Genomic DNA, 922,746 nt, shown 5'->3' on the forward strand with positions numbered 1-922,746 from the left:
GCGAGAAATAACAGCCTCGGCTGAAGTGGGCGGACGGCACATGCGCCCTGTCGAGACCTTCGGTCGCGGCCGCCAGCTTGGGCGCCCAGAGGCCGGCCGCGTTGACCACGTAGCGGGCGGCCAGCTCCATCGGCTCGTCGCCGCCCACGTGCAGCACGTGGTGGCCTTCGAGGCACCGGACGCGCTCGACCGGCGACGACAACGCCACGTCACCCCCTGCCGATTGCAGGTCGCCCTGCAGCGCGAGCATCAGGCCGTGGCTGTCGACGATGCCGGTCGACGGCGAGAGGATGGCGCCTTCGCACTGAAGCTGCGGCTCCATCGCCAAGGCCTCGGCGCGCGTGAGGCGCTTCAGGTCGTGCACGCCGTTGGCAGCCGCCTTCTTCATCAATCCGTCGAGCCCGGCGACCTGGCTGTCGTCGGTCGCCACCACCAGCTTGCCGCAGCGCTGGTGCGCCACACCATGCGACTCGCAATACGCATAGAGCATCTGCCGGCCCTGCACGCACAGCCGCGCCTTCAGCGAGCCGGCGGGGTAGTAGAGCCCGGCGTGGATGACCTCGCTGTTGCGCGAGCTGACGCCGGTGCCGATGGCGGTTTCGGCTTCCAGCACGATGGTGTCGAGGCCGCGTTGCGCGAGTGCCCGCCCGACGGCCAGGCCGATCACGCCTGCACCCACCACCACCGCATCGACCTGTTCCATTCACCCGGCCCATGTTGACCGGGCCATTCCCGGCCGGCCTATTCTGCGTGAGCGGTCGACGGCACCGGTGTCGCCGTGGGGATAGCGGTGGCCGCATGCCAAGCGGCGATGAACTCACGCGCGCGGCGCCCCAACTCGTGGAGCGCCATGCCCGGCTGGAACAGCTGGCCGCCGATGCCGAAGCCGGTGGCGCCGGCCTTGACCCAGCCGGCGAGGCTCTCGGGCGTCACACCGCCCACGGGCAACAGCGGCGTGCCCTCCGGCAGCACCGACTTGAAGGCCTTGAGCCCGGCCTGCCCCACCATCTCGGCCGGGAAGATCTTGAGCGCATGGGCACGCCAGCGCAGCGCGTTGAAGGCCTCGGTCGGCGTGGCCACGCCCGGCACCACCGCCATGCCGCGCTCGGCGGCGCGGCGCATCACGTCGGCATCGCAGTTGGGCGCGACCATCAGCCGGCCCCCGGCCGCGTGCACCTCGTCGACCTCGCGTGTCGACAGGACCGTGCCGCCGCCCACCAGCGCGTCGGCCGGTGCCGCGGCCGCGATGGCCTCGATGCAATACAGGGCGCCACGGCGGTTGAGCGGCACCTCGACGATGCGAAAGCCCGCCTCGAAGAGCACCAGCGCCGCGGCGCGCGCGTGCTCGGGCGCGAGCCCGCGCAGGATGGCCACCAGCGGCGGCCGGAAGGTTTGCAGCTCCGTCACTTGTCCATGCCCTCCTGCAGAGTCGCCAAGGCGGCGAGGTAGACCGCCCGCGGTTCGAGCACCACGGGCGTGCTGCCGTGGTGGCGCGCGGCTTCTCCGTAAGCCGACGCCAGTGCCCCGGCCGCCACCACGGTCACCGTGCGCGGGGACGGTCGGGTGTCGCCCCACTCGGCCCCGATCAAGAGGCCAGAGAGGTAGGAACGCGCATGCGCGGCCGGCATGCGGCCCGTCACCACCTTGGCGCGGCAGCCGAAGATCGCGTGCGACAGCGCACCGCGCCCGGCAGCGAGCAAGCCGGCCTCGAACGCCGCCGGCACATCGTCGGGGCCGATGAGGCCGGCCAGCGTGCCGTGCTGGCCCAGCAGCGCGAAGAGTTCACCCGTCATGTAGGTGCGCCAGCCCTGCATCGCGCCCTGCTCGAGACGGACCCACTTGCTGTGCGTGCCCGGGAGCACCACCCAGCCATCCGACTGGCCGAGCACCAGCGCGCCGAGCAGTTGGGTCTCCTCGCCGCGCATCACGTCGACCTCGCCGTTCGAGCTGATCCAGCGGTAGCCGGGCACGAGGGCGATGCGCCGGCCCTGCGGCGCGTCCTTCAGCGGCACGAGGTGGCGTGAGAGCGTGGTGAGCGGTGTCGAGGCTTCGAGGTACGGCGCCTCCTGCCAGCCCGAGGCCGCACCCACCATGCCCGACATCACCACCGGCAGCTCGCGCGGCCAGCCTTGCACGATCGCGTCGAACGCGTCGGCGAAACGTCCGCGCGCGGCGAGCAGGCCCTGGTCATCGCTGCGCTCATCGAGCAGCGCGCCACCCTCGCCCAGCAGATACGCCCTGCGGTGGGTGGTGCCCCAGTCGATGCCGATCACGCCGTGCTTCATCGCTGTCGCTTCGATTCGAAGACCCGCTGCAGCAGGCAGAAGACGAAGAGCAGCGCGCCGATCACGATGCGCGTCCACCACGAGCTGAGCGTGCCATCGAACATGATCAGCGTCTGGATGATGCCGAGGATCAGCACGCCGAAGAGCGTGCCCGCGACATAGCCCACACCGCCCGTGAGCAGCGTGCCGCCGATCACCACCGCGGCGATGGCATCGAGCTCCAGCCCCACCGCGTGCAGGCCGTAGCCCGAGAGCATGTAGAAGGTGAACACCACGCCGGCCAGTGCCGAGCAGAAGCCGCTGAGGGTGTAGACGCCCACGATGGTGGAACGCACCGGCAGGCCCATCAGCGTGGCCGAATACTCGCTGCCGCCGACGGCATACACCGTGCGGCCGAACTGCGTGTAGTGCGCGATGAAGATCGCCGCCAGCACCACCACGATGGCGATCAGCGCGCTCACGGTGATCGAGGCGTCGCCCCACACCGGCAGGCGCCACTGCGATAGCGCGGTGTAGGTGGTGTTGGTGATGCTGATGGAGTCGATGCTGATGAGGTAGCACAGACCTCGCGCGAGGAACATGCCGGCGAGCGTCACGATGAAGGGCTGCAGGCGGAAGCGCTCGATCAGGAAGCCCTGCAAGGCGCCGAAGGCCGTGCCCATCAGCAGCACCAGCGGCAGCACCACCGCGGGGCTCCACTGGTGCTTCTCGACCAGCGAGGCCGACACCATCGTCGTCAGCGCGATCACCGAGCCCACCGAGAGGTCGATGCCGCCCGAGAGGATCACGAAGGTCATGCCCACCGCCACGATGCAGAGGAAGGCGTTGTCGATCAGCAGGTTCAGGAACACCTGCGGCGAGAAGAAGCCGGTGTAGGTGACCGAACCCGCGGTCGCCATCGCGAAGAAGAGTGCGATGGTGACGGTGAGAGGCAGGTACTTCGGGTCGAATTTCGGGCGGCGCAGCATGGCGCCCTGCCCTGTCGCGCCCAGGCCCGCGGCCATCGGTGACGCGCTCATGAGCGGGCTCCCACCGGCGCGCGGAAGACGAGCCCGCGCACGGTCTGCCGGAACTCGGGCGACTGCAGCAGCATCACGATGAACACCACCACCGCCTTGACGACGAGATTGACTTCGGGCGGCACGCCCATCGAGTAGATCGCATAGGTGAGCGTCTGGATGATGAGCGCGCCCAGCACGCTGCCGGCTAGGCTGAAGCGCCCGCCGTTGAGGGAGGTGCCGCCGAGCGTGACTGCGAGGATGGCGTCGAGCTCCATCAGCTGGCCGGCGTTGTTGCCATCGGCGCTCTTGACGTTCGAGCTGATGAGCAGCCCCGCCACCCCGGCGCAGAGGCCGCAGAAGCCATACGTCGAGAGCGTGATGAGCCGCGAGCGCACGCCTGCCACACGGGCCGCCGCGGGGTTGATGCCCACCGCCTGGATGAAGAGGCCGAGCGCCGTGCGCGTGACCACCCACCACAGAAGGGCAAACACCGCCGCCACGATGAAGAGCGAGAACGGGATGCCCAGCAAGTAGCCGCTGCCGATGAAGAAATACGGCGCGTAGTAGATCGTGATGATCTGGCCGTCGGTGATGAGCTGCGCAATGCCGCGCCCCGCCACCATCAGGATCAGCGTGGCGACGATGGGCTGCATGCCCACGCGCGCCACCAGCACGCCGTTCCACAGGCCACAGACGAGCGCCACGCCGAGCGCCGCGGCAATCGCCACCGGCATCGGGAAGCGGCTCACGTGCGTGGCCACGCCGTTCTGCACGACGAGCGCACCGCCGATCATCCAGGCGGCGATGGCCGCGGTGATGGCGACGGTCGCACCCACCGAGATGTCGATGCCCCGCGTGGCGATCACGAGCGTCATGCCGAGCGCCACCAGCATCAGCGGCGCCGCGCGGTTGAGGATGTCGATCAGGCTGCCGTAGAGGTGGCCATCACGCCACTCCAGGTGCAGGAAGCTCGGGTTGAAGGCTGCGTTGAGGATCAGCAGCAGGACGAGCGTGACGATCGGCCACGCGAGGCGATGTTGAAAGAGTCGGCTCATCATGATTCGGCCGCGATCAGGTGGTAGACGGCTTGCTCGCTGCTGCCGGCTGGCAGCTCGCCGACCTTGCGGCGGTCGCGCAGCACCGCGATGCGGTTCGAGACACGCACCACCTCGCTCATCTCCGACGAGATGAAGACGATGGCCATGCCGTCGTCGGCCAACGCGAGGATCTTGTCCATGATCTCCTGCTTGGCCGCAACGTCGATGCCGCGCGTGGGCTCGTCGAGGATCAGGAGGCGCGGCTCGGTGGCCAGCCAGCGCGCGAGCATGGCCTTCTGCTGGTTGCCACCGGAGAGCAGGCCGATGGGGGTGTCGATGCTGGCCGTCTTGATGCCCAGGGCCTTGACGTAGCGCTCGGCCAGCTCGGCCTGCTGCTCGCGCGAGAGGAACTTGCCCATGCCATGCCGCGCCTGCAGCGCAAGCGCGATGTTCTCCCGCACCGACAGATCGGCCACGATGCCATCGGCCTTGCGCTCTTCGGGGCACAGGCCGATGCCGTGGCGCACGGCATCGGCCGGGGTCTTGAACGTCACCGCCTGGCCGTCCACGCGCAGCTCGCCGCTGTCGGCCGACGACAAGCCGAAGAGCAGGCGCGCGAGCTCGGTGCGGCCGGATCCCAGCAGGCCGCCGAGGCCCACGACCTCGCCGGCATGCACGTGCAGGTCCACCGGCTGCAGCTGACCGCGCTCGCCCAGGCCTTTCAACTCGAGCAGCGGGGTCGCATCGGCCGCCACGGTGCGCGCCTGCGCCTGGCCTTGGCTCGCCGCGAGCTCACGCCCCACCATCGCGGTGATCAGCGCCGTCGGCCCGAGCATCGCGGCCTGGTACTCGCCGACGAGTTCTCCATTGCGCAGCACGGTGATGCGGTCGGAGATGGCGTAGACCTGCTCCAGGAAATGCGTGACGAAGAGGATGGCCATGCCCTCGCCGCGCAGGCGGCGCAGCACGTCGAAGAGGCGCGCCACCTCGTCTTCGTCGAGGCTGGAGGTGGGCTCGTCGAGGATCAGCACCTTGGCCGACACGCTCAAGGCCCGCGCGATGGCGACCATCTGCTGCACGGCCACCGCATAGCTGTCGAGCCGGCGCGTCACGTCGATGCGGATGTTGAGCTTGGCGAGCCACTCCTCGGCCTCGCGGTTCATGCCCGCCCAGTCGATGCGCCAGGCGCCGAGCGCGCCACGGCGCGGGTAGCGGCCGGCGAAGATGTTTTCGGCCACCGAGAGGTTCGGGCAGAGGTTCACCTCCTGGTAGACCGTGCTGATGCCCAGGGCTTGCGCATCTTGCGGCGACGCAGGGGCGATGGCCTGTCCACCGAGCAGCATCTCGCCGCCATCGGCCGGGAACACGCCCGTCAGCACCTTGATGAGGGTGGACTTGCCGGCGCCGTTCTGCCCCATCAGCGCATGCACTTCGCCGGGGAAGAGGCGCAGGCCGACGTCGTGCAACGCCCGCACGCCGGAGAACTGCTTGGAAACGCCGCTCAAGCGCAGCAGCGGCTGCGGGCAATCGTCGTGGGGGTGCTCTCGGTAGACCATGTGACAGGCGCTTCAGGCTTTGTTCTTGTTGTACACGTCGATGAACACCGCCGCCAACAGCACCAACCCCTTGATGACCTGCTGGTAGTCGATGCCGATGCCCATGATGGACATGCCGTTGTTCATCACGCCCATGATGAAGGCGCCGATCACCGCCCCCATCACCTTGCCCACACCCCCCGAGGCCGAGGCGCCGCCGATGAAGCACGCCGCGATCACGTCGAGCTCGAAGCCGAGGCCGGCCTTGGGCGTGGCGGTGTTGAGGCGGGCGGCGAACACGAGCCCGGCGAGTGCGGCCAGCACGCCCATGTTGGCGAAGGCAAAGAGCGTGAGCCGCTCGGTCTTGATGCCTGACAGGCGCGTGGCCTTCTCGTTGCCGCCGAGCGCATAGATGCGCCGGCCGAGCGTGGTGCGGTGCGTGACGAAGTCGTAGGCCAGCATCAGCACGACCATCACGATCAGCACATTGGGCAGGCCCTTGTACGAAGCCATGAGCCAGCTGAAGGCCACGATGAGTGCTGCGAAGACGAGCGTCTTGCCGAGGAAGAAGGGATAAGGCTCTTCGTCCATGCCGTGCTTGGCCTGGTGCCGGCGCGCGCGCATCTGCACGGCAAACCAGATCGCCGCGGCGATCACGCCGATCACGAGCGAGGTGAGGCGCATGCCCTCATCGGTGAACACTTCCGGAATGAAGCCGGAACTCAGGCGCTGGAAGGCCACCGGGAACGGCCCGACCGACATGCCGCCGAGCAACGCGAGCGACAGCCCCTTGAAGACGAGCATGCCGGCCAGCGTGACGATGAACGACGGGATGCGGCGGTAGGCCACGCACCATCCCTGCGCCGCGCCGATCAGACCACCGGCGACCAGGCAGGCGATGGTGGTGGGCACCGGGTGCCAGCCCATCTGCACCATCAGCACCGCCGCGAGCGCGCCGATGAAGCCGCACACCGAGCCGACGGAAAGATCGATGTGCCCGGCCACGATCACGAGCAGCATGCCCAGCGCCATGATGACGATGTAGCTGTTCTGCAAGACGAGGTTGGTGAGGTTCAGGGGCCGCAGCAGCGTGCCGTCGGTCAGCACCTGGAACAGGCCCATGATGACCACGAGCGACAGCAACATGCCGTACTCGCGCATGTTGGCTTTGATGAATGACCGCCCCTCGGCCGACGGGTACGTCGGCCGATCCCCCGAGGGGATGCGGGCCGGCTCGGGAGCGGCCCAGCGCTCGGCCCGCTGCGACGACGTTGACGGGTTGCTCATGCAGCGATCTCTTCTGTCTGGTGAACTGCGCTGCCTGCCTTGACGATGGCGCGCATGATTTTTTCTTGAGACGCTTCGGCCGCGGTGAACTCGGCCACGAAGCGCCCTTCGTTCATCACGTAGATGCGGTCGCACATGCCGAGCAACTCGGGCATCTCCGACGAGATCATCAGGATGCACTTGCCTTCTTCGGCCAGGCGGGCCATCAGGCTGTAGATCTCGAACTTGGCGCCCACGTCGATGCCGCGGGTGGGCTCGTCGAGGATCAGGAGTTCAGGCTCGGCGAAGAGCCACTTGCTCAGCACCACCTTCTGCTGGTTGCCGCCCGAGAGGTCGACCACCGCCTGGTGCACCCCGGAGCTGCGGATGTTGAGCTTGCGACGGTAGTCGACGGCCACCGAATGCTCGCGGCCACCGTCGATCACGCCGCGCTTCGACACCGCGCGCAGGTTGGCGAGCGTGATGTTGCGGCGGATGTCGTCGTGCAGCACCAGGCCCAGGCCCTTGCGGTCTTCGGTGACGTAGGCGATGCCCTGGGCGATGGCGCGGTCGATGGTGCTGGTGTCGATGGGGCGGCCGTTCTTCAGCACCTCGCCGCTGATGCGCTGGCCGTAGGCGCGGCCGAAGAGGCTCATGGCCAGCTCGGTGCGGCCGGCGCCCATCAGGCCGGCAATGCCGACGATCTCGCCACGGCGCACCGTGAGGTTCACACCTTTCACCACCTCGCGGTTGGCGTGCAGCGGGTGGTGCACATGCCAGTCGCGCAGCTCGAACACCACCTCGCCCGGGTTGGGTGTGCGCTTGGGGTAGCGGTCGGCCATCTCACGGCCGACCATCAGTCGGATGATGTGGTCTTCGCTCGCCGGCTGCTCGCGGCAATCGAGCGTCTCGACGGTGCTGCCGTCGCGCAGCACGGTGATCGAGTCGGCCACCTTGGCGATCTCGTTGAGCTTGTGAGAGATGAGGATCGACGAGATGCCCTGTGCCTTCAGCTGCAACAGCAGCTCGAGCAGCGCTTCGCTGTCGCTCTCGTTGAGGCTTGCGGTGGGCTCGTCGAGAATCAGGAGCTTCACCTCCTTGGCGAGCGCCTTTGCGATCTCGATCAGCTGCTGCTTGCCCACGCCCAAATGCGTGACGAGTGTGGACGGCGATTCGTGGAGGCCGACCTTCGCCAGCAGCTCGCGCGTGCGGCGATGCGCCTCGCCCCAGTCGATCACGCCGTGGCGGGCAGGCTCGTTGCCGAGGAAGAGGTTCTCGGCAATGGACAGCAGCGGCACCAGCGCCAGCTCCTGGTGGATGATGATGATGCCGAGCTTCTCGCTGTCGGCAATGCTCTTGAAGCGGCGCAGCTCGCCCTGGAAGTGGATCTCGCCGCTGCAGGTGTCGCACGGGTACACCCCGCTCAGCACCTTCATCAGCGTCGACTTGCCGGCGCCGTTTTCACCGACGACGGCGTGGATCTCCCCCTGGCGCACCGCCAGGTTGACGTTGCTGAGCGCGTTGACGCCCGGGAACGTCTTGGTGATGCCGCGCATCTCGAGGATGTTCATGGCTTGGAGATCAAAAAAGAGCCTGCGCGACGAATCGGGGTCAGACGCAGGCTCAAGCCGCTTGAACGCTCTTACTTGACCTGGGACTCGGTGTAGTAGCCGCTGCCCACGAGCACCGGCTTCCAGTTGGACGCATCCACGCTCACCGGCTTCAGCAGGTACGAGGGCACGACCTTCACGCCGTTGTTGTAGGTCTTGGTGTCGTTGATCTGCGGCTGCTTGCCGGCGAGCACGGCATCGACCATGTCGACCGTCACCTTGGCGAGTTCACGCGTGTCCTTGAACACGGTGGAGTACTGCTCGCCCGCCAGCATCGACTTCACCGAAGGCAGCTCGGCATCCTGCCCGCTCACCACCGGGAAGGGCTGCTTCGGCGTGCCGTAGCCCACACCCTTCAGCGACGAGAGGATGCCGATGGAGAGACCGTCATACGGGCTCAGCACCGCATCGACCCGCGCGTTGGTGTAGTAGGCCGAGAGCAGGTTGTCCATGCGGGCCTGGGCCACGGCGCCATCCCAGCGCAGGGTGCCGACCTTGTCCATGCCCATCTGCTTGCTGCGCACCACGAGCTTGCCGCTCTTGATGTACGGGTCGAGCACCGACATCGCGCCGTTGTAGAAGAAGAAGGCGTTGTTGTCGTCGGGCGAGCCGCCGAAGAGCTCGATGTTGAACGGGCCCAAGCCCCTCTTCAGGCCGAGCTTGTCGACGATCGAGTTGGCCTGCAGCACGCCGACCTGGAAGTTGTCGAAGGTGGTGTAGTAGTCGACATTCTTCGAGCCGCGGATCAGGCGGTCGTAGGCGATGACCTTCACGCCCTTGTCGGCAGCCTTCTGCAGCGCATCCGACAGCGTGGTGCCGTCGATGGCCGCGATCACGAGGACCTTCGAGCCCTTGGTGATCATGTTCTCCACCTGGGCCAGCTGGTTGGGGATGTCGTCATCCGCGTACTGCAGGTCGGTCTTGTAGCCCTTGGCCTGGAAGTACTTGACCATGCTCTGGCCATCGCTGATCCAGCGCGACGACGACTTGGTGGGCATCGAGATGCCGATGAGGCCCTTCTCCTGGGCCTGGGCAATGGGCATCACCGCGACGAGGCCGGTGGCCAGCGCCGCGACGATCAGGCGTCGAATCTTCTGCATGCTGTCTGTCTCCTTCTTGTGGGGATGCAGCGGGCCACCCGGAGCGTTGCGTGTGGCAACCCCGGGGTGCAGCCCGCCAGCGGTTCAGCGCGTCAGTACTTGCGCTTCGGGAATTCCTTGGCGGCCACTTCCATCGGGAAGACGCCTTCCTCGGTGACGATGCGCTTGGGGATCGGCTTGCCGGCCACCAGGTCCTTCACCGCGGCCATCAGCTGCGGGCCGAGCAGCGGGCTGCACTCGACCGACACGTTCAGCTTGCCGGCGATCATGGCTTCGAAGGCACCCTTCACCGCGTCGATCGAGATGATGATGATGTCCTTCGCGGGCTTCAGGCCGGCCTCTTCGATGGCCTGGATGGCGCCGATGGCCATGTCGTCGTTGTGCGCGTAGAGCACGTTGATCTTCTTGCCCTCGGCCTTCAGGAAGGCTTCCATCACTTCCTTGCCCTTGGCACGGGTGAAGTCGCCGGTCTGCGAGCGGATGATCTTGAACTTCGGGTCGGCCTTGATGATTTCCTCGAAGCCCTTCTTGCGGTCGATCGCGGGCGCCGAGCCCACGGTGCCTTGCAGCTCGACGATGTTGACGGTGCCGGTCTGGCCCTTCATCTTCTCCACCAGCCAGCGGCCGGCCTTGCGGCCTTCTTCCACGAAGTCGGAGCCCATGAAGCTGACCCAGAGGCTGTCGTCCTTCTCGTCGACGGCGCGGTCGGAGAGGATCACCGGGATCTTCGCGGCCTTGGCCTCGCGCAGCACCGTGCCCCAGCCCGACTCGACCACCGGCGAGAAGGCGATCACGTCGACCTTCTGCGCGATGAAGCTGCGGATGGCCTTGATCTGGTTCTCCTGCTTCTGCTGCGCGTCGGAGAACTTGAGCTCGATGCCGGCCTCCTTGGCCGACGACTTGATCGACTCGGTGTTGGCGGTGCGCCATTCGCTTTCAGCCCCGATCTGGCTGAAGCCCAGCACGATCTTCTTCTGGGCGAAAGCGGTGGGCAGCAGGCCGGCCAACGGTGCGGCGGTGGCGGCTGCGATCAGGGTGCGTCGTTGCAGTTTCATGTTGTCTCCTCGTGGGGATGTCTTGGTGGAATGTTTGGCGGAACGAAGCGGCGTTTTGCGAAATGAATGTCTTTCGTTGAAGACCTTCTGTTGTGTGTTCTGTTGTGTGAAAGGCTGGGTGACCTTTCAGGCGAACGTGTAGGCCGTCTTCACGGTCGTGTAGAACTCGGCGGCGTATTTGCCCTGCTCGCGCGGGCCGTAGCTCGAACCTTTGCGCCCGCCGAAGGGCACGTGGTAGTCGACGCCCGCGGTGGGCAGGTTGACCATCACCATGCCGACCTGAGCGTGGCGCTTGAAATGCGTGGCGCGCTTGAGCGAGGTGGTGCAGATGCCGGCACACAGGCCGAAGGGTGTGTCGTTGGCGAGCGCGAGCGCGTGCTCGTAGTCGTCGGCGCGCAGCACGGCGGCCACCGGGCCGAAGATCTCTTCGCGGGCGATGCGGTGCTGCGGCTGCGCGAGGAAGAGCGCCGGGCTCATGTAATGGCCGCGAGTGTCGCGCTCGATCACGTCGCCGCCCCAGATGTGCTCGGCGCCTTCGGTGCGGCCAAGTTCGACGTAGGACAGGTTCTGCGCCAGCTGGTCGCTGCTGACCACGGGGCCGATCTCGGTCTCGCGCTTCAGGGCATGGCCCACACGCAACGCCTTCACACGATCGCGCAGGCGGCTGACGAAGGCATCGTGCACCCCGGCCTCGACGATGAGTCGGCTCGACGCGGTGCAGCGCTGGCCGGTGGAGAAGTACGAGCCTTGCACAGCCACTTCGACCGCCTGATCGAGGTCGGCATCGTTGAGCACGACGAGCGGGTTCTTGCCGCCCATCTCGAGCTGCACCTTCGCGCGGCGGGCGGTGGTGGCTTTCAGCACCTGCTCGCCGACGCCCACCGAGCCGGTGAAGCTCACCGCGTCGACCAGCGTGCTGTCGAGCAGCGCCTGGCCGACCTGGCGGCCACTTCCCATCACGAGGTTGAACACCCCCGCCGGCAGATTGGCGCGGCTGATGATCTCGGCCAGCGACCAGGCGCAGGCCGTCACGATCTCGGCGGGCTTGAAGACGACCGAGTTGCCGTAGGCGAGCGCGGGCGCGATCTTCCACGCGGGAATCGCGAGCGGGAAGTTCCACGGCGCGATGATGCCGACCACGCCGACCGGCTCGCGGCTCATTTCCACATCGACGCCGGGCCGCACCGAGGCCACTTTCTCGCCGCCGATGCGCAGCGCTTCGCCGGCGAAGAACTTGAAGATGTTGCCGGCTCGTACCGTCTCGCCGATCGCCTCGGGCAAGGTCTTGCCCTCTTCACGGGCCAGCAGTTCGCCGAGCTCGTCTTTCCTCGCAATGATTTCGCTGCCGATCTGGTCGAGCGCATCGGCGCGGCGCTGCGGCGTGCTCTGGCCCCACGCACTGCGCGCGTCAGCGGCGGCGCGGATGGCCGACTGCGTCTGGCTGGCGTCGGCGCGGCTGTATTCGCCCACCACGTCGGACAGGTCCGACGGGTTTTCGCTGATGCCAGTGGTGACGCCGTTTTCCCAGCGCCCGTTGATGTAGTTCTTGAAGGTGGGCTGAGCCATGACGTTCACAGGTCTTTCACGCCACCGAAGGCGAAGCCACGCTCGGCCAATGCGAGCGGGTTGACGAGCGGCGCGCCGAACTCGGGCAGCTCGATCTCGAAACGGTCGCCGGGCTGCACGCGGATGTTGTCGGCGAAGCTCAGCGTGGCGGTGCCGAAGAAGTGCAGGTGCAGGTCGCCAGGGCGGCGGTGCGCCTCGTACTTGAAGTGGTGGTACTCCAGGTTGGCGATGCTGTGGCTCATGTTGGCCTCGCCGGTCTGGAAGGGCTTCTCCCACACCACCTCGCCGCCGCGGCGGATGCGGCTGGTGCCCGCCAGGTGCGACGGCAAGGCGCCGGTGCGCAACTCGGGGCCAATGGCACAGGCGCGCAGCTTAGAGTGGGCGAGGTAGAGGTAGTTCTGGCGCTCGGTCACATGGTCGGAAAACTCGTTGCCGATCGCGAAACCCAGGCGACGCGGCTGGCCGCTGCTGTCGATCAAATAGAGGCCGACCAGCTCGGGCTCTTCGCCCCCGTCGAGCGCGAAGTCGGGCATGGTGAGCGGCGCACCGGGCGCGGCGACGATGTGGCCGTTGCCCTTGTAGAACCACTCGGGCTGCACGCCTGCGCCTTCGGCCGGCTTGCCGCCGTCGAGACCCCACTTGAACATGCGCATCGAGTCCGACAGCGTCTCTTCGCCACCGGCGAGCTTGTGGTGCATCGCATCACGCGCGGCGGCGCTGCCGAGGTGCGTGAGGCCGGTGCCGCTCACCAGGCAATGCGCGGGGTCGGGGTGGGTCACGGGCGGCAGCAGCCGGCGCTCTTGTTGCAGCAGCGTGTAGGGCAGTGTGGCGCCCGGGGCATCACGGGTCTCGGCGAACGCTTCGAGCCCCATGCCACGCGACAGCGCCGCATCGGCCAGCGCATAGGCGCTGCGGAATCCGCCGACGCGGCGCACGCCGTCGGCGGTGACACGGCCCACGCTGCAAGCGCCGTCGTCGTCGATGAACTGGATGAGTCTCATGGGGCTGGGGCTTCGAAAGGTGCCGCATGGTACGTAGCCGACAGATAACTTCCTAATAGATATTTGCCGGCAACCGATATACGATTTCTTATCAATGAAAACCCGAACCCTGCTTCATGACGACGAACTACACGCACTGGTTCATCCGCGCCCGGCTCAAGACGCGCCAGCTGCTCCTGCTGGTGGCCCTGGCCGAGGAAGGCAACATCCACCGCGCAGCCCAGGTCCTCAACATGACGCAGCCCGCCGCGTCGAAGTTGCTGAAGGATCTGGAAGACGTGCTGGAGGTGCCGCTCTTCGAACGCCTGCCCCGGGGCATGCGGCCGACGTGGTACGGGGAAACCATGATTCGCCATGCGCGCGTGGCGCTGGCCAGCCTGAACCAGGCGCATGACGAGCTGACGGCCCTGAAGGCCGGCCGCTTCGGCCAGGTGAGCGTGGGCGCGATCACGTCGCCTGGGCTCGTGCTGCTGCCCCCGGCGGTGGCGCTGGTGAAGCAGGAGCACCCAAGCCTCAACATCACGCTGCAGATCGAGACCAGCGACGTGCTCATGGAGCGGCTCTCGCACGGCAAGCTCGACATGATCGTGGCCCGGCTCTTCGCCCAGCACGACAAGACCGATCTGCGCTACGAGGTGCTCGCCGAGGAGCCCGTGTCAGCGATCACACGGCCCGGCCACCCGCTGCTCAACGTGTCGCAGCTCGGGCTGCGCGACGTGGTGAGCGCGGGCTGGATCCTGCCGCCCACCGGCAGCGTGCTGCGCCACCGCTTCGAGTTGATGTTCCAGGAAGAAAGCCTGGAGCCGCCGGTCAACATGGTCGAGACCAGCGCCCTGCTCTTCATCACCAAGATGCTGCAGCAGAGCGACATGATCGCGGTGGTGGCGAGCGATGTGGCGCGCTACTACGCCTCGCACGGCATCGTGTCGATCCTGCCGATCGACCTGCCCTGCCACATGGATTCGTTCGGGCTCATCACCCGCACCGACAAGCTCTTGTCGCCCGCGGCGAAGGTGATGTTGAAGGCGTTGAAGACGACGGCGGTGACCGTGTACGGCACGCGCTTCGAGCCCTCAGCCGAAGATTTGGATTAGGTCCATCCCGCGTCGACGGTGAACTCCTGGGCAGTACACATCGCCGCATCGTCCGACGCCAGGAACAGCACCATGCTCGCGATGTGCTCCGGCAGCAGCTTGTCGGGGAGGCACTGGTTGCGCGCGATCTCCTGCTCGCCCTCGGCGTCGAGCCACATCGTGACCTGCCGCTCGGTCATCACCCAGCCCGGCGTCACCGTGTTGACGCGGATGCGATCCTTGCCCAGCCCCGACGCGAAGCCGCGCGTGAGCCCGTCGACCGACGACTTCGACACCGCGTAGCACGGGTAGTCGCTGTTCTTCGTCTGCCAGCCGATGGAGCCGAGGTTGACGATGGAGCCGAAGCCCAGCCGCTTCATGCCAGGCACCACCGACTGGATGGCAAACATGGCAGGGCGCTGGTTGATGGCGATGCGGTTGTCGTAGTACTCGGGGGTGATCTCCTCCAGCGTGTGGCGGTCGTCGCTGGCCACGTTGTTCACGAGCACGGCAAAGTCGCCCAGCGCCTTCGCCGCATCGGCGATCGCCGCCTGCAGCGCCGGGATGTCGCGCACGTCGCAGCGGCGCCACCAGAGCGAATCGGTGCCGAGCTTCTGCGCGAGCGCACGACTCGACGCCTCGTCGATGTCGACGAACGCCACGCGCGCACCCTGCGCGACGAAGGCCTCGACCATCGCCGCGCCGATCCCGCTGCCGCCGCCGGTGATGAACACGCTGCGGCCCTGCAGGCTGGGGTAGGTGGCGAGTTGAGAGGGGGAAGGCATGCGATCTCCTGATGTATTGCAATCTATATATGTCATGAGTTCTTTTCTTTATTTTTCTATTATCAATGTGCCTTGTTAGCATCCGCCGCGTCAAGCGCCATCGCGCCCGAGCCCCATAAAAGCACCGAGGACGACAACGAATGGATTCGAAGAAGAAGCCCGACGACAAGCCGGGAGACACGCCCGTGCGTCGCAGCCAGGCCTGGTTCGGCAAGCAGGACCGCGATGGCTTCATGCACCGCAGCTGGCTCAAGAACCAGGGCTACCCGCATGACCTGCTCGATGGCCGCCCCGTCATCGGCATCTGCAACACCTGGAGCGAGCTGACCCCCTGCAACGGCCACTTCCGCGACCTGGCGGAATTCGTGAAGCGTGGCGTGTACGAGGCGGGCGGCTTCCCGCTGGAATTCCCGGTGATGTCGCTCGGCGAGACGCAGATGCGGCCGACGGCGATGCTCTTCCGCAACCTCGCGAGCATGGACGTCGAAGAGTCGATCCGCGGCAACCCGATCGACGGCGTGGTGCTGCTGATGGGCTGCGACAAGACCACCCCGTCGTTGATGATGGGCGCGGCCAGCTGCGACCTGCCGACCATCGGCCTCTCGGGCGGGCCGATGCTCAACGGCAAGTTCCGCGGGCGCGACGTGGGCTCCGGCACCGGCGTGTGGCAGATGAGCGAGATGGTGCGGGCCGGCGAGATGACGATGGAGGAGTTCACCGCCGCCGAGTCGTGCATGCACCGCTCCAGCGGCACCTGCATGACGATGGGCACGGCGTCGACGATGGCGAGCATGGTGGAAGCGCTCGGCATGTCGCTGCCCGAGAACGCGGCGATTCCCGCCGTCGACACGCGGCGCCACCGCCTCGCGCAGCTCACCGGCCGGCGCATCGTCGAGATGGTGAAAGAGGACTTGCGCATGTCGAAGATCCTCACGCGCCAGGCCTTCGAGAACGCGATCCGCACCAACGCGGCCATCGGTGGCTCCACCAACGCCGTGGTGCACCTGCTGGCCATCGCCGGGCGCATGGGCATCCCGCTCACGCTGGAAGACTTCGACAAGCTCGGTGCCGAGATGCCCTGCATCCTCAACCTGCAGCCCTCGGGCAAGTACCTGATGGAAGACTTCTTCTATGCAGGCGGCCTGCCGGCAGTACTGCGTGAGATCGCCTCGCGCCTGCACCTCGATGCCCCCACGGTCAACGGCAAGACGCTCGGCGAGAACATCGCCAACGCCGCCTGCTACGACCGCGAAGTCATCAAGACGCCCGAAGAGCCCTTCATGGCCGACGCCGGCATCGCGGTGCTGCGCGGCAACCTCGCGCCCAACGGCGCGGTCATCAAGCCTTCCGCGGCCTCGGCCCACCTGCTCAAGCACCGCGGCCGTGCGGTGGTGTTCGAGAACATCGAAGACTTCCACGCCCGCATCGACGACCCCGAGCTCGACGTCGACGAGCACTGCGTGATGGTGCTCAAGAACTGCGGCCCGCGCGGCTACCCCGGCATGGCCGAGGTGGGCAACATGCCGTTGCCGCCCAAGGTGCTGCAGAAAGGCATCACCGACATGGTCCGCATCAGCGACGGCCGCATGAGCGGCACCGCCTACGGCACCGTGGTGCTGCACACCTCGCCCGAAGCGGCTGCCGGCGGCACGCTCGCGCTCGTGAAGAACGGCGACGTGATCGAGCTCGACGTGGCGAATCGCCGCCTGCACCTGGAGGTGTCGGACGAAGAGCTGGCCAAGCGTCGCGCCGACTGGCAGGCACCCGAGGTGCCGAAACGCGGCTGGTACAAGCTCTACGTCGAGCATGTGCAGCAGGCACACCTGGGGGCCGACCTCGACTTCCTGGTGGGCAGCAGCGGTGCGGCGGTGCCGCGCGAATCGCACTGACGACTGCATTCAGGAACAAAGCGGTTACGGCCGAAGCCTCCACAATCCGCGCCGTTTCCACTTGCTGAGCCTGCCGCCATGACCGCCCCGCGCCCCGCCTCTAACCTGCGCTGCCTCTGGCCCGCCAACGCCACGCTCGGCGAAGGCACCCTCTGGTCGCCTCGGCGCCAGGCGCTCTATTGGGTCGACATCCTCGGCCGGCGGCTGCACCGCTATGAGCCGGCGAACGACACGCGCATCAGCTGGCATTTCGATGAAGAGATCTCGGCAGTGGCCGAGCGCGCCCACCACCCGGGCCTGCTCGTCACGCTGCGCAGCGGCTTCGCCTTCTTCGACCCCGACACCGGCACGCTCGAGCCGCTGCACGACCCCGAGCCGCACATCGAAGGCAACCGCTTCAACGACGGCAAGTGCGATGCGCACGGCAACTTCTGGGGCGGCACGATGGACTTCGCCTGCACCGCACCCACCGGCAAGCTCTACCGCTTCGACGCCGAGCGCCGCTGCACCCTCGCCTTCGACGCGAACTACGCCGTCACCAACGGCCCCACCTGGTCGCTCGACGGCCGCACGCTTTTCTTCAACGAGACGGCGAAGAAGAAGGTCCATGCCTTCGACCTCGACCCCGCCACCGGCACGCTGTCGAACCAGCGCCTCTTCCTCAAGTTCGCCGACGATGACGGCTACCCCGACGGCATGACCACCGATGCCGACGGCCGCCTGTGGATCGCCCACTGGGGCGGCGCCTGCGTCACCTGCCACGACCCGGTGACGGCCAAAGAACTCGCGCGCATCCCGCTGCCCACCAGCCACGTCAGCAACTGCTGCTTCGGCGGCCCCGAGCTGAAGACGCTCTTCATCACCACCGCCCGCTTCGAGTTGAGCGAGGCGCAACTCGCCGCGCAGCCGCTGGCCGGCGCGCTCTTCTCCATCAACCTCGACTGCGCGGGCCGCGCCCCGAACCTCTATGCAGGCTGACATCGTTTGGCTCGAACACGTCGGCCAGCGCCTCGGCCTGCTGCCCGCCCTGGGCGGCGGCGTCGCGGCCTGGCAGGTCTGGCACGGCGACGCCTGGCACGACCTCTGGCGCCCCTGGAGCGGCGAGAGCCCCGACCGCTACACCTTCGCCAATTTCGCCATGCTCCCGTGGACCAACCGCATCAGCCGCGGCGGCTTCGAGCAGGCCGGCCACTTTCACCCGGTGGCGCCCAACCGCGCCGGCGAGCCCTACCCCATCCACGGCGACGGCTGGCTGCAGGCCTGGCAGGCCGACCAACCCGCAGTCAACACGCTGCGCCTGCAACTCGAATCGACCCGGCACGACGGCAACCCCTACCACTACCGCGCCACGCAGACCTTCACGCTGGTCGATGGCGGGCTGGACCAGTCCATCCACATCACCCACCTCGGCGCCGAGCCGTTGCCCTACGGCCTGGGCCTGCACCCCTACTTCCCGCGCACGCCCGGCACGCGCATCACCACCTCGGTGAAGGGTGTGTGGCTGTGCGGCAGCGACCCGCTGCCCACCGCGCACACCGCGGAGATCCCGGCCGACTGGGACTTCAACCGCGGCGCCCCGGCGCACGGCAGCTTCGTCGACAACTGCTACACCGGCTGGTCGGGCGAGGCCCACATCGACTGGCCCGAGCACGGCCTGCGACTCACGATGCGCGACCCCGCCACGCTTCGGCGGGGTCGCGACGACGGTTTCTGCCTGATGTACCGGCCACCGCAAGGCAACGCCTTTTGCTTCGAGCCGGTCACCCACCCGATCGATGCCTTCCACCTGCCGGGACGGCCCGGGCTGCAGGTGCTGTCGGCCGGTGAAACGTTGAGCCTCGACGTGCAGTGGCGCGTGGAGAAATCGACGCGCTGAGCCTTCGCGTCGGCTGGCGCGAACCGATTCTGCGGCCAAGGTCTTGCTCCGCTCGCTACGATGGCGACGAGGGGCGGCACCTCCGCCTCGACCACCCTTCCTGACGATGATCGAGAAAGTCTCCGCCGGCATCGTGGCCACGCTCTGCGTGGTCTTCATGATCCGGCTGCTGGTCGGTGCGCAGCGGCGGGCCCGGCTCGATGCCTGGGCGCGCATCGCCTGGTTGCGCCTGAAGCACGGCGGGCTGCAGCTCTACCACTGGCGCAGCTCGCGCAAGAGCGCCGAGCGCCTGGCCGAAGAGGCCATCCGCCGCGCCCGCGACGACGGCCACTGGGAAGGCAACGTCTACAAGCCCAAGTCGTTCAGCAAGAAGCCGCCGCGCGACAAGATGCACTGACCCGCCAACACGGGGGCCGTCAGAACGCCCGGCCGAGCGTGAAGTAGCCGCGCGTGCCCTTGGGCGCATCGAGCCCCTGCGCCACGCCCATGCGCACCTGAAGGCCGAGCGCGTAGAGGAACTTGAGGTCGGCCAGCACCTCGACGCCCACACCGCGGCTGTAGTGCAGCGGGCGATGGCCGGTGTACCAGGCACCGCCGATGTCGAAGAAGACCGCCGCGGAGACGCGGTTGATGCCGACCGCGGGCGTCATGAAATGCTGGTCGACGTCGGCGATGGGCGTGCGGAACTCGAAGCTCGTGACCCGCGCCTTGCGGCCTTGCAGCACCCGCTCGTTGCCGCGGTAGCCGCGCAGCGTGATGTCGCGGTTGTTGAGCGCGAGGCCGAGCTGGAGCTGCGGGTCGGTGGCACCGCCGAGCTGGAAGGGCTCGGTGAAGCCGTCGGCCCAGGCCTCGGTGTGGCGCAGCGCGATCACGCTGCGGCCGACCGGCAGGAAGCCGCGCCAGTCGAGGCGCACCACGTCGCCGTCGTAGTCGTTCTTGCCCTCACGGGCAAACGGGCGGTAGCTCTCGTACAGCAGGGTGGCCTTCTGGCCGCGGTTGTCGCCTTCCGACCACCAGCTGCTGCCGGTGGTGTCGTACTCGAAGAGGCCGGCCAGCAGGCGCTCGGTGCGGTTGACGGCCGAGTTGTCGTACTCGGGGTGCACCCGCTCGACGTGGTCGAGCGCAGCGCCCACGCCGAAGAGCACACGCCGGTCGAGGCGCAGCCACGGCACCACGCTCAGCCACTGCGCGCTGGTATTGCGGTCGAAGGCACGCACGTCCTCGGTGTCGTCGCCGTTGACCCACGCACGCGGCGTGAGAGTGCGTTGCAGCGAGAAGAGGTGCTGGTCGCGGAAGAGGTATTGCAGCGAGCCCACCGGCTCGTTCTGCGTCACCTCGTAGGCGAAGGTCGCGGCGTACTGGTGCCAGCCGAGCGCATCGGCACCGAAGGCGGTGGCACCCACGCTCAGGAGGCCGCGGTCGCTGGAGGACACGGGGAACCAGGCGCGCGGGTAGATCGAGCGCAGCGCGCTGTACGACCGGCCCTCCCCGAGCGTCGAAGCGGCAGGCGGCATGGCCGGTGCGCTGGCGGCCGAGGCTGGTGACGATGCCGTGGCCGAGGCCGGCGCCGCCGCCTGGGCGGCCACCCGGTCGAGCGGCGTGGCCGCGCCGATGCGGCGCAGCTCGTAGCCGCCCGGGGCGATCACCGCCATTGCGAGCGAGCCGTCGTCCTGCGTGCCGCCTTGCGCGGTGACGCGGGTGTGCGTGTGGCTGAGCTTGACCCAGGCCTCGCCTTCCTGTCGGTACACGTTGAAGACACCATCGCGCACGGCGATGAACTCCAGGCCCTTCGGGCCATGCACCAAGCCGTGCAGCGGCGCGTCGTGCGTGAAGAGCAGGCGCGGCGTGGGCGCGGGCTGGCCCATGTCGAAGGCGTCCACGCGCCAGGCCCCGGCGCGCTTGCTGACAACCGTCACCTGCTGCCCATCGGGCGAGGCGGCCAGGTCGACCAGGTTGACCTCGGGCGCGGGCTCCCAGAGCACGCGCTGCTGCTGGCCCTTGGCATCGAGCTGCACGAGCCGGGTGAGGCCCTGCCCCTGCTGCAGCGCCACGATGCCGCCGCCGGCCTGCACCGCGCGGCGAAGGCGGGCGCAGTGGGTGAGCTGGCGCACGTCGCCATCGGCGTCGACGCGATAGACGTCGTAACCGAGGTAGCGCCAGTTGCACACGTCGGGCTGGCTCATCAGCACTTCGCCCTTGGCGTTCACGTGCAGCTCGGCGTTGCCGTTCACGTCGGCCAGCACGGTCTGCTGACCGTCCTTGGCGATCTTCACGAGCTTGGCGTGGTTGAGGCCGTCTTCCAGCACCGCGAGCGTGTCACCGCCCGGCAGCGCGGCGACCGCACCCACGCCGAACATCGGCCCGGCCAGGCGCTCGCCCACGGCCTCGGCCTTCTGCTGGATGGGCGCGGCACGCTCCTTCACCTGCTGCTGCAGGTCGGCGAGGAACTCGGCCCAGAGCACGTCCATCTGCTTGCCGGTCGCCTCGACCGGGCTGTTGTGCAGGCGTGGCCAGAACGGCGGGTTGCCGCTGTAGTGGTGCACGACCTTGTAGATCGAATCGGCACCGTAGCGGCGCGCGAGGAAGTCGAAGAAGTAGGCGCCGTAGAGGTACGACTTCGACAACGGCAGCGCCCGCCCGTTGGCGTTGATCTCGCGTAGCGAGAGGAAGCCGCGGCCCGCCTCGGCGCGCAGCCAGGCTTCGAACACCGGCCCGCGCAGGCGGCCACGGCCGGTGCCGGGCTCGCTCTCGGTGTAGACGGCCAGGCCTTCGACCATCCAGTTGGGCTGGAAGATGTTGGGAAAGAAGAACGGCTGGCGGCCGAAGATGGCCTGCATCACGCCGGGGAAGCCGCGCACCTTGTCGAGGTGCACGGTGTGGGTGAACTCGTGGGTGATGAGAAGCTCGAGCCAGTCGCTGTTGTCGAGCAGCTCGCCCGAATCGGGCGGCGCCATGTAGACGCCGATGATGTTGTAGGGCAGCGGCGTCGAGAAGCCGTTGGCCAGGTCGTACTGGTCGATCAGCAGGATCTCGGTGCGGCCACGCGGCTCCCAGGCCAGTGCCTTGGTGATGCGCGGGTACACCTGCTCGGCGATCTTCGCCACGCGCTCGGCCTGCGGGCGCCATGCGGCGCGGTAGTTGATGCGGAAGTGCGCCGTGTCTGCGCTCTGCCAGTCGGGCGCCGGTTCAATGCCTTGTGCGGCGGCGCTGAATGCCCACCCGCACGACAGCAGGAAAACGAGGGTCCGGATCCAGGACATAGGGTCTCCACCAAGGTGCTCTGCTTTTTAACGGGCGCAAGGGTACAGGACGGCAGGCGCCCGCCCGCTGCACACACCTGTGATAGGCACCTAGAGATGACGTGCCAGCGCGACGGCCAGCGCCTTGGCGTTGGCCCCGCTGATCATCTCGTCGTGGTCGCCGGGGGTGACGTCGATCTCCAGGCGCTGCGCGACCTTGCGCCACACCGGCAGCGGGTCGCCCGGGCCGGGCTGCGAGGCGCGCAGGAAGACGACGCGGCCTGCATACGGCTCGGGGCGGTATTCGCGCAACGCCACGAGCATCGCGCCGCGCGTGCGGCGCAAGGCCGGCGGCAGGTTGGCCTCCTTCAGCACGTCGCCCACGAGCTCAGGGTGCTTCGGGGTCAGGCCCAGGGCGACGCGCCACCGATCGCTCAGCACCCTCGCCTTCTTGTGCAGGTAGTCGACCTGCCCGCGCAGCGGCAACGAGCGCAGGCGGCGGAAGGTCACGCCAAGCCAGCCGGTGCAGTAGCGCGCCCACTCCACGAGCGGCAGGTAGCGGCCGTGCACGTGGGTGTCGATGAGCGTGACGAGCTCGACCTGTTCGCCGGCCCGGCTCAGCTGCTGCGCGATCTCGTAGGCCACCAGCCCGCCGAAGGAATAACCGCCCACCGCATACGGCCCCTCGGGTTGCACGCGACGCATGTGGCCGATGTAGTCGGCCGCCATCTCGCGCACGCTCACGTAGGGCGCGTTCTCGTCGCCCACGGCGCGGGCCTGCAGGCCGTAGACGGCACGCTGCGTGTCGAGTGCGCGCAGCACCGCCCACAGTTCGAGGAAGGTGCCGGCCAGGCTGTGCACCAGGAAGAAGGGCCGGCCGCTGCCCGGGCGCAGCTGCACCAGCGGCACGGGGAGGTCCCACGCGGCCTGGTCCATCACCGCGGCGAGCTGGCGGATGGTGGGCGCCTTGAGCAGCGTGCTGGGGGCCAGTCGCTGGTCGGTGGAGAGCTGGATGTCGGTGAAGATGCGCGCGGCCAGGAGCGAGTGGCCGCCGATCTCGAAGAAGTCGTCGTCGAGCCCGATGGGCGAGAAACCGAAGATCTTTTCCCACAGCGCCTGCAGGTAGGCCTCGTGGTCCTGCCGCGAGCGCCACCCGGGGGCCGGCGGCGGCGGCAAGGGGCCGGCGGGCATGGTGGGCAGGCGCAGCGCGGGGTCGCCACGCAAGGCGCGCAGCGAGCCGGGGTTGAGCAGGCGGCGCATGTCGGCCACCGGGCGGTCGTTGACCACGTCGCGCAGGGCGGCGATGCACACGCTGCCGTCGGCCAGGCGCGGCAGCTCGCGCACTTCGAGCACCAGGTCGGGCACGTGCGCGGGCGAGGCGGCTTCGGCGAAGCGGCGGCGCATGCGGGCGATCAAGGGGCCGTCGAGGCTCGCGCCTTCGCGCAGCGCGAGCAGCAGCACGGCGCGGCCTTCGCCGAGCTGGCCGGCCTGCTGCTGCTCGACCACGGCCGATTCGCGGATCTCGGCGAACTCGCGCAGCAGCGGCAGCAGCTCGGCTGGTGCCACCAGTGCGCCGCGCACATTCATCAGCCCATCGACACGGCCGCGTTGCAGCAGCGAGCCGTCGGCCGCCCATTCCACCCGCTCACCGCTCGACCAGCCCCCGGGCGTGCGCTGGAGGTAGGTGGCAGCGAAGCGCGTGCCCTGCGGGTCGTCGAGGAAGCCCAACGGCCGCGACGGGAAATGCGCCTGACACACCAGCTCGCCTTCCAGCCCGCTGCCCCGCTCGGCCACGCGCACGCCGAGGCCGAGGCTGTGGTTGTCGGGGTGGGCCAGCGATGGCGCGGCGCCTTGCAGCAGCAGGCAGCCGAGCAGGTCGGGGTTCATGCACAGCGCCTGCAAGGGCAGCCGCTTGACCTTCTCGTGCACCCAGCGGGCCGCCGCGTTATCGAGCGTCATGCCGGTGTAGAGCAGCGAGCGCAGCGCCGACAGGTCGAACTCGCGCCCCGGCGCGAGGCCGGCGTGCTCGCCCAGGCGCAGGTAGGAGGCGTGGGCCACGAACACGGTGGCGCGGCCGTCCTGGGCGATGCGCCACAGCGTGCGGGCATCGCGCACCGGGCCGTCGTAGAGCACGATGCCGGCGCCGCTCGCCAGGGTCGACAGCTGCCACAGCCAGAGGGCAGACGCCACCGACGCCGGGGCGAACACCTGGCTGCGACCGTCGATGCCGAGGTGCAGCCGGTGTTCCTTCACGTGCTCGAGCAGCACGCCGCCCGCGCCGTGCACCAGCGCCTCCAGCCGCCCGTCGGCGCCGGCCGTGCGGGTGATGAAGAGCGGCTGGTGGAACGGGAAACGCGGCCAGGCGTTGCCGCTCCGGTCGGCCGTGTCGAGCCCTTCGGCCAGGGCCTGCGACAGGTCGATCACCGGCAGGCCCAGCGGTGGCAGCAGCGACGACGCGTCGTCGAGCACGATGGCGGCCTCCAGCGACGGCAAGGCCTGCACCACCTGCGCCACACGGTCGGCCAGCGGCAGGCCGGTGTCGTGCGGCATGGCCCCGGCATGCGCGAGCAGCAGCCGTGGCGCCAGCGGCTTGAACCTGTCGACCATGAGGGCCGGGCCCATCTCGGGCGATGCGAGCGCGAGGCTCGCGCCGACGGCGGCCACGGCCAGCACGGCGACCACGGCGCGGGCATCGCTGCGCGGCACGAGCACCACGCGGTCGCCCTCGGCCACGCCGCCCTGGCGCAGCGCGTGGGCCAGGGCGATGACCTGGCTGCGCAGCTCGGCCCGGCTCAGGCGGTATAGGCTGCCATCGGCCAGGCAGGCGGTGATGGCGATGGCATCGGCTGGCTGGCCGTCGCCCGCCAGGAGGTTCTCGGTGTAGTTGAGCTTCAGCCCGGGAAAGTAGCGGCCCTGGTCGTCGTGCAGCCGCCGCTCGTCGCCGCTGGCGAGAAGCCCCGCATGGCGCCAGCACGCCTGCCACAACGCATCGGAATGGCCGACAGGCGCGGCCACGCCGCGCGGCCCCGCCAACGCGCCCAGCCCCGACTCGCCTGCCATGCCTGCTCCTTCGTAAATGCCGTGCGGAGCATCGTTTGCCGGCGCCGGGCCTGCCAGCAGCGGGGTCGCCAACTTTCTGTAGGCGATGGCCTACAGCGGCGTGGCGAGGGGGCCACGCCGAAGCGGCCCACAGCATGCTCAGTTCTTGCCATCGGGGCGTGTCGACCCCGTGCCTCAGGGGTGTTAGCCCCGCCACTCCTCGCTCTACATTGCGCGCACACATGGGAGAAAACGTGAAAAAAGTCGCTTCTGCAGCCCTCGCGCTGCTGGCCTGCACCGCCCAGGCCCAAACCCTCCAGGCGCGCGACCTGACCAATGACGGCATTGCCGATGCCTTCTACGACAGCGTCCACAACCTCACCTGGCTGGCCGATGCCAACCTCTACGCGACGCTTGGCGGGCCCGCCGATCGTGACCCGTGGGGCGTCGGCGGAGCGACTTTGCCCAGCGGGCAAGTGCGTCTGGGTACTGCGCTGAGCTGGGTCGACACGCTGGTAGTGGGATCGGTCAGCGACTGGCGCCTGCCAGAGCGCGTCATCCCGGCTGACTTCCAGCCCAGCCCCTGGTGCCCGATCGAGTGCGTCAGAGCGACGCCCCAGGCCAGCCAGCTGCCAAGCGAACTGTCGTTCCTGGCCGGAGCCACCGGCCAGTTCTCGAACGTCATGAACGGCTACTACCTCACCTGGACCTCGGACATGGTGTGGCAGGAAATGCGCAACATCGTGACCGGCGCGACGGTCAGCACAGACGAGACCGGGTGGATGACGGGCTACGTCCTGGCGGTGCGTGACGGAGACGCCGGAACTGCCATTGCGGCTGTCACGACTCCGGTCCCCGAGCCCGGCACCTACGCCTTGATGCTGTCCGCACTCGGCGCGCTGGCCATCGCCCGCAAGAGCCGCCAAGCCAAGCGCTGAACACCGCCTCGTCAAATGCGAGGCACCAAAGCAAAACGGCACCCCAGGGTGCCGTTTTCGTTTCATCCGATCGATTGGTGGGCGGTGCAGGGTTCGAACCTGCGACCCCTGCCGTGTGAAGGCAGTGCTCTACCGCTGAGCTAACCGCCCAATCCGACGGGAAGCCGCAGATTATGCCACAAGCGCGCGCCACACCGTCTTGCCGCCCGACGACTTGTCGAGCTCGGCAAGGATGGCGTCGTGCGCCGCGGCCTCTTCGTCGTTGGCCACCAGCACGGGCAGTGCGAACTGGCTGAAGTCGATGGCCGCCAGCACCAGGTCGCCCTGAGCGGCTTCGGTGGCATCGATCACCAGCGAGTCCTGCCCGCGGGTCATGTTGATGTAGACCTCGGCGAGCAGGCCTGCGTCGAGCAGCGCGCCGTGCAGCGTGCGGTTGGAGTTGTCGACTTCCAGGCGCTTGCAGAGCGCGTCGAGCGAGTTCGACTTGCCGGGGAACATCTCGCGGGCCATCACCAGCGTGTCGGTCACGCTGCCCACGTGCTCGGTGAACTTGCCCCGGCCGAGGCGCTTCAGCTCCTCGTTGAAGAAGCCGACGTCGAAGCTCGCGTTGTGCGCGATGACCTCGGCCCCGGCCAGGTACTCGAGCAGCTCGTCGGCGATCGATGCGAAGAGCGGCTTGTCAGCGAGGAACTCGTCGGTGAGGCCGTGGATCTTGACCGCGTCTTCGTGGTTGGGCCGCTCAGGGTTGAGATAGAAGTGCTTGTTGTTGCCGGTCAAGCGCCGGTTCACCATTTCCACGCAACCGATTTCGATGATGCGGTCGCCCGACTCGGGGCTGAGGCCGGTGGTTTCGGTGTCGAAGAAGATCTGTCTCATGCCGCGTTCACCTTCTGCGCGCGTTGGCCGGCCCACCACCACCAGAGCGCGCCGCCGAGGATCATCGGCACGCACAGCCACTGGCCCATGCTGAGGCCGAGCGGCAGGTTCTCCAGGCCCTTGTCGGGCTGGCGGAAGTACTCGACGACAAAGCGGCACACGCCGTAGCCGAACACGAAGGCCGCGGCCACCTGGCCCGGCGCACGCTGCTTGCGGCCATAGAACCAGAGGAAAGCAAAGAGCAACAGCCCTTCCAGCGCGAACTGGTAAAGCTGCGACGGGTGGCGCGGCTGCTCGCTGCCCGACTGCGGAAACACCATCGCCCAGGGCAGGCTCGGGTCGGCCACGCGGCCCCACAACTCGCCATTGATGAAGTTGCCGATGCGCCCCGAGGCGAGCCCGGTGGGCACGCAAGGCGCGATCACGTCGAAGGTCTGCAGCACGGGGCGCTTGCGCGTCATCGAGTACACGGCGAGCGCAACTGCGACGCCCAGCATGCCGCCGTGGAACGACATGCCGCCCTTCCACACCGCGAAGATCTCCAGCGGGTTCTGCAGGTAGTGGCCGAGGTTGTAGAAGAGCACGAAGCCCAGGCGCCCACCCAGCACCACGCCGAGCACGCCGTAGAAGAGCAGGTCTTCCACATCGCGCCGCGTCCAGCCGACCTCGGCGAACCACGGCTTCTTCACCCGCAGCGACGCGAGCCAGAGAAAGAGCCCGAAGGCGACCAGGTAGGTCAGCCCGTACCAATGGATGGCCACCGGGCCGATCTGGAGGGCGACGGGGTCGAACTGCGGATGAGTGAGCATGGCCTGTCGGGTCGGGAACGGAAAGCAGCGCGAACGATACCGCAGGCGCCGGAGCGCCTGCGTCAGGCTGGAACAGCCTCGTGCTCGTCGTCCTCGAGGGTGCGCTGCACGTATTCGACGAAGCGCGTCACCACCGGGCCGGCATCCGACGGCCACATGAGGCTCGTCTCGGCCCGCGGCGCCATCGCCCCCAGCGCCACTGGCAGCCGCCGGTAGACCACGCCGGGCCGCTGCAGGGTGGTCACCGCCTGAGGCACCCAGGCAAGGCCCAGGCCGGCGGACACGAGGTTGACGATGGTCTGCATCTGGATCGCTTCCTGCGCGATCACGAGCGAGGCGCTGTGGCGGTGATAGAAGGCCAGCACCGCGTCGTAGAGCGAGGGCGCGATCTCGCGCGGAAAGATGATGAGCGGCTGCGCCAGGATCTGCGGGAGCGTGAGCCGCCGCGCCGTGGTGAGCGGCGACGACTCGGGCACCGCGAGCACCATCGGCTCGATGCTCACCGACAGGCGCGAGAGGCTCTGCCCGGAGCCGCTTTCCGGCACGAAGCCCGGCGCATGCAGCACGAAGCCGGCATCGGCCTCGCCGAGCTCGAAGGCACGCAGCTGCACGTCGGTCGTGGCTTCGCGCAGCACCACCTCGATGCCGGGCTCGATGTCGCGAAAACCGCGCAGCCAGCCGGGGAGCGGGCCGAAGCCGACCGTCGAGACGAAGCCCAGCCGCAAGCGGCCGACCGCGCCCTGCCCCACCGTGCGTGCAATCGACGACAGGGCGGCGGCCTGTTGCAGCAGCTGCCGCACCGGCTCGACCAGCGCCTGCCCCGCCGGCGTGAGCGACACCTGCCGGCGCGTGCGCTCGAAGAGCGGCACGCCGAGGCGCGCTTCCAGCTGCTGGATGGCCAGCGTGAGCGGCGGCTGGGTGATGTTGAGCTGCTTGGCGGCCCGGCCGAAGTGCAGCACCTCGGCCAGCACCAGGAACTGGCGCCACACGCGCAACTCGATCTGGGTGCTGTTGTCGCTCATGACCTGGCTCAGCACACGGTCAACAACGCCGCGGCATACGAAAAGCGCGCGCTCTCGGGCACGAAGACCATGATGCGCTGGCCCGATTTCAGCTCGCGGGTGCGCACCAGCTCCTCGAGCATCAGGATGAACGAAGCCGTCGCCACGTTGCCCACCTGCGCCAGGTTGGTGAACCACTTCTCCTGCGGGATGTGCAGGCCCGCATCGCGCAGACCCTGGTACATCGGCTGGCGGAAAAGCTCTGACGACAAGTGCGGAAGGAAGTGGTCGATGGTCGCCACGTCGAAGTCGTGCTTGCGGGCCACGTCCAGCGCGAACTGGATGCCGTGCTTGATCATCCGCTCGCCGAGCAGCCGCGTGTCCTGCTTGACCGAGAAGATCGAGCGCGCGAGCCACTCCTCGGGCTCGAAGCGGCTCCAGCCGCGCAGCTCGCCGTCCTTCGCTTTCTCTGCGCCGACGTACATGCAGGTCTCGGCCTCGTTGGCGTAGGAGCGCACGTCGATCCATTCGAGCTTCAACGGCCGCTCGCCATGCGGCTGGTTTTCCAGGCGCAGTGCGCCCGCGCCGTCGGACAACATCCAGCGCAGGAACTCCTTGTCGAACGACAGCATCGGGTTGGCATTCAGCTGCCGCTCGCGGTCGATCTCGGGCTGGAAGAATTTCGCGAGCATCCAGTGCGACAGCATCTCGCTGCCCGTGCACACCGCGTTGGCGGTGTTGCCGGTGGCAATCGACATCTGGGCGAGCTTGAGCGCCTGCATGCTCGCTGCGCACGAGCCGGCAAACGACGCGATCTCTGCGGTGGGCACCGGCAGCAGGCCGTGCACCATCGCCGCGTGCGACGGCACGAGCTGGTCGGGCGAGGCAGTGCCGCAGGCGAGCAATTGCAGGTCCTTGGGCGAGAAACGGTCGTCGAACAGCGACTGCACCGCTGCGGCCGTCATCTGCGCATTGGTGTGCGTCGGGTGACCACCTTTTTCAAGCGCGTAGTAGCGCTGCGTGATGCCGTTGTTGCGCAAGACGATCGCCTTCGTGCGCGACGACTTGCCGCCGATGAGGCCGAGGTAGTCCTCCATCGCATCGTTTTCTACGGGGCCGTTCGGCAGGTAGCGGGAAATTCCTGTGACGTAGACGTGCTGCAGAGACATGAAAGAAAGCGAAGCGAGGACCGAACCCCTCTCGATATGAGAGGCATATCACCGACGCATTTTATATATATTGGACGCCAGCCAGCCCCGACGGGATACTGCGCGCCTCCCCGCACACCGCCAGGAAAGTCACATGAGCTCCAACCGTCGTTCCAAGAACATCACCGAAGGCGTGGCCCGCGCACCCAACCGTTCCATGTACTACGCCCTGGGCTACCAGGAGGGCGACTTCAAGAAGCCGATGATCGGCATCGCCAACGGCCACTCGACCATCACGCCGTGCAACTCGGGCCTGCAGCGCCTGGCCGACGCGGCCGTGATCGGCATCAAGCAGGCCGGCGCCAACCCGCAGATCTTCGGCACGCCGACCATCAGCGACGGCATGGCGATGGGCACCGAGGGCATGAAGTATTCGCTGGTCTCGCGCGAGGTCATCGCCGACTGCGTGGAGACCTGCGTGGGCGGCCAGTGGATGGACGGCGTGATGGTCATCGGCGGCTGCGACAAGAACATGCCCGGCGGCATGATGGGCATGCTGCGCGCCAACGTGCCCTCGCTCTACATCTACGGCGGCACCATCCTGCCCGGCAAGTACAAGGGCCAGGACCTGAACATCGTCAGCGTCTTCGAAGCGGTCGGCCAGTTCAGCGCCGGCAAGATGAGCGAGGAAGACTTCTGCCAGATCGAGCGCCGCGCCATCCCGGGCAGCGGCTCGTGCGGCGGCATGTACACCGCCAACACGATGAGCTCGTCGTTTGAGGCGCTGGGCCTTTCGCTGCCCTACGCGTCGACCATGGCCAACGTGGAAGAAGAGATCGTGGCGATGGTGAGCCGCGCCTCGCAGGTGCTGGTCGAGGCGGTGAAGGCCGACCTCAAGCCGCGCGACATCGTCACCAAGAAGGCGATCGAGAACGCCGTGGCCGTGATCATGGCCACCGGCGGCTCCACCAACGCGGTGCTGCACTTCCTCGCCATCGCCCATGCAGCCGGTGTCGACTGGACCATCGACGACTTCGAGCGCGTGCGCCGCCGCACGCCGGTGCTGTGCGACCTGAAGCCGAGCGGCCAGTACCTCGCGATCGACCTGCACCACGCGGGTGGCATCCCTGCCGTGATGAAGGAGCTGCTCAAGGCCGGCCTGCTGCACGGCGACTGCATGACGATCACCGGCAAGACCGTCGCCGAGAACCTGGCCGACGTGCCCGAGCTGTCGAAGGAGCAAAAAGTCATCCGCCCGGTGTCGGACCCGATCTACGCCGAAGGCCACCTCGCCATCCTCAAGGGCAACCTGAGCCCTGAGGGCGCCGTGGCCAAGATCACCGGCCTCAAGAACCCGGCCATCACCGGCCCGGCGCGCGTGTTCGACGACGAACAATCCGCGCTCGCCGCCATCATGGCCAATCAGATCAAGGCCGGCGACGTGATGGTGCTGCGCTACCTCGGCCCCAAGGGCGGCCCCGGCATGCCGGAGATGCTCGCCCCCACCGGCGCCCTCATCGGCCAGGGCCTGGGCGAATCGGTGGGTCTCATCACCGACGGCCGCTTCTCGGGCGGCACCTGGGGCATGGTGGTGGGCCACGTGGCCCCCGAGGCCTACGAGGGCGGCAACATCGCGCTGGTGCAGGAAGGCGACTCCATCACCATCGACGCGAAGACGCTGGTGCTGCAACTCAACGTGCCCGATGCCGAGCTGGCCAAGCGCCGCGCGGCATGGAAGCGCCCTGCCCCGCGCTACACCCGTGGCGTGCTGGCCAAGTTTGCGAAGAACGCGTCGAGCGCCAGCTCCGGTGCGGTGCTCGACAAGTTCGAGTGATGTCGCTCACGCGCGCATGAAAAAAGCGGCCCTGAGGGGCCGCTTTGCATTGGGGCGCCAAGACCTTATTTCTTGGCCTTGCCGCGACGACCACGGTGGTCCATGCCGAGCTTGGCCAGGTTTTCGACCCGGCGCTTGGCCACGCGTTCGTCCATCTTGTCCATCTCGCGGCGCTTGGTGTAGCCGGTGGCATCGGCCCAGGCCCACCAGGCCACCGCGGCGGCAAAAGGCCACAGCACCGCCCACCACGACCACAGGGCGACGGGGCCGAATTCGGCCACCTTCATCACCAGCAACAACACGCCGAGGACGACGAAATACATGCGAAAACCCCACGTCAGGCTCTGACCGTCACGCCCGGGCTGTCAACTGGTGGCCCGTAGAATGCGTTGATTCCGGCAGTGCTGGAAATGTAATTCACCCGTTTGTCTTCGGCACCCGAAAGGAACCCATGAAGTCACTGCTTTCCCTGATTTTTGCCGCTTCGGCACTCGTCGCTGGCCCGGCTTTTGCCAACGCCGATCTCGCGCAGAAGAAGAACTGCATGGCCTGCCATGCAGTCGACAAGAAAGTGGTCGGTCCCTCGTACCAGGACGTGGCCGCCAAGTACGCCGGCCAGAAGGACGCCGTCGACAAGCTGTCGCAAAAGGTCGTCAAGGGCGGCGCCGGTGTTTGGGGCCCCGTGCCCATGCCGGCCAACACCGCAGTGAGCGACGCGGAAGCCAAGCAATTGGTCACCTGGATCCTGTCCCTCAAGAAGTGACCTTCGCCGCTTCGGCGGTCGCTTCCAAGGCCCCACTCCGGGGCCTTTTTCATTTGGCGACACACTGCTGCCCATGCGCGTCTTTGCCATCTCCGATCTGCACGTCGACTACGAGCCCAACGCGCGTTGGGTGCAGGAGCTCTCGCTCGTCGACTACCAGAACGACGTGCTGATCGTCGCGGGCGACGTGTCCGACCACGTCGAGCGTCTGCAGCACTGCCTGGAGACGCTCGCCCGGCGATTCCGCCAAGTGCTCTTCGTGCCCGGCAACCACGACCTCTGGGTGCGCCGCGACGGCCCGGGCCTCGACTCCTTCGGCAAGTTCGAGCGCATCCGCGAGCTGGTGCGGGCCGCGGGCGGCAGCATGGAGGTGTTCCACAAGGGCCGCCTGAGCATCGTGCCGCTGCTCGGCTGGTACGACGGCTCCTTCGGCCAGCCCGGCGAGGAGCTGCGCATGGCCTGGGTCGACTTCCGCGCCTGCCGCTGGCCCGAGGGATTCGAGTCGCACCACACCGCACAGGCCTTCATGGCGATGAACCGCTACCGGCGGCAGTCGGCCGACGAGGTGATCGTGTCGTACTCGCACTTCCTGCCGCGCATCGACGTGATGCCCGCGCGCATCCCGCAAGACAAGCGCTTCATCTACCCGGTGCTCGGCAGCGCTGCGCTCGGCGAGCAAGTGAAGGCGCTCGGCTCGGCGGTGCACGTCTACGGGCACAGCCACGTGAACCGTCGGGTGGAACTCGATGGCACGCTCTTCGTCAACAACGCCTTCGCCTACCCGCACGAAACACACATCGCCCGCAAGGAGCTGGTGTGCGTCTACGAGACCTGACCGCACGATGACCCTCGCGCTCGATCGATCCGACGTGCACCTCTGGCTGGCCTTTTGCGCCGATGCGGGCCGCGAGCTGCTGCACGAGCGTTACCGCGCGCTGATGACGCCCGAGGAGCGCGCCCGCGGCGACCGCTTCTACTTCGAGCAAGACCGCGCCCGTTACCGCGTGACACGCGCGCTCGTGCGCAGCGTGCTCTCGCGCTATGCGCCGATCGCGCCGCAAGACTGGCGCTTCGATGCCACCTCCTACGGGCAGCCGGTGATCCTGAACCCGGAGCCCGAGGCGCAGAGCCTGTCGTTCAACCTCACGCACACCAGCGATCTCGTCGTGCTGGCGGTCACGCGCCAGCGCGCCGTGGGCGTCGACACCGAAAACATCACCCGTGGCGCGCTGCTCGACGTCGCCGACCGCTTCTTCGCGCCCAGCGAATGCGAGCACCTGTGGGCCCTGCCGGCCGAGCACCACACCACCCGCTTCTTCGAGCTGTGGACGCTGAAAGAGAGCTACATCAAGGCACGTGGCATGGGGCTGTCGATCCCGCTGCACAAGTTCGCGTTCGACTTGCGCGAGCCCGGCTCGGTGTCACTCGCGACGCTGCCCGAGCTGCAGGACCCGGCCGAGCGCTGGGCGCTGCGCCACCTCTGGGCCACGCCGGAGCATCCGGTGGCGCTGTGCGTGGAGCGCGGCGGGCAGCCCGACTTCGCCCTCACCGCCCGCCGCATCGTGCCACTGGAAGGCGAGCAGGCCATCGACCTGCTCGCCTCGCGGCGGAACTGATCGCTCAGTAGGCCTGGCCCAACTGCTCGAGGATCGCCGGGTTCTCGAGCGTCGACGTGTCCTGCGTCACCGCCTCGCCCTTGGCCACCGAGCGCAGCAGGCGCCGCATGATCTTGCCGCTGCGCGTCTTGGGCAGGTTGTCGCCGAAGCGGATGTCCTTCGGCTTGGCGATCGGGCCGATCTCCTTGCCCACCCAGTCGCGCAGCTGCTTGGCGATCGCCTTGGCTTCGTCGCCGGTCGGGCGCGGGCGCTTGAGCACCACGAAGGCGCAGATGGCCTCGCCCGTCGTGTCGTCGGGGCGGCCCACCACCGCGGCTTCGGCCACGAGCTCGGTGCAAGAGACGAGGGCAGACTCGATCTCCATCGTCCCCATGCGGTGGCCCGAGACGTTGAGCACGTCGTCGATGCGGCCGGTGATGGTGAAGTAGCCGGTCTTCTCGTCGCGGATCGCACCGTCGCCGGCCAAGTAGTACTGGCCCTTGAAGTCTTCGGGGTAGTAGCTCTTCTTGAATCGCGCGGCATCGCCCCAGATGGTGCGGATCATCGACGGCCACGGCTTCTTGATCACGAGGATGCCGCCCTGGCCGTTGGGCACGTCCTTGCCGGTTTCATCGACCACTGCGGCCTGGATGCCCGGGAAGGGCAGCGTGCAGGAGCCCGGCACCAGCGGCGTGGCGCCCGGCAGCGGCGTGATCACATGGCCGCCGGTCTCGGTCTGCCAGAAGGTGTCGACGATGGGGCAGTGGCCGCCGCCCACGTGCTGGTGGTACCACTCCCACGCCGCCGGGTTGATGGGCTCGCCCACCGAGCCGAGGATGCGCAGGCTCGACAGGTTGTACTTCTTCGGATGCACAGCCTCGTTCGACTCGGCTGCCTTGATGAGCGAGCGGATGGCGGTGGGCGCGGTGTAGAAGATCGAGACCTTGTGGTCCTGGATCATCTTCCAGAAGCGGCCGGCGTCGGGGAAGGTGGGCACACCCTCGAACACGATCTCGGTGCCGCCGAGCGCGAGCGGCCCATAGGCGATGTAGGTGTGGCCGGTGACCCAGCCGATGTCGGCGGTGCACCAGAAGACGTCGTCGGGCTTCAGGTCGAAGGTCCACTTGGTCGTGAGCGCCGCGTGCAGCAGGTAGCCGCCGGTGCTGTGCTGCACACCTTTGGGCTTGCCGGTCGAGCCCGAGGTGTAGAGCAGGAAGAGCGGGTGCTCGGCCCCCACCCACTCGGGCTCGCAGGTCTCGGCCTGCGTGGCGGTGAGCTCGTGCATCCACTTGTCGCGCGCCGTCCAGTTGATCTTGCCGGCGGTGCGCTGGTAGACGATCACGCTCTTGATGCTGTCGCAGCCGCCGAGGCCCAAGGCCTCATCGACGATGGCCTTGAGCGGCAGCGACTTGCCGCCTCGCTGCTGCTCGTCGGCGGTGATCACCATCACCGCGCCGGCGTCTTCGATGCGGTCGCGCAGGCTCTGCGCCGAGAAGCCGCCGAACACCACCGAGTGCGTGGCGCCGATGCGGGCGCAGGCCTGCATGGCCACCACGCCCTCCACCGACATCGGCATGTAGATGACGACCCGGTCGCCGCGCTGAACGCCCTCGGCCTTCAGCACGTTGGCCATGCGGCAGGTCTTGGCGAGCAGCTCGCGGTAGGTCACGCGCGTGACCTTGCCGTCGTCGGCCTCGAAGATGATCGCAACCTTGTCGCCAAGGCCCGCTTCGACCTGCTTGTCGAGGCAGTTGTACGAGACGTTCAGCGTGCCGTCTTCGAACCACTTGAAGAACGGCGCCTCGCTGCTGTTGAGCGCCTGCGTGAACGGCTTCTTCCAGCTCACGAACTCACGCGCCAGCCGCGACCAGTAGCCCTCGTAGTCGGATGCGGCCTCGGCGCACAGCTTGTCGTAGGCGGCCATGCCCGACACGTGTGCCTTCTCGGCGAGGGCGGCGGGTGGCGGATAAAGCTTGGTGGTGTCGGTCATGGCGGTCTCCTGGCCTGGAATGGTGTGCAGGCAGCACCATAGGGGGGCGCTCTTACGAAGGGCTTACTCGACAGGGCAAGGCCCGTGCCGCACGGGCGTCCTGTCATGGTGTGACAACTAGAATCGCCGGCAACCGGACAATCCCTGAATCGCTCCAGAACAAGCACCATGGCCGCCCAGAAGCCCGCCCAAGCTCAAGTCTCCCGCCGCCTGCGCACCCTGCCGCAGCTGATCTTCGCCAGCCGCTGGCTGCAGCTGCCGCTGTACCTAGGCCTCATCCTCGCGCAGGGCGTCTACGTCTTCCACTTCTGGGTCGAGCTCGTGCACCTGATCGAAGCCGCCATCGGCGACAAGACGGCGCTGCAGGCCATCTACACCTCGGTGGGCATCACCGGTGATGCCGCCGCGGGCGGCAAGCTCACCGAGACCACGATCATGCTGGTGGTGCTGGGCCTGATCGACGTGGTGATGATCTCCAACCTGCTGATCATGGTGATCGTGGGTGGCTACGAGACCTTCGTCTCGCGCATGGACCTCGAAGGCCACCCTGACCAGCCCGAGTGGCTGAGCCATGTGAACGCGTCGGTGCTGAAGGTGAAACTCGCCACGGCCATCATCGGCATCTCGTCGATCCACCTGCTCAAGACCTTCATCAACGCCGGGGCCTTGAGCGACCGGGTGCTGATCGCGCAGACGGTCATCCACGTGGCCTTCCTGTTCTCGGCGCTGGCGATCGCGTGGACCGACCGCATCCTCTCAGCGCCCGCGGGCCGCGATCACTGAAGCTTCGACGGGTGGAAGCTCGACTCGCGCAGGTGCTGCTGCCGGCGCCGTGCCGGGCCACGCCGCTCGGCGCGCATCAGGATGTAGGTGCCCAGCACGCCGGCGACCAGTGAGCCGCCGAGCACGCCCAGCTTGACCTGCGTCTCGTAGGCGGGGCCCTGCCCTTCGAAGGCGAGCCCGCCGATGAAGAGGCTCATGGTGAAGCCCACGCCGCAGAGCACGCACACGCCGAAGAACTGCCAGCGGTTGGCCCCATCGGGCAGCTCGGCCGCTCCGGTGACGGCGAGCAGCCACGACGCGCCGAACACGCCGATCGCCTTGCCCAGCACCAGGCCGGCGGCAATGCCGAGCGGCACGCTTTGCGTCAGCGTGTCGAGCGACAAGCCCTGCAGCACCACGCCGGCATTGGCAAACGCGAACATCGGGAGCACGGCGAACGCCACCCACGGGTGCAGCGCATGCTCCAGCGACTCGAGCGGGGAGTGGGTCTCGTCGTCCGTGCGCAAGGGGATCGCAAACGCCGTCACCACCCCGGCCAGCGTGGCATGCACGCCCGACTTGAGCACGCACAGCCAGATCAAGGCGCCGACCGCCAGGTACGGCAGCACGCTTTTCACACCCGAACGGTTGAGCGCGAACAGCACGGCGATACCCACACCGGCCGAGGCCAACATGACCCACGACAGGTTGGCGGTGTAGAAAAAGGCGATCACGATGATCGCGCCCAGGTCGTCGATGATGGCCACGGCCGTGAGGAAGACCTTCAGCGAGGCCGGCACACGCGAGCCCAGCAGCAGCAGGATGCCGAGCGCGAAGGCGATGTCGGTGGCCGCCGGGATGGCCCAGCCGCGTAGCGCCACCGGGTCATGCCAGTTGATCGCCGCGTAGATACCGGCCGGCAGAGCCATGCCGCCGAGCGCCGCCCCCAGCGGCAGCAGCGCCTGCCGGAAGGTCGAGAGCTCGCCCACCACCAGCTCGCGCTTGATCTCCAGGCCGACGAGCAGGAAGAACACCGCCATCCACAGGTCGTTGACCCACAGGATCAGCGGCTTGGAGAGCACCAGCGCGTCGTTGCCGATGCGCACCTCGCCGGGGAGCTGGCGGAAGGCTTCGTAGTCGATGCCCCAGGGCGAGTTGCTCAGCAGCAGTGCCGCTACGGTGGCCACGGCCAGCACGATGCCGCTTGCCGACTCAGCCGCGAAGAATCGCTTCAGCGCATCCGTGATCACCGCAGTTCCCCTTCGATAAAATCTGCGCCTCCCGCCACGCGAGCCTCCCCATGACCACCATCCGCCACGCAGACCTCGTCGAGAGCGTCGCTGCAGCCCTGCAGTACATCAGCTACTACCATCCGGCCGACTATATCCAGCACCTTGCACGCGCATACGAACGCGAGCAGAGCCCCGCGGCCAAGGATGCCATTGCGCAGATCCTCACCAACTCGAAGATGTGCGCCGAAGGCCGCCGCCCGATCTGCCAGGACACCGGCATCGTCAACGTGTTCCTGAAGATCGGCATGGACGTGCGCTGGGAAGGCTTCAAGGGCTCGATCGCCGACGCGGTGAACGACGGCGTGCGCAAGGGCTACCTGAACCCCGACAACGTGCTGCGCGCGTCGGTGCTCGACGATCCGCTCTTCGCCCGCAAGAACACGAAAGACAACACGCCCGCCGTGATCCACATGGAAGTGGTGCCCGGCAACACCGTCGACGTGATCGTGGCCGCCAAGGGTGGCGGCAGCGAAAACAAGTCGAAGATGGTGATGATGAACCCCAACGACAGCCTGGTCGACTGGGTGCTCAAGACGGTGCCGACCATGGGCGCCGGCTGGTGCCCGCCGGGCATGCTGGGCATCGGCGTCGGCGGCACCGCCGAGAAGGCCGTGATGCTCGCCAAGGAAGTGTTGATGGAAGACATCGACATGTACGAGCTGCTCGACCGCGGCCCGAGCAACAAGCTCGAAGAGCTGCGCATCGAGCTCTACGAGAAGGTCAACGCGCTCGGCATCGGCGCGCAGGGCCTGGGCGGCCTCACCACCGTGCTCGACGTGAAGATCAAGACCTACCCGACGCACGCCGCGAGCAAGCCCGTCGCGATGATCCCCAACTGCGCCGCCACGCGCCACGCGCACTTCGTGCTCGACGGCTCGGGCCCCGCCTACCTCGAAGCGCCGAGCCTCGACCTCTGGCCCGACGTGAACTGGGCGCCTGACTACAACAAGAGCAAGCGTGTCGACCTCAACACGCTCACGCCCGCCGAAGTGGCGAGCTGGAAGCCCGGCGACACGCTGCTGCTCAACGGCAAGATGCTCACCGGCCGCGATGCCGCGCACAAGCGCATCCAGGACATGCTGGCCAAGGGCGAGAAGCTGCCGGTGGACTTCACGAACCGCGTGATCTATTACGTGGGCCCGGTCGACCCGGTGCGTGACGAAGTGGTCGGCCCGGCCGGCCCGACGACGGCGACGCGGATGGACGGCTTCACCGAGATGATGCTGGCGAAGACCGGCCTGATCGCGATGGTCGGCAAGGCCGAGCGGGGCCCCGTGGCCATCGAGTCGATCAAGAACCACAAGAGCGCCTACCTGATGGCGGTGGGCGGCGCGGCCTACCTCGTGGCCAAGGCGATCAAGGCCGCCAAGGTGGTGGGTTTTGCCGACCTCGGCATGGAAGCCATCTACGAGTTCGACGTGAAGGACATGCCGGTCACCGTGGCGGTCGACGCCGGCGGCACCTCGGCCCACATCACCGGGCCGAAGGAGTGGCAGGCCAAGATCGGGAAGATCCCGGTCGCCGTGGCCTGATCAAAAAAACGCCGGCTACTCGCCGGCGTTTTTGTTGGTGGCTTCCGCTGGGATCGCGCGTGTGTGCACCACGCGCTGCGGGAACGGGATCTCCACCCCCTCCGCGTCCAGCACCGCCAGCACGGCGAAGTTGACCTCCGACTTCACCGCGCCCTGCCCGTTCTCGGGGTCGCGGATCCAGAACTGCAGCGTCAGGTCCATGCCATCGGCCGCAAACGCCGAGAGCTGCACCGAAGGCGCCGGGTCGGCCAGCACGCGCGGCACCGCCGCGATGGCGCTCGCGAGCTTGGGCTGCAAGGCGCGCACGTCGGTGCCGTAGGCCACCTGCACGGTGCTCGAAATCGACAGCCGCGGGTCGGCCAGCGACGAGTTCTCCACACGCTGCGTGATCAGCATCTCGTTCGGCACGATGGCCTCGCGGCCGTTGAGCGCGCGGATCACGGTGTAGCGGGTGCGGATATCGGTGATGCGGCCCTCGAAGTTGTCGACCTTCACCATGTCGCCGATGCGCAGCGAGCGTTCGGCCAGGATCACGAACCCGCTCACGTAGTTGGCCGCGATCTTCTGCAGGCCGAAGCCCAGGCCCACACCCACCGCACCGCCCAGCACACTCAGCGCGGTGAGATCGATGCCCACCGCCGACATCGCGAACAAGAGGCCGACGAAAAGGAGCACCGCGCGCACGATGTTGGCCGCCATCTTGCGCATGGACAGGTCGTCGCCCGTGCCGCGGATGATCTTGCGCTCGACCGCGGCCGAGATCCACAGCGCCAGCACCATCACCACGCCCGCGGTGAGCGTGCCTTCGATCAGGTTGCGCAGCGAGATCTGCGCGCCGCCGATCTTCCAGCGCACACCATCGAGCTGCTCCAGCACCGCCGGCATCACGCCAGTAACCCACAGCACGACAGCGATCCAGGCAATCCACGAGACCGTGCGCTCGATCACGCGCACCCAGTGGTTGTTGGGGAAGGCCGCCGACAACACGCGCACCGTGAGGCGGATGAGCACCAGCGAGATGAGGATCGGAATGGCCAGCTTGAACACCGCCACCTTCACCACACCCACCAGCAGTTGCTTGGCGATCAGCGCCAGCACCAGCGCGAAGACCGGGAACAGCACCCCATCGACCACGCTGCGCCCGAACAGCACCGCGCCCTGGATGTGCAGCACGCGCCGCAACGCCGCACACAGCAGCCACGACACCCCGAGGCAGCCGAGCAGCACCGCCGCCTCGGTGAGCGCGCTCTGGGTCGCGAGGTTGCGCAGCAGGTCCTGGAACTCGTGCAGATCGTAGGTGGCGTTCATCGTTCTTGTTGTGAGGGCACCGTTCGGGCTGAGCTTGTCGAAGCCCGATGGCAATGAGAAGGGCTTCGACAGGCTCAGCCCGAACGGTCGCCTTGCCTACAGGTCGGCCAGCACCCGCAGGTGCGTCGCCACGCTGCGTGACAGCGCACTCAGCGCATAACCGCCTTCGAGGCACGAGACGATGCGGCCCTGCGCATGGCGGTCGGCCACGTCTTTCACGCGGCGGGTGATCCACTCGTAGTCGGCCTCCACCAACCCGAGCTGGCCGAGATCGTCTTCGCGGTGCGCATCGAAGCCGGCCGAGATGAAGACCATCTGCGGCTTGAAGGCTTCGAGCCGGGGCATCCACATCGCCTCGATCATTTCGCGGATCTCCATGCCGCGCGTGTAGGGCGGGATGGGCAGGTTGATCATGTTCTCGCCCTTGGGCACGCCGCCGCTGTAGGGGTACAGCGGATGCTGGAAAAAGCTCACCATCAGGATGCGGTCGTCGCCGGCCACGATGTCTTCGGTGCCATTGCCGTGGTGCACGTCGAAGTCGACGATGGCCACGCGCTTCAGGCCGCGCACGTCGAGCGCATGGCGGGCAGCGATGGCCACGTTGTTGAAGAAGCAGAAACCCATGGTCTCGTCACGCGTGGCGTGGTGGCCGGGCGGGCGGATGGCGCAGAAGGCGTTGTCGATCTCGCCGTCGATCACCGCATCAGTGGCGGCCACGGCCGCACCGGCGGCGCGCTGGGTCGCGGCCCAGGTGCCGGCATTGGCGGCGGTGTCGGGGTCGAAGGCCCGCGACTCGCCGGTCAGGGCCAGCTGCTCCAGCCGGTCTTTCAGCTCCGACACATAGTGCGCGCTGTGCGCCAGCTCCACGTCGCGCAGGTCGACCAGGGGCGCATCGCGGTGCTCCAGTGCCACGTCGAGTCCACAGGCAATCAGGTGGTCATGGATCGCATCGAGCCGCTGCGGGCACTCGGGGTGGCCGTGGCCCATGTCGTGGGCGTGGCAATCGGCGTGGGTGTAGAGGGCGGTGGACATGTCTCGCAGCGTGATCGTTTCGGGTATCGTGCGCCGCATGAACACGAGCCTGGCGACACGACTCACCCAACTGACAGACCAGATTAGCACGATCATCGTCGGCAAGCGCCCCCAGGTGCGCGACTGCCTGGCCTGCCTGCTGGCGGGTGGCCACCTCCTGATCGAAGACGTGCCCGGCGTCGGCAAGACGACCCTGGCGCACGCCCTGGCCGTGTCGCTCGGCCTGCGCTTTTCGCGCACCCAGTTCACCGCCGACCTGATGCCGGCCGACCTCATCGGCGTGAGCGTCTACGAGCGCAGCAAGGAAGCCTTCGTCTTCCACCCGGGCCCGGTGTTCGCGCAGGTGCTGCTGGCCGACGAGATCAACCGCGCCGGCCCCAAGACGCAGAGCGCGCTGCTCGAAGCAATGGAAGAACACCAGGTGACGGTGGAAGGCGAAACGCGCGCCCTGCCCCGCCCCTTCTTCGTGATCGCCACGCAAAACCCGACCGACCAGCTCGGCACCTACCCGCTGCCCGAGTCGCAGCTCGACCGCTTCCTGATGTGCCTCACGCTCGGCTACCCCGACAAGGCGAGCGAACGCGCGCTGCTCGCCGGCGTCGACCGCCGCGAGGCGATCGCCGAGCTCAAGGCCGTGATGACGCCCGAGGAGCTGATGGCCGCGCAGCAAGAGGTGCTGAAAGTGCACGCGAGCGATGCGCTGCTCGACTACCTGCAGGCGCTGATCGCCGCCACCCGCAGCGGCGCCTGGTTCGTCGACGGGCTGAGCCCACGCGCCGGCATCGCCATCCTGCGCGCCGCGAAGGCGCACGCCCTGCTCGACCAGCGCGACTACGTCGCCCCTGATGACGTGCAAGCCATCCTCGTGCAGACCGTCGCGCACCGCCTGGTGCCGGTGGCCGGCGCCGGCCGCGGCGCGCGCGAGCAGGTGCGAGCGATGATCGAGGCGGTGCCGCTGGCCTGAGCGTTCCGCCATGTCTGCCGGGTCGTTGTCTCGACTGCCCCCCTGGCTCAACCCCGCCGCGGCGGTGCGCAAGCGCTTCCGCGCCTGGTGGCAGGCCCGCCTGCCGCGCACCGACACGCTGCTGCTGACCCAGCGCAACATCTACATCCTGCCCACGCGCGCCGGCCTGATGTTCGGCGTGACGCTCATCGTGCTGCTGCTGGCGTCGATCAACTACCAGCTGAGCCTGGGCTACGTGCTGACCTTCCTGCTGGCGGGCAGCGGTGCGGTGTCGATGCACATCACGCACAACACGCTGCGCGGCTTGACGCTGCACCTGCGCCCGCCGGCCGCCGTCTTCGCCGGCACCCCCGCGCTGCTGGACGTGACGCTCACCAGCGCCGGCCGCGCGCGCTTTGGCATCGGGCTCGGGTTGGAGTCTTCGCCTGGCAAGGCGGTGGCGTGGACCGACGTGCCCGAAGGCGGCCAGTCGAGCGCGCAGGTGAGTTTCGTGCCGCCGCAGCGCGGTCGCCATGCGGTGCCCACGATCCAGATCGAGACACGCTTCCCGCTGGGGCTCTTTCGCGCGTGGTCGGTCTGGCGGCCGGCGGCGCAGGTGCTGGTCTACCCGAAGCTCGAACAACCCGCCGCGCCGCTGCCCCCTGCGCACGCGGTGCCCGGTGGCCCGGCCGCACGGCGCAGCAGCGATGGCGGCGAGGTCGAAGGCGTGCGCAGCTACCGCCGCGGCGACCCGCTGAAGATGGTGATGTGGAAGAAAGCGGCACGCACGCTCGAAACCACCGGCGAGCTCGTGACCCGCGACACCAGCGCGTCGGTGCAGCAGCAGCTGTGGCTCGACTGGGCGCACTGCACCGGCCTCGCCCCCGAAGACCGCCTGTCGCGGCTCGCCACCTGGGTGCTCGCCGCCAACCGGGCCGGCGCCGACCACGGCCTGCGGCTGCCCGGCGTCGAGATCGCCCCTGCGCAAGGCGAAGCACAGCGCAAGCAATGCCTGGAAGCCCTCGCGCTGTGGACGTGACGACCTCTCCTCGCCTCGGCCTGGGTGCACGCTGGCGCCACCTGCCGCGCGAGGCGCGCGACACACTCTTCCTGCTGGGCGTGATCGCGTGGACGGTGCTACCGCACGTGAGCCACCTGCCGCTGTGGTGCTCCGTGCTGACGGCCGTGGTGCTGCTGTGGCGCACCCGCCTCGCCCTCACCAACGCCCCGCTGCCCAGCCGCTGGGTGCTGGTCGCCGTGCTCGCGCTGGCGGCCGGCCTCACGCTGTGGTCGTTCCGCTCGATCTTCGGCAAGGAGCCGGGCGTCACACTGGCCGTGGTGCTGATGGCGCTCAAGACGCTGGAGCTGCGGGCACGGCGAGACGCCTTCGTGGTGTTCTTCCTCGGCTTCTTCATCGTGCTCACGCACTTCCTCTTCTCGCAATCGCTGCTGGTGGCGGTGGCAATGCTCGCGTCGGTGTGGGGCCTGCTGACGGCACTGGTGCTGGCGCACATGCCGGTGGGGCAGCCGAGCCTGCGGCACGCCAGCCGCCTGGCGCTGCGCACCGCCGCGCTCGGCGCGCCGGTGATGGTGCTGCTCTTCCTGCTCTTCCCGCGCATGGGGCCGCTGTGGGGCGTGCCACAAGACGGGCTCGTGAAGACGGGCCTGTCGAACACGATGCGCATGGGCAGCGTGGCCGAGATCGCGCTCGACGACTCCATCGCGCTGCGCGTGCGCTTCGTCGGCACGGCCCCCGCCCCCGAGACCCTCTACTTCCGCGGGCCCGTGCTCAGCAATTTCGACGGCCGCACCTGGACGGCGGGCTTCGGCGCGAGCGGGCCGGCACGCGAGCCCCTGCGCCCGAAGGGCGCCCCCATCGAATACGAGCTGACGGCCGAACCCACACGCCTTTTCCTGCTGCCCACGCTCGAAGCCACCACCACGATGGAGCCCATCGACGGCCTGAACAGCAACCGCCGCGACAACCTGAGCTGGGGCACCGACCGCCTGGTGCAAAGCCGCGTGCGCTTCAAGGCGACGGCGCACACCCGCTTCGAACACGGCCCCACCCAGCGCAAACACAGCCTGCGCGAGAACGTGCAGCTCCCGCCCGGCTACAACCCGCGCACCCTCGCCTGGGCCCGCGAGCTCGGCGACCACCCACGCATGGCGAACGCCGATGCGCCTGCGCTCGCGCGTGCGGTGATGCAGCACATCGCAACCGCCGGCTTCACCTACACGCTGGCGCCGGGCGTCTACGGCGAGACCAACGAGCGGGCCGCGCTCGACGAGTTCTGGCTCGACCGCAAGGAGGGCTTCTGCGAACACTTCGCTGCCGCCTTCGTGGTGGTGATGCGCGCGCTCGACGTGCCGGCGCGTGTCGTCACCGGCTTCCAGGGCGCCGATGCGGCGCCGGTCGACGGCTTCTACATCGTGCGCCAGAGCCACGCCCACGCCTGGGCCGAGTACTGGGTCGAAGGCCAGGGCTGGGTGCGCGCCGACCCCACGGCTGCCGTCGCCCCCGACCGCATCGTGCGCAGCCGCAACCTCGTGCCGGCCCCCGGCCTCGTGGCCGGCGCCATCGGCAACGTGAGCCCCGAGCTGATGGCGCAGCTGCGCAAGAGCTGGGAGATGCTCAACAACCGCTGGAACCAGTGGGTGCTCAACTACTCGCGCGGCCAGCAGCTCGACCTGCTGAAGAACATCGGCTTCGACTCGCCGAGCTGGCAGGACGTGGCCCTGCTGCTCATCGGCATCCTGAGCGGCCTCGCGCTGCTCGGGGCGGGTTGGGCCTGGTGGGATCGCCACCGCCAGGACCCGTGGGCGCGCCAGGCCCAGCAGATGCGCCGCAGCCTGCAGGCGCTCGGCCTGCCAGCCCAGCCGCACGACCCACCGCGTGCCCTCGCAGCCCAGGTGAACGAGCGCTACGGCCCACTCGGGGCTGCGGTGGCCAGCCGCCTGCTGATGCTCGAACGGCAGCGCTACGGCCATACACCGCTCCCGCGTCCGTCGGCGCAATGGCTGCGTGCGCTGCGGGGAGAAGTGCGCGCGCTGCGACGGAGCGCACAACACGCACCGCGATAATCCGCGGCATGTTGCTCACGCCCGGCTCGACCTTCCTGCGCTGCACCTTTTCTGCCCTCGCCGCCCTCTTGATCGGCAGCACCTGGGCGCCCGATGCCGAGGCGAAGAAGCCCCGCATGCAGGTCAAGTCAGACGCCGAGGCCGACCTCGTCACCTACGGCCAGCGTGACGACGTGATGGGCTTCGCCGCAGCGCTCGCCGACAAGCGTGGCCTCGACGTGGCGTGGGTGAAGGCGATGCTGGCCGAGGCGCGCTATGTGCCCAACGTCGCCAAGTTCATCATGCCGCCGCCCACCGCCACGGCGAAGAACTGGGCGGCCTACCGGGCCCGCTTCGTCGAGCCGCTGCGCATCCGCGCCGGCCTCGCCTTCTGGCGCGAAAACGAAAAATGGTTGCAGCGTGCCGAAGAGATGTATGGCGTGCCGCCTGAGGTCATCGTGGGGGTGGTCGGGGTCGAGACGCTCTACGGCCGGCACATGGGCAACTTCCGCGTACTCGACGCGCTGGCCACGCTGTCGTTCGACTTCCCCACCGGCCGCAAGGACCGCAGCGCCTTCTTCCGCGACGAGCTGGAGCAGCTCTTCGTGCTGGCGCAGGCCGAGAAGGTCGACCCGCGCGACTTGAAAGGCAGCTATGCCGGCGCGATGGGCATGGGCCAGTTCATGCCCAGCAGCTGGAACAAGTACGCCATCGACTTCGACGGCAACGGGCATGTCGACCTGCACGGCAGCCCCGCCGACGTCATCGGCAGCATCGCGCACTACCTCGCCGAATTCGGCTGGCAGCGCGGCATGCCAACCCGCTTCGACGTGGCCCCGCCGGCCGACCCAGCCCAGCGCGCCACGCTGCTCGAACCCGACATCAAGCCCACGTTCACTGCCCAGCAGTTCGCCGAGAAAGGCGCCGGGCTGCCGGCCGCGGGCCGCGAGTTCACCGGCCTGCTCGCGCTGGTGGAGCTCTTCAACGGCGACGCGCCGCCGAGCTACGTGGCGGGCACGGCCAACTTCTACGCCGTCACGCGCTACAACTGGTCGAGCTACTACGCCATGGCCGTGATCGACTTGGGCGAAGCGATCGGGCTCATCAAGCACAAGATCGACCGCTGATCGCCGTCGCTGCCGCTGTCGCCGTCGCATTTCGCGCACCGGCGCGGGCAGTTCACGCCGCCAGCCGGCGGCTGGTCGCATGCCCATCGCACTGAGTCGCCGCAGTGCCGACAGTGAAGCCTCCTTGCATCAAGGAGCGCCGCATGAGCCACCCGCCCCGCCTCTTCTTCGCGCACGCCAACGGCTTCGCGCCGGGCGCCTATGAGCCGCTGCTCACGCCGCTGAGGCACCGATACAAGGTGGAAGCTCCGGCCCTGCTGCCCTTGCGTCACGGCCGGCCTCCATCAGGGCCCTGGGGCGAGATCGCCGAAGACCTCGCCCCGCTCGTCGACGCCGACGCCACGCCCACCGTGGGCGTGGGCCACTCGCTCGGCGCGGTGGCCCTCCTGATGCTCGCCGCCACCCGGCCCACCCGCTTCAGCCGGCTCGTGCTGATCGAGCCTCCCACCATTCCGGCGTGGCTCGCGGCGGTGCTGGGCCACGCGCCGGCCGCCGTTCGCCGCAAGAGCCCGATGGCCGAGGCCACGCGCCGCCGCGCCGACGCCTGGACGAGCTTCGAGCAGGCCTTCGCACAGGCCCGCGCACGCCCCTGGTATGCGCGGCTCGACGATGCGGCGCTTCGCCTGGTGCTGCAAAACGGCCTTCAACACGACGGCCAGCAATGGCGCCCGAGCTTCCGCACGGAATGGGAGGCCACGCTCTACGAGCGGCCGACGAGCGTCTGGCCACTGCTGGCTCGGCGCAACCTGCCGCCCATCACGGTGCTGCGCGGCGCGCAATCGGCCGTCTTCCCCGCGGCGGCCTTCGCCCGGTGGCGCCGCCTGCGCCCCGACGACGAGGCCATCGAAATTCCATCCACCGGCCATCTGCTCCCGCTGGAAGCGCCGGCGCGCATCGCATCGCTGCTTTGATCTGGGTCAACCGGCCCGCCGCTTACAAGAAGAAACACAGACGCCTAGCGAAAACCCGCATGATCCAAACGCCACCCCCTATTCAAGGGGGTCGCGCACCCCGTCGAAGCCAAGTCAGAAGTCGGGAGCTGACCTGGAAAGGCTGCACGAGAGTTGTCGAAACGATACAACCCAGCAATAGCCATCAATTTGTCGCGGCGCTCAGTTAAATTGCCGGTCCCGGAGAGAAGGAACCCATGACAACAGCGCGTATTGGCATCATCGGGATGGGGCCGCGTGGCCTGACGGTTCTTGAGCGCATAGTCGCCAACGAGCGGGTCAGAAAATCGGCCAATATTGAAATCTTCATCTTCGACCCGCACCCACCCGGCGTGGGTTGCCACGATCCCGAGCAGGAAGATTACCTGCTGGTGAATACCGTGGCCGGCCAGATCACCCAGTTTTCAGACCATTCGGTCGTGGGTGCCGGCCCGATCCTGGAAGGCCCGTCCTTCTACCAGTGGCTAGAGGAGCAGCGCAGCAGCAAGCTCGGCCGCTGGTCAGGCCAGCCGGTTTCACCCGACAAATACTATTCTCGTGCGCTCTTCGGCCGATACCTGTATTGGGTTTATCACTATCTGGCGGCCTTGGCGCCCTCGCATGTCCAGATAAACTTCGTGCAGGAATCCATCCTGAGCACCGACCGTTTGGCGGAAGATTCCTGGGTGCTTTCCACCAAGAGCGGCTCTTTCTGCGTCAACTACCTGTTTCTCACCACCGGGCATACCAAACCCGCTGGAAAACCGGCAACTGGCAACAAGCACCAACCCGGAACCACGCTGGTAATTGACGACCCATACCCGATCAAAACCACCACGGCGGCCATCACGGCCGACATGACGGTGGCCATCGAGGGCATGGGCCTGACCATGTTCGACGTGCTGGGCGCGCTCACCACCGGCCGCGGTGGCCGATTCGTCCAAGACGAAGACGGCCGCATGCGCTACCTGCCTTCGGGCCAGGAGCCCCGGCTGGTCACGTACTCGCGCTCCGGCCTGCCGCTCACTGCGCGCGCCATCAACCAGAAGGGTGTGTCGGTGCAATACAAGGCGCGCTTCCTGCAAGCCGACAAGGTGCGCGCGATGCGTGCCGGCCGCAAGCTCGACTTCGTCACCGACGTCTTCCCGCTGCTGCTGGCCGACATGCAGTTCGCCTATTACGAGGCCTACCTGCGCGAGCGCCGCGACCCGGTGACCTCGATGCTCTTCTGCAACCAGTTCCTGTGCGCAGACGTGGCCGGGCGCGAGGCGCTGATCTGCCAGTACGTCCCCGAAGCCGACCGTTTCTCCTGGGACAAGCTGGTGAACCCGATCACCGACGACGCGCTCGCCACCCCGGAAGACTTCCACGAGTGGCTGATGGACCACCTGCGGCAAGACCTGCGCGAGGCCTACAAGGGCAACGTGCAAGGCCCGCTCAAGGCCGCCTGCGACGTGGTGCGCGACCTGCGCGACAACCTGCGCGCCGCCATCGACCACGGCGGCCTCACCGAGGCCTCGCACCGCTGGCTGCTGTCGGAGTTCAACCCCATCATGAACCGCATCGCGGTGGGCCCGCCGTCGTCGCGCATCGCCGAGATGCTGGCGCTCGTCGAAGCCGGCGTGCTGGAGATGAGCTACGGCCCGGGTGCCGCCTGCAAGCCGTCGAAGCCGGGCGAGCGCATGCGTCTCGCCTCCAGCCTGTGGCCCGACAAGAGCGTGGCGGTCGACGTGCTGGTGAAGGCGCGCATCCCGATGCACAGCCCGGCCGACGACGCCTCTCCGCTGCTGCGCGGCCTGTTGAAGGCCGGCTACGTGCGCCTCTTCCACAACGGCGGCTTCCACCCCGGCGGCATCGAGGTCTCGCGCGACTTCAACTGGGTCACGGCCAGCGGCCAGACGCTCGAGAACGCCTGGGCGCTCGGCATTCCCACCGAGGGCGTCAAGTTCTACACCTTCGTGGTGCCGCGATCGGGCGTCAATTCCACCGCGATCGTCGATGCCGGCCGTGCGGTCAGCAAGATGATCTCGCTGATCACCGGCCACGCACCCGCGCCGCACGAAGAGCCCATCGAGGCCCCTGTCCCGACGACGGAGTACGCCTCCGCCTTTGCTTCCCTGTATGGCGCGTTGTCCTGACCCTGAGCCTGCTTTCCTGTTCCTGATCGGCTTGCCGCGATGCTGCAAGCCGCGTTGAACCGCCTGAGCCTGGCCGGCCTGTCCGCCACGCTGATCGGCAACGGCATCGGCCGGTTCGCGTTCATCGCCCTCATGCCCGCGCTGATCGACGCAGGCTGGTTCACCAAGGGTGAAGCCTCCCAGCTGAGCGTGGCCACGCTCGTGGGTTACGTGCTCGGCGCGTGGGTGTCTGACTGGCTCGGGCGCCGCTACGCGGTGGCGACCCTCCTCCGATGGTCGATGCTCGTCTGCACGCTCAGCTTCTTCGCCTGCGCCTTCCGCGACGCGCCGCTGGCCTGGTACTACCTGTGGCGCACGGCAGCGGGCTTCGGCGGCGCCATCCTGATGGTGCTGCCGGCGCCGGTGGTGCTGCCGCAGCACGACCCCGCCATCCGCGGCCGTGCGAGCGGCATCGTGTTCTCGGGCATCGGCCTCGGCGCGGTGCTGTCGGGCCTCTTGGTGCCGGTGCTGATCGCCGGTGTCGGCGTGGGCGTGATCTGGGGCGACACGGTCTGGCCCCTCGCCTTCCGTGGAGTCGAAGGGGCCTGGCTCGGCATGGGCGCGGTGTGTTTGCTGCTCACCGTCTCGGCATGGCGCCAGTGGCCGCCCGAGGCGAGCGTGCCGCCCACGGGCGGGGCCGACGGCACGCCGGTGGCGAAGGAAGAGATCCCGGCCGACGCGCGCGTGACGGTCTGGCTGATCCTCGCCGCCCACGGGCTCAACGCGATGGGCTACCTGGCCCACACCATGTTCTGGGTCGACTACATCGTGCGCGAGCAAGGCCGGTCGCTTGCGATGGGCGGCTTCATGTGGTCGATGTTCGGCGTGGGCGCGGCCATCGGCCCGCTGCTCACCGGCACCCTGGCCGACAAGTTCGGCCTCAAGCGCTGCCTGATCGCGGGCTTCGCCTTGAAGTCACTGGCCGCCGCCATGCCCTGGTGGAGCAGCAGCGTGCCGGCGCTCTTCGTCTCGTCGCTCCTGATGGGCATCTTCACGCCCGGCATCGTGGCGCTGATCTCGGCCTACGCACTCGAGACCGTGGGCCCGCAGCTGCACCGCCGCGCCTGGGGCCTGGCGACCTTCAGCTTCTCGATCGCCCAGGCCGGCGGTGGCTTCCTGATGGCCACCGCGGCGCCTCACCTCGACTCCTACCACCCGCTGTTCCTCGCGAGCGCCCTCGCCCTGCTCGGGTCGATCGGCTGCGTGCTGATGATCCGCAAGCCTGCAGCGGAAGAGGAGGTCGTGCCCGCCCAGCCCATCGCCCCCAGCGATGACACCCCCCCGGAAAGCACTCTCTATCCGAATGCCCCCGCGCTGGAAAAATAGCACTACCGGACACTTTCACGAACAACAACGCTGTAAACAAGCTATTTCGTGGAATGCGACGGATAAACTGAGTTGCAATATCAAAAATTTCGTTGGGTGGTCTCACGACCAAAACTTGAAAGATTAGGGGTCCTCAGTGATGGATTTCAAAGCAAGCGCATTGCGCGCAGCCGTGTTGGCCTTGGGTCTGCTTGCCAGCACCCTGGCCTCGGCACAGATCCGCATCGGCCAGACGACCGGGGTGACCGGGCCGGCGGCCGGGCCGGTCAAGGAGATCAACCAGGGCGCCATGCTCTACATCGATCATGTCAACGCCGAAGGCGGCATCGGCGGCCAGCAGATCGAAGTGGTGACGCTGGACGACAAGAACCAGGTCGCCAACACCGTTGAAAACGCCAAGCAGCTGATCGCCGACCCGAAGGTCGTGGCGCTCTTCCTCAACCGCGGCACGCCCCATGCGCAGGCCATGTTGCCGCTGCTCACCGAAGCCAAGATCGTGCTGCTCGCACCGTCCACCGGTGCCATCGCCCTGCACAAGCCGGTGCACCCGTATGTGTTCAACGTGCGCGCCACCTACCAGCGTGAAGCCGAGCACGTGACCCGCCATCTCGGCATGGGTGGCCTCGAGCGTGTGGGCATCTGCTATGTCGACGACCCCTTCGGGCAAGATGCCCTGCAGGGCGCGCTCAACGTCTTCAAGACCGCCGGCAAGCAAACCGCCTTCAACGAAGCGCTCGACAAGTTCAAGCCCGACTACTCCAAGTGCGTCGCCAAGGCGCTGGAGACCAAGCCGCTGGGCATCCTGATGATCAGCACCGCGGCGTCGGTCGCCACCGGGGTGAAGGCGCTGCGCCAGGCCGGCTCGAAGGTCACCGTGGCCACGCTGTCGAACAACGCCGCCAAGGGCTTCATCGATGCGCTGGGTGAGCACGCCTCGGGCGTGATCGTGAGCCAGGTCTTCCCGTCCGAGCGCCGTCTTGCCTCGCCGATGATTGCCGAGGCCGCCCGCCTCGCGCAGGCCAAGGGCATCAAGCAGCTCACGCCCGCGATGATCGAAGGCTATGCCGCGTCGAAGGTGCTGGTGACGGCACTGCGCCGCGCCGCGAAAGACAAGGACAACATCACCCGCGCGTCGTTCAAGAAGGCACTGGAGTCCTTCAACCGGGTCGACATCGGCGGCGGCGTGGGCGGCACCGAACTCTCGTACACCCCGACCGACCACTCGGGCCTGGACTACGTGGATCTCTCGTACATCGGCGACGACGGCAGCTTCCGCCGCTGAGCCGCTTCAGCGTTCGATGAATTGACCGGGCAGCGCCCGGTCAATTTTTTGGTGGCGGCGAAAGCGGCACCTGGCCGCTCGGGAATTCGGGGGGCCACACATCGGGCGGCAGGTCTTCCACCACTTCCAGGCCGTGCGCCAGTTCCCAGCTCGAATCGGTCCAGCTGACGCCGGTCCATTCGCCAGTCCCGGTGCGCCGCACCTCGTACCTCACGTCGCTCGTCTTCATCCAAGCACTCGCCGTCGTCATGTTCGCTCCCTCTGTTTTGCTTGGGCCGCAGTGTGCGCAAGCCGGGTTCGCGAATACATCCCACCTATGGCTGCAACGATAGTGAAGCGCGCCCCTCAGAAGAATCCCGTAGCTGGAGGGCCTGCTTTCAGGGGGAGATGACGGCCCCTCGGTCGCCGGGTACGTCGACCGATCCCCCAAGGGGATGCGGGCCGGCTTGGGAGCGGCCCGGCGCTCGGCCCGCTCGCGCCTGATCAAACCGGGATGACGCTCACCGAGACATCCATCTCCTGCGCGCCGCCACCGAGGATCACGCCGCGCAGCGGCACCACGTCGGCGAAGTCGGCGCCCCACGCGAGCGTGATGTAGCGCCGGTCGGCGAGCTGGTTGTTCGTGGGGTCGAACTCCACCCAGCCGGTCGCCGGCGAATAGGCGGCCACCCAGGCATGCGACGCGTCCACGCCCATCAGGCGCGGCTGCCCCTCGGGCGGGTTGGTCAGCAGGTAGCCCGACACGTAGCGCGCCGGCAAGCCGTGCCCGCGCAGGCAGGCGAGCATCAGGTGCGCGAAGTCCTGGCACACGCCGCGGCGCTGGTAGAGCACTTCATCGACAGAGGTGCTGACCGTGGTGGCACCGGGGTCGAACTCGAAGTGGGCGTGGATGCGCTGCATCAGGTCGGTCACCGCCTCGAGCCAGTCGCGACCGGGCGTGAGCGACTCCAGCGCGTACATGCGCGCGCCTTCGGACAGCGGCACGAGCGAGGTCGGTTCGGCCATGCGCGCCGGGATCAGCCCGTCGAGCTGCGGCTGCTCGCGCACCTGGTCACGCACGCTTTCCCACGCGGCGAACGGTGTGGCGTCGGCCACCGGCCGTTCGCCCACCTCCACGCTGCAGTGCATGCGCACACGCAGCATGCGGTGCGCGCCGTGCAGGCCGAAATGGGTGACGCTGTTGCCGAAGCTGTCGGGCGCTTCGTGGCGCTCGTCGGGCGGTGGGTCGATCTGAATGGCACAGGCGAGCAGCTTCTGCCAGGGCAGCGTGCGCGGTGTGAGGCGGGCGAGTTGCCAGGACTGCGAAACCGGCGCCGCATACACGTAGCGCGTCTCGTGTTCCACGGTATATCGCTCCGCGGTCGTCATGCCTCAGGCCACCAGTGACAGCACGCTGCGTGACGCCGCATGCGAGAAGAACTTCAGCGTGAGCTCGTCCGACACCGTGTGCGCCGCACGCTGGATCTGCTCGAGCGCCGACGCCAGCACCTCGCTCTCGGGGTGAAGATCAGCCGGCTGCAACGCCTGCAGCGCGGCCTGCACAGGCGCCAGCACGTCGCCCGCGAAGCGGCCGTGCGCACGCTCCAGCTTGTCGACGTATTCCACCAGCCCCTTCACCTGGAAGGCCACCGAGCGCGGGTTGGTGTCGTCGCGCACCAGCAGGTCGAGCACCGGCAGCCACTCGGGTGCCACGAGGTAGCGCGAGCGGTAGGTGACGGTGGAGTCGGCCAGCTCGAGCAGCCAGTCGAGCCCGTCGGCGCGGCCTTCGTGCGTGGCCACCTGCAGCGTTGTGCACAGGTTTGACAGGCGCTCGATGCGCCGCCCGATCGACAGGAAGCGCCAGCCGGTGCCGCGTGTCATGCCGTCGAGCACGTAGCCCGACAAGGTCATCATCGTCGTCACCGCCCGGTCGAGCCAGGCAAGCGCAAGCGGCAACGAGCTGCCGCGCTGGAACACCGGGTCGCCGATCAGCCGGTTCAGCGTGCGCCAGTTGTCGGCCGACATGCGGTCGCGCAGGTTGAAGGCCACGCGCGAGAGCTGCCTGAGGCGCTGGCTCAAACCCTCGTCGGGGTGCGTGGCCGCGCGCAGCAGCTCGGTGCCGGGGTTGTCGGTGGCGTCGATGAGGCCGGCGCGCTGCGCCAGTGCGAGCACCGGCACCAAACCGTCGGAGCGACCGTCGGCGTTGGCATCGGTCGCCCCGAGCACCGCCGTGATCGCCACGCGCAAGAGGCGCGCGGCGGTGTCGCAGCGCTCGCCGTAGCGGCCGAACCAGAACAGGTTTTCCGCGGTGCGCGAGGGCACGTTGCCGCGCGAGGTGACGAGGTCTTGCGGCGTGACCGTGCTGGAGAGCAGCGAGAACGCCGCATTCACCGGCCCGTCGGACAACACCCAGGTGTCTTTCGAGCCGCCGCCGCGCTGCATCGCGATCACGCGCGAGTTGCGGTCGCTCGCCACGCGCGTGAGCCCACCCGGCATCACGCGATAACCCTGCGGGGTGGCAACGGCAAACACGCGCAGGCCCACGGTGCGGGCACTCAGGTGGTCGCCCTGCTGCGCGGCCCCGCGCTCGAGCACCGGCGCCTGCGATACATGCACCCACTCCTGCGCCACGTAGCGCTGGGGCCGCGCGGCCACGCGCGCCTTGAGCACGGTGCGTTCGTCGGCCGAGAGGTCGGCGCCGAACACCGCCGGCTCTTTCGCCGAACGCTCCAGCGGCTTGATGAGGATGTGGTCGAGCCGCTTCCAGGCGTCTTCGAACGCGGCCGGCTCGCCCAGCCACCAGGTGGCGACCGACGGCAGCTTCAGCGCTTCGCCGAGCAGTTGCTCGCTGAGCTTGGGCAGGTAGCCGAGCAAGGCGCCGGACTCCAGCACGCCTGAGCCGAGCGCATTCGCCACGAGCACCGTGCCGCGGCGCGCGCAGTCGGTAAGACCTGCCACGCCGAGGGCGGAGTCGGAGCGCAGCTCCAGCGGGTCGCAGTAGTCGTCGTCCTGGCGGCGCAGGATGGCGTGCACGCGCTTGAGGCCTTCGACCGTCTTCATCCACACACGGCCGTCGCGCACGGTGAGGTCGGTGCCCTCCACCAGCGCAAAGCCGAGGTAGCGCGCGAGCAGCGCGTGCTCGAAGTAGGTCTCGTTGTACGGGCCCGGCGTGAGCAGCGCGATCAGCGGCGGGCCGTCGCCTTTCGGTGCCCAGCGCAGCAGCGACTCGCGCATGTGCGAGAAGAAGGAGGCCAGGTGCTGCACGTGCAGGTCGCGAAAGAGCTGCGGGAACACGCGCGACACCACCAGCCGGTTTTCGAGCGCATAGCCCACGCCCGAGGGCGCCTGCGTGCGGTCGCTCACCACCCACCAGCGCCCATCGGGCGAGCGCGCGAGGTCGGCGGCGTAGTGGAAGAGGTGCACGCCACCCGGCGGGCGGATGCCCTGCACCTGGTGCAGGTAACCGCCATGCCCAAACACCACCGAGGGCGGGATCGCACCGCTCCTGAGCAGCGACTGCTCGCCGTACACGTCGGCCAGCACGCGGTTGAGCAGCTCGGCGCGCTGCGCGATGCCGGCTTCGATCTCGTCCCACTCGCGTGGCGAGAGCAGCAGCGGCAGCGGGTCGACTTCCCACGGCCGATCGGCGCCCTTCGGGTCGGCGTAGACGTTGTAAGTGATGCCGTTCTCGCGCACCTGCCGCTCCATCAGCGCCAGCGTGTCGCTCACGCCCGCGCCTTCTCGCTCGGCCAGGGCGTGCAGGAAGGCGTCCCAGTGCGGACGCGGGTCACCCGAGGAGGCCAGCAGCTCGTCGTAGCGGCCTTCGAGGGCGGAGTAAGCGGAGAGCAGCCTCTTCAACATGGATGGGCGATTCTCTTAGATTGGTGCAGCGCGGCAGGGCCACCGTAACCCGGGGCTGTCGTGCAAAAACAATACCCGCGTGGTGAACCGCACAGCCCTGCCCGCGGCGCACGCGCGGGCGCTCAACTGCGGGCGGGCGCAGGTCGATATGCCGTCATGTCTGCACGCGTGCCTGGGCTTGGGGTTTGGCGTCGGGCCGTCGTGCACTTCGCCGTCGGCCTGGCGGGGCTCATGGCGCTCGCCTCGGCCCAGGCGGCCGAACCCGTGGCCTGGCAGCCCAACGCCCCGGCGCTCGGCATCGTGCCCCAGGCCGAGTGGCTGGAAGACAAGAGCGCCCGCCTCGACCTCGCCGGCGCCCGCGCCGCCAGCGGTTGGCAATACGGCCGCGGCAACGCGCTCGGCTTCGGCTACAGCCCCTCGGCCTTCTGGGTGCGCTGGAAGATCGCCAACACCGCCGACCAGCCCGCCGACGCCGTGATCGACCTCGGCCAGCCACGCCACGACCATGCGCAGTGGCATGTGCTGCGCCTCGGCGGCAGCCGGGTCGAGACGGTGCACGGCGGCGACCGCCTGCCCTTCGCGCAGCAGCCGCTGCCTCACCGCAACATCGCCCTGCCCCTGCACCTGGCACCGCGCGAGACGGTCGAGGTGTGGGTGCGCCTGTCCACCCACGACGGCCTCTTCGAGGCGCTGCCGGTCACACTGCACAGCCGCGCCGGCTTCGAAGCGGCGATGGACCGCGAAGACAAGATCCTCATGCTCTTCCACGGCGGGGTGCTGGCGCTCGGCCTCTACAACCTGCTGCTCTTCATCGCGACCAAGCAGCGTGCCTTCGGCCACTACGCGCACTACGTGGGCTGGTTCCTGCTGTGGAACCTCACCTCGCGCGGCTACGCCTGGCAGCACCTGTGGCCCGATGCGCCGGCGTTCAACAACGACTTCCTCACCGTCGCCACCGGGGCGGTGTTTGCCGCGGTGGGCCTCTTCGCCATCTCGTACCTGCGCCTGCGCGAACACCTGGGCCGGCCGTGGATCATCGCGGTGCAGGTGCTGGTGGCGCTCAACGTGGGCGATGCGCTGCTGGCCCTCACCGGCCACTACGCGCTCGGCGTGATGGTCGGCTGGGCGACGGGGCTGCCGCTGGGCATCCTCACGCTCGTGATCGCCGCACGGCTGGCGCTCAAGGGCCACCGCGCGGCGCGCTTCTTCGTGATCGCCTTCACCCTGCTGTGCCTGGGCGCCGCGGCCTACATCGCGCAGATCGCGACGCTGGCGCCCGTCAACTGGTTCACCACCTGGGGCATCCAGATCGGCTCGACCTTCGAGGTGCTGCTGCTCGCACTCGGTCTGGCCGACATGCTCAACACGCTGCGCATCGAGAAGGTGGCCGCCGAGCGCCGCGCCCGGCAGGCCCAGCAGGCGTTGGCCGGCAAGCTTGAGGCGCAGGTGAAGGAGCGCACCCAGGCGCTCGACGCGGCCAACCGCCGCCTGCAGGAACTCTCGATCACCGACGAGCTGACCGGCGCCTTCAACCGCCGCCACTTCAACGACTTCTGCGCGCAGCTGCTCGAGCACCAGCCGCGCCACGAGCCGCTCGCGTTCTGCATGTTCGACCTCGACCACTTCAAGAGCTTCAACGACCTGCTCGGCCACAGCGCGGGCGACCAGGTGCTGCGCGCCGTCTCGGGCGCCGTGCGCGCCGAGCTGCGCCGCTCGGGCGACCTGCTGTTCCGGCTGGGGGGCGAGGAATTCGGGCTGCTCTTCACCGCCAAGACGCCCGAGGCGGCGCAGCAGTTCGTCGAACGCCTGCGCCAGTCGATCCGCCAGCTGCACATCAAGCACCCGGGCAGCCCGACGGGCATCGTCACCGCGAGCTTCGGCGTGGCCTGGTGGGGGCAGCCGCTGGGCTCGCCGCTCTCGCGCGAAGAGCTGTACGCCCACGCCGACGAGCAGCTCTACGGCGCCAAGGCAGCGGGGCGCGACCAGGTGGCCCTGCTCGCCGTCTGACCTGCAAGCCGATCGGCGGCCTCCGGGTTTCGACGCTCGCCGCGCCCGCGCCGCGCTGCTACCCTGCGCCGCATGAACACCCGACACCCCACCCTCGCCCTGGCCCTTGGCTTCACGCTCCTGCTCGGCGCCTGCGCCCAGCTCGACACCAAGCCGGTGACCGACGCGGCCATCACGCCGCTCAACGACCTCAACCTCGTGCAAGCGCCCATCCCGCCACTGCTCGTGGCCGTGGCCGCGCGGCCCTACGCCCCGCCGCTCGACGCGAGCTGCACCGCGCTCGCGGCCGAGATCAAGGCGCTCGATGAGCTGCTAGGCGCCGACCTCGACACCCCGCCCACCGCCACCAACCCGAGCCTCATCGAGCGCGGCGTGACGCTCGCCACCAACGAGGCCGTCGGCACCGTGCGCAGCGCCGCAGAAGGTGTGGTGCCCTATCGCAAATGGGTGCGCAAGCTGAGCGGCGCCGAGCGCTACTCGAAGGACGTGGCCGCGGCCATCGCGGCCGGCACCGTGCGGCGCGCCTACCTCAAGGGCCAGCTGGTCGCACGCAGCTGCGTGTGAGCCCGGGGCCGTGAGGCCCTATTCCAGAAGGCCCTGGATCTCTTTCCGGTAGGTCAGGTTGGCCGCCGTGCACATGGCCGTGCCGGTGGTCAGCCCCGCCAGGAAGCCGGCCAGCCCGGCCGAGATGGTCCCGATGCCCGGCACGACGACGGTGCCGCCTTGCGCGCTGGCCGCGCCGATCGCGATGCCCAGCGGCAGGCCCGAGATCTTGGCGCAGCGCTTGGCGATGCTGAAGAGCGTGTCCTGCTCGTTGTAGGAAAGAAAACCCAGCTTCACCAGCTCGCGCCGGAATTCGTCGGTGGTCTCGGCCATGTCGGCACCCTCTGCGTTGTGATCGGCAGCGCCCATTAGAGACAGATTGCGCCGCGTCCGCGTACTCGATATTGAGGAATCGTGCGCGCCGGCTCAGAGCCGGTCGATGGAGCGGCGCAGGTTCGCACGGGCCGGTGCTTCGAGGCGGTCGGCGTAGGCCTCGGTGTTGTAGAGGCGCGGCCGCGCGAGAAAGCCCCGCAACACCGAGCGCCGCTTGGTGCGGAAGAGCAGCTCCGGCACGTGGCGGTATTCGTCGCGCACCTGGCGCTCGTATTCGTCGAAGCGGGCCGGCTCGGCGCCGAGGATGGACAGGTCCACGTCGACCATCACGCGAGCGTCGCAGGTGGCGGTCACCGCGTGGTGCTCGGTCGCCATCACGAGCGCATGCACCCGGTCGGCCGCCTCGCGGTTGCCCGCGGCGGCCACGGTGTCGCGCGCCCAGTCGGCGCTGGCGGCCTCGTTGCCGCGGGCGTGGGTGTCGTACACGGCATCGTGGAACCACAACGCGATGAGCACCTCGCCCGGGTGCTCGGCCAGGCGCTCGATCTCACCGGCCTGGGCGAGGCACTCGCGCAGGTGCTGCAGCGTGTGGTAGTGGCGCTGCGGCTCGGCATAGGCGCGGCACAGCGACTCGAAGGTGTTGCGCGGTGGCTCAGCCAGGCCGGCCAGCGACCAGGCGTGTTGCCAGCTCGACAGCATCGTCATGCGGCGGCTCCCATCGCCTGCTTCGAGGTGATGTGCGGCGAAAGGTCGGCGTAGAGATCGCTCATGTTCCTGCTGGTCCCGATGGTCACTTCTTCATCACCCAGCTTGACGACCAGGCAGATGGCGCCTTCTTCCAGGCCCCAGTCGCCGCCGTACCAGATGTCGGTGATCGCCTGCGCACGGTGGACCTTGTAGGGGATGAACAGCCACTTCTTCACGATGACGACTTCGGCCGGCTTCACCGTGATCGACGCCCTGAGCCCCGCCACGTGCACGACGCACAGCATCAGGCAGGCCACACCAACCCTCCAGCCGCTCAGGCCGAAGGCCGCCAGGATGCCGAAGAACGTCAGGTAGACGTGCCAAAGCCAGGCCGAGAACTGGGCCAATGAGTCGCTGCTTTCGAAAGAATAGGTCTTGTCCATGAGGCACCTCCCCTGGGTCTCAATAATTGGTTGTGCAACCAATTTATCCGGACTGTAGCCACCTCACCCATCGATTGCAACGATAATTTGGTCGATCAGCCAAAAATAGTTCACGCCATGCCTCGCACCCCCAGCACCACCAACACCGAGAGCCGCCGCGCCGCGATCGTGGCGGCCATGCTGCCGGTGATGGCGCGCCACGGCTACGAGAAGGCCACCATCCAGGCCATTGCGCGCGAAGCTGGGCTGACGCCGGGGCTCATCCACTACCACTTCAAGAGCAAGCAGGAGATCCTGGTCTCGCTGGTGGGGGCGATCGTCGAGTTCGCGCGCACGCGCTTCGAGGGCCAATCGGTGGACTCGGCCTCGCCGATGGAGCGGCTGCAGGCCTACGTGCACGCCCGGCTCGGCCTGGGCACTGGGGCGGCGCCCGACATGGTGGCGGCCTGGGTGATGATCGGCGCCGAGGCCGTGCGACAGCCGGAGGTGCGCGTGCTCTACGAACAGGCTGTTGCGCAGGAACTCGCGCTGCTCACGCAGCTGCTGACGGACTGCCTCGCCGACAAACGCCGCGCCACCGATTCGGCCCCTACCCTCGCCGCGGGCCTGCTAGCGCTGATGGAAGGCGCCTTCCAGCTGTCGAGCGCCGCCGCGAAGGTGATGCCGGCCGGCTACGCGGCCGAGGCCGCGATGGCCTTCGCCACCCACGGCATCGAGGCTGCGCCCAAACGCAAGGCTTAGGCCGTGGCCAGCGCCCGGGCGATGAAGTGCCGCGGCACCTTGGGCTTGGGCACGTGGAAGTCGAACCAGCGGCGCACGTCTTCGTCGAGCCCGATGCCGTGCATGAAGTTGTAGAGCGCTTTCTTGAGCCCCACGCCGAGCGCATCGTGGTCGGTGCCGGTGGGGTCGATGAAGCCGATGTCGTTCTTCGCGAAGCTCACGGGCGGCAGCGGCACCAGCGTCACGCCGTACTCCTCGGGGTGCTGGCCGACGGGTGAATGCACCGTGCACGCAAAGCGGTGGAAGAAGCCCGACTGGATGCAGCCCTGCTCGAACAGCTGGCGCACGTATTCGAGCGCGTCGACCGTGTCTTGCACCGTCTGCGTCGGGAAGCCATACATCAGGTAGGCATGCACGAGGATGCCGGCGTCGGTGAACGCCTTGGTGACGCGCGCCACCTGCTCGACCGACACGCCTTTCTTCATGAGCTTCAGCAGCCGGTCGGAGGCCACCTCCAGACCGCCCGAGATGGCGATGCAGCCGCTGTCGGCCATCTGCTGGCACAGCTCGGGGCTGAACGATTTTTCGAAGCGGATGTTGCCCCACCACGAGACGGACATCTGGCGTGCGATGAGCTCGGCCGACAGCGCCTTGAGCGCCTTGGGTGGCGCGGCCTCGTCGACGAAGTGGAAGCCGGTCTGGCCGGTCTCCTTCACGATGGCCTCGATGCGGTCGACGAGCGTGGCGGCCGACGCGCCCTCGTAGCGCGAGATGTAGTCGAGGCTCACGTCACAGAAGCTGCACTTCTTCCAGTAGCAGCCGTGGGCGACGGTGAGCTTGTTCCAGCGCCCGTCGCTCCACAGCCGGTTCATCGGGTTGAGCATGTCGAGCAGCGAGAGGTAGCTTTGCAGCGGCAACCCATCCCACGTGGGCGTGCCGACTTCGGCGAAGGCGATGTCGGGCTCCATCATGTTGACGTAGCGCACCGCGCCCTCTTCGCGCAGGAAGGTGCGCACCAGCCGCTGCTGCGAGCGTTTGCCCTGCAGGTGCTCCAGCAGCGCGAGCAGCGGCCGCTCGCCGGCGTCGAGCGTGAGGTAGTCGAAATGGTCGAACACGCGCGGCTCGCTCAGCTCGCGCAGCTCGGTGTTGACGAAGCCGCCGCCGAGCACGGTGACGATGCCCGGGTGCTGCGCCTTCACCGCCTGCGCGATGCGGAACGCCGCATACACCGAGCCGGGGAACGGCACCGACAGCAGCACCACATTCGGCTGGTGGCGGGCGACGGCGGCGAGCGTCAGCTCGACCAGCGTTCTGTCGACGAGGTTGAGCGGCTGGGCCAGCGCCTCGGCCAGCGGGTCGAAGCTCGGCTGGCTCTGCGCGAGCGACTCGGCGTAGCGCACGAACTCGAAACGCGGGTCGATCGCGTCGCGCAGCACGTCGGCCAGGTCGTTGAGGTAGAGCGTGGCGATGTGCCGCGCGCGGTCTTGCAGGCCGAGTGCGCCGAAGGCCCAGGCGAGCGGGTCGCCGCCCTCGTCATCGACGTAGACGTCGAGCGACTCGAAGCGGGTGCCTTCGGGCAGGTAGCCGCGGCTCGCGATGCGGTGGCCGAGCGTCGGGTCGCGGCCTTGCAGGAAGGCGATGGTCGGGCCGATGGTGCTGCGGTAGCGGTCGAACTGCTCGATGAAGCCGCGGACCTGCCGCGAGCGCTTCGAGGCCGGCAGGGCCTCGATCTCGGCGCGGACCTGCACCAGCCCGTCAGCCGAGAGAAGCCTGAGCACGAGCGCCAGGGCGAGGTCTTCCTGCACGGCCTCGACACCACGTGAACGAAGAAAGCCGGTGAGGTAGGCGGTGGAGGGATACGGCGTGTTGAGCTGCGTCATCGGCGGGATGACGGCCAGCACGCGAGGGACGGCAATGGACATGGGGCGAGTCTGCCACGCACCCCATGCCAGGAAGCGTCAACCCTTCTTCGCCGGGCGCAGCAGTTGCCAGGCCATCAGGCCCATCACCGACAGGGCCGCGAGCAGCACACCCCACAGCCACAGCTTGCGCGTCGGCGGGGGCGCCACCGAGGCGGCGCTGGCTGCGGGCGCCGGCGCGGGTGCAGGCGCTGCCGCCATCACCACCGTCGCCGTGTCGACCGGCAGCGGATCGTGGGCCTTGCGCGTGGGCATCAGCTGGGCGAGCGAGGTGGCCGGGGCCGCTTCGCCACCCCAGGCCAGGCGGTACGGCGCGGGCTCGCGGGCGAGGAACACCAGGCGCGCCGCTTGTGCGCCGATGCGAACGGTCGGCGGCTGCGCGCCGAGCTGCACCATGCCACCCACCGGCTGCACGCGCAGTTGCGTCACCGCGCCGGCATCGAGCCGCAGCACCGGCGAACGCAGCTCACCCTCCGGCAGGCGCAGCCAATACGCGGTGGTGCGCAGCAGTGGGCTCCAGGTCGGCGCTGAAGCGGCGGCCGGCGCATCCTTGTGGCGCATGCCGCGCAGCTGGTCGCGCAAGCGGTGGCGGCGCGGATGCGGCGGCGACGACTCTGCTTGCTCGTACTGCACCAGCAGGTCGACCGGCGCCAGCGTGTTGGCAGCCGGCAGTTGCCACTCCAGCCGCTCCAGCGGCAGGTGGCGCGGCACGGCGTAGTCGCAGTACTGCGCGGTGCATTGCGTCGGAGCGATCGGCTCGCTCCATTGCAGCGGCGGCACCGGCTGGTCGTAGGTGACGCTGCGCACCTGCGCCCCGCTCAGCGGTGGCACGGGGCTGCCCGCCTGCGGGCGAAGGCGCAGGTAGCGCGCGTGCACGCCGGCGAGATCGAAGCTCGTGTGCTCCAGGCGCTGGCCCTGGTGTTGCAGCGAGAGCAGCTGCGCGGCGCGTTCGAGCATGCGCCAGCGTTGCAGGTCGTCGCTCGCCTCGACGGCAAAGCCATAAACGCCATGCGTGCCGGGCGCCACGCTCAGCCGCAGCTCGAGCATCGCGCCCGTCACCTGGCGCAGGTCGACGATCCAGCCACCCTGCTGCGACGCGGTGGTGGCCGAGGCCGCCGCCGGCGCCTGGAAGAACGGCACCGCGTGCAGCTGCTCTTCGGCGGTGGGCGGCGTGCCGTCGACCCACGCATGCGGCACCGGCTCGCCACGCGCATTGAGCACGCGGATGTCGCCCAGGTCGGCCTGGCGCGTTTGCGCCAGCACCGACAGCGGCAGCGTCACGCCGTAGTAGGCGGCCTGGCCTTGCAGGGTGAGCGGCGCTTCACCGGCCGAGGCGGGCAGTGCGCAGGCCAGCAAGGCCACGATGAGTTCACGCCGCATGGGCGCCCTCCTTCCGGCTGGGCGGCACCGGGGCGAAGTAGCCCACGAGCAGCAGCAGCAACCCGACGACGATGAACGACACGATGCGGTACAGGCCGCCGCTGTCGGCCAGCTCCACGAAGAAGAGCTTGAGCACCACCACGCCCAGCAGCGCCGCACCCACGACCCACACCATGCGCTCGACGCGCTTGTGGCCCAGCATCATCAACGCCACGCCCACGATGGCCCAGGCCACCGACAGCGCCGCTTGCGTGAGCGTTGACGCCATCAGCGCCCCGCTCTCCCACGGCACGCCGGCCCAGTGGTGGCAGGTGCGCAGCACCATGCCGGTGTAGAGCGCGAAGGCGGTGGCACCCAGGCCGGCGAGCAGCGCCTTCCGGGGCACCTGCATTGCGGCCGGCAAGGCGCGGTGCCAGAGGAAGAGCGCCAGCAGCACCAGCCCGTGCCCGACCTCCAGCGGGTTGAGCAGCGGCACATACGGCAGCGGTGCCGCCTCGCCCGACTGCGTGTTGCTCGCCCACAGCCACAGCAGCAGGTAGACGGCCACTGGCACGCAGGCCACCAGGAGGTAGGGCACGCGGAAGCTCGCGAACGGCCATCGCTGCAGCACCGCCGGCCGTGTGATCGCCGACAGCACGATCGCCGGCACCAGCACCCAACCCAGCAGCGGCCAGGCGGAACCGGCGTCGCCCAGTCCCGCGGTGAGCCACTGCGCCTCGCGCGCCGCCAGCAACAGGAAGAGCCAGAAGCCGCCGACGTGCAGCGGCGCCAGTGCGTCGTTCGACCGCCAGCGTGCCAGCGCCCGCAGCAGCACGCCATGCCACAGCAGCGCCAGCGGCCACACCAGCCAACCCAGGTGCTCGTGCGGCGCAAAGCCGATCACGCCGACCCCCAGCGCCGCGGTGATCGCCCAGCCCGGCACCGTGGCCCAGGCCGCCTGGCCGAGCACACGCCAGTCGCGCCAGCGCGCCACGGCGGTCACCAGCACCGAGGTCACCAGCACCCAGCCGGCGAGCACCGCCGGCCACATGAGCACCCACGCCTTCTGTGTCTGCTGCAGGTGGCGATAGATGTCAGGCAGCAGTGCCTCCAGCCACCAGACGAGGCCCCACACCACCACGCCCCATTGCAGCGCCACGGCGCGCTGCCACGCCGCAGCACGCGGCTGCCGGGCCGAGCGCTGCAAGGCATCGCCCGAGATGAAACCCGCGAGCGAAAGGCCGAGCGGCGTCCACAGCGTGAGGGCCGCGCTCTGGCTCGCCCACAGCTCCGGCCCATAGACGCCGAACGCCACCGCCGCTGCCAGCTGCAGCGCCATCCACGCGATGGCCAGCGCCGGGTGGTGCAGGCGCGTGCCCAGCCACAGCGCCAGCACGCCGAGCCACGGCCACACCCGCGCCGCGATGTCGGCCGGCATCACGAAGAGCAGGCTGCCCGCGAGCACCGCAATGCCCGCCAGCAAGCCCAGGCTGCTGCCCACCGACCACTGCGGCGTGGTCTGCCGGGCCTCGGCCTCGCGCAAGGCGGCGCTCAGGGGCAGCCAGGTGCTGGCCAGCAGGCTCACGCCGATCACGCACGCGGCGACGAGGCCTTGCCAGCCGTTGCTGAGCATGGCCTCGCCGTGCACCGCATGCAGCGTGGTGGCAAAACCCGCCAGCGCCACCGAATGCAGCACGGCGCTGGCCCATTGCAGCGCCGGCAGCGGCTTGCGCGATTGCACCCAGGCGCAGGCGAAGGCCAGCACCGAAGTGGCGACACAGGCCCATTGCGGCACGAGCAGCAGCCAGGCCGACAGCGCCAGCGCGCCCAGGCCGATCCACAACTGGCCGATCACACCGGCTGCTTCCCAGTCGCCTTGTCGATCGACCCCGGCGCGGCGGCCCAAGACGAACATCACGCCGGCACTCGCCGCGAGCAGCAGCACGCCCAGCACCGAGCCGGTGAAGAGCGGCGTGCCGGGCGTGAAGTCGAAGCCGAGCGCGCTCACCAGCCGCACCGTGGCCGCCGCGAGCACCACGAGGGCGAAGGCCCGCGCATAGCGGCGCGCCTGGCGCACGCCGAGCCAGTACATGCCCGCCGCTTCCACGGCCCAGGTGGCCCCAGTCCACTCGCCTTCGAGTGCGAGCGGAACGGCCAGCGTGCCGAAGATGACGCTCACGATCACGTAGGCCTCGCCGAGCAACGCGTAGCGCACATTGCCTCCGCGCAGCAGCCCACCGCCCAGCAGCAGGTAGAAGAGCGAGAAGCCGAGCGCGGCCCACGCGGGGCCGAACTCCCACCCGCGCACCAGCAGGTACTGCAGGCCGAAGCTCGCGAGCGGCACGCCGAAGGCGAGCGTGCTGTCGACGCGGCCCACTTGCGCCAGCGTCTGCGCCGCACGTTGGCCGAGCGGGTCACGCGGGTCGGGCTCGCTGCCGAGGGCCAGCGCGCGGCGGGCGAAGAGCACGCCCACCAGCGTGAAGAGCACGAAGAAGAACAGCAGGAAGCCCTGCACGCTCGGGTAGAGCGCATCGGTGTAGTGCTTGTGCGCCCAGGCGCCGGCCAGCGTGAAGGTGCCCACCGCACCGATCAGGTTGAGCGGCCGCCACGCGCGAAACCACGCCATCAGGAAGATGCCGACGTCGAGGATGGCGAGGTAGCTGAAGAGCGCGATGTGATTGCCGCTGCCCGTCGACACCAGCACGGGCGCCGCGAAACCTTCGGCCGCCGCCACGTAGGCGAGCCAGGGCGCGTTCTGCGCCATCGCGAGCACGGCGCTCAGCAGCGTCACGGCGAAGAGGAAGCCGAATGCCAGCTCGGGCGGCAGCAGCTGGCTGATCTTCAAGGCCGCGAGCGTCGTGAGGTAGAAGACGCCGATGCCCGCGCCTTGCAGGATCAGACCGTAGCCATCCTTGCGCTCGCGCAGGCGCCAGCCCAGCACCAACAGCACGCCGCCCAGCAGCGCCACGCCGGCATAACGCAGCTCCACCGGCACGGTGACACGCTCGGCCGCGTAGCGCAGCAGGAACGCGAGGCCGAGGAAGAGGATGAGCACACCAACCTTGACGATGGTGTTGCCGCCGAAGACGAGCTTGCTCAGCCACGACGGCATGCGCTCTTGCAGCGTGGGCTGCGGCGCAGGGCGCGGGGCCGGAGCGGGCCGCGGTGCGGGCGCGGGTGCCGGCCCCGGCGTGGAAGCCGCCACAGGGACAGGCGCAGGCACGGGAACCGAAGCCTTCGCAGGTGCCGCCTCGGCAATGGGCGCGGCAGCCGCCACTGGGACCGGCGGCAGCACAAACGGCGCGGGGACCGGGGCCGGCGCAGGCGCCACGGGCTCCAGATCCGGCAGGTCGAATTCCATCGGCTCCGCCTCCGGCTCGACCACGGGTGCCGGCGCCACGGCCTGCGGCGCATTCGACAAGCGCTTCACCTCGGCCCGCAGCAACGCGACTTCCTGCTCCAGCCGCGCGACGCGCGCTTCCATCGGCACGGCGGCAGGCGTGGCCGCCTTGGGAGCAACTGGCTGCTTCACGTCGCCGCCCTTCGCCGACGGCGACGCATCGCTCTTCTTCAGCATCGCCGCGATCCCGATGCCGACGCCCAGCCCGATCAGCCCGCCGATCAGTTCGCCCATCAGCAAACCGAGCACCGCACCGATCACCCCGAAGATGAACTTCATCGCCTCTCCCCCTGCCTTGTTGGCGGCCGATTATGGAGGTGGGGCTTCGATGAAAAAGGCCCGCCTTTGGGGGGCGGGCCGGGGTATCGACAGGTGGCGCTGCCGGTGCAGCGCCGCAGTACCGCAGGCTAGTCGACCGTCGCGCGACGCAGGTCGAGCGTGAACGGGAAGTTCGGGTTGCGCTCGTCCTTCGGCAGCCTCATCTCGCCCGGCGTGTGGCCGATGCGGAAGAAGCGCGCGAGGCGCCGTGCTTCGGCTTCATACGCATTGACCGGCGCAGTCGCGTAGTTGCGCCCGCCCGGGTGGGCCACGTGGTACTGGCAGCCGCCGAGCGAGCGGCGCATCCAGCCGTCGACGAGGTCGAAGGTGAGCGGCGCGTGCACGCCGATGGTCGGGTGCAGGGCCGAGGGCGGCGCCCAGGCGCGGTAGCGCACCGCGGCCACGAACTCGCCCACCTTGCCCGTGGGCTGCAGCGGCACGGCGCGGCCGTTGCAGGTGAGCACATGGCGGTCGCTCACGAGGCCGGTCACCTTGAGCTGCACACGCTCCACGGATGAGTCGACGAAGCGCACCGTGCCGCCCGGTGCGCCCTCCTCGCCCATCACGTGCCAGGGTTCGAGCGCGAGGCGCAGCTCCACGTCGACGCCCATCGCGTTGAAGTCGCCCAGGCGCGGGAAGCGGAAGTTGAAATGCGGTGCGAACCACTCGGGCTTCATCGCGTAGCCGAAGGCGTTGAGCTCCTCGATCACGTCGCACAGGTCTTGCCACACGAAGTGCGGCAGCATGAAGCGGTCGTGCAGCTCGGTGCCCCAGCGCTTCAAGCGTGGCGGTTGATACGGCTGCTGCCAGAAGCGGCTCACCAGCGAGCGCATCAAGAGCTGCTGCGTGAGGCTCATGCGCGCATGCGGCGGCATCTCGAAGGCGCGCATCTCCAAGAGGCCCAGCCGGCCGGTGGGGCCGTCGGGCGAGTAGAGCTTGTCGATGCAGAACTCGGCGCGGTGGGTGTTGCCCGTCACGTCGATCAAGAGGTTGCGCATGAGCCGGTCGATCAGCCACGGCGGGCAGGCGCCCGGCCCCTCGGCCGTCTTGCGCTGCAGCTCGGCGAACGCGATCTCGATCTCGTAGACCGAGTCATTGCGCGCTTCGTCCACGCGCGGCGCCTGGCTGGTGGGGCCGATGAAGAGGCCCGAGAACAGGTACGACAGCGCCGGGTGGTTGTGCCAGTACGCGACCATGCTCGCGAGCAGGTCGGGCCGGCGCAGGAAGGGCGAGTCGGCCACCGTGGCGCCGCCGAGCACGAAATGGTTGCCGCCGCCGGTGCCGGTGTGGCGGCCGTCGACCATGAACTTCTCGGTCGACAGGCGCGTCTCGTGTGCGGCCTGGTAGAGGTGGGTGGTCTGGTCGACGAGTTCTTCCCAGCTGTGCGCGGGGTGGATGTTGACTTCGATGACACCGGGGTCGGGTGTGACGCGCAGCGTCGACAGGCGCGGATCCTTCGGCGGCTCGTAGCCTTCGAGGATCACCGGCAGCTTCATCTCGGCGGCGGTGTCTTCGATGGCGGCGACGAGCTCCAGATAGTCTTCCAGCGCCGAGGTGGGCGGCATGAAGACGTAGAGCCGCCCGTTGCGCGGCTCGGCGCACATGGCGGTGCGGGTGATCCAGCCGGCCGACTCGAAGCGTGAAGGCGCGCGGGGCGCCTCCTGGGCCGTGGTCGCGGTGGCACTGGCAGCCTTGCCATTCAGCGCAGCACGCGAACGTTCACCGAACGTCGAACCCGTGGTCAGCAGCTCCTGCGACGCAGCCGGTGCGCCCGGCTCCTGATCGGCCATTGCATAGCGCAAACGCCGGTACGGCGGCAATGGCGCAAAAGGCTGCGTCTGGTCGGGCTGGTGCGCCCACGGGTAGTCGGCTGACGACGCCCAGGGCTGCGAGTCGAGCGGCAGCCGATAGCCGAGCGGTGAATCGCCGGGCACGAGGTAGCAGCGCTCGCTGCGCAGGAACCAGGGGCCCGTCTGCCAGCGCGTTGCGCCGGTCGGATTGCGCAGCACCGGGAGCACGTGGCCCACCACCTTGTCGAGCCCTTGCGAGAACACCTTGCGGATGCGGTCGCGCTCCAGCTCGTCGGAGAGGCGCGCATCGAAGGGGTCGACGTTGGTGGGCAGCTTGCGCTCGCGCCACAGGTAGTACCAGACGTCTTCATACGCCGGGAAGACGTACTTCGGGTCCAGGGCCAGCCGCTTGGCCACACCGGACAGGAACTGCTGCGCCTTGACGTCGGTGATGCCGTAGTCGTGGTGCTCGCTCGCGAAAAGCTCGGGGTTGGCCCAGATGGGCTCGCGGTCCTTGCGCCAGAAAAGGTTGAGCGACCAGCGCGGCAGCTGCTCGCCCGGGTACCACTTGCCCTGGCCGTAGTGCAGCAGGCCGCCGTCGCCGTACTTGGCACGCAGCTTGTCCATGAGATCCGCGGCCAGCACGCGCTTGGTGGGGCCGAGGGCTTCGGTGTTCCACTCGGCGCCGTCGCGGTCGTCGACCGAGACGAAGGTGGGCTCGCCGCCCTGCGTGAGGCGCACGTCGTGGCGGCGCAGGTCGGCATCGACGGTGTGGCCGAGCGCTTCGATGTCGGCCCACTGCGCGTCGGTGTAGGGCAGCGTCACGCGCGGCGCTTCCCACACGCGGGTGACCTTCATGTGGTGCTCGAACTCGGTCTCGCATTCGTCGAGCGCGCCGGTCACGGGCGCGGCCGACGACGGGTCGGGCGAGCACGCGAGCGGGATGTGGCCTTCGCCCGCGAGCAGGCCCGAGGTGGGGTCGAGGCCGATCCAGCCGGCGCCCGGCAAGTAGACCTCGCACCAGGCGTGCAGGTCGGTGAAGTCGACCTCGGTGCCGCTCGGGCCGTCGAGCGACTTCACGTCGCTCTTGAGCTGGATCAGATAGCCCGAGACGAAGCGGGCGGCGAAGCCGAGGTGGCGAAGGATCTGCACCAAGAGCCAGCCCGAGTCGCGGCACGAACCGCTCTTCTTGGTGAGCGTTTCTTCCGGCGTCTGCACGCCGGGCTCCATGCGGATGAGGTAGCCGATGTCGCCTTGCAGGCGCTGGTTGAGCTCGACGAGGAAGTTGGTGGTCTGCTTCTTCTCGCGCGGGATGGTCGCGAGGTAGTGCGCGAGCATCGGCGTGAGTTCGCCCTTCAGCCGGTAAGGGGCCAGCTCGTGCGCGAGCGAGTCGTCATAGGTGAACGGGAAGTGCTCGGCCGAAGGCTCCAGGAAGAAGTCGAACGGGTTGAGCACCGACATCTCGGCCACGAGGTCGATCTCGATGCGAAAGCTCGTGGTCTTGTCGGGGAAGACGAGGCGCGCGAGGTAGTTGTTCTGCGGGTCCTGCTGCCAGTTGATGAAGTGCGTGGCCGGCTCGACGCGCATCGAGTAGCTGAGGATGCGTGTGCGCGAATGCGGCGCCGGGCGCAGGCGGATCACCTGCGGCCCCAGGTTGATCGGCCGGTCGTACCGGTAGTGGGTCACGTGGTTGAGCGCGACGTGGATGGACATTCAGGGCTCCGAAAACGGAAATGGAAGGCTCACCGTTCGCCCTGAGCCTGTCGAAGGGCCGCGCGACGCGGTGGGGCTTCGACAGGCTCAGCCTGAACGGAACTTTGCGAATCGGCCCGGCGGATGTCGATGCGCACGCGCATGGTCTCGTCGCCGCCGCCTTCGCGCACGCCGCGGATGGGCGAGCAGGCGGCGTAGTCGAGGCCGACGGCCAGGCGCACGTGGCGCTCGTCCATCAGGCAGCCGTGGGTGATGTCGACGCTCAGCCAGCGGCGCGCCTCAGCATCGACACACACATCGACCCAGGCGTGGCTGGCGAGATGCGGCGCGTCGGGTGCGTAGAAATAGCCGCTGACGTAGCGCGCCGGCACGCCGTTGGCGCGGCAGGCGGCGAGGTAGACGTGCGCGTGGTCCTGGCACACACCACCGCCCTGCTCCCAGGCCTGAAGCGCGGTGGTCTGCACGTCGGTCGACCCCGGCGTGTAGCGCACGCGCTTGAGCACCGCCTGTGCGAGCGCCATCGCCGAGCCTTCGGTCACGCCGTCGGCCAGGTGCACGCGGCCGAGCGCTTTCAGCGGCGCATCGGCCTGCGTGAGCGGCGTGTGGCGCAGGTAGAGCTGCGGCGGCGTGAACGCATCCTCCAGCCAGGGCGAGGCGTGGGTCTCGACCGTGCCCGACGCGCGCACCGCACTGCCGTAGCTGCGCCGTGCCAGGCTCCAGGTGTGGGCGAGGTTGCCGTAGCCGTCGCGCTGCGCGTGCAGCGGGGCGGGGGCGGTCACGGTCCACTCGTGCACGGTCTGGTGCGCACTCGCCTGCGGCGTGAGGCACAGCGACTGCAAGGCGTACTGCAGCGGCGCGCTGTAGTCGTAGTGGGTGACGTGTTGGATGGTCAGTTTCATCCAGCACGTCTCCCGTCAGGCCGCGACCGGAACGAGGAAGTCACGGCTGATGCCCACCCCCAGCGTGCCCACACGTTCGAGGAACTGGCTGAGGAAGGCATGCAGGCCGGTCGCGAGGATCTCGTCGATGCGGCCGAATCGCAGGTCGGACTGCAGGCGGCCCGCGCGGCGCAGCGTCTCGTGCGATTGCTCGTTGGCCACGCGCTTCAAGTTGGCGACGACCTCGTCCATGCAGCAGGCGAGCGAGCGCGGCATGTCGGCACGCAGGATCAGGAGCTCGGCCACCTTCTCGGGCCGGATCACGTTGCGATACGCCTTGCGGTAGACCTCGAAGCCGGAGACGGAGCGCAGGATCGCCGACCAGTGATAGAAGTCGTATTCCTGGTCGCGCGACGCACTGCCGTTGCCATTGCCCGCGCCGTAGAACTCGCTCTCGACCGCGTGGAACTTCACGTCGAGCATGCGGGCGGTGTTGTCGGCGCGCTCGAGGAAGCTGCCGATGCGCAGGAAGTGGAAGGCTTCGTCTTGCAGCATGGTGCCCACCGTCACCCCGCGCGAGAGGTGCGAGCGGAACTTCACCCACTCGAAGGCTTCGCCCGGGTCGCGCTCGAAGGCCGTGTTGCGCAGCATGCGCTGGAACTCGATCCAGGTCTGGTTCTGCGTCTCCCACACCTCGGTGGTGAGCGCGCCCCGCACGGCGCGCGCGTTTTCGCGGGCAGCGAGCAGGCAGTTGTAGATGCTCGACGGGTTTTTTTCGTCCCCCACCATGTAGGCCATGACCTTGCGCGCATCGACCTCGCCGTAGCGGGTGTTGTAGTCGTGGGTCAGCTCCGAGATGCTGAGCAGGCCACGCCAGCCGTTCTCGGCCGCGTCGGCCGACTGCGGCAGGAGCGACGTCTGGTAGTTGACGTCGAGCATGCGCGCGGTGTTTTCGGCGCGCTCCATGTAGCGGGCCATCCAGAAGAGGTGGTCAGCGGTTCTTGACAGCATTTCAGGCCTCCTTCTCTCAAGCTTCCAGAACCCAGGTGTCCTTGGTACCGCCACCCTGCGACGAGTTGACGACGAGGGAGCCCTCCTTCAGCGCCACCCGCGTGAGCCCGCCCGGCACCATCTGCACCTCCTTGCCCGAGAGCACGAAGGGGCGCAGATCGATGTGGCGCGGCGCGATGCCGCTTTCCACAAACGTGGGGCAGGTCGACAGGCTGAGCGTCGGCTGCGCGATGTAGCCGGCCGGGTTGGCTTCGAGGGCCTTGCGGAAGTCAGCGATCTCGGCCTTGGTGGCGGCCGGGCCGACCAGCATGCCGTAGCCACCGGCGCCGTGCACTTCCTTCACCACGAGTTCGGGCAGGTGGTCGAGCACATACTTGAGGTCTTCTTCCTCGCGGCACAGGTGCGTGGGCACGTTGTTGAGGATCGGCTTCTCGCCCAGGTAGAACTCGATCATCTTGGGCACGTAGGGGTAGATCGACTTGTCGTCGGCGACGCCCGTGCCGATGGCGTTCGACAGCGTCACGTTGCCGGCGCGGTACACGCTCAGGAGGCCCGCGCAGCCGAGCGTGGAGTCGGGGCGGAAGGCCAGCGGGTCGAGGAAGTCGTCGTCGACACGGCGATAGATCACGTCGACGCGCTTCGGGCCCTGCGTGGTGCGCATGTAGACGAAGTTGTCCTTGACGAAGAGATCCTGCCCCTCCACCAGCTCCACGCCCATCTGCTGCGCGAGGAAGGCGTGCTCGAAGTACGCGCTGTTGTACATGCCGGGGGTGAGGACGACGACCGTCGGGTCGTTGACGGCCGCGGGCGCCACGCCGCGCAGCGTTTCCAGCAGCAGGTCGGGGTAATGGGCGACCGGCGCCACCCGGTGCTGGCTGAAGAGCTCGGGGAAGAGCCGCATCATCATCTTGCGGTTCTCGAGCATGTAGCTCACGCCGCTGGGCACACGCAGGTTGTCTTCGAGCACGTAGTAGCTGCCGCTGCCGTCGGCGTTGGCGGCACGCACGATGTCGATGCCGCTGATGTGCGAATACACGCCGCCCGGCACGTCGACGCCCATCATCTCGGGGCGGAACTGCGCGTTCTTGAAGATCTGGTCGGCGGGCACGATGCCGGCGCGGATGATCTCCTGCTCGTGGTACACGTCGTGGATGAAGCGGTTGAGGGCCGTCACGCGCTGGGTGAGGCCCTTCTCCATTTCCGTCCACTCGGCCGCCGGGATCACGCGCGGGATCAGGTCGAACGGGATCAGGCGCTCGGTGCCCGAGCCGTCTTCGTCTTTCGCACCGTAGACCGCGAAGGTGATGCCCACGCGGCGGAAGATCATCTCGGCCTCTTCACGCCGCGAGCGCATCACGTCGCGGGGCTGCTGCGCCAGCCAGCGGTCGTAGACCCGGTAGTGGTCTCGCACGCTGGTGCTGGTGGCCTGCATCTCGTCGAAGCTGGGTCGCATGGGTCTTGTTCTCCTCGAAGGCAGGGTAGCAAAAAGCAGGCCAATCGCACCCATCCCAGCGCGCATGCGGCCCGATGTTCGCCCCGAGGTTACTCGCCTCGAGCGAGGTGGTGCCAGTAGCGGCGCACCCGATCGCGCTCGCAAACGCTCGCGGCGCCGCTCCACTGCCAGGCGCCGCAGGCGGCGCTCGTCTCGATGCGCACGCCGCGCGCCTTGAGCCGCCCGATCACCTCGTCGACCGGGTGGCCGAAGCGGTTGCGGTAGCCGGCCTGCACGATCGCCACCTTGGGCGCCACCGCGTCGAGGAAGGCCGCGGTCGACGAGGTGCGGCTGCCGTGGTGCGGCACCAGCAGCACGTCGCTGCGCAGCGCCTCGGTGCTGGTGGCGAGCAGCTCCGCTTCCTGCTGGCGCTCGATGTCACCCGTCAACAGCAGCGTGCCCTGCGGCCCGCTCACCTTGACGACGCACGACATGGCGTTGGACTTGAGCGGGCGCCCGTAGTCGTCGGCGCGCGGGTGCAGCACGTCGAACTGCACGCCGTCCCACACCCAACGCTGGCCGGCCACGCAACGCACCGGCCTCGGGGCCAGCGCGCGGATCGGGTGCGCCTCTTCGAGCGAGCTGAGCAACTCGTCAACGGGCAGGGTCTGGAGCACCGGCCTCGCGCCACCCACGTGGTCGAGGTCGCGGTGGCTCAGCACCAGGCGGTCGACGCGCGCCTCGCCGCGCGCATGCAGGAGCGGCAGCAGCACCCGCTGGCCGGCATCGCTCTCGCGCGAATACTGCGGGCCGGCGTCGTAGACGAGCAGGTGCTTCTCCGTCCGCACCAGCACGGCGGTGCCCTGCCCCACGTCAACCGCCAACACCTCGTAGCGGCCGGCCTCGGGCCGCTCGGGCACGGGCAACAGCAAGGGCATCACCAGCGGCACCGCGAAGAGCCGCATGCGCCAGGGCAACGGCAGCACGAGCAGCGCCGCGCCCGCCAGGCCCGCGGCCTGGGCCCACCAGGGCGCCGCCGGCACCAGCCACACGGCGCCGGGCACCGCGCCCAGCCAGGCCAGGCCGTGGTTCAGGGCCTCCTGCACGAGCGCCGCGAGCCGCCACAGCGGCGCCAGCACCACGCCCAGCAGTGCCAGCGGCGTGATGACGAGCGTGACGAGCGGGATGGCCACGAGGTTGGCCAGCAGGCCCACGAGCGACACCTGCTGGAAGAACACCAGGCTGAGCGGCGTAAGCCCGAGCGTGGCCACGAGCTGCGTGCGCACGCCGCCTCGCGCCGCCGCCCACAGCCGCTGCCACCCGCGCTGCGCCGGGGCCCGCTCGGCCGCACGCTGCACCGGCTCCGAGGCCATCAGCAGGCCCACGGCCACGAACGACAGCCAGAACCCCGGCTGCAGCAAGGCCCACGGGTCGAGCGCGCTCACCACCACCGCCGCCACCAGCAGCACCATCGCCCACGGCCAGCGCCGCCCGCTCAGGTGCAGCAAGGTCACGGTGGCGAGCATCCACACGGTGCGCTGCGCCGGCACGCCCCAGCCGGCAAACACCGCATAGGCCGTGGCCGCCAGCAGCCCACCGACGCGGCCGGCCCAGGGCGCGGGCCACAGGTGCACCGCGCGAGCGCTGCGCCGCCACACGGCCGCCACGAGCAGGCCCGCCAGCCACGCGAACATCGTGACGTGCAGGCCGCTGATCGACATCAGGTGGGCCACGCCGGTGTTGCGAAAGAGCTGCCAGTCGTCGCGTTCGATGGCCGACTGGTCGCCCACCGCCAGCGCCGCCAGCACCCCGGCCGAGCGCGGGTCGCTCACCTGGGCATCGATGGCGTCGCGCACGTGCTGGCGCAGGCGGTCGACCCAGCGGCCGGCGTGCGCGTCGAGCATCTGCGGCGCGGCGCGGTCGTTCGCCCGCACGTAGCCCGTGGCGCGCAGGCCTTGTTCGAAGAGGTACAGCTCGTAGTCGAAGCCGTGCGGGTTCAGGTTGCCGTGCGGTTGCCGCAAGCGCGCCACGAAGCGCCAGCGCTGGCCGGCACGCAGCGAGAGCTGCGGCTCGCTCAGGCCGCCGTCTTCGTGCCAGCCGACATACCAGCCGAGCGAGACCTTCGTCGGCACCTGCACCGCCTGGCCCTGCTGCGTGGCCGACTCCACGTCGAAGCGGAAGCGCAGGCCCGCCGCCGAACGCTGCGGCAGGCTCGCGACCACGCCGACCAGTTGCACGTCCTGCCCTTCGATCGCCGCCGGCAAGGCATCGGCCAGGCGCAGCGTGGCGCGCCAGCCGCTCGCCCCCCATCCAAGCGCGAGCGCCGCCACGACCCACACGAGACGCAAGCGCTGCCAGCGCCAGCCGATCACGCCGGCCAGCAGCGCCCCGAGCACCAGCGCCGGGTAGGCCTGGAGCGGCATCAGCGCGTGCTCTTGCAACTGCACGGCCACGCCGGCAAGCCATGCCAAGCCCATGCCTGCGGCATGCCGGGCCCTTTGTTTTCCTCCCATGGGTGCAGTGTAGGATTTGCGACCCCCACGAACGAGCGCACCGCGATGTCCGTCTACGACCGTCTGAAGTCCCTCGGGATCGAGCTGCCCGCCGTCGGCGTGCCCGTCGCCGCCTACGTGCCCTTCGTGCGCACCGGCTCGCTCGTCTTCCTCTCAGGCCACATCGCCAAACGCGACGGCAAGCCCTGGGTCGGCCAGCTCGGCCGCGACATGGACACCGCCACCGGCAAGCAAGCCGCACGCGCCGTGGCCATCGACCTGATGGGCACGCTGCACGCCGCGGTGGGCGATCTCAACAAGGTCAAGCGCATCGTCAAGGTGGTGAGCCTCGTCAACAGCGCGCCCGACTACACCGAGCACCACCTCGTCACCAACGGCTGCAGCGAGCTGCTGGGTGAGGTGTTCGGCGCGGCCGGCGTGCACGCGCGTGCTGCCTTCGGTGTGGCGCAGATCCCGCTCGGCGCCTGCGTCGAGATCGAGCTGATCGCCGAAGTCGAATGAAGGCGCCGACATGAAAGCGCTGCTGCAACGACCCGGCCTGCTGCTGCTCGTCATGGCCGTGCTGAGCGTGGCCGCCGTCGGCGCGGCGCTCGTGTCGCAGCACGTCTACGGCATGGAGCCTTGCCCCTGGTGCATCTTGCAGCGGGTGATCTTCCTGGCCATCGCGCTGGTGTGCATGGTGGGCTTCGTGTCGACGCGCATCGCCGGGGTGCTGGCGCTGGCGTTCTCGCTGTGCGGCATCGCGGCGGCGCTGTGGCAGCACTTCCAGGCCGCATCGTCGAGCTCGTGCGCACTGACGGTGGCCGACCGCATCGTCATCGCGATGAAGCTCGACAGCCTCTGGCCCGACGTCTTCCTCGCCCGCGCGAGCTGCGCCGATGCAGCGGTGTCGCTGATGGGCATCTCCTACGACTTCTGGAGCCTGGCGGTCTTCGTGGTGTTGGCCGTGGCGAGCGTGCTCGTCATCCGCAAGCGTTAGCGTCACGCAAGGTCATGCTGGCGCTTGTCACGAGCGCCCAGTAAGCTGTGCTCATCCCTTGTCTCGAGGAGCACGCACCATGATGTGGCACTGGAACTCGCTCTGGGCCCCAGCACCGGGAGACCCGCCCGCCATCGACGACCCGTCGCTCTGGCGTGCACCGTGGACGCCCGAGCAGGCCATCGCCTTGCAGGCCCGCAGCTGGGAAGCCATGCTCAGCGCCACGCACTCGTGGTGGACGATGATGCTGTCGGCCTTCCCGGTCGTCAGCAGCTGGCCCTTGCCGGGCTGGAGCGGCGGCGCGGCAGACACGAAGGCCGCGACGGCGGGCGCCGAGCCGCTGGCCCTGGCCAAACCCGTCGAGGCCGAACCCGCCAAGCCGGCGCCACGCAAGCGCGCCGCCGCACGCAAGCGCTGATTAGGGCCTGTTCACACTAAATGAGCACCCACGCCGAGGCCTGAAGGCGTGGGCGGCAAGGCGCCGCGGAGGCCGTGTGCCCGTGGCACACAACGACGCTGCAACGCCGCCGCACGCGCCTTCAGGCCCCGGCCCTTCGGGTGATCTCAGCAAAAGCCCGCCCACAGCGTTGCAAATGCTCGCTGTAGGAAGTGCTACAGCTGCGCTTTGCGCCTCGTTGGCGGGCTTTTGTTGAGTCACGTGGGTGCTCATTTAGTGTGAACAGGCCCTAGTCCATCGCCTCGGCGATGCTGCGCGTGAGGCGCGGCGGCTCCGCGCCGATGTGGAACGACAGACGGCGCTCGCGCAGCGCCACGTCGTAGGCGGTCACCCGGTCGAAGCGGCGCAGGTGCTCGATCCACGATTCATCGAGCATGTGCTCGACATAGCGGCCGGGCACGGTGGCGTCGCGGAACACCTCGCATGAGAGCGCCCCCTGGCGCAGGCGGCTGCTGCGCGTCTCGCGCATCACTGCCATGAAGTCGTCGGCCCGGGCCGGGTCGATCAGGTATTCGATGGTGGTCATCACCGGGCCATCGTGGCCTTGAACACCCGGTGGCATGTCGGGGGCCTTCCACGCGCTGGACGGCGTGAGGTCTTCCGAATCGGCCTGGCCACGCGGGCTGTAGCGGATGACCGCCAGCATCAGGATCACCCCACCGATCGCCGCGATGCCGATGCTCGCGCGCACGCTGCTGAAGGTGGCCACCTGGCCCCAGATCGCCGCACCGATGCCACCGCCGCCCATCAGCGCCATCTGGTAGACCGACATGCCACGCGCGCGCACCCAGTTGGGCAAGGTGAGCTGAGCCGAGACGGCCAGTGAGTTGGCCACCGAGATGACCGTCATCCCGTTGACCATCATCGCCGGGGCCGCCACATAGATATTGGGCGCGAAGGCCACCACGAGCATGGCCACGGCCTGGATCAGCGTGCCATTGCGCACCAGCAGGTCGCCATCCATCACCGAGCGGATGCGCGCCATGATCAGCGCCGCGATCACGGCACCCGCGCCCATGGCGGCCAGCAGCAGCGTGAAGGTCCCGGCATCGCCACCCGGCATCTGCCGGGCCACCAGCGGCAGCAGCGAGGTCACGGCGACCGCCTGCAGGAAGAACGCCGTCACCCGGAACAGCACCGCATGCATGGCCTGCGACTGCCGCACGTAGGTGAGCCCCACGCGGATGGCACCGAAGAATCGCTCGGCCGGCAACGCACTCGCCTTCGGCGCCGTCTTCCAACGCATGATGACGAAGCCGCACACCACCGACAGCACGGCATTCAAGGCAAACACCCACGCACTGCCGAGGCTCGCGATCAGCGCCCCGGCGAGGATGGGCCCGAAGATGCGCGAGGCGTTCATCGCCAGGCCGTTGAGCGCCAGCGCCGACGGCAGCTGATGCTTGGGGATCAACTCCGGGATCACCGCCGAGAACACCGGCCAGCGCATCGCGAAGCCGATGCCGTTGGCGAAGGTGAGCAGCAGGAGCAGCGGCGCGCCCATGTGGCCGCTCAGGGTGGCGAGGCACAGCAGCACCCCGACGGTCGCGACCCAGAACTGCGTGAAGATGAAGTACTTGCGCCGGTCGAGGATGTCGGCCAGCGCACCGCTCGGCACGCCGAGGAAGAACACCGGCAGCGTGGACGCCGACTGCACCAGCGCCACCATGATCGGCGAGGTGGTCAGCGAGGTCATCATCCACGCCGCCGCCACGTCGTTCATCCACATGCAGACGTTCGCCGTGAGCCACACGCTCCACAGCATGCGGAACACCGGCTGGCTCAGCGGGGCCCAGGGGGATTCGGGCGAAGGCTGGGCCGCGGTTTGCATCGCCTCGTTTTTACCCCAGGCTCAGTACCCGATACGGCTTCATCCCGGCGTCGAGCGTCTTGCCCTTGCGGGCGCGCTTGCCGGCGTAGACCGCGAGCGATGCGCCCTTGAGTTCTTCTTCCTTGGCCTTGCCGCCGCGGCCGGTGCCGAGCACCTTCACGCCGTTGGCGCAGCTCGCCACCGAGACCAGCGGGTCTTTCGCGTCCACATCCATCAGCGTGAGGCCACGGCCTCCCTTGGGTTGCAGCTTGAGCTCCTGCAAGGGGAAGGCGAGCAGCCGGCCGCTCATCGACAGGCACGCCACCTGCGAGTGGCCCACCACCAGCGGCACGGGCGGCAGCACCTTGTCGTCGGCCTCGAGCGTGAGGAAGCTCTTGCCGCCACGCTGGCGGCTCACCATGTCGCCCACTTGCGCGAGCAGGCCGAAGCCGCCGGTGTTCGACAGCAACAGCGTCGTGTCAGGCGCCGCGGCGAAGTAGTGCAGCGGCTGCGTGCCCGATTCGAGCTCGATGAGCGTCGTGATCGGCTGGCCATCGCCGCGGCCACCGGGCAGCTGCGCCACTGCGGTGGAGTACACACGGCCGTTGCTGCCGAAGACCAGCAGCGAATCGACCGTGCGGCAGGGGAACACGCCGTACAGGCCATCGCCCGCCTTGAAGGCCAGCGCCGAGGCGTCGACCTCGTGGCCCTTGAGTGCCCGCACCCAGCCCTTCAGGCTCACCACCACCGTGACTGGCTCGTCGACCACCTTGATCTCGGCCACGGCCTTCTTCTCGGCCTGGATCAGCGTGCGGCGGTCGTCGCCGTATTGCTTGGCGTCGCCCTCGATCTCCTTGATCAGCGTGCGCTTGAGCGTGGCCGGCGAGTTGAGGATGTCTTCCAGCTTGCCCTGCTCTTCGCGCAGCTCTTTCAACTGCTGCTCGATCTTGATGGCCTCCAGCCGCGCGAGCTGGCGCAGGCGGATTTCAAGAATGTCTTCGGCCTGGATCTCGCTCAGCTTGAAGCGCTCGATCAGCGCGGGCTTGGGCTCGTCGGAATGGCGAATGATGCGGATCACCTCGTCGATGTTGAGCAGCACCAGCTGCCGCCCTTCGAGGATGTGGATGCGCGCCAGCACCTTGTCGAGCCGGAACTGCGAGCGCCGCTGCACCGTCTCGGCCCGGAAGGCCACCCACTCGGCGAGCATCTGGCGCAGGCTCTTCTGCGTGGGCCGCCCATCGGCGCCGATCATCGTGAGGTTGATCGGGGCCGAGGTCTCCAGGCTCGTGTGCGCGAGCAGGGTCTGGATCAGGTCTTCCTGGCTGATGCGCGAGGTCTTCGGCTCGAAGACGAGGCGCACCGGGGCGTCTTTGCTGGCTTCGTCGCGCACCGCGTCGAGCACCGAGAGGATGGTCGTCTTGAGCTGCACCTGCTCCGCGGCCAGCGCCTTCTTGCCGGCCTTGACCTTGGGGTTGGTCAGCTCCTCGATCTCTTCCAGCACCTTCTGCGAGCTGGTGCCCGGTGGCAGCTCGGTGACGACCAGTTGCCACTGGCCACGCGCCAGGTCTTCGATCTTCCAGCGCGCGCGCACCTTGAGGCTGCCGCGGCCGGTGGCGTAGGCGGCACGGATGTCGGCCGCATCGCTGATGATCTGGCCGCCGGCGGCGTAGTCGGGGCCGGGGACGATGGCGAGCAACTCATCGTCGGTGAGCTTGTCGTTGCGGATCATCGCCACGGCTGCCGCCGCCACCTCGCGCAGGTTGTGCGAAGGCACTTCGGTCGCGAGTCCCACCGCGATGCCACTCGCGCCATTCAGCAGCACGAAGGGCAAACGCGCCGGCAGCTGCTTCGGCTCCTGTTCCGAGCCGTCGTAGTTGGGCGCAAAGTCGACCGTGCCTTCGTCCAGCTCATCGAGCAGCAGACGCGAGATCGGCGCGAGGCGCGCTTCGGTGTAGCGCATGGCCGCCGCGCCGTCGCCGTCGCGCGAGCCGAAGTTGCCTTGGCCGTCGACCAGCGGGTAGCGCTGCGAGAAGTCCTGTGCCATGCGCACCATCGCGTCATACGCTGCCTGGTCGCCGTGCGGGTGGTACTTGCCGAGCACGTCGCCCACCACACGGGCGCTCTTCACCGGGCGCGCGCCCGCGGTGCCGGTGAAGCCCAGGCCCATGCGCTCCATCGCGAAGAGGATGCGGCGCTGGACGGGCTTCTGGCCGTCGCACACGTCAGGCAGCGCGCGGCCCTTCACCACGCTCAGCGCGTATTCGAGGTACGCGCGCTCGGCGTAGTGGGCCAGCGTGATCGCGTCGGGGTTCTGCGTTGTTTCGTCCAGGCTCATGTCGTCTCAATTCGGGGCCGAGGCTGACGTCAGCGGCCCGTGCATCTGCAGTTCGCGGGCGCCGCGCGGCATCTTGTTCTGCAGCAGCGCCCAATAGAGTTCGAGCACCAGGTGCACATGCGCCTGGGTCTCGGGGATCGGCGGCATGCCGCCGCCGTGTTTCATCACCGTGCCGACGCCGGAGTTCCAGGCGGCGAGCGCCACGTCGATGCGGCCAAAGCGGTGCATCAGCTTCGACAGCAAGCGGGCGCCGGTCTGGATGTTGTGCTTCGGGTCGAGCAGGCGCTGCGCCTCTTCGGCACGCGCCGCGGGCGTGTTGCCCACCGGCATGATCTGCATCAGCCCCACCGCGCCGCGTGGCGAAACGGCGTTGGGCTTGAAGCCAGACTCGACGGCGATGATGGCCTTCAGCAACTCGATGTCGACACCGTGCGTCTTCGAGGCGTCACGCAAGAGGGCCTGCAGCGACTTCACCTCGGGCGCGAAGTCCAGCCAGGTGAGCAGGCCACCGGCCCCGTCGGTCTTGCCGGGTACACGCTCGCCGCTGGCGGTGTTGCCCAGCACGAGGTGGTAGCGCGAGTCGACCTGCACCGGCGACACATGAGCCACGCCGTTGCCATCGACAAAACCCCAGAGCTCCGCCTGGCAGGCCAGCGGCAGGCTGACCATCGCGGCGAAGCACCAGGCCCGGTTCATCGGATCAGGCCCGCGTGGCCCACCACCACAGCCCGACGGCGAAGACGAGCTGCGCGACGGCGACGATGGAAAAGAGCGTCCAGCCCGGCGCCACCTGCTCGCTCATGCGCTGCACGGCCCACGAGCGCAGCGCTTCTTCGCGCAGCTGGCCACCCACCACCGCATCGGTGGGGCCGCTCTCGGCGAGGCTGCGGTCGAGCTTGTCGACGTAGCGTGCGCCCAGCCGGCGCAGCGGGCGCGGGATCATCGAATCCTCATTGCCGAGGAACTGGCGAAACGCCTCGGCCAGCCGGCCCGGCGTGCCCAGCAGCCCGGCCACCGTGCCGGGGCGCTTGCTTTCGGTGACCTGGATGAAACGGCCCAGGGTCTGGTCGAACAGCAAGCCACCATGCGATTGGGTGAGCTTGCTCAGCACGCTCATCACGCCACGCTGGTGCCCGGCCACCACATAAAGCACGAGCGCAAGCAGGCAGCCCAGGGTCGCCAGCATCTTCAGGCCCGAGCCCGCGGGCAGCGCCATCACGAGCCCGAGCAACACCGCACCGCTCAAGAAGACACCTGCGGCGCCGCACTTCAGCACCTCGCCCACGTACTGCAGGCCCGTGCCCAGCAGTGGCTTGATCACATCCTTGTTCATGACATGCCCTCCCTTTGTTTTTTGGAATCTCGTCGGCCGGGCGTCAGACGTCGACTTCGACGTCATCGCCGTGCAGCTCCATCAGCTCGCGGCGCGCCGCGGCTTCGCCCTTGCCCATGAGCTTGGTCAGCGAATCGGTGGTGGCGCCGAAGTCGAGCGCGCCGTAGTTCACCTGCAGCAGGCGGCGGGTGTCAGGGTTGAGCGTGGTGTCCCACAGCTGCTCGGCGTTCATTTCGCCCAGGCCCTTGAAGCGGCCGATGGTCCAGCTGTTCTCGCGGGCGCCTTCCTTGCGCAGCTTGTCGAGGGTGGCGGTGAGCTCGCCTTCGTCGAGCGCGTAGATCTTGGCCGCCGGTTTCTTGCCGCGGGCCGGTGCGTCTACGCGAAAGAGCGGCGGCTTGGCCACGTACACATGGCCTTTCTCGATGAGCTTCGGGAAGTGGCGGAAGAAGAGCGTGAGCAGCAGCACCTGGATGTGCGAGCCGTCGACGTCGGCGTCCGACAAGATGCAGACCTTGCCGTAGCGCAGGCCCGAAAGGTCGACCTCGTCGTTCGGGCCGTGCGGGTCGACGCCGATGGCGACCGAGATGTCGTGGATCTCGTTGTTGGCGAAGAGGCGGTCACGCTCCACTTCCCACGCATTGAGCACCTTGCCGCGCAGCGGCAGCACGGCTTGCGTTTCCTTGTTGCGGCCCATCTTGGCGCTGCCACCGGCCGAGTCGCCCTCCACCAGGAAGAGCTCGTTCAGCGTGAGGTCGCGGTTCTCGCAATCGGTCAGCTTGCCCGGCAACACCGCCACGCCGGAGCCCTTGCGCTTCTCGACCTTCTGGCTCGCGCGCTGGCGCGTCTGCGCCTGCTTGATGACGAGTTCGGCGAGCTTCTTGCCGAGGTCGACGTGCTGGTTGAGCCAGAGTTCCATCGCCGGCTTCACATAGGTCGACACGAGGCGCAGCGCGTCACGGCTGTTGAGCCGCTCCTTGATCTGGCCCTGGAACTGCGGGTCGAGCACCTTGGCACTCAGCACGAAGCTGGCGCGCGAGAACACGTCTTCGGGCATCAGCTTCACGCCCTTGGGCAGCAGCGAGTGCAGCTCGATGAAGCCCTTCACCGCGCCGAAGAGGCCGTCCTTCAAGCCCGACTCGTGCGTGCCGCCGTTCACCGTGGGAATCAGGTTGACGTAGCTCTCGCGCATCGGCGCGCCGTCTTCGGTGAAGGCCACGCACCAGGCAGCGCCCTCGCCTTCGGCGAAGTTCTCGGTCTCGCCCTTGTCGGCGTAATGCTCGCCCTCGAAGAGCGGGATCACCGGGTCGGCCGGCAGCGTCTGCATGAGGTAGTCGCGCAGGCCGCCCTTGTACGTCCAGGTGAGCACCTCGCCGGTCTTCTCGATGGTGAGCGTGACCGTCACGCCGGGCATCAGCACGGCCTTGCTGCGCAAGAGGTGCACCAGCTCGGCCTTGGGGAAATCGGTGCTGTCGAAATACTTGGCATCGGGCCAGGTCCGCACCGTGGTGCCCGACTTGCGGTCGGCGTTGGTCGCCTTGCGCAGCTTGAGCGGCTCGATCACGTCGCCACCCGAGAACACGATGCTGGCCACCTGGCCTTCGCGACACACATGCACTTCGAGGCGCTTGGCCAGCGCGTTGGTCACGCTCACGCCCACGCCGTGCAGGCCGCCCGAGAAGCTGTAGGCGCCGCCCGAGCCCTTGTCGAACTTGCCGCCCGCGTGCAGCCGGGTGAACACGATCTCGACCACCGGCACCTTTTCTTCAGGGTGCTTGCCGAAGGGGATGCCGCGGCCGTCGTCCTGCACGCTGACCGAGGTGTCGATGTGCAGCGTGACGTCGATGCGCTTGCCGTAGCCGGCGAGGGCTTCGTCGGCCGCGTTGTCGATGACCTCTTGGATGATGTGCAGCGGGTTGTCGGTGCGGGTGTACATGCCCGGCCGCTGCTTCACGGGCTCGAGGCCCTTGAGCACGCGGATCGACGCTTCGCCGTAGTTGTCGCTGGGTTTGGTGGCCATAGGCGGCGGATTCTAGGAGTGTCGCCAGCGCAGACGGATCGAAATGGCTACAGTGCCCGGATGACCTCCGTAGCCGCCCCGCCGCCCGCTTCTCTCTCCATGAAACAGGTGCTGCTGTGCGGCGCCATGATCGTCACGCTGTCGATGGGCATCCGCCACGGCTTCGGGCTGTGGCTGCAGCCGATCACGATGGACCGAGGCTGGTCACGCGAGACGTTCGCGTTCGCGCTCGCCATCCAGAACCTCGCCTGGGGCCTAGCCGGGCCGTTCGCCGGCATGCTGGCCGACCGCTTCGGCGCGTTCCGCGTGCTGATCGTAGGGAGCTTGCTCTACTCGGCGGGCCTGGTGCTGATGGCGGTGTCGACCTCGGGCCTGGCCTTCACCGGGAGCGCCGGCCTGATCCTCGGCATGGCGCAATCGGGCACCACCTATGCCGTGGTCTACGGCGTGATCGGGCGCAACGTGGCGCCCGAGAAGCGCAGCTGGGCGATGGGCGTGGCGGCCGCGGCCGGCTCGTTCGGCCAGTTCCTGATGGTGCCGGTGGAGAACTGGCTCATCGGCAGCTTCGGCTGGCAAAACGCCCTCTTCCTGCTCGGCTGCCTGGCACTCGCGATCACGCCGCTCGCCTTCGGCCTGAAGGAGCCCAAGGCCACGCCGCAGGCCGGCGTGCACCAGCAGAGCATCGGCCATGCGCTGCGCGAGGCGTTTTCGTACCCGAGCTTCCAGCTGCTGATGGCGGGCTATTTCGTGTGCGGCTTCCAGGTGGTGTTCATCGGCGTGCACATGCCGAGCTATTTGAAAGACCACGGGCTGACGCCGAACGTCGCCACGACGGCGCTCGCGCTGATCGGCCTCTTCAACGTCTTCGGTACCTACGCCGCGGGCTCGCTCGGGCAGCGCATGCAGAAGAAGTACATCCTGTCGTCGATCTATGCGCTGCGCTCGGTGGCCATCGTGATCTTCCTGAGCGTGCCGCTCACGCCGTGGAGCGTGTACATCTTCGCCTCCGTCATGGGCTTCCTGTGGCTCTCGACCGTGCCGCCCACCAACGCGGTGATCGCGCAGATCTTCGGCGTGCAGTACATGTCGATGCTGGGCGGCTTCGTCTTCCTGAGCCACCAGGTCGGCTCCTTCCTCGGCGTGTGGCTGGGCGGCAAGCTCTACGACGCGACGGGCAGCTACGACGTGGTGTGGTGGATCGCGGTGGCGTTGGGCATCTTCGCGGCGATCGTCAACCTGCCGGTGCGCGAGGCGGCCATCGTGCGCCGGCCCGCCGCGGCCTGAGCCATGACGCGCGGCCGCCGCTTCCTGGCCTGGGCCGCCGCAACGGCCGTGCTGCTGTCGGTGTTTGCCGCCTACCTGCGGCCAGACTTGGCATTCACACTCGCCAACCAGCTCTGGAACTGCTTCTGAAACCCGTATGAACGTGATCGTGATCACCGGTGCCTCCGAGGGCATCGGCGCGGAGATGGCGCGACAGTGGGCACAGCGTGGCGGAGCGCAGCAGGCGCTCGTGCTCGCCGCCCGTAACGTCGACAAGCTGAACGAGGTCGCGGCGCAATGCCGACAGCACGGCGCTCAGGTGCTGGTGCAGCGGTGCGACGTGAGCGTGCAGGCCGACTGCGAAGCGCTCGTCACCGCCACGCTCAACACCTTCGGCCGGCTCGACACGCTCGTCAACAACGCCGGCATGTCGGCGCAGGCGCTCCTCAGTGAGGTGACCGACCTCGCGTGGTACGAGACGCTGATGCGCATCAACCACTGGGGCAGCGTGTGGTGCACGCACGCAGCGCTGCCGCACCTCGTGGCGGCGAAGGGGCGCATCGTAGCCGTCTCCAGCTTGGCCGGCTTGGTCGGCGTGCCGGGCCGCACGGCGTATTGCTCGACCAAGTTCGCGATGACCGGCTTCTTTGAGGCACTGCGCACCGAGCTCAGCACGGCCGGCGTGAGCGTCACCCTCGCCTACCCGGGCGTCGTGGCCACCGAGATCCGCTACCGCGGTTTCAACGCCGACGGCCAAGCCGCGGGCAAGAGCGGGCTCGACGAGCGCGGCGCGATGAGCGTCGAGACCTGCGCCAGGCTCATCGTCGACGGCACCGAATCGCGCCAGCGCGAGGTGGTGATGACGGCCAAGGGCAAGCTCGGCCGCTGGTTGAAGCTGTTGGTGCCGGGCCTCGTGGACTCGCTCGCGCTCAAGGCGCTGAACCAGCACGCCCGCCCGCAATGACGCTCGCGGCTTCACCCTGGGTGCAGCGCTGGTCGCACCTGGTGCCGGCCGGCGCCACGGTGCTCGACGTGGCCTGTGGCTCGGGGCGGCACGTGCACTGGTTCGCTCAGCGCGGCTGCCGCGTCACCGCGGTGGACCGCGATGCCGCCGCCGTCGAACCCCTGCGTTCCTTGGCCGACGTGGTCGTCGCCGACATCGAAGGTGGGCCGTGGCCGTTCGACGGCCGTCGCTTCGATGCCGTCGTCGTCACCAACTACCTCTGGCGCGCCTTGCTGCCCACCATCGTCGACTGCGTGGCCGAAGGCGGCGTGCTGCTCTACGAGACCTTCGCCGACGGCAACCAGACGGTCGGCAAGCCGTCGCGGCCCGATTTCCTGCTCGAGCCGGGGGAGTTGCTGCGGGCCGCAAACGGCCTGCGCGTCGTTGCCTATGAAGACGGCTTTCTCGATACCCCCGAGCGCTTCGTGCAGCGCATCACGGCCCTGCGGCCGGCGAGCGCAGGTGACCCTCATCCACGCCATCTGCTGACGCCTGGGCCGGTGACGTCGGGCAGCTAAAATCCCCGGATTCCGAGGAATCCCCATGAAACCCATCGTTGGCAGCATCGTGGCGCTCGTCACGCCCATGCAGGAAGACGGCAGCGTCGACTATGACGCGCTGCGCAGCCTGATCGACTGGCACATCGCCGAAGGCACCGATTGCATTGGCGTGGTCGGCACCACCGGCGAGTCGCCCACGGTGTCGGTCGAAGAGCACTGCGAAATCATTCGCGTCGCCGTCCAGCACGCCAAGGGCCGCGTGCCCATCATGGCCGGCACTGGCGGCAACTCCACGCGCGAGGCGATCGAGCTCTCGCGCTTTGCGAAAGAGGTGGGCGCCGATTGCACGCTGTCGGTCGTGCCCTACTACAACAAGCCCTCGCAAGACGGCATCTACGCGCACTTCAAGGCGATCGCCGAAGCGGTCGACGTGCCGATGGTGCTGTACAACGTGCCCGGCCGCACCGTGGCCGACATGCTGCCCGAGACCACGCTGCGCCTGGCGCAGGTGCCCGGCGTCATCGGCATCAAGGAAGCCACCGGCAACATCGAGCGCGCCTGCCAGCTGATCAAGCAGGCACCCAAGGGTTTCTCGATCTACTCGGGCGACGACCCGACCGCCATCGCGCTGATGCTGCTCGGCGGCCACGGCAACGTGAGCGTCACCGCGAACGTGGCGCCGCGTGCGATGCACGAGCTGTGCAAGGCGGCGCTGGCTGGCCAGGTGCGCGAGGCCACGGCCATCCACCTGAAGCTGCTGGGCCTGCACAAGAACCTGTTCGTCGAATCCAGCCCGACGCCTACCAAGTGGGCTCTGTCGCGCCTGGGCCGCTGCGGGGCCACCGTGCGCCTGCCCATCCTGCCTTTGAGCCCGGCCGGCCAGTCCGCCGTGGAACAAGCACTGCGCGAAGCGGGTCTGTTGTGAGCCGAGGCCGCCGCCTGTGACCCAGGCGCGGCATTCATTCCCCTGTCACCCACGGCTCCACGGCCCACACGGCCCGGCCCGCTCCCTACGGAGATGTTCAACGTGATTCGTGTTCCCATTCGTGTCCCCATCGGTTCGCTGGCCACCGCCACGGCCCTGCTGTGCACCCTGACCGCCTGCTCCTCGCTCGACAGCGCAGTCTCCGGTGACAAGGTCGACTACCGCACGGCCAAGACCAAGGCCACGCCACTCGAAGTGCCGCCCGACCTGACCCAGCTCGCCGTCGATCCGCGCTACGCCCCCACCGCCGGCGTCATCAGCGCCGCCCAGCTCCAGCAGCCCGGCGTGGCGGCTTCGGCGCCGGTCACCAACCAGGTGGCGCCCACCGCGCTGGGCGACGTGCGCCTGGAGCGCCAGGGCAACCTGCGCTTCCTCAGCACCAACATCCCGACCGACCAGCTCTGGCCGCTGCTGCAGGAATTCTGGAAGGAGCGTGGCCTCGCGCTCACCGTCGACCAGCCCGAGGTCGGCGTGATGGAAACCGTGTGGGCCGAGAACCGCGCGAAGCTGTCCGACGACATCATCCGCAAGACCATCGGCAAGGTGTTCGACTCGCTCTACGACACCGGCGAGCGCGACAAGTACCGCACCCGCGTCGAGCGCAGCGAGCGTGGCACCGACATCTACATCTCGCACCGCGGCATGGAAGAGGTCTACGCCAACCAGCTGAAAGACCAGACCACCTGGAAGCCCCGCCCCAGCGACCCGACGCTCGAGGGCGAGATGCTCTCGCGCCTGATGATCAAGCTCGGTGCCAAGGGTGAAGCGGCCAAGGCCGCGATGGCACAGGCCGCCGCGACCTCCGCGGCCAGCACCGCGGCCCGCGCCCGCACCCTCAGCGGCCGCCCCGCAGCGACCCTGCAGCTCGACGAAAGCTTCGACCGCGCATGGCGTCGTGTCGGCCTCGCACTCGACCGCAGCGGCTTCACGGTGGAAGACCGCGACCGCGCGCAAGGCCTCTACTTCGTGCGTTACGTCGACCCGGCCCAGGCCGGCAAGGAAGAGCCCGGCTTCTTCGCAAAGCTCTTCACCGATGCGAAGCTGACCGGCCCCATCCGCTACCGCGTCAACGTGAAGGCCGAAGGCGAGGTCAGCACCGTGTCGGTGTACGACGCCAAGGGCCAGCCGGAAAACGGCGACGCCGGCCAACGCATCGTCAAGCTGCTGGTCGACGACCTGAAGTAACCCGCTCCGGGGCAGTCGAGGGCGTGCCGGGATGATGCGCTTCTGCAGCCTCGGCAGCGGCAGCTCGGGCAACGCCACGCTGATCGAGGCCAGTGCCGGCATCACGACCACGCGGGTGCTGGTCGATTGCGGCTTTTCCTTGCGCGAACTCGAGCGCCGCCTGGCCGTGCGCGGCCTCACCGCCGACGACATCGATGCCGTCTTCGTGACCCACGAGCATGGCGACCACGTCGGTTGCGCGTTCCACCTCGCCCGCAAGCACCAGGTGCCGGTGTGGACAAGCCGCGGCACCTGGCGCGCCATCGGCCAGCCCGAGCTGCCGGACGGCTTGCTGCACTTCGCGCGCGACTTGAGCCCCATCCGGCTCGGCGATGTGGAGTTGACCCCCTACACGGTGCCGCACGATGCGCACGAGCCGTTGCAGCTGCGTGCGAGCGACGGTGCAGTGAGCCTGGGTGTGCTGACCGACGCCGGCTGTGCCACGCCCCACCTGCTGGCGCAGCTGCAGCGCTGCGAGGCCCTGCTGCTGGAGTGCAACCACGACCGCACCCTGCTCGCGAACTCGGCCTACCCTGCGTCACTGAAAGCCCGCATCGGCGGGCGACTCGGCCACCTGGCCAACGACACCTCGGCGGAGATCCTCGCCAGCTGCCTGCATGCCGGACTCAAGCACCTCGTGGCCGCACACCTCAGCGAGCGCAACAACCGGCCCGACCTGGCGCAGGCCGCCCTGGCGGCGGTGGTCGGTGGCGCACCTGCAGACATCGTCGTGGCCGACCCCGCCCGAGGAGTCGACTGGCTCGCGCTCTGACGGCGAGCGGCCATGAAAAAAGCCGCCCGAAGGCGGCTTTCTCAGAATCGGAGAACCGATTACTTGCTGGCAGCGGGGGCAGCAGCAGAGGCAGCGTCCGAAGCAGCAGCGGCCGGAGCGGCAGCAGGAGCCGAAGCAGCGTCAGAAGCGGCCGGGGCCGGAGCGGCCGGGGCAGCAGCCGGAGCGGCCGGAGCAGCAGCGGGCTCTTCCTTCTTGCCGCAAGCGGCCAGAGCAACAGCAGCAACCAGAGAAGCCATCAGAAGCGACTTTTTCATACTTGTCCTCAGTGAAAGGTTCAAACAATTACCGGTAATTGTGGGAACCCTCCGTCCTGGCAGATCCCCAACGTATCAGGCGAGAAACGCTCGAGCATTTCCGCGCCAGCCCATGAGTATATCCGCTGTTAGGGAACTCCCTAGAGCCCCAAAGTGGTGACAGGAAAGGCCTCTTCAGATCGTTGCAAAAGCGCATCAAGCGCGTCGCGGATGCGGGTGCCGTCGGTGGGGTCGAAGGAGAGGCTTGCACGGTAGTGCTCGGCGTCAAGCACGCGCAGCGTCATGAGGCCCGGCGCGAGGAAGAGGCCGCTCAACTGGCCGACATCGGCTTCGTCGACTGCGCGGCACTCGACCACGTGTGACCACTGCCGCCGCCACTCCACCCAGCGCGGGTGACGCCGCGGAAATTCATCGAAGCTCTCGGCCAGCACCGTGAGCTTGCGGTGCGTGAAGGCCCAGCGCGACAGGTTGTCGATCACCGCACGTTCGCTCAGAGGCCAATCGGCGAAGGTCGGATCGGCGATGAACACCTCGCGGCAGCCCTTGTCGGCCACGAAGGCAAAAGCCTCTTTCAAAGCATCGTGGAACTCCGAGCGCGAGGTGATGATGCGAGATGTCGGCAGGTCGTCCATGGCGGGCCTTTCAGTCGGGGAGCGGGTGCAGCCAGCCGGCCTGCGCCCACTGGTCGAGCAATTCTCGGGCGTCATCGCTGAGCGCTGCAATCCGGGCGGCCGGCAAGGTGCGCTCGTCGGCGAGGCGGCGCATGAGGGTGGCGTCACGCCCCGCGGCGCGAAACGCTTCGCCGTTGATGAAGACATGACGATCGTCATACATCATCCGGGTGCGGCGATCCAGCTGCACGCCCTGCCCTGCGGCCAGCGGCTCACCCGTGTCGAACCACACCGAAGGCTTGGGCTCGCTCAGCACTTCACCGAGCGCACAGGCCAGGGCTTGCGGTTCGGCCAGCCAACGTGCGATCTCGCGCGCGGCGAAATCGCGCAGCGCACCGGGGATGAGCGCCGGCTGCTGCGTCGCCGGCTGCTTCGGGTCGCGGTACAGGGGATCGGGGTCGGGGCGCTCGCTGGCATCCAGCATGCGTTGCAGCACTTCGTCGCGCAGCTCGGCGCGGCCCGCCGCCCGGAAGCCGATCGAGGCCGTCATGCACTCGCCGACGGCCACTCCATCGTGGCCCCAGCCGGGAGGCAGGTACAGCATGTCGCCGGGTTCGAGCACCCAGTCGTCCTGCGGGGCGAAGTGCTTGAGGATCTTGAGCGGCACACCCTCCACCAGCGTCGCATCGCCCGGCGGGGCGATGCGCCAGCGGCGCCGACCGTGGATCTGCAGCAGGAAGACGTCGTAGGAATCGACGTGCGGCCCGACACCGCCCCCATCACTCGCCCACGACACCATCAGGTCGTCGAGCCGCGCGTCGGGCACGAAACGAAAGCGCGAGAGAACCTCGTGCGCCGCATCGAGGTGGGTGTCGAGCCCCTGCACGAGCAGGGTCCAGGCCGGCCGGGAGACGGGCGGCAGCGAGCGGCGCGCAAACGGCCCGTGCCGGAGCGTCCAGGCCTTGCCCGTGTGGGCGATCACGCGCGACTCCACGCCCTCCTGTCCGGCCAGCTCGAACAGCTCGGCCCGGCTCACGAACGAGGTGAGGCCCGGCACCGCCTGGCGGATCAGCAAAGGCCGCTTTTGCCAATGGCGGCGCATGAATTGCGCGGGCGACAGACCGCCCAGCAGTGTCATCGGTTCGGTGATCGTCATGGGGTCATTGTGCGATCATTGCCCGATGCTCATTTCCGCCCCCTGCGTCGTCAGCCTCACGTGGCGACTCGAAGATGCCCAAGGCCAGTTGATCGACGAACTCACCGCGCCGGTCGAGTTCTTTTTCGGGGGCGATGACCTGCTGGCCAAGGTCGAGGAAGCGCTCGACGGGCAGGAAGCCGGCTTCCAGACCAAGCTGCACCTCGAGCCCGAGCATGCCTTCGGCGACTACAACCCCGAGCTGGTGTTCTTTGAGCCGATGTCGGTGTTCGACGACAAGGTCCAGCCGGGCATGCAGTTCGAAGGCCCGCCCGAAAACGCGACGACCGAAGGCCTGCAGGCCGATGCGATCTACACCGTCACCGAGGTCTACCCCGAGCACGTGGTGCTCGACGGCAACCACCCGCTGGCCGGCATTGCGCTGCGCCTCGACGTGACCGTGCGCGACGTGCGCGAAGCCACCGAAGACGAGATCGAAGCCGGCAGCGTGAGCGAGCCCGGCATCAGCATCCTGCACACCGCGCCGGGCGGATCAGACCTTCACTGAGCGTCAGTGCTTGCCGGTGGAGCCAAACCCACCGGCCCCGCGGTCCGACGCGCCGAACTCGTCGACCACGTTGAATTTCGCCTGCACCACCGGCACCACCACCAGCTGCGCGATGCGCTCCATCGGCTGGATGGTGAACGCGGCCTGCCCGCGGTTCCAGCAGCTCACCATCAGCTGGCCCTGGTAGTCGGAATCGATCAGGCCGACCAGGTTGCCGAGCACGATGCCGTGCTTGTGGCCGAGGCCCGAGCGCGGAAGGATGATGGCCGCGAGGCCCGGGTCGGCCACGTGGATGGCCAGGCCCGTGGGGATGAGCTGCGTCTGGCCCGGCTCGAGCACAAGCGGCGCATCGAGGCAGGCTCGCAGGTCGAGGCCGGCGCTTCCGGGCGTGGCGTAGGCGGGCAGTTGCTCGGCCATGCGGGCGTCGAGCACTTTCAAATCGATCGTGGTCATGCGGACTTGGAGGAAAGGCGCTGGGAGATTTCGTTGACCAGCGCACGGGCGAGAGAAAGCTTGTCGGCGCGCGGCAGCTCGCGGTGGCCTTGCGCGTCGACGAGGACGAGCTGGTTGTCGTCACGGCCGAAGGTGGCCGGGCCGAGGTTGCCGACGATGAGAGGCACGTTCTTGCGCGTGAGCTTCTCGCGGGCGTGCTTGAGCAGGTCGTGGCTCTCGGCCGCGAATCCCACGCAGTAGGGACGCTTCGGCAACTTGGCCACGGCGGCCAGGATGTCGGGGTTCTCGGTCAGCTCGAAGGTGGGCGTGGCCTTGTCGCCGGTCTTCTTGATCTTCTGGTCGGAGTGGCTGGCGGGCCGCCAGTCGGCCACGGCGGCGGTGGCGATGAACACCGAGTGCTGAGGCGCCTGCGGCAGCACGGCGTCGTGCATCTGCTGCGCGGTCTGCACGTCGATGCGCTGCACACCGCGCGGCGTGGGCAGGTGCACCGGGCCGGCGACCAGCGTGACCTCGGCGCCCGCTTCCTGCGCCGCGCGCGCGATCGCGAAGCCCATCTTGCCGCTCGACAGATTGGTGATGCCGCGCACCGGGTCGATGGGCTCGAAGGTCGGCCCCGCGGTGATCAGCACGCGCTGGCCGCGCAGCACCTTGGGCACGAAGAAGGCCGCCAACTCGGCCACCAGTTCATCGGGCTCGAGCATGCGGCCGTCACCGATCTCGCCACAGGCCTGGTCGCCGTTGCCGGGGCCGAGGATGGTGGCGCCATCGGCCTTGAGCTGCGCCGCGTTGCGCTGGGTCGCCGGGTGCGCCCACATCTCGCGGTTCATCGCCGGGGCCAGCAGCAAGGGGCAGCGCTCGATGGGGCGGGCCAGGCACAGGAGGCTCAGCAGCTCGTCAGCGCGGCCCTGCACGAGCTTGGCCATCAGGTCGGCACTGGCCGGCGCGATGAGCACCGCATCGGCGTTGCGCGTGAGGTTGATGTGCGCCATCGCATTGGGCTCGCGCGTGTCCCACTGGCTGGTGTACACGTGGCGATTCGTCAGCGCCTGCATCGTGACCGCGGTGATGAACTGCTCGGCGGCTTCGCTCATCACGACCTGCACGGTGGCGCCGGCCTTGATGAGCGCGCGGGCCAGCTCGGCGCTCTTGTAGCAGGCGATGCCGCCACTCAGGCCGAGAACGATGTGCCGGCCTTGCAAATCGAGGGGTGTGCTCATGTGGGCGAGATTATGGCGGGCGGCTACCGCACGGGCATTCCGTCGGGAGCGAACGCCGGCGTGGTCGGCAGCGGCGCCACGTTGAGCCCCTGCGTGCCGGGCGCATCGCCCAGGGTGGTGATGGCCCCGATGCCGAGATCGCCGGAGGCCCCGACCGCGCGATAACGCCACTGCAGCTGGTTGCGCCAGGCGCCGGCACGCTCGAAGTTGCGGTCGACACCGAGCTGCACCTTCGCGCCGCGGCTCGCCAGCACCCCGAGCGCCTCTTGCATCGCGGTGCGCACCGGCGGCCCGGGCATCTGTTCGGCCCACACGGTGCACTGGCGGCCCGTGGCCGCGGCCAGCAGCACCTGGCCTCGCGTGCCGGGTGCGGCAAGCACGCTGCCGGGTTGGCCGGCGAGCAGGCCGTCCATGCTGCCGCGCATCGGGTCGACCGGCTCGAAGCCCTGGCTCAGCGCCCAGTCGACGGCAGCGCCCTCTTCCGCATTCGTCTGCACGCAGGCCTGCACGAAGATGCGCGCCGCGCCCTGCGGCGTGGCCCAGGCCGACAAGGTCTCCGGGGCCTGCTGCGCCCACACCATGCCCGCCCAACCCCACCACACCATCACACCCAGGACACGCCTCATGCCAAGTCTCCTTTGGCCCCGATGATGAAACGAAAACGCCCGCTCATGGAGCGGGCGCTTTCATCAGCTTGCAAGCAGCAGTGTCAGACGCGTTCGGCCACCCAGCCCTGCACCGACGCCAACGCGGCCCCGAGATTCTTCGGGTCGGTGCCACCGGCCATCGCCATATCAGGCTTACCGCCGCCTTTGCCGCCCACCTGTTGAGCGACGAAGTTGACGAGTTCACCGGCCTTGACCTTGGCGATGCTGTCGGGCGTGACGCCGGCAGCGATCTGCACCTTGCCGCCTTCGACAGCCGCCAGCACGATGGCCGCGCTCTTCAGTTTGTCCTTGAGCTTGTCCATCGTCTCGCGCAGCGCCTTCGCGTCAGCGCCTTCGAGCGTGGCAGCCAACACCTTGAGGCCCTTCACGTCGACGGCCTTGGCGAGCAGTTCATCGCCTTGCGACGACGCGAGCTTGCCCTTCAGCGCCGCCACTTCCTTCTCGAGCGCGCGCACCTGATCGAGCACGCTGGCCACACGCGATGGCACGTCTTGCGGCGAGACCTTGAGCGAGCCGGCCAGGCCGTTCACCGTGTGTTCGAGGTTGCGCAGGTAAGCGAGCGCGTTGTCGCCCGTCACCGCCTCGACACGGCGGATTCCCGCGGCCACACCACCCTCGCCCACGATCTTGAAGAGGCCGATGTCGCCGGTGCGGCCCACGTGCGTGCCGCCGCACAGCTCCTTGCTGCTGCCGATGCTCAGCACGCGCACGGTGTCGCCGTACTTTTCGCCGAAGAGCATCATCGCGCCGCTCTTCTGCGCATCGTCGAGCGCCATCACCTCGGCCTTGGCCCCGGCGTTGGCCAGGATCTCGGCGTTGACGATGGCCTCCACCTTGGCGATCTGCTCTTCGGTGAGCGGGCCGGTGTGGGCGAAGTCGAAACGGGTGCGGTCGGCGTTGACCAGCGAGCCCTTCTGCTGCACGTGGCCACCCAGCACTTCACGCAGGGCCTTGTGCATCAGGTGGGTGGCGCTGTGGTTGCGCACGGTCTTGGCGCGGCGCTCGACATCCACCTTGACGGTGAAGGCGTCGCCCACCTTGACCTCGCCTTCGGCAATGCGGCCATGGTGGCCGAACACGTCGGCCTGGATCTTCAGCGTGTCGTCGATGACCACGCGCGTGGTGGCATTGCGGAACTCGCCGGCATCGCCGACCTGGCCGCCGCTCTCCGCATAGAAAGGCGTGTGGTCGAGCACGATCACCACATCGTCGCCCGCGCGGGCCACTTCGACAGCGCTGCCGTCCACGTAGACCGCCGTGACTTTCGCGCCTTCATGGGCCAGTTCTTCATAGCCGTGGAAGGTGGTCGGGGCACCCTTGTACTCCAGACCCTGCGCCATCTTGAACTTGCCGGCTTCGCGAGCACGCTGCTTCTGCTCTTCCAGCAGCACGTTGAAGCGGGCTTCGTCGACCTTCAGGCCACGTTCGCGGCAGACGTCGCCCGTCAGGTCGACCGGGAAACCGTAGGTGTCGTGCAGCTTGAACGCGATGTCGCCATCGAGAATCGCGCCAGGTGCAGCAAGCGGTTCGGTGGCAACTTCAAAGGAGATCCTTGTTGCCGAAAGCAAGTTTTCAACAAGATCGCGGATGTATTTGACGTGCTGCGGTTCTGGGGTGACGGGCAACGCAACCTTTACATCAATCTTCAAGGTCGACCGCTGCTGCCAGTCAGTCCGGAGCCTAGCGTCCAAATTACCAATCAAGGAGTAGACCTGAGCTACCCAATCGTCGCCCTTCGCAAATCGACGAACGACGAGCAACGTTTCGCCCGCGGCGCCCCTGAGAACCACATTCCCAGGATGCGCACCTTCCGCCGTAGGAAGCAACTCTTTCATCCCCTCCGGCCACACTTGGCCGCCATGTTCTCTCTTGCCTCGATCAAGTAGAGAGGTAACGGATATGGCGGATTCAAGCATTTCCATGCCGCGCTCGATGGTCTGGAAGAAGCGCTCCTCTTCCTGCTTCAGCACTTCGGTCGCACGAGCAGCACCCTGGCGCAGCTCGGGGTAGGCCTCACCCATCTGCTCGACCAGCGCCGGCACCAGCGAGTAGAAGAACGGCTTGCGCGCACCGAGCTTGTAGCCATGGCGGATGGCGCGGCGAGCGATGCGGCGCAGCACGTAGCCACGCCCGGCGTTGCCGGGGATCACGCCGTCGACCACGGTGAACGAGCAGGCGCGGATGTGGTCGGCGATGACCTTCAGGCTCGGCGAGTTCGGGTCGACGTCCTTGCCACCCGCGCCCTCCACTGCCTTGTGCGCGGCCGCCAGCAGCGCCACGAAGAGGTCGATCTCGTAGTTGCTGTGCACGTGCTGCAGCACCGCGGTGATGCGCTCCAGGCCCATGCCGGTGTCGACGCTCGGCTTGGGCAGCTTGTGCATCACGCCGTCTTCGGTGCGGTTGAACTGCATGAAGACGTTGTTCCAGATCTCGATGTAGCGGTCGCCGTCTTCATCGGGGCTGCCCGGGGGGCCGCCGGCCACGTCGGGGCCGTGGTCGTAGAAGATCTCGGTGCACGGGCCGCAGGGGCCGGTGTCGCCCATCATCCAGAAGTTGTCGGAGGCGTAGCGCGCGCCCTTGTTGTCGCCGATGCGCACGATGCGCTCGGCGGGCACGCCCACCACCTTGTTCCAGATGTCGTAGGCCTCGTCGTCTTCGGCGTAGACGGTGACCCACAGCTTCTCGGCGGGCAGCTTGTAGACCTTGGTCAGCAGTTCCCAAGCGTACTGGATGGCGTCGTGCTTGAAGTAGTCGCCGAAGCTGAAGTTGCCCAGCATCTCGAAGAACGTGTGGTGGCGCGCGGTGTAGCCCACGTTGTCGAGGTCGTTGTGCTTGCCGCCGGCGCGGATGCACTTCTGCGACGTGGTGGCGCGGGTGTAGGGGCGCTTGTCGAAGCCGAGGAAGACGTCCTTGAACTGGTTCATCCCGGCGTTGGTGAACAGCAGCGTCGGGTCGTCGCCCGGGACCACGGGGCTGGAACCCACGATCGTGTGGCCCTTGGACTCGAAGAACTTCAGGAACTGCGAACGGATTTCAGAGGCTTTCATGCCAATCGCTTTCTCGGGGGAGGAACCAGGCAAATGCAGGGGTCTGAAGGGGTTTGCCGGGGGTCGCGATTATAGGTGTCGCCCCTCTGTCGAAGCCCCGCACGGGGAGATGCCGGAACGTGCGACTTATCATGCCCAGGCCCCTCGCCGGAGACCGAACATGGACATGAAAGCATCCCCCCTCGCCCAGCTCGCCGACCAGAGCCTTCTCAAGAGCAATGCCCTCGTCAACGGCGAATGGGTCGGCGGCAGCGCGCGCTTCGAGGTGGTCGACCCGGCCACCGGCCAGAAGCTGGTGGACGTGGCCAACCTCGGGGCGGTCGAGACCCGCGAGGCCCTCGACGCGGCCAACGCGGCCTGGCCGCTCTGGCGCAGCAAGACCGCGAAGGAGCGGGCCGCGGTCATGATGAAGTGGTTCCACCTGCTGCACCAGCACGCCGACGACCTGGCCCGCATCATGACCGCCGAGCAGGGCAAGCCGCTCGCCGAGGCCAAGGGCGAAGTGGGCTACGGCGCGAGCTTCATCGAATGGTTCGCGGAAGAGGCCCGAAGGGTCTACGGCGAAACCGTGCCCACCACCGACAACAACAAGCGCTACCTCGTCATCAAGCAGAGCATGGGCGTGTGCGCGGCCATCACGCCGTGGAACTTTCCGATTGCGATGATCACCCGCAAGGTCGCCCCGGCGCTGGCGGCGGGCTGCCCGGTGGTGATCAAGCCGGCCGAGCAGACGCCGCTGTCGGCGCTCGCCGTGGCCGAACTCGCGCAACGCGCCGGCATGCCGGCCGGCGTGCTCAACGTCATCACCGCCGATGGCCGCAACTCCATCGAGGTCGGCAAGGAACTTTGCGCGAACGACATCGTGCGCCACCTGTCGTTCACCGGCTCCACCGAGGTGGGCCGCATCCTGGCGGCGCAATGCGCGCCGACGATCAAGAAGCTGTCGCTCGAACTCGGCGGCAACGCGCCCTTCATCGTGTTCGACGACGCCGACCTCGACAGCGCTGCCGAGGGTGCGCTCGCGAGCAAGTACCGCAACGCAGGCCAGACCTGCGTGTGCGCCAACCGCCTCTACGTGCAGGACGGCGTGTACGACGCCTTCATCGCCAAGCTCACCGAGAAGGCCAAGAGCATCAAGGTCGGCAACGGCTTCGAGCCCGGCGTGACCCAAGGCCCGCTGATCGATGACGCGGCCGTGGCGAAAGTGGAGAAGCACGTGGCCGACGCCACCGCCAAGGGCGGCAAGATCCTGACCGGCGGCAAGAAGGTCGGCGACCGCTTCTTCGAGCCCACCGTGATCGCCGATGCGACGAGCGACATGCTCTGCGCCCGCGAAGAAACCTTCGGCCCGGTGGCGCCCGTGTTCCGCTTCAAGACCGAGGCCGAGGCGATTGCGGCAGCCAACAACACCGAGTTCGGCCTGGCCAGCTACTTCTACAGCCGCGACGTGGGCCGCATCTTCCGGGTGGGCGAAGCGCTGGAGTACGGCATGGTGGGCATCAACACCGGCCTGATCTCGACCGCCGAAGTGCCGTTCGGTGGCGTGAAGCAGTCAGGTCTTGGGAGAGAAGGCTCTCACCACGGCATCGACGACTACGTCGAGATCAAGTACCTCTGCCTCGGCGACATCAATCGTTAGCAGAGTCCTGCATGCCGTAGGCGCCGAGCAGCGCGCCGGTGGACGCATGCCGCAGCAGCGGCTCGGGCTGCTTGCCGTCGTCGGGGTATTGCGCCACGCCCACGTGCGCGGTGATCGGCACTTCGGTCCCGGCGATCTTGAACGGGTCGCGCAGCGAGCGCAGCAGCTTCTGCACCACGTACTCGGCATCGGTGGCCGACTCGGTGGACGGCAACAGCACCGCGAACACGTCGCCGCCGAGAGACGCCACCACGTCGCTCGCGCGCACACCGGCACGCAGGCGCACCGCGATCTTGCGGCGCACGACGTTGGCCGACTCCACGCCATGCCCGCTCTCCACGCCCTGCAGGCCCTCGATGCGGAAGGCCAGCACGCTCACCGGCTTGGGCTCGCGCTCGCGCAAGGCCAGCAGCTGGCTCATGTGTTCGATCAGCTGCTGCCGGTTCGGCAGCCCGGTGCCGAGGTCGGTGGCGTAGGCCTTGCGGGCTTCCAGCTCGACCTGCTTGCGTTGCACGGCCAGGCGCACACGCTGCGCGAGCGACGCCGCGTCGGCCTGCAGCACCACGTCTTCCGCGCCGGTGTTGAGCAGCCGCTGCTGCGTGGCGCCGTCCATCGTGTCGGCCAGGACCAGCACCGCCGCATCGGCGCACACGGCCGACAGCGCCGCCCAGGGGATCGGCGCGGCCTTCGCCCCGGAGGGCAGGCACAGCAGTGCGGCCTCGGCATTGGCGATCGCGTCGCGTGACGATTGAGCGCCGAGGTCCTGCACGGCGGTCTCGGTGAACGGGCCCCAGACACTCGCCTCCGGCAGGTCAAACGCCGGCGCCTCCGGGCGGTCCACCCACACGATACGAAGCAGCTTCTCGGTCATGCCCGGCTCTCCAGCGACTGGGGGCCCCAACGACAAGGGCCGCAAACGCGGCCCTGCCAGACGGAAAGTGGAGCGGGTGAAGGGAATCGAACCCTCGTATGAAGCTTGGGAAGCTGCCGTTCTACCATTGAACTACACCCGCGATGTGGCGCGGATTCTAGCGTGGCAGGCGGGCGCCCACAGGCGCCGGATCGGTCAGCGCGCCGGGAGCGCCGCGTCGGAGCCGTAGAAGCTCGCCACGCGCTGGCGCAGCAGCTCAGGCTCGAGCCTCGGGTCGAAGTCGCCCACACGCTGCTCGATGAGCGGGTACCACGGGTAGCTGCGGGCCTTGCTGAGCTTGCGCTGCACCAGCTCTTCGGTGCTCATGAGCGTGCGCATGGGGCCCGCGCCCACCACGGTGTTGGGCGGCACGTCTTTCGTGACCACCGCGCCCGCCCCCACCACCGAGTTCGGCCCGATGGTCACGCCCGGCATGATGATCGCGCCGTAGCCGATGAACGAGTTGTCGCGCACGTCGATCTTGCCGACCGCATCGAGCCGCACGCCGTAGGCGTTGTTCAGCACCCGGATCGACCCGTCGTGCCCGATGAAGGTGGCCTCGGAGATGCCGCAGTTGTTGCCGATGCGCACGTAGGAAGGATCGGTGAACACCGCGCCCTTGGTGATGGTCGTGTTGCGGCCCACCGAATGCAGCCCGCCCCAGCGGCCGAGGTACAGCGCGTTGTCGTGGTTCGACGGCTTGCCGAAGCGCAGCCAGAGCTGGCCCAGCCGACCATGTTCAAGGGCAAGGTAACGAAGGAGGCGGCGCAGGATCTTCATCATGGCCACGATGCTAGAGAGGCACCGCGCCGGGCCCAACGAAGCAAATCGATCATCGATATGCGTCGCCGGGGCGTTCGAGCGTCACCAGAACAGCAACCAGACCAGCGCCACGATCAGTGCCCACTTGCCGACGTAGTAGAGCTGGCGGTTCGAGGCCTTCAGCGCCTTGGCCTTCAGGCGCAGCGCATAGAGATGGCGGAAGAAGCGGTTGATGACCCCCACCGACTCGGCTTCGGTCTCGACGTTCTGGCTCGACGCCGCGGCCATCACGTACTTCGCGAACACGCGGTTGAACCAGCGCATCGCCACCGAGCGCAGGGGCCGCTCCACGTCACAGAAGAGCACCACGCGCTGGTGCTCGGTGGTGTTCTCGGCATGGTGGATGTAGGTCTCGTCGAACATCACCGCCTCGCCGTCGCGCCAGTGATAACGCTGGCCATCGACCTCGATGTAGCACCCCGGGTCGTTGGGTGTCGCCAGGCCCAGGTGGTAGCGCAGCGAGCCCGCATACGGATCGCGGTGGCGCGTGAGGCGTGCGCCCGGCGGCAAGGACGCGAACATCGCCGCCTTGATACTGGGAATGCCCTTGAGCAGCGCCACCGTCTGCGGGCACTGCGCCTGGGCCGACGGCATGTCCTTGCCGTACCAGGTGAGGTAGAAGCGCTTCCACCCCGTGCGGAAGAACGAGTTGAAGCCGATGTCGTTGTAGCCGGTGGCCGCACGGATCTGCCCGCTGTCCTGCAGGCGCAGGGCCTCGTCGCGGATGGTCTGCCAGTGGGCGGCCAGCGGTGCGAGTTCGGGGAAGTCGCGGGTGTCGAGGTAGGCCGAGGCCCGCACGCGCGAGAAGAGGTACATCAGCGCGTTGATCGGTGCCAAGAGGATGGTGAAGTCGAGCGCGCGCTTGAGCTCGAAGCGCTCGCGCCCGCGCAAGTGCGCGTACAGCGCCGACGCCACGAAAGTCAGAAGCACCCAATGTCGAAGCAGCATGGGCGCGGATTCTAGGCAGCGGCGCCAAGAGTGAGCGGGCGCTCGGGCTTTACCCAACGCGCCTGCTCGATACAAGCCCGCACTTTCAACCGGGCTCGCAGGGCCGAGCGAGTGTTTTCCACCGGAGAACGCAGCCCCGGGAAATCGATATTCGTTCTTTTTGCACGGCAGTCCATATTCGCGCCTCAGCAAAAAGCTTCAAAAGGAGACCCCATGAACTTCCCCCTGAGCCGGACGACCCGGTTGCTCTGCGGCCTCGGCTTCAGCCTCTGCGCCGCCGCCGCCCAGGCCGACGTGCTGCTCGACCAGGCCTTCAGTGCCGGCCTCGGCGGCTTCACCTCGACCGGCAGCGTCAGCACCGGCAGCTACGGCGCACGCATGACGGCCTCGCTGCTGAGCGCCGATGGCGCCATTCGCTCGGCGCCCATCAGCACCGTCGGCTTCAGCAACCTCACGCTGCAGTTCAGCCGCAGCTCCACCGGGCTCGACACCGGCGAGGCCGGCATCGTCGAGTTCTCGACCAACGGCAGCACCTACACCGTGCTCGAGTCGAGCAACAGCGCCTCGGGCGCAGCGACCTTCGCGCTGCCCACCACCGCCGCAGGCCAGGCCACGCTCTACATCCGCTTCCGCGTGAACGCCAACAGCGCCACCGAGTCGTACACCGTCACCCACGCGCGCATCGAGGGCACGCGCACCGACACGCCGCCCCCGCCCACCGGCGGCCTGCGCGACCCCGGCACCGGCCCGTGGACGCTCGTCTCGGCCGCCAACGTCGCCGCCGAATGCAAGCTCGACCCGGCCGCCCTGCAATCGGCCAACCGCACGCTCGGCCTGTCGTATGCCATCGTGCGCTACGGCAAGCTGTGCCACGAGTACTACCCGAGCGGCCGCGATTCGGTGAGCCAGGTCTACTCGACCACCAAGACGATGGGCGCCCTCACCATCGGCGCGCTGATCCACCAGACGAAGAACATCCCCGTCACCACCACGCGCAAGCGCGGGCCGCTCGGCGAGTTCCAGCGCATCGACCACTGGCTCGACAGCTTCAGCTTCCAGCAGGCCTCGACCACCGCGCACGTGCTGGGCATGGTGAGCGACGCGTCGCCCAACCTCAACTACCCGAACCGCGAGTTCCAGTACGACACGGTCGGCAGCGATGCCATCAACCGCCTGAGCGACGTCATCAACACCGTCGTCGCCCAAGACAGCTCGCGCCTCGGCTCCAACATCGGGGCCTTCTGGACGCGCTACCTCGCGCAGCCGCTCGGCTTCGAGAACTCCACCTGGGGCACCTCGTCGAGCAGCAAGAACTTCGCGACCAGCTGGCAGACGACCATCCGCGACATGGCGCGCCTAGGCCTGCTCATGAACAACGGCGGCGTGTGGAACGGCCAGCGCCTGGTCGACGTGAACTACCTGCACAACCTCGCCCACACCTCGTTCGAGGACGCCAACACCCGCTACGGCTACCTCACCTGGCTGAACGAGGCCGACAGCTGCGCGCCCAAGCCGCAGTACCGCGCCTACCCGCACGGCCCGGTGTCGAACGCCCCGAGCTGCCTGCGCACCACCGGCTGCCCGGCGCAGCAGTACGACGTGGGCGTGTTCTTCGCCGCGGGCCTCGGTGGCCAGTACATCATCGTGCACCGTGGCCTCGACATGGTGATCGTGGTGAAGGACTCCGGCGGCCAGTCGGGCGAAGAGCCCGGCCGCTTCTGGCAGGCCATCCGCCCAGCGGTGGTGGCACTCGACCCGACCTACCGCGGCAACAACACCGCCTTCTGCTCGGCCTACGGCGCAGGCAACTACGCTCCCGACCTGAAGCTGTGGGAAGGCGGCCTCTGAGCCTTCACCCCGTCGTCGCTTGAGAGGGGGCCCGAGGCACAATGCGTGCCCCCATGAGCGACGACACCTCTTCTCCTTCATCTCCCCCGCGGCGCGGCATCAAGAGCTTCGTGGTCCGTGCCGGCCGCATGGGCACGGGCCAGATCCGCGCCCTCGAAACGCTCGGGCCTCGCTTCGTGCTGCCCTACGCGCCGCAGCTGCTCGACGCGGCGGCCACCTTCGGCCGGCAAGCGCCTCTCGTGGTGGAGATCGGCTTCGGCATGGGCCAGGCCACCGCGCAGATCGCGCAGGCGCTGCCCGGCACCGACTTCCTCGGCATCGAGGTGCACACGCCGGGCGTGGGCGCCCTGCTCAAGCTCATCGACGAACAGCAGCTCGGCAACGTCCGCATCGTCCAGCACGATGCGGTGGAAGTGCTCGAACACATGATCGCCCCGGGTTCGCTGGCCGGCGTGCACGTCTTCTTCCCCGACCCCTGGCACAAGAAGAAGCACAACAAGCGCCGGCTGATCCAGTCGCCGTTCGTCGCGAAGCTCGTGACGCGCCTCGCACCGGGCGGCTACCTGCACTGCGCGACCGACTGGCAGCCCTATGCCGAGCAGATGCTGGAAGTGCTGTCGGCCGAGCCGGGCCTGCGCAACACGGCCGAGGGCTATGCGCCCAAGCCTGAGTACCGACCGCTCACCAAGTTCGAGAACCGTGGCCTGAAGCTCGGCCACGGCGTATGGGACTTGGTCTTCCTGAAGCGCTGATCAGGCCGTCCAGCTGACCAGGCCCGTGTAGGCCGTCCCCAGAACGATCAGACCGAACACGATCCGGTACCACGCGAAGACCGTGAAGTCATGCGTCGACACGTAGCGGATCAGCCAGCGGATGCACAGCAGCGCGCTGATGAACGCGAACACCGTGCCCACGAGGAACATCGGCAGGTCGCCCCAGTGCAGCAGATCGCGCTGCTTCCACACCGAGTACGCGCCCGCCGCCATGAGGGTGGGAATGCCGAGGTAGAAGCTGAACTCGGTGGCCGCCTTGCGCGAGAAGCCGAGCACGATGGAGCCGATGATCGTCGCCCCCGAGCGGCTGGTGCCGGGGATGAGTGCCAGGCATTGCAGCAGGCCGACCTTGAGCGCATCCATCGCCGTCATCTCGTCGACGGTCTCCACCCGCGCCTGCCGCGTGCCTTCGGTGTCGCTCTCGCCGTAGAGCCGTTTGTGGCGCCGCTCCACCCAGAGGATGATGAGGCCGCCCACGATGAAGGCGATGGCCACCGGCACCGGCTTGAAGAGGTGCTGCTTGATCACGCTGCCCAGCAGCAGACCGAACACCGCGGCCGGGATGAAGGCCACGATCACGTTGCGCGCGAAACGCTGCGCCACCGGGTCATGCGTGATGCCGGCCACCGTGCGGCCGAGGCGCACGCGGTATTCCCAGATCACCGACAGCATGGCGCCGGTCTGGATTGCGATCTCGAACACCTTGACGGTGTCGCCGGTGAAGTCGAGCAGGGAGCCCGCAAGGATCAGGTGGCCGGTGCTGGAGATGGGCAGGAATTCCGTCAGGCCTTCGACGATGCCCATGATGGCTGCCTTGAGCAGCAGTACGACGTCCAAATGCGACCCCTCAAAAAAGACGCCGCATGATAGCGGCGCACTTTTGCCCTTGGATGGCGCGGGCCGGCCCCGCACCAGGCCTTGCGGCGCATCAAGTCTTTGCAAAGCTTCACAGCCGCTTCGGTTGACCCGCCGCGTCTAAGGCAGATACATTAATGACTGGTTGGTCAGTATCTCAACCCCCCTCATGCCAAAAACATCATCGGCCGCGCCCACGCGCCAGCGGCGCAAGGAAGCGCGCCCCCAGGAACTGCTCGACGCCGCGCTCGCGCTCTTCGTCGAGAAAGGCTTCGCCGCCACGCGCTCCGACGAGGTCGCGGTGCGCGCCGGGGTCTCCAAGGGCACGCTCTATCTCTACTACCCGAGCAAGGAAGAGCTGCTCAAGGCGGTGATCCAGCAGAACTACGGCAACCTGATCGCCGAAGGCGCCGGCATCGTCGACAACTTCGAAGGCCCGACCGCCGAGCTGCTGGCCATGCTGATGCGCATGTGGTGGACGCGCGTGGGCAGCTCGCCGGCCGGCGGCATCCACAAGATCATGATGGCGGAGGTGCGCAACTTCCCCGAGATCGCGCAGTTCTACCGCGACGAGGTGATCCAGCCCTCGTCCGACCTGCTGATCCGTACACTGCGCCGCGGCGTCGAGCGCGGCGAGTTCCGCGCCCTGCCCTATGAAGAAACGATGCACGCGTTGATCGCGCCGCTGATCTTCATGTCGCTGCACAAGAACTCCTTCGGCGCCTGCCCGATGGAAGGCATGGACTTCGACCCCGACCGGGTGATCGAGGTCCACATCGAGCTGATGCTCCACGGGCTGCTGGCCAAGCCCACCATCACAACGACGACAACAAAAGCATCCTGAGGGAAGACCTGTCATGACGAAGAGCAAGTTGAAGTGGGCGATCGGGGGGATCGTGCTGCTGCTGGTGCTGGGCCTGGTGGCCAGCCGGTTGAACGCAAAACGGCAGGCGCGCGTGGCCGCCACGCAGCCGGCCAAGGCGGTGCAGAGCTATGACCTCGCCCCGGCCGACCTGGTGGCCGCGGGCAACCAGGAACTCGTGCGCACGCTCGCCGTCTCGGGCGGTCTCAAGGCCGTCAACAGTGCCTTCATCAAGGCCAAGGTCGCCGCGGAGGTGAAGTCGCTTACCGTGCGTGAGGGCGATGCGGTCAAGGCCGGCCAGGTGCTGGGCCAGCTCGACACCTCCGAACTCGCCTTGCGCGTGAGCCAGGCCGAGCAGACGGCCGCCTCGTCGCGCGCCCAGCTCGACATCGCCAAGCGTGCGCTCGAGAACAACCGCGCGCTCGTCGCCCAGGGTTTCATCTCGCCCACGGGCCTGGAGACTTCGATCTCGAACGAAGCCTCCGCCCGCGCCAACTACGGCGCGGCGCAGGCGGCCGTCGACCTGGCCCGCAAGGCGCTCGCCGATGCGCAGCTCGTGGCGCCGATCTCGGGCAACGTGTCGCAGCGCCTGGTGCAGGTGGGCGAGCGGGTGTCGATCGACACCCGGCTGATCGAGGTCGTCGACCTGTCGCGCATCGAACTCGAAGCCGCGGTCACGCCGGAAGACGTGGTCGACGTGCGCGTGGGCCAGGTCGCCCGGCTCGAGATCGACGGCTACCGCGAGCCCGTCGAGGCCACCGTGGCGCGCATCAACCCCAGCACCCAGGCCGGCACCCGCGCGGTGATGGTCTACCTGAGCGTGAAGCCGCACCCGGGCCTGCGCCAGGGCCTCTTCGCACGCGGCACGGTCGAGCTGCAGCGGCGCAACGCGCTCGTGGTGCCGGCGGGCACGGTGCGCGTCGACCAGGCGCGCCCCTATGTGATGGCCGTCACCGACGGCCGCATCGCCTACAAGCCGGTGACGGTGGGTGCGCGCGGCGAGGCGGTGATCAACGGCGTGCGCGAGAGCGTGGTCGAGATCACCCAGGGCCTGGCCGCCGGCACGCAGGTGCTGCGCGGCACCGTGGGCCAGCTGCGCGACGGCTCGCCCGTCACCATCGCGTCGCCGGCGGCCGCAGCCGCCGCCCGCTGAGGGCCCGCCGCCATGTGGTTCACGCGCGTTTCCATCAGCAACCCGGTGATGGCCACGATGGTCATGCTGGCCTTCGTGGTGCTGGGCCTTTTCAGCGTGCAGCGGCTCGCGGTCGACCAGTTCCCCAACGTCGACTTCCCGACCGTGGTCGTCCAGATGGACTACCCCGGCGCCTCGCCCGAGATCGTCGAGGCCGAGATCAGCAAGAAGGTCGAAGAGGCGGTCAACACCATCGCCGGCATCAACGCCCTCTCGTCGCGCTCGTATGAAGGCTCGTCGGTCGTGATCGTCGAGTTCAACCTCGACGTCGATGGCCGCAAGGCGGCCGACGACGTGCGCGAGAAGATCGCGCTGATCCGCCCCAACCTGCGCGACGAGGTGAAGGAGCCTCGCATCTTCCGCTTCGACCCGCAGAGTGCGCCGATCTTCAACGTGGCGGTGCTGGCGCCCGACAACAAGAAGTCGCCGCAGGAGCTCACCACCTGGGCGACGCAGGTGCTGCAAAAGCGCCTGGAAAACGTGCGCGGCGTGGGCTCGGTCACGGTGGTGGGCGGCGTCAAGCGCCAAGTCAACCTCTACCTGCGCCCGGCCGCGCTCGAAGCGATGGGCGTGAGCGTCGACCAGGTGCTCGCCGCCGTGAAGAGCGAGAACCAGGAGCTGCCGATGGGCGCCCTGCAGTCGGCCGAGCAGGAGCGGGTGGTGCAGATCAATGCGCGCCTCAAGCGCCCGGAAGACTTCCGCGAGATCGTGGTGACCCGCCGCGGCGGCAACGCCATCAAGCTCTGGCAGGTGGCCGACGTGGTCGACGGCCCGCAGGAGATCGAGAGCCTCGCGCTCTACAACGGCCAGCGCACCGTGCTGCTGTCGGTGCAGAAGTCGCAGGGCGAGAACACCATCGCCGTGGTCGACGGGCTGCAGGCCGCCCTCAAGGACGTGGCCGCCCTCGTGCCACCGGGCGTGAAGGTCGAGGTCAACCGCGACAACTCGCGCTCGATCCGCGTCTCGGTGGCCAACGTCACACAGACCCTCATCGAGGGCGCAGCGCTCACCGTGCTCATCGTCTTCCTGTTCCTGAACTCGTGGCGCTCGACCGTCATCACCGGGCTCACGCTGCCGATCGCGCTCATCGGCACCTTCCTCTTCATGTATGCCTTCGGCTTCACGATCAACGGCATCACGATGATGGCGCTGAGCCTGTGCGTGGGCCTGTTGATCGACGATGCGATCGTGGTGCGCGAGAACATCGTGCGCCACGTGCAGCTCGGCAAGACACCGATGCAGGCCGCGCTCGACGGCACCAACGAGATCGGCCTCGCCGTGCTCGCCACCACGCTGTCGATCGTGGCGGTGTTCCTGCCCATCGGCTTCATGGGCGGCATCGTCGGCAAGTTCTTCCACCAGTTCGGCATCACCATCGTCGCGGCGGTGCTAATCTCGATGTTCGTGAGCTTCACGCTCGACCCCATGCTCTCGAGCGTGTGGCATGACCCGCAGGCGCATGAGCACGGCCGCCGCGGCCCGCCGGTCACGCTGTACGACAAGACCATCGGCCGCGTCACCGCCCTCTTCGACCGGCTCACCGAGTGGCTGTCCGACGCCTACCAGCACATCCTCGGCTGGTCGCTCAAGCACAAGCTCAAGACGCTGCTGCTGGCGCTGGCCACCTTCGTCGCGAGCTTCTTCGTGATCCCCATCCTCGGCGCCGAGTTCATCCCGAAGGCCGACTTCTCGGAGACGCAGCTCAACTTCTACACGCCGGTCGGCTCGTCGCTTGAGACCACCGAAGCCCGCGCCCGCCAGATCGATGCCGTGCTGCGCGAGATGCCCGAAGTGCGCCACACCGTGACCACCATCAACGGCGTGGGCGCGCCCGGCAAGATCTACGGCTCGGTGTACGTGCGCCTCGTGGACCGCAAGGACCGCACCCGCAGCGTCGACCAGCTCACCGCGCCGCTGCGCGAGCGCCTCGCGCGTATCCCCGGCGTCACCGTCACCAACATCGGCGTGACCGACCTGGGCGGCGGCAAGAGCCTGCAGTTCTCCATCCAGGGGCCCGACCTCGCGGAGCTGGAGCGGCTGTCGAACCTCATCATGCCCAAGCTGCGCGAGATCCCCGGCCTTGTCGACCTCGACAGCACGCTCAAGCCCAACAAGCCGACCGTGTCGATCGACGTGAAGCGCGATGCCGCGGCCGACCTCGGGCTCAACGTCAACGCGCTGGCCGGCACGCTGCGCACGCTCGTGGCCGGCACCACCGCCGGCAACTGGCGCGCACCCGACGGCGAGAACTACGACGTCAACGTGCGTGTCACGCCGGAAGCCCGTAGCGACGTGAACGACCTGCTGCGCGTGCCCATCAACGTGACGGCCGCGGCCGATGGCTCGCCGCGCATCGTGCGCCTGTCGCAGGTGGCCGACGTGAAGCCCTCGACCGGCCTCAACCAGATCAACCGCCGCGACCTTAACCGCGAGATCAACGTCGACGCCAACGCCTACGGCCGGAGCTCGGGCGAGGTGTCGGCCGACATCCGGCGCGTGCTCGACAGCGTGGCCTGGCCGCCCGGCTACCGCTACAGCTTCGGCGGCTCGACGAAGAACATGAACGAGTCCTTCCAGTACGCCATCGGTGCGCTGGCCTTGGCCATCGTGTTCATCTACATGATCCTCGCGAGCCAGTTCAAGAGCTTCCTGCAGCCGATCGCGCTGATGGCGTCGCTGCCGCTCACGCTGATCGGCGTGGTGCTCACGCTGCTCGTCTTCGGCTCCACGCTGAACATGTTCAGCATCATCGGCATCGTGATGTTGATGGGCCTGGTGACGAAGAACGCCATCCTGCTGGTCGACTTCGCGATCCGCGCTCGCCAGGGCGAGCACGGCGACGCGCCGATGGGCCGCGAAGCCGCACTGCTGCACGCGGCCGAGGTGCGGCTGCGGCCCATCCTCATGACCACGCTCGCCATGGTCTTCGGCATGGTGCCGCTGGCGTTTGCCCTGTCGGAAGGTTCCGAGCAGCGTGCGCCGATGGGCCAGGCCGTGATCGGCGGGGTGATCACCTCGTCGCTGCTGACGCTCGTCGTGGTGCCGGTCATCTACTGCTACCTCGACGACCTCTCCAACTGGCTCAAGCGCAAGTTCGCCGGCCAGCCCACCCCCGCTGCTGACATTGCGCCGCAGCCCGCGGGCGGGAAATAGAATTTTTGGCTCACCCCCTTTGCCTTACTTGCCTTACCGAGAACACGCCATGAACACCGAGCAAGCCCGCTTCAACATGATCGAACAGCAGATCCGCCCCTGGGATGTGCTGGACGCGAGCGTCCTGTCCCTGCTGGCCGTGGTCAAGCGCGAAGACTTCGTGCCTGCGGCCTACCGCAGCATGGCGTTCTTCGACACCGAGGTGCCGCTGCCGAACGGGCAGTGCATGTTGGCCCCCAAGATCGAAGCCCGCCTGCTGCAGGAGCTCGAGGTGCGCAAGCACGAGCGTGTGCTCGAGATCGGTGCCGGCTCCGGCCACATGGCCGCGCTGCTGGCGCACAAGGCGCGCCAGGTCGTCACGCTCGAGGTCGACCCGACGCTTGCCAAGCTCGCCTCCGAGAACCTCAAGCGCGCCTCGGTCACCAACGTGAGCGTGATGGAAGGCGACGGCAGCAAGCGCCTGCCCACCGCCGGCCCGTTCGACGTGATCCTGCTCTCGGGCTCGGTGGCGTCGATCCCGCAGGGCCTGTTGAACGAACTCAAGGTCGGCGGCCGTCTCGCCGCCATCGTCGGCCAGGAGCCGGTGATGAACGCGGTGCTCGTGACCCGCGTGGGCGAGAACGAGTTCAAGAGCGTGAACCTCTTCGACACCGTGGCCCAGCGCCTCAAGGGCTTCGACGAGCCGTCGCGCTTCCATTTCTGATTCTTCTTTCGAACGCAGTACAACCCAAGGACCTTTCCATGTCCCCTGCCTTCACGCCACGCCGGCTGGCCCTCGCGGCTGCTCTCGCCCTTGGCGCCCTGTCCACCGCCAATGCGCAATCGCTCCAGGAGCTGTATGACACCGCGCGCGGCTATGACGCGACATATCTCGCGGCCCGTGCACTGGCGGACTCGGCGCAGTACAAGGCGGACCAGGCGCACGCGCTGCGCCGGCCCAACGTCGGCGCAGCCGTGAGCTACGCGCGCACCACCAGCGAGACGCCAGTGAGCGACAGCAGCAACCGCGGCCCGAACGCCACGCTCAACGCGCGGCAGACGCTCTTCAACCGCGCCAACGACGCCACCATTTCCCAAGCCGACCTCGGCGTCGACAGTGCCAAAGCCGACCTCGCGCTGGCCGAGCAGGACCTGATCGTCCGCGTGGCCACCGCCTACTTCGACGTGCTGGCCGCGCAAGACGCGCTCACCACGGCACAGGCCAGCACCAAGGCCATCTCGGAGCAGCTGGCCTCGGCCAAGCGCAACTTCGAAGTCGGCACCGCCACCATCACCGACACGCGTGAAGCACAGGCCCGCTACGACCTCGCCACCGCGCAAGAGCTCGCGGCCGAGAACGACCTCCTGACCCGCCGCATCGCGCTCGACCAGCTCGTCGGCCGCAGCGGCGTGCAGCCCAAGCCGCTGGCCGTGCCGGTCGCGCTGCCCCCGGTGTCACCAGCCGACGTGAACGAGTGGGTCTCGAAAGCCGAGGCTTCGCCGCTCGTGCGCAAGTTCCAGATCGGCTATGAGTCGGCGCAACTCGAAACGAGCAAGGCCCGCGCCGGTCACCTGCCCACGCTCGACCTGAGCGGCAGCGCCGGGCGCGGCCGCACCAATGGCCAGTCGCAGCAGGGCATCGCGCCGACCGTCAACTACTCGGGCAGCACCAGCCAGTCGACCGTGGCGCTGACGCTCAACCTGCCTCTCTTCGCCGGCTTTGCGGTGCAGAACCGCGTGAAGGAAACGCTGCTGCTCGAAGAACAGGCACGCAACAACCTCGAAGCCAACCGCCGCGTGGCCACGCAGAACGCCCGCACCGCCTTCTTCGGCACGCAGTCGCTGCAAGCCCGTGTGAAGGCGCTCGAAGCGGCCGAAACCTCGAGCAAGGTCGCCCTCGACGCCACCCAGCTCGGCTACAAGGTCGGCGTGCGGGTGAACCTCGACGTGCTCAACGCGCAGACGCAGCTCTACAGCACCCAGCGCGACCTGGCGCGGGCCCGCTACGACGTGCTGCTGAACCAGTTGCGCCTGCGCCAGACGGCCGGCATCCTGGCCCCCGCCGACGTGTCGGCGGTCAACAGCCTGCTGGCGAAGTAGAGCCAACCCGTCATTCCCGCGAAAGCGGGAATGACTCAGGGGTGCACCAGCAGCGTCGAGATCAGTTCGGCCATGCGCCCGGCTGCACCCCGGTGCTGGCTCGCGAAGGCAACAGCGCGCTGCGCCACCTGCTCGCGCTCGGGGTGGCCGGCCAGGTCGACCGCACGCGCCACGCCCTCGCCCATGTCGGCCACCCGCAGCGACGCCCCCGCCGCCAGCGACAGCGTCGCCGCCTCGGCGAAATTGAAGGTGTGCGGGCCCATCACCACGGGGCAGCCACACGCGGCGGCCTCGATCAGGTTCTGCCCGCCGAGCGGGGCGAAGCTGCCGCCAAGCAGCGCCACGTCGCTCATGCCGTAGTACAGCGGCATCTCGCCCATGCTGTCGCCCAGCCACACGTCGGCCGACCATGCGGCGTCGGTGGGCTCCGCCGGCCAGGCGCTGCGCCGAGCCAGCGACAAGCCCTGCGCATTGACGAGCCCGGCCACTTCATCGAAACGCTGCGGGTGCCGCGGCACGATGAGCAGCAACGGGCGCTGCGCCGACGGCAGCGCCGCCCAGGCGGCCAGCAGCATCGCCTCTTCGCCTTCGCGCGTGGCCGCGGCCATGACGACCGGGCGCGCCAGCCGCGTGCGCCACGCGCGCCCGCGGGCGATGAGCGCCGGGTCGGGCGCCATGTCGAACTTGAGGTTGCCGCAGACGACCACCTCGCCCACGCCGGAATCGCGCAACCGCGCAGCATCGTCTTCCGTCTGCGCGAGTGCCATGCGCAGCGTGGCCGCGGCCGGGTACATCACCGACGACAGGCGCTGGCCCTGGCGGTGGCTCTTGGCGCTCAGGCGCGCGTTGGCCAGCACCATCGGCACGCCGGCCACGTGGGCCGCGTGCAGCAGGTTGGGCCAGATCTCGGTTTCCATCAGCACGCCGGCCACCGGCTTGAACTGCTCGAAGAAGCGCTGCACCACACCGGGCGTGTCATACGGCAGCCAGGCCTGCACGTCGCCCTCGCGCAGCAAGGCCTTGCCCGCCTCGCGGCCGGTCGCCGTGCTGTGGGTGAGCAGCAGGCGCAGCTGCGGGTGGCGCAGGCGCAGCGCCTCGACCAGCGCCGCCGCCGCGCGCGTCTCGCCGAGCGACACCGCATGCACCCACAGCGCCCCGGCCTGCGCGGCGCCTTGGTAGTCGCCCAGCCGCTCGCCGATCGCATGCCGGTACAGCGGCTCGGCCCGGCCGCGCCACCACAGGCGCAGCACGTAGGCCGGCTTCAGCAGGCGCAGCAGGTTGGAATAGAGATGCCGCGCGAACATGCTCAGCCGCGCTTGGCGCGACGCACCACTTGCCACGTTGCCCACACCAGGTCGACTTCGGGCGTGGGGTCGCGCTCCAGCGCCACCTGGTGATGGTGGCCGTGGGCCGCGAGCGGGCCGGTGCGCCACGCGGTCGGGAAGTTGTAGAGCTGCACATGCGGCAGGTTGAGCGCGACCGCGATGTGGCTCAGGCCGCTGTCGACGCCGATCACGCCCTGCGCCGCCCCGAGCCGGTCGACCAGCGCGTCGAGCGACATCTGCGGCCACACGCCGGCCTTGGGCCCGATCGCGTGGGCGATGCGCTCGGCACGCGCCAGCTCCACCGGCCCCGCGTGCGGCAGCGCCACGGCAAAGCCTGACGCGACCATGCGCTGCCCCAGCTCGACCCAGCACGCCTCGGGCCACAGCTTGTCGTCGCGCGAGGTGCCGTGCACGAACACCACCGTCGGCTGCGCCAGCGGCTCGGCGTGCGACAGCAGGCCGAAGTACGGCGAGCCGCTCACCTGGTAGTTGAGCGCCCGCGCGGCGAGTTCGCGCGAGCGGTCGAGCGCGTGGATGCGCGGTGTGATCTCAATCGTCTGGTCGATCAGCCAGCGCACCGGCCACTCGTAGCCCGACCCTTCTGTCTTGTTGGCGAGGCCGAAGCTCGGCCCCTGCGCCATGCGCGCGACCACGGCCGACTTGGTGAGGCCTTGCAGGTCGATCACTGCGTCGTAGCGCTCGGCGGTGAGCTTGCGCTTGAACTCGCGCCACTCGGCGCGCACGGCGCTCGTCCACCAGCGCTTGCGCCAGCGGCGCTGGGCGCATTCGATCACCTCGCCGATGCCCTGCACCCGGCGCACGAGCGGCGCGAAGGCGGGCTCGACCACCCAGTCGATGCGCGCCCCGCTGTAGACGCTGCGGATGTCGTGCACCACCGGCATGGCGTGCACCACGTCACCCAGCGAAGACAGCTTGACGATCAGGACACGCACAGGCTGGGCAAGAAGTCAGCCGCCGCCGGGCCGCCCCAAGGCGGCTGACCGCCCCCTCGGGGGGCGGGAGCGCAGCGACGTGGGGGCTCCATCAGTGCGCCGCCGCGGCGACCTGCGCGTCGGGCTTGGCCGCTTTGAGCGCCGCCATCATCTTGTCTTCGATGCGGTGCAGCGCCTCCTGCGTGTGGCCCTCGAAGCGCAACACCAGCACCGGCGTGGTGTTGGACGAGCGGATGAGGCCAAAGCCGTCGTCGTAGTCCACGCGCAGGCCGTCGATGGTCACGACCTCGGCGCCGGGGAAGTCGGCGTTCTTCAAGAGCTTCTCCACCACCTGCTTCGGCTCACCTTCGGCGCAGGGCACGTTGAGCTCGGGCGTGTTGAAGCTCGTGGGCAGCCCGTCGAGCACGGCGCTCGGGTCTTTGCTCTTGGACAGGATCTCCAGCAGGCGCGCCGCGGTGTAGGTGGCATCGTCGAAGCCGTACCAGCGCTCCGAGAAGAAGATGTGCCCGCTCATCTCGCCGGCGAGCGGCGCCTTCGTTTCCTTGAGCTTGGCCTTCACGAGCGAGTGGCCGGTCTTCCACATCAGCGGCTTGCCGCCGTGCTCGCGGATCACGGGCGCGAGGCGCTGCGTGCACTTCACGTCGTAGATGATGGTGGCGCCGGGGTTGCGCTCGAGCACGTCGATGGCGAAGAGCATCAGCTGCCGGTCGGGGTAGATGATGTTGCCGTCTTTCGTGACCACGCCCAGGCGGTCACCGTCGCCGTCGAAGGCGAGGCCGATCTCGGCATCGCTCGTCTTCACGGCGTGGATGAGGTCGGCCAGGTTCTCGGGCTTGCTCGGGTCGGGGTGGTGGTTGGGGAAGTCGCCATCGACTTCGGAATACAGCTCGGTCACCTCGCAGCCGAGCGCCCGCAGGATGCCGGGGGCCGACGCGCCGGGAATGCCGTTGCCGCTGTCGACCACGATCTTCATCTTGCGCTTGAGCTTGCAGTCGCTCGCGATGCGGTGGCTGTACTCGGCGAGGATGTCCATCTTCGCGGAGCGGCCCTGGCCCACCACATAGTCTTCGGTCTCGATGCGCGTGCGCAGGGCCTGGATCTCGTCGCCGTAGATCGCGCGGCCGGCCAGCACCATCTTGAAGCCGTTGTAGTCCTTCGGGTTGTGGCTGCCGGTCACCTGGATGCCCGAGTTGCAGCCATGCTGGCCGCGCGTGGCGGCCACGTAATAGAGCATGGGCGTGGTCACGGCGCCGAGGTCGACCACGTCGAGGCCGGTGGACGCGAGGCCGCGGATCAGGGCGGCCACGAGGCCCGGGCCCGAGAGGCGGCCATCGCGGCCCACGGCCACGGCCTTCTCGCCTGCTGCCACTGCCGCGCTCCCGAAAGCCTTGCCGAGGTGTTCCGCAAAGCGTTCGTCGATGGTCTTGCCGACGATGCCGCGGATGTCATAGGCCTTGAAGTTGGAGGCGGTGACTTGCATGCGAGAGTGCTCCTGGAAGAAGTTGGCGGATTCTATAGACGCCACATGACGCCCTCGGGGCGTGGAGCACGGGGCGTTCCACCTCCCGCATGGGCCTGTTTCGGCAGCGGAATGCATGTGTCCGGAAACGGCCAGTCGAGCCGATTCAGCCACCCATAATGAACTTCATGACGCTCGACCACGACGCCTCCTACCAGGTCTTCAAGGCCCGCGATGCCCGCTTCGACGGCCGCCTGTTCGTGGGCGTGACCTCGACCGGCATTTATTGCCGGCCGGTCTGCCGCGTGAGGACGCCGCGCAAGGAAAACTGTCGCTTCTTCTCGAGCCCCGCCCAGGCCGAAGCCGAGGCCTTCCGCCCCTGCATGAAATGCCGCCCCGAGATGGCCCCGGGCCCGGGCCTCGCGTGGACGGTGATGGACGCCTCGCGCACCCTCGCCCGCCAGGCCGCACAGTGGCTCGACAGCCGGCTCGGCGCCGACGACGACGCGCGCGATGCCCCCTCGATGGCCGCGCTGGCCGAGCACCTCGGCGTGAGCAACCGCCACCTGCGCCGCATCTTCGCCGCCGAGCACGGCGTGACGCCGCTGCAATACCTGCAGACACGCCGCCTGCTCCTCGCCAAGCAGCTGTTGACCGACACCCGACTGCCCGTCGCCCAGGTGGCGCTCGCGAGTGGCTTTCGCAGCCTGCGCCGCTTCAACGCGGCGTTTGCCGACAGCTACCGCATGAGCCCAAGCCGCCTGCGGCAAGACGCCGACGAAGCGGCCGACCTGCCCGCCGACCAGGCGCTCTGCGTGAGCCTCGGCCTGCGCCCGCCCTACGACACGGCGGCGATGCTGCGCTTCCTCTCGCTGCGGGCGATTCCCGGCGTCGAGCAGGTCGACGGCCTGTGCGTGCGGCGCAGCCTGCGCGCCGGGGCGATTGCACAGGGTGCCGGCTGGTTGCAGGCCGAGTTCGTGCCCGAGACCGAGACCCGCGCGGCCCACGTGCGACTGCAGTTCGCGCCCTCGCTCGCCCCGCACAGCGCCCGCGTGGTGGCCGGCGTGCGCCGCTGGCTCGACCTCGACGCCTCGCCCGACACCATCGACGACGCCCTCGCCGGCCTGCCCGGCGGCCCGGGCCTGCGCCTGCCGGGGTGCGTCGACAGCTTCGAGATGGTGGTGCGCGCCGTGCTCGGCCAGCAGGTCACGGTGGCCGCGGCGCGCACGCTCGCCCGCCGCTTCGCCGACCGTTTCGGCGAGCCCATCGCCACGCCGTGGCCCGAGGTCACGCACACCTTTCCGTCACCGGAGACCATCGCGGCAGCGCCGGTCGAGCGCATCGCCGAACTCGGCATCATCCGCGCCCGCGCCGGGGCCATCCTCGCGCTCGCGCAGGCCTGGCCCGAGGCTTCGCGCCACCTGCATGAGCGGCGTGAGCCCGCCGCGCTGATCGAGATGCTCAAGACGCTCCCCGGCATCGGCCCTTGGACGGCGCACTACATCGCAATGCGCGCCCTCAGCTGGCCCGATGCCTTCCCGCCGAACGACGTGGCCGTGCTCAACGCGATGAAGCCGCTCTTCGGCACCACCACCCAACGCGAGGCCGACGCCATCGCCGAGCGCTGGCGCCCCTGGCGCTCGTATGCCGTGCTGCGCCTGTGGAACTCGCTCGCCTGACTGGAGAACACCATGCCCACCCTCCGCCGCATCACCGCCCAGGCCACCTACACCACGCCGCTCGGCCAGGTGCTCATCGCCCGCACCGAAGGCGGCCTGGCCGGCCTCTGGTTCGAATCGCAGAAGTGGCACCCCGCGCCGATCGACGCCCCGGAGCGCCCCGACGACCCACTGCTGCGCGAAGCCGCCACGCAGGTCACCGACTACTTCGCCGGCCGCCGCACCCGCTTCGAGCTGCCGCTCGACCTGCAAGGCAGCCCCTTCCAGCAAAGCGTGTGGCAGGCCCTCCGCAACATCGAGTGCGGCGCCACCAAAAGCTACGCCGACATCGCCCGAAGCATCGGCTTGCCGCAGGCCGTGCGCGCCGTGGGCGCGGCGGTGGGCCGCAACCCGGTCAGCGTGATCGTGCCCTGCCACCGCGTGCTCGGCAGCGGCGGCCAACTCACCGGCTACGCGGGCGGCCTCGACCGCAAGCGCGCGCTGCTCGCCCACGAAAGCACCCGATGAAGAAAACAGACCTGCTCGAACTCGTCACCCTCGCCGCGCTCTGGGGCGCCTCGTTCCTCTTCATGCGCCTGGGTGCCGGCGAGTTCGGCCCGGTGGCTCTCGCCTTCGTGCGCGTGGCCGTGGCCTCGCTGCTCTTGCTGCCGCTGCTGGCCTACCGCGGCCAGCTGTCGGGCCTGCGCCAGCACTGGCGGCCGCTGCTGGTGGTGGGCCTCACCAACTCAGCCCTGCCTTTCATGTGCTTCAACTACGCAGCGCTCACCATCAACGCCGGGCTGTCGGCGGTGTTCAACGCGACCACGCCGCTCTTCGGCGCCGTGTTCGCCTGGCTGTGGCTGAAAGACCGGCTCGACAGCGCCCGCGTCGCCGGCCTCGCCATCGGCTTTGGCGGGGTGCTCTGGCTGGTGTGGGACCGCGCCGGCCTGAAGCCCGGCGCCGTCGAGGCCAGCGCCGTCGTCCCGGCCGTGCTGGCCTGCCTGGTGGCCACGGTGCTCTACGGCTTCTCGGCCAGCTTCACCAAGCGCTACCTGACGGGCGTGCCGCCCCTGGCCGTGGCCACCGGCAGCCAGCTCGGGGCATCGATCTTCCTGCTGGCGCCGGCCATCGTCTGGTGGCCCATGCAGATGCCCAGCACCAGCGCCTGGGGCTACGCGCTGGTGCTGGCCGTGGCGTGCACGGCACTCGCGTACCTGCTCTTCTTCCGCCTCATCGCCCACGTGGGGCCGGCGAATGCGATCTCGGTCACCTTCCTGATCCCGGTGTTCGCGGTCGTGTGGGGCGGCATCTTCCTCGGCGAGAAGGTCGACCTCACGATGACGCTCGGCTGCGCCGTCATCCTGCTCGGCACCAGCCTCGTGACCGGGGTGCTCAAGCTGCCGAAACGGGCCACCGGAACGGCCTGAACGCACCCTTCCGGTGCGCACTGAATTGAACAAAATGAAATAGCCGCCTTCTCCGTCCGATATCGCTCTTTAGCGGCCCCCACCCGGCCCCGATAGTGAGGGCTGGAGACATGCCTGCCACCGCACGCATGAACGGTTATCACCGACGGAGAGACCCATGAACAAACTCAGCATCAAGGCCCGGCTGATCGCACTCGTCAGCGTGTTGCTGGCGCTGCTGCTCATCTCGGCAGGCTCGTCCATCTACCGCCTGAGCGAAAGCAACCAGCAGCTGGGCAGTGTCTACAACGACCGCGTGGTGCCGCTCAAGCAGCTCAACGAGGTGGCCGACGGCTACTTCATCGGCATGGTCGACACCGCCCACAAGACGCGTGACGGCGCCATGAAGCCGGCCGACGGCCTGAAGGCCCTGGCCGGCGCCCGCGCGAGCATCGAGAAGAACTGGAAGGCCTACATCGCCACCGAGCTCGTCGACGAGGAGAAGAAGCTGATCGCCACCATCGAGCCGGCCATGAAGGTGGCCGATGCCGCGTCCAAACGGGTGGAAGAGTTGCTCACGAAGAACGACCTCGAAGGCCTGCGCAGCTTCACGGCCAAGGAGATGTACCCCGCGGTCGACCCGCTGTCCGACAGCCTGAACAAGCTCATCAACGTGCAGCTCACGGTGGCCGAGCAGGAATACAAACAGGCGCAGGCCGACTACGAAGGCGTGTTCTGGCGCAACATCATCGTGAGCGGCATCGCCGTGCTGCTGGCCGCGGGCTTCGCCTGGACGTTGATCCGCCGCATCTCGCAAGGCATCGGCGAAGCGGTGCGCGTGGCGCAGACGGTGGCCTCGGGCAACCTCGGCTCGCGCATCGAAGTGAAGACGCAAGACGAGACCGGGCAGCTGCTGGCCGCGCTCAAGCACATGAACGAGAGCCTGGTGACGGTCGTGGGCCAGATGCGCAACAGCGCCGACTCCATCGCCACCGGCTCGGCCCAGATCGCCACCGGCAACGCCGACCTGAGCCAGCGCACCGAAGAGCAGGCGAGCAACCTGCAGCAGACGGCCGCCTCGATGGAGGAGATCACCTCCACCGTGCAGCAAAGCGCCGACACCGCCCGCCAGGCCACGCAGCTCGCCAGCAGCTGCTCGGCCGTGGCCGCGCAGGGCGGCGTGGTGGTGGGCCAGGTCATCACCACGATGGACGCCATCACCGCCAGCTCGCGCAAGATCGCCGACATCATCAGCGTGATCGACGGCATCGCCTTCCAGACCAACATCCTCGCGCTCAACGCGGCCGTGGAAGCGGCGCGTGCCGGCGAGCAGGGCCGCGGCTTCGCGGTGGTGGCCGGCGAGGTGCGCACCCTGGCCCAGCGCAGCGCGCAGGCCGCGAAAGAGATCAAGAGCCTGATCGGCGAGAGCGTCCAGAAGGTGGAGAACGGCGCCCGCCTGGTCACCGAAGCGGGCCAGACGATGGACGACATCGTGAACCAGGTGAAGCGCGTGACCGACCTCATCGGCGAGATCAGCAGCGCGAGCACCGAGCAGAGCGCCGGCATCGGCCAGATCGGCGATGCCGTGGCCCAGCTCGACCAGGTCACGCAGCAGAACGCCGCGCTGGTGGAAGAAAGCGCCGCCGCCGCCGAAAGCCTGAAGCACCAGGCCGCGACGCTCGCTCAGACGGTGGCCGTCTTCAAGCTCAGCTGACCGCCAACTTCGCCAGCAGCCGCTTGAGGTCGGCCGTGAAACGGTCGAAGTCGAGCGGCTTGGTCCAGTAGTCGTGCGCGCCGCTGTCGCGCGCCAGGGCCACCTCTTCCGGCATGGCGCTCGCCGACAGTGCCACCACCCGCAGGTGGCGCGTGCGGTGATGCGCACCCAGCTCTTCCAGCACCTCGGGGCCGCTCATGTCGGGCAGGCGCATGTCGAGCAACACCAGGTCGGGCTGCAGCGCCTGCGCGAGCTCGATGCCCTTCTCGCCCGTCTCAGCCTGCAGCAGGCGCACGCCCGGCCAGCGCAGCAGCAGCTGCTCCACGAGCAGCAGGTTGATCGGGTTGTCTTCGATGTAGAGCACGGTGCCTTCGGGCTCGTCGTCGCCGGCCCCCGCCGCAGAAGCGCCGGGGGGAAGCTGCGGCATCGCGGGCGGCGCCGCGTCGGCCCGCATCAGCGCCACATGCACCGTGGTGCCGCAGCCTTCCTCGCTTTCGACTTCGAGCTCCCCGTCCATCAGCATGACCAGCTGGCGCGTGAGCACGAGGCCGATGCCGGTGCCTTCGATCTCGCTGTACTCGCGCCCGAGGCGGTTGAAGGGCTCGAAGAGGCCGTCGAGCTGCTCCTGCGTCATGCCGATGCCGGTGTCGGCGATGGACACGCCCACACGCGGGCCCGAGCGCTCCACCGCCACGCTCACCACGCCGCCGGGCCGGTTGTACTTGATGGCGTTGCTCATCAGGTTGACCAGCACCTGGCGCAGGCGCACCGGGTCGGCCATCGCGTAGGCCGGGCCGTCGCCGTCGTGGCGCTCGACCCGGATGCCGGTTCGGTCGGCCAGCGGGCGCACGAGCTCGCCCACCTCGTCGAGCAACTGCAGCAGGTCGACCGCGCGCAACTCCACCCGCAGGTGGCCCGATTCGATGCGCGAGACGTCGAGCACGTCGTTCACCAGCGCCAGCAGGTGCCAGCCGGCCTGGCGGATGGATTCGATCTGCTCGCGCTGGCGCGGCGTGAGGGGCTCCTGGGCATTCGACTGCAGCAGCTGCGAGAACCCGAGCACGGCGTTGAGTGGCGTGCGCAGCTCGTGGCTCATGCGCGAGAGGAACTCGGTCTTGGCTCGGTTGTGGGCTTCGGCATCTCGCTGCGCCTGCTCGGCGCGCTCGCGGCGGCGGCTCTCGGTGATGTCGAGGCTCACCGCCAGCGCGCAGGGCTCGCCCATGTAGTCGATGCGCGCGGCGTTGGTGAGCACGTCCAGCACCTCGCCGCGCACGTTGCGCACCTTGGTCTCGAAGTTGCGCACCGAGTGCTGCGCCTCGAGCAGGCGGAAGAAACGCTCGCGCTCGAGGCGGCCGAAGCCGACGTTCATCTCGGTCGTCGAGCGGCCGACCATCGCCTCGGGTGCCATGCCGTAGCGCTCGCCGGCCGCCGTGTTGGCCAGCACCAGCAGGCCGCTGCGCAGCGAGGTGAGCGTGATCGACACCGGGATCATGTCGAAGATCTGCCGCACCCGTGCGTAGCTTTCCTCCACCTCGCGCTCGGCCGCGGCGTGGGCAGCATCGCGGTCGATGTTGTCGAGCGCAAACGACAGGTCGCCCGTCATCTCTTCGAGCAGCGCGAGGCGGGCCTCGTCGAAGAAGCCGACCTCACCCACGTAGAGGCCGAGGCAGGCCACCACGGCGCCGGCGCGGCGCACCGGGAAGGCCCCCATCGCGCACACGCCCTGCTCCAGCGCGCGCGCACGGAAGCGCGCCACCCGCGGGTCGTGCTGGAAGTCGTTGGAGATGGCCACTTGCCCGTGGCGCAGCGCGAGCGCGACGGGCCCTTCCTGGCCGGGGGGGTCGAGCTTCAGGTCGAGGCCGGCCATCATCGTGTCGGCGGGGCCCGCCGAGGCGACGATGCGGAAGCGGTCGGGCCCCTCGGGCAGCATCAGCGTGGCCACACGCGCCAGCCGCGTCTCCACGCAGATGCGGCAGATCTCGCTGAACATCTGCGCTTCGTCGTGCACCCGCACGATCATCTGGTTGGTGCGCGAGAGCGCCGAGTAGCACAGCGACAGCCGCTCCGCCGCCAGCTCGCGCTCGCGCAGCTCGCGGGTGTAGCCGATGGCCACGAGCCACGCGAGGCCCATGCCTGCCGTGCCCGCCAGGCCCAGCAGCACGACGAAGGCCCAGCGCGCGGCGTTGTAGCTGCCGTGACTGGCCCGCGCGGCGGCCAGCGTCTCGTCGGCCTGCAGCTTGATCAGCTCGCCAAGCACGTTGGCCAGCGGCTGCACGGTCGCGTGCAGCTCGGTGTCGGCCGGCCGCGGGGTGCCGTCGGCCACCGCCACGGCGTAGCGCACGAGCAGCTGCTCGGACGCTTCGAAGAGCGGGTCGGCGCGCGCCACCAGCAGCTTCTCGCGCTCCACCAGGTAGGTGGCCTTGTAGCGCAACCACTCCTCGCGCGCATGGCGGCGCGCGGCGTCGAGCTGGCCCAGGGCCTGCTCAGTGCCGATGGCGCCGTCTCGCAGGTCGCGCGCAAGGCGGGGCAAGTCGACGGCGTAGGTGTCGGACACCTTGCGCAGCTGGAAGAGTGGCAGCACACGATCGTCGTACACGCTCTGCACCGACAGGGTCACCCCCCGCAGCTGGACCAGCGCATACCCCGCCGCCAGCGCCATCAGCGCGAGCAGCAATGCCAGCAGCAGCGCCAGCCGTGCGCGAATTCCAAGGCCTTTGTCCACAGGCATTCCCTTCCCTTGGGGCGGAGCGTGAACCTGCCCAGGCGCTGCGTCAACGGGGGCAACGGCACAATGCCTCACCCTCACCACACTGCGGCACATGATCGATCTCGAGGCCTATCTGCGGCGCGTGGGCCACACCGGCAGTCGCGAGCCGAGCATCGAGCTGCTCGCGGCGGTGTGCACTCGCCACCCGGCCCACATCCCCTACGAAAACATCGACCCGCTGCTGGGCACGCCACCCTCGCTCGACCCCGCGGCGGTGGCTGAGAAGCTCCTGCACCGGGGCCGCGGCGGCTACTGCTTCGAGCAGAACCTGCTGCTCAAGCTCGCGCTGGAAGCGCTGGGCTTCGAGGTCGAGGCGCTGGCCGCACGCGTGGTGTGGATGCGCCCGCCCGACGCACCGCTGCGCCCGCGCAGCCACATGCTGCTGAAGGTGACGGTGCCCGTCGACGGCGGCACCCGCACCTACATCGCCGATGCCGGCTTCGGCGGCAACCTGATGGACACGCCGCTGCCGCTCGTCATCGACGAGCCCCAGCGCACACCCCATGCGCTGCTGCGCTTCACGCTGGATGGTGAGGTCTACACCGCCGAAACCCGCCTGCCGGCCGGCTGGATGCCGATGTACCGCTTCACGCTCGAGCCGCACGCGGCCGCCGACTACGAGCCGCTGAACTGGTTCACCGCCACGCACCCCACGTCGATCTTCTGCCACAACCTGCTCGTGGAGCGGGTGGCGCCCGAGCTGCGCGTGGGCCTCTTCAACGACCGGCTGGTGCAGCGCCGCCCGGGCCTGCCGCCCACGACCACGCGCCTGGCGACGCGGGAGGCGTTCGACGCGGCGTTGCAGCAGCATTTCCAGCTCGAACTGGCGCCAGCCACGCGCGAGGCCCTCTGGGCGAAGCTGCCCAAGGGGCTCGACCAGTTCGTCACGCCTTCCGCGTAGCCTTCCGCGCGCGGCTGAAGAGCCACCAGGCGATGCTCAGGTTGAGCGCGTTCCACGCGATGCCGTTCAGGAAGGCGGCGTGGTACGAGCCGGTGAGGTCGTACACCTTGCCCGACATCCAGCCGCCGAGCGCCATGCCCAGCAGCGTGCACATCAGCACCGCGCCCACGCGCGAGCCGGCCTCGGCCGGCGGGAAATGCTCACGCACGATGATGGCGTAAGACGGCACGATGCCGCCCTGGAAGAGGCCGAAGAGCCCCGAGATGATGAAGAGCGGCACCAGCCCGTCGAAGGGCAGGAAGAGCAGCAGCGCCACGCCCTGCAGCGTGGAGCCCAGCAGCAGCGTGCGCAGCCCGCCGATGTGGTCGCAGATCCAGCCCGACACGAGCCGGCTCACGATGCCCAGCCCCAGCATCAGCGACAGCATCTGCGCCCCGCGCGCCGCGCCGTAGCCGAGGTCGCCGCAGTAGGCCACGATGTGCACCTGCGGCATCGACATCGCCACGCAGCACGACACGCCCGCCACGCACAGCAGCAGCTGCGCCTTGTTCATGGACAGGCCGAAGGGCCGGTCGCTGGCGACCACCGCACCGCCCGGCACGGCGGAGACCTGCGCCGTGGGCGGCCGCGGGCGCAGCATCAGGGCGATGAAGGGCATGGTGAGCACGCAGAAGGCGCCGATGCCGAAATAGGTGTGGCGCCAGCCCACCGCCTCGTTGAAGTGCTGCACCACCGGCGGCCAGATGGCCCCGGCCAGGTAGTTGCCGCTGGCGCAGATGGCCACCGCCGTGCCCCGCCGCTTCACGAACCAGAGCGAGGTGTCGGCCACCAGCGGGGAAAACGTGGCCGAGCTGCCCAGCAGCCCCAGCAACACGCCGTGCGCCAGCGCGAAGACCCACACGTTGGGCGCAAGCCCGGCGGCCAGGTACCCGAGCCCGAGGCCGGCACTGCCGATCAGCACCGGCACCATCACGCCGTAGCGGTCGGCGATCCGGCCCATCAGCATGCCGCCCACGCCGAAGCCGATCAGGAGCGCCGTGTAGGGCAGTGAGGCGTCGGCCCGCGCCACGCCAAACTCGGCCTGCACCGAGGGCAGCACCACCGCGACGAGGTACATGCCACCGCTGCCGATGGTCATGAGCGCCAGGGAAGCCATCAGGCGTATCCAGGCGTATCGGGAGTCAGGAACTGCTTGCGTCATGCCGATATCAGAATCGAAGGCGAGTATCGAAGGCGGCAACACTTGGCATCTACAAGGGCTGCCGCCTATGGGAGCCGCACTGGTTTGGTGATTTAATGACCCGCCACCGTCTTTGCGCGGATGGCACAGCCTACAGACACAGGTTTCAATGCCCGTCGTTGCAGTCGTCAATCGAAAAGGTGGAAGCGGCAAGAGCACGCTGGCCACCCATTTGGCCGCGCATCTGGCGCACGACGGCATTGCCGTGATGCTCGGCGACGTGGACAAGCAACAGTCCACCCAGGCCTGGCTGCGGCTGCGCAGCAAGCAGAACGTCACCAACAAGGCCCCCATCGTCGGCTGGACGGTCGACGCCCGCAGCGTGCTGCGCTCGCCTCCGGGCGTGAGCCACGTGATCCTCGACACCCCGGGCGGCCTGCGCGGCTTCGACCTCGCCCGCGTGGCGATGTTTGCCGACGCGATCGTGATGCCCGTGTGCAACTCGGTCTTCGACCGCGAATCCGCCGCCGACTGCTTCGCCGAGCTGATGACCCTGCCGCGCATCGCCAGCGGCAAGTGCAAGGTGGCCGCGGTGGGCATGCGGCTCGACGCCCGCACCAAGGCCGACGAGACCCTGCGCGACTGGGCCGCCAAGCACGAGATCCCGTTCATCGGCGTGCTGCGTGAAACGCAGGGCTATGTGCGCTGCGTCGAGCAGGGCCTGACCCTCTTCGACCTGCCCGCCTCCAAGGTGGAAGCCGACCTCGCCCAGTGGCAGCCCATCCTCCAGTGGCTGCGCCCGGTGCTGCACCCAAAGCCCACCGCCCCGCTCACCCGGCCGGTGGCCACCGGCCAGTCGCCCGCACCGCTCGGCCACCGGGCGGCCAGCCTCCAGCCGGCCCAGGGGCCGCTGCTGCCGGCCGCCGCGGTGCCCGCCGCTGGCACGGCGCCCGTGGCCCGCGCCGCAGCGCCCGCCCCGGCAGGCGCCCCGGCACGCAGCCCCTCGATGGCCGGCCGGCTCGGCGGCTGGCTCGAAAGCTTCAGCGTCTCGCGCCTGCTGCAGCGCTGACCGCGCCTGCGGTTTCTTGACGCCCATCAAGCGGGCACCCCGGGTCGGCCGCCACCATCGGCCTCGTGCTGAGCCCCCGTTCGTTCGACATCCCGCGCTTTCTTTCGATGCTGCCCTTGTTTTCGGACATCGGCCGGCCCGAGCTGGAGCGCCTGGCCGCTGGCTGCCACATCCGCCGCGTGGAGCGCGGCGAGATGGTGTTCCGCGTGGGCGACCCCTGCCTGTCGTTCCAGGTGGTGGTGAGCGGGCAGGTGAAGCTCTTCGTGATCTCGCCCGACGGGCATGAGAAGGTCATCGAGCTCATTGGCCCCGGCGGCAGCTTCGCCGAGGCGCTGATGTTCCTGGGCAAGCCCTGCATGGTCAACGCGCAGGCGCTGGCCGAGACGGTGCTGCTCGACGTGCAGCGCGACGTGGTGGTCGACGAGCTGCAAGGCGACCCGCGCTTCGCCATGCGCATGCTGGCCGGCCTGTCGCGCCGGCTGCACGGCCTGGTGCACGACGTGCAGGCCTATTCGCTGCAAAGCGGCCTGCAGCGCGTGATCGGCTACCTGCTGCGCGACCAGGCCGCAGAAGACTGCGTGACCGGCGAGGTGGTCACCGTCTCGCTGCCCGTGAGCAAGGCGACCGTGGCCTCGCGCCTGTCGCTCACGCCGGAATATTTCTCGCGCGTCCTGCGCGAGCTGGAAGAGGCCCGCCTCATCGAGGTGGACAAGCGCGACATCCGCATCCTCGATCCGCAGCGCCTGGCGGCGTATCCGGCCTGAGGGCCTCCCGCTCTTCGACCACGCGCCAGCGCACGGGGTCGACCACCAGCAACCGGTCGCCACACGGCAGCCACCAGCGCATCGCGCCACCTTCGCCGCGCAGTTCGGCGCGCTCCAGCCGCGGCTCGCGGCAGGGCAGCGGCGCGATCTGGCGCCGCACGTCGAGGTGCACGATCGCCACGCCCTCGGGCACCACGCCGGCCAGCCACGGCACGCGCGGGTCGGCGAAGCGCAGGTCGGGAAACGGTGGCCCGATGCGCGCACGGCTCGGGTAGAGGAAGCCACGGCGGGCAATCGCTTCGCCCATGCGGTAGTCGTGCACGAGGCCGTCGTACACCGGCGGGGCCTGCGGGTCGAGCGACAACTCCCACACTTCGCCGAGCGCCGGCCAGGCCGCCACAATGCTGCGCCGCTGGGGCATCGCGAAGAGCGCCGTCGCCGGGCCCTGCAGGCGCCCGTCCAGGCTACGGCCTTCGAGGCGCCGCACCAAGCCCACGCCGGTTTCGTAGATGCTGAGCGCCGCGTCGTGGGCCTCGACGACATAACGCCCACTGTCGGTGGACAGTCTCAGCGCGGCCTCGGGTGCTGCGCAGTCATCCTCCTGCGCAGCGTGCAAGGCGCCCGCGGCCAGCAGCAGCGCCAGCACACGGCGCCTGAAGATCTTCACGTCGTCACTGCTGGAGGATCCAGTCGACCGCCACCTTGAGGTCGGCGTCGGAGATCTTCTCAGGCGGATTGGGCGGCATCGGGATCGGCCCGAACACGCCCTTGCCGCCCTGCCGCACCTTGGGCGCGAGCGCGGCGGAGGCACCGGCCTGGCCCTTGTACTTGGCAGCGATCTCCTTGAACGATGGCCCGACGAGCTTCTTGTCTTTCGTGTGGCAGGCGTTGCAGCCGGCCTTGGTGATGACGTCCTCGGGCGAGGCCTGGGCGGGCAGCGCCGCTGCCCACAAGGCCAGACCCGCGACCGCGGCGGAACAGATCACGTTCTTCATCGCGGCCTCCGGCTCAGTACACGTCGTGCTGCGTGTTGTGGATGTTGAAGTGGCCCGTGGGGGTGATCAGGCGCGGGTCCTTGATCACGGCCTTGAGCTTGAGCGTCTTGTCGTCCACGACGACCAGCGCGCTCTGCTTGTTCTTGGCCGACCAGACCGAGAACCACACCTCGTCGCCCGCCTTGTTGAACTCGGGCTGCACCACGCGCTTGGCGCCGTCGTCCTTCAGGTCGGCCCATTGGGCGATGGGCAGCGTGACCGATCCCTTGGCCAGATTGTCGATGTCGAACACCACCACCGACTGCGACACCGCCGGGTCCGGGTTGAGCGGCGCATCGGAATACAGGTGCCGGCTCTTCGGGTGGCTCTTGATGAAGAGCGCCCCGCCGCCCGGGCCCTTGAGGGTGTCGACCTGCTTGAAGGCGTACTGCTTGTGCTTGACCGGGTCGGTGCCGATCAGCGAGATGGTCTCGTCGCCCAGGTGGCCGGTGGCCCAGACGGGGCCGAACTTCGGGTGCACGAAGTTGGCGCCGCGTCCCGGGTGCGGGATCTTGCCCACGTCGACGATGGCGGCCAGCTTGCCGTCCTTGGCGTCGATGACCGAGATCTTGTTGCTGTTGTTGGCGGCCACCATGAAGTAGCGCTTGGACGAGTCCCAGCCGCCGTCGTGCAGGAAGGGCGCCGAGCCGATCTCGGTGACCTTGAGCGCGTCGATGTTCGAGTAGTCGACCATCAGCGTCTTGCCGGTCTCCTTCACGTTGACCAGGAACTCGGGCTTGAAGTGCGAGGCCACGATCGAGGCCACGCGCGGCTCGGGGTGGTATTCCTGCGTGCCGACGACCATGCCGCGCGTGCTCACGATCTTCATCGGCTCCAGCGTGTCGCCGTTCATGATCACGTACTGCGGCGGCCAGTAGGCGCCAGCGATGGCGAGCTTGTCGCTGAAGTCGCCGAGCTTGCCCTTGTACTTGCTGGTGTCCACCGAGCGGGCCTCGAGGCCGATGCGCACTTCGGCCACGTTGTCGGGCACCGGCATCCACAGGTCGATCATGTTGATCTTGGCGTCGCGGCCGATCACGAACACGTAGCGGCCCGAGCCCGAGGTGCGCGAGATGTGCACCGCGTAGCCGGTCTTCACCACGTTGATGATCTTCTTGGTGTCGCCGTCGATGAGCGCCACCTCGCCGGTGTCGCGCAGCGTGGTCGAGAAGATGTTCTCGATGTTGAAGTTGTTCATCTTCTTCGTCGGGCGCTTCTCGGGCGGCACGATGACCTTCCAGGTCTGCTTCATCTGCGCCATGCCGAACTCGGGCGGCACGGGCGGCTCGTGCTGGATGTAGCGGGCCATCATGTCGACGGTCTTCTCATCCATCTCGCCGCTGGTCTGCCAGTTGGGCATGCCGGCCGGCGATCCGTAGGCGATGAAGACCTTCAGGTAGTCGGTGCCTTTGCCGATGGTGATGTCGGGCGTGAGCGGCTTGCCGGTGGCGCCCTTGCGCAGCACGCCGTGGCAGCCGGCGCAGCGCTCGAAGTAGATGTTGCGCGCCTGGTCGAACTCGGCCTGCGTCATCGGCGGCGCCTTCGGGTTGCGGCTTTCCACCATCGGCACGCCGGTGAGCGCGGAAGGTGCGGCGTGGTATTGCACGTCGCCAGGGGTGACGGCCTTCTTGTCCTGCGCCTGCGCGAGCGGCGAAGCGAGCAGTGCAAACGTCGCGGCCAGGGTGGTGAGCCGGAGCGCGGTCTTGATCGGGTTCATGGTCCCTCCTAGGGGGTAGTGGGTCTGCGGACGAATCCAGTGGCGAGCGCATCGTCTGCCCAAGCGGGGGTCGTTTCCTTGAAGCAAGTCAAGGCGGGCACGGGGGCGCATGCCGGAGCCCCACCGCTTGATCCCCGTCAAGCGAACGGTATGCACCCTCGCCTTTGCATTCAGAAAGCAAACCAGCTCAAGGAATTGCGGTGCCACCACGCCGATGCTGTGACCCATGTCCTTCCAACCAGCCTCTGGAGCCACCATGCGCCGCCGAGCCCACCCCGCTCGCCCTGCCCTCATCGCCACCACGCTCTTGACCACCGTCACGCTGAGCGCCTGGGCACAAACCGACAAACCCACCTACGAGCTGGAGCGCGTCGTCATCAGCGCCACGCGCCACGCCATGCCGCTGGCCGACGCGCCCGCCGCCGTCACCGTGGTCGACCGTGCCACCATCGAACAACGCGGTGCCGACAACGTGCTCGAAGCGCTGCGCGGCGAGACCGGCGTCACCGTCTTCACGCGCACGATCTCCGGCCGCAAGGCGCTCGCGCTGCGCGGCTTCGACCCCAAGCACACGCTCTTCCTCGTCGACGGCCGGCGCATCAGCGCGAGCGATGGCGTGATCGGCCACACCGACTTCCAGCTCGACTGGGTGCCCATGGACGAGATCGAGCGCATCGAGGTCGTGCGCGGGCCGCTGGCGGCGCTCTACGGCGCCGAAGCGCTCGGCGGCGTGGTGCAGATCTTCACCCGTGCCCCGGCCAACACCCTCGGCGGCAGCGTCTCGCTCGAAGGCTCGCGCGGCCAGGGCGGGCGCGGCAGCGACGGCCACCGCGCCACCGCCCGCATCACCGGGCCGCTGATGCAGGGCGTGAACGGCGCCCTCACGGTCGGCGAGAGCTGGCGCGACGACGTGCCCTCGGCACTCGACCCGCGCATCTCCGACCTCGAAGGCCGCCGCAAGCGTGAAGCCGCCTGGCGCCTGGCCTGGGCCGCCGCGCCGGGCCACACGATCGACGTGCAGCAGCGCTTCGGCAGCGAGCTGCGCTGGGCCAAGGCGGTGGAGCGCAGCGGCCTGCGCCGCGTGTACGGCTCCGACACCGAGGTCGACCGCCAGCACACCGCCTTCGGCTGGAACGCCGACTGGTCGGGCGATGCCCGCTGGCACAGCGACCTGCGCCTCTACGAGAGCCGGCTCGCGATGGCCAACACCCGCACCAACGGCGTGGCGGCGCTGCGCCCCAACACCTTGCGCGACCGCGCGGTCGACGCCCAGTTCGACGGCCAACCCTGGGCCGGCCACCAGCTCACCGGCGGCGTGGAGTGGCGCGACGAGGGCCTGGAGAACCAGGCCCTGCCCGGCGGCGAGGCGAGCGCGTGGCACCACTCGGTCTTCCTGCAGGACGAAGCCCGGCCGCTGGACGCGCTCACGCTCACCGGCGGCCTGCGCTACGACGCGCACCAGCGCTTCGGCAATGCCTGGAGCCCACGCCTCTACGCGGTGTGGCGCGCCGCGCCGCAGTGGGTCGTGAAGGGCGGCTACAGCCGCGGCTTCAAGCCGCCCACGCTCAAGCAGATCACCCCGGGCTACCAGGAAGACGAAGGCCCCTACACCTACGTGTCGAACCCCGACCTGCAGGCCGAAGCCAGCAACGGCTTCGAGGCTGGCGTGGCCTGGGACGGCCGCGATGCGGGCGTGATGCTGATGGCCTTCGACAACCGGGTGAAGAACCTCATCGTGCCGGTGCCCACCGGCGTCACGGTGCCGCGCACCGTCTACCGCTTCCAGAACGTCGACCGTGCCACGCTGCGCGGCGCCGAACTCTCGGGCTCGCTGCGCCCGGCCGCAGGCTGGAAGCTCGACGCCAACTACCAGTACCTCGACGCGACCGACGGCAACGGCATGCGCCTCGAGAAGCGCCCGCGCCACACGCTCGGCACCGGCATCGAATGGGCCACGGCGCAATGGCGCGCCAGCGCCCAGCTCGACGCCACGGCCGGCCAGGCCATCGCCTCGGCGACGGTGGGCCAGCCGCCGCTCGACGCACCGCCGCTGGTCTTCCTCGGGGCGAGCGTCACGCGCCAGCTGGAGCAGGGTTTCCGCCTCACCATCGGCGTGAGCAACCTCACCAACACCAACCCGCCGGAGCGTTCGGCGCTCTACGTCGCAGGCGAAGCGCCGCGCACGCTGCGGGTGGCCTTGCGCGGCACCTGGTAACGGTCAGGCCGACGGCTGCAGCGCGAAGGCAATGGCCTGCGCCAGGGCCTCCAGGTCGAAGGGCTTGGCCAGGCGCGGCACCCGCGGTGGCAGGGCCGTGGCCAGCTCCGCATAACCCGTGGCGAGGATGGCCGGCAGGCCCGGCCGCGCCCGGTGCGCCGCCTCGATCAACTGCACGCCCGTCATCTGCGGCATGGCCTGGTCGGTGATGAGCAACGCGATCGACGCATCGCGCGCGAGCATCGCCGCCGCCTCCTTGCCCGACAGCGCTTCGCGCACCGTGTGCCCCAGCTCCTGCAGCATGGCCACGGTGTTCATCAGCACCAGCGCGTCGTCGTCGACCGCCAGCACGGTGAGCGGCGCGACCTGCGCCACCTCCCTCGGCACGACGGGCGTGGGCACCGGCTCGGCGGGCGCCTTCGCCACCGGCAGCCACAGCTCCGCCGTGGTGCCCTCGCCCTTGGCGCTCTTGAGCGTGAGCCGCCCACCCGACTGCGCGGCCAGGCCTTCCACCATCGAGAGACCCAGGCCCGTGCCCTTGCCCACGCCCTTGGTCGTGTAGAAGGGCTCGGTGGCCCGCGCGAGCGTGGCCTCGTCCATGCCCTCGCCTTCGTCGTGCACGCAGATGCAGACGTAGCGCCCCGGGGCGAGCCGCGCCGGGTGCTCACCCACCACGTCTTCCTCACGCGCCGCGATGGTGATCACACCACCCTGCGGCATCGCGTCGCGCGCATTGACGGCAAGGTTGAGCAGGGCCAGCTCGAGCTGGTTGCCGTCGACGAGCACCGGCGGCAGCGGCTCCTCGTAGCGCGTGTCGAGGCTCACCGTGGGCCCGAGCGAAGACTTCAGCAGCCCCGACATGCCCTCCACCAGCTCGGGCACGTGCACCACCCCCGGCTTGAGCTCCTGCCGGCGCGCGAAGGCCAGCATGCGCTGCGTGAGCTCGGCGCCGCGCTTGGCGCCACGCACCGCGTTGTCGAGCAGGGCCTGCGTCTTCGGGTCTTCGGGAATGCGCTTGCGGATGAGGGCCAGGCTCGACAGCACCGCCATCAGCAGGTTGTTGAAGTCGTGCGCCACGCCGCCGGTGAGCTGGCCGATGGCGTCCATCTTCTGCGACTGGAAGAAGGCCTCGCGGGCGATCTCGAGCTGGTGCTGGGCCTCGCGCTTCTCGGTCACGTCTCGGGTGACCTTGGCGAAGCCGAGCAGCCGGCCGCTCGGGTCGAGGATGCGGTCGACCACCACATTGGCCCAGAAGCGCGTGCCATCCTTGCGCACACGCCAGCCCTCGCCCTCGAAGCGGCCTTCGCGCGCGGCCGTCTCGAGTGCGATGCTGGGCCGGTCGCGGGCGCGGTCTTCGGCGGTGTAGAAGCGCGAGAAGTGCACGCCGATGATCTCTTCGGGCGCATAGCCCTTGATGCGCTGCGCACCCTGGTTCCAGCTCGACACGCGGCCCTGCGAGTCGAGCATGTAGATCGCGTAGTCGGTGACGCTTTGCACCAGCAGGTTGAACTGGTCTTCGCTGCGCTTGAGCAACTCGGCCGCCGCCTTGCGCTCGCTCTGGTCGCGCGTGATCTTGGCGAAGCCCAGCAGCTCGCCCGAGCCCGGCGCGCGGATGGGGTCGATCACCACATGGGCCCAGAAGCGGGTGCCGTCCTTGCGCACGCGCCAGCCTTCGCCCTCGAAGCGCCCTTCGCGCAGGGCCGTGGCCAGGGCCTTCTGCGGCAGGCCGACCTCGCGGTCTTCGTCGACGTAGAAGCGCGAGAAATGCTGGCCGACGATCTCGGCCTCGGTGTAGCCCTTGAAGCGGTGGGCGCCGCTGTTCCAGCTCGACACGATGCCCTCGGCATCGAGCATGTAGATGGCGTAGTCGGCGACGGAGTCGACCAGCAGCCGGTAGCGGCTCTCGTCCATCGGTCAGGTCACCGGGGTGGAGGTGTTCATCCGGCCGATTATTCCCGCCGGCTCCGGCCCCGAAGCGCTCGCGGTTACCCCGGGGCGCTCAGGCGAGGCCGGCCCACTCGGGCAGGCCGGGGTGCACCTCGATGTCGGCCCAGGTGTCGCCGTTCGAGTCTTGCCCGAAGCCGGTGACAAAAACCTTCAAGGGAATGGTCGGTGGCGCCGTGCTGCCCGCCTGCCGAAGCCCCTGCCACATCGTGCGGATCTGGTCGGTGGCGGCGTAGGTGAGCTGCACCTCGCGCACCTCCTTCGGCGGCGTGTAGACGCCGAGCGCCTGCTCGGTGAGCTCGCAATGGGCCAGCGCCGCCAGCGCGATCTGCCGCTTGAGGGTCGCCACGTCGGGCAAGGCACCCGGGCGGCCGGGCACCACCGAAGTGAAAGGCAGGTCTTGAAGCGCGTGCATCGGCATCGTGGGCATCCCGTCGGAAGACGGTGGGCAGCATGCCAGATCGGCCGGCCCCGGCACGGGTGTCAGCGCGGCAGGGCGCCCGCCGTGCGCAGCTCGGGGTAGAGCACCAGCTTCTCGTAGAGCGTGGCGCGCGAGATGCGCAGCAGCTTCGCCGCGGCCACACGGTTGCCCGCCGTCGCGCGCAGCGCAGCGCCGATGGCGTGGCGCTCCAGGTCGGCCATCAGCTCCGGCAAGGGGCGGATCGCCTGGGAGCCCTGCGGCACCAGGGCGGCGGGGTCGAACCCATCGACCGCCGCACGCGGCGCGTTCGCGGCCGAGCTGCGGCCGGGCAGCACGCCGGCCAGGTGCGCGGGGGTGAGCTGCAGGTCGTCGGTCATCACGCTCGCCTGCTCCAGCACGTTGCGCAGCTCGCGCACGTTGCCGGGCCAGCGCTGGGCGGCCAAGAGTGCCAGGGCGTCGGCGGTCAGCGTGCGCTGGGGCATGCCGCTGCAACGGGCGATGTCGGCCAGCAGCGCCTCGGCCAGAGGCCCGAGGTCGGACAAGCGCTCGCGCAGCGCCGGCAGCCGGATCGGCAGCACATTGAGCCGGTAGAACAGGTCGGCGCGGAACTCGCCCGCGGCCACCATCGCCGGCAGGTCGCGGCTGGTGGCGGCGATCACGCGCACGTCGACCCGCACCACCTCGTTGGCGCCGAGCGGCTCGACCTCCTGCTCCTGCAGCACGCGCAGGAGCTTGGCCTGCAAGGGCAGCGGCATGTCGCCCACTTCGTCGAGAAAGAGCGTGCCGCCGCTGGCCAGCTTGAACTTGCCGTCGCGCGCCTTGGTGCCGGCGCCGGTGAAGGCGCCGGGCGCCACGCCGAAGAACTCGGCTTCGAGCAGGCTCTCGGGCACGGCCGCGATGTTGATGCCGATGAAGGGGCCGCCCGAGCGCGGCGACGCCGCGTGGATGCCCTGCGCCAGCACCTCCTTGCCGGTGCCCGTCTCGCCCAGCAGCAGCACGGTGCTCTCGGTGCCGGCCACGCGCAGCGCCATGCTCTTCAGGCCCACGGCCGCGGGGCTGGTGCCGATGAAGCTGGCGATGGTGTAGCGCGAGCGGCGCTGCACCGCGAGCTGCCGGCGTGCGTCGTCGAGCTCGCGTTGCAGCCGGGTGAACTTCGTCATCAGCGGCTGCATGTTGGTGCCGGGGTGGTCGAGCAGCACCATGCCGATGGCGCCGATCACCTGGCCGGCGTCGTCGTGCAACGGCAGGCGGCTCACGAGGAAGGTGCCGGCCTGGTTGGTGAGCAAATCAACCAGCACGGCGCGGCCGCTGTCGATCACGCTGCCCATCAGCGTGTTGGGCACCACCTCTTCGACGAAGCGGCCGACGAAGTCATCGGCGTCGCGGATGCCGAGCGCGGGCAGGAAGCGCTTGTAGCCTTCGCTGATCCACACGATGCGGTGGTCGCGGTCGACCACCAGCATGCCCATCGCCAGCTGCTCGAAGACCTCGAACATCGACTTCGCGGCCAGCTTCAGCACGCTGTGGGAGTCCAGCGGCAGCAGCCGCGACAGTTGTGTCATCTCAGGGGCAGGTGCCGATCACGTAGTAGTCGGTGCCGGTCTGCTTGAGCGTGGTCGTCACGAACACGTTCCACAGCCCCATGTTCTGGCCCGAGCCCTTCGCATAGGTGTAGCCGCCGCTTTGCGTGGCACGGCCCGCGGTGGTGTGCGCGTAGTTGCTCGCGGTGGTGCAGGTGGCGGTGGGTGGCGGCGTGCCGGTGGTGGTGCCGCTCGCGGGCGCGGAGGTCGCGCCTTCGGCGCCGTTGGCGTCGAGCGCGCGCACCGTCCAGCTGTAGGTGGTGCCGGCGGCGAGGCCGCTGTCGGTGTAGCTGGTGGTGGTGACGGCCGCGCCGTTGACCTTGGCGCCGTTGCGGTAGACGTTGTAGCCCACCGCGTTGCTCACGGTGCTCCAGGTGACGGTCATGCTGCTGGTAGTGGCGTTGGAGGTGCTCACGCTGGTGGGCGCGGGGAGCGTGCCCCCTCCGCCCGTGGAGCCGGAGGCCACGCGGTCGACCATCGCCTTGATGGCGGCGGCCTGCGTGCCCGCCTTCTGCGCGAAGTTGCTGCCGTACCAGCCGACCCAGTCCCAGCAGGCGTTGGGGTTGGGCAGCGAGCCGCTGGCCGAGGTGGGGCGGCTGGTGCTGTCGACCTTGGTCTGCGGGAAGAGCACGATGATGTTGTTGGTGTCGGCCCAGCGGGTGTAGCCGGTGTTCTTCACGAACTTGTCGGTGATGTTGGAAGTGCTCTGCTGGCAGCCGTGCAGCGCCACGTGCAGCCTGCATTGCGTGCCGCTCGCGCAGGCTGACGGCACATAGAGCCAGCCGCTCGCGGCCATGCCGGGGTTGTTGTTGCTGTAGGTCGACTGGTTGAACTCGATGTAGTTGGCCGCGGCGGGCGCGTTGTTGCGCGCGTTGAGCGTGCCGTAAAGCTTGGTGAAGAGCGCCTTGGCGCCGTCGTAGCCGCAGTTCGAGATGTAGGGCGAGGCGCTGGTGCCGCAGGCGTTGTTGCCGGTCGAGTCGAAGTCGGTCGGGAAGACGTGCGCGGTGCTCGCGCGCTTCACGTACTCGAGGTTGGCGGCGGGCACACCGTTGTTGGTGTACTGCGTCTTCAGCGCATCCATCGGGTTGGGGCCGACGGTCGAATCGCTGGTGCCGACGAAGAGGTAGACCTTCTGGTTGGCGACGTTGGCCTTGTTGTCGATGGCCGTGCCGCTCCAGTTGTTGAGGTCGGCCTGCATGGTGCTGAGCATGCTGGCGCTGATGGTCGCGTTGTACATGCAGGCGGTGTAGTTGCTGTGGCCGGCGCACATGTAGGGGCCGGCGGCGAACACGCCCACGCCCGAGAAGGTGGCCGAGTAGGCGTAGCCGAGCTGGTTGGCCATGAAGCCGCCCGACGACAGGCCCGACACGGTGATCTGGCTCTTGTCGACGTTGTAGGCCGGCAGTGCCACCACGGCGGCGCTGGCCGATGACGCGGCCACGCCGAGGGCGGCCGCCACGAAGAGGATGCGGGTGAATTTCAAGCTTGTCTCCTTTGCCTCTGATGGGCGTGTGGGTGTTGCGCCGCGTTGAGCGCCCTTGGCGCAGCGCAAGCTTGGTGCCAGCCTGGGCCGGCGCGCCGCTCACGCGGGCTCACCTCTGGAAACCGCCCTGCCCTCGGGCCTGGCCTTGGCGCGCCTGCCTGCTCGCCGGACGGCACCGCAGTGCAGCAACGTCCGGTTCGAAGACAGCGCGTCCGGCTTTCGAGCAGCGGCCAGCCCCCTTCCCTACTTCAGCCGGAAGGCCGACACCACGTTGGTGAGGCTCTGCGCCTGCTCGCGCAGGCTCTCGGCGGCGGCAGAGGCTTCTTCCACCAGCGCGGCGTTCTGCTGGGTGACCTGGTCGAGCTGCGTGACGGCGCTGCTCACCTGGCTGATGCCTGTGCTCTGCGCCGAGGCAGCGGTGGTGATCTCCCCGACGATCGCGGCCACCTCGTCGACGCTCGTCACGATCTCGACCATCGTCTCGCCCGCCGCCTTCACCAGGCGCGACCCGGCATCGACCTTGTCGACGCTGGTGTCGATCAAGGCCTTGATCTCCTTCGCGGCCACGGCGCTGCGCTGCGCGAGATTGCGCACCTCGCTCGCCACCACCGCGAAGCCGCGGCCCTGGTCACCGGCGCGCGCCGCCTCCACGCCCGCGTTGAGCGCGAGGATGTTGGTCTGGAAGGCGATGCCGTCGATCACGCCGATGATGTCGCTGATCTTGCGCGAGCTGTCGTCGATCTCGCGCATGGTCGACACCATCTGCGACACCACCTCGCCGCCGCGCGTGGCCACCGCCGAGGCGCGGTGCGCGAGCTGGTTGGCCTTCTCGGCGGCGCTGGCGCTGTGGCGCACGGTGCTCGTCAAGTCTTCCATCGACGAGGCCGTCTGCTGAAGGCTCGACGCGGCCCGCTCGGTGCGCTGGCTCAGGTCGAGGTTGCCGGTGCTGACCTCGGCACTCGCCACGTGGATGCTGTCGGACGACTCGCGGATCTGGCCGACCAGCGTGCGCAGCCGCTCCTGCATGGCGGCGATGGCCAGCAGCAGGCGGCCGATCTCGTCGTGCGAGCCCACATCCACCTGCGAGCTCAAGTCGCCCTCGGCGATGCGCTCGGCCACGCGGATGGCGCGGTCGATGGGCTGCTTCACGCTGCGCGTGATGCGCCAGCCCAGCAACGCACCCGCGAGCACGGCGATGGCCACCACCACCGCCGCGATCGACAAGGCGCGCTGCTGGCCCGACACGGCGCTCGCATACGAGGCCACGCTCGACTGCCGCTCCACCGCCATCAGCTGCTCGGCCTTGCCGCGCCACAGCACTTCTTGCGGCCGGGCCTGCGTCATGAGGGTGGTGGTGGCTTCGATGTTGGAGCCGTCCTGCCCCTGCCGGGCAGCGCGCAGCAGCAAGGGAATGGCCACCTTGGCGGTGGCGCCGATCTCGCCGACGAGCTGGCGCTCCTCGTCGGAGGCTGTGGACGCGTCGAGCGACGCGGCCAGCGTGCGCTCCGTCTCCTGGTAGCGGGCCACGGTGGCGTTGAGCGCCTTCATCTCGTTGTCGATCTCGCGCAGGTCGGTGAGCAAGGCGATCGAGCGGGCCTGCACCGACATCTGGCCGATGTGGGCGAGCAGCGCCTGCGCGAGGTCGCTGCGCGCGCTATCGACTTCGACGATGTGCTGCATGCGCGCGCCCATCGAGCGGATCTCCAGCCCGTTGAGCGTGGCCACGCCCACGAGCATCAGCACCAGGCTGGCAAAGCCCAGCGCGAGGCGCCGGGCGACGGAGAGCTGGAGCTTCATGCGTGCGCTTTCACCTGCGCGGGCGCCGCCGCCGCCGGCTCGGCCGCAGCCGGCTTCTTGCGGCGCGCGATGAACTCGCCCACGAAGCCACGGCGGAAGGCCAGCACGCAGACCACGAAGATGGCGCCGATGATCACCGTGACCCACGAGCCCACGCGGTCGGCGAGGCAGTTCTGCAGGCCGATGATGGTGAAGGCACCCACCACCGGGCCGGCGAAGGTGCCGAGGCCGCCGAGCAGCGTCATCAGGATCACCTCGCCCGAGAGCGACCAGTGCACGTCGGACAAGGTGGCGAACCCCAGCACCAGTGTCTTCAGCCCACCGGCCAGGCCGGCGATGGCGGTCGACAGCACAAAGGCGAGCAGCTTGTAGCGGTTGACGTTGTAGCCGAGCGAGATGGCACGCGGCTCGTTCTCGCGGATCGCCTTCAGCACCTGGCCGTAGGGCGAGTGCACCACGCGCACGATGAAGAGGTACACCGCCACGAAGATGGCCAGCACGAAGAAGTACATCGCAAGGTCGTTGTCGAGCGGCAAGAGGCCGAAGAGCTTGCCGCGCGGCACGCCCTGCAGCCCGTCTTCACCGCCGGTGAACGGCGCCTGCAGGCAGATGAAGAAGATCATCTGCGCCATCGCGAGCGTGATCATCGCGAAGTAGATGCCCTGGCGACGGATGGCAATCAGCCCGACCACCAGGCCGAGCGCAGCGGCCACCAGCACGCCGGCGATCAAGCCCAGCTCAGGTGTGAGCCCACCCGAGCGCACCAGCCAGCCCGTGCCGTAGGCCGCCGCACCCATGAAGGCGGCGTGGCCGAACGACAGGAGGCCGGTGTAGCCGAGCAGCAGGTTGAAGGCACACGCGAAGAGCGCGTAGCAGAGCGCCTTCATCGCAAACACCGGGTAGATGCCGATGAAGGGGGCGGCGATGAAGAGGGCGAGCGCCGCCCAGCCGGCGATGCGGGCCGGGGTCGAGAACAGTGAAGACAACTTACTTCTCCTTGCCGAAGAGGCCGGCGGGGCGAATCATCAGCACGATGGCCATGATCACGAAGACGACGATGTTGGACGCCTCGGGGTAGAACACTTTCGTCAGACCCTCGACCAGGCCGAGCGCGAGCCCGGTGAGGATGGAGCCGAGGATGGAGCCCATGCCGCCGATCACCACCACCGCGAAGACGACGATGATGAGGTTGGTGCCCATGAGCGGCGTGATCTGGATCACCGGCGCCGCCAGCACGCCGGCCAGCGCGGCGAGCGCCGCACCACCCGCGTAGGTGAACATCACCATCATCGGCACGTTGATGCCGAAGGCCTGCACCAGCGCCGGGTTCTCGGTGCCGGCGCGCAGCTTGGCGCCGAGGCTCGTCTTCTCGATCAAGGCCCAGGTGCCCAGGCAGACGATGAGCGAGGCCACGATCACCCAGGCGCGGTAGTTGGGCAGCACCATGAAGCCGAGGTTGGTGGCACCTTGCAGCGCGTCAGGCACCGAGTACGACTGGCCCGACACGCCGTACTGCTCGCGGAACACACCTTCGAAGATCAGCGAGATGCCGAAGGTGAGCAAGAGCCCGTAGATCGGGTCGAGCTTGTAGAGGTGCTTGAGCAGCGTGCGCTCGATCACGAGGCCGAGCGCACCCACCACCAGCGGCGCGAGCAGCAGCGCCATCCAGTAGTTGAGTCCGAAGGTCTCGAGCGAGAACCAGGCCACGTAGGCGCCGATCATGTACAGCGCGCCATGCGCGAAGTTCACGATGCCCAAGAGGCCGAAGATCACCGCCAGGCCGAGGCTCAGCATGGCGTAGAACGAGCCGTTCACCAGGCCGAGCATGAGTTGCCCCATGAAGGCCTGGATGGGGATACCAAAGATTTCAGTCATGACGGTGGGGGGCGTACTGCTCCGTTCGACCTGAGCTTGTCGAAGGGCCCTTCGACGCGCTCGGGGCGGGCTTCGACAGGCTCAGCCCGAACGGAGCTGTGCGCGTTATTTCCAGAGGGCGCAGCGCGACTCGGCCTTGGTCGTCCAGGCGGCTTCGCCCTTGATGGTCTCGACCACGTTGTAGTAATCCCACGGCTCCTTCGACTGCGCCGGCGTCTTCACCTGCATCAGGTACATGTCGTGCACCATGCGGCCGTCGTCGCGGATGTGGCCGCCCTTGGCGAACACGTCGTTGACCGGCGTCTTCTTCATGTGCGCGAGCACCTTGTCGGCGTCGTCGGTGCCGGTGGCCTTGACCGCATTCAGGTACTGCAGCGCGGCAGAGTAGTCGGCGGCCTGGATCGACGAGGGCATGCGCTTGAACTTGTCGAAGAACTTGCGGCTCCAGGCGCGGGTGTCGGCGTCCTGGTTCCAGTACCAGCTGTCGGTGAGGTACATGCCTTGCGCCGTCTTCAAGCCGAGCGAGTGCACGTCGTTGATGAACATGAGCAGGCCCGCAAGCTTCATCGTCTTGGTGATGCCGAACTCGTTGGCGGCCTTCACCGCGTTGATCATGTCGCCGCCCGCGTTGGCGAGGCCCAGGATCTGCGCCTTGCTGGTCTGCGCCTGCAGCAGGAACGACGAGAAGTCGCTGGCCGACAGCGGGTGGCGCACCGCGCCGATCACGTTGCCACCGGCCGCCTTGACGATGGCCGAGGTGTCGGTCTGCAGGGCCGAGCCGAAGGCGTAGTCGGCGGTCAGGAAATACCAGCTCTTGCCACCGGCCTTCACGACGGCGTTGCCGGTGCCCTTGGCGAGCGCCACGGTGTCGTAGGCCCAGTGCACGGTGTAGGGCGAGCAGCGCTCGTTGGTCAGCGCCGACGCGGCCGCGCCCACGGCGATGAAGGGCTTCTTCTTCTCGGCGGCCACGCCGGCCATCGCGAGGCTGGTGCCGGAGTTGGTGCCGCCAATCAGCAGGTCGAGGCCTTGCTGGTCGAACCACTCGCGTGCCTTGGCGCTGGCGATGTCGGCCTTGTTCTGGTGGTCGGCCACCAGCACTTCGATCTTCTTGCCGTTGATCGCACCGCCCATGTCGGCCACGGCCTGGCGGATCATCTCGGCGCCGGCCGGGCCGTCGATGTCGGAGTACAGCCCCGAGATGTCGGTGATGAAGCCGATGCGGATCACGTCACCCGAGATCTGGGCGTGTGCCAGCGGGGCGATGCAGGCGAGGCCGCAGGCGGCGGCGAGGGCTTTGAGTTTGTTGAGCTTCAAGAACGTGTCTCCTTGGGGTGAACGGTTTAGACGCCGAGGGTTTCGTGCAACTGATCCAGGTGCATGGGCAACTCGGCTTGGGTGAACTCTTGGATGACGCGGCCGTGCTCCATCACGAGGAAGCGGTCGGCCAGGGGGGCGGCGAAGCGGAAGTTCTGCTCCACCATCAGCACGGTGTAGCCACGCGAGCGCAGCATCTGCACCATCTCGGCGAGCTTCTGCACGATCACCGGCGCGAGGCCTTCGGAGATCTCGTCGAGCAGAAGCAGCTTGGCGCCGGTGCGCAGGATGCGGGCGACGGCGAGCATCTGCTGCTCGCCGCCCGAGAGGCGCGTGCCCTGGCTCTTGGCGCGCTCCTTGAGGTTGGGAAACATCGCGTAGATGTCGTCGAGGCTCATGCCGGCGGGCATCAGCGAAGGCGGCAGCAGCAGGTTCTCTTCCGCGCTCAGGCTTGACAAGATGCCGCGCTCTTCGGGGCAGTAGCCGAGGCCCAGGCGGGCAATGCGGTGCGTGGGGAGATGGATCGTCTCCTTGCCCTGCACCTTGATGCTGCCCTTGCGAGCACCGATCAAGCCCATGATGGCGCGCATGGTGCTCGTGCGGCCGGCGCCGTTGCGGCCCAAGAGCGTGACGACTTCGCCTTCGTTGACGTGGAAATTCACGCCATGCAGCACGTGGCTTTCGCCGTACCAGCCTTGGAGGTTTCTGATTTCTAGGAATGGGGTGGGCATGTTCAATGTGTCCTGTTTGTGGAGCGGAGCGGGCTCGCTGCGACAGGGCGCCGTGTTCCGCTCATGTCCCCCGAGTCGGGCTGCGCCCGCCTCTCCTCCTTTACTTCGCTCCACACGGCGCCCTGCCGCAGCGAGCAAGGCACGACCGAGGCACGCCAAGAACTCGGCATGCCACCGCCAGTGCGCGCCGAGGCTGTCGGGTGACCGGCGTAGCGAAGTAAAGGAGGAGGCCAGGCGCAGCCTGGCCGGGGGACATGAGCGGAGCCGGTCACCCGGCAGCCTCGGCTGGCACCGATCGACGCATGCAACATCAATGCGCCCCCGCCAATTCGACCTGAGCGCTACCCATGTAGGCCTCGATCACCGACGGGTTCTTCGACACCTCGGCATACGGCCCTTCGGCCAGCGTGGCCCCACGCGCCAGCACGGTGATGGTGTCGGCGATGCTCGACACCACGCTCATGTTGTGTTCGACCATCAGGATGGTGCGGCCCGCCGACACCCGCTTGATGAGCTTGCGGATGCGGTCGACGTCTTCGCTGCCCATGCCTTGCGTGGGCTCGTCGAGCAGCATCAGCTCGGGCTCCATCGCAAGCGTGGTGGCGATCTCGAGTGCGCGCTTGCGGCCGTAGCTCAGCTCGACGGTGGTGAGGTGGGCATAAGGTGCGAGGTCGACTTCACGCAGCAGCTCCAGCGCCCGCGCGTTCAAGCCGTCGAGCGAACGCTCGGGCTTCCAGAAGTGGAAAGACGTGGCGAGCTTCTTCTGCAGTGCGACGCGCACGTTCTCGAGCACCGTCATGTGCGGAAACACCGCCGAGATCTGGAACGAGCGGATCACGCCGCGCTCGGCGATGCGCGCCGGTGTGTCGTGCGTGATCTCTTCGCCGTTGAAGACGATGCGGCCCGAGGTCGGTGTCAGGAATTTGGTCAGCAGGTTGAAACACGTCGTCTTGCCTGCGCCGTTGGGGCCGATCAATGCGTGGATGTCTCCTCGGCGGACACGCAAGTCCACTTTGTCGACAGCCACGAAGCCCTTGAACTCTTTGGTCAAGCGCTCGGTGTGAAGAATGCAATCCACTGCTGCTCCTTTGCGAGAGGCGGCAGTGTCGTGACTGGCGTTGCGCGCCGCAATGGCGAGCGACTACGCTAGGGTTCACCCGGCCAGACTTGCGCTCGACCGTGCAGTTTTTGGGGAAGAAGCCGTTACTGCTTTTTGCTTAAGTACTCGTGGCATGTGATGTGCATCGGCGCCTCGCTATGCTCGCGCCGACATTCGCCATGAACCCCGCTCTCCACCACCCGCCCGACGTCAACCTCGTGCTGGCCTTCGACATGGCCCCGGTGGGACTGTGCGTGCTCAACAACCGCGTCATCCAGCGCTGCAACGAAGCCCTGGCATCGATGTTCGGCTACGAGACCGCCGATCTGACGGGCCAGTCGATGTGCATGCTCTACCCCTCGCAGAGCGAGTTCATGGGCATCGGCGCGCGTGGCTTCGAAGCGCTGCGCGACTGCGGCCGATATGCCGATGAGCGCATCATGAAACACCGCGATGGCCGGCTCTTCTGGTGCCACGCCTCGGGCCGCACGCTCGACCGCGACGACCCATACGGCTGCACGGTGTGGATGTTCGAAGACATCTCCGCTCGCCGCCCCATCACCACCGCCCTCACCTCCCGTGAGCGCGAGATCGCGCAGCTGCTGATCGAAGGCAAGACGAGCAAGCAGATCGCACGCGTGCTCGAGGTGAGCCCGCGCACGATCGATGCACATCGCGTGAGGCTCTTGAGAAAACTCAAGGTCAACACGGCCACCGAGATGGTGTCGCGCCTGGCCGGGTTGATGTAGCCCGGCCAGCGCCCGTCCATCAAACCGCCATCAGTTCGGAATGGCGATGCTGGTGCCGCTGAAGGTGATGGCGTCACCCGCAGCCGGCGTGGCCGCCATCGGCGGCACGTTCGCCGTGGTCAGGGCCGGTGCTGCGCCCGGCGTGCCGCCACGCACCGTGGTGCGCACCACCTGGCTCGCGGGCAACGCGGTATTGCTGCGCAGCTTGGCCCACATCGCGTTCATGCCCTGGTTGAAGTACACGTGCAGCGGCACGAAGCGCGTGTCGAAGCCCGAGAACGGGATGAACGCGTCGAAGTGCTGCGCATGCTCGACCTCCACGTAGCTCAGCTGGCTGGCACTGCCTTCGACCACGCGGTTGTAGGCCACGTAGGCGCGCACCGCGTGGTTGACGGGCAGCAGCGCATCGCTGCGGCCCGACATGATGAGCGTGGGCTTGCCGCGCAGGTTGCCGTTGAACAGCACCTCGCCGATGCCGGCGCGCACCGCCTGGCTTTGCGCGAGCGTGGGTGTCGACACGCCGCTCAGGGCCGCGCCGGTCACCGGGTCGGTGCCCGTCACGAGCGCACGCTGGCACAGCGCGGCATCGAGGGCGAAGTCGGCCATGTGGGTCGACGGCGAGACGGCGAACGCCCATGACTTGGCGCCACCTTCCGAATCGTTGTAGACCACGCTTGCGGGCGTGCCGTTGGCCGTGCCATTGGCAAGCGCGAAGCTGGCGGCCTTCACGTTGGCGTTGACCGCGACCACGTCGCCCGTGCCGTTGACGGGCGCGAAGCTCACGCCGCACAGGTTATCGACAAGACCGAAGCGGCCGTAGCCGGTCGGGTACATGGCCGAGATGATCGCGGCGTTGCCCAGGCCGTAGTGCGCGTTGTGCATGGTGTCGTTGTCGGCCGTCCAGCCGTAGGCGCGCAGGCGGGCGAGCGCATCGTTGGCCTGGTCCGTGGTGGTGGCCCCCGTCACCAGGCCCTTGGCCGCGAGCGCGGTGCAGCGGTTGGTGGCGCGCGCGTTCATGCCGGTGAGCGTCATGTAGTTGTAGACCGAGGCCTCGGCCATCTGCGCGGCCGGCGCGAGCGCGGCACAAGGCTGGTAGAGGTTGGCGAAGGTGAAGTAATCGGCCAGCGAGCGGCCGAAGCTCGGCACCGGCGCACCGGCGAAGCTCACGCCGTAGCCGGTGGTGGTGTCGGGCTGGGCGCTGGGCTCGCCGGCCACCACGCCGTCGATCAGCCCGCCCGTGTCTTGCTCGGCGGCGCGCAGCACCGCGGCACCGCCGTTCGACACCGAGCCGGCGATCACCAGCGTGTTGCCCGGCGTGTAGCGCACGAGCTTGCCGTTGCCGACCGGCGAGTTGTCGGCGTACTCCTGGTTGAGCGCATAGAGCGCGTAGCGGATGGCGGTGAGCGTGTCGGTGCCCCAGTCCTTCTCGGGGTTGAGCTGCGAGTGCACCTGCTTGATCGCCAGGCGGTTGGGGAAGGCCGCATTGAAGGCAGCACGGGCGGCGTCGGTGATCACCGCGGCGAAGTTCGAGAGCGCGCCGGCGGCGCTGCGCGTGGCGCGCGTGCCGTCGATGCGGTTCACCGTGTCGTCGCTCGGGTCGTAGAGGCCGACGCCCTTGCCGGCATCGGTGAGCACGACGGCGCAATTGCGCTTCAGGCCCCACTCGGCGGCCGAGGCCAGCGCACCATAGACGCCGCGCGAGCCCGAGGACGGGCCGGCCACGAGGCACGGTGCGTTGCGGTCGAAGCTCGTGGGGATCTGCACCGCCACCGTCACCTGCTTGCGGCCGGTGCCGTCGTCGAGCACGGCGAGGTATTCGCGGCCGGGGATGAGGCCTTCGCCCAGCGTGTCGTTGCCGGCGAGGTCGATGTTGGGCCCGTAGAGGCGGCCGTAGCCGCCGTTGGCGGTGTAGTCGACGAGGCCGCGGTAGTTGGCATAGAGCGCATTGCGGCGCAGCTCGGTGGCGGTGGGGTTGGCCGGGTCGGCATACGCGGGTGCGGCGGCAGCGCCCAGGCCAGTGCGGCCCAGGCCGCCGGTGAGCAGGTCCTGCGTGGCCGCGGTGCTGCCGCTGCCGACCGTGGTGGCGCTGTAGGTGGTGACGCTCACGGTGGTCATGCCGGTGGGCAGCGTGCTCACCTCGGGGTCGTTGTTGCCGCCGCAGGCGCTGAGGCCGGCAGCACTCAAGGTGAGCATTGCGACACGCAGGATGGGCTTGCGCTTTGATTTCATGGGGTCGTCTCCTCGGGGTTGTGGGTGAGCGGCCCAATGTAGAAGTCGCCCCCGGCGGCGAGCAGTCGTAGGACTACATCAGTACGACCCGTTAGGTAGTTCATCGCCAGCAGCAACCCCTAGGTAGCCGCACCGCCATCGAAGGCCCCGTGGTGGCGCGCGCAGGCGCCTCCTAGCATCGCCTCACATTTGGTAACGAGGGGCATTGCATGCACACAGGGCTCAAGACACGCACACGCCGCACCTGGATCGCGAGCGTCGTCCTGCTGATGGGGGCCACGCTCGCTTCGGCACAGGAGACCATCACCATCGGCCAGGTGGCGCCGCTGTCGGGCGTGCTGGCGAGCACCGGGCACCAGATGGTGCTCGGCGGCAAGGTGTACTTCGATGCCGTCAACGACGCCGGTGGCGTGCACGGCGCAAAGATCCGCACGCTCGTGATGGACGACGGCTACAAGGTCGACGAGACCCTGCGCCTCACCAAGGAGCTGGTGGCCAAGCCCGAGGTGCTCGCGCTCTTCGGCTTTGCCGGCACCGCCAACATCGGCAAGCTGCTCGAAGACAAGGTGCTGGCCGATGCCGGCATCGCGCTGGTGGCGCCCTACACCGGCGGCGAGCTGCTGCGCAAACCGTTCAACCCGTGGATCTTCCACGTGCGCGCCGGCTATGCCGACGAGACCGAGCACATGATCAAGCAGCTCAACACGCAGGGCCTCACGCGCGTGGCGGTGCTCTACCAGAACGATGCCTTCGGCACGGCGGGCCTCGCGGGCGTGGAGTCGGCGCTGCAGCGGCGCGGGCGCAAGCTCGTGGCCTCGGCCGGCTACGAGCGCAACACGACCGACGTGGACGCGGCCGTGAAGGTGATCCGCGGCGCGGCGCCGCAGGCGGTGATCATGGTGGCGGTCAACAAACCCGCCGCGGCCTTCGCGAAGCAATACCGCGCGGCGGGGGGCGGCGGGCAGCTCTTCAACATCTCGGTGGTCGACCCGGCCGAACTCGTGAAGCTCGGCGGCATCGAGAACGTGCGCGGCCTGGGCATCAGCCAGGTGGTGCCCTACCCCTACCAGCAGACGATGCCGGTGGTGCGTGAGTTCCACGAGGCGATGCGCAAGTACGCGCCGAAGGAGGAGGTGAACTACACCAACTTCGAGGAATACCTCGGCGCCAAGGTGCTGGTGGAAGCGCTGCGCCGCGCGGGGCCGAAGCCCACGCGCGCCAAGGTGATGAACGCGCTGGAGTCGATCAACAACCACAACCTCGGCGGCGTGCGCATCAGCTACGGGCCGAAGGAGCGCGTGGGCTCGCGCTTCGTCGAGGTGACGGTGATCGGCAGCCAGGGCAAGCTGCTGAAGTAGCGGGCGCTACTGCGCCGTCCAGCCGCCGTCGACCGGCAGCGTAATGCCGTTGATGTTGTGCGCCCAGGGCTGGCACAGCATCGCGGCCACCTCGCCGATCTCGGACGGGGCCGACATGCGGTGGCTCGGCTGCTTCTCCTGCAGCAGCTCCTTGATGCCAGCGGCGCGGTCTCCACCATGCGCCTGCGCGCGCGCCATGATCTGCGGCTGGATCAGCGCGGTCTCGGTCCAGCCCGGGGCGATGCAGTTGGCCGTCACGCCACCCGTCTCGCTCGAGCCGACGGCCGCGCATTCGAGCGCCGCCACCCGCGTGAGGCCCACGAGGCCGAACTTCGCGGCCACATACGGGCCCTTCTGCGCCGACGCCACCAGGCCATGCACCGAGGCGATGTTGACGATGCGGCCGTAGCCACGCGCCACCATGCCGGGCAAGGCGAGGCGCATGGTGTGGAAGGCCGACGACAGGTTGATCGCGAGGATCGCGTCCCAGCTCTGCGGCGGCATGTCGACGATGGGCGCGGTGTACTGGATGCCGGCGTTGTTGACCACGATGTCGAGCCGGCCCTGCCAGGCGATGGCGTCGGCCATCAGCGCGTCGATCTCGGCGGCGTGGCGCAGGTCGCGCTGCAGGTAGGTCGCCGCGGGCGCGCCAGCGTCGCGCACGGCATCGAGGGCCGCCTGGGCCTTGGCCGGCTCGGCCACGTCGTGCAGCACGATGCGAACGCCGTCTTTCGCGAGGCGGGTGGCGATGGCCAGGCCGATGCCTTGCATCGAGCCGGTGACGAGGGCGGTGCGCCCGTGCAGGGAAGGTGTGCTCATGGGGGTCTCGACGGGTGGGGGTGAAGCAGGTCAGCGTGCGGGCATCGCGGCCAGCCGCGCCCGCAGTTCGGTCTTGAGCACCTTGCCGTAGTGGTTCTTCGGCAAGGCGTCGAGCAGGTGGTATTCCTTGGGGCGCTTGAAACGCGCGATGTGCTCGCGGCACACCTCGTCGAGCGCCAGCGGTTCGAGCTCGGCGCCGGAGCGGGGCACGACGAAGGCGACGACGATCTCGCCCCAGTCGGCATCGGGCCGGCCCACCACCGAGACCTCGGCCACGCCGGGGTGGCGCAGCAGCGCTTCTTCCACCTCGCGCGGGTAGATGTTGGAGCCGCCGCTGATGATCACGTCCTTCGAGCGGTCGCGCAGCGTGAGGAAGCCGTGTTCGTCGAGGCTGCCCATGTCGCCGGTGAAGAGCCAGCCATCGCGCAGCGTGTGGGCAGTGGCCGCGTCGTCGCGCCAGTAGCCGGCCATCACCGAGTCGCCACGCACCACCACTTCGCCGGTCTCGCCGGTGGGCAGCGTGCGGCCTTGCGCATCGGTCACGCGCACTTCGACGGCGGCCATCGCCACGCCCACCGAGCCGAGGCGTGCGAGGTGGTCGGGGTGCTGGGTGTCGGTGATCTGCCGGCGCGAGAGCGCGGTGATCGTCATCGGGCTTTCGCCCTGCCCGTAGATCTGCACGAAGCGCGGACCCATCACGCGCAGCGCGCGCTGCAGGTCTTCCACGTACATCGGGCCGCCGCCGTAGACGATGGTCTTGAGGCCGGTGCCGTCTTCTCCCTGCGCCACGGCCTGGTCGACCAGGCGCTTCACCATCGTGGGCGCGGCAAACATCGAGACGCTGCCGAAGTGTCGGCCGAGCACGAGCACCTCGGCCGCGTCGAAGCCGCGCGAAGCGGGCACCACGTGCTTCGCCCCGGCCAGCACGTGCGGCAGGCTGTACAGGCCGGCGCCGTGCGACATCGGCGCGGCATAGAGCGCCGCGTCGTCGGGCTGCACCGTGTCGACGTCGCTGAAGTAGCACAGCGACATCGTCATCAGGTTGCGGTGCGTGATCGTCACGCCCTTGGGCCGGCCGGTGGTGCCCGAGGTGTAGAAGAGCCACGCAAGATCGTCGCCGCGGCGTTCGGCCGGCGCGTCGAGCGGCGGGGCCTGCAGCAGCTGCGCGTAGCCGGGCTCGTCGACGAAGAACAGCTCGCGCCACGCGGCCGTGCGGTCGTCGAGCGCGGCCAGTGCGGGGCCGATGTCGCCCGTGGTGAAGACGACCGACGCCTGGCTGTGCGCGAGGATGTAGTCGACCTCGCGCGGGTGCAGCTTGGGGTTGATCGGCACGACCGCGAGGCCCGCCCACCAGCAGCCGAAGAAGATCTCGAGCACCGCCGGGTGGTTGCTCATGAAGAGGCCGACACGGTCGCCCGGCTGCAGGCCGTGGTGCTCGGTGAGCGCGCGGCCGAGCGAGGCCGCACGCGTGGCGAGCGTGGCGTAGTCGAAGAGAAGCTCGGTGCCGAGGTAGACGGCGGGTCGGTGGCCGGCGCTGCGGGCACTGCGCAGCAGCAGATGGGCGAGGTTCATGTGGACTCCTGAACCGCGAGGGTAAGAGTCGCACCACGCGCCTCGCAAGGCGCACAAGTACATCAGGGTTGACCCTGCACCCTGTGCATTCAGCCCGGCAGCAGGCGCTCCAGCGCGGCGAGGAAGGTGGGCATGTGGATCGGCTTCGTCCAGTAGTCGGTGAAGCCGGCCGCGGCGGCGCGGGCGATGTCTTCGGGCATGGCGTTGGCCGACAGCGCGACGCAGCGGATGCCCGCGGTCGACGGCTGCGCGCGCAGGCGGCTCAGCACCTCGTAGCCATCGACGTCGGGCAGCTGCATGTCGACCAGGATCAGGTCGGGCTGCAGCTCCTGCGCGCGTGCCACGCCGAGCAGGCCGCTGGCCACCGTCTCGATCTGCAGGCCCGCGTGGCGGCGCACCATCTCCTCGACCAGCAGCGCGTTGACGGGGTTGTCTTCGATGTAGAGCAGGCGGCCCTGGCGCTGGCGCCGCGGCGCGGGCGGCACGCTGGGCGCGGGCACCGCGTCTGCAGGCGGCGGCAGAGCGTCGTCGGGTGCCACCGGGCCGGTGTGCCGCGGCAGCCGCACCTCGAAGCGGGAGCCCACGCCCGGCGTGCTCTCCACCTGCACCGAGCCGCCCATGCGCTCGACCAGCGCCTTCACCACCGACAGCCCCACGCCGGCACCCTCGATGCCCTCGCGCTCGACGCCGAGGCGGTTGAACGGCTCGAAGAGATGCGCCATCTGCTGGCGCGTCATGCCGCGCCCGCTGTCGGCCACGGTCAGCAGCACGGCCCCGCCGCTGTCGTTCCCGCTCTCGCGCACGCTCACCTGCACGCGCCCGCGCGAGACGTTGTACTTGACGGCGTTGCTCAGCAAGTTGATCACGACCTGGCGCACACGGGTGCGGTCGGCGAGCACGACGGCGGCGGTGTCGTCGACCGCCACGCTCACGCCGGCATCGCGCGCCGCGGGCTCCACGAGCGCCTTCGCCTCCTGCAGCACGTCGGTCAGTCGCACGGGGCGCAGGTCGAGCTTCACTTCGCCGCTCTCGAGGCTCGACAGGTCGAGCACGTCGTTGATGAGCGAGAGCAGGTGTTCGCCGGCCGACACGATGTGCTGCACCTTGGCCAAAGAGCCCGAGCGGGCCAGCGCGGGGTCGAGCCGCAGCAGCTGCGCGAAGCCGAGCACCGCATTGAGCGGCGTGCGCAGCTCGTGGCTCATGCGCGCGAGGAATTCCGATTTCGCCTGGCTCTCGCGCTGGGCCACGAGCTTCTCCTGCCGCTCGGTCACGTCGATCGCAATGCCGAACTGCACGCTGCCCGACTCGCGCTTCTCGTGCCGCGCCCGGCTCACCACCCAGCGCACCTCGCCGTCGGGCCGCACGATGCGGTATTCATGCTCGACGGTCACGTCTTCGGTGGCGCGCAGCTCGGCGTGCGCGGTGCGCATGCGCTCGCGGTCGTCGGGGTGCACGACTTCGTTCAGCCACTCGGTGCGCCGCGGCACGCCTTGCGAGACCGGCCGGCCGATGATGTGGAACATCTGCTCGTTCCACTCGCCGCGCTCGCGGCCCGGCTCGCGGCTCCAGATGCCCAGCCCGGCCGCCGAGGCCGCCACTTCGAGGCGGCGCGCCAGCTCCTGCGCACGCCGGGTCTTGGCCACCTGCTCGGTGACGTCAAGCGCCACGCCCATGAATTCGATGGGCTGCCCGTCGGCGTTGCGCCGCACCACGCGGCGCGTGAGCACGTAGCGGTAGGTGCCGTCGGAGCGGCGGTAGCGCGCCTCCATGTCGACCGGGCGGTCGGTGTCGAGCGATTCGGCAGCGGTCGCGACCACACGTGGGACGTCATCGGGGTGGATGAGCGAGCGCACCTCGTCGATGGGCACGCCCTCGGGGCGCGGCGCGATGCCGAGCACCTCGAAGCCCTTGTCGTTGTAGAAGATGCGGTTGAGCCGCAGGTCGTGCCGCCAGATGGCGATGTTGCCGAGGTCGACCGCCAGCTTGAGCTGCTCGCTCGTGGTGTTGAACGACTCGGCGAGCTCGTAGACCTCGGTGTCGTCGACCATCGCGCCGATGATGATGTTGGGCTCGCCATCGGGCCCGGCCTTCACCTCCCACTGCGCGTGCACGTGCCGCCACTGGCCGCTGGGCGAGCTGATGCGGTAGCGCTTGGCGTACTTGCCGGGGGTGCGGGCGGAGTCGCGGTAGTCCATGCCCGGCCGGTCGTCGGGGTGGATGCGCGAGACGAAGGTCTTGAAGTCGGGCGCGCCGTTGGCGGGGTCGAAGTTCCACAGGCGGAACATGTTGGCGTCCCAGTGGCCCTTGCCCATCGGCAGCTCGCGCTCGTAGAGGCCCAGGCGGCCGAACTCCTGCGCACGCACCAGGCGCTCGGTGACGCGCGCGGTCTCGGCCTGCGAGCGGGTGAGCTCCGTGGTGTCGCGCATGGCCCAGAGCCAGCTCGCCTCGGCGAGCGCTTCTTCTTCGCGCAAGGGTCTCAGAGTGGCGTCGGCGCTGCGCACCGCGCCATCGGCGTCGCACCAGGCGAGCGGGCTCAGCTGCGTGGGCTGGCCGGCGCGCAAGGCGTCGGCGAGCGTCTGCGCGGCCGACCGTTCATCGAGGCGGAGTGCCTGCGCGAGGGTCTGCCCTGCCGGCAAGCCCTCGGGGGCACCCACCGACCGCAGCAAGGCAGGGTTGGCCCACACCACGACGCCATGCCGGTCGAGCAAGGCCAGCAGTTCGGTGCTGGCCTCCAGCAAGGCCGTCCACGCGCTGATGGGCCGGGACAGCGACGAGGGGCGGCGGATCGCCATGCGCGGGAGTCGTTGTAAGTGGAAAGTTACAAGAGCAGTCTAGCCAAGTCGCCCCCGTTGCATCAGGTGGAATGCCCGCGCTACCCCGGGCTTCCCGGGCTTCGTTCACGAAGCGGCGCGACTCGTGCCGGCCGCACCACGCGCCCCGAGCAGCCGCCAGGTCGCCCAGGCCACCGGGGCGGCGAGCGCCAGCAGCACCGGCCCGGCGGGCAGCGCCGGCAGGCCGAAGGCTTCGGCCACCGGCGGCACCAGCCCGATGACGGCCCCCAGGGCGCACACCCCGAGCAGCAGCCACTGGAAGACCCGGTTGCCCGCGTGCGACACACCGCCGCCCGACCTGAACCACTGCAGCATGGCCAGGTTGCCGACGACCACCGACACCACCCCCGCCAGCCGCAGCTGCATGTCGCTCGCGCCGGCCCGCTGCGCCGCCCATTGCACCGCCGCCGCAAAGCCGAGGGCCAACCCGCCGACCGCCAGCGCCCGCGCGACCAGCGGCCAAGTCACGAGCGCGGCTGCGGCCGCACGCGGCGGCACCTGCATCGACTGCTTCGGCGCCGGCTCGGCTTCGAAGACGAGCGAGCAGGCCGGGTCGATGATCAGCTCGAACAGCACCACATGAAGCGGCAGCAGCAGCACGGGCCCGCCGAAGAGCGGTAGCAGCGAGAGCCCGACGATGGGCACGTGCACCGCCAGCAGGTAGGCGATCGCCTTCTGCAGGTTGCCGAAGATGCGCCGCCCGGCCCGCACCGCGTCGACGAGCGAGGTGAAACGGTCGTCGAGCAGCACCAGCGCCGCGGCTTCGCGGGCGACGTCGGTGCCACGGCCGCCCATCGCCACGCCCACGTCGGCGGCGCGCAGGGCCGGGCCGTCGTTCACGCCGTCGCCGGTCATCGCGACCACCTCGCCGCGCCGCTGCAAGGCCTGCACGATGCGCAGCTTCTGCACCGGCGTGACGCGGGCGTACACCGCCACGTGCGCCACCAGCCCTTCGAGCTTCGCTTCGCTGGTGTGGTCGAGCTCGCGGCCGGTCAGCACGAGGGGCGGGCCCGCCGGCCCCTCGTGTGGCGGCACGAGGCCCGCCTCACGCGCGATCGCGAGCGCCGTGGCCGCGGAATCGCCGGTGATCATCACCACCCGCACGCCGGCCTCGCGGCACACGCGCAGCGCGGCGGGCACCTCCTCGCGCAGCGGGTCGTGGAAGGCGAGCACACCTTGCACGGTGTAGCCCTTCTCGGGCAGCGAAGCGGCATCGCGGCAGGTGGCGCTGGCCACGGCGATCACGCGCATGCCGCGCTGCGACCATGCATGCACCTGGCGCAGCAGCGCCTCGGGCACCTCGGCACAGCGCTCGAACACCGCTTCGGGTGCGCCCTTGAGCGCCACCCGGAACGCGTCGGCGTCGCCGAGGTCCCAGCACTGCCGCACGTAGGGCCGGCCGGGTGCGACGCCTTCGCGGGCCTGCAGGACCTTGCGCGCGTCTTCGGCGCCGTGCGGCGCGAGGCGCAGGATGGCGCGGTCCATCGGCTCCAGCCCTTCGGCCACGCTCGCCAGCGCCGCGGCGCGCAGCAGCGGCGCCAGCGCCTCGGGCAGCACATCGCCCGGCCGGCGCTCGCAGGCCACGCCGGTCAACGACATCGCGCCCACGACTTCCATCTGGTTGCAGGTGAGCGTGCCGGTCTTGTCCACGCACAGCACGGTCGTCGAGCCGAGAGTCTCGATGGCCTGCGGCTGGCGCGTCAGCACCTGCTGCCGGGCGAGGCGCCAGGCGCCGAGCGCGAGCATCACCGTCCACACCACCGCGAACTCTTCCGGCACGATGGACATGGCGAGCGTGAGGCCCACCAGCAAGCCGGCCGACCAGGAGCCGTCGCGCCAGGCGAAGAGCATCGCGGCCACCACGCAGGTGATGAGCGCGACGATGGCCACCGCCTGCACCAGGCGCTTGAGTTCGGCATGCAGACGGCTCTGGCGCGGCGCCACCGCACCGATCGCCCCACCGATGCGCCCGAGCGCGGTGCGCGGCCCGGTGGCGGTGACGTCGGCCGCGCCGTCGCCCTGCACCACCAGCGTGCCGGCGTTCAGCCGGCTGGCGTCGGCGTCGCCGGGGTGCTTGTCGACCGGCACCGACTCGCCGGTGAGCATCGATTCGTCGACCCGCAGACCGTGCGACTGGCGCAGCACCGCATCGCAGGCGAGGCGGTCGCCCTCTTCCACCAGCAGCCGGTCGCCCACCACGATCTCCTGGCTGGAGATGCGGCGCACCACGCCGCCGCGCAACACGCTGCTGCGCGGGCTGGCCAGGTCGTGCAGCGCTTCCAGCACCCGCTGGGTGCGCAGATCCTGGAAGGCCGAGATGCCGATCACGGCACAGATCGACACACCGAGCGCCACCGCATCGAAGACTTCCCCGAGCAGCCCGTAGAGCAGCGTGCAGGCCAGCAACAGCAGCACCATCGGCTGCGCGGCCACCGAGGCCACCACGGCGAGCGCGCTGCGGTGCCGGGGCGGTGGCAGGCGGTTGGGCCCGTCGCGCAGCAGGCGCGCATGTGCTTCGTCGTCGCTCAGGCCGGCGGCGTGGGTGGCGTTTTCGGTGGCGTCGGGCGCTGCGGTATGGGTCATGGCGAGACTGTGTGAGCGCCCTCACGCCGCTCGGTTGACGTGCGTCAACGGCGCTGGGGCGCATCACTTTAGGCTCGCCGGGTCACATTCCTGCAGGAGCCCCTACATGCCCAACGCGATGCGCACGCCGCCCCCGGCCGGCTGCGTCTTCCGCACGCGCGGGCTCGGCAAGTCCTACGGCAGCGGCGAGACGCGGGTGGACGCGCTGCGCGAGGTCGACCTCGACATCGTTCGCGGAGAGTTCGTGGTGCTGCTCGGGCCTTCGGGCAGCGGCAAGTCGACCCTGCTCAACATCCTCGGCGGCCTCGACGTGCCGAGCACCGGCCAGGTGATGTTTGGCGACGAAGACCTGAGCCGCGCCGACGATGCCGCGCTCACCACCTACCGCCGCGAGCACGTGGGCTTCGTGTTCCAGTTCTACAACCTGATCCCGAGCCTCACGGTGCGCGAGAACGTTGCCCTCGTGACCGACATCGTGAAGAACCCGATGACGGTCGACGACGCCATCGACCGTGTCGGCCTCACGCCGCGGCGCGACCACTTCCCCGCGCAGCTTTCGGGCGGCGAGCAGCAGCGCGTGGCCATCGCCCGGGCCATCGTGAAGCGGCCCGAGGTGCTGCTGTGCGACGAGCCCACCGGCGCGCTCGACTACCAGACCGGCAAGCTGGTGCTGGAGGTCATCGCCCGCATCAACGCCGAACTGGGCACCACCACCATCGTGATCACCCACAACGCCGCCATCGCCGGCATGGCCGACCGCGTGGTCTACCTCGGCGACGGCCGCGTGCAGCGGGTGGAAGTCAACGAGAAGAAGCTCTCGCCCGCAGAGCTCTCGTGGTGACGTTGCGATGAAAGCCCTCGACCGCAAGCTGCTGCGCGACCTGCGCCTCATGTGGAGCCAGGCGCTCACCATCGCGCTGGTGGTGGCGAGCGGCATCGGCGGCTTTCTCACCAGCCTCTCGGCCGTGGACTCGCTGGCGCTGGCGCGCGACCGCTTCTACGCCGACGGTCGTTTTGCCGACGTGTTCGCGGGCATGAAGCGCGCCCCTTTGTCGCTGGCCGGCGTGATCCGGGAAGACGTGCCGGGCATCGCTGACGTGCAGACCACCATCGAGCAGGTGGTGCGGGTGGAGATCCCGGGCCTGGTCGACCCGATCATCGGCCAGCTCATCGGGCTGGAGGCGAGCCACGCGCAGCGCATGAACCGCGTGACGCTCAGCCGCGGGCGCTGGCCGCAAGGCGGCGGCCAACGCGAGGGCCAGGGCAGCATCGAGGTGCTGGTGTCGGAAGGCTTCGCGCAGGCCCGCCAGCTGCAACCCGGCTCCACCGTGTATGCGCAGATCAACGGGCGGCGCCGCGCGCTCGTGGTGGTGGGCACGGCACTCTCGCCCGAGTTCATCTTCGCCGGCCTCTGGGGCATGCCCGACATGCGCGGCTTCGGCATCTTCTGGCTCGACAAGGAGGTGCTCGCGTCGGCCTACGACATGCGCGGCGCCTTCAACCGTCTCTCGGTGAAGCTGGCCCCGGGCGCTTCGGAGCAGACGGTGATCGACGGGCTCTCGCGGCACATCGCCCCCTACGGCGGGCAGCTGGCCCACGGCCGGGTGCACCAGACCTCGCACGCCATGCTCGACAACGAGATCAAGGAGCAGCGCGTGCTCGGCACGGTGCTGCCCGTCATCTTCCTCGCGGTGGCGGCCTTCCTGCTCAACGTGGTGGTGTCGCGGCTGGTCTCCACACAGCGCGAGCAGATCGCCGCGCTCAAGGCGCTCGGCTACCCCGACCGCAGCATCGCCCTGCACTACCTGAAACTCGTGCTGGTGATCGTGACGATCGGGCTGCTGCTGGGCATTGCCGTGGGCGACCGCCTGGGCACGATGTTCACCGGCCTCTATGCCGAGTTCTTCCACTTCCCGAGCTTCGAGCACCACATCGCACCGTGGCTGCTGGTGGTGAGCGTGGGCATCACCGTGGCCACGGCGGTGACGGGCACGCTCAACGCCATCCTCGCCACCGTGCGGCTCGCGCCGGCCGAGGCCATGCGTCCACCTGCGCCCGGCCACTACCGCGCCACGCTGCTCGAACGGCTGGGCATCCACGCCCTGGGCCCGGGGCCGCGGATGATCCTGCGCAACATGGAGCGCCGGCCGCTGCGCACGGCGCTGTCGATCGGCGGCGTGGCGGCGGCCGTGGCCATCGTGGTGATGGGCAACTTCCTGCGCGATGCGATCGAGGTGGTGGTCGACACGCAGTTCACCCTCGGCCTGCGCGGCGACGTGAGCGTGTGGGTGCCCGAGCCGGTCGACGATGCGGTGCGCCTGGAGCTGGCGCGCCTGCCCGGCGTGAGGGCGGTGGAGAGCTCGCGCTTCGTGCAGGTGGAGTTCGTGAACGGCCACCGGCGCGAGCGCAGCATGATCCGCGGCTACGCCCCACGGCCTGACCTCTACCGCGTGATCGACGTGGATGGCCGGCAGGCCCTGCTCGACGGGCGCGGCCTGCTGCTCACCGACCGGCTGGCCGACAAGCTCGGCCTGCGCGTGGGCGACACGGTGCGCATGGAGGTGCTCGAAGGCCGCACCCGCACGCTCGACATCGTGGTGGCCGGCACGGTGCGCGAGATGATGGGACTGAACGCCTACATGGACCGGCCTTCGCTCAACCGCGTGCTCGGCGAGAGCGATCTGTCGACCGGCTTCGTGCTGGCGATCGACCGCGGGGCGGAGTCGGCCGTGCTCGAAGCCAGCAAGGGCCTGCCGCGCATCGCCGGGGCCTGGAGCAAGGCCACGATGCTGCGCAACATGCAGGAGATCAGCGCGCGCAACGTGCGCATCATGAGCACCATCCTCACTGTCTTCGCCAGCATCATCGCGGTGGGCGTGGTCTACAACAACGCGCGCATCGCGCTCGCCGAGCGCGCCTGGGAGATGGCGAGCCTGCGCGTGCTCGGCTTCACGCGCGCCGAAGTATCGGCGCTGCTGCTGGGCGAGCTCGCGCTCGTGATCGCGCTGGCGCTGCCGCTGGGCATGCTGCTCGGCTGGGGGCTCACGCATGCGGTCGGCGAGATGCTGAAGTCCGACCAGTTCTTCTTTCCGGTGGTGATCCGTGCGCGCACCTATGCGTGGGCGGCCTTGTGCGTGGTGGTGGCGGGCATTGCGAGTGCGTGGGTCGTGCGCCGGCGCATCGACCGGCTCGACATGGTGTCGGCCTTGAAGACGAGGGAATGACGATGAAACGTTCGACATGGGGCATGGCCATCGGCGGCACTGCGGTGGCGCTCGCGCTGGTGGTGTGGGCCTTTGCGCCGAGGCCGCTCGAAGTCGAGGTGGCGACGGTCACGCAGGCCGCCTTCAAGGCCACCATCGACGAAGACGGCAAGACGCGCGTGCGCGAGCGCTATGTGGTGGCGGCACCCCTCGCCGGGCAGTTGCTGCGCATGCGCCTGCGCGAAGGCGACCGCGTGGAAGCGGGTGAGGTGGTGGCGCAGATCGTGCCGGTGCTCTCGCCCATGCTCGACGACCGCACGCAGCGCGACCTGCAGGCGCGCCTGGGCATCGCGCTCGCGCAGGTGCAGCGGGCGCGGGCGCGGGCCGACGGCGCGCGCATCGGCTTGAAGCAGGCGCTCAGCGAAGCGGCGCGCACCGAGCAGCTGGCCACGCAGGGTTTCGTCTCGCTCACCAAGCTCGAAGTCACCCGCCTCGCGGCCGAAGCCGCCCAGAAGGAACTCGACGCCGCCACGCAGGAGCAGCTGGTGGCCAACCACGAGGTCGAGCAGGCCGGCAATGCGCTGCGCGTGGTGCGCGGCCCGCAGCAGAACGCGCGCGCCTTCGACCTGCGCGCGCCAGTGGCCGGCCGCGTGCTGCGCGTGGCGCAGGTGAGCGAGGGCGCGGTGGCGCTCGGTGCGCCGCTCCTCGAGCTGGGCGACACCTCGCAGCAGGAGATCGTGGCCGAGCTGCTGACGACCGACGCTTTGCGCATCCAGCCCGGTGCGGCGGTGTTGGTGGAGCGCTGGGGCGGCCCGGGCGCGCTCGACGGCACGGTGCGGCGCGTGGAGCCCGCGGGCTTCACCAAGGTCTCGGCGCTCGGCGTGGAAGAGCAGCGCGTGAAGGTGCTGATCGACATCACGAGCCCCGCGTCGCGCTGGGCCAGCCTCGGCGACGGTTATCGCGTGAGCGTGCGCGTGGTGACGCTTGCACTCGACAAGGCCGTGCAGCTGCCGGCCAGCGCCGTCTTCCCGCTGCCCGACGCCGGGCCGGGCGAGGCCGACTTCGGCGTCTTCCGCCTCGATGAGGGCCACGCACGCCTGGTCCGGGTGAAGGTCGGCGCGCGCAACGGCAGCATGGCCTGGGTGCCGCAAGGCGTGGACCCCGGCACCACGGTGATCGTCTATCCCCCCGCAGGCCTGAAGGATGGCGCCCGCGTGAAGGCGCGTTCGGTCTGACGTCTGCCGGTCCGCTTGTGCTGCATCAAACCGCGGCGCAAGGCCTGCGGGATCATCGATTCATCGTGATGTCTTCGAGGAGCCGACCATGACCGCCACACTCTCCACGCCCACACCCTCCCCGCTCTTGACCGGCAAGGTTGCCCTCGTGACCGGCGCCGCCTCGGGCATCGGCCGTGCCATCGCGCTTGCCTACGCGCGCGAAGGGGCCAAGGTGGTCGTCTCCGACATGGACGCGGCGGGTGGCGAAGAAACCGTGGCGCTGGTGCGGCGCCAGTCGGGCGAGGCCCTCTTCGTGAAGGCCGATGGGAGCCAGGCGGCCGACTGCGAGCAGTTGGTGTCGCGCTGCATCGCGGCCTACGGGCGGCTCGACGCCGCCTGCAACAACGCCGGCATCGGCGGCGACCTGGCCCCCACCGCCGACTACCCGCTCGATGCGTGGCAGCGCGTGATCGGCGTGAACCTCACCGGCGTCTTCCTGTGCATGAAGTACCAGATCCCCGAGCTGCTGAAGACGCGCGGCAGCATCGTGAACATGGCCTCCATCCTCGGCGCGGTGGGCTTCGCTTTCGCGCCGGCCTACACCGCGGCCAAGCACGGCGTGCTCGGCCTCACCAAGGCGGCAGCGCAGGAGTACGGCGCCCAGGGCGTGCGCATCAACGCAGTCGGCCCGGCGTTCATCCACACCCCGATGATCTCGGCGCTGGAAGCCGATGCAGGCTCGCTTGCGCAACTGGTGTCGCAACACCCCATCGGCCGGCTGGGCGAGCCACGCGAGGTGGCCGAGCTCGTGGTGTGGCTCAACTCCGAACGGGCGTCGTTCTGCACCGGGGCGTACTTCCCGGTGGACGGCGGCTACCTCGCGCGCTGAGCCTCAGGCTTCTGCGTCGAGGTCGACACAGTCGCGGTACTCGGGCACCGAACACGCCCAGCCCTGGCGCTCTTCGAGCGCCTGGCGCAGGGCGTCGGCGGCCACCGGCTCGCCGTGCGTCACGAACACATGCCGCGGCGCGCGCGGCAGGGCAGCGGCCCAGTCGAGCAGCTCGTTGCGGTCGGCATGGGCCGACATCGAGTCGATGCACGCCACCTCGGCGCGCACCGGCACGTGCTGGCCGTGGATCTTCACCGTCTCGACACCCGCCACCATCGCCGCGCCCCGCGTGCCTGCGGCCTGGTAGCCGGCAAAGACGATGCTGTTGCGGCGGTCGGGCGCGTAAGCCTTCAGGTGGTGCAGCACACGCCCGCCCGAGGCCATGCCGCTGGCCGAGATGATCACCGCCGGCATGTGCAGGGTGTTGAGGCGCTTCGACTCTTCGATGCTGGTGACGATGCGGGTCGTGCGGCGCAACGCTTCGCACTGCTCGGCAGTGAGCCGGTGTTCGGCATGGTGCGCCTCGTAGATGCGCGTGGCGTCGGTGGCCATCGGGCTGTTGAGGAACACCGGGATGTCGGGAATGCGGCGCTGCTCGCGCAGCAGGTGCAGCGCGTACATGATGGCCTGCGCGCGCCCCACCGCGAACGACGGCACCACGACCACGCCGCCGCGCGCTGCCGTGCGGTTGATCACGTCGGCCAACAGTTCGAGTGGGTCGGTCTCGACATGGCTGCGGTCGCCGTAGGTCGACTCCATCACCAGCCAGTCGCAGCGTATCGGCGCGTCGGGCGGGAACATCAGCATGTCCGATTGGCGCCCGAGGTCGCCCGAGAAGAGGATGGAGCGGCCGCCCCAGGCCACATGCACGCTCACCGCACCCAGCAGGTGGCCGGCCTTGCGCAGCGTCACCTGCACGCCGGGGATGGGCTCGAAGGGCTGGCCGAGCGCCACCGTGCGGAAGGCCTTCAGCGCCTGATGCGCCTGCTCTTCGGTGTAGAGCGGCAAGGCCGGGTGGTGCTTGGAGAAGCCGTGCCGGTTGGCGTATTCGGCTTCTTCTTCCAGCAGGCGGCCGGAATCGGGCAGCAAGAGCCCGCACAGCTCGCGCGTGGCCTGGCTGCTGTACACGGGGCCGGCGAAGCCACTCTGGCAAAAGCGCGGCAGGAAGCCACTGTGGTCGAGGTGGGCATGCGTGAGCACGACCGCGTCGACCTTCGACGCCTCCACCTGCGGCGCCTCCCAGTTGCGAAGCCGAAGCTGCTTCAAGCCCTGGAACAGGCCGCAATCGATCATCAGCTTGCGGCCTGCGTGTTCGAGCAGGTACTTCGAGCCGGTCACGGTGCCGGTGCCGCCAAGGAATGTGAGTCTCATGTGCGCAGTGTCAGTCGAGCGACGTGGTTGAGGCTGATTCAGATCAACGCTTGACCCTCAAGTGGCTTGAGGTCCTACCGTGCCGAGGTGGGCGTTGTGCCCCCGCTTCGGAAACACGATATGAAACCATGGAAAGCCGCGCTCGGGGTAGGCGCCGCCTGTGCCGCCTGCTGTGCGGTGCCGCTGCTCGGAGGTGGCGCCGCGCTCGCAGCCGGCTCTGCCTCCCTCACCGCGTTGGGGTCGGCCCTCCTGGCCTGCGCCGACGAGTTGCTGCCGCTGGCGATCGGCCTGCTCGGCCTGGCGGCGGTGGGCGCCGGCATCGTCGTCTGGCGGCGACGCCAGGCACGGTTCGACGCGCCGGCCTGTGCGCTGCCGGCTGACGAGCAGCCGGGCCGCAAAGCGTGCGCCTGCCCGCCCGGCCCATGCGGATGATTAGGATGGCGCGATGAACGCAAGACTCTCCATCGGCCTCGTCGCCCGCCAGACCGGCTGCACCGTGCCGACCATCCGCTACTACGAAGAGATCGGCCTGCTGCCCCCGGCGCACCGCACCGACGCGGGCCAGCGGCACTACGACGAGCGGACGATCCGTCGCCTCACGTTCATCCGCCGCTGCCGGGACTTCGGCTTTTCGATCGACCAGGTGCGTGAACTGGTGGGCCTCGTCGACCAGCCTGAGCGCCCCTGCAACGAGGTGCGCGACATCGCCGCGCTGCACCTCACGCAGCTTCGCAGCCGCCTCGCCGAGCTGAAGGCCCTGGAAGCGAGCCTCAGCGCCTTCGTCTGCAATTGCGAGTCGGCCTGCGCGGGCGGGCCGGCCATCGACTGCACGATCCTCGAAGACCTGTCGGTGGAGCGTGAAGGCGTTGCCGCAGCGATGGCAGGCAGTTGCTGCGCGCCCTTAGCGTGTGAATGACGGCACGACGCAACCATGAGGCGCAGGCCGACTGCGCAAAGAAAAACGGGTTAGCACTTTCGCGCTAACCCGTTGATTTCGTTGGCGGAGTGGACGGGGCTCGAACCCGCGACCCCCGGCGTGACAGGCCGGTATTCTAACCAACTGAACTACCACTCCAGATGGCTTCTGCTTTGATGTGGTTCACATCTCTGCACAAGCGCCATCAAACTTGGCGTCCCCTAGGGGATTCGAACCCCTGTAATCACCGTGAAAGGGTGGTGTCCTAGGCCTCTAGACGAAGGGGACTTAAACCTTCGCAATCTCTTTCGAGATTCTCTTGAACCGTGCGCCACCGTTTTGTTGGTGGAGGTAAGCGGGATCGAACCGCTGACCTCTTGCATGCCATGCAAGCGCTCTCCCAGCTGAGCTATACCCCCGTTGTTTTCGCTAACTTCAACGAGTCACACTGTTCAAGCGAGACCACGATTATAGACAGAAATTCAAGCGCCCTGCAAACGCGAAAGAACAGTGTCTTTCGGGAACAGTTCCAGCACAGCGTCGAGCGACGGCGTCTGCGCGCGCCCGCACACGATCACACGCACCGCGTGTGCGAGTTGCGGCATCTTGAGGCCGTGGGCGGTGAGCGTTTCCTTGATGGCAGCGGCGATGGCAGGCTTGGCCCACTCGGCCGCTTCGAGCTTGGCTCGCAGGGTGGGCAGCGCCGGCTTCACCACATCGGTGACATGGGCAGCGAGGTCTTCCGCGGTCGGCGACACATGGGCGAAGTACATCGCGACCCAGTCGGCGAGTTCGACAGTGGTGCTGCAGCGGTCCTTGAAGAGCGGGACGGTTCGAGCGACCGATGCGACCGACGATTCGATGCCGCGGCGCTTGAGCTGGTCGACCACGAGCGAAGACAGACGTTGCTCGTCGATGGTCTTGATGTAGTGCGCATTGACCCAGGCCAACTTGGCCGCATCCCATTGCGCGGGGCTCTTCGACAGGTGTGAGCCGTCGAACCATGAGATGAATTGCTCGCGCGTGAAGAGCTCCTCGTCGCCGTGGCTCCAACCGAGCCGCGCGAGGTAATTGAGCATGCCTTCGGGCAGGAAGCCGGCTTCTTCGTAGGCGGTCACGCTCACCGCGCCGCGGCGCTTCGACAGCTTCTGGCCGTCGTCGCCAAGGATCACCGGCACGTGGCCGAACCGAGGCAGCGGCGCGCCCAGCGCGTGGAAGATGTTGATCTGCCAGGGCGTGTTGTTGACGTGCTCGTCGCCGCGGAACACGTGGCTGATCTGCATGTCCCAGTCGTCGACCACCACCGCGAAGTTGTAGGTGGGCACGCCATCGGCGCGCATGATGATGAGGTCGTCGATCTCGTGGTTCGAGATGGTGATCGGGCCTTTGCAGAGGTCGTCCCAGGTGACGGCGCCATCCTTCGGGTTGGCGAAGCGGATCACGGGCTGCACACCGGCCGGTGGCGTGGGCAGCACCTTGCCGGGCTCGGGGCGCCAGCGGCCGTCGTAGTGGGTCTTCTCGCCACGCGCCTTCTGCGCTTCGCGCATCGCATCAAGCTCGGCGGGCGTGGTGTAGCAGCGATAGGCGCGGCCGTTCGCGATCAGCTGGTCGACGACCTCCCGATAGCGGCCGAGCCGCTGCATCTGGTAGATGGGGCCTTCGTCGTACTCGAGACCCAGCCACTTCATCGAGGCAAGGATCTGCTCGACCGAGTCTTGTGTCGAGCGGGCGACATCGGTGTCTTCGATGCGCAGGACGAACTCACCGCCGTGATGGCGGGCGTAGCCCCATGAGTAGAGCGCGGTGCGGGCCGTGCCGAGGTGCAGAAAGCCGGTGGGCGACGGGGCGATGCGGGTGCGGATCTTCTGGGTCATTCTTCAGGAGCGCTCATTGGCGCTTTGCAGGGCCAGCCGTGTGCGGTCGTTGCCCTCTTCTTCTTCCGGCTGCGAGGAGCGTTGCGAGGCCATCGCATCGAAGTCGGCGCTGGAAACGTCACCCGTCACGTAGTGGCCATCGAAGCAGGAAGCCTCGAAGCCGCTCAGCTTGCCGTTGAGCGCGCCCACGACCTTCTTCATCGCATCCACGTCCTGGTAGATCAGCGCATCGGCGCCGATGAACTCGCGAATCTCTTCGATGCTGCGGTTGTGGGCGATCAGCTCTTCCTTCGTCGGCATGTCGATGCCGTAGACGTTGGGGAAGCGCACCGGCGGTGCGGCTGAGGCCATGTAGACCTTGCGCGCACCCGCATCGCGCGCCATCTGCACGATCTCCTTCGAGGTGGTGCCGCGCACGATGGAGTCGTCGACCAGCAGCACGTTGCGGCCCTTGAATTCCATCGCGATGGTGTTGAGCTTCTGGCGCACCGACTTCTTGCGCATGCCCTGCCCCGGCATGATGAAGGTGCGACCCACGTAGCGGTTCTTCACGAAGCCTTCGCGGTAGGGCTTGCCGAGCTTCTGCGCGAGCTGCATGGCCGAGGGGCGACTCGATTCAGGAATTGGAATCACCACGTCGATCTCGTTCGGGCGGATGGTGGAGATCACCCGCTGCGCGAGCGTCTCGCCCATGTTGAGGCGAGCCTGGTAGACCGAGATGCCATCCATCACCGAATCGGGCCGCGCCAGGTAGACGAACTCGAACATGCACGGGTTGAGCGTGGGCGTGTCGGCACACTGCTTGGCGTGCACCTGGCCTTCGAGGTCGATGAAGATGGCTTCGCCCGGCGCGACATCGCGGGTCACGGTGTGGCCGGTGCCTTCGATGGCGACCGATTCGCTTGCGACCATCACCTCGCGGCCCTCGGGCGTCACGCTCTCGCCAAACACCAGGGGGCGAATGCCATACGGGTCACGGAAGGCCAGCAGGCCGTGCCCCGCGATCAAGGCCACCACCGCATAAGAACCCTTGATGCGCTTGTGAACCGCGCCCACCGCCTTGAAGATCTCCTCGGGGGTGAGCGGCAGATCGCGCGCGGCCTGCTCGAGCTCATGAGCCAGCACGTTGATCAGCACTTCGGTGTCGCTGGTGGTGTTGATGTGGCGGCGGTCGATGGCGAAGAGCTCTTCCTTCAGCGCCAGCGCGTTGGTGAGGTTGCCGTTGTGCACGAGCACGATGCCGAAGGGCGCGTTGACGTAGAAGGGCTGCGCTTCCTCTTCGCTGTAGGCGTTGCCGGCCGTCGGGTAGCGCACCTGGCCCAGGCCCACCGGGCCCGGCAGCGCCCGCATGTTGCGGGTGCGGAACACGTCGCGCACCATGCCGCGCGCCTTGTGCATGAAGCACTTGGTGCCCTGCATCGTGACGATGCCCGCGGCATCCTGCCCGCGGTGCTGCAGCAGCAGCAGCGCGTCATAGATCAACTGGTTGACCGGGCTCTTGGAGATGACACCGACGATGCCGCACATGATCAGAAATCCTTGGGAATCAACGTGACTTGCCCAGCGAGGCCGGCAAGTGGTTCGAAAGTTGGGACGGAAGCAGTGGACGCAAGCCGTCCAGTGCCGAATGCAGCCACTGTGCACCGCGCGAGGCTTGCCAGGCAGGTGTTTTCGCCAGCGGCGTGACCGTGATCACGGTTGCCGCTGCCATGAGCAGCACCAGGCCGCGCAAGAGGCCGAAGCCGGCGCCCAGCGCACGGTCGGGAATGCTCAGGGGCGAGGCGTGGATCAGGAAGCGCAGCAAGCGCGATGCGATGGCCCACAGCAGCAGCGCCGCAATGAACAGCAGCACGAAGCCCACCGCATGGTTGGTGGCCGAACCCGGGTTGCCGATGGGAATGTGCCCCGCCACGTCGACCGCGAACCAGCGCGCCACCAGATACGCCACCAACCAGCCGGCGAGCGACAGCACCTCGAACACGAAGCCCCGCACCAAGCCCACGATCACCGAGAGCAGCAGGACGCCCAGCATGGCGAGGTCCACCCATTGCATGGCCTGCGGGTTCAGAGGGTGTAGACCGCCGAGCCGAGCCCGGCCGACTTGATCTTGGTGGACGCCTTCTCCGCTTCGTCGCGTGTGGCGAACGGCCCGACACGCACACGAATGCGCTTGCCGCTGGAGGTCTCGACCACCTGGGTGTAGGTCTTGAGGCCGAGCTTCTCGACCTTCTGGCGCGCTTCGCGCGCGGCCGTGACCTCGGAGAAAGCGCCGACCTGCACGATGAAGCGTCCGTCTGCCGCAGCGGTGGGTTTGGGCGCGGCGGGTTTGCCTTCGAGCAGCGCCTGTGCGCGAGCGCCTTCCGCAGGCTTGGCCTCCGGCTTGGGGGCTGGCTTGGGCTCGGGAGCGGGCTTGGGCTCAGCAGGCTTCGGCTCGGGCTTCGGTTCGGGTTTGGGCGCAGGCTCCGCCGGCACGGCAGAGGCCGCAGCCACTTCGCGGCCTGCTTCGGCGGGCGTCTCGGTGATGACGACAGCAGGGGGCGGCATCGCCGCCGTCGAACGCGGAGCGGGCGTGGTGCGAGCAGGCGCCGTAACGGAGGAGCCGCTGCCGCTCCGGGCGATCTCGATCGGCGTGTCGCCCGGCAGAGGCCGTGGCTGCGTCTCGAACAGCAAGGGAAAACCGATCACGCCCGCGGCCACGAGGACCACTGCCCCGACGAGCCGCTGCCGCGCCCGCGTGCGCGCTTGTTGCACCGAATCGGTCGACTCGGGCAGCCCGACCGGCCTCGCGGCGGGCTCACCAGACTTGCGCTTCAGAAATGACAGCAGACCCATGCAGTGCTGGTTCGAAGTGGCTCGATGTCGGTCGAGCTTCGCAGGCTTTGAGGGCCTGACGGATGCAGATCAGCTGAGGTGCTTGGCAGACAACCGGGGCAGGCCATCTTTGAGCACGCCGCCCACGGTGTAGAACGAGCCGAAGGCGACGATTCTATCAGCGGGGTCTGCTGCGGCGACCGCTGCACGCAGGGCCTCCGACGGGTTGGAATGCATGGACGTCGTGACCGGCCCCGGCCCCTTCAGCGCCAGCGCGCGGTGCAGGTCGGCGAGCTGCTGCGCCGGTGCCGCGCGTGGAATGGGCAGGTCGCAGAAGTACCAGTGGTCGACGAGCGGTGCCATGCGGGTGAGGATGGCCGCCATGTCCTTGTCGGCCATCACGCCGAACACCGCATGGGTGCGCGGGAAGAAGCCCATCTGGTCGAGGTTTTCGAAGAGCGCTCCCACCGCATGCGGGTTGTGGGCGACGTCGAGCACCAGCGTGGGCTGACCCGGCACGATCTGGAAGCGACCCGGCAACTCGAGCGTGGCCAGCCCGCTGCGGATGGCCTGTGCGTTGATCGGCAAACGATCGCGCAAGGCCTCGAATGCGGCGATGGCGCCCGAGGCGTTGAGCAGCTGGTTGGCGCCACGCAGCGACGGATACGCCAGCCCCGCGTAACGCCGCCCGCGCCCGGCCCAGCCCCATTGCTGCTTGTCACCCGCGAAGTTGAAGTCGACACCGATCTGCCAAAGGTCGGCCCCGATGCTCTTGGCGTACTCGCCCACGCTGGCCGGCGGCACCGGGTCGCTGAAGATCGCCGGTTTGCCCGGCCGCATGATCGCGGCCTTCTCGCGGCCGATGGCCTCGCGGTCGGGGCCGAGGTATTCCATGTGGTCGAGCGCGATGCTCGTGATGACGGCGCAATCGGTGTCGATCACGTTCACCGTGTCGAGCCGGCCACCGAGGCCGACTTCCAGGATCACCATGTCGAGCTCGGCCATCGAGAGCAGCCGGAAGATCGCGAGGCTGGTGAACTCGAAATAGGTCAGCGGCATGTCGCCGCGTGCCTTCTCCACCGCTTCGAAGTGCGGCAGCAGATCGGCCGCCGACACCATCGCGCCGTTGACGCGGCAACGCTCCTCGAAATGCACGAAGTGCGGCTTGATGTAGAGACCGACCTTGTAGCCCGCGTGCAGGCCGATCGACTCGAGCATGGTGCAGGTCGAGCCCTTGCCGTTGGTGCCCGCCACGGTGATGACCGGTACCTTGAACTCGAGGTTCAGGCGGCGCTTCATCTCCTCGCTGCGTGCGAGGCCCATGTCGATGTTCTTCGGGTGCAGTCGCTCGCAGTGGTCGAGCCATTCGGCCAGCGTGGTGGGCAGGGTCATGGGATGGAAAAAGGTTTGGAATGCACAAGGGCGGCCGAGGCCGCCCTTGTCTTGGCACAACGCGACGGTCAGGCCACCGCGTCGGCACTCTGACGCTGCAGCATCGAGATCGACTTGGCGATCACGCTGCGCAGTTCGCGGCGGTCGACGATCGCGTCGATCGCGCCCGTCTGCATCAGGAACTCCGCGCGCTGGAAACCTTCCGGCAACTTCTCGCGCACGGTGTCGGCGATCACGCGCGGGCCGGCGAAGCCGATCAGCGCCTTCGGCTCGGCGATCACCATGTCGCCCATGAACGCGAAGCTGGCCGACACGCCACCCATCGTCGGATCGGTCAGGACGCTGATGTAGGGCAGCTTGCTCTTCGCGAGGTGCGTGAGGGCCGCGTTGGTCTTGGCCATCTGCATCAGGCTCAAGAGACCTTCCTGCATGCGCGCACCGCCGGTGGCGGTGAAGCTGATGAAGGGCACCTTCTGCTCGACGGCCATCTCGACGCCGCGCACGAAGCGCTCGCCGACCACCGAGCCCATCGAGCCGCCCATGAAGTCGAACTCGAAGCAGGCCGCCACCACCGGGATGGTGTGCAGCGCGCCGCCCATCACCACCAGCGCATCGGTCTCGCCGGTCGTTTCCATCGCCTGCTTGAGGCGCTCGGGGTAGCGCTTGCTGTCCTTGAACTTGAGCGCGTCGACAGGCACCACTTCCTGGCCGATCTCGTAGCGGCCTTCGCCGTCGAGGAAGGTATTCAAGCGTGCCCGCGCACCGATGCGGTGGTGGTGGGCGCACTTGGGGCAGACGTTGAGGTTCTGCTCGAGGTCGTTCTTGTAGAGCACCGTCTCGCACGAGGGGCACTTGATCCACAAGCCTTCGGGGACGGTGCGCCGCTCGGCCGGGTCGGTCTGCTGGATCTTGGGAGGCAGCAGTTTTTCAAGCCAACTCATGCGGGAACTCCTTTCAGGGAATCGAGGGCCGTGCGGATCTCGGCGATGAACGCCGCGCCGGCAGAAGCGACATTGTCGCGCGTTTGCGTTTCCAGCAGGCTCACGATGCGGGCACCGATCACGACCGCATCCGACACCGCGCCCACGGCCTTGGCCGTCTCGGCATCTCGTATGCCGAAACCGACGCCGACCGGCACCTTCACATGGGCGCGGATGCGGGGCAATGCTTCGGCGACCGATCGGGTATCGATCGCACCGGAACCCGTCACACCTTTGAGCGACACGTAGTAGACGAAGCCGGTGGCGATGCGGGCGACGTCCTTGATGCGCTCCTCGGTGGAGGTAGGGGCGAGCAGAAAGATCGGGTCCAGCTCGGCTGCACGCATCTGCGCGGCGAAGGCTTCGCATTCCTCGGGCGGGTAGTCCACCACCAGCACGCCATCGACACCCGCTGCCTTGACGTCGCGCACGAATGCGCCCTCGCCCAGGCGCTGGTTGTAGCGCTCGATCGGGTTCGCGTACCCCATCAGCACGATGGGCGTGGTGTCGTTGCTGCGGCGGAACTGGCGCACGAACTCCAGCACCTGCGGCAAGCCGATGCCCTTGGCCAGGGCGCGCTCGCCGGCGGCCTGGATCACCGGGCCGTCGGCCATGGGGTCCGAGAACGGCACGCCGAACTCGATGACATCAGCCCCGGCCTTCGCCATCGCAAGCAGCAACTCGACGGTGGCATCGGGGTACGGGTCACCGGCCATCACGTAGGGGATGAGCGCCTTGCGGCCTTGCGCCTTGAGCGCCTTGAACACGGTCTGGATGCGGCTCATGGCTGGGCCCCCTTCACCGTGCGGCCGGCCTGCGAGGGGCGGTCGAAGTATTCGGCGCCGGAGAGGTCGGCCACGGTGCCGATGTCCTTGTCGCCACGGCCGGAGAGGTTCACGAGCAGGTGCTGGTCGGGCCTCATCGTCGGCGCCATCTTGATGGCCTGTGCCACGGCGTGCGACGACTCGAGCGCCGGGATGATGCCTTCGGTGCGGCACAGGCGGTGGAAGGCCTTGAGCGCCTCTTCGTCGGTGATGCCGACGTATTCGGCGCGGCCGATGTCCTTCAGGTACGCATGCTCGGGGCCGACACCGGGGTAGTCGAGGCCGGCCGAGATGGAGTGCGTCTCGGTGATCTGGCCGTTGTCGTCTTGCAGCAGGTAGGTGCGGTTGCCGTGCAGCACGCCGGGCGAGCCCTTGGAAAGGCTGGCCGAGTGCTTGCCCGACTCGAGCCCCTGCCCTGCGGCTTCGACGCCGATCAGGCGGGTCTCCTCGTGCGGGATGTAGGGGTAGAAGATGCCCATCGCGTTGGAGCCACCACCCACGGCGGCGATCACCGCGTCGGGCTGTCGGCCGGCCATCTCGGGCATCTGCAGCAGGCACTCATCACCGATCACACGCTGGAAGTCGCGCACCATCGCCGGATACGGGTGCGGGCCGGCCACGGTGCCGATGATGTAGAAGGTGTTTTCGATGTTGGTGACCCAATCGCGCATCGCCTCGTTCAGCGCGTCTTTCAAGGTCTTGGAGCCGCTTTCCACCGGCACCACGCGGGCGCCGAGCAGGTGCATGCGGTACACGTTGGGCGACTGGCGCTTCACGTCTTCGCTGCCCATGTAGACGACGCACTCCATGCCGTAGCGTGCGCAGATGGTGGCCGTGGCCACGCCGTGCTGGCCGGCGCCGGTCTCGGCAATGACACGCGGTTTGCCCATGCGCCGGGCGAGCAGGGCCTGGCCGATGGTGTTGTTGACCTTGTGCGCGCCGGTGTGGTTCAGGTCTTCGCGCTTCAGGTAGATCTGCGCGCCGCCAAGTTCGCGGCTCAGGCGGGCAGCGTGGTAGATCGGGCTCGGGCGGCCGACGAAGTGCTTGAGCTCGTACTGGAACTCGGCGATGAACGCCGGGTCCTTGCGCGCCGCTTCATAGGCGGCGTTGAGTTCGTCGAGCGCGTGGATCAGGGTTTCGGCGACGAAGGTGCCGCCATAGGGCCCGAAATGCCCGCGGGCATCGGGCTGGTCGTACTTCAACATGGTGTCTCTCGCTTTCAGGTGGCTGAGTCTGCGATGCGCGCATCCGCGTCGCGGACGGCCTCGCAAAACCGGCGCATGGCTGCGGCATCCTTGATGCCTTTGGCAGCCTCGACGCCGGAACTGACGTCAACGGCCGAGGGCCGTACCTGAAGAATCCCTTGGGTCACATTTCCGGCATGCAACCCACCAGACAAAACGACTGGACGGGGCACGTCGGGTGGAATTTGAGACCAATCGAAAACCTTTCCGCTGCCGCCATAGCCTTCGACGTGAGCGTCGAGCAACAGGCCCTGGGCGTGGGGGTAAAGAGCTGCGAAGTCTAACAAATCGAAGCCTGGCGCCATGCGCGCAGCGCGCAGGAAGGGCCTGCCGGCTTCACGGCATTGGCCCGGCGTTTCGTCGCCGTGGAACTGCAGCATCAAGTTGGGAATGGCAGCCGCTGCTGCTTCGATCTCGGCCGGCGAGGCGTTGACGAGCAGCACGACCGGCGTCACGAAGGGCGGCAAGCGCGAGGCCAGCGTCGCCGCACGGTCGAGGGTCACGTGACGCGGGCTCTTGGCATACAGCACGAAGCCGACCGCGTCGGCACCCGCCTCGACAGCGGCGTCGAGGTCGGCTTCGCGGGTCAGGCCGCAGATCTTGATTCGGGTGCGAGTGCTCATGCGTGGCTCATCCATGCGGCAGCCAGTCGATCGCCGGCGTGTGGGCCGGGAGGTCCAAGTCTGAATCGTAGTACGGGCCGACGAAGTACAGACCTGCCGCGGCAAAGGTGGGCGCGGCAGCATCACGAGAGCGCGCGGCCAGCACCTCGCGCATCCAGCCGGCTGGGCGCTGGCTGGACCCGATGGCCACGAGGCAGCCCATGATGTTGCGCACCATGTGGTGCAGGAAGGCGGAGCCGTCGAAGTCGAAGCGCCAGTAGGCGCCGTGGCGCGTGATGCCGATCGCGCGCAACTCCTTCACCGGCGACGCGGCCTGGCATTCGGCGGAGCGGAAGCTGCTGAAGTCGTGTTCACCGACCAGCACCTGCGCGGCTTCACGCATGGGCTCGGCCTGCAGCGGCCGGAACACCCAGCCAGCGGCGCCCTGCTCGATGGCGGGTCTCACGGGCGATTCAAGCAGCACGTAGGCATAGCGCCGGCCGCGGGCACTGTTGCGGGCGTGAAAGTCATCGCGGACCTCGCGACACCACTGCACCGCAATGTCGGGCGGCAGGTAGCGGTTGGTGCCGCGGACCCACGAGAACTGCTCGCGCTCGACCGGCGCATCCAGGTGCACGACCTGGTTGAGGCCGTGGACGCCTGCGTCGGTGCGGCCCGCGCACAAAGTGCGAATCGGCGCCGCCGCGAACTGCGACAGCGCCGATTCCAGATGGTCCTGCACCGTGTTGCCACCGGGCTGGCTCTGCCAGCCGGCGTAGGCCTGGCCCCGATATGCAACCCCCAGGGCCAGTCTCATGTCACGTCGGCGCGCCGCCGATCGGCAGCGCGCACCCCCGATGCGGTCAACCCAGCTCGTTGAGCATGGCCTGCGCGCGGTTCTTCGTCGCGCCGCTGGACTTGGCCACCACTTCCTGCAGCAGGTCGCGTGCGCCTTCCATGTCGCCGATCTGGCGGAACTCCTCGGCCAGCTCGAGCTTGCGAGCGATCGGGTCGGCGCCATCGTCGGCGGGTTCGCCGAGGTCGATGGTGCCGAAATCGTCGCCCGCCGGCTGCGTGGCCTTGGGCTGGGCGACGGTGCTGTCGTCACCCAGGTCGAGCGAGATGTTGCCGAGATCGAAGTCCATCGATTGCGAAGCCGGAGCAGCCGGAGGTGGCGCCGGCACCGGCGGCAGGTTGAAGCTCATGGCGTCGAAGGCCGGCGCGGCCACTGGCGGTGGCGGGGGAGGCACCTGCACAGGCTGCGTGCGTTCATCGAGGCGCGCGGCCGGCGCGGGAGCTGCCTCGGCGGCGCCACCCAGGTCGAGGTCGAGATCGAGGTCGAGCCCGCCACCACCCGTGGTGTCGAACCCGCTGCCCGAATTGCCGCTGGCACCGAACTCCGACGGCGATGGCAGCACCGACTGCGGCATCGTGCTCGCACCCAGCAGCTCGGCCGACGGACGGCCTTCACCTTCCACCGCGGCGGGTTTGCCACCCGGCTGGTAGAGCGGATTCTCGGGGTCGATCTGCAGGCCGATTTCCTGGGCCTTTGCCCAGTCTTCACCTTGGCCGCCGGTCAAACCGTAGAGCTGCGTGGCCAGGAGCTCGAAGCCCTTGGTGTCGCGGCGCTTGGCATAGACCTCCAGCAGCTTGGTGCGGATGGCCAGACGCTCGGGGCTCGCGCGCATCGCCTCCTTCAGGATTTCCTCGGCTTGCAGGTCGCGGCCATAGGCGAGGTAGACGTCGGCTTCGGCGACCGGGTCCACGTCACCGATGGCGTCGAGCTGGCTCAGCGAGTAGCTCATCGACGACGATGCACCGCCCGCATCGCGGGTGTCGATGCGCTGGCCGCCGCTGGCACCGAAGAACGAATCAGGCTGCAGACGGCTCTCGAGGAACGAGGTCTCGCCGCTGTCCTTCTTCGCGCGCTTGGTGAAGCGGTAGATGCCAAAGCCTGCCAGCAGCGCGATCAGCGCCGCACCGGCGGCCAGCACCAGCGGGTTGTCTTCGAGCAGCGAGGCGAACAGCCCCTGAGGCTCGGCAGCCGGGGCCGCCACTGGGGGGCGCGGCGCGGGGCGAGACGCAGCCACCATCGGCGCGCTGGCTGCCGCCACGCTGGCGGCGGACGCCGCGGCCATCACAGCCGGTGCGGACGCCGCAACTTCCGGCGCAGAGGCTGGCGCAGCGACCACCGCGGGAGCAGGAGCCGGCGCGGGCGGCGGCGGTGCGACCGGAGGAGGAGGCGGCGGCGGCGGCGGCGGAGGAGGAGGCGGCGGCGGGGGAGGCGGTGGTGGTGGCGGGGGAGGAGGCGGCGGCGCAACCGGCTTGGCAGGCGCAACCGGAGGGGTTGGCAGGGCCACCGGCGGCTTCACCGCTGGTGCTTGCGCCGTGACAGCCGGCGCAGGGGCCTTGCCGCCCGCTGCAGCCGAAGCGCTCGACAGCTTCTTCAGTTCCTCGACGTTCTTCGACAGCTCGGCCACGCGGGCGTTGGCATCCTTCTTCTCGCGCTCCTTCGAGAGGCGATCTTCCGGGCCCGACGCCTTGCCCGCCGTGCCCTTGCTCAGCGTGAGCTTGTCCGGCGTGGGCGCGGCCGATGCCTTGCGGTCTTCAACCGACGACTGCACCTTGCCGCCCGCTTGACGCGACGGTGCGTCGGCCGGCGCGGCAGGCGCCGCCGAGGCCAGGCGCTGGCGGTAGGTGCCGAAATCGGCGCTCTGCGCCTGGATCATCTGGCGAGCTTCAGCCGGCGTGATGGCCTTGGCACTGTCGGCCGACGGCACGCTCAGCACCACGCCCGACTTCAGGCGGTTCATGTTGCTGTTGACGAACGCGTCGGGGTTGGCCTGGTACAGCGAAGCCAGCATCTGGTCGAGCGAGACGCCGGGCCGTTGGGTGCGCCCGGCAATGCGCGACAGTGTGTCGCCCGGCTTCACCTTGTATTCGTCCGCCCCCATGGCGTCACCCGCCGGAGCCACGGATGGGGCGCGCGTGACAGCGGGTTTGCGGGGCTCAGCGGGCTCGGACGACGGAGCCGGCGCCGTGGCACGCGGCGTCGGTGAGGTGCGGCGCACCGGCTCGGACGACGGCGCAGGCGCAGCAGCAGGCGCCGCCGGAGCCGGCGTGATGATGGGGGCCGTCGTCGGAGCGGCCGGGGGCACCGGCGCTGCGGCAACGCGGGTCGACGGCGGGTCCAGCAGCAGCGTGTATTCGCGCACCAGGCGGCCGGTGGACCAGGTGATCTCGAGGATCACGTCCACGAAGGGCTCTTGCACGGCCCGGTCGCTCGACAGCTTGAGCATCGAGCGCCCATCGGGACGCCGCTCGAGCACGACTTGCGTACCCGGCAACACCGAGTTGTAGTCGACGCCTGCAGCGCGGTACGACTCGGGCGGCGCCACACGAACGTTGAAGTTCGACGCTTCCTCGGGCGTGAGGCTCGTCACCTCGATCTCGGCCTTCAGGGTTTCGCCCAACGCCGACTGCACGTTCAGGCGCCCCAGGCCGAGCGCTTGCGCGTTCGAGGCAATGAGGCACATCGCGGCGAAGGCCGCTCCGGTCAGAGCGAATCGCCCTGTGTACAGCGAGTTTCTTTTCAAGGCGTCTCCCAGTAGGAAGGGGGTGGAACCGAGCGAGCCCCACTGCTTTCGGAGTTGTTGTTGACGCGAGCCACGGGCTTTGAGGGCGCTTTCAACCGATAAAGGTAGAAATCACAATAACATCAACGAGATACAAAGACAAGCTCATGCTTTGCCTGACATTCGTCGGCAAAGCCGATCAAAGGGTTCAGGAGCAGGCCCTTGTGGCGGTTCCGCAACGCGGGACGAGGGCCTGCATCCATCTGTCACGCGTCGAGCAGGATGCGCAGCATGCGGCGCAGCGGCTCGGCCGCGCCCCACAGGAGCTGGTCGCCGATGGTGAAGGCGCCGAGGTACTCCGGCCCCATCGCCAGCTTGCGCACCCGGCCGACCGGGATGGTCATCGTCCCGGTCACCGCCACCGGCGTGAGGTCACGCAGGGTGTCTTCCTTGGTGTTCGGCACGAACTTCACCCAGGCGTTGTCGTTGCGAATCATCGCTTCGACGTCAGCCAACGGCACGTCCTTCTTGAGCTTGAAGGTCAGCGCCTGGCTGTGGCAGCGCATCGCGCCCACGCGCACGCAGAAACCGTCGACCGGCACGGCGGGCGTGCCGAAGCCGTCGCCCATGCCCATGATCTTGTTGGTCTCGGCCATGCCCTTCCACTCTTCCTTGGACATGCCATTGCCCAGGTCCTTGTCGATCCAGGGGATCAGGCTACCGCCCAGCGGCACGCCGAAGTTGGCCGTCTCCGCCTCGGTGAGGCTGCGCTGCTTGGCGATGACCTTGCGGTCGATCTCGAGGATGGCGCTCTTCGGATCGTCGAGCAAGGCCTTCACTTCGGCGTTGAGCGTGCCGTATTGCGTGAGCAGCTCGCGCATGTGTTGCGCACCGCCACCCGACGCCGCTTGATAGGTCTGCGTGCTCATCCACTCGACGAGGCCGGCCTTGTACAGCGCGCCCACGCCCATCAGCATGCAGCTCACGGTGCAGTTGCCGCCGATCCAGTTCTTGCCGCCCTTGGCGAGCGCGTTCTTGATCACCGGCATGTTGACCGGGTCGAGGATGATGACCGCGTCATCCTTCATGCGCAGCGTCGACGCCGCATCGATCCAGTGGCCGTTCCAGCCGGCCGCACGCAGCTTCGGGTAGACCTCGGTGGTGTAGTCACCGCCCTGGGCGGTGATGATGATCTCGCAGCGCTTGAGCGCGTCGATGTTGAAGCCGTCTTGCAGCGTGGTCTCGTTCTTCGCTTGTGCGGGCGCCTTGCCGCCGACGTTGCTGGTGCTGAAGAACACCGGCTCGATCAGTGCAAAGTCGTTCTCTGCCTGCATGCGGTCCATCAGGACCGAACCCACCATGCCTCGCCAGCCCACCAGGCCGACCAATCTCGTAGCCATCTTGATTCCTATCGTCTGTGAAAGTGTTGATCTGAAAGTGAAGGGTCAGCCTTGCGCTTTCAGCTGGGCGACCACAGCGTCGCCCATCTCCTTTGTGCCGACCTTCGTGGTCCCGGCGCTGTAAATATCGGCGGTGCGCAGGCCTTTCGCCAGCACCGCCTTGACGGCAGCCTCGATGCGCTGGGCCGCCTTCTCCTGGTTCAGGCTGAAGCGCAGCATCATCGCGGCCGACAAGATCGTGGCGAGCGGGTTGGCGATGCCCTTCCCCGCAATGTCAGGCGCGGAGCCGTGGCTCGGCTCGTAGAGGCCCTGGTTCTTCGCGTTGAGCGAGGCCGACGGCAGCATGCCGATCGAACCCGTCAGCATCGCGGCCTCGTCACTCAGGATGTCGCCGAACATGTTGCCGGTGACGATCACGTCGAGCCGCTTCGGCTGCTTCACGAGCTGCATCGCCGCGTTGTCGACGTACATGTGCTCCAGCTCCACGTCGGGGTACTGGGCGTGCACCTCGGTCACCACGTCGCGCCAGAACTGGAAGGTCTCCAGCACGTTGGCCTTGTCGACGCTCAGCACCTTCTTGTTGCGCTTGCGTGCGGCCTGGAAAGCGACGTGCGCGATGCGCTCGATCTCCGGGCGCGAGTAGCGCATGGTGTCGAAGGCTTCGTCGGCACCCTTGAACGCGCCATCGGGCGATTGGCGACGGCCGCGCGGCTGTCCGAAATAGATGTCGCCGGTCAGTTCGCGGATGATGAGGATGTCGAGGCCCGCGACGATCTCGGGCTTGAGCGACGACGCGTGCGTCAGCTCTTCGTAGCAGATCGCCGGGCGGAAGTTGGCGAAGAGCTCGAGGTTCTTGCGCAGGCCCAGGATGGCCTGCTCGGGGCGCAGCGGGCGGTCGAGCTTGTCGTACTTCCAGTCGCCCACGGCACCGAACAACACCGCGTCGGCTTCCTTGGCGAGCTTCAGCGTGTGCTCGGGCAGCGGGTGGCCGTGCGCCTCGTAGGCGGCACCGCCGACCTTGGCCTCTTCCATCTCGAACTTCAGGTCGAGGCAGGCGAGCGCCTTCAGGGCCTCGGCCACGATTTCGGTACCGATGCCGTCGCCGGGCAGGATCGCGATCTTCATGGTGTCGTCGTGTTCAGATGGTCTTGGCGAGCCAAGGCTTGGTCAGCAGGCGCTCGGCCTCGTAGGCCTTGATCTTGTCGGCATGGCGCAGCGTGAGGCCGATGTCGTCGAAGCCGTTGATGAGGCAGTACTTGCGGAACGACGCGATCTCGAACGGGATTTCAGCCCCATCGGGCTTGGCCACGACCTGGCGCTCCAGGTCGATCGTCAGCTGGTAGCCGACGAAGGCGTTCACCTCGTCGAAGAGCTGGTTGATCGCCGACTCGGGCAAGACGATCGGCAGCAGGCCATTCTTGAAGCTGTTGTTGAAGAAGATGTCGGCGTAGCTCGGCGCGAGGATGGCGCGGAAGCCGTACTGGTCGAGCGCCCACGGCGCGTGCTCGCGCGACGAGCCACAACCGAAGTTCTGGCGCGTCAACAGGATCGAGGCGCCCTTGTAGCGCGGCTGGTTGAGCACGAAGTCGGGGTTGGGCTTGCGCGTGGACGGGTCTTGTCCCGGCTCGCCGTGGTCGAGGTAACGCCATTCGTCAAACAGGTTCGGGCCGAAGCCCGACTTCTTGATCGACTTCAGGAACTGCTTCGGAATGATCGCGTCGGTGTCGACGTTTTCGCGGTCGAGCGGCGCGACCAGACCCTTGTGGAGCTTGAAGGCTTGCATGTCTTCTTCCTCAGGCGATGCGACGCACGTCGACGAAGTGGCCTTCGATGGCGGCGGCTGCGGCCATCGCCGGGCTCACGAGGTGGGTGCGCCCCCCTGCCCCCTGGCGCCCTTCGAAGTTGCGGTTGGAGGTGGACGCACAACGCTCGCCCGGCTCCAGCCGGTCGGCGTTCATCGCCAGGCACATCGAGCATCCCGGCTCGCGCCATTCGAAACCAGCCGAGGTGAAGACCTTGTCCAAGCCTTCCTTCTCTGCCTGCTCCTTCACGAGCCCGGAGCCCGGCACCACCAGCGCCAGCTTCACGTTCGACGCAATGCGCTTGCCCAGGCGCTTCACCACGGCAGCCGCCTCGCGCATGTCTTCGATGCGCGAGTTGGTGCACGAGCCGATGAAGACCTTGTCGATGCGGATGTCACTGATGGGCTTGTTGGGCTCGAGCGCCATGTAGGTCAGCGCACGTTCCATCGCGCCGCGCTTGTTCGCATCCTTCTCGCGGTCCGGATCGGGCACGCGATCTTCGATGGACAGCACCATCTCGGGCGAGGTGCCCCAGGTGACCTGCGGGCGGATCTCGCTGGCGTCAAGCTCGACCACACGGTCGAACTGCGCATCGGCATCGGAATGCAGCGTGCGCCAGTAGGCGATGGCCTGCTCCAGCACCACGCCGGTCGGCGAGAACGGGCGGCCCTGCGCGTAGTTGATGGTCGTGTCGTCGACCGCGATCAGGCCGGCGCGTGCGCCCGCCTCGATCGCCATGTTGCACACCGTCATGCGGCCCTCCATGCTCAGCGCACGGATCGCCGAGCCGGCGAACTCGATGGTGTAGCCGGTGCCACCGGCTGTGCCGATCTTGCCGATGATGGCGAGCACGATGTCCTTCGCGCCACAGCCCTTGGGCAAGGAACCATCGACCTTGATCAGCAGGTTCTTGGCCTTGCGCGCCAGCAGCGTCTGCGTGGCCAGCACATGCTCGACCTCGCTGGTGCCGATGCCATGCGCCAGTGCGCCGAAAGCGCCATGGGTGGAGGTGTGCGAGTCGCCGCAGACGACCGTCATGCCGGGCAGCGTGGCGCCCTGCTCCGGGCCGATCACGTGCACGATGCCCTGGCGCTTGTCGTTCATCTTGAACTGCGTGATGCCGACGCGGTCGCAGTTCTTGTCGAGCGTGTCGACCTGCAGGCGAGAGATCGGGTCGGCGATGCCGTGCGAACGGTCGGTGGTCGGCACGTTGTGGTCGCTGACCGCCAGGTTGGCCGAGATGCGCCAGACCTTGCGGTTCGCCAGGTCCAGGCCCTCGAACGCCTGCGGGCTCGTCACTTCATGGACGAGGTGGCGGTCGATGTAGAGGACGGCGGTGCCGTCTTCCTCGGTGTGGACGACGTGTTCGTCCCAGATCTTGTCGTACAGCGTGCGTCCCATGGCTACCTTGGTTGGCGTTCGGGCCGTTGTCGGGCGGAAAAGAGTGAGATTTTAGGCGTCCAGAAGCAAAAACCCCGGCTCTGAGGCCGGGGTTCGCGTGCAAAGAAAGCGCTTTTCCGGCGTTAGGCGCGTTGTGCAATGGGTTTGACGTCGCGCGCGGTCGCACCGGCGAATAGCTGGCGCGGGCGACCGATCTTGTACTCGGGGTCCGAGATCATCTCGTTGAGCTGGGCGATCCAGCCGACCGTGCGGGCGAGCGCGAAGATCGCGGTGAAGAGGCTCACCGGGATGCCAATCGCGCGCTGCACGATGCCCGAGTAGAAATCGACGTTCGGGTAGAGCTTGCGGGCGACGAAGTATTCGTCTTCCAGCGCGATCTTTTCGAGCGCCATGGCCAGCTTGAACAGCGGGTCATTCTGCAGGCCCAGAGCGCCCAGCACTTCGTGGCAGGTCTCGCGCATCAGCTTGGCGCGCGGGTCGTAGTTCTTGTAGACGCGGTGGCCGAAGCCCATCAGCTTGACGTTGGAGTTCTTGTCCTTCACCTGCTTGATGAACTCGCCGATCTTCTCGACGCCGCCCATCTTCTGGACGTCTTCCAGCATGTTGAGCGCCGCTTCGTTGGCGCCACCGTGGGCCGGGCCCCAGAGGCAGGCCACGCCGGCAGCGATGGCGGCGAACGGGTTGGTGCCCGACGAGCCGCACAGGCGCACGGTCGAGGTGGAGGCGTTCTGCTCGTGGTCGGCGTGCAGGATGAAGATGCGGTCCATCGCGCGCACCAGCACGTCGTTCGGCTCGTACTCTTCGCACGGGGTGGCGAACATCATGCGCATGAAGTTGCCGGCGTAGGAGAGGTCGTTGCGCGGGTAGATGTAGGGCTGGCCGATGCCGTACTTGTAGGCCATGGCCACGAGCGTCGGCATCTTGGCGATCAGGCGGATCGCCGCGATCTCGCGGTGCTGCGGGTTATTGATGTCGGTGCTGTCGTGATAGAAGGCCGACAGCGCGCCCACCAGGCCCGTCATCACGGCCATCGGGTGCGCGTCGCGGCGGAAGCCGCGCAGGAAAAACTGCATCTGCTCGTTGACCATCGTGTGGCGGGTGACCGTCTTCACGAAGTCGTCTTTCTGGCCGGCGTTGGGCAGCTCGCCCTTCAGCAGCAGGTAGCAGGTTTCGAGGTAGTCGCAGTTGGTGGCCAGCTGCTCGATGGGGTAGCCGCGGTACAGCAGTTCGCCCTTGTCGCCGTCGATGTAGGTGATGTTCGACTGGCAGGAAGCCGTCGACAGGAAGCCCGGGTCGTAGGTGAACTTGCCGGTCTGGGCGTAAAGCTTGCGGATGTCGATCACATCCGGGCCCACGGTGCCCTTGTAGACGGGCAGGTCCATGGCGGGGCTGCCGTCCGAGAACGACAGGGTGGCTTTCACGTCGGAGGGGGTCATGGGCATTCCTTCTTGAGAGTCTTGGAAATCACACGGCTCAGTGGTGACCGGTGCGCATCAGCCTGAGCACTTCGAATACTTCATCTCGCTGCAACTCGCCTTCGGGCTCCTTGCGGGCCAGCAGCAGGTCCAGCAAGTCGTTGTCCGACAGGTCCATCAGCGCGAGCAAGCCTTGGGCCTGCCCTTCGGTGATGGCCGTTCCCTGGCGCTTGAAGAAGCGCTCGACGAAGAGGTCGTTCTCCAGCAAGCCGCGGCGGCAGCGCCAGCGCAGCTTGGAGAGGGCCCGTTCGTCGATCAGGGTCTGCATGTCGTGGCGACCTGCTTAGACAGTCCGGCGGACCATCAATTCCTTGATCTTGCCGATGGCCTTCGTCGGGTTCAGGCCCTTCGGGCAGACGTCGACGCAGTTCATGATGGTGTGGCAGCGGAACAGGCGGTAGGGGTCCTCGAGGTTGTCGAGGCGCTCGCCAGTGGCCTGGTCGCGGCTGTCGGCGATGAAACGGTAGGCCTGCAGGAGACCGGCCGGGCCGACGAACTTGTCAGGGTTCCACCAGAAGCTCGGGCAGCTCGTCGAGCAACTCGCGCACAGGATGCACTCATACAGGCCATTGAGCTCTTCGCGCTCTTCGGGCGACTGCAGGCGCTCCTTCTCGGGCGGCATGGTGTCGTTCACCAGGTACGGCTTGATCGAGTTGTACTGGGTGAAGAACTGCGTCATGTCCACGATCAGGTCGCGGATGACCGGCAGGCCGGGCAGCGGCTTCAGGACGACGACATCCGGCAGCGTGCGCATGTTCGTCAGGCAGGCCAGGCCGTTCTTGCCGTTGATGTTCATGGCGTCCGAGCCGCACACGCCTTCGCGGCACGAGCGGCGGAAGCTCAAGGACGGGTCGACCGCCTTCAGCTTCATCAGCGCGTCGAGCAGCATGCGCTCGGAGCCGTCGAGTTCGACCTCGATCGTCTGCATGCGCGGCTTCGCGTCGGTGTCGGGGTCGTAGCGGTAGATCTGGAAAGTTCTCTTCGTCATGTCTGTTCCTACGGCGGGCTCAGAACGAGCGGACCTTGGGCGGGATCGATTCGGCGGTGAGCGGCTTCAGGTTCACCGGCTTGTAGTCGAGGCGGTTGCCGTCCGAATACCAGAGGGTGTGCTTCATCCACACCTTGTCGTTGCGGCCGTTCGGGAATTCGATGGAGTCACCGTAGTCGTTCACCGTGTGGGCGCCGCGGCTTTCCTTGCGGGCCGCCGCCGAGATCATGGTGGCGAGCGCCGCCTCGATCAGGTTTTCGACTTCCAGCGCCTCGATGCGGGCGGTGTTGAACACCTTGGACTTGTCCGCCAGGTGGATGCCCTTCACGCGCTCGGCGATGGCCTTGATCTTCACCACGCCTTCGTCCATCGACGACTGCGTGCGGAACACCCCGGCGTGCTGCTGCATGGCCGAGCGGATGTCGTTGGCCACGTCTTGTGCGTATTCACCGCTGGTGCTCTTCTCGTACTTGGACAGTCTCGACAGCGTGTAGTCGGCCGCATCGGCCGGCAGCGGCTTGTGGGCCTTGGCCTTGAGGCCGCTCTCGACGATGTGGTTACCGGCGGCGCGGCCGAACACCAGCAGGTCGAGCAGCGAGTTGGTGCCCAGGCGGTTGGCGCCGTGCACGCTCACGCAGGAGCATTCGCCGACCGCATAGAGGCCGTTCACCACCGCATTCGGGTTGCCGTCCTTCGGCACGACCACCTGGCCGTGGATGTTGGTCGGGATGCCGCCCATCTGGTAATGGATGGTCGGCACCACCGGGATCGGCTCCTTGGTGATGTCGACGTTGGCGAAGTTGTGGCCAATCTCGAACACCGACGGCAGGCGCTTCATGATGGTCTCGGCGCCCAGGTGGGTCATGTCGAGCACCACGTAGTCCTTGTTGGGACCACAGCCACGGCCTTCCTTGATTTCCTGGTCCATGCAGCGCGAGACGAAGTCGCGAGGCGCCAGGTCCTTCAGCGTCGGGGCGTAACGCTCCATGAAGCGCTCGCCGTTGCTGTTGCGCAGGATCGCGCCTTCGCCGCGGCAGCCTTCGGTCAGCAGCACGCCCGCGCCGGCCACGCCGGTCGGGTGGAACTGCCAGAACTCCATGTCTTCCAGCGGGATGCCGGCACGTGCCGCCATGCCCAGGCCGTCACCGGTGTTGATGAAGGCGTTGGTGCTGGCCGCGAAGATGCGCCCTGCCCCGCCTGTGGCGAGCAGCACGGTCTTGGCTTCGAGGATGTGCAGGTCGCCGGTTTCCATTTCCAGCGCGGTCACGCCGACCACGTCGCCCTCGGCGTCGCGGATCAGGTCGAGCGCCATCCACTCGACGAAGAAGTGCGTGCGGGCCTTGACGTTCTGCTGGTACAGCGTGTGCAGCATCGCGTGGCCGGTGCGGTCGGCGGCGGCGCAGGCGCGCTGCACCGGCTTCTCGCCATAGTTGGCGGTATGGCCGCCGAACGGGCGCTGGTAGATCGTGCCGTCGGGGTTGCGGTCGAACGGCATGCCGAAGTGCTCGAGCTCGTACACGACCTTCGGCGCCTCACGGCACATGAACTCGATGGCGTCCTGGTCGCCGAGCCAGTCGGAGCCCTTCACCGTGTCGAAGAAGTGGTAGTGCCAGTTGTCTTCGCTCATGTTGCCGAGCGAGGCGCCGATGCCACCTTGGGCTGCGACGGTGTGCGAGCGGGTCGGGAAGACCTTGGACAGCACGGCCACGTTCAGGCCGGCCTGGGCCAGCTGCAGCGACGCCCGCATGCCGGAGCCGCCGGCTCCGACGATCACGACGTCGAACTTTCTCTTTGCAATCTTGGTTGCGCTCACGTTCACAGTCTCCACAGCACTTGGATGGCCCAGCCGGCACAGCCCACCAGCCACACGAGCGTGGCCACTTGCAGCACGAGCTTCACGCCCACGGGCTTCACGTAGTCCATCAGCACGTCACGGATGCCCACCCACACGTGGTAGGCCAGCGCGACGATGGTCACGAAGGTCAGGAATTTCATCCACTGGGTGGAGAAGATGCCCGCCCATTTGTCGTAGCCCATGCGGCCAGGCAGCAGCACCTGGACGATCAGCACCAGCGTGAAGAGCGCCATCAGCACCGCGGTGACACGCTGCGCGAGCCAGTCGCGCAGGCCATAGTGCGCACCGACCACCGTGCGCTTGGAACCGTAGTTCGGAGTCGTCATGTTGTTGATCAGAAAAAGAGCTTGAAACCGAGGGCCAGCGTGAGCAGGATGCTCAGGCCCAGCGTCACGAGCGCCGAGCTGCGGCCGAATTCCTTCGAGACCGAGTGGGTGGCGTCCATCCACAGGTGGCGCAGGCCGGCAATGAAGTGGTGCAGGTAGGCCCAGATCAGGGCCAGCACGACGAGCTTGACGAGGATGGCCGGGAAGATCCACAGGCCGCTCACGAAAGCGCTCGTGAACGCGCTGTAGCTCACCTCCGAGGTGAGGCTCTTGTCGAGCAGCCAGATGATGAACGGCAACAGCACGAACATCAGGATGCCGCTCAGGCGATGGAGGATCGACACGACGGCCGCCGGGGGAAGCCGGTACTGCGTGGCTTCGATGAGGCGCATGTTGGCACCGGGTCTTTGCTTCGCTGTGGTCTCTGCCATACCCAACCTGTAATCCTGTAGAAACTTTCGGAGTTTATTGCAACGCAGCAGGGTTTCACCCAAGCGGCACGATTTCTGCGTTGTGGATCGCCCTGCCGTCGGCCTCAGCTCAGTTCATTGCGGTAGTAATGCGCCTGGGTGTTGTACAGGCCACGGCGCAACTCCACCGGCTTGTCGCCATAGGTGCGCGACAGCCGCTCCACGCTGAGCAAGGGTGCGCCCAGCGGGACTTGCAACAGCTCCGCCGCGCCGGCATCGGCGGCCACGGCACGCAACTGCTCTTCGGCGCGGATCATGCGCACACCGAATTCCGTTTCGAAGAGGCCATACATCGGCCCCTGGTATTCGCTCAAACGCTCGGCCGTGAGGCCCTTGAAGAGGGTGCCATTGAGCCAGATGTCGTCCAGCACCACCGGCGCGCCGTGAAAGTGCAGCACCCGGCGCACCTGCACGGCCATGTCACCCGCCTTCAACTCCAGCGCGCGGGCCACGTCGGCCGGGGCACGCATGCGGCGGCAGTCGATGAAGCGTCGTTGCGCACCGCCGGGCTGCCCATCGTCAGGCATCAGGCGCAGGAACCGGTACTGGATCTTCTCTTCGGCGTGGGTCGCCACGAAGGTGCCCTTGCCCTGACGGCGCACCACCAGGTTTTCGTCGGCCAAGGCGTCGATGGCCTTGCGCACCGTGCCCTGGCTCACCTTGAAGCGGGCCGCCAGCTCCATCTCGCTCGGGATGGCCTCGCCCGGCTTCCACTCGCCGCTCTGCAGGCTGCGCGTGAGGAGCGACTTGATCTGCTGGTACAGCGGGCTGAACGCCGGGCCGTCGGCCTCGCCTTCCGCGGGGCGGACAGCAACAGGGACGGACGTCGACGTGGCCATGTCCGGAATTGCAACACAGCCGCCCGGTTTGCGTCCACGCCCATTTGAAAGATGTCTTATATAAGACATAAGAGCATTGACACACCCAGGGTTGCCACCTAGACTCGCCTACACTCCCCGGCTCACCAGAAAAGCGCCCGCCGCGGCCCGAATTCCACCATTCCCCTGAACCTTCCGGAGCCTTCCATGAGCAAGAAACCCGTTCGTGTTGCCGTCACCGGCGCTGCTGGCCAGATCGGCTACGCCCTGCTGTTCCGTATCGCCTCGGGCGAGATGCTGGGCAAGGACCAGCCGGTCATCCTTCAGCTGCTGGAGATCCCCGACGAGAAGGCCCAGAAGGCACTCAAGGGCGTGATGATGGAACTCGACGACTGCGCGTTCCCGCTGCTCGTGGGCATGGAAGCACACAGCTCGCCCGAGACCGCCTTCAAGGACACCGACTACGCCCTGCTGGTCGGCTCGCGCCCCCGCGGCCCCGGCATGGAACGCGCCGAGCTGCTGGCCATCAACGGCGCCATCTTCACGGCCCAGGGCAAGGCCCTGAACAAGGTCGCCAGCCGCAACGTGAAGGTGCTCGTGGTCGGCAACCCCGCCAATACCAACGCCTACATCGCGATGAAGAGCGCGCCCGACCTGCCGGCGAAGAACTTCACCGCCATGCTGCGCCTGGACCACAACCGCGCCGCCAGCCAGCTGGCCGCCAAGACCGGCAAGCCGGTGTCGTCGATCGAGAAGCTGGCCGTGTGGGGCAACCACTCGCCCACCATGTACGCCGACTACCGCTTCGCCACCATCGACGGCCAGTTGGTCAAGGACATGATCAACGACCAGGCCTGGAACAAGGACGTGTTCCTGCCCACCGTCGGCAAGCGCGGCGCCGCCATCATCGAAGCGCGCGGCCTGTCGTCGGCCGCTTCGGCTGCCAACGCCGCCATCGACCACATGCGCGACTGGGCCCTGGGCACCAACGGCAAGTGGGTCACGATGGGCGTCCCGTCGAACGGCGAATACGGCATTCCGAAGGACGTGATGTTCGGCTACCCCGTCACCTGCGCCAACGGCGAATACAAGATCGTCGAAGGCCTGAGCATCGACGCCTTCTCGCAAGAGTGCATCAACAAGACCCTGGCCGAGCTGCAGGGCGAGCAAGACGGCGTCAAGCACCTGCTCTGATCTCCCGAGGGGCAAGACAAAAAGGCCGGTGCATCAAGCTGCTGGCCTTTTTTTCGCCTCCACGCTGACCCGAACGCCATGCCGCTCCACCCCAGACAAGCCCTCTTCGATGCACGCGAAAGCGTGCCGAGCCTGCCTGTCTGCGACCACTACTGCGGGGTCGAGGTGCGCATGCGCAAGAGCCTGCAGCTGCAGGCCGAGCTGGGGCCCGTCTTCGACGTCACGCTCGACTGTGAAGATGGCGCGCCCGTCGGCGGTGAAGCCGAACACGCCCACCTGGTGGCCGAGATGGCCACCTCGTCGCTCAACCTGCACGGCCGCGTCGGCGCCCGTGTGCACCCGGTCGACCACCCGAGCTTCGATGCCGACGTGGCCACGCTCGTGAAGCGTGCCGGCGGCCGCCTCGCCTACCTGATGGTCCCGAAGGTGGCCGACTTCGATGAAGCCCAGGCCGCCGTGCGCGCCATCGACCAGGCGATGCTCGAACACGGCCACAAGCGCGTGCTGCCGGTGCACGTGCTGATCGAGACGCATGGCGCGCTGCGCGAGGTGCAGCGCATCGCCGCGCACCCGCGCATCGAGTCGTTGTCGTTCGGACTGATGGATTTCGTCTCGGCCCACCGGGGTGCCATTCCGCAGGCGGGCATGAGTGCCCAGGGCCAGTTCGAGCACCCGCTGGTGCTGCGCGCCAAGCTCGAGATCTCGGCCGCCTGCCACGCCGCGGGCAAGACACCCTCGCACTGCGTCGTGACCGAGTTCAGGAAGCTCGACCTGCTGCGCGCCGCCGCCCAGAAAGCTGCACGCCAGCTCGGCTACTTGCGCATGTGGAGCATCCACCCCGATCAGATCCGCCCCATCGTCGAGAGCTTCGCGCCTACCGTGGCCGAGACCGACCAGGCCATCGAGATCCTGATGGCCGCACAAGCCGCCGACTGGGCGCCGATCAGCCACCGCGACACACTGCACGACCGCGCGAGCTTCCGCTACTTCTGGCACGTGCTCGAGCGTGCCCGCCAGACCGGCCAGGCCCTGCCCGCGCAAGTGGAAGAGGCGTTTTTTGCTGACACCCCGGGAGCCGAGGCGTGAACTCCTCCACACCCGCGCCCGGCAGCTTGGCGAACAAATGTTTCAGCCTCCTGGCTCCCCTCGCACCACGCACTAGCACGCCGTGCCGCGCGCGGGTGAAGACGATCGGCGCGGCGTTCGTGACTTCACGCACGCCCGCCCGGCCGGCGTTTGGTGCCGTGGCCGCACCGCTGCAAAGCACCGCGCACCGGGCGCGAGCAGCGCACCCGACGTCAGCACTGCAAATTGTTTCAATCAGGGATTCCGCCCTGGAAAGCCGATGTGAGCGGCCCTTCACAATCCGTGCTTCCTCAACACCAGGAGTGAATCCATGACCTCTCGCGTCGCACTTGCCGTTGCCGTGTCTCTCGCCTTCGTTGGCAGCGCCGCCCTGGCGCAGGCCGCCAAGCCCGCAGCGAAGAAGCCTGCCGCGGCCGAGAAGCCGCTGCCCCAGGCCGACCAGGCCCAGCTCGACGCCGCCGAGCGCACCCACTTCGGCAACTATGACTGCGACCAGAAGCAGACCATCGACGTCTCGATGAACCCGAAGAATCCGGGTTACGTCGACGTCAAGTTCAAGAAGGACACCTGGACGATGAAGCCCAGCGTCTCGTCCACCGGCGCGCTGCGCCTGGAAGACGTCAAGGGCCGCACCCTGCTGCTGCAGATCGCCAACAAGTCCATGCTGATGGACACCAAGGCTGGCCGTCGACTCGTCGACAGCTGCGTGCACGAGAAGCAACGCGCCGCCGCCGAAGCGGCTGCGAAGTAAAGGCGTTCTCCGAGTGCAACGCGAGCCGGTCATCACCCTGCATGCCGTTCCTGCGGCGCGGCGCCTCGGCGCGCCTGCGCGCAGGAATCTTGCTTCCCTTTCCCCTCGCTTTGCACCACCCGGAGAACTCCATGCTTCAAGCCTATCGCCAACACGTTGCTGACCGAGCCGCGCTCGGAATCCCTCCGCTGCCCCTCACGGCCCAGCAGACGGCCGAGCTGATCGAGCTCTTGAAGGCACCGCCCGCTGGCGAAGGCGAGTTCCTGCTGGACCTGCTGACCCACCGCGTGCCCCCGGGCGTGGACGACGCGGCCAAGGTCAAGGCCTCCTTCCTCTCCGCCGTGGCCCACGGCGACGTGACGGTCGGCCTCATCTCCAAGGCCAAGGCCACCGAGCTGCTCGGCACCATGGTCGGCGGCTACAACGTGCAGCCGCTGGTCGACCTGCTCGACCACGCTGACGTCGCGTCCGTCGCCGCCGACGCACTGAAGAAGACGCTCCTGATGTTCGACTTCTTCAACGACGTCGCCACCAAGGCCAAGGCCGGCAACGCCAAGGCCAAGGAAGTCATCCAGTCGTGGGCCAACGCCGAGTGGTTCACCTCGCGCCCCGAAGTGGCCAAGAAGATCACCGTCACCGTCTTCAAGGTGCCGGGCGAGACCAACACCGACGACCTGTCGCCGGCCCCCGATGCCTGGAGCCGCCCGGACATCCCCCTGCACTACCTCGCGATGCTGAAGAACACGCGGCCTGATGCCGCCTTCAAGCCCGAGGAAGACGGCAAGCGCGGCCCGATGCAGTTCATCGAAGACCTGAAGAAGAAGGGCAACCTCGTGGCCTACGTGGGCGACGTGGTGGGCACCGGCTCTTCGCGCAAGTCGGCCACCAACTCGGTGATCTGGGCCACGGGTGAAGACATCCCGTTCGTGCCGAACAAGCGCTTCGGCGGCGTGACGCTCGGCGGCAAGATTGCCCCGATCTTCTTCAACACCCAGGAAGACTCCGGCGCGCTGCCGATCGAAGTCGACGTGTCCAAGCTCGAGATGGGCGACGTGATCGACGTCTACCCCTACGACGGCAAGCTCGAGAAGAACGGCCAGACCGTCGCCACGTTCTCGCTCAAGAGCGACGTGCTGCTCGACGAAGTGCGCGCCGGCGGCCGCATCAACCTCATCATCGGCCGCTCGCTCACCGCCAATGCGCGCGAGTTCCTGGGCCTGCCCGCCTCGACCGTCTTCCGCCTGCCCACCGCCCCCGCCGCCAGCACCAAGGGCTTCACGCTCGCGCAGAAGATGGTCGGCCGCGCCTGCGGCCTGCCGGAAGGTCAGGGCATCCGCCCGGGCACCTACTGCGAGCCCAAGATGACCACCGTCGGCTCCCAAGACACCACCGGCCCGATGACCCGCGACGAGCTGAAGGACCTCGCCTGCCTCGGCTTCAGCGCCGACATGGTCATGCAGTCGTTCTGCCACACCGCGGCCTACCCGAAGCCGGTCGACGTGAAGATGCACCGCGAGCTGCCCGCCTTCATCAGCAACCGCGGCGGCGTGGCCCTGCGCCCGGGTGACGGCGTGATCCACAGCTGGCTCAACCGCCTGCTGCTGCCCGACACCGTGGGCACCGGCGGCGACTCGCACACCCGCTTCCCGATCGGCATCTCGTTCCCCGCCGGCTCGGGCCTCGTGGCCTTCGCCGCCGCCACCGGCGTGATGCCGCTGGACATGCCCGAATCGGTGCTGGTGCGCTTCAAGGGCCAGCTCCAGCCGGGCGTCACCCTGCGTGACCTCGTGCATGCCATCCCGCTCTACGCCATCAAGCAAGGCCTGCTGACGGTCGCCAAGGCCGGCAAGAAGAACATCTTCTCCGGCCGCGTGCTCGAGATCGAAGGCCTGCCCGACCTGAAGGTCGAACAAGCGTTCGAACTCTCCGACGCCTCCGCCGAACGCTCGGCCGCCGGCTGCACGATCAAGCTCAACAAGGAGCCGGTCGCCGAGTACCTGCAGTCGAACATCGTTCTGATGAAGAACATGATCGCCAACGGTTATGCCGACGCCCGCACCCTGCAGCGCCGCATCGAGAAGGTCGAAGCCTGGCTGGCCAACCCGCAGCTGCTCGAAGCCGACAAGGACGCCGAGTACGCCGCCGTCATCGAGATCGACCTGGCCGACATCAAGGAGCCGATCGTCTGCTGCCCGAACGACCCGGACGACGCCAAGTTCCTCTCGGAAGTGCAAGGCACCAAGATCGACGAAGCCTTCATCGGCTCGTGCATGACCAACATCGGCCACTTCCGTGCCGCCGCCAAGCTGCTCGGCGGCCAGCGCGACATCCCGGTCAAGCTGTGGGTCGCCCCGCCGACCAAGATGGACCAGGACGAGCTGATCAAGGAAGGCCACTACGCCGCCTTCGGCACCGCCGGTGCGCGCACCGAGATGCCGGGCTGCTCGCTGTGCATGGGCAACCAGGCGCAAGTGCGTGAAGGTGCGACGGTCATCTCCACCTCGACCCGCAACTTCCCGAACCGCCTGGGCAAGAACACCAACGTGTTCCTCGGCTCGGCCGAGCTGGCCGCCATCGCCTCGCGCCTGGGCAAGCTGCCGACGCCGGCCGAGTACCTGAAGGAGATGGGCATCATCGACGCCGACAAGGCCAGCGTGTACCGCTACCTCAACTTCAACCAGATCGACGAGTACGTCGAGACGGCGAAGTCGGTGACGACGGCCTGATCGAAAGCGTTCGGCCAACAAAAAGCCCGCGGCTCACACCGCGGGCTTTTTTGTGGGCGTTTGCCCGGGAGGGCTGGCCTCAGTCGATCGCCAGCGAATACGTGCCGCCCGAGCCGGTGGTGCCGCTCACGTAGCGCACGCGCACGTAGTAGGTCGCCACGGTCGTGCCGTTGTTGCGCACCGAGGTGCTGTCGACCTGGCCGGTGCCGAGCGTGCTGCTCGCGAGCTGCGTGCCGGCGCTGCTGTAGATGTAGACGTCGTAGTTGGCGGTGCTCACCGGCGTGAGGCGTGCGCCGAGCGTGCTGCCCGGGTTGATGTTCACCCGGTAGTAGTCGGTGTCGCTGCTGCTGGAGATCGAGCCGGTGACGGTGTAGCCCTCGCGCACCAGCTGCGCCGTGCCAGTGGTGTTGTTCGACTCCACCTCGGCCACCGTGTTGGTCGGCGGCGGCGTGGTGCCGCCACCCGCCGCGAGCACGGCCGCGTAGGCGTCGACGATGCCGGTGCCGCACTGCGAGCAGGTGGCCGGGAACGCCCGCGCGGTGCTCTTGAGGATCGAAGCCACCTGGTCCGGCGTGAGCGAGGGGTTGCGCGACAGCACCAGCGCCGCCACGCCCGCCACGTGCGGCGAGGCCATCGAGGTGCCCTGGTAGTACGCGTAGTTGTCGCTGCCCGGGCCGCGCGTGCCGCTGTTGAGCGTCGAGAGGATGCCGTTGGCCGAGCCCGAGGCGGTGTCGCCGCCTGGCGCTGCCACCGACACGATCGAGCCGTAGTTGGAATACGAGGCCCGGCCGCCGTTGCGGTTGGTCGCGGCCACCGTGATCACACCGGCGCAGCTGGCGGGCGAGAAGCCCGAGGCGTTTGCATTGCTGTTGCCCGCTGCCACCACCACCACCGTGCCGCGGCTGCGGGCGGAGTTGATGGCGTTCTGCGAAGTGCTGTCGCACGAGCCGCTGCCGCCGAGCGACATGTTGATCACGCGCGCCGGGTTGGGGTTGCTCGGTGCGCCCGAGACGCTGCCGCCCGAAGCCCAGATGATGCCGTCGGCGATGTCGGAGGTGTAGCCGCCGCAGGCACCGAGCACGCGCACCGGCAGCACCTTCGCGCCGTAGGCCACGCCCGAGACGCCGCTGCCGTTGTTGGTGACGGCCGCGATGGTGCCGGCCACGTGCGTGCCGTGCCAGCTGCTGTTGTGCGAGGGCGAGAAAAGACCGCACTGGCCGTAGGTGGCGTAGTCGCCGGGGTCGCGCGCATCGGTGTCGCGCGCGTTGCCGTCGTTGCTGCCGCCGGTGTCCTTGATCATGTCGTAGCCGCCGACGATGTTGGCGGCCAGGTCGGCGTGCGGGCGGTAACCGGTGTCGATGACGGCGACGGTCACGCCGCTGCCGTTGGTGAGGTCCCACGCGGCGGGCAGGTTGATGCCACCGCGCGCTTCGTAGTAGTGCCACTGCTGGCCGTACTGCGTGTCGTTGGGCGTGGCCATCGCTTGCAGGATGCGGTCGGGCTCGGCGTATTCGACGTTGGCATCGGTGTCGGCGATCTCGCGGGCCAGCTGGCGCACGTCGGCCAGCGGCAGGCGGCGGTCGAGGCGCATCACGTGCGTGCCCAGGCCACCGCGGCGCAGCAGCTCCAGGCGGTGGCCACGGCGGGTGGCGGCGTCTTTTGCGCGGGCCAGCACGGTGCTGCTCGCCTCGCTGCGGTACTTGACGATCAGCCGGTCGGTCGGCAGCTCGGGCGGGGCAGACGCCGGGTCGGCGCTGCCGGCGAAGGTGGTGGACGACAGGGCTGCCAGCGCGAGCGCGCTCAGCAGCGGCCGCAGGGGTCGGGTCTTGTGCATGGTGTCTCCTCAACAAGCGTCCACGCCGTGGATTCAGCGGGATGGACGCGGATGTTGAGATTTATGCACGCACGTGCAGATATGGAATACCCGAGGTCGGGCTCAACTGAGCCGTTCGGTACAAAGCTGCGGCGAGGGCCCTTCGCTTAGAAGTCAAACTGCAGCGTGGCCATCGGCCCGCGGGCGCGCACGGTCACCTCCGACACCGCCCCCGACAACACCGGCTCGATCTCATGCCGCCGGTCGGAATACCCGAGCCGCAAAGCCACCTGCGGCGCCGGGCTGAAGACGACCGCCGCTTCATAGGTCGCCCCCGAAGCCCAGGCCGACGCATTGAGGTAGCTCAGCCGCCCTTCCACCGCCAGCCAGTCGTTGAAGCGCCAGCGTGGCGTCACGCCGCCGATGGCGCCGGTGCGCCGGTCGCTCAAGCTCGTGACCGTGTTGCCGCTGCCGGGCGTGGTGCGCAGCTTGAAATGCACCCGCGCCACACCAACAAAAGGCTCCAGTTCGAAATGCTCGCCAAAGCGCAGCCGGTGGTTGTAGGCCACGTAGCCGTATCGCATCTGCGCCTTGTGCTGCAAGGTCTGGGGGCCGACGAAGCTCGCGTTGTCGAGCACGACCGATTCGCCCACGGCGAGCGTCTGCGCGTCTTTCGCGGTGTAGTGCTCGTAGCCCACCTCGATGCCCGGCCCCGCAGGCCGCCCGTCCGTCTTGCCGTGGAAGGTGGCGCGCACGCTGCCGGCGGGCGACTCGCGGTCGCGGATGGGCACGTTTTGCACGCTGCCGCAGCCGGCGAGCGTGAGCGCCAGCGCGAGGCCAAGGGTCAGGGAGAGGTGTCGCCGCATGAGAAAACCTCCGTCAGGTCAACCGCGCTCGGGTGCGATCTCGGTCGCGTAGTCCACCAGCGCGCCCAGGATCTCCTGCCCGCGCTCGTCGGCCTCGGGCTCGAGCTGGTCGATGCGCTCGAAGAAGGCTTCGAGCGTGAGCGCTCCGCCTGCGCCGTCGTGCAGCTTGTGGGCGCAATGCTCCAGCCACTGCGCGTGCTCGGCCTCGTTCAGGGTGTGCGGGAAGTTGCGCGCGCGGTAGCGGAAGAGGAGCTCGTCGAGCCGCTTGTCGGCAAACGCCGGTCGCTTCTCGGCCAGCTGCTCGGGTGCGAGCCCACGCAGGCGCTGCAGCGTGCGGCGGTCGTCGTTGCCCACGAAGCCGCCGTAGAGGTCTTCGTCGACATCGGGCTTGCCTTCCGGTGCGGGCCGCTCAAACACCGCCGGCCACATGCCGGCGAGCAGCTGGCCCTTCTGCGCGCACAGCTCGGCGTGGCGCAGGCCGAGCGCGATGTCGACGCCCCACTTCGCTGCCACGGCATCGCTCAGCGTCTTGAGGTTGCCCACCACGATGGGCGACTTGTTGATGTGGAGGGTCTTGATCGGCAGGCGTGTCACGCCGTCGGGCAGGTCGTCATTGCGGCTGAACATGCGCTGGCGCATGGTCTCGACATCCAGCTCGAAGAGCTCGCTGGGGTCGGAGGCCAGGTCCCACACGATGACTTCGTTCTTGTTGGTCGGGTGCGGCGCGAGCGGCCACACCAGCGCCATGCAACCGCGCTCCACGCCGTACATGCCCGAGATGTGCAGGAAGGGTTTGCCCACGCCCATCTCGCGGATGACTTCATCCTTGCGGCGCAGGCGCAGGCAGAAGTCCCACAGCTTGGGCTGGCGGGTCTTGATGAGCTTGGCGACCGCAATCGTGGCGCGCACGTCGGACAGCGCATCGTGCGCCGCCTCGTGCAGCAAACCATTGGCCTTGGTGAGGTGCTCGAGCTTGAACGACGGCCGGCCATCCTCGTGCTTCGGCCACTCGATGCCTTCGGGCCGCAGCGCCCAGGTGATGCGCACCACGTCGAGCAGGTCCCAGCGCCCGCAGTCGTTCTGCCACTCGCGGGCATAGGGGTCGATGAGGTTGCGCCAGAAGAGGTGGCGCGTCACTTCGTCGTCGAAGCGGATCGAGTTGTAGCCCACGCCGATGGTGCCGGGCGCCGCCAGCTGCTTCTCGATCAGCTCGGCAAACGCATGCTCGGGCAGGCCTTCGGCCAGGCACACCTGCGGCAGGATGCCGGTGAGTAGGCACGACTCGGGGTCAGGCAGGTAGTCGGGCGTGGGCTTGCAATAGACCATCACCGGCTCGCCGATCTCGTTGAGGTCGGCGTCGGTGCGCACGCCCGCAAACTGTGAAGGCCGGTCGCGGCGCGGCACACGGCCGAAGGTTTCGTAGTCGTGCCAGAAGAAGCTCATGTCGCTCATGGGCTTGGAATCTAACAGGGGCTGGGTTCCGCGCGAGCGTGCTGGGGTGGGGTATCGCACTCCGCTCATGTCCCCCCGCCTGTGATCACTCCCGTGATCACAGGCTCCTCCTTTACTTCGCTCCGTGCGACACCCCACCCCATCACGCCAGCACCACCGAGCTTGGCCTGCACGACGGGGCACTGCGTCTAGCACATCGGGCCTGGGGTGAGGGGCGTAGTGAAGTGAAGGAAGGAATCGATGAACGCGGGAGCGTTCATCGAGGAGGGACATGAACGGAGCCCCTCACCCCAGGCCCGATGTGCCGCTCTGTCATGTCTGTCATCGATCAAAGCCCCCTCATCTGTATATAAGGCACCCCCACCCCATCGGCTAAGCTTCCCACCCCCGAAGGCAATCTCGACAAAGAAGACATGACTCGCGCCTACAACTTCAGCGCCGGCCCCGCCGTCCTCCCCGAACCCGTGCTGCGCCAGGCCGCCGAAGAGATGCTCGACTGGCACGGCAGCGGCATGTCGGTGATGGAGATGAGCCACCGCGGCAAGGAGTTCATGTCGATCCTCGCGCAGGCCAAGGCCGACCTCGCCGAGCTGCTCAATCTGCCGACCAACTACAAGATCCTCTTCATGCAAGGCGGTGGCGTCGGCATGAACGGCATCATCCCGATGAACCTCCTGGGCGACAAGAAAAGCATCGACGTCGTCAACACCGGCTCCTGGGCGAGCAAGTCGCTGAAGGAAGCGAAGAAGTACGCGAAGGCGAACGAGGTGGCCACCAGCGAGCCGCAGCACTACACCTGCATCCCGCCGCGCGAGACCTGGAAGCTCGACCCCGACGCCGCCTACGTGCACATCTGCAGCAACGAGACCATCGGTGGCGTGCAATACCACTGGGTGCCCGACACCGGCGCCGTGCCGCTCGTGGCCGACATGTCGTCCGACATCCTCTCGCGCCCCATCGACGTGAGCCGCTACGGCCTCATCTTCGCCGGCGCGCAGAAGAACATGGGCCCCTCGGGCATGACGCTCGTGCTCGTGCGCGACGACCTGCTCGGCCGGGCGCTGCCCATCACGCCCAATGCCTTTGACTTCAAGCAGCAGGCCGACAACGACTCCATGCTCAACACGCCGCCCACCTACGCGATCTACATCGCGGGGCTGGTGTACCAGTGGCTCAAGAAACAAGGCGGCCTCGCCGCGATGGAAGCGCACAACCGCAAGAAGGCCGCGCTGCTGTACGACCTGCTCGACGCCACACCCTTCTACACGAGCCCCGTGGCCCGCAGCGACCGTTCGCTGATGAACGTGCCCTTCACCCTGCCCACCGAAGAGCTGACCACGGCCTTCCTGCAAGGTGCCAAGGAGCGTGGCATGGTGCAGCTGAAGGGCCACAGCTCGGTGGGCGGCATCCGCGCCTCGATCTACAACGCGATGCCCCTTGAGGGCGTGCAGGCGCTGGCCGACTACATGAAGGAATTCGCGGCCCGCCACGGCTGACCGCCGTCTCTATATAGACAGAGCGCCACAAAACGAGGGCCTCGCCGGCAGCGGCGAGGCCCTTTTTTCATCGCCGCGCGAATTCGTGATGAATGTCGCAGCCAGCGATGAGAGCACGGCCGTGCATGGGGAACAACGCGGCCGAAGTGCCGCAAATCCACCTTAAGTCCAAGTCCCAGGCCACCGATATTCCGACGGAACGGGAAGGGAACGAGGTTCCGAGGGCATTGCATTCACCTGAATGCCCCGGTCTCTGATCTTCCAAGAGACGTGACCGCAATCCCGCCCTAACAGGACAACAGCAGGCCCAACCGCCCCGCTCCAAGTCGAAGACCGGACAACCGAACAAGGAATCCACATGGCCACCATCATTTCAGCCCTCAGCACCGCGCAGATCTCCGGCCTGTCCAGCAGGACCATCGCCGGGCTGACGACAGAAGACTGGGCGGCGTTCAACAGCGACCAGATTGCGGCGCTGACGACGGCGCAGGTTGCAGCGATCTCCACCGCGGGTGTGCCCGGCCTGAACAGCAGCCACATGATGGCGTTCCAGACGCAGGACCTGCGCGCGCTGACCACGCAGGTGATGCGTGCACTCGACAGCGACCAGCTCAACGCGCTCGGCAGCGACCAGGTGCAGGCCCTGACCACCACCCAGGTGGCCAACCTGACGAGCACCCAGGTCTCGACGATGACGACCGAAGACCTGAACGCCCTGGGCACGCAGCACTTTGCGACCCTGTCGACGCAGCAGGTCGCCTCGCTCAACAGCGATCAGCTCGGTGCACTCGAAACCAACGACCTGCGCGCCCTCACGACCGCCGGCATCCGCGCGCTCAACAGCGACCAGCTGGCCGCCCTGAATTCCGATCACATCGGCGCCCTCACCTCGGCGCAAGTGGTGTCGCTCACCACCGACCAGATCCGCAGCCTCAACAGCGATGACCTGAACGCGCTGACCAGCGACCAGATCCCGCGCCTGACGACCACGCAGATCGGCGCCCTGTCCACCGCCCAGATCTCCACGATGCAGACGGCCGACGTGGTGGCCCTGAGCACCGCGCAAGTCGCCAACCTGACGAGCGACCAGATCGGCGCCTTCAACAGCGACCACATCGGCGCCATCGAGACCAACGACCTGCGGGCCATCTCGACCGCGACCATCCGCGGCCTGAACAGCGACCAACTCGCCGCCCTCAACAGCGACCAGATCGGCGCGCTCACCACCGCCCAGACCGCCGCGCTCACCTCGGCCCAGATCGGCTCGATGACGACCGAGGACCTGAACGCCCTCGGCACCCATCACTTCGCCGGCCTGTCCAGCGCCCAGGTCGCCGGCCTGACCAGCGACCAGCTCGGCGGCCTGCAGACCAATGACCTGCGCGCCCTGAGCAGCGCCGCCCTGCGCGCGCTCAACAGCGACCAGCTCGCGGCCCTGACGTCCGACCACATCGGCGCCCTCACCTCGGCCCAGGTCGTCTCGCTCTCCACGCAGCAAGTCCAGAGCCTCAACAGCGACGACCTGAATGCGCTCACCAGCGACCAGATCCCGCGCCTGACGACCACGCAGATCGGTGCCCTGTCCACCGCCCAGATCTCCACGATGGAGACCGCCGACGTGGTGGCCCTGACCACCGCCCAGGTCGCCAACCTCACGAGCGCCCAGATCGGCGCCTTCAACAGCGACCACATCGGCGCCATCGAGACCAACGACCTGCGCGCGATCTCGACCAACACGATCCGTGGCCTCAACAGCGACCAGCTGGCCGCCCTCAACAGCGACCAGATCGGTGCCCTGACCACCGCACAGACGTCTGCCCTGACCTCGGCGCAACTCGGCACGATGACCACCGAGGACTTGAACGCCCTCGGCACCCAGCACTTCGCCACGCTCACGAGCGTGCAAGTCGCCGGCCTCAACAGCGACCAGCTCGGCGCCCTGCAGACCAACGACCTGCGTGCCCTGAGCAGCGGTGCGATTCGCGCCCTGAACAGTGACCAGCTCGCGGCCCTGACCTCCGACCACATCGGCGCCTTGACCTCGGCCCAGGTCGTCTCGCTCACCACGCAGCAGGTCCAGAGCCTCAACAGCGACGACCTGAATGCGCTGACCAGCGACCAGATCCCGCGCCTGACGACCACGCAGATCGGCGCCCTGTCGACCAGCCAGATCTCCACGATGGAGACGGCTGACGTTGTCGCCCTCACCACCGCCCAGGTCGCCCGCCTGAGCAGCGACCAGATCGGTGCTTTCAACAGCGACCACATCGGCGCCATCGAGACCAATGACCTGCGCGCGATCTCGACCGCGACCATCCGCGGCCTCAACAGCGACCAGCTCGGCGCCCTCAACAGCGACCAGATGGGCGCCCTCACCACGGCCCAGACGTCTGCCCTGACCTCGCAGCAGATCGCCGGCCTGGCCACCAACGACCTGAACGCGCTGGGCACCCAGCACTTCGCCACGCTGTCCAGCGTGCAAGTCGCCGGCCTCAACAGCGACCAGCTCGGCGCCCTGGAAACCAACGACCTGCGCGCATTGACCAGCAGTGCCGTGCGCGCGCTCAACAGCGACCAGCTCGCCGCACTCACCTCCGACCACATCGGCGCGCTCACCTCGGCGCAGGTGGTCTCTCTGACCACCGACCAGATCCGCGGCCTGAACAGCGATGACCTGAATGCGCTGACCAGCGACCAGATCCCGCGTCTGACCACCACGCAGATCGGCGCCCTGTCCACCGCCCAGATCTCCACCATGGAGACCGCCGACGTGGTGGCCCTGACCACCGCCCAGGTCGCCAACCTGACGAGCGCCCAGATCGGCGCCTTCAACAGCGACCACATCGGTGCCATCGAGACCAACGACCTGCGGGCGATCTCGACCAACACGATCCGTGGCCTCAACAGCGACCAGCTGGCCGCCCTCAACAGCGACCAGATCGGTGCCCTGACCACCGCCCAGACGTCTGCCCTGACCTCGGCGCAACTCGGCACGATGACCACCGAGGACCTGAACGCCCTTGGCACCCAGCACTTCGCCACGCTGTCCAGCGTGCAAGTCGCCGGCCTCAACAGCGACCAGCTCGGCGCCCTGCAGACCAATGACCTGCGCGCCCTGAGCAGCGGTGCGATCCGCGCCCTGAACAGCGACCAGCTCGCCGCCCTGACCTCCGACCACGTCGGTGCGCTCACCTCGGCGCAAGTCGTCTCGCTGACCACGCAGCAGATCCGCAGCTTGAACAGCGACGACCTGAACGCGCTCACGAGCGACCAGATCCCGCGCCTGACCACCACGCAGATCGGTGCGCTGTCGACGACGCAGATCTCCACGATGGAGACCGCTGACGTCGTGGCGCTCACCACCGCCCAAGTCGCCAACCTGACGAGCGACCAGATCGGCGCCTTCAACAGCGACCACATCGGTGCCATCGAGACCAACGACCTGCGGGCCATCTCGACCAACACGATCCGCGGCCTCAACAGCGACCAGCTTGGCGCCCTCAACAGCGACCAGATGGGTGCGCTGACGACGGCCCAAGCCGCCGCCCTGACCTCGCAGCAGATCGCCGGCCTGGCCACCAACGACCTGAACGCCCTGGGCACCCAGCACTTCGCGACGCTTTCGAGCGCCCAGGTGGCCGGTCTCAACAGCGATCAGCTCGGCGCCCTGGAGACGAACGACCTGCGCGCCCTCGGCAGCAACGCCGTGCGCGCCCTCAACAGCGACCAGCTCGCCGCGCTCACGTCCGACCACATCGGCGCGCTGACCTCGGCGCAGATCGTCTCGCTCACCACGCAGCAGGTCCAGAGCCTCAACAGCGATGACCTGAACGCGCTCACCAGCGACCAGATCCCGCGCCTGACCACGGCCCAGATCAGCGCCCTGACCACGGCCCAGATCTCCACCATGGAGACCGCCGACGTCGTGGCCCTGAGCACCGCCCAGGTCAACCGCCTGGCCAGCGCACAAGTCGGTGCGTTCAACACCGACCACATCGGCGCCATCGAGACCAACGACCTGCGTGCGATCGCCACCCTGTCGATGCAGGGCCTGACCAGCGACCAGCTGATCGCCCTCAACACCGACCAGATGGGTGCGCTGACCACCGCGCAGACCTCCGCCCTCAACTCGCAGCAGCTCGGCTGGCTCGCGACCGAAGACCTGAACGCCCTGGGCACCCAGCACTTCGCCACGCTCACGAGCGTGCAAGTCGCCGGCCTGACCAGCGACCAGCTCGGCGGCCTGCAGACCAATGACCTGCGCGCCCTGAGCAGCGCCGCGATCCGTGCGCTCGGCAGCGACCAGCTCGCCGCGCTCACCTCCGACCACATCGGCGCACTCACCAGCGCCCAGGTCGTGTCGCTCACCACGCAGCAGATCCGCAGCCTCAACAGCGACGACCTGAATGCGCTGACCAGCGACCAGATCCCGCGCCTGACGACCACGCAGATCGGCGCGCTGTCCACCACCCAGATCTCCACGATGGAGACCGCCGACGTGGTGGCCCTGAGCACCGCGCAAGTCGCCAACCTGACGAGCGCCCAGATCGGCGCCTTCAACAGCGACCACATCGGTGCCATCGAGACCAACGACCTGCGCGCCATCTCGACCAACACGATCCGCGGCCTGAACAGCGACCAGCTCGGCGCGCTGAACAGCGACCAGATCGGTGCCCTGACCACCGCCCAATCGGCTGCCCTGACCTCGCAGCAGATCGGCACGATGACCACCGAGGACCTGAACGCTCTGGGCACCCAGCACTTCGCCACGCTCTCCAGCGTGCAAGTCGCCGGCCTCAACAGCGACCAGCTCGGCGCCCTGCAGACCAACGACCTGCGCGCCCTGAGCAGCGGTGCAATCCGCGCCCTGAACAGTGACCAGCTCGCGGCCCTGACGTCCGACCACATCGGCGCCTTGACCTCGGCCCAGGTCGTCTCGCTCACCACGCAGCAAGTCCAGAGCCTCAACAGCGATGACCTGAATGCGCTCACCAGCGACCAGATCCCGCGCCTGACGACCACGCAGATCGGCGCCCTGTCCACCGCCCAGATCTCCACCATGGAGACGGCCGACGTGGTGGCCCTGACCACCGCCCAGGTCGCCAACCTGACGAGCGCCCAGATCGGCGCCTTCAACAGCGACCACATCGGTGCCATCGAGACCAACGACCTGCGCGCGATCTCGACCAACACCATCCGTGGCCTCAACAGCGACCAGCTGGCCGCCCTCAACAGCGACCAGATCGGTGCCCTGACCACCGCCCAGACGTCTGCCCTGACCTCGGCGCAACTCGGCACGATGACCACCGAGGACCTGAACGCTCTGGGTACCCAGCACTTCGCCACGCTCTCCAGCGTGCAAGTCGCCGGCCTCAACAGCGACCAGCTCGGCGCCCTGCAGACCAATGACCTGCGCGCCCTGAGCAGCGGTGCGATCCGCGCCCTGAACAGCGACCAGCTCGCGGCCCTGACGTCCGATCACATCGGCGCCTTGACCTCGGCGCAAGTCGTCTCGCTGACCACGCAGCAGATCCGCAGCTTGAACAGCGACGACCTGAACGCGCTCACGAGCGACCAGATCCCGCGCCTGACCACCACGCAGATCGGTGCGCTGTCGACGGCGCAGATCTCCACGATGGAGACCGCTGACGTCGTGGCGCTCACCACCGCCCAAGTGGCCAACCTGTCGAGCGCCCAGATCGGTGCCTTCAACAGCGACCACATCGGTGCGATCGAGACCAACGACCTGCGTGCTATCTCCACCAACACGATCCGTGGCCTCAACAGCGACCAGCTGGCTGCCCTGAACAGCGACCAGATCGGCGCCCTGACCACCGCGCAAAGCGCCGCGCTGACCTCGCAGCAGCTCGGCTCCATGACCACCGAAGACATGAACGCCCTGGGCACCCAGCACTTCGCCACGCTGTCCAGCGTGCAAGTCGCCGGCCTCAACAGCGACCAGCTCGGTGCCCTGGAGACGAACGACCTGCGTGCCCTGAGCAGCGCCGCCCTGCGTGCCCTCAACAGCGACCAGCTCGCCGCGCTCAACTCCGACCACATCGGTGCACTCACCAGCGCCCAGGTGGTGTCGCTCACGACGCAGCAGGTCCAGAGCCTCAACAGCGATGACCTGAATGCGCTGACCAGCGACCAGATCCCGCGCCTGACCACGGCTCAGATCGGTGCCCTGTCCACGGCCCAGATCTCCACGATGCAGACCGCTGACGTCGTGGCGCTGACCACGGCCCAAGTGGCCAACCTGTCGAGCGCCCAGATCGGCGCCTTCAACAGCGACCACATCGGTGCCCTCGAGACCAACGACCTGCGTGCGATCTCGAGCAACACGATCCGCGGCCTGAACAGCGACCAGCTGGCCGCCCTCAGCAGCGACCAGGTCGGCGCGCTCACGACGGCCCAGTCGGCCGCCCTGACCTCGCAGCAGCTCGGCACCATGACCACCGAGGACATGACCGCCCTGGGTACCCAGCACTTCGCGACGCTCTCCAGCGCGCAAGTCGCCGGCCTCAACAGCGATCAGCTCGGCGCCCTGGAGACGAACGACCTGCGCGCCCTGAGCAGTGCGGCGGTCCGTGCGCTCAACAGCGACCAGCTCGCCGCGCTCAACTCCGACCACATCGGCGCGCTCACCAGCACGCAGGTGATGTCGCTCACGACCGACCAGCTCCGCTCGCTCAACAGCGATGACCTGAACGCGTTCAACACCGACCAGATCTCGCGCCTGAGCACGGCCCAGGTCGCCGCGCTGACGACCGCCCAGGTTTCCACCCTGGAGACGGCCGACGTTGCCGCGCTGACGACCGCCCAGGTCGGCCGTCTGACGAGCGACCAGCTCGGGGCCTTCAACACCGACCACATGGTCGCGTTGGAGACCAACGACCTGCGCGCCATCGGCACCGCGTCGATCCAGTCGTTCAAGTCTGACCAGCTCAACGCCCTGACGAGCGACCAGCTGGGTGCGCTCACCACCGCCCAGGTCGGTGCGCTCACCACGCAGCAGCTCAACGCGCTGACCACGGACAAGCTCAACGCGCTCGGCTCCGGCCAGTTCGCGGCGATGAACTCCGACCAGGTGCATGCCCTCACGACCGAACAGGTCGCCGCGCTCGAAACCAACGACCTGCGTGCGATCTCCTCGGCCGGCCTGCGAGCCCTGGGCAGCGACCAGCTCGCGGCGCTCAACTCCGACCAGATCGGGGCCCTGACGACGCAGCAGGTGGCCACGCTCGCCACGCAGCAGATCGGCACGCTCAACAGCGACGACCTGAACGCCTTCACCAGCGACCAGTTCGCCGCGATGACGACGGCCCAGGTGCACGCCCTGAGCTCGGCGCAGATCGGCACGATGACGACCGAAGACCTGTCGGCCATGACCACGGCGCACTACGCCGCGCTCACCACCGACCAGGTCGCCGGCCTGACGTCCGACCAGATCCCGTCGCTCGACACGCAGGACATCCGCGCCCTGACGGTGGCCTCGCTGCGCTCGCTGACCGATGAGCAGCTCGGCTCGCTGACCTCCACGCAGATGCAGCAGCTCGGCGGCATGGTCAACCAGCTGACCACGCAGCAGATCGCCGGCCTCGACACCGACGACCTGAACGCACTGAGCACCTCGCAGTTCATGGTGCTCAGCACGGCCCAGATCCATGCGCTGACCACCGAGCAGATGAACGCCCTGGAGACGAACGACATCCGTTCGCTCACCACGGCAGGCATCCAGGCACTCGACAGCGACCAGATCGCCGCGATCAGCACCGACGCCTTCGCCGCGCTGACCAACGCCCAGATCTCCGCCTTCACCACGGCGCAGATCACGGCGCTCACGACCGACCAGATCGTGGCCCTGACCACCGACCAGGTCGCCGGCCTGCAGACGCAGGACATCGCAGCGATGGACATGACGCAAGTCGCGGCCTTCGCCACCGATGACATCGGCCAGATGTCGGCGGCGCAGCTCGACGCGTTCTTCGCAGCCTCGCCGATCGTGCTCGACCTCGACGGCAACGGCGTGAGCACCCTGGCCGCGGCCAACGGTGTCCACTTCGACCTGAACGGCACGGGCAACACGGCCAACCGCGTGGGCTGGGCTTCTGCCACCGACGGCCTGCTCGCGATGGACCGCAACGGCGACGGCCAGATCAACGACGGCACCGAGCTCTTCGGCGTGGCCACCAAGCGCGCCGACGGCACCCGCGCCGGCAACGGTTACGAGGCGATGAAGCTGGAAGACAGCAACGGAGACGGCGTGCTCAACGCGAGCGACGCCAACTTCGACAAGCTGCGTGTCTGGGTCGACGCCAACTCCGACGGCAAGACCGACGCCGGCGAGCTGCACGGCCTGGCCGACTTCGGCATCGTGTCGCTCGACCTGCACGGCGTGACGGGCACCGCTGTCGACAACGGCAACCTGCTGGGCATCACCTCCAGCTACAGCAAGGCCGACGGCAGCACGCACGACATGGCCGACGTGTGGTTCTCGAAGGACGCACCGAAGCTTGACGAGCTGCTCGCCAGCGCGCCGAGCGAGGTGCTGCCGGGCAGCACGGCTGCCGCACCGGCCGCCGCGGCACCTGCAGCTTCGACCGGCGCCGTCGACAACCGCCTGCTGCCGGACGCCGACCCGAGCGCCCCGCTGATCTGACGCAACGACCGTGGCGCAGCAACCTCCTCCCCCGGGGCGGTTGCTGCGGCCCATCGGTCGCCACGGCCACAGATGGGCCGTGGATGACGCCCGTTTCCCCCGATCAACCGAGGGGTCATGTCGTGAAAATGGCGCGAAGGCCCTGACATGAAGTTCTTCAAGTGGTTGACCGGGACGGCGCTGCTGAGCAAGCTGAAGATCCGTTTCGGCGGCTGGTTCTCGTCCGACAACTCCTTTGCCACCCCGAACAACGGTGGTGGCAACGGCAATGGCGACAACGGCGGGAACAACGGCAACAACGGCGGGTCGGCATACGCCCTGACCGATGAGCAGGTGCGTGCGCTCACGCCGTCGCAGATCGCGGCGATGAGCACCGACCAGCTCAACGCCCTCACCGCCTCCCAGTTCGCGCTCTTCACCGTCACGCAGTCGACCGCGATGACGCCGACGCAGATCGCGGCGCTCGAAACGCAGGACTTCCGCGCGCTGGAGTCGGCCGACCTGCGCGGCATGTCGAGCGCGCAGATCAACGCCTTCACCACCGACCAGATCGCGCTGCTCGCCACCTCGCGCCTGGTGGGCATCTCGACCGACGTGATCCCGGCGATGACCACCGCCGCCATCGGCATGCTGTCGACCGCGCAACTGGCCGCGCTCACCACGGGCCAGGTGTCGCAGCTCACCACGCAGCAGCTGCGCGTGCTCGAGACCGACGAGCTCAACGCCTTCACGACCGCGCAGTTCGCCGCCCTCACCCCGGCCCAGGTGGCCTCGCTCACGCTCGACAGGATTGCCGCCCTCGAAACGCAGGACCTGCGGGCGCTGGGGACCGCCCAGTTCGCAGCCCTCAACCTGGCCCAGGTCGCGGCGCTGCGCACCGACCAGCTCGCCACGCTCGAATCGGCCGACCTGCGCGCCATCTCGGTCGACGCGCTGGCGGGGCTCAACTCCGACCAGATGGCGGCCTTCAGCACCGCGCAGATCGCCCAGATCACCACGGGCCAGGTGCGCGCGCTCACCACCACGCAGATCGCCGAGCTCGCCACGCAAGACGTGGTGGCGCTCACCACCGCGCAGGTCGCCTCGCTCACCGTCGACCAGGTGGCCGCGCTCGGCTCGCACCAGATCGCCGTGCTGGAGACGCTCGACCTGCGGGCGCTGTCGAGCGACATGCTGCAAACGCTCAGCTCCGACCAGATGGCCGCGCTCACCACCGCGCACATCGCCTCGTTCACGAGCGACCAGCTCAACGCCCTCACCCCGCAGCAGCTCGCGGGGCTCGAGACGGCCGACGTGCGCTTCCTCACCACCGCGCAGTTCGCCGGCCTGTCGGCCACGCAGATCAATGGTTTCAACAGCGACCAGATCGCTGCCATCGAGACCATCGACCTGCGCGCCATCGGCACCGCCACGCTGCAGGGCATCGACTCGGCGCACCTCAACGCGCTCACGAGCGGCCAGATCGTCGCGCTCACCACCGACCAGGTGCGGGCGTTGACCACCAGCCAGCTCGCCCACCTCGACACGGCTGATCTGGACGCGCTGACCACCACGCAGTTCGCCGCGATCACGAGCACCCAGATCGTCGCGCTCACCACCGACCAGATCCCCACCATCTCGACCGAAGACCTCAACGCGCTGCCCACCGCCGTGCTGAGCGCGCTCACGGCCGAGCAGATGGCCGCACTCACCGCGCTGCAGCGGGTCTCGCTCTCGGCCGGGCTCGCGTTCACGCCCGAGCAGATCGCGGCGATGTCGACGCGCGACCTCAACTCCTTCCTGCCGCAGCACTTCGCGGCCTTCACCTCGGCGCAGATCGCCGCCCTCACCACCGAGCAGATCTCGATGCTGGAGACGGCCGACCTGCGCGCCATCGGCACCGCCGGCCTGCGCGCCTGGTCGTCCGACCAGCTGGGCGCGCTCGGCTCCGACCACTTCCCCGCGCTCACCAGCACGCAGATCGGAGCGCTCAGCACCGCTCAGATCGCGAGCCTCTCGACCGAAGACCTGGCCGCCTTCACCACCGCGCAGATGCCGCAGCTCAGCACCGCGCAGGTGGCCGCGCTCACGCCGGAGCAGATCGCCGCGCTGGAAACGCAAGACCTCAACGCCTTCGGCAGCGCGCAGTTCCAGGCGCTCGGCACGCACCAGATCGCCGCGCTCACCACCGACCAGGTGTCGCAGCTCGAAACCGCCGACCTGCGCGCCCTGAGCCCCGCCGCGCTGCAGTCGATGACACCCGAGCAGTTCGCAGCGCTCGGCAGCCAGCACTTCGCGGCGTTCTCCACCGCACAGGTGGCCTCGTTCAGCGGCGCGCAGATCGCCGCCATGAGCACCGACGTGCTCAACGCGCTGGGCACCGAGCAGTTCGCCGCCTTCAGCACTGCGCAGGCCTCGTCGTTCACGCTGGAGCAGGTGGCCGCGCTGGAGACGGCCGACCTGCGCGCCCTCAGCAGCGCCGCCCTGCGCGCCTTCTCGCCCGAGCAGCTCGACGCGCTCGGCTCGCAGCACTTCGCGAGCCTGTCCACCGCCCAGACGAATGCGCTGCGCACCGACCAGATCGCCGCGCTGTCGGGCGAAGACCTCAACGCGATGGGCACCGAGCACTTCGCCGCCTTCGGTACCGCCCAGGCCTCGGCGCTCACCTTCGAGCAGGTCGCCGGGCTCGAAACCGCCGACGTCGCCGCGCTCGGCAGCCTCGCCCTGCGCGCGCTCTCGACCGACCAGCTCTCGGTGCTCAACTCCGACCACCTCGCCGCGCTCGGCACCGCGCAGGTGGCCGCGCTCACCACCGCCCAGGTGGCCGGCCTCGCGCCCGAGCAGCTCAACTCCTTCGGCACGGCGCAGATTGCCGCACTCACCACCGCCCAGGCTGCCGGCCTCACGCCGCTGCAGCTGGCGCTGATGGAGACGCAAGACCTCAACGCCCTGGGCAGCGCGCAGTTCGCCGCGCTCAGCACCACCCAGATCAGCGCCCTCTCGCTCGACCAGATGGCCCAGCTGGAGACGGCCGACCTGCGGGCCCTCGGCAGCGCCGCGCTGCAGTCGCTCAGCGTGTGGCAGCTCGAGGCGCTGGGCTCGCAGCACTACGCCTCGCTCGGCACCGCCCAGGTGGTCGCGCTCACCACCGAGCAGGTCTCCTACCTCACCAACGACGACCTCAACGCGCTGCAGACGGCCCACTTCGCCGCCCTCACGAGCGCCCAGGCCGCCGCGCTGCGCGTGGAGCAGATCTCGTTGCTGGAAACGGCCGACCTGCGCGCCTTGAGCTCAGCCGCCCTGCGCGCGCTCTCGCCCGACCAGCTCGCCGCCTTCACGAGCGACCACCTCGCCGCGCTCGCCACCTCGCAGATCGCGCAGCTCACCACCGCGCAGATCGCCGGCCTGCCGCCCGAGACGCTGGGCGCACTCTCCACTCAGCAGATCGTCTCGCTCACCAGCACCCAGCTCGCCGCGCTCACGCCGGGGCAGGTGGCCGCGCTCGAAACCCAAGACCTGAACGCCCTGAGCACGCTGCAGTTCCGCGCGCTCGGCACGCAGCAGATCGCCGCCCTCACGCTCGACCAGGTGGCCAACCTGGAAACGGCCGACGTGGCCGCGCTCAGCACCACCGCGCTGCAGGCGCTCTCGCCCGAGCAGCTCGACGCGCTGGGCTCGCAGCACTTCGGCGCGCTCACCACCACGCAGATCGCCTCGTTCAGCGCCAGCCAGATCGGCGCCCTCTCGGTGAGCGACCTCAACGGCTTCGGCACGCAGCAGTTCGCCTCGCTCACGAGCGCCCAGGTCACCGGCCTCACCGGCGACCAGCTCCTGAACCTGGAGACGCAAGACCTGCGCGCGCTCACCACCACCGCGCTGCGCGCGCTGGCGCCCGAGCAGCTCGCCGCCCTCACGAGCGACCTGCTGCAGGCGCTCAGCACCGCCCAGATCGCCTCGCTCACCACCAGCCAGGTGGAAAACCTCGCGCCCGAGGCGCTGGCCGCGCTGTCGACCCTGCAGATCGGCTCGCTCACCACCACGCAGCTCAATGCGCTGACCGCCTGGCAGATCGCCACGCTGGAAACGCAGGACCTCAACGCGCTGAACACCGCGCAGTTCCGCGCGCTCGGCACCCAGCAGATCGCCTCGTTCACGCTCGACCAGGTGGCCAGCCTGGAGACGGCCGACGTGGCCGCGCTCACCACGAGCGCGCTGCGCGCCTTCTCGCCCGAACAGATCGACGCGCTCGGCTCGCAGCATTTCGCCGCGCTCACCACGCAGCAGATCGCCTCGTTCACCTCCGACCAGATCGGCGCGCTCTCCAGCCCCGACCTCAACGGCTTCGGCACCCAGCAGTTCGCCTCGCTCACCAGCGCGCAGGTCGCGGGCCTCACCGGCGACCAGCTCATGAACCTGGAGACGCAGGACCTGAGGGCGCTCACCACCACCGCGCTGCGCGCCATCTCGCCCGACCAGCTTGCCTGGCTGCAGAGCGACCACATCGCCGCGCTGAGCACCGGCCAGATCGTCTCGCTCACGACCAGTCAGGTGGCAAGCCTCGCACCGGAAAGCCTGGGGGCACTCTCCACGCAGCAGATCGTGTCGCTCACCTCGGCACAGGTCAACGCGCTCACGCCGTGGCAGATCGCCACCCTGGAGACACAAGACCTCAACGCCCTGAGCACCCTGCAGTTCAGCCGCCTGGGCACGCAGCAGATCGCCGCGCTCACGCTCGAGCAGGTGGCCAGCCTGGAGACGGCCGACGTGCGGGCGCTCTCCACCAGCGCGCTGCGCGCCTTCTCGCCGGCGCAGATCGACGCGCTGGAGTCGCAGCACTTCGCCGCGCTCACCACGCTGCAGATCGCCTCGTTCAACAGCGACCAGATCGGCGCGCTCTCCAACACCGACCTCAACGGCTTCGGCACCCAGCAGTTCGCCGCGCTCACGAGCACCCAGGTGCTCGGCCTCACGCAGACGCAGATCTACGGCCTGGAAACGCAAGACCTGCGCGCGCTCACCACCGCCGCCATCCACGCGCTGCTGCCCGACCAGGTGGTGGCCTTCGCGCCCGAGCACATGGCCACGCTCGGCAGCCAGCAGATCGCCGCCCTCAGCAGCCAGGCGGTGGCCGCCCTCACGCCGGCGCAGATCATCGCGATGACCACCACGCAGATCGTGGGCCTGGAGACGGCCGACATCGCCGCGATGACGAGCGACCAGATCGGCGCCTTCGAGGCCGAAGACATCAACGCGATGTCGAACGCGCAACTCGACGCCCTCTTCGCCGCCACCCCCATCGTGCTCGACCTCGACGGCAACGGCGTGCGCACCACGGCCGCTGCCGATGGCGTGCACTTCGACCTCAACGCCACCGGCACCGCGCACAAGGTGGGCTGGGCCTCGGCCACCGACGGCCTGCTGGTGATGGACCGCAACCACGACGGCCAGATCAACGACGGCAGCGAACTCTTCGGCACCGGCACCCGTGGCGCCGACGGCCGGCGCGCCGGTAACGGCTTCGACGCCATGCGCTTCGAAGACAGCAACCACGACGGCCGGCTCACCGCCGCCGATGCCCGCTTCGGCGAGCTGAAGGTCTGGGTCGATGCCAACCAGGACGGCCACGCCGACGCCGGCGAGCTGCACGGCCTGGCCGAGCTCGGCATCGTCTCGCTCAACCTCGACGCCGTGGCCGGCACCACCGTCGACAACGGCAACCTGCTCGGCCTGGTGTCGAGCTACACCACCGGCGACGGCACCCAGCACGCCATGGCCGACGTGTGGCTGGCCAAGGACAAGGGCGCCGACCTGCAACTCGGCGACCTGCTCTCCGCCCCGGCCGACAACCTGCTGCAAGGCGGCGAGCTGCGCACCGCCAGCACCGGCACGGTGTCGGCGGCGCCGCTGTCGTATCCGGGCCTGGTCGACGGCTCGTCGAACCCGCTGATCTGAGCCGCCCCGCTCCGCTGAACCGCCCCGCTCCGTTCAGGCTGAGCCTGTCGAAGCCCCGCCCCGCACGCCGCAGATCACCGCAACAAGCGCCACTTGCCCCACCTGTTCGGCCGATGGGCAAGGCCGCACCGCACCTAGCATCGAACCACGTCCACGCCCGTGCTTCGAGGCCCGCCGCTGCGCATGTCCACGCCCACCCCCGTCTTCACCGTCATCGTCACCACGCACCTGCGCGCCGCGCTGCTCGACCGCGCGCTGCGCTCGCTGCGCGAGCAGAGCTTCCAGGACTTCGAGACCGTGGTGGTCGCCGATGCGCTCGATGCCGAGACCGCCGCCGTGTGCGCCCGCCAGCTGCGCCCGCAGGATGTGTTCGTGAAACGCAGCGGTGCCCCCGGCCCCGCCCGCAGCCGCAACCTCGCGCTGCAGCTCGCCCGCGGCGAATGGGTCACCTTCCTCGACGACGACGACACCTACGGCCCCGGCCACCTGGCCACGGCGCTCGCCCAGATCCGGGAGCACGCCGCCCAGGGCGTGCGCGTGCTCTTCTCCGATTTCGACATCCTCACCGAAGACCGCAGCCAGGCCCCGGTGGTGCCGCAAGGCCGCGCCCGCATCGCGCTCGGCACGCAGGCGGTGACGTCGCTCTACGCCAAGAACTTCATCCCCAACAACGCGCTCGTCTTCCACCGCCTGGCGCTGGAAGGCTGCGAGGTCGACCCGCACCTCAAGTCGCAGGAAGACTGGGACTTCCTGCTCGCCGTGTGCGCCCGCCACCTGCCGGTGCACTACGCCGGCGGCGAGGCCGTCGTCCACAAGGACTACGTGAACCCCGGCACGCGCCGCGGCAACAGCGAAGCGGCCAACGACACGAGCGTGGTGCTCGACTTCCTGCACGTCTACAAACGCTGGCCCGCCCCCACGCCCGAGCTGAAGGCGCAGCGGCAGGAGCTGCTGAAATCGGCCGGCCTCGCGCTGCCGCTGGAATGGTTCTGACATGAACAGCCGCGACGAGTACCTGCGAGAGCTCGACGGCCTGCACGACCAGATCGTCTTCTGCAGCTGGGCCGGCACCAACGCCCTCTCGCCGCAGCGTGCGATGGCGCTGCTCTCGGTGACCATGCGCATCGGCGTGCCGGTGGTCTGCGTGACGCCCGGCAACCTGATGGACTGGCAGCACCCCGACCAGCCCTTCCACCCCGCGTATGAATTCCTGAGTGCCACGCACCGCGCCGACTACCTGCGCACGTATTTCATGCACCACTACGGCGGCGGCTATACCGACATCAAGCAGACGCTGCGCCCCTGGCGCGGCTTCTTCGAGCGGCTGCAGGCCCACCCCGGGCACGACGGCCTCGGCTACACCGAGATCAGCCCGCGCGGCGTGGCCCCCGTGCCCCCGCCGCTCGGCGACGAGCTGCGTGCCAACTACCAGAAGCTGATCGGCCTGTGCGCCTTCATCTTCCGCAAGCACTCGCCCTTCACCACCGCGTGGCTCGACGCCACGCACGCACTGCTCGACGCCAAGCTCGACACGCTGCGCCAGCACCCCGCGCGCCACCCGCAAGACCAGACCGGCGTGATGTTCGAAGGCGGCGAGCGCTCGCAGTACCCGATCGGCTGGACCGAGATGCTCGGCAACCTCTTCCACCCGCTGGTGCTGCAGATGCACGAGCGCATCCTGCACGACGAGATCGCGCCGAGCTTCCAGCAGTACCGCTAGCGCCGGGCAGCGGGAGCCACGCTTTTGTATCTATAGATATTTACAAAAGTGGCTTTATTGGCATAATCTATTTATATGCCAAAGACCACCCGGGCACTGCTGCAGTTGCCGCCCTCCACCGCCGCCGCCATCGAGAAGCTGGGCGCCGACCTGGCCGTGGCCCGCCTGCGCCGCAAGGAGTCGCTGCGCTCGTGGGCGCAACGGCTGGGCATCACGGTGCCCACGCTCCAGCGGCTCGAAGCCGGCGACCCCTCGGTGGGGATCGGCATCGTGGCGACCGCGCTGTGGCTCATCCAGCGCGATGGCGAACTCGCCCAGCTCGCCGCGCCCGAACACGACCGCGGCGCCATCGAGATGGACGTGCGCGAAGCCATCGAGCTGGGCCGGGCCCGCGCCCAGGCCTCGGCCGAAGCCCGCGCCGCACGCGTGAAGCGCTGACACCATGCGCTTCGACACACTCCACCTCTGGTACCTGGGCGAACCCGAGACGCCCCGCTACGTCGGCGAACTCAAGCTCGTCTCGGCGGGCAAAGGCGTGTCGCTGCGCTACGGGCCGCAGTGGCTGGCGCAAGGCTTTGCGCTCAGCGAAGACCTGCCGCTCGTCGACACCGAGTTCCTGCCGCCCGGCCGTCTGGCCGGCGATGCGCAGCGTGCGGTGGGCGCCGTCGACGACGCGCGGCCCGACCGATGGGGCGAAAAGGTGATCCGCTTCGTCGACAAGCCCAGGCGCCTGTCGCTCATGGAGTACCTCTACTACGCGGGGGACGACCGCTTCGGCGCGCTCGGCGTCTCGACCTCGCCCGACACCTACGCGCCGCGCACAGGCGGCCCGCTGCCGCGTCTCGAAGACGCCCAGGCGCTGAGCGAGGTGGTGGCCAAGATCGAAGCGTCCGAGCCGCTAAGCGCAACCGAGGCCCGCATCATCGCGGGCGGCGGCAGCCCGCTCGGTGGGGCCAAGCCCAAGGCACTGATCGAGATCGGCGGCGAGCAGTGGGTCGTCAAGTTCTTCAACCACGAGCCCCTCGATGCGCCGCTCGTCGAGCACGCCACGATGACGCTCGCCGCCCGCGCCGGCATCACCGTGGCCGAAACGCGGCCGATCGCGCTTGTCGGAGTGAACGCGATCGCGATACGCCGCTTCGACCGCGCGCAGGGTCGGCGCATCCACAGCCTCTCGGCCGGCACCGCCATCCGCGCGGCCACGGCGGCGGGCAGCGAGCCCGAGCTGGGCTACCCAGCGCTCGCACGCATCCTGCGCCGCGTGGGCGTGACGCAAGACAACGCCAACGCCCGTGATGCGCGCGAGCTGTTTCGGCGCATGGTGTTCAACATCCTCATCGACAACACCGACGACCACGAGAAGAACCATTCGCTGCTCGTCGTGAACCCCTTCGACAACGGCCGCCTGCGGCTCGCGCCGGCTTATGACGTGCTGCCCACGAACTCAGGCCAGGGGTACCAGGAGTTCATCTGCGGCGCACAGGGGCGCGATTCGACGCTGGCCAACGCGATGTCGCAGTGCGACGCTTTCGGGTTGCTGCCGGCGCAAGCCGCCGCGGAGGTGGCGGAGGTGATTGCCGTGGTCGACACCTGGCGCGAGCATTTCGCGACGGCCGGCGTGAGTGAGCGAGACATCGAGAGCCTGGCCGAGCGCATCGATGGCGAAGAGTTGCTGGCGCAGCGGCGCGGGTTCGACCCGGCAGGCTTTCGCAACACCGTCGCCCGGCGAAAGAAGCCGGGGCCGTTCGGGCAGCGCTGAGCGCATGCTTCCAGCAGAACCGCTAGGTGCCTTGCGCCTGGTGCAGCTCGACGAGGTTGCCATCCGGGTCCACGACCAGGATCTGCGAGCCGCCCGGCCCGACCTCGATCTCGTTTCGAAAGCGCACACCGGCCACCTTCAGCCGCTCGATGTCGGCCTTCAGGTCGTCGACCCACAGCACGATGCGGTTCCAGCCACCCGGGGCTTGCTTCGTGCCGTCGGGCATGTCGCGTGCGCCGGAGGTGCCCTCGCCACTCAGGATCAGCACCAGGCTGCCGCGTGAGAGCTGGGTGAAGGGGCCGTTGCGCTTGTCGAGCGTGAACCCGAGCGGCCCGGTGTAGAACGCGATGGCGGGCTCCATCGCCCGGGTCTGGTAGCGCACTGCCGCGCGATGGGGTGCAGAAGCGGTCATGTCGATCTCCTATCCGTCGAGACTGCGATGCAGCCAGTGTGGGATCGGCGTCACCCGGTGTCTTGGACGAATTTGACCTGGCTTGCCCTGCCTTACCCTGCCCTAGGCGAGCGCGATGTGATCGCTCTTCACGGCCGCGCCGCGGGCGCGCGCATAGTCGCCCGGCGTCATGCCGGCGAACGCCACGAAGTCGCGGATGAGGTGCGACTGGTCGGCATAGCCGCAGTCGAGCGAGAGCTGCGCCCAGCCCGGCGCCTGCGGCCCGGCGGCAAGAGCGAAGGCCCGTTGAAAGCGCTGGACGCGCTGGAACAGCTTGGGCGTCATGCCCACCTCGGCACTGAAGCTGTCGATGAAGCTGCGGTGGCTGCGGCCACAGGCCTGTGCGAGTGCTGCGATCGGCGCGCCCGGGTTCGACAGCAGCGCGATCGTGAACGGACGACGCGCCAGCGACGCGACGAGGTGCTGGCGCAGCGTGCGCTCCAGGATGGCGAAGCGCTTGGCGGCGCAAGGCGCGCTCGCGAGTGCGTCGTGCAGCCGGTCGGCGGCCACGGGCGACCAGATGGCCGCGAGGTCCATGTGTTGATCGGCAAGCTCGTCGGCCCGCGCGCCCAGGAAAGCGCGCGCACCGCCCGGCTTGAAATGCACGCCGACCATGCAGGCGTGCTCGCGGGTGTCGACCACAAAGCTCTGGCTGAACGCACCCGACACGAGCATCCCCGCATAGTGCCGAGCCTGGCCGTCGGCGCCGAAGACCCGGATCCGGTTCTCATGGAGGTTGACCACCAGCTCGAAGGTGCCAGCGGGCACGATGCGCTCCCGTGCGTGGGCCGGCGCGTCTTCCAGCGACCACAGGTGAGCGACCAGGCCGTCCAGTGGCGGTGCGGGCGTGTGGGTGTGGTACTTCAGCGGGGACTCCGGCCAGGGCGAGGGGGCCGGACCATCTTATGGAGATGCCCAACCGACCACACGCGATCCCCGGGTCCTCGGGAGTGGAATTCGAGCCGGAGCCGTCGCGCTAGGAGTTGCCCGTGAGTTCGCGCAGCGCGGCCACGCCCACCGGCGGCCGCGCCACCCAGGGCACGACATACGTGCGCTGGGCGAGGCCACCCGTCACGCGCGCCAGCTGCGCCGCTTCGCCCGCGAGCCGCGCGGCGAGCACGGGGTCGTGCGTGCCGGTGGCGGCGAGGCTGCGGTTCACCACCCACGCAAACGGCTCGATGGCGGCACGGCGAAGGTCGTCTTGCAGGCCCGCGGCTTCGGAGACGGGCGTCACCTCCGGCAGCGTGACGAGCACGATGCGCGTGTAGTCGGGGTCTTGCAGGCGCATCAGCGGCGTGACGATGCGCACCTCGGCCGTGGTCTCGAACTCGCGCGTCATCTGGCGGTGGTAGGCGCCGGTGGCGTCCATCAACAGCAACGTGTGGCCGGTGGGTGCCGTGTCGAGCACGACGAAGGCGCTGCGCGCCTCGCTCACGATGCGCGAGAACGCATGGAACACCGCCACCTCCTCGGTGCAAGGCGAGCGCAGGTCTTCCAGCAGCAGCGCGCGCTCGGCTTCGTCGAGGTCTCGCCCGCGGCTGGCCATGATCTTGTCGACGTAGCGCTGCGTCTCGGCCACCGGGTCGATGCGGTCGACCTGCAGGCCCGGCACGTGGCCTTCCAGCGTGCTGGCCAGGTGCGCGGCGGGGTCGGTGGTCGACAGGTGCACGGTCTTGCCGCGCGCGGCCAGCGCCACCGCCAGCGCTGCGGCGATGGTGGTCTTGCCGACGCCGCCCTTGCCCATCACCATCACCAGCCCGCGGCTCTGGCGCGCCAGCTCGTCGGCCAGCGCGCGCAGCGGCTGCGCTTCGGCCGGCAAGGCCGTGTCGCGGCGGGCCGGCTGCGGTGGCCGGGCGACCGGGTCGAGCAAGGCACGCAAGGCGGGCAGGCCCACCATGTCGAACGCGCGCAGCGGCACATGGTCTTGCGGCAGGGCCGCGAGGCTTGCCGGCATCGCCGCCAGCGCCTGCTCGCCGATCGCCTGCAGCGCGTTGGCCACCGCGTCATCGGCCCCCGAGGCGCGGAAGACCGCGTTGACCACCACCCGCTGGTTCACGAGCCCGAGCTCAAGCAGCTCGCCATGCGTGCGCGCGGCCTCGCGCAAGGCCGCGGCATCGGGCCGCGTGACGAGCACGATGGCGGTGTGCTGCGGGTCGGCCAGCGCGCGCAGGCCGGCCTGGAAGCGCTGCTCCTGCATCTTGAGCCCCGAGTGCGGGCCCAGGCACGAAGCGCCACGGTCGTTGCCTTCGAGGAAGCCCGTCCACGCCTTGGGCAGGCTCAGCAGGCGCAGCGTGTGGCCGGTGGGCGCGGTGTCGAAGATCACGTGGTCGTAGCCTTCGGCATCGCCGGCGAGCAGGCCGATGAACTCGTCGAAGGCGGCGATCTCGGTGGTGCAGGCCCCCGAGAGCTGCTCGCGCACGGTGTCGCGCTCGGCCTCGCTGCTGTCGCCCGGCATCTGGCCAATGACGCGCGCGCGGTAGGCCTGCGCGGCGGCCTCGGGGTCGATGTTGAGCGCATCGAGACGGGCCACACCGGGAATGGGCGTGGGCCGGTCGGAGAGTGATGCGCCCAGCATCTCGTCGAGGTTCGACGCCGGGTCGGTGCTGACCAGCAGCACGCGTCGGCCGGCATCGGCGAGCGCGAGTGCACAGGCGCAGGCCAGCGAGGTCTTGCCGACGCCGCCCTTGCCGGTGAAGAAGAGGAAGCGCGGTGGGTCGCGCAGCAGCGACAGCGGGGTGGAGAGCGAGCTCATGTCTGCGGAATGGGTTTGGCCTGATTCACTCAAGGGTTGCACGGCCGGGCCCCTCACCGGCTGACGTGGGTCAAACGCCCCATTGAGAGTGGGACGAGCCCCTTGGCCTCCGATCGAGCACGGGCGCAACTCGACCCTGAACGCGCGCTGATCCTGCCGCACGCGCTTGCACCCCGCACACCCGCCCGGTAGATTCGCCGCCACTCAAACCACGACAGATCGAGGAGGCAGCGCACATGGCCAGCCGGTGCATTCGGACCATCACATCGGGCACACGGTGCGTGCGTGACGCGCAGTTCCCCACCAACTACTGCTGGCAGCACCAGCCCGACAGCGAGCAGACCAAGCCGGCCGGCACGCGCGCGGGCGACCATCGCCAGCCCGCCACGAAAAAGAAGGCGGCCACCAAGCGAGGAGCGCGCCGATGAGCACCCCGGAAGAGAAGCGCCTAGACATCCTCATCACCGCCAGCGTGGCCGCCTGCGACAACGCGTCCAGGCAGTACGACGACTACGGCAAGACCTTTACCGCGCTCGACACCAAGGCACAGGCGGTGGTGACGATGGCCGGCGTGATCCTGGCCGCCATCGTGACCCTCACCAACTCGGGCCGCCTGGGCCAGCTGGTGGGCTCGTCGTCGGGGCCGGTGGTCGCGCTCGGGGTGCTCACCATCTGCATGACGCTCGTCTGCATGGCGCTCGGCTTCTACGCCTCACGCGTCACGCCGGTGAGCGTGCCCTTTGCGGCGCACGACCAGATCCAGGAGGTGGACGACCTGCTGCACCTGCCGGCCGACGAGGTGTCGAAGGAAAAACTGCTCGGCTACCACGCCGCGCGCATGAAGCACTGGAAGGCCTCGCTCGCCAACATCGCGCAGGCGGTGGAGCGCAAGGCGGTGCTGGTGCGCGCGGCGCAATGGGGCATCGTGGCGACCCTGGGCGTGGGAATGGGGGCGCTCTTGCTGGCGTTCGGGCGCTGAAGGGCGCAGAGGCTGCGGGGCCAAGCCTGCGATGGAATATTCGACGCCCCTTCGGTGTTTACTGCAGTGCCCCTCAACTTCGGAGACACGACCATGTTCCGCACCTTCTCATGGCCCACCCTCGTCCTGGCCGGCCTGCTGGCCACCGGCTGCGCCTCGATGCGCGGCGACGCCCCGGCCAAGGTGGCCGACGGTGTGTTCGTCGGCGCCAACGGCATGACGCTCTACACCTTCGACCGCGACACGACGCCCGGCAGGAGCGTGTGCAACGGCCCCTGCGCCACCAACTGGCCGCCGCTGATGGCCCCGGCCGGCGCCACCGCCAGCGGCGACTGGACCATCGTGACCCGCGACGACGGCGGCAAGCAGTGGGCCTACAAGGGCAAGCCCGTGTACTACTGGATCAAGGACCAGAAGCCGGGCGATCGCACGGGCGACGGTTTCAACAACGTGTGGCGACTCGCGCGCCCCTGAGCGCTGCGCACCGCGCGTGGGCGTCGAACAGCTCCTCGGCCACATCCCGGCGCTGCGCCGGTATGCCCGGCTGCTGACGGGCGACGCCACGCGGGCCGACGACCTCGTGCAGGACACGCTCGAACGCGCCTGCCTCAAGTGGGCGCTGTGGCAGCCCGGCTCGCTGCTGCGCAGCTGGCTGCTGTCGCTCATGCACAACCTGCACGTGAACCAGGTGCGCGACTGGCGTCACGACGACGGCCATGCGGCCCTCGAAGACGCGCCCGAACCCGCGCACGAGCCGATGACCCACGCGGCCGAGCGCATGGACCTGCAGCGCGCGCTGGCCGAGCTGCCGCCGGCGATGCGCGAGGTGCTGCTGCTCGTGACCGTCGAGGAGTACAGCTACGCCGAAGCGGCGGGCATCCTCGGCGTGCCGGTCGGGACCGTCATGTCGCGGCTGCACCGCGCGCGCGATCGCCTGCGCGAGCTCATGACGGAACGCACGCCCGCGGCGCGGCCCGTGCCCCTGCAACTGGTCAAGCGATGAACGACACCCCCGAACTCGTCGGCGACGCCGAACTGCACGCCTTCGTCGACGGCCAGCTCGACGCCGCACGCCTGCCGGCCGTGCTCGCGTGGCTGCAGGCCCACCCCGAAGACGCGGCGCGCGTGCTGCAGTGGCAGGCGCAGCGCCTGCAGCTGCGGCAGATGGCGCGCACGGTCGATCTCGACGAGACGCCCGCCGCTCTCACCCGCGTCGTGCTCGATGCCGGCGCGCGCGCGAGGCGGCGCATGGGTTGGCAACAGGTGGCCGCGGTGGTGCTGCTGCTCGCAGCCGGCGTGACGGGCGGCCGGTACTGGGGCCAGCGCGAGTCAGCCGAGCCGGCGCTGGCGGTGGCCCCGGCACCGCCTTTCGTGCGCGATGCAGCGCTCGCCCACACGGTCTTCGTCCCGGAGAAGCGGCACCCGGTCGAGGTGGCGGCCTCCGACGAGGCGCATCTCGTGCAGTGGCTCAGCCGCCGCCTCGGCGCGCCCTTGAAGGCGCCGTCCCTGGCCAGCCACGGCTACCACCTGCTCGGTGGCCGACTGTTGCCGGGTGAGGGTGCGCCCCGCGCGCAGTTCATGTACGAGAACGACCAGGGTGCCCGCGTGACCTTGTACGTCGCCGTCTTCGCCACGGGGCCGTCGCCCGGCCCGGCCTCCTTCCGCTCCGTGCGAGTTGGCGGCGAAGAGACGTTCTACTGGACCGAGGACCGGTTTGGCTACGCGCTCAGCGCCAATGTCGACCGGGCGAATCTGCAGGCGCTGGCGCGCGAGGTTTATGCGCAGTTGGAACGCTGAGGCGACGAGCGGACGGTGGCCGAGTTGTTCAAGACGGCGACCGATCTCCTTCGTAGGCTGCGTGCGTTTCCGGCGACGTCAACACGCAGACCATGGGTTCGCTTCAATTCCGTCGACCAGTTGCCATTTCGCGCGGGGCGCGCACCGGCGCCACCATCGACGTTCGCAATGCCCGGGGAGCTGTGATCTGCAGTACCACCGTGGCCCAGGACGGCACGGGCTACAACACCTCGGTGATGCGGCTCGCCGCGGGACATGAACGTTGATCGGCTTCGACTCAGTGGCGCCAGGTGGCCGGGGCATCCAGCGGGCGGGTGGGCAAGAAGCCGCCGAAGCGCTTGAAGTCACGCGTCATGTGAGCCTGGTCGGCGTAGCCTGCCTCATGAGCGATGGCGGCAAGCGACATGGGCACTGGGCCCTTGAGCAGGCGCAGCGCCCGCTGGAAGCGGCACAACGCCTGCACCGTTCTCAGCGGAAGCCCGACGTGCTTCAGCACGTGACGTCGCATCGTGCGTTCGGGAACCTGATGGTCGAGAGGCTCGGCCCCGGCCCTTGCCGCAGACAGTACGGCGTGCATCGCACCCCACTCCGGCATCGAGTGGACCCGCCGCCGCGCCAGGCGCGCAGCGGCCAACGCCACCTCGCCCCAGCGGGCCAACGCCTCTTCGAAGCTTGCCGAGGCCAGTACCCCACTCACGCCGGCATCGAGCTCAGGCGGCAATGTCGGGGCGGGGTCGATGCGATCCACGAGTTCTTTCGCCGACACGCCGAGCGCACATCCTCCCCACCCCAGCTGGAACCGGAGCCCCATCCACACGGTCTTCGCGCTGCCGTCGACGAAGTGAAGACGGGCGCTGGGGCCGCACATGCGGATGGCTGGAGAAGACAGGCGGCCTTGGTCGTCGACGTTCCAGGAAGCGAACAGGTCCATCCGGCCGTCCGGCACCACGGCCTGCCGCCCATCCAGGTAGACATGACAGCTCCACAGCGCTTCGACGGCTTCCATCGCCGAGGCCGGGATAAGGTGCTCGACATATTGGCTGGTCGGAAGCTGCTGGTCGTGCGCGACGCCGGCGCTTTCGGTCGCAATCTTCTGCATGGCGGCGGATTCTCGTGCCTTCACCAACCGTCCCTCGCCTCGGATTCACTCCGCTCGGATAAAGGTGCTCCATGAAATGGACTGCGGGACGAATGAAGTGGTGGCCGTGGATCGCCGCGGCCATCGTCACAGGGCTGGTGGTGGGCTCATGGCGCGTCTGGGAAGAATGCTGGCTCGGCCTGGTGTGCGAAGACGGGCTGGCAGCGTTCAACCGAGAGGTGACCGAGGGTGGGCTCAAGGCCGGTGAAGATGAACGGGCTCGGTTGGCCCAGCACCCGAGCAAAGAGTTCTTGGGCGGGCACACCATCGTCCCATACGCCTATCTGCCCACCGTGCGAGGCCTGTTCGGTCACTCGTTTCTGCTCGAGAACGGCCGGCTGTTGTCTTTCAAGGAAGCGCTTGGCCTGCACATGGGCCTCAACGCCGATCGGGAAGGGCCCGCGCTGCAGGCCACGGCCGTCGCGCTGGTGTCGTCACCCCGCGCGTTGAGCCAGCAAGACATCCTTTGGTCCGACGGGCGCTTGACCCGCAATCAGCATTTCGATGCGAGAACCGGCACGGCCCGCCCTGGGCGTTGGACCGAAGAACAACCCGACAGCGTCCAGATCGACGACGGCGTGGCCCTCGCCAGCGGCAGCAACTTCCGGCTGGTGCTGCGCCGCGATGGGTCGGTTTGGGGGTACGGTGGAAATGACTTCGGCCAGTTGGGCACCCCCGACGAAAACGTGAACAACCAGACCTTGCCGCTGACGCGGCCGGTGGCGGGCCTGACGGGCGTGACGGCAATTGCAGCCGGCATGCGTCATGCCGTGGCGTTGAAGCGTGACGGTACGGTGTGGCAATGGGGGGCAAACAACACCGCGCTTCATGATCTCAACCAGCGCCTGCACGGGGGCACCTGGGAGATGTCGAGCCAGTTGCCTCGTCAGCGCGACTTCTTCAATCCAGAGCCGTCACGTGTCCCTGGATTGCCGGACATCGTGAAAATCGCGGCGGGCAAAAACCACAGTGTGGCGCTCGACAAGAACGGTGCAGTGTGGGCGTGGGGTGAGTCATCGGGCGGGCTGCTTGGCATTCCTCTCCGGTTCTCGGCCGAGCCCTTGGGTCACCACCCGATCTACAAGGTCGGCACGTTTGTCGACCTGCCTGTACGAGTGCCCGGTGTGGAGCAGGTCGTCGATATCGCTGCAGCGGGTCGCCACACGATTGCCTTGAAGCGCGACGGCACCGTGTGGGGCTGGGGCATGAACAACGGCGAGCAGCTCGGGGCACGGGAGCACAGGCGTCCGCCCGCGCCCCGGGACCTCTCGGGACAGCCATCGCGGCAGGAGCACGATCCACCGTTTCCGATATCGGGCTTGCGGGACATCCAGCAGATCTTCACGTCCGAGACCTTCTCTGCGCTGGTAGACAAACGCGGCGACATGTTCCTCATGAGTGACCGGTTTGCGTATGACTTCGCTGCCCGGGTTCCCGGGCGAGCGGGGGCCAAGACTCGCATGCGGTTTTCGCTGGCCGCGCATGAACCTGATGGAACCATTCCGGCGACGCTGGACAGTGAGGTGGGCCTCTACGCCGTCGACGACGCGCTGGGCAGAGTCAACGGGCTTCTTCCCGGAGATGCGGGCTACGCCGCTGCAGCCCTGGCGCCCGCACGGGCGACCCCGGTCTTTGAGTCTGGCCAGAGCTTCGGCCGATCGCCCGGCGCAAGACAGTCCCCTGAACGATGGCTCAAGCTCGATGCAGACCGCTTGTTCGGGTTTTATGTCGTCTTCGGTTCCAACCGTTCGGCCTGGCAGCGGGTGAACCCACGAAACGGAAACGAAGAGGCCATCAAGGCGTACTTTTCGTTCCCGGCAGCGAATCCTGATCGTTTGCCATATGGGTTCATGCGAACCACGTTCGACTATCAATGGGAGCGTTCACCGAGTGCTCCGTTGGGTCCCGGCGTGAGCACCGCGTCTTACACATTGACGGGCCACGGGCTCAGGGGTGTTGACAGAGAAAGGTTCCAGCGCGATCTCACATCCACAGCCACGAAGTGAGGATCGAATCCCCGAAGAGCTTGAGAAAGAGTTCCTGCATCAGCAGCAAGCCGCGCTTTGTTCATGGCGCCCCTTCCCCCTCCGCCGCCAACCCCCGAATCACCTCCACAAACGCCTGCACCGCCGTACTCGGCGCCTCGCCCTGCAGCGTGATCAGCCCGAAGTCCGGCATCCGATCCGGCAACTCAGCCGCAATGCGCGTGAGCAGCCCGCGCCGCACATATTTGTCGACCAGCGCGGCGGGCTGCAGCGAGAGCATGTTGGTGCTCTGCAGAAGCTCCAGCGCGAAGAGGAACGACGGCGTCTCGACGATGCCCGAGGTGAGCGAGAGGCCGGTGCTCGCGAAGATGTCGTCGGACACCTTGCGCAGCGCGGTCGAGGTGGGATAAAGAATCCACGGCCAGTGTGAAAGCTCCAGCAGCCCGGGGGCACTGGCGCCGCGCAGCGGGTGGTGCATGCCGGCGGTGATCTGCAGGCCTTCGCCTGACAGCTTCTCGTAGTGGAACTGGCCGCGCTGCGCGTCGTCGGTGAAGCGGCCGATCATCACGTCGATCTTGCGTTCGGCCAGCCACACGATGAGCTGGTCGCTGCTCTGCTCGAGCACCTTCACCACCAGTAGCGGCCGCAGCCGCTGAAGCTCGGCCACCGCGGCAATGAGCAGGTGCGCCGCGGAGCCCGAGATGGCACCGATGGACAGGTGGCCGTGGCCGCCCTGCTTCAAGGTGCTGAACTCGTCGACGAACTTGCGGTGGCCGTCGAGCGCCGAGTGGGCGTAGCGCAGCGTGAAGAGCCCCAGCTCGTTGGGCCGCATGCCGCGCGGCAGGCGGTCGAAGAGGCGCGCTTCGAGCATCTCTTCGATGTCCATCAGCACCTTGGTGGCGGCCGGCTGCGTGATGTGCATCTGCTCGGCGGTGAGGCGCAGGTTGCGCGTCTTGCCCAGGATGTCGAGGAACTGCAGATGACGAAACCGCAGCCGCGCCACCTGCGCGAGCGCCAAGGGTTTGCCAGAAGGCGTGTCCGGACTCATCACCATTTGGAATGGATGCTAGCGAAAAAGTCAGTGGACCGGCCCCGGGGGCTCACCTAGCCTTCGGCTCGATCGACCCGCCCCTCAGAGGGCAGGCGCGTGGGGTGCGGTGGCCGCGCCCCGCACTTCACCAAGACGGAGACATCATGCAAATCAGATCACTCGCCCTGGCCGCGGCCCTGCTGGCCGCCCTGGCCGGCCCTGTGGCCGCGCAGGTCAAGGAGCACGCTTTCAAGATCGGCACCGGCCTCAGCGATGACCACCCGCAGGTGAAGTCGCTGAAGTTCTTTGCCGAGCAGCTGGCTGCCAAGAGCGGCGGCAAGCTCACGGCGCGCGTCTACCCCAGCGGCTCGCTGGGCAATGACATCAGCATGACCTCGGCGCTGCGCGGCGGCACGCTGGAGATGACCATCCCCGACAGCTCGACGCTCGTCTCGCTGGTCAAGCCCTTCGGCGTGATCAACCTGCCCATGACTTTCAACAACGAGAAGGAAGCCGACGCAGTGCTCGACGGCCCCTTCGGCCAGAAGCTCCTGGCCACGCTGCCCGAGAAAGGCTTGATCGGCCTGGGCTTCTGGGAGAACGGCTTTCGCCACGTGACCAACTCGCGCCGCCCGATCCAACGCGCCGACGACCTGAACGGCCTGAAGCTGCGTGTCATCCAGAGCCCGCTCTTCCTCGACACCTTCAACGCGCTGGGCACCAACGCCACGCCGATGCCCTTCACCGAGCTCTACACCGCGATGGAGCAGGCCGCGGTCGACGGGCAGGAGAACCCGGCCGCCACCATCCTCGCGAGCAAGTTCTACGAGGTGCAGAAGCACATGGTGCTGTCGCGCCACATGTACAGCGCCTGGGTGCTGCTGATGTCGAAGAAGACCTGGGACGGCCTCTCGGCCGAGGAACAGAAAATCGTGCAAGACGCCGCGCGCGAGGCCACGGCGTATGAGCGCAAGACCATCCGCGCCTTCTCTGACACGGCCCTCGCCGACCTCAAGAAAGCCGGCATGCAGATCACCGAGCTGCCTGCGGCCGAGCACGCCAGGATGCGCAGCAAGCTGCAGCCGGTGCTGGCCAAGTTCAGCAAGGAATTTGGCGACGACACGACGGCCGAGATGATGGGCGAGCTGGCCAAGGTGCGCGGTGGCGCCACGGCCAAGAAATAGTTCGCTTGACCCCCGAGGCGGCTTCACCGCCTCGACGATGGCGCGCCACCTTGATGGCGCTCGCCCGAGGACCCTTGAATGACCGAGACAACGAAGGCCGTGCTGCCGCAAGACGGCCTGGCCGGCACGCTGGTGGGCCGTGTGTGGCGCACCGGCACACCAGGCGGCCCGGCGGTGGTGGTGCTGCGCCCCGAAGGCGTGTTCGACCTCAGCCGGCACTTCGCCACCATGAGCACGCTGCTCGAAAACGACGACCCGGCACGGGCCGTGCGCGCGGCGGCCGGCGAGTCCCTCTGCACCGTGGACGCGCTGCTCGGCAACAGCCGGGCCGACGGCCGTGACACGAGCGTGCCCTGGCTGCTGGCGCCCTGCGACCTGCAGGTGGTGAAGGCCGCGGGCGTGACCTTCGCCGCCAGCATGATCGAGCGCGTGATCGAGGAGCAGGCCGCGGGCGACGCGAGCCGCGCGCAGGGGCTGCGCACGCAGGTCACGGCGCTGATCGGCACGAGCCTGTCGGAGGTCCGGCCCGGCTCGCCGCAGGCGCAGGCGCTGAAGGCGCTGCTGCAGCAACAGAAGCTGTGGTCGCAATACCTCGAGGTGGGCATCGGGCCCGATGCCGAGGTCTTCACCAAGGCGCCGGTGCTGGCGGCCGTGGGGCATGGGCAAGACATCGGCATCCGCGCCGATTCGGCCTGGAACAACCCTGAGCCCGAAGTCGTGCTGGCGGTGAACAGCCGCGGCACGATCGTGGGCGCCGCGCTCGGCAACGACGTGAACCTGCGAGACATCGAAGGCCGCAGCGCGCTCCTGCTCGGCAAGGCGAAAGACAACAACGCCTCGTGCGCCATCGGCCCCTTCATCCGCCTGTTCGACGAGCACCTCGGCGGCACTTTCGGCCTCGACGCGCTGCGCCGCGAGACGGTGCACCTGCAGGTCACGGGCAGCGACGGCTTCACGCTGCGCGGCATCAACACCATGGCGAGCATCAGCCGCGACCCGGCCGACCTGGTGGCGCAGACGCTCGCCTGCCACCAGTACCCCGACGGCTTCATGCTCTTCCTCGGCACGCTCTTCGCGCCCACCGAAGACCGCGACGAGCCCGGTGGCGGCTTCACCCACAAGCTGGGCGACGTGGTCACCATCCAAAGCCACTGGCTCGGCACGCTGCAAAACCGCGTGACGCACTGCGAGGCCGCGCCGCCCTGGCGCTTCGGCCTGCGCGCCCTGATCGGCAACCTGGCCGAGCGTGGCCTGCTGCACGGGGCGCGGCTGTGAACCTGCTCGACGCCACCATCGAGCGCTTCTGCCGCGCGATCGACCTGCTCATCGCCGCGGCGCTCGCGGTGATGGTGGTGCTGGTGTTCGGCAACGTGGTGCTGCGCTACGTCTTCAACTCGGGCATCGCGGTGAGCGAAGAGGTGGCGCGCTGGCTCTTCGTGTGGGTGTGCTTCATGGGTGCGGTGGTGGCGCTGAAGGAAGGCGGCCACCTGGGCACCGACATGCTGGTCTCGCGCCTGCCGGTGGCGGGCAAGAAGGCGTGCATGGTGATCGGCCACCTGCTCATGCTCTACGTGACCTGGCTTTTCCTCCAGGGCAGCTGGCAGCAGGCCCTGCTCAACCACGACGTGGCCGCGCCGGTGACGGGCACGCCGATGTCCATCTTCTACGCCTCGGGCGTGGTCTTCTCGGTGTGCGCGGGCATCCTGCTGCTCTTGCAGCTCGTGCGCCTGCTCACCGGCACGCTGCGCGAGAGCGAGCTCGTGATGGTCAAGGAATCGGAAGAGCAGGCCGAGCTGGAGGCGCTGAAAGCCGAGCTGGTGCGCCGCGAGGCACAGACAAGCGAGCCACGCCGATGACCGTCTTCATCTTCCTCGGCAGCCTCGTGGGCGCGATGGCGCTGGGCATTCCCATCGCCTACGCGCTGCTGGCCAGCGGGGTGGCGCTGATGTGGCACCTGGGCCTCTTCGATGCGCAGATCCTGGCGCAGAACTTCATCAACGGCGCCGACAGCTTCCCGCTGCTGGCGGTGCCCTTCTTCATGCTGGCCGGCGAGATCATGAACGTGGGCGGGCTGTCGCAGCGCATCGTGAACTTCGCGCTGGCGCTCGTCGGCCATGTGAAGGGCGGGCTCGGGTACGTGACGATCCTGGCGGCCTGCCTGCTGTCGGCCCTCTCGGGCTCGGCGGTGGCCGACGCGGCGGCGCTCACCGCGCTGCTGCTGCCGATGATGATCAAGGCCGGGCACAAGCGAGAAGTGTCAGGCGGGTTGATCGCCGCCTCGGGCGTCATCGGGCCGATCATTCCGCCGAGCATCGGCTTCGTGATCTTCGGCGTGGCGGCCAACGTGTCGATCACCAAGCTCTTCATCGCGGGCATCGTGCCGGGCCTGATGATCGGCGTGGGCCTGGCGCTCACCTGGTGGTGGGTCGGCCGCAAGGAGATGCTGGCCCTGCCCGCGCGCAAGTCGCGCGCAGAAGTGTGGGCTGCGGCACGCGATGCGGTGTGGGCGCTGCTGCTGCCGGTGTTCATCCTCGTGGGCTTGCGCATGGGCGTCTTCACGCCCACCGAAGCGGCGGTGGTGGCGGCCGTCTACGCCCTCTTCGTCTCGACCGTGGTGTACCGCGAGCTCAAGCTGCAGGCGCTCGTGCGCATCTTCGTCACGGCAGCGCGCACCACGGCGGTGGTGATGTTCCTCGTGGCTTCGGCGATGGTTTCGGCCTGGCTCATCACGGTGGCCAACCTGCCCGCGCAGATGGTCGACCTGTTGCGCCCGCTGCTCGACAACCAGACCCTGCTGCTGATCGCCATCATGCTGCTGGTGATGCTCGTGGGCACGGCGATGGACATGACGCCCACCATCCTCATCATGACGCCGGTGCTGATGCCGCTCATCAAGGCGGCCGGCATCGACCCAGTCTACTTCGGCGTGCTCTTCGTCATCAACAACTCCATCGGCCTCGTCACGCCGCCGGTGGGCACCATCCTCAACGTGGTGGCCGGCGTGGGGCGCATGAAGATGGACGAGGTGACCCGCGGCGTGCTGCCGTTCATGGCCGCGCAATTCGCGGTGATGTTCGTGATGGTGCTCTTCCCGCAAACGGTGCTGGCGCCGCTGCGGTGGTTTTACTGAGCGCCGCGCTCAGCGCACGGCTTCCTGGATCTCGGGCTGCATGTCGGGCGTCACCTCGGCCGTTCTCGGGGCGAGCGTGGTGTCGCCACGCGTACCGCTTTTCTCGATGTCGTCCACCAGCAGCTTCATCTCGGCGATTTCCTTGACCTGCGAGCTGATGATCCCGTCGGCGAGCTTGCGCACGCGAGGGTCGCGGATGTCGGCCCTGCGGGCGTTGTTGATGGCAATCGAGTGGTGCGGAATCATCGACCGCATGAAGTCGACGTCGCCGATCAGGCTCTGCTGGCGGTTGATCGCGAGAACGCCGACACCCACGACGATGGCCCCGCCCAGCACGGCGAGCTTCGCCACCGGGCCCGCGTACATCTTCCACATGAAGGCCAGCATGATGATGGCCATCACGCAGCCCATCACGAGTGACGACACCAGCCGCGTCAGGCTGAAGGTCGCGTGCTCCGCGCTGTAGACCAGCTGGTACATCAGCGGAAACATCACGATCGTCGACGTTGCGATCATCGCGAAGAACCGGCCCCAGCCCATCTTCATCGGCTGGTGCGTCATGTGCTGCTTGTCGTTCATCGCATCGACTCCATGCTGGTTGGCCATCATGGACATTCGAGCGGCAAGCAGCGTGCCTGAAACGTCTTGGAGTCAGGCCGGCGAGAACCTCACCACGTACTGCAGCGGCAGCGCATCGGCCACCGCCTGCTCCGGGTTCTGCCCGGCCACCTGCGCCATCGCGCGGATCACCGGCAGCACCTTCTCGCGGCCGGGCTCGTTGAAGATGCGCGGCACGCCGGCTTCCATCTTGTAGCCGGCGTTGATGAACATCTCGAGCAGCGTCTGGCGGGTGAACCAGCGCAGGTGGGTGCGGTCCATCAGGCCGCCGTCGGTGTAGCGGAAGTCGCCGATCGCGAGCTTGGCCTGCAGGCTCCAGTGCTGGGCGTTGGGCACGCTGGCCACCACGCAGCCGCCGGGCGGCAGCACCTTGCGGATGCGCGCGAGCAGGCGCCACGGGTCGCGCAGGTGCTCGAGCACGTCGCCGAAGACCCAGCAGTCGCGGCTGGCGAGTTCGCCGAGCTCCTTGTCGCTCATGCCCTCGACATCGAGCGCCATCACTTGCGTGCAATGGCGGCGCGCCACCTCCGCGGCCTTGGGGTCGAACTCGATGCCCCAGTAGTCGGTCTTGCCGTGTTGCGCCTGATACGCGGCCGCGAGCACGCCGGTGCTGCAGCCCACTTCCAGCACCTTGGCGCCGGCAGGCATGAGTTTCAGCAGGTCGGGGTTGTACGAGCCGGCGCGGGCAGCCATGTCGGCGGCTTCGCGCTTGCGCTTCTCAGCCATCTCGGCCATCCACTCGTCGAGGTTGTAGCTGCCGGTGGCGGTGCTGGTGCCCTTGCCGATGTGGTCGACGTAGACCTTCTTCGTGCCCATGAGCACGTCATTCGCGCACCAGGGCAGGTTCTTCAGGAGATGGGACTTGCCAGCGTCGTGCAGTGCGAGCATGGGCGCCACCATCGGCGCGCCGTGCTTGATGGGCATGGGCCATTCGCGCATGACCTCCACGTTGCACAGCATGCAGGGCGGGTGCAGGTAGGCCACCGCGCCGTAGGCGTAGTCGATGTCGAAGCCGTCGCGGTTGACGTAGGCCACACCGCCAGCGCCGTAGTCGCCGGGTTGTAGCTCGGCCATCAGCGCTTCGATGAAGCCTTCGCGGATCACGAGCACGTCGGTGTCCATGAAAAGCACCGGGCCCGACAGGTTCAGGTTCTGGATGGCCCAGGCCATGCCGGGGCCGTGGTGGATGTTGTATTCCATCGCGTGCAGCTGCACGCCTTCGAAGCCGGCCACCACCTCGCGGATCTTGGGCAGGTGCGCGGCCTCGGAGCCATCGACGATGTGGATGGGGTTGCGCGGGTAGAACTTGCGGAACGAGCTCAGCAAGCCCAGCAGCAGCTCGGGCGAGTTGTACGAGACGGCGACGACGGGAATGTCATGCGGGTTCATGCAGCCTGATCCTGAGTTGCTTGCTGGGTTGCGGGGGACGATGTTTCTTCAGGGGCACCCGGCACACGCCCGACGATGCGCGCCGGGTTGCCGGCGACCACGCTGTAGTCGGGCGCCACGAAATCGGAGGTGACCACCGCAGCGGCCGAGACGATGCAGCCCTTGCCGATGCGCACGCCTTTGAGGATGGTGACGCGCGAGCCGATGAAGACGTCGTCTCCGATCACCACCGGGCGCGGCCTGTCGTCGGGCTTGGCGCGATTGGGCACGTCGAGCTGGTGCGAGTTGCTGTCGGCCACGTGCAGCTCGGGGCCCACGAGCACCCGCTCGCCGAAGGTCACGCTCGCACCTTCGGAGAGGATGAACGCGCGGTTGTTGAACACGGTGCCGGCGCCGATCTGGATCAGCGAATTCGGCGTGCGCGACTCGATGTAGCTGCAGCCGTGGTGGCCCGGCGAACGCGGCACGCCGAAGACCGCCGTGTTCGACAGCACGATGCGGCCGTGGCCCTTGAACTGTGTGGGCGTGAGCAGGTTGATGCTCTTGCGGCCCTCGCCCACCACCTCGATGCGCTGGCGGTCGGAGATGTGGAAGAAATACTGGATGAGGAAGCCGCGCACCATGGCCTCGAGGTCGGGCGGGCTCAGCTTGTGCATCCGCGCCGAGAGGCGTTCGAAGAGCTTTTTCATGCGCGTCAGAAGTCGTGCGTGCGCAGGAAGGCCTTCCACAGCTCGCGGAAGCTGGCCTCGGCGAGTGCATCGCCCTGGGCCAGCGCGGGCATCAGCGCGATGAAGGGCTTCATGTCGTCCTGGCTGCCGTAGTACTGCGCGAGCACCGGGCCCAGGCGGCCATAGGCGCCGCGCGCCTGCTCGGGCGTGTAGCGGCCGATCTCGGCGCCGCCCATCACGAGCGCGACGTAGCCGAGGAAGGCACTCTTCATGTAGGGCCCGAAGAACTTCGACGAGTTGCCCGCAGGCCCGGTGCGGAAGAAGCCCAGGTGCTCGTGCACGTAGCCCACCGGGCCGACGAGGCTCGCGGCCATGAAGGCGCCCAGGTCCCACAGGCCCGCATACGACACGGTGCCGAAGCTCGGGTTGAGCAGCGCCGGCAGCGTGTCGGCATGGAAGACGGCGTTGGAGAACTCACCCAGCCAGTTCTTGCCGTCGATGGCGGTGGTGGCAAACAGCACACCGGCATCGAGCGTGAGCAGGCGGTTGGGGTGGCGTGCCACGGCGGGGGGCAGCGGCAGGTCGCTCTTGAGCGGGCGGCCCTGTTCGTCGGCCGACCAGCGGCGGCTCACCGAGCAGCTGAGCTTGAGCGACGCGTGCGCGATCAGGTGGCGCTCGTAGAACTCGGGGTAGATCACGTCGTCGTCGAGCAGCAGGTGCAAGAGTTCGGTCCGTGCGTTCCACACCTTCAAGAGGTGCAGCATGTTGGCGTAGCCGCCGCCCTTGCGTGGGCCTTCCACGCATTCGATGTCGAGCCCCGCGCGCAGTGGCGCCAGCTCGTCGCTGAAGAGCGTGGCGCGGTAGATGCCGCCCGGGCTGTCGTCGGAGAAGATGATCTTGCCGGGCTTGTGCGACTGCGAGCGCAGGCACTGCAGCAGCTCGGGCAGGTAGGCCTCTTTGTAGGCCGGGATGAGGGTGGTGATCTGCATGTCCCAGGCCTGGTTCAGGCAGCAAGCTTGTGCAGGCGGCCGACGACCTCTCGCACAGCGGCGATCACCTGCTCGGTCTGCGCATCGGTCTGCGTGGGGCCGATGGGCAGGCTCAGCACCTGCGCGTGCATGGCTTCCGAGATCGGCAGGCTGCCGGCCTTCAGGCCGAGGGAAGCGTAGGCGGGCTGCAGGTGCGGCGCCACCGGGTAATGGATCATGGTGTGCACGCCGAGTGCGGCCAGGCCCTGGGCCAGCGCGTCACGCTGCGGGTGGCGCACCACGAAGAGGTGCCACACCGGCTCGTGGCCGGGGGGCACGAAGGGCAGTGCGAGGCCGATGCCGGCGAGGCCTTGCAGGTAGCGTTGCGCGATCTCGGCGCGGCGCTCGTTCTGGGCTTGCAGCGCGGGAAGCTTGGCGCGCAGCAGCGCGGCCTGCAGCTCGTCGAGCCGCGAGTTGTAGCCGATGACTTCGTTGTGGTACTTCACGCGCGAGCCGTAGTTGCGCAGCACGCGCAGGCGCTCGGCAATCTGCGGGTCGCTCGTGGTCACGGCGCCGCCGTCGCCCAACGCACCCAGGTTCTTGCCGGGGTAGAAGCTCCAGGCCACTGCGTCGCCATGCGCGCCCACCCGCTGGCCTTGCACTTTCGCGCCGTGGGCCTGGGCGCCGTCTTCGAGCACACGCAGGCCGTGCTGGCGCGCGATGGCGACGATGGCGCCCATCTCGGCCGCCTGGCCGTACAGGTGCACGGGCAGGATGACCTTCGTCTTCGGGGTGATCGCCGCTTCGATGCGCGCGGGGTCGAGGTTGAAGGTGAGCGCATCGGGCTCCACCGGCACCGGCACGGCGCCGATGTGGCTCACCGCGAGCCAGGTGGCGATGTAGGTGTTCGACGGCACGATGACCTCGTCGCCGGCTTCCACGCCCATCGCGCGCAGGGCGAGCGTGAGCGCATCGAGGCCGTTGGCCACGCCGATGCAATGCGCCGCGCCGCACCAGCCGGCGTATTCGGCTTCGAACTGCGCGACCTCCTGGCCGAGGATGTACCAGCCGGAGTCGAGCACGCGGTCGAAGGCGGCGCGCAGCTCGTCGCGCTGCGTCATCTGCACCGCCTTGAGGTCGAGGAAGGGAACGCTCGGGTGGGTCATGGCGTGGCTCAGCTGTTCTTGGCAAGGTAGACGTTGCGGGCGTAGTCGCCGCGCACCACCGAATGGGGCGGCACGTCTTTCACGACCACGGCGCCCGCCCCCACCATCGCGCCTTCGCCGATGGTGATGCCGGGCAGGATCACCGCGCCCGCGCCGATGGAAGCGCCCTTCTTCACGACCGTGCGGTCGAAGGCTTCGGGGTACTGCTTGCTGCGCGGGTAGCGGTCGTTGGAGAAGGTGACGTTGGGGCCGACGAAGACCTTGTCTTCGAGGGTGATGCCGTCCCAGAGGTAGTTGCCGCACTTCACCGTCACGTCGTCGCCGACGACGACGTCGTTCTCGATGAAGCAGTGGCTGTTGATGTTGCAGTTGGCGCCGATCTTCGCGCCGGGCAGCACGACCGTGAACTGCCACACCTTGGAGCCCGGGCCGATGGCCGTGCTCTGGCAGTCGGCCAGCCGGTGGATGAAGGGCGCGTTGTCGTGGGACGAGGGGCTGCTCATGCCCCTCAGTACACCGCAGGTGAGTGGGCGCTGATGCCCGGAAAGCGAGGGGAAAGGGGGGTCAATTCCGCCTGCGCGGCCCGAGCGGGCCTTCGATACCTCAGGCTGAGCGGCCTGCGGTTTTCGACGAAGTCAACCAACCGCTCAGCCTGAGGTATCGAAGGCCCACGCCGATCACCTGCGTGCCAAGCGGATGAAGTCGGCGTAGTCGCGGATGTAGTCCGCGTTGTCGTAGTAGTCGGATGCAAACACCAGCAGCATCGCATCGGCCGAATACTTGTACTGCACGCCCCAGGTCATGGGCGGAAGGTAGATGCCGCGGTCGGGCGAATCGAGCAGCACTTCGACTTTGTGCTCGCCGTCGTCGGCCATCACGGCGCAGCTGCCGCGCACGCAGATCAGGAACTGGTGGCACTGGTGGTGCGCATGCTCGCCGCGGATCTCGCGGCTGGGCACGCCGAACACCATGAAATAGCGCTTAGGGGTGAACGGCACCTGGCGGTCGAACTCGCCGACCGTGAGGCTGCCGCGCAGGTCGGGGATCACCGGGAAGTGGTGCACCGTGACGCCCTTCACGGCCGTCTCTTCGAGGCGGGCGCCGCCGCGCGGGCCACCGTGCTGCGGCGCCGTGCCGGGGCCGGGGGCGGCATCGACGTAGCCGATGATGTTGGCCGGGTTGCCTTCGACGATCGCACCTGGCGGCACCGAGCGCGAGACGACAGCGCCGGGGCGCACGATGGCCTTGGCGCCGATGGTCACGCCAGCGAGGATGCTGGTGTTGGCGCCGATCCAGGCGCCGGCCTTCACGATGGCCGCAGGCTGCGCGTTGCCGGGGGCTCCGGGGGAACTTGCAAAGGCGGCATGGGCACCGATGTGCACCCCGTCTTCGACCACCGTGCCGCGGCACAGGTGGGCGCCGCTTTCGATGGTGCAGCCCTCGCCCACCACCGCTTGCGCATCGATGAACACATGCGGGCCGAGCGTGGTGCCGAGGCCCACGCGCGCGCTCTCGTCGACCACGCTGAAGCGGTCTTGGCGGGCGCGCAAGGCGGTGGCGGCGAGCGAGTCGCGCTCGGCATCGGTCATCAGGCCCATGAAGGTTCGTCCTCGTGTGTCGGGTTCGGAGAGCGGCTTACTTGAGCTGGGCGCGCACGCCCAGCCCCAGCGACCACAGCAGCGCGTTGGACTGCTGGCCGTCGTAGAGCGCGTTGACGTACTGCACGCGCAGGTTGTAGTGCTCGCCTTCCGACGACATCACGTCGAAGAGCGAGCGCCGGCCGAGCTGCTGCCACTGCTGCAGCGTGAAGTTGCGCACGCGGTCGCTGTCGCGCAGCACCTCGACCACCTGGCGGGCGCGGTCGAAGGCCGACAGCGCCTGGTCGTGCACCTCGGTCATGCGGAAGCGCCGGGCCTGCAAGGCGTCCTCGCGTTGGAAGCGGGCCGCCTCGGCGCGCTTCTGCGAAGAGTCGATCGCATAGCCCACGGGCGGGTTGATGAGCGGGATGTTGACGTTGACCCCGGCCGACCACTGCGTGCCGTAGCCGGTGCCGCGGATGGTGGTGCCGCTCACCACGGCGTTGACCTGCGGCCAGCGCTGGGCCTTCACCGATTCGGCGTAGTACTTGGCGGCTTCGGCCTGGGCGCCGAGCTGGGCGATGTCGGCTGAGGCTTCGGCCTGGGCCAGCACGTCGGGCAACGACGGCACGCTCAAGAGCAGCGACGACATGCCTTGGGTCGGCGGCAGCGTGTCGCCCACGAAGCGGCGCAGGCGTGTCTCGATCTGGCGCACGGTGGCCTGGGTCTGCGAGAACGACAGCTCGGCCTGCTTCTGGTTCTTCTGCGCCTGCACCAGCTCGCTGGTGCGGCCACGGTCGGCGCGCACGATGGTCTGCAGCGCTTCGACCAGGCAGCTCATCTTGCGGGCGTACTGCTGGTAGACCTGGGCCTGCAGGTTGTAGCGGCTGCGCTCGATGGCGAGCGAGACCGTCTGCAGCGCCACCTGCTCCTGCGTGTTGACTTCGCCCAGGCGGGCGGCTTCAGCGAGGCTCTTGCGCCAGTCGGTGAGGTCGGAGATGCGGCCGCCGTCGAAGAGGGGCACGCTCACGCTCAGCGTGGCACGGCCTTGCTTGCCGCTTTCTTCCTGCACGCCACCGACTTCGGTGCGCACGGTGCCCACGTTGCCGCCCAGGCTCACCTGCGGAAAGCGGGTGGCGCGGGTTTCGCTCACGTCGATGGCGGCGGCTTCGGCCAGCAGGCGGCTCGCGCCGATGGCCTGGCTGCGCTGCATGGCCTGCTCGACCATCGCGCGCAGGTTGTCGCGCGCGGTGTTGGGGTCGACACGCTCGTTGAGCGGGCTGGCATCGGTGCGGGCCTCGGCGGAGCCTTCGTCGATGCAGTTGGCATCGGCGGGCGTCACGGCCAGGAGCGCCAGCACGGCAGCAAAGGCCGGCAGCAGGTGTTGGGCGGTGGGTTTGATCAAGACGGGCTCCACGAGGGGCTGCGGACTACGGGGCAGCATTCCCCTCAGTACACCGCGGATGGGCGCGTCTCGATGGGTGGAAAGCAGGGGGATTTGGCCCCCAATTCACCCCGGATCAGCGTTCTCTGAAGGCCTCTTGCGACTTCATCATCGGCCGCAGGATGAAGCTCAGCACCGAGCGCTCGCCGGTGCGCACCTCCACCATCGCCGTCATGCCCGGCAGGATGGGCAGCGGCTTGCCGTTCTTCTCTTTCAGCGTGGAGCGGTCGGTGCGCATCGTCACGCGGTAGTAGGTGGAATCGGGCGTGCCCTTGTCGGCGTCGCCCAGCGCATCGGGGCTGATGTATTCGATCTTGCCGTGGAGGCCGCCGTAGGTGGTGTAGTCGTAGGCGGCGAGCTTGACCTCGGCCTTCTGGCCCACGCGCACAAAGCCCACGTCCTTCGGTTTAAGGCGGGCCTCCACCAGCACGCGCGAGCCGATGGGCACGATCTCCATGATGGGCGCGCCGGGCGACACCACGCCGCCGATCGTGTTCACGCGGATGTTCTTCACCAGGCCCCGCACCGGCGAGGTGAGCACGGTGCGGCGCAGCACGTCGGCGCGGCCGGCCATCTGCTCGTCGAGCAGCGAGAGTTCGGTCTGCACGCGCACAAGGTCGGTGCTGGCGTCTTGCCGGAATTTGTTGACGCGCTCGCGGGCGTTGAGCTGCAGGTCGTTGACCTGGCGGCGCAGGCGCATCACCTCCACCTCGCTCATGAGGCCCTTGGCGGCCATCGCTTCCGAGACGCCCAGCTCCTTCATCAGCAGCGCCACGTTGCGCGCGTTGGTGTTGAGGGCTTCGTCGAGCGCGAGCTTGCGGGCGTTGAAGGCGTCGGTCTCGCCGGCCACCACGCCATCGGCCTTGCGCACTTCGTCGGGAAACTTGAGCGGCCGGCCGCTCGCTTCGGCCGTGAGCCGTGCGATGGTGCCCAGGAGCGCCACGCGCTTGGCCTCACCTTCGTTCTGCTGCGACTCGAAGCGCGTGGGGTCGAGCTGCGCCAGCTCCTGCCCCTCGAAGACTTGCGTGCCTTCGCGAACGTGCAGCTCGCGCAGGATGCCGCCTTCGAGGCTGGCGATCACCTGCTCTCGGCCTTCAGGCACCACGCGGCCTTCGGCGCGCGTGACCTCGTCGACCTTGGCGAAGGTCGCCCACACGATGGCGGCGGTGACGACGGCGGCCATCAGGTAGAGCGCCCAGGTGGTGCCGGGCATGGCGTCGACCACCATCGCGGCGCGCACGTCGGCCACGTAGGCCATCTCGGCGCCTTGGGGCTCCTTGGGTTTGCGTTTCCAGAAGGCCATGTCTGCTGTGGTCGACTAGACCGAGGCCTGCCGCTGCACCGGCTGGGTGGACGGGTGCAGGTGCACGTTGGGCGAGGTGGTGGATTCCGGCGTGGCCGTGGCGGCCGGCTTGGCACCCGAGAGTGCCGCCAGCACCTGGGCCTTCGGCCCGTCGAGCACGACCTTGCCGCCGTCGACCACGATCACGCGCTGGGCGAGGTCGAGCACGGCGGGGCGGTGCGTGACCATCACCACGGTGCGCGTGCCCAGCGCTTCGTTGAGCTGGCGCAGGAAGAGGGTTTCGCTCTGCGCGTCCATCGAGCTGGTGGGCTCGTCCATCAGGAGGATCTGCGGCTGCGTGACGAGGCAGCGTGCGAGCGCAACGAGCTGCCGCTGGCCGCCCGAGAGCAGGCAGCCCATCTCGCCGACCTCCAGCTCCCAGCCTTGCGGATGTGAGGCGATGAGCCGGTCGAGGCCGGTGACGCGGGCCACTTCGGCGAGCCGCGTGGCGTCGACCGAGGCGCGACCCATCAGCACGTTTTCGCGCAGCGTGCCCTTGAAGAGGCGCGGCTCCTGCGACACGAAGCCGACCTTCGCTCGAAAGTCGGCCGGGTCGATCTGGCGCAAGTCGATGCCGTCGACTTCCACCAGGCCTTCGGTCGGCTGGTAGAGGCCCGCGAGCAGGCGCAGCACCGTCGACTTGCCACTGCCGATGCGTCCGAGGATGGCGACGCGCTCGCCCGGGTTGAACTTGAGCGTGACGCCCTTCAGCACCTTCGGTGCGGTGGCCCCTTCGGAGGTGGGCGGGTAGGCGAAGCTCAGGTCGCGCAGCGCGATGCGGCCGGTCACCTCATGGCGGGCCACGTAGTTGGCGCCGGGCACACGCTCGGTGGGCAGCTGCATCATGCGGTCGAGCGCCACCATCGCGGCGCGTGCGCCCTGGTAGCGGGTGGCGAGGCCCACCACGCTGCCGAGCGGGCCGACCGCCCGGCCGGCGAACATGATGGCGCCGATGAGCGCGCCGCTCGAGATCTGGCCATCGGCGATGAGGTACACGCCCACCACCAGCATCACGAGCGTGATGAGCTGCTGCGACATGGCCGAGATGTTGTTCGTGAGCCCGCCGAGCGCGCGTGCGCGCAGCGCGGTGTCGGCCGCGGCGGCGGTGGCTTCTTCATAGCGGCGCAGGAAGCGGCCCTGCGCGCCCACGACCTTCACGTCTTCCAGTCCTTCGACCGCCTCGACCAGCAGGCCCTGCAGGTCGGCCTGGTGCGTCATGTTGGCGCTCATCGAGCGGCGCAGCGACGACTGGATCATCCACGCGGTGCCGAGGATCAACGGAATCGCCGCCACCAGCACCCAGCCGAGCGGGCCGCCGATCACGAAGGTCATGGCGACGAAGATCACGATGAACGGCAAATCGCTCAAGGCCGACAGCGTGGCCCCGGCGAAGAAGTCGCGCACCGTCTCGATCTGCGCGAGGTGGTGGGCATAGGAGCCGGCCGATTCGGGGCGGTGCTCCATGCGCACGCCCAGCGTCTGCCGAAAGAGCAGCGAGCCGATGATGAGGTCGGCCTTCTTGCCGGCCCGGTCGATCAGGTGGCTGCGCAGCTGGCGCGCGATGAGGTCGAACGCGAGCGCGATGAAGCCGCCGATGGCCAGCGCCCAGAGGGTGATGAAGGCCTGGTGCGGCAGCACCTTGTCGAAGACGACCGAGGTGACGAGGCCGCTCGCGAGCATCAGCACGTTGCTCAGCGCGGCGGCCAGCAGCGCGGAGCGGTAGTAAGGAATGAAGCGGCGCAGCGTGCCCCACAGCCAGTGGCGGTTGGGGTCGAGCAGCAGCAGCTCCTGCGCGGCGCCCGAGGTGGCTTGCGGCTTGGGCGAGGCCACGAAGGCAAAGCCGGTGTATTCGCCCGACAGCTCGGCCTCGGTGGCCTTGCAGGCGTGGCTCTCGGGGCCGGGCATCACCACGTCGTAGGTGTCGGCGCCCTTCTCGGCGGGGTGGCGCGCGATGACGATCGCGCAATCGCCGTTCTTCAGCAGCAGCACCGCCGGCAGCAGCAGCGCGTGGATGTCGGAAATGCGCTTTTGCACCAGGCCGGCGTTGAAGCCCGCCTCGCGCATGATGCGCACCGCCTGGTCGGGGCCGAGCGCGCCTTCCACCGGCGTGTTGGCCAGCAGCGACTCGGCCGAACGCTCGCGCCCGTGGTGCTTGCAGAGCCAGACGATCGCCTGCGCCAGGGCATCGTCGGCATGCAACGAGCCTGCGGGTGCGGCGATGAACGGTTCCTGGCGTGCGCTCATGAAGGGGTGCCGGCGCAAGCCAATGCGCAGGCGATGACGGCAGAGTGAGTCCGTTTCATTGTGAGCGGCTGCCCTCTTGCCGGTGCCTTCAATAACGAGGCGATTCCTGCACTATTCCGCGCTTCCGGCTTCGCCGTGCTCAGCGCGTCATGCGCCCATTAATCTGGACAATATTGGCGCATGAGATGCAAAATGTCGTGAATGTCGTACACATCCACGCCCATCCGGACCTTGCCTGACCTGGCCGAGGCGGTTTCACGCGCGCGCGAATCGCAAGGGCTCACCGCCACCGCCGTGGCACGCCGCGCGGGCCGCAGCCGCGACATCCTCTACCGCCTGGAGCATGGCGAAGACGTGTCGGTGAGTTCGCTGCTCGACCTGTTGCGTGCCATGGGCCATCAGCTCGCGCTCGTCCCGGCGCGCCTGCCGACGCTCGACGAAGCCCGCGAGCGCTTCCGCGATGACAACGAGTGACACCATGCTGCCCGACAAGCTGAAGCAGCTCCACGTCACCGTGGGCCCCGCGCCCGCGGGCACGCTGACGCGCGAATCGCAATACACCTTCACCTACGCACGCGACGATGCCGGCCAGCCGCCCGTGAGCCTGCTCATGCTGCCCGACAGGTTGGTCCACCAGGATGGCGACCTGTTCCCGTCGATGGACATGAATCTGCCCGAAGGCTTTCTCTTCATGGCCATCCGCGACCGGCACCCCAAGCAGACGCTCACCAAGATGCATCTGCTCGCACTCACCGGCAGCAACGGCATCGGCCGCGTCGGCTTCTCGCTCGACGGCGAGATGCCCCTCGCGCGGGCGCCAGTCGATCGCCAGACGCTGCTGCAATCGACGGCCGGGCCACGGCTCTTCGGCCAGCTGGTCGACGCCTACCTGTCGGTGAGCGCGGGGGTGTCGGGCGTGCAGCCCAAGCTGATGCTGCCCACGCGCGCGATGGTGCCCGTCCCCGACGTCATCGTGAAACTGGCTGGCGCCGACTACCCCGGCCTCGCCGCCAACGAATACCTGTGCATGGAGGCCGCACGCCGCGCCGGCATCGAAGTCTCGAAGGTCGACCTGTCGGCCGACGGCAGCATCCTCGTGGTCGACCGCTTCGACATGGATGCGCAAGGCCACCGCCTGGGCTTCGAAGACATCGCCGCACTGATGGGGCGGCAGGTGTACGACCGGCTCTCGAACCGCAAGTACGAAGGCAGCTACGAGGCCCTGGCCGAGATCGTGCGCATCTTCAGCACGGAGCCTGCGCTCGACCTCGCACGCTTCTACGAGCAACTCGTGCTTTCGGTGATGGTGCGTAACGGCGACGCCCACCTCAAGAATTTCGGCCTGCTGTACACCCACGCAGGCGACGCACGGCTCGCGCCGCTCTTCGATGTGGTCACGACGACCATCTACACCTACCAGCGCCCTGGTGGTGACGAAGCGATCGACCGCACGCTCGCACTCAAGCTGCGCGCGGGCAAGCATGGCAGCCGGGCCTATCCCGACACCGAGACCTTGCTACGCTTCGGGCGTGAGGTGTGTGGCGTGCGCAAGCCGCAGCAGGTGATCGACCGCATGGCGCAGGCGATGCGTGAGACGCTCGACGCGGCGCGCGGCGATGCGCGCATCGAGGCGGCGCTCCTGGAGAAGATGGCGCCCGAGTGGGAAAGCGGCCTCGGGCACGCCACCCGCCGAGCCGGCGCCTAGGTCAGCGCCCCCGGTACTCCAGCGCCAACCGCTCGAACTCAGCCTCGATGTCACGCACCAGCTGCGGCACGTCGAAGAGTTTCGACTGGCGACCCTGCTCGTTCAGGTAGCGCTTGTAGGACGCCACGCGCAGCGGGTTGTTGCCCAGTTGCACGGCGAGCTTCTCGTAGTCGGCGAGGGTGAAGGTCACGAGGTCGGGCAGGCCCACCGCGGTGAGCAGGCTGCCGGCCATGCGCGAGATGTAGCTGCGGCCCGAGTAGGTGACGATGGGCAGGCCCATCCAGAGTGCATCGCTGGCGGTGGTGCCGGCGTTGTAGGGGAAGGTGTCGAGCATCAGGTCGGCCAGCTGGAAGCGGGCCAGGTACTCGGGCGGCTGCACGCGCGGCGCGAGGATGAGCCGGTCGCGCGCGATGCCGTGGGCATCGGCCTCGCGGCGCAGGTTCTCGAGCGCCCATTCGTTGTCGGCCAGCAGCCACAGCACGCTTTTCGGCACCTGCTGCAGCATGCGCATCCAGCTCTTGAAGAGCGCCGGCGTGAACTTGAAGGTGTTGTTGAACGAGCAGAAGACGAAGGCGTCTTCGGGCAGGCCGTAGTCGGCACGCTTCGGGGTCGGGCCGACCTCGCGCTTGCGGTCGCTCACCTGGTAGCAGCTGGGCACGTAGATCGGCTTTTCCGTCATGTACGGCAGCAGCTCGGGCGGCATCACGAAACGGTCGGCGAGGATCCAGTCGACCCCGGGCAGCGCGCAGGTGCCGGGCAGGCCCAGGTAGCTCACTTGGATGGGCGCGGGCCGCATGCCGACGATGGCGGGGCGGGCGCCGCTGGTGAGGCCCTGCAGGTCAACCAGCACGTCGATGCCGTGCTGCGCGATCACACGCGCGGCGGTGGCGTCGTCGAGCCCGCCGATGGGCACGTAGTGGTCGATCGCGGCGCGGATGCGGGCGCGCAGCGGCGAGCCGTCGTCGCGGCTCCATGAGAAGGCGTAGACCTCGAAGCGCTCGCGGTCGTGCAGCTCCAGCAGCTCGACCGACAGCAGCCCCACGGCGTGCATGTGCAGGTCGCCCGACAGGTAGCCGATGCGGATCTTGCCCTCGCGCTTGGGGCCACTCTTGTGGAAGGGCTCGGGCTGCTGGCGCGGCAGGCGTTCGTTCACGAAACGCTGCGCGGCCAACAGCTGCAGCGCGGGGTCGTCGCTCTCGCCGAGCATGGCGAGCGCCGAGGTGCCCATCAGTAGGCGGTTCAAGGTGACGTCACCCATCGGCTGGTAGACGGGCCAGGCGCACATCTTCTGGCGCAGGTGCACGTAGTGCTGGATCACGTCGTTCTGCGTGGGCTTGTGCTCGAGGCTCCTGACCATGCAGGCCAGCGCTTCGTCGTAGCGGCGCAGCGTCTCCAGCAGGCGCGCCATGTTGTTGAGGGCATGCAGCAGCAGCTCGTCTTCGATGCCGGGTTGGTCGGCCACCTTCTGCCATTCGGCCAGGGCTTCGGCGGGGCGACCCTGGCGTTCGAGCTGGTGGCCGAGGTTGAGCCGCGCCTGGTGGAAGCCGGGGCTCAGGGCCAGCGCGCGCTGGTAGGCGCGCTCGGCCTCGGGCATGCGGTTGAGGTTGCCGAGCAGCGTGCCCCAGTTGAAGCAGGCCACGTGCAGCAGCGGCGAGACGGTGTGCGCGATCCAGGCTTCGTAGAGCTCGGCGGCGGCATCGGCCTTGCCGTCTTGCGCCAGCAGCTGGCTGCGGTTCATCAGCTCGCCCAGCCCCATGCTGCCGGAGCGTGCCAGCGCCAGCTCGCGGTCGAATTCCGACGGCTCGGCGACGGCGACGTCTGCCGGGCTCGCCGCCACCATCGGGGGCTTCGCGGTCGACTTTTTCATGGGGAACGATGGGCAAAGTGGGGTCGCACCATTGTGGGCAGCGGCCCTCGCGGCGATCGAGGCGAATGCAGGTGAATCCGGCGCCAATTCCGGACGCATCGGCGAGAAACAGCGCGCAAACACGTGCCAAATTCCCGCAAGCGGCCAGCCGTGCGTGCCTAGACTCGTCGACGGCACCAACAACCCTCGCAGACCCCACCGTGGCCCACGCCGATCAACTGCTTCCCCACATGCGCCGCGTCCTGGTGGCCGAGCGCGACCTGTGCGACCTGAGCGTGCTCTGGCAGATGATCGAGACCAGCGCGGCCATCAGTTGCCCCGACGAGGTGTCTTCGCTGATGCCCACACTCGTGAACACGCGCGAGCGCTTCGACGAGATGCGCAGCCGGCTGGTGGAGCGCATGGTCGAGGAAAACAGCGCCGCGCTCGGCGACGACCTCGGCGCCCGCGCGCAATGCGCGATCGACATCCTCGTGCGCAACCTCTACGAGCGCACCGCCGATGTGGGCTTTCTCGCGACCGACGGCCCCGTGGTGGACTTCTGCGCCGCCGATGCCGACACCCGGGCCACGCAGCGCGAGCGCCTGCGTGAGCGCTTGCGCGAGTACCAGGCCAAGTACACCGTCTACGACGACATCGCCCTGCTCGCGCCCGACGGCACGCTGCTGCTGCGGCTCGACGACCGCCACCCACTCGCGAAGAGCCACGACCCCATCGCGGCGCAGGCGCTCGCCGCGGGCGCGTATGTCGAAGCCTTCGGCCTGAGCGACCTCGGCAGCGAGCCTACCCTGCCCTGCCTGCGCTACGCGCACCGCATCGTCAACGCCCGCGGCCATGCGGTGGGCGTGCTGGTGCTGCGCTTTCGCTTTGCCGACGAGATGGAGCGCATCTTTGCCGACGTGAGCGACGCACAGGGCCAGATCGCCATCGTGCTGCTCGACGACGCCAACCGCGTGATCGTCACCAACGACGAGGCGCACGTGCCGCTCGGCGCGCGCTTCGCCCGGCTGCCGATGGGCCAGGTCGCGCTCACCACCTTCGCTGGCCGCGAGTACCTTGCAGTGTGCTGCGCCGGCCACGGCTACCAGGGCTACGCCGGGCCGCGCTGGCGGGCGCTGGCGATGGTCTCGCTGCTGACCGCGTTCAACGGCGCGGGCGAGAGTGCCACCTCGATGGCCGGCACCCAGCTCGCCACCGGCGAACTCTCGGCCGTGGAGCACGATGCCGACGCGATCAACCGCGAGCTGCGCCGCGTGATCTGGAACGGCCGCCTCATGACGGGCCAGAGCGACGACGGCCGCAGCCGGCTCAAGGCCGTGCTGCGCCAGGTGAGCCAGGCCGGCCTGCGCACCCGCCGCCGGCTGGAAAACGCCATCGTCGACCTCTCGGCCACCTCGTTCGGCCGCACCTGCCGGCAGGCGCAGCAGCTGGCGCGGCTGGCGGCCGACCTGATGGACCGCAATCTCTACGAGCGCGCCAACGACTGCCGCTGGTGGGCACTTTCGCCGGTGCTGCGCCACGAGCTGGCCTCGCCCGACAGCGCCGAGAGCCGCGCCGCGGTGAACGGCGTGCTCGACACCATCAACGGGCTCTACACCGTGTACAGCCGGCTCGTCGCCTTCGACGCGCAAGGCGTGATCCGCGGCGCTTCGCGCGCGGAGAGCGGCGCCGGGGGCAGCATCGTCGGCAGCGGCGTGCCCGAGGCCTGGCTGCAGCGTGTGCGCGCACTGCAGGGCTCGCAGCACTACGCGGTGAGCGAGTTCGGCCCGACCACGCTGCACGACAACGGCGACACCTACGTCTACCTCGCCGCCGTGCGCGCCGAGCACGACGAGCGTGTGTTCGCCGGCGGCGTGGCGATCGTCTTCAACGCGGCGCGCGAACTCTCGGCGATGCTGGGCGACATCCTCGGCACCCGTGCCGGGCACGCCGCCTTCGTCGACGCGAGTGGTCGCGTGCTCGCCGCCACGCACCCCGAGCTGGCCGCCAAGGTGCGCCCGCAGGGCCGTGCCGACACCCATGAGAGCGGCGAGCTGCTCGACATCGACGGCGTGATGTGGGCCTGCGCCAGCTCATCGGCCGGCGGCTACCGCGAGTTCAAGAAGAGCGATGGCTACGACAACCAGGTGCGCGCCGTGGTGGGGCTGCAGATCGGCACCACCGAGCGGCGCGGCCTGCGCTTCAGCGACTACGAGCTGAGCACGCCGCATGCGCCGCTGCGCGACGCGAGGCGCGAGATGGCGGTGTTCCAGGTGGGCAACGCGCGTTATGCGCTCGACAGCGACGCGGTGCTCGAAGTCGTGTCGACCCAGCAGGTGGTGCGCTCGCCCGGCGTGGGCTCGCAGGTGATCGGCATGCTGCCGCTCGCCGGCGGCCCGGCCGGCGACGGCCGCGCGGTGCCGGTGATCTGCGCACGCCGCCTCACCGGCGTCACGCAGGCCGCGCGGGCCACCGATGGCGTGGTGCTGCTGCTGCGCCGCGGCCAGGGCACCGCGGCCTCGGTGTTCGGCCTGCGGGTGGACGACGTGCTGAGCGTGATCGAAGTGGCCGACCGCGACCTGCACGCCGTGCCCGCCGGCAGCGGCGGCTTTGCGGCCAGCCTCAAGGGCCTGATCGACTGCCGCGCCTCCAACGGCGACACCACCGAGAAGGTGCTGGTGCAGCTGCTCGATGCACAGCGCCTGGCCGACGCGCTCGGCCCGGCGCCAGCGGCCCTCGCCGCTTGACGGTCTCTCGCGCAGGTGGGCTCGGTCGGGCTGGTCAAGCGGCACCGGCAGGCCGCAAGGCCTTGATGCGCTGCCACAGCAGCGCGCGGGGCACCGTGACCTGCATCGCGGCCATGCAGCGCTCCAAGCGGCCTTCGCGGCCAAGCAGGTGGTCGACCGCCTTGGCGAGGTCACGCTCCACGCTCTCGCCATAGGCCGCTTGCGCTTTGGCGAGGGCCTGCTTTAGGAGCTTGCCCTTGGGCTGCATCATCGCGAGGTCGATCAGGTCGCGGCTGAACACCAGGTCATCGGCCCAGCGGTCGGAATTGGCCAGCAGCTTGGTCGTGGCCATGTCGAGGCGGGTCAACGCGGCCACGCCACTCACCAGATCGTCGGGGCCCGGCGGGTCGAGCTCGATGCGGCCTTCGAGCACGATCTCGAACTTGATCTCCGCACCGTCGACCCGCAGCATCGTTCGCAGCCCGTATTGATCGGCGCGTACCTCGCGCAGCGTCTGCAGCGACGCGCCGTCGCGCAGCAAGGCCTGCAAGCCCTTCGGGCCGGTGAGGCGCTGGCGCAGCTCACGGTAGCCCGCCACGTCGGACACCAGGAAGTCCACGTCCACAGACTCCCGGTATTCGCCAAATCGCAGCGCCACCGCCGTGCCGCCACCGAAGAGGCAACGGTGCGCCAGCAGCAAGGGCGCGTCGAGCGACTCCAGCACGGTCGCGATGCGGCGGTGGTGGGCGCGCTCAAACAAGCAGGCGCCCCTTCGCTTCCTGCTGCGTCAGCGCTTCCAGCAGCGCACGCTCTTTTGCGTCTAGCGCTTCGCGGTCGAGGTGGCGCCAATGCCGCTCGTAGAGGCTCAATGCCTCGGCCGGCGTCAGCTCGGTGAGCCCCGGTGCGTGCCAGGCCAGGCGCTTGAGCTGGGGGTAGTCGGCCAGGCGGATGCGCTGCGGCACGGGCGGTGCCTCGGGCTTGGCGGCGGGCACCGCCACCTCGCCGACCTGGATCTGCAGGCCCAGTGCACTCAAGGCATTGAGGTACGCGCCCATCGTCACCGACGGCTCACCGCCTTCGATGCGATGCCAGGTCACGCGCGACATGCCGGCCGCCGCGGCCGCGGCCTGGGCGCTCACACCGAGCGCTTTGCGGCGTGCGCGGATGTCCAGCCCGAGCGTGCCCAGACGGGCGACGGCCGCCAGATCAGGGGTAGGAGCGCGGGCTGGCATAGTGAATCTCATTCTATACACATCAACCCGGTACGTCCACAATGAGAAACATAACTTCCACCGTCGCCGATCAGTAGCCTTGCCCCCCCGAGGTCAAACAGCGGCGGCACAATCAGCGGCCTACCCCCTCCCTCACCCACAGGAGCATCGCCATGGCCACCGCCAAGAAGCCAGCAGATCACGCCTTTGCCAGCACGCTCAAGACCGTGAAGACCGCCTCCGGGCGCAGCGCGAGCTACTTCTCGCTGCCCGAGCTGGCGAAGACCTACCCCAACGTCGCCAAGCTGCCCGTCTCGATGCGCATCGTGCTGGAGTCGGTGCTGCGCAATTGCGACGGCAAGAAGGTCACCGCCGACCACGTGGCGCGGGTGGCGAACTGGGCGCCCAACGCCGAGCGCGTCGACGAGATCCCGTTCGTGGTCGCGCGCGTGGTGCTGCAAGACTTCACCGGCGTGCCGCTGCTGGCCGACCTGGCGGCCATGCGCAACGTGGCCGTGGAGAAGGGCAAGAACCCGCGCACCATCGAGCCGCTGTGCCCGGTCGATCTGGTCGTCGACCACTCGGTGATGGTCGATTACTACGGCACGAAGGATGCGATCGACCTCAACATGAAGCTCGAGTTCGACCGCAACAAGGAACGCTACGAGTTCATGAAGTGGGGCATGCAGGCCTTCGAGACCTTCGGCGTGGTGCCGCCCGGCTTCGGCATCGTGCACCAGGTGAACCTCGAATACCTGGCACGCGGCGTGTTCGAGAAGGGCGGCGTGGTGTACCCCGATTCGCTCGTGGGCACCGACAGCCACACGACCATGATCAACGGCATCGGCGTGGTGGGCTGGGGCGTGGGCGGCATCGAGGCCGAAGCGGCCATGCTCGACCAGCCGGTCTACTTCCTCACGCCCGACGTGGTGGGCTTCGAGCTCACCGGCCGCCTGCGCGAGGGCGTGACGGCCACCGACCTCGTGCTCACCGTCACCGAGATCCTGCGCAAGGAGAAAGTGGTGGGCAAGTTCGTCGAGTTCTATGGCGAAGGCACCGAGAGCCTGACGCTGCCCGACCGCGCGACGATTGCCAACATGGCGCCCGAATATGGCGCGACGATGGGCTTCTTCCCGGTCGACGCGCGCACGCTCGACTACATGCGCGGCACCGGCCGCACGAAGGACGAGATCGAGATGCTCGAGGCCTACTTCAAGGCCCAGAAGATGTTCGGCATCCCCAAGCGCGGCGAGATCCGCTACTCGAAGGAAGTCTCGCTCGACCTCGGCACCGTGGCGCCCTCGCTCGCCGGCCCGAAGCGCCCGCAAGACCGCATCGAGATCGGCAACCTGAAGAAGGAGTTCACCGAGCTCTTCTCCAAGCCGGTGTCGGCCAACGGCTTCAACCAGCCGCCCGAGAAGCTGCACCAGACCTACACCACCAAGAGCGGCATCCCCATCAAGAACGGCGACGTGCTCATCGCCGCCATCACCTCCTGCACCAACACGTCGAACCCCGCCGTGCTGCTGGCGGCCGGCCTGCTGGCGAAGAAGGCGGTGGAAGCCGGCCTCACCGTGAAGCCGCACGTGAAGACCTCGCTCGCCCCAGGCTCGCGCGTCGTCACCACCTACCTCGACAAGGCCGGTCTCACGCCGTATCTGGACAAGCTCGGCTTCACGCTCGCCGGCTACGGCTGCACCACCTGCATCGGCAACGCGGGCGACCTCACGGCAGAACTCAACGAGCTGATCCAGAAGAACGACCTGGTGTGCGCCGCGGTGCTCTCGGGCAACCGCAACTTCGAAGCGCGCATCCACCCCAACCTCAAGGCCAACTTCCTCGCCTCGCCGCCGCTGGTGGTGGCCTACGCCATCGCCGGCAACGTGACGCGCGACCTGATGACCGAGCCGGTGGGCCAAGGCACCAACGGCCGCGACATCTACCTCGGTGACATCTGGCCGACGAGCGACGAGATCGGCGCGCTGATGAAGCTCGCGATGGACGGCAAGGCCTTCCGCGAGAACTACGCGCAAGTGAAGAGCAACCCCGGCAAGCTCTGGGAGCGCATCGAAGGCGTGCGCGGCGAGACCTATACCTGGCCGCGCAGCACCTACATCGCCCGGCCGCCCTTCTTCGACGAGTTCCACCTCACCCCGGGCATGGCCAACATGGGCATCAAGGGCGCGCGGGCGATGGCGCTCTTCGGCGACTCGATCACCACCGACCACATCTCGCCGGCCGGCTCGATCAAGGAACAATCGCCCGCGGGCCACTGGCTGAAGGCGCACGGCGTCTCCAAGGCCGACTTCAACTCCTACGGCTCGCGCCGCGGCCACCACGACGTGATGGTGCGCGGCACCTTCGCCAACGTGCGCATCAAGAACCTGATGATCCCGCCGCTGCCCGACGGCAGCCGCGAGGAAGGCGGCCTCACGATCTACATGGACGGCAGCAAGAAGTTCATCTACGACGCCGCCATGAAGTACATGGAGGCGGGCGTGCCCACCATCGTCTTCGCGGGCGAGGAATACGGCACCGGCTCCTCGCGCGACTGGGCGGCCAAGGGCACGGCGCTGCTGGGCATCAAGGCCGTGGTGGCGCGCAGCTACGAGCGCATCCACCGCGCCAACCTCGTGGGCATGGGTGTGCTGCCGCTGCAGTTCAAGGGCGACGACTCCTGGCAGACCCTCGGCATCAAGGGCGACGAGACCTTCGACGTGCTGCTCGGCACCGAAATCAAGCCGCAGCAAGACGCCACGCTCGTGATCTGCAGCAAGGACGGTGGAAAGCGCGACGTGCGCGTCACCCTGCGCATCGACACGCCGATCGAGGTCGACTACTACAAGCACGGCGGCATCCTGCCCTTCGTGCTGCGGCAGTTGCTCGCGGCGGCATGACAGTGCGCTGATGGCCGAGCCGTTCAAGAACCTGCTCGGCCCGCAGGTGGTCGCCAGCATGGCGAGCCACCTGCAGCGTGCCGGTGGCGAGGCCTTCAACGCCAAGCGCTTCCGCACGCTCGCCTTGGGCGGGCTCGAAGCGCTGGAGATGAAAGCCCGCGCGCAGCACCTCTGCGCCGCACTCGAGAAGACGCTCCCCCGCGACTTCGACAGCGCCGCCACGGTGATGGAAGGCGCGCTCGCGTCGATGGACGAGATCGACGACGCCACGCTCGACAGCCCCACCGGCACCCGCGATGACGGCCTCGCCGGCTGGGCCGTGTGGCCGCTCACCGAATACGTGGCGCGGCACGGGAAAGACGACGCCCCACGCGCCCTGCAGGCCCTGCATGCGATGACGCAGCGCTTCACCGCCGAGTGGGCCATCCGCCCGTTCATCCTGGCGGAGCCTGCGCTCTCGTTCGACACGCTGCAGCGCTGGAGCACCGACACCAGCCCCCACGTGCGCCGCCTGGTCAGCGAAGGCAGCCGCCCGCGCCTGCCCTGGGGCATGGTGCTCAAGCCGCTGGTCAACGACCCCTCGCCCACCCTGCCCCTCTTGCGCCGGCTGATGGACGACGCCAGCCCCTACGTGCGCCGCAGCGTCGCCAACCACCTGAACGACATCGCGAAAGACCACCCCTACCTCATCGAGGCCTGGCTGCAGGAGCACCTGCCCTCGGCCACGCCCGCGCGCCTGGCCCTGCTCAAGCACGCGAGCCGCACGCTGGTGAAGAAGGGTCACGCCGGGGTGCTGAAGGCCTTCGGCGTGGGCGACCGGTTCAAGGGCGAGGCGAGCTTGGCGCTGTCGTCACGCCGCGCCCGGGTGGGCGAGAGCCTGCAGCTCGCGTTGACGCTGCGCTCCACCGCACGAAAGCCGCAACGCCTGGCCATCGACTACGCCGTGCACCATGTGAAGGCCAACGGCGACACCACGCCCAAGGTGTTCAAGGGCTGGGTGGTGGAGCTGGCCGCCGGCGAGCTGCGGGAGTTTCGCAAGCAGCATTCGCTCAAGCCCATCACCACGCGCGTCTACTACGCGGGCACGCACCGCATCGAGGTGCTGGTGAACGGGGCAGCCGTGGCGGAAGCGAGCTTCGAGCTGCGCGCCTAACGCCATGCGCGTCGGATCACTCCGACGGCGACTCGCTACCGCTTCCCGTGTGGTTCGAAGGCGCCGTCCGGTACGCGGCGCATGCACACCGGCCTAACCTGCAGCCATCTCAACGGCAAACAGGAGACCCCCATGAAATCGATCCTGCTCTGGGCCCTCGGCGTGCCCATTCCCGTGATCCTGCTGCTCTGGCTGATCTTCTGATCAACCGAGCCGCTCGGAAAAGAGCGCGTCGGAGAACCCGACCGTCACCTGGCCGTCGGCCCATTCGACCACCGGCCGCTTGATGACGCTCGGCTCGCGCAGCATCAAGGCGCGGGCCGAGGCGGCATCGGTCACCGCCGCCTGCTGCTCGGGCGGCAACTTCCGCCAGGTCTTGCCTTGCCGGTTCACGAGCTTCTCCCAGCCCACCGCCGGGAGCCACTGCGCAAGGCGTGCTTCGGGCACGCCTTGCTTCTTGAAGTCGTGGAAGGTCACCGCCACCTCGCGCGCCGCGAGCCAGGCGCGGGCTTTCTTGACGGTGTCGCAGTTGGGGATGCCGTAGAGGGTGATCGCATTCATCGTCGGACTCGATGCTCAGGTTGGGGCTGATTGTGGTCGTTCCGCCGGAGACGCATGTGCCACGCCAACAGAGCCACATTGCAGACCACCAGCCCCGCCACGGCGGGCGCCAGATGTTCGAGGAAGCCTTCCGCTTCGAAGACCACACCCGTCCATGACACCTTCGCAATGGCGATGGCATTGACGACCACAGCGCCCCAAACGAGCGACCTGCGCCAGAAGGCCAGTGCCAGCGCAGCGAGCATGCCAGGCACCAGCAGTGCGACGGCGACCTTGGGAATGCTCCACGGGCTCAGCAGATACGCCCGCTCCGCGGCAAGTGCCGCCAGCACGCCAGGCGGAACGTGCTCAGGCACAGGAAACCAGAACATGCTCGTCAGCAAGGCGACGAGCGTGGCGATGACCGCAACGAGGTTTCGGCGGTAAGCGAAGTAGCAAAACGGGATGAGAAACAGCGGGCGGATGTACCAGCTGAGAACGTTGTGATGTCGGGCCCACGCCCACTCCGCAAAGCCGAGCAACGGTTCCATGCCGTCGACGTCGCAGAGGATGTGTTGGATGGTCGGGCCCATCGGCCGTTTATAGCCCGTCGCTCGTCTCCCGCGTCTCGCACAGCGGATCGGGGCCATACGAGGTGTCCATCACCTTGCCCTGCGAATCGATGCCCACCTGGAAGTACTGGCAGAACGGCGTCTCGTAGCGGTAGGCCCAGACGGTCTGGCGGCGTTCGGCCACGCCCACCATGCGCTGGTCGAACGAGTGGCCGATCAGCGCCTGCACCTCGGCGCCGGTCATGCCGGGCTGGATGCTGTTGAACTTCGCCTCGGTCAGCACCTGCTCCCAGCGCAGGAGCTTCCCCCCGGCGTCGAAATCGAGCATGTAGGTGTGGCGCCCGTAGGGGCCGCGCGCGTATTCGAGGCGGCGCCCTCCGTCGGGCTGGGCGAATTCGCCGGTGGGCACCCCGAGTGACTGGCGCACCGCGTCCACCGACGTGCCAGGAGCGATCGACCGCGGCCCGTAGCTGGTGCAGGCCGCGAGGGCCAGGAGGCCGGCGGCGGCGAAGAGGGTTTTCATGGCAAGCCTTTCGCTGCGGCATCCATGCCGCAGGCCCACCATCGTAGAAAGCGCACGCCACCCCCGCGTGGCGCAGGGTGTTTCGTAGGCTCAGATCACCGCTTTTTCAGCCGTCTTGTTGAACGACGCCGCATCGGCCGCCGAGAGCTTGAAGACACTCATCGCCTCGGCCATGCGCGCCGCCTGCTCGCGCAGGTGCTCGGCCGACGCGGTGCTCTGCTCCACCAGCGCCGCGTTCTGCTGCGTCATGTGGTCGAGGGTGGTCACGGCCTGGTTGATCTGGTCGATGCCCGACGACTGCTCGTGCGAGGCACCGGCGATGTGGTTCACCAGTTCGTTCACGCGGCGCACCTGGGCCACCACGTCGTTGATGGTGCTGCCGGCCGCGTTGACGAGCTTGGCGCCGGTGTCGATCTTGTCGACGCTCTCGGAGATGAGCGCGCGGATCTCCTTGGCCGACTGCGCGCTGCGCTGCGCGAGGCTGCGCACTTCGCTGGCCACCACGGCGAAGCCGCGGCCCTGCTCGCCCGCGCGTGCCGCTTCCACCGCGGCGTTGAGCGCGAGGATGTTGGTCTGGAAGGCGATGCTGTCGATCACGCCGATGATGTCGGCGATCTGCTTGCTGGAGCGCGAGATGCCGTCCATCGTGGCCACCACCTCGCCCACTGCGGAGCCGCCCGTCTCGGCCGCGCGGCTCGCGCCGGCCGCCACGTCGCTGGCCTGGCGGGCCACGTCGGAGTTGTTGCGCACGGTGGCGTTCATCTCCTCCATCGACGATGCGGTCTCCTGCAGGTTGCTCGCCTGGCTCTCGGTGCGGGCCGAGAGGTCTTGCGTGCCCGAGGCGATCTCGGCGGTGGCGCGCGTCATGAGGCCGATGCCTTCGCGCACGTCGCTCACGGTGGCACGCAGGTTGATGTTCATCTGCGTGAGCGCGCGCAGCACGGCGCCGATCTCGTCGCTGCGGTTGCTCGAGACCTGCGCGGTGAGGTCTCCGGCGGCGATGCGGCTCGCCAGGCTCACAGTGCTGCGCAGCGGCTTCACGATCGAATGGAAGAGATAGGCCCCCACCGCGCCGGTGGCGGCGATCACCACGCCGAGGCTGGCCCAGAACGCCCACGACGCCGGGTTCACCCCATCGGCCCACAGGGCGCCGAAGATCGCCAGGTCGAGCGCTGCGAGGGCGCCCCACAGGCGTGCCTTCAGGCCCATCTCGCGCACCCACAGGCCGAGCTTGCCGATGAGGTTGCTGCGGTAGACGCGGCCGTGGCGCAGGTTCAGGTCTTTGTGCTGGCCGTCGAGCATGCGCTTGTAGAGCGGCTCGATGGCGGCCACCTCGCCCGGGCCAGGCTTGCTGTGCACCATCAGGCTGCCCATGAACTTGCCCTCGTGGAAGATGGGCGCGAGGTTCAGGCGCAGCCAGTAGTGCTCGCCGGTCTTGCGGCGGTTCTTGATGATGCCCGTCCAGGGCTGGCGGGTCAGGCGCATCGTGGCGCCCATGTCCTTGAGGATCTGCGGCGGGTTGGCGGGGTGCATCATCAGCGCCGCCTTGGTGCCCTTGAGCTCGCTCCAGTCGTAGCCGCTCGCCTTGCAGTAGGCGGGGTTGGCATACACGATGTTGCTGGCCTGGTCACCCACGAGGACGAGCAGGTCGCCATCGTCGATCACATACTCCGTTGGCATGTGGCTCATGTTTGTCTCTCCGGTTTCACCGCTGTTGTGATGTTCTGAAACCCCCTGCTTTGGCACGCGCGTGCGCAAATGAAGCGCAAGAGTCCGACGCGCGGCCCGCATCGGCAATGTCGGCCACCCACTCGCCGACTTGAACGCAGACGCTCACCGTTTGTTGCAGAAGCCACGGTATCGGTCTGCCCCCCCGAGCAAGCGCCGAACAGGGCGTGAAAAACACCACTGTTCCGCGCCTGTCGCCCGCGGGTTTACCGCCCAGAACGTCGGCGCCGGTCATCACCGCCCGGGGGCCGTCACAGGAACGGGCCTTGCCGATTGCATGCACCTCCACTCCCCTCACAAGAAGGTCGCATGGCCACCTCCAAACCCAAAAGCCCGCGCAAGCCCGGCACCCCCACCGCAGCACGGCCCGACCCGAGCCCTCCCGTCCCCTTCAACCCGCGAGAGGCCGTGGGCACGGTGCTCGGCACCCTCTCGGGCCCGTCGACGGCCCGCTTCACCGAAGACGACGCCCAGGCGCTCGACACCCCGGCCCAGCAGATGCTCGGGACGCGCTACGCCGGCACACAGGCCCTCGCGAAGGCGATGCCGGCCAACCCGCTCAAGCCCGCCGAGCACGGCCTCGCCAACGGCCACACGCCGCAGGCCGGCCCCTGCCAGGCCGCACCCGACGAGATCGTGCGCAGCAGCACCGTCAACGAAGACACCGCCTCGCCGAAGACGGGCGACGGCAGCGTCGAGCCCGGCGTCAACCCGAACAACGGCCCGCTCGACCGCGTGCGCGTCGACAGCGGCGGCCAGGCGCTCACCACCAACCAGGGCGTGCCCGTCGGCGACAACCAGAACTCGCTGAAAGCGGGCCTGCGCGGCCCCACGCTGCTGGAAGACTTCATCCTGCGCGAGAAGATCACCCACTTCGACCACGAGCGCATTCCCGAGCGGGTGGTGCATGCGCGCGGCTCGGCCGCGCATGGCTACTTCGAGTGCACCGAGGCGCTCACCGAGCACACGACTGCCGCACCTTTTGCCGAGACCGGCAAAAGAACCCCGGTCTTCGTGCGCTTCTCCACCGTGGCTGGCGAGCGCGGCTCCATCGACACCGCGCGCGACGTGCGCGGCTTCGCCGTCAAGTTCTACACCGAGCAGGGCAACTGGGACTTGGTAGGCAACAACATGCCGGTGTTCTTCATCCAGGACGCGATGAAGTTCCCCGACCTCGTGCACGCGGTGAAGCCCGAGCCGCACCACCAGATGCCGCAGGCCTCGAGCGCGCACGACACCTTCTGGGACTTCGTCTCGCTCATGCCCGAGTCGGCCCACATGCTGATGTGGCTGATGAGCGACCGCGCCATCCCGCGCAGCTACCGCACGATGCAGGGTTTCGGCGTGCACACCTTCCGGCTGGTGAACGCAGCGGGTGAATCGGTCTTCTGCAAGTTCCATTGGACGCCCGTGGCCGGCACGCACTCGCTGGTGTGGGACGAAGCCGCCAAGCTGGGCGGCGCCGACCCCGACTTCCACCGCCGCGACCTGTGGGAAGCCATCGAGGCCGGCCACTACCCCGAGTGGGAACTCGGCGTGCAGATCTTCAGCGACGTGCAGGCCGAAGGCTTCAGCTTCGACGTGCTCGACCCCACCAAGCTCGTGCCCGAAGAGCTGGTGCCGCTGCGCCCCGTGGGCCGCATGGTGCTCAACCGCAACCCCGACAACTTCTTCGCCGAGACCGAGCAGGTGGCCTTCTGCACCGCGCACGTGGTGCCCGGCATCGACTTCAGCAACGACCCGCTGCTGCAGGGGCGCATCCACTCGTATGTGGACACGCAGCTCACGCGACTCGGCGGGCCCAATTTCCACGAGATCCCGATCAACGCGCCCATCGCCCAGGTGCACAACCACCAGCGCGACGGCCTGCACCGCCAGGCCATCCACCGCGGCCGTGTGAACTACGAGCCCAACTCGCTCGGCGGCGGGTGCCCCTTCCAGGCCGGTAAGGCGGGCTTCGTGTCGTTCCCGCAGCCCGTGGCCGAAGACAAGGTGCGCGGCAAGCCCGAGAAGTTCGCCGACCACTACTCGCAGGCCACGCTCTTCTGGAAGAGCCAGACGGCGGTGGAGCAGGCGCACATCGTCGGCGCCTACCGCTTCGAGCTGACGCGGGTGCAGACGCCCGCGGTGCGCGAGCGGGTGCTGTCGGTGCTGGCGAACGTCGACACCGAGCTCGCCACACGCGTGGCCGAGGGGCTGGGCATGCCGGTGCCGCCACCGCAGCCGAAGGCGCTGCCGATCGAGGTGACGCCGGAGGTGGAAGCGTCGCCCGCGCTGTCGCTGCTGTCACGCCCCGGCGAGGCTGGCATCACGGGCCGCCGTGTCGCGCTGCTCGTGGCCGATGGGGTGGAAGACCTGCGGCTGCGGGCGGTGCACACCGCGCTCGCCGCGGGCGGCGCTGCGCCGCGCTTCGTGGGCGTGCGGCTGGGGGTCGTGACGCCGCTGAGCCAGGAGCCGCTGCATGTGGAGGTGTCGCTCGAAGCCGCGCCCTCGGTCACCTGGGACGCGGTCGTGCTGCCCGACGGCGAGCAGGCCGCGCTCGCGCTCGCCGAGCAGGGCCAGGTGATCGAGTTCGTGAAAGACCAGTACCGCCACTGCAAGCCGATGCTGGTGCTGGGCCACGCGAGCGCCATCGTCGCCAAGGCCGGCATCGACCTGCAGCTGCCCGACGGCACGCCCGACCCCGGCATCGTGCTCGGCGAGCCGATGGACGCAGCGGCAAACGGCGCTGAGGTCGACGTCGACGGCTTCGTCGCGGCGCTCGCGAAGCACCGCCACTACGAGCGCGAGACCGACCCGCCGCGGGTGTGACCCTCAGGCCCGCTGCGGCTTGAGGGTGCAGAGGTTGAAGGTGGCAATGCTCAGCGCTCTCAGGTTCATGGCAGCCTTCGTGCGGTGGGCTTGGAATGAGGGGCACAGCAGGCGACGCATGTGACAGGCCGGCCATCCCTGCTCCTCTATATTCGGCCGGCCCTCCATGAAGAAGCCGTTCGTCATCACCCTGCTCGGCATCGCCCAGACCCTCGCCTGGGCCTCGTCGTACTACATCGCCGCGCTGCTCGCCGCGCCCATCGCACGCGAACTGGGGCTGAGCGTGCCGACGGTGTTCCTCGCGTTCTCGCTGGCGCTGGTGGTGTCGGCCTTCGTGGGGCCCTGGGCCGGGCGCACCATCGACCGCCACGGCGGCCGGCTGCTGCTGATGGGCACCAACCTCGTGTTTGCCGCGGGCCTGGCGGCCCTGGGGCTGGCGCAGGGCCCCTGGACGCTCTTTGCCGCCTGGGTGGTGCTCGGCCTCGCGATGGGCACGGGGCTCTACGAAGCCGCCTTCGCCACGCTCGTGCGCCTGTACGGGCACGACTCGCGCGGGGCGATCACGGGCATCACGCTCTTCGCCGGTTTTGCGAGCACGGTGGGCTGGCCGCTCACCGCCTGGATGGAAACGACCTACGGCTGGCGCGGTGCGTGTTTCGGCTGGGCGGCCCTGCACCTGGTGCTGGGCCTGCCGCTCAACGCGGCCCTGCCCAAGGTGGGGACCGTGACCCCGGCCGTGGCAGCCCCTGCGCCAACCGCGGTGGCGCAGGAGGAGGTCGAGCCCCAGCACCCAGTGCTCGTGAGCGCGGTGCTGTCGTTCGTGTTCGCGGTCGCGTGGTTCACCAGCACCGCGATGGCGGCGCACCTGCCGCGGCTCATGCAGGCGCTGGGGGCGAGCCTCGCAGTGGCCGTCGCCGTGGGCGCGCTGGTGGGGCCCGCGCAGGTGGCCGGGCGGCTGCTGGAGTTCGGCGTGCTGCGGCGGGTGCACCCGCTGCTGTCGGCGCGGCTGGCCAACCTCGCCCACCCGATCGGCGCGGTGGTGCTGCTCTTCGCAGGGCCGGCACTCGCGCCGCTGTTTGCGGTGCTGCACGGCGCGGGCAACGGCATCCTCACCATTGCCAAGGGCACGCTGCCGCTGGTGTTCTTCGGGCCGCAGGGCTACGGCGCACGGCAGGGCTGGCTGATGCTGCCGGGGCGTGTGGCACAGGCCTTCGCACCGTTTGCCTTCGGCCTTGCGCTCGACCATTGGGGCGCCGCGAGCCTGTGGCTGTCGACGGCACTCGGGCTCCTGGCCTTTGCGGCGCTGATGCTGCTGAGGGCGGGCCGGCGCTGAGAAGCGAAACGCCCCGCGTCAGAGGGGCGGGCGATGCGGCGCACTGCGCGTGAGGATCGACGGTCCGCATCGCCGCGAACTTCCGCAGATTTTGCGAAGCCGGCAGATGCAGGCCGCGCTAGGAAACCGCACAAGTGCGAATCGCCTCGGCCCGCTGCCGCACCGAGGCACGGTCGGCTTCACTCAGCCGCGCGAGGTTCTTGAGCTGCATGGCCATGCGTGGGTTGCCGGCGAGCCGCTGCTCGTGGCGCATGAGAAAGTCCCAGTACAGCGTGGTGTAGGGGCAGGCACGCTCGCCGACGCGCTGCGCCGGGTCGTAGCGACAGCCCGCGCAGCTGTTGCCCATGCGCTGGATGTACTTGCCGGTGGCGACGTAGGGCTTGCTGGCCATCAGGCCACCGTCGCCGTACTGGCTCATGCCCAGCGTGTTGGGCAGCTCCACCCACTCGACCGCATCCACGTAGACCGACAGGTACCACGCATGCACCTGCTGGGGCCGCACCCCCAGCAGCAGCGTGAACAAGCCGATCACCATCAGGCGCTGGATGTGGTGGGCGTAGCCCTGCGCGAGGGTCTGCGTGAGGGCGTCGCGCAAGCAGGCCATGTCGGTGTCGCCCGTCCAGTACCACGCGGGCAGGTCGTGGAGGGCCTCGAGCGCATTGCGTTCGAGGTAGCCGGGCATCTGGGTCCAGTAGATGCCACGCACGTACTCACGCCACCCGAGGATCTGCCGGACGAAACCTTCGGTACTTTCGAGTGGAACGTGGCCCGCCCGGTACGCCGCCTCGGCAGCGTGCACGACTTCGCGCGCCGTCAGCAGCTTGAGGTTGAGCGAGGACGAAAGCTGCGAGTGGTAGAGCCACGGCTCGCCCGGCCACATCGCGTCCTCGTAGCGACCGAATAGCGGGAGCCGCTGCTCGATGAAGGTCTGCAAGGCCGACAAGGCTTGCGCACGCGTCACCGGCCACGCGAAGCTGGCGAGCGTGCCGGGGTGCTGCGCGAAGCGGGTCTCGACCAGTGCGAGCACCTCGCGTGTGGTCGCGTCGGGCGCGAAGGCCGCGCGCGCAGGCACGGGGCCCGGGCCTTCGGGGCCGAAGGCCTCGCGGTTGTCAGCGTCGAAGTTCCACCGCCCACCGACGGGCTGGCCCTCCTGCATCAGGACTCCGTGGCGCTGCCGCAGCTCACGGTAGAAGTACTCGAGCCGCAAGGCTTTGCGCTTCTTCGCGTGGGCGGCGAACTCACGCACGGTGGTGAAGAAGTGGCGGTCTTCACGGATCTCGAGCGCGAGGCCGGCGCGCTCGACCACGGCCTTCAGGGACTGCCACACCCGCCAGTCGCCCGGGGCCGTCATCACCACACGCTGCGGGCCGAGCGTGGTGAGTGACGCCTGAAGCTCGGCCGCGAGCGTGCCCAGGTTGCCGGTGTCGTCGAGCCGACGGTAATGAAGGGTGCGGCCGGTGGCCCGCAGTGCGTCGGCGAAGTGCCGCATCGCGGAGAGGAAGAGCGCGATGCGTTGCTTGCTCGACCAGACGTGGGTCGACTCCTCGGCGACCTCGGCCATCCACACCGCATCCTGCGCGGGGTCGAAGCCATCGAAGGCGGCCGCGTCGAGGTCGAGTTGGTCACCGAGCACGAGGACGAGCGCACGCAGGCCACTCATGCGCCCGCTCCGGGGCCACGCGACTTGCGGCAGGCGTCGGAGCAGAACTTCACCTCGTCCCAGCTGCGAGCCCAGCGCTTGCGCCACGTCATCGCGCGGCCACAGGCCAGGCAAGGTTTGCCGGGCAAGGATTGTTTGTTGCCCTTGAACGGGGGTGATGGGTCGCGCTTCACGTCGGTTCTTCCTGCAGGAGTTCGCACGATAAGCGAGCGGGCCGTGTCAATCCGGCCGCGCTCGAACGCGCAGCCGATTGCGCAGATCGTCGACGAACGTCCTCGCCGGCGGAGAGAGCGCGCGGTCTTGTCGCCACACCAGGTACCAGCGGCCCCGCAGCGGAAAGCCGGCCACCGGGAGGATCGTGAGGCCCTCCGACCTCGGATCGGACGCCAAGGCGTGGCGCGACAGCACCGCGAGGCCCAGGCCGGCGCGCACCGCATGCTTGATGGCTTCGTTGCTGCCGAGCGCCATGCGCGGCTCCCACGCGAGGCCTCTGTGCGCAAACGCCTCCTCCGCCGTGGCGCGGGTACCGGAACCCGACTCGCGTGCGAGCAAGGGCTCTGCAACGAGGTCTGACAGCTTCAGCCGTCGGCGTCGCGCGAGCGGGTGGTCGCTCGGCGCGATCACCACCAGCGGGTTCTCCAGGAAGGGCCAGCGCGCAAGCGGCAGATGCTCCGGCGGGCGCATCATGGCGGCCAGTTCGTCATCTCCGCGCTCCAGCCGCGCCACGACGGCGGCGCGGTTCTCCACCGCGAGTTCGATCTGGATGCCAGGGTACTCGCGCGCGAATGGGCCGAGCAGGTCGGGCAGGAAGTATTCGGTGGTCGTCACGGCCGCGATGCGCAGACGCCCACGTTTCAGGCCTTGCAGGGCGGCGGCGTCGTCTTCGAATTCCTGCCAGATGGCGCCCATCGCACGCACCGCCTCGGCCAGGCGCTGGCCGATGGCCGTGGGCACAAGGCCCCTTCCGCGCGGCTCGAAGAGCACGAGGCCGAGCGCCGCGGACAGCTCCTTGAGCTGCGTGGAGACCGTGGGCTGCGCCAGATGAAGCGACTGCGCCGCACGCACCACACCGCCCAGCCGCACCACCGCCTCGAGGCTGCGAAGCTGCACCAGGCTGGCGCGGGGAGCTTGTCGAAGGCCGGGGGGCGTTCCTTGTTTCATCATGTTTTCCGATGTTTTGCATCCGAACATATCACTTGTCGGTGAAGACGGGTTCACCGAGCATTCGGCCCCACCATGCAAAGCTTCCTCGACCCCGCCATCCTCTTCTTCGTGTTCGGGCTTCTCGCCGGCACCGTGCGATCCAACCTGGAGATCCCGCCCGCAATTGCGCGTTTCCTGTCGCTGTACCTGCTGATGGCGCTCGGCTTGAAGGGGGGCTTTGCGCTCGCCAAGTCCGGGCTGGATGCCGAGGTCGCGGTGAGCCTGGCGTGCGCGGTCGTGCTGGCGCTTGTCGTGCCGGCGATGGGCTACCTGGTTTTGAAGCGCTGCCTGTCGCGGTTCGATGCCGCGGCGGTGGCGGCGACCTACGGGTCGGTGAGCGCCGTCACCTTCATCACGGCCGTGCAGTACCTGGAGACCCACCACCTCGCCTATGGCGGGCACATGGCGGCGGCGATGGCCTTGATGGAGTCTCCTGCCATCGTGATGGCCGTCGTGCTGGCCAACATGGCCCGCCAACGGGAAGGCGCGGCGCAGGGCACGCCCAAGGTCGGCCTGCGCAAGGTGCTTCACGAGTCGTTCACCGACGGCGCGCAGCTTCTGCTGCTGGGCGCCATGGTGATCGGCCTCGTCACGGGCGAGGCCGGGCAGAAGTCCATGCAGCCCTTCTCCGGCGACCTGTTCAAGGGCATGCTCGCGTTCTTCCTGCTCGACATGGGCCTTCTTGCGGCACGCAACCTCAGCGCCCTGAAGGGACGCTCGCCCTGGCTGCTGAGCTACGCGCTCATCGGGCCGCTGGTGCACGCTGGCGTCGCGCTCGGGCTCGCAGCAGTGGTTGGCTTGTCAGCGGGCAATGGCGCGCTGCTGATGGTCCTGGCGGCCAGCGCTTCGTACATCGCGGTGCCTGCTGTCGTGCGACAGGCGATTCCGGAAGCGAACCCGTCGCTTTACTTCGGCATGTCGCTCGGGTTGACGTTCCCGTTCAACATCCTGCTGGGCATTCCTCTCTTCGTCTCCATCGCGGAACGGGTGCTTTGAAATTGGCGGGCTCAGAAAGCAAAAAGCACTTAGCCGCTGGTGCGTGCTAAGTGCTTGACCCCGTGCGGGGGAATTTTGGTGGGCCCTGTAGGATTCGAACCTACGACCAACGGATTAAGAGTCCGCTGCTCTACCAACTGAGCTAAGAGCCCGCTCGAAACTTGTGTTCCCGGAGGAACTGGTGGGTTGTGCAGGACTTGAACCTGCGACCAACGGATTAAAAGTCCGCTGCTCTACCGACTGAGCTAACAACCCGGCAAGCCCATGAGTATAACGGGCTTTGCGAGATTGCTTCAAGCCAACCGGCGAAGCACGCATTGTAGCGCTTCTGAAGCCGCCACCAAACCAAACGTTGCGGTCACGACAACACTCGAGCCATACCCGTGGCAATTGAGGCTGCCGTCCACACTGCTCGCACCGGTCTCGCACGCCGCATCGACAGGTGCCGACACCGCTTCGCGCGAGAACACGCAGCGCACGCCCATTGCTCGATCGCGCGGCGCCCCGTGCTGCTTGCGCAGACGCTGGCGCATGGAGGCCAGCAACGGGTCGTGCGTCGCGCGCGAGATGTCGTCGACCTCCACCACCTGCGGTTTCTGCTTGCCACCGGCCGCGCCGACGCACACGAAGTCGTGCCGCCCTTCCCGCGCCCACACGGCCATCGCCAGCTTGGCCTGCACCTGGTCGCACGCATCGATGAGCACGTCGATCTCGCGCGGCAGCAGCGAGGGCCAGTTGGCCGCGGTGACGAAATCGTCGACCACCTGCACGTCGCAAGCGGGGTGGATGTCGGCGATGCGCTCGCGCAGCGCCTCACCTTTGTGCTGGCCCAGCGTTTCGCCGAGCGCCTGTACCTGGCGGTTGATGTTGGACTCTGCAACGTGGTCCATGTCGAAGAGCGTGAGCTGCGCCACGCCGCTGCGCGCCAGCGCTTCGACAGCCCAGGAGCCCACGCCGCCGAGGCCGACAACGCCGACCCGCGCCGATCGCAATGCCTGATACCCGGCGTCGCCATGCAGGCGCCGCAGGCCGCCGAAGCGGCGCTCCAGGTCGGGAGCCAGCAGGTCGAGCGGCGCGTTCAAGAGAAGTCCACCAGGAGCGCGAGCCTCAGCGCAGCGACGCCAGCCGCTCCTTGCCCGCCTGCGCGGCCTCGGACTTGGGGTACGCCTTCACCAGCTCGTCGATGGTGCGGCGTGCGGCCTTGTTGTCCTTCAGCTCCATCTGGCAGTTGGCGATGGCCAGCAGCGACTCGGGTGCCCGAACGTGATCGGGCGTGGCCGACAGCAGCGCGCGGAAGCTCACGATCGCCTCGCGGTAGTCGCGCATCGCGTACTGCGCATTGCCACGCCAGAACAGCAGCGACGGCGTGTACCCGCTCGCCGGGTAGCGCTTCGCGAACGCGGCAAACGCATTCGAAGCCGCCGCGAACTCGCTCTTGCGCAGCAGCGCCATCGCGTCTTCGTACTGGCGTCGCTCTTCCGGGTCGACCAGGAATTCGCGGCCGTCGACCGAGACCTTCACCGGCTCCAGCTTGCGGATGCGGTCTTCCACGCCCTGCTGCACATCCTTCTGCGCCTTCTGCAACTCGCCCTGAATGCGCTGCAGCTCGGCGACGTCGCGCTGGAGCTGCTCGTCTTGCCCGCGCATGCGCGCCATCTCGGCCCGCATGGTCTCGAGCTGGTTGTTGAGATCGAGCAGGCTGCGCCGGAGCTGGCTGATCTGCTCCATCAGCTGGGCCTGGTTCTCGGCCATCGCGGCGCGCAACTTGGCGTCGCCCTGCTCCTGGCGCTGGCGCAGGTCGAGGATGGCCTTGCGCGCCTCGTCGTCGTCGAAGAGGCCGGCATGGGCCACCGGCGCGGCCAGCGCCAGCAGCAAGGCCCATGCAGCAGGCCACGCTCGCATCGTCACGGGCCGATTCATGGCACTTAGCGGCTGGACAGCTCGGCGCGGCGGTTCTTGGCCCAGGCCGCTTCGTCGTGGCCCTGGTCGGCCGGGCGCTCCTTGCCGAAGCTCACCGCTTCGATCTGCGCATCGGTCACGCCGAGCAGCTTCAGCGACTTGGCCACCGACTCGGCACGCTTCTGGCCGAGTGCGAGGTTGTACTCGCTGCCACCGCGCTCGTCGGTGTGGCCTTCGATGGTGAGCTTCTTCGACTTGTTCGCCGTGAGCATCTTGGCCTGGCCTTCGATGACGGGTCGGAACTCGTCCTTGATCACGAAGCTGTCGTAGTCGAAGTACACGACGCGGCCGACTTCGGCAACCGGCGGTGCATTCTTCGTCAGGTCGACGCTGGCGACGCGGCCCGAGTTGGTGCCACTGGCCGACGACGAACCATTGTTCGCCCCCGTGGCGCCGGGCGTGCGCGACTCCACCGGCGCGGCCTTGTTGTCCAGCGGCACGTTCGACGCGCAGCCGGCAAAGACGGCTGACGCAGCGACGATGAGAGTGAGGCGGGACATGTTCATGATGGTTCTCCTGATGGTCGGGATATGAGCTGCCGGTGTGGCTGGCTTGGTAAGGCGCTTGGTGAGCGCAAGAAAAAACTCAGCGAACGAATGGGCCCCACGCCGGCTCGCGCACGTCGGGGAAGCGGTTGGCATCAAGGGCGCCCTTGATCTTGCCGTCGAGGGTGGTGGTCATCAGCGTGTCGCGGCCGTTGGCCCGGGTGGCATAGATGATGAGCTTGCTGTTGGGGGCGAAGCTCGGGCTTTCGTCGTCGGAGGTCTCGGTGATCGCCTGCGCGTTGCCGAGCTTGCCGATCTCGCCCACATAAAGCTTGAAGGCGCCGTTCTGGCGGGAAATATAGGCGAGGTGGCGGCCATCGGGGCTGATGGCCGGGCTGATGTTGTAGCTGCCGGTAAAGCTCACACGCTCGGCCGCGCCTCCCGAGGCCGGCATGCGGTAGATCTGCGGGCCACCACTGCGGTCGCTCACGAAATAGATCTGCTTGCCGTCGGGCGTGAACGTGCCCTCGGTGTCGATCGCCTGGCTGTTGGTGAGACGCCGTGGGCTCTCGCCGTTGCGACCGATGATGTAGAGCTGCGAGCCGCCGTCACGGCTGAGCGTCACCACGAGGGACTTGCCGTCGGGCGCCCAGCTCGGCGCACTGTTCGAGCCCGGGAAGCTCGCGAGCTTGCGGCGCACGCCGGTGACGATGTTCTGTGCGAAGACGGCGGCCTTGCGCTCGTCCTGGAAGGTCACGTAGGCCAGCTCCTGGCCGTCGGGCGACCAGGCCGGCGAGATGATCGCCTCGCTGCTTTGCAGGGCGACCTCGCCGCCCGCGCCGTCGGCATGGTCCACGCGCAGCGCGTAGCGCTTGCCCGAGCGCGTGACGTAAGCGATGAAGGTCGAGAACACGCCCTTCTCGCCGGTGAGCTTCTCGTACACCACGTCGGCGACCCGGTGCGCGGCCAGCCGCAGCTCGGCAGGCCCTGCGGTGACGTTGGCAAAGACGAGCTCCTTGCCCTTGACCACGTCCCACAGCTTGTAGCGCACGTCGAAGCGGCCATCGGCCAGGCGGGTCACCGAACCCGCCAACAGCGCGTCGGCCGATTGGTCGGCCGACTGGCCGCGCCAGTCGCCGAGGTTCGGCTTGGCGGATTCGTCGATGACCTGGTCGGCCTTGACGCTGCGGAAGAGGCCCGAGCGCTCGAGGTCGGCCTTGATCACCGCCGACACGGACTGCGTCGTGCGATCTTCATCGCGAAAGCGCGCGATCGCGATGGGCAGCTGGGTGGCGCCGACACCCGAGATCTCGACCCGGAACTGGGCCAGCGCGGGGGCCGCGAGCAGGAGGCCGGAAGAGGCTGCAAACAGTCGTCGATTCATCGGCATGGATTGTCCTGATCCTCGTAATTCATATTGGTTCAATGGATTTGCCGGCCTGGCGTGCAAGCAGGTCCATCTTCAGGTACCTGTAATAAGTACCTTCCGCCTGGTAAATCGCGAGCACGAAGCCGAGGCGGCCATCGAGAAAGCCGCGCTTCACGATGTAGCAGCGCATGAACGCCCACCACCCGTGGGTCACTGCAGCAAAAAGGCTGCCACGCTTGCCGGCCCGGACCTTGTCGAGCGCGCGGCCGCTGCTGTAGCGGTTCATCTTGTCGAGTGCGTCGTCGAGCGAGGGCATGGTGTCGTGCAGGAGGTCGCCCTTGAGGCGTTCGACCCGGCCTTGCACGACGAGACGCTCGTGCACCAGGTCGTCGGTGAAGCGCGCACGGCCGCGCCGGAAGACCCGCAGCACGCGGTCGGGGTACCAGTCGCCATGGCGGATCCACTGGCCGCAGAAGCGGGAGATGCGTGAAAGTTCGTAGCCGTCGGCCGGGCCGTCCTTCGCCACGACTTCGCGGATGCGCTCGGCCAGCTCGGGGCTCACGCGCTCGTCGGCGTCGAGGCTCAGCACCCAGCGGCCCCGGGCGGCGTCGAGCGCGCGGTTCTTTTGCGGGCCGAAGCCGGGCCAGTCGGTCATGGTGATGACCTGCGCGCCGAGGCTGCGCGCGGTGTCGGCCGTGCCGTCGGTGCTGCTCGAGTCCACGACGATCCACTCGTCGGCGAAGGCCACGCTCTTCAGGCACGCGGCGATGTTGCGGCTTTCGTTCTTGGTGATGACGATGACGGACAGCGCGATCTCGGGCATGTGGGGCAAGCGCTCCTGCGAGGTGGCGGGGATTGTAGGCAGCAGGCGCGTTGGATAATCCGCGCTGCCTATGACCCAACCCACCCAGACCCTGCGGCAGCGCCTGGCGCGCGTCGCGCCCTACTTTGCGGGCACCAAACTGGCCTTCGTGCTGGCGGCGATAGGCGCAGCGATCGGCGCCGCCACCGAGCCAGGGCTGGCCGCGATGATGAAGCCGCTGCTCGACAGCGGGTTCACGCAGCAAGGCAACATTCCGCTGTGGTCGGTGCCGGCGGTGATCATCGGGCTCTTCCTCACGCGCGGCATCGCCGGCTTCCTGGTGAACTACGCGCTCTCCTGGGCCAGCAACCACGCCACCCTGAAGATGCGGCGCGACATGTTCGAGCACGTGCTGCGCTCGCACGCATCCCTCTTCACCCAGCAAACGGCCAGCACCCTCATCAACACCGTGGTGTACGAAGTGCAGAGCGGCACGCAGGCCCTCGTGAACGCCGCACAGACGCTCATCAAGGACAGCTTCACCTCCATCGCACTGTTGATTTACCTGGTGTGGATCAACTGGCAGCTCACGCTCTTCATCGCAGTGCTGCTGCCTGCCGTGGCGGTGACGGTGCGCTACTTCAGCCGGCGCATGCACCGCATCAGCCTGGCCAGCCAGAGCGCGACCGACGAGCTGGCCTATGTGATGGAAGAGAACACGCTGGCTTGGCGCATCGTGCGTCTGCACGACGCGAAGCCGGCCCAGCAGCAGCGCTTCGACAAGGCCAGTGCCCGGGTGCGGCAGCTGTCGCTCAAGTCGACGGTGGCCTCGTCGACGGTGACGCCCGTCACGCAGCTGATCTCGGCCTGCGCCCTTTCAGCCGTGATCGTGGTGGCGCTCTGGCAGAGCAACACGCAGGGCGCCACGGTGGGTGGCTTCGTGGCCTTCATCACCGCGATGCTGATGCTCATCACGCCGCTGCGCCACCTGACGGAAGTGGCCGGGCCGGTGACGCGCGGCCTCGCGGCCATCCAGCGCGGGCTGGACCTGATGCACAAGATTCCCGTCGAGAACAGCGGCACGCACACCGCCACACGCGCCCGCGGCGAGCTCAACCTCGTCAACGTCACCCTCAAGTACAACGACGAAGCCACGGCCCTGAATGGCCTCACGCTCAAGATCGCTGCCGGCGAGACGCTCGCGCTCGTCGGCCCCTCGGGCGCGGGCAAGTCGACGCTCGTGAACCTGCTGCCGCGCTTCCTCGACCCGACCGACGGCGAGATCCGCCTCGATGGCGTGCCGCTGCGCGAGTGGGACCTCGCCGCCCTGCGCCGCCAGTTCGCCCTTGTCAGCCAGGACGTGGTGCTCTTCAACGACACCGTGGGCGCCAACGTGGCGCTCGGCGCCGAGTTCGACGCCGAGCGCGTGCGCAGCGCCCTGGCCGCCGCCAACCTGCTCGACTTCGTCAACGAGCAGCCCGACGGGCTCGACGCCCGCATCGGCCACAACGGCAACCAGCTCTCCGGCGGCCAGCGCCAGCGCCTGGCCATCGCCCGCGCCATCTACAAAGACGCGCCGGTGCTCATCCTCGACGAAGCCACCTCGGCGCTCGACAGCGAAAGCGAGCACCTGGTACAGCAGGCGCTCGAGCGGCTGATGGAAGGCCGCACCACGATCGTGGTGGCGCACCGGCTGTCGACCATCGAGAAGGCCGACCGCATCGCCGTGCTCGACCAGGGGCGCCTGGCCGAGCTGGGCACACACCAGGAGCTGCTGGCGAAGGCCGGCCTCTTCGCGCGGCTTCACGCGCTGCAGTTCAAGCTGTGACGGCCCGTCGCCAGCGCTGGCTGATCCTCTCGCACGCGTTCAACATGGACGGGCGGGCCGCCAGCCTCACCGTCACCGACAAGCTGCGCTATCTGGTCCAGGCCGGCATCGAGCCGGTGATCCTGAGTGCCATCACTGGCGAGCAGGACAAGCGCTACGAACACCATCGCCTGCTGCCCTGGGGGCCATCGGCGCTGCGCTTCGACCTGCGCCACCTGCTGGCGCGCCATCTGGGGCGGGGCATCGCCTACCGTGTGCTGATGCTGCTGATCAGCCTCGTGCTGGCACCGTTCATGGTGCTCGAGAAGCTGCTGATCGGCCTGCGCAACCAATGGTCGTGGGCACTGCCCGCCTTCGTGCGCGGCGCGTGGATGCTGCGCCGTGGTGACATCGACCTCGTGTACTCCAGCGGCGGTGCTTACTCAGCCCACCTCGCCGGCTGGTGGCTCAAGCGCTGGTGCGGCGCGAAGTGGATCGTCGAAGTGCACGACCCGATGGTCTTCCCGGGTCGTGAGCCGGCCAACCGCGACGAGCGTTTCCAGGCCCGGCTCGAGGGCCTCATCTGCCAGCACGCCGACCTGGCCTGGTGGTTCACCGAAGGGGCGCTCGCCGCTGCGCAGGCGCGCCACCCGGTGCTGCGCGAACGCGGCATCGTGGTGATGCCCGGAGCCGAGCCCCCCTTGCGGCCGGCCACCTACACACCCGGGCCGGTGTGCGTGCTCGGCCACTTCGGCTCGCTGTCGGACAGCCGCAGCCTCGTACCCTTCATCCGCGCGCTCAACCACCTGCTCGCCCACGAGCCCGAATGGCGCCCGCTGCTGCGGCTGGAGGTCTACGGCGGTGCGATCGACGGTCCAGCGCAGAAGCTGATCGAGCAGCACAAGCTCGACGACGTGGTGATCCCGATGGGCCGCCTGGAGCACGACCCCGCCACCGGGCTCTCCGGCCGAGAGCGTGTGGTGCAGCGCATGCAGCAGGTCGACGCCTTGCTTCTGATGCACGGCGAAGGCGACGAGTGCGAGCAGTACATCCCGTCCAAGCTCTACGACTACTTCTGGGCCCGCCGGCCAGTGCTGGCCTACACCCACCTCAACCCGCAGCTGGATCGCCTCGTGCGCGAACACGAAGGCTGGTGCGCCCCAGCGACCAACACCGTGGCGGGCGCAGCCGCCTTGCGTGAGTTGATCCTGCGCTGGCAGGCTGGGCGGCTTTCCACCGTCACCGTGCCGCCCATCAGCACCGCCGATGCGGTCGACGAGATCCTGTCGGTGGTCGAGGTGGCCAAGATCTCCGGGATCTCGAAGCTCTAACGATCTAGCGCGAGCAGAGCAGGCTCGCGAACTGCCGCAGCCACCAGCGCTGGCGCCAGCCGCGATCCAGCGGCGGCATGCGCGTGGGCGTGCGCATGCGATCGAGCAGCACCGTCTGCGTGAAGTTGTAGTTGTGGCGGCTGTGGCCGTAGTTGGCGCCGAAGTGGTCGATCTCCAGGCGCTTGCGGGTATCGACGCCGGTGTTGAAGCTCAGGTCGCGCACCAGCGAGTGGTATGACTTCTCGCGGTCGAGCTGGCGCTCGATGCAGAACACGTCTTTCGGCAGGTGCGACTGCACCGTGCCGTGGTTCTTGAAGTTCTTGACGAAGCGGTAGTCTTCAGCGCCATAGGCCCCGGCGAACTCTTCATCGGTGCCGAAGAGCTGGAAGAAGCGCGAACGCGCCAGGTAGAAGATGTTGGGGTGGCCCTTGATCAGCGAGCCGTCGGGCATCTTGCGCCAGAACTTGTAAAAGCGGCGGCGCTTGATCGGGTGGTCGAGCAGCCAGCGCACCGTGTGCTCGGGAAAGGCGTGGTCCACGTCGGTGATCACCACGTTTTCGGCGCGTGCATGCAGCATCGCGGCGTTGCGCGCGCCGGCCTGGTTCCAGCGGATGTCCTGGTCGATGCGCACCCAGGTGAGGTTCAGGTCGAAATCGGGGATGTCGTACTTCAGCGGCGAGCCGTCGTCGACGATCACGAACTGGATCTGGTCCAGCACCTCGGCCGGCAGCGTGGTGAAGTCACGCAGCCAGCTCGTCACGGTGTCGATGTTGTCCTGGTTGCAATAAAAGTGCGTGGCCAGCGTGAGCTTGATGGCGCCGTGGTTGCGCTTGGCAATGCCGAAGATGTCGGTGCGCGTGGGCTGCGTGAGGGCCAGCAGCGTGTGGCGCATGGTCTTGTGCCAGGAGTCTTCGCCGAGCGCTGCGGGCTGGTCGAGCAGCACCGGGTTGTCGACCACCAGGCCGCCTTTGGGTGGGCGCACGTTGGCTTCGAGGTCGGCCCGGCTCGTCATGAAGTTGACGCCGGTGTAGCGGTTGAAGACCAGGCGGTCGCGGTAGGTGGGCTTGAGGTTCGCCGGGCGGTCCCACCAGCGCATCACGATGCTGGGCTGGCGGCGGCGCAGCTTGAGTTGCACGGCCAGGCGCTGGGCGTCTTCGATGTCGGTCAGGACGAGGGCCACACCTTCGGCCTGCTCGAAGGCCTGGCGCACGGCGGCTTCCGGCGACATGCCCACCGCGATCGAGACCAGGCTCGCCGGCAGCTCCTTCACCGCATGCGCGCCCGAGGCATATTCCGACCAGAAGCGCTCCAGCACACCCCCGGCTTGGGCAACCACGGTCAGGCGTGAAGGCAGGAGGTAGGACATCGGCTGGGCTCTTCGAAACTGGCCGGGGATTCTAGGGGTGAGGCCTCAGGCCACAATCGCGGCTCCGCCCGCGTACGCGCCCATTGCATGGCCCTCGACTTTCCCATCGTCTGCAAGACCTACCGCGGTGACCTGCGCCGTGCGCAGCGGCTCCTGGCCAGCATCGCCCCGCACAACCGCGACAAGCTGCCCGTGGTCCTGATCGTGCCGAATGACGACTTGGCGCTGTTCCGCAGCACGCTCCCGGCTGGTGCCTGCGAGTTCGTCACCGACGAGGCTGTGGTCGCCGCGCACCCGAAGGCCGTGGAGCACGACCTGCTGGCTCGCTACCAGGCCACGCCGGGCAGCAAGGCGCAGCAGGTGGTCAAGTCGGAAGCCTGGCGACTCCTCGGCTGCGACGCCTACCTCTGCACCGACGCCGACACGGTGTTCCTGCGCCCCTTCGGCCGCGCCGATTTCCTGGCGCCCGAAGGCCACCCCTACAGCCATGTGCACGAGTCGAAGGAATACCGCCAATTGGCCTCGTCGCGCGGCTACCGCAAGGTCGAGGAAGACTTCCGCCGCGAGAGCGCACAGCTGAAGGCGATCTTCGGCCGCACCGGCCCCGACTACGACTTCGGCCCCACGCCCGTGCCCTGGTCGGCCAAGGTGTGGAACGACCTGTACGAACAGCGCCTGGCCCCGAAGAACCAGACGCTGTGGGACGCCATCGAGCAGATGCCCTCCGAGCTGCGCTGGTATGGCGAGTCGCTGCTGGCCTACCGGAGCATCCCGCTCGCGCCCATCGAGCCGCTCTTCCGCGTCTACCACCACGACTGGCATTTCAACGCCCTGCGCGGCCTGGGCGAGACCGAGGCCAACCTGGTGGAGCGCTTCATCGGCGCCGTCTACCAATCGAACTGGCAGTACGAGATGGACGAGGCCGGCGCCCGCAGTGCCGGCTCGCGTGCCGTGCGGCGCGTGAAGCGCTGGCTGAGGCAATTCCGCCGCTGAGGCGAAAATAGCCGACCCTTCCGTCATTCCCGCGAAAGCGGGAATCCACGTGCCCCTCATGCCTGGATTCCCGCCTTCGGGGGAATGACGAATCTCCACACAGACACCTTCATGCCCATTGCTCGCACCACCAGCGGTAAGCAGTTCGACGTCGCCGACGGCGAAAGCCTGCTCGACGCCGCCCTGCGCGCCCACGTGACGCTCGCCTACAGCTGCCGCACCGGCCGCTGCAGCTCATGCAAGGGCAAGGTGAAGAGCGGCAGCACCACCGCCCTGCACGACGAACTGGGCCTCACCCCCGAAGAGCGGGCCCAGGGCTTCGTGCTCACCTGCGTGCGCGCCGCCACGAGGGACGTCGAACTCGAGGTCGAAGACCTCGGCAACGTGCAGCTCGCCGACCCGCGCACCCTGCCCTGCCGCATACACACCTTGGAGAAGGTGTCGCCCGACGTGCTGAAGGTGACGCTGCGACTGCCACCCAACAGCCGCTTCGCCTTCCAGCCCGGCCAGTACATCGACGTGATCGGCCCGGGCGGCGTGCGCCGCGCCTATTCCATTGCCAACGCACCGCAGGAGCACCTGGAGCTGCACATCCGCCAGGTCGAGGGCGGCGTGATGAGCCGCTACTGGTTCGATGAGGCCAAGGCCAACGACCTGCTGCGCCTGCACGGCCCGCTCGGCACCTTCTTCCTACGCGACATCGCCGGGCTCGACCTCGTGTTCCTTGCCACCGGCACCGGCATCGCGCCGATCAAGGCACTGCTAGAGCAGCTGGCCCAACAGGATGAAAAGCCCCGATCGCTCACCGTCTACTGGGGCAACCGCGTGGAAGCCGATCACTACTGGGATGCGGGCGCCCCCCAGGCCGGCCAGCGCTACGTGCCGGTGCTCTCGCGCGCCGGCAGCGGCTGGCCAGGCGCCCGTGGCCACGTGCAGGAGGTGATGCTCCAGACACCCCACGACTGGCCCAACACCCGGGTCTATGCCTGCGGCTACGATGCCATGATCCACAGCGCCCGCGATGCGCTCGTCGCCGCGGGCCTGGCCGAGCACCACTTCCATTCCGACGCCTTCGTGTCCTCGGCCCCCGCACCTTGAGAAAGACCCACCCATGAAAGCCGTGATCCTCGCCGGCGGCCTCGGTACCCGGCTCAGCGAAGAGACCTCCGTGCGGCCAAAGCCCATGGTCGAGATCGGCGGCAAGCCCATCCTGTGGCACATCATGAAGATGTACTCGCACCACGGCATCCACGACTTCGTGGTCTGCTGCGGCTACAAGGGCTACGTGATCAAGGAGTACTTCGCGAACTACTTCCTGCACATGTCCGACGTCACCTTCGACATGAAGCACAACCGCATGGAGGTGCACAGCGAGCGCGCCGAGCCCTGGACGGTGACGCTCGTCGACACCGGCGACGAGTCGATGACCGGCGGCCGCCTGCGCCGTGTGGCGCAGTACGTGCAAGACGAAGACGCCTTCTGCTTCACCTATGGCGACGGCGTGTCCGACCTCGACATCTCGGCCACCCTCGCCTTCCACAAGGCGCACGGCAAGGCCGCCACGCTGACGGCCGCCTTCCCGCCGGGCCGCTTCGGCGCACTCGACATCCAGCAAGGCCAGGTCATGAGCTTCAAGGAGAAGCCCAAGGGCGACGGCGCCATGATCAATGGCGGCTTCTTCGTGCTGAGCCCGTCGGTGCTGGGTTACCTGAAGGACGACGCCACCGTCTGGGAACAGGGCCCGCTGATGCGCCTGGCCGAGGAGGGCCAGTTGATGGCCTACGAGCACCACGGCTTCTGGCAGCCGATGGACACCCTGCGCGACAAGCACCTGCTCGAAGAGCTGTGGGCCAGCGGCAAGGCGCCATGGAAGAAGTGGGCCTGAGCGGCATGGACATGGAATTCTGGCGCGGCAAGCGCGTCTTCCTCACCGGCCACACCGGCTTCAAGGGCAGCTGGCTCTCGCTGTGGCTGCAGTCGGCTGGCGCGCACGTGTGCGGCTATGCGTTGGCACCTGATACCGAGCCCGCGCTTTTCAACATCGCACGGGTCGCCGACGGCATGACGTCCATCGCCGGCGACGTGCGCGACCTCGCCGCCGTGCAGCGCGCGATGAACGAGTTCAAGCCCGAGATCGTCATCCACATGGCCGCGCAGGCCCTGGTGCGCCGCTCGTATCAAGACCCGGTCGAGACCTACGCCACCAACGTGATGGGCACGGTGCACGTGCTCGAAGCGGCGCGGCAGGCAGGCAGCGTGCGCTGCATCGTCAACGTCACCAGCGACAAGTGCTACGACAACAAGGAGTGGGTCTGGGGCTACCGCGAAGGCGAGCCGATGGGCGGGCATGACCCCTACAGCAACAGCAAGGGCTGCTCGGAACTGGTGACGTCGGCCTACCGCGACTCCTTCATGCGCCAAGCCGGCATTGCGCTCGGCTCGGGCCGCGCCGGCAACGTGATCGGCGGCGGCGACTGGGCTGCCGATCGCCTCGTGCCCGACATCCTGCGCAGCTTCGAGCGCCAGGAGCCGGTGCTCATCCGCAACCCGCACGCCATCCGCCCCTGGCAGCACGTGCTGGAGCCGCTGTCGGGCTACCTGCTGCTCGCCGAGAAGCTGTGGCAAGACGGCCCAGCGCACGCCGAAGGCTGGAACTTCGGCCCCAACGATGAAGACGCTCGGCCGGTGCAGTGGATCGTCGAGCGCATGGTGAACGCCTGGGGCAACGGCGCGACGTGGCAGGTCGATGCGAGCGAACACCCGCACGAAGCCCACTACCTCAAGCTCGACATCTCCAAGGCCCGCCAACGCCTCGGCTGGCGCCCCCGCTGGCGCCTGGACACCACCCTCGACCACATCGCCGCCTGGCACCGTGCCTGGCTGAACCGAGACGACATGCACGCGCTCTGCCTGAAGCAGATCAACCAATACGCGCAGTCGGCTCCCAAGGAACTTGCATGAACATCCCCATCGTCCCGGCGGCAGCACCGCTCGCTGCAGCCCCCGACGCCACGAACCCCGCCACCACCGCCTTGCGCCAGCAGATCGCAGCGCTCGTGCAGCAGTACGCCGACCTGACCTACGCCGCCAAGCCCTTCCAGCCCGGCGTGTCGCCCGTGCCCGTGTCGGGCAAGGTGCTGGGCGCCAAGGAACTGCAGCTGATGGTCGAAGCCTCGCTCGACGCCTGGCTCACCACCGGCCGCTTCAACGCGGCGTTTGAAGACCGCCTGGCCAAGTACCTGGGCGTGAAGTACCTCATCACGGTGAACTCGGGCTCTTCGGCCAACCTCGTGGCCTTCTCGGCCCTCACCTCGCCGCGCCTCGGCGACCGCGCCATCAAGCCCGGCGACGAAGTGATCGGCGTGGCGGCCGGCTTCCCCACCACCGTCAACCCGATCCTGCAATTCGGCGCGGTGCCGGTGTTCGTCGACATCGACCTTGCCACGCACAACATCGATGCGAGCCTCATCGAAGCCGCCATCGGCCCCAAGACCAAGGCCATCATGCTGGCCCACTCGCTGGGCAACCCCTTCAACCTCGAGGTGGTGACGGCACTGTGCAAGAAGCACAAGCTGTGGCTGGTCGAAGACTGCTGCGACGCCCTAGGCGCGACCTACAACGGCCAACTCGTCGGCACCTTCGGCGACATTGGCACGCTCAGCTTCTACCCCGCCCACCACATCACCATGGGCGAAGGCGGCGCGGTGTTCACCAACAACGCCGAGCTGAAACTCATCGCCGAATCCTTCCGCGACTGGGGCCGCGACTGCTACTGCCCGCCCGGCAAAGACAACACCTGCAACAAGCGCTTCTGTTGGACTCCCAAGGAGCTGGGGGGCGATCTGCCCGACGGCTACGACCACAAGTACACGTATTCGCACCTCGGCTACAACCTGAAGATCAGCGACATGCAGGCCGCCTGCGCGCTGGCGCAGATGGACCGGGTCGACGAGTTCGTGGCCGCGCGCAAGCGCAACTTCGAGTACCTGAAGGAAAAGCTCGCCTCGTGCAGCGAGTTCCTGGAGCTGCCCGAAGCCACGCCGAATTCCGACCCGTCGTGGTTCGGCTTCCTCGCGCTGCTCAAGCCCGAGTCGGGTGTGAAACGCGTCGACCTGCTGGCCTACCTCGACCAGAACAAGATCGGCACCCGGCTGCTCTTCGCCGGCAACTTGACCCGACAGCCCTACATGATCGGCCGCAACTTCCGCGTGAGCGGCTCACTGGAGCGCACCGACATCGTGATGAACCAGGCCTTCTGGCTCGGCGTGTATCCGGGGCTCGGTACCGAGCATCTCGACTACATCGTGCAGAAGATCGAAGAGTTCTTCGGCCTCAACTTCTAACGAACACCCTCATGGCCGCCCAACGCTTCGACCCTTCGACGCTGCGCCGCACGGTGCTCGAGATGGCCCGCGCCGGTAATACGGTGCACATCGGCTGCGCCTTCTCGATCATCGAGCTGCTGGCGGTGCTCTACCGCCAGCACCTGCGCTACCCCGGCAACGACCCCAAAGCCGAAGGCCGCGACTACCTCGTGCTAAGCAAAGGCCACGGCGTGATGGCGCAATACGCCTGCATGCGCGAGCTGGGCTGGATCGATGACCAGACGGTGCAGACCTACTTCGGCGACGGCACGCACCTGAAGGGTCTGTCCGACTCGCGCGTGCCCGGCCTCGAAGTCACCTCCGGCTCGCTCGGCCACGGCCTCTCGGTGGGCGTGGGCTTGGCCCTCGGCGCCAAGCTGCGCGGCACCGACCAGCAGGTGTACGCGCTGGTCGGCGACGGTGAACTCAACGAAGGCCCGATCTGGGAAGGCGCCCTCTTCGCCGCCCACCACGACTTGCGCAACTTCACCGTCATCGTCGACGAGAACGGCTACCAGGCGATGGGCACGACGGAAGACGTGCTGAAGCTCGGCTCCATCCAGGCCAAGTTCGAATCCTTCGGCTTCGAGGCGATCACGGTCGATGGCCACGATGAAGCCGCGATCGATGCGGGGCTCAACCAACTCAAGGCCAGCGCCAACACCAAGCCCAAGGCGCTCGTCGCCAAGACCGTCAAGGGCAAGGGCGTGCCCTTCATGGAGCACAACAACATCTGGCACTACACCCGCCTCACCGACGAGACCTATGCGCAGGCACTCGCAGCGCTACCCGTCACGCTGAAGGAGGGCCGCGCATGAGAGCCGCCTTCAGCGACGCGCTGGTGCGCCTGGCCCAGGCCGACAAGAACGTGCTGCTGCTCACCGGCGACCACGGCTACGCGCTCTTCGACGCCTTCCGCAAGCACTGCCCCGGCCAGTACATCAACGCCGGCATTGCCGAGCAGAACATGGTCGGCATGGCCGCCGGCCTCGCGCGTGCGGGCTTCCGCCCCATCGTCTATGGTTTGAGCGCCTTCGTGCCGGTGCGCGTGCTCGAGCAGATCAAGCTCGACGTGGCGCACGACAACCTGCCGGTGATCTTCACCGGCGACGGCGCCGGCTTCGTCTACAGCCATCTCGGCACCAGCCACCAGAGCACCGAAGACATCGCCTGCGCGCGCGTGATCCCGCAGCTGGCGGTCTACTCACCGGCCGATCGCTTCGAGATCACCCTGTGCATGGACCTGGCCTACCAGAGCGCCGCCCCGGCCTACCTGCGCATGGGCAAGTCGGATCGCGGCGATGTCCACGCTGCCCCGGTGCAGGCCCGACCCGGCGAGTTGTTGAAGGCGCACGCAGGCCGAGGCGACGGCCTCGCCTTCATCGCCACCGGCTCGATGGTGCGCACCGCGCTCGACGTGGCCAAGGCCCATCACCCCGAGGCCGAGGTGTGGAGCGTGCCCACCATCAAACCCATCGACGTCACCCGTGTGGCCGACATCTGCGCCCGCCACCGCGGCGTGGTGGTGCTGGAAGAGCACTCGACCATGGGCGGCCTGGGCGCCCTCGTCGCCGAGATCTCGACCGAGCTGGCCCCCACGCGCGTGCTGCGGGTCGGTGTGCCCGATCGTTTCTCCGAGCACTGCGGCACCTACGACTACCTGCTGAAGGAGCACGGGCTCGACACCCTGAGCGTCACCGACAAGGTGTCGGCCTTCGCACGCAGCCTGCGCTGACCATGACGGCCGCCTTGCCGCCGTTGCCAGCTGAAGACCTGGCCCACGCGCGTTCGGTGGTGGGCGAACGCTGGCAGCAGCTGAAAGGCCAGCGCGTCTTCCTGACGGGTGGCACGGGCTTCGTCGGCAAGTGGCTGGTGGCCACGCTGATCGAAGCCGATCGGCACTTCCAGCTCGGCTGCCGGCTGACCGTGCTCACGCGCAACCCGGCGGCTTTCCGCGCAGAGGCACCGGCGCTGGCCGACCGGCCGTGTGTCGAGCTGCTGCCCGGTGATGTGCGCACCCTGTCCATCGAAGGCCGCGCGTTCGACCGCATCCTCCACGCCGCCACCGACGTGGCCACGTCGGCCAGCGACCTCGACACCTTCGACACCTGCGTGGAAGGCACGCACCGGGTGTTGGAGCTGGCCCGACGCTGTGGCGCGAAGAACCTGCTCCTGGTGAGCTCCGGGGCGGTCTACGGGCCGCAGCCCGCCGACGTCACGGCGCTCCTCGAAGACCATCCCGGCAGCGCGCAGACACCGCAAGCGACACCGGCCTACACGATGGGCAAGAAAGCCGCCGAGTGGATGGCGTTTGCCCATGCACGGGAGCACGGGCTGGACCTGCGGGTGGCCCGGCTCTTCGCCTTCGTCGGCCCCGGCCTGCCGCTGGACAAGCATTTCGCCATCGGCAACTTCCTGCGCGACGCCCTGGCGGGTCGACCCATCGTCATCCAGGGAGACGGTACGCCGCTGCGCAGCTACCTGCACACCGCAGACCTCGCGGCCTGGCTGTGGACCATCCTCCTCGACGACCGCGCCCGCGGCGGGCTCTACAACGTGGGCGGCGCAGACGCGGTGAGCATCCGGCAGCTCGCCGACTGTGTTCTCGCGGCGACGGGCTCGTCGTCGCGCGTGCAGGTAATGCAGGAAGCGCTGGCAGGGGCCGCGCCTTCGCGCTACGTGCCGGACATCGCCAAGGCCCGTCGTGAGCTGGCGCTGCCCGAGCCGATCGGGCTGGACGAATCCCTTCGCCGCACGGCGGCCTGGCTTTCAGGCCGCTGAGTCCGCGCCCAGCAACTGGAACGCGCAGCGTGCATGGATCGGCGCCTCAATGGCGCGGTCCTTGCCGTCGAACCACTGCCTAGGCACGAGCACCATGGCCTCAGGGTTCAGCAATGCGGCGATGAGGCTGAACTGGCTGTTGGAACACACCAGCACCCTCGCCCCTCGCATGATCCGATGCGAGGCGAAGGCATCGATGCCTGCGCAAACCTCGACGTGGTCGAAATGCGGCTGGAGGGCCGACACGAAGTCCGCCGGTACATCCGAATCGGACAGGATCACGACCCGCTGGATCAGCCCAGCGAATCGCCGGGCCAAACCCACGAACTCGGCATCCGACACCAGGTGGCTGGCCACGTTCAAATAGTCGCCGCGCCGCACGTGCAGGCACATGTAAGGCCGAGCGTCCGCCGGATCGAGCAAGTCCTGGAGGCCTGCCGGAACCTGGAAGCGAGCGCGGATCGCGGGCTTCTCCAGGGCAGACATCGCCAGCGTCATCTTCTCCGCACCGTCAGGAATCATCCGTGCTCGACCGGGCAGACCGGCCGCGTCGCCGGAGAAGGCCCATCGCGCAAGGCCGAACGGGTCGAGCTGCCAAGCCCAGTGCGAACAGGCCCCGGCCTGGCCCGCTTCGGCCACGAATTCGGGCCGGTCGAAGTAAGACAGATCGGCGGCCACCGGCACGCCACGCTCCATCAGGTCGAAATAGATGGCCGCACTGAGGATCTGTGCGCCCATGCCGCCGGTGAAGGTGACCAGGGTCGGCCCGTCCTCGTCGGGTTTCTTCGCGCTCAGCTTCAGTCGATCGAGGAACTTCACGAGCCCGGCCTCAGGCAGAGGGTTTCTGGCGGATGGCCGCGAAGATGTCGTGCTCGATGCTCCACTTGAAGCCGTTCTTGCGCGCCCAATCGACGAGCTCGTTCAGATCGGGGTAGTCGGCGTAGGTGTCGATGGTCGGATCGAAGCAGCGGATGTCGTCGATCAGCACCGCGACATTGCCGAAGCGCGAAAGGTTGGCTTCGATGTGGCGGAGTTCGTCGCGAACGGGGCAGTCGACCGGGCCCTGGTGCGTGATGCCGCCCGAGTAGTGACCGTCGAGCCAGAAATTGACGGTTCCCGACAGCGTGGGCAGCAGCTTGGGCAGCACCTCTTCCGAGAGCCCGTGCATCACCCGGATCCTGGGCTCTCCCGCCAGTCGCTCGGCGGCCTGGCGGTAAAGCTTCTCCTCCGGCTCGATGGTGTAGACGGCCTTCGCATGAGCCGCAAGCATCTCCGCCGTCTCACCGAGGAATGTGCCCGTCTCCACCCACGTGGCATCGGCCTCGGGCCAGCCGAGCCGCAGCAGCACGCTGCGCTTGATGTGTGCGGGGCTTGGCGACGCAAAACGGCGCCGCGTCCATTCGGCCTGCTCATTCTTGAGCCCACGGCGTTGCCGGAGCTTGCCTCTCAAAGCTTCGAACATGTCGGTCATCCAGGTTGAACTGGGCGGATTGTCGGGGATGCGAGCGACGCCAAGACCCCATCCGCAATCGTCTGCGCAAAGCGCTGCGAGCTGAATCGCTCCGCACCCTTGTCGAGGAACCCGCGGATGGCCGCCTGCCGATCGGCGAACTCGTTGGCCGACATTGCCTGCAGGTAGGCGTGAACCTCTGCCGTGTCGCGAAAGTCCCGTCGGTCGATGAAGCTTTCCTTGGGCACGTGGCGGGTCACGTCGTCCGCACCCCAATAGACCGGCACGCAGCCGTTCATCATCGAGTCGAAGATCTTCTCGGTGACGTAGCCGCTCAGGGAGTGCACGTTCTCGTAGCAGTACGAGAACTTCGAGCGCAGCAGCACTGAAGACTTGTCGGGCAGCTCGCCCTTCCACGACGGGAACGGCTGGTAGCCGAACGCCTGCGTGGCCAGGCGCTGGGCACGGCGCCGCAACTTTCCGGCCCACCCCGACTCGTGCCGCGGCTTGTTCCAGCCCAGGCCGTAGAGATGGAAGTCCTGCGGCGCATGCTGCTCGTGCCAGCGGATCACCTCCACCCGCTCGACGTAGAGGTCGTTTGGCAGCGGGTGCCTGAAGCGCTTGTTGGCGTTGATGAGGCAGCTGAAGATGTCGCGCTCCTCGAAGCCCGGCCATGGCGGCACGATGAAGTGGATGCCGTAGGCGATCTCCAGCACGTTGGGCAGTTCGAGAAAGCGGCGGTCCCAGGCAAAGACGCGGCGGAAGTTCGCGAAGTACGCCGGGTCTGCGTTCAGCGGGTTGATGAACGGGTTCTCAAGGGCAACGAGGAACCGCGGCAGCGTGCTCGCGGGCAGGACACGACCTTCGAAGTGCAGTTCGAAATCGACCTGGCGCCCGACGTTGACGTCAGCGGTATTGAGCTCGATGCCTCGCTGCGCAAAGGCTTCGCGCAGCACACGGTTGGTGTGCGTCGGGTTGAAGCGATGCGTCGGGTCGTCTTCGCGGAAGAAGGAGTTGTTCGAGTGCCCATCGGCCCACACGCTGCCGAGCATCATCGCGCGCCCTCCAGTCGCTTTGAGATGCGCACCCGGGTCTGGCGCAAGAGCGCCAGATGCTGGTCGAGGCGGCCGACACGGCGGCAACGGTAGCGCTTCAGATAGCCTTTCATCGTCTCGCGGCGCGCCGCGGGCAGACGCAGCAGCTCGTTGCGGTCGAGTTCGAGCGCCTTCTTATAGATGAAGAAGCGGAAGTCCTCGACCAGCGCCGGCCCGACCACGGCCTGACGGCGCTTGAAATAAGCCAGAAGCCGCAGGCGATCGCCGATGGACTCGTGGCGACTGTCGTTGGTGGCGTGCAGCCGATAGGTCATCAGCGGCTCGACGATCCACACCATGCTGCCGCGTTCGACGACGCGCAGCAGCCAGCTCACGTCGGAATACTTGCCCTCGGCCGGATCGAAGCGCAGCCCCTCGATGCTCGCCCGCCTGTACACATAGCCCGGAAACGGCGCGATGCCGATCTGGTAGCGCGAGAAGTAGTGGGCTGCAAGCTGGCCGACGTTGCGCACCCGGTGCTCATCGCCGGTCGTGCTGAACGAGAGCCGCTGCGGCCGCCCCTCCTCCGCGATCAAGGCATTGACCCCGATGGCAGCGGCTTCGGGGTGGCGGCCGATGGTCGCGATCACCTGCTCCACATATCGAGGTGAGAGCAGGTCATCGTCGTGGAAGAGGCAGACGTGGCTGGCCATCGCCTCGTCCAGGCACAGGTTGAAGTGATCCAGCGCCTTCAGGTGCGGAACACGCAGCCGGTAGTCGACCTGCGGAAACTCCGCCTCCACCATCGACTGCGTCTTCCCATCCGTCGAGTTGTCGGAGATGACGAGCTGAAAGCGCTTGTCCGTCTGTGCCAGTGCCGACTGGATGGCCTGCCGCGCCAGCTCGGAGCGGTTGTAGCAGAGGATGTACAGCTGGAGCGTGGCGCTCATCTCAGGCTCTCTTCATGGCATCGAGCAGGCGGAAACACTCATCGATCACCCGCTGCGGCGCCAAGGCCTCGAGGCATTCACTGCGGCTGTCGCGGTGATCCTCGCAGCCGGCGTGCCCGCAGGCGATGCAGTCTTGTGCGGCCTGTAGCATGATGACCTTGCCTGCCGACTGCCGTGGCTCGGCGCGTTGCCAGGGCGTCACAGCCGCCAACCCTTGCGGCCACGGCCCCCAGCGCACGGGGTTGGTCGGCCCGAACATGGTGACGACCGGCGTGCCGGTGCTGGCCGCGAGGTGGGTGATCGACGTGTCAGGCCCGACGTACAACACCGCCCGGCGCAACAAGGCCGTCACCTGGTTCAGGTTGAGCTTGCCCGACGCATCGATCAGCGCGGGGGGGTTGCCAAGATGGCGCACCGCGGCCACCTGGGCCTGGTCGACCTCGGAGGCCGTGCCCGTCAGCACGACCTGCTCGCCGCGTGCGAGCAGCGCCTCGATCACCTCGGCAAAGTATTTGACCGGCCACTGCTTGTAGCGCCACATCGAGGGCACGTGCACCACCACCGGCGCGTCGCGCAGCTGGGCCAGCAGCTTGGCAGGCAGGTCTTGCGCCTCGGGCGGCAGCACGTTCACCGCCGAGGGCAGAGGGCCCCACGGCGACAGCAGCGCCAGCTTCTCCAGCACCGTCGGCGTGCGGTCGTCGTCGATGGTGACGGTGTGCTGGCTCAAAAGCTTCTTCCACCACGCAATCGACTGCCGCTGCGGCACGAGGCTGCCTCTGAGTTTCGCGGCGGCCCAGCCGTAGAGGTGGGCCCGGTCGCTCGCTTCGGCCACGAGCGCGAGGTCATAGCGCCGCCAGATGCGTGGCAACAGCGCCTTGGCCTGCCGCCAGCCCGAACCGGCCGGCACCTCGATGAACTCGTGCACCGACGGGTTGCCGCGCAGCATGCCGAGCGTGCCGGCAAACCCCAGCACGTCGATCTGCGCCTGCGGCCAACGTTCCTTCGCAGCCTGGATCAGAGGCGTGGTCAGCAGCACGTCGCCGATCTGGCGCGTCACGATGACGATGACGCGGCCGAAAGGGCCGCTGGCAAGTTTCACGTCGTCGCCCTCGCCTACATCAGCACGATGTCATACGCCTCGGGCGACCCGCTCGTCTCGGCCGTGAGCGAGATGGGCTTGCCGATGAAGTCGGACAGACCCGCGAGGTGCTGGCTCTCCTCATCCAGCAGCATCTCCACCACCGCGGGCGCTGCCACCACGCGGAACTCGCGCGGGTTGAACTGCCGCGCCTCGCGCAGGATCTCGCGCAGGATGTCATAGCACACGCTGCGTGGCGTCTTCACCTGGCCCTTGCCAGCGCAGGTGGGGCACGGCTCGCACAGCATGTGGGCGAGTGACTCGCGGGTGCGCTTGCGCGTCATCTCCACCAGACCGAGCTGCGTGAAGCCGCTCACCGTGATCTTGGTGCGGTCGCGTGCCAGCTGCTTGCGCAGCTCGCCGAGCACCTGGGCCTGGTGCTCTTCGCGCGTCATGTCGATGAAGTCGATGATGATGATGCCGCCGAGGTTGCGCAGGCGCAGCTGGCGGGCGATGGCTTGCGTGGCTTCGAGGTTGGTCTTGAAGATCGTGTCGTCGAAGTTGCGTGCGCCGACGTAGCCGCCGGTGTTGACGTCGATGGTCGTCAGCGCCTCGGTCTGGTCGATGATGAGGTAGCCACCCGATTTGAGGTCGACGCGGCGGGCCAGCGCACGCTCGATCTCTTCATCGATGTTGTACAGGTCGAAGATCGGGCGCTCACCCTTGTAGTGCACGAGCTTGTCGACCGAGCCCGGCGTGAACTCGGTGCCGAAGGCCACGAGCTGGTCGTATTGCATGCGCGAGTCGATGCGGATGGACTGGGTGCTGTCGTTCGCCAGGTCGCGCAGCACGCGCTCGACGAGGCTCAGGTCTTGGTGCAGCAGCGTGCCGGCGGGTGACTTGAAGCTCTTCTCGCGAATGGCACCCCAGGTCTTGCGCAGGTACGAGATGTCGTCACCCAGCTCTTCGTCGGTCGCGTCTTCGGCGTTGGTACGCAGGATGAAACCGCCACCGTTGTAGGGGCTGCCGTCTTCGGGCTTGCCGGCGAGCGTGTTCATGCGGGTGCGCAGCTGCTCGCGCAGTTCGTGCGAGCCGATCTTCTGCGAGATGCCGATGTGGTCGTCTTGCGGCAGGAAGACGAGCATGCGGCCGGCGATGCTGATCTGCGTGGAAAGGCGCGCGCCCTTGGTGCCGATCGGGTCCTTGATGACCTGCACCATCAGCGTCTGGCCTTCGAAGACGAGGCGCTCGATGGGCGTGGGCGGTGCGGCGTCGTTGCGGTTGGCGTTGCCGCCGTTCACGTGCACGTCGGCCACGTGCAGGAACGCGGCACGCTCCAGGCCGATGTCGATGAAGGCGCTCTGCATGCCCGGCAGCACACGCGCCACGCGGCCGGCGTAGATGTTGCCGACCAGGCCCCGCTCCAGCGTGCGCTCGACGTAGAGGTCTTGCACCGCGCCGTTTTCGACGACCGCGACGCGGGTCTCCTGGGGCGCCCAGTTGATGAGGATGTCTTGCATGGAGGACGGGTCTCTTGTCGTCGAACGACGTGCGTCCTTCAGAACCGCACGCGCGCTTGTCTCAGCAGTTGTGCCGTCTCGTACAGAGGCAAACCCATGATACCGGAGTAGCTTCCGTCGATATGGGCGATCCACGCGGCCGCGGCGCTCTGGATTGCGTAGGCGCCGGCCTTGCCGAAAGGCTCTTTGCTGGCGACATACGCATCGATCTGGGCGGACGTGAGTTCGGCGAAGCGCACATGCGACACGTTGACGGCCAGCGCCGAACTACGGCCTGTGGCAACCGCCACGGCGGTGATGACACGGTGCGTCTTGCCCGACAGCAAGGACAGCGTGTTCGCCGCATCGGCCGCGTCGGCCGGCTTGCCGAGGATGCGCCGGCCCAGAGCCACGGTGGTGTCGGAGCAGAGCACGGGTGCCGCGGGCATGCCGCGCGCCTTCAATCGTTTGACCGCGGCGCCGAGCTTGGCGCGCGTCACGCGCTCCACATAGTCACGCGGCAGCTCGCCTTGTCGCTCGGCTTCGAGCGCTTCGGCATCTTCTTCGGGGCCCGGCAGCAGCAGCTCATGCTGCACGCCGATCTGCTCCAGCAGCTGGCGACGGCGCGGGCTCTGCGACGCGAGGTAGATGAAGGAATGCGTCATTCGCGGTGGTAGGGATGGTTGACCATCACCGTCCACGCCCGATAGAGCGCCTCGGCGACGAGCACGCGCACGAAGGCATGCGGCAGGGTGAGGTCCGACAGGCGCAAGGTCTCATCGGCGGTCTGCTTGAGCGCGGGGTCGAGCCCGTCGGGCCCGCCGATCAGGATGGCGGCGTCGCGCCCGTCGCGCTGCCAGCCTTCCATGCGGGCCGCAAGCTGCACGGTGGTGACGCGGTCGCCCCGCTCGTCGAGCACGATGCGGCGCACGCCTTTCGGCAGCGCCGCTTCGAGTCGCGTGGCCTCGGCCGCCATGAGCTGGGCGGCCGTCTTGCTGCCACGCGTCTCGGCCTTCACGGCCTTGAGCTCCAGCCGCATCTCCGGCGGGAAGCGCTTGGCGAAATCTTCGTAGGCCGTGTCGGCCCACGCGGGCTGGCGCTGGCCGACGGCGACCAGGAAGAGCTTCACGCGCGCGACGACGTCTTCTTCGGCGCAGCCTTCTTGGCGGCAGGCTTGTTGGCTGCGACCTTCTTGGCCGCGGGCTTGCTGGCGGTGGTCTTCTTCGCCGCCGGGGTCGCCTTCTTGACGCCCACCACGCGTGTGACCGCCGCCTTGCCCGTCACGGGCTTCTTGGACGGCGCTTTCTTGGCAGCCGTCTTGCCCGCAACCTTCTTGGCGGCCGGAGCCTTGGCCGGCGCCGACTTCTTCGCCGGTGCCGCCTTCTTGGCTGCAGCCTTCTTCGCCGCAGGTGCCGCCTCGTCCGACGCCTTCACGAGCTTCACCGGCCCGCTCTCGAGCTTGAGCTTGACCGGCTTGCCGCCCCAGATCTCTTCGAGGTGGTAGTACTCGCGGATGGCCGGCTGCATCACGTGCACCACGGCCGAGCCGCAGTCAACGATGATCCATTCGCCGTTGTCTTCGCCCTCGGTCCGCGGCACCGGGAAGCCCTTGGACTTGACGGCATCTCGCACGCTTGCGGCCAACGCCTTGGTTTGTCGGTTCGACGTGCCCGAGGCAATGATCACGCGCTCGAAAAGCGCAGAGAGGTGCTCGGTGTCGAAGACCTGAATGCCCTGGGCCTTCACGTCTTCCAGCCCATCGACGATGGCGCGTTGCAGTTTACGGATGTCCATTCAGCTCCTGGGGGTGCCTCGGTAGAGGTCGTTCTGGTCAATATAGCGTGCGACCGCGGGAGGCACCAGATCGGTGACCCCTTCGCCCTGCGCCACGCGGGCGCGGATCGCGGTCGATGAAATGTCCATCATCGGCAGCGGCACCATCTGGTGCTCCACCTTCTGGACGTCCGGGTGCGGCGCGGGCGTAACACCCGGCCGGTTGGCGATGGCCAGCGTCACGCGGCCAAGCAGCTCACGCCAGTCGCGCCAGGTGTGCAGGCCAGCGTACTGGTCCTGGCCGAGGATGAGGAACCACTCGTTCCCCGGCTCCTTGGCCTGAAGCTCGCGCACGGTGTCGAGCGTGAAACTCGGTCCTTGGCGCTTGAGTTCGCAGCGGTCGAGCGTGAAACGCGGCTCGCCCTCGATCGCCAGCCGCACCATCGCCTCGCGGTGCTGCGGTGCGGCAAGCTGGCGCGCTTTCTGCCACGGTTGACCGGCGGGGATCCAACGCAGCTCATCGAGCGCCAGCGCAGCCAGCGCTTCACGTGCGAGCGCGAGATGCGCCAGGTGCACGGGGTCGAAGGTTCCCCCAAAGAGGCCGATTCGCTTCATTCAAAGGCCCAATCGCGGGGCCGCAGGAAATCGCTGTAGAGCTTCGCCTCGGGCGTGCCCGCCTCGGGCGACCAGTCGTAGCGCCATGTCACCACCGGCGGCATCGACATCAGGATGCTCTCGGTGCGCCCGCCCGACTGCAGGCCGAAGAGGGTGCCACGGTCGAAGACGAGGTTGAACTCGACGTAGCGGCCACGGCGATAGGTCTGGAACTCGCGCTCGCGCTCGCCGTAGGCCAGCGCCTTGCGCCGCTGCACGATGGGCATGTAGGCCGCGGTGAACGCGTCGCCCACCGCGCGCATCAGCGCAAAGCTCTGCTCGAAGCCGCCCTCGGCGAAGTCGTCGAAGAACACACCGCCGATGCCCCGCGGCTCGTTGCGATGCTTGAGGAAGAAATACTCGTCGCACCACTGCTTGAAACGCGGGTACTTGTCGGCGCCGAAGGGCGCGAGCGCGTCGCGGTTCACGCGGTGGAAGTGGCGCGCGTCTTCCTCGAAGCCGTAGTACGGCGTGAGGTCCATGCCGCCGCCGAACCACACCACCGGCTCACGGCCGGCGGGCAGCGCAGCGAACATGCGCACGTTCATGTGCACGGTGGGCACGTAGGGGTTGCGTGGATGGAAGACGAGCGACACCCCCATCGCCTCGAAAGGCGCGCCGGCCAGCTCGGGCCGGTGGGCCGTGGCCGACGGCGGCATCGCCGGGCCCTTCACGTGCGAGAAATTGCAGCCGCCGCGCTCCAGCAGCGAGCCCCCCTCGACGAGGCGCGACAAGCCGTCGCCCTGCAGCCGCTCGCCGGGGGGACGGGTCCAGCTGTCGCTCACGAAGCGGTCGCCGCTCTCGGCTTCCATCGCGCCGAGGATGCGGTCCTGCAGCGAGAGCAGGTAGGTGCGGACGTCTTGTGTGTTCATGGCTTCAATCGAATGGGGGCGGCGAGCGCCGGCCGCTTGCCGGTGGCCTGCCCGAGAACCGACGCGATCTGCGCCATGTCGGCAGCCTCGTCGCCGCTCAGCCTGAGAAAGGTGTCGAGCCGCACTTCGCGCCGTGCGTAGTCCAGCGCCGCCAGGCCCAGCGGCACGCCGGCCGCGAGCGTCACATGGTAGAAGCCCGAGCGCCACGCGTCGCGGTAGCTGCGCGTGCCTTCGGGGGCGAGGGCGAGCCACATGAAGCGGTCTTGCGCCTTCGCCTGCTTGAGCGCCTCGCCCATCTGGCCGACGACACCCTGCGACGCATGGCGGTCGACCGCGATGCCACCCAGCCAGCGCATCCAATGGGCGATCAGCGGCAGCTTGAACAGGCTGTCCTTGCCGAAGAACGACACCTGGATGCCGATGGACCACTTCGCCAGCAGGCCAAAGAGGAAATCCCAGTTCGAGGTATGCGGGTAGACGACGATCACACCCTGCCGCGCCGGCAGGCCGTGGTAGACGAGCTTCCAGCCCAGGAGGCGCATCAAGCCCAGAGCCACCGCGCTGCCGCGAAGCTGCACCGGCCGCTCTGGAATGAGCATCAGCGCTTGATGGCCCGGTGGCCGATGTCGCGCCGGAATTGCGCGCCGTCGAAGCGAATGCCGCCCAGCACCTCGTAGGCCCGGTGCTGCGCCATCTTGACCGAGTCGCCGAGCGCGGTGACGCCCAGCACACGGCCACCCGAGGTGACGGGCGCGCCGTCTTTCAGCGTGGTGCCGGCATGGAACACCATCGCATCGGGCGTCTCGGCCGGCAGCCCCGTGATCGCGTCACCCTTGCGCGGGTCGAGCGGGTAGCCGGCGGCGGCCATCACCACGCAGAGTGCGGCGCGGCGGTCCCACTGCAGCTCGACCTGGTCGAGCGTGCCGTCGGTGCCCGCCATCAGCACGTCGAAGAGATCGCTCTTGAGCCGCATCATGATCGGCTGCGTCTCGGGGTCGCCCAGGCGGGTGTTGAACTCGAGCGTGCGCGGCACGCCGTGCTCGTCGATCATGAGGCCCGCGTAGAGGAAGCCGGTGAAGGGAATGCCGTCTTTCGCCATGCCGTCGATGGTCGGCAGGATGATCTCGTGCATGGCCTTCGCATGCACGTTGGGCGTGACCACCGGCGCGGGCGAGTAGGTGCCCATGCCGCCGGTGTTGGGGCCTTCGTCGTTGTCTTGCAGGCGCTTGTGGTCCTGGCTGGTGGCGAGCGGCAGCACGTTCTTGCCATCGCACAGCACGATGAAGCTGGCTTCCTCGCCTTGCAGGAATTGCTCGATGACGACGCGGGCGCCGCCCTCGTTGTGTTGCACGCCGAGTTTGTTGTCGGCCAACATCCAGTCGACAGCTTGATGTGCCTCTTCGAGCGTGGCCGCCACGACCACGCCCTTGCCCGCCGCCAGACCGTCGGCCTTCACGACGATGGGCGCGCCCATCTTGTCGACATACGCGTGGGCGGCTTTGATGTCGGCGAAGGTCTCGTAGGCGGCGGTGGGGATGCCGTGCCGCTTCATGAAGTCCTTCGAGAAGGCCTTCGAGCTTTCGAGCTGCGCCGCGGCCTTGGTGGGGCCGAAGATGCGCAGCCCGCGCGAGCGGAATTCGTCGACCACGCCGGCCGCCAGCGGCACTTCGGGACCGACGACCGTGAGCGCGATCTTCTCGCTCACCGCGAAGTCGGCCAGCGCCTTGATGTCGGTGATGGCGACGTTCTTCAAATGCGGGCTGAGCGCGGTGCCGCCGTTGCCGGGGGCCACGTAGACCGTTTGCAGCTTGGGTGACTGCGCGAGCTTCCACGCGATGGCGTGTTCACGGCCGCCGGAGCCGATCACGAGAACCTTCATTCGTGGATCACCGCGTTGTGATAGACCTCTTGCGCATCGTCGAGGTCTTCCAGCACGTCGAGCAGCTTCTGCATGCGCTGGGCGTCTTCGCCGGTGAGGTCAATGGTGTTCTCGGCGCGCATCGTCACTTCGGCGAGCTCGGGCTTGAGGCCGGCGGCCTCCAGGGCCTTTTTCACCGCTTCGAAGTCGTGCGGCGAGCTGAGCACCTCAAGCGAGCCGTCGTCGTGGGTCACCACGTCGTCGGCGCCGGCTTCGAGGGCCACTTCCATCACCTTGTCTTCGCTGGTGCCGGGCGCAAACAGCAGCTGCCCGCAGTGCTTGAACTGGAAAGCCACCGAGCCTTCGGTGCCGAGGTTGCCGCCGTACTTGCTGAAGGCATGCCGCACCTCGGCCACGGTGCGCACGCGGTTGTCGGTCATGCAGTCGACGATGACGGCGGCACCGCCGATGCCGTAGCCCTCGTAGCGGACTTCCTCGTAGTGCACGCCTTCGAGGTTGCCGGTGGCCTTGTCGACGTTTTTCTTGATCGTGTCGGCCGGCATGTTGGCGGCCTTGGCCTTGTCGATGGCCAGCCGCAGGCGTGGGTTCATGTTGGGGTCGCCGCCGCCCTGGCGGGCCGCCACCATGATTTCACGAATGATGCGGGTCCAGATCTTGCCGCGCTTTTCGTCCTGGCGGCCTTTGCGATGCTGGATGTTGGCCCATTTGGAATGTCCGGCCATGAAGGCTCCTGCTGCGGGGGCTGGCGTCGCGCGCAGCCGCCCGGTAATGTGGTTCTGGGGGATAGACTGCAATTTTAGCGGTGCGACCCTGCCTTCCCTGGAGCAAATTCATGGCCGAGCCCATCCTCATCGCCAAGCACGACAAGACGGAGTGCTTCCTCCTGCCGGCCCTGGCCAACCGCCACGGCCTCATCACCGGCGCCACCGGCACGGGCAAGACGATCACCCTGCAAAACCTCGCCGAGCATTTCAGCAAGATCGGCGTGCCGGTCTTCATGGCCGACGTCAAGGGCGACCTCACCGGCATCACCCAGGCCGGCAAGATCGGCGACAAGCTCGCCGCCGTGCTGAAGGAACGCGGCCTCGACCTCCCCGAATCGTTCGCCTGCCCCGCCACGCTGTGGGACGTGTTCGGCGAACAAGGCCACCCGGTGCGTGCCACCGTGAGCGACATGGGCCCGCTGCTGCTGGCCCGCATGCTCGCCTTGAACGAGACCCAGGCCGGCGTGCTCAACCTCGTCTTCAAGATCGCCGATGACAGCGGCCTCCTGCTGCTCGACCTGAAAGACCTGCGCGCGATGCTGCAGCACGTGGGCGAAAACGCCTCGCAGTTCACCACCGAATACGGCAACGTGAGCGCCGCCAGCGTGGGCGCCATCCAGCGCGGCCTCTTGCAGATCGAAGAACAAGGCGGCGACAAGTTCTTCGGCGAGCCCATGCTCAACATCGGCGACTTCATGCAGACAGTCGACGGCAAGGGCGTCGTCAACGTGCTCTCGGCCGACAAACTGATGAACGCGCCGCGCCTCTACGCCACCTTCCTGCTGTGGATGCTGTCGGAGCTTTTCGAGCAGCTGCCCGAGGTGGGCGACCTCGACAAGCCCAAGCTCGTCTTCTTCTTCGACGAAGCGCACCTGCTGTTCAAGGACGCCCCGGCCGCGCTGGTCGAGCGCATCGAGCTCGTGGTGCGGCTCGTGCGCTCGAAGGGCGTCGGCGTCTATTTCGTGACCCAGAACCCGCTCGACATCCCCGACACCGTGCTCGCCCAGCTCGGCAACCGCGTGCAGCACGCGCTGCGCGCCTTCACGCCGCGCGACCAGAAGGCGGTGAAGTCGGCCGCCAGCACCATGCGCGCCAACCCGGGGCTCGACATCGAGGCCGCCATCACCGAGCTGGCGGTGGGCGAAGCGCTGGTGAGCTTCCTCGACGCCAAGGGCCGCCCGAGCGTCACCGAGCGGGTATTCGTCATCCCGCCCGGCAGCCAGATCGGCCCCATCACGCCCGAGCAGCGCAAGGCGCTGATCGCCGGCTCGCTGGTGGCGGGCGTGTACGAGAAGGTGGTCGACCGCGAATCAGCCTACGAGAAGCTCAAGGGCCGCGCGGTGGCCGGTGCCGAAGCGGCCCCCACCGCCAGCCCCGGGCAGGCCACGACCGCCAAGCCGGGCAAGGGCGCCCAGCCCCAGGAAGACGGCGGCCTGCTGAGCGGCGGCCTGAACGACATCCTCTTCGGCCGCACCGGCCCGCGCGGAGGCCAGCACGACGGCATCGTGCAGACGCTCGGCAAGTCGGCCGCCCGCACCATCGGCTCGACGGTGGGCCGCGAGATCATCCGCGGCGTGCTGGGCAGCCTCTTCGGCGGCAGCGGCTCGCGCCGCCGCTGAGGCGGCGCAGCGCCACGGTGGCTGTCAAGGCATCACTGCGGTCTTGACGCCGGGCAAGGCCATCACACGCGCGGCCTTGTTCAAGCCGGTCACCAGGCCGCCGGCCCAGTAGCTGAAGGCGGTGTCGGGCTCCAGCGCCGCCACGGCCACGTGCGCGAGCGGCTGGCTCAGGGGCACGTAGTAGCCGCCTGGTGCGAGGTCGAGCAAGGCCGAGACCGTCTTGACCTCGCGCGGGGCCGTCGCCGTCTCGACGAAGGTGTCGCCCTGCACCACACCCTTCGACAGCACCTGCTCCACCCGCACGCCCAGCAGGCGCAGGCGTGCCACGGCGGCCGACTCGCTGGCCTCCAGCCAGTAGCCGCAAGGGCGCGGGCGCACCTGCAGCTCGCGCAGCGCCAGGGCCGAGTCCCACGCGACGGTGGACGATTTTTCCGCCCCGGTGGCCACATCAAGCATCTGCAACGTGTGTTCGCCCGGGCTCAGCCCGGCTTCGACGACGACCGTGCCCTTGCAGGCCTGGGCGCTGATCTCGGCGTCGACGTACTGGCGGATCTTCAGCAGGTCGGCGCCGCGGTCGCTGGCGCTTTGCAGCACCGCGCCGAGCGCCGTCACCAGCGTGTGCACGCGGCGCTTGAGATGCACTCGGCCGCCCGCCGCCTCGCCACGCGATTCGATGCTGAGGCTCACCGCGTTCTTCAGGCCCTGCACGTTGCGGCTGTTGTCGGGCAGCGGGCTGCCCATCGCCAGGCGCCGCTCCACCGCGCCCACCGCCACGCCGTAGTGCCACTCGGCGGCCAGGCCCTGCTGCTGCAAGGCCGCCAGCATTGGCTGGCGGAACCACTCTTCCGCCGCCTTGGTGACGAACGGTGCGAGGTTGCCCGCGGCGGCGTATTGCAGCATCGCATCGTGCCGCTCCACCGCGGCAAAGCGCAGCGAGAACTCGGCCGACGGCAGGTACTCCGACACCTCGGCCACCACCGCCGGCTGGTACTCGCGCACGAGCCGCGCCAGGGCCTGGGCCTGCGGCGTCTTGAGCAGCAGGTGGTCGCCGGCGAGCGCCGCGCCCGGTGCCGGCACCAGCGGCCACACGATCACGTTGACCTTGTCGAGCACCGACTGCAGGCGGCCCCGCGCCAGCTCCTGCGCCACCACGAGCAGGGCTTCGGTGGCGGCGGGCGCGTCGCCCCGCTGCGGGCCGTGCAACACGACCGTGGCCCGGCCGCTCGCCCGGATCGACTCGGGCGTGGCCTGCGCCGAGCGGCTGAAGAGCAGCGCCTCGAGCGCCGCGCCATTCGCGTCTTCGCCCACCTTCAGCACCCGCACCACCGCGGCGTGGTCGCGCGCCAGGCCCTGCAGCAGCCGCTGCGCCTCGGCCGCGCTGGTGAAGGCCGAGTGGCCCAGCTGGAAGGCCGGCGTGCGGTAGCTGACCGGCGGCTCGGGGAAGCGGTTGGCCAGCCCAGCCGGCATTGGCGCCGGGGCGGGGGTCGCCGACGGCACGGGAGCCGGGCTCGCGGCAGGCGCCGGGGGCCGCATGGGCCCAAAGACGGGCACCGCGGGCGGCGGCGATGCAGGCGTCGTGCAGGCCGCCAGGCCGGCGGTGGCCACCAGGAGGGCGACCCGTCGAAGGCAGGGGCGGGCGGCAACGAAGGGCATTCGGTTCTCCTGGGCTCGGGCGGGGCGATGACTATAGCCAGCCGCTCGCGGCCCGGCGGCTGCATTTCGCGCCCGCCGCCGCCGCTTCGTCGCATCGGGCTCGCCCGGCCGGGGCGGCGCCGCCACAGTCCACCCCATCGCAACACCGCCTCAGCCCCAAGGAGACCACCATGAACTTCCTCCAACTCGTCGGCCAAGTCATCGTGCACACCCCGGTCTGGGTCTGGGGCCTGCTCGCGTTCGTCAGCCTGATGGGCCTGCGCCAGGCCTTCGACCAGACGCTGAGCGCCGGCCGGGTCGTGGGCATCTCGCTCGGCTGGACCTTCTTTTCCGTCTGGGGCGCGGCCAACACCTTCGGCTTCAACGCGCCGGTGCTGCTGGCCTGGGCCGCCGGCCTGGCTCTCTCGCTCGGCGCCCAGCACTGGCTGATCGCCCCACGCGGCGTGAAGGCGCTGGGTGACGGCCGCTTCGCCGTGGCCGGCAGCCTGTGGCCGCTGCTCACCATCTGGGCGGTGTTCGGCGTGCGCTACGTCACCTCGGTGATGATGGTGCTCGACCCCGCGCTCAAGCAAAACACCACCTTCGACCTCGCCGTGCCGGCCGTCTACGGGGTGCTGTCGAGCCTCTTCGTCGGCCGCGCGCTGCGGGTGCTGCGCAGCGCGAAGACGGCCCCGGCCCTCGCGCTGGCCTGAGCCTCACCAGTAGACTGCTCCGCCCATGGACACGCCCAAGCCCTACGCTGAACACTTCGGAACGGTGCTGACCCGCGGGCTGGTCGTCGTCGTCTTCAACGTCGTGATCGGCCTGGGCCTCGCGCTGCGCAACGACAACATGGTGGTCCAGATGGTCTATGCGCAGGCCATCGGCCTGTCGATCTGGCTCACCATCGAATGCGCCCGCCACGCCTTCAAGCGCGACCCGCGCAGCAACTGGCCGGTGGGCTGGCGGCGCTACGTGCTGCTGGTGGGCGGCATCCTCGTCGGCTACACGATCGGTACGGCGATCGGCGATGCGTTCAGCGGCTACTCGACCTGGAACATGATGCTGGCCCAACCCCGCCAGACGCTCGGCTACCTGTTCCTCGCGTTCACGATGAGCGGCGTCATCACCTTCTTCTTCCACGCGCGCGGCCGCGGTGCGTCGCTGGAGCAGCTTGCGGCCACGGCCCAGCGCGACGCGAGCCAGGCCCAGCTGCAGTTGCTCTCCTCGCAGCTCGAGCCGCACATGCTCTTCAACACGCTGGCCAACCTGCGCGTGCTGATCGCGCTCGACCCGCCGCGCGCGCAGGAGATGCTCGACCACCTGGTCGCCTTCATGCGCTCCACGCTCACCGCCTCGCGCGGCATGCTGCACCCGCTCGGGGCCGAGTTCGCGCGGCTCAACGACTACCTCGCGCTGATGAAGATCCGCATGGGCGAGCGCCTCGTCACCGAGATCACCCTGCCCGACTCGTTGAGCGAACTCGCCGTGCCCACGCTGCTGCTGCAGCCGCTGGTGGAAAACGCCATCAAGCACGGCCTGGAGCCCAAGGTCGACGGCGGCCGGCTGGTCGTGCGCGCGGCCCGCGAAGGCGCCGACCTCGTGCTCACCGTGCGCGACACCGGCGTGGGCCTGTCCTCCGTGGCGAACGACGGCACCCACTTCGGCATGAGCCAGGCCCGCGAGCGCCTTGCCACGCTCTATGGCGACGATGCCAGCCTCGTGCTGGCGCCGGCAGACGATGCCGACGGGGGCGTGGTCGCCACCGTGCGCATCCCCCTCAACCGCACCGCTTGAACCTCCCATGAACGCCACCGCCCTCATCGCCGAAGACGAGCCTCTGCTGGCCGCCCACCTGAAGGCCGAGCTGGCCCGGCAATGGCCCGCGCTGCAGGTCGTCGCCAGCGTCGGCAACGGCGACGCCGCCGTGCAGCAAGCGCTCGCGCTGCGCCCGCAGGTGCTCTTCCTCGACATCCGCATGCCGGGCTTGAGCGGCCTCGAAGCCGCGCACGCGCTGGCCGAAGACTGGCCCGACGACAGCCCCTTCCCGCTGCTCGTCTTCGTGACGGCGCATGACGAATATGCGATCGAAGCCTTCGAGCGCGCCGCCTTCGACTACGTGCTGAAGCCCGCCACGGCCGAGCGGCTCGCGCAGACCTGCTCGCGCCTGCAAGACGCCTTGCGCCTGCGCGCCCAGGCCCCGGCGGAAAGCAACGCGCTCGACGCAGCCGTCGCCCAGCTGCGCGGCCTGCTGGCGCAAGCGCCGGCCGCTCCCTCCGCCCCGCGCCTGAGCGTGATCCAGGCGGGCGTGGGCAGCACCATCCACATGGTGAAGGTCGACGAGGTGCTGTATTTCGAAGCGGCTGACAAATACGTGCGCGTCGTCACCGCCGAGCATGAGCACCTCATCCGCCTCTCGCTGCGCGAGCTGCTGCCGCAGCTCGACCCGCAGCGCTTCTGGCAGATCCACCGCGGCACCGTGGTGCGCGCCGATGCGGTGGCCACCGCCGTGCGCGACGAGAGCGGCAGGCTCACACTGAGTCTGCGCGACCACGCCGACAAGCTGGCCGTGAGCCGCCTGTACGCCCACCTCTTCAAGGCGCTGTGACATGAGCCGCTCCGACCTCCCCCGCGACAGCCTCGAAGCACGCGCCTTGCACCGCGTGCGCCGCAAGATCGGCTTCTACACGCACGCGATGGTCTTCGTGATGGTGCACCTGGGCTTCGGCATCGCCTTCCTCGTGGGTGCCCGGCACAAGCCCTTCTTCATCTGGGGCTGGGCCGTTGGCCTCGCGATCCACGGGCTCTTCACCTTCGCCACGCTGCAGGGCGAGGGCCTGCGCGAGCGCATGTTGCGGCAGGAGATCGAGCGCATGCGCCGCGAGCGCGGCGAACCCGACAAGCCGATCGACAAACCATGAAAAACGGGCCGCTCAACGCGGCCCGTTTGGGGTTTAGCGGTTCAGTGGTGGCGCTGGCGCGGGCCCGGCTCCCAGCGGGGGCCGCGGTCGTCGCGATCGCGGTCGCCGTAGCCACCACGGTGGTCATCGTGGCGGTGGCCGTGATGACGGTGGTGGTGATGGCGGTGATCCCAGCCGCGATAGTCGACCACCGGCACCGGGCGGTACACCACGGCCGGGGGCGGCGCCGGGCGGTAGACCACCACCGGGGCCGGCGGGTAATACACCGGGGCCGGGGCGTGATAGACCGGCGCACCCACCACCACGGGCACGGGCACCGGCAGGTTCACGGCCACAGACCATTGCACGTTGCCCGCATGGGCGCTGCTGCCGGCAGCCAGGGCGCCCAGCGCAACGAGGGCAGCGAAAGCGGACTTGCGGTTGAACATGTGTTCTCTCCTTGTGAGACCGGCGCCAAGCGGCCGGCTTGCTCCCACAACGGATGGCGGCGACCGCCCGTTCACATCGTCAAGGTAAAGGCGTGTTAACGCACGTAAAGCGCGCGGCGCCGCATCAGCGCTTGGCCTGCTGCATCTCGTCGACGAGTGCCTGCAGGTCGGCCAGTTCGGTCAGCACCTCGAAGGCGAAGCCTTCGCGCCGCGCCGGGCGGCTGCTCAGCACCAGCTCCTTCATGTAAGCCGGTAGCGCAGCCGGCGTCACCCACAGCTCGCACAGCCGGTTCACGATGTGCGGGTGCCGGCGTGCCGTGGCGAGCGGCTGGTAGCGCGGCGGCAGCCCGGCAAGCCAGGCGTGCGCATCGGCACTCAGGGCCTGCGCCTGCGGTTGGCGCTGGGGGTGCGAGGACGAAGTGTCGAGCGGGGTCGAAGAAGTCATGCGGGCCATTGTTTCGAAGCCCTCGCGGCACCGACAGGCCCGGCGCCCCTCCAGCCACGGGGGCCTGTCACCACATAAATTGCACGATCGCGCAAACCTTCACGCCCGCACCAGACAAGGGCTTCAGAAGGGAGCGCCGACTACAATCGTTTTCGCTTTTTCCCCTCTGTACACCACCTCGAAACGCCCTGCATGAGCGACCCTGCCCGCGACCGTCCTGCCTCCGCCGACGAACACAAGCCCAGCAACTTCCTGCGGCAGATCATCGAGCGTGACCTGGCCCAGGGCACCTATGCCAACCGGCACTTCGCCGGCACGCCGGGCGATGCGCAGCACCACGCCGCCGGCCCGCTCGACCCCGCGAAGATTCGCACCCGCTTCCCGCCCGAGCCCAATGGCTACCTGCACATCGGCCATGCCAAGAGCATCTGCCTCAACTTCGGCCTCGCGCGCGACTACGCCGGCATCTGCCACATGCGGTTCGACGACACCAACCCCGAGAAGGAAGAGCAGGAGTACGTCGACTCCATCCTCGACGCGGTGAAGTGGCTCGGCTTCGACTGGAACGTGAACGGCACCAGCCACCTCTTCTACGCCAGCCACTATTTCGATTTCATGTACCGCGCGGCCGAGGCGCTCATCACCGCCGGACTCGCCTACGTCGACGAGCAGACCGCCGAGCAGATGCGCGCCAACCGCGGCGACTTCGGCACGCCCGGCACCGACAGCCCCTTCCGCACCCGCACGCCGCCCGAGAACCTGGCGCGCTTCCGCGAAATGCGCGACGGCAAGCTCGCCGACGGCGCCGCCGTGCTGCGCGCCAAGATCGACATGGCCTCGCCCAACATCAACCTGCGCGACCCGGCCCTCTACCGCATCAAGCGCGCCACGCACCACAACACCGGCGACACCTGGTGCATCTACCCGATGTACACCTACGCGCACCCGATCGAAGACGCGCTGGAGAACATCACCCACAGCATCTGCACGCTCGAGTTCGAAGACCAGCGCCCCTTCTACGACTGGCTGCTCGACAAGCTCTGCGAGCTGGGTTTGCTCGCACAACCGCGCCCGCACCAGTACGAGTTCGCCCGCCTCAACCTCACCTACATCATCACCAGCAAGCGCAAGCTCAAGCAGCTGGTCGACGAGCACCACGTGAACGGCTGGGACGACCCGCGCATGCCCACCATCGTGGGCCTGCGCCGCCGCGGCTACACGCCCGAGAGCCTGCAGCTCATGGCCGAGCGCAGCGGCGTGAGCAAGGCCGGCGGCTGGATCGACTACAGCTCGCTCGAGATCGCGCTGCGCGACGACCTCGACCCGAAAGCCCCACGTGCCTGCGCCGTGCTCGACCCGTTGAAGCTCAAGCTCGAAAACTTCGCCGAGATCTTCGGCAGCGCCTCGCACCAGGAGCCGTGCCACGCGCCCGTGCACCCGGCACACCCCGACCGCGGCCAGCGCCAGTTCGTGTTGACGAACGAGGTGTGGATCGAGCGGGAAGACTTCATGGAAGTCCCATCCAAGGGCTACCACCGCCTCTACCCCGGCAACAAGGCGCGCCTGAAATACGGCTACGTGATCGAGTGCACCGGCTGCGAGAAAAACGCGCAGGGAGAGATCACCGCCGTGCTCGCCAGGCTCGTGCCCGACACCAAGAGCGGCACGCCCGGCGCCGACGCGGTGAAGGTCAAGGGCGTGATCACCTGGGTCAGCGTGGCGACCGGCATCGAAGCCGAAGTGCGCCTCTATGACCGCCTCTTCACCGAAGCCCAGCCCGACGCGGGTGGCCGCGACTTCCTGTCGGTGTTGAACCCCAACAGCAAGAAGGTCGTCACCGCCTACCTGGAGCCCGGCCTCGCCACGGCGAAGCCCGACGACAAGTTCCAGTTCGAGCGCCACGGCTACTTCGTGGCCGACCGGCATGACCACACGGCGGCCAAACCGGTGTTCAACCGCGCCACCACGCTCAAGGACACCTGGAGCAAATGAGCGAGTACGGCCGGCGTGCGGTGCTGCCGGCCCACCTGAAGGCCGACTGCGCGGCCTGCACCGGCCTGTGCTGCGTGGTGACGCCGTTCGACGCGGTGCAGGGCTTCGGCTTCGACAAGCCGGCGCACACGCCCTGCCCGCACCTCTGCGGCGACTTCACCTGCGGCATCCACGCGCAGCTGGAGTCGAAGGGGTTTCGCGGCTGCGTCGTCTTCGACTGCCACGGCGCGGGGCAGCGCGTCTCTCAGCAGCTCTTTCCCGGGCAGGATTGGCGCGACTCGGCCGAGACGGCTCAGCAGATGTTCAAGGCCTACGACGTGATGCGCGGCCTGCACGAGCTGATGCTGCTGCTTTACACCGCCTCGGTGCACGTCGACGATGCGCGCCTCACGGCGCAACTCGAGGCCATCGAGCGCATCTGCGAACACACGCCGGTCGACCAGATCGACGCGGCGGAGCTGAAACGTTCAACGATGGCGCTGCTGGCCGATCCGGGCATCCGGGCGGCGCTCGCAGGGCTTCGACAGGCTCAGCCCGAACGGACTCCGGGCGACCCACCCCGTTCGGGCTGAGCCTGTCGAAGCCCCACCCCCTTACCGCCCGTCCGGCCGTCGCTGCTTGCTGCGCTGCGCCTTGCGCTCGGCACGCTCCGCGTCGGCCGCTTGGCCCGCCGCGAGCCAGGCCTCGTATTCCTCAGGCGTTTCGAGCGTGATGCGGCCGAGACTCGTGGAGCGGAAGTCGTTGATCACCGCTTCGGCGGCCTTCTGCAAATCGACACGTCCGCCGCCTTGCAGCGCGCCGCGCTTGCGGCCGATCTCGGTGAGCAAGGCGTCATCAGGCAGGGCCACGCTCGCAGCGTCGAGCTTGTAGCGCTCGACCAGTCGGTCGGCGTAGTGCCGCTGCAAGTAGCCCAGCAGCTCCAGCGCCACCTCCTGCTCGTCATACGCATTGCGCCCCACCGCGCCGCTGGCCGCGAGGTTGTAGCCGCTCTGCTCCACGATGATGCGCGGCCACAGCATGCCAGGCGTGTCGAAGAGGTAGACGTCTTTCGCGAGGGCCAGGCGCTGCTCGACCTTGGTGACACCGGCCTCATCGCCCGTCTTGGTGGCGCGCTTGCCCATCAGCGTGTTGATGAGCGTCGACTTGCCGACGTTGGGGATGCCGCAGACCAGCACGCGCAGGGGTTTGTCCATGCCCTGACGGCTGGGGGCGAGCGAGCGGGCCGCGTCGATGAGGCGTTGCGCCGGCGCCGTCTCCGAGGCATCGAGCGCCAGTGCCCGTGTTTCGGGCTGGGCGTTGTACCAGGCGAGCCAGGCCTCGGTGCGCTGCGGGTCGGCCACGTCCTGCTTGTTGAGGATCTTGAGCCGCGGCTTGCGGCCGGTGAGCTCGGCCAGCAGCGGGTTGGCGCTCGAGCCGGGCAGCCGGGCGTCGAGCAGCTCCATCACCACGTCGATCTGCTTGATGCGCTCGGCAATCGCCTGGCGCGTGAGGTGCATGTGACCGGGGAACCATTGGATGGGCATGCGGGCGATTGTCGCCTCGGCTTGCGGTGGGACAAGGACAGCGCCGCTTCACGCCACTAGCCTGCACGCTTCCCACGACAACACGCCGACGACCATGCCCACGCTTGAATGGAGCGACGCCCTCGCCCTCGACCTGCCCTCGATGGACGACACCCACCGCGAGTTCGTCACGCTGCTGGCGCTGGCCGAACAGGCCGGCGACGCAGCCCTGCCGCAGTGCTGGCAAGACCTGATCGAGCACACCGAAGCCCACTTCGGCCAGGAAGACCGCTGGATGGCCGCCACCCGCTTCGCGTCGGGCAATTGCCACACGACGCAGCACAAGGTGGTGCTCGACACGCTGCGTGAAGCCGCCCGCCTGGTGGACACCGGCGAATACGGCCCGGCGCTGCTGCGCAAGCTGACGAAGGAACTCGGGGAGTGGTTCCCGCAGCATGCGCAGAGCATGGATGCGGCGCTGGCGCTGCACCTGCGCCGCGTGGGCTACGACCCGGCGACCGGGGCGCTGCTCGTGCCGCAGGCCTTGCCCGAGACACTCATCGAAGGCTGCAGCGGAGTCGCCTGCAGCACCGGAACGTGAAGACGACAAAAAGGCGCCTCGCGGGCGCCTTCGTCGTCAGTGGAGATCGCTCAGCTGCACCGCCGGGGCGGCGAACTCGCGGCCGACCACCGCTCGGGCATACAGGTAGTTGTGGCGGGCCCGTTCGCTGAGCGAATCGAGGGTCACATGCCCACCTGCGTCACAGGGGAAGGTCAGCGCGCGGCCCTCCTGGAAGAGGGACTGGAAGCGCAACTCGTAAGCGGGTTTTCCGAAGTCGGTATTCATGGCAACGAACTCCTGCTGCTCTACCGTTGGTATCAACGTGACGAAAGCTTAGGCGTTGACCGCATCGACGTCCTTAGGTGGGTGTCTCAGCGTGCCGTCCCAAACTGGCTGAGAGAACTGTAGGAATTGATCCGACAGGTTTCATGTGACTTACGACCACCCGCGGGCCCCTCATCTGCGTGGGAAGCGCCTGGACTGCCGATGACGGGCTTTTCGTCAAGCGCCGAGGGCCCTTTGAAACGTGGTGCTTGTGACCGTCATCACGGATGCCTAGCATCGCGAGGGTCATCAACCCTTGGAGGAGGATTCCGATGCTTGCAAAGCTCTTGGCGGAAGCAGTGGGCACGTTCTGGCTGGTCCTGGGAGGCTGCGGCAGTGCCGTGCTGGCCGCGGCCTTTCCACAGGTGGGCATCGGCCTGCTGGGGGTGTCGCTCGCCTTCGGCCTGACCGTGGTGACCGGCGCCTACGCGTTCGGGCCCATCTCCGGCGGCCATTTCAACCCCGCCGTCACGGTGGGCCTGTGGGCGGGGGGCCGCTTTCCGGGCGGCAGCATCCTGCCCTACGTGGTGGCGCAGGTGGCTGGGGGCATCGCCGGGGCCGGGGTGCTGCTCGTGATCGCCAGCGGCGCACCGGGCTTCGACCTGGCCGGGGGCCTGGCTTCCAACGGCTACGCCGAGCACTCGCCGGGCAAATACTCGATGGTCGCGGGCTTCGTGTGCGAGGTGGTGATGACGGCGATGTTCCTGCTCGTCATCCTCGGCAGCACGCACAAGCGCGCGCCGGTGGGGTTTGCGGGCCTGGCGATCGGCTTCGCGCTGGTGCTCATCCACCTCATCAGCATCCCGGTCACCAACACCTCGGTGAACCCAGCGCGCAGCACCGGGCCGGCGCTCTTGGTGGGCGGCTGGGCGATCCAGCAGCTGTGGCTCTTCTGGGTGGCGCCGCTCATCGGCGCGCTGGTGGGTGGCGGGCTGTACCGGGCGATCTTCGAAGCCGACGCCGAGCCCGACGTGAGCGGGCGCCCGGCGACGCGCTGAGTCTCAGAACTCCGACGAGGGCGCACCCGGCTGGCTGTCACCGGCCACCAGGGTGTTGCCCATGCCCAGCAGCTCGCGCGCGCGCTGCAGGTTGAGCAGCTGGTCGCGGTTGCGGCGGGGGTGGGCACGGTCGCGCTCGATCTCCCACACCAGCTTGATCAGCTCCTTGTGCGTGGTGGCGGCGCGCACGCGGCCCACCGAGAAGGTGGCGAACAGCAGCGAATCGCGGCGCAGGGTGTCGAGCAGCAGGTCGCGCACGTACTGCAGGCGCTCCTCGTCGGTCATGCGCGGCGCGGGGCGGGCATGGTCGGCGGTCTTGAACGGGGTCTCGCGCACGCCCTGTACCCACTCGGGCGTGCGGGGCGCTTCGTTCAACACCACGGGCGGCGCCTCGACGTAGCGGCTGGCGGCCACCGCGGGGGCGGCAGGCGCCTCGGCCGGCGGCGCGGCGATGCCGCCCACGTCGATCATCGGCAGGCCCTGGGCCGAGCCCAGCACGACCTCGCGGTTCTCCTGCGTCTGCCGGTCTTCGAACACCCGCCGGGGCAGCGGCGGCTCGAGCAGGGCCTGCGCGGGCGCCGCGGGCGGCGGCGTGGGCGACAGCGGGGCGGACCGGCTGTCTTCCTCATCGGGCAGCAGCTCGGCCATCGGGGTCAGCGCCGGCTCGGGGAACACGTCGAGGTCGACGCTCGTGAGCCGGGGCGTGTCGAGCGCGCCGGGCTCGGTTTCCACCGGCTCGGCCGCGGCCATCTCCTGGGGCACCTCCACCAGGCCCATCTCCACGAGTTCCTGGAAGTGGGTGGTCTGCGCGCCGGCCTTGAGCGCCATCGCCAGCACGTCGCCCAGCGAGCGACGCCCGTCGACCAGGAACAGCACCGTGCGGTAACGCTGCCCCAGCCCGCGCGTGCGGTGGCGCAGTTCATCCTGTCCGAGGGCGGTCTTGACGGGGCTGAGGGTGGGCATGGGGGTGTCGCTCGGCGGCCATTGTCACCCGAGCGCTCGCTCGTGGTGCCCGGCTGGGCAGACGGGGCCGCCGCACATCGGGAGAGCCCTCGGCGGACGAGTCAGCGGACGATCCGGCTCGCCTTCAGCCGCTCGACCTCGCCGGCCGCATAACCGGCCTGCGCCAGCACCGCGTCGGTGTGCTCGCCGAGCGACGGGGCCCCACGCCCCGGCTGCACCGGCGTCTTGCTGAAGCGGATGGGGTGGCCCGAGGCCTTGTAGGCGCCGAGGTCGCGGTTGTGCAGCTCCCAGATCAGGCCGAGCGCCTCGGCCTGCGGGTCGGTGTAGAGGTCGGCGCGGTAGTTGACCGGGCCGCAGGGCACGCCGGCCGCCTCGAGCACCGCCATCCAGTGCGCGTTGCCGTGCTCGCGCAGGCGCGCCTCGATGGTCTTCATCATCTGCTTCTGGCGGAAGTAGACCTCATCGCTCACGTCGCCGGTGTCAACCGCCACGTCGTCGTCGACCACGCCGATGGCGGCGCAGAACTTGTCGCGCAGCTTGCGGTTGAGCGCGGCGATGCCGAGGTAGCCGTCGCCGGTGGGGTAGACGCGGTAGTACGGGTACACCTGCCGGTCGGTCGGGCGGTGCAGGCAGTCGGGCACCTCGATGGGCCGGGTGGTCTGCGGCAGGTCCTTGCGCAATCGCATCTCGGCGAACTCGTCGATGATCTGCGTGTGCTTTTTGCCCTCGCCGAGGGCCGTCTTGAGGATGTGTTTTTCCTGGGCGTGCTGCTCGGCGTCGAGCCCGTCGATGTGCAGCAGGCTCATCGCCTGCAGCGCCATGCCGGTGCTGAAGAGGGACGTCTCGATCTTCTGCCCCTCGCCCGACACGTTGCGGTGGTACAGCGCGCTCACGATGCCCAAGGCGTTGAGCATGCCGGTGCCGATGTCGATGTAGGCGATGCCGCCCGGCCCGCGCGGCGCGCCGTCTTCGTCGGCGTAGTGCGACATCACGCCCGAGGCCGCGTGGGCAATGATGTCGAAGCCCTTGCGCTTGCGGTACGGGCCGACTTCACCAAATGCCGTGCTGCTCAGGAAGACGATGCGCTTGTTGATCTTCGCGAGCGTCTCGTAGTCGATGCCCAGCTTCTCGGCCGCGCCGGGCACGAAGTTCTGCAGCACCACGTCGGCGCCCTGCACGAGCTTGTAGACGATCTCGCGGCCCTCGGGCTGCTGCAGGTCGATGGAGAGGCTTTCCTTGCCGCGGTTCATCGCGAGCGACATGCGCGTGTTGCCGCCATAGCGCCGCATCGAGCCGCCCATGCGGCGCTCTTCGGCGCCGTCGGGCGGCTCGATCTTGATGACGCGCGCGCCCAGGTCGGCCAGCAGGAAGCCGCAGTAGGGGCCGGCGATGTACTCCGAGAAATCCAGCACGGTGACCCCGTGCAGCAGCGTGTTCATGGGTGTCTCCGTGGGGTTCTCATCGGGCCGGACTAGCGCCGGCTCTTCGCCTTGCGGCCGTCGAACTCGGCCAGCTGTTGCTTGAGCAGGAGCATCAACACCCGCGCCGTGGCTTCGTCGAAGCTCAGCGTCGTGGTGGCTTCTTCTTCGCCACGCGCATTCTTCGGCGTGACCAGCGCATCGACACGCGCTTCGATGAGCCCGGTCTGGTTGCTGTTGCTCATCGACTTGATTTTTTGAAGCTCGATCTGGAAGGTCTTCAAGGCACCTCCTCCTGGTGGGAACGTGAAAGCGGGAAGCCCTGAGACTAGCTCATGCAGGGCGGCGGCGTGTCGCCCACCACAGAACGGCACCCGCCGCCACCCAGCCCGCCGCGGGCGCCCAGGCGAGGAGCGCCTGTACCTCGGGTGTCTTGTGCCAGCCACCGGCCAGCACCGCCATGCGCGACAGCGCCGCCAGCGCCAGCACCGACGAGAGCGCCCCGCCGAGCCGGCCTTCGTGCCCGGTGTGGCCGAGCGCCAAGGCGGTGGAGAACGCGCTCATCAGCAGGAAGCCCCAGCCCGCGCCGGCCAGGGCTTGCGCCGCGATGAGTGCGTTCAGGCTCGGCGCCTGCCCGGCCGCCCAAGTGGCGACGCCCGCCAGCAGCGCTGCCGCCGCCATCACCCGCCACGCGCCCACGCGTTTGGCCAGCGCCCCGGCCGGCAGGAGCGCCAGGTTGAAGCCGACCCAGAACACCGGCGCCAGCCAGGCCAGCTGGTCGGGCGCGGCAAAGCGCAGGTAGAGCGGCGCGCTGTTGAAGAAGCTGTGCACCTGGAAGGCCACCGCCGCCAGCACCGCTGCCGCCAGGAAGCCGGGGATGGCCGGCAACTCCACCGGCGCGGGCGACGCAGGCTTGGCCGCTCCGTCGCGCACCAGCTGGCGCTCGGCCGCCACGATGCCCCAGGTCACGAGCGCCAAGGCCACGCTCGCGAGCAGGAAGGGGCCGCGCGGGTCGACCTCGCGCAGCTGCAGCGTGAGGTAAGGCGCGATCGCGTTCGCCACGCCCAGCCCGAACACCGACAGGGCCACGAGCCACGGCAGCTGCGGCCGGGCCGCGTGCCGGCCCACGAGCGTGAGCGGCGGTGCGCGCAGCGCCGAGGAGGTGATCGACCACAGCACCACCAGCAGCAGGAAGAGCGGGGCCGAGCCCGACGGCGCCACCAGCGGCAGCGCAAGGAACGCGGCGCACGAGAGCAACGTCACCGCCACCACGATGCGCCCGAGCCGCCCCACCACCTTCGCCGCCCGGTCGCTGGCCACGCCGAAGGCGTAGTCGCTCAGCACGAAGATGAGCTGGTCCAGCATCAGGATCCAGATCACCGCCGATTTGGGGATGCCCACCTGCGCCGCCAGCTGCGGCAGGTAGGCCACGTAGACCGTCCAGCACAGCGCGAAGAAGAACTGGACGACGGCGAGGTAGACGCCGACGCTCATTCGAGTTTGATCCCGGCGTCTTTGATGACGCGTGCATTCGCCTCGTGTTCACGCAGCACCTGGGCACTGAACTGCTCGATGCTCGCCGGACTCACGATGTTGTCGAGCTTCGACAGCCGCTCTTGAACGTCCTTCTCCGCCAACACCTTGTTGACTTCGGTGTTCAAGCGCTTCTGCACCTCGACCGGCGTGCGCGCCGGCGCGAAGAGGCCGAAGACCGAACTCAGGTTGGCATCCGGGTGGCCCAGTTCGGTGAAGGTCGGCGCATCGGGAAACGCCGGCAGCCGGTGCCCCGCCGCCACGGCCAGCACGCGCAGCTTGCCCTGCGCAATGAGCCCGTTGACCGCAGGGCTGGGGTTGGTGGTGAAGAGCTCGAATTGCCCACCCGCCGCATCGTTGATGACCTGGCCGCTGCCCTTGTAGGGGATGTGGTTGAACTTCACGCCGGCCTTCTTGCCGATGTGCTCGAGCATCAGGTGGCCCACGCTGCCCATGCCCGAGGTCGCCACGTTGAGCGCACCCGGCTTGGCCTTGGCCTGCGCGATCGCGTCGGCGAAGGTCTTGCCGGTGAAAGCTGAGGTCGCCACGAAGTAGATCGGCGAGTACATCACTGCCGCTACCGGGGCCACATCCTTCAGCGGGTCGTAGGGCACCTTCTGCAGATGCGGGTTGAGCGTGAGCGGGCTGATCGCGGCGAAGGCGAAGGTGTGCCCGTCGGTCGACTTGGCCATCGCGTCGATGCCGGTGGTGCCGCTCGCGCCGGCGCGGTTTTCCACCACCACCGTCTGCCCGAGGACCGGGCCCAGGCGCTCGGCCAGCAGGCGCGCGGCCGCATCGCTCGTGCCACCGGGGGCGTAGGGCACGACGATGCGCACCGGCTTCGTAGGCCAGGCCTGCGCCGAGGCCATCGGCGACGCCGCGGCCAGGGCGCAGGCGGACAAGAGGCCGAGGGCGGCACGGCGGGCAACACGGTGGTGAAGGTTCATGGCGCGGTCTGCAGCAGGGTCGACAGAGCCCGCAGCATAGCCGTGCACTCCGGCCAAGCGCGAACTGCGCCACACCTGGGCGAGCGCCCTCGGCCATTCGACCGATGCCGGGTGCCAGGCCGCGCTGACACGATGGCCCGATGAACGCACACCCCCATCGCCTCCCGCTGGCCGCAGCCCTGCCCGCGGCCCTGTCCGCAGCCCTTCTGCTGAGCGGCTGCGGCAGCCGCGGCACCGGCAGCCAGGCCGCGCCGCCGCCCGCGGCCGTGGCCACGCCGTCCAAGAGCGACGTGCTGCCGCCCATGCCTCGCCTGGACGACCCGGTCTACAACGCCATGCTCGGCCGGGTGAACGGCGAATACCAGCGCTGGCTCGCCAACCCCGGCGCCTACCTGCCCAGCACCGCGGGCGCCCTGCCCTGGCCCTGCGTACCGCCACAGCCTGCGCGCGACAAGCTCGCGGGCATTCCCGACGCGCGCGACCCCAAGATCCTGGCCGCCTACGCCAAGCAGGAGCGCGCCGCCGGCATGAAGCGCGGCACGCTCAAGCCGCCGGGGGTGGAGGACGCACGCGTCCACCTGCTCAAGGGCGAATGCGTGAAGGGCGCCCTGCAGGGCGAGGTGGAGCTGCTCGCCGAGTACACCTCGGTGTCGACCGTGCTCGACAACGAGACCCGCATTCCGCAGCGTGTGCTCAAGCGCTTCGTGGCGCAGGGCGGCAAGCCGGTGGGGCTCGTCTACACCGCCACCTTCCACGGCGAGCATCGCTCGTCGAAACCAAGCAGCATCACCGTCAAGTCGCTCTTCGGCAGCTTCGTGCTGGGCGACACCAACATGCCGCCGCGCAACGTGGGCATCAGCTACATGCGCACCGAGGCGCCCAAGCCGATGTTCGGCACCTACGTGTCGATCACGCAGAGCGTGACGCAAAGCGTGCCGCTCAAGGGCGAGCGCTGGAAACTCGTCACCTACAACGGCCCGACCAAGATCAACGAGATGCACTTCAAGGGCGAGGTCTTGCACGGCCGCTCGATCGGCTACGCCTACGAGATCAAGTCACCGTATTCGTCGGACCCGCTGCGCATTCCCGCCAGCGAGACCTGCTACGACGACGGCGAGCAGATCAAGAGCGCCGCATGCGACGTGGACTGACCCGCGCCGCGCTCGTGCTGCTGAGCGCGAGCCTCGCCCTGCCGCCGCTGCACGCCGCGCCGGCCCGTCAACGCGGCGGCACCTGCGCGAGCGGCAACTGCGCCAACGGCGAGGGCAGCGTGCGCTTCGGCTTCGCCACCTACACGGGCACGTGGGTCAAGTCCGACTTCACGGCGGGCACCTACAGCGTGGTCTACGCCGCCTTTCCCGAGCAGACCTTCGAGCTGACCGTCGATGCCGCAGGCTACCCGGTCAAAGGCACGGTGTCGCGCGGCAGCAAGGACGACGTGCTGCGCGACCCCAGCCTCTACACCGGCAGCTTCGCCAAGACCTGGAACCCCTTCGACCGCACCCACGTGGCGCGCTACGCCCAGGGCCGCTACACCGATGCGCGCGGCGTGGCCTATGAAGGCGAGTTCGACTTCGTGCCCGGCATCGTCGGCTCGGGGTCGGTGACGGGCGGCTACTACATCTTCCAGGGCACCCGCATCGACGAAGACGCCGACGAGGTGACGAGCGGCCTCTTCATCAGCGACTGGACCAGCCACGACGTGCGCGCCGGCGAGTACCCGTCGTACCTGCCGGTCGTCTTCCACCGCGCGCGGCCCGACTACATCGCCAAGCTGCAGGACGACCTGCGCCGCGACCTGGAACGGGTGAACGCCGAAGAGGCCGCCAAGCTGGCCCGCGAGCGCGAGTCGCGCGAGAGCTGGAACACGCTCTTCGCCACCGCGCTCGGCGTGGCCGCGGTGGTGGGCGTGGCGAAGATCGCCTCGCGCAGCAGCGGCGGCGGCACCGGCACCGTGAACGCCCTCAGCGACACACTCGCCAGCAAGCAGAGCGCCCCGGCCGCCAACCAGAAGATGGTGGGCGAGCTGCGCGAGCGCGCCAAGACCGACCCGGTGCTGGCCAAGCGCATCGGCAAGGCGAGCGACGCCGAACTCAGCGCCATGCTGCAACAGGCCGGCCGCACGGCCCCGCCCAAGATGACGGTGGCCGAGTACCGCGCCGCCACCCAGCAGCAAGAGACGGAGAAGGTGGCCAAGGCGGCGCAGGCCGAAAAAGACAAGCAAGCCCGCGACAAGGAAACCCGCGAGAAGGAAGCGAAAGACAAAGAGAAGGCCGAACTCGCCGCCGCCGAACGCGCCCGCAAGAAAGCCGAGGCCGACGCCGCGAAGAAGGCCGAGCAGGAAGCCGAGGAACAGGCCAAACGCGAGTACCTGGTCGCGCTCGCCCGCGGCACCCAGCTCAAGGCGCGCACCTGCCCCGGCGGCGAAGGCCAGTACTACGTGGTCGGCCTGCTGCCCAAGATCAAGCCGGAGAAGGTCGACTGCGTGGACCTGCACTACCGCGCCCGCTGCGAGGGCCACGCCAACTACATCGACGGCGTGGGCAAGACCTTCCTCGGCATCGCCACCGACTGCTTCATGGGCGACACCTACAAGATCGAGCCCAAACCCGCGTGCCCGCTGGCGCAACTGCAGGTCACCGTGAAGGAGATCCGGGCCTGCGGACGATGAGGCGGGCGCGCCGGCCTTAGCATCGGCGCATGAACCTCATCTACGTCGTCGACCCCATGTGCTCCTGGTGCTACGGTTTTTCCAAGCCCCTGGACGAACTGCTCGCCGCCCCCGGCGAATTCGCCCCCTTGCAACTGGCCCTGGTGATGGGCGGCCTGCGCCCCTTCACCACCGAGCCCACGCCGCCCGAGCGCGCCAACGAGCTCGCCGGCCACTGGAAACACGTGGCCGAGGCCAGCGGCCAGCCGTTTGCGCAGGCCCCGCACACCGCCCTGCACCAGCCGGGCTTCGTCTACGACACCGAGCCGGCCGCGCGTGCCGTGGTCACCGTGCGCAAACACTGGCCGAAGCTCGTGTGGCGCTACCTGAAGGCCGTGCAGCACGCCTTCTACGCCGAAGGCAAGAACGTGGTGCAGCCCGAGGTGCTGGCCGACGTGGCCGAGTCGCTCGGCATCGCCCGCGCCGATTTCGCCCGAGCCTTCGCCTCCGAAGAAATGCGAGACGCCACGAAGGAAGACTTCGCGATCACGCAGCAGTGGGGCATCCGCGGCTTCCCGGCGCTGATCGCCGAGCATGGCGACCACCTGCACCTGGTGGCGCAAGGCTACCTGCCGATCGACGCGCTGCGCCAGCAGCTCGCCGCCGCCACCCAGGCCCACGGCTGAGGGCGGCGCCCCTCAGCGCAGCACCAGCATCACCACCCTCGGCGCCACCAGCCGGCCCACCCATTCCTCGGTCGGCAGGAAGCCGCCGATCGCGAAGGTGATGCGCCGGCCCTTGAGCGCGGTGAGCGGCACGCTCTTCACATCGGCGTCGCTCTTCTCCTCGATCCGCGCCACCGCGCGGAACTCGCGCACGTGCTCGTGCCGGGCTTCGCGGATCTCGTGGAAGTCGCGGCGATGCTCGTTCACGCTCAGGTGCATGTTGCCGCCCCAGGTGTCGTCGGGCTTGGCATCGGCGGGCCGGGTGTCGTAGACGAAGAGCTCGTAGGAATCCTCGTGGGGCGGCTCGTGCATGGCGCCGCTGCGGGTGGAGATGAAGATGCCGTTGCCACGGTCGGGCCGGCGCACCTCGTCGGCGAGGCTGGGCGAATACGAGGCGGCGATCGACAGGCCGTATTGGTGGGCCGGTGGCGGCAGTGTCATCACGAGCTTGAAGGGTGCTGCCTTCAACGCCACCTCGGCGCCGTCGACGATGGGGATGCGCCGGCCGTCTTGCTCGAAATGGGCGTCCCAGCGGTAGCGCGGCGCCTTCAAGGCGGCGTCCATCATCAGCCGTTCGGTCCAGGCGAGGAGGTCTTTGTCGCCCTTCTCCACCGCCATGCCGACGATGGTGAGGTGCCGGTTCAGCCGGTCTCGCCCGCGGTCGTCGTGCGGCAGCGGGCTCGCGCCACGGTCGAGCAACAGTTGCATCAGGGCCCGGTCTTGCGCCATCACGGCGGCCACCAGGGGCGTGACCTCCACGCCCGGTGCACCATCGGGCGAAGCACCGGCATCGAGCAGCTTCGTCACCGCATCGGCCCGCCGCGTGCGGATCGCCTCGTTGAGCGGCACGTCGCGCGAGGCCTCGAAGCGAGGGTCGTTCTGCCCCGGCTTCGCACCGGCTGCCAGCAGCACCTGCATCGCCTGGGCGCTCACGGCGGGGTCTTCGATGGCGAAGGCCACGTGCAACGGGCAGCCCCAGAAGGCGCAACGGTTGGGGTCGGCGCCGCGCGCGAGCAGCGCCTCGGCGGTCGACACACGGCCGGCGAGCACGTTTTGCGTGAGCGGCGTCATCTCGCTGCCGAACGACACGTTGGGGTCCAGCTCGGCCGGCACGGCCTTCACCGCCTCGGGCGTGCGCGCAAACCAGAAGGCGGCGCGGGCCTTGTGCTCGGGGTTCGTGCCCAGCTCGGCCGGCGCGGGCAGGTGGCCCTGGGCCACCCAGCGCCTGGCCCGCTCGTCGAACTCGGCCGCGTTGCGAGGCGCCTGCACCGGGCCGCGCTTGACGAGCTCCAGCACCGCCCAATGCGTGGCGCCCGACTTGCGCACCCAGCGCACCGGCGGGCTGCGCCGCGGCGGCGTGTAGAGCTGCGCGAGCGCCACCCGCAGGCCGGGGTCGACGTCGACCAGGCTGTCGGCGCGCAGGTCGTAGGCCTTGTAGCGCGTGCCCTCGCCCCATTTGGCGAGCCGGGCCTGCCGCGCCTGCAGCTCGGTCTCGAACACCACCAGCCGGTACTCAAACGCATTGGCGCCCGCGGTGTGCTGCCAGGCGGCGCCGAGCAGCGCCCGCTCGGCCTCGGTCCAGGCGGGTTGCTGGGCCAGCACCCCACCGGCAACGCACAGGCCGAGCACCGCCACCGCGGCACGCAGCCGCTTTCTCCAGTTCGTCATCGTGATCCCTCCCTGTTTGTGGTCTATCCCGGCATGGCTTCGCATGCAGGCGCCACCACGGGCGCCCTCGCCTGCAGCCAGGCATCGATGCGGCGCGGGTCGTTCACCACCCGCAGCTCCATGTACGCGGCCTCGGCTTCCGGGAAACGCCGCCGCAGGTAGTTGAGCCACTGCTTCAGGCGGCCGGCCTGGTGGCGCGGCACCACGTGGGCGCAGACCAGATCCCAGAACGCCTTGAGCAGCGGCTGCAGCTCGGCCCAGCCGACGGGCCTGCGCGCAGGCGACGCGATGGCCCAGGCCAGCCCCGGGTCGCTCACCATGCCGCGCCCGAGCATCAGGTGCTCGCAGCCCGACACCTCTTTGCAGCGTTGCGCATCGGCGGCCGTCCAGATCTCGCCGTTGGCCACCACGGGGATGCGCAGCGCCTCGCGGATCTCGGGGATGCGGTCCCAGTGGGCGGGCGGGCGGTAGCCGTCGGCGCGGGTGCGGGCATGCACCACCAGCTCTTCGGCGCCGCCGTCCTGCAAGGCGAGCGCGCATTCGAGGGCGCGCGAGGCGTCGTGGAAGCCGAGCCGCATCTTGGCCGACACCGGCACGGGCGCCGGCACCGCGCGGCGCACCGCGGCCATGATGCCGCTGAGGTGCGACGGGTCTTGCAGCAGCGCCGCGCCGCCGCCGTGGCGGTTCACCACCTTGGCGGGGCAGCCGAAGTTGATGTCGATGCCGGCCGGGCCGAGCGAGGCCAGGCGCGCCGCGTTCTCGGCCAGGCAGGCCGGGTCGGAGCCCATCAGCTGCGCCCGCACCGGCACGCCGGCATGCGTGCGCCCACCGTGGCGCAGCTCGGGCACCACGCGGTAGAACGCCTTCTCGGGCAGCAGCGTGCCCGTCACGCGGATGAACTCCGAAACGCAGCGGTCGATGCCGCCCACCCGCGTGAGGATGTCGCGCAGGGTGTGGTCGAGCAGCCCTTCCATCGGGGCGAGCAGGAGCATCGTCATGGGCCCGGAGTTTACGAAGCTGGCACAGTCGCCTGATGGACACCGCCTGCACCGTCTTCGACACCGCCATCGGCCGCTGCGGCATCGCCTGGGGGCCGCGGGGCCTGCTCGCCTTCCAGCTGCCCGAGCCCGACGACGAGGCCACCTTGCGGCGCATGGCCCGCCGCAGTGGCCCGCTGCCGCAGGGCACGCCGCCAGCCCGGGTGCAAGACGTGATCGAGCGGGTGCAGGCCCTGCTGGAAGGCCAGAGCGTCGACCTGCGCGACGTGCCGCTCGACCAGACGGGCATCCCCGACTTCCACCGCCGTGTCTACGCCATCACCCGCGAGATCCTCGCCGGCCAGACACGCACCTACGGCGACGTCGCCGCCGAGCTGGGCGATGTATCGCTCTCGCGCGCCGTGGGCCAGGCGCTCGGCGCGAACCCGCACGCGGTGATCATGCCCTGCCACCGGGTGCTGGCGGCCCGGGGCGCGTCGGGCGGTTTCTCCGCAGGCGGTGGCGTCTCGACCAAGCTGCGGATTTTGTTGATCGAGCGTGCACAAATCGGCTCGCAGCCGGGCCTCTTCTGAGCCGAAAGCTAACGTCGAATATTCCCGGCATTAATGCCTGGAGGCGTGTGGCCGCAAGGGGGTAGATCCTTGCCCGCCACGCACGCGGAGTTGCACACTCCTGGGGCAGCGCTGTCCGGCGCGCACAACGATCAAGAGCAATGAATCCGGCTGCCCTCTGGCGCCGACTGTCCCGCGGCGCCATGCCGCCCGGATCGTCAGGCCCTGGCTCCCCGGCCCCCGTGTGGCTGGTACGCGGCTTCATTGGCGCCAACGTCCTCGCCGTGGTGCTGATCTCCACGCTGACGGTCACCTCGCTCGTCAACAGCCGGCAGGCGCAACTCGACCGCGCCAACGCCACCGCCGCCAACATCACACAGACGCTGCGCCAATCGTTCGAAAGCGAGATCGACCAGATCGACCTGCTGCTGCGCGCCGCCATCCTCGGCCTCGACACCGGCCCCGCGGGTGGCGGAGACCCGGCGGAGCTGCGCAAGCTGATGCAAGGCAGCCGCAGCCTGCTGCCTCACCTTGAGGCCTTGCGGGTGACCGACGAACACGGCAACGTGCGGTCCAGCGACGGCACCGAGCCACCCCCAGCGCTGTACGTGGGCGACCGCGAGTATTTCCGCAAGGCGCGGGCGAACCACTGGAACCTGATCGTCTCGGAGCCGGTCGTGAGCCGCGTGAGCCCGAACTGGGTCGTCGTCTTCGCCCGGCGCATTGACCGGCCCGACGGCCGTTTTGCCGGCGTCGTCTACGCCACCGTCGCCACCGAGCGTTTCCAGGATCTGCTCTCCAGCGTGCAGCTCGGCAAGCAGAGCGAGCTGAGCCTGCGCACGGCCAGCCTGCAGCTGGTGGCGCGCAACCCCGCGGTGCCGCTCGACGTGGCCGCCAGCCGGCTCGCCTCGGCGCCCCTGCGCGACATGGTGGCGAGCCAGCCGCAAGGCGGCAGCTACACGGCGCCCAGCAGCATCGACGGCATCGAGCGCCGCAACACCTATGCGGCGGTGGGCGCCTATCCCTTCGTGGTCGTCGCGGGCCTGTCGGTCGACGAGATGATGCGCGACTGGCGCAAGGTGCTGTGGACGACGCTCGGCCTCGCGGGCATGACGCTGCTGGCCGTGTCGATCTCGTCGTGGCTGCTGGTGCACGCCTGGCGCGGCGAGGTGCGCCTGGGCGAGCAACGCCAGCGCGAGGCCGACCGCCACAAGGCCTTCATGCGCACCGCGAGCGACGGCATCCACGTGGTCGACCGCAAGGGCCGCCTGCTCGAATTCAGCGATGCCTTCGCCGCCATGCTCGGCTACGAGCGCGAGCAGATGGTGGGCATGGACGTGACCCAATGGGAAACCGCCCTGCCCGAGGTGGCCCTCCAGTGGTGCAGCACGACCCAGGGCGACCAACGCTTCAAGACCCGCCACCGGCGCGCCGATGGCGCCGAGATCGACGTCGAGCTGAGCACCACCACCACGCTCGTCAACGGCGAGGAGCTGATCTTCTGCGCCTCGCGCGACATCACCGAGCGCCGCCGCCTCGAAGCCGAGACCCGCCAGGCGCTCGAGCAGGCGCGCCAGAGCGAACAGCGCGTGCGCGAGATCGCCGACAGCGTGCCCGCCGGCATCACCTACGTCGACGAAGACGAGCGCATGCAGTTCGTCAATGCCGAACTCGCGCGCTGGTTCGGCCGCCCAGCCGAAGACCTCGTCGGCCGGCGCATCCGCGAGGTGATGAACCCCGAGCGCTACGCACGGCGCCAGGTGTCGTATGCCGCCGTGCGGCGCGGCGAGACGGTGCGCATCCTCGAGCACATCCCGTCACTGCGCGGCAACGTGCGCCACGTCGAGACGGTGCTCGTGCCCAAGCGGCGCGACGACGGCAGCGTGGCCGGCTTCTACTCGCTCTCGCAGGACTTCACCGCCCGCGTGAAGATGGAAGGCACGGTGGAGCGCCAGGCGCGCAACCTCGCGGCCATGACCTCCATCAGCGACGACATCATGGTCGTGCTCGACGAGACCGGCCGCATCCTGCTGGCCAACCGCGCCTTTGAAGAGGCCTGGCAGCTGCCGCCGGGTGGCGCCACCGGCCGCACCGTCTCGGCCCTCTACGGCGACAGCTTCTTCCACGACGTGATCCGCCCCAAGCTCTACCACGCGCTCGACGGCCAGCCGGTGAAGGTGCGCACCGCCCACACCCTGCCGGGGCGGGCCACGCGTGTCTTCGATGCCAGCTACCACCCGGTCTACAACGAGCAGGGCCTGATCGACGCGGTGGTGTTCACCGCCCACGACGTGGACGAACTGGTGCACTCGCGCGACGAGCTGGCCCACACGGTGGAGCAGCTGCAGCGCAGCAACGAATCGCTCGAGCAGTTCGTGCGGGTGACCTCGCACGACATGCGCGAGCCGCTCAACAGCATCGCCCAGTTCGTGCGGCTGATCGAAGAGACGAGCACGCTCGCGCCCCCGGTCGACCGGTATTTCGGCTTCGTGCGCCGCGGCGCCGACCGCCTGCGCACCATGCTCGACGACCTGCTGCGCTTCGTGCGCCTGGAGGCCGAGGCCATCGAACCCGACGACACCCACCAGCTCGACGAGGTGCTGGAAGAAGTGCAGAGCCTGCTGCACGCCCAGATCACCACCAGCGGCGGCGAGGTGGTGTGCGAGCCCCTGCCGCTGGTGAAGGGCCGGCGCAGCCTGCTGGTGCTGCTGTTCCAGAACCTGGTGTCCAACGCACTCAAGTTCACGCCGCCCGGCGTGCCGCCGAAGGTGCGGGTGAGCGCCCGGCGCGAAGGCAACCGGGTGCTCGTGACCGTGGCCGACCAGGGCATCGGCATCGCGGCCGATGACATCCCCACGCTCTTCGAGCCTTTCCGCCGCCTGCACCGCCGGCAGGTGTATGAAGGCACTGGGCTCGGCCTCGCCACCTGCAAGCGCATTGCGATGGTGCTCGATGGCAGCATCGAGATCGTGTCCTCGCCGGGCGAGGGCACGCAGGTCACGGTCATCCTGCCGGCCCGCTGACAAGGAGCGCACGCATGCTCGATCTGGTGATGGTGGTCGACGACAACGATGCCGACCTCGTCTACACCGAGGTGGTACTGCGCGCTCGCGGCATTGCGAAGCAGGTGAGCTGCTACGAGACCGCCGCCGCCGCCCTGGCGCGCCTGGCCGACCCGGGCCAGCCGCAGGTCTCGCTGGTACTGCTCGACATCAACATGCCCGAGATGGACGGCTTTGCCTTCCTGCGCGCCTACGAAGGCCAGCAGGCACACCCCGAGCGTGCGGTGCCGGTGGTGATGCTGACGAGCTCACCGGAATCGTCGGACCGGCTGCGCTGCACCGCCCACGGCTGCGTGCAGGGTTACGTGGTCAAGCCCCTGAGCGACGCCGACGCGCGGCACCTGCTGACGCTCGCCGGCTGAAGGCGAGCGCCCCCCGCTACGCCGGCACCGGCTGCGCCGCTTCGTCGTCGGCCCGGTCGTCCACGTCTTCGCCGAGGAAGCCGCCGCTCTGGTGTGCCCACAGCCGCGCGTAGAGGCCGCCCTGGGCAAGCAGGCTGCGGTGGTCGCCTTCTTCCACCACGCGGCCCTTGTCGAGCACGATGAGGCGGTCCATCGCGGCGATGGTCGACAGGCGGTGCGCGATCGCCACCACCGTCTTGCCTTCCATCAGCTTGTAGAGGCTCGCCTGGATGGCGGTCTCGACTTCGGAGTCGAGCGCGCTCGTGGCCTCGTCGAGCAGCAGGATGGGCGCGTCTTTCAGCATCACCCGCGCGATGGCGATGCGCTGCCGCTGGCCGCCGGAGAGCTTCACGCCGCGCTCGCCCACGTGGGCGTCGTAGCCGCGCCGGCCTTTTGCATCGGCCAGCGTCTCGATGAACTCGTGCGCCTCGGCGCGCTTGGCGGCGGCCAGCATCGCGTCGTCACCCGCGTCAGGGCGGCCGTAGAGGATGTTGTCGCGCACCGAGCGGTGCAAGAGCGAGGTGTCTTGCGTGACCATGCCGATCTGCGCACGCAGGCTGTCCTGCGTGACGGTGGCGATGTCCTGCCCGTCGATGAGGATGCGGCCCGAGCCCACGTCGTAGAAGCGCAGCAGCAGGTTGACGATGGTCGACTTGCCGGCCCCGGAGCGGCCCACGAGGCCGATCTTCTCGCCGGGGCGGATGTGCAGCGAGAGGCCATCGATCACCTGGCGCGCCTGCGGCCCGCCGCCGTAGGAGAAGCCGACCTTCTCGAAACGCAGCTCGCCGCGAGTCACCTTGAGCGGCACGGCGCCCGGCGCGTCGACCACCGTGCGGTGGCGCGAGAGCGTGGTCATGCCGTCCTGCACGGTGCCCACGTGCTCGAAGAGCGTGGCCATCTCCCACATGATCCAGTGCGAGATGCCGTTGAGCCGCAGGGCCATCGCGGTGGCCGCGGCGACGGCACCCACGCCCACCTCGCCACGCGTCCACAGCCAGAGCGAGGCGCCCGCCGTGCTCAGGATCAGCAGCACCGACAGCGTGTGGTTCACCGTCTCGAACGAGGCCACCAGGCGCATCTGCACCTTCACCGTGTCGAGGAACTCCTGCATCGCGCTGCGTGCGTAGCCCGCCTCGCGGCCGGCGTGCGAGAAGAGCTTGACGGTGGCGATGTTGGTGTAGGCGTCGGTGATGCGGCCAGTCATCAGGGAGCGCGCATCGGCCTGCTCCTGCGCGATGCGGCCCAGGCGCGGCACGTAGTACAGCAGCGCCAGCGAATACAGCCCCAGCCAGCCGAGTATGGGCAGCAGCATCCACATTGCGAAGCTGCCCATCACGGCAATCAGCGTCACGAAGTAGATGATCACGAAGACCAGCAGATCGCAGGCGATGAACCAGGCGTCGCGCACGGCCAGCGCCGTCTGCATCACCTTCGTGGCCACGCGGCCGGCGAACTCGTCCTGGTAGAAGCTCATGCTCTGGCTGAGCATCAGGCGATGGAAGTTCCAGCGCAGCAGCATCGGGAACTGGCCGCCCAGCGCCAGGTGCTTGATGGCCGTCTGGAACCAGACGAGCACGATGCTGCCTGCGAGCACCGCCGAGAGCGCGAGCAGCGACCTGCCCTCCTGCGCCCACAGCGTGGAGGGCGTGACCTTCGCGAGCCAGTCGACGATCTCGCCCATCATCGCGAAGAGCCACGCCTCGAAGGCGCCGATGGTCGCCGACAGCAGCATCATCCCGAGCAGGTAAGGCCGCAGCCCCTGGGTGCAGGCCCAGAGGAATGCCGAGAAGGAGCCGGGTGGCGTGGTGGGCGGTGCGTCCGGGAACGGATGTACCAGCCGCTCGAAGAAACGGAACAAAAAAGCCCCTTGCGTTCAAAGGAAGGGCGCAAGGTTAGCGGAAGTGGCTTTTCGATAATGGCCTGCGACTGAAAAGAACCTGTCATGAAACCAGCCCGCAAGACCCTCTTCAAGCGCATCGCGCTCATCGCCGGCGGCGTAGCCCTCGGCTGCGCGCTGCTCGGCGCTGCGGTGCTCACGGTGCTCTACCAGCAGTTGCCCGAGCTGACCATGCTCACCGACTACCAGCCGCGCCAGCCGCTGCGGGTGTTCACCCACGACGGGGTGGAGATCGGCGAGTTCGGCACCGAGCGCCGCTACTACCTGCCCATCGCCCACACGCCGCGCATGGTGCAAGACGCCGTGCTCGCCATCGAAGACGCCGGCTTTCGCGACCACGGCGGCGTGAGCGTGAAAGGCACGCTGCGCGCGGCGGTGAAGAACCTCTGGCGCGCCTCGCGCAGCCAGGGCGGCTCGACCATCACGCAGCAGGTGGCGCGCACCTTCTACCTGTCGAAGAAGAAGTCGTATGCGCGCAAGCTGCGCGAGGCGCTGCTGGCGGTGAAGATCGAGCAGCACCTGTCGAAAGACCAGATCCTCGAGCTGTATCTCAACCAGATCTACATGGGCCAGCGGGCCTATGGCTTCGAGGCGGCATCGCAGTCGTACTTCGGCAAGCCGCTCACGCAGCTCACGGTGGCCGAGAGCGCCATGCTCGCCGGCGTGCCGCAGAACCCGCGCTACGCCAACCCGGCCACCAACTTCGAGCGTGCGAGAAAGCGCCAGGTGCAGGTGCTTGCGCGCATGCGGGAAACCGGCGCGATCACCCAGGCCCAGCACGACAAGGCCCTCGCCGAGAAGGTGCAGGTGCACAAGGGCGGCGAAGACTATGCGGTGCGCGCCGAATACGTGGCCGAGATGGTGCGCCAGACGGTCTATGCGCAGTACGGCGAGGCCAGCTACTCGATGGGGCTGAAGGTCACCACCACGCTGCGCGCCGCCGACCAGCAGGCCGCATGGCAGGCCCTGCGCCGCGGCGTGCTCGACTACGACCGCCGCCAGCCCTACCGCGGCCCGGAAGACGAGGAAGACCTGCCCGATGGCGTGGCTGCCGACGACCCGGCGGTGGCGGAAGCACTCTCGGACCACCGCGACGACGACGACCTGCGCGTGGCGCTCGTGACCGAAGCCAGCCCGCGCCTGGTGGTGGCCACGCTCGCCAGTGGCGAGGTGGTACGCCTGCAGGGCGAGGGCCTGCGCATGGCGCAGCCGGCCCTGTCGCCACGCGCGAACGACGAGCTGCGCATCCGCCGCGGCTCGGTGATCCGCGTGATGCAGGTGGGCAAGCGCTGGTCGATCGCGCAATGGCCCGAGGTGCAAGGCGCGCTGGTGGCGATGGCGCCGCAGACGGGTCACGTGCGCGCCCTGGTCGGCGGCTTCGACTTCGGCCGCGCGCAGTTCAACCATGCCACGCAGGCCTGGCGGCAACCGGGTTCGAGCTTCAAGCCCTTCCTGTATTCCGCGGCCCTGGAGCACGGCGTGATGCCCAACACGCAGGTCAACGACGCACCGCTGCCCGCCGACCCCAACAGCACCGCCCCCGCCTGGGACCCGAAGAATTCAGACGATCAGTACGACGGCCCCATCACCCTGCGCGAAGCGCTCGCGCGCTCGAAGAACCTCGTCACCATCCGCCTGGTGCAGCTGCTCGGGCCCGACGTGGCGCGCACCTGGGCGAGCCGTTTCGGCTTCGAGGCGAGCAAACATCCGGCCGACCTCACGCTCGCGCTCGGCTCGGGGGCGACCACGCCGCTGCAACTCGCGGGCGCCTATTCGGTGCTGGCCAATGGCGGCTTTCCGGTGCAGCCGGTGGTGATTCAGAAAATCACCGATGCGCAAGGCAAGACACTCTTCGAAGCCCCGGCCACGACACTCGACGAAGACAAGCGCGCCATCCCCGCCCGCAACGCCTGGCTCACTGGCAGCCTGCTGCAGGAGGTCACGCGCAGCGGCACCGCCGCGCGCGCGCAGGCGCAGCTGCAGCGCACCGATCTCTACGGCAAGACCGGCACCACCAACGATGCGGTCGACGCCTGGTTCGCCGGCTACCAGCCCACGCTGGTCACGGTGGTGTGGATGGGCCACGACACGCCGCGCAGCCTGGGCTCACGCGAATCGGGAGGGGGCCTGGCTTTGCCGGTGTGGATCAACTTCATGCGCCAGGCGCTGCAAGGCGTGCCGGTGCAGGAGCCCACCGCCCCCGAGGGCCTGGTGCAGCATGACGGCGACTGGGTCTACAGCGAATGGGCCGACGGCGGCCAGCGCCAGAGCATCGGCTTCGACGAAACAACCGTGTTGCCCACGCTGCCCGACGGCAGCACGCCGGCCCGCGCCCGCAACGGCGACCTGATCGACCTCGAGCCCCCCGAGGCCAAGCTGAACCGGCCCTGAGCCGCGTTCAGGCGTGCGCCTTCTTGCCGCGCAGCTTCTGGATGAGGTTCACGACCACGAGCGTCACCGCGCCCGCGATGATGCCCACCACCGCATCGAGCAGCGCCGACACCAGCACGCCGCCGATGCCACCCGCGCCCTTGGCGATGTCGTCGATGGCGTGGTGCAGCGCCGGCACGCCGTGCGTGAGGATGCCGCCGCCCACGAGGAACATGGCCGCGGTGCCGGCGATGCTCAGGCCCTTCATCAGGTAGGGCGCGGCGCGCAGGATGCCCGCGCCGATGGTGCGCGCGGCGGCGCTCGCCTTGCGGGTGAGGTACAGGCCCAGGTCGTCGAGCTTCACGATGCCGGCCACCAGGCCGTAGACGCCGATGGTCATGATGATCGCGATGCCGGCCAGCACGCTGAACTGCACCAGCAGGCTCGTGCCCTGCGCCGCACCGAGCGTGATCGCGATGATCTCGGCCGAGAGGATGAAGTCGGTGCGGATGGCGCCCTTGATCTTGTCTTTCTCGATGGCCACGAGGTCGACCGCCGGGTCCGACAGTGCCTTCACCAGCTCGGCGTGGTGTGCGTCGTCTTCGTCCTTGCTGTGCAAGAACTTGTGGGCCAACTTCTCCACGCCTTCGAAGCAGAGGAAGAGACCGCCGAGCATCAGCAGCGGCGTCACCGCCCAGGGCGCAAACGCGCTGATGGCCAGCGCCAGCGGCACCAGGATGGCCTTGTTGAGCATCGAGCCCTTGGCCACCGCCCACACCACCGGGATCTCGCGCTCCGCGCTCACGCCGCTCACCTGCTGCGCGTTGAGCGCCAGGTCGTCGCCCAGCACGCCGGTGGTCTTCTTGGCGGCGACCTTGGTGAGAACGGCCACGTCGTCGAGAACGGTGGCGATGTCGTCGAGCAGGGCAAGCAGGCTGGAGGCCATGAGGGTGTGCGGCAGCAGATGAGGGGGTTGAGCCGCAGCGGGGTCGCTGCAGCGCCGCGCATGGTACGCGAGGCCCGAAGGGGGCCCCTCACTTCAGCGGGTAGAGATCAGGCTGGGTCAGGCCTTGAGGTCGATCAGCGACCCGAGCATCTCGTGCTCGACCTGCACCGTGCGCAGGTTGGCCTTGAAGCTGTAGAGCGCGACCTTCTGCTGCAACAGGTCAGCCGCGAGGTTGCTGCCGGGCTCGGTGGCCTGCGTGATCTGGGTGGCCACGCCCCCCCCGGGCTGCGACTGCTGCAGCACCTGCTGGCGCCGGAACGCCGGGGTGACCGCATTGGCGACGTTGTGCGCCGCAACACCCAGCTGGGTGGTCGCGGCGCTCATGCCGGAGATCGCGATGGAGGAGATGGCGCTCATGGTGCTTCGACCCGTTATCGGCCACCCTCCTTGCGACTTGAGGACTTTTTCAGCCCAGGGCCAGGAACTCGACCCAGTTGCCGTCCGGGTCCTCGACGATGGCGATCTTCACGCCCGGGCGCAGCTCGCGCTCCTTCACCGCGACCTTGGCACCGGCGTCGACGCAGGCCTGCACGATCTCGGTGATGTTGGTGACGGTCATCGTCCAGTAGCGGTAGCCGGCCGCGCCCTGGATGCCGCCTGGCGCCGCCGTGAGCGGCACCTGGGGCAGCACCACCAGCTTGATCATGCTGTCGCCACACAGCATCTGGTGCATCACGCCACCGGCGCTGGGCATCTCGCGCAGGTACTTGAAGCCGAGCACGTCGCGGTAGAAGGCGAGCATCGCCGGGCCGTTGGTGGTGACGATGCCGAGGTCGATGGATTGCTTGGCGAGTTGAACGCCCATTTGTCTCTTCCTTGTGTGTTGTGTGGGGGAGTCATAAGGTATCACCGTGTTGCTGTCGCACAGGTGACGCCCTCGATCGTGGGGGCGCCGGCCTATAACCGCGGTCGGCGGCACATCGCTTGCCCTGAGGGGGACCAGATGCCCGAAAAGCAAGAACCTTCCATGGACTTCGGACCCACGACACAACAGTTCGACCCCGTGACCCCACATGACGCACTGCCCGCCGGCACACGCCTCGGGGGCTACCAGATCCTCGAGGTGCTGGGCCGTGGCGGCTTCGGCATCGTTTACCTGGCGCTCGACTCGTCGCTGCAGCGGCAGGTCGCGATCAAGGAATATTTCCCGGCCGAACTCGCGATGCGCTGCGACGACGGGCAAGTCTGGATCCGGCCCGGCGCCGACCCGGCCGCCTACGGCGCAGGCATGAAGGCCTTCCTCAACGAAGCCAAGATGCTGGCGCGCTTCGACCACCCGTCGCTCGCGCGCGTGCACACCTTCTGGGAGGAAAACCGCAGCGCCTACATGGTGATGCCCTACTACGACGGGCGCACGCTCGCCAAGGTGCTCGCCGAGATGAAGGCGCCGCCCGACGAGGCCTGGCTGCGCTCGATGCTGGCGCCGCTCTTGAGCGCGCTGAGCACGCTGCACAACGCCAACTGTCTGCACCTCGACATCTCGCCCGACAACATCCTCATGCTGGGCGACGGTCGCCCGGTGCTGCTCGACTTTGGCGTGGCCAGCCGCCTCGCCACCGACAAGACCATGCCGCTCACCGCGCTGCTCAACCCGGCCTACGCGCCGATCGAGCAGTACAGCGAGTCGGTCAACCTGCAGCAGGGCCCGTGGAGCGACATCTACGCGCTCGCGGGCGTGCTGCACTTCGCCATCGCCGGGGTGCCACCCGCACGCGCCACGGTGCGTGCGCTGGAAGACCCGCAACGCCCGCTGGCCGAGACGGTGGCCGCACGGGCCGAGCAGTTCCCGGGGCTTGGCTACAGCGCCACTTTCCTCGCGGCCATCGACAAAGCGCTCGCCGTGCGCCCGCGCGACCGGCCCCGCGGGGCGGCCGAGTTCTCGCTGCTGCTCGACCGCGCCGCGCCACCGGAGCCGGCCGCACCGCCACCACCGCCACGCCGCCCGGCACCCGCGCCGGCGGTGGTGCCCGAGCCGATCTTCGCTGCCGAGCCGATGGACGCACCGCCGCGCCCCACGCGCAGCCGCACGCCGGTGTGGCTGGCATCGCTCGCCGTGATCGGCCTCGCCGCCGCGGGGTGGACGTGGCTGCAGCGCCAGCCCTCGTTTGCCAACATCACCGTGAGCGACCTGCCGCCCGCCATCATCGCCAACGTGCCCCGGCCCGTGGCGGAAGGTGCGAGTGCGGCAGTGCCGCTGCCTACCGAGCCCACCGCCGCGGGGCCCGAGGTGGCGGCGTCTGGCGTGGCGCCGGCGGCGAGCAGCACAGCGTCTGCCGCCATGGTGGCGCAGGCGGCGTCTGCCGTCGTCGCGCCCGCGCCAGAGCCTGCGGCCAAACCGGCGCCGGCCAAACCCGCTTCCACCAAGACCGCGCGTGTGGCCAAGGCCGCCGCGCCGCGCGTGCCGCCCGCCGAAGCGTCGCAGGCCGAGGCCACCGAAGAAGAGCCCACCGCCAAGCCCGAGCCCCCGCCCACACGCAAGCCCGCTCCGAAAGCCACCGCCGCCCTGCCACCCGAGCCGGCCACGCCGCGCGCCGCCTGCGGGAGCCGCTCGAACTTCGCGCTCGTCTACTGCATGCAGCAGCAGTGCAAGCGCTGGAAGTTCAACAACCATCCACAGTGCATCGAGATGGAGCGCCGCGGCGAACTCTGAGCCGACACGCGGGCTTTACCTCGCAGCAACGTAAAGGCGTCAACAGCGCCGTGCGGGCTGCCGTTGAACGGCTCGTGGGGGCCTCGTCTGGCGCCCAGGAGTGAAGACATGCAGAAGTCGACCAAGCGCCGCGTGCTGGGCGTGCTGACCGTGGTGCTCGCGTCCCAGGTGCTGAGCGCGTGCGTCGTGGTGCCGGTGCCGCACCGCCACCGTGCCGTCGTCGTGCAGCCGGGGTATTCGGGCCCGCCACCGTACTACCACCGCGACCGCGATCGCGACTGGCGCCGCTGAGGCCCGGCCCTGCAGGCCCAGGGGCGGGCGGGGCGGCGTGCAGAATGCACGCCACACCGTTCGCGCCCAGGGCCTGCCGATGAACACCACCACCGCTTCGCCTCCCGCCTCGTCGGCCGCCCTTCGCAGCATCGACGACCTGCCCGGGCCGCCCGGCCTGCCGCTGCTCGGCAACGCCCACCAGATCACGCTCGCGCGCATCCACCAGGACGTGGAACGCTGGGCACGCGCCTACGGCCCCTTCTTCCGCGTGCGCCTGGGCAAGATGCGTGCACTCGTCATCACCGACCACGAGGTGATCGCGCATGCGCTGAAAGACCGGCCCGACGGTTTCCGCCGCACCATCCGCACCTCGATCGTCGGCAACGAGATGGGCCTGAAGCCGGGCGTCTTCGGCGCCGAAGGCCAGGCCTGGCGCGACCAGCGCCGCATGGTGATGGCGAGCTTCGCGCCGGGCCATGTGCGTGCGTATTTCCCGTCGCTGCAGCGCGTGGTGCTGCGGCTGCAGGGGCGCTGGCAGCAGGCGATGCAGGCTGGCCGCGCCATCCCGCTGCAGGAAGACCTGATGCGCTACACCGTCGACGGCGTGGCCGGCCTCGCCTTCGGCAGCGACATCAACACGCTGGAGTCGGACGAAGAGGTCATCCAGCAGCACCTCGACAAGATCTTTCCCGCGCTCTTTCGCCGCATCTTTGCGCGCATCCCGTACTGGCGCTGGCTGCGCCTGCCGCGCGACCGCGAACTCGACCGCAGCGTGGCCGCCATCAACGTGGCCATTGCCGGCTTCATCGCCCAGGCCCGTGCGCGCATGGCGGCCAACCCCGCGCTGCGCACGCAGCCCAGCAACCTGCTCGAAGGCATGATCGCCGCCGCCGACGAAGGCGCGAATGACAACACCGCCAACGGCGGTGGGGGTCTCACCGACGAACACGTGGCCGGCAACGTGGTCACCATGCTGCTGGCCGGCGAAGACACCACCGCCAACACGCTCGCCTGGATGATCTGGCTGCTCAAGCGCAACCCCGAGGCCCTGCGCCTGGCGGTCGACGAGGTGCAGCGTGTGGCACCCGACCCGGCCGCGTTCACGCCCGAGCAGATGGCCTCGCTCGACTACCTCGAGGCCTGTGCTTCGGAGACGATGCGGCTCAAGCCGGTGGCGCCCTTCCTCGTGCTCGAAGCGCTGCACGACACCACGCTCGGCGACGTGCAGGTGCCCCGCAACACCTTCGTCTGGTGCGTGATGCGGCACGACACGGTGAGCCCGCAGCACTTCCCCGACCCGCTCGCGTTCAACCCCTCACGCTGGCTCGACCACGCCGACCCCGCCCTCACCCCCACCTCGCCCAAGCGCGTGGCCATGCCCTTCGGCGCCGGGCCACGCGTGTGCCCGGGGCGCTACCTCGCCATGCTCGAGATCAAGATGGCCGCGGCCATGCTGCTCTCAAGCTTCGAGATCGACGAGGTCGGCACCGCCGACGGCGGCGAGCCGGTGGAGAAGATGGCGTTCTCGATGGCGCCGGTGGGCCTGCAGATGCGCTTGAGGCCCCGCGCGCGCTGAGCGCGCGAAGCGTGACGCCTTGCACGCTTTGGCGCGTGCGCAGGGCGCGAAGGCTCAGGTTGCAGCCGGCGTCTGCCGACAAACCAGCCGAGCGACCCCTCTCCCGTCATGTTCCGTTCCTTGCTGGCCCGCCTTGCCGACCGGGTGCTCACCACCGAGCCCCGGGCGCGCGGCCGCCTGGCGATCTGGCTGACCTCGGTCAGCACCTACCTGCTCTACAACGGCATCCTCTGGGTGCAGGTGGCGCTCGGCTACACCCCGGCGCACGTGGGCTGGGCCCTCTCGGCGGCCACCGGCATCGCCAACCTGATCCTCTACTTCGGCGTGCGGCACGAGTGGGGCCCGCGCTGGGACCGCTCGCTCGGCGGCATCCAGCTGCTCGTGGGCATCGTCTTCATGTGGCTGTGCTACGCCACCGCGGGGCCGGCCGCACCGGCCACCGTCATCGTGGTGGCAAGCCACATCGTCTACGCGATGTTCGCGATGCCGCCGCGCCAGGTGTGGCAGCTCGTGGCCCTCTCGCTCGGCGGCCTGGCGGGCACGATGCTCCTGAGCCACCTGCTGCAACCGGAGCGCTACCCACCGGGCGAGCAGCTCGTCTCCTTCCTCTACGCCTCGCTCGTGGTGGTGCTGATCGCGCGGCTGGCCGCCATCGTGGCGCGCATGAACGAAGGCCTGCGCACGCAGAGCCGCGAACTCGCCCACGCGCTGGAGCGTGTGCGCCAGCTCGCCACCCGCGACGACCTCACCCAGGTGCACAACCGCCGCCACATCACCGAGCTGATGGGCATCGAGCAGAACCAGCACGAGCGCAGCGGCAGCTCGCTGTGCGTGGCCCTGCTCGACATCGACCACTTCAAAGCCGTCAACGACAACCTCGGCCACCAAGCCGGCGACGAGGTGCTGCGCCGCTTCGCACAAGCCACGCAATTGGCGCTGCGCACGAGCGACCTGCTCGGCCGCTGGGGCGGCGAAGAGTTCATCGTGGTGTTTCCCGACACCTCGCTCGACGACGCCCGCGTGGCACTGCTGCGTGTGCGCGACCAGCTGCTGCGCACCGACTTCCGCCACGGCACGGTGGAGCTGCGCGTGACCTTCTCGGCCGGCCTCGTGTGCATCCAGCCGGGCGAGAACATCGAGCAGGCGGTGGAGCGCGCCGACCAGGCCATGTACCGTGCCAAGACCCAAGGGCGCGACTGCGTGATGGCCGACGTGCCGGCGAGCCCGAGCGCCCACGTCGCGCGCATCGCCTGAGCCAGGCCGCACGGACAATACGGGCCCCGGCGGGCACGACCCGCCCAAGCCCTGACCGCCGCGCGTGAGCCTGCTCCCCCTCTTCCTGGACGATGCCCTCGTCGTCGTCGACAAGCCCGCCGGCCTGCCCTCGGTGCCCGGCCGGCCCGCCGAGCTGCACGACTGCATGGCCTCGCGGGTGCAGGCCGAGTGGCCCGATGCGCTGGTGGTGCACCGGCTCGACATGGCGACCTCGGGCCTGCTCGTCTTCGCGCGCCACAAGGCCGCCCAGAGCGCCCTCGGCACCGCCTTCGCGCAGCGCGGCGTGGCCAAGCGCTACGTGGCCGTGGTGGCCGGCGAGATGGCCGACGACGCGGGCGAGATCGACCTGCCGCTGATCGCCGACTGGCCCAACCGGCCGCTGCAGAAGGTCGACCACGCGCTCGGCAAACCCTCGCTCACCCGCTACCGCGTGATCGAGCGCCAGCCGGGCCTCACCCGCGTGGCGCTCATGCCGCTCACCGGCCGCTCGCACCAGCTGCGTGTGCACCTGCTGGCGCTCGGCCACCCCATCGTGGGCGACACGCTCTATGCCCCGCCCGACGTGGCCGCGCGGTCACCCCGCCTGCTGCTGCACGCCCACACCCTCGCCTTCGCCCACCCAGTGAGCGGCGAGGCCCTGTCGTTCGAAAGCCCCCTGCCCTTCTGATGTCCACGTCCACGCCCCCGATCGCTTCCGACGCCACGCCCCTGCGCACCCTGCCGGCCTTCATGCGCTTCTGGTACGCGCGGCTCACCGGCACCACCGGCAACCAGATGCTGATGGTCGCGGTGGGCTGGCAGATGTACGACCTGACCGGCAGCGCCTGGGACCTCGGCCTCGTCGGTCTGCTGCAGTTCCTGCCCGCGCTGCTGCTCACGCTGGTGGCCGGCCACGTGGCCGACCGGCACGACCGCAGCCGCATCCTCGCGATCGCGATGGCCACGCAGACGGTGGTGGCCCTGGTGCTGATGCTGGCCACGCACGGCCACTGGGCGAGCCGCGGGCTGCTGCTCGCGCTCTCGGTCGCCATCGGCACGGCCAAGGCCTTCCAGATGCCGGCGCAGCAGGCGCTGGTGCCGTCGCTCGTGCCGGCGAGCGTGCTGCCGCGGGCCCTGGCCTTCAGCTCGGCCGGCATGCAGGCGGCCATCATCGGCGGGCCGGCGCTCGGCGGCTTCATCTACGTGGCGGGGGCCGACGTGGTCTACGCCACCTGCGCCGCATGCTTCGTCGCGGCGGGCGTGCTCTTCCTGCGCATCGGCCACCCGCACGCGCCGCCACCGAAGGAGCCGGTGTCGCTGCGCACGGTGCTCGCGGGCTTCCAGTTCATCTGGCAGCGGCCGGTGGTGCTGGGCGCGATCTCGCTCGACCTCTTCGCCGTGCTGCTGGGTGGCGCCACCGCGCTGCTGCCGATGTTCGCGAAAGACGTGCTGCACGTCGGCCCCTGGGGCCTGGGCCTCCTGCGCGGGGCGCCGGCTGCGGGTGCCCTGTGCATGTCGCTCGTGCTCACGCGCTGGCCGATCTCGCGCCGCGTGGGGCATGCGATGTTTGCGGCGGTGGCGGTGTATGGCGTGGCGACGATGGTGTTCGCCGTGTCGACCTCGTTCGTGCTCTCGCTCATCGCGCTGTGGGTGAGCGGCGCAGCCGACATGGTGAGCGTGGTGATCCGCCAGTCGCTCGTGCAGCTGGAGACGCCCGATGCGATGCGCGGGCGGGTGGCGGCGGTCAACTCGATCTTCATCGGTGCATCCAACCAGCTGGGCGAATTCGAGTCGGGTGCGACGGCCGCCCTGCTCGGGCCGGTGGGCTCGGTGCTGCTGGGCGGGGCGGGCACCCTCTTCATCGCAGGGCTTTGGTTCAAGCTCTTCCCCGACCTCGCGCGGCGTGAGCGCCTCACCGAACGCGCCTGAGCCGATCGCGCGAACTGCCCGGTAAAGCACCGGGTTTTCACAAACGTTCACCAACGATACCGGGCAGATACTCCGCGCTCATCTCGGCACGGAGGAGGGTCCCCATGACGGCATCGAACGCCAATCGCCCCAACTTTCTCTACCCGGCCGGCTCGGTGCTGATGCACCCGCCGCTTCAGTTGAAGAACTCGGAGATGTATGGGTTCTTCGTCAAGGGCGATCTCGCCAAGCTGCAAGCCACCGTCGACTCGACGCTCACCGCCGTGGCCGGCGGCGAGATGCGCTTCCAGGTGTTCTCGCCCTTCGTGATGCTCACCTTCACCAAGGTGCACAAGGCCTACTCCACCTGGCCCAGCGACGAAGTGAAAGGCTGGGGCGAAGAGGTCGACATCATCACCTGGGTGATGGTGGGCCAGATCGACAAGGGCAGCGACAAGATCAGCCGCATCTTCTCGTACCCGTGCCACATCTTCGTCGACAGCTGCATGGCGCTCATCAACGGGCGCGAGCTCTTCGGCTACCCCAAGTACCAGTGCCAATACGAGATGCCCGAGCCGGGCCAGCCGGCGCGGCACCTGTCGCTCTCGGCCGAGGGCTTCCAGCCCTTCTCGCCCGACTCCCGGCTCAGCTTGCATCCGCTGATCGAGGTCGACGCCACCACCCACCGCCACGGCGTGCGCAAGCTCGGCGGGCTGCTCGAGCTGATCGAAGAAGGCATCGAGCTCTTCGCGGCCAACCTGCCGGCCATGCTCGAGATGGACAAGGAGGCCTGGGCGCAGATCGCCGGCATGCTGCGCAGCCCGGGCTGCGAGCAGATCTTCCTGAAGCAGTTTCCCGATGCCTCGGGCATCAAGGCCGTCTACCAGGCCATCGTCTCGGCGCCGGCCAAGGTCAACGCGGTGCATGCGGTCGAGGTCTACGACGACGACTACGAGGTCACGCTGCACGAGTTCGCGAGCTTCCCGCTGCACGAGTCGCTCGGGCTGCAGATTGGCGCACAGCCCGGCATCCTGCCCTTCCACATCAGCTTCGACTTCGAGGTGACGCCGGGCGAGGTGATCCACGACAACTCGGTGGTGGCGCCGAAGAAGATCGCCATCCTCGGGGGCGGCGTGTCGGCGATGACGGCCGCCTTCTACCTGACCGACCAGCCCGGCTGGCAGAACCAGTACGACATCACCGTCTACCAGATGGGCTGGCGCCTCGGCGGCAAGGGCGCGAGTGGGCGCAACGCGCAGATCGGCCAGCGCATCGAGGAGCACGGGCTGCACATCTGGTTCGGCTTCTACCAGAACGCCTTCCGCACCATCCAGAAGGCCTACGCCCTGCTCGACCGCCCGCCCGGCGCACCGCTCGCCACCTGGCAAGACGCCTTCAAGCCGCAGCACTCGTTCTGCCTTAGCGAGCTGATCGACGACCGCTGGCGCCAGTGGCTGATCGACACGCCGATCATGCCCGGCGTGCCCGGCCACAGCGATGAAGACGTGACGCTGTGGGACATCGCCCTCACCATGTACGAGTGGGTGAAGATGTGGCTCGCCGAGCTCGACGCGAAGCACGGCGCGGTGAAGGTGACGACCACCGCCACCACCACCGTGGCGGTGGCCGAGACCGCAGGCGGCTGGCTCGAAGCCATCGCCGAGCGCATCGAGCGCAAGGTCGAGACCATCGCCTCCGACGTGCACAGCGTGTTCGAGGCCGCCTGGGCCTTCGTGCAGGGCCTGCCCGGCCTCGACGGGCAAGACGCTCACGACCACGCCTTGCAAGCAGCCACGCTCAAGGGCGTGCGCGCCGCGCTGCAGGAGCGCTACCGCGCCGACGCCGAAGACTCGAACGCTGCCGACGACCTGCGCCACCTCTACATCTGCATCGACCTCGCACTCGCCTCGCTGATCGGCATGCTGGAAGACGGCGTGTTCGTGCACGGCTTCGACGTCATCAACGACATCGACCTGCGCGACTGGTTCATCAAGCACGGCGCCAACGAGAAGATCAGCGTCGACTCGGCCCCCATCCGCGGCCTCTACGACCTCGTCTTCGCGTATGAAGACGGTGACTACGACCGGCCCAACATCGAAGCCGGCACCATGCTGCGCGGCATCTTCCGCATGACCTGCGCCTACCAGGGCGGCATCATGTGGAAGATGCAGGCCGGCATGGGCGACACGGTGTTCACGCCCTTCTACGAAGTGCTCAAGAAGCGCGGCGTGAAGTTCAAGTTCTTCCACAAGGTCGAAGAGATCGTGCCCGAGCCCGGCACCAACCTTGCCGGGCAGATCCGCATCACGAAGCAGGTCGACGTGCCGGGGGGTGACTACGACCCGCTGGTGCCGGTCAAAGGCCTGGCCTGCTGGCCCAGCACGCCGAAGTACGAGCTGCTCGACAAGGCGCAGGCCGCGCTGCTGCAGCAAGGCAAGGTCAACCTCGAGTCGAACTGGAGCAACTGGCCCGAGCTCTACCAGCAGACCTTCCACAAGCCGCTGCCCACCGTCACGCTGCAGCGCGGCGTCGACTTCGACGAGATCGTGTTCGGCATCGCGCAAGACAGCCTGCAGCTCATCTGCCCGCAGATGGTGGCGGGCAGCCTCACCATGCAATCGGCCTGCGCCAACGTGAAGACGGCCGCCACCCAGGCCTACCAGGTGTGGCTCAACAAGGACATGCACCAGCTCGGCTGGGCGTACTACGGCCGCGACGACGAGTCGCCCGTGCTCACCGCCTTCACCGAGCCCTTCGACACCTGGGGCCCGATGGACCAGACGCTGCCGCGCGAAGACTGGCCCAAGCCCTACCAGCCGAAGAACGTGTCGTACTTCTGCAGCGTGCTGCCGGTGAAGGCGTACCCGCCGTTCAGCGACCACGCCTACCCCGCACGCATGGCCGCCGATGTGAAGCTCGGCGCGATCGACCAGCTCAAGCACCAGATCTACAACCTGTGGCCAGCGGTCGCGACGCCGCAGGGCTTCGACTGGTCGACGCTCGTCGACATGAACGGCGGCGTGGGCGAGAAGCGCTTCGACAGCCAGTACTGGCGCGCCAACGTCGACCCGTCGGAGCGCTACGTGCTCTCGGTGGTCAACAGCACGAAGCACCGGCTGCTCACCGACAACACCGGCTTCTCGAACTTCTACGTCACCGGCGACTGGATCCGCACCGGCATCAACGCGGGCTGCGTCGAAGCCGCGGTGATGGCCGGCATGCAGACCTCGCGCGCCATCAGCGGTTACCCGAAGGTGATCGTGGGCGAAAAAGACATGTGACAACAGATGTGACAAACGCGCCCTGAAAAACCGTCGACTTGCGCACGGAGTGGCCCGCTCCGGCGCGCAGATGGCTGTGCTTTTGTTACATTCCAGGCCACCCAAAGGAACGGAGGGGTCGCCTCAATGCCAGGGTTGTCGTCAAGCCCTCTGGGCCGTGCGCTGCGCGGCCTGCTCATCGCCTGCGCCATGCTGGCGACATGGCTCTGTGGCACCCCGGTCCACGCGCAACCCGCGCCGATCTCGCTCAACGCCGACGCCGAATCCGAGATCTCCACACGCGGCCAGCTCTACGCCGCGCAAGACGAAGCCCCACCCGCCGACGCGAGCCAGCTCGCCGCCTGGCTCGCCAAGCACAAGCAGGTCGAGCGGGTGAGCCTCTTCGGTGGCGCCTACTGGTTCTTCGCCACCATCCAGAACGACACGCTGCAGACACGCTGGGTGGTCGACCCGACCGGCACGCTGATGGAGCGCATCGAAGTGCGCGTGTATGCCGAAGGGCGGCCGGTGCAATCGTTCATCACCGGCTACAACGCCAACAGCAGCTACATGCTGCACTACGGCGGCAACATCGAGCTGCCGCCAGGCGCGGTAGCACAAGTGCTGCTGCGCATCGAGAGCCGCTATTTCGCGCGCTACCCGAGCATCTACATCGCAAGCCAGGCCAGCTACCAGAAGACGGTGGTCGCCGAGAACGTGCTCACGCTGTGCGCGCTGGGCGCGATGCTGGTGCTGGCGCTGTACAACCTCTTCGTCTTCCTCGGCGTGCGCGACAAGGCGCTGCTGTACTACGCGCTGTACCTGCTGGTCGCCACCCTGTCGTGGGCGATGACGCTGCACGTGCTGTCCGACTGGGTGGGCTGGCGTGGCCTGTCGTGGCACTACGTCATGTTCTTCCTGTCGTCGGTGTTCAACAGCCTCTTCTTCCTGGAGTTCCTGCGCCTCAAGGAGCACGCGCCGCGGCTCGCGTGGTTCGCGCGCGGCAACATCCTGGTGGCGCTCGCGCTCACGCCGGTGTGCTTCATCTCGGTGGCCTATGCCCACCTGCTGGCCACCGCCGTCATCTCGGTCTCGCTCGTCACCGCGCTCATCTCCGGGATGATCCGCCTCGGCCAGGGCTTCCTGCCGGCGCGCTACTTCCTCGCCGCCTTCTTCGCACTGCTGCTGCCGGCCATCCTCATCCTGCCGGCGAACTTCGGCCTGGTGCCGAGCGTGATGCGCAACATCGAGCTCTTCACCCTGCTCGGCGCCACCACCGACGCCGTGCTGCTCGCCTTCGCGCTGGCCGACAAGATCCGCCTGCTCGGCCGCGAGAAAGACGCCTACATGGCGCAGCTCAACGACGCGCTCACCCAGGCCAGCACCGACTCGCTCACCGGCATCGGCAACCGCCACGCCTTCGACCGCGCGCTCACCAACATGACCCACGTGCCCGGCGACCCCACGGCTTCGCAGCGGGTGATGCTGGTGATGATCGACCTCGATGGACTGAAGCGCATCAACGACGAGCGTGGCCACGCGCATGGCGACAGCCTGCTGCGCGAATTCGCCCAGGCCCTGAGCGTGGTGAAGGAAGACGGCATGGGCGTGTTCCGCCTCGGCGGCGACGAATTCGCCGTGCTGGGCGAGCGCCACCAGGAAGACCTGGTGCGCCACACCCTGGTGCTCGTCGAGCGCAAGCTGCACGAGGCGGGCTACCCCGACGCCGGCATCAGCTACGGCATCGCCTTCGGCTCCGAGATCAACTCGGGCTCGCAGCTGCTCATGCACGCGGATGCGCGCATGTACCTGCACAAAACGGCCAAGCGCACCCAGCCCGCCTAACGCTCTCCGCGCTTGCTCTTCGAGCGCTCGCGGCCGGCGCGCATCAGCGTCTTCCATTGCGACAACTGCGCCTGCCGCTCGAGTGCGGTGAGCGTGTCGCGCCGCAGCTCGCGTTGCAGCTTCTGGTAGTTGCGCAGGCGATCGGGCGACACGCCGTCGCGCACCGCACAGCCGGGCTCGGCACCATGCTGGCAATCGCGGAAGCGACAGTGCGGCGCGAGCGCGGCGATGTCGCCGAACACCGCATCGAGCGAGGCTTCGTCGACATCGGGCCGCAGCGTGCGCACACCCGGGGTGTCGATCACGCAGGCTCCACCCGGCAGGCGGTGCAGCGAGCGCGAGGTGGTGGTGTGCTTGCCGCGGCTGTCGTGCTCGCGCACGGCCCCCGTGTCTTGCACCGCCGTGCCCAGGAGCGCATTGGTCAGCGTCGACTTGCCGGCGCCCGACGAGCCGAGCAGCACCAGCGTCTGGCCCCTGCCGAGCCAGGGCGCAAGGGATCGCGCGTTCGCCGGGTCTCGCCCGTCGAGCGCCAACATCTCCAGGCCCCGCGGCAGGCGCTCCCGCAACTCGGCCAGGCCCTGTTGCACCCGCTCGGGCGGCACCACGTCGGCCTTGGTCAGCACCACCACGGGTGTCACGCCCTGGGTCTGCACGAGGGTCAGGAAACGCTCGAGCCGCCGCGGGTTGTAGTCGTCGTCGAGGCCCATCACGAGCAGCGCAGTGTCGACGTTGCTCACGACCGGATGGCGGCGGCCATCGGCGTCGCGGCGGGCGATGTGCGTGAGCGGCGCGAGGCGCTCGTGCACCCAGGGCTCGCCGTGCGCGTCGGGTGCGAGCAGCGCCCAGTCGCCCACCGCGAGTGCGGTGCCGGCCTCCGCCAGGTCACGCACCAGGCGCGGCAAGGCGCGCACGCGGGCCTCGTGTTCGCCGTCGTGCACCACGAGCGTCTCGCGGTGCACCTCGGTCACACGCACGAGGCGCTGCGGCTCTTCAGAGTGGGAGGAAAAGGCGAAGGCCGCCTGGGCCATCGCCGGAGTCAAACCGATCGAGCGCAGCGGCTCGACAGTGAAGTCGATCATGATGAGATCTGTCTTCCATCGTCAGGAATGCGAACGCCGGCACACGGCGCCAAGGCCATGTGCGGCAACGGTGGATGGAAGGGTCGTCGGCAGCAGCGTGCGGGCGCTGCGGCGACAGCTCAGATCTCGGACGGGATCAGAGAACTGCCAGCGCGGCTCAGGCAGCAGCGTGCGTGGCGGCGACCCACAGGAGGGCAATGTCAGCGTGTGTCATGGTTCTCTCCTTCGAGTGGGTGGATGGGGCGCGCAGTCTGGCACGCGGGCGGAAGCTGCGTCAACCGCGGTCGCGATTCAATTGTGGCGGCGGCGTGTCGGGCACTTCGCGCGCTTCGATGTCGACCACGTCACCCGCCGGCGCACGACGGCCGCCCATGCCGCCGCCGAATGGGTTCGACGGGTTCATGCGGAAGCGCTTCACCTGCGGCTTGCGCCCGCGCAGCAAGCTCCACACGATGAGCCAGAACGCGAGCACCAGGCCGAACACCACGGCCAGCAGGCCGAAGACCAGGCCCACGGCCACGAGCACCAGACGCAACAGCGCAGACAACAATCGAGACACGACGAACTTTCGAGACGACAGCAGGGCGTGGATTATCTCAAGCCGGCCCCTGGAAGCCCCCGGCGCGGAAGGTCAGCACCAGCGTGTCGCGGTGGCCACCAACGTCGAGCGGCTGGATCGGCGTGCTCTCGTGGATCACCCGCTCGTCGTCGAGCAGCAAGAGCGTCCACGGCTCGCTCATCGTGAAGCGGATGCCACTCGCCCCCTGCGCTTCGAACACACGCGTCTCACCACCCTTGATGCCGGCGCGGCCGACGAGGATCACCGCGACGAAGTCGACACCATCGCGGTGCGCGCCTTCGGGCGTGGGACGGCCGATGCCGTCGGTGGTGTCGATGCGGAACTGGTGCGCCTCCACGAACCACGGCCGCGTGCCCTTGACCGACGAACACACCGCACCCAGGCTGCGCAGCAGGCGCGGCCAGGCCTCGCGGGCGACGACCGCCGGGTCCATCGGCTCGAACCAGCGCTCCAGCCCCCCGTGCAGCGCGTTGTATTCAACCGGCTGCCAGTGCGCACGATGCGGCGCCTGCGTGACGAGATCGCCGTCGAGCACGAAGCAGGAATGGCGGCGCCGCCGGTAGCGGCCCCCGTCGCGCAGGTAGGCATCGGGCGGCAGGTCGTTCCAGCTCGGCGCGAGCGCCTGAAGATCGGCGAGCGCGACACCCGCCAGCTCGCACAGGCCCGAAGGGCTCACGGCCACATGGCCCAAACGGCGCAGCAGGGGCGTGAGTTCGCTGACCGGAACGTAGGGGGGCGGGAGCATCTGCGTCATGGGCGGAATGATGCCAGCCTTGGGTTAGATTGCGGGCCATGCCGACCCCTCCCAAGCCGTCGTTGAAGCCTTCCTTGAAGCAGCTCAAAGGTGCGATCGATTCGCTCAAGCGCACCGGCAGCACGCTCAAGAAGCTCAAGCCCACCGTCGCGAGCCCCGCCACGCTGAAGAAGCGCCATGCGGCGCGCCGCCAGGTCTCGGGCCTGCACTTCGCGCTGGCCGACCGCATCGATGCGCTCAACCCGCTGCATTGGGATGCGCTGGCTTCGCAGACCGTCTTCCTCTCGCGCGACTACCTGCGCGTGCTGGAAGCGCATGCGCCTGCCAACGTGCAGCCGCGCTACGTGCTCGCGCTCGACGACGGCCGGCCGGTGGCGGCGATGCTGTTCCAGCGCGTCAGCGTGAGTGGCGACAGCCTGCGCAAGCCCAGCAGCAAGCGTCTGGTGGACAAACCGCTCGCCGGCCTGCAGGAGCACCTGCTCGTCTGCGGCAACCTGCTCGTGTGGGGTGCCCGCTCGGTGGCGTTTGCGGCCGATGTCGATGAAGCGCAGCTCTGGCATGGCGTGGGCGAGGCGATGTACCGCCTGCGCCGCGCCGACAAGCTGCTGGGTGAGTCGGACGTGGTGATGGTGAAAGACTTCATGGCCGACCGCGAGCCCACACGCGAATCGCTGCGGCTGCTCGGCTACCGCAGCGTCGAGACCGAGCCCGACATGGTGCTCACGCTGCAACCCGGCTGGAAGCAGTACGACGACTACCTTGCGAGCCTCACCTCCAGCTACCGTAGCAGCGCGAAGAAGCTGGTGAAGGACTGCGCCGCAGCCGGCATCACGCTGCGGCTTGCCACCCTCGACGAGATGCTCGCGCGACAAGACGAGTTGCACGACCTCTACAAGCAGGTGCACCAGGCGCAAGGCCTGCGCCTCGCGTCATTGACGCCCGGCTACCTCGTCGCGATGGCACAGGCGCTGGGCGAGCGTTTTGTGTGCCGCGTGGCCGAGCGCGACGGGAAATGGCTGGGCTTCGTGACCAGCGTCAACGACGGCGAGACCGCGCTCGGCTATTACATCGGCTACGACCGCGCGGCGAATGCCGATGCACCGATCTACCTGGCGCTCTTGCAGTCCACGGTCGAAGACGCCATCTCCTTCGGTGCACGCCGGCTCTCGCTCGGCCGCACCGCTCTCGAACCCAAGGCCAAGATGGGCTGCAAGCCCGAGCCGCTGGCATGCGCCGTGCGTCACCGCGTGTCGGCCCTCAACTGGATCGTGAGTGCGCTCACGCGCACCGCGAGCCACGACGAGCCGCCCGAGCGCAGCCCCTTCAAAGCCACCGCCTGATTTCGGAGTTTCATTCCTCATGTACCACGGAGAACGATTCAACAGCTACAGCCACCTCGCCGGCCTCCTGCTCGCCGTGGGCGGCTCGGCCTGGCTCATCGTGCAGGCCGCCCTGCGCGGCGACGTGTGGCAGGTGGTGAGCTTTTCCATCTTTGCGGCGAGCATGGTGCTGCTCTATGGTGCGTCCACGCTGTACCACAGCGTGCGTGGCGCGGCGAAGCGGGTGCTGGTCAAGTTCGACCACTGCGCGATCTACGTGCTGATCGCCGGCACCTACACGCCCTTCACGCTCGTCACGCTGCGAGGCCCCTGGGGCTGGGCCTTGTTTGGCACGGTGTGGGGGCTGGCGATCATCGGCATCGTGAAGGAGCTGTGGATCGGCCGCGAGCGTGTGCCGTCGGTGCCGCTCTACGTGGCGATGGGCTGGATGGCCCTCGTGGCGGTGGTACCCCTCGTGCGCGAGCTGCCCAACCCGGGCCTCGCCTGGCTGGTGGCGGGCGGCCTGCTCTACACCATCGGCATCGTCTTCTACGCCAACGACGAGCGCTGGAAACACGCGCATGGCGTGTGGCACCTCTTCGTGCTCGGGGGCACGGCGTCGCACTACTGCGCCGTGCTGCTCTACGTCGCCTGAACGTGATGAGAGCCCAGGCGCTGATCGAGCAGCTGCGGCTGCAGCCGCACCCCGAAGGCGGGCACTACCGCGAGTTCTTCCGTTCGCCACAGGGCGTGAGCCCCGATGACGGCCGCCCGCGGCGCAGCGCCCTCACGAGCATCGACTTCCTGCTGCAGGCCGGCGAGTTCAGCGCGTGGCACCGCGTGGCGTCCGACGAAGCGTGGCATTTGCTCGAGGGCGACCCGCTCAAGCTCTGGTGCGTGCCGCCCACGCTCGACCGCATCGAGCAGGTGACGCTCGCGCCCGCCAGTGCCACCACCACACCGCGGCACGTGGTGCCCGCGGGCTGGTGGCAGGCGGCGGGGCCACTCGGCGCCTACGCCTACGTGGGCGCCACGGTCGGCCCCGGCTTCGAGTTCGCCGACTTCACCTTCGGCCGCGACGACGCCGCCTTCATGGCCGCGCTCGAACGCGTCGACAAGACCCTGCTGCGCCTGGCCGGAGGCCCGCGTCGATGACGACACCCGCACAACCTCGCAACCCGCTGCACGGCATCACGCTCGAGCAGATGCTGAATGCGCTGGTCGCGCATTTCGGCTGGCCGGGGCTCGGCGAGCAGATCAACATCCGCTGCTTCACGAGCGACCCCAGCATCTCGTCGAGCCTGCGCTTCCTGCGCAAGACACCGTGGGCCCGCGAGAAGGTGGAGAGCCTCTACCTCTTCATGCTGCGCGAGCAGGCCCGCGCCAGCCGCCCGCCCCGCCGCTGACGCCCCTTCCCTCGCGTGGGGCATCTCCTACAGGCAAACCCTGTAGAGGCCGACGCCCGCGCGCACGCTCGTCCGATCTGCGTTTGTGGCCCTCTCGCCCAACATTCAGCCACCGATGACCACGGTTCATCGTGTTGAACGACTACGCGAAAGGAAACCTCAAATGAACTTGAACAAACAACTTCTGGCGGCATGCATTGCGGGCGTCTGCGCGGTTTCGGCAGCCCAGGCACAAGTGGCAAATTCGGGCCTCTACATCGGCGGCAACGTGGGCCAGTCGAAGTGGAAAGGCGGCGATTTCGACGTGACCGACAAGAACAAGGTCGGCGCCAAGGCCTTCGTCGGCTATGACTTCACGCCCAACATCGCGCTCGAACTCGGCTACGTCAACTTCGGCGACTTCGGTGGCCTCGACGCCGACGGCGGCTTCGTCGACGGCGTGCTGAAGGTGCCGTTCACGCCGCAGTGGGTGGGCCTGGCCCGCGCCGGTCTCTTCCAGGGCCGCGTGAATGCCGGCGGTGGCGACAGCCGCGACGGCACCTCGTGGAAGGGTGGCCTGGGCCTGCAGTACAACGTGACGCAGAACCTCGGCGTGCGCGCCGAATACGAGCGCTACAAGTTCGACGTGCTGGGTGGCCCGAAGTCCGACATGGTGAGCGTCGGCGCGACCTACCGCTTCTGATGCATTGAACGACCGGGCCCGCTACCGCCGGCTTCAGCCGCGGCGGTCGGGCTTCGGTTCGTGGGGCCGCTCGATGCCGTCGAGCGGCGCCGGCATGGTGGGCGCGTGCACCCGCACCCGCGCACCCATCACGCTCACTTCCTGCCCCGCGCGGATCTTGCAGGTCTTGCGCAACTCTTGCTGACCGTCCACCTGCACTTTGCCGTCGGCCACCATTGCCTTGCCGGCCCCGCCGCTGTGCGCGAGGCCGGTGACCTTGAGCAGCGCATCGAGCGTGATGTAGTCGCCGTGCAGCTCGAATTCGATCTGTCGCATCAGTCCTTCCCTGTGTCTTGGTCTCGGTCTATCGGCGAGTGTCCGCCAAACCGAAGGCCTGTGCCAACAGGCTGTACGACTTGCGGCGCACCGCCGGGTCATGCGCCCAGGTGTTGATGACGATCTCATCGAGCGACAGCTCGGCCGCCAGCGCCTCCAGCTTGCGCTTCACCTGCGCCGCCGTGCCGACGAAGGCCCGCTGGCGCATCGGCTCGACCACCCGCTCCAGCTCGTCGACGGTGAAGCCGCGTGCGGCCACCGCCTCGGGCGATTGCAGCGGGCCCAGCACCCCGCGCCCGCGGTCGACGCGCCAGCGCTCGCGGCTGAGCGCGTGGTGCACGGCTTCTTCTTCGGTGTCGGCCACCAATGCCCACACGCAGATCGTGGGCTGCGGCTGCGGGTGACGCTCGCTCGGTTGGTAGAGCCGACGATAGAGGTCGAGCGCCTGTTCCACGCCCTGCCCGTCGACAAAGAAATACGCGTAGGCATACGGCAGCCCCATGTGCGCGGCGAGCTGCGCGCCGTAGTCGGAACTGCCCAGCACCCACACCTCGGGCGCATGCGGGCCGCGCGGGTGGGCGACGACGCCGCGGTGCGGTTGCCCGGTCGTCCACACCTGCAGCTCGCGGATCTGCTCGGGAAAGTGCTCCGCCGTGCCGTAGGTGTGCGGGTTGAGCGCCTGGGCGGTGCGCATGTCGCCACCGGGCGCGCGGCCCACACCGAGGTCGATGCGCCCCGGTGCCAGCGCCTCCAGCACGCGGAACTGCTCGCTCACCTTGAGCGCCGAGTAGTGCGGCAGCATCACCCCCGCACTGCCGATGCGGATGCGGCTGGTGCGCGCGGCAATCGCCGCCATCAGGATCTCGGGGGCACTGCCCACGATGGTGGGCAGGCTGTGGTGCTCGCTCAGCCAGAAGCGGTGGTAGCCCAGCGCCTCCACGTGCTCGGCCAGCGCGAGCGTGTCGCGGATGGCGGCGTCTTCGCTGCTGCCGCTCAATGAGACGGATTGGTCAAGAACAGAGAGCTTCATGAAAAAGTGTCGCAATGCCTGAGGTATATTCAGCCTACAGGTATACGCAAGACAGTGGTTGCGAGTGATTTTTTCGAATGCCGGCCTGGTTCCAGTCCGGTTCCGTCAGAACCCCCCGAGTACGTTTCTTGAGTGTCTCTGCGTGCGGAGCATGTTGCTGCGCATGAATAACTTGTTCAAAGAAAGATAGGAATCGTCCATGACGACTCAAACCGGAACCGTGAAGTGGTTCAACGAAAGCAAGGGCTACGGCTTCATCGCTCAAGATGCAGGCGGCGCCGACCTCTTCGCGCACTTCCGTGACATCCAGGGCAACGGCTTCAAGACCCTGCTGGAAAACCAGCGCGTCGAATTTGAAGTCAAGCAAGGCCAGAAGGGCCTGCAAGCCGCGAACATTCGCGTGCTGGCTTGATCGCTCGGCGCCTCGCGCGCCAAGCCATCTGAAAACGCGGCCCAGGCCGCGTTTTTTTATGCCCGTTCCTTGCCCCTGGCGCTGACATCTACGCGACAACATCCCCCCGGCAGCGCACTAGCATGGCGCCTCTCATCCAACCGGAGACCGCCATGCCCGCCCTCACCGCCCTCACCAACCACCAGGTCCGCCTCGCCGCCCGCCCGGTGGGCAACACCAAGCCGAGCGACTGGAGCCACACCTCCGAGCCGGTGGCCGAGCCCTCCGAAGGGGGCGTGCTGATCAAGACCCTGGTGCTCTCGCTCGACCCCGCCATGCGCGGCTGGATGAACGAAGGCAAGAGCTACATCCCCCCCGTGGGCATCGGCGAGGTGATGCGGGCCGGTGGCGTGGGCGTGGTCGTCGCCTCGAAGAACCCGGCCTATGCCGTCGGCGACCACGTGTACGCGAGCCTCGGCGTGCAGGAGTACGCCAACATCCCCGAAAGCGAGTTCAAGCGCGCCGGCCTGGTGAAGGTCGACCTGCGCGTGGGCACCCCCACGCAATGGCTCAACGTGCTCGGCATGCCCGGCATGACGGCCTACTTCGGCCTGATCGACGTGGGCCTGCCCAAGGCCGGCGAGACGCTCGTCGTCTCGGGCGCGGCCGGCGCCGTGGGCCAGACGGTGGGCCAGCTCGCCAAGATCCGCGGCCTGCGGGTGGTGGGCATCGCCGGTGGCCCGGCCAAGTGCGAGTGGGTGGTCAAGGAGCTCGGCTTCGACGCCTGCATCGACTACAAGGCCGGCAAGCTGAAAGAACAGCTGCGCGACGCCTGCCCGAAAGGTGTCGACATCTACTTCGACAACGTCGGCGGCGAGATCCTCGACACCGTGCTCACCCGCATCACCCGCGGCGCGCGCATCGTGATCTGCGGCGCGATCAGCCAGTACAACAACACCGACGCGGTGAAGGGCCCTGCGAACTACATGTCGCTGCTGGTCAACCGGGCGCGCATGGAAGGCATGGTCGTCTTCGATTACGTCGACCGCTACCCGGTGGCCATTGCCGAGATGGCCGGCTATCTGAAGACCGGCAAGATGAAGAGCAAGGAAGACGTGGTGACGGGCGGCGTCGACGCCTTCCCGGCCACGCTGCTCAAGCTCTTCAGCGGCGAGAACTTCGGCAAGCTGGTGCTGCAGGTCGCGACCGAGTGAACGACTGGCCCGCCCTGGGCGGGCCTCCCTCGAAAACGCGCCCCACGCGATGCGGGCAGACGACTAGACTGCCCTCTCATGGCTCCACCCCCGGCCTCGCCGACGTCGCCCAGCCCCGCCCCGGGGTGGGCCGCGGTGCTGGACGCCTCCGGCGACGCGCTGGCCCTGCTCGACGACCGAGGCGGCGTCGTCTGGGCTAACGCTGCCTTTGTGCGTGTCACGGGCCCGGACTGGCCCCAACTGCTCGGCGGGCCTACCCACGAGCAAGAGCGGCCCCTCAGCTGGCAAGCCCCGTCCGGCGAGTCGCGCCACGGAAGGCTCACCCTGCGCCGCCTGGGCGCCGACGAATCGCTGCCACCCGCCACCTGGCTGCTGCGCCTCGTCGACACCACCGAGCTGCAACGCCTCACCGATCAGGCCCGCCACCAGGCCGAGCTGCTCGACATGACCCAGGAGGTCGGCCGCCTGGCCGTGTGGGAGCGCGACATCCCCGGCGGCACCGGCCGCTGGGACCGGCACATGTTCCGCCTCTTCGGCCTGCCCGAAGGCGACGGCACACCGTCGTTCGACGAAGCCGCGCAGCGCATCCACCCCGATGACCGCCTGCCGGAGAGCTACCTCGCCTCCACCCGTGCCGCAGGCCGCTACGAGCACCACTACCGCATCGTGCTGCCCGACGGCACCGTGCGCCGCGTGCATTCGCACTGGGAGGTGAAGACCTCGCCCACCGGCGAGCCCGACCGTGCGATCGGCCTGCTCGTCGACGACACCGAGGTCTACCGCCTGGCCGATGCCTACGACAAGACCAACACCCACCTCAAGCTCGCGGTGGAGGCGGCCAACATCTCCGTGTGGCGGCACGACCTCGCCTCCGACCGCTTCTTCTACAACGACCGCGGCTTTCGCATCCTCGGCTTCGAGCCGCGGCCCGAGGGCATCTCGCGCGCCGAGCTGCGCGCGCTGATCCACCCCGACGACCTGCCGGGCATCGTCGCCTCGGCCGAGCAGTCGCTGCGCAGCGACGAACCCGTCGACGTGCAGGCCCGCTACCGCCGCACCGACGGCACCTGGGCCCACATCCTCACCCGCCGCGCGGTGCGCCGCAACGACAAGGGCGAGCCGGTCGAGTTCATCGGCGTGGGGCTCGACATCAGCAGCCAGGTCGAGCAGCTGCGCGAGGCCAGCGAACGCGCCGACCTGCTGCAGACGGCCGTGAGCGCCGCCGGCGTGGGCGTGTGGAGCCGCACGCCCGACAACCCGCGCGCGAACTGGAACGAGCAGATGTTCCGCATCACCGGCCGCCCCCAGCACCTGGGCGGGCCCACACGCGAGGAGTGGCTCAACGAGATCGTGCACCCCGACGACCGCGACGCGCTGCGCGCGGCCCGCACGGCCACCTCGCCCAACGCCAGCTCGGTCGAGCACGAAGGCCGCATCGTGCGGCCCGACGGCGAGGTGCGCTGGCTGGTGCACCGCGTGCGCCGCGAGCGCCGCGCCGGTGTGCCGATGGTCTTTGGCGTCACGCTCGACGTGACCGAGCGGGTGCTGGCCGAGATGGCGCTGCGCAGCGTCAACGAACGCGTGGCGCTCGCGGCACGCAGCGTCGGCATGGGCACCTGGGAATGGAACGTCGAGACCGGCGAGGCGATGTGGGACGAGGCCATGTTCCGCCTGCGCGGCATGGAACCCCAACCCTCGGCGCTCAACGCCGAGCAGCGGATCGCCATGACCCACCCCGACGACGTCGAGCTCGTGAAGACCGCCCTGCGCGAGGCCGCGCGCAACACCGGGCCCACCTCCTACGAGTTCCGCGTGATCCGGCCCGACGGCAGCGTGCGCTGGCTGGCCTCGCGCTCCACGCCGGCCCCCGACCCAAGCGGCCGCAGCACCAAGCGCATCGGCGTCAACTGGGACGTGACCGAGAGCAAGAACGCCGAGGAGCGCCAGCGCGCGCACGAGCTGGCGCTGCGAGAGAGCCAGGCCAAGTCGGAGTTCCTCTCGCGCATGAGCCACGAGCTGCGCACGCCGCTCAACGCGGTGCTGGGCTTCGCGCAGCTGCTGCTGATCGGCAAGGAGGGGCTCACCTCGCAGGCGCGCGGCAAGGTCGCGCACATCCAGTCGGCCGGCGAGCACCTGCTGGCACTCATCGACGACGTGCTCGACCTCTCCAGCCTCGAGAGCGAGCAGCTGCGCCTCGACCTGCAGCCGGTGCGCCTGCACGAGGTGCTGCGCGAGGCGCTGCCGCTGGTGGAGACGCTGTCGCGCAACCACGGCGTCACGCTGCACACCGGCGAACTCGAGGGCACGGTGATCGGCGACCGCACGCGGCTGCGGCAGATGCTCATCAACCTGCTGAGCAATGCGATCAAGTACAACCGGCCGCGAGGCCGCGTGACGGTCACGAGCGCGATCGAAGGCGAGCACGTGCAGCTGCTCGTGCACGACACCGGCCTGGGCATGACGCCCGAGCAACTCGCGCACCTCTTCGAGCCCTTCAACCGGCTCGGGCGCGAGCGCGAGGGCATCGAAGGCACCGGCATCGGCCTTGCGGTGGTGAAGGCCCTGGCCCGGCGCATGCAGGGCGAAGTGCGCGTCGAGAGCCAGGCGGGGGTGGGCTCGACCTTCACGGTGCGCCTGCCCCGCGCCCCCGACGCCGGCACGGCGCAGCCCTCCGCGCCGCCTGCGACACCCGGTGTGCCCGCCACCCCGCCCTCCCCGCTCACACGCCGCGGCAGCCTGCTCTACATCGAAGACAACCCGGTCAACGTGCTGCTGGTCGAAGAGCTGATCCGCATGCGGCCGGGCCTCACGCTCGCGTCGGCGCCCACCGGCATGGCGGGCGTGGCGCGGGCCGCGCAGCTTCGGCCCGACCTGATCCTCATCGACATCCAGCTGCCCGACATCGACGGCTTCGACGTGCTGCGCCATTTGCGCCAGCAGGCCGGCACCTCCACGATTCCGTGCATCGCACTCTCCGCCAATGCCATGCCCGACGACATCGCCCGTGCGCGCCACGCCGGCTTTGCCGACTACTGGACGAAACCCATCGACTTCGCGAACTTCCTCGCCGCGCTGGACGCGCGTTTCCCCGCCTCGCCGCGCGGTCATGACCAATGACACCTGCGTGAGCCACCGACCTGGGTGAGCATGCGGCCCGCAGCGACACAGATCGCTGCGATCCCCATAAAAGCTCAGGAGGTTGTTCATGTTGTTGTCATCGCGCGTTGCGCGTCTTGCCGCTGCCGCTTTCGCGGCCACCCTCGTCGTCGCATGCGGTGGCGGAGGCGACGGCGGCGGAGGCTCGCCGCCCCCGCCACCGGCCGGCACCTTCCAGGTCTCCGGCCAGATCCGCGTGGCCGACAACACGCTCGTCGACAGCGACGTCAACGACCAGAACGCCCCCTACGCGCCCAACGACGGCTTCGCCACCGCACAGGCCCTGCCCAACCCGGTGAGCCTCGCGGGCTACGTCAACGTGGCGGGCCAGGGCGCGAGCGGCCGCTCGCGCGCTGCCGGTGACCGCAGCGACTTCTTCCGCATCGATGCCGTGGCCGGGCAGACGGTCTCGCTCGTCGTCGGCGACCCGCAGGCGGGCGATGTCGACCTCTATCTCTACGACGAGAACTTCAACGAGGTCGACGTCTCGGAAGACACCGGCCGCTTCGAGTCCTTGACCCTCCCGGCCACCGGGCGCTACTACGTCGAGGCCTACGCCTACCAGGGCGCCAGCAACTACGTGCTCGCCGTCGGCCAGGCGGCGGTGCAAGGCAGGGGCGAAGCCACGCTGCGGCGCAGCGACGATTTCGTGCCCGGCGAGGTGATCGTGCGCTGGCGCCAGCCTGCGCAGGTCGAGCGCGCCGGCACGCGCAGCGCCGCCAGCCCGCTCTCGGTGCACGCCCTCTCGAAGGTGGCCGGCCCCACCGAAGGTGCGTGGCTCGCCAAACTCGACAGCCCGCGCAGCCAGCTCCTGCAATCGCGCAGCGGTGGGCGCGTGTCGGCGCTGGCTACAGATCACGACACGAACCGCAACGCCGCGCTCTCGCACACCGAGCTGAAAGCCGCCACGCTGCAGGCCATCAAGCAGCTGCGCGCCGACCCCGCGGTGCTCTCCGCCGAGCCCAACTACATCCAGCGCGCCTACGCCGCGCCGGCCGACCAGTACTACCGGCTGCAGTGGCACTACCCGCTCATCAACCTGCCCGCCGCGTGGGACATCACCACCGGCAGCAACTCGGTGATCGTGGCGGTGATCGACACCGGCGTGCTCACCGGCCACCCCGACCTCGCCGGCCAGCTCGTGCCCGGCTACGACTTCATCACCGACCCCGTGCGTGCCAACGACGGCAACGGCCCCGACAACGACCCCGACGACCCGGGCGACAACACCACGCCGGGCGGCTCGAGCTCCTTCCACGGCACGCACGTGGCGGGCACCGTGGCTGCGTCGAGCAACACCACGCGTGGCGTGGCGGGCGTGGCCTGGAACGCGCGCATCATGCCGCTGCGGGCCCTGGGCGTGAACGGCGGCACTTCGTTCGACATCCTGCAGGCCGTGCTCTACGCCGCCCGTCTGCCCAACAGTTCGGGCCTGCTGCCCGCCCGCCGTGCCGACATCATCAACCTGAGCCTCGGCGGCGGCGCCCCGACGCAGGCCGCGCAGGATGTCTACACGCAAGCCCGCGCAGCCGGCGTGATCATCGTGGCGGCGGCCGGCAACGAGAGCACCTCGCAGCTGTCGTACCCGGCTTCGTATGACGGCGTGATCTCGGTGAGTGCGGTGAGCATCCGCAAGACGCTCGCGAGCTACTCCAACTACGGCTCGCGCGTCGACGTGGCCGCCCCCGGCGGCGACAGCGGCGACGTGAACGGCGACGGCTACGAAGACGCCGTCGCCAGCACCATCGGCGACGACCGCTCGGGCACCATCGCCTACAGCTACGGCCTGCTCTCGGGCACCTCGATGGCGGCGCCGCACGTGGCGGGCGTGCTCGCGTTGATGAAGTCGGTGAACCCGGCCCTCACGCCCGACGACATCGACCGCCTGCTCGTGGCAGGGCGCCTGACCACCGAACTCGGCCCCGCAGGGCGCGACGACCAGTTCGGCCACGGCCTCATCGACGCGCTCAAGGCGGTGCAGGCCGCGCAGAACGGCACCGACCCCACGCCCGCGCTGCTGGTGGCCACGCCCGGCACGCTCAATTTCGCGCCCGGCATCACCACGCAGACCCTCGCGCTCAGCAACAACGGCACGCAGGCGCTGAGCGTGACCGCGGTCAACGTCACGCCCGCCAGCCCCTGGCTCACGGTCACGCCACCCGCCGCCGCCAATGGCCTGGGCACCTACACCGTGAGGGTGAACCGCGGTGCGCTCACGCCCGGCGCCTACAACGCAAGCATCCAGTTCGTGTCGACCGCCAACACGGTGAGCGTGCCGGTGGTGCTGCAAGTCACGGCCGGCGGTGGCGCGGGCCCGAGCCCCAACCTCGGCGAGCTGTACATCCAGCTGGTGAACCCCGACACCCTGGCCGGCGTGGCGCAGGTGCGCGTGCGTGCCACCAACGGCGTCTACAACTTCCAGTTCACCAACGTGGCGGCCGGCACCTACTACGTGCTGGCCGGCAGCGACCCCAACAACGACGACCGCATCTGCGACGTGGGCGAAGCCTGCGGCGCCTACCTGACGCTCGACGACCCGGTGCGCGTGACGATCGGCGGCAACCGCAGCGGGCTCGATTTCGCGGCCGGCTTCGTGACCTCCATCGGCGCGGGTGGCCAGGGCAGCTGGAACCCTCTGGCGCGAAACGCCTCCACCACGGGTCTTCCCCGCATGAAAGCCCCCGCCCTATGAGCCGACAGACGCTGCACCACCGCCTCCCCGCCTTCGCCCTGCTGGGCGCCAGCATGCTGCTCGGCGCTTGCCAGGCGCAGGCGCCGGCCAGCCCCACGCCGCTGCCGCACCAGGTGCTGCATGTGGGCACGCATTGCGGCGCCGATGCACCGCTGGTGGACCGCATCGTCGACGCAGCCGTCTTGCGGCAGACCATCGCCGCGCGCACGGTCGGCGATGCGCAGGCGGTGCCCGCCGTCGACTTCGACCGCTCGCTGGTGCTGCGCCTGTCGATGGGCCAGCAACCCAACCCCGGGCACCGCATGGGCGTGACCGGCGCCCGTGTCGAAGGCGTGGCCCGCCGCCTGGTCATCGAGACGGTGTGGGCCACGCCCGAGCCGGGCCGCATGTATGCCGCGATGGTCACGCAACCTTGCGTGATCCTCTCGGTGCCACGCGGTGACTACGGCAGCGTGGCGGTGCTCGACGCGCAAGGCCGCGAGCGCATGGGCTCGGCGCAACCCCTGCGCTGAGTCACGCGGGTCGCACGTCTTCCAGCAGACCTTCGAGCAGCCCACGCTCGCGCAGCATGGGCTGTACTTGAGGATCGCGCCCGCGGAAGGCACGGTAGGCCTCGCGCGGCTCGCGGCTGTTGCCGCTCGAATAGATGCACTCGCGCAGGCGCTGCGCCACCGCCGCATCGAAGGGGTTGCCGGCTTCGGTGAAGGCGTCGTAGCCGTCGGCGTCGAGCACCTCGGCCCAGAGGTAGACGTAGTAGCCCGCCGCGTAGCCGGCGCCGGCGAAGAGGTGCAGGAAGTGCGGCAGGCGGTGGTTCATGCCCACCGCCGCGGGCAGCCCGAGGCGCCCGACCTCGGTGCGCTCGAAGGCCACCACGTCGGGGCCCTCGGCCTCGGTGCGTGAATGCACCGCCATGTCGACCTTGGCCGACGCGAGGTAGCGCAGCGTCTCGTAGCCCTGGTTGAACTTGTTGGCCGCCTCGATGCGGGCCACCAGCTCATCGGGAATCGGCTCGCCGGTCGCGTGGTGCCGCGCGTGGCGCTTGAGCACCTCGCGTTCGCCCAGCCAGTGCTCGAAGAGCTGGGAGGGCAGCTCCACGAAATCGCGCAGCACGTTGGTGCCCGAGAGGCGCTCGTAGCCCACGTTCGACAGCAGCCCATGCAGCCCGTGGCCGAACTCGTGGAAGAGCGTGCGCGCGTCGTCGACGCTCAGGAGCGTGGGCTCGCCCGGCGCACCCTTCGCGAAGTTGTTGTTGTTGGCCACGATCGGGATCACGCGTTTGCCGTCGGCACCTCGCGATTGCTGGCGGTACACCGACATCCACGCCCCGCTGCGCTTGGTGGGCCGGGCGAAGTTGTCGTGCAGAAAGATACCGATGAGGTCGTCGCCCTGCAGCACCTCGTACACCTTCACGTCGGGGTGGTAGGCGCGCAGGTCGGGGCGTGGCACGAAGCGCAGGCCGAAGAGGCGGCTCGCGCAGTCGAAGGCGGCCTCGACCATGCGCTCGAGCGGGAAGTAGGGCTTCACCGCGGCTTCGTCGACGTCGTAGCGCTGCTGGCGCAGCTTCTCGGCGAGGTAGCGCCAGTCCCACGCTTCCACCTGCGTGGGCTCGCCGAGTGAGGCCGCGAGTGCCACCAGGTCGCGCTGCTCTTCGGCCGCACGCTCGGCGGCGGGGGCCCACACCTGGTCGAGCAGATCGTTCACCGCCGAGCGGGTGCCGGCCATCGTGTCGGCGAGCACGTAGTCGGCATAGCAGGCGTAGCCGTGCAGGCGCGCCTGCTCGTGGCGCAGCGTGAGGATCTCGCGCGCCAGCGGCCGGTTGTCGTGTGGGCCCTCGTGCTCGCCGCGGCTCACCCAGGCGCGCCAGGCCGCTTCGCGAAGGTCGCGCCGCTGGCTGAAGGTGAGGAAGGGCACGATGTGCGAACGCGAGAGCGTGATCACGTGCGCGTTGCCTCCCTTGTCATCGAAGACGCCCCGCTCGGCGGCGGACTGGCGGGCGGCGGCGCGCACGAAGCCGGGCAGGCCGGCGAGGTCGCGCTCGTCGCGCAACACGAGGCGGAACGACGCTTCGTCGGCCAGCACGTTCTGCCCGAAGCGGGTGTGCAACTCGGCGAGCCGCTGCACGACCTCGGCGTAGCGCTTCTGCGCGTCGGGGCCCAGTTGGGCGCCGGCCCGCACGAAGTCGAGGTGGATGCGCTCGACGAGCCGCCGCTGCTCGGCGTTGAGGCCAAGCGTCTCGCGCTGTGCATGCAGCGCATCCACGCGTTTGAAGAGCGGCGCATTCATGTAGATCGCGCTGCCGTGGGCCGCCAGCGGCACGGCCATCTCGCGCTCCACCGCCTGCAAGGCGGGCGAGGTCTCGCTCGCCCCGAGGTTGTGGAAGAGTTCCCCCACGCGCGCCAGCAGCCGGCCGCTGCGGTCGAGCGCGGCGATGGTGTTGTCGAACGTGGGCGCTGCAGGATTGGACGCGATTGCCTCGACCTCGGCGCGTTGCTCGGCGAGCGCCACGTCGAAGGCCGGCTTGAAATGTTCGGCGCGGACCTCGGCAAACGGCGGCAGTGCGTGCGGCGTGGTCCAGGGTTGCACCAGCGGGTTGAAGGTCATCGCGCGTCTCGCATGGCAGAAGGTGCGGTTGATTCTAGGGAGCTGCCTCCACGGCGATGCGGGCGTTGCGTGATGTCCTTGTCAGCGGCTGTCGCGCCTGCGCCAGCGCGAATCAGCCTGCACTCCTATGATCGTTCGCGACTTCACACGCCACCTTCCATGAGCAGTCTCACCCCCCTGTCCACCATCCTGGCCGGCCGCCGCCGCGACGAACATGACGTGCGCTTCGACATCCCCGGCGACTGGCTGCAAGGCCGCACTTCCTTCGGTGGCCTCATCTCCACGCTGGCCGTGCAGGCGATGCGCGACGTGGCCGGCAGCGCCTGGCCCGCGGCCGTCAAGCTGCGCGCCTTGCAGACGAGCTTCATCGGCCCAGTGGGGCTGGGCGAGATGCACGTCACCGTGACGCTGCTGCGCGAAGGCAAGAACATCCGCCAGGTGCAGGCGCTCGTGAAGCAGCAGGGGCAGGTGTCGGCGCTGCTGCTCGGTGTCTTCGGCATCGACCGCGAGACCATCGTGCCGGTGAAGTCGCCCGAGCGGCCGCCGGTGGCGCGCTCGCCGGAAGAGACACCCGAGCGCGTACTGCGCGGCGGCGCCCCGCACTTCACGCAGCACATGGACATGCGCTTCGTCGAAGGCATGGCGCCCTTCTCGGGCCAGCACAGCGAGGTGAGCAAGATCCACTTGCGCCTGAAGGGCGAGCCCACACCCATCGACCTCGAGCTGCTGACAGTGCTGCTGGCCGACGTGCCGCCCACGCCGGTGATCAGCAACTTCACGCAGCCCACGCCGGCCAGCTCGGTGTCGTGGGAACTCGAGCTGCGCCCGCTCGCACAAGCCCCCGCGGCCGATGGCTGGTGGCGCGTGGACACCGACGTGCTCGCCTCCGGCGGGGGCTACGTCAACCAGATCACGAAGCTCTGGGCACCGGGCGGCGAGCTCGCCGCGCTCGGCTACCAGGTGGCCGCGGTCTACGGCTGAGCGTCGTCTTTCGGTGCGGCCTTCTTCGCCGCGGCCTTCTTGGCCGGCGCCTTCTTCGCAGCCGGCTTCTCGCCGCCATCGAGCGCCTGCGCCAGCAGCTCGGCCAGCAGGCCGTTGACGCCACCTTCGTGCGCGCTGCCGCGCTCGTTGAGGCGCTTCACCAGATCGCTCGGCAGCTTGCAGGCAAAGGGCACGAGGCCCAGCGCCGCATCGCGGGCGCGGCGCTCGCGCTTGTCGAGCGCCTCGGCGGCGCCCTGGGCGAAGCGGTCGGGCACGCCGGCAGCCTTCATGCGGCCGGCCACTTTGAGGCCGAGGTTCTTGGCGAGGTCGAATTTCTTCAGGCTCATGGTGCAGGTCTCCGCTCGGGCGTGGGCGCGTTCAGGGGCCGCCATTCTCGCCGCGCCGGCGGTGGTCTAATCCCCGCCTCCTTTCCCTGGTGACACACGCATGGCCCTCAAGGCAACGATCTACAAGGCGCAGATCCAGCTCGCCGACATGGATCGCAACATCTACGGCGACCACAACGTGACCATCGCGCGCCACCCGTCGGAAACCGACGAGCGCATGATGATCCGCCTGCTGGCCTTCGCGCTCAACGTGCCGGCCGACGACCACCACGGCGCCCTCGAATTCGCGAAAGACCTGTGGGACACCGACGAGCCCAGCCTCTGGCAGAAAGACCTCACCGGCCAGATCGTGCAGTGGATCGACCTCGGCCAGCCCGACGACAAGCGCGTGATGAAGTCGGCCCCGCGCGCCGAGCGCGTCGCCGTCTACAGCTACACGAGCAGCACGCCGATCTGGTGGAACGGCATCGCCACCAAGATCACCCGCGCGAGCAACGTGACGGTGTGGCAGGTGCCGGCCGAGCAGAGCCAGCAGCTCGCCACCCTCGCGCAGCGCACGATGCAGCTGCAGGTCACCGTGCAAGACGGCACCGTGTGGGTGGGCGACGGCACGCAGAGCATCGAGATCACCCCGCAGAAGCTGTACGGCTGAGGAAGCGCCAATAATCGGTCCACCATGACCGACACCGCCTACACCGTCTCGCACAACCCTGCCCAGCACCGCTTCGAAGTCGCCGTCGACGGCCAGCTCGCGATCGCCGAATACACGATGCCGGGCCCCTCGGTGATGCGCCTCACGCACACGCTGGTGCCCAAGGCCCTCGAAGGCCGTGGCATCGCCGGGGCGCTGGCCCGCTTCGCGATGGCGCACGCGCGCGAGCAGCGGCTCAAGATCGACCCGCAGTGCCCTTACATGCGGGCCTACATGGAGAAGCACCCCGAGACGCACGACCTGCGCGTATGAATCGCCTCGCCCGCTTCGCCGTCGCGCCACTTCTTTTCCTTTCGAGCCTCTCCGCCATGCCGCAAACCCCAGCCTTGCCTGACAGCACCGACCCTTACCTCTGGCTGGAAGATGTGCAGGGCGACAAGGCACTCGACTGGGTGCGCGAGCGCAACGCGGTGTCGCAGAAGGTGCTGATGGCGCAACCCGGCTTCGACGAGACCCGCTCGCAACTGCTCGAAGTGCTGAACGCCAAAGACCGCATCCCGAGCGTCACACGCCGCGGCGACTGGCTCTACAACTTCTGGCAGGACGAGAACAACAAGCGCGGCCTCTGGCGCCGTACCACGCTCGCCGACTATCGCCGCGCCGAGCCGAAGTGGGAAACCGTGCTCGACCTCGACGCCCTGGGCCAGGCCGAGGGCGAGAACTGGGTCTGGGGTGGTGCCACCTGCCTCGGCCCGAGCTACCGCCACTGCCTGATCTCGCTCTCGCGCGGCGGCGCCGATGCGAAGGTCGTGCGCGAGTTCGACACGGCCCGGCGCGAGTTCGTGAAAGACGGCTTCACGCTGCCCGAGTCGAAGGGCGACGTCGACTGGATCGACGAGAACACGATCTACGTCGCCACCAATTTCGGCCCCGGCTCGATGACCGATTCGGGCTACCCGCGCGTCATCAAACGCTGGAAGCGTGGCACGCCATTGGGCGAGGCGACGACCGTGTTCGAGGGCGAGGCGCAAGACGTCGCGGTGCATGTGAGCGTCGACCCGACGCCAGGCTTCGAGCGCACCGTGTTCTACCGCTCGCTCGACTTCTACAACAGCAAGGTCTTCCTCCTGCAGGGCGACAAGCTGGTGCCGCTCGACATCCCGAGCGACGCGAGCCCCGCCTTCATGCGCGACACGCTGCTGCTGAGCCTGCGCAGCGACATGACGGTCGGCGGCCAGCGCTTCCCCGCCGGCTCGCTGCTGCACACCAACGCCTCGGACTACCTGCAAGGCCAGCGCAAGCTCGCCGCGCTCTTCACGCCGACCGCCACACGCTCGCTCTCGGGCTACACCGCCACAAAGAGCCACGTGCTGCTCAACATCATCGACAACGTGGCCGGCAAGCTCGAGCAGTGGCAGAAGCACGGCGACAACTTCACCCGTCGCGAGGTCAACGCGCCCTACCCCGGCTCGCTGGGTGTGAGCGCGCTGCACGACCCGCTGATCAAGGACGACCCGCTCGCCGAGGCCTATTGGCTGAGCTACACCGACTTCCTCACGCCCGATTCGCTCTACCTCGGCAGCACGGCCGACGACAAACGCGAACTCTTGAAATCGCGTGGCGCGCTCTTCGACAGCACCGGCATGCGCGCCGAGCAGCGCTTCGCCACCTCGAAAGACGGCACCCGTGTGCCCTACTTCGTCGTCTGGCCGAAAGACGCCAAGCCCGATGGCGAGAACGCGACGCTGCTCTACGGCTACGGCGGCTTCGAGATCTCGCTCAAGCCTTGGTATTCAGGCGGCTTCGGCCGCGCGTGGTACCGGCGTGGCGGCGTGCTGGTGGTGGCCAACATCCGCGGGGGTGGCGAGTACGGCCCGGCCTGGCACCAGGCCGCGGTCAAGGCGAACAAGCAGCGCAGCTACGACGACTTCATCGCCGTGGCCGAAGACCTGGTCAAGCACAAGATCACGTCGCCGAAGCACCTCGGCATCATGGGCGGCAGCAACGGCGGCCTGCTGGTGGGCGCCACCGTCACGCAGCGGCCCGATCTCTTCAATGCCGTGGTGTGCCAGGTGCCGCTGCTCGACATGCGCCGCTACCACACGCTGCTGGCCGGCGCCTCGTGGATGGCCGAGTACGGCAACCCCGACCGGCCCGACGAGTGGGCCTACATCTCGGCCTACAGCCCCTACCAGAACGTGAAGCCCGACGTGAGGTACCCGCGTGTGCTCTTCACCACCTCGACCCGCGACGACCGCGTGCACCCCGGCCATGCGCGCAAGATGGCCGCGCGCATGCTGGCCCAGGGCCACGACATCCTCTACTACGAGAACATCGAAGGCGGCCACGGTGGCGCGGCCGACAACGAGCAGCGTGCGCACCTGCAGGCGCTGGAATACAGCTACCTCTGGCAGCAACTGGGGCGCTGACGATGGACGCGAAAGCCGCCGAGGTGCTGCAGTTCTGGTTCGGCGACGGCCCGCCCTACGCCGACCGGCCGGAGTGGTTTCGCAAGAGCGATGCGTTCGACCGCGAGATCGAGCGCCGCTTCGCACCGCTGATCGAGAACGCGCTGCAAGACGGCCTGTCGGCCTGGGTCGCCGAGCCGGCCACGGCGCTCGCCCGCGTCATCGTGCTCGACCAGTTCCCCCGCAACGTCTTCCGCAACACCCCCAAGGCCTTTGCCGGCGACCCGCTGGCGCTGGCTGCCGCGCGGGCGATGGTCGAGCGCGGGCAGGACGCCGCGCTTGCGCCAGTGCAGCGGGTGTTCGTCTACCTGCCCTTCGAGCACGCCGAAGACCTGGCGGCACAAGACACCTCGGTGCAGCTCTTCGGCACCCTCGCCCACGACGCCCCCGAGGCCGGCACCGGCTGGCTCGACTACGCCGAGCGCCATCACGCCATCGTGGTGCGCTTCGGCCGCTTCCCCCACCGCAACGCGATCCTCGGGCGCCCTTCCACCCCGGAAGAGACCGCGTTCCTGAGCCAGCCCGGCTCGTCGTTCTGAGGAGCGGCTCGCCCGTTTGGGGGGCCTCGGGCGCAATCGCTGGTTTCTCCCAAGGCAAGGCTTTCCGCGCTCGCTCACACTAGTTCTGCACGACCGTCTTTTTATGGCCCTGCTGCCATGAAGGCGAGCGCCGGTCAGCACGCGTGTCCACCACGACTGCCGCCCGCCCTACTTGTACCGACTTGCTAAATCCGCCCATCGCTTTTCCGACTCGTGAGGAGGGACAGGCGCGGGCACACTTAAAAACTGCACACACGTGCAACAACTTGGAGCAGTCTCTTGAAGAACACATCTTTCTGGACCACCGCCCTTGCCGGCCTGGCGATGGCGACCGGCCTGGTCGCCTGCGGCGGCGGGTCTGACGAGGTCGAAGCGAACACCGCCAACGGCGTCGTCCGTGGCTCGATCAGCGGCAACACCCTCAGCTACAAGGGCATCCCCTACGCTGCACCGCCCGTCGGCGCGCGCCGCTGGGCGGCCCCGGCCGCCGCGGCCAACTGGAGTGGCGTGCGCGAGGCGAAGAGCTTCGGCCCGCACTGCGCCCAGCCCGGCACCGCCTTCGGCGCCGCCTCGACCAGCGAAGACTGCCTCTACCTGAACGTCTACGCCCCCAAGGCGCCGGGCAACTACCCCGTGATGGTGTGGATCCACGGCGGCGCCTTCTACCTGGGCCTGTCGAACGGCTACAACCCCGAGCGCCTGGTGGCCCAGGGCAACGTGGTCGTCACCCTCAACTACCGCCTCGGCGCGCTGGGCTTCATGGCCCACCCGGCCCTGTCGGCCGAGCCGGGCGCTTCCAACGCTTCCGGCAACTACGGCCTGATGGACCAGCAGGCGGCCCTGCGCTGGGTGCGCGACAACATCGCGAACTTCGGCGGCAACCGCAACAACGTCACCATCTTCGGCGAGTCGGCCGGCGGCTTCAGCGTGCATGCGCACCTCGCCTCGCCCGGTTCGACCGGCCTCTTCCACAAGGCCATCATCCAGAGCGGCGCCTACGCGCTGGCCGTGGGCGCGCAAGCGACGCTCGCGCAGTCGGAAGCCGTGGGCACGGCCATCGGCAACGCCAACAACTGCGCCGCGCCGAACAACACCGCCGCCTGCCTGCGCAGCATTCCGGTGGCATCGTTGCTCGCGTCGCAGTCCGCCGCCTGGCCGTCCGGCCCGATCCCGAGCGTGGACGGTGCTGTGCTGCCCGGCTCGGTGCTGGCACGCCTGTCGGCCGGCACGTATAACCGCGTGCCGCTGATCCAGGGCGCGACGCGCGACGAATGGCGACTCTTCGTCGCGCTCGACGAGGTGACGGCGCCCACCATGGCCAAGCCTTACCTCGGCGCAGCGCTAAACGCTGGCAACTACGAAGCGGCGATCGCAGGCACCTTCCCGTACCTCGCGGCGGCGCCGTTCCCGGCAGGCTTCGTCAACACCATGGCGACCACGGCCTACCTGCCGGCGCTCTATGGCAACAACCACAGCGTGGCTCTGGGCGCACTGGGCACCGACCTGCTCTTTGCGTGCAACTCGCGCTGGTCCTCCAAGCTCCAGGAGGCCAACGCGAGCGTGTACGTCTATGAGTTCGCCGACGACACGGCACCGGCGTTCATCCCCGGCCGGAGCTTCCCCTTGGGCGCCGCCCACACGACCGAGCTGAATTTCATCTTCGACACCGGGGCCTTCACCCGCACCGCCGCACAAGAAGCCACCGCCGCCAACCTGGTCTCGGCCTGGTCGCGCTTCGCCGCCACCGGCAACCCCAACTCGGCGGCCACGCCGACCGCCTGGCCGGCCTTCGGGGCAACGGACCAGATCCAGCAGTTCAATCCGGCCGGCGTGACGACCTTGCTCAGCGACACCGCGTTCAGCACCTCGCACCGCTGCTCGGTGTGGACGCCGGGCGTCTGATCGGCCCAATAAGAGGTAGGGAGCTAGAAAGAAAAGGGCCGGCGAATGCCGGCCCTTTTTCATTCCGCTTTCTGCCTACTTGGCTTCCTGGTCCTGCAACAAGCGCCACATGACCTTGCCCGAGCCCGACTTGGGCAGGCTGTCGACGAACTCCACGATCTTCGGCACCTTGTAGGCCGCCATGTGGTCACGCGACCAGGCCATGATGTCTTCCGGCGTGGTCTTGCCCTTGGCCTCGGCGCGCAGCACGACCACGGCCTTGACGGTCTCGCCACGGTAGGCGTCCTTCGCGCTGATGATGCAGGCCTCCTGCACCGCAGGGTGCTTGTAGAGCAGCATCTCCACTTCCGCCGGCCAGACCTTGAAGCCACTGGCGTTGATCATGCGTTTCAGGCGGTCGGTGATGAAGAAGTAGCCTTCTTCGTCCATGCGGCCGAGGTCGCCGGTGCGGAAGAACTGCTTGCCTTCGAACTCGACGAAGACGGCGGCGGTCGCGTCGGGCTGGCGCCAGTAGCCTTTGAACACCTGCGGGCCGTGGCTGATGATCTCGCCCACCTCGCCGGGCGGCAGCTCCTGGAGCGTGGTCGGGTCGACCACGCGCGAGTCGACGCCGAAGATCGGGATGCCCAGGCACTGCGGCTTGGCGCGCTCGGGCGGGTTGCCGTGCGTGGCGGCCGAGGTCTCGGTGAGGCCATAACCTTCGGCGAAGACGATGCCGAATTCTTTCTCCAGCCGGTCGGCGATGGCCGCGGGCATCGAGGCCCCGCCGCCGTTCATGAACTTGAGGCTCGAAAGATCGAAGCTCTTGTAGTTGGGGCTGCCGAAGAGGTCGATGACCATCGTCGGGATGCAGGTCCAGTGGGTGACCTTGTAGCGCGAGATCAGGCGGCCGACGAGTTCGCGGTCCCAGCGCGGCACCATGACGACCGTCGAGCCGGCAAAAACGCCAGCCGACATGCCGACCATGCCGGTAATGTGGAACATCGGCACGACGCCGAGTGCCACCGCCTCGGGCCCGCCATGCGCCCACTGGATGCCGCAGCTGTTGTGCATCACGGTGCGGTGGGTGTGCATGCAGCCCTTGGGGTTGCCCGTCGTGCCCGAGGTGTAGGGCAGCACGGCCAGGTCGTCGGGCTTGGCGGTATGGGGCCCGGGCTTCAGCTGGCGCGCGAGCATGTCGTTCCACATCAGGTAGGTGGCACTGCCCTGGCCCGCCGCCGGCAGCACCGGCTCGCTGCGCAACCACGCCTCCACCGGCGCGACCGGTGCATCGGCCGGGTCGATGGCGCCGGGCGCGAACATCGCATCCGAGTAGCGCGTCACGAGCACTTGCGCCAGCCGCTTGTCGGCCGGCAGCGCGGCGTTGGCCGTCTCGACGATCGCCGCCAGGTCGGCACCGCAGATCGCGACCTTGGCCTCGGGGTCGGTGATGTAGTGGCCGAGTTCGTCGGCCTTGTTCATCGGGTTGACGGGCACGACCACCGCGTTGGCGCGCAGGATGCCGAAGAAGGCCGCGAGGAACTGCGGGCAGTTCTGCATGTACAGCAGCACGCGGTCACCGGCCTTCACGCCCACGCTCTGCAGCCAGCCGGCCAGGTGGTCGGCGTCGTCGTGCAGCTGCTGGTAGCTCATCGGCTTGCCGAAGAAGATGGTTGCCGCCTTCTCGGGAAAGCGCTGCGCGGTCACGAAGAGGTTGAACCACAGCGAGGTGGCCGGGACGACCAACTCACGCGGCAGGCGGCGCGGCCAGATGCGTTCGTGGGGGCGGGGTGCTGCTTCAGACACGGGGACTCCTTGAGACGAAGAAAAAGAGGTTTCGAGCAAACGGTATGGCCCGAAGCATGGCAGTGCAGAAGGGTCGCGGCGCCTACGGACAAACCCTAGCGCGGCATGAGGGTTGCCCTTGACTGCCGCGCCGCCACGAGAAGGCGGCCGCCCGTCGAGGAGCATTCCAATGAACACCGGCTCGATCTTCCTGCGCACCGCGCGCTCCGCCTTCGCCTGCAGTGTTGCCGCTTCCGTGCTGATCGCCTGCGGCGGCGGCGACGACCCCGTCACCCCACCCAGCGGCAACCAGGCGCCCGTCATCACCCTCGCCAGCCCGGCGGCCGATGCCACCTACCGCGCCGGCGACGACATCGCCATTGCCGCCACGGCCACCGATCGCGAAGACGGCGCCCTCGCCGCCAACCGCCTCACCTGGTGGGTCGACCTGCACCACGACACCCACAGCCACCCCGCGCAGCCCGTGACGAATGGAGGGGGCGGTACGTTCGCCACCCCCACCCGCACCGAGGTGTCGGCCAACGTCTTCTACCGCGTGCACGTGCGCGCCGTCGACAGCGGCGGCCGCGCCACGGAAGTCACGCGCGACGTGCGCCCGCAGACCGCGGAAATCACGCTCGCCACGCAGCCGCCCGGCCTGCAGCTCACCCTCGACGGCCAGCCCGTCACCGCACCGCACACCGTGACCGGCGTGCAAGGCGTGGAGCGCGACCTCGGCGCGGCCACGCAGGTGGCCAACGGCCGCCGCTACACCTTCGCCGGCTGGAGCGACGGCGGCGGCGCCACGCACACCATTGGCACGCCCACCGCCAACACCACCTACACCGCCACCTTCACCGACGACGGCCCGGCCAACAACACGCCGCCCACGGTGAGCCTTGCCGCGGCGGGCAGCGGCGTGGTGGGCACGCCGGTCGCCCTGTCGGCGGCGGCGGCCGACGCCGACGGGTCGGTGGCGCGCGTGCAGTTCTTCGACGGCAGCACGTTGCTTGGCGAAGACACGAGCGCACCCTTCGAATGGGCCTGGACGCCCACCACCGCAGGTGCCCACGCGCTCACTGCCCGCGCCACCGACAACGCGGGAGACAGCTCGACCAGCGCCACCGTCACCGTGACGGTGATCGACAACACCGGGCCGGACGGCGCGCCTCCCACCGTCACCCTCACGAGCCCCGCCCACCTTGCCGCCTCGGTAAGCGGCACCGTCACGGTGAGCGCCACCGCCGTCGACAACGTCGGCGTGGCCGCGGTCGAGTTCCAGGTCGACGGCGTGGCGCTCGGCGTCGACGACACGCTCGCGCCCTACAGCGCCTCGTGGGACGCCTCGGCCTACCCGCCCGGCCAGCACATCGTGCGCGCCCGGGCGCGCGATGCGGCCGGCAACGTCTCGCCCTGGAGCAGCGCCACGGTGCAGGTCGCAAGCAGCGCCAGCGTGCCGCAGGGCTTCACCCGGCAGGACAACTGGATCGGCGGGCTCGACAACGCCACCGCCTTCGCGCAGGCCGCCGACGGCCGCTTCTTCATCGCCGAGCAGGGCGGACGCATCCGCATTGCCAACGCACAGGGCCAGTTCCAGCTGCTGCCGATCATCAACCTGGCGGTCGACTCGAGCGGCGAGCGTGGGCTCATCGGCATCGCGCTGCCGCCCGGCTTCCCGTCGCCCAACTACCTCTATGTGCACTACACGCGCCCGGACGGCCGCAGAAACCGCGTGGCGCGCTTTCCGTACAACGACCTGTTGCTCGGCTCGGAAGACCGCCTGCTCGATCTGCCCGAGCTGTCGAATGCCACCAACCACAATGGCGGCGCCATCCACTTCGGCGCCGACGGCAAGCTCTACATCGGCGTGGGCGACAACGCCGATTCGAGCCATTCGCCCGACCTGTCGACACCCTTCGGCAAGCTGCTGCGCATCAACCCCGACGGCAGCATCCCCAACGACAACCCGTACTTCGACACCCAGCGTGGCGCGGCCCGCGCCATCTGGGCGAGCGGCCTGCGCAACCCCTTCACCTTCGCGGTGGAGCCGGGCACCGGCCGCATCTTCATCAACGACGTGGGCGCGGGCGCCTGGGAAGAGATCAACCTCGGCGCGCCGGGGGCCGACTACGGCTGGCCCGCCACCGAAGGCCCGACCAACGCGGCCGGCGTGACGGCACCGCTCTTCGCCTACCGGCACGATGCCGCGAGCCCTCCCGGCTCGGGCACGGGCGGCTTCTTCCTCGGCCAGTCCATCGCAGGTGGAAGCTTCTACCCTGCCGCGGGCGGCAGTTTCCCGGCCGCGTACCGACGCAACTACTTCTTCAGCGACTACGTGGCCAACACCGTGGGCCGCCTCGACCCGGCGAACGGCAACGCCGCCTATGCCTTCGCCACCCTCAACGGCAACCCGGTCGACATGCTGGTGGGCCAGGACGGCGCGCTCTACGTGCTGACCCGCTCGGGCGTGACGCGCATCGCGCCGGCGCCGTGAGGTGACCCCGGGGAGCGGCGCCCTAGAATTGCGCCCTTTCCGCAAGGCCTTCGACCATGACCGACAAGATCAACGCCACCATCGCCACCCGCGCCAACGTCTACTTCGACGGCAAGTGCGTCTCGCACAGCATCACGCTGCCCGACGGCACCAAGAAAAGCGTGGGCGTGATCCTGCCCTCGTCGCTGCGCTTCAACACCGGCGAGCCGGAAGTGATGGAACTGGTGGAAGGCGTGTGCCGCGTGAAGTACGCCGGCAGCGACAACTGGCTGCCGTACTCGGCAGGCCAGTCGTTCAACGTGCCGGGCAAGTCGCACTTCGACATCGAAGTGACGCAGACCTTGCACTACATCTGCCACTTCGGCTGAGCCGTACCCGTTCGCCCGATCCTCACCCGCTCGGCCGATCCCCTCCCGTTCGCCCTGAGCTTGTCGAAGGGCCCTTCGACTCGCTCAGGACAGGCTTCGACAAGCTCAGCCCGAACGGAGATGCGCCGACCTCAACGGCCGCGCCTCACGCGCAGCAGTTCGTCGAGGATCAGCAAGGCTGCGCCCGCCGTGATGGCGCTGTCGGCCACGTTGAACGACGGGAAGTAGTACGTCGCGCCCCAGTGCACCTGGATGAAGTCGACCACGTAGCCGTGCAGCATGCGGTCGACCACGTTGCCGACGGCGCCGCCCAAGATCAGCGACAGCGCCCAGGCAAACATCTTCTGCCCGCCGTGCGAGCGCAGCATCCAGATGATGAAGACGGCCGCCGCGAAGCCCAGGCCGATGAAGAACCAGCGCTGCCAGCCGCCCGCCCCCGCCAGGAACGAAAACGCCGCGCCGGTGTTGTGCGCCCGCACGATGTTGAAGAACGAGGTGATGGTCGTGCTGTCGCCGTACTGGTAGTGCTGCAGGATCAGCGTCTTGGTGATCTGGTCGAGCACGATCACCACGACCGCGATCGCAAGCCACGGCAGCAGGTTGGCCTTCTGGTTTGCCATCGTCAGGCCACCTTGCGGGGTTCGCCCGCGCCGTAGAGGTTGCTGGTGCAGCGGCCGCAGATCGTGGGGTGTGCGGCGTCGTGGCCCACGTCGTCGCGGTAGTGCCAGCAGCGCTCGCACTTGGTGGCGGTCGAGGGTGTCACCTTCACCGACAGGCCTGCGCCTTCGAGCAGGCGTGCCACCGAGGTGATGGTCACGAACTTCAGGTCGTCGCCGAGCGAGGCCAGCAGCGCGTGGTCGTCGGCCGCCGCGGTGATGTCGAGCGTGGCCTGCAGCGACGAACCCACCTTGCCCTCGGTGCGCACGGCTTCGATCTCCTTGTTGGCGAGATCGCGCACTTCGTGGATGCGGTTCCACTTCGCCACCAGCGCCTCGTCGGCCCAGGCCGACACATCGCTGTACACCTCGGTGAAGATCGAGGGCGACGCGCCCGGCGCAAACACCTTCCACGCCTCTTCGGCCGTGAAGCTCAGGAACGGCGCCATCCAGCGCAGCATCGCGTGGGTGATGTGCCACAGCGCCGTCTGCGCGCTGCGGCGCGCGAGCGACTTCGGCGCGGTGGTGTAGAGGCGGTCCTTCAACACGTCGAGGTAGAAGGCGCCCAGGTCTTCGCTGCAATAGACCTGCAGCTTGGCCACCACCGGGTGGAACTCGTAGACCTCGTAGTGTGCCAGCACCTCTTGCTGGAAAGCCGCTGCACGCGCCAGCGCGTAGCGGTCGATCTCCAGCATCTCGGCGAGCGGCACCGCATCCTTCTTCGGATCGAAGTCGCTCGTGTTGGCGAGCAGGAAGCGCAACGTGTTGCGGATGCGGCGATAGGCATCGACCACGCGCGCGAGGATCTTGTCGTCGCCGGCGATGTCACCCGAGTAGTCGCTCGCCGCCACCCACAGGCGGATGATCTCGGCGCCGAGCTTGCTGCTCACCTCTTGCGGCTCGATGCCGTTCTTGAGGCTCTTGCTCATCTTGCGGCCCTGGCTGTCGACGGTGAAGCCGTGGGTCAGCAGGCCGCGGTACGGTGCACGCCCTTCGAGCGCGCAGGCGATCAAGAGCGACGAATGGAACCAGCCGCGGTGCTGGTCGTGGCCTTCGAGGTAGAGGTCGGCCTCGGGGCCGGTCTCGTGGCGGCCGCCCTCGTGGCTGCCGCGCAGCACGTGGAAGAAGGTGGAGCCGGAGTCGAACCACACATCGAGGATGTCGGCGCTCTTGGTGTAGTTCGCGGCCTCGGCACCCAGCCACTCGGCCGGGTCGAGCTTGGACCAGGCTTCGATGCCGCCCTTCTCGATCAGCGCTGCGGCGCGGTCGATGAACTCCATCGTGTTGGGGTGCAGCTCGCCCGAATCCTTGTGCAGGAAGAAGGGCAGCGGCACGCCCCAGCTGCGCTGGCGGCTGATGCACCAGTCGGGCCGGTTGGCGATCATGTCGCGCAGGCGGGCACGGCCGTTCTCGGGGTAGAAGCCGGTCTGGTCGATCGCTTCGAGCGCGGTCTGGCGCAGGGTCTTCGGGGCCTTGTCTTTCGTGAAGACACCCTCGCCTTCATCCATCCGCACGAACCACTGCGCCGCAGCGCGGTAGATCACCGGCGTCTTGTGGCGCCAGCAGTGCGGGTAGCTGTGCACAAGCTTGGCGGTGTTGAAGAGGCGGCCGTTGTCACGCAGCGCCTCGGTCACGGCCGCCGCGGCCTTCCAGATGTTCTGGCCGCCGAAGAGTGGCAGGCTCGCGTCATACGTGCCGTTGCCCTGCACCGGGTTCAGGATGTCGTCGAGCGCGAGGCCATGCGCGCGGCAGGAGTTGAAGTCTTCGATGCCATACGCAGGCGCGGAGTGCACGATGCCGGTGCCGTCTTCGGCCGTGGCGTAGTCGGCCAGGTAGACCGGGCTCAGGCGGTCGTAGCCCTTGTCGACATGCGCGAGCGGGTGGTGGAAGTTGAGGCCCGCGAGGTTCTTGCCGAGCGTGGTGGCGACCACCGTGCCTTCGAGGCCGAAGCGCGCCAGGCACTTCTCGACCAGCGCCGAGGCGAGCACGAGCAGGCCCCGCTCGGTGTCGACCAGCGCGTATTCCAGCTCGGGGTTGAGGTTGAGCGCCTGGTTGGCGGGGATGGTCCACGCGGTGGTGGTCCAGATGACGATGAACGCGTCCTTCTCCAGCTTCGGCAGGCCGAAGGCGGCGGCCAGCTTTTCAGGCTCGGCCGACTTGAAGCCCACGTCGACCGTGTGCGAGGTCTTGTCGGCGTACTCGATCTCGAACTCGGCCAAGGACGAGCCGCAGTCGAAGCACCAGTAGACGGGCTTCAGGCCGCGGTATACGAAGCCACGCTCCATCACACGCTTGAGCGCACGCACCTCGCCGGCCTCGTTGCCGAAGTCCATGGTGCGGTACGGGTGCTCCCAGTCACCCAGCACGCCCAGGCGCTTGAAGTCGACCATCTGCTGCGCGATCTGCTCGGTGGCATACGCGCGGCTCTTGGCCTGCACCTCGTCGCGCGGCAGGCCGCGGCCGAAGGTCTTCTCGATCTGGTTCTCGATCGGCAGGCCGTGGCAATCCCAGCCGGGCACGTAGAGCGCGTCGAAGCCTTTGAGCTGGCGCGCCTTGGTGATCATGTCCTTCAGGATCTTGTTGACCGCGTGGCCCATGTGCAGCTGGCCGTTCGCATAGGGCGGGCCGTCGTGCAGGATGAACTTCGGCGCGCCGTGGCGCGCTTCGCGCAGGCGCTTGTAGATGCCCTGCTGCTCCCATTCCTTGACCCAGCCCGGCTCACGCTTGGGCAAGTCGCCGCGCATGGGGAACGGCGTGTCGGGCAGGTTGAGGGTGGCCCGGTAGTCGGTGGTGGAGGTCTTGTCGGTCATGGATCGCGGAATGATCCGTTCGCCCTGAGCCTGTCGAAGGGCATTGGCGGAGTGCGAGCAGGCCCTTCGACAGGCTCAGGGCGAGCGGGAGGTGGTGTGCAGGGCGAGCTTTAAATTCGGTCGCGCGTGGTCTGGCGACGTTGGGCCGCGTGGGCGGCGAGGAAATCCTGCGCGTCGCGCGCGTCCTGCTGAATGGCGGCCGTCAAGGCGTCGAGCCCGTCGTAGCGCGCTTCATCACGGATTTTGTGCAGCAGTTCCACCCGGACGATCTTACCGTAGCCCCCCTCGAGGCCCAGGTGCTGCGGCCAGTCGAAGCAATGCGTCTCGAGCAGCACACGGCCGCTGTCGTCGACCGTGGGGCGCACGCCCAGGCTCGCCACACCCGCCACAGGCTCCTCGCCCAGGCCATGCACCAGCACCGCGAAGATGCCCATGGCGGCCGGCTTGGGGTGGCGAAAGCGCACGTTGAGCGTGCGGAATCCGTCGGCGCGCCCGGGGGCGCTTTGGCCAAGGTCGCGCCCGAGCTTCTTGCCATGCACCACATGGCCGCTGATGCAGTAAGGGCGGCCCAGCAGTTCGGCCGTCTTGGCCATGTCGCCAGCGGCGAGGGCTTCGCGCACTGCGGAGCTGGAGACCCGCAGGCCGTGCACCTCGTAGCTGTTCATGCGGGCGACGTCGAAGCCGTGCGTGCCGCCGGCCGCATCGAGCATCGCGTAATCGCCGGCACGCTTGGCGCCGAAGCGGAAGTCGTCGCCGACGAGCACATAGCGGGCACCGAGGCCCTTCACCAGCATGTCGTCGATGAAGGACTGCGCGGGCTGCGAGGCCAGCGCCTTGTCGAAGCGCAGCACGACGACCTGGTCGACGCCGCAGCGCTCGAGCTCGGAGAGCTTGTCGCGCAGCGTGGCGATGCGCGTGGGCGCCAGCTCGGGCTTGCCGGCCAGATGCGCGAAGTAGTCGCGCGGGTGCGGTTCGAAGGTCATCACGCACGACGGCAGGCCGCGGTGCTGGGCCTCGGAGCGCAGCAGCGCGAGCATGGCCTGGTGGCCGCGGTGGACGCCGTCGAAATTCCCGATGGTCAGCGCACAGGCCGGGGCGATCTCGGGGTGGTGGATGCCTCGAAAAACTTGCATGGGCCGGGATTATCGGGCGGCGCGGGCCGCGGCGCTGTCGCCTGCGCAAGGCAATCTGACACGCATCAGATCACGTCGGGGCCGGGCAGCCAGCGCCACTGGCCGGGGGCCAGGTCGGCTGGCAGCACGAGCTTGCCGAAGGCACTGCGGTGCAGGCCCTCGACCCGGTTGCCCACCGCGGCCAGCATGCGCTTGACCTGGTGGTACTTGCCTTCGGTCAGCGTGAGGCGCAGCGTGGTCTCGCCGGTGGCCTCGCAGGCCGCCGCCGCCACCGTGGCCGGGTCGTCGACGAGCTTCACGCCGTCGAGCAGCCGCTGCACCTGCTCGGTCGTGACGGGGTGCTTGCAAGTCACCTCGTAGACCTTGGGCACGTGCTTCTTGGGCGAGGTGAAGCGGTGGATGAGCGCGCCGTCGTCGGTGAAGAGCAGCAGGCCGGTCGTGTCTTCGTCGAGCCGGCCGATGCTCTGCACGTCTCGCTTTCGCAAGGGCGCGGGCAACAGGCTGTAGACGCTCATGTGGTGCTTGGGCTTCTGCGAGCACTCCACGCCGGCCGGCTTGTGCATCATCAGCAGCGCCTTCTCGTGGTACGCCCAGGCTTCGCCGCGCACGCTGAAGACGAGGCCCTCGGGCTTCAGGTCTTCGAACGGGTCGTCGTGCACCTCGCCGCCGATGCGCACATGGCCGGTGGCGACGAGCCCTTCACATTCACGCCGGGCCCCGAAACCCTGGCTGAAGAGGATCTGCGCGAGTTTCAAGGTCAGTGCAACTCCAACAGCACCACGTGGTTCTCGGCGAGCGGCCAGGCCCGGCCTGCGATGCGCTCGCCATTGAACTCGCCGACCACCGTGCGGCCGGCTACATCGGTCACCACAGCCTTCGCGGTCGACAGGCCCGGCACGCCGGTGGGAATGCCTGCGGGCGGGCTCTGCCCGTCGAGGCTGATGCGGTCGCGCGGCAGGCCAAAGTAGCCACGTGGGCGGGTGAGCGTGACGATCGAGAGGGCATTCGCATCGGGCGCGGGTGGCCGCTCTGCCCTCAGGTGGACGATCTCCGACGAGCGGGCGAACGGCGCCCGGTAGACGTGCGTCATCGCATACCCCGGGGCGCTGACGACGAACTCCAGTGGCGTCTTCGCGTCCGTCACCACGGGGCCGTAGCGGCCGTCGGCGCCCACGGTCTGGCGCAGCAGCGGCGCGCCCACTCGCGCACCGGTGGCGGGGTCGGTGGCATGCACCTCGACCGTGGCGCCCGCCAGCGGCAGGTTGCTCGGCTCGCGACCTTGCTGGTTGTCGACCCCGTAGCCGGAGACCTTGCCGCCCAGCACCACCTTCGCCTCGGGGGCGATGGTGGTCACGGCCGGTGCGCGCCCGGTGATGAAGCGGTAGGTCTCGGCAAAGGCCTGCGGGCTGAACGAGGTCTCGCGGTGGTCCACACCGGGCAGCACCACGTTCTGCGCGCCACGCAGCGCGGGGCCCTCGAAGGTGACCTGCGTCGGCTTGCCCGGCATGCCGAGCCAGGCACCGTCGGGCTGGGCGTATTTGTCGTTGCGGTCGGAGCGCAGCGTCATCCACTGCACGCCGGCCGTGACCTCGTCGCCGCGCGGCGGCTTGGGCGCATTGAGCGCGGTGAGGAAGGGGCCGGCGCCGTTGAACTCGTTGCTCGGGTTCGCGGCCGGGTTGGCCTGCACGCCATGGTTGGGCGTGCCACCGAGCACCACGTGCGACACCTTGGCCGCACCGCCGCCGTTGGCGATGTAGTTGCGGATGGCATAACCGCCGCGCGAGTTGCCCACGAGCACGACCTTGCGGGCGCCGGTGGCGGCAAGCACCTTGTCGACCTCGGCCGACAGTTGCTGCATCTGCTCGGCGGTGGAGCTGCGGGCGGGCTGCGGCTTGTCGTCGCGGTCGCGCGCCTGCGGGTAGGGGAAGTCGACCGCATGCAGCCGCTCGCGCGGCCAGCCGTTCGACTCGAAGCGCCACAGCGTGGTGTGCCACAGCGCGGCGGTGTCGCCGTTGCCGTGCACGAAGACGATGGGCGGAAGCGGCTCGGGGGCGGCGGGCGACATGGCGCAGGCTGCGATCAGCGTGGTGGGCACGAGGGCGGCCAGCGTGTGCAGCAGGCGGCGGCGGGTGGTGGTCATGGGTTGTCTCCTGTCGCCGGCGGAGACGTCACCTGCCCGCCAGCGTTGGCGGGTTTGTACTACAGCTCAGGCCGCAGCCAGGCGCTTCAGCGCGTCTTTCGCCTTCAGCTCGGCGGCCAGCGAGGCGTCGAGCGACGAGCGGCACAGGCCGGCGTGCGCGTACTGCAGGTTCTCGTACAGCTCGGCCGTGGCGGGAAAGGCCTTCAGCATGAAGTCGAGGTCGTCGCCGGGCGGCACCTCGGCCAGCTCTTTGGACAGGTGGTCGACCACCGAGCGGTACTGGTCGGCGGCCATCGGGACGAGCTTGCGTTCCATGCGCTCCAGCAGCTGGGCCAGGGTCAGCAGAACGCGGAAACTCTCGGGGAGGGTGCGGGTGACAGCATTCATGACTCCGACATGGTGGCGAGCAGGGCTGCTTCAAGAGGCCACAATGCGCCCTCTTTCACACCCTGAACACCGTCGTCGCCCATGAAGATCGCCACCTTCAACATCAACGGCATGAACGCGCGCCAGCCCCGGCTGCTGGAATGGCTGGCCGAGACCTCGCCCGACGTGGCCTGCCTGCAGGAGCTGAAGACGCCCGACGAGAAGTTCCCGGCCGAGGCCCTGCGCGAAGCAGGCTACGAGGCCATCTGGCACGGGCAGAAATCGTTCAACGGCGTGGCCATCCTGGCCAAGGGTGTGAAGCCGGTGGAGCGCCGCCGCGGCCTGCCCGGCGACCCCGACGACAGCCACAGCCGCTACATCGAGGCCGAGGTCAATGGCATCGTGATCGGCTGCCTCTACCTGCCCAACGGCAACCCGCAGCCCGGCCCGAAGTTCGACTACAAGCTGAAGTGGTTCGACCGCCTGATCGACCACTCGGCCACGCTGCTCGCCGAGGGCAAGCCGACCGTGCTCTGCGGCGACTACAACGTGATCCCGACCGACGAGAAGAAAGACATCTACTCGCCCGCCTCGTGGACCAAAGACGCGCTCACCCAGCCCGAAAGCCGCGCCGCGTATTTCAAGATGCTGGCCCAGGGCTGGACCGACGCCATCCGCCAGGTGCGCCCCGATGAAGAGGTCTACACCTTCTGGGACTACATGCGCCAGCGCTGGCAGCGCAACGCGGGCTTCCGCATCGACCACCTGCTGCTGTCACCTGATCTGGCGAAACGCCTGCAGGACGCGAACGTCGACAAAGCCACCCGCGGCAAGGAAAAGGCCAGCGACCACGCGCCGGTGTGGGTGCGCCTGGGCTGACGCCCGATCGGCCTCAGCGCTTTTCCAGCGTCAGCATGTCGTTGACGCGCGTCATCTGGAAGCGGTTGAGAAAGCTGTTGCCCAGCAGCACGAAGGGCATCTGCGCCTGCACGACGTTGGCCTCCACGCCGTAGACCGTGACCTCGCCCACCCGCACCGAGGTCAGGTTGACGCGGTAGATCGGCACCATGCCACCGGCGGTGCTCGCCATGCCGCGCTGGCCGTCGCGGTACTTGAGACCGATGCGCTCTGCATCGGCCGCGCTCATGGCGATGGTGGTGGCGCCGGTGTCGACCATGAACTCGACCGCCCGCCCGTTGATCGCACCGCCCGTGACGAAATGGCCACCTGGCCCGGCCGAGAGCACGATGCGCGTGCCACCGTCGCTGCCGCCTCCGGCCCCCAGGCTCACGGGCGTGCCGCCCATCGGCACGGTGTGACGCTTGCCGCCGAGTTCGACCATCGCCCCATCGGGCGTGATCGACACCAGCTTCACCCCCTGCACCGTGGCGCCGACGGCCACCGTGCGCGGGCTGCCGTCGATCATCAGCAGGGCCTTGTCGCCGAGGCGGCCGCTCATGGAGACGGTCTGGGCCGAGGCGAGCCCCGCAGCGGCCAGGCACACAAGCGCCACGCCGGTGCGCAGCATCTCAGTCACGGAAATTGTTGAACGACAACGGCGCATCGGCGATCTCCTTGCGGATGAGCGCGATGGCGGCCTGGAGGTCATCGCGCTTGCCGCCGGTCACCCGGACGGTGTCGCCCTGGATCGCAGCCTGCACCTTCATCTTGCTTTGTTTGATGGTGGTCTGGATCTTTTTTGCCGTGTCGGAATCGATGCCGCTCTTGACCGTGATCTTCTGTTTCACCTTGTCGCCACCGATCTTCTCGATCTTGGCGCTGCGGTCGAGGAAGCGGATGTCGACGCCGCGCTTGGTCATCTTGGCCAGCAGGATGTCGAGCACCTGGTTGATCTGGAAGTCGCTGTCGGCGTAGACCGTGAGCTCTTCTTCCTTCAGTTCGACCTTGGCCGACGAGCCCTTGAAATCGAAACGGGTGCCGATTTCCTTGGCCGTTTGATCGACCGCATTGCGCACCTCCACGAGGTTGGGTTCCAAAACGGCGTCGAAGCTCGGCATATCAGGGTCTTTTCAAGGCTGGATCGGCGAAAATTCTGCCATGCAAATCGAGACAGGCGTGAGCCTGAAACCGTACAACAGCTTCGGCCTGCCGGCCGTGGCGCAAACGCTGGTGCGCGTCACGGGCGACGCCGACGTGCGCCGCGTGGTCGACCATGCCGAGCTCGGCACCGCGCCGAAATTCATCCTCGGCGGCGGCAGCAACATCATCCTCACGCGCGACATGCCGCAGGTGGTGCTCAAGGTCGAGGTGATGGGCCGGCGCATCGTCGAAGAGCGCGCCAACGCCTGGATCGTCGAAGCCGGTGCGGGCGAGAACTGGCATGACTTCGTCACCTGGACGCTCGCCCAGGGCTGCCCCGGGCTCGAAAACCTGGCGCTCATCCCCGGCACAGTGGGCGCCTCGCCGGTGCAAAACATCGGCGCCTACGGCATCGAGCTGAAAGACCGCTTCGACTCGCTCGAAGGCGTGGACCTGCTCACCGGCCGCACCGTGACACTCGGGCCCGAGATGTGCAAGTTCGGCTACCGCGACAGCGAATTCAAGCATTCGCTCGCCGGCCGCGTGCTCATCACCCGCGTGCGTTTCCGCCTGCCCAAGCCCTGGCAGCCAGTGCTCGGCTACCTCGAGATCGAGCGCAAGATGAACGAGACGGGCATCGGCCGCCCGACGCCGCAGCAGGTCTACGACTGGATCATCGCCATCCGCCGCGCCAAGCTGCCCGACCCGGCCGTGGTGGGCAACGCCGGCAGCTTCTTCAAGAACCCGGTGGTCACGCCCGAGCAGTGCCGCGACATCATCGGCCGCGACCCGGAGATCGTGCACTACCCCATGCCCGACGGCACCATGAAGCTCGCCGCCGGCTGGATGATCGACGCCTGCGGCTGGAAGGGCAAAACGGTGGGCCGCGCGGGTGTCTACGAGAAGCAGGCATTGGTGCTCGTCAACCGCGGCGGCGCCATCGGCTCGGAGGTGATGACGCTCGCCCGGGCGATCCAGGAGAGCGTGTACGGGCGCTTCGGCATCCGGCTGGAGCCGGAGCCGGTGGTCGTCTAGGGCTTTGCGCCAGCTTCGTACCAGCGCTTGATCAGCGCCCGCTCCGCATCGGTCATCTGCGTGGCGTTCCCCAGCGGCATGAGCTTCAGCACCACCGACTGCTGGTAGACCGCCTGCGCATTGCGCACGATCAGCTCCGGCGTGTGCAGCTGGATGGCCTTGTTCACGACTTGCTCGCTGTGACACATCACGCAGCGCTCGGTCACCACCTTCTGCACCTGCGCGAAGGACACCGGCGGCGCCCCTTCCGCCACCTTCTCGGCCTTCGGCATCGTCGCGGTGAACACGCCGGCCAGCAGCACCACGCCCACCATCGCATACCACCAGGGCACCGGCTGCCCAGTCGCATGCGCCTTGTGCCGCAGCACGAAGGATTGGCGGATCAGCGCGCCGGCCAGCATCATCACCACCAGCGTCACCCAGTTGTTGGGCCCGCTGTAGAGAAAGCCGTAGTGGTTGCTCAACATCGCGATGATCACCGGCAGCGTGAAGTAGGTGTTGTGCACGCTGCGCTGCTTGCCACGCTTGCCGTAGACCGGGTCGACCGGCTGGCCCGCGCGCAAGGCAACCACCACCTTGCGCTGGCCGGGGATGATCACCATCGCCACGTTGCCGCTCATGGTGGTGGCGATCATCGCGCCCACCAGCAGGAAGGCCGCGCGCCCGGCGAAGAGGTGGCACGAGAGCCATGACGCGAACACGATGAAGCCGAACACCAGCACGCCCACGATCAGGTCGCCGTGTGGGCCCTGGCCGAACAGGCGGCAGATGCCGTCGTAGATGACCCAGAAGGCGACGAAGAAACCGAGCGCGGTGGTGATGGCCGCGGCCGGCGACCAGTCGAACACGTTCTTGTCGATCAGGAAAGTGCTGGCGTTGAAGAGATAGAGCACCGCGAAGAGCGCAAAGCCGGTGAGCCAGGTGGAATAGCTCTCCCACATCGACCAGTGCAGCCGCTCGGGCAGCACCGCGGGCGACACCGGGTACTTCTGCTGGTGGTAGAAGCCGCCGCCGTGCACGGCCCAGAGTTCGCCGCCGATGCCTTTCTCGCGATCCTTTGCGTCGGCGGGGGGCGTGAGGCTGTTGTCGAGGGCGACGAAGTAGAACGAGGCGCCGATCCACGCCACGCCGGTGATGACGTGCGCCCAGCGCAGCAGCAGGTTGAGCCAGTCGAGCAGGTGCGAGTAGTCCACGCCTCAGCTACCCCTGTACGTCGAGTAGGCCCAGGGGCTCGCGAGCAGCGGCACGTGGTAGTGCTGCAGCGGGTTGGCGAGGCCGAAGTCGATGGGCACCGCGTCGACGAAGGGTGGCTCGGGCAGGCTCACCCCACGGCCGCGGAAATAGGCGGCCACCTCGAAGACGAGGCGGTAGGTGCCGGTCTTGAAGCTCGTGTCGTCGAGCAGCGGTGCATCGGCGCGCCCGTCGTGGTTGAGCGCCAGCTGCTTGAGCAGCGTGGGCTGCCCACCGTCCATGCGGTAGAGCGCCACCAGCATGCCCGCCGCGGGGCAGCCGTTCATGGTGTCGAGCACGTGGGTGGTGAGCTTGCCCATCTCGGCCTCGGGTTGGATTGCAGGTTGCAAGACGCGGAAAAGTGTATACAGTTTGCAGCACGCCGCCTAGCCACAACACCACCCGCACATGCCTCGCGCCCCTGCCAACCTGACTGCCATCCGCCCGGTGGCCCGAGGCAAAAGGGTTGCAGGCAAGAAGCAGGCCGCGTCGGGCAGCAAGCCCAGGCCCGCCGTGGCCGAGGCCGAGCTGCAAGACACCACCCGCCGCATCGCCGAGGCCATCACCGCCGCCATCGTCGAGCGGCGCCTCATGCCGGGCACCAAGCTCGCCGAGCAGAAGATCGCCGACATCTTCAAGGTCTCGCGCACCATCGTGCGGCAGGCCTTGCACCAGTTGAGCCGCGACAAGCTGGTCACGCTCACCCAGGCACGCGGCGCGCGCGTGGCCCAGCCGAGCGAGGAAGAAGCGCGCCAGGTGTTCGAGGTGCGGCACATGCTCGAGGCCGCGATGATCAAGCGCGCCGCCGCCGAGTTGAGCGAGCCGCAGATCGCACAACTGCGCCAGCACCTGCGCGAAGAAGAAGCCGCCGTGCAACGCACCGACGTGCCCGGCCGCACCCGGCTCCTGGCCGACTTCCACGTGGTGCTCGCCCACATGCTCGGCAACGAGGCGCTGGCCGACATCTTGCGAGAGCTGGTGTCACGCAGTTCGTTGATCTCCTTGATGTACCAGTCCGCCCATTCGGCCGAACATTCCTTCGCAGAACACGTGGCCATCGTCGATGCGCTTGCCGCGCGCGATGCCCGCGCCGCCGTCAAGCTCATGCAAAGCCATCTGCACAATGTCGAGCGCAACCTGCGCCTGAACCCCCGGGTGCCAGACTTGCCGTCGGTGCTGCATGCCGGAGACCCCTCATGACCAGCGACAAGACCTACCCGAGAGACCTGAAGGGCTACGGCCGCAACCCGCCACACGCCCAATGGCCCAACGGCGCGAGGATCGCCGTGCAGTTCGTCCTCAACTACGAAGAGGGCGGCGAGAACAACCCGCTGCATGGCGACCCGACCTCCGAGACCTTCCTCTCCGAGCTCATCACGGCGCAGGCCTACGAGAGCCGGCACATGACCATCGAGTCGATGTACGAATACGGCTCGCGCGTGGGTGTGTGGCGCATCCTGCGCGAATTCGAGAAGCGCAAGTTGCCCATGACCATCTTCGCGGTCGGCATGGCGATGCAGCGCTACCCCGAGTTGCTCTCGTGCTTCATGGACAACGGCTACGAGATCGCCAACCACGGCCTGCGCTGGATCCACTATCAAAACCTGCCCGAGGCCACCGAGCGCCGCCACATCGAGCTCGGCACGCATGTCCTGAAAGACATGACCGGAGGTGCCTGGCCCCTGGGCTGGTACACCGGCCGCGACAGCCCCAACACTCGCCGGCTCGTCGCCGAGCACGGCGGCTATGAGTACGACAGCGACTACTACGGCGACGACCTGCCGTTCTGGATGCCCGTGACCAAGAGCGACGGCAACACCGAGCAGCGCCTCGTGGTGCCCTACTCGCTCGACTGCAACGACATGCGCTTCGTGCAGACGCAGGGCTTCAACACCGGCGACCATTTCTTCACCTACCTGCGCGACAGCTTCGATGCGCTGTACGCAGAGGGCGACACCGCGCCCAAGATGATGAGCATCGGCATGCACTGCCGCCTGCTCGGCAAGCCGGGGCGCATCGGCTCGCTGCAACGCTTCCTCGACCACGTGCTCGCGCACGACAAGGTCTGGGTGTGCCGGCGCATCGACATCGCACGGCACTGGAAACAGCATCACCCGGCGCCGACATGAGCCTCACCCTGGATCAGCTCAACAACGCCTCGCACGACGAGGCGCTGCAGATGCTCGCCGGCGTCTACGAGCATTCGCCGTGGATCGCCAAGCAGGCGCTGGCGCAACGTCCGTTCAAGACACTCGCCGCCTTGAAGGTCGCCCTGGCGCAGATGGTGCGTGAAGCCGATCCGTCACAGCAGCTCGCGCTCATCCAGGCCCACCCCGAACTGGCCGGCAAGCTCGCCGAACAAGGCCAGCTCACCGCCGAGTCGAGCCACGAGCAGCACACCGCAGGCTTGAAAGCCTGCTCGCCCGAAGAGCTGGCCGCCCTGCAGCGGCTCAATGCGGAATACCGCGCCAAGTTCGGCTGGCCCTTCATCCTCGCCGTGCGCGGCCCGCGCGGCACCGGGCTCACGCGGCAGCAGATCATCACCACCTTCGCGCGCCGGCTCGAAGGCCACGCCGACTTCGAGCGCGCCGAGTGCCTGCGCAACATCCACCGCATCGCCGAGCTGCGGCTCAACGACAAGTTCGGCTTCGAGCCCACGCTCGGCCACCAGGTGTGGGACTGCGCCGAGCTGCTGGCGCAGCACAGCGACGTGGACGACGCGCTCACCGTCACCTACCTCACGCCCGCCCACATCGCCTGCCAGAAGCAACTCGCCTACTGGATGCGCGACTGCGGCTTCGACGAAGTCGAGATCGACGCCGTGGGCAACGTGGTCGGCGTGTACCACGGCACGCAGGAGGAAGCCCCGCGCCTGCTCACCGGCAGCCACTTCGACACCGTGCGCAACGGCGGCAAATACGACGGGCGGCTGGGCATCTTCGTGCCGATGGTGTGCGTGCGCGAGCTGCACCGACAGCGTCGGCGTCTGCCCTTCGACATCGAGCTGATCGCCTTCGCCGAAGAAGAGGGCCAGCGCTACCGGGCCACCTTCCTCGGCTCGGGCGCCGTCATCGGCCGCTTCGACCCGAGCTGGCTCGACCAGCATGACGCCGACGGCATCGCGATGCGTGACGCGATGGCCACGGCCGGCCTCGACCCCAAGCGCATCGCGTGGATGCAGCGCCACCCCTCGCGCTACCTCGGGTTCGTCGAGGTGCACATCGAGCAGGGCCCAGTCCTCAACGAGATGGACCTGCCGCTCGGCGTGGTGACGTCCATCAACGGCAGCGTGCGCATGCTGGGCGAGATGGTCGGCACCGCGAGCCACGCCGGCACCACGCCGATGGACCGGCGCCGCGATGCCGCCGCCGCCGTGGCCGAGCTGCTGCTCTACGTGGAAAAGCGCGCCGCCCAGGTGCCGCACCTGGTGGGCACGGTCGGCATGCTGGAAGTGCCCGCCGGCTCGATCAACGTGGTGCCCGGTCGCTGCAAGTTCAGCCTCGACATCCGCGCCACCACCGACGAGGTGCGCGACGCGATGGTGCATGACGTGCTGGCCGAGATCCGCGCCATCACCGAGCGCCGCAGCCTGCACTGCACGCTCGAAGAGACGCTGCGCGCCCCGGCCGCGCCCAGCGCCCCCGATTGGCAGCGGCGTTGGGAACGCGCCGTCGAGTCGCTCGGTCTGCCGGTGCACCGCATGCCCAGCGGCGCCGGCCACGATGCGATGAAGCTGCACGAAGTGATGCCGCAGGCCATGCTCTTCCTGCGCGGCGGCAACTCCGGCATCAGCCACAACCCGCTGGAGACGATCACGAGCGACGATGCGCAGCTCTGCGTCGAAGCCTTCCAGACCCTGCTGAACGATCTGGCGGAGGAACGTCCATGAACAACCGCCACCACGACCTCGACGCCTGGGTCGACGAGCACTTCAACGAAGAGGTGCGCTTCCTGCAAGCGCTGGTGCAGGTGCCCACCGACACGCCACCGGGCAACAACGCCCCGCACGCCGAGCGCACCGCCGAGCTGCTGCTGGCCTTCGACATGGAGGCCGAGCGCCACCCCGTGCCGGAAGACGAGGTGCGGGCCTATGGCCTGCAGTCGATCACCAACCTGATCGTGCGCCGCGCCTATGGCGAGGGCAAAACCATCGCCCTCAACGCCCACGGCGACGTGGTGCCGCCCGGCGAAGGCTGGGTGCACGACCCGTATGGCGGCGAGGTCGAAGACGGCAAGCTTTACGGCCGCGCGTCGGCGGTGAGCAAGAGCGACTTCGCCACCTTCACCTTCGCCGTGCGCGCCCTCGAATCGCTGGGCGCGCCGCTCCAGGGCGGCGTGGAGCTGCACTTCACCTATGACGAAGAATTCGGCGGCGAGCTCGGCCCGGGTTGGCTGCTGAAGCATGGCCTCACGAAGCCCGACTACCTCATCGCCGCCGGCTTCAGCTACGAGGTCGTCACCGCGCACAACGGCTGCCTGCAGATGGAAGTCACGGTGCACGGCAAGATGGCGCACGCGGCGATTCCCACGACCGGCGTCGATGCCTTGCAAGGCGCGGTGGCGATCCTCAACGCGCTCTACGCGCAGAACGCGCTCTACAAGCAAACGACGTCGAAGGTGAAGGGCATCACCCACCCCTACCTCAACGTGGGCCGCATCGAAGGCGGCACCAACACCAACGTCGTGCCGGGCAAGGTGGTGCTGAAGCTCGACCGCCGCATGATCCCCGAGGAAGACCCGGTCGCGGTCGAAGCCAGCATCCGCCAGGTGATCGCCGAGGCCGCCGCGTGCTACCCCGGCATCACGGTCGACATCAAGCGCCTGCTGCTCGCGCAGTCGTTGAAGCCACTGCCCGGCAACAAGCCGCTGGTCGAGGCGCTGCAGAAGAACGCGCAGGCGGTGTTCGGCGAAGCCATCCCGGCGATGGGCACGCCGCTCTACACCGACGTGCGCCTCTACTGCGCCCAGGGCATCCCCGCTGTCATCTACGGCGCGGGGCCGCGTACCGTGCTGGAGTCCAATGCCAAGCGCGCCGACGAGCACCTGGTGCTCGAAGACCTGCGCCGGGCCACCAAGGTGGTCGCCCGCACGCTCTACGACCTGCTGAGCTGACCCATGCTCCGACTCGAACTCTCAAAGCTCAGCAAGACCTACCCCGCCGTCAAGGCCAACGACCAGGTGAGCCTGCGCGTGAAGCCGGGCGAGATCCACGCCGTGCTGGGCGAAAACGGCGCGGGCAAGTCCACGCTGATGAAGATGATCTACGGCGCCGTGCGGCCGGATGAAGGCGAGATCCGCTGGAACGGCGAGCCGGTGCAGGTGCGCTCGCCCGCCGAGGCGCGGGCGCTCGGCATCAGCATGGTGTTCCAGCACTTCAGCCTCTTCGACACGCTCACCGCGGCCGAGAACGTGTGGCTGGGTCTCGACAAGTCGCTCTCGCTCGCCGAGGTCATCGAACGCATCACGAAGGTCTCGAAGGACTACGGCCTCGACGTGGAGCCGCTGCGCCCGGTGCACACGCTCTCGGTCGGCGAACGCCAGCGCGTCGAGATCGTGCGCGCGTTGATGACGAATCCGAAGCTCCTGATCCTCGACGAGCCCACCTCGGTGCTCACGCCGCAGGCAGTCGAGACGCTCTTCGTCACGCTGCGCAAGCTCGCGAGCGAAGGCTGCAGCATCCTCTACATCAGCCACAAGCTCGACGAGATCCGCGCGCTGTGCCACCACTGCACGGTGCTGCGCGCCGGCCGTGTCACCGGCGAGGTCGACCCGACGCAGGAGACCAACGCCAGCCTCTCGCGCCTCATGATCGGCGCCGAGCCGCCCCAGCTCAAGCACGAGCCGCGCACGCCCGGCGAGGTGGTGCTGGCGGTGCGCGAGCTCACGCTGCCCAAGCTCGACCAATTCGGCATGAGCCTGCAGGGCATTGGCTTCGAAGTGCGCGCCGGTGAGATCGTCGGCATCGCCGGGGTCTCGGGCAACGGTCAGCAGGAGCTGATGGCCGCGCTCTCGGGCGAAGACACCCGCGCCGCCGCCGCGAGCATCCAGCTTTTCGGCCAGCCCATCGCGCACAAGCCGCCGCAGGTGCGCCGCGCGGCGGGCCTGCACTTCGTGCCGGAAGAGCGCCTCGGCCGCGGCGCTGTGCCCACGCTCTCGCTCGCGCAGAACACACTGCTCACCCGCACCGAAGCGGTGGGCCGGGGCGGCTGGCTGCGCACGGGTCAGGTGCGGGCGCTGGCGCAATCGCTCATCGAGCGCTTCAACGTCAAGGCCGGCGGGCCCGATGCGGCGGCCAAGAGCCTCTCGGGCGGCAACCTGCAGAAGTTCCTCGTCGGCCGCGAGATCGACGCGAAGCCGAAGCTGCTCATCGTCTCGCAACCCACCTGGGGCGTGGACGTGGGCGCCGCCGCGCAGATCCGCGGCGAGCTGCTCGCGCTGCGCGACGCGGGCTGCGCGCTGCTGGTGGTGAGCGAGGAGCTCGACGAGCTCTTCGAGATCAGCGACCGGCTGCTCGTGATCGCCCAAGGCCGCATGTCACCCTCCATCGCCACGCGCGATGCCACCATTCCCCAGATCGGCGCCTGGATGTCGGGGCTCTGGACCCAAGAACCCAGCCAAGAGAGCACCCATGCTGAAGCTTGAGACCCGGCCCGAGCCGAGCCGGTGGATGTCGGTGCTGTCGCCGCTCCTGGCGCTCGCCATCACGGTGCTCATCGGCGTCGTGCTCTTCGCCCTGCTGGGCAAGGACCCGCTGCGCGGCCTGCAGGCCTTCTTCGTGGAGCCGGTGAAGAGCGTCTATGCGCTGACCGAACTCGCGATGAAAGCCACACCGCTGCTGCTGATCGCGCTCGGCCTCGCGGTGTGCTTCCGCTCCAACGTGTGGAACATCGGTGCCGAAGGCCAGTTCATCCTCGGCGCCATCTTCGCGAGCGGCGTGGCCATGATGGCCGGCAAGGACACGAGCCGCCTCATCGTCGTGGCCATCCTGCTGGCCGGGGTGCTGGGCGGCATGCTGTGGGCGGGCATCGTCGCCTTCCTGCGCGACAAGGCGAATGCGAGCGAGATCCTCGTGAGCCTGATGCTGGTCTATGTGGCCGACATGGTGCTGAGCTACCTCGTCTACGGGCCCTGGAAAGACCCGAACGGCTACAACTTCCCGCAGACCATCAACTTCCTCGCCGTCACGCAGATCCCCAGGCTGGCCACTGGCTTTCGCGTGAACATCGGCCTGCTCATTGCGCTGGCCTGCGTGGGGCTCTTCTGGCTCTTCCTCTTCCGCAGCTACGCGGGCTACCAGCTGCAGGTGGGCGGGCTCGCACCGGCTGCGGCACGTTACGCCGGCTTCTCGTCGCGCAAGGCGCTGTGGACGGCGTTGCTGCTCTCGGGCGGCATGGCGGGCCTGGCCGGTGCGTTGGAGGCGGCCGGGCCGCTCGGTCAGCTCACGCCGCACGTGCCGGCGGGCTACGGCTTCGCGGCGATCATCGTCGCCTTCGTCGGGCGGCTGCACCCAGTGGGCATCGTGTTCTCGGCCATCCTCATGAGCATGTTCTACATCGGCGGCGAGCTGGCGCAGTCGCGCCTGGGGCTGCCCAAGTCGCTCACCGGCGTGTTCCAGGGCCTGCTGCTCTTCACGCTGCTGGCGTGTGACACGCTCATCCACTACCGCGTGCGCTGGGTCTCGCGCCACGCCACCCCGCGAGCCGCCTGATGGACGCCTTCGCCCTGCTCATCGCCGCCACGCTCAACGCGGGCACCGTGATCGCCTTCGCCGCACTCGGCCTGCTCATCAACGAGCGCTCGGGCATCGTCAACCTCGGGGCCGAGGGCATGATGCTCGTGGCCGCCATCGCGGGCTTCGCCGCGGCGGTGCACACCGGCAGCCCGTGGGTGGGCCTGGCGGCCGGCGCGCTCGCGGGCGCGCTGCTGGCCGCCGTCTTCGGCGTGCTGGTGATCTGGCTCAACACCAACCAATACGCCACCGGCCTCGCGCTCAGCCTCTTCGGCACCGGCTTCTCGGCGTTCATCGGCATCCGCTACACGCAGGAGCGGCTGCCCGAGCGGCCGCCGCTGCACATCCCGGTGCTCGGCGACATCCCGTTCATCGGGCCGGCCCTCTTCCGCCAGCATGCGATGGTGTACGTCGCCATCGCGCTCACGATCGCCCTCGCCTGGTTTCTCTACCGCTCACGCGCGGGGCTCGTGCTGCGGGCGGTGGGCGAGTCGCCCGAGTCGGCGCATGCGCTGGGCTACCCGGTGCGGCGCATCCGCCTGCTCGCGGTGATGGTGGGCGGCGCGCTGTGCGGCATCTCGGGCGCCTACATCTCCACCGTCTACACGCCGCTGTGGGTGGAAGGCATGGTGGCCGGCAAGGGCTGGATCGCGCTCGCGCTCACCACCTTCGCCACCTGGCGCCCGGCACGGGTATTGCTCGGTGCCTACCTGTTCGGCGGCGTGACCATGCTGCAGTTCCACCTGCAAGGCGAAGGCGTGCAGATCTCGAGCCAGTTGCTGACCATGCTGCCCTACCTGGCCACCATCGTCGTGCTGGTGCTGATCTCGCGCAACGCCACCTGGATCCGCGTGAACATGCCGGCCTCGCTGGGCAAGCCGTTCTTTCCTGGGAGTTGATAATCCGAGGTGCTGTTCTCGCACCCTGTTTGCCTGCGCCACAAGCGCAGTTCCTTCATCTGGAGAAGAAGACATGACCTCATCCTCTAAACGTTCCCTGCTGAAGATCGCAGGGTGGAGCACCCTCGCAGCGGCCGCTGCGCTGGTGGGCTGCGGCAAGAAGGAAGAAGCGGCACCGCCGGCGGCCTCGGCGCCGGTGGCCGCCTCGGCCCCGGCCAAGCCGGCCCCGCTGAAGATCGCCTTCGCCTACATCGGCCCGGTGGGCGACGGCGGCTGGACCTTCGCGCACGACAACGGCCGCAAGGCCATCGAGAAGGAATTCGGCGACCGCGTGCAGACGAGCTTCGTCGAAAACGTGCCCGAAGCCGCCGACGCCGAGCGGGTCTTCCGCGACATGATCGGCCAGGGCAACAAGCTCATCTTCGGCACCACCTTCGGCTACATGGACTCCATGCTCAAGGTCGCCCCGGAAGCGAAGGACGTGAAGTTCGAGCACGCCACCGGCTTCAAGACCGCCGAGAACATGCGGACCTACGACAGCCGCACCTACGAAGGCGCCTACATGGCCGGCATCATCGCGGGCGCGATGACCAAGACCAACACGCTGGGCGTGGTGGGCTCGGTGCCCATCCCCGAGGTGATCCGCAACATCAACAGCTTCACGCTCGGTGCACAGTCGGTGAACCCGAAGATCAAGACCAAGGTGGTCTGGGTCAACAAGTGGTTCGACCCGCCGAAGGAAACCGAAGCCGCGCAGTCGCTGCTCAATGGCGGCGCCGACGTGCTGTTCCAGAACACCGACTCGTCCGCCGTGCTCAAGACCGCCGGCAAGGCCGGCAAGTACGCCTTCGGCTGGGACAGCGACATGTCGTCGTACTCGCCTGAAGCGCACCTGGCCTCGTCGATCATCAACTGGGCCCCGTACTACATCAAGGCCACCAAGGATGCGCTCGAAGGCACCTGGACGACCGGCGCGGTGTGGTGGGGTGTGAAGGAAGGCGCGATCGACATCGTGTCGATCTCCGACAAGGTGCCCGCCGAGATCAAGACCAAGGTCGAGACGGTGAAGGCCGGCCTGAAAGACGGCAGCTTCGCGATCTGGAAGGGCCCCATCCTCGGCCAGGACGGCAAGGAAGTGGTCAAGAAAGACGAGACCGCCGACGACAAGTTCCTGAGCGGCGTCAACTTCTACGTGAAGGGCGTCGAAGGCAAGGTGCCGGGCGCGAAGTAAGCGCACGGCCCACGCCATGACGAAGGCCGCCACGTGCGGCCTTCTTTGCTCAAGATGATCGAATCGACCCTCTGGCACCCGGTGGCCGCAAGCGTTGCGCTCGTGGCCGACCTGCCGCTGCCCGTGCGCCTGCTCTCGCAGGACTTCGCGCTCTGGCGCGACGCGAGCGGCACGGCCCACGCCTTCCCCGACCAGTGCCCGCACCGCGGCACGCGGCTCTCACTCGGGCGGGTGCTGCACGGCGAGGCGGGCTCGCGGCTGGAGTGCCCGTACCACGGCTGGCAGTTCGACGCCACCGGCCAGTGCCGCCACATTCCCGCGCTGCCGGCGTTCACGCCCCCGGCCACGCACGCGGTGTGCACGCACGAGATCCAGGAGCGGCACGGCCTCGTCTGGCTGCGCCTGCAAGCCGGCGACGCCGCACCGCCCGCCTTCGCCGCGGAGACCGAGCCCCACCTGCGCAAGCTGCTCTGCGGCCCCTACGACGTGCAGGCCAGCGCGCCACGCATCGTCGAGAACTTCCTCGACCTCGCGCACTTCGGCTTCGTGCACGACGGCTGGCTCGGCGACCGGGGCCACGCCACGCTCGCCGACTACCGCATCGAGACCACGCCGCAAGGCTTCATCGCCCACGGCTGCACCGCCTGGCAACCGCAGAGCAATCGGCTGTCGACCCAAGGCAGCCAGGTCGAATACCGCTACGAGCTGACCGGCCCCTACAGCGCTCAGCTCACCAAGCTGCCGCAGGCCCAGGCCGGTTACCAAGACGTGATCGGCCTCTATGTCTGCCCGGTCGACCCCGAGCGCAGCCGCGTGTGGTTCCGCCTCGCGGTGACCGATTTCGATTCGGACGACGCGCAGCTGCGCGCCTTTCAAGACACCATCTTCCGGCAAGACCAGCCCGTGCTCGAATCGCAAAGCCCCAAGCGCCTGCCGCTGTCTCTTGGCCCTGGGCACGGCGGCGAGGTGCATTGCGCTGCCGACCGCAGTTCCGCCGCCTACCGCCGCTTTCTCACCGAACGCGGCATCACCTTTGGAGTGTGCTGATGACCACCGCGACACCTGACTTCCGCAAGATCCCGCGCGAGCGCCTGCCCGAGCTGCTGCGCACCATGCCCAAGACCGAGCTGCACCTGCACATCGAAGGCTCGCTCGAACCCGAGCTGATCTTCCAGCTTGCGCAGCGCAACGGCGTGAAGCTCGCCTACCCGAGCGTCGAGGCGCTGCGCGAGGCCTATGCCTTCACCGACCTGCAGAGCTTCCTCGACATCTACTACGCGGGCGCCAGCGTGCTCTTGAAGGAAGAAGACTTCTTCGACATGGCGATGGCCTACTTCCGCCGCGCCAAGGCCGATAACGTCGTGCACGCCGAACTTTTCTTCGACCCGCAGACGCACACCGAGCGTGGCGTGAGCTTCGAGACCGTCATCAAGGGCCTCACCCGCGCCTGCGAGACGGCCAGGCGCGAGCTCGGCATGAGCTCGCTCCTCATCATGTGCTTCCTGCGCCACCTGAGCGAAGAGGCCGCCTTCGCGACGCTGGAAGACGCCCTGCCCTGGCGCTCGCATTTCGTGGGCGTCGGCCTCGACAGCGGCGAGCGGGGCAACCCGCCCGAGAAGTTCGCCCGCGTCTATGCCAAGTGCCGCGAGCTGGGCCTGCGCCTCGTCGCGCACGCGGGCGAGGAGGGCCCGGCCGAGTACATCTGGAACGCGCTCGACGTGCTCCAGGTCGAGCGCATCGACCACGGTGTGCGATGTGTGGAAGACCCGAAGCTCGTGCAGCGCCTCGCGGCCGAGCGGGTGCCCTTGACCGTGTGCCCGCTGTCGAATGTGAAACTGTGTGTGTTCAAGACGCTCGACCAGCACAACCTCGCGACCCTGCTCGACGCCGGGCTGTGCGTGACGGTCAACTCCGACGACCCGGCGTATTTCGGCGGTTACATCAACCAGAACTTTCTCGAGACTTTCGAGTCACTCCCCGCGCTCGGGGCGCGGGAGGCCTACCAACTCGCACTCAACAGCATCGACGCCAGCTTTGCGCCAGCGGTCGACAAACAGGCCTGGCGGCAGCAACTCGCCGGGGTTTTCTCCTAAAGGGCGCCCCGTGAAGAAGGAGGCGCCGTCCTACAGACGGCTGTCATCGGGCGGCCCTAACCTTCGCCACCATGTTCGAACACATCCGCGCAGACCTGCGCAATTACCGGGGCCGCTGGTGGGAGCAGGGTTTCTGGGTCATGCTCGTCTACCGCTTCGGGCGCTGGCGCTACGGCATCAAGCCGGCCGTGATCCGCAAGCCGCTGTCGCTGCTCTACAAGATCGCCTACAAGTTCGTGCAGATCCTCACCGGCATCGACCTGCCGTGTGAAGTGGAGGTCGGCCGCAACTTCGTCATCGACCACTTCGGCGGCATCATCGTCAGCGGTTATGCCAAGTTCGGTGACAACTGCCGCCTGCGCCACGACGTGTGCGTGGGCCTGCGCCACACCGAAGAGCCCGTGGCACCGGTGATCGGCAGCAACGTCGACATCGGCGCCGGGGCGAAGATCCTGGGCGCCATCACCATCGGCGACAACGTGCTGATCGGCGCCAACGCGGTGGTCATCACCGACGTGCCGTCGAACTCCATCGCTGTGGGCGTGCCGGCCAAGATCCAGCCGCGCGTGCCCCGCGAGCAGGAAGGCGAGCTGGCCAAGAGCCGCGCCGCCGCGCGCGCTGCAGCCGAAGCCAAGGTGCGGCCTCTGGCCGCCGTGGCCCGCACGTCGCTCGGCGCCGACTCGCACCTCTGATCCCTGACACGGCCCGGTCACACCGGGCCCGCGGAGCGCAGCCCGGGACGGGTCTGCGACAATTCGCCCTCCCAGCCGCCTGCGTGCCCCCGCAGGCGGTTCTGCTTTCAGTCCCGGGGCCATGTAGAGGAACACCATGCTTCAAAACCTCGCCCGCGGCCTCATGGCCGCGATGCTCGCTGCCGTTGCAGCCACCACCACCTCGCTCCCCGCCACCGCGCAGACGACCCGCCCCCTGAAGGTCGGCTTCGTCTACGTGAGCCCGATCGGCGACGCCGGCTGGACCTACCAGCACAACCTCGGCCGCCTCGCGATGGAAAAGGCGCTCGGCCCACAGGTGAGCACCACCGCCGTCGAGGCCGTGGCCGAAGGCGCCGACTCCGAGCGGGTGATGCGCGACCTCGTGGCCCAGGGCCACAAGCTCATCTTCGCCACGAGCTTCGGCTACCTCGAGCCCGCCCTGCGCGTGGCCGCCGACCACCCCGACGTGGTGTTCGAACACGCCGGCGGCTTCAAGACCGCGAAGAACCTCAACACCTACAACGCCCGTTTCTACGAAGCCCGCTACCTCGCCGGCCTGCTCGCCGGCAAGACGAGCAAGAGCGGCATCGCCGGCTACGTGGCCGGCTTCCCGGTGCCCGAGGTGGTGCAAGGCATCAACGCCTTTGCACTCGGCATGCGTGCCGCCAACCCCAAGGCGCAGGTCAAGGTGGTGTGGCTCAACACCTGGTTCGACCCGCCGCGCGAGCGCGAAGCCGCCACTTCGCTCATCAACCAGGGCGCCGACGTGCTGACCAACCACAGCGGCTCGCCCGCCGTGCCGCAGACCGCCCAGGCGCACTTCGCAAGCAAGGGCGTGCGCGTGATCGCCTACCAGAGCGACATGAGCCGCCACGCCCCCGACGCACAGCTCACCGCCATCACCCACCAGTGGGGCGCGTACTACACGCGCGTGGCCGAGGCCGTGCGCAAGGGCACCTGGCAGGCCAAGCCGGTATGGGGCGGCATGAAAGACGGCTTCATCGCGCTGGCGCCCTTCTCGCCCTCGGTGCCGGCGGACGTGGCTGCGCTTGTCAGGAAGCGCGAGGCCGACATCGTGGCGGGCCGCTTCCACCCCTTCTCGGGCAAGTTGATCGACAACCACGGCGACGTGCGCCAAGCCGCCGGTGTGATGGACGACGCGGCGCTCTCGAGCATGAACTGGTTCGTGCAGGGTGTCGTGGGCAGCCTGCCCAAGCCCTGAGGCCGCGGCGCGGTGGGGCCGCGTTCAAGTTTGCCGGCGCGGTGCCGAAAACGTTCTGAGCGGGCCACCTCGCCCTTGGGCCGGGGGTGCCCGGGCGTTCCCGCGGCACACACATGAGCACAGGCAGCAACCCCTCCCCGACGATCCCGATCCAGAAGGCACTGGCCTCCGATTTCGTGCCGCTGGAGGAGGAGCCCCGAGCCTGCGCCGACTGCAGCACCGGCGAGCGTCTGGGCTTCCAGTTCAGCTTCGCCTACCAGCCCATCGTCGACATCGAGGCGCGGCAGATCTTTGCGCATGAAGCCCTGGTGCGCGGCCCCGCCGGCGAGGGCGCCGCGAGCGTGCTGTCGCAAGTCAACGAGGCCAACCGCTATCGCTTCGACCAGGCCTGCCGCACCAAGGCAATCAAGACCGCTGCGCTGCTGAACATGCAGACGCATCTGTCGATCAACTTCATGCCCAACGCGATCTACCGGCCCGAGCTGTGCATCCGCGCCACGCTGGCGGCGGCACGCCAGCACGGCTTCCCGCTCGAGCGCATCATCTTCGAGACGGTCGAGGGCGAGCGCGTGAGCGACGGGAAGTGGCTCGCCGAGATCCTTCGCGAGTACAAGCGCATCGGTTTCCTGACGGCCATCGACGACTTCGGCGCCGGTTATGCCGGCCTCAACCTGCTGGCCGACTATCAGCCCGACATCATCAAGCTCGACATGGACCTGGTGCGCGGCATCGATCAACGGCCGGCTCGCCGGGCCATCGTGCGCGGTGTGGCGCGCATCTGCGAAGAGCTCGGCATCCGGCTGCTGGCCGAAGGCGTCGAGACCGTCGACGAGTCCCTCTGCCTGCAAGACATGGGCGTGAAGCTCATGCAGGGCTACCTCTTCGCCAAGCCCCTGTTCGAACATTGCGGGCAGACCGACAGCATTCACTGGCCGCCGATCCGCCCGCGCTGAGCCCGCAGGCTCAGAGCTTGAAGACGCCCACCACCTCGGCCATGCGCGCGGCCTGATGGCTCAGGCTCTCGGCGGCGGCGGCGCTTTGCTCCACGAGGGCGGCGTTCTGCTGCGTCACCTGGTCGAGCTGGCTGACGGCGTCGCCCACCTGGCCGATGCCCGTCGTCTGCTCGAGGGTGGCACGCGAGATCTCTTCGATGAACTGGCTCACATGCCGGATCTGGGCCACGATGGCGCCCATCGACTGGCCCGCATCGTTGACCTGGCGTGAGCCCGCCTCGACCTTCTCGACGCTGGCGCCAATCAAGGTCTTGATCTCCTTGGCGGCACTGGCAGACCGCTGCGCCAAGGCACGCACTTCGCTCGCCACCACCGCAAAGCCACGGCCCTGCTCGCCGGCCCGTGCCGCTTCCACCGCCGCGTTGAGCGCGAGGATGTTGGTCTGGAAGGCGATGCCATCGATCACGCCGATGATGTCGGCGATCTTCTTCGACGCGTTGGCGATGTCGTGCATGGTCTCGACGACCTGCCCCACCGCGGCGCCGCCTTGCGTGGCGGCGGCCGAGGCCTGGCTGGCCAGCTGGTTGGCCTGCCGGGCGGTCTCGGCGTTGTGCTTGACGGTGCCGGTGAGCTGCTCCATCGAGGCCGCGGTCTGCTGCAGGTTGCTCGCCTGCTCTTCGGTGCGCTGGCTCAGGTCGGCATTGCCGGCGGCGATCTCGGCGGAGCCGGTGGCGATCGAATCGGAGGCGCTGCGCACCTGGCCCACGATGCGCGCGAGGCTTGCCTGCATGGTGACCAGCGAGGCCAGCACACTGCCGCGCGGGGCGCGCTCCGCCAGGGCGATGGGGCTCAGGTCACCGCTGGCCACGCGCTGCGCGGCCAGGCCGAGCTCGGCCGGCTCGGCCCCGAGCGCACGCGTGAGGCTGCGGGTGATGAGCAAGCCGGCGACCGCCGCGGCCACGAAGGCCATCACGCACCCCAGCAGGAGCATCGTGCGCTGGGCCGAGTACTGCTCGGCGGCCTCCTGGGTGAGGCGACGGGCCTGCGCCTGCGTGTAGTCGTCGTAGTCGACCGTCGCCTTGATCAGCGCCGCCAGCAGCGGGCGGCACTCGTCGTTCATCTTGGCGGTGGCCTGCTCGGTCTTCCGGTCCAGCGCGAGGTCCACGATGGCCAGGGCCACCGGGCCGTAAGCCCGCTCCAGGCGCGCGATCTCGGCGATCAGGCCGCTCGCCTTGGCCGATGCGTCGCTTCCGGCCGAGGCCAAGCGCGCCAGCTCGGCCAGGCTCGCCTGCACGTCGTCGTGTGCCCGGCTGACCGAGGCTTTTTCTTCGGCCAGATCGGCGGGCTTCGTCACCAGCACCAGGTTGCGGGCCGCAATGGCACGCCGGTCGACGGCGCTGCGAACCTGCGCGGCGAGCCGCGCCCGCGCATCGATGCCTTCGACATAGCCCGTGAAGCGGGCGTTGGAGTCGCCCAGGGCCTTCAACGACAACCCGGAAATCAGCAGGACAAAGGTGGCCAGGCCACCGAACGCCAGGCCCAGTTTGGCGCGCACGGTCAGGGGGTTGGAGTTCATGGTGTCATCTCTCGGAGAAAAAGTGAGGTGACGATATCTGATCAGAACTGATTTACATATACGTCATAACTGATGGATCGTGACCTCGCTCACGGGAAAGCCGAGATTGGCGATTGATCCTCCTGATCGATGGAATAGATCATCACAACTGACGTATGCTGCGGGCTCGCAAGCGCTCCTTCCGTGAAGCCTTTGGCCCCTTCCGCCCACTCCCCTCGCAGCACCCTGGCCTGGATCGGCCAAGCCACCCGCGTGCCCCGCGCGCTGGCGGATGCGGTCACGCGCTTCGAAGACAGCGACGACTTCCTGCTGTCGCCGGGCGCCTATGACTTCGATTTCTATGTGGTCGCGCTGGCACAGCGCGGCGTGCGCGGCATCGACCTGATCCGGCTCATGCGCCGGCGCACCGCGGCCGGCATCGTGGCCCTGGCCGACGACGTGCGGGGCGAGCTGGTGCAAGCGCTCGACTCAGGTGCCGACATGGTGTTGCCAGCCGACGCCCCTGCCGACCACCTGGTGGCGGGCGTGGCGGCGGTGCGTCGCCGGCTGCAGCAGGCGGTGCCCACCTCGGCGAGTGCGTCACGCCCGTGGACCTTGCTGGAAGAGCGCGGTGCGTTGCTCGCGCCGGATGGCACGCAGATTCCGCTGAGCGAGAGCGACCTGGCGATCGTGGGCTGCTTCGCCGACGCCGGGGGTGGCAAGGTGGAGCGACGGGTGCTGGTCGAGCGCCTGTGGGGCCGCGAGGCTGCTCACGTCGGAACGGAAAACGCCCTGCATGCCACGCTGTACCGCCTGCGAAAGCGGATCGAACAGGCGGGCCAGGCGTTCGTGCCCGTGCACGCCGTGGCGCGAGTGGGCTACGAGTTTCGTGCGCCGCTCGTGCGGGGCTAGCGGCGTTCGGCCTCGAACATCCGTGCCAACAGGCGCTGCGCCCGCTCGGGCGGTACCTCAGGCGATGCGAGCAGTTGCTCGATGAGATCGTCGGCACCTGGCGCTTCGGCGAATGCCATGCTCCAGGCTGCGAAGCGGCGCTGCGGCAGATCACCTTCGACGAGACGCTTCAACGCTTCGTGGCGCGGGTCGGCGCCGATCACGTCCATCGTCTCGGCCACCGCTTCTGGCGTGCCCTCGAGCACCTGCGCGAAGTGGCCGCCGGTGAAGAGCAACGAACCCGTGACGCCACGCCGGCTGTTTTGCTCGCGCGCGCAGCGAAGAATCCTGTCGACGTCGGTCGGCGTGGCGAGCGAGCGGCTGACGTAGAAGACTTGCGAGAGGCTGGGCGAATCGGAGGTGGGCATGGGTCGGGCTCAGCCGGGGCGCTGCGCAGAGCCGCAAGCGTAGCGGGTCATGCGCGGCACCGACAGGTCGAACTGCCCTGCCAAACCGGGCCATTTCCACGGCCGAAAGCTCGGCGCACCTTGAACGCGCAGCCCTGAGACACTCCCGGGATGTCATCGCAGCACCCCATCACTCCCCGCATCGCCTTCTACCTCACCCTGCCGCCGCTGCTGTGGGCCGGCAACGCCGTCGTCGGCCGAGCGCTCGTGGGCACCGTGCCGCCGATGGCGCTGAGCGCGATCCGCTGGGCGATTGCCCTCGTGCTGCTGCTGCCGTTTGCCACCCGGCTGTGGCGGCGGCCGCGGGACATCCGCGAACGCTGGCCCTACCTCGCGCTCATCGGCATCCTCGGCGTGGGCACCTACAACTCGCTGCAGTACCTGGCGCTGCAAACGTCTACGCCGATCAACGTCACGCTCATCCTCTCGAGCATGCCGCTGTGGATGCTGCTCTTCGGCATCCTCTTCTACCGCGAACACCCCACGCGCCAGCAGATCGCAGGCGCGCTGCTCTCTCTCGCTGGCGTGGCGCTCGTGATCTCACGTGGCGACCTCAAGGTGCTGCTCGACCTGCACCTGCTGCCCGGCGACTTGCTGATGCTCGTGGCCGTCGCGCTCTGGGCCTGGTACAGCTGGCTGCTCGCACGCCCGCCTGCCCACATGCGCGGCGAGGCGCGGCCCGACTGGGGCTGGGCCGAGCTGCTGGTGGTGCAGATGATCTTCGGCACGATGTGGGCCGCGGGCGCCGCGGGCGTCGAAGCCGTGGTGAGCCCGGCGCAGATCCACTGGTCGCCGATGGTGGTGCTCGCGCTGGCCTATGTGGCGATCGGGCCTTCGCTACTCGCCTATCGCTTCTGGGGCGAAGGCGTCTCGACCGTGGGGCCGGCTGTTGCGGCGTTCTTCAGCAACCTCACGCCGGTGTTTGCGGCGGTGATGTCGGCGTTGTGGCTGGGAGAGCCGCCGCGGTGGTATCACGTGGCGGCGTTCGTGTTGATCGGGGCGGGGATCGTGGTGAATTCGCGGCGCTGAGACACACCTCTTCCGAAGTGCAGTGCGCCTCGCGCATCGGCCGCTAGAACGTCCCGGGGTAAGCACCGCCGTCCATCAAGATGTTCTGCCCCGTGATGAAGCCTCCATGCACGCTGCAGAGGAACGCACACATCGCGCCGAACTCTTCCGGCGTACCGAAGCGTCCAGAAGGGTTCTGCTTGCGCCGCTGATCGGCGATCGCGTCGATGCTCACGCCACCGGCCTTTGCAGCGCCTGCCATCGTCACGCGCAAACGATCGGTGTCGAAGGGCCCCGGCAGCAGCCCATTGATCGTCACGCCCTTGGCCACCGTCTTGCGTGCCAGACCCGCCGTGAAGCCGGTGAGACCGGACCGCGCCCCGTTCGACAAACCGAGGATGTCGATCGGCGCCTTCACCGCCGCCGAGGTGATGTTGACGATGCGACCGAAACCGCGCGACATCATCGGGTCGACCACCGCCTTCATCAGCTCGATGGGCGTGAGCATGTTGGCATCGAGGGCCTTGATCCAGGCGTCGCGGTCCCACTCGCGGAAATCGCCGGGCGGCGGGCCACCGGCGTTGTTGACGAGGATGTCGACCTGCGGGCAGGCGGCCAATGCGGCGGCGCGGCCTTCGGGCGTGGTGATGTCGCCCGCGACCGTGCGCACCTCGCCGCCCTTGAGCGCACGCAACTCGGTGGCCGTCGCCTCCAGCGCCTCGGCGCCACGCGCGGTGATGACCACGTTCACGCCCTCCTTCACCAGCGCCTGCGCACAGCCTTTGCCCAGCCCCTTGCTGGCCGCACACACCAGCGCCCACTTGCCTTCGATTCCAAGATCCATCACTCATCTCCTCAAACGGAACAACACGATCGCCGGCGAAGCCAGGCGCAGATCAAGCCACGCCCAAGGGTCCGGCTTTGCCGACCCGATGGGTGGCGCCCCTCGGGGGCAGGAGCGAAGCGACTGGGGGGCCGATTCATCTCCATTTGGCGAGCAACCAGATGCCCGCGAGAACCAAAACCGTGCCGGCCGCGATCCACATCGTGAAGGGCTCGCCGAGGATGACGACGCCCATCAGGATGGTCGACAGCGGCCCGAACATGCCCACCTGCGTGGCCATCGAGGCGCCGATGCGCTCAATGGCCAGCATCACCAGCAACACCGGGCAGAAGGTGCAGGCCACCGCGTTGAGCACGCTGAGCCAGATCACCTCGGGCGCCACCGCCATCGCACTCACCGGCCGAAGGATGAAGAACTGCGCGATGCACAGCACGCAGGCGATCGAAGTCGCCAGGCCGGTGAGGCGCAGTGCCCCGAGACGCTTGACCTCCTCGCCGCTGTAGACGAGGTAGAGCGCATAACTCACCATGCTGCCGAACACGAGCGCAGCACCCAGCGCCACGTTGCTGCCCAGGAGCGTGACCTCGTGGCCGAACACGAGCAGCACGCCGCAGTAGCTCACCGCGAGCGAGACGAGCTGCCGCCGCGTGACCTTCTGCTTGAAGAGCAGCACGCCGAGAAAGAGCACCAGCGTCGGGTTGAGGTACAGGATGAGCCGCTCGAGGCTCGCGGTGATGTACTGCAGGCCCGCGAAGTCGAGAAAGCTCGCGAGGTAGTAGCCGCTGAAGCCGAGGCCGGTGACGGCCAGCCAGTCGCGCCGCGTGAGCGGGGCCTTGCCGCGCCCCGACCACCACGACAGCAGCAGGAACATCGGCAGCGCGAACAGCATGCGGTACATGATGAGCGTGACCGCATCCACCCCGTAGCGGTACGCCAGCTTCACGATGATGGCCTTGCCCGAGAACGCGATGGCGCCGAGCGCGGCGAACACGAAGCCCGGCCACAGGGCCTTCTGCGGCATGCCGGCCGCAAGCGAACCGGAGGACATGCTCAGTACACCACCGCCTGCCCATCGCGCCGCGGGTCGCTCGCGGCCACATAGCCTTCGACGGCGGGGTCGCCCAGGCGCCAGATGAACTGGCCGGCACCGAAGTCCTGGTAGGAGTCGTTGATGACCTCCATCTGGTGCCCGCGCTCGGCGAGGCCTTGCACCGTGGCCGGGTTCATCGCGCTCTCGACGTTGATCTCCAGGCCCGCGTTGAAGCGCCAGCGCGGCGCGTCACACGCGGCCTGGGGGTGCTGGCGGTAGTCGAGCATGCGCACGAGCGTCTGCATGTGGCCTTGCGGCTGCATGTTGGCGCCCATCACGCCGAAGCTCATCACCGGCTGGCCGTCTTTGGTGAGGAAGGCGGGGATGATGGTGTGGAAGGGCCGCTTGCCCGGCGACACCACGTTGGGGCTCTTCGCATCGAGGCTGAAGGCATGGCCGCGGTTCTGCATCGACAGGCCGTACTCCGGCACCACCACGCCCGAGCCGAAACCCTGGAAGTTGCTCTGGATGAAGCTGACCATCATGCCGCGCTCGTCGGCGGCGGTGAGGTAGATGGTGCCGCCTTTCACCGGATTGCCGGCGCCGAAATCCTGTGCGCGCTTCATGTCGATGAGCTTGGCGCGCGAAGCGAGGTACGCATCGTCGAGCAGCTGCTCGGCCGTGACCTCCATGCTGGCCGGTTCGGCCACGTAGCGGTAGACGTCGGCGAAGGCGAGCTTCATCGCTTCGATCTGCAGGTGCTGCGAGTCCACCCCGTCGACCTTCATCGAGCTGAGGTCGAAGTGCGAGAGGATGCCGAGCGCGATGAGCGCCGCGATGCCCTGCCCGTTGGGCGGGATCTCGTGCAGCGTGTGGCTGCCATAGGTCTTGCCGATGGGCGTGACCCACTCGGGCTTGTAGCCGGCGAAGTCTTCCACGGTGATCGAGCCGCCGTGCTCGCGCGCATGGCGCGCCGCGGCTTCGGCGATCTCGCCGCCGTAATACGCCGCGCCCTTGCTCTGCGCGATGAGGCGCAGCGACTTCGCCGCACCGGGGAAGCGGAACAACTCGCCCACCTCGGGCGCACGGCCGCGCGGCATGAAGCTCTGCGCGAAGCCCGGCAGCTCGGCCAGCAGCGGCGTGGCCGCGGCCCACTTCTGCTGCACCACGACCGGCACCGCATAACCGCGCTCGGCGAGCTCGATGGCAGGCTCGAGCAGTTCGCCGAAGGGCAGCTTGCCGAAGCGCTCGCTCAAGGCCACCCACGAAGCCACCGCCCCGGGCACGGTGACGCTGTCCCAGCCGCGCTGGGGCGGGCTCTTCGCGTCGTCGCCGTACTTGGCCTTGAAGTAGTCGCGCGTCCAGGCCTGCGGGGCGCGGCCCGAGGCGTTGAGGCCGTGCAGCTGCTGCCCGTCCCAGAGGATGCAGAACGAATCGGAGCCGAGCCCGTTGCTCACCGGCTCGACGATGGTCATGGCCGCCGCCGCCGCGATGGCGGCGTCGACCGCGTTGCCGCCGTTCATCAGCATGCGCAGGCCGGCTTGCGCCGCGGCCGGGTGCGAGGTCGAGACGACGTTGCGCCCGAAGACGGGCAGGCGCTGGGTGGGGTAGCCGGTGGTCCAGTCAAAGGTGGGGTGGGTCATGGTGGGGCCTCGGTCGCGTGCTGTCGTCAACGCACGGTCGGGTTGACGGCGGCGTTTGACATCCGGGATGTTGACTGCTCAACTGCACCAGCATACCGGCAGCACGATGCCACTGCGAGCCTGATGCGGGAGACGGACAGGCGATGAACAACAACACCGACCTTGGGCGCCTCAAGGCGCGCTGCCTCGTCGCGACGGGAGCGGCGGCCCTGGGCTTGCTGGTGCTCATGTACGCACCACCCTTCGACGTGTGGACCAACCCCCACACCAGCATGCTGACGGTGCACCTGCTGCTGGAGCTGTTCGCCGTCATCATCGCCACGCTCATCGTGGTGATTTCCTGGCATGCCTTCGGTTCGCCCCGCGAGGTGGCGCAGGCCAAGCTGATGCTCGCCGGCTTCCTCGTGGTGGGCGTGTGCGACTTGGTGCATGCCCTCACCTACGAAGGCATGCCGCTCTTCCTGGCGCGCAGCAGCACGCCGCGCGCCATCTTCTTCTGGCTGATGGGTCGCACGGCCGAGGTGACGACCTTCGCGCTGATCGCCCTCGGCGTGGGCCTGGCCGTGCCGCGCACGGTGGCGCTGGCGGTCGGCGCGGGCGTGGCGGCGGTGATCGTGGCCATCGGCAGCTACCGGCTCGAGCTGTTTCCGTCGACCTTCGTGCAGGGCCAGGGGGTGACCTCGTTCAAGGCCGGCTACGAATACATGCTCATGGCGGGCAACCTCGCGGTGGGCCTGGCGATGTGGCACCGAGGAGCGCGCACCGGCCAAGGGCGCTACTACCTTTTCGCCCTGTCGTGCTTTCTCATGGGCATGGGCGAGCTGGCGTTCACGCGCTACCGCACGCCCAGCGACTTCCAGAACGTCTTCGGCCATGTCTACAAGGTGGCGAGCTACGCCCTGCTGTACATGGCCACCTTCCACGCCAGCATCCGCACGCCGTATGACGGGCTGAAGACCTCGGAGCAGCGTGCCCGCGAGAGCGAGCTGCGGCTGCGCTCGCTCAGCAACAACCTGCCCAACTGCGTGGTCTACCAGGTGGTGCGCGAGCCCGATGGCCGCATGTGCTTCACCCACGTGAGCGAGTCGGTCGAGCAGCAGAACGGGCTGCACGCCGCAGACGTGCTGCGCGACAGCAGCCTGCTCTACAACCAGCTCCACCCCGACGACAGGCGCGAGGTCAGCGCCGCCGAGGCCCGCTCGGCGCGCGAGCTGCGGGTCTTCGACCTCACCGTGCGGCTGCGCCGCGCCGACGGCCAATGGCGCTGGGTGCACCTCTACTCCGCCCCGCGCCGGCTCGACGACGGCCGCGTGCTCTGGGACGGCGTCGCCTTCGACGTGACCGAGCAGCGCGAGGCCGCCGATGCACGCCGCGCGCTGGAGCTGCGCCTGCGCGAGACACAGAAGATGGAAGCCATCGGCACCCTGGCCGGCGGCATTGCGCACGACTTCAACAACGTGCTGGGTTCGCTGCTGGGCAACCTGTCGATGGCTCGCAAAGACCTGCAGCACGGCGAGACCGCCCGCGCTGACGCGGCGCTGGTCCACGCCGAAAAAGCCGGCCGGCGTGCACGCGAGCTGGTGCGGCAGATCCTCACCTTCAGCCGGCGGCAGCCACAGGAGCTGCAACGCCAGCCGCTGCAACCGCTGGTGGAAGAGTGCGTGAGCCTGCTGCGCTCCACCCTGCCCGCGGGCGTGACACTCGAACTGCGGCTCGCGCCCGTCGCGCGGCACGTGCTGGCCGACGGCACGCAGGTCGAGCAAGTGGTGATGAACCTGTGCACCAACGCCTGGCAGGCGATGGGCGCGCGCCACGGCACCATCACCGTGACGCTCGACGAACTGCAGCTCGACGCGCAGGCCGCCGCAAGCCGGTGCGGCTTGCCGGCCGGCGACTACCTGCACCTGGCCGTCGCCGACGACGGCGTGGGCATCGAGCCGGCCGCACTCGAGCACATCTTCGAACCCTTCTACACCACCAAGCCGGCAGGCGAAGGCACGGGGCTCGGCCTGTCGGTCGTGCACGGCATCGTGCGGGCGCACCACGGCGCCATCACGGTCGACAGCCGCCCGGGCGCGGGCAGCACCTTCCACGTCTACTTTCCCGCCCTGCCACCGGCAGAGGTCGGCAACGACGAGCAGGTGCAAGCCGCCGCGGGGGCGCCCACCGGGGCCGGCCAGCACGTGCTGTACGTCGACGACGACGAACTCATGGAGCTGATGGTGGTGCGCCTGCTCGAGCGCGACGGCTACCGCGTGAGCTCGTACCGCAGCCCGACGGCGGCCCTGGCAGCGCTGCGGGCCCATCCGCAGGCCTACGACGTGCTGGTGACCGACTACAACATGCCCGAGCTGTCGGGCCTCGACCTGGCGGCACAGGCTCAGCGCATCCACCCCGACCTGCCGGTGATCTTGAGCTCGGGTTACGTCAGCGACGACCTGCAGATCGAAGCCGAGCTGCGCGGGGTGGTCGCCATCGTGCAGAAGCAAAACACGCTGGAAGAGCTGAGCGGCCAGCTTCGGGCCGTGCTCGAGAAGTGCGGCTCTGCCGCGGCGTGATACCTGGCAGACCGCACCGCGGCCGGGTACGCCGCGGGCCGCACCCGGTCAGTCTTCGACGAAGGCCTCTTCGCGCTTCTTCTTGATCGACGGCAGCATCACGATCACCACCAGCAGCACCGCGGCGATCAGCAAGCCGGCCGACAGCGGGCGCACGACGAAGGTGCTCCAGTCGCCGCGCGAGAGCAGCAGCGCTCGCCGCAGGTTCTCTTCCATCATCGGCCCGAGGATGAAGCCCAGCAGCAACGGTGCGCCCTCGCAGCTCAGCTTGTAGAAGAGGTAGCCGATCACCGCGAAGATCGCCGTCATGTAGACGTCGAAGTTGTTGTTGTTGAGGGTGTAGACCCCGATGCAGCAGAAGAGCGTGATCGCGGGGAACAGGAAGCGGTAAGGCACCGTCAGCAGCTTGATCCAGATGCCGATCAGCGGCAGGTTGAGCACCACCAGCATCAGGTTGCCGATCCACATGGAAGCGATCAGGCCCCAGAAGAGCTGCGGGTTGCTGGTCATCACCTGCGGGCCGGGCTGGATGCCCTTGATCGTCATCGCGCCCACCATCAGCGCCATCACCGCATTGGGCGGGATGCCCAGCGTGAGCATCGGGATGAAGGAAGTCTGTGCGCCGGCGTTGTTGGCCGACTCGGGGCCGGCCACACCGCGGATGTCGCCCTTGCCGAAGCGGCCGGTGTCGCCGGCGATCTTCTTCTCGAGCGTATAGGCGGCAAACGACGAGAGCAGCGCACCACCGCCCGGCAGCACACCCAGCACCGAGCCGAGCGCCGTGCCGCGCAGCACCGAAGGCCAGGCCTGCTTGAAGTCTTCACGCGTGGGCCACAGGCCCTTCACTTCCTTGGTGAACACCTCGCGGTGCTCGGCCGGCTGGCCGAGGTTGGCGATGATTTCGCCGAAGCCGAAAAGACCCATTGCGATCACGACGAAGCCGATGCCGTCGGTCAGCTCGGGGATGTCGAAGCTGTAGCGCGCGGTGCCCGAGATCACGTCGGTGTTGATCTGCGCCATCGTGAGGCCGAGGATGATCATCGAGATGGCCTTGAGCAGCGAGCCCGAGGCCAGCACCACCGCGCCGATGAGGCCCAGCACCATCAGCGAGAAGTATTCCTGCGGGCCGAACTTGAAGGCCAGCTCGGTGAGCGGGGGCGCAAAGGCCGCGATGATCACCGTGCCCACGCAACCGGCGAAGAACGAGCCCAGGCCCGCCGCCGCCAACGCAGAGCCGGCACGGCCCTGGCGGGCCATCTGGTAGCCGTCGATCGCGGTCACGACCGACGACGATTCGCCCGGCACATTGATCAGGATGGCGGTGGTCGAGCCACCGTACTGAGCGCCGTAGTAGATGCCGGCCAGCATGATGAGCGCGGGCGTGGCGTCGAGCGCGTAGATCGACGGCAGCAGCATCGCGATGGTCGCCACCGGGCCGAGGCCCGGCAGCACGCCGATCAGCGTGCCCAGGATGCAACCGAAGAAGGCATAGGCCAGGTTCTGCAGCGTGAAGGCCACGCCGAAACCCAGCATCAGGTTGTTGATCAGTTCCATGGTCGTCTCGATTTGTAGTAGTGCGTCTGACGGAGTCTCAAGACCCGAGGAACGAAGGCCACATCGGAATCGTGAGCTTCAGACCCCACACGAAGATCACCCACGAGAAGAAGGTCAACACGGCCGCGGCGATGAGCACGCCGCGCCACTTGAATTCGTCGCCCGCGAAGCTCACCGCGATGATGAGGATGGGGATTGTGATGATCATGCCCAGTCGCGGCAGCAGCACGCCGAAGAGCACGATCGAGCCGACGGTGATGAGCAGTGGGCGCCACGCGATCTTGCCGATGGGGTCGCCGCCTTCGGTCTCGATGGTGAGGCTCTTGAAGAGCACGATCGCGCCGAGGATGGCGAGGATGATGCTCAGCAGCAGCGGGAAGTAACCCGGCCCCGGACGGGCCGACGTGCCCATGCTGTAGTTGGTGGCCCCGACGGCAAACACGATGCCGACCACGAGGAACATGAGACCGGACCAGAAGTCCCGTTCGCTTTTGATTTTCAAGGGCTTGCTCCTCGACAGATGAGTCGCGGAATTCTAGGCAGCAAGACCTTGCGGGCCGTGTGTGGTTTACACGTACCGGAGAGGCGTCTCGCAGGATGGAACGCCCCGCCTCACGCCACCCCGCTCACGCCTCCCACGCAGGCGTGGAGCGGAGCACTTCTTCGAGCGTGGTGACGCCTTCGGCCACCTTCATCGCACCGGCCAGGCGCAGGGGCCGCAGGCCTTCGGTCAAAGACTGCTTGCGCAGCTTGGAGATGTCGGGGGTCGGGTGGATAAAGGCGCCGGCCGCTTCGCTCACGCTCAGCAGCTCGTAGAGGCCAGCCCGGCCGCGGAAGCCCGTCATGCGGCACTCGAGGCAGCCCACCGGCTTGTAGGCCGACACACGCCCGTTGATGCGCCAGGGCTTGATGACTTCGTCGATGGCCTCGGGGGTTGTGTGAGGGTCGGGCTGTTTGCAGCTCGCGCACAAGGTGCGCACCAGCCGCTGCGCCAGCACCCCGATCACCGTGGCGCCGATCAGGTAGGGCGGCACGCCCAGGTCGGTGAGGCGCGTGATGGCCGAGGCCGAGTCGTTGGTGTGCAGCGTGCTGAAGACGAGGTGGCCGGTGAGCGCCGCCTGGATCGCCATCTCGGCGGTCTCGAGGTCGCGGATTTCGCCGACCATGATGATGTCCGGGTCCTGCCGCATGAGCGCTCGCAGGCCTTCGGAGAAGTTGAGGTCGATCGCCGGCTGCACCTGCGTCTGGTTGAGCGCGGGCTGGATCATTTCGATCGGGTCTTCGACGGTGCAGACGTTGACCTCGTCGGTGGCGAGGCGGCGCAGCGTGGAGTAGAGCGTGGTCGTCTTGCCCGAGCCGGTGGGGCCGGTCACGAGGATGATGCCGTGCGGGCGAGAGACGAGCTGCTCCCAGCGCTGCGCATCGTGCGTGCCGAAGCCGAGCGCATCGAGGTTCTTCACCGTGGTGTCGGGGTCGAAGATCCGCATCACGAGCTTCTCGCCGAAGGCGGTGGGAATGGTCGACAGACGCATTTCCACTTCGTCGCCCTGCGGGTTGCGCGTCTTGATGCGGCCGTCGAGCGGGCGGCGCTTTTCCACCACGTCCATGCGGCCGAGCAGCTTGATGCGCGCGACCATCGCGTTCATCACGCCCGGCGGCAGCTGGTAGACGGTGTGCATCACCCCGTCGATGCGGAAGCGGATCACGGAGAGCTCGCGGCGCGGCTCGAGGTGGATGTCGCTCGCGCGCTGGTCGAAGGCGTATTGCCACAGCCAGTCGACCACCTGCACCACGCCCTGGTCGTTGGCGTCGAGCTGCTTGTTGGTCTTGCCGAGCTCCACGAGCTGCTCGAAGCTCGCCGCGGCCGAGGTCTCGCCGGTCTTGATGGCCGCGCGCACCGAGCGCTGCAGCGTGTAGAACTCGGTCGTGAACTTGGCGATGTCGCTGGGGTTGGCCACCACCAGCTTGAGCGACTTCTTGGTGTGCGCTTCGATCTCGGGCACCCAGGCGAGGTCGAAAGGCTCGCTGGTCGCGACCGTCACTTCGTTCAAGCCAAACTGCAGCGGCAGCGCGCGGCGCCGCTCGGCGTAGGTGATCGACATCACGTCGGACACCCGGCCCACGTCGACCTTCAGCGGGTCGATGCGCACATAGGGCATGCCGATGTGGCCGGCCAGCCACTCGGTGAGCAGGTCGAGGTCGAGCGGCTTGCCGCTCTTGGCGTGCAGCAGCTGCGCATTGGCCAGGCGCACCAGCGGGTGCTGCACGCTGTCGCCCGCGGCGAAGCGCTGCGCCGTCTGCTCGTGCATCGCCGAGCTGATGACACCGTCTTCGTGCAGCCAGCGCAGCAGGCGCCGCCAGTCGAGCCGGCCCGCCGGGTGCGACACGGGTTTCACGGGCTTGGTGGGCTTGGCGGTCTGGGTGGGAGCAGTGCTCATGTCGGGTCGTCTGTCGAAGGCAGTGCGCGCATCATGCGCAGCCACTTGCGGGCCGGCAATGCGGTCCGAGTTTCAATGGTTTCCGCTCGTGCGGCAAGCACGTCGCGCTCGGGCAGGGCCATGCCCTTGAGGCCCACCACGACGGTGTTGCCCTCTTTCGTGGGCCGCAGGCTGAGCACCTGGTCGGCGCCGAAGGCCTGCGCGATGCGCGCGGCGCTGCGCTCGAAGCTCGCATCGCGCCCGAAGAGGTTGACCGTCATCACGCCTTCGTCGGCCAGCAGGCGGTGGCAGGCGTCGTAGAACGCCTGGTCGTCGAGCACGGGGCTCGCGGCATCGTGGTCGTAGAGGTCGACGTTGAGCACGTCGGCGGTGCCGATGTGCGCCGGGTCGGCCACGTAGTCGGCCGCGTCCTGGTTGAGCACGGTGAGCTTCTTGTCGTCGGCCGGCAGGTTGAACCACATGCGGCAGGCCGTGATCACGGTCGGGTTGAGTTCGACCGCAGTCGTCTTCATGCGCAGGTTGCGGTGGCAGAAACGCGTGATCGCAGCCGACCCCAAGCCGAGCTGCACCGCATGCGCCTTGTTCACGTAGGCCGGGTTGCGAAACAGCAGCCAGACCATCATGCGCTGGACGTATTCGAGCTCCAGCGCATGGGGCTTGCGCACGCGCATCGCGCCCTGCACCCAGGGCGTGCCGAGGTGCAGGTAGCGCACGCCTTCGAATTCGGAGATCGTGGCCGGGGCCATGTCGGGTTGCGCTTTGGTGTTCTTCTTCATGTTCATGCGATGCCATCGGCTTCGAACGCCTCGCGCCATGCGGCCAGCTTGCGCTCGAAGCTCCACGAGGCGTTGGCGGGGCTGGTGGAAGGCAGGCGCCACACGCGCACGCCGAGCGCGGCGGTGAAGCGCATCGCGCGGGCCGACTCACCGCCGTTGTGGGCGACGGCCTGAAGCGCTGGCGCGCGCGCCTTCAACGCTGCGAGGTCGTTGAACTCGGCGTCGCGGATCGCGCTGTCGAGGCTGCCCTCGCGGCGGCAGTGGGCGTAGACGTCCCAGAGGCCGAGGCCGCGCTGCAGCGCTTCCTGCAGGCGCTTCGGGTAGGCCAGCGCCCGCAGGTCGAGCCCCCACAGGGCGGAGAGCAAGGGCCAGAAGTGGTTGCGGGGGTGGGCGTAGTACTGGCCGGCCGTCAAAGAGGCGACGCTCGGGAAGCTGCCCAGCACGAGCAGTCGCGTGCGTTGGTCGATGACGGGGGGCAGGCCGCGCAGCAGGTCGGCGTCGGCAGTCGGGGCGAGGGGCATGGGCCCGTCAGTCTGCCAGAGCGGCCAGCCGGGGCAGCGCGGCGTGTGCGTTGCGCCAGGTGATGTCGGCCACCTGGGCGGGCGTCCAGCCTCGAAGGCCGGCCAGGGTCTGCGCGATGCGCGGCAGCTGCGCGGGCTCGTTGCGCGAGCTTTCGCCGGCCGCACGCTCGGCTGCGGTGCGGTAGAGCCAATGCGGGGGAATGTCGGGCGCATCGGTCTCGAGCACCAGGCTCTCGGCCGGCAAGGTCTCGGCGAGGCGGCGGATCTGCAGCGCGCGGTCGAAGGTCATCGCACCGCCGAAGCCGAGCTTGAAGCCGAGGTCGATGAAGACCTGCGCCTGCTGCGCGCTGCCGTTGAACGCGTGGGCGATGCCGCGCACCGGAATGCGGCGCAGCTGCTTGAGCAGGGCGTCGGCCGAGCGGCGCACGTGCAGCAGCACCGGCAGGCCCGCGTCGTGGGCGAGCTTGAGTTGCTCGACGTAGAAATGCCGGGCTTTCACCTGGTCGAGCCCGGGCACGAAATGGTCGAGCCCGATCTCGCCGACGGCCACCAGGCGCGGGTCGTCGCGGTGCCGTTGCAGTGCGTCATGCAGCGCGGCGAGGTCGGATTCCGCGGCATCGTTCACGCACAAGGGGTGGATGCCGAGCGCATAGGCCAGGCCGTGCCGATGCGCCAACTGGCGCACCGTCTCGAAGTTCGACACCGCCACCGCCGGCAGCACCTGCAGCGCCACGCCGGCCGCACGGGCACGCGCGACGACGCCGTCGCGGTCGGCATCGAACTCGGGGGCGTCGAGGTGACAGTGCGTATCGATCCAGTGCATCTCGAGATGATGCCCTGAGCATGCACAGACGCCCGCGGCGTGATACGGTGTGCATGTCGCCGCTACGGTCTGCGTGAGGTGACGGTGTTTGGAATCCAGCAGTCTCCCGTGAACACCCGGAGGTGGCAGGCATGAGAAAGGCTCCGCTCTACAGCCGCTCGCCGCGACAACCGTCGCCGCCCGCGACCGCCGCTGCGGCGCCGTCGGCACCCGAAGCACGCGCCGCCGCCGCACCCGCGGCGCCCACCAAGCGATCGGCATGGCGCGAGCGCCTGGCCTGGGCCACGGTGGGCGTGTTGCTGGTGGTGCTGGGCGCCTTCGGCCAGCGGGCCTTCGCCCCCGGCAGCCCGGCCCTCACCCAGAAAGACATCGACGCCTCGGTGCGCCGGTCGCTCGAAAAAGAGCCCCTGCCCTCGGCCTATGCCAAGGCCCACGCCGCCATCGCCCCTTCGGTGGTACGGGTGGAAGGCGACGACGGCCCTGACGACGCGCCCGCAGCCACCACTGCGCCCGGCAAGAGCGCCAAGAAGAAGACCGAGAACGGCCCGCCCGTGCCCAACCACGCCATCGGTACCGGCGTGGTGATCATCGACAACGGCACCATCCTCACCAACCTGCACGTGGTGGCCGGCTCCCGGCGGCTGAAGGTGACCTTCGCCGACGGCAGCGAGTCCGACGCCTCGCTCATCGGCGTGCAGCCCGAGCACGACCTCGCCGTGCTGCGCGCCCGCAGCATCCCCGACGATCTGGTGGCGGCCACCATGCGCTCCACCGCCGACCTGCAACCGGGCGACGAGGTGATCGCGGTGGGCTTCCCCTTCGGCATCGGGCCCTCGGTGTCGGGTGGCGTGGTGTCGGGCCTGCGGCGCGAGTTCCGCTCGCCGCAGGGCCAGCGCAAGCTGACCAACCTGATCCAGTTCGACGCCGCCGCCAACCCCGGCAACTCGGGTGGCCCGCTGGTCACGATGGACGGCAGCGTGGTGGGCATCGTCACCGCCATCCTCAACCCGTCGGAGCAGCGCACCTTCATCGGCATCGGGTTTGCCGTGCCCATCGAAAACGCGGCCGCGGCTGCCGGGATGCCACCTTTCTGAGGAGTCTTCATGACCGAACACGCCAAGACCGCGACGCTGATGGAGCAGATCCTCTATGAGGTGAAGCGCGTCGTCGTGGGGCAAGACCGCTTCCTCGAACGCGTGATGGTGGCCATGCTCGCGCAAGGCCACCTGCTGGTGGAAGGCGTGCCCGGCCTGGCCAAGACGCTCACGGTCAAGACGCTCGCCACCGCGCTGCGCGGCAGCTTCAAGCGCATCCAGTTCACGCCCGACCTGGTGCCTGCCGACCTGGTGGGCACGCGCATCTACAACCAGAAGACGGGCGAGTTCGCCACCTCGCTCGGCCCGGTGTTCGCCAACCTGCTGCTGGCCGACGAGATCAACCGCGCGCCCGCCAAGGTGCAGAGCGCGCTGCTCGAAGTGATGCAGGAGCGCCAGGTCACCATCGCCGGCGAGACGCACAAGGTGCCCTCGCCCTTCCTCGTGATGGCCACGCAGAACCCGATCGAGACCGAAGGCACCTACCCGCTGCCCGAGGCGCAGGTCGACCGTTTCATGATGAAGGTGGTGGTCGACTACCCGACCGAGGAAGAAGAGTTCGTGATCGTCGAGCGGGTGACGGGCGACCCGGTCAGCATCAACCCGATTGCGAGCACCGGCCAGCTCGCCGAGTTGCAGCACGAGTGCCGCAAGGTCTACGTCGACCCCTCGCTCACGCAATACGCGGTGAAGATCGTGGGCGCCACGCGCACGCCGGCACGGCACGGCCTGCAAGACCTCGCCAAGTACATCAGCTTCGGCGCCAGCCCCCGCGCCACCATCGGCCTCATCGAAGGCGCCCGCGCGCTGGCCATGCTGCGCGGCCGCAGCTACGCGCTGCCCGAAGACGTGGCCGACCTCGTGGGCGACGTGCTGCGCCATCGCCTGGTGCTGAGCTACGAAGCGCTCGCCGACGGCATGAGCGCCGAACAGCTCATCCAGCGCATCACCGCCAAGCTGCCCAAACCCGACAAGCCCATGCATGGACGCCCCGCAGACAGCAACGCCTGACGCCATCCTGCGGCGCCTCGAGTGGACGGTGATCCGCCGTCTCGATGGCGTGCTGCAGGGCGACTACCGCACGCTCTTCCGCGGCGCGGGGCTCGACCTCGCCGACCTGCGCGAGTACCAGCACCACGACGACGTGCGCCACATCGACTGGAACGTGACCGCGCGGCTGCAGCAACCCTACGTGCGCGAGTTCACCGAAGACCGCGAGCTGACCGCGTGGTTCCTGCTCGACCTGTCGGGCAGCGTCGACTTCGGCTCGGCGCGCACGAAGCGCAGCGTGTCGGCCGAGTTCGTGGCCACGCTCGCGCGGCTCTTCACGCGGCACGGCAACCGCGTCGGCGCCATGCTGTACGGCCACACGCTCGACGAAGTGCTGCCGGCACGCGGCACCCGCACCCATGTGCTGCACCTGCTGCAACGCATGCAGCAGCACCGGGCCAAGCCAGCCAAGACCACCACGCAGCTGAGGGACTTGCTGCAACGCGCCGCCCCGCTGATGCCCCGACGCTCGACGGTGTTCGTCGTCTCCGACTTCCTAAGTGCCCCGGGCTGGGACCAGGCACTCGCGCAACTGAGCCTGCGCCACGAGGTGCTGGCGGTGCGCCTCTACGACCCGCTCGAGATGGCCCTGCCCGACCTCGGCATGGTCACGCTGCAAGACGCCGAAACGGGCGAGCAGTTCATGGTCGACACCCAGGACCCCGGCTTTCGCGCGCGCTACGAAAAAGGGGCCGAGCAGCAGGAAAGCGCCCTGCGCGAATCGCTGGCCCGCGCGGGCGTCGACACGCTGGAGCTGGCCACCGACGAAGACCTGCTGGCCACGCTCCTGCGCTTTGTCGAGCTGCGCAAGCAGCGCATGCGGCTCAACTCGGGGGCTGGCCTGCCGGCCCATCTGAAAGGCAACACCACCGGAGGGCGAGATGAGCTTCGTGTGGCCTGAATTCCTCTGGTCTCTGGCGGCACTGCCGCTGCTGGTGCTGCTCTACTGGTGGCTGCTCCACCGCCGCAAGAAGGTGACGCTCAAGTTCGCCAACCTCGCGCTCGTGAAGCAGGTGGCCGGCAAGGGCCCCGGCTGGCGACGCCACGTGCCGCCGGTGTTGATGCTGCTGGCGCTGGCCACGCTCTTCGTCGCCGCGAGCCGCCCGCGCGCGGTGGTGACGCTGCCGCTGCAGCAGGAGACCATCATCCTCGCGATGGACGTGTCGGGCAGCATGCGCGCCACCGACGTGCAACCCAACCGGCTCGTGGCCGCACAAGACGCCGCCAAGGCCTTCCTGAAAGACCTGCCCCGCAGCGTGCGGGTGGGCGTGGTGTCGTTCGCCGGCACCGCCGCCGTGGTGCAGCCGCCCACGCTCAACCGCGAAGACATCGAAGCCGCGATCGACCGCTTCCAGCTGCAGCGCGGCACCGCCATCGGCAGCGGCATCGTGCTCTCGCTCGCCACCATCTTCCCCGAGGCGGGCATCGATCTCTCGCAGATCACCGGCGCGCGCAACATGCCGGTCGGCCCCGGCGACAAGCCACCGAAGGAGTTCACGCCGGTGGCACCGGGCTCGTTCTCGTCGGCGGCCATCGTGCTCTTGACCGACGGCCAGCGCACCACCGGCCCCGACCCGATGGACGCCGCCAAGATGGCCGCCGACCGTGGCGTGAAGGTCTACTCGGTGGGCATCGGCACCAAGGAAGGCGAGACCATCGGCTTCGAAGGCTGGTCGATGCGCGTGCGGCTCGATGAGGAGACGCTCAAGGGCGTGTCCAACCTCACCCGCGCCGAATACTTCTATGCCGGTACCGCCGACGACCTGAAGAAGGTCTACCAGTCGCTCAGCTCGCGGCTGGTGGTCGAGAAGAAGGAGACCGAGATCACCGCGTTCTTCGCCGCCGCGGCGGCCCTGATGGTGCTCGTCTCGGCCGCGCTGTCGGTGTGGTGGTTCGGCCGGGTGGCTTGACGGTCACCGCAGCAGCGCTCGCACCTGCTCGGCGAAGCTCGCCACGTCGATGGGCTTGCTGATGTAGCCGTCGCAGCCGGCGGCGAGCAGGCGCTCGCGGTCGCCCTTCATCGCATAAGCGGTGAACGCCACGACCACGAGATCGGCCGTCGCCGGGTCGGCGCGCAGCTGGCCGAGGAGCGCGAGGCCGTCGACGTGCGGCATCTGGATGTCGAGCAGCACGAGGTCGGGCCGCGTGTGGGCGAGCGTCCGCAGGGCGGCCTCGGCGCCGTCCGCCGTGCACACCTGCAGGCCGGCACTGCGCAGCACCATCGAGGCCAGCTCCAGGTTGACCGGGTTGTCGTCGACGATCAGCACCAGCGGCGGGGTCATGGGGTCGCTCCAGCCACGGCACGGCGCGGCAGGCGCACGTGGAACACGCTACCCACGCCCAGCTCGCTGCGCAGGCCCACGCTGCCGCCCTGCAGCTCGGCCAGCCGGCGTGTGAGCGCCAAGCCCAGGCCGGTGCCGCCGTGGGTCTTGGCCAGGCCGCTGTGCACCTGCTGGAAGGGCATGAAGAGCCGAGCCTGGTCGGCCGCGGCGATGCCCACGCCGTTGTCTTCGACCTCGAGGCGCCACCACGCCGCGTCTTCGGCCACCGCCCGCAGCTGCACCCGCCCACCGGAGCCGGTGAACTTGATCGCATTGGAGAGGAAGTTGTAGAGCACCTGCTTGAGCCGCGCCGGGTCGAGCACCAGGTCGTGGAGCGACGGGTCGAGCTGCACCTCGACGGTGATGCGCTTGCGGTCGGCCTCGGCCTGCAGCATGCCCGTCACCTCGGCCACGAGGCCGGGCAGGCCGAGCGGCAGCGGGGTGAGTTCGAGCTTGCCGGCCTCGACCTTGGCGAGGTCGAGCACGTCGTTGATGAGTTCGAGCAGGTGGCGCCCGCCGTTGGCGATGTGGCCGAGGTACTCGTCGCGCTTGGGCGAATCGGCCGGCAGCAGCGGCGAGCGCAGGATGTCGGCAAAGCCGATCACCGCGTTGAGTGGCGTGCGCAACTCGTGCGACATGTTGGCGAGGAACTCGCTCTTGACGCGGCTCGCCTCCACCACCTGGCGGTTCTCGGCTTCGAGCTGCACGCGCTGCACGCGCAGGCCTTCGGCTTCAACGCGGTCGGTGATGTCGATCACCATGCCGAGCAGTCGCGCAGGCTCACCGTTTTCCACCACCAGCATGCCGCTCGTGGCGAGCCAGTGCACGCTGCCGTCGGGCCAGATGACGCGGAACTCCTGGCGCCAGCGGGGCGCGCGGGTGCGCAAGGTCTCGTCCATGTGCGCCATCACGCGGGCGTGGTCGTCGTGGTGCACCTGGCGCCAGAAGTCGTCGAGCGTCCAGCGCTCGAGCGGCTCGGCGTGGCCGAACGAGCGGTCGTGGCGGGCGGAGTGCTTGATCTCGCCGGTGCGCAGGTCCATGTCCCAGTCGCCGATCTCGCTGGCATCGAGCGCCAGGCGCAGCAGCGATTCGCTCTCGACACGCGCGGCCTCGGCCTGCAGGCGGGCGTCTTCGCGCTGCTGCAGCAAGGCCTGCGCCTGCGCCAGCGCATGCGCCACGTCGTTGGCCTCGGCCAACTCGCTGGCCGCGGGCATCGCGGGCTCGCCACGGCCGATCGCCAGCGCCGGGCCCACCAGCGCCTGCACCGGCTCGGCGATGCGGCGTGCCATGAAACTCGCGAGCCACCAGCCGAGCAGGAGCAACAGCAGGCCCGCGCCGAACACGAGCCCGAGCCGGCGCGCCAACTCCGCGTGCAGGACCTTCACCGGCATCCCGATCACCACCGACCAGCCATAGGTGCTCGACCGCGTGAAGCACGCGATGGTGTCGATGCCGTCGCTCGTGTGGCCCTGGAAGATGCCTTCGTTGTGCCGCCTGAGCTGCTCCTGTACGACCGGCGCCACCGGCTGGCCGATGTGCCGGGCCGCATCGCGGTTGCGGGCGACGATGTGGCCGGTGAGGTCGAGGATGCCCGCCGTCCAGCCCGGGTCGAAGCCCTGCCGCTCGATGATCTGCTGGAAGCGCGCCGGCTTGAAGACCATCTCCAGGCGGGCGATGGCACGGCCTTCGCGCACGACCGGCACCGCCACCGCGACCTGCGGCTGGCGCGACACCTCGCCGATGAAGAGATCCGACACGGCCGGCTGCAAGCTCGTCAACACCGTCGGGAAACGGTCGTGCCGGACCTTGGGCAAGGGGGTGCCGAACGGGTGCGCGACGCTGACGCGCCCCTGCAGCGTGGTGTCGAAGAGCACGATGTTGTCGCCACCGCTGTTGCGGAGCGCTTCGCTCGCGCGCTCGTGGAAGCGGCGATCGTCGCCCTCGTCGATGCGGGTCGAGGTGGCGAGCGTCTGCAGCACGGCGATGCTCGTGCCCAGCTCGCGGTCGGCCTGGTAGACCATCGCGCGGGCGGTCTGCAGCATGGCGTCGAGGCGGTTGTCACGCTCGCGCTGGTAGGCCGACCACACCATCACCAGCGCCAGCACCCACCCCGGCACGATGGCCGCGAACACGAGCCGGCGGGTCAGCGCACGAACCGGACGCGGGCGGAGGGGCGGCACGATGGGGGTCCACTGGGGCGGCGAAGAATCGCCGGGGCCAGTCTAGCGAGGGCGGGCCGGCTTGTCGCGCGCGCCCCCACCGCGCACCGGATCAGTCTGCCAGCCGGCCGAGCGTGAGGTGCAGCACGCGGCTGCAGCGCGCCGCCAGGGCTTCGTCGTGGGAGACCATCACGAGCGCCATGCCGCGGTCGCGCGTGAGGCCGAGCATCAGCTCGAACACCGCATCGGCGGTACGCCGGTCGAGGTTGCCGGTGGGCTCGTCGGCCAGCAGGCAGGCCGGGTGGCCGGCCAGCGCGCGGGCGATCGCCACCCGCTGCCGCTCGCCCCCCGAGAGCTGCGAGGGCCGGTGGTCGACCCGCTCGGCCAGGCCCACCTGGGCCAGCACCGCACGCGCCTGCTCGCGCGCCTCGGCCTTGGCCATGCGGCGGATGCGCAGCGGCATCGCCACGTTGTCGAGCGCGGTGAATTCGGGCAGCAGGTGGTGGAACTGGTAGACGAAACCGAGGTGCTGGTTGCGCCACACGCCTTGCTCGCGGGCGCTCATGCTGGCGAAGTCGCGCCCGGCCAGCTTCACTTGGCCCTGCGTCGGCAGCTCCAGCCCGCCCAGCAGGTGCAGCAGCGTGCTCTTGCCGGAGCCGGAGGCACCGACGATCGCGAGCGTCTCGCCGCGCTGCACGGTGAGGTCGACCCCTTGCAGCACGGCCACGTCGAGCCCGCCTTCGGTGAAACGCTTGTGCAGGCCGCGGGCCTCGATCACGGATTCACTCATAGCGCAGCGCCTCCGCCGGTTGCACGCGGCTGGCACGCCAGCTCGGGTAGAGCGTGGCCACGAAAGCGAGCACAAGAGAGATCAAGGTGATGGGCACGATGTCGGCCGACTGCGGCTCGCTGGGCATCTGGCTGATGAGGTACACGCTGCCAGGCAGGAAGCTCGTGTGCAGCAGGCGCTCGATGAAGGGCACGATGGTGCCCACGTTGAAGGCGATCAGCAGCCCGCCCGCCACGCCGGCGAGCGTGCCGATCACGCCCGAGGCGGCGCCTTGCACCATGAACACGCCCATGATGGAACGGGGGCTGGCGCCGAGCGTGCGCAGGATGGCGATGTCGGCGCGTTTGTCGGTCACCGTCATCACGAGGGTGGACACGAGGTTGAAGGCCGCCACCGCGACGATCAGCGTGAGGATGATGAACATCAGGCGCTTTTCCAGCTGCACCGCGGCGAACCAGTTGCGGTTGGTGCGCGTCCAGTCGCGCACGTAATACTGCGAGCCCATCGCGGCGCTCAGCTCGTAGGCCACGGTGGGCGCTTCGTGCAGGTTCTTCAGGCGCAGCTGCACGCCGGTCGGCCCCTCGACGCGGAAGAGGCGCTGCGCATCGTCGAGGTGAATGAGCGCGAGCGTGCTGTCGTATTCGTAGTGGCCGGAGTCGAAGGTGCCGACGACCGTCATCTGCTTCAGGCGCGGCACCACGCCGGCCGGCGTGACCTGCCCGCCGGGCGCGAGGATGGTGACGTTGTCGCCGGCACGCACGCCGAGCTGGCGGGCGAGCTCGCTGCCGAGCACGATGCCCCACTGGCCGGGCACGAGGCGGGCGAGCGTGGTGTCCTTCAACTGCGCGGCCAGGTCGGTGACGGTGGCCTCTTCGTCGGGCGAGATGCCGCGCACCACGGCGCCTCGCATCTCGTCGCCGCGCGCGATCAGCGCCTGCGCCGCCACGAACGGGGCCGCGCCGACCACTTGTGGGTTCTCGCGCGCCTTGGCGGCGGTGGCGCGCCAATCGGGCAGGCCGGCGCCCTGCCCTTCGAGCACCTCGACGTGCGCCACCACCGACAGCATGCGGTCGCGCACCTCCTTCTGGAAACCGTTCATCACCGACAACACGATGATCAGCGCCGCCACGCCGAGCGCGATGCCGAGCATCGACACGCCGGAGATGAAGGAGATGAAGCCGTTGCGGCGACCGGCACGGCCGGCGCGTGTGTAGCGCCAGCCGATTTGCAATTCATAGGGCCAATTCATGGTGCGCGGATGCTACCCGAGGGCCCTGCACAGCCTGGGCCCGCACGCTTGGCACGACTTGCTGCGAGCCCCTGGGGAATGCCCGGCCGGATGATTTGCACGACCGTCCAATAATCATTCGATTCCAACAAGACCCAGGAGACCTTCATGCACCCGTCCCGCATTTCGTGGCTCGCGCTGCTGCTCATGCCGCTGGCCGCGGCCGCCGCCACCGTTTCGGCCCAGCGCCCGCAACTGTCGGACGCGCAAGCGCCCAACTACACCAAGGCCAAGTACCTGGCGCGCAGCGGCGCCATCGGCTCGCCCAGCACCGACAACTGGAACCCGAGCGGCGCCGGCGACGTGAGCACCTTCAGCGCACGCTACACCGTGGCCGCCGACGGCACCGGCACCCACAGCACCGTGCAGGCCGCCATCAACGCCGCCAGCGGCACGGCGCGGGTCTACATCGCCATCAAGCCCGGCACCTACCGCGGCGTGACCTGCGTGCCGTCGAGCAAGCCGCCGATCACGCTCTACAGCACCAACACCGACGCGTCGAAGACCGTGCTGGTCTACAACAACTACGCGGGCAAGTCGAAGTCGTCGAGCACCGCGGCCAACCCGTGCAACCCGCAGACCGGCTCCACCAGCTACGGCACCATCGGCAGCGCCACCTTCACGGTGGCGGCACGCGACTTCCACGCGAAGAACCTCACCTTTGCCAACGACTTCAACGAAGGCTCGTCGAGCAGCAACGTGCAGGCCGTCGCGCTGATGACGACCGGCGACAAGCTCGTGTTCGACAACGTGCGCGTGCTCGGCAACCAGGACACGCTCTTCCTCTCGACACCTGGCTACAGCACCATCGCACGTTCGTATTTCAAGTCGAGCTACGTGCAGGGCGACGTCGACTTCATCTTCGGCCGCGGGACCGCCGTGTTCGAGAGCTGCACGATCAAGTACCTGTCGACTCGCTGGGGCAACAACGGCAACCACATCGCACCGGCCACCGCGGCGGGCAATGCCTACGGCTTCCTGTTCTCGGGCAGCCACTTCACGAAGGACAGCAGCACCGGCAGCAACGTGATCTCGCTCGGCCGCAGCTGGGACGAAGGCGTGAGCACCGGCGCCTACATCGCCGGCAGCTCGCCGAACGGCCAGGCGGTGATCCGCGAGAGCACGCTCGACAGCCACATCAAGCTGCAGGCCCCATGGGGCACCTCGACCTCGGGGCGCGCTTTCAGCGCGTCGGGCAACCGGTTGCGCGAATACAAGAACACCGGCGGAGGGTCTTGATCAAGCAACGCCCGCGGAACCGGCTTTGCCGGGCCGCAGGGTGGCGCCCCTTGGGGGCAGGAGCGTGAGCGACTGGGGGGCCGAACGACCTAGCGGTTCACGGCCAGCAACGCAGGCCGTGCGCCGAAGCGCTTCAGGATCGATTGCTCGATGCCTGCGGCGTCGAGGCCACACAAGCTGAGCAGCTTGGCCGGGTCACCATGCTCGATGAACTCATCGGGCAGGCCCAGGCTCAGCACGGGCACTTCGATGCGCGCGGCCTGCAAGGCCTCTTGCACGGCAGTGCCGGCGCCGCCCATCAGGCAGCCTTCTTCCACGGTGACGATGGCGTCGTGGCTGCGCGCAAGCTCCGCCACGAGAGCGACATCGAGCGGCTTCACGAAACGCATGTTCGCGACCGTGGCGTTGAGGTTCTCCGCCGCCGCCAGTGCCGGGTGAAGCAGCGTGCCGAAGGCGAGGATCGCGATGCGCTCGCCGCGGCGGCGCACTTCACCCTGGCCCCAGGGCAGGGTGTCGAGGGTCGGCTGCACGGCCACGCCGGCGCCCGAGCCGCGCGGGTAGCGCACGGCGGTGGGGTGGTCCTGCTTGAAGGCGCTGGTGAGCAGCTGGCGCGTCTCGTTTTCGTCGGACGGCGTCAGCACGCTCATGTTGGGAATGCAGCGCAGGTACGAGATGTCGTAGGCACCCGCATGCGTGGCGCCATCGGCCCCCACCAGGCCGGCGCGGTCGAGCGCGAAGACGACGGGCAGGTTTTGCAGGGCCACGTCGTGGATGAGCTGGTCGTAGGCGCGCTGCAGGAAGGTGGAGTAGATGGCCACCACCGGCTTCATGCCCTCGCAGGCCAGGCCCGCGGCGAAGGTCACGGCGTGCTGCTCGGCGATGCCCACGTCGTGATACCGCTTGGGAAAACGCTGCTCGAACTCGACCATGCCCGAGCCTTCGCGCATGGCGGGGGTGATGCCCACCAGCCGCTCGTCGGCCGCGGCCATGTCGCACAGCCACTGGCCGAACACCTGCGTGAAGGTGGGCTTGGGCGGCGTGGCCGGCTTCTTCAGGCCCTCGGCGGGGTTGAACTTGCTCGGGCCGTGGTAGGCCACCGGGTCGGCCTCGGCGAGCTTGTAGCCCATGCCCTTCTTGGTCACGACGTGGAGGAACAGCGGCCCCTTCATGTCGCGCAGGTTTTCGAGCGTGGGGATCAGCGAGTCGAGGTCGTGGCCATCGATCGGGCCGAAATAGGTGAAGCCGAACTCTTCGAAGATCGTGCCGGGCACGACCATGCCCTTCGCATGCTCCTCGAAGCGACGAGCCAACTCGAAGAGCGGCGGCGCGTTCTTGAGCACGGTCTTGGCCGTGTCGCGGGCGGCCGCGTAGAACTTGCCGCTCATCAGTCGCGCGAGGTAGCGGTTGAGCGCGCCCACCGGCGGCGAGATCGACATGTCGTTGTCGTTCAGCACCACGAGCATGTTGGCGCCGGCGACGCCCGCGTTGTTGAGCGCCTCGAAGGCCATGCCGGCGGTCATCGCGCCATCGCCGATCACGGCGACCGAGCGGCGGTCTTCACCGCGCATCTTGGCGGCCACCGCCATGCCGAGTGCGGCCGAGATCGAGGTCGACGAATGCGCGGTGCCGAAGGTGTCGTACTCGCTCTCGTCGCGGCGCGGGAAGCCCGACAGCCCGCCGTACTGGCGCAGCGTCGACATGCGCTCGCGGCGGCCGGTGAGGATCTTGTGCGGGTAGGTCTGATGGCCCACGTCCCACACGATGCGGTCGTGCGGGGTGTTGAAGACGTGGTGCAGGGCGATGGTGAGTTCGACCGTGCCGAGGTTCGACGACAGGTGTCCGCCGGTCTGCGACACGCTTTGCAGCACGAAGTCGCGCAGCTCGACCGCCAGTTGCTTCAGCTCGACACGCGACAGCTTGCGCAGGTCGGCCGGGCTCTGGATCGTGTTGAGCAGTGCGTGGTTGGTTGTGGTCATCTCAGCAGTCCCTGTCCACCACTTTGTTGGCGAGGTCGGTCAGCCGCTGCACGTCGGGCAGGTGGCTGCGCGCCAGCGCCGCGAGCGCCTTCTCGCGCAGCTCGCGGGCGTGCTGCCGGGCCGCATCGAGGCCCAGCACCGACACGTAGGTGGGTTTGTTCGCATGCTGGTCTTTGCCAGCGGTCTTGCCCAGGGTTTCAGACGCCTGGGTCACGTCGAGGATGTCGTCCACCACCTGGAAGGCCAGGCCGATGGCATCGCCATAGTCGGAAAGGGCCTGCCACGCCGCAGGGGTGACCTGGCCACAGGCTGCGCCCATCAGCACACTGCCTTGCAGCAGGGCACCGGTCTTGCGGTGGTGCATGTCGCGCAGCGACTGTTCGTCGAGGGTGATGCCGATGCTCGCGAGGTCGATGGCCTGGCCGCCCGCCATGCCGGCGTGGCCAGCCGAGCGCGCCAGCAAGGCACACAGGCGCGCCTGCAGCACGGGCGGCACGCCCTGCTCGGGCGTCAGCACCTCGAAGGCCAGCGCCTGCATCGCGTCACCGGCCAGCATGGCCTGGGCTTCGCCGAACTGCACGTGCACCGTGGGCTTGCCACGGCGCAGCACGTCGTTGTCCATGCAGGGCATGTCGTCGTGGATCAGCGAGTAGGCGTGGATCAGCTCCACCGCGCAGGCGGCACGCAGGGCCGCTTCGCCTTCGCTGCCATTCACCGCCTCGGCTGCCGCCAGCACCAGCAAGGGGCGCAGCCGCTTGCCACCATCGAGCACGCCGTAGCGCATGGCCTGGCCCAGGCCGGCCGGCGCCTGCAGCGGCACCCAAGCCGACAACGCCGATTCGACCGTGTCCAGCTGGGCGCGGCACCACGACTCGAAATCGACCGGCATCATTCGTTCTTCCACGGCTTGAGTTGGCCCTCTTCGAGCACTTTCACCTGCTGCTCGACCGCGTCGAGCCGCTCGCGACAGTAGTTGAGCAGGTCGGCACCGCGCCGGTAGTTCTGCAGCAGCGTGTCGAGCGGGAGCTGCCCGCCTTCCATGGCCGCCACCAGGGCTTCCAGCTCGGCCAGGGCATCTTCGTAGTTCGCAGGCGCCGGGCTGGCAGGCGGGGTGGGAGGGGTCTTGGCCATCTTGGTGCGCAAAGCCGGGATTGTAGTCAGCCGGCACCTCCGCAATGCCCCGGCCAAACGCCTAGCCCCAGAGGTGATGCGAGTCAACCACGTACCCCCGAAAGGGCCATCGACACCGCTGGCTACAATCCTCGTCCTTCGCTGAATGACCGGGTCTGGCAAGTACCGAACCCGTCCGCGCCGTGCGCAGCGATGAGCCCCACCCGAAGGCTTGCGGCCCTGGGTGGCACGTTCACCATCGGTCAAAAGGAAACCTCGGGATCATGTCTGACCTGAGCCTTGCTCTCCCCGCTCTGGGACCCTCTCACCTGGAGCACCCTCGCCTCCAGCTCCCTGTCTCCGCCTATTTCGACGACGACCTGCATCGCCGCGAGCTGGAGCTGATCTTCCAGCATGGCCCGCGCTACCTCGGGCACGAACTCGCCGTGCCGGAGGTCGGCGACCACTACGCCCTGCCGCAGGAGGGCGAAGGCCGTGCGCTGGTGCGCACTGCACAGGGCGTGGAGCTGATCTCCAACGTCTGCCGCCACCGCCAGGCCGTGATGATGAAAGGCCGTGGGCACACCGGGGCCAACATCGTCTGCCCGTTGCACCGCTGGACCTACGACCTCAAGGGCCAGCTCATCGGCGCCCCGCACTTCCAGCAAGACCCTTGCCTGCACCTCAACCGCTACAAGACGCGGACGTGGAACGGCATGGTCTTCGAGGACAACGGCCGCGACATCGCCGCCGAGCTGTCGCAACTCGGCCCCCGCGCCGACCTCGACTTCAGCGGCTACGTGCTCGACAAGGTGCACATGCACGAGTGCGACTACAACTGGAAGACCTTCATCGAGGTCTACCTCGAGGACTACCACGTCGGCCCGTTCCACCCCGGCCTCTCGCAGTTCGTGACCTGCGACGACCTGGCCTGGGAGTTCGGCCGCCACCACTCGGTGCAGACGGTGGGCGTCAACAAAGGCTTCGCCAAAGCCGGCTCGGCCACCTACCTCAAGTGGCACGAGGCGGTGCTCAAGTTCCGCGACGGCCAGCCGCCGAAGCAGGGCGCGATCTGGCTCACCTACTACCCGAACATCATGGTCGAGTGGTACCCGCACGTGCTGGTGGTGTCGACGCTCTACCCCAAGGGCCCGCAGAAGACGCTCAACGTGGTCGAGTTCTTCTACCCCGAGGAGATCACCGCCTTCGAGCGCGAGTTCGTCGAGGCTCAGCAGGCCGCGTACATGGAAACCTGCGTCGAGGACGACGAGATCGCCCTTCGCATGGACGCGGGCCGCAAGGCGCTTTGGGAGCGTGGTGACAACGAAGCCGGGCCTTACCAGTCGCCAATGGAAGACGGGATGGAAGAGTTCCATGCCTGGTACCGCCGCACGATGAACTTCAAAGCTTGATGCGAGGACTCTCCGCGCCGGCGCTGATGGTGCTGGCGTCCTTCCTCTTCGCCACCATGAGCGTGTGCGTGAAGCTCGCGTCCGAGCTCTACGGCACGGCGGAAATCGTCTTCTATCGCGGCATGGTGGGCGCGGTGGTGCTCGCCATCGTGGCGAAACGCCAGAACGGCACGCTGCGCACCACCGTGCCGGCAATGCACTTCTGGCGCAGCGTGAGCGGCGTCTTCGCGCTCGGCCTGTGGTTCTACGCCATCGGCAACCTGCCGCTCGCCACCGCGATGACGCTCAACTACATGTCGTCGGTGTGGATGGCGCTCTTCCTCATCGGTGGCGCGGTGATGCTCGGCACCTCGCGGGTCGACGGCCGGCTGGTCGCGACCGTGTTGCTGGGCTTCATCGGCGTGGCGCTCATCTTGCGCCCCACCATCGAGCAGAACCAGCTCTGGCACGGCCTCATCGGCCTGATGTCGGGCGTGCTCGCGGCCACCGCCTACCTGCAGGTGACGGCGCTCGGCCGCGCAGGCGAGCCGGTGTACCGCATCGTCTTCTACTTCTCCCTCGGCGGCATGCTGCTGGGCCTGGGCACTGCGCTCGCAAGCGGCGGTCTCACCTGGCACACCACCTGGCAAGGCCCGGTGCTGCTGCTCGCCGTGGGCGTGCTCGCCACCGTGGCGCAGATGATGATGACGCGGGCCTATGGCGTGGGCCGCCCGCTCGTCAACGCGAGCCTGCAATACCTCGGCATCGCCTTCTCGTTCATCTACGGCGCCTTGCTCTTCCACGACAAGATCACCTGGATGGCGGTGCTCGGCATGTGCTTCATCGTCGCCTCGGGCCTGGGCGCCACGCTGCTGCGCAGCCGCACCGCCTTCAAGGACACCACCACCCCGACAGAAAGCTGAGCTTCACATGCACCCGCTGATCAGCGCCGCCGACCTGCGCGACCTGCTCGCCCGCCGCCCCGAGACCGTGCTGCTCGACTGCAGCTTCGACCTCGCCGACACCGCCGCCGGCGAGCGTGCCTACGCCGAAGGCCACCTGCCCGGCGCCCGCTACGCCCACCTCGACCGCGACCTGTCGGCGCCCAAGACGGGCCGCAACGGCCGCCACCCACTGCGCGATCGAACGGCCTACGCCGCGTGGATCGGCAGCCTGGGCATCACACCCACCACCCCGGTCGTCGCCTACGACCGCCAGGGCAGCATGTTCGCCGTGCGCGCCTGGTGGGTGCTTCGCTGGCTGGGCCACGACGAAGTGGCGGTGCTCGACGGCGGCCTGCCCGCCTGGCAAGCCACAGGCGGCGCATTGAGCACCGAAACGCCCGCCATGCCTCCGGCCGCGTCCTACCCCGACCTGCCGCCCGCCATGCCGCGCATCGACGCTGCCCAGCTGCAGCAGCGCCTGCGCGAGGTGCTCATCCTCGACGCCCGTGCGCCGGAGCGTTACCGCGGCGACGTGGAGCCGCTGGACGCCGTGGCCGGCCACATCCCCGGGGCCGTGAACCGCTTCTTCAAGGACAACCTCCAGCCCGACGGCCGCTTCAAGCCGGCCGACGAGCTCAAGCGCGAATTCGACGCCCTCCTCACCGACGAGCGCCAGGTCGTGCACAGCTGCGGCTCCGGCGTCACCGCGTGCCACAACCTGCTGGCGATGGAAGTGGCCGGCTTCGGCCGTTCACGCCTGTACGCGGGCTCGTGGAGCGAATGGTGCAGCGACCCGTCGCGCCCCATGGTGCAAGGCGCGGCCCCGTAGGCGTTGACCTACGTCGGCTCGGTGCGCAGCATGGTTGACCAGCCCCTGCGACGGCGATAAGTTCACGCTGAACGCTTCCGTTCGCCACAGGAGCTGATCATGTTCAAGCGCATCCTGGTTCCCACCGACGGCTCGGACATCACCAAGAAGGCCCTGGCCTCCGCCGTGGCACTGGCCAAGTCCGTGAATGCGAAGCTCTACACGCTGAGCGTGAAGGAGCCCTTCCCCTACAGCGCGATCTCCGAGATGCAGCCCACGCCGCCGCAGGAGTTTTTCGACGCGCAGGAGCGCATCGCCGCCGCCCGGGTCAAGGAGGTGAGAGACACCGCCGAGCTGAGCGGCCTGCAGTGCGACGCGCAGACCGTCGAAGCCCTGCACCCCTGGGAAGCCATCATCGACCACGCCAAGCGCCACGAGTGCGACCTGATCGTGATGGCCTCGCACGGCCGTCGCGGCGTGACGGCGTTGCTGCTCGGCAGCGAGACGCAGAAGGTGCTCACGCACACCAACATCCCCGTGCTGGTGGTGAGGTAGAGGCCCCCCAGTCGCTTTGCTCCTGCCCCCAAGGGGCGCCACCCCAGGGGCCCGGCAAAGCCGGTTCCCCGGGGCGTTGCTGGATCGTCCGCTCAGATCAATGCGCGTGCCCGTGGATTGCTTGCACCACCAGGGCAATCGTCACCATGCCCACCGCCAACCAGACGAGCTGGGCGATGGTGTCGCGCATCGACAGGCGGTGCTGAAGTTGGGGAATGAGATCAGCCACCGCCACGTAGATGAAGCTGCTCGACGCCACCACCAGCAGGTAGGGGAAGAGGTCGACCCACGGGCCGACGACGAAGTAGCCGAGCACGCCACCCGCCACGGCGGACAGGCCTGACATCGCGTTGTAGAGCAGCGCCTTCGAGCGCGACAGGCCGGCATTGAGCAGCACGATGTAGTCGCCCACCTCCTGCGGGATCTCGTGGGCGATGATCGCCAGCGCCGTCACGATGCCCACCTGCGTGTCGGTCAGGAAGGCGGCCGCGATGATCACGCCGTCGCAGAAGTTGTGGATGCTGTCGCCGAGCAGCACGCTCCAGCCACCGCGGCCTGCCTGCTGCTGGTCGAAGTGGTGATGGTGGTGGTGGCCGTCGCCCTCGTGGTGGTGGCTATGGCGGTAGAGCTCGGCCTTTTCCAGCAGGAAGAAGAAGATCAGCCCGGCCAGCAGCGTGGCAAAGAGTGCCTGCGGGCTCGCCTTGCTCTCGAAGGCTTCGGGCAGCACGTTGAGCAGCGCGGTGGCGAGCAACACGCCGGCCGACAGGCTCACCAGGTGGTGCACCACGCGGCTGAGCACGCCCACCGTGAGGCTGGCGGCGATCAGCACCGAGAGCAGGCCGCCGGCAAGCGTGGCCGCGAGGATGTAAAGGAGCGTCATCGGATCACAAAAAAAGCCGCGAGAAACCTCGGCCCGCGCAAAAAAGCCGCGCGGGGTGCGCGGCTCGCTTTCGACTGACGCAGGTTTCAGGCCACGCCGTTCGCCCTGAACCACGCCACCGCGCGCTTCCATCCGTCTTCGGCCGCTTCCTTGCGGTAGCTCGGCCGGTAGTCGGCGTGGAAGGCATGCGGCGTGTCGGGGTAGACCACGAATTCCGACTTCTTGGCCGCTGCGCTGCCGGTGCTCAAGGCGGTTTTCATCTTATCAACCGTGTCAACCGGGATGCCGGTGTCGGCGCCACCATAGAGGCCCAGCACCGGGCCCTGCAGCTTGGTGGCCACATCGACCGGGTGCGCCGGCGTGAGCGGCGTGCTGTTGCCCACCAGCCGGCCATACCAGGCCACACCCGCCTTCACCGCCGGGTTGTGCGCGGTGTAGAGCCAGGTGATGCGGCCGCCCCAGCAGAAGCCGGTGATGCCCAGCTTGCCGGCGTCACCACCGTGGCCCTGGGCCCAGGCCACGGTGGCGTCGAGGTCGCGCATCACCTGCTCGTCAGGCGTCTTGGCGATCACCTCGCTCATCAGCCTGGCGATCTCGGTGTACGACTTCGCATCGCCCTGGCGCACGAAGAGCTCGGGCGCGATGGCGAGATACCCGAGCTTGGCGAAGCGGCGCGCCACGTCGGCAATGTGCTCGTGCACGCCGAAGATCTCGGAGATCACGAGGATCACCGGCAACCCCGTCTTGCCGGCGGGCGCGGCGCGGTAGGCGGGCATCTTGAAGTCGCCCACCGGGATCGTCACCTCGCCCGCGGTCAGGCCGGCGGTGTCGGTCTTGATCGTCTGTGCGGTCACCGGCAGCACGGCGGCGGCAAAGCCGCTGCCCACGGCCGTCTGCATGAAGCCGCGGCGGTTGAACTCGCGGCTGGGGGTGAGGCTGTCCAGGTCCTTGCTGAGCATGCGGGTCTCCGAAAGGGGGTGGAAGGAGCGCGCGATTCTAGGAAGCGGTGTGAAACAGTGCACAGCGAGGGCCACACCCCGCGCCTGCGGGGGCGCCTCGCCCCACCTCGAAAAGCGGCACTTTTCGCGCGGCGGCTGTGGCTCGTGCACCCGCGCCCTTGCGCGGGCCCGCGGCAGCGGCAATCCTCGCCCATTCGCTGCTTTGCCCTGCCCGTCCCACCGTGCGAGAAACCCTGGTCTCCGTCGTCGACAGCGTGCCTCCGACCGAGGCCGAGCCGTCGGAACTGGCCGGCTCGCCGGCCAAAGACTTGCGCGGCCGCCTGCGCGCGATGCAGGTGCAGGCGGTGCTCACGCTCACGCCGGTGGTGGTGGTGTCGAACGTGGTGGGCGCCGTCACGCTGGGCTGGACCTTCCGCGAGGCGACGCCCTCGTGGGCGCTGCTCACCTGGCTTGCGCTGGTGCTGCTGGCCGTGGGCTGGGGCACCCGCGCCTGGTGGCGTGCGCGCGGCTCGATGCCACGCGCACAGGCCTCGCGCCGCACCACCAACCGCGTCACGCTGCATGCCGTCCTGCTCGGGCTGCTCTGGGCCCTGCCGCTGCCCTTCCTCACGGTGGTGGCATCGCCGGAGCAGTTCCTCGTGCTGACGGCCATCACCGTGGGCATCGTCTGCGCCGGGGCCACGGCGCTTGCGCCCGTCCGCCGGGCCGGCACCGCCTTCCCTCTGCTCGTGGCGGCCGGTGCGGCCATCGCGCTGAGCCAGCTGCGCTCCGATGCGGCCGGCACGCTCGCCGTGCTGCTGCTGGCCTACCTGCTGGTGATGCTCTACGGCGTGCTGTCGTGGTCGCGCATGTTCAAGGCCCGCATGGTGGCCGAGCTGCGCGCCGAAGAGCACCGCGAGACCATCGGCCTGCTGTTGCGCGATTTCGAGCAGAACGCGGCCGACGTGCTGTGGGAAGTCGACGCCGAAGGCCGCCTGGTGCGCGTCTCGCGCCGCATGGCGCGGCTTCTCAGCCGAGCGCAGAGCGCGCTCGAAGGCCGGCTGCTGGTCGACGTGCTGGCGCGCCGCCAGCGCCGCCTGCCCATCGCGACGGCCAGCGAAGGCGCCGCGGCGCTCAAGAAGCTCGCCCAGCACCTGGAAGACGGCACGCCCTTCGGCCACATCGAGCTGCCGGTGTGGCTCGCGCAGCGCACGGTGTGGTGGTCGCTCACCGCCAAGCCGGTGGACGGCGGCGGCTGGCGCGGCGTGGTCGCCAACGTCACCGCCGCACGCGAGGCGCAGCAGCACGTGTGGCAGCTCGCCCACTTCGATGCCGTCACCAACCTCAGCAACCGCCACCGTTTCCGCATCGAGCTCGACAACGCGCTCGAGAGCGTGCGCCAGAGCGGCGAGCAATGCGCCGTGCTGTGCCTCGACCTCGACGGCTTCAAGACCGTCAACGACGCGCTCGGCCACGACATGGGCGACATGCTGCTGCGCGTGGTCGGCCAGCGCCTCGAAGCCTCGCGCCGCACCGGCGACATCGTGGCGCGCCTGGGGGGCGACGAGTTCGGCCTCATCGTGCGCGAGATCAACTCGCCCGACGAGGTGGCGCTCGTCGCCGGCCGCGTGCTCTACGCCCTGAGCAAGCCCTGCGAGATCGGCGGCGTGACGGTGCCGCTCGGCGCGAGCCTGGGCATTGCCATCGCCCCGCGCGACGGGCTCGAGGCCGACGTGCTGCTCAAGCACGCCGACCTCGCGCTCTACGCCGCCAAGGCCGCCGGGCGTGGCCAATTCAGCTTCTACACCGAGAGCATGGAAGCGCGCGTCGTCAAGCGCCTGGGGCTCGAGCGCGCCCTGCGCCAGGCCATCCCCGGCCAGCAACTGCACCTCGTCTTCCAGCCGCAGGTCCGCCTCGACGACAACCGCGTGAGCGCCTTCGAGGCGCTCGTGCGCTGGACGCACCCCGAGCTCGGCGAGGTGCCGCCGCAGGAGTTCATTCCCGTGGCCGAAGAGGCCGGGATGATCCACGACATCGGCAAATGGGTGCTGCACCAGGCTTGCAAGGAGGCCCGCGCCTGGCCCGAGCGGGTACGCGTGGCGGTCAACCTCTCGCCGCTGCAGGTGATGGCCCGCGACCTGCGCGCCGACGTGGCGCACGCCCTGGCCACGAGCGGCCTGCGGCCCGAGCGACTCGAGATCGAGATCACCGAGTCGGTGCTGATGGGCGACAGCCACATCACCCTCGCCAAGCTGCACGCCTTGCGCGAGCTGGGCGTGCGCATCGCACTCGACGACTTCGGCACCGGCTATTCGTCGCTCGCCTACCTGCGCCGCTTCCCCTTCGATCAACTCAAGATCGACCGCAGCTTCGTGCGCGAGATCGTGACCCGCCCCGACGCCCGCGCCATCGTGCGCGCCACCATCGAGATGGCCAACGCGCTGCGCATGGAGACCCTCGCCGAAGGTGTGGAAGACGAACGCGCCGTCGAGGTGCTGCGCGAGCACCACTGCGGCGCGGTACAGGGCTACCTGATCTCGCCGCCCATCCGCAACGACGACGTGCTCGACTTCCTGCGCGCCCGCAGCGAGGCGCCCGAGCCTGCGGCCTCATCTGCCATTGACCGCAACGTTGCCTGACGTGCTTGCGGTACGCTCGCCGCCTCACTCACTAACACCAAAAACTCATGGTTCAGATTTGGAGACTGCTGGTTGCCGTCGTGGCCACCGTCGTGCTGGCTGGATGCGCGGGGCCCCTGAAGCAAAAATTCGAACCAGAAAACAAGGTCTGCAATAGCGCGCCTTGCGTAGCGCTGGGCACGGTGTACACCACAAGCTATTTCCAGGAGCGCTTCCTCCTAAAGCACATTGCGGGGCAAATCGTCGGCGGCGCCGTGGGAGGCGCCATCGCTGCCACCGCGCCCGGGGCACAACCCCCTCAGACCAATCCGCGGCTCGAAGTCAACGATTTCGAGAAGAACCTCGGCGCTTTCGACACCACTCAATACTTTTCCCAAGCGCTGAAGGACCGTCTAGGAGCACTTCCGCAAGTCGGCATCAAGTTCGTGGAAGACGGCGTTGCCAGGGAGCAGATCCAGGCGCAAGTCCGCGCCACCGCCGGGTGGGCGCCACACGTTGTCGACCCGAAGACTGGCGAAAAGCTCACCAACGTGGCCGCTTTCCGGGTCAAGTACGGCATGGGCGCTCGCGTAGGCAACGAACAACTCGGGTTCCGCAAGTCGTATCGCCCGTTCGTGCAGGTCGTCGGCCAGGTCAGGAACCTTCCGAGCGGCAAGCTCGCCTGGGCCGACATGGTGCTGGTGTTTGGCCCCCAGCGCTTTGTCGGATCTGCTGCCGATGCCGACAAGATGAACACGGACGAGCTGCGCAAGACGCTTCAGACCCTCTGCCAAGAGGCTGCCGATCTGCTCGTCAAGAGCTTGAGTGGCGAGCAACTGCCGGAGATGCCCGAGATCGTCGACGCCAATACGACGGATTGGGAGTTCTGAGCCGCACGACCCGCCGTCAACAGGCCGCGCTCATCGTTCTGTCGCGCCGCAGCACGCACAATCGGGGGCATGACTGACTCGCTCCCGCCGCAACCCGGCGTGCTCGGGGCCATCGACATGGGCTCCAACAGCTTCCGCCTGGAGCTGGCCCAGCTGAGCCCCGGCCGCTACAAGCGCATCGACTACCTGAAGGAGACCGTGCGCCTGGGCGCCGGGCTCGACGAAAACGGCCTGCTCACCGAAGACGCCATGCAGCGCGGCCTGGCCTGCCTGCAGCGCTTTGCCAGGCGACTGGAGGGCATCCCGTCCGAGCGCATCCGCGCCGTGGCCACGCAAACGCTGCGCGAAGCCCGCAACCGCGATGCCTTCCTCGTGCGCGCCCGTGCCGCGCTCGGCCAGCCGATCGAGGTGATCTCGGGCCGTGAAGAGGCCCGCCTCATCTTCGCCGGGGTGGCCCGGCTGCAACCGTCGGACGACTGGCGCCTCGTCATCGACATCGGCGGGCGCTCCACCGAGATGATCCTCGGCCAGGGCCGCATGCCCCTGCGGGCCGAGTCGTTCCAGGTCGGCAGCGTGAGCCTGTCGATGCGCTACTTCGGCGACGGGCGTTTCACCGAAAGCGCCTTCCGCGCCGCCCAGGTGGCGGCCGGTGCCGAGCTGGAAGAAGCCCTCGTGCCCTTCGCCTCGCGGCACTGGAAAGAAGCCCTCGGCTCCTCGGGCACCGCAGGCGCCGTGTCGCAGCTGCTCGAAGCCAACGGCATCACCGACGGCACGATCACCCCCTACGGCCTGCGCTGGTGCATGGAGCAATGCCTGCGCGCCGGCCGCGTCGACCGGCTCAGCCTGCCCGGCATGAAGGACGACCGCCGCGCCGTCATCGGCGGCGGCCTGTCCATCCTCTACACGCTGGCCACGCATTTCGACATCGCCGAGCTGCAGCCCGCCAAAGGCGCCCTGCGCCAGGGCGTGATCTACGACCTCGACGAGCGGCTGGGCACTACCCCCGGCGGCACCCGCCCGAGCCATGACGTGCGCGACGCCTCGGTGGCCGAGCTGCAGCTGCGCTTCGAGGTCGACGTGCCGCAGGCCCGGCGCGTGGCCGAGGTGGCGCTCGCGCTGCACGCCGCGGTCGCCCCCAGCGCCGACCCGGCCCTCGCCCGCGAGCTGGGCTGGGCCGCCGCGCTGCACGAGATGGGCATGATGGTCTCGCACCACGACCACCACCGCCACAGCGCCTACCTGCTCGGCCACGTCGACGCGGCGGGTTTCTCGCAGTCGCAGCAGCGCCGCCTCGCCGAGCTGGTGCTCGCGCAACGCGGCGGGTTGCGCAAGGTGGAAGCGCAGCTGGGGCAGGACGGCTTCGCGTGGCAGGCGCTGTGCCTGCGCCTCGCGATCATCGTGTGCCATGCGCGCACCGCGGTCGACCTCGGCGCCCTGAGCCTGAAGCGCCGCGGCACCGAGGCCGAACTCGCGGTGCCGCCGGCCTGGGCGGGTGCGCACCCGCGCACCCTCTTCCTGCTGCAGGAAGAAGCGGCGGTGTGGGGGCGCAGCGGCGTGCTGCACCTGCAGATCCAGGCGTGAGCTTGGCCGCCTTGCGCTAGCGCAAAGCCTCGGCGCCTGGCCGCCCTAGTCTGTGGTTCACCACCACAGAGAAGGCTGAACCATGTCGCACCCGATCAAGCTCCTGGCCACGCTGGCCGCCGCCTGCACCGGCCTCGCCGTGGCCGCACCCGCAAGCGCGCAGCAGCTGCCGCGTTCGTTCGACGCGTCACCCGACATCTACAAGGTCATCGCCCAGAACGAGCAGTACAAGGTGATCGCCGTCACCTGGAAGCCGGGGCAGAAGGACGTGTTGCATTCGCACCCGGCGAACGCCGTCTACTACCTCACAGACTGCAGCCTGCGCGTGCACGCCCCCGACGGCACGACCCGCGATGCGCAGCCCAAGGCCGGGTTCGCGCTGGTACAGGGGGCGATCCCCGGCCATGTGCTCGAGAACACCGGCACCGGCGATTGCCGGCTCGTGATGTTCGAGCCCTCTTAGCGGCTCACATCGCGGCTCACAGGCAGTCGGGCGACTGCACCGCCTGCAGCACCACCTGGCTGCCGGTCTCGCGCTCGCGGCTGCGCAGCCACCAGACCGCACCCTTCTTGATGACCCAGCTCTGGGCGACTTCGCCCAGCAGCAGCGCGGCCACGTGGCCAAGCGTCGGTTGATGCCCGACGATGAGCACCGGCTCGCTCGACTCGGGCCAGCGTGCCGCCGAGAGCACGGCCGTGGCCGAGGCATCGGGCGCGATGGCCTTCACCGTCTTGAAGCTGCGGTCGAGCGCCTTGGCGGTCTGCTGGGTGCGCAGCGCCGGGCTCACGAGGATGCGCGTGGAGTGCGCGAGCCGGTGGTTCAGCCACTCGGCCATGCGCTGCGCCTGGCGCTCGCCCTTGGGCGTGAGCGGGCGATCGAGGTCATCGAGCCCCTCGCGCTCGGGCACGGCTTCGGCGTGCCGCCACAGGATCAGGTCCATCCTCAGCCTCCCGCTGCGTAACGTTCCATCAAGGCGCGTTGCGCGCTCGGGCCCTCGAGGCCCACACGTTCGTACTCGCCATCGGCGCGGAGCTCCCAGGCGTCCTGGCTGTCGTGCAAATACGGCACCAGGCATTCGTCGATCACCCGCTGGCGCAGCTTGGCGTCGCGCACCGGCCAGGCCACCTCGATGCGGCGGAACATGTTGCGGCTCATCCAGTCGGCGCTCGACAAGTAAAGCGCCTCGTCGTCGTCGCCCGGCCCCCAGCGGAAGTACAGCACCCGTGAATGCTCCAGCAGACGGCCCACCACCGAGCGCACCCGGATGCGGTCGGTCAGGCCCGGAATGCCGGGCGGCAGCATGCAGGCGCCGCGCACGATGAGGTCGATGCTGGCACCGGCTTGCCCGGCGGCGACGAGCGCGTCGATCAGCGGCACGTCGGTCAGCGCATTGACCTTGGCGACGATGCGCGCCGGCTTGCCGTCACGCGCGGCCTGCGCCACCTGCTCCACCAGCCGCAGCATCTGCTTGTGCAGCGTGAACGGCGCCTGCAGCAGCTGCTTCATCGGTCGCGTCTTGCCGAGGCTTGCGAGCTGCTGGAAGACGGCGTCGGCATCCGAGGTCAACTCGGGGTCGGCCGTGAGGTAGCCCACGTCGGTGTAGAGCCGCGCGGTCTTGGGGTTGTAGTTGCCGGTCGACAGGTGCGTGTAGCGGCGCAGGCGGTTGCCTTCGCGGCGCGTCACGAGCAGCAGCTTCGCGTGCGTCTTCAAGCCCACGATGCCGTACACCACCTGCGCGCCCACGGCTTCCAGCCGCTCGGCCCAGTTGATGTTGGCCTCTTCGTCGAAGCGGGCCTTCAGCTCCACCACCGCCATCACTTCCTTGCCGCGGCGCGCGGCTTCGATCAGCAGGTCCATCAACGGCGACTCGCTGCCGGTGCGGTAGATGGTCTGCTTGATGGCCAGCACGTCGGGGTCTTCGACGGCTTCGCGCAGGAACTGCACCACCGGGTCGAACGACTGGAACGGGTGGTGCATCAGCACGTCGCCCACTTCGCTCAGGTGCTTGAAGATGGATTCGTCGCGCGACAGGCGGCGCGGCCACGAGGCCTCGTGCGGCGGGAAACGCAGGTGCGGCGCGTCGGCGGCATCGATCAGCGCGTTGAGGCGCACCAGGTTCACCGGGCCGTTCACCTGGTAGAGCGCCGCCTCGGGCAGGGCGAACTGCGCGAGCAGGAAGGCCGAGAGTTCGGGCGGGCAGGTGTTCACCACCTCCAGGCGGATGGCCTGGCCGAAGTGCCGGGTGGTCAGCCCCGAGCGCAAGGCCTGGCGCAGGTTGACCACGTCTTCCTCGTCCACCGCGAGGTCGGAATCGCGGGTGAGGCGGAACTGAGAAAACGCCTCCACCTCGCGGCCTGGGAAGAGCTCGGCCAGGTGGGCGCGGATCACGCTCGTCAGCAGCACGAAGCCCTGGCCGCCGCCGGCGATCTCATCGGGCAGGCGGATCACCCGCGGCAGCACGCGCGGCACCTTGACGATGGCGATGCTGTTCTCGCGGCCGAAGGCGTCTTGCCCGCCCAGGCGCACGATGAAGTTGAGCGACTTGTTGGCCACCTGCGGAAACGGGTGCGACGGGTCGAGCCCCACCGGCACGAGCAACGGGCGCACCTGGCGCTGGAAGAAGTTGTCGACCCAGCGGCGCTGCGCTTCGTTGCGGTCACCGTGGTTGAGGATGCGGATGCCTTCGCGCTCGAGGGCCGGCATCACCTCGTCGTTGAAGCAGCGGTACTGGTCGTCGATCAGGCGGTGGGCATCCATCGCCACCACCTCGAGGTCGCGGTGGGACACCCCCGCCCCCGGCTGTCGCGCAGCCTCGATGTAGTCGGCGAAGCGCACCTCGAAGAACTCGTCCATGTTGGACGAGACGATGCAGATGTAGCGCAGCCGCTCCAGCAGTGGCACATCGTCACGCCGCGCCTGGGCCAGCACCCGGCGGTTGAAGGCGAGGATGGAGCTTTCGCGGTTGAGCAGAGCCAGGGTTCTTGTTATGGGCACCGGGGTCATCAGGCCAGTCTATGAAGGTTTTGCGACGATTTGGTGACAGCCTCGATGCTCGTGTGACAGCTCGGCACGAGGTGGCTGACGAATTGATGACACACCGCCGTCCAGTCGAACTGCAGGGCGCGCCGGCGGGCCGCCTCGCGCGGGATCTTCAGCGCAGCCAGCGCCGCCACGCGCAGATCGTCGTGCAACACGCCGCCATCGTGTTCGTCGTGCTGGGGGGCCACCACGTCGAGCGGGCCCGGCACCGGGAAGGCGGCCACCGGCGTGCCGCAGGCCATCGCCTCCAGCATCACGAGGCCGAAGGTCTCTGAGCAGCTCGGGAACACGAAGGCATCGGCCGCGCTGTAGATCTTGACCAACTCCGGCCGCGGCACCACGCCGTGCCAGTGGACCTCGGGGTACTTGCGCTTCAGGGTCTCTTCCAGCGGGCCCACGCCGTAGACGAGCTTCGAGCCCGGCAGGTCGAGCTTGAGGAAGGCTTCGAGGTTCTTCTCGTAGCTGACCCGGCCCACGTAGAGAAACACTGGCCGCGGCAGGCCCAGGTCGGCGCCGTCGATGGGCTTGAAGAGGCTCAGGTCGACCCCGTGCGACCAGGGCTTGAGCGGCGCAAAACCATGCCCGCGCAGGATGTCGAGCATGCCGGTGGTGGGCACCATGATCCCGCTCGACGGCGCGTGGAAGCGGCGGAACCAGGCGTAGCCCCAGCGCTCCGGAATGTGCAGCGCCTTGGCGAGGATGTCGGGGAAGCGGGTGTGGAAGGCGGTCGTGAACGCCCAGCCGCGCTTCAGGCAATGCGCCCGCGCCGCCGAGCCGAGCGGCCCTTCGGTGGCGATGTGGATGGCGTCGGCCTGGGCTTCATCGAGCATCGCCGCCACCTTGCGGCCGGGCCGCCAGGCCAGCTCGATCTCGCGGTAGCCTGGGCAGGGGAACCGCCGGAACCCCGAGGGCTCGACCAGCACCACCTCGTGCCCCATCGCCGACAAGCCCTCCTCCAGCTCCACCAGCGTGGTCACCACGCCATTGACCTGTGGCCGCCAGGCGTCGGTGACGAGGGCGATCTTCATGCCACGGCCTCGGCCACGACGACAGGCGCCAGGTGGCGCAGGCGCATCTGCTCGGCCCAATCGACGATCTCCAGCCGGCCATCGGCCTGCTCGGCCAGCGCGGTGAGGCTCTCGACCCAGTCACCGTCGTTGGCGTAGGTGATGCCGTCGATCTCGCGCAGCTCGGCGTGGTGGATGTGCCCGCACACCACGCCCTGCATGCCGCGCCGCCGCGCCTCGCGCGCCACGGCGTTCTCGAAGTCGCCGATGAAGTTGACGGCGCGCTTGACCTTGAGCTTCAGGTACTTCGACAGGCTCCAGTACGGCAGCCCCATGCGCGCGCGCAGCGAGTTGAGATACCGATTGAGCTTGAGCGTGAACTCGTACAGCGAGTCACCCACGTGCGCGAGCCACTTGGCGCACTGGATCACGCCATCGAAATAGTCGCCGTGCATGACCCAGAGCTTCCGGCCATCGGCCGTCTCGTGCACCCACTCCTCGGCCACGTCGATGCCGCCGAAGTTGTGGCCGACGTACTTGCGCGCGAACTCGTCGTGGTTGCCCGGGATGAAGATCACCCGCGTGCCCTTGCGCGCCTTGCGCAGCAGTTTCTGCACCACGTCGTTGTGCGCCTGCGGCCAGTACCAGCTGCGGCGGAGTTGCCAGCCGTCGACGATGTCGCCCACGAGGAAGAGCGTCTCGCACTCCACGTGCTTCAGGAAGTCGAGCAGCGCTTTGGCCTGGCAGCCAGGCGTGCCCAGGTGCAGGTCGGAGATCCACACGCTGCGGTAGTGGCGCTTGTGCTCGCGCGGGGTGTCCTCGTGTTCGCGCGAGTCGTCACCACCCGCGAGATCGGCGCCACGAGGGGCCCATGCCTGAAGGAATGCTGCGTCACGTTGCATGGACCCACATGGTCCGCGTGATGAATGACCGTGCCGTGGCGGGGCCGTGAAGAATGGGTGACGGCGTGCGCCGGATAATCCGCGGATGCATTTGTTGATCCCCTACGCCGCGCCGCATTCGGAGCGTGGCCTTGCGGCGCTGCGCAGCCTGAAGCTGCCTCACCTGAGCCGGCTGCTCGGCCGCCTGCGCCCGACCGACACCCTCGGCAGCGACGAATACAGCCTCTCCCCACCCCACGAACTGGTCCACGCCAAGGCACTCGGTTGGACCGCCGACGACGGCTGCTTCCCCTGGGCCGCCCGCCAGGCCGCACGCGACGGCGTCGACGTGGGCACCAAGGCCTGGGGCCAGCTCACGCCGGTGCACTGGCACGTGGGCGCCGACCACGTGACCCTGCCCGACCCGGCCAACCTGCACCTGAGCGCACAGGAGTCGCACACCCTCTTCGAAGCGGTGAAGCCCTTGTTCGAAACCGAAGGCTGGGAGATGGCCTGGGGCGCCCCCATGCGCTGGTACGCGGCACACGACTCGCTCGACGCCCTGCCCAGCGCCAGCCTCGACCGCGTGGTCGGCCGCAACATCGACCTGTGGCTGCCCACGTCGCCGCAGGCCAAGCTGATCCGCCGCCTGCAGAACGAGGTGCAGATGCTGCTCTACCAGCACCCGCTGAACGACCACCGCGTGGGCCTGGGGGCCCTGCCGGTCAACTCGTTCTGGCTCAGCGGCTGCGGCCGTGCGCAGGCCGAAGCCGCCGAGCCGCCGCAGGTGGCCGACGGCCTGCGGGGCCCGGCCCTCGGGTCCGACTGGGCAGCGTGGGCCGAGGCCTGGCGTGCACTCGACGCGGGCGCCGTGCAGCAAGCGCTGGCCGCCGCACGCGATGGCCAGCCGGTCACGCTCACGCTCTGCGGCGAGCGCCGGGCACAGCGCTTCGAGCCGCAGCCGCTGAAGCTGTGGTCGCGCCTGAAGCCGCCCTCGCCGGCCGTGGCGCCCTTCCTGGAGGCGCTGTGATGTCCGTCACCCGAGAGCCCACCCTGCGGTTGCGCGAAGTGCCGCCGCGCACTGTGTGGGCGCTCGAACAGGCCGGCGTGCACCCGCTGCTCGCGCGCCTGTACGCCGCCCGCGGCGTGCGCAGCCCCGACGAGATCGACGACGCGCTGGCCGGCCTGGTGGCGCCCACCCAGCTGCTGGGCACGCAGGCCGCGGCGAGCTTCCTCGCCGACGCCATCGCCCGCAAGCAACGCATCTGCGTCGTGGCCGACTACGACTGCGACGGCGCCACCGCCTGCGCCGTGGCCCTGCGCGGCCTGGCGCTGCTCGGCGCCGAGCCGGGCACGCTGTGCCACGTGGTGCCCGATCGGGCGGTGCACGGCTACGGCCTCACGCCGGCCATCGTCGACCTGGCCCTGCAGAAGCAACCCCAGGTGCTGCTCACGGTCGACAACGGCATCGCGAGCCTCGCCGGCGTGGCGCACGCACGCAGCGTCGGGCTCGATGTGGTGGTGACCGATCACCACCTGCCCGCGAAAGACCAGGACGGCACGGTGCAGCTGCCCGCCGCCACGGTGATCGTGAACCCCAACCAGCCCGACTGCGGCTTCCCGAGCAAGAACCTCGCGGGCGTGGGCGTGATGTTCTACGTGCTGCTGGCGCTGCGCAGCGAGCTGCGCGCACGCGGCGTGTTCAGCGCCGAAACCCAGCCGCGACTCGACGCACTGCTCGACCTCGTGGCCTTGGGCACCGTGGCCGACGTGGTGAAGCTCGATGCGAACAACCGGCGGCTCGTCGCCCAGGGCCTGAAGCGCATCCGCGCCGGCCGCATGCAGCCCGGCGTGGCAGCGCTCTTCAAGGCGGCGGGGCGCGACGCCTCGCGCGCCACCGGCTTCGACTTCGGCTTCGCCTTGGGCCCTCGCATCAACGCGGCGGGCCGACTGTCCGACATGTCGCTCGGCATCGAATGCCTGCTCACCGACGACCCCGCCCGCGCGACCGAACTCGCCCAACTGCTCGACACCATCAACCGCGAACGCCGCGACGTCGAAGCCGGCATGCGCGAGCAGGCCGAAGCCATGCTGGCGCGGCTGATGCCAGCGGGCGACGCACCGCCTGCACTCGCGATCTACGACCCCGACTTCCATGAAGGCGTGGTCGGCATCGTCGCCTCGCGCCTGAAAGACCGCGTGCACCGCCCGACCTTCGTCTTCGCAATGGGGCAGGACGGCCTGCTCAAGGGCTCGGGCCGATCGATCAACGGCTTTCACCTGCGCGACGCGCTCGACCTGGTGAGCAAACGCCACCCCGGCGTGCTGAAGAAGTTCGGCGGGCATGCGATGGCCGCGGGGGCGACGCTCGCCGAAGAAGACTTCACCACCTTCGTCGACGCCTTCCAGCGCGTGGCCACCGAATGGCTCGACGCCGCCACGCTCTCGCGCACGCTGATGACCGACGGGCCGCTGCCCGCCGAGTACTTCAACCTCGACACCGTGCGCTCGCTCGACGCGCAGGTGTGGGGCCAGGCCTTCGAGGCGCCGCTCTTCAGCGACGAGGTGGAGGTGGTCTCGCAGCGCCTGGTCGGCGAGAAGCATTTGAAACTGGCCGTGCGGCATGCGGGCGCGCTGCGCGACGCGATCTGGTTCGGCCACAGCGAGCCGCTGCCCGACCGCGTGACGCTCGCCTACCAGCTGCGCATCGACGAATACAACGGCCAGCAGCGGCTGCAGATGATCGTGGAAGCGGCACGCTGATTGCCACTGGCGGATGCCGCCGCCGATTACCACTCGCGTCACAAGGTTGCATTCGGTTGCCGGCAAGGCGGCACCCGTCGGACTAATCTGTTTGGTGCCTCGGAAAACGGTTCGGGATCCAAACATGAAACGCCCACCCTCTCAGGAAACCTCGGCGAGCGCCATCGACCTGCAACGCCGCGCCGGCCTTGCAAGGCTGACCGCCCTGTGCGCCGCAATCAGCGTGCCGCTGGTGAGCTGCGGCGGCGGTGACTCCCCGGCGCCTCCACCGCCTCCCTCGCCACCACCCGGGCCGCCCCAGACCACCCGCCTCAACACCACCGCGCGGCTGACCGCACCCTGGAGCTTCGTCTTCCTGCCCGACGGCCGGGTGCTCGTCACGCTCAAGGCCGGCCAGCTCGCCGTGCTGAGCGCCGACTTCAGGACGATTCGCACCGGCTTCTCCGGCATCCCCGCGGTCAACACCGACAGCCAGGGCGGCCTGCTCGACATCGCGCTCGACCCCGACTACACCACCACCCCGGGGTCGGACTGGGTCTACTTCTCCTACTCCGAGCCCGACGGCGCCTTCCTGGGCACCGCGGTCAACCGCGGCCGGCTCGATCTGGTCAACAACCAGCTGCTCGACGTTTCCCGCGACCCACTGTTCCGCCAGGCGCCGAAGACCGGCATCCCGGCGCACTACGGCTCGCGCCTCGCCTTCGGTGGCGACAAGACGCTCTTCATCACGCTCGGTGAGAAGCAGTCGTCCAACCTTGCGCAAGACCTGACCACCACGCTTGGCAAGGTGGTGCGCATCAACCGCGATGGCAGCATCCCCGGCAACAACCCCAACATGGGCGCGGGCGCACGCCCCGGCATCTGGAGCTACGGCCACCGCAACCCGCAGGGCGCGGCGATCCACCCCACGACCGGCGAGCTGTGGATCAGCGAACACGGGCCTCAGGGCGGCGACGAGATCAACATTGCGCGCGCCGGCCAGAACTACGGCTGGCCCCTGCGCAGCTACGGCTGCAACTACGGCGACACCAACGCCAACTGCATGATCGGCGGCGGCACCCATGCGCCCGCCTACACCGAGCCGGTGACCTGGTGGCCCGGCCCCGGCAACACGCCGCCGTACAACTCCATCGCGCCGAGCGCCATCGCCTTCTACACGGGCCCGGGCTTCCCGGCGTGGCAGGGCAGCCTGCTGGTGGGCGCGCAGGCCGGCATGGCGCTCTGGCGGCTCACGCTCAGCGGCAACACCGTCACCGCCCGCGAGCGCATCTGGGAAGGCGAGCGCGTGCGCTGCGTGCGTCAGGGCCCCGACGGCTGGATCTACTTCATCACCGACGACGGCTGGCTGTACCGCATCAGCCGCTGATCGCCCGCTGAGACGCACTGCCAAGCCCCTCCCCGCACGACGCCGGGAGGGGCTCCCTACAATTCGCAGGTGATCCGCAACGCCGACCTGCACTGCCATTCCATCGTGTCCGACGGCACGCTGGAGCCCGAGGCGCTCGCCGCACGGGCCGCGGCCAACGGGGTCGACCTGTGGGCCCTGACCGACCACGATGAAATCGCCGGCCAGCAGCGCGCCCGCGCCGCCGCCCATGCCAACGGCATGGCCTACCTCACCGGCACCGAGATCTCGATCACCTTCGCCAACACCACGGTCCACATCGTCGGCCTCGGCTTCGATGCCGACGACGCGGCGCTCGCCGCAGGCCTGCGCGCCACGCGCGGTGGCCGCGAAGAGCGGGCGCGCGAGATGGCCGCGGGCCTGGCCGCGGTCGGCATTGCCAATGCCTTCGAAGGCGCGCTGAAGTACGTGGGCAACCCGGAGCTGATCTCGCGCACGCACTTCGCGCGTTTTCTCGTCGAGACCGGCGTGTGCGCCGACACCAGCGAGGTGTTCCGCCGTTTTCTGGTGGAAGACAAGCCCGGCTTCGTGCCGCACCGCTGGGCCTCGCTCGCCGACGCCGTGCGCTGGATCACGCAGGCGGGTGGCATCGCCGTCATCGCGCACCCGGGCCGCTACAAGCTCACGCCGGTGGAAGAAGACGCGCTCTTCCATGAATTCAAGCAGCACGGCGGCCAGGCGCTCGAAGTCGTGACCGGCAGCCACACCCCGGCCGAGTACGGCATCTACGCCGACCTGGCGCTGGCGCACGGCCTGCTGGCCTCGCGCGGCTCCGATTTCCACAGCCCCGACGAAAGCCACATCGACCTCGGCACGCTGCCCGCGCTGCCGGCCCGCCTGACCCCCGTGTGGGACGCGCTCGCCTCGCGCGTGCACCGCCCGTGAGCGCGGTCGCCGCGCACCTGCCCACGGCGCGGCACCGGCCGCTTGCCGGCATCGGCCTCATCCTGGTGATGGGCTTGTGGTTCGTCACGCTCGACACCACCGCCAAGTACCTCGGGCAGGTGCTGCCGATCATCGTGGGCCTCTTCGCGCGCTATGCCGTGCAGGCGCTGCTGATGGGCGGCTGGCTGGCGCTGCGCCTGCTGCGCGGCGGCAGCAACCTCTTTCGCAGCGCGCACCCACGCTTCCAACTCTTGCGCGGCACGCTGCTGCTGGCGACGAGCGCGCTGCTCTTCATCGGCATCCGCAACATGCCGGTGGCCGAGTTCACCGCCGTGGGCATGCTCTCGCCGGTGCTGGTGACGGTGCTGGCCGCACTCTTCCTGCACGAGAAGGTGTCGCCGCTGCGCCTGGCGCTGGTGGCCGGCGGCTTTGCCGGTGCGCTGATCGTCGTGCGGCCCGGGGCCGGCATCTTCGGCTGGGTGGCGCTCATTCCGCTCACGATGGCGCTCGTCTACGCCGGCTTCCAGCTGCTCACACGCCGGCTGTCGAACCTCGAACACCCGCTGACCACCCACTTCTACACCGGGCTCGTGGGCGCGCTCGTGGTGGGCGCGATCCTCGCCTTCGAGTCCACGGCCGCGTGGGACGCGCTGCGCAGCGCACCGCCCTCGGTGTGGGGCTTGCTGCTGCTCGTGGGCGTGGCGGGCACGGTGGGGCACCTGTGCCTCATCCTTGCGGTGGGCATGGCGCCGATGGCCACGCTCATGCCCTTCACCTTCCTGCAGCTGGGCTTCGCGAGCGTGGCGGGCTACCTCGTGTTCAACCACGTGCCCGATGGCTGGGCCTTCGTGGGCATCGCCGTCGTGGGCGTGTGCGGCGCCACCTCGGTGTGGCTCAACCTGCGCGAGAGCGCCGCCGCACAGCGCATCGCGCCGGCCGATTCGGCGCTCACGCCCGACTGACATGAACACGCCCCCACGTCGCTTCGCTCCTGCCCCCCGAGGGGGCGCTCAGTGGCTTCGGGTGGCCGTGCACCACTGACCACCATGCCCCGCGTCCTCGACATCCACCCCGACAACCCGCAGGCGCGCCTGTTGAAGCAGGCCGCCGACGTGCTGCATGGCGGTGGCATCGCCGCCGTGCCCACCGATTCGAGCTACGCCCTCGTGTGCCACCTCGACGACAAGTCGGCCGCCGAGAAGCTGCGTCGCATTCGCGAGGTCGACGACAAGCACCACCTCACGCTGCTGTGCCGCGACCTCTCGGAGCTCGCGAGCTACGCACGTGTCGACAACAAGCAGTACCGCCTGCTCAAGCACGCCACGCCCGGGCCCTACACCTTCCTGCTGGAAGCCACGAAGGAAGTGCCGCGCCGCGTGTCGCACCCTTCGCGCCGCACCATCGGCCTGCGTGTGCCCGAGCACACGATGCTGCAGCAGCTGCTCGACGTCTTCGGCCAGCCGCTGCTGTCGACCACACTCATCCCGCCCGGCGAGACCGAGCCGCTGAACGACCCGGAAGAAATCCGCGAGCGCTTTCGTGGCCAGGTCGAGATCGTGGTGGATGCGGGCGCCTGCCCGATGGAGCCGACCACCGTGGTCGACTTGACCGGCGACGAGCCGGTGCTGGTGCGCCTGGGGCGCGGTGACCCGGCGAAGCTGGGGCTTGCGGCGTAGGCGTCCTCCCGTTCGCGGTCGGCGCCGCCCCCCGTTCGCCCTGAGCTTGTCGAAGGGCCGTGATGGAGCACTGCGCTGCCCTTCGACAGGCTCAGGGCGAACGGGAGGGAGGGGCTAAACCTTGAGCGCCGCCGTCACCACGATCTCGATCTTCCACTCGGGCTTGGCGAGCTTCGCCTGCACGGTGGCGCGTGGCGGCGCATCGCCGGGGGCCACCCAGTCGTCCCACACCTCGTTCATGCCGGAGAAGTCGGCCATGTCGGCGAGGAAGATCTGTGCCATCAGGATGTGGGCGCTGTCGGTGCGCGCCTCGGCGAGCAGCTTGTCGACCATCGCGAGCACCTGGCGCGTCTGGCCCTTGATGTCTTGCGTGGCGTCGTCGGGCACCTGGCCTGCGAGGTAGACGGTGCCGTTGTGGATGGCCATCTCGGAGAGACGGTCGCCCACGTGAAAACGTCTGACGGCATGGGTCATGTCTTGTGTCCCTTCGCATGTGGGGTGGCGCCGGCAGCCTTCTGCCCGAGCTTGCTTTCCTTGCCGGCGAGCAGCTTCTGGATGTTGGCGCTGTGGCGCCACACAAGCAGCAGGCTCATCACGGTGATGGCGCCGGCGATCACGCCCGCGTCCCAGATCAGCAGCTGGTAGAAGGGCGCGAACACCGCCGCCACGATGGAGCCCAGCGACACGTAGCGGAAGAAGGCCACGATGATGACGAAGGTGAGCAGCGTGGCCGCGCCCAGCCAGGGGTTGAAGGCGAGCAGCACGCCCGCGGCGGTGGCCACGCCCTTGCCGCCTTTGAACTTGAAGAACACCGGCCACAGGTGCCCGAGAAAGGCCGCCAGGCCCACCATCGCGACCGTGCCCGCACCGAGCCCGAACCGGGGGCCGTAGATCAACACCAGCAGCACCGGCACATAGCCTTTCAACACGTCGAAGACCAGCGTGAGGATTGCCGCGGCCTTGTTGCCCGAGCGCAGCACGTTGGTGGCGCCGGGGTTGCCCGAGCCGTAGCTGCGCGGGTCCGACAGACCCATCAATTTGCTGACGATCACGGCGAACGAGAGCGAGCCGATCAAATAGGCCGCGACCACCGCGGCAGCGGAATACAGGGTCTCCATCGGGCGAGCTGTTGTGGTGCTGAGGTAGTGCTGAGGTTTGGGCGAGATTCCAGCGGCTATTCTGCACCCGCGCACTGCACCGGCTTCGCGTTCAGCACCTCGGTCAACACCTGTGGCGAAAGGCCGACAAGGTAGCCGCGCCGCCCGCCGTTGATGTAGATGCGCGGCAACTCGAGCACCGTGCTTTCCACATAGATCGGCATCGCCTTCTTGGTGCCGAAGGGCGAGGTGCCGCCCACCATGTAGCCGCTGTGGCGCTGCGCCACCTCGGGCTTGCAGGGCGAGACCTTCTTGGTGCCGATCTGGCGCGCGAGGTTCTTGGTGCTCACCTGGCGGTCGCCGTGCATCAGCACGATGAGCGGCTTGGCGTGTTCATCTTCCATCACCAGCGTCTTCACGACATGGTGCTCGTCGACGCCGAGCTGCTTCGACGACTCGGACGTGCCGCCGTGGTCCACGTAGTCGTAGACGTGCTCGGTGTAGGCCACCTTGTGCTGCTTGAGCAGCTGGGTGGCGGGGGTTTCGGAGACGTGGTCTTTCTTGGCCATGATGGGCGGATTGTCCCGCTGGCGAAGGCCGTGTCTTGTCTCTTATTGCGCCGGATCGCGGTGCTTCCAGCGGATGGCGTCGATCTCAGCGAGCAGCTCCGGCGAGAGCTGCACGTCCCAGGCGTCGAGGTCTTCCACCAGTTGCTGCGAATTGGTCACGCCAATGATGGTGCTCGCCACGCGGCGCGAGCGGTAGCAGAAGGCCAGTGCGAGCTGCGTGGGCGTGAGGCCATGCGCTTTCGCGAGCGCGTTGTAGAGGCGCGCCGCCTCCAGTGCCTCGGGCCGGCCCCAGCGCTGCTTGCGTGACGATTCGAACGCCGCGAGGCGCCCCTTCTCGGCAGGCCCGGTGAAGCCGGAGGCGTCGTACTTGCCGGTGAGCGCGCCAAAGGCGAGCGGCGAGTAGGCGAGCAGCGCAACGCCATAGCGGTAGAGCGTCTCGTCGAGCCCGTTGTCGAGCGCGCGGCTGGTGAGCGCATACGGGTTCTGCACCGTCACCACGCGCGGCAGGTTGTGCTGCTCGGCCAGCCGCACAAACTCGGCCACGCCCCAGGGCGTTTCGTTCGACAGGCCGATGTACCGCACCTTGCCGGCCTTCACGAGTTTGCCCAACGCTTCGAGCTGGTCGTGGATGGAGGTCTGCGGCTTGTCGTGCTTCGGGTCGAAGTAGAGGCTGCCGAACATCGGCGTGTTGCGGTTCGGCCAGTGGATCTGGTAGAGATCGATCACCTCGGTTTGCAGGCGCTTCAGGCTGTCGTCGCAGGCCTGGGCGATGTCGGCGGGGCTCAGGTCGGGCGAGCCGTTGCGGATCCAGTCCATGCCGCGCGCCGGGCCGGCCACCTTGGTGGCGAGCACGATCTTCTCGCGCATGCCGGGCCGCGAGGCGAGCCAGGTGCCGATGATGCGTTCGGTGGCGCCGTAGGTCTCGCGCCGCGCGGGCACGGCGTACATCTCGGCGGTGTCGATGAAGTTGATGCCGCGGCCGATGGCCTGGTCGAGCAGGGAATGCGCGAGGGCTTCATCGACCTGCTGGCCGAAGGTCATGGTGCCGAGGCAGATGGGGGTGACGAGCAGGTCGCTGCGACCGAGGGGAATGCGCTGCATGAGAGAGAGGTGCTGCCGGTGGAGCCCGGCAGTGTGCCGCAATCAGGTCGTTCCTGCAGGCCAGCGCCTGCGTTCAACGTGTGGCCAGCACCACCAGCTTCTCAGGCGACACCCGCACGCGCAGCGCGCTCTCGGGCACCACGCTCACGACGGCGAAGCCGCGGTGGTCGGTGAGGCGGCGGGCCGGCTCCATCAAGGCATCGCCATTGCGCCCCGTGAGCGCCGCGACGACCGGCGTGTTGGCATTGGCCCCCCGCTTGATGACCACGCCCACCTCGCCGCACTCCAGCTGCACGAAGCAGCCCGGTGGGTAGACGCCGAATTCCTTGATCACCGCCGCGGCCATCGGGTGTTGCGAATCCTTGATGAAGAGGTCACGCCCGGCCTGGTTGGCTGGCATCGCCTTGCGCGTGATGCGCGGGCTGAGCTTGGCGGTGTACATGTCGACGCGGCGCAGCAGCGAGGCCATGTCGTCGACGTCCTGGCAGGCACGGGGGTAGCCGTGGCCGCCGGCGATTTCATGGTGGTTGCGCACGGCGGCGAGCCAGTCGGCGTCGACGACACCCGAGGCTTCGAGCATCTCGGCACTGCGCGTCGGGTGGTCGTGGATGAGCTCGCGCTGCGCGGCCGTGGGCGGCGTGACCTGCGTGGCCAGGCGCCCCTGCAGCTCGAGCATCGAGAGGTTCATGGTCAGCGCAGCCTTGAAGACACGCTCGACGGCGGCCTTGTCCCAGCCCAGGCGTTGCGCCACCAGGTAGCTCGCGATGGCGGTGTGCACCGAGTGCGACACACCGTAGGGGTTCTTGCCCGCGGCCTCTTGCCGCACCACCTGGAAGATGGCGAGATCGGGGTCGCGCTCGACGAGCGCCAGCACCGGCTCGGCCGCCTCTTCGAGCGCCTTCGCGAACTCGGGCAGCGAGGGCGTCTTCAGCGTGCGGCCCACCCGGTCGATGCAGCCGCTCCACAGGCCGGGAAGCGTCTCGACGGGCGCTTCGAGCACCTCGGTGCGCACGCTCTTCAGCTCGTCGGTGTCGACCAGCGCCTCGCGCTCGAACAGCGCCTCGAGCTGCTCTTCGTCGCGGATGACCTGCCCGCGGGCGAGCAGCAGGCGATGGTCCTGCCCACGGATGTTGAACGGCACCGGCCCACCCAGGCAGATGCGGTTCTTGACGGCGGACAGAGGCGAGTACGGCATTTCTTTGTTTTCGACGGGTACAGTGCAGCATCTCCCCGGGGAAATCCCTGAGCCCGCGTGCGCTTTCGTGCCAGACCTCACGCTCTATGCTGGCCCGTCACCGATGAAGGACTCCGCATGACCCTGGCCTCGGCTTACGACCGCCTGCACGCTGGCTTCCGCTGGAAGGTGCCGCCGCACTTCAACATCGCCGACGTGTGCTGCGGCCGCTGGGCCCGCGAGACCCCCGAGGCCACCGCCATCCTCTACGAGCACGAGAACGGGCAGACGCTCAGCTGCACCTACGGCAGCCTGCAGGCCCAGGCCCACCGCCTGAGCCACGCGCTGCAGCGGCTGGGCGTGGAAGCCGGCGACCGGGTGGCCATCGTGATGCCGCAGCGCGTGGAGACGGCCGTGGCGCACATCGCCATCTACCAGCTGGGCGCGGTGGCCATGCCGCTGTCGATGCTCTTCGGGCCCGAGGCGCTGGCCTATCGCTTGCAGCACAGCGAAGCCAAGCTCGCGATCGTCGACGAAAGCGCCATCGCCAACCTGCTCGCGGCACGCGGCGAATGCCCGCAGTTGCAACACGTGGTGGCGGTGGGCGCCGCGCAAGGCCAGGGCGACGCCGACTGGACGACCCTGCTCGCCCGCGAGCCCGCGCACTTCCAGCCGGTGGTGACGAAGGCCGACGACGCGGCCGTGCTCATCTACACCAGCGGCACCACCGGGCCGCCCAAGGGTGCGCTCATTCCGCACCGCGCGCTCATCGGCAACCTGCCGGGCTTCGTCTGCAGCCAGAACTGGTTTCCTCAGCGTGGCGACGTGTTCTGGTCACCCGCCGACTGGGCCTGGACCGGTGGGCTGATGGACGCCCTCTTGCCCACGCTCTACTTCGGCCACCCCATCGTGGCCTACCAGGGCCGCTTCTCGCCCGAGAAGGCCTTCGAGCTGATGGCGCGCTACGGCGTGACCAACACCTTCCTCTTCCCCACGGCGCTGAAGGCGATGATGAAAGCGGTGCCCGCGCCGCGCGAGCGCTACACGCTCAGGCTGCGCGCGATCATGAGCGCGGGCGAAGCGGTCGGCGATGCGGTGTTCGGCTACTGCGAGCAGCAGCTCGGCATCACCGTCAACGAGATGTTCGGCCAGACCGAGATGAACTACGTGGTGGGCAACTGCGGCTGGTTCGTCGACACCACCGGCGCCCCGCACAGCGCCTGGCCCGCCAAGCCCGGCAGCATGGGCCGCCCCTACCCCGGCCACCGCATCGCGGTGATCGACGACGAAGGCCGCGAGTGCCCGCGCGGCACGCCGGGCGACGTGGCCATCCACCGGCGCGACGTGCACGGCCAGCCCGACCCGATCTTCTTCCTCGGCTACTGGCGCAACGACGAGGCCACCCGCGCCAAGTTCACCGGCGACCCCGCCGACTCATGGTGCCGCACCGGCGACACGGCGGTGATGGATGAAGACGGCCACCTTTGGTACCAGGGCCGCAGCGACGACGTGTTCAAAGCCGCGGGCTACCGCATCGGGCCGAGCGAGATCGAGAACTGCCTGGTCAAACACCCCGCCGTGGCCAACGCGGCGGTGGTGCCCAAGCCCGATGCCGAGCGCGGGGCGGTGGTGAAAGCCTTCGTGGTGCTCGCACCGGGCCACGCGGCGTCGGCCGGGTTGGTCGAGGCGCTGCAGCAGCACGTGCGCGGCAAGCTCGCGCCCTACGAGTACCCGAAGGAGATCGAATTCATCGACGCCTTGCCGATGACGACCACCGGCAAGGTGCAGCGCAAGGTGCTGCGGGAACGTGAGGCTCAGCTCCGTTCGGGCTGAGCCTGTCGAAGCCAGGCCTCAACGAGACGAAAACCCTTCGACAAGTCCTGTCCTGAGGATGTCGAAGGGTCAGGCCGAACGGGGCGCGGCGAAGGCGGCGAGCGCGTCGCCCGCGATGCGGCACACCCGCCAGTCGGGCATCACCGTGGCCCCCATGCGCTCGTAGAAGCGGATGGCGTTTTCGTTCCAGTCGAGCACGCTCCACTCGAAGCGGCCGTAGTTGCGCTCGGCGGCCAGCTTGCCCAGCCGCGTGAGCAGCGCTTCGCCGATGCCCTTGCCGCGGTGTGCAGGCTGCACGTAGAGGTCTTCGAGGTAGAGCCCGGGCTGCGCGAGGAAGGTCGAGAAGTTGGTGAAGTAGAGCGCGAAGGCCACCACCTCGCCGCCGAGGTCGGCCACCATCGCCTCGGCCACCGGCTTCTCGCCGAAGAGGTGTGGGCGCAGCTTTTCAGGCGTGACCTGCAGCAGGTGGGTGAGTTTTTCGAATTCGGCCAGTTCGCGGATCAGGCCCACGATGGGTTGCACATCGCGCAGCTCGGCGGCGCGCAGCACCGCGTTGTGAGAGCCGGTGGGTTCAGAAGCAGGGTGAGACGGCATGCTGCCGATTCTGTCAGCCCGCGCACGCCCCCACATCGCATATGGGCCTGATCAGGCCGTTGCTTCGAGGGGTTGCGCCGGCAACAGCAAGGGCTCGCGCGGCTGCACCGGCAGGTGCTGGCAGAAGAAGTCGACCACCCGGGTGATGTAGAGCGGCAGCGCCTCGTGCAGCGTGCCGGCGTGCGAAGCGCTGGCGGTGAGCCACAGCCGCGCGGCGCAGGCCTCGGCCACCGCCTGGGCCACGGTGGCCGGCACCTGGCGGTCGCCCCGGCCGTGCACCACCATGACGGCACGGTTGCGCAGCGAGGCCAGATCGCCCAGCCACGGCCGGCGGCCGAGGTCCACGCCTGAGAGCAGCCGCCCGAGCCAGCGGGCGACGGGCATCAGCACCTCGGCCGGGTAGCGCGCTTCGCCGCGCAGGTCTCGCCGCGGGCTGTCGGCCACCACGGCGGCGATGGCGGGCTCTTCGGCCGCGGCCATCAGCGCGGCGCAAGCGCCGAGCGAGGCACCGATGACCCCGATGTGCCCCGGCGCATGGCCCTGTGCCAGGAGGTAGTCGACGGCGCCGAGCACGTCGTGCCGCTCCGATTCGCCATGCCCGCGCAGGCGTGTGACGAGCACCGTGATGCCACGCGAACGCAGCGCCTGCGCGAGCGTGCGCACATGCAGGCTGCGCCCTTCGACGCGGGCATCGCTGCCCCAGCAGCCGACCTGGCCGACGACCAGCACCACCGCCGAGCAGGCCTCGGGCCCGGCGTGCAGGAGCGTGGCGCCGATGCGCGCCCGCCCGTCGCGCGACGCAAACTCGACCTCACGGCACTGCAAGGCCCCCACCAGCGAGGGCGCGGGCACCGATTCGCGATGCGAGCGTCTCCACCAGCGCGACACCCCGTGGAGGCCTTCGGCCACCGCGGCGGCCATCGATCCCTGCTGCAAGGTGGTGGTGTTCATGCGAGTCCCCTGTGAAAGCGGTGATGGAGTGTCCAGTGTTGGGCGGCGCCCCGCCTCCTGTCCTTGAAGGATCTGAAGCGTCCTGAATCGGGGGTTGATCGCTTAAATTCCAGGCAGGAGACCCCCGTGGCACACCAGCCTTCCGACATCCACCGTTTCGACCGCATCGAGGTGCGGCCCGCCCAGCGCGAGCTGCTCGTCGACGGCCAGCCCGCCGCCGTGGGCGCACGCGCGTTCGATCTGCTGCTCGCACTCATCGAGCATCGCGACCGGGTGGTGTCTAAGAATGAGCTGCTCGACTTGGTGTGGCCGGGGCTCGTCGTCGAGGAAAACAACCTGCAGGTGCAGGTGTCGACGCTGCGGAAGGTGCTTGGGCCAAAGGCGATTGCGACGGTGCCCGGGCGGGGGTATCGGTGGACGTTGGAAGGGGATGCGCCCCTTGCAACGGCCGCCACTTCCCGTCGCCCCCCTTTTCCCGGCCGCCCGTCCGGCTTGCTGGGCCGTGACGTTGATCTCAGCGCGCTGCTCGACCTGATCGACCGGCACGCGCTCGTCACGGTGGCCGGCCCAGGTGGCATCGGCAAGACCACCCTTGCCCGCCGGGCCGAGCAAGAGAGGGCAACCTGGCGCGCCGACGGCTGCGTGTGGGTCGAGCTGGCATCGCTCACCGATGGAAGGCTCATCCCTGGCACCGTGGCCCAAGCGCTCGACCTGCAACTCTCACCAGACCGCGACGCACTGGCCTCGCTCGTGACAGCACTGAAGCCGCTTCAGCTGCTGCTGGTCATCGACAACGCCGAGCATGTGGCCGAGGCGCTCGCACCGGTCGTCAGCGCCGTGCTGGCGGACGCGCCGGGCGTGCATGTGCTCGTCACCAGCCAGAGCGCTTTGCGCTTGCACGGCGAACATGTGCTGCGCCTGGAATCTCTGGCGGTGCCCGAGGCTCATGCAAGTGCCCACGAGGCCGCAGCGTATGGCGCGGTGGCCCTGTTCACCGAACGCGCTCGCGCCGCCGACCGACGCTTCACGCTGACCGACGAAAACGTGAGCGAGGTAATCGAAATCTGCCGCCGCCTCGACGGCGTGCCTCTCGCGCTCGAACTGGCCGCCGCGCGGGTGCCTCTGCTGGGCGCCCGCGGTGTCGCCAAGCGTCTCGACGACCCATTCAAGCTGCTTGCCGGTGGCAGCCGCTCTGCGCCGACGCGACAACAAACCTTGCGAGCGGCGCTCGAATGGAGCCTTGCACTCCTGCCTGATGACGAACGCAAGCTGTTCATGCAGCTTGGTGTGTTTGCGGGTGGGTTCACGCTGGATCTCGCACGAGAAGTGCTCGCCGAACAAGACACGGTTGACGAATGGGCGTTGATCGACTCCTTCGCAGCGCTGGCCGACCATTCGCTGCTGGGTGTGAAAGGCGGAGATCGGCCTCGGTACCACCTGAGCGAGACTGCACGCGCCTATGCGCTTTCGCAGCCGCATTCGTCAGACCTGCAGGACCGGCATGCGCTTGCGCTGCGCCGCCTGTTCGAAGCGGCTCCCTCGGACTGGTTGCGGATGCCCGATGTCGAATGGCTCGCCCGATACGAGCCCGAGCTGGACAACCTCCGCGCGGCGCTGAACTGGTCCCACGCGCACGGACACCACGAGACACTTGTCGCGCTCGTCGGATCGGCGGCCCCGTTGTGGCATCACCTGTCGCTCTATGCAGAGGCGCAGCGATGGCACGGGCTGAGCGAACCGTCGGTGAACGCCGGCGTTTCAAAGCCGCTCGCGGCGCAGTGGTGGCGGGCCGCCCAATGGGCATGGACCCAATCGGCGCCCGACCGATCGCGGGCTGCCGCTGAAAAGGCGCATCAGCTCTATCGAGAGCTGGGCGATACCCATGGCCTCTATGCCGAACTCACCGGCCTGGCAGGCATGTGGAACGGGCCGGATGTGCGCGCCAAAGCGGCGCTGGATGAAGCGCTTGCCTTGGAACAGCCGGACTGGCCCCCTCGTGAACGCGCGTGGGGGCAGCGTGCGCGCGCCGATGTCGCACGCGCCGAAGGACGCCTTGCCGATAGCCGCACCGCACGGGAAGCGGAGTTGGCCTTGCGCACAGCGGCCGGTGATGAACGCGGCAGGCTACGGGCTCTTTCGCACCTGGCCAGCATCAATGCGCTGATGGGCGACCACGAAGTGGCTGCCCGGTTGGGGCGAGAGCTTGTCGCTGCTTTGCGGGGCAAGAGGATGCCGGCGTCTCTTGCGGCCGCCTTGCGGGGCTTGGCCGAGGCCATGAGCGCCTTGGGGGACGCCTCGGCCGCGGAGGTCCTGGTAGGCGAAGCCGACGCGCTGGCCCAGCGGGAGGGCCGGAGCCAGCACGCGGCCCACTGACTGCGTCACACGTCAGAAGTTGCGGTTCTGGATGATGGGATCGAGAACGGCGGTAAGACCAGTCTCTTCTTCCACCACGCTCACGTTGTACGCAAACGCGAGGCCATCGGCGTTCTTGTTCTTCGCAGAAGCGACGCGGCCGTCCTTCGACACTGAAACAGGACCGAACGATTTCTTGGCGCCCGGAGAGGTGAACACGATCGCCGTGCCGTCCGTCGGAAAGCGGAAACCCCGGGTGTCGAGCTTCCACTGAATCGTGACAGGGCCAGAGTAGGCCGTCAGGTCCAGAAGTTCAGGTGTCACAGCGGCCTGGATGTGCAAGCCCGCCGCCTTTCGATACGCCACCACGTGCACGACGACGGCTTGTTCTTGTTTACTCATGATCTCGCTCCTGAAGGTTTCGATGTGCCACGCCCGCCCCGGCCGGCCTGTAGCTGCTTGACAAGGTCGGCATAGTCGGGGTGCCGATAGGAAGTCCGCTGAACACGAGCGCTGAGGGCGATGGCACTGGTGCGATCGCCAAGGTAAAGCCGCGCGTGCGCTAGGGCCGTCAGCGCCGCGGCGTTGGCACCATTGGCATACGGCGCCAGAAGTGTGTCGGCTCTGCGCCAGGTTTCGCGCGCGGCATCGGCATTCGCTGCGGCTGACTGGAGCGACCCCAATACAAGCGCGACCCGTGCCAACTCCACCGCCAGCCGTTCCCTGTCGGGAATGTTCTGCCCAAGCAGGATGCTCGACTGGTTCAGAAAACCTTCAGCCTCAGACATGACCTTCGCATCTGATCCGCGGTCTGTCGAGACATTGGCGCGCAAGACCAAGGCGCGAGAGCGAGCGACGGTGGCCTGAAAAAGCCCCGCGGCGCCAGCCTTCGCAAGCTTCTCTGCACACGCAGAAGCCGCGGCGAGCTGACGGCGAACCTCATCGTCCCGCCGCTGCGCCCACACGCTTTCGGCAAGCAATAGCCGAGCAGCGCAGGCATCACCCTGCCAAAACAGGTTCTTTGCGTCTTGTTCTGCGAGCTGCTCCGACAGTTGCAGGCTCGCTCTCGCAGTCGACTCCGCGGCATCCAATCGCCCAAGAGACAACTCGCTGAGCCCGATTCCGTTGAGCGCGCTTGCGATTCCGCGCTCTACCGACCGGTTGCTGTCTGCGTCGGGCGCGCCGCGAAAGAGCGCCAGCTTTTTCTGCTGTTGCTTCAAAGCCAGTTCGTGCTCGCCCAGGAGAGAAAACGCGTCCGCCTGCCACCCGTGGTTGTGCGCCAGCTCGAATCGCAATTCAGGGCGCTGTTGCATGAGTTCGCTCAGCAACGCATCAGCAGCCTGAAGGGAACGCAACGCCAAGCGAGCCTGCCCCATGCCGAGCTGGACCGTGCCCTGGTTCGCATGAGCAAATGCGACCTCCGAACGCCAGTCGAGGTTCGCGGGATCCTTGGACGAAAGCCGCTGTGCAAGCGTCAGATACTCCTGGAACTCGCGCTGTGCGGTCTGGCCGTCTCCTTGCTTCCACGCTGCATAGCCCACCCAGAACACGCTCTGCGCATGGTCGAACAAGCGACTCGAATCGGAAGGCGCCTGCTCGAGCAACTTCGCCGTGGTCTGTGCGGCCTGCTCGAAGGCCTTCTGTGCCTCGGATGGTTGCCCGCGCAGGTCGCGAATCTCGCCAATGAGGTGCATTGCTCGAGACCGATGCCCGAGCGCCGTCGCATCCAGGCTCTCGGCGTTCTGGCCGGCGTAGTACCCCAATGCCTTTTCGCCCACGGAGTCCAGCACTTCCAGCCGGCCAACCGGCTCGAGCTTCTTGCGCAGATCGCCGAGCATGAACTCGATGAGACCTTCTGCCTGCTGACGTTGGTACTGCGCTTCGTTCCGAGCCTGTAGCGCGACGATCGCCAGAAATGCAAACACCACCACACCGACGGCCGACGCCGACGCAAGCGCTGTCAGCCACCGCACACGCCGCTGCACGTCGCGCCGCACCAGATCATCGAACGGCACGCCCAGCATTCCGGCGAGCAGCTTGAGCGTCGCCCGATGCAGACCATCGCCCTCCTTGCGCATGTCCGCCGCAATCGGTTCCAGCGACTCGCCTTCGGCCTTGCCGTCGGCCGTTAAAGCGCGCCGCAGCGCCGGCGGAAAACATTCCTCCGCCTCGCGCCCGGCCATGTCGCTCGCAAACGGCTCCCCGCGCGCGATCAGCGCGAGCACACGCCGCTCGCCGTGCAGCTTCTTGAACTCGATGATCTCGCGGTTGACCCATGGCGAGCGCGCGGCATCGGGTGTGCAGACGACGATCAACCAACGGCTGCGTGACAGGGCCTCGTGGACGCTCGCCTTGAGGTCGCTGCCGGCGTGCAGCTCATCGCGGTCGCGAAACACCGGCGACACGCGCGGTGGCACGGCGCCGTGTGAGGTTTCGCGCCCGACCAGGCGCTTGGGCACGCGGTAGGTCTCGAGCTGCTTCTGCAGCCGCTTCGCGATCGCCTTGTCGTGGTGGCTGTAGCTCAGGAAGGCCCAGTAGCGGTACTCCGCCGTCGGCTCAGCAGCGCCAGGCGATGCCGGCTCAGAGGGAGACACGAGCTTGAGGTTCACGCCGCCCTCATCACGTGAGACACGGCCGCGGCCACCTGCACCGGCCCGCAGCGGCGAGACGGCGCGCCCTCATACGCATTGCGCCCGCGCGCGGGGCGGCCTTGGCGTTGCCAGATCAGCGTGGGCGCGGCGTGCTCTCGCGTCGACACGTGGACGACGGGCATGCGGCGCTTGCAAGCCCCGTTCACCACATCGGCCGTGCCGCCCGGGCCCTGGGCGGGGCGGCCGTCCCACAGCGCGATCAGCAGGTCGGAGCGGTCGAGCAGGGCCTGCGCCGCACGGTGATACGCCTGCGCGTTGAACCCCGGGCGGCCGGGCAACTCGGTGACGCGCTCGGCGCTGCGCAGCAAGGCATCGAACTCGCGACGCGACGCCGCCGCCGGGAAGTCCCGAGCATACAGGTCGCGATCGAACGGCAACACCGCGTGCAGCGCGAACCCTTCATCGAGCGCCAAGCGCGCCACGTGCCGATCGGCCCCTTCGGCGAGGCCGCACACCAGCATCAACGAGGCAGCCCCCGAAGCGCGTGCCTTCTGCGCCACGTGTGCGAGCAGCGGCTGCACCTGCGGCGTGAGCCGGTCGAGCTGGTGTTGCGAAATGCGGTTCAAGCGATGCCCCGTCACACCGATGTTCAAACCCCGGGTCGCGTGTTGCGGCAACAAGGAGCCTCCCTGCCGCAGTCAGTCGAGCTTGTGTTTGCTGATGGCGTGCCGCGGCTCGCTAAGCATAGAGGGTCCTGTGACGCTTTCCACACTTTCGGCGTGTGTCAGGCGCACAGCGTGCAGCGTTGGCCCCACAGGCGAGGCGCGGGTGGCGGCAAAGGCCGAGACGGTGAAGGCCGCGATCGCCAGCACCGCCGCCAGGCCCCACAGGGCCGACAGCAGCACCACGGCCGGGCGCTCGTACTGGGTGTTGAACATCGCGTCCTCTGGGCTTGGGTGAGATGCCCGCACTGTCTGCCGCAGCCCGCATGGGCGTCTTGAAGCTGAGCTGAAAAATCCTGAAAGCCTCGGCCGGCGTGTCTGTCACGGCTTCGACAGCGCCGCCCAGGGCTGCGGCCTAAGATGGTTCGCATGACCGATACCGCCTATGTGGCGCGGCGTGCGAGCCGCAGCGAGTTCCTCCCCATCCGGGGCCTGAAGTACCACCTGCGCCACTGGGGCGACCCCAAGACCGTGAGCCCCGAGCGCCCGCCGCTGGTGATGATGCACGGTTGGATGGACGTGGGCGCCTCGTTCCAGTTCGTGGTCGATGCCCTCTCGGACGACCGCTACGTGGTCGCCGCCGACTGGCGCGGCTTCGGCCTCACCGAAACGCCGAACGAAGACAGCTACTGGTTCGCCGACTACCTGGGCGACCTGGACGGCATCGTCGACGCGGTGCTCAAGCCTTTCCCCGGGCTGGAGCAGATCGACCTCGTGGGGCACAGCATGGGCGGCAACGTGGTGATGCTCTACGGCGGCGTGCGGCCGGCGCGCATCCGCCGGCTGGTCAACCTCGAAGGCTTCGGCATGCCAGCCACCGTGCCCAAGATGGCGCCCAAGCGCTATGCGATGTGGCTCGACGAGCTGAAGCAGCCGGTCGAGATCCGCCCCTATGCCAGCCAGGCGGCGGTGGCGGCTCGCCTGCAGAAGACCAACCCGCTGCTGCCCGCCGACCGCGCCCACTGGCTGGCCGGCCACTGGTCGAAGCAGGATGGGAACGGCCAGTGGCAGATCCTCGGCGACCCGGCGCACAAGCGCAGCAACCCGCTGCTGTATCAGCGCGACGAGGTCATGGCCTGCTGGGCGCAGATCAGCGCGCCGCTCTTGTGGGTGGAAGGCGATCAGACGGACGCCGGCAAGTGGTGGAACGGCCGCTACACGAAGGACGAGTTCCACGAGCGCCTGAAAGTCGTGCCTTCGCCCGTCACCAAGGCCGTGCTCTCGCCCGCCGGCCACATGCTCCACCACGACCAACCCGAGGCATTGGCCCGCCACCTGGAGGCCTTCCTGGCGGGGTGAGCTTTCCCTGGCGTGACACAATTGCGGGCTTCAGAAAACAAGGCTCGCAACATGGACGTCGAACACATCAATGCCATTGGCAACTCCCTGGCCGACCTGAGCAAACGCACGGTCGACCTTCGGGGGTATCTTTGACTACGACCGCAAAGCACTGCGGCTGAACGAAGTCAACGCCGCGCTGGAGAACCCCAAGGTCTGGGACGACCCCAAGCGCGCGCAGGAGCTGGGGCGCGAGAAGCGCACGCTGGAGACGGTGGTCGAGACGATCAACCACCTGACCACCAACCTGGCCGACAACTCCGAGCTGTACGACATGGCCAAGGAAGAGGGCGACGAAGGCTCGCTCCAGGCCATCGAAGCCGAGACGGCCAAGCTCGAAGAGACCGTCAAGCAGCTCGAATTCCGCCGGATGTTCAACAACCCTGCCGACCCGAGCAACTGCTTCATCGACATCCAGGCCGGCGCCGGTGGCACCGAGGCCTGCGATTGGGCCAGCATGCTGCTGCGCCAGTACCTCAAGTACTGCGAGCGCAAGGGCTTCAAGACCACGATGGAAGACGAGACGCCGGGCGACATCGCCGGCATCAAGAGCGCAACCATCAAGGTGGAAGGTGACTACGCCTTCGGCCTGCTGCGCACCGAGACCGGCGTGCACCGCCTGGTGCGCAAGAGCCCGTTCGACTCGGCCGGTGGCCGGCACACGAGCTTCGCGTCGCTCTTCGTCTACCCCGAGGTCGACGATTCGATCGAGATCGAGATCAACCCGTCTGACGTGCGCACCGACACCTTCCGCGCGAGCGGCGCCGGCGGCCAGCACATCAACAAGACCGACTCGGCGGTGCGCCTCACGCACATCCCGACCGGCATCGTGGTGCAGTGCCAGGACGGCCGCAGCCAGCACAGCAACCGCGACGTGGCGTGGAAGCGCCTGCGCTCGCGCCTGTACGACCACGAGATGCGCAAGCGCATGGAAGAGCAGCAGAAGCTCGAAGACGGCAAGACCGACGTGGGTTGGGGCCACCAGATCCGCTCGTATGTGCTCGACCAGAGCCGCATCAAGGACCTGCGCACCAACGTCGAGATCTCCAACACCCAGAAGGTGCTGGATGGCGACCTCGACGCCTTCATCGAAGCGAGCCTGAAACAGGGCGTTTGACGAGACACCGAACCCCACTCCGTTCGGGCTGAGCCCTGTCGAAACCCTTCGACAAGCTCAGGGCGAACGGAGCGCCAAGGAGACCATTGAATGCGTGAAGGCACCGCCCCCCTGATCCGCCGAGAAGACTACGCACCGCCGGCATACTGGATCCGCACGGTCGACCTGACCTTCGACCTCGACCCGGTGAAGACGCTCGTCATCAACCGCATGCAGGTCGAGCGCAACACGGCCCTGCCGCCGCAGCCGTTGCGCCTGCATGGCGAAGACATCACGCTCACGCGGGTGCTCGTCAACAACGAGTCGGTGTCTTTCCGCCATGAAGACGGCATGCTGGTGATCGACTCGCTGCCCGACACGCCGTTCACGCTGGAGATCCGCAACACCTGCTGCCCGGAGAAGAACACGCAGCTGTCGGGCCTCTACACCTCGGGCGGCGGTTTCTTCACGCAGTGCGAGGCCGAAGGCTTCCGCCGCATCACCTACTTCCTCGACCGGCCCGACGTGATGGCGGTCTACACGGTGACGCTGCGCGCCGCGAAGAAGCAGTACCCGGTGCTGCTGTCGAACGGCAACCTCGTCGAGCAAGGCGAGATGATGGCCGGCGTGTACGGCCCGCGGCACTACGCGAAGTGGCACGACCCGTTCCCGAAGCCGAGCTATCTCTTTGCGCTGGTGGCCGCCGACCTCGTCACGCGTGAGCAGCTGATCCGCACGCGCTCGGGCAAGGAGCACCTGCTGCAGGTGCACGTGCGCCGCGGCGACCTCGAGAAGACCGAGCACGCGATGAACTCGCTGATCGCGTCGGTGGTGTGGGACGAAGCCCGCTTCGGCCTGCCGCTGGATCTCGAGCGCTTCATGATCGTCGCCGTGGGCGACTTCAACATGGGCGCGATGGAGAACAAGGGCCTGAACATCTTCAACACGAAGTACGTTCTGGCCAACCCGGCGACCGCCACCGACGCCGACTACGCCGGCATCGAGAGCGTGGTCGGCCACGAGTACTTCCACAACTGGACGGGCAACCGCATCACCTGCCGAGACTGGTTCCAGCTGAGCCTGAAGGAAGGCCTCACGGTCTTCCGCGACCAGGAGTTCAGCATGGACATGGCCGGCACGCCCACCGCTCGTGCCGTGAAGCGCATCGAAGACGTGCGCACGCTGCGCCAGGTGCAGTTCCCCGAAGACGCCGGCAGCATGGCCCACCCGGTGCGGCCCGACAGCTACGTCGAGATCAACAATTTCTACACCGCCACCGTCTACGAGAAGGGCTCGGAGGTGGTGCGCATGATGCAGACCCTGGTGGGCCGGGAAGGGTTCGCCAAGGGCATCACGAAATACTTCGAGCGCCATGACGGCCAGGCCGTGACCTGCGACGACTTCGCCCAGGCCATCGCCGATGCCAACCCGGACAGCCCGCTCGCCACGCTGCTGCCGCAGTTCAAGCGCTGGTACAGCCAGGCAGGCACGCCGCGGGTCACCGCACGGGGCCGCTACGACGCGCCGACCCGCACCTACACGCTCGGCATCGAGCAGACCGCCCTGCCCTCGCCGGGCCAGCCGGTGAAGCAGGCCTACGTGATCCCGCTCGCCATGGGCCTGGTGGGCCGCGATGGCACCGCCCTGCCGCTGCAACTGGAAGGCGAAGTCTCGCCCGTCGGCACCGAGCGCGTGCTGGTGCTCAATGAAGCGCGCAGCTTCTTCACCTTCGTCAACGTCGACCAGGAGCCGGTGCCTTCGCTGCTGCGCGGCTTCTCGGCGCCGGTGGTGCTCAACGACCATCTGGCCGACGCCGACCTGCTGACCCTGCTGCAACACGACACCGACGCCTTCAACCGCTGGGAAGCCGGCCAGCGCTTGGCGCTCAACCGCCTGCTCGCGGGCGTGAACAGCACGGGCCCGGCCCAGCTCGACGAGGCGTTCATCGAGGCCATGCGCTCGGTGCTGCGCCACCCCGAGCTGGACGCGGCGTTCAAGGACCTCACACTCACGCTGCCGAGCGAAGGCTACGTGGCCGAGCAGCTGACGACCGTCGACCCGCAGCGCATCCACGCCGTGCGCGAAAGCATGCTGTTGCAGCTGGCACAGGCCCTGCGCGCCGATTGGGAATGGGCGTATGACGCGCACCAGGTCAAGGGCGGCTACTCGCCCGACCCGGTCTCCTCGGGCCGCCGCGCGCTTGCCAACCTGGCGCTCGCGATGTTGTGCCGCGACGCCGTCGCCCGCCACGACGCGGTCTGGCCTGGCCGCGCCTATGAGCGCTTCAAGGACGCCGGCAACATGACCGACCGGCTGGGCGCCCTCGTGGCCCTGGTGCATGCGCATTCCGAGCTGGCCGAATTGGCGCTGCAGCGCTTCCACACCATGTTCAAGGACGAGGCCCTCGTCATCGACAAGTGGTTCGCACTGCAAGCCACCGCGCCCGAGAAGGACGGTCGTGTGTTCGAGCGCGCCAAGATCCTGCTCAAGCACCCCGATTTCTCGCTCAAGAATCCGAATCGCGCCCGCAGCCTGATCGCCGCGCTGTGCATGAACAACCCCGCGGCTTTCCACCGCGCCGATGCGGCGGGCTATGTGTTCTGGGCCGAGCGCATCCTGGAACTCGACAGCATCAACCCGCAACTCGCCGCGCGGCTGGCCCGAGTGATGGACCGCTGGACGCAGCTGGCCGAGCCCTACCGCTCGGCCGCCGCCGAAGCGCTGCGCCGCGTGGCCGCCAAACCGGATCTGTCGAGCGACGTCGCCGAGATCGTCAATCGCGCCCTGCAACAAGACACGACACAGGAAACCCCGACACCATGAGCCAGAAGCGAGTCAGCCTCACGCAATACCTCGTCGAGCAGCAGCGCCAGCACGGCCACATCCCCGGTGAGCTGCGCCTGCTGCTCGAGGTCGTGGCCCGCGCCTGCAAGCGCATCAGCATCAGCGTCAACAAGGGCGCGCTCGGCGACGTGCTCGGCTCGGCCACGAGCGAGAACGTGCAGGGCGAGGTGCAGAAAAAGCTCGACATCATCGCCAACGAGGTGCTGATCGAGGCCAACGAATGGGGCGGCGCGCTCGCCGCGATGGCCAGCGAAGAGATGGAAGGCATCTACGTGGTGCCCAACCGCTACCCGCAAGGCGAATACCTGCTGCTGTTCGATCCGCTCGATGGCTCGTCGAACATCGACGTCAACGTGAGCATCGGCACCATCTTCTCGGTGCTCAAGAAGCCCGGCGACCATGAAGGCGTGAGCGAGAAGGACTTCCTGCAGGCCGGCAAGCAGCAGGTCGCCGCCGGCTACTGCGTCTACGGGCCGCAGACCACGCTCGTGCTCACCGTGGGCGATGGCGTGGCGATGTTCACGCTCGACCGCGAGCAAGGCTCGTGGGTGCTGACCGCCGAAGACGTGAAGATCCCGGAAGACACCAAGGAATTCGCGATCAACATGAGCAACATGCGCCACTGGGCGCCGCCCATGAAGCGCTACATCGACGAATGCCTGGCCGGCAAGACGGGCCCGCGCGGCAAGGACTTCAACATGCGCTGGATCGCCAGCATGGTGGCCGACGTGCACCGCATCCTGACCCGCGGCGGCGTCTTCATGTACCCGTGGGACCAGCGCGAGCCCGAGAAGCCCGGCAAGCTGCGCCTGATGTACGAGGCGAACCCGATGGGCTTCCTCGTCGAGCAGGCGGGCGGTGCGGCCACGAACTGCAAGCAGCGCATCCTCGACATCGAGCCGGGCAAGCTGCACGAGCGCGTGAGCGTGGTGCTGGGCTCGAAGAACGAGGTCGAGCGCATCACGACGTATCACAACGAAGGCGCGAGCGCCTGAACATGGGCACCGTCTACCTCGTTCGCCACGGCCAGGCCTCGTTCGGCGCCGACAACTACGACCAGCTGAGCGAGCTCGGCATGCGCCAGTGCGTGCGGCTGGGAGAGTACTTCCGGCACAAGGGCGTTCGCTTCGATGCGGCGCTGGTGGGAACGCTGGAGCGCCAGAAGCAGTCGCTGGCCTGCATTGCCGAAGGCCTGCAGACAAAGATCGAGCCGCTCTCATGGCCCGGTCTCAACGAATACGACAGCAAGGCGGTGGTGCAGGCCATCCACCCCGAGCCACTGGAACGACCGACCACCCCTGAACTGGTGCGCGAGCACTTCCGCCTGCTGCGCGAAGGCCTGGCGGCGTGGATCGAGGGCAAGACGAAGCCCGAAGGCATGATGAGCCACGCCGATTTCGTCACCGGCATCACCAGTGCGCTCGACCACGTGCGGGCCACGCACTATGGGAAGAACGTGCTCGTGGTCTCGAGCGGCGGCCCGATCTCGACCATCGTCGCCCACACGCTGGGCGCGCCGCTGAATTCGATGATCGAGATCAACCTGCGCATCCGCAACAGCTCGGTCAGCGAACTCACGTTCACGCCGAAGCGGCATTCGCTGGTGACCTACAACACGCTGCCGCACCTCGACAGCGCCGAGCACCAGAGCTGGGTCACCTACGCCTGACGGACTGCCGGCTCACTCGTCGTCGGCCACGCCATGCCGGCGGTCGAGCCGGCCCATGTACCAGGCGTAGAAGCCGATGATCAGCACATAGACGACGAGCGCGCCTTGCGCCGCCACCCAGAAGCTGAAGGGCCAGCCGAAGAAATTGAAGTCGAGGTCGCGCGCAAACCAGCCGATCACGAAGGTCACGAAGAACCACACGAACACCAGCAGGCCGGTGACCCGCAGGTTGGCTCTCCAATAGGCGTGATGTTTGTCGCTCGGCTCCATGCAGCGGCCCTCTTGTGCGCACACGGACCCGATGATGGCACGAGAGCCCGCTATAATCGCGCGCTTCACGCCGGTGTAGCTCAGTTGGTAGAGCAGCGCATTCGTAATGCGAAGGTCGGGAGTTCGACTCTCTTCACCGGCACCATCTCTTTCCTTGAGCCAACGCCCGCGCCAGCGGCCGTTGGCTTTTTGGTCTCTGGCCCATGAGTTCTCTCGCTCCCCACCGCCTCCACCTCTTGGCCCGCGTCATCCAGGCGAACCGGGTCTGGCAGTTGCTGCTTGCGCTGCTGGTCGCCGTGGTGTGCTATCTCGCGTTCACCCCGACCCCGCCGCCACTGGCCGGCGCGTGGTGGGACAAGGCAAATCACTCGCTGGCGTTCCTCGTGCTGACCTTCGCCGCATGCCTGGCGTTCCCGCGGCCCTGGCGCGGCGTGTGGCTCGTCATTCTGGGACTGCTCGCGTTTGGCGCAGCCATCGAGGTGGTGCAGGCCTTCGTGCCGGGGCGCAGCTGCGAGTGGGAAGATCTTCTGGCCGACAGCGTCGGCATCGCGGCGGGCGTGCTGGTGACGCTGCCGCTGCGCAGCGCCGTGACCTCACGGCGCTGAGGTGCCGAGTCTCAGCTGGCGCGGGCAGCGCCGTGCAGCTTTTCCCAGTACGACACGGCCTTGCTGACCCACGCCTGGTAGTGCGGATCCTGCACGTTGTAGTACGGGATGCCGCGCTCCACGAAGCGGGCCGCCGCGCTGGCCAGGGCGGCATCGCTGCCGTGCGAGTGCTCGATCTCCTCTTCCAGCGCATGCAAGGCGACGAAACGCGGCATGGGCTCGGGCGCGAGCAGCCCTTCGCGGAAGGTGATGGCGTTCATTTCGGCGGCGGTGTGGGCAGACATGTGGGGCTCCAGGCAAGCTGAACCTGATTTTTCGTCCCAACCGGCCCCGGCTTGACACCGAGTAGCACCCCGGATGCGGCTCAATTCACGCCGCCCGCGTGCGCGTCGTTCAAAGAAGCCGCTGCTGCGGTGCGCCAGGGTCGTAGGAGTCGGCCACCACGACCCGGTTGCGGCCGGCTTTCTTGGCGTCGTACAGGGCCGCATCGGCCTGCTCGATGAGCTGGGCCGGCTCGACCGGCGCCCCGCGCACGCACAGGCCGATGCTGACGGTGACCGCAAGCCCAGGCGACACCGCGGCCCAGTCGTGGTCCTGCACCGCCTGGCGCAGCCGCTCGCAGGCCTCGCGCGCCCACGCGGGGGAGGCATGGGCGAAGACGATGAGGAACTCCTCGCCGCCCATGCGGGCGATGAGGTCGCCACCGCGCACCCGGGCCCGGAACAGATCGGCCGTGGCGGTGAGCACCGCGTCGCCCACGGCGTGGCCGTGCTCGTCATTCACGCGCTTGAAGTGGTCGAGGTCGAGCACTGCCGCGGCGATGGGCTCGCCGGTGCGGGCGCTGTGCTGCAAGAGGCGGGGCAGCTCGCGCTCGACCTGGCGCCGGTTGCCCAGGCCGGTGAGCGGGTCGGCCAGCACGTAGCGGCGCAGCTCGCGGGCCTGCGCCTGCAAGCGCTCGGCTTCGGCCGCCATCTGCTCGGCGCGCACGCGCTGCAGCTCGGCCTCCATGCGCGAGCGCTCGGCGCCGAAGCGCGCCTGGTCGAGCTCGAGGCGGTTCATCATCAGGCGCGACTGCGCGTCATTGCGCTGCTCGAGCTGCTCGCGGGTGAGCGCGTGGTAGCGCTCATGGTGCGCCAGCGCTTCGGCGAAATCGCCCCGCGCCTTGTGCGCGAGGTAGAGGTGGCGGTGCATGTCCTGCACCATCGAGTTGGCGTACAGCTCCTGCGCGCCGCCCAGCGCTTCGTTGAGGATGGTGATGGCGTCGTCGTGCCGCCCCAGGCGCACCAGCAGCTCGGCGCGGTTGCCCTCGCAGGCCAGGCCCAGCGAGCGGTGGCCGTGTTCCAGCGCGAGCGCGCGGGCGCGGTCGAGCAGCACGAAGGCCGCCTTGTCCTGGCCGCTCACCCCGAGGTAGCGGCCGAGGTTCGACAGCGTGAGCGCCTCGCGATAGGCGTTGCCCGAGCTCCGCGCAAGGATCAGCGCCTCTTCGCCGTGGCGCTTGGCCCGGTCGATGGCCTCTCGAGCACCGGCCACGTCCGAGCGCGACTCGCAGGCGTCGAACGCATCGGAGGCCACCACGCCGAGGTTGGTGAGCGCGCGGTAGGTTTCTTCCTCGCTGCCCATCTCGCGCGCCATCGCGAGCGACTCGGCCAGAAAGCGCTCCGCCTCCTCGAAGCGGCCCAGGTGCCCCTTGGCCAGGCCGATGCGGTTGTAGGCGAGGCACAGCAGCCGGGCGTCGCCGCAGGCACGCGCCGCCTCCACGCTTTCGCTCACATGGTCGAGCGCTTCCTGGTTGAGGCCGAGGTCGAGGAAGGCCATCGCCATGTCGCACAGCACGTCGGCCCGCGCGGCGTCGTCGCCAGCCTCGCGCAGCATGGGCAGCACCGCCTGGCCGGCGGCGATGGCCTGCTCGGCCAGGCCCTCGCGGCTGTTGAACATCACCAGCAGGCGCAGCGCCCGCGTGAGGCTGGCCTTGTCGTGCGCCTCACGCGCCAGCGCCTCGGCGCGCAGCGCCAGCTCGATGCCGCGGGCATGCTCGTCGCGCCCGGCCGCGGCTTCGGCCTGGCGCAGCAGCTCATCGAGCGGCGGTGCGGCGTAAGTCGTCTGCGGGTTCTTCATGCCAGGCAATGCTGCAAGCGTCGGCCGCCAGCTTCAAGCCGAGACGTCGCTGGCCTGCAACGCGGTGGCCAGCACCTTGTCGACGCGCTTGCCGTCGAGGTCGACCACCTCAAAGCGCCAGCCTTCCCATTCCACCGCATCGGCGGTCTGCGGCAGGCGACCCAGCAGCAGCATCACCATGCCGGCCAGGGTGTTGTAGCGGCCGCGGTCTTCTTCCGGCAGCTCCTTCAGGTCGAGCCGGTCTTTCAGCTCAGGCACGGGGATGAGGCCATCGAAGAGCCAACTGCCGTCGTGACGCTTCACCGCCCAGGCGTCGTCGGCCGCGGGGGTGGTGAACTCGCCGGTGATCGCCTCCAGCACATCACGCACGGTGATCACACCCTGCACCTCGCCGTATTCGTCGACCACGAAGACGAGCTGCGCGCTCGACACGCGGAACTGCTCCAGGAGCTCCATGCCGGTCAGCGTCTCGGGCACGAAGACGGGCGGCTGCAGCTTGTCGGTCAGCGTGAGCGGCTGGCCCAGCAGCTGCTGCTGGAGAAGCGTCTGCGCCGACACCACGCCCAGCACGTCGGTCAGGCCGCCGCGGCACACCGGGTAGCGCGAATGCTCCTGCGTCTCGATGGCGCGGCGCACCTCGTCGGCCGAGGCGGTGGCGTCGAGCCAGGCGATGTCGGTGCGCGGGATCATCATCGAGCCGACGGTGCGGTCGTCGAGGCGGAACACATTGCGCACCATCTGGTGCTCCTGGGCTTCGATCACGCCGGCGTCCAGGCCTTCTTCGAGCTGGGCGGCGATTTCTTCTTCGGTGACGGAGCGCGTCGGCCCACCCCGGATGCCCAGGAGGCGCAACGTGGCCTCGGTGCACCACGAGAGCACCTTCACGAAAGGCCGCGCGATCAGCGAGAGCCACTCCATCGGGTAGGCCACCAGCCGCGCCACCGCCTCGGGGTACATCTGCCCCAGACGCTTGGGCACGAGCTCGCCGAAGATGATGGTGAGGAAGGTGATGATCACCACCACCAGCGCCGTGGCCGACAGGCCTGCCGCACGCGGGCTCACATGGAAGCTTTCGGTCAGCCAGCGGCCCAGCGGCTCGGAGAACGCTCCCTCGCCCACGATGCCGTTCAGCACCCCGATGGAGGTGATGCCGATCTGCACCGTCGACAGGAACTTCGTCGGGTTCTCGTGCAGGTCCATCGCGACCTGGGCGCCCTTGTCGCCGGTCTCCACCATCACCTGGAGCCGCGCCCGCCGGCTGGCCGTGAGCGCCATTTCCGACATGGCAAACAATCCGTTGAGCAGGATCAGGAAGACGAGTAGCGCGATGTCCATGCACCGGGCCTCACCCGGAACGCGGCTGTTGAACAAGCGGCAAAGCGTAGCAGAGTCGTTCTTCTCCCCGGTGAAAATGCCAGCATGGACTACCTGATCGGCGACCTGCAGGGCTGCTGCGACGCATTCGACCGGCTGCTCGCCGAAGTCGGCTTCAACCCCTCCCGCGACCATGCCTACGTGCTGGGCGACCTCGTCAACCGCGGGCCGGCCTCGCTGCAGACGCTGCGTCGCCTCCAGGACCTGGCCGGCTCGGCGACCTGCCTGCTGGGCAACCACGACCTGCATTTCCTCGCGGTGGCGCACGGCGTGCGGCGCACCAGCCGCCAGGACACGCTCAACGAGCTGCTGGCCGCCCCCGACCGCGACACTCTCGTCGCCTGGTTGCGCCAGCAGCGCATGGCGGTGCACGCCCGTGGCTGGCTGATGGTGCACGCCGGGGTCGTGCCGCAGTGGAACCTCACGACCACGCTGCAGTTGGCGGGCGAGGTCGAGACCTGCCTGCGCTCGCAAGACCTGCATGATTTCCTGCAGGTGATGTACGGCAACCGCCCCGCCCGCTGGGACGACGCACTGCAAGGCGACGACCGCCTGCGCTTCGCCGTCAACACGCTCACACGCATCCGCTTCGTCGAAGCCGACGGCACGCTCGACTTCGACACCAAGGACGGGTCGGCCGACGCCCCACCCGGCCTGTACCCGTGGTTCGACGCGCCGAGCCGGCAGACAGCAGGCGTGCCCATCGCCTTCGGCCACTGGTCGACCCTCGGGCTCGTGAACCGGCCCGACCTGCTGGCGCTCGACACGGGGTGCGTCTGGGGCGGCCGGCTGACCGCCGTGCGGCTGGACGGCGACACGCGCGAGGTGATCCAGGTCGAGTGCGACCAGGCGCAGAAGCCGGGCTGACTACAATCGCGCTCTTCTTTCAGGAAGCGTGGCCGAGCGGTTTAAGGCACTGGTCTTGAAAACCAGCGATGGGGGAACCCATCCGTGAGTTCGAATCTCACCGCTTCCGCCACGACCCAAGCAAATCTGCGGCGTTCTGCGCCAGTCGGTTTGCTATCCATATCTCAATCCACTTCCAGTATGTCGATCCAGTAGCATGCGACTGGACGTTGGTGGACTGAGCGAATGGATTTCAGTCGAGTTTCCGCTAGCGTGTAGAAGCAAACGACGTTCACAACACTCGGCGTGCTGCTTCGGTAGAGCGAGCCAGAATCAATGCATTCTTGGCAAATCGCTACTTGCGCATGTCTGCTCACGCCAAACGTCCGCGCCGGCCACAAGTCGACGCTCCATCAAACAGTGCAGAAGCGACGGCCCGGCAAGCACGCCGCCGCGTCATCAAGCGTCAGAGTGAAGAGCAAACCGACGGAAGCGATGCATCTGATGACTCTGCCGACGACAGTTCATTCAATCACGCTGCGGAACGCGCCAGCTGGAATCGACCATCCGGTCAGAATTCTGCCGAGTACCTGGAATGGGAGACCTGGAGCCAACGACGCTGGGCCTGGGAGTTCTTGCGCCGGAACGACAAGTTCCAAGACGCATGCGACGAGAGATGGGATGACCAGCGCACGATAGCCCAAGACTTTCATATCACTGAGTTCAAGCACTATCGACAGGAATACGCAGCTGGAAAGAAGCCAAAATTCGCTGCCGGCATCCATTCAATTCCACGCCGAGCCGATTTTGTCGAGAACAACGAAAGGAGCATGGACTTGGTTCAAGTCCGCGCGACGCTGTCTCCCTCCGAAGTCTTCATCAAATTTCAGCTTGCACCTACGCGCCTTGCTATGAAGACCTCAATCGACTTTCAACTAGAGCAAGCCCGTCGCCGGCTGGAGTCGTTTGCAAGACATCTTCGTGAAGCCAAACCGCCCCACGCGAAAGGGAAGCATATGACAGTGCAGCGCTTCGATCGCGCATGGCTCTTGGCGAGCATTCGTATCCTTGACCTCAAAGAGTCGGCACCCAAACTCAATCTCCGAAAGGCAGCGGAGACGCTGTTAGAAGACCCTTACGGCCCAATCAGCAACCGCTTTATCTCAAACAAGAAACTTAGCGACCAAGGGGGGGCATTGCTAGACAGGGCGACAACACTCGCTGATTGCGAGTACCTGAAGGTCTACTTCGGGAAGCTCAAGAAGGCTGAATAGGAGCACATCTGCGTAACGCAGAGGTGCAGCAGCACTCAATGGGTGGGTGGAGACCTGTTAGCCGCGTGGCGTCTGATTGACTAAGGTGGCACACGACACCGCACGAACCGCTGCGTCAACGCGGGTAGACAGTTGACAAGTCGTCGAGCAAGCGAAGGGAGGCGTGTCGGCTCCTAGCTAGTGGGTTGCTGGGCAGTTAAAGCGCGCTCTGCCTAACCCCTGAAACATGGGGCCTAAGCAACATGTCGAGAACTGGCGCCCATCCCCTGTTTCCAATACATTGAACTTCACGCGAAACAGGACTTGCTCATGAGATTGCTACTAGTTTTTGCCTTTGTTGCCATCTCATTGCCCGTCGCCGCCCAATCCGCAAAAGCTGGCGCCGAAGTTGGAAAGGGTAGTTCGAAAGCCGAGGCCTGCAAGGCGGCAACAGATAAAGCCGCACTCTTCTCGGAAAACGCCCGCGTACAAGCTGGTGGACCCAACGCCAAGACAAGTGTCGGCGACTGTGACTGCTCCAAAAATGATGAGGCTGCCTACTTGAAGTGGGAGTGCAGTGTGAAATGGACGATCCGCTAGCGGCTGCCCTGACAAATTGCTAGCGTCTCGCTGTCGGAGACAGGGACAAGATACTTTCAAGAGGCCGAACACCCTCCTGACCGGAATATCTACATGCTGATTCGACTCCTACTTGCCATGGTTCTCTCGCAACCCTTGTGCGCGGCCTCGCAGGACGCCGAGGAGACGGTAGATTTCATCGTGAGAGGTATTCGCAACTGCGAGTTGTCGCACTATTCAAATCAGATCGTGGCTTCGAGTAGTGACGGTGTCCGGCTGCACCTTGAAGCCATTGAATCCGACAAGACTCGAACCAGGCTCAGCCTGAACCTTGGCGATGTCGAGTTTCGGGAGAGCGATACCTCGGATTCAATGTCTATTCGGTGTCGTGTGGCGAAATGTTTTGACGAAACACGTGAGGTCTATCACCGTCGCAACGGAGGCTACTACGGCAAACCCTATGTACCTACGTACGCGTCCAATTTCGTCAACGTGAACTCTTGCACCGACAACTTCGGCAAGCGGCTCGTTGCGGCACACAAGCACCTTCTGACTTTGAAGGCCTCCAGTCGAAAGAAGGAGCCGTTTTAGTCTGAACGGCGTCGCTGCCGCGTCAAGCAGCGCCTAGTCTCCCAATGCACGTTGTGCATGCTGCATCCTATCAAGTCTTAGCCTTCCAGACCGGTGGAAGAAGCGCTAAGCACCTACCGACCGCTTGCGTAGCAGTGTGTTCGGATCAGCCCATCTGAAGAGCCACTGCGAGTTCTCGCGCGTGCAACTCCTTCATCAACGGCACTTACATCCTTTGCTTAGGTGCTGCCTCCCTTCCCACGATGCGCTGTTCTCGGCGCCCTGTCTGTTGATATTTGGGAGGGCACCTTCGGGCGAATTTCGATGAGCTTTCGCCCGAAAACGCTGTGCTCCCTGTCAATTTAATGAGGGTCCCGAAACACCAAGGAGGCCCTCATGGCTCTCTCCGCATCCAGGTTGACTCGCACGCCTCGCTCTCGCGCAATTGACCAGAAGCGCACTTCACGCCCCCAAAACGCTACTGCTGACCTCCCCCCGACGGGCTTCGTCCGACTACCCACGGTTTTGCATCTCGTGCCTGTCAGCGCATCTGCGTGGTGGGCAGGTATTCAGGCGGGGCGATACCCCAAGGGCGTGAAACTTTCGCCCCGGGTCACAGCATGGTCTGTTGAGTCCATTCGCGAACTCGTCGCTTCGCTCAACTCCAGCAAGGAGGCGCGCGATGAGTAAGGAGTGGAAGCAGCGCCGCCGCGATGCGCTCAATAAACTTAAAGAGCGGGGCATCCGGCCGAGCAAGAAGGGGCTCATAGCAACGATAAAGGGCCAGGAGCAGGTGATCGTGGCGCCGTTTGACGTAGACGGGGCTGTAGTCAACGAAGATGGAAACGCCGATGGCGCGGCCATCTCTGCAATGGGCCCTGACGGCAAGCGACGCATCCGCCACGTTCCGCTCGAATCGCTCCAAGAGCCTAAGCGCCTAGCCTCACATTTGGCAGCGATCGGTATTGATCCTCCAATCGAGGCGGCCCATCTTCAGGCCATCAGAACCTACATCCACACGCTGAGTCGTTTGAAGCGGTTGCGCCTGTTCCATCGCGAGGGCATTCACCGTGTTGAGCACGACGGACGCACTCTCTCTATTGCTGCCATCGGTGGTGCAGTGATGGCCCCCAAACGAGTGCCGATAGAAGGGCTTGCTCCATCGCAAACAATCTACAAGGTCGGGGGCACGTTTGAAGAATGGAAAGAAGGAATCAAACCGATTCTGGCTGGGAACCCTCTCGTCATCTTCGGAGCCGCTATTTCCTTCGTCTCCGCCTGCTCCGCAGTGCTCGATCTACCAAGTTTGTCGATCTTGTTTGTTGGGCGTTCTAGCCTTGGAAAGACATCTGCCGGCAGGCTCATCCAGTCGACGTACAAGTCACCCGAGGAGCTGCGTCGTTGGGCAGGTACCGGGAACGGTATCGAAGGGCTCGCAGCTCAGCACTGCGACACCATGCTCGTGCTCGACGAACTAGGCACGGCCGAGCAAGGACACTTGGGGGCCACCATCTATCGCTTGAGTGGCGGAGAAGGGAAAGCGCGCGCTGATAGCAACGGGAACGTTCGCGCATCGGCGACTATTCGCTGCGGGATATTTGCGACAGGGGAGATAACCAAAGCCGAGCGCGGTCGTTCAACTGGGGAGTCAATGCGCGACGGGCTAGAAGCTCGGTTGGTCACGATCCCCGTCAAAGAGCAGCACGGCATATTTTCGATCCTGCCTCCTGGCTTTGAAGACGGTGGCGACCTGTCGAATCACCTGCGCGCGGTTCTTCGGGCCAACTACGGGCATGCCGGCCCTGCGTTTGTACGAGCACTGATTGAAGAACAGGAACTCATTGTTCAGCGCGCACCGGCCAAGGCACAGCGCTATCAGGCGCAAATCATCCAGCGGACGAACTGCAAACCCCTGTCGCCTCTTGAGGGGCGAGTTCTAGAGGGATTCGTGACCGCGGCATTGGCAGGGAAGCTGGCTGTTCGCTTCGGCATCCTGCCGGTTTCAGGATCGGACGTGATGCAGGCAATCAGCCACGTTTTCGGGCTATGGCTGATGTATTGGAGAGAAGGTGCTGACAGCCAGAAGAGCAAGGCACTGCTCAAGGTCCGGGGATGGTTCCAACAACATGCCGTCTCCGACTTCGTACCTCTAGCCGAGTGGGATACCTCGACCCGCAAGGGACGGCCTGGCTATGTCCTTGTCCACCGCAAGGAAGGGCCGTTGTACCTCGTGCATTTGGATGTACTGCGAGATGAGATTTGCGACGGACTCGATCTTGAGGAAGTGCTCTCCACGTTGCAGGCAACTGGGCTGCTTGCAACGCACGGCAAAGGGCGCCAGTGGCTGCAGCGCATGCCGGGGCAGCCAAAGGAGGTCAAAGGGTCGCGGATGAAGTTCTACGCAATCCGGCGTGACATCTTGTTCGACGAGTAGGGCATGAATCCCACACCGATGTCGGAATGTCCGAACTGACATTCCGACATCGGCCACAAGCGCACTCCGTGGCGCAAGCTGCTCCGCGAGTGCTGTAACACGCGATCCACCGACATCTTTTTGACCGCCTTCAGGGGCTGGTTGAGGGGTCTCTTTTTCACTAATTTATATGTACGACGACATTCGCATTCGCTTAGATATTCCCCATGAACCATTTGACAAAGTAGAGCTACGGCCCGATGGCACAAGAGTTCGACCCAAACGCATCAAGCCCTGGGGCCCTACTGATCCGAGCATTCGCGTCAGGTCAGTGAAGAAGGAGCAGCAACTCGTCATTGAGGGGTCCTTTAACACCAAGATCAACGGTCACTCGGTGGTCGGCTCGATGAACCTGAGGCAGCTCGTGAAGCGCGTGGTGGATCAGGTGCTGAAACAGCTCGGCATCGTTCCCACTCCCGAGCAGCAACAAGCCATTGACGAGGGCCGCGTCACGCTAGAACGTCTCGATGTGGTCGGGTTCCTGCGCGTCAACCACCTGGGGGGTGTTCCGATCGTGTTGCAGGCGCTGGACGTGGGGCTCGCTGGGTCAAAGCGCAACCGCATGGTCTTCCCAAAGGAGACCGTGGTCTATCACTCCCACTCATCGAACTGGTCCTTGATGTTCTACGACAAGGCCCAGCACCTCCGCACCAAGTACGCGGACACATGGAAGAAGGTAGACCCGCGCATCAAGGACATCGCTCGTAAGTACGTTCGCATTGAACTGCGTCAGTTCGGCAAGGAGCTGAAGCGCCTGGGCTGGAATGAGGTGCGGGACGTTGACGAGAAGAAGGTGAAGGAGCTGTTCGAGAAGCACTTGCGCGGCCTGCTGGATGACATTCGGAAGCCCTACCCTCACCTCGCCGCAAAGGGCGCTCAAAAGCTCACCAAAGACCTTCTGAGAGGGCTTCTCGCCACGGCGGGGGTGGACGTGATCTCTGGGTTAGGCGAGCGCGCACAACGTCGTGTGAGGAAGGCGCTGAAGGACAAGTTCGGCGTTGATCTACGCGCCGACAGTACCCTGCCCCGCAAGTACCGCCGCACCCTTGATGCGCTGCAGGACGAACCAGCCTTTCCCATTCGGCACGGGGCACCGCGGAAGGTACGAAAAGCTGGTCTTCTCAACCTGACATGACGCGACGGCAAGTGGGGCCAAGGTTACTCCGTCACCCCACTTGCCGTGGGTCAGCGCATCGGAATTCCGCAACCGGACAGCCTATCGCTTAACAGCGGACTCTGACTTCTTGGTCCACAACGCCCAAACGTCAACTCTTCTATCTTGCGGGTACCCAGTACGCATATCGGCAAGGTCAGCAACGTCTGGCGTCTGTACGGGCCCAGAGACCAACACAATCACCTGCTCATCCTTCAGGTCGCAGGTCGGCTCCAGCTTCTTGCAGGCTTCAACCACGGCGTTCTTCACAGCCTCGCCGCGGGCGCGTGCCAGACCAACATTTGCGTCATATTGTTGGCTTATGGAACCTCTTAACGGCAACCGGTCCGTTGACCCGACAACTAGAAGCACACCATCCTTGCCTGCCCGCCTCATGGTGAGCCAGCGCGTTGCAGCGAGTTGCGCCTGCTGTAGCCCTTGCACTTGAGCAAGTCCGTTAGGTGTTTCGACAATGTTGGCGGCACCGAGTTTGAATCCCGCTATAGATGCAATTCTTTCTGGCCCTGAAGCGCCAAGACTTGTAACTTGCTGCTGGATGACATCTATTAGGTGATCCGACTTGAAGGAGACAACGCTATCGAAGCGGACGTCCTTGAACAACGTGAGTCCGCCACCCGAAATGCTGATCGCGCCGACGGTCGCTAACACGGCTGCAACGGCTTGAGCTTGCACCGATTTCAATCGCCACAGAGCGATCCCTCCATACACTAGCAGCACTAGGCCAACGCCTATCAATAGGCGGCTCGGCACCCTCACATCCGTAACTCCTTGGATGGTCGGAGGGAAACTATCCGCTGCAACCGGTGACCGGCTTCTTTCTCGCGAGAGCAGTTGATCGACTGATTGTCGAATGCTCTTCACATCGTCCTCAACCTGCCCGCAGCATGAACGGGCATCTAAAACACCGGCGGATGGGTTTTGCTTGCGCGTCTCAGTGGGAAGTGTGCTGAAGAGCAATAGGAGACCAGCCAGCAATGGAAGCGCGAGGTTGAGGAAGCGCTGAATGCGCCCTGATCGTTCAAGTCCTTTGGTGTAAGGCCAAGAGTCACCCGATCCAGCTCGCTCTTCAAATTCCTTCAGCCAGTCAGACCTATTCTTGGCCGCGTACCTGTGACGCGAATCCAGCACATATACATTGAATCCCATCAGCACTAACTGCGCAGAAAGATAGACGATGCACAACGCCATTGACGTTGTCGCCCGTTCGCTCCTGAGGATTCCTGTGCCGTGGAGCGCCCAGTTTGCTGCCATCACAGCAAACACCATTTGCCCCGCATGCTTGGAGAAGCCTGCGGTCCAACTATTGACGGCCTCGGTCAACTCTTTGGTCGCGTCGCCCGCAGTTGCGAACCGACGCGCCTCCTTAGGCACCGGCCGAGGCTTGTAGACCTTTCCCACTGGCTACTTCTTAGGCTTCGGAGGACGCCCAGCTCCATACCCATCAAGCGTCGGCTTGGCAGGAGTCTTCTTCGCCGCAGCTTTCTTTGCTGCTGGCTTCCGAACCACCTTCTTGGCGACTACCTTTTTCGCAACCACCTTCTTCGCAACCGCTTTCTTTGCAGCGACCTTCTTTGCTGTTGCCATTCGGCCCTCCATCCAAAGTCTTTAATTCATTCGCGCGCCAAGGGCGGCGCCCAATGCATTTAGTACCGCCCCTATGTGAAGCTAGTAGCCCGCTTCCCGCCACCCCAACTCAGCGAATCCGCACGACGCTCGTCTCTTGCGATTGCTACGAGGTGAACCTCAAACGCCTCTCTCTCGGCGCCGAAATGTGCTTCCCGATGATGATTCGCGCAAAGCGCAACGACATTGCTCACCTTGTCTGCCCCATCTGATGCGAGGGCAATGATGTGATGTGTTTCCACATAGCGCGTGCCATCGGCCTTCAGGAATCCCGGCTTCCGGCAATACTCGCAGCACCCCTGGGCGATTTCGAGAACACGCCTGCGGACAGCCTCATCCCGTTGAAACGTACTCGTTGTTGTTGTCCTTCGCTCCGGAGTGTCAGAGCCCAGATCATCTATCGCGCTGCGGTGATTTGAGGCGAGCCTCGCTTGCGCGATACGCCGATACAGCTCATCGCTACCGAGAGATTTGGTGACATGCTTCCAAGCTGCCCGATTGCCCAAACCACGCAACGACTCTAGACCTCTCGCTATGGCGGCAATATCACTGGCCGAGAACTCATGCGATTCCGAACGGCGGATGACTGCAGGGCGAACCCAATTGGGGACATTCTTACGCCACGCCATTGCGTTGATGTTTCCTTTGGCATTGCGAACCCGCAAGAGGGCATAAAGCGGTACATCCGCTATAGCAGCAGCAGCGTCCAGAAGATCGCAGACCTGCGCCATAGCCCGACTGTCGTTCTCCGCCGCCCTTCCCAACTCCTCTGAAAGCGACCGATAGGTGAACTGTCGCCGCTCGCCTGGTACTGCTCCAATGAGAGAAAGAACCTCGTGTGCGAGCGAATGTTGGACTTTGCTCACCGCGTGCCACCCCTCTTTTATTGCCCGCAAGTTTCCAGATAGGACGACAGTCGTCTACCCACCAAACCAGGGGTTAGACTCGCCCTCCATGTCGAGCCGTCGAGGTGAATGCTGATGCGCCACGTTGCCCTGTCGAATCACACCCGCGAGCAAGCCGATGCAGCGGCCGATAAACGACAGGAGCGATACGAGGCTGCGCTGGACGTCTACAGAACGAAGCTCAAAGAGCGTAAGGATCGAGCGCTAGAGCTGGCAACGATCTCCTCAGATGCCTGGACGGCAAAGCGCTACCTCGCCTGGTTTGGCAGTCTTCTCCCTCGCCTGAACCACGTACTGTCGGCTTCGCCAAGCTCCCCCATCAAGGAACAAGCTTCGAGAGAAGAATTGCTTTGGGAGATTGGCGGTGAAGGCGAGCAACGCGTCCTCCGGTTTCTTGCCAGCCGACTGCCTGATGAATGGGTGGCACTTTCCGGGTACTGGAACCCGGGCGGAGAAGTTGACCTTCTCCTTGTCGGCCCACCAGGGGTGATGGCCATCGAAATCAAATACATCAATGGCAAGGTCTACTGTGACCGTGACCATTGGCGCAAAGACAAATACGACAAGTACGGCAACTTGGTGGAGACCGCCATCTCGCTGGCTGACCGCCGCGGGCGCAGCCCCAGCGCACAGCTGAACGCGCCAGCAGATCGCCTGCAACGCTATCTGGCAGAGCGCACGCCGGTCAAACGGGTGCTTCGCTGTGTCGTGCTGTCTCACGAAGCATCGAGGATTGGCGGCGTCACCGCGCCAACTGTTGATGAAGTGGTCCTGCTGACCGACTTCTACCCAGAGGCTGTGTTCGATCGTGTCTTGACCGGCAAGGAGCACTATCTGGTTGATGATCTCGTTCGGCTGATCGAGCGCGATCACGCCTATCACCTGTCCAAGAAGCGAACTCCCAAGGTGAGCTCAGCCGGTGTTGAACGAGTTTCGTAGCTCCACACTGTGCCCAAGACGCTAACCCCTTTCAAATGGCTGCTTGAAGCAGGCAGTCAGGTGATTCGATGCCCGCGGATGTTTCTTGACGGTTGGTATGAACATCAGCCACCAATCTTTGAGGGATCGGGGCGATTTATCGTTGAAACGTCAGGGAGCATTTCCTTTGAGCTTGATGCTGTCCCGCGAAAGGCGGGGGACGCGCTCGAAGCCATTCGTCGTGTCGCTGAGCAACCATTCGCTCGCGAATCCGCAATGCGACTGCGCGGAATTGACTACGCAGGAACGGAATGGAATGCCGGCTGGGTGTTGCCCCAGCATGGAGAGATTCAGGGATCTCACTGGCAGCTCTTTGGCGAAGCGGGGAGCCTCAACACAGATGTCCAGCAACTCTCTCCTTCCGATGGAGTTGAACTCGCCTACGCGCCCCCTCCCAATGTGCCGTTCACGGAGGTTATGAGGACAACGGCCCATCTCGGAGAAGCTGAAATCGGTTCGCGCACGCAGGGCGGTCGGCATCAGATGGAAATTCTGGGAAGCCACATCGAAGTGATGTCACAGCCCTGGACGCAGGAGCTGTGGATTCGCGCCACGACCAGCGACGAGCTTACGCATCCGTACCTGGAAAATTGGCTTTCTGAACCACTTCGGGCTCTACGGGGACGACTGATCTTCCCGAGATTAGTGGCGCGCAATTGCCGCGATGGCAAAGCATTCGTATCACTACGGACAACCCCAGCACTGGGAAAGACGCTGGGCGGCTGCGCCATCCAACTGAAAAATCAGTCACCTGCCGAGTTCTGGTCGTTCTACGAGCACTACCTCACTTACGTCGCCCGTCACCGCAACAAGCGGGGGAGCCCGGAGTTCGAGGCCAACAGCCTGACACGATTGCATGATGAGGTCATTCAGGCCCGCACGGCTGGATCACATTGGGTGATCGCACTCTGCGTTGCAAGCGCTATTGAGGGGGTTATCAAGCTCGACCCAGGCTTCAAAGATACCCCGGCAGAATTTGCCGCTGGCGAGCTGGAATCTACTCGGAAGCTGATCGCCGAGCTGTCACCTCCTGCGGTGCGTAGCCGATTAAATGGGGCTGTGGCTGGGATGGCGCAGGCCTCTCCCGCCAGATACCTAGCCGACCGATCCGCTCGGGGCTTGATCTCCCAGGATCAGATTGCGGCCTGGAAGAACGTGAGAAATCGAGTGGCTCACGGAAATCTTTTCGAGCCCTGGGGCACAGAACAAGAGCACACCGAACTTGTGCAGTTGATCGAACTGTTCTATCGCCTTACTAGCCTCCGTATCGGATATCTAGCGTAGCGTCAGCACCGCCTCTCGATGCACCAAATTCCAAGAACGCGCATCCTCCCCGCGAAAGCCTCGCCCGCGTCTGCCTCTTGCTAAGCCATCAGTTTTCGAGACATGCGCTGGTCGGGCAAAGAGTACGAGACCTTGTTTCCGCTGACAGTGATGAGTCCTTGCTTCTGAAGAGCCTGAAGCAACTCTGCAATCTCTGCTTCTGTGAGCTTCTTTTGGAACAGAGACGCTACCGTGCTCGTCAGCGTCTTTAGTCCACGAGGTTTGGAAGCGCCGCGTTGCCTGAGATTCGCAACTACTACCTCGACCTTCTCTGTTGTAGAACTCGCGTTCGTCGCCTTCAACAAAGGAATGTCTTCCAAACCTTTCGACTTGAGTGCACTGATCCTCCGGGTCTTTAGGTGCTGAATGAGTGGATCAAAGCCGGTGTCCCGAGAAATGATGTGGAAATAGGCCGCTGGCTCTTTAGTCGCAAGCTCACCTATGTAGAACGCGATGTGCAGATCGAGTGCATCCTTCGCGCTGCTTGAAATCTTGATGTACTCAGCCCGCTCCCCAAGCCGCTGCATCGCCGTGGCCAGCTCAAACGGAATCTTCGATTGGTTTGGGCCAACAAAGAGCAGAACTTTGAAGTGCTCTGCGTCAAGACCAGCCAAGGTCTCCGGCTGCACGTTCTCGTAGTCAATCAGAACGTAGTTTGTTCTCACAAGTTACCCACTCCCGGCCTGATCCCTAATTTGAATGACGCAAGGAGCCTTCCTAAGAAATAAAGTGTGCTGGTCCGTTCCTGGGAGGGCATGGGTGATGTGTGATCCATTGAGATATCTGGCAGCACTATTCGCCACGACCGCTCTTTTATTCCCGGCAGCGTCCCCGGCGCAACGAGCAGGTGGTTTTGGTGGCGGATCGTCCTCAGGTTCAGGGGGAGGGTCAATAGGCGCAACTCCTGGAGGCGGGGGCGGTTTCGGTCCAGCGCCTGCGACATCTCCAACAGGGCCGAGTTTGTCGCCTGCGCCTCCACCGCAGAGACCCGAGTTGCCCACGCGAATCACCCCGCGGCCCGAAACCCCATCATCGACGACAGGACTAGGTGCCTCGGCTCCCCTCGGATTTGCCTCCGCGCCGGATACACCGGCCTCCGTTCCAAAGCCTACGGTCTCGACACCAGGCAACGCTCCGTCTCGCCCCAAGCCAGTGCCTAGGGACAGAGGCGCGAATGAACATCGCGGCCAAGGGGATGTCGGCAATTCAGGCGCAGTGCGTGGCATTGCTCGAACTGAGGTGCAGAAGGTCGGTGGGAGCAGCCAAGCGATGGACTCTAGCGGGCGCTTGCGTGCGATGTGGGGCGCGCCAATGGAAGCCGCTGCCTGCAATGATGCTCTGGTAAACCTTCGAGCCAGCGGCCGCATTTCCGGATTCAAAGAGCCGGTAAGCAAGAGGGATCATGATCAGGAGATCTCGTTTCTGTCTGCATGCCTAGGGCCGCCGGACAAACGCGTTGCGGATCGAGTTGGCAGGCTTGTTTTGGGCGGCAGGACGCTGTGTACTGTTTTCATGCTCACGCCAAAGCGTGGAATCACTGCCCGGCACTGCTTGTTTCGGGTAGATCAACTTTCACTGACTCAAGTGACCGTGTTTCCACACGCGTCAGACATGAGTTCCTTGGCCGTTGAATTTGGGCCAGTGTCAGCACCGATAACAAACTCGATTCAGGGTGTGCAGATTCCCACTGCCACTGCAGGAAAGCCGTTTGAGTTTCGAGTCCATCCTTCGTTGAAGCTGATGCCCATTCTTCCGCGCGAGGTGGAGCAACTTGACTATGTCTTCATCGAACTGACCAGCGCCATCAGCGGCAGCAAACTCACATCCATCCCTCTGGCAAAGCCGTTGTTTGGCGAGAAGGTCTTTCTGCCCGCCTTCCACGAACCTACATGGCTTGAGCAGAAAGCTAGGGACTCCGGAATCCGTCAGCAGGTCGCGGGCTTCTGTCAAATCATCCAGCCTCAGCTTGCGGGTTGCATGACCCACGCCTGCTCCACCACTCCGGGCGCCAGCGGCGCACCCATGTTTGTCGAGCGCTCTCTGGGCGGCAGACAAGAGCTGATGTTCATAGGCATACACACCAGTGGAAAGCGCGAAGAGACGTTCTGCCCAGGTGATGCGGCCGCAGACACCATACTCAACTACGGCGTAGTTGTACGCGCCGAGGACGTGGCCAGACTTGAATGAGGAACTCAATGCGACCCTTGTACCTACTGTTTGCGCTTCTCTCAGTGGCGGGAAGTTCTACGGCAGCAGAAGCGCCTCGCGATGAAAGTCTCATCTTCCGCTCTGTCGTCGATGACGACTGCGATGAATCGACGTTTCGCGCCGAAAGCGCAGCCTTGGCAGCTTGGGCTGGGAAATTCGCAGTAAGCGCGGTGGTGGGACTCGGCTCCACACTCCTAGACAAAGCGACAGAGTCCTCAACGACCGTCCGAACAGGTGCGGCCCCGGGCTTTCTGTACCGCTGGAGCGGCAAAGGCAAAGCATGGCTACCCAGCGGTACTTGCATTCGGTTCTGGTATGGCCGACAAAGGGCCACACCAGTGACGAATCTCGCCGTCTATGGACCGGCACCAGTGGGAGCTGAGGTTCCTTGGAAGGGAATCACAGCTCGTTGGTCGGCGCTTGGGCTCAGCGAGCAACCCTATCTGTATGGGGAGGTAAGGCTTGCAGGCCGCGAGATTGACAACCTTTTGGTACTGCAGCCGGTAGTGCTCTTTTCTCGTCGACCGCCCGAAGCTGAAGGGCTGTTTCGGAAGCCAACTCAGCTGACGGTAGGCATTGATCTCAAGGGACTTGATGCAACCAAGACCATAGGGTCCCATCTGATCCTTCTAAAGGACCTAGAGGGCACGCCGACTTTGATATATGGGGCAGCGACGAAGGGACTCGCAAGCGGTTGGTCGGCAATGCCCAAGCCTCCAGGTGAACCGTCGAAAGGAAGCAATGACCTGGAGGCAGGACCTTTTACTGCCGCCGTCACATTTACAAGCAGCAGCGATGGAACACTGTTTGGCAAGACTCTTTCGAGCACACTCAAAGCCCAGAAAGACGATTTGGCCAAAGCGCTCACACCCGAAACTCAAGCTCAAAAGGATGCTGAACACCAGAAGGCCATCGCAGCTGCCTTTGACGCGGTCGGTGTCGTCCTAGACGCACAAGCTGCTCTCGACAAAGCGACAGACGCCACAAGGCCGCGCCTCGCGCTGGCCCTTCAGAAAGCCCAATACCTCGCGAATTTGCAATTGCAGGCAGCGGGTTTGGCTCCACGCTACAACGTCAGCGGCCCATGACATTGGCTAAGCACCCCGTCGCACAAAGAGCCATCAGAATTGCTGCCTTGGGCAGCACCTCAAAAGCTGCAACATCTTTGAGCGAGCCCCTACGCGATACGTTCTATAGATTCAGTTGCACTCCCGGAACGCCACGTACATTACGTCTGATTCACGGACCCAACCGATTGCTTGCCCGGGGGCATACGGTTCACTATCTGACGCACCGGTGAGCTTTAGCCAGCCGCTCCTTCTTTCAACAGCCCACACTGCGAGAGGTTGTGTGATGGTTGTCATCACCTGCTCATGGTCCGGGGATTGAAAGACACGGGTGCCAGAACCGTGGACGACAAACCGGTCACCCTTTATCTCACCCGCGGGCATGACGCACTGCGGAAGCGTCTCGGTTGCAGGAACCTCCGTCTTTGCCTGTGTGCTGTCCGAACCGGAAGCGTTTGGCGTGTCAGCTTTAGGCGCCGCTTGTTTGAGCGCCCCAAGCACAGACAAGTGAGCTACCAGTTGCCCAAACTCCTGAGCACCTCGCGCCTTCACGAAGGTATGACTTTTGTCGTCCGAAGGTTGAACTTCGTAGTACACCGTCGTCTCGACCCGTCCATCCTTGACCTTCATGCGTTGCAGTAGGTTGTACGCCGCATTGAAGAAGACCCTCGCATTTGGACTGACTGCGAGTTCCGCTACTGAGGGTGGCACCGCTGCGGACATTTGCACCTCGCACTCTTGCCTTCCGAGCTCTGCGTTCTTAGCAACCGTCCGCACTGCATCGAACTGGATTTTTACTGCGGTCTCGATCTCACGGAGGTGGTGCTGCTTCTCAGGGACGAGAGAAAGTGATTCTTCGACAGAGTCCTGATAAAAGCTCTTGACCGTGTCAAGCACCAACTTGTCTGAACAAGTTGGCCCTTTTTCCGCGCAAGCAGTTGCGAGCATGCTTACTGCTACCACCATCCCGTAGCGTCCAACAGTTCCAAAGAAATTTGTCATATCCCTCTCCATGTTGTTCCCTCATTCGATTCGTGGCGCCATAGGCGCGTACCTCTCAATCGCTACTGCTCAGAGTCAACAACAAACTTCCACTCAAAGCAGCAGTCTGCGCAGCGTCGTTCCTCGCGTGTTCGGTCGAAGCCGACCTTCATCACCTTGGTTCTCGTTCCCCGAGTTGTTGATTCCTTGAATTCCTTGGGTCTGCTGACGCTACGGAGCTCATCGCGCTGGACCACCTCGAAGGACTCGCTGCCACAGTTGGGGCATCCGGACCCTCCGTCGTCGCTGTATCGCAGACCCGCACCGTCCGCGAGCGCTCGGCAGATGCGCTGCCTGCGAGTGTTCATGTCGCCGTTTTCGTCTTTGAGCGAACTGGCGATACCTATCGCGACGTTTCGCAACGACTGGCCGGCGTACATCAGGCCCACCGCTTCCGCTCGCTCCAGCACTGACCGTTCGTCATGCGCCAGCGCGGGGTCGCCCTCGCTGAGCAGCGCTTGCACGTCCGACAGATCGAACATCGCAGCGCGCGCACCAGTCTTTGCCCGCACATTAGCGACCAGCCTCGGAAGAACCTCTTCCCTCTCGCCTATAGGGAGTGACGCGGCGATTTCTGCGACCAAGGCCAGTAAGCAATACGCAAAGCCTGCGAAGGTGGCGTCCACCATGTCCGGTTCGAGCATGGCCTTCACGTCCGCCATCACTTGCGTTCGCAGGCGCCTTCGAGCAAACCAACCGTGCCCAGTTCGCTTCAGCGCGAACTCCAAGCTGTTCTCGATGGCCGCGATGGGCTCCGCAGAGGTCATTCCCCAGGCGACCGGCGTGCGAATTGGCAGAGGAAGGTTCATGAACCGATCAAACGCCGGCTCCTTCATGGCCCTCTCGATCAAGCTCTGATAGTTCTTCATGCGTTTTCCTCTTCTTGGACTTGGTATGAGGTGCTACAGGCGAAGACGCCCGCGCTGGTATTGGTTGAAAACCGTGCGTGGCGTCCAGATTCCTTCGTGATCGCGGACGAGTCTCACGATCACCGGCGTAATCAGGATCAGCCATCCCAAAGCGCTGGCGCGCCGCTTCGCGCGCTGCGCGTTCGTCTTGCCTTCGGGAACGATGAGTGAGGCGAGGTGAATGAGGAAGATCGCCCCCAACGACACCTTGGTGACCAGCGCCACCGCAAACCAGAGCGGATTGCGGTTGTCGATCCAGGTGCGTATCGCAATGATGATCGAGCACACCCCAGCTGTCAGCAAGAGCAAACCCAGCACCGCCGGCCGGACCCACCCATCACCCGTGCTCAATACGATGACGTAGAACGCGCCCAGCAACGATGCACCGGCAAAGAAGACCAGCGCCAGATCGTCGTAGTTTCTGAAGACGGTGATTCCCTTCCGCCATCCAGCAACGACGCCGGCAAGAACGGCAACGAGCCATCCCGCTGCTGCGGCCTGCCAAAGTGCGTCGCTCCCTGGGCGCCATCCGTCCAACCAGGTAATCGACCCAGCGCCTCCGTATATTGCGCAGCCCCCAACCGCCAACAGCAAGAGAACGATCAAAAGTCGCCTCATGTAGATGCCCTTCCGATGCACAAAACTAAGGAATGCTTAGGTCTCTCAGCACAGCCATCACGCTCTACTAAGTAAATCTTAGAGCAACGCGGGTTTGTTTCTCAGATTCTCTTAGGCGACATGACGCCCAAGGGAACAACGTGACCACCGCCTCGAACGTCTTCGGGCGTCGCTTGCGGGAAGCGCGCGACCGTGCCGGACTGACGCAGGAGGCACTTGCCCACGCAGCCGGCATCGACGAGTTCTCGGCCAGCGCAAGGATGAGCCAATATGAAACTGGCAAGCATTGGCCTCATCACGACATCGCCCGGAATCTCGCCAAGGCGCTTCGGGTGCCAGTCGAATACCTTTACGCATCCGATGACAAGACCGCTGAAATGCTGCTCCTATGGGGTCGGCTGCCCGCCGCCCGGCGGACTCAGCTTCTTGCCGACCTTCGAGCGCAGGTTGGCGATTGACGCCTCGTGCCGATAGACGGCACCTCGCAAAGCGTTTCCGCGACCATCGAGCCGCTGGTTGAAGGCGGAGTTACTACGCTTGCCGGCGTGCCGCTCTTGCCGATGAGCGGCTTGTGCACTGCTTGGAGCGCGTGCAGCTGCCATCCGCACTGAGCATCTGAAGTTGCCGAATCGCCTGGGACAGCGTGCCAGCTTGGCTGATGGCTCGGGCGGCGCTTTTGTGAAGGTCGGTGCCAGGCCGCCGCAGCCGAAGCGCTAGTCGAGCGAGTTCTCCACTGTCTTCGTCCAAGGCAAGGGGCGGTTCGCCGATTTCGCCGGCGTCCAGGTCGCAGAAGACGATCCGGCCCGTGACCCTCTCGACCAGCACATTGCGCCCACGGTCAAAGTCACCGATGGCGATGCGTCGGCGATGAAGTGGTTGCAGCGCTCGCGCGACTCGTATCAGCACGCAAAGCGACCAGGCGATACGCCCACTGTTGACCAGCTCGTACAAGGTGGCGCCATCGACATAGTCGAAAGCAAGCCAGGGCCGGTCCCCCACACCCGCTTGGCGTTTGAGGATACCCCACTCAATGAACCGCTTCACCGATGGAACAGCACGCAGACGGTGATAGTGGGATGTGATGTGCTCAACCTCACGAGCCATGTTCCGGCCTCGGAGGAGTTTGAGCGTCTTGAAACTTCGGTCGCGGATGTCGGTGACCAAGTAGACATGGCCCTCACATCCATGACCAAGAAGCCTCTTTACCTCGTATGGCCCGATCTGGTCACCAGGCACACGCGCATATAGACGATGGTCCTCTCCGCTTGGCGTCACGGCAGCAACCCCAACATTCGGCCCGCCTTCCCCGCTGCAGTCTTGCGTGCGTCAAGGATGTACGCCTCTTTGCACTTCACGGATCGCAACCTGCCATCGGCCATTCGGTACCCCAACTTGCCCGTCCCCGCGGCCGGCGGGTTGAGTTCAATGCGTGCGTTCCATTGAGCCAGCGGGGGCGTCGGTTCGCTCGGATCGAGGCACAGAATTCCGGTCACCGTTTTGCTTCCTTTGGACACCAACGTTTCGACCCCAACCGCCAAGACCCAATGCCCGCTCCCTGTGCCATCCACGCCGACGATAGCCACCCGATTGCGATTCAGCTTCTCCGCCACCCGCCGAAGCAAGCGCTCTGTCGATCCCAGGTCAATTCGGTACTTGATAAACCCGCTGAGCGTTGACAGAAGGCTCAACATCTCTTGTTTGTCAGTGCCGGTGAAGTAGCCCTCCAGCGCCTTCGTCCAGAAGTCACCGAACAGTTCGAGGTCAGGCGTGGCAGTCGGCAAACACTTGATCCGAGCCCTTGTTGCCACGCCCAGAACGATGGTCGCCATCGCGACGCAATACGCCCCGCAAGCTCCATCTAAAGATCCTTGGCGCAGATGCGGCGACCGCCGGATCAGGCGCCATGTCGAAGCGTTGGGGTTCATCAAGCCCTCGTGCAGCCTCAGTTCAATGCGGCCCATAGGTATTCGGCTCCAAGCACGATGGTTGACGAACTGCGGTCGTATTCCGTGATCACAAACACCTTCTCAATGTTGGGCCGTGTCCCAAAGGAGAAGCTCGTGAACACACGGCCCCCTCTAGCAACCGCTCGGATATTCCTCGCCTGCTCCTCGAAACAAAGGTCGAACCAATCTCCATGCGTGTGCCGAACAAGCAAGTCGGTGGGATCAACGCCTTCGCGATGGAGAAAGGCTCTGGCTCTGTGAGTGACGATGACGTAGCCGGTCGAAAAGAGCGGGCAAGAGAAAAGCCAGTTCTGGCCGCTCACAGTCGTTCCTTCGGTAGATGAATTACTTTCCATGTCAGTAGTCCTGTGGAAGCAGCAAACAGGTGGACCGACGATCTGCCTCAGTGATAACCCAGACTTTCTTGAGATCATTCGTGTGTCCTACTGAGAAGCTCGTGAAGACGCGGCCGCCTCGGGCGACCGCCAAGCAGTTCTGCACTTGATCCTCTGGCGGCAGGTCGGCCCAATCACCAAACACATGACGGGTGATCAGGTCGATCGGCTCGACACCGACGCTGCGAAGGAAGGTCAGCGCTCCCGGCGTGGCGACCACTTGGCCAGTCGAGAACAGAGGCATAGGAAACTGATCCTCGATCGAATCGCTCACGCCGCACCCCCCTTCAGTTCGGCGAGACGGCCGCGCCGCAAGCTCTGACCGCTGAAGTTCTTCGACTCGACGCCAACGGCGTTTAGCCGTGTCTTTAGAACCACCGACACCCAGGCTGCGTCTAGCCGCTCGGTCGTTGGGTTGCCACCTCGATCGAACCGTCTGAAGAGTGGCCCACCTTCCAGATCAAGCGCCGCGTGTTCGATCCACTCCTTAGCGGCTCGCGCAGCGCACAGATCGCCAGAAATCTTGGGGACGATGATGATGCGGAGAGTCTTCCCTTCAGGTTGCTCATCTCTAACACGCACGCTCATCTCATGCTCTTGAATGCGCACATCAGCCACATCAAGCGACACCAGCGTCGAACGCGACAACATCGCCGTGAAGCCCAGCAGCAGCAGACAGCGATCACGTCGATCCAACAGATTGCCACCCATCGCATCAAGCATGCGAGCCAGCAACGCTCTCGTGATTGGGCGAGCCTGACGAGGTTCGCGTTTCTTGGGCAGCGCGGTGGAGCCTTGCTTCGCCGGAAGCATGCCCAGCTGCAGCTGGCGCATCACCGTTCGCATGGTCGGCGCATCGGTCGGGCTGGTGTGCCCGAGTCGCAGATGCTCGTACCGGAGCGCCATCAGCCGCCTATGGATGGTGGTCGGCCGAACGCGCGAACGGAGCCAAGAGATGTAGCTGTTCAGTGCCTTGGCGTCGCAAGGCAACTTGCCTCCGAAGCCATCGCGGTACTGCTTCATGTCTTTCTCGTAAGCCTTGACAGTCGAGGCTTTCAGGCCCGGGTTGCGCGTGATGGTGTGAAGCGAATTACTCGTGAGCACGGCGGCGCTCTCTGCCGGATTCGGCAGGCTCATAGGACTCTCCTTTGTTAATGGTGTTGATGTCCGTTCTGAGTCAGAGTGCAACGCACCATGCGGCAGCGCGCCTGCGACACCTTCGGAGCGATGCACGGCGCTAGGCCTAAGTCAGAAACGGAGGGAGGGAACTGCTAGAACTGGCGAGACGCGGCTTTAAGTAAAGCAGCGATCACCGCAGGTGAACGGAGCTAATGAATGGTCTGGAAGACAGCCCGACCGGCCTCACCTACTTGCAACCTCGGTGGTCATCGCTACCTCGTGCAAACAACTGGCAACGATCCGATCCGAAAATCTGCCGGCTTTGATCGTGAAGATCGCGACCGGAGAATTCGCGCAAGCTATTGAATTATAACGGTTTTTCAACTTTTTGAGCAGTTGAGCGCCGGAAACTGACTGGCTAAGCCGTCGTCTGCTCGCGGAAACTCCACAAGCCGAGCGCATTAGCTGCTGGAAATGGCATCGGTTTCGCAGCCAGCCGGCTTACCACGCGGCGAACGACGATGTAGCTAACCGGCTGGTCATGCCAATTTCGGGCTGGCTGCGGAAACTGATGAAAGAGGCCCCGAGACGGGTCCGATCGCTTGCCAATGTCGCCGCGCGAGGGGCTAGGAATGCAAGGCGTTCCGCGTGCTTGCCGACACGCCGGAACCGACTTTCAAGTCGATCAAGGGTAGTCACTACACTGGTAGCTCACCCAGTGAGCCACCGAGTGAGGCATTGTCTAAGCACCGAAACACACGTTGGGCCCCGTCCCAGACGCCATGAAGTTCGATTCCGACGCACTCAACAGAATCTATGACCGCACTGCTGGTCGATGTCATCTGTGCCATGCAAGGCTGGCTTTTAAGAATTATGGTCTGCTCGACGCACGGAGTTCTTGGAAGGTTGAGCACTCGAATCCGCAAGCCAATGGCGGCACTCACCATCTGAATAATTTGTATGCCGCCTGCATTCCGTGCAACAGGAGCAAGGGAGCAAGAAGCACGCGATCAGTTCGAGCGAAGAATGGGCTAACGAGAGCACCGCTTTCTGCGAAAAGCCGCAAGCGGATCAGGACTGAGAACACGTTCCTAGGCGCGGGCGGGTGCGCCATGATCGGCGCTGCACTCGCCGGCCCGCCTGGTGCAATTGTTGGTGTTGTGGTCGGTGCGTTGCTCGGCGACAAGATCGAACCGGGCAAATGAGACATCCCCGCGTCCGTGAGGCAACTGGTGCATGACGGTTGCACACAAGAGGATGGGATGAAGAAGCGATACTTAACGGATGACCAGCATCGCTACGCTTCTCAAAAGCGAAATCACTCGCCTCGCACGCAAAGAGATTCGCGCCGAGATTGCCTCGCTAAAGAAAGCCTCGGCTTCCTATCGCGGTGAAATCGCAGCGCTCAAGCGGCAGCTAAAAGAGGTCGAGCGAGCCCTCCGGCAAGCCACGAAAGCAAACGCCGCCTCGCGAACACTTCGTCCAACAAAGGACGTAACTGCGGTGCAAGAAACGAAGTTCAGCGCACGCAGGCTTAAGGCGCACCGCGAGAAGCTGGGATTCTCTGCAAAGGACTACGGCCTTCTGGTCGGTGCGTCTGGTCTGTCGGTCTACAAGTGGGAAGACGAGAAGTCCGCCCCTCGGGCCAAGTTTCTGCCGGCGTTGGCAGCGGTCCGTCAGCTCGGGAAACGAGAAGCGCTGAAGCGACTGGCTTTGCTCACCGGAAAGGCGTCAGGCTGAGGCACCCGCTCTGACGGAAGAGCCTAGTCGCCCCGCCGCCACTTCCTACTTCTAGGGGTGCTTTTGTCGTCGGTGAAGCTAGCTTCGCTGCCTGAATCTCCATCAGGGACTCCACGAGCACGCCAAGCGTGCCGCTCCGTTGATGCAACGAATCCAGATTCGGTCATGCTGGAGGCCAGTTCGCTCAGGCGCTAACAAGCCCGAGAGCAGCATCGCCCAGCATCCCGAGCTGAGTAGCACATTGGCTGAGTACCCGCGCACCACGCCTTGTACCTTTGGGCTTTAGTCCTGCTCAGCGTGGCCATCCCTTTCAAGCACGGCGCTCCCATCGTCTCCGTGGGTACTCGCCGATCCATGCGCGCCTTCGCTCCTGTACATTCAGGGCCGGCGTGGCCATCGAAGTTCGCGGCCGCTTGAACCAACGATTCAAACAAGAACGTGATTCGATTCGTTGATCTGTTTTCGGGCTGTGGGGGGCTTTCGCTGGGGTTGTCACTGTCCGGCGCGCAGGGCTTGTTCGCGGTGGAACGCGATCCAATGGCTTTCCGAACCTTCAAGGCAAACCTTGTCGACCGGGAACTACCTGGCGTCCGTCGATTCGATTGGCCGGAGTGGCTTGAACGCCGAGCACATCCAATAGACGACCTTCTGGCCGCTCACTCCGGTCGACTGGAAGCGATGAGGGGTATCGAACTCGAGCTGATCGCTGGCGGACCTCCTTGCCAAGGATTCAGCTTTGCTGGGCGGCGCAACGCTGACGATCCTCGCAACCAACTCTTTAAGCGTTATTTGGAGGTTGTTCGACTCGTCAAGCCGACCGCGGTGCTGCTTGAGAATGTGCCCGGCATGGCCGTCCCTCATGGCACCGGCAACCTTCGCGTCGGTGCAAGCGCATTGGCCCGGGAAGGCTCCTACTTTGCTGCGCTAAGGGACGAGCTGGGTTCGATGGGGTACGACGTCGAGGGGCGCTTTCTTGATGCCAGTTCCTTCGGGGTTCCACAGAAGCGAACCCGCTTGATCGTCGTGGGCGCACTGAGAGAGCGCATGAGACCGGACATGCAATATCCGGTGAAGGCGTTTTTTGATCGTCTCGAAGCCGATCGCCTTGGCTTCGTAGGCTCGTTGCGACTCGAGCTACCAGTGTCTGCTGAGGACGCGATCGGAGACTTGTCGATCGTAGGCAAGGACGGGCGCTCGATGGATCTGCGTGAGTGCGAAGACCCTGAGTCCCCACGCGGCTTCTTTCAACTCTCCTACGACGGGCGTCGTGCTCGGAGTGCCTACCAAGTCCTGATGCACGCCGGCGTCACGTCCGATGAGATGGACAGCATGCGCCTCGCCCGGCACAACGACGAAGTCAGATACCGGTTCCGCGAGATCATCGAGACCTGCCGCCAGGGAGTGCGGATGAGCGACTCGGATAGGGATTCGTTCAAGTTGAAGAAGCATCGGATCTACCCGATGGCTGCCTCGGAGCCGGCGCCCACCATCACGACACTCCCTGACGACATCCTCCATTTCCGAGATCCTCGAATCCTGACCGTCAGGGAGTACGCGCGCCTCCAGTCGTTCCCTGACTGGTTCACCTTCAAGGGCAAGTACACAACTGGCGGTGACCGCCGGAAGCGCGAGTGTCCTCGCTATACACAAGCGGGGAACGCCGTGCCGCCCTTGCTCGCCATGGCCATCGGGCGGACTCTTGCGGGCTGGCTCGTGGACTACAGCATCAGGCATGATGCTATGCAAGCTCTGGAAGATCGGCCAACCGCTGTTGCTGCCTAGGCGTTGCAGAGCTGCTCGTCGGATACGTGCGCCTCGGCGGGCAGGGGGAATGAAATCGGCGCAATATAGTCGAGATGGTCGACACTCTCAGCCCTGTTCAGCGGTCGGAGCGCATGTCGCGCATCCGCGGTCGCGACACGGCGCCTGAGCTTGCCCTACGACGTGCCTTGCACCGTCTTGGCCTTCGCTATCGGCTGCACAGCGTGAACCTTCCTGGTCGACCTGACATCGTCTTCCCGTCCCGAAGAGCGGCAGTGTTCGTGCATGGCTGTTTCTGGCATCGCCACGGCAATTGCCGGATCGCGACGACCCCAAAGTCGAACACCCCGTTCTGGGAGGCGAAGTTCGAGCGCAACGTCGAGCGAGATCTTAGGAACGGCAAACGCCTTCGCGAGCTAGGTTGGACCGTGATCGTGGTCTGGGAGTGCGAGCTATCCGCTCCCGCGAAGGCAGAGGCCACGGCCAAGAAGGTGGCTGAGCTTCTTGCGCTGGCCGCGAGGGCACTCCGGAAGGGCTGAGCGCCACGAATTCCCTGCCTTGCACGCCGTCACCTGATGCGCTCCGAAAACCATCGTGCAGCTTCGTCCGACGCCGTGACGATCGCGAAGCGGCCAGTTGCGCGCGTGCACGCCACGTAGAGGTCTTCTGCGGCAAATGCGTCGATGCGATTCGGCATGTCCGCGTGTACGAGCACCACGTTTCGAGCTTCGAGTCCCTTGAAGGACTTGACAGTCGAGAACACGACGAGGCCGGGCTTCCCTAGGTCCGCCAAGTCTTCAGTGAGCTCGAGTCCGTAGCCTTTTCTTGAGAGGTTCATGCAGCTCTTTTCGAGCCGATAGGGAGACAGGACAACAGCCCCCCCTTCGGGCGCTAGATCGTGCACAGCGTCCCAGGCTGCTGCAGCCATGAGCGCTGGGGTCGTCTTCTGTACCTTCGGCGTTGCACCCACCGGGGCGCCTGGCATTGAGTCGACCTTCAGGCTACAACATCCGTTGGTCGCGGAGTTGACGAGCTGCGTGTTGCGGCAGTTGTGATACAGCCGGAAGGTGACCTCTGCGCCGAGGAGATCTTGCTTCGATGCTTGGTAGACGTTCTGGCCCCAGTCGGCGAACAGCAGCCACTGTCCCCCATCAGCCAAAAGCTCTAGTAGCGCGAGAAGGCGGAGCTCCCCGAAGTCCTGTCCCTCGTCGACGATGATGGCTTCATATTTCTCTGCCTGAGGCATCTCCGAAGCAACGTCTTGCACGAGCGACGGTAGCTCCTCCTTGAAGAAGCGGTCGTCGAAGGTGCCGTTCGGGTGGTCGGCAATCTTGGTGAAGAGGCGATCCACGGACGTGATGGAACCGGCCAGGCCCGGGTTTGTTCTCTGCAGGAACTCGGCGAGTGCCTTGTTGAAACAGACGTACAGCGCACGGCGGCCCTCCTCGACCAAGGCCTCGAGCTTCCACATCGCCAGCAAAGTTTTCCCTGAACCAGCAGGCCCGACAATCGCTACCCGAGGAAGCTCGAAAGCTCCTCGCAATGCAGCGAACTGCTGGCGAGTCAACTCGTCGATCGCCGCGCCGTCTTCGCGCGCGTCCAGGGGCGTATCGCGCTCCGCGACACGGAACGTGCTGTTCGTGAATATATGGGCGACCCTGCTTGCAACCTCAGCGGTGAAGTCCTGTCGCGACGAACCATGCATTCGAGCTTCGAGTGCCTCCCTGATGCGCCTCGCGAGCTTGGGAATGTCTGGCTTCGCAATGATCGTGCTCGGGTCGTAGAGCGTTGATGGCCCTTCCACAACACCGTTCGGATACGCCACGAGAAACGCGTATGCGCCGGGAAAGGCCTGTCGGGGCAGCCGATCGCACGCTAGGCGCGCGAGTGAATGCATGTTCCGGCACGCCTGCTCCGGCGGTGGCTCGTCGATGGGAACTTCTCGGACGATCTCACGGGTGCGAAGGTGTTCCTCGCGTCGAAACCACGTGCCGTCTTCCCCGACGCGCACCGAACGCGATCCTTTCACTTCGAGAATTGCCATGCCGAGCCCTGGCACGAGGACGACGAAGTCGCATTGGCCATCCTTGACCACGCCGCCATCGCTCTTCAGTGCCCACGCGATGTTGCACACGACGATCCAATCGTGCGGAAGCTGCGCGGCGAGCTGGCTCCGAATCTCGCGCTCCCAACGATCTGCACTGTTCGTTCCGAGGATTTTTGGCATGTCAGGTCTAGACGTCAGAGCGACGGGCAATCAGCGTCAAGGTCGGATGGTCTTGCTGTGCTAAATGGCCCGTGGCCCCTAGCTTCTTGATGCGATAGCTTCCGCCTGGAGGGTTCGTGATATTCACCTTACATAGCTCGCCGGCGACGAGGGCTAGCCAGAAGCCCGGTGAGGACGACCAGCCATTGCTGTCAGCCACCCGAGTCCAGCGCCAGGTAGATTGCGTGATTGAATCACCGACGCTAAGCGCGATGACGTCCTGCATCCACTGCTCAGGAGCGGCGACGGCTGGCGTCTGCGCGGCGCCGCCCGGATCGCTGACGGGAAAGAGTTGCTGATTTCCGCGTACCCAAGCCATTCGGTGCGACAGGTTGAACGAATCGACAAGCCGAACACGTGACGCGTTGTTTGAGATGGCGAGCTGGCGAATGGCTGGGCCGATCGTGTGCGCGTCGAGGATCGTCTGAGACCAGAGTGGGTGGCTTACGACAAACAACGTCCGGTCGCCTGGCAAGCCACCGTCGCCACCCATCCAGCCGTGCACTCCCAGGCTCCCTTTTAGGTGGGAGGCGCTGCCGCGTTCGTACGCGGTGCAATATGTCTGGGCGAGTCGCGATGCATGTACATCCCAACTCTCCTCTCCGACGTCCCAGGCGTCGACGAGCGAATCGCGACCAGGCACGAACGATGGGTCTCGCATCACGTGCAGCAATTCGATCCCGAGGCGCCAGTCGATAAGACCGTGGAGCTGCCTGTTTCGGAATCCGCGCAGCAGCACATCGGGGGAACGCCAAACCTGGTCGGTCGTCGAGCGTCGCTTGCACTCCTCCCTGATCATGCATCCCAACGTCGCGAGTGGGCCGGTGGCTTCAACGCAGCCTTGGAGAAGGTCTGCCCAATGGCTCGACGCCCAGTCCACGAGTCCGGCACCGTTCGGATGTTCGTCTGCCAGATACAGCTCCGCTCCGCGAGTGTTTGCGTCGTCGGCTAGCTTGTGTACCGATGCAATCTCGATATCGAGAGAGTCGACATCGAGTTCGAGCGCAATGGCGCGTTGAAGGATTGTCGCGGCCGAATACCAGGCCGCCTTTCGCGAAGCAAGAAAGCGCGTCGAATCGAAGAACTCCAGGCCCGCGCCATCGGTCAGGCGCACGCTCAAGATATCAGTGGTTTTTGGCGAAGAAAGGCTCGCCCGGATTTGCGGTGAGTCGTTGTCCGACTTCCACAACTGCCCTTCAAGCTCTTGGAATCCCCTTGGAGTCCTTGCGAGAGCCGCCTTGCTAAAGCCAAATGGTTGGCCGCCAGGCGCTTGCGCCACCCGATAGACTTTTCCCTGGCGAGACAGTGCGATGGATGCCCGACCTACGACCGTCTGATGTGCTGCGCCGAGACTCGGCGATGCGACGAAGGATCGAGGGCCGCCGCCTCGCGATGCTTCCGACGGCTTGATTGGCTTCTCGATGTCGAAGTCGGTGATGAATCCGGATGGAGTAACCGCTAGGAATAAATCTGCATTCGCGAGCTTGCAATGCGAGCACTGCCGCTTCTGCGGACTACGGACCCAGGATTGCTCCCACCCTGGGAGATCGTCGATGGGACGGAACGTCGTCGGATCAGCGAACTGCACGTCCAGATTGCGGCACTCGGGACAAAAGGTCTGCCAGGTGGCGTCGCCGATCGGCCTGCCCTCCGATTTCCACTTGTCCCGATGCGCATGGCGGATGGGTCCGGCCAGACCATTCGGCTCCAGTTGGCGTTTGTCCCAGATGCGCTCCGATCCCGGCGCGAACTCGGTGATGGCTTGGTCGAGCGTCCTATCCAGCGACCTCGCCTCGCGACCGTGTGCAGGCTTCGACGGCAGCGCGAAATAGAGATTCCGCACGGCGGTTGGCATGCCGTACATCGGAAGCACCCCTGCTTCAGCAAGGGCAGTCGCCAAGCCACGGTTTGGGTCTGGTTCCTTCGACACGATCTGGTCGATGCGAGCCGGAAGTGTGAGCGCCTGTTGAACCAGAGACGCAGGTGCGATTCTTGTGCCGCGGGCCACGACGCTGGCAATCGCATCGACCTGCTTCCCCTCTTGTTGGAACCAGGTGGCCACAGCGAGCCTTCGGGCCTCGTAGCCCGCGACGAGGCCCATCTCACCGTGGGTGTCCACCGGCGTACCGGAGTTACGCCAGGAGCAGCCAGCAGACTGGAATGCTCGACGCAACGTCTCCTTGGCGACGAGGCGCTCTGCGAGGATCCGTTGCTCGTCGGTCACCGAAACGGTGGGCTGAGGTGGCACGCCACCGGTCATCTCTTCAGGATGGTCGAAATGGATTCGGTCGTGGGTCTGCCCGCGGCAATAGGTCAACACAACCGAAAATGCTTGCCCCTTCCGACCGGCGCGGCCCGCACGCTGCTGGTAGTTGAACCGTTCGGGCGGCATGTTCGCTTGGAAGACGGACTGCAGCGCCCCGATGTCAACGCCAACCTCCATGGTCGTCGTAACGGATAGCAGGTCGATGGAATCGACTTGTGCGACTACGGGCCGGTCCACGACATAGTCCATGTGCTCGCCATCGAAGAAGATGTCCCGGAAATGCCGCTGGCGCTGGGCTTGGTCATTGGTTTGCCCGGTCAGCTCCTCGGCGTGGATGCGGAACCCTGAATCCCTCCGAGCCGCCAAGCTCGCATAGTAGTGTGCGGACTCGATTTCGGCTGCGGACACGATCCCGTTCGGCGTGTCATCAAGCCGGGCGTTGCACCGCGAGCAGATCCCGCCCGAGCGCTGCCAATGGATTTGGCCGCACTTAGTGCATAGCCAAGGTCGGGCCTCGCGCGTAACTACGTTTGCCCAAAGCTCCGACATCTTGACGTAGCCCCAAGCGTCGCTCGTGCCGTGGCCTGCGGCGGCGAGGGTATCGCGGATTGCGGCCCTGAGCTGATCAACGTCAACGGAGTGTTCGCGTGCGCACGCGGCGAGGTAGCGAAGCGTTCGCTTCTTGTCTGTTCCTTCCAATGCGTGACCAGAGGGCTGCCGGTCCGTCCACTTCGTGACTGGCGAATCCCCTTGATGGGGATCGGTGCGTCTTTCCTCGGAGAGGATCCGAATCACTCCTTCACAGACGCCCCGGAAAGTAGCCGCGTCGAGTCCGCCGCGCCCCTCCAGGGAGATTGTCGGAGGCAAGCAGAGGTAACCCACGCCTTGCGCCTCGAGATCGTAGAGGAGCTTGCCGGATAGTGCACGCCATGCCTCCCTGCGCAGGAGGCGCCCAAAGTCTTCAAGCCTGTCGGCCTTTTCACGTGGGAAGTTCGTAGCTGCAAGCTGTGGAGGTTGGCTGCCTCTACCAAACTCGAGCAGGCAGGTCCAATCGTCGTCGTTGCCTACTCGCCGCGTGTCGATTCCCGGCCCTGCAGGATTCACTCCGAGACTCGCGAGGTACTCCCAGATCGGAGGCAACGCAAGCCTTTGCGGGTTTGGGTTGTGAAGGAAATCGTCAAGGCGCACATAGCCCGGACTGAAGTGACGGACGCGCAAGACACGAGCCTTTGCTTCGTCCGTGGCAAAGTCCGGATCGCTGTGTACCGAGTTGGCTTCGCCCCAGAACGCCTTGAGTTCCTGCAAATCGGCCGCGCCCAGGACGGCCTGCTGCTCGCGCAACAACTGCTTTCCGGCCTCGGCCTCGCCCGCCTGAATCGCCGCGAGTAGCTTCTTCTTCAGCGGAGCGATTCCGCCTGTCGCACGCTGCTTCAGCTGCTCGAGCACGGCGATGCGCAGCAGATGCCTCCATTGCTCAGCTTCGACGCCATTGGCCAACGTGGCAGCTGACTGCCGGCTGTCGGAAAACGCGACCAGCTTGCGACCCGGCCCGCTTGGCATTACCCCCATCATGTGCTTCGTCAAGAGCAGCGAGGTCTGGTTCAAACCAGTGGCGAACGAGCGAATTGGTGCAGACCGTCCACCCAGGCGCTCGGAGTAGTCGATGTGGCACGACGGACAGCGCTGCGGCATTGCTGGGAGCGTGATTGCCTTCTCAGTAGGGGCGTCTAGCTCGAACCAGAGGCATGGGATCGAGCCATCGGGATGGCTGTCGCCGATCTCCACGATGCCCGTGGCTGGGTAGATCGAAGCTTCCACCCAACGCGCTGGCGCGTCGTCCTTAGGGCGACGCGTCTTCTCGTCCCGAGCTTCTGCGTGGTGCTTCCAGCGATATAAGTCCGGATCGTCGGTCCCGTTCCAGTCCTGTGGAACTAGGTGTACGACGCCGAGGCTCGAGTACGGCTGCGCGTCGGTTCGTGTCGACGCCCCAGCTTCCGGAAGCCCGTCAATGGCCGGTGGCATTGGCGCCAGCTCATAGCGCTGAGCCTGTCCCGGCGCAGGCGCGTAGGTCTTGTATCCGGCCAGCAACTGCGTGCCGCAGCATTCGCAGTAGAGGACTTCCAGGGCGCGCATGCCGTCCACTGCCATGACCGATTCGGCCAGAAGCCGACCCGTTCGCCGACGACTATCTTCGGCCTGGGTTCCAACGGTAGCCCAAAGACCGTCGATGTTCTTGACCATCCAGTGGAACCGAATCCGCGGGAGCGGGAACGATGGCTGGATGACCTTTGGAGCGAGAGCTGATGCTGTTGCAACCGACGCGAACAAGCCACGAGCGGCAGCGATTCGTTCTTCCCGTGGGAACTGCGGGAAGAGACGCTCAAGCAGTTCGGGAAGCCTGGTAGCTCGGTGCCTACCCTTTGGCCCTGATTCCCAGAAGCCCGCCACTAGTCGTTCAGCCGGGGTAGTCGATTGCGGAGAGGTCGCGAATTCGCGAGCCAACGAGTCAAGAAGGGCGGCGTTGCCAGGTGCCGACCCAAGCTCCCTGCATCGCATTGCGAAGTCCGCCGTCATCTCCGGCGAGACCGCGGGCTGGTTGTGCAGGCTCACCCCCGCCTCGATGTGGAAGAGCGCGCGAGCATCCACTTGATCGAAGCCGAACAGGCCACCCAAGAACGCATAGGTGGACTCCGCGCTCGCATCCAATGATGCGCTGGACGCGAGGATTTGAAGCTGGCGGCTCCGTGGCTCCAGCCCAAGGCGGTCCATGAGCAACCTAAGGAGATAGCCGACCTCGGTGCCCGCGGCGCCGCGATACAGGTGCAGCTCGTCAATGACGAGTTGGAAAACGTGGTTGTCCGTATCCTCCTCGAGCCATTTGCGCGTGGCGACGAAGATGTCGGAATCCGAGCGATCTCCCTGCAATTGAGGATCGCTGTGCCGCATCAGCATGATCGACAGCATGCTGACGTTGGTGATCAGCATGTCGGGGGGCGATGCCTGCATTTCCCAGCGATGGAACATCTCCGCTGCGTCCAAGGTCATGCGTGGGACGAAGCGCACCTGCTCTTCGAGATCCGCGACCTTGCGTTCAAGATGGGGCAAGTCAGCAGAGTTCGCCTCTTCTGCCTCATCAAGCGCAACACGAGCTGACTCAAGCGCGGTGGCGAGGTCTTGATGTTGCTTGATGGCGTCCTTGATGTCGGCGCTCAATTCCGACCGTTTAGTGGTGTTGGGTTGCCGTTGTCCGGCTGCGTCGAACTTGAACGGGTGCCCCGATACAGGAGTCGACCCGTTGTAGCGGCCAAACCGGATGCGGTTCGAGCCCCAGTGCTTGTCCATCGCAGCTAGGGCCTCGTCCGAATCAAGCGCCTTGCGCAGTCGTGACATCTGGTCTTCGACCAGGGCATTCATCGGATAGAGGAGCAATGCACGCACGGCAGGGCGCCGGGCTTCATTGCGCGCTGTGGCTCGGCAGACGTCCCACGTGGGTGGTGCGGATGGCGTCCAAGGGATCGCGGACTTTGCGGGCGGCTTGGCTGCCTTCCAACCGGCCGGTTGTCGGAGTGCTTCCTTGGCGATCGACGCCATAACCGGCAGAAGAAATGATTCGGTCTTCCCCGAACCCGTTCCAGTTACCACGACGCAGTGTTTCCGCTCCAGCGCGGCGCGAAGCATGTTCTGCTGGTGCACGTACAAGATCGCGCTGGGAGGCATGAGTCCCGATCCAGCGAGCGCGATAAAGCCTCGCCTCGCTTCTTCGGATAGACCGGGAAGGTCAGCTGCGTCGAGGGCACCAAGGTCCTTCGCGGTGCTGTATTGGGGTAGTAGTTCCAGATACGGATCTTGGAAGAACACCCCAGGCGTGTCCAGCAGGTTGGCGCGCTCCTTCTCAAACGACGGTGAGTTCGTGCCGAAGGCAGACTTGACGTATCGCTTCAACTGATCCTGGAGTTCGTCCCAGGAACCTATTGGATCGTTGCCAATCGTCTGGCTCATTTTTATCCTCCCTATGCTGTCGTCATTGATTGAAGGTTGGAGCCCGTCGTCGAGGCTATCGAGTCGGGTGAGCCGCCCAAGCGCGAGGCAACGATGGACGCAACTTCGACTGGAACGTCGCGAAAGCGTAGCCAATGGGCAGGGAAGAACCCCTCGTAGACCGTGCTCACGAATCCGATGGCTCGGCCAGCGTGACCCAGCATGGGCAATCGATCGCTGATCGCGTCGTCAGTCGTCAGGAAGTGAACTTCCGCGCTACCACCAGAACACAAGCAAAGTGCTCTCTCGAGAGCCGCTGGAGGACGCATGCGAGCTGGAAGCCACAGGTCACGCGTCTTTGGGTCGTATGGGAATGGCCACGGCAATGCGTCTCGTCTTCCGTACCTGTCATACATCAGACGAGCGAAGGCAAGCACGGAGATCCAAACCCCCCACCGAGAATCATGGATGTGCGAATACCGACTGTTGCCTTCTTGATCGCGAATGCCAAGCGCGTAGAGCTGAAGTGGCCAGGCCTGTGGGTCGTCGAAGCGAAAGAGCTGTGCCCCGATTTCCCTGTCGATCGTCATCTGCTCGGTGCGTGCCGCCGCGAATTGCGCCGAGTGCCATTTCATGCGATGTAGGTTGGATAGCTTCGTGGCAAAGTGCTCCCATCCATCTCGTACGAAAGTTCGCCGCGCATCTTCAATAGAGCCTGACCAGCTTGCTATCGAAGTGGCTGGCGCCATACTGAACTGGAAGCCCATAGCCGTGCTTGCGTGGCGGATCTTGTCGAGCGACTCGGCGGCGACACGCACTGCAGGCAAGAAACCGCGTCCTTGGCCCGCAGTCGAGACCAAGAGTTCGCTGCAGGCGCGAAGCCTAGCCCACTCCGGCAGCGTCAGCGTTCCCGCGACACCCGCCACCGCGAAGCCAGTCAACGAAATCGGCAGCTCGTACAACGATGGAACGACGCTGTGCACGCGGACCACATGCCCCTTGGCATCCGCTTGGATCTCCAGGCAACCTCTTGCTCGAAGATCCATCAACAGCGGCATTGGATCGGCGTCGACGCAGTGTCGCCGCAGTTCGTCCCTAGCCGCTGCGTACGCGATTGTCCCAAGCCGTCCTAAGCTGTTTAGAAACTTCGCAATTCCCAAGTCTTCGATCGGTTGGCCGAAATCGTCGTCGAAGTAGCCAGTCTCGGGATAGCAAGTGACTTCTTGGCAGGAGTCAACGACGTGCGTGCCGATCGTGGTGCCCCTAAGCCCCTCCTCATCGGTGCGAGATTGTCCAAGGCTTCCCATGGAGTAGGGCTTCGTCTGGCCTCGACCTTCGCCATCCCCGTACGCGATCCGTAGGCGTGCTTCCGCGAGCGAAAGGTTGCCTGCCAGTACCTTGATGTCGAACGCGCCTCGGAGGTCGGCAAGGTGTTTGATCAAGAACCGCTTGGTTGCCGCCTTTGCTTCGTGGCCTTGCGCGGGCAGTACCTCCTCTAAGGTTAATCCAGGCGCTTCGATACGGGCGTCATCTGGAGCTTCGACGTCGACCAACGGCAGGTCGTATGCGGCAAAGATCCGTGTCCCACCGCGCAAGAGCGGTCGACCTCCGACCAACCGGATGCGAGCTGCCGGCACATTGGCCGGATCGGCTACATCCGCAAGATATTGCCTTTGAGATGCATTGAGCCGCTCTGCCTGGGGGATGCAAGCAAGCCACCATGAATCAGGCAAGCCGCCGGAGGGCACTCCGTCAAAGGCGATTCGCTCCGCCTGCAGCCATCTTCGGGTCGCCGCTTCGGCTCCAGGGCTGCAGAGGACATAGAACGGGCCGAAGAGCGGGATGTCGCGCTCCACCAGGTAGTCGCCGTACTGGGGGTCAAGGGTGTTCCAGCAAAGGATGCGTCGCGCAGCGCATGGAATGTGGAGTGTCCGGCGCACTTCTTCCATCGAGCCGCCGTTCTCGTCGTCGAATGCAACGACGACTTCGACGGCATCGGTCGCTGCGAGCACAAGGGCATCGGTACATGACTTCCTGTGCGGCTCGGCATGGACAGTCACGAATGTCGCTTCGGCGGCATGAAAGCGGGCCGGCACGGATTGTCCAAGCAACCGGATGAAGCAAGTCAGGTTGTCGGTCGGGGCTTGGATGCGCCAGCGCACGTCCCAGCCATTCTCGATTTCATCGGACTCGGACAGAACCAGCGTGACGAGTTCCCCTTCGTTAGTGCTGGCGGCCTCGCCGAGAGTAGCCGGGTCGTTAGCGGCTGGACCATGTGTGTAGCGAGGCTTCAGTCCATCCCAGGAATCCAGCAGCCGCTGGAGGTGCGTGTGCAGGGGATCCTCGTAGTCCTTGTCCGCCATGGCGGAGCGCAGGGCGTTGCTCAGGAATTCGGCATCCCGTCCGTCTGAGAGCAAGCGTGACAAAAGCTTTGGTGTCACCTGCTCGCCTGGGCGGAGGTGCAACTCGGCGAAGAGACGCTTGAGGTTGCGTTCGTCCGTACGGCCGATGAGGCACTGGGATCGTGGCAGCCCGACATAGCAATGTGCCCCAAGGACCCGTCGCTTGAACATGCCAAACCGACCGCCGCATTCCTTCGTCGACCACGTCTCGAGATCCTGCCAGGTGAACGACATCGCGCTGGTCACGACGCCTGTATTGGGGAAGCTCGTGCCCTTCCCGAGCAGCGATTCCACCGCAGCATAGAAGCCCTTGCCTTGCCCCTCGGACGATGCAAGCACCCACAGGGCTAGGATCGGCAGGTAGGTTGGCGCCCTTACGTCTGCGTAGTCGACGTTCGACGTACCGGGGTCAACATATTGGCTGGCCGCCAGCAGCCGGTTCTTTCGCTGGGAAACTAGCCTCAGGGCTGCTTCAGCGCACGTCTCGATCCTGGACGGCAGCCATGGTGCACCGGCCGAAACAGCATCAATCAGCCCAGCCGCACCCCCAAGGTGGATTCCGAACGAATCAAGCTCATTTCGCGTCGTGTGAAGCCAGACCTCTTCCTGTGCCGATGCAGGCGAAAAGAATTCCGAGAGCAGAAGAGCGTTCCACGCCAAGAATCTCGACATCGTCAGCTCGTATCAGCGCCAATCGTTCTGGGATTGGCGCGACCCGGTTAGCCGCGACACGTCGCTTGGGCCCGATACGCATTCAAAGTACGCGGGTCCCTTTGTCCTGATTCCGGCCAGGTACACGTCGCTCTCCCTCGGGTGCATTCTTGCTATGCACTGATTCTCCTCGGATTTACGATGCGTTACACCCCGAGCTAGCCCGAGGAGGTCCGAGGCGTAGGTGTTCAGTCGTCATGCGACAGTTGAGCAGTCATCCGCCGCGTAGCGTATCGCTGGCGAGCATCCAGCTACCGTTTTCACCTTCTTTGAGCGGCAGGAATTGGCCGTAAGGTGCCTATATTCCTCTTTGATCGGCACATGGCAAGGGTGCACGGCTTCGCTAGTGCTTGGTAGGGCAGCCGCGACTTCATCGGGGTAACCGAGGATGGCGTTGTCATTAGCGTGCGGTCTTGGCTCTTCGGGCACCCTTCACAGAGGCCTGCGTTGGAATGCCCACATAAGCAGCCCATTCCTCCATCAAAGTGCGTCGGCGTTCAAGTACGTCGCCTCGCCAATACGCAAGCTCTGTGCTGTCGCCAGGAAGGTGAGCCAGGGAAACCTCCAGCAGCTCACGGGCATGGATGGTTTTCTCGCTCCCCCAGTCACGGAACGAGGACCGAAAGCCATGCATCGTGTAAGGCAGGCCGAGTCCCTTGTGAAGCAAGCTGGTGAAGACAGCGTCGCTGTACGGCTTCATCGTCTTGGGGTGGCAGAAGATTAAATCCCTGCCTTCGCACAACGATTCGGCATCACGAAGAATTTGAATCGCACGAACGGAAAGAGGAACACGATGCTCTTTGCCCGACTTCATTCGTGGCCCAGGGATCGCCCAAATCCGGTCTTCCCATTTGATCTCTGACCACTGCGCTCCCCGAACCTCACCCGAACGAGCAGCGGTAAGAACAGTGAATTCAAATGCGAGCTTCACGATCACACCGCTATCGCTGTCCCACAACGCGCGAAGAACAGCCCTGACGTCTTGGTAGGGACATGCCGCGTGATGCTTTCTTGTGGCTTTGGCACGATTGGTCCCAAGTGACACCTCAATTTGGGACCACATAACCGGCGAATAACTCGGACAAAGCTCCGTTGCCGCTGCCCACTCAAGAACCGCGCGGATGCGTTGTCTAACGCGGCTCGCAGTTTCAGGCTTCTCAGTCCAGATCGGCTCAAGCACAGACATGACGTCCGCCTTGGTGATGCTGTCAACTTGCCGATTTCCGATTACCGGGAACGCGTGAGCCCTCAGCGTGTTGATCCACTGGTCCGCATGCTTGGCATTCTTCCAACGCCCAGCTTCTCTTGCGTGATAGTCCTCCGCACACTTCTCGAAGCTAACCGCCGCCTTTTTGCGCTCCAAAACCAACTTCTGTAGACGCTCTTTCTTTTGATCTATGGGGTCAATCTTGTCCGCAACGAGCCGTCGCATTTCGCTCGCACGCTCGCGAGCCTGCGCAAGCGAAAAGTCACTAAAGGACCCCAATCCCATGTCCCGCAACTTGCCACCAAGGCGATAGCGAAAGACCCAAGACTTAGTCCCATACCGTTTGGATATCTGTAAATAGAGACCACCGCCGTCGTGGTGAAAGCCAGGCTCGGTCATACGTCCGACCTCGATGGCTTTGAGCCTGTTCCTGCTTGTGCTGTACGGGCGTTTAGTGGTGGCTGGGCGTGCGGTCGTCATATCCGAGCAAATGTCCAACAATCTCTATCCATATCTTACCGTGGACAACTGCGACCAGCTCATGGATTTCTTTGGACGCATGAAATCTCGGAAATCGTTGCTACGACTATATTTCCGAGGCTTTCTTGGACTTTCCAAGACCAAGATGGATAACATTCTTGGCGGTCACCTCTTCCGCCAGTTCGTTCAGTACAGCTTCGACTGGCCCGCCCCCTCCACCACCTTCTTCGCCAGGTTCGCCACCTGGGCGCTCGTGACCTCCGACGCCGGCTCGCTGGCCCGGGCGGTCCACATCAAGCGGCCCGTGGCCACGTCGGTGAGCGAGGCGTTGGCGGCGTAGGCCGTGGCGATACGCGTGCCGCCCATCGGGGCCGACACCCCCACCCCGCCCCCCACGCCGCCGCCGAAGCCACCCACGCCGATGCCCACCGTGAACCCAGGCCGGGCCACCGTCTGCCCCGGTGCGATCGAGGTCACGAGCACCGCCTTCGCGTTGGCCGCCCGCGCCGCGCTCACATAGGGCGCCGGCCCACCGGGGGCCGAGGTGCTGGCGCCGACGTCGGGCGCGGCCACGGGCGACACGCCGACCTTCGTCAACTCGACGCCCACGCTGTCCTGGCAGATGCGGCGCAACACCTCGTCTTGCGCTTCGCAAACCACGAGCACGCGGGCGCCCTTCAACGGCGCATTGGCGGTGAGCTGCGGGTCAGACCACTGCGCGTCGAGCGGGTTGGTCGCGCAGCCTGCGAGCAGGGCAAGGCCGGCAGCAAGCGGAATCAAGGCAGCGGCACGCATGTCGGTCTCCTGGTCATCGGGATGACACGATCATGCCGCGAGGGCCATCGCCCCCGCCAGCGCAAGCCTTAGTTGATGCAGGTGCGGTTCTTGCCGGTGCGCTTGGCCTCGTACAAGGCCTCGTCGGCGCGCTCCAGCGCCACTTCGATGCGCTCGCCCGGCCGATAGGCCGTCACGCCGGCCGAGAAGGTGACGAAGATGCGCTTGTCTTCGTGCATGAAGAGCCCGCCCGAGAGCGAGCGCTGCAGGCGCGTCAGGATCTGCTCGCCTTCGTTCACCGGCGTGTTGGGCAAGAGCACCACGAACTCTTCGCCGCCGTAGCGCGCCACCATGTCGGTGGGCCGCAGGGTCTTGCTCACCACCTCGGCGAGCGACTTGAGCGCCACGTCGCCGGCGTTGTGGCCGAGTTCGTCGTTGAGCTTCTTGAAGTTGTCAATGTCGAGCAGGCCGATCGACAGCGTGGAACCATCGCGCCCCTGGCGTGCGCGCTCCGCATCGAAGGCCTGCAAGAGGCCTCGCCGGTTGGCGATCTTGGTGAGCTGGTCGGTCGACACTTCTTCCGACAAGCGGCGCAGCTCGGTCTCGAGCTCGACCACGCGCTCCGAGAGCCCGGTGGCTCGCTCGTGCTCGTATTGCAGCTTGCCCTGCGCCACCTTCACGAGCGACTGCACGGTGCGGCTTTCTTCCACCATCTCGCGCACCACGCCCGCCAGGCTCTCCAGCGAATCGGCTTGCTCGATCACGTCGGCATAACGGCCGATGTTCTCGTGGAAGCGGCCAGTCTGCGAGCCGAGTTCGCCCAGCTCGGCGAGCATGCGGGTGATGAGTTGCTTGAGCTGGTCTTGCGCCTTGGCGCGCTCCACGCGCAGCTGGCGCTGGTGTTCGCGCGTGTGGTGCAGCAGCTCGCTCACCGACTTGACGCTGCGCGAGGTGAGGCCCTGGCCGATCTCGTCGCGCATGGCCTCGCTCTGGCCTTGCGCCCAGCTCTGGTCTTCGGCCAGCTCGACGAGGCTCGCGGTGAGTTCGCCGCAGAGTGTGCCGAGCTGTTCGATCAGGTGCTGGCGGTGGGCCAGCGCCCGGGTGGCGCGCTTGCAGAGCTGGTCGAGTTCGTCGCTCTGGCCGACGGTCGGGCCCCGCTCGCGGATGCGCCGCACGAGGGCGGCGAGTTCATCTGCCAGCTCGGCGCTCGGCGCGGGGGGCGCCGGCAGCGCCTGCTGCAAGGTGCCACTCAGGGCCTGCATCACGTCGTGCCAGACGGGCGTGCTGTCGGTGGCCGGCGCCGGCGCCCCGCCCGGCAGCTCCATCAGCGGCGCAGGCTGCGTCGGGTCGGCCCAGGGCTGTTCGACCTCCATCGCCGCCGCTTCGGGGTCGACGGCACCGTCGATGGTGTCGCTCTCCCAGCCGTTGAGCAGCTGGTTGAGGCGCTGCTGCAGGCGGTTCACATCGCTACGCGAGCTGGAGAGCACACGCTGCAGGCTGTCTTTCTTGCGGGCGGTGGTCCATTGGCGACCGCCGCGCTGCACGCCGCGCACCACCCGCTCGATGAGCTTGGCGAGCGCATCGGCCTGCGCGGCCGACTCCTGCTTCTCGCCCACGGCGCCAGCAACCGGTGGCCCGGCAGGCGGCGTGGTGCCGGCTTCCTGGTGGTAGGCACGCGCGTAGTTTTCGGGCGTGGGCTCCTGCTTGTCCATCACCAGCCGGCGCAGCGCCGCTTTGGCGAGCGCGGCCGGCACGGCCTCGGCGCGCGGCGAATTGGTCATGTCCATCAAACGGGAAAGAGAAAGCTCAGACGTTGCCGCCCTGCGGCGTGCCGAAGCGCGAACGCGCCTCGATCGCCGCCCGCAGCGACTCGGCCGCGTTGGATTCGTCGGCGTTGACGATCCACGGCGCTTTGCGCGGCAACACGGTCTGCTCGAGCCACTGCTCCAGCACATCGGGTGGCTGGGCCTTGCTGAAGAGGAAGCCCTGCATCACCACGCAACCGAGGCGGTGCAGCACTTCCATCTGGCGCATGTTCTCCACGCCTTCGGCGATCACGCGCAGGCCGAGCGAGCGGGCGAGCGCGATGATGGCGGTGACGACGGCCGAGCTTTGCGGCGTCATGCCGAGGTCGCGCACGAAGGAGCGGTCGATCTTCAACTCGCTGATCGGCAGCGTGGTGAGATAGGCGAGCGACGAGTAGCCGGTGCCGAAGTCGTCGATCGAGATCTCGACGCCGATCTCGTTGAGCCGGTGCAGCGACGGGATCACGTTCTGCAGGTCCTTCATCAGGCCCGTCTCGGTGATCTCGAGTTCGATCGCATGGTGCGGCACGCCGTAGCTGGTGACGGCCTGGTGGATGTGCTCGACCAGGTCGGTGCGTTCGAAGAGGCGATTGGGCAGGTTGACCGCGATGGAGTCGGCGAAGCCGAAGCTGTCTTGCCACAGCCGCGCCTGGCGTGCTGCCTCGCGGATCGCCCATTCGCTGAGCGGAATGATGAGGCCGGTTTCTTCGGCCAGCGGGATGAAGTCGCCCGGCGGCACCAGCATGCTGCCGCGCTGCCAGCGCATCAGCGCTTCCACGCCCACCATCTTGGCGCCGCGCACATCCACCTTCGGTTGGTAGTGCAACACCAGCTCGTTGCGCTCGATGGCCTTGTGCAGCGCGCTTTCCAGCTCGAGCTTCTCGCGGCCCTTGCCGGCCAGTGCCGGGCGGTACAAGAGCGCGGCATTGCGCCCTTGCGCCTTCACCGAGTACATGGCGACGTCGGAACTGCGCATCAGGTCGGCGACCGTCGCGCCGTCGCGCGGGAACATCGCGATGCCCACCGAGGCGGTGACGAAGCACTCCTGCCCGCCCACGAAGATCGGCTCGCGCATCACGTCGAGGATGCGGTCGGCCACGCGCTCGGCGTCGCTCTCGTCCGACACCTCGGGCAAGAGCGCCACGAATTCATCGCCGCCCAGGCGGCCCACGGCTTCGAGCGAACGGTGCGAGCGCGAGCCCATCGACTCGACCGAGGTTTCCATCACCTGGTCGGAGTGCCGCACGCACGAGCGCAGCCGGCGCGAGACTTCCATCAGCAGCTCGTCGCCCGCGCCGTGGCCCAGCGTGTCGTTGATGACCTTGAAGCGGTCAAGGTCAATCAGCAACAGCGCGACGGGGTGGTTGAGGCGGCGGGCGTGCTCGAGCGCGCGCTCGGCGCGCCAGATCAGCTGGCGGCGGTTGGGCAGGCCGGTGAGCGCATCGAAGTTCGCCAGGTGGCGGATCTTGTCTTCGGCCATGCGCCGGTCGGTCACGTCTTGCACGATGCCGGTGTAACCCGACAGGTTGCCGTGCTCGTTGAACTCGGGCTCGGCTTCGATGTGGATGATGCGCTGCTGCCGCCCATCGGGCAGCACCACCGGCAGGTCGGTGGCGAGCACCGAGCTGTGGCGGAAGACATCGTGCAGCACCAGCATGAAGCCTTCGCGGTTTTCGCTCGGGATCATGCGCAGCAGGCCGCGCATGCTCACCTGGTCGCCGGGCCCCATGCCGAAGACGCGCAGGCCTTCGATCGAGAACACCGGGCTGCCCTGCCCCACGCGCCAGTCGAAGCTGCCCATGCGGGCCAGGTCTTGCGCGCGGGCCAGCTTGGCCTTGCTGCGCTCGAGTTCGAGCCGGGTGCGCGAGGAGCGCAGCAAATAGCGCAGGCGGCCCGCCAAGAGGCTCCACTGGGTGGACTTGACGAAGAAGTCGGTGGCGCCGGCTTCATAGGCGCGGGTGATGGAGGCGTCGTCGTCGAGGCCGGTCAGCATCAGCACCGGCAGCGATTCGAAGCCCGGCAGGTTGCGCAGCTCGGCGCAGGTCTGGAAGCCGTCGAGCCCGGGCATCAGGGCGTCGAGCACCACCACGTCGGGCAGCCAGTCGGCCAGCAGCTGGATGGCGCGCTCACCGCTCGTGGCCTCGGTGATGGAGAAGCCACGCTCGCGCAGGGCGATGGCGGTGAGCAGGAGGTTGACTTCGTCGTCGTCGACCAGCAGCACCTTGGGCTGGACGAGCATGTCGTCGTCAGCCAGGGCGGAGCTGGGCAGGGTCGTCATAGGCGTCAGGCACCCAGCACGCTTTTCAGCGCCACGCGAACGACCTCGACTTCCGCCTGCAGCTGCGCAATGCGCTCGGCCATGCCGTCGGATTGTTCGTTGCGGGCTCTGGTTTCGAGGTCCGAGCACATTCTGGAAAGCTTCATCGCTCCGATGCTGGCGGAAGACGACTTTAACGTGTGGGCCACGTGCCGAATACCCCCGAGCTCATTGCCGTTGAGTGCGTCTTCGAGTTGCGGCATCAGGCGGCCGACCGAGCTTTCGAAGGCGCTCACCACACGCTCCATGAGGTGGTTTTCACCGCTCGGGTCGAGTTCGCGCAGGCGCTCCAGGGCGCCGGCGTCGAGCACGCCACCGTCGCTCGCCGCTGCGCTGGCCGGGGCTGACGGAGCAGGCATGCCACCGTCGCTGGATCCAGCAGGTGCCGCAGGGCGCAGGTGTCGAGTCAGCATGGCAAGCAGTTGGCTCTGGCGAAAGGGTTTGGACAGGTAGTCATCGAAGCCCAGGCCCAGGAAGCGTTCTTCGTCGCCCCCCAAGGCATTGGCCGTGACCGCAATGATCGGAGTATCCGCTGATGTGAGGAAATTGAATCGCCCGGCCGTCCCGCGCCGGAACCAGTTGAGCGCCTCCACGCCGTCCATGCCCGGCATCTGGATGTCCATCAGCACCAGGTCGAACCGCTTTTCGCACATTGCGCGCAGCCCGGCCAGCGCACCGGAGCTGAGCTGCACCCGGCACCCGAGTGACCGCAGCATCTGCCCGATCACTTCCTGGTTCACCACATTGTCTTCCACGACAAGGATGTGTGCGTTCAACCGCGGCGTCAATCGGTCGACGTCTGAAATCGAGGCAGAAATCCCCAGAATGGCCTGGCGGAGCTCGGCTTTGCGCACGGGCTTGGGCACGAATCGGTGAAAACCCGCCTGATGGGCAGCCCGCACATCGTCTGGGGTAGACACCGACGAGAGCATGACCATCTTCATGTGCGGGTGAAGCCCCGAGGCCTGCAGCGCCAAGGCCACGCCCATACCGTCGAGCCGGGGCATCTGCATGTCCACGAGCGCCAGGTCGAAATGGGGGTCGACGCCGGTCTTGCCCTGCAGGATGTCGAGGCCGTGGCGGCCGTCTTCGGCCAGCACCACCTCCATGCCCCAGGCGGTGAGCATGTTGTCGAGCACGATGCGGTTGGTCTCGTTGTCTTCGACCACGAGGATGCGCAGGCGCGGCATCGTGGCGAGGTCCAGACCCAGCGTGGCCGGATCGGCCTGCACCTCGGGCAACGGCAGCACGAAGGTGAAATGCGAGCCCACGCCCGGCTGGCTGCGCACCTCGATCTGGCCACCCATCAGCTCGACCAGCTGGCGCGAGATCGACAAGCCCAGCCCCGTGCCGCCGTAGCGCCGGGCCATGCCCACGCTGCCCTGGGTGAAGGAGCTGAAGAGCTTGGGGATGGCCTCGGCCTCGATGCCGATGCCGGTGTCGTGCACGCCGAAGACGAGCCGGCCTACCGGCTGGCCGGGCGCCATGGCGAGCGTGACCACCACCTCGCCGTGCTCGGTGAACTTGATGGCGTTGGCCACCAGGTTGGTGAGGATCTGGCGCAGCCGCAGCGGGTCGCCGCGCACCCCCTGCGGCAGGCCGGGCTCCTCGCGGAAGCTCAGCTCCAGGCCCTTCTCGTGGGCGCGCGGCGCCAGCAGCTCCAGCGTGTCTTCGACCACGCCGCGCAGCGAGAAGTCGATCTCGGCCAGCTCCAGCTTGCCGGCCTCGATCTTCGAGAAGTCGAGGATGTCGTTGATGATTTCCAGCAGCGACTCGCCCGAGCGGTACACCGACTGCACGAAGCGGCGCTGCTTGTCAGAGAGCTTCGTGCCCAGCAGCAGCTCGGTCATGCCGAGGATGCCGTTCATCGGTGTGCGGATCTCGTGGCTCATGCTGGCCAGGAACTGGCTCTTGGCCTGGCTCGCGTGCTCGGCGGCGTCGCGTGCGCGCTGCAGCTCGGTTTCGGCCTCGCGGGCCTGCGTCACGTCACGCGCCAGGGCGATGAGCAGCGTGGGCTGGCCGTGCGCGTCGCGCAGCGCGAAGTAGCGTGCCCCCACCACCCGCCTGCCGCCGTGCTGCTTGTCGGTCAGCACGAAGGAATGTTCGACGGCACCCTGGCGCGTGAGCGCCTCGGCCATCGCCGGCTCGGCCAGCGCCGCCACGCGGCGGCCGAGCGCTTCCTTGAGCGTCTTGCCCACCACGTCGCTTCGGCGCACGTCGAACTCGCGCTCGGCGTGGGTGTTGATGTTGAGCACACGGCGTTCGGCGTCGACGCTGAAGACGTAGAGGCTCGCCGGCATGTTTTCCACCAAAGTGTGGAAGTAGTCACGGCCGGGCTCGATGTCGGGCAGCGTGGTCGTCGGCGCGAAGCTGCTGTCGCGCATCACCGAATCGGCAAACCCGTCGGCCGACCCCACCGGCACACGCGGCAGCAGCATGGCCGCACCCAGCGACGCCACGGAAAACAGCGCGAACCAGCGCGCCAGCTCCGCCGCTTCGGCGAGCGAGACCGCGGCGGCAAACGCGGCCAGGCCCAGCAGCAACCAACGAGCATTCAGCGGGGGCATGGGTGAGGGAACGGGAGACGTCGAGGCCTTTTCAGGGATTGACGTGTTTTCGGCAAGGCGCGAGTCGACTTGAACCGCGCACCGGACTCGTGTTCACACCGAGTCCCGCCGCTAGGTCAGTCCTTACAATCTTTGCGATGACCTCCGTGCTGCTCGCCGTGTTGGCCTTGCTCGCCCTGGTGGCCGCCGCGGCAGCCGTGGGCTGGTCGGTCAAGGCGCAGCAACGCCAGCGGGCGCTCGAGCGCGAGTTGCAGGCCGCGCGCGCCCGCGAGCACGCCCTCATGCAGTCGATCGACCTCTGGCAGTGGCGCACCGACCGGCAGCACCGCGTGACGCAACTGCGCCCGCCGGCCTCGGCCACCTCGGCCGACTGGCCATCCCTCGACGACCGCCCGCTGCTGTGGGACGTGTTCCAGTCGAACGACGGCAGCCTGCGCCCCCGCCTGCTGTCGCACGCTGCTTTCGAGAGCGTGACGGCCACGTTCGCGAGCCACTCTGGCCTCGTGCTGCGCGGCGTGCCGCTGCTCGACGCCGACGGCCAGTACGCCGGCCACGTGGGCACCGCGAGCCAGCCCGCAGACGCCGCCGCTTCACCGGCGGCGCCGAGTGCGCAAGACCTGCAGGACCAGGAATCCTTCAGCTACACCGTCTCGCACGACCTGCGCGCGCCCATCCGCGTGGTCGAGGGTTTCACCAAGATCCTCAAGGAAGACTACGGCCGCCTGCTCGACCGCATCGGCAACGACCACCTCGACCGTGTGCTCGGCGCCGCCGCGCGCATGAACAGCATGATCGACGCGTTGCTGGCGCTGTCGCAGCTGTCGACACGGCCCCTCACGCGTCAGCCGGTCAACCTGTCGCAGCTCGTCGGCTACATCGCGGACGACCTGCGCCGCCAGTCGCCCGAGCGGCAGGTGGTGGTGACGGTCGAGCCCGGCCTGCAGGTGCAGGGCGACGCCACGCTGCTGCGCGTGGCGCTCGAGAACCTGCTGGGCAACGCCTGGAAGTACACCGCCAAGTGCCGCGAGCCGCGCATCTGGGTCGAGCGCACCGAGCACGAAGGCCGGCCGGCCTTTGCGGTGCGCGACAACGGCGCAGGCTTCGACATGCGCTTTGCGGACCGGCTCTTCGGTGTGTTCCAGCGCCTGCACAGCGCCACCGACTTCCAGGGCACCGGCGTGGGCTTGGCCTCGGTGCGCCGCATCATGCGCCGCCACGGCGGCGACATCTGGGCCGAAGGCGAAGTCGACCGCGGCGCCCGCTTCGTCTTCTGGCTGGGAAATTAGCCCCCCAGTCGCTGTCGCTCCTGCCCCCAAGGGGCGCCACCCATTGGCCCGGGAAACCCGGGCCTTGGGCGTGGCTCGATCTGCGATTCGCTTCGCTTTCGCGTCCCGAGGGCTCAGGCCTCGGCGGGCTTTGACAGCAGTTCCACCGCATCGAGCAGGCGCTCAGCCTGCACCTGCAGGGGCCGTGACTCGCTGGCGGCGAGTTTCTGCAAGCGCTCGAGGGCCGCGCTGCGTGACAGTGAATAGCGGTGCATCAGCACGCCCACCGCGATGGCAATGGGCTGCGACAAGGCTTCATCCGCATTCGGCTTGTGACCCGCGCTGCCCTCGGGCGAGCGCTTGGCCAGCTGGTGGAATGCCGCTTCGACGGCCGGCACGATCTGGTGGATGTCGAGCGGCTTCACGAGGTAGGCCACCGCACCCAGCGCCTTCACCTGCGCCACGGTCTGCTCGTCCGAGAAGGCCGAGAGGAACATGAACGGGATCTGGCAGTACTCGCGCAGGTAGGCGGCCACGTCGAAGCCGCTCTTGCCTTCCATGCGGATGTCGAGCAGCGCAAGATCGGGCCGGTGCTCGCGTGCGAGGAGGATGGCGTCGTCGCCGTTGTCGGCGTCGATGATCTCGTAGCCGGCTTCCGCGAGGCCGTGGGTGAGCGTCGCCAGCACCAGCCGGTCGTCGTCGACCACGAGAATCTTTCCTTTTTTTGCCGTCACACCAAGCCCCACACGACTGGCGTGAATTGTGGCTGAAAGCCCTGCGCCGCGGGGCACACGGTGTAAGCAGCTGAAGCCAGCCCCGGGGCGCTGGCTCAGACGGGCTCGATGCGCGTCACGCCGGGCGGCACGAGCACGATGGTCGCGAGCACGTCGTCGCCCTGCTGCTCCACCGTGAGCGTGGCACTGCGCCGCGGCAGCAGCGCACGCACGAGGCCGAGGCCCGACACCCCGCCCGGAAAGCGCGCGAGGTTGAAGCCCGCCGGCAGCTGCCCGCGGTTCGCGATGCCGATCTGCACCCGCGCCTCGCTGCAGCCCAGGCTGCAGTGCACGGCCGAGGGGTCGTCGATCGCCATGCTGTGCTTCACCGCGTTGGTGAGCAGCTCGTTGATGGTGAGCGCGATGGGGATGCTCTCGGCCTCGGGCAGCGCCCACAGGTGGGCCGGGCCGTCGACCGTGAGGCGGATCGTGCGGCCGAAGGTGCGCTGCACCGAGCCGGTGATGGCCTCCAGCACGCTCTTCACCCGCAGCGGCCCGGTGGCCCCCACCTGCAGGCCGTAGACCTGCGCGATGGCCTGCACCTGCCCCACCACCTCGCTGATGGCCGGGGCCATCTCGGGCTTGCGCGCGCCGATCTGCTGCAAGAGGCCGGCCACACCCTGCAGGTTGTTCTTGATGCGGTGGTGCACTTCCTTCACCAGCATCTCGCGCTGCGCGATGGCGGCTTCGAGCCTCGCCTCCTGTGCGGCGCGCTGTTCGGTCACGTCGGTGGCCACGAGCAGCAGCTGGTCGGCCGACGCATCGGCCGAGGCCATCGGCAGGTAGCGGGCATCCCAGATGCGCGCTTCGCCATCGGTCTCGAGGCGGTACTCGCGCTGCGTGAGCGCGCGTGTCGACAGCGCAAGCGTCATGTCGGCGCGGTAGCGTTCGGCCAGCGTCGGTTCGAACAGCTCTTCGGGCGTGCGGCCGATGAGCTGGTCGGGCGCGAGGCCGATGCTCTGCGCCGCGGTCTGATTGACCTGCACGATGCGCAGCGTCTGCGCGTCGAAGAGCGAGATGGCCAGCGGCGCCGCTTCGATCACCCGCTGCAGCGAGGCTTGAACTTCGGCCGTGCGCGCCTCGGCCTGGCGGCGGCGCTCGATGTCGAGCAAGGCGTAGGTGAGCTGCCGGCCCGTCGACTCGCGCCCGGTGACCACCGCATTGCCCACCACCCAGAACTCACGCCCGTCGCGCGCCTTGACCTTGCACTCGAAGGTTTCGGCCTGGCCTTCCACCAGCTCGTGCAGGTACTGCGTCTGCCGGAACGGGTGTTCGTCGCCCGGCATCGCCACCGTGCTCATCGGCTGCCCGATGAAATCGGCCAGGTCGCCGCCGAACATGCGGCGCGCCGAGCGGTTCATCCACTCGATGCCGCCCGGCCCCACGGTGACGATGCCCACCAGCACCGAGTCGAGGATGGCGCGTGTGCGCTCGGCCTGCAGCGCCACCGCCTGCTGCGCGCGGTGACGGTCGTCGACGTTGACATACGACGCGATCAGGCCCTCGTCGGGGTCGTCGTCGTTGATCTGGCGCGTGCTGACCTGCACCCACACCAGGCTGCCGTCGTGCCGGCGCAACTGGCGCTCGCCCTTCCAGCGGCCGGTCTTGGCCATCGACGCGCGCGTGACGGCACGCAGCCGCAGGAACTCCTCTTCGTTGGGGTACAGCGCCGAGGTCGGCAGGCCGTTCATCGTGCTCGCATCGAGCCCCATGAGCTGGCACATCGCCTGGTTGGCGCGCTGCACCCGGTCGCCGCGGATGAAGGCGATGCCCACCTCCGACAGGCTGAACATCAGCTCGCGGTCGCGCGCCAGTGCCTCCAGCTCCATCTGCTGCGCCTTGAGCCGGGTGATGTCGGACAGCACCGCGATTGCCTCCGACGCATCGCCCGCCGGGCCGGCGCGGCGCACGGTCAGCGCGCACCACTGCGTGGGTTGCCCCGGCAGCTGGAACGACAGCTCGGCGTCGTAGACGTTGCCGGCGGCCAGTGCCGCCTCGATCTCGTGCACGAGCTGCGGCGCATCGGGCTGGCTCGCGAAGAGCTCGGTCAGCCCGAAGCCCACCACCTGCCCGGCGCGCACGCCGAGCAGCGCCTCGAAGCGGCTGTTGCAACGCACCAGCACGCCGCCGCGCAGGTAGGCCATGCCGGCCGTGGTGTTCTCGAGGATGGTGGTCATCTCGCGCAGCAGCGTGTCGCTGCGCTGGTGCGATTGGTGCTGCTCGGTCACGTCGAGCGTCACGACCGAGGTGGTGCGCTTGCCCGAGGCGAGCGTCGCCGGCTCCACCCGCGTCTGCAACCAGCGCAGCCCGAGCTCGGGGTGGCGGATCGCATAGCGCACCTCGGTGCGCTCGCCGTGACGCAGCGCCTGCTGCAGCCGCTCGTATTCGGACAGCGACTCCGGCAGCACCACCTCGCGGCGGATCGACTGCAGCGCCGCCGCCGCAGCCGAGTCGCCCCCACCTGAAGGCGGCAAGGCGCTGCCGTGCTGCACCCAGCCACCCGATTCCTGGAAGGTGGCCAGGCCCACGCCGGCCGTGTCCATCAGCGCGCCGATCTGCATCTGCGCGAGGTCGCGTTCCTCTTCGGCGCTGCGGTCTTCCACCACCGCCATGAAGCGCAGCTGGCCGCTCGCCGTGCGATAGCAGCGCACCGCCGAGCGCAGGGTGCGAACGCTGCCGTCGGGCTGCGTGAGGACGGCCTGCGCCTCGACCGGGCTGGCCCCGGGCTGCAGCGACGCGAGCGGCTGCCCATCGACCCAGCACAGCAGCCGCTGCACGGCCGGCTCGGCCTCCGACATCAGCACCGGCACGTGCACGGCCAGCGCCTCGAAGGCCGGGTTCGTGCGCACCAGGAGGCCTTGCTCGTCGAAGAGCACCATGCCGACGGGGCTGAGGTCGAACCAGTCGTCGAGCTCGCGCGCGGAGCGGTCGGCACGCTCGCGCGCCACGTGCTCCGCGGTGTTGTCTTGCAGGATGGAGAGGTAGCGCACGCGCTGCTCGTCGTCGACCCAGCGGCGCCAGGTGGCGCGGCACCAGCGCTCACGCCCATCGGCGTGCAGGAGGCGGCGCTCCACGAGCTGGGCGGGTTTGCCCGGCTCGGAAAAGAAGTCGGCCTGTGCGCGGTAGGCGAGGTTGAGTTCGCGGTCTTCCTGCGGTTGCAGCTCGACCGGGTCGCGGCCGACGAGCTGCTCGGGGCGGTAGCCGAGGAAGTCGGCGTAGGCCTGGTTCACCTGCAACAGGCGGAAGTTCTCGTCTTGCACAGCGGCCGGGAAAGGCGACTCCCAGAAGAGGCGCATCAGCTCCTGCGGAAGCGACGCTTGCTGTGCGCCGTCGGCCCGTGCCGGGGTTTCGCGCGCGATCCGCAGGGCCCAGCGCTCGCTTTCGAGCGGGGTGAGCGACACGCTGCAGGGGGTGCCGTCGGGCAGGGTGATGTGATCGGGGAACGCTGGTGCCGCCGCATGGAGCCGGGGCACACCCTTGCTCAAGACCTGTTGCGTCGACTGGACAAGTGCTGCGCCCAATTGCGCCTGCGTGGATTGCAGGGGGCTGCCGGCGCTGATGTGCAGCCAGCGCTGGGCGGCGGCGTTGGCGTGGTAGATGCGGGCGCCGCGGTCTACGACGAGGACTGCGTCGGACAGGGTGTCCAGGAAGTGACGCAGGGCCTTGGGGTCGAACATGCGGTGCAGTTTACGCATGCACTGCGTGGCGGTTTGCCGGGTCTCGCCCCGGCGGGCGACCTACTTTCTTTGCTTCGCCAAAGAAAGTAGGCAAAGAAAGGCGACCCGACGGTGGCGGTCCGGCCCGGGGGCCGGACTGCTCTGTGGTGCTCGGGCTCGAGGGGCCGCGCCGAACTCACTTCGCGCCCGTAGGGCGCTACGTTCAGACAGGCGGCGCGAAGTCAGTTGTTGATGCGCGCTGACGCGCGCGCCCCTCAAGCCCTGCGCTCCTCGACGCCACCCACGGGAAGCGGTGCGACTCGGCTCGCTTCGCATCGCCTCCTTTTTCCGTTCGCCCTGAGCTTGTCGAAGGGCCCGTGCCATGCGCTGGCTTCGACAGGCTCAGCCCGAACGGTGGGGGGTGGGCGTGGGGGCACAAACCCAGCACGAGGCGAAGCGAGCCGAGAGTGTGATGCCCGCGAAGCGGGCGGCGGTATCCCGGGGGCCCTTGAGAGCCGTCGAGCAGCGCAGGGCTTGGGGTGGCGTGCGAAGCACGCTTCGTGAACTGACTTCGGGCAGCTGTCTGAACGCAGCGAGCGAAGCTCGCGGAGTGAGTTCTGCCCGACACCCCAAGCCCGAGCAGCGCAGAGCAGTCGGCCCTAGGCCGACCGGCGAACGGGGTGCCCTTTCTTTTGCCTTCTTTTCTTTGGGCAAGCAAAGAAAAGAAGGTCGCCCGCCGGGGCGAATTCCCGGCAAGCAGCCACGCAGTGCAGAACTACTCGACTTGAGAAGCCGCCGTCAACGCCGACAACACACACCGATTGATCTCAGAAACACTGAGCATCAAGGTCTCCGCCGCCGACCGAAAGTCATACAGCGACTCGTTCTCCACCGCCTGCACCAACGCAAAGTACGGCTGATAGGGCCCCGACCCATCGACAAGCGCCTGGTACACCCGCTCAGGCACAGGAATCGTCTTCAAGAGCTCAGCAAACGGCTGCTTGAACATCCGATCCAGAAGCGAGAAGACGCCACAGATGAACATCTCATTGCGCATCTCTTCGTCACCGGAAGAGCGCACCAGCTCTTCCATCAAGAGCCCACGCCGCACGGCCGCAAACATCACCGGCTTCATGTTCGAGTCCTTGCCAGCTGTCGCGAGCAAGAGCGCCAGCCAGCGCTTCAGCCGCTGGTACCCCAGCATCATGATCGCGTGGCGGAACGAGCTGATCTCCACCCGCAGCCCGAAGGCCGGCGAGTTGATGTAGCGCATCAGCTTGAACGCAAGCGATGGATCGCGCTTCAAAGTGCCTTCGAGCTTCTCGATCGGCTCCTGCTTGTCGACGCGCTGGATCAGCTCCACGATCACCTGCATCTCGGTGGCCGGCTGCTTGCCACCCTTGGCCTGCGCCTGCTCGATGGCGTCGTCGATCGGCCAGCCCAGCACGGCGGCAGCGCCACGCGTGAAGCTCGCTTCCATCTCGGCGAGCGTGCGCACGCCCGACTGCACGTGCGGAATGTTGCGGATCACGCCGACCGGCGGCGTGGCACCGGCTTCGTTGATGCGGCGGTCGTCGGCCAGGTCGATGATCGAATAGGTGAAGCACGGCAGCACCTCGCGCGGCAGCTCGCTCAAGGGGCGGCCCTTGATCAGCAAGGTGGTGCCAGCGGCGTGCAGGTTCTGCAGGGCGACGATGTTGGCGGGGTCGACGGCCATGAAGGCCGGAACCTCGACCATCAGGTTGGGCGAAGGCGAGGCGCGCAGCAGGTCTTGCAACAGGCTCTCGCTCACCACGTTGAGCGTGGCCTTGCCGCCATCGGCGGGCCACACGCCGCCCACGGCGTGCAACAGCTGCGCCACGTCGGGCGTCGCATCGGGCTTCAGCGGCACGATGGTCAGCCGGGTCGCCGAGACGGCGCGGCTGCGGTCGATGAAGGGGGAGTAGCCGAGGGCCACCTGGCCCAGGATGGTGGAGTCGTTCACGCGCCGCGTCCCTTGGCTTGGGTGGAATCAGGTGATGTAGTTGAAGAGCGACATCTTCTGCACCAGCGAGTAGCTCTTGAGCGCTGCATCGTAGCCCGTTTGCTTGTTCTGGAAGTCGGAAATCGCCCTCACCATGTCAAGCCCTTCGGCATTGGAGCGATCGGTCTGTGCAGCAAGTCGCAGATCGTCGAGCCGGCCGGTGGCGCTGTCGATGCGGCCAAGCGTTTCGCCCACCTGCGCGCGCACCGATTGCATCTGCGCCATCGCCGAATCCACGGCGGCGAGATAGGTCGAGTTGGTCTGGGCGATCTGGGCCGGCGTGCGCAGCGGCGTGTTGAGCGCGGCCACGGCCGCATCGATCTGGTCGAAGATGTTGAGGTCGGAGGTGGCCGGTGCCAGGTCGAAGGTGTCGGTGTCGGCCGGCACGCCGGTCACGGTGGCCGACAGGCCGTCGATCTCGATGGCGCGGCCCGACACATAGGGCACACCCGCCAGGGCCGTGGGGCCGCCGTTCTGCAGCACCGAATAGGTGGTCACGCCGCCCGACACCGAGAAGACGATGCTGTAGCTGTCGCCGGTGAGCTGGCTCGGGTCGGTGACACGGCCGGTGTCGACCCAGGCCTGGCCGGTGTTGGCGGTGGCCGGGGCGGTGGTGAAGACGCCGTTGCCGGTGCGGCCGCTCATCCACGCGGCGCGGCCGTCCACGCTCAGCGGCAGCGGGTCGCCGGAGGCGGCGTCGAGCTGGCCCGAGGTGCCCTGGTAGGTCACGCCACCGGCACCGTCGAGAAACGGTGCGTGGTCAGGCGACTGGCCGCCAAAGAGGTAGGAGCCCGAGCCGTCCTGCCGGTTGGCCACGGCCAGCAGCTGGGTGCGCAGGCCGGCGATCTTGTCGGCCTGGGCGCGGCGTTCCTGGTCGCTGTAGCTGCCGTTGCCGGCCGCCACCATCGCCTCGCGGATCTGCTGCAGCAGGTCGCCGGCATCGCCGAGCGCGCTTTCCGAAAGCTGCATCGCGTTCTGGCTGGCGTTCACCGCGCGTTGCACGGCGTCGGTGTGCACTTCTGCGGCCAGCGCGCGCTCGGCGCGGGCGGCCGCGGCCGGGTCGTCGCTCGCGCGGTTGACGCGCTTGCCGGTGGTGAGCTGCTCCTGCGCGGTGGCCAGCGCCGTCTGGCGCTTGATCAGCGAGTCGACGGATGCATCGAAGGAGTTGGCGGTGCTGACGCGCATGGTGGGGGTGCCTCAGTCAAGTCGATATCGATCAGCCACCCGTCATCTCGAGCAGCGTGTCGAAGACGGACGTGGCCACCTGCAGCATCTTGGCGGCGGCCTGGTAGCTCTGCTGGAACTGGATCAGGCGCGCGGCCTCTTCGTCGAGGTTCACGCCCGCCTTGTTGGCGCGTGCGGCTTCGGCGGTCTGGGCCATCGCGCTGGAGACGCTGACCGACGAGCGCGCGCTCTGCACGCGCACGCCGATGTCGGAGAGCGCGCTCGCATACGCATCGGTGATGTTGCGCCCCGGCACCAGCGTGCCGTTGGAAAGCGTCGTCGCGCCAATGAAGGCGGAGCTGCCGAGCGCCACGAAGGCGTTGGCATTGCCGTTGTTGGCGCCGGGTGAGGTGGTGGGGCCGACGTCGATCACGTCGCCCGAGCGCGGCACGCCGCTCAGCGAAAGCGAGAAGCCGTTGAGCAGGATGGGGTTGCCGGCCGTCCAGGTGCCGGTGCCGCTCGCGACCACGGCATTGCTCGCATCGAGCATGTCGTAGTTGTAGTCGCCGGTGTCGTTGTTGAAGGTGATGCGCACCGACTGCGTGGCGTCGTAGGCGGCGGCGTCGACCACGCCGAGCGAGGCCATGCGGGCAGTGCCGGTGTTGTTGACCGAGAAGCTGCTGGTCACGGCCGAGGCGGCGGCGATGCCGCGCGGGTCGGTCATCACCGAGCGCATGTTCGGTGCGGCGGTGCCCACGGCCTGCAGCAGGAAACGGTCACCCGCCGAGGCGGTGCCGGCCGTCATCTGCAGCGTCATGCCTTCGACCTGCACCCCCGCGGCGAGCGTGGCCGCATCGAAGGGGCTGCCTTGCACGGCCGAACCGTCGGACAGGCGCGTGAGCGAATAGTTGGTGCCGTCGAAGCGCAGCTCGTAGTCGCTCGCCTGCACGTGGGTGAAATCGCTCACCGCGAGGCTGAAGGTCGCGTCGCCCAGGTTTTCGGTCGACGCGAGTGTGCGCGGTGCGCCCACCGAGAAGAGCGGGTCGCCGGCACGCGCCGGCTGGCCGCCGTCGAGGCCGAGCGCCTGCTGCTGGTTGACCGCGCCGCTGATCGCCACCGCCATCTGGCCGAGCAGGTTACGCGCGGCGGTGAGGTCTTCGTTCTGGAAGCGCACCAGCCCGGCGATGCGCCCGCCGGCAATGGCATTGTTGGGCACCAGGCGCGAGACACCGCCTTCCTGCAGGGCGAGCTGCGTCTTGGCCGGGTCGAACTGGTCGGGCGCGGCGATGAGCGTGTTGGTGTTGCTGCCCAGCACCAGCGACTGGCCGCCACCGATGAAGAGGCCCATCGAGCCATCGTTGGCCTCGATGGTGGTCACGTTGATGTAGCCGCTGATCTCGCTCACGAGCTGGTCGCGCTGGTCGAGCAGGTCGTTGGGCGAGTGGCCGGCGCCGTTGAGCGCGGAGATCTGGCGGTTGAGGTCGGCCACGCGCTTGGCGAGCGAGTTGACCGAGTCGATGTTCGACTTGAGGTCTTGCGACACGCCGGTCTGCAGCGTGTTGAGCTGGTCGCCGGCCGACTGGAAGCGCGCCGCGAGTTCGCGCGCGCGGGTCACGACCACCTGGCGGGCCGAGGCGTCCTGCGGGTTGTTGGCCACGTCGACGAAGGCGTCGAGCATCTGGCGCGCGGCGTGGCCGAGGCCGGCCTCGCCGAGGGGCATCACGTTTTCGAGCTGGGTGAGCTGGTCGAGCCGGGCGGCATCGGCCTCGGCGATCGAATTGGTGGTGGCGGCCTGCGTGGTGAGGAAGCGGTCATACGAGCGCGACACGGTCGCCACGTTCACACCCTGGCCGAAGAACCCGGCGCCGGTGTACTGGCCCTTGGCCGTCTCGAGCTGGACTTCCTGCCGCGAGTAGCCCTGGGTGTTGGCGTTGGCGATGTTGTTGCCGACGGTCTGCAGCGCGGCGAAGTTCGCCGCCATCGCGCGGGTGCCGATGCCCATCAAGGTTGACGCGCCCATGTCGCTCTCTCCTGGTTAGGCCATCGCACGCTGCAGGCGCAGCGTGGTGTTGATCATGCGGGTGAGCTTGTCGGCATACGCCGGGTCGGTGGCGTAGCCGGCCTTCTGCAGGCCGTGCGCAAACCCTTGCGCCGAAGAACTGTTGGCCACCACCTTCGAGTAGCGCGGGTTGTCCTTCATCAGCTTCGCGTAGTCGGTGAAGGCCTCTTCGTAGCTGCTGTAGGCGCGGAATTTCGCCTTCACCTTGTGCGGCTGACCGTTGACGTATTCGGTGGTCGTCACCTCGGCGACCGGGCCCTTCCAGTTGGCGCCGGCCTTGATGCCGAAGACGTTGAACGAGGTGGAGCCATCGCGGTGCTTGATCTCGTGGCGGCCCCAGCCCGACTCGTGCGCGGCCTGCGCCACCATGAAATTGGCCGGGATGCCGGTGGCCGCTTCGGCCGCCTTGGCGGCGTCGCCGTGCAGCTTGAGGAAGCCCATCTGGCGCTCCTTGCCTTCCAGGCCCCGCAGTGAGGCCGAGGTGGCGGGAACTTCCTTGCCGGCGTTGCTGCGCTCGACCGAGGCCTTGGCCGCATCGGCCGCGATGTTGGCCAGCGGCTCGCCAAGCTGGCGCTCGAGCTGCCGGGCGATGATGTCGGACAGGCCGCCGCGCACACCCGTCATCTGGGTGGCGAACTGCTGGTCGAGCATCTCGGTGCCGAGCTTGGTGCCCGAGTTGTCGAGCATGCCCGAGCTCATCTGCGCATCGCGCATGCTCTTCATGAGCTGCTGCATGAAGATGCCTTCGAACTGCTTGGCCGCTTCGCGGATCGCCGCCTTGGGGTCGGTGCTCGCGGTATTGCGAAGGTTGGCGATGCCGCGGGCGTCGCCGATCTGGAGGTTGTTGTTGACGCCCATGTCAGGACTCCCGCCGGGCCGCCCCAAGGGAGGCCTGCGCCCCCTCGGGGGGCAGTGAACGAAGTGAACGTGGGGGCTTCATTTCAGATCACCTCGATCTCCGCCTGCAAGGCGCCAGCGGTCTTCATCGCTTGAAGAATTGCGAGCAGGTCCTGCGGCGTGGCGCCCAGCGCGGAGAGCGCCTTCACCACGTCGGCCAGCTTGGCGCTCGCGGGCATCTGGATCAACGCTCCCGGCTCCTGCTTGATGGTGATGTCGGCCTTCTCGGCCTTCACCGTCTCGCCCTTGGAAAACGGCGCCGGCTGGCTCACCACCGGCGTGGTGTTGATGGTCACCGACAGGTTGCCGTGCGCCACCGCGCAGGCGCCGAGCGACACGGCCTGGTTCATCACCACCGAGCCGGTGCGCGCGTTGATCACGACCTTGGCCGAGGGCGCGGCCAGCTCCAGCGGCAGGTTTTCGATGTCGGCGAGGAAGCCCACGCGCATGTCCTGCGACTCGGGCATGTTGACCCGCACCACGCGGCCGTTCACCGCCTGGGCGGTGCCGTCGCCCATCTTCGCGTTGATGGCGCGGGCCACTTCGCGGGCAGTGGTGAAGTCGCTGGCATTGAGGTCGAGCTGCAGCGTGCGGCCCTGGTTGAGCGGGGTGGGCACCGAGCGCTCCACCGTCGCGCCTTCGGGGATGCGGCCGGCACTCAGGTGGTTGATCTGCACCTTGGAGCCCGCAGCCGACGCGCCGGCACCGCCGACGATGAGGTTGCCTTGCGCGAGCGCGTAGACCTGGCCGTCGGCACCCTTGAGCGGCGTGATGATGAGCGTGCCACCGCGCAGCGACTTGGCGTTGCCGAGCGAGGAGACGGCCACGTCGAGCGTCTGGCCGGGTTGTGCGAACGCGGGGAGTTGCGCGGTGACCATCACCGCGGCCACGTTCTTGACCTGCAGGCTGGTGCCGGGCGGGATCGTCACCCCCATCTGCTGCAGCATGGCGGTGAGGCTTTGTGCGGTGAAGGGAGCGGAGGTGGTCTGGTCGCCGGTGCCGTCGAGACCGACGACGAGGCCGTAGCCCACCAGCTGGTTGCTGCGCACGCCCTGGATGGACGCGACTTCCTTGATGCGGGTGGCGTGGGCCGTGGCGGGCCACCACAGTGCCGCGCTGGCCATGATCACCGTCAGGCCGATCAGCGCCTTGATCAGGACTTCAAGAAGTTGTTCGCGGGTGGTTTGCATGGTGACAGGAACTCCTGTCACCGATTCTGAAATTCTTTAGAACGGCATAACGTTCAAAAAGAAGCGCCCGAGCCACCCTATTCCGTTGACGTCGGCCTGCGCGCCGCGGCCCCGGTGCTCGATGCGCACGTTGGCGATCTGCGTCGATTGCACGCTGTTGCCCGGCTGGATGGAGCGCGGGTCGACCTGGCCCGAGAAGCGCAGCACGTCGACGTTCTGGTTCACGCCGATCTGCTTCTCACCGGCCACCACGAGGTGGCCGTTGGGCATGACATCGATCACGGTGCTCGTGATCACGCCCGAGAAATCGTTGGTGTTCTCGGTGCTGCCCTTGCCTTCGAAGGTGTTGGTCGAGCTGCCTTCCACGGCGGCACGGGCAAAAGCCTTGGCGTGCACGCCGGGCAGGGCCGAGACACCACCGCCGATGGAGCCGGTCTTGTCGATCGAGCTGGTGCTCTTCTGGCTGGCCGCGACTTTTTCCACGATCTGGATGGTGAGCGTGTCGCCCACCAGGCGTGCGCGGTGGTCTTCGAAGAGCGGGCGGTAGGCCGCCGCCTGGTAGATCGAGCCGTTGTTGGGCGGCGGCATGGGCACCGGCTGCGGGCGCAGGCGGGTGGCCGAGCCGGCTACTTCGACCTTCGGCAGCAGGTAGGGGGTTTCGCAGCCAGCGAGCACTGTGCAAGCGGCCACGGCGATGAGCGCAAATCTCATGTTGATCACAGCTGAGCGAGGCGCTGCAGCATCTGGTCGGAGGTCTGGATGGCCTTGGAGTTGAGCTCGTAGGCGCGCTGCGTCTGGATCATGCCGATCAGCTCTTCCACGACGTTCACGTTCGAGGTCTCGACGAAGCCCTGCTGCAGCGCGCCCAGGCCGTTCTGGCCCGGCGTGCCGGCGGTGGGTGTGCCCGAAGCCGCGGTCTCGGTGTAGAGGTTCTGGCCCTTGGGCTCGAGGCCGGCCGGGTTCACGAAGTTCACGAGCTGCAGCGTGCCGAGGTTCTGCGGTTGCGTCTGGTTGGGGATGCTCGCGGTCACGGTGCCGTCGGCGGCGATCGACACGGAGAGCGCGTTTTGCGGCACGGTGATGCCGGGCTGCACCAGGTAGCCGTTGTTGGTGACGAGCTGGCCCTGCGCGTTGACCTGGAACGAGCCATCGCGGGTGTAGCCGGTGGTGCCGTCGGGCATCTGCACTTCGAAGAAGCCGGCGCCGCGCACCGCCACGTCGAGCGGGTTGCTGCTCTGCTGCAGGTTGCCCTGGCTGAAGCTGCGGCTGCTGGCCACGGCACGGGTGCCGAGGCCGACCTGCAGGCCGGTGGGCAGCGTGGTCTGCTCGCTGCTGTTGGCCCCTGCCTGGCGCAGGTTCTGGTACATCAGGTCTTCGAACACCGCGTGCGACTTCTTGTAGCCGTTGGTCGCGCTGTTGGCGAGGTTGTGCGAGATGTGGTCCAGCTGGGTCTGCTGGGCCTCCATGCCGGTCTTCGAAATCCAGAGCGAACGCATCATGGCTGGGTACTCCTATCAGCTCATCGAGAGCAATTGCGCTGCAGCCTTTTCGTCGCCTTCAGCGGTCTGCAACATCTTCATCTGGGCCTCGAACTGCCGCGCCGCGGTGATCATCGAGACCATCGTTTCCACGGCACTCACGTTCGAGCCTTCGAGCGCGCCGTCTTGCACACGGGCGGTGGCATCGGCGGGCAAGTCGCCCTCGGGCGCGCGGAAGAGGCCATCGGCCCCGCGCTCCAGCGGTGTGTCTTCGGTGGGCGTCACGAGCTTGAGCTTGCCCACAGCGGTGGTCTTGCCGGTGGCGCCGTTCTTGGCGCTGATCGTGCCGTCGGGCGCGATGCTGATCTCGCTGTTGGCCGGCACCTGGATCGGGCCGCCGTCGCCCATCACGGGCAGGCCGCTGCGGGTGACGAGCGCGCCTTCCGAGGTGAGGTCGAGCGCGCCGCCGCGGGTGTAGGCCTCGGTGCCGTCGAGCGCCTGCACGCTCAACCAGCTGTTGCCCTTGACGGCCACGTCGAGGTTGCGGCCGGTGTTGGTGATGACGCCGGGGGTGGCGTCGAAGCCGGGCGTCGTCTCCAGCGTGTAGACCCGCGTGCTCGCGCCGCTGCCTTGCACCGGCACGGCGCGGAAGGCCTGCAGCTCGGCGCGGAAGCCCGGCGTGGAGACGTTGGCAAGGTTGTTCGCCAGCGTGTCCTGGCGCTGCATCATCGCCTTCGCACCAGACATGGAGAGGTAAATCATCCGATCCATGACGAGCTCCCGTTAGCGTTCAGTTCGATCAGCGCAGGTTCACCAGCGTCTGCAGGATCTGGTCCGTCGTCTTGATGGACTGTGCATTCGCCTGGTACACGCGCTGCGCGGTGATCATGTTCACGAGCTCGGCGGTGAGGTCGACGTTGGAGTCTTCCAGTGCGCCGGCCTGCAGCACGCCGAGGTTGCCCTGGCCGGGCGTGCCGACGATCGGGTCACCCGACTCGTAGGTGCGCGCCCAGAGGTTGCCGCCCAGGGGGCGCAGGCCTTGCGTGTTGCGGAAGGTCGAGATCTCGATCTGGCCGGCCGGCTTCGACTGGCCGTTGGAGTACGTGGCCATCACGATGCCGTCGGACTCGATCGACAGGCCCGACAGCTGGCCCGGCGCGTAACCATCCTGCGTGAGGTTGGTGACGCCGAAGCCGGCGCCGTATTGCGTGGCGCTCGTCAGGTCGAGCTGGATGCCGGGGATGGCGAGCGTCTGCGCGCCGGCCGCGTTGGTCGAGGCCGGGATGTCGAGCGTGATCGGGCCGGTGGGCGCGGTGGGGGCACCGCCGCTCGTCGGGAAGGTCATGGTGGTGACGGGTGCCGGGTCGCCCGCGCCGTCGACCGAGACCGAGGTGCCGTTGGCCGTCACGAAGACGTTCCAGGTGTCGGTGCCGGCCTTCTGGAAGTAGTAGGTCAGCGCCACGTCCTGGCCGCGCTGGTCGAAGACCTGCAGCGAGGTGGCGTTGTTGTAGGTCTGCGCATCGCTGAAGTTGATCATCGGCGTCGTGGCGGGCAGCGTGGTGCCGGCGCGCGAGTCGAGGTTGAACTCCATGTTGATCTCGGTCGTCGCCTGCGGCTCGATGCCGGCGGTGGGCAGCTGCAGCGGGCCGGCCACGCCGGGCTGGATGACGCCGTTGCCGTCGGCCGGGTAGCCGAGCAGCTGGGCGCCCTGGTTGGTGACGATGAAGCCGTCCTTGTTGATCTGGAACTGGCCGTTGCGGGTGTACTGCGTCTGGCCGTTGGAGCGCACCTCGAAGAAGCCGCTGCCGTTGATGGCCAGGTCCAGCGCGTTGGCGGTGGTGGTGATGTTGCCCTGGCTGAACTGCTGCGTGACCGCCTGCAGGTTCACGCCGATGCCGATGGCGTTGCCGCTGCCGGCCAGCGCCGAGGCGTACATGTCGCCGAACTCGGCACGCGAAGCCTTGGCACCGAAGGTGTTGGCGTTGGCGACGTTGTTGCCGATGACCTCGAGGTTCTTGCTCGCGGCGTTCAGGCCGGAAAGTCCTTGCTGGAAGCTCATGGTGATTCCTTAGTTGAAGGCCTTGACCTGGTTGTAGGCCACGTTGCCGAAGTTCTTCAGTTCGAGGGTGAGGCTGTCGCCCGAGGTGTTGATGGCCGACACGGTGTCGTGCATCAGCGGGGTGGCGTCGAGCTTGGTGCTGCCGCTCATCGCCGTCACGCGGAAGGTGACGTTGGTGGCGGTGGCGTTGGTGCCGGCGTTCCAGGTGAACTCGTGCGCGCCGGCCGATTGGGCGCCGAGGTTCAGCGTGTCGAGCACATGGCCGCCCGGGCCGAGCACCTCGACCTTCACGCTGTCGGCCGCGGCGCCGAGCTCGAAGCCGGCGTCGGCGCGGCCGTTCTCGATCAGGAGCTTGTTGCCCGGCACGATCACGTCGCGGCCGATCAACTGCGTGCCCTGCAGCGCCTGCATCTGCATGAACTGGCCCGACAGGCCCTGCACCGTGCTGTTGAGCTTCTCGATGCCGGTGACCGACTGGATCTGCGCCATCTGGCTCGTGACCTGCGCGTTGTCCATCGGGGACAGCGGGTCCTGGTTCTGCATCTGCGCCACCAGCAGCTTGAGGAAACGATCGGCAGCGCCCGCTTCGTTGGCGGTCTGCACGCCGCTCTTCGCGTTGAGCTTGTCGTAGGCGGATTGGACGTTGGAGACGGCCATGTTCGGGTTCCTTGTTCAGCGCAGGGCTTACTGGCCCATCTGCAGCGTCTTGAGCAGCAGCGTCTTGGCCGTGTTCATGACTTCGACGTTGTTCTGGTACGAGCGCGAGGCCGAGATCATGTTGACCATCTCCTCCACCGCGTTCACGTTGCTGTAGGTCACGTAGCCCTCGGCATCGGCCTGCGGGTGCTTGGGGTCGTGCACGCGGCGGCCGGGGGTCTGGTCTTCGCTGATGGTGCTCACCTTCACGCCGGCCGCGGCACCCGCGCCGGGCATGCCGGGCTGGCCCATCAGCTCGGTCTGGAAGGTGACCTGACGCGCCTTGTAGGCCTGGCCATCGGGGCCGGCCACGGTGTCGGCATTGGCGAGGTTGGAGGCCACGACGTTCAGGCGCTGCGACTGCGCCGAAACGGCGCTTCCGCTCACGTTGAAGATCTGGAACATGCTCATGTCAGCTCCTTGCAATGCCAAACGTTCGCCCTGAGCCTGTCGAAGGGCTGCGAAGGAGCACGGCCCTGCCCTTCGACAGGCTCAGGGCGAACGGAGGTCGTCAGCTTGTGATTCATTGCCCACCCTTGATGGCGTCGAGCATCGTGCGCACGTTGCCGTTGATGAACCGCAGCGTGGCCTCGTAGCGCACCGAGTTGTCGGCGAAGTTGGCGCGCTCGCGATCCATGTCGACCGTGTTGCGGTCGAGGTTGGTCTGGCTGGGGGTGGCGTACACCAGGTTGCCCTGCACGGCGGCGTCAGTGCCGCCGAGCGCGAGGTGGCCCGGTTGCGTGGCCTTGAGCGCCGCACCCTGCTGCGCCCCGGTGGCCTGCTTCAGCGCCGAGGCAAAGTCGAGGTCACGCGCCACGTAGTTGGGCGTGTCGGCATTGGCGATGTTGCTGGCGATCAGGCGCTGGCGCTCCGAGCGCAGGGTCAGCGCCTGGCCGTGGAAATCGAGCGTGCTCGTCAGTTTGTTCAGCATGGTGCTGTCCCGCAAACCCATGTGGGCGATGTGAAGGCATTGTGGGCAGCGTGTTTCAAAACATAAGCGGGAATAGACCGTCGTTTGGCCTTCAATTCCGACTCTCGCCCGGGCCCATCGCGCCCTACATTGGCAGCGTGGACAAGACCCTCTTGCCTCTGCTGCGCCTCTTCGTCTTCGCCTGGCTGATCGCCGGCGGGGCGGTGGCGCACGCCCAGGCGTCCAACGCCATCGCGGCCGACGCCTGGGTGGCCGCGGGGCAGCGTTTTGCCCTCTCCGAACTGAAGAAGGCCGGCGTCGGCCGCCACGAGGTCGTGGCCGGCCGGCTCGACCCTCGTCTGCGCCTGGCCGCCTGCGACGAGGTGCAGCCCTACCTGCCGCAAGGCGCGCGCCTCTTCGGCAAGACGCGCGTGGGCCTGCGTTGCGTGAAAGGCGTCACGAACTGGAACGTCTACCTGCCGCTCACGGTGAACGTCTACGGCCCGGGGCTGGTCTCAACCGCCGTGCTGCCGGCAGGGCATGTGCTCGCCGCAGAAGATTTCCGTCAAGCCGAGGTCAACCTGGCGGAAGACCTGTTTCAGCCCGCGATCACCGATGCGGCCCAGCTGATGGGCCGCACGCTGGCGAAGTCCGTCACCCCGGGCCAGAGCCTGCGGCAGACGAGCCTCAAGCCGCGCCAGTGGTTCACGGCCGGCGACAAGGTGCGCATCCGCGTGGTCGGGAGCGATTTCGCGGTGGCGGGTGCCGGGGAAGCGATCACCGCCGGAATGGAGGGTCAACCGGCACGCGTTCGCACCGATAACGGGCGGGTGGTGTCTGGTTTTCCCGTCGCAGACCGCCTGCTGGAGATCACATTGTGAAAATTCGAGCGGGCACTCAGAATCGCAAAGAAAAACCTAAAGTCAGCGGCGGGCGGGCCGATACACCGTCCATGTTGAAAGGTTTGGGTCTTTGACAGGCCCAAGGAGTCCAAGATGAAGATCGGCAATCCCGCAGACAAACCCGGCTCGGCCGCCCCGGTCGCCCCGGTGCGCAACCAGCCTGCCGAGACCAAGGCCGCGGAGGCCGGCGCGCACAAGGGTGCGGCCACCGATCCGAGCGCCAAGGTCGAACTGTCGAACACCGCATCGTCGCTGCTGGAAGGCGGCGCCAGTGCCGATTTCGACGCCGACAAGGTGGCCCGCATCGCGCAGGCCATCAGCGACGGCAAATTCGAGATCAACGCCGAGAAGATCGCCGACCGGCTGATCGCCAACGCACACGAAGTGCTGGGCAAGGCCCAACACTGAGACCCCCGCGCTCCACAAGAGCGCGCCTGCAATCGGTCCACACGATCCGGTGAACACGACCATGAACACGACGGCCCACCAAGCGGGCCCTGACGAACTCGAAACCACGCTGGCCGCGGTGGAAACGCACCTGGCCGCGCTGGGTGAATCGCTGCGTGCCCACGACAGCGTGGGCATCGACCACCACGCCACCGAGCTGCACCGCGCGCTCGCCCGCGCGGTCGACCACTTCGCCCGCGCCGCGCGCAGCGGCCCGGTGCCCTCGCCGCTGCGCGAGCGCCTGAAGCTCGCGAGCGGCCTCGTGGCCTCGCAGCGCGAGTCGCTCGCCCGTGCCACCGCCGCGCTCGACCGCGCGATGGACGTGCTGATGCCGCGCGATCGCTCGGCCGGGGTCTATTCCGCCACCGGAAGCGCCAGCGCGTTGCGCGGCGGTGCGATCCAAGCCTGATCGAGCCTCACGCTCAGTGCGACACTGCGGCCCTTCGAGGGCCGCTTTGCATTTCTGGCGATGACCGAACTGTTGATCTTCCTGGCCGGCACGGCCTTCTTCACCTACGTGTCGCGCCACGCACTGCGCAACCCGCGCTCGCATGGCTTCTGGCGCTTCATCGCCTGGGAATGCATGCTGGCGCTGCTGATCCTGAACTTCCCCATGTGGACGGTCGACCCGTTCTCGCCGCGCCAGCTCGTCTCATGGGCGCTGCTGATCGCCTCGATCTCGCTTGCCATCCACGCGGTGCAGATGCTCAAGCGCATCGGCCGCCCGACCGAGCAGCGTGCCGATGCGGAGCTCTTCGCATTCGAGAAGACCTCGTCGCTCGTCACGAGCGGCGTCTTCCGCTACATCCGCCACCCGATGTACGCCGCCCTGCTCTACCTGGCCTGGGGCGCGTTCCTGAAGGACGTCAACGCGATCACGGCCGCCCTCACGGCGGTCGCCAGCATCGCGCTCTTCATCACCGCGCTGCGCGACGAGGCCGAGTGCCTCGCGCACTTCGGTGAGGCTTACGCCGGGTACATGCGCACGAGCAAGCGCTTCGTGCCGTTCATCTTCTGAAGCGTGTGCCGCATCGCCCGCTCGCGTTGTGCGGTGTCGGGCTGCGGTGCCGTGCCAGCCATGCGCGCCTCGTGCCGGCGCTGGGCCAGCACCATCATGGTGGCGAACGAGAACACCTTGCGTGCGGCGGTCGTCATGGCTGCACCTCGTCGCTCATGTCGGAGAAGCGCGCCCTGAGCACCGCCAGCGCGTTGGCCACGGCCGGCGCCACGCCCTCGCGGGCCAGCTCGGCTGCGGCCTCGGGACTGCCGTCGAGCACCATCACCACCCGCTCGAGGTGGCACTCGCCGGCCTCGTCGACCCGCACCTCGGCCACGTGCGCCGCCACCGCGCCGCGCGCGGCCGAGAGGGCCACGCCGTGCGCCATGTCGGCCGTCTGCGGGCGGCTCCAGCCCGAGACCTTGGCCGCCTCGTCGAGCACGCAGCGCAGCTTAGAGCCAGCCGGCAGCATCTCGCGCCGGTACTGCACCGGGTCGCGCCAGGCGGCGCGGGCCAGCTCGTCGATGAAACATTCGCGGAAATGAACCGGCGCATACGTCCCTTGTGGGGCAAGCTCGCTGGTGGTGCTCGTGGCGTTCATGTGGATCTCCCGTGTCGATACCCCTCATGCTGGACGTCACGGTTTAAAAAGTTGTTAATGCCACCCCAGGCACACTGCGGTCTCGCTTCAACAAGCCTTCATCTCTCTGCGCCATGCAACTCCTCCTGGTCGAAGACGACGCCATGCTGGCCGAGGCCCTGGTCACGGGGCTCACCCGCGCCGGCTACAAGGTGGACCACGCGCCCGACACGCCGGCCGCGCGCCTCGCGTTGTCCGACCACGCCTATTCCGCCGTGCTGCTCGACCTCAACCTGCCCGGCGGCTCCGGCCTCACCGTGCTGCGCGGCGTGCGCGAGCGCTACGACACCACGCCGGTGATCATCCTCACGGCGCGCGATCAATTGAGCGACCGCATCGCCGGCCTCGACGCCGGGGCCGATGACTACCTCGTCAAACCCTTCCAGCCCGACGAACTCGCCGCCCGCCTGCGCGCCGTGCTGCGCCGCGCGCAAGGCCGCGTGGCACCGGTGCTCACCGCGCGCAACATCCGCCTCGACCCGGCCACCCGCAGCGTGACGCGCGACGACGAGCCGGTCTCGTTGAGCCTGCACGAATACCGCACCCTGCTCGCGATGATGGAGCGCCTTGGCCGCATCGTCACCCGCCAGCAGCTCGAAGAAGCCGTCTACGGCGGCGAGAGTTCGATCGAGAGCAACACCGTCGCCGTCTACGTGCACCAGCTGCGCAAGAAGCTCGGCGACGACCTCATCGTCACCGTGCACGGCCACGGCTACAAACTCAATTCCACGCCATGAAGATCTTCAAGACCAGCTCCATGCGCGTGCGCCTGCTGATCGGCCTGATGGTGGCGAGCCTGGGCTTCTGGGGCGCGTGGTTCGCGGTGCAGGCGATGCTGATGTCGAGCCAGCAAAACAACCGCTGGGACGCGTCGATGCAGGCCGTGGGCCAGCAGATCCTGATGTCGATGCCGGCACTGCACCCGGGCGGCTCCAGCGAACCGGCGTTCCAGCTGCCCTCGCAGGTGCACGTGCAGCCGCAGCTCTTGAGCTTCCAGGTGTGGACGCGCGACGGCCGCTCGGTGCTGCGCTCGTCCAATTCACCGCTCGAACCCTGGGCGCCGCTCAGCTTCGACCAGCCCGAAGCCTTCCACGGCGTGGAGGTGAAGGGCGTGGAGTGGCGCGTGTACACCATCAACGACGCGAGCGGCCGGCTGCAGGTGCAGGTGGGCAAGTCGCAGCCGCAGCTGCTGAGCCTCATCAAGTTGTGGCTCGGCTACAGCATCGGCACCATCCTCCTGCTGATGGCGCTGCTGGCCGGCGTGACGTGGACCATCATCTGCTGGTCGGTCGCCCCGGTGCAGGCTGCACGCGAAGCCATCGAAGCCCGCGACCCGCTCGACCTCAAGCCGCTCGAAGTCCACGACCTGCCCAGCGAGGTGAAGCCGCTGGTCGAAGCCTTCAACGCGCAGCTGCTTCGGCTCGAAGCCGCGCTGCAAGGTGAGCGGCGCTTCCTGGCCGACGCCGCGCACGAGCTGCGCACCCCGCTGGCCGCACTGATGGCGCAGGCGCAACTGGTGAAGTCGGCCACCACGCTGGAAGAGAGCCACGCCTCGCTCGCACCGCTCATCAGCGGCATCGAGCGCACCGCGCGCCTCACCGAGCAGCTGCTCGACCTCGCCCGGCTCGATGCGATCGAGCACCCGGGTGGGCGCCCACCCGTGCCCTTGCACGAGATCGTCTCGCTGGTGGTGCGCGACTTCGACCTCACCGCGCAGGCCTCCAACCAGCGCCTGCAACTGCGCGCCGAACCCTGCCACGCGCACCTCGACGTCGACACCGTGGGCGTGCTGCTGCGCAACCTGATCGACAACGCCCTGCGCTACGCCGGCCCCGGCGCGCGTGTGGAGGTGAGCTGCCGAGAGCAGGAAATGCCCGACCGCCGCCGCATCGTGCTCAGCGTGCACGACGACGGCCCGGGGGTGCCCGAGGCCGAGCACCAGCGCATCTTCGACCGTTTCTACCGCGTGCCCGGCACACCGGGGCGCGGCAGCGGCATCGGGCTCTCGCTGGTGGCGCGCATCGCGAGCCTGCACGATGCCGAGTGCGAGGTGGGCCCTGGCCTTGGCGGGCGCGGGTTCGGCATCACGCTGTACTTCCAGCTGGCGAGCTTCGGACCCGCCGCCTCGCAGCCCCCCTCGCGGCCCGCGGCACCGTCGCTCGACGTGTCGCAGGCCAGCACCTGAGTCTCAGGGCTTGAACACCGGGCGCATGAAGCTGCGCTCGTAGCTCACGATGCAGCGGGTGTCGTTGGCGTACTGGAAGGCCACCTGGCAGTCGGGGTCCTTGAACGACTTCTTGCGGTACTGCTCGTACTCGGCGAGCGACGGGAAGGAGAACAGCGTCAGCGCGATGTTGTTGGCCCCTTCCGACGGCAGGAAGCAGCCGTGGTAGGTGCCGCCGAACTTCTGGATCAGCGGCATCCACAGCTTGCTGTAGTGCTCGAATTCCTTGAGCTTGTACGGGTCGATGACGTAGCGCAGGTAGACGGTGATCATGGCGGTGTCTCCGGGTTCAGCAGCGTGAGGTGGCACAGGCGCTCCATCTCGGCGGCCCAGCGGCGCATCTGCGCGTCGTCGAGCCGCACGAGCATCGCATAGCGCCGCCCGCCCCACACCGCCAGGTGCAGCGCCTGCACCGTCTCGGGCGAAGGCTGGTGCGGCAGGTCGGTGCAGGCGTCGAACACACGCTGCCACATCGCACACAGCTCCTCGTGTGCGCGCCGCTGGTGCTTGGGCTCGGCCACCTGCGGCTCGATGGCCAGCATGTCGGGGTGGAACCACGATGGCGGCTCGGCGCTCACGCCACAGGCCAGCTCCACCAGCACGTGCAGGCGCTCGCGCCAGCCAAGCCCGGCCGGCTGCACGGCTTGCGCGTCGACCGCGTGGATCAAGGCCTCGATGCAGTGGCGCACATAGCCCGAGTGCAGCGCGGCCTTGCTCGGGAAGTAGTCGTACAGCGTGCCCACCGCGATGCCCGCCTCCAGCGCCACCGCGCGGGTGGTGAGCCGGGCCCAGCCGTCGCGCTGCCAAATCCGAACAAAGGCGTCGAAGATGGCCTGCACCGTGACCTTGGCGCGGGCCTGCGTCGGCCTTTTCAGGGGCTTGGCCTTGGGGGCTGCGGGGGCTGTGCTCATGAGGGTGGGTTTCCGAACCCGCGCAGTGTCCGGCCCTCCTACAGTTTTGGCTATCCCATACGAGACGCCAGGAGACCCACCGTGACCCACACCCTCACCCAGCTGCAAAGCGACAAGAAGAACCTCGGCCGCACCCGCGTGGTCGAGAAGCCCATCCCTGCCCTCAAGCCCGGCGAAGCGCTGCTCAAGATCGACCGCTTGGCCGTGACCTCCAACAACATCACCTACGCCGCCTTCGGCGAGGTGCCGCACCTGCGCTACTGGAGCTTCTACCCCACGGGTGACGACGCCTGGTTCCACATGCCCGCCTGGGGGTTCGCCGAGATCGTCGAGACCACCGTCGAAGGCCTCGCCGTCGGCGAGCGCTTCTACGGCTTCTGGCCCATCGCGAGCCACGTGGTCATGCAGCCGGTGCGCGTGAGCGAACGCGGCTTCTACGACGGCACGCCGCACCGCCTGGAGCTGACCTCGGCCTACAACCAGTACCAGCGCGTGACCACCGACGCCGCCTACCGCAAGGCCGACGAGAACTACCAGATGCTGACGCGCCCGCTCTTCATCACCTCGTTCATGCTGGCCGACTTCCTGGAAGACAACAGCTTCTTCGGCGCGAAGCAGATCGTCGTCTCCAGCGCATCGAGCAAGACGGCCTACGGCACCGTGTTCTGCTTCCAGGACCTGAAGAACCTGAGCCTCGTGGGCCTCACCTCCGGCGGCAACGTCGGCTTCGTCGAGGGCCTGGGCTGCTACCACCGCACGCTCGACTACAAGTCGCTGGAGACGCTCGACAAGACCCTGCCCACGCTCTACGTCGACTTCTCGGGCGACAACGAGCTGCGCCGCCGCGTGCACGAGCACTTCGGGGCTTCGCTCACCTACAGCTGCTACGCCGGCTCGGCCCAGTCGCACGACCACCTGGGCAACGCGCCCGAGGTGCCGGGCCCGAAGCCGCAGCCCTACTTCGCGCCCTACCAGATCAAGAAGCGCAACGCCGACTGGGGCGCGGCCGAGGTCACGCGCAAGTTCAACGAAGCGCAGCTGGCGTTCATCCGCCGCGTGAGCGATGCGCAGAAGCCGTGGATGGGCGTGAAGGAACACAAGGGCTTCGGCGCCGGGCAAGACCTGGTCGACGCCCTCGTGGCCGGCCGCATCGACCCGAAGGACGGGCACGTGGTGGTGCTGGGCTGAGACCGCCGTGGCCGGCGCCGGGGTGTCGCCTCCACGATTGCGAGGCACACCGCGGGCCGGCAGACTCCGGGCTCGGTTCAACCCACCCCACCGGAGTCCCCCATGACCTTCTCGCTCCACGCCGCCACCGTGCAACCCATGCTGCAGGTGCTCGGCTCCGTGACCCAGCTCGTGCACAAGGCCGAGGCCTGGTGCGCCGAGCACGGGGTGGCCGAGCGCGAGATCATCGCGGCGCGCCTCGCGCCCGACATGCTGCCCTTCACCTACCAGGTCAAATCGGCCGCCGAGCATTCGTGGGGCGCCCTCAACGCGGTGCGGGAAGGGTTCGCGACGCCCAGCCTCGAAGCCCCGCCCAAGACCTTCGCGGGCCTGCTTGAAAAGCTCGATGCTGCGCGCCTTGGCCTGGCTGCGCTCACGCCCGCCGAGGTCGACGGCCTCGTCGGCAAAGACGTGCGCTTCGAGTTCAAGGGCGTGCACCGCGAGTTCCTGGCCGAGGGCTACCTGATGTCCTACGCCCTGCCGAACTTCTACTTCCACGCGGTCACCGCCTACGACCTGCTGCGTGCCCGCGGCCTCGCCATCGGCAAGAAGGACTTTTTGGGCGAGCTGCGGGTCAAGGGCTGACTCGCGTCGCCACGAACCCGTTCGCACTGAGCCCGTCGAAGTGCCGGCTTGGCACAGGCCTTGCGGAAGGCGGCTCCCATGACCGACACGAAAAGCCCACCCTCTGCTGTGGAGCCCCGGCGCGTGCCCGGGCACGAGCGCTTCGCCTACAGCGGCATCCGCCAGCGCCCCGCCGGCCGCTGGCCGAACGGCAGCCGGCTGGCGGTGTACCTGGCGCTGAACATCGAGCACTTCGCCTTCGCCGACGGCCCGGGCGCCTGCATCGGCCTGCCCTTGCCGCACCCCGACGTGCTGAACCACAGCTGGCGCGACTACGGCAACCGCATCGGCGCGTGGCGCTGCCTCGACCTGTTCGACAGCCTGGCGCTGCCGTCTGCGGCGCTCATCAACACCTCGCTGTACCAGCACGCGCCGGAGCTGGTCGCTGCCTGCGTGGCGCGCGGCGATGAGCTGGTGGCCCACGGGCACACCAACAGCGAGCGGCAAGGTGGCATGGCGCTGGAAGAAGAGTCTTCGCTCATCGCGTGTTGCCGTGACGAGATGCAGCAGAAGTCGGGCACCGCGCCGGCGGGCTGGCTCTCGCCGTGGATCTCGGAGAGCCTGCACACGCCCGACCTGCTGGCCGCGCATGGCTACCGCTACACGCTCAATTGGTGCCACGACGACCAGCCCACCCGCCTGCGCACGGCGCACGGGCCGCTGTGGTCGATTCCGTACCCGCAGGAGCTGAACGACATCCCGATGATCGTGGGCCGCCAACTCGACGCGAAGGACTTCGCGCAGATGATCGTCGACAACTTCGATGAGATGCGCGAGCAGGCGACGACGCAACCGCTGGTGATGGGCATCGCACTCCACCCCTACCTCGTCGGCCAGCCCTACCGGCTGCGGCACCTGCGCAAAGCCCTGCAGCACCTGGTGGCCGCGCGCGACGACGGCGACGTGTGGTTCACCACGCCGGGCGCGATCTGCCAAGCCGCCGACCAGATAAGCGACTTGTTCCCGAAAGCCATGCCATGACCACCGAAGTCGATTTCTCCGCCATCGGCGCCTACGAACGCTACAAGCTGATGGCCAGCCTGATCGTGCCGCGGCCCATCGCGCTCATCACCACGCTCAGCGAAGACGGCGTCGTCAACGCCGCCCCGTTCAGCATGTTCAACATGCTGGGCGAGGAGCCTCCGATCGTGATGGTGAGCATCAACCGCCTGAACGACGGCGAGCTGAAGGACACCGCCGCACATATTGCGCGCACCGGCGAATTCGTCGTTCACATCGCCGACGAGGCCATCGCCGCGCAGATGCATCACTGCGGCGAGCGCCACCCGCGCAACGTGAGCGAGTTGCAGCAGGTCGGCCTCACCACACAGCCCTCGCGCCGCGTGGCGCCGCCGCGCATCGCCGAGGCGCCGGTGGCCTTCGAGTGCAAGCTGTGGGAGACGCTGGAAACCGAGAGCCGGCAGATCTTCATCGGCCGCGTGCTGTGGCTGCACGCGCGTGAAGGGTTGATCGACACCGAGCGTTGGCGGGTGAAGCTGTCCGAGTACTTCCCGGTCGGCCGCTTCGGCGCGAGCTTCTACACCGGCACCCGCGAACGTTTTGCGCTCGACCAGCCAGCGCCCGAAGGCGGCGGCAACGCGCACGGCGCCGAGCCGATCGACGCCCTCTGACCGGCAGACTCAGATCGACGGTGCGCCAGCCCCGGCCGCACCGAGGAAGCGAGACTCCCACCAGCTGAAGATCACGTCGCGCAGCACGTCGCCGTCGTGGCCGTCGCCGTAGATCGTGTGCAGGCCGGTCGCGTGCAGGCGGTCGCAGTCGTCGGCATCGAGTGCGATGTCCCAGGCCTGCGAGCGCAGCGGCACGTTGGTGAACATCGGCCGGTACGCCGGGTCGCGCTTGAGCTCGCGATCGGCCTTGATGAGCGGCTGGCGGAAGTCGGCCGGCGTGCGCTGCGTTTTGAGCTTCGGGATGTTCGGCACCCGCGCCAGGTCGGCCGGCGTGGCCTGGAAGATCGACACCTTCAGCGGTTTCAGCGCAAAGTTGCTGGTGCGCATGATGTCGGCGCCGCACACGTTGGGCACGGCCAGCACGTCCATCAGCGCGAGCAGGTCCACATGGTCGCCGGGCTTCGAATCCTGGCGGTGGATGTGACCCCGGCCGCTGTGCACTTCGGTGCGCATGAAGAGGTTGAAGGAGTCGTGCACGTCATCCGGCGTCAGGCCGTATTCGCGTTGCGCCTCGGCCTGGATGTCGTGGCAGTTGGTGTGGGCGGCAAAGCCGTAGGCCGACTCGTACAGGTACGCGCTGCAGCGCGGGAACATCACGTCGTTGCAGCGCACCGTGTCGTCGAGGATCAGCATCATCGCGCGCTCGCGCGGTGGCGCCGACCACAGCAGGTCGCCCGGGCCCGGGTTGAGGCCGTGGACCGTGCGCGTGCGCCCGGTGTGCATGAACTCGCGGTAGTCGTGCAGGTTGAAGCAGTTGAAGTCGGCGCACTGGTTGCCCTCGACCTGCTCGATGCGGATCACCTGGCCCTTCAGCACTTCGAGCGCCTTGCCGGTGCCGGGCTCCAGCACCAGCTCCGACAGCAACTCGCGCGCACCCCTGGGCGCAACCCAGGGGGCCGGCGCGGGCTTGGGTGCTGCGGGCTGGCCGTGCTCGCGCAAGGCCCGTTTGGCCAGCGCCGTCAGGTCGGGCGCAGCGCCCTGGTCGATCGTGCGCAGCAGCAGCTCGAGCTGCTGCTGGTTCAGGGTCATCGTGACCGTGCGGGCCGTCATGAAGGATCTCTCGGGTGAAGCTTTGTGTATACGATACGCAAGACATTTCGTATACGCAAGCGCTTCACACACCTGCTGCCGACTGGTGCAAAGATGCGCCAATCTGGGGTGGAGCGCTCTTGTTTGGTGAAGGCACGAGTGGCACGATCGTTCTCCCGACAGGCGCCGGTACGTATACTTCCATTAACCATCTCGTATACAGATATGACCACACCCAACAAGGCTGACACCGCCTACACCGCGCTCAAGCAGGCCATCATCGAACGCGCGCTCCAACCCGGCACCAAGCTGCCGGAAGACGCGCTCGGCACGCACTTCCAGGTGAGCCGCACGCTGATCCGCGAGGCGCTGGCGCGGCTGGCAGCCGAGGGGCTGGTCGACGCACAGCACAACCGCACGGCCACGGTGGCGCGGCCCAGCCTGGAAGAAGCGCGCAGCGTGTTCGAGGTGCGGCGCTGCCTCGAACAAGAGGTGGTGCGGCTCGTCATCGAGCGCTGGTCGCCCTTCGTGGCACAGGCGCTGGAAGAGCACGTGCGGCTCGAAGAGCAGGCCGCACGCGAGCAGCAGGCGCCGGCGTGTGCGCGCCTCGCGGGCGAGTTCCACGTGCGTCTGGCGCAGCTGGTGGGCAACCCGGTGCTGGAGCGCTACGTCGACGAGGTGGTGTCGCGCTGCTCGCTGATCCTCGCGGTGCATGGTCGGCCGCACTCGCCCGAGTGCGGCATCAGCGAACACCGCGCACTGATCGACGCCTTCCGCAAGGGCGACCAGCGCGCCGCGCGCCGGCTGATGGCCTCGCACCTGGGCGAGCTCGAAGCGCGTGTGCTCAACAGCACCCCCGCGACCGACGACGCCGACCTCGGCCAGATCCTCGGCCGCTACGCACCGGGCGCCAAGCCCGCCGTGCGCGCCTCGCGCCGCAAGGCCTGACGACGGCCTCGCACCCACCGCCGCGAACGCGGCATGGCCTTTGCATTCATGTGGCTCGCGCAGCTTGCGCAGCCCGCATTTGGCGAAGGAGTTGTCCATGTCCGAGTTCTCGACTTCGTGGAGCCGCCGCCGGTTCCTGTCCACCACCGCGGCCGGAGCTTCACTCGCCGCGACGGCGCCGCACGTCTTCGCGCAGAAGCCCGTCACCGTCGGCCTGATCTACGTCGGCCCACGAGACGACTACGGCTGGAACCAGGCGCACGCCGTGGCCGCCAAGGCCTTGCGCGCCGTGCCCGGCGTGAAGGTGGTCGAGGAAGAAAACGTGCCCGAGACCGTGGCGGTGCGCAAGACGCTCGAGGCGATGGTGAAGTCCGACGGTGCCTCGCTCGTCTTCGGCACCTCGTTCGGCTACTTCGACCCCTTCATGATCGACATGGCCAAGCGCAACCCGAAGGTGGAGTTCCGCCACCCCACCTCGCTGTGGTCGGCTGACAAGCACCCGATGAACCTCGGCGGCTACTTCTGCTTCCTCGACCAGGCGCACTACGTCAACGGCATCGCCGCCGGCCTCTCGACCAAGTCGAACAAGATCGGCTACGTGGCCGCCAAGCCCATCCCCATCGTGCTGCGCAACATCAACGCCTTCACGATGGGCGTGCGCAAGGTCAACCCCAACGCCACCGTGCAACTGGTGATGACCGGCGACTGGTCGATGCCCGTGCGCGAGGCCGAAGCCACCAACTCGCTGGTGGCGAGCGGCTGCGACGTGATCGCCTGCCATGTCGACAGCCCGAAGATCATCGTCGAGGCCGCCGAGAAGCTGGGCGCGAAGACGCTCGGCCACAACGCCTCGCAGGCCAACCTCGCGCCCAAGGGTTTCATCACCGGCGCCGAGAACAAGTGGGAGACGGTCTACAAGGCCTTTGCCGCCTCCATCGCCAAGGGCGAGAAGCTGCCCAACACCTTCTTCGGCGGCTATGACAAGGACATGGTCGCCAGCACGCCCTTCGGTGCGGGTGCCACCGAGAAGGCCCGCAATGCGGCCACCGCCGCCATCGCCGACATGAAGACCGGCAAGCCGATCTTCGCCGGGCCGATCAAGAGCAACACCGGCAAGCTCGTCATCGACAAGGCCTATGGCAACTACGACCCCTTCCTCGACCGCATGGACTTCCTGGTCGAGGGTGTGGTCGGCTCCCTGACCTGACGCCATGGCGACGACCGTCATCCGCGGCGGGCGCCTGCTCGATGCCGCCTCACGCAGCGCACCGCCCACCGACCTGCTGGTCACCGACGGCGTCATCACCAGCCTCGGTGCGCCCGGCATGGCCGCACCGGCCGATGCGCAAGTGTTCGACGCCACCGGCACGCTGATGCACGCCGGCCTCGTGAACGGCCACACCCACGGCAGCACCAACCTCAGCAAGGCCACGCACGACCGCTGGACGCTCGAGCTGCTGCTCAGCGGCTCGGGCGAGTGGGCCGCCAACCAGACGCGCAGCCACAAGTACCTCAACACCTACATCGGTGCGGTCGAGATGCTGCAGAAGGGCTGCACCACCGCCTACGACCTCACCTTCGGCTTCCCGCTCGCCACGGTCGACGATCTCTACGCCATCGGCCAGGCGTATGTGGACGCCGGCATGCGTGCCGTGGTAGCGCCGATGCTGCAGGACGTGTCGTTCTACAAAGCGATCCCCGGCCTCTACGACGCACTGCCGGCCTCACACAAGGCACAGGTCGATGCGAGCGGTGGCGACACCGGCTTCATCCTGAAGTCGATGGAAGAGGCGCTGAAGCACTGGCCGCACGACCCGGCGCAGGTGAAGCTCGGCATCGCGCCGACGATCCCGCTGCACTGCTCCGACGAGCTCACGCTCGGCTGCGTGAAGCTCGCCGCCGAATACGGCGCGATGACGCAGTCGCACGTGGCCGAGTCGAAGGTGCAGGCGGTGGCCGCGATGAAACGCTGGGGCAAGTCGCTCACCGCGCATTTCGACGATCTCGGCATGCTGGGCCCGCGATTCACCGTGGCGCACGGTGTGTGGCTCGACGACGACGACATGCGCCGCCTGGCCGCCGCGGGTGCCTCGGTGTCGCACAACGCCGGCAGCAACATGCGCCTGGGCGCCGGCATCGCCGACTCGCGCCGCATGCTGGAACTCGGCGTGAACCTCGCACTTGGCACCGACGGCGCCATGTGCGCCGACAACCAGAACATGTACGAGGCGATGCGCTATGCCTCGATGGTGTCGAACGTGCGCACGCCCGACTACGAACAGTGGCTGAGCGCACCCGAGGTCTTCACTGCGGCCACCCAGGGCGGCGCACGGGCCACGGGCTTCGACCAGACCGGCCGCCTCGCGGTGGGCTGCCTCGCCGACATCGTGTTCCTCGACCTGCAGTCGATCAACTGGATCCCGATGAACGACCCGGTGAACCAGGTCGTGCTGACCGAAGACGCCACCGGCGTGCGCGACGTGATGGTCGGCGGCAAGCTCGTGGTGCGCGGCGGCCGGCACGCCGACGCCGACATGGCGAAGCTGGCGCGCGACGCCCAGGTGGCACGAGACGAAGTGGCCACCGCCAACACCGAAGGCAAGCACCTCGCACAGGCCCTCGAGCGCGCGGTGGGCAGCTTCTGCATCGGCCTGTGCCGCGAGCCCTTCCACCTGCACCGTTACGGCGGCCCCTTGGGGCTGTGACCAACCTCGTGCCTTGGCACGGTTGATGCGTTTTCAAACCCGCATGCCGTTGCATGCACCACTGCAAGGACTGCCCATGTCGAAGCCCGCCGACCCGAAAGCCAAGAACACCATCGTGATGCCTCCCGCCACCGACTTCAGCCGCCGCTCGGTGCTGAAGGCCGGCCTCGCCGCCAGCACGCTCGGCACGGCCTCCCTCTGGAACAGCGCCGATGCCGCCGACCCGAAGGTGCTGAACTACCTCTCGTGGCCGGGCAACGCCGACCCGTCCATCGTGGGCGAGTTCGAGAAGCAGTACGGCGTGAAGATCCGCATCAAGGAATACGTGGGCGGTGACCAGATGATGGCGGTGGTGAACCAGTCGCCCCCCGGCACCTTCGACGTGGTGCTGGCCGACGCCGAGTACATGCACCTCCTGAAGGCGGCCGATTTCATCGAGCCGCTCGACCCGGCCGACTACCCGCTGAAGGACCTCTGGCCCGAGTTCCAGAAATTCCCGCTGCACTGGTTCGACGGCAAGCTCTACGGCGTGATGCTCGACTTCGGCTACCTGGGCCTGTCGTACAACACCAAGGCCTTCACGCCGAAGGAAGTGCAGTCGTACTCGGTGATGTGGAGCGAGAAGGCCAAGGGCAAGGTCGGCTTCTTCGACTGGTACCTGCCGTCGATGGGCTGCATCAGCCTGTCGAACGGCAACCGCCCGCCCTTCGACCTCGACAAGGCCAAGTTCGAGGCCTTGAAGAAGAAGATGTTCTCGCTGAAGCCGCAGGCCTCGGGCTTCTACACCATCGCCGACATCTTCTCGTCGATGACCAACGGCCGGGCGCAGCTGATCCCCGGCATCGGCGAGTGGATCACGCTCGGCCTGCGCACGAGCGGCGTGCCGGTCGACACCATCATCCCGGAAGAAGGCGGCCTGCAGTACACCGAGTCGCTCTCCATCGTGAAGGGCACCAGCAAACGCGACCTCGCGCGCAAGTTCATCCAGTACTCGCTCACGCCAAGGGCGCAGGTGGCGATGGCCACCAAGGTCGACAACCGCAAGAGCATCCCGTCGATGCCGGCGTGGAAGCTGCTCAACGACACCAAGCCGCAAGAAGCCAAGCTGCTGCGCATGGAGCTCAAGGGCCCCAACGTGATGGACGAGTACAAGGCCAAGAAGATCCAGCTGCGCCAGCTGCCCAAGCAGCAGTCCATCGAAGACTGGAACGACCTGTGGAGCCAGTTCAAGAGCCTGTGATGGGATACGCATGAGCGCCGTCATGTCCCAGCCCGTGGCCGAGCCGGTGCCGCACCGCGCCCGCACCGCTGGGTCGCAGCGCGTGCTGCCCGCGGTGCTGGGCCTGCCGGTCTTCCTGTGGCAGGCGGTCTTCTTCGCGGCGCCGCTCGTCTTCCTGATCGTCATCACCTTCTGGCAGGTGAAGTCGTTCCGGCTGGAGCCCGCGTTCGTGCTCGACAACTGGGAGCGAGTGCTGCTGTCGAGCCCGTTCCAGCGGGCGCTGGTGCACACGCTCACGCTCTCGGCGGTGACCACGGTGCTCGCGCTCGTGATCGCCTTCCCGGCGGCCTACACCATCGCCTTCCGCCTGCCGGCGCGGCTGCGCGACCTGGCAGTGGCTGCGCTCATCGTGCCCATCTTCTCGAGCTACATGCTGCGCATCTACGCGTGGCAGATCGTGCTCAGTCCCGAGGGGCTGATCAACACGCTGATCGGCCACCTCGGCATCGACCCGCTGCCCATGCTCGGCGGCGCCTTCTCGCTGCAGATCGGGCTGCTGACGCTCACGCTGCCGATTGCGGTGCTGATCCTCGTCTTCGCGCTCTCGGGCATCGACCGCACGCTGATCGAAGCCGCCGAGAACCTGGGCTGCCGTCGCAGCCGCGTGATCGCGCACGTGCTGCTGCCCGCCATCCGCCCGGCCCTGCTGCTCGCGGCCACCACCACTTTCCTGCTCGCCTTCGGCGACTACATCAGCCCGCTCTTCATGACGGGCAGCAAGCCGCCCACGCTTTCCATCCTGGTGGTGGACACGGTGAAGTCGGGCTCGCAGTGGCCGCGTGCGTCGGTGGTCGGCGTGGCGATGCTGCTCGTGCTGGCCGTGGTGTTCGGCCTCGGGCGCTGGCTGGGCACACGAGGCACCGGAAAAGGCCATTCATGACTCTGACCGCTCTCTCACGCACGCTGCAGTACGCGTTCGTCGCCGCCCTCTTCAGCTTCATCGCGGCGCCGATGCTCGTCATCGTCGTCTTCTCGTTCGACGCCAACCGCTTCCCGGCCATTCCCTGGGGCGGCTTCAGCCTCGAATGGCACCGCGCGATCTTCGAAGACGAGATGGTGCGCGACGCCTTCGTCAACAGCCTGTGGGTGGGGCTCGGCACCGCGGTGCTCTCCACCGTGCTCGGCTTCGCGGCGGCCTATGTCGACCACCGCTACCGCTTCCGCGGCAAGACGGGCTTCGCGCTGCTGGTGGCCCTGCCACCGGCCGTGCCGGCCACCATCCTCGGCATGGCGATGCTCGCCTTCCTCTCGCGCATCGGTCTCTTCGGCCGCATCGAGACGATCACCGCCTGCCACGTGGCCATCGCCACCTCGTTCTCGATGGCCATCATCGGCCTGCGGCTCGGCGAGATGGGCAAAGACCTGGAGCAGGCAGCCTGGAACCTCGGCGCCTCGCCGGCCACGGCGCTGCTGCGCATCGTGGTGCCCTTCTGCAAGCCGGCGCTCATCGCATCGTTCTTCCTGTCGGCCGCGGTGTCGTTCGACGAATTCCTGATCGCCTGGTTCGTGGGCGGCGTGCACGAGACGCTGCCGGTGCGCATCTTGAACCTGCTGCAGGGCCAGGTGAACCCGAAGATCAACGCCATCGGCACGGTGGTGCTCGTCATCAGCCTCACGCTGGTGCTGGTGGCGCAGCGCTTCGTGGGCGTGAAGGTGGCAAAGAAAGTGGAGGCAGCATGAGCTCGGCTTTCGTCTCGCTAAAAGCCGTCGAGAAGAAGTTCCCCGGCCACCACGCCGTGCGTGGCATCGACCTCGACATCGCCGCCGGCGAGTTCATCGCCATCATGGGCCCGTCGGGCTGCGGCAAGTCGACCACCTTGCGCATGATCGCGGGGCTCGACGAGCCCAGCTCGGGCGAGATCTTCATCGGCGGCAAGAGCATGCGCGGCATCCCTGCCTTCCAGCGCGACACGCCGATGGTGTGGCAGAGCCTCGCGCTCTTCCCCTTCCTCACCGTCGCAGAAAACGTGGCCTTCCCGCTGCGTATGAAGAAGATGGGGCCCGACGTGCGCCGCAAGCGCGCACTCGACTGGCTGGATCGACTGGGCCTGGCCGGCATGGCCGACCGGCAGGTGTCGCAGCTCTCGGGTGGCCAGCGCCAGCGTGTGGCGATCGCACGCGCACTCGTCACCGAGCCCTCCATCCTGCTGCTCGACGAGCCGCTGAGCGCGCTCGATGCCCACCTGCGCGTGCGCATGCAGACCGAGCTGGCGCGGCTGCACCGCGAGCTGCGCATCACCTTCGTCTACGTGACGCATGCCCAGTCGGAAGCCTTCGCGCTGGCCGACCGCATCGTGGTGATGGCCGATGGGCTCATCCAGCAGGCCGGCAAACCGCAGGACGTGTACCGCGCGCCGGCCAACGCCTTCGTCGCCAACTTCATCGGCACCAACAACCTGGTGACCGGGGAAGCCAAGGCGCACGACGGCGAGTTCATCACCGTCGAAGGGCCGCTCGGCCGCTTCCCCGTCAAGGCGCCGCAAGGCTGGCCGATGGGCACGCCCGCGAGTTTCGTGATCGCGGCCGACCGCGTGGCGCTGCAGCCTGGTGATGCGCATGACGAAGCGGGCGTGGCCGGCACGGTGCTCGGCCTGGAGTTCGTCGGCTCCACGCAGACCGTCTTCGTCGAGATGGGCGACGGCAAGGAATTCCGCGTGCAGAAGCAGCAGCACGAGATCGAGTCGCTCAACCTCGCCCCCGGCCAGCGCGTGACGCTCAGCTGGGACCCGCGCCAGACCTGGCTGCTGCCACAGGCCGCTTGAACGCGGACCAACGCCGGAGCCTCACACGATGTACACCCAAGCCTTCATGCAACGCGCCCTGGCGCTGTCGGCCCAGGCCCTCGACCAGCCGGGCACCGAGCCCTTCGGCGCGGTAATCGTGAAAGACGGCCGCATCGTCGGCGAAGGGTTCAACCACGCCCGCGCCAAGTGGGACCCGACCGCACACGGCGAGGTCGAGGCCATCCGCGACGCCTGCCAGCGCCTGGGCACCCTGCAGCTCGACGGCTGCGAGCTCTACACCTCGTGCGAGCCCTGCGCGCTGTGCGTGTGCGCGATGGGCATCGTGGGCATCTCGGCGCTGTACTACGGCGCCTCGCTCGAACAGTCGCACGACGCGATCGACGCCCTGCCCGCCAGCGCACGCCCCCCGATCGACACCGAGGCCCTGCGCCGCGAAGCCGGTGCGCCGATCGCCGAGCGGCGCATGCCCTCGCGGCAAGCGCTCGACGGCGAAGCGGTCGCCATCCTGAAGCGCTGGGCCGCGTCTCGCACCCCCACGCCCTGACAACCCACCTTTCAACAGGAGCCTCTCCATGAAGCGTCGCCTCGTTCTTGCCGCCGGTGCAGCGGCCCTGTCCTCGCCGGCCTGGGTCGGTGCGCAAAGCGCATGGCCGGCCCGCGGCCCCGTGCGCCTGATCGCGCAGTTCCCGCCAGGCGGCCTGGTCGACACGGTGGCGCGGCTGATGGCGCCCCACCTCTCGCAGGCCCTCGGGCAGACGGTGGTCGTCGAGAACCGGCCGGGAGCCGGCGGCCTCATCGGCACCGACTACGTGGCCAAGCAGCCGGCCGATGGCTACACCCTGCTCGTGAGCCACGCTTCGGTCCACATCTACGCCGCCGCCACGCGAAACGTGATGCCCTTCGACCCGGTGGCCGACTTCTCCCACCTCGCCATGCTGGTGGAGGCGCCGATGGTGCTGCTGGTGCGCGGCCAGTCGCCGGTGCAAAGCCTCGCGCAATACGTGACGATGGCCAAGACCAAGCCCGTGCGCTACGGCACCTCGGGCGTGGGCTCGGCCAACCATCTCTTCGGCGAGCTGCTCAAGATCGACGGGCAGGCGCCCGAGCACGACCACGTGCCCTACCAGGGCAGCGCCCCTGCGATGCAAGACCTGCTGAGCGGCCAGATCGACGGCCTCTTCGACCCCATCACCACCAACGTGGCGCAGCTCAAAGCCGGCTCGCTTCGCGCGCTCGCCGTCTCGACCCCGGCGCGCCTGCCGGCGCTGCCGAGCATTCCCACCTTCGCCGAACTCGGCTACCCGTCGATGACCGGCTCGCAATGGCTGGGCCTCTCGGCGCCGAAGAACCTGCCCGCGCCGATCGCGCAGCGCCTCAAGTCGCTCATGCCCGAGATCCTCGCCAAGCCCGACGTGATGGCCCGCCTGGAGGAGCTGCAGACACTGCCGCGCAAGACGCCGGTGCTCGGCGACGACTTCACCACGCTGATCCGCTCGCAGATCGACACCTGGACCCGCGTGGCCCGGCGCGCCAAGGTCGAAGTGATCGCCTGACGGGCGCGAGGCCGAGGCCTCAGGCGGCCGCGACGATCTGGTTGCGCCCGCCCTGCTTGGCGCGGTAGAGCCGCCGGTCCACCAGGTCGACAAAGGGCGGCGACTCCTGGCCGGCCGCGGGGATCACCGTGCCCACGCCCATGCTCACCGTCACCAGCTGGCCGAGCGGCGAGTTGCCATGCGGGATCTGCGCCTTGAAGATCGCCTGCCGGCAACGCTCCGCCACAGCCGCGGCGGCGGCCTCGTCGCTCGCGGGCAGCACCAGCACGAACTCTTCGCCGCCGTAGCGCGCCAGGAAATCGCGTGGCCGGTTGGCGGCCGTCGACAGCGCCTGCGCGATGCGCCGCAGGCACTCGTCGCCTTCGATGTGGCCGTGGTGGTCGTTGTAGCGCTTGAAGAAGTCGACGTCGAACATGATCAGCGAGAGCGGCTGCGTGTTGCGGCGGGCTTCTTCCCATTCGATGGCGAGCACCGCGTCGAACTTGCGGCGGTTGGCCACGCCGGTGAGGCTGTCGAGGAACGACAGCGCCTCCAGCTCGCGCTGCAGGCTCAAGAGCTTCTCTTCGGTCTTCTTGCGCTCGGTGATGTCGAACATGAAGCCGATGAGCGAGTCGACCTCGCCCGTCTCCTTGCGCACCACGTGCACCACGTCGCGAATCCACACGTAGTCGCCGCTGGCGGTGAGCGCGCGGTAGTCGGCCTCGTGGTCCACGCCGGCCTGCGACTGCGAGACGCAGAAGTTGACGACACGGTCGCGGTCGTCGGGGTGCATTCGCGAGGCCCAATCCTCCACGCTCACCCAGCTCGACGGTGCCCAGCCGAGCAGCGGCTCGATCTGCGGGCCGATGTAGGCGAAGGTCATGGTCGCCCAATCGATCTTCCACGGGATGGCACGGGTGGATTCGAGCAAGGTCCGGTAGACGGCGCTATCGGGTTCGCTGGGATGCATGGTCAAAGCCCCGGAGGTACGACGACGCAAGCATAGCGGCCCTCCCTCGCTGAACACGCGTGCGTTTAGCGGGCATCTTCCAGGTGTTGCTTGAGCACCTGCAACCCCTGGCGTGCGCGCCGCGTCATCAGACGCCGCGCCAGCGGCAGCAAGATGAAGCGCCGCCAGCCGGTGGTGCGCCGGCTGTACATCCGCCAGCTCAGCTCGCACGCGCCGGGCGCCGTTGGCCGACACACGATCTCCATGCGCGGCAGCACGCTCGCAAGCGTGCCCTCCGTCACGATCCTCTTGCCGGGCTCGACCTCCACCACCCGGATGGAAACAAAGGCCCGCCCCCGCATCGGCTGCACGAACTCTTCGCGGTAGTGCTTTCCGACAGTGTCGAACGGCAAGCCGTCGGGGGTGGTCACACGCAGCACGCGCGGAAACCACGCCGGGAAGTTCTCGAGATTCGCGGCGTAGTCGAATGCGACACGCGGTGGGCAGGCGATGGCCACGGTGGCCTGGGCGAGAAGGTACATGCACGGCTCCTGTGAGAGTGAGCCGAAGGCTAAAGTGTGGACCCTGGTCCACAGTCAAGCCCCATCTTGGAAATCAAGGAACTCGAAGCCCAGACCGGCCTCGGCCGCGACGCGATCCGCTACTACGAGCGCCGGGGCCTGCTGGGCGCCGTGCCGCGCGGCCCCAACAACTATCGCGACTACCCGCCCGCCCTCGTCAAGCAGCTCAAGCTGCTGCGGGCCATGCAAGGGCTGGGCTTCTCACTCGACGAGATCCGCAGCGTGCTCGACGGCATGCGCTCGCAAGGCCTCGACTGCCGGGCCGGCGCAAGGCTGCTGGCGGCCAAACGCGAGGTTGTCGAAACCCAGATCCGCGAGCTGCGCCGTGTCAGCCGCGTGCTGCGGGCGGAGCAGGGGCGGCTGGAGGAGCGGGCGCGCAAGCATGGGCGGGGGTAGCGCGAATTTGCCCCTTCGTCATTCGACGCTTGCCGACTCGGGTTCCGAGTGCCGGTCAGGCTCCGTGGTGCGGAGGATTTCATTCAGCACCGACGTGGCGTAGTTCCCGGCGGGCAACGAGAACGTGAGCACCAGTTGATCCGCCTGCGGCCATTCCCATGTCAGGTCCGCCGGGCTCGCCACCAGGGCGCGGCGCTCTTGATCCAGGCCGGCGTGTTCCATGCCGTCGCACAAGGTGGCGTGACGTTCGGCCACGCTGTTTTCCAGGGCCTGCGCTTGGTCGGTGGTGGACACGCGGCCCCGCCCCCAGAGCGGCCCGGTGGGCCGGCCCGCATCGTCCAGCACGTCGCCGGGCAGGGTCTTGCCCCACAGGCCCTGCTGAATGCGCAGTGCCAGCACTTCATTGAAGACGAAGGAACGCACCGCCGAGAGGTAGAGGCCCTTCTTCTTCGGGTTGCGCACGCGGATCTCGCGCGCCAGCATGGCCCGGCCCTGTTCGACGTTGCCACCGTCGAAGCCGAAACGCTGAGCGCCGAAGTAGTTGGGCACGCCCTGTGACGCAATGGCCTGGAGATTGGCCTCGATCGCCTTCATGGCGCCAGGGTTCCCGGTCACCTCACGCAGCACGATGCGGAATCGGTTGCCCTGCAGGTCACCGGGGCGCAGCTTCTTCACATGGCGGCTCTGGCTCAGCACCTTGAACTCAGGATGCTGAAGCTGGGTCAGGTCAGGCGTCTCGCCCTTCGGCAGATAGAGGCTGAACCACTGGCGGGTGATGGCGTAGCGGTCCTTGAGGCCGGCATAGCCCACGTCCCGTTCCTGCACGCCGGCGGCCTCGGCCAAGCGTTGGGCGACGAAGGCGGTGTTGGCACCGTTCTTCTCGACGTCCAGCCAGAGGTGTTCACCCTCACCGGAGGGCAGCTGCAGCGGCAGCTCGGTCACGATGAAATCCTCGTTGAGGCGTTTCAGGGTGGCGCTGGCGCCGCTCGCCGGATAAGCGTTGGGCCACTGTGGCAAGGTGGTGTCGTGAGCGTCGGTCATGAGTGGTCGTGATTTTCTCCCGCTCAAGACTTCGGCCTGAACCGGTCTTTTGCCCCAGCTTCGCCCAGAACGGAAGACCCCACGCCAGCAGCCTTCCGCCTGCCTTGCTAGAGTGTTGGCACCCGCGCGATGCGGGCATCTCTTGAACGGAGAAACCCCATGTTGACACCCGCCCTTCACGGCGGGCGAGACGCAAGGCAACTCCAGCCTTCCGTTCCCCGCTGTCATCTCCTCGGTGCCGAGCTGCCGCTCGATCGCATCGACATCCTGCGCCGTCGTTTCGCCCGGCGCCTGTGCTTCAGCGTTCCCGATCGTTAGGGTCGTTTCGACTCCAGACGCCTTCGCGTCGCCACCCGCCGCAACACCGCTGCCATCGGCCACCTGCCGAGGCCGCTGCGTTCGCGCGATGTTTTCACGATCCAACGAAGCACGACCATGAACTCACTTCTGAACACCCCGCACACCACCGCGCCCGCCACCGAGCGCACCCTCGTCTCGAACCTCGCCTTCGGCGCCTGCAGCGCGTTGATGCCCTACGTGCTCGCCACGCTTTTGCTGGTCGCGTTTGGGTGACGGGTGCTCGCTGAGCTAAGGCGAGATCCAAAGCAAGGGGAGCACCCCTTGCGCCCAAGACTCCGGTGTGCCGAACGGCTCACCACTCATCTCCGCCTTGAGCTTCGCGGCCCGCGTTTCGGCCGCCGCCACAGCTGCATCCTGCTTGAGCGCACGATGCAGCAGCGCAAGGCGCTCCTGGCATTCGGCAGCGCGCGCAAGTACGCCGTTGCCGGGGCTGCCCCACTTCTTGGCCGACACGACCAACTCGGCTTCTATGAGCTTCATCGCTTCCCGATGAAGGCTCACAGCTTTCTTGAGTTCCCCGCGCGCGGCCTGCAGCGCGCCGAGGCTCTGAAGCGTCCAGGGACTGCCATCGAACCTCACGCCGAAACTCGTGGCAGACGGGGTGGACCAAAGGCCCATCACGCGCTCGAGGATCTTCTCTGCGTCGTCGGTTCGCCGTTGCACGTGGTACGCGCGCGCCAGCGCTTGCAACGGGAGTGTCAAGTTGACATGCGCCCTGCCGAACTCCCGTTCGCCGATGGCGAGCAGCCGCAAGTACGCTTCTTCCGCGGGCGCGAATTGCGATTGCGCCACGTGGTTTCCCGCCAGGTACATCAACGCATCCCGAAGCTCCCAGCTCTCCTTGCCGAACCGATGCTCGTCGACATTCAATGCCCGCACGAAATACGGGTGTGCCGAAGCGTAGCGCTTCTGATCGGCATGGATGCGGCCCAGGTGCGTCAGCACGATCGCCAGCGGTTCGCTTGGCGGCGCATTCTCACCCCCGATGTCGTCCAACAGCGTCTTGGCGCTGGCAAGCGCCTCGTCATAGCGCGCTTGCTCGCGCGCCTTCGTTGAGTTCATCAACTGTCGAAGCCATTCGTCGGTCTGGGCGGCTGCGGTGAAGGCCACGAAGGCAAGCGCGAACGCGGCGAAGCGTCGAAGAAAAGTCATATAGCCGGCCGGGAAAGTCATGCTGCGTTCGCCACCAAGATGAATGCACACCATTGTCCGACTCTGCCCACCTGGATCTCCTTGGCGCCATGAAGAATCTTGCGACCTGCAGTGTCACCGAGCGCGCGCTGACCACCGCGCAGCATGCAACGAGTCGATCAGGCGGCGACCTTGCGTTCCTTGAACGGCGCCTGGTAGAGCCACAGCCGGCGCCCATCGGCGCACTCGTGCACCGCGGTCGGCTGCAGGTCGGTGGCCTCGAACTCGAGGCTTGCCATCCACGCACCGCAGCGCAGCTCGCGCATCGCCTTGCGCACCGCGCGCGGCATGCTCTCTGGGCGCTGGAAGAGGTAGACCATCGCGTAGGGCGTCCAGTCGGCTTTCCAGATGTCGGCGCGCTTCACGCGGGCGGGCACGTGCAGCCACTTGCAGCGCAGGGCGCAGGCCAGGCGCAGGGCCCAGCTCCACTCCAGGCCTTCGAGCCGCGCTTGCGGAAACTGGGTGTGCAGCTCGCGCAGCGCATCGCCCATGCCGCAACCGGCATCGACCACGCGCGGGCTCTCACCGTCGAGCCACACGGTGCGCGAGAGGCCTTGCAGCGCGCCGCTGGGCGTGGGGAACATCGGCGCATCACGCCAGGTGTGCAGGGGGTACAGCGCGAAGAGCGCGAGCAGCGGCAGCAGCCAACCCCAGGCGGGAATGCCGCCGGCCATGCCGGAGGCCAGCACCGAGAGCGGGAAGCCGACGGCGATGAAGACACGCCGCCAGCGGCGCACGCTCAGCAGGCTGAGCACGGCGCCTGCGGCGGTGGCGAGCAGCAGCGCGGCCCAGTCACGCGCGTCGAGCGCGCGCAGGCCGAGGAAGAGGGCCCAGCACAGCGCCCAGACGAGCAGTGCGGGCAGCGGCCACATTTAGAAGTTGAACGCGAGGCGCAGGCCGCCCCAGTGCTTGCCGTTGACCGTGATCGGCGCGGCGCACTCTTTCAGCAGCACGAACTTGCCACCGCCCATGTCGCGGCGATACGTCTGCAGCAGGAACGGGCGCTGGTTGCGCGCCGACGCCAGGCCGGTGCGGTCGTTGAAGATGCGGCGGTAGCGGCTGTTGGCGGTGTCCCACACGAGGTCGCCGCGCTGCGGGTTGCAGTAGACCTTGTTGTGCGTGGCCACGTAGCCGTTGCGGTCGACCGAGATGCAGAAGACGATCTTCTTGTCGGCCTGCAGCACACGCTCCTGCACCTGCGGAAACAGGCGGTCGGCGAGCGCGATGAAGCGCGTGGTGTGCTGCGGCGGGTTGGTGCCCGCGATGGGCTGGTACTGCTCGTCGAAGAGCTCGGCCTCGCCGATGGTGCCGGTGCGCAACGCATCTTCGAGCAGCTTCGAGATCTGGCCGGCGGCTTCTTTCGCCAGCGCGATGAAGGGTGTGTCTTCGGTCTCGATGCCGCACTCGGCCACGACCTCGATCATGTGCTCCGACACCTTGAGGAAAGACTCGCTGCGCACGAGCGTGGCCTGCAAGGCAGTGCCGGTCTTGCGCATCTCGCCTTCGATCTCGGCCATCTGTGCATTGAGCCCGGTGCACACCTCGCGGCTGTGCTGGGCGGCGGTGGTGATGCTGCCCACGCCCGACTCCAGATCGGCCAGCGCACGCTGGAAGGCACCCTGCTCGGCCGCGCTGGCACTGGCCTGCGAGCGGATCTCGCGCGCGAGCGCGTCGATGCGCGAGTCGAGCTCGCCCACCGTGCTCATGATGGCCTTGGAAGAACTTTCCACCTTGCCCGCCAGCTCGCGCACCGCGTCGGCCACCACGCCGAAGCCGCGGCCCGCATCGCCGGCACGCTTGGCCTCGACCGACGCGTTGAACGCCACGAGCCGCGTCTGCAAGGCGATCTGCGTGATCTCGCCGACCGCATCGGCCACCTGGCGCAGGGTGTCGACGATGCCGACCACCTCTTCGCCCACGCCTTCCACGGCCTGGCGCGCACGCGCCATCGCATCGCGGCTGCCGGCGGCCACGCCGCCGATCTCTTCCTGCGCCTGGGTGACGCTTCTCACCTGCTCGGCCAGGGCCGCCACGGCCTTGGCCTGGCGCTCGGCGCCCTTGGTGGTGTCGTCGAGCTGGCCGCGCACTTCGGCCGCCTCGCGGCCCATGTTCGACGCCTGCCTGCTGATCGAATGCACCGCAGCCCGCAGGTCGGCGGCGCTCGGGGCGTCGACGACGGCGGGCTCGGTGGCGCGCTCGGTGGCGGCTTGCGCCACGGGCTTGTCGGCGCGGGCCGACCTGAACACCTGGAACATCTACACCCCGCTCACCACTCGCGCAGCTTCACGCGCAGCCGGGCGATCGACTGGCTGTGCAACTGACACACACGCGATTCGGTGACCTTCAGCACCGCCGCGATTTCCTTGAGGTTCATGTCGTGCTCGTAGTACATGCTCATCACGTACTGCTCGCGCTCGGGCAGGTTCTTGATGCCTTCGACCAGGGCTTCGCGCATGCGCTGGTCTTGCAGCTGGGCGAGCGGGTTGAAGCTCTCGTCGGCCACGTGGCGGTCGAGGTAGTCGTTGTCGCCGTCGTCGCCCGACATGTCTTCCAGGTACACGAGCTGGGTGCCGCGCACCTTGCCGAGCAGCTCCTGGTATTCGGTGAGCGTGACACCCATCTCGCGGGCGATCTCACTTTCGGCGGGCGCGCGGCCGAGCTTCTGCTCGAGCTTGTGCACCGCGCTCTCGATGCTGCGCTGCTGCTTGCGCACGCCGCGCGAGAGGTAGTCGTTGCCGCGCAGCTCGTCGAGCATGGCGCCGCGGATGCGCTGGGTGGCGAAGGTTTCGAACTGCACGCCCTGCGCCGCGTCGAAGCGGCTGAGTGCGTCGGTGAGCCCGATCATGCCGACCTGGATCAGGTCGTCGAGCTCGACGTTGGCCGGCAGCTTGGCGATCATCTGGTGGGCCAGGCGGCGCACCAGCGGGCTGTACTGCTTGAGCATCGAGTTGACGTCGAGTTGGCCTTTGGCGGTGTACATGTTTCTCGGCTCCGAGCGGTCAATTCAGGACGTATTGCGCGTTCTCTTGCGAGTTCAACGCGGTATGCAGGCCACGCGCGCCGACGTGGGCGCCGGGCGCCTGCATCAGCACATCGCGGGCCCAGCGGCGCAGCGCGCTGGTGGGCGCTTCGCGGGCATCTGAGGCGGGGTCGATCTGCAGCCAGTCGCGCAGCACGGCCCCGAGGAAATCATCGGCACAGGTCGCCAGCTGGATCGCGATGCGCTCGGCGCGCGGCGAGCTGGGCGAGGCGCACAGCAGCAGGTCGAACACCACCAGGCCGGCGCGCTGGTTGAGCAGCTTCATCGCGGCGTAGGCGTGGGTCACGGCGGAGGGCCGGTCGTCGGCCAGCAGCAGCGGGCGGGCTTCGCTGCGGGCGAACATGCGGCACAGGTCGGCTTCGGTCGCGTGCACCAGCACCACGTCGGCGTGGGGCGCGGCGTCGGCCACGGCATGCAGGAAGCTCGCGGTGGAGCCGGTCGCATCCACATAGCGCACCGGCAGGCCGCGCGCGGCGAGGTAGGAAACTTGCGCCGACAGCGTCTCCACGCATTCGGCGAGGTCGAGCAGGGCGAGCTCTTTCGGGGCCGGGGCACGATCAGAGGCGTCGATCACCATCACATGCGCACCGTGCTCGGCGAAGGCGGTGCACAGCCGCTCGAGCATCACGCCGCCGAAGGCGACGTGCGGGTTGGCCACCACCGGCACGAAGCGCACGCGGGCATGCGCAAACATCTGCCGCAGGCCGGCGGCCTGGTCGGTGGGGAACGAAGAATCGTAGGCGTCGTACATGTGAGGTCGAGGCGCTCTGGTAATCGGTCAGGTCAGGCGTGCAGCGAAGACGAACGCGGGCGCTGCGCTTGCTGGCGCGCCGTGAAGATCAGGTTCACGTCGGCCGCTTCCACGCGGTAGGCGGGGTTCACGTTGGCGCGCAGCGCGCGGTGCACGAGCGCATGGGCCGACAGGCGGTGCCAGTCTTCGGGCACACGCTGGCCGTTGGCCACGCCCACCACCTTGAGCTTGTGGCGGATCAGCGCGTCGAGCGCGGGGGCGAGCTTCACGGCTTCGTCCATCTTCGACAGGATCAGCCCGCGGCAGGTGGCCGCGTGGTACGAAATCATCACGTCTTCGATCGTCTCGCCTTGTGCGGCGGCGTTGATGACGAGCAGCTTCTGGATCGAGCGGTGCGCCAGCATCTCCAGCAGCTCGCGGGTGCGGGTGTCGCGCTGGGCCATGCCGGCGGTGTCGATCAGCACCATCTTCTTGGAGGCCAGCAGTTCCAGCAGGTCTTCGAGCGAGGCGCGGTCGTGGGCGGTGTGCACCGGCACGCCGAGGATGCGGCCGTAGGCGCGCAGCTGTTCGTGGGCACCGACACGATACGCGTCGAGCGTGATCAGGCCGAGGTTGTTGGCGCCATGCTTCGAAGCGAAGGCGGCGGCGATCTTGGCGGCACTCGTCGTCTTGCCGACGCCGGTGGAGCCGATCAGGGCAAACACGCCGCCCTGGTCTTCCAGCGCGTGCTCGGCTTCGCCGGTGATGAGGTTGCGCTCCAGCACGTTGGCGGCCCAGGCGGTCTCGTCGGCCACATCGGTGGGCAGGCTCTCGACGAGCTTGCGGGTGAGCGCGGGCGAGAAGCCGCAATCGAGCAGCTTCTGGATCAGCTGGGCCTGCGCCGGGTGGCGCTGCATCTTCTCCATGAAGGCGAGCGCGCCGAAGCGGTCTTCGATCAGGCCCTTCATCGAGCGCAGCTCGTTCATCATGTCCTGCTGCTCGCGGCGCGCGGCGGCCAGGTTGACGGCGCTTTGCGTGTCGGCCAGCGAGGGCACGGCCACGGGCTGCTGCATCACCGGCTGGGGCATGGCTTGCGGCTGTTGCGCGGCGCGCACTTCTTCACGCAGCACCGGCGGCTCGCGCATCTGGCTGCGCGGCTGGGCGGGTGGCGTCACGATGGCGAGGTTGGGGGCGGCCTTGGGCGGCTGCGGCACGCTGCTGCGGGCGGCCAGGCGCTGCTCGAGCGCGCTCGGCAGGTCGGGCTCGATGTCTTGCCGCGAATCCATGAAGCCCTGGCGGGAATCCGCAAAGTCCTGGCGCGAGTCTTCGAAGCCGGGCTCCTGGCCACGGCCCTGCGCATTCATCGCGGCCTGGCGGCGCTTGAGCATGCGCTCGCGCACGTAGTCCTGGAACGAAAGCGTGCTCATCGACAGGCGGGCCACGTCGTCCTGCACGTCGTCGTTGATGACAGGCGCTTGTTGCCGCGGAGCGGCAGCCTGGGCCGGGGCGGCCTTGGGCGTCGGCTTGGCGGCTGGGCGAGCCGGCTGCTGGGGTGCGGCGGTGCGCGCGGCCACCGAGGTGGCCGACAGGCGCTCGATCTGCTGCACGCTCTCGGGCGCCATGGCCAGCACTTCCACGCCTTCGGGGCAGGGCTTGGTCGACAACACCACGGCGTCTTCGCCGAAAGCCTGGCGCACCAGGGTCAGGGCGTCGCGCGAGGTGCGCGCAGTAAAGCGTTTGACGTTCATGGGTTGCTCCGCGTCGCCGGGCCCGAAAGGAAGGCCTGGCAGTGCATCAAGTGTGTAAGAGGGTGTGCCGTGACGGTCTGGCGATCAGCGCACCGAAACCCGGTCATTTGGGGTGATCCGGAGGGCAGTCGGGAGAAGCGTTGAAGGACAGTCATGTGCACGGCGCGACCTGGTTTTTCGCCAAGCCATTGTTCCGGGACGCCTCTCGGACTTGAGCGGAATGAAAGGGGCGGAAGCCGCCCAATTCCGGTCAGACCGGGGGCATGAGGAACGGGGGTGAATGCCCCCTTCGCCAACGGCCGGTCGGGCGACCGGCCGGGTGCGCATCACACGATGCGCACTACGGCACAGTTTTCCGGCCAGGGCGGCCGGAATGCGCTGGAAGCAGCGCGCGAGAAACGGAAAGGCCCCTCAGGGCCCGACCGTGATGCGGCCGACGCTGAAGTCGACCGTGCGGCTTGCGCTGCCGCTCAGCGTGGGGTCGCTGACCTCGATGGCGGCGACGGCGGGCAGCACGCTCGCGATCGATTTGCCGCGGGCCTCGCAATAGCCCTCGGGGCGGAAGGCCGACAGCGGCACCGCCACTTCGCGCAGCGCTACGCTCACGGACACGGTGGTCACCGGGTAGCAGCCGGACGCACGCGTGGCCGGGTCGTCGCCGAGCACGCGCAGGCGCAGCTGGGTGGCCGTGGCCGAGGCGAGTTGCAGCCGCAGCTGGCGCAGCGCGGTGAGGTCGCTCGTCTTGCCGGCCGGCCCCGGCGTGGCCAGGAATCCGATGCCGGCCCAGGTGCTGCCCTTCTGCGGCCACACCGTGCCGGTGACGCGGGCCACGCCGTCGATGACCTTCACATCGTCGACGCGGGCATCGCCTTCCTTTTCCGAATAGGCGAAGGTCTCGTGCAGGCCGCCCTGCGCCGTCGCGCCGGCCGGCGCGGGCACGGCGAACACCAGCGGGGCCGGTGTCGCGTCGGTCGGCGTGGGCTGGGTCGCGCTGGCGGCGGGGCCGGGGTCGCCTAGGGTCGCACAGCCGGTGACGAGGGCGATCGCGGCCAAGGCGATGCCGCCCCGCGCGCCGAGGCGCTTGGTTGGGGTGCTCATGTCGTGTGTCTCCTTCTGTATGTATCTAGTGCGCAGTGATCAAGGCGCACGCTGCAACTTCACCACCGCCATCGAACGCGCCGGCAGGGTGAGTTCACGGCCGGTGGGCAAGGTGCCGAAGTCGGCCTCGTTTTCCACGATGCCGGCATCGAAGTACTTCGCCTGCTGCACCTGCCAGCCGGCGACGTCGAGCGCCACGCGCAGCGGCGCGGTCTGGGTGTTGAGCAGCAGCACCTGCATCGTGTTGCCGTCGCGCACGGCGTGCGACCAGAGCCGCGCATCGCTCGAATCGGCCTGCACGAAGCGCCCCTCCAGGCCATTGAGCAGGCGGAAGGCGTAGTAGGTGGGGCGCGGCACGCCGGCGTTGTCAAGCAGGCCGTGGAAGCCGGTGCCCTGGTAGGCGAAGTAGTGCGCCATGTCCACACCCTGGCGGGCCAGTCGCAGCGCCGTCTCGGCGGCCCACAGGCCCGCGGGCATGTCGGCCAGGAAACGCGGCCGGTCGGTCTTCCACGACAGGCCGTATTCGGTCACCGCGATGGGCAGCTCGCGGGTGTGGCCGAGCGGGTTGTGGCGCGGGTCGCGCAGGGTGGCGCGCACCGAGCGGAGGGTCGCATCGACCTGCGCCACGCTCGCGAGCGCCGCCTCTTCGCTGCCGTCGCCTTCGGTCGGGTAGATGTGATACGACACCACGTCGACCACGTCGCCGCACAGCTCGACGAAGCGCTCGAGGAAGCGCATCGGCGCCGCGTGGATGCCCGAGACGGCCGGCCCCACCACCTTGATCTGCGGGTCGACCGCCTTCACCGCCTGGGCCTGCGCGCGGAAGACCTCGCAGTAGCGATCGGGCGTCCAGCTCTTGTCGCCGCGCGTCACGGCGTAGAGATCGGGCTCGTTGCCGATCTCCCAGTGCCGCACCTTGAGCCCACGCTCGCGCGCCATGCGCACCGCCGAGGCGGCGTCTTCGGGGCGGGTGGCCGGCACGCGGTCCACACGGCCGGCGAACACACGCGTCTGGATCACGAGTTCGGGCGAGCCCTTCACCAGCGTGAGCAGCGAGCGGAACGCGTCCAGCGTGCCGGCGTCCATGTCCTGCTCGTCGCCGATGTTGCCGCCGGGAAAGCGCAACGACGCGGCCGGCGTGAGCGCCAGCGCTTCGCCGTGGTCGACCATCGACATCCAGTTGCCGAAGTTGTAGCCGCGGGTCACGGCCGGGTTGACGGCGAGGCCCGCCTGGTCGGGGTTCACGGTCACGCGTGCGTCGACCTTCGCCGCCTGCGGCGTGGGCGCCGCACATCCACCCAGCAACGCGACCGCCACGGTCCACACCCACACGCTCTTCATCATGGTCTGTGCCTTCATGCCACGCACCCGCCTTCCTGGATCAGCCGGCGGTACCAATGGAAACTCTCCTTCGGCGTGCGCGCCAGGGTGTCGAAGTCGACGTGCACGAGGCCGAAGCGCATGCCGTAACCGTAGGCCCACTCGAAGTTGTCCATCAACGACCAGGCCATGTAGCCGCGCAGGTCGCTGCCGGCGCGCACCGCGCGGTCGAGCGCGATCACGTGGCGGCGGAAGTATTCGATGCGTGTCGCATCGTCGATCACGCCCTGGTCGTCGGGGCCGGTGTTGTCGCAGGCGCCGTTCTCGGTGATGACGATGGGCGGGTTGCCGTATTCATCGCGGATCCACGAGAGCACCTTGTAGAGGCCGTCGGCGAAGATGTTCCAGTCGATGTCGGTCTTCTTGAAGCCGGGCACGTCGACCGACTCCAGCCGGCGCAGCTGGTGGATCTGGCGCGCCACCTCGTCGTGCGGCGGCTCGCCGGGTGGCGCCTCGCGCGTGTAGCAGCCCGAGTAGTAGTTGATGCCGAGCAGGTCGGTGGGCTGGGCGATGGTGGCCATGTCGCCGTCTTCCACCGGCGGGTGAATGCCCAGCGCGGCGTAGCCCGCGAGCATCTCGGCCGGGTAACGCCCGCGGTACAGCGGGTCGAGGAACCAGCGGTTGAACCAGGCCAGGCCCCGCTCGCACGCCGCCACATCGGCCGGGTGCTGGGTGTAAGGCTCGTGCCACTCGACGTTGGGCGCGAGGCCGATGCGGCCGGCAAACTCGCCGCGCCGGAACTCCTTCACCGCGAGCCCGTGCGCGAGCAGCAGGTGGTGGGCCACCGTCACGGCACGCCCGAGGTCGCGCTCGCCCGGTGCGTGCACCCCATAGGCGTAAGAAAGGAACGACGCACACCACGGCTCGTTGATGGTGAACCAGACCGGCACCTCGTCGCCCAGCGCCTCGAACATCGCGCGCGCGTAGAGCGCGAAGTCGGTGGCGCAGCGGCGCGACATCCAGCCGCCTTCGTCCTGCAGGGCCTGTGGCAGGTCCCAGTGGTAGAGCGTGGCCATCGGCTGGATGCCGGCCTCGCGCAGCAAGCGCACCAGGCGCCGGTAGTAGTCGACGCCAGCGGGGTTGAGCGGGCCGCGGCCCGCGGGCATCACACGCGACCACGAGATCGAGAAGCGGTACGCCTGCACGCCGAGCTGGCGCAGCAGCGCCACGTCTTCCTCGACACGGCGGTAGGAGTCGCAGGCGCGATCGCCGGTGTCGCCGTTGGCGACGCGGCCGGCAGTCTTGGCGAAGGTGTCCCAGATGCTGGGCGTGCGGCCGTCGGCATCGGCGCTGCCTTCGATCTGGTAGGCCGAGGTGGCAGCGCCCCAGAGGAAGCCGGGTGGAAATCGGAAGTGGTCGGGTTGCATGCCCGTGACGATAGCGAGCCGTGCAAGCGCTTGCAATGACAGCGCCGTGCCGTTCTTGCGAAGCGTGTCAGGGGAAGCGAGATGTGCCCATGACGAGACACCCGGCCATCGGCCCATAAGCAAGCGCTATCATGAAACTTCACTGAAACCTCGCAACCGATGGCCTCCAAGATCACGCTTGAAGAAGTGGCACGCCTGGCGGGTGTCTCCACCAGCACCGTGTCGCGCCACCTGAATGGCACCCACTTCGTGGCCGGCGAGAAGGCTGCGGCCATCGAGCAGAGCATCCAGCGGCTGAACTACCGGCCCAACCTGGTGGCGCGCGGGCTGGCACGTGGCCGCACGCTCACGGTCGGCGTACTCACGCAGGAGATCGTGAGCTCCTTCTTCAACGAAGCCATGCGCGGCGTGGAAGACGGCCTGATCGGCCACGAGTACGACGCCATCTTCGCCAGCACCCACTGGGAGCGTGACGACGAGGCCAAGCGCCTCGCGTCGATGGAGGGGCGGCGCGTGGACGGGCTGATCCTCATCCACCCCGGCATTGACGACGCCACGCTCGACCGCCACGCGCAGAGCGTGCCCATGGTGGTGGTGGGCCGCCAGGTGAATTCGCGCTTCGTGCATTCGCTCGCCTTCGACCACGGCCTGGGCGCGCAGCAGGCCATGCAGCACCTGTTGGAGCTCGGCCACCGCCGCATCGCCTACATCGGCGGCCCATCGGGCCGCGACGACGCCGACCAGCGCTTTCTCGCCTACCGCGCCGCCCTGCAGTCGGCCGGCATCGGGTTCGACCCGCGGCTCGTGGCACCTGGCAACTACGTCGAGGCCGGCGGCCTGAGCGCAATGACGCTGCTGCTCGACCGCGGCCTGCCCTTCTCAGCCGTCTTCTGCGCCAACGATGACTCGGCCTACGGCGCGATGCTCGCGCTGCACCGCCGCCAGCTGCGCGTGCCCGACGACGTGTCGGTGGTCGGCTTCGACGACGTCGCCCACTCGGCCTATTGCGTGCCGCCGCTCACGTCGGTGAAGCAACCGCTGCGCGAGCTGGGGCGCGAAGCGGCCAACGCGGTGGTCGCCCTCATCGACGGGCGCAAGCCTCCGCGCGGCCCGATGGCCCGGCTCGAGCTGGTGGTGCGTGAGTCCACACGCGCGCTGCCGATGAAGCAGGGCAAGGCAGCACCTGCTGCAGCGCGCAAGAAGGCCACGGCGCGACGGGCCTCGTGACCACGCTCCGTTCGGGCTGACCCTTCGACAGGCTCAGCGCGAACGGAGGTGGGGCGCCTACCCGCCGCAAGCCGCCCCCGCCTGCCAAATCTTGCGGTTTCGCACGGGGTTCGTCCGCAGTGACACGCCTCGAAGCCGACTTCTACACTGCCGTGCAAGCGCTTGCATGAACCGGCAGCGCGTCTCGCCAACGACACGGAGAAGACATGAAACTCGCCACCCGACTCGGCCTCGCGGCCACCCTGGGCCTCGCCTCGCTGGCCTTGCATGCACAGACGGTGCTCACCGTCTCGTCGTTCAAGGACCTCGACCGTTCGGTGCAGGCCGCCATTCCGCTCTTCAAGAAGGCGCGGCCCGACGTGGAGGTGAAGCTCATCTCGCTCGGCTACGGCGACCACCACAACGCGATGACCACCGCGCTCGCCACCGGCGCCAACCTGCCCGACGTGATGGGCCTGGAAATCGGCTTCGTGGCCAAGTTCGCCGAAGGCGGCGGCCTGGAAGACCTGGCCAAGCCGCCCTACAACGCCAACCCCCTCACCGACCGCTTCTTCAAGTTCGCCGCCGCACAGGGCACGAGCCGCAGCGGCTTGCGTGCGGCCATCCCGGCCGACATCGGCCCGGGCGCCCTCTTCTATCGCAAGGACATCATGGACAAGGCCGGCATCACCGAAGCCGACCTCACCAAGTCGTGGGACTCGTTCATCGACGCCGGCCAGAAGCTCAAGGCCAAGAGCAGCACCTACCTGATCCCGCACGCCGCGGCCATCAAGGACATCATCCTGCGCTCGGGCCTGAAGGACGGCGAAGGCATCTACTTCGACGACAAGGGCGCGGTGCTGGTCGAGTCGCCGCGCTTCGTGACGGCCTTCGAGACCGCCAAGCGCGCCCGCGCCGCCGGCATCGACGCCAAGGTCGGCGCCTGGAGCAACGAGTGGAGCGAAGGCTTCCGCCGCGGCACCGTGGCCACCGAGATGATGGGCGCCTGGCTCGCCGGCCACCTGAAGAACTGGATTGCGCCCGACACGCGCGGCAACTGGCGCTCGGCCAGCCTCCCCGGCGGCGTGAACGCCTCGTGGGGCGGCTCGTACTACGCCATCCCCAAGGGCGCGAAGAACAAGGCCCTCGCCTGGGAGTTCGTGAAGTTCATGACGACCAACCGTGAGGTGCAGATCGCCGCGTTCCGTGAGCTCGACGCCTTCCCCGCGCTCATCGAAGCCACCAACGATCCCTTCGTCGACCAGCCGGTCGAATTCCTCGGCAACACCCGCGCTCGCCAGCAGTGGAAGGCCACTGCCCAGAAGATCCCCGCGGTCGACGTGGACCGCCTCGACCCGGTGGCGGCCGAGGTGATCACCGCCGAGTTCGACAAGGTGCTCGAACAGGGCAAGGACGTGAAGCTCGCCCTGGCCGACGCCCGCAAGGCCATCGAGCGCCGCATCCGCCGCTGAGGTGGCGAGGCTTCTTCCACTCAGCAGGCCACGCCTCTTCCCCATGTCCGCCGTACTCCCCGTCGTCGCGCCACCGCCGGCGCCTCGCCGCAGGCGGCGCCTGAAGCCGTGGCACTGGATGCCCTACGTCTTCGTCGCGCCGTTCTTCATCCTGTTCCTGTGCTTCGGGCTCTTCCCGCTGCTGTTCTCGGCCTACGCCTCGTTCTTCCGTTGGGAGATCGCGGCGGGCCTGGGTGGCATGAAGTGGGAAGGATGGGGCAACTACCTCTTCGTGCTGCAGCTCGACGGCCTGCCCTGGGGCAGCGTCTTCAGCACGAGCTTCTGGGCCGAGCTCTATGCGCGCGACTTCTGGCGCGCCATGGCCAACACCTTCTGGCTCGGCATCGCCGCGGGCCTGCCGCAGCACCTGGTGGCGATCCCGCTCGCGTACTTCATCCACACGCAGTTCCGCCGGGTGCGCAACCCGGTGATCTCGATGTACTTCCTGCCGTACATCACCAACACGGTGGCGATCACGCTCGTCTTCTCGTCGCTCTTCTCGCGCGACTTCGGCGTCATCAACCAGGTGCTCACCGGCCTCGGCCAGTGGCAGGTGATGGGCGTGCACCCGCTCGCCTGGCTCTTCCCCACCCAGAACATCGACTGGGGCCGGCCCGAGTACACCCGACCCATCGTCGCCTTCATCGTGTGGTGGCGCTTCGTGGGCTGGAACACGGTGCTGTACCTGTCGGCACTGCAGACCATCCCGAAGGATCTTTATGAAGCCGCGACGGTCGACGGCGCGGGCACCTGGCAGCAGTTCCGCTACATCACGCTGCCGCTCCTGCGGCCCATGATGCTCTTCGCCGTGACGCTCACCATCATTGGCAACCTGCAGCTCTTCGAAGAGCCCTTCGTGCTCACCGGTGGCAGCGGCGGTGTCGGCCAGGTGGCCGAGACGGTCGCGATGCAGATGTACAAGGTCGGCCTCACCGATGGCGACTTCGGCACCGCCTCGGCGGTGGCCTGGCTCATGTTCATGGTGATCGCCGCGCTCACCTGGCTCAACAACCGCTACCTCGTACGCAAGGACTGAAGATGTCCACCCTCGCCTCTTCCCTCCCCGCGGCCAGCGCCGCACCGGCTCCGCGGCAGCGCCGCAAGCCGGGGCGCCTCAACCCTTCGCAGTGGCTGCCGCATGCACTGGTGCTCGTCGGCGCGCTGATCATGCTCGCGCCGTTCTACTTCATGTTCGTCTTCGCGACGCACACCAACACCGACATCCTCTCGGTGCCGCCGCCCATCTGGTTCGGCGATGCGCTCTTCGACAACCTGAACGAGCTCGTCGCACAGCGCCCGATGTTCTGGCGCAGCGTGGGGTTGTCGCTTTGGATCGCGAGCGCCTCCACCGTGCTCAACCTCTTCCTGTGCTCGCTCGGCGGCTACGGCTTCTCGATGTACGAGTTCCCGGGGCGCGACAAGCTCTTCGCCGCGCTGATGGCCACCATGCTGCTGCCGGCCTTCGTGGGCATGATCCCCTACGTGCTGATGATGAAGGAGCTGGGCTGGCTCAACAGCACGCGCGCGCTCATCATCCCCGGCGCCTGCTCGGCCTTCGGCATCTTCCTCATGCGCCAATACATCGGCTCGGCCGTGCCCCGCGAGCTGGTGGAGGCCGCCCGCATGGACGGCTGCGGCGAGTTCGGCATCTACTGGCGCGTGGTGCTGCCGCTCATCGGCCCGGCCATGGGCACGCTGGGCCTCGTGACCTTCATCGGCTCGTACAACAACTTCGTCGGTGCGCTGCTGGTGATGAGCGACATGGAGATGTTCACCGCGCCGCTCGTGCTGCGCTCGCTGCAGGGCACCGGGCAGACGCCCTGGGGCGCCATCAGCGCCGGCTCGGCGGTCACCGTGCTGCCGCTGCTCGTGCTCTTCATCCTCTACTCCCGCCGTTTGATCGAAGGCCTGACCGCAGGCGCCGTCAAGGGCTGACCTCCACAGAAAAGAAGTCGTCACCATGACCTCCATGAGCCTCATCGGCATCGAGAAGCAGTACGCCTCGGGCCCGCGCGTCCTCCACGGCATCGACCTCGAGATCGCTTCCGGCGAATTCATGGTCTTCGTCGGCCCCTCGGGCTGCGGCAAGACCACCCTCTTGCGCTGCATCGCCGGGCTGGAAGAGATCGACGCCGGCCGCATCCTCGTGGGCGACCAGGAAGCGCAGGACCTCTCGCCCGTGCACCGCGGCGTGGCGATGGTGTTCCAGAACTACGCGCTCTATCCGCACATGACGGTGGCCGAGAACATCGGCTTCGCGCTCAAGTTCACCCAGATGGCCAAGGCCGAGCGCGCACAGGCGGTGCAGCGCGCCGCCGAGATCCTGCAGATCGTGCCGCTGCTGCAGCGCAAGCCGAAAGAACTCTCGGGCGGCCAGCGCCAGCGTGTGGCGATCGGCCGCGCCATCGTGCGCCATCCGAAGGTGTTCCTCTTCGACGAGCCGCTGTCGAACCTCGACGCCGCGCTGCGCGTGCAGATGCGCATGGAGCTCGCGCGCTTGCACCGCGAGCTGGGCACGACCATGGTCTACGTGACGCACGACCAGGTCGAGGCGATGACGCTGGGCACCCGCATCGCCGTCTTCAACGGCGGGCGCATCGAGCAGGTCGGCCGGCCGATGGACCTCTACCGAGACCCGGCCACGCAGTTCGTGGCGGGCTTCCTGGGCTCGCCGCGCATGAGCCTGCTCACCGCCACCGCCACGGCGATGAACGACGGCGTGCACCTGTCGCTCGGCGACGCCGGCGCGCTGCACCTGCCCGGCACCTCGCTCACCGGCAACCCGCGCGAGGTGACGCTGGGCGTGCGGCCGGAGCACTTCCGCCTCGCCCCGCGCGACGCCGGCCTGCGCGCCACCGTCGACCAGGTCGAGCACCTGGGCGACTGCGACATCGCCTACGCGCGGCTGGCCGGCCGCGAAGACATCGCCACCGTCAAGCTGCCGGCCTCGCATGCGGCGCTGTCGCCGGGCGATGCCGTCTGGCTGCAGGCCGACGCCGACCAATGCCATGTGTTCGATCCGCAAGGGCGGGTGGTCAACGCACGCTGAAGCCGGTCTACGTGGTTGCAAACCATGCCCAGCACGCCACCCCCTCCGTTCGGGCTGAGCCTGTCGAAGCCCTGCGCTGCACTTCGACAGGCTCAGTGCGAACGGAGGGTGGCGTAGAGCCCACCACCGAACCGCTCTCGCCCCAGGAGGAATGACGATGACCGCTTTCGCATCAGCCCCACTTCCACTTGCCCCGCGGCCATCGAACGCCTGTGCGCCGCTGCCCCCGGTGCCCGGCCACCACGTGCACCGCATCGAAGCCGTGCTCGACCACGTCGACAGCCACCTCGCCGACGACCTGCGACTGGAGACGCTCGCGCGGCTGGCGGCCATCTCCCCTTTCCACTTCCACCGCCTCTTCCTCTCGTGGACGGGCGAGACGCTCAAGGCCTTCGTGCGCCGCCGCCGGCTCGAGAGCGCCGCCGGCCGCCTGCGCCACTGCCCCGACGAGAAGATCACCTTCATCGCGCTCAACTGCGGCTTCGCCTCGCCCGAGGCCTTCGCACGCGCCTTCCGCGAGCACTTCGGCATGACGCCCAGCGTGTGGCGCAGCGGCGGCTGGGTCAACTGGCACACGCCGGTCCACGATCGCGGCACCGCGCCGCCACCGGCGGTCGAGGTGCGCCGGCAAGAGCCCGCCGAGTACCTCTTCATGCGCGCACGCGGCGACTACCGGCGCGCCGCCTACGAGCTCTGGGAGCGCTTCCTTCCGGTCGTGCACAGCCTGGGCCTGGGCGACCAGCCGCTCGCCTTCATCGGCCTCGACGACCCCGCCATCGCCGGCCCGGACAACTGCCGCATGGACGCCTGCGTCGAGCTGCCTGCGGACTGGCGCGACCCGGGCGTGCGCCTGCCGCGCCACCGCGTCGGCGAGCGGTGGATCGCCACGCTCCCCTTCGACGGGCCCGCCTCCGACATCACCCTCGGCTGGCACAGCCTGCTCGACGAATGGCTGCCGCACTCGCCCTTCACCATGGGCGAAGGCCACTTCTTCGAGCGCTACGAGCCGCGCGCCGGTGTGCCCGGCATCCCGCTCGTGCGCTGCGAGCTGTGCATGCCGGTGCAGCCGCGCCCGCTCTGACCATGAGAGGCCTCGCTGCCGTCACGCTGTGGGCCGGTGCGCTCGCGTTCGCGCACACCGTCCACGCCGCGACCGACGGGCCCCTGCTGTGGGCCGACTTCAAAGAGCCGCTGCAGAGCCACCTGGGGGCGCCGGTGCAGCAGCTGGCGATGTCGGAGCGCAGCGGCGATGCGTCGATCGCCGCGGTGCGCGTCACCGACGCGGTGGTGCAGGTCGAAGGCCGCCTCTCCACCGCCAACGCAAGCCAGTGGGCCACGCTCGGCATCGAGGTGGGCGGCGATGCGCGCGGCGTGCCGGTCGACCTGTCGGCCTACGAGCACCTGCGCATCCGCCTCGCCTCGGCCACGCCGCGCGTGCTGCGCATTCGCCTCAAGGGCACCGACCTCAAGGTCCAGAACGCCGGCTGCTACCCGGTGATGATGCAGCGCGTGGGCCCGCAGCTCACCGACTACGTGATCCCGCTCTCGGCCTTCGGCCCTGAGTCCTTCTGCGGCGAGCGTGGCGCGAGCATCGGCCAGACGCTCCCCGCCGTGGCGCGGGTGGAGGTGACGGCCAACGAGCCGTCGAACGAGCCCGTGCGCTTCCAGGTCGGGCGCATGGAGTTCCTGGCCGCGCCCGAGCCTGGCCCGGCGCCCGTCGTGGCGGCGGCCCCATCGCCTGCCCCGGCGCCCGCCTCGGCCGCGCGCCCGGCCTCGTCGCCGGCAGCAGCCCGCGCCACTGAAGCCGTGCGCCGCCGACCGCCGGCCGAAGCACCCGCCCCACGCGCCGTGCGGCAGGTCATCTGCGAGCGCAACACACGCTACGACTTGATGATGTGCTACTGAGTCGGGCGCGACGGAATCGCAAGATCCGTCAGCCCCGCCGCAAGCCGCCACCGGCGGCATCGCCGGTCGAAGCCCACCATGGACACGTCACGAACAACAGGAGACGACCGTGGACATGATCTCGACACGCAGGGCATCGCGCGCAGTGGCCTTGCTCTTCAGCGCCGCGCTGATGGCCGCCTGCGGCGGCGGCGACGACGACGCACCGGCTTCGGCGCCCACTCCGGCACCGGCCCCCGGCCCCGCCCCGGCGCCCACGCCCGCCACCGCCTTCGCCACCCCCACCGACACCACCACCACCGCGCAGGCCGGCGGCATCGAAACCTACCAATACGCCGAGAACGGCGCGGCCCAGACCGCCGGCACGCCGGCCTTTGCTGCGAGCGCGGTGAGCTTCGGCGCCACGCTCGCCTCGGCCCAGGCCTATGCCGGCGCAGCCCTGCGCCTCTACGCGCCCAACAACACCGCGTTCAATGCGAGCGGCTACAGCCGCATGCGCACCCAGCTGAGAAGCAGCACCGACGCGCTGCTGCTCATCAAGCTGCAGCCCACGCCCGTCTCGCCCGATGGCTGCACCGCCACCGCTGAAGCGGTGGTGAGCTCCACGCTGAGCGAGCTGGTGATCGACCTCAACAGCACCCGCTTCCCGCTGCCCGGCCATTGCAGCAGCGGCACCGCGCTCAACACGGTGAAGGCGGGCCTGCTGGCGGTCGACGTGGTCAATGCGGCGTCCATCGCCGGCGCCCACGACCTCGCCGTCGGCTCGATCTCGCTCGAGCCCTGAGCCCACGCGGGCACCTCAGCACGGAGCGACACAGCCCCGGCTTCCATCCCAGACAGGAGACAAACCCATGAACAAACTTTTGCGCACCGTGGCGCTCGTCGTTGCAGCCAGCACCACCGCCCCGGCCTTTGCCGCCAACTTCTTCGAGGGCTTCGACGGCAGCGGCGGCGCCGGTGGCGCGTGGGAAACCGCGAGCTGGGCCAACGGCGACATCTTCGGCTGCACCTTCGCCTACAGCGAGGTGTGGCGCAGCGGGGGCTCGCTCGTGGCCAACGTCAACAGCAGCAACCGCTCCAACGTGAAATGCGCCGAGGTGCGCACCTGGCAGTCGTTCCGCTACGGCAAGTTCGTGACACGCTTGCAGCCCAGCACGATTGCCGGGTCGAACACCTCGTTCTTCCTCTATGCGGGCACGGCCGGCACCTCGAGCCACTTCGAGGTCGACATCGAGTTCATCCACGGCGGCCGCACGCTGCACACCAACGTGTGGACGGGCGGGCGGCAGAACTACCAGCAGTTCTCGGTGGCCACTGGCTGGCGCACCATCGGCTTCGAATGGCGCCCGACCTACGTGCGCTGGTTCCACGTCGAGGCCAACGGCACCGAGCGCGAGTTCCGCCGCGTCAACACGAGCATCAGCACCCCGATGCGGCTCATGATGAACCACTGGGTCGGCAACAACTCGGCCGGTGCGGTCAACTTCGTCGGCACCTACTACGGTGGCGGCGGCGCGGCCTACTACGACTGGGTGCGCGTCAGCGACTGAGCCACATCGCACCGTGCAAAGGATCAAGATGAAAGCAGCGCTCGCCTCGGGCATCTGGTTGTCGGCCGTCGCGGCGGCGGGTTGCGGCGGTGGGTCGGGCTCGGTCTCCGCCGCGCCCGCCCCCGCGCCAGTCGCAGGGGGCCTGCCCGAGGGCTACCGCCTCGTGTGGAGCGACGAGTTCGACACCCCCGGCCTGCCCGACCCGACCAAGTGGGGCTACGACACACATCGCAACCGCGACGGCTGGTACAACAACGAGCTGCAGTACTACGCGGCCGCGCGCGCGGAAAACGCCCGGGTGGAGGGCGGCTCGCTCTTCATCACCGCACGGCGCGAACGGCTCGCCTCGGCGCCCGACTTCGGCGGCCAGAACTACACCTCCGCGCGGCTCTTGACCCGCGGCCTCGCCTCGTGGACCTACGGCTTCTTCGAGGTGCGCGCCAAGCTGCCGTGTGCGATGGGGGCGTGGCCGGCAATCTGGATGCTCGGCGATCGCGGCACCTGGCCCGACGACGGCGAGATCGACATCATGGAGCAGACCGGCTGGCAGCCCGGGCGCATCCTCGGCACCGCCCACATGCGCGACTACAACGGCCCGCAAGGCCGCGGCTCGCACACCCACGTCACCGACACCTGCAACAGCTTCCACCGCTACCAGGTGCGCTGGACACCCGAGGCCATCACCTGGGGCGTCGACGACGTCGCCTACTTCACCTACGCCAAGCCCGCCGGGGCGGGCTACGGCAGCTGGCCCTTCGACCACCCGCAGCACCTGCTGCTCAACGTCGCGGTCGGCGGCATCTTGGGCGGCACGCCCGACGATGCGGCCTTCCCCGTGCGCATGGAAGTCGACTACGTGCGCGTGTACCAACGCTGAGAAGGTGTGAACGAGCCTTCCGTGGCCGGAAGTACCACCGCCCTGCCCACTACTGCTCAGATCGAGCCCTGTTTCCAGCGGGGCTCGGGTGCATCCCTGACTTAACAAACCGTCACATCCGTCGATAGCTCCTGAGGCTGAACGCCCGTGCGCTCGCGCTTCCCGCGCTGCGTGCGACAAATCTCACGCCCCACAGGACACGACATGACGCACCCCGAGCAGGTCCTCTACAGCAACGCCCACGCGCGGGTCACGCGCCGCACCGTCAACGGCCAGTTGGTGGTCGTCAAGCAGGCGATCGGCACCCAGGCCATCAAGCGGCTCGCGCACGAGATCGGCATCCTCAAGCGATTGGCCCACGTGGCCGGGGTGGTGAAGATCGCCGCGCCGAGCGCCGAGGCACACACGCTGGTGATGGAAGACAGCGGCGGCGTCTCGCTGGCCGACCACCTGCGCGAGCACACCCTGGCCGTGCCGCAGGTGCTGGCCTACGCCGCGGCCGTGGCGCGCACGCTGGCCGAGGTGCACAAGGCCGGCGTGATCCACCGCGACATCGGCCCGGCCAACCTGCTGATCCACCCGCAGACCCTCGCGCCCACGCTGATCGACTTCAACATCGCCGGTGACATCGGCCAGGAGCAGGACGCCGACGACACCGAAGGCGGCATCGCCGGCACGCTCTCCTATATGTCGCCCGAGCAGACCGGCCGCACCGCCAACCGGCCCGACCAGCGCTCCGACCTCTACTCCCTCGGCATCACGCTCTACGAGCTGCTCGCCGGTCGCAAGCCCTTCGAGAGCACCGACCTGCTGGAGCTGGTGCATGCCCACCTGGTGGTGGTGCCCGACGCGCCGGCCGTGGTGAACCCGGCCGTGCCGCAGATCGTGTCGGATCTCGTGATGCGCCTGCTGGAAAAGGAACCCGACCGCCGCTACCAGAGCGCCGAGGGCCTGCTGCAGGACCTGGAGCGCATCGTCGAAGCGCCGTCTGAGTCGTTCACCCTCGGCCAGTTCGACTTCGGCACCCGCCTGAAGGCCCCGGCCAAGCTGCTCGGCCGCGATTCACAGGTCGAGTCGCTGCGCAACGCGGTGGCCCGCGTGGGCCGTGGCGGCAGCGCCTGCGTGATGGTCTCCGGCCCGGCCGGCAGCGGCAAGACGGCCCTGCTCGCCGAGCTGCGCCCGCTGGCGGCGGCCGCGCACGGCTGGGTGGTCTTCACCGCCTCCGATGCATCACGCCGCGACGCGCCCGGCGCCATGTTCGACGGCTTCCAGGCCCTCGGCCGCCAGCTGCTCGCCGAGCCGGCCGAGCGCCTGGCGCAGCACAAGGCACGCATCCTCGAGGCCCTCGGCGCCAACCTCGGCGTGGCGCTCACGCAGTTGCCCGAGTTCCAGATGCTGCTGGGCGAACACCCGGCGCTCGAGATCGCCGACGAGGCCGACGCCGAAGCGCGCGGCATTGCCGCCGCCCTCGCCCTGCTGCGCGCCGTGGCCGCGCCTGAGCGCCCGCTGGTGCTGGTGTACGACGACGTGCAGTGGTCGCCGCGCGGCTCGGGCCGCATCCTCGATGCCGTGGTCTCGGCGCAGCAGCCCGTCGCCGGCCTGATGGTGGTGTGCGCGTTCAACGAAGCCGAGCTCGACGACGCCCATGCCCTGCATGGCCTGCTGCAGCGCTTCGGCAAGCTGCGCAGCTCGCCCGAGCGCCTGCAGCTCGACGGCCTCAACAAGACGGCCGCCGCCGAGTTCGTGGGCGCGGTGCTGCGCCTGCCGAAAGACGAGGCCGCCCGCCTCGCCGCGGTGATCGGCGAGCGCACGCTCAACAACCCCGGCGACACGCTCGCCGTGCTCAACGCGCTGCGCCACGACGGCCTGCTGCAGCAGGCCCGCGGCTCCTGGCGCTGGGATGCGAAGGCCCTGCGCCGCCACGTGGGCGGTGCGAGCGCCGCCGAACTCAAGCGCCGTCTGCATGCCCTGCCTGCCGACACGCTGGCGCTCCTGCGCACGCTCGCGTGCCTCGGCACCGAGAGCAGCGGCGACGTGCTCGGCCGGGCGGCCGACGTGCCACCGCCCGCCTTCGCGGCCCGGGTGGTCGCCGCGCTCGACGACGGCGTGTTGCTCGGCAACGGCGTCGAGCCGCCCAAGCTGTGCCTGGCGAGCGAGGCGGTGCAGGCCGCGCTGCTCGCCGGCCTGCCCGCCGAGGCGCTGCAGTCGCTGCACCTCACCGTGGCGCGCCGCCTGGCCGCGCACCTCGACGCCCGCCCCACGCTTGATGCGACCGTGGCCGCGCAGTACCTCGCGGCCGGCACAACCCGCTACGCCAGTGAAGTCGAGGCGCGCGACGTCGCCCGGCTCTTCGAGCACGCCGCCGAGCGTGTGCGCAGCGACAAGAGCCCGATGGCCGAGCGTTACCTCGCCGCCGCCATCGCCGCGCTCACCCCGTTCGCCACCGCCACTGACGCGGGCCTGATGTTCCACCTCAAGCGCGAGCACCACCGCGCCCTCTTCGAGCAGGGCCGACTGGAAGGCGCCGACGCCGTCTACGAAGAGCTGATCGCCACCGCCCCTGACCCGGTGGAGCTGCTCGAATCGACCCGCATCCAGATCTACGGCCAGATGAACCGGCTGCAGAACAAGAACGGGCTGGCGCTTGGCCTCAACCTGCTCGCCAAGCTCGGCCTGCCCAAGCCCGACGACGTGCGCCCCGACATCGGCGAAGGCATCAAGCGCCTGACGATGTGGTACCGCAGCGACGACAAGCAGAAGGACTTCGAGGCGCCCGAGATCAGCGACCCGCGCGTCGTGGCGTGGACGAAGATGATCCCCGAGACCTCGAACACCGCCTACGCGGCCGACCTCGCGGTGTGGGCGTGGATCTCGCTCCAAGGCCACCGCGTGTGGGCCGAGTACGGCCCGTCGCCGCGCATCCTGTCGTCGCTCGGCGGCACGAGCATGGTGCTGCTCAGCATGGCGCAGGACTACCAGGGCGCCTACCAGGTGTGCCGCCACGCGCTGGCGGTGGGCGAAGCCCGTGGCTACGAGCCGGCCACCTCCTTCGTGCGCGTGGTGTTCGGCATGTCGGTCGCGCACTGGGTCGAGCCCATCGACACGGCCGTCGACACCACCATGCGCCGCGCCCGCCGCGACCTCTTCGCCATCGGCGACGAATCCTTCGTCACCAACACCTACCTCGCCGCCGACATGCTCTTCGACTGCGCGCCCACGCTGGACCCGGTGGCCGCCGAGATCGAGGAAGGCATGGCCTTCGCCGGCCGCTCGAAGAACAAGGAGTTCTCGCAGCGCTACACCCCGCGCCTGCAACTGGTGAAGAGCCTGCGCGGGCAGACCTCGGCCCCGGGCAGCCTGAACGGCGACGGCTTCGACGAGACCGAGCATGAGAAGTCCATCGACCCGACCGGCGCCATCGCCGCCGTGTACCACGCCACCCGCTCCATCGGCGCGGCGCTCTTCGGCCAGGGTGCGCTGCTGGCCGAGCACAGCGCCAAGGCGATGGCGCTGCTGCCGCGCATGCCGGGCTACTACATCTCGGTGGCCGCGCGTGTGCTGCGCGGCGTGTCGCTGTGCGACCAGGCCCGCGCCCTGCCGGCCGGTGCCGAAGGCCGCACCAAACTCCTGGAAGAGTTCGACGGGCTGCTGAAGTGGCTGAGCGCGCGCGCGGCCGATGCGCCTGAAAACTTCCTGCACCTGCAACGCTGGCTCGAAGCAGAGCGTGCGTGGATGGCCGACTCGGTGTGGGCCGCCGGCATCGCCTTCGAAGCGGCCACCGCCGAGTCGACGCAGCACAGCCGACCGTGGCACCGCGCCATGGTCCACGAGCGCGCCGCCCTCTTCCACCTGAGCGAAGGCATGGAGCAGCGCGCCCTGCCGCTGATGCTGCACGCCTGCGAAACGTATGAGGCCTGGGGCGCCGTGGCGAAGGTAAAGGAACTGCGCCGCACCCACCCCTTCCTGCGCGCTGCGCTGCAAAAGCGCAATGCCGACGGCGCCGCGCCGCACAGTACGGTGGTCGACACCGAAGCCGTCGACATGATCGCGGTGCTGCGCGCCTCGCAGGCGCTCAGCTCGGAAACCAGCCTTGCCAAGCTCACCACAGCGGTCGGCAAGGTGCTCTCGGCCATCACCGGCGCGACCGGCGTGCGGCTCGTCATCAAGGCCGACGACGGCAGCGGCGCCTGGGTGCTGGCCGACACGCTGGCCCGCGACAGCGGCGCGCTCACCGTCGACCAGGCCGGCGCCGAGGCGACCATTCCGCTCTCGGTCTTCCGCTACGCCGAGCGCCTGAACCAGGTGCTGGTGGTCGACGACGTGACGAGCGACGACCGCTTCGCCGCCGACCCCTACGCGCAGAAGTTCGCGCAGTGCTCGCTGATGATGGTGCCCATCCTCAAGCAGGGCGCGCTCAACGCGATGCTGATGCTCGAGAACGAGCAGCGCCGCAAGGCCTTCAGCGCCGAGCGGCTCGACTCGGTGGCCATGATCGCCGGCCAGCTGTCGGTGTCTTTGGACAACGCATTGCTCTACGCGTCGCTTGAGAAGCGCGTGGCCGAGCGCACCGCGCAGCTGCGCCAGAAGACCAACGACATCAACGCCATGCTGCAGAACATGCCGCAAGGTGTGCTGACGGTGGTGGCCGGTGGTGCGATCCACCCCGAGTACTCCGCCTACCTGGAAACGATCCTCGAAACGAAGGACATCGCCGGGGTCTCGGTGATGGACCTGATCTTCACGAACACGAGCCTCGGCGCCGACCTGCTGTCGCAGGTGGATGCGGCGATCGCCTCGGTGATCGGCGAAGACGAGATGAACTACGAGTTCAACTCGCACCTCTTGGTGACCGAGTTCGACAAGACCCTGGCCGACGGCACGGTGAAGTCGCTGGCGCTGAGCTGGTCGCCGATCGCCAACGACGAAGGCACGGTCGACAAGCTCATGCTCTGCGTGCGCGACGTGACCGAGCTCAAGCGCCTGGAAGCCGAGGCCAACGCCCGCAAGCGCGAGCTGCAGGTGATCGGCGAGATCCTGGCGGTGAGCCAGGAGAAGTTCCACGAGTTCATCGACAGCGCGCGCGGCTTCATCGCCGAGAACAAGGCGCTGATCGAGAAGACGGCCGAGAAGAACCTCGACGCGATCAACCTGCTGTTCCGCAACATGCACACCATCAAGGGCAATGCGCGGACCTACGGGTTCCTTGGGCTGACCAATCAGGTTCACGTGACGGAGCAGCACTACGACGACCTGCGCAAGGATGCGGAGGCGGTCTGGGAGCAGCCGGTGCTGCTGGCCGAGCTGGCCCAGGTGAGCGAGCTGATCGAGCAATACGCGCATGTGAACGACACCGTGCTCGGCCGCAAGGGCCCGGGCCGCAGGGCCTCGGTCGAGAAATTCCTGATGGTCGAGCGCGAGCTGGTGCAGCAGGTGCTGCAGCAACTGATGGGCGCCGACCGCACGAGCCTCACCTCGGTGACGAGCGCGCTCGACGCGGTGGGCGCACGCCTGCACATGCTCGGCACCCAGCCGCTCGGCGAGGTGCTCTCGGGCACGCTCGAATCGCTGCCCTCGCTGGCCCGCGAGCTGGGCAAGGAAGTGCCCGAGGTCTCGATCGACGACCACGGCATCGCCATCCGCACGCAGGCGAGCGCGCTGCTCAAGAACCTCTTCACCCACCTGCTGCGCAACTCGGTCGACCACGGGCTCGAGCCCGCCGCCGACCGTGTGGCCGCGGGAAAACCGGCGGCCGGCCACATTCGCCTGCGCCTGGGCGTGGACGACGGCAAGCTGCACATCCACCTGCGCGACGACGGCCGGGGCCTGGCCATCGGCAAGATCCGCCAGCAGGCGATGGCGCAGAACCTGCTGACCCGCGGTGCCAAGAGCAGTGCCGAAGAGATCGCGCAGCTCATCTTCCGCTCGGGCTTCTCGACGGCAGAGAAGGTCACGGAGGTCTCGGGCCGTGGCGTGGGCATGGACGCGGTGCGCGCCTTCCTGGAGAAGGAAGGCGGCGAGATCGCCATCCGCTTCCTCGACGACAAGGAGAGCGCCGACTTCCGCGCCTTCGAGACGGTGATCAGCCTGCCCGACAAGTTCGCCGCCTCCGCGCACGCCGCGATGTCGTTCGACGCCCTGCGCGCCCGCCTGCAGGCCGCCAAGAACAGCACACCCGGCTGAAGGCCCAGCCAAGCGCACGCTTCAGATTCGTAACCAACAGCCGATAGAGCCTGTCATGACCGTTGTCTCGCTCGCCCTCCTTGCCCTCGGCCTCATCGCCGGCGCCGGCGCCACCTTCTGGTGGGGCCGAAAGCGCACCGCCGAAGCCGTGGAACTGGCCCGTACCACCGCCGTGCAGGCGGTCGAGCAGGCCAGTGCCGCCACCGTCGCCGAGCTGCAGCGCCAGCTCGAAGAGCAGGCCCGCTCGGCTGCCGCCGAACGCGCCGCCCTCGAAGCCCAGCACCACGAACAGCACCGCACCCACCAGATGCTGCTCAAGACCGTGAGCAGCGGCGCCGAGTCGCTGAAGAACCATGCCCTCGAAGGCGCCGACCGCCTGGGCGGCACCATCGACAAGCTGCTGGGCCTGATCGAAACCTTCGAGCGCTGGAACGACGAGCTCAACCAGCTGCTGCAGCACAACCGCGAGATGCACTCGAAGAACGACGAATTCGCGCAGATCGTGAACCAGGTGATCATCGTCGCGCTCAACGCCTCGATCGAGGCCGCCCGTGCCGGCGACCAGGGCCGCGGTTTCGCCGTCGTCGCCGCCGAGGTGCGCGACCTCGCCACCCGCGCCGACAAGCTGTCGAAAGACTACCGCTCCAACCTCTACAAGAACGACCTCATCACCGGCGCCACCTTCCAGGACCTGCAGGCCGGCGGCAAGATGATCATGGGCGCCCTGAACGAGCTGCGCCTCCTGAATGGAAAAACGCGCCAGGCCGTGATGGCGGAGGCCGCGTGAAAGTCGCGGCGGTCAGCGACCGGGCGCGCAGCGGCCTCGACTACTTCGTTGCCCAGGCCACGAAGAACTCGCTCATCCCCGCCGGCACCCCCTGCGAGGTGCTGCCCGACGACGACAGCGCCATCCCCAAGGCGCCCGACGTGGTGATGTTCTCCGTCTCGTCGTACCTCTTTCGCGTGGTGCTGCTCCTCCAGTTCGACCACGACCTCGCCACCCGCGCCTACGTGGCGGGCCTCGCGGGCACGCCCGTCGACGAGATGCAGGGCGAGCGCTTTCTCGACACGATGAACGAGCGGGGCAACCTCTTCTGCGGCGCGCTGAACCGCGACCTGGTGCCTTTCTTTCCCCACATCGGCATGTCAACCCCGTGTGTGCTCAAGCGCAACTCGGTGGAGCATGTCGCTGCCGTGAAGCCGAGTTACCACCGGCGCTTCCGCTGCGAGCTGTCACCCGGCGTGGTGATGTACTTCACGCTCGCACTGTGCGCCGATGTCGACTTCGACTTCCCCTTTGAACCGCGTGCGGAAGAGGAAACCGACACAGCGGGCGAACTGGAGATGTTCTAGACATGAATCACCCTGCCACACCGGCCGCCGTCGTCGCCGCCGGGTCGTCCTTGGTCTCCAAGGTGCTCGTGCTCGACAGCGACCCGGCCCAGCACGCCGTCACCAAGGCCTTCTGCGAGGCGAACGATCTCGTGGCCGTGAAAGTGGCGGCGGGCAATGCCATGTCGGTGCTGCGCACCAACGTCGACCTCGGCGCCATCCTGCTGTGGGAGCACACCCGCGGCCCCGGTGGCGGCATCGCGATGGCCCGCGAGATCCACCAGGTGCGCCCCGACCTGCCGATCTTCCTGCGCCGCGACACCGAGCCCACGCTCGACGACCTGCCCGAGGCCGACCGCCGGCACTTCCGCGCGGCCTACACCATGCGCCACCTCGAGGTGCTGCGCGAGGCGGTGGCGTCGTCGCTCTTCAACCGCGTCTACCCCGGCGCGCTGGTGCGCGGCATCACCGAGGTGAGCAAGACGGCCATCGAAGTGCAGTTCAAGGACGTGCTCGTCGAGCACGACGCGCCTTGCCTGGTGAAGGACCGCATCATCTTCGGCGAGCTCTTCAGCATGATCCCGCTCGAGAGCAACTGGTGCCGCGGCTACATGATGCTGCAGACCGAAGAGCAGGAGCTGATGGACTTCGTGCGCTGCGAGACCTTCGGCACGGCGCACAACGAGGTCTCGAGCTTCCGCGAGATCAACAGCCTGCTCGGCGAAGCCACCAACATGGTGTGGGGCGCCTTCAAGAACCGCTTCATCAGCGACGAGCCCGACCACAGCCGCTCGCTGACGCAGGTGCCCATCATCGTGAACCACCGGCACCGCTACATCTCGTTCGGCTCCGACGACCCCTTGCTGTGCGTGAAGTACCGCCTGCACGACCGCCGCGACCCCGAGGTGAACCCGATCACCGTGTACCAGTGGTTCGCGTTCAACCTGTCGTGGTCGCCCGACAAGTTCAAGGAAAACATTCCTTCGGTGGACTCGATGTTTGCCTCCGGCGAACTCGAGCTTTTCTGATCTTTCTTCTTTTCTCCGACTGACAGAGGTAAATCAAATGGCCCAGATCCTGGTTGTGGACGATTCCAGCACCGTGCGCGTGGAAGTGAGCGACTTCCTCAAGAAGGCCGGCCTCGCGGTGGAAACCGCGGTCGACGGCCGCGACGGCCTGACCAAGCTCAAGAGCGACCCCGGCATCAAGCTCGTGGTGAGCGACGTGAACATGCCCAACATGGACGGGCTCACGATGGCCGAGAAGATCCGCGGCGAGCTGAACAATGCTGCGGTGAACATCATCATGCTCACCACCGAGAACTCGCCGATCATGAAGGAGCGGGGGAAGGCGGCGGGGATCAAGGGGTGGATCGTGAAGCCGTTCAAGGGGGATGCGGTGCTCGCCACGTTCAAGAAGTTGGCGGGGGCCTGACACTGGCTTTTGCACTGCGTGGCTGTTTGCCGGGTCTCGGCCCGGCGGCCGAATTACTTTCTTTGCTTCGCCAAAGAAAGTAATCAAAGAAAGGCGACCCGACGGTGGCGGTCCGGCCGGAGGCCGGACTGCTCTGCGGTGCTCGGTCTCGAGGGGCCGCGCCGAACTCACTTCGCGCCGTGCCGGCGCTACGTTCAAACAGGCGGCGCGAAGTCAGTTCACGATGCGCGCTGACGCGCGCGCCCCTCAAGCCCTGCGCTCCTCGACGCCACCCACGGGAAGCGGTGCGATACGGCTCGCTTCGCATCGCCTCACCTCCCCTCCCCCTGTTCGCCCTCATATCACCGTTCGCCCTGAGCTTGTCGAAGGGCCTGTGCCACACGCTGGCTTCGACAGGCTCAGCCCGAACGGTGGGGGGGTGGGGGTGGGGCACAAACCCAACCCAGCACGAGGCGAAGCGAGCCGAGAGTACGAGGCCAGCGAAGCTGGCGAGGGTATCCCGGGGCCCTTGAGAGCCGTCGAGCAGCGCAGGGCTTTGTGGGGCGCGCGTCAGCGCGCTTCGTCCTCTGACTTCGGGGCGCCTGTCTGAACGCAGCGGCCGAAGGCCGCGTAGTGAGTTCGACCCGACCCACAAAGACCGAGCAGCGCAGAGCAGTCCGCCCTAGGCGGACCGGCGAACGGGGTCGCCTTTTCTTTGCCTACTTTCTTTTGGCGAAGCAAAAGAAAGTAGGTCGCCCGCCGGGGCGAAATCCCGGCAAGCCGCCTACGCAGTAACCCGAAACACCGCCACCACATCCACCAACTGCCGCGCCTGCACCTTGAGACTCTCCGCAGCAGCAGCAGACTCCTCCACCAACGCCGCATTCTGCTGCGTCACCTGATCCAACTGCGCCACCGCATCGCTCACCTGTCCAATACCGGTGGTCTGCTGAAGCGTCGCCGAGCTGATCTCCGAGATGAGCTGCGACACATGCCGCACCTGCGACACGATCGCCCCCATCGTCTCGCCAGCCGCCCCGGCCTGACGTGACCCCGCCTCCACCTTCTCCACGCTCGCCTGGATCAGCGACTTGATCTCCTTGGCGGCCACCGCCGAGCGCTGCGCGAGCGTGCGCACCTCGCCGGCCACCACCGCAAACCCTCGCCCCTGCTCGCCAGCACGCGCCGCCTCCACCGCCGCGTTGAGCGCGAGGATGTTGGTCTGGAACGCAATGCCATCGATCACGCCGGTGATCTCGTTGATCTTCTCGCTGGCCGCACTGATTTCGGCCATCGTGCTCACCACCTGGTCGACGGCGGCACCACCCTGCCCCGCCGTCTGCGAAGTCGCTTCGGCCAGCTCGGCCGCCTGGCGGGCGGTGTCGGCGTTGTGGCGCACGGTGGCGGTGATCTGCTCCATCGACGCGGCCGTCTGCTGCAGGTTGCTCGCCTGCTCTTCGGTGCGCTGGCTCAGGTTCAGGCTGCCGGTGGAAATCTCCGACGAGCCGGTGGCGATGCTGTCGCTGCTCTGGCGCACGGTGCCCACGATCTTCACCAGGCTGTCGTTCATGCGCTTCAGCGCGTTGAGCAGTTGGCCGGTCTCGTCGCGGCCGCCCGCCTCGATGTGCGAGTTGAGGTCACCGGCCGCCACCGTCTCGGCGATCTGCACGGCGCGGCGGATCGGCGCGACGATGCTGCGCGCCACCCACCAGCCCACCACCACCAGCGCGGCCATCGAGAGCAGCACCGCCACCGCGATGGTGGCGCGCGCCACGCGCGAGGTGGCGTTGCTCTCGGCTTGCATGCGCTTGGCCTGGGCTTCGATCTTGTCGCTCACGGCCTCCATCTCGTCTTCGAGGCTCTTGAATGACTTCATGAAGTCGCCCATGCGCGCCTCGGCGGCGGCACGGTCGGTGAAGGCGAGGTTCACCACCGCCGTCGCGCTGTCGACATACGCGATGAGCGCCGGGCGCACCTTGTCGACGGCCGCGCGGGCCTCGGCGTCGAGCGCCAGGGTCTCCAGCGTCTTGAGCGATTCGCGGAACTGGCCCGCGTGTTCGGCGAGGTCGTCCTTCACCGCCTTCTGCGCCTCGGCGTCTTTCTTCTCGCCGGCCAGCAGCGCGGCCAGCACGTCGGCGCGCAGGGCGTCGTGCGCCATGTCGGCCTGCAACTGGTAGCGCAGCGCCGATCCCACGTTGGTGAGGTGGTCGGACGACGCGGCCAGCCGTGCGGTGGAGACGAAGCCGGTCGCGCCCACGGTCAGCACGAAGGCCAGGCCGAGCAGGCCCATCGCCAGCAGCTTGCGGCGGATGTCGAGATGGAAGAAGTTCATGGCCCGGCCCTTCAGAATCGGATGGAGATGCCCACGCCCCACTGGAAGTCGGGCGAGTCGGCGGTCAGGCCGCGGGCGATGCTGAAGTCGAGCTGCAGCGCGTCGGTCACGAGGTGCGTCACGCCGGCATCGAAGGTGACGACGGAGCCGCCGTTCTTCTTCGAAGCGAGCTGCTGGCCCGCGAGTTCGATGAAGGTCTTCCAGGTGGGCGACCATTCCTTGCCCAAGGTCACGGCGAGGATGCCGGCGGCGTAACGCTTGCCGGTGTCGTTCTTGTCGACTGCGACACCCGGCATCACGCCGAACGAAAGACCGTGCGGCAGCTCCCATTCGGCCACGCCGCGCAGCGAAGGGCGCAAGCCCTGGCCGCGGTAGGCGCCGGAGCCGCTGTCGAGGTCCACATGCAGCAGCCAGGCGACGCCTGGCTTGCCGCTGGCGTCGTCGCCATCCTGCATGTGCCACTTGAGGCCGAGCGCGGCGTCGGACGTGCCGCGCTCGCGCTGCGTGCCGCTCGCATCGGTGCTGCTGCTGCGCGTGATGCCATCGCTTTCGACGCGGAACTCCAGCGTGTCGTTGAAGCCCAGGCGCAGCAGCGTGGGCGTCACGGCCATGCGCGAGCGCACGCCATCGGCGCGGTTGCGCTCGGAGGCGAAGCCGGTCTCGATCTGCACGCGGCCCTTCCCGACCACGTCGCTCGACTCCACGAAGTCGGGCCGGTCGGTGGCGATGCTGTCTTCGGCGGCGGCGGCCGGGTTGAAGATGGTCGCCAGGCAAAAGAGGGCGCATGCCGCGGCGATCAACATCGCGGCGCTGGGTCTGTCGTTCATGGGTCTAGCTTTCGAGCAGGGGTCAGGCTTGTGCCCCGATCACGGCACCGATGCGGATCGAGTGCGTCTCGGGGATCTCGGAATGACCCAGCACCCGCAGGCGCGGCGCCGCTCGCTTGAGCAGGCGCGCCATCGGGGCGCGGATCATGTCGGGCACCAAGAGGCAGGCCGGGTGGCCCAGGTCTTCCTGGCGCTTGGCCGATTGCGCGGCGCTGCGCGCGAGCGTGTCGGCCACGCCCGGGTCGAGCGCCGCACCGTGCGGCGAGTTGAGGGCCTGGGTGACCAGCCGCTCGAGTTCGGGTTCGAGTGCGATGACCTCCAGCTCCTGCACCGGGCCGTAGATCTGCTGCACGATCGCGGGCGCGATGTGGATGCGGATGCGGCGGGCCAGCTCGGCCGGGTCGCTCACCGTCGACGAATGTTCGGCCAGGCACTCCACGATGGAGCGCATGTCGCGGATGTGCACGCCTTCTTCGAGCAGCAGCTGCAGCACCTTCTGCAACGAGGGAATGCTCACCATCTTGGGCACCACGTCTTCGATCATGCGCGGCGCGAGCTTGGTCACGTGCTCCACCAGCTGCTGCACCTCCACGCGGCCGAGCAGGCGCGCGGCGTGCATCTGCATCAGGTGCGACAGGTGCGTGGCGATCACGGTCGAGCAGTCGACCACCGTGAAGCCATTCATCTGCGCGGCTTCGCGCTGGCGCTCTTCGATCCACACTGCGGGCAGGCCAAAGGCGGGGTCGGTGGTCTTGGTGCCGATGAGATTCGTCGTCGCACCGCCCGGGTTGATGGCGAGCAGCATGCCGGGGAAGGCTTCGCCCTCGCCCACCACCGCGCCACGCAGCGTGAGGCGGTACATGCTGGGCTTCAACTCCAGGTTGTCGCGGATGTGCACCGGCGGCGGCAGGAAGCCCACGTCTTGCGCGAACTTGCGGCGCACGCCCTTGATGCGCTGGAGCAGGTCGCCGTTCTTGGCCTTGTCGACGAGTGCGATCAGGCGGTAGCCCACTTCGAGGCCGAGCGTGTCGACGGGTTGCAGGTCGTCCCAGGTGGCTTCGGCGTTGGGCTCGGCGGCCACGGCCGGCGTGGGCGGGGCGAGCTTGGCGCGCTGGTTGCGACGGTGCATCCACCAGGCGCCGTAGCCGAGGGCCGAGGCGATCAAGAGGAACACCAGGTGCGGCATGCCGGGGATCAGCCCCAGCAGGCCGATCACACCCGCGGTGATGGCGAGCGTGCGCGGCGAGTTGAAGACCTGGCTGCCGATCTGCGTGCCGACGTCCTGCTCCTTGCCGACGCGCGAGACGACCATCGCGGCTGCGACCGAGATCAGCAGCGCGGGCACTTGCGCGACGAGTGCGTCGCCGATGGCGAGCAGGATGTAGCTGTTGGCGGCCTGGCCGGCCGACAGGCTGTGCTGCACCACGCCGATGATGAAGCCGCCGATGATGTTGATGAAGAGGATGAGCAAGCCCGCCATCGCGTCGCCGCGCACGAACTTCGACGCACCGTCCATCGAGCCGAAGAACTCGGCTTCCGCGCCCACTTCGGCGCGGCGGCGCTTGGCTTCCTTCTCGTCGATGAGGCCGGCGTTCAGGTCGGCGTCGATCGCCATCTGCTTGCCGGGCATCGCATCGAGCGTGAAGCGCGCCGCCACTTCGGCAATGCGCTCCGCACCCTTGGTCACCACCACGAAGTTGATGACCACGAGGATGGCGAACACGATCAGGCCGACCGCGAAGTTGCCGCCGATCAGGAAGTGCCCGAAGGATTCGATCACCTTGCCGGCCGCGCCGGGGCCGGTGTGGCCTTCCATCAGCACCACGCGGGTGGAGGCGATGTTGAGCGACAGGCGCATCAGCGTCGTCAACAGGATGACGGTCGGGAAGGCCGAGAAATCGAGCGGGCGCACCATGTAGGCGGCCACCACCATCACCATCAGCGCGAGCGCGATGTTCAGCGTGAACATCATGTCGAGCGCAAACGCCGGCAACGGCAGCACCATCATCGCGAGCACGAGGATGATGAACACCGGCGCCATCAGCGCCTTCATTGCGCCTGCATGCTGCGGCCCAAGCCACGCTTGCAACTGCTTCATCACGGGATTCATTCCATCACCTCGTCAGGCACCCAGCCCGGCTTGTTGTGCGGGTCCAGCTCCGGCGGCACGTTGAGATCGGGCAGCGCGCCCGGCATCGCCACGCGGCCGGCGATGGCGGCGCGCAGCTGGTACACGTAGGCCAGCACCTGCGCCACGGCGGAGAAGAGCGCCGCGGGGATCTCGCGGTCGACTTCGGCGTGGGCATAGAGCGCTCGGGCGAGCACCGGCGCCTGCAGCACCGGCACCTGCGATTCGCGGGCGGTGTCGCGGATCTTGAAGGCCATCAGGTCGGCGCCCTTGGCCACCACCTTCGGCGCGCCCATCTTGGCGTCGTCGTACTTGAGGGCCACCGCATAGTGGGTCGGGTTCATCACGACCAGGTCGGCGTTGGGAATCGCGGCGAGCATGCGCTTGTTGCTCATCTCGCGCATGCGGGCCCGCGCCTTGGCCTTGACTTCGACGTTGCCCTCGACTTCCTTCTGCTCCTGCTTCATTTCCTGGTGGCTCATCTTGAGCCGCTGGGCATGCAGGAACTTCTGCAGCGGCACGTCGACCGTCGCAAAGAGCGCCAGCGCCAGCAGGAGCAGCAGCATGCCGCCCACGATGGCGGTGCCGGCATGCGAGAGCGCGGCCGGCAGCGCCATGGTGAGCGCACCGCCGAAGGTGTCGATGTTGGCGCGCAGGTAGAGCGCGCCGACGGTGCCGAGGATGAGCGCCAGCAGCGAGGCCTTGAGCGCATCGATGAGCTGCTGCTTGGAGAAGATGCGCGGGATGCCGGTGATCGGGTTGAGCTTGCCGAAGTTGGGCATGAGCGGCTTGAAGGTCCACACCCAGCCGCCGGCGAAGACGCTGGCGGCCAGTGCCACGACCATCATCAGCGCGCCCAGCGGCAGCACGATCAGCAGCATCTGCATGGCCAGATCGGCCAGGCGCTGGGTCATGAATTCGGGCGACTGCACCGCCGCCGCGTTGAAGCGCAGGCCGTTCTGGAGCAGCTTGCCCGACCAGTGCGTGATCTGCGGCGCCGCGGCGACGACAGCGGCGCCACCCACCGCGATGGCGGCGAAGTGCCCCAGGTCGCGCGAACGCACGACCTGGCCCTCTTTGCGGGCTTTGTCCAGCTTCCGTTGCGAAGCTGGCAGGTTGCGGTCTTGGTCGGAGGCGGCCATGGATGGGGGTGGTAGTCCCCATCATTGTTTCGATTCGCGGCGGAATCTTGAGCCGGATAAGAGGGCAAAGGCCGGCCCACTTCGCGCCTTGCGGCGGCGCGCGATGTCAGTGCCCGCTACAAGAACTTGGAGAGCATCTGCTCCAGCACCATCGTGAACGGCGCCTGCATCATCGGCAGCGTGAGCAGCACCCCGAAGAGGCCGACGGCCAGGGTGATGGGGAAGCCGATGGCAAAGATGTTCATCTGCTGCGACACGCGCGAGATGACGCCCAGCACGAGGTTGACGAAGAGCAGCATCGTCACCATGGGCAGCGCGATCCACAGGCCCAGCTGGAAGACTTCAGCGCCCCAGGTGTGCGGCTGCAAGGTGCGCAGGAAGGCAAACGGCTCGGGCGACACCGGGAAGGCATTGAAGCTGCCCACCAGCGCCATGATGATGAGCAGGTGGCCGTTGATCACGATGAAGAGCCAGGCGACCGTGGTGCCGAAGAATCGGCCCACCGCCGTACCCGCCCCGCCGGTCGACGGGTCGAAGAAGCCGGCGTAGTTGAGGCCCATCTGCAGGCCGACGAGTTCACCGGCGAACTCGATAGCGGCGAAGACGATGCGCGCCGCGAAGCCGAGCGTGAGGCCCACCAGCACCTGCTGGATCACGACGAGCACCGCCACCGCGGAGTTCAGCTGGATCACCGGCATCGCCGGGAGCGAGGCTTGCGCGCAGACGGTGATGAGAAATGCGAGCGCCACGCGGATGCGCATCGGCACCTGCCGCTGCGACAGCACCGGGATGGTGGTGAACAGCGCCAGCGTGCGCAGGAACGGCCACAGGAGCGGCGTGAGCCACTCCATGACCTGGGCTTCGGTGAAGGTGAGCACGGCTACAGGCCCTTCGACAGGCTCAGGGCGAACGGCGCGAGGTCAGCCGACCGCGCCGGGAATCGACGTGATCGTGCGCTGGATGAACTCGACCAGCGTGGTCATCATCCACGGGCCGGCAATCGCCATCACCGCCACGGCGGCGACGAGCTTCGGCACGAACGACAGCGTCGATTCGTGGATCTGCGTGGCCGCCTGGAAGATGCTCACGAGCAGGCCTACGCCGAGGATGACCAGCAGCACGGGAGCGGCCACCATCAGCAGGAGGTAGAGGCCTTGTTGGCCGACGGTGAAGACTTGTTGGGAATCCATGCTTGAACCACCACCGTTCGCCCTGAGCCTGTCGAAGGGCAGCGAACGCATCGGAAAGGGCTTCGACAGGCTCAGCCCGAACGGACCATCAGGTCGCGAAGCTCGCCGCCAGCGAACCCAGCAGCAGGTTCCAGCCATCGGCCAGTACGAAGAGCATCAGCTTGAAGGGCAGCGCCACCAGCACCGGGCTCAGCATCATCATGCCCAGGCTCATCAGCACGCTGGCCACGATCATGTCGATCACGAGGAAGGGGATGAAGATGAGAAAGCCGATCTGGAAGGCGCTTTTCAGCTCGCTCGTGACGAAGGCAGGCACCAGCACCTTGAAGGGCACGTCGGCGGCCTTCACGCTCGGGTCGACCTTCGCGAGCTTGGCGAAAAGGGCCACGTCGGACTGACGCGTCTGCTTGAGCATGAACTCGCGCATGGGCACCTCGCCGCGCTTGAGCGCTTCGTCGAAGGCGATCTTGTTTTCGCTGTACGGCTGGTAGGCCTGGGTGTAGACCTTGTCGAGCGTCGGGCTCATCACGAAGAAGGTGAGGAAGAGGGAGAGGCCCACGATCACCTGGTTGGGCGGCGCCGACTGCGTGCCGAGCGCCTGGCGCAAGAGGCTCAGCACGATCACGATGCGGGTGAAGCCCGTCATCAAGAGCAGCACGGCCGGCAAGAAGCTCAACGCGGTGAAGAAGAGCAGCGTCTGGATCGGCACCGAGTAGCTGGTGCCGCCCGCGCCCTGGCCCACCACCAGCGGCAGGCTCGGGCCGCCCGCTTGTTGGGCTAAAGCCATGCAAGGAACTGCCGAAATCAACGACAGGCTGGCAATGCGGGCCACGCGCTTCATGCGGGGCGAAAAAAAAGCGAGATCAGTGTCCACCACTGGGTCCTTGGGGATCGCGGCGCAGCTTGGCAAGCAGCTGTGCAAAAGGGGGCACCGGCTGGCCGGCGCTTGGTGCGGCATCGGCCTGTGGCGGCATGGTGTGCAGCGTGGTGATGGTCTGCGCGGTCACGCCGAGCACGAGCCACTGGCGGTCGGCGCCTTGCCCCACTTCGACGGTGACGATGCGCTGGCTCGGAGACAGCGGCAGCATGGCGACGCTGCGCATCACGCCCTGTCCACCCGCGCCACCCATCGGCGTGCGCTTGAGCAGCCACAGCGCGGCCGGGATCATCGCCACGATGGCAATGAACCACAGGATCGAGGTGATACCAGTGGACATCAGCCGCCCTTGCTCAGGCGGCGCATGCGCTCGCTCGGCGTCACGATGTCGGTGAGGCGGATACCGAACTTGTCGTTCACCACCACCACCTCGCCCTGGGCGATCAGGTAGCCGTTGACCAGCACGTCCATCGGCTCGCCGGCCAGTGCGTCGAGCTCGACCACCGAGCCTTGCGCCAGCTGCAGGATGTGCTTGATGGGGATGCGGGTGCGACCCAGTTCCACGGTGAGCTGCACCGGGATGTCCAGGATCATGTTGATGTCGTTGCCCGCCGCGGCCGGGTTGGCCTGGCCGAAGTTCTGGAACGCGACCGGCGCGGCCTGCTCGGCCTGCACTTCGGCGGCGACTTCGGGCTTGGCTTCGGCGAGCGCAGCAGCCCATTCGGCTGCCATCGCGTCTTCGGCGGATTGGCCGGTGTTTTCTTCAGCTGACATTGTTCTCTCCAAGCCAGGTCAGGTTTGAGCTGGACAACATGCGATCGATCTTGAGGGCGTACTTGCCGTTGGACGTGCCGTAGTGGCAGTCGAAGATGGGCACGCCCACCACCTTGCCCTGGATGCCGGCTTCGAGGTCGAGCTCGATGAAATCACCCGGCTTGAAGGCGAGCAGCTGCTCGACCGTGGCATCGGCCTTGGCGAGCTCCGCCACGACCTCGACCTCGGCGGCCTGGATCTGCTGCTTCATCAGGTTGACCCAGCGGCGATCGGGTTCGTTGCTGTCGCCCTGGATGGTCGAATACAGCACGTCGCGGATGGGCTCCAGCGTGGCGTAGGGAATGCAGAAGTGGATGGTGCCGGTGGTGTCGCCGATCTCGAGCGTGAAGCTCGTGGCGACCACGATCTCGCTCGGCGTGGCGATGTTGGCGAACTGGGGCTGCATCTCCGAGCGCTGGTAGTCGAGCTCCAGCGGGTAGATGCCGTTCCACGCCTTCTTGTATTCGGCGGTGATCACCTCCACCAGGCGCGTGATGATGCGCTGCTCGGTGGGCGAGAAATCGCGGCCCTCGATGCGGGTGTGGAACTTGCCGGCACCGCCGAAGAGCGCGTCGATCACGGCGAACACCAGCGTCGGGTCGCACACGATGAGGCCCGAACCGCGCAGCGGCCGCACGCTCATGATGTTGAAGTTGGTGGGCACCACGATCTCGCGCAGGAAGGCGCTGTACTTCTGCACCTTGATGCCGCCGATGGAAATCTCGGGGCTGCGGCGGATGAAGTTGAAGAGACCGATGCGGATGTTGCGCGCGAAGCGCTCGTTGATGATCTCCATCGTGGGCATGCGCCCACGGACGATCCGCTCCTGGCTCGCGATGTCGTAGTCGCGGATGCCGCCTTGCGCGACCTCTTCCTGCTCGAGCTTCTGGCTCTCGCCGGTGATGCCCTGCAGCAGCGCATCGACTTCGTCTTGCGACAGGATTTGCTGGTTCATGTTCTTACTGAACGATGAAGTTCGAGAAGTGGACGCGTTTGATCGGGCTGCTTGCGGAAGCGCTCGCCTTCTTCTTCTTTTTCTTCGGCTGGTCTTCGTCTTCCACCTCGTCGTCGGTGGACTCGACCCGCGCCACGGGTTCATCCTTGATCTCGATGCCCAGCGGCAGCCCGGCCTCGCGCATGATGTCTTTCGCCAGGGCCAGCTTGCCCTCGCGCGACAGCAGCTGCCCCGAGGTCTTGTGCGACAGCACCATCAGGATGCCGTTGCGGATGGCCGGCATGTAGGCCTTCATCTCTTCGGCGAACTTGGCGTCTTCGACTTCCAGCGTCACGCCGATCTGGGCGTAGCGGTCGCTTTCCTTGTCGGCCAGGTTGACGACGAAGGGCTCGAGCGGCACGAACACGGGCGGGTGTTTGGCCGCGTCTTTGCGGCGGGCTTCGGCTGCGGCGGCCGCACTGGCTTCGCCACCGTCTTCTTCCTCGGCGGCGGCAGCGGCGGCGGCCTTCTTCTTCATCACGACCACGGCCGCGGCACCACCCCCGAGCACCAGCACCAGCACGGCTGCGAGGATGATGATCAGCTTCTTCTTGCCCTTGGGGGCAGGGGCATCGCCGGCGACGGCATCGGCCGTGGCGGCAGCGGCTTTGGACATGGACACTCCTTCAATGGAGAGCCCGCACGGGGCTCTTCTTGAAGGAAATTATGAAAACCGGGGCGGTTTTCGAAGGCTCGATAAGCGGGCGGAAAGCCCGGCTTCAGCGATGTGATCGTCATTCCCGCTTTCGCGGGAATGACGGTGGCAGGATCAGGCGTAGAGGTCGACGCCGCCAGCCGAAACGCGCGTCGTCACACGGCGAGATGTGACATCCGTCTCAACTCCGCCGACGGCACGGGCGTTGCCGTCACCGCGCTCACCTCGGCCGTCGCCCTCGCCTTGCTCACGCCCACGGGCCTGGCTGTGCACGCCGCCGCCGGAGAGCGTGAAACCGGCCTCGCGCAGCGAGGCGGCGAGTTCGGGCAGGCCGTTTTCGATGATCTGCCGCGTGGCCGCCGAATCGGCGCCGAAATTGACCTGCGCCTGCGTGCCGTCGATGGCGATCTGCACCGAGATCGGCCCCATCTCGGCCGGGTTGAGGTGCAGTTCGGCCTGCTGGATGCCGTCCTTGGCGAGCACGCTGACCTGCACGCCGAGGTCCCGGGCGAACTCGGGCGAGGTGGCCTGCGTGGGCACCTGCACCGCCACCGGGGCAGCGGTCTCGCCGGTGCGCGAGGTAGCGGGAGTCGACGCTACGCCCGCCGGGTGCGGCGTGTGCAGCTCCTGTGCAGGCTTCAGTTCGCGCCGGCTGTCGTCGACCTGGGCCAGCGCAGCCTTGAACGATGAGCTTTCCGCCGCGTCGCGGGTCGTGGGTTCGGGTTTGGCCTTGAGCTCGCGCGCCTCCTGGGCGGCGTCTTGGGCCTTCACGTCCTTGCCGGTGGCGGCGAGCGCGCCACGTGCACCGCCCTTTTTCGACGCGTCGGCCGTGTCGGCCAGCTCGTCGCCTGCGGCGGCCTTGCCCTTGGCGGCCTCGGCCTCCGGCGGCGCCACCGGCCGCTGCAGCGAGGCCAGCCAGTCGGCCAGGGCAGGGTCGGCGGCGGGGGATTCGGTGTCGACCTTCTCGGCACGGTCGGCGCTGTCGCCCTCACCGTCGGCCTTCGCGGCCTTGTCGGCGTGTTTGTCGGACTCGGCCTTGTGGCCCTTCTCGGCCTTGCCCGACTTGTCGGCCTTCTCGCCCTTGTGGCTGCGCTCGCCGGCCTGGGCGGGCTTGGTCGCGTCGGCTTCAGGTGCCGCATCGGGCGTGGGCGCTTCGGCCTCGCGCGCCTGGGCCCGGCTCAGCATCTGCGAGAAGCCGGGTTGTGACGACGGGGCCGGTGCCGCGGCCTGCGCCGGCATCTGCGGTGCAACGGGCGGAACGAAAGACGAGATGGCGGGGTTCATGGTCGGGGCTCGATCGGGGTCAGCGGACTCAGCGGGCTCAGGCGGCGATGGAGCGCTGCTGCAGCTGCGCCCAGGCGGCACGCGCCGCGAATTCATCGGTCTGCTTCTGGTCGCGGCGGTCCGCGGCGATGCGCTGCTCGGTGAGGCGGCGCTCGAGCAGCTTGCGCACCGAGGCCACGCGCATCTCCTGCTCGCGCAGGTCTTCGCGCGCCTGCTCGACCTTGCGCTCGGCGTGCGCGGCAATCTGCTGCTGCTGCTCGATGGCCTGCGTGAGGCGGCTGCTGAAGCCCTGGTAGCACTGCAGGATGCTCACCGAGCTGTTCTTGCTGAACTGCTCGCGGAAGCGCCCTTCGTATTCTCCGCGGTAGGCCACCAGCTGGTCGGCCTGGCTCTGCGCAGCGGCAAAGCTGTCGCTCGCCTGCTGCAGCAGCGCCACGGCGGTGTCGCGCTCGCGCTCGGCCTGGCCCAGCAAAGCCATCAGGGGATCGATCGAAGGGTTGCTCATGGTGCAGCCTCAGTGATTCAGTGGGTGGTGAGCTCGCGCAGCTCGCGCAGGCTCTGGGTGAGGGATGCCGGCCGGTGCATGTCCTGCTGCAGCAGCGACACCATCTGCGGGTGCAGGCGCACCGCGGTGTCGAGCTCGGGGTCATTTCCGGGGCTGTAGGCGCCGAGCTGGATCAGGTCGCGCGCCTTGTTGTATTTCGCGTGCAGCTGGCGGAAGCGGCGGGCCGCATCGATGTGCGCGCCTTCGCTCACGTTGTTCATCACGCGCGAGATCGAGCGCTCGATGTCGATGGCCGGGTAGTGGCCGGCTTCGGCCAGCTCGCGGCTCAGCACGATGTGGCCGTCGAGGATGCCTCGGGCCGCATCGGCGATCGGGTCTTGCTGGTCGTCGCCTTCGCTGAGCACGGTGTAGAAGGCGGTGATCGAGCCCACGCCGTGGATGCCGTTGCCGCTACGCTCCACGAGCTGCGGCAGCTTGGCAAAGCAGCTCGGCGGGTAGCCCTTGGTGGCCGGCGGCTCGCCGATGGCCAGTGCAATCTCGCGCTGCGCCATCGCGTAGCGGGTGAGCGAATCCATCAGCAGCAGCACATGCTGGCCGCGGTCGCGGAAGTGCTCGGCAATGGCGGTGGCGTAATTCGCGCCCTGCATGCGGGTGAGCGGCGGCGCGTCGGCGGGTGCGGCCACCACCACCGAGCGGCGGATGCCGTCTTCGCCCAGGATGTCTTCGATGAACTCTTTCACTTCACGGCCGCGCTCGCCGATGAGCCCGACCACGATCACGTCGGCCGCGGTGTAGCGGGCCATCATGCCCAGCAGCACCGATTTGCCCACGCCGGTGCCGGCGAAGAGGCCGATGCGCTGGCCGCGGCCCACGGTGAGCATGCTGTTGATGGCGCGCACGCCGGTGTCGAGCGGCTGGCGGATGGGGTCGCGGTCCATCGCGTTGATGGAGCGGCGCACCAGCGGCTCCTTGTGCACGTGTTGCAGCGGGCCCTTGCGGTCGATCGGGTGGCCGTGCGAGTCGATCACGCGGCCGAGCAGGCCGTCGCCCACCGGCAGGTGCTGCGTGCGGTCTTCGCCACGGCGCCAGGGGTGGTTGGGGGTGTTGAGCTGCAGCGGCACGATGGGCGACGGGCGCGGCACCACGCGGGCGCCACTGGCCAGGCCTTGCACGTCGCTGCTGGTGGGCATGAGGTAGGCACGGTCGCCCGAGAAGCCCACCACTTCGGCCAGCACGGGCGGGACGTTGTGGTGGTCGTCCATGTGGATCTGGCACACCGAGCCCACCGGCACGCGGATGCCCGCGGCTTCGAGCACAAGACCGGCCACGCGCACGAGAGTGCCCTGCGTTTCCAGCGGCACGGGGTCGGCGGCGAAGTTCTGCAGGTCGGCGAGGTAGCGGTGCCACTTCTCGCCTTGCGCCACGGCATGGGTCTCGATGGGCGAGGTGATCATGCGGCCCCCCGATCGTCGCCGGCGTCGGCGTCATCGTCGGCGGGCGGGCCGCCGTTCCAGCGCTCGTCACAGCCGAGCGAGGCGGCAGCGCGCCGCCAGCGGGTTTCCACGCTCGCATCGATCACGCCGATGTCGGACTCGACCACGCAGCCACCACGGGTGACGTCGCTGTCGGAGATCACACGCCCGCCGCGCGCTTCGATCACCTCGGCGGCGCCCTGGGCCACGAGGGCATGGTCGTCGGGGTGCACGCGCAGCGTGATGTGCTGGGCGCTGCGCAGGAGGGTGTCGACCGCTTCCTGCGCCACGGCGGCCACGAGCTCAGGGCGCTGCGTGAGCTCGCTGCGCACGATCTGGCGCGCGAGGTGCGTGGCCGAGACGGCCAGGGCACGGGCCATGTCCTGCTGCAAGGCGTCGAGCTGGCGGTTGTACGACTCGGCGATGGCGCCCATCTGCGCGGTGATCTGTGCGGCGTAGCTTTGCTTGAAGCCGTCGAGCGCAACCAGGCCGTCGCGGTAGCCGTCTTGATAGCCGGCGGTGCGGGCGGCCTTGACGTGCGCGGCCAGGGTTTCTTCTGGAGACGGTGCCGGCGGCGCAGGCGGAGCCGGCGGCTCGGCGCGCTGCACCGGGGCTTGCGGCGCGGCTTCGTTGCCGGAGAGCGCACCGGGCTTCCACGCGGCGAAGGAGTTCAGCTCCTCGCGCGGGATGAAGCGGGCGTAGGGCGACGCCGGCTTGGGCGTGCTGCCGTTTTTAGAGGAACTCATCGTCGCCGCCACCGCCCAACACGATCTGGCCTTCGTCGGCCAGGCGTCTCACGATCTTCAGCATTTCCTTCTGCTCGGCTTCGACCTCGCTCACACGCACCGGGCCGCGCGATTCGAGGTCTTCGCGCAGCGTCTCGGCGGCGCGCGTCGACATGTTCTTGAACACCTTCTCGCGCATCTCGGGCGTGGCGCCCTTGAGCGCGATCACGAGCGATTCGCTCTGCACTTCCTTCAGCAGCAGCTGGATGCCCTTGTCGTCGACCTTCTCCAGGTCGTCGAAGGTGAACATGTTGTCCATGATCTTCTGGGCCAGCTCGTTGTCGGCTTCGCGGATGTAATCGAGCACCGCGGTCTCGACGCTGCCACCCATCAGGTTGATCATTTCGGCAGCCGTCTTCACGCCGCCCAGCGAGGCCTTGCGCAGCTTGTCGCCGCCGGCCAGCACCTTGCTCATCACTTCGTTGAGGTCCTTCAGCGCCGAAGGCTGGATGCCGTCGAGCGTGGCCACGCGCACCAGCACTTCGTTGCGCTGGCGTTCGGTAAAACACTTCAAGACCCCAGACGCCTGGTCGAAGTCGAGGTGCACCAGGATGGCGGCCACGATCTGCGGGTGCTCGTTGCGCAGGAGTTCGGCCACGCTTTGCGCGTCCATCCACTTCAGGCTTTCGATGCCCGAGACGTCACCGCCTTGCAGGATGCGATCGATCAGCAGGTTGGCCTTGTCTTCACCGAGCGCCTTGCGCAGCACCGACTTCACGTACTCGTCGGTGTCGGTCACGAGCATGCTCTGCTCCGAGGCCACCGAGGCGAACTTGGTCAGCACGTCGTCGAGCTTCTCGCGCGGAATGCTCTTCATGCGCGCGATGGTCTCGCCCAGGCCTTGCACTTCCTTGGGCGTGAGGTGCTTGAAGACCTCGGAGGCTTCTTCCTCTCCGAGGGACATCAGCAGAATCGCGGCGTCTTCGAGGCCCTGTGCGTCCATGATCTTGTTTCGTTATGCCTTCAGGGTGTCGCCATTGACCCAGCCGCGCACGATGTTGGCCACGGCCGACGGGTTTTCCTTGGCGAAGGTGCGCGCGCTCGCGAGGTGGGCGCTGACCTTGGGCGACTCGATGCGCAGCATCTCGGGCTCTTCCGGCAGCGCTTCCTTGTCGTCGACGACGGCCAGCGCCTCGCGCGGCTCGGGGGCGGGCGGTTGCAGCGCGGCCTTGAGGGCCGGGCGGATGAGCGTGAAGATGACGACCAGGGCCACGAGCGCCAGCGCGGCGGGCACGACGGCGGCGCGCAGCAGGTCGACGGTGGCGGGCTGCTTCCAGATCGGGGTGTCGTCCTTCGGGGCGGCTTCGACCTTGAAGGGCGCGTTGATGATCTTCACCGAGTCGCCACGGTCCTGCTTGAAGCCGATGCTCTCGCGCACCAGGCTGTTCAGGTTCTCCAGCTCACCCGCCGTGAGCGGCGTGGTGGTGGTCTTGCCCTTGGCGTCGGTCTTGGTGATGTGGTTGACCACCACTGCGGCGTTCAGGCGCTTCACGGTGCCGGTGGCGTTACGCGTCACCTTCACGGTCTTGTCGACCTCGTAGTTGGTGACGGCGCTGCGGCTGTTGTTGCTCTGGCCGCCGGCCTGCGCGGCCTGAAGGGCTTGCGAGGCGCCGGTCACCGGGGCGGTGGCGGCCACGGGCGGCTGGTTGGAGGTGGCGCCGGGGATGCCGGTCGCGCCGCCCGCCTGGCTGCCGCTCTGCTCGCTGCTTTGCATGCTGCGCACGGTGGCCTGGGCGTTCGGGCCCTGGTTGGGCTTGAATTCTTCGGAGGTGGCTTCGACCTGCGAGAAGTCGAGTTCGGCGGTGACCTGTGCACGCAGGTTGTCGCGGCCGACCACGGGCTCGAGGATGTCGAGGATGCGCTTGGTGTAGCTGGCCTCGATCTGGTTCACGTATTGCAGCTGCTGCGCGTCGAGCCCGGCACCGTTGTTGCCTTCCTGCGGGCCCGACAGCAGCGCGCCGGTCTGGTCGAGCACGCTCACGGCCTTGGGGTTCATCTCGGGCACGCTGCTCGACACGAGGTGCACGATGCCGGCCACCTGAGAGCGGTCGAGCGTGCGGCCGGGGTAGAGCGTGAGCATCACGGAGGCGCTGGGTTTCTGCTGTTCCCGGAAGAACCCATTCTGATTGGGCAGCGCCAGGTGCACGCGTGCGTTTTGCACGGAAGGCATGGCGGTGATGGAGCGGGTGAGTTCGCCTTCCAGGCCGCGCTGGAAGGTGAGGCGTTCCTGGAACTGGGTCTGACCGAATTTCGCGCCGTCCATCAGCTCGAAGCCGACCACCGAGCCCTTGGGCAGGCCGGCCGAGGCGAGCTTCAGGCGCAGGTCGTGCACCTGCGACGCCGGCACGAGGATGGCGCCGCCACCTTCGGTGTAGCGGTAAGGCACGTTGAGCTGCGAGAGCTGGGCAATGATGGCGCCGCCGTCCTTGTCGGACAGGTTGGCGTAGAGCACCTTGTAGTCACCCTGGCTGCTCCACAGCGTGAGCGCGGCCAGCACGGCGATGAGCGCGGCCACGCCCAGGCCTAGGCCGATGCGGCTCTTGACGGGCAGGGCCGCCAGCCGGGCGCCGAAGCCGGCGTTGGCAGGAAGAACGTTGGGGTTGGCGATGGCGACCGCGTTGTCCATGTTGCTCTGGGTGTACTCGCTGGGCGCAAATGCACCCGTCTGACGACGATTGTTCGGGAACTTGAGGGGTGGGCATGGGTTGAACAGGCCGACAAAGCCGCCCCACTTCCGAACATGGTTGAGGACACAACTGCCTACAGTTCAATGCCATGAACGTGACCCTCAAGCCCTTCAACTTCGAGCAGGCCGTGGCCCGCGCGGGTCTGGGCGTGGACGGCCAGCCGCTGAACACACGCGGTGCCAAGTCCGTCACGGGTGGCGGCTTCCAGCAGCAGCTCACGCAAGCCCTGCGCTCGGTGAGCGACAGCCAGAACCAGGCGAGCGAGATGCAGCGCCAGGTGCAGCTGGGCAACCCCACCGTCAGCCTCGAAGAGACGATGGTCGCGATGCAGAAGGCCCAGATCGGCTTCCAGGCCACCCTGCAGGTGCGCAACAAGCTGGTGCAGGCTTACTCCGAAATCATGAACATGCAGGTGTGAGGTCCGCACCTCCGCCTCTGGCAGACTCCCGGCCGTCAACAACAGGGAGGAATCCAATGATTCAGAAGATGGCGCTGTGCGCCTGCACGGTGGCTGCGGCGTGGGCGATGCCTGCACAAGCGGCAGAGGTGGGCCTCGGCGTGGCGGTCTACCAGAACTCGGGAACGGTCTTCGTTCCGATTGACGTCGGGCCAAGCCTGCGGATCGAACCCTACTTCACGAACGGCACCCAACGCCGCAGCAACAGCACCACGGAATACAGCCGCAGCGTCTACACCACCCTGGGTGTCGGGGCCGTCGGCTTGTGGCCCGTGGCCGACAACACCCGGCTTCTCGCGGGTGGCCGACTCGGATACCACCGCATGCGAAGCCACTATGAGTACCCGGGTAGCACTCCGCAAGACACATCGGCTGCCGGACCGGTGCTTGCGCCGCTCATCGGCTTCGAATACTGGGTGAACAAGAAGCTCGCGGTCGGGGTCGAAGCGAGCTACTACTACGCTCGTGTGAAGGGGCATGCCGAAGACTTCCTCGCGCGCCGGGTCGACACGAAGCAGACGGATACCGGCACCTCGACGGCGGTCACGCTGCGTTTCTTCTTCTGACGAAGGGGTTTGCGCGAAGCCCTTGCGGCTTCGCGCAAACAAGCGCTCGCTATCATCGACAGCTCCTGCAACGACCCCCTGGAGCCGACCATGCAAGTCTCACTGCGCGCCCTCCTCGCGGCCGTCCTCACGGCCTCCTTTGCCTGCGGCGCGGTCGCCCAAGGCTCCGAGCCCACCGTGATCCAGCGGGTGGAAGGGGCCGTCAAGCGGGGCGCGAGCGCCGCCGAGCGAGGCATCGAGAAGGGGGTGGGCGTTGCCGCCAGCGGGGTGAAGCGCGGCGCGAGCGCTGCCGAGTACGGCGCGCGCAAGGCGGGCAGCGCGGTCGAGCGCACCGCGGCGCGCATCGGCTTGCCAGCCTCGGGCGCCGCAAGCACCTCGGCGCCGAAGTAACGGCCTCACACTCGGTTTCAGCGGGGCGGCGCGATCGCCACCACAATCCGGCGCGGATCGGTCTCCCGTCGCGCCTCATGAAAACCCTCTTCGCCCCTGCCCTGCTCGCCTTCGCCGCCGCTGCTGCCCACGCAGGGCCGAGCGTGAAGACCCTGGCCCAGTTCGACCTCGGCTACGCCAAGTGCGAAGCGCGCTTTGCGCACATGAAGGGTCACGGCGACGAGGCCTACCTCGCGCTCTGGAAGATCAAGCCCGACGAGAAGCAGCGCGCCGAGCTGGCGAAACAGCGCAGCAGCGCGCGCTACCGCGATGAGCGCAGCAAGGCGATGAAGACGATGGCCAAGCCGAGCCCCGCGCTCGACGAGAAGCTGCGCCGCCAGTGCGACGCCACCTGGAGCGAGCTGCAGCGCGCCGACCGGCCGGTCAACATGGCGACCAGCAAACCCGCGGCGTCGGCGCCTGCGGCGAAGCCCGCCGCCTCCGCGACCAAGAAGTAGCTCAGCCGCCGAGCGCGCGTGCGCGCCGCTGGGTCTGGTTGATGTAGCGCTGCAGCGAGCGCAGGGTGTCGGCACTCGGGTCGACGATCTCGCAGCCCAGGCGCACACCCTTTGCCTCCTGGTTGAGCGAGGTCACGTGCTGCAGGCGCAGCGAGGTGGTGAGCCGGGTGTCGAGACCGAGCTCGATCTGCACGCCGTTGAGCACCACACCGGGTTGCAGCGGCGGCACGTCGTCGGGCAGGAAGAGCGCACAGCCGCCGATGCTCACGTCGAGCACCCGCAGGCTCAGGGCCATGTCAGGGATCATCGGGTGGCGCACCTTGGCCACCGGGGTGTTGCGCAGGATGGGGCGCACGCGGTAGCCAGCGCGCCGCTGGAAGCGGTAGAGCACCCGCGGCAGCGCGCAACTCAAGGCGCAGGTCTTGCCGCCGTGCACGAGCAGCAGCCCGCTCACGTCGAATTGGAGCTTGATGCTGTCGAGGTAGGCCACGGCCACCGCTTCCTCGGCTTCCACGAGCTGCTGCACCTGGCTGCTGTGCTCGTCGGCACTGAAGCTCAACATACCGCGGTCGGGGTCGACGGCCCAGAGGGTGGTGGTGTAGGCCGCGCCGTCGCTGCCGTTGAGGTTGACGAGCACGTTGCCGCCCTGCAGGCTCTTCAGCACCGAGAGGATCTCGGCGGGCGAATCGATGCGGAAGTCGGCCAGGCCGCCATGCGCGGCGGCCAGGGCGTCGAGCTGCATGGGCAGGGAGTCCACGGGCTCGTCGTCTCCGGTCAGTGAACCGACTTGGGCTTGCCGGCGAGGATGCCGTCGAGGTCCTCCAGCCAGGGCTCGGCCAGCTGGCGGATCTCGGCGTCGTTGATCAGGATGCGCTGCATGATGCGCGACTTGAGCTGCGCCTCTTCGGTGTCGAGCTGCTGCTTGGTGGCGGCATGCTTGAGCTGCGAGATGAGCAGCGCGCAGGCGCCTTCGAGCTTGACCACCGCATCCCAGTTGCCGGCGCGGGCGGCCAGCAGCATGTCGGCGCTGGCCTGTTCGATCGCTTCGTAATACTGGAGCAGTGCGGAGTTCATGGCGTCGGTCGGGTTGTGGCGGGCGATGGCGGCCGAGCGGAGGCTGCTGCGCTTCATGCAGCGTCCTTCTGGGCGATCTCGTCCCAGGCGGCGGCGATGGGCTCGATGAGCTTCACGCACTCGGCGATCGCGCCCTCGTCGTTGTGCAGGTTGGCGTAGGTGAGGCGCAGGGTCACGTAGGCGTAGAGGTCGTGCAGGTCACGGGCGAGCTGGCCGCCCTCTTGCACGTTGAGGCCGGCCTTGAGGCCTTCGTCGATGATGCGCACCGCGCGGCCGATCTCCTCACCCTTGAGCACCACGTTGCCGTGGGCGATGGCGCCACGGGCGCGCGCCAGCGAATCGAGCAGGCCCTCGAAGAGCATCTGCACCAGGCGGTGTGGCGAAGCGCCGTCGACGCCGGTGGTCACGTGGACTTGCTGGTAGGCGCCGAGCTGGCGCTTGCTGGGGGCGGAGAAGGCGGATGCAAACATGATGTCTGGGCGTCTCTGGCGTTGAACTTGGTTGAACAACTGATGCCTAGTTATCGGTTCGACCCTGGGCCTGCTTGAGCCTTCTACCGCATCAGAACTGGCCGGGTTTTCAGCGCTTGTCGCCCTGACCGGCCGCCTTCAGTTCAGGAACTCTTGTTCCAGGCCGCCACCTGGTTGGTGATGTAGCTGTTGAGCGCCGACATCTTGGCCATGTTGGTGTCGAGCGTGGTGTACTGCGCCCGCAACCGTGCCTCGGTGAGCGCCAGGCGGTCGGTGAGTTCGTCCTGCCGCTTCTGGTTGAGCTTGAGGCTGGTGTTCAGGCCCTCGGTCTTGCTGGTGAGAGAGCCGTCGAGGCCGAGCACCTTGTCGGCATAGATGCGCAGCCTGGTCGCGATGCCGTTGACATCGGGGTCGTTCTCGTTGACCTGCGGCGTGTAGGCCGAGAAGAGCTTCTTCACCTCGGCGGGGTTGGTGTTGAGCGCGGCGGTGAGCTTGGTGCTGTCGACCTTGAGCGTGCCGTCGGCCTGCAGGGTGATGCCGATCGCGTTGATCGTCTCGTAGACCGAACTCGCGGGCGATTCGCTCGTGAGCACGTTGCGCAGCTGGCGCTGCAGGCCGACCGCCGTGCTGTCGCCCTGCAGGGAGCCCGCCTTCTGCGTGGCTTCGTCGTACTTGGTCTGCGTGCGCAGCATCTTGGCCAGCGCGTTGTACGACTCGACGAAGGTGTCGACCGACTTCTTCAGCGCGTCGTTGTCCTGCGCGACCGTGATCTGCGCGGCGCCGGTGGTGGGCTGCAGCAGGTTGATGGTCAGGCCCTGCACCACGTCGGTCAGGGTGTTGGTGGGCGAGGTGACGTCCAGGCCGTTGATCTTGAGTTGGGCATCGGCCGCGGCCTGGGTCTGCGTCATCGCGTTGAGCGATGGGTCGAGGCCGGGCTCGAAGGCGAAGGCCGCCGCACCGCCATCGCCGCTCGTGCGGAATACGCTGCTGCTGCCCGGGTTGGTGGAGCTGATGATGATGCGCGCGCCGGTCGCGTCGTTGACGATGATGGCCGAGACGCCGGCACCGGCCGCGTTGATCTTGTTGCGCACCGTGGTCAGGGTGTCGGTGGCGCTGATGTCGATGTTGATGGCGTCGAGGTTGGGTTGCGGCGCAAAGCCGGCCTGGCCGAAGCTGCCGATCTCCACGCGCAGCGTGCCGGGGCCGACCAGGGCGTCGGCGGAGTCGTAGGCGCCGGTCACGGCCGACTGCGGGGCCGCGAGCGTTGTCACTTCGATGGCGTAGTTGCCGACCGGGGCTCCTTCGGAGGTGCTGACGCGCACGCCGGTGTCCGACGAGCTGGCGGTGGTGGCGCCCCAGGTGGTGGCGCGGCTGAGGGCGTTGGAGGAGTCGCGGAACGTGGAAAGCGCAGACTGAAGCTGGCCGTAGGCCGAGATCTTCGTCTGGATGGTCGAAGCCTGAGTTTTGAGTTGCGTGACGGGACGCTGCTCGATCGACATCAACTTGGTGACGATCGACTCGACATCCAGTCCGCTGCCGATACCGGCCGAACTGACGCTAGCCATTTCACACCTCCTACAAACCGGTCCTGAAGATTGGCCTCATGAGCCGTAAAAGTCAGGACCCACAAACGCAAATACGGAATATCCAAGCTTCCTCGGATATCCCGTCTTCGGCGAGAACTTCCGGAACTTGAGCCCGGAAGTGCATTTTTTTACCGTTGCAGCAGCGTGAGAACTTGCTGGGGCAGCTGGTTGGCCTGGGCCACCATCGCGTTGCCGGCCTGCTGGAGGATCTGCGCACGGGAGAGCGCAGCGGTTTCAGCGGCGAAGTCGGCGTCCATGATCCGGCCGCGGGCGGCGGCGAGGTTCTCGGCGAAGACGGTGAGGCTCGCGATCACGGAGTCGAAACGGTTCTGCGCCGCACCGAAGGTGGCGCGGGCCGTGGTGGTGTCCATGATGCCGGTGTCGAGGGCGGTGATCGCCGCCAGGGCGCCGGTGTTGTCGGTGCCCGAGATGTTCAGGGCGCCGATCGCGGCCACGGTGGCGGTCAGGTCGACGGTGTTGATGGCCAGGGTGTCGGTGGCGTCGGTGCCGGCGCCCACCTGGAAGTTGAAGGTGGTGCTGGTGCCGTCGAAGAGCACGGTGCCGTTGAAGCGAGTGCCCGAGACGATGCGCGCCACTTCGTCGTTCAGCTGCTGGAACTCGGCCTGCAGGTTGTCGCGGTCTTGCGAGTTGTTGGTGCCGTTGGCCGACTGCACGGACAGCTCACGCATGCGCTGCATGGCGTCGCCGATCTTGCCGAGCGCGCCTTCAGCGGTCTGCGCGAGCGAGATGCCGTCGTTGGCATTGCGTGCGGCGACGTTCATGCCGCGCACTTGGGCGTTCATGCGTTCAGCGATGGCGAGGCCGGCGGCGTCGTCCTTGGCGCTGTTGACGCGCAAGCCGGACGACAGGCGCTGCATGGCGATCGACAAGGAGCCCTGAGACATGCTCAGGTTCCGCTGCGCATTCAGCGAGTTCAGATTCGTGTTGATGGTCTGGGGCATGTTGCACTCCTAACGGTCGGTGGTACCAGGCCACCTTCGAGGACCTGTGGAATGCATTGTTTGACGGGCCGGCCGGGACCATATGGCCGAATAGAAGGCGGAAAACCGGCCGTTTCTCAAAAGGACACGCCCCACCCCGCCGAAGCGGAGATGGGGCGTTGCTGCGGGCCAGCGTTGCCGCCCCGGCTTCGCGCATCAAGACCTGCTTAGCGGAGCAGGGACAGGACTTGCTGCGGCAGCTGGTTGGCCTGCGAGATCATCGCGGTGCCGGCCTGCTGCAGGATCTGGGCACGCGACAGGTTCATCGTTTCGGCCGCGAAGTCGGCGTCCATGATGCGGCCACGGGCTGCAGAGAGGTTCTCGGCAGACGTCTGCAGGTTGGCGATCACCGAGTCGAAGCGGTTCTGGATGGCACCCATGTTGGCGCGGCCGGTCGTCACGTCGATGATGGCCGTGTCCAGCGCGTCGAGCGCGGCGGTGGCACCCGTGGCGTCGGCACCGGAGATGTCCAGCGCGGTGACCGCGGTGACGGTGGCGCTCAGGTCCACGGCGTCCACGTCGATGGTGTCCGTCGTGTCGGTGCCGGCACCCACCTGGAAGGTGAAGGTGGCAACCGAGCCGTCGAGCAGCGCGGTGTCGTTGAACTTGGCGCCGCTCACGATACGGTCGACTTCGGAGTTGAGCTGCGCGAATTCGGCCTGCAGGTTGTCGCGGTCGTCGGCGTTGTTGGTGCCGTTGGCCGACTGCACAGCCAGTTCACGCATACGCTGCAGAGCGTCGCCGACCTTGGCGAGCGCGCCTTCAGCGGTTTGCGCAAACGAGATGCCGTCGTTGGCGTTGCGCATGGCGACGTTCATGCCGCGCACTTGCGAGTTCATGCGCTCGGCGATGGCGAGGCCGGCGGCGTCGTCCTTGGCGCTGTTCACACGCAGGCCAGAAGACAGGCGCTGCATGGACGTGGCCAGCGTGCTTTGCGTGGCGGCGGTGTTGCGCTGAGCGTTCAGCGAGAAGATGTTGGTGCTGATGGTCATTGCCATTTGAAAATCTCCAATAACGGTTGAAGTGACTTCCGGCAAGCGCCGGCATTGCCTCCGCAGTTGCTCGGCCTCAATCTGTTATGGCCTTGCTTCCGCTTCGAACTGGCAGGGGCTACAAACCTCTGCCTGCTGCGCCCGGCGTGCGTCATCCTCAGATCCCGCGAAGAGCTTCTTAAGGTTGCTCGACTCGAAACACTTGGCCGCTTACTCCGGACCCCGGTTCTGGTTTCCCGTCCCCGTTGGTTTGCTTATCGGCCCGCCTTTTTCCGAACTTTAGAAATTTGTCAAGCCGAATGAAGGTGGCGTTTCAGTCGTTGTTCACGGCACCGAAGGCCACTGAATGTTTTCGGCAGGCGGCGGCCGCTCTTGAGGGTGGAGCAACCCGAGTCTCATGAGCGCGTGCGCTCGGCCACGAACGGCTGACAAGAAGGCCGCCATGTCAGCCGCCTACACCCCGCATCAGTGGTAACCAGCACCCGCCCGTGTGCACTGCGTCACAGAGGGCGTGCATGTGGTTACGTTTGTAGGAAGTTGCCTGACAAGCCCCACAGAAGAAGCTGGACTCAAGCCACAGAACCGGCCTGATGTTGGCCCCCAATTCCGATCTTTACAGTCCATCCCACGTTGAGACGTATCGCAACGCAAGCAGACAACCAACCAGACAGACCCAAGGAACAACAGCATGAACGCCGACCAAATCCTGACCGAAATCCGCGAAGCCAACCTGTCGTACCTGATGCTGGCCCAGAGCCTCATCCGCTCGGACCGCGAACAAGCCCTCTTCCGCCTGGGCATCAGCGAAGAGAGCGCTTCGATGATTGCGCTTCTGACCCCGGCTCAGATGATGAAGGTCGCGTCTGGCAACACGCTGCTGTGCCGCTTCCGCATGGACGACGACATGGTCTGGGGCCTGCTCACCAACCACGGCAAGGCCGCGTCGAACGACACCACCAGCCGCCTGCATGCGTCCATCCTGATGGCCGGCCGCCACCAAGAAGCGGCCTGAGCTGAACACCTACCAATAAGACACCAGGAGAAGATTCCATGCGCACCAAGAGCATCCTCACCGAAGCCAAGCAGATCGAACGGGCCGTGACCCTCATCAACCTGGGCGCCCGCCTGCAAGTGCTGGAATCCGAAACCGACCTGTCTTACGAACGTCTGCTGCGTCTCTATAAAGAAGTGTCTGGCAAGTCGCCGAGCAAGGGCCAGCTGCCCTTCTCGACCGACTGGTTCATGACCTGGCAGCCCAACATCCACGCGTCGCTCTTCATGAACATCCACGAGTACCTGAACAAGGTCGCCGAGATGGACGAGATCGACACCGTGATCAAGGCCTACCAGCTGTACCTGGAACAGACCCAGGCCCAGAACCTCGAAGCCCTGTTGTCCGTCACCCGCGCCTGGCGCCTGGTGAAGTTCGTCGACAACGGCATGCTGACCCTCACCAAGTGCAACAAGTGCGGTGGCCATTTCGTGACCCACCCGCACGAGATCAGCAAGCACTACACCTGTGGCCTGTGCAACCCCCCGGCGCGCGCCGGCAAGGGCAAGGCCTCGGGTGGCATCCAGATGCACTGAGTGCACCTGGCACCGCGAAAGCCCTCAAGTCTTCCCGGTACGAACCGATAAGCCTCTCGTACCCAAGTTTTTGCTTTGTCTCCTCCTGGCACCTAGAAAGTGCTTTCCGACGGACCTCTCGAGGTCCGTTTTTTTTGGGCGGCCGGGCGGTTTGGGCCGCAAAAGCCGGCCTGTTGAGGCGATCAATTGCCACTTTGACTGCACACACTCACTCAAGACGCGTTCCTTCGAGGCCGATAAAGCCCTGAGCCCGCCAGCCAATCAGAGCCAGCGGGTGTGACGACGAAACACCAACGACCATGTTTGTTCTTATTGGCTACGGCGTCGCCCTGGGTTGCATCTTCGGGGCCTACATCATTCACGGCGGCAACATGTCCGTGATCATCCACGCCTTGCCGACGGAACTGATGGCCATCCTGGGCGGCGCACTCGGCGCCTTCGTGGTGAACAACCAGCCCAAGGTGCTCAAGGCCACGATGGCCGCCCTGCCCACCCTGCTCAAGGGCAGCAAGTACACCAAGGCGCGCTACATGGAGCTGCTCGCGCTGCTCTACGACATCCTGCAGAAGGCCCGCAAGGAAGGCCTGATGTCGATCGAGAAGGACGTGGAAGAGCCGCACACCTCGGCCCTCTTCAAGAAATACGCGACGGTGGGCAGCGACCACCACGTGGTCGAGTTCGTCACCGACTACCTGCGCATGATGGTCTCGGGCAACCTGAACGCCCACGAGATCGAAAGCCTGATGGACAGCGAGATCGACACCCACCACCACGAGGCCCACGCGCCCGCAGCGGCGATCGCCCGGCTCGCCGGCGCCCTGCCCGCCTTCGGCATCGTGGCCGCGGTGCTGGGCGTGGTGAACACCATGGGCTCGGTGGGCCAGCCGCCCGCCATCCTGGGCGGCATGATCGGCTCCGCGCTCGTGGGCACCTTCCTCGGCATTCTTCTCGCCTACGCCGTCGCCGAGCCGCTCGCCGGCCTGATGGAGCAGAAGAACGACGAAGGCACCAAGGAACTCCAGTGCATCAAGACCACGCTGCTTGCCAGCATGCAGGGCTACGCCCCGCAGGTCGCGGTCGAGTTCGGCCGCAAGGTCTTGTACTCGACAGAGCGCCCGACCTTCGCCGAACTCGAAGGCCACGTGAAGGGCAAGAAGTGAAAGCACGCCTGACCTCCGTTCGGGCTGAGCTTGTCGAAGCCCTTCGCTGCACTTCGACAAGCTCAGTGCGAACGGAGCTGGGCAAGGGCTGAGACAACATGGCTGGCGATTCGAAAAAGCTCCAACCGATCATCATCAAGCGCGTCAAGAAGGGCGGCCACGCTGCTCATGGTGGCGCGTGGAAGATCGCGTATGCCGACTTCGTGACGGCGATGATGGCCTTCTTCCTGCTCATGTGGCTGCTCGGCTCCACGACCGAGGGCGACAAGAAGGGCATTGCCGACTATTTCAACTCGCCGCTCAAGGTGGCCCTGCTCTCCGGGGGCAGCGGCTCGGGCGATTCGTCGCACGTGGTCAAGGGTGGCGGCACCGACCTCACCCGCTCGGGCGGCCAGGTCAAGCGCGGCGACATCGACACCACCCGCAGCACCATCAACCTCGCCGCCATGCGCGCCGAGCAGCGGGCCGGCGAGACCGGCAAGCTCGAGCAGGTGAAGGCGCACATCGAGAAGATGCTGCGCGAGGCCGAGCGCTTCGGCAACGTGAAGAACCAGGTCAAGCTCGACATGACCGCCGACGGCCTGCGCATCCAGATCATCGACGAGCAGAGCCGCCCCATGTTCGACAGCGGCAGCGCCGTGGTGAAGCCCTACATGCGCGAGCTGCTGCGAGACATCGGCTCGGTGCTCGCCGAAGTGCCCAACCGCCTCACCCTCGAAGGCCACACCGACGCCCAGCCCTTCGCCGCCGACCGCAACGGCATGGGCTATGGCAACTGGGAGCTCTCGGCCGACCGCGCCAACGCCTCGCGCCGCGAGCTCACCGCGGGCGGCCTGCCGCTCGACCGTGTGCTGCGCGTGCAGGGCCTGGCCTCCAGCGTGCCCTTCGAGAAAGACGATCCGCTCGCCCCGAGCAACCGGCGCATCAGCATCATCGTGATGAACCGCGACGCGGAAGACCGCTTCTTCAACAAGCCGCCCCCTGCCGAAGAACCGCCGACGACGGCACCAGCTGTGCCCAAAGTCGCACCTGAAGCCGGTGTCGCCCCCTCAATAACCAATCCGAACGCCCGATAACAGCGGCAGTAGCACTGCGAGGTCCCGCCATGAGCAACCCTGACATGAAGTTCCTGATCGTCGACGACTTCTCCACCATGCGCCGCATCGTGCGTGGCCTGCTGAAGGAGCTCGGCTACAACAACGCCGAAGAAGCCGAAGACGGCGTGGCGGCCCTCAACCTGCTGAAGAACGCGAAGTTCGACTTCGTCGTCAGCGACATCAACATGCCCAACATGAACGGCTTCGAGCTGTTGGCCGCCATCAAGGCCGAAGCAAGCCTGAAGCACATCCCGGTGCTGATGGTCACGGCCGAAGCCCGCAAGGAAGACATCGTGCGCGCCGCCCAGGATGGCGCCGCCGGCTACATCGTCAAACCTTTCACCAAGGCCACCTTGGAGGAGAAGGTTCAAAAGATCATGCAAAAACTGGCCACCGCGGCCTGAGGAGGGGGGAACCATGAAGATGGACGACATCGCCGTGCTGTCGGCACCGGCCCCGGCAGCGGCCCCGACCCAAGGCGGCGCCTCGCCCGAGGTGTTCCAGCAACTCGGCATGATCACGCGCCAGCTGCACGACACCCTGCACCAGCTGGGTGTGATGCCCAAGCTGCAAAACGCCGCCAACGGCCTGCCCGACGCACGCAGCCGCTTGAACTACATCGCCGAGAAGACCGGCAATGCCGCCAACAAGGTGTTGAACTCGGTCGACCAGGCGAAGGTGGAACACAACGCCATCGCCGCCGAGACACGCCGCATCGCCGCGGCGATCGTGGCCGACCCGGTGAAGGCCGTGGCCTCGGGCTCGGTGATGAACTTCGTGGGCGACGTCGAGGCTGCCACGGCGCGCATCGACCAGCACCTCACCGACATCATGATGGCGCAGGACTTTCATGACCTCACGGGGCAGGTGGTGGCCAAGGTGGTGTCGTTGGCGGCCGACCTGGAGGACAGCCTGGTGAAACTGCTGGTGCAGGCGGCGCCGCCTGAGGCGCAGAAGGTGATTGAGCACACCAATGCGGCGCTGAATGGGCCGGTGGTGAACCCTGAGGGGCGGACCGACGTGGTCACGAACCAGGGTGAAGTGGACGATCTCCTGGCGAGTCTCGGGTTCTGAGTTTTTCTCTTCTCTTGCGTGAGGGCGGCCGTTTGGTCGCCCTTTTGCATTTGGGGCACTGCGTGGCGGCATGCCGGGTCTCGCCCCGGCGGGCGAGTTACTTCTTTTGCTTCGCCAAAAGAAGTAACCAAGAAAAGGCGACCCGACGGTGGCGGTCCGGCCGCAGGCCGGACTGCTCTGCGGTGCTCGGTCTTGAGGGGCCGCGCCGAACTCACTTCGCGGCCGTTGGCCGCTGCGTTCAGACAGGCGGCGCGAAGTCAGTTCACGAAGCGCGCTTGCGCGCGCGCCCCTCAAGCCCTGCGCTCCTCGACGCCACCCACGGGAAGCGGTGCGATACGGCTCGCTTCGCATCGCCTCGCCTCCCCCTGTTCGGCCTCATATCACCGTTCGCCCTGAGCTTGTCGAAGGGCCTGTGCCACACGCTGGCTTCGACAGGCTCAGCCCGAACGGTGGGGGGGGTGGGGCACAAACCCAACCCAGCACGAGGCGAAGCGAGCCGAGAGTACGAGGCCAGCGAAGCTGGCGAGGGTTTCCCGGGGCCCTTGAGAGCCGTCGAGCAGCGCAGGGCTTTGTGGGGCGCGCGTGAGCGCGCTTCGTCCTCTGACTTCGGGGCGCCTGTCTGAACGCAGCGGCCACAGGCCGCGTAGTGAGTTCGACCCGACCCACAAAGACCGAGCAGCGCAGAGTAGTCGGCCCTAGGCCGACCGGCGAACGGGGGGCCCTTTCTTTTGCCTTCTTTTCTTTGGGCAAGCAAAGAAAAGAAGGTCGCCCGCCGGGGCGAAATCCCGGCAAGCCACCACGCAGTGGAGAAACCTACTCCCCCCCCACCAGCCCATTCCGAATCGCGTAAACCGTCATCTCCGAATTATTAGAAAGCCCAAGCTTCTCCAACACCCGAGCCCGATAAACAGACACCGTCTTAGGCGAAAGCGTGAGCTCCTCCGCAATGTCGGAAAGACGCTTCCCAGAAGCAATCATCACCAGCGTCTGCAACTCCCGATCCGACAACTTCTCATGCGCCGCCTCAGCTCCCGGCGTCGTCAACGACTCCACCAGCATCTGCGCAATCTCAGGCGTCACATACTTCCGCCCTTGCCCGACGGTACGAACCGCCTGCACGATGACCGCCGGGTCGCCACCCTTGTTCACATAGCCATAGGCACCCGCACGCAGCGCGCGGATCGCGTACTGGTCCTCCGGATACATCGACACCACCAGCACCCGCATGGTCGTCCCCTCATCCTTGAGGACATGCAGCACGTCGAGCCCACTGCGCCCCGGCAGGTTGATGTCGAGCACCAGCACATCGGCCTCGCCAACGGTGCGCATCAGGGTGCGCAGCTCGCCGTAGTCGCCGGCCTCGCCGATCACCTGGATGTCGGGCGCGTCGGAGAGCGTGTCGCGGATGCCGCGCCGGATGAGCGCGTGGTCGTCGCAGAGCAGGACTTTGATCATGAGGTGGCTGCTGACTCACACAACAACGAAGATGGGGAAACGATCATAGAGCGCCCCACACCGTCGGATCGTAGGGGCCGGAAGGGTCTTTCAGTTCGCCGGGCTCGGTGATTTCGAGGTCCATGTTGTCGGTGTCGGGCTCCAGCGGCACCGACAGGATGAGCGTGGTGCCGCCCGGCCCGCTGGAGAGGTCGACCCAGCCGCCCACCGTGCCCGCCCGCTCATGTAGGCCGCGGATGCCGAAGGAGCGTGCCTTGGCGAGGTCGTCCTGGTTGAGGCCCCGGCCGTTGTCGCTCACCTCGAGCGAGAGCACCCCGCCCGCGAGCGACAGGTCGATGTGCACCGCCGAGGCCTGCGCATGCTTGGACACGTTGGTCAACGCCTCCTGCGCGGTGCGGTAGGCCACCAGCGGCACGCCCGGCGGCAGCGTCAGGTGCTCGTGGCGGCTGCGGAATTCGCAGGTGATGCCGGTGCGCTTCTCGAAGCGGCTGGCCATCCACTGCAGGGCGGCGACCAGGCCCTGTTCCAGGATCGCCGGGCGAAGGTTGTGCATGACCCGCTGGCTGGCCTCGATAGCATGGCTCACAGTCTCGAGCGCCGAGTTGACGCGCGCCAGCACCTCGGGTGAGTCGCTGTGGCGGGCGATCCAGGCCAGGTCGAACTTGAGCGCGGTGAGCGAGCCCCCCACGTCGTCGTGGATTTCTCGCGCGATCGCGGCGCGCTCCTGCTCCACGCTCACCTGCAGGTGCTGGGCCAGCTCGTGCACCCGCTGCTTCGACTCGCCCAGCTCGCGGTCGGCGCGCTGTCGGGCCAGCTGCAGCTCGTGGGTCTCCACGGCGTGAAGAAGTGCCGGGGCGAGGCGGGTCAGGTTGTTTTTCAGCAGGTAGTCGGAGGCGCCGTTGCGCATGGCCTCGACCGCGGTGTCCTCGCCGATCTCGCCCGAGACGAGGATGAACGGGATGTTCTTGCCGCTGGCCTTGATGAGGTCGAGCGCCACCAGGCCCGAGAACCCCGGCAGGTTGTAGTCGGAGACGACCACGTCCCACGGCGGCTCGGCGTCGAGGGCGGCCAGGAAAGCCGCTTCCGAGTCGACCCGGGTCGTTTCGGCCACGAGACCGTCGCGGCGCAGGTGGGCCACCATGAGCTGGTGGTCCAGCTCGGAGTCTTCCAGGTGCAGCAGCCGCAGCCGCTTCTCTTGCGGGGCGAAGGGAGGCATGAGGCCAGTATGCCAACAAGGCCACAACATGGTCGCAAAGCGTGCGCGATGTCCCGAATTGGCGCCCCTTCCGGGCCGTGATCGCCCTTATGTCTGCCGGCCAGCTGCCGAAAAATGTTTCCAGATACCCCTCGTGCGTGGCATGGGCCACGCACCCCTACCGAATTTCGAGCGGAGACCTCTGCTGATGGAAGACGCGAACGACGCTCAGGCGTGGCCCGAACAGGGCGGTGGCATGCCCTTGCAGGCGGCCGCCGACCTGCAGGACCACCTGATGACCGCGAGCAACGACCTCGACCGGCTGCAAACGCTGCTGGCCGACGCCTGCGACACGCTGATGCAGCGCTTCCACGGCGCCTCGGAGCACATCCGCACGCTGCGCTCCCACCCCCACGGGATGGAAGAAAGCGAAGCGGTGTTCGACGACGTGATGCAGAACCTGGGCGGCGCCGTCACGGCCCTGCAGTTCCAGGACATGGCCTCGCAGCTGATCAACCACACGCACAAGCGCCTGCGCAGCTGCGTCGACCGCCTGGCCCGCGAAGCCTTTGCCGACGACGAAGACGGCATGGCCGCCGCAGAGGAAGTGCCGCTGCGGCCCAACCCCGTGACACAGGCCGAGATGGACGTCGGGTCCATCGAACTCTTCTGAGCCGCTAAAGACTCCCCCCATTCAACCGAAATCCATCGAGTTCCCCCGGAGAAAGCCATGCAATCAATCCTCGCGGTCGACGATTCCGCCTCCATGCGCCAGATGGTCTCGTTCACGCTCAAGAGCGCCGGCTACAACGTCGTCGAGGCGGTGGATGGCCAGGACGCGTTCGAGAAATCGAACGCCCGTGACTTCGACCTCGTGCTGACCGACCAGAACATGCCCCGCATGGACGGCATCAGCCTGACCAAGAAGCTTCGCGACAACCCGAAGTTCAAGGCCACGCCGATCCTGATCCTCACCACCGAGTCGAGCGACCAGATGAAGCAGGCGGGCCGCGCCGCCGGGGCCACCGGTTGGCTGGTCAAGCCCTTCGATCCGGCCAAGCTGATCGAAGTGATCAAGAAGGTCGTCAAGTAAACGACCTCGCATCCGCACCGCACAACACGACACCAGGAGCACGACATGGGTGAGATGTCTCAAGAAGGCGCGAACCTGAGCGCCGGCATCGACCTGAGCCAGTTTTATCAAGTCTTCTTCGAAGAAGCGGGCGAGAACCTCGACCGCATGGAGAAGCTGCTGCTCGACTTCGACGTCGAAGCCGCCGACGACGAGGAGATGAATGCCATCTTCCGCTGCGCGCACTCGATCAAGGGTGGCGCGGCCACCTTCGGCTTCAAGGATGTGGCCGAGCTGACGCACCAGATGGAGACGCTGCTCGACAAGCTGCGCCGCCACGAACTCGAGCCCACCGCGGCGATGGTCGACGTGCTGCTGCAGTCGGGCGACGCGCTGCGCGCCCAGCTCGCACGCCACCAGAACAACGGCGAAGGCGAGGAACTCGACACCACCGAGCTGCTGTTCAACATCCGCGCGATGTCGTCCGGCGAAACGCCGATGGTCGCCGCCCCCGTGGCCGCGCCGGCGCCCGCCGCCGTGGCCGCGCCCGCCCCGGCGGCCGCAGAAGCCGCACCGGCTGCCGCGAAAGACGGCGCCCGCCTGCTGGAGCTTCGCGTGGGCCCGATGGACAAGCCCGAGCAGGCCAACAACATCCTCGACCTGTTCAAGGAAATCACCGACCTCGGCACCATCGAGCCGCTCGACAACGGCATGGCCGCCGACGGCGTGCGCCGCTTCAAGGTCTGCACCACCAGCAGCGACTCCGACCTGCTGGACCTCTTCACCTTCCACGTGGCGCGCGAGCAGGTGCAGATCCTGCCGCTCGGCCCGGGCTATGGTTTCCACAATGGCGCTCCCGGCGCGCCTGAAGAAGAGAAGGCCGACGTCGGCTACGGCTTCTTCGACGACGCCCCCGGTGCCCCGAATGCCGCCGCACCCGCTGCCGCGACCCCCACCAGCACGAGCGACGCCGCACCGGCTCCGAAGGCTGCCCCGTCGTCGTCCAAGGCCGTCGTCAAGTCCGACAGGCCCGCTGCCGCCGTCGAAGCCTCGACGCTGCGCGTGTCGGTCGAGAAGGTCGACCAGCTCATCAACCTCGTCGGCGAACTCGTCATCACCCAGGCCATGCTGGCCCAGAACACGCAGGGCCTCGACCCCGCCGTCTACCAGCAGCTGGCCGCCGGCCTCGCCGACCTCGATCGCAACACCCGCGACCTGCAAGAGTCGGTGATGTCGATCCGCATGATTCCGATGTCGGTGGTGTTCAGCCGCTTCCCGCGCATGCTGCGCGACCTGGCGGCCAAGCTTGGCAAGAAGGTCGACTTCGTGACGCTCGGCGAAGCCACCGAACTCGACAAGGGCCTGGTGGAAAAGATCACCGACCCGCTGACCCACCTCGTGCGCAACTCCTGCGACCACGGCATCGAGTCGCCCGCCGACCGCCTGGCCAAGGGCAAGCCCGAGACCGGCACCATCACGCTCAGCGCCTCGCACCAGGGCGGAAGCATCGTGATCGAGGTGCGCGACGACGGCCGCGGCCTGTCGCGCGAGAAGCTGCTCAAGAAGGCCCGCGAGCGTGGCATCCACGCCCCGGATTCGATGACCGACCAGGAAGTCTGGGGCCTCATCTTCGCCCCGGGTTTCAGCACCGCCGAAGTCGTGACCGACGTGTCGGGCCGCGGTGTGGGCATGGACGTGGTCAAGAAGAACATCACCGCGCTGGGCGGCTCGGTCGAGATCGACTCGGCCGAAGGCTACGGCATGCGCGTCTCGGTGCGCCTGCCCCTCACGCTGGCCATCATGGACGGCATGTCGGTGGGTGTGGGCGAAGAGGTCTACATCCTCCCGCTCAGCTCGGTCGTCGAATCGTTCCAGGTGCAGCCCGACATGGTCAAGACCATCGGCGGCAGTGGCCGTGTGGTGAGCGTGCGCGACGAGTACATGCCGGTGCTGGAACTCGAGCACGTGTTCAGCGTGCCGCGTTTCGACTTCGAGCACGTGAGCGGGATCATGGTGGTGGTGGAAGCCGAAGGCGGCCGCATCGCCCTGCTGGTGGACGAATTGCTCGGCCAGCAGCAGGTGGTGGTGAAGAACCTCGAAGCCAACTACCGCAAGGTCAACGACGTCTCGGGCGCCACCATCATGGGCGACGGCCGCGTGGCCCTCATCCTCGACACCGGCAGCCTGGTGCGCCGCAGCCGCCACTGACCCCGACGGCCGGGCTGCCACACGCGCCCGGCCACCTCTTTGTGCCCGCCATCGAGAAGGACCTTCGATGAACCTCAACCACCTCATCCGAAGCTTCACGATCCGCACCCGCATGCTGGGCGCCGTGTTCGTGGTGGCCGCCTCGCTCTTGGTCGTGGGTGCGGTCGGCTTTGCCGGCCAGACCTACAGCAACTCGGTCAGCATGTCGTTCTTCAGCGTGGAGTTCGCGTCGCTGCAGCGCATCGGCGCGCTGCGCACCACGATGAACGAGCTGCGCCTGCATGAGAAAGACATGCTGATCCAGTACGAGTCGCCCGAGAAATTCGGCAAGGCACGCGACGCCTGGATGAAGACCTTCGAGGAAGTCGAAGCGCTGGGCGAGACGCTGGCCGAAGGCCTTGCCGACCCCGCGCAGGCCGAACACGCGAAGAAGGCCATGGCCCAGCTCACCGCCTTCAAGACCCGCTTCATGCCCATCGTGAAGCAGCTCGAGGCCCAGTCCTTCGACACCGGCCGCGCCGCCCTCGTGGTGGTGAGCCGCGCCCAGGCCGACTACACCGCGGCGCAGGCCACGGTCGATTCGCTCGCGCAGGAGATCAACGCGTCGGCCGCCGCCGGCCAGCAGCGGCTGCAGGCCTCGGGCCGCACCGTCACCTTCGTGCTGCTCGGCGCCATTGGCGTGCTGCTCGTGATCATCCTGCCGCTCACGCTGGCCAACATGCACTCGATCTGCAAGCCGCTCGACCAGGCCGAGGCGCTCGCCAAGGCCATCGCCCACGGCGACCTCGCCGAGCGCCACGTCGACACCCGCGGGAAGGACGAAGCCGCCCGCCTGCTGCAGGCCCTGGCCGGCATGCAGCAATCGCTGCGCGACACCATCCGCCAGGTGCGCACCTCCACCGACAGCATCGGCACCGCCTCGGCCGAGATCGCCTCGGGCAACAGCGACCTCTCCTCGCGCACCGAGCAGGCCGCGAGCAACCTGCAGCAGACCGCCAGCTCCATGGAGCAGCTCACCGGCACGGTGAAGCAAAGCGCCGACTCGGCCCGCCAGGCCAACCAGCTCGCCTCGTCAGCGGCCGAAGTGGCGCAGCGTGGCGGCAGCGTGGTCTCGCAGGTCGTCTCGACCATGAACGAGATCAACGCGAGCTCGAAGAAGATCGCCGACATCATCGGCGTGATCGACGGCATCGCCTTCCAGACCAACATCCTCGCGCTGAATGCCGCGGTGGAAGCCGCCCGCGCCGGCGAGCAAGGCCGTGGCTTCGCGGTGGTGGCGAGCGAAGTGCGCTCGCTGGCCCAGCGCAGCGCCGAAGCGGCACGCGAGATCAAGGGCCTGATCGGCAGCTCCGTCGACAAGGTGGAAGCCGGCTCGCGCCTGGTCGCCGACGCCGGCGCCACCATGACCGAGATCGTGGGCTCGGTGCAGCGCGTGACCGACATCATCGGCGAGATCACCGCCGCCGCCAGCGAGCAGAGCGACGGCATCGGCCAGGTCAACAGCGCCGTGAGCCAGCTCGACCAGATGACCCAGCAAAACGCAGCGCTCGTCGAACAGAGCGCCGCCGCCGCCGACAGCCTGCAGCAGCAGGCTGGCAACCTCAGCAAGGTGGTGGGCACCTTCCGCCTGGAAGCGTAGCCCTTGCGGCGCCGCGCGGGCTGTCATGCCGCCGGCTCCGCCGACCCCAGCCAAGAAGATCAACGTCACCACAGGGAACCCACAATGAATCTCAGCAAGTTGACGATCTCCTCTCGCCTGATGGCTGCCTTCGGGGCGCTCGTGGCCATCGTGCTGCTCGTCTCGGGCCTCGCGCTGCACGCCCTGAGCAAGGCCAACGACAACTTCGGCCGCTACGTGGGCGACACCGGCGCCCGCATCTCGGTGGCCGCCTCGGTGCGCCGCGCCATGTTCGAGCGCACCATCGCCTCGCGCAACCTCGTGCTCTCGTCCACCCCCGCCATCCACGCGGCCGAGAAGAAGGCCGTGCTCGAAGCGCATGCCAACGTGGGCAAGCGCATCCAGAAGCTCAAGGGCATGGTGGCCGACCCCAACGTGGCCGAAGACGAGCGCAAGCAGGTCGCGCAGATCGAAGCCATCGAGGCGCGCTACGCCAAGGTGTCCGAGCAGATCGTGCAACTCGCGCTCGACAGCAAGCGCGACGACGCCATCGCGATGATGAACAACGACTGCCGCCCGCTGCTGGCCGAGCTGTCGAAGACCATCGGCGCCTACAGCGACTACCTGCGCAAGCTCGGCGAAGGCGAAGTCACGGAGATGCAAGCCAACTACGCCTTCAACCGCAACTCGCTGCTGGTGGCCTGCGGCATCGCCGTGGCACTGGCCATCGGCATGGCGCTGCTCATCACCCGCAACCTGCGCCGCGCGCTCGGCGCCGAGCCGGCCGAACTCGGTGACGTGGCCCGCCGCGTGGCGGTGGGCGACCTCGCCTCTTCCCGCGCCGCACAGGCCGCCCCGGCCGGCAGCGTGATGGCCTCGCTGCACGAGATGCAGGCCAACCTCGCGAAGGTGGTGAGCCAGGTGCGCAGCGCCTCCGACTCCATCGCCACCGGCTCGGCCCAGATCGCCACCGGCAACGCCGACCTCTCGCAGCGCACCGAGCAGCAGGCCTCCAACCTGCAGCAGACGGCTGCCTCGATGGAAGAGATGAACGCCACCGTGCGCAACAACGCCGACACTGCCAGCCAGGCCAACCAGCTCGCCACCTCGGCCAGCTCGGCTGCCGTCAAGGGCGGCGAGGTCGTGGGCCAGGTGGTCTCGACCATGCAGGAGATCACCGACAGCTCGCGCAAGATCGCCGACATCATCGGCGTGATCGACGGCATCGCCTTCCAGACCAACATCCTCGCGCTCAATGCCGCGGTGGAAGCCGCCCGCGCCGGCGAACAGGGCCGCGGCTTCGCGGTCGTGGCCGGCGAGGTGCGCTCGCTGGCCCAGCGCAGCGCCGAAGCCGCTCGCGAGATCAAGGCGCTGATCGGCGCGAGCGTCGACCGCGTCGAAGCCGGCTCGCGCCTCGTGGGCGAAGCGGGCGCGACGATGAACGACATCGTCTCGCAGGTGAAGCGTGTCTCCGACCTGATCGGCGAGATCAGCTCGGCCACCACCGAGCAGACGAGCGGCATCGGCCAGGTGAGCAACGCCGTCACCCACCTCGATCAGATGACGCAGCAGAACGCCGCGCTCGTGGAGCAAAGCGCCGCCGCTGCCGAAAGCCTGAAGCGCCAGGCGGGCAGCCTGAGCCAGGTGGTGGCCACCTTCAAGCTCGACACGGCGGCCTGAGCCCCCACTTCTTTTGACTTCGCACCGGACCCAAGCCCTCATGAACCTCAAGAACCTCAGCATCCGTACCAAGCTGATGGGCGGCTTCGGCCTCGTCCTCGCGATCGCCCTCGTGCAAAGCCTGCTGTCGATGGAGCAGCTGCGACAGGTCAACACGGCATCTGCCGACCTGGCAAGCAACTGGCTGCCCAGCGTGCGCACGGCAGACGCCATCAAGGACGATCTTGCCCAGCTCCGGGTGCAGCGCATGCAGCTCACCATGCTCGAGGACGCGAGCAAGGTGCCCGCCGTCGAGGCCAAGATCGCCGAGATCCAGAAGACGCTGAGTGCGCACCTGGCCGACTACAGCAAGCTCGTGAGCTCTCCGGACGAGAAGGCGATCTTCGAGGCGGCCGAAGCCGAGCTGAAGGTCTACCTCGGGATGAACGCGACCTTGCTCGAGCGGATGCGCGAACTGAGGGTCGTCGAAGCCAAGGTGATCCTGAACGGCGAGGGCGCGAAGAGCTTTGCGGCGGCCAACGCCTCGCTCACGCAACTGGTCGAGCTGAATGCTCGGGGCAGCGACGCCTCCGCCAAGGAGGCAGAAGCCGCCTACGCGCGGGCACGCGTGCTCATGGTCGCGGGCCTGTGCGCCATGGTCGTGCTGGGGCTGGGCATTGGGTGGCTCGTCTCGCGCAGCCTTGTGCAGGCCGCCACGGCAGCGGTCAAGCAGGCCGATCTCATCGCCAGTGGCGACCTCACCCACAGCGTGACGGTGGACCGCCACGACGAAATGGGCCGCTTGCTGGCCTCGCTGGACAGGATGCAGGAGAACCTGCGCAAGACGGTGTCGGGCGTGCGCCAGAGCGCCGAAGGTGTGGCCACGGCCAGCGCCGAGATCTCGGCCGGCAACCACGACCTCTCCAGCCGCACCGAGCAGCAAGCGAGTGCGCTGGAAGAGACCGCCGCCTCGATGGAAGAACTCGGCAGCACCGTGCGCCAGAACGCCGACAACGCCCGCCAGGCCAACCAGCTCGCGATGAGCGCCTCGACCGTGGCCGTCTCGGGCGGAGAAGTCGTCGACCGCGTGGTCGAGACGATGAAGGGCATCAACGATTCGTCGCGCCGCATCGCCGACATCATCGGCGTGATCGACGGCATCGCCTTCCAGACCAACATCCTCGCGCTCAACGCCGCGGTGGAAGCCGCCCGCGCCGGCGAGCAGGGCCGTGGCTTCGCGGTGGTGGCGAGCGAAGTGCGCTCGCTGGCCCAGCGCTCGGCCGAAGCGGCCAAGGAAATCAAGAGCCTCATCTCCACCAGCGTGGAGCGTGTGGAGCAAGGCACCGCGCTCGTCGACCAGGCCGGCACCACGATGCAGGAAGTGGTCTCGTCGATCAAGCGCGTGACCGACATCATGGGCGAGATCAGCGCCGCCAGCACCGAGCAGTCGGCCGGCGTGGCGCAGGTCGGTGAGGCCATCACACAGATGGACCAGGCCACGCAGCAGAACGCCGCGCTGGTGGAAGAAAGCGCCGCCGCCGCCGAGAGCCTGAAGGGCCAGGCCCGCAAGCTGGTGGACGCGGTCGCCGTCTTCAAGCTGAATGCGAACGACGGGGCGCGCGCCGTGGCGACGGTGCCGGCGCCGGTGGCCCCCAAGCCGGTCGTGGCCGCCAAACCCGCCGAGCCCAAGCCCGTGGCCAAGCCGCTGGAAGCGAAGGCCGAGCCGAAGCCCGTCATCGCACCCAAGCCCGTGGCCGCAGCGCCGGCCCCCACGGTCGCCCCGGCCCCGCTCGCCCCCGCGCCGGTGCCCGCCACCGCCAAGGCCGCCGCCGACGACGACTGGGAAACCTTCTGACGCGCCCTTCGCGCTTCACGCCCACGGCCCGTGACGACCTCACGGGCCGTTGTCTTTGAGGGGCCCGGGAAAAAGAGCCCCCGAGGGCCGGCTTTTGCACGAATTGAACGCACCCCCCGCCCCACAGAATGCCTACAAGCAGCCGTGGGTCTGCCGATATTCCCGGTGAATCTCGGCATTCCCGCCGTCAAGCGTCACCAGGAGCTTCCATGCGCGCACACCTCACCGCCGTCCTCGTCGTGTCCTCCCTCGCCTTCGCCCCCTTCGCCTTTGCCAAGGAAGGTAACGCCACCGCGGCCGAAGCCACGGCCATGGTCAAGAAGGGTGTGGCCTTCATCAAGGCCAACGGCAAGGACAAGGGCTATGCCGAGATCAGCAACAAGGCCGGCCAGTTCAACGACCGCGACCTCTACCTCGTGGTCTACGGCCTCGACGGCACGGTGCACGCGCACGGTGCCAACGAAAAGATGATCGGCAAGAACCTGATCGACCTGAAAGACGTGGACGGCAAGGCCTTCGTCAAGGAACGTGTGGAGCTGGCGCAAGCCAAGGGCACCTTCTGGCAGGACTACAAGTTCACCAACCCGGTCACCAAGAAGATCGAGCCCAAGAGCATGTACTGCGAGAAGCTCAACGACGCCGTGGTCTGCGGCGGCATCTACAAATAAAACCGGCGCAAGCCTGCTGCGGGACTGCACATGAATCTCGGTAAGAAGCTGCTGGCCGCGCCGCTGTTGACGGTGGCCGTGGTGCTGTCGGTGGGTGCGGTGAGCACCGTGCTGCAAAGCCGCTCGGCGGCCCACAGCCAAGCGTCGTTCAAGAGCGACATGGAGAACTTCCGCACCGTGACGAGTGTGCAGGACCAGCTCGCCCAGTCGCACGCCAGCGTCTACAAGACGGTGGCGCTGATGAGTTCGCTCGACGATGCGAAGGTGAAGGCCTTCCGCACGGGGCTTGGCAACCAGCTCGGCGGCATGAAGCGCACGCTCGCCGCCGTGGCCGAAGGCGACACCGACGGCAGCCTCAAGGACGACGTGGCCGCCCTGTCGCAGCAGATCGACAAGTACGGCAAGGTGGCCGACTCGGCCATCGACCTCGCCACCGTCGACCCCAACACCGGCATCGCCGCGATGCAGAACGCCGATGCCAGCTTCGCCGCCATGACGGCCGCGATGGGCGCGCTGGTGGCGAAGATGGAATCGTCGAGCAGCGCCGAGATGGACGCGGCCGCCGCCGCCGCCACGCGCAACAGCGTGCTGCTGGGCCTGCTGGCCAGCCTCGCCTGCCTGGGCGCCGTGGGCGCCGCCTGGTGGATGCAGCACCGCGTGGTGCGCGACCTGCGCCGCGCCGTGGGCGTGGCCACCGCCGTGGCCGAGGGCAACCTGTGCACCAACGTCAGCACCGACCGCCGCGACGAGGTGGGCGACCTGATGCGCTCGCTCGGCGCGATGACGCACCAGCTCAGCAGCTCGCTGCAGACGGTGATGGCCTCGTCGGCCCAGATCCAGAACGCCAGCACCGAGATCGCCTCGGGCAACCAGGACCTCTCCGTCCGCACCGAGCAGACGGCGAGCAACCTCCAGAAGGCCGCAAGCTCCATGGAGCAGCTCACCGGCACGGTGAAGCAGAGCGCCGACTCGGCTCGCCAAGCCAACCAGCTCGCCGCCTCGGCCGCGGCGGTGGCGCAGCGTGGCGGAAGCGTCGTCTCGCAGGTCGTCTCGACCATGGACGAGATCAACACCAGTTCGAAGAAGATCGCCGACATCATCGGCGTGATCGACGGCATCGCCTTCCAGACCAACATCCTCGCGTTGAACGCCGCGGTGGAAGCCGCCCGTGCCGGCGAACAAGGCCGCGGCTTCGCGGTGGTGGCAAGCGAGGTGCGCTCGCTGGCCGGCCGCTCGGCGCAGGCCGCCAAGGAGATCAAGACCCTGATCGGCGCGAGCGTCGAGAAGGTGGAGACCGGCTCCCGCCTGGTCGCCGATGCCGGCGCCACCATGGGCGAGATCGTGGGCTCGGTGCAGCGCGTGAGCGACATCATCGGCGAGATCACCGCCGCCGCCAGCGAGCAGAGCCAGGGCATCGGCCAGGTCAACGAGGCGGTGCTGCAGCTCGACCAGATGACGCAGCAGAACGCCGCGCTGGTGGAAGAGTCGGCCGCCGCCGCCGAAGCGCTGAAGGATCAGGCGATCCGCCTGGCGCAGGTGGTCGGCTCCTTCAAGCTCGAAGGCGCGTCGGCCCCGGCGCCCGCCGCCCCGGCGCCGGTGCCCAAGCCCGTGCCGGCTGCGAAGCCCACGCCCACGCCGGCACCGGCCGCCGTCGCCAAGCCGGCGCCCGTCGCGGCTGCCCCGGCGGCCCCAACACCCGTTGCTCCCGTCATCGCCTCGGTGCCGCTGCCCAAGCCGCCCTCCAAGCCCCAGCCCGCGCCGGTGGTGGCCACCGCCCCCGCCAAGGCTCCGGCCGCGCCGGCCCCGGCCCCCGCGACCGCCAGCGCCGCCCCCGACGACGACTGGGAAACCTTCTGACCCGCGAACCGCCTGAAAAGGCGGGCGCATTGCACACACATCGAACCTTCAGTTTCAGCCCGGCAAGCCGATAGTCAGCAGAGCAGCCTCCACCCGGCTTCCATTTCAAGAGGACACCCCATGGACATGATTCACGAAGCAGCCCACGTCGCCCGTCACGAAGCGGCACGCGCCGCACTGGCGGCCCAGTCGGGCAGCGAGTACCTGACCTTCCGCCTCGGCGCCGAGGAATACGGCATCGACATCCTGAAGGTGCAGGAGATCCGCTCCTATGAAGTGCCCACCCGCATCGCAAACGCACCGCAGTTCGTGAAGGGCGTGGTCAACCTGCGTGGCGTGATCGTGCCGATCGTCGACCTGCGCCTGAAGCTCGGTTGCGACACCGCCGAGTACAACAGCTTCACCGTGGTGATCGTGCTGAACGTCAAGGGCCGCGTGGTCGGCGCCGTCGTCGACTCGGTCTCCGACGTGCTCGAACTCTCGGCCGAGTCGATCAAGCCGGCACCCGAGATGGCCTCGGCCGTCGACACCAGCTTCATCACCGGCATCAGCAGCGTCAACGACCGCATGCTGATCATGATGGACATCGAATCGCTGATGGCCAGCCCCGACATGGGCCTGATGGACGAATCGCACTGAGGCGCTGACGGCTTCTCTGCGCCTCGGGCGGTGAGCATCTCACCGCCCGAGCTGTTTCTGACGAACGTTTTTTCGCACTCGCGTCTACAAGAACCATGACACTCAACAACGTTTCCGTTTCCCGCAAGCTCTGGGGCGCCATCCTGCTGCTGCTCGCCGCCATGTTCTCCATCGCCCTGCTGGCCGCCTACGCCGCCGCGAGCGTGCAGGCCGACTCGGCCCGCCAGGTCGCCCTGACGCACGACCTGATCGAACGCTCGGCCATCTGGAAAGGGATGACCGACACCGCCGTCACCCGCGGCATGGCCAACGCCATCAGCAGCGATCCGGCCGTGGGCGAGCTCTTCAAGGAAAACCTCGCCAACGACGCGAAGAAGATCACCGCGCTGCGCGCCGAGATCGGCAAGCTCGCCACCACCGAGGCCGACAAGGCCACCATGAAGACCGTGGCCGAGAAGGGCGCGCTGCTCGTGGCCGCCAGCAAGAAGGCCACCGAGCTCGTGACCGCCGGCGACCGCGCCGCCGTGACCGCCCATGTGAAGGGCGAATACGCACAGACCGCCGCCGGCTACCTGGGCGCCATCGACGCATTCGTCGAACTGCAGCGCGAGAAGGGCACGCAGGCCGTGGCCGATGCCGCGCAAGCCCGCCAGCGCATCCTCGTCGCCGGCTTCGGCGGCGCCGGCCTGGTGATCGCCCTCGGCATGCTCGTGGCGGCCACGCTCGTGCGCAGCATCCGCCACCCGCTGAACGAATCCATCCGCGTGGCCGGTGCCATCGCCGAAGGCGACCTCACGCAGAACATCTCGACGAACCGCCGCGACGAGTTCGGCTCGCTGATGCGCGCCCTGCAGCACATGAACGAATCGCTGGGCCGCGTGGTGGGCAACGTGCGCGCGTCGACCGACAGCATCAGCACCGCCTCGGCCGAGATCGCCACAGGCAACACCGACTTGTCGAGCCGCACCGAGCAGACCGCGAGCAACCTGCAGCAGGCCGCGAGCTCGATGGAGCAACTCACCGGCACCGTGCGCCAGAGCGCCGACTCGGCCCGCCAGGCCAACCAGCTCGCCTCGTCGGCCGCCGAAGTGGCGCAGCGCGGCGGCAGCGTGGTCTCGCAGGTCGTCTCGACCATGGACGAGATCAACGCCAGCTCGAAGAAGATCGCCGACATCATCGGCGTGATCGACGGCATCGCCTTCCAGACCAACATCCTCGCGCTGAACGCCGCGGTGGAAGCCGCCCGTGCCGGCGAGCAGGGCCGCGGCTTCGCCGTGGTGGCGGGTGAAGTGCGCTCGCTGGCCCAGCGCAGTGCCGAGGCCGCCCGCGAGATCAAGGGCCTGATCGGCAGCTCGGTCGACAAGGTGGAAGCCGGCTCACGCCTGGTCGCCGATGCCGGCGCCACGATGAACGAGATCGTGGGCTCGGTGCAGCGCGTGACCGACATCATCGGCGAGATCACCGCCGCTTCCAGCGAGCAATCCGACGGCATCGGCCAGATCAACGTGGCCGTGACCCAGCTCGACCAGATGACACAGCAGAACGCCGCGCTGGTGGAAGAGTCGGCCGCCGCGGCCGAATCGCTGCGCGAGCAGGCCCACAAGCTGGCCGAGGTGGTGTCCATCTTCCGGGTGGCGCGCGCCTGACGGCGCGCACACAGATCGCACAGACCCACAAGAGCAAATATGACCGGCCTGAACAATCTGAAGATGCGCACCCGCCTCGGGCTGGGGTTCGGCGCCGTGCTCGCCCTGCTGCTGGTGATGACCGGCGTGGCCTACGTGCAGATGGAGCGCACCGCGCAGGCGTTGGACGACCTCGCGGCCAGCAGCCAGCGGGCCAGCCTCGTCACCGAGTGGCGCAGCAAGACGCAGCTCAACCTCGCACGCACCATCGCCATCGCCAAGGCGAGCGGCCAGCCCGACGTCGAGGCCTACTTCGAGCCGCTGATGAAGGTGACCACGCAAGAGATCACCGCCCTCAAGGAGAAGCTCGACAAGCGCCTCACCGGCGATCTGTCGCGGCAGCTGGTGCAAGAGATCGCCACGCGGCGCGACACCTACGTCGAGCTGCGCAAGCAGATGCAGGCGCACGTGAAGGCGGCCGATCCGTTCGCCGTGGAAGCCCTGCTCAAGGAAAAGCTGCTGCCGGCCGCCGACGCCTACCTGGCGGCGATGGACGCGCTGCAGAAGGCCGAGCGCGACGGTGCCGACGCCGAAGAAGCCGCCCTGCGCGGCAAGCTGGCCCTGGCCAAGGGCGTGCTGATTGCGCTCGCGCTGGCCAGCCTCGCGGTGGGCGCCGGCATGGCCTTCGTGATCACCCGCTCGGTGGTGCTGCCGGTGCACGAGGCGGTGCGCGCCGCGACCGCCATCGCCGCCAACGACCTCTCGCACACCGTGAACTCGCCGCGCCGCGACGAGATGGGTGACCTGCTGCGCGCACTCAACACCATGCAGGTCTCGCTGAGCGGCGTGATCGGCCAGGTGCGCCACGCCACCGACAGCATCACCACCGCCTCGGCCGAGATCGCCTCGGGCAACAGCGACCTCTCCTCACGCACCGAGCAGGCCGCGAGCAACCTACAGCAAACGGCCAGTTCCATGGAAGAGCTCACCGCCACGGTGAAGCACAGCGCTGACTCGGCGCGCCAGGCCAATCAACTGGCGGCGTCGGCCGCCGAAGTGGCGCAGCGCGGCGGCAGCGTCGTCTCGCAGGTCGTGTCGACCATGGACGAGATCAATGCCAGCTCGAAGAAGATCGCCGACATCATCGGCGTGATCGACGGCATCGCCTTCCAGACCAACATCCTCGCGTTGAACGCCGCGGTGGAAGCGGCGCGTGCCGGTGAACAAGGCCGTGGCTTCGCGGTCGTGGCCGGCGAGGTGCGCTCGCTCGCGCAGCGCAGTGCCGAAGCGGCGCGCGAGATCAAGGGCCTGATCGGCAGCTCGGTCGACAAGGTCGAGGCGGGATCGCGCCTGGTGGCCGATGCCGGCGCCACGATGACCGAGATCGTGAACTCGGTGCAGCGCGTGACCGACATCATCGGCGAGATCAGCACCGCGTCTTCGGAGCAGAGCGACGGCATCGGTCAGGTCAACGTGGCGGTGACGCAGCTCGACCAGATGACGCAGCAGAACGCCGCGCTGGTGGAAGAGTCGGCCGCCGCCGCCGAGTCGCTGCGCGAGCAGGCGCATCGGCTGGCGGGCGTGGTGTCGGTGTTCAAGGTCTGAGCACCGACCCCGTCGCGGCCGGCCCGCCGGCCCGCTCGCGCGTCTTCCACAGCGAGACCGCCACGCCACCGGCGATGAGGGTCGCCGTCACCCCGAGGCTCACCGCCGCGGGGATCTTGCCGATGATGTTGACCAGGAAGATCTTGCTGCCGATGAACATCAGCACCAGGGCCAGCGCGTACTTGAGGTAGGCGAAGCGGTGGATCATGGCCGCCAGCGCGAAGTACAGCGCCCGCAGGCCGAGGATCGCGAAGATGTTGCTGGTGTAGACCACGAAGGTGTCATCGGTGATCGCGAGGATCGCCGGCACCGAGTCGACCGCGAAGATCAGGTCGGCGAACTCCACCATGCACAGCGCCAGGAAGAGCGGCGTGGCCCACGTCACCGCCTTCCCGGTGGCCGGGTCGGGCTCGCGCACGAAGAAGGCGTTGCCCCGCACCTGCGGCGTCACGCGCATCAGCTTGCGCAGCCACTTGAGCAGCAGGTTCTTCTCGAGGTCGGGCTCGTGGTCCGCCATCCAGAGCATCTTGATGCCGGTGAGCACGAGGAAGGCACCGAAGACGTACAGCACCCACGCGAACTCGCTGATGAGCGCCGCACCCAGGCCGATCATCAGCGCGCGCAACACGATCACACCCAGGATGCCCCAGAAGAGCACCCGGTGCTGGTACTGCCGCGGGATCGCGAAGAAGGTGAAGATCATCGCGATGACGAACACGTTGTCCATCGAGAGCGACTTCTCGATGATGTAGCCGGTGAAGTATTCGACCCCGCGCTCGGCGCCGAGCTGCCACCACAGCCACACGCCAAAGAGCCCAGCCACGCCGATGTAGCCGGCCGAGAGCCAGAGACTTTCGCGCACGCCGATCTCGTGGTCGTCTTTGTGCAGCACGCCGAGATCGAGCGCGAGCAGCGTCACCACGATCGCAAGAAAGGCCAGCCACAGCCACGCCGCCTGGCCCAGGAAGTCCGCGTGGAGGAACTCGGTCACGTCGACACCCTCCCCCGCACGGGCAGCTGTTGCCGAAGCCACCGCGCGGCGGCCCTCCACGCGCGCTGCACGGCCCGCCGCAAGGCGGCGCCCAGGCGGCGCTGGCGCTCTTCCACGTATTCGACATGGCCGTCGGCCATGTGCACCTCGATCACGCAGTGGCGCTTCTCGGCCTGGGCCGACACCGCCACGAGCACGGCCGCCACCCGGTGAGCGAACTCCCGGAAGACGTTGCGCACCTCGGCGGCCACCGCATGCGCCTGGCCCGGGGGCAGCGCTTCACCGCGAACGACGATCTTCATGGCATGTCCTTTCAAAGAAAAGTCCATTCGACGGCGCTCACTTTAGGCAGCGGCGATCATCCTGAATAATCGAAATTTCTCGCCAACCATTCGAGAAAACCGGAGGATTCAGATGAACTACAAACACCTTCGCTACTTCTGGACCGTCGTGCGCGCGGGCGGCGTGCTGCGCGCGAGCGAAGAGCTGCACCTGTCGCCGCAAACGCTGAGCGGGCAGATCAACCTGCTGGAAGAGCGCCTCGGCCGGCCCCTGCTGCGCAAGGCGGGCCGCAATGTGGAGCCCACCGAGGCTGGCCGCATGGTGATGCAGTACGCCGACGAGATCTTCACGCTCGGCCAGGAGATGGAAGACGCCTTGCGCGGCGGCCGCGAGGCGCCCCGCGCGCCGGTGCTGAAGGTCGGCTTCGTCGACTCCGTGCCCAAGGCCATCGCCTACCACGTGCTCGAGCCGGCCCTGCGCATCGAGCCGGCGCCGCGGCTGCAGTGCCCCGAGGGCAAGCTTCCGGCCTTGATGGCGGATCTCGCGCTGCGCCGCGTCGACCTCGTGGTGTCGGACGTGATGCTGCCGGGCAACCTGGGCATCAAGGCGTTCACCCACCTGCTCGGCCGCAGCGCGGTGGCCTTCTTCGCGTCCGAGAAGCTGCTGCAGCGACACGGCATGACGCTCAGGCAGCTGCGCGCCCGGTTCCCGCAGTCGCTGGAGAAACTGCCGCTGCTGATGCCCGCGGCCGACTCCGCGCTCAGGCCGCGGCTCGACGCGTGGCTGCGCCGGCATGCCATCGCCTCGCCGATCGCGGGCGAGTTCGATGACACCGCGCTGATGAAGGCCTTCGGGCGCGAGGCGCTCGGCGTCTTCCCGGCACCCGCCGTGCTCGCCGAGGAGATCACCCGCCAGTTCGAGGTGGCGCGGCTCGGCGTTCCCGACGACCTGATGGAAGAGTTCTACGCGATCTCGATTGAGCGGCGCATCTCGCACCCGGGCGTCGCGGCCATCACCAAGGCCGCGCGCAGCGAACTCTTCGCCGAGGCCGCTTGAAGCGCGCGGATCAGTCCGCCGCAGCGCGCCTCAAGGTCTCGACCACCGGCCGGCGCAGCACCTCGCGCAGGCCCCACCACCCTGCCCCGAGGGCCAGCAAGGCCCCGGCGGCCCCACCCGCGAGCGGCACCCACGGCGACGCACTCCAGGTGAACTGGAAGGCGTACTTCGCCAATGCCCAGCCCACGGCCATGGCCGCGATGGACGCCAGCACGCCCGCGAGCGCGCCCACGCCGAGCAGCTCGGCCCGCTGCACCTGCGCGAGCAGCTTGCCGCTCGCCCCGAGCGCCCGCATCACCGCAAACTCGCGCGCCCGCGCCTCGCGCGTTGCGGTGACCGCGGCAAACAGCACCACCAGCCCCGCCGCGAGCGTGAAGGTGAAGAGGAACTCGACCGCGCGCACCACCTGGTCGAGCACAGCCTGGATCTGCCCGATCGAGGCCGACACGTCGACGTTGGTGATGTTGGGGAAGTCGCGGCTCAGCGCGTTGTCGAAGCCGGCCGTGGCGGGCGCGCGGAAGGCGGCGATGTAGGTCGCCGGCACGTCGTCCATGCGGTCGGTCGGGAACATCACGAAGAAGTTGGCCCGCATCGACCCCCAGTCGACCTTGCGCAGGCTGGTGATGCGGCCCTCGACCATCTGGCCCGCCACGTCGAAGCGCAGCGTGTCGCCGAGCTTCAGGCGCAGCGTCTCGGCCAGGCCCTGCTCGACGCTCAGCCCGCCCTTCTCTTCGCTGACCCAGCGGCCGGCCGTCACGGTGTTGTGCGTGGGCGCGCTCGCGCTGTGGCTCAGGTTGAACTCGCGGTCGAGCAAGCGCTTGGCGCGCTCGTCGTCGTAGTCGTCGAGCTTGGCCGGGGTGCCGTTGATCGCCACCAGCCGGCCACGGATCATCGGGTACCAGTCGAACTTCGCGACGCCACCCGCGCGCAGCTTGGCCTGGAAGTCGTCACCCTGCTCGGGCTGGATGTTGATGACGAAACGGTTGGGTGCATCGGGCGGCGTGGCCTGGCGCCAGCTGGAGATGAGGTCGGTGCGCAGGAGCACCAGCAGCACGAGCGCGAGCAGGCCCACACTGAGCGCCGACACCTGCAGCACCGCGAATGCCGGCCGCGCCGCGATCTGCCGCGTGGCCAGCACCAGCCAGCGCGGCGCACGCGACTCGGGCACCGCACGGCGCAGCACCTGCACCGCGAGCCACGACAGCAGCGCGAACACCGCCACGGCCCCCGCAAAGCCGCCCACGGCGATCAAGCCCAGCTGCAGGTCGGACGACACCGCCAGCAACAAGGCCACGAAGCCCGCCGCGCCCGCGCCGAGCACGGCGAGCGAGGCGGGTTTCAGCGCACCCACGTCGCGGCGGATCACGCGCAGCGGCGGCACCTGCGAGAGCTGCAGCACCGGCGGCAGCCCGAAGCCCATCAGCAAGGTGAACCCCACGCCCACGCCGAAGATGGCAGGCCAGGCGGTGGGCAGCGGCAGCGTGGCCGAGACCAGGCCCGACAGCAGCCACACGAAGACATAGTGCACCGCGAACCCGATGGCCACACCGGCCACGCTCGCGGCCAGGCCCACGAGCGCGAACTCGATCAGGTATTGCAGCGCGATGGTGCGCTGCGCCTGGCCGAGCACACGCAGCATGGCGCAGTCGTCGAGGTGGCGCTCGGCGAAATCGCGCGCGGCAATGCCCACGGCCACGGCCGCCAGCAGCGCCGCGAGCAGCGCCACGAGGTTGAGGAATTTCTCGGCGCGGTCGAGTGTCTGGCGCATCTCGGGGCGGCCCGTCTCCAGCGACTCGACGCGCACGCCGCGCACCGTGCGGCCTTTCACCTGCTCGTCGGCCCAGCGCACGTATTCGCGCACCGGCGCATCGTTGGTGCCGGTGGCCGCCACGGCCATGCGGTAGGTGACGCGGCTGGCCGGCTGCACGAGCGCAGTGGCCAGCAGGTCGGCCTCGTGCAGCATCACCCGCGGCGCAAAGCTCATGAAGCCGGCGCCGCGGTCGGGCTCGACCACGATGACGGCCGCGATCTTGAGCGTGGCGTCGCCCAGCAGCAGGTCGTCGCCGATCTGCAGCAGCAGGCTGTCGAGCAGCGGCGCGTCGACCCACACCGTGCCGCGCGCCGGGCCGTGCGTCACGGCTTCTTCGGCGCCACCCGTCGTCTGCACCACCCGCAGCGCGCCGCGCAGCGGGTAGGCGTCGCTCACGCTCTTGACCGACACCAGGCGCGAGTTGCCGCCCTTCTCGTCGGGCGCGCGGCCCATGCTCGGGAAGGCCGCGGTGGCCGCCACCTTGAGGCCGAGGGCCCGCGCCTTCTGGGTGAAGACGGGCGGCAGCGGCTGGTCGCTCGCGATGATGGCGTCGCCGCCCAGCAGCTGGCGGGCGTCGCGGGCGAGGCCGTGGTTCAGGCGGTCGGCGAAGAAGCCCACCGCCGTCAAGGCCGCCACGGCGAGCGTCACCGCCACCAGCAGCAGACGCAACTCACCGGCGCGGAAGTCGCGCGCCAGCTGGCGCGAGGCGAGTTGCCACAGGGAAGCACGGGACTGCACGGACATGCGGATCTCCAACGAAGTGCGGGCACCTTACCCGATGCAGCAGCTCGATGCGGGCCGATGGGTGCTGGACTCCGGTCGAACACTGCATGCAAATTGGCCGAACGGTGACACCGGGAGCGGGTGCTTCAATGACCCGCATGGACACCCGCACGTTCCCCGCCCTCTTCCTCTCGCACGGCTCACCCATGCTGGCGCTGGAGCCCGGCCCGACGGGCCCGTTCCTGCAGTCGCTGGGCAACGCCATCGTGTCGACCTTCGGCCGGCCGAAGGCCATCCTCGCGGTTTCGGCGCACAGCCTCGCGCGTGAGCCGGTGCTGCTCGCCGGCGCGCAGCATCGCGCCGTGCACGACTTCGGCGGCTTCCCTGACGCGCTCTACCAGCTGCGCTACGACGCGGCCGGCGCCCCCGCGCTCGCCACCGAGGTGCAGCAGCGGCTCGCCCACGCCGGCTGGCCGGTGCACCGCGTCGACGAAGGCGGCCTCGACCACGGCATCTGGACCATGCTGCGCTTCATGCGGCCCGAGGCCGACATCCCGGTGCTGCCGCTCGCGTGGGTGCCGTCGATGCCACCGGCCCGGCAGTTCGCCCTCGGCGAAGCGCTGGCCGAGCTGCGCCAGCAGGGCGTGCTGGTGATGGGCAGCGGCAGCATCACGCACAACCTGCGCCTCATCTTCGGCGCGCAACGCCCGGCCCTCGATGCGCCGGAAGTGGCCGACAGCGCGGCCTTCCGCCGCTGGATGCACGAGCGCAGCGCCGCACGTGACTGGGACGCCCTTTTCGCCTACCGCGAGCACGCACCCAGCGCGAAGGAGATGCACCCGACCGACGAGCACCTGCTGCCCTGGTACGTGGCCGCCGGCGCGGGCGGTCGCGACACGGTGCCGCAACGCCTTCACGAAGCCGTGACCTACGGCTGCCTGGGCATGGACGCCTACGCCTTCGGGCCAGAGGCTGCATCCCTGGTGTCGATGCTGCGCTGACCCTTTCAGCGTTCCGCACGCGTCGTGTCGGCCGTGCCGGCACGACGCTCAGCATTCCATCCGCGTCCCCCTCCCTCTTCATGGGGAGCCTCACCTCGGCTTCTGGCCAGCGCAGCGCTCCTACCATCCCGCGACCTAAAAAAGCGGGGAGGAAGATGAAGATGTCAGATGGACTGTGGGAGCGCCTGCTGGCGCAGGGCGAGAACGACTGCCGCGAGCTGCCGGCTGACACGTCCGCCCCTTCAGGGCACGCACGCGAGCTGCGAACGACGGCCCTGCGCACCGGCGAAGAGTCCATCGCCGGTGTCTCGCTCCACTACGACGAACCGCAGGGGGCAGCAGCCTTTCTGCAAGCGATCGGCACCTGCACGTCAGGTGCGATCGCGCTGATCCTGGCCTCGTGGGGCGAGGGACTGTCGACCCTGGTCCTTCGGCATGTCGGCCAGCTCTGTGAGGCACACAGACGCGACCCGCAGCAAGCGCGCCCCCTCTACATCGACCTGGGGCGCCTGGTCGACCACGACGCGGGGCACTCGCCTGCCACATTGAATGAAGCGGTGCAGCTGGAACTTGCACGCCGCCAGCTGCCCGACGATCCAGCGCCCGTGCTGCAGGCGGTGAGCGAGGGCCGGTGCGTGCTCTTTCTCGACCACGTCGAGGCCGTCGCGGCCCACCACCCGGGCGTGTGGCGCTGGCCCGCCGAGCTGAACGATGGCGATCGGGCACGCGGCAAGCCGCATGTGGTCATGCTCTGTGCCGACGAACTTTTCGATGATGACGACGACGTCCGTGCGGCGGCGCTCACCCTTCGCGAATCGAGTGCGGCGATGGCGGCCGATCTATGGTTCGCCACCCTCGTGCCGCTGGACTGGCAGGCAGCGTTCGACGCCTGCACTGCGGCCGGCATCGACCTCGGCACCTGCGCCGAGCGCCATCGCGCATGGCAATGGACGGGCCTCGACGGGCGGGCCACGGCAGCACGCCTGGCGGCCCTGAGCCCCCTCTTCAACCAGCGACGCGACCAGGCACTGCAGCCGATCGAGGTCTTCACGGCCTGGTGGACCCATTGCCTGCCGCCGTCGTTCGACCTGGAGGCCGCGACATTCGTCGCCACTGCGATGGATCTCGCGCGGCTGCAGGGCGACGAGCAGGCCAATGCCGTTCCAATCGAACAGTTCGCTGCCTTGGTCGAGCACCTGTGGCCGCAGACCTCGCCGGCACAGCAGACGCCTCTTCGCATGTCACTGCGCGTTGCGCTCCAGATGCAGCGCAGCGGACGCCACGTCGCGGTGCCCAGCGGGCTGCTCTGGAGCGGCCAGGCGGTGATCGACGCCCTGATGGCGGGCGACCTCGAACTCATCGGCGCGGCGATCGTCTCCGGCTGGCGCGGCACCGGCGTGGCAGACGCCGCGGTGGAGGCCTGGCAGCGCGCCGGCCACACCACGTTTCCGCCTGAACTGCATACCGCCTTGCAAGACGAGCAGCCGCCCGCCGTCACGGGCGCCTTGCTGCGCTTGAGCTGCCAGCTTGCGCGCACGTTGGCGGGTTGGCAGGCGCGCACCAGCGCTGCAGCGGCCGGCACCCGCGACATCGACGCCCGGTATCGGTCATGCCTGCAGGACATGCTGGCGCCGCTGTCGCAATCCCGACTCGCCGGCGCCACGCTGAGGGGCGCCCACTTGCGCGAGCTGCCCCTCACCGATCTGGACCTCCGCCGGGCCGATCTCACCGGCGCCGACTTCACCGGCGCGCGGCTGCGGCGTGTGGTGCTCGACGACGCCGTGGCCGACGAGGCGTGCTTCGAGCGGGCCGAGCTGGACGACGTGAGCGCGGAACGCCTGCATGCCCACCGCACCCGTTGGCAGCACGCGCGCTGGAACCGGCGCTGGGCCAACGCCGAGTTGACCCACGCCACACCAGACATGCGCCCCGACACGGCCGATGCACCGGTGCGCCTGACATCCTTCCCCGGCGCATCGCCCAGTTCGCCAAAACGACTGCTGCGCTCGGTCGGCGGCCACTGGCTGGCGGCGCTCCTGGACGACGGCGGCGTTGCCATGTGGCGAGGCGACACACTGACCCCGGTGTGGCACCTGCCCGCGCCCGACGCAGGCAGCCAAGTGCTCGACGCCGCGTTTTCGGACGACGGCAACCACCTCGTCACCACGCACGCCCACAAGGCGCTGCGACGCTGGACATCAAACGAGGGGCACCTCGCCCAGGAATACACCGATCTGCACGTGCCGATGCACATGCTGATCGTCCACCCCGAGGGCGGGCCGATCGTGGGCTATGGCGGCCAGCAGCATGCGTGGTGCAGCTGCGAGCTGCAACGCCTCACCCACATGCCGAGCAGCGTGCCGGCCGGGTCTGCCCAAGGGCTGACCTGCGCCACCCTGGCGCCGTCCGGTCGATCGGTGTTCGCCAGCGCATCGAGCGGCCACGGCGTGTGGGAGTACCCGCCTGCCGGGTCGCGCCGCGTGCTGGATTGGCCGGTCGGGCAGGTCTGGGCCCTTGCTGCCGCGCACGACGCAGCGGTCGGCCACACCTGGCTGGCCGTTCTGGAAAGCGACGCGCTCTGGTGGGGCAACGCCGATACGACCGAGCCGCCCCAGCGCTTCGACCGGCCCGGCGCAGTGGTGCCCAGCCTGACGCATCGCGCCGGTCAACCGCCGGCATGGCGGCCTTCCGGGCCGATGGACCAGCTGGCGTTTTCACCCGACGGCCGCTGGCTCGTCTGCATCGGCCCCGGTGGGCCCGCCATGGCGGTCGACACACGCAGCGGCAAGGCACACCCCTTGCACACGGCCAGCGTCGAAGGGGCGCGCTGCGTCGGCTTCGACCGTGCAGGCCAGCTCGTGCTGGGAAGCGACGGCCTGCGCCGCTACGCGCTCCCCGACCCCATAGGCGCGTCTCGCCCCTGAGGCCACGCCGCCTGTTCAGCGGAGCGCGGCAGCCGCCTCGCTTGCCGCCGTCGCCACGCGCGTGGCGACGGCATCACGGTACCGCTTGGCCAGCACCGCGGCACCGTCGGGCGAGCGCTTGAGCGCCGCACGCAGCGTGGCCATCTCGCCGAGGCGGGCGGTTTCGTGGAGGCGCCCGAGCGTCAGCGCCAGGGCGTTGCAGCTCCACGCGTCGGCCTGGGCCGCGGCGTTCAGCTGCGCCAGCGCATCGCGCTCCTCGGCCGCCGCCGCGACACGCTCGGCCGGCCAGCCGGCGCGCTCGCCGATGCTGGCACCCAGGGCCACTTCGGCGGCGGTGCCGCCACGCCGGGCCAGCACCTCGGCCACGCCGGAACACAGCTGCTGGCGGTTGGCGTCTCGCATGTCCTTCACCCCGCAGTGCTGGCTGGCCGCCACCAGCGGCAGCTCGGCACTCGCCTCCAGCTTCGTCAGCTCGGCGGCCAGGCTCACGCGCGACATCAGGTCGGCTTCAGGCGGCAGCTTCGCGAGCACCGTGCCGGCAAGCGCTCCGTGGCGTGCGTCCGACCGGGTGGCGTGCGACACGCGGTAGAGCGCCTCGGCCACGGCGGGCTCGTCACGGCGGAGCGAGGCATCGGCGGCCACCTGCAGCCAGGCCATCGCGTTGGTCGGCTCCAGCCTCGCCCATTGTTCGGCCGACAGCATGCGGCACACGCCTTCGGTGCGCTGCTGCTGGCAGGCCCGCATCGCCCAGGCGTAGACCTGGGGCGTGCCCTTGAACGCGGCCAGCGAGGCGAGCTCGTCGCGGGCCCGCGCCGCGCCGCCGTCGAGCACGCCGTCGGCCACGGTGCCCTCGTCGAGCGCCACCATCAGCAGGCCGGCGGCACGCAGGTTGTCGTCCTGGCTCGCCAGAAGCGTGGGCAGCACCTGGTCGCGCACACGCCGCGCGGCACCGACGATGGGTGCCATGTCGCGCGGGCGGCCATCGGCACCGGCCTTCACGCGACCCAGGCCGCAGACCTCGATCTCGTCGGCCGCGAGATCAGGCACGGCCGGTGCCACGAGCGCGGCCGTCATGGCCGACACGCCCTGCTGCGAGAGCTGGGCCTCGTCGAGCGTGGCCAGCCTCTGCACCGTGTTGGCATTCGCCAGGTCTTCCACGGGGGTCTCTTCGGCTTCCGGCGGGGGCTGGAGCCCCGCCTCCACCGCCTGCCACACCAGCCCACCCAACACCAGCACCACCAGGCCCGCACCGACCCAGCGCATGCGCCGCGTCAACCTGCCTTCATCGCCTTGTGCGTCTTCGTTGTTGTTCACAAGCCCCCCTCTGCAATCGCTTCCTTGACCGCCGCCACCTGGCGACGCGATACCACCAACCATTCATCGACCGGCGCCACCCGCACCACCCAGCCTTCGGCCGCCTCGTCTTCGCCCTCGGCCGGAAGCACGCGCCGTTCCAGCGCGCGCAGCGCCTTGCGCGCCACCAGCGCGTTGCGGTGGATGCGCAGGAAACGGTCGCCCAGGCGCTGCTCGAGGTCGGTGAGCGCGTCGTCGAGCACGTGGGTGTGCGTGGCGGTGCGCAGCGTCACGTACTTCAGCTCGGCCTTGAGGTAGAGCACCTCCGAGACCGGCACCCGCACCTTGCGCCCGAGCTCGCTCACGACGATCACCGGCTCGTCGGCCGCTTCGGCCGGCGCACGCGCGGCACCGCCTGCCTGGCCCATGCGCTGCGCGACGCGCTGCAAGGCGGCGTGCAATCGCTCGCGGCGCACCGGCTTGGTGAGGTAGTCGACCGCATCGAGGTCGAAGGCCTGCAACGCATGCTCGGCATGCGCCGTCACGAAAACGATGGCCGGCGGGTGCGGCAGCTGCTTGATGCGCGCGGCGAGCTGCGTGCCGTCGAGGCCGGGCATGTGGATGTCGAGCAGCACCAGGTCGCAGGGGCGGTCGGCCAGCCACACGAGCGCCTGGCTCGCGTTGGCCGCTTCGCCCACCACCTGGGCCTTGGGCGCAGGGCAATCCTGCACCAGCCCGCGCAGGCGCAGGCGCGCCAGCTCTTCGTCGTCGACCACCAGGACCTTGAGTTCAGTGTTCATAGCGGGATGACGATCTGCACGCGGAAGAAGTCTTTGTCGATGTGCGTCTCGAACTGCGCCGCCACGTCGTGCATGAGGCGCAGGCGCTCGCGCACGTTGCGCAGGGCAATGCCGTTGCCTGGCTTCGAAGGCTCCCGAGGCAGCGTGTTGACGATGGTGACCACCGCATGCGCACGCTTGACCCGCGTGCGGATGCGCACCACGCCGCCATCGGGCGCCGGCTCCACGCCGTGGCGCACCGCGTTCTCGACCAGCGGCTGCAGCAGCAGCGGCGGCACGCGGGCGGTGCCGGCGTCTTCGTCGAGCTCCCAGCTCACCTGCAGGCGATCGCCGAAACGCACCTGCTCGATCGCAAGGTAGCGCTGCGCGAGCGACACCTCTTCGGCCAGCGTGACCGAGGCGCCGCTGTCGCTCAGCGCCACGCGAAAGAGCTCGGCCAGGTCTTCGAGCAGGCCCTCGGTGCGGGCAGGGTCGAGCCGGGCCAGCGTGATGGCGGTGTTGAGGGTGTTGAAGAGGAAGTGCGGCCGGATGCGCGACTGCAGCTCGGCCAGCCGGGCCGTGGTGTCGGCCGGCAGGCGGGCCCGCGCGCGCAGCGTGAGCCAATAGAACATCGCGGCGGCGAGCAGCGCCCCGGCCAGCGAAGGCGGCAACCAAGTGGTGCCCGGGCCGAGGCCGCCCGCGGCCTGCAAGCCCCAGCCGAAGGCGCCGCTGCCAGCCCCCAGCAGCACCGCCACCACCCATTGCCCGACCGCCGGCAGCCGCGCCAGCCCCTGCTTGAGCAGGCAGGCCAGCACCAGCCACAGCAGCAGCGCCGGCAGCGCCATGCTGGCCGCCACGGCCAGCAGCGTGAGCCATGACGCCAGATCGCTCGCCCCGAAGCTCACCGCCACCGCGAGCGTGCAATGCACAAAGAGCAGCGCGCGCAGCACCACGCCCACGTGGCACACGTCGAAGGCCGAGACGGCCCCGTGCCGGCCCTTCGCGCCGGGCTCGTAGGGGCCGAAGCCGGTGGGCCCGAAGAGGCTGCTGCTGGAGGTGCTGGACGGGTCGGGCGACCCGGCGCCCTCGGCCCCGGCCCGGGCCGGGCGGCTCGGCGCGTTCGCGGCGTGTGGGGGCTGGGGCTCGGGCATGTCGGGCGGGGGTGGCCGAATAGAATCGGCCGCTCTGATCTTGAAGCCAGCGCGAACACCGCGCAGTCCTGCGATTGTCGCCAAGACACGCCCCCCGGCAACCGCACACACACAGCGTTACACGCCCCCGCCCGCCATGTCTTCCAACCAACTCGACAAGAAATCCCAAGCCTGGTCTGCGCTCTTTTCCGAGCCGATGAGCGAGCTGGTCAAGCGCTATACCGCGAGCGTCGATTTCGACAAGCGCCTGTGGAAGGCCGACATCGAAGGCTCGCTGGCCCACGCCGAGATGCTGGCCGCGCAGGGCGTGATCGGCGCGCAGGACCTCGCCGACATCCAGCGTGGCATGGCGCAGATCAAGGGCGAGATCGAAGCCGGCACCTTCGAGTGGAAGCTCGACCTCGAAGACGTGCACCTCAACATCGAAGCCCGCCTCACCACGCTCGTGGGCGACGCCGGCAAGCGCCTGCACACCGGCCGCTCGCGCAACGACCAGGTGGCGACCGACGTGCGCCTGTGGCTGCGCAGCGAGATCGACTCGCTCGCCCCCTTGCTCGCCGACATGCAGAAGTCGCTGGTCGACGTGGCCGAGAAGAACGTCGACACCATCCTGCCCGGCTTCACGCACATGCAGGTGGCGCAGCCGGTGAGCTTCGCGCACCACCTGCTGGCCTATGTGGAGATGTTCAAGCGCGATGCCGAGCGGCTGGCCGATGTTCGGCGCCGCGTGAACCAGCTGCCGCTCGGTGCCGCGGCACTCGCCGGCACCAGCTACCCGCTCGATCGCGAGCGTGTGGCCAAGACCCTGGGCTTCGACGGCGTGTGCCAGAACAGCCTCGACGCCGTGAGCGACCGCGACTTCGCGCTCGAGTTCACCGCGTTCGCCTCGATCGCGATGGTGCACGTGTCGCGCCTCGCGGAAGAGATCGTGCTGTGGATGAGCCAGAACTTCAGCTTCATCGACCTGGCCGACCGCTACTGCACCGGCTCGTCGATCATGCCGCAGAAGCGCAACCCCGACGTGGCCGAGCTGGCGCGCGGCAAGAGCGGGCGCGTGGTGGGCCACCTGATGGGCCTCATCACGCTGATGAAGGGCCAGCCCCTCACCTACAACAAGGACAACCAGGAAGACAAGGAGCCCTTGTTTGACACCGTCGACACGCTGCGCGACACGCTGCGCATCATGGCCGAGATGGTGGGCGGCATCACGGTGAAGAAAGAGGCGATGGAGCGCGCCGCGCTGCGCGGCTACGCCACCGCCACCGACCTCGCCGACTACCTGGTGAAGAAGGGCCTGCCCTTCCGCGATGCGCACGAGGTGGTGGCCCACGCGGTGAAGACCGCCATCGCACAAGGCAAGGACCTCTCCGAGCTGCCGCTCGCCACGCTGCAGGGCTTCAACGCCACCATCACCGATGACGTGTTCGGCGTGCTGAGCCTCGCCGGCTCGCTCAACGCCCGCCAGGTGCTGGGCGGCACGGCACCCGTGCAGGTGCGCGCGCAGATTGCGCGGCACCGCCAGCGCCTCGGCTGAGGCTGCATCCAGGGTCAGCCCGAGTGCGTAAGGGGTCTCCATGAACCGACGCCTCCACCTTGGCCACCTCGCCACCCTGCTCACCCTGCCGGCCTTGAGCGCCTGCTCGTCGGGCTTGAACGCCCTCAAGCCCTCGTCCACCTACGTGGCCACCGTGGGCGTGAGCTACGGGCCCGACCCGCGGCACAGGCTCGACGTCTACCGACCCGCCGGCAAGGCCCCGCCCGGCGGCTGGCCGGTGGTGGTGTTCTTCTATGGCGGCTCGTGGCACTGGGGCAGCCGCGCCGAGTACACCTTTGCCGGCGAAGCACTGGCCTCGCGCGGCGTGCTGGCACTGATCGCCGACTACCGCCTCTACCCGGATGTGCGCTACCCCGACTTCCTCGACGACAGCGCGCGCGCCACCGGGTATGCGCTCAGAGAAGCGTCGGCGCTCGGCGGGAATCCGCAGCGGGTGTACGTGATGGGCCACAGCGCCGGGGCGTACAACGCCGCGATGGTGGCGCTCGATGCGCGCTGGCTCGCGGCACAGGGACAGTCTCCCTCGTCGCTTGCCGGCTGGATCGGGCTGGCCGGGCCCTATGAGTTCCTGCCGATCAGCAACCCGCAGGCGCAGGTGGTTTTCCACCACCCCCACTACCCACCCGGCTCGCAACCCATCGACTACGTGAAGCGTGACGCCCCGCGGGCCTTCCTCGGCGCCGCGCGCAGCGACCACCTCGTGAACCCGGTGCGCAACACCGAGCAGATGGCCGAGCGCCTGAAGGCAGCCGGTGCGCCGGTGCAGCTCAAGCTCTACGACGGGGTCGACCACATCACGCTCGTCGCATCGATGGCCTGGTCGCTGCGCTGGATGTCGACGGTGCTCGACGACGTGTCGGCCTTCATGCTGGCCGAGCCGGCGACACCCACCACCGCCGCCAAATGAAAAGAGCCGCCCGGGGGCGGCTCTCTCGTGCGGCGGGATGGGCGGTCAGTCGTTCGCGCCGATCAGCTCGCCGAACAGCACCCACTGCGTGCCGTTGAACTTGGCCAGCTGGCCTTGCTCCATCAGGAAGAAGTCGGTCGGCGAGGTGTTGATCGCCATGCCGGGCAAGAGCAGCGGCAGCTTGAAGTTCTTCAGGTTCGCGGCCTGCTTCATCAGGTTTTCGCGGGTGAGGTCGTTGCCGCACTGCTTGAGCACCTGGTGCAGGGTCTGCGCGGTGAGGTAGGCGTACATGTTCGACGCATCCTTCGGGTCACCCTCGCGGTAGTGACGGCCCATGAAGGCGCGCCATTCGAGCATGGCCGGGTCGTCCTTCCACTGCGGGTCGTTCGGGTCCTTGTAGTACTGCAGCGTGATCAGGTCCTTCGACTTGTCGAGACCCGCCGGCACCAGCACCGAACCCACCGACGCGCCCACGTTGTTCACGATGTGCAGCGGCTTCCAGCCCGAGTCGAAGGCCTTGCGGATCGCCTGGGCCGAGAACTTCGGCGTGGTGATGTTGATGAAGGTGTCGGCACCCGAGGCCTGCAGCGTGAGGATCTGCGAGTCGACGGTCGGGTCGGAGACCTCATACGTCGCTTCCTTCACCACCATCGTGGCGGCCTTGGCGCCCAGGCCGTCTTTCACGCCCTTGAGCACGTCTTTGCCGTAGTCGTCGTTCTGGTAGAGGATCGCGACCTTGGCGTTGGGCTTGTTCTTCAGGAGCCACTTCGCGTAGATCATGCCCTCGGACTGGTAGGCGATGTTCCAGCCGATGGTCCACGGGTAGTTCTTCGGGTCGGCCCACTTGGTGGCGCCGGTCGACAGGAAGAGGTGCGGCACCTTCTTCGCGTTCATGTACTTGTGGATCGCGCTGTTCGGCGCAGTGCCGAGCGTGTTGAAGGTGGCGAGCACTTCTTCCTGCTCGACGAGCTTGCGGATCTGCTCGACCGTCTTGGGCGGGCTGTAGCCGTCGTCCAGGCTGATCAGGTTGACCTTGCGGCCGTTGATGCCACCCTGCTCGTTGACCATCTTGAAGTAGGCCTGGTGCAGCTTGCCGATCGTGCCGTAGGCCGAGGCGGGGCCGCTGTAGGGCATGGTCTGCCCGATCTTGATCTCGGTGTCGGAGGCACCGGGGCCGTATTTGCCTGCGGCCATCGCGCCGACGCTGAAGGCCAGCGACGCGGACGCCGCCAGCACGAGGTTCAAGGTTCTGGATGTCATGTCGCTTCCTTTCGATCGGACTGAAAACACATTGGCTGCGGCCAGACGCTTCCCATCAACGCATCGGGCCCCGATGAGGGTCTACTGAGTTACCCGCCCTCGTAGAAACCGAGCCCTCAGGATCCGGATCAGGCCGGCCACCCCTGTGGGCATCACGTACATGAAGACGATGAGGAACACGCCGTAGATGGCCCAGGGCGCAGACTTGGAGATCTGGTCGGCCACGTTCGGGATGAACTGGATGAAGAGCGCGCCGAAGATCGCGCCCGAGATCGACGCCAGGCCACCGATCACCACGCCGATGAAGAGGCTGAACGAGAGGAAGATGCCGAAGGAGTCGGGCGCCACAAACTGCACCGCGATCGCGCCGAGCGCCCCCGCGATGCCGGTGTACATGGCCGACACGCCGAAGGTGAGCGACTTGTACATCGCGGCGTTCACGCCCATCGCCCGCGCCGCGATCGGCTGGTCGCGCAGCGCCACCATCGCGCGGCCGATGCGCCCGCGCAGCAGGTTCCAGCCGATGAAGAAGAGCAGCACCGTCCACGCGAGGATGAAGAGGTACAGCCACTTGTCTTGCGACAGGCCGGTCCATTCCGGCGCATCGGGCTTCATGATGACCAAGCCCTGCGAACCCCCCGTCCAGTGCTCCAGCGCCTTGTGCTTGAGGATCTGCGGCATGGCGATGCCGAGCGCCAGCGTGGCAATCGCGAGGTACAGGCCCTCGAGGCGCAGCGCCGGCAGGCCGAAGAGGAAACCCGCCACCAGGCACACCAGCCCGGCGAGCGGGATGGTCGCCCAATACGGCAGGCCGGCCTTGTCCATCAGCACGGCGGCCACGTAGGCGCCGATGGCGTAGAAGGCCCCGTGGCCGAGCGAGATCTGGCCGTTGAAGCCCATCAGCATGTTGAGCCCGAGGATCGCGATGGCGTAGCACAGCGCGAGCGCGAGCTGGAACACGCGGTAGTCGGGAATGAACATCGGCACGGCGATCGCCGCGACCAGGAGGACCGCGAGGCCGGCGAGCTGCTTGCCGCTGAGCGCGGGCTTCTGAATGGTGGTGGTCATGGGGGTGCTCCTCGGACCTCAGACACGCGAGACATGGGTCTTGCCGAACAGGCCCGAAGGCTTGAGCACCAGCACCCCCACGATCAGCACCAGGGCCACGGTGTGCTTGAGCTCGGTGCCCAGGTACACGCCAACCACGTTTTCCAGCACGCCGACGATGAAGCCGCCGATCACGGCGCCCCACGGGTTGTCGATGCCGCCGAGCAGCGCGCCGGCAAACGCATACAGCAGCACACCGCCCATCATGTTGGGCTCGAGGAAGACCACCGGCGCCACCATCATCCCGGCGACGGCCCCGATGGCCGCGGCCAGGCCCCAGCCGAGCGCGAGCATCCAGCCGACCCGCACCCCCACGAGGCGCGCCGACACCGGGTTCTGCGCCGCCGAGCGCATGGCCAGGCCGAGGGGCGTGTAGCGGAAGAAGACGAAGAGCATCGCGAGCAGCACGAGCGTGATGCCCATCGAGCCGATCTCGTGCGAGGACATGTAGCGGTTGCCGAAGAAGGGCTGCTCGGGGAAGGGGCTCGCGAAGGGCTTGATCGTGTAGCCGAAGATCCAGCCGGCCACGCTGTTGAAGATGACGAGCAGGCCGATGAAGACCGTCACCACCGCGAGCACCGGTGCGTTTTCCACCGGGCGGATCACCACCCGCTCGATCACCACACCCGCCACGAACGCGAGGATGGTGGTGAGGAAGAAGGTCGCCCAGTACGGCAGGCCCGCCTGCATCAGCGCCCAGGCCAGGTAGGTGGCAAACATCGCCATCTCGCCCTGCGCGAAATTGATCTCGTGCGTGGCCTGGTAGATCATGACCAGCGCGAGCGCCATGCTGGCGTAGATGCCGCCCGTGGCCAGGCCCGACAGCACTTGATGGATCAGAAGGTCCATGTTGTTTCAGTACCCGAGGTACGAGCGGCGCACCGACTCGTCGTTGCGGATGGATTCCGAGGTGCCCGAGATCACGACCTTGCCGGTCTCGAGCAGGTAGGCGTGGTCGGCCAGGCGCAGGGCGAGCGAGGCGTTCTGCTCGACCAGCAGCATGCTGATCTTGTCGCTCTGGTTGATCGCCTTGAAGATCTCGAAAAGCTCCTGCACCACGAGCGGCGCGAGGCCGAACGAGGGTTCGTCGAGCAGCAAGAGGCGAGGCCGCAGCATCAGCGCACGCGACACCGCCAGCATCTGCTGCTCGCCACCCGAGAGCGTGCCGGCCTGCTGCTTGCGGCGCTCCTTCAAGCGCGGGAAGTAGGTGTACATGCGCTCGAAGTCGAGGGCGACCTCGGCCTTGTCTTTGCGCGTGTAGGCGCCGACGCGCAGGTTCTCTTCCACGCTGAAGTTGAGGAAGGTGCCGCGGCCGTCGGGCACGTGGGCCACGCCGAGGCGCACGATGTTTTCCGTCGCCTTGCCGTCGATGCGCTCGCCGGCGAGCGTGATCTCACCCTGGGTCTGCACCATGCCGCACACCGCGCGCAGCGTGGTGGTCTTGCCGGCCCCGTTGGCCCCGAGGATGGTGGTGATGCCGCCGGCCTTCACTTCGAAGTCCATGCCGTGCAGCACCTTGGTCTGGCCGTATTGCGCGCGCAGGCCACGCACTTGGAGCAGGATGTCGCTCATGCGGCCTCCGCGCCAAGATAGGCCTTGATGACCTCGGCATTCGCCTGCACTTCGGCCGGCGTGCCGTCGGCGATCTTGCGGCCGAAGTTGAGCGCGACGACCTGGTCGGAGACCCGCATCACGAGGTTCATGTGGTGCTCCACCAAGAGGATGGTCAGCTTGAGTTCGCTGCGGATGCGGCGCAGCAGGTCCATCAGCGCGCCCACTTCTTCGTGGTTCAGGCCCCCGGCCGGCTCGTCGAGCAGCAGCAGCTTGGGCTGCGTGATGAGCGCACGGCCGAACTCCACGCGCTTCTGAGTGCCGAAAGGCAGGTCGGCCACCACGGTCTCGGCGACGGGGCCGAGTTCGAGCAGCTCGATCACCTGCTCCACATGCTCGCGCAGGCGCTGCTCTTCACGGCGCACGCTCGGCAGGCGGAAGGCATTGGAGAGATAACCCGTGCTCGTGCGGCTGTGCCCGCCGAGCATCACGTTCTGGCGCACGCTCATCGTGCGAAAGAGCGCGAGGTTCTGGAAGGTGCGGCCGATGCCCAGCTGGGCGATGCCGTGCGGCTGCACTTCCGTCAGCGAGCGGCCTTCGAAGGCGATGCGGCCTTCGCTGAATTCGTAGAGGCGGGACAGGCAGTTGAACAGCGTGGTCTTGCCCGCGCCGTTGGGCCCGATGAGGCCGACGATCTTGCCGGCCTCGACCTGGAAGGAGACCTTGTCCAAGGCCGTGATGCCACCGAAGCGAACCGTGACGTCGCTGACCTCAAGGAGCGGTGGTGTGGTGCGCGCGTCGATTCGAACTCTCCCCCAAATGGATCGCTGTTCCGCAACGCAAAACAACAGCCTTCGCGTTCCGTCCTTCAGAGCGAAGGCGTGCGCAATTTAGTGTGGAGTTCTGCGCAACGGCAGGGGGGTGTTTCCCGTAAGGGAGGGCCCAGGGAGTTGTTCTCCTAGGCCGTGGTTCCGATAAGTGGAATCGAACGCGTGTGCCTGGAACGCACTTGTGACCGTGTCAGTGGGCCTCGTCCCAATTCGGACCAACGCCCACTTCGGCCAGCAAGGGCACCTTGAGTTGTGCCACGCCGGCCATGAGTTTCGGCACCTCGGTGCGCACCCAGTCGAGCTCGGCCTCGGGCACTTCGAACACCAGCTCGTCGTGCACCTGCATGACCATCAAGGTCAGCTTCTTCTGCTCGTCGAGCGCGGCCTGCACCGCGATCATCGCGAGCTTCACGAGGTCGGCCGCGGTGCCCTGCATCGGGGCATTGATCGCCTGGCGCTCGGCACCGGCCTTGCGCGGGCCGCTGCCGCCGTTGATCTCGGGCAGGTAGATGCGCCGGCCGAAGAGGGTTTCGACATAACCCTTCTCGCGTGCGGAGACCTTGGTGTCGTCCATGTAGCGCTTCACGCCGGGGTAACGCGCGAAGTAGCGCTCGATGTACTGGGTGGCCGCGCTGCGCTCGATGCCGAGGCTCGCCGCCAGGCCGAACGCCCCCATGCCGTAGATGAGGCCGAAGTTGATGGTCTTGGCATAGCGGCGCTGCTCGCTCGTCACGGCCGCGGGCTCGATGCCGAACACCTCCGCTGCGGTGGCGCGGTGCACGTCCATGCCTTCGGCGAAGGCCTTGAGCAGGTTCTCGTCGCCGGAGATGTCGGCCATGATGCGCAGCTCGATCTGCGAGTAATCGGCGCTGACGATCACACTGCCGGGCGGTGCGATGAACGCCTCGCGCACACGCCGGCCTTCGGCGGTGCGGATGGGGATGTTCTGCAGGTTGGGGTCGTTGCTGGACAGGCGCCCCGTCACCGCCACCGCCTGCGCGTAGTTGGTGTGCACGCGGCCGGTCTTGGGGTTGACCATCAACGGCAGCTTGTCGGTGTAGGTGCCCTTGAGCTTCGACAGCGAGCGGTGCTCCAGCAGCTTGGCCGGCAGCGGGTAGTCCTCGGCGAGTTTGTCGAGCACCTCTTCGTCGGTGCTGGGCGAGCCGCTGGCGGTCTTCTTGATGACCGGCAGGCCGAGCTTGTTGAACAGGATCTCGCCGATCTGCTTGGGGCTGCCCATGTTGAAGGGCTGGCCGGCGAGTTCGTGCGCCTCGCGTTCGAGCTGCAGCATGCGCTCGCCGAGCTGCTGGCTTTGCTGCGCGAGCCGCGCCGGGTCGATCAGCACGCCGTTGCGCTCGATGCGCTGCAGGATGTGCGTGACCGGCATCTCGATCTTTTCGTAGATGAAGCGCAGCCCCTTGTCGGCCTCGACCTGCGGCCACAGCGTCTGGTGCACCTGCAGCGTCATCTCGCTGTCTTCACAGGAGTATTCGGCGGCACGGTCGATGTCGACCTGCGCGAACGGGATCTGGTGCGCACCCTTGCCGCACACGTCTTCATAACTCAGGCCGGCGCGGCCGAGGTGGCGCTGGGCGAGGCTGTCGAGGCTGTGCGGCTTGTGGGCTTCGAGCACGTAGCTCTGCAGCAGGGTGTCGTGCACGTAGCCGCGCACGGTGATGCCGGCGTTGGCGAGCACGTGGCTGTCGTACTTGATGTTCTGGCCGAGCTTGGGCGCGTCGGCGTTCTCGAGCCAGGGCTTGAGGCGCTTGAGCACCACATCGAAGGGCAGCTGATCGGGCGCGCCAGCGTAGCTGTGGCGCAGCGGGATGTAGGCCGCCTCGCCCGGGCTCACGCTGAGCGAGATGCCGACGATCTGCGCGGCCATCGGGTCGAGCGAATCGGTCTCGGTGTCGATGGCCGCGAGCGGCGCCGACTCCACCTTGTCGGCCCACAGCTCCAGCTCCTCCGGGGTGAGCACGGTGGTGTAGCTGCGGCTGATGGCGTGCTTGGCCACCATCGGCGTCGGGTTGGCGAGCACGGCGGGCGCCTCGGCCGCGGGGCTGCCGCCACCGAGTGCCTCTTCCAGCTCGCGCTTCCAGGTCTTGAAGCCGTAGCGGGTGTAGAAGTCGAGCAGCGCCTCGCGGTTGACGGGCTGCAGCGCCAGCGATTCGAGCGCCGGCCAGCCGGGCACGTGCGCGGCGAAGTCGCAATCGGTCTTGACCGTCACGAGCTTGCGGCCCATCGGCAACCACTCGAGCGCCTTGCGCAGGTTCTCGCCGGCCACGCCCTTCACCTTGTCGGCTGCGGCGATCACGCCATCGAGCGAGCCGTGTTCGGCGATCCACTTCGCGGCCGTCTTCGGGCCAACCTTCTCGACGCCCGGCACGTTGTCGACCGCATCGCCCATCAGCGTGAGGTAGTCGACGATGCGCTCGGGCGGCACGCCGAACTTCTCGGTCACGCCGGCCACGTCGAGCTTCTCGTTGCTCATGGTGTTCATGAGCGTCACGTGCTCGTTGACGAGTTGCGCCAGATCCTTGTCGCCGGTGGAGATGATGACCCTCTGCCCCGCCTTGGCGGCGATGCACGAGAGCGTGCCGATCACGTCGTCGGCCTCCACGCCGTCGACCATCATCACCGGCCAGCCGAGCAGCTTCACCACTTCATGGATGGGCTCGATCTGCTGCACCAGCGGCTCGGGCATGGGCGAGCGATGGGCCTTGTACTCGGGGTACCAGTCGTCGCGGAAGGTCTTGCCCGGCGCGTCGAACACGCACACCGCGTGCGAGGGTTTCACGTCCTGCACGGCCTTCTTCATCATCGCCACCATGCCGTGGATCGCTCCGGTGGGCACGCCGCCCGGCCCGCGCAGATCGGGCAGCGCGTGATAGGCGCGGTAGAGGTAGCTGGAGCCATCGACCAGCAGCAGCGGGCCGTCGTCGGGAAGCAGGGGCAGGTTCATGGCGCGGATTGTCGGGGAAGCGACTGGCCCTGCAGCCCTGCTGCCATTTCGGCCCCATGCCACCCAAGCGGGTGTGGCCATGCAGCGGCTCGTCACCCGACGGTGGGCTGGGCAGGCCGGGCCGCGGTGCATAGCCTTGCGGGCTTCAACTCCTGCCCTGCCCCATGCCGCTGCGATTCGATCCTCTCCGCCGCGCGCTGCTGATATCGCTCAGCGCCGCGCCCTTCATGCCGCAAGCCGCCCACGCGGGTGGCCCACGCCCGTTGATGCTGGCCGGTGTCTATCGCGCAGGCATGTCCTTGCAGGGCTGGTGGGTCAGCGAGAAGTACGACGGCGTGCGCGCCTACTGGGACGGCCAAGCCCTCTGGACGCGCCACGGCCACCGCATCCACGCGCCGGCGTGGTTCACCCACGGCTGGCCTGCACAGCCGATGGATGGCGAGCTGTGGGCCGGCCATGGCCGCTTCACGAGCGCCGCCTCGGCCGCCGCGCGCGACTTGCCCGACGACACGGCCTGGCGCACGCTGCGCTACATGGTCTTCGACCTGCCGGCTGAAACGGGCTCGTTCGACACGCGCATCGCCCAGCTTCGCCGCGCCCTGCCACGCTCGCACGCCACGCTGCAGGCCGTGGCACAGCACGAGGCCACCAGCGAGGCCGCGCTGCAGGCGCTGCTACACGACACGGTGCACCGCGGCGGCGAAGGGCTGGTGCTCCACCGTGGCGCATCTGCGTACCGCGGCGAGCGCAGCGACGACCTGCTCAAGCTCAAGCCCCACCTCGACGCCGAGGCCACCGTGGTCGGCCACGTGCCGGGCCGCGGCAAGTACGACGGCCTCGTAGGTGCGCTGCTCGTGGAAACCCCGCAAGGCCTGCGCTTCAAGCTCGGCAGCGGGCTGCGGGATGCCGACCGTGTGTCGCCCCCCGCCATCGGCAGCCAGGTCACCTACCGCTACCGGGGCCTGCATCCGGATGGCGTGCCGCGCTTTGCGAGCTTCGTCCGCATACGCGCTGCCAATGAATAATGGCGGCCCCGCGGAGGGCGGGTACACCAACATGAAGAGGGAGTCATGAAGAATCACTTCGTCGGCCTCGCGGCCGTTGCCGCCTGCGCCCTGTCGTCGGGCGCCTCAGCCCAAACCTACGCCAGCGTGGCCGGCGGGCAGGGTCGGATCGCGGTCGAATGTGCCGGCGCATCCGCCTGCGACACCCAGGCAGACGCGTACCGCTTCCTCGCCGGCCGTCGGTTCGCCGGAGGCATCTCCGCCGAAGTCGGCCTCATCGACTTTGGCGAGGCCACCCGCTACGACGGCGCAGGCTCCATCGACTACGTCGTCACCGGCATCACCGCGGGCGCAGCCGTCGATGCGCCGATCAGCTCCTCGTTCGGCTTCTTCACCCGCCTGGGCCTCGCCATGCTGAGGACGCAGGTGCGCTCCTCCACCGACAACACCGTGGCGCCCTATGTGGGCCTCGGGCTCTACGTCACCCCGTGGCAGAACATCCGCCTCGAGTTGAGCGTCGACCAGAGCCGGGCCGAGTTCCGCGGCAGCAAAGGCGACGTGCGCGCCGTCATGCTGGGCGCGCGCGTGCTCTTCTGAGCGTCAGCCCTTCGGGTCGCGCCCGGCGACCTTGGGCACCAGGGCCAGCACGACCAGCGCCATCAGCGTGCTCAGCACCGCCGTCATCTCGCGGCCCAGCCCGCAGGCGATGCCGATGGCCGCCGTCATCCACACCCCCGCGGCGGTGGTGAGGCCCTGCACGTTCTCTTCGCTCTTGTTCTTGATGATCGCGCCCGCGCCGAGAAAGCCGATGCCGGCGACCACGCCCTGGATCACGCGGCTCATGTCGGCCACCTCCATGCCGCCTTGCTGCGGCACCAGCACGAAGAGCGCCGCGCCCATCGCCACCAGCATGTGGGTGCGGATCCCGGCCGCCTTGCCCTGGCTCTCGCGCTCGTAGCCGAGGATGCCGCCCAGCACGGCGGCCAGCAGCAGGCGCAGGACGATGCGGGTGATCTGTTCGGCATCCACCGCATCGGAGAACTCGGTGGCGATGGTGTCGAGGATGCGATTCCACATGTGCTTGCTCCGCGAGCTCGGGTCAGGCCCGCACGAGGCGGTTGCGGCCGCCCTGCTTGGCGGCGTAGAGGGCCCGGTCGGCACGGTCGGCACGGTCGATGATCTCATCGAGCCCCGCGTCACCCTCGTCCAGCGCCGCCACGCCCGCGCTGAAGGTGAGGTCGAAGCCGAGCGCAGGGTTCACGTCGCGGACGATCGCCGCGCGCAGCCGCTGGTCCACGGCTTCGGCCGCCGCCAGGTCCGACATGGGCAGCAGCACGCAGAACTCCTCGCCGCCGTAGCGGCCCACCAGGTCGGGCTGGCGCACGGCGTGGCGCACGGCCGCGGCGAACAGCACCAGCGCGCGGTCGCCGGTCTGGTGGCCGTGCGAGTCGTTGATGCGCTTGAAGAAGTCGATGTCGAGCATCAGCACCACCAGCCCTCGCCCATGGCGGCGCGCGAGGTTGACGTGCGGCAAGGCCTGTTCCATCCAGTGCCGGCGGTTGAGCACGCCGGTGAGGCCGTCGGTGGTGGCCAGGCGCTTGAGTTCCTGCTCGGCCTCGTCTCGGTGGGCGAGCAGGAAGGCCAGCGTGCCCGCCATCACGCAGGCATTGCTCACGATGAGGCCGACGATGTTGACCCAGTGCGCCGACTCGAAACGCGGGTACCTCTCCGGTGCCGCCACGACCAGCACCGCGCGGCACGCCACCAGCGCACCCGAGGCCAGCAGCGCCAGGCCCGCGAGCCAGCGCCAGCGCCAGTTGCCCTGCGCCTGGGGGCGCACCATCAGCCACGCCAGCCACAACATCTGCAGGCCGATGGCGGCGTTGACGACCAGAATGCGCACCACGAAGTTCTGGAACACGAGCCAGTGCACCCCAGCCGTCACCATCGGCACGCCCACGACCCAGGGCATCGAGGCAGGCTCGCGCAGGTAGTTCTTGGCCGCCAGGTACATGAAACTGAAGCCGGTGACCATCGCGGCCGAGCCGAGCGTGGCCAGCTCGCGCGGCCAGCCCCTGTAGGCGGCCACGAGCGCGGCCCAGGCCACCGCCTGCAGCACCAGCGCCACGTTCCACAGCCGCATGCCCGAACGTGTCTTCCACCCTACGCCGAGCAGCAACGCACCCACGATGAGGGTGAGGTTGATGAACATCGATGCGAACAGGGTGAGCGCGTCAAGCTTCATGCGGCGTGTGTCCAGTCGGGCGGAGCCGGGCGTGGCGCCGATTGTGGGTTCAATGGAGACGGCCCGGAAGCGCCGCGGCGGACCCGCTGCCTACAATCCCGGCATGACCTCACGCACTCCTGGCTGATCGAGCGATGGCCGTCTTCACCGAAGTCCCCCACGACGCCGCAGCAGCGCTCATCCACCGCCTGGGCATCGGCGAACTCACCGCCCTCAAAGGCATCGCCTCGGGCATCGAGAACACCAACTACTTCGCCGACACGACCACCGGCCGCTATGTGCTCACGCTCTTCGAGCGCCTGAGCCACGAGCAGCTGCCCTTCTACCTGCACCTGATGAAGCACCTCGCCCAACACGGCGTGCCGGTGCCCGACCCGCAGGCCGACGAGACCGGCGAGATCCTGCACACGCTGTGCGGCAAGCCGGCCGCCGTGGTCAACCGCCTGGAGGGCAGCCACCAGCTCGCCCCTGACATCAGCCACTGCGAAAGCGTGGGCGCGATGCTCGCGCGCATGCACCTGGCCGGCGCCGACTACCCGCGCCACCAGCCCAATCTGCGCGGCCTGGCGTGGTGGGCCGAGACCATTCCCGTGGTCGTGCCGCACCTCACGCCCGAGCAGCGCACGCTGATCGAAAGCGAGCTGGCCTACCAGCAGCAGGTGGCCGCGTCGGCCGCTTATGAAGCGCTGCCCAAGGGCCCGATCCACGCCGATCTCTTCCGCGACAACGTGATGTTCGTCGGCCACCAGCTCACCGGCTTCTTCGACTTCTACTTCGCCGGGGTCGACACCTTCCTCTTCGACGTGGCGGTGTGCCTCAACGACTGGTGCACCGACCTGGAAAGCGGCCGTCTCGTGGAAGAGCGCGCCCTCGCCTTCGTCGGCGCCTACGACGCGGTGCGCCCGCTGAACTCGAGCGAGCGCCGCCTGATGCCCGCGCTGCTGCGGGCCGCCGCGCTGCGCTTCTGGGTCTCGCGCCTGTGGGACTTCCACCTGCCGCGCGACGCCTCCATGCTCAAGCCGCACGACCCCACGCATTTCGAGCGTGTGTTGAGCCATCGCGTCGCCGAGCCGTGGCATCCGGCCATCGTCTGAGGGTGGCGCGATGAAACTCCACACCGTTCCCGCCAGCCGCGGCGCCCAGTGGGTGCTGCAGGGCCTGCGCGCCTTCGCCTCGCGGCCCATGCTCTACCTGAGCCTCATCGGCATGTGGATGCTGCTCGCGGTGGTGGTGCAGATCATTCCGCTGATCGGCACCATCGTCATGTGGGCTGCGCTGCCGCTCGTCACCCTCGGCTTCATGCTCACCACGCAGCAGGTGCTGCAAGGTGCCCCACCCAACCTGCAGGCCTTCGTGCAGCCGCTGCGCGGCGACCCACGCCGCCGGCGCACGCTGTGGCAGCTGGGCGCCATCTACGCGCTCGTGATGGTGGTGGTGATCGGCGGCTTCGCGCTCATCGTCGGCAACGACGTGGCCCTGCCCACACCTCCGCCGCCCGGGTCGAATGCACCCCCTCCCACGCTCGACCCCCGCCTGCAAAGCGGCCTCCTGTGGATGGCCGCTGCCACCGTGCTGCTGAGCATTCCGTTCTGGTTTGCACCTGCGCTCGTGCACTGGGGCGGCCACTCGGCCGGCCAATCGCTGTTCTCGAGCGTGGTCGCGGTGTGGCGCAACAAGGGCGCCTTCATCGTCTACAGCCTCACCAACGCGGCCGCCGTCGTGGTGGTGGCACTGGCCGCCTCGCTGCTCGTCGGCCTGCTCGGCGTGGCCAGCCAGCAGACGGCGATGGCCCTGCTGGTGCCGATCGCCTTCGTGATGATGGCCGTGTTCTACGCCTCGCTGTACTTCACCTACGCCGACTGCTTCGGCGCGCCCACCGCAGAGGAGCCCACCGCATGAAGAAGATCGCCCTCGTCACAGGCGCCGGCACCGGCATCGGCAAGGCCTCGGCGCTGGCGCTGCTGCGCGCCGGCTACGGCGTGGTGCTGGCGGGCCGGCGTGCCGAGCTACTGGAGAAGGCCATCGCGGACGCAGGCGACCTCGGCCGCGACGCACTCGCCGTGCCCACCAACGTGGCCGACCCGGCCTCGGTCAAGGCCTTGTTCGCCGCGGCCTTCGCGCGCTTCGGCCGCCTCGACGTGCTCTTCAACAACGCCGGCAGCGGCACCCCGCCCATGCCGCTCGAAGACCTGAGCTACGAGCAGTGGAAGAACACGGTCGACGTCAACCTCACAGGCGCCTTCCTCTGCACGCAAGAGGCCTTCAAGATCATGAAGGCGCAAGACCCGCGCGGTGGCCGCATCATCAACAACGGCTCGATCTCGGCGCACGCACCGCGCCCCTTCACCGCACCCTACACCGCCACCAAGCACGCGATCACCGGCCTCACCAAATCGACCTCGCTCGACGGCCGTGCGTATGACATCGCCTGCGGCCAGATCGACATCGGCAACGCCGCCACCGAGATGACCGAGCGCATGGCGCGCGGCATCCTGCAGCCCAACGGGCAGATGATGGTCGAGCCCCGCATGGACGTGCAGCTCGTGGCCGACGCGGTGGTGCACATGGCTTCGTTACCTCTCGAAGCAAATGTGCAGTTCATGACGATCATGGCCACCAAGATGCCCTACGTCGGCCGCGGCTGAAAACGCCTGCGCCGTGAGAACCGGCACGCGCTTGCACGGGCGTGCTCAGAACTGACTATTCCCTCCCGACGTGCTGACGCCTAGAGTGAGCGTATGCGCGTTCTCTTCTGCGCCACCCCCGGCGAAGGCCATGTGCGGGCCCTGCTCCCGCTGCTGCAGGCCCTGCATGCACGCGGCCACGGCGTGGCCTGGGCGGGGGCGGCCGAAACCCACGCTCTCGTGCCGCCGCATCTGCCAGTGCCCTGCTTCGACGTGGGGCCGGGCTGGCAGTCGGCGCGGTTTCGCCTCTTCGGCCGCTGGCCCGAGCTGTCGGCCGCGCGCGGCACCGACGCCGCCTCCCGCATCTTCCCCAAGCTCTACGGCGCGGTGATCGCCACGCGGATGCTGGCCCCGCTGCAGGCTGCGCTGAACGCTTTCAAGCCCGAGCTCGTGATCGGCGAAAACGCCGCGCTTGCCGTGCCGCTGGCCGCACAGGCGGCCGGTGTGCCGCACGTCACGCAGGGCGTCGGCATGCCGCTGCCCGCGCACCGGGTGCAAGAGGCCGTGGCCCATCTGACGAGCCACTGGCTGCGCCTCACCGGCGCGCCGCCGCCGCCCGATGGCGGCCTGTACCGGCACCTCTACCTCGACATCTGCCCGCCCAGCCTGCAACCCGAGCCGCTGCCGGCCGAGCTGCCTGCGCATTCGCTGCAGCCGATCGACACGACGGCCACGGCACCCGTGGCGCTGGAGCGCCTGGTGCCGCGTGCACTCGCCGCGCAGCGCGAGTTGCCGCTCGTCTACCTCACCCTGGGCACCATGCTCAACCGGCCCGAGCTGCTGCGCACGGTGCTGGCCGCGCTTTCGGGCTTGCCGCTGCGCGTGGTGGTCGCCACCGGCCCCGACGTCGAACCCGCGCAGCTGCAGCCCCTGCCGGCCACGGTGCACGCGCAGCACCATGTGCCGCAGGCCGAGCTGCTGCCGCACTGCCAGCTCGTCATCTCGCACGGCGGCGCCGGCACGGTGTACGCGGCCGCGGCCCACGGCCTGCCGCAGCTCGCGCTGCCGCAGATGGCCGACCAGTTCGTCAGCACCGCTGCGCTCGCCCACAGCCACGCCGGCCGGGTGCTGCTCGGCGCCGAGCAGAACCTCTACGCCATCCGCCACGCGGTGCAGGAGTTGCTGAGCGAGCCACGCTTCCGCCAGACCGCCGAGCGGCTGGCCCACGAGATCGCGCAGATGCCGAGCACCGACGAAGTGGCGCAGCAACTCGAACGCTGGATCGAGCACGGCCAGCCCGTGCCGCTGCCGGCGCGGCGCAGCGGCTTCAAGCTGCCGGCGTAGTCGGGCCAGAGATCAGGCCAGAGAGAAGCCGTCGACCGACTTCGCCATGCGCCCCAGCGACTGATCCATCAGCGTCGCGAAGTCGCGCGCCGCGGGCGACAGGTGCTGCCAGTGGCGGAAGGCCCAGCCGATCGACACCGCCGGCAGGTCGACGATCGGGATCGCCTTCACCGTGCCTGTCTTCGCGAAGTTGTGCGCATGCACCGCCGGCACGATGGCGTGGCCCAGGCCCAGCTCGACGAAGACCTTCGCGGTGTCGAAATCGTCGAACACGATCTCGGCCTTGAGCTCGAGACCACGCTCCTGCGCGGCCTGCTCGATGGCGCTCTGGTGCGTGGTGCCGCCCGACAGCCCCAGGTAGCGGATGCCGGCGAGATCGGCCACGCGCAGCCTGCGCTTGGCCGCGAACGCATCGTCGTTCGCCGCCAGCAGGAAGAGCTGCTGCTGCGCCACCGTGCGCACGCGGATCCCCCGCGCTGGCTCGCCGATGGTGATGAAGCCGAGGTCAGCCTGCGCGAGCCGCAGGATCTCGAAGCAGCGTTTGGTCGAGCCCGCGGGCAGGAAGCGCAGGTTCACGCCCGGGTGTTTCTTCCGGAATTTCACGATCGCATCCATCATGAAATGCCGCACCGTGGTGCCGCCCGTCGTGATGCTCAAGCTCGCCGACTCACCGTGCTGCAGCGCGCGGATGCGCTGAAGGCCAACCTCGATGGCATCGAGCCCTTCGAGCGCGAAGTCTTTCAGCACCCGGCCCGCCGCGGTGGGCGCCACACCCCGCGCATGGCGCTCGAAGAGCTTCACGCCCAGCTCGGCTTCGAGCCGCGCGATGTGCTGGCTCACCGCCGACTGCGTGCGCTTCAGGTCGCGCGCGAGAGAGCTCAAGCTGCCCGCTTCGCAGGCGGCGACGAGGATGCGCAGGTCTTCGAGGGTCATGGCGAGCCATTAGCAGTAGCTAAGAAGATTGCGGCAAATCTTAGCGTTGACTGCCATCTCGCCGGGTGGCAAGGTGCGCCCCGTCTCCACTCCGTCCCCCTCGACACATGAAGACGATCCGACTCAGCACCCGCGACATCGTCGCGATGAAGGCCCGTGGCGAACGGGTGGCCGCCCTCACCTGCTACGACTACACCGGCGCCCAGATGCTCGACGCCGCCGGCGTGCCGCTGCTGCTGGTGGGCGACACGCTGGGCATGGTGGTGCAAGGCGAAGACACCACGCTGCCAGTCACGCTCGACCAGATCATCTACCACGCGCGGCTGGTGGTGCGCGGCACGCAGCGCGCGCTCGTGATCGGCGACATGCCCTTCATGAGTTACCAGGCCTCGGCCGACGATGCCGTGCGCAACGCCGGCCGGCTGATGGCCGAAGGCCGCGTGGGCGCGGTGAAGGTGGAAGGCGGCGCCGAGATCGCGCCGCTGGTGAAGCGCATGGTCAAGAGCGGCATCCCGGTGTGCGGGCACCTGGGCTTCACGCCGCAGTCGGTGCACTCGCTCGGCGGTGCACGCGTGCAGGCCAAGGAGCCCACGGCCGCGGTGTCACTGCTCGAAGACGCGCTCGCGCTTCAGGAGGCCGGCGCCTTCGCGGTGGTGCTGGAGCTGGTGCCGGCCACCGTGGCCGAAGAGGTCTCGAAGCGCCTCAACATCCCCACCATCGGCATCGGCTCGGGGCCACGCTGCGATGGCGAGATCCAGGTCTTCCACGATGTGTTCGGCCTCTACACCGACTTCCAGCCGCGCCACACGCGCCGCTACCTCAACGTGGCGCAGGACATCGCAGCCGCGGCCAAGCGCTACGTGGCCGACGTGGGGGCGCGGCAGTTCCCGGGGCCGGAGCAGACCTCCGACCTCACGCCTGCGTCGAAAGACAGCTTCAAGTCGCTGCTGGCGCCGCACTGAGCGGGCGCAGCAGCACCCCTTGCGCGAGAAGTGCCTGCTGCAAGGCGGGCACGCTCACGTCTCGCGGCGGCACGCCCTGCTGCACCGCCAGCGCCGCGGCCACCCCCGCGGCCTGGCCGGTGACCCAGCACTGCGGGATCTCGCGCATGAAGCCATGCGAGGCGGGGTCGCACGACACGTGCCGGCCGCACGCGAGCAGGCCGTCGAGCGCCTGCGGCACCAGCGCGCCATAGGGGATGGAAATGCTCGGGAACTTGGGCGACACCGAGGGCGAGAGGCCGATCTCATCGGCCCGCGCCGTGCCGTCGGCCCAACGCGCACGCAGCACACTGTCGACGCCCTTGAGGCGCCGCGCGTGCCGCACGCCGATCTGCGGCGCGCCTTGCAACAGATAAGCGTTCTCGAAACCCGGCGCGTGCGCGCGGTAGTGCTGCAGGTGCTGCTCCATCGCACGCCGCGAGCGCACCTCCACCGCGGTGAGGTCGTCGACGTCGAGTGCCGAGTAGCCCGACTGCCGCGGGCCGAGGAAGAGCGCGATGTCGTCGCGCCACGACACGAAGGGTTTGTCGAAGAGGCCACAGGCCTCGCGCCCGCTCTGCATGAAGCCCGCGTAGCGCTCGGGCTCGCCGGTGCGGAAGGCGATCCAGCGCTGCATATCGACACCGCCGAAGAGCCAGGCGGTGTTCATGCAGTGGTGGATGTCGTCGGCCTCGATGTCGTTGTCGAACGCCGCACCGGCGCGCGCGAAGAGGTCGCCGTCGCCGGTGGCGTCGACCACCACGTCGGCGAGCACGGCCATGCGACCTTCCTTGCTCTCGAAGCTCACGCCACGCACGCGCTTGTCTTCCACGATCGGATCGGCCGCCCACGCGTGGTACACGAGCTTCACGCCTCGCTCGATCAAGAGCTCCTGCGACACGCTCTTGAGCCGCTCCGGGTCGAGCGTGGGTGACCAGGTGACGATGCCGTGAAACGCCGCCGTGCGCGGCGCCCAATGTGCGGCACGTGCGGCCTCGGCCGAGCCCCATTCCTCGCGCGGGGGCCCGGCCACCGCATCGGCCGGCAAACGCGCGAACACCTCTTCCGCAAACCCGCGGATCACGGGCGTGCCGGCCCAGTCGGTCATGCGGTCGATCCAGATCACGAGGCCGCCGGTCGAGAGCCCGCCGAGGTGGTTGTAGCGCTCGAGCAGCACCACGTCGGCGCCTTGCCGCGCCGCACTCGCGGCCGCCGCGGTGCCCGACGGGCCACCGCCCACCACCAGCACCTGGCAGCGGCGGTAGACGGGCAATCGGCGTGCCGCTTCGGTCACGTGGCCCAGGTCGGCGCGGGTCTCGCGCGTGCTGCTGCGAGCAAAGACCTCGGAGACCATGATGCGTTCGTCGGTGGGGGTGCGTTCGGCCATGCAGCGAATCTACCGCGCCATAAAAAAGGCCGCGGGAAACCCGCGGCCAAACGCTCTCATGCTCTTGGTTCGTTCGGCGGGGATCTCAGTTCCCCACGCGCCCTCCATCGTTCTTGGTGATCGCAAGCGTGGCCGAGCGCGGGCGGGCCATGGCACCGCCGGCACCGTAGCCCGCATTGCCAGGCCAGTGGCTCGGGTACAGCGCCGGGTTGGCGATGTTGGCCACCGTGCCCAGGTCTTCGCCCGGGTGCTGGATGTTGACGAACAAGGTCTTGCCGTCGGGCGTTTCGGCGCAGCCGGTCAGCTCGCAGTCGACCGGGCCGACGAGGAATCGCTTCAGCGTGGTCGCGGTCGGCGCACGGCCCACACGCGTCTGGATGCTGAGCGTGGTGGTGTCGGCACGCGTGTAGTTGAGCGTGGCCACCGTGCCATCGCCCACGCGGCCCGGCACGCCAGCCAGCATCATGCAGTTGGTGACGTCGGTGTAGGCGCCATCGTCGGTCTGGATCCAGCAGATGCCGGTGTTCTTGCTGAACCACAGGCCGTCGGGGCTGGAGAAGTCCTGGTCGGCGGTGAGCGACGACAGGTTGATCTGCGTGGCGTTGCTGCCGGCTTCCGCGCCGAAGAGGTACACGTCCCAGGTGAAGGTGGTGGCGGCACTGCTGCCGCCCGCCTCGGCCATGCGGATGATGTGGCCGTTGACGTTGCCCGATTGCGTGGCAGCCCCCTTGGTGTCGGTGTACGCACGCGGGTTGGCGGCATCCACCGCAAACTGCGAGCCGCTCGCGGGTTCGACACGGCGGTTGCTGTTGTTGGTCAGCGTGTAGTAGATCTCGCCGGTGGTCGGGTGCACGGCACACCACTCGGGGCGGTCCATCTTCGTCGCACCCACGGCATCGGCCGCAAGGCGCGCATTCACCAGCACGTCGGCCTGGTCAGCAAAGGCGTAGGTGGCGTAGCCGGCGATGGCCGCGTTGGCGATGTTGAGCTCGATCCAGGTGCCGGTGCCGTCGGCGTTGAAGCGGGCGACGTAGAGCTTGCCGCTGTCGAGGTACTTGTCGCCGGTGGCGATGCGGTTGGCGCTGTTGGCGTCGGCTGCCTCCCAGTTCGCGGTGGAGACGAACTTGTAGATGTACTCACCACGCGAGTCGTCGCCCATGTAGACGGCGAGCGGCTGGCCGGCGCGCTGCAGGCCGAAGGACGCGCTCTCGTGCGCGAAGCGGCCGAGGGCGGTGCGCTTCTTGATGGCGGCGGTCTTGTCGTAGGGGTCGATCTCGACGATGTAGCCGAAGGTGTTGAGTTCGTTGCGGTAGTCGTCGGTGCCGTCGGTGCTGGTGCCGGTCTTGCTGATGTTCCAGCGGGCGTAGCGGTCGGCGGCGCCGGCCGTTTCCCAGCCGTGGCGGCTGGCGGCGCCTTGCGCACGGCCGTAGCGGTTGAGCGAGACCACGCTCTTGTCGGCGCGGGCGGCGTCGTCGCCGGCGGCGCGGGTGAAGTAGCCGGCCCAGTTTTCCTCGCCGGTGAGGAAGCTTCCCCACGGCGTGATGCCGGTGCCGCAGTTGTTGATCGTGCCGCGCGCGGCGGTGCCGGTGGTGGAGTAGGTCGTGCGGACCAGTGCGTTGCCACGCGCCGGGCCGGCGATCTGCACCGGGGTGAGCGGCGTCACGCGGAAGTTGTAGGCCGAGTTCTGCGCGTAGGCCCACTGGCCGTTGGTCTTGCGCACCTCGACCACCGAGATGCCGTGCACGGCCACTTCCTTGTCGGCCTCGGCCGGGGGGCGCGGGTTCAGCGTGCCGCCGTTGGCGTGCAGGTAGTAGGAGCGCACGTCGCGGTTGCTGGTGGCCTCGTGGTTGACAGCGAGCAGGCCACGCTCGGAGCCGTTCACATCGCGGCGGGTGCCGTCGGCCGAGAGGCCGAAGTACTCCATGCCATCGTGGTGGTCGCCGGCGCGGTTGTCGAAGTCGGTGTCGGTGCCGTCGTTGCGGTAGGCCGGCGTGGTGGCGGTGAGCGGGTCGCCCAGCGCGTAGATGATGCTGGCGGTGTAGCCCGCGGGCACGGTCACCGTGTCGGCCAGGCTCTTGGGCACGGCGGTGAAGCCGAGCGAGGTGATGGCCGCCGGCGCAGCGGGTGCGTCGTCGTCGCCGCCACCGCAGGCGGCCAGGCTCCAGCTGCCGAGCACGGCCGTGGCGGCGGTGCCCACGCCGCCGCGCAGCAGGCTGCGGCGGCTCAGGCGTGCGTCGAGCACGGTCATGAAGCTCGGGTTGGCGCTCGTGTTCAGGTCGGCGTCGTCGGCGTGGGTGGCCATCAGTTGGCCTTCATAGGGTTTGTTCAAGGAGTCCTCGCAGGATGGATGAGCGATGCAGGGCCCCGCTCGTGGCGGGCGCCGGCAGCTTAGGAAGCGGCCATGAAGGGTGCGTGACGTTTGCGTGACAGCTTCGTGACCCGAAGGGATTGCGGAGATACTCGCCCCCATCCAGGGCCTTCAGCTTCGACAGGAGATCGACTCGATGAGCAACATCCACTTCATCGGTGGCGAAAAAGGCGGCGTCGGCAAATCGCTGCTGGCCCGCACGCTGGCGCAGTACATGATCGACAAGCAGCTGCCCTTCCTCGGCTTCGACACCGACCGCTCGCACGGCGCGCTGATGCGCTTCTACGCGGGCTACGCCTCGCCCGTGGTGGTGGACCGCTACGAAGCGCTCGACTCGATCGTCGAGGCCACCGTCGACCAGCCGCAGCGCCGCATCCTCGTCGACCTGGCCGCGCAGACGCACGAGCCGCTGGTGAAGTGGATGGACGACTCCGGCGTGCTGAACCTCGTCGACGAGATGGGCTCGAGCATCCACTACTGGCATGTGATGGACACCGGCAAGGACTCGGTCGACCTGCTCAAGCGCCTGCTCGACCGCTTCGGCCCAGCGCTCAAATACGTGCTGGTGCGCAACCACGTGCGCGGCAGCGACTTCAGCGTGCTCGAACAATCGGGCGAGCAGTCGCGCGCCATGTCGCTCGGCGCGCAGGTGGTCACGATGCGCAAGCTGCACGACACCGTCATCAACAAGATCGACGCCACCAGCAGCAGCTTCTGGAAGGCCAAGACGCCGCAGGAGAGCGAAGGCCCCAACGGCCTGGGCCTGATGGAGCGGCAGCGCTTGAAGATGTGGATGCGCGACATCTACCGCGAGCTCGACGAGATCGAGGTCTGACGAAAACTGCACGCCCGTCTCTAAGGTGGGCACCCAACGACGGCTGTCGCTGGCCTGCGACGAACCGCGCTGAAACCCGGCTTTCGTGTGCAGAGCATCACGCTGCGCGGGGCGCGCCCGCGTGCGAATGCCGCGCGAGCCGACCTAGACTCCGGCGCACCAAGGCGGCGCGTGCTGCGCCCGAGGAGTCTTTCAAATGCGCAAGGTTCAACGGTTCGTTTCTTCTTTCGTGGCTCCGCTCGCCGCAGCGGCGCTCAGCCTCGGCAGTTTCGCGGCCCACGCGGCCAACGAGGTGGTCATCGGCCAGGTGGTGCCGCTCACCGGCGTGATCGCCGGCACCGGCGACGAATACTCGGCTGGCGCCGCCGCCTACTTCGCGAGCGTCAACGCCAAGGGCGGCGTCTACGGCCGCAAGATCCGCGTGGTGCAGAAGGACGACGCCTACAAGCCCGACGCGACCGTCGCCGCCACGAAGGAGATCCTGGAAAAGGACAACCCCGTGGCCCTCTTCGGCTATGTGGGCACGGCCAACATCGCCGCGCTGAACAAGAACAACATCCTCACCGACAACAAGATCGCCCTGCTCGCGCCCTACACCGGCGCCGAGGAGCTGCGCGTGCCGGTGAATCCCAACCTCTTCCACATCCGCGCCAGCTACCCCGACGAGACGGCCAAGATGGTGGAGCACCTCTACACGCTCGGCCTGCGCAAGTTCGCGGTCTTCTACCAGAACGACGGCTTCGGCAAGGGCGGCCTGATCGGCGCCGAGCGCGCGCTGGAGAAGCTCAAGCTCAAGGCCGTGGCCACCGGCAACTACGACCGCACCAAGCCCGACGACATCGACGCCGCCGCCAAGGCCATCGGCGACGCCCAGCCCGACGCGGTGATCATGGTCGCGGTGAACAAGGCCTCGTCGGCGCTCATCAAGAAGCTGCGCGACTCGGGCAACCGCGCGCGCCTCTTCAGCATCTCGGTGGTGAACTTCAAGGAGCTCCTGAAGAACACCGGCGACGAACTCGCCCGCGGCGTTGGCATCTCGCAGGTGATGCCCTTCCCCTACAACATGGCCTCGCCGGTGCCGGTGGTGCGTGAGTTCCACGCCGCGATGAAGCAGTACCAGCCGACGAAGACCGTCTCCTACGCCAGCATGGAAGGCTTCATCGCCGCCAAGGTGCTGGTCGAGGCGGTGAAACGCTCACGCGCCGACCCGAGCCGCGAGCGCATCCTGCAAAACCTCGCCGACATGCGCGACTTCGACACCGGCGGCTTCAAGGTCAACTTCGGCGGCGACAACCGCGTGGGCTCACGCTTCGTCGAAGTCACCGTGATCGGCAGCGGCGGCCGGCTGCTGCGCTGACACGCTCACTTCGCCCGCGATCTCGCAGCGCGCGGCGTGAGATCGCCGCCGCCGCTGGTCTGCTCCATCCACTGCAGGGCATCGACGTGGGTCATGAACGCGTCGAGGTAGGCCGGCGACAGCTCATGCAGGGTCTGCAGCGCGCGGCTCACGATGCGGGCCGAGTGCAAGGGCCCCGCCTGCGCCGGCACCTGGGCCAGGGCCTGGTGTAGCCGCTGCTCCACGCGCAGCCTCGACCAGGTCCCCTGGAAGGTGACGACCGACTTGAGCGGCGGTGGCGCGGCCAGGCGTGCGGGCCTTGTCGGCGCGTCAGCCGCATGGCGGTTGAGCATCGCGACGAGCTGCGACAGGCCCACCTGCGCGTCTCCCCGGGCTTGCATTTGCGCCCCCGCTGCCCGCACCGGCGGCTCGCTCATCAACGCCTCGACGCGCGCCATCAACTGCCGGCGGGCCTCGCCCTCCTGCTGCGCCGCACGACAGGCCATCGCCTCCAGCACGCGGTGCCGCACCGGCGCCATCTGGGCACGCGCCGATTCGACGCGCGCGAGCAACTCGGCGGCGCCGTCGGTGGAATTCACTTCTTCGCTCCAAGGTTCTTCGCTTCGATTGGTGCCTCTTTCGGTGCCGGCATCGGCGCAATCTCCACCCGCCGGTTCAGCGCACGCCCGGCCGCCTCCTGGTTCGAGGCCACCGGCCGCTGCGAGCCGAAGGCCGCGGCGAACACCGACTTCGAGGGCACACCGGCCTCGATCAAGGCGCGTGTCACGGTCAGCGCGCGCTGGGCCGACAGTTCCCAGTTGTCGGCGAACTTCGCGCGCGAGGTGTCGCGCATCTGGCGGTCGTCGGTGAAGCCACTGACCATCAGCACCTCGTCGCGCGCCGCGAGGTAGGTGGCCAGCGGGGCGGCCAGGCTTTGCAGCAGCTGTCGGCCTTCGGGCTGCAGCTCGTCGGAGTTGAAGGCGAACAGCACGCTGCCACTGATGGCGATGCGGCCCTCGGCCAGGCTCACGCGGCCGGCCGCCAGCGGAATGGCCAAGGCGCGCTCCAGGGCCTCGCGGCGCTGCTGCTCGGCCTGGCGCTGCGCCACTTCGCTCTTCAGGCGCTCGGCGAGGTCAAGCTGCGTCGCCATCACGAACACGAGGATCAACACGAAGGCGCCCAACAGGCCCGCCATGAGGTCGCCGAAGACGGCCCAGACGGTGGCCGTCGAGCCACCTTCGATGTCATCGCTCTCGTGGGTTTCGTCGGACGCCGTCATGCTGCGTCGGCCTCGGCGGTGGTGTCCTGCACGGCACGGCCCACCCGCCGCAGGTCTTCGACGATCTTCTGGTGCGAGCCGAGTGTGAGATCGACGATCTCGCGCGCCTGCGCCACGTAGTAGGCGAGCTGCTCGTCGCTGCGCGCGAGGCTCTGGCCCAGCGCGCCTTCGACCCGTTCCAGCTGCGCCATCAGCCGCTCGCTGGAGCGGCTGAAGAGATCCACCGCCGTGCCGAAGCCTTCGCCCAGGCTCGCCACCTCGGCCGCACCGACGGTGACCTGCGCCGCCACCTGCTCCAGCGTGCGCGACTCGGCGGCCACGGTCTCATGGAAACGCGCCCCCACGCGGTCGATCACGTCGGTCGTGCCCGACACCAGCGCATCGATCGCGGCACGCTGCTCGGTGCTCGCGTGATTCACCGCATCGAGCAGCCCCGAGAGGGTGGCGAGCAGTCGGTTGCGCTCCTCCAAGGCGGCGTTGTCGCGCACCAGGCTGTCGCTGAGGGCGCCGCGCAGCTCGCCGATGACCTCGGCGGCCGCACGCGGCGCTTCGGCGGCCGATTGCACGAGGCGGCTGATCTCGTCGAGGGTGGCGCGTGCGTGTGCTTCGGCCTGAGCGGTGATGGCCTGGGCGGTGGATTGGAGCGTCGAGCAGATCTGCTGCTGGCGTGCGGCCAGCGCCTGCTCGCTGCGCTCGGCCTGCGCGGCCTGCGCCTCGCCCACCGCCTCGAGCAGCGAGGCGGCATGGCGCTCGAACGCTTGCTGGGTGGCCGACCAGCCGCTGCGGGTGTGCTCCACCAGGGCGACGTGGTCGTCGCGTTGCTGCGCCAGGGCCGTGCCCCAGGCAGCAGCCCAACGGGTGGTGCTGTCGTCGAGGCGCGAAGCCACCTTCTCTACCAGCGCATCGGTGCGCTCGGCCAAGGCGTCGCGCAGCACGCCGGCTTCGCGCGCCAGCCCGGCCATGGTGGCCTGCACCGCCGGCTCGATGGCCGCACTGGCCACGCGGGCGCTGTCGGCGAGGCTCGTCCGCAGCGATTGATCCACCGAGGCGGCCAGGTCTTGGTAGGCACGCTGGGCGTCTTGCTGGAACTTCGCCTGGCTGTCGAGCAGGCGCTCGTGCAAGACCTCGCCCTGCTTCGCCATCTGCGCCACCAGGCCTTGCAGTTGTGCCACCACCGCCGGCATCACCTCGGCCTGGGCACGCAGCAGGCGCAGCGATTCGTCGCGCTGCCGCGCTTCCTGGTGCGCCCGCGTGTGACCATGAAGCGGGCCGGCGATCTGCGCGTCGAGCTGCTGCACGCAGCGCACACGCTCGCGCTTCACGAGCGTCGACATGAGGCCCAGCATGGCCGACGCAGCAACGCCCGCCACCGAGCAGCCGAACGCCAGGCCGAGACCTTGCACGGGGGCTGCCAGCGAAGCACGAATCGCATCCACGTCGGTCGCATGCTCGAGCGCGAGGCCGGTCCCCTTCAGCGTGACCACCATGCCGAGAAAGGTGCCGAGCATGCCGAGCAGCACGAGGAAGCCCGAGAGATACGGCGTGAGCGACGGCCCCGGTAGCGCGGCACGGCCACCTTCTATGCGCAGGCGCACGCTCGCGTGCAGGCTCGGGTGGAGCGTCGCCAGCCATTCGGGCAGCGACGCCGGTGCCTGCGACGCTGCAGCTTGCACGGCGCGGCCCAGGCTGTCGGTGGCTTGCTGGAAGCGATGCAGCTCGAGCGCCCCCAACAGGTAGAAGAGCCCGATCAGCAACACCAGCGAAAACGCCAGCAGGTGCCCCGGCAGGTAACCCGCGCCCACCCAGGCCACGGCGACCAGGCCGGCCAGGAAAGCGGTGTGAGGGAGGAATCGATTCATGGTGTTGGCGGTACGGGGTGCAGGCTGTCCAGCAGGCCCTGCGCCGGCATCAGCCGGTGCGAGAGTTCAGCCAGGAGGACGCGTTCCATGTCTTGCCGGAAGGCGTCTGGCCAGCGGGTGTCGTCAGTGTCTCGGGCGGCACGGGCCATCCGATCGAAGTGGGATTGAAGGCGCAGGGGCACGAGGCCCAGCAGCGTGCGCTCCTGCGCGCTCAGGGCTTGGTCCATCACGGCGTCGATCGCGGCCAGCTTGGCGAACGCGGGCGAGCGCCGCGACAGCGCGTCGCGCAAGCGCTGCCGCAACGCGGCGATCGCGTTGTGCATCGCTTGCTGCTGCGCGTGGCAGTGGCGGCGGTAGGGGCTGAAGTCGGCCGGGCTCGCTGCATCGTCGTCGGGCCCCTTGGCGATGGACGCTGCCAGGGCCGCACGCACGCGGTGAAAGTCCGCCTCCTCGTGGCCGGTGGCGCCAGATGCGGGGGCTGCGTCACCACCGCCCAGGTCGGTGCTCAGTGCGGTGGACAACGCCACGGCGCCAGTCCAGCCCAGCCAGCGGCCCAGGCCCTCGGCAAAGGCCGGTGCGGCGTGTGGGGGAGGCGTCTCGGCCAGGCGGGCCAGGAGGCGGGTGAGCTCCGAACCGGCCACGCCCGCGGGGGAAGACCCGTGCTGCATGAAAGCCTGTCGAAGTGTCTCGGGTGCCTTGGGTGGCATGGGAAAACGGGGGGCGCAGTTTACTACGCAGCCCCCGCCGGGTCGGCACCAAGACCCTCTGCTGTGCTGACGCGTGTCAGCGCTCGTCGATCCCCAGCATCGCGCGGTGTGCGCGCTGCCGCAACGGGCCATGCCGGACGCGGGCCGGCAGGGTCTCCACACACTCGCGCAGCCAGCGGTGGGCCGGGTCGGCGTCCAGGCGGGGGTGCCACGCCTGCACCACCTGTTCGGGCGGCACCACCACGGGCAACTTGAACACCACGAGGCCGAGCGCGGCCGCCACGGTGTGGGCGATGCGGTCGGGCACGCTGGCCACCAGATCGGAGATGCCGGCGGCCATCATCGCGCCGTAGGTGCTGGGCACCGTGAGCAGCACCCGCCGCGCCACACCGGCCTCGCCGAGCAGGCGGTCGAGCGGCGTCAGCGTGCGCTCCCGCCGGGCCACGGCCACATGCGCCTCGGCGGCAAAGCGCTTCAGCGTCACGCGCCCGGCCAGCAGCGCATGGCCTTTGCGTGCCACCCCGACCAGTTGCTGCTCATAGAGCGGTGAGCTCAGCACCTCGGGCCCACGGTCGTGGGCGGCGCCGATCTCGAGGTCGACACGGCCCTCGCGCAGGGCCATGGCATCGCTGTCGCTCTCGGCCACGAAGCGCAGGCTGGCCAGTGGCACCCGCTGCTGCACCATCGCGAGCATCGTCGCGCCGTAGACGATGCCGGCGCCTTCGGGTGCACGGATCACGAACTCGCGCGGCGTCTGCGCAACACGCGCCTCAGTCCCCGGCTGCATCAACTCGGACGCCTCGGCCACCAGCCGGCGCACCGGCTCACGCAGCGCCACCGCGCGCGGCGTGGGCATCAGCTTGCGGCCGGCGCGCACCAGCAGCGGGTCGCCCAGAGCCTCGCGCAAGCGGGCCAGGGCATGGCTCATCGCCGGGGCGCTCAGGTGCATGCGCTCGGCCGCGGCGCTCACGCTGCCGGTGGTGAGCAGGGCATCGAGCGCGGTCAGCAGGTTGAGGTCGATGGATTTCATCTTGTGCAGGTATGGCAACAAAACAATGCACTGTACAGATTCCATGACGACGCCCACACTGCGCCCCCACGCAGCTCTGCCCTCACCGCCATGAAGCCACACGACCCCAGCACCACCGCACTGGCCACCTCGCTGATGCGTGCGTTGCACACCCGCGGCGCGCCCGCCCCGCTGATCCACGACGACTGGGGCCACCGGGTGATGCCCGCCCAGATCCGGGAGGCCTTGCCCGATGCCATGCTGCGCGCCAACGCGGCCTTCGCGGATGTGATCCTGCGCTGCCGCTACACCGAAGACACCCTGCACGCCGCCATGTCACGCGGCATCGACCAGTACGTGCTCATCGGCGCAGGCTTCGACAGCTACGCCCAGCGACACGACCCCACGGCCGGCCCGCTCGCGATCTACGAGATCGATCACCCGGCCACGCAGGCGCTGAAGCGGCGCCTGCTGGCCAGCCATGCGCCGGCCTCGGAAGCGCAAACGCACTACGTCGAGGCCGAGCTGGCCTCGGAGAGCCTGGTCACCGCGCTCAAGCGCTCGCCCTTCGACTTCAGCCGCCCGGCCTTCCTGTCATGGCTGGGGGTCACGGTCTACCTGCCGCGCGAGGCCAATCTCGCGACGCTGCGGGCCATCGCGTCGTGCGCGGCGCCGGGCAGCGAGCTGGTCTTCTCGTATGTCGACGAAGCGATGTTCCGCCCCGGCCAAGACACGCCGGCCGACTTCCGCAAACTGCAGGAGCGCGCCGCGTCGGTCGGCGAACGTTTCATGTCCGGATTCGACCCGGCGGGGCTGCCGATGCTCCTGCACGACCTCGGCTTCGAACTGCTCGAAGACCTGGATGGCATCGAGCAGCTGCAACGCTACGACCCCGAGGGCCTGAACGGCCTGGAGCCGAAAGCCGAGGGGCACATCGCACACGTGCGCGTGCGCTGAGGCCTCACTCGATCGGCGTCAGCTTGGCCACGCTCAAGGCCAGCCACTTCATGCCGTGGCGGCCGAAGTTCACCTGCGCACGGGCATCGTCGCCCGTGCCTTCGAGCGTGACGAGCACCCCCTCGCCGAACTTGGTGTGGAACACGCTCTGGCCCACGCGCAGGCCGTGGCTACTCTTGGTGACCGGGCCACTGGCCGGTGCGTTGCGTGGCGCCACGTTGCCCGCGCCGACGATGGAGCCCAGGCCCGAGCCTTTCGCCCAGGCCGACTGGTACTCGCGCGCAAAGCCCGAGCCGAAGCCCTGGTTGCGCGGCGTGATCCAGCGCAGCGCGCTTTCGGGCAGCTCGTCGAAGAAGCGGCTCTTGATGTTGTAGCGCGTCTGGCCGTGCAGCATGCGCGTCTGGCTGAAGCTCAGGTACAGGCGCTTGCGTGCGCGCGTGATCGCCACGTACATCAGGCGGCGCTCTTCTTCCAAGCCATCCACATCCGACACGCTGTTCTCGTGCGGGAACAGGCCCTCTTCCAGGCCGGTGATGAAGACGGCATCGAACTCCAGGCCCTTGGCCGAGTGCACCGTCATCAATTGGATGGCGTCTTGCCCGGCCTGCGCCTGGTTGTCGCCGGCTTCGAGCGAGGCATGCGTGAGGAAGGCGGCGAGCGGCGACATGATCTCGCCCGTTTCGGCATCGGGCACTGCAGCTCGGGCGAAATCCAGTGCGTCCGTTCGGGCTGAGCTTGTCGAAGCCCCTGCCGCGTCGGCCCAAGGCCCTTCGACAGGCTCAGGGCGAACGGACCCGGATGCGTGTTCGTCGATGGGCAGCGCCACCGCGTCCTTGCCGAATCCTTCCTGCGTGACGAAGGCCTCGGCCGCGTTGACCAGTTCCTCCAGGTTCTCGATGCGGTCCTGGCCTTCCTTGTCGGTCTTGTAGAACTCGAGCAGGCCGCTCTCGTGCAGCACGTGCTCGATGATCTGGCGCAGGTTGAGGCCCTTGGTGGCCTCGCGCATGGCATCGATGAGCGCCACGAAGGCCTGCAGGTTGCTGCCGCCCTTGCCCGGCACCGCCGTCACGCTCTGCGACAGGCTGCGCCCGCTCGCACGGGCCGCGTCTTGCAGCAGCTCGAGGGTGCGCGAGCCAATGCCGCGCGTCGGGAAGTTCACCACGCGCAAAAAACTCGTGTCGTCGTTCGCGTTCTCGATCAGGCGCAGGTACGAGAGTGCATGTTTGACTTCGGCCCGCTCGAAGAAGCGCAGGCCACCATACACCTTGTAGGGCATGCCGGCGTTGAAGAGCGCGCTTTCGATCACCCGGCTCTGCGCATTACTTCTGTAGAGCAGCGCGATGTCGCTGCGCGCCATGCCGTCGCGGTGCAGTTGGCGTGCTTCGTCCACGAACCACTGCGCTTCCGAGAAATCGCTCGTCGCCTCGAACACACGCACCGGCTCGCCGGGGCCAGCCTCGGTGCTGAGGTTCTTGCCGAGGCGGTTGGTGTTGTGCGAGATCAACTCGTTGGCCGCGTCGAGGATGTTGCCGTAGGAGCGGTAGTTGCGCTCCAGCTTGATCACCTGCTCCACGCCGAACTCGCGCTCGAAGGCCGTCATGTTGCCGACCTGCGCGCCGCGGAAGGCGTAGATGCTCTGGTCGTCGTCGCCCACGGCCATCACCGCGGTCTGCGGCCCGGTGAACATCTTGAGCCAGGCGTACTGCAGGCGGTTGGTGTCTTGAAATTCGTCGACCAGGATGTGGCGGAAGCGCCGCTGGTAGTGCTCGCGCAGCGCCGCGTTGTCGCGCAGCAGCTCGTAGGTGCGCAGCATCAGCTCGGCGAAGTCGACCACACCTTCGCGCTGGCACTGCTCTTCATAGGCCTGGTAGACCTGCACCATCACGCGGCTCTGCTCGTCGCGCACGTCCACGTCTTTGGGGCGCAGCCCTTCTTCCTTGCTGCCGGCGATGAACCACGTCACCTGCTTGGGCACGAAGCGCTCGTCGTCGAGGTTCATCGCTTTGATGATGCGTTTGACGGCCGAGAGCTGGTCGCTCGAATCGAGGATCTGGAAACCTTGCGGCAAGTTCGCGAGCTTCCAGTGCGCACGCAGGAAACGGTTGCACAGCCCGTGGAAGGTGCCGACCCACATGCCGCGCACCGGCACCGGGAGCATCGCGCCCAGGCGGGTGAGCATTTCCTTCGCGGCCTTGTTGGTGAAGGTCACCGCCATCACGCCGCCCGGCGTGAGCTGCCCGGTCTGGATCAGCCAGGCGATGCGCGTGGTGAGCACGCGCGTCTTGCCCGAGCCCGCGCCGGCGAGGATCAGCGCCGAGCGGGCCGGCAGGGTGACGGCCGCCAGCTGCTCCGGATTCAAGCCGCGCAGCAGCCCCTGTTGTTCATGGCTTGCGGGCTCGCCGACGGCGCCCTCGTCGGGGGCATCGGGCGAAAAAAGAGGCAGGGAGGCTGTCATCGACACATTCTAGGAAAACACCCCCGGCATGCTTCCTGCCATCACCCCTTCGATGCCCTTGATCCATCGTTTGAAAACCCCTTCCCTCGGCCTTGCCCTGCAAGGCGGCGGTGCACACGGCGCGTTCACCTGGGGCGTGCTCGACCGCCTGCTCGAAGCCGGGCACTTCCACATCACCGCCATCAGCGGCACCAGCGCCGGCGCCATGAATGCGATCGCGTTGGCCGACGGCTGGCGGCGCGGCGGCCCCGAGGGCGCACGCGATGCGCTCAGCCGCTTCTGGACGGCCATCGGCACCCGCGTGCCCTTCGACCTGCTGACCTCGGGCGACGCCGCCCGGCCCGGCCTCAACGCCGCCGGCCGCGCGCTCATGCACTGGACGCGCCTGCTCTCGCCGTACCAGTTCAACCCGCTCGGCACCAACCCGCTGCGCGAGGTGCTGCAGGAGCAGATCGATTTCGAAGGCTTGCGCGCGGCCAGCCCGATGGCCTTGCACATCGCCGCCACGCATGCCAACACCGGGCGGCTGCGGCTCTTCGAGGCGCACGAGCTGAGCGTCGACGCCGCCCTCGCCTCGGCCTGCCTGCCCACGCTGCACCACGCGGTGATGATCGAAGGCGAGCCGTATTGGGACGGCGGCTACAGCGCCAACCCCGCGCTCTTCCCGCTGGTGCGCAGCGCCATCGACGAACTGCTGATCGTGTCGCTCACCCCGCTGCACTACAGCCGCACGCCGGTGAGCGCCGACGAGATCCAGGCGCGCGCGCTGGAGTTCGCCTTCAACGCCACCTTCCTGCGCGAGGCCCGCACGCTGGCCGAGGCCTGTGCCGAAGCGCGCCAATCGCGCTGGCCTTTCCTCGGCAGGCTGGAGCGACGGCTGCGCCGCCTGCACCTGCACCTGATCGACGCGCACGACGAGCTGGGCGAACTGGCCGGTGAAACCCGGCTGATCGCACACCTGCCCTTCCTGGAAAACCTGCGCGACCTCGGCCGCGCGCGTGCTGCGCGCTGGCTCGATGCGCATGCCGCCGACGTGGGGCACCGCTCCAGCATCGACCTCGCCGCGCTCTACGCCCCGGTCTGAGCGCCGCGCGCCATGCGGCCGCGGATGCGCGACAGCGCCACCGGCGTGATGCCGAGGTACAGCGCAATGTCCTGCTGCGCGACGCGCTTCACGAGGGAGGGCGACTCGTGCAGGAAGAGCCGGTAGCGCTGCTCGGGGCTCAGCATCAGCAGTTCGCGTTCACGCTTTTCCTTGCGCACGCCATAGTGCTCGATGCCGGCGCGCAGCGCCTTCTGCCACGCCAGGTGCCGCTCGCCGAGCGCGAGGATGCGCGGGTAGCTCAGCGGCTCCACCACGCAGGGCTCCAGCGCCACCGCGGTGAAGCTCGTGCGCCCACCCGGCGCGAGGGCTGCCAGGCTCGCGAAGAAGCCGCCCTCGTGGATGAAGGACTTGATGCGCTCGCTGCCGTCTTCGCGCAGGTAGGCGAGCTTGACGAGGCCGCGTTGCACGATGCACAGCCAGGGCCAGGGCACGTCGCTCTCGAAAAGCGCTTCGCCGGCGGCGAGCGTGCGAGGCTGCACCTCGGCGGCGAAAGTGGCCCATTCGGGCAGGGGCCCACCAGCGAGGTGTTCGAGTAACGGCTGGGCGGCAAGCGTGTGCATGCGCGCACGGTATCGCAGCGCGCGCTTAACCCGGGATAACGACAAACCCCGAGCGCCTGCTTAAGGTCATCGCCATGGAACTGACGCTCAATCGACAACCCCTCACGCTCGGCGACGAGCAGGCCGCGCAGCCCCTGCTGTGGTGGCTGCGCGAAGACAAGGGCCTCACCGGCACCCGCTACGGCTGCGGCGAGGGCGTGTGCGGCGCCTGCACCGTGCACCTCGACGGCCAGGCGGTGCGCTCGTGCATCACCCCGTGCAGCGCCGCCGCCGGGCGCGACCTCACCACCATCGAAGGCCTGGCGCGCGGCGACACCTTGCACCCGGTGCAGCAGGCCTGGCTGGAGCTGGCGGTGGCGCAGTGCGGCTACTGCCAGAGCGGCCAGATCATGGGCGCGGCGGCCTTGCTGGCCAGCACGCCCAACCCCAGCGACGAACAGATCGGCGCCGCGATGGCCGGCCACCTTTGCCGGTGCGGCACTTACGACCGCATCCGCGCCGGCATCCACCGCGCCGCGCAGATTGCCCGTGAGCGAGGTGCACGATGAGCGCCACGCTGTCGCGCCGCGCGCTGCTGGCCACCGGCGGCATCACGGTCGCCTTCGGCCTCGGTGGCTGCTCGCTCATCCCGCCCATCCCCAAGCGCCCGGCCCCCACGCTCGACGACGCCCTCGGCTGGATCCACCGCACGCCCGAGGGCCGCTTCTTGCTGTGGTGCCCGCGCGTGGAGATGGGGCAAAACGTGCTCGGTGGCCTGCGCCGCATCGCGGCGCTCGAGCTGGGCGTGGCCGAGGACACGATCGAAGTGCGCATCCCCGGCACCGGTGACATCAGGCGTGTGAAGGGCACCGTGGGCAGCGATTCGGTGCGCGAGCTGCTGGTGCCGCTGGCCACCGCCTGCGCCCGCTTGCGCGACGAGATGAAAGCCCGAGGCGTCGCGCCGCCGCTTCGCGCGATCACCTCATTGCGACAACGCACGGCCTTGCCACCCGTCGCACCACCCCAGCACCACGCGCTCGTGACCGGCGCCCCCGTCTTCGCGGCCGATGTGCGCCTGCCCGGCCTGCTGCACGCGACCGTGTTGCACCCGCCGTGGCGGCCCGAACTCGGTGTGGCGCTGGACGGCTGGAACCGCGAGGCCGTGCAAGCCGTGCCCGGCTTCGTGGCCCAGCTCACGCTGCCCGAGGTCGACGGCCCCGTGCTGGTGGCACGCCACCCTGCCGCACTCTTCGCGATGCGCCGCGCCGCCGACGTGCGCTGGACGAAACCCGCGCATACCCCCGACCCCGAGCGCATGGTCGACATCGACGGCGTGCTCGCCAAAGGCCGCTTCACGAAAGACAGCTGCGCGGTGCAAGACGGGCCGTGGACGGTGGACCTTCGGCTCGACGTGCCGATGGCCGCCCATGCCGCCATCGAACCGCGCTGCGCGGTGGCGCAGTTCAGCACCGACTCCGACGGCAAGCCCACGCTCGACCTCTGGTGCGCCACGCAAGACCCGTTCTTCATGCGCGACGTGATGGCCCGCGACCACGGCCTGCCGCTGGATCGCATCACGGTGCACAACCACCGCCTCGGTGGCGGCTTCGGTGGCCGCACCGTGGCGTTGATCGAGCGCGAAGCGGCCTACGTGGCGCGGGCCATGAAGGCCCCGGTCAAGCTGCAATGGATGCGTGAAGACGAGTTCACCGGCGCCTTCCATCGCCCGCCGTCGTCGCACCGGGTGAAGCTGCGCGTGGGCAGCGATGGGCTCATCTCCGACTGGTGGCACGCCCTCTCCAGCTCGCACGTGATCTTCACCTCCGCTGGCATGCCGCCGTGGATGCAGACCTTCACCGATTTCGTGGGCGACGCCGGCACCGCGCGTGGCCAGCACGCGCCGTATGCATTCGCACGCCAGCGGCGCTCGATGCAGCTCACGCGGGTGCCGCTCGCCACCGGCCCCTGGCGCGGCCTCGGCGCCGGGCCCAACGTGCTGGCGATCGAAGCGGCGATGGACGCCGCCGCCCGCGCCAGCCAGCAGGACCCGGTGGCGTTTCGGCTGCGGCATCTGGCGCACGCACCTGCGGGGGAGCACCTCGTCGAACCCAGCCGCCTGTCGGCCGTGCTCAAGCGAGTGGCCGAGCGCGCCGCACGCGAGGCCCCTCGCGCCGCCGCACCGGGGGCGCGTGTGGGCCGCGGGGTCGCCTGCGGCGTCTACAAAGGCCTGAGCGTGGTCGCCGCCGTGGCCGAGGTCGCCATCACGGCCGATCGCATTCGCGTGACGAAGCTCTGGTGCAGCCACGACTGCGGTGCGATCGTCGATGCGCGCAGCGTGCGCGCGCAGGTGGAAGGCAACCTCGTGTGGAGCCTGAGCCTCGTGCTTTTCGATCAGCTCACCGCACCCGAGGCCCGCGCCGCGCAGACCGCGTTCGCCGACTACCCGCTGCCGCGCATCACCGACATGCCCATGCTCGACATCGACCTCGTGGCGAGCGACAAACCGCCCAGCGGGGCGGGAGAGGCAGCCATCGTGGCGGGCGCCGGTGCCGTCTACAACGCGCTGGTGGCCGCCAGCGGCAAGCAGCCCATGCGCCTGCCAGTTATGCCCACCGACCTCTCCTGAACCGTGGTTTTTGACCACCTGATGCGCGAGGTGCCTGCGTAGAATGCGTCACCGGGCCCAAATTTGGCGCCCGGTTTTTTTCGTCTGCACCGTCCCCGCTGGCGGCCTTCGCGGACAACCGGGTTCACCAGTCAAGCGCTCGCAGCCATTGGGCCGCGCACTGCCTCAACGCGCCGCTCGTTTTGACGCACAGGAGCCTTGATCCATGGAAATCTTCGACTACGACAACATCCTCTTGCTGCCACGCAAATGCCGCGTGGAGAGCCGTTCCGAGTGCGACAGCTCGGTCGAGTTCGGCGGTCGCAAGTTCCTGCTGCCGGTGGTGCCGGCCAACATGAAGACGGTGGTCGACGAGCCCATCTCCGAATGGCTCGCCGCCAACGGCTACTTCTACGTGATGCACCGCTTCGACCTCGACAACGTGGCCTACGCGAAGCAGATGCGCGACAAGGGCTTGTTCGTCTCGATCAGCGCCGGCGTGAAGGCCGAGGACTACACCACCATCGACCGCCTCGCCGCGGAAGGCGTGGGCGCCGACTACATCACCATCGACATCGCGCACGGCCACGCCGAGACCGTGCGTCGCATGATCGAGCACATCAAGCAGAAGCTGCCGCAGACCTTCGTGATCGCCGGCAACGTGGGCACGCCCGAAGCGGTGATCGACCTCGAGAACTGGGGGGCGGATGCGACCAAGGTCGGCATCGGCCCCGGCAAGGTGTGCATCACCAAGCTCAAGACCGGCTTCGGCACCGGCGGCTGGCAGCTGAGCGCGCTCAAGTGGTGTGCGCGTGTGGCGACGAAGCCCATCATTGCCGACGGTGGCATTCGCGACCACGGCGACATCGCCAAGAGCGTGCGCTTCGGTGCGGCGATGGTGATGATCGGCTCGCTCTTCGCGGGCCATGAAGAATCGCCCGGCCGCACGGTGGAAGTCGACGGCAAGCTCTTCAAGGAGTACTACGGCTCGGCCAGTGACTTCAACAAGGGCGAATACAAGCACGTGGAAGGCAAGCGCATCCTCGAGCCGGTAAAGGGCCGGCTCGCCGACACGCTGCGCGAGATGCGTGAAGACGTACAGAGCTCCATCAGCTATGCCGGCGGCACCAAGCTCGCCGACATCCGCAAGGTCAACTACGTGATCCTCGGCGGCGACAACGCGGGCGAGCATCTGCTGATGTGAGGGAATGGGCGGCGGTGCTATGGTGAAAGAGGCTTCCCTCTCTTCACCAGGAACACCCGCCCATGTCGTCTTCGATCCCTGAACAGGCCGGCGCGATCGAGCTGGCCCGCTTGCTGGCCGAGCGCCAGATCGGCGCGTTGGAGTTGTGCGACGCGCACATCGCTCGCATCGAGCAGCGCGACACCGAGATCAACGCCATCGTCGTGCGCGACTTCGACCGCGCCCGCGAGGCCGCCCACGCCGCCGATGCCGCGCTCGCGCGCGGTGAGCGCCGGCCGCTGCTCGGCGTGCCGATGACGGTGAAGGAGTCGTATGACGTGGCGGGCCTGCCCACCACCTGGGGCTTCGCAGAGTTCGCCGACTACCGGCCCGATGCCGATGCGCTGGCCGTCACGCGCATGAAGGAGGCCGGCGCCATCATCCTCGGCAAGACCAACGTGCCGGTGGCGCTGGGCGACTGGCAGACGGTGCACCCGCTCTACGGCCGCACGAACAACCCGCTCGACCTCAAGCGCTCGCCAGGCGGGTCGTCAGGCGGCTCGGCCGCGGCGCTGGCCTCGTACATGGTGCCGCTGGAGCTGGGCTCCGACATCGGCGGCTCGATTCGCGTGCCGGCGCATTTCTGCGGGCTCTACGGCCACAAGCCGAGCTTCGGCCTGCTGCCGCCGCGCGGGCACAAGCCGCCGCGTGCCGACGGGGCCGGCTCGGGCCTGGCGGTGATCGGCCCGCTCGCGCGCAACATCGACGACCTCACCCTCGCCTTCGACCTTCTCGCCGTGGCCGACCCGCTCGACCCCGGCCTGCGCTTCGAGCCACCGAAGCCGCGCGTCACCTCGCCCAAGGGCACCCGCCTGCTGGTGGTCGACACGCATCCGCGCTGCGCCACCGACAGCGACACACGCCAGATGCTGGCCACACTCGCCGCCGACTTCGAGCGTGCGGGCGCCAGCGTCGCGCGCAGCAGCCCGCTGCTGCCCGACCTCGAAGCGGCGCACAAGCTCTACATCCCGATGCTGACGACGGAGATCAACCGCGCCATGCCCGAGCGCCAGCCGCAGCTCAGCGCCAACCAGTGGCTGGGCCTGCTCGACACACGCCAGCGCCTGCGCAACCAGTGGGCGGCGCTCTTCCGTGAGTTCGATGCGGTGCTGATGCCGGTGTTCGGCACGCCGGCCTTCGAGCAGTTCGACGATGGGCCGTGGCCGGGGCGGCAGTTGAAGGTGGATGGCGAGCCCACGCCCTACGGCGACCAGCTCGCCTGGCCCGGCGTGGCCACCGTCTCGGGCCTGCCCGCCACCGTGGCGCCGGCCGGCCGCTCGAAGGAAGGCCTGCCCATCGGCGTGCAGATCGTCGGCCCGTGGCAGGAAGACCGCACGACGCTCGCACTGGCCGGCCTCGTGGGCCAGCTCAGGCGCTGAGCCCGGCCGCGATCAGAGCGACACCGGCCCCTGGATCTGCGCCTGGCCGGCTTCGCGGGCCTGCTGCTGGCGCACACGGTCGATGTACTGCTGGCTCTTCTGCAGCTGCTCGGCCATGATGGTGTTGTTCTGGCCCATGACCGTGATCGCCTTGGAGCGGAACGAGTCCATCGCGTCCATCGCCTTGTAGGTCTGGTCGAACATCTCCTTGATCTTGTCGATGCCGAGCATGGGGTTGCTGGCGAACTCGGCCGTCTTGTCGACGTGGCTGTTGAGCTGGCGGCCGGTCTCGGTGATGAGGTTGCCGATGGTGGTGTTCACGCCTTGCAGCATCTCCATCACCTGCACCTGGTTGCCGGTGGCACGGGCCACCGTCTGCGCAACCGCCAGCGCGCTCATGCCGGTGGTGGCCACGCGGCTGCAGCCGTTCATCATTTCGCGGCCAGTCTTCTTGAGCACGTCGAGCGCGAGGTAGCCGTTCACGCACACCGCCTGCTGGGTGAGGATGTCGGCGAGGTTCTGGCGGGCGTAGAAGAGCACTTCCTGCTCGAGCGCGTTGGCGCGCTGCGGGTCGGTGGCCTTGAGCGATTGCACCTTCTCCGCCAGGCGCGCATCCAGCGAGGTGGCGAACTGCGCGGCGGCGGCGAGCTTCTGCATCGCGTCCCACAGCTTGGTGCGGGTGGCTTCGATGTCGACGATGTCCTTCTGCACGTCGTCGCGCGCGGCGTAGAGCTGGCTCATCGACTTTTGCAGCTGGCTGCCTGCGCTCTCGAACTTGCGGAAGTAGGCCTTGAGCTTGTTGCCGAAGGGGATGATGCCCAGCAGCTTGTTGGGTGCCAGCAGGTCGCCTTCGTTGCCGGGGTTGAGCTTGTCGAGGTGGCCGCGGATCTCGCCGATGGCCTTGTAGGCCGCCGTCTCTTCCGCGCCGATGAAGTTTCGCTGCAGGAAGCGGCCCTGCATCAGGCCGGCCGCGTTCGAGATCTCATCGCGGCCGAGCGCGAAGGCGCTGTCGAGCTTGTGCTTGAACTCGGCGCTGTGGACGTCTTCGGTCATCAGCGCGTCGATGAAGCGCATCACCTGGTCGTCGACGGCTTTCGCCACCTCGGGCTTGAGCGGCACGGCGGTACGCGTCGCCTCGGCCGGCACCGGCGTGATGACCTCGGGCGGGGTGAGCTGGAAGTTGGGCACGCCGCCGTAGGCGACGGTGGGGGTGTCTTCAGGGCCGTTGTTCATTCTTGGGCTCCGCTGCGGGTTGGATCTCGGGGGCGGCAAGCGAAGGCTTGCCGAACTTGTCATGCAGGAAACGCGAGTGGACGAGGAACGCCTGCGCGTCTTGGCTCGCGAGGTCGTCGGCCAGTTGCTTCACCTTCGTCTCCAGCTCTTGAAGGGTGTCGCGGAAGATGTCTTGCGCGGTCTTGCCATCGTGCAGCACGCGGCTGGCGGCGTACTGCGGCGGAATTGACAGATACGCCTTCAGCGCATCGGGCAGGTACGAGATGGCGATGTGGCGGGCGTGGAAGCCTTCCTGCATCGACAGCACGCCCTGGCTGCGCTCCCACTGCGAGAGCAGCGATTGAAGCGATTTGCACAGGTCGAGCGCCTTGGCTTGCAGGCTCGCGGGCAGGCGGTTCTCGGGGTTGTATTCGACGAGGCCGCGCACACCGGCCAGCGCGCGGGTCATCGCTTCTCTCGCGTCACCCTCGTCGCTGAATTCGAGCGCGTCTTCCCACATCGGGCCCGAGAGTTTTGGGAACCCCAGCCACAAGCCGCCGATGATGAAGCCGGCCACGTAACCGCCGACCGCGAGCGGCAGGCCGGCGAGGCCGATCAGGTTGAGCGCCTTCAGCACCAACACCACGGTGGCGAGGCCGAGGCCGCACCAGTTGGCGGGGCTGAGGAGGACGCGGGCGAGCTTGTCGACCATTCGGCTCACCTCCGAAACCGTTCGCCCTGAGCTTGTCGAAGGGCCGTGGCGCACGCTGGCTTCGACAGGTCCTGTCCTGAGCCCTGACGAAGGGTCAGCCCGAACGGAGGAATGCTACGGCTCCGACACATCATTGATACGCCCGAATGTCCTTGAACACCGCGTACAGCGGCGTCTTGCGCGCATCGAACACCTTGCCGCCCGTCGTCTGCACCAGCGCCTTCAGGTCGGCCTCTTTCGCCTCGCCGAAGAGCACCATGAAGACCGGAATGCCGCGCACGTCTTCCGGCAGTGCCGCATACGCCTGCTGGAACTGCTCGAGGCTGCGACCCTTGGTGTTCTCGCCATCGGTGAACGCGACCACCGAGTACTGGTAGTTCGGGTTCTTCTGCTTCTGCTCCACCATGTGCTTGAGCGCGGTGAGCAAGCTGTCGTAGAGCGCGGTGCCGCCCGTCATGCGCAGGCCGTCGGCGTAGGCGCGCACGTCGGCGAGCATGGCCTGCTTGGCCTCCGAATCCTCCTGCACCTGCACGCCCTTGGCCTGTGGGCGGCCGGCGGGGATCTCGAAGTAGGTCATGCGCCAGGGCTGGTCGGAAAACGGCAGCATCCACACCTTCTCACGGTTGGTGAGTTTGGCCAGGCGGCCGGTGAGCGAGCTGTCGGCACCGGCCACGTAATGCAGCGCCTGGATCAGCTGCGCGCGGCGGCCCTGGCCGTCCATGCTGCCGCTGGTGTCGAGCACGAAGGTGCTGGCAATCGGCCGGCGGAATTCGTTGAGGTAGGCGTCGATCAGGCCATCGGCCAGCGCGCGGTCGGGCGAGAACGGCAGCTCGATGCGCATGCCTTCCTTGGGCAGCACGTCGGCCACGGTGGCGGCGACCTCGGCGTTGATCGGGCGGCGCAGCGTCTGGCGGGCGAGCCACTTCTGCGCGTCGGCGCCCTTGAGGTAGGCGACGACCTTGAGGTAGTCGTCACGTCGCTCGTCCTTCAGCAGCATGAAGGGGTAGTCGGCCGTCGCCACGCCCTCGTGCGGGTACACGAGCACCAGCTTCTCGCGCAGCTTGCCGCCGTTGTTGAGCGAGAGCAGCCAGCTCTCGTAGTTGATGAAGGCGTTGAGCTGCGTGGGGCCGTTGCCCTGCTGTTCGAGAAACTTCTCGGTGAGGTAGGTGGAGTTGTCGCCCGGCAGCTTGTAGCCCTTGAGGAAGCCGGCGATGGCGCCGCGGTTGACGTCGGCGGCGGTGAGTGCTTCGGACTTCTGGCTGGCGGCGGCCACCACGCCCATCAGCGCCATGAAGCCCTGGTTGGACGTGGCGGGGTTCGACAAGGCGTAGCGCAGCTTGCCTTGCGAGGCGGCCTGCGTGATCTCGCGCCAGCCGACCTTGGCCGCGGTGGCGGGGTCGTCCCAGCCGAGCTGTTTGGCAGCCGTCTGGTTCACGCCGACCGCAATCGGCGACAGCATGATCTTCTCTTGCAGCTTCACGCGCGCCTGGCCCTGCGGATCGCTCAGCAGGTATTTCGCGTTCGCGAACCACGCGGCGTGGGCGGGCGTGCTGCCGCTCAGCACGGCCTCGGTGCTTTCCATCGTGCCGCCCCAGGCAAAACGCAGGCGCACGCCGGTCGCTTTCTCGACCATCTCTTCGAGCGGCTGCGCGTCCTTCAGGTCGGTGGTGGCGAGCACGGTGAAGACGGGCTTGCTGCTGTCGGCCGCCTTCGGGGCATCCGCTGCATCCTTCTTGCCGCAGGCGGTCAACAGCACCGCGAGCAACAACATCCCTCCCAGCATTCTTTTCATTGCGACATCTCCTTGGCCACGGCATCGATCATCTCGGCCATCAATTCAAACGCCGGTGGGTCGATCACCTGCGTGATGCGTTCTTCCACCGCGAGGCCGGTCGGCTTCACCGCTTCCATGAAGAGGCCGGTGTCGGCCACGCGGAAGCCGTAGCTCACCGCGATGCGCTGCAGGTCGACGTTCTTCGCCAGGAGGTCGGCCAGCGCCTTGGCCTTCTCGCTCACCGCCATGAACACCACCTTGTTGACGATGGTGGGCTGCGGGTAGAGCAGCACCATCTCGGGCCCGACGCCCTTCTTGTCGAGCGCGTAGGCGACGAGCTGGTTCTCGTAGATGAAGGCGAGCGGCGTCTTGCCGATGCCGATGGCCACGTAGTCGTCGAAGTTGCCGTTGACGTAGTTTTCTTGATAACCCTGGCGCTTGAAAAGCTCGGCGAGCTTTGTCGCGAGCGGGATTGCGGTGGCGCGGTCGGTCACCACGTCGCCGTGCACCGCGTAGCTCGTGAGCGCGAGGTAGTTGGCGGCCGAGTTGCTGCGGCGCACGTCGGTGGTGGAGACGAGCACGCTGCGCGTCACGTCGTAGGCGCTCGCGTCCTTCAGGTCCTTCCAGCGTTTCTTGGCGAGCATGGCCTGGGTGAGCTTGGCCATGTCGACACCGTAGATGCGCTCGCCGAGCGGTTTGGCCATGTCGTTGGCGACGAGGATCTTCGCAATGGGCGCCCAGCTCGCGATCACCATCGGCGTGTGGAAGGGCGACGACTGCGCCACGTTCACACCCGCCTTGCGGGCGGCGTCGCTGATCTGGTTGGCGGCCACCACGCCCGAGGGGAAGAGGAAGTCGGGCATCTGACCGGCCACGACCTTGCCCGCCATCTCGCGGCTGCCCACGCGCACCACGCTCACCGGCAGGCGGTTGTCGGCCAGGATCTTCTTGACGCGCTCGTCCTTGAAGAAGGGTTCGACGTCGAGCGCGATCACGCCTTTCAGTTCGGTCACCGGCCCGAGGGCGATCTCGGCCTCCGCCGCCTTCTGCCCGCGCAGCGCAAAGTACAGCGCGGCGCTGAACCCTGCGAGCAAGACAAGGGTCAGCAGGACTTTCGCGGTTTTCGACATCGGCGCAGGCTCCTCCTCGTGGATGCGACGCGAGCATAGCGGAGCGCGGGCCGCACGCGCGCCACGGCATGCACGTCACACCTCGCGCACACCGCGCGCTAGGCCGAGTCCTGAGAGCATTGCTGCTGAAGCCATTCGGCGAACGCCTGCATGGCCGCGCCCTCCTGGCGCGACTGCAGGCGTGTGAGCCAGTAGCGGCCGGTGAGGATCGAGGCCTCGAAGGGCTGCACCAAACTGCCCTGTTGCAGCTCGCGCTCGAACAGGGCGAGCGGCAGCAAGGCAACGCCCGCCCCTTGCAGGGCCGCGTCAGTCAAGGCCAGCGAGCTGTCGAGCACAGGCCCACGCAGCAGGGGCGCCTGCAGCCCGCACTGCGCGAACCACGCCGGCCACTCGTCGACGCGATACGAGCGCAGCAGCGTCTCCCGCAACAGATGCTGCGGCTCGTGCAGGCGCGCGGCCAGCGCCGGGGTGCACAAGGGCGACAAGGGCGCGCCAAACAGCGGCACCGCGTGCACGCCATGCCACGCGCCCTGGCCGAAGCGGAGCGCGAAATCCAACCCCTCGCCGGCCAGGTCGACACGGTTGTTGTTGCCGAAGACCCGCAGGTCGACCCACGGGTGCTCCCGCTCGAACTCGGGTAGCCGCGGCATCAGCCAGCGCACCAGGAGGCTCGACACACAGCCGACCGTCAGCGCCTCCGTCGCGCGGCCCTTGTGAAAGCGCTGCAGCCCGCGGCTCAGGCGATCGAACGCGTCGGCCACGGTCGGCAGCAGCGCGAGCCCTTCGTCGGTGAGGGCCAGGCCGCGCGGCACACGACGAAACAGCGCAGCGCCCAGGCGCTCCTCGAGGTTCTTGACCTGCTGGCTCACGGCCGCCTGGCTGACGTTGAGCTCGATGGCCGCGCGCGTGAAGCTCAGGTGGCGGGCCGAGGCCTCGAAGGCCCGCATCGCGTTGAGGGGAAGGTGCATGGAACGATTCTGTCGCGCGGAGGCCCCAGATTTTCTGGGGTCTGGCCCTGCAAATCACCGTTTGTCGCCCCCGCGGCGCCTGACTATCGTGCGGGCCTTCCCCACCACACCGCCAGACGATGAAAAGCACCATGGATCGAAGAACCTTTACCGCGCTGCTCGCCGCCGCGTTGAGCAGCGCCTCCTGCGCGACCGCCCGGCCGGGTGCGGCCAGCCCTCACGCAGATCCTCACGCAGATGGCCCGCTCGAGCGGCGCTGGCAAGCGCTCGAGAAGCAGGCGGGCGGCCTGCTGGGCGTGACGCTCATCGACCCACAGCGTGGCCAGCAGTTCAGCTGGCGCGGCGACGAGCGTTTCCCGATGTGCAGCACCTTCAAATGGCCGCTGGCCGCCGCCGTGCTCGCGGAAGTAGACGCCGGCCGCGAGTCACTCGACCGGGTGCTGCCCTACTCGCGCGACGAGCTGCTGCCCCATTCCCCCATCAGCGAACGGCACGTGGGCGCCGGCATGCGGATCGGCGACCTGTGCGCAGCGACCGTGGCGCACAGCGACAACGCCGCGGCCAACGTGCTGCTGCGAGCCCTGGGTGGGCCCGCGGCATTCAACCGCTTCGTGCGCAGTCGGGGTGACGGCACCACGCTGCTGGCCCGAAACGAGCCGGACGTGAACAACGCCCGCCGCGGCGACCCGGGAGACACCACCAGCCCGCGGGCCATGGCCACGCTGATGCAGCGTCTGGTCCTGGGCGACGGCTTGTCCCCCCGATCGCGCGAGCAGCTCAAGGCCTGGGGCCTGGCCACGGTGACGAGCGGCACCCGACTGCGTGCCAACCTGCCCGCCGGCTGGCAACTGGCCGACAAGACCGGCACCAGCGGCAGAGGCAGCACCAACGACGTGGGCGTGTACTGGACGCCCGCAGGCCGGCCGATCGTGGTGGCGGTCTTCCTCACCGCCAGCACCGTGCCGGCGGCGGATCAGGACCGCGTCCACGCACGGATTGCCGCTCAAGTGTTCGAGCGAGGCTGAGCGCCCCCCGCGAAGGCTGCCGTGTGAGGGGCGCCGCCTACAATTCACGCCCCTCTCCGCAGTCATTCCGCCGGCCCGCACGGTCCGCTTCGCCTCACCATGACCGAACTCGCCAAGTCCTTCGAACCCACCGCCATCGAAGCCAAATGGGGCCCCTTGTGGGAACAAAGCGGCGCCTACACGCCCACGCTCGACCCGGCCAAGGCATCGTTCTGCATCCAGCTGCCGCCGCCCAACGTGACCGGCACGCTGCACATGGGCCATGCGTTCAACCAGACCATCATGGACTCGTTGACGCGCTACCACCGCATGAAGGGCCACAACACGCTGTGGGTGCCGGGCACCGACCACGCGGGCATCGCCACGCAGATCGTGGTGGAGCGGCAGCTCGAGCAGCAGAAGCTGAGCCGGCACGACCTCGGCCGCAAGAACTTCGTGGCCAAGGTGTGGGAGTGGAAGGAAGTCTCGGGCTCGACCATCACCAACCAGATGCGCCGCATGGGCGACTCGGTGTCGTGGCAGCACGAGTACTTCACGATGGACGAGAAGCTCTCGACCGTCGTGACCGACACCTTCGTGAAGCTGTACGAAGAGGGCCTCATCTACCGCGGCAAGCGGCTGGTGAGCTGGGACCCGATCCTCAAGTCAGCGGTGTCTGACCTGGAGGTGGAGAGCGAGGAAGAGGATGGCTCGCTGTGGCACATCCGCTATCCGATCGACGGTTCGTCTGACTCACTCGTGGTCGCCACCACCCGCCCCGAGACCATGCTCGGCGACACCGCCGTGATGGTGCACCCGGAAGACACGCGCTACACCCACCTCATCGGCAAGCAAGTGAAGCTGCCCATCACCGGCCGCCTGGTGCCGGTGATCGCCGACGACTACGTCGACAAGGAATTCGGCACCGGCGTCGTGAAGGTGACCCCGGCGCACGACACCAACGACTACCAGGTGGGCCTGCGCCACCGGCTTCCGATGCTCACCATCTTCACGCTCGACGCGAAGGTGAACGACGAAGCGCCCGAGGCGTATCGCGGGCTGGATCGTTTCGTCGCGCGTAAAAAGATCGTCGAGCAACTCGAAGCCGAGGGCCTCTTGGTCGAGGTGAAGAAGCACAAGCTGATGGTGCCGCGCTGCGCCCGCACCGGCCAGATCATCGAGCCGATGCTCACCGACCAGTGGTTCGTGGCGATGACCAAGGCTGGTGCCAACGGCAAGAGCATCGCGCAGGAAGCCATCGAAGCGGTGGAAACGGGCGACGTGAAGTTCGTGCCCGAGAACTGGGTCAACACCTACAACCAGTGGATGAAGAACATCCAGGACTGGTGCATCTCGCGCCAGCTCTGGTGGGGCCACCAGATTCCCGCCTGGTACGGCGACGGCGGCCAGCTCTTCGTGGCCCGCAGCGAAGAGGAAGCACAGGCGAAGGCCAAGGCCGCCGGCTACACCGGCCCGCTGCGCCGTGACGAAGACGTGCTCGACACCTGGTACTCGTCGGCGCTCGTCCCCTTCTCCACTTTGGGATGGCCAGAGAAGACGATCGAGCAGGACCTTTTCCTGCCGTCGTCGGTGCTCGTGACCGGCTACGACATCATCTTTTTCTGGGTCGCCCGGATGATCATGATGACCAAGCACTTCACGGGCAAAGTGCCGTTCAAGCACGTGTACATCCACGGCCTGGTGCTCGATGCGCACGGCAAGAAGATGAGCAAGAGCGAGGGCAACGTGCTCGACCCGGTCGATCTGATCGACGGCATCGAGCTCGCGCCGCTGCTAGACAAGCGCACGCAAGGCCTGCGCAAGCCCGAGACTGCGCCCAAGGTGCGCAAGGCCACCGAGAAGGAATTCCCCGACGGCATTCCCGGCTACGGCGCCGACGCGCTGCGCTTCACCTTTGCGGCGCTCGCGACCCTCGGCCGCAGCATCAACTTCGACACCAAGCGCTGCGAGGGCTACCGCAACTTCTGCAACAAGCTCTGGAACGCGACCAAGTTCGTGCTGATGAACACCGAGGGCCACGACTGCGGCCTGAAGGAGCACACCAAGGCCGAGTGCGAGCCGGGCGGCGCCTTCCACGGCTACATGCACTTCAGCCAGGCCGACCGCTGGATCGCGAGCGAGCTGCAGCGTGTGGAAGCCGCCGTGGCGCAGGGCTTCGCCGAGTACCGCCTCGACAACGTGGCCAACACGCTCTACCAGTTCGTGTGGGACGAATACTGCGACTGGTACATCGAGATCGCCAAGGTGCAGATCCAGAACGGCACGGAAGCGCAGCAGCGCGCCACGCGCCGCACGCTGATCCGCACGCTTGAGGCCGTGCTGCGACTGCTGCACCCGATCACGCCCTTCCTCACCGCCGAGCTGTGGGAGACGGTGGCACCGATCGCCGGGCGCAAGAACGCCGAGACGATTGCCACGGCCAGCTATCCGACGGCGCAACTCGACCGCATCGATCCCAAGGCCGATGCGTGGATGGGCAAGCTCAAGGGCCTGGTCAGCGCCTGCCGTGCGCTGCGTGGCGAGATGGGGCTGTCACCCAGCGACCGTGTACCGCTCTATGCGACGGGCGACAACGCCTTCCTGAACGAAGCCGCCGCGGTGTTGAAGACACTTGGCAAGCTGTCGGAAGTGAAGGTGTTCGACGACGAGGCTGCGTTCAACGACGCCACGCGCCAGTCGCCGGTGGTGGTGGCGGGCGAAGCGCGCCTCGCGCTGCACGTCGAGATCGACGTGGCGGCTGAAACCGAGCGGCTTCAGAAGGAGATCAAGCGCAAAGAAGCTGATCTGGCGAAGGAACAGGGCAAGCTCGCCAGCGAGAGCTTCGTGGCGCGTGCCCCGGCCGAGGTCGTCGCCGAAGTCAAGCAACGCATCGCCGATTTCAGCGCGGCTCTTGAGCGGCTGCGAGATCAGTTGGCTCGCCTGGGATCGACGGCCTGAACTCACGCGGCGCCGGCGGCGTGGCCTGCAGCAGCTCGTCGATGCGGCGGGCCACCGCCCATGCGCTGCGCAGGCGCGACTCGCGCGTGGTGCTCGCCACGCGTGGCGTGACCTGCAGCGTGTCCATGCCCTTCAACGGGCGGCCTTCGTCGAGGGCACCGGGCTCCAGGCTGTCGAGCCAGCACGCGGAGAGGCGGCCGCTGATGAGCACGTCGGCCAGCGCCCGTTCGTTGAACACGCCCGAGTGCGAGATGCTCACCATCACCTGGTTGGGCTTGCAGTAGGGCAGGAAGCGCTCGCCCAGCAGGCCCTGGTAGCGGCTGAAGTAGTTGAGCTGCACGCACACCGCGTCGCTCGTTTCCAGCAGCTCGCGCAGGCCGAGCGGCGCCACGCGCCAGCGCTCGAAAACACCGTCGCTCGCATGCAGCGACGGGTCGTAGCCCACCATGCGCGAGCCGAAGCCCGAGAGCATCTGCGCCATCGCCTTGGCAGCCGGCGGCATGCCGATGAGCCCCACGGTGCACGCCCCCAGCTCGCGGCCGACCAGCATGCCGTCGGAGCCTTCGACGGGCACGCGGCGCAGCAGCGAGAGCATCGCGCCGATCATGAACTCGGCCTCGGCCTGCGCGGTGGCGGTGGCACTGCGCACCACTTCCACACCAGCACGCGAGCAGGCCTCAAGGTCGACGTTTTCAGCGCCGCCGCTCACGCGGCCGATGGCACGCAGCACCGGCGCGTAGTGGAGCGCGGCCCCGTCCAGCGCGACGAACGACGGAAGGATCAGCGCCCGCACGTTGTAGAGCGCCTGCCGGAATTCACGCGCATCACGCGCCAGTTCAGGGGCATAACGCACGGAATGGCGCTCTGCCAGCCACTGCATCACCTCGTTTTCGAGGGGCTCGACGATGAGTATGTCCATGCATTCCCGGGGTCCCGACCGTCACAGAGCGCGTGACAGAATCTCCCGGAGACCTTTCCTCAGAACCACGATTGTAAGCAGATGTTAGTCACCAAAGCGATCTTCCCCGTGGCAGGACTCGGCACCCGCTTCCTGCCCGCGACAAAAGCACAACCCAAAGAGATGCTGCCGGTGGTCGACAAGCCACTCATCCAGTACGCCGTCGAGGAAGCCTACGCGGCCGGTGTGCGCGAGATGATCTTCGTGACCGGCCGCCACAAGCGCCCGATCGAAGACCACTTCGACATGACCTTCGAGCTGGAAGTCGCGCTCGAGCAGGCCAACAAGCAAGAGCTGCTCGACGTGGTGCGCTCGGTCAAGCCCGACGACATGGAATGCATCTACGTGCGCCAGGCGCAGGCCCTGGGCCTTGGCCACGCCGTGCTGTGCGGCCAGCGCCTGATCGGCCGCGACCCCTTCGCCGTGCTGCTGGCCGACGACCTGATGGTGGGCGAGAAGCCGGTGCTCAAGCAGATGGTCGAGCAGTTCAACGAATGGCGCGTGTCCATCCTCGCCGTGCAGGAAGTGCCTGCCGAGCACACGCGGCGCTACGGCATCGTGGCCGGCACGCCGGTCAACGATCACCTGATGGACGTGAGCCGAATCGTCGAGAAGCCGGCGCCGGAAGTGGCACCCTCACGCCTGGGCGTGGCCGGCCGCTACATCCTCACGCCGGGCGTCTTCCACGAGATCGCCAACCAGCCGCGTGGCGTGGGCGGCGAGATCCAGCTCACCGATGGCATCGCCGGGCTGCTGCGCCGCGAGAAGGTGTTTGCGTATCGCTACGAAGGCAAGCGCTACGACTGCGGCAGCAAGGAAGGCTTCCTGCAGGCCAACGTGGAGCTGGCGCTGAAGCACCCGGTCCTCGGGCCGGGCTTCCGCGAGTACCTGCGCTCGGTCGAGATCTAGCGTCGGCGAAGAAAGTGCACGAACTCGTCGTTCGCCGCTGACTGCTCGACGAGTTCATTCCCCGTCTGCCGCGCAAACGCCTGGAAGTCGCGCATCGACCCCGGGTCGGTCGCCACCACCTTCAGGATCTCGCCGCTGTGCATGTCGGCGAGCGCCTTCTTGGCCTTGAGGATGGGCAGCGGGCAATTGAGCCCGCGGGTGTCGAGTTCCTTGTGGAAGTCCATCTCGTTCAACCTTCGGACGAACGGCGCGGCGGGATATCGAGCCACTGCGGCGTGATGCCGCGCGAGGTGAGCCATTCGGCGAGTGCCTGGCCGGTGCCGGCGGGCCAGCACTTCACCTCCTGCGGCGACACGATCTTGTACTCGGCGAGCTCGGGGGACAGCTTGATCTCGCCATGCGCCACCACGTGGTAGGCGATGATGACCTGGTTCATGCGCTGGAAGTCGTAGACGCCGATCAGCTTCACCGCCTCGACATTCAGCGAGGTTTCTTCCAGCACTTCGCGCGCGATGCCGCCTTCAGGCGTCTCGCCCGCTTCCATGAAGCCGGTGATGAGGCCGAAGAAGCGGCCGGGCCATGCGGCATTGCGCGCGAGCAGCAGATGCCCGTCGCGGTCGGGCATCTCGATCACCGCGGCGAGCACCGGCGTCGGGTTGTTCCAGTGCGTCCAGTGGCAGGCCGGGCAGCGTGTGCGCACCTTGGGGCCGCCGTCTTCTTCGGCGACGAGTTGCTGCAGCTCGGTGGCGCAGTTGGGGCAGAAGTTGAACTGGTGCTTCATGCGGGGAAGACTCCGGTGGAGAGATACCGATCACCGCGGTCGCAGACGACGAAGACGATGGTGGCGTTCTCGACCTTCTTGGCGATCTCCAGCGCCACCCAGCAAGCGCCCGCGGCCGAGATGCCGCCGAAGATGCCCTCTTCCCGCGCCAGGCGGCGGGCCATGTCTTCGGAGGCCTCTTGCGACACGTTGACCACCTCGTCGATGTGGGTCGGGTCGTAGATCTTGGGCATGTAGGCCTCGGGCCACTTGCGGATGCCGGGGATGCGCGAGCCTTCGGACGGCTGCGCGCCGATGATGCGCACCGCGGGATTCTTTTCCTTCAGGTAGCGGGAGGTGCCGGTGATGGTGCCAGTGGTGCCCATCGCGCTCACGAAATGCGTGATGCGGCCTTCGGTGTCGTCCCAGATCTCGGGGCCGGTGGTTTCGTAGTGGGCGCGCGGGTTGTCGGCGTTGGCGAACTGGTCGAGCACGCGGCCCTTGCCGTCGCGCACCATCTGGTCGGCGAGGTCGCGGGCGTATTCCATACCGCCGCTGCGCGGGGTGAGCACGAGTTCGGCGCCGAAGGCCTTCATCGTCTGCGCGCGTTCGATGGACAAGTCCTCCGGCATGATGAGCACCATGCGGTAGCCGCGGATGGCGGCCGCCATTGCGAGTGCGATGCCGGTGTTGCCCGAGGTGGCCTCGATCAGCGTGTCGCCGGGCTTGATGTCGCCGCGCTCTTCCGCGCGCCGGATCATGCTGATGGCGGGCCGGTCTTTCACCGAGCCGGCGGGGTTGTTGCCTTCGAGCTTGCCGAGGATCACGTTGCCTCGGCGGTCGTTCTCGGCGCCTGGTACACGCACCAGCCGAACCAGCGGCGTGCGGCCGATCACGTCTTCTATCGTCTTGTAGTGCACGGGGGTCTCTCCTGCGGCGCATTGTGGCAGCGGCGCCAAGCCCCGCTATTGGCAATGGCTCTGAGGGGCCTGCGGAGGGTGCGGGTGAGAACGGGCAGAAGGGGGGGGTGGTGCCTCGGGTCGGAATCGAACCGACACTCCTTGCGGAACGGGATTTTGAGTCCCGCGCGTCTACCGATTTCGCCACCGAGGCCGGTGCAGCAGAGCGCGCGATTTTGCCACACGCGGATTGGCCCTTCGGGGGTTTTCCGGGCCAGTGGTCAAACCGGTTACGCTTGCGCCTTTCCGTCCTCAGCGCCCCGCATGCCCCCGATTCCACCGATCACCCAGTTCCTGATGCTGGCCTGCACGGCGATCTACTGCCTGCAGATCTTCACCCCTCTGATCGACCGCTGGTTCGCCCTGTTTCCGCTCGGCAGTGGCTTCTTCATGCCGTGGCAGGTGTTGAGCTACGGCCTGCTGCACGGCAGCGTGCTGCATCTCTTCTTCAACATGCTCGGCCTGTGGATGTTCGGCTCCGAACTCGAGATGCTGTGGGGCCGCAAGCGCTACATGGCCTTTCTCGCGATCGGCGCGATCTTCGGCGGCCTGCTGTTCCTCATCGCCACCGCCCTGCCCGGCGCCGGCATGAGCCGCCTCGTGGGGGCATCGGGTGGCCTCTATGCGCTGCTGGTCGCCGCGGCGATGTACTTCCCCGATCGCACGGTGATGCCGCTCTTCCCGCCGATCCCAATGAAGATGAAGGTCTTCGTGATCGTCTTCGGCGTGATCGCCCTCCTGATGAGCTGGACGGGCGACCTGGGCTCGCTCGCACACATCGGCGGCATGCTGGGCGGTTGGCTCACCATCCGCTACTGGCGCGGGCTTCCGCCGTTCGGCAAGCCGCGGCGCTAAGCCACCAGGCCTTCGCGCACCGTGGGGTAGCGCAGCTTCAGGCGCAACTCGCGCTTGAGGCGCGTGTTGTCGAGCCGACGTGATTCGCTCCAGAACGACAGCTGCACGGCCGACATGCGCTCGGCCGCTTCCACCCGCGTGATGCGAGGTGGCCGTGGCAGGCCGCACAGCTCTGCCGCGAGATCGAAGTAGTCGCCCATCTTCAGCTCGGTGTCGTCGCTCGCATGCACCACGCGCTGCGGCAGGCCGCGGTGCAGCGCGGCCACGCAGGCACGCGCCAGGTCGTCGGCGTGGATGTGGTTGGTGTAGACGTCGTCGGCCGCCACCAGCACCGGCGTGCCGCGCGCCAGGCGCTCGCGCGGATGGCCGCCTTCGCGGTCGCCCGCATAGATGCCGGGGATGCGCAGCACCGACACGCGCGCGCCGAACGCCCGGCCGTACCACCGCACCCGCGCCTCGGCGTCGACACGCCGCCGTGCGCGGTCGGTCGCCGGTGCCACCGCGCGCACCTCGTCGAAGCGAGCACCCTGCGCATCGCCATACACGCCAGTGGTGCTGGCGTAGACGATGCGCCGCACGCGGCCCTGGCGCGCGAGCGCCTGCAGCAGCGCAGCGGTGCGGGTGTCGGCCGTGCCCTGGCCCGGAGGCGGTGCGAGGTGCAGCACCGCATCCGCCAGGCCGGCGAGCCGCTGCAGGCTCGCCGGGTCATCCAGGTTGCCGACGAGCGGCACCGCACCGGCCGCCCTCAGCGCTGGCACACGCGCAGCGCTCGAGGTGAGCACCAGCAGCCGGTAGCGCCCCGCCAGCAGGCGCAGCACCCGCTGCCCCATGTCGCCGCAACCCACGATGAGCAAGGTCGGCCGTCTGAAGGTGCGGGAAAGGGTCATGGGGGAGCGGGCAAAATCGAAGGTCGTTCGCTGACGGGTCAGAAGAGGTTATCCCATGACGTTCAAAGTGACGGTTCAGCCGAGCGGCGTGAGCTTCTCGGTCGACCGCGACGAGCCCATCCTGCTGGCGGCCATCCGCCAGGGCGTGGGCTTGCCCTATGGCTGCAAGGACGGCGCCTGCGGCTCCTGCAAGTGCAAGCTCCTCGAGGGCCGCGTGATCCACGGCACCCATCAGGTCAAGGCGCTCACGCCGGCTGAAGAAGAGGCGGGCTACACCCTCACCTGCCGCGCCGCACCGCAGACCGACATCGTGCTCGAAGCGCGCACGGTCGCGGGCGCCGGTGAATTCCCGGTGCGCAAGATGCCCTGCCGCGTCACCACCATCACCAGGCCCGCGCCCGACGTCGCCGTGATCCAGCTGCAGCTGCCGGCCAATGACACGCTGCAATACCGCGCTGGCCAGTACATCGAGTTCATCCTGAAAGACGGCGCCCGCCGCAGCTACAGCATGGCCAATGCGCCGAGCGCACAGCGCGACAAGCCGGGCATCGAGCTGCACATCCGCCACATGCCCGGCGGCCTTTTCACCGACCACGTGTTCGGGGCGATGAAGGAAAAGGAAATCCTGCGCCTCGAGGGCCCGTTCGGCAGCTTCTTCCTGCGCGAAGACAGCGACAAGCCCATCGTGCTGCTCGCCAGCGGCACCGGCTTCGCGCCGGTGAAAGCGATCATCGAGCACATGCAAGCAAAGGGCATCGCGCGGCCCACCACGCTTTACTGGGGTTGCCGCAGCCTCGCCGACCTCTACATGCACGCCTGGTGCGCGGAAGCGGCCCGCACCATGCCCCACCTGCGCTACGTGCCGGTGCTGTCTGACGCCAAGCCCGAAGACGAGTGGACGGGCCGCACGGGCTTCGTGCACCAGGCGGTGATGGCCGACCTGCCCGACCTCTCGGGCCACCAGGTGTATGCCTGCGGTGCGCCGGTGATGGTCGACTCGGCGCAGCGCGATTTCGTCGCGCACTGCAACCTTCCCCTCGATGAGTTCTTTGCCGACAGCTTCACCTCCGAGGCCGACAAACATGCTGAGTGACATCTCCCGCCGTCGTTTCACGCTCGCCGCGCTGGCGGTGGCTGCCACGCCCGCCCTGGCGCAAAACGCCAAGCCGATCCGCCTCGTGGTGCCCTACCCGCCTGGCGGCCCGCTCGACATCGTGGCCCGCGCCCTGGCCGACAAGGTGAAAGACAGCCTCGGCACCGTGATCGTCGAGAACAAGCCCGGCGCCGGTGGCAACCTCGGCGCCGACCTCGTCGCCAAGTCGGCGCCCGACGGCCACACGATCGTGATGGGCGCCGTGGCCACGCACGCCATCAACCCCTGGCTCTACACCCGCATGCCCTACGACGCGCTGCGTGACTTCACGCCGCTCACCGGCGTGGCGCAGGTGCCCAACGTGCTGGTGATGAACCCGCAGACCGCCGCGCGCCTGAAGATCGCGAGCGTGGCCGACCTCGTGGCCTACGCGAAGGCCAATCCCGGCAAGCTCAACTACGGCTCGGGCGGCAACGGCAGCGCCGGCCACCTGGCGGGCGAGATGTTCAAGTCGCAGGCGGGGGTGTTCATGGTCCACATCCCCTACGCCGGCGGCAACCCGGCACAGCTGGCGCTGCTCACGGGCGAAGTCGACCTCACCTTCGACAACCTGGCCAGCGCGTCGGCCAACATCAAGGCCGGCAAGCTGAAGGCCTTGGCCGTGACCACCGCGAAGCGCGCCAAGGCCACGCCCGAGCTGCCGGCGATTGCCGAGACGCTGCCGGGATTCGACGTCAACACCTGGTTCGGCCTCTTCGGGCCCGCAGGCCTGCCGGCCGATCAGACGCAGCGCTTGAACAAGGCCTTCACCGACGCGCTGGCCTCGCCGGAGCTGCAGGCGCGCTTCACCACGCTGATGGCCGAGGCCATGCCCTTCACGCCGCAGCAGTTCGCCGACTTCGTGAAGCGTGAAAACGCCAAGTACGAGAAGGTCGTCAAGGCCTCGGGCGCCAAGGTCGACTGAGTCGGAAACAAAAAGGCCGCGTCTCTTGCGAGCGCGGCCTTTTGATCGAGTGAGCCGGGAGGCTTACTTCTTGTTGAGTTCCTTCGACGCCGGCGTGCTGCCGCCGTCCACCCCCAGGCGACCGCCGGTGCCCAGGCCACCCTTGACCGTCTGCGCCTTGTAGTTGCGCAGCGACTTGACCATCTGGTTGAACGAGTCGGCAAACGCCGCCACGATCACCTTGCCCTGCGGGGTGTTGGAGTAGCCGCCGCCACCGCCCGCCAGGCCGGCCAGGAAGCCGCCCCCGAAGAGGCCGAAGTCGAAATTGCCCGCGGTGCCTTCGGACGCCGCGATCTGCACGCTGGAGCGGTTGTCGATCAGCAGCAGCGTGGTCGAGGCCTCGTTGCGCTTCACGTTGCCGGCCACGGCGCCCAGCGCACCCAGGCGGCCGGTGAGCAGGCCCGCCGCGGCACCGCCAGTGCGGCCCGAGAACTGGATCGACGGCTGCATGGTGTAGTCGGCCGCGACCATCTGGCCCTTCTGGAAGTTGCTGCCCTGCCGCATTTCGCCGGAGGACTCGAGCTGGCGCTCGCGCATCATGTTGTTCATCGAGCGGCCCCGCTCGACGATCACGAAGCAATTGCTCTGCTGGATCATCAGGCGCAGCACCGGCACGGTGGAGCCGAGGCTGTTGCGGCGCAGCTCGTAGTACCAGGGCGCCTGCGCGTCTTCGTCGATGGCGATGGTGCCGAGGGTCTCGGGGCACTTCTCGAGCTGGCTGTTGGTGCCTTCGGAGGTGGCGCCACCGGCCGAGCCGGAGACCACGCCCTTGTTGCCGCCCATCGACGGCATGGTGGAGCCGCAGCCACTGAGCACGGCCACAGCGGCGGCCGCAAGCGCGAGCTGGGTGAAACGGGAGAGCGGGGTTGCGTTCATCGAAGACCTTTCCACGGAGACATTTCCGACGGGAGCCGACTGCAGGCTGCGGGAAAGTATAGAAGTGCACCCCTCCCGGGAGAGGTGACTTTGGTCGCCTCGCCGCCCGTCGCCGCCCCCTTACTCGCCCAGGTAGGCCGCCCGCACCTTGGGGTCGTTCAGCAGGGCTGCCGCCTCGCCACTCATCGTGACCTCGCCCGACTCCATCACGTAGCCACGGTTGGCCAGCTGCAGCGCGCGGCTCGCGTTCTGCTCCACCAGCAGGATGGTCACGCCCTGCTTGGCGATGTCGGCCACCACTTCGAAGATCTTGTCGACCATGATGGGCGACAGGCCCATCGAGGGCTCGTCGAGCAGCAGCACCTTGGGGCGCGCCATCAGCGCGCGGCCCATCGCCAGCATCTGCTGCTCGCCGCCCGACATGGTGCCGGCCAGCTGGTTGCGGCGCTCCTTCAGGCGCGGGAAGATGCCGAACACCTTCTCGATGTCGGCGTCGATCTCCTTGTCGTTGCGCACAAAGGCGCCCATCAGCAGGTTCTCGGTGATCGACATGCGGGTGAAGGTGCCACGGCCCTCGGGCACCATCACGAGGCCCTGCTTGACCAGGTCCCATGCGCCCTGGCCCTTGATGCTGCGGCCGAGGAATTCGATGTCGCCCGCGCCCACCGGCTGCAGGCCGGTGATGGCCTTGAGCGTGGTGGTCTTGCCGGCGCCGTTGGCGCCGATGAGGCTGACGAGTTCGCCTTCGTGCACCTCGAACGACGCACCCTTCACGGCCTGGATGCCGCCATAGGCCACTTTCAGGCCATTCACTTTCAGGAGGGTCGTCATGTTCAGTGCGCCTTGTGGCCGGCGCCGAGGTAGGCCTCGATCACCTTCTCGTTGCGTTGGACATCGGCAGGGCTGCCTTCGGCGATCTGCTTGCCGTAGTCGAGCACCGTGACACGGTCGCACAGTCCCATCACGAGCTTCACGTCGTGCTCGATCAGCAAGATGGTGCGGCCGTCTTTCCGGATGCGGTCGATCAGCTCGCGCAGCACCACCTTCTCGGTGGCGTTCATGCCGGCGGCGGGCTCGTCGAGGGCGATCAGCTTGGGGTCGGTGGCGAGCGCGCGGGCGATCTCGAGGCGGCGCTGGTCGCCGTAGCTCAGCGTGCGCGCCTTGAAATCGGCGTACTTGCCGATGCCCACGTAGTCGAGCAGCTCCTGCGCGCGCTTGGCGATCGCATGCTCCTCGGCCTTGAAGCCGCTGGTGCGGAACACCGCGCCGATCAGGCCCGAGGCCGTGCACACGTGGCGGCCGACCATCACGTTCTCGAGCGCCGTCATGTCGGCGAAGAGGCGGATGTTCTGGAAGGTGCGGGCGATGCCGGCCTTGGCCACTTCATGCACCGCGCTCGGCTTGTAGGGCTGGCCGCCCAGCTTGAAGCTGCCGGAGTCGGGTGTGTAGAGGCCGGTGATGACGTTGAAGAAGGTGGTCTTGCCGGCACCGTTGGGGCCGATCAAGCCGTAGACCTGGCCGGGCTCGATGCGGATGCCCACGTCGCTCAGGGCCTGCAGGCCGCCGAAGCGCTTGGAGACGTTGGCGACTTCGAGCACCGGGGTGGTGTTGGGCGCGCTGCTCATGACAGGGTCCCCTTCGGTGCCGGGTCCTGGTCAGGCGAGCCTGGCCGCATTCGCCCATGCTCCGGCACCGGCCACAAGCCACGCGGGCGCGACAGCATGATGGCGATCATCGCAAGCGCGATCAGCAGCTGGCGCAGGATGGCCGAGTCGAGCCGGCCATCGGTCATCTGCTGCAGCGGGCTGGCCACATAGCGCAGCACCTCGGGCAGCGCAGCGAGCAGCAGGGCGCCGATGATGACACCGGGGATGTGGCCGATGCCGCCCAGCACCACCATCGCCACGATCATCACCGACTCGTTCAGGCTGAACGACTCGGGCGACACGAAGCCCTGGAAGCTCGCGAAGAGCACGCCCGACACGCCGCCGAAGGTGGCGCCCATGCCGAAGGCGAGCAGCTTCATGTTGCGGGTGTTGATGCCCATCGCCTTGGCGGCGACTTCGTCTTCGCGGATGGCCATCCACGCACGGCCGATGCGCGACTGCTCCAGCCGGTAGCAGATCACCACGCTCACGATCACCAGTGCGAGGAAGAGGTAGTAATAGCCAGTGACCGACGGGATCTCGAGGCCGAACAACTCGTGCGACTTGCCGAAGTCGTAGCCCAGCACCTTGAACGAGTCGATCTGGCTCAAGCCCTTGGGGCCGTTGGTGATGTTGACCGGCGCATCGAGGTTGGTGAGGAAGACGCGGATGATCTCGCCGAAGCCGAGGGTCACGATGGCGAGGTAGTCGCCACGCAGCTTGAGCGTGGGCGCGCCCAGCGCCACGCCGAACGCAGCCGCCAGCAAGGCCCCGAGCGGGATCACCAGCCACAGCGGCGCATGCAGCCCGTTGGGGAAGGTGGCCGCGAAGCCGGGGAAGGTCTGCGACAGGTGCGGCGAGGCCAGCAGCCCCAGCATGTAGGCGCCGACGGCGTAGAACGCCACGTAGCCCAGGTCGAGCAGGCCGGCGTAGCCGACCACGATGTTGAGGCCGAGCGCGAGCAGCACGTAGAGCAGCGCGATGTCGATGATGCGCACCCAGGCGTTGCCGAACTGCTGGGCGATCAGCGGTGCGATGAGCAGCAGCGCACCGGCGATGAGGAAGGTGGCGAGCTTGTTGTCGCGGAAGTTCATCGCAGGCTCCTCAGGCGCGGTCGGCCACACGCTCGCCGAGCAGGCCTTGCGGCCGCAGCGTGAGCACGAGGATGAGCACGATGAAGGCGAAGATGTCCTGGTAGTGGCTGCCCAGGATGCCGCCGGTCAGGTCGCCGATGTAGCCGGCGCCCATGGCCTCGATGAGACCCAGCAGCACACCGCCCACCATCGCGCCGGCCAGGTTGCCGATGCCACCGAACACCGCGGCAGTGAAGGCCTTGAGGCCGGGCAGGAAGCCCATCGAGTGCTGCACCGAACCGTAGTTGGCGGCGTACATCACGCCGGCCAGTGCCGCGAGGGCCGCGCCGATGATGAAGGTGGCCGAGATCACCATGTCGGGCCGCACGCCCATGAGGCCGGCGACCTTCGGGTTCTCGGCGGTGGCGCGCATCGCGCGGCCGAGCTTGGTGCGGTTGACGAGGTACATCAGCCCGGCGAGCGTGACCGCCGTGGTGACGAGGATGAGGATCTGGATGGTGTTGATCACCGCACCGCCGATCTCATACGGCTCCGCCGAGATGAGGATCGGATAAGGCTTCGGGTTCGGCTTCCAGATGATCATCGCGAGCGTCTGCAGCAGCAGCGACATGCCCATCGCGGTGATCAGCGGCGCCAGGCGCGGCGCCGTGCGCAGCGGCCGGTAGGCGATCTTCTCGATGCTGAAGTTGAGCACCGAACACACGATGATCGCGGCGAGCAGCGAGATCACCATCACCAGCCAGCCCGGCCAGCCGAGGCCGAGGAGCGAGGTCGCGACCGTCCAGCTCGTGAGCGCGCCCACCATCAGCACCTCGCCGTGGGCGAAGTTGATGAGGTTGATGATGCCGTAGACCATCGTGTAGCCGAGGGCCACCAGCGCATACACGCTGCCGAGCACCAGACCATTGATGATCTGCTGGATGAATGTATCCATCGAAGGAGTCTCCTGGGGAAGTCGAAAGCGGCTCGTCTTGTGGACGCCGTTCCTGCCTGTAAGCAAAAAGCCCGCCGTCGTGTGGACGCCGGGGCTCTGTCTGATGTCTGGGCTGTGACGGGGGCGATTCTAGGGGGCCACCTGAGCGGGGCCTGCTGCGCGTTTCCCCGTACAGCCATCAGCGATTCTTGCGCTTGTCTCCCTCTGTGGAGCGCTCGCGTGCTTCGTCATTGAGGCGCCTCAACTCCTGGAGCCGTTCCCCTATTTTCAGCTCGAGACCACGCTCGACCGGCTGGTAGAAGCGCTGCGGCGCGAGCTTGTCGGGCCAGTAGTTCTCACCGGCCGCGAAGCCGCCGGGCTCGTCGTGCGCGTAGCGGTAGTCGCGCCCGTAGTCGAGGTCCTTCATGAGCTTGGTCGGTGCGTTGCGCAGGTGAAGCGGCACCGGGCGGGTGCCGTCTTTCGCGATGAAGGCCCTCACGGTGTTGTAGGCGGTGTAGACCGCATTCGACTTCGGCGCCATCGCGAGAAAGACCACCGCCTGCGCCAGCGCCAGCTCGCCCTCGGGGCTGCCCAATCGCTCATACGTTTCGGCCGCATCGAGCGCCATGCGCAGGGCGCGCGGGTCGGCGAGACCGATGTCTTCGCTGGCCATGCGCACGAGGCGGCGCGAGGCGTAGCGTGGGTCGACACCCCCGTCGAGCATGCGCACGAACCAGTAGAGCGCGGCATCGGGGTCGCTGCCGCGCACGGCCTTGTGCAGGGCCGAGATGGTGTCGTAGAACTGCTCGCCGCCCTTGTCGTAGCGACGCAGTTGCTCGCCGAGCGAGCGCTCCAGTTGCGCTTCGTCGATCGTCTCGGCTTTGGGGTCGGCCATGCGCACGAGGTTCTCGTAGGCATTGAGCAGGCGGCGGGCGTCGCCGTCGGCGTAGCCGATGAGGCGGTCGCGCGCCGCGTCGGTGAGCGGTGGTGCGCCGAGCAGATCGCGGGCGCGCTGCAGGAGCTGCGTCATGTCCTCGTCGGTGAGCGACTTCAGCACATGCACCGTGGCGCGCGAGAGCAAGGCCGAGTTGACCTCGAACGACGGGTTCTCGGTGGTGGCGCCGATGAAGGTGAAGAGGCCCGACTCGACGTGCGGCAGGAAGGCATCCTGCTGCGCCTTGTTGAAGCGGTGCACTTCGTCGACGAACACCACGGTGCGCTTGCCCGTGCCCTGCGCCACCTGCGCTCGCTCGACGGCTTCGCGGATGTCCTTCACACCGCCCAGCACGGCCGAGATCTGGATGAACTGGGCCTCGAAGCCATCGGTCATCAGGCGCGCGAGCGTCGTCTTGCCGACGCCGGGCGGGCCCCAGAGGATCATCGAGTGCAGACGGCCTGACTCGAACGCCACGCGCAAGGGCTTGCCGGGCCCAAGCAGGTGCTGCTGGCCGATCACGTCGGCCAGCGTGCGAGGCCGCAGCCGCTCGGCCAGCGGCGCTTGCACGTCATCGTCTCCCAGGGGCAACTGCAGCGATTCCATGCACAGATTGTCGCAGTCGGGCCCTGCCCCGCTTTCTAGAATGGCGGCATGCCGCGGCCTACAGCGGACGTTCGAGAGAGAGGGAGCCCACCATGCCGATCCTTGCCCTGGTCCACCTGGCCATCGCGGCCTTCTTTGCCGTTCATGCCGTGCGCAACGGGCGGCCCAACTACTGGCTGATGGTGCTCTTCGCGTTCCCGGCGCTCGGCAGCCTGGTGTACTTCTTCGCCGAATACCTGCCCGACATCCGCCACACCCGCACCGGCCGCAACGCCGCGCGGGTGATGCAAGGCCTGGTCGACCCGCAACGCGAGCTGCGCCTCGCCGCCGCCGAGTTCGACCGCACCCCCACCGCGTACAACCGCGCGCAGCTGGCGCGTGCCCTGCTCGCCAAAGGGCAGCTGGAAGATGCCATCGCCCACTACCGCGAGGCGGCCTCAGGCGCCTATGCGAAAGACGTGTCGTTTCTCAAGGGCCTGGCCATTGCCGAGCTCGAAGCCGGGCAGCATGCCGAGGCCGTGGCCACGCTGGAGCGGCTCTTTGCCGCCTCGCCTGAGCACAAGACTGGCGACCTCGCCCTGATGTACGCCGAAGCGCTGCACGGTGCAGGCCGCCCGGAAGCGGCCCAAGCCTTCGAGGTCGTGATCGCAACCGACGGCACGCTCGAAGCGCGCTGCAAGTACGGCCTCTTCCAGAAGCAACGAGGCAACCTCACTACCGCCAGACAGGCCTTCGAGCATGTGCTGGCCGATGCCAAGCGGGGCAACGTACATTCGCGCGACATGAACCGCGAGTGGATCGCGGCCGCCAAGCAAGCCCTCACCGAGATGGAGAGCGCGGCACGCTGAGGCGCTGCCTCACTGCTCGATCAGATCAGCGCCCTTGGGCACGGTGAAGACGAAGGTCTCGGCCTTGATCGGCTCGTTGGCGACGAACTGGCTGAACTGCAGCAGCGAGCGCTGGTTGAACGCATCGACCACTTCGATCGCGCTCAAGGTCTTGCCCTTGAAGCCCACGCGCACCGACTTGAAGCTGCCCTCCTTCGCCTTGGGCGTGGCCTCGACCCAGTCGAGACCGTCCTTCGCAGGCTGAGCGGCCAGGTCGAAGTCTTTCTCCAGCGAGCCACCGGCCAGCAGCGCCGCCGGTGTGGCGCCGAGGGCCTGGCTGAACTTGCGCGAGCTGGCCTGGTTCAGGTCGGCGTCGTAGATCCAGACCTTCTGGCCGTCGGCCACGATCACCTGCTCGAAGGGCTTGAGGTAGGTAAAGCGAAAACGATTGGGGCGCGAGAACTCGAACTTGCCGCTCGACGTTTTCTTCTTCGCCCCATCGGGCGAGGTGACGGTCTGCGTGAACTCGGCGCGGCCCGACTTCACGTCGCGCACGAATTCCTTCAGCGTGTCGACCGCGGTTTGTGCGCTGGCTGTGGCGGCAGCAACCATCAGCAACATCGAGACAAGAATCTTCTTCATTCGCTGCGGGCCGGGACGATGATGTCGCGGTTGCCGTTGGTGGACATGGCACTTACGAGGCCGGATTTCTCCATTTGTTCCAGCAGTCTGGCTGCACGGTTGTAGCCAATGCGCAAATGGCGCTGCACGAGCGAGATCGAGGCTCGGCGGTGTTGCAGGACCACGGCCACGGCTTGGTCGTACATCGGGTCGTTCTCGCCGCCACCACCGCCCGGCATGTCGGCCGTGCTCGGGTCGCCCTCGCCATCGAGCGTGCCGCCTTCGAGGATGCCCTCGATGTAGTTGGGCTCGCCCTGTTGCTTGAGGTAGTCGACCACGCGGTGCACTTCCTCGTCGCTCACGAAGGCACCGTGCACGCGCACCGGCAGGCCGGTGCCCGAGGCCATGTAGAGCATGTCGCCCATGCCGAGCAGCGCCTCGGCGCCCATCTGGTCGAGGATGGTGCGGCTGTCGATCTTGCTGCTGACCTGGAACGAGAGGCGCGTCGGGATGTTGGCCTTGATGAGGCCGGTGATCACGTCGACGCTCGGGCGCTGTGTGGCGAGGATCAGGTGGATGCCGGCGGCACGCGCCTTCTGCGCGAGGCGGGCGATGAGTTCTTCGATCTTCTTGCCGACGACCATCATCAGGTCGGCCAGCTCGTCGATCACCACCACGATGTGCGGCAAGCGCTCCAGCGGCTCGGGCTGCTCAGGCGTGAGGCTGAACGGGTTGGGCATGGACTCGCCGCGCTCGGTGGCCTCGGCGATCTTCTTGTTGTAGCCGGCGAGGTTGCGCACACCGAGCTTGCTCATCAGCTTGTAGCGGCGCTCCATCTCGCCCACACACCAGTTGAGCGCGTTGCCGGCCTGCTTCATGTCGGTGACGACCGGCGCCAGCAGGTGCGGGATGCCTTCGTACACGCTCATCTCCAGCATCTTGGGGTCGATGAGGATGAGCCGCACATCGCGTGCTTCGGCCTTGTAGAGCAGCGACAGGATCATCGCGTTGATGCCCACCGACTTGCCTGAGCCGGTGGTGCCGGCCACGAGGCAGTGCGGCATCTTCGCGAGGTCGGCCACCACCGGTGCGCCGATGATGTCCTTGCCGAGGCCCATCGTCAGCTGCGAGGCGGCGTCGTTGTAGACCTGCGAGCCGAGGATTTCGCTCAGGCGGATGGTCTGCCGCTTGGCGTTGGGCAGCTCCAGCGCCATGTAGTTCTTGCCCGGGATCACCTCGACGACGCGGATGCTCACGAGGCTCAAGGAGCGCGCCAAATCCTTCGCGAGGTTGACGATCTGCGATCCCTTCACGCCGGTGGCGGGCTCGATCTCGTAGCGCGTGATCACCGGGCCGGGTGACGCGGCGACGACCCGCACTTCGACGCCGAAGTCCTTCAGCTTCTTCTCGATGAGGCGCGACGTCATCTCGAGCGTCTCAGGCGTCACCGTTTCCTGGCGGCCGGGCGCGGCATCGAGCAGGTCGACCTGCGGCAGCTTGGTGTCGGCGAGCTCGGTGAAGAGCGGCTTCTGGCGCTCCTTCACCACACGCTCCGACTTCGGCACTTCGATCACCGGTGTCTCGATCACGATGGGCACGTGCTCCTCGTGCAGCTGGTGCTCGACCTCGACCACGTGCTCACGCTCACGCACCGCGCGCTCGCCGATGCGCTGGTCTTCGGCCCGCTCGATGCGCTCGACACGCTTCTCACGCAGCGAATCGACCCACTGGCCGATGCCCTCCGCCGTGCGCAGCCACGAGAAGCGGAACGCCAGCGCGAGGCCCGCCACCAGCATCGCGATCCACAGCACGCCCGAGCCGGCGAACCCCAGCCAGCGCTGGCTGACGGGGCCCAGCAGATAACCCAGCACACCGCCGGCGTTGCCACCCGCCACATGCGGTTCGAATTGGTAGAGGCGCGTCCATTCGAGCGCGGAGCTGGCGCACATCAGCAGCGCCACGCCCACCCAGAACATCCACAACGGCGCCTGCGGTCGATGTGCATGAGCAGGTTCGCCGCCGCGCAGCACCCGCGCCAGCGCGCTCAGCCAGGCACGCAGGCTGATCAACATGCCCCACCAGGCCGAGTAGCCGAAGAGCACGAAGGCGATGTCGGAGAAACGGGCCCCGAGCGCACCGATCTTGTTGATCGGTACGGCCGCGCTCCCGGAGGTCGAGAAGGCAGCGTCGGCCGCGTTGTGCGTGGCCAGCGCAATCAGCGCCAGCAACCACAACACGCCACCGACGAGCACGCCGAAGCGCGTGCGCAGGCCGACCGGAGTCATGGGGGTGGAAGCAGGAGCCCCGTCGCGGGTGTAGGTGCCGGCAGCCGAGGCCGCCGAGCCGCCTTCGGGGCGTAGCGATCCGAGGGGAAACGTCATGCAGCCATTGTGGCCGATGCGGTGTGGCGACTCATCCGAATCGCCCCACGGAGACGGGCCCAAGCGAGGGTCAGCCCGTCAGGCGTTCCTTGATGATGACCGAGCCGTTTTCCTGCGTCTCGACCATGCCGCGGTCTTCGAGGTCTTTCATGACGCGGCTGACCATCTCGCGCGACGCGCCGACGATCTTGGCCATGTCTTGGCGCGAGACCTTGTTGCGGATGATCTTCACGTCGCCGTCGTCTTCGGCCATGTCGAGCAGCGAGCGGGCCACGCGGCCGTAGACGTCGAGCAGGGCCAGCGATTCGATCTGGCGGTCGGCGCTGCGCAGGCGTTGCACCAGGCCGCGCATGATGGCGTAGGAGAGGCTGGAGTTCTCGGGCAGGCAGCGCGCGAACTCGGCACGGCCGAGGATCAGCATGTCGGTCTGCACCTCGGCGCGCACGGTCGCCGAGTGCGGCTCGTTGTCGATCAGGCTCATCTCGCCGACGTAGTTGCCAGGGTGCAGCACGGCAAGGATGACCTCACGCCCACGGGAGTCGGAGGTCAGCACGCGTGCGCGACCCGTGAGCAGAATGAACAATGCGTTCGACTTCTTGCCATGCTCGACGATGATCTCTCCGCGGCGGAAGCGGCGCTTCACCACGCTGTCGGCGATGGCCGTGGCCTGCTCGTTGGTCAGCAGGGAAAACAGCGGCACGCGCCGGATCAAGTCCAGATTGGACAACATGGCCATCGGAGAACCTCCTTGTTGTGGGATGCGCAGCCCGTGAAATCTAAACGTGGAAAACTCACGTTTCCCTAGCATATCGGCAATTGTCGCCATTACATGAATTGATGCCAGTCGGCGTCAACCCCATGTCAGACTGACGCCCTCGCGCTGCTTTTCGCCTTCTCTGATCCGCCATGACACAGAACAACACCCAACACGCCCAGGTCCTGATCCTCGGCTCCGGCCCTGCGGGCTACACCGCCGCCATCTATGCGGCACGCGCCAATCTGAAGCCGATGCTCGTGACGGGCATCGCCCAGGGTGGCCAGCTCATGACCACCACCGAAGTCGACAACTGGCCGGCCGACGTGATGGGCGTGCAAGGGCCAGAGCTGATGCAACGCTTCCTCCAGCACGCCGAGCGTTTCAACACGCAGATCGTGTTCGACCACATCAACACCGTCGACTTCTCCAAGCGCCCGTTCACGCTCAAAGGCGACTCGGGCACCTACACCTGCGATGCACTCATCATCGCCACCGGCGCGTCGGCCAAGTACCTCGGCCTGCCGTCTGAAGAAGCCTTCATGGGACGCGGCGTCAGCGGCTGCGCAACCTGCGATGGATTCTTCTATCGGGGCCAGGAAGTGTGCGTGGTGGGCGGCGGCAACACGGCGGTCGAAGAAGCGCTGTACCTGTCCAACATCGCGAGCAAGGTGCACCTGATCCATCGCCGCGACAAGTTCCGCGCCGAGGCCATCCTGATCGACAAGCTGATGGAGAAGGTCGCCGCGGGAAAGATGCAGTTGCACCTGTGGCAAACGCTCGACGAAGTGCTGGGCGATGCCTCCGGCGTGACCGGCGTGCGCATCAAGAGCACACAAGACGGCACCACCAGCAACATCGACGTCAAGGGCTGCTTCATCGCCATCGGCCACCAGCCCAACACCGACATCTTCAAGGGGCAGCTGGAGATGAAGGACGGCTACATCGTCACCCAGAGCGGCCTGAACGGCATGGCGACGATGACCAGCGTGCCCGGCGTCTTTGCCGCCGGCGACGTGCAGGACCACATCTACCGCCAGGCCATCACCAGTGCCGGCACCGGCTGCATGGCGGCGCTGGACGCACAGCGTTTCCTCGGCCATTGACAGCGGTCGGACGCCCAGGGTAGGCAGGCACGGAAAAGCGGGCTATACTCGTCGTCTTTGCCGAAACCGGCTGCGCATTCCTTGCACAGCCTCGGCTCCAGTTAAACAGATCACACGGAGAAGCGTCATGGCACGCGTCTGTCAAGTCACGGGCAAGGGCCCGATGGTGGGCAACAACGTTTCCCACGCCAACAACAAGACCAAGCGCCGTTTCCTGCCCAACCTGCAATACCGCCGGTTCTGGCTCGAAAACGAAAACCGCTGGGTGCGCCTGCGCATCTCCAATGCGGCACTGCGCCTGATCGACAAGGTGGGCATCGAGCAGGTCGTCGCCGACCTGCGCGCCCGCGGCGAAATCTAAGTTAGGAGCCGATCATGGCAAAAGGTGGACGCGAAAAGATCAAGCTGGAATCGTCAGCCGGCACCGGTCACTTCTACACGACCGACAAGAACAAGAAGACCACGCCCGAGAAGATCGAAATCATGAAGTTCGATCCGAAGGCTCGCAAGCACGTGATGTACAAGGAAACGAAGCTGAAGTAATTCGGCTCCGCTCCAATGAAGAACCCGCCAACGGCGGGTTTTTTGTTGCCGAAAAAGAAGGGCCCGCAAAGCGGGCCCGCCTTCGTCTCTTGCCGACAGGCGTTACGCGTGGGCGGCGCGCAGCTTCAGGGCGAATTCCTGGAGCGCGGCGATGCCGCTCTCTTCCGCCTTCTTGCACCAAGCCTGCAGATCGGCCACAAGTTGCTCGGCCGACACATTGGTGCGCGTCCACAGCGAGCGCAGCTCTTCGCGCATGGCGACCAGCTTGACCAGCGCCGGGCTCTGGTCACGTGCACTCTCGACCGCAGCCTTCACATGGCTCGGGATCTTGTCGGCGTCACGGTGCAGCCAACGACGCGCCAGGCGCATGTTGGCCAGCTTGGCATTGGCCCCGGCGCCTTCGGCCTTCAGGCGCTTCACTTCGGTCGCACAGGCAACACGCAGGTCGCGGGCGTACTTGGCCATCACCTCGTAGCGGTTGGCGATCAGCGCCTCGAGCGTCTTGGAATCGGCCACCGGCTTGATGTTGCCCAGCTTGAGCATCGGCGGCGTCTTGCGGACCTTGGCCAAGCCGATCATCTCCAGACCGCGGATGTAAGCCCAGCCGATGTCGAACTCGTACTTCTTCACCGACAGCTTGGCGCTCGTCGGGTAGGTGTGGTGGTTGTTGTGCAGCTCTTCGCCGCCAATGATGATGCCCCAGGGCGACACGTTGGTGCTCGCGTCCGGCGCCTCGAAATTGCGGTAGCCCCACCAGTGGCCGAGGCCGTTGATGATGCCGGCGGCGGTGATCGGGATCCACAGCATTTGCACCGCCCAGACGGTCAGGCCGACCGCTCCGAACAGCATCAGGTTGAGGATGAGCATGATGCCCACGCCCTGCCAGGTGAAGCGGCTGTAGACGTTGCGCTCCATCCAGTCATCGGGCGTGCCGTGGCCGAACTTGGCGAGCGTCTCCTGGTTCTTCGCCTCGGCGCGATAGAGCTCGCTGCCGGTCAGCAGCACGGTCTTGATGCCATGTGCCACGGGACTGTGCGGGTCGTCTTGCGTCTCGCACTTGGCGTGGTGCTTGCGGTGGATGGCCACCCACTCCTTGGTGACCATGCCCGTGCCCAGCCAAAGCCAGAGGCGGAAGAAGTGGGAGGGGATGGCGTGGAGATCGAGGGCGCGGTGGGCTTGCGAACGATGCAGGAAGATCGTGACCGCCGCGATCGTGATGTGCGTCGTGGCCAGGGTGTACAGCACGATCTGCCACCAGGACGCATCCACCAGACCACCGGCCAGCCAAGCGACCAGACCATTCCACAGAGACATCATTTCGTTCATCAGCTACCTTGAAACCGTCACACCCAAATGGGTGTGTCATTGTAGAGGGGGCCCTCCAGCCGGAATCCGGAAAACCGAGAGGTTTGCACGCCTTGTCTTCCGGATCTGAAGGCGGCGGTTGGAGAGTTCAAGCTCAGCCGCGTTCCCACACCGCCGCAAAAAAGCCATCGGTGCCGTGACGGTGTGGCCACAAGCGCAGGAAATCCCCTCGGACCAGCCCCTCCGCTCCCGACACGTGGGCTTTCTCCAGCAGCAGAGCGGCGGGGAGCACCTTGAATGCCTTGCCCTGGGCAGCCGTGAATTCCGTCACGATCGATTCGTTCTCTTGCTCCAGGACGCTGCAGGTCGCGTAGACAAGCCGCCCGCCGGGTTTCACCAGGCGTGCCGCGCTCGCCAGGATTGCCCCTTGTTTCACACGCAATTCCTCGATCGACTCGGGTGATTGCCGCCATTTCAGGTCGGGATTGCGACGCAGCGTGCCCAGGCCCGAACACGGTGCGTCGACCAGCACCCGGTCGATCTTGCCGGCCAAGCGCTTGATCCGCTCATCGCGCTCGTGGGCGATCTGCGCCGGGTAGACGTTCGACAGCCCGCTGCGCGCCAGCCGCGGCTTCAAGGCCGCCAGGCGGTGCCCGGACGTGTCGAACGCATAGAGCCGGCCCGTGTTGCGCATCGCCGCGCCGAGCGCCAGCGTCTTGCCGCCCGCGCCAGCGCAGAAGTCGACCACCATCTCGCCGCGCTTCGGGTCGGTCAGCAGCGAGAGCAGCTGACTGCCTTCGTCCTGCACTTCCACATCGCCGCGGGTGAAGACGTCGAGCTTGTTCAGCGCCGGTTTGCCCTGCACGCGCAGGCCCCAGGGTGAATAGGGCGTGGGCTGGGCGTCGATGCGCGCATCGGCCAGCGCCTTCGCCACGTCTTCGCGCTTGGCCTTGAAGGTGTTGACGCGCAGGTCGAGCGGCGCGCTTTCGTTGAGGCTTTCCACCAGCGGCCAGAACTCGTCGCCAAGCTGGGCCTTCAGCATGTCGGCCAGCCACTCGGGCAGGTTGTGGCGCAGCTTCTCGGGCAAGGCCGTGCGGTCGACCTTCTGCACCTGGGCCAGCCATTGCTGCTCGGGCTCGCTCAACGCGGCACGCAGGAAACCCTCGTTGCCCTGCCACGCGAGCACGGCCAGGCGCCGCTCCATCTCGCCCTTGCCCGACTGCGCCAGGTGCTGGTACAGCAGGCGCTGGCGCAGCACGGTGTAGGTGGTCTCGGCGAGCGTGTGGCGCTCGCGCTGGCCGAGCGCGCGGTTGGCACGAAAGAAATCGGAGACCACACGGTCGGCCGGTGAGTCGAACTGCAGGACCTTGTGCAGCAGATCGGTGGCAAGTTCGAGCAAGGCGTTGGGATGCATCGCGCGATTATCCTTGGCCCACCATGAGCACCGACGACCTGACGCCCCTGCCCGAGACCCCGCCGGGCCGCTACCGCCACTACAAGGGCCATGAGTACGAGGTCATCGGCGTGGCCCGCCACAGCGAAACGCTGGAGCCGCTCGTCGTCTACCGACCGCTCTACAACACGAGCGGCCTGTGGGTGCGGCCACACACAATGTTCTTCGAAGACGTCGAGATCGACGGCGTGCGCCGCCCCCGCTTCGCGCGCATCGGCTAGAGCAGCTGCGGCTCGCCCTTGATCTGCGTGACCACGCCGTGGTCCACACGCAGCAGCCCGTCGACGAGCCAGCGCACCGCCTTCGGGTAGAGCAGGTGTTCGCGCGACAGCACGCGCGCGGCCAGCGTCTCTTCGGTGTCCCCCGGCAGCACCGCCACCGTGGCCTGGGCAATGATGGGTCCGTGGTCCAGCTCGGCCGTCACGAAGTGCACCGTGGCGCCCGCCACCTTGCAGCCGGCTTCGATGGCGCGCTGGTGCGTGCCGAGCCCTGGGAATGCCGGCAGCAGCGACGGGTGCACGTTGAGCATGCGGCCTTCGAACTGCGTCACGAAGCCGGGCGTGAGGATGCGCATGAAGCCCGCCAGCACCACCACGTCGGGCGCATGGCCGTTCACCACCCGGGCCAGCTCGGCATCGAAGGCCTCGCGGTCGGTGAAGCGCTTGTGGTCGACCACCGCCGTCGCGATCCCACGCGCTTGTGCGAACTGCAGACCAGCGGCATCGGGCCGGTTGCTGATGACCGCCGCGATGCGCGCCGACCATCCTTCGGTCGCACAAGCCTGGACGATCGCCTCCATGTTGGAGCCTCGGCCAGAGATCAGGATCACGATGTTCTTCATAGGGCCCGGGAGTGTACGAGCCCCCTACGACGCGGACATGACCCGAAAACTACAATCGCGTCCCCCACCGAGACAGCCCATGACCCAACGCGTCCTCACCGGCATCACCACCACCGGCACGCCCCACCTCGGCAACTACGTCGGGGCCATCCGCCCCGCGATCCGCGCGAGCCAGGCGCCAGGTGTCGAAAGCTTCTTCTTTCTCGCCGATTACCACGCCCTCATCAAGTGCGACGACCCGGCGCGCATCGAACGCTCGCGCCTGGAGATCGCCGCCACCTGGCTCGCCGCCGGGCTCGACACGCGCCGCGTCACCTTCTACCGCCAGAGCGACATCCCCGAGACGCCCGAGCTCACCTGGCTGCTCACCTGCGTCACGTCCAAAGGCCAGATGAACCGCGCGCACGCCTACAAGGCCGCGGTCGACGCCAACGTGGCGGCAGGCGAGGACCCCGACGCCAACATCACGATGGGCCTCTACAGCTACCCCATCCTGATGGCTGCCGACATCCTGCTCTTCAACGCGCACCGTGTGCCCGTCGGCCGCGATCAAGTGCAGCACATCGAGATGGCGCGCGACGTGGCGCAGCGCTTCAACCACCTCTTCGGCAACGGCCGCGAGCTCTTCGTGCTGCCCAACGCCGAGGTCGAGGAAGAAGTGGCCACGCTGCCCGGGCTCGACGGCCGCAAGATGTCGAAGAGCTACGACAACACCATCCCGCTCTTCGAAGGCGGCGCCAAGGGCCTGAAGGACGCAGTGGCGCGCATCGTCACCGACTCGCGACTGCCCGGCGAGCCGAAGGACCCGGACAGCTGTTCGCTCGTCACCATCTACGACGCCTTCGCCACCCCCGACCAGCGCGCCCAGATGCGCGCCGACCTGCGCGCCGGCCTCGGCTGGGGTGACGCGAAGCAGCGCACCGTCGAGCTGATCGAGTCGCACCTCGGCCCGATGCGTGCGCGCTACGAAGAGCTGATGGCCCACCCCGAGCGCGTGGAAGACGCACTGATGGAAGGTGCTGCCAAGGCGCGCGCCGTCGCCACGCCGCTGTTGCAGGAGCTGCGCGAGGCCGTCGGCCTGCGCAAGATGGTGGCGCTGCCCAAGACACAGAAGACGACTGCCGCCAAGGCCACCGCCCTGCCCCTCTTCAAGCAGTACCGCGAGAACGACGGCCGCTTCTACTTCAAGCTCACCGCCGCCAACGGCACGACGCTGCTGCAAAGCAGCGGCCTCGCCGACGGCCGCGAAGCCGGCCAGTGGGTCAAGCGGCTGAAGACCGAAGGGAGCAAGGTGCTCGACGAGGCCCCGGTCGAATTCGTCGACCGTGCCGGCGTGGAAGCGGCGCTGGCCGAATTGCTCGTCGCGGCCGTCGCTGACAACAAAGCCGAGAACAAGGCTTGACGACCACGGCGCCCCGCATGGCCGGCATCCACATCACCGACATCGAGTCCGCCATCAACTGGTGGCGCGAGCGCTCGCCCTCACCCGACGGCATCACCGCCTGCAAGGAAGTGCTGGCGCTCGCCGAGGTGTACGCGCTGATGGTGTACTACCACGAGCCGGAGTGCGACGAAGACACCATGCCGCCCAAGGCGCGCGACGCCTGGCTCGCCTGGTACGCGAGCACTCCCGACGCGCCCTGCATCGCCATCTGCTCCACGAGCCAGGGTGACGACGTCTGCAAGGGCTGTGGCCGCACCTTCGACGAAGTGCAGAACTGGACGGTGATGACCCCGTCGGAGAAGCGCCAGACCTGGCGCCGCATCACCTTCGAAGGCACCGCCTGGCGCTTCAACCGCTACAGCGAACGCGCGCCCGACGCGCAACCAGCCCCGACCACCGAGGGCGCTGCTTGACGGCAGCCCCCACCACCACAGGTCTTCTCGACAGCGCACGCCGCATCGTGCCGCTCGCCTGGCCGGTCTTCGTGGGTCAGGTGGCGGTGCTCGCCTTCAGCACCGTCGACACGGTGATGGTCGCCCGCTATTCGGCGCTCGACCTCGCAGCCCTCGCGGTGGGCGCCGCCGCCTACATCACCATCTTCGTGGGCTTCATGGGCATGGTGCTGGCCATCGGCCCGATCGCCGGCCAGCTCTTCGGTGCGCAGAAGACGGAAGAAGCCGGCGCGCAGCTGCACCAGGCGATCTGGGTCGCGCTCGGCTTGTCAGCGCTGGGCAGCGCGCTGCTGCTGATGCCGGCGCCCTTCCTCTACGCCGCGCAGGCCAAGCCCGAAGTGGCCGAGAAGGTGCAGGCCTACCTCGGCTACCTCGCACTCGCCCTGCCGCCCTCGCTCACCTTCCAGGCGTTCCGGGGCTTCAACACCGCGGTCTCGCGTCCCAAGGTGGTGATGGCGCTGCAGCTCGGCGCACTCGCCCTCAAGGTGCCGCTCAACGCGCTCTTCATCTACGGCCTGCCGGCGCTGCACATCGCCGCGATGGGAGCGGCCGGCTGCGGGCTCGCCAGCGCCATCGCGATGTGGGCGCAGCTCGCCATCGCCTGGTGGGTGCTGCGTCGTGACCCGTTCTACGCGCCCTTCGGGCTCCACGTGACACGCCTCAACGCACCGCATTGGCCGAGCCTCAAGGAGCTGCTGCGCCTGGGCATCCCGATGGGCCTGTCGATCCTCATCGAAGTCACCGGCTTCACCTTCATGGCGATCTTCATTTCGCGCATCGGCACCACCGAAGTGGCGGGGCACCAGCTGGCGGCCAACCTGGTGTCGCTGATGTTCATGATGCCGCTGGGCATTGCCAACGCCACCACCACGCTCGTCGCGCAGGGCATCGGGGCCGGGCGGCATGCCGACGCGCAGCGCCTGGGCTGGCACGGCCTGCAGATCGGCGCGATCGTTGCCACGGTGCTCGGCACCACCGTCTACCTGCTGCGCGAGCCGGTGCTGCGCGCGTACACCGACAACACCGTCATCGTGGCGGCGGCGATGCCGCTGCTGGCCTTCGTCGCGATCTTCCACGTGGCCGATGCCACCCAGACGGTGGCCTCGTTCGTGATGCGCGCCTACCGCGTGGCCACGGCGCCGATGGTGATCTATGCGGTGGCGCTGTGGGGCGTGGGCCTCGGCGGCGGCTATGTGCTCGCGTTCAACCTGACCGGCCTGACGCCCGAGCCGCTGCTGGGCGCACGTGGCTTCTGGGCGGCTTCGGTCACGGGGCTGGTGCTGTCAGGGGTCGGTCTGTGCTCGCTGATGGCCTGGGTGCTGCGGCACAAAGGCCACGACTAGGCTCTCGGAAAGACCAGCTCGAAGCAGCTGCCGCCACCTTCGCGGCCGGTGCAGCGCACGCTGCCACCGTGGCGCTCGGCGATCTGCTTCACGAGGCTCAGCCCCAGGCCCACGCCGCCTGCCTGCTCGGCGTGGCCGGGCAATCGGTAGAAGGCCTCGAAGATGCGCTCGCGCTGGGCCTCGGGCACGCCGGGGCCCCGGTCGCACACCTGCACGGTCGCCTGGTTGCCGCTGCCATCGACCCTGACGGTGATGTCGTCACCGCCATAACGGCGTGCGTTCTCCAGCAGGTTGCGCAGGGCACGGCGCAGCAGGCGCTCGTCGCCGGCCACGGTGGCCGAGGCGCCGTCCACGGCCGCGTCCACCCGCGCGCCTTCTTCCGCCGCCAGCGCCAGCAGGTCCACCGGGTCGCGTTTGTCGACCCGCTGCACCGCATCGAGCCGGCTTGCGAGCAGCACCTCTTCGACCAGCGCGTCGAGCTCACCCACGTTGGTCTCGATCTCGCGCTTCAACCGCAGCGACTGCTCGGGCGAGGCGCCATCGAGCATCTGCACCGCCATCTTCATGCGTGCAAGCGGCGAGCGCAGCTCATGGCTCGCATTCGCCAGCAGCGACTGGTGCGAGCGCACCAGGTTCTGGATGCGCTCGGCCGCGAGGTTGAAGCTCGCCGCCACCGCGGCCACCTCGTCGCGCCCGCTCACCTCCACACGGTGATGCAGCTGGCCGGCACCAAACTGCTCTACGCCTTTCTTCAGGGCCTGCAGGCGGCGCGTGAGGTGGCGCACGGCCGGCCAGGCGCCCGCGGCCACGGCGACGAAGAGCAGCACCAGCAGCACCACCGGCCCGAAGCCCTGCCAGGCCGGCGGCATGAAGGGCAACAGGGGAGGCGGCAAGGGGCGCAGCACGTCGCCTTTCACCCCGCCCCCGCCCTGCCCGGCGATGGCGCGCAGACGGGCCCCCGCTGCCTGGCGCAGCACCCACAGCGTGCGCCCGTCGTCGAGCGGCACAGCATGCAGCCGGCCGCCGCCCTCGGCCTGCCGTCGCAGGAAGGATTCGGAGGTCGCGATGCGCACCCCCGCGCGGTCGTCGAGCGCCAAAGGCAGGCGCAGGCGCTGCGACCATTCCGCCAGCGCCGCCGCCTGCTCGCCAACGGGCGCTTCGGGCGCCGGCAAGGCCCGCTGGATCAGGTCACCCCAGGCGCCCATGCGCTCGGACACCGCCGACTCGGTGAGCTGCCGCTCCCGCTGCACCTGCCGCTGGAAAAGCCACCCCGAGCCGAAGGCGAACAGCAGCAGCACCGCCACCACCGTCAGGTAGATGCGCAGCGTGAGGGTTCTCACTCTTCAGCGTCCTGCTTCTTCGCGAACACGTAACCCGCACCGCGCACCGTCAGCACCCGTTTGGGCGCCTTGGCGTCGTCTTCGATCACGGCGCGGATGCGCGAGATGTGCACGTCGATCGAGCGGTCGAAGGCTTCGAGCGGGTGGCCTTTGAGGCTGTCCATGATCTGGTCGCGCGAGAGCACACGCCCGGGGCTTTGCGCCAGCACCACCAGCAGGTCGAACTGGTGGCTGGTCAGGTCGCAAGGCTTGCCTTCGAGGCGCGCCACGCGGGCGCCCAGGTCGATCTCGAGCCGGCCGAAACGCAGCACCTCGTCGGCGTTGTCGTCGGGCGCGGCGCGGCGCAGCAGCGCTTTCACGCGGGCCAGCAACTCGCGCGGCTCGAAGGGCTTGGGCAGGTAGTCGTCGGCGCCCAGCTCCAGGCCGACGATCCGGTCCATCGGCTCGCCGCGGGCGGTGAGCATGAGCAGCGGCAGCTTGCGGGTGCGCGGCTCGCCGCGCAGCTCGCGGCACAGGTCGAGGCCGTCGCCATCGGGCAGCATCAGGTCGAGCAGCAGGGCGTCGAAGGCCTCGGCGGCCAGGCGCCCGCGGCCCTCGGCGAGCGAGCCCGCCAACTCGACCTTGTAGCCGGCGTTGCCCAGGTAGTCGCCCACCATCGCCGAAAGGCGGGCATCGTCATCGATCATCAACAGGCGAGCACTCATGACTGCGGCATCCATCGAATCGCCCCCCAGCACGGGCTGCGGGGCCGAGGCCGAATCAGACCACAAGCCGGCGGGCTTCATTGCGCAGGGGCCGATGCCGCACCGCGGCGCTGCATCGAGCGCTGCTGCATCGCTTCCTTCATGCGCTCGTGGCGCGCCTGGGCCTGCTGCGCCAGCTTGGCGCGCTGCTCGGGCGAGAGCACCGCGCTGATGTCGAGCAGGGCCTGGGTGATGCGCTTGCTGGCCAGGTCTTGCTGCGCCAGCAGCTGGGCGCGGTTGGCCTCCACAGCCCGGGCGTCGACCACCGGGGCGGTGAAGAGCTGCATGCCCTGGGTGCGCAGCCCGCGCGCGGTCTCGCGGATGGGCTTCAGGTCGGCCGCTGCGGCGCGGGCGATCTGCTTGACCTGGGTGCGCTGGGCGTCGGTGGCGTCAACACCCTTGAGGTAACGGTCGACGCCGCGGTCGATGCGCTCGGGCGAGCCCATGAAGAAGCCGTGGCCGCCGACGCCCTCGCCACCCCTCATGCCGTGGTGCATCGTGTGGCGTGGCGGGGCGGCGCCATCGGGCTGCGCCCAGGCCGACAGCGCCACCGCGCCGCCCACCGCGAGCACGCTCGCCAGCACCACGAACCTCACGCCGCGCAGGGTGGCGGCGCCCGAGGTGGCTGCCTGTGTCCGGGTCTCAAACATCTCGTCTCTCCTGCAAACCGGGCCAATTGCCCACGCTGCCACTGTCGGCGCGGCGGGTGAACTGCACGTGGCGGGGGGGTAAAGATGTGTGAACCGTGGAGCCCTGCACAAAACCCGCTCAAGTGAGCTGTTGGCACGGCCGATAAGCTGGCGAAGCGTCTTCCAGGGAACGTCCGGAGACCCCGAATAACACCATGTCGAATGCCGCCATGACCGCACCGCCCCCTGCCTTCGAGCCCCGCGCCGAAGCGGAGGGAGACGCACACGCCCGCACCCGCCGGCGGGTGTGGATGGTGGAATGCGCCGTCATCGGGGCGAGCTACGTCCTGAACGGCGTGCTGATGAGCCTCTTCGCGCTCGGCGGCACGGTGCACTGGAGTGCCGGCGTGTGCTACGGGCTGCCCGGGGTGCTGCTGTCGGCCGCCTGCGTCGGCCTCATCGCCACCGGCGCCAGCGAGCGCACGTCCGACCCCAGCTTCTCGAAGGTGCAGGCCTACGGCAACGCCACGCTCACGCTGATCGGCGTGGCGCTCTTCCCGCAGCTCGCCTTCGCCTACGCGCTGTCGCTCTTCATCCTGATGCTCACGGCCACCTACCGCATGCCCAAGCGGCGGCTGCACGTGATGCTCGCGGTGGTGGTGCTGCTCTTCGCCGCGCTCACCTTCGGCCAGGGCCAGCCGCTCACCGTGCCCGACGGCACGCCGCTGGAGCGCTGGCTGTCGCTGCTCTTCTTCGTGGTCTCGCTCGGGCGCTGCGTGTTCCTGAGCGTGATCAACACCCACAACAACCGCCTGCTGCGCGAGCGCGGCATCGAGATGCAGGCCAAGCTCGCCGAGATCGAGCGCCTGGCCCACCACGACGAATTGACCGGTGTGCTCAACCGCCGCCGCATGATGCACTTCCTCGGCGAGGAGCTGGCCCGCCACGACCGCAACGGTGCCCAGGTGAGCGTGGCCCTGCTCGACCTCGACCACTTCAAGGCGGTGAACGACACCCTCGGCCACCTGGCCGGCGACGAGGTGCTGCGCCGCTTCGCCGCCACCGTGCAGCGCCACACGCGCAACACCGACCGCTTCGGCCGTTACGGCGGCGAAGAATTCCTCGTCATCCTGAACGACGCCACGACCGACGCCGCGCTGCAGGCCATCGAGCGTATGCGCGCCGCCGTGGCCACCGTCGACTGGACCCACCTCTCGCCCGAGCTGCGCGTGACCTTCTCAGCCGGCATCGCCACCTACAACGGCAACGAGTCGGTGGAGGTGCTGCTCAGCCGTGCCGACCTCGGCCTGTACGAAGCCAAGCGCAGCGGCCGCAACTGCAGCCGCGCCCTGTGAGGACCGCCCCATGAGCGAACTCGCCCTCGGTACCACGCCACCCTCGGCGCCAGCCAAGCAACCCCCGCCCGACCGCCGCTTCGCCCACCACCTCAACAACCAGCGGCTCATCATGATGAGCTACCTGATCGACGGGGTGGTGCTCACGGCCTTCCATTTCGCCGGCACCATCGGCTGGACGCCGGTGCTGGCCTACACCGGCTGCGGGCTCCTGATCTCGGCGGTGACCTACGCCCTCATCGCCAGCGGCTGGACACAGCGCTTCCGCGACACCGGCATTGCGGTCTACCAGACCATTCCGGCGCACGCACTGCAACTCGCCTGCATGGCCTGGGTGCCCGAGGTGAGCTTCATGTTCGCCCTGCTGCTCTTCATCGTGTATTGCACGCTGACCCTGTCGCTCGACCCGCTGCGCTCGATCATCGCGTGGGCCATCGCCGCCACGTGCACGGCCGGCGTGCTGGCCGTCGTGGGCACCCCGCTGCACATGCCGAGCAGCACCCTGGCCGAGCAGGTGATCAGCTTCGTCTTCTTCGTGATCACGCTGTGGCGCTGCGTGCTGATCGGCAGCTTCAACCGCCAGATGACGAGCCGCCTCAAGGCACGCGGTCGCGAGCTGGCCGAGCTCACCGCCAAGGTCGACCTGCTGGCCCACCACGACGAGCTCACCGGCGTGATGAACCGCCGCAGCCTCTTTGCCGCGCTGCGCGACGAGCTGCAGCGCGCCGAGCGCGCCAAGGTGCAGCTGTGCGTGGCCATCCTCGACCTCGACCGCTTCAAGCTCGTGAACGACCAGCTCGGCCATCTGGCCGGCGACAAGACGCTCAAGATCTTCGCGAGCACCCTCTCGGCACTCACCCGCAAGGCCGACCGCTTCGGCCGCTACGGCGGTGAAGAATTCCTGCTGGTGATGACAAGCACCGGCCTCGACACCGCCGAGACCCCCATCGAGCGCATGCGCGCGGCCCTGAAAGACACCGACTGGAGCGCCGTCGGCCCCGGCTTCTCGGCCACCTTCTCCTGCGGGCTGGCCGCGTGGCGCCCCGGCGAAACCGCCGAGCAGCTGCTGCAGCGCGCCGACAACGCGCTCTACCGCGCCAAGCGCGACGGGCGCAACTGCACCCGGGTCGACTGATCCCGCGCTTCGTTCGGGCCGAGCCCCCGCTCCATTCAGGCTGAGCCCCGCTCCGTTCGGGCTGAGCCCGTCGAAGCCCAGCCCTTCGACAGGCTCAGGGCGAACGGAGAACCGCCCTCAGGCGCTGCTGCGTTCGCCGGCCGGCACCGCCCGGTCGCGCAGCCAGCCGTCGATGCAGTTGAGCAGCACCATCGGGTCGGCCGGCTTCACGAAGTGGTGGTCGAAGCCAGCGGCTTCGGCGTTCTGCCGGTCTTCGCGCTGGCCGTAGCCGGTGAGCGCGAGCAACAGCGCGGCCTTGCCGACGGGCGTCTGGCGCAGGCGGCGCGCCACCTCGTAGCCGTCGAGCACCGGCAGGCCGATGTCGAGCACCACCACCTCGGGCGCGAAGAACTCGGCCGCCACCAGCGCCTCGCCGCCGTCGGCCGCGGTGCGCACCTCGTGGCCGCTCAGCTCGAAGAAGCTCGCCACGCTTTGCGCGGCATCGCGGTTGTCGTCGACCACCAGCACGCGGCACGCCGGTGGCGCGGGCTGCTCGGCCGGCGCGGGCGCGGCGTCGCCACTGGCGATCAAGCCGACGCAGGGCAGGCGCAGCGTGAACTCCGAGCCTTTGCCCACGCCCTCGCTCGCCGCCTCCAGGCGGCCGCCGTGCATCTCGGCCAGCCGGCGTGCGAGCGTGAGGCCCACGCCCAGGCCACCTTGCGCCCGGTCGAGGCCACGTGCGCCCTGCGTGAAGAGGTCGAAGATGCGCGGCAGCAGCTGCGCGTCGATGCCGATGCCTTCGTCGCGCACGCGGATCACCGCGCCCGTGCCGTCGAGGCTCGCGTGCAGGGTCACCGTGGTGCCGCGCTCGCTGTACTTCGAGGCGTTGTTGAGCAGGTTGGAGAGGATCTGCGCCAGCCGTGCGAAGTCGCCCTGCAGCCACACCGGCTCGGCGAGCGGCTGCACCTGCAGCGTCTGGCCGCGCGAGTCGACGAGCGGTTGCGCCGTCTCGACGCTGTGCGCGATCACCGCGTTGAGGTCGACCTTCTCGCGTGTGAGCACGATCTTGCCCTGGCTGATGCGCGCCACGTCGAGCAGCTCGTCGATCAGCCGCGTCATCTGCTGTACCTGGCGCACCATGATCTCCGACGCGCGGTTGAGCTTCGGGTCGGGCGGCGCCACGCGGCGGATGACCTCCAGCGCGGTGCGCACCGGCGCGAGCGGGTTGCGCAGCTCGTGCGAGAGCATCGCGAGGAACTCGTCTTTGCGGCGGCCGGCTTCCTGCAGCTCCATCTCGGCGGCACGCCGCTCGACGATCTCGCTCTGCAGGCTGCCATAGAGCGTGGCGTTTTCCAGCGCCGCCGCGGCCCGCGCGGCCAGGTCGTCGAGCACCCGCCAGTCGACCAGGTGCTCGCTGCCGTCGCTGGCGACGAAGAGCGCGCCCAGCAGGCGGTCGCCGTTGATGAGTGGCAGCGCCGCCGCACGCTGCCAGCGCCGGCTGCTGCGCGGCTCGAAGCTGCCGGTCGAGGGCTCCTGCACCGCCTCTTCCAGCGCGGTGAGCAGCATCTCATCGAGGTTGACGCGTGTGCGGTCCTTGATGGCGCGGCGCAGCGCCACGCGCACGCTGCCGTCGAGTGCCGGCCAGGGCAGCTCGCGCACCGCGCCGTCGCTCGCGAGCACCACCTCGGGCTGGCTGTCGACGTCGTCGCTGCCGACCACCACCGCCGTGGTGGCGAGCGTGGGCACGAGCAGGCGCGCCAGGTCACGCCGGCTCACGGCGGCCTGCAGCGAGCTGTTGAGCACATGGCTGGCACTCGCGAGGAAGGCCGAGCGACGGTCGCTGTCTTCGGCGGCCTCGCGCGCGGCCTCGGCCGCCGCCACCGCCGCGCGTGCATCGGCCTGCCGCCGCAGCTGGCGCTGCATGGCGAAGAGCCGCACGAAGACCCGCACCTTGCTGCGCAGGATGTGCGGCACCACCGGCGAGAGGATGTAGTCGACCGCGCCCAGCGCGTAACCCCGCTCGGTCTGCATCTCGTCGGCATACGACGTGATGAAGATGATGGGCGTGTCGACCGAGCGCTTGTACTGGCGGATCAGCGTGGCCGTCTCGAAACCGTCGATGTCGGGCATGTTGACGTCGAGCAGGATCACCGCGAACTCGCGTTGCAGCACCTCGCGCAGCGCCTCACGCCCGGAGCGCACGAAGACGAGCTCCTGCCCCAGCTCTTCGAGCACCGTGCGGAAGACCAGCAGCTTCTCGGGCAGGTCGTCGACGATGAGGATGTTGACCCGGTCCTCACCCTCCGCAGGCAGCGTCGTGGCGAGATCGTTCAACGGCACAGCCATCCCCTCAAGACCACGAGCAGGTAGGCCGTGTCGACCGGCTTGGAGAGGTAGTCCCACGCCCCGGCCTCGATGCACTTCTCGCGGTCGCCCTTCATCGCCTTGGCGGTCACGGCCACGAGCGGCAGCTCCTTGCCGCGCGGCAGCTTGCGCATCTGGCGCATGGTCTCCATGCCGTCCATCTCCGGCATCATGATGTCCATCAGCACGATGTCGATTTCGGGGTCGTTCTCGACGAGGCGGATCGCATCGCGCCCGTTCTCGGCCGAGAGGATCACCATGCCCTGCGCGTCGAGCACGGTGGCGAGCGCGAAGATGTTGCGCATGTCGTCGTCGACGATCAGCACCTTCTTGCCTTCGAGCGTGCGGTCGCCGTCGACCACCGCCTGCACCGAGCGGCGCTCGGCTTCGGTGAACGAGGCTTCGCCGCGGTGCAGGAAGAGCGCGGTGGCGTCCAGCATGCGATCGAGCGTCGGTGCGCGGCGCAGCGCGAAGGCGCTGTGGCCGCGGCCCCAGACGGTGGTGACCGCGGGCGCTTCGCTCGTGAGCACGATGGGCATCTGGCGTGCAAGCGGGCGCGACTCCAGCGCCTCGATCACGTCTTCGGGGCCGAAGTCGGGCACGCTGCCGTCGGTGATGAGGCAGTCGATGTTGCCGCTGCGCATCTGCACCCGCGCATCGGCCGCCGACTCGGGCTGCACCACGTCGGTGTCGGCATCGAGCGCCTGCAGGTAGGTGTCGCGCAGCGGCGTGGGCGCCATCATCACCATCAGGCGTTTCTTGCGGCGATCGGCGAACTCGTAGAGGTGGCCGAGGGCCTGCTCCACTTCGTCGGCCGACTGCAGCGGCTTGGTGAGGAAGCCGACCGCTCCCGAGGCCAGGGCACGCTCGCGCGAGTCGTCGGTCGAGACCACGCACACCGGGATGTGGCGCGTGGCCAGGTCGCTCTTGAGCCGCTCGAGGATGCGCCAGCCTTCCATGTCGGGCAGGAAGATGTCGAGCGTGATCGTGGCGGGCTGGAAGTCACGTGTCATCGCAAGCGCCGCCGCACCGCTGGTGCTGACCAGGCCCTTGAAGCCGACACGCCGCGCGGCCTGCAGCAGCACCTGGGCGAACGCGAGGTCGTTCTCGACGATCAGCAGCACCTTGTCGCCGAGCAGGATGTCGTTGCGATCGTCGTTGGCGGGGTTCGCCGCGGCCTGGCCCTCGGGGTCGTGCAAGTCGTCGCTCGCCGGCTGCGGGCCCATGACGACACGCGGGGCCGGGGCAGGCAGTGCCACAGGGGCGGCTGCGGGCAGCTCGCGCGCCACCACGTCTTGGGCTGGCAGCACCGGGCGGCCGTGGCGCGGGCTGCGCGTCGGGCTGTAGCTCTGCGGCAGGTAGAGCGTGAAGGTGCTGCCCTGCGAAGGCGCGCTGACGAGCTTGATCTCGCCGCCGAGCAGGCGCGCCAGTTCGCGGCTGATGGCGAGGCCGAGGCCGGTGCCACCGTACTTGCGGCTGGTGGAGCCGTCGGCCTGCTGGAAGGCTTCGAAGATGATCTGCTGCTTGTCCGACGAGATGCCGATGCCGGTGTCGCTGACCGAGAAGGCGAGCACCTGCGCGGCGCGGTTGAGGTCGTCGTTGTCGCGCGACCAGCCGCCATCGGCCACCGCCACCGAAAGCCGCACCGAGCCCTGGTGGGTGAACTTGAAGGCGTTGGACAGCAGGTTCTTGATGATCTGCTGCAGGCGCTTGACGTCGGTGACCACCGTCTTGGGTAGCGGCTGGTGGTGCGTGATCTCGAACTCGACATGCTTGTTTTCCGCCACGTGGCGGAAGCTGCGGTCCACGCTGCGCTGCAGGTCTTCGAGGCGCAGCTCGCTCACATCCACCACCACCGTGCCCGACTCGATCTTCGAGAGGTCGAGGATGTCGTTGATGAGCGCCAGCAGGTCGTTGCCCGAGAGGTGGATGGTCTTGGCGAACTCCACCTGCTTGGGCGTGAGGTTGCCTTCGGCGTTCTTGCAGAGCTGGTCACTCAAGATGAGCAGCGAGTTGAGCGGCGTGCGCAACTCGTGCGACATGTTGGCGAGGAACTCCGACTTGTACTTCGAGGTCAGTGCGAGCTGCTCGGCCTTTTCTTCCAGCGCCTGGCGGGCCTGCTCCACCTCGGCGTTCTTGCGCTCCACCTCCTGGTTCTGGTGCACGAGCAGGCGGGCTTTTTCCTGCAGCTCTTCGTTGGTCTGCTGCAATTCCTGCTGGCGGCTCTGCAGTTCCTCGGCGAGCGACTGTGACTGCTTGAGCAGGTCTTCCGTCCGCATGTTGGCGCTGATCGTGTTGATCACGATGCCGATGGATTCGGTGAGCTGGTCGAGGAAGGCCTGGTGCGCCGGGTTGAAGCGTTCCAGCGACGCGAGCTCCAGCACGCCGCGCACCTCGCCTTCGAAGACGATGGGCAGCACGAGCACGTCCATGGCCGCCGCTTCGCTCAAGCCGGTGGCGATGCGGAAGGCCTGGCTCGGCACGTTGGTGAGCAGGATCTTGCGTTTCTCGATCGCGCACTGGCCGACCAGGCCCTGGCCCAGCTCGACTTCCTTGCCATGCGACTCTTGCCCGCCCGAGGCGTAGCTGCCGAAGAGCTTGAGCTTGGTGGCGTTCGACGTGCCGGTCAGCACGTAGAACTCGGCCTGCTGCGCGCCCACCACCGGGGCGAGTTCCGAGAGGATCAGCTGGCCCACGGTCAGCAGGTCCTTCTGGCCTTGCAGCATGCGGCTGAACTTGGCGAGGTTGGTCTTCAGCCAGTCCTGCTCGGTGTTCTTCTGGGTGGTGTCCTTCAGGTTGCGGATCATCTCGTTGATGGTGTCCTTGAGCGCGGCCACTTCGCCTTGCGCCTTCACCGTGATGGACCGCGTCAAGTCACCCTGCGTCACCGCGGTCGCCACCTCGGCAATCGCGCGCACCTGCGTCGTGAGGTTGGCGGCGAGCTGGTTCACGTTTTCCGTGAGGCCCTTCCACGTGCCCGAGGCGCCCGGCACCTTGGCCTGGCCGCCGAGCTTGCCTTCCACGCCCACTTCACGCGCCACGCTCGTCACCTGGTCGGCAAACGTCGCCAGCGTGTCGGTCATGCTGTTGATGGTCTCGGCCAGCGCGGCGATCTCGCCCTTGGCTTCCACCGTGAGCTTCTGCTTCAGGTCGCCGTTGGCCACGGCCGTCACCACCTTCGCGATGCCGCGCACCTGGCCGGTCAGGTTGCCGGCCATGAAGTTCACGTTTTCGGTGAGGTCCTTCCAGGTGCCCGACACGTCGCGCACCTGGGCCTGGCCGCCGAGGCGACCTTCGGTGCCCACCTCACGCGCCACACGGGTCACTTCGGCGGCGAAGGAGGAGAGCTGGTCCACCATGGTGTTGATGGTGGCCTTGAGCTCCAGGATCTCGCCCTTCACGTCGACCGTGATCTTCTTGGAGAGGTCGCCCGCGGCCACCGCCTTCGTCACGTCGGCGATGTTGCGCACCTGGCTCGTGAGGTTCGAGGCCATCAGGTTCACGCTGTCGGTCAGGTCCTTCCAGGTGCCGGCCACGCCTTGCACGTCGGCCTGGCCGCCGAGCTTGCCTTCGGTGCCCACCTCGCGCGCCACGCGGGTCACTTCGGCCGCGAAGGATCGCAGCTGGTCCACCATGGTGTTGATGGTGTTCTTGAGCTCCGAGATCTCGCCCTTCACGTCGACCGAGATCTTCTTCGAGAGGTCACCGGCGGCCACCGCCTTCGTCACTTCGGCGATGTTGCGCACCTGAGAGGTCAGGTTGCCCGCCATGAAGTTCACCGACTCGGTGAGGTCCTTCCAGGTGCCGGCCACGCCCTGCACGTCGGCCTGGCCGCCGAGCTTGCCTTCGGTGCCCACCTCGCGCGCCACGCGCGTCACTTCCGCGGCGAAGCTTCGCAGCTGGTCCACCATGGTGTTCACGGTGTTCTTCAGCTCCAGGATCTCGCCCTTCACGTCCACCGTGATCTTCTTGGACAAGTCACCCGCCGCCACCGCCTTCGTCACGTCGGCGATGTTGCGCACTTGCGACGTCAGGTTGCCGGCCATGAAGTTCACCGACTCGGTGAGGTCCTTCCAGGTGCCGGCCACACCTTGCACGTCGGCTTGGCCGCCGAGCTTGCCTTCGGTGCCCACCTCACGCGCCACACGCGTCACCTCGGCGGCGAAGGAGGAGAGCTGGTCCACCATGGTGTTGATGGTGTTCTTCAGCTCCGAGATCTCGCCCTTCACGTCCACCGTGATCTTCTTGGAGAGGTCACCCGCGGCCACGGCGGTCGTCACTTCCGCGATGTTGCGCACCTGAGAGGTGAGGTTGCCGGCCATCGAGTTCACCGACTCGGTCAGGTCCTTCCAGGTGCCGGCCACGCCCTGCACGTCGGCCTGGCCACCGAGCTTGCCCTCAGTGCCCACCTCGCGCGCCACGCGGGTCACTTCGGCGGCGAAGCTTCGTAGCTGGTCCACCATGGTGTTGATCGTGGCCTTGAGGTCGAGGATCTCGCCCTTCACGTCCACCGTGATCTTCTTGGAGAGGTCACCCGCCGCCACGGCCTTCGTCACGTCGGCGATGTTGCGCACCTGGGAGGTCAGGTTGCCGGCCATCGAGTTCACCGAATCCGTCAGGTCCTTCCAGGTGCCCGACACATCGCGCACCTGGGCCTGGCCGCCGAGGCGCCCTTCGGTGCCCACCTCGCGCGCCACGCGGGTCACTTCGGCGGCGAAGGAGGAGAGCTGGTCCACCATGGTGTTCACGGTGTTCTTCAGCTCCAGGATCTCGCCTTTCACGTCCACCGTGATCTTCTTGGAGAGGTCGCCGGCCGCCACCGCTTTCGTCACGTCAGCGATGTTTCGCACTTGAGACGTGAGGTTGCCGGCCATGAAGTTCACCGAGTCAGTGAGGTCCTTCCACGTGCCGGCCACACCTTGCACATCGGCCTGGCCGCCGAGCTTGCCTTCGGTGCCCACTTCGCGCGCCACGCGGGTCACTTCCGCAGCAAACGATCGCAGCTGGTCCACCATCGTGTTGATGGTGGTCTTCAGTTCCGAGATCTCGCCCTTCACGTCCACCGTGATCTTCTTGGACAGGTCACCGGCGGCCACCGCCTTCGTCACGTCGGCGATGTTGCGCACTTGAGACGTCAGGTTGCCGGCCATGAAGTTCACCGACTCGGTCAGGTCCTTCCAGGTGCCGGCCACGCCTTGCACGTCGGCCTGGCCGCCCAGCTTGCCTTCGGTGCCCACCTCACGCGCCACGCGGGTCACTTCGGCGGCGAAGGATCGCAGCTGGTCCACCAGCGTGTTGACGGTGCTCTTGAGTTCAAGAATCTCGCCCTTGCCGTCGACCGTGATCTTCTTGGACAGGTCACCCGCCGCCACCGCCTTCGTCACGTCGGCGATGTTGCGCACCTGGGAGGTGAGGTTGCCGGCCATCGAGTTCACCGAGTCGGTCAAGTCCTTCCACGTGCCCGACACCCCTTCCACCCGCGCCTGGCCGCCCAGGATGCCCTCGGTACCCACTTCACGCGCCACCCGCGTCACTTCGGACGCAAAGCTTCGCAGCTGGTCCACCATGGTGTTGATGGTGTTCTTGAGCGTGAGGAACTCGCCCTTCACGTCCACGTCGATCTTCTTGGAGAGGTCGCCCTTGGCCACGGCCGTGGTCACATCGGCGATGTTGCGCACCTGGTCGGTCAGGTTGCCGGCCATGGAGTTCACCGAGTCGGTGAGGTCCTTCCACGTACCGGCCACGCCCTTCACCTTGGCCTGGCCACCGAGCTTGCCTTCGGTGCCCACTTCGCGCGCCACGCGCGTCACTTCGGCCGAGAAGTTGGAGAGCTGGTCCACCATCTTGTTGATGGTCTTGGCGGTGCGCAGGAACTCGCCTTCGAGTTCGCGCCCTTCCACTTCGAGCGCCATGCTCTTGGAGAGGTCGCCCTGCGCCACCGCGCCGATCACACGCGCCACTTCGGAGGTGGGGTGCACGAGGTCGTCGATCAGCGCGTTGATGCACTGCACCGACTCGCCCCAGAACCCACGCGCATCGGGCAGCGACGCGCGTTGCTTCAGCTTGCCTTCCTTGCCCACCACCTGACGAAGGCGGTTGAGTTCGGCGGCGAGCGCGGCGTTCTGGTCGACGAGGTCGTTGAACACATCGGCCACGCGGCCGGCCATGCCTTCCCAGTGCAGCGGAAGCCTGGCGCTGGAGTCACCTCGTCGAAGCTGCGTGAGGGCGTTCAGCAGGACGGCCATCTCTTGGTCGGGAACGGCGATTGCCGCGTCGTCGAGGACTTTCATGGGCGGTGGCTTTCAGCAGGGAAGACACGCGCAGGCACACACCTGCAGCGTTGAACGGGTGCCCGCAGCGTAGGCCTTGGCCTTGCACGCGAGGTGAAGGACAAGCGCGAAACCTGCTGTAGGAAACGCCCTACACCCCTCGTGAGAGCGTGTTTTGAGCACGTTGCAGCACCTCGCCGGCTGCTGATCGCGGGCTTAGACTGCGGGCCACCCGAGACTGGAGCTTCTTCTGTGAATGCCGTGACCATCCTCTACGTCGAAGACAGCGACGACCTGCGCGACACTATCGGCATGCTGCTCGAAGCACCTGGCCGCGAGGTGGTGTGTTGCGCCACGGCCGAAGAAGCGCTCGCGATCCTCGCCGAGCGCGAAGCCGACATCGTGATCACCGACGTGAGCCTGCCCGGCATGTCGGGCACCGACCTCGCCCGCAAGCTGCTGGCCGAGCAGCCCGAGCGACGCGTGGTGCTGTGCTCGGGGTATGAATTCGGCGACGCGGTGCGGCAGTTCGGCCCCAACGTGCGGGCCTTGCTCAAGCCCTTCGAGCCGGAGGAAATGGAAGCCCTGGTCGACGCAGTCTGCACCCAGGTGCGCGCGGTGGCCTGAGAGCTGTCAGGCGGCTTCGCGCTGCGGCAGGGCGCGCCGCGACGGTGCGTCGGTCGGCATGCCCTCCTCGTCGATCGAGTGCGCTTCCTTGATGGGGCCCGTCTCCTTGGCGCGCTCGGAAAGGCGCATGTAGAAGCTGGCCACCTCGCGCAGGTCCTGCTCGTCGAGGTCTTCGATGCCGATCATGCGGTTGCTCGCTTGGCGGTTGGCGGCGAGCAGCTCGTTGAGCTTGAGGTGCAGCGCCACGCTGTCCTTGTTCTGGCTCTGCTGGATGAGAAACACCATCAGGAAGGTCACGATGGTGGTGCCGGTGTTGATGACGAGCTGCCAGTTCCCCGAGAAACCGAAGAGCGGCCCCGTCACGGCCCAGGCCACGATCACCAGCAGGGCGGCACAGAAGGCCGTGGGCGACCCTGCCCAGCGCGTGACGCCCGAGGCGAAACGATCGAAGGCGGTGAGCAGGGGCGAGTGGCTGGCCGCATACGAGGTGCTCGTCGTCGACGGCATCGCGCCGGCATGCCCGCTCCCACCGCGCGGCGCGGCGCTCATCGGCGCTCCTGCGCCCCCGAGCCGGCGCGGTTGACGGCACGCCTCACCTCGACCGGCTGGCGCACCGTTGGCTTGTCGGCCAGCAGCGCGCTGCCCACGTCGTCGACCCAACCGACCAGCATCGCGTGCTGCGGCTCGAAGAGCATGCGGTCCTCGGCGGCCAGCAAGGCGCCAGCCCCGAGGGCGGCCACCGCGGTCACGGCGGCCATGAGTGAAGGAATGTGCGAAGGCGCGGATTTCATGACCGGCCCCTTTCCCTGTGGAGGTGGATCAATGAGCCTTGGGCGCTTCTTCGCCCATCAGCTCGCTCTTGCGCGCCTGCAGCGACGCGCCCAGTTCCTTGAGGTCGAGTTCCGTCTTCTTGAGCTTCGGGAACATCTCCTTCTCTTCTTCCTTCACGTGGTGCTCGACGTACTCGCCCAGCACGGTGACCTTCGCGTCATACAGGTCGTCGGACGGCTGCATGCCGCGGATCTGGGCGATCAGGTCTTTCGCGCTCGCGTGCTCGACCTGGGCCTCGTCGACGAGGTCGGCTTCGTCGGCCATCACGTCATAGGCGGCCGGGTACACCAGCTCTTCCTCGATCTGCGCGTGCACGCTCAGCATCTCGCAGATCTGCTCGGCGAGCGCCTGCTTCTGGCTGTCGTCGGCCTCGGCCTTGACGAGCTTTTCGTATTCCTTGAACAAGGCCTTCACGTCCTTGTGGTCCTGCGTCAGCAGCTTGATGGCGTCGGGCGTGCGCGAGGCGGCCGAACGGGTGGAGGTGGACTTGCGGCTCTGGGTGGATGTGGTCGGCATGGGATGGCTCCGTACTGCGTGGCTGTCTGTGGGGCCGTCGATCGGGAGTCGATCAGGGCATGGACGAAGAGTACGAATGAACGCAGCCGCGCAAAAGGACCCTGTCAGCAAGACGCGGAAAACTCCTACACGCGCGGGCCGTGGCGGCCGACGGCAGCGCCCAAAAGCAAAACGGGCCGTGAGGCCCGTTTTGTGGTCTAGCTGGCGGAGAGGGTGGGATTCGAACCCACGGTACCTTGCGGTACGCCTGATTTCGAGTCAGGTACATTCGACCACTCTGCCACCTCTCCTGATCGGTGCCCGGCAGGTCGTTCGCCGGAAAGCCCAGGATTCTAGCTCAAGCTTTCAGGACTGCCGTGCCGCCCATGTACGGGCGCAGCACGTCGGGCACGGTGATCGAACCGTCGGCGTTCTGGTAGTTCTCCAGCACCGCCACCAGCGTGCGGCCCACCGCGAGGCCCGAGCCGTTCAGCGTGTGCACGAGCTCGTTCTTGCCCTGCGCGTTCTTGAAGCGGGCTTGCATGCGCCGCGCCTGGAAGGCTTCGCAATTCGACACCGAGCTGATCTCGCGGTACGTGTTCTGCGCCGGCAGCCACACCTCGAGGTCGTAGGTCTTGGTGGAGCCGAACCCCATGTCGCCGGTGCACAGCGTGACCACGCGATACGGCAGGCCGAGCTTCTGTAGGATGGCTTCGGCGTGGCCCCGCATCTCTTCCAGCGCTTCGTAGCTCTTCTCGGGGTGCACGATCTGCACCATCTCGACCTTGTCGAACTGGTGCTGGCGGATCATGCCGCGCGTGTCGCGCCCGGCGCTGCCGGCTTCGCTGCGAAAGCACGGGCTGTGCGCCGTGAGCTTGATGGGCAGCTGGCTTTCGGCCAGCACGCTCTCTCGCACGGTGTTGGTCAGCGAAATCTCGGACGTGGAGATCAGGTACTGCTCGGGCTGGTCTTCATCACCCCCGCGCATGACCCAGAACATGTCTTCGCGGAACTTGGGCAGTTGGCCCGTGCCCTCGAGCACCTCGCGGTTGACGATGTAAGGCGAGTAGCACTCGGTGTAGCCGTGCTCGTCGGTCTGCACATCCAGCATGAACTGCGCGAGCGCGCGGTGCAGCTTGGCCACCGGGCCACGCAGGAAGCTGAAGCGCGAGCCGGAGAGCTTCGCGCCGGTGTCGAAGTCGAGGCCCAGCGGGGCGCCGAGGTCGACGTGGTCCTTGACGGGAAAGTCGTAGGTCTGCGGCGTACCCCAGCGATGGAGCTCCACGTTCGCATGCTCGTCGCCGCCCACCGGCACGCTCTCATGCGGCAGGTTGGGCACGCTCATCAGCATCTGCGACAGCTCGGCCTGGATCACCTCCAGCCGGTCGGCACTCGCCTTGAGCTCGTCGCCCAGGCCGCCCACTTCGGCCATCACGGCCGAGGTATCCTGCTTCTGCGCCTTGAGCATGCCGATCTGCTTGGACAGGCTGTTGCGCTTGGCCTGCAGGTCTTCGGTGCGCGTCTGGATGGCCTTGCGCTCGGTCTCCAGCGACTGGAAGCGCTCGACGTCGAGGAAGGGCTGGGGGGTCTTGCGCTTCTCGAGCGTCTTGACGACGGACTCGAGGTCTTTGCGGAGCAGGTTGATGTCAAGCATGGTCTGCGGATTCTAGGAGGGGCTTACTTCAGACCCTTGGGCAACGGGAAGTGCACGGTCTCTTCCACCCCGTCCATCTTGCGCACCGACACCGCGCCCAGGGCCTTCAACCGGGTGATCACCTGTGTCACCAGGATCTCGGGTGCCGACGCGCCCGCGGTGAGGCCGACACGACGTTTGCCGTCGAGCCACTCGGGCCTCAGGTCGTCCGGCTGGTCGACCATGTAGGCGCTGGCTCCCAGGCGTTCACCGAGTTCGCGCAGGCGGTTGCTGTTGCTGCTGGTCGGGCTGCCCACGACGATGAGCACGTCGACCTGCGGGGCGAGCACCTTCACCGCGTCTTGCCGGTTCTGCGTGGCGTAGCAGATGTCCTGCTGCTTGGGCTCACGCACGCTCGGGAAGCGCCGCTTCACCGCCGCCAGGATGTCGGCCGCATCGTCGACCGAGAGCGTGGTCTGCGTGACCACCGCGAGCTTGTCGGTCTGCGCCGGTTGCACCCGCTCGACGTCGGCCACGTCTTCCACGAGGTGGATGCCTTCGCTGAGCTGCCCCATCGTGCCTTCGACCTCGGGGTGCCCCTTGTGGCCGATCATGATGAAGTCGTAGCCCTCCTTGTGGAGCTTGGCCACTTCCACATGCACCTTGGTGACGAGCGGGCAGGTGGCGTCGAAGATCGAGAAGCCGCGCTCCTGCGCTTCCTTGCGCACCGCCTGCGACACGCCATGCGCGCTGAAGACGAGCGTGGCACCCGCCGGCACCTCGGCCAGGTCTTCAATGAAGATCGCACCCTTGGCCTTCAGGTCATTGACGACGTAGGTGTTGTGCACGATCTCGTGGCGCACGTAGATCGGCGCACCGAACTTCGCGATCGCGCGCTCGACGATCTCGATGGCGCGGTCCACGCCTGCACAGAAGCCGCGCGGCTCGGCCAGCAGCACTTCGTCAAGCATCACAGCACTCCGATCAGGTGGACTTCAAACGTGACCGGCTGGCCGGCGAGCGGATGGTTGAAGTCGAAGAGCAGCCAATCGGGCCCCACTTCACGCACCACGCCGGCATAGCTGCCCTGGCCATCGGGCGTGGGGAACTGCACCACGTCACCCACGCTGTAGCGCTCGTCGGGGTCGCCCAGCTCGTGCATCAGCGAGAGCTTCACCCGCTGCAGCATGTCGGGGTTGCGCTCGCCGAAGGCCTCGCCTGGCGCCAGCTGGAACGAGGTGCGGGTGCCTTCGGCCAAGCCCAGCAGCTTCGCTTCCATCGCCGGGGCCAGCTGGCCCGAGCCGAGCGAGAGCGTGGCCGGCTTGTCGTTGAAGGTGTTGATGACGTCGGCGCCATCGGGGCCGCACAGGCGGTAGTGCAGGGTCAGGAAGGAGCCCGGCTGAACAGTTTGGATGGCGTGGTTCAAGGTGACGGCCCCCCCGGAAAGGCGAGGGAATGCGTTGGGGAGTACGAATAGACTGCCGCGAATTTTAGTTGGCACCCCCACATGGTTCTGAAAGACCTTCCGCCAGACGCACGGCCGCGTGAAAAGCTGCTGGCGCGCGGCCCCGATGCCCTGGCCGACGCCGAGCTGATCGCCCTCTTGCTGCGCACCGGCGTCAAGGGCCTCTCGGTGCTGCAGCTGGCGCAGCGGCTGCTCACCGACTTCGGCGGCCTCTCGGGCCTTTTGCAGGCCGAGCCCGACGACCTCAAGCGCATCAAGGGCCTGGGCCCGGCCAAGCGAGCCGAGATGAGCGCGGTGCTGGAGCTGGCGCGCCGCTCACTCTCGCAAGAGCTGATGCAGCGCCCCGTCTTCGACTCACCGGCCAAGGTGAAGGACTACCTGCGCCTGCAGATCGGCGGCAAACCGCACGAGGTGTTCGTGGTGCTGTTCCTCGACGCGCAGAACCGGCTGATCCGCGCCGAAGAGATGTTCCGCGGCACGCTGACGCAGACGAGCGTCTACCCGCGCGAGGTGCTGAAACGCGCACTCGACCTCGGCGCTGCCGCCGTGCTGCTGGCCCACAACCACCCCTCTGGCGCGGCCGAGCCCTCGCGGGCCGATGAATTCCTCACGCAGACCCTCAACAAAGCCCTGGCGTTGATCGACGTGCGGGTGCTCGACCACCTGGTGGTGAGCCAGGCCGAGGTGGTGTCGTTCGCCGAGCGCGGGCTGCTGTAAGGCTGCCCCGGCGATGTCCCCTGTTCGAGGGACGAGGCGCAGCCATCGCCTGTAACCGTGACTTGCGTCCTTTCCGCGGGCTAACGCCACTCCTACAGTGACGGCATGCTGTTCATTCAAAGGAGTGTGGAAATGAACACCAATGCCATTCTCTGGGCCGCCGGTGCGGTGCTGATGCTGGTCACCCTCGGCCAATGGATCGTGCTGCGCTCGCGCTACCTCGACGGCCTCAACAAACAACGCACGCGCCACGCCCTGCAGTTGCAGACGGCCGGCCAGCACATCGAGCAGGCCAAGCGCCAGATCGCCCAACTGCAACTCGACCTCGGCGGCGCCCGCTCACAACTGGCTCGCATCGCTGCACGCCAGCACCAGCAGGCCGCCATCCCGGTGCGCGCCGCTGCCGCCGACGCCCAGGCCGCCCGCCGCGAGGCGGGCGTCACCGCCAAACGCGGCGAGCCCTTCGACGGCTTCGCCGACACCTTGCCCGCGCTGCAGTACCCGCACGACCCCGGCGTGCTGGCCACCTACCCCCGCTCGCACTGAGCCCCACCGAGGGGTTTGGCGCGGGCGCTAAAGTGCCCGCATGAGCTCCCGCGGCCTGCACACCCTGTCGGAACTGAAAGCCGCGCTCGACCGGGCACGGCGCGAAGCCGAGCGGCAGGACGCCCTGCAACGCGAGATCGCCGCGCGCGAAAAGCGTGAGCGCGAACTCTTCGCGATCACCGTCGGCCCCGTGCAACCCGTGCGCCCCACCGGGCGGGCACGACAGGCGCGGGCCCTGCCCACGCCCGAGCCGCGCCAGCGTCAGCGCGACGAGCGCGAGGCGCTGCGCGAATCGCTGTCCGACGAGTTCAACGTCGACACCCTGCTCGAAACCGACGAGACGCTCTCCTTCCGCCGCCCCGAGATCGGCCTCGACGTGGTGCGCAAGCTGCGCCGCGGCGGCTGGGCCATCCAGGCGCAACTCGACCTGCACGGCCTGCGCCGCGACCCGGCGCGGGTGAAGCTCAACGCCTTCATCCGCGACGCGGCCGAACAAGGCCTGCGCTGCGTGCGCGTGGTGCACGGCAAGGGCCTGGGCTCACCCGGCCGCGAGCCGGTACTCAAAGCGCGCGTGCGCAGCTGGCTGGTACAGAAGAACGAGGTGCTGGCGTTCGTGCAGGCACGGCCGGCCGAGGGGGGCAGCGGCGCGCTGGTGGTGTTGCTGAAGGCCTCTTAGCGCGCGGGTTCACTCGCGAGCTGGCCGACCAAAGCCGGCGCGCTCATCTGGGCTGCCAAAGCCTCCGCCCAACGGGCACTGCCCGAGCGAGCCAGGTGCCCGTTGTCGTAGTAGACCGGCTGGCCCTCGACCATCGAGGCGCAGGTGCCGCTCTGGCACAGCACCTGCGACGGTGAGAACGATCCGGCAATGAAGGGTCGATTGCGCTCCTTGGCCTGGAAGAAGAACGCCGTCTGTTCGCGGTATTCGGCCGCGCTGTAGTCGAGCTTCGAGGTCGTGCCGCGCAAGAGCGCGAGCGCCGCGGCCCGAGGCACGTGCTCGCGCGAGCCGGGCACAGGCTCCCACAGGTAGACGGCCTTGCCGCTCGCGTGAAGTGCGCGCACCGTGGCATCGAACTGCTGCTGGAACAAGGCCACGGAGCCCGCCTCACCCAGGTTCCGATCGGGCGACGTGCTGAGACGGCCTTCGATGGCCTGGCGCCACGACGACACCAGGAACACGCTCTTGATCTGCGGGTCCGCGAGCGCCGTGGCGATCATGGTTTCGTTCAGCGAATGGCAGGTCGTGCCGCCCCGCTGGACGTGCACCCCGCGCAGCGGAGGGCAGGAGTTCATGAACGCGAAGCGCGCAGCCTGGCCTGTCTTCTTGAGCCAGAGGTCGATGGCATCCTGCGCAGCCCAGGCATGCGAGTCGCCCCAGATCGCCCACGTGGGCGCCTGACCCGGTGTGCCCAACGAACACAGGGCCGGGGCCGTTCCGGTGGTGGAAGCCCTGAACTCGGCGCAGGCGTCGCCGGGGCGATCGGTGGCGAAAGAGGCGACCCGTGCCACTTCGGCGGGCAGGCGCTGCGGCAGGCCGTGGGTGGCGATCACCGTGGCGCACAGCACGACGCTCAAGGCCAGCCCGGCACCATACCCGCCGACGAAGCCTCGGCGGCCCGGCAGCACGCGCCCGGTGCGAAACGGCGTCTCGACCCAGCGGTACAGCAGGGTCGACAGCACGAAGCACACCGCCACCATCGTCAGCCGCCAGCCGAGCGTGTAGCCCTCGCCCAGCTCATTGGACGCAAACACGTTGATCGGCCAGTGCACCAGGTACAAGGAATACGAGATGCGGCCGATGGCCACCATCGGTTTCGTCGACAAGACCTGCGTCGACCAGGCTCCGGGCGCACCGCCCGCGACCAGCAGGCACGCGGCCCCGAGCGTCGGCAACAAGGCAAAGGCGCCGGGGAAACGGGTGTCGGGTGTGTAGCCCGCAATTGCTGCGGCGATGAGCACTGCCCCCACCGCACCCAGCACATGCGCCAGGCCCACGTGCCGCAGACGCGGCGCCCAGGTCAACAGGGCGCCGATCAGCAGCTCCCAGGCCCGGGTGGGCATCAGGTAGAAGGTCGCTTCAGGTTTGGAGCCCACGAACTTCACGTTCAAGGCGAACGACAGCAGCGCCACCCCGAGCACGACCCACGGCGCGAGCGATCGCCCGCGCTTGAGCAGGAACACCAGCAGCAGCGGGTACAGGATGTAGAACTGCTCCTCGACCGAGAGCGACCAGGTATGAAGCAGGTAGATGTTGCCCGCCTGCAGCCCGAAGTAGTTGACGTTGCGCCAGAAGTAGATGTTGGCGACGTAGAACTGCGTCGCCGCCGCTTCTTCGGCGAGCTGCTGGAAGTCCGCCTGCAGCAGCCGCAGTGCGCCATAAACGAGCACCAACGCCAGCACGACGAAAAGCGCGGGCGCCAGCCGACGCAAGCGCCTGACCCAGAAGTCGATCAACGAGAACCGCTGCGCCTCGACCTGCTGCCGCACGATGGCCGTGATCAGGAAGCCCGAGATCACGAAGAACACGTCGACGCCGATGAAGCCGCTCTTGCCGGCCGAAAACAGATGGAAGTGAAAAACGACAACGAGCAGGACGGCGACTGCCCTCAGCCCGTCGATGTCCGGCCGGTAAGCGATGGCGCTTCCGTGCGCTTGTTCCGAATTGCTCGGCATGCGTTGCCCTCCTCATGTTGTGTGTGGAATCCCTCAAGGGGGGATTCTCACAAATCGGGCTCTGCAGGCCGGCCGCTGCCGGCGCTCAGGCGCCGTGCTGGTTCCGCATCCAGTCGGCGGTCTTGAAGAAGGCTTCCTTCAGGCGCGCGATCAGCGATTCGTCGAACCCTTCCTCCTGCATCGCCTGCACCATGCACGCCATCCACTGGTCGCGGCCCTTGATGCCGATGGCAAACGGCAGGTGCCGCGCCCGCAGCATCGGGTGGCCGAAGCGGTCGGTGTAGTGAGACGGGCCGCCCAGCCAGCCGCAGAGGAACCAGAAGAGCTTGTCACGCGAGCCTTCGGTGGTGGTGGGGTGCAGGGCGCGCAGCTCGGCGTAGGCCGGCTCCAGGTCCATCAGGTCGTAGAAGCGGTCGACGAGAGATCGCACGGCAGCTTCGCCGCCGACACGCTCGAAAGCGGTCTGGGTGTGTTCGGTCACGGGAATCGCGAGGGAAGAATCAGGATTCGCAGAGTTTGCCTGCGATGGCCGCAATGCCCTTGGCGGCGTCGCACCCTGGCAGCATCTCGAGCAGCAGCTGGCGCTTCTGCACCGCTTCGCGCACCGATTTGTCGGTGGGAATCTCCCCCAGCAGCTCGAGCTTCACCGGCCCCTTGCCCTCGGGCAGGCTCGGCGACACGAATCGGTCGACCACCTGCTGCAGCTGGCCGCGGATCACCCGGCCTTCGCCGGCCTTGCCCACCTGGTTGACGATGAGCGAGATGCGCTCGCGCTGCTGCTGCGTGGCGAGCACCTTCACCGTGGCGTAGGCGTCGGTGAGCGAGGTGGGCTCCGGGGTGGCGACCACGAGCACATCGGTCGCGAGCGAGACGGCGAACAGCACCACGTCGGAGATGCCGGCGCCGGTGTCGAGCAGCACCCGGTCGTAGCGCGGCGTGACGGTCTCGATGATGCGCAGCAGCTGGTCGCGCACCTCGGATGTCAGACGTGAATACTCGACCAGGCCCGAGCCCGCCAGCAGCACCGAGAAGCCGCCCGGTGCCGGCAGGATCGCGTCTTCGAGCTTGGCCTTGCCGGTGAAGACGTCGTGCAGCGTGATCTTCGGGAAGAGGTTGAGCACCACGTCGAGGTTGGCCAAGCCAAGGTCGGCATCGAGCACCAGCACCTTCTCGCCGCGCCGCGCCAGCGCCGCGGCCAGGTTCGCCGACACGAAGGTCTTGCCCACGCCGCCCTTGCCGCTCGTCACGGCCAAGATGCGGGCGGCACGGCCTGAAGCCGGTGCAGCGTTAGGGGGCGATGCAGGGGTGGTCATGACGTGTGTTGCTATTCGATGCCCTGGAACTGCGACACACCGAAGAGCAGCCCCTTCTCTTCGGCGCTCACGAGCGAGACTGGAGGCATTTCGAGGCAGGCCCGGTTCCGGCCCTCGGTCTTGGCGCGGTAGAGCTGCTGGTCGGCGCGCTCGATCCACAGCGGCGCCGAAGAGCGCACCCACTGCGGCGCAAAGGCCCCGCCCAGGCTGATGGTGATGTTGATCGACTCGGTGAGGCCGATGGCCACCGGCCGGTGCTCCACCTTGCGGCGAATGCGCTCGGCCACCGTCTGCCCGAAAGCGGGCGGGCAGTTGGGCAGGATGATCGCGAACTCTTCGCCGCCCAGGCGCGCCACCGTGTCCATCGGGCGCACGCATTCGTTGAGCGACTGGGCCACCGACTGGATCACCAGGTCGCCCGCCGCATGGCCGTGGGTGTCGTTCACCGCCTTGAAGCGGTCGATGTCGGCGATGAGCACCAACGCCGGCTCGCCGGCACGGGCCACGCGGTCGATCTCGCGGGCCAGCGCCAGCTCGAACTGGCGGCGGTTGGCCAGGCCCGTGAGCGGGTCGCGGCTGGAGAGGTTGCACAGCGCATCGATCACCGCCTGCAGCCAGGCGGCCTGGCCCACCTCGTCGCGGTCGGGCAGCGTGTGCCCCGATTGCGACAGCAACTGCAGCGCCGCTCCCAGCTTCAGCTGTGAGGGTTCGGGGTTTGCGGGGGTGTTAGCCACGTCGGTCGAAGGGTTGTCGGGCAGTCTACAGCGACCCCCTTGGTGAGCCAGCGCGAGATAGGGGGTGAAGGCCTGCCAACTTGGCCCTTTCGGCGCGCTCAAGCCGCCCAGACTTCAGGCCGATAAGACCCGCAGAACCGGGCTCGCCGACCTTCCGGCGCACGCATACGACCAGGACAAGCTTCACCCATGAGCGCCGCATCCCCTGCCGAACTCGCCGCCTTGCGCAACGCCGCCACCGCTGTGGCCGACCGTGCCGACCAGGAGTTCACATTCAGCAGCGCCGACTTCGACCGCGTGCGCCAGCTGATCTACCAGCACGCCGGCATCAGCCTGCACGCCGGCAAGCAGGCCATGGTCTACAGCCGCCTGTCGCGCCGCCTGCGCGAGACGAGCCAGCGCTCGTTCAGCCAGTACCTGCAGTCGCTCGAGAGCCTGCAGCCGTCGCACCCCGAGTGGCAGGAGTTCGTGAACTGCCTCACGACCAACCTGACCTCGTTCTTCCGCGAAGAGCATCACTTCCAGATGCTCGCCACCGAACTCAAGGCCCGCGCCGGCCAGAGCGTGCGCATCTGGTGCAACGCCGCGTCGACCGGCGAGGAACCCTACTCGCTCGCCATGACCTGCGCCGAGAACATGCCCTCGGGCTCGGTGAAGATCATGGCCAGCGACATCGACACCAAGGTGCTCGCCACCGCCGGCCGCGGCGTCTACAGCGCCGATGCACGCGGCCTCTCGCCCGAGCGGCTGCGTGCCCACTTCCTGCGTGGCAAGGGCGCCAACAGCGGCTCCATCCGCGTGAAGCCCGAGCTGGCCCGCATGATCGAATTCCGCACGCACAACCTGATGGAAGCGCGCTGGCAGCTCGGCGAGCCCTTCGACATCGTGTTCTGCCGCAACGTGATGATCTATTTCGATGCGCCCACGCAGCGCCGCGTGCTCGAGCGCATCCACGGCGTGATGAAACCCAAGAGCCTGCTGTTCGTGGGCCATTCCGAGAACTTCACCGAATCGAAAGACCTCTTCCGCCTGCGCGGCAAGACGGTCTACGAGCGCGTGTGACGCCCTCGCTCAAGCCCACCCAGAAGCACACCGATATCGGGACAACATGGCCTTGATCTCCTCCTCCAACCCAGCCCCCGGCTCGCGCCTGGAGCGGCTGAAATCGCAAGCACGCAAGCCTGGAGAGGCCTCGTTCTTCTTCTACGACGCGCACTTCAAGAACGACGCGGTGAAGATCCTGCCCGGCGAGTACTTCGTGCACAACGAAGACATGCTGATCATGACCACGCTCGGCTCGTGCATCGCCGCGTGCATCTACGACCGCAACGCCAAGGTCGGCGGCATGAACCACTTCATGCTGCCCGACGGCGCCGGCGACTCGGGCCGCTACGGCTCGTATGCGATGGAACTGCTCATCAACGAGATGATGAAGCGCGGCGCCAACCGCATGACGATGGAAGCCAAGATCTTCGGCGGCGGCCAGGTGGTAAGCGGCATGACCACGATGAACGTGGGCGAGCGCAACACCAACTTCGTGATGGACTACCTGAAGACCGAGCGCATCCCCATCGTCTCGAAGGACGTGCTCGACGTGTACCCGCGCAAGGTCTGCTTCCTGCCGGGCAGCGGCAAGGCCATGGTCAAGCGCCTTGCGCCCACCAACACCGAAGCCCTGCTGGCACAAGACCGCGCCGCAGCCCAGAAGGCCGTGCCCGCCTCCACCGGGGGTGGCTCGGTCGACTTGTTCTGAAGCGGAAACGGGAGAACAACAACATGCCCAAGACCCGCGTCATCGTGGTGGACGACTCGGCCCTGGTTCGCAGCCTGCTCGCCGAGATCATCAACCGCCAGGCCGACATGGAATGCATCGGTGCGGCCGCCGACCCTTTGGTCGCCCGCGAGATGATCCGCAACCTCAACCCCGACGTCATCACGCTCGACGTGGAGATGCCGCGCATGGACGGCATCGACTTCCTCTCGAAGCTGATGCGCCTGCGGCCGATGCCGGTGGTGATGGTGTCGACGCTGACCGAGCGCGGCGCCGACGTCACGCTCAAGGCCCTGGAGCTCGGCGCCATCGACTTCGTCGCCAAGCCCAAGATCGGCGTGGCCGACGGCCTGCGCCTGCTGGCCGAAGACATCACCGACAAGGTGCGCATCGCGAGCAAGGCGCACATCCGCAAGGCCGCCCCTGCGCCGGCCGCCACGGGCAACGCCGCCTCGACCACGCGGCCCGCGCCGCTGGCGCCGGTGTCCCTCGGCCGCCTGTCGACCGAGAAGATCATCTTCATCGGCGCCTCCACCGGCGGCACCGAGGCCACCAAGGAAGTGCTGATGAACCTGCCGCCCGATTGCCCGGCGGTCGTCATCACCCAGCACATGCCGCCCGGCTTCACCAAGAGCTATGCCGCACGACTCGATGGCCTGTGCAAGATCCGCGTGGCCGAAGCGCGCGACGGCGAGCGCATCCTGCCCGGCCATGCGTACATCGCCCCCGGTGGCTTCCACCTGAGCGTGGAGCGCAGCGGCGCCAACTACATCGCCCGCGTGCAAGACGGCGACCCGGTCAACCGCCACAAGCCCTCGGTCGAGGTGCTGTTCAAGTCGGCCGCACGCGTGGCCGGCCCCAACGCGCTGGGCATCATGCTCACCGGCATGGGCGGCGACGGTGCGCGTGCCATGAAAGAGATGCGCGACGCCGGCAGCTACAACTACGTGCAGGACGAAGCGTCGTGCGTGGTGTTCGGCATGCCGCGCGAAGCCATCAACGCGGGGGCGGCGCATGAAGTGCTGCCGCTCAACCAGATCGCCGGCAAGCTCATCGAGCGCCTGCGCAGCACGGCAGGCATGTCGACCAACCGGGTGTAAGGGGCCCCCCAGTCGCTGGCGCTCCTGCCCCCGAGGGGCTGAGCCCGGACGCAGCTTGTCCAGTGGACAAGCTGTGCCTGGCGAAGAGCCGGGCCTCTGGCCCGGCGCGGCCTGCAAGGCCCACGCCAGGGGCCCGGCAAAGCCGGTTCCCCGGCGCGTGGCTTGAGGGCAGCGGCGCTTCGCGCGCTGGTCATCGGGCGAGGGCGGGTTCTTGCGCCGTTGAGCATTTCCGGCGATCGATTTCGGTGAGCGTCGAACGCTCGACCGCAGGCTGCGCGCGCCGCACGCCGAGGATCTCGGCCAGGTTTGCACGCGGGTCGAGCATCGGCCGCAGGTGGGTGAGCGGACCGGTGAGCAGCGCCGTCACACCCGGGCCGTGGCCGCTCACCGTGCTGTCGCCGTGCACGATCACGCCGATGGTCACGCGCGTCTGCCGCGCCGAGGTGCCGAAGCGCGTGTCGTTGCCGACGATCGCCACCATGTCGCCGAAGCGCAGGCTGCCCAGGCGGTAGCGGCGACGCGTCTCGCGGTCGACGAGCTGGATGTCGGTGTCGCCGCGCCAGGCGGTGTTCTTGCCCAGGCCCGAGCCCATCACGCGGGCCGGCACCAGGTGCGTGACGGGCGCATGCAGCTGCCCGTCGCGCTGTACCAGGCCCCAGCGGCGGATGAGCCGCGGCGAGCAGTTCATCGCGGTGATGCGTGGGTGGTCGAGCAGGCGCAGGCCCATGCCGTGCGAGACGATCTGCACCCGGTCGCCGATCTGCAGGCGCATCAGCACATCGGTCGGGAAGTCGACCATCACATGGTTCACGCCGCCGTGCTTGCCGGTCACCACGCCCGTCTTGCCGGTGCAGGGGCCGCTGATCACACGCGCCAGGTTGCCCACGCAGGCGTAGGTGAGCAGCGCGTTGTTGGGCCCGTCGCGCGGGCCGATCACCTCGCGGCTGTTGTTGTGCAGCGAGACGCCGGGCTCGATGTGGTCGCCCGCCATGCCCACGCACAGGTCGCCGATGCGCCGGTTGAGCACGATGCCGCCGGTGCCCGGCAGCACGCGCGGCACGCCGTCGTGGCCCACGCGGTGGGGCGCGGCGCGTGCCACCGGATGCGCGATCTGGCCGGCCACGCTCACCGCCACCAGCTCGTCGGCGTTGATGCGCGGGGCGCTGCGGCTCACACGGGGTACCACCAGGCGTTGGCGCGTGTCCATGGGTCGGTTTCGTCGTCGGCGCTCGCGATGTCGGGGGCTGCGCGGGGTGCCACGAGCACATGCACCACCGCCAGCGGCGGAAGAGACTGCAGCAAGGCGGCGAGCCCCACGGCCGCGAGGGATTGCCGGACCAGCTGGCGCTCGGCGGCGAACAGCCCGGGACCGTCGTCAGCGTTGCGCTCCACCGGCAGGTGCAGGCGCTGCAGGGCTTGCACCGGCCAGGGCGCGGCATCGCCTGCCCCGCAGGGGGTCAGGATCATCGCGCCCTCCAGGGCGGCCGACAGCGCCACGGCGTCATACGCTGCCACCACCGGGTCGAACCCGCGCCGCCAATCGGCGCTGGGCATCGCGTCGTGCCGCGTGGCGAGCGCTTCCGACAGCCACTCGTAGCGGCCGAGCAACTCATCGTCCAGCGTGCCCTTGATCTGCGACTCGGCCAGGTTGTCGCCCACCCAGCGCAAGGTCCACGAGCCCGCGTCCGTGCGTTCGCGCAGCAGCAGCCATTCGTGAAGGGCCGTCGAGTCCGGCCCGGCATCACGCAGGAGCTCGCTCGCATCGAGCAGCTGCCAGAACGAGCGGGTGAGCCAGGTCTCGAAGACGCGTGTGAGCCGCTGCGCGAGCCGCGGGCCGGCGGCGTGTCCCAACGCAAGCGCAGGGTCGACCACACAGCGCAGCTTGGGCTGCTCGACGGTCACGCGCAGGTCGCTGGCACCCATGATCAGGCGTCGAATTCGTCGAAGACATCGGTTTCCAGAAGACGCAACCCGGGGGTGCCGGGGCGGCGGCTGCGCGTCTCGTTGATCACCGGGTTGCGGTTGTTGGCCGCATAGACCACCTTGCGGATGATGTCGCCGGTGCGCGGATGGATCTGCAGGAAGACGCCACGCCGGTTGCTGCTGTGCTGGAGGTGGTCACGGATGTGGTCGTCCATTCCGCGGCGGGTGGTATCGACCTCGATGTGCGTGGTGCGGTGCCGCTGCGGGTGGCGGAACTGCAGGTCAGGCCACAGGTCGGGGTTGCCGACTTCCCGGCCGTACTCGCGGCGGCGGTGCGTGACGAAGATGTTGCTGCGCGGGAACCAGCGCTGGACCTGCTGCGCCACCTGCCCGATGACGCGCTCATGCGGGCGCTGGATGATCGCGTCATCGACACCCTCGTCGAAACCATCCCGGAAGTAGTGGTAGGACATTCGCGCTCCTCACGCCGCCTGCGGCACGCCCAGCACGCTCTGCAGCGCCGGGGTCACGCCGGGGAAGCCGCGCCCTTCGGGCGTCATGCGGTAGGCCGCGACCCAGGCTTCGGCATGCGCCCCCATCGGCCGCACGGTGCTCTGGAAGAGGATGGGGTCGATGGCGGTCTTGAAGTCGTTGTCGGCCACGAACTGCAGGATGCGCCGCCCGCTCTCGGCCATCTTGGCGCGCTGCGAGGGCTCGGCGGTGCCGCCGAGGTAGCGGTTGGAGACGATCTCGACCACGTCCCACTTGGTGTTGGCGTCGAAGGCCTTCTTGATGTCGGGCGAGTCGAGCAGCTGCAGGATGGCCTTGAGGTGGTGGCCGGTTTCCATCGCCAGCGAGAAGATGTTGCCGTAGGTGGAGCGGTCGAGCGCGTAGCGCAGGTCGAGGCCGATGCGCTGCACGGTGGCCACGCTGCCGAAGGGCCGCTGCTCGATGAGCTGGCCGCCACGGATCACCTCGCCGATCAAGAGGTCGCGGAAGTACTGGCCGAGCGAGACCATGAAGCCCACGAGCTGGCGGTGGAAGTTGCGGTTGACCACCGCGCCGGCGGGCGGCGCATTGGTGCCGTAGTTGAAGGCACGGCGGTAGGCCACCATGCGCTCGTTGCGGCCGTAGCGCAGCGGCCGCCACTTTTCGAGCAGGTACAGGCCGCGCGCGCCAGGGCCGCGCTGGATGCGCATCTTGCCCAGGCGGAACAGGCGCAGGAGCGTCTCCACCACCTCGAAGATCTTCATGCGCTCGTGCTGGTAGATGTAGTACAGCTCGGCCGCCGCATGCAGCTGGCTGGGCACGATTGCGTCGTCGAAATCGGGCGTGATGTGCGGGTAGGAGATCTGGTCGAAGTCGGGCGCGCCCTTGTCGCCGAACCCGATCAGGTCGAGGAAGCCGTCGCGGCCCTCGCCGCCGGTGGCCGCGCCCTTGAGCAGCTCGCCGAAGCGCTGCTCGAAGGAGCCTTCGAACTTCTGGCGCTGCTCGGGCGGCATGGCGGCAAGCTGGTCGCGCAGGAAGGTCTCCCACAGCCGCTGGATGGTTTCGGTGGTCTGGAAGCTCATGACCTTTTCTCCTGGAACGGTGGTCGGGCATTGCGTGGATGGGGCCGGTGCTCAGGCATCAGGGTTTGGCCTTGCGCGCGCGGGCCTTGCGGGCCGGGGCGGCGGGGGTGGCCGCGGCGGTGCCGGGCGTTGGGGCGGCCTTGGGCACGGGCGGCCAGTCGGGTGCGGCGCCCGAAGCGGTAGCGGCGACCTCGCACTTGGCGGCCAGCAGCAGCGCGGCACGGCGGTTCAGCTCGGCGAAAAGGCGCGGGTCGTCTTGCGGGGCACCGGCCTTCTGCCACTGCTCGAAGGGCTGCAGGTCGACGGCGCGGCTGAGCAGCACCAGGGCATTGGCCGCGGGCGTGCCAGCGAGGAGCCGGCCCACGTCGGCCACCAGCGTGCGCGTGGTGGGGTCACCGAGCCTGGCGAGCACGCTGTCCAGGGTGACGTTGCGGCGGTCCATCAGCGGGACGGCCAGCGTGGTGAGGCGGGCGATGACGGTGTAGGCCAGGTCGGACATGTCACCTCGCGACACACAGCTGTCGGTGCGCGAGCGGGTGTTGTCGGCCAGTTGTTCGGCGGCCGTGACGCTGCGGCGCAGGAGCTCGGCGTCGGTGGCGCTCATCTGCGTGGTGACGCTGAAGCTCGTGGGCAGGCGCAAGCCGCCGATCGCCTTGTCGATCGAGCTGATGTCGCCCTTGAGCACCTTCAGTTCCGACAGCTGGCGCCGCTCGGTGTCGAGCGTGTCGATCCTGTTCTGCCAGAAGGGGCTGCGCGCCGGGCCGACGGCCACGGTCGGCTTGGGCGCAGGCGCCGGTGCGGGCGCCGCGGCCCCCACGAGGCGTCTGACCACACGGCCCTGGGCCGTGTCAGCGAAGTCGGGAACGATGGAAGTCGCCATGAGGGGCTCCTGTGTCGTGGGTCGTTCGTGTCAGCGCCCGCTGCCGTTCCGGCCGCTGTTGTAGGCAATGGTGTCGAGCGAGGTCTCGAGGTGCGCCGGGATGTTCGGGCCGTGCAGCCCGCAGTCGGTCTGCACGTTGGTGGCGCCGGCGGCGAGCAGGGCCATCGCGTTTTCGAGCAGCGCCGACATCTCGCCGTCCGGGCCGAACACCGTGGAGGTGCGGATGCAGTTGGGCGCCATCTGGTCGACCAGCTGCTCCCAGCGCTGCTCGCCGTCGCGCTGCAGGCACAGCTCCTGGTGCAGCACGTCGGTGAAGCGGAACACCGAGCCCGGCACGATGCCGTTGGCCAGGCGCCAGGCTTCGAAGTTGTTGCGGGTGTGCTTTTCCCAGTCGGCCCACTCGGGCGTGCCGGCCTTGGGCCGCAGCAGGCTGCTCAGGTTGACGAGGGTGCGGCGCAGCTCGGGCCGCGGCGTGGCGCCGACGGGTTCGTCGGCGGCGGCGGGGTCGCCGCGCTGCGGCGGGTCGGTGGCCTGGCCGGCGGCGGTGGTGGTGAGCAGCAGCGCGTCCATCAGGTAGCTGTAGGCGGCGGCGCGCAGCTCGGGCTGGCCGAGGTCGTCACGGCCCACGGCATAGAGGTCGATCGCACGGTCGACGTCGTACAGCGCCTTGTCGAGCAGGATCTGGCTGAGCGCGGTGGTGTCGTCGCAGTTGCAGCGCATCAGACAGTCGAGCTGGCTCGCAAGCCGCCCGCGCTCGATGGTGAGCTTCGTCAGGCGGCGGTCGGCTTCGTGCTCCTCTTCCTGCGTGTAGAGCCCGTAGAAGACGATGGGCGGGCGTGCCACGCGCAGCAGGCGGAAGCCCCCCGCGGTGCCAAAGCCGTCGGCGAAGAGGCGCAGCGCTTCGAGGAAAGACGTGAGCGGCGGCGACTCGGGGTTGACGAGCTGGTAGCCGAAGTTGATGAGCCGGTAGAAGCGCTGCAGGTCCACCTGCGCGGTGGAGCCGAGCGCACGCAGGCCGGAGGCCGTGCCTTGCGCGGCGCGGCGCACCAGCGCGTCCATCGTGCGGCCGAGCTCCTGCTCGGTCATGAGCGCCCGCAGGTCGCCCTGGCCTTGCAGCTCCAGCGCATCGAAGAGGCGGCGGTAGGCGTCGATGCCACGTGGCCAGTCGTTGGGCTGGCCGGTGAATTGCAGCGAGCCCAGCAGGTTGCGCAGCGCGTGCATGCAGGCGTCGCGCCGTGTCTGCAGCTCGGAGTACGGCGCTTGCAGCAGGAAACGCCCGCCGGCAAAGCCGTTGTTGGCCATGCTCTCGCCCACCAGCACGAGGATCACCGAGTTCACCTCGTCGATGCTCTGCGCGAGGCTGCGGTAGCTGTCGTTCATCGAGGGCGTGAGCGCGCCCACCAGGCGGGCCAGCCGCGCATAGTCGCCGAGCGTGCGGCGCAGGCCGAAGGCGCGGTCGCGCTGGCGCGGGTCGAGGCCGAAGCGCGCGGCGTTGGTCGCCTCGGCCACCGCGGCACGGATGGCGTCGGCCCAGCCGTCGAGCTCGGGCGCCACGTCTTTCAGGAGGTTGCTGGAGGTGAGCTCCTGCAGGTCCTTGTCGACGTCCTGGCGGGCCTGCTCGAGATCGATCGCGGTGGCGGTGCGCTCCATCGCCGCCGGCACGAAGAGCGGCTTGGTCTGCAGGAAGGGCAGCCCCTGCGCCTCCTGCTCGATGGCGCGGGTGCGCGCATCGTGCTGGTAGCGCTCGCGCAGCGCGTTGGCGATCTGCTGCGGGTTGCTCGGGTCGCCGACGCCGAGCTCGCGGCGGATCAGGTTGTCCATCTCCAGACGCAGCGGGTCGGGCGTGCCCACGTCGCCGCGGGCGGGGGTTCCGATGTAGGCCAGGTTCGACATGTTCGGGTCCTCGTTGAGTGAATCAGGCGGCAAGCTTCAAAGGCTCTCGCCGCGGCAGCGGGGGGGCGGTGGCCTGCGGTGCGCCCTGCGCCGACCGCTGGGTCTGGATGAGCTGCTCGATCACGCTGCGAGCCAGGCGCTGCGGCGCCACGCGCCCGCCTTCCAGCGCGTAGTGCGCGGCGCTCACCAGGTGGCGCGGCGCGAGCGCCGTGCTGTGCCCGGCGGCCAGCCGGCGGGCGCCGTCGCGGATGGCCGCCTCGTCCTGCGGGCCGTAGGGGATCACGTCGGCCAGCGCACGCTGCGCGAGATTGCGCCGCGTCTGGAACGCGATCTCGTCGACCACCTCGGGAATCACCCGCGGTGCACTCGAGATCAGCGCCGGCGGGATGCGGTTGACCCCGTCGCGCTGGTACAGCGCCTGCCACACGCGCAAGAGCCGCGCCGCGTGGTCGGTGAAGCCGATGCGCCGCAGCATCTCGGCCAGCAGGTACACGCGCAGGTAGGCCGTGGGGTGCGCGCCGCCGGGCCGGTAGGTCAGCGTGCGCGGCTGCGGGTGCGCCAGGAAGTCGGCCATGCCCCAGGCGGCGGCCGGCCCGCCCAACAAGATGGCGGCCAGGTCCGCAAAGATTTCCTTGTGCCAGCGGCCATAGACGGTGGCGAGGAAGGGGTCGCGGGCCGAGCCCATCACCCGGCGCAGCACGGCCTGGCGGTTCTCCTGCCAGATGCCCAGGTCCGACTGCAGGTTGTGCGCCACTTCGTGCAGGAAGACCGACTGCCAGGGCTGGTCGCGGTCCCAGGGAATGCGGATCAGCGGGAACGGATTCGCTTCTCCCAACAACCTCGACAGCGACACGCCGCGCCGCATGGTGGCAGGCGAATAGCCGTGCTCCATGTAGCACACGGGCTTGAGCAGCGCGCCCTCGAAGATGCGCGGTGCGGCCTCGCGCACCGCGAGGTAGCAGTCTTCGGCGATCACGTCGTGCGCGGCGAGCGAGGGGCCGAAGGCGGTGCCGCGCTGCGCCAGCACTTCGTAGAACATGCCGAAGAGCCGGCGTGCCCGGTCGAGCTCGCGCTCGACCAGCGCCACGTCGATCAGCACGCGCTGCACCGGGCGGCCCTCCCACCCCTGGCGCAGTTGCGCGAAGCGTGTGCGGATGCGCTGCTCCACCCGCGCCAGCCGGTTGTTGGCGGCATCGAAGTGGCGCGCCGACGGCGCGTAAGGCATGTCTTGCGGGCGCAGGCCAACGAAGGCGTTGTCGATGCGTGCGAGCCGCGAGAGCCGGGCCGACAGCCCGTTGATCTTGGCGCGCAGGAATCGCCGTACCGATGCGGTCTGGGCCGACATGGACATGCTCCTTGGGTCGTGGTGCGTGCGGGCCTAGCGGGCGCGGATGTGGATGGACACCGGGCCGCGTAGGTTGATGCGCCGGCCCGCGCCGCAGTGCGCGCAGCCCCCGACCGCACCGCCCCGCCGCGCGGCGGCTGCCGTGCCCGGCGTGACCACCGCGGCACGCCGCGCCACCGGCGCCACCGTGCGGGCGATCACGCGCGCTGCCGCACCGCGCGGCGTGGTGCGGCGCGCGGCCGGCACCAGCGGCCGGGCGAGGCGGCGCACCGCCTGCGGCCGGCGCGCCACTGCCTGCGCGGCACGCTGCACCACCGCGCGGCCTGGCGCGGCGGCACGCGCCGCTGCTGCACCACACGCCGCTTGGCCGCACCGCACGCGCCACCGCACGCGCGGCGGGCGGGCCCTGGCGGCACCATGCCGGCGCACCGCACGCGTCACGCCCCGCACCGCGGCGCGGCGCACCGCCGGCGCGGCGCGCGCGATGGCCGGCACGGCGCGGCGCACCACCATGCCGGCGAGCACCGGCGCGGCGGCGTCGATGCCGTCTTCGTCAAGGCCGTCGACCAGCTCGTCGAAGGCTTCGAACTCGTCGGCACCGTCGGCGAGCAGGCGGCCGGCCACGTTGGCGATGCGGCCGATCATCTGCGCCTGCGGGATCGGGATCATGCTGGCGATCGGGCCCACCACACGCGCGGCCTGGCCCACGCCGCGGCCCACGCGGCGGGCGATGTTGGCCGCGCCGCTGGCCAGGCTGCGCAGGCGGCTGAAGAACTCGTCGCCATCGGCGGCGTCGAGCGCGTCGGCCACAGCGTCTTCCAGCGAATCGACGTCGTCGCCGGCATCGAACTCGTCGTAGCCCTCGCCTTCGTCGAACTCGTCGTATTCGTCATAGGCGTCGTAGTCGTCGCCTTCGTCGAACTCATCGGCGCCCAGCAGCCCGCCGAGCAGGCCGCCCAGCCCCCCACCGCCGCCGCCCCCTGGGGCACCACGGCGCCCGCGGCGTGCACCGCCACGCCCGCCACCGCCCAGCAGGCGGCCGAGACCACCGGCGATGGCGCCGAAGAACTCGTCGTCGCCCTCGTCGCCTTCGTCGTAGGCATCGTCGTCATCGCCCTCGTCGTACTCGTCATAGTCGTCGTAGGCACTCGCCGCACCGCCCGCAGGGCCCTCGGCGGCGTCGTACATCAGGTCGTCCATCACGTCGGCTTCAAATCGGTCCATGGTTTGCTCCTTTCAGCACCGTGTTTCGAGAGTTACGCCCGCTGCGGGCTGATGGTCAGGGTGACCGGTCCTTGGAAGGTGAAGGTGCGCGTGCCGCGGGGGCCCGGCATGGCCGGTGCGCCACGCCCCATCGACGCAGGCCGCGCGAGGGGCCGGGGGCCTGCCGCACCGCTCTGGGGCTGTGCCAGTCGGCGCACCACCTGCGGGTTCTGCGCAACGCGGCGCGCGGCTTGCGGCAGGCCCCGCCGCACCACCTGCATCGCACGCTGCGGCGTGGGCGCACGCCGCGTGGCCACCCGCGTGGCGGCCTGCGCCAGGCGCGGCAACGCGGCCACCGCCCGCGGCCCGCGGTGGCGCACGAGCTCGCGTGCCGCCGCGGCCACGCCGCGCACCAGGGCGCGGCGCCCCGCCTGCGAGACCTGCTGCAGATTGCGAAAACCCAGGCCGCGTGCGGCGGTGCGAGCCGCCAGCGCCACCACCGCGGGCAGCGCCTCGTCCACCCCGTCCTCGGCGAAAAGGTCGGCCATGTCGTCGAAGGCCTCGAAGGCATCGGCGCCCTGCCCCATCAGCTGGCTGAGCTGCGCGAGCAGCCCCTGCGCGCCACCCGCGGCACGGCCCACGCCCTGCGCCATGCGGCCCACGTTGCCGAAAGCACCGGCCGCCCCCGGCGCGCCGAGCATGCGTGCGAGCCGGGCGGCGGCCTGGGCGGCAGGCGCCACGCGCCGCGCCGCGCCCCCCACCTGCCCGGCCACCTGGCCGGCCCGCTGCGCGAACGAGCCCACACGCCCCGCCACGCTGCCCCCGGCTCCCCGCCCGAGCGCACCGGCGGCGCGCCCCAGGCCACCGAGCAGGCGGCCGAAGAATTCATCGTCGTCGGCCGCATCCAGGCCGTCGGCGATCTCTTCTTCGAAGGCGTTCCACACCGCCATGTCGTCGGCGCCTTCGCCGAAGGCATCGCCCAGGTCGTCGGCACCGTCGCCGTCGAAGGCGTCGCCGCTGGCCACGGCCGGGCCCATCTCGTCGACGAACTCGTCACCCGACGCGTCGGCCTCGTCAAAGCCGTCGTCGCCGGCGTCGTAGCCTTCACCCGCCGCGTCGAGCGCATCGGTGTCGTCCATCACGTCGCTGTCAAAAGGTTGATCCATCGGGTGCCTCCGTCGTGGCCGGGTCGGTTGACCATGCGATGGACTCTAGGCAGCGCGACCACGAGCGACCAGTCCGCGTTGTCGCTCGCCCGGATGGGCGCGCTCCGGCGTGCTCTCGCAAGCGCGGGCCCTCGTTCGCATACCCTCAAAAGCACGTGTCCATCGAGGCCTGTCAAATCGATCAGGTCCCCTAACACTTGGGGTGATGCGACAGGTGGTGAGGTGGCACGATCGCCCCCTCAGTCGCCGGCCAGGCAGCCCGCGACGCGGGGACGGGGGGCACGGATGAACGAGCACCATCACGAGAGCGATGCGCACTGCGAGAGCGCATCCGCCGGGACGAGCGTCCGTGTCGGCAGCCAGCTCTGCCGCATCATCTGTGTTGATGACATCGTGCCCAAGCACGTCGTGGAAGGCCGCCACCATGCGCGGCCCCGCCTCGTGTATGCGGCCGGCGAGCTGGCTCACTTCGAGATCGGCCTCCACCGCTACGCCCTGGTGCTCGACGCCGACGCGAAGGAAGAGGCGAGCGTGCCGCGCGAGAACCTGCACGACCTGCTGACCAACCGCGAGATGCAGATCGTGCAGTTCGTCTGCCTGGGCTACCTCACCAAGCAGATCGCCGACCGACTGCACCTCAGCGAGTTCACGGTGCGCTCGTACCTCAAGACGATCTACTGCAAGCTCGGCGTGCGCTCGCGTGCGGCGATGGTGTTCCGCTACACGCAGACCTTCGGCGCGGTGAAGGCCGATTGACCCGCCGAGGCATCAGCCCAGGATCAACCGAGGAAGAGGGCCTGCAGGTCCGAGAGGAAATCGAAGCCGCGCGGCGTGGGCCGCACACGGGCGAAGTCCCGCTCGACGAACCCGCGCTTCTGCGCTTCGTCGAGCGGCTTGGCAATCGCCGACAGCGGCAGGCCGGTGCGCTCGGTGAAGCGCGCCAGCTCGAAGCCATCGCGCAGGCGCAGCGCGTTGAGCATGAACTCGAAGGCCAGCGCGTCGCGCTTCACCTCTTCGTCGTTCGAGATGGCCTGGCCTTCCGCCGCCTTCGCCATGTAGGTCTGCGGCTCACGCCAGCGCACCTGGCGCACCACGCGGTGCGGAAAACTCAGCTTGCTGTGCGCCCCGGCGCCGATGCCGAGGTAGTCGCCGAACTGCCAGTAGTTGAGGTTGTGCTGGCAATGGTGGCCGCGTTGTGCGAAGGCTGAGACTTCGTAGCGGGCGAGCCCGGTCGTTGCCGTCTGCTCGGTGATCACGTCCAGCATGTCGAACGCGGTGTCGTCGTCGGGCACCGTCGGCGGGTGCTTGGCAAACCAGGTGTTCGCCTCGATCGTCAGGTGGTAGATCGACAGGTGCGGCGGCGCGTAGGCCAGCGCCTGCGCGAGGTCTTCGCGCAGCTCGGCCACCGTCTGCCCCGGCAGGGCGTACATCAGGTCGAGGTTGAAGGTGTCGAAGGTGTCCTTCGCTTCTTCCACTGCGGCCCGGGCCTGCGCCGCATCGTGCACACGGCCGATGGCCTGCAGCTTCTCGTCGTTGAAGCTCTGCACACCGATCGACAGGCGCGTGACACCCGCGGCCTTGTAGCCACGGAAGCGATCGCGCTCGAAGGTGCCGGGGTTCGCTTCGAGCGTGATCTCGCAGCCGGGCTCCAGCGGCAGGCGTGCGCGCACGTCGGCGATCAGCTCGCCGATGGCGTCGGGCGAGAAGAGGCTGGGCGTGCCGCCGCCGATGAAGACGCTGTGGATGCGGCGGCCCCAGATGAAAGGCAGCGCGGCTTCCAGATCGGCGCGCAGCGCGGCGAGATACGCCGCCTCGGGCACGCCGCCCTTCTGCTCATGCGAGTTGAAATCGCAATACGGGCATTTCTTCAGGCACCACGGCAGGTGCACGTAGAGCGACAGCGGCGGCAACGCGCCGAGGTTCATCACCCCAGGGCGCATGTAGCGCGCGACGAGGTCCTCGGTGCGGCCCGGGCCGGCCGCCGTGATGGGGATGTCAGCCAAGGTGCCACACGTCTCGCATCAGCGCGAGCATTTGCTGCGACGCGATCGCGCGATGGCTGTGTGCGTTCTTGGTGGCGGCATCGAGCTCGGCCACGCTCTTGCCGAGCGAAGGGATGAACAGCAAGGGGTCGTAGCCAAAGCCGCCTTCGCCACGCGGTTCCCAGAGCACCACGCCGTCCCAACGGCCGAAAGCGATCAAGGGCTCGGGGTCGTCGGCCGAGCGCACCGCGACCAACGCGCTGACGAAACGCGCGCGGCGATCGTCCTTGTCGTCCATCTGCTCCAGCAGGACACGGTTGTTCTCGTCGTCATCCTTGGGGCGGCCAAAGAGCGTGGCGTAGCGGGCCGACAGCACGCCGGGCGCGCCGCCGAGTGCGTCGACACACAGGCCCGAGTCGTCGGCAATCGCCGCCGACTTCGCGTGGGCCGCGGCATGCCGCGCCTTCTCCAACGCGTTCTCGACGAAGGTGACGTGCGGCTCTTCGGCTTCAGGAATGCCGAGGCTGCCTTGCGTGACGAGCTCCAGGCCCAGCGGCGCAAAGAGCGTCTGCAGCTCGACGAGCTTCTTGGCGTTGTTCGACGCCAGCACCAACCTCATGGTCAGCCTTCGAGCGCTTGGCGCTGCGCGGCCACAAGCTCGCGGATGCCCTTGTCGGCGAGGGCGAGCAGTTGGTCCATGTCGCCACGCGTGAAGGCTGCGCCTTCGGCCGTGCCCTGCACTTCGACGAAGCTGCCGGCGGCGGTCATCACGACGTTCATGTCGGTGTCGCAAGCCGAGTCTTCGACGTATTCGAGGTCGAGCAAGGGCGTGCCCTCGACGATGCCCACCGAGATCGCCGCCACCGCCTCGCGGATCGGCGACTCGACCAGGAGGCCTTGCTTCTGCAACCACTTCACCGCATCGGCCGCGGCCACGTAGGCGCCGGTGATGGCGGCGGTGCGGGTGCCGCCGTCGGCCTGCAGCACGTCGCAGTCGAGGTGGATGGTGCGCTCGCCGAGCTTCTTCAGGTCGAACACGCAGCGCAGCGAACGGCCGATGAGACGCTGGATCTCCTGCGTGCGGCCACTCTGCTTGCCGCGGGCAGCTTCGCGATCACCCCGCGTGTGCGTGGCGCGCGGCAGCATGCCGTATTCGGCCGTCACCCAGCCTTCACCGCTGCCCCGCTTGTGCGGCGGCACCTTCTCTTCCACCGAGGCGGTGCACAGCACCTTGGTGTCGCCGAAGGCGATGAGGACGGAACCCTCGGCGTGCTTGGTGTAGCCGCGGGTGATGGTGACGGGGCGCAGGGCGTCTGCGGCGCGGTTCTGGGTGCGTTGGAATGTCATGGCCCGTATTGTCGGCGATGGCCGACTTGGGCCCGACGTCAGGACTTCTTCTGCGACGAGCGACGGATCGCTTCGTTGATCTCGCGGATGGAGCGTTCGATCTCGGCTTCGTCGAGCTCGTCGGGCGGCTCCTGGCCGAGCACGCTGGCCTGGATGGTCGACGCGAACACCTCTTCGCCCAGGGTCTGGGTGGAGATGCCGGAGTTGCTGTCGCCGTCTTCGGCCGATTCCCATTCGACGGCCAGCACCGAGACGTTGTCGCTCTTCGGGCCGCCGTTGCGCAGCGCCTGCTCCACAAGCTCGGGCACCGCGTCGGAAATCGTGTTGCGCGCCAGCTGGTCGGTGATCTCAGCGTCGCTCACCGTGCCCCACAGGCCATCGGAGCACAGCAGCAGCCGGTCGCCGGCCTGCAGCATCAGCGGGCCGACCGTGTCGACCACCGGCTTGCCCGGGCTGCCGAGGCAGGTGAAGAGCACGTTGCGGTTGAAACGCTCGCCCATGGGCACGACGTGGCTCATGGTCTCTTGCAGTTCGGAATACGAATGGTCGCGGGTGCGCGCCACGAGCTTCTCGCCACGCACGAGGTACAGCCGCGAATCGCCACAGTGCGCCCAATAGGCCATGTTCCCTTGCAGGACGCAGGCGACGACCGTCGTGCGGGGCGTGTCGATCAGCGCCTTCTGCGTGGCATAGCGCAGCAGCTGGTGGTGGCCGGCGATGATGGCTTCGTGCAGGAAGCGCATCGGCTCCTTGAGCGTGGGCTTCGCATCGCGCTGGAACATCGCGGCCAGCGTCTGCAGCGCGAGCTGCGATGCGACTTCGCCTTCCGGGTGACCGCCCATGCCATCTGCCAGCGCGAAGAGACCGGAGTCCCGCGTGTAGCAGTAGCCCATGCGGTCTTCGTTCTTCTCGCGGCCGCCCTTGCGGCTGACCTGGTAGACGCTGAATCGCATCGGGGTTTAGGCCTTGGCGCCGGTGGTGAGGTTTTCGAGTTGCAGCTTCAGGCGTTCGCTGAAGCTGAGCTTGGTGTAGCGGCGCTCGGTCTCGCGCGCTAGTTCTTTCTGCAGCGAGAACACGCTCTGCGGACGCGACAGCGGGTCGAGCGACATGCACCACTCGGTGACTTCGATCAGGTTGTCGGAATAGACGTTGCGCAGGCGCGAGAGGCTCAGCGCCAGGCGGTCTTTCTCGATGCGCTGGGGTGCGTCGTTCGGCGGGTAGCCCTGCATGCAGGCGTAGATGCAGGCGCCGACCGCGTAGATGTCGGTCCAGGGGCCGAGCGTGCCGTCACGGCGGTACATCTCGGGGGCGGCGAAGCCCGGCGTGTACATCGGGCGGATGAAGTTGCCTTCCTTGCTCAGCACTTCGCGCGCAGCGCCGAAGTCGAGCAGCACCGCCTTGTTCTCGTTCGTGATGAAGATGTTGGCCGGCTTGATGTCGAGGTGCAGCATCTTGTGCTGGTGCACGATGCGCAGGCCGCGCAGGATTTCATCGAACAGCGAACGGATGGTCGACTCGCGGAAGACCTTGTCGCGCTTCAGGTCGCGCGCGGTGACGATGAAGTCCTGCAGGGTGTCGCCCTGCAGATAGTTCATCACCATGTAGACGGTGTCGTTCTCGCGGAAGAAGTTGAGTACCGAGACCACGCTCGGGTGCGAGATCTGCGCGAGGTTGCGGCCTTCTTCGAAGAAGCTCTTCAGGCCGAGACGATAGAGAGGCTGCTTTTCGGGCTTGACGCGCGGCATCAGTTCGCCGGGCGCACGCTCTGCAAGAGAGGACGGCAGGTATTCCTTGACGGCCACGAGGTGCCGGTCGGAGTCTTCCGCAAGGTACACGACGCCGAAGCCGCCGGCTGCCAGTTTCTTGATGATCTGGTACCCGCCGACCACGGTGCCCGAGGGCAATGGCGCAGGTTTCGGCTTTGACATAATCTCTTTTTGCAATGCGATAAGTCGAATGCCAGTCTACAGCATGACCGGGTATGCAAGCGCCACCGCCGGGGCGCAATCTGCGACAGAAACCACAGGGAGCGCAGAGGCTTCCGGCGCCCGATCCGGCGCTGCTGGAACGGCCAGCGTGACAGTCGAACTGCGCTCCGTCAACGGCCGATTCCTCGACCTGGGTTTTCGCTTGCCCGACGAGTTCCGTTCGCTGGAACCCGCCCTGCGAGACCTCATCGGCGGTGCGTTCCGCCGCGGCAAGATCGAGCTGCGCCTGAACACCACGACCAGCGCCGACACCTCCTGGCCCACGCCCCAACCCGAGCAGCTGAACCGGCTCTCGCGGCTCGAAAGCACCATCCAGGGCTGGCTGCCCAAGGCACAAAGCCTGTCGGTGCACGAGGTCATGCAGTGGTGCAAGGGCGGAACTGCCACCGAGCGGCTCGACGAGGTGGCGCTCGACGCTGCCCGCCGCTGCATCGCCGGCCTGCGCGAAGCCCGCCAGCGCGAGGGCGACAAGCTCGTGGCCGTGCTGATGGAGCGGGTGCGGGGCCTGCGTGAACTCGCCGCCCGCGCCGAGCCCCTGGTGCCGGCCGTCGTGCAGCGCCAGCAGCAGCGCTTCATCGAACGCTGGCAAGAGGCGCTGGCCGCCACCGGCGGCGCGCAGGGCGTGTCGCAGGAGGCGCTGCAGGAGCGTGCGCTGAACGAAGCCGCCACCTATGCGATCCGCATCGACGTGGCCGAAGAGCTGGCCCGCCTGCGTGCCCACCTCGACGAGATCGCCCGCTTGCTCAAGGCGGGCGGCGAGGTCGGCAAACGGCTCGACTTCCTGATACAGGAGTTGCTCCGTGAAGCGAACACGCTCGGCTCCAAGGCCTCGTCGCTGGAACTCACCAACATCTCGGTCGAGATGAAGGTGCTGATCGAACAGCTCCGCGAGCAGGTGCAGAACATCGAGTGACCCCACGCGGCAGCGGCCGTTTGGCACAGGGCATCTCCTACACTGCCCGCCGATGTCGCCGATGCTGCTCCTGCTGTTGCCGTTCGTCGGGTGCGTGGTCGCAGCCCTCCTGCCGACCAACGCCCGCAACCTCGAATCGTCTTGGGCGGCGCTCGTGGCGCTGGCCGTCGCGGTGCCCCTGGCGCTGCTGTACCCGCAGGTCGCCGCGGGTGGCGTGGTGGTCGAGCGGCTGCCGTGGCTCACGAGCCTGGGGCTCGACCTCATCGTGCGCATCGACGGCTTCGCATGGATGTTCGGCATGCTGGTCAGCGGCATGGGCCTCCTGGTCATCGTGTATGCCCGCTACTACCTCTCGCCGGAAGACCCGGCTGCGCGCTTCTACTCGCTGCTGCTCGGCTTCATGGGCGCGATGCTCGGGGTGGTGCTCTCGGGCAACCTGGTGCAGCTGGTCGTCTTCTGGGAGCTGACGAGCGTCTTCTCCTTCCTCTTGATCGGCTACTGGACGCACCGCAAGGACGCCCGCCGCGGCGCGCGCATGGCCTTCACCGTCACCGCCACCGGGGGCCTGGCGCTGCTGGCCGGCGTGCTGCTGCTCGGCCACATCGCCGGCAGCCTGGAGCTCGAGACCGTGCTGGCCTCGGGCGAGCGCATCCGCACCCATGCGCTGTACCCGCTGGCGCTCGGCCTGGTGCTGCTGGGCGCGCTGACGAAGAGCGCGCAGTTCCCCTTCCACTTCTGGTTGCCACACGCGATGGCGGCCCCCACCCCGGTCTCGGCCTACCTGCACTCGGCCACGATGGTGAAGGCGGGCGTCTTCCTGCTGGCGCGGCTGTGGCCGGTGCTGGCGGGCACCGAGGCATGGTTCTGGATCGTCGGCGGCGCAGGCCTCGCCACGCTGCTGCTGGGCGCGTATGCGGCGATGTTCCAGAACGACCTCAAGGGCCTGCTCGCCTACTCGACGATCAGCCACCTCGGGCTCATCACGCTGCTGCTGGGCTTGAACAGCCCGCTTGCGGCGGTGGCGGCGGTCTTCCATATGATGAACCACGCCACCTTCAAGGCCTCGCTCTTCATGTCGGTGGGCATCATCGACCACGAGACGGGCACGCGCGACATGCGCCGGCTCGATGGCCTCTACCGCGCGATGCCCATCACCGGCACGCTGGCCATCGTGGCCTGCGCGGCGATGGCTGGCGTGCCGCTGCTCAACGGCTTCCTGTCAAAGGAGATGTTCTTCGCCGAGACGGTGTTCGTGAGCGCAAGCCCAGCGGTCGAATACGGCCTGCCCGCGTTGGCCACGCTGGCCGGCGTGTTCGCGGTGGTCTATTCGCTGCGTTTCGGGCACGACGTCTTCTTCGGTGCGCCACCCGATTGCCCCCGCCAGCCCCATGAGCCGGTGCACTGGATGCGCGTGCCGGTGGAGCTGCTGGTGCTCGCCTGCGTGGTGGTGGGCACACTGCCGGCGTGGTCGGTCGGGCCGCTCCTGGCCACCGCGGCGCAGCCGGTGGTGGGCGGCGTGCTGCCGGAGTACAGCCTCGCGATCTGGCATGGCTTCAACACGCCACTCGTGATGAGCCTGGTGGCGCTGGTGGCCGGCACAGCGATCTACCTGCGCTTCGCCGATCGCTTCAAACAGCGCCGCACACGCAGCGCACCGCTGCTGCAAGGGCTGGACGGCAAGCGCCTCTTCGAAGCAGCACTGGCTGGCACCACACGCGGGTCGTCGCATCTGCTGCGCTGGCTGAGCACGCGTCGCCTGCAGCCGCAGCTCTTCGTCATGCTGCTGATCGCCGGGCTGGCCGGCCTGGGCTCGGCGCTGATCGTGCCGCTGGAGTGGGGCGACCGGGCACGCGTGCCGGCCACGCCCGAGTTCGTGCTGATGTGGCTGATCGCCGGCGCGTGTGCCGTGGGGGCGGCCTACCAGGCCAAGTTCCACCGGCTCGCGGCGCTCACGATGCTTGGCGTCGTGGGCCTCGCGGTGTGCATCACCTTTGCCTGGTTCTCGGCGCCCGATCTCGCACTCACGCAGCTGGCGGTGGAGGTGGTGACGCTGGTGCTCTTCCTGCTCGGCCTGCGCTGGATGCCCAAGCGCGTGGCGCAGGACGACCCGCGCATCGCCATGCGCGCCTGGTGGCGCCGCCGCCGCGACATCGTGCTGGCGGTGCTGATCGGCGTCGGCCTGGCCACACTCTCTTATGCGCTGCTCACGCGCACCGCGCCGCTGTCGATCGCGCCCTACTTCCTCGAGCACGCGCTGCCGGGCGGGGGCGGCACCAACGTCGTCAACGTGATGCTGGTGGACTTCCGCGCCTTCGACACGCTGGGCGAGATCACCGTGCTGGGCATCGTGGGCATCACGGTGTACGCGCTCTTGCGGCGTTTCCGCCCGCCGCAGGAAACCATCGACCAGCCGCTGCAGCAGCGGGTGCGCGGCATGGGCCGCGACCTCACCGACCGCGCCGAAGACACCGACCGCCTGCAGGAATACCTGGAGGTGCCGGCGGTGCTCGTGCGCCTGCTGCTGCCGGTGGCGGGGCTCTTCGCCTTCCATCTCTTCATGCGCGGCCACAACGAGCCGGGCGGCGGCTTCGTCGCCGGGCTGGTGGTGGCCATCGCCTTCATCGCGCAGTACATGGTGGGCGGCACGCGCTGGGTGGAGGCACGCATGCGGCTCCTGCCCCCGCGCTGGATCGCCTTCGGGCTGCTGCTGGCGCTCGGCACCGGCCTGGGCTCGCTCGCGCTCGGCCACCCGTTCCTCACGACACACACGATGCATGTGCACTGGCCGCTCGTCGGCGAGGTGCACCTGCCCACGGCGGCGCTCTTCGACCTGGGCGTGTTCTCGGTGGTGGTGGGCGCCACGCTGCTGCTGCTCACCGCCATCGCCCACCAGTCGCTGCGCGCGAGCCGCCAGCAGGCCGCAGCGGCCGACGACGAGCACGAGAAGGAGAAGCCCTGAATGGAAGCCGTGGTCTCGATCGCGATCGGCGTGCTGGCGGGGGCGGGGGTGTGGCTGGTGCTGCGGCCGCGGACCTTCCAGGTGCTGATCGGCCTCTCGCTGCTGTCGTATGCGATCAACCTCTTCATCTTCAGCGTGGGCAGCCTCGCCATCGGTCGCGAGCCCATCGTGAAGGCCGGTCTGCCCGCCGACCTGGTGCATTACAGCGACCCGGTGCCGCAATCGCTGGTGCTCACCGCCATCGTCATCGGCTTTGCGACGACGGCGCTCTTTCTCGTGGTGCTGCTCGCCCTGCGCGGCCTCACGGGCGGTGACCATGTGGACGGGCAGGAGGAACGGCCGTGATCGACGTGGCGTACTCGGCCCACCACTTGGTGGTGCTGCCGGTGCTGCTGCCGCTGGCCACCGCGGCGCTGATGCTGATGCTTGGCGAAGGCCGGCGCGGGCTCAAGAGCGTGATCAACCTCGCCTCCACCGCCGCCGGCTTGGTGGTGGCCGTGCTCCTGTTGCTGCGTGCCGCCGAGCAGGCGCCCTCGGCCTTCGGCATCTACCTGCCGGGCAACTGGCCGGTGCCCTTCGGCATCGTGCTCGTGGCCGACCGGCTGTCGGCGCTGATGGCGGTGCTCACCGGCGCCATCGGGCTGGCGACCCTGCTGTATGCGCTGGCACGGTGGCAGCATGCCGGCGTCTATTTCCATGTGCTGTTCCAGCTGCAGCTGATGGGGCTGTATGGCGCCTTTCTCACCGCCGACCTTTTCAACCTCTTCGTCTTCTTCGAGGTGCTGCTGGCGGCGAGCTACGGGCTGCTGCTGCACGGCGGTGGCCTGGCGCGGGTGCGCGCCGGCCTGCACTACATCGCCGTCAACCTCGCGGCCTCGCTGCTATTTCTCATCGGCGTGGCGGTGCTCTACGGCGTGACCGGCACGCTCAACATGGCCGACATCGCGCACAAGCTGCCGCTCGTGCCCGAGAGCGACCGCGGCCTGCTGCACGCCGGCGCGGCCATCCTCGCCATCGCCTTTCTCGCCAAGGCGGCGCTGTGGCCGCTCAACGCCTGGCTGCCGCCCGCCTATGCCGCCGCCAGCGCGCCGGTGGCCGCGCTCTTCGCCATCCTCACCAAGGTGGGCGTCTACGCGGTGCTGCGCCTGTGGACGCTCTGCTTCCCGGCCAATGCCGGCGCCTCGGCCTCGTTCGGCGGCGAGGTGTTGGTGTGGGGCGGGCTCGCCACGCTCGCCTTCGGCGCGATCGGCATGCTGGCCTCGCAGCAGCTGGCGCGGCTGGCGGGCTTCAGCGTGATCGCCTCGTCGGGCACGCTGATCGCCGCCGTCGGGTTCGACGACCCGGCGCTGAGCGGCGGGGCGCTCTTCTACCTGGCCAGCTCCACGCTCGCCGGCTGTGCGCTCTTCCTGCTGGTGGAGCTGCTGGAGCGCAGCCGCCAGGTCGAGGTCGGCCCCGAAGAGGTGGATGCCGGCGGCGACGCCCTGCCCGCCTTCATCGACGCCGAGCCGCCGCAAGGCATCAACCTCGACGACGACGAACGGGCGCTGACCGGCCGCGCCATCCCCGCCGCGCTGGCGTTCCTCGGGGTGACCTTCACGGTGTGCGCGATGGTGGTCGCGGGCTTGCCGCCCTTGTCGGGTTTCGTCGCCAAGCTCGCCATGCTGAGCGCGCTGCTGGAGTTGCGCAACCCACCGGCCTGGGCTCTCTTTGCCTTGCTCATCGTCTCGGGCCTGCTCGCCGCCACCGCGCTCATGCGCATCGGCATGCGCCACTTCTGGGCTGGTGTGGAGCGCCCGTCGCTGCGCCTGCGGGTGGCCGAGACGCTGCCCATCGCCGGGCTGCTGGTCGCCGCCGTGGTGATGGTGGCCCAGGGTGAGCGCATGCTGGTCTACACCCGCGCCACCGCGGAAGCGCTGCATGCCCCCGAGCTGTACATCAAGGCGGTGATGGATGCCCGGCCCTTGGTGCGTGCCCCGGAGGGCGGCGGATGAAGCGCCTGCTGCCCTCGCCCTGGTTGTCGCTCGGCCTCTTCGGCGGCTGGCTGCTGCTCGCGCGCAGCACCAGCATCGGCCAAGTGCTGCTGGGCCTGCTGGCGGCGGTGCTGCTGCCCCTGCTCATGGCGCCGCTGCGCCCGGCACCCGGCCCGCTGCGCCACTGGGGCCGGCTCGCGACACTGGTGCTGCGCGTGGGCCGCGACGTGGTGCGCTCCGCGATCGACGTGGCGGCGGGCGTGTTCCGCGCCGGCCGCCGGCCGCCCCGCAGCGGCTTCGTCGTGGTGCCGCTCGACCTGCACGACCTGCATGGGCTCGCCGCCCTCGCGATGATCACCGCCGTCGTCCCCGGCACCGTGTGGTGCGAGCTGGCGCCCGACCGCAGCGCCCTGCTGCTGCACGTCTTCGACCTGGACGACGAAGCCCGCTTCATCGCCCACTTCAAGGCCGACTACGAACAACCGCTGAAGGACATCTTCGGATGAGCACGCTGCTCTCGCTGGCCGTGACGGCCACGCTGCTGATGTACGTGGCCGCCATGGGCATCGGCCTGGTGCGCCTGCTGCGCGGCCCGAGCGCGCAAGACCGCGTGCTGGCCCTCGACTTCATGTACGTGGTGGGCATGTTGCTGATGCTGGTGCTGGCCATCCGCTACGACAGCGAGATGTATTTCGAGGGTGCGCTGCTGATGGTGCTGTTCGGTTTCGTCGGGTCGGTGGCGCTGGCCAAGTTCCTGCTGCGCGGCGAGGTGATCGAATGACCGTCTCCGAAGCCATCGTCGCGCTGCTGCTGCTCGCCAGCGGGGTGATCGTGCTGCTGGCCGCGCTGGGGCTCGCGCGGCTGCCCGACTTCTTCGCGCGCATGCACGCCCCGGCACTGGCCTCCACGCTGGCGGCCTGGGTCGTGAGCCTGGCGTCGATCGTGCACTTCAGCACACGCGCCGGCTCGCTGTCGCTGCATGTGTGGCTCATCATCATCGTGCTGTCGATCACCGCACCGGTGACGACCATGGTGCTGGCACGTGCGGCCCTGTTCCGCCGCCGCCAGGCGGGCGACGCCCTGCCGCCGCCCCTTGGCGAGGAGGCCTGACACCCCTCACCCGGACCACCCACTTCGCAGGCAAAATTCCGGGATGGACTATCCCGGCAATCTCTTCGTGGTGGCGGCGCCGAGCGGTGCCGGCAAGTCGAGCCTGGTCAAGGCGCTGCTGGAACTCGATTCGCACCTCGTGGTGTCGATCTCGCACACCACCCGCAAACCCCGAGGCCAGGAGCAGGACGGCCGCGAATACCACTTCATCAGCGAGCCGACGTTCCGCGAGAAAGTCGCACACGGCGACTTCTTCGAATGGGCCGAGGTGCACGGCAACCTGTATGGCACCTCCAAGGCCGCCGTCGAAGCCCAGATCGGCAGCGGCCAGGACGTGGTGCTCGAGATCGACTGGCAAGGCGCCCTGCAGATCAAGAAGCTCTTTCCCAACGCGATCCTGATCTTCATCCTGCCCCCGAGCTGGGACGAGCTGGCCCAGCGCCTGACCCGCCGCGGCGAAGACGCCGCCGACGTGATCGAGGAACGATTGCGCAACGCGCGCATCGAGGTGGCCCAGGCCCGGCATTTCGACTTCGTTATAATCAACGCTCTTTTTGAGACGGCGCTTTTCGACCTGAAAGCCATCGTCCACTCGCAGCGCCTCAAATACGCTGCCCTGCGTCGAAGCAAACCGTCTGTCTTCGCCGCCCTGAACCTCGATTGACCCCGCTAGACCCACGGAGTACCGCATGGCCCGCATCACCGTCGAAGACTGCCTGACCAAGATCCCCAACCGCTTCCAGCTGGTGCTCGCCGCGACCTACCGCGCCCGCATGCTGAGCCAGGGCCATGCCCCCAAGATCGAGACGAAGAACAAGCCGGGCGTGACCGCCCTGCGCGAAATCGCCGCCGGCGAAGTGGGCGTCGAGATGCTGCGCAAGGTGCCGGTCTGAGTCAGATTCGGCAGCTTTGAAGACAACGGCCCTTCGGGGCCGTTTCCATTTGTGGCGCCCGGGGCGACGCCCGGCAATCCGCGATAAATTCGGGGCATGGCCAGCCCCATCACCTGGATCCGCGACGCCGCCACCGGCGTGGGCCGGCGTGCGCGAGAAGCGCCCCCGCCCACGGTGAGCGATGCGGCAGCGGCCTCCTTCGCCACGCTGGTCAAGAAGCTCGACTACCTCGACGCCGCCGACATCAAGCGCGTGCGCGAGGCCTACCGTTTCGCCGACGAGGCCCACCTGGGCCAGTTCCGCGCGAGCGGCGAGCCCTACATCACCCACCCCATCGCCGTGGCCGGCCTGTGCGCCGACTGGAAGCTCGATGCGCAAGCCATCATGGCCGCGCTCATGCACGACGCGATGGAAGACTGCGGTGTCACCAAGGTCGAGCTGATCGAACGCTTCGGTGGCGCCACTGCCGACCTGGTCGACGGGCTCACGAAGCTGGACAAGATCCAGTTCTCGACCAAGGAAGAGTCGCAAGCCGAGTCGTTCCGCAAGATGCTGCTGGCGATGGCGCGCGACGTGCGCGTGATCCTCATCAAGCTTGCCGACCGGCTGCACAACATGCGCACGATGGAGGCGATGGCCGCCGCCAAGCGTGTGCGCATCGCGCGCGAAACGCTCGACATCTTCGCCCCCATCGCCCACCGCCTCGGCCTGAACCAGACCTACCGCGAGCTGCAGGAGCTGTCATTCCAGTACTTGCGCCCCTGGCGCCACGCGGCGCTGTCGAAGGCCATCAACCGCGCCCGCGGCTACCGGCGCGACATCGTCGAGCGCATCCAGAAGGAAGTGGAAAAGGCCTTTGCCGACGCCAAGCAGAAGGTGCAGGTGTACGGCCGCGAGAAAACGCTCTTTTCCATCTACGCCAAGATGCGCGAGAAGCACCTGACCTTTGCGCAGGTGAACGACATCTTCGGTTTCCGCATCGTCGTCAGCACCCTGCCCGAGTGTTACCTCGCGCTCGGCGTGCTGCACCAGCTCTACAAGCCACTGCCGGGCCGCTTCAAGGACTACATCGCCATCCCCAAGGCCAATGGCTACCAGTCGCTGCACACCACGCTGGTGAGCCCGCTGGGCACGGCGGTGGAGTTCCAGATCCGCACCGAGCCCATGCACGCCGTGGCCGAGAAGGGCATCGCCGCGCACTGGATGTACAAGATCGGCGGCTCCGCCCAGCCGCAGGACGCGCAGCGCCTGGGTGCGCTGTGGCTGCAGTCGCTGGTCGACATCCAGGACGAGACACGCGACGCGAGCGAGTTCCTCGAGCACGTGAAGATCGACCTCTTCCCAGATGCGGTCTATGTGTTCACGCCCAAGTCGAAGATCATGGCGCTGCCGCGGGGCGCGACGCCGGTCGACTTCGCCTACGCCATCCACTCCGACGTGGGCGACCATTGCGTGGCCGCCAAGGTCAACGGCGACCCGGTGGCCTTGCGCACCGAGCTGCGCAGCGGCGACGTGGTCGAGATCGTCACCGCGCCCGGCGCCCGCCCCAACCCGGGCTGGCTCAACTTCGTGCGCACCGGCCGTGCGCGCTCGAAGATCCGGCACTACCTGAAGAACATGGAGCAGGAGGAGTCGCAGCAGCTCGGCGAGAAGCTGCTCGCGCAAGCCCTGCGCGCCGAGGGCATGACGCTGCCCGACACCGACCCCAATGACGCCGCCGCCGCTGCGTTGTGGCAGGCCCTCACCCGCTGGAGCGGCAACCGCAACCGCGCCGACCTGCTCACCGACATCGGCCTCGGCCGCAAGATCGCGATCATCGTGGCCAAGCGCCTGTCGCAGCTGATGCTGGAGCGTGGCGCCAAGCCCGATGCGCTCACGCTGACGATGGGCCGCTACGCCGCACAAGACGACCTCACGCCGAGCCAGGGCCTGGTGGTGATCGACGGCTCCGAGGGTGCCTCGGTGCAGATGGCCACCTGCTGCCGCCCGATCCCGGGTGACGACATCGTCGGCTACCTCGGCCGCGGCGAAGGGCTGCTCGTGCACACCGCCGAATGCAGCGTCGGCAAGCGCCTCTTCGAGCGCGACAGCGAACGCTGGATCACCGTCGACTGGGCCGAAGAGCCGGTGCGCTCGTTCGAGACCAGCATCACCATCCTGCTGAAGAACGGCAAGGGCGTGCTGGCCCAGGTGGCGCAGGCCGTGAGCTCGGTCGAGGCCGACATCTCCCACATCGACATGGACGACGAGGCCGCCGCCGAGACCACCGAGCTGCGCCTGCTGATCAGCGTGCGCGACCGCCAGCACCTGGCCGACGTGATGCGCACGCTGCGCCGCGCGCCAGCGGTGCTGAAGGTGCTGCGGCTGAAGCCCTGAGTCAGGCCTTGGGCCCGGGCTTCGGGTACACGACCTCCACCACTTCCAGCTTTTCCAGCCCGCCCGGCGTGACGAGCGACACCTCGTCGCCCACCCGTGCCTTCAGTAGCGCGCGCGCGATCGGCGAGATCCAGCTCACCTCACCCTTCAGGTTGTCGGTCTCATCGATGCCCTTGATGGTGATGGTGCGCTCGTCGCCGTCTGCGTTGGCGTAGGTCACCGTCGCGCCGAAGAAGATCTGATCGTTGCCAAAGTGGGCCGACGGGTCGGCCACCTCGGCGATGTCGAGCCGCTTGGTGAGGAAACGGATGCGGCGGTCGATTTCGCGCAGCCGCTTCTTGCCGTAGAGGTAGTCGCCGTTTTCCGAGCGGTCGCCGTTCTTCGCAGCCCAGGACACCACCTCGACCACCTTCGGCCGCTCCACGTCCAGCAGCGTCATCAGCTCTTCGCGCAGCCGCTGGTAGCCCTCGGGCGTGAGGTAGTTCTTGGTGCCGGCCGGCAGTGGCGGCAAGCCGGGGCTGTCGTCATCGTCGTCGTCGCCTTCCGGCTCCTTGGTGAAAGCCTTGTTCATGCGCTCATTGTCTGGGATTCACCGATTCGACCGTGACAAGGGTCGCCGCGGGGCGTGGCTTGACCTGGATCAAGCTCTGCCTCACGAGCGCTCCCTACGATAGATGCATCTCTAATGCATCTTCTTGATGCACTTCCCAGGCCGCATGAAACTCACCAGCTTTACCGACTACAGCCTGCGCGTGCTGATCTACCTCGCGGCGCAGCCCGGCCGACGCGCCACCGTGACCGAGATTGCCAACTGCTTCGAGATCTCGGAGAACCACCTGACGAAGGTCGTGCACTTTCTCGGCAAGCAGGGTTGGCTCAACACCGTGCGCGGCAAGGGCGGCGGCTTCACCCTCGCGCAGGCGCCGGACCAGATCGTCGTGGGCGAGGTGGTGCGTCGCACGGAAGGCATCGACACCCCCGCAGAGTGTTTCGGCCCCAGCGAACACCGCTGCCGCATCGAGCACCTGTGCCAGCTGCGCGGCGTGCTGCAGCAAGCGGTCGACGCGTTCTATCAAGTTCTCGACGGCTGCACGCTCGCCGACATTGCCCGCAACAGCAACGCGCTGTCGCGGGTGCTGTTTCTGCAGGTGGCATCGTGAGGGCCGCCCTGCTGCAGCTTGACGAGCCTCCGCGCCCGGGACCTGCGCCACGCGGTTTCGCCCTGTGGGCCTTGGGCTTTCGGCCGTTCTATCTGCTCGCCAGCAGCTTCGCGGCGCTGTCGATCCTGTTGTGGTCGTTGCAGTTCACCGGCTGGTTGCCGCAGCCCTATCTCAGCGGGCCGCTGTGGCATGCGCATGAGATGGTGTTCGGCTTCACGCTGGCCGTGGTCGTCGGCTTCCTGTTCACCGCCGGGCGCAATTGGTCGGGCCGGCCTACCCCCACGGGCCGCACCTTGATGGCGCTGGCCGCGCTGTGGCTGGCCGGTCGCGTGCTGGTGCTCACGCCGTGGGGCTTGGCTTCGGCCGTCGTCAATGCGGCGTTTCCGCTGGCGGCGGCAGCGGGGCTGGCGGTCCCGTTCTGGCGTTCGCGCAACCAGCGCAACTACTTCTTCGTCGGGCTGCTCGCGCTGATGGGCTTGGCCAACCTCAGCTTGCACCTGTCGCAACTCGGCGCACTCGACCTGCCGGGGTGGCTCGGGGTGCAACTCGCGCTCGATGTGGTGCTCTTCATCATGGCGGTGATGGGCGGGCGGGTCATCCCGATGTTCACCAACAACGGCGTGCCCAACGCCAATGCGAAGCGGCACCCTTGGGTCGAGAAGCTGGCGCTCGGCAGCGTGCTGGTGCTGCTCGTCGCCGACCTGCTGCCCTTGTCGGCGGCCGCAATGGCGTCGATCGCGGCGCTGGCCGCGCTGGCCCACGGCACACGCCTCGTGTTGTGGCAGCCGTGGGCCACCCTGCGCAAGCCGCTGGTGTGGGTGCTGCACCTTGGCTACGCGTGGATCGTGCTGCACCTCGCCCTGCGGGCCATCGCCGCGCTGGGCTGGGTGCCCACGTCCACCTCCACCCACGCACTCACGGTGGGTGCGATCGGCAGCCTGGTGATGGGCATGATGACGCGCACCGCACGCGGCCACACGGCGCGGCCGCTGAAGGCGGATGGGGCTGACACCATTGCCTACGCGCTCGTGGCCTGCGCAGCGCTTGTCCGCGTGTTCCTGCCCCTGGCCTGGCCGGCATGGGCGCTGCCCGCCATCCTGCTGTCGGCGGTCTTCTGGTCGGCAGGTTTCGGTCTCTACGCCGTGCGCTACTGGCCGGTGCTGAGCCGCCCGAGGCTCGATGGGCAACCCGGCTGACCTCGTGGACTACGCGACCGTCAAGCTGATCCACCAGAGCGCGGTGGCGCTCTCGATCGCCGGCTTCGTGCTGCGCGCCTTGGCATCTCTGATGGGGGCGCGGTGGGTCACCGGCCGCACGGCGAAGACACTGCCGCACGTCATCGACACCGTGCTGCTCGCAAGCGCCGTGACCTTGGCGGTGTGGCTTCACCTCAACCCGCTCACGACACCCTGGCTGGCGGCCAAGATCGTGGCGCTGATGGTCTACATCGGCCTCGGCATGGTGGCGTTGAAGCCGTCGCGGCCCGCGCCACAGCGGTGCCTGGCAATGCTGGCTGCGTTTGCGACGCTCGCTTACATCGTCTCGGTGGCGATCACCAAGAACACGCTGCCCTTCGTCACGAACTGAGCGCGCTCAGTCTCCCTTGCGGGTGAGCCGGAAAACGGCGACCACGACACCGGCATATATCGGCAGCAGCAGGTAGAAGAGCCGATTCGGCACGAACACGAATTCACCCGAGCTGCGCGTGTCCAGCAACACGTCCATCCCGACGAGGAAGAAGAGCCACGGCAATGCGACGGCGATGAAGCGGATGAGGGAGTGCATGGCGCAGCGCTGGTCGGGTGGATCGCAGTGTGCGATGTTCGCAGAGACTTGGCCGGCCGTGAACCACGGAAACCGGTGTCTCCGCAGCGACGTGGCGGCGGCGGCGCAGAAAGACAAACGCCCTAGAGGCGCTAACCTCTAAGGCGTTGGTCTAGAACGATTGTTCTGGCGCGGCTGGCAGGATTCGAACCCACGACCCCTTGGTTCGTAGTTTTGGCGTCGCGCTTAAGTTATTGATTTGATTTAGAACTCGGCCGTCCATTCCCAATATCTTGCGCCGGTTTGCACTGTCTTTGGCAGTTCAGTCCCCCCAAAAGCGCCCCAGCGCGGCCGGCCTCAGCCGGCTAAACGGCTCACACTCAAGCATTGGGCTCGGAGGCGTCATTCAAGCCCAGCAACGGCGACATCTCGACTTTCCGAAACCTCTCGCTGAGCCATCTCTCAAGAGCCCTCACCTTGGCTTGCACCTTGGCTTTGTCGCCACGGCCTGACACCTGGACGTCCATCCAATGATGCGAGGTAAGTCCTCCGTACTCCAAGCCGGAACCAAAAACGAGATCAGCCCAGTCGTTCAGATGAGCGACAGCCGAGTGCCCCTCTTTAGAAAAGGCCTTGATCGAACACCACCAAAGCCCGAACTCTCTTGTCTGCGGCTTCCTTCGACTTCCACGGTTCAAGCACACATGTCTTTTGCGGCAGCTTTTTTGAAACTTCATCAATCACTCCATTGGGTTATGCAGCGCATGCGCTGCTCAAGGCACCTGCTCAACAGGCACACAAACTCAATGGAGCGTTTAGATCAGGTGAATGCGGATCTAGCTTGAGCGGTCGTGATTGGAAGTTTTCTCCACTATGCCTGCTCGACGCAGGATGTCGGAAGTCACCAGCCTCGCTGCCTCGCGCATCGCAAGCCGCCACTCACACGCGCTTAGCCAAGCTTTCGAAGTCGTTGCCTTCGCGAGCGCCAGCGCGTCATCGTTTCCACTGCAGATGGCCCAAAGCTGTGCGCGCTTGAGCTGCCCCACTGGCCACATGAATCGCACAAACACGCCAGCCACAACCAGCAGAAGCAAAAGCGCTAGCACGAGCAAACTAGGTTGACTGCTCATGCGAAGGCTTGAACTGCCGGGGGGAAGTGCTGATCAAGTGTCGCCAGTGCGCGCCTAAGAAGCTCCGCTTCTGCTGCGCCCTTCGTCAGTCCTTCGGTTCTCATCAGCTCTTCTACCGATTCGGCCAGCATTGCTGCAACTGTTTTGGTCGATCGATAGGCGATCCAACCGGTAGGGATGTGGGTGCCGGCAGTCTGCGGATTGACCCTTTTAAATTCGATTGCGCTCACGGGAACCGCCCTTCAACACTCGAACGATGCCGGAGATGGTGCTTGATTAAAGGTCTCGACGCAAATCGTGGTCTTCAAGCGAGCGATCCTGAAACAAGCACGACGCAATTCAGTTCGAGCTGACTTGCCCACCGCGGCGTGCGTTCGTCGCGAGCGACGCCCACCGCCGTGGACAAGTCGCATCACACATTGCCTTTCGCCTTGGTGGGCATCAAAAGCTTGTAGGTGGGCACACCCAGGGCACGCGCGATGCGCTCAATGTTGTCAAGCGAGATATTCCTGACCAGGCGCTCCGTGTGAGCGATGAATGTCCGATGAAGGCCGGTTTCCAGCGCCAAGTCCTCCTGCGACCACCCCCGCGCGCGGCGCAAACGAATTATGTTGGCTGCAAGCAACTCCCGCGCAGAGAGCGCAGAGAGCGCAGGCTGATTCGGAGTGCGGCCGCCAGACATTGGACCGAAGTCTCAGAAAAAGCCGCTTTTGCGTCAGCCGCGTTTAAGTCACATAATCAAGTTCTGCCCAAATTTGTTGCAATCACATGAGCAAGTTTCTGTCTCTCCTTCTCTTTCCCTTTGCCTGGATAGAAGAGCGGATGGTTCGCGCGGTGACGCTGGAAGTGCTGAGGACGCCGCATCATCCGAACTCAACGCAACGCTCCTACCGCTCAACAAAGTCGAGCAGCGCCATGGACGACGACGGACCGTGGGCATGGAGCTGTCGCGGGACCCGTGCGCAACACAGCGCACCGTGGGCACCCTTCACTGAGAGCTACTACTGGAGCCCCGCAACAAACGTGGACGGCTCACCCATGATGGGATCGCTGGACATCAACGGCAATCCGTGGGGGGTCACTGATTCAAGCCTGCATTCGCACAGCCCCACGAGCAGCATGTTCGATTGATCTGGCAGTCAAGGCTGAGCCGCAAGAGCAACACCCCAGCGACAGTTTCCGGCGGTTGCTTAGGAACGATCGACCGATAGGAGCTGGTCGGTCGAGTCGAGGGCTTCAATCGCGGCGGCGGAACGCGAGCCAGCCCGCCACCCCGGTGAACACAGCCACCAGAAGCACGACCAGCACGAAGCCGGCCTTGTGTTCCGCGAACGGAATGCCGCCGACGTTCATGCCGAAGAAGCCGGTGGTGATGTTGATCGGCAGCGCCAGCACGGTGACCATCGTCAAGGTGAAGAGGCTCCGGTTGGTCTGCTCGCTCACCTGCGCGGCGATCTCCTCCTGCAAGAGCTTGATTCGCTCCTGGAGTGCCGAGAGGTCGCGGATCACGAGCGAGAACTCCTCGGTGGCTTGGCGCAGCTCATCGAGGTCGTGCGATGCCACCCACGGTGGCGGCTGCGCGAGCGAGCAGCGGTGCCGAAGTCGACTGGGAGCACCCAGTCCAACGTTGACCTTTAGATGGTGACTGGCAGCTGTGCAGCGGTTGCTGCCGGTCGGCTTGAACCGATGAACTCACGCTGTCGGCCACTAAGCGGCCCCTAGCAGCGGCCTCATGAAGATTCGTTGAAAGGGAGCTGCGTCACACGAAGGTGACACCATAGGTTAGCTTTTCTTCAAAGCCGCTGAACCCACTCTTCTCGTCGAGCGTTCTCACGCGCCAGAAGTAGAACGATCGCACCTCCTGGACTGTCTCATCCGGTGATGTGCGATATGCCGTGCCTCTGGAGACAAGGGCCATACCGCAGTTTCCGTCGAACTGCATGGGTCGAACTGATCCCCAGCCTGCATTCCAGTAGCAAAGGTCTGCGACGACCTCACTACCGGATTTGACCTCCAGCCCTCCACTACAGGGCGTGACCTCCAACTGTCCACGCCCTGGCATTGTCGGCAAGAAGAGCCGCCCCGGGTAAAGGTCGTGCTGCAGGTAGCCTAGCCGGTTGAAGTCGAGCGGCTTGGCCAGCGGCCATGCCTTGCTCTCCTCATCGGCTATCTCGTGGGGAGCTGGCGACTCCAGGACCGTAGTCGTGTCCAGAGGCTCCTGGAAGTCACTTGCGAGTAGCTCGCCGGTTCTCCACAGGTCCTTCAAGTGCTCCGCCAAGCCTTCATCAGCGACGCTGCCACCTGCCGCCTGCGCCCACCGGACGACCGAGACCTCCAGACAGCGGTCCATCGACATCACAACGGGCGACGAGAAGGCCATCAGCTCATCACCAGGACGCTCCAGCTGAACCCGTTCGACGAGGCTGCGGACAGCCCCACCAATAGCCTCGTCATCGCCGTCGAATTCCGTTCGGCCTGGAAACCAAGCCGGTCGTCTAGGCCTGAGCAGCGCAAGTGTCGGGTGAACAGGCAAAGCCAACAGAGCCCGGTCTTCCGCCGTATCGGCAGGCATGCCCCAGAACGCCTCAGCAACCGCCAACGTGCGGTGGTAGGCGGAGATCATCCGCAAGGCAGTCCGAGATGAGATTTGGGCTCTGAACCCGTCGCCCAAGGAGCGCGAGAAGTGCCAAGGGTCGCCCTGAAAAGGAGCGTCCGGGTAGGCGCCTTTGTTCATCGACCACTCGAAAGCCATCTGGCGCACGAACGGCAGCCGCGTAGCGGCCTCAAGCTCCGTCATGGAGGTGCGGAACATCCGCGGAACGTCCGCACCTTGCACCCCGTTGAAATCCTGTGGGATCTCGAAGTCTTCAGGCACTTCTTTGAGGCCTTCGTCCGTGGTATCCGCCCATAGACCGAGGCTCTTCAGCATCAATTCCGAGAGGATAGACGTCTTAGGAATGCTCTCGGCCAGTTTCGGGCTGGCCTCGTACCCGTGCGCCTGCGCGGCCATCCAGAAGACTACGAGCGCCTCCACCACCTCGGCTTCGAGCTTCCTTGTGCCGAGGAAGTCAAGGAGTGCGGCCTCCGTCGCCCCTTTCGACGCCGGCGCGCCCAGGCGAGCGGCGAGCTCCTGTATGGTCCACCACCGTGCAGTGGTCGACGGCCAGCCCAGCCTGGCGACGAGGATGCGCAGGTCTTCCATCACGTGCCCTTCGCCCTCGCAGCGTCGAGTTCTTCCGCCCAGCGCGGCCGTTCCAGCGGAAGAGTTCGAGTGTCTTCGAGCACGCAATTCACCATCATCTCGGCGAACTTCACGGCGTCGGCAACGCGCTTCTGCCGTGCATAGAAATAGACCATCAGAACCGTCGGAGCTACACGCGGCGGCTCGGGCTCTCCGAACATGGCGTACGTTGTCGCCCCGACGAACTCGTCACAGCGACTCGGGTAGTGCTGAACGACCATATCCAGCCGCTTACGCGTCTTTTCTTCGCTTTCCGCGAAGCCAAGCCATGCACCCTTCCGGATCTGCGCCTGGACAAGGTAATTCCACGCAGCCTTCGAGCCACTCAGCTTGCGCCTCGTCTCAAAGGCGAGGTTAGACAGTTCAAGGATGCCGTTCCTGCGCCCCTCGTCTGACTGAAGAAAGCTGTCCAACGCCGCGAGAAGGCGCTTGCCCTGCCCGGCCTTATCCCAGTGCTCGTACCAGGCTCGAAGCAGCCTCTTCTTCTCGTTGTAGCTGGTCGACAGGCTTGCCAGCAGCTCGTCGACCTGCTCCGGTGCAAACGTGGTGACGTCGCCTGTGTATGGATTGCTGTCAATGTCGCCGCTAGACGAGTCATTGCGCTGAAGCACGCCGATATCCCAGCCGGCATGCTCCCTGAGAACACGCAGCCGCTCGGCAGCGCCATCCTGACCATTGCGTTCAAGCTGCATCAACGCGTCCTGGACCTCTGGGTGAACACCCGTGCGCATAAGCGCATCCAGGGGCCAACCGTCCCTCACACCCTGCTCGACGTACGCCCGCAGGCTGTCCTCCGCATGCGACCAATCGCCCGCGTCCGTGTGCTCCTCATACTTCACCACCAGAGCTGGCGGGCAGAGCTTCGCCAGCAACCGGTCCGCGGCTGAGAGCACGTGCTTCGTGCCCTTTCCGTCTGTGAAGTCCAGAACGCGGTGGACCTGGGGCGAAAGCAAGCTGAGCAGCCGTCGAGCATCGTCTGGCGCGACCTCCACCAGGTAGTCAATGGCGTCGACGGTGTTGTTCAAGGTGGGGTCCTTGCGTTGCACGTAGCCGGTCACCAGCTCCCAAGTCTGAGTGCAGAGCTCCCGGGCGCTGGTGTTCAAGCCGTGGCTGAGGGCGATGCCGCAGAGTTGCAGAGGCGTCTGAAGATGAACGCTGGTCTCCTGGCGGATCTCGGCATCGAGCAGGACGCGCTGGGATTGGATGAAGGCCGCTGCTGCTTCATCGCTCATCTTGGTTAGCAATCCTGCCTCGTACTGGGCGCGGAAGGAAGCAGGGTCGAACCACTCGCTGGTACCTGCGGCGACCATGGTCGCCTCAGTGACGTCAACATCGTCGCGACCGGCGAGCAGGCAGCTGCCCAGCCGGATATCGCAGGCAATGCGATGCAGTCCAGCCCGGAAGTCCTCAGCAGCTGAGCTGGCGTCGTACCCCTGCCTGAAGCGCCTGAACTGGACAGGTTTGAGCAGTTCGAACAGCTGATTGAAGTCCACAAACTCCCCGCGCCACCAGCGCTCGGCAACCTGGGCTGCAATCGCTGAGAGCGAATTCAGGAAGTAGGTGATGTTCCTCCTGTCCTCGTAGGTGGGCGCCCGCACGAACTCGAAGCCGGTTTGTCCTTCCGCTTGCATGCAAAGGCTCAGGTGCACACCGCTGAAGAACCAATGGTGGACGAGCGCACTCAGGTCGTCCTTTCGCTCATAGTAGTCACCCTTGAGCCACTCAATGGGGATGGGCTCGTTCAGCGGCTTCGAGACCCGTGAGCGGGCGGCGTCCAATGCGGCAACGAACGGGGTTCGCGCCAGCTTGCTGAAGTCGTCGCGGTCAAAGATGCTCACCCCGGCCGTTGCAGCCGCACGGGCGCAGACGTCACTGAGAGCACTCTTATCCGGGTCGTCGGGCGGCAGCGGGGTGGTCGCGTCCATCAGGTCGTCCAGCACTCCCTCATCAACCAGCATCCGGGCTCTCGGCATCCACACGATGGGACCGTTTTCACGAACCAGCTTGGCAAACGCCTCCGAGGTCGCACCGAGAACACCCAGGCGCGCGAACGCCTCGACCAAGAACTTGAAATCAGCAGTCCCTGCGTTGGACGAGTACCGCGTGGAGAAGCGGCTGAGACCTCTGAAACGCCGCAGTGCCTCGGCACCACAGGTCTTGGCCAGTACCGCTTGTCCTCGTGCCTGCAAGGCCAAGCCAAGGGCGGCCACACGCAGGATGTCCGTCTCGTGCCGCGACGCCACAGCCTCTCGGACGACACCATCTTCGGCTGTCAGCGTCAGCGTAAACGACACAAGCCGAGCCATGTCGTCGTCCTGCATCTGAAACTCGCTGCCACGAACCATCCGTGCCTTGAGATGGTCAAGGCGATAGGCATCGGCAAACGAATTGGTATCCAGCGCCGCGACCATGGCCTCCGACAACAAGGTATCGAACAGCGACTCTGGATAGCCCTCCTCCAGACGGAGCATGATCCAGTCGCGGGTCAGCCCGGCAATGAGGTTCTTGGGGTCACCGAGCTTGGCCTGAACCGACCAGAGCCAGTTGACGCGCAAAGAGGGCGGCGCCGATGTTTCCAGCCAGCTCGCCACCGCCGGCATCAGCTCCGTGATGCGCTCGTCGTATCCCGGAGTCGAGCGCACAAAGACGGCCAGGCTCTCGTGGAACACCTTCAAGCCTGCGACCGAAGAATGCAACAGGTGCTCCACCTTCGCGACATCGGGCTGAGCAATGCCGAGCTTCGCCGCAATATCCAAGAACGCAGCCCTCGGCCAGAAGAAGGGGAACGCGCACACCAAGCGCAGCGTGTCCTTCAGACTAGGCGGCAGCTCTTCCCACAGGGAGGCGTAGTAGAACTTCACCTCCTTGGTCATGTCCCCTTGCAGCCGCCCGAAATCCCAGCTGTCCAGGTATCCCCCGGCGTGCTCAAGCTCCGCGGTGGCATAGATGACGTGCAGTGGGTGGCCGTTGGTCTTCTTGCGAACCGCGGTCGCCGTCTCCTGCAACTGGCGCTCCGATTGCTCTTCATGGTCGAATCGGGTCGACAGCCTGCCCTCGTCAACGGCCTTGCGCAGGTACGACAACACCGCGTTTTCGGACATCGCCGGCAACTCTCGCCAACTGGCCTTCGGTGCGGCGGCCAAGAGGTCCTTGGGCAGTTGGGCATCGTCGACCGGCTGCGTGCCCACCAACAGGACCATGTTGTCCGGGCACGGCAGGACCTGGGAGAACAAGTCGTCCAGCGGGCGCTTGTCGGCTGCGTTGATGCGCCAGACATGGTCCAAGCCGTCCAGAACCAGCACGAACGGCTTGCCCTTCTCCTGGTAGTAGGCCGCGCAAGCTTCGAGTAGCCCTCGCAAGTCACCGCCGTGCGTCTGAACGCCTGGATGAAACTGCTTGACCTGTGCCGCGATGGACTGCTCAACCACGTAGCTATGCACGCGGTCGCGCCCCCGCTCGGTCGTCGACAGGAAGTAGTGGTGGCGAACCGAGGGAATGTCCAAGCTAGCAAGCTTGTCGCACAGCGCGCTCAAGTACGTGCTCTTCCCGCGGCCAGGCGGCCCCGTGAGCACAAATGCCTGCCCGGCACCAGCGGCGGTGTCGCGCACGAAGTCCCGGTGGAACGTCTCGTCCGGCACCTCATATCCGAGAGGCACGAAAAAGTCTTCAGGCAAGGGCGCCGGCGGCGCTGCCCGCAGGATGGTGCGCACCTGGTCCAGGGAGATCCACCCGTCCGGCGGCGGGAAATTCTTCCGGATCGCCCAGTTCAAGGCGACATTCTTGAGGTTCGCGATGCCCTCAGGCGTGCCGTGCCGGTGCAGTCGAGCATCGACCTCGTGCTCGAGCGATTCGAACCCCTTGTCGCTGTGAAGAACCTGCAGCTGACTGAAGAAGGCTTCGCACTTCAACTCGTCACCCAGCTCTGCGAGCAACGCTGAGCGCCGAGGCTCGGGCACTTTGGCGAAGTCGATTCGCCCGCCGGAGAGGCACGCCTCAATTTCCGCATCTGGCCGACGATTCGTCTTCAGCGAGATCACGCCGACCCGAGCCGGGTCCAACACGGCAAAGGCGTCAAACCACTTCCGCAGCATCGACCTAGACTTCGCCGTCCTGCCGGACTTTTCGAGCATCCACTCCCAGCTCAGCGCGTGCACCGCCGGGTTCGGTGTGTACTTGACCTGCTCAAGGTCGACGAGGCCGCCAGTTCGCTCGGCCACGATGTCGTCCAACCCCTTCGGCGCGTCGGCCTCGTCGTCACACTCGAACTTCACCCGGGTGTAACGCGTCGGTGCGTCGAGCCAGTCGCACAGGAGGCGCAACCCTTGCCGATTTTGGTATACGTAGCCTGCGGCAGTTATCGCAGTGTTCTTAATCTCTTCAGACATGGAATGGAATGGCCGGCAAGGGTAGTCGCACGGCGAGAACTTAGAGATGCCTCATCGCAAACCTTGCAGTCGCTGCCACCTAACTTGGCGCCCCGCCCTGCTTTGCGTTAAGCAGCGCAACACGAGGGATCGCTTCTGCTGACGGGTACAGCTTCTCCAGTACACCGAGCAGCCCATTGACCAGCTCGACGCAGTCGGGTTCAACGGACGGCAGAGGCCGATGCGCCATCCTCGGAACTCGGTGCAGCCTGTGCAATGCGTTGTGGCACGTCACAAAGTTGGTGTCGCGGACTGCAGCCCAGTTGCCGTGCATAAAGCCCGATGACCAGTCGTAGTAACGATCGTAAATGTCCTTGGCGCCGCATTCGGTAGCCAGTTTTCGCAGGTTGCTGTTTGCCCAGTGGCCCACGTCGATGCTCAAAAACTCCTGCCAGACGTCTTCATTCGCAATGGCGTGGATAGCTGCCTCATCGACAAATACTGGCAAGTCGCCCAGGGTTTGTTGGATCTTTAAGAAGGCAAGTTTGGCTTGCCCGGCGCCGTAAACGCGATATGACTGCCACATCGGCGGCATATCCACATGCGCAAGGTATCTGAGCGTTATGCACACCTCAGCCAACGCTCGGAGCGACACCACTCCGATGATCCGGGTGTGTATGCGATGCATACCAACCTCTTCGAGCACACTCAACGCATACAGGGCGAGACCGAACGCGGAATCCAATCTCGGATCGACACGCTCTGGAGAAATGCTCCTTCGAAACCGCTCCACAACTTCGTCGCGCGCAGCGTAAAGTGAGTCGGGGTCGATGTGAGTGTCGATGAAGGTGTAGCCTTGCCCTTCGGAGGGGTCTAGGCATCCTGTACTACGCATTGCGAGGGACCAGAACTCATCGGCCCACAGGCTGGGTGGATTCCGCCTCATCGTCATCTCGGCGGACCTGATGAAGGGGCGGACTCGACGCATGTCCCCCTTGTCAGGGAACAGTCGAAGCTCCTCCAAGCTTTCGGCGGCAGATTCTGGGAAGAACATGCGGCCCGAGATGATCGGGAGGATGACTTTGAACCATCGAATGTCGGTCGAAGCCTCTGACTGATGATCGAGCACACCGGCGACCGAGCGGGCGAGCGTGTTCCAGTCATCACCCGTCGGCTCGACCGCGAGTTCGCGACGCCACCGCTCGTGGCCAGGAAGGCAGTCAAGTAGTAGCAAGGGCCGGAGCGCCGCATATCCCAGTGGGTGCGACAAGGGAACGGACAGGAACTTCTTGAACTCCTGGTCCGAGACTTCGGCCAGCTTTGTGTGATCGACGATGACCTTGAAATCGAGCCCGGCTTCTGTATCTCCCGCAGCTTCGGCTTCGTCCTCGGCGTCGGAGGTCTGATCACTCTTGAGGAACCACTCTCGACACACGACTGCAATCCTGCGAAGGCAATTGAGGTAGTGCCGACGCTCCATGGTGCCAGCTAGCAGTACAGCCCATAGCATCTCAGGCATGTGGTGATCGACCCATGAAGATGTCGCCATCTTGGGCAGTTGCGCCAGCGGCGGAATGAGCTTGCCTCCGACTCGCTGATGGTGATCAAGCATGCTGATGTTGTGCGAGGCGAACTTCGAGTTCGCTCTCCCCGCTTGACTCTTAGCTTTCTTCTTCCCTGGCTTGCTCATTCGTTCTCCTGTGTCGCCATTCACGCCCGCTAGCTACACGGCTCCCCCAGTCGCTCGGACCTTGCCTTCATCTTCATCGGATGGTCCAGGCGTCCAGTTCTCTCCTTTGGCGTCTCCCGGATGCTTGAGTGCCCCGCCCTCACGCGCGGCGCAACTGGGTAACGCTCAAAGTAGACCACCAACCAGTCGTCAGGCGAGCGGCCAGTTCCAGGATTGAAACTGCTGACCGAGTTACCGGCGTCTAGTGGCCGGTGTTCGCGGGAGCTGTCGCTCAAGGCCTGAATCGCGAGGGTCTCAGTTCAGTCTTAAGCGGACAATCAACCCAAGCAGCGGTGACCTCGTCGGTCACCTCGCAAAAGACGCTCGAGCTGAGTAGCACGCTGCGCAAACAACCGCCAGACTCCGGCACCAGCGGGGCTGGGACCAATCATCCTGTTGACCCAGCAGGCTTCGAAGGAGCTAGCCGTTCACGGCGCTTCAAGTGCTCGGCCTGTTGCCGCCGCGGTAAGCCGCCTTCCAGGAGTCGACAGATCACCTAAGGCGAAAGCCTTATTGCGACTAGCCGCAACCCGCAGATGCGGGTAGGTTGTTTCCCGATGCGTTGCACCCAGCGCAACGAACGTCCGCTAGACTGCTGCCTTATCGGACCTGACATGCCAACTGGCAATGATCACACCTCGCGACAGAGGACGGCCGAGTTGAGGGAGGAATATGCACGCGGACCTGGCGCTACAGATGTTGGCGGACCTGCTTTGGACAGGTCTGGTCGTGTCGCTGCCAGTCTTGGGCGTCACCATGATCGTCGGTGTGTGCATCAGTGTCCTGCAAGTGGTGACACAAGTGCAGGAGATGTCACTCACGTTCGTGCCCAAGCTTGCGGCCGCGGGAATCAGTCTGGTTGTCTTCGGACCTTGGGTTCTGCATAAGCTGGCGTCGTTCACCACGCGACTCTGGTCGGCCATACCGTCGATGTTCTAGTCGGTTGAGCCATGTTCTCTTTGGGCAGTACGACGATGAGCCAGGCATGGGTGACGGCCACCTTGCTGATGGCAGCGCGCTTGGGCGCCCTCCTGTTGTTCGCACCACCGTTTTCAGCCACGCACATCCCGGGCTCGGTACGGGTCGCCATCGTGCTGGCTCTCTCGGCCATGCTGGCACCCCTTTGCGCCGAGCAGGTACCGCAGACTGTCTCGCTGGGCTATCTCTTGTCAGGCTTCGCCACTGAAGTGGCGCTGGGCGCCACCATGGCGTTCGGTGTGGCCCTCGCCTTTTCCGCTTTCGCGGTCGCCGGCCGACTGCTCGACGTGCAAATCGGTTTCGGCATCGGGCAGGTTCTGGACCCGCTCACTCGACAACAACTCCCGGTTCTGTCATCGGCCTTCACGTGGTTGGCGCTGGTGGCCTTCTTCGTCAGCGATGCGCATCACCTGTTGCTGCGAGGTTTCACACTAAGCCTGGAAGCCTTTCCCCTCGGACACGCTTGGCCGACAGCACAACTGGCCCAACCGCTGCTCAAGCAGGTGGCCGCGACTTTCAGCCTCGGGTTTGCCATGGTCGCGCCGGTGATGCTCTGCCTCTTCCTTGTTGAGCTGAGCCTTGGTGTGCTGTCGCGCAACATGCCTCAGATGAACATGTTCGCGCTCGCCATTCCGGTCAAGGTGCTGGTGGGCATTGCCACGCTGAGTTTCGCGGCAGTGGGCATGGCCGGTGTCATCTCGCGCATCAACGGATCAATCTTCAAGGCGTGGGAGGCGGCGTTCCGCTGATGGCAAGCGAAGAACTGGACCGCAACGACGCGGCCACTCCTCACAAGCTGGACGAGGCGCGCAAACGCGGCCAAGTGGCCAAGAGTGCCGACCTCATCTCGCTCGCCGTGCTGGTCACTGCGGTCGGCTATCTATCCGGATATGCCTTCGACCTGCTTCGCACGCAGTTCCGCTTCGACCACGCGCTCTTGAACATGGCCACAACGCATGCGCAAGGCTCTGATGCGTTGTGGCAACTGTCAGCACATGCGGTGCGATTCACCTTGCATCTTCTGCTGCCGCTTTTCGGGATGATCGTCGTGGCCGCCATCGTCGGGAACATCGCCCAGACGGGGTTCATTTTCTCCAGCCATCCCATCAAACCGGACTGGCAGCGCATCAATCCAGCCAGTGGATTCAAGCGCCTGTTTTCCATGCGCACGCTGTATGACACGGGTCGCGCCTGTCTGAAACTCGTGTTTCTGTCGCTCGTCGTCGTGGTCGCGCTCTCAGCGATGTTGCCTTCCATTCACCGACTCTCAGGAGTCACGCCGCTCACATTCGTCGCGGCGCTCAACGACTCGGCTTCATCGCTTGGCTGGAAGTTGTGCATCGCGCTCGGCCTCGTCGCGCTGATCGACTTCGCCTACACCCGGCGCGAGTTCGCGAAGAAGATGCAGATGAGCCGTCGCGAGATCCGCGAGGAGGTGAAGCACCGCGAAGGCGACCCGCGCATCCGCTCACGCATGCGCGAACTGCGGCGAGAGCTCCTGAAACGCAGCAACTCGCTTGGTAAAACACGCGACGCCGACATCGTGCTGACCAACCCGACCCACGTCGCGGTCGCACTCAAGTATCGGCACGGCGACATGGAGGCGCCTGTCGTGCTGGCCAAGGGTAAGGGCGCCACCGCCAGCGTCATCCGAGCCATTGCGGCCAAACACCGCATTCCGGTGGTGCCAAGCCCCAGCCTCGCCAGAGCCCTGTATGCACGACTGCAACCCGACCAGGCAGTGCCGCCGGAGTTCTACACGAACCTGGCACCACTCATGGTCTGGCTTATCACCTCCCGCGACATGCGCAACAGCACTGGGTGTGGAGAGCCGGCATGAAGCTGTGGCGCCTGTTTGGGAAGCACTCAGACGTCGGGATGGTGCTCGCTGTCCTGGGCATCCTGGTTGTGTTGTTCATGCCCATCCCGCCGGCACTGCTCGACTTCCTGCTGCTGGCGAATTTCAGCCTGGCATTTCTCATCCTGCTACTGACGTTCTACATGCTCAAGCCGGTTGAGTTCTCCACGTTCCCCTCGCTGCTTCTGATCGCCACGCTCTTCCGGCTGTCTCTCAACGTCGCCGCCACCCGACTCATCCTGTCGGAAGGATCGGCCGGCAAGGTGATCGGCGCGATCGGCTCCTACGTGGTGGGAGGCAACTACGTCATCGGCTTGATCGTCTTCCTGATCCTGATCGTCGTGCAATACGTCGTGGTGACCAACGGTGCACAGCGGGTTTCGGAGGTGGCGGCCCGCTTCACGCTCGACAGCATGCCGGGCCAGCAGATGAGCATCGACGCCGATCTCAACATGGGCTTCATCGACCAGGCCGAGGCCCAGAAGCGCCGAAAGACCCTTGAGAGCGGTGCAGCGTTCTATGGGGCCATGGATGGCGCCAGCAAGTTCGTCAAAGGCGATGCCATCGCAGGCATCCTTATCTTGCTGATCAACATCATCGGCGGCATCGTGATCGGTGTGATGCAGCTGGGCATGCCCTGGGGCCAGGCGCTGCAGACCTACACCTTGCTGACCATTGGCGATGGCATCGTGACACAGGTGCCGGCGCTGGTGATCGCGGTTGGCACCGGCATCATCGTCACGCGTTCAGCGTCGGACACGAACCTCAGCCGTGAAGCATTGCGCCAGATCACATCGTTCCCCAAAACGCTCCTGCTCGTCGCGGCCACTTTGGGCGCGCTGCTGCTCTTGCCGGGCATCCCCGCCGTGCCCACGCTGGTCCTTCTGTCCATCGTGTTGATCGTTGCGTGGCTTGCCTACCGCGCGTCCAAGCGCAGGCATGACGCAGCCAGCGCCGCGACTGAAGACAACAGCAACGAGGAGCCCACGACCGACAAGGACGACCTGTATGCCAACCTGCCGGTCGAGCCCATCGAAGTCCACGTGGGCAGCAATTGGTCGGCCGTGGTTGGGCAGGCAGATGGTGTGTTCATGGAGCGTGTGGCCGGTTTCCGCAAGCAGCATGCCCAGGAGCTCGGACTGATCCTCCCCCGCGTGCGCTTCAAGGACGTGGCTCGCTTGGGGCCGGACCGCTACGAAATTCACATCGACGGGGTGATCGCTGGCCGCGGCGAAGCAAAGTCGGACAAGCTGCTGGCAATCCACCCCACCGGTGACGTCAAATCCATCGTCGGTGAATTGACGAAAGATCCCACGTACGGCCTGCCCGCGCTGTGGATCGATCCGGCCCAGCGCGCAGAAGCGGTCACGGCTCGCTACACGCTGGTCGATGCGCAAACGGTGCTCATGACCCATCTCACCGAAGTGTTGCGTCGGGAGTCCGCCACGCTGCTCACGCGCGCTGGCACTGAGCGATTGTTGACCCGGGTGCGCCAGACGCAGCCCTCGCTGGTGGAAGAACTCATCCCCACCGTCCTGTCAGTGACCGACGTGCAGCGCGTGCTGCAAAGCCTCCTGCGCGAAAAAGTCAGCATCCGCCACATCGAAGCCATCCTGGAGACCCTGGCCGATGCGGGTCGCAGCAACAAAGACGTCAGCTACCTGGCGGAACGAGTGCGCCAACGGTTGGGCCACGCCATCTGTCAGACCCTCGTCGGAGATTCCAACTCGCTGCATGTGCTCACGCTCGACCCTGGCATGGAAAACCAGTTCATGCAAAGCGTGAGAGCCGCTGAAGAAGGTCAACCCTTCGTGCTCGACCCCAAGCTCGCTGAGCAGTTCCTCGGGCGACTGGTCGCCCTGGCCGAACGAATGATGAAGAACAACCTGTTGCCTGTTCTGCTCTGTTCCCCGGACCTGCGGCGCCACCTGCGAACGATGTCGGAGCGTGTACTGCCACACCTGCGCATCCTGTCGATGAACGAGATCCCCGCGGCGATCGAATTGAAGTCCTATGCCGTCGTGACGCTCTGACCTTCAGCCCCGAGACCCTCCATGCAAGAAATCCTCGCCATCACCCTTACGGCCATGCAGCACGATGCGGCGCGCCTCGAACGGGTCAGCTCCAACCTCGCCAACGCCACCACTCCGGCCTACAAGCGGGAGGTCTTGCTTCAGCGCCCGATCGCCGTTGATGCTTCCGGCCTGTCATTCACCCAAGCCGTCGGCCTTGCAGCCACGCGCTCGGGTGAACGCCGTGCCACGGGAGCGATGCCCGCGTTCGACATCGTTCGCGACATGAACGCCGGCACCCTGCGCCCCACCCGCCAGAACCTGGATCTTGCGCTCGCCGGGCCCGGATATTTCGAAGTGGCCACCGAAACCGGCCCAGCCTACACGCGGCACGGCCAGTTCCAGCTCGATGCCCGAGGCCGCCTTGTCACGCCACAAGGCCACCCAGTCATGGGCCTCAACGGCGAAATCGTCCTGACCGACGCCCAACCCACCATCGATGCGAACGGCTACATCACCGAGCGGGGTCGGGTCGTGGCACAGCTCAAGGTCGTCGGATTCGAACAGGCAGCGAACCTGCAAGCTCTCGAAGGTGGGCTCTACACCTCATCAATGCCGGCAAGGCTGATGCGCAACGATGAAATCCAGGTGCGCCAAGGTCACCTGGAAAACGCAAACGTCAACTCCATGACCGAGATGGTTCAGCTCATGCAGACCATGCGGCATTTCGAATCACTTCAAAAGACCGTGCAGGGCTACGACGAGATGGTGGGCTCCGCCATCCGCAAGCTCGGCGACCTCTGACCTTTTCACTTTCGCGGGAGAACTCTCTCATGTTCGACGCTTTCTACATCGCCGCCACCGGCATGAACGCACAGCAACAGAATGTCGATGCCGTCGCGAACAACCTGGCCAACGTCAATACGGCGGGCTTCAAGAAATCGCGGGTCAGCTTCTTCGACCTCGTCGCCAAAGACGCCGACAGGGCGATGGGTGTCGGCGGCACCAACTCCGTTTCGCTGCTGGATGGCGCACCGCAAAAGGGCGTGGGCGTGGGCATTGCTGCCATCCACAAGCTCTTCGATGCGGGCGACATGAAAAAGACCGACTCTGCCTACGACCTCGCGATCGCTGGCGATGGCTTTCTTGAAGTGAGCCTGCCCGACGGTGGCCAGGCCTTCACCCGCGGCGGCACGCTGAAGGTCAATGGCGACGGCTTGCTTGCCACCCAATCCGGCCATGCGTTCAAACCTGGAATCAGCATCCCCGAAGGCGCGCAGAACCTTGTCATCTCGACCGATGGCCGTGTGACTGTGCAGATGACCGGCCAGTCCGCCCCGGTCGAAATCGGTCGGCTGCAGCTCGTGCGCTTCGCCAACGCCGCTTTGCTCAACGCTGACGGCGACAACCTCTATCGCGCCACCCCAGCCTCAGGCGAAGCCATTGCAGGGCGCGGCGGTGAAGAAGGCTTGGGCACGCTGCGCCAAGGCCATCTGGAAGGCTCCAACGTCAAGATGGTGGAAGAAATGGTGAACCTGATGGTCGCCCAGCGTGCATACGAAGCCAGCGTCAAGGTGGTCCAGGCTTCCGACGAGCTGCTCGGCATGGTCAACAACCTCCGCAGGTGATGAATCTCCTTGGCGCATTGGTGTGCGCGAGCCTTGGCATCGCAGCTGTGTTCAGCTTGCCCACAGCTGCAACGGCCGCTGCGCTGCAAGTCGACCTCAAGCCCCACGCTCGCGCATCAGCCGACGTGGTCAAGCTGGGTGAGGTGGCCCAGATCCGTTCGTCCGACACAGCCTTGGCGCAGTTGGTGGCCGATCTCACGCTGGGTTCGGCCCCGCTCGCCGGCGACTCGATGAATCTGAGCGGCAAGCGCGTGGCTTCGTGGCTGGCGCGCCAGGCAAGCCTGAAGGGCCATGCATGGTCCATGACCGGAGCTCCATCCGTGTCCATCGAACGAGCCAGCCAGACACTGGCCGGTGCGGAAATGGAGGCCGCTGCCCAGGAATTCATCGACCACTGGTTGCGTGGCCAAGCCGAGGAACACGAAGCCAAAGTGACGACCGCCGTTTCCGCCGCCAACATTCCAGCGGGCCAGTGGGTTTTGCAAGCCCGCGCATGGGCCGCCGATCTCCAGCCCAGCAGGCAAATGCGTGTGTGGCTCGACGTGGTCATTGCAGGCCGCACCGTGCGAGCGATCCCTGTTGATTTTCATGTGCGAGCCCACGGTCAGCGTTGGGTGTTGCGCCGAGATGTGGCACCGGGCCAAACGGTCACCGAGGCCGACGCGATGCTCGAGATGACAGACCTGACACGTCTGCAGGGCCCCACGCTGACGCGATCACCCGTCGGGGAGACGCTCAAGGCGCATGCCCGGGCGGGGCAGGTGCTGATGGCGCGGCAAGTCGAGGCCCGCCCTGCCGTCGAACGTGGAAGCGACGTCACCATGCACAGCAAAGCCGGCCTCATCTCTCTCACCACTACGGCACGAGCCTTGCAAAGCGGCCAGCCGGGCCAACGCATCCGAGTTCAACCCGCGGGCGCCCGAACCTGGGTCGAGGCCCAAGTCGTTAGCACCGCCTTGGTCGAGGTCACACCATGAACATCAGCACCCACATGAAACAACTGAGCGCCCCGCTGATCGCCGTGTGCCTGGCACTCGCCGCAACGGGCGCAGCGGCCCAAAGCCTGTACAGCGAAAGCAACTTTCGCCCATTGACGGCCGACAACAAGGCCTATCGAGTGGGCGACGTACTCACCGTGCAGATCGTAGAGAGCGCCGCGGCATCCGCCAATGCAGACACGGCCACGCGACGTAGCAATGACATCTCCGCGGGGTTGACCCGGGCCCATGTGGCACCCATTGGGGTGGGCATCGGCACCTCCGGCGAGTTCGACGGCGGCGGCAAGACCACGCGCACCGGCAAGCTGCTCGCCCAACTCACCGTGCAGGTGAAGCAGGTGCTGCCCAACGGCGACCTGCAGGTCGCGGGGGAGCAATTGCTTTTGATCAACGATGAGCAACAGCGCATCAACGTCGAAGGCCGTGTGCGGCCGCAAGACATCTCCGAAAACAACGTGGTGCTCTCCTCGCGCCTCGCCGCCGCACGCATCACCTACGTCGGCGACGGCGAGTTGGCGGACCGCCAGAAGCCGGCTTGGTGGCGACAACTGCTCGATTGGATCGGCCTGTGATGAAGACGCTGCTTCACGCCTCGGACAACGGCCTGCGCCTTTGGCTGGCATCTCTGTTCGTATGCTGCGGGGCCTTGGCCATTGGACCAACTGCTGCAGCCGCGACTTCCACACCAGACGCCATCCGCGTCAAGGATCTCGGCAAGATCCAGGGCTGGCGCGACAACGCCCTCGTCGGCTACGGCATCGTGACTGGCTTGGCCGGCACTGGCGACTCGCCCACCAACCGCACCACGCGGCAGGCATTGGCCAATGTCTTCTCGCAGTTCAACCTTACGGTGCCGGCCGATCAGGTGCAGAGCCGCAATGTGGCCGTCGTCATGGTCACCTCCAGCTTGCCGCCCTTCGCACGCGAAGGTGACTCCCTCGACATCACCATCACCTCGGCGGGCGATGCCCGCAGCCTCGTTGGCGGCGCGCTGATGCTCACGCCGTTGAAAGGCGCCAACGGCAAGGTCTACGCCCTCGCTCAGGGGCCGCTCACGGTGGGTGGCTACCGCTACGACGCCAACGGGAACGTGGTGCAGAAGAACCACCCCACTGTCGGCTCCATTCCCAACGGGGCCAACGTCGAGGTGGCAAGCCCCACGATGTCAGGTGATCGCAAATCGGTGACCTTCGTGCTCCAGGAGCCCGACTACACCACTGCCGCGAGAGTGGCTGCCGCCATCAACGGACAAGTGGGCTCGGGCTTGGCCGAACCGCGCGACGCCTCGGGCATCGAAGTGCAAATTCCCGAAGCCTTCCGCGACCGGCCGGTGAACTTCCTGGCGAAGCTTGAAAACGTGCTCGTCGAGCCCGACCGCCGGGCACGCGTGATCATCAACGAACGCACCGGCACCATCGTCTCCGGTGGCGATGTACGCATCTCAAAGGTCGCGGTATCGCACGGCGACCTGCGGGTCTCCATCGACGCGGAGACGACGGTATCGCAGCCCACCTTGCTGGTGCGTCCGGGCGGCAGCGTGCGCACGGCCGTCGTCACCAACAGCCGTGTAGACGTGAGCGAAAGCGCGGGCTCGGGGTACGTGATGGCCAACAACACCGTCGCCGACCTGGTGCAGTCGCTCAGTCGTCTGAAGACCAACACCCGCGACATCATTTCCATCCTGCGTGCCGTCAAAGCCGCAGGAGCACTGCATGCCGAACTGGTCGTGCAGTGATCCAGACACACGAACGAGAAGGAGCACCATGCAAAACGGAGTCGAGGCCCTGACCGGAACTTCACTGACGCTGGCCCTGGACGCCGCCACGATGCGACACCAGGTGCACGCGGCCAACATCGCCAACGCTGGCGTCGCAGGCTACAAGGCACAGCGTCTGAACTTCGAGGCGCAAGTCCACCAGGGCCTCCAATCCGCCCGGACTTTCGGGCAGGTCCAGGCTGGACCACAAGTCAGCGTGCGCATCGAGCCAGACCTCGGCGTCGACGGCCAACCGCATGCCGTTCAACTCGACGTCGAGGTGGCCGCGATGAGCCAGAACTCGGTGCACTACCAAACCCTGGTGCGCGCACTGAACCGGCAGCTGTCCATTCTTGCCAGCGCGGTAAGCGAAGGCAAGCGCTAGGAGACCACCCGTGAACTACCAGCAATCCTTTGCCATCAGCGCCGCCGGCATGGACGTCGAACGCATGCGGGTCGAAGTGGCGGCACTCAACCTGGCCAACGCCCACACCGTGGCCGCGCGCGAGAGCGAGACCTACAAGCCGCTTCACGTGGTGGCACGCGCCATGCCAGGCGTCGCCGTCGCGGCCGGTGGTCTCTTCACCTCGCTCGTGGACAACGCGCTGTCCGGCCCGGTCGCCACAGTGGAACCCAGCCTGCGCGCACCGCGCCGTGTCATGGAGCCTGGGCACCCCCAGGCCGACGCACAAGGCTTCGTGACCTACCCGGGTGTCGATCCGGCGACCGAGATGATGACGCTGATGAGTGCGACGCGCGCTTACGAAGCGAACGTCGCCGCCATGACCGCCGCGCGCACCATGACGCTGAAAGCGCTCGACATCGGAGGCGGCGCATGAGCATCGATTTCCTGCCCCCGCTGCAGCCGGTCAACGTCGATGCCCTGGCGTCTGCAGCCGCCAGCCAGACCGCACCTGCCATGCAGGCGCCGGGTGGCCCGAACTTCGGGCAGCTCGTTTCACAAGGGCTTCAAAGCGTCAATCAGCAGCTGCAGGCAAGTCAGGTCGATCTGCAGCGCCTGGCCTCCGGGGACGCGGAGAACCTGCACCACGTCATGCTGAAACTCGAAGAAAGCCGTCTGTCGTTCCAACTGATGCTGCAAGTGCGCAACCGGTTGCTCGAGTCCTATCAAGAAATCATGCGCATGCAGGTGTAGCGACCGAGTCGCTGCGTCCCGCAACACGTTCATCAGGTCATTTCGGAGCAAGTTGGTGATCAAGGAATTCTGGCAAACGCTCGGCAGTGCAGCCAAGGCTGGGCTCGTGGCAGGCATCGTTCTCATCGTTGGTGCCACCATTGCCATCGCGGTGTGGCTCGTGCGTACCGACTACGAGGTCTTGTTTTCCGGTTTGTCGCCGCAAGACGCCGCGGCCATGACCGCAGAGCTCGACCGCATGAAGCAGCCCTACCGGCTCGGGCCCGACGGGACAACCATCCTCGTCGACAAGAGCACGATGCACCAGACGCGGCTCAAGCTCATGAGCCGCGACATTCCGTTGCACGGCGCGGTCGGATTCGAACTATTCAACAACAACGACTTCGGCATGACCGAGTTTGCGCAGAAGGTCAATTTCCAGCGCGCGCTGCAAGGCGAGATCACGCGCACCATCCTGTCGATCTCGGAGGTTGAAACGGTCCGGGTGCACATCGCCTTTCCTGAAGAAGGCCTCTTCAAGCGCGAACAGTCCAAGGCCAAGGCATCGATCACGCTTGCACTCAAGCACGGGCAGTCGCTGCGGCCCGAGCAGGTGGCTGGCATCCAGCGCCTGGTGTCGGCCGCGGTGCCGGGCGTTGCTCCTCAAGACGTCACCATCGTCAACCAGCAAGGCGTGGCGCTCACCCGCGCCCCTGCCAGTAGCGATCTCCAGGCCGACGGCCCTGTGCAACTGGAACTCAAGAAGGAGATCGAGCAGCACCTGTCGCGCAAAGTCAGCCAGGTGCTCGACCGAACCTTCGGCAGCGGGAGCGCCCTGGCCAGCGTCGACGTCACCCTCGACATGAACCAGGTCCGGGTCACGACGGAAGAAGTGACCGGCCCGCCGAGCAAAGGCGGTGACGCCCGCACCGGTGTCATCGTGCGTGAACGCGAGACGGTCAAGGACGAATCTGCGGCGCTCCCGGGGCGCGAAAGCAACGCCGCCGGAGGCAGTACACACCGCGAGACTGACTATCAGGTGGGCCGGCGCGTGGAACAGGTGGTGTCTCAACCGGGCTCGATCCAGCAGATCCAGGTGGTTGCGGTGGTCAAGGCCCCGCTCGATGCTCATCAGCTCGAGCAGTTGAAGACGCTCATCGGCGGCGCCGTCGGCGCACAACGTGACCGGGGTGACATCGTGGTCGTGCAGTCCATGGATGCCTTGGGGACGGCCAAGCCCGAAGGCGGTGCCGCGCCTGTCACGAGCAACGCGCCTGACAACAAGCATCTTGCCAAGTCAGACAGCCAGCGACTCGAACCAGTGTCGACGCCACATGATCGTCTTCAGGTTGCCCTGGCGGGTCTGATGGCACTGGTCATCGCGCTGGGCGTTGCGATCCTGGTGTGGCAACGCCGCTCAAACCAGGCAACATCTTCGTCAACCGCTCCCGGACTGAGCCCCGAGCAGCGGCAGGCCGCGCTGCACCGGGTCCAGAGCTGGGTTGCAGGCAACCCGGCAACGCAAGGGCCCGAGCGATGAAACTCCTTGAAGCCACCTCGGCCGGCGCCGCGTCGTCGCCTGAGATGAGGCGTGCCGCCCTGCTGCTGCATTCCATGTCGGCAGCTGATCGCGCCTGGACTCTCGAGCAGTTGAGCACCGAAGACCGATCGCGTCTGGTGCCTTTGCTGTCAGAGCTGTCAGGCCTGGGCATCCCGGGTGATCCGGCGCTGGTCTCCGATGCCCTGAATGCCACGGCTGCGCCAGGCTCACCACACGAACAGCCACACAACACCACGGCCCAGGCACTTCTCCGCGAGCCTGATCGTTTGATCGTCACCCTGTTGCGCTGCGGCCCTTGGGCATGGCAGGCCTCGCTCTTCGCGGCACTCACACCGGCCCGACGCCGCTCGATCGAAGCTGCGCTTCGCACCGCCACGGAGGAAGCCGCACCCGCACCGGCGCTGCGCGATGCATTGATCGATGGCGTGCGCACGCGGTCGGCCCAGGCAACGAACGCGGCATCCACGGAATCCGCCCAGCCACCCTGGCAGCGAGCATGGCGACAGCTGGCAACCCGCTTTGCCGGCACACGCTGAGGCCACCATGAACGACACCACCCGGCCGCCACTGGTCTTGCGCAACGTGGATGCGCAAGCACCCTCCAAAATGCTCGCCCGTCCGTCTCGACCCGCGACCAACCCGCCTGCGAGCGCCTGGGGCCCTGCGCCCAAGCCACCGCAGCCCGTGGCCGTCGCGGCCGCCGAGACCCCGTTGGCAATGCAGGCCAGAGGTCGCCAGGAAGGGTACGAAGCCGGTGTACGCGAAGGGTTGAAGGAAGCCCAGCGCCAAGTCGGGGAGCAAATGGAGGCGCAGGTCGCAAAACTGCAGGCACAGGCCGAGGTGCAGGCGACCCAGTTGGCCCAGGAGCACAACCAGCGCATCGTGCGCCTCGACCAGTTGCTCGACGGCCTGGAAGCGGCGCTGAGCGCCCGCCTGGAGAATCTCGAAGCGCAGGCTGCGGTGCTTGCGTTCGAGGCCTTGTGCAAGTTGCTCGGTGACCAGGCGGCTCGCGCCGACACGCTGGCCGCACTCATCCAACAAGCTGCACGCCAGATCCGCAACGGCACGCTGCTGAGCATCAAGCTGCACCCGGCTGACATGGCCGTGTTGATCGGCCACGCTGAACGACCTGAGCTGGAGCAGCGGTATCCCGGCGTGCAATGGGAAGCGGATGCCAAGGCTGCTCGCGGCACCTGCACCCTGGTCACGGACCGCGGCACGCTCGATGCCGGCCTGTTCACACAGCTCGAGCGCTTGCGCGAGACCTGGTCCGAGGAAGCCAGCAAGTGACCACCGGTCTGCTCGAGCGGCTGCGCACCCGCACCGAACAGGCGGAACTGATCCGCCACACGGGCGTCGTGCGCCAACTCGCCGGCTTGGCCATCGAAGCCAAGGGGCCCGATGCCGTGCTGGGTGAGCTGTGCCACATCCACGTGCGTGGTCAATCGGAACCGGTGCTGGCCGAGGTGGTGGGGCTGCGCCCCGGGGTCACAACGCTGATGACGTACGGCACGCCACACGGGCTCGCGGTGGGTTGCGAGGTCGTCGCGACGGGCCGGACGGCCACCATCCCGGTTGGCCAGGCGCTGCTTGGCCGTGTCATCGACGGCATGGGCAGAGCCCTCGATGGCGGGCCGGACCCTGTCGGCACCGAACGCCGAGCATTGAAGTCCACACCTCGCAACCCGATGGACCGCCCACGCATCTCGCACGTGCTCGAGACCGGCGTGCGCAGCATCGACACCCTGCTCACCCTCGGCCAGGGGCAACGCGTCGGCATCTTCTCTGGCAGCGGTGTCGGCAAGAGCACCTTGCTTGGCATGGTGGCCAGGCACGTCCGTGCCGACGTCAACGTCATCGCGCTGATTGGCGAACGCAGCCGCGAAGTGCGCGAGTTCATCGACAAGCAGCTGGGCGATGAAGGCCTGGCGCGATCGGTCCTCGTCGTCGCCACGGCGGACCAACCGGCACTGGCGCGCATCCGTGCGGCCTACGCCGCCGTCACCATCGCTGAAAGCTTCCGTGACGAGCGCCTGCAAACACTGCTGACCATCGACTCCATCACCCGCCTGGCGATGGCTCGGCGCGAAGTGGGCCTCTCGGCCGGCGAACCGCCGACCGCACGCGGCTACACGCCTTCGGTCTTCTCCGAGTTGCCCGAACTATGCGAACGCTGCGGTACCGCGGCGTCTGGTGGATCGATCACGGCGTTGCTGACCGTGCTGGTCGAAGGAGATGACCTCAACGAGCCCATCGCCGACTGCATGCGCGCGACGCTCGATGGCCACATCGTGCTGTCACGCCGGCTCGCGAACCAGGGCCAATACCCCGCGATCGACATCCTCGCCAGCACCAGCCGACTGATGTCCGACCTGGCCAGCCCGCAAGCCCGCGCGCTCGCCATCAAGGCCAACCGTTGCCTGGAAACCTTGCAACGCAATCGGCAGCTCGTGGACATCGGCGCTTATGTCGCCGGCTCCAATCCGGCGCTCGACCAGGCCCTGACCGTCGAGAGCGAGCTGCTGGCCTTCCTGCGCCAAAGCGACAGCGGCATCGCACGAGATGCCGCCATCAGCGAGCTCGCACGCATCCTCCAGCAGGTGAGCACATGAGAGCTCTGCCCTTCGACTACGCGCTGGAGCCTTTGCTTCAGCAAGCCCGCTGGCAGCTCGAGGCGGCGCTGGCCGAACTCGCCGCCGGTGCCCGCAAGCTCGAAGTTCTCAAGGCGGCTGCCGACAGTCATCGGCAACATGTGGCGGCACTGCTCGGCTGGATGAAGCCATCGTCCGCGCAGAGCCTCGATCCCGTGATCGCTCGCAACCGAGTGGCCTACCTGGCGCAGGCCGCCCGAAAGACAGTGAACTTCGAACGCGAGCTTGCCCAGGCCGAAGAGGAAGTGCAAAGGCTGCAGAGCATTTGCCGCGAGAAGCAACTGAAGCTCGACGCCATCGAACGCCATCGTGGGGACGCCGAACAGGAGCACCGCCAGGCGCATGCGCGGAAAGAGGCCGGCCAGGCCGACGACGATTGGCTCGTGCGTGGGCACTGGGTCGCACGCCAACAAGGCCTCGCAGAGGCGCGAGAGGAGTCGACCACATGATCCCGCTGATCGGTCACGTTTCTGACACCTCGCCTGCCCAAGCCAAGCCGCGCACAGACGGTGGCCTCGACTCCAACAGCCATCGGTCCGCCTGGAAGCGCGAGATGGAGCGCGCGCAAAGCGAAGCGTGGTTCAAAGCCAAGGCAACGGCGCCGCACGATCAACATCGCGCGTCAGCTGCTCGTCGTTCGGCGGCCACCCAGGCCCTGGGCGCTGCCGGGATAAGTGATTCCGCTGCCACCCATCGCAACGGCGACCCGGTCGCGTCCGTCGGTATCGCTGCCACAGAACCCTCGAACGCCCCACCCCGGCCACCGAGCCTGCCGGCACGGCTTCAAGTGCCCACAGCGTCAGAACGCAAGGCTCCTCTTGGCTCAGGCCAAGTCGCGGTGGCGATGCCATCGACGCCTGCGACGGGCTCAAGGCACGGCGCTCCAGATGCCGCTTGCAGCGGCGCCGAGACAGGCCGGGCAGCGGTCCCACTCTTTCCAGGTCAACGCAAGCCCGTGCGCATGCATGCGCAGTGGGACGGCAACGACGTCTCGTTGTGGCTGGGTCTGGATGCCGATCAGGCAACCGACGCTTCACGGCTCGTCGACACCTTGCGCGCCTTGCTTCAAGGCCAGGGGCTACGCCCCGTCAGCATCGTCTGCAACGGCCAGCTCGCCTGGCGGGCTGACGATGCGCCACACGCGCCAACCACCCGCAGCGGCGACGACCCCACCTCGCGCCGACTGAACGCCACCGAAACACAGTTCCACATCATCGCCACCAGGGAGCCCTGAATGCCCAGCCTCGGTTCGATCACCCCCGCAGCCACCACCAGCCTCGATGCCAATGGCATCGGCATGCAGGACTTCCTGAAGATTCTGCTCACGCAGCTGACCTACCAGGATCCGCTCAAGCCGATGGACAACCAGGAGTTCATGGCGCAGATGGCGCAGTTCTCCGCCCTCGGGCAAACGCAGCAGCTGAACGCGAAGATCGACGCGCTGCTGTCGACCCAGGCGTCCTTGCAGTCGGTAGGCCTGATCGGCCGCACGATCGACTTCAGTACCGAGAGCGGCACGCTCTCCGGCTCAGTCGTGTCGCTCTCACTCGCGGGCGACACCCCCTCGCTCACCGTGCGCACGACCAGCGGCACCACGCTGGCGGGCGTGAGCCTTTCGCAAATCCTCGCCGTTCGCTGAAGGAGCGCCCGATGATTGAATCGATCTACGTCGGCATGAGCGGCCTCATGGGTTATTCCCAAGGCCTGCGCGTCATCGCCAACAACACCGCCAACCTGAACACGCCAGGCTTCAAGGGCTCCGACCTGCAGTTCGCCGACATGTTCTATGCCAACAGCACGCTGTCCGGCAACGGATCGGGCTACAACCGCATGCAGCTGGGCTACGGGCTCAACACCTATTCCACCTCGATCAACTTCAAGCAAGGCGAGTTGCGGCAGACCGGCAACGATCTCGATGTGGCGGTCGACGGCCAAGGGCTCTTCATGCTGCGAGACAAGGACGATGGCGAACTTCGCTACTCGCGTGCAGGCCAGTTCGAGTTCAATGCCGATGGGCTGCTGGTCAACCGGGCCGACGGCGCGTTCGTCCTGGGCTTCGACGCCAGCAACACACAAGGCAGGATTTCCCTCGAGGGTCTGCGCACCAACGCTCCACGAGCCACCTCGGAAGTCAGCTTCTCCGGGAATCTCTCGAGCACCGAGACCACCCGCACCATCTCCAACATCAGCGTGATCGACAGCATCGGTGGCCAACACACACTGAGCATGACTTTCACCCGCAATGCGGCGCCAGCACAGACCACCTGGACGGTCGCCATCAACGAAGGCACGACGTCGGTTGGCACCGGGAGCATCGAGTTCATCAACGGCCAGCCCACCACGGCGACGGAGCGTCTGAACGTCACCTATACGCCTGTCGGCCTGGCGTCACAGCCGCTCAGTTTCGACTTCAGCGGGGAAGTCACGTCGTTCGCTTCAGGCACAACCTCGACGCTGGCTGCCGCACGGCAAGACGGCATCGTGGCCGGCGCACTGACCAAGGTGAGCTTCGACGACAAAGGCGCGCTCGTGGTGACGTACAACAACGGCCAGACCGCCACCGGCGCGCGCCTGGCACTGTCTCGGTTCGACTCGCCGGACGCCATCGAGCCCGGCGGTGACAACCAGTTCCGTCCTACCAACAGCAATGCCTGGCATGTCGGCACTGCGGGCGCCGACGGCTTTGGCAGCGTCAAGGCCGGGACGATCGAGATCTCCAACGTGGACCTGTCACAGGAGTTCAGCGATCTCGTCATCATGCAGCGCGGCTATCAGGCCTCGTCGCAAGTCATCTCCACGGCCAACGACATGCTGCAAGAACTCTTCTCAATGAAAGGCGGAAGGTGAAGACGGTTGATCTGCGGCCATCCGCCGAAGCGCGCCCTTTGCATTGGTGGAGCGACAAGACGCTCGCGCCGCTGCGCACCGGTGTGAGCAACGCCTGCAGCGAGTGGTCGGCGCGCTGGGGAGTTTCCCTTGCGTGCATGGATCTCATCAACGCGTGTGAGCGGCCCGACGTTGCAGCCTCCTGGCAGAGGCCGGGCGAGCAAGAGGTGTGGCTGGGCATCATCACCGGCACTCTGGCCGGGCTTCTTCACGAGGAGCTTTTCCACACCACGGTGCGACCACAAACGCTGGCCGAATCAGTCGCATCGCGAGCGGCTGACGACCTGGCCGCCGCGCTTTCTGCACTCTTCGATGCCACCGGCAGTTCGTTGCCAGAACCGGCCGGTCGAGACCTCAAGCCGTGGTCAGGCGCGGTACGCGCCAAGCTCGCCCTCGGGGCTCGAGCAAGCACCTGCTGGCTGCACGCATCGCCTCAGGCCATGTCGGCGCATTTGCGCAAAGCCACGGCCACCGGTTCACGCAAAGCCTTCCCGAGCAGCAGACTCACACCCGTCCTGCGCGCGATTGCCCACGAATCCCTTTCCTTCAAGGTGGAGCTCGCCCCCGCAGAGCTGCGGCTGGGAGAACTGCAGTCATTGCAGGTGGGCGATGTGCTCACCCTGCCACATGGCCTGGAAACACCCCTCTCCGTGAGGCCAAGCGACAGCGATCTCGACGCATCGCCAATCGGCCTGGCCTATCTCGGCGCCCGGCACGGCTGCCGGGCCATCGAGCTGCTGCGCACCGACAACGACCTTGCCTGACCTGACCCTCCGAGCTTTGTATGAACACCATGGTTGACCCCAATCTGCACCCCGGCACTGCACATCACCTTACCTTGGGCGAGTTGCACGACACACCCAACAGTGCGGGCAAGCCTGCCATCTCTGACACCGTCAACCCGCTGCACAACATCAAGACCCGCCTCCAGGTCTGTGTGGGCGAAGTCGTGGTTACCGTCGGCGATCTCCTGGCGGCCAAGGAGCATCAGGTCTTCGTGCTGGGCCAAGCCGTCGACCAGCCGGTCGACATCCTGCTCGAAGGCAAGGTCGTCGCCCGCGGGCAGCTCATGGCGGTGGACGACCAATTCGCCGTGCGCATCACCGAACTCCCCACGCCCTTGAAGCCGTGACATCGACGCTTGGCCCGCAAGGCACAACCGCCGCGTCGGCCACGGCCGCCGCCAGTGGAGCAGAGTTCGGCACGGCCCCGGCATTGCCTTTCCGCCGCGACGACGACCCGATCTTCCCGGTCGGCGGTGCCGTGCTGCTGTTCGGCCTCATGGCGGTCGCCCTGTGGATCGTCTGGTGGGACCGGCGACGGGGCGGCCGCCTGGGCCGCTCGCCCAAAAGCTGGTCTCGCCTGCTCACTGGCCGCACCACCGCCGACAGCGCGACGCAGCACATCAGCGTGCTCTCCACCACGCGCATCGACGCGACGACGCGTGTCCACGTGCTGGCCTGGCAAGGGCGGCAGTTGCTCGTCGCCGTGCAAGCCGGCCAGCCCCCCGTCGTGCTGGACCGCCAAGACACGCCGGCCACACCCTCGACAGGAACTTCATCGTGACCCGGCTTCCCGCATGGCTGCGCAGCCTGGTGGCCGTCGTCCTGTGCATGCTCATGGCGCTGGGCGCGGCGCTCGCTCAAGACCTGCCCCCCGCCGCAGGGGCAGCAGCGGCTTCCAGCCCGGCAGCCACCGCGCCTTCGCTCGACGCCAGCGCGCCGGTCGCCGCCAGCCCGCCAAGCGTCATCGCATCGTCACCTGCGCGCGCCACGGCCGGCAACACCAAGGGCGGTGTCGGCATCAATCTCCGCCTGCCCTCGACAGACAGCGCCAGCGACACCTCGCTCGCGGTGCGCATCGTGCTCGGCCTCACGGTGCTCGCCGTGTTGCCGTCGCTGCTGATCTGCGTGACAGCCTTCCTGCGCATCATCATCGTGCTGTCGATGCTTCGGCACGCCATCGGCATGCCCGAGACGCCGCCGAACACGGCGCTCATCGGGCTCGCGCTCTTTCTCACGCTCTTCACCATGTCGCCGGTGCTGCAGAAGGTGAATCAAGACGCCTTCGGGCCCTTCATGGACGGCAAGCTCAACGTCGAGCAAGCCTACGAGAAAGCCAGCAACCCGCTGCGCGAATTCATGGTGAGGCAGACGCGCGAGCAAGACATCGCGCTGATGATCGAGCTGTCGAAGGCCAAGCGTCCGCAGAGCATGGCCGAGGTGAGCAACCTGCAGCTCGTGCCCGCGTTCATGCTGTCGGAGCTGCGTGCCGCGTTCCAGATCGGCTTCGTGGTCTTTCTGCCCTTCCTGCTCATCGACCTCATCGTCTCCAGTGTGCTCATGGCTCTGGGCATGATGATGATGCCGCCGGTGACCATCGCGCTACCACTCAAGGTGCTGATGTTCATCCTGGTCGACGGGTGGAGCCTGCTGCTAAAAGCGCTGATCGGCAGCTTCCATTGACCGGCACCCATGACCGCCGTGCACGACACTCCCGCGCAACACTTGCCCACCGAGGGCGAGCTGTGGCAGCGCTGGCGTGAGCATGGCGATGCAGCAGCACGGCAACACCTGCTCGACCACTTCCTGCCCTATGCGCGCGTCGTGGCCGCGACCTACTACGGCCGCCGCATCGTCGACGACATCGGCTTCGACGACTACCACCAGCTGGCCTGCATGGGCCTCGTGGAGTCGATCGACCGCTACGACCCTGCCGCCGGCGCGCAATTCAAGACGTTCGCAGCACGCCGCATGCACGGTGCCATCCTCGATGGCCTGGAGGTCGCCACTGAGAAGCATCAGCAGATCGCTGCCGAGCAGCGCCTGAAACGCGAGCGCCTGGCCGCGATCAAGGCCGAAGCCGCCGAGCGCTCGGGCTTCGACACGCACACAGGTGGTCGAGCTGCTAACGGCGGCTCGCACGCCGACGTGCTGTTCAAATACCTCAGCGAAGTCGGCGTCGGCCTGGCCATCAGCTACCTGCTCGACGGCACAGGCCTGGTCGCTCAAGACAGCCTCGCCACCCATCCGCACGCCGAGCACCAGTACTACCAGCGCACCGAGCTCAGACAATTGCAGCAACGCGTGCGCGACATGGTGCGGCAGCTCGGCGAGCAAGAGCGCACGGTCATCACCCGCCACTACCTGCACCACCACACCCTCGACGACATCGCCACCGACATGCAGCTGACCAAAGGCCGCATCTCGCAGATCCACCGCGCGGCACTGCAGATCCTGCGGACTCAGCTGGGCCGCCAGCGACGATGTGACGTCGACCTTTGAGCCCTCGCCTCCCGACACCATGACCGACAACGCCACACTGCAACGCCTGGACCGGCTTGAAGGCTACCTTCAGCAGGACCCTGACAACCTGAGCCTGCTGGCAGACACCTTCGACGCGGCACTTGAAGCCGGCGAATACGCCCGCGCGGAGCCGCACCTGAGGCACGCGCAGAGGCTCAGCCCCGCAAGCGTCGCATGGGCCACACGCGAAGCTCACTGGCTGATGGCGCAACGGCGCTGGGCCGAGGCCGATGCATCGCTCATGGCCTTGCAAGCCGAAGCCGAGCTTCCCCCTGAGGGACAAGCGGCACTGTTGCGCGACCTCGCCCTCGTGGCACTGCACCGCGGCGAGCCCGCGCTTGGCCTCGATCGCCTGCGCCCGCTGGTGTCGCCCGTTGCGCCGCAGCAGCCGATGGACGAAGCCATCCAGCTGCTCTGGCTGCGCCTGCTCCACCGCGCCGCGCAGCTGCCCGAGGCGCTGGCATGGGCCGAAGCGCGCTGGCAGGCGCAGCAGCTGGCGTCGGGCCCGGCTGGCGCCGCCAGTCTCATTGCCCTCGATGCCAACGACGCTGCACGCAGCCTCGCCTGGGCCGAGTTCGCCTTGAAGCGCGAGCCTCGGCAGATGGAAGCACTGGTGGCCCGCGCAACGCTCGCGCTGGCGCAAACTGATGCCCCGCTGGCGCGACGACTGCTGGGCCAGGCCCTGCAGAAAAGCCCCACCGACGGGCGCAGCCTCTCCGTTCTTGGCTTTGCGGAATTGCTGGAGCGCAAGCTCGATGCCGCGCGCACCACCTTCGAAGCCGCTGTGCGACACATGCCGCAGCACATCGGCACATGGCATGGGCTGGGTTGGACGCGGCTGCTGCAAGGTGACATGGCGGCGGCACGCGCTGCCTTCGAGACAGCCTTGCAACTTGACCGCACGTTCGGCGAAAGCCACGGCGGCCTGGCCGTGATGCAGGCCATGCAGGGCGAGCGCGAAGAAGCGGAAGCTTCCATCGAACGCGCGCTTCGCCTGGATCGTGGCGGCGCGTCAGCGCAGTTTGCAAAAGCAGTGCTGCGCGGCGAGGCTGGCGATGCACAAGCCGTTCAACGGCTGGCCAAGAGACTCCTGGGCCACCGGCCAGGCCTCATGGGCGGCTCGATGTTGGACGCCGTGCAGCAAGCCGTGCCGGGCTTCAATGCCGGTGAGCAGAGGAACGGCACCTCGACGCACTGACCCGGCCGAGCACCGCCAAGGCGCAGACTTCAGCGCTTCAACGCCAATTGAAACGCCGGGTCGCTGAACAGCTGGGCAGCAAGCTTTTGATAGACCTCGGCCTGCTCCTTGGCCACCCAGCGCGCACCCACAGAGCCCAGGGCTGGGGCCCAGGTCGCGCTGGCGCGCAGCTCACGCTCGTAGGCCACACGACCATCGGGCTGCTGCACCATAAAACGTGCCGCGATCGTGCCGTGGTCCTTGCGCATGTCGGTGTGCAGCACCGTGGCCGACAACACCCAGGTCGATTGAGCGTCGTACACCGACGCGCCTTGTAGCTGCGCCAGCAACGTGTCTCGCAGGTGCGCGGCTTCGGCCTCAGCCACGAGAGGAGGCTCCACGTACGTGGCTTCACCGCGCACCTCTTCGACCCCTTGGACCAAACCCACCGCGCCCAACGACAGGTTGCGGAGCCCTGCTTGCTTCAGCATCTGCACCGACTCACCACTCACCTGCGGCGTGTCAAGCGGAAGAGGCCTTCGCGCCCAATCGGGCGAAGTGCAGGCCGCAAGGCAGACTGAAAAGCCTGCAGCAAAGAAGGCGATCTGTGCTCGTGTCCTCGACGGCATTTTGATTCCCCCTGAATAATGATGTCGTCGCTGAGCGGCGCTATCGCTTCAGCGGCCTTGCCGCCCTAACTGCAACGGCTACTGGGGGCTTTTTGGCGTCGAGGGCACATGCGACACCTTCCACCGCGCACCACCATGCCGACGCCGCCTCTGTCCAAACTTACTCCAGACGGGCCACTGCCTTCTCTATCAATCGATAGCCATAGACGTCCATATTAGGAAGCGCGCGCAACTCTTCGTCAGAGGCTGGCCCGATATGAACATCTTCAACCCAAACATCGCCTCCGACTACTCGGCGGGTAAGTGCTCGATCGGCATCAGTCACCGGTGCAGAACCGGCCAACACCCACGCACCTTTCTTCACCGAATCGATTCCGGCATAGATACCGCGCGAATGCACGTCCTCAAGAGAACTAGGGACATCTATTGATGGGAACGCTCTTTCGTACATCCGGACAAGAAGAACATCCTTAAAGTATTCCGACATGTAGATCACTTTGGCAAAGGCATAGTGCCCTCCGCCAGGAATCGCATATATGCCGCCCAACTCGACAGAAGGCCTCTTCGTCATCGTTAACCGCCAATCTTCTTCATCGTAGCGATCCACAGATCTTCAGTCACTGCATCGCGATACATCTGAGCATTCGGATTACTAGGTTGGTAAGACCGGAACTGATTCAGCAACGGACTTCCCGGATTTTGACGCAATGCCCCGCCAAAGTGATCCATGAGAGCCTGTTCCAGGCCTTTGGCTTGAGGTTTCGATAGATTGTTGGTCCACAACACGCGCCCAACCAACTCCCCCTTGTCAAGCGAGGCTTCGTGAACAGCCAACCGCGCCGGAGCGTCCCCTCGTCCTACATACTTCAAAGCGCCAGCCTCATCGAAGAGTACATATAAGCCTTGGCCTGTCACCTTGTCATAGTTGGCCCCTGTACCACCAACGCCAGAGGGAAGCTGAGGCCCAACAATCTTCTCAAACTTGAGAGGGATTGGATTCGAATAGAGCACCCCCGCCTGTGGCGACGCCAGCCCGATGTTCCAGTCCGGTAATCCACCGGTCTCCCGCAAGAACGTCGCAGTCCCGCGAATACCACCCGCGGTGAACTGCGCGGCTTTCGCGTATGCCGCAGGGCTTGCCAGCTCCCCTGGCACGCCGCCCATCCGTTGAAGACCATTGCTGTATTCGAGGACTCGCCCTGTCGTCCCGTCCCACTCATTGATCGCACGGCCTAAGTAGTTCCGAGACTCCGCACCCCGGAGCGCATCAAACCCATCGCGCAACACCGCACCGGTGTAGCCCAATCCCTTCATAACGCTTGTCACGAACTCCGGCGCACCATTCACCAGGCCTTTTGCTGGTCCTTTGACCATCAGATCAACGGCCGCAGGAACGGCTCGGCGCATCTGCTCGCCATAAGGCATGGGAGCACGGGCAGGCCCTTCAGGCACCGCGGGCTGCGAGAAGTAGTACCCGCCGCCAAGTGCCATGCCCCAATCAATGCCGCCGTCATTTACGCCGGAACTCGTCACCTGTTCAGCGACGAGGGTCCTTTGAAGTGGTATCGACTCGAGCCTTGGCAGACGAAGTGCGCTGGTCGTTACACCAGTGGCAAACAAAGTGGTTGGATTTCCATCTTCGTTGATGTACTTGCGAACGACGGTCTGCCACGGCTCCTTGGATCCATAAGGAGCGCGTCGAGCATCTGACGCATCGCTAGTGCTGACAATGGGCCCCGCCGTTTCGTTCGAACTGCCACTAGCCTGCTGCACAGCCGTCGAAACCAGTCCCCCGGTTTCACCCGTAGTTTCGTCCAGCAGCCGCCTCATGCGGGCCAGGTTCTCTGCCCTAAAGCGATCAGGGTTCTCTGGAGCACCTTGCGTCTTTGGCCTGCTTAAAGCTGCAAAACTCGCCCCCAGCACAGTACCAAACGCATCCGCTGCCAGTTGTTCATTCGACACCCGACCGCCGCGGAGTACCAGATTCGTGGCTGTACTGGCGAACCCCCGCAGCAAGGTCTGCTGCGCGCGCGCCACGCCAGCCAGCGGGCCAGTACCAACATCCCGTGCATACTGTCCATTGCCGAGCGGCATCATTTCACCAGTGTTGGGATCTACGCTGGCGCTGATCAATTCACCGTTGCTTGCGCTGGCGTTGTCAGACAGCCCCTCTCCAATCCCCGCATTGGCCGCCGCCACCGCCACGCTCGTCCAGCTGAACTTCTGCTGCACGCCCATGGCAATGGCCACGCCTTGTGTCATCGCGCTCGCAACTGCGCCGCGCACGGCAGCACTCAAGACGGCATTGCCAGCGATGTTGAAGGCCGGCAGGCCAAAGCTGATCGCACCGCCGATGCCCGAGACGGCCACCGACTCCCAGTTGATGCTCTTTTGCATGCCGAGCTCTCTGGCCACCATCTGGCCTGCCAGGTTGCCCCCGGCTGCCGCAGCCGCAGCCAGCAGCACGTTGGTCACCGTGAGGCTCGCACCGACGGTGAAGTAGGCCAGCACCACCGACACAACGACCGCAACCACCTGCACGATCATCTGGCCGTTGCCGCCGCAGGCCTGACCGGGTGGGCCGAGCGGCGGGGCGCTGTCACCGCCGATCTGGCGTTGGTCGAAATGGGTGTACGTTTTTGCGTTGTTGTGAACGGTGCCGATCTGAGCGGAGATGCTGAGCACCTGCCCGGGTTGGATGTCGGCGTCGCTCGCCAGCGCGTTGCTATCGGCAATGCAGTACCACAGCGTCTCATCGCCGTAGACCTTGAATGCAATGCTGCGCAGGGTGTCGCCTGCTTGCACGACGTAGCGGCTGACGCCGCCTTGCTGGCCGTTGAAGGCACGGAAGCTGAAGTTGAAGTCAGCCACCTGCTCATTGCGCGAGACGCCGTACGAGCCAAGCACCTCGCCATTGGCCATCACGGTTCGTTGGACGCTGCCGGTGTTGTAGGTCACGCTGCCGGCGGTGTTGGCGTACAGCAATTGCCCCTCGGCGTTGTTGATGTAGTTGCGTTCCTGCTCGTGCGTGTAGGTCGTGCGAGTGAGGTTGCCGCTCGCGTCGTAAAAGTTTTGGGTGGTGCCGGTACCCCCTTCGAAGCCACCAATGCCTTTGAAGATGCGACCGGTGTGGCCCAGCCACTCACCGAGCCCGGGTAGTCCCAGGGCGCTACTCACCAAACCGCCCAGCAATCGACCCAGTGTGCTGCTGCGTTCGTTGCCCCGGCTGTCAACGCCGTTGACGAAGTCAATCTTGTAGGAGTCGAATCGCTTGTAGTTGTAGTAGTAGTCGATGTGGTAGTCGTTGACGATGTCGTAGTGGGTGTGAGTGACGTTGCCGACGTTGTCGTAGTCATTCAGGATGACGCGGGCGCGGTCGAAGGGTTTGGCGTCACGCGGGCTGCGAACCTGCTGGCGGACGTTGCGCCCATTGGCGTCGTACAGGTTCTGGGTGGTCTCTTCGGACAGCCCGGCACCACGTACCGCACCTGGTGTCGTGCGTGTGGTGTTGATCAGCGCCACCTGGGCCTGCGTCGCAGTCGGTCTGCTGTCAGCGTAGCCGGCAATGGCGCGGCCCAGGCCGTTCTGCACGAGTCGATCGGCCGCGTCGTAGTAGTTGAAGTTGATGCCCAGGCCGTCTTGCGCAATGACCGTGAGTCGATTCTTCGCGTCGTAGGTGTAGCTGTTGACCACATAGCCATCGTTGATGGAGTTGACGGTGACATCTGAATACGCGGGCCCCTCCTCCACGCCACTGATATAGAACAGTCCATCGGGGGCGGAGCGTGAAATGATGTACGGCTGGCCGCCCGAGTAGCCGATGTCACTTTCGGCAAAGACCTCTCGGTATTCGCTTCCCGCTTCACCCCCGCCACCCATCAGCCACCCGATCGAGACACCACCCTCGGATTCGCTGGCGCGGTAAGCGTAGAAACCTCTCACGACAGTTCGCACGGAGGTGAGTCGATTTCCTCCCTTGCGCTCGGTCTTGCGGTTGCCGTTGACGTCGTAGGTGATCTCGCTGCCTTGGGTCAAGGAGATGGCAGCCTGATAGTTGCCCCGCGAGTCTTTCTGCAGAATGCCTTGCATGTCCCGCACGCCGATGCCGTCGACGATGCGCTGGCGATTCATGCTGTCATAGGTGAAGAAACGGTCCTCGTCCTTGGACGTGTCGGCACTGTTGGTGTTGGGCTGAAGGACGTTTGCGTGCGTCGTGATGCGGGTACGGTTGCCAACCTGGTCGTACTCCATCGCGATGTGCACACGACCGTCGCTCACGTCACGCAGGCGGCCAAGGGCATCGTAGGCCAGGTGGCTGTCTTGATAGACGTTGTAGTAGCCGTTCTGCCGCACGGTCTCGCGCACGTGGTTGCCGGCGAGGTCGTATGTGGTGGTGGTCTGCTGGCTCAGGGCAGAGTCCCAGATGCCGGTCTGCTGCCCAGCCGCGTCGTAGGAGTAGCTGACGGTCGTCGTGCCAGCGCTGCCGCGGTTGATGTCGTAGCTCATCAGTTGGCCAGTCCGGCCGTCGTCGTAGTGGTAGGTGTATTGGCCACCTCCCAGGTCGACGTGGTACCGGATCTTGCCGAAGTAGTCGTAGTGCCAGGTCGCATACCTGTTGTTGGCATCAATCTCGGACGCCTTCTTACCCAAGCGGTCGTAGTAGGTTCGCGTGTGGAAGAGAAGCGGATCGACGCTTTCGATGACGTTGCCAGCGAGGTCATAGCGATAGCGGGTGGTCTGCCCGGCGCCATTGGTCTGGCTGATCTTGCGGCCAGCCTGGTCGTAGGTGTTGCGTTCCACAGTGCTCAACGAGCCCTGGTAGTTGAGCATCACGCTGGCGGCACCGTCTTCCTGGATTCCAGTGCTGCTGAACACGTCGACCGCGCCATGCACGGTGGTCAGCATGCGGCCCATGTTGTCGTAGGTGTAGCGCGTGACGTGTTTGGCCCGGGTGGCGGCGTCCACGCTCGCATCGGGTGTGGCGGCAATGGCGTCGCGCTGGGCCACGCGGTTGCCAAATGCGTTGTAGCTGTACTCCACCCGACCACCGTCGGCATGGTGCTCGCCCGCCAGGTTGCCAGCCTCGTCGTAGTACTTCAGGTTCAGGTTCAGGTTGGCATCGCGCACACCGATCTGCCGGCCCAGCGAGTCGTAGTAGATGCGCGTGGTCGGCGCACCTTGACCCAGGTCGGCCACTGGCTGAACTTGCTCGATCACCTGGTTCAGGCTGTTGTAGCTTGTCGTGGTGACCCAGTCCGCGTTGCGCACATCGCTGCGGGTGAGCACGTTGCCCCAGCGATCCGTGGTCACGTGGGTGACGGGTCGTGCCCACGGGTTGAGGGTCTCGCTGTCGGTGACCACCCCGCCAGAGATCAGGCCGGTGCGCAGGGTTTCCTCGGGAGAACCATCGAGCGGGGTTCGCACCACCTTGTAGGCGTACGGGCTCGAAAGTTGAGACAAGTCGAATCGCCAAGCATCGCCGAAGTTGATGCCGACGGTGATCCAGTTCTCAGGCGTATCAGGGGAATCTTGGCGGCGGATCTTGAGAGCCGTCTGACCCGCCACGCCGTCTTTCTGCGTGGCGACTTCGATCACGCTTCCATAGGCGCCCGAAGCCGTGCGATTGACGACTTCATGCCACTGGCCGTTTGCATCCTTCTTCTCGACCACAAAGCCATTGATGGCGCTGATGCCGCCATGGGGCGACGCGGCTTCGTCATTCCATCGCAAGGTGGCGCCGATGCCCGCCGCGTTGGTGAAGATCCAGGTGTAGGTCAGCTCGACGCTGGGGTGGTTGACCACTTGCCCGTCATAGTACGGATTCCCGTTCTCGTCGAAGTAGCCTGTGAAGTTGCCAGGAGACTGGTAGCTTTGGGACTGGTAGCGCAAGGTGACGCGAACATCGCCGCTTCCGAGTTGCGCCAAATCGCTCCAGCCGAGCTGGACCTCGTTTTGGGTCTGTCTGGTCCAGCGCATTCCATATGCCGTCGGGACAGAGGAGAACTCACCGTCCACCCAGGCAATGGGCACGCTTCGGATGGTGTCGGAGCGCGTGAGGCTGAAGCTGGCGGTGAGCGGTCGGATGCTCACACCGTCTTCGTTGATCACGCGCCATGGGTCGATCTGCCGTTGCAGGTGACCGATCTCGTCGTAGACGTAGTCGGTGCGGCGGGTGTGGGTCCAATTGTCAACTTGTTCGGCGCTCAGCGCCTCGTCCAGCGTCGGGGCACCCGGCACGCCGGAATGCGTCATCACGGACGTGATGCGCCCTTGCACGTCGTACAGGATGACCTTGGTGACGCCGTCGCCGGCCGTGGTGCGCCACAGGTGACCCGCGTTGTCGTATTCGAAGCGCTCTTGCTGGCCGCTGCCAGGCCCGCCGTCGACGATGCCTTTCGACGTCATCTCGCCGAAGGCGTTGTACGTCATCACCGAATCGATGACGCCCGCGGTACTCTGCAGCATCCGAGTGACAACGGGGGCCGAACTGCCCGACGTGGCGGCCTCGTTCAAGAGTTCCACCGGCGATGGCGTGAAGCTGTGGGTCATGCGACCCAGCTTGTCGTACTGGTAGGCGGTGAAGATCGTGCTGTCGATGACCAGCGAAGCGTTGTTGGCCCCCGGCATTGCGGTCGACGTGCCGGAAGTCACCCCCTGCCAGGTCTTAGCAAGTTCACCGCGCTCGTTGTACGAGTTGTACTGGCTGTGACCGTTGGCGTCGGTCGTTTGCACAAGGTGGCCGAGGCGGTCGTACTTGTAGTAGGTGATCCGGTCTTGCTCACTGAAAACCGGCATCGGGAAGCCGGTTTCCCCGAGGGTGCCGACGCCGTAGTAGACGACAGGGCCAAAGAAGCCATTCGGGTAGCTGACGTAGGCGTGGGTGGAGCCGGTGTGGGACACACCAGTGAACTCTTGTGCTGCCGCGGCGCCCAGGGCCAGCTCGGACTTTTGCACCACATTGCCAAAGGCATCGCGCAGGTACAGGGTGAGCGGGGAAAGGGTCTGGCCGCTTTCGGTGCTGGTGCGCGCAGGCGCGGCCACTGCCGTCACGCGCCCCAGCGCGTCGTAGTAGCTGAAGGTGTTGGCACCGGTGTTGTCGGTGGTGCGGGTGAGGTTGCCCACAGCGTCGTACCCATATTCAGTGGTCACGTCTTCCTCGTGACTTTCAAGCGCCGGCAGGACCTGGCCCCCTACGGTGGTGCTAGCGGCCGTGTGGAAGACCACGCTCTTGCGGATATCGTGCGTCTTTCGGTCGAGCTTGTCGTAGCGGTACTCGGTGCTGCGGTTCTGCGCGCTTGACGCCGGGGTACCCGGGTCGGTCAGCCAGCTGCCGGGCGTGGGCTTGGCCACGGGGTTGGCGTACTCGGTCTGCTGCGTGAGGTTGCCCATCGCGTCGTAGCCGCGCCTCGTCAGGTAGCCCCCTGCATTCACCTCGGCCACATTGCGGCCACGGTGGTCATAGTAGTAGGCGGTGATTGACCAGGTGTTGGTGACGCTGTTGGCCAGCACCGCCTGCTGCACCACTTCGCCAAAAGCGTTGTAGGTCTTCTCGGTGGTTTTGCGGGCTTGCGTGTGGGAGATGGCGACACCGCTGGCAGTCGGGTCATATGCGAACGCTGCCGACTCGGTGACGCGCAGCGTGCGGCCCAGCTTGTCATAGACGGTCGTGACCGTCCGGTCTCTGCTGCGGTCCGTGCCGAGCGCCTCGGCGACCTCGTCTTCGGTTATGGCCTGATCGGCACTGGTCGGTACATCGTCGGCGAGCGGCGTGGAGGCGTTGTATCGCGTGAGGAATCGAACGTCACCGAAGGCATCATGTTCATAGCCGGTGACGTACCCCATTGCATCGACGTCATAGCGCACGCGGCCCACCTTGTCGTAGACCTTGTAGCTGGCATTCCCAGCCACGTCGACATTTGCGACGGCGTTGCCCAGGGCGTCGTAGAACGTTTGCGAGGTGAGCGCGTTGCCGGTGTTCTCGTTGCGCAGCAGTTCCGCCGGAGCGGCCAAGCCGCTCTGGCCGTTCGCGCCCAAGAGCGACGGGTGCTCGTTGTAGACCCGCACCGGGGGATAGATTACTCGCACCTGCCGACCCACCGCGTCATATTCGTAGCGTGTCGTGCGCTGCTCAGCGACGAAACCAGAAGCTTCGGTGCGCGAGCTCAAGTTGCCCAGACCATCGTAGGTGAGGCGGGTGACGATTCGGGCGTCGCTCGTGTAGCTCGGCCCCAAGGCCGCGCCGCCCCCGGATCCGGGGCCCGGCAAAGTGAGCGCGACTTCCGGTGTGACCTCGGTCTCCAGACGGCCGGCGGCATCGTAGGTGTAGTTCCAGGTGCTGCCCTTCTTGTTGGTGAAGCTCAGCTTGTTGCCCAGGCCGTCGTACGTGTAAGACTCCACGAAGCCCAAGGCATCTTCGGTGGAAGACACGCGGCCGCCGCGGTCGTGGAAGACCTTGGAGACGCGGTCTCGCCCTTGCGCATCCGCAGCCGGCAACACCCCCGCAGTGACTTCCGGGTTGTAGTAGCGCGTGGTCGTGACCGAGCGCTCTTGCTCGTTGTAGTCGACCTTGGTGACGTAGCGCTCGGCATCGACGGTGCGCACGAGTCGGTTGGCTTCGTCATAGCGGTATGTCGTGACGCGGTCATTCGCGGTTTCATAGACCCCGCCACGCACGGTGCCGGCCACGGCCCGGCGGTCATACGCCCGCACCTGCCGCACGTTGCCGTTGTCGTCGTAGCTGGTTTCAACAGCGCTGCCATTGGCATCGGTGGCCCAGGTCTGGCGATTGGCGGCGTCGTATTCGTAACGGGTGACGCGGTTTTCTCCGTGGTTCGCCACGGCGGTGGTCGTGCTCCACTGCTCTACCGTCGCCTCGTACTCCGTACGTGCGGTGGCGTACTGGATTCGGCGGCTGACGTTGCCGTTGTCGTCGTAGACGTTCTGCGTCACCGCACCCATGCCATCAGTGACGAAGGTGACGCGGTTGAGCACGTCGTAGGCCATCCGCGTGTGCGCATCGCGGCCCGGCTCTTCATTCACCTGGGGATCAGACCCACCGCTCCACGCCGCCAGATCGATCCGGTTGATGTAGGCGATGCGATCGGTGACGTTGCCATTGTTGTCGTATCGATACTCGACAACGGCCCCGGTGCCATCAACGCTGAAGGTCAGCCTGCCGTCGTCGTCGTAGCGGCGTGCCTCGACTGCATCGCGGCCAGGCTCGGCGTCGACCAGTGCTGCAATGTCCTGCTCGGACGCCTTGATCGGCAAGGCCGCCAAAACGTTGGGCGCGATCGCGTTCGCATAGCGCGTGGTGCGGGCGATGCGGCCTTCGTCGTCATAGTCGGTGTGAGTGATGCCACCCGCGCCATCGACGCTGTAGATCCGCCGGTCAGTGGCGTCGTAAACGTAGCGTGTACGGTTCCCTGCGCCGTCGAGCACCGAGACGAGATTTCCCTTGTCGTCGTAGCTGTAGCGGGTGGTGATGTTCAGGCTGCCGTCGGGATCCACGCGCTCTACCGTGCGGCGGCCCAACTCGTCGTACTCGTAGCGCGTGACCGAGCCGCTCGGCATGGTGACCGTCAGCTGCCGTCCGGCTTCGTCGTAGGTATACAAGGTGCGCAGCGCCAGCCCGTCGGCGTTGGCCAGCAGTTGATCGCCCGGGCCGGGCACCAGCAAGGGGTCGACCGTCACCTGCCGCACCCGGCCGTTGAGGTCGAACTCCACGTGCGTCCACACGCCGTTCGGATCCTGTGTCCACACTGCCTGGCCCTTGGCGTCGTAGCGGTAGTTCGTGGTCAGCGCGAGGTCAGTGGGGTCCACCGTCACGCTCAGCACGCGGTTGGCCGCGTCGTAGTCGTAGTGGACCTCGTTGCCATTGGCATCAGTGGCAACGCGCAGCAAGCCGGCGCGGTCGAACTCTTGCTCCGTCCAGCTGCCGTCGGGGCGGTCGACGCGGCGCAGTTGGCCGTTTCGATCGTAGGTGTAGACGGTCGTCTGCTGGTTGCCGTCGGTGACGGAGTAGGTCTCGCCGTGGCGGGTACGCGTGGTGCTCGTCGTGATGCCCTCGGGCGTCTCGACGGTCACGCTGCGCTGCTCCAGGCTATAGAAGTAGGTGGTCGCGCGCTCGTAGGCGTCAAACTGCTGGTAGACGCGGCCGAAGGCGTCGTATGTGGTGCTGCGTTGCGCGTTCGATGCGTCGATGGTTTGAACCAAGCGACCCACGCGGTCATAGCTGAAATAGGTCGTACCGTCGTTCGCGTCGATGCTGCGCACCACACGGCCGAATGCATCGTAGAAGGACTGGGTCACGGCGTTGATGCCGCCCACGTCACGCACCGTCCTCTCGGCCAAGCCGCGCCGGTCGTAGTAGGTGGTGTCGGTGACGATCTCGCCCTGGTGCAGCACGCGGGTGGACTCCGCGTTGCCAAACACGTTGTAGGTTTGCGTGGTGACGTTGCGCATCGCGTCCGTCACGGTCTCGAGCTCGCCGCGGCGCGTGTACGTGTTGGAGACTTCGGAGTCGAGCACCGGGTTGCGAAGTGCCGCCAGCGCATTGCGCAGAACCGCGGTGACGCGCCCGCCCTCCAGTTGACCCAGGACGCTGGCCGACAGCCGCGCGGAGTAACGGATGGTGGACTCGAGCTGGTTCAGTCCGTCGTAGATGCGCTCTTCGACTTCGCCCAACGCATTGACGGTGTGGCTCAGCTGACCGTCGTCGGTGTAAAAGAAAAGCGTGCGCCGGCCCAGGGCATCAGTGGTGCTGGAGCGGCGGCCTGCGGCGTCGTACGCGTGCGTGAGGCCGTGCTGGCTCCAGATCTGATTGATCTGCTGCTGCGTCGTCGCAGCCGCCAGCAGCACAGCGCCTTCGGCCGAGAGTTCGCCGGTCAGGCGCCCCTGGCGGTCGTAGCGCACATTGAGCGTGCGCTCCTGATCCGTGCTGTATGCCCGGACCGTGGAGATGAGGTTGCCGACATCGTCGTAATGGAAGCGCGTGGTCGTGCCTTCAATGTTCTGCTGGTATTGGACGCGGCCAAGATCGTCATAGAACGTGATGATGTACTGAGCCCGCGTGTCAATTGCAGGCCGGATATCGTCCAAGCGGGTCGACGCATCAACCGCAGCAGTGATCTCCGTGCTGTAGCGGATGACGATTGCGACACGGCCGTTTCCGTCGTAGACCGTCTCGGTGAGGCTGTTCTCGGCGTCGAGCTCGCCGATCACCAGGCCCCGTGCGTCGTAGAAGTAGCGTGTCGACTGGTTCGCGCTGGCATCGGCTTCGCTGGAGCCGGTCACGAGGTCGACGCGATCTCGCCCGATGGCGTACCAGCCGGCCACGGTGGTCGTCGTCTGCGTATCCAGGTCGCTCACCTGCAGGTCGTCACCTACACGGCGGAACACCAGGCGGTTGGCACCACCGGCACCTGCCGGCAGAACGGGGTTGGTGTCGCTGACCACCGGAATCGGAGCAGAAGAAGGCGAGGCCACCTGAGCATCGATCTGCGCTGCGTCCCACACCTGCCCGTTCGCGAAGACGATCTGCTCGATCCGGTCTTGAGGGCTGCGGTAGTAGTTCTGAATGCGCAGCGAGTCGACAGCGTTACCGTGAAGGCGCAACATCAAATCGTCGCCCTGGCGCTCAAGGAGCACCAGCGCGGGAGTCACCCCCTGACCGAGGACAATGCGGTCGAGCTTGCCGACTGCGGCATCGGTATTGCTGATGACATCGCGTCCGGAGCCGTGGCCAAAGAGGTAGGTGTCGTTTCCGCTGCCTCCGTCGAGGTAGTCATCGCCGGCACCACCGTCCAGCACATCGTCACCCGCGTCGCCAGCCAGCTGGTCAGCGCCCTCGCCGCCGTTCAGGCTGTCGTTGCCATCTCCGCCTTGCATGGCATCGCCACCAGCGCCGCCGACCAGAGTGTCGTTGCCGCCGTCACCACGAAGGTCATCACCCGCAGCGCCGCCTTCCAGGATGTCATCGCCATCAAGCCCGACCAGCAGGTCTTTCCCTGCTCCGCCGGAGACGTGATCCGCACCCGAGGTTCCACGTATCTCATCGGCCTCATCGGAGGGAAGGGTCACCCGCGCCTCGATGGCCGACGAGTTCCAGATGGTCCCGTCGGCGAAGCGGATCTGGGTGATCCGATCCGCGCTGCTGGCGAAGTGATTGACGACCGTCAGCACTGCGGCGCTGTTGCGGATCGTCAAGATCAGCATGTCGTCGATGCGGCGAAGCACGACGTCCTGCGGCGCGACATCGGGCTTGAGCAGCACTTCGTCGACCTTTGTCGGCGACTCATCAAAGGCCCCGACGAAGTCGCGACCAGAGGTGCGACCGAACACATAGGTGTCGTTGCCGGCGCCGCCTGACAGTCCGTCATCGCCCGCTCCGCCCTCCAAAAGATCATCCCCCGGTGTCCCTTCGACGGAAACTCCCGGCGGGTTGGCCATGAGCATGCCCAGCACGCCAGCATGGCCGAGGGTGCTGCCGTCGTGGAAGCGGATGGTCTCGAGCGTCGCCGACGTGGTGCCGTTCTCGGCAAAGTAGCCAGACACGGTCAGTCGGTCGGCTCCACCGGCCAGCTCGATGATCAGGTTGTCGCCCTCTCGCAGGAAGCGCGCGTTGGCGGCCGTGACGCCCGCGCCCAGCTGCAGGGTATCGGCCGAGATCCCCTGGGCATCATCGTCATAGTTGTAAATGGCGTCGTGCCCGCTGCCGAAGCCGAAGACGTAGGTGTCGGCACCCGACCCACCGAAGAGCACGTCGGAGCCAACGCCACCGTCGAGGAGATCGTCGCCGCTGTCGCCATACAACCAGTCGGCGCCCGCCCCGCCCTGCAGGGTGTCGTTGCCGGCGGAGCCCAGAAGCTCGTCAACACCATCGCCGCCCAGCAGGTTGTCATTTCCTACGTCACCAGTGATCAGGTCGTCGCCTGCACCACCGTGGATGGTGTCGTCTCCCTCAGAGCCGTATATGGTGTCGTCGCCTGAGGTGCCCAGCAAGGTGCGGGCGAGAACCTGTGGGTGTCCGAGCGTCGTGCCATCCGCAAAGCGGATGTTCTCGACCGTCTGGCTGGTAGCGCCACCGGCATCGAAATAGCCGTCCACCCACAGCCGGTCGGAACTCTCGGTCAGCGCGATGACGAGGCTGGTACCCGCCCGTTCGAATCGAACATTGGCGAGTGTGATGCCCGCTCCGAGCACGATGGTGTCGGCGTTGACCCCCTGCGCATCCTCGTCGAAATTGACGATGGAGTCGTGCCCGCTGCCGTAGCCGAAGTGGTAGGTGTCAGCACCATTTCCGCCTTGGAGCAGGTCGTCACCGGCACCACCGTCCAGCGTGTCACGGTCGCCACCGCCAAACAGCTCGTCATTGCCGCCACCGCCGAGCAGCACGTTGTCGCCGCCCTGCCCGGCGAGCACATCGTTGCCGGCCCCGCCGTCCAGGATGTCGTTGCCGCCGTCACCAAGCAGTACGTTGGCGCCACTGTCACCCACGTACAGATCGTCGGACATGCTGCCGTCGCCTGCAAACACTACTCCGAGGGACGTAAGCGGGGCGCGGATGGGATCGTTGGCTGCGAGGCCGAGCGTCCAGCTGCGCAGCAGTGCGATGCCGTCGAAACCGCCCAAGCGCAAGGCGCCATTGGCGGCACGGATCAGGGTGACGAGGTCGGTGACGGCAGCCACAGGATCGAGGGCACGCTGCGCGTTGAAGCGGGCAGCAAGCTCGGTCGCATGCAGCGGACCCGCCGCCACCACTTCGCTGGCTTGGCGAACCACATAGGCGGCGCCTCCCGTCGGTTCATTGCCGAGGTCCACGACCACAGGTGGGGTGAGGGCATCAGCCAACTGGCCCTCCATCGGCGAGGCGTAGCGGAGTTGCTGCGCCAATCGACCGGCGGCGTCGTAGCGGTATTCGGTGAAATAGAGTTCAGCGTCCAGTTCGGCCACCAGCAGGCCGTCGGCACTGTAGAACTTGCGCGACACACGATCATCGACGCTCGCAGGCACCACCTCGATGTCGGCCAGGCTTGGCTGCGCGTCGAGATTCAGGAACCGATGCGCATGTTGCCGCTCGGCCACGACACGCGAGGAGCCGTCGTACTCGATCCGTGTCACAAGGCCAGCGGCGTCGACCGTCGCCGCGAGCCGGCCCGCCGAGTCGTACACCCGCCAGCTGTTGCGGTCGTGCGCGGCATCCAGCAGCCGGATGTCGTCAAGGCTGGGCAGAGCCGGCTGGCCTCCTGCGGTGACAAGAAGGGAGATGTCGACACGGCGTGCGTACGCCTTGGTGCCCACTAGCTGGCTGGCCGCGTCATAGCGGTATTCGACGAGCGTGCCGTCGGCATCGATGTCGGCAACCTTGCGGCCCGCCTCGTCGTAGAGCATCCACTGGCGCACGCCGGTGGGATCTTCCGTCATCGCCAGTCGGTTGGCGGCGTCGTAGAAGTAGCGAGTTTCACCCAAGTCACCGTCGACGGAGCTTTGCACCACCGAAAAGAGGCGACCGGCAGCGTCGTAGGCGCTGGTGGTGACCAGGCCATTGACCAGCGTGACGGCGGTACGCGCATTCGCGTCGTCGTAGAAGTAGAGCGTGGTGTTCTGCCGCGCATCGGTTTGCGTTTCGAGGCGGCCCAGGCCGTCATAGGTGTAGTGCGTGCTCTGGCCGTCAGGCAGCGTGGTGCTGAGCAGCGATCCGTCGCGGTCGTAGACGCTCGTGACGATTGACGCGTAGATGCCGGGCACTCCCTCTCCATCTTCGTCCACGCGAGCGTAGCTGGTGGTGAAGCGCAACTGGCCCCGGTCGTCATAGGTCATGTCGACACGTGTGGCGCGAGTCATGTCCTGCGTGCCAACCCAGCCGACGAGAGCCGAGAGGCTGGGGACGTCAGTCACCCCGAGTGAGCCGACGGCGTAGGTTCCGCCGGAGTAGGTGAGGGTCGCCTCGCGTTCGCCCTGGGGGTTGTAGCGATGTTCGGTCACGCGCCCCTCGGGAGTGATGGCGAAGCGAAGGCGGCCGCTGGCTGCACTGTCATACACGTAGCGCGTGGTCTGCGGCCGTGAAGCCTGGGCCGGGCCATCGCCGTCGCTGTCGGGGATGAGGTAGACCGTCTCGGTGAGAAGGTGGTTGCGGGCATCGTAGGTGCGGCTGACGGTGTTGCCGGCGGCGTCCCGCTGCAGAACCAGGTTGCCGCGCGTGTCGTACTCCATGTGCACGGCGTTGCCCAGGCCGTCGATGACCTGCCGTACGTCGCCGTTGGCGTTGTAGGCGTAGGTCGTGCGCAGGTTCTGGTTGCCGACGGCAGGAGCCTCGACCTCGCCGAGGCGCCCGGCAGCGTCAAAGCGCATCACGGTGCTGCGCCCGAGAGCATCGGTGATCGTGGTCTCGTTGGTGCCGTAAGCGAACCCGGTGCTGTGGCCCAGCGCATCGGTGACGGTCTCGATTCGCCATTGACCGTTGATCTCGACGTAATCGAAGGTGAGGCTGCTGCCGTCTCGCTGGGTAACGGTGTGGACGCGCCGGCTGGCACCTTCGTAGGTGTAGTCGGTGAAGTAGATGTCGCCGTCGATGACCGAGTTGTCTTCGGGACTCAGGTCGGTGGTAACCCGGCGAAGCCGGTTTTCGGTGTCGTACTCGTAGCGCGTTCGGGTAGCGGTGACGCCGTTGCTGTCGACCGTGCGCACCTGCGACAAATTCGAGCCGTTGTAGTCGAAATGCAGGGCCTCGCCGGAGGCCGTGGTCACGGTTGTGAGCAGCCCGTTGGTGTAGGCGAAGCTGACGGTGTTTCCTGCGGTGTCGGTGCGAGAGCGCAGACGGGCATCGATGCCGCCGTCGTAGCGCTCCCGCACGCCAGTGTCGCCGTCGGTCCAGACGTACTGGTCGGCCGCGGCGTCATAGGTGATGGTGTCGAAGGCTCCGGCACCGTCGCTCGAGACGTAGGAGGCGCTAGCGATGTCATAGACATAAAGCGCTTGCGCACCATCGCGGTCGGTGCGCAGCAGGGTGCTGCCAGCGGCGTTGCGCACGCCGGTCAGCCGCAACGGTTGCACGAAAAAGCCGTTGGACCAGTTGTCGGCGTTGTCGTCGTTCAACAAACCCTGGCTGTTGTAAGTCCGCAGGGCAACAGCCTCCAGGCCGCGGCCCACCAGACGATCGTCCTGGTCCTGGAGCACCAGGTTGCCGTTGGCTGCGTTGACGAATACGCCCTCACCGCTGCGGCCATTGGCAGCGCTTCCCAATGAGCCGTTCCGGCCGAGCTCAGCGAGGGAGGTCAAGGTCAAACCGAGGCTGTTGCCGCCGACGATCGCTACCATGAGAAGCTTTCCTTAGGGTTATCCAGTAAGCGCCATGAGGGGGCGAACCACTGCGCCCACTGCCCATGAGAACTTTCAATACATCCTCGGAAAACTCGTTCGGTTTAGCGTGACCGCCGCCTTCCCCTACACAATTGCTGCAGAAGCGGGATATATGCAGCTGACGCGTAGCGAGAGACGCATACGACCCCGCCATCGCTTTGTGAAAGCCATTCACCATGACCAACACGCAACTTCCGCCGGTTCTTCAACAAGCCATGCAAGCCAGCAGTGCCGGCGACATGGATACCGCCATGCGTCTATTGAGAACGGCCATTCACGATCTGCCGGATCACCCGCTGCCTCACTTTCTGCTCGCAGCGGAACTCGCACAGGGCGGCAAGATGGAGGAAGCTGAAGCGGCCTTCGCGAACTCTGTCCTCTTGGCACCGGCATTCGAGACGGCCCGGTTCCAGCTCGGCTTGCTTCAGTTCACATCTGGTCGCGTGTCCATGGCAATGCTCACGTGGCAACCGCTCGTGGAGCTGCCCGACACCAACCCGTTCCACCGCTTCGTCTCCGGAATGGCCGCACTTGCCGCAGATCGATTCGAAGAAGCGGCGCACCATTTACGCGAAGGCATGAAACTGAATCATGACAACCCGCCGCTGAACACCGACATGCAGATGTTGCTTGATCGAATCGCTCAACACACAGGTGACACCAGCAAAGCGGCCGAGCGAGATGACGAGGAATCTGCACAGGCCTCGCATCACGTCCTGCTGTCAAATTACCAGCAAGATGGGCCCGCTCATTGAAGACAGACCTGGTTTTCTGATCTATCCATGACTCGCATCGATCGCTCCGGTCAGCTAACAGAGCTTCTTCGGAAAAGACTCAGCGCATTAAAGGACGCGAGTGCAGCGTCCAAGACGGCATCCGCAGGGCGAGCCAGCGCCGGTACGAAGCAGCACTCGACGGGCTCGTCTGCAGCGGGGTCTGTCGACGTCGCGGGCGCGCTGGCGAAGCGCATTCAGCTCATCGCGACCGACGATCCAGACCGTCATCGCAAGGCGTTTCGTGCTTTCCTCGAAGCGATGCTTCTCGCTGAGCTCGGTGAGTCGCTCATGAACGACGCAGCCTTTTACCAGATGGTTGATCAGATCCAGGAGCAGATGGAGGCGGACCCTCATCTCGCGGAAGCTGTGAGCAACGCGAGCGCGATTCTGCTCAAGGGGAATCTGTAGCGCAGCGCCACATCTGACGATGGGTTCGCGGAACGCCCATCCTCATGTACTGGCTGCACATACGCTACTGCCTTCTATTCGCCCCTCCCCGGCAGCTGCTGCGGCCGGAATGCGAGGACTTGCAAGAATCACTTTGGCGCACCACGAGTCAACATCAAGAAAGCAGGGGATGAAGATCAATCAAGAACATGCACGCCGAGGGAGCATTGCTTACCGGCCTGACATCGACGGGCTCAGGGCGATCGCCGTCCTGCTGGTGCTCGTCTTCCATTTCCATCTCTTCTCTGCCGGCAAGAGCGGCTTCGTCGGCGTCGACGTGTTCTTTGTGATCTCGGGCTATCTGATCACATCCATCGTGCGCCAGCAAGTCGCGGCGCAGCAGTTTTCACTGGTCGACTTCTGGGTCAAGCGCTTGCGCCGTCTGGCGCCGGTTCTCTTTGTCGTGCTGGCGCTGGTGTTGGCATATGGAGCACTGCGACTGTTGCAAGCTGACTTCAAGCAGCTAGCCGAGGAAGTCGCGGCGACGCAGTTCTATGTGGCCAATGTCTACTTCTGGCGCAACGTCAACTACTTCGGCCTACAGGCCGGAAACATCTACCTCCTCCACACTTGGTCGCTCTCGGTCGAAGAACAGTTTTACATCCTCTATCCACTGTTCCTCGTTGTCGTGCTCAAGCGCTGGCGGGCGCAGGCGCCGTGGGTTGTGCTCGGGGTGGCGTTGCTGTCGTTCGGCCTGAACGTGGCGTTCGTGGGCTCCAAGCCGGAAGCGACGTTCTACCTGATGCCTACCCGTGCGTGGGAGCTGCTGATCGGTGCACTGCTGACCTGGGTGCCCCGCGTACGGCATACAGGCGGCGCCCACCTTCTGGGCGTCCTGGGCGCGCTGCTCATCGCCGCGGCTATTGCGGCCTACAGCCCGGAAACCCGGTTTCCAGGGGTCTTCGCCTTGCTGCCTACGCTCGGCGCTGCAAGTCTCTTGCTTGCGGGCGGCGCGCCGGGCGCCTGGTCGACGCGCGTGCTGTCGATGAAGCCGGTGGCGGCCATCGGCCGCATCTCGTATTCGTTGTACCTGGTGCACTGGCCGATCAACGTATTTGCGTCGAACGAGCTGGGCGAGGGATACACGTTGGGTTGGCGTCTGGCGATGCTGGCGGTGTGCTTTGTGGCGTCAGCGATTTTGTACCGCTGGGTCGAGATGCCGTTTCGCCACGGGCGTGTGCTGTCGAGCGCTCGAGGGTTCGCGCAGGGTTATGGCGCAGGCCTGGCGTTGAGCATCGTGGTGTGTGCCACGGTGATCACGACAAAAGGCCTGCCACAACGCGTGCCACCCGACGTCGCAAGGATCGCTGCATTCGCCATGGATCGGCCCAGCGAGCGCTGCGCGGAGTTCCGTGCGCAGGGCGGGCAAGCCACCCCACCGTCTTGTTCCCTCGGCACGGATGGCCAGGCTCCGACGTGGGTGATCTGGGGCGACTCTCACGCGTGGGCCGCCCAGGATGCCATCGACCTGTGGCTGAAGAAGACTGGGCAGGCCGCCCGCTTCGCCTTCATGAACTCCTGTCCACCGCTGAGAGGCGTGCACGTGCAACGTGCGGGCACGACATGCCACTCGTTGAACGAAGCCATGATGGCTGCGGCGCTTACAGACCCACAGATCAAGAACGTGTTTCTTGTCTCCTCGTGGCGCCAAGCTATCGAAGGCCGCCTCAGTACCTCGCCTGATCGGCACCTCGGCGAGGCAGGGTCCGTGGCGTTGTTTCACCAGCGGTTCGACGCCACGGTGCGCGAGCTTCATGCGGGAGGCAAGGCCGTTTATCTCTGGGAGCCCGTCCCTGGAGCGCGCGAAGACGTGCCTCGAGCCGCCGCGCTGGCACTGCTGCGTGGCACCAAGGCAAATCTTGACTACAGCGCGGCAGACTACCGCGAGCAAACGGCCTTCTTCTTCCAGGCCAAGGAGCGCAACCGGCCCTTCATCGCCGGGTCGTTCTCGCCATCACGTGTGCTGTGCCAAACCGGCATGTGTGCCTCAATTGTCGACGGCGACCCTGTCTACTACGACAACGGTCACCTAGCTCGCTCGGGCAGTGCTCGTTGGGCACTGGCCTTGGAGGCTCAGATGGGCCAGCCTGCTGTGGTGAGCCGGCTGGCGAACTAACGGCACCTCTGTAGCGCCAACATCTCCTTGAGGATCGCTGGGCCTGGGTGGGTTTGGCCCGCCTGCCTCGGCGACTTCGCCAAGCGCCTCTAATCACTCCCAATCCTCGAGAGTCCAGCGTGGGGCAGTGCGATGGGTGCTCCATGAAGACGAGCCGTCAGACCTCCGCAACGTTCTCTTGAACCTCGCGCCCTGCAGCAGCGTCGGCGTGTGGCCGTGGCCGCTCGCGCTCGGCATCTGACTCGTAGCTCAAACAGATGTAGTCCGGAAGTGATCGGAATCCCAGGAAGGTGCTCACACCAGTGATACGCGTTCTTCGGATCGCCCAAAGCTGGATCGAAATCGAAGCTTCGGTCGGATTTGCCGAGCGAAAGGCGGCCCCAGGCTGGTACGGACTACGAGGGTGCCAGAAGAACTGGCTCGGCGGAATCGCGGCGGCCGCCCAGCCAAGCCGCAGGAGGACGCAGACCAGATCAGCTTCCTGGAATCACCGCGAGCTGGGAAGGTATCGGGCACAGAGCAGCGATCGACGGCGGAAGGCTCCGACCATGTAGCTGCAGGCCGTCAGAGGGTCTCAGACAGAGAGCGGGTTCGCAGTCCAGCGTTCGATCCCAAGAGGCTCCTGCTGCGATCTGCTCCTCAGCACATCTCACCCTAGTCAACACTCTGGTTTGACCTCATACGCTCTTGCGGGACAAACATGCGGCGCATTGTGCCAATGCGGCCATTTAGGTCGGTGGGCTCCGAACGATGCACTCTCGAACGGCCGCAATGCAGCGATTGCTGTCGGTCGTGACTTGCTCAGTGGCTACCGACACCGGGTTAAACGGTACGCACGGAAAGAAAGTTATTTCGCTGTGAGCGAAGTCATGGTACGCTCCGTCCCGTTGGTGTGGAGATAAGCCAGAGTAGTACCCGGACCACTTGTGGTCTGCGGGGAGGAAACTCCCCAAACAGTACCCCGGTCACGCGATCCGACGGCCCTGTGCCGGTCGATGTGCGGCGGGCGGTGGCGGATGCCGGCTGGAGCGGCATCCGCGCGGATGGATTGGCAGGGAGAAGTCGTCCTTCTCATTCCCTAGTTACGGGCTGGACGTGCATAGCAATCCCGCTGTGCATGCGTAACTGAAGGGACAGTGTATGGAAACTCGTACGACCAACAAGGGACGACGGTCGAAAGGTAGTGTTTGGCGACGTGCATTGGCCAAGTTGTTGAGAGCCTTTATGCGTCCAGCGACACCAGCAGTCTTGATGCGATGGCTGAAAGTTGCAACGGCAATTTTTCGGTTCTTCGACTAAAGGTTGTGGATGACGATCGGCCCCCTGCTTTATTCAGCCTTATCGCAAAAGACATGTTGCATTCAGCGTTACGCCATCTCCGTCGGTATCACGGCATGCGTCAGCAAGACTTGGCCGACGAACTCGGGATTTCGAACAACTATCTTTCTGAGATCGAATCAGGTCTAAAGGCACATGCCATAACGATCGATCTTCTGAACCGATATGCGGCCATTTTTAAAGTGCCCGCATCCAGTCTCATGTTGTTCTCCGAGCAACTGGATTCCGAAAAGCGCAGTGAGAAGTTGCGTCTGGCAATGGCGGCAAAGCTTTTGAAAGTCCTAGATTGGATTGATGAGCATGCCGAACAGCGCACATAGGCGAGAGAAGGCAGCGCGTAGGAGCGGGCTTCGGAAGAACAAATCGGGTCGCTATCCCATCGAGAGATCGCCACTCTGGAGGCAGCCTAGCTTGCACAAGTTGGCAGAACTGCTGGGTACCACGCCCGACGTTCTTGAAGCCATTGCCGCCGCACCGACGTACAACGAGTTCGTCGACAAACCCAACACGCCCAAAGCGAGGGACGTCCAAGAGCCACTTGGTGCGACCATGCACCTTCACTACAGTTTGGTGCAGTTGCTTGATCGCATTCAGCGCCCGACTTTCCTGCACTCTGCGACTAAGAAGCGCTCCTACATTACAAACGCAGACGCCCACCGCGCGGGCCACGCAATCGTCAAGACTGATATTCGCAAGTTCTACGAGAGCACAAGCTACGCCCACGTTAAGAGGTTCTTCTTCCAAGATCTTGGTTGGTCTCACGATGCCGCAAGGCTTGTCGCGAGGGCCTGCACTGTTCACGATCACCTTCCAACAGGCAGTTGCATAAGCCCACTGCTCTCGTACTTCGTTCATCGCAAGATGTTTGCGAGCATCGAAGAGTTGTGCTCGCGCTCTAACGTGGTCATAACACTTTATGTGGACGACATTACGATGTCAGGCCTGCATGCAACGACCGCACTTCTTCATGAAGTCAAAGCCAAGATCCAACGATTTGGTCTCGTAACTCACAAAGAAAAATTCGTAGCGCCGGGGACACCGGGCGTGGTTACGGGTGTTGCTCTAGACAAGGGCCAGCTACGACTAAGGAACAAGCAGCACCAGGCTCTGGTCAAAGTCATCGACTCTGTCCATGCTGGCGACCTTACGCTTCTGAATCAGTTGCGGGGGAAGCTAGCAGCCGCGCAAGCCATAGACCCTGCAGCAGCAGCCGGTCTCATCGAACGCTACAAGCGGCAACCCGCCCCGCCGCTTGAGAAGGACGGGCAGTCAGCTTTCCGGTCTGCTGAACCTCCGACGGATAAGACGTAGTACCTTGTGATTGATCGGCGCCGAATGGCCGCGACCAGTTTTGAGCGGCCGCAGCTGCAGTCAGGGCGCCAGGAGTGCCTCTGAACTGTCTGTCGCGCATCTGTGGTGACTTCAAATGATGGAGAGATGATGAGAACTAAATGGCTCTGGGCGGCTACCACTGGGGCAGCTCTTTTGATCGCCTGCGCGTCTTCCACGTCGCCTCCACAGGTTAAGCCAACTTCGCCCTTCGCGTCATTTCGACCACTTCCAGTACCTGTTTCCGATCTGCAGCTTGGAGCACAGTGGGTTGATGGTGGGCTAGGCGCTGTGGGTGCGGCCCTCCCGACAGGCGCCCTGCAAACACACCGCTCTTTGTCCAATGCCCAGTTGTCAAGCAACCGAGATTTGAAAGCAGGAATTGACGCAAGCGTGTTGGCCCTGACTGGCATTGGTGCATCCATAGCGAACTCCTCCTCGATCGGAGTGACCTACGAAAATATCGAGATCGTTTCCGTAAGGGATCCAGGAGCGTTACCGCTGGTCTCTGGGAACAGCTACCTGTTCAGAGGCATCAAAGTGAAGTCCTACAAGATCACTATAAAAGACGCCAATGAAGCTCAGCTGGCCGCCCAACTCACATATAAGGGCGGCACCTACAAAATATCTACTGGGCCGGGAAGTGCGCAGGCCGAGGTGAACATTGTTGGCGACGGCCTGTACGTGGCATACCAGACCCTTTCAGTCCAGAAGACCTCCGGCACAAGCCAGAACTTTCATTTGCGTGATGCAAAGGGCCGCGGCCAGACGTATTCAATCGGTGATCGCTATGAGCTAAATATTGAGCAAGATGCCGTCATGAAATGTGTCCTGGATGCGCTGAATAAACGTGGTCATCAGGTCACGGCCAAGGCTCTTTTTTTCCCCTTCTTAGACCGCTACAAGGGCTGGTGGCAAACAGGAGGCGACGACAAACATAGCTGGGCTTGGCTCACGTTTCCGGAATGTGATCACCTGAGCTACGAAATCACCGTAAACAATACTGACTCGGGTAGCGACTCGCTCCCTACAAAGATCTCTCTGCCGTTCGAACGCAACGCGGCTGAGAAGCGCGACTACGTAGTGGGCCGGTACTTCAAAGGCAATGGTTATGTTGTAGACAAACTGTTCTTCTTCCGGGTTGCCAATCGCGACAATGAATGGAAGGCGCCGGATGGACGGACTTCGGAGGGCATTACGCTTGAAGGTCAAGTCCGATTGCTACGCGAAGAGTTCCGACTAGCGATCAATGACTAGTCCGCAGCATGCATCCCATACGCTCAATTCCCCTTGGCAAATGCGCGGCTGGCGCAAATCAAAGCCAGGAGCAATGCACAGCTAGCTCTTCCGCCATCGAGACCCAGCTCAACTTTCCGAGCTGAATGTCTCCGTTCAGTCTGATGCAGCCATTCAGATCTGGCGGTCCGACCCAGTGTGTTCTGGACGCAATGTCGGAAACCGCAGCCTCTCCCGGCGATCAGCCTATCGGGATCCGCGACAAGTCGGTCATGAAACTCCGTCGATACCGCCAACCTAGAAATAGGGGCCGCCGCGCAGCGGCGGGGCAAGCGGCAGGCGCCGCGTAGCCCCTGAACCTGCACCCCGCCCCAGCGGGGTCTGGTTCAGGCGGGGGGCGCCGCGGACTGGCACAAACGGCCCCAGCCGTTTGAGGCGCCCCAGCGCCGGTGCCTGCCGCGGGGGGCGAAGCCCCCGCCTCCCCCGAGCCTTAGGCGCGGGGGAACCCGGGTCTGCGGTGCGGCGTCCAGCCGCAGCCCGGAGGGCCGACTGCAGCGGGATGCGCGCAGCGCATCACGAAAAAGGAGCCGGCAGAGCCGGGTTCCCCCGCGAAGCGGGGTCCGCGGCCGCTGGCCGCGGAAGGGGGAGGCGCGACCCGACACCGCGGAGGCGACAAGCCCCGCGTCCAGCGGGGCTAGGAGGCGTGGGCGGCGTCCAGCCGCCCCGAAGAGCCTCTGTTGGCGCACGGAGTGGTGCCCGTACGGCGCTCCGTGCACTTATCCGATAGGCACGGGATCGGAAGCGGATCGGAAGAGACCACGGAGAAGACGAATCCACACAACTAGCGTAATAGCAAGCTACATGCTGCATGACCTGCTTACTAGTCATTGGTGAGCTCACTCACTACTAGTTCACTAGAGCTACTAGCAACTAGCAACTAGATTGCGGAACACCAGAACAAGGGGGATGTGAAAAAAATGTGCGTATAAGACTCATTGGTTTTGAGCTGACCTGCGGTTTGATGTGGTTTCCCGAACAACTCGAGAACCTCATGGCCAATCCGCACTCCCTCATTCCCGGCGAAGCAGCGAAGAAGCGCGGCAAGCAAAAGATCGGAGTCGTACTTCTCTTCCTGTACATGACCCACGCAACGACCCCAAAAATCGTTGCGGCGCTTCTCAACATCCGATTGAGCAATGTCTACTCGCTGCTGAGGCGGATGGCCAACATCGGGCTTGTCAAGAAGGTGATGCTTGCCGAAACGATGTTCCGGCAACCGGTGAGCGTCACGATCCTGGCTCCGCTCGGGCGTGACGAAGCCATGAAGCTGAAACCCGGGCGCAGGCATTCCTATGAATGTGACCGAGACTCAGTGCGTGCTGGCCAGGTCGACCACGACATGAAGGTCGCCTACCTCGCAGCACGATGGGTGCAGTCTGGAGCTGAGTTGCTCCAGACTGACTACACGCAACGCCGAACGGAGAAGTACCGCAAGCTTGTGGACGCGATGCTTCGGTTCGAGAGCACTACCTTCGCGCTCGAGTACGAGCGCACGGTGAAGTCCAAGCTTTCGACCGCCGATGCTTTGCGCGCAGCTATGAAGCTTGGGGTGCGGGTGCTTTGGGTGTGCGAATTCGACGAAAGCCTGAATCTGATCACTGAGTGCCTGGCAAGCGACGCATGGCCGGTTTGGAAGGTCGGGACAGACAACAAGAAGCATGTTGTGGGGAGCCACTATGTGTCGCCTTGGGCCTCCAGTCGCTTGATCGCCGTTCGGGCAGACGATCCCCTTCTGCTTGTGCCTCTGCCTGTGCTTTTGGGATGGATGGCTGCGCAAGAACAGTCCAGCCAGCTCATGGCGATGAAGACCATTGTCGACGACCAGTGGGGGTGGGACTGGGACACCATGTACTACAACGACGAGGAGGAACGCTACTGGTGGCTGCTGCGGGCGGGCGACGACACGGCCGACTATTGCTGCTTTCACGTCAGCAGTGCGGATGGCAAGGAATGGGTCATGCGCTACGACGACATGTTCCGTGACCAGACGCTGGTCGCACTGCCAAAGCTTTCCGCTCCTCCGCCGCAAGATGAAGCTGCCGTCGCGCCCGAGCTGGTACACGCGGCGATCTGGCTTGCCAAGACCAAGGGTCTTGTCCGGCCTTCACGATAAATCATGACGGCATGGGAGAGATGTCCACGGCCGGCGTGGCGACTGCCAAGCAAGCGCCGGCGGTGGGCATCTCGCTGAGCGAATTCCGCCCGATTACGCAGTAGCACCGCGCCATGACAGCTCGAGGTTTGACTCACGCCCAAGCCATTGCATATGTCGGTGTAAAGCGCCGAACGTTCGACGAGGTTTGGCGACCACACCTGCGTGCCATCAGGCAGGGCTCCTGCCTGATTTTCGACAAGGTCGAAGTGGACCGGCTCTTCGATCGATTCATGACCGAGGCTGGCTCCCAAGCCGCCGCACCTTTGAATGCAAGCACTGAGGGGGAAGTGGCAGCGGCTTCCTGTTCAGAGCAGAATCAACGCCGGAATGGACGGCCCATCTCGTCGAAAGGAGAACACTCATGGGCCAACAGACTCGGGGCATCTACCCCGAAAAAGACGGAACCTGGCAAGTCGACAAATGGTGGCGACACACTCGACTTCGTCAGCGTGGCTTCGTCAGTTTTGAAGAAGCGGAAAGGTGGTTGATCAAGGAGCTGGAGAAGCTGCGTGCAATCAAGCTACATGGCGAACGCCCCGAACGACTCTTCAGCGAAGCCGCTGCGTACTACCTGCTCAAGCACAAGGGAAAGCCTTCTCTCGTCAACGAGACCTACCACCTGAAAAGCGTCATGCCGACGATCGGGCACCTGCCCATCAACCAAGTGCACGACGGCACGCTGGAGCCACATGTCACCCGACGTTTGGCCGAAGGCCGCAAGCACAAGACCGTGAATCTCGAACTGGGCATCGTGCGCCGGGTGTTGAACCTGTGCGCGACCGTCTGGCGACACGAAAACGGCCACACTTGGCTTGATCAGGCGCCTCACATCACCATGTTGCCCCTAGTGGGCCACCAGCGAGACCCTCAGCCCATCAGTTGGCCGCAACAACGGCAACTGTTGCCCAAGCTGCCGGCCCACTTGGCGCGCATGTCGCTGTTTGTGCTGAACACCGGCGCGCGCGACGACGTGGTGTGCAGCCTAAGCTGGGAGTGGGAGATCCGCATCCCCGAGCTGGGCATCAGTGTCTTTGAGGTGCCGGCAGTCAACGTCAAAGGCCGCAAGCGTTCGCGTTTGCTGGTCTGCAACAGCGTTGCCCAGTCGGTCATCGAAGCCGTGCGTGGCCAGCACCCGGAGCTCGTCTTTGTGTATCAACGCCTCAAGCGGGACGGCAGCGCCGGCAAGGCGAAGCCGCATGGCATCGAGACGATGAACAACACGGCGTGGCAGCGGGCACGGCAGGAGGCCGGGCTCGGCGACCTGCATGTGCACGATCTCCGGCATACAACCGGCATGCGGCTGCGCGAGGCTGGTGTTTCTGAGGCGACGGTGGGCGACATCCTGTGGCATACCAGTCGCTCGATGACGCACCACTACAGCATGGCGCAGATCGTCGAACTGCACGCCGCGCTGGACAAGATCAAGGATGACACCGGAAGGTGGAACAAGAGCCTGGCGACGCTCAGGCTGGAACAAGAGGCGGCGCGGGCGGAGGCCACTCCCCCAAAAGTCCCCGACGAAAAGAAAACAGCCTAAGGACGTGAGCCCCTAGGCTGTTGAATCACTTAAGAAAAGTGGCGCGGCTGGCAGGATTCGAACCCACGACCCCTTGGTTCGTAGCCAAGTACTCTATCCAACTGAGCTACAGCCGCGAAGCCTCGCACTATAACACCAACTTTAGGGCCGTCTACAAAGACGCCGCTTCGCGATAACAAGAGGCCGCACGTTCAACGTCCGACTGCTGATCGGCGAGCTTCGCCAGCAACAGCCAGGCCCGACGGCGCGAGGCTTTTTGCAGCCCGGGCGCCGAGGCCGCCTGTTCCAGCAGCACGCGCGCCTTGCCCCACAGCTCGCGCTCGGCCAGCGCGCAGCCCACGGCATAGGCCACGGCGGCCTCACGCGGGTGAGCCTGAGCCGCAGCCTCCAGCCGCGCGAGCCAGTCGGGGGCGAGGCCATCCATGCACGCCACGAGACCCTCGGCGAGGGCGACACGGTCGTCTTCGCTGAAGTCAGCCAGCCGATCCCAGAAGGGCCGCAGCCACGCACGCCCTTCAGCTTGCGAGCCGAAGGCTGCCATGCGCTCTGCTGCCCGCGCCACCACGAGCGGGTCGCGGCGATCGGCCGCATCGAGTGCGAACCAGGTGCGGCGCACCTGATCGGCATCGCGTGCGCCGTCAAGCGATTCGAAGGCCAGCGAGCGCAGCAGGCCTTGCGCCGCAGTCTTGGAGAAGGCTTGATGCTTGGCCAGCAGGCGTGCGGTCTTCAGCGCTTCGTGCGGCTGCTGGGCGAGGCGGCAGGCTTGCAGCTTGAGGCGCAACGCGTGGGTGCGGCGCGCCACGCCGGGGGGCAAGACCGACAGCAGGCTCAGCGCACGCGCCGCATCGCGGTCGTCGAGCGCCCACTCGGCGGCAAGGAGTCGCGCGCCTTCTTCGGCCGAACGGGCGGCGCTGCTGCGGCTGCTGAGCTCCAGCGCCTTTTCGAGCTCTTCGTCGCGGCGCACGCGGTCTTGCAGCTTGTGGGCACTGCCGGCTGCCAGCAGGTGGCCCAGCACGGTGAATTCGTTGTCTTGTGCGAGGTCGGGCGTTTCGGCCTGGATCAGCAACGCGCGCTGCGCCGCCTTCTGCGCGCGGCTGTAGCGCCCGCCGAAGAACTGCGCGAGTGCATCGCGCAGCGCGGCCTGCGCCGTGCGGTCACGGCGCGCCACGCGCCACTCGTGCGCCTTGCGCGGCAGCCCGACGAGTGCGTTCACCGCCTCGATGATGGTCACGAGCGCCAGGCAGGTGAGCAGCAGCGCCAGCAGGAAGAGGTTCATGGACACGTCCATGCGCCAGCCGCCCCAGTAGAGCGACACCAGCCCATCGTTGGCGCCGAAGGTGGTGGCCGCCACGACGGCGACCACGAAGAGCAGGATGAACCAGACGACCGCGCGCATGAAGACGGTCAACGCCCCGCGGTGGCGGCCGCCAGTGCGGCCAGCGTGTCATCGGGCCGCGGCAGACCCACCTGGCGCGAGCCGGCGGCCACCTGCTTCAACAGGTCACCCGCCACGCCGGTGCGGCGTGAGCTGCGGTCGAAGTAGCGCTCCAGCGCCTGCTGTGCGCTTTGCACGTCGGTCTGCACCGTGTCGAACTGGCGGCTGAGCACGGCCAGGCGTGCGTTGAGCAGGCGCAGCTTGAGGTTCTCGCGCAGGAAGAAGGCCTGCTCGGGCGCCACGAGCATGGCCTCGGGGTGGTCGATGCGGGTCACGCGCACCAGCGTGCGGGTCTCGCCCCACAAGGTCTGCATCAGGCCGTTCCAGCGGTCGGAGACGGCCGAGGCCCAACCCGCCGGTGCGGACGCGGGCGCCGACGCGCCCTTCGCCGCAGCCTTCGGCGCACTGGCCGCAGGCCTCGCCTCCTTGCGTGGCTCGGCCTGCGACAGCAACGGCAGCTCGTCGACGAGGCGGATTGCTTCGTCGAGCTTGATCGAGAGCGCCGCGATGTCGGGCACGCCCACAGCCTTCACACGGTCGATGTCGCGGGCAATGGCACGACGCACACCTTCGAGACGCGGCTGCGCATAACGTGCGAGGCGATCGTCGGCCTGCTTGAGCGCCGCAACCAGCGGCTCGGCGCTGCCGGTGATGGTGGCCTGCTGCTGCGCCACACGCAGGCCGGCGTCGATGTCGACCAGCACGTTTTCATCGCGCGAGCGCGACAGCGACTGGATCAGGTCTTCGAGCTGCGTGCGCTGGATCGACACCTCGGCCAGGCGCGCCTCGAGCAGCGTCACCTTGGCGGCGCTCTCGCGGGCCGTCTCGTCGGCGCGCTTGGCGAGCAGGCGGGCTTCAGCCGACTGGGTCTGGCTGTCTTGCTGGCGGCGCACGAGTTCCTGCTCGAGCTTGCGCACCCGCTGCTGCGCCGACCAGGCGAGACCCAGGCTCACCGCGACCACCAACGCGAGCAGCGCCACGAGCACCAGGACCCAGCGGCTGCGGCGCGGCGCCGCCGTCGGCCCGACAGGCTCGCTGGCCGCAGGTGGCAGAGGGGTTTGCGCGACGTCGTTCACAGTGCGATCGATTGTATGCAGGCGACCACGGCCTCTGCGCTGGGACGGGCTTCGAGCACACGCCCGATGCCGAGGCTGCGGGCGGTCTCTGCGATGCGCGGGTGCGTGGCGATCGCGCTGGTGTTCGACCAGGACGCATGCGACGCAAGCGTCTGCAGATTCGTCACAGCCTCCGAGCTGCTGAAGAGCCACACGTGCTCCTCGGGTGCGCCCAGCGCCAGGTCGAGCAGCGCCTGCGCCTCGGTCGACAGGGCCGGCACTGCGCGGGCATACGCCGCCACGAACTGCAGCACCGCCCCCCGCTCGCGCAGCCGCTCGGCCAGCCAGTCGCGGCCACTCGCGCCACGCACGATCAGCACCTGGCGGCCTTGCCAGTCATGCCCGGCCAGTTGCAGCCACAGCGCTTCGGAGTCGAACTGCGGCGAGTCGGCCGCCGGCTCGACGACCGTCGGGACGCCCAGCGCCCGCAGCACCCGGGTCGTGCCCGGGCCGGGCGAGGCGGCCAGCAGCGTGTCGGGCCACTCGGCGCCCTCGGGCCTGCCATCGAAGAAGCAGGTCGCCGCATTGGGGCTCACGAACACGACCAGGGCCACGCCGGGCAGGCTCTTCCACGCCTGGGCGAGCGCCGCGGCGTCGCCACTCGGCGCGATGTCGATCAGGGGCAAGGCCTCGGCCTGCAGGCCCGCATTGCGCAGCAGCTGCACCCACTCGCCGGCTTGGGCCGCAGGCCGGGTGACGAGCACGCGCATCGCGTCAGGTCGTCGCGAGATAGCCGTCGGCGCCGAGCGCGCGAAGGCGTGCCGCGGCGTCTTCGCCCAGGGCACTGGCGGCGTCTGCATCGGCCACGGGGGCTTGCACCGACACGCGCAGCAGCGGCCGTGTCGTCTCATGCCCGTGGCCCAAGGCGGCGTTCAGGTGCAGCGTGTCGCCTTGCCACACCGCGTGCGCGGCGAGCGGCATGCTGCAACTGCCGCCGAGTGCGCGCGAGACGGCGCGCTCCGCATGCACCGAGAGCCACGTGGGCCGGTGGATCAGGTCGGCGAGTTGCGCCCGCAAGGGCCCGGCATCGGCCAGCACCTCGATGCCGAGCGCGCCCTGGCCGGCGGCCGGCAGCATCTCGTTCGTGTCGAAGGTGGCGCGGATGCGGCTGGCCAGCCCCAGGCGCTTGAGGCCCGCCGCGGCCAGCACGATGGCGTCGTACTGCCCGTCGTCGAGCTTGCGCAGGCGCGTGTCGAGGTTGCCGCGCAGGGGCTCGATCTGCAGGTCGGGCCGCAGCGATCTCAGCAGCACCACGCGCCGCAGGCTGGAGGTGCCGACCTTCGCGCCCTGCGGCAGCTCGGCCAGCGAGGCGTAGCGGTTGGAGACGAGCGCATCGCGCGGGTCTTCGCGCTCCAGCACCGCGGCAAGCGCGAAGCCGTCGGGCAGGTCCATCGGCACGTCTTTCAGCGAATGCACCGCGAGGTGCGCGCGGCCTTCTTCGAGCGCCGTTTCCAGCTCCTTGACGAAGAGGCCCTTGCCCCCCACTTTCGAGAGCGTGCGGTCGAGGATCTGGTCGCCGCGGGTCGTCATGCCCAGAAGGCCCACGTCGAGCCCGAAACGTTGCTTCAGCAAGGCCTGGACATGCTCAGCCTGCCAGAGGGCGAGGCGGCTTTCACGGGTGGCGATCAGGAGGGGAGCGGGAGCGGCGTGCGACATCGGGCGATGCTATCAGGGGCCTCTCGCGCCCACCCCCGCCGCGCGCGTTGGTAACCCGCAGGTAACCCGCCAGCCCTTACATTGCGCGCACCCCTCCACTCCTCCTGCTGAGAGCTCCCATGCCCCGCGCCCGGCCCGACGACGACAAGAACCTGCCCCTGGTCACCGACATCCGCCTGCTCGGCCGCATCCTCGGCGACGTGATCCGCGAGCAGGAGGGCAAGGCGGCGTTCGAGCTGATCGAGCACGTGCGGCGGCTGTCGGTGGCCTATCGCTTGAAGCACGATGCGCAAGCCGGCCGCGCCCTCGACCGCCTGCTCAAGAACCTCTCGGCCGACCAGACGGTGAGCGTGATCCGCGCCTTCAGCTACTTCAGCCACCTGGCCAACATCGCCGAAGACCGCCACCACGTGCGCCGCCGCGAGCACCACGAGCGCGAAGGCCACCTGCAGGAGGGCTCGCTCGCCATGAGCCTGTCGCGCCTGGCCGATGCCGACATCCGCGCCACCGAGATCGCCAGGACACTCGAGCACGCCTTCATCTCCCCCGTGCTCACCGCCCACCCGACCGAAGTGCAGCGCAAGAGCATCCTCGACGCCGAGCGGGCCATCGCCGAACTCGTGAGCCAGCGCGACAAGCTCGCCACCACCCGCGAGCTCGAGCAGAACGAAGCCCTGCTGCGCGCGCGTGTCACCCAGCTGTGGCAGACCCGCATGCTGCGCTACACCAAGCTCACGGTGGCCGACGAGATCGAGAACGCGCTCAGCTACTACCAGAGCACCTTCCTGCGCCAGATCCCCCGCCTGTACCGCGAGCTGGAAGAGGCCCTGCCCGGCCACCCCATCGCCCCCTTCTTCCGCATGGGCAACTGGATCGGCGGCGACCGCGACGGCAACCCCAACGTCACCGCCGAGACGCTGCAGATGGCGCTGCGCCGCCAGAGCGAGACGGCGCTGCGCTACTACCTGACCGAGGTGCACGAGCTGGGGGCTGAACTGTCGATCTCGGCGCTGCTGTCCCCGGTGACGCCTGCGATGCAGGCGCTGGCCGCCGCCTCGCCCGACCAGGGCGCGCACCGGGAAGACGAGCCCTATCGTCGTGCGCTCATCGGCATGTATGCGCGGCTGGCGGCCACGCTGCACGAACTGACCGGCACCGAGGCGCTGCGCCATGCCGTGGCGCCGCAGTCGCCGTATGCGCGCAGCGAAGAGTTCCTGCAGGACCTGACGGTGATCGAAGCCTCGCTCAAGTCGCACCATGCGCAGGCGCTGATCGCACCGCGCCTGAAGCCGCTGATGCGCGCGGTGCAGGTGTTCGGTTTCCACCTGGCCACCGTCGACCTGCGGCAGAGCTCCGACAAGCACGAGGCGGTGGTGGCCGAGCTGCTGCGGGTGGCGCGCCTCGAGGCGGACTACTCGGCGCTCGATGAAGCGGCGCGCCGCGCGCTGCTGGTGCGCCTCTTGAACGACGCGCGGCCGCTGCGGGTGCACGGCGCGGAGTATTCGGAGCACACGCAGGGCGAGGTGGCGATCTTCGAGGCGGCGCTCCAGATGCGCCGGGCCTATGGCCGCGAGGCGCTGCGCCACTACATCATCTCGCACACGGAAGACGTGAGCGACCTGCTGGAGGTGCTGCTGCTGCAGAAGGAAGCCGGCCTTCTGCGGGGGACCCTGGATGACTCCGCCACCTGCGACCTGATCGTCTCGCCGCTCTTCGAGACCATCGGCGACCTGCGCCGCGCCGGCCCGATCATGCGCGAGTACTACGCGCTGCCGGGCATCGCGCAGATGATGGTGCGCTCAGGGGCGGAGCAAGACGTGATGCTGGGCTACAGCGACAGCAACAAGGACGGCGGCTTCTTCACGAGCAACTGGGAGCTGTACCGGGCGGAGACGGCGCTGGTGCAGTTGTTCGATGAACTGAAGCAGGCGCACGGCATCGTGCTGCGGCTGTTCCACGGGCGCGGGGGCACGGTGGGGCGTGGGGGCGGCCCGAGCTTCCAGGCGATCCTGGCGCAGCCGCCGGGCACGGTGAACGGGCAGATCCGCCTGACCGAGCAGGGTGAGGTGATCAACTCGAAGTACGCGAACCCGGAGATCGGCCTGCGCAACCTGGAGACGCTGGTGGCGGCCACGCTGGAGGCGACGCTGCTGCACCCGACGAAGCCGGCGACGAAGGCGTTCCTGGAGGCGGCCGATGCGATCAGCACGGCAAGCATGGCGGCGTACCGCAAGCTGGTCTACGAGACGCCGGGCTTCACGGATTACTTCTTCGCGGCCACGCCGATCCGCGAGATCGCGGAGCTGAACATCGGCTCGCGCCCGGCCTCGCGCAAGGCGACGCGGGCGATCGAAGATCTGCGGGCGATCCCGTGGAGCTTCAGCTGGGGGCAGTGCCGGGTGGCGTTGCCGGGCTGGTGCGGGTTCGGGTCGGCGATCAATGCGTTCCTGGGCTCGAACGTGAAGGAGCGCAAGGAGCGCCTGCTGCTGCTGCAGCGCATGCACAAGCAGTGGCCGTTCTTCCGCACGCTGTTGTCGAACCTGGACATGGTGCTGGCGAAGACGGACCTGGGCATCTCGGCGCGCTACGTGGAGCTGGTGGAGGACAAGCGCCTGGGCAAGAAGATCTTCGCCGCCATCGAAGCGGAGTGGCGCGCCACGTCGGACGCGCTCTCGCTCATCACCGGCGAGAAGAAGCGGCTGGCGACCAACCCCTCGCTCGCCCGCTCGATCGAGCATCGCTTCCCTTACCTCGACCCGCTCAACCACTTGCAGGTGGAGCTGATGCGGCGTTATCGCGCGCAGCGCGACAACGACCCCACCATCGAGCGCGTCAAGCGCGGCATCCACATCTCCATCAACGGGGTGGCGGCGGGCTTGCGGAATACCGGGTAAACACTTCCCCGGGTAATTCTGGACGGGTACGTAAAAAATTCTCACAAAGTACCCATCCCCCAAACTCACCCAAGGTTTTCCCCAGGCGACTCAGCAATTCCGTACAAGTGAGGACCTCAGAATCCAAGGAATGATGCACGTGCGTCCACTTTTAAGAGACGCGACGGCAAGTCAACAAGCTCCAGCAGTCCGGGGAGCTTCAAGCCGATCGATACCCGGTTGCATCACACCTCTTGGAGACATACATGAGACTTCTCACCCGCCACATCCTGCGCGCCGGTTTTGCGCTGGTTGTCACGACCCTCACCACCGCCGCCTTCGCACAGACCAGCTTCTCCGCCACCTACAAGGGCGGCAGCACCTCGTCGTGCGGCACCACCTTCAGCATCAGCGGCAAGGAACCCACCGCTTCCGGCAAGTACCCGGTGTACATCCACATCGGCGGCACGGGTGAGCCCTACAACGGCGCCTGGGCCTCGGCCGCCGTCGACGCGATGGCCGCCAAGGGCTTCGTGGCTGCGACCGTCGAGTACGACAACGGCAGCTTCGGCACCTGCACCACGATCAGCACCCGCGCCAAGTGCATCTTCAACGGTGCCAACGCCAACAGCGCCATCGCCAAGCTGTGCGCCCGCGCCAAGGCCGACTGCTCCAAGGGCGTGGTCACCGGCGGCCTGAGCCAGGGTTCGATCATCTCGGTGCTGTCGCGCAACTTCGACAGCCGCATCCGCGCCTCGATGGGCCAGGGCACCGGCTCGACCTACACCGTGGCCTACAACCTCGCATCGTGCATGGCCGACGGCAAGCACACCCAGCCGGGCGACCGCCTGCGCATCATCAACGGCGAGCGCGACATGTTCGTCGGCGGCACCGAGTCGATCGCCCGCTCGCAGGCCGAGCTGGTGACGGGTTTGAAGTGCTCGGGCCTCTCGCCGACCGAGTGCTTCCGCTCCAATGGCTCGGGCTGGGCGGTGGTGAAGGACTATCAAGTCAATGACCTGTATGCCGACCACTGCTTCATGGGCCTGGGCACCTACGGTGCGCAGTGCACGGGCATCCTCGCCGTCGACACCAACTACCGCTACGGCTCCGGCGCGTGGGCACTGCCGGCCACCACCAACTGGCTCAAGAGCTTCGTCACGCCGTGACGCTCCGAGCGGCGGTGATGTCTTGACCGCCGCCTCCTGACAAGCAAGCCTCGCGGGCCCACACGGGCCCGTGGGGCTTTGTGCTTCGGCACACCACTTCGCCCGTGCTGACGCGTTCCGTGCGCGGACAACCCCTGTGCAATCTGCACGCTAGGGTTGACCTCGTTGGCGCATGGCGGCGAACGCGGCATTCTTGGTTCACATCAAGGTTGTTGTATGAGCGGATTCATCCACATCACCCACAAGACACCCGTCTGGCAGAAGCTGCTGCGCATGGGGTCAGGGCTGGCGGTCGTGGTGGGCGCCCTTGCCTGGTACGTGCTCAGCGACGATGGCTTGCCCATGAGCACACCCAGCGCCGATGCAAAGGCCACGTTCGTGAAGGCCCAGCCACTGCCGGCTCCGCCTCCCACGCCGATGGCTGCTGACGCAACCGACGAAGACGATGCACAAGCCGAGCGCCAGCTCGCGAAGGCCGCCGCAAGCCTCGGCACCGACGCCCACGATGACAACGATTACGCCACCCGCAATGCCGGCATCGACGTGCACCGCCTCACCCTGCTGCGCCACCAGACCGCCCGCAGCTTCCTGAGCGAAGTGCTGCTGACGCCCGGCTCGCCCTCGGGCTTCGTGGTGACCGAAGTGATGCCGGAAAGCCGCTACGAACGCATGGGCCTCAAGCCCGGCGACGTGATCTACACGCTCGACACGCCGGGCACCCCGTCGGTCGACGAGAACTCGATGGTCGCGCTGGTGCAGCAGACCGAGCTGTCGCTCGAGGTCTACCGCAATGGCACGCTCACCCGCCTGCACACCAACCTGGCCAAACTGGAGGACGGCAATGTCGGCTCCAAACCCTGACGCCACGATGCGCGCGCAAGCGCAGCGCCAATCGAAGGTCTACGTCTACGCCGACGGCTTCATGACGACGTCCGACGGCATGGTCGCGCCGCGCACCGAGCGCTACACCGGCACCATGCTCTTCGCCATCCGAGACGAAGGCATCGACATCGAGGTCGGCGGCCGCCTGCAGCGGGTGCAGATGGCCCTGCTCAAGCCTTTCGTGCCCAAGGCGATGAACGCCGCCGCGCAGCCCTTCGTCAGCATCGGCCTCAACCCCACACACCCGAAGTACCGCGCCTACACGCGGCTCGAAGACCCCGGCTACGTGACCATGCCGCGCAGCCTCTTCCCGGCCCTGACCGACCGGCTGCACGCCCTCTGGGCCGGCGACCTCGACATCGCTCAGGCGCGTCGTGTCTACGAAGACGCCATCGACGAGGTCACGCAGATGCTGCCGCCCCTGCGCCCGATGGACCCGCGCATCGAGCGCGTCACCGCTTCGCTCGCACGAAACCCGCGCCAGCCGCTCGAGACCTTGGCCGACATGGCTTGCCTGTCCTACTACCGCATGTCGCACCTCTTCTCGAACGAGATGGGCTTGTCGCTGCGGCAGTACGTGCTGTCGCTCAAGATCCACGCCGCCGCGCGCTGCATCGGCCAGGGCATGACGCTCACCGCCACCGCACACGAAGCCGGGTTCACCGATTCGGCCCACCTGTCGCGGGTGTGGACCAAGGCCTTCGGTGGGCCGCCCACCCGCTTCCTCAACCCCAAGGCCTTCGCGATCCAGCCGACCCACCTCCCGCCGCCCACGCTGCAGGAAGCAGCCTGACGCGGCTCAGCGGGCCACCCGGCCACTGGCCTGGCGCAGCAGCTGCGCCACCACGGCCATCGCGATCACTTCCGGCTCTTTGCCGGTGATGCCCGGCAGCCCGATCGGGCACACCATGCGGTCGATGGCGGCCTGTGGCACACCACGCTCTTCGAGGCGGTGGATGAAGCGCTGCTTCTTCGTCTTCGAGCCGATCAGGCCGAAGAAGGCGAAGTCGTTGCGGCGCAGGATGGCTTCGGTGATGCGCAGATCGAGGTCGTGGCGGTGCGTCATCACAAGATAGAAGGCGCCCGCCGGGGCCCGCTTCACCTCATCTTCGATGCCCTCACCGGCCAGCACCTGGATGTGCGGCGGCCACCCCGCGCCCAACGAGAGCGGGAATTCTTCCTGCCGCTCGTCGAGCCACTGCACCGTGACCGGCAGGTCGGCGAGCAGCCGCGCCACGGCGCGGCCCACATGCCCCGCGCCATAGAGCTGCAAGTGAAACAACTCGTGCGCCGCAGGCCAACGGTCGAGCTGCCGGTCGTCGAGTCGCTCGAAGCGCAAGGTCACCGCCCCGCCACAGCACTGCCCCAGCGCCGGGCCCAGCGGGAAATGCAGAGACGACACGGCCGTGTCGCCATGCTCGATCAACCCGCGTGCATGCTCGATCGCCTTCAGCTCAAGGTGACCACCGCCGATCGTGCCCTCGGTGCGCGTGGCAGACACCAGCATGCGTGTGCCCGCCTCGCGCGGCACCGAGCCTTGCGCCCCGCTCACCTCGACGATCACCGCCTCGTCGCCGGCCATCAGCCAGCTGCGGGCGACTGGCAGCAAGGCCGTCACGGCCGCCCCTGCACCGCCTGGAGGGCCCGCAGGATGGCTTCGCTGGTGGCGGGCGCCGTCAACGGCGGGTCGACGCGATGGCCGCCCACCGACGACACCGCATCGCGGATCGCGAAGAAGACCGAGAACGGCAACAACAGCGGCGGCTCGCCCACCGCTTTGCTGCGGTGGATGGTGTCGGCCGGGTTGTCGCCTTCGAAGAGCGTCACGTTGAGCACCGGCGGGCAGTCGTTGGCCGTGGGGATCTTGTAGGTGCTCGGCGCGTGCGTGGCCAAGAGGCCGGTCTGCGGGTGCCACACCAGCTCTTCGGTCGTGAGCCAGCCCATGCCCTGGATGAACGCACCTTCCACCTGGCCGATGTCGACCGCCGGGTTGAGCGAGCGGCCCACGTCGTGCAGCAGATCGGCACGCAGCAATTTCCACTCACCGGTGAGCGTGTCCACCAGCACTTCGCTCACCGCCGCGCCATACGCGAAGTAGAAGAAGGGCTTGCCCTGCATCGTGTCGCGGTTCCAGTGCAGGCCCGGCGTGGCGTAGTGGCCGTCGGACCAGAGCTGCACCCGTGCGAGGTAGGCCTGGGTCACGAGTTCACCGAACGACAGCTCGTGCGGCGCGTTCTTGCCGATGAAGACCTTGTCGTTGGCAAAGCGCACCTCGCTCGCGTCCACGCCCGCCTGCTCCGCCGCAAAGGCGGCGAGCCGCTCGCGGATCTGCCGCGCCGCGTCCTGCGCCGCCTTGCCGTTGAGGTCGCTGCCGGTCGAGGCAGCGGTCGCCGAGGTGTTGACGACCTTCTGCGTGTCGGTCGCCGTCACCCGCACCCGCTCGAAGGCCACGCCCAGCTCGTGCGCCACCACCTGCGCCACCTTGGTGTTCAGCCCCTGGCCCATCTCGGTGCCACCGTGGTTCACGAGGATGGAGCCGTCGTTGTACACGTGCACCAGCGCGCCCGCCTGGTTGAAATGCGCCACGTTGAACGAGATGCCGAACTTCACCGGCGTGAACGCGATGCCGCGCTTGAGCACCGGGCTCGTGGCGTTGAACTCGGCCACCGCCTTGCGGCGCGCACGGTAGTCGCTCGTGACTTCGAGCTGTGCCGTGAGCGGCTGCAGGATGTTGTCCTCGACCTTCTGGCCGTAAGGCGTCATCACCCGCTCGTCGCCGTCGCTCGGGCCGTAATAGTTGAGCGTGCGCACGTCGAGCGGGTCTTTACCCAGCGTGCGGGCGATGGTGTCGAGGATGTTCTCGATCGCGATCGCGCCCTGCGGCCCGCCGAAGCCGCGGAAGGCGGTGTTCGACTGGGTGTTGGTCTTGGCCGAGAAGCCGTGCATCGCCACGTCGGGCAGCCAGTAGGCGTTGTCGAAGTGGCAGAGCGCCCGTGTCATCACGGGGCCCGAGAGGTCGGCCGAGTGGCCGGCGCGCGAGACCATCGTGATCTCGGCGCCGAGCACACGGCCGTCGTCGTCGTAGCCCACCTCGTACTCGTACCAGAAGCAGTGGCGACGGCCGGTGATGAGGAAGTCATCGTCGCGGTCGAGGCGCAGCTTCACCGGCCGCTTGAGCCGGCGCGCCGCCACCGCGGCCACACAGGCGAAGAGCGCCGACTGCGACTCCTTGCCGCCGAAGCCGCCGCCCATGCGCCGGCACTCCACCTGCACGTGGTGGGCCTGCAGCTTCAGCACATGCGCCACCACGTGCTGCATCTCGCTCGGGTGCTGCGTGGAGCAGTGCACCAAGAGCCCATCGTTCTCTTTCGGGATGGCGTAGCTGATCTGGCCTTCGAGGTAGAACTGCTCCTGCCCGCCGACGTCGAACGTGCCCTTCAGGCGACGCGGCGCGGCGGCGATGGCCGCGGCAGCATCGCCGCGCGTGAGGTGCATCGGCGGCAGCACGTACTGGCCGAGTTCATGCGCCTGCTGGTGCGAGATCACCGGCGGCAGCGCCTCCATCGACAGCACGCGTTTCGCCTGGCCGGCGGCGCGCCGTGCGGCATCGCGGCTGGTCGCGATCACGGCAAACACCGGCTGGCCGAGGTAGCGCAGCTCGCCCTCGGCGAGGATGGGGTCGTCGTGCACGATGGGGCCGCAGTCGTTGCCGCCAGGCATGTCGGCCGCGGTCAGCACGTCCACCACGCCGGGCATCGCACGCAGGGTGTCGAGGTCGATGGCCTTCAGCGTGCCATGCGCCACCGGCGACAGGCCGAGTGCCGCGTGCAGCGTGCCGGCCAGCTCGGGCAGGTCGTCGATGTAGGCCGCCTCGCCGGCCACGTGCAGGTGCGCTGATTCGTGCGGCCGGCTGATGCCGACCCGCTGCCCCTCGCGCAAGGCCTGGGCCTCGGAAGGTGCTTGCAGAAAGCTGTCGAGCGGCTTGTTCATCAGGTGGCCTCCACGCGGGCCCACACCGTGGTGGCCGATGGCGGCAGCGGGTCTTGCGCCCGTGTTTCGAGCCAGAAGCGCTGCAACAGGTTCTGCGCGACCTGCAAGCGATACGCGGCGCTCGCGCGCAGGTCGGTGAGCGGCTTGAAGTCTTGCGCCAGCGCGGCCTGGGCCGCCTGCACGCTCGCCTGCGTCCACGACTGGCCGGTGAGCGCGGCTTCGGCCGTCGTCGCGCGCTTCACCGTGGCCGCCATGCCGCCGAGTGCGATGCGCACCGACTGCACCGCGTCGCCCTTCAGTTCGATCGCCAGGCCCGCGCAGATCGCCGAGATGTCGCTGTCGAAACGCTTGCTGATCTTGTAGGCGCGCACCACACGCTGCAGCGCCGCCAGCGGCACCGCGATCGCCTGCACCAGCTCGCCCGCGTGCAGCTGGTTCTTCATGTAGTCGACATAGAACTCGGCCAGCGCCACACGCCGCACCCTCGTGCCCTTGCGCAGCACCAGCTGCGCATCGAGCGCCATCAGCACCGGCGCCGAGTCGCCGATGGGCGAGCCGTTGGCCACGTTGCCGCCCATCGTGCCGGCATGGCGGATCGGCGGCGAAGCGAAGCGCAGCCACACCTCGGTGAGCGTGGGCACGCGCTGCGCGAGCGCCTGCCACGCGGCTTCGAGTGGCACGCCGGCGCCGATCACGAGTTCGCCGTTCGCCTCGTCGATGCGCTGCAGCTCCTTCACCTCGCCGAGGTAGAGGATGTCGCCGAGCGGGCGGAACTGCTTGTTGACCCAGAGGCCGATGTCGGTGGCGCCGGCCAGCAGCGTGGCATCGGGGTGGTACTCGCGCAGGCCGGCCAGGGCCTCGAGCGTGCGCGGCGCACGGAAGTGGTCGACCCGCTCGCCGCCGCCGAGCTGGCGGTTGAAGGCGGTGTAGTGCAGGCCACCGCTTTCCTGGTGAGTGCGTTGCAGGCCCTGCAGCACCTTCACGACCGGCGCTGCGTCGAGCGTGCGCGCCGGCAGGTCGAACATGCGCTGCCCCGCATCGAGGATCGGCCGGTAGCCGGTGCAGCGACACAGGTTGCCAGAGAGTTCATCGGCCAGTTGCTGGCGCGTGGGCCGTGTCGCTGAGGCCTGGTGCCGCTCATAGCAGGACCACAGGCTCATCACGAACCCGGGCGTGCAGAAGCCGCACTGCGAGCCGTGGCACTCGACCATCGCCTGCTGCGTGGGGTGCAGGCCCTCGGCATCTTTCAAGTCTTCAACGGTGAACAAGGCCTTGCCATCGAGCGTGGGCAGGAACTGCAGGCACGCATTGACGGTCTTCAGCGACAGCGCCTCCCCCGACTCGGCCAGCTCGCCCACCACCACCGTGCAAGCCCCGCAATCGCCTTCGTTGCAGCCCTCCTTGGTGCCGGTGCAGTGGGCGTCTTCGCGCAGCCACTCCAGCACGGAGCGGGTGGGGTGCGGGCCGTTCACCTCGACGACGGCACCACGGTGGTAGAAACGGATCGGTTGCGGGTTCATGTGAAGGACAGCTTATGCCAGAGCACGCGGTTTTTCAGTGTCGAACATGCATAGCATGCGCCATGCCGCCGGCCCGCGCGGCGGTACAGGCCTTGCTGCAGTGATGCCATGACACCCCCTTCCACCTCCTCCAGCCCCAGCCCCGGCCTGGCCCTGCGCCTCGCGTTGCGCGGCGACCTGCTCGACTTCACCGGCGCGCCCGATTGGGGCGCCACCGAATCACCTGTGGTGCGCTATCGCCCCGACCATTGGCTCTTGATCGAAGGCGGCCGCATCGTCGGCGCCCAGGTCGAAGCGCCCGACAGCACCTGGCCGCGCCACGACCACAGCGGCCAGCTCATCCTGCCGGGCTTCATCGACACCCACGTGCACAGCCCGCAGCTCGACGTGATCGCCAGCTACGGCGCGCAGCTGCTCGACTGGCTCAACACCTACACCTTCCCCGCCGAGCAGCGCTACGCCGACCCGGCCGAGGCCGAAGCGGGCGCAGCCCGTTTCCTCGATGCGCTGCTGGCCCACGGCACCACCAGCGCGGTGGTCTTCCCCACCGTGCACACGGCCAGCACCGAGGCGCTCTTCGCCGCCGCCCAGGCAAGGGGCATGCGGCTCATCACCGGCAAGGTCCTGATGGACCGCAACGCCCCCGACGGCCTGCGCGACGACGTGGCCCAGGCCGAGCGCGACTGCGTCGACCTCATCGACCGCTGGCACGGCACCGGCCGCCTGAGCTATGCCGTGACGGTGCGCTTCGCACCCACCAGCACGCCCGAGCAGCTGGCGATGGCCGGCGCGCTGTGCCGTGCCGACGAGAGCCTCTACATGCACACCCACCTGGCCGAGAACCGCGCCGAGGTGCAATGGGTGCGCGAGCTCTTCCCCGAAGCACGCAGCTACCTCGACGTCTACGCCCGCGCGGGCCTGCTGCATCGGCGCAGCGTGCTCGCCCACGGCATCTGGCTCGACGACGAAGACCGCGCCCTGCTATGCCGCTGCGGCGCGCAGATCGCGCACAGCCCCAGTTCCAACCTCTTCCTCGGCAGCGGCCTCTTCGGCTGGCGCGCCGCGGAGCGCGCGGGCGTGCAGGTGAGCCTGGCCACCGACGTGGGCGGCGGCACGAGCCTGTGCCAGCTGTGCAGCCTGCAAGATGCCTACAAGGTGCAGGCGCTGGCCGGCGAGCGCCTCACCGCCTGGAAGGGCCTGCATGCCGCCACGCTGGGCGCAGCCGAGTCGCTGCTGCTGGCCGACGAGATCGGCTCGCTCGAGCCCGGCCGCATGGCCGACGTCTGCGTGTGGGACTGGGCCTCCGGCCCGGTCGCGCAGCGCCGCCTTTCGGTGGCGCGCGATCTGCATGAAAAAGTGTTCGCCTGGATGACATTGGCCGATGAGCGCAACCTCGTCGCCACCTACGTCGCAGGCTTGCGCGTGCCGGTCTGAGCCCGAGCACGGTTCTTGCAGCCGGCCCTTCGTCCTCATCCCACGCCACCATGAACCTCATCTCCCGCTTTGCCGCCGCCACCCTCGTCGCCACCCTGTGCTCCGCCGCGCAGGCGCAGGAGACCCCCGTCAAGTTCCAGCTCGATTGGCGCTTCGAGGGGCCCGCCGCGCTCTTCCTGGTGCCGGCGGCCAAGGGCCACTTCAAGGCCGAGAAGCTCAACGTGACCGTCGACGCCGGCAACGGCTCGGGCGGCACCGTCACGCGCGTGGCCTCGGGCACCTACGACATGGGCTTCGCCGACCTCGCGGCGCTGATGGAATTCCACGCCAACAACCCGACCGCCCCCAACAAGCCGGTCGCGGTGATGATGGTCTACAACAACACGCCGGCCGCGGTGCTCGCGCTCAAGAAGAGCGGCATCAAGACCCCGGCCGACCTGAACGGCAAGAAGCTGGGTGCCCCCGTCTTCGACGCCGGCCGCAAGGCCTGGCCGATCTTCGCCAAGGCCAACAACATCAACAACGTGGCCTGGACGGCGATGGACCCGCCGCTGCGCGAGACCATGCTGGTGCGCGGCGACATCGACGCCATCACCGGCTTCTCGTTCACCTCGCTGCTCAACCTCGAAGCGCGCGGCGTGAAGACCGAGGAGGTGGTGATCCTTCCCTACCCGCAACACGGCGTGAAGCTCTACGGCAACGCCATCATCGCGGGCGAGGAGTTTCTCAAGAAGAACCCCGAGGCGGTGAAAGCCTTCCTGCGCGCTTTCACCAAAGGCATGAAGGACGTGATCGCCGACCCGGCCGGCGGCATCGCGACCGTCAAGGCCCGCGACGGCATCATCAACGAAGCACTGGAGTTGCGCCGCCTGAAGCTCGCGCTCGATGCGAGCGTGCTCACGGCCGACGCCCGGGCCGACACCTTCGGCGCCACCAACCCGGGCCGCCTGTCGCTGATGGCCAGCCAGGTGTCGGATGCCTTCGGCACCAAGGAGCGGGTGAACGCCGCGGCCGTGTGGAACGGCGGCTACCTGCCCACCGCCGCCGAGCGCGACATCTTCAAGGCCGCGCCGAAGAAGTAAGGCTCAGGCGCTCAGGGCAGGCTCAAGGCAGGTCCACCGAGAACTGGAACATCATGGCCGAGTTGCCGAGGATGTTGGCCTGCAACGAGTAGCGCGGCGTGAACTGCCAGCCCAGCGCCAGCACCACGCCGGGCGAAAAGCCCCGGTGGTTGAAGGGCACCTTGTCCTGGAACTCGCCCTTGTAGCCGTACATGATGCCGGCCGTCCACTGCGCGAAGAGCTGCGGGTAGGGGCTGAAGTCGTACAGCCGCTGCCCGCCGTAGACCATGCCGCTCGGCTGGCCGAACGAGTTGCTGAAATAGCAGGCGCCCCACAGCAGGCCATCGAGCCGCTCGCGCTCGAAGCCGAGCATCCACACCGGCTTGTGATTGGGGTCGCGTGAATAATGGATCGTGTAGGGCGAGGCCATCAGGCGCCAGGTGCCGTTGCTGCCCGACGGCGTGGCCGTCGGCGCGCGGGGGGTCACCGCCGTGGCGGGCTTCGCAGGATCGATGGGCGTGGGGCTGGTCTGGGCCAGGGCGGGCAACGCCGTGCCGGCCGCGGCCACCGCCAGCGCGGAAACAAGGACTTTCATGCGTTCAATTGTCGCCATGTTTTTCAGCACCCACACCGGCCCGCGGCGGCCAGGGTGGGTAAGGGTTTGTGCAGGGCTGTGTGTGACGCTTTCCCTCACGATGCTCGTGAGCGGCTGCGCCTGGTGGGACGCCAAGGAGCGCGAGCTCGTCTACCGCCCCGCGCCCGGCCGCCCGGCCGACTTCGCGGGCCTGAAGGCTGGCGACTCGATGTACACGCTCAAGGTGCGCGGCGAGCAGTCGGGCAAGCCCGAGACGCTCGCCCTCTGGTGGATGCCCGCCGCCGACCCGCAGGCCCCCACCCTGCTCTACCTGCATGGCACCTTCCGCAGCCTCTACAAGAACCACCCGAAGATGGAGGCGCTGCGTGACGCGGGTGTGTCGGTGCTAGCGGTCGACTACCGCGGCTGGGGCGACAGCGAGCCCATCATCCCGTCGGAAGAGTCCATCCTCGCCGACGCCGACGTGGCCTGGGTCGAGCTGATGCAGCGCCAGCCCGACCCGAAGAAACGCATCATCTTCGGCCACTCGATGGGCGGCGGCGTGGCCATCGACCTCGCGAGCCGCAAGCACTACCGCACCGACTACGGCGCACTCATCGTCGAGTCGACCTTCACCAGCCTGCCCGACGTGGCCGCCTCGGTGGGCGCGTATGGCGTCGTCGCCTCGTGGATCACCCGCCAGCGCTTCTACTCCGACCAGAAGATCGCCAAGGTCGACGCACCCATCCTCATGATGCACGGCGACCGCGACAAGACGGTGCCGGTGGAGCTGGGCCGGAAATTGCGTGATGCCGCCCGACCCGGCAGCGTGCGCTGGGTCGAGATCTCGGGCGGCTCGCACAGCCAGCTTCACAAGGAGGCGCCGGGGATCTACCGAGAGGCCGTGCGATCCATCCTCCAGCAATTGCCCAAATGAGCTCCTTTGTCGACTTTCGAAACGTCTGGCTTGCCTACAACGACGAGCTGCTCGCCAAGAAGCAATACGCCGTCGAAGACATCTCCCTGCAAGTCGGCGAAGGCGAGTTCATCGCCATCGTGGGGCCTTCGGGCTGCGGCAAGTCGACCTTCATGAAACTCGCGACGGGGCTCAAGCGGCCCTCGCAAGGCAGCATCCTCATCGACGGCCGTGAGGTGACCAGCCCGCTCAAGATCACCGGGATGGCCTTCCAGGCACCATCTCTGCTCCCCTGGCGCACCACGCTGGACAACGTGCTGCTGCCGCTCGAGATCGTGGAGCCCTACCGCTCGAGCTTTCGCGCCCGCCGCGCCGAATACGCCGAGAAGGCGAAGAAGCTGCTCGCAAGCGTCGGCCTCGCCGGCTATGAAGACAAATTCCCCTGGCAGCTCTCGGGCGGCATGCAGCAGCGGGCCTCGATCTGCCGCGCGCTCATCCACGAGCCCAAGATGCTGCTGCTCGACGAGCCCTTCGGCGCGCTCGATGCGTTCACCCGCGAAGAGCTGTGGTGCATCCTGCGCGACCTGCAGGCCGCGCAGAAGTTCAACGTCATCCTCGTCACGCACGACCTGCGGGAGGCGGTGTTCCTCGCCGACACGGTGTACGTGATGAGCCGCAGCCCGGGGCGCATGCTGGTGCGCAAGACCATCGAGCTGCCACGCCCGCGCGAGCTGGAGCTGACCTACACCAAGGGCTTCACCGATCTCGTGCTGGAGCTGCGCGAGCACATCGGGGCCATCCGCAAACCGGTCGGGCGGGTGGAGGTGCCGCAATGAACAAGAAGCAGAAAGAAGCCCTGGCGCCCTGGCTGCTGCTCATCGGCGTGCTGGTGCTGTGGGAGCTGCTCTGCCGCGGCTTCAACGTCTCCGAGTTCGTCTTCCCCGCGCCTTCGCGCATCGCCACGCAGCTCGTCGAGTTCCGCGGCGTGATCGCCGGCCACGCGTGGCGCACCTTCTGGGTCACGATGGCGGGCTTCGGGCTCTCGATCGTCGTGGGCACCCTGCTCGGCTTCCTCATCGGCAGCTCGCGCATGGCCTACGCCGCGATGTACCCGCTGATGACGGCGTTCAACGCCCTGCCCAAGGCGGCCTTCGTGCCCATCCTCGTGGTGTGGTTCGGCATCGGCGTAGGTCCGGCGGTGCTCACGGCCTTCCTCATCTCTTTCTTCCCCATCACCGTCAACATCGCCACCGGCCTCGCCACGCTGGAGCCCGAGCTCGAAGACGTGCTGCGCGTGCTCGGCGCCAAACGCTGGGACGTGCTCATCAAGGTCGGCCTGCCCCGCTCGCTGCCCTACTTCTACGGCTCGCTGAAGGTGGCGATCACGCTCGCCTTCGTGGGCACCACCGTGTCGGAGATGACCGCCGCCAACGAAGGCATCGGCTACCTGCTCATCTCGGCCGGCTCGTCGATGCAGATGGGCCTGGCCTTCGCGGGCCTGGTCGTGATCGGCGTGATGGCGATGGCGATGTACGAGCTTTTCGCGGTGGTGGAGAAGCGCACGACCGCATGGGCGCACCGCGGCTCGGGCGCCAGCTGAAGCCTCCGCCTGCGGTACAAAGCGGGGTCTCCGACTCCGCGCCACGCCTTCATGCGCTTCCTGTTTCTGTTGATTTCTCTGCTGGTGGCACTGCCCGCACCCGCCGCCACCGAAGGCAAAGACAGCGTCAGCTTCGCCGACACCCGCCGCGCCTACACGCGCCTGCCCGGCGAGTTCGACATCCGGTACGAGACGGAGATGGCGGTCGCCGACCCCAAGCTCACCGAAGGCGCCACACGCAAGCTGACCGCTACGCTGCGCGAGATCATCGACACGCTGCCACCCCACACGCGCAGCGAGTTTCGCAGCACCACCTACTTCCTGATGTGGGGCGCCAAGTCGCCCCAGGGCGGACTGAAAAGCGGCATGCGGTACGTGACCCGCGGATCGAAGAACCCGCTGCACGACCCGCGCTGGCAAGGCGCCGTCGTCATCTACAGCGCCCACAACTTCCTGCACCTCGACGAGGTCTGGTCGAAGAAGGCGCTGACGCACGAGATGGCCCACGCCTGGCACCTGCTGAACCGCAAGCCCAAGGACCCGGCCATCCTCGGCCCCTTCGACAACGCCATCGCACGAGGCCTCTACCGCGACGTGCAGGACCACAAGGGCCAGATCGTCGCCGACGCCTACGCACGCACCAACCAACTCGAGTACTTCGCCGAACTGTCGGCGGCCTACTTCGTGGGGATCAACTACATGCCCTTCGACCGCAAAGGCCTGCGCAGCTACGACCCCATCGGCTACCAGATGGTCGAAACCCTGTGGGGCCTGCGATGAGCAAAGGCTGGCAGGGCCACCTGAAGCTCGACTACCGCCGCACCGGCCCGCGCACCACCGTCCTCGACCAGCACAACGGCCCGCTGCGGGTGCTGCAAAGCCTCTACCCCGAAGGCGATGCGATCTGCCACAACGTGCTGGTGCACCCACCGGGCGGCATCGTCAGCGGCGACGTGCTGGCCATCGACGTCAACGTGCAGAGCGGCAGCCACGTCCTCATCACCACGCCGGGCGCCACGCGCTTCTACCGCAGCCTCGGCGAGCCGGGCCTGCAGACGCTCACCGCGCGGGTGGACGACGGTGCACGCTTCGAGTGGCTGCCGCTCGAAACCATCCTCTACCCCGACACGCTGGCCGAGAACCGCATGCGTTTCGAGCTCGCGCCCGGCGCCGAGATGATGGGCTGGGACGTGCTCGCCCTCGGCCTGCCCGCGAGCGACCAGCCCTACGACCGCGGCCGCTACACCCAGAGCATCGAACTCCCCGGCGTGTGGCTGGAGCGGGGCCGGATCGACGGGCACGACACCCGCCTGCTGCAGTCGCCGCTCGGCTGGGCCGGGCACACCGTGCTGGCCACGATGTGGTTCGCCGCGGGCCGCGCGCTCACCGCGGCACGCCGCGACACGCTGCTCGACGCCGCCCGCGAGGCCGTCTCGGCCAGCCCGCTTCGCACGACTGCCGGCTGCACCGCGCCGCACGGCGAAGTGGTGGTGCTGCGCGCGCTGGCCCACCGCGTGGAACCTGCCATGCAGTTGCTGACCGAAGTCTGGAAACGTTGGCGCCAGACCGCCTGGTCGCTCTCCGCAGCGCAACCGCGTGTCTGGCGCACCTGACCCTCAAGGTGCTCCTGCATGACCAAGACCCTGCTGCTCTGCCTCGCCTTCCTGATCGCGCCCCTCGCGGGCGCTGCCGACAAGTCTCCCGGCACCGGTACGCCGCTGCGCTACACCTTTTCTTGGCCGCTCGACGCGGAGGGCCTGAAGCCCCGCGGCGGCAGCACACGCGGCGCGCCGGTCACGCTCGAGCTCACCCCCTCGCCCGAGTGGAAGGCGCTGCAGGCCCCGGGTCTGAGCCCGCAAGAGCGTGACCGACGCGCCATCCTCGCGATGGCCGGCAGCTACCGCGTGACCTTCGACTTCCTGGAGATCGCGTCGTACACCGCCGCCGACGACCCGTCGCCCAAGCTCGGCCCCTATCAGTCGTGGGGCACCGAGAAGGTCTACGTCGACCGCAACGAGCCGGGCTTCGTGAGCCTGGTGCACATCCTCGAGATGCGCATCGCCGGCAAAGACGGCAAGCCCGGCGAGCCCATCGTCACCAAGCACTGGCGGCAGGACTGGGCCTTCGAGCCCGAAGCCATTGTTGAATACCTCGGCAAGGATCGCTGGCAGCGCCGGCCCGTCCCCGAAGCCGCCCGCCGCGGCGCCTGGGGGCAGACGGTCTACCAGGTCGACGAGTCGCCGCGCTACGCGAGCCTCGGCCGCTGGCAGCACAACGCGAGCTTCTCCACCTGGGTCAGCGGCGACACCTGGCGCCCGCTGCCACGCCGCGAGTGGAGCGTGCGCAAGGACTACGACACCTTGATCGGCACCAACCGCCACACCGTGCACCCCACCGGCTGGACGCAGGAAGAACACAACCTCAAGGCCCGGCTCGACGCGCAGCGCGTGCCCGACGCCAACTTCCCCTACCTCGGCCGCGAGGTCGGCATGGCGCGCTACGAGCGATTGAAGAACCCCGACTTCGCCGCCGCCGACCGCTACTACGCCGCCACGAAATCGTTCTGGCATGAAGTGCTGGCCACGTGGGATGCCGCGTTCGTGAAGCACGGCACGCTCACGCTCAAGGGCCCGGTCGACAAGCTTGGCCTCTTCGTGCCGCTCTTCGAGCGTGCCGACGAAATCGAGGGGGGCAAGGCGAAGGGCGACAACGCGCCGGGGATTCGCAAGGCGCTCGCTGACATCGGCGTCCTGAATTGAGGCGCGAAGGCACGCCACTTCCACGCATCGCGAGCCGGCACTGACTTCGACAATGGTCCGGAAGCTCTGAACAGGCCCTTCGCGGAACGGCGCGCCTTGGTTTCGGATGGGCTGCAAGGCGCAAAGCGCAGCGATACCTGTCGGTATCGCGAGCATTTGCAACGCCGCAGACCGCCGAAAGCAAGGATGCGCCGGCCGCGAAGGGCCTGTTCAGAGCTTCCTAACCCATGGCCTTTGTCGTCAGGACTGCGCATGCCGCCTCCCCAGAAAATCCGCCTGGGTGACCTGCTGGTTCAGCAGAACCTCATCACCCAGGAGCAGCTCACCGCCACGCTGGAGCAGCAGCGCTCCAGCGGCCGCAAGCTCGGCCGCATCCTGGTCGACAGCGGCGTCGTCACCGAAGAGCAGATCTCGGGGGCGCTCGCCGGCCAGCTCAAGATCCCCTACATCAACCTCAAGCAGACGAACCCGGCGCCCGCGCTGGTCAACCTGCTCACCGAGGCCCAGGCCCGCCGCTTCCGCGCGCTGGTGCTGGAAGAGAACAACGGCATCTTGCGCGTCGGCATGGCCGACCCGAGCGACCTCTTCGCCTACGACGAGCTCACCCGCATCCTGAAGCGCGAGATCGAGCTCGCCGCCGTCACCGAGACGCAGCTGCTCGCCACCATCGACCGCGTGTACCGCCGCACCGGCGAGATCACCGCACTCTCGCAGGAGCTGACCGCCGAACTCGCGCAGACCGAAGCCGACTTCGGCAACCTGCTCGGCACCGAAGCGGCGGTGAAAGACGCGCCGGTCGTCAAGCTGCTCCAGACCCTGTTCGAAGACGCCGCACAGGTGCGCGCGTCCGACATCCACATCGAGCCGCAGCAGCACAAGCTGCATGTGCGCTTCCGCATCGACGGCGTGCTGCACCTGCAGACCGAGGCCGACCTCAAGATTGCCCCGGCCCTGGTGCTGCGCCTGAAGCTGATGTCGGGCCTCGACATCTCGGAAAAGCGCCTGCCGCAAGACGGCCGCTTCCACGTCGACATCCGCGGCAACCCGCTCGACGTGCGCATCTCCTCCATGCCCACGCAGTACGGCGAATCCGTCGTGATGCGTCTGCTCAACCAGAGCGGCGGCCTGCTGCGGCTCGACCGGCTCGGCATGGGCGACGAGATGCTCGCCAAGGTGCGCGGCGCGCTCAATCGCACGAGCGGCATGATCCTCGTGACCGGCCCGACCGGCAGCGGCAAGACCACCGCGCTCTACGCCTCGCTCAACGAGATCAACTCGCCCGACCGCAAGATCATCACCGTCGAAGACCCGGTCGAATACCGGCTGCCCGGCATCAACCAGGTGCAGGTGCACGACAAGATCGACCTCTCGTTCGAGCGTGTGCTGCGCGCCGCCCTGCGGCAGGACCCGGACGTGATCCTCGTCGGTGAAATGCGCGACAAGACCACCGCCGAGATCGGCCTGCGTGCCGCGATGACCGGCCACATGGTGCTCTCCACCCTGCACACCAACGACGCCGCCACCACCCCGATCCGCCTGCTCGACATGGGCGTGCCGCCCTACATGGTGGCCATGTCGCTCAACCTCGTGATCGCGCAGCGCCTGGTGCGCCTCTTGTGCGACAACTGCATCGCCCCGCACAGCCCCACGCCGCAGGAGCTCGGCTGGCTCGACCACTACATCGGCCCCGAAGGCAAAGAGGGCAAGTACATGCGCGGCATGGGCTGCTCACGTTGCAACGGCACCGGCTTCATCGGCCGCACCGCCGTCTACGAGATGCTGGAGATGACGCCGGAACTCGTGCAGACCGCCAACCACGGCTCGCCCATCGAGTTCGTGCGCATCGCGCGCGAGCAGATCGGCCACAAGACCCTGCTGCGCAACGCACTCGCGCTGGCGCATGCCGGCCGCTCCACGATCTCGGAAGCGATGGCGCTCGCCGCCAGCGGCGACCTCTGAGCGTGGCCTGAGGCATGCCGCAGTTCACCTACACCGCACGCGACGCCGGCGGCGCCCTGCTGCAAGGCGTGCTCGAGGGCGACAGCGCCGGCGCCGTGGCGGCCGAGCTGCAGCGCGCCGGCAGCACGCCGCTCGAGATCGTGCTCGCCACCGCGGTGGGCGCCTCGATGGCCTCGAAGCAGATCGGCTTCGGCAAACGCGAGAAGGTCAAGCACGAAGACCTGCTGATGTTCAGCCGCCAGCTGCACACGCTGTTGAAGTCGGGCATCGCGCTCACGCGGGCGCTCGGCGGGCTGCAGGAATCGGCCTCGCCCGCGATGAAAGACGTGATCCGCCAGACGCGCGAGAGCCTGGAGTCGGGCAACGAGATGTCGACCTCGCTCGCCAAGCAGACGGGGGTGTTCAGCGCCTTCTACGTGGCGATGGTGCGCGTGGGCGAGATGACGGGCCGGCTCGACGAAGTCTTCCTGCGCCTCTTCCACCACCTCGAATTCGAGAAGCTGATGCGCGACCAGGTGAAGTCGGCGCTGCGCTACCCGAGCTTCGTGATCGCGGTGATGATCATCGCCATCGGCGTGGTCAACGTGTTCGTGATCCCGGCCTTCCAGCGGGTGTTCGATGGTCTCGGCTCCGACCTGCCGTTCATGACGCGCATCCTCGTCGGCTTCTCGCGCTTCACCATCGTGGCCTGGCCCTACCTGCTGGTCGCAGCGGTGGGCGGCTTCATCGGCTTCAAGCGCTGGACGGCCACCGAAGACGGCGGCTACGCATGGGACAAGTTCAAGCTCAAGTTCCCCATCGCCGGCAAGATCATCCGCAAGGCCACGCTCGCGCGCTTCTCGCGCAGCTTCGCGCTCGCGCTCAAGAGCGGCGTGCCGGTGGTGCAGTCGATGATGGTGGTGGCCAACACGGTCGACAACCACTTCTACGCCCGCGCCATCGAGAAGATGCGCGAAGGCGTGGAGCGTGGCGACAGCCTGCTGCGCACCGCGGCGGCGAGCGGCATCTTCACCCCCGTCGTGCTGCAGATGATCGCGGTGGGCGAGGAGTCGGGCACGCTCGACGAGATGCTCGGCGAGGTGGCCGACTTCTACCAGCAGGAAGTGGAGTACGAGCTGAAATCGCTCTCGGCGCAGATCGAGCCGATCCTCATCATCTTCCTCGGCGTGCTGGTCTTGATCCTCGCGCTCGGTGTCTTCCTGCCCATCTGGGACCTCGGCAAAGCTGCCCTCAAGTGACCTTGGTGTGAGTCCGTGAAATAGGACTCACTTGCAATGCAAGTCGCCCGGAAAAGCCTGCCTTATCGAGGCACTGCCCAAACCCTGCGTCCCTAGCATCACCCTGACCCTCGGACCGCCATGTCGGCGGCCGTTCATGGTGCGTGCGAGATGTTCAACCGACGAGAACAACCTGGCTGGATGGCGGTGGTCCCGCGCAAGCAGAGCGTGGACTTCGTGCACGTCGTGCGCGACGGCGAGCGCCCGCGCGTGCGCTGGCTCGACAGCAACCCGCGCGAGGGCACGGAAGCCCAGGCCCTGCAGCACGCCCGCCGCGCCCACCACCTGCAGCGCTACCGCTGCACCACCTGGATCGACCCGAGCGCCTACCAGATGGTGCAGGTCACCCAGCCCAAGGTCGACGCCACCGAGCTGCGCGCCGCCCTGCGCTGGAGCATCAAGGATTCGCTCGACTTCCCGGTCGAGCAGGCGATGGTCGACGTGCTGCCCATCCCGACCGACGGCATGCCCGCCGGCCGCGACGCGCTCGCGCTCGTGGTCGCCGCCAAGCGCGACAAGCTGCAGGAGCGTGTGCAGGCCTTCCAGGCCGCCAACCTGAAGCTGAGCGTGATCGACGTGGTCGAGACCGCCCAGCGCAACATCGCCACCCTCTTCGAAACCCAGGGCCGTGGCATCGCCATGCTGGGCCTGCACGACAACGGCGCCCTGCTCACCTTCAGCCGCGGCGGTGAGCTCTACGGCCTGCGCCACATCGACATGAACCTCGCGGCCCTGGCCGACACCGAGCAGCGCGCCACCGTCTTCGAGCGCGTGGGCCTGGAGCTGCAGCGCTCGCTCGACGGCTTCGACCGCCAGTTCAGCCAGGTGCCGCTGTCGCGCCTGTTGATCGCCGGCCACCCGGCCGCCGAAAGCTTCTCGAACTTCCTGAAAGACAACCTCTACCTGCCGGTGGAAGTGGCCGACCTCTCGACGGTGCTCGACCTCGGCCGCCACGCCGACGCCCTGCAGGACGTGACGCAACAACACGCCTGGTACGTGCCGATCGGCATGGCCCTGCGCGAAGAGAGCGCGGCATGACGCAGAACATCAACCTCTACGACGCCTCGCTGCGGGCCAAGCGAGAGTGGCTGACGGCCGCCAACGCCGCGGCCGCCGTGGGCGTGTGCGCGCTCGCCGTGGTGCTGGCCGGCACTTGGGCCGTGCACGACGTGCGCCAGCTGCGCCAGCCGGCCAACGACACCCACACCGCGCTGGAAGCCGCGCAAAAGGAACTGGTCGACCTCACCCAGCGTCTGGCGCAATCCAAGCCCGACGTGCGGCTGCAAGGCGAGCTGCGCGCGATCCAGGCGGCCGTGACGCAGCGCCAGTCGGCGTTCACGCTGCTGCAGGCCGGCGGCCTGGGCAACGAATCCGGCCATGCCAACGCGCTCAACGCCTTCGCCCGCCAGTCGATCAACGGCCTGTGGCTGACCGGCGTGACGCTCGATCAGCAGCAGGTCGCGCTGCGCGGCCGCTCGACGAGCCCCGATCTCATCCCGAGCTACGTGAACCGGCTCAACAAGGAAGCGGCGCTGCAAGGCCGCTCGTTCCGCGCGCTGCACATCGAGCGCCCCGCGCAGGAAGCCGCGGCCTCGGCCCCGGCGCGCAGCGCACCGTTCGTCGAGTTCTCGCTCGTGAGCGCCCACGGTACCGAAGCGCCCGCCAAAGCCACCTCGCAGGAGGGCCGGCGATGAACCTGAAGGACCGCTGGAAGCACCTCAGCGCGCGCTACGCCGCCCTCGCCCCGCGCGAGCGCGCCCTGCTGCCCGGCGCGGTGTGCTTCGCCATCCTGATGCTGGGGCACCTGCTCGTCATCGAACCCGCGACCAAGGAGCGCCGCCTGCTGCAGCAGCGCCTCGCGCAGGAGGCGAACGACCTCACCGTCGCGCAAGCGCAGATCACCGTGCTGCAGGCCAAGCTGAAGAACCCCGACGCCGAGGTGCGCGCGCAGCTCGAAGCGCTGCGCCTGCAGGCGCGCGCGGCCGACGACCAGTTCAAGAAGCTGCAAGGCTCCCTCGTGCCGGCGCAAGACATGAGCGACTGGCTCTCGGGCCTGCTGCAGGCGCAACGCGGCCTGCAGCTCGTGGGCCTGCGCACACTGCCGGTCACCTCGGTGACGGAGCTGGTCGACAACAAGAAGCCCGCTGCGCCGGGAGCCGCGGCCTCCGCGCCGGCCACCGACGCCGCCACGCCCGACGGCTGGCTCTACCGCCACGGCGTCGAGATCACCGTGCGCGGCAGCTACCCCGAACTCGTCGCCTACCTGCAGACGCTGGAGCGCATGCCGCGCCGCGTCTACTGGGGCGAACTCAAGCTCGATGCACAACACAGCCCTGCGGTGGTGATGACGCTCGTCGTCTACACGCTGAGCGTGGACAAGACCTGGTGGGTCATATGAGCCGAACCTTCGCTTTCCTCTGCCTGCTCGCCACCGTCTCGGCCGGCGCCCAGGTGCTGCCCGACCCGACACGCCCGCCCGCCGGGCTGCAGGCCGCCGGCCCCGCCGACCCGGTGACGCCGGAGACGCTGGTGCTGCAGTCGGTGCTGCTCGGCCCCGGCCGCACGCCTGCTGCGGTCATCAGCGGCAAGCTCGTTGCCCTCGGCGGCAGCGTGGGCGATGCCCGCCTCGCCCGCATCACGCCCCACAGCGTGCGGCTCGACAGCTCGCAAGGCACGACCACGCTCACCCTGGTGCCAGAAGGCCAGAAAACCAAGCGCGACGCGCGCACGGAGCCGTCCAGATGAGAAAACTCGATCTCTACCCGCGCGTCATTCCCGCCTTCGCGGGAATGACGGCCCTGCTGCTGCTCGCCGGCTGCACCACCGAGAAGATGCCGCAGCACGCCACGCTCGACCGCATCAAGGAAGAGATGGCCCGAGCGTCCGCCCGCGAAGCCGCCAAGCCCAGCACGCCGCCGCCCGACGCGGTGAACCGCGCCCTGCTGCCGCCGCTGGCCGCCGAGCCGGTGAAGCTGCCACCGCCGAGCGAGCCGCGCTTCGACCTGGCCGTGTCCAACGCGCCGGCCCAGCAGGTCTTCCTGCAGATCGTGACCGGCACGCGCTACAGCATGCTGGTGGCGCCTGAAGTGACCGGCGTGGTCGCACTCAACCTCAAGAACGTGACCGTGCGCGAAGCGCTCGACGCGATGCGCGACCTCTACGGCTACGAGTACACGATGCAGGGCACCCGCATCCACATCCAGCCCAACACGCTGCAGACGCGCATCTACCAGGTCAACTACCTCGCCGCCAAGCGCAACGGCACGAGCGACACGCGCGTGACCTCGGGCTCCATCTCATCGAGCAACGTCAACAACACCGGCAACAACAACGGCGGTGGCGGCGGCAACAACAACAGCAACACCCCGTCGAACAACAACCCCACGCCGGGCTCGGGCAACAACGGCACCGCGACCAAGGTCAACGGCAGCCACATCACCACCGATTCCGACAACGACTTCTGGGCCGAGCTGCGCACCACGCTCACCGGCCTGATCGGCGCCGACAACGGCCGCCGCGTGATCGTGAACCCGCTGTCGGGCGTCATCGCCGTGCGCGGCTTCCCGCAAGACCTGCGCACCACCGAGAACTACCTGCGCATGACGCAGCTCATCGTCGAGCGCCAGGTGATGATCGAAGCCAAGATCATCGAGGTGCAGCTGTCCGACAGCTCGAGCAGCGGCGTGAACTGGTCGGCCTTCCGCAATGCGTCGAGCCACCTGTCGATGGGCCCCATCGGGCCGGGCACCACGCTGCAGACGCCGAGTGCGGCCGGCGCCGCCACCTCGCTGCTCACCAACGCCCTCGCGGGTGCTGCCTTCGGGGCCTTCCCCGGCGCGTCGCTCGTCACCGACAGCACCAACGCCAGCAGCCTCTTCGGCCTCGCCTTCCAGAGCCCCAACTTCGCAGCGATGCTGCAGTTCCTCGAAACGCAGGGCAATGTGCAGGTGCTGTCGAGCCCGCGCATCGCCAGCGTCAACAACCAGAAAGCCGTGCTCAAGGTCGGCACCGACGAGTTCTTCGTCACCGGCATCACGACCACCGTCACGACCAGCGGCACCGGCAACCCGATCGTCACGCCCACCGTCACGGTGCAGCCCTTCTTCTCGGGCATCGCACTCGACATCACGCCGCAGATCGACGAGAACGACCAGGTCATCCTGCACCTGCACCCGTCGGTGAGCGTGGTGGCCGAGAAGCAGAAGAACCTGAACCTCGGCTCGCAGATCGGCACCTTCCAGCTGCCGCTCGCCTCGAGCACCGTGAGCGAGAGCGACTCGGTGGTGCGGGTGCAAGACGGCAACATCGTCGCCATCGGCGGCCTCATGAAGCAGGCGCAATCGAACGCCGCCTCCGGCCTGCCCGGCACCACCGACTCGGTGCTCGGCACCGCGGTGGGCATGCGCAGCAAGAGCGGCATGAAGAGCGAGCTCGTGATCCTGCTCAAGCCGACCATCATCCGCAACGAACGCAGCTGGCAAGCGGATGCGGCCGACACGCAGGACCGCTTGAACCAATTCCAGACACGGACGCGCTGAGGAAACCCATGTACCTCGCCCACTTCGGCCTGCGTGAACTGCCCTTCGGGCTGACGCCCGACACCGCCTACGCCTACGCGACGCGGGCGCACCAGGAAGCGCTCAACACGCTGCTGATCGCGTCGCAGCATGGCGAAGGCTTCATCAAGATCACCGGCGAAGTCGGCACCGGCAAGACGCTGCTGTGCCGCCGCTTCCTCGCCTCGCAAGGCGACGAGGCGGTCACCTGCTACCTGCCCAACCCGCTGCTCACGCCGGCCACGCTGCTGCTCGCGCTGGCCGACGAGCTGGAGCTGAAACTCTCACCTCAGACAAGCGAATACGAGCTGCTCAAGGCCATCAACGAAGAGCTGCTGGCGCTGGCCGCCGAAGGCAAGCGCGTGATCGTCTGCGTCGACGAGGCGCAAGCACTGCCGCTCAAGAGCCTGGAGACGCTGCGCCTCTTGTCCAACCTCGAGACCGAGAAGCGCAAGCTGCTGCAGGTGGTGCTGCTCGGCCAGCCCGAGCTCGACGCACGCCTCGCGCTCACCTCGATGCGCCAGTTGCGCCAGCGCATTGCCTTCCACTACCGCCTGACCGGCATGGACCGCGCCGAGCTGCGCCACTACCTGCACCACCGCCTGCACGTGGCGGGCCGCAACGGCGTCGAACTCTTCAGCCCTGGCGCCATCGCCGCGCTGCAACGCGCCACCGGCGGCACGCCGCGGCTCGTGAACATCCTCGCGCACAAGGCCTTGATGGCCGTCTACGGCGCGGGCGTCGACACCGTCGACGCCGTGCACGTGCGCGCCGCCGCCCGCGACACCGATGGCGCGCTGCCCTGCTCACCCTTCGGCCTGGGCTGGTGGCACAAGCTGGGCTGGAGCGCACGATGAGCCTCTTGAACCAGGTGCTGCGCGACCTCGACCAACGCCAGGCGCCCGGTGCGCCGGCCGTCGCCAAGGCGGCGGCGCCGCGTGCGCTCGCGCCGAGCGCCGGCCTGCGCGCGATGCGCTGGGGGCTGGGCCTCGTCGCCACGCTCGCCGCCATCGCGGTGGGCGGCTGGGCGCAAGGCAGCATCCGCTGGCCGGCCAAGGCCGCCGACACACCCGTGGCCGTGGCGCCGGTGGCTGCTCCGCGGCCTGTGACGCCCGCACCGGCCCTGCCTGCGCCTGCGCCCGTGGCGGCAGTGCCCACACCGGCTGCGGCAACGCCCGAGCCGTCGACCGTCGCCCCCGCTGCGCCCGCTGCCGTGCAGGTGGCCGTCGCCGCCCCCACCGCGCGCAGCAAGCCTGTCGCCCGTCGTGAGCCGGCAGCAGACGCGTCCGCGGTGGCCACGGCCAAGCCCGAACCCCGCATCGAGCTGCGCACCGCCGCCCGCTCGCCGCAGGAGCGTGCCGAAGCGCTGTACCAGCGCGGCGTGACGGCTCACCAGGCCGGCCAGCTCAACGACTCGGCCGCCGCCTTCACCGCCGCGCTGCGCGAAGACCCGCGCCATGCCGCTGCCCGGGTGGCCCAGGCCGGCATGCTGATCAGCCTGTCGCGCCCCGATGACGCGATGGCCCTGCTCAAGGAAGGCCTCGCCCTCACCCCGGCGCAAGCACAACTCGCCTTGATGCTGGCGCGCCTGCAGGCCGAACGGCAGGACTGGGCCACGGCGGCCGAGACACTGCGCGCCGCCAGCGCCCACGTGGCCGCAAATTCCATCGAAGGCGCCGAGTTCCACGGCTTCCACGCCGCCATCCTGCAGCGCGCGGGCCGCCACGGCGAGGCCGTCGAGAAGTACGGCGTGGCCCTGCGCCTCGCACCGAACCGCAGCGTGTGGTGGATGGGCCTCGCGATCTCGCTCGAAGAGATCGGCCAGGCCGACACGGCCCGCGCCGCCTTCCAGCGCGCCAAGAGCATCGGCCTGCCCGAGGGCGCGGCCGGTTACGTCGACGCGCGGCTCAAGCAGCTCGGCTGAGCGCGAGCGATCAGTCGTTCGCGAAGCTGTAGGGCCCGCCGCGTTCCAGGGCCTTTTGGTACGCCGGCCGTGCGTGGATGCGCTTCAGGAAGGCCATCAGCTTCGGCCGCGAGGCGTCGAGCCCCGCACGCTGCGCCGCGGCTTCGAGCGGGAAGCTCATCTGGATATCGGCCGCGCTGAACTCGTTTCCAGCAAACCATTCGCTCTTGGTGAGCTCGGCCTCCATGAAGTCAAGCTGGCGCTTCAGGTTGGGGTCGACCAGCGTGCCCTGCACCTTCTGCGAGATGCCCTTGGCGATGGGCTTGATGAAGAAGGGCATCTTCGTGCGCTCGATGGTCGTGAAGACGAGCTTCATCAAGAGCGGCGGCATCGCCGAGCCCTCGGCGAAATGCAGCCAGTAGCGCCAGCGCAGCTTCTCGGGTGAACCGGCCGGCGGCACCAGCCGGCCGTTGCCGTAGCGCTCGACGAGGTACTCGATGATCGCGCCCGACTCGGCCACCGTCACCCCGTCGTCGGTGATCACCGGCGACTTGCCCAGCGGGTGCACCTGCAGCAGCTCAGGGGGCGCGAGCATGGTCTTCGCGTCGCGCTGGTAGTGCTTGATCTCGTAGGGAAGGCCCAGCTCTTCCAGCAGCCAGAGCACACGTTGCGAGCGGGAGTTGTTGAGGTGGTGGACGGTGATCATCGTTGGGCCCGTGCAAAAGAAGGCCGCATTGTGGCCAGAAGCGCCGGCCCGTGCAGGCATCGGCTTTGTCTGACGCGTAACTCAGCCCCCTCCCACACGGCGCGCGAGGCGTGGACCGTAGATTCAGCCAGCCCCTTCTCCACAAGATTCAAGAGGTTGACATGAAGACACTCCAGAAGATCCTGCTCGCCTGCGCTCCCCTGATGCTCGTGGCCGCCTGTGGCGGTGGTGACGACAGCGTCGACGACCGCCTGAGCCTCGCCGACCCGAAGGTCCGATTCGTGCACGCCATCGAAGGCGGCCCGGCCGTGGGCCTCTACCGCAACGGCGGCACCATCGGCGGCGTCAACGGCGTGAACTACCGCTTTGCGTCGAACTACTTCGACGTGAGCAGCACCGCCGCCGACTACAGCGTGCGCACCACCGCCGGCAACGTGCAGCTGAGCAACCTCAACTTCAACCCGCACCAGGGCGACAAGTACACCTTCGTGGCCTACGCCGGCACGCTTGGCGCGCCCAGCGTGCTCTTCATCGAAGACCCGTACAACAAGTCGCTCACGAGCAACGACGCACGCGTGCGGGTGGTGAATGGCGCGAACAACACCAGCAGCGTCGACGTGTACCTCACCGCGCCGTCGGTCGACATCAACACCGTGTCGCCCAACTTCGCAAGCGTCTCGCTCGGCAGCGCCGTGCCGGGCACCGGCGCGGATTCCCACGAATTCGGCGCCAACAACTACCAGCTGCGCATCACGACGGCCGGCACGAAGACGGTGATCTTCAATGCGCCGCTGAACCTGTCGCAGAACGCCGACATGCTGCTGGTCGCGGTGCCGAGCGGTTTGCTGCCGAACCAGATCAAGATCCTCGCGGTGACGGCGGACTCGGGCACCACGGCACCGGAGATCGTGACGGCTCCTTAAGGCGCGACGCTGACAAGGCACCCGTTCGCCCTGAGCCCGTCGAAGGGCAGCGATGGAGCACTGCGCGACCCTTCGACAGGCTCAGGGCGAACGGAGGTTCTCAGGCGCCTCAGATGGACATTCTTTCGCGCACGCCCTCGGCTTCCATGTGATCACCGTGGCCGCGCTGCACGATCTCGCCGCGCTCCATCACGAGGTACTGGTCGGCCAGCTCGGCGGCGAAGTCGTAGTACTGCTCGACCAGCACGATGGCCATCGTGCGGCGGTCGGCCAGCATGCGGATCACACGGCCGATGTCCTTGATGATGCTGGGCTGGATGCCTTCGGTCGGCTCGTCGAGGATCAGGAGCTTCGGACCGGCGGCCAGCGCGCGGGCGATGGCGAGCTGCTGCTGCTGGCCGCCTGAGAGGTCGCCACCCCGGCGGTGGAGCATCTGCTTCAGCACCGGAAAGAGATCGAACATCTCGCTCGGGATCGGCGTGCTGCCCTTCTTGTAGGCCAGGCCCATGCGCAGGTTTTCTTCCACGGTCAGGCGGCTGAAGATCTCGCGCCCTTGCGGCACGTAGCCCACGCCCTTGCGCACCCGGTCGTAGGAGGTGTCGCGGGTGATGTCGACGCCGTCGAGCTGGATGGTGCCGGTCTTCACCGGCACCACGCCCATCAGGCTCTTGAGCAGCGTGGTCTTGCCCACGCCATTGCGCCCGAGGATCACGGTCACTTCGCCCAGGCGGGCTTCGAACGACAGGTTGCGCAGGATGTGCGAGCCGCCGTAGAACTGATTGATGCCTTCGACTTTCAGCATGAAGCGTCTTTCGTTGCGATGCTCCGTTCGGGCTGAGCCTGTCGAAGCCCAGCGCGTCGCGCGGCAGGCTCTTCGACAGGCTCAGGGCGAACGGTGGGTTGGCTCCGTTCGGTGGGGTGGCGGCTAGCGTCCAAGGTACACCTCCACCACCTTCTCGTTCGCCTGCACATCCGCCAGCGATCCCTCCGCCAGCACGCTGCCCTCGTGCAGCACCGTCACCTTCTTCGCCGGGTTGTCGCGCGTGAGCTCGTGGATGAACTTCATGTCGTGCTCCACCACCACCAGCGAGTGGTTGCCTTCGAGCGAGAGGAAGAGCTCGGCGGTGCGCTCGGTCTCTTCATCCGTCATGCCGGCCACCGGCTCGTCGAGCAGCAAGAGCTTCGGGTCCTGCATCAGCAGCATGCCGATCTCCAGCCACTGCTTCTGGCCGTGGCTCAAGAGGCCGGCCGTGCGCTGGGCGCTGTCTTTGAGGTGGATGAGCTTGAGCATGTCGCCGATGCGGTCGGCCTGCTCGCTGTTCAAGCGGAAAAACATCGACTGCTTGACGCCCCGGTCCCCCTTGAGCGCCAGCTCCAGGTTCTCGAACACCGACAGCTGCTCGAAGACGGTGGGCTTCTGGAACTTGCGGCCAATCCCCACCGAGGCGATCTCGTTCTCGCGCATGCGCAGGAGGTCGATGGTCGAGCCGAAGAAGGCCTTGCCCACGTCGGGCCGGGTCTTGCCGGTGATCACGTCCATCATCGTGGTCTTGCCCGCGCCATTGGGGCCGATGATGCAGCGCAGCTCGCCCGCGCTGATGTTGAGGTTGAGCGCGTTGAGCGCCTTGAAGCCGTCGAAGCTGACGGTGATGTCGTCGAGGTAGAGGATGGCGCCGTGCGCCACGTCGACCTCACCCGGCGTCACCACGCGGCTGTAGCTGTGCTTGCGCCCGCCCGACTCGCCTGCGTTGGTGGTCTTCTTCGCTTCCATCGCCTGGCGCGTGCGTGCGCCGGCTTGCATCAGCTCCGGGGTCATGCCTTCTCTCCCTCTTTCTGGCCGGTGAGCTTGCGCACGAGGCCGATGATCCCTTGCGGCAGGAAGAGCGTCACCGCAATGAAGAGCGCGCCGAGGAAGTAGAGCCAGAACTCGGGAAAGGCCTGGGTGAACCAGCTCTTCGCGCCGTTGACGAAGAAGGCGCCGACGATCGGGCCAATGAGCGTGGCACGCCCGCCCACCGCCGCCCAGATTGCCATCTCGATGCTGGCCGCAGGCGACATCTCGCTCGGGTTGATGATGCCCACCTGGGGCACGTAGAGCGCGCCGGCAATGCCGCACATCACGGCCGAGATCACCCAGATGGTGAGCTTGTAGCGCAGCGGGTCGTAGCCGGTGAACATGACGCGGCCTTCGGCATCGCGGATGGCCTGCAGCACGCGGCCGAACTTGCTGGCGATGAGCCAGCGTGCGAAGACGAAGAAGCCGATCAGCGTGAGCCCCGTCAGCACGAAGAGGAACATCTTCATCTGCGGCGTGGTGATGGTGATGCCCAGGATGCGCTTGAAGTCGGTGAAGCCGTTGTTGCCGCCGAAACCCGTCTCGTTGCGAAAGAAGAGCAGCATCGCGGCGAAGGTCATCGCCTGCGTGATGATCGAGAAGTACACGCCCTTGATGCGCGAGCGGAAGGCGAAGTAGCCGAAGATGAAGGCCAGGAGCCCCGGCACCAGCACCACCATCGCCGCCTGGAACAGGAAGCTGTCGCTGCCCGCCCAGTGCCACGGGAATTCCTTCCAGTTGAGGAACACCATGAAGTCGGGCATGTCGCTCTGATACTGCCCGTCACGGCCGATCTGGCGCATGAGGTACATGCCCATCGCGTAGCCGCCGAGGGCGAAGAAGAGGCCGTGGCCGAGCGAGAGGATGCCGGTGTAGCCCCAGATCAGGTCCATCGCCAGCGCGCAGATGGCGTAGCACATGATCTTGCCGATGAGCAGCACGGCGAAGTCGCTCATGTGGAACACGCTGTCGGGCGGCACCACGAGGTTGAGCACGGGGGCCACCACCAGCACCGCCAGCAGCGACGCCAGCACGCCGAACCAGCTCTTGAGCGACATCAGCCGTGTCGGCGACGACACGGTGGGGATCGTAGGAACAGAAGGAAGAACTGCACTCATGCTTCGGCGCTCCGGCCCTTCATGGCAAAGATGCCTTGCGGACGTTTCTGGATGAACACGACGATGAAAACCAGCACCATGATCTTGGCGAGCACCGCACCAGCCCAGCCTTCGAGGAGCTTGTTGATCACACCCAGGCCGAGCGCCGCGTAGACGGTGCCGGCGAGTTGGCCCACGCCGCCGAGCACGACGACGAGGAAGCTGTCGACGATGTAGCTCTGGCCAAGGTCGGGGCCCACGTTGCCCACCTGCGACAGTGCGCAGCCGGCGAGGCCGGCGATGCCCGAGCCGAGCGCGAAGGCATAGGTGTCGACCTTGGCGGTGTTGACGCCCACGCACGAGGCCATGCGGCGGTTTTGCGTCACGCCGCGCACGAAGAGGCCGAGGCGGGTGCGGGCCACGAGGTAGGCCAGCCCACCCAGCACCAGCATCGCGAAGACGATGATCGCAATGCGGTTGAAGGGCAGCGTGAGGTTGCTCAGCACCGACACACCGCCCGAGAGCCACGCCGGGTTCTCGACCGGCACGTTCTGTGCGCCGAAGAGCGTGCGCACGGCTTGCATCAGCACCAGGCTGATGCCCCAGGTGGCCAGCAGCGTCTCGAGCGGGCGGCCGTAGAGCCAGCGGATCACGCTGCGCTCCATCGCCGCGCCGACGAGTGCCGAGGCGAGGAACGAGATCGGGATGGCCGCGAGGATGTAGTAGTCGAACACACCCGGCAGGTAGTTGCGGAAGAGGTTCTGCGTCACGTAGGCCGCATACGCGCCGATCATGATCAGCTCGCCGTGCGCCATGTTGATGACGCCCATCAAGCCGTAGGTGATGGCGAGGCCGAGCGCGGCCAGCAGCAGGATGGAGCCGAGGCTGATGCCGGTGAAGACCACGCCGGCGCGTTCGCCCCAGGCGAGCTTGCTGCGGATGCCGTCGAGCGCTTGGCCGAGGGCGGCCCGCACTTCGGGGTCGGTCTCGGCATCGGGCGCAAGGCGCTCTTGCAGCAGGCTGGCCACGGTGGGCTCGCTGCTTTCGGCGAGCGACTTCACCGCCGCGAGGCGCTTGGCCTTGTCGGACGACGACACGAGGATGGCCGCGCGCATGCGCTCGATCGACTGCTTGAGGCCGGCGTCGGTCTCGGCGGCGAAGGCCTTCTCCAGCAGCACGAGCTGCGATTCGTCGATGGTCTGCTTGGCCATCTCGGTGATGGCGGCGCGGCGTGTCTCGACGTCGGGCGAGACGAGCTGCAGCGCCGCCTGGGCGGCTTGCAGCGCGCCCTTGATGCGGTTGTTGCTGACCACGTCTTCGGCGTTGTCGGGCAGCGTGGCGGCCGCGCCGGTGGCCGCGTCGACGGCCTTGTCGTCGCGCACGACGAAGACCTTGTCGCCCGCGATCTTCACGGCGTCGTCGAGCAGTGCCTGCACGAAGGGCGCGAGGTCGGTGGCGCCGTCGGCCACGGCTTTGTTGAGTGCGGCGATGCGCTCGTCACTGTCGCCTTCGGCAATCGCCTTGGCCTGCTGCGGTGTGAGCGCGTGTGCATGGCCAAAGGCCAGCAACATCAGCGCGAACAGGGCGCAGGCGAATAGTCGGGTGGTCAGAGACATGGCTCTTGTGGGTTGCCCCGCCCTCCGCGGGGACCAAACAACAAAGAGGCCCTGCCCTTCGCAGGCAGGACCTCCGTTCTCAGATCAGGAGAGAGCTCTTCTCAAGCTCACTTCTTCTCCGGGACGTTCTTCTTGCCTTTGTTTTCCGGGATGTAGTCGCTCCACGGGTCGGCAACCACCGGGCCCTTGGTCTTCCACACCACGTTGAACTGGCCGTCGGCCTTCACTTCACCGATGAACACCGGCTTGTGCAGGTGGTGGTTTTCCTTGTCCATCGTGGAGGTGAAACCGCCCGGCGCCTTGAAGGTCTGGCCGGCCATCGCGGCGATGACCTTGTCGGTGTCGGTCGACTTGGCCTTCTCGACCGCCTGCGCCCACATGTGGATGCCGATGTAGGTGGCTTCCATCGGGTCGTTGGTCAGCGGCTTGTCCTTGTGGCCCGGGATGTTCTTGGCCTTGGCGTAGGCGCTCCACGACTTGATGAAGGCGTCGTTGGTCGGGTTCTTGATGGACATGAAGTAGTTCCAGGCGGCCAGGTGGCCCACCAGCGGCTTGGTGTCGACGCCGCGCAGCTCTTCTTCACCCACCGAGAAAGCCACCACCGGCACGTCGGTCGCCTTCAGGCCCTGGTTGCCCAGTTCCTTGTAGAAGGGCACGTTGGAGTCGCCGTTGATGGTCGACACGACGGCCGTCTTCTTGCCTTCGGACGAGAACTTCTTGATCTTGGCGATGATGCTCTGGTAGTCGGAGTGGCCGAAGGGGGTGTACTCCTCCATGATGTCGGCCTCGGCAACGCCCTTGCTCTTCAGGAAGGCGCGCAGGATCTTGTTGGTGGTACGCGGGTACACGTAGTCGGTGCCCAGCAGCACCCAGCGCTTGGCCGAACCGCCGTCCTTGCTCATCAGGTATTCAACAGCCGGGATGGCTTGCTGGTTGGGCGCGGCACCCGTGTAGAACACGTTCTTGCTCAGCTCTTCACCTTCGTACTGCACGGGGTAGAAGAGCAGCGAATTGTTCTGCTCGAACACCGGCAGCACCGACTTGCGCGACACGCTGGTCCAGCAGCCGAAGACGACGGCGACCTTGTCTTGCGAGATCAGCTGCTTGGCCTTTTCGGCGAAGAGCGGCCAGTTCGAGGCGGGGTCGACGACCACGGGCTCGAGCTTCTTGCCGAGCACGCCGCCCTTGGCGTTGATCTCGTCGATGGCCATCAGGGCCACGTCTTTCAGCACGGTTTCCGAAATGGCCATCGTGCCCGACAGCGAATGCAGCACGCCGACCTTGATGGTCTGGGCTTGGGCGAAAGCGGGCAGGCCGAGCGCGGCCACGCCCAGCGACACGGCGCTCAGGGCTTTGGCGAAAGTGCGGCGGGTGGAAGTCATGTAGGGAAGCTCCTTGGGGTTGTGTCTCACGGTCCCCTCCTGGGGTGGACAGAACGCAGGTTAAGGAGCGCCCCTCGTTCGGCATATACGACAGATGGCGTAGAGCCCTGCCGCGACGGCCGGTGCGTCATTCAGGTGAGCGCAGACTCCGCGGCTTCCACCACGCGGGCGGTCACCATCGCCGGGTCGAACGCTGCGTGACGCCGGGCCACGGCGCGTGCCGCTGCGGCGTGCGGGCCGTCGGTGCGCAGCATGGCCGCGATGAGCGGCGCATAGGCCACCGGCTGCGGCTGCATCGCGGCGTTGACCCCCGCGCCGCTGCGCTCGACCTGGCGCGCGAGCAGGTGTTGCTCGGCGTGCTCGGGCAGCATCAGCACCGGAATGCCGAGCCTCAAGGCCTGGGCCACGGAGGCCTGGCCTGCGTGGCAGATCAGCAGCGAGCAGCGCGGCAAGGCACGCTGCAGGTCGATCGGCTGGCGGCGGACGTGCAGCGTGGGCGCGTGAACGGGCTCGGGGCCGTCACCCGGCAGGTAGCACAGCGTGGGCAGGCCCGACACCGCCAGTGCCTTGAGCACTTCGGCATGCCCAGGGTGCGAGCGGCGCAGGTAGGCCAGCACATGTGGGCCGCCGCCGCTCGGCCACTGTGGCTCGGCGCCGGGTGGGTATTCGCAGTCCGGGCCGAGGTAGTCGGAAGCATTGCGGCCAAGGCCGCCGTAGTGGTCGAGTTCGGGCCAGGTGCACAGCAGCGTGCGCTCGGGGTAGAAGAGATCGCACAAACGGTCGAGCGGCGCAGCGCCGGCCTCGCGCAGCACGGTGTTGACGTTGCCCAGCACATGCGCGTCGGCCTCGCCCGCGTGGTGCTCAGGCGGGGGCGCCCAGTCGCGAAACACCGGCAGCGGCGAGAGCCGCGGCGGCACCGAGAAGCCGTGCCCGATGTGCACCGCCGGCACGCGCAGCGTGCGGGCCGCCAGCAGCGCGGTGGGCGCGTGGTCCGCGATCACGACGCTCGCGCCGCTCGCCTCGATCAGCGACTGCCACGCCGCCACCAGCCCGGCCAGCCCCGGCGCATGGCCGTAACCACAGGCCAGCAGCACATCGGCCATCGTCCAGGCGGGCTGGGGCACGGTATTGATCGCGATCGGCGCCTGGTAGAGGCGTCCGAGTTCGGGAGCCAGCATCGCCCGGCCGCCCATCACGTCGCGCAGCGCGAAGCTCAGCGTGTGCCCGCGGGCCTGGAGCGCCGTGGCCACCGGCCGCAGGCGCGTCAGGTGACCGAGGTGCGCCCCCAGCTCCCATGCCATCAACACCTTGGCCACGGGCCCGCCGATCAGAGTTCGAAGCGCAAGCCGAGCCCGAGGCGCTGGCTGCGGTAGCCCTTCTGCGCCACGCCGGTCTCGTAGTCCACGTACCAGCTCATGCCACCCTGGTGCACGCTCGACAGGCCGAGTGCCACGTTGCCGTAGCCCGCGCTGGTGTCGGCCGTGTTCGGGATGAGCACCGTGGTGTTGCCGTTGACGAGGCTCGCGCTGGCCGCGTCTCGCGTGCGTTGCGTGCGGTGCGTGGCTTCGAGGCGCACATACGGCAGCACCAGGCCCCACGACACGGGCACGCTCGCCTGCACTTGCGCGCCGAGGTTGTAGCTGGTGGAGCGCACCGTTTGGCGACTCACGCTGATGGCCTCGGTGCTGCCGCTTTCCTCGAAAGCCTCGACGCGCGAAGTGACGCTGTCGATGCGCACGTAGGGGCCCACGCTCCAGGCGCCGAAGTTCATGTCGCGCCCGGCGGAAAGGCTCAGGCCCAGACCACGCCCGCCCGGCCGGGCCTCGGCCACGCCGCCGAGGCCGTCGTCGCGCTGCAGGGCGTAACGCGTGGCTTCATAGCTCACGGTCGCGCTCACGTAGGCCGAGGGCGTGATGCTCCAGTTGGTGTAGGCGGTGACCTGACCGCCCTTGCTCTTCTGCTCGCTGAGCGTCTCGGCGAAATCGATGCGCGCGTTCGACCCACCGGCGTTGGCCCCGACCACCCACTCGTCGCTCAGGCGGTAGTCGGCACCGACCGACAGCGCCGTGCTGCGCAGCTTGAACTCGGACTGCGTGTCGCTGCGGTTCTGGCGCAGGTAGTCACCGAGGCCGAGCAGGTACACGCCCAGGCGCCGCGTCTCGCGCGCGGCAGCGGCCGGGTCGTCGGTCTTCTTCACCGGCAAGGGCACACCTTGCACATCGAAGGCCGGCACGTTGCGGTTGGCGCGCAGCGTGCGCATGCGCGACTGCGCATGGTCGAGGTTGCTCTTGATGCGCTGGCCTTGCACGGCCATCAAGGGCGTGGCCAGCTCGGCCGCGTTGGTGGTGGGAGCGGCGCAGTCGTGGTCGTGCCGGCGCACGCGGGTGGCGCGGGCGCGTGCCGCCGCCGCGGGCAGCACTTCGCCGGGGCACGGCAGGGTGACGACGGTGGTCGGATAACCGCCCTCGCCTGCCACACTCACCATGCCGCCGTAGCCCATGTCGATGGCCGAGATGTAGTAGGTGTGCTCACCCGGCAAGGCCGGCACGGTGAGCGCGCCACCGGCCACATTGCGCGTGCCGAGCGGCGACGAACTCCCCGGCGGGCCGATGTGCCACACCTCGGCACCCGAGGTGATGGGCATGCTGGTGTCGGTGTCGATGCAGTTGCCCACGAGTGCCACGGTGCCGCCGGACACCAGCGCATTCGGTGAGCACTCGATGGCCGCCGAAGCATCGGCGGCAACAGACAGGAGACACGGCAACACGGCCAGTGATGACAGCGATGTGATCTTGGATTTCTTCATGGTGTAGTTCTGTGGGATCTCGCGTGCGGCCCCTCTCCGATGCCGCCCGCCTGGGCAAAAAAGCCGCGATCATCCCGACATCACCTGCACGCGCCCATCCCCTTTGCGGGTGGATGCCGCATGGAGCCCGGCACCGTTTCCGTTGGTTGCATTTGGGTGTGCCATGCACCCTCCGATGTGGGGGCTGTTGCACGCAGACCGCATGGAAAAATCGCCGGTTGCGTTCACAGGGAGAAAACGAATGAACATCAAGAATGGCGCCGCCACGCTGGCGTTGCTCGCCGCGCCGCTGCTGGCGCAAGCCCAGACGGTGATGGTCTACGAAGAAGGCCATCAACCCACCCCACAGGAAGTGGCCGACATCCTCTTCCGCGGCGCGAGCGAAGCCACCAAGCTGCGTGGCCAGGCCCCCATCAACGGCCGCTCGCCGTTTGCGCTGCTCGAGCAGACGCCCACGCAGAACCCCGTCGAAGCGAGTGCCGTCTCGGTGCCCGTGCCCTTCGATTTCGATTCGGCCACGCTCAGCCCCAAGGCCCGCCAGCAGCTCGACGTGATCGCCGAAGGCATTCGCCTGACCGAAGGCACGGTGAAGGTGGTGGTCGAGGGCCACACCGATGCGAAGGGCAGCGTTCACTACAACGAGAGCCTGTCGCTGCGCCGCGCTGCGGCCGTGCGCAACTACCTGGTCAACGTGAAGAAGCTGCCCGTCACCCAGCTCGGTGTGGAAGGCAAGGGCCCGCACAAGCTGCTCGACAAGAGCGACCCCTTCAACGGCAGCAACCGCCGCGTGCAGTTCCGCGCCGGCTGAGGCTTGCCATGCGCTTGATGTCCACGCCGCGCCCGCGGCAACTGGCGCTGGCGAGCGCCGCGCTGATCCTGGGTCTGGTGTGGGGCTCGCACGCGAAGGGCGCCGACCAGCCGGCCCCGCAGGCCGAGCCGGCCGATGGCCTCGTGCACTGCCTGCTGCCCGGCCAGGTGCGCCGGCTGGGCCTGAGCACCACCGTGATGCCGCGCCGTGCGACGCGGCTCTCGCCCACACAGTGCCAGGCGGCGGGCGGCGAATACACCGAGCCACAGTCGCAACCGCAAACACAGGCTGCGAACGGTGGCACGACGGGTGCGGGCACCGCAGCAGCAGCGGGTGGCGGCACCGCTGTGACCGCAGTGCCAGACCGCGCCGCGACGCTCACCGCATTGCTGCCGGCCGCCACCCAGGGCGCGCCCGCAGCGCAGACCACGATGGCCGAGCTGCTCGACCAGCGCGGTGACCGCGCCGAAGCGCAGTCGTGGTACGAGAAGGCCGCCGCGCAAGGCTCGGCCCGCGCGCTGATCGGCCTGGCCGGTTTCCTCGAGAAAGGCGCGATGCTGGCCGCAGCGCAAGGCCTCAGCTCGCTCGACGCCTACCGCCGCATCGGCGACCTCGTCCAGAAGGCCACCGGCGGCCTGGTGGCGGGCCTGTCGATCCAGCGCGCGGAGCGCCTGCGGGTCGACGTGGTGTCGCCGCTCGGCGCCGTGCCGCTGCCGCGCATGGCCGGCGCGCCGATCACGCTCGAAAGCGCCCCCGGCCCGCTGGAGGTGGTGGTGCGCGTGGCGAGCACCAACGGCGTGAAGTCCGTGCGGGTCAACGGCCAGCCGCACGCCCCCGATGCACAAGGCCTGCTGAGCATTCCGCTCACCGTGGGCGACACCCCGTCGACCGTGCTCGTGCAGGCCGAAGACGAAGTGGGCGCGCAGGCGCAGGCCGAGTTGAAGCTCGTGCAACGCTCGGCGCCGCTGGTGGCGAGTGCGGCATCCGCCGTGGCAACCCCTGCGGTCGCGTCGCCCGCCGCCCTGCCCCTCGACGCGCAACCGCTCGCCCCGCTGCCCGGTGGCAAGCGCCACGCGCTCGTCATCGCCAACCAGCAGTACAAGCACTGGACGAAGCTCGACACCCCGCGCGCCGATGCGAACGCCGTTGCCACCGTGCTCAAGCAGCGCTTCGGTTTCGAGGTGACGCTGCTGCAGGACGTGACGCGCCAGCAGCTGCTGTCGGCCTTGGGCAAGCTGCGCCAGCAGGTCGGCCCGCAAGACCAGGTGGTCGTCTACTACGCCGGCCACGGCCAGATGGACACGGTGACCGCCCGCGGCTACTGGATCCCCGTCGACGGCGACGAGAAAGACATCGCGCAATGGGTGTCGGTGATCGACGTGACCGACCAGCTCTCGGCCATGAGCGCGCGCCACGTGCTGGTGATCGCCGACTCGTGCTACTCGGGCACGCTCACCCGCTCGCTCGTGCCCAGCGTCGACCAGGCCTTGACGCTCGAGCAGCGCCTGGGCCCGCTGCGCCAGCTCAGCCAGCAGCGCGCCCGCGTGGCCATGACCTCGGGCGGCATGGAGCCGGTGGTCGATGGCGGCAGCATCAACCACTCGCTCTTCGCGCGCAGCCTGCTCGACGTGCTGGGCCAGGTGCGCTCGCCGATGGCCGCGCAGGAGTTGCATGGTGCGGTGGCCGCGCGTTTCGCGCACCTGGCGCGCCGCCTCAAGATCCCGCAGCAGCCACAGTACGCGCCCATCGGCTTCGCCGGCCACGAGGCGGGCGACTTCGTCTTCGCCCCAATCTGAGTTCGGGAGCGGTGGGCTACTGGCCCACCACGCCCGCACCCACCACGCTTGAGATGGCGATCTGCAGGCCCGTGGCCCCGGCCGCCACGGGTGGCGAGTGGCCTTCCAGGTCACCCGGGCGCGGCTGGCCTTCGCCGCTCTTGCTCACACGCGCCGTGACCACCACGCGCGGAAAGGCCGACACCCTCGCGTCGGGCCACATCGCCATGCTGTCGTCGAGCGTGAACTGCAGCGGCAGGTCTTTCACCTGTTTGCGGATCACCGCCAGCGGCATCGGCGGCCCCTCCACCGCGCGGGCGAAGATGAAGACCGTGTCGGTCGGCCGCGCCTGTTGGGCCAGGCTCGGCGACAGGTCCACCGTGCCGCTGATGGACGCGCCCGCTGGCACCGAAGCGCCCGGCCCCGCTGCATCGACGACCGCTGCACCCGCCGTGCCCTGCAGCACCGGCACCGCGTCAGGCGACGACGTGACCGGCGCCGGCACTGCGCTGCTGCGCGACGACACCGCCCACCCGTAGGTGAGCAAGGCCGCCACCACCGCGGCCACGCCCGCGCCGACGATCCAGCGCAGCGCGTCCGACTTCTGCGGCGCAGCCGGCATGGGCAGCGGCGGCAGCAGCGCCGCCTCGGGCCGCATGTCGCCCATCATCACGGTCTCGGGCCACTCTTCGTCGGGGTCGGGGCTGCGCATCACCGCATCGACCAGCTTGCGCTCGAGCAGCGCGCGCGCTTCCGCGTACTGCGGGTCGTTCACGAACCCGGTGATGTGCTGCTCATGCAGGTCTTGCAGACGTTTGCGCAGCGACTGGACTTCCTCGTTCATCCGCGTATTGCATCACGCCCCGGGAAGGCCGCCGTTTCCCCCATCGGTGGGGGTGCGCCCGCACACGCTGCGCCATACTGCGGCTCCACGCGCACACACCCGGCGCACCCCGTATTGCCCCCATGCCTTCTCGCCCCGCTTCCAGCTCCAAACTGTCTCCGGGCTACGCCGCCAACATGGAAGGCGTGGCCGCCGTCGAACGCGCGCTCGCCATCGTCGAAGCGATCGAGCGTGCCGAACAGCCGCTCACGCTCACGGGCATCGCCGAGACCACCGGCCTCTACAAGAGCGCGGTGCTGCGCATGATGGTCACGCTGGAGCGGCGCGGCCTCGTGCTGCGCCAGCAGGACCAGCGCTACGTGCTGGGCCCACTCGCGTTTCGCCTTGGCCGCGCCTACGAGCGCAACAACCGGGTCGAACAACAGCTCGCGCCGCTGATGCAGGCGCTGGTGGAGCGCGGCACTGAAAGCCCCTCGTTCCACGTGCGGCAGGACGACGAGACCCGCCTGTGCCTGCTGCGGATCGACTCGCGCCATTCCACGCTCGACCGCGTACGCACAGGCGACCTGCTGCCGCTCAAGCGCGGTGCGGCCGGCAAGGTGCTGCTGCGATTCGGCACGGGTGAGGCCGACGCCTTCAGCGGCGAGCTCGCCGAATACTCGTTCGGCGAGCGCGATCCGCTGTGCGGCGCAGTGGCCGGGCCGGTGTTCGGCCCCGGCGGCGCGCTGCTGGGCGCGCTGTCGCTCTCGGGCCCACTCGACCGCTTCACCGAATCGGCAGTGAAGAAGATGGTGAAGCCGCTGCTCGAAGCCTGCGAGACGGCCACGCGCAACCTCGGCGGCGTGTGGCCGGCCGAGCGCGCCACTAAGCGGCGAGATAGCCGAAATTGAGCGCCGACTCGCCCGACGCCAGGCATCGCTGGTAGTAGGCCAGGATGTCCTGGGTGACCGGGTCGACGTTCGGGTTGCGGGCCAGCACCGGAAGCTCGGTCGCAGCAAACACCTTCTCGCCCTTCGTCACACCCGAGCCGATGTAGAACGACACCTTGCCGACTGCATTGGCCGCAAAAATGCCTGACAGCGCGCGCCAGACGACGAACCCGTTTTCCTTCCACGGGTCGAGCCCGTCAAGCGCCTTGGCCCAGGCCAGCAGATGGGCGTGGCCCGGCGCGGCAATCGTCTCCAGCACCTGCGGCAAGAGCCGCTTCGCGGCCACGTCGCCATGGGTTCGCCTCAGGTGCTCGATCTCCTGCCACACGGGGCGAAAGAAGGTGCCTGCATAGAGCAGCGTGGTGTCGGGCGGGGCGGCGATCCTCGCGCGAATGGCAGGGTTCTGCCGCAGAAAGCTCAACAGATCCTTGGTCGGCTGCAGCAATGCCATCCCGGCTCCTCGTGGCTGACGCAAGACACGTCGGCCACAAGGCTAGCAGCCCAGACCAGGATCGGCATCGTCAGGTCTGACGAGCCAGCTTTCCGTTCAGTACTGCGCCAGTTGGTGCTTGATCGCCGACTCGATTACCACGGCCAGCGAGTTCTGCCCCTCCGGCATTCTGAGTGGCCCCACGGTTCGCGTGAACACGCGCTTGCCGCCGATCTCGGTCTCGATGTACACGATGTGGACGCTGCCCCTGCCCGGGTTTTCGGTCTCGGTGTAGAGCGCGCGCTTGAACTCGGTCGAGGCCAGCGCGTTGAACGCGTTGGCGTCCACGGGCGAGTGCGAGATGCCCGAGGGCTCGACCACCGTGTTGCCGGCGACCACTGCGCCGATCACCCCAAAAGCGGCACCGAGCGAACTGCGACGGAACTCGGCCTGCAGGTTGCGATAGACGACCAGGTGGTGCACCTTGATGTCGAGCGGAGCTGCACCCGGCTTTTGCAGCGTTTCGAAGGCACGGTGCTGCAACAGGCGCACCGCAGTCGGCGCCGTCGTGCTTTCGGCAAGGCGATATGTGGCGTAGGCATCGTTCGTGATCACGAGACTGAAGATCTCGCTTTCCTTCTCGATCGGCGGGCGCAGGTCCTGCACACGCACCTGCTCCGAGCGCTCCACGCCTTCGACTTTGAGGTTGGCCACTTGAGCCGCGCAGCCTGACAACAGGGCGACGGCGAGTACCAGCAACAGCTTCTTCAAATTCCTCTCCTCCAGTGTTCCCGGGACGTTCCAGGCCGCGCGATTGTGCAAGGCGTCCCTGCGTGCGCCCGCAACGCTCAGGGATAACACCGCCCCTGCCACGCCTTGACGCGCGGCTCGTGTGAGCGCGACACTTCTCAAAAGACAGAACGTTGATTCTGTTTAACAGAACACCTCTTCACACGAGACCCGCATGCCTCTCGGCACTCCAGACGACACCCCACGCCCGCTGCTGATCGGCGGCGAGTTCCGGCCGGGCCGCGGCACGGTGCCGCCGCTCGATTCCATCAACCCGGCCACCGGCCGGCTCAACCACCGCGTGGCCGCGGCCGGGGCCGACGAGGTGAACGACGCCGTGGCTGCGGCCACCGAGGCCGCGCGCCACAAGGCCTGGCGCCAGATGCTGCCGCCGCAGCGTGCCGCCCTTCTGCACCGCATCGGCGAGCTGATGCTGCGCGACAGCGAGCGTTTCGCCCGCCTGCAGATGCTGGAGAACGGCAAGGTCTGGGCCGAGTGCGTGGCACAGGTCAAGAGCGCGGCCGCCACCTTCCGCTACTACGCCGCGGTGTGCGAAACGCTCGGCTCCGAGCTCACGCCCTCGCGCGGCCACTACCTCTCGATGACGGTGCACGAGCCGTATGGCGTGGTCGCCGCCATCACGCCGTGGAATTCGCCGATGACGATGGAGGCGCAGAAGGTCGCGCCCGCGCTCGCGGCCGGCAACGCAGTCATCCTGAAGCCGTCGGAGATCACACCTTCCACCGCGCTCGAACTCGGCCGCATCGCGCTCGAAGCGGGCCTGCCGCCCGGGCTGCTCAACGTGCTGCCGGGCACCGGCGCCACCGTGGGCGCCGCACTCGTCGAGCACCCGGGCGTGAAGATGGTGTCGTTCACCGGCGGCACGGCGAGCGGCCGGCGCATCGCCGAAGCGGCGGCGCGCAAGCTGATGCCCGTCGCGCTCGAACTCGGCGGGAAGTCGCCGCACATCGTCTTCGCCGACGCCGACCTCGACGCCGCCGTCGACAGCGTGGCCGGCGGCATCTTCGAAGGCAGCGGCCAGTCGTGCGTGGCGGGCTCGCGGCTCTTCGTGCAGCGCAGCGTGTTCGATCAGGTGCTGAAGAGGATCGCCGACAAGGCCCGGCGCCTGCGCGTCGACCTGCCCGACGCGAGCGGCGCCGAGATGGGCCCGATCGCCTCGTTTGCGCAACGCGATCGCATCGCAGGCATGGTCGACGCGGCGCGTGCGAGCGGTGCCGAGATCGTGGCCGGTGGCGAGCGACCCCGCGACGCGCACCTGACCGCCGGCGCCTTCTACCTGCCCACCGTCATCGCCGGCATCGACAACCGCACCCCCATCGCCCAGCAGGAAATCTTCGGCCCGGTGCTCTGCGCCCTGCCCTTCGACGACGAAGACGACCTCGTCGCGCAAGCCAACGACAGCGCCTACGGCCTCGCCTCGGGCATCTGGACGGCCGACTACAAGCGCGCCCTGCGCATCGCGCGCCCGCTCGAAGCCGGCACCGTCTGGATCAACACCTACAAGCAACTCTCCATCGCCACGCCTTTCGGCGGATTCAAGGACAGCGGCCTTGGCCGCGAGAAGGGCCTCACCGGCCTGCGCCTCTACCAACAAGCCAAGGGCATCTACCTCGGCCTCTGATCCATGACCACACACTCTCTCGGTTTCATCGGCCTGGGCGTGATGGGCGAGCCCATGTGCCGCAACCTCGCGCGCAAGACCGGCCGCCCGGTCCATGCACACGACCTCGACACTGCCGTGCTGCAGCGCCTCGCCGCCGACGGCGTGCAGAACGCCGGCTCCATCGCCGCCGTGATGAAGAGCGCCGACACCGTGCTGCTCTCGCTGCCCTCCGGCGAAGTGGTACAGCAGCTCGCACAACAAGCCGACGGCCTGCTCGCCAACGCCCGCGCTGGCCAGACCGTGATCGACCTCAGCACCTCGCCGGTCGACACCACACGCGCGCTCGCCAAGGCCTTCGCCGAGAAGGGCGTGACCTTCATCGACGCCCCCGTCGCCCGCACGCGCGCCGCCGCCGAAGCGGGCACGCTCTCGGTGATGGTCGGTGCCGACGCGGCCACCTTCGAGCGCGTGAAGCCGCTAATCGCCACCTTCGCGACCGACATCGCGCTCTGCGGCCCGGTCGGCTGCGGCCAGGTGGTGAAGATCCTCAACAACATGGTGCTCTTCGAGACCGTGGTCGCACTCGCCGAAGCCAAGGCCATCGGCGAGCGGGCCGGGGTCGACCCCACGCTGCTCTTCGAGACCCTGAGCAAGGGCAGCGCCGACAGCTTTGCGCTGCGCAGCCACGGCATGAAAGCCATGCTGCCGGGCGACTTCCCCGAGCGGGCGTTCTCGGTGCGCTACGCCCGCAAGGACCTCGCCTACGCGCTCAAGCTCGCGCAAGAAACAGGCGTCGACGCGAAGAGCGCCCGCATCGTCGACCAGTGGTACCAAGCCGCCATCGACGCCGGCCTGGGTGACCAGTACCACCCGGTCGTGAGCCGGCTGCTGGGAGGGAAGGCATGAAGCGCCGCCTGTTCATCGCGAGCCCCTTGCTGCTCTCACCCTTCGCGCTGCGCGCGCAAGGCTTCCCGTCGAAACCCGTCAAGCTCGTGGTGCCCTACCCCGCCGGCGGCGCCACCGACGTGGTGGCCCGCGCCCTTGCCGAGCGCCTGGGCACCACCTGGGGCCAGCAGGTCATCGTCGACAACAAGCCAGGCGCCGGCACCACGCTCGCCGCCGCGCAGGTGGCGCGTGCCCCCGGGGACGGCCACACGCTCTACATGACGACCTCGGCGCACACCATCGCCGCGAGCATCTACAAGAAGATCGATTTCGAACCTGTGAAAGACTTCGCCGCCCTCTCGCTGCTGGTGAAAGTGCCCATCGTGCTGGTGACGAACCCGTCGCTGCCCGCCAAGACGCTGCCCGAGCTGATCGCGCTCGCCAAGGGCCGCCCCAACGGCCTCACCTTCGCCTCGCCCGGCAACGGCACCGCCCAGCACCTCGCGGGCGAGATGTTCAAGGCGCAGACGCAGGCCCCGATGACGCACGTGCCCTACAAGGGCGACGCGCCCGCGCTCACCGACCTGCTCGCCGGCCAGGTCGACACCATGTTCGTCACGCTCACGTCCGTGCTGCCGCACCTGGCGAGCGGCAAGCTGCACGCCATCGCGCTCGCCAACGCCAAGCGCGTGGAGCGTGTGCCCGAGCTGCGCACCTTCGGCGAAGCGGGCCTCGCCGGCTTCGAGGCCGCCACCTGGTTCGGCGTGCTCGCGCCGGCCACGCTGCCGCCTGCGCTGCGCACGCAGATCAGCGAGCAGATCGTGAAGCTCGTCGCCGAGCCCGCGATGCGCCAGCGCCTCGTCGACCTGGGCGGCGAGGTGGTCAACAACAAGCCCGCCGAGTTCGAGGCCTTCATGCAGGCCGAGAGCCGCAAGTGGCGCGAGGTGGTGCGCCTGTCGGGCGCGTCGATCGAGTAGTCCCCAGCAACACATCAGACGGAGACAAGACATGACCTTGCTCAAGCCCGTGGCCCTCGCCGCCACCCTGCTCGCGTTCAGCAGCACGCCCTTTGCACAAGAGACGCTCAAGATCGGCGCCCTCGTCACCCTCTCGGGAGCGGGCGCCGCCTGGGGCACGGGCATGCAGCACGCGGCCGAGCTCGCGGCCGACGACGTCAACGCCAAGGGCGGGCTCGAGGTGGGTGGCAAGAAGTACAAGGTGCAGGTCATCGCCTACGACGACAAGTACCAGGCCAACGAAGCCGTGACGGTGGCGAACCGCCTCGTCTTCGACGACAAGGTGAAGTACATCATCGGCCCGGTGGGCTCGGCGCCGGTGCTCGCCATCCAGCCCATCACCGAGAAGAACCAGGTCATCGTGATGACGCTCGGCTTCACCGCCAAGGCACTCGGCACCGACAAGCCCTACACCTTCCGCCCCAACGTGACCACTGCCGAAGTGGCGGGCCCACAGATCGAATGGGTGGTGAAGACCCGCAACGTGAAGCGCGTGGGCGCCCTCTTCCCCAACGACGAGACGGGCCAGCAGATCGCCAAGGACCTGACGGCCGCCTACGGCAAGGTCGGCGCCGACCTCGCGGCGAAAGAGTTCTTCGAGCGCGACCGTGTCGATTTCGTGCCGCTCATCACGCGCATCCTCGCGGCCAAGGTCGACGCCATCGAACTCGACGGCAACTCACCCAGCACCGCCGGCCTCATCACCAAGCAGGCGCGCGAGTTGGGTTTCACCGGCACCATCATCCGCACCGGTGGCCCGGCCACGCAGGACATCGTCAACGTGGCCGGCAAGCAGGCCGCCGAAGGCCTGCTCGTGCACACGCCGATCGACCCCAAGCTGCCCAGCACCGCGGCTTACGCCCAGGCCTACGCGGCCAAGTACAAGCGCGGGATGAACGGCTTCAGCCCCGCCTTCTACGACGGCACGCATTTGCTCTTCGAAGCGATGCGCAAGGCCGGCACCGTGACCGACACCGCCAAGGTCGTGGCCGAGCTGGAGAAGATCAAGGGCCACAAGGGGGCGCTCGGCGAGTCGTCATGGACGGGCAAGGCCGCCTATGGCGTTGACCACCAACTCGACGCGCCCTTCTACGTGGCCGAGGTGAAGGACGGCCAGGAAGTGATCCGCGCGCGCTGCACGGTGAGCGGCTGCAAATGATCCGTTCGGGCTGAGCCTGTCGAAGCCCTGCGCTGCACTTCGACAAGCTCAGTGCGAACGGTTGGCGATCCCTGACCCCCGACGCAACATGGATCTCTCCCTCCTCATCGGCCAGGCCGTCGTCAACGGCCTGGTCGTCGGCCTGCTCTACCTGCTGATGGCGGTGGGCTTCACGCTCGTCTTCGGCGTGATGCGCATCGTGAACTTCGCGCATGCCGAGTTCTACATGCTGGGCGCCTTCGTCACCTTCCTCTGCGTCACGCGCTTCGAGCTGCCCTTCCTGCCGAGCGTGGCGCTCACCTTCGTGGTCGCCGTCATCATCGGCTGGGTCATCGAGTGGGCGGTGCTCAAGCCCTTCCGCCATGACGAGCTGAACGGGATGATCGCCACCATCGGCCTCGCGATGATCCTGCAGAACGGCGCGCTGATGCTCTTCGGGCCCGACCCGCAGAGCATGCCGAGCGTGGCCACCGGCGTGCTGCGCATGGGCGACCTGCTGGTTCCCAACTCGCGCGTCTACGTGGTGCTGTGCTCGGCGGCGGTGCTGCTCGCGATGTGGCTCTTCCTGCGCACCTCGCGCACCGGCCGTGCACTGCGGGCGGTGGTGCAAGACATCGAGATCGCGCAGATCCAGGGCATCAAGGCGAAGCTCATCTACCCGCTGGGCTTCGGCCTCGGCGTGGGGCTCGCGGCGGTGGCCGGGGGGCTGATGGCGCCGCTCTTCTCGGTGTCGCCCTTCATCGGCGCGGGGCCGATGCTGAAGGCCTTCATCGTGGTGATCCTCGGTGGGCTCGGCAGCATTCCGGGCGCGGCGCTCGCGAGCCTGCTGCTCGGCATCACCGAGAGCGTGGCCGGCACCTTCCTCAGCACGAGCACGGCCGACATCCTCATCTTCGCGCTCGTCATCGGCATGCTCGTCGTGCGACCGAGCGGCCTCCTCGGGCGGCCCGAATGACCGACTTCCATGTGCACCTGCTGGTGCTGGTGTGCCTCAACGTCGTCATCGTGAGCGGCCTCGCGCTCGTGAGCCGCACCGGGCAGCTCTCGCTCGGGCATGGCGCCTTCGTCGGCATCGCGGCCTACGCGGCGGTGCTCGCGAACATGAAGGCCGGCTGGCCGTTCTGGCTCTCGGCGCTGGGCGGCATCGCGTGCGCTGCGCTCGTCGCCTTCGTGCTGGGCTGGGTGATCCTCCGGTTGCGCGGCGTGTACTTCGTGCTCGTCACCTTCGCGTTCGCGGAGCTGGTGCGCCTCGCGTTGCTGGACTGGGCCACGCTCACCGGCGGCGCCAACGGCATCGCCGGCATCCCGCCCGTCACGCTCTTCGGCTTTGCGTTCGACACGAAGTTGCGCTTCCTCGTGCTCGCGCTGGCCTTCGCCGCGGCCAGCGTCTTCTTCCTCAAGCGCCTGGCCACCACACCCACCGGCCACGCCTGCGACGCCGTGGCCGAGAACCCCGCGCTGGCCGAAGCCAGCGGCTTGAACGTGCACAGCATCCAGCTGCAGGCCTTCGTGATCGGCTGCGCCATCGCCGGCCTGGGCGGCGTGCTGCTCGCGCACTACGTGGGTTTCGTGTCGCCCGAGTCCTTCAACACGGCGCTCTCGATCAACGTGATCGTGATGCTGGTGATCGGCGGGCGGCAGAGCGTGTGGGGGCCGCTCATCGGCGCGGCCATCCTCACGCCGCTGCCCGAGCTGCTGCGCGGCGCGGTGCAGACGCAGCACATCTTCTACGGCGCGGCGCTGATCCTCATCCTGCATTTCCTGCCGGGCGGGCTGGCCTCGCTGGCTGGGCGCCTCTTCAAGGGGGAGGAGCAGCGTGCTTGACGTCCAAGGCCTCTCCAAGACCTTCGGTGGCCTCGCCGCGCTGAAGGACTTGAGCTTCTCGGTGCAACCCGGGCAGATCGTCGGCCTGATCGGGCCCAACGGCGCCGGGAAGACCACCGCCTTCAACCTCATCAGCGGCACGCTGCCCCCAAGCGCGGGCACGGTGCGCTTCAAGGGGCACGACATCACCGGCGGCCCGCCCAGCCGCGTGGTGAAGCTCGGCCTCGCGCGCACCTTCCAGGCCACCTCGATCTACCCCCAGGCCACCGTCGCGCAGAACGTGTACCGCGGCGCGCTGGCGCGGCTCGGCACGTCCTTGCCCAACCAGCTCTTCGCCGGCCACGCCACGCGCGCCGCACTCGCGAAACTCAATGAGCAGGTCGACGAGGTGCTCACCCTGCTGGGCCTGGCAGCGCAGCGCGACGCCCTGGCCGGCAACCTCTCCTACGGTCACCAGAAGCGCCTGGGCGTGGCCATTGGCCTGGCGACGCAACCCGAGATGCTGCTGCTCGACGAGCCCGCCGCCGGCCTCAACCCGGAAGAGTCGGCCGCCTTCGGCGAGCTGCTGCGTTCGCTGCGCCAGCAGCGCCAGCTCACCTTGCTGCTGGTCGAGCACCACATGGCCCTCGTGATGGGCCTGTGCGAGCACATCGTCGTGCTGGTGCAAGGCCAGAAGATCGCGGAAGGCACCCCGCAAGCCGTGCGCGACAACCCGCAGGTGATCGAGGCCTACCTTGGCGCACCGGAGGAATTCCATGCTTGAAGTGCAAGGCATCGCCGTGCGCTACGGTGCGCTCGAAGCGGTGCGCGATGTGTCGTTCACCGTCGAGCCCGGCCAGATCGTGGCGCTCGTCGGCGCCAACGGCGCCGGCAAGAGCACCACGCTCAAGGCACTGATGGGCATGCTGCCGCTGGCGCGTGGCCACCTGCGCTGGAACGGTGAGACGCTCGACACGCTCCCGGCCGACCAGCGTGTGGCCAAGGGCCTCGCCTTGTCGCCCGAAGGCCGCCGCCTCTTCCCCCGCATGACGGTGCACGACAACCTGCTCGTGGGTGCGCACAGCGTGCGCTCGCGCGCCAGCGTGCGCCGCAGCCTGGAGCGGGTGCACGCGCTCTTCCCCCGCGTGGCCGAGCGTCGGCATCAACTGGCCGGCTCGCTCTCGGGCGGCGAGCAGCAGATGGTCGCCATCGGCCGCGCGATGATGGCCGAGCCGCAGGTGCTGATGCTCGACGAGCCTTCGCTCGGCCTCGCGCCGAAGGTCGTGGCCGAGATCGCGGGCGCCATCCAGCGCATCAACCAGGAGGCGAAACTCGCGGTGATCCTCGTCGAGCAGAACGCGCGCATGGCGCTGCGCCTCGCGCACCAGGGCCACGTCTACGAGCAGGGCCAGTTGATCCGCTCCGGCGCGGGTGCCGAGCTGCTGGCCGACCCGTTCGTGCAGACTGCGTACCTCGGTCTCTGACACGCACACGCCCATGGACACCTACGAGGTCTACGCGATCAAGTACGCCAGCATGCCGCGCCGGCGGCGTGACAACTTCCTGCCGGCCGACGATCACGACGGCCCGATGCCGATGGATTTCTTCGTCTGGCTGCTGAAGGGCCAGACGAGAAACATCCTCGTCGACACCGGCTTCAGCCAGGCCACCGGCGTGAAGCGCAACCGCCAGTGGCTGCGCTGCCCCATCGAGGCCTGCCGCACGCTGGGCGTGGACCCGGCCGACATCGGCGACGTGATCCTCACCCACCTGCACTACGACCATGCCGGCAACCTGCCGCTGCTGCCGCAGGCGCGCTTCCACGTGCAGGACGGCGAGGTCGACTACGCCACCGGCCGCTGCATGTGCCACGCCACGATGCGCCACGCCTATGCGGTCGACGACGTGGTGGAGCTCGTGCGCAAGGTCTACGCCGAGCGCGTGAGCTTCCACGCCGGTGACAGCGCGGTGGCGCCGGGTGTCGAGCTGCTGCTCGTCGGCGGGCACACCAAGGGCTTGCAGGCGGTGCGCGTGCACACCGAGCGTGGCTGGGTGGTGCTCGCCTCCGACGCCAGCCACTACTACGAAAACATCGAGGGCCTGCGGCCCTTCCCGATCGTCTTCAACGTGGCCGACATGCTCGAAGGCCACCGCCGCCTGATGGCGCTGGCCGGCTCGGTCGACCGCCTGGTGCCAGGGCACGACCCTGAGGTCCTGCGGCGCTACCCTCGCGTCGCCACCGATCCCGTCGGCATTGCGCTGCTGCATCGACAACCGCTCACGACCGACCTCCCATGAAGAAACTTCTCTTGCTCACCCTCGCCATGCTGCTGCCCCACCTCAGCTTCGGGCAGCTGGGCCCGGCCGACCTGAACGGATTCCAAAGCCTTCTGGAAAGCGCGACGGCCAACCCGCTCAGAGACTGCGCCGACGCCGGCCTGCGCAAGCTCTACATCTATCGGGCGATCCAGGTGGCGAAGACACCGGACGCCGAGGCAGCACGAGCGCAGCTCGCCGACGTGCAGGACGAGAGCGTCAAGCTTCAGCTCCAGAAAGAGATCGAGCTGTGGACGCAGACCCGCTCGCCCCAGGCGGTCGCCCAGGCCAAGTTCGATGCCTGCCTGCAGCAGGTGTCGCTGCCGACGAGCGAGCCCTTGAGTCGCCTGACGCGCCACTGCCTTGGCAACGCGCTCTTCGCCATCGACGTGCAGCAAGCCAAGGACGTCAAGCAGCCGGTGGAAGCCCTCAAGACCCGAATGCGGCAGGCGAAGACGCCTCTCCCCGCCGGCCAGGTCGGCGCGTTCATCGACGAGATGTTCGCCGCCACGAGCCGCGCGGAAGAAGAGGCGCTGGCGCGGGAGCTGTTGTCTTCGTGCATCGGCGCCAACAACGGGCGCTTCTGAGTCCGACGAACGGACGAGCGCTCAGGCGAGCGCTTCGTTCCAGTCCTGCAAGGTCACCCGGCTCACGACGCCGTTCAGCACGAACGGGTCTTCTTTCGAGAATTCTTCCGCCGCTTCACGCGAGGTGAAGACGCCGAGCGCGCCCACCGGCGGGCTGCCGTAAGGCCCGGCCATCAGCAGCACGCCGCGGCCATGGAACTCCTTCAGCCGCGCCACGTGGGCGTTGTAGTAGACAGGCGCCTTCGCGAAGCCGTCGGCGGCCAGCTCGTAGAACATCAGTGTCTTCATGCAGGGAAACCGAGAAGTGGGTGGAGGGGAGGCTCGGCCATGATGCCAGCCTCATTCGACACCACCAAGGAGCCCCGCGTGACCCGACTGCTCACCCTCGTCGTCGCCATGACCGTGCTGACCTGGCTGGCCATCCTCGTGGCCAGCATGCTGCGCTCGAAGGGCGACATGAAGCTCGCCCTCAGCAACCGCGACCACCTGCCTGAGCCCTCACCGCTGGCGGCGCGGGCCGACCGGGCAGCCCAGAACACGAAGGAGAACTTCATCCTCTTCACCGCCCTGGCCGTCGCCGCACTGGCCGCGGCGCCCGCCAACGCGCAGGTGCTGCTCGGCGCACAGATCTTCTTCTGGGCACGGGTGGTGTACCTGCCGATCTACTACCTCGGCATCCAAGGGGTGCGCACGGCCGTGTGGGCCATCGGGATCGTGGGGCTCGGCGTGATGGCTGCGGCACTGCTGACGCTTCCTTGAATCGGGCGGCCAGCGGAGACCTGCCCATGCGCAACTCTGGGTCGATGGCCCGGCAAGCCCACGTGCACCAAGCTGGGCGTGGTCGTGCCTGCTGGAAAGGCTGTCGCGCCGGTCAGATGCAAGGGAGCGGGGGGACCCCGCCTCATCCTCTTTGATGTCGCGCTGCCGAGCCGGCAAGCGCAAACTCCGCCCAACAACGGAGCCCGACCAAGGAGCCCACCAGATGGCACTGAAGCAATACAGATCCGGTGACGCCGACATTCTTTTCAAGGTGATCAAAGGCACCTACAACGGAAGAAGCGTCGCGCTCGGCATTGCGTTTCGCACCCACGATGCGCCGATCGGCTATTTCCCGTTCTACGGGGCGAAGGATTTCGACTTCAGCGGCGAGACCTCGCTCAAGGAAGAGATCCTCGCTCGCTTGCCGATCGATCTTTCAGCCGCCGGCTCCCCCCACACGCTGCTGATCAAGGAAGCCGCCGGAGATGTCGAGTTCCTGGGGGCCGGCGACGGCGACATGACCGACATCCAGCAACTGGTGAAACGAGACCTCGTCAGGCACGCCATGGCCTGCGCATCGGGCGTGTTCGTGGACGGCATCATGCTGGCCCTCGGTGGCCCCACGATCAAGTCCTTGGTCGACCAGTTCGTCAAGTCGAAGATCCAGCAGTTCATCTTGTCGAAGGCCATCACCGGCGCCACCAAGAAGTACCTGAAGGAACAGGGCAACCTCGACGTCGACAGGCTGCTGAGCCACGTGCCGTGAGTGCGCGAAGCGCCGCGGCGTGGGTAAAGTCCACCCCGGTTCACCTTCGGCGACGACAAGACCACCCCATGCCCGCCCAATCCCAACACCACGAGATCGACCACCGCACCATCAAGCTGCTCGTGGGCGTCATCGCGATCACCCTGTCGTGGCTGACGAGCGCCTTCGCCACGACCACGCTCACCTCCATCAGCGCGGCGTACTACGAAGGCGGCTGGTCGATGGTCGTGTTCGTGGGCTTCCTCTTCGCCATCTCGGCCTTGATGCTGGCCTACAACGGCTACACCAAGGTGGAGATGGTGCTGTGCAAGGTGGCGGCGCTGTGCGGCGTCATCATCGCCATGTTTCCCTGCCGGTGTGAAAACCGCGACGAGATCATCAAGGGCCTGCATGGCGGCGCGGCGATCGTGCTGTTCCTGATCCTCGCGTACCTGTGCTGGGGCTTCTTCCAGCGGGCGCGGGCCAAGGGGTACGCGCAGGCCAAGCGCCGCTCTTGGATCTATGCGGCCTGCGGCATCGCGATGCTGCTGTCGATCGGCTCGCTCGCCATCGAGACCTTCACGCAGGGCGGCATGACGGCGCACGTGCACAACCGTTTCGTGTTCTACGGCGAAGCGCTCGGCCTGGTGGCCTTCGGCGTGTCGTGGCTCACGGCCAGCCGCACGCTGCCCTTCCTCACGAGCCGCGACGAGCGCTTCTCGCCCTTGCGGCAGAACAACCCGGACTGAACCGGCGCGTGACGGCACACCCCAATGGGTGTCGCCCCCATGAGACAAGCCGCCCCCGCGGTGACACCCGTTGTGCCAACAATCGCGCCGCGCGACGACGCCGGTGAGTCCACCTGCCGCCGCAGCACTCGGAGGGAACCACAGTGGGCAGCATCGTGATCGCGGTCGTCGTCTTCGTCTTCTTGGTCATCTTCCCGTTCAAGCTCGCGGCCAGCTGGTTTGGCGCGGAGCGCAGCGACTGGGTGTCGTGCATCGTCGCGGTGTTCGTCGCCGGCACCCTCGGCGGCGGTCTGGCGGGCATCCTGGGGGGCGGGCTGACGTGGGCCTTTTTCGGCGCGCTGCAAGGGCTGCTGTCGCTCGCGCTGGTGCTGCTGATCTCGGGCCTGACCAACCGCTTCGTGCTGGGCACGACCTTCGTGAGGGGCGTGCTGATCTCGGTGGTGGGCGCGCTCATCGTGCCGGGGGTCTTTGTCGCGGCCCTGTGGGTGGGCACCAAGGGGGCCGGCGCATGAAGCTCTACCAGGCGCTCGCCATCGCGTGCACCTTCGGCGCGCTGTGGGGCGGCCAGCTGGCCGCCGAGGGGCACATGCTGCACAAGGCGATCGACAGCGCCGAGCGGCACCTCGTGTCACCCGGGAAGAGCGACCCATCGCTCTCGTTCGTGGCCACGCTGCTGACGCTGGGTTACGTGGTGCTCGGGCGCGACGACCCGGCCCTGCTGGCGCAGGCGCGGCAAGACGCCAACCTGCGGCTTTACGGCGGCGGTGCGCTGGCGGGCCTGTCGGTGCTGGCGCTGCTGTGGCTCGGCGTGTACCACCTGCGCACAGGGCGACACGCGGCGTGACCTGTGTCACGCAGGCGCGCGGCCGGTGCTCAGGATCGGCCGGCGCCTGCCGATGACACTCCCACGTATGCCCCCGCTCTGTGAGCTGTCTGAGTGGGGGCCTCTGCGTGCCCAGTCCTCGCATGAGCCTCGCCCCACCTGCCCCCGATGCCCCGTCCAGCGACGGCTGGCAGCGCGATGCACGCGACACCGCGACGCAGCGGCACCGCCAGGCGGCCTGGGGTGTGCTCGGCTTCATCACGGCCGACACGCTGCTGCTGTCGGGCTATGCCGCCCTCGGCCACGTGCCACCGCTGGCGGTGCTGCTCTTTGCCCTGGCCGGCGGCAGCATCTTCGGCCTCTATCGCCTGGGCATCGTGCGCGGCTGGCAGCACCGCTGGCGCGGGCTGATGCTCACGCTCGCGATCACGCCGCTCGTCTCGGTGCAGTTGCTCACGATGGCCCATGCCGTGCCGCAGGTGGGCTTGCTGATGCTGATGACGCTGATCCCCACCGTCGCGATGACGGCGCTCATCCTGCCGATGCGCCTGCTGGCCCCGCTGTGCCTGCTGCTCGGCGCCGCCAGTGCGGCCTTGATGCTGTGGCACGGTGCGGCCCTCACGCTGCCAATGCAGACCGCCGGCGAGGCCACCTTGAGCGCCATCTGGGTCACCATGCTGCTCGGCCGCGTGGCCACGCTCAGCGTGCGGGGCACCCAGCTGCGCAACGCGCTCGCCCGCAAGAGCGCCGCGCTGGCCGATGCGCTGCAGAAGCTGGAAGCCATCGCCACCCACGACGAGCTGACGGGACTGCTCAACCGCCGCGCCGCGATGGAGCTGCTGGCAAGCGAGTTGCAGCGCGCCGAGCGCAGCGGGCAGGCCTTCAGCGTGGCGCTCTTCGACATCGACCACTTCAAGCAGGTCAACGACACCCTGGGCCACGGCGCAGGTGACGAGGTGCTGCGCCGCTACGCCGCGGCGATGCAGGCCACCACGCGGGCGGCCGATCGTTTTGCGCGCTATGGCGGCGAGGAGTTCCTGCTGCTGATGCCTGACCAGCACCAGCCGCAAGCGGCGCTGCAGGTGGCCGACCGCATGCGCACGCTGACCGAGCAACAACCCTGGCACGAGGTGGCCCCCACTCTCAAGCTCACGGTGTCGGCCGGGGTGGCCACCCACCGGCCAGGCGAGACCATCGCGCAGCTGCTCGCGCGGGCCGATGGCGCGCTCTATGCGGCCAAGCGCGCCGGGCGCAACCGCGTGCAGGCCGGTTAAGGCCTATTCACCCAGGCCCAGCACGTTGGGCTGGCGCTTTTCGATCGCCCACTTGAGCAAGGCCGCGACCCGGAACACACCGTGTGCAAACTTTCCGTAGGGCAGCGTGAGAAAGAGCGCCATCACGGCCCCGAGGTGCACGCAGAGTGCGAGCGGCAGCGCCGGCGTCGCGCGCACGAGCATCAGCACGAGGCCGCTGGCGGCGGTGAGGAAGAGCAGTGCGATGAAGCCGCGATCCATCGGGCGCTGGGCCACATCGCCCTGCGCAGGGTGCCGCTTCAGGTTCAGCCAACCGAGGCCCACGGCGCCGATCACCAGCGACACGCCCCCGGTGGCGCCGAGCAGCTTGGGCAGGCTGGTGAAGGCATACGGCGCGGGCCAGCCGAAGGCGTAGTGGTAGAGGGTCGCCACGCAGGTGGCGGCGAAGCACAGCATGAAGCCGTAGAAGGTGGCGTGGTGGAAGCGGCGGCGCGCGAGTGTGTAGCGGTCGTCGCTCTCATTGCAGCCTTCGCCGTGGCCGCCACCGAGGTGCTTCAGGCGCAGCGCATCGTGCGCCGCTTCGCCCACCGCCGGCGCCGACGCGGCACCGGGCGAGATGCCGCGCCAGAAATGCCGCACCGCCATCGCCAGCGCGAAGACGACGAACAGGAACACCGGCGCGAAGAGGCCCACCATCAGCCCGTGAGGAAACACGGCGTAGAAGTTGCCACCGTCCACACGCTGCCACAGGCTGCCCTGCCGCATCACGGCGAGCACCAGGAAGAGCGCGAGCCCGGCCGCGAGCGCGAGCGACAGCACCAGCCCGTTGCGCTGGTAGAGCGCCCCCAGCGCAGGCGGCCATGCGTGGTCGGCATAGGTCTCGCCGCGCACGCGCGCCATCGCCTGCGGCACGTTGACCGCGAACTCATGCGGCGGCGCGTACTGGCAGGCGTGCAGGCAGGCGCCGCAGTTGTGGCAGAGGTTCGCGAGGTAGTCGACATCGGCCGCCGGAAAGGCCAGCCGGCGCGTCATCGCAGGGAAGACGGCGCAGAAGCCTTCGCAGTAGCGGCAGGCGTTGCAGATGGTCAGCACACGCTCGACCTCGGCCTGCGAGGTGCTGAGGATGGGAACGATGGGATGACGCGTCATGGTGGGGGCCTGTGCTTCATGCTGGCTTCGACAAGCTCAGCCCGAACGGAGGGCGGCATCGGTCGCCGCCTTGGCGGCGCTGGTGCCGGCGATGCGCCCGAACGCCGTGCCGATGCTCATGCCCACGCCCGCGGTGTAGCCCTGGCCGAGCACGTTGCCGGCCATCATCTCGCCCGCCACGAAGAGGTTGTCGCTCGGCACGCCGTTGAAGTGCACCGCGGCGTGTTCGTTGGTCTTCAAGCCGAGGTAAGTGAAGGTCACGCCGGGCTTGAGCGCGTAGCCATAGAAGGGCGGCGTGGTGAGCGGCAGCGCCCAGTGCGTCTTGGGCGGCGTGAGGCCCGTGGTCGCGCAGTCGTCGAGCACGGTGTGGTCGAAATGGCCGGGGCGGCAGGCGGCGTTGTAGGCCTCGAGCGTCTGCATGAAGGTGGCCTCGTCGAGCCCGAGCTGGCGGGCAAGCTCGGGCAGCGTGTCGGCCTGCGTGCCGGGAAAGACCGGCGGCATGAAACGCCCCACCGCCTTCGCATCGATGATCGACCAGGCGATCTGCCCCGGCTGCTGCGCCACGAGCCGGCCCCAGATCGCGTAGCGCTTGGGCCAGAAATCTTCGCCTTCGTCGTAGAAGCGTTTGGCTTCGCGGTTGACCACCACGCCGAGCGAGACACAGTCGATGCGGGTGCAGATGCCGCCGTCGTAGAGCGGCGCACGCGCATCGATGGCGACCATGTGCGCCTGGGTCGGGTCGCCGATGGCATCGGCGCCGCTGTCGATCAGGTGCTTGAGCAGCACGCCGCGGTTGAAGCGCGAGCCGCGGATGAGGAAGTTGTCGGCCGGCCACTCGCCGCGTGCGTTCTGGCCCCAGGCCTCGCGCAGCCATTCGCGGTTGGACTCGAAGCCGCCCGCCGCGAGCACGCAGGCCTTGGCTGCGAAGCGGCGCTCACCCGAGTGCGCAGCGACGAAGCGGCCGTCTTCCAGCTCGAGGCGGTCGACCGGCGTCTCGTAGCGCACCTGCACGCCCAGCCGCTCGGCGCTGCGGTAGTAGGCGTTGACGAGCGCCTTGCCGCCACCCATGAAGAAGGCGTTGGTGCGCGCGGTGTGCAGCGCGCCCGAGAGCGAGGGCTGGAAGTGCACGCCGTGCGAGCGCATCCAGTCGCGGCAGGTCGACGAGGCGCGGATCACGAGGCGCGCGAGGTGCTCGTCGGTCTTGCCGCCCGTCACCTTGAGCAGGTCTTGCCAGAACTCCTCTTCGGGGTAGGCGTCGACCAGCACATCTTGCGGGGCATCGTGCATGCAGCGCAGGTTGCGCACGTGCGGCGAGTTGCCGCCGCGCCATTCGCGCGGCGCGGCTTCGAGCATCAGCACCGAGGCACCGGCCTCGCGCGCCATCAGCGCGGCGCACAGTGCGGCGTTGCCGCCGCCGATCACAAGCACATCAACCATATCGGCCGCACTCTAGGTGGCCCGGCAGGCTTGCGCTAGACGGACCGGGGGCAAGCCCTCTTCAGCGTTCGTGAAGGCCTGCGGCGAGGAGGCCGTGGGCTCACTCCGCTTCGATCCGGGCCGCGCGGATCACCGCGCCCCAGCGGTCGATCTCGCGGGCCAGCAAGGCCTCCAGCTCGGCCGGCGAGCTGGCGGCCACGCGCATGCCGAGGCGCGCCAGCTTGTCACGCACCGCGGGCGAGGCCACGGCTTCGCGTGCGGCGCGGTTCAGCACCGCGATCACCGGCGCGGGCGTGCCGGCGGGCGCGGCCAGGGCATTCCACGAGGCCACGTTGTAGCCGGGCACGCCGGCCTCGATGGCGGTGGGCACCTCGGGCAGCGCCGGGTTGCGCCGGTCGGACGAGACGGCCAGCGCCTTCACCAGCCCGGCCTGCACCTGCGGCAGCATCGGCCCGAGGATCTCGAAGGCGAGGTCGATCTCGCCGCCGCGCAGCGCCGCCAGCACCGCGGGGCTGCCCTTGTAGGGCACGAGCGTGAGTTCGAGCCCGGCCACCGTCTCGAACATCTTGGCCGCAAGGTGCTGCGTGCTGCCGGGCGTGATGGTGCCCACATTGAGCCGGCCCTTGTGGGCCCGCGCGAAGGTGAGCACGTCCTGGAGCGACGCGAAGCGCGAGCCCGCCGTCACGAAGAGGCCGAGGTCGAAGTAGCCGAGCGTGCTGATGCCGGCGAAGCTCTTCTTCGTGTCGTAGGGCAGCTTCTTGAAGAGGCCCACGCTCACCGCGTTGCCGTTGCTCATGAGCAAGAGCGTGTGCCCGTCGGGCCGGGCCGACGCCACCGCCTGGCTGGCCACGATGCTGCCGGCGCTCGGCCGGTTGTCGACGACCACCGGCTGCCCGAGTTGCAAGGCCATCGACTCGGCCACGGCACGTGCGGTGATGTCGGCAATGCCACCGGGGGCGAAGGGCACGATGAGCGTGATGGGCTTGTCGGGAAACCTCGCCTGCGCGCGCACGAAGCCGGGCAGCGCCGCGGCGGCACCGAGGAGCGCCAGGGCGTGGCGGCGCGTCATGGGAGAGGCGGGGGTTTTCATGCGTCGGAGATGGGCAATTCTCTTCTCCTGGCTCAGAGCACCTGACCAAGTCGATCCAGGCCTTCTTCGGTGCCGCGCAGGCGCTGGGCGCGGTCTTCATGGCCATCGAGGTAGGCCAGTTGCTCGGTGTAGACCATGCGGGTGCCGCGCTTGACCGGCGAGAACTCCACCGTGACCAGCGACACCGAGAGCCGGCGCGCGTCGACGCTGATGTCGTAGGTGAAGACGATGCGGCGGGGCTCGGTGATGTCGAAGAACACCTTGTCGATGACCTGCAGGCGGCCGTCGGGGTGGCGCACCTCGTGGTGCTCGCGGCCGAGCGGGCGGAAGTCGAGGCTGTAGGCGGTGGTGTGCTCGGTGTGGCAATCGGACCAGGCGCGCTTCAGCTCGGGGTCGGCCCAGGCGCGGAACACCGCCTCGGGCGTGGCGGCGAATTCGCGTTCGATGATGAAGTCGGTGTGGGTCGCGGGCGTGTGCTTCATCGTTTGCCTTTCTCCTTCTGCGCGGCGAGGTAGGCCTCGAGCCGGTCGAACTGGGCGTTGAGCTGCACCTTGCGCTTGGCGACCCAGGCCTCCATCGCGTCGAGCGCCTTGGGCTCGATGGCGTAGGTGCGCACGCGGCCGGTCTTTTCAGACGCGACGAAGCCGCCGCGCTCCAGCACCGCGAGATGCTTCACCACCGAAGGCAAGGCGAGGCCGAGCGGCTCGGCCAGCTCCGACACCGAAGCGGGCCCGCGGCTCAGGCGCTCGAGCATGCCGCGGCGGCTGGCGTCGGCCAGCGCGAAGAACATGCGGTCGAGCCGCGCGGGGTCGGTGATGGCGCGCGTCATCTCAGGCGGTGGCCGGGTCGTAGAAGCGTTTGGCCAGGCCGGCGCGGCCCGGGTAGTACTTGAAGAAGGGCTTCGCCTGCTCGATGGTGCGCGCGACCGACGGGCGTGCCATCAGGCGCTCGACATAGTGGGCCAGGTGGCGGTGCTCGGGCGGCGGCGCGACGTAGGTCACGGCGTAGAAGAGCGAGGGTGCGGCGGCGCAGTCGGCCATCGTGAAGGCCTCGCCCGTCACCCAGGTGCGGCCGGCGAGCTGGCGGTCGATCAGGCCATAGGCCATCAGCAGCTTGGCCTTCGCCTCGGCCACGTGGATCGGGTCGCGATCGGCCTCGGGGCGCAGCAGGTCGCTGGTGTGGGCCTGCATGGGCGTCATCACGTAGAGGTCGAAGAGGCGGTCCCAGAGGCGCACGTCGAGCGCGGCGTCGGCCTCGTCGGGGATGAGTCGGCGCCCGGGCTGCGCATGGCGCTGCAGGTACTCGATGGCGATGCTGGTCTCGGGCACCACGCGGCCGTCGTCGACGAGCAGCGGCATCTTGCCGGTGGGCCAGAGCGCGACGAAGGCGGCGCGCTCGGCCGGGTCACCGAGGTTGACCAGGCGCCTGTCGGCCTCGATGCCCAGCTCGTCGAGGGCGATCAGCAACTTGTGGCAATACGACGAGAGCGGGTGGTAGTGCAGCGTGAGCGCCATTCGATGAGACCTCTTGAAACTTTCCTGATTCGGAAACTATAGAGGCCTTGGTGGAATGGCGCAAGACGGTTTCCACCTCGGCTAAGTTTTTGGAGTGAGCGGCAGGGCCTGCTCGCTGCGCTGCGGCCATGCGAAATTTCCGCCGCCCAGGTGATGCAGCGTGTGCAGCTCGGTGTTGTCGTCGCGGAACGACCAGCGGCCCCGGTCGAAGACCCGCGCATCGGCCGCGGCCCACACCACTTCGGCGGAGCAGGTGTCGTAGGCGTCTTCGGTGTGCGCCTCGGGGATGAGGCGGCATTCCATCCAGGCGACCGCGTCGGCCGCGAGCGGCAGGCCGAGCACGGGGCCGTTGAAGCTCGCGATGCCGTAGTGCTCGAACTTGTCGCTTACCTCACGGCCCGAGACGGTGCCGACGGCGTAGGTCTCGTTCAACAATGCACGCCCCGGCAGGCTCACGCTGAACGCACCGCTCGCCGCGATCAGCTCACGGGTGTAGGTCTTCTTGTCGATGACGATGGCGATGCGCGGCGGCGTGAACTCCACCGGCATCGACCACGCCGCGGCCATCAGGTTGCGCCGCCCGCCGTGGGCGCTGCCCACGAGCACGGTGGGGCCGTGGTTGATGAGGCGGGAGGCGTGGTGCAACTCGACGGTTTGTCTCATCCGACGAGTCTAGGCCGCTGCGCCCACGCACGCTCGAAGAGGGCATTCAGCTCGCCCTGCGGCACCTGCCCGTCGGCATAGCCCACGGTGCCCTGCTCGCGCAGCTCGAGGGCCGCCCGCCGCACGAGGCCGAGGGCCGCGCGTGCGATGGAGCCGCCCACGCTGATGCGCTTCACGCCCACGTCGATCAAGGCCTTGGCGCTGGAGGCCGACTCGTTGAGCCCCACCACGAGGTTGAGCGGGCCCGTGAGTTCGCGCACCAGCGTGCGGGCGCGTTCGGCATCGGCCACGCCGGGGGTGAACACACAGTCGGCACCGGCCGCGAGGAAGCGGTTGCCGCGTTCGATGGCCTGGTGCAGGCCTTTGTCGCCCCCGTGCTGGAACACATCGGTGCGGGCGTTCAGCACGAAGGCTTTTCCGGAAGCGCGCACCGCCGCGTGGGCCGCCGCGATGCGCGCCACGGCCTCGGCCTCGTCGAAGAGCTGGCCGGTGACGCGGTCGGTGTCTTCGATGTTGCAGCCGGCCGCGCCGGTGGCGATGGCGAGGCGCACCGACTCGGCCACCTGCTCGGGCGTGTCGCCGTAGCCGGCTTCGAGGTCGGCGTTGACCGGCAGCGGGATTGCGGCGGCGATGTGGCGCACGGCATCGAGCGTTTCGTCGCGGGTGACGGCGAGGCTTGCGTTGCGCACGTTGAAGTCAGGCTTGCCGAGCGAGAACGCAATGCCGGCGCTGGTGGTGCCGATGGCGGCGAAGCCGGCCTCGGCCAGCAGCACGGCGGTGCCGGCGTCCCACGCGTTGGGCATGACGAAGCCGCGTTCGGCGCGGTGCAGGTCGAGGAAGGCGAGGCCGGGCTCGGGTCGGGTCATGGCGGGCTCCTGTTGTGATGGGATGGCGCGATCGTCGGCCTGGCGCATCTGTGCGTCAAACGCATAATATTTCTCCAAATCATCGAAAACTTGCATTCATGGATTCCGACGCCCTGGCCACGTTTCTCACGGTGCATCGGCGCGGCGGGGTGTCGGCCGCGGCCGAGGCGCTGTCGCGCACGCAGTCGGCGATCAGCCGCCGTCTCGCCCTGCTGGAGCAGGAGGTGGGCGCCCCACTCTTCGAGCGCATCGGCCGCGGGCTGGTGCTGAGCGAGGTTGGCGCCGCGCTGCTGCCCTACGCCGAGCGGGTGGGCGCAGCCATCGGCGACGCCGAGGCCGCGGCCGAAGCGGCGCGCTCGGGCCGGGGCGGCACGGTGCAGGTGGTGACCGTGGGCACGCTGGCCGACGCGTCGCTTGCCGCAGCGCTGCAGCGCGCGAGGGCGCGTCAGCCCGGCCTGGACCTGCGCCTGCAGACGGCCACCAGCGCCGAGGTGAGTGCACAGGTGCGCTCGGGCGCCGCGTCGATCGGCCTGCGCTATTTCGACGACCCGGGTGCCGACCTGGAAAGCCGCGTGGTGCACACCGAGCGCCTGGTGGTCGTGTGCTCACCCTCGCACCCGCTCGCCGGCAAGCGGGTGAAGTCGCTCACGCTCCTGGCGAAGGAGCGCTGGCTCGCGTTCCCCGCGCCCGAGCGGCGCTCGGAGGCGTTTGCCACGACCGTGTTCGCCCAGTTCACCACCCGCGGCATCGAGGCGCTCGACTGGATCGCCATCGACAGCCTCACCGCGCAGAAGCGCATGGTGCAGGCCGGCTTCGGCCTTGCACTCCTCCAGGCGAGCGCCGTCACCGAGGAGCTGGCGAAGGGCGAACTCGCCGTGCTGAAGGTCGATGGCCTCGACGTGAGCGTGCCGGTGGTGCTCGTCACGCGCCAAGGCGGCTACCTGAGCGGCGGCGCGCAGGCGGTGCTGCGCGAGTTGACGCGGCGGGGTCGCTAGGCGCGCAGCCTCGCACCGGCCCACTGCCCGGCATCGACGAGGGTGCGCACCACGTCACCCACCACCCCCCGCGCGGCGAGCGCCGCGGGCGAGAGTTCTTCGTCCGACAGGCTGGCGAGCAGGCTGCGGCGCTGCGCCCCGGCGTCGGCGATCTTCAGCACCTGCAGGGCCTCCTGCGGCACGCGGGCGGTGGCCGCGCCCGGCTGCACGGTGGCGGCCCAGCCGGTGCGCACCGCGTCCATCAGGATCGCCAGGCCGTCGATGTCGGCCACGATGCGCGGCTTGCACTTCGCACGCGCGAAGGCCTGCTCCACCACGGCGCGCAGGCCGTGCGTGCCGCTCGGCATCACGAGCGGCAGGCTGGCGATGTCTTTCAGGCGCACCTGCTTGCCACGCGGCATGCCGGGCAACGATTTCGCGCCGATCAGGTACAGGCCTTCGTCGAGCAGGGGCGCCACGCTGAAGCGTGGTGTCGCCTCCGTCTCGAAGAGCACCGCGAGGTCGAGCTGGCGGGCGGTGAGCATGGCCGACAGGTTGCCCGAGAGGCTCTCGACCAGGTGCAAGCGGATCTCGGGGTAGCGCTCGCGCATCGCCTGCATCAGCGGCAGCGCCAGCACCGACGCGGTCGACGGCGCCAGGCCCACGCTCACCTGCCCGGCGAGGCGCTGCTGCCGCGCGGCCAGCGCCGCCTCGTCGGCATGGCGCACCGCCAGCTGCGCCTGCCGCCAGAAGGCGAGGCCCGCATCGGTGGGCGTCACGCCCGTCGGGCTGCGTTGCAGGAGCCGCGTGGCGAGCTCACCTTCCAGCCGGCTGATCTGCTGGCTGAGGGCCGAGGTGACGACGCCGAGGTCGGCCGCCGCACGGCCCATGCTGCCCAGTTCGACGACGCGGATGTAGTAGCGCAGTTGCCGCAGTTCCATGGGCGGCATGTTCGCATGCACGCGAGGCCCCCGGCCTCACCCCGCCAGCATGCGCACCTTCTTCATCGCCAGCGACGCCGCCGCGTTGCGCGTCTCGACGCCGAGCTTCTCGAACACGTGCTCGAGGTGCTTCTTCACCGTGGCCGGGCTGCTGCCGAGGATGTCGCCGATGTCGCGGTTGGTCTTGCCCTTGACGACCCAGTACAGCACCTCGGCCTCCTTCATCGTGAGCTTGAAGGCCTGCAGCAGCGCTTCGACGACGGCGGCGTCGGAGACCTCGCGCAGCACCATCAGCCAGTCGTCGTCGCTCGTGCGCTCTTGCAGCGAGAAGACGAGCTGGCGTTGCTGCTGGCTCACGGTGCGCGTCACGGTGAGGGGCTGACCTTCGCGGCCTTCGTCGGCCAGGGCCGATTGCTCGCCCAGCCACTGCAGCAACTCGGCGGGCACCTGGCCGGGGTCGACAGCGAAGTAGGCGTGCATCAGCTGGCGCGCGAGCGGTGTCTGCCACACGGCCTTGCCGCTCATGCGATCGTTGCTCACGTGCACCGCCATCGTGGCGTGGCCGAAGGCGTCGAGCGCGTTGCGCGCCTGCCGGGCCTGGCGCGCGCTCTGCATGTGCGCGGCCATGCGCGCCAGCACTTCCTGCGGGCGGATGGGCTTGGTGACGTAGTCGGCGCCGCCCGCGCCGAAGGCGGCCACCACATGCTCGGTGTCGGTGAGGCCGGTCATGAAGAGGATGGGGATGTGCGCGGTGTCGGGGTCGGCCTTCAGGCGGCGGGCGACCTCGAAGCCGTCCATGCCGGGCATCACCGCGTCGAGCAACACCACGTCGGGCACGGTCTGCGCGGCGCGCTGCAGTGCGGTCTCGCCGCTGGTGGCCACGAGCACGGTGTAGCCGGCTTCGTCCAGCGCGTCGTGCAGCAGCGAGAGGTTGTCGGGCACGTCGTCGACGATCAGCACCACATCGCTGGCGGTGCGGTCGGGCAGACGCGCGGTGTTGTGGTCAGAGGGTGGCGGGGTCATTCAGCGCTCGGCGCACCAGGGTGCTCATCGCATCGAGTTGGAAGTTGCGCGCCAGGCCGCGCAGGTGGGCCACGAAGCTGGCGCAGGCGGCATTGTCGCGCTCGATCTCGTCGAGCTTCTTCACGATGCCGCGGAAGTAGCCGAGGTGGATGAGCTCGTCGAGCGCCTTCAGTTGCGCTTCGTCGGGCAGCACCCAACTCGCCGGAGCGGGTGCGGCGCCCAGTTCGGCTTCGCGCGGCGCTTCGAGCCACTCGAGCTTCAGGCGCGAGCCGAGCCAGTCGAGCAACTCGTGCACGCGCACGGGCTTCAGCACGAAGTCTTGCGGGGTGATGCCGACGTCGTTCTCCAGGTCCTTGTCGAAGGCGTTGCCGGAGACGATGGCGATGGGCGCGTCGCTCAGGTGCTGCGCACGGATGGCGCGGATGGTGGCCCAGCCATCGATGCCGGGCATGGCGAGGTCCATGAGGATCGCGTGCGGCCCGAAGCCGGCCACCACCTCCAGCGCCTCGTGGCCGGACGCCGCCTGCATCAGCTCGAAACCGAGCGGCTGCAGCACGGTGGCGAGCAAGGAGCGGTCGACCTCTTCGTTGTCGACGATGAGGATGCGGCGGCGCTCGCCGCGGTAGCCGGTGCGCGTGGTGCGCGGCACTTCGAGCGCGGCCACGGCGCCGCGCGCTTCGGGCAGGAAGAGCTTGATGCGGAAGACCGTTCCCACACCCAGCGTGCTCGTCACGGTGAGTTCGCCGCCCATCAGGTCGGTGAGCATCTTGGCGATGGTGAGGCCGAGGCCCGTGCCGCCACTCGTGGTCTCGCTGCCGCGCGCGAAGGGCTCGAAGATGTGGGTCAGCTCCTCGGGCGCGATGCCGGGGCCGGTGTCTTCGATCTCGAAGACGGCCATCTCGCGCGCGTAGCGCAGGCGGAAGACGACGCGACCGGCCTGCGTGAACTTGACCGCGTTGCCCAGCACGTTGATGAGGATCTGCCGCAGGCGCTTCTCGTCGGCGCGGACCACTTCGGGCATCACCTCACCGAGGTCGGCGCGGAACTCGATGCCCTTGCCCGCGGCCTGCAGCTCGAACATGTGCACCAGTTGCTGCACGGCCTCGCGGAAGCGCAGCGGGCGTGGCTCCAGGCGCAGCTTGCCGCCCTCGATGCGGGCGATGTCGAGCGTGTGTTCGATGAGCGAGAGCAGGTGGTCGCCGCCGCGGCGGATCACGCTCACCGCTTGCCTCCGATGGCTGGGGATGGACGGGTCTTCTTCCAGCAGCTGCGCGTAGCCGAGGATGCTGTTGAGCGGCGTGCGCAGCTCGTGGCTCACGGTGGTGATGTAGCGGCTCTTCGCCTGGTTGGCGAGGTCGGCGGCGAGCTTGGCTTCCTGCAGCTGCAGGTCGGTCTGGCGGTGCGAGTCGATCTCGCGGCGCAGCGCGAGCGTCTGCTCGTGCGCCGCCTGCGTCTGGCGGTTGGACTCTTCCTGCGCCACCTGGCGGCTCTTGTGCGTCAGCACCAGCCACCACGCCACGATGCCGCTCACCAGCAGCAGCGCGGCAAAGGCCTTGATGAAGCCGAGCTTCAAGGCGGGGCCGAGCGTGTCCATCATCTCGCCGAGGTTGCGCAGCTCCTGCTGGTAGAGCAGCGCGAACACCCCCGCGAGCAGCGGCACCACGATGGCCATCACCAGCAGGTAGTGGCCGAGGCCGGTGTCGATGTAGGGCCACACCCGCTGTGGCAGGAGCTTGCGCAGGGCGCGCGACCACTGCGAGGAGAGGCGCGCTTCGGGCTTGCAGAGGTCGTTGCAGCGCGCGTCGAGCGAGCAGCACAGCGAGCAGATGTTGCCGAGGTAGGCGGGGCAATGCGCGAGGTCGTCGGATTCGTAATCGCGCTCACAGATCACACACTGCTGCAGGCCGGTGAAGAGGCCTTTCGACTGGCGGGCGATGTAGTAGCGGCCCTTGGTTGCCCATGCGATGAGGGGAGACACGACCATGGCGGTGATGAGCGCGATCAAGGCCGAGAACGCCTCGGCGAGCGGGCCGAACATGCCGAGGTACGCCGCGATGGACAGCACCGAGGCCGCCCCCATCGCGCCCACGCCGACCGGGTTCACGTCGTACAGGTGCGCGCGTTTGAACTCGATGCCGGGTGGCGACAAGCCCAGCGGCTTGTTGATCACTAGGTCGGCCACCACGGCCATGATCCAGCTGATGGCGATGTTGGAGTACAGGCCCAGCACGCCGCCCAACGCGCGGAACACGTCGAGCTCCATGAGCATCAAGGCGATCAACGTGTTGAACACCACCCACACCACCCGCCCCGGGTGGCTGTGCGTGAGGCGCGCGAAGAAATTGCTCCATGCCAGCGAACCGGCATACGCATTGGTGACGTTGATCTTCAGCTGCGAGACCACGACGAACACCATCACCGCCGCCACCGCCCAGCCCGGCCGAGAGAACACGTATTCGTAGGCGGCGAGGTACATCTGGTTCGGGTCGACCGCGCGGTCGGTGGGCACCGAGTGGCTGATGGCGAGGTAGGCGAGCAGCATGCCGCCCAGCATCTTCACCACGCCGGGGATCACCCAACCCGGGCCGCCGATCAACACCCCGGCCCACCAGCGCTTGCGGTTCTGCGGCGTCTTCTCGGGCATGAAGCGCAGGTAGTCGACCTGCTCGCCCATCTGCGTCATGAGCGCGATGCCCACCGTCATCGCGGTGCCGAAAAGATAGAGGTTGAACTGCGTGCCGTCGGCGCCGCCCACGGGCGCGCCGCCATAGTGGGCGATCTCGTTCAAGAGGTTCGGGTTGTGCCAGAAGACGAACACATACGGCACCACCAGCATCACGAGCCACAGCGGCTGCGTCCACACCTGCAGGCGGCTGATGGCCGTGACCCCGTGCGTGACGAGCGGGATCACCACCACCGCGCAGATCAGGTAACCCCACGCGGGCGGGATGTCGAAGGCCAGCTCCAGCGCATAGGCCATCACCGCCGCTTCGAGCGCGAAGAAGATGAAGGTGAAGCTCGCGTAGATGAGCGAGGTGATGGTCGAGCCGATGTAGCCGAAGCCGGCGCCACGGGTCAGCAAGTCCATGTCGAGACCATGCTTGGCGGCGTAGATGCTGATCGGCAGGCCGGCCAGGAAGATGATCAGGCCGGTGGCAAGGATGGCCCAGAAGGCGTTGAGGAAGCCGTACTGCACGAGCAGCGTGGCGCCCACCGCTTCGAGGATCAGGAACGACGCGGCGCCGAAGGCCGTGTTGGCCACGCGCATCTCCGACCACTTGCGGAAGGCACGCGGCGTGAAGCGCAGCGCGTAGTCCTCCATCGTCTCGCGTGCGACCCAGCTGTTGTAGTCGCGGCGGACCTTCACCACGCGCTGCACGGCGTCACCTCGCTGCACCGATTCGGTGCCAGCGGCAGGTGCCACGGCGGGCCCGAGGGGAGGCATCGGCGGGTCCGATGGGGTGGCAAGCTTCATGCGTTGACTAGGCGCAAGCACCATGCCACCAGGCATGTCTGCGCCCTAAGATGCGGCACTTTTCTCGTCACTGCTCGCCCTGCGCACCATCATGGAACTGACTCCACGCGAAAAAGACAAGCTCCTGATCTTCACCGCGTCGCTGCTCGCCGAGCGCCGCAAGGCCCGCGGGCTCAAGCTCAACTACCCCGAAGCCGTGGCGATGATCAGCGCCGCCATCATGGAAGGCGCGCGAGACGGCAAGACCGTCGCCGCGCTGATGAGCGAGGGCAAGACCGTGCTCACACGCGACGACGTGATGGACGGCATCCCCGAGCTGATCCCTGAAATCCAGGTCGAAGCGACCTTCCCCGACGGCACCAAATTGGTGACCGTGCACCAACCTATTGCATGACCGCTGGAGCCCCCACATGACCCGTCTTGCCGCTTTCATCTCACTGGCCCTCGCGGCCCCCGCCTTCGCCCACGACGGCCACGGCCCCACCGGCTCTCACTGGCATGCCACCGACACCTTGGGCTTCGTCGTCGTGCTGGCCCTGGCGGGCGCGGCCATCTGGTTCAGCCGGAGGAAGTGATGACGCCCGGCGAGCTCTTCACCGACGGGCCCGACCATGTGCTCAACGCCGGCCGCCGCACCGCCACCCTCGTGATCGAGAACACCGGCGACCGGCCGATCCAGGTCGGCTCGCATTACCACTTCGCCGAGACCAACGCAGCCCTCCGGTTTGACCGCCAGGCCGCGCGCGGCATGCGGCTCAACATCGCCTCGGGTACGGCGGTGCGCTTCGAGCCGGGGCAGCAGCGCACGGTCGAGCTGGTCGACTACGCCGGCGAGCGCAAGGTGTATGGCTTTCGCGGCCTGGTGCAGGGCGCGCTCTGATCTCATCCTTCCAAGAACAACGACATGGCAACCATCACAAGACGCGCCTATGCCGAGATGTTCGGCCCCACCACCGGTGACCGTGTGCGGCTGGCCGACACCGGCCTGATCGTCGAGGTGGAGAAGGACTACACCCTCGCCGCCGGCACCTACGGCGAAGAGGTGAAGTTCGGCGGCGGCAAGACCATCCGCGACGGCATGGGCCAGAGCCAGCGGCTCGCCAAAGACGTGGCCGACACGGTGATCACCAACGCGCTGATCATCGACCACTGGGGCATCGTCAAGGCGGACATCGGCCTCAAGCACGGCCGCATCAGCGGCATCGGCAAGGCCGGCAACCCCGACGTGCAGCCGGGCGTCGACATCGTCATCGGCCCGGGCACGGAGATCATCGCGGGCGAAGGCCACATCATCACCGCCGGTGGCATCGACACGCACATTCACTTCATCTGCCCGCAGCAGATCGAGGAAGCCTTGATGAGCGGCGTGACCACCATGCTCGGCGGCGGCACCGGCCCCGCCACCGGCACCTTCGCCACCACCTGCACGCCGGGCCCGTGGCACATCCACCAGATGCTGAAGGCGGCCGAGAGCTTCCCGATGAACCTGGGCTTCCAGGGCAAGGGCAACGCGAGCCTGCCCGGTGCGCTGGACGAGCAGATCGAAGCCGGCGCGTATGGCCTCAAGCTGCACGAGGACTGGGGCACCACGCCCGCGGCCATCGACAACTGCCTGTCGGTCGCCGAGCGGCACGACGTGCAGATCACCATCCACACCGACACGCTCAACGAGTCGGGCTTCGTCGAAGACACCATCGCCGCGTTCAAGGGCCGCACCATCGCGACCTTCCACACCGAAGGCGCGGGTGGCGGGCATGCACCCGACATCATCAAGTGCGCGGGCCTCTCGAACGTGCTGCCCTCGTCGACCAACCCGACGATGCCGTACACGGTGAACACCATCGACGAGCACCTCGACATGCTGATGGTGTGCCACCACCTCGACGCGTCGATCGCCGAAGACCTGGCGTTTGCCGAGAGCCGCATCCGGCGCGAGACGATCGCGGCCGAAGACATCCTGCATGACGTGGGCGTGTTCTCGATGATGTCGAGCGACAGCCAGGCGATGGGCCGTGTGGGCGAGGTGATCATCCGCACCTGGCAGACGGCCGACAAGATGAAGCAGCAACGCGGCACGCTGCCCGAAGACAACGCGCGCCACGACAACTTCCGCGTCAAGCGCTACATCGCCAAGTACACGATCAACCCGGCCATCACGCAGGGCATCTCGCACGAGGTGGGCTCGGTGGAAGTGGGCAAGCTCGCCGACCTGGTGGTGTGGAAGCCGGCGTTCTTCGGCGTGAAGCCGTCGCTGATCCTGAAGGGCGGCGCCATTGCCGCCGCCGCGATGGGCGACCCGAATGCATCGATCCCCACGCCGCAGCCGGTGCACTACCGGCCGATGTTTGCAAGCTTCGGCGCAGCGATGAACGCCACCTGCGTGACCTTCGTGTCGCAGGCCGCGCTCGACCTCGGCGTGCCCGAGAACCTTGGCCTGCAGCGCCGCGCGGTGGCGGTGAAGAACACCCGCAAGATCACCAAGGCCGACATGGTGCACAACAGCGGCACGCCCAAGATCGAGGTCGACGCACAGACCTACGAAGTGCGCGCCGACGGCCAGCTGCTCACCTGCGAGCCGGCCACCGTGCTGCCGATGGCGCAGAAGTACTTTCTCTTCTGAGCTGAACCGCATCGCCGCCACGCGGGAGCGCCGCGGCGATTATTTCAACGCTGTCGCAAATCGTCGTGCCAGCGCGTGATCGACACGCGCTGGCAGCACGTTCAATGGGCGCCACAACAAGCGCGCCCACGCTCAGCCTCATGGCCGGGCCGGCGCATTCCAACCCAGCCAGAGGAGTGCCCCATGAACCTGTCATCCCCCACGTCGTTCCGCCTCACCCCCATCGCCGCATCGCTCGCGCTGCTGGCCACGCTCGCCGCCTGCGGCGGAGGTGGCGACGACGGCCCGAGCAGCAACAACGGCAACAACAACGTCAGCCAGGAGCAGGCGCAAGCCGCAGGCGTGAACAGCACCGTCATCCCTAACGACACCAGCGAGGCGATGGCCGTCGCCCTCAGCACCGCGCAGACCGTGGTGGCCGGTGGCCAAGCGAACAGCACCTACACCTGCCCCGGTGGCGGCACCGCCGTCTTCACCGCCACGGGCGCATCGCTCGCACTGCTCGGCAACCACCAGTTCGACAGCGGCGAGCAATACACCCTCACCTACACCCACTGCCGGGGCGCGCTCGGTGCCGCGAGCGTCAACGGCTCGCTCTCGCTCACGGTCAACAGCGCCTCGGGCAGCGACTTCTCCGTCAGCTCCGCCACCAGCAACGTGGTCGTCGCCCTGCCGCTGCGCACGGTGCGGCTGAACGGCAACTCGTCGCTCACCCACACCGTGGTGACGAACGGCAGCACGACCACCACCACCGACCACTGGACGACGCCGAACCACACCGCCACGGTGACCACCGGCGCCCACACCAGCACCTTCAGCTACTCAGGCGTCGACCTCACGCGCAGCGTGA

At 67.7% G+C, this 922,746-nt stretch carries 809 protein-coding genes, 12 tRNA genes and 1 pseudogene (2 of these 822 cut by a window edge); 398 read left to right on the top strand and 424 right to left on the bottom strand.

From position 1 onward, the window contains the following. The 12 genes from KF892_06380 to KF892_06435 form a co-directional block, all read right to left on the bottom strand. Positions 1-703, bottom strand: partial view of an NAD(P)/FAD-dependent oxidoreductase gene (locus tag KF892_06380; GenBank protein MBX3624621.1) — the 5' portion only. 431 nt of this gene lie to the left of the window's left edge; 703 of the gene's 1,134 nt are visible here — the first part of the coding sequence; it begins with the start codon at positions 701-703; its stop codon lies off the left edge, out of view. A 38-nt stretch (positions 704-741) separates the two neighbouring features. Then, positions 742-1,398 (bottom strand): 2-dehydro-3-deoxy-6-phosphogalactonate aldolase, encoded by a 657-nt coding sequence (locus KF892_06385; GenBank protein MBX3624622.1) that lies wholly within the window; start codon positions 1,396-1,398, stop codon positions 742-744. Between the two features lie 5 nt (positions 1,399-1,403). Continuing rightward, complete coding sequence (locus KF892_06390) at positions 1,404-2,285, bottom strand: 2-dehydro-3-deoxygalactonokinase (GenBank protein MBX3624623.1); 882 nt, start codon at positions 2,283-2,285, stop codon at positions 1,404-1,406. Then, on the bottom strand, positions 2,282-3,304 hold the full coding sequence (gene yjfF, locus KF892_06395; protein ID MBX3624624.1) for a sugar ABC transporter permease YjfF: 1,023 nt from the start codon (positions 3,302-3,304) through the stop codon (positions 2,282-2,284). The genes KF892_06390 and yjfF overlap by 4 nt, the downstream gene beginning before the upstream one ends. Beyond that, positions 3,301-4,341: an ABC transporter permease gene (locus KF892_06400; GenBank protein MBX3624625.1), complete on the bottom strand. Its 1,041-nt coding sequence runs from the start codon at positions 4,339-4,341 to the stop codon at positions 3,301-3,303. The genes yjfF and KF892_06400 overlap by 4 nt, the downstream gene beginning before the upstream one ends. Continuing rightward, a complete protein-coding gene (locus KF892_06405; protein MBX3624626.1) occupies positions 4,341-5,879 on the bottom strand; it encodes a sugar ABC transporter ATP-binding protein in 1,539 nt (512 codons plus the stop codon). Before KF892_06405 ends, KF892_06400 begins: the two co-directional genes overlap by 1 nt. A 12-nt stretch (positions 5,880-5,891) precedes the next feature. Continuing rightward, the gene (locus tag KF892_06410; GenBank protein MBX3624627.1) at positions 5,892-7,145 is read right to left on the bottom strand and encodes a sugar ABC transporter permease; all 1,254 of its coding nucleotides are present in this window, start codon (positions 7,143-7,145) and stop codon (positions 5,892-5,894) included. After that, positions 7,142-8,695 (bottom strand): sugar ABC transporter ATP-binding protein, encoded by a 1,554-nt coding sequence (locus tag KF892_06415; GenBank protein ID MBX3624628.1) that lies wholly within the window; start codon positions 8,693-8,695, stop codon positions 7,142-7,144. Before KF892_06415 ends, KF892_06410 begins: the two co-directional genes overlap by 4 nt. A 71-nt stretch (positions 8,696-8,766) precedes the next feature. Then, a complete protein-coding gene (locus tag KF892_06420) occupies positions 8,767-9,834 on the bottom strand; it encodes a sugar-binding protein (protein ID MBX3624629.1) in 1,068 nt (355 codons plus the stop codon). 92 nt (positions 9,835-9,926) lie between these two features. Next, positions 9,927-10,889 carry an ABC transporter substrate-binding protein gene (locus KF892_06425; GenBank protein ID MBX3624630.1) on the bottom strand — a complete coding sequence of 321 codons (963 nt, stop codon included), beginning with the start codon at positions 10,887-10,889 and terminating at the stop codon, positions 9,927-9,929. Positions 10,890-11,015: 126 nt separating this feature from the next. Then, a complete protein-coding gene (locus tag KF892_06430) occupies positions 11,016-12,455 on the bottom strand; it encodes an aldehyde dehydrogenase family protein (GenBank protein ID MBX3624631.1) in 1,440 nt (479 codons plus the stop codon). Between the two features lie 5 nt (positions 12,456-12,460). Then, positions 12,461-13,456 carry an FAH family protein gene (locus KF892_06435; GenBank protein ID MBX3624632.1) on the bottom strand — a complete coding sequence of 332 codons (996 nt, stop codon included), beginning with the start codon at positions 13,454-13,456 and terminating at the stop codon, positions 12,461-12,463. Positions 13,457-13,572: 116 nt separating this feature from the next. Between KF892_06435 and KF892_06440 the strand changes: the two genes are divergently transcribed. Continuing rightward, positions 13,573-14,550, top strand: coding sequence for a LysR family transcriptional regulator (locus KF892_06440; GenBank protein MBX3624633.1), 978 nt, complete (start codon positions 13,573-13,575; stop codon positions 14,548-14,550). On the opposite strand, the gene KF892_06445 is transcribed toward KF892_06440, so the two are convergent. Beyond that, complete coding sequence (locus tag KF892_06445; GenBank protein ID MBX3624634.1) at positions 14,547-15,314, bottom strand: SDR family oxidoreductase; 768 nt, start codon at positions 15,312-15,314, stop codon at positions 14,547-14,549. The genes KF892_06440 and KF892_06445 overlap by 4 nt on opposite strands. A 140-nt stretch (positions 15,315-15,454) precedes the next feature. Here KF892_06445 and KF892_06450 point away from each other — a divergent pair, with 140 nt between their 5' ends. The 4 genes from KF892_06450 (at position 15,455) to KF892_06465 (ending at position 19,476) form a co-directional block, all read left to right on the top strand. Then, positions 15,455-17,203: a dihydroxy-acid dehydratase gene (locus KF892_06450; GenBank protein ID MBX3624635.1), complete on the top strand. Its 1,749-nt coding sequence runs from the start codon at positions 15,455-15,457 to the stop codon at positions 17,201-17,203. A 78-nt stretch (positions 17,204-17,281) separates the two neighbouring features. Then, complete coding sequence (locus tag KF892_06455; GenBank protein MBX3624636.1) at positions 17,282-18,181, top strand: SMP-30/gluconolactonase/LRE family protein; 900 nt, start codon at positions 17,282-17,284, stop codon at positions 18,179-18,181. Continuing rightward, positions 18,171-19,079 carry an aldose 1-epimerase gene (locus KF892_06460; protein ID MBX3624637.1) on the top strand — a complete coding sequence of 303 codons (909 nt, stop codon included), beginning with the start codon at positions 18,171-18,173 and terminating at the stop codon, positions 19,077-19,079. Before KF892_06455 ends, KF892_06460 begins: the two co-directional genes overlap by 11 nt. Before the next feature lie 106 nt (positions 19,080-19,185). After that, positions 19,186-19,476, top strand: coding sequence for a hypothetical protein (locus KF892_06465; GenBank protein ID MBX3624638.1), 291 nt, complete (start codon positions 19,186-19,188; stop codon positions 19,474-19,476). A gap of 19 nt (positions 19,477-19,495) precedes the next feature. Here KF892_06465 and KF892_06470 read toward each other — a convergent pair whose 3' ends face one another. Both KF892_06470 and KF892_06475 read right to left on the bottom strand, forming a co-directional pair. Continuing rightward, entirely contained in the window at positions 19,496-22,339 is a 2,844-nt protein-coding gene (locus KF892_06470) for a hypothetical protein (protein MBX3624639.1), read from the bottom strand. Positions 22,340-22,429: 90 nt separating this feature from the next. Continuing rightward, positions 22,430-25,378 carry an AMP-binding protein gene (locus KF892_06475; protein ID MBX3624640.1) on the bottom strand — a complete coding sequence of 983 codons (2,949 nt, stop codon included), beginning with the start codon at positions 25,376-25,378 and terminating at the stop codon, positions 22,430-22,432. 233 nt (positions 25,379-25,611) lie between these two features. Here KF892_06475 and KF892_06480 point away from each other — a divergent pair, with 233 nt between their 5' ends. Further along, positions 25,612-26,295 carry a PEP-CTERM sorting domain-containing protein gene (locus KF892_06480; protein ID MBX3624641.1) on the top strand — a complete coding sequence of 228 codons (684 nt, stop codon included), beginning with the start codon at positions 25,612-25,614 and terminating at the stop codon, positions 26,293-26,295. Between the two features lie 75 nt (positions 26,296-26,370). On the opposite strand, the gene KF892_06485 is transcribed toward KF892_06480, so the two are convergent. The 5 genes from KF892_06485 to KF892_06505 form a co-directional block, all read right to left on the bottom strand. Next, positions 26,371-26,445, bottom strand: a tRNA-Val gene (locus KF892_06485). Positions 26,446-26,466: 21 nt separating this feature from the next. Continuing rightward, positions 26,467-27,171 (bottom strand): DNA polymerase III subunit epsilon, encoded by a 705-nt coding sequence (gene dnaQ, locus KF892_06490; protein MBX3624642.1) that lies wholly within the window; start codon positions 27,169-27,171, stop codon positions 26,467-26,469. Then, a complete protein-coding gene (lgt, locus tag KF892_06495) occupies positions 27,168-27,980 on the bottom strand; it encodes a prolipoprotein diacylglyceryl transferase (GenBank protein ID MBX3624643.1) in 813 nt (270 codons plus the stop codon). The genes dnaQ and lgt overlap by 4 nt, the downstream gene beginning before the upstream one ends. A gap of 62 nt (positions 27,981-28,042) precedes the next feature. Continuing rightward, positions 28,043-29,002, bottom strand: coding sequence for a LysR family transcriptional regulator (locus tag KF892_06500; GenBank protein MBX3624644.1), 960 nt, complete (start codon positions 29,000-29,002; stop codon positions 28,043-28,045). A gap of 8 nt (positions 29,003-29,010) precedes the next feature. Further along, a complete protein-coding gene (locus KF892_06505; GenBank protein MBX3624645.1) occupies positions 29,011-30,150 on the bottom strand; it encodes a beta-ketoacyl-ACP synthase III in 1,140 nt (379 codons plus the stop codon). 133 nt (positions 30,151-30,283) lie between these two features. Here KF892_06505 and ilvD point away from each other — a divergent pair, with 133 nt between their 5' ends. Beyond that, entirely contained in the window at positions 30,284-31,963 is a 1,680-nt protein-coding gene (gene ilvD, locus KF892_06510) for a dihydroxy-acid dehydratase (GenBank protein MBX3624646.1), read from the top strand. Positions 31,964-32,028: 65 nt separating this feature from the next. Here ilvD and KF892_06515 read toward each other — a convergent pair whose 3' ends face one another. After that, positions 32,029-32,286 (bottom strand): TIGR04438 family Trp-rich protein, encoded by a 258-nt coding sequence (locus tag KF892_06515; protein ID MBX3624647.1) that lies wholly within the window; start codon positions 32,284-32,286, stop codon positions 32,029-32,031. A gap of 128 nt (positions 32,287-32,414) precedes the next feature. Here KF892_06515 and KF892_06520 point away from each other — a divergent pair, with 128 nt between their 5' ends. The 3 genes from KF892_06520 (at position 32,415) to KF892_06530 (ending at position 34,342) form a co-directional block, all read left to right on the top strand. Continuing rightward, complete coding sequence (locus KF892_06520; GenBank protein MBX3624648.1) at positions 32,415-32,726, top strand: c-type cytochrome; 312 nt, start codon at positions 32,415-32,417, stop codon at positions 32,724-32,726. A 73-nt stretch (positions 32,727-32,799) separates the two neighbouring features. After that, positions 32,800-33,561 carry a metallophosphoesterase family protein gene (locus tag KF892_06525; GenBank protein ID MBX3624649.1) on the top strand — a complete coding sequence of 254 codons (762 nt, stop codon included), beginning with the start codon at positions 32,800-32,802 and terminating at the stop codon, positions 33,559-33,561. Between the two features lie 7 nt (positions 33,562-33,568). Next, a complete protein-coding gene (locus tag KF892_06530) occupies positions 33,569-34,342 on the top strand; it encodes a 4'-phosphopantetheinyl transferase superfamily protein (GenBank protein MBX3624650.1) in 774 nt (257 codons plus the stop codon). A 4-nt stretch (positions 34,343-34,346) separates the two neighbouring features. Here the strand turns inward: KF892_06530 and acs are convergent, their stop codons facing one another. After that, positions 34,347-36,311 carry an acetate--CoA ligase gene (gene acs / locus KF892_06535; protein ID MBX3624651.1) on the bottom strand — a complete coding sequence of 655 codons (1,965 nt, stop codon included), beginning with the start codon at positions 36,309-36,311 and terminating at the stop codon, positions 34,347-34,349. Between the two features lie 168 nt (positions 36,312-36,479). Here acs and KF892_06540 point away from each other — a divergent pair, with 168 nt between their 5' ends. Then, the gene (locus tag KF892_06540) at positions 36,480-37,094 is read left to right on the top strand and encodes a YqhA family protein (GenBank protein MBX3624652.1); all 615 of its coding nucleotides are present in this window, start codon (positions 36,480-36,482) and stop codon (positions 37,092-37,094) included. Here the strand turns inward: KF892_06540 and nhaA are convergent. Beyond that, positions 37,088-38,323, bottom strand: a complete 1,236-nt coding sequence (gene nhaA / locus KF892_06545; GenBank protein ID MBX3624653.1) for a Na+/H+ antiporter NhaA — start codon at positions 38,321-38,323, stop codon at positions 37,088-37,090. The genes KF892_06540 and nhaA overlap by 7 nt on opposite strands. 50 nt (positions 38,324-38,373) lie before the next feature. Here nhaA and KF892_06550 point away from each other — a divergent pair, with 50 nt between their 5' ends. Next, on the top strand, positions 38,374-39,897 hold the full coding sequence (locus tag KF892_06550; GenBank protein ID MBX3624654.1) for a fumarate hydratase: 1,524 nt from the start codon (positions 38,374-38,376) through the stop codon (positions 39,895-39,897). Between the two features lie 15 nt (positions 39,898-39,912). Here KF892_06550 and KF892_06555 read toward each other — a convergent pair whose 3' ends face one another. Together KF892_06555 and KF892_06560 are read right to left on the bottom strand one after the other, a co-directional pair. Next, a complete protein-coding gene (locus tag KF892_06555) occupies positions 39,913-41,205 on the bottom strand; it encodes a mechanosensitive ion channel (protein ID MBX3624655.1) in 1,293 nt (430 codons plus the stop codon). A gap of 96 nt (positions 41,206-41,301) precedes the next feature. Next, positions 41,302-42,237, bottom strand: coding sequence for a histone deacetylase family protein (locus KF892_06560; protein MBX3624656.1), 936 nt, complete (start codon positions 42,235-42,237; stop codon positions 41,302-41,304). 37 nt (positions 42,238-42,274) lie between these two features. Here KF892_06560 and KF892_06565 point away from each other — a divergent pair, with 37 nt between their 5' ends. The 8 genes from KF892_06565 to KF892_06600 all read left to right on the top strand — a co-directional run bounded on the left by KF892_06565 (position 42,275) and on the right by KF892_06600 (position 53,084). Next, a complete protein-coding gene (locus KF892_06565; GenBank protein MBX3624657.1) occupies positions 42,275-43,201 on the top strand; it encodes a MoxR family ATPase in 927 nt (308 codons plus the stop codon). Between the two features lie 10 nt (positions 43,202-43,211). Continuing rightward, entirely contained in the window at positions 43,212-44,219 is a 1,008-nt protein-coding gene (locus tag KF892_06570; GenBank protein MBX3624658.1) for a DUF58 domain-containing protein, read from the top strand. Next, on the top strand, positions 44,189-46,264 hold the full coding sequence (locus tag KF892_06575; protein ID MBX3624659.1) for a DUF3488 domain-containing transglutaminase family protein: 2,076 nt from the start codon (positions 44,189-44,191) through the stop codon (positions 46,262-46,264). Before KF892_06570 ends, KF892_06575 begins: the two co-directional genes overlap by 31 nt. Before the next feature lie 8 nt (positions 46,265-46,272). Further along, the gene (mltB, locus tag KF892_06580) at positions 46,273-47,370 is read left to right on the top strand and encodes a lytic murein transglycosylase B (GenBank protein MBX3624660.1); all 1,098 of its coding nucleotides are present in this window, start codon (positions 46,273-46,275) and stop codon (positions 47,368-47,370) included. A 143-nt stretch (positions 47,371-47,513) separates the two neighbouring features. Beyond that, positions 47,514-48,281, top strand: a complete 768-nt coding sequence (locus KF892_06585; protein ID MBX3624661.1) for an alpha/beta hydrolase — start codon at positions 47,514-47,516, stop codon at positions 48,279-48,281. Positions 48,282-48,517: 236 nt separating this feature from the next. Further along, positions 48,518-50,437: an FAD/NAD(P)-binding protein gene (locus KF892_06590; protein ID MBX3624662.1), complete on the top strand. Its 1,920-nt coding sequence runs from the start codon at positions 48,518-48,520 to the stop codon at positions 50,435-50,437. A gap of 39 nt (positions 50,438-50,476) precedes the next feature. Next, positions 50,477-51,802: a YbfB/YjiJ family MFS transporter gene (locus KF892_06595; GenBank protein MBX3624663.1), complete on the top strand. Its 1,326-nt coding sequence runs from the start codon at positions 50,477-50,479 to the stop codon at positions 51,800-51,802. A gap of 139 nt (positions 51,803-51,941) precedes the next feature. Further along, positions 51,942-53,084 carry an ABC transporter substrate-binding protein gene (locus KF892_06600; protein MBX3624664.1) on the top strand — a complete coding sequence of 381 codons (1,143 nt, stop codon included), beginning with the start codon at positions 51,942-51,944 and terminating at the stop codon, positions 53,082-53,084. A gap of 40 nt (positions 53,085-53,124) precedes the next feature. Here KF892_06600 and KF892_06605 read toward each other — a convergent pair whose 3' ends face one another. From KF892_06605 to KF892_06615, 3 genes are all read right to left on the bottom strand, one after another. Then, positions 53,125-53,334, bottom strand: a complete 210-nt coding sequence (locus KF892_06605; GenBank protein MBX3624665.1) for a hypothetical protein — start codon at positions 53,332-53,334, stop codon at positions 53,125-53,127. A 233-nt stretch (positions 53,335-53,567) separates the two neighbouring features. Further along, complete coding sequence (locus KF892_06610) at positions 53,568-54,452, bottom strand: transglutaminase family protein (GenBank protein MBX3624666.1); 885 nt, start codon at positions 54,450-54,452, stop codon at positions 53,568-53,570. A 3-nt stretch (positions 54,453-54,455) separates the two neighbouring features. Then, positions 54,456-56,924, bottom strand: coding sequence for a circularly permuted type 2 ATP-grasp protein (locus KF892_06615; GenBank protein ID MBX3624667.1), 2,469 nt, complete (start codon positions 56,922-56,924; stop codon positions 54,456-54,458). A 201-nt stretch (positions 56,925-57,125) separates the two neighbouring features. On the opposite strand from KF892_06615, the gene KF892_06620 reads away from it, so the two are divergent. Together KF892_06620 and KF892_06625 are read left to right on the top strand one after the other, a co-directional pair. Next, the gene (locus KF892_06620) at positions 57,126-58,931 is read left to right on the top strand and encodes a GGDEF domain-containing protein (GenBank protein ID MBX3624668.1); all 1,806 of its coding nucleotides are present in this window, start codon (positions 57,126-57,128) and stop codon (positions 58,929-58,931) included. Between the two features lie 72 nt (positions 58,932-59,003). Beyond that, positions 59,004-59,495: a hypothetical protein gene (locus tag KF892_06625; protein MBX3624669.1), complete on the top strand. Its 492-nt coding sequence runs from the start codon at positions 59,004-59,006 to the stop codon at positions 59,493-59,495. Positions 59,496-59,513: 18 nt separating this feature from the next. On the opposite strand, the gene KF892_06630 is transcribed toward KF892_06625, so the two are convergent. The 3 genes from KF892_06630 to KF892_06640 all read right to left on the bottom strand — a co-directional run bounded on the left by KF892_06630 (position 59,514) and on the right by KF892_06640 (position 60,937). Beyond that, complete coding sequence (locus tag KF892_06630; GenBank protein MBX3624670.1) at positions 59,514-59,807, bottom strand: hypothetical protein; 294 nt, start codon at positions 59,805-59,807, stop codon at positions 59,514-59,516. Positions 59,808-59,900: 93 nt separating this feature from the next. Continuing rightward, on the bottom strand, positions 59,901-60,512 hold the full coding sequence (locus tag KF892_06635; GenBank protein MBX3624671.1) for an N-methyl-D-aspartate receptor NMDAR2C subunit: 612 nt from the start codon (positions 60,510-60,512) through the stop codon (positions 59,901-59,903). Further along, positions 60,509-60,937: a hypothetical protein gene (locus tag KF892_06640; GenBank protein ID MBX3624672.1), complete on the bottom strand. Its 429-nt coding sequence runs from the start codon at positions 60,935-60,937 to the stop codon at positions 60,509-60,511. The genes KF892_06635 and KF892_06640 overlap by 4 nt, the downstream gene beginning before the upstream one ends. A 117-nt stretch (positions 60,938-61,054) precedes the next feature. Here KF892_06640 and KF892_06645 point away from each other — a divergent pair, with 117 nt between their 5' ends. Continuing rightward, a complete protein-coding gene (locus tag KF892_06645; GenBank protein MBX3624673.1) occupies positions 61,055-61,678 on the top strand; it encodes a TetR family transcriptional regulator in 624 nt (207 codons plus the stop codon). On the opposite strand, the gene KF892_06650 is transcribed toward KF892_06645, so the two are convergent. From KF892_06650 to KF892_06685, 8 genes are all read right to left on the bottom strand, one after another. Next, complete coding sequence (locus tag KF892_06650; protein ID MBX3624674.1) at positions 61,675-63,579, bottom strand: radical SAM protein; 1,905 nt, start codon at positions 63,577-63,579, stop codon at positions 61,675-61,677. The genes KF892_06645 and KF892_06650 overlap by 4 nt on opposite strands. A gap of 36 nt (positions 63,580-63,615) precedes the next feature. Further along, positions 63,616-64,956 (bottom strand): DUF3999 family protein, encoded by a 1,341-nt coding sequence (locus KF892_06655; protein ID MBX3624675.1) that lies wholly within the window; start codon positions 64,954-64,956, stop codon positions 63,616-63,618. After that, on the bottom strand, positions 64,946-68,296 hold the full coding sequence (locus KF892_06660; protein ID MBX3624676.1) for a DUF2339 domain-containing protein: 3,351 nt from the start codon (positions 68,294-68,296) through the stop codon (positions 64,946-64,948). The genes KF892_06655 and KF892_06660 overlap by 11 nt, the downstream gene beginning before the upstream one ends. Before the next feature lie 446 nt (positions 68,297-68,742). Further along, positions 68,743-72,156 (bottom strand): transglutaminase family protein, encoded by a 3,414-nt coding sequence (locus KF892_06665; GenBank protein MBX3624677.1) that lies wholly within the window; start codon positions 72,154-72,156, stop codon positions 68,743-68,745. Between the two features lie 29 nt (positions 72,157-72,185). Continuing rightward, a complete protein-coding gene (locus KF892_06670) occupies positions 72,186-73,055 on the bottom strand; it encodes a transglutaminase family protein (GenBank protein ID MBX3624678.1) in 870 nt (289 codons plus the stop codon). 15 nt (positions 73,056-73,070) lie between these two features. Next, a complete protein-coding gene (locus KF892_06675) occupies positions 73,071-74,045 on the bottom strand; it encodes an alpha-E domain-containing protein (GenBank protein MBX3624679.1) in 975 nt (324 codons plus the stop codon). 16 nt (positions 74,046-74,061) lie between these two features. Further along, positions 74,062-75,498, bottom strand: a complete 1,437-nt coding sequence (locus KF892_06680) for a circularly permuted type 2 ATP-grasp protein (protein MBX3624680.1) — start codon at positions 75,496-75,498, stop codon at positions 74,062-74,064. Positions 75,499-75,587: 89 nt separating this feature from the next. Next, complete coding sequence (locus KF892_06685; protein ID MBX3624681.1) at positions 75,588-77,990, bottom strand: DNA internalization-related competence protein ComEC/Rec2; 2,403 nt, start codon at positions 77,988-77,990, stop codon at positions 75,588-75,590. 45 nt (positions 77,991-78,035) lie between these two features. On the opposite strand from KF892_06685, the gene KF892_06690 reads away from it, so the two are divergent. From KF892_06690 to KF892_06700, 3 genes are all read left to right on the top strand, one after another. Then, positions 78,036-78,491 carry a RidA family protein gene (locus KF892_06690; GenBank protein ID MBX3624682.1) on the top strand — a complete coding sequence of 152 codons (456 nt, stop codon included), beginning with the start codon at positions 78,036-78,038 and terminating at the stop codon, positions 78,489-78,491. Positions 78,492-78,501: 10 nt separating this feature from the next. Next, entirely contained in the window at positions 78,502-78,969 is a 468-nt protein-coding gene (locus KF892_06695) for a disulfide bond formation protein B (GenBank protein MBX3624683.1), read from the top strand. Positions 78,970-79,048: 79 nt separating this feature from the next. Continuing rightward, entirely contained in the window at positions 79,049-79,387 is a 339-nt protein-coding gene (locus tag KF892_06700; protein MBX3624684.1) for a hypothetical protein, read from the top strand. A 268-nt stretch (positions 79,388-79,655) separates the two neighbouring features. Here KF892_06700 and KF892_06705 read toward each other — a convergent pair whose 3' ends face one another. Genes KF892_06705 through KF892_06725 form a run of 5 tightly spaced genes read right to left on the bottom strand, consistent with a single transcriptional unit; the run spans position 79,656 to position 86,921 of the window. After that, positions 79,656-81,257: an MFS transporter gene (locus KF892_06705; protein MBX3624685.1), complete on the bottom strand. Its 1,602-nt coding sequence runs from the start codon at positions 81,255-81,257 to the stop codon at positions 79,656-79,658. Between the two features lie 10 nt (positions 81,258-81,267). Continuing rightward, positions 81,268-83,571 carry a DNA topoisomerase IV subunit A gene (parC, locus tag KF892_06710; GenBank protein ID MBX3624686.1) on the bottom strand — a complete coding sequence of 768 codons (2,304 nt, stop codon included), beginning with the start codon at positions 83,569-83,571 and terminating at the stop codon, positions 81,268-81,270. A 6-nt stretch (positions 83,572-83,577) separates the two neighbouring features. After that, entirely contained in the window at positions 83,578-84,240 is a 663-nt protein-coding gene (locus KF892_06715) for a lytic transglycosylase domain-containing protein (protein ID MBX3624687.1), read from the bottom strand. Between the two features lie 31 nt (positions 84,241-84,271). Further along, positions 84,272-84,904, bottom strand: coding sequence for a hypothetical protein (locus tag KF892_06720; GenBank protein MBX3624688.1), 633 nt, complete (start codon positions 84,902-84,904; stop codon positions 84,272-84,274). 43 nt (positions 84,905-84,947) lie between these two features. Next, complete coding sequence (locus tag KF892_06725; GenBank protein MBX3624689.1) at positions 84,948-86,921, bottom strand: type IIA DNA topoisomerase subunit B; 1,974 nt, start codon at positions 86,919-86,921, stop codon at positions 84,948-84,950. Between the two features lie 99 nt (positions 86,922-87,020). Between KF892_06725 and KF892_06730 the strand changes: the two genes are divergently transcribed. The 6 genes from KF892_06730 to KF892_06755 all read left to right on the top strand — a co-directional run bounded on the left by KF892_06730 (position 87,021) and on the right by KF892_06755 (position 92,668). Next, positions 87,021-88,205: an MFS transporter gene (locus tag KF892_06730; protein MBX3624690.1), complete on the top strand. Its 1,185-nt coding sequence runs from the start codon at positions 87,021-87,023 to the stop codon at positions 88,203-88,205. A gap of 136 nt (positions 88,206-88,341) precedes the next feature. Continuing rightward, a complete protein-coding gene (locus KF892_06735; GenBank protein ID MBX3624691.1) occupies positions 88,342-89,148 on the top strand; it encodes an SDR family oxidoreductase in 807 nt (268 codons plus the stop codon). Beyond that, positions 89,145-89,705 carry a class I SAM-dependent methyltransferase gene (locus KF892_06740; protein MBX3624692.1) on the top strand — a complete coding sequence of 187 codons (561 nt, stop codon included), beginning with the start codon at positions 89,145-89,147 and terminating at the stop codon, positions 89,703-89,705. The genes KF892_06735 and KF892_06740 overlap by 4 nt, the downstream gene beginning before the upstream one ends. 25 nt (positions 89,706-89,730) lie before the next feature. Further along, positions 89,731-90,612, top strand: a complete 882-nt coding sequence (gene dapA, locus KF892_06745; protein MBX3624693.1) for a 4-hydroxy-tetrahydrodipicolinate synthase — start codon at positions 89,731-89,733, stop codon at positions 90,610-90,612. A 93-nt stretch (positions 90,613-90,705) separates the two neighbouring features. Next, the gene (bamC, locus tag KF892_06750; GenBank protein MBX3624694.1) at positions 90,706-91,857 is read left to right on the top strand and encodes an outer membrane protein assembly factor BamC; all 1,152 of its coding nucleotides are present in this window, start codon (positions 90,706-90,708) and stop codon (positions 91,855-91,857) included. Between the two features lie 34 nt (positions 91,858-91,891). Next, complete coding sequence (locus KF892_06755) at positions 91,892-92,668, top strand: MBL fold metallo-hydrolase (GenBank protein MBX3624695.1); 777 nt, start codon at positions 91,892-91,894, stop codon at positions 92,666-92,668. 415 nt (positions 92,669-93,083) lie between these two features. Here KF892_06755 and KF892_06760 read toward each other — a convergent pair whose 3' ends face one another. Continuing rightward, on the bottom strand, positions 93,084-93,575 hold the full coding sequence (locus tag KF892_06760; GenBank protein MBX3624696.1) for a hypothetical protein: 492 nt from the start codon (positions 93,573-93,575) through the stop codon (positions 93,084-93,086). 10 nt (positions 93,576-93,585) lie between these two features. Continuing rightward, positions 93,586-94,710: a cupin domain-containing protein gene (locus tag KF892_06765; GenBank protein MBX3624697.1), complete on the bottom strand. Its 1,125-nt coding sequence runs from the start codon at positions 94,708-94,710 to the stop codon at positions 93,586-93,588. Positions 94,711-94,735: 25 nt separating this feature from the next. Here KF892_06765 and KF892_06770 point away from each other — a divergent pair, with 25 nt between their 5' ends. After that, positions 94,736-95,257, top strand: a complete 522-nt coding sequence (locus KF892_06770; GenBank protein ID MBX3624698.1) for a peptidylprolyl isomerase — start codon at positions 94,736-94,738, stop codon at positions 95,255-95,257. 3 nt (positions 95,258-95,260) lie between these two features. On the opposite strand, the gene dut is transcribed toward KF892_06770, so the two are convergent. The 4 genes from dut to alaS form a co-directional block, all read right to left on the bottom strand. Beyond that, positions 95,261-95,710, bottom strand: coding sequence for a dUTP diphosphatase (gene dut / locus KF892_06775; GenBank protein MBX3624699.1), 450 nt, complete (start codon positions 95,708-95,710; stop codon positions 95,261-95,263). Continuing rightward, positions 95,707-96,927, bottom strand: coding sequence for a bifunctional phosphopantothenoylcysteine decarboxylase/phosphopantothenate--cysteine ligase CoaBC (coaBC, locus tag KF892_06780; GenBank protein MBX3624700.1), 1,221 nt, complete (start codon positions 96,925-96,927; stop codon positions 95,707-95,709). The genes dut and coaBC overlap by 4 nt, the downstream gene beginning before the upstream one ends. A gap of 23 nt (positions 96,928-96,950) precedes the next feature. Further along, entirely contained in the window at positions 96,951-97,553 is a 603-nt protein-coding gene (locus KF892_06785; protein MBX3624701.1) for a hypothetical protein, read from the bottom strand. Positions 97,554-97,636: 83 nt separating this feature from the next. Further along, positions 97,637-99,517, bottom strand: coding sequence for an alanine--tRNA ligase (gene alaS, locus KF892_06790; GenBank protein MBX3624702.1), 1,881 nt, complete (start codon positions 99,515-99,517; stop codon positions 97,637-97,639). 1,285 nt (positions 99,518-100,802) lie between these two features. On the opposite strand from alaS, the gene KF892_06795 reads away from it, so the two are divergent. Further along, positions 100,803-102,281: an NAD-dependent succinate-semialdehyde dehydrogenase gene (locus KF892_06795; protein MBX3624703.1), complete on the top strand. Its 1,479-nt coding sequence runs from the start codon at positions 100,803-100,805 to the stop codon at positions 102,279-102,281. On the opposite strand, the gene KF892_06800 is transcribed toward KF892_06795, so the two are convergent. The 4 genes from KF892_06800 to KF892_06815 form a co-directional block, all read right to left on the bottom strand. Continuing rightward, the gene (locus tag KF892_06800) at positions 102,271-103,152 is read right to left on the bottom strand and encodes a GGDEF domain-containing protein (protein MBX3624704.1); all 882 of its coding nucleotides are present in this window, start codon (positions 103,150-103,152) and stop codon (positions 102,271-102,273) included. The genes KF892_06795 and KF892_06800 overlap by 11 nt on opposite strands. Positions 103,153-103,220: 68 nt before the next feature. Next, positions 103,221-103,294: transfer RNA gene (locus tag KF892_06805), tRNA-Gly, on the bottom strand. Between the two features lie 53 nt (positions 103,295-103,347). Further along, entirely contained in the window at positions 103,348-103,974 is a 627-nt protein-coding gene (locus KF892_06810; GenBank protein ID MBX3624705.1) for an acyltransferase, read from the bottom strand. 81 nt (positions 103,975-104,055) lie between these two features. Continuing rightward, positions 104,056-104,961, bottom strand: a complete 906-nt coding sequence (locus KF892_06815; GenBank protein MBX3624706.1) for an aspartyl/asparaginyl beta-hydroxylase domain-containing protein — start codon at positions 104,959-104,961, stop codon at positions 104,056-104,058. A 213-nt stretch (positions 104,962-105,174) separates the two neighbouring features. On the opposite strand from KF892_06815, the gene KF892_06820 reads away from it, so the two are divergent. Together KF892_06820 and trmB are read left to right on the top strand one after the other, a co-directional pair. Next, positions 105,175-106,809, top strand: a complete 1,635-nt coding sequence (locus KF892_06820) for a serine hydrolase (protein ID MBX3624707.1) — start codon at positions 105,175-105,177, stop codon at positions 106,807-106,809. 41 nt (positions 106,810-106,850) lie between these two features. Then, on the top strand, positions 106,851-107,561 hold the full coding sequence (trmB, locus tag KF892_06825; protein MBX3624708.1) for a tRNA (guanosine(46)-N7)-methyltransferase TrmB: 711 nt from the start codon (positions 106,851-106,853) through the stop codon (positions 107,559-107,561). Here the strand turns inward: trmB and KF892_06830 are convergent, their stop codons facing one another. Next, positions 107,562-108,419 carry an undecaprenyl-diphosphate phosphatase gene (locus KF892_06830; protein ID MBX3624709.1) on the bottom strand — a complete coding sequence of 286 codons (858 nt, stop codon included), beginning with the start codon at positions 108,417-108,419 and terminating at the stop codon, positions 107,562-107,564. Between the two features lie 187 nt (positions 108,420-108,606). Here KF892_06830 and KF892_06835 point away from each other — a divergent pair, with 187 nt between their 5' ends. From KF892_06835 to KF892_06855, 5 genes are read left to right on the top strand one after another with little or no spacing between them, the layout of a single operon-like run. Continuing rightward, positions 108,607-109,281, top strand: coding sequence for a TetR/AcrR family transcriptional regulator (locus tag KF892_06835; protein MBX3624710.1), 675 nt, complete (start codon positions 108,607-108,609; stop codon positions 109,279-109,281). Positions 109,282-109,294: 13 nt separating this feature from the next. After that, a complete protein-coding gene (locus KF892_06840; protein ID MBX3624711.1) occupies positions 109,295-110,452 on the top strand; it encodes an efflux RND transporter periplasmic adaptor subunit in 1,158 nt (385 codons plus the stop codon). A 12-nt stretch (positions 110,453-110,464) separates the two neighbouring features. Next, a complete protein-coding gene (locus tag KF892_06845) occupies positions 110,465-113,644 on the top strand; it encodes an efflux RND transporter permease subunit (GenBank protein MBX3624712.1) in 3,180 nt (1,059 codons plus the stop codon). A 49-nt stretch (positions 113,645-113,693) separates the two neighbouring features. Then, entirely contained in the window at positions 113,694-114,347 is a 654-nt protein-coding gene (locus KF892_06850; protein MBX3624713.1) for a protein-L-isoaspartate O-methyltransferase, read from the top strand. Positions 114,348-114,385: 38 nt separating this feature from the next. After that, positions 114,386-115,723 (top strand): TolC family outer membrane protein, encoded by a 1,338-nt coding sequence (locus tag KF892_06855; protein MBX3624714.1) that lies wholly within the window; start codon positions 114,386-114,388, stop codon positions 115,721-115,723. Between the two features lie 35 nt (positions 115,724-115,758). On the opposite strand, the gene KF892_06860 is transcribed toward KF892_06855, so the two are convergent. The 3 genes from KF892_06860 to KF892_06870 form a co-directional block, all read right to left on the bottom strand. Then, a complete protein-coding gene (locus KF892_06860) occupies positions 115,759-117,027 on the bottom strand; it encodes a 3-deoxy-D-manno-octulosonic acid transferase (GenBank protein ID MBX3624715.1) in 1,269 nt (422 codons plus the stop codon). Between the two features lie 2 nt (positions 117,028-117,029). After that, positions 117,030-118,001, bottom strand: a complete 972-nt coding sequence (gene waaC, locus KF892_06865) for a lipopolysaccharide heptosyltransferase I (GenBank protein ID MBX3624716.1) — start codon at positions 117,999-118,001, stop codon at positions 117,030-117,032. 91 nt (positions 118,002-118,092) lie between these two features. Further along, positions 118,093-119,481: a phosphomannomutase/phosphoglucomutase gene (locus tag KF892_06870; GenBank protein MBX3624717.1), complete on the bottom strand. Its 1,389-nt coding sequence runs from the start codon at positions 119,479-119,481 to the stop codon at positions 118,093-118,095. Between the two features lie 158 nt (positions 119,482-119,639). Between KF892_06870 and KF892_06875 the strand changes: the two genes are divergently transcribed. The 4 genes from KF892_06875 (at position 119,640) to KF892_06890 (ending at position 124,238) form a co-directional block, all read left to right on the top strand. After that, positions 119,640-121,139: a DNA-3-methyladenine glycosylase 2 family protein gene (locus tag KF892_06875; GenBank protein MBX3624718.1), complete on the top strand. Its 1,500-nt coding sequence runs from the start codon at positions 119,640-119,642 to the stop codon at positions 121,137-121,139. Between the two features lie 12 nt (positions 121,140-121,151). Then, complete coding sequence (locus tag KF892_06880) at positions 121,152-121,646, top strand: methylated-DNA--[protein]-cysteine S-methyltransferase (protein MBX3624719.1); 495 nt, start codon at positions 121,152-121,154, stop codon at positions 121,644-121,646. Beyond that, positions 121,643-122,545, top strand: a complete 903-nt coding sequence (locus KF892_06885) for a DMT family transporter (GenBank protein ID MBX3624720.1) — start codon at positions 121,643-121,645, stop codon at positions 122,543-122,545. Before KF892_06880 ends, KF892_06885 begins: the two co-directional genes overlap by 4 nt. A 157-nt stretch (positions 122,546-122,702) precedes the next feature. After that, positions 122,703-124,238 carry an MCP four helix bundle domain-containing protein gene (locus KF892_06890; GenBank protein MBX3624721.1) on the top strand — a complete coding sequence of 512 codons (1,536 nt, stop codon included), beginning with the start codon at positions 122,703-122,705 and terminating at the stop codon, positions 124,236-124,238. On the opposite strand, the gene KF892_06895 is transcribed toward KF892_06890, so the two are convergent. Continuing rightward, positions 124,231-126,960 carry a response regulator gene (locus KF892_06895; protein ID MBX3624722.1) on the bottom strand — a complete coding sequence of 910 codons (2,730 nt, stop codon included), beginning with the start codon at positions 126,958-126,960 and terminating at the stop codon, positions 124,231-124,233. The two genes, KF892_06890 and KF892_06895, sit on opposite strands and share 8 nt — an antisense overlap. 97 nt (positions 126,961-127,057) lie before the next feature. Here KF892_06895 and KF892_06900 point away from each other — a divergent pair, with 97 nt between their 5' ends. After that, complete coding sequence (locus tag KF892_06900) at positions 127,058-127,906, top strand: arylamine N-acetyltransferase (GenBank protein MBX3624723.1); 849 nt, start codon at positions 127,058-127,060, stop codon at positions 127,904-127,906. Here the strand turns inward: KF892_06900 and KF892_06905 are convergent. After that, positions 127,890-129,062, bottom strand: a complete 1,173-nt coding sequence (locus KF892_06905; GenBank protein ID MBX3624724.1) for an MFS transporter — start codon at positions 129,060-129,062, stop codon at positions 127,890-127,892. The genes KF892_06900 and KF892_06905 overlap by 17 nt on opposite strands. Positions 129,063-129,255: 193 nt before the next feature. Between KF892_06905 and KF892_06910 the strand changes: the two genes are divergently transcribed. Together KF892_06910 and KF892_06915 are read left to right on the top strand one after the other, a co-directional pair. Next, positions 129,256-130,155, top strand: a complete 900-nt coding sequence (locus KF892_06910) for a ParA family protein (GenBank protein MBX3624725.1) — start codon at positions 129,256-129,258, stop codon at positions 130,153-130,155. Positions 130,156-130,262: 107 nt separating this feature from the next. Then, positions 130,263-130,919 carry a Crp/Fnr family transcriptional regulator gene (locus KF892_06915; GenBank protein ID MBX3624726.1) on the top strand — a complete coding sequence of 219 codons (657 nt, stop codon included), beginning with the start codon at positions 130,263-130,265 and terminating at the stop codon, positions 130,917-130,919. On the opposite strand, the gene KF892_06920 is transcribed toward KF892_06915, so the two are convergent. The 3 genes from KF892_06920 to KF892_06930 are packed head-to-tail and all read right to left on the bottom strand — an operon-like array spanning position 130,852 to position 133,670. Further along, positions 130,852-131,586, bottom strand: a complete 735-nt coding sequence (locus tag KF892_06920; GenBank protein ID MBX3624727.1) for a hypothetical protein — start codon at positions 131,584-131,586, stop codon at positions 130,852-130,854. The two genes, KF892_06915 and KF892_06920, sit on opposite strands and share 68 nt — an antisense overlap. Before the next feature lie 4 nt (positions 131,587-131,590). After that, positions 131,591-131,914 (bottom strand): c-type cytochrome, encoded by a 324-nt coding sequence (locus KF892_06925; protein ID MBX3624728.1) that lies wholly within the window; start codon positions 131,912-131,914, stop codon positions 131,591-131,593. 13 nt (positions 131,915-131,927) lie between these two features. Next, on the bottom strand, positions 131,928-133,670 hold the full coding sequence (locus tag KF892_06930; GenBank protein MBX3624729.1) for a c-type cytochrome: 1,743 nt from the start codon (positions 133,668-133,670) through the stop codon (positions 131,928-131,930). A 256-nt stretch (positions 133,671-133,926) separates the two neighbouring features. Here KF892_06930 and KF892_06935 point away from each other — a divergent pair, with 256 nt between their 5' ends. Continuing rightward, complete coding sequence (locus KF892_06935) at positions 133,927-135,885, top strand: TonB-dependent receptor (protein ID MBX3624730.1); 1,959 nt, start codon at positions 133,927-133,929, stop codon at positions 135,883-135,885. Between the two features lie 3 nt (positions 135,886-135,888). Here KF892_06935 and KF892_06940 read toward each other — a convergent pair whose 3' ends face one another. From KF892_06940 to KF892_06985, 10 genes are all read right to left on the bottom strand, one after another. Beyond that, a complete protein-coding gene (locus KF892_06940; GenBank protein MBX3624731.1) occupies positions 135,889-137,796 on the bottom strand; it encodes a PAS domain S-box protein in 1,908 nt (635 codons plus the stop codon). A gap of 88 nt (positions 137,797-137,884) precedes the next feature. Then, a complete protein-coding gene (locus KF892_06945) occupies positions 137,885-138,250 on the bottom strand; it encodes a hypothetical protein (protein ID MBX3624732.1) in 366 nt (121 codons plus the stop codon). Positions 138,251-138,312: 62 nt separating this feature from the next. Continuing rightward, complete coding sequence (locus tag KF892_06950; protein ID MBX3624733.1) at positions 138,313-139,812, bottom strand: sigma 54-interacting transcriptional regulator; 1,500 nt, start codon at positions 139,810-139,812, stop codon at positions 138,313-138,315. 1 nt (position 139,813) lies between these two features. Then, positions 139,814-141,313, bottom strand: a complete 1,500-nt coding sequence (locus KF892_06955) for a fibronectin type III domain-containing protein (protein MBX3624734.1) — start codon at positions 141,311-141,313, stop codon at positions 139,814-139,816. 243 nt (positions 141,314-141,556) lie between these two features. After that, the gene (locus KF892_06960; GenBank protein MBX3624735.1) at positions 141,557-143,110 is read right to left on the bottom strand and encodes a HAMP domain-containing protein; all 1,554 of its coding nucleotides are present in this window, start codon (positions 143,108-143,110) and stop codon (positions 141,557-141,559) included. Further along, positions 143,107-143,997, bottom strand: a complete 891-nt coding sequence (locus KF892_06965; GenBank protein MBX3624736.1) for a branched-chain amino acid ABC transporter permease — start codon at positions 143,995-143,997, stop codon at positions 143,107-143,109. The genes KF892_06960 and KF892_06965 overlap by 4 nt, the downstream gene beginning before the upstream one ends. A 100-nt stretch (positions 143,998-144,097) precedes the next feature. Next, the gene (locus KF892_06970) at positions 144,098-144,985 is read right to left on the bottom strand and encodes a branched-chain amino acid ABC transporter permease (GenBank protein ID MBX3624737.1); all 888 of its coding nucleotides are present in this window, start codon (positions 144,983-144,985) and stop codon (positions 144,098-144,100) included. 105 nt (positions 144,986-145,090) lie between these two features. Next, complete coding sequence (locus KF892_06975; protein ID MBX3624738.1) at positions 145,091-146,299, bottom strand: ABC transporter substrate-binding protein; 1,209 nt, start codon at positions 146,297-146,299, stop codon at positions 145,091-145,093. 26 nt (positions 146,300-146,325) lie between these two features. After that, the gene (locus KF892_06980; protein ID MBX3624739.1) at positions 146,326-147,030 is read right to left on the bottom strand and encodes an ABC transporter ATP-binding protein; all 705 of its coding nucleotides are present in this window, start codon (positions 147,028-147,030) and stop codon (positions 146,326-146,328) included. A 310-nt stretch (positions 147,031-147,340) separates the two neighbouring features. After that, complete coding sequence (locus KF892_06985; GenBank protein MBX3624740.1) at positions 147,341-148,108, bottom strand: ABC transporter ATP-binding protein; 768 nt, start codon at positions 148,106-148,108, stop codon at positions 147,341-147,343. 179 nt (positions 148,109-148,287) lie between these two features. Here KF892_06985 and KF892_06990 point away from each other — a divergent pair, with 179 nt between their 5' ends. Continuing rightward, the gene (locus KF892_06990; GenBank protein MBX3624741.1) at positions 148,288-148,878 is read left to right on the top strand and encodes a PAS domain-containing protein; all 591 of its coding nucleotides are present in this window, start codon (positions 148,288-148,290) and stop codon (positions 148,876-148,878) included. A gap of 30 nt (positions 148,879-148,908) precedes the next feature. On the opposite strand, the gene KF892_06995 is transcribed toward KF892_06990, so the two are convergent. Beyond that, on the bottom strand, positions 148,909-151,107 hold the full coding sequence (locus tag KF892_06995) for a hydrogenase (protein MBX3624742.1): 2,199 nt from the start codon (positions 151,105-151,107) through the stop codon (positions 148,909-148,911). A gap of 209 nt (positions 151,108-151,316) precedes the next feature. On the opposite strand from KF892_06995, the gene KF892_07000 reads away from it, so the two are divergent. Continuing rightward, positions 151,317-152,465, top strand: coding sequence for an ABC transporter substrate-binding protein (locus KF892_07000; GenBank protein MBX3624743.1), 1,149 nt, complete (start codon positions 151,317-151,319; stop codon positions 152,463-152,465). A gap of 6 nt (positions 152,466-152,471) precedes the next feature. Here KF892_07000 and KF892_07005 read toward each other — a convergent pair whose 3' ends face one another. The 4 genes from KF892_07005 to KF892_07020 form a co-directional block, all read right to left on the bottom strand. After that, positions 152,472-153,284 carry a 3-hydroxybutyrate dehydrogenase gene (locus KF892_07005; protein ID MBX3624744.1) on the bottom strand — a complete coding sequence of 271 codons (813 nt, stop codon included), beginning with the start codon at positions 153,282-153,284 and terminating at the stop codon, positions 152,472-152,474. A gap of 30 nt (positions 153,285-153,314) precedes the next feature. Beyond that, positions 153,315-154,856 (bottom strand): AMP-binding protein, encoded by a 1,542-nt coding sequence (locus KF892_07010; protein ID MBX3624745.1) that lies wholly within the window; start codon positions 154,854-154,856, stop codon positions 153,315-153,317. 89 nt (positions 154,857-154,945) lie between these two features. Beyond that, on the bottom strand, positions 154,946-157,648 hold the full coding sequence (locus KF892_07015) for a PAS domain-containing protein (protein ID MBX3624746.1): 2,703 nt from the start codon (positions 157,646-157,648) through the stop codon (positions 154,946-154,948). 105 nt (positions 157,649-157,753) lie between these two features. Then, positions 157,754-160,270: a cation-translocating P-type ATPase gene (locus tag KF892_07020; GenBank protein MBX3624747.1), complete on the bottom strand. Its 2,517-nt coding sequence runs from the start codon at positions 160,268-160,270 to the stop codon at positions 157,754-157,756. A 106-nt stretch (positions 160,271-160,376) separates the two neighbouring features. Between KF892_07020 and KF892_07025 the strand changes: the two genes are divergently transcribed. The 4 genes from KF892_07025 to KF892_07040 all read left to right on the top strand — a co-directional run bounded on the left by KF892_07025 (position 160,377) and on the right by KF892_07040 (position 165,579). Further along, positions 160,377-161,111, top strand: a complete 735-nt coding sequence (locus tag KF892_07025; GenBank protein ID MBX3624748.1) for an ABC transporter ATP-binding protein — start codon at positions 160,377-160,379, stop codon at positions 161,109-161,111. A 7-nt stretch (positions 161,112-161,118) separates the two neighbouring features. Continuing rightward, positions 161,119-163,494: an ABC transporter permease gene (locus KF892_07030; GenBank protein MBX3624749.1), complete on the top strand. Its 2,376-nt coding sequence runs from the start codon at positions 161,119-161,121 to the stop codon at positions 163,492-163,494. A gap of 2 nt (positions 163,495-163,496) precedes the next feature. Then, entirely contained in the window at positions 163,497-164,708 is a 1,212-nt protein-coding gene (locus KF892_07035; protein MBX3624750.1) for an HlyD family efflux transporter periplasmic adaptor subunit, read from the top strand. 88 nt (positions 164,709-164,796) lie between these two features. Further along, a complete protein-coding gene (locus KF892_07040) occupies positions 164,797-165,579 on the top strand; it encodes an SDR family oxidoreductase (protein MBX3624751.1) in 783 nt (260 codons plus the stop codon). Between the two features lie 3 nt (positions 165,580-165,582). Here the strand turns inward: KF892_07040 and KF892_07045 are convergent, their stop codons facing one another. Continuing rightward, on the bottom strand, positions 165,583-166,950 hold the full coding sequence (locus KF892_07045; GenBank protein MBX3624752.1) for an MBL fold metallo-hydrolase: 1,368 nt from the start codon (positions 166,948-166,950) through the stop codon (positions 165,583-165,585). Positions 166,951-167,070: 120 nt separating this feature from the next. Between KF892_07045 and KF892_07050 the strand changes: the two genes are divergently transcribed. Together KF892_07050 and KF892_07055 are read left to right on the top strand one after the other, a co-directional pair. Beyond that, complete coding sequence (locus KF892_07050; GenBank protein MBX3624753.1) at positions 167,071-167,382, top strand: hypothetical protein; 312 nt, start codon at positions 167,071-167,073, stop codon at positions 167,380-167,382. A 13-nt stretch (positions 167,383-167,395) separates the two neighbouring features. Then, positions 167,396-167,866 carry a helix-turn-helix domain-containing protein gene (locus KF892_07055; protein ID MBX3624754.1) on the top strand — a complete coding sequence of 157 codons (471 nt, stop codon included), beginning with the start codon at positions 167,396-167,398 and terminating at the stop codon, positions 167,864-167,866. An 82-nt stretch (positions 167,867-167,948) separates the two neighbouring features. On the opposite strand, the gene KF892_07060 is transcribed toward KF892_07055, so the two are convergent. From KF892_07060 to KF892_07180, 25 genes are all read right to left on the bottom strand, one after another. Beyond that, positions 167,949-168,025 (bottom strand) — tRNA-Asp (locus KF892_07060). 53 nt (positions 168,026-168,078) lie between these two features. Continuing rightward, positions 168,079-168,154: transfer RNA gene (locus KF892_07065), tRNA-Glu, on the bottom strand. Positions 168,155-168,209: 55 nt separating this feature from the next. After that, positions 168,210-168,285: transfer RNA gene (locus KF892_07070), tRNA-Ala, on the bottom strand. Between the two features lie 63 nt (positions 168,286-168,348). Then, entirely contained in the window at positions 168,349-169,740 is a 1,392-nt protein-coding gene (locus KF892_07075) for a glutamate--tRNA ligase (protein ID MBX3624755.1), read from the bottom strand. A 3-nt stretch (positions 169,741-169,743) separates the two neighbouring features. Then, positions 169,744-171,267, bottom strand: a complete 1,524-nt coding sequence (purF, locus tag KF892_07080) for an amidophosphoribosyltransferase (protein ID MBX3624756.1) — start codon at positions 171,265-171,267, stop codon at positions 169,744-169,746. Positions 171,268-171,286: 19 nt separating this feature from the next. Further along, complete coding sequence (locus KF892_07085; GenBank protein ID MBX3624757.1) at positions 171,287-171,793, bottom strand: CvpA family protein; 507 nt, start codon at positions 171,791-171,793, stop codon at positions 171,287-171,289. Between the two features lie 11 nt (positions 171,794-171,804). Then, positions 171,805-172,572, bottom strand: coding sequence for an SPOR domain-containing protein (locus KF892_07090; protein ID MBX3624758.1), 768 nt, complete (start codon positions 172,570-172,572; stop codon positions 171,805-171,807). Between the two features lie 69 nt (positions 172,573-172,641). Beyond that, complete coding sequence (folC, locus tag KF892_07095) at positions 172,642-173,943, bottom strand: bifunctional tetrahydrofolate synthase/dihydrofolate synthase (GenBank protein MBX3624759.1); 1,302 nt, start codon at positions 173,941-173,943, stop codon at positions 172,642-172,644. 68 nt (positions 173,944-174,011) lie between these two features. Next, a complete protein-coding gene (gene accD / locus KF892_07100) occupies positions 174,012-174,884 on the bottom strand; it encodes an acetyl-CoA carboxylase, carboxyltransferase subunit beta (protein MBX3624760.1) in 873 nt (290 codons plus the stop codon). Then, complete coding sequence (gene trpA, locus KF892_07105) at positions 174,881-175,708, bottom strand: tryptophan synthase subunit alpha (protein ID MBX3624761.1); 828 nt, start codon at positions 175,706-175,708, stop codon at positions 174,881-174,883. Before trpA ends, accD begins: the two co-directional genes overlap by 4 nt. Further along, positions 175,705-176,952 carry a tryptophan synthase subunit beta gene (trpB, locus tag KF892_07110; GenBank protein MBX3624762.1) on the bottom strand — a complete coding sequence of 416 codons (1,248 nt, stop codon included), beginning with the start codon at positions 176,950-176,952 and terminating at the stop codon, positions 175,705-175,707. The genes trpA and trpB overlap by 4 nt, the downstream gene beginning before the upstream one ends. A 14-nt stretch (positions 176,953-176,966) precedes the next feature. Beyond that, on the bottom strand, positions 176,967-177,629 hold the full coding sequence (locus tag KF892_07115) for a phosphoribosylanthranilate isomerase (GenBank protein MBX3624763.1): 663 nt from the start codon (positions 177,627-177,629) through the stop codon (positions 176,967-176,969). Beyond that, entirely contained in the window at positions 177,622-178,410 is a 789-nt protein-coding gene (gene truA, locus KF892_07120; protein ID MBX3624764.1) for a tRNA pseudouridine(38-40) synthase TruA, read from the bottom strand. Before truA ends, KF892_07115 begins: the two co-directional genes overlap by 8 nt. Positions 178,411-178,456: 46 nt before the next feature. Next, the gene (locus KF892_07125; GenBank protein MBX3624765.1) at positions 178,457-181,129 is read right to left on the bottom strand and encodes a LysM peptidoglycan-binding domain-containing protein; all 2,673 of its coding nucleotides are present in this window, start codon (positions 181,127-181,129) and stop codon (positions 178,457-178,459) included. A 305-nt stretch (positions 181,130-181,434) separates the two neighbouring features. Then, positions 181,435-182,568 carry an aspartate-semialdehyde dehydrogenase gene (gene asd / locus KF892_07130; GenBank protein MBX3624766.1) on the bottom strand — a complete coding sequence of 378 codons (1,134 nt, stop codon included), beginning with the start codon at positions 182,566-182,568 and terminating at the stop codon, positions 181,435-181,437. Between the two features lie 45 nt (positions 182,569-182,613). Continuing rightward, entirely contained in the window at positions 182,614-183,693 is a 1,080-nt protein-coding gene (gene leuB / locus KF892_07135; protein ID MBX3624767.1) for a 3-isopropylmalate dehydrogenase, read from the bottom strand. A 13-nt stretch (positions 183,694-183,706) separates the two neighbouring features. Continuing rightward, complete coding sequence (leuD, locus tag KF892_07140; GenBank protein MBX3624768.1) at positions 183,707-184,351, bottom strand: 3-isopropylmalate dehydratase small subunit; 645 nt, start codon at positions 184,349-184,351, stop codon at positions 183,707-183,709. A 10-nt stretch (positions 184,352-184,361) separates the two neighbouring features. Next, complete coding sequence (leuC, locus tag KF892_07145; protein MBX3624769.1) at positions 184,362-185,771, bottom strand: 3-isopropylmalate dehydratase large subunit; 1,410 nt, start codon at positions 185,769-185,771, stop codon at positions 184,362-184,364. A 122-nt stretch (positions 185,772-185,893) separates the two neighbouring features. Then, a complete protein-coding gene (gene gltA, locus KF892_07150; GenBank protein MBX3624770.1) occupies positions 185,894-187,207 on the bottom strand; it encodes a citrate (Si)-synthase in 1,314 nt (437 codons plus the stop codon). Between the two features lie 37 nt (positions 187,208-187,244). Then, entirely contained in the window at positions 187,245-187,514 is a 270-nt protein-coding gene (locus KF892_07155; protein ID MBX3624771.1) for a succinate dehydrogenase assembly factor 2, read from the bottom strand. Positions 187,515-187,529: 15 nt separating this feature from the next. Next, positions 187,530-188,234 carry a succinate dehydrogenase iron-sulfur subunit gene (locus KF892_07160; GenBank protein ID MBX3624772.1) on the bottom strand — a complete coding sequence of 235 codons (705 nt, stop codon included), beginning with the start codon at positions 188,232-188,234 and terminating at the stop codon, positions 187,530-187,532. Positions 188,235-188,253: 19 nt separating this feature from the next. Next, complete coding sequence (locus tag KF892_07165) at positions 188,254-190,047, bottom strand: succinate dehydrogenase flavoprotein subunit (protein MBX3624773.1); 1,794 nt, start codon at positions 190,045-190,047, stop codon at positions 188,254-188,256. A 2-nt stretch (positions 190,048-190,049) separates the two neighbouring features. Continuing rightward, complete coding sequence (gene sdhD, locus KF892_07170; protein MBX3624774.1) at positions 190,050-190,415, bottom strand: succinate dehydrogenase, hydrophobic membrane anchor protein; 366 nt, start codon at positions 190,413-190,415, stop codon at positions 190,050-190,052. Between the two features lie 8 nt (positions 190,416-190,423). Further along, positions 190,424-190,846 (bottom strand): succinate dehydrogenase, cytochrome b556 subunit, encoded by a 423-nt coding sequence (sdhC, locus tag KF892_07175; GenBank protein MBX3624775.1) that lies wholly within the window; start codon positions 190,844-190,846, stop codon positions 190,424-190,426. A 104-nt stretch (positions 190,847-190,950) separates the two neighbouring features. Beyond that, positions 190,951-191,793 carry a GntR family transcriptional regulator gene (locus KF892_07180; GenBank protein MBX3624776.1) on the bottom strand — a complete coding sequence of 281 codons (843 nt, stop codon included), beginning with the start codon at positions 191,791-191,793 and terminating at the stop codon, positions 190,951-190,953. A gap of 117 nt (positions 191,794-191,910) precedes the next feature. On the opposite strand from KF892_07180, the gene KF892_07185 reads away from it, so the two are divergent. From KF892_07185 to acnB, 4 genes are all read left to right on the top strand, one after another. Further along, positions 191,911-192,897 carry a malate dehydrogenase gene (locus KF892_07185; protein MBX3624777.1) on the top strand — a complete coding sequence of 329 codons (987 nt, stop codon included), beginning with the start codon at positions 191,911-191,913 and terminating at the stop codon, positions 192,895-192,897. A 78-nt stretch (positions 192,898-192,975) separates the two neighbouring features. After that, entirely contained in the window at positions 192,976-193,983 is a 1,008-nt protein-coding gene (locus KF892_07190) for a CoA ester lyase (GenBank protein ID MBX3624778.1), read from the top strand. Between the two features lie 310 nt (positions 193,984-194,293). Beyond that, positions 194,294-194,734 carry a hypothetical protein gene (locus tag KF892_07195; GenBank protein ID MBX3624779.1) on the top strand — a complete coding sequence of 147 codons (441 nt, stop codon included), beginning with the start codon at positions 194,294-194,296 and terminating at the stop codon, positions 194,732-194,734. Positions 194,735-194,865: 131 nt separating this feature from the next. Beyond that, positions 194,866-197,460, top strand: coding sequence for a bifunctional aconitate hydratase 2/2-methylisocitrate dehydratase (gene acnB / locus KF892_07200; protein ID MBX3624780.1), 2,595 nt, complete (start codon positions 194,866-194,868; stop codon positions 197,458-197,460). Positions 197,461-197,539: 79 nt separating this feature from the next. On the opposite strand, the gene KF892_07205 is transcribed toward acnB, so the two are convergent. The 3 genes from KF892_07205 to sbcB form a co-directional block, all read right to left on the bottom strand. After that, complete coding sequence (locus tag KF892_07205) at positions 197,540-199,294, bottom strand: S8 family serine peptidase (protein ID MBX3624781.1); 1,755 nt, start codon at positions 199,292-199,294, stop codon at positions 197,540-197,542. Between the two features lie 146 nt (positions 199,295-199,440). Continuing rightward, positions 199,441-200,139: a hypothetical protein gene (locus KF892_07210; GenBank protein MBX3624782.1), complete on the bottom strand. Its 699-nt coding sequence runs from the start codon at positions 200,137-200,139 to the stop codon at positions 199,441-199,443. Between the two features lie 18 nt (positions 200,140-200,157). Further along, the gene (gene sbcB, locus KF892_07215) at positions 200,158-201,591 is read right to left on the bottom strand and encodes an exodeoxyribonuclease I (protein MBX3624783.1); all 1,434 of its coding nucleotides are present in this window, start codon (positions 201,589-201,591) and stop codon (positions 200,158-200,160) included. A 413-nt stretch (positions 201,592-202,004) separates the two neighbouring features. Between sbcB and serC the strand changes: the two genes are divergently transcribed. From serC to KF892_07250, 7 genes are all read left to right on the top strand, one after another. Beyond that, positions 202,005-203,087, top strand: coding sequence for a 3-phosphoserine/phosphohydroxythreonine transaminase (gene serC / locus KF892_07220; GenBank protein MBX3624784.1), 1,083 nt, complete (start codon positions 202,005-202,007; stop codon positions 203,085-203,087). Between the two features lie 358 nt (positions 203,088-203,445). Continuing rightward, positions 203,446-211,749: a hypothetical protein gene (locus tag KF892_07225; protein ID MBX3624785.1), complete on the top strand. Its 8,304-nt coding sequence runs from the start codon at positions 203,446-203,448 to the stop codon at positions 211,747-211,749. Positions 211,750-211,896: 147 nt separating this feature from the next. Beyond that, positions 211,897-217,680 carry a heme utilization protein gene (locus tag KF892_07230; GenBank protein ID MBX3624786.1) on the top strand — a complete coding sequence of 1,928 codons (5,784 nt, stop codon included), beginning with the start codon at positions 211,897-211,899 and terminating at the stop codon, positions 217,678-217,680. Between the two features lie 183 nt (positions 217,681-217,863). After that, the gene (locus KF892_07235) at positions 217,864-218,673 is read left to right on the top strand and encodes a glycosyltransferase family 2 protein (GenBank protein MBX3624787.1); all 810 of its coding nucleotides are present in this window, start codon (positions 217,864-217,866) and stop codon (positions 218,671-218,673) included. Position 218,674: 1 nt separating this feature from the next. Then, entirely contained in the window at positions 218,675-219,400 is a 726-nt protein-coding gene (locus KF892_07240; protein MBX3624788.1) for a hypothetical protein, read from the top strand. Between the two features lie 75 nt (positions 219,401-219,475). After that, positions 219,476-219,838: an XRE family transcriptional regulator gene (locus tag KF892_07245; GenBank protein ID MBX3624789.1), complete on the top strand. Its 363-nt coding sequence runs from the start codon at positions 219,476-219,478 to the stop codon at positions 219,836-219,838. Between the two features lie 4 nt (positions 219,839-219,842). Beyond that, positions 219,843-221,159, top strand: coding sequence for a HipA domain-containing protein (locus KF892_07250; protein ID MBX3624790.1), 1,317 nt, complete (start codon positions 219,843-219,845; stop codon positions 221,157-221,159). 22 nt (positions 221,160-221,181) lie between these two features. Here the strand turns inward: KF892_07250 and KF892_07255 are convergent, their stop codons facing one another. The 3 genes from KF892_07255 to arsA form a co-directional block, all read right to left on the bottom strand. Beyond that, positions 221,182-221,571, bottom strand: a complete 390-nt coding sequence (locus tag KF892_07255) for a VOC family protein (protein ID MBX3624791.1) — start codon at positions 221,569-221,571, stop codon at positions 221,182-221,184. A gap of 102 nt (positions 221,572-221,673) precedes the next feature. Continuing rightward, positions 221,674-222,378, bottom strand: coding sequence for a helix-turn-helix transcriptional regulator (locus tag KF892_07260; GenBank protein MBX3624792.1), 705 nt, complete (start codon positions 222,376-222,378; stop codon positions 221,674-221,676). Between the two features lie 208 nt (positions 222,379-222,586). Beyond that, positions 222,587-224,341, bottom strand: a complete 1,755-nt coding sequence (gene arsA, locus KF892_07265; protein ID MBX3624793.1) for an arsenical pump-driving ATPase — start codon at positions 224,339-224,341, stop codon at positions 222,587-222,589. 302 nt (positions 224,342-224,643) lie between these two features. On the opposite strand from arsA, the gene KF892_07270 reads away from it, so the two are divergent. From KF892_07270 to KF892_07295, 6 genes are all read left to right on the top strand, one after another. Further along, complete coding sequence (locus tag KF892_07270; GenBank protein ID MBX3624794.1) at positions 224,644-224,790, top strand: hypothetical protein; 147 nt, start codon at positions 224,644-224,646, stop codon at positions 224,788-224,790. Beyond that, a complete protein-coding gene (locus KF892_07275) occupies positions 224,787-225,341 on the top strand; it encodes a hypothetical protein (protein MBX3624795.1) in 555 nt (184 codons plus the stop codon). Before KF892_07270 ends, KF892_07275 begins: the two co-directional genes overlap by 4 nt. Before the next feature lie 93 nt (positions 225,342-225,434). Next, positions 225,435-225,815 (top strand): hypothetical protein, encoded by a 381-nt coding sequence (locus KF892_07280; GenBank protein MBX3624796.1) that lies wholly within the window; start codon positions 225,435-225,437, stop codon positions 225,813-225,815. 16 nt (positions 225,816-225,831) lie between these two features. After that, positions 225,832-226,344: an RNA polymerase sigma factor gene (locus KF892_07285; protein ID MBX3624797.1), complete on the top strand. Its 513-nt coding sequence runs from the start codon at positions 225,832-225,834 to the stop codon at positions 226,342-226,344. After that, the gene (locus tag KF892_07290; protein MBX3624798.1) at positions 226,341-227,138 is read left to right on the top strand and encodes an anti-sigma factor; all 798 of its coding nucleotides are present in this window, start codon (positions 226,341-226,343) and stop codon (positions 227,136-227,138) included. Before KF892_07285 ends, KF892_07290 begins: the two co-directional genes overlap by 4 nt. 92 nt (positions 227,139-227,230) lie before the next feature. Then, positions 227,231-227,404 (top strand): hypothetical protein, encoded by a 174-nt coding sequence (locus tag KF892_07295; GenBank protein MBX3624799.1) that lies wholly within the window; start codon positions 227,231-227,233, stop codon positions 227,402-227,404. An 11-nt stretch (positions 227,405-227,415) separates the two neighbouring features. Here KF892_07295 and KF892_07300 read toward each other — a convergent pair whose 3' ends face one another. After that, the gene (locus tag KF892_07300) at positions 227,416-228,237 is read right to left on the bottom strand and encodes an AraC family transcriptional regulator (GenBank protein MBX3624800.1); all 822 of its coding nucleotides are present in this window, start codon (positions 228,235-228,237) and stop codon (positions 227,416-227,418) included. Positions 228,238-228,308: 71 nt separating this feature from the next. Between KF892_07300 and KF892_07305 the strand changes: the two genes are divergently transcribed. After that, positions 228,309-230,282, top strand: coding sequence for a hypothetical protein (locus KF892_07305; protein ID MBX3624801.1), 1,974 nt, complete (start codon positions 228,309-228,311; stop codon positions 230,280-230,282). Positions 230,283-230,343: 61 nt separating this feature from the next. On the opposite strand, the gene KF892_07310 is transcribed toward KF892_07305, so the two are convergent. Further along, a complete protein-coding gene (locus KF892_07310; GenBank protein MBX3624802.1) occupies positions 230,344-231,309 on the bottom strand; it encodes a LysR family transcriptional regulator in 966 nt (321 codons plus the stop codon). Between the two features lie 146 nt (positions 231,310-231,455). Between KF892_07310 and KF892_07315 the strand changes: the two genes are divergently transcribed. From KF892_07315 to KF892_07330, 4 genes are all read left to right on the top strand, one after another. Further along, entirely contained in the window at positions 231,456-232,475 is a 1,020-nt protein-coding gene (locus KF892_07315; protein MBX3624803.1) for a TRAP transporter substrate-binding protein, read from the top strand. A gap of 78 nt (positions 232,476-232,553) precedes the next feature. Beyond that, positions 232,554-233,750 (top strand): fumarylacetoacetate hydrolase family protein, encoded by a 1,197-nt coding sequence (locus KF892_07320; protein MBX3624804.1) that lies wholly within the window; start codon positions 232,554-232,556, stop codon positions 233,748-233,750. Between the two features lie 71 nt (positions 233,751-233,821). Then, positions 233,822-234,331, top strand: a complete 510-nt coding sequence (locus KF892_07325) for a TRAP transporter small permease (GenBank protein MBX3624805.1) — start codon at positions 233,822-233,824, stop codon at positions 234,329-234,331. Further along, the gene (locus KF892_07330; GenBank protein ID MBX3624806.1) at positions 234,328-235,605 is read left to right on the top strand and encodes a TRAP transporter large permease subunit; all 1,278 of its coding nucleotides are present in this window, start codon (positions 234,328-234,330) and stop codon (positions 235,603-235,605) included. Before KF892_07325 ends, KF892_07330 begins: the two co-directional genes overlap by 4 nt. Before the next feature lie 9 nt (positions 235,606-235,614). On the opposite strand, the gene KF892_07335 is transcribed toward KF892_07330, so the two are convergent. The 10 genes from KF892_07335 to KF892_07380 all read right to left on the bottom strand — a co-directional run bounded on the left by KF892_07335 (position 235,615) and on the right by KF892_07380 (position 247,021). Beyond that, complete coding sequence (locus KF892_07335) at positions 235,615-236,151, bottom strand: DUF305 domain-containing protein (protein ID MBX3624807.1); 537 nt, start codon at positions 236,149-236,151, stop codon at positions 235,615-235,617. Between the two features lie 105 nt (positions 236,152-236,256). Beyond that, positions 236,257-237,612 (bottom strand): methyltransferase domain-containing protein, encoded by a 1,356-nt coding sequence (locus KF892_07340; GenBank protein MBX3624808.1) that lies wholly within the window; start codon positions 237,610-237,612, stop codon positions 236,257-236,259. Further along, a complete protein-coding gene (locus KF892_07345) occupies positions 237,609-238,301 on the bottom strand; it encodes an acyltransferase (GenBank protein ID MBX3624809.1) in 693 nt (230 codons plus the stop codon). Before KF892_07345 ends, KF892_07340 begins: the two co-directional genes overlap by 4 nt. A gap of 5 nt (positions 238,302-238,306) precedes the next feature. Next, positions 238,307-239,269 carry a glycosyltransferase gene (locus KF892_07350; GenBank protein MBX3624810.1) on the bottom strand — a complete coding sequence of 321 codons (963 nt, stop codon included), beginning with the start codon at positions 239,267-239,269 and terminating at the stop codon, positions 238,307-238,309. Positions 239,270-239,283: 14 nt separating this feature from the next. Further along, a complete protein-coding gene (locus KF892_07355) occupies positions 239,284-240,414 on the bottom strand; it encodes a DegT/DnrJ/EryC1/StrS family aminotransferase (protein ID MBX3624811.1) in 1,131 nt (376 codons plus the stop codon). A gap of 8 nt (positions 240,415-240,422) precedes the next feature. After that, the gene (locus tag KF892_07360; protein MBX3624812.1) at positions 240,423-240,917 is read right to left on the bottom strand and encodes an N-acetyltransferase; all 495 of its coding nucleotides are present in this window, start codon (positions 240,915-240,917) and stop codon (positions 240,423-240,425) included. Positions 240,918-241,091: 174 nt separating this feature from the next. Then, the gene (locus KF892_07365; GenBank protein ID MBX3624813.1) at positions 241,092-242,012 is read right to left on the bottom strand and encodes a WxcM-like domain-containing protein; all 921 of its coding nucleotides are present in this window, start codon (positions 242,010-242,012) and stop codon (positions 241,092-241,094) included. A 37-nt stretch (positions 242,013-242,049) separates the two neighbouring features. After that, entirely contained in the window at positions 242,050-243,396 is a 1,347-nt protein-coding gene (locus tag KF892_07370) for a TolC family protein (protein ID MBX3624814.1), read from the bottom strand. Positions 243,397-243,511: 115 nt separating this feature from the next. Then, positions 243,512-244,738, bottom strand: coding sequence for an HlyD family type I secretion periplasmic adaptor subunit (locus KF892_07375; protein MBX3624815.1), 1,227 nt, complete (start codon positions 244,736-244,738; stop codon positions 243,512-243,514). 15 nt (positions 244,739-244,753) lie between these two features. Next, positions 244,754-247,021: a type I secretion system permease/ATPase gene (locus KF892_07380; GenBank protein MBX3624816.1), complete on the bottom strand. Its 2,268-nt coding sequence runs from the start codon at positions 247,019-247,021 to the stop codon at positions 244,754-244,756. Between the two features lie 201 nt (positions 247,022-247,222). On the opposite strand from KF892_07380, the gene KF892_07385 reads away from it, so the two are divergent. Both KF892_07385 and KF892_07390 read left to right on the top strand, forming a co-directional pair. After that, positions 247,223-247,495, top strand: coding sequence for a helix-turn-helix transcriptional regulator (locus tag KF892_07385; GenBank protein MBX3624817.1), 273 nt, complete (start codon positions 247,223-247,225; stop codon positions 247,493-247,495). A 4-nt stretch (positions 247,496-247,499) separates the two neighbouring features. Beyond that, positions 247,500-248,726, top strand: coding sequence for a type II toxin-antitoxin system HipA family toxin (locus tag KF892_07390; GenBank protein MBX3624818.1), 1,227 nt, complete (start codon positions 247,500-247,502; stop codon positions 248,724-248,726). Between the two features lies 1 nt (position 248,727). On the opposite strand, the gene KF892_07395 is transcribed toward KF892_07390, so the two are convergent. Continuing rightward, positions 248,728-250,566, bottom strand: coding sequence for a tetratricopeptide repeat protein (locus KF892_07395; protein MBX3624819.1), 1,839 nt, complete (start codon positions 250,564-250,566; stop codon positions 248,728-248,730). A 257-nt stretch (positions 250,567-250,823) separates the two neighbouring features. On the opposite strand from KF892_07395, the gene KF892_07400 reads away from it, so the two are divergent. Beyond that, complete coding sequence (locus KF892_07400) at positions 250,824-253,319, top strand: chemotaxis protein CheW (GenBank protein MBX3624820.1); 2,496 nt, start codon at positions 250,824-250,826, stop codon at positions 253,317-253,319. Positions 253,320-253,353: 34 nt separating this feature from the next. Here KF892_07400 and KF892_07405 read toward each other — a convergent pair whose 3' ends face one another. Further along, positions 253,354-254,058, bottom strand: a complete 705-nt coding sequence (locus KF892_07405; GenBank protein MBX3624821.1) for a nucleotidyl transferase AbiEii/AbiGii toxin family protein — start codon at positions 254,056-254,058, stop codon at positions 253,354-253,356. Continuing rightward, the gene (locus tag KF892_07410) at positions 254,051-254,530 is read right to left on the bottom strand and encodes a helix-turn-helix domain-containing protein (GenBank protein ID MBX3624822.1); all 480 of its coding nucleotides are present in this window, start codon (positions 254,528-254,530) and stop codon (positions 254,051-254,053) included. Before KF892_07410 ends, KF892_07405 begins: the two co-directional genes overlap by 8 nt. 152 nt (positions 254,531-254,682) lie before the next feature. On the opposite strand from KF892_07410, the gene acnA reads away from it, so the two are divergent. Both acnA and KF892_07420 read left to right on the top strand, forming a co-directional pair. Further along, positions 254,683-257,406, top strand: coding sequence for an aconitate hydratase AcnA (gene acnA / locus KF892_07415; GenBank protein MBX3624823.1), 2,724 nt, complete (start codon positions 254,683-254,685; stop codon positions 257,404-257,406). Positions 257,407-257,416: 10 nt separating this feature from the next. Next, positions 257,417-258,559 (top strand): DNA alkylation repair protein, encoded by a 1,143-nt coding sequence (locus KF892_07420; protein MBX3624824.1) that lies wholly within the window; start codon positions 257,417-257,419, stop codon positions 258,557-258,559. Between the two features lie 204 nt (positions 258,560-258,763). Here the strand turns inward: KF892_07420 and KF892_07425 are convergent, their stop codons facing one another. From KF892_07425 to KF892_07440, 4 genes are all read right to left on the bottom strand, one after another. Next, positions 258,764-259,120: an ArsC family reductase gene (locus KF892_07425; GenBank protein MBX3624825.1), complete on the bottom strand. Its 357-nt coding sequence runs from the start codon at positions 259,118-259,120 to the stop codon at positions 258,764-258,766. Further along, positions 259,117-259,692, bottom strand: a complete 576-nt coding sequence (locus KF892_07430; GenBank protein MBX3624826.1) for a hypothetical protein — start codon at positions 259,690-259,692, stop codon at positions 259,117-259,119. The genes KF892_07425 and KF892_07430 overlap by 4 nt, the downstream gene beginning before the upstream one ends. Before the next feature lie 7 nt (positions 259,693-259,699). Then, complete coding sequence (locus KF892_07435; protein ID MBX3624827.1) at positions 259,700-260,194, bottom strand: hypothetical protein; 495 nt, start codon at positions 260,192-260,194, stop codon at positions 259,700-259,702. A gap of 90 nt (positions 260,195-260,284) precedes the next feature. Beyond that, on the bottom strand, positions 260,285-261,883 hold the full coding sequence (locus KF892_07440; GenBank protein ID MBX3624828.1) for a PAS domain S-box protein: 1,599 nt from the start codon (positions 261,881-261,883) through the stop codon (positions 260,285-260,287). A 348-nt stretch (positions 261,884-262,231) separates the two neighbouring features. Between KF892_07440 and KF892_07445 the strand changes: the two genes are divergently transcribed. Both KF892_07445 and KF892_07450 read left to right on the top strand, forming a co-directional pair. Continuing rightward, positions 262,232-264,733 carry a catalase gene (locus tag KF892_07445; protein MBX3624829.1) on the top strand — a complete coding sequence of 834 codons (2,502 nt, stop codon included), beginning with the start codon at positions 262,232-262,234 and terminating at the stop codon, positions 264,731-264,733. A gap of 166 nt (positions 264,734-264,899) precedes the next feature. After that, a complete protein-coding gene (locus KF892_07450) occupies positions 264,900-266,066 on the top strand; it encodes an MFS transporter (protein ID MBX3624830.1) in 1,167 nt (388 codons plus the stop codon). Positions 266,067-266,184: 118 nt separating this feature from the next. Here the strand turns inward: KF892_07450 and KF892_07455 are convergent, their stop codons facing one another. From KF892_07455 to KF892_07465, 3 genes are read right to left on the bottom strand one after another with little or no spacing between them, the layout of a single operon-like run. Then, complete coding sequence (locus KF892_07455) at positions 266,185-267,726, bottom strand: cryptochrome/photolyase family protein (GenBank protein ID MBX3624831.1); 1,542 nt, start codon at positions 267,724-267,726, stop codon at positions 266,185-266,187. Next, the gene (locus KF892_07460; GenBank protein MBX3624832.1) at positions 267,723-267,899 is read right to left on the bottom strand and encodes a DUF2256 domain-containing protein; all 177 of its coding nucleotides are present in this window, start codon (positions 267,897-267,899) and stop codon (positions 267,723-267,725) included. Before KF892_07460 ends, KF892_07455 begins: the two co-directional genes overlap by 4 nt. Positions 267,900-267,945: 46 nt before the next feature. Then, positions 267,946-268,887: a LysR family transcriptional regulator gene (locus tag KF892_07465; GenBank protein ID MBX3624833.1), complete on the bottom strand. Its 942-nt coding sequence runs from the start codon at positions 268,885-268,887 to the stop codon at positions 267,946-267,948. A 75-nt stretch (positions 268,888-268,962) separates the two neighbouring features. Here KF892_07465 and KF892_07470 point away from each other — a divergent pair, with 75 nt between their 5' ends. Beyond that, positions 268,963-269,925 (top strand): sodium-dependent bicarbonate transport family permease, encoded by a 963-nt coding sequence (locus KF892_07470; protein MBX3624834.1) that lies wholly within the window; start codon positions 268,963-268,965, stop codon positions 269,923-269,925. 76 nt (positions 269,926-270,001) lie between these two features. Here the strand turns inward: KF892_07470 and KF892_07475 are convergent. The 7 genes from KF892_07475 to KF892_07505 form a co-directional block, all read right to left on the bottom strand. Beyond that, a tRNA-Lys gene (locus tag KF892_07475) sits at positions 270,002-270,077 on the bottom strand. 27 nt (positions 270,078-270,104) lie between these two features. After that, positions 270,105-270,180, bottom strand: a tRNA-Lys gene (locus KF892_07480). A gap of 38 nt (positions 270,181-270,218) precedes the next feature. Then, positions 270,219-271,007 (bottom strand): tRNA threonylcarbamoyladenosine dehydratase, encoded by a 789-nt coding sequence (locus tag KF892_07485; protein ID MBX3624835.1) that lies wholly within the window; start codon positions 271,005-271,007, stop codon positions 270,219-270,221. 25 nt (positions 271,008-271,032) lie between these two features. Continuing rightward, a complete protein-coding gene (gene ybgF, locus KF892_07490) occupies positions 271,033-271,827 on the bottom strand; it encodes a tol-pal system protein YbgF (protein MBX3624836.1) in 795 nt (264 codons plus the stop codon). 23 nt (positions 271,828-271,850) lie between these two features. After that, a complete protein-coding gene (pal, locus tag KF892_07495) occupies positions 271,851-272,384 on the bottom strand; it encodes a peptidoglycan-associated lipoprotein Pal (GenBank protein ID MBX3624837.1) in 534 nt (177 codons plus the stop codon). A gap of 85 nt (positions 272,385-272,469) precedes the next feature. Further along, positions 272,470-273,753, bottom strand: coding sequence for a Tol-Pal system protein TolB (gene tolB / locus KF892_07500; GenBank protein ID MBX3624838.1), 1,284 nt, complete (start codon positions 273,751-273,753; stop codon positions 272,470-272,472). A 28-nt stretch (positions 273,754-273,781) separates the two neighbouring features. Then, on the bottom strand, positions 273,782-274,552 hold the full coding sequence (locus KF892_07505) for a glycosyltransferase family 2 protein (GenBank protein ID MBX3624839.1): 771 nt from the start codon (positions 274,550-274,552) through the stop codon (positions 273,782-273,784). Between the two features lie 79 nt (positions 274,553-274,631). Between KF892_07505 and msbA the strand changes: the two genes are divergently transcribed. Together msbA and KF892_07515 are read left to right on the top strand one after the other, a co-directional pair. Further along, on the top strand, positions 274,632-276,368 hold the full coding sequence (gene msbA / locus KF892_07510; GenBank protein MBX3624840.1) for a lipid A export permease/ATP-binding protein MsbA: 1,737 nt from the start codon (positions 274,632-274,634) through the stop codon (positions 276,366-276,368). Beyond that, a complete protein-coding gene (locus KF892_07515) occupies positions 276,365-277,678 on the top strand; it encodes a hypothetical protein (protein ID MBX3624841.1) in 1,314 nt (437 codons plus the stop codon). Before msbA ends, KF892_07515 begins: the two co-directional genes overlap by 4 nt. A 4-nt stretch (positions 277,679-277,682) precedes the next feature. Here KF892_07515 and KF892_07520 read toward each other — a convergent pair whose 3' ends face one another. Further along, on the bottom strand, positions 277,683-279,044 hold the full coding sequence (locus KF892_07520; protein MBX3624842.1) for a glycosyltransferase family 2 protein: 1,362 nt from the start codon (positions 279,042-279,044) through the stop codon (positions 277,683-277,685). An 87-nt stretch (positions 279,045-279,131) separates the two neighbouring features. Between KF892_07520 and KF892_07525 the strand changes: the two genes are divergently transcribed. From KF892_07525 to KF892_07560, 8 genes are all read left to right on the top strand, one after another. Next, a complete protein-coding gene (locus KF892_07525) occupies positions 279,132-280,037 on the top strand; it encodes a hypothetical protein (GenBank protein ID MBX3624843.1) in 906 nt (301 codons plus the stop codon). 111 nt (positions 280,038-280,148) lie between these two features. Next, positions 280,149-281,135, top strand: a complete 987-nt coding sequence (locus KF892_07530; GenBank protein ID MBX3624844.1) for a 2Fe-2S iron-sulfur cluster binding domain-containing protein — start codon at positions 280,149-280,151, stop codon at positions 281,133-281,135. Positions 281,136-281,148: 13 nt separating this feature from the next. Then, complete coding sequence (gene rfbF / locus KF892_07535) at positions 281,149-281,922, top strand: glucose-1-phosphate cytidylyltransferase (protein ID MBX3624845.1); 774 nt, start codon at positions 281,149-281,151, stop codon at positions 281,920-281,922. Positions 281,923-281,927: 5 nt separating this feature from the next. Beyond that, positions 281,928-282,998, top strand: a complete 1,071-nt coding sequence (rfbG, locus tag KF892_07540; protein ID MBX3624846.1) for a CDP-glucose 4,6-dehydratase — start codon at positions 281,928-281,930, stop codon at positions 282,996-282,998. Next, on the top strand, positions 282,995-284,380 hold the full coding sequence (gene rfbH, locus KF892_07545; protein MBX3624847.1) for a lipopolysaccharide biosynthesis protein RfbH: 1,386 nt from the start codon (positions 282,995-282,997) through the stop codon (positions 284,378-284,380). The genes rfbG and rfbH overlap by 4 nt, the downstream gene beginning before the upstream one ends. Before the next feature lie 11 nt (positions 284,381-284,391). Next, entirely contained in the window at positions 284,392-285,219 is an 828-nt protein-coding gene (locus tag KF892_07550; GenBank protein ID MBX3624848.1) for a transketolase, read from the top strand. Further along, on the top strand, positions 285,216-286,136 hold the full coding sequence (locus KF892_07555; protein MBX3624849.1) for a transketolase: 921 nt from the start codon (positions 285,216-285,218) through the stop codon (positions 286,134-286,136). Before KF892_07550 ends, KF892_07555 begins: the two co-directional genes overlap by 4 nt. Positions 286,137-286,138: 2 nt before the next feature. Then, positions 286,139-287,182 carry an NAD-dependent epimerase/dehydratase family protein gene (locus KF892_07560; GenBank protein MBX3624850.1) on the top strand — a complete coding sequence of 348 codons (1,044 nt, stop codon included), beginning with the start codon at positions 286,139-286,141 and terminating at the stop codon, positions 287,180-287,182. Here KF892_07560 and KF892_07565 read toward each other — a convergent pair. From KF892_07565 to KF892_07630, 14 genes are read right to left on the bottom strand one after another with little or no spacing between them, the layout of a single operon-like run. After that, positions 287,171-288,001, bottom strand: a complete 831-nt coding sequence (locus KF892_07565; protein MBX3624851.1) for a hypothetical protein — start codon at positions 287,999-288,001, stop codon at positions 287,171-287,173. The two genes, KF892_07560 and KF892_07565, sit on opposite strands and share 12 nt — an antisense overlap. A 10-nt stretch (positions 288,002-288,011) precedes the next feature. Then, complete coding sequence (locus KF892_07570; protein ID MBX3624852.1) at positions 288,012-288,644, bottom strand: hypothetical protein; 633 nt, start codon at positions 288,642-288,644, stop codon at positions 288,012-288,014. Positions 288,645-288,649: 5 nt separating this feature from the next. Continuing rightward, positions 288,650-289,687, bottom strand: a complete 1,038-nt coding sequence (locus tag KF892_07575) for a hypothetical protein (protein MBX3624853.1) — start codon at positions 289,685-289,687, stop codon at positions 288,650-288,652. After that, on the bottom strand, positions 289,684-290,616 hold the full coding sequence (locus tag KF892_07580) for a glycosyltransferase (GenBank protein ID MBX3624854.1): 933 nt from the start codon (positions 290,614-290,616) through the stop codon (positions 289,684-289,686). The genes KF892_07575 and KF892_07580 overlap by 4 nt, the downstream gene beginning before the upstream one ends. A gap of 1 nt (position 290,617) precedes the next feature. Further along, complete coding sequence (locus KF892_07585; protein ID MBX3624855.1) at positions 290,618-291,715, bottom strand: glycosyltransferase family 9 protein; 1,098 nt, start codon at positions 291,713-291,715, stop codon at positions 290,618-290,620. A 14-nt stretch (positions 291,716-291,729) separates the two neighbouring features. Then, entirely contained in the window at positions 291,730-293,214 is a 1,485-nt protein-coding gene (rng, locus tag KF892_07590) for a ribonuclease G (GenBank protein ID MBX3624856.1), read from the bottom strand. Between the two features lie 38 nt (positions 293,215-293,252). Beyond that, positions 293,253-293,858: a septum formation inhibitor Maf gene (maf, locus tag KF892_07595; protein ID MBX3624857.1), complete on the bottom strand. Its 606-nt coding sequence runs from the start codon at positions 293,856-293,858 to the stop codon at positions 293,253-293,255. Next, positions 293,855-294,322 carry a 23S rRNA (pseudouridine(1915)-N(3))-methyltransferase RlmH gene (rlmH, locus tag KF892_07600; protein MBX3624858.1) on the bottom strand — a complete coding sequence of 156 codons (468 nt, stop codon included), beginning with the start codon at positions 294,320-294,322 and terminating at the stop codon, positions 293,855-293,857. The genes maf and rlmH overlap by 4 nt, the downstream gene beginning before the upstream one ends. Next, a complete protein-coding gene (gene rsfS / locus KF892_07605; protein MBX3624859.1) occupies positions 294,319-294,987 on the bottom strand; it encodes a ribosome silencing factor in 669 nt (222 codons plus the stop codon). The genes rlmH and rsfS overlap by 4 nt, the downstream gene beginning before the upstream one ends. Beyond that, positions 294,988-295,581: a nicotinate-nucleotide adenylyltransferase gene (gene nadD, locus KF892_07610; protein ID MBX3624860.1), complete on the bottom strand. Its 594-nt coding sequence runs from the start codon at positions 295,579-295,581 to the stop codon at positions 294,988-294,990. Then, positions 295,578-296,492, bottom strand: coding sequence for an oxygen-dependent coproporphyrinogen oxidase (gene hemF, locus KF892_07615; protein MBX3624861.1), 915 nt, complete (start codon positions 296,490-296,492; stop codon positions 295,578-295,580). The genes nadD and hemF overlap by 4 nt, the downstream gene beginning before the upstream one ends. Then, complete coding sequence (locus KF892_07620; GenBank protein ID MBX3624862.1) at positions 296,489-297,091, bottom strand: 1-acyl-sn-glycerol-3-phosphate acyltransferase; 603 nt, start codon at positions 297,089-297,091, stop codon at positions 296,489-296,491. Before KF892_07620 ends, hemF begins: the two co-directional genes overlap by 4 nt. After that, the gene (purD, locus tag KF892_07625; protein MBX3624863.1) at positions 297,091-298,371 is read right to left on the bottom strand and encodes a phosphoribosylamine--glycine ligase; all 1,281 of its coding nucleotides are present in this window, start codon (positions 298,369-298,371) and stop codon (positions 297,091-297,093) included. The genes KF892_07620 and purD overlap by 1 nt, the downstream gene beginning before the upstream one ends. Then, positions 298,368-299,093, bottom strand: coding sequence for a YebC/PmpR family DNA-binding transcriptional regulator (locus KF892_07630; GenBank protein ID MBX3624864.1), 726 nt, complete (start codon positions 299,091-299,093; stop codon positions 298,368-298,370). Before KF892_07630 ends, purD begins: the two co-directional genes overlap by 4 nt. A 110-nt stretch (positions 299,094-299,203) precedes the next feature. On the opposite strand from KF892_07630, the gene KF892_07635 reads away from it, so the two are divergent. Further along, positions 299,204-300,754, top strand: a complete 1,551-nt coding sequence (locus tag KF892_07635) for a DUF853 domain-containing protein (protein ID MBX3624865.1) — start codon at positions 299,204-299,206, stop codon at positions 300,752-300,754. A gap of 24 nt (positions 300,755-300,778) precedes the next feature. Here the strand turns inward: KF892_07635 and KF892_07640 are convergent, their stop codons facing one another. Then, positions 300,779-302,407, bottom strand: a complete 1,629-nt coding sequence (locus KF892_07640) for a peptidase M14 (protein ID MBX3624866.1) — start codon at positions 302,405-302,407, stop codon at positions 300,779-300,781. Positions 302,408-302,577: 170 nt separating this feature from the next. On the opposite strand from KF892_07640, the gene KF892_07645 reads away from it, so the two are divergent. From KF892_07645 to KF892_07660, 4 genes are read left to right on the top strand one after another with little or no spacing between them, the layout of a single operon-like run. Continuing rightward, entirely contained in the window at positions 302,578-303,099 is a 522-nt protein-coding gene (locus KF892_07645) for a hypothetical protein (protein ID MBX3624867.1), read from the top strand. A gap of 25 nt (positions 303,100-303,124) precedes the next feature. Then, positions 303,125-304,183 carry a histidine kinase gene (locus tag KF892_07650; GenBank protein MBX3624868.1) on the top strand — a complete coding sequence of 353 codons (1,059 nt, stop codon included), beginning with the start codon at positions 303,125-303,127 and terminating at the stop codon, positions 304,181-304,183. A 7-nt stretch (positions 304,184-304,190) separates the two neighbouring features. Continuing rightward, entirely contained in the window at positions 304,191-304,994 is an 804-nt protein-coding gene (locus KF892_07655; protein MBX3624869.1) for a response regulator transcription factor, read from the top strand. Position 304,995: 1 nt separating this feature from the next. After that, on the top strand, positions 304,996-305,307 hold the full coding sequence (locus KF892_07660) for a 2TM domain-containing protein (GenBank protein ID MBX3624870.1): 312 nt from the start codon (positions 304,996-304,998) through the stop codon (positions 305,305-305,307). Positions 305,308-305,348: 41 nt separating this feature from the next. Here KF892_07660 and KF892_07665 read toward each other — a convergent pair whose 3' ends face one another. Both KF892_07665 and KF892_07670 read right to left on the bottom strand, forming a co-directional pair. Continuing rightward, entirely contained in the window at positions 305,349-305,735 is a 387-nt protein-coding gene (locus KF892_07665; GenBank protein ID MBX3624871.1) for a hypothetical protein, read from the bottom strand. A 124-nt stretch (positions 305,736-305,859) separates the two neighbouring features. Next, positions 305,860-306,180, bottom strand: coding sequence for a hypothetical protein (locus KF892_07670; protein MBX3624872.1), 321 nt, complete (start codon positions 306,178-306,180; stop codon positions 305,860-305,862). Positions 306,181-306,372: 192 nt separating this feature from the next. On the opposite strand from KF892_07670, the gene KF892_07675 reads away from it, so the two are divergent. Then, positions 306,373-308,172 carry a glutamine--tRNA ligase/YqeY domain fusion protein gene (locus KF892_07675; protein ID MBX3624873.1) on the top strand — a complete coding sequence of 600 codons (1,800 nt, stop codon included), beginning with the start codon at positions 306,373-306,375 and terminating at the stop codon, positions 308,170-308,172. Next, positions 308,169-308,744 (top strand): hypothetical protein, encoded by a 576-nt coding sequence (locus KF892_07680; GenBank protein ID MBX3624874.1) that lies wholly within the window; start codon positions 308,169-308,171, stop codon positions 308,742-308,744. The genes KF892_07675 and KF892_07680 overlap by 4 nt, the downstream gene beginning before the upstream one ends. Positions 308,745-308,765: 21 nt before the next feature. Here KF892_07680 and ylqF read toward each other — a convergent pair whose 3' ends face one another. Beyond that, entirely contained in the window at positions 308,766-309,695 is a 930-nt protein-coding gene (ylqF, locus tag KF892_07685) for a ribosome biogenesis GTPase YlqF (protein MBX3624875.1), read from the bottom strand. A 94-nt stretch (positions 309,696-309,789) separates the two neighbouring features. Here ylqF and KF892_07690 point away from each other — a divergent pair, with 94 nt between their 5' ends. Next, positions 309,790-310,275 carry a hemerythrin domain-containing protein gene (locus tag KF892_07690; protein MBX3624876.1) on the top strand — a complete coding sequence of 162 codons (486 nt, stop codon included), beginning with the start codon at positions 309,790-309,792 and terminating at the stop codon, positions 310,273-310,275. A gap of 36 nt (positions 310,276-310,311) precedes the next feature. Here KF892_07690 and KF892_07695 read toward each other — a convergent pair whose 3' ends face one another. Next, positions 310,312-310,521 carry a hypothetical protein gene (locus KF892_07695; GenBank protein ID MBX3624877.1) on the bottom strand — a complete coding sequence of 70 codons (210 nt, stop codon included), beginning with the start codon at positions 310,519-310,521 and terminating at the stop codon, positions 310,312-310,314. A gap of 311 nt (positions 310,522-310,832) precedes the next feature. On the opposite strand from KF892_07695, the gene aqpZ reads away from it, so the two are divergent. Next, positions 310,833-311,558 (top strand): aquaporin Z, encoded by a 726-nt coding sequence (aqpZ, locus tag KF892_07700; protein MBX3624878.1) that lies wholly within the window; start codon positions 310,833-310,835, stop codon positions 311,556-311,558. Positions 311,559-311,561: 3 nt separating this feature from the next. Here aqpZ and KF892_07705 read toward each other — a convergent pair whose 3' ends face one another. The 5 genes from KF892_07705 to KF892_07725 all read right to left on the bottom strand — a co-directional run bounded on the left by KF892_07705 (position 311,562) and on the right by KF892_07725 (position 316,419). After that, complete coding sequence (locus KF892_07705) at positions 311,562-312,521, bottom strand: hypothetical protein (GenBank protein ID MBX3624879.1); 960 nt, start codon at positions 312,519-312,521, stop codon at positions 311,562-311,564. Positions 312,522-312,622: 101 nt separating this feature from the next. Continuing rightward, positions 312,623-313,960 (bottom strand): CoA transferase, encoded by a 1,338-nt coding sequence (locus KF892_07710; protein ID MBX3624880.1) that lies wholly within the window; start codon positions 313,958-313,960, stop codon positions 312,623-312,625. A gap of 32 nt (positions 313,961-313,992) precedes the next feature. After that, entirely contained in the window at positions 313,993-314,223 is a 231-nt protein-coding gene (locus KF892_07715) for a hypothetical protein (protein ID MBX3624881.1), read from the bottom strand. A 49-nt stretch (positions 314,224-314,272) separates the two neighbouring features. After that, complete coding sequence (locus KF892_07720; protein ID MBX3624882.1) at positions 314,273-315,433, bottom strand: MFS transporter; 1,161 nt, start codon at positions 315,431-315,433, stop codon at positions 314,273-314,275. Then, positions 315,430-316,419, bottom strand: a complete 990-nt coding sequence (locus tag KF892_07725) for a tripartite tricarboxylate transporter substrate binding protein (GenBank protein ID MBX3624883.1) — start codon at positions 316,417-316,419, stop codon at positions 315,430-315,432. Before KF892_07725 ends, KF892_07720 begins: the two co-directional genes overlap by 4 nt. A 140-nt stretch (positions 316,420-316,559) precedes the next feature. Here KF892_07725 and KF892_07730 point away from each other — a divergent pair, with 140 nt between their 5' ends. The 3 genes from KF892_07730 to KF892_07740 are packed head-to-tail and all read left to right on the top strand — an operon-like array spanning position 316,560 to position 319,755. Further along, positions 316,560-317,570, top strand: a complete 1,011-nt coding sequence (locus KF892_07730; GenBank protein MBX3624884.1) for a hypothetical protein — start codon at positions 316,560-316,562, stop codon at positions 317,568-317,570. Then, a complete protein-coding gene (locus KF892_07735; GenBank protein MBX3624885.1) occupies positions 317,555-319,090 on the top strand; it encodes a hypothetical protein in 1,536 nt (511 codons plus the stop codon). The genes KF892_07730 and KF892_07735 overlap by 16 nt, the downstream gene beginning before the upstream one ends. Positions 319,091-319,119: 29 nt before the next feature. After that, positions 319,120-319,755, top strand: a complete 636-nt coding sequence (locus KF892_07740) for a DsbA family protein (protein ID MBX3624886.1) — start codon at positions 319,120-319,122, stop codon at positions 319,753-319,755. Between the two features lie 12 nt (positions 319,756-319,767). Here the strand turns inward: KF892_07740 and KF892_07745 are convergent, their stop codons facing one another. Both KF892_07745 and KF892_07750 read right to left on the bottom strand, forming a co-directional pair. Then, positions 319,768-321,462 carry an ankyrin repeat domain-containing protein gene (locus KF892_07745; protein ID MBX3624887.1) on the bottom strand — a complete coding sequence of 565 codons (1,695 nt, stop codon included), beginning with the start codon at positions 321,460-321,462 and terminating at the stop codon, positions 319,768-319,770. A 23-nt stretch (positions 321,463-321,485) separates the two neighbouring features. Continuing rightward, on the bottom strand, positions 321,486-322,460 hold the full coding sequence (locus KF892_07750; GenBank protein MBX3624888.1) for a tRNA-dihydrouridine synthase: 975 nt from the start codon (positions 322,458-322,460) through the stop codon (positions 321,486-321,488). A gap of 35 nt (positions 322,461-322,495) precedes the next feature. Between KF892_07750 and KF892_07755 the strand changes: the two genes are divergently transcribed. From KF892_07755 to KF892_07765, 3 genes are all read left to right on the top strand, one after another. After that, on the top strand, positions 322,496-323,032 hold the full coding sequence (locus KF892_07755; protein MBX3624889.1) for a methylated-DNA--[protein]-cysteine S-methyltransferase: 537 nt from the start codon (positions 322,496-322,498) through the stop codon (positions 323,030-323,032). A gap of 221 nt (positions 323,033-323,253) precedes the next feature. Beyond that, complete coding sequence (locus KF892_07760; GenBank protein ID MBX3624890.1) at positions 323,254-326,034, top strand: PAS domain S-box protein; 2,781 nt, start codon at positions 323,254-323,256, stop codon at positions 326,032-326,034. 14 nt (positions 326,035-326,048) lie between these two features. Then, on the top strand, positions 326,049-326,435 hold the full coding sequence (locus KF892_07765; GenBank protein ID MBX3624891.1) for a response regulator: 387 nt from the start codon (positions 326,049-326,051) through the stop codon (positions 326,433-326,435). Positions 326,436-326,451: 16 nt separating this feature from the next. Here KF892_07765 and KF892_07770 read toward each other — a convergent pair whose 3' ends face one another. Then, complete coding sequence (locus KF892_07770; GenBank protein ID MBX3624892.1) at positions 326,452-328,332, bottom strand: ABC transporter ATP-binding protein; 1,881 nt, start codon at positions 328,330-328,332, stop codon at positions 326,452-326,454. Between the two features lie 84 nt (positions 328,333-328,416). Between KF892_07770 and KF892_07775 the strand changes: the two genes are divergently transcribed. After that, entirely contained in the window at positions 328,417-330,762 is a 2,346-nt protein-coding gene (locus KF892_07775) for a PBP1A family penicillin-binding protein (protein MBX3624893.1), read from the top strand. 7 nt (positions 330,763-330,769) lie between these two features. Here the strand turns inward: KF892_07775 and KF892_07780 are convergent, their stop codons facing one another. From KF892_07780 to KF892_07790, 3 genes are all read right to left on the bottom strand, one after another. Beyond that, entirely contained in the window at positions 330,770-331,687 is a 918-nt protein-coding gene (locus tag KF892_07780; protein ID MBX3624894.1) for a DUF808 domain-containing protein, read from the bottom strand. A gap of 117 nt (positions 331,688-331,804) precedes the next feature. Continuing rightward, the gene (locus KF892_07785; GenBank protein ID MBX3624895.1) at positions 331,805-332,104 is read right to left on the bottom strand and encodes a flagellar basal body rod protein; all 300 of its coding nucleotides are present in this window, start codon (positions 332,102-332,104) and stop codon (positions 331,805-331,807) included. A gap of 49 nt (positions 332,105-332,153) precedes the next feature. Next, positions 332,154-332,552 carry a VOC family protein gene (locus KF892_07790; protein ID MBX3624896.1) on the bottom strand — a complete coding sequence of 133 codons (399 nt, stop codon included), beginning with the start codon at positions 332,550-332,552 and terminating at the stop codon, positions 332,154-332,156. Between the two features lie 198 nt (positions 332,553-332,750). On the opposite strand from KF892_07790, the gene KF892_07795 reads away from it, so the two are divergent. The 8 genes from KF892_07795 (at position 332,751) to KF892_07830 (ending at position 344,513) form a co-directional block, all read left to right on the top strand. Continuing rightward, on the top strand, positions 332,751-334,397 hold the full coding sequence (locus KF892_07795; protein ID MBX3624897.1) for a protein kinase: 1,647 nt from the start codon (positions 332,751-332,753) through the stop codon (positions 334,395-334,397). A 108-nt stretch (positions 334,398-334,505) separates the two neighbouring features. Next, a complete protein-coding gene (locus KF892_07800) occupies positions 334,506-334,688 on the top strand; it encodes a hypothetical protein (GenBank protein ID MBX3624898.1) in 183 nt (60 codons plus the stop codon). A gap of 79 nt (positions 334,689-334,767) precedes the next feature. Beyond that, the gene (locus tag KF892_07805) at positions 334,768-336,246 is read left to right on the top strand and encodes a cytochrome P450 (protein ID MBX3624899.1); all 1,479 of its coding nucleotides are present in this window, start codon (positions 334,768-334,770) and stop codon (positions 336,244-336,246) included. Positions 336,247-336,354: 108 nt separating this feature from the next. Next, a complete protein-coding gene (locus KF892_07810; protein ID MBX3624900.1) occupies positions 336,355-337,500 on the top strand; it encodes a diguanylate cyclase in 1,146 nt (381 codons plus the stop codon). A 70-nt stretch (positions 337,501-337,570) separates the two neighbouring features. Beyond that, on the top strand, positions 337,571-338,188 hold the full coding sequence (locus KF892_07815) for an RluA family pseudouridine synthase (GenBank protein MBX3624901.1): 618 nt from the start codon (positions 337,571-337,573) through the stop codon (positions 338,186-338,188). After that, positions 338,188-339,429: an MFS transporter gene (locus tag KF892_07820; GenBank protein ID MBX3624902.1), complete on the top strand. Its 1,242-nt coding sequence runs from the start codon at positions 338,188-338,190 to the stop codon at positions 339,427-339,429. The genes KF892_07815 and KF892_07820 overlap by 1 nt, the downstream gene beginning before the upstream one ends. 158 nt (positions 339,430-339,587) lie before the next feature. Beyond that, positions 339,588-342,689 carry an NAD(P)-binding protein gene (locus KF892_07825; GenBank protein MBX3624903.1) on the top strand — a complete coding sequence of 1,034 codons (3,102 nt, stop codon included), beginning with the start codon at positions 339,588-339,590 and terminating at the stop codon, positions 342,687-342,689. A gap of 135 nt (positions 342,690-342,824) precedes the next feature. After that, positions 342,825-344,513: a diguanylate cyclase gene (locus KF892_07830; GenBank protein ID MBX3624904.1), complete on the top strand. Its 1,689-nt coding sequence runs from the start codon at positions 342,825-342,827 to the stop codon at positions 344,511-344,513. Here KF892_07830 and rsgA read toward each other — a convergent pair. The 3 genes from rsgA to KF892_07845 form a co-directional block, all read right to left on the bottom strand. Next, positions 344,510-345,592 (bottom strand): ribosome small subunit-dependent GTPase A, encoded by a 1,083-nt coding sequence (gene rsgA, locus KF892_07835; GenBank protein MBX3624905.1) that lies wholly within the window; start codon positions 345,590-345,592, stop codon positions 344,510-344,512. The genes KF892_07830 and rsgA overlap by 4 nt on opposite strands. A 274-nt stretch (positions 345,593-345,866) precedes the next feature. Then, positions 345,867-346,151 (bottom strand): hypothetical protein, encoded by a 285-nt coding sequence (locus KF892_07840; GenBank protein MBX3624906.1) that lies wholly within the window; start codon positions 346,149-346,151, stop codon positions 345,867-345,869. Positions 346,152-346,188: 37 nt separating this feature from the next. Continuing rightward, the gene (locus tag KF892_07845; protein MBX3624907.1) at positions 346,189-346,917 is read right to left on the bottom strand and encodes a 2OG-Fe dioxygenase family protein; all 729 of its coding nucleotides are present in this window, start codon (positions 346,915-346,917) and stop codon (positions 346,189-346,191) included. 83 nt (positions 346,918-347,000) lie between these two features. Between KF892_07845 and KF892_07850 the strand changes: the two genes are divergently transcribed. From KF892_07850 to KF892_07870, 5 genes are all read left to right on the top strand, one after another. Further along, entirely contained in the window at positions 347,001-348,266 is a 1,266-nt protein-coding gene (locus tag KF892_07850; GenBank protein MBX3624908.1) for a GNAT family N-acetyltransferase, read from the top strand. A 19-nt stretch (positions 348,267-348,285) separates the two neighbouring features. After that, positions 348,286-348,900 (top strand): hemolysin III family protein, encoded by a 615-nt coding sequence (locus tag KF892_07855; GenBank protein ID MBX3624909.1) that lies wholly within the window; start codon positions 348,286-348,288, stop codon positions 348,898-348,900. After that, positions 348,897-349,400 carry a cupin domain-containing protein gene (locus tag KF892_07860; protein ID MBX3624910.1) on the top strand — a complete coding sequence of 168 codons (504 nt, stop codon included), beginning with the start codon at positions 348,897-348,899 and terminating at the stop codon, positions 349,398-349,400. Before KF892_07855 ends, KF892_07860 begins: the two co-directional genes overlap by 4 nt. Continuing rightward, positions 349,397-349,651: a DUF2132 domain-containing protein gene (locus KF892_07865; GenBank protein MBX3624911.1), complete on the top strand. Its 255-nt coding sequence runs from the start codon at positions 349,397-349,399 to the stop codon at positions 349,649-349,651. The genes KF892_07860 and KF892_07865 overlap by 4 nt, the downstream gene beginning before the upstream one ends. A 163-nt stretch (positions 349,652-349,814) precedes the next feature. Further along, positions 349,815-350,333, top strand: a complete 519-nt coding sequence (locus KF892_07870; protein ID MBX3624912.1) for a porin family protein — start codon at positions 349,815-349,817, stop codon at positions 350,331-350,333. A 33-nt stretch (positions 350,334-350,366) separates the two neighbouring features. On the opposite strand, the gene KF892_07875 is transcribed toward KF892_07870, so the two are convergent. Together KF892_07875 and KF892_07880 are read right to left on the bottom strand one after the other, a co-directional pair. Continuing rightward, positions 350,367-350,648: an RNA-binding S4 domain-containing protein gene (locus tag KF892_07875; protein ID MBX3624913.1), complete on the bottom strand. Its 282-nt coding sequence runs from the start codon at positions 350,646-350,648 to the stop codon at positions 350,367-350,369. A gap of 28 nt (positions 350,649-350,676) precedes the next feature. Further along, positions 350,677-351,678 carry an LLM class flavin-dependent oxidoreductase gene (locus KF892_07880; GenBank protein ID MBX3624914.1) on the bottom strand — a complete coding sequence of 334 codons (1,002 nt, stop codon included), beginning with the start codon at positions 351,676-351,678 and terminating at the stop codon, positions 350,677-350,679. A 199-nt stretch (positions 351,679-351,877) separates the two neighbouring features. Here KF892_07880 and KF892_07885 point away from each other — a divergent pair, with 199 nt between their 5' ends. The 5 genes from KF892_07885 (at position 351,878) to KF892_07905 (ending at position 359,643) form a co-directional block, all read left to right on the top strand. Next, entirely contained in the window at positions 351,878-352,090 is a 213-nt protein-coding gene (locus tag KF892_07885; protein ID MBX3624915.1) for a cold-shock protein, read from the top strand. A 152-nt stretch (positions 352,091-352,242) separates the two neighbouring features. Continuing rightward, positions 352,243-353,283, top strand: a complete 1,041-nt coding sequence (locus KF892_07890) for an NADP-dependent oxidoreductase (protein ID MBX3624916.1) — start codon at positions 352,243-352,245, stop codon at positions 353,281-353,283. Between the two features lie 78 nt (positions 353,284-353,361). Then, positions 353,362-356,400, top strand: a complete 3,039-nt coding sequence (locus KF892_07895) for a PAS domain-containing protein (protein MBX3624917.1) — start codon at positions 353,362-353,364, stop codon at positions 356,398-356,400. Between the two features lie 88 nt (positions 356,401-356,488). Next, positions 356,489-359,131, top strand: coding sequence for a S8 family serine peptidase (locus KF892_07900; protein MBX3624918.1), 2,643 nt, complete (start codon positions 356,489-356,491; stop codon positions 359,129-359,131). Further along, entirely contained in the window at positions 359,128-359,643 is a 516-nt protein-coding gene (locus KF892_07905) for a protease complex subunit PrcB family protein (GenBank protein MBX3624919.1), read from the top strand. The genes KF892_07900 and KF892_07905 overlap by 4 nt, the downstream gene beginning before the upstream one ends. Position 359,644: 1 nt before the next feature. Here the strand turns inward: KF892_07905 and KF892_07910 are convergent, their stop codons facing one another. Beyond that, complete coding sequence (locus KF892_07910; GenBank protein MBX3624920.1) at positions 359,645-361,732, bottom strand: M3 family metallopeptidase; 2,088 nt, start codon at positions 361,730-361,732, stop codon at positions 359,645-359,647. 159 nt (positions 361,733-361,891) lie between these two features. Here KF892_07910 and KF892_07915 point away from each other — a divergent pair, with 159 nt between their 5' ends. Then, on the top strand, positions 361,892-362,713 hold the full coding sequence (locus tag KF892_07915) for a thioesterase family protein (GenBank protein MBX3624921.1): 822 nt from the start codon (positions 361,892-361,894) through the stop codon (positions 362,711-362,713). A 65-nt stretch (positions 362,714-362,778) separates the two neighbouring features. On the opposite strand, the pseudogene KF892_07920 reads toward KF892_07915, so the two are convergent. Next, positions 362,779-363,060, bottom strand: a pseudogene (locus KF892_07920) (hypothetical protein). Positions 363,061-363,160: 100 nt separating this feature from the next. Between KF892_07920 and KF892_07925 the strand changes: the two are divergent. From KF892_07925 to KF892_07945, 5 genes are all read left to right on the top strand, one after another. After that, positions 363,161-363,712 carry a YaeQ family protein gene (locus KF892_07925; GenBank protein ID MBX3624922.1) on the top strand — a complete coding sequence of 184 codons (552 nt, stop codon included), beginning with the start codon at positions 363,161-363,163 and terminating at the stop codon, positions 363,710-363,712. A 24-nt stretch (positions 363,713-363,736) separates the two neighbouring features. Continuing rightward, entirely contained in the window at positions 363,737-364,024 is a 288-nt protein-coding gene (locus tag KF892_07930) for an N-acetyltransferase (GenBank protein MBX3624923.1), read from the top strand. A 56-nt stretch (positions 364,025-364,080) separates the two neighbouring features. Next, entirely contained in the window at positions 364,081-366,141 is a 2,061-nt protein-coding gene (locus tag KF892_07935; protein MBX3624924.1) for a S9 family peptidase, read from the top strand. Between the two features lie 2 nt (positions 366,142-366,143). Continuing rightward, positions 366,144-366,719, top strand: a complete 576-nt coding sequence (locus KF892_07940; GenBank protein ID MBX3624925.1) for a DUF924 domain-containing protein — start codon at positions 366,144-366,146, stop codon at positions 366,717-366,719. A 279-nt stretch (positions 366,720-366,998) separates the two neighbouring features. Continuing rightward, on the top strand, positions 366,999-368,621 hold the full coding sequence (locus KF892_07945; GenBank protein MBX3624926.1) for a carboxylesterase family protein: 1,623 nt from the start codon (positions 366,999-367,001) through the stop codon (positions 368,619-368,621). Between the two features lie 75 nt (positions 368,622-368,696). Here KF892_07945 and KF892_07950 read toward each other — a convergent pair whose 3' ends face one another. After that, a complete protein-coding gene (locus KF892_07950) occupies positions 368,697-370,571 on the bottom strand; it encodes a long-chain fatty acid--CoA ligase (protein MBX3624927.1) in 1,875 nt (624 codons plus the stop codon). 4 nt (positions 370,572-370,575) lie between these two features. Here KF892_07950 and KF892_07955 point away from each other — a divergent pair, with 4 nt between their 5' ends. After that, entirely contained in the window at positions 370,576-372,879 is a 2,304-nt protein-coding gene (locus tag KF892_07955) for a PQQ-dependent sugar dehydrogenase (protein ID MBX3624928.1), read from the top strand. Between the two features lie 56 nt (positions 372,880-372,935). Then, positions 372,936-373,247 (top strand): pyrimidine/purine nucleoside phosphorylase, encoded by a 312-nt coding sequence (locus KF892_07960; protein ID MBX3624929.1) that lies wholly within the window; start codon positions 372,936-372,938, stop codon positions 373,245-373,247. A gap of 131 nt (positions 373,248-373,378) precedes the next feature. Here the strand turns inward: KF892_07960 and KF892_07965 are convergent, their stop codons facing one another. From KF892_07965 to KF892_07990, 6 genes are all read right to left on the bottom strand, one after another. Continuing rightward, positions 373,379-373,867, bottom strand: coding sequence for a lipoprotein signal peptidase (locus tag KF892_07965; protein MBX3624930.1), 489 nt, complete (start codon positions 373,865-373,867; stop codon positions 373,379-373,381). A gap of 2 nt (positions 373,868-373,869) precedes the next feature. Next, positions 373,870-376,713: an isoleucine--tRNA ligase gene (ileS, locus tag KF892_07970; protein MBX3624931.1), complete on the bottom strand. Its 2,844-nt coding sequence runs from the start codon at positions 376,711-376,713 to the stop codon at positions 373,870-373,872. A 110-nt stretch (positions 376,714-376,823) separates the two neighbouring features. After that, positions 376,824-377,846, bottom strand: a complete 1,023-nt coding sequence (locus KF892_07975; GenBank protein ID MBX3624932.1) for a bifunctional riboflavin kinase/FAD synthetase — start codon at positions 377,844-377,846, stop codon at positions 376,824-376,826. A gap of 65 nt (positions 377,847-377,911) precedes the next feature. Continuing rightward, on the bottom strand, positions 377,912-378,601 hold the full coding sequence (locus tag KF892_07980; protein MBX3624933.1) for a 16S rRNA pseudouridine(516) synthase: 690 nt from the start codon (positions 378,599-378,601) through the stop codon (positions 377,912-377,914). A gap of 2 nt (positions 378,602-378,603) precedes the next feature. After that, positions 378,604-379,986, bottom strand: coding sequence for an alpha/beta fold hydrolase (locus tag KF892_07985; protein ID MBX3624934.1), 1,383 nt, complete (start codon positions 379,984-379,986; stop codon positions 378,604-378,606). Positions 379,987-380,052: 66 nt separating this feature from the next. Then, the gene (locus tag KF892_07990; protein MBX3624935.1) at positions 380,053-380,373 is read right to left on the bottom strand and encodes a hypothetical protein; all 321 of its coding nucleotides are present in this window, start codon (positions 380,371-380,373) and stop codon (positions 380,053-380,055) included. An 81-nt stretch (positions 380,374-380,454) separates the two neighbouring features. Here KF892_07990 and xth point away from each other — a divergent pair, with 81 nt between their 5' ends. After that, a complete protein-coding gene (xth, locus tag KF892_07995; protein ID MBX3624936.1) occupies positions 380,455-381,231 on the top strand; it encodes an exodeoxyribonuclease III in 777 nt (258 codons plus the stop codon). A 13-nt stretch (positions 381,232-381,244) separates the two neighbouring features. Here xth and KF892_08000 read toward each other — a convergent pair whose 3' ends face one another. Further along, entirely contained in the window at positions 381,245-381,880 is a 636-nt protein-coding gene (locus KF892_08000; protein ID MBX3624937.1) for a TIGR02281 family clan AA aspartic protease, read from the bottom strand. A gap of 1 nt (position 381,881) precedes the next feature. Further along, entirely contained in the window at positions 381,882-382,370 is a 489-nt protein-coding gene (locus KF892_08005; protein ID MBX3624938.1) for a YajQ family cyclic di-GMP-binding protein, read from the bottom strand. Positions 382,371-382,410: 40 nt separating this feature from the next. On the opposite strand from KF892_08005, the gene murB reads away from it, so the two are divergent. Then, entirely contained in the window at positions 382,411-383,427 is a 1,017-nt protein-coding gene (gene murB, locus KF892_08010; protein ID MBX3624939.1) for a UDP-N-acetylmuramate dehydrogenase, read from the top strand. Here murB and KF892_08015 read toward each other — a convergent pair. Then, entirely contained in the window at positions 383,424-384,620 is a 1,197-nt protein-coding gene (locus KF892_08015; GenBank protein MBX3624940.1) for a urate hydroxylase PuuD, read from the bottom strand. The genes murB and KF892_08015 overlap by 4 nt on opposite strands. A gap of 3 nt (positions 384,621-384,623) precedes the next feature. Then, positions 384,624-384,977: a hydroxyisourate hydrolase gene (gene uraH / locus KF892_08020; GenBank protein MBX3624941.1), complete on the bottom strand. Its 354-nt coding sequence runs from the start codon at positions 384,975-384,977 to the stop codon at positions 384,624-384,626. An 88-nt stretch (positions 384,978-385,065) separates the two neighbouring features. Between uraH and KF892_08025 the strand changes: the two genes are divergently transcribed. From KF892_08025 to KF892_08085, 13 genes are all read left to right on the top strand, one after another. Beyond that, complete coding sequence (locus tag KF892_08025; protein MBX3624942.1) at positions 385,066-385,857, top strand: GntR family transcriptional regulator; 792 nt, start codon at positions 385,066-385,068, stop codon at positions 385,855-385,857. After that, on the top strand, positions 385,854-386,786 hold the full coding sequence (gene puuE, locus KF892_08030) for an allantoinase PuuE (GenBank protein ID MBX3624943.1): 933 nt from the start codon (positions 385,854-385,856) through the stop codon (positions 386,784-386,786). Before KF892_08025 ends, puuE begins: the two co-directional genes overlap by 4 nt. Beyond that, positions 386,783-388,546, top strand: coding sequence for a 2-oxo-4-hydroxy-4-carboxy-5-ureidoimidazoline decarboxylase (gene uraD, locus KF892_08035; GenBank protein ID MBX3624944.1), 1,764 nt, complete (start codon positions 386,783-386,785; stop codon positions 388,544-388,546). The genes puuE and uraD overlap by 4 nt, the downstream gene beginning before the upstream one ends. After that, positions 388,543-389,769, top strand: a complete 1,227-nt coding sequence (locus KF892_08040; GenBank protein MBX3624945.1) for an ArgE/DapE family deacylase — start codon at positions 388,543-388,545, stop codon at positions 389,767-389,769. Before uraD ends, KF892_08040 begins: the two co-directional genes overlap by 4 nt. A gap of 3 nt (positions 389,770-389,772) precedes the next feature. Next, a complete protein-coding gene (locus tag KF892_08045; GenBank protein MBX3624946.1) occupies positions 389,773-391,299 on the top strand; it encodes an ABC transporter ATP-binding protein in 1,527 nt (508 codons plus the stop codon). Further along, complete coding sequence (locus KF892_08050) at positions 391,286-392,365, top strand: ABC transporter permease (protein MBX3624947.1); 1,080 nt, start codon at positions 391,286-391,288, stop codon at positions 392,363-392,365. The genes KF892_08045 and KF892_08050 overlap by 14 nt, the downstream gene beginning before the upstream one ends. After that, complete coding sequence (locus KF892_08055) at positions 392,365-393,285, top strand: ABC transporter permease (protein MBX3624948.1); 921 nt, start codon at positions 392,365-392,367, stop codon at positions 393,283-393,285. The genes KF892_08050 and KF892_08055 overlap by 1 nt, the downstream gene beginning before the upstream one ends. A 73-nt stretch (positions 393,286-393,358) precedes the next feature. After that, positions 393,359-394,516: a BMP family ABC transporter substrate-binding protein gene (locus KF892_08060; protein ID MBX3624949.1), complete on the top strand. Its 1,158-nt coding sequence runs from the start codon at positions 393,359-393,361 to the stop codon at positions 394,514-394,516. Positions 394,517-394,570: 54 nt separating this feature from the next. After that, positions 394,571-395,563, top strand: a complete 993-nt coding sequence (locus KF892_08065; GenBank protein ID MBX3624950.1) for an aromatic ring-hydroxylating dioxygenase subunit alpha — start codon at positions 394,571-394,573, stop codon at positions 395,561-395,563. Next, the gene (locus KF892_08070; GenBank protein MBX3624951.1) at positions 395,563-396,609 is read left to right on the top strand and encodes an adenosine deaminase; all 1,047 of its coding nucleotides are present in this window, start codon (positions 395,563-395,565) and stop codon (positions 396,607-396,609) included. The genes KF892_08065 and KF892_08070 overlap by 1 nt, the downstream gene beginning before the upstream one ends. A 71-nt stretch (positions 396,610-396,680) precedes the next feature. Further along, the gene (locus KF892_08075) at positions 396,681-397,301 is read left to right on the top strand and encodes a serine acetyltransferase (protein MBX3624952.1); all 621 of its coding nucleotides are present in this window, start codon (positions 396,681-396,683) and stop codon (positions 397,299-397,301) included. Between the two features lie 136 nt (positions 397,302-397,437). Beyond that, the gene (locus KF892_08080; GenBank protein ID MBX3624953.1) at positions 397,438-398,544 is read left to right on the top strand and encodes a BMP family ABC transporter substrate-binding protein; all 1,107 of its coding nucleotides are present in this window, start codon (positions 397,438-397,440) and stop codon (positions 398,542-398,544) included. Between the two features lie 113 nt (positions 398,545-398,657). After that, positions 398,658-399,497 (top strand): EAL domain-containing protein, encoded by an 840-nt coding sequence (locus KF892_08085; protein ID MBX3624954.1) that lies wholly within the window; start codon positions 398,658-398,660, stop codon positions 399,495-399,497. Positions 399,498-399,507: 10 nt separating this feature from the next. On the opposite strand, the gene KF892_08090 is transcribed toward KF892_08085, so the two are convergent. Then, positions 399,508-401,073 (bottom strand): MCP four helix bundle domain-containing protein, encoded by a 1,566-nt coding sequence (locus KF892_08090; protein ID MBX3624955.1) that lies wholly within the window; start codon positions 401,071-401,073, stop codon positions 399,508-399,510. A gap of 183 nt (positions 401,074-401,256) precedes the next feature. Between KF892_08090 and KF892_08095 the strand changes: the two genes are divergently transcribed. Further along, positions 401,257-401,964 carry a response regulator transcription factor gene (locus KF892_08095; GenBank protein ID MBX3624956.1) on the top strand — a complete coding sequence of 236 codons (708 nt, stop codon included), beginning with the start codon at positions 401,257-401,259 and terminating at the stop codon, positions 401,962-401,964. Here the strand turns inward: KF892_08095 and KF892_08100 are convergent. Next, positions 401,961-402,371 (bottom strand): BLUF domain-containing protein, encoded by a 411-nt coding sequence (locus tag KF892_08100; protein MBX3624957.1) that lies wholly within the window; start codon positions 402,369-402,371, stop codon positions 401,961-401,963. The genes KF892_08095 and KF892_08100 overlap by 4 nt on opposite strands. Positions 402,372-402,521: 150 nt before the next feature. Between KF892_08100 and KF892_08105 the strand changes: the two genes are divergently transcribed. Next, positions 402,522-403,439 (top strand): DMT family transporter, encoded by a 918-nt coding sequence (locus tag KF892_08105; GenBank protein MBX3624958.1) that lies wholly within the window; start codon positions 402,522-402,524, stop codon positions 403,437-403,439. Positions 403,440-403,482: 43 nt separating this feature from the next. Here the strand turns inward: KF892_08105 and KF892_08110 are convergent, their stop codons facing one another. The 3 genes from KF892_08110 to KF892_08120 form a co-directional block, all read right to left on the bottom strand. Further along, positions 403,483-404,262 (bottom strand): SDR family oxidoreductase, encoded by a 780-nt coding sequence (locus KF892_08110; GenBank protein ID MBX3624959.1) that lies wholly within the window; start codon positions 404,260-404,262, stop codon positions 403,483-403,485. Between the two features lie 136 nt (positions 404,263-404,398). Further along, positions 404,399-405,310: a DMT family transporter gene (locus KF892_08115; protein ID MBX3624960.1), complete on the bottom strand. Its 912-nt coding sequence runs from the start codon at positions 405,308-405,310 to the stop codon at positions 404,399-404,401. Positions 405,311-405,312: 2 nt separating this feature from the next. Further along, positions 405,313-406,935 (bottom strand): gamma-glutamyltransferase family protein, encoded by a 1,623-nt coding sequence (locus KF892_08120; GenBank protein MBX3624961.1) that lies wholly within the window; start codon positions 406,933-406,935, stop codon positions 405,313-405,315. A 143-nt stretch (positions 406,936-407,078) separates the two neighbouring features. Here KF892_08120 and KF892_08125 point away from each other — a divergent pair, with 143 nt between their 5' ends. Then, on the top strand, positions 407,079-409,493 hold the full coding sequence (locus KF892_08125) for a response regulator (GenBank protein MBX3624962.1): 2,415 nt from the start codon (positions 407,079-407,081) through the stop codon (positions 409,491-409,493). A gap of 48 nt (positions 409,494-409,541) precedes the next feature. Here KF892_08125 and KF892_08130 read toward each other — a convergent pair whose 3' ends face one another. The 6 genes from KF892_08130 to KF892_08155 form a co-directional block, all read right to left on the bottom strand. Further along, positions 409,542-411,047, bottom strand: coding sequence for a tripartite tricarboxylate transporter permease (locus tag KF892_08130; GenBank protein MBX3624963.1), 1,506 nt, complete (start codon positions 411,045-411,047; stop codon positions 409,542-409,544). A gap of 37 nt (positions 411,048-411,084) precedes the next feature. Continuing rightward, a complete protein-coding gene (locus tag KF892_08135) occupies positions 411,085-411,549 on the bottom strand; it encodes a tripartite tricarboxylate transporter TctB family protein (protein MBX3624964.1) in 465 nt (154 codons plus the stop codon). Between the two features lie 124 nt (positions 411,550-411,673). After that, complete coding sequence (locus tag KF892_08140; GenBank protein MBX3624965.1) at positions 411,674-413,485, bottom strand: type II/IV secretion system protein; 1,812 nt, start codon at positions 413,483-413,485, stop codon at positions 411,674-411,676. After that, entirely contained in the window at positions 413,482-414,261 is a 780-nt protein-coding gene (locus KF892_08145; GenBank protein ID MBX3624966.1) for a spermidine synthase, read from the bottom strand. Before KF892_08145 ends, KF892_08140 begins: the two co-directional genes overlap by 4 nt. A 2-nt stretch (positions 414,262-414,263) precedes the next feature. Further along, a complete protein-coding gene (locus tag KF892_08150) occupies positions 414,264-414,782 on the bottom strand; it encodes a DNA-deoxyinosine glycosylase (protein MBX3624967.1) in 519 nt (172 codons plus the stop codon). A gap of 7 nt (positions 414,783-414,789) precedes the next feature. Beyond that, the gene (locus KF892_08155; protein MBX3624968.1) at positions 414,790-415,605 is read right to left on the bottom strand and encodes a TatD family hydrolase; all 816 of its coding nucleotides are present in this window, start codon (positions 415,603-415,605) and stop codon (positions 414,790-414,792) included. A gap of 131 nt (positions 415,606-415,736) precedes the next feature. On the opposite strand from KF892_08155, the gene KF892_08160 reads away from it, so the two are divergent. From KF892_08160 to KF892_08175, 4 genes are read left to right on the top strand one after another with little or no spacing between them, the layout of a single operon-like run. After that, positions 415,737-416,699, top strand: a complete 963-nt coding sequence (locus tag KF892_08160; protein ID MBX3624969.1) for a trypsin-like peptidase domain-containing protein — start codon at positions 415,737-415,739, stop codon at positions 416,697-416,699. Positions 416,700-416,708: 9 nt separating this feature from the next. Beyond that, entirely contained in the window at positions 416,709-417,710 is a 1,002-nt protein-coding gene (locus KF892_08165) for a MoxR family ATPase (protein ID MBX3624970.1), read from the top strand. Further along, positions 417,682-418,650 (top strand): DUF58 domain-containing protein, encoded by a 969-nt coding sequence (locus KF892_08170; protein MBX3624971.1) that lies wholly within the window; start codon positions 417,682-417,684, stop codon positions 418,648-418,650. Before KF892_08165 ends, KF892_08170 begins: the two co-directional genes overlap by 29 nt. Further along, positions 418,631-419,659 carry a VWA domain-containing protein gene (locus tag KF892_08175; protein ID MBX3624972.1) on the top strand — a complete coding sequence of 343 codons (1,029 nt, stop codon included), beginning with the start codon at positions 418,631-418,633 and terminating at the stop codon, positions 419,657-419,659. Before KF892_08170 ends, KF892_08175 begins: the two co-directional genes overlap by 20 nt. Before the next feature lie 3 nt (positions 419,660-419,662). Here KF892_08175 and KF892_08180 read toward each other — a convergent pair whose 3' ends face one another. The 4 genes from KF892_08180 to KF892_08195 form a co-directional block, all read right to left on the bottom strand. Beyond that, positions 419,663-420,031, bottom strand: a complete 369-nt coding sequence (locus KF892_08180) for a response regulator (protein MBX3624973.1) — start codon at positions 420,029-420,031, stop codon at positions 419,663-419,665. After that, on the bottom strand, positions 420,028-422,250 hold the full coding sequence (locus KF892_08185; protein MBX3624974.1) for a PAS domain-containing protein: 2,223 nt from the start codon (positions 422,248-422,250) through the stop codon (positions 420,028-420,030). The genes KF892_08180 and KF892_08185 overlap by 4 nt, the downstream gene beginning before the upstream one ends. A gap of 91 nt (positions 422,251-422,341) precedes the next feature. Then, complete coding sequence (locus KF892_08190) at positions 422,342-423,019, bottom strand: ATP-binding cassette domain-containing protein (protein MBX3624975.1); 678 nt, start codon at positions 423,017-423,019, stop codon at positions 422,342-422,344. Then, positions 423,012-424,268: a lipoprotein-releasing ABC transporter permease subunit gene (locus KF892_08195; protein ID MBX3624976.1), complete on the bottom strand. Its 1,257-nt coding sequence runs from the start codon at positions 424,266-424,268 to the stop codon at positions 423,012-423,014. Before KF892_08195 ends, KF892_08190 begins: the two co-directional genes overlap by 8 nt. A 147-nt stretch (positions 424,269-424,415) precedes the next feature. Between KF892_08195 and KF892_08200 the strand changes: the two genes are divergently transcribed. Beyond that, positions 424,416-425,546, top strand: a complete 1,131-nt coding sequence (locus tag KF892_08200; protein MBX3624977.1) for an acyl-CoA thioesterase — start codon at positions 424,416-424,418, stop codon at positions 425,544-425,546. An 89-nt stretch (positions 425,547-425,635) separates the two neighbouring features. On the opposite strand, the gene dxs is transcribed toward KF892_08200, so the two are convergent. The 3 genes from dxs to KF892_08215 are packed head-to-tail and all read right to left on the bottom strand — an operon-like array spanning position 425,636 to position 428,653. Beyond that, the gene (gene dxs / locus KF892_08205; GenBank protein ID MBX3624978.1) at positions 425,636-427,522 is read right to left on the bottom strand and encodes a 1-deoxy-D-xylulose-5-phosphate synthase; all 1,887 of its coding nucleotides are present in this window, start codon (positions 427,520-427,522) and stop codon (positions 425,636-425,638) included. A 1-nt stretch (position 427,523) separates the two neighbouring features. Continuing rightward, positions 427,524-428,414 (bottom strand): polyprenyl synthetase family protein, encoded by an 891-nt coding sequence (locus tag KF892_08210; protein MBX3624979.1) that lies wholly within the window; start codon positions 428,412-428,414, stop codon positions 427,524-427,526. After that, positions 428,411-428,653 carry an exodeoxyribonuclease VII small subunit gene (locus KF892_08215; protein MBX3624980.1) on the bottom strand — a complete coding sequence of 81 codons (243 nt, stop codon included), beginning with the start codon at positions 428,651-428,653 and terminating at the stop codon, positions 428,411-428,413. Before KF892_08215 ends, KF892_08210 begins: the two co-directional genes overlap by 4 nt. Positions 428,654-428,916: 263 nt before the next feature. On the opposite strand from KF892_08215, the gene KF892_08220 reads away from it, so the two are divergent. The 4 genes from KF892_08220 to KF892_08235 all read left to right on the top strand — a co-directional run bounded on the left by KF892_08220 (position 428,917) and on the right by KF892_08235 (position 432,330). After that, the gene (locus tag KF892_08220) at positions 428,917-430,044 is read left to right on the top strand and encodes an aromatic ring-hydroxylating dioxygenase subunit alpha (protein ID MBX3624981.1); all 1,128 of its coding nucleotides are present in this window, start codon (positions 428,917-428,919) and stop codon (positions 430,042-430,044) included. A 26-nt stretch (positions 430,045-430,070) separates the two neighbouring features. Further along, entirely contained in the window at positions 430,071-430,946 is an 876-nt protein-coding gene (locus tag KF892_08225; GenBank protein MBX3624982.1) for a DMT family transporter, read from the top strand. Positions 430,947-430,953: 7 nt separating this feature from the next. Beyond that, complete coding sequence (locus KF892_08230) at positions 430,954-431,796, top strand: sulfurtransferase (protein MBX3624983.1); 843 nt, start codon at positions 430,954-430,956, stop codon at positions 431,794-431,796. 99 nt (positions 431,797-431,895) lie between these two features. Continuing rightward, a complete protein-coding gene (locus tag KF892_08235) occupies positions 431,896-432,330 on the top strand; it encodes a universal stress protein (protein ID MBX3624984.1) in 435 nt (144 codons plus the stop codon). A gap of 97 nt (positions 432,331-432,427) precedes the next feature. Here KF892_08235 and KF892_08240 read toward each other — a convergent pair whose 3' ends face one another. Then, on the bottom strand, positions 432,428-433,210 hold the full coding sequence (locus KF892_08240) for a ZIP family metal transporter (protein ID MBX3624985.1): 783 nt from the start codon (positions 433,208-433,210) through the stop codon (positions 432,428-432,430). Between the two features lie 86 nt (positions 433,211-433,296). After that, on the bottom strand, positions 433,297-434,169 hold the full coding sequence (locus tag KF892_08245) for a dienelactone hydrolase family protein (protein ID MBX3624986.1): 873 nt from the start codon (positions 434,167-434,169) through the stop codon (positions 433,297-433,299). A gap of 221 nt (positions 434,170-434,390) precedes the next feature. On the opposite strand from KF892_08245, the gene KF892_08250 reads away from it, so the two are divergent. From KF892_08250 to KF892_08265, 4 genes are all read left to right on the top strand, one after another. After that, a complete protein-coding gene (locus tag KF892_08250) occupies positions 434,391-436,787 on the top strand; it encodes an EAL domain-containing protein (protein ID MBX3624987.1) in 2,397 nt (798 codons plus the stop codon). An 80-nt stretch (positions 436,788-436,867) separates the two neighbouring features. Further along, positions 436,868-437,656 (top strand): hypothetical protein, encoded by a 789-nt coding sequence (locus tag KF892_08255; protein ID MBX3624988.1) that lies wholly within the window; start codon positions 436,868-436,870, stop codon positions 437,654-437,656. Between the two features lie 69 nt (positions 437,657-437,725). Then, positions 437,726-439,237 carry a Ppx/GppA family phosphatase gene (locus KF892_08260; protein MBX3624989.1) on the top strand — a complete coding sequence of 504 codons (1,512 nt, stop codon included), beginning with the start codon at positions 437,726-437,728 and terminating at the stop codon, positions 439,235-439,237. A gap of 82 nt (positions 439,238-439,319) precedes the next feature. Beyond that, a complete protein-coding gene (locus tag KF892_08265) occupies positions 439,320-439,700 on the top strand; it encodes a hypothetical protein (protein MBX3624990.1) in 381 nt (126 codons plus the stop codon). Between the two features lie 16 nt (positions 439,701-439,716). Here KF892_08265 and sixA read toward each other — a convergent pair whose 3' ends face one another. The 4 genes from sixA to KF892_08285 are packed head-to-tail and all read right to left on the bottom strand — an operon-like array spanning position 439,717 to position 444,186. Continuing rightward, on the bottom strand, positions 439,717-440,178 hold the full coding sequence (sixA, locus tag KF892_08270) for a phosphohistidine phosphatase SixA (protein ID MBX3624991.1): 462 nt from the start codon (positions 440,176-440,178) through the stop codon (positions 439,717-439,719). Between the two features lie 2 nt (positions 440,179-440,180). Further along, positions 440,181-442,241, bottom strand: a complete 2,061-nt coding sequence (ppk1, locus tag KF892_08275) for a polyphosphate kinase 1 (protein MBX3624992.1) — start codon at positions 442,239-442,241, stop codon at positions 440,181-440,183. Then, the gene (locus KF892_08280; GenBank protein MBX3624993.1) at positions 442,241-443,305 is read right to left on the bottom strand and encodes a glycosyltransferase family 1 protein; all 1,065 of its coding nucleotides are present in this window, start codon (positions 443,303-443,305) and stop codon (positions 442,241-442,243) included. Before KF892_08280 ends, ppk1 begins: the two co-directional genes overlap by 1 nt. Then, positions 443,302-444,186, bottom strand: a complete 885-nt coding sequence (locus KF892_08285) for a UDP-2,3-diacylglucosamine diphosphatase (protein ID MBX3624994.1) — start codon at positions 444,184-444,186, stop codon at positions 443,302-443,304. Before KF892_08285 ends, KF892_08280 begins: the two co-directional genes overlap by 4 nt. A gap of 85 nt (positions 444,187-444,271) precedes the next feature. Here KF892_08285 and KF892_08290 point away from each other — a divergent pair, with 85 nt between their 5' ends. The 6 genes from KF892_08290 (at position 444,272) to KF892_08315 (ending at position 450,894) form a co-directional block, all read left to right on the top strand. Then, positions 444,272-445,195 (top strand): hypothetical protein, encoded by a 924-nt coding sequence (locus tag KF892_08290; protein MBX3624995.1) that lies wholly within the window; start codon positions 444,272-444,274, stop codon positions 445,193-445,195. Further along, positions 445,195-446,928 carry a single-stranded-DNA-specific exonuclease RecJ gene (gene recJ, locus KF892_08295; protein ID MBX3624996.1) on the top strand — a complete coding sequence of 578 codons (1,734 nt, stop codon included), beginning with the start codon at positions 445,195-445,197 and terminating at the stop codon, positions 446,926-446,928. Before KF892_08290 ends, recJ begins: the two co-directional genes overlap by 1 nt. A 124-nt stretch (positions 446,929-447,052) precedes the next feature. Further along, complete coding sequence (locus KF892_08300) at positions 447,053-448,294, top strand: PQQ-dependent sugar dehydrogenase (GenBank protein MBX3624997.1); 1,242 nt, start codon at positions 447,053-447,055, stop codon at positions 448,292-448,294. A gap of 69 nt (positions 448,295-448,363) precedes the next feature. After that, positions 448,364-449,218 (top strand): PHP domain-containing protein, encoded by an 855-nt coding sequence (locus KF892_08305; GenBank protein ID MBX3624998.1) that lies wholly within the window; start codon positions 448,364-448,366, stop codon positions 449,216-449,218. A 68-nt stretch (positions 449,219-449,286) separates the two neighbouring features. Then, the gene (locus tag KF892_08310) at positions 449,287-450,180 is read left to right on the top strand and encodes a DMT family transporter (GenBank protein ID MBX3624999.1); all 894 of its coding nucleotides are present in this window, start codon (positions 449,287-449,289) and stop codon (positions 450,178-450,180) included. 84 nt (positions 450,181-450,264) lie between these two features. Further along, positions 450,265-450,894: a threonylcarbamoyl-AMP synthase gene (locus KF892_08315; protein MBX3625000.1), complete on the top strand. Its 630-nt coding sequence runs from the start codon at positions 450,265-450,267 to the stop codon at positions 450,892-450,894. A 114-nt stretch (positions 450,895-451,008) separates the two neighbouring features. On the opposite strand, the gene KF892_08320 is transcribed toward KF892_08315, so the two are convergent. The 5 genes from KF892_08320 to KF892_08340 all read right to left on the bottom strand — a co-directional run bounded on the left by KF892_08320 (position 451,009) and on the right by KF892_08340 (position 454,856). Beyond that, a complete protein-coding gene (locus tag KF892_08320) occupies positions 451,009-451,368 on the bottom strand; it encodes a RidA family protein (protein ID MBX3625001.1) in 360 nt (119 codons plus the stop codon). After that, positions 451,365-452,012 (bottom strand): glycerol-3-phosphate 1-O-acyltransferase PlsY, encoded by a 648-nt coding sequence (gene plsY / locus KF892_08325; GenBank protein ID MBX3625002.1) that lies wholly within the window; start codon positions 452,010-452,012, stop codon positions 451,365-451,367. The genes KF892_08320 and plsY overlap by 4 nt, the downstream gene beginning before the upstream one ends. 56 nt (positions 452,013-452,068) lie before the next feature. Then, complete coding sequence (gene ybaK / locus KF892_08330; GenBank protein ID MBX3625003.1) at positions 452,069-452,560, bottom strand: Cys-tRNA(Pro) deacylase; 492 nt, start codon at positions 452,558-452,560, stop codon at positions 452,069-452,071. Positions 452,561-452,602: 42 nt separating this feature from the next. Beyond that, complete coding sequence (locus KF892_08335) at positions 452,603-453,661, bottom strand: aldo/keto reductase (GenBank protein MBX3625004.1); 1,059 nt, start codon at positions 453,659-453,661, stop codon at positions 452,603-452,605. A 73-nt stretch (positions 453,662-453,734) separates the two neighbouring features. Then, positions 453,735-454,856 (bottom strand): hypothetical protein, encoded by a 1,122-nt coding sequence (locus KF892_08340; protein MBX3625005.1) that lies wholly within the window; start codon positions 454,854-454,856, stop codon positions 453,735-453,737. A gap of 117 nt (positions 454,857-454,973) precedes the next feature. Between KF892_08340 and KF892_08345 the strand changes: the two genes are divergently transcribed. Then, positions 454,974-456,668 (top strand): AMP-binding protein, encoded by a 1,695-nt coding sequence (locus tag KF892_08345; GenBank protein ID MBX3625006.1) that lies wholly within the window; start codon positions 454,974-454,976, stop codon positions 456,666-456,668. Positions 456,669-456,737: 69 nt separating this feature from the next. Here KF892_08345 and KF892_08350 read toward each other — a convergent pair whose 3' ends face one another. Together KF892_08350 and KF892_08355 are read right to left on the bottom strand one after the other, a co-directional pair. Next, positions 456,738-457,262 (bottom strand): GNAT family N-acetyltransferase, encoded by a 525-nt coding sequence (locus KF892_08350; protein ID MBX3625007.1) that lies wholly within the window; start codon positions 457,260-457,262, stop codon positions 456,738-456,740. 51 nt (positions 457,263-457,313) lie between these two features. Beyond that, positions 457,314-458,213 carry a prolyl oligopeptidase family serine peptidase gene (locus KF892_08355; protein MBX3625008.1) on the bottom strand — a complete coding sequence of 300 codons (900 nt, stop codon included), beginning with the start codon at positions 458,211-458,213 and terminating at the stop codon, positions 457,314-457,316. A 126-nt stretch (positions 458,214-458,339) separates the two neighbouring features. Between KF892_08355 and KF892_08360 the strand changes: the two genes are divergently transcribed. Next, positions 458,340-460,586: a helix-turn-helix transcriptional regulator gene (locus KF892_08360; GenBank protein MBX3625009.1), complete on the top strand. Its 2,247-nt coding sequence runs from the start codon at positions 458,340-458,342 to the stop codon at positions 460,584-460,586. Between the two features lie 12 nt (positions 460,587-460,598). On the opposite strand, the gene KF892_08365 is transcribed toward KF892_08360, so the two are convergent. The 4 genes from KF892_08365 to KF892_08380 form a co-directional block, all read right to left on the bottom strand. After that, entirely contained in the window at positions 460,599-460,967 is a 369-nt protein-coding gene (locus KF892_08365; GenBank protein ID MBX3625010.1) for a hypothetical protein, read from the bottom strand. Then, positions 460,964-463,174 carry a toll/interleukin-1 receptor domain-containing protein gene (locus KF892_08370; protein MBX3625011.1) on the bottom strand — a complete coding sequence of 737 codons (2,211 nt, stop codon included), beginning with the start codon at positions 463,172-463,174 and terminating at the stop codon, positions 460,964-460,966. The genes KF892_08365 and KF892_08370 overlap by 4 nt, the downstream gene beginning before the upstream one ends. Further along, positions 463,171-463,782, bottom strand: a complete 612-nt coding sequence (locus KF892_08375) for a hypothetical protein (GenBank protein MBX3625012.1) — start codon at positions 463,780-463,782, stop codon at positions 463,171-463,173. Before KF892_08375 ends, KF892_08370 begins: the two co-directional genes overlap by 4 nt. Positions 463,783-463,854: 72 nt before the next feature. Further along, positions 463,855-464,094 (bottom strand): hypothetical protein, encoded by a 240-nt coding sequence (locus KF892_08380; GenBank protein ID MBX3625013.1) that lies wholly within the window; start codon positions 464,092-464,094, stop codon positions 463,855-463,857. 153 nt (positions 464,095-464,247) lie between these two features. Between KF892_08380 and KF892_08385 the strand changes: the two genes are divergently transcribed. The 5 genes from KF892_08385 to KF892_08405 all read left to right on the top strand — a co-directional run bounded on the left by KF892_08385 (position 464,248) and on the right by KF892_08405 (position 470,825). Further along, on the top strand, positions 464,248-465,177 hold the full coding sequence (locus KF892_08385) for an alpha/beta hydrolase (GenBank protein ID MBX3625014.1): 930 nt from the start codon (positions 464,248-464,250) through the stop codon (positions 465,175-465,177). A gap of 51 nt (positions 465,178-465,228) precedes the next feature. Beyond that, positions 465,229-466,333, top strand: a protein-coding gene (gene prfB / locus KF892_08390; GenBank protein ID MBX3625015.1) for a peptide chain release factor 2 whose coding sequence is annotated in 2 segments (ribosomal slippage) — positions 465,229-465,309 and positions 465,311-466,333 — 1,104 coding nt in all. Because the reading frame shifts where the segments join, the coding sequence is not laid out codon by codon here. Between the two features lie 90 nt (positions 466,334-466,423). Further along, positions 466,424-469,135 (top strand): aminopeptidase N, encoded by a 2,712-nt coding sequence (gene pepN / locus KF892_08395; GenBank protein ID MBX3625016.1) that lies wholly within the window; start codon positions 466,424-466,426, stop codon positions 469,133-469,135. After that, complete coding sequence (locus tag KF892_08400) at positions 469,132-470,151, top strand: class 1 fructose-bisphosphatase (GenBank protein ID MBX3625017.1); 1,020 nt, start codon at positions 469,132-469,134, stop codon at positions 470,149-470,151. The genes pepN and KF892_08400 overlap by 4 nt, the downstream gene beginning before the upstream one ends. Positions 470,152-470,153: 2 nt before the next feature. After that, complete coding sequence (locus tag KF892_08405; protein ID MBX3625018.1) at positions 470,154-470,825, top strand: histidine phosphatase family protein; 672 nt, start codon at positions 470,154-470,156, stop codon at positions 470,823-470,825. A gap of 12 nt (positions 470,826-470,837) precedes the next feature. Here KF892_08405 and KF892_08410 read toward each other — a convergent pair whose 3' ends face one another. Continuing rightward, positions 470,838-471,095: a DUF4212 domain-containing protein gene (locus KF892_08410; GenBank protein MBX3625019.1), complete on the bottom strand. Its 258-nt coding sequence runs from the start codon at positions 471,093-471,095 to the stop codon at positions 470,838-470,840. A 69-nt stretch (positions 471,096-471,164) separates the two neighbouring features. Between KF892_08410 and KF892_08415 the strand changes: the two genes are divergently transcribed. After that, a tRNA-Thr gene (locus KF892_08415) sits at positions 471,165-471,240 on the top strand. Between the two features lie 58 nt (positions 471,241-471,298). Continuing rightward, entirely contained in the window at positions 471,299-471,700 is a 402-nt protein-coding gene (locus KF892_08420; GenBank protein MBX3625020.1) for a VanZ family protein, read from the top strand. A gap of 11 nt (positions 471,701-471,711) precedes the next feature. Here the strand turns inward: KF892_08420 and KF892_08425 are convergent, their stop codons facing one another. The 3 genes from KF892_08425 to KF892_08435 all read right to left on the bottom strand — a co-directional run bounded on the left by KF892_08425 (position 471,712) and on the right by KF892_08435 (position 475,150). Continuing rightward, a complete protein-coding gene (locus KF892_08425; GenBank protein MBX3625021.1) occupies positions 471,712-471,984 on the bottom strand; it encodes a hypothetical protein in 273 nt (90 codons plus the stop codon). A 109-nt stretch (positions 471,985-472,093) separates the two neighbouring features. Further along, on the bottom strand, positions 472,094-473,815 hold the full coding sequence (locus KF892_08430; protein ID MBX3625022.1) for a GGDEF domain-containing protein: 1,722 nt from the start codon (positions 473,813-473,815) through the stop codon (positions 472,094-472,096). Positions 473,816-473,848: 33 nt separating this feature from the next. Beyond that, positions 473,849-475,150, bottom strand: coding sequence for an HlyC/CorC family transporter (locus KF892_08435; protein ID MBX3625023.1), 1,302 nt, complete (start codon positions 475,148-475,150; stop codon positions 473,849-473,851). 84 nt (positions 475,151-475,234) lie between these two features. Between KF892_08435 and KF892_08440 the strand changes: the two genes are divergently transcribed. The 8 genes from KF892_08440 (at position 475,235) to KF892_08475 (ending at position 482,045) form a co-directional block, all read left to right on the top strand. Continuing rightward, a complete protein-coding gene (locus KF892_08440) occupies positions 475,235-476,056 on the top strand; it encodes a symmetrical bis(5'-nucleosyl)-tetraphosphatase (GenBank protein ID MBX3625024.1) in 822 nt (273 codons plus the stop codon). Between the two features lie 22 nt (positions 476,057-476,078). Continuing rightward, positions 476,079-476,168: transfer RNA gene (locus tag KF892_08445), tRNA-Ser, on the top strand. 232 nt (positions 476,169-476,400) lie between these two features. Beyond that, entirely contained in the window at positions 476,401-477,309 is a 909-nt protein-coding gene (locus tag KF892_08450) for a hypothetical protein (protein ID MBX3625025.1), read from the top strand. 309 nt (positions 477,310-477,618) lie between these two features. Next, positions 477,619-477,888, top strand: a complete 270-nt coding sequence (locus KF892_08455) for a hypothetical protein (protein MBX3625026.1) — start codon at positions 477,619-477,621, stop codon at positions 477,886-477,888. 93 nt (positions 477,889-477,981) lie between these two features. Continuing rightward, on the top strand, positions 477,982-478,458 hold the full coding sequence (locus tag KF892_08460) for a hypothetical protein (protein ID MBX3625027.1): 477 nt from the start codon (positions 477,982-477,984) through the stop codon (positions 478,456-478,458). A gap of 375 nt (positions 478,459-478,833) precedes the next feature. Beyond that, positions 478,834-479,127 (top strand): AlpA family phage regulatory protein, encoded by a 294-nt coding sequence (locus KF892_08465; GenBank protein MBX3625028.1) that lies wholly within the window; start codon positions 478,834-478,836, stop codon positions 479,125-479,127. After that, positions 479,120-480,871, top strand: a complete 1,752-nt coding sequence (locus KF892_08470; protein MBX3625029.1) for a DUF927 domain-containing protein — start codon at positions 479,120-479,122, stop codon at positions 480,869-480,871. Before KF892_08465 ends, KF892_08470 begins: the two co-directional genes overlap by 8 nt. Positions 480,872-481,040: 169 nt before the next feature. Next, positions 481,041-482,045, top strand: a complete 1,005-nt coding sequence (locus KF892_08475; GenBank protein ID MBX3625030.1) for a hypothetical protein — start codon at positions 481,041-481,043, stop codon at positions 482,043-482,045. Positions 482,046-482,126: 81 nt separating this feature from the next. Here the strand turns inward: KF892_08475 and KF892_08480 are convergent, their stop codons facing one another. The 3 genes from KF892_08480 to KF892_08490 all read right to left on the bottom strand — a co-directional run bounded on the left by KF892_08480 (position 482,127) and on the right by KF892_08490 (position 484,573). Beyond that, positions 482,127-483,404: a hypothetical protein gene (locus KF892_08480; protein ID MBX3625031.1), complete on the bottom strand. Its 1,278-nt coding sequence runs from the start codon at positions 483,402-483,404 to the stop codon at positions 482,127-482,129. Between the two features lie 81 nt (positions 483,405-483,485). Then, a complete protein-coding gene (locus tag KF892_08485; protein MBX3625032.1) occupies positions 483,486-483,668 on the bottom strand; it encodes a hypothetical protein in 183 nt (60 codons plus the stop codon). Between the two features lie 71 nt (positions 483,669-483,739). Then, positions 483,740-484,573, bottom strand: a complete 834-nt coding sequence (locus KF892_08490; protein ID MBX3625033.1) for an HNH endonuclease — start codon at positions 484,571-484,573, stop codon at positions 483,740-483,742. 114 nt (positions 484,574-484,687) lie between these two features. Between KF892_08490 and KF892_08495 the strand changes: the two genes are divergently transcribed. Continuing rightward, positions 484,688-485,551, top strand: coding sequence for an NERD domain-containing protein (locus KF892_08495; GenBank protein ID MBX3625034.1), 864 nt, complete (start codon positions 484,688-484,690; stop codon positions 485,549-485,551). Positions 485,552-485,560: 9 nt separating this feature from the next. After that, a complete protein-coding gene (locus tag KF892_08500) occupies positions 485,561-486,874 on the top strand; it encodes a hypothetical protein (protein ID MBX3625035.1) in 1,314 nt (437 codons plus the stop codon). Positions 486,875-486,954: 80 nt separating this feature from the next. On the opposite strand, the gene KF892_08505 is transcribed toward KF892_08500, so the two are convergent. Beyond that, positions 486,955-487,578: a hypothetical protein gene (locus tag KF892_08505; protein MBX3625036.1), complete on the bottom strand. Its 624-nt coding sequence runs from the start codon at positions 487,576-487,578 to the stop codon at positions 486,955-486,957. 946 nt (positions 487,579-488,524) lie between these two features. On the opposite strand from KF892_08505, the gene KF892_08510 reads away from it, so the two are divergent. Further along, complete coding sequence (locus tag KF892_08510) at positions 488,525-489,100, top strand: hypothetical protein (protein MBX3625037.1); 576 nt, start codon at positions 488,525-488,527, stop codon at positions 489,098-489,100. Between the two features lie 359 nt (positions 489,101-489,459). Further along, positions 489,460-490,209, top strand: coding sequence for a hypothetical protein (locus KF892_08515; GenBank protein ID MBX3625038.1), 750 nt, complete (start codon positions 489,460-489,462; stop codon positions 490,207-490,209). Between the two features lie 111 nt (positions 490,210-490,320). On the opposite strand, the gene KF892_08520 is transcribed toward KF892_08515, so the two are convergent. From KF892_08520 to KF892_08530, 3 genes are all read right to left on the bottom strand, one after another. Then, entirely contained in the window at positions 490,321-491,190 is an 870-nt protein-coding gene (locus KF892_08520; GenBank protein ID MBX3625039.1) for a hypothetical protein, read from the bottom strand. A 62-nt stretch (positions 491,191-491,252) separates the two neighbouring features. Beyond that, positions 491,253-492,098 (bottom strand): hypothetical protein, encoded by an 846-nt coding sequence (locus tag KF892_08525; GenBank protein ID MBX3625040.1) that lies wholly within the window; start codon positions 492,096-492,098, stop codon positions 491,253-491,255. A 33-nt stretch (positions 492,099-492,131) separates the two neighbouring features. After that, positions 492,132-492,674 carry a hypothetical protein gene (locus KF892_08530; protein ID MBX3625041.1) on the bottom strand — a complete coding sequence of 181 codons (543 nt, stop codon included), beginning with the start codon at positions 492,672-492,674 and terminating at the stop codon, positions 492,132-492,134. Between the two features lie 221 nt (positions 492,675-492,895). On the opposite strand from KF892_08530, the gene KF892_08535 reads away from it, so the two are divergent. Further along, positions 492,896-493,213 carry a helix-turn-helix transcriptional regulator gene (locus KF892_08535; GenBank protein ID MBX3625042.1) on the top strand — a complete coding sequence of 106 codons (318 nt, stop codon included), beginning with the start codon at positions 492,896-492,898 and terminating at the stop codon, positions 493,211-493,213. Between the two features lie 73 nt (positions 493,214-493,286). Here KF892_08535 and KF892_08540 read toward each other — a convergent pair whose 3' ends face one another. The 5 genes from KF892_08540 to KF892_08560 all read right to left on the bottom strand — a co-directional run bounded on the left by KF892_08540 (position 493,287) and on the right by KF892_08560 (position 496,233). Continuing rightward, complete coding sequence (locus KF892_08540) at positions 493,287-493,919, bottom strand: hypothetical protein (protein ID MBX3625043.1); 633 nt, start codon at positions 493,917-493,919, stop codon at positions 493,287-493,289. Between the two features lie 107 nt (positions 493,920-494,026). Next, positions 494,027-494,680, bottom strand: a complete 654-nt coding sequence (locus KF892_08545; GenBank protein ID MBX3625044.1) for a hypothetical protein — start codon at positions 494,678-494,680, stop codon at positions 494,027-494,029. A 17-nt stretch (positions 494,681-494,697) separates the two neighbouring features. Next, a complete protein-coding gene (locus KF892_08550) occupies positions 494,698-495,057 on the bottom strand; it encodes a hypothetical protein (protein ID MBX3625045.1) in 360 nt (119 codons plus the stop codon). A 1-nt stretch (position 495,058) separates the two neighbouring features. Then, complete coding sequence (locus tag KF892_08555; GenBank protein MBX3625046.1) at positions 495,059-495,340, bottom strand: hypothetical protein; 282 nt, start codon at positions 495,338-495,340, stop codon at positions 495,059-495,061. A 26-nt stretch (positions 495,341-495,366) separates the two neighbouring features. Beyond that, positions 495,367-496,233 carry a hypothetical protein gene (locus KF892_08560; GenBank protein ID MBX3625047.1) on the bottom strand — a complete coding sequence of 289 codons (867 nt, stop codon included), beginning with the start codon at positions 496,231-496,233 and terminating at the stop codon, positions 495,367-495,369. A 764-nt stretch (positions 496,234-496,997) separates the two neighbouring features. Here KF892_08560 and KF892_08565 point away from each other — a divergent pair. The 4 genes from KF892_08565 (at position 496,998) to vsr (ending at position 500,255) form a co-directional block, all read left to right on the top strand. Then, positions 496,998-497,420 carry an HNH endonuclease gene (locus tag KF892_08565; protein ID MBX3625048.1) on the top strand — a complete coding sequence of 141 codons (423 nt, stop codon included), beginning with the start codon at positions 496,998-497,000 and terminating at the stop codon, positions 497,418-497,420. Between the two features lie 79 nt (positions 497,421-497,499). Next, the gene (locus KF892_08570; GenBank protein MBX3625049.1) at positions 497,500-497,955 is read left to right on the top strand and encodes a hypothetical protein; all 456 of its coding nucleotides are present in this window, start codon (positions 497,500-497,502) and stop codon (positions 497,953-497,955) included. Between the two features lie 438 nt (positions 497,956-498,393). Next, entirely contained in the window at positions 498,394-499,737 is a 1,344-nt protein-coding gene (locus KF892_08575) for a DNA cytosine methyltransferase (protein MBX3625050.1), read from the top strand. 74 nt (positions 499,738-499,811) lie between these two features. Next, complete coding sequence (vsr, locus tag KF892_08580) at positions 499,812-500,255, top strand: DNA mismatch endonuclease Vsr (protein MBX3625051.1); 444 nt, start codon at positions 499,812-499,814, stop codon at positions 500,253-500,255. 29 nt (positions 500,256-500,284) lie between these two features. Here the strand turns inward: vsr and KF892_08585 are convergent, their stop codons facing one another. The 8 genes from KF892_08585 to KF892_08620 form a co-directional block, all read right to left on the bottom strand. After that, a complete protein-coding gene (locus tag KF892_08585) occupies positions 500,285-501,943 on the bottom strand; it encodes an NERD domain-containing protein (GenBank protein ID MBX3625052.1) in 1,659 nt (552 codons plus the stop codon). A gap of 7 nt (positions 501,944-501,950) precedes the next feature. Then, a complete protein-coding gene (locus KF892_08590; protein MBX3625053.1) occupies positions 501,951-508,247 on the bottom strand; it encodes a DEAD/DEAH box helicase in 6,297 nt (2,098 codons plus the stop codon). An 11-nt stretch (positions 508,248-508,258) separates the two neighbouring features. Continuing rightward, the gene (locus KF892_08595) at positions 508,259-511,300 is read right to left on the bottom strand and encodes a hypothetical protein (protein ID MBX3625054.1); all 3,042 of its coding nucleotides are present in this window, start codon (positions 511,298-511,300) and stop codon (positions 508,259-508,261) included. 439 nt (positions 511,301-511,739) lie between these two features. Continuing rightward, positions 511,740-512,945 carry an integrase arm-type DNA-binding domain-containing protein gene (locus KF892_08600; GenBank protein MBX3625055.1) on the bottom strand — a complete coding sequence of 402 codons (1,206 nt, stop codon included), beginning with the start codon at positions 512,943-512,945 and terminating at the stop codon, positions 511,740-511,742. Positions 512,946-513,212: 267 nt separating this feature from the next. Further along, positions 513,213-513,821 (bottom strand): hypothetical protein, encoded by a 609-nt coding sequence (locus KF892_08605; protein ID MBX3625056.1) that lies wholly within the window; start codon positions 513,819-513,821, stop codon positions 513,213-513,215. 68 nt (positions 513,822-513,889) lie between these two features. After that, complete coding sequence (locus KF892_08610; protein ID MBX3625057.1) at positions 513,890-515,587, bottom strand: diguanylate cyclase; 1,698 nt, start codon at positions 515,585-515,587, stop codon at positions 513,890-513,892. Between the two features lie 19 nt (positions 515,588-515,606). Then, entirely contained in the window at positions 515,607-517,844 is a 2,238-nt protein-coding gene (locus KF892_08615; protein ID MBX3625058.1) for an EAL domain-containing protein, read from the bottom strand. Between the two features lie 44 nt (positions 517,845-517,888). Further along, positions 517,889-520,489 carry a response regulator gene (locus KF892_08620; protein ID MBX3625059.1) on the bottom strand — a complete coding sequence of 867 codons (2,601 nt, stop codon included), beginning with the start codon at positions 520,487-520,489 and terminating at the stop codon, positions 517,889-517,891. A gap of 137 nt (positions 520,490-520,626) precedes the next feature. On the opposite strand from KF892_08620, the gene KF892_08625 reads away from it, so the two are divergent. After that, complete coding sequence (locus KF892_08625; protein MBX3625060.1) at positions 520,627-521,775, top strand: hypothetical protein; 1,149 nt, start codon at positions 520,627-520,629, stop codon at positions 521,773-521,775. Between the two features lie 113 nt (positions 521,776-521,888). On the opposite strand, the gene KF892_08630 is transcribed toward KF892_08625, so the two are convergent. The 14 genes from KF892_08630 to flgB all read right to left on the bottom strand — a co-directional run bounded on the left by KF892_08630 (position 521,889) and on the right by flgB (position 538,680). Further along, positions 521,889-522,488, bottom strand: coding sequence for a response regulator (locus KF892_08630; GenBank protein ID MBX3625061.1), 600 nt, complete (start codon positions 522,486-522,488; stop codon positions 521,889-521,891). A gap of 95 nt (positions 522,489-522,583) precedes the next feature. Beyond that, complete coding sequence (locus tag KF892_08635; protein ID MBX3625062.1) at positions 522,584-526,222, bottom strand: PAS domain S-box protein; 3,639 nt, start codon at positions 526,220-526,222, stop codon at positions 522,584-522,586. Positions 526,223-526,958: 736 nt separating this feature from the next. After that, positions 526,959-528,167 carry an HDOD domain-containing protein gene (locus KF892_08640; GenBank protein MBX3625063.1) on the bottom strand — a complete coding sequence of 403 codons (1,209 nt, stop codon included), beginning with the start codon at positions 528,165-528,167 and terminating at the stop codon, positions 526,959-526,961. A 27-nt stretch (positions 528,168-528,194) separates the two neighbouring features. Beyond that, positions 528,195-529,391: a flagellar hook-associated protein FlgL gene (flgL, locus tag KF892_08645; protein MBX3625064.1), complete on the bottom strand. Its 1,197-nt coding sequence runs from the start codon at positions 529,389-529,391 to the stop codon at positions 528,195-528,197. Between the two features lie 31 nt (positions 529,392-529,422). Then, positions 529,423-531,390 carry a flagellar hook-associated protein FlgK gene (flgK, locus tag KF892_08650; GenBank protein ID MBX3625065.1) on the bottom strand — a complete coding sequence of 656 codons (1,968 nt, stop codon included), beginning with the start codon at positions 531,388-531,390 and terminating at the stop codon, positions 529,423-529,425. A 15-nt stretch (positions 531,391-531,405) separates the two neighbouring features. Beyond that, positions 531,406-532,287, bottom strand: a complete 882-nt coding sequence (gene flgJ / locus KF892_08655) for a flagellar assembly peptidoglycan hydrolase FlgJ (protein ID MBX3625066.1) — start codon at positions 532,285-532,287, stop codon at positions 531,406-531,408. An 83-nt stretch (positions 532,288-532,370) separates the two neighbouring features. After that, the gene (locus KF892_08660; protein ID MBX3625067.1) at positions 532,371-533,483 is read right to left on the bottom strand and encodes a flagellar basal body P-ring protein FlgI; all 1,113 of its coding nucleotides are present in this window, start codon (positions 533,481-533,483) and stop codon (positions 532,371-532,373) included. Positions 533,484-533,552: 69 nt separating this feature from the next. Beyond that, complete coding sequence (locus tag KF892_08665; GenBank protein ID MBX3625068.1) at positions 533,553-534,227, bottom strand: flagellar basal body L-ring protein FlgH; 675 nt, start codon at positions 534,225-534,227, stop codon at positions 533,553-533,555. A 5-nt stretch (positions 534,228-534,232) separates the two neighbouring features. Beyond that, positions 534,233-535,015 (bottom strand): flagellar basal-body rod protein FlgG, encoded by a 783-nt coding sequence (flgG, locus tag KF892_08670; GenBank protein MBX3625069.1) that lies wholly within the window; start codon positions 535,013-535,015, stop codon positions 534,233-534,235. 15 nt (positions 535,016-535,030) lie between these two features. Continuing rightward, on the bottom strand, positions 535,031-535,765 hold the full coding sequence (gene flgF, locus KF892_08675; GenBank protein ID MBX3625070.1) for a flagellar basal-body rod protein FlgF: 735 nt from the start codon (positions 535,763-535,765) through the stop codon (positions 535,031-535,033). Positions 535,766-535,793: 28 nt separating this feature from the next. Then, positions 535,794-537,053, bottom strand: coding sequence for a flagellar hook protein FlgE (gene flgE, locus KF892_08680; GenBank protein MBX3625071.1), 1,260 nt, complete (start codon positions 537,051-537,053; stop codon positions 535,794-535,796). A gap of 9 nt (positions 537,054-537,062) precedes the next feature. Then, positions 537,063-537,710, bottom strand: a complete 648-nt coding sequence (locus tag KF892_08685; GenBank protein ID MBX3625072.1) for a flagellar hook assembly protein FlgD — start codon at positions 537,708-537,710, stop codon at positions 537,063-537,065. Between the two features lie 27 nt (positions 537,711-537,737). Beyond that, positions 537,738-538,160: a flagellar basal body rod protein FlgC gene (flgC, locus tag KF892_08690; GenBank protein ID MBX3625073.1), complete on the bottom strand. Its 423-nt coding sequence runs from the start codon at positions 538,158-538,160 to the stop codon at positions 537,738-537,740. Between the two features lie 112 nt (positions 538,161-538,272). Further along, positions 538,273-538,680, bottom strand: a complete 408-nt coding sequence (gene flgB, locus KF892_08695; GenBank protein MBX3625074.1) for a flagellar basal body rod protein FlgB — start codon at positions 538,678-538,680, stop codon at positions 538,273-538,275. Between the two features lie 137 nt (positions 538,681-538,817). Here flgB and flgA (KF892_08700) point away from each other — a divergent pair, with 137 nt between their 5' ends. The 4 genes from flgA (KF892_08700) (at position 538,818) to KF892_08715 (ending at position 541,026) form a co-directional block, all read left to right on the top strand. Further along, positions 538,818-539,540 carry a flagellar basal body P-ring formation protein FlgA gene (gene flgA / locus KF892_08700; protein ID MBX3625075.1) on the top strand — a complete coding sequence of 241 codons (723 nt, stop codon included), beginning with the start codon at positions 538,818-538,820 and terminating at the stop codon, positions 539,538-539,540. Positions 539,541-539,654: 114 nt separating this feature from the next. Next, entirely contained in the window at positions 539,655-539,969 is a 315-nt protein-coding gene (gene flgM / locus KF892_08705) for a flagellar biosynthesis anti-sigma factor FlgM (protein MBX3625076.1), read from the top strand. Positions 539,970-540,030: 61 nt separating this feature from the next. Then, entirely contained in the window at positions 540,031-540,417 is a 387-nt protein-coding gene (locus KF892_08710; GenBank protein ID MBX3625077.1) for a hypothetical protein, read from the top strand. Between the two features lie 60 nt (positions 540,418-540,477). Continuing rightward, entirely contained in the window at positions 540,478-541,026 is a 549-nt protein-coding gene (locus KF892_08715) for an isoprenylcysteine carboxylmethyltransferase family protein (protein ID MBX3625078.1), read from the top strand. Here the strand turns inward: KF892_08715 and KF892_08720 are convergent. Together KF892_08720 and KF892_08725 are read right to left on the bottom strand one after the other, a co-directional pair. Continuing rightward, positions 540,975-541,163 carry a hypothetical protein gene (locus KF892_08720; GenBank protein MBX3625079.1) on the bottom strand — a complete coding sequence of 63 codons (189 nt, stop codon included), beginning with the start codon at positions 541,161-541,163 and terminating at the stop codon, positions 540,975-540,977. The genes KF892_08715 and KF892_08720 overlap by 52 nt on opposite strands. After that, positions 541,160-541,606: a hypothetical protein gene (locus tag KF892_08725; GenBank protein ID MBX3625080.1), complete on the bottom strand. Its 447-nt coding sequence runs from the start codon at positions 541,604-541,606 to the stop codon at positions 541,160-541,162. The genes KF892_08720 and KF892_08725 overlap by 4 nt, the downstream gene beginning before the upstream one ends. 113 nt (positions 541,607-541,719) lie before the next feature. Here KF892_08725 and KF892_08730 point away from each other — a divergent pair, with 113 nt between their 5' ends. Both KF892_08730 and KF892_08735 read left to right on the top strand, forming a co-directional pair. Further along, positions 541,720-542,382 carry a response regulator transcription factor gene (locus tag KF892_08730; protein ID MBX3625081.1) on the top strand — a complete coding sequence of 221 codons (663 nt, stop codon included), beginning with the start codon at positions 541,720-541,722 and terminating at the stop codon, positions 542,380-542,382. Continuing rightward, positions 542,379-543,830 carry a sensor histidine kinase N-terminal domain-containing protein gene (locus tag KF892_08735; protein ID MBX3625082.1) on the top strand — a complete coding sequence of 484 codons (1,452 nt, stop codon included), beginning with the start codon at positions 542,379-542,381 and terminating at the stop codon, positions 543,828-543,830. The genes KF892_08730 and KF892_08735 overlap by 4 nt, the downstream gene beginning before the upstream one ends. A 3-nt stretch (positions 543,831-543,833) precedes the next feature. Here the strand turns inward: KF892_08735 and KF892_08740 are convergent, their stop codons facing one another. Further along, on the bottom strand, positions 543,834-544,142 hold the full coding sequence (locus KF892_08740; GenBank protein MBX3625083.1) for an NIPSNAP family protein: 309 nt from the start codon (positions 544,140-544,142) through the stop codon (positions 543,834-543,836). After that, positions 544,139-544,780, bottom strand: coding sequence for a TetR/AcrR family transcriptional regulator (locus KF892_08745; GenBank protein MBX3625084.1), 642 nt, complete (start codon positions 544,778-544,780; stop codon positions 544,139-544,141). The genes KF892_08740 and KF892_08745 overlap by 4 nt, the downstream gene beginning before the upstream one ends. An 81-nt stretch (positions 544,781-544,861) precedes the next feature. Between KF892_08745 and KF892_08750 the strand changes: the two genes are divergently transcribed. The 4 genes from KF892_08750 (at position 544,862) to KF892_08765 (ending at position 548,262) form a co-directional block, all read left to right on the top strand. Next, positions 544,862-545,968 (top strand): DUF2855 family protein, encoded by a 1,107-nt coding sequence (locus KF892_08750; GenBank protein ID MBX3625085.1) that lies wholly within the window; start codon positions 544,862-544,864, stop codon positions 545,966-545,968. 102 nt (positions 545,969-546,070) lie between these two features. Continuing rightward, positions 546,071-546,592, top strand: a complete 522-nt coding sequence (locus KF892_08755; protein MBX3625086.1) for a DUF1993 domain-containing protein — start codon at positions 546,071-546,073, stop codon at positions 546,590-546,592. A 78-nt stretch (positions 546,593-546,670) separates the two neighbouring features. Continuing rightward, positions 546,671-547,612, top strand: a complete 942-nt coding sequence (locus KF892_08760) for a polysaccharide deacetylase family protein (GenBank protein MBX3625087.1) — start codon at positions 546,671-546,673, stop codon at positions 547,610-547,612. Further along, entirely contained in the window at positions 547,609-548,262 is a 654-nt protein-coding gene (locus KF892_08765; GenBank protein ID MBX3625088.1) for a flavin reductase family protein, read from the top strand. Before KF892_08760 ends, KF892_08765 begins: the two co-directional genes overlap by 4 nt. Positions 548,263-548,271: 9 nt before the next feature. On the opposite strand, the gene KF892_08770 is transcribed toward KF892_08765, so the two are convergent. Continuing rightward, positions 548,272-549,372, bottom strand: coding sequence for an urea carboxylase-associated family protein (locus KF892_08770; protein MBX3625089.1), 1,101 nt, complete (start codon positions 549,370-549,372; stop codon positions 548,272-548,274). A gap of 204 nt (positions 549,373-549,576) precedes the next feature. On the opposite strand from KF892_08770, the gene KF892_08775 reads away from it, so the two are divergent. The 9 genes from KF892_08775 to KF892_08815 all read left to right on the top strand — a co-directional run bounded on the left by KF892_08775 (position 549,577) and on the right by KF892_08815 (position 558,580). After that, a complete protein-coding gene (locus KF892_08775; protein MBX3625090.1) occupies positions 549,577-550,299 on the top strand; it encodes a GntR family transcriptional regulator in 723 nt (240 codons plus the stop codon). 97 nt (positions 550,300-550,396) lie between these two features. Further along, positions 550,397-551,506 carry a BMP family ABC transporter substrate-binding protein gene (locus tag KF892_08780; GenBank protein MBX3625091.1) on the top strand — a complete coding sequence of 370 codons (1,110 nt, stop codon included), beginning with the start codon at positions 550,397-550,399 and terminating at the stop codon, positions 551,504-551,506. A gap of 4 nt (positions 551,507-551,510) precedes the next feature. Further along, positions 551,511-553,004: an amidohydrolase family protein gene (locus KF892_08785; GenBank protein MBX3625092.1), complete on the top strand. Its 1,494-nt coding sequence runs from the start codon at positions 551,511-551,513 to the stop codon at positions 553,002-553,004. Between the two features lie 76 nt (positions 553,005-553,080). Beyond that, positions 553,081-554,244, top strand: a complete 1,164-nt coding sequence (locus KF892_08790) for an extracellular solute-binding protein (GenBank protein MBX3625093.1) — start codon at positions 553,081-553,083, stop codon at positions 554,242-554,244. A gap of 22 nt (positions 554,245-554,266) precedes the next feature. Beyond that, positions 554,267-555,163, top strand: a complete 897-nt coding sequence (locus KF892_08795; GenBank protein ID MBX3625094.1) for an ABC transporter permease — start codon at positions 554,267-554,269, stop codon at positions 555,161-555,163. Next, positions 555,160-555,963, top strand: a complete 804-nt coding sequence (locus KF892_08800; protein MBX3625095.1) for an ABC transporter permease — start codon at positions 555,160-555,162, stop codon at positions 555,961-555,963. The genes KF892_08795 and KF892_08800 overlap by 4 nt, the downstream gene beginning before the upstream one ends. After that, the gene (locus tag KF892_08805; GenBank protein MBX3625096.1) at positions 555,960-557,045 is read left to right on the top strand and encodes an ABC transporter ATP-binding protein; all 1,086 of its coding nucleotides are present in this window, start codon (positions 555,960-555,962) and stop codon (positions 557,043-557,045) included. The genes KF892_08800 and KF892_08805 overlap by 4 nt, the downstream gene beginning before the upstream one ends. Before the next feature lie 28 nt (positions 557,046-557,073). Then, positions 557,074-557,571 (top strand): nucleoside deaminase, encoded by a 498-nt coding sequence (locus tag KF892_08810; GenBank protein ID MBX3625097.1) that lies wholly within the window; start codon positions 557,074-557,076, stop codon positions 557,569-557,571. A gap of 28 nt (positions 557,572-557,599) precedes the next feature. Then, entirely contained in the window at positions 557,600-558,580 is a 981-nt protein-coding gene (locus KF892_08815) for a tripartite tricarboxylate transporter substrate binding protein (protein ID MBX3625098.1), read from the top strand. A 19-nt stretch (positions 558,581-558,599) separates the two neighbouring features. Here KF892_08815 and KF892_08820 read toward each other — a convergent pair whose 3' ends face one another. Both KF892_08820 and KF892_08825 read right to left on the bottom strand, forming a co-directional pair. Beyond that, positions 558,600-559,529, bottom strand: a complete 930-nt coding sequence (locus tag KF892_08820) for a sensor domain-containing diguanylate cyclase (protein ID MBX3625099.1) — start codon at positions 559,527-559,529, stop codon at positions 558,600-558,602. A 65-nt stretch (positions 559,530-559,594) separates the two neighbouring features. Further along, on the bottom strand, positions 559,595-560,050 hold the full coding sequence (locus KF892_08825; protein ID MBX3625100.1) for an SRPBCC family protein: 456 nt from the start codon (positions 560,048-560,050) through the stop codon (positions 559,595-559,597). A 66-nt stretch (positions 560,051-560,116) separates the two neighbouring features. Between KF892_08825 and KF892_08830 the strand changes: the two genes are divergently transcribed. Further along, positions 560,117-560,485 (top strand): MerR family transcriptional regulator, encoded by a 369-nt coding sequence (locus KF892_08830; protein MBX3625101.1) that lies wholly within the window; start codon positions 560,117-560,119, stop codon positions 560,483-560,485. 18 nt (positions 560,486-560,503) lie between these two features. On the opposite strand, the gene KF892_08835 is transcribed toward KF892_08830, so the two are convergent. Beyond that, entirely contained in the window at positions 560,504-561,526 is a 1,023-nt protein-coding gene (locus KF892_08835; protein MBX3625102.1) for a tRNA pseudouridine(13) synthase TruD, read from the bottom strand. Between the two features lie 435 nt (positions 561,527-561,961). Here KF892_08835 and KF892_08840 point away from each other — a divergent pair, with 435 nt between their 5' ends. After that, positions 561,962-562,099, top strand: a complete 138-nt coding sequence (locus KF892_08840; GenBank protein ID MBX3625103.1) for a hypothetical protein — start codon at positions 561,962-561,964, stop codon at positions 562,097-562,099. A 15-nt stretch (positions 562,100-562,114) separates the two neighbouring features. Here KF892_08840 and KF892_08845 read toward each other — a convergent pair whose 3' ends face one another. From KF892_08845 to KF892_08885, 9 genes are all read right to left on the bottom strand, one after another. Further along, the gene (locus KF892_08845) at positions 562,115-563,059 is read right to left on the bottom strand and encodes a tetratricopeptide repeat protein (protein MBX3625104.1); all 945 of its coding nucleotides are present in this window, start codon (positions 563,057-563,059) and stop codon (positions 562,115-562,117) included. 137 nt (positions 563,060-563,196) lie between these two features. Continuing rightward, a complete protein-coding gene (locus KF892_08850) occupies positions 563,197-563,949 on the bottom strand; it encodes a class I SAM-dependent methyltransferase (GenBank protein MBX3625105.1) in 753 nt (250 codons plus the stop codon). Next, positions 563,950-565,332, bottom strand: coding sequence for a chemotaxis protein (locus KF892_08855; GenBank protein MBX3625106.1), 1,383 nt, complete (start codon positions 565,330-565,332; stop codon positions 563,950-563,952). Between the two features lie 11 nt (positions 565,333-565,343). Beyond that, on the bottom strand, positions 565,344-566,057 hold the full coding sequence (locus KF892_08860) for an RNA polymerase sigma factor FliA (GenBank protein ID MBX3625107.1): 714 nt from the start codon (positions 566,055-566,057) through the stop codon (positions 565,344-565,346). Positions 566,058-566,076: 19 nt separating this feature from the next. Continuing rightward, positions 566,077-566,868, bottom strand: a complete 792-nt coding sequence (locus KF892_08865; GenBank protein ID MBX3625108.1) for a flagellar biosynthesis protein — start codon at positions 566,866-566,868, stop codon at positions 566,077-566,079. 32 nt (positions 566,869-566,900) lie between these two features. Next, positions 566,901-568,595 (bottom strand): flagellar biosynthesis protein FlhF, encoded by a 1,695-nt coding sequence (gene flhF / locus KF892_08870; GenBank protein ID MBX3625109.1) that lies wholly within the window; start codon positions 568,593-568,595, stop codon positions 566,901-566,903. 411 nt (positions 568,596-569,006) lie between these two features. After that, positions 569,007-569,693, bottom strand: a complete 687-nt coding sequence (locus tag KF892_08875; GenBank protein MBX3625110.1) for a hypothetical protein — start codon at positions 569,691-569,693, stop codon at positions 569,007-569,009. Positions 569,694-569,732: 39 nt separating this feature from the next. Beyond that, positions 569,733-571,052, bottom strand: a complete 1,320-nt coding sequence (locus KF892_08880; protein MBX3625111.1) for a hypothetical protein — start codon at positions 571,050-571,052, stop codon at positions 569,733-569,735. Continuing rightward, positions 571,049-572,440 (bottom strand): beta-glucosidase, encoded by a 1,392-nt coding sequence (locus KF892_08885; protein MBX3625112.1) that lies wholly within the window; start codon positions 572,438-572,440, stop codon positions 571,049-571,051. Before KF892_08885 ends, KF892_08880 begins: the two co-directional genes overlap by 4 nt. Before the next feature lie 159 nt (positions 572,441-572,599). Here KF892_08885 and KF892_08890 point away from each other — a divergent pair, with 159 nt between their 5' ends. From KF892_08890 to KF892_08960, 15 genes are all read left to right on the top strand, one after another. Next, the gene (locus KF892_08890) at positions 572,600-573,667 is read left to right on the top strand and encodes a LacI family DNA-binding transcriptional regulator (GenBank protein ID MBX3625113.1); all 1,068 of its coding nucleotides are present in this window, start codon (positions 572,600-572,602) and stop codon (positions 573,665-573,667) included. Between the two features lie 206 nt (positions 573,668-573,873). After that, entirely contained in the window at positions 573,874-575,118 is a 1,245-nt protein-coding gene (locus tag KF892_08895) for an extracellular solute-binding protein (GenBank protein ID MBX3625114.1), read from the top strand. A gap of 43 nt (positions 575,119-575,161) precedes the next feature. Then, the gene (locus tag KF892_08900) at positions 575,162-576,193 is read left to right on the top strand and encodes a sugar ABC transporter permease (GenBank protein ID MBX3625115.1); all 1,032 of its coding nucleotides are present in this window, start codon (positions 575,162-575,164) and stop codon (positions 576,191-576,193) included. A gap of 2 nt (positions 576,194-576,195) precedes the next feature. Next, positions 576,196-577,092 carry a carbohydrate ABC transporter permease gene (locus tag KF892_08905; protein ID MBX3625116.1) on the top strand — a complete coding sequence of 299 codons (897 nt, stop codon included), beginning with the start codon at positions 576,196-576,198 and terminating at the stop codon, positions 577,090-577,092. Positions 577,093-577,117: 25 nt separating this feature from the next. Then, positions 577,118-578,206 carry a sn-glycerol-3-phosphate ABC transporter ATP-binding protein UgpC gene (gene ugpC / locus KF892_08910; GenBank protein MBX3625117.1) on the top strand — a complete coding sequence of 363 codons (1,089 nt, stop codon included), beginning with the start codon at positions 577,118-577,120 and terminating at the stop codon, positions 578,204-578,206. Between the two features lie 157 nt (positions 578,207-578,363). Then, positions 578,364-579,287, top strand: coding sequence for a helix-turn-helix domain-containing protein (locus tag KF892_08915; GenBank protein MBX3625118.1), 924 nt, complete (start codon positions 578,364-578,366; stop codon positions 579,285-579,287). A 2-nt stretch (positions 579,288-579,289) separates the two neighbouring features. Continuing rightward, positions 579,290-580,111: a hypothetical protein gene (locus KF892_08920; GenBank protein MBX3625119.1), complete on the top strand. Its 822-nt coding sequence runs from the start codon at positions 579,290-579,292 to the stop codon at positions 580,109-580,111. Between the two features lie 109 nt (positions 580,112-580,220). After that, positions 580,221-580,895, top strand: coding sequence for a hypothetical protein (locus KF892_08925; protein ID MBX3625120.1), 675 nt, complete (start codon positions 580,221-580,223; stop codon positions 580,893-580,895). Positions 580,896-580,962: 67 nt separating this feature from the next. Beyond that, complete coding sequence (locus tag KF892_08930; protein ID MBX3625121.1) at positions 580,963-581,661, top strand: family 16 glycosylhydrolase; 699 nt, start codon at positions 580,963-580,965, stop codon at positions 581,659-581,661. 28 nt (positions 581,662-581,689) lie between these two features. After that, positions 581,690-582,538: a glycoside hydrolase family 16 protein gene (locus tag KF892_08935; GenBank protein MBX3625122.1), complete on the top strand. Its 849-nt coding sequence runs from the start codon at positions 581,690-581,692 to the stop codon at positions 582,536-582,538. A 204-nt stretch (positions 582,539-582,742) separates the two neighbouring features. Beyond that, the gene (locus KF892_08940; protein MBX3625123.1) at positions 582,743-588,718 is read left to right on the top strand and encodes an AAA family ATPase; all 5,976 of its coding nucleotides are present in this window, start codon (positions 582,743-582,745) and stop codon (positions 588,716-588,718) included. Positions 588,719-588,773: 55 nt separating this feature from the next. After that, positions 588,774-589,505: a chemotaxis protein gene (locus KF892_08945; protein ID MBX3625124.1), complete on the top strand. Its 732-nt coding sequence runs from the start codon at positions 588,774-588,776 to the stop codon at positions 589,503-589,505. Continuing rightward, on the top strand, positions 589,502-590,071 hold the full coding sequence (locus KF892_08950) for a hypothetical protein (GenBank protein MBX3625125.1): 570 nt from the start codon (positions 589,502-589,504) through the stop codon (positions 590,069-590,071). The genes KF892_08945 and KF892_08950 overlap by 4 nt, the downstream gene beginning before the upstream one ends. 2 nt (positions 590,072-590,073) lie before the next feature. After that, the gene (locus KF892_08955) at positions 590,074-591,078 is read left to right on the top strand and encodes a chemotaxis protein CheX (GenBank protein ID MBX3625126.1); all 1,005 of its coding nucleotides are present in this window, start codon (positions 590,074-590,076) and stop codon (positions 591,076-591,078) included. Between the two features lie 37 nt (positions 591,079-591,115). Continuing rightward, complete coding sequence (locus tag KF892_08960) at positions 591,116-591,484, top strand: response regulator (protein ID MBX3625127.1); 369 nt, start codon at positions 591,116-591,118, stop codon at positions 591,482-591,484. A gap of 763 nt (positions 591,485-592,247) precedes the next feature. Here the strand turns inward: KF892_08960 and KF892_08965 are convergent. The 17 genes from KF892_08965 to fliF (KF892_09045) form a co-directional block, all read right to left on the bottom strand. Next, complete coding sequence (locus KF892_08965; protein MBX3625128.1) at positions 592,248-593,795, bottom strand: HAMP domain-containing protein; 1,548 nt, start codon at positions 593,793-593,795, stop codon at positions 592,248-592,250. Between the two features lie 11 nt (positions 593,796-593,806). Then, positions 593,807-594,598 (bottom strand): transporter, encoded by a 792-nt coding sequence (locus tag KF892_08970; GenBank protein MBX3625129.1) that lies wholly within the window; start codon positions 594,596-594,598, stop codon positions 593,807-593,809. Between the two features lie 46 nt (positions 594,599-594,644). Further along, a complete protein-coding gene (gene flhA / locus KF892_08975; GenBank protein MBX3625130.1) occupies positions 594,645-596,732 on the bottom strand; it encodes a flagellar biosynthesis protein FlhA in 2,088 nt (695 codons plus the stop codon). Next, the gene (gene flhB, locus KF892_08980; GenBank protein ID MBX3625131.1) at positions 596,729-597,892 is read right to left on the bottom strand and encodes a flagellar biosynthesis protein FlhB; all 1,164 of its coding nucleotides are present in this window, start codon (positions 597,890-597,892) and stop codon (positions 596,729-596,731) included. Before flhB ends, flhA (KF892_08975) begins: the two co-directional genes overlap by 4 nt. Positions 597,893-598,008: 116 nt before the next feature. Further along, complete coding sequence (gene fliR / locus KF892_08985) at positions 598,009-598,770, bottom strand: flagellar biosynthetic protein FliR (protein ID MBX3625132.1); 762 nt, start codon at positions 598,768-598,770, stop codon at positions 598,009-598,011. 42 nt (positions 598,771-598,812) lie between these two features. Further along, entirely contained in the window at positions 598,813-599,082 is a 270-nt protein-coding gene (gene fliQ / locus KF892_08990) for a flagellar biosynthesis protein FliQ (protein ID MBX3625133.1), read from the bottom strand. Positions 599,083-599,170: 88 nt separating this feature from the next. Next, complete coding sequence (gene fliP / locus KF892_08995) at positions 599,171-599,869, bottom strand: flagellar type III secretion system pore protein FliP (protein ID MBX3625134.1); 699 nt, start codon at positions 599,867-599,869, stop codon at positions 599,171-599,173. A gap of 76 nt (positions 599,870-599,945) precedes the next feature. Further along, a complete protein-coding gene (locus KF892_09000) occupies positions 599,946-600,299 on the bottom strand; it encodes a flagellar biosynthetic protein FliO (protein MBX3625135.1) in 354 nt (117 codons plus the stop codon). Further along, positions 600,299-600,733 (bottom strand): flagellar motor switch protein FliN, encoded by a 435-nt coding sequence (gene fliN, locus KF892_09005; GenBank protein MBX3625136.1) that lies wholly within the window; start codon positions 600,731-600,733, stop codon positions 600,299-600,301. Before fliN ends, KF892_09000 begins: the two co-directional genes overlap by 1 nt. Beyond that, a complete protein-coding gene (fliM, locus tag KF892_09010) occupies positions 600,723-601,727 on the bottom strand; it encodes a flagellar motor switch protein FliM (protein ID MBX3625137.1) in 1,005 nt (334 codons plus the stop codon). Before fliM ends, fliN begins: the two co-directional genes overlap by 11 nt. A 4-nt stretch (positions 601,728-601,731) precedes the next feature. Then, positions 601,732-602,382, bottom strand: coding sequence for a flagellar basal body-associated FliL family protein (locus KF892_09015; protein MBX3625138.1), 651 nt, complete (start codon positions 602,380-602,382; stop codon positions 601,732-601,734). Between the two features lie 153 nt (positions 602,383-602,535). Continuing rightward, positions 602,536-603,705 carry a flagellar hook-length control protein FliK gene (locus tag KF892_09020; protein MBX3625139.1) on the bottom strand — a complete coding sequence of 390 codons (1,170 nt, stop codon included), beginning with the start codon at positions 603,703-603,705 and terminating at the stop codon, positions 602,536-602,538. Positions 603,706-603,742: 37 nt separating this feature from the next. Then, positions 603,743-604,183: a flagellar export protein FliJ gene (gene fliJ, locus KF892_09025; GenBank protein ID MBX3625140.1), complete on the bottom strand. Its 441-nt coding sequence runs from the start codon at positions 604,181-604,183 to the stop codon at positions 603,743-603,745. Between the two features lie 44 nt (positions 604,184-604,227). After that, the gene (gene fliI, locus KF892_09030; protein MBX3625141.1) at positions 604,228-605,664 is read right to left on the bottom strand and encodes a flagellar protein export ATPase FliI; all 1,437 of its coding nucleotides are present in this window, start codon (positions 605,662-605,664) and stop codon (positions 604,228-604,230) included. After that, the gene (locus KF892_09035) at positions 605,661-606,428 is read right to left on the bottom strand and encodes a flagellar biosynthesis protein (GenBank protein MBX3625142.1); all 768 of its coding nucleotides are present in this window, start codon (positions 606,426-606,428) and stop codon (positions 605,661-605,663) included. Before KF892_09035 ends, fliI begins: the two co-directional genes overlap by 4 nt. Continuing rightward, positions 606,415-607,410, bottom strand: coding sequence for a flagellar motor switch protein FliG (gene fliG, locus KF892_09040; GenBank protein MBX3625143.1), 996 nt, complete (start codon positions 607,408-607,410; stop codon positions 606,415-606,417). Before fliG ends, KF892_09035 begins: the two co-directional genes overlap by 14 nt. Positions 607,411-607,422: 12 nt before the next feature. Beyond that, complete coding sequence (gene fliF, locus KF892_09045) at positions 607,423-609,093, bottom strand: flagellar M-ring protein FliF (GenBank protein MBX3625144.1); 1,671 nt, start codon at positions 609,091-609,093, stop codon at positions 607,423-607,425. Positions 609,094-609,242: 149 nt separating this feature from the next. Here fliF (KF892_09045) and fliE (KF892_09050) point away from each other — a divergent pair, with 149 nt between their 5' ends. From fliE (KF892_09050) to KF892_09065, 4 genes are all read left to right on the top strand, one after another. Then, positions 609,243-609,572, top strand: coding sequence for a flagellar hook-basal body complex protein FliE (gene fliE / locus KF892_09050; protein MBX3625145.1), 330 nt, complete (start codon positions 609,243-609,245; stop codon positions 609,570-609,572). Between the two features lie 56 nt (positions 609,573-609,628). Then, complete coding sequence (locus KF892_09055) at positions 609,629-610,177, top strand: hypothetical protein (protein ID MBX3625146.1); 549 nt, start codon at positions 609,629-609,631, stop codon at positions 610,175-610,177. A 90-nt stretch (positions 610,178-610,267) separates the two neighbouring features. Further along, the gene (locus KF892_09060; GenBank protein MBX3625147.1) at positions 610,268-610,567 is read left to right on the top strand and encodes a hypothetical protein; all 300 of its coding nucleotides are present in this window, start codon (positions 610,268-610,270) and stop codon (positions 610,565-610,567) included. Positions 610,568-610,644: 77 nt separating this feature from the next. After that, positions 610,645-611,064, top strand: a complete 420-nt coding sequence (locus KF892_09065) for a hypothetical protein (protein ID MBX3625148.1) — start codon at positions 610,645-610,647, stop codon at positions 611,062-611,064. Between the two features lies 1 nt (position 611,065). Here KF892_09065 and KF892_09070 read toward each other — a convergent pair whose 3' ends face one another. The 6 genes from KF892_09070 to KF892_09095 form a co-directional block, all read right to left on the bottom strand. Then, the gene (locus KF892_09070; protein ID MBX3625149.1) at positions 611,066-611,755 is read right to left on the bottom strand and encodes a flagellar brake protein; all 690 of its coding nucleotides are present in this window, start codon (positions 611,753-611,755) and stop codon (positions 611,066-611,068) included. Positions 611,756-611,838: 83 nt separating this feature from the next. Continuing rightward, positions 611,839-612,138: a flagellar protein FliT gene (locus tag KF892_09075; GenBank protein MBX3625150.1), complete on the bottom strand. Its 300-nt coding sequence runs from the start codon at positions 612,136-612,138 to the stop codon at positions 611,839-611,841. Between the two features lie 53 nt (positions 612,139-612,191). Then, positions 612,192-612,608 (bottom strand): flagellar export chaperone FliS, encoded by a 417-nt coding sequence (gene fliS / locus KF892_09080; protein ID MBX3625151.1) that lies wholly within the window; start codon positions 612,606-612,608, stop codon positions 612,192-612,194. 143 nt (positions 612,609-612,751) lie between these two features. Then, positions 612,752-614,173, bottom strand: a complete 1,422-nt coding sequence (gene fliD / locus KF892_09085; protein MBX3625152.1) for a flagellar filament capping protein FliD — start codon at positions 614,171-614,173, stop codon at positions 612,752-612,754. Between the two features lie 149 nt (positions 614,174-614,322). After that, positions 614,323-615,156: a flagellin FliC gene (locus tag KF892_09090; GenBank protein MBX3625153.1), complete on the bottom strand. Its 834-nt coding sequence runs from the start codon at positions 615,154-615,156 to the stop codon at positions 614,323-614,325. A 206-nt stretch (positions 615,157-615,362) separates the two neighbouring features. Continuing rightward, positions 615,363-616,193 (bottom strand): flagellin FliC, encoded by an 831-nt coding sequence (locus KF892_09095; GenBank protein ID MBX3625154.1) that lies wholly within the window; start codon positions 616,191-616,193, stop codon positions 615,363-615,365. 682 nt (positions 616,194-616,875) lie between these two features. Between KF892_09095 and flhD the strand changes: the two genes are divergently transcribed. The 6 genes from flhD (at position 616,876) to KF892_09125 (ending at position 621,105) form a co-directional block, all read left to right on the top strand. Next, positions 616,876-617,199, top strand: coding sequence for a flagellar transcriptional regulator FlhD (flhD, locus tag KF892_09100; GenBank protein MBX3625155.1), 324 nt, complete (start codon positions 616,876-616,878; stop codon positions 617,197-617,199). A 38-nt stretch (positions 617,200-617,237) separates the two neighbouring features. Next, entirely contained in the window at positions 617,238-617,774 is a 537-nt protein-coding gene (gene flhC, locus KF892_09105; GenBank protein MBX3625156.1) for a flagellar transcriptional regulator FlhC, read from the top strand. Positions 617,775-618,073: 299 nt separating this feature from the next. Beyond that, positions 618,074-618,934: a flagellar motor stator protein MotA gene (gene motA, locus KF892_09110; GenBank protein ID MBX3625157.1), complete on the top strand. Its 861-nt coding sequence runs from the start codon at positions 618,074-618,076 to the stop codon at positions 618,932-618,934. Positions 618,935-619,032: 98 nt separating this feature from the next. Then, complete coding sequence (gene motB / locus KF892_09115; GenBank protein MBX3625158.1) at positions 619,033-620,010, top strand: flagellar motor protein MotB; 978 nt, start codon at positions 619,033-619,035, stop codon at positions 620,008-620,010. Between the two features lie 29 nt (positions 620,011-620,039). Then, positions 620,040-620,435, top strand: a complete 396-nt coding sequence (gene cheY, locus KF892_09120) for a chemotaxis response regulator CheY (protein ID MBX3625159.1) — start codon at positions 620,040-620,042, stop codon at positions 620,433-620,435. A gap of 13 nt (positions 620,436-620,448) precedes the next feature. Continuing rightward, on the top strand, positions 620,449-621,105 hold the full coding sequence (locus tag KF892_09125) for a protein phosphatase CheZ (protein ID MBX3625160.1): 657 nt from the start codon (positions 620,449-620,451) through the stop codon (positions 621,103-621,105). An 813-nt stretch (positions 621,106-621,918) separates the two neighbouring features. On the opposite strand, the gene KF892_09130 is transcribed toward KF892_09125, so the two are convergent. Beyond that, positions 621,919-622,560 (bottom strand): response regulator transcription factor, encoded by a 642-nt coding sequence (locus KF892_09130; protein MBX3625161.1) that lies wholly within the window; start codon positions 622,558-622,560, stop codon positions 621,919-621,921. Positions 622,561-622,603: 43 nt separating this feature from the next. Continuing rightward, entirely contained in the window at positions 622,604-623,776 is a 1,173-nt protein-coding gene (locus KF892_09135; protein MBX3625162.1) for a response regulator, read from the bottom strand. Positions 623,777-623,963: 187 nt separating this feature from the next. On the opposite strand from KF892_09135, the gene KF892_09140 reads away from it, so the two are divergent. From KF892_09140 to KF892_09190, 11 genes are all read left to right on the top strand, one after another. Continuing rightward, positions 623,964-624,428, top strand: a complete 465-nt coding sequence (locus tag KF892_09140; protein ID MBX3625163.1) for a hypothetical protein — start codon at positions 623,964-623,966, stop codon at positions 624,426-624,428. A gap of 57 nt (positions 624,429-624,485) precedes the next feature. After that, entirely contained in the window at positions 624,486-624,848 is a 363-nt protein-coding gene (locus tag KF892_09145; protein MBX3625164.1) for a response regulator, read from the top strand. 45 nt (positions 624,849-624,893) lie between these two features. After that, a complete protein-coding gene (locus tag KF892_09150; protein ID MBX3625165.1) occupies positions 624,894-627,035 on the top strand; it encodes a chemotaxis protein CheW in 2,142 nt (713 codons plus the stop codon). Between the two features lie 112 nt (positions 627,036-627,147). Beyond that, positions 627,148-628,674 (top strand): HAMP domain-containing protein, encoded by a 1,527-nt coding sequence (locus tag KF892_09155; GenBank protein ID MBX3625166.1) that lies wholly within the window; start codon positions 627,148-627,150, stop codon positions 628,672-628,674. Positions 628,675-628,758: 84 nt separating this feature from the next. Next, on the top strand, positions 628,759-630,333 hold the full coding sequence (locus KF892_09160; GenBank protein MBX3625167.1) for an MCP four helix bundle domain-containing protein: 1,575 nt from the start codon (positions 628,759-628,761) through the stop codon (positions 630,331-630,333). A 40-nt stretch (positions 630,334-630,373) separates the two neighbouring features. Beyond that, complete coding sequence (locus KF892_09165; protein ID MBX3625168.1) at positions 630,374-632,167, top strand: MCP four helix bundle domain-containing protein; 1,794 nt, start codon at positions 630,374-630,376, stop codon at positions 632,165-632,167. A gap of 209 nt (positions 632,168-632,376) precedes the next feature. Further along, positions 632,377-632,835: a cache domain-containing protein gene (locus KF892_09170; protein MBX3625169.1), complete on the top strand. Its 459-nt coding sequence runs from the start codon at positions 632,377-632,379 to the stop codon at positions 632,833-632,835. A 30-nt stretch (positions 632,836-632,865) separates the two neighbouring features. Beyond that, positions 632,866-634,692 (top strand): HAMP domain-containing protein, encoded by a 1,827-nt coding sequence (locus tag KF892_09175; GenBank protein ID MBX3625170.1) that lies wholly within the window; start codon positions 632,866-632,868, stop codon positions 634,690-634,692. Between the two features lie 120 nt (positions 634,693-634,812). Further along, positions 634,813-635,331 (top strand): chemotaxis protein CheW, encoded by a 519-nt coding sequence (locus tag KF892_09180; protein MBX3625171.1) that lies wholly within the window; start codon positions 634,813-634,815, stop codon positions 635,329-635,331. A gap of 95 nt (positions 635,332-635,426) precedes the next feature. Then, positions 635,427-636,977, top strand: coding sequence for a HAMP domain-containing protein (locus KF892_09185; GenBank protein MBX3625172.1), 1,551 nt, complete (start codon positions 635,427-635,429; stop codon positions 636,975-636,977). 39 nt (positions 636,978-637,016) lie between these two features. Beyond that, positions 637,017-638,561 (top strand): HAMP domain-containing protein, encoded by a 1,545-nt coding sequence (locus KF892_09190; GenBank protein ID MBX3625173.1) that lies wholly within the window; start codon positions 637,017-637,019, stop codon positions 638,559-638,561. Here KF892_09190 and KF892_09195 read toward each other — a convergent pair. Next, positions 638,551-639,552, bottom strand: coding sequence for a TerC family protein (locus tag KF892_09195; protein MBX3625174.1), 1,002 nt, complete (start codon positions 639,550-639,552; stop codon positions 638,551-638,553). The two genes, KF892_09190 and KF892_09195, sit on opposite strands and share 11 nt — an antisense overlap. Next, on the bottom strand, positions 639,549-639,854 hold the full coding sequence (locus tag KF892_09200; GenBank protein ID MBX3625175.1) for a hypothetical protein: 306 nt from the start codon (positions 639,852-639,854) through the stop codon (positions 639,549-639,551). Before KF892_09200 ends, KF892_09195 begins: the two co-directional genes overlap by 4 nt. Before the next feature lie 112 nt (positions 639,855-639,966). Here KF892_09200 and nhaR point away from each other — a divergent pair, with 112 nt between their 5' ends. After that, on the top strand, positions 639,967-640,890 hold the full coding sequence (gene nhaR / locus KF892_09205; protein MBX3625176.1) for a transcriptional activator NhaR: 924 nt from the start codon (positions 639,967-639,969) through the stop codon (positions 640,888-640,890). A gap of 10 nt (positions 640,891-640,900) precedes the next feature. On the opposite strand, the gene KF892_09210 is transcribed toward nhaR, so the two are convergent. After that, positions 640,901-643,444, bottom strand: a complete 2,544-nt coding sequence (locus KF892_09210; protein ID MBX3625177.1) for an ABC transporter permease — start codon at positions 643,442-643,444, stop codon at positions 640,901-640,903. Between the two features lie 137 nt (positions 643,445-643,581). Between KF892_09210 and KF892_09215 the strand changes: the two genes are divergently transcribed. Beyond that, the gene (locus KF892_09215; protein MBX3625178.1) at positions 643,582-644,424 is read left to right on the top strand and encodes a dioxygenase; all 843 of its coding nucleotides are present in this window, start codon (positions 643,582-643,584) and stop codon (positions 644,422-644,424) included. 155 nt (positions 644,425-644,579) lie between these two features. Next, complete coding sequence (locus KF892_09220; protein ID MBX3625179.1) at positions 644,580-647,348, top strand: pentapeptide repeat-containing protein; 2,769 nt, start codon at positions 644,580-644,582, stop codon at positions 647,346-647,348. A 15-nt stretch (positions 647,349-647,363) separates the two neighbouring features. Here KF892_09220 and KF892_09225 read toward each other — a convergent pair whose 3' ends face one another. The 3 genes from KF892_09225 to KF892_09235 are packed head-to-tail and all read right to left on the bottom strand — an operon-like array spanning position 647,364 to position 650,571. Next, complete coding sequence (locus tag KF892_09225) at positions 647,364-648,662, bottom strand: hypothetical protein (protein ID MBX3625180.1); 1,299 nt, start codon at positions 648,660-648,662, stop codon at positions 647,364-647,366. Beyond that, a complete protein-coding gene (locus KF892_09230) occupies positions 648,659-649,441 on the bottom strand; it encodes a response regulator transcription factor (GenBank protein ID MBX3625181.1) in 783 nt (260 codons plus the stop codon). The genes KF892_09225 and KF892_09230 overlap by 4 nt, the downstream gene beginning before the upstream one ends. After that, positions 649,438-650,571 carry a histidine kinase gene (locus KF892_09235; GenBank protein MBX3625182.1) on the bottom strand — a complete coding sequence of 378 codons (1,134 nt, stop codon included), beginning with the start codon at positions 650,569-650,571 and terminating at the stop codon, positions 649,438-649,440. The genes KF892_09230 and KF892_09235 overlap by 4 nt, the downstream gene beginning before the upstream one ends. Before the next feature lie 136 nt (positions 650,572-650,707). On the opposite strand from KF892_09235, the gene argH reads away from it, so the two are divergent. Continuing rightward, positions 650,708-652,105: an argininosuccinate lyase gene (gene argH / locus KF892_09240; GenBank protein ID MBX3625183.1), complete on the top strand. Its 1,398-nt coding sequence runs from the start codon at positions 650,708-650,710 to the stop codon at positions 652,103-652,105. Positions 652,106-652,145: 40 nt separating this feature from the next. Next, on the top strand, positions 652,146-653,033 hold the full coding sequence (locus KF892_09245) for an alpha/beta hydrolase (protein ID MBX3625184.1): 888 nt from the start codon (positions 652,146-652,148) through the stop codon (positions 653,031-653,033). Positions 653,034-653,078: 45 nt separating this feature from the next. On the opposite strand, the gene KF892_09250 is transcribed toward KF892_09245, so the two are convergent. The 6 genes from KF892_09250 to polA form a co-directional block, all read right to left on the bottom strand. Next, on the bottom strand, positions 653,079-654,293 hold the full coding sequence (locus KF892_09250) for an ABC transporter substrate-binding protein (GenBank protein ID MBX3625185.1): 1,215 nt from the start codon (positions 654,291-654,293) through the stop codon (positions 653,079-653,081). An 81-nt stretch (positions 654,294-654,374) separates the two neighbouring features. Beyond that, the gene (locus KF892_09255; GenBank protein MBX3625186.1) at positions 654,375-655,361 is read right to left on the bottom strand and encodes a branched-chain amino acid ABC transporter permease; all 987 of its coding nucleotides are present in this window, start codon (positions 655,359-655,361) and stop codon (positions 654,375-654,377) included. Between the two features lie 18 nt (positions 655,362-655,379). Next, on the bottom strand, positions 655,380-656,249 hold the full coding sequence (locus KF892_09260) for a branched-chain amino acid ABC transporter permease (protein ID MBX3625187.1): 870 nt from the start codon (positions 656,247-656,249) through the stop codon (positions 655,380-655,382). 6 nt (positions 656,250-656,255) lie between these two features. Then, positions 656,256-656,972, bottom strand: coding sequence for an ABC transporter ATP-binding protein (locus tag KF892_09265; GenBank protein ID MBX3625188.1), 717 nt, complete (start codon positions 656,970-656,972; stop codon positions 656,256-656,258). Then, entirely contained in the window at positions 656,969-657,754 is a 786-nt protein-coding gene (locus KF892_09270; protein ID MBX3625189.1) for an ABC transporter ATP-binding protein, read from the bottom strand. Before KF892_09270 ends, KF892_09265 begins: the two co-directional genes overlap by 4 nt. Before the next feature lie 217 nt (positions 657,755-657,971). Beyond that, the gene (gene polA, locus KF892_09275; protein ID MBX3625190.1) at positions 657,972-660,743 is read right to left on the bottom strand and encodes a DNA polymerase I; all 2,772 of its coding nucleotides are present in this window, start codon (positions 660,741-660,743) and stop codon (positions 657,972-657,974) included. Between the two features lie 227 nt (positions 660,744-660,970). On the opposite strand from polA, the gene KF892_09280 reads away from it, so the two are divergent. After that, on the top strand, positions 660,971-661,768 hold the full coding sequence (locus tag KF892_09280; GenBank protein MBX3625191.1) for a DNA ligase: 798 nt from the start codon (positions 660,971-660,973) through the stop codon (positions 661,766-661,768). 45 nt (positions 661,769-661,813) lie between these two features. Continuing rightward, positions 661,814-662,344: a hypothetical protein gene (locus KF892_09285; protein MBX3625192.1), complete on the top strand. Its 531-nt coding sequence runs from the start codon at positions 661,814-661,816 to the stop codon at positions 662,342-662,344. Between the two features lie 3 nt (positions 662,345-662,347). Here the strand turns inward: KF892_09285 and KF892_09290 are convergent, their stop codons facing one another. Together KF892_09290 and KF892_09295 are read right to left on the bottom strand one after the other, a co-directional pair. Beyond that, positions 662,348-662,824, bottom strand: coding sequence for an MgtC/SapB family protein (locus tag KF892_09290; protein MBX3625193.1), 477 nt, complete (start codon positions 662,822-662,824; stop codon positions 662,348-662,350). Between the two features lie 22 nt (positions 662,825-662,846). Continuing rightward, positions 662,847-663,992, bottom strand: coding sequence for a GGDEF domain-containing protein (locus KF892_09295; protein ID MBX3625194.1), 1,146 nt, complete (start codon positions 663,990-663,992; stop codon positions 662,847-662,849). Between the two features lie 134 nt (positions 663,993-664,126). Here KF892_09295 and KF892_09300 point away from each other — a divergent pair, with 134 nt between their 5' ends. The 4 genes from KF892_09300 (at position 664,127) to KF892_09315 (ending at position 667,960) form a co-directional block, all read left to right on the top strand. After that, positions 664,127-665,086 (top strand): homoserine kinase, encoded by a 960-nt coding sequence (locus KF892_09300; GenBank protein ID MBX3625195.1) that lies wholly within the window; start codon positions 664,127-664,129, stop codon positions 665,084-665,086. Positions 665,087-665,096: 10 nt separating this feature from the next. Further along, entirely contained in the window at positions 665,097-665,891 is a 795-nt protein-coding gene (locus KF892_09305; GenBank protein MBX3625196.1) for a hypothetical protein, read from the top strand. Beyond that, positions 665,888-666,637 carry an SDR family oxidoreductase gene (locus KF892_09310; protein MBX3625197.1) on the top strand — a complete coding sequence of 250 codons (750 nt, stop codon included), beginning with the start codon at positions 665,888-665,890 and terminating at the stop codon, positions 666,635-666,637. The genes KF892_09305 and KF892_09310 overlap by 4 nt, the downstream gene beginning before the upstream one ends. Positions 666,638-666,730: 93 nt before the next feature. Then, a complete protein-coding gene (locus KF892_09315; GenBank protein ID MBX3625198.1) occupies positions 666,731-667,960 on the top strand; it encodes a glycosyltransferase family 1 protein in 1,230 nt (409 codons plus the stop codon). 12 nt (positions 667,961-667,972) lie between these two features. Here KF892_09315 and KF892_09320 read toward each other — a convergent pair whose 3' ends face one another. After that, positions 667,973-668,893, bottom strand: coding sequence for a LysR family transcriptional regulator (locus KF892_09320; GenBank protein MBX3625199.1), 921 nt, complete (start codon positions 668,891-668,893; stop codon positions 667,973-667,975). Between the two features lie 107 nt (positions 668,894-669,000). Here KF892_09320 and panB point away from each other — a divergent pair, with 107 nt between their 5' ends. Continuing rightward, the gene (gene panB, locus KF892_09325) at positions 669,001-669,855 is read left to right on the top strand and encodes a 3-methyl-2-oxobutanoate hydroxymethyltransferase (GenBank protein MBX3625200.1); all 855 of its coding nucleotides are present in this window, start codon (positions 669,001-669,003) and stop codon (positions 669,853-669,855) included. Here panB and KF892_09330 read toward each other — a convergent pair. Together KF892_09330 and KF892_09335 are read right to left on the bottom strand one after the other, a co-directional pair. After that, on the bottom strand, positions 669,830-671,260 hold the full coding sequence (locus KF892_09330; GenBank protein ID MBX3625201.1) for an FAD-dependent oxidoreductase: 1,431 nt from the start codon (positions 671,258-671,260) through the stop codon (positions 669,830-669,832). The genes panB and KF892_09330 overlap by 26 nt on opposite strands. 85 nt (positions 671,261-671,345) lie before the next feature. Beyond that, a complete protein-coding gene (locus tag KF892_09335) occupies positions 671,346-673,562 on the bottom strand; it encodes a PhoX family phosphatase (protein ID MBX3625202.1) in 2,217 nt (738 codons plus the stop codon). 202 nt (positions 673,563-673,764) lie between these two features. On the opposite strand from KF892_09335, the gene KF892_09340 reads away from it, so the two are divergent. Both KF892_09340 and KF892_09345 read left to right on the top strand, forming a co-directional pair. Further along, positions 673,765-674,463, top strand: a complete 699-nt coding sequence (locus tag KF892_09340; protein ID MBX3625203.1) for a mobilization protein — start codon at positions 673,765-673,767, stop codon at positions 674,461-674,463. 196 nt (positions 674,464-674,659) lie between these two features. Beyond that, positions 674,660-675,820 carry an ABC transporter substrate-binding protein gene (locus KF892_09345; protein MBX3625204.1) on the top strand — a complete coding sequence of 387 codons (1,161 nt, stop codon included), beginning with the start codon at positions 674,660-674,662 and terminating at the stop codon, positions 675,818-675,820. Positions 675,821-675,825: 5 nt separating this feature from the next. Here the strand turns inward: KF892_09345 and KF892_09350 are convergent, their stop codons facing one another. The 5 genes from KF892_09350 to KF892_09370 form a co-directional block, all read right to left on the bottom strand. Further along, positions 675,826-676,398, bottom strand: coding sequence for a DUF2894 domain-containing protein (locus tag KF892_09350; protein MBX3625205.1), 573 nt, complete (start codon positions 676,396-676,398; stop codon positions 675,826-675,828). Further along, a complete protein-coding gene (locus tag KF892_09355; GenBank protein ID MBX3625206.1) occupies positions 676,395-677,078 on the bottom strand; it encodes an OmpA family protein in 684 nt (227 codons plus the stop codon). Before KF892_09355 ends, KF892_09350 begins: the two co-directional genes overlap by 4 nt. Next, positions 677,075-678,937 carry a DUF802 domain-containing protein gene (locus KF892_09360; protein MBX3625207.1) on the bottom strand — a complete coding sequence of 621 codons (1,863 nt, stop codon included), beginning with the start codon at positions 678,935-678,937 and terminating at the stop codon, positions 677,075-677,077. The genes KF892_09355 and KF892_09360 overlap by 4 nt, the downstream gene beginning before the upstream one ends. Beyond that, on the bottom strand, positions 678,934-679,605 hold the full coding sequence (locus KF892_09365; protein ID MBX3625208.1) for a DUF3348 family protein: 672 nt from the start codon (positions 679,603-679,605) through the stop codon (positions 678,934-678,936). The genes KF892_09360 and KF892_09365 overlap by 4 nt, the downstream gene beginning before the upstream one ends. Before the next feature lie 115 nt (positions 679,606-679,720). After that, positions 679,721-680,665, bottom strand: a complete 945-nt coding sequence (locus KF892_09370; protein MBX3625209.1) for a LysR family transcriptional regulator — start codon at positions 680,663-680,665, stop codon at positions 679,721-679,723. A 99-nt stretch (positions 680,666-680,764) separates the two neighbouring features. Here KF892_09370 and KF892_09375 point away from each other — a divergent pair, with 99 nt between their 5' ends. Further along, positions 680,765-681,610 carry a class I SAM-dependent methyltransferase gene (locus KF892_09375; protein ID MBX3625210.1) on the top strand — a complete coding sequence of 282 codons (846 nt, stop codon included), beginning with the start codon at positions 680,765-680,767 and terminating at the stop codon, positions 681,608-681,610. Positions 681,611-681,614: 4 nt separating this feature from the next. Here KF892_09375 and KF892_09380 read toward each other — a convergent pair whose 3' ends face one another. After that, entirely contained in the window at positions 681,615-684,065 is a 2,451-nt protein-coding gene (locus KF892_09380) for a UvrD-helicase domain-containing protein (protein MBX3625211.1), read from the bottom strand. Positions 684,066-684,117: 52 nt separating this feature from the next. Here KF892_09380 and KF892_09385 point away from each other — a divergent pair, with 52 nt between their 5' ends. Next, entirely contained in the window at positions 684,118-685,149 is a 1,032-nt protein-coding gene (locus tag KF892_09385; protein MBX3625212.1) for a patatin-like phospholipase family protein, read from the top strand. On the opposite strand, the gene KF892_09390 is transcribed toward KF892_09385, so the two are convergent. After that, positions 685,134-685,730, bottom strand: coding sequence for a Crp/Fnr family transcriptional regulator (locus KF892_09390; GenBank protein MBX3625213.1), 597 nt, complete (start codon positions 685,728-685,730; stop codon positions 685,134-685,136). The two genes, KF892_09385 and KF892_09390, sit on opposite strands and share 16 nt — an antisense overlap. 74 nt (positions 685,731-685,804) lie before the next feature. Here KF892_09390 and KF892_09395 point away from each other — a divergent pair, with 74 nt between their 5' ends. The 4 genes from KF892_09395 (at position 685,805) to KF892_09410 (ending at position 690,936) form a co-directional block, all read left to right on the top strand. Continuing rightward, positions 685,805-686,278, top strand: a complete 474-nt coding sequence (locus tag KF892_09395; GenBank protein ID MBX3625214.1) for a (2Fe-2S)-binding protein — start codon at positions 685,805-685,807, stop codon at positions 686,276-686,278. Beyond that, positions 686,275-688,335, top strand: coding sequence for a molybdopterin-dependent oxidoreductase (locus KF892_09400; GenBank protein MBX3625215.1), 2,061 nt, complete (start codon positions 686,275-686,277; stop codon positions 688,333-688,335). The genes KF892_09395 and KF892_09400 overlap by 4 nt, the downstream gene beginning before the upstream one ends. 205 nt (positions 688,336-688,540) lie before the next feature. After that, positions 688,541-689,518, top strand: coding sequence for a GMP reductase (locus KF892_09405; protein ID MBX3625216.1), 978 nt, complete (start codon positions 688,541-688,543; stop codon positions 689,516-689,518). Positions 689,519-689,580: 62 nt separating this feature from the next. Continuing rightward, a complete protein-coding gene (locus KF892_09410) occupies positions 689,581-690,936 on the top strand; it encodes an amidase (GenBank protein MBX3625217.1) in 1,356 nt (451 codons plus the stop codon). A 12-nt stretch (positions 690,937-690,948) separates the two neighbouring features. Here the strand turns inward: KF892_09410 and KF892_09415 are convergent, their stop codons facing one another. The 5 genes from KF892_09415 to KF892_09435 form a co-directional block, all read right to left on the bottom strand. Beyond that, on the bottom strand, positions 690,949-692,169 hold the full coding sequence (locus KF892_09415) for a toxic anion resistance protein (protein ID MBX3625218.1): 1,221 nt from the start codon (positions 692,167-692,169) through the stop codon (positions 690,949-690,951). Further along, on the bottom strand, positions 692,153-692,860 hold the full coding sequence (locus KF892_09420; protein MBX3625219.1) for a hypothetical protein: 708 nt from the start codon (positions 692,858-692,860) through the stop codon (positions 692,153-692,155). The genes KF892_09415 and KF892_09420 overlap by 17 nt, the downstream gene beginning before the upstream one ends. Positions 692,861-692,990: 130 nt before the next feature. Beyond that, complete coding sequence (locus KF892_09425; GenBank protein ID MBX3625220.1) at positions 692,991-694,652, bottom strand: VWA domain-containing protein; 1,662 nt, start codon at positions 694,650-694,652, stop codon at positions 692,991-692,993. Then, complete coding sequence (locus tag KF892_09430; GenBank protein ID MBX3625221.1) at positions 694,649-695,764, bottom strand: hypothetical protein; 1,116 nt, start codon at positions 695,762-695,764, stop codon at positions 694,649-694,651. The genes KF892_09425 and KF892_09430 overlap by 4 nt, the downstream gene beginning before the upstream one ends. A 98-nt stretch (positions 695,765-695,862) precedes the next feature. After that, on the bottom strand, positions 695,863-696,732 hold the full coding sequence (locus KF892_09435) for a LysR family transcriptional regulator (protein ID MBX3625222.1): 870 nt from the start codon (positions 696,730-696,732) through the stop codon (positions 695,863-695,865). A 131-nt stretch (positions 696,733-696,863) separates the two neighbouring features. Between KF892_09435 and bla the strand changes: the two genes are divergently transcribed. Beyond that, positions 696,864-697,757, top strand: coding sequence for a class A beta-lactamase (bla, locus tag KF892_09440; protein ID MBX3625223.1), 894 nt, complete (start codon positions 696,864-696,866; stop codon positions 697,755-697,757). 99 nt (positions 697,758-697,856) lie between these two features. Continuing rightward, entirely contained in the window at positions 697,857-700,694 is a 2,838-nt protein-coding gene (locus tag KF892_09445) for a valine--tRNA ligase (protein ID MBX3625224.1), read from the top strand. Here the strand turns inward: KF892_09445 and KF892_09450 are convergent. Then, positions 700,636-701,613, bottom strand: coding sequence for a phosphoglycerate dehydrogenase (locus KF892_09450; protein MBX3625225.1), 978 nt, complete (start codon positions 701,611-701,613; stop codon positions 700,636-700,638). The two genes, KF892_09445 and KF892_09450, sit on opposite strands and share 59 nt — an antisense overlap. An 81-nt stretch (positions 701,614-701,694) precedes the next feature. On the opposite strand from KF892_09450, the gene galU reads away from it, so the two are divergent. Then, positions 701,695-702,561 (top strand): UTP--glucose-1-phosphate uridylyltransferase GalU, encoded by an 867-nt coding sequence (gene galU / locus KF892_09455; protein MBX3625226.1) that lies wholly within the window; start codon positions 701,695-701,697, stop codon positions 702,559-702,561. Here the strand turns inward: galU and KF892_09460 are convergent. From KF892_09460 to KF892_09475, 4 genes are all read right to left on the bottom strand, one after another. After that, positions 702,558-702,785 (bottom strand): sulfurtransferase TusA family protein, encoded by a 228-nt coding sequence (locus KF892_09460; protein ID MBX3625227.1) that lies wholly within the window; start codon positions 702,783-702,785, stop codon positions 702,558-702,560. The two genes, galU and KF892_09460, sit on opposite strands and share 4 nt — an antisense overlap. A 5-nt stretch (positions 702,786-702,790) precedes the next feature. After that, positions 702,791-703,342, bottom strand: a complete 552-nt coding sequence (locus tag KF892_09465; GenBank protein MBX3625228.1) for an NUDIX domain-containing protein — start codon at positions 703,340-703,342, stop codon at positions 702,791-702,793. Next, positions 703,339-704,241 carry a cysteine synthase CysM gene (cysM, locus tag KF892_09470; protein MBX3625229.1) on the bottom strand — a complete coding sequence of 301 codons (903 nt, stop codon included), beginning with the start codon at positions 704,239-704,241 and terminating at the stop codon, positions 703,339-703,341. The genes KF892_09465 and cysM overlap by 4 nt, the downstream gene beginning before the upstream one ends. A 108-nt stretch (positions 704,242-704,349) precedes the next feature. Continuing rightward, a tRNA-Leu gene (locus KF892_09475) sits at positions 704,350-704,434 on the bottom strand. Positions 704,435-704,544: 110 nt separating this feature from the next. On the opposite strand from KF892_09475, the gene KF892_09480 reads away from it, so the two are divergent. Beyond that, on the top strand, positions 704,545-705,135 hold the full coding sequence (locus KF892_09480; GenBank protein MBX3625230.1) for a rhomboid family intramembrane serine protease: 591 nt from the start codon (positions 704,545-704,547) through the stop codon (positions 705,133-705,135). Here the strand turns inward: KF892_09480 and KF892_09485 are convergent. Next, complete coding sequence (locus KF892_09485; protein MBX3625231.1) at positions 705,132-706,022, bottom strand: SDR family oxidoreductase; 891 nt, start codon at positions 706,020-706,022, stop codon at positions 705,132-705,134. The genes KF892_09480 and KF892_09485 overlap by 4 nt on opposite strands. Positions 706,023-706,077: 55 nt before the next feature. Here KF892_09485 and KF892_09490 point away from each other — a divergent pair, with 55 nt between their 5' ends. Both KF892_09490 and KF892_09495 read left to right on the top strand, forming a co-directional pair. Next, entirely contained in the window at positions 706,078-707,115 is a 1,038-nt protein-coding gene (locus tag KF892_09490; GenBank protein ID MBX3625232.1) for a CDP-6-deoxy-delta-3,4-glucoseen reductase, read from the top strand. Next, entirely contained in the window at positions 707,105-708,079 is a 975-nt protein-coding gene (locus tag KF892_09495) for a tripartite tricarboxylate transporter substrate binding protein (protein MBX3625233.1), read from the top strand. The genes KF892_09490 and KF892_09495 overlap by 11 nt, the downstream gene beginning before the upstream one ends. 63 nt (positions 708,080-708,142) lie before the next feature. On the opposite strand, the gene KF892_09500 is transcribed toward KF892_09495, so the two are convergent. The 6 genes from KF892_09500 to KF892_09525 form a co-directional block, all read right to left on the bottom strand. Further along, positions 708,143-708,994 (bottom strand): peptidoglycan-binding protein, encoded by an 852-nt coding sequence (locus tag KF892_09500; GenBank protein ID MBX3625234.1) that lies wholly within the window; start codon positions 708,992-708,994, stop codon positions 708,143-708,145. A gap of 120 nt (positions 708,995-709,114) precedes the next feature. Next, positions 709,115-709,825, bottom strand: a complete 711-nt coding sequence (locus tag KF892_09505) for an ABC transporter ATP-binding protein (protein ID MBX3625235.1) — start codon at positions 709,823-709,825, stop codon at positions 709,115-709,117. Positions 709,826-709,827: 2 nt separating this feature from the next. Then, on the bottom strand, positions 709,828-710,619 hold the full coding sequence (locus tag KF892_09510) for an ABC transporter ATP-binding protein (GenBank protein ID MBX3625236.1): 792 nt from the start codon (positions 710,617-710,619) through the stop codon (positions 709,828-709,830). Further along, positions 710,616-711,734, bottom strand: a complete 1,119-nt coding sequence (locus KF892_09515) for an ABC transporter ATP-binding protein (GenBank protein ID MBX3625237.1) — start codon at positions 711,732-711,734, stop codon at positions 710,616-710,618. The genes KF892_09510 and KF892_09515 overlap by 4 nt, the downstream gene beginning before the upstream one ends. A gap of 10 nt (positions 711,735-711,744) precedes the next feature. After that, positions 711,745-712,668, bottom strand: a complete 924-nt coding sequence (locus tag KF892_09520; protein ID MBX3625238.1) for a branched-chain amino acid ABC transporter permease — start codon at positions 712,666-712,668, stop codon at positions 711,745-711,747. A gap of 178 nt (positions 712,669-712,846) precedes the next feature. Next, complete coding sequence (locus tag KF892_09525) at positions 712,847-714,187, bottom strand: replication-associated recombination protein A (GenBank protein ID MBX3625239.1); 1,341 nt, start codon at positions 714,185-714,187, stop codon at positions 712,847-712,849. Between the two features lie 92 nt (positions 714,188-714,279). On the opposite strand from KF892_09525, the gene KF892_09530 reads away from it, so the two are divergent. Continuing rightward, positions 714,280-715,035, top strand: a complete 756-nt coding sequence (locus KF892_09530) for a tetratricopeptide repeat protein (GenBank protein ID MBX3625240.1) — start codon at positions 714,280-714,282, stop codon at positions 715,033-715,035. 9 nt (positions 715,036-715,044) lie between these two features. Here the strand turns inward: KF892_09530 and lolA are convergent, their stop codons facing one another. The 3 genes from lolA to KF892_09545 all read right to left on the bottom strand — a co-directional run bounded on the left by lolA (position 715,045) and on the right by KF892_09545 (position 718,752). After that, complete coding sequence (gene lolA / locus KF892_09535; protein ID MBX3625241.1) at positions 715,045-715,656, bottom strand: outer membrane lipoprotein chaperone LolA; 612 nt, start codon at positions 715,654-715,656, stop codon at positions 715,045-715,047. Beyond that, positions 715,653-718,016 (bottom strand): DNA translocase FtsK 4TM domain-containing protein, encoded by a 2,364-nt coding sequence (locus tag KF892_09540; GenBank protein MBX3625242.1) that lies wholly within the window; start codon positions 718,014-718,016, stop codon positions 715,653-715,655. Before KF892_09540 ends, lolA begins: the two co-directional genes overlap by 4 nt. 70 nt (positions 718,017-718,086) lie before the next feature. Then, positions 718,087-718,752 carry a Crp/Fnr family transcriptional regulator gene (locus tag KF892_09545; protein MBX3625243.1) on the bottom strand — a complete coding sequence of 222 codons (666 nt, stop codon included), beginning with the start codon at positions 718,750-718,752 and terminating at the stop codon, positions 718,087-718,089. A 170-nt stretch (positions 718,753-718,922) separates the two neighbouring features. Between KF892_09545 and trxB the strand changes: the two genes are divergently transcribed. From trxB to rpmG, 3 genes are all read left to right on the top strand, one after another. Further along, positions 718,923-719,876 (top strand): thioredoxin-disulfide reductase, encoded by a 954-nt coding sequence (gene trxB, locus KF892_09550; protein MBX3625244.1) that lies wholly within the window; start codon positions 718,923-718,925, stop codon positions 719,874-719,876. 127 nt (positions 719,877-720,003) lie between these two features. Then, positions 720,004-720,237 (top strand): 50S ribosomal protein L28, encoded by a 234-nt coding sequence (gene rpmB, locus KF892_09555; protein ID MBX3625245.1) that lies wholly within the window; start codon positions 720,004-720,006, stop codon positions 720,235-720,237. Between the two features lie 14 nt (positions 720,238-720,251). Then, positions 720,252-720,419: a 50S ribosomal protein L33 gene (gene rpmG, locus KF892_09560; GenBank protein MBX3625246.1), complete on the top strand. Its 168-nt coding sequence runs from the start codon at positions 720,252-720,254 to the stop codon at positions 720,417-720,419. A 102-nt stretch (positions 720,420-720,521) separates the two neighbouring features. Here the strand turns inward: rpmG and KF892_09565 are convergent, their stop codons facing one another. Both KF892_09565 and KF892_09570 read right to left on the bottom strand, forming a co-directional pair. Next, entirely contained in the window at positions 720,522-721,745 is a 1,224-nt protein-coding gene (locus tag KF892_09565) for a fatty acid desaturase (GenBank protein ID MBX3625247.1), read from the bottom strand. Positions 721,746-721,878: 133 nt separating this feature from the next. After that, entirely contained in the window at positions 721,879-723,138 is a 1,260-nt protein-coding gene (locus KF892_09570) for an RsmB/NOP family class I SAM-dependent RNA methyltransferase (protein MBX3625248.1), read from the bottom strand. 23 nt (positions 723,139-723,161) lie between these two features. Between KF892_09570 and KF892_09575 the strand changes: the two genes are divergently transcribed. Continuing rightward, the gene (locus tag KF892_09575) at positions 723,162-723,398 is read left to right on the top strand and encodes a DUF1653 domain-containing protein (GenBank protein MBX3625249.1); all 237 of its coding nucleotides are present in this window, start codon (positions 723,162-723,164) and stop codon (positions 723,396-723,398) included. Here KF892_09575 and KF892_09580 read toward each other — a convergent pair. Further along, positions 723,395-724,018, bottom strand: coding sequence for a phosphoribosylglycinamide formyltransferase (locus KF892_09580; GenBank protein ID MBX3625250.1), 624 nt, complete (start codon positions 724,016-724,018; stop codon positions 723,395-723,397). The genes KF892_09575 and KF892_09580 overlap by 4 nt on opposite strands. Positions 724,019-724,097: 79 nt before the next feature. On the opposite strand from KF892_09580, the gene KF892_09585 reads away from it, so the two are divergent. Genes KF892_09585 through KF892_09595 form a run of 3 tightly spaced genes read left to right on the top strand, consistent with a single transcriptional unit; the run spans position 724,098 to position 727,257 of the window. Next, complete coding sequence (locus tag KF892_09585) at positions 724,098-725,420, top strand: tryptophan--tRNA ligase (protein MBX3625251.1); 1,323 nt, start codon at positions 724,098-724,100, stop codon at positions 725,418-725,420. Positions 725,421-725,437: 17 nt separating this feature from the next. Further along, positions 725,438-725,875, top strand: coding sequence for a DUF3717 domain-containing protein (locus KF892_09590; protein MBX3625252.1), 438 nt, complete (start codon positions 725,438-725,440; stop codon positions 725,873-725,875). Then, positions 725,872-727,257, top strand: coding sequence for an MATE family efflux transporter (locus tag KF892_09595; GenBank protein MBX3625253.1), 1,386 nt, complete (start codon positions 725,872-725,874; stop codon positions 727,255-727,257). The genes KF892_09590 and KF892_09595 overlap by 4 nt, the downstream gene beginning before the upstream one ends. On the opposite strand, the gene KF892_09600 is transcribed toward KF892_09595, so the two are convergent. From KF892_09600 to KF892_09610, 3 genes are all read right to left on the bottom strand, one after another. Next, the gene (locus KF892_09600; protein ID MBX3625254.1) at positions 727,254-728,597 is read right to left on the bottom strand and encodes a HAMP domain-containing histidine kinase; all 1,344 of its coding nucleotides are present in this window, start codon (positions 728,595-728,597) and stop codon (positions 727,254-727,256) included. The two genes, KF892_09595 and KF892_09600, sit on opposite strands and share 4 nt — an antisense overlap. Then, positions 728,594-729,301 carry a response regulator transcription factor gene (locus tag KF892_09605; GenBank protein ID MBX3625255.1) on the bottom strand — a complete coding sequence of 236 codons (708 nt, stop codon included), beginning with the start codon at positions 729,299-729,301 and terminating at the stop codon, positions 728,594-728,596. Before KF892_09605 ends, KF892_09600 begins: the two co-directional genes overlap by 4 nt. A gap of 77 nt (positions 729,302-729,378) precedes the next feature. Beyond that, on the bottom strand, positions 729,379-729,990 hold the full coding sequence (locus tag KF892_09610; GenBank protein ID MBX3625256.1) for a Spy/CpxP family protein refolding chaperone: 612 nt from the start codon (positions 729,988-729,990) through the stop codon (positions 729,379-729,381). Between the two features lie 194 nt (positions 729,991-730,184). Here KF892_09610 and KF892_09615 point away from each other — a divergent pair, with 194 nt between their 5' ends. Both KF892_09615 and KF892_09620 read left to right on the top strand, forming a co-directional pair. Continuing rightward, the gene (locus KF892_09615; GenBank protein ID MBX3625257.1) at positions 730,185-731,324 is read left to right on the top strand and encodes a GGDEF domain-containing protein; all 1,140 of its coding nucleotides are present in this window, start codon (positions 730,185-730,187) and stop codon (positions 731,322-731,324) included. A 10-nt stretch (positions 731,325-731,334) separates the two neighbouring features. Continuing rightward, entirely contained in the window at positions 731,335-732,459 is a 1,125-nt protein-coding gene (locus tag KF892_09620; GenBank protein ID MBX3625258.1) for a GGDEF domain-containing protein, read from the top strand. 117 nt (positions 732,460-732,576) lie between these two features. Here KF892_09620 and KF892_09625 read toward each other — a convergent pair whose 3' ends face one another. Both KF892_09625 and KF892_09630 read right to left on the bottom strand, forming a co-directional pair. Continuing rightward, positions 732,577-734,784 (bottom strand): response regulator, encoded by a 2,208-nt coding sequence (locus tag KF892_09625; GenBank protein MBX3625259.1) that lies wholly within the window; start codon positions 734,782-734,784, stop codon positions 732,577-732,579. Then, a complete protein-coding gene (locus tag KF892_09630) occupies positions 734,769-740,969 on the bottom strand; it encodes a HAMP domain-containing protein (GenBank protein MBX3625260.1) in 6,201 nt (2,066 codons plus the stop codon). The genes KF892_09625 and KF892_09630 overlap by 16 nt, the downstream gene beginning before the upstream one ends. Positions 740,970-741,332: 363 nt before the next feature. On the opposite strand from KF892_09630, the gene KF892_09635 reads away from it, so the two are divergent. After that, positions 741,333-741,698, top strand: coding sequence for a response regulator (locus KF892_09635; protein MBX3625261.1), 366 nt, complete (start codon positions 741,333-741,335; stop codon positions 741,696-741,698). A gap of 6 nt (positions 741,699-741,704) precedes the next feature. Here the strand turns inward: KF892_09635 and KF892_09640 are convergent, their stop codons facing one another. The 7 genes from KF892_09640 to KF892_09670 all read right to left on the bottom strand — a co-directional run bounded on the left by KF892_09640 (position 741,705) and on the right by KF892_09670 (position 746,071). After that, positions 741,705-742,247 (bottom strand): low affinity iron permease family protein, encoded by a 543-nt coding sequence (locus KF892_09640; GenBank protein MBX3625262.1) that lies wholly within the window; start codon positions 742,245-742,247, stop codon positions 741,705-741,707. Continuing rightward, complete coding sequence (locus KF892_09645) at positions 742,244-742,456, bottom strand: hypothetical protein (GenBank protein MBX3625263.1); 213 nt, start codon at positions 742,454-742,456, stop codon at positions 742,244-742,246. The genes KF892_09640 and KF892_09645 overlap by 4 nt, the downstream gene beginning before the upstream one ends. Positions 742,457-742,517: 61 nt before the next feature. Further along, a complete protein-coding gene (locus KF892_09650; GenBank protein ID MBX3625264.1) occupies positions 742,518-743,045 on the bottom strand; it encodes a hemerythrin domain-containing protein in 528 nt (175 codons plus the stop codon). A 202-nt stretch (positions 743,046-743,247) separates the two neighbouring features. Further along, positions 743,248-743,335 (bottom strand) — tRNA-Ser (locus KF892_09655). 47 nt (positions 743,336-743,382) lie between these two features. Beyond that, complete coding sequence (gene serS / locus KF892_09660) at positions 743,383-744,678, bottom strand: serine--tRNA ligase (GenBank protein ID MBX3625265.1); 1,296 nt, start codon at positions 744,676-744,678, stop codon at positions 743,383-743,385. Between the two features lie 23 nt (positions 744,679-744,701). Further along, positions 744,702-745,628, bottom strand: coding sequence for a 4-hydroxy-3-methylbut-2-enyl diphosphate reductase (gene ispH / locus KF892_09665; GenBank protein MBX3625266.1), 927 nt, complete (start codon positions 745,626-745,628; stop codon positions 744,702-744,704). Beyond that, positions 745,628-746,071 (bottom strand): FKBP-type peptidyl-prolyl cis-trans isomerase, encoded by a 444-nt coding sequence (locus tag KF892_09670; GenBank protein MBX3625267.1) that lies wholly within the window; start codon positions 746,069-746,071, stop codon positions 745,628-745,630. The genes ispH and KF892_09670 overlap by 1 nt, the downstream gene beginning before the upstream one ends. A gap of 93 nt (positions 746,072-746,164) precedes the next feature. Between KF892_09670 and radC the strand changes: the two genes are divergently transcribed. The 3 genes from radC to KF892_09685 all read left to right on the top strand — a co-directional run bounded on the left by radC (position 746,165) and on the right by KF892_09685 (position 748,061). Then, complete coding sequence (gene radC / locus KF892_09675; protein ID MBX3625268.1) at positions 746,165-746,839, top strand: DNA repair protein RadC; 675 nt, start codon at positions 746,165-746,167, stop codon at positions 746,837-746,839. 132 nt (positions 746,840-746,971) lie between these two features. After that, positions 746,972-747,385 (top strand): hypothetical protein, encoded by a 414-nt coding sequence (locus tag KF892_09680; protein MBX3625269.1) that lies wholly within the window; start codon positions 746,972-746,974, stop codon positions 747,383-747,385. A gap of 40 nt (positions 747,386-747,425) precedes the next feature. Further along, on the top strand, positions 747,426-748,061 hold the full coding sequence (locus KF892_09685) for a Smr/MutS family protein (GenBank protein MBX3625270.1): 636 nt from the start codon (positions 747,426-747,428) through the stop codon (positions 748,059-748,061). Here the strand turns inward: KF892_09685 and KF892_09690 are convergent. The 4 genes from KF892_09690 to KF892_09705 form a co-directional block, all read right to left on the bottom strand. Further along, positions 748,058-750,055: an acyltransferase gene (locus KF892_09690; GenBank protein MBX3625271.1), complete on the bottom strand. Its 1,998-nt coding sequence runs from the start codon at positions 750,053-750,055 to the stop codon at positions 748,058-748,060. The two genes, KF892_09685 and KF892_09690, sit on opposite strands and share 4 nt — an antisense overlap. Before the next feature lie 85 nt (positions 750,056-750,140). Beyond that, positions 750,141-750,536, bottom strand: coding sequence for a group II truncated hemoglobin (locus KF892_09695; protein MBX3625272.1), 396 nt, complete (start codon positions 750,534-750,536; stop codon positions 750,141-750,143). Between the two features lie 19 nt (positions 750,537-750,555). Further along, positions 750,556-751,368: a MinD/ParA family protein gene (locus KF892_09700; protein ID MBX3625273.1), complete on the bottom strand. Its 813-nt coding sequence runs from the start codon at positions 751,366-751,368 to the stop codon at positions 750,556-750,558. A gap of 11 nt (positions 751,369-751,379) precedes the next feature. Next, complete coding sequence (locus KF892_09705; protein ID MBX3625274.1) at positions 751,380-752,042, bottom strand: GGDEF domain-containing protein; 663 nt, start codon at positions 752,040-752,042, stop codon at positions 751,380-751,382. Positions 752,043-752,291: 249 nt separating this feature from the next. Between KF892_09705 and KF892_09710 the strand changes: the two genes are divergently transcribed. From KF892_09710 to KF892_09720, 3 genes are read left to right on the top strand one after another with little or no spacing between them, the layout of a single operon-like run. After that, complete coding sequence (locus KF892_09710) at positions 752,292-753,164, top strand: chemotaxis protein CheR (GenBank protein MBX3625275.1); 873 nt, start codon at positions 752,292-752,294, stop codon at positions 753,162-753,164. 46 nt (positions 753,165-753,210) lie between these two features. Continuing rightward, positions 753,211-753,855 (top strand): chemoreceptor glutamine deamidase CheD, encoded by a 645-nt coding sequence (gene cheD, locus KF892_09715; GenBank protein ID MBX3625276.1) that lies wholly within the window; start codon positions 753,211-753,213, stop codon positions 753,853-753,855. A gap of 23 nt (positions 753,856-753,878) precedes the next feature. Continuing rightward, on the top strand, positions 753,879-754,973 hold the full coding sequence (locus KF892_09720) for a chemotaxis response regulator protein-glutamate methylesterase (GenBank protein MBX3625277.1): 1,095 nt from the start codon (positions 753,879-753,881) through the stop codon (positions 754,971-754,973). Between the two features lie 190 nt (positions 754,974-755,163). On the opposite strand, the gene KF892_09725 is transcribed toward KF892_09720, so the two are convergent. From KF892_09725 to KF892_09765, 9 genes are read right to left on the bottom strand one after another with little or no spacing between them, the layout of a single operon-like run. After that, positions 755,164-756,180 carry a DUF4438 domain-containing protein gene (locus KF892_09725; protein MBX3625278.1) on the bottom strand — a complete coding sequence of 339 codons (1,017 nt, stop codon included), beginning with the start codon at positions 756,178-756,180 and terminating at the stop codon, positions 755,164-755,166. After that, positions 756,144-756,896, bottom strand: coding sequence for a hypothetical protein (locus KF892_09730; GenBank protein MBX3625279.1), 753 nt, complete (start codon positions 756,894-756,896; stop codon positions 756,144-756,146). The genes KF892_09725 and KF892_09730 overlap by 37 nt, the downstream gene beginning before the upstream one ends. A gap of 2 nt (positions 756,897-756,898) precedes the next feature. Further along, the gene (locus KF892_09735) at positions 756,899-757,369 is read right to left on the bottom strand and encodes a hypothetical protein (protein ID MBX3625280.1); all 471 of its coding nucleotides are present in this window, start codon (positions 757,367-757,369) and stop codon (positions 756,899-756,901) included. 9 nt (positions 757,370-757,378) lie between these two features. Beyond that, a complete protein-coding gene (locus tag KF892_09740; GenBank protein MBX3625281.1) occupies positions 757,379-758,467 on the bottom strand; it encodes a hypothetical protein in 1,089 nt (362 codons plus the stop codon). A 58-nt stretch (positions 758,468-758,525) separates the two neighbouring features. Then, positions 758,526-759,347, bottom strand: a complete 822-nt coding sequence (locus tag KF892_09745) for a hypothetical protein (GenBank protein ID MBX3625282.1) — start codon at positions 759,345-759,347, stop codon at positions 758,526-758,528. Positions 759,348-759,377: 30 nt separating this feature from the next. Next, a complete protein-coding gene (locus tag KF892_09750) occupies positions 759,378-761,240 on the bottom strand; it encodes a hypothetical protein (GenBank protein MBX3625283.1) in 1,863 nt (620 codons plus the stop codon). Between the two features lie 22 nt (positions 761,241-761,262). Continuing rightward, the gene (locus KF892_09755; GenBank protein ID MBX3625284.1) at positions 761,263-762,585 is read right to left on the bottom strand and encodes a hypothetical protein; all 1,323 of its coding nucleotides are present in this window, start codon (positions 762,583-762,585) and stop codon (positions 761,263-761,265) included. Between the two features lie 33 nt (positions 762,586-762,618). After that, positions 762,619-763,809, bottom strand: a complete 1,191-nt coding sequence (locus KF892_09760; protein ID MBX3625285.1) for a hypothetical protein — start codon at positions 763,807-763,809, stop codon at positions 762,619-762,621. A 32-nt stretch (positions 763,810-763,841) separates the two neighbouring features. Next, entirely contained in the window at positions 763,842-764,954 is a 1,113-nt protein-coding gene (locus KF892_09765) for a hypothetical protein (protein ID MBX3625286.1), read from the bottom strand. Between the two features lie 285 nt (positions 764,955-765,239). On the opposite strand from KF892_09765, the gene KF892_09770 reads away from it, so the two are divergent. Beyond that, the gene (locus KF892_09770) at positions 765,240-765,710 is read left to right on the top strand and encodes a response regulator transcription factor (GenBank protein ID MBX3625287.1); all 471 of its coding nucleotides are present in this window, start codon (positions 765,240-765,242) and stop codon (positions 765,708-765,710) included. A gap of 23 nt (positions 765,711-765,733) precedes the next feature. On the opposite strand, the gene KF892_09775 is transcribed toward KF892_09770, so the two are convergent. The 5 genes from KF892_09775 to KF892_09795 are packed head-to-tail and all read right to left on the bottom strand — an operon-like array spanning position 765,734 to position 770,211. Further along, positions 765,734-766,894, bottom strand: a complete 1,161-nt coding sequence (locus KF892_09775) for an oxygen-independent coproporphyrinogen III oxidase-like protein (protein MBX3625288.1) — start codon at positions 766,892-766,894, stop codon at positions 765,734-765,736. Positions 766,895-766,949: 55 nt separating this feature from the next. Next, a complete protein-coding gene (gene rdgB / locus KF892_09780) occupies positions 766,950-767,555 on the bottom strand; it encodes an RdgB/HAM1 family non-canonical purine NTP pyrophosphatase (GenBank protein ID MBX3625289.1) in 606 nt (201 codons plus the stop codon). Between the two features lie 2 nt (positions 767,556-767,557). Further along, positions 767,558-768,283, bottom strand: a complete 726-nt coding sequence (gene rph / locus KF892_09785) for a ribonuclease PH (GenBank protein MBX3625290.1) — start codon at positions 768,281-768,283, stop codon at positions 767,558-767,560. A 38-nt stretch (positions 768,284-768,321) separates the two neighbouring features. After that, the gene (locus KF892_09790) at positions 768,322-769,236 is read right to left on the bottom strand and encodes a serine/threonine-protein phosphatase (GenBank protein MBX3625291.1); all 915 of its coding nucleotides are present in this window, start codon (positions 769,234-769,236) and stop codon (positions 768,322-768,324) included. Between the two features lie 6 nt (positions 769,237-769,242). Beyond that, positions 769,243-770,211 carry a serine/threonine protein kinase gene (locus KF892_09795; GenBank protein ID MBX3625292.1) on the bottom strand — a complete coding sequence of 323 codons (969 nt, stop codon included), beginning with the start codon at positions 770,209-770,211 and terminating at the stop codon, positions 769,243-769,245. Between the two features lie 28 nt (positions 770,212-770,239). On the opposite strand from KF892_09795, the gene KF892_09800 reads away from it, so the two are divergent. From KF892_09800 to KF892_09845, 10 genes are all read left to right on the top strand, one after another. After that, a complete protein-coding gene (locus KF892_09800; GenBank protein MBX3625293.1) occupies positions 770,240-771,184 on the top strand; it encodes a YicC family protein in 945 nt (314 codons plus the stop codon). A 52-nt stretch (positions 771,185-771,236) separates the two neighbouring features. Continuing rightward, entirely contained in the window at positions 771,237-774,143 is a 2,907-nt protein-coding gene (locus KF892_09805; GenBank protein ID MBX3625294.1) for a monovalent cation/H+ antiporter subunit A, read from the top strand. Then, on the top strand, positions 774,144-774,488 hold the full coding sequence (locus KF892_09810; protein MBX3625295.1) for a Na+/H+ antiporter subunit C: 345 nt from the start codon (positions 774,144-774,146) through the stop codon (positions 774,486-774,488). It begins immediately after the preceding gene. Further along, on the top strand, positions 774,485-776,134 hold the full coding sequence (locus KF892_09815) for a monovalent cation/H+ antiporter subunit D (protein ID MBX3625296.1): 1,650 nt from the start codon (positions 774,485-774,487) through the stop codon (positions 776,132-776,134). Before KF892_09810 ends, KF892_09815 begins: the two co-directional genes overlap by 4 nt. Then, positions 776,131-776,619, top strand: a complete 489-nt coding sequence (locus KF892_09820) for a Na+/H+ antiporter subunit E (protein MBX3625297.1) — start codon at positions 776,131-776,133, stop codon at positions 776,617-776,619. The genes KF892_09815 and KF892_09820 overlap by 4 nt, the downstream gene beginning before the upstream one ends. Further along, a complete protein-coding gene (locus tag KF892_09825; protein MBX3625298.1) occupies positions 776,616-776,894 on the top strand; it encodes a K+/H+ antiporter subunit F in 279 nt (92 codons plus the stop codon). Before KF892_09820 ends, KF892_09825 begins: the two co-directional genes overlap by 4 nt. Further along, positions 776,891-777,223, top strand: coding sequence for a monovalent cation/H(+) antiporter subunit G (mnhG, locus tag KF892_09830; GenBank protein ID MBX3625299.1), 333 nt, complete (start codon positions 776,891-776,893; stop codon positions 777,221-777,223). The genes KF892_09825 and mnhG overlap by 4 nt, the downstream gene beginning before the upstream one ends. 43 nt (positions 777,224-777,266) lie before the next feature. Continuing rightward, positions 777,267-777,887, top strand: a complete 621-nt coding sequence (gmk, locus tag KF892_09835; protein MBX3625300.1) for a guanylate kinase — start codon at positions 777,267-777,269, stop codon at positions 777,885-777,887. A gap of 25 nt (positions 777,888-777,912) precedes the next feature. Then, positions 777,913-778,116, top strand: coding sequence for a DNA-directed RNA polymerase subunit omega (rpoZ, locus tag KF892_09840; protein MBX3625301.1), 204 nt, complete (start codon positions 777,913-777,915; stop codon positions 778,114-778,116). A gap of 96 nt (positions 778,117-778,212) precedes the next feature. Next, positions 778,213-780,492 carry a bifunctional (p)ppGpp synthetase/guanosine-3',5'-bis(diphosphate) 3'-pyrophosphohydrolase gene (locus tag KF892_09845; GenBank protein ID MBX3625302.1) on the top strand — a complete coding sequence of 760 codons (2,280 nt, stop codon included), beginning with the start codon at positions 778,213-778,215 and terminating at the stop codon, positions 780,490-780,492. A 1-nt stretch (position 780,493) separates the two neighbouring features. On the opposite strand, the gene greB is transcribed toward KF892_09845, so the two are convergent. Continuing rightward, positions 780,494-781,063, bottom strand: coding sequence for a transcription elongation factor GreB (gene greB, locus KF892_09850; protein ID MBX3625303.1), 570 nt, complete (start codon positions 781,061-781,063; stop codon positions 780,494-780,496). 145 nt (positions 781,064-781,208) lie between these two features. Between greB and KF892_09855 the strand changes: the two genes are divergently transcribed. From KF892_09855 to KF892_09865, 3 genes are read left to right on the top strand one after another with little or no spacing between them, the layout of a single operon-like run. Beyond that, complete coding sequence (locus KF892_09855) at positions 781,209-781,652, top strand: Rrf2 family transcriptional regulator (protein MBX3625304.1); 444 nt, start codon at positions 781,209-781,211, stop codon at positions 781,650-781,652. Then, a complete protein-coding gene (locus KF892_09860) occupies positions 781,649-782,848 on the top strand; it encodes an NnrS family protein (protein MBX3625305.1) in 1,200 nt (399 codons plus the stop codon). The genes KF892_09855 and KF892_09860 overlap by 4 nt, the downstream gene beginning before the upstream one ends. Then, on the top strand, positions 782,832-783,239 hold the full coding sequence (locus tag KF892_09865) for a SirB2 family protein (protein MBX3625306.1): 408 nt from the start codon (positions 782,832-782,834) through the stop codon (positions 783,237-783,239). Before KF892_09860 ends, KF892_09865 begins: the two co-directional genes overlap by 17 nt. Positions 783,240-783,245: 6 nt before the next feature. Here KF892_09865 and KF892_09870 read toward each other — a convergent pair whose 3' ends face one another. The 4 genes from KF892_09870 to KF892_09885 form a co-directional block, all read right to left on the bottom strand. Beyond that, the gene (locus tag KF892_09870; protein ID MBX3625307.1) at positions 783,246-783,437 is read right to left on the bottom strand and encodes a hypothetical protein; all 192 of its coding nucleotides are present in this window, start codon (positions 783,435-783,437) and stop codon (positions 783,246-783,248) included. Between the two features lie 359 nt (positions 783,438-783,796). Further along, the gene (locus KF892_09875; GenBank protein ID MBX3625308.1) at positions 783,797-784,153 is read right to left on the bottom strand and encodes a hypothetical protein; all 357 of its coding nucleotides are present in this window, start codon (positions 784,151-784,153) and stop codon (positions 783,797-783,799) included. Between the two features lie 389 nt (positions 784,154-784,542). Beyond that, entirely contained in the window at positions 784,543-784,776 is a 234-nt protein-coding gene (locus KF892_09880) for a hypothetical protein (protein MBX3625309.1), read from the bottom strand. Positions 784,777-784,958: 182 nt separating this feature from the next. Continuing rightward, the gene (locus KF892_09885) at positions 784,959-785,228 is read right to left on the bottom strand and encodes a helix-turn-helix transcriptional regulator (protein MBX3625310.1); all 270 of its coding nucleotides are present in this window, start codon (positions 785,226-785,228) and stop codon (positions 784,959-784,961) included. An 86-nt stretch (positions 785,229-785,314) separates the two neighbouring features. On the opposite strand from KF892_09885, the gene KF892_09890 reads away from it, so the two are divergent. Next, positions 785,315-785,677: a hypothetical protein gene (locus KF892_09890; GenBank protein ID MBX3625311.1), complete on the top strand. Its 363-nt coding sequence runs from the start codon at positions 785,315-785,317 to the stop codon at positions 785,675-785,677. A 105-nt stretch (positions 785,678-785,782) separates the two neighbouring features. Here the strand turns inward: KF892_09890 and KF892_09895 are convergent, their stop codons facing one another. From KF892_09895 to KF892_09910, 4 genes are all read right to left on the bottom strand, one after another. Further along, positions 785,783-786,166: a hypothetical protein gene (locus KF892_09895; protein MBX3625312.1), complete on the bottom strand. Its 384-nt coding sequence runs from the start codon at positions 786,164-786,166 to the stop codon at positions 785,783-785,785. A gap of 139 nt (positions 786,167-786,305) precedes the next feature. Further along, positions 786,306-787,751, bottom strand: a complete 1,446-nt coding sequence (locus KF892_09900) for a multidrug DMT transporter permease (GenBank protein ID MBX3625313.1) — start codon at positions 787,749-787,751, stop codon at positions 786,306-786,308. After that, positions 787,748-792,172, bottom strand: a complete 4,425-nt coding sequence (locus KF892_09905; GenBank protein MBX3625314.1) for an ATP-binding protein — start codon at positions 792,170-792,172, stop codon at positions 787,748-787,750. The genes KF892_09900 and KF892_09905 overlap by 4 nt, the downstream gene beginning before the upstream one ends. A 79-nt stretch (positions 792,173-792,251) precedes the next feature. Continuing rightward, positions 792,252-793,841, bottom strand: a complete 1,590-nt coding sequence (locus tag KF892_09910) for a hypothetical protein (GenBank protein ID MBX3625315.1) — start codon at positions 793,839-793,841, stop codon at positions 792,252-792,254. Positions 793,842-794,552: 711 nt separating this feature from the next. Between KF892_09910 and KF892_09915 the strand changes: the two genes are divergently transcribed. The 25 genes from KF892_09915 to KF892_10035 all read left to right on the top strand — a co-directional run bounded on the left by KF892_09915 (position 794,553) and on the right by KF892_10035 (position 815,846). Next, a complete protein-coding gene (locus KF892_09915; GenBank protein MBX3625316.1) occupies positions 794,553-794,819 on the top strand; it encodes a flagellar biosynthetic protein FliQ in 267 nt (88 codons plus the stop codon). Positions 794,820-794,854: 35 nt separating this feature from the next. Then, the gene (gene fliR / locus KF892_09920; protein ID MBX3625317.1) at positions 794,855-795,607 is read left to right on the top strand and encodes a flagellar biosynthetic protein FliR; all 753 of its coding nucleotides are present in this window, start codon (positions 794,855-794,857) and stop codon (positions 795,605-795,607) included. Further along, on the top strand, positions 795,607-796,698 hold the full coding sequence (locus KF892_09925; GenBank protein ID MBX3625318.1) for an EscU/YscU/HrcU family type III secretion system export apparatus switch protein: 1,092 nt from the start codon (positions 795,607-795,609) through the stop codon (positions 796,696-796,698). The genes fliR (KF892_09920) and KF892_09925 overlap by 1 nt, the downstream gene beginning before the upstream one ends. Continuing rightward, entirely contained in the window at positions 796,695-798,749 is a 2,055-nt protein-coding gene (flhA, locus tag KF892_09930; GenBank protein ID MBX3625319.1) for a flagellar biosynthesis protein FlhA, read from the top strand. Before KF892_09925 ends, flhA (KF892_09930) begins: the two co-directional genes overlap by 4 nt. A 21-nt stretch (positions 798,750-798,770) precedes the next feature. After that, a complete protein-coding gene (locus tag KF892_09935; protein MBX3625320.1) occupies positions 798,771-799,532 on the top strand; it encodes a flagellar hook-basal body protein in 762 nt (253 codons plus the stop codon). Positions 799,533-799,561: 29 nt separating this feature from the next. Then, positions 799,562-800,356 (top strand): flagellar basal-body rod protein FlgG, encoded by a 795-nt coding sequence (flgG, locus tag KF892_09940; protein ID MBX3625321.1) that lies wholly within the window; start codon positions 799,562-799,564, stop codon positions 800,354-800,356. Continuing rightward, entirely contained in the window at positions 800,356-801,333 is a 978-nt protein-coding gene (gene flgA / locus KF892_09945; GenBank protein ID MBX3625322.1) for a flagellar basal body P-ring formation protein FlgA, read from the top strand. The genes flgG (KF892_09940) and flgA (KF892_09945) overlap by 1 nt, the downstream gene beginning before the upstream one ends. After that, on the top strand, positions 801,330-801,926 hold the full coding sequence (locus KF892_09950) for a flagellar basal body L-ring protein FlgH (protein ID MBX3625323.1): 597 nt from the start codon (positions 801,330-801,332) through the stop codon (positions 801,924-801,926). Before flgA (KF892_09945) ends, KF892_09950 begins: the two co-directional genes overlap by 4 nt. After that, entirely contained in the window at positions 801,926-803,089 is a 1,164-nt protein-coding gene (locus KF892_09955; protein MBX3625324.1) for a flagellar basal body P-ring protein FlgI, read from the top strand. Before KF892_09950 ends, KF892_09955 begins: the two co-directional genes overlap by 1 nt. Before the next feature lie 28 nt (positions 803,090-803,117). Next, positions 803,118-803,495, top strand: a complete 378-nt coding sequence (locus KF892_09960) for a flagellar basal body protein (GenBank protein MBX3625325.1) — start codon at positions 803,118-803,120, stop codon at positions 803,493-803,495. 10 nt (positions 803,496-803,505) lie between these two features. Continuing rightward, entirely contained in the window at positions 803,506-803,949 is a 444-nt protein-coding gene (gene flgC / locus KF892_09965; protein MBX3625326.1) for a flagellar basal body rod protein FlgC, read from the top strand. After that, positions 803,946-804,266, top strand: coding sequence for a flagellar hook-basal body complex protein FliE (gene fliE / locus KF892_09970; protein ID MBX3625327.1), 321 nt, complete (start codon positions 803,946-803,948; stop codon positions 804,264-804,266). The genes flgC (KF892_09965) and fliE (KF892_09970) overlap by 4 nt, the downstream gene beginning before the upstream one ends. A 55-nt stretch (positions 804,267-804,321) precedes the next feature. Next, entirely contained in the window at positions 804,322-805,785 is a 1,464-nt protein-coding gene (fliF, locus tag KF892_09975) for a flagellar M-ring protein FliF (protein MBX3625328.1), read from the top strand. Further along, positions 805,782-806,342 (top strand): hypothetical protein, encoded by a 561-nt coding sequence (locus KF892_09980; protein MBX3625329.1) that lies wholly within the window; start codon positions 805,782-805,784, stop codon positions 806,340-806,342. Before fliF (KF892_09975) ends, KF892_09980 begins: the two co-directional genes overlap by 4 nt. Positions 806,343-806,966: 624 nt before the next feature. Beyond that, a complete protein-coding gene (locus KF892_09985) occupies positions 806,967-808,418 on the top strand; it encodes a FliI/YscN family ATPase (protein ID MBX3625330.1) in 1,452 nt (483 codons plus the stop codon). Next, positions 808,415-808,906 carry a hypothetical protein gene (locus KF892_09990; GenBank protein MBX3625331.1) on the top strand — a complete coding sequence of 164 codons (492 nt, stop codon included), beginning with the start codon at positions 808,415-808,417 and terminating at the stop codon, positions 808,904-808,906. Before KF892_09985 ends, KF892_09990 begins: the two co-directional genes overlap by 4 nt. Beyond that, positions 808,903-809,691, top strand: a complete 789-nt coding sequence (locus KF892_09995; GenBank protein ID MBX3625332.1) for a hypothetical protein — start codon at positions 808,903-808,905, stop codon at positions 809,689-809,691. Before KF892_09990 ends, KF892_09995 begins: the two co-directional genes overlap by 4 nt. Next, positions 809,692-810,096: a flagellar hook capping protein gene (locus KF892_10000; GenBank protein ID MBX3625333.1), complete on the top strand. Its 405-nt coding sequence runs from the start codon at positions 809,692-809,694 to the stop codon at positions 810,094-810,096. 11 nt (positions 810,097-810,107) lie between these two features. After that, entirely contained in the window at positions 810,108-811,304 is a 1,197-nt protein-coding gene (gene flgF / locus KF892_10005) for a flagellar basal-body rod protein FlgF (GenBank protein MBX3625334.1), read from the top strand. Next, on the top strand, positions 811,301-812,107 hold the full coding sequence (locus tag KF892_10010) for a FliM/FliN family flagellar motor switch protein (protein ID MBX3625335.1): 807 nt from the start codon (positions 811,301-811,303) through the stop codon (positions 812,105-812,107). The genes flgF (KF892_10005) and KF892_10010 overlap by 4 nt, the downstream gene beginning before the upstream one ends. A gap of 20 nt (positions 812,108-812,127) precedes the next feature. After that, positions 812,128-812,475 carry a FliM/FliN family flagellar motor switch protein gene (locus tag KF892_10015; GenBank protein ID MBX3625336.1) on the top strand — a complete coding sequence of 116 codons (348 nt, stop codon included), beginning with the start codon at positions 812,128-812,130 and terminating at the stop codon, positions 812,473-812,475. Then, complete coding sequence (locus tag KF892_10020) at positions 812,472-812,909, top strand: flagellar biosynthetic protein FliO (GenBank protein ID MBX3625337.1); 438 nt, start codon at positions 812,472-812,474, stop codon at positions 812,907-812,909. Before KF892_10015 ends, KF892_10020 begins: the two co-directional genes overlap by 4 nt. A 248-nt stretch (positions 812,910-813,157) precedes the next feature. Next, the gene (gene fliP, locus KF892_10025) at positions 813,158-813,808 is read left to right on the top strand and encodes a flagellar type III secretion system pore protein FliP (protein ID MBX3625338.1); all 651 of its coding nucleotides are present in this window, start codon (positions 813,158-813,160) and stop codon (positions 813,806-813,808) included. A gap of 9 nt (positions 813,809-813,817) precedes the next feature. Then, complete coding sequence (locus tag KF892_10030) at positions 813,818-814,627, top strand: sigma-70 family RNA polymerase sigma factor (protein MBX3625339.1); 810 nt, start codon at positions 813,818-813,820, stop codon at positions 814,625-814,627. A 19-nt stretch (positions 814,628-814,646) separates the two neighbouring features. After that, positions 814,647-815,846 (top strand): tetratricopeptide repeat protein, encoded by a 1,200-nt coding sequence (locus tag KF892_10035; GenBank protein MBX3625340.1) that lies wholly within the window; start codon positions 814,647-814,649, stop codon positions 815,844-815,846. A 29-nt stretch (positions 815,847-815,875) separates the two neighbouring features. Here KF892_10035 and KF892_10040 read toward each other — a convergent pair whose 3' ends face one another. From KF892_10040 to KF892_10050, 3 genes are all read right to left on the bottom strand, one after another. Beyond that, positions 815,876-816,322 carry a hypothetical protein gene (locus KF892_10040; protein ID MBX3625341.1) on the bottom strand — a complete coding sequence of 149 codons (447 nt, stop codon included), beginning with the start codon at positions 816,320-816,322 and terminating at the stop codon, positions 815,876-815,878. Positions 816,323-816,614: 292 nt separating this feature from the next. Continuing rightward, entirely contained in the window at positions 816,615-817,061 is a 447-nt protein-coding gene (locus KF892_10045) for a hypothetical protein (protein MBX3625342.1), read from the bottom strand. Then, entirely contained in the window at positions 817,028-832,771 is a 15,744-nt protein-coding gene (locus KF892_10050) for a LysM peptidoglycan-binding domain-containing protein (GenBank protein MBX3625343.1), read from the bottom strand. The genes KF892_10045 and KF892_10050 overlap by 34 nt, the downstream gene beginning before the upstream one ends. A gap of 218 nt (positions 832,772-832,989) precedes the next feature. On the opposite strand from KF892_10050, the gene KF892_10055 reads away from it, so the two are divergent. The 8 genes from KF892_10055 (at position 832,990) to KF892_10090 (ending at position 843,807) form a co-directional block, all read left to right on the top strand. Beyond that, positions 832,990-833,568, top strand: a complete 579-nt coding sequence (locus KF892_10055; GenBank protein ID MBX3625344.1) for a hypothetical protein — start codon at positions 832,990-832,992, stop codon at positions 833,566-833,568. Between the two features lie 27 nt (positions 833,569-833,595). Then, positions 833,596-833,997 (top strand): hypothetical protein, encoded by a 402-nt coding sequence (locus KF892_10060; GenBank protein ID MBX3625345.1) that lies wholly within the window; start codon positions 833,596-833,598, stop codon positions 833,995-833,997. Between the two features lie 169 nt (positions 833,998-834,166). Then, a complete protein-coding gene (locus tag KF892_10065) occupies positions 834,167-836,152 on the top strand; it encodes an acyltransferase (protein ID MBX3625346.1) in 1,986 nt (661 codons plus the stop codon). A gap of 1,352 nt (positions 836,153-837,504) precedes the next feature. After that, complete coding sequence (locus KF892_10070) at positions 837,505-837,810, top strand: helix-turn-helix transcriptional regulator (GenBank protein ID MBX3625347.1); 306 nt, start codon at positions 837,505-837,507, stop codon at positions 837,808-837,810. Between the two features lie 100 nt (positions 837,811-837,910). Then, positions 837,911-838,801, top strand: coding sequence for an RNA-directed DNA polymerase (locus tag KF892_10075; protein MBX3625348.1), 891 nt, complete (start codon positions 837,911-837,913; stop codon positions 838,799-838,801). Positions 838,802-839,212: 411 nt separating this feature from the next. After that, on the top strand, positions 839,213-840,076 hold the full coding sequence (locus KF892_10080; GenBank protein ID MBX3625349.1) for a hypothetical protein: 864 nt from the start codon (positions 839,213-839,215) through the stop codon (positions 840,074-840,076). 1,030 nt (positions 840,077-841,106) lie between these two features. Further along, positions 841,107-842,228, top strand: coding sequence for a hypothetical protein (locus tag KF892_10085; GenBank protein MBX3625350.1), 1,122 nt, complete (start codon positions 841,107-841,109; stop codon positions 842,226-842,228). A gap of 403 nt (positions 842,229-842,631) precedes the next feature. After that, positions 842,632-843,807 carry a tyrosine-type recombinase/integrase gene (locus KF892_10090; GenBank protein MBX3625351.1) on the top strand — a complete coding sequence of 392 codons (1,176 nt, stop codon included), beginning with the start codon at positions 842,632-842,634 and terminating at the stop codon, positions 843,805-843,807. A gap of 39 nt (positions 843,808-843,846) precedes the next feature. Here KF892_10090 and KF892_10095 read toward each other — a convergent pair. From KF892_10095 to hemC, 5 genes are all read right to left on the bottom strand, one after another. Next, positions 843,847-843,923, bottom strand: a tRNA-Arg gene (locus KF892_10095). Between the two features lie 35 nt (positions 843,924-843,958). Beyond that, positions 843,959-845,203 (bottom strand): heme biosynthesis protein HemY, encoded by a 1,245-nt coding sequence (locus tag KF892_10100; protein ID MBX3625352.1) that lies wholly within the window; start codon positions 845,201-845,203, stop codon positions 843,959-843,961. 8 nt (positions 845,204-845,211) lie between these two features. After that, complete coding sequence (locus tag KF892_10105; protein ID MBX3625353.1) at positions 845,212-846,231, bottom strand: uroporphyrinogen-III C-methyltransferase; 1,020 nt, start codon at positions 846,229-846,231, stop codon at positions 845,212-845,214. Between the two features lie 83 nt (positions 846,232-846,314). After that, the gene (locus tag KF892_10110) at positions 846,315-847,067 is read right to left on the bottom strand and encodes a uroporphyrinogen-III synthase (protein MBX3625354.1); all 753 of its coding nucleotides are present in this window, start codon (positions 847,065-847,067) and stop codon (positions 846,315-846,317) included. A gap of 4 nt (positions 847,068-847,071) precedes the next feature. Next, entirely contained in the window at positions 847,072-848,013 is a 942-nt protein-coding gene (hemC, locus tag KF892_10115) for a hydroxymethylbilane synthase (protein ID MBX3625355.1), read from the bottom strand. Between the two features lie 119 nt (positions 848,014-848,132). On the opposite strand from hemC, the gene ppc reads away from it, so the two are divergent. From ppc to KF892_10135, 4 genes are all read left to right on the top strand, one after another. Then, entirely contained in the window at positions 848,133-850,907 is a 2,775-nt protein-coding gene (gene ppc, locus KF892_10120; GenBank protein MBX3625356.1) for a phosphoenolpyruvate carboxylase, read from the top strand. Positions 850,908-851,152: 245 nt separating this feature from the next. Continuing rightward, complete coding sequence (locus KF892_10125; GenBank protein ID MBX3625357.1) at positions 851,153-852,055, top strand: hypothetical protein; 903 nt, start codon at positions 851,153-851,155, stop codon at positions 852,053-852,055. Positions 852,056-852,271: 216 nt separating this feature from the next. Continuing rightward, positions 852,272-852,916: a hypothetical protein gene (locus KF892_10130; protein ID MBX3625358.1), complete on the top strand. Its 645-nt coding sequence runs from the start codon at positions 852,272-852,274 to the stop codon at positions 852,914-852,916. 7 nt (positions 852,917-852,923) lie between these two features. Further along, positions 852,924-853,730, top strand: coding sequence for a helix-turn-helix transcriptional regulator (locus KF892_10135; GenBank protein MBX3625359.1), 807 nt, complete (start codon positions 852,924-852,926; stop codon positions 853,728-853,730). 6 nt (positions 853,731-853,736) lie between these two features. On the opposite strand, the gene xdhC is transcribed toward KF892_10135, so the two are convergent. From xdhC to xdhA, 3 genes are read right to left on the bottom strand one after another with little or no spacing between them, the layout of a single operon-like run. Beyond that, positions 853,737-854,519, bottom strand: a complete 783-nt coding sequence (gene xdhC / locus KF892_10140) for a xanthine dehydrogenase accessory protein XdhC (GenBank protein MBX3625360.1) — start codon at positions 854,517-854,519, stop codon at positions 853,737-853,739. Between the two features lie 32 nt (positions 854,520-854,551). Beyond that, positions 854,552-856,927, bottom strand: a complete 2,376-nt coding sequence (gene xdhB, locus KF892_10145) for a xanthine dehydrogenase molybdopterin binding subunit (protein MBX3625361.1) — start codon at positions 856,925-856,927, stop codon at positions 854,552-854,554. Continuing rightward, on the bottom strand, positions 856,927-858,447 hold the full coding sequence (gene xdhA / locus KF892_10150; protein MBX3625362.1) for a xanthine dehydrogenase small subunit: 1,521 nt from the start codon (positions 858,445-858,447) through the stop codon (positions 856,927-856,929). Before xdhA ends, xdhB begins: the two co-directional genes overlap by 1 nt. 108 nt (positions 858,448-858,555) lie before the next feature. Between xdhA and guaD the strand changes: the two genes are divergently transcribed. Then, complete coding sequence (guaD, locus tag KF892_10155; protein MBX3625363.1) at positions 858,556-859,881, top strand: guanine deaminase; 1,326 nt, start codon at positions 858,556-858,558, stop codon at positions 859,879-859,881. A gap of 50 nt (positions 859,882-859,931) precedes the next feature. Further along, complete coding sequence (locus KF892_10160; protein ID MBX3625364.1) at positions 859,932-860,963, top strand: ABC transporter substrate-binding protein; 1,032 nt, start codon at positions 859,932-859,934, stop codon at positions 860,961-860,963. Positions 860,964-860,985: 22 nt separating this feature from the next. On the opposite strand, the gene KF892_10165 is transcribed toward KF892_10160, so the two are convergent. Then, on the bottom strand, positions 860,986-861,537 hold the full coding sequence (locus KF892_10165; protein MBX3625365.1) for an ABC transporter ATP-binding protein: 552 nt from the start codon (positions 861,535-861,537) through the stop codon (positions 860,986-860,988). Positions 861,538-861,619: 82 nt separating this feature from the next. On the opposite strand from KF892_10165, the gene KF892_10170 reads away from it, so the two are divergent. The 15 genes from KF892_10170 to KF892_10240 all read left to right on the top strand — a co-directional run bounded on the left by KF892_10170 (position 861,620) and on the right by KF892_10240 (position 876,507). Continuing rightward, the gene (locus tag KF892_10170) at positions 861,620-862,453 is read left to right on the top strand and encodes an alpha/beta fold hydrolase (GenBank protein MBX3625366.1); all 834 of its coding nucleotides are present in this window, start codon (positions 861,620-861,622) and stop codon (positions 862,451-862,453) included. Beyond that, positions 862,450-863,268, top strand: a complete 819-nt coding sequence (locus tag KF892_10175) for an ABC transporter ATP-binding protein (protein ID MBX3625367.1) — start codon at positions 862,450-862,452, stop codon at positions 863,266-863,268. Before KF892_10170 ends, KF892_10175 begins: the two co-directional genes overlap by 4 nt. Further along, entirely contained in the window at positions 863,265-864,032 is a 768-nt protein-coding gene (locus KF892_10180) for an ABC transporter permease (GenBank protein MBX3625368.1), read from the top strand. Before KF892_10175 ends, KF892_10180 begins: the two co-directional genes overlap by 4 nt. 51 nt (positions 864,033-864,083) lie before the next feature. Beyond that, positions 864,084-864,812 carry a hypothetical protein gene (locus tag KF892_10185; GenBank protein MBX3625369.1) on the top strand — a complete coding sequence of 243 codons (729 nt, stop codon included), beginning with the start codon at positions 864,084-864,086 and terminating at the stop codon, positions 864,810-864,812. Further along, positions 864,809-865,645: an urease accessory protein UreD gene (locus KF892_10190; protein ID MBX3625370.1), complete on the top strand. Its 837-nt coding sequence runs from the start codon at positions 864,809-864,811 to the stop codon at positions 865,643-865,645. The genes KF892_10185 and KF892_10190 overlap by 4 nt, the downstream gene beginning before the upstream one ends. 273 nt (positions 865,646-865,918) lie before the next feature. Beyond that, positions 865,919-866,791: a hypothetical protein gene (locus tag KF892_10195; protein ID MBX3625371.1), complete on the top strand. Its 873-nt coding sequence runs from the start codon at positions 865,919-865,921 to the stop codon at positions 866,789-866,791. Between the two features lie 252 nt (positions 866,792-867,043). Next, complete coding sequence (locus KF892_10200) at positions 867,044-868,750, top strand: type II/IV secretion system protein (GenBank protein ID MBX3625372.1); 1,707 nt, start codon at positions 867,044-867,046, stop codon at positions 868,748-868,750. Positions 868,751-868,764: 14 nt separating this feature from the next. Continuing rightward, positions 868,765-869,988, top strand: coding sequence for a type II secretion system F family protein (locus KF892_10205; protein ID MBX3625373.1), 1,224 nt, complete (start codon positions 868,765-868,767; stop codon positions 869,986-869,988). Between the two features lie 150 nt (positions 869,989-870,138). Beyond that, on the top strand, positions 870,139-871,065 hold the full coding sequence (locus KF892_10210; protein ID MBX3625374.1) for an agglutinin biogenesis protein MshI: 927 nt from the start codon (positions 870,139-870,141) through the stop codon (positions 871,063-871,065). Continuing rightward, entirely contained in the window at positions 871,062-871,721 is a 660-nt protein-coding gene (locus KF892_10215) for a PilN domain-containing protein (GenBank protein MBX3625375.1), read from the top strand. The genes KF892_10210 and KF892_10215 overlap by 4 nt, the downstream gene beginning before the upstream one ends. Next, entirely contained in the window at positions 871,718-872,425 is a 708-nt protein-coding gene (locus tag KF892_10220) for a type II secretion system protein M (GenBank protein MBX3625376.1), read from the top strand. Before KF892_10215 ends, KF892_10220 begins: the two co-directional genes overlap by 4 nt. Then, the gene (locus KF892_10225) at positions 872,422-872,772 is read left to right on the top strand and encodes an MSHA biogenesis protein MshK (protein MBX3625377.1); all 351 of its coding nucleotides are present in this window, start codon (positions 872,422-872,424) and stop codon (positions 872,770-872,772) included. The genes KF892_10220 and KF892_10225 overlap by 4 nt, the downstream gene beginning before the upstream one ends. Further along, a complete protein-coding gene (locus KF892_10230) occupies positions 872,769-874,565 on the top strand; it encodes a secretin N-terminal domain-containing protein (protein MBX3625378.1) in 1,797 nt (598 codons plus the stop codon). Before KF892_10225 ends, KF892_10230 begins: the two co-directional genes overlap by 4 nt. An 8-nt stretch (positions 874,566-874,573) precedes the next feature. Beyond that, the gene (locus KF892_10235; protein MBX3625379.1) at positions 874,574-875,440 is read left to right on the top strand and encodes an AAA family ATPase; all 867 of its coding nucleotides are present in this window, start codon (positions 874,574-874,576) and stop codon (positions 875,438-875,440) included. Continuing rightward, positions 875,437-876,507, top strand: a complete 1,071-nt coding sequence (locus tag KF892_10240; protein MBX3625380.1) for a tetratricopeptide repeat protein — start codon at positions 875,437-875,439, stop codon at positions 876,505-876,507. Before KF892_10235 ends, KF892_10240 begins: the two co-directional genes overlap by 4 nt. A gap of 10 nt (positions 876,508-876,517) precedes the next feature. Here the strand turns inward: KF892_10240 and KF892_10245 are convergent, their stop codons facing one another. Continuing rightward, entirely contained in the window at positions 876,518-877,192 is a 675-nt protein-coding gene (locus KF892_10245; protein MBX3625381.1) for a glutathione S-transferase, read from the bottom strand. 161 nt (positions 877,193-877,353) lie between these two features. Here KF892_10245 and KF892_10250 point away from each other — a divergent pair, with 161 nt between their 5' ends. Next, the gene (locus tag KF892_10250) at positions 877,354-878,115 is read left to right on the top strand and encodes a DUF4397 domain-containing protein (GenBank protein ID MBX3625382.1); all 762 of its coding nucleotides are present in this window, start codon (positions 877,354-877,356) and stop codon (positions 878,113-878,115) included. Positions 878,116-878,224: 109 nt separating this feature from the next. Here KF892_10250 and urtE read toward each other — a convergent pair whose 3' ends face one another. From urtE to KF892_10285, 7 genes are all read right to left on the bottom strand, one after another. Beyond that, positions 878,225-878,917 (bottom strand): urea ABC transporter ATP-binding subunit UrtE, encoded by a 693-nt coding sequence (urtE, locus tag KF892_10255; GenBank protein ID MBX3625383.1) that lies wholly within the window; start codon positions 878,915-878,917, stop codon positions 878,225-878,227. A 123-nt stretch (positions 878,918-879,040) separates the two neighbouring features. Continuing rightward, complete coding sequence (gene urtD, locus KF892_10260) at positions 879,041-879,931, bottom strand: urea ABC transporter ATP-binding protein UrtD (protein MBX3625384.1); 891 nt, start codon at positions 879,929-879,931, stop codon at positions 879,041-879,043. After that, entirely contained in the window at positions 879,928-881,067 is a 1,140-nt protein-coding gene (urtC, locus tag KF892_10265; GenBank protein ID MBX3625385.1) for an urea ABC transporter permease subunit UrtC, read from the bottom strand. The genes urtD and urtC overlap by 4 nt, the downstream gene beginning before the upstream one ends. Continuing rightward, positions 881,064-882,662, bottom strand: a complete 1,599-nt coding sequence (gene urtB, locus KF892_10270; protein ID MBX3625386.1) for an urea ABC transporter permease subunit UrtB — start codon at positions 882,660-882,662, stop codon at positions 881,064-881,066. The genes urtC and urtB overlap by 4 nt, the downstream gene beginning before the upstream one ends. Before the next feature lie 107 nt (positions 882,663-882,769). Beyond that, positions 882,770-884,044, bottom strand: coding sequence for an urea ABC transporter substrate-binding protein (gene urtA, locus KF892_10275; GenBank protein MBX3625387.1), 1,275 nt, complete (start codon positions 884,042-884,044; stop codon positions 882,770-882,772). Positions 884,045-884,175: 131 nt separating this feature from the next. Then, complete coding sequence (locus KF892_10280) at positions 884,176-885,345, bottom strand: hypothetical protein (GenBank protein ID MBX3625388.1); 1,170 nt, start codon at positions 885,343-885,345, stop codon at positions 884,176-884,178. 26 nt (positions 885,346-885,371) lie between these two features. Further along, positions 885,372-886,850, bottom strand: coding sequence for an autotransporter outer membrane beta-barrel domain-containing protein (locus KF892_10285; GenBank protein MBX3625389.1), 1,479 nt, complete (start codon positions 886,848-886,850; stop codon positions 885,372-885,374). A gap of 241 nt (positions 886,851-887,091) precedes the next feature. On the opposite strand from KF892_10285, the gene KF892_10290 reads away from it, so the two are divergent. Beyond that, positions 887,092-887,658, top strand: a complete 567-nt coding sequence (locus KF892_10290; protein ID MBX3625390.1) for an OmpA family protein — start codon at positions 887,092-887,094, stop codon at positions 887,656-887,658. 8 nt (positions 887,659-887,666) lie between these two features. Further along, positions 887,667-889,454 (top strand): caspase family protein, encoded by a 1,788-nt coding sequence (locus KF892_10295; GenBank protein MBX3625391.1) that lies wholly within the window; start codon positions 887,667-887,669, stop codon positions 889,452-889,454. 16 nt (positions 889,455-889,470) lie between these two features. On the opposite strand, the gene KF892_10300 is transcribed toward KF892_10295, so the two are convergent. Further along, a complete protein-coding gene (locus KF892_10300; GenBank protein ID MBX3625392.1) occupies positions 889,471-890,277 on the bottom strand; it encodes a hypothetical protein in 807 nt (268 codons plus the stop codon). A gap of 122 nt (positions 890,278-890,399) precedes the next feature. Here KF892_10300 and KF892_10305 point away from each other — a divergent pair, with 122 nt between their 5' ends. Then, on the top strand, positions 890,400-891,167 hold the full coding sequence (locus KF892_10305) for a helix-turn-helix domain-containing protein (protein ID MBX3625393.1): 768 nt from the start codon (positions 890,400-890,402) through the stop codon (positions 891,165-891,167). Here KF892_10305 and KF892_10310 read toward each other — a convergent pair. Both KF892_10310 and KF892_10315 read right to left on the bottom strand, forming a co-directional pair. After that, entirely contained in the window at positions 891,142-891,657 is a 516-nt protein-coding gene (locus KF892_10310; protein MBX3625394.1) for a hypothetical protein, read from the bottom strand. The genes KF892_10305 and KF892_10310 overlap by 26 nt on opposite strands. Before the next feature lie 96 nt (positions 891,658-891,753). After that, positions 891,754-892,458 (bottom strand): hypothetical protein, encoded by a 705-nt coding sequence (locus KF892_10315; protein ID MBX3625395.1) that lies wholly within the window; start codon positions 892,456-892,458, stop codon positions 891,754-891,756. A 142-nt stretch (positions 892,459-892,600) separates the two neighbouring features. Here KF892_10315 and KF892_10320 point away from each other — a divergent pair, with 142 nt between their 5' ends. The 10 genes from KF892_10320 (at position 892,601) to KF892_10365 (ending at position 901,815) form a co-directional block, all read left to right on the top strand. Continuing rightward, positions 892,601-894,067 carry an aldehyde dehydrogenase gene (locus KF892_10320; GenBank protein MBX3625396.1) on the top strand — a complete coding sequence of 489 codons (1,467 nt, stop codon included), beginning with the start codon at positions 892,601-892,603 and terminating at the stop codon, positions 894,065-894,067. Positions 894,068-894,070: 3 nt separating this feature from the next. Then, complete coding sequence (locus KF892_10325) at positions 894,071-894,955, top strand: NAD(P)-dependent oxidoreductase (GenBank protein ID MBX3625397.1); 885 nt, start codon at positions 894,071-894,073, stop codon at positions 894,953-894,955. Then, a complete protein-coding gene (locus KF892_10330) occupies positions 894,952-895,911 on the top strand; it encodes a tripartite tricarboxylate transporter substrate binding protein (protein MBX3625398.1) in 960 nt (319 codons plus the stop codon). Before KF892_10325 ends, KF892_10330 begins: the two co-directional genes overlap by 4 nt. A gap of 31 nt (positions 895,912-895,942) precedes the next feature. Next, positions 895,943-897,109, top strand: a complete 1,167-nt coding sequence (locus KF892_10335) for an ABC transporter substrate-binding protein (protein ID MBX3625399.1) — start codon at positions 895,943-895,945, stop codon at positions 897,107-897,109. A gap of 88 nt (positions 897,110-897,197) precedes the next feature. Beyond that, positions 897,198-898,064 carry a branched-chain amino acid ABC transporter permease gene (locus KF892_10340; protein MBX3625400.1) on the top strand — a complete coding sequence of 289 codons (867 nt, stop codon included), beginning with the start codon at positions 897,198-897,200 and terminating at the stop codon, positions 898,062-898,064. After that, positions 898,061-898,933, top strand: coding sequence for a branched-chain amino acid ABC transporter permease (locus KF892_10345; protein MBX3625401.1), 873 nt, complete (start codon positions 898,061-898,063; stop codon positions 898,931-898,933). Before KF892_10340 ends, KF892_10345 begins: the two co-directional genes overlap by 4 nt. Continuing rightward, a complete protein-coding gene (locus KF892_10350) occupies positions 898,896-899,696 on the top strand; it encodes an ABC transporter ATP-binding protein (GenBank protein MBX3625402.1) in 801 nt (266 codons plus the stop codon). The genes KF892_10345 and KF892_10350 overlap by 38 nt, the downstream gene beginning before the upstream one ends. After that, the gene (locus KF892_10355) at positions 899,689-900,396 is read left to right on the top strand and encodes an ABC transporter ATP-binding protein (GenBank protein ID MBX3625403.1); all 708 of its coding nucleotides are present in this window, start codon (positions 899,689-899,691) and stop codon (positions 900,394-900,396) included. Before KF892_10350 ends, KF892_10355 begins: the two co-directional genes overlap by 8 nt. A 13-nt stretch (positions 900,397-900,409) precedes the next feature. Beyond that, a complete protein-coding gene (locus KF892_10360; protein MBX3625404.1) occupies positions 900,410-901,210 on the top strand; it encodes an N-acyl homoserine lactonase family protein in 801 nt (266 codons plus the stop codon). After that, positions 901,207-901,815, top strand: coding sequence for a hypothetical protein (locus KF892_10365; GenBank protein ID MBX3625405.1), 609 nt, complete (start codon positions 901,207-901,209; stop codon positions 901,813-901,815). Before KF892_10360 ends, KF892_10365 begins: the two co-directional genes overlap by 4 nt. A 21-nt stretch (positions 901,816-901,836) precedes the next feature. Here the strand turns inward: KF892_10365 and KF892_10370 are convergent, their stop codons facing one another. Beyond that, positions 901,837-902,103, bottom strand: a complete 267-nt coding sequence (locus KF892_10370; protein ID MBX3625406.1) for a hypothetical protein — start codon at positions 902,101-902,103, stop codon at positions 901,837-901,839. Positions 902,104-902,181: 78 nt separating this feature from the next. On the opposite strand from KF892_10370, the gene KF892_10375 reads away from it, so the two are divergent. The 6 genes from KF892_10375 (at position 902,182) to KF892_10400 (ending at position 906,165) form a co-directional block, all read left to right on the top strand. Then, on the top strand, positions 902,182-902,574 hold the full coding sequence (locus tag KF892_10375; GenBank protein ID MBX3625407.1) for an MAPEG family protein: 393 nt from the start codon (positions 902,182-902,184) through the stop codon (positions 902,572-902,574). Between the two features lie 223 nt (positions 902,575-902,797). Further along, complete coding sequence (locus tag KF892_10380; protein MBX3625408.1) at positions 902,798-903,340, top strand: hypothetical protein; 543 nt, start codon at positions 902,798-902,800, stop codon at positions 903,338-903,340. Between the two features lie 68 nt (positions 903,341-903,408). Then, positions 903,409-904,068 (top strand): hypothetical protein, encoded by a 660-nt coding sequence (locus KF892_10385; protein ID MBX3625409.1) that lies wholly within the window; start codon positions 903,409-903,411, stop codon positions 904,066-904,068. Between the two features lie 143 nt (positions 904,069-904,211). Beyond that, the gene (locus KF892_10390) at positions 904,212-904,580 is read left to right on the top strand and encodes a hypothetical protein (protein MBX3625410.1); all 369 of its coding nucleotides are present in this window, start codon (positions 904,212-904,214) and stop codon (positions 904,578-904,580) included. Beyond that, on the top strand, positions 904,577-904,912 hold the full coding sequence (locus tag KF892_10395) for a hypothetical protein (GenBank protein ID MBX3625411.1): 336 nt from the start codon (positions 904,577-904,579) through the stop codon (positions 904,910-904,912). The genes KF892_10390 and KF892_10395 overlap by 4 nt, the downstream gene beginning before the upstream one ends. A gap of 122 nt (positions 904,913-905,034) precedes the next feature. Next, positions 905,035-906,165 (top strand): GGDEF domain-containing protein, encoded by a 1,131-nt coding sequence (locus KF892_10400; GenBank protein ID MBX3625412.1) that lies wholly within the window; start codon positions 905,035-905,037, stop codon positions 906,163-906,165. Between the two features lie 3 nt (positions 906,166-906,168). Here KF892_10400 and tcuB read toward each other — a convergent pair whose 3' ends face one another. The 8 genes from tcuB to KF892_10440 form a co-directional block, all read right to left on the bottom strand. Then, on the bottom strand, positions 906,169-907,293 hold the full coding sequence (gene tcuB, locus KF892_10405; GenBank protein ID MBX3625413.1) for a tricarballylate utilization 4Fe-4S protein TcuB: 1,125 nt from the start codon (positions 907,291-907,293) through the stop codon (positions 906,169-906,171). A 36-nt stretch (positions 907,294-907,329) separates the two neighbouring features. Continuing rightward, positions 907,330-908,730, bottom strand: coding sequence for an FAD-dependent tricarballylate dehydrogenase TcuA (gene tcuA, locus KF892_10410; protein MBX3625414.1), 1,401 nt, complete (start codon positions 908,728-908,730; stop codon positions 907,330-907,332). Between the two features lie 100 nt (positions 908,731-908,830). Continuing rightward, positions 908,831-909,820 (bottom strand): tripartite tricarboxylate transporter substrate binding protein, encoded by a 990-nt coding sequence (locus KF892_10415; GenBank protein MBX3625415.1) that lies wholly within the window; start codon positions 909,818-909,820, stop codon positions 908,831-908,833. Between the two features lie 32 nt (positions 909,821-909,852). Next, positions 909,853-910,302 carry an SRPBCC family protein gene (locus KF892_10420; GenBank protein MBX3625416.1) on the bottom strand — a complete coding sequence of 150 codons (450 nt, stop codon included), beginning with the start codon at positions 910,300-910,302 and terminating at the stop codon, positions 909,853-909,855. After that, positions 910,299-910,649, bottom strand: a complete 351-nt coding sequence (locus KF892_10425) for a winged helix-turn-helix transcriptional regulator (GenBank protein ID MBX3625417.1) — start codon at positions 910,647-910,649, stop codon at positions 910,299-910,301. Before KF892_10425 ends, KF892_10420 begins: the two co-directional genes overlap by 4 nt. 1 nt (position 910,650) lies before the next feature. Next, complete coding sequence (locus KF892_10430; GenBank protein ID MBX3625418.1) at positions 910,651-911,334, bottom strand: glutathione S-transferase family protein; 684 nt, start codon at positions 911,332-911,334, stop codon at positions 910,651-910,653. Positions 911,335-911,415: 81 nt separating this feature from the next. Further along, a complete protein-coding gene (locus tag KF892_10435; protein MBX3625419.1) occupies positions 911,416-911,997 on the bottom strand; it encodes a flavin reductase family protein in 582 nt (193 codons plus the stop codon). Continuing rightward, complete coding sequence (locus tag KF892_10440) at positions 911,994-912,863, bottom strand: isocitrate lyase/phosphoenolpyruvate mutase family protein (protein MBX3625420.1); 870 nt, start codon at positions 912,861-912,863, stop codon at positions 911,994-911,996. The genes KF892_10435 and KF892_10440 overlap by 4 nt, the downstream gene beginning before the upstream one ends. Positions 912,864-912,961: 98 nt before the next feature. Here KF892_10440 and KF892_10445 point away from each other — a divergent pair, with 98 nt between their 5' ends. Then, a complete protein-coding gene (locus tag KF892_10445; protein MBX3625421.1) occupies positions 912,962-913,858 on the top strand; it encodes a LysR family transcriptional regulator in 897 nt (298 codons plus the stop codon). Here the strand turns inward: KF892_10445 and KF892_10450 are convergent. Genes KF892_10450 through KF892_10460 form a run of 3 tightly spaced genes read right to left on the bottom strand, consistent with a single transcriptional unit; the run spans position 913,855 to position 919,246 of the window. Then, positions 913,855-914,778: a LysR family transcriptional regulator gene (locus tag KF892_10450; GenBank protein MBX3625422.1), complete on the bottom strand. Its 924-nt coding sequence runs from the start codon at positions 914,776-914,778 to the stop codon at positions 913,855-913,857. The genes KF892_10445 and KF892_10450 overlap by 4 nt on opposite strands. 36 nt (positions 914,779-914,814) lie before the next feature. Further along, positions 914,815-915,801 carry a response regulator transcription factor gene (locus KF892_10455; GenBank protein MBX3625423.1) on the bottom strand — a complete coding sequence of 329 codons (987 nt, stop codon included), beginning with the start codon at positions 915,799-915,801 and terminating at the stop codon, positions 914,815-914,817. After that, on the bottom strand, positions 915,782-919,246 hold the full coding sequence (locus KF892_10460) for a response regulator (protein ID MBX3625424.1): 3,465 nt from the start codon (positions 919,244-919,246) through the stop codon (positions 915,782-915,784). The genes KF892_10455 and KF892_10460 overlap by 20 nt, the downstream gene beginning before the upstream one ends. A gap of 121 nt (positions 919,247-919,367) precedes the next feature. On the opposite strand from KF892_10460, the gene ureA reads away from it, so the two are divergent. The 5 genes from ureA to KF892_10485 form a co-directional block, all read left to right on the top strand. Beyond that, positions 919,368-919,670 (top strand): urease subunit gamma, encoded by a 303-nt coding sequence (ureA, locus tag KF892_10465; GenBank protein ID MBX3625425.1) that lies wholly within the window; start codon positions 919,368-919,370, stop codon positions 919,668-919,670. Positions 919,671-919,686: 16 nt separating this feature from the next. Continuing rightward, positions 919,687-919,851: a hypothetical protein gene (locus KF892_10470; GenBank protein ID MBX3625426.1), complete on the top strand. Its 165-nt coding sequence runs from the start codon at positions 919,687-919,689 to the stop codon at positions 919,849-919,851. Continuing rightward, positions 919,851-920,156, top strand: a complete 306-nt coding sequence (locus KF892_10475) for an urease subunit beta (GenBank protein MBX3625427.1) — start codon at positions 919,851-919,853, stop codon at positions 920,154-920,156. Before KF892_10470 ends, KF892_10475 begins: the two co-directional genes overlap by 1 nt. Positions 920,157-920,180: 24 nt before the next feature. Then, on the top strand, positions 920,181-921,896 hold the full coding sequence (gene ureC / locus KF892_10480) for an urease subunit alpha (protein ID MBX3625428.1): 1,716 nt from the start codon (positions 920,181-920,183) through the stop codon (positions 921,894-921,896). A gap of 183 nt (positions 921,897-922,079) precedes the next feature. After that, on the top strand, positions 922,080-922,746 hold the 5' portion of the coding sequence (locus KF892_10485; protein MBX3625429.1) for a hypothetical protein. Its footprint extends 296 nt past the window's final position; only the first 667 of its 963 coding nucleotides appear in the window; the start codon lies at positions 922,080-922,082; its stop codon lies off the right edge, out of view.

The organism is Rhizobacter sp. (genome assembly GCA_019635355.1).
Taxonomy (GTDB): domain Bacteria; phylum Pseudomonadota; class Gammaproteobacteria; order Burkholderiales; family Burkholderiaceae_C; genus Rhizobacter.

Bases quoted from the DNA above. Each gene is read 5' to 3' on its own strand.
- KF892_06390 (MBX3624623.1), bottom strand. From the start codon at position 2,285: ATGAAGCACGGCGTGATCGGCATCGACTGGGGCACCACCCACCGCAGG.
- yjfF (MBX3624624.1), bottom strand. From the start codon at position 3,304: ATGAGCGCGTCACCGATGGCCGCGGGCCTGGGCGCGACAGGGCAGGGC.
- KF892_06400 (MBX3624625.1), bottom strand. From the start codon at position 4,341: ATGAGCCGACTCTTTCAACATCGCCTCGCGTGGCCGATCGTCACGCTC.
- KF892_06405 (MBX3624626.1), bottom strand. From the start codon at position 5,879: ATGGTCTACCGAGAGCACCCCCACGACGATTGCCCGCAGCCGCTGCTG.
- KF892_06410 (MBX3624627.1), bottom strand. From the start codon at position 7,145: ATGAGCAACCCGTCAACGTCGTCGCAGCGGGCCGAGCGCTGGGCCGCT.
- KF892_06415 (MBX3624628.1), bottom strand. From the start codon at position 8,695: ATGAACATCCTCGAGATGCGCGGCATCACCAAGACGTTCCCGGGCGTC.
- KF892_06420 (MBX3624629.1), bottom strand. From the start codon at position 9,834: ATGCAGAAGATTCGACGCCTGATCGTCGCGGCGCTGGCCACCGGCCTC.
- KF892_06425 (MBX3624630.1), bottom strand. From the start codon at position 10,889: ATGAAACTGCAACGACGCACCCTGATCGCAGCCGCCACCGCCGCACCG.
- KF892_06430 (MBX3624631.1), bottom strand. From the start codon at position 12,455: ATGGCTCAGCCCACCTTCAAGAACTACATCAACGGGCGCTGGGAAAAC.
- KF892_06435 (MBX3624632.1), bottom strand. From the start codon at position 13,456: ATGAGACTCATCCAGTTCATCGACGACGACGGCGCTTGCAGCGTGGGC.
- KF892_06440 (MBX3624633.1), top strand. From the start codon at position 13,573: ATGACGACGAACTACACGCACTGGTTCATCCGCGCCCGGCTCAAGACG.
- KF892_06445 (MBX3624634.1), bottom strand. From the start codon at position 15,314: ATGCCTTCCCCCTCTCAACTCGCCACCTACCCCAGCCTGCAGGGCCGC.
- KF892_06450 (MBX3624635.1), top strand. From the start codon at position 15,455: ATGGATTCGAAGAAGAAGCCCGACGACAAGCCGGGAGACACGCCCGTG.
- KF892_06455 (MBX3624636.1), top strand. From the start codon at position 17,282: ATGACCGCCCCGCGCCCCGCCTCTAACCTGCGCTGCCTCTGGCCCGCC.
- KF892_06460 (MBX3624637.1), top strand. From the start codon at position 18,171: ATGCAGGCTGACATCGTTTGGCTCGAACACGTCGGCCAGCGCCTCGGC.
- KF892_06465 (MBX3624638.1), top strand. From the start codon at position 19,186: ATGATCGAGAAAGTCTCCGCCGGCATCGTGGCCACGCTCTGCGTGGTC.
- KF892_06470 (MBX3624639.1), bottom strand. From the start codon at position 22,339: ATGTCCTGGATCCGGACCCTCGTTTTCCTGCTGTCGTGCGGGTGGGCA.
- KF892_06475 (MBX3624640.1), bottom strand. From the start codon at position 25,378: ATGGCAGGCGAGTCGGGGCTGGGCGCGTTGGCGGGGCCGCGCGGCGTG.
- dnaQ (MBX3624642.1), bottom strand. From the start codon at position 27,171: ATGAGACAGATCTTCTTCGACACCGAAACCACCGGCCTCAGCCCCGAG.
- lgt (MBX3624643.1), bottom strand. From the start codon at position 27,980: ATGCTCACTCATCCGCAGTTCGACCCCGTCGCCCTCCAGATCGGCCCG.
- KF892_06500 (MBX3624644.1), bottom strand. From the start codon at position 29,002: ATGAGCGACAACAGCACCCAGATCGAGTTGCGCGTGTGGCGCCAGTTC.
- KF892_06505 (MBX3624645.1), bottom strand. From the start codon at position 30,150: ATGTCTCTGCAGCACGTCTACGTCACAGGAATTTCCCGCTACCTGCCG.
- ilvD (MBX3624646.1), top strand. From the start codon at position 30,284: ATGAGCTCCAACCGTCGTTCCAAGAACATCACCGAAGGCGTGGCCCGC.
- KF892_06515 (MBX3624647.1), bottom strand. From the start codon at position 32,286: ATGTATTTCGTCGTCCTCGGCGTGTTGTTGCTGGTGATGAAGGTGGCC.
- KF892_06520 (MBX3624648.1), top strand. From the start codon at position 32,415: ATGAAGTCACTGCTTTCCCTGATTTTTGCCGCTTCGGCACTCGTCGCT.
- KF892_06525 (MBX3624649.1), top strand. From the start codon at position 32,800: ATGCGCGTCTTTGCCATCTCCGATCTGCACGTCGACTACGAGCCCAAC.
- KF892_06530 (MBX3624650.1), top strand. From the start codon at position 33,569: ATGACCCTCGCGCTCGATCGATCCGACGTGCACCTCTGGCTGGCCTTT.
- acs (MBX3624651.1), bottom strand. From the start codon at position 36,311: ATGACCGACACCACCAAGCTTTATCCGCCACCCGCCGCCCTCGCCGAG.
- KF892_06540 (MBX3624652.1), top strand. From the start codon at position 36,480: ATGGCCGCCCAGAAGCCCGCCCAAGCTCAAGTCTCCCGCCGCCTGCGC.
- KF892_06550 (MBX3624654.1), top strand. From the start codon at position 38,374: ATGACCACCATCCGCCACGCAGACCTCGTCGAGAGCGTCGCTGCAGCC.
- KF892_06555 (MBX3624655.1), bottom strand. From the start codon at position 41,205: ATGAACGCCACCTACGATCTGCACGAGTTCCAGGACCTGCTGCGCAAC.
- KF892_06560 (MBX3624656.1), bottom strand. From the start codon at position 42,237: ATGTCCACCGCCCTCTACACCCACGCCGATTGCCACGCCCACGACATG.
- KF892_06565 (MBX3624657.1), top strand. From the start codon at position 42,275: ATGAACACGAGCCTGGCGACACGACTCACCCAACTGACAGACCAGATT.
- KF892_06570 (MBX3624658.1), top strand. From the start codon at position 43,212: ATGTCTGCCGGGTCGTTGTCTCGACTGCCCCCCTGGCTCAACCCCGCC.
- KF892_06575 (MBX3624659.1), top strand. From the start codon at position 44,189: ATGCCTGGAAGCCCTCGCGCTGTGGACGTGACGACCTCTCCTCGCCTC.
- mltB (MBX3624660.1), top strand. From the start codon at position 46,273: ATGTTGCTCACGCCCGGCTCGACCTTCCTGCGCTGCACCTTTTCTGCC.
- KF892_06585 (MBX3624661.1), top strand. From the start codon at position 47,514: ATGAGCCACCCGCCCCGCCTCTTCTTCGCGCACGCCAACGGCTTCGCG.
- KF892_06590 (MBX3624662.1), top strand. From the start codon at position 48,518: ATGACAACAGCGCGTATTGGCATCATCGGGATGGGGCCGCGTGGCCTG.
- KF892_06595 (MBX3624663.1), top strand. From the start codon at position 50,477: ATGCTGCAAGCCGCGTTGAACCGCCTGAGCCTGGCCGGCCTGTCCGCC.
- KF892_06600 (MBX3624664.1), top strand. From the start codon at position 51,942: ATGGATTTCAAAGCAAGCGCATTGCGCGCAGCCGTGTTGGCCTTGGGT.
- KF892_06605 (MBX3624665.1), bottom strand. From the start codon at position 53,334: ATGACGACGGCGAGTGCTTGGATGAAGACGAGCGACGTGAGGTACGAG.
- KF892_06610 (MBX3624666.1), bottom strand. From the start codon at position 54,452: ATGACGACCGCGGAGCGATATACCGTGGAACACGAGACGCGCTACGTG.
- KF892_06615 (MBX3624667.1), bottom strand. From the start codon at position 56,924: ATGTTGAAGAGGCTGCTCTCCGCTTACTCCGCCCTCGAAGGCCGCTAC.
- KF892_06625 (MBX3624669.1), top strand. From the start codon at position 59,004: ATGAACACCCGACACCCCACCCTCGCCCTGGCCCTTGGCTTCACGCTC.
- KF892_06630 (MBX3624670.1), bottom strand. From the start codon at position 59,807: ATGGCCGAGACCACCGACGAATTCCGGCGCGAGCTGGTGAAGCTGGGT.
- KF892_06635 (MBX3624671.1), bottom strand. From the start codon at position 60,512: ATGACGATGCTGTCGAGCTGGCAACACGCCTGGTCGCTGGCCGGCCTG.
- KF892_06640 (MBX3624672.1), bottom strand. From the start codon at position 60,937: ATGGACAAGACCTATTCTTTCGAAAGCAGCGACTCATTGGCCCAGTTC.
- KF892_06645 (MBX3624673.1), top strand. From the start codon at position 61,055: ATGCCTCGCACCCCCAGCACCACCAACACCGAGAGCCGCCGCGCCGCG.
- KF892_06650 (MBX3624674.1), bottom strand. From the start codon at position 63,579: ATGTCCATTGCCGTCCCTCGCGTGCTGGCCGTCATCCCGCCGATGACG.
- KF892_06655 (MBX3624675.1), bottom strand. From the start codon at position 64,956: ATGCGGCGTGAACTCATCGTGGCCTTGCTGGCCTGCGCACTGCCCGCC.
- KF892_06660 (MBX3624676.1), bottom strand. From the start codon at position 68,296: ATGGAATTCGACCTGCCGGATCTGGAGCCCGTGGCGCCTGCGCCGGCC.
- KF892_06665 (MBX3624677.1), bottom strand. From the start codon at position 72,156: ATGTCCATCCACGTCGCGCTCAACCACGTGACCCACTACCGGTACGAC.
- KF892_06670 (MBX3624678.1), bottom strand. From the start codon at position 73,055: ATGAAACTGACCATCCAACACGTCACCCACTACGACTACAGCGCGCCG.
- KF892_06675 (MBX3624679.1), bottom strand. From the start codon at position 74,045: ATGCTGTCAAGAACCGCTGACCACCTCTTCTGGATGGCCCGCTACATG.
- KF892_06680 (MBX3624680.1), bottom strand. From the start codon at position 75,498: ATGCGACCCAGCTTCGACGAGATGCAGGCCACCAGCACCAGCGTGCGA.
- KF892_06685 (MBX3624681.1), bottom strand. From the start codon at position 77,990: ATGGGAGGAAAACAAAGGGCCCGGCATGCCGCAGGCATGGGCTTGGCA.
- KF892_06690 (MBX3624682.1), top strand. From the start codon at position 78,036: ATGTCCGTCTACGACCGTCTGAAGTCCCTCGGGATCGAGCTGCCCGCC.
- KF892_06695 (MBX3624683.1), top strand. From the start codon at position 78,502: ATGAAAGCGCTGCTGCAACGACCCGGCCTGCTGCTGCTCGTCATGGCC.
- KF892_06700 (MBX3624684.1), top strand. From the start codon at position 79,049: ATGATGTGGCACTGGAACTCGCTCTGGGCCCCAGCACCGGGAGACCCG.
- KF892_06705 (MBX3624685.1), bottom strand. From the start codon at position 81,257: ATGCAAACCGCGGCCCAGCCTTCGCCCGAATCCCCCTGGGCCCCGCTG.
- parC (MBX3624686.1), bottom strand. From the start codon at position 83,571: ATGAGCCTGGACGAAACAACGCAGAACCCCGACGCGATCACGCTGGCC.
- KF892_06715 (MBX3624687.1), bottom strand. From the start codon at position 84,240: ATGGTCAGCCTGCCGCTGGCCTGCCAGGCGGAGCTCTGGGGTTTTGTC.
- KF892_06720 (MBX3624688.1), bottom strand. From the start codon at position 84,904: ATGAACAAGGATGTGATCAAGCCACTGCTGGGCACGGGCCTGCAGTAC.
- KF892_06725 (MBX3624689.1), bottom strand. From the start codon at position 86,921: ATGGCCACCAAACCCAGCGACAACTACGGCGAAGCGTCGATCCGCGTG.
- KF892_06730 (MBX3624690.1), top strand. From the start codon at position 87,021: ATGAAACAGGTGCTGCTGTGCGGCGCCATGATCGTCACGCTGTCGATG.
- KF892_06735 (MBX3624691.1), top strand. From the start codon at position 88,342: ATGAACGTGATCGTGATCACCGGTGCCTCCGAGGGCATCGGCGCGGAG.
- KF892_06740 (MBX3624692.1), top strand. From the start codon at position 89,145: ATGACGCTCGCGGCTTCACCCTGGGTGCAGCGCTGGTCGCACCTGGTG.
- dapA (MBX3624693.1), top strand. From the start codon at position 89,731: ATGAAACCCATCGTTGGCAGCATCGTGGCGCTCGTCACGCCCATGCAG.
- bamC (MBX3624694.1), top strand. From the start codon at position 90,706: ATGTTCAACGTGATTCGTGTTCCCATTCGTGTCCCCATCGGTTCGCTG.
- KF892_06755 (MBX3624695.1), top strand. From the start codon at position 91,892: ATGCGCTTCTGCAGCCTCGGCAGCGGCAGCTCGGGCAACGCCACGCTG.
- KF892_06760 (MBX3624696.1), bottom strand. From the start codon at position 93,575: ATGGACGACCTGCCGACATCTCGCATCATCACCTCGCGCTCGGAGTTC.
- KF892_06765 (MBX3624697.1), bottom strand. From the start codon at position 94,710: ATGACGATCACCGAACCGATGACACTGCTGGGCGGTCTGTCGCCCGCG.
- KF892_06770 (MBX3624698.1), top strand. From the start codon at position 94,736: ATGCTCATTTCCGCCCCCTGCGTCGTCAGCCTCACGTGGCGACTCGAA.
- dut (MBX3624699.1), bottom strand. From the start codon at position 95,710: ATGACCACGATCGATTTGAAAGTGCTCGACGCCCGCATGGCCGAGCAA.
- coaBC (MBX3624700.1), bottom strand. From the start codon at position 96,927: ATGAGCACACCCCTCGATTTGCAAGGCCGGCACATCGTTCTCGGCCTG.
- KF892_06785 (MBX3624701.1), bottom strand. From the start codon at position 97,553: ATGAGGCGTGTCCTGGGTGTGATGGTGTGGTGGGGTTGGGCGGGCATG.
- alaS (MBX3624702.1), bottom strand. From the start codon at position 99,517: ATGGAAATGCTTGAATCCGCCATATCCGTTACCTCTCTACTTGATCGA.
- KF892_06795 (MBX3624703.1), top strand. From the start codon at position 100,803: ATGGACATGAAAGCATCCCCCCTCGCCCAGCTCGCCGACCAGAGCCTT.
- KF892_06800 (MBX3624704.1), bottom strand. From the start codon at position 103,152: ATGACCGAGAAGCTGCTTCGTATCGTGTGGGTGGACCGCCCGGAGGCG.
- KF892_06810 (MBX3624705.1), bottom strand. From the start codon at position 103,974: ATGATGAAGATCCTGCGCCGCCTCCTTCGTTACCTTGCCCTTGAACAT.
- KF892_06815 (MBX3624706.1), bottom strand. From the start codon at position 104,961: ATGCTGCTTCGACATTGGGTGCTTCTGACTTTCGTGGCGTCGGCGCTG.
- KF892_06820 (MBX3624707.1), top strand. From the start codon at position 105,175: ATGAACTTCCCCCTGAGCCGGACGACCCGGTTGCTCTGCGGCCTCGGC.
- trmB (MBX3624708.1), top strand. From the start codon at position 106,851: ATGCGTGCCCCCATGAGCGACGACACCTCTTCTCCTTCATCTCCCCCG.
- KF892_06835 (MBX3624710.1), top strand. From the start codon at position 108,607: ATGCCAAAAACATCATCGGCCGCGCCCACGCGCCAGCGGCGCAAGGAA.
- KF892_06840 (MBX3624711.1), top strand. From the start codon at position 109,295: ATGACGAAGAGCAAGTTGAAGTGGGCGATCGGGGGGATCGTGCTGCTG.
- KF892_06845 (MBX3624712.1), top strand. From the start codon at position 110,465: ATGTGGTTCACGCGCGTTTCCATCAGCAACCCGGTGATGGCCACGATG.
- KF892_06850 (MBX3624713.1), top strand. From the start codon at position 113,694: ATGAACACCGAGCAAGCCCGCTTCAACATGATCGAACAGCAGATCCGC.
- KF892_06855 (MBX3624714.1), top strand. From the start codon at position 114,386: ATGTCCCCTGCCTTCACGCCACGCCGGCTGGCCCTCGCGGCTGCTCTC.
- KF892_06860 (MBX3624715.1), bottom strand. From the start codon at position 117,027: ATGTTCGCGCGGCATCTCTATTCCAACCTGCTGCGCCTGCTGAAGCCG.
- KF892_06870 (MBX3624717.1), bottom strand. From the start codon at position 119,481: ATGCAAGTCACCGCCTCCAACTTCAAGGCCTATGACATCCGCGGCATC.
- KF892_06875 (MBX3624718.1), top strand. From the start codon at position 119,640: ATGAACTTCATGACGCTCGACCACGACGCCTCCTACCAGGTCTTCAAG.
- KF892_06880 (MBX3624719.1), top strand. From the start codon at position 121,152: ATGCCCACCCTCCGCCGCATCACCGCCCAGGCCACCTACACCACGCCG.
- KF892_06885 (MBX3624720.1), top strand. From the start codon at position 121,643: ATGAAGAAAACAGACCTGCTCGAACTCGTCACCCTCGCCGCGCTCTGG.
- KF892_06890 (MBX3624721.1), top strand. From the start codon at position 122,703: ATGAACAAACTCAGCATCAAGGCCCGGCTGATCGCACTCGTCAGCGTG.
- KF892_06900 (MBX3624723.1), top strand. From the start codon at position 127,058: ATGATCGATCTCGAGGCCTATCTGCGGCGCGTGGGCCACACCGGCAGT.
- KF892_06905 (MBX3624724.1), bottom strand. From the start codon at position 129,062: ATGGCTTCCCTGGCGCTCATGACCATCGGCAGCGGTGGCATGTACCTC.
- KF892_06910 (MBX3624725.1), top strand. From the start codon at position 129,256: ATGCCCGTCGTTGCAGTCGTCAATCGAAAAGGTGGAAGCGGCAAGAGC.
- KF892_06915 (MBX3624726.1), top strand. From the start codon at position 130,263: ATGCTGCCCTTGTTTTCGGACATCGGCCGGCCCGAGCTGGAGCGCCTG.
- KF892_06925 (MBX3624728.1), bottom strand. From the start codon at position 131,914: ATGAAGAACGTGATCTGTTCCGCCGCGGTCGCGGGTCTGGCCTTGTGG.
- KF892_06930 (MBX3624729.1), bottom strand. From the start codon at position 133,670: ATGAACCCGATCAAGACCGCGCTCCGGCTCACCACCCTGGCCGCGACG.
- KF892_06935 (MBX3624730.1), top strand. From the start codon at position 133,927: ATGCGCCGCCGAGCCCACCCCGCTCGCCCTGCCCTCATCGCCACCACG.
- KF892_06940 (MBX3624731.1), bottom strand. From the start codon at position 137,796: ATGGACGAGAGCCGCTACCGGCTGCTGGTCGACTCCGTCGCCGACTAC.
- KF892_06945 (MBX3624732.1), bottom strand. From the start codon at position 138,250: ATGCCGATGCACGCGCTTCAAGACCTGCCTTTCACTTCGGTGGTGCCC.
- KF892_06950 (MBX3624733.1), bottom strand. From the start codon at position 139,812: ATGACACAACTGTCGCGGCTGCTGCCGCTGGACTCCCACAGCGTGCTG.
- KF892_06960 (MBX3624735.1), bottom strand. From the start codon at position 143,110: ATGAAGCTCCAGCTCTCCGTCGCCCGGCGCCTCGCGCTGGGCTTTGCC.
- KF892_06965 (MBX3624736.1), bottom strand. From the start codon at position 143,997: ATGAAGGCGCTCTGCTACGCGCTCTTCGCGTGTGCCTTCAACCTGCTG.
- KF892_06970 (MBX3624737.1), bottom strand. From the start codon at position 144,985: ATGACTGAAATCTTTGGTATCCCCATCCAGGCCTTCATGGGGCAACTC.
- KF892_06980 (MBX3624739.1), bottom strand. From the start codon at position 147,030: ATGCCCACCCCATTCCTAGAAATCAGAAACCTCCAAGGCTGGTACGGC.
- KF892_06990 (MBX3624741.1), top strand. From the start codon at position 148,288: ATGCTCGCGCCGACATTCGCCATGAACCCCGCTCTCCACCACCCGCCC.
- KF892_06995 (MBX3624742.1), bottom strand. From the start codon at position 151,107: ATGAAATCAAAGCGCAAGCCCATCCTGCGTGTCGCAATGCTCACCTTG.
- KF892_07000 (MBX3624743.1), top strand. From the start codon at position 151,317: ATGCACACAGGGCTCAAGACACGCACACGCCGCACCTGGATCGCGAGC.
- KF892_07005 (MBX3624744.1), bottom strand. From the start codon at position 153,284: ATGAGCACACCTTCCCTGCACGGGCGCACCGCCCTCGTCACCGGCTCG.
- KF892_07010 (MBX3624745.1), bottom strand. From the start codon at position 154,856: ATGAACCTCGCCCATCTGCTGCTGCGCAGTGCCCGCAGCGCCGGCCAC.
- KF892_07015 (MBX3624746.1), bottom strand. From the start codon at position 157,648: ATGGCGATCCGCCGCCCCTCGTCGCTGTCCCGGCCCATCAGCGCGTGG.
- KF892_07020 (MBX3624747.1), bottom strand. From the start codon at position 160,270: ATGACCCATACCGCAGCGCCCGACGCCACCGAAAACGCCACCCACGCC.
- KF892_07025 (MBX3624748.1), top strand. From the start codon at position 160,377: ATGCCCAACGCGATGCGCACGCCGCCCCCGGCCGGCTGCGTCTTCCGC.
- KF892_07030 (MBX3624749.1), top strand. From the start codon at position 161,119: ATGAAAGCCCTCGACCGCAAGCTGCTGCGCGACCTGCGCCTCATGTGG.
- KF892_07035 (MBX3624750.1), top strand. From the start codon at position 163,497: ATGAAACGTTCGACATGGGGCATGGCCATCGGCGGCACTGCGGTGGCG.
- KF892_07040 (MBX3624751.1), top strand. From the start codon at position 164,797: ATGACCGCCACACTCTCCACGCCCACACCCTCCCCGCTCTTGACCGGC.
- KF892_07045 (MBX3624752.1), bottom strand. From the start codon at position 166,950: ATGAGACTCACATTCCTTGGCGGCACCGGCACCGTGACCGGCTCGAAG.
- KF892_07050 (MBX3624753.1), top strand. From the start codon at position 167,071: ATGAAACCATGGAAAGCCGCGCTCGGGGTAGGCGCCGCCTGTGCCGCC.
- KF892_07055 (MBX3624754.1), top strand. From the start codon at position 167,396: ATGAACGCAAGACTCTCCATCGGCCTCGTCGCCCGCCAGACCGGCTGC.
- KF892_07075 (MBX3624755.1), bottom strand. From the start codon at position 169,740: ATGACCCAGAAGATCCGCACCCGCATCGCCCCGTCGCCCACCGGCTTT.
- purF (MBX3624756.1), bottom strand. From the start codon at position 171,267: ATGTGCGGCATCGTCGGTGTCATCTCCAAGAGCCCGGTCAACCAGTTG.
- KF892_07085 (MBX3624757.1), bottom strand. From the start codon at position 171,793: ATGCAATGGGTGGACCTCGCCATGCTGGGCGTCCTGCTGCTCTCGGTG.
- KF892_07090 (MBX3624758.1), bottom strand. From the start codon at position 172,572: ATGGGTCTGCTGTCATTTCTGAAGCGCAAGTCTGGTGAGCCCGCCGCG.
- folC (MBX3624759.1), bottom strand. From the start codon at position 173,943: ATGACCCTGCCCACCACGCTGGCCGAATGGCTCGACCACTGCGAGCGA.
- accD (MBX3624760.1), bottom strand. From the start codon at position 174,884: ATGAGTTGGCTTGAAAAACTGCTGCCTCCCAAGATCCAGCAGACCGAC.
- trpA (MBX3624761.1), bottom strand. From the start codon at position 175,708: ATGAGCCGCATCCAGACCGTGTTCAAGGCGCTCAAGGCGCAAGGCCGC.
- trpB (MBX3624762.1), bottom strand. From the start codon at position 176,952: ATGTTGAAGTACGACCAGCCCGATGCCCGCGGGCATTTCGGGCCCTAT.
- KF892_07115 (MBX3624763.1), bottom strand. From the start codon at position 177,629: ATGGATGAGCCACGCATGAGCACTCGCACCCGAATCAAGATCTGCGGC.
- truA (MBX3624764.1), bottom strand. From the start codon at position 178,410: ATGAGACTGGCCCTGGGGGTTGCATATCGGGGCCAGGCCTACGCCGGC.
- KF892_07125 (MBX3624765.1), bottom strand. From the start codon at position 181,129: ATGTGCCTCATTGCCTCGAACGCGCAAGCGCTCGGCCTGGGGCGCCTG.
- asd (MBX3624766.1), bottom strand. From the start codon at position 182,568: ATGGCTACGAGATTGGTCGGCCTGGTGGGCTGGCGAGGCATGGTGGGT.
- leuB (MBX3624767.1), bottom strand. From the start codon at position 183,693: ATGAAGATCGCGATCCTGCCCGGCGACGGCATCGGTACCGAAATCGTG.
- leuD (MBX3624768.1), bottom strand. From the start codon at position 184,351: ATGCAAGCCTTCAAGCTCCACAAGGGTCTGGTCGCGCCGCTCGACCGC.
- leuC (MBX3624769.1), bottom strand. From the start codon at position 185,771: ATGGGACGCACGCTGTACGACAAGATCTGGGACGAACACGTCGTCCAC.
- gltA (MBX3624770.1), bottom strand. From the start codon at position 187,207: ATGACCCCCTCCGACGTGAAAGCCACCCTGTCGTTCTCGGACGGCAGC.
- KF892_07155 (MBX3624771.1), bottom strand. From the start codon at position 187,514: ATGCAGACCCTGATCGACGAACGGGCCCTCTCCAAGCTGCGCTGGCGC.
- KF892_07160 (MBX3624772.1), bottom strand. From the start codon at position 188,234: ATGACGAAGAGAACTTTCCAGATCTACCGCTACGACCCCGACACCGAC.
- sdhD (MBX3624774.1), bottom strand. From the start codon at position 190,415: ATGACGACTCCGAACTACGGTTCCAAGCGCACGGTGGTCGGTGCGCAC.
- sdhC (MBX3624775.1), bottom strand. From the start codon at position 190,846: ATGGCAGAGACCACAGCGAAGCAAAGACCCGGTGCCAACATGCGCCTC.
- KF892_07180 (MBX3624776.1), bottom strand. From the start codon at position 191,793: ATGTCTTATATAAGACATCTTTCAAATGGGCGTGGACGCAAACCGGGC.
- KF892_07185 (MBX3624777.1), top strand. From the start codon at position 191,911: ATGAGCAAGAAACCCGTTCGTGTTGCCGTCACCGGCGCTGCTGGCCAG.
- KF892_07190 (MBX3624778.1), top strand. From the start codon at position 192,976: ATGCCGCTCCACCCCAGACAAGCCCTCTTCGATGCACGCGAAAGCGTG.
- KF892_07195 (MBX3624779.1), top strand. From the start codon at position 194,294: ATGACCTCTCGCGTCGCACTTGCCGTTGCCGTGTCTCTCGCCTTCGTT.
- acnB (MBX3624780.1), top strand. From the start codon at position 194,866: ATGCTTCAAGCCTATCGCCAACACGTTGCTGACCGAGCCGCGCTCGGA.
- KF892_07205 (MBX3624781.1), bottom strand. From the start codon at position 199,294: ATGCACAAGACCCGACCCCTGCGGCCGCTGCTGAGCGCGCTCGCGCTG.
- KF892_07210 (MBX3624782.1), bottom strand. From the start codon at position 200,139: ATGCGGCGACACCTCTCCCTGACCCTTGGCCTCGCGCTGGCGCTCACG.
- sbcB (MBX3624783.1), bottom strand. From the start codon at position 201,591: ATGAGCGACATGAGCTTCTTCTGGCACGACTACGAAACCTTCGGCCGT.
- serC (MBX3624784.1), top strand. From the start codon at position 202,005: ATGACTCGCGCCTACAACTTCAGCGCCGGCCCCGCCGTCCTCCCCGAA.
- KF892_07225 (MBX3624785.1), top strand. From the start codon at position 203,446: ATGGCCACCATCATTTCAGCCCTCAGCACCGCGCAGATCTCCGGCCTG.
- KF892_07230 (MBX3624786.1), top strand. From the start codon at position 211,897: ATGAAGTTCTTCAAGTGGTTGACCGGGACGGCGCTGCTGAGCAAGCTG.
- KF892_07235 (MBX3624787.1), top strand. From the start codon at position 217,864: ATGTCCACGCCCACCCCCGTCTTCACCGTCATCGTCACCACGCACCTG.
- KF892_07240 (MBX3624788.1), top strand. From the start codon at position 218,675: ATGAACAGCCGCGACGAGTACCTGCGAGAGCTCGACGGCCTGCACGAC.
- KF892_07245 (MBX3624789.1), top strand. From the start codon at position 219,476: ATGCCAAAGACCACCCGGGCACTGCTGCAGTTGCCGCCCTCCACCGCC.
- KF892_07250 (MBX3624790.1), top strand. From the start codon at position 219,843: ATGCGCTTCGACACACTCCACCTCTGGTACCTGGGCGAACCCGAGACG.
- KF892_07255 (MBX3624791.1), bottom strand. From the start codon at position 221,571: ATGACCGCTTCTGCACCCCATCGCGCGGCAGTGCGCTACCAGACCCGG.
- KF892_07275 (MBX3624795.1), top strand. From the start codon at position 224,787: ATGAGCACCCCGGAAGAGAAGCGCCTAGACATCCTCATCACCGCCAGC.
- KF892_07280 (MBX3624796.1), top strand. From the start codon at position 225,435: ATGTTCCGCACCTTCTCATGGCCCACCCTCGTCCTGGCCGGCCTGCTG.
- KF892_07290 (MBX3624798.1), top strand. From the start codon at position 226,341: ATGAACGACACCCCCGAACTCGTCGGCGACGCCGAACTGCACGCCTTC.
- KF892_07295 (MBX3624799.1), top strand. From the start codon at position 227,231: ATGGGTTCGCTTCAATTCCGTCGACCAGTTGCCATTTCGCGCGGGGCG.
- KF892_07300 (MBX3624800.1), bottom strand. From the start codon at position 228,237: ATGCAGAAGATTGCGACCGAAAGCGCCGGCGTCGCGCACGACCAGCAG.
- KF892_07305 (MBX3624801.1), top strand. From the start codon at position 228,309: ATGAAATGGACTGCGGGACGAATGAAGTGGTGGCCGTGGATCGCCGCG.
- KF892_07310 (MBX3624802.1), bottom strand. From the start codon at position 231,309: ATGAGTCCGGACACGCCTTCTGGCAAACCCTTGGCGCTCGCGCAGGTG.
- KF892_07315 (MBX3624803.1), top strand. From the start codon at position 231,456: ATGCAAATCAGATCACTCGCCCTGGCCGCGGCCCTGCTGGCCGCCCTG.
- KF892_07320 (MBX3624804.1), top strand. From the start codon at position 232,554: ATGACCGAGACAACGAAGGCCGTGCTGCCGCAAGACGGCCTGGCCGGC.
- KF892_07325 (MBX3624805.1), top strand. From the start codon at position 233,822: ATGGTGGTGCTGGTGTTCGGCAACGTGGTGCTGCGCTACGTCTTCAAC.
- KF892_07330 (MBX3624806.1), top strand. From the start codon at position 234,328: ATGACCGTCTTCATCTTCCTCGGCAGCCTCGTGGGCGCGATGGCGCTG.
- KF892_07335 (MBX3624807.1), bottom strand. From the start codon at position 236,151: ATGAAGATGGGCTGGGGCCGGTTCTTCGCGATGATCGCAACGTCGACG.
- KF892_07340 (MBX3624808.1), bottom strand. From the start codon at position 237,612: ATGAACCCGCATGACATTCCCGTCGTCGCCGTCTCGTACAACTCGCCC.
- KF892_07345 (MBX3624809.1), bottom strand. From the start codon at position 238,301: ATGAAAAAGCTCTTCGAACGCCTCTCGGCGCGGATGCACAAGCTGAGC.
- KF892_07350 (MBX3624810.1), bottom strand. From the start codon at position 239,269: ATGCAGATCACCACCCTCATCCCGGCCTACAAAGAGGCCTACCTGCCC.
- KF892_07355 (MBX3624811.1), bottom strand. From the start codon at position 240,414: ATGACCCACCCGAGCGTTCCCTTCCTCGACCTCAAGGCGGTGCAGATG.
- KF892_07360 (MBX3624812.1), bottom strand. From the start codon at position 240,917: ATGAGCAGCCCCTCGTCCCACGACAACGCGCCCTTCATCCACCGGCTG.
- KF892_07365 (MBX3624813.1), bottom strand. From the start codon at position 242,012: ATGGGCCTGATGACCGATGCCGAGCGCGACTCGCTCGCCGCCACCGCC.
- KF892_07375 (MBX3624815.1), bottom strand. From the start codon at position 244,738: ATGGCCTTCTGGAAACGCAAACCCAAGGAGCCCCAAGGCGCCGAGATG.
- KF892_07380 (MBX3624816.1), bottom strand. From the start codon at position 247,021: ATGAGCGCACGCCAGGAACCGTTCATCGCCGCACCCGCAGGCTCGTTG.
- KF892_07385 (MBX3624817.1), top strand. From the start codon at position 247,223: ATGTCGTACACATCCACGCCCATCCGGACCTTGCCTGACCTGGCCGAG.
- KF892_07390 (MBX3624818.1), top strand. From the start codon at position 247,500: ATGCTGCCCGACAAGCTGAAGCAGCTCCACGTCACCGTGGGCCCCGCG.
- KF892_07395 (MBX3624819.1), bottom strand. From the start codon at position 250,566: ATGGTGGCGGCGAGCCCGGCAGACGTCGCCGTCGCCGAGCCGTCGGAA.
- KF892_07400 (MBX3624820.1), top strand. From the start codon at position 250,824: ATGCGCCGCGTCCTGGTGGCCGAGCGCGACCTGTGCGACCTGAGCGTG.
- KF892_07410 (MBX3624822.1), bottom strand. From the start codon at position 254,530: ATGCCAGCCCGCGCTCCTACCCCTGATCTGGCGGCCGTCGCCCGTCTG.
- acnA (MBX3624823.1), top strand. From the start codon at position 254,683: ATGGCCACCGCCAAGAAGCCAGCAGATCACGCCTTTGCCAGCACGCTC.
- KF892_07420 (MBX3624824.1), top strand. From the start codon at position 257,417: ATGGCCGAGCCGTTCAAGAACCTGCTCGGCCCGCAGGTGGTCGCCAGC.
- KF892_07425 (MBX3624825.1), bottom strand. From the start codon at position 259,120: ATGAATGCGATCACCCTCTACGGCATCCCCAACTGCGACACCGTCAAG.
- KF892_07430 (MBX3624826.1), bottom strand. From the start codon at position 259,692: ATGGGCCCGACCATCCAACACATCCTCTGCGACGTCGACGGCATGGAA.
- KF892_07435 (MBX3624827.1), bottom strand. From the start codon at position 260,194: ATGAAAACCCTCTTCGCCGCCGCCGGCCTCCTGGCCCTCGCGGCCTGC.
- KF892_07440 (MBX3624828.1), bottom strand. From the start codon at position 261,883: ATGAGCCACATGCCAACGGAGTATGTGATCGACGATGGCGACCTGCTC.
- KF892_07445 (MBX3624829.1), top strand. From the start codon at position 262,232: ATGGCCACCTCCAAACCCAAAAGCCCGCGCAAGCCCGGCACCCCCACC.
- KF892_07450 (MBX3624830.1), top strand. From the start codon at position 264,900: ATGAAGAAGCCGTTCGTCATCACCCTGCTCGGCATCGCCCAGACCCTC.
- KF892_07455 (MBX3624831.1), bottom strand. From the start codon at position 267,726: ATGAGTGGCCTGCGTGCGCTCGTCCTCGTGCTCGGTGACCAACTCGAC.
- KF892_07465 (MBX3624833.1), bottom strand. From the start codon at position 268,887: ATGAAACAAGGAACGCCCCCCGGCCTTCGACAAGCTCCCCGCGCCAGC.
- KF892_07470 (MBX3624834.1), top strand. From the start codon at position 268,963: ATGCAAAGCTTCCTCGACCCCGCCATCCTCTTCTTCGTGTTCGGGCTT.
- ybgF (MBX3624836.1), bottom strand. From the start codon at position 271,827: ATGCGAGCGTGGCCTGCTGCATGGGCCTTGCTGCTGGCGCTGGCCGCG.
- pal (MBX3624837.1), bottom strand. From the start codon at position 272,384: ATGTCCCGCCTCACTCTCATCGTCGCTGCGTCAGCCGTCTTTGCCGGC.
- tolB (MBX3624838.1), bottom strand. From the start codon at position 273,753: ATGAATCGACGACTGTTTGCAGCCTCTTCCGGCCTCCTGCTCGCGGCC.
- msbA (MBX3624840.1), top strand. From the start codon at position 274,632: ATGACCCAACCCACCCAGACCCTGCGGCAGCGCCTGGCGCGCGTCGCG.
- KF892_07520 (MBX3624842.1), bottom strand. From the start codon at position 279,044: ATGTCCTACCTCCTGCCTTCACGCCTGACCGTGGTTGCCCAAGCCGGG.
- KF892_07525 (MBX3624843.1), top strand. From the start codon at position 279,132: ATGGCCCTCGACTTTCCCATCGTCTGCAAGACCTACCGCGGTGACCTG.
- KF892_07530 (MBX3624844.1), top strand. From the start codon at position 280,149: ATGCCCATTGCTCGCACCACCAGCGGTAAGCAGTTCGACGTCGCCGAC.
- rfbF (MBX3624845.1), top strand. From the start codon at position 281,149: ATGAAAGCCGTGATCCTCGCCGGCGGCCTCGGTACCCGGCTCAGCGAA.
- rfbG (MBX3624846.1), top strand. From the start codon at position 281,928: ATGGACATGGAATTCTGGCGCGGCAAGCGCGTCTTCCTCACCGGCCAC.
- rfbH (MBX3624847.1), top strand. From the start codon at position 282,995: ATGAACATCCCCATCGTCCCGGCGGCAGCACCGCTCGCTGCAGCCCCC.
- KF892_07550 (MBX3624848.1), top strand. From the start codon at position 284,392: ATGGCCGCCCAACGCTTCGACCCTTCGACGCTGCGCCGCACGGTGCTC.
- KF892_07555 (MBX3624849.1), top strand. From the start codon at position 285,216: ATGAGAGCCGCCTTCAGCGACGCGCTGGTGCGCCTGGCCCAGGCCGAC.
- KF892_07560 (MBX3624850.1), top strand. From the start codon at position 286,139: ATGACGGCCGCCTTGCCGCCGTTGCCAGCTGAAGACCTGGCCCACGCG.
- KF892_07570 (MBX3624852.1), bottom strand. From the start codon at position 288,644: ATGTTCGAAGCTTTGAGAGGCAAGCTCCGGCAACGCCGTGGGCTCAAG.
- KF892_07575 (MBX3624853.1), bottom strand. From the start codon at position 289,687: ATGATGCTCGGCAGCGTGTGGGCCGATGGGCACTCGAACAACTCCTTC.
- KF892_07580 (MBX3624854.1), bottom strand. From the start codon at position 290,616: ATGAGCGCCACGCTCCAGCTGTACATCCTCTGCTACAACCGCTCCGAG.
- rng (MBX3624856.1), bottom strand. From the start codon at position 293,214: ATGCAAGACATCCTCATCAACTGGGCGCCCCAGGAGACCCGCGTCGCG.
- maf (MBX3624857.1), bottom strand. From the start codon at position 293,858: ATGACGCATTCCTTCATCTACCTCGCGTCGCAGAGCCCGCGCCGTCGC.
- rsfS (MBX3624859.1), bottom strand. From the start codon at position 294,987: ATGGACATCCGTAAACTGCAACGCGCCATCGTCGATGGGCTGGAAGAC.
- nadD (MBX3624860.1), bottom strand. From the start codon at position 295,581: ATGAAGCGAATCGGCCTCTTTGGGGGAACCTTCGACCCCGTGCACCTG.
- hemF (MBX3624861.1), bottom strand. From the start codon at position 296,492: ATGAACACACAAGACGTCCGCACCTACCTGCTCTCGCTGCAGGACCGC.
- KF892_07620 (MBX3624862.1), bottom strand. From the start codon at position 297,091: ATGCTCATTCCAGAGCGGCCGGTGCAGCTTCGCGGCAGCGCGGTGGCT.
- purD (MBX3624863.1), bottom strand. From the start codon at position 298,371: ATGAAGGTTCTCGTGATCGGCTCCGGCGGCCGTGAACACGCCATCGCG.
- KF892_07630 (MBX3624864.1), bottom strand. From the start codon at position 299,093: ATGGCCGGACATTCCAAATGGGCCAACATCCAGCATCGCAAAGGCCGC.
- KF892_07635 (MBX3624865.1), top strand. From the start codon at position 299,204: ATGGCCGAGCCCATCCTCATCGCCAAGCACGACAAGACGGAGTGCTTC.
- KF892_07640 (MBX3624866.1), bottom strand. From the start codon at position 302,407: ATGCCCTTCGTTGCCGCCCGCCCCTGCCTTCGACGGGTCGCCCTCCTG.
- KF892_07645 (MBX3624867.1), top strand. From the start codon at position 302,578: ATGAACTTCCTCCAACTCGTCGGCCAAGTCATCGTGCACACCCCGGTC.
- KF892_07650 (MBX3624868.1), top strand. From the start codon at position 303,125: ATGGACACGCCCAAGCCCTACGCTGAACACTTCGGAACGGTGCTGACC.
- KF892_07655 (MBX3624869.1), top strand. From the start codon at position 304,191: ATGAACGCCACCGCCCTCATCGCCGAAGACGAGCCTCTGCTGGCCGCC.
- KF892_07660 (MBX3624870.1), top strand. From the start codon at position 304,996: ATGAGCCGCTCCGACCTCCCCCGCGACAGCCTCGAAGCACGCGCCTTG.
- KF892_07665 (MBX3624871.1), bottom strand. From the start codon at position 305,735: ATGTTCAACCGCAAGTCCGCTTTCGCTGCCCTCGTTGCGCTGGGCGCC.
- KF892_07670 (MBX3624872.1), bottom strand. From the start codon at position 306,180: ATGACTTCTTCGACCCCGCTCGACACTTCGTCCTCGCACCCCCAGCGC.
- KF892_07675 (MBX3624873.1), top strand. From the start codon at position 306,373: ATGAGCGACCCTGCCCGCGACCGTCCTGCCTCCGCCGACGAACACAAG.
- KF892_07680 (MBX3624874.1), top strand. From the start codon at position 308,169: ATGAGCGAGTACGGCCGGCGTGCGGTGCTGCCGGCCCACCTGAAGGCC.
- ylqF (MBX3624875.1), bottom strand. From the start codon at position 309,695: ATGCCCATCCAATGGTTCCCCGGTCACATGCACCTCACGCGCCAGGCG.
- KF892_07690 (MBX3624876.1), top strand. From the start codon at position 309,790: ATGCCCACGCTTGAATGGAGCGACGCCCTCGCCCTCGACCTGCCCTCG.
- KF892_07695 (MBX3624877.1), bottom strand. From the start codon at position 310,521: ATGAATACCGACTTCGGAAAACCCGCTTACGAGTTGCGCTTCCAGTCC.
- aqpZ (MBX3624878.1), top strand. From the start codon at position 310,833: ATGCTTGCAAAGCTCTTGGCGGAAGCAGTGGGCACGTTCTGGCTGGTC.
- KF892_07705 (MBX3624879.1), bottom strand. From the start codon at position 312,521: ATGCCCACCCTCAGCCCCGTCAAGACCGCCCTCGGACAGGATGAACTG.
- KF892_07710 (MBX3624880.1), bottom strand. From the start codon at position 313,960: ATGAACACGCTGCTGCACGGGGTCACCGTGCTGGATTTCTCGGAGTAC.
- KF892_07720 (MBX3624882.1), bottom strand. From the start codon at position 315,433: ATGAGCGTCGGCGTCTACCTCGCCGTCGTCCAGTTCTTCTTCGCGCTG.
- KF892_07725 (MBX3624883.1), bottom strand. From the start codon at position 316,419: ATGAACCTTCACCACCGTGTTGCCCGCCGTGCCGCCCTCGGCCTCTTG.
- KF892_07730 (MBX3624884.1), top strand. From the start codon at position 316,560: ATGAACGCACACCCCCATCGCCTCCCGCTGGCCGCAGCCCTGCCCGCG.
- KF892_07735 (MBX3624885.1), top strand. From the start codon at position 317,555: ATGCGACGTGGACTGACCCGCGCCGCGCTCGTGCTGCTGAGCGCGAGC.
- KF892_07740 (MBX3624886.1), top strand. From the start codon at position 319,120: ATGAACCTCATCTACGTCGTCGACCCCATGTGCTCCTGGTGCTACGGT.
- KF892_07745 (MBX3624887.1), bottom strand. From the start codon at position 321,462: ATGACGAACTGGAGAAAGCGGCTGCGTGCCGCGGTGGCGGTGCTCGGC.
- KF892_07750 (MBX3624888.1), bottom strand. From the start codon at position 322,460: ATGACGATGCTCCTGCTCGCCCCGATGGAAGGGCTGCTCGACCACACC.
- KF892_07755 (MBX3624889.1), top strand. From the start codon at position 322,496: ATGGACACCGCCTGCACCGTCTTCGACACCGCCATCGGCCGCTGCGGC.
- KF892_07765 (MBX3624891.1), top strand. From the start codon at position 326,049: ATGCTCGATCTGGTGATGGTGGTCGACGACAACGATGCCGACCTCGTC.
- KF892_07775 (MBX3624893.1), top strand. From the start codon at position 328,417: ATGAAACCAGCCCGCAAGACCCTCTTCAAGCGCATCGCGCTCATCGCC.
- KF892_07780 (MBX3624894.1), bottom strand. From the start codon at position 331,687: ATGGCCTCCAGCCTGCTTGCCCTGCTCGACGACATCGCCACCGTTCTC.
- KF892_07785 (MBX3624895.1), bottom strand. From the start codon at position 332,104: ATGAGCGCCATCTCCTCCATCGCGATCTCCGGCATGAGCGCCGCGACC.
- KF892_07790 (MBX3624896.1), bottom strand. From the start codon at position 332,552: ATGGGCGTTCAACTCGCCAAGCAATCCATCGACCTCGGCATCGTCACC.
- KF892_07800 (MBX3624898.1), top strand. From the start codon at position 334,506: ATGCAGAAGTCGACCAAGCGCCGCGTGCTGGGCGTGCTGACCGTGGTG.
- KF892_07805 (MBX3624899.1), top strand. From the start codon at position 334,768: ATGAACACCACCACCGCTTCGCCTCCCGCCTCGTCGGCCGCCCTTCGC.
- KF892_07810 (MBX3624900.1), top strand. From the start codon at position 336,355: ATGTTCCGTTCCTTGCTGGCCCGCCTTGCCGACCGGGTGCTCACCACC.
- KF892_07820 (MBX3624902.1), top strand. From the start codon at position 338,188: ATGTCCACGTCCACGCCCCCGATCGCTTCCGACGCCACGCCCCTGCGC.
- rsgA (MBX3624905.1), bottom strand. From the start codon at position 345,592: ATGATCGACTTCACTGTCGAGCCGCTGCGCTCGATCGGTTTGACTCCG.
- KF892_07845 (MBX3624907.1), bottom strand. From the start codon at position 346,917: ATGCTCCCGCCCCCCTACGTTCCGGTCAGCGAACTCACGCCCCTGCTG.
- KF892_07855 (MBX3624909.1), top strand. From the start codon at position 348,286: ATGTACCACGGAGAACGATTCAACAGCTACAGCCACCTCGCCGGCCTC.
- KF892_07865 (MBX3624911.1), top strand. From the start codon at position 349,397: ATGACGACACCCGCACAACCTCGCAACCCGCTGCACGGCATCACGCTC.
- KF892_07870 (MBX3624912.1), top strand. From the start codon at position 349,815: ATGAACTTGAACAAACAACTTCTGGCGGCATGCATTGCGGGCGTCTGC.
- KF892_07875 (MBX3624913.1), bottom strand. From the start codon at position 350,648: ATGCGACAGATCGAATTCGAGCTGCACGGCGACTACATCACGCTCGAT.
- KF892_07880 (MBX3624914.1), bottom strand. From the start codon at position 351,678: ATGAAGCTCTCTGTTCTTGACCAATCCGTCTCATTGAGCGGCAGCAGC.
- KF892_07885 (MBX3624915.1), top strand. From the start codon at position 351,878: ATGACGACTCAAACCGGAACCGTGAAGTGGTTCAACGAAAGCAAGGGC.
- KF892_07890 (MBX3624916.1), top strand. From the start codon at position 352,243: ATGCCCGCCCTCACCGCCCTCACCAACCACCAGGTCCGCCTCGCCGCC.
- KF892_07895 (MBX3624917.1), top strand. From the start codon at position 353,362: ATGGCTCCACCCCCGGCCTCGCCGACGTCGCCCAGCCCCGCCCCGGGG.
- KF892_07900 (MBX3624918.1), top strand. From the start codon at position 356,489: ATGTTGTTGTCATCGCGCGTTGCGCGTCTTGCCGCTGCCGCTTTCGCG.
- KF892_07905 (MBX3624919.1), top strand. From the start codon at position 359,128: ATGAGCCGACAGACGCTGCACCACCGCCTCCCCGCCTTCGCCCTGCTG.
- KF892_07910 (MBX3624920.1), bottom strand. From the start codon at position 361,732: ATGACCTTCAACCCGCTGGTGCAACCCTGGACCACGCCGCACGCACTG.
- KF892_07915 (MBX3624921.1), top strand. From the start codon at position 361,892: ATGAGCAGTCTCACCCCCCTGTCCACCATCCTGGCCGGCCGCCGCCGC.
- KF892_07925 (MBX3624922.1), top strand. From the start codon at position 363,161: ATGGCCCTCAAGGCAACGATCTACAAGGCGCAGATCCAGCTCGCCGAC.
- KF892_07930 (MBX3624923.1), top strand. From the start codon at position 363,737: ATGACCGACACCGCCTACACCGTCTCGCACAACCCTGCCCAGCACCGC.
- KF892_07935 (MBX3624924.1), top strand. From the start codon at position 364,081: ATGCCGCAAACCCCAGCCTTGCCTGACAGCACCGACCCTTACCTCTGG.
- KF892_07940 (MBX3624925.1), top strand. From the start codon at position 366,144: ATGGACGCGAAAGCCGCCGAGGTGCTGCAGTTCTGGTTCGGCGACGGC.
- KF892_07950 (MBX3624927.1), bottom strand. From the start codon at position 370,571: ATGCTCCTCGACGGGCGGCCGCCTTCTCGTGGCGGCGCGGCAGTCAAG.
- KF892_07955 (MBX3624928.1), top strand. From the start codon at position 370,576: ATGAACACCGGCTCGATCTTCCTGCGCACCGCGCGCTCCGCCTTCGCC.
- KF892_07960 (MBX3624929.1), top strand. From the start codon at position 372,936: ATGACCGACAAGATCAACGCCACCATCGCCACCCGCGCCAACGTCTAC.
- KF892_07965 (MBX3624930.1), bottom strand. From the start codon at position 373,867: ATGGCAAACCAGAAGGCCAACCTGCTGCCGTGGCTTGCGATCGCGGTC.
- ileS (MBX3624931.1), bottom strand. From the start codon at position 376,713: ATGACCGACAAGACCTCCACCACCGACTACCGGGCCACCCTCAACCTG.
- KF892_07975 (MBX3624932.1), bottom strand. From the start codon at position 377,846: ATGCAAGTTTTTCGAGGCATCCACCACCCCGAGATCGCCCCGGCCTGT.
- KF892_07985 (MBX3624934.1), bottom strand. From the start codon at position 379,986: ATGACCACCACCCGCCGCCGCCTGCTGCACACGCTGGCCGCCCTCGTG.
- KF892_07990 (MBX3624935.1), bottom strand. From the start codon at position 380,373: ATGAATGCTGTCACCCGCACCCTCCCCGAGAGTTTCCGCGTTCTGCTG.
- xth (MBX3624936.1), top strand. From the start codon at position 380,455: ATGAAGATCGCCACCTTCAACATCAACGGCATGAACGCGCGCCAGCCC.
- KF892_08000 (MBX3624937.1), bottom strand. From the start codon at position 381,880: ATGCTGCGCACCGGCGTGGCGCTTGTGTGCCTGGCCGCTGCGGGGCTC.
- KF892_08005 (MBX3624938.1), bottom strand. From the start codon at position 382,370: ATGCCGAGCTTCGACGCCGTTTTGGAACCCAACCTCGTGGAGGTGCGC.
- murB (MBX3624939.1), top strand. From the start codon at position 382,411: ATGCAAATCGAGACAGGCGTGAGCCTGAAACCGTACAACAGCTTCGGC.
- uraH (MBX3624941.1), bottom strand. From the start codon at position 384,977: ATGGGCAAGCTCACCACCCACGTGCTCGACACCATGAACGGCTGCCCC.
- KF892_08025 (MBX3624942.1), top strand. From the start codon at position 385,066: ATGCCTCGCGCCCCTGCCAACCTGACTGCCATCCGCCCGGTGGCCCGA.
- puuE (MBX3624943.1), top strand. From the start codon at position 385,854: ATGACCAGCGACAAGACCTACCCGAGAGACCTGAAGGGCTACGGCCGC.
- uraD (MBX3624944.1), top strand. From the start codon at position 386,783: ATGAGCCTCACCCTGGATCAGCTCAACAACGCCTCGCACGACGAGGCG.
- KF892_08040 (MBX3624945.1), top strand. From the start codon at position 388,543: ATGAACAACCGCCACCACGACCTCGACGCCTGGGTCGACGAGCACTTC.
- KF892_08045 (MBX3624946.1), top strand. From the start codon at position 389,773: ATGCTCCGACTCGAACTCTCAAAGCTCAGCAAGACCTACCCCGCCGTC.
- KF892_08050 (MBX3624947.1), top strand. From the start codon at position 391,286: ATGCTGAAGCTTGAGACCCGGCCCGAGCCGAGCCGGTGGATGTCGGTG.
- KF892_08055 (MBX3624948.1), top strand. From the start codon at position 392,365: ATGGACGCCTTCGCCCTGCTCATCGCCGCCACGCTCAACGCGGGCACC.
- KF892_08060 (MBX3624949.1), top strand. From the start codon at position 393,359: ATGACCTCATCCTCTAAACGTTCCCTGCTGAAGATCGCAGGGTGGAGC.
- KF892_08065 (MBX3624950.1), top strand. From the start codon at position 394,571: ATGATCGAATCGACCCTCTGGCACCCGGTGGCCGCAAGCGTTGCGCTC.
- KF892_08070 (MBX3624951.1), top strand. From the start codon at position 395,563: ATGACCACCGCGACACCTGACTTCCGCAAGATCCCGCGCGAGCGCCTG.
- KF892_08075 (MBX3624952.1), top strand. From the start codon at position 396,681: ATGTTCGAACACATCCGCGCAGACCTGCGCAATTACCGGGGCCGCTGG.
- KF892_08080 (MBX3624953.1), top strand. From the start codon at position 397,438: ATGCTTCAAAACCTCGCCCGCGGCCTCATGGCCGCGATGCTCGCTGCC.
- KF892_08085 (MBX3624954.1), top strand. From the start codon at position 398,658: ATGAGCACAGGCAGCAACCCCTCCCCGACGATCCCGATCCAGAAGGCA.
- KF892_08090 (MBX3624955.1), bottom strand. From the start codon at position 401,073: ATGAACTCCAACCCCCTGACCGTGCGCGCCAAACTGGGCCTGGCGTTC.
- KF892_08100 (MBX3624957.1), bottom strand. From the start codon at position 402,371: ATGCCCACCTCCGATTCGCCCAGCCTCTCGCAAGTCTTCTACGTCAGC.
- KF892_08105 (MBX3624958.1), top strand. From the start codon at position 402,522: ATGTCATCGCAGCACCCCATCACTCCCCGCATCGCCTTCTACCTCACC.
- KF892_08110 (MBX3624959.1), bottom strand. From the start codon at position 404,262: ATGGATCTTGGAATCGAAGGCAAGTGGGCGCTGGTGTGTGCGGCCAGC.
- KF892_08115 (MBX3624960.1), bottom strand. From the start codon at position 405,310: ATGTCCTCCGGTTCGCTTGCGGCCGGCATGCCGCAGAAGGCCCTGTGG.
- KF892_08120 (MBX3624961.1), bottom strand. From the start codon at position 406,935: ATGACCCACCCCACCTTTGACTGGACCACCGGCTACCCCACCCAGCGC.
- KF892_08125 (MBX3624962.1), top strand. From the start codon at position 407,079: ATGAACAACAACACCGACCTTGGGCGCCTCAAGGCGCGCTGCCTCGTC.
- KF892_08130 (MBX3624963.1), bottom strand. From the start codon at position 411,047: ATGGAACTGATCAACAACCTGATGCTGGGTTTCGGCGTGGCCTTCACG.
- KF892_08140 (MBX3624965.1), bottom strand. From the start codon at position 413,485: ATGAGCACTGCTCCCACCCAGACCGCCAAGCCCACCAAGCCCGTGAAA.
- KF892_08145 (MBX3624966.1), bottom strand. From the start codon at position 414,261: ATGAAGAAGAACACCAAAGCGCAACCCGACATGGCCCCGGCCACGATC.
- KF892_08150 (MBX3624967.1), bottom strand. From the start codon at position 414,782: ATGCCCCTCGCCCCGACTGCCGACGCCGACCTGCTGCGCGGCCTGCCC.
- KF892_08155 (MBX3624968.1), bottom strand. From the start codon at position 415,605: ATGCACTGGATCGATACGCACTGTCACCTCGACGCCCCCGAGTTCGAT.
- KF892_08160 (MBX3624969.1), top strand. From the start codon at position 415,737: ATGAGAAAGGCTCCGCTCTACAGCCGCTCGCCGCGACAACCGTCGCCG.
- KF892_08165 (MBX3624970.1), top strand. From the start codon at position 416,709: ATGACCGAACACGCCAAGACCGCGACGCTGATGGAGCAGATCCTCTAT.
- KF892_08170 (MBX3624971.1), top strand. From the start codon at position 417,682: ATGGACGCCCCGCAGACAGCAACGCCTGACGCCATCCTGCGGCGCCTC.
- KF892_08175 (MBX3624972.1), top strand. From the start codon at position 418,631: ATGAGCTTCGTGTGGCCTGAATTCCTCTGGTCTCTGGCGGCACTGCCG.
- KF892_08180 (MBX3624973.1), bottom strand. From the start codon at position 420,031: ATGACCCCGCCGCTGGTGCTGATCGTCGACGACAACCCGGTCAACCTG.
- KF892_08190 (MBX3624975.1), bottom strand. From the start codon at position 423,019: ATGAGTGAATCCGTGATCGAGGCCCGCGGCCTGCACAAGCGTTTCACC.
- KF892_08195 (MBX3624976.1), bottom strand. From the start codon at position 424,268: ATGAATTGGCCCTATGAATTGCAAATCGGCTGGCGCTACACACGCGCC.
- KF892_08200 (MBX3624977.1), top strand. From the start codon at position 424,416: ATGCACCCGTCCCGCATTTCGTGGCTCGCGCTGCTGCTCATGCCGCTG.
- dxs (MBX3624978.1), bottom strand. From the start codon at position 427,522: ATGACCACAACCAACCACGCACTGCTCAACACGATCCAGAGCCCGGCC.
- KF892_08210 (MBX3624979.1), bottom strand. From the start codon at position 428,414: ATGATGCCGGTCGATTTCGAGTCGTGGTGCCGCGCCCAGCTGGACACG.
- KF892_08215 (MBX3624980.1), bottom strand. From the start codon at position 428,653: ATGGCCAAGACCCCTCCCACCCCGCCTGCCAGCCCGGCGCCTGCGAAC.
- KF892_08220 (MBX3624981.1), top strand. From the start codon at position 428,917: ATGTCTGACCTGAGCCTTGCTCTCCCCGCTCTGGGACCCTCTCACCTG.
- KF892_08225 (MBX3624982.1), top strand. From the start codon at position 430,071: ATGGTGCTGGCGTCCTTCCTCTTCGCCACCATGAGCGTGTGCGTGAAG.
- KF892_08230 (MBX3624983.1), top strand. From the start codon at position 430,954: ATGCACCCGCTGATCAGCGCCGCCGACCTGCGCGACCTGCTCGCCCGC.
- KF892_08235 (MBX3624984.1), top strand. From the start codon at position 431,896: ATGTTCAAGCGCATCCTGGTTCCCACCGACGGCTCGGACATCACCAAG.
- KF892_08240 (MBX3624985.1), bottom strand. From the start codon at position 433,210: ATGACGCTCCTTTACATCCTCGCGGCCACGCTTGCCGGCGGCCTGCTC.
- KF892_08245 (MBX3624986.1), bottom strand. From the start codon at position 434,169: ATGCTCAGCAAGGACCTGGACAGCCTCACCCCCAGCCGCGAGTTCAAC.
- KF892_08260 (MBX3624989.1), top strand. From the start codon at position 437,726: ATGACTGACTCGCTCCCGCCGCAACCCGGCGTGCTCGGGGCCATCGAC.
- KF892_08265 (MBX3624990.1), top strand. From the start codon at position 439,320: ATGTCGCACCCGATCAAGCTCCTGGCCACGCTGGCCGCCGCCTGCACC.
- sixA (MBX3624991.1), bottom strand. From the start codon at position 440,178: ATGGACCTGATCCTGTGGCGGCACGCCGAAGCCGTGCCCGAGCGCGAG.
- ppk1 (MBX3624992.1), bottom strand. From the start codon at position 442,241: ATGACCCCGGTGCCCATAACAAGAACCCTGGCTCTGCTCAACCGCGAA.
- KF892_08280 (MBX3624993.1), bottom strand. From the start codon at position 443,305: ATGAAGATCGCCCTCGTCACCGACGCCTGGCGGCCACAGGTCAATGGC.
- KF892_08285 (MBX3624994.1), bottom strand. From the start codon at position 444,186: ATGCAACGTGACGCAGCATTCCTTCAGGCATGGGCCCCTCGTGGCGCC.
- KF892_08290 (MBX3624995.1), top strand. From the start codon at position 444,272: ATGCATTTGTTGATCCCCTACGCCGCGCCGCATTCGGAGCGTGGCCTT.
- recJ (MBX3624996.1), top strand. From the start codon at position 445,195: ATGTCCGTCACCCGAGAGCCCACCCTGCGGTTGCGCGAAGTGCCGCCG.
- KF892_08300 (MBX3624997.1), top strand. From the start codon at position 447,053: ATGAAACGCCCACCCTCTCAGGAAACCTCGGCGAGCGCCATCGACCTG.
- KF892_08310 (MBX3624999.1), top strand. From the start codon at position 449,287: ATGGGCTTGTGGTTCGTCACGCTCGACACCACCGCCAAGTACCTCGGG.
- KF892_08315 (MBX3625000.1), top strand. From the start codon at position 450,265: ATGCCCCGCGTCCTCGACATCCACCCCGACAACCCGCAGGCGCGCCTG.
- KF892_08320 (MBX3625001.1), bottom strand. From the start codon at position 451,368: ATGACCCATGCCGTCAGACGTTTTCACGTGGGCGACCGTCTCTCCGAG.
- plsY (MBX3625002.1), bottom strand. From the start codon at position 452,012: ATGGAGACCCTGTATTCCGCTGCCGCGGTGGTCGCGGCCTATTTGATC.
- ybaK (MBX3625003.1), bottom strand. From the start codon at position 452,560: ATGGCCAAGAAAGACCACGTCTCCGAAACCCCCGCCACCCAGCTGCTC.
- KF892_08335 (MBX3625004.1), bottom strand. From the start codon at position 453,661: ATGCAGCGCATTCCCCTCGGTCGCAGCGACCTGCTCGTCACCCCCATC.
- KF892_08340 (MBX3625005.1), bottom strand. From the start codon at position 454,856: ATGCCGTACTCGCCTCTGTCCGCCGTCAAGAACCGCATCTGCCTGGGT.
- KF892_08345 (MBX3625006.1), top strand. From the start codon at position 454,974: ATGACCCTGGCCTCGGCTTACGACCGCCTGCACGCTGGCTTCCGCTGG.
- KF892_08350 (MBX3625007.1), bottom strand. From the start codon at position 457,262: ATGCCGTCTCACCCTGCTTCTGAACCCACCGGCTCTCACAACGCGGTG.
- KF892_08355 (MBX3625008.1), bottom strand. From the start codon at position 458,213: ATGAACACCACCACCTTGCAGCAGGGATCGATGGCCGCCGCGGTGGCC.
- KF892_08365 (MBX3625010.1), bottom strand. From the start codon at position 460,967: ATGAGTAAACAAGAACAAGCCGTCGTCGTGCACGTGGTGGCGTATCGA.
- KF892_08380 (MBX3625013.1), bottom strand. From the start codon at position 464,094: ATGTTCAACACCCAGTACGAGCGCCCGGCCGTGGTGCTGCTGTCGGCC.
- KF892_08385 (MBX3625014.1), top strand. From the start codon at position 464,248: ATGACCGATACCGCCTATGTGGCGCGGCGTGCGAGCCGCAGCGAGTTC.
- pepN (MBX3625016.1), top strand. From the start codon at position 466,424: ATGCGTGAAGGCACCGCCCCCCTGATCCGCCGAGAAGACTACGCACCG.
- KF892_08400 (MBX3625017.1), top strand. From the start codon at position 469,132: ATGAGCCAGAAGCGAGTCAGCCTCACGCAATACCTCGTCGAGCAGCAG.
- KF892_08405 (MBX3625018.1), top strand. From the start codon at position 470,154: ATGGGCACCGTCTACCTCGTTCGCCACGGCCAGGCCTCGTTCGGCGCC.
- KF892_08410 (MBX3625019.1), bottom strand. From the start codon at position 471,095: ATGGAGCCGAGCGACAAACATCACGCCTATTGGAGAGCCAACCTGCGG.
- KF892_08420 (MBX3625020.1), top strand. From the start codon at position 471,299: ATGAGTTCTCTCGCTCCCCACCGCCTCCACCTCTTGGCCCGCGTCATC.
- KF892_08425 (MBX3625021.1), bottom strand. From the start codon at position 471,984: ATGTCTGCCCACACCGCCGCCGAAATGAACGCCATCACCTTCCGCGAA.
- KF892_08430 (MBX3625022.1), bottom strand. From the start codon at position 473,815: ATGAAGAACCCGCAGACGACTTACGCCGCACCGCCGCTCGATGAGCTG.
- KF892_08435 (MBX3625023.1), bottom strand. From the start codon at position 475,150: ATGGACATCGCGCTACTCGTCTTCCTGATCCTGCTCAACGGATTGTTT.
- KF892_08440 (MBX3625024.1), top strand. From the start codon at position 475,235: ATGGACTACCTGATCGGCGACCTGCAGGGCTGCTGCGACGCATTCGAC.
- KF892_08450 (MBX3625025.1), top strand. From the start codon at position 476,401: ATGTCTGCTCACGCCAAACGTCCGCGCCGGCCACAAGTCGACGCTCCA.
- KF892_08455 (MBX3625026.1), top strand. From the start codon at position 477,619: ATGAGATTGCTACTAGTTTTTGCCTTTGTTGCCATCTCATTGCCCGTC.
- KF892_08460 (MBX3625027.1), top strand. From the start codon at position 477,982: ATGCTGATTCGACTCCTACTTGCCATGGTTCTCTCGCAACCCTTGTGC.
- KF892_08465 (MBX3625028.1), top strand. From the start codon at position 478,834: ATGGCTCTCTCCGCATCCAGGTTGACTCGCACGCCTCGCTCTCGCGCA.
- KF892_08470 (MBX3625029.1), top strand. From the start codon at position 479,120: ATGAGTAAGGAGTGGAAGCAGCGCCGCCGCGATGCGCTCAATAAACTT.
- KF892_08475 (MBX3625030.1), top strand. From the start codon at position 481,041: ATGTACGACGACATTCGCATTCGCTTAGATATTCCCCATGAACCATTT.
- KF892_08485 (MBX3625032.1), bottom strand. From the start codon at position 483,668: ATGGCAACAGCAAAGAAGGTCGCTGCAAAGAAAGCGGTTGCGAAGAAG.
- KF892_08495 (MBX3625034.1), top strand. From the start codon at position 484,688: ATGCGCCACGTTGCCCTGTCGAATCACACCCGCGAGCAAGCCGATGCA.
- KF892_08510 (MBX3625037.1), top strand. From the start codon at position 488,525: ATGAGTTCCTTGGCCGTTGAATTTGGGCCAGTGTCAGCACCGATAACA.
- KF892_08520 (MBX3625039.1), bottom strand. From the start codon at position 491,190: ATGACAAATTTCTTTGGAACTGTTGGACGCTACGGGATGGTGGTAGCA.
- KF892_08525 (MBX3625040.1), bottom strand. From the start codon at position 492,098: ATGAAGAACTATCAGAGCTTGATCGAGAGGGCCATGAAGGAGCCGGCG.
- KF892_08545 (MBX3625044.1), bottom strand. From the start codon at position 494,680: ATGAACCCCAACGCTTCGACATGGCGCCTGATCCGGCGGTCGCCGCAT.
- KF892_08550 (MBX3625045.1), bottom strand. From the start codon at position 495,057: ATGGAAAGTAATTCATCTACCGAAGGAACGACTGTGAGCGGCCAGAAC.
- KF892_08555 (MBX3625046.1), bottom strand. From the start codon at position 495,340: ATGCCTCTGTTCTCGACTGGCCAAGTGGTCGCCACGCCGGGAGCGCTG.
- KF892_08560 (MBX3625047.1), bottom strand. From the start codon at position 496,233: ATGAGCCTGCCGAATCCGGCAGAGAGCGCCGCCGTGCTCACGAGTAAT.
- KF892_08565 (MBX3625048.1), top strand. From the start codon at position 496,998: ATGAAGTTCGATTCCGACGCACTCAACAGAATCTATGACCGCACTGCT.
- KF892_08570 (MBX3625049.1), top strand. From the start codon at position 497,500: ATGACCAGCATCGCTACGCTTCTCAAAAGCGAAATCACTCGCCTCGCA.
- vsr (MBX3625051.1), top strand. From the start codon at position 499,812: ATGGTCGACACTCTCAGCCCTGTTCAGCGGTCGGAGCGCATGTCGCGC.
- KF892_08585 (MBX3625052.1), bottom strand. From the start codon at position 501,943: ATGCCAAAAATCCTCGGAACGAACAGTGCAGATCGTTGGGAGCGCGAG.
- KF892_08590 (MBX3625053.1), bottom strand. From the start codon at position 508,247: ATGAGCCAGACGATTGGCAACGATCCAATAGGTTCCTGGGACGAACTC.
- KF892_08595 (MBX3625054.1), bottom strand. From the start codon at position 511,300: ATGTCGAGATTCTTGGCGTGGAACGCTCTTCTGCTCTCGGAATTCTTT.
- KF892_08600 (MBX3625055.1), bottom strand. From the start codon at position 512,945: ATGACCGAGCCTGGCTTTCACCACGACGGCGGTGGTCTCTATTTACAG.
- KF892_08605 (MBX3625056.1), bottom strand. From the start codon at position 513,821: ATGCGTGCCGCTGCCTTGATTCCGCTTGCTGCCGGCCTTGCCCTGCTC.
- KF892_08610 (MBX3625057.1), bottom strand. From the start codon at position 515,587: ATGGACATGACCAATTCGCCGCGCGCCGAGGCCGTGCCGGCCGCGCTC.
- KF892_08615 (MBX3625058.1), bottom strand. From the start codon at position 517,844: ATGCTCGTCCAGCCCAAGGTGCTGCTGGTCGACGACGACGAAGTCAAC.
- KF892_08620 (MBX3625059.1), bottom strand. From the start codon at position 520,489: ATGCCCCCGCTGAATGCTCGTTGGTTGCTGCTGGGCCTGGCCGCGTTT.
- KF892_08625 (MBX3625060.1), top strand. From the start codon at position 520,627: ATGACCTCCGTGCTGCTCGCCGTGTTGGCCTTGCTCGCCCTGGTGGCC.
- KF892_08635 (MBX3625062.1), bottom strand. From the start codon at position 526,222: ATGCGTAAACTGCACCGCATGTTCGACCCCAAGGCCCTGCGTCACTTC.
- flgL (MBX3625064.1), bottom strand. From the start codon at position 529,391: ATGCGCGTCAGCACCGCCAACTCCTTCGATGCATCCGTCGACTCGCTG.
- flgK (MBX3625065.1), bottom strand. From the start codon at position 531,390: ATGGGCGCGTCAACCTTGATGGGCATCGGCACCCGCGCGATGGCGGCG.
- flgJ (MBX3625066.1), bottom strand. From the start codon at position 532,287: ATGGGCGTCAACAACAACCTCCAGATCGGCGACGCCCGCGGCATCGCC.
- KF892_08665 (MBX3625068.1), bottom strand. From the start codon at position 534,227: ATGAGATTTGCGCTCATCGCCGTGGCCGCTTGCACAGTGCTCGCTGGC.
- flgG (MBX3625069.1), bottom strand. From the start codon at position 535,015: ATGATGCGTTCGCTCTGGATTTCGAAGACCGGCATGGAGGCCCAGCAG.
- flgF (MBX3625070.1), bottom strand. From the start codon at position 535,765: ATGGATCGGATGATTTACCTCTCCATGTCTGGTGCGAAGGCGATGATG.
- flgE (MBX3625071.1), bottom strand. From the start codon at position 537,053: ATGAGCTTCCAGCAAGGACTTTCCGGCCTGAACGCCGCGAGCAAGAAC.
- KF892_08685 (MBX3625072.1), bottom strand. From the start codon at position 537,710: ATGGCCGTCTCCAACGTCCAATCCGCCTACGACAAGCTCAACGCGAAG.
- flgC (MBX3625073.1), bottom strand. From the start codon at position 538,160: ATGAGCATGTTCCAGATCTTCAACGTGAGCGGAAGCGCCGTTTCGGCG.
- flgB (MBX3625074.1), bottom strand. From the start codon at position 538,680: ATGCTGAACAAACTGACGAGCACGCTCGATTTCCACGGCCAGGCGCTG.
- flgM (MBX3625076.1), top strand. From the start codon at position 539,655: ATGAAGATCGGCAATCCCGCAGACAAACCCGGCTCGGCCGCCCCGGTC.
- KF892_08710 (MBX3625077.1), top strand. From the start codon at position 540,031: ATGAACACGACGGCCCACCAAGCGGGCCCTGACGAACTCGAAACCACG.
- KF892_08715 (MBX3625078.1), top strand. From the start codon at position 540,478: ATGACCGAACTGTTGATCTTCCTGGCCGGCACGGCCTTCTTCACCTAC.
- KF892_08720 (MBX3625079.1), bottom strand. From the start codon at position 541,163: ATGACGACCGCCGCACGCAAGGTGTTCTCGTTCGCCACCATGATGGTG.
- KF892_08725 (MBX3625080.1), bottom strand. From the start codon at position 541,606: ATGAACGCCACGAGCACCACCAGCGAGCTTGCCCCACAAGGGACGTAT.
- KF892_08730 (MBX3625081.1), top strand. From the start codon at position 541,720: ATGCAACTCCTCCTGGTCGAAGACGACGCCATGCTGGCCGAGGCCCTG.
- KF892_08735 (MBX3625082.1), top strand. From the start codon at position 542,379: ATGAAGATCTTCAAGACCAGCTCCATGCGCGTGCGCCTGCTGATCGGC.
- KF892_08740 (MBX3625083.1), bottom strand. From the start codon at position 544,142: ATGATCACCGTCTACCTGCGCTACGTCATCGACCCGTACAAGCTCAAG.
- KF892_08745 (MBX3625084.1), bottom strand. From the start codon at position 544,780: ATGAGCACAGCCCCCGCAGCCCCCAAGGCCAAGCCCCTGAAAAGGCCG.
- KF892_08755 (MBX3625086.1), top strand. From the start codon at position 546,071: ATGACCTTCTCGCTCCACGCCGCCACCGTGCAACCCATGCTGCAGGTG.
- KF892_08760 (MBX3625087.1), top strand. From the start codon at position 546,671: ATGACCGACACGAAAAGCCCACCCTCTGCTGTGGAGCCCCGGCGCGTG.
- KF892_08765 (MBX3625088.1), top strand. From the start codon at position 547,609: ATGACCACCGAAGTCGATTTCTCCGCCATCGGCGCCTACGAACGCTAC.
- KF892_08770 (MBX3625089.1), bottom strand. From the start codon at position 549,372: ATGACGGCCCGCACGGTCACGATGACCCTGAACCAGCAGCAGCTCGAG.
- KF892_08775 (MBX3625090.1), top strand. From the start codon at position 549,577: ATGACCACACCCAACAAGGCTGACACCGCCTACACCGCGCTCAAGCAG.
- KF892_08780 (MBX3625091.1), top strand. From the start codon at position 550,397: ATGTCCGAGTTCTCGACTTCGTGGAGCCGCCGCCGGTTCCTGTCCACC.
- KF892_08785 (MBX3625092.1), top strand. From the start codon at position 551,511: ATGGCGACGACCGTCATCCGCGGCGGGCGCCTGCTCGATGCCGCCTCA.
- KF892_08790 (MBX3625093.1), top strand. From the start codon at position 553,081: ATGTCGAAGCCCGCCGACCCGAAAGCCAAGAACACCATCGTGATGCCT.
- KF892_08795 (MBX3625094.1), top strand. From the start codon at position 554,267: ATGTCCCAGCCCGTGGCCGAGCCGGTGCCGCACCGCGCCCGCACCGCT.
- KF892_08800 (MBX3625095.1), top strand. From the start codon at position 555,160: ATGACTCTGACCGCTCTCTCACGCACGCTGCAGTACGCGTTCGTCGCC.
- KF892_08805 (MBX3625096.1), top strand. From the start codon at position 555,960: ATGAGCTCGGCTTTCGTCTCGCTAAAAGCCGTCGAGAAGAAGTTCCCC.
- KF892_08810 (MBX3625097.1), top strand. From the start codon at position 557,074: ATGTACACCCAAGCCTTCATGCAACGCGCCCTGGCGCTGTCGGCCCAG.
- KF892_08815 (MBX3625098.1), top strand. From the start codon at position 557,600: ATGAAGCGTCGCCTCGTTCTTGCCGCCGGTGCAGCGGCCCTGTCCTCG.
- KF892_08820 (MBX3625099.1), bottom strand. From the start codon at position 559,529: ATGCATCCCAGCGAACCCGATAGCGCCGTCTACCGGACCTTGCTCGAA.
- KF892_08825 (MBX3625100.1), bottom strand. From the start codon at position 560,050: ATGTACCTTCTCGCCCAGGCCACCGTGGCCATCGCCTGCCCACCGCGT.
- KF892_08835 (MBX3625102.1), bottom strand. From the start codon at position 561,526: ATGACCGACGCTCACGACACCACCTTGCCACAGTGGCCCAACGCTTAT.
- KF892_08840 (MBX3625103.1), top strand. From the start codon at position 561,962: ATGAACTCACTTCTGAACACCCCGCACACCACCGCGCCCGCCACCGAG.
- KF892_08845 (MBX3625104.1), bottom strand. From the start codon at position 563,059: ATGACTTTCCCGGCCGGCTATATGACTTTTCTTCGACGCTTCGCCGCG.
- KF892_08850 (MBX3625105.1), bottom strand. From the start codon at position 563,949: ATGTGGCCGCTGCCCGCACTGCTCGTCTGGGCGCTGTGCTGGGCCCTC.
- KF892_08855 (MBX3625106.1), bottom strand. From the start codon at position 565,332: ATGTTCCAGGTGTTCAGGTCGGCCCGCGCCGACAAGCCCGTGGCGCAA.
- KF892_08860 (MBX3625107.1), bottom strand. From the start codon at position 566,057: ATGTACACCGCCAAAGGCCAACTCGACGTCAACTCGATGCTCAAGCAG.
- KF892_08865 (MBX3625108.1), bottom strand. From the start codon at position 566,868: ATGTACGACGCCTACGATTCTTCGTTCCCCACCGACCAGGCCGCCGGC.
- flhF (MBX3625109.1), bottom strand. From the start codon at position 568,595: ATGAACGTCAAACGCTTTACTGCGCGCACCTCGCGCGACGCCCTGACC.
- KF892_08875 (MBX3625110.1), bottom strand. From the start codon at position 569,693: ATGAGCACCCCAACCAAGCGCCTCGGCGCGCGGGGCGGCATCGCCTTG.
- KF892_08880 (MBX3625111.1), bottom strand. From the start codon at position 571,052: ATGAAGGCACAGACCATGATGAAGAGCGTGTGGGTGTGGACCGTGGCG.
- KF892_08885 (MBX3625112.1), bottom strand. From the start codon at position 572,440: ATGCAACCCGACCACTTCCGATTTCCACCCGGCTTCCTCTGGGGCGCT.
- KF892_08890 (MBX3625113.1), top strand. From the start codon at position 572,600: ATGGCCTCCAAGATCACGCTTGAAGAAGTGGCACGCCTGGCGGGTGTC.
- KF892_08895 (MBX3625114.1), top strand. From the start codon at position 573,874: ATGAAACTCGCCACCCGACTCGGCCTCGCGGCCACCCTGGGCCTCGCC.
- KF892_08900 (MBX3625115.1), top strand. From the start codon at position 575,162: ATGTCCGCCGTACTCCCCGTCGTCGCGCCACCGCCGGCGCCTCGCCGC.
- KF892_08905 (MBX3625116.1), top strand. From the start codon at position 576,196: ATGTCCACCCTCGCCTCTTCCCTCCCCGCGGCCAGCGCCGCACCGGCT.
- ugpC (MBX3625117.1), top strand. From the start codon at position 577,118: ATGACCTCCATGAGCCTCATCGGCATCGAGAAGCAGTACGCCTCGGGC.
- KF892_08915 (MBX3625118.1), top strand. From the start codon at position 578,364: ATGACCGCTTTCGCATCAGCCCCACTTCCACTTGCCCCGCGGCCATCG.
- KF892_08920 (MBX3625119.1), top strand. From the start codon at position 579,290: ATGAGAGGCCTCGCTGCCGTCACGCTGTGGGCCGGTGCGCTCGCGTTC.
- KF892_08930 (MBX3625121.1), top strand. From the start codon at position 580,963: ATGAACAAACTTTTGCGCACCGTGGCGCTCGTCGTTGCAGCCAGCACC.
- KF892_08935 (MBX3625122.1), top strand. From the start codon at position 581,690: ATGAAAGCAGCGCTCGCCTCGGGCATCTGGTTGTCGGCCGTCGCGGCG.
- KF892_08940 (MBX3625123.1), top strand. From the start codon at position 582,743: ATGACGCACCCCGAGCAGGTCCTCTACAGCAACGCCCACGCGCGGGTC.
- KF892_08945 (MBX3625124.1), top strand. From the start codon at position 588,774: ATGACCGTTGTCTCGCTCGCCCTCCTTGCCCTCGGCCTCATCGCCGGC.
- KF892_08955 (MBX3625126.1), top strand. From the start codon at position 590,074: ATGAATCACCCTGCCACACCGGCCGCCGTCGTCGCCGCCGGGTCGTCC.
- KF892_08960 (MBX3625127.1), top strand. From the start codon at position 591,116: ATGGCCCAGATCCTGGTTGTGGACGATTCCAGCACCGTGCGCGTGGAA.
- KF892_08965 (MBX3625128.1), bottom strand. From the start codon at position 593,795: ATGAACTTCTTCCATCTCGACATCCGCCGCAAGCTGCTGGCGATGGGC.
- KF892_08970 (MBX3625129.1), bottom strand. From the start codon at position 594,598: ATGTTGATCGCCGCGGCATGCGCCCTCTTTTGCCTGGCGACCATCTTC.
- flhA (MBX3625130.1), bottom strand. From the start codon at position 596,732: ATGAATCCCGTGATGAAGCAGTTGCAAGCGTGGCTTGGGCCGCAGCAT.
- flhB (MBX3625131.1), bottom strand. From the start codon at position 597,892: ATGGCCGCCTCCGACCAAGACCGCAACCTGCCAGCTTCGCAACGGAAG.
- fliQ (MBX3625133.1), bottom strand. From the start codon at position 599,082: ATGGATTCCCAACAAGTCTTCACCGTCGGCCAACAAGGCCTCTACCTC.
- fliP (MBX3625134.1), bottom strand. From the start codon at position 599,869: ATGGCTTTAGCCCAACAAGCGGGCGGCCCGAGCCTGCCGCTGGTGGTG.
- KF892_09000 (MBX3625135.1), bottom strand. From the start codon at position 600,299: ATGTCCACTGGTATCACCTCGATCCTGTGGTTCATTGCCATCGTGGCG.
- fliN (MBX3625136.1), bottom strand. From the start codon at position 600,733: ATGTCAGCTGAAGAAAACACCGGCCAATCCGCCGAAGACGCGATGGCA.
- fliM (MBX3625137.1), bottom strand. From the start codon at position 601,727: ATGAACCAGCAAATCCTGTCGCAAGACGAAGTCGATGCGCTGCTGCAG.
- KF892_09015 (MBX3625138.1), bottom strand. From the start codon at position 602,382: ATGTCCAAAGCCGCTGCCGCCACGGCCGATGCCGTCGCCGGCGATGCC.
- KF892_09020 (MBX3625139.1), bottom strand. From the start codon at position 603,705: ATGAACCCCGCCATCTCGTCTTTCGTTCCGCCCGTTGCACCGCAGATG.
- fliJ (MBX3625140.1), bottom strand. From the start codon at position 604,183: ATGGCTTTGCTGGGCCAGGCCGAGCGCGAGCGCGACACCGCCGTGGCG.
- fliI (MBX3625141.1), bottom strand. From the start codon at position 605,664: ATGATCACCTCGCCCATCGAGACCCATGCCGTGGCGCAAGGCGAGAAG.
- KF892_09035 (MBX3625142.1), bottom strand. From the start codon at position 606,428: ATGAGTTCCTCTAAAAACGGCAGCACGCCCAAGCCGGCGTCGCCCTAC.
- fliG (MBX3625143.1), bottom strand. From the start codon at position 607,410: ATGGACGCACAGGGCCTCGAAGACGCCGCGATTCTGCTGATGTCCCTC.
- fliF (MBX3625144.1), bottom strand. From the start codon at position 609,093: ATGGACAACGCGGTCGCCATCGCCAACCCCAACGTTCTTCCTGCCAAC.
- fliE (MBX3625145.1), top strand. From the start codon at position 609,243: ATGAACGTGACCCTCAAGCCCTTCAACTTCGAGCAGGCCGTGGCCCGC.
- KF892_09055 (MBX3625146.1), top strand. From the start codon at position 609,629: ATGATTCAGAAGATGGCGCTGTGCGCCTGCACGGTGGCTGCGGCGTGG.
- KF892_09060 (MBX3625147.1), top strand. From the start codon at position 610,268: ATGCAAGTCTCACTGCGCGCCCTCCTCGCGGCCGTCCTCACGGCCTCC.
- KF892_09065 (MBX3625148.1), top strand. From the start codon at position 610,645: ATGAAAACCCTCTTCGCCCCTGCCCTGCTCGCCTTCGCCGCCGCTGCT.
- KF892_09075 (MBX3625150.1), bottom strand. From the start codon at position 612,138: ATGAACTCCGCACTGCTCCAGTATTACGAAGCGATCGAACAGGCCAGC.
- fliS (MBX3625151.1), bottom strand. From the start codon at position 612,608: ATGTTTGCATCCGCCTTCTCCGCCCCCAGCAAGCGCCAGCTCGGCGCC.
- fliD (MBX3625152.1), bottom strand. From the start codon at position 614,173: ATGGCTAGCGTCAGTTCGGCCGGTATCGGCAGCGGACTGGATGTCGAG.
- KF892_09090 (MBX3625153.1), bottom strand. From the start codon at position 615,156: ATGCCCCAGACCATCAACACGAATCTGAACTCGCTGAATGCGCAGCGG.
- KF892_09095 (MBX3625154.1), bottom strand. From the start codon at position 616,193: ATGGCAATGACCATCAGCACCAACATCTTCTCGCTGAACGCTCAGCGC.
- flhD (MBX3625155.1), top strand. From the start codon at position 616,876: ATGAACGCCGACCAAATCCTGACCGAAATCCGCGAAGCCAACCTGTCG.
- flhC (MBX3625156.1), top strand. From the start codon at position 617,238: ATGCGCACCAAGAGCATCCTCACCGAAGCCAAGCAGATCGAACGGGCC.
- motA (MBX3625157.1), top strand. From the start codon at position 618,074: ATGTTTGTTCTTATTGGCTACGGCGTCGCCCTGGGTTGCATCTTCGGG.
- motB (MBX3625158.1), top strand. From the start codon at position 619,033: ATGGCTGGCGATTCGAAAAAGCTCCAACCGATCATCATCAAGCGCGTC.
- cheY (MBX3625159.1), top strand. From the start codon at position 620,040: ATGAGCAACCCTGACATGAAGTTCCTGATCGTCGACGACTTCTCCACC.
- KF892_09125 (MBX3625160.1), top strand. From the start codon at position 620,449: ATGAAGATGGACGACATCGCCGTGCTGTCGGCACCGGCCCCGGCAGCG.
- KF892_09130 (MBX3625161.1), bottom strand. From the start codon at position 622,560: ATGATCAAAGTCCTGCTCTGCGACGACCACGCGCTCATCCGGCGCGGC.
- KF892_09135 (MBX3625162.1), bottom strand. From the start codon at position 623,776: ATGCCTCCCTTCGCCCCGCAAGAGAAGCGGCTGCGGCTGCTGCACCTG.
- KF892_09140 (MBX3625163.1), top strand. From the start codon at position 623,964: ATGGAAGACGCGAACGACGCTCAGGCGTGGCCCGAACAGGGCGGTGGC.
- KF892_09145 (MBX3625164.1), top strand. From the start codon at position 624,486: ATGCAATCAATCCTCGCGGTCGACGATTCCGCCTCCATGCGCCAGATG.
- KF892_09150 (MBX3625165.1), top strand. From the start codon at position 624,894: ATGGGTGAGATGTCTCAAGAAGGCGCGAACCTGAGCGCCGGCATCGAC.
- KF892_09155 (MBX3625166.1), top strand. From the start codon at position 627,148: ATGCTGGGCGCCGTGTTCGTGGTGGCCGCCTCGCTCTTGGTCGTGGGT.
- KF892_09160 (MBX3625167.1), top strand. From the start codon at position 628,759: ATGAATCTCAGCAAGTTGACGATCTCCTCTCGCCTGATGGCTGCCTTC.
- KF892_09165 (MBX3625168.1), top strand. From the start codon at position 630,374: ATGAACCTCAAGAACCTCAGCATCCGTACCAAGCTGATGGGCGGCTTC.
- KF892_09170 (MBX3625169.1), top strand. From the start codon at position 632,377: ATGCGCGCACACCTCACCGCCGTCCTCGTCGTGTCCTCCCTCGCCTTC.
- KF892_09175 (MBX3625170.1), top strand. From the start codon at position 632,866: ATGAATCTCGGTAAGAAGCTGCTGGCCGCGCCGCTGTTGACGGTGGCC.
- KF892_09180 (MBX3625171.1), top strand. From the start codon at position 634,813: ATGGACATGATTCACGAAGCAGCCCACGTCGCCCGTCACGAAGCGGCA.
- KF892_09185 (MBX3625172.1), top strand. From the start codon at position 635,427: ATGACACTCAACAACGTTTCCGTTTCCCGCAAGCTCTGGGGCGCCATC.
- KF892_09190 (MBX3625173.1), top strand. From the start codon at position 637,017: ATGACCGGCCTGAACAATCTGAAGATGCGCACCCGCCTCGGGCTGGGG.
- KF892_09200 (MBX3625175.1), bottom strand. From the start codon at position 639,854: ATGAAGATCGTCGTTCGCGGTGAAGCGCTGCCCCCGGGCCAGGCGCAT.
- nhaR (MBX3625176.1), top strand. From the start codon at position 639,967: ATGAACTACAAACACCTTCGCTACTTCTGGACCGTCGTGCGCGCGGGC.
- KF892_09210 (MBX3625177.1), bottom strand. From the start codon at position 643,444: ATGTCCGTGCAGTCCCGTGCTTCCCTGTGGCAACTCGCCTCGCGCCAG.
- KF892_09215 (MBX3625178.1), top strand. From the start codon at position 643,582: ATGGACACCCGCACGTTCCCCGCCCTCTTCCTCTCGCACGGCTCACCC.
- KF892_09220 (MBX3625179.1), top strand. From the start codon at position 644,580: ATGAAGATGTCAGATGGACTGTGGGAGCGCCTGCTGGCGCAGGGCGAG.
- KF892_09230 (MBX3625181.1), bottom strand. From the start codon at position 649,441: ATGAACACTGAACTCAAGGTCCTGGTGGTCGACGACGAAGAGCTGGCG.
- KF892_09235 (MBX3625182.1), bottom strand. From the start codon at position 650,571: ATGCCCGAGCCCCAGCCCCCACACGCCGCGAACGCGCCGAGCCGCCCG.
- argH (MBX3625183.1), top strand. From the start codon at position 650,708: ATGTCTTCCAACCAACTCGACAAGAAATCCCAAGCCTGGTCTGCGCTC.
- KF892_09245 (MBX3625184.1), top strand. From the start codon at position 652,146: ATGAACCGACGCCTCCACCTTGGCCACCTCGCCACCCTGCTCACCCTG.
- KF892_09250 (MBX3625185.1), bottom strand. From the start codon at position 654,293: ATGACATCCAGAACCTTGAACCTCGTGCTGGCGGCGTCCGCGTCGCTG.
- KF892_09255 (MBX3625186.1), bottom strand. From the start codon at position 655,361: ATGACCACCACCATTCAGAAGCCCGCGCTCAGCGGCAAGCAGCTCGCC.
- KF892_09260 (MBX3625187.1), bottom strand. From the start codon at position 656,249: ATGGACCTTCTGATCCATCAAGTGCTGTCGGGCCTGGCCACGGGCGGC.
- KF892_09265 (MBX3625188.1), bottom strand. From the start codon at position 656,972: ATGAGCGACATCCTGCTCCAAGTGCGTGGCCTGCGCGCGCAATACGGC.
- polA (MBX3625190.1), bottom strand. From the start codon at position 660,743: ATGAACCTGCCCCTGCTTCCCGACGACGGCCCGCTGCTGCTGGTCGAT.
- KF892_09280 (MBX3625191.1), top strand. From the start codon at position 660,971: ATGCCGCAAGCCGCCCACGCGGGTGGCCCACGCCCGTTGATGCTGGCC.
- KF892_09285 (MBX3625192.1), top strand. From the start codon at position 661,814: ATGAAGAATCACTTCGTCGGCCTCGCGGCCGTTGCCGCCTGCGCCCTG.
- KF892_09290 (MBX3625193.1), bottom strand. From the start codon at position 662,824: ATGTGGAATCGCATCCTCGACACCATCGCCACCGAGTTCTCCGATGCG.
- KF892_09295 (MBX3625194.1), bottom strand. From the start codon at position 663,992: ATGAAGCTTGACGCGCTCACCCTGTTCGCATCGATGTTCATCAACCTC.
- KF892_09300 (MBX3625195.1), top strand. From the start codon at position 664,127: ATGGCCGTCTTCACCGAAGTCCCCCACGACGCCGCAGCAGCGCTCATC.
- KF892_09305 (MBX3625196.1), top strand. From the start codon at position 665,097: ATGAAACTCCACACCGTTCCCGCCAGCCGCGGCGCCCAGTGGGTGCTG.
- KF892_09310 (MBX3625197.1), top strand. From the start codon at position 665,888: ATGAAGAAGATCGCCCTCGTCACAGGCGCCGGCACCGGCATCGGCAAG.
- KF892_09315 (MBX3625198.1), top strand. From the start codon at position 666,731: ATGCGCGTTCTCTTCTGCGCCACCCCCGGCGAAGGCCATGTGCGGGCC.
- KF892_09320 (MBX3625199.1), bottom strand. From the start codon at position 668,893: ATGACCCTCGAAGACCTGCGCATCCTCGTCGCCGCCTGCGAAGCGGGC.
- panB (MBX3625200.1), top strand. From the start codon at position 669,001: ATGAAGACGATCCGACTCAGCACCCGCGACATCGTCGCGATGAAGGCC.
- KF892_09330 (MBX3625201.1), bottom strand. From the start codon at position 671,260: ATGGCCGAACGCACCCCCACCGACGAACGCATCATGGTCTCCGAGGTC.
- KF892_09335 (MBX3625202.1), bottom strand. From the start codon at position 673,562: ATGGCCACCCACGCCGACGACGCCGACCTGAACACGAGCGCCAACCCG.
- KF892_09340 (MBX3625203.1), top strand. From the start codon at position 673,765: ATGAGCAACATCCACTTCATCGGTGGCGAAAAAGGCGGCGTCGGCAAA.
- KF892_09345 (MBX3625204.1), top strand. From the start codon at position 674,660: ATGCGCAAGGTTCAACGGTTCGTTTCTTCTTTCGTGGCTCCGCTCGCC.
- KF892_09355 (MBX3625206.1), bottom strand. From the start codon at position 677,078: ATGACGGCGTCCGACGAAACCCACGAGAGCGATGACATCGAAGGTGGC.
- KF892_09360 (MBX3625207.1), bottom strand. From the start codon at position 678,937: ATGAATCGATTCCTCCCTCACACCGCTTTCCTGGCCGGCCTGGTCGCC.
- KF892_09365 (MBX3625208.1), bottom strand. From the start codon at position 679,605: ATGCAGCACGGGTCTTCCCCCGCGGGCGTGGCCGGTTCGGAGCTCACC.
- KF892_09375 (MBX3625210.1), top strand. From the start codon at position 680,765: ATGAAGCCACACGACCCCAGCACCACCGCACTGGCCACCTCGCTGATG.
- KF892_09380 (MBX3625211.1), bottom strand. From the start codon at position 684,065: ATGACAGCCTCCCTGCCTCTTTTTTCGCCCGATGCCCCCGACGAGGGC.
- KF892_09385 (MBX3625212.1), top strand. From the start codon at position 684,118: ATGCCCTTGATCCATCGTTTGAAAACCCCTTCCCTCGGCCTTGCCCTG.
- KF892_09390 (MBX3625213.1), bottom strand. From the start codon at position 685,730: ATGCACACGCTTGCCGCCCAGCCGTTACTCGAACACCTCGCTGGTGGG.
- KF892_09395 (MBX3625214.1), top strand. From the start codon at position 685,805: ATGGAACTGACGCTCAATCGACAACCCCTCACGCTCGGCGACGAGCAG.
- KF892_09400 (MBX3625215.1), top strand. From the start codon at position 686,275: ATGAGCGCCACGCTGTCGCGCCGCGCGCTGCTGGCCACCGGCGGCATC.
- KF892_09405 (MBX3625216.1), top strand. From the start codon at position 688,541: ATGGAAATCTTCGACTACGACAACATCCTCTTGCTGCCACGCAAATGC.
- KF892_09410 (MBX3625217.1), top strand. From the start codon at position 689,581: ATGTCGTCTTCGATCCCTGAACAGGCCGGCGCGATCGAGCTGGCCCGC.
- KF892_09415 (MBX3625218.1), bottom strand. From the start codon at position 692,169: ATGAACAACGGCCCTGAAGACACCCCCACCGTCGCCTACGGCGGCGTG.
- KF892_09420 (MBX3625219.1), bottom strand. From the start codon at position 692,860: ATGGTCGACAAGCTCGCCCGCGTCCTCCTCAGCCCCGCCAACTGGTGC.
- KF892_09425 (MBX3625220.1), bottom strand. From the start codon at position 694,652: ATGAAAAGAATGCTGGGAGGGATGTTGTTGCTCGCGGTGCTGTTGACC.
- KF892_09430 (MBX3625221.1), bottom strand. From the start codon at position 695,764: ATGTCGAAAACCGCGAAAGTCCTGCTGACCCTTGTCTTGCTCGCAGGG.
- KF892_09435 (MBX3625222.1), bottom strand. From the start codon at position 696,732: ATGCACCTTCCCCTCAACGCGATGCGGGCCTTCGAGGCCTCGGCCCGC.
- bla (MBX3625223.1), top strand. From the start codon at position 696,864: ATGGATCGAAGAACCTTTACCGCGCTGCTCGCCGCCGCGTTGAGCAGC.
- KF892_09445 (MBX3625224.1), top strand. From the start codon at position 697,857: ATGACCGAACTCGCCAAGTCCTTCGAACCCACCGCCATCGAAGCCAAA.
- KF892_09450 (MBX3625225.1), bottom strand. From the start codon at position 701,613: ATGGACATACTCATCGTCGAGCCCCTCGAAAACGAGGTGATGCAGTGG.
- galU (MBX3625226.1), top strand. From the start codon at position 701,695: ATGTTAGTCACCAAAGCGATCTTCCCCGTGGCAGGACTCGGCACCCGC.
- KF892_09460 (MBX3625227.1), bottom strand. From the start codon at position 702,785: ATGGACTTCCACAAGGAACTCGACACCCGCGGGCTCAATTGCCCGCTG.
- KF892_09465 (MBX3625228.1), bottom strand. From the start codon at position 703,342: ATGAAGCACCAGTTCAACTTCTGCCCCAACTGCGCCACCGAGCTGCAG.
- KF892_09480 (MBX3625230.1), top strand. From the start codon at position 704,545: ATGCCCCCGATTCCACCGATCACCCAGTTCCTGATGCTGGCCTGCACG.
- KF892_09485 (MBX3625231.1), bottom strand. From the start codon at position 706,022: ATGACCCTTTCCCGCACCTTCAGACGGCCGACCTTGCTCATCGTGGGT.
- KF892_09490 (MBX3625232.1), top strand. From the start codon at position 706,078: ATGACGTTCAAAGTGACGGTTCAGCCGAGCGGCGTGAGCTTCTCGGTC.
- KF892_09495 (MBX3625233.1), top strand. From the start codon at position 707,105: ATGCTGAGTGACATCTCCCGCCGTCGTTTCACGCTCGCCGCGCTGGCG.
- KF892_09500 (MBX3625234.1), bottom strand. From the start codon at position 708,994: ATGAACGCAACCCCGCTCTCCCGTTTCACCCAGCTCGCGCTTGCGGCC.
- KF892_09505 (MBX3625235.1), bottom strand. From the start codon at position 709,825: ATGACGACCCTCCTGAAAGTGAATGGCCTGAAAGTGGCCTATGGCGGC.
- KF892_09510 (MBX3625236.1), bottom strand. From the start codon at position 710,619: ATGAGCAGCGCGCCCAACACCACCCCGGTGCTCGAAGTCGCCAACGTC.
- KF892_09515 (MBX3625237.1), bottom strand. From the start codon at position 711,734: ATGAACTTCCGCGACAACAAGCTCGCCACCTTCCTCATCGCCGGTGCG.
- KF892_09520 (MBX3625238.1), bottom strand. From the start codon at position 712,668: ATGGATACATTCATCCAGCAGATCATCAATGGTCTGGTGCTCGGCAGC.
- KF892_09525 (MBX3625239.1), bottom strand. From the start codon at position 714,187: ATGGAATCGCTGCAGTTGCCCCTGGGAGACGATGACGTGCAAGCGCCG.
- KF892_09530 (MBX3625240.1), top strand. From the start codon at position 714,280: ATGCCGATCCTTGCCCTGGTCCACCTGGCCATCGCGGCCTTCTTTGCC.
- lolA (MBX3625241.1), bottom strand. From the start codon at position 715,656: ATGAAGAAGATTCTTGTCTCGATGTTGCTGATGGTTGCTGCCGCCACA.
- KF892_09540 (MBX3625242.1), bottom strand. From the start codon at position 718,016: ATGACGTTTCCCCTCGGATCGCTACGCCCCGAAGGCGGCTCGGCGGCC.
- KF892_09545 (MBX3625243.1), bottom strand. From the start codon at position 718,752: ATGGCCATGTTGTCCAATCTGGACTTGATCCGGCGCGTGCCGCTGTTT.
- trxB (MBX3625244.1), top strand. From the start codon at position 718,923: ATGACACAGAACAACACCCAACACGCCCAGGTCCTGATCCTCGGCTCC.
- rpmB (MBX3625245.1), top strand. From the start codon at position 720,004: ATGGCACGCGTCTGTCAAGTCACGGGCAAGGGCCCGATGGTGGGCAAC.
- rpmG (MBX3625246.1), top strand. From the start codon at position 720,252: ATGGCAAAAGGTGGACGCGAAAAGATCAAGCTGGAATCGTCAGCCGGC.
- KF892_09565 (MBX3625247.1), bottom strand. From the start codon at position 721,745: ATGAACGAAATGATGTCTCTGTGGAATGGTCTGGTCGCTTGGCTGGCC.
- KF892_09570 (MBX3625248.1), bottom strand. From the start codon at position 723,138: ATGCATCCCAACGCCTTGCTCGAACTTGCCACCGATCTGCTGCACAAG.
- KF892_09575 (MBX3625249.1), top strand. From the start codon at position 723,162: ATGAGCACCGACGACCTGACGCCCCTGCCCGAGACCCCGCCGGGCCGC.
- KF892_09580 (MBX3625250.1), bottom strand. From the start codon at position 724,018: ATGAAGAACATCGTGATCCTGATCTCTGGCCGAGGCTCCAACATGGAG.
- KF892_09585 (MBX3625251.1), top strand. From the start codon at position 724,098: ATGACCCAACGCGTCCTCACCGGCATCACCACCACCGGCACGCCCCAC.
- KF892_09590 (MBX3625252.1), top strand. From the start codon at position 725,438: ATGGCCGGCATCCACATCACCGACATCGAGTCCGCCATCAACTGGTGG.
- KF892_09605 (MBX3625255.1), bottom strand. From the start codon at position 729,301: ATGAGTGCTCGCCTGTTGATGATCGATGACGATGCCCGCCTTTCGGCG.
- KF892_09610 (MBX3625256.1), bottom strand. From the start codon at position 729,990: ATGTTTGAGACCCGGACACAGGCAGCCACCTCGGGCGCCGCCACCCTG.
- KF892_09615 (MBX3625257.1), top strand. From the start codon at position 730,185: ATGTCGAATGCCGCCATGACCGCACCGCCCCCTGCCTTCGAGCCCCGC.
- KF892_09620 (MBX3625258.1), top strand. From the start codon at position 731,335: ATGAGCGAACTCGCCCTCGGTACCACGCCACCCTCGGCGCCAGCCAAG.
- KF892_09625 (MBX3625259.1), bottom strand. From the start codon at position 734,784: ATGGCTGTGCCGTTGAACGATCTCGCCACGACGCTGCCTGCGGAGGGT.
- KF892_09630 (MBX3625260.1), bottom strand. From the start codon at position 740,969: ATGGCCGGCCGCGTGGCCGATGTGTTCAACGACCTCGTCGACCAGAAC.
- KF892_09640 (MBX3625262.1), bottom strand. From the start codon at position 742,247: ATGAGCGCCGCGCCGCGCGGTGGGAGCGGGCATGCCGGCGCGATGCCG.
- KF892_09645 (MBX3625263.1), bottom strand. From the start codon at position 742,456: ATGGCCGCCGTGACCGCGGTGGCCGCCCTCGGGGCTGGCGCCTTGCTG.
- KF892_09650 (MBX3625264.1), bottom strand. From the start codon at position 743,045: ATGCCGACCACATCCACCCAGAGCCGCAAGTCCACCTCCACCCGTTCG.
- serS (MBX3625265.1), bottom strand. From the start codon at position 744,678: ATGCTTGACATCAACCTGCTCCGCAAAGACCTCGAGTCCGTCGTCAAG.
- ispH (MBX3625266.1), bottom strand. From the start codon at position 745,628: ATGCTTGACGAAGTGCTGCTGGCCGAGCCGCGCGGCTTCTGTGCAGGC.
- radC (MBX3625268.1), top strand. From the start codon at position 746,165: ATGGTTCTGAAAGACCTTCCGCCAGACGCACGGCCGCGTGAAAAGCTG.
- KF892_09680 (MBX3625269.1), top strand. From the start codon at position 746,972: ATGAACACCAATGCCATTCTCTGGGCCGCCGGTGCGGTGCTGATGCTG.
- KF892_09685 (MBX3625270.1), top strand. From the start codon at position 747,426: ATGAGCTCCCGCGGCCTGCACACCCTGTCGGAACTGAAAGCCGCGCTC.
- KF892_09690 (MBX3625271.1), bottom strand. From the start codon at position 750,055: ATGCCGAGCAATTCGGAACAAGCGCACGGAAGCGCCATCGCTTACCGG.
- KF892_09700 (MBX3625273.1), bottom strand. From the start codon at position 751,368: ATGACCACCCCTGCATCGCCCCCTAACGCTGCACCGGCTTCAGGCCGT.
- KF892_09710 (MBX3625275.1), top strand. From the start codon at position 752,292: ATGAGCGCCGCATCCCCTGCCGAACTCGCCGCCTTGCGCAACGCCGCC.
- cheD (MBX3625276.1), top strand. From the start codon at position 753,211: ATGGCCTTGATCTCCTCCTCCAACCCAGCCCCCGGCTCGCGCCTGGAG.
- KF892_09720 (MBX3625277.1), top strand. From the start codon at position 753,879: ATGCCCAAGACCCGCGTCATCGTGGTGGACGACTCGGCCCTGGTTCGC.
- KF892_09725 (MBX3625278.1), bottom strand. From the start codon at position 756,180: ATGGACACGCGCCAACGCCTGGTGGTACCCCGTGTGAGCCGCAGCGCC.
- KF892_09730 (MBX3625279.1), bottom strand. From the start codon at position 756,896: ATGGGTGCCAGCGACCTGCGCGTGACCGTCGAGCAGCCCAAGCTGCGC.
- KF892_09735 (MBX3625280.1), bottom strand. From the start codon at position 757,369: ATGTCCTACCACTACTTCCGGGATGGTTTCGACGAGGGTGTCGATGAC.
- KF892_09740 (MBX3625281.1), bottom strand. From the start codon at position 758,467: ATGAGCTTCCAGACCACCGAAACCATCCAGCGGCTGTGGGAGACCTTC.
- KF892_09745 (MBX3625282.1), bottom strand. From the start codon at position 759,347: ATGGCGACTTCCATCGTTCCCGACTTCGCTGACACGGCCCAGGGCCGT.
- KF892_09750 (MBX3625283.1), bottom strand. From the start codon at position 761,240: ATGTCGAACCTGGCCTACATCGGAACCCCCGCCCGCGGCGACGTGGGC.
- KF892_09755 (MBX3625284.1), bottom strand. From the start codon at position 762,585: ATGTCGGCCCAGACCGCATCGGTACGGCGATTCCTGCGCGCCAAGATC.
- KF892_09760 (MBX3625285.1), bottom strand. From the start codon at position 763,809: ATGGACCGATTTGAAGCCGACGTGATGGACGACCTGATGTACGACGCC.
- KF892_09765 (MBX3625286.1), bottom strand. From the start codon at position 764,954: ATGGATCAACCTTTTGACAGCGACGTGATGGACGACACCGATGCGCTC.
- KF892_09770 (MBX3625287.1), top strand. From the start codon at position 765,240: ATGAACGAGCACCATCACGAGAGCGATGCGCACTGCGAGAGCGCATCC.
- KF892_09775 (MBX3625288.1), bottom strand. From the start codon at position 766,894: ATGCGCCCTGGGGTGATGAACCTCGGCGCGTTGCCGCCGCTGTCGCTC.
- rdgB (MBX3625289.1), bottom strand. From the start codon at position 767,555: ATGAGGTTGGTGCTGGCGTCGAACAACGCCAAGAAGCTCGTCGAGCTG.
- rph (MBX3625290.1), bottom strand. From the start codon at position 768,283: ATGACATTCCAACGCACCCAGAACCGCGCCGCAGACGCCCTGCGCCCC.
- KF892_09790 (MBX3625291.1), bottom strand. From the start codon at position 769,236: ATGCGATTCAGCGTCTACCAGGTCAGCCGCAAGGGCGGCCGCGAGAAG.
- KF892_09795 (MBX3625292.1), bottom strand. From the start codon at position 770,211: ATGTCAAAGCCGAAACCTGCGCCATTGCCCTCGGGCACCGTGGTCGGC.
- KF892_09800 (MBX3625293.1), top strand. From the start codon at position 770,240: ATGCCAGTCTACAGCATGACCGGGTATGCAAGCGCCACCGCCGGGGCG.
- KF892_09805 (MBX3625294.1), top strand. From the start codon at position 771,237: ATGTCGCCGATGCTGCTCCTGCTGTTGCCGTTCGTCGGGTGCGTGGTC.
- KF892_09810 (MBX3625295.1), top strand. From the start codon at position 774,144: ATGGAAGCCGTGGTCTCGATCGCGATCGGCGTGCTGGCGGGGGCGGGG.
- KF892_09820 (MBX3625297.1), top strand. From the start codon at position 776,131: ATGAAGCGCCTGCTGCCCTCGCCCTGGTTGTCGCTCGGCCTCTTCGGC.
- KF892_09825 (MBX3625298.1), top strand. From the start codon at position 776,616: ATGAGCACGCTGCTCTCGCTGGCCGTGACGGCCACGCTGCTGATGTAC.
- mnhG (MBX3625299.1), top strand. From the start codon at position 776,891: ATGACCGTCTCCGAAGCCATCGTCGCGCTGCTGCTGCTCGCCAGCGGG.
- gmk (MBX3625300.1), top strand. From the start codon at position 777,267: ATGGACTATCCCGGCAATCTCTTCGTGGTGGCGGCGCCGAGCGGTGCC.
- rpoZ (MBX3625301.1), top strand. From the start codon at position 777,913: ATGGCCCGCATCACCGTCGAAGACTGCCTGACCAAGATCCCCAACCGC.
- KF892_09845 (MBX3625302.1), top strand. From the start codon at position 778,213: ATGGCCAGCCCCATCACCTGGATCCGCGACGCCGCCACCGGCGTGGGC.
- greB (MBX3625303.1), bottom strand. From the start codon at position 781,063: ATGAACAAGGCTTTCACCAAGGAGCCGGAAGGCGACGACGACGATGAC.
- KF892_09855 (MBX3625304.1), top strand. From the start codon at position 781,209: ATGAAACTCACCAGCTTTACCGACTACAGCCTGCGCGTGCTGATCTAC.
- KF892_09865 (MBX3625306.1), top strand. From the start codon at position 782,832: ATGGGCAACCCGGCTGACCTCGTGGACTACGCGACCGTCAAGCTGATC.
- KF892_09870 (MBX3625307.1), bottom strand. From the start codon at position 783,437: ATGCACTCCCTCATCCGCTTCATCGCCGTCGCATTGCCGTGGCTCTTC.
- KF892_09875 (MBX3625308.1), bottom strand. From the start codon at position 784,153: ATGAAGTTTCAAAAAAGCTGCCGCAAAAGACATGTGTGCTTGAACCGT.
- KF892_09885 (MBX3625310.1), bottom strand. From the start codon at position 785,228: ATGTCTGGCGGCCGCACTCCGAATCAGCCTGCGCTCTCTGCGCTCTCT.
- KF892_09890 (MBX3625311.1), top strand. From the start codon at position 785,315: ATGAGCAAGTTTCTGTCTCTCCTTCTCTTTCCCTTTGCCTGGATAGAA.
- KF892_09905 (MBX3625314.1), bottom strand. From the start codon at position 792,172: ATGTCTGAAGAGATTAAGAACACTGCGATAACTGCCGCAGGCTACGTA.
- KF892_09910 (MBX3625315.1), bottom strand. From the start codon at position 793,841: ATGAGCAAGCCAGGGAAGAAGAAAGCTAAGAGTCAAGCGGGGAGAGCG.
- KF892_09915 (MBX3625316.1), top strand. From the start codon at position 794,553: ATGCACGCGGACCTGGCGCTACAGATGTTGGCGGACCTGCTTTGGACA.
- fliR (MBX3625317.1), top strand. From the start codon at position 794,855: ATGAGCCAGGCATGGGTGACGGCCACCTTGCTGATGGCAGCGCGCTTG.
- KF892_09925 (MBX3625318.1), top strand. From the start codon at position 795,607: ATGGCAAGCGAAGAACTGGACCGCAACGACGCGGCCACTCCTCACAAG.
- flhA (MBX3625319.1), top strand. From the start codon at position 796,695: ATGAAGCTGTGGCGCCTGTTTGGGAAGCACTCAGACGTCGGGATGGTG.
- KF892_09935 (MBX3625320.1), top strand. From the start codon at position 798,771: ATGCAAGAAATCCTCGCCATCACCCTTACGGCCATGCAGCACGATGCG.
- flgG (MBX3625321.1), top strand. From the start codon at position 799,562: ATGTTCGACGCTTTCTACATCGCCGCCACCGGCATGAACGCACAGCAA.
- flgA (MBX3625322.1), top strand. From the start codon at position 800,356: ATGAATCTCCTTGGCGCATTGGTGTGCGCGAGCCTTGGCATCGCAGCT.
- KF892_09950 (MBX3625323.1), top strand. From the start codon at position 801,330: ATGAACATCAGCACCCACATGAAACAACTGAGCGCCCCGCTGATCGCC.
- KF892_09955 (MBX3625324.1), top strand. From the start codon at position 801,926: ATGAAGACGCTGCTTCACGCCTCGGACAACGGCCTGCGCCTTTGGCTG.
- KF892_09960 (MBX3625325.1), top strand. From the start codon at position 803,118: ATGCAAAACGGAGTCGAGGCCCTGACCGGAACTTCACTGACGCTGGCC.
- fliE (MBX3625327.1), top strand. From the start codon at position 803,946: ATGAGCATCGATTTCCTGCCCCCGCTGCAGCCGGTCAACGTCGATGCC.
- KF892_09980 (MBX3625329.1), top strand. From the start codon at position 805,782: ATGAAACTCCTTGAAGCCACCTCGGCCGGCGCCGCGTCGTCGCCTGAG.
- KF892_09985 (MBX3625330.1), top strand. From the start codon at position 806,967: ATGGGAAGCGGATGCCAAGGCTGCTCGCGGCACCTGCACCCTGGTCAC.
- KF892_09990 (MBX3625331.1), top strand. From the start codon at position 808,415: ATGAGAGCTCTGCCCTTCGACTACGCGCTGGAGCCTTTGCTTCAGCAA.
- KF892_09995 (MBX3625332.1), top strand. From the start codon at position 808,903: ATGATCCCGCTGATCGGTCACGTTTCTGACACCTCGCCTGCCCAAGCC.
- KF892_10000 (MBX3625333.1), top strand. From the start codon at position 809,692: ATGCCCAGCCTCGGTTCGATCACCCCCGCAGCCACCACCAGCCTCGAT.
- flgF (MBX3625334.1), top strand. From the start codon at position 810,108: ATGATTGAATCGATCTACGTCGGCATGAGCGGCCTCATGGGTTATTCC.
- KF892_10015 (MBX3625336.1), top strand. From the start codon at position 812,128: ATGAACACCATGGTTGACCCCAATCTGCACCCCGGCACTGCACATCAC.
- KF892_10030 (MBX3625339.1), top strand. From the start codon at position 813,818: ATGACCGCCGTGCACGACACTCCCGCGCAACACTTGCCCACCGAGGGC.
- KF892_10035 (MBX3625340.1), top strand. From the start codon at position 814,647: ATGACCGACAACGCCACACTGCAACGCCTGGACCGGCTTGAAGGCTAC.
- KF892_10050 (MBX3625343.1), bottom strand. From the start codon at position 832,771: ATGGTAGCGATCGTCGGCGGCAACAGCCTCGGTTTGACCTTGACCTCC.
- KF892_10055 (MBX3625344.1), top strand. From the start codon at position 832,990: ATGACCAACACGCAACTTCCGCCGGTTCTTCAACAAGCCATGCAAGCC.
- KF892_10060 (MBX3625345.1), top strand. From the start codon at position 833,596: ATGACTCGCATCGATCGCTCCGGTCAGCTAACAGAGCTTCTTCGGAAA.
- KF892_10065 (MBX3625346.1), top strand. From the start codon at position 834,167: ATGAAGATCAATCAAGAACATGCACGCCGAGGGAGCATTGCTTACCGG.
- KF892_10070 (MBX3625347.1), top strand. From the start codon at position 837,505: ATGTTGCATTCAGCGTTACGCCATCTCCGTCGGTATCACGGCATGCGT.
- KF892_10085 (MBX3625350.1), top strand. From the start codon at position 841,107: ATGGCCAATCCGCACTCCCTCATTCCCGGCGAAGCAGCGAAGAAGCGC.
- KF892_10090 (MBX3625351.1), top strand. From the start codon at position 842,632: ATGGGCCAACAGACTCGGGGCATCTACCCCGAAAAAGACGGAACCTGG.
- KF892_10100 (MBX3625352.1), bottom strand. From the start codon at position 845,203: ATGCGCGCGGTCGTCTGGTTCATCCTGCTCTTCGTGGTCGCCGTCGTG.
- KF892_10110 (MBX3625354.1), bottom strand. From the start codon at position 847,067: ATGCGCGTGCTCGTCACCCGGCCTGCGGCCCAAGCCGGCGAGTGGGTG.
- hemC (MBX3625355.1), bottom strand. From the start codon at position 848,013: ATGTCGCACGCCGCTCCCGCTCCCCTCCTGATCGCCACCCGTGAAAGC.
- ppc (MBX3625356.1), top strand. From the start codon at position 848,133: ATGCCCCGCGCCCGGCCCGACGACGACAAGAACCTGCCCCTGGTCACC.
- KF892_10125 (MBX3625357.1), top strand. From the start codon at position 851,153: ATGAGACTTCTCACCCGCCACATCCTGCGCGCCGGTTTTGCGCTGGTT.
- KF892_10130 (MBX3625358.1), top strand. From the start codon at position 852,272: ATGAGCGGATTCATCCACATCACCCACAAGACACCCGTCTGGCAGAAG.
- KF892_10135 (MBX3625359.1), top strand. From the start codon at position 852,924: ATGCGCGCGCAAGCGCAGCGCCAATCGAAGGTCTACGTCTACGCCGAC.
- xdhC (MBX3625360.1), bottom strand. From the start codon at position 854,519: ATGGCCGGCGACGAGGCGGTGATCGTCGAGGTGAGCGGGGCGCAAGGC.
- xdhB (MBX3625361.1), bottom strand. From the start codon at position 856,927: ATGAACAAGCCGCTCGACAGCTTTCTGCAAGCACCTTCCGAGGCCCAG.
- xdhA (MBX3625362.1), bottom strand. From the start codon at position 858,447: ATGAACCCGCAACCGATCCGTTTCTACCACCGTGGTGCCGTCGTCGAG.
- guaD (MBX3625363.1), top strand. From the start codon at position 858,556: ATGACACCCCCTTCCACCTCCTCCAGCCCCAGCCCCGGCCTGGCCCTG.
- KF892_10160 (MBX3625364.1), top strand. From the start codon at position 859,932: ATGAACCTCATCTCCCGCTTTGCCGCCGCCACCCTCGTCGCCACCCTG.
- KF892_10165 (MBX3625365.1), bottom strand. From the start codon at position 861,537: ATGAAAGTCCTTGTTTCCGCGCTGGCGGTGGCCGCGGCCGGCACGGCG.
- KF892_10175 (MBX3625367.1), top strand. From the start codon at position 862,450: ATGAGCTCCTTTGTCGACTTTCGAAACGTCTGGCTTGCCTACAACGAC.
- KF892_10180 (MBX3625368.1), top strand. From the start codon at position 863,265: ATGAACAAGAAGCAGAAAGAAGCCCTGGCGCCCTGGCTGCTGCTCATC.
- KF892_10185 (MBX3625369.1), top strand. From the start codon at position 864,084: ATGCGCTTCCTGTTTCTGTTGATTTCTCTGCTGGTGGCACTGCCCGCA.
- KF892_10190 (MBX3625370.1), top strand. From the start codon at position 864,809: ATGAGCAAAGGCTGGCAGGGCCACCTGAAGCTCGACTACCGCCGCACC.
- KF892_10195 (MBX3625371.1), top strand. From the start codon at position 865,919: ATGGCCGGCAGCTACCGCGTGACCTTCGACTTCCTGGAGATCGCGTCG.
- KF892_10200 (MBX3625372.1), top strand. From the start codon at position 867,044: ATGCCGCCTCCCCAGAAAATCCGCCTGGGTGACCTGCTGGTTCAGCAG.
- KF892_10205 (MBX3625373.1), top strand. From the start codon at position 868,765: ATGCCGCAGTTCACCTACACCGCACGCGACGCCGGCGGCGCCCTGCTG.
- KF892_10210 (MBX3625374.1), top strand. From the start codon at position 870,139: ATGTTCAACCGACGAGAACAACCTGGCTGGATGGCGGTGGTCCCGCGC.
- KF892_10215 (MBX3625375.1), top strand. From the start codon at position 871,062: ATGACGCAGAACATCAACCTCTACGACGCCTCGCTGCGGGCCAAGCGA.
- KF892_10220 (MBX3625376.1), top strand. From the start codon at position 871,718: ATGAACCTGAAGGACCGCTGGAAGCACCTCAGCGCGCGCTACGCCGCC.
- KF892_10225 (MBX3625377.1), top strand. From the start codon at position 872,422: ATGAGCCGAACCTTCGCTTTCCTCTGCCTGCTCGCCACCGTCTCGGCC.
- KF892_10230 (MBX3625378.1), top strand. From the start codon at position 872,769: ATGAGAAAACTCGATCTCTACCCGCGCGTCATTCCCGCCTTCGCGGGA.
- KF892_10235 (MBX3625379.1), top strand. From the start codon at position 874,574: ATGTACCTCGCCCACTTCGGCCTGCGTGAACTGCCCTTCGGGCTGACG.
- KF892_10240 (MBX3625380.1), top strand. From the start codon at position 875,437: ATGAGCCTCTTGAACCAGGTGCTGCGCGACCTCGACCAACGCCAGGCG.
- KF892_10245 (MBX3625381.1), bottom strand. From the start codon at position 877,192: ATGATCACCGTCCACCACCTCAACAACTCCCGCTCGCAACGTGTGCTC.
- KF892_10250 (MBX3625382.1), top strand. From the start codon at position 877,354: ATGAAGACACTCCAGAAGATCCTGCTCGCCTGCGCTCCCCTGATGCTC.
- urtE (MBX3625383.1), bottom strand. From the start codon at position 878,917: ATGCTGAAAGTCGAAGGCATCAATCAGTTCTACGGCGGCTCGCACATC.
- urtD (MBX3625384.1), bottom strand. From the start codon at position 879,931: ATGACCCCGGAGCTGATGCAAGCCGGCGCACGCACGCGCCAGGCGATG.
- urtC (MBX3625385.1), bottom strand. From the start codon at position 881,067: ATGAGTGCAGTTCTTCCTTCTGTTCCTACGATCCCCACCGTGTCGTCG.
- urtB (MBX3625386.1), bottom strand. From the start codon at position 882,662: ATGTCTCTGACCACCCGACTATTCGCCTGCGCCCTGTTCGCGCTGATG.
- urtA (MBX3625387.1), bottom strand. From the start codon at position 884,044: ATGACTTCCACCCGCCGCACTTTCGCCAAAGCCCTGAGCGCCGTGTCG.
- KF892_10280 (MBX3625388.1), bottom strand. From the start codon at position 885,345: ATGGCATGGGAGCTGGGGGCGCACCTCGGTCACCTGACGCGCCTGCGG.
- KF892_10285 (MBX3625389.1), bottom strand. From the start codon at position 886,850: ATGAAGAAATCCAAGATCACATCGCTGTCATCACTGGCCGTGTTGCCG.
- KF892_10290 (MBX3625390.1), top strand. From the start codon at position 887,092: ATGAACATCAAGAATGGCGCCGCCACGCTGGCGTTGCTCGCCGCGCCG.
- KF892_10295 (MBX3625391.1), top strand. From the start codon at position 887,667: ATGCGCTTGATGTCCACGCCGCGCCCGCGGCAACTGGCGCTGGCGAGC.
- KF892_10300 (MBX3625392.1), bottom strand. From the start codon at position 890,277: ATGAACGAGGAAGTCCAGTCGCTGCGCAAACGTCTGCAAGACCTGCAT.
- KF892_10305 (MBX3625393.1), top strand. From the start codon at position 890,400: ATGCCTTCTCGCCCCGCTTCCAGCTCCAAACTGTCTCCGGGCTACGCC.
- KF892_10310 (MBX3625394.1), bottom strand. From the start codon at position 891,657: ATGGCATTGCTGCAGCCGACCAAGGATCTGTTGAGCTTTCTGCGGCAG.
- KF892_10320 (MBX3625396.1), top strand. From the start codon at position 892,601: ATGCCTCTCGGCACTCCAGACGACACCCCACGCCCGCTGCTGATCGGC.
- KF892_10325 (MBX3625397.1), top strand. From the start codon at position 894,071: ATGACCACACACTCTCTCGGTTTCATCGGCCTGGGCGTGATGGGCGAG.
- KF892_10330 (MBX3625398.1), top strand. From the start codon at position 894,952: ATGAAGCGCCGCCTGTTCATCGCGAGCCCCTTGCTGCTCTCACCCTTC.
- KF892_10335 (MBX3625399.1), top strand. From the start codon at position 895,943: ATGACCTTGCTCAAGCCCGTGGCCCTCGCCGCCACCCTGCTCGCGTTC.
- KF892_10340 (MBX3625400.1), top strand. From the start codon at position 897,198: ATGGATCTCTCCCTCCTCATCGGCCAGGCCGTCGTCAACGGCCTGGTC.
- KF892_10345 (MBX3625401.1), top strand. From the start codon at position 898,061: ATGACCGACTTCCATGTGCACCTGCTGGTGCTGGTGTGCCTCAACGTC.
- KF892_10355 (MBX3625403.1), top strand. From the start codon at position 899,689: ATGCTTGAAGTGCAAGGCATCGCCGTGCGCTACGGTGCGCTCGAAGCG.
- KF892_10360 (MBX3625404.1), top strand. From the start codon at position 900,410: ATGGACACCTACGAGGTCTACGCGATCAAGTACGCCAGCATGCCGCGC.
- KF892_10365 (MBX3625405.1), top strand. From the start codon at position 901,207: ATGAAGAAACTTCTCTTGCTCACCCTCGCCATGCTGCTGCCCCACCTC.
- KF892_10370 (MBX3625406.1), bottom strand. From the start codon at position 902,103: ATGAAGACACTGATGTTCTACGAGCTGGCCGCCGACGGCTTCGCGAAG.
- KF892_10380 (MBX3625408.1), top strand. From the start codon at position 902,798: ATGGCACTGAAGCAATACAGATCCGGTGACGCCGACATTCTTTTCAAG.
- KF892_10385 (MBX3625409.1), top strand. From the start codon at position 903,409: ATGCCCGCCCAATCCCAACACCACGAGATCGACCACCGCACCATCAAG.
- KF892_10395 (MBX3625411.1), top strand. From the start codon at position 904,577: ATGAAGCTCTACCAGGCGCTCGCCATCGCGTGCACCTTCGGCGCGCTG.
- KF892_10400 (MBX3625412.1), top strand. From the start codon at position 905,035: ATGAGCCTCGCCCCACCTGCCCCCGATGCCCCGTCCAGCGACGGCTGG.
- tcuB (MBX3625413.1), bottom strand. From the start codon at position 907,293: ATGACGCGTCATCCCATCGTTCCCATCCTCAGCACCTCGCAGGCCGAG.
- tcuA (MBX3625414.1), bottom strand. From the start codon at position 908,730: ATGGTTGATGTGCTTGTGATCGGCGGCGGCAACGCCGCACTGTGCGCC.
- KF892_10415 (MBX3625415.1), bottom strand. From the start codon at position 909,820: ATGAAAACCCCCGCCTCTCCCATGACGCGCCGCCACGCCCTGGCGCTC.
- KF892_10420 (MBX3625416.1), bottom strand. From the start codon at position 910,302: ATGAAGCACACGCCCGCGACCCACACCGACTTCATCATCGAACGCGAA.
- KF892_10425 (MBX3625417.1), bottom strand. From the start codon at position 910,649: ATGACGCGCGCCATCACCGACCCCGCGCGGCTCGACCGCATGTTCTTC.
- KF892_10430 (MBX3625418.1), bottom strand. From the start codon at position 911,334: ATGGCGCTCACGCTGCACTACCACCCGCTCTCGTCGTATTGCCACAAG.
- KF892_10435 (MBX3625419.1), bottom strand. From the start codon at position 911,997: ATGAGACAAACCGTCGAGTTGCACCACGCCTCCCGCCTCATCAACCAC.
- KF892_10440 (MBX3625420.1), bottom strand. From the start codon at position 912,863: ATGACCCGACCCGAGCCCGGCCTCGCCTTCCTCGACCTGCACCGCGCC.
- KF892_10445 (MBX3625421.1), top strand. From the start codon at position 912,962: ATGGATTCCGACGCCCTGGCCACGTTTCTCACGGTGCATCGGCGCGGC.
- KF892_10450 (MBX3625422.1), bottom strand. From the start codon at position 914,778: ATGGAACTGCGGCAACTGCGCTACTACATCCGCGTCGTCGAACTGGGC.
- KF892_10455 (MBX3625423.1), bottom strand. From the start codon at position 915,801: ATGACCCCGCCACCCTCTGACCACAACACCGCGCGTCTGCCCGACCGC.
- KF892_10460 (MBX3625424.1), bottom strand. From the start codon at position 919,246: ATGCCTCCCCTCGGGCCCGCCGTGGCACCTGCCGCTGGCACCGAATCG.
- ureA (MBX3625425.1), top strand. From the start codon at position 919,368: ATGGAACTGACTCCACGCGAAAAAGACAAGCTCCTGATCTTCACCGCG.
- KF892_10470 (MBX3625426.1), top strand. From the start codon at position 919,687: ATGACCCGTCTTGCCGCTTTCATCTCACTGGCCCTCGCGGCCCCCGCC.
- KF892_10475 (MBX3625427.1), top strand. From the start codon at position 919,851: ATGACGCCCGGCGAGCTCTTCACCGACGGGCCCGACCATGTGCTCAAC.
- ureC (MBX3625428.1), top strand. From the start codon at position 920,181: ATGGCAACCATCACAAGACGCGCCTATGCCGAGATGTTCGGCCCCACC.